Below are 852,937 nucleotides of genomic sequence, written 5' to 3'. Positions count from 1 at the left end.
TCGACGGTCTCGCCGTCGGGCGCGACCACCACGATCTGCGCGCTCGTGCCGCTGACCTGCGGGAACGTGCGGCTCAGCGTGTCGAGCGCCTCCTGGGATTCGGTGCCCGGGATGCTGAAGGTGTTGTCGGTGCCCTGGTTGAAGGCGACGGCGCCGCCGGCGAGCAGCACCAGCACCAGCAGCCAGAGCGAGACGACCAGCTTGCGGGCGCGGAAGGCCCAGCGGCCGATCGAATACAGGAGTGAGGACACACGTTCTCCAGCGGTGAAGTGACCAGCAGCGTCACGGAATGAAGGGATTCGATACACTGTTGTATCCGATGCTCGACTGTATCGGATACACTCGTGTATCTGGAACTCGACTCAGGAAGGTTTCAGCTTGGACAGCACAGCTCTCAGAGACGGGCGCGACGACGCTCCCGCGGAGTCCGCGCGCCGGAAGCGGACCCGGGCCCGGCTGCTCGACGCCGCGTTCGACGTCTTCGCCGAGCAGGGCGTCCGCGCCGCCAGCGTCGAGACGATTGCGGAGGCCGCCGGCTTCACCCGCGGCGCGTTCTACTCGAACTTCTCCACCAAGGAGGAGCTCTTCTTCGCCCTGATGGAGCGCGAGAAGGAGATGCGGCTCGAGCAGCTCGGCCAGGGACTCGCCCAGCACCTCGCCCCGCTCGTGGAGTCGGGCATCACCGAGATCGACGATGCGCAGGTCATCGACATCGTGACCAAGATCCTCGAGCTGCAGTCGGATGACCGGCGCTGGTGGCTGGTGCAGTCCGAGTTCCAGCTGCTCGCGCTGCGCGACGCCACGATCGCCGGCGGCTACCTCGCGTTCCAGGACGGGTTCTACCGCGACCTGACCGAGATCGTGATCACCGCCCTGGCGAGCGCGCACCGGCGGTTCACGATCGACCCGGCCGAGGCCGTGCGCGTGATCGCCGAGCTCTGCGCCAGCGGCGAGGCGCACGCTCTGCTCGCGGGCGACGAGCGCAAATTCGCCGAGCGCCTGTCGGAGAGCGTGCCCGCCGTGCTGCTGGCCCTCACCGAGCGGGTCTGACCGAACACCAAGGCATCTTCGCTACGCTCGATCAGATGCGACGCAGAGCACTCCCGATCGCGCTCGCCGGCGCACTGGCCGCCGCGGTGCTGACCCTGGTCGCCGCCTGCGCAGGGCCGGCCGACACGCCCGCGGCCTCGCCCCGTGCCGCCGCGACGGCGACGCCCTCCGCGACCCCGGACCCGTTCCCGCGCCGGCCGCTCACGACGAGCACCCGCTACGTCGCCCTCGGTGACTCGTTCGCCGCGGGCATGGGCGGCGGCGGCGAGACCGGCAAGTGCCGCTCGAGCAGCGCGAGCTACCCCTCCGTCTTCACGCGCGAGTCCGGCGTCGACCTCATCGTCAACGCGGCCTGCTCTGGAGCCACGACCTCCGACCTCCTGCGCAAGCAGCTCATCTCCCTGGACGACCGCACCGACCTCGTGACGGTCAGCATCGGCGGCAACGACCTGGGCGTCGCGGCGATCGCCGCCGACTGCGCCGCGGGCAAGGCGGCCTCCTGCCGGAGCCAGCTCACGTCCGCGCTCTCGCTGCTCAACGTCCTGCCCGAGCGCCTCGCGACCGTGTACGACGCGATCGTCCAGGCGGCGCCGAACGCGCGCATCGTCGTGACGGGCTACGCCCTGATGTACGACGCCTCCGACCCGAACGCCAAGGACTTCGGGATGGCCGCCGCGATCAACGCGGCGACCATCGGGCTCAACCAGGTGATCGACGATGCCGTGGACGCCGAGCGGGCCAAAGGCGCGCCGATGACCTATGTCGGCGTGGACTTCGCCGGGCACGCGATCGGCGACGCGAAGCCGTGGGTGCACACCAGCGGGGTCGACGCGTTCCATCCGACGGCCGCGGGGTACGCGGAGTACGCCCGCCAGCTCGTCCGCCGTCTCGGCACCGCGGGCTGAGGCCCGGGGGCGCCAGACGGCGTCAGGAGGCCGCGGCTCGGCTGTGCTCGCGCGCGAACTCCAGGGTCTCGCGCAGCAGCGCGAGCCGCTCCGTCCGGTTGCGCGCCTTGCGGGTGTTCACCTCGGCGACCACCGACCCCGTCCAGCCGGAGCCGGCGAGCATCCGCAGGACCTCCGCCACCGGCTGCGTCCCACGACCGGGGACGAGGTGCTCGTCGAAGACCCGCGCGTCATCCGGCGTGCCCGAGCCGTCGCACAGGTGCACGTGGTGCAGGCGCCCGCCCAGTTCCTCCGCCAGCCGCAGGCCGTCGATGCCGCTGAGGGCGGCGTGCGAGAAGTCCAGGGTCACCTTGTCGCAGTCCATGCCGAGCGGATTCCAGCCGGGGGAGTAGGCCGCCATCGAGCGGCCGCCGACCTTCCAGGGGAACATGTTCTCGACCGCGACGATCACGCCGGACCGCTCGGCCGTCTGCCGCACGATGTCGAGGAAGCCCTCGGCGTATCCCGACTGCCAGCGGAAGGGCGGGTGCACCACGACGGTGTCCGCGCCCAGCTCGGCGGCCAGGGCGGCCGAGCGCTCCAGCTTGACCTGCGGGTCGCGCCCCCAGACGAAGTGCGTCAGCAGCAGCACCGGAGCGTGGATGCTGAGCACGGGGATCCCGTACCTCTCGACGAGGGCGCGCAGGGGCGCGGCCGACTGCGTCGCGTCGTCGCGCGAGACCATGACCTCGACGCCGTCGTACCCCAGTTCGGCGGCGGTGCGGAACGCCTCCTCGAGCCCGAGCGGGTAGACGCAGGTCGTTCCCATGCCGATGCGCATCACAGGCGCACTCTAACCCCGGGCACTGAACGACGCGTGTCCTACCGCCGAACGGCCGCCCCGTCCAGGGCCCGGACGCGCGGAAGCGACGCTGGTACTGTGGCGAGAACCACCCCCATCGACATCTGAGGGAGAGGATCCACCATCTCAGCGCAACCCGATACCGCCACCACGACCGAGACCTACGACGTCGTCATCGTCTCGAACCGCCTTCCCGTCGACCGCGTGGTCGACGACGCGGGCGAAGCCGACTGGCGCCCGTCGCCCGGCGGACTGGTGGCGGCGCTGGAGCCGGTCATGCGCTCGCAGGACGGCGTCTGGATCGGCTGGGCCGGCGTCTCCGGCGAGGAGATCGAGCCCTTCGAGGCCGACGGCATCAGCATCATCCCCGTCCCGCTGAGCGAGCAGGAGCTGCAGGAGTACTACGAGGGCTTCTCGAACGACACCCTGTGGCCGCTCTACCACGACGTGATCGCACAGCCGACGTTCCACCGGGAGTGGTGGGACAGCTACGTGAAGGTGAACAAGAGGTTCGCGGATGCGGCCGCCAAAGCCTCCTCGCATGGCGCGGTGGTGTGGGTGCACGACTACCAGCTGCAGCTCGTCCCGGCGATGCTGCGCGAGCTGCGCCCCGACCTCGTCATCGGCTTCTTCAACCACATCCCGTTCCCGCCGTACGGCATCTACTCCCAGCTGCCCTGGCGACGCCAGATCATCGACGGCCTCCTCGGCGCCGACGTCATCGGCTTCCAGCGCGTGGCCGACGCGGGCAACTTCTCCCGTGCCGTCCGTCGCCTCCGCGGCTACGAGACCCGCGGCCCCATCATCGAGGTCCCGATCGACAGCGACGATCCCGACGCCGGCTCGCACCGCCACGTGACGACCAACCGTCACGGCGGTCTGGCGCGCACCGTGCTCGCCCGCGCGTTCCCGATCTCCATCGACACCGAGAAGTACCAGGAGCTCGCGCGCCGCCCCGACATCCAGGCACGTGCACAGGAGATCCGCGAGGAGCTCGGCAACCCGCAGACGATCATGCTCGGCGTCGACCGCCTCGACTACACGAAGGGCATCGGCCACCGCCTCAAGGCGTTCGGCGAGCTGCTGCGCGACGGCGCGCTCTCGGCCGAGGACGTCACCCTCGTCCAGGTCGCGAGCCCCAGCCGCGAGCGCGTCGAGACCTACCGGCAGTTGCGCGACGAGATCGAACTGACCGTCGGGCGCATCAACGGCGACTACTCGACCCTCGGCCACAGCGCGATCGCCTACCTGCACCACGGCTATCCCCGGGAGGAGATGGTCGCCCTCTACCTCGCGGCCGACGTCATGCTCGTCACGGCCCTGCGCGACGGGATGAACCTGGTCGCCAAGGAGTACGTCGCCTCCCGCGTCGACGACGACGGCGTGCTCATCCTGAGCGAGTTCGCCGGAGCCTCCGACGAGCTGCGGCAGGCGCTCCTGATCAACCCGCACGACATCGAGGGGCTGAAGGAGTCGATCCTCCAGGCCATCGCGATGCCGAAGCGCGACCGCACCCGGCGGATGCGCGCCCTGCGCAAGAAGGTGGTGACGAACGACGTCGCGCGCTGGTCCGCCTCCTTCCTGGACGCCCTCACGCGCGCCGCGCACGGCGACCACCCGCTGCAGAACCCGCTGGTGAACCGGCGCTGAGCGTCCGCCTCCGCCGTCCTCCCGCCCCGATCCGGAAAGCCGCATGACCGAAACGCCGTCCGTCCCGTCCGATTCCGCCCTCGCTCTCACCGCCGCCATCCGGCGACTGGCGGACACCGATCGCCTGCTGCTGGCGCTCGACTTCGACGGCACACTCGCGCCGTTCGTCGACGTGCCGCGCGGCGCCCGTGCGCTGCCGGAGGCGAAGGCCGCCCTCGACCGGCTCGAGAAGCTGCCGCGCACCTGGGTCGCCTATGTGTCGGGGCGGCCGCTCGCCAGCCTGGAGACCGTGACGGAGGCGGACGAAGACGCTCTGCTGATCGGCTCGCACGGCGTGGAGATCCGGTTCGGCCGCGACGGCGTCTCGCTCGACCTCGACGACGACGAGCGCGCCACCCTCGAGCGACTGGGGGAGGCGCTGCAGGAGCTGGTGGACGCGTTCCCCGGCACGAAGCTCGAGGTGAAGCCGGTCGGCTTCGGCGTGCACTACCGCACGGTGGAGGGCGACCGCGGCGAGGAGGTCGTGCGCCGCGCCTACGAGGTCGCCGGCGCGGTGAGCGACGCCCTGACCGTGCGCGACGGCAAGGACATCATCGAGTTCTCCGTGCGCGAGGCGAACAAGGGGGACGGCATCGAGCGGCTGCGGGAGTACACGCACGCGACGGCGGTGCTGTTCGCGGGCGACGACGTCACCGACGAGGACGGCCTGCGCGTCCTCCGGCCGCAGGAGGGCGACATGGGCGTGAAGGTCGGCCCCGGCGACACCGCGGCGCAGTACCGGGTGGCGGACGAACGGGCCGTCGCGACCCTGCTCACGCTGCTCGCGGAGGCGCGCGCGTCCTCCACAGCCTGAGCCGCCGGCCCGGCTCTCCACCGATCCCGCGGCGCATGGTCGGAGGGGCATGCGAGACGTTCTAGAGTTGTCCCATGCCAGAGATCGATTGGAAGCCGCGCTCGCGCGTCGTCACCGACGGAATCGAAGCCACGACGAGCCGGGGCATGCTCCGGGCCGTCGGCATGGGTGACGCCGACTGGGAGAAGCCACAGATCGGCATCGCCAGCTCGTGGAACGAGATCACCCCCTGCAACCTGTCGCTCGACCGGCTCGCGCAGGGCGCCAAGGAAGGCGTCCACTCGGGCGGCGGGTACCCGCTGCAGTTCGGCACCATCTCCGTCTCCGACGGCATCTCGATGGGCCACGAGGGCATGCACTTCTCGCTCGTGTCCCGCGAGGTCATCGCCGACTCGGTCGAGACCGTCATGATGGCCGAGCGCCTCGACGGCACCGTGCTCCTCGCCGGCTGCGACAAGTCGCTCCCCGGCATGCTGATGGCGGCGGCCAGGCTCGACCTCTCCGCCGTGTTCCTCTACGCCGGCTCGATCGCCCCCGGGTGGGTCAAGCTGTCGGACGGCACCGAGAAGGACGTCACGATCATCGACTCCTTCGAGGCCGTCGGCGCCTGCAAGGCGGGCAAGATGAGCGAAGAGGACCTCAAGCGCATCGAGTGCGCCATCGCCCCGGGCGAGGGCGCCTGCGGCGGCATGTACACCGCCAACACCATGGCCTCGGTCGCCGAGGCCCTCGGCATGAGCCTCCCGGGCTCCGCCGCTCCGCCGTCGGCCGACCGCCGCCGGGACTACTTCGCGCACCGCTCGGGCGAGGCCGTCGTCAACCTGCTCAAGCTCGGCATCACCGCCCGCGACATCCTCACCAAGGAGGCGTTCGAGAACGCGATCGCGGTGGCCATGGCGTTCGGCGGCTCGACCAACGTCGTGCTCCACCTGCTCGCCATCGCTCGCGAGGCCGAGGTCGACCTCACGATCGACGACTTCAACCGCATCGGCGACAAGGTGCCGCACATCGGCGACCTGAAGCCCTTCGGCAAGTACGTCATGAACGACGTCGACCGCCACGGCGGCGTCCCCGTCGTCATGAAGGCCCTGCTCGACGCCGGCCTGCTGCACGGCGAGTGCCTCACCGTGACCGGCAAGACCGTCGCCGAGAACCTCGCCGAGATCAACCCGCCCGCACCGGACGGCGAGGTCATGCGCACCCTCGACAACCCCATCCACGCCACCGGCGGCATCACGATCCTCAAGGGATCGCTCGCACCCGAGGGTGCGGTCGTGAAGACCGCGGGCTTCGACGCCCAGGTCTTCGAGGGCCCCGCGCGCGTGTTCGAGCGGGAGCGCGCCGCGATGGACGCCCTCACCGAGGGCCGCATCAACGCGGGCGACGTGGTCATCATCCGCTACGAGGGGCCCAAGGGCGGCCCGGGCATGCGCGAGATGCTCGCCATCACCGCGGCCATCAAGGGCGCGGGCCTCGGCAAGGATGTACTACTATTGACGGACGGACGATTCTCAGGCGGCACAACCGGCCTGTGCATCGGCCACATAGCACCCGAAGCGGTGGACGCAGGTCCCATCGCCTTCGTGCGCGATGGTGATCTGATACGGGTCGATATCGCGGCTCGCTCCCTCGACCTACTTGTCGACGAGTCAGAGCTGACCGCCCGCCGTGACGGCTGGGCTCCTCTTCCTCCGCGCTATACCCGTGGCGTTCTCGCGAAGTACTCCAAGCTCGTGCGCTCTGCAGCAGAAGGCGCGGTCACGGGGTAGCTCTTCGCTCTCCAGCAGTATCAACCGTTTCGTACGTAAGGGACCGATAAGGCATGTCCTCGGATGCAACCCCCAACTCCGTGTTGCCCTCCGCGGCGCCTGGCAAGGCGTCGCCCGAACAACTGACCGGATCGCAGTCGGTCGTCCGCACCCTCGAGCTCCTCGGCGTCACCGACGTCTTCGGGCTCCCGGGCGGGGCGATCCTGCCGATCTACGACGCGATCGTGGACTCGTCCAAGATCCGCCACATCCTCGTCCGCCACGAGCAGGGCGGCGGCCACGCGGCCGAGGGCTACGCGTCGGCGTCCAACAAGGTCGGCGTCGCCATGGCGACCTCCGGCCCGGGCGCGACGAACCTCGTCACCGCGATCATGGACGCGCACATGGACTCCGTGCCCGTCGTGTTCATCACCGGCCAGGTGTTCTCCACCCTCATGGGGACGGACGCCTTCCAGGAGGCGGACATCGTCGGCATCACGATGCCGATCACCAAGCACTCCTTCCTGGTGAAGCGCGTGGAGGACATCCCCGCCACGATCGCCGCGGCGTACCACATCGCCGGGACCGGCCGTCCCGGTCCGGTGCTCGTCGACATCACCAAGGACGCGCAGCAGAACACCGCGCCGTTCGTGTGGCCGCCCAAGGTGGACCTGCCGGGCTACCGGCCGATCACCAAGGCGCACGGCAAGCAGATCCTCGCCGCGGCCCAGCTGCTCGTCGAGAGCAAGAAGCCGGTCCTCTACGTGGGCGGCGGCGTCATCCGCTCGCGCGCGTCGCAGGAGCTGCTCGAGCTCGCCGAGGCGATCGGCGCGCCGGTCGTCACCACGCTGATGGCGCGCGGCGCCTTCCCGGACTCCCACCAGCAGCACCTCGGCATGCCGGGGATGCACGGCACGGTCCCGGCCGTGCTGGCGCTCCAGGAGTCGGACCTCATCGTGTCGCTCGGCGCGCGGTTCGACGACCGCGTCACCGGCAACACCTCCCTCTTCGCGCCCAACGCGAAAATCGTGCACGTCGACGTCGACCCCGCCGAGATCTCGAAGATCCGCGTCGCCGACGTCCCCATCGTCGGCGATGCCAAGGACGTCATCGTCGATCTGACCGCCGCGTTCCAGGACGCGTCCGCGTCGTCCGGTGCGCCGGACCTCGTCGAGTGGTGGACCTACCTGAACGGGCTCCGCGAGGAGTTCCCGCTCGGGTACAGCGAGACGAGCGACGGCCTCCTGGCCCCGCAGTACGTGATCAAGCGCATCGGCGAGTTGACCGGACCGGAGGCGATCTACACCGCCGGCGTCGGCCAGCACCAGATGTGGGCCGCGCAGTTCATCAAGTACGAGCGTCCCAACTCGTGGCTCAACTCCGGCGGCGCCGGCACCATGGGCTACTCGGTGCCCGCGGCGATGGGCGCCAAGGTGGCCCAGCCCGACCGCGTGGTGTGGGCGATCGACGGCGACGGCTGCTTCCAGATGACCAATCAGGAGCTCGCCACCTCGACGCTGAACGACATCCCGATCAAGGTCGCGATCATCAACAACTCGTCGCTCGGCATGGTGCGGCAGTGGCAGACGCTCTTCTACGACGGCCGCTACTCGAACACCGACCTCAACACCGGGCACGACACCGTGCGCGTCCCGGACTTCGTGAAGCTGGCCGAGGCGTACGGCGCCCTCGGTATCCGCGTCACGAAGGAGGAAGAGGTGGACGCCGCGATCACGCTCGCCCTGGAGACGAACGACCGCCCGGTCGTCATCGACTTCGTCGTGAGCGCCGACGCCATGGTGTGGCCGATGGTGCCGCAGGGCGTCAGCAACAGCTACGTCCAGTACGCCCGCGACCACAGCCCCGCCTTCGGAGAGGAGTGACCCCAGTGAGTACGACACACGTCCTGAGCCTCCTCGTGGAGGACAAGCCCGGCCTGCTGACCCGCGTCGCGGGCCTGTTCGCCCGGCGCGGCTTCAACATCCACTCGCTCGCGGTGGGCACCAGCGAGGTCGAAGGGCTCTCGCGCATCACCGTGGTCGTCGACGTCGAGGGCCTGCCGCTCGAGCAGGTCACCAAGCAGCTCAACAAGCTGATCAACGTCATCAAGATCGTGGAGCTGGACCCGGCCCAGTCGGTCCAGCGCGAGCACCTGCTCATTAAGGTGCGCGTCGACAACTCCACCCGCTCCCAGGTGCTGGAGGCGGTCAACCTGTTCCGGGCCCGCGTCGTCGACGTGGCCACGGACGCGCTCGTGATCGAGGTCACGGGCGACTCCGGCAAGACCCAGGCGCTGCTCAAGGTGCTCGAGCCCTACGGGATCAAAGAGATGGCCCAGTCGGGCCTGCTCGCGATCGGTCGCGGCTCCAAGTCGATCACCGAGCGCGTCTTCAAGAACTGACCCGCCCTCCCGGCGGCACCAGCAGTCAGAACTCAGAGTTAGTCAGAACCACCTACGAAGGAGAATCCACCAGTGGCTGAGATCTATTACGACAACGACGCGGACCTCTCGATCATCCAGAGCAAGAAGGTCGCCGTCATCGGCTACGGCTCGCAGGGTCACGCGCACGCGCAGAACCTCCGCGACTCGGGCGTCGAGGTCGTCATCGGCCTGAAGGACGGCTCGAAGTCGAAGCCGAAGGCCGAGGAGGCGGGCTTCCGCGTCCTCAGCGCCGCCGAGGCCGCCAAGTGGGCCGACGTCGTCGTCATCCTCGCCCCCGACCAGGTGCAGCGCCACCTCTACGCCGAGGACATCCAGCCGAACATCGAAGAGGGCAACGCGCTCGTCTTCGGTCACGGCTTCAACATCCGCTTCGGCTACATCGAGGCGCCCGAGGGCGTCGACGTGATCATGGTCGCCCCGAAGGGTCCGGGCCACACCGTGCGCCGCGAGTACGAGGCCGGCCGCGGCGTGCCCGTGATCGTCGCCGTCGAGAAGGACGCGACCGGCAATGCCTGGCCGCTCGTCCTCAGCTACGCCAAGGGCATCGGCGGCCTGCGCGCCGGCGGCATCAAGACCACCTTCACCGAGGAGACCGAGACCGACCTGTTCGGCGAGCAGGCCGTGCTCTGCGGCGGCGTCTCGCAGCTCGTCCAGTACGGCTTCGAGACCCTGACCGAGGCCGGCTACCAGCCGCAGGTGGCCTACTTCGAGGTGCTGCACGAGCTCAAGCTCATCGTGGACCTGATGTGGGAGGGCGGCATCGCCAAGCAGCGCTGGAGCGTCTCCGACACCGCCGAGTACGGCGACTACGTCTCGGGCCCGCGCGTCATCGACCCGCACGTCAAGGAGAACATGCAGGCCGTGCTCGCGGACATCCAGTCCGGTGCCTTCGCCGAGCGCTTCATCGCGGACCAGGACGCCGGCGCGCCGGAGTTCCTCGCCCTGCGCAAGAAGGGCGAGCAGCACCCGATCGAGGCCACCGGCCGCGAGCTGCGCAAGCTCTTCGCGTGGAACGCCTCGAACGACGACGACTACGTGGACGGCGAGGTCGCGCGCTGATCCAGCGCACGACCGCTGCCGTCTGACGGCACGCTAGCCTGAGGGGTGCCACGCTCCTCCCGTTCCGACGGGATGAGAGCGCGGCACCCCTTCGTCGTCGAGAGGAACCGCCCATGCCCCGTCCGGCCGTCGAGATCGCCGTGCAGGATGTGCCCGGCGTGCGCATCGCCCTCGCCGAGGGGGCCGACAGGATCGAGCTCTGCTCCGCGCTCGGGCTCGGCGGGCTGACGCCGTCGGCGGGACTATTGCGCGCCGCCGTCGAGGCGGCGGAGGCCGCCTCCCGACCTGGTTTCGTGCACGTGCTCGTCCGCCCGCGAGGCGGCGGTTTCGTCTACGACGAGGACGAGCTCGCGACCACCGTCGCCGACATCCGGTTCGCCCGCGAGACCGGCGCCGCCGGCGTCGTGATCGGAGCGCTGGACGACAACGGCCGGATCGACCTCGCCGCCGTCGAGCGCTTCGTCGCCGCAGCCGACGGACTGGCCGTCACCTTCCACCGGGCTCTGGACATCGTGACCGACCCGGCCGCCGCGCTGGACGCGCTGGCCGACCGCGGGGTGACCCGCGTGCTGACCTCGGGCAGCGCCTCCCGCAGCATCGACGGCGTGGATGTGCTCGCCTCCCTCGCCGAGCGCGCCGCCGGACGCATCCAGGTGATGGCGGGCGGGGGAGTGGGCGTGGAGGACATCCCGGCGCTCACCGCCGCCGGTGTCGACGCCGTGCACCTGTCGGCGCGCGATTCGGTGCAGGGGGCACCCAGCGGGCCGGGAGGCGGGGACGCCGCCTACGACATCACCGACCCGTCGGTGGTGCGGGCCGCGGTGGCGGCCGCCCGGGCCGCGGCCGGCCAGGCCGCGGGCGCCTAGACCGCGACCGTCAGAGCGCGCAGACCACGCAGAGCGCGATCAGCAGCAGCTGCAGCAGCGCGCGCGGGATGAGCGGCGTGCCGAACGCGCCGAACTTCTGCGGGTGTCGCGCGGCGTAGGCGTTCGCCGGGAACACCGCGATCAGGAACACGATCAGGCACACCGCCGCGGCAACGCGCGTCGCCGGGATCAGCAGGCCGACGCCTCCCGCCAGCTCGCAGACCCCCGTGAACGCGACGAGCACCGGAGGGGCCAGCACGCCGGTGCCGCGCAGGCCCGGCGGGATCATCGCCGCCATCCCGCGCGCCGGTCCCGGCACGAAGTGCAGGGCGCCCATCACGACGAAGACGAGGGCCAGGGCCACTCTGATCACCAGCTGCACGATCTCGAAGACGGTCACCGCCCCATCCTCTCCCGACCAGGCGTAACGCGGCGAAAGCACGCCCCGCGCGCCCGCTAGAGTTAAGCCGGACCCGCGCCCCGCCGACAGTGGCGCTCTTCTTTCCCAAGCCAGCCCTGCATCTCGAAGGAATCTGCCACGTGACAAAGCCGGTCGTCCTGATCGCCGAAGAACTCTCGCCCGCCACCGTCGACGCCCTGGGGCCCGACTTCGAGATCCGCAACGTCGACGGCACCGACCGTCCGGCTCTCCTGACCGCCGTGGCCGACGCCGACGCGATCCTGGTCCGCTCCGCCACCAAGGTCGACGCCGAGGTCATCGCGGCCGCGCCGAAGCTCAAGGTCGTCGCGCGCGCCGGAGTCGGCCTCGACAACGTCGACATCAAGACGGCCACCACGGCCGGCGTCATGGTCGTGAACGCACCGACCTCCAACATCATCTCCGCCGCGGAGCTCACCGTCGGCCACATCCTGAGCCTCGCCCGCCACATCCCGGCGGCGCACAGCGCGCTCGCGCAGGGGCAGTGGAAGCGCTCGAAGTACACGGGTGTCGAGCTCTACGAGAAGACCATCGGCATCATCGGCCTCGGCCGCATCGGCGCCCTGATCACCGCCCGCCTGCAGGCCTTCGGCACCAAGGTGATCGCGTACGACCCGTACGTCACCTCGGCCCGCGCCCAGCAGCTCGGCGTGCAGCTGGTGACGCTCGACGAGCTCCTCGCCGAGGCGGACTTCATCACCATCCACATGCCGAAGACGCCCGAGACGACCGGCATGATCAGCGACGACCAGCTCGCGCTGATGAAGGACACCGCGTACATCGTGAACGTCGCCCGCGGCGGCCTGATCGACGAGGACGCCCTCTACCGCGCCCTGACCTCCGGTGTGATCGCCGGCGCCGGCCTCGACGTGTTCGTCAGCGAGCCGCCGACGGACTCGCCCCTCCTCGCGCTCGAGAACGTCATCGTCACCCCGCACCTCGGCGCGTCGACCGACGAGGCACAGGAGAAGGCCGGCGTCTCCGTCGCGCGCTCGGTGCGTCTCGCCCTCTCGGGCGAGCTCGTCCCCGACGCGGTCAACGTCGCCGGCGGCGTCATCGACCCGTACGTGCGGCCCGGCATCCCGCTGGTGGAGAAGCTCGGCCAGGTCTTCTCGGGTCTCGCGCACAGTCCGCTGACCAGCATCGACGTCGAGGTGCGCGGCGAGCTCGTCGACTACGACGTCAGCGTGCTGAAGCTCGCGGCGCTGAAGGGCATCTTCACCAACATCGTGAGCGAGACCGTCTCGTACGTGAACGCGCCGCTCCTCGCCGACCAGCGCGGCATCGAGGTGCGCCTCATCACGGACTCGGTGAGCGAGGAGTACCGCAACCTGATCACGCTGCGCGGCGCGCTCAGCGACGGCTCGCAGGTCTCGGTCTCCGGCACGCTCACCGGCACGAAGCAGATCGAGAAGATCGTCGAGATCAACGGCTACGACGTCGAGGTGCCGGTCGCCCAGCACCTCATCGTCATGGTCTACGACGATCGCCCCGGCATCGTGGCCGTCTACGGCCGCGAGTTCGGCGAGTCGTCCATCAACATCGCCGGCATGCAGATCGCCCGCACCTCGGCCGGCGGCAAGGCGCTCAGCGTCCTGACCGTCGACTCGCGCGTGCCGGAGGGTCTGCTCGAGAAGGTGCGCGTCGCGATCGACGCCGACCTCATGCAGGAGATCGACATCACGGAGTCCTGATCGATCCCGATCGACCGTACGACAGCCCGCCGGAGAAGTTTTTCCGGCGGGCTGTCGATTTCCGCGGTTGACTGACGTCGTACTGGTGTTCGCATCGGAAGAGCGCACCGGCGCTCGAGACGTAAGGAGACATCATGGCCGAGGAGTATGTCCTGCTCATCAAGGAGCCCAACTGGGACCCGGCGGCGATGACCGCGGAGGAGTGGGAGGCCGGGATGGCCGGCCACCGCGCGTTCCAGGAGGCGGTGGAGGCGGCGGGGGAGAAGATCCTCGCGAGCAACGCCCTGCAGCCCGTGAGCGCCGCGACGAAGATCACCCCGCGCGCCGGCGAGGCGCCCCTGTTCACGGACGGCCCGTTCGGCGAGACCCGGGAGGTCGTCACCGGCTTCTACGGATTCACCGCGGCGAGCCCGGAGCAGGCGCGCGAGCTCGCGGCGCTGGTGCCGACCGAGGGCTGGGTGGAGCTCTACCCGGTGCTCGTCCTGGACCGCGTCAACTGATTGTGCCGGTGGTCGCGGCTTGTTTGAATGAGCTGTGACCACCGCCATCGAGCGCGCGTACCGCACCGAGGCGCCGCGCATCCTGGGCGCCGTCGCGCGATCCGTCGGCGACCTCCAGCTGGCGGAGGATGCGGTCCAGGAGGCGTTCGCGCGAGCCGTCGCGGAGGCCGCCGCCGGGCGCGAGCCGTCGAATCCCGCGGCGTGGATCACCACGGTCGCGCGCCGCATCGCCGTCGATCTGCGGCGCCGCGAGGCCACGGCGACACGTGCCCTCCCCGTGCTCGCCGCCGAGGAGGCGGGGCGGGAGGCCGCGGCGCACGCGGCGGAGGCCGACATGCTGACGGACGACGTGTTCAACGGGGACGAGCGGCTCGAGCTCATCCTGCTGGTGTGCCACCCCGAGGTGGCGGAGGAGACGCGGGTCGCGCTGGCGCTGCGGTTCGTGTGCGCGGTGCCGACGGCGCAGGTCGCCGAGGTGTTCCTGGTGCCGGAGCCGACGATGGCAGCGCGGCTGACGCGGGCGAAGAAGCGCATCCACGACTCGTGGCTGCGGTTCGCGGCCGACGATCCGGGCGACCTCGCCGCGCGGCTGCCCGACGCGCTGACGACGGTGTACCTGCTCTACACCGTCGGCCACGCCCGCGCCGACGGCCGGCTACGGACGGACGCGATCGAGCTCGCACGGGATGCGCGCCGCCTCCGCCCCGACGATCGGGAGGCGGCGGGGCTGCTCGCGCTCCTCCTCCTGACCGAGGCCCGTCAGACGACCCGGCTGTCCGAGGTCGACGAGTTCGTCACGCTCGCCGAGGCGGACCGCTCGCTCTGGAACCGCGCACTGCTCGACGAGGGCGAGCGGCTGGCCACGGCCGCGCTGGCCGACGACGCGGGGGAGCTGCCCGGCCGGTTCGCCCTGCAGGCCGCGATCGCCGGCCTCCACGGCATCGCGCCGACGTGGGCCGCGACCGACTGGCCGGCCATCGCCCGCCTGTACGACGGACTGGTGCGCGTGTGGCCGTCCACGGCCGCGCAGCTCGGCCGAGCCGTCGCGCGCGGGTACAGCCCGGACATCGGGCCGGAGGCGGCCGTCGCCGAACTGGATGCGCGGCCCGAGCTGTTCGAGGGCGTCGTCGCCGCGCAGGCCCTCGCCGTGCGGGCCGATCTGCTGCGCGCGGCGGGACGCCCGGAGCGAGCCGCAGCCGCCTACGCGCACGCGCTCGACGCGACGACCGACGAGCGGGTCAGACGCTTCCTCGCACGCCGTCTCGCCGAGCAGCAGGGCGCGTGAGTCCCGTCTCGGCCGGGATCACTCGGCGGGGTCGTCGGCGAGCCGCTTGACGAGCTCGATCACCCGGTCCAGGTCCGTCTCGCCGCGGAGCACCGCGTTCGTGTCCGGGAGCAGAGCGGTGTTGTAGTACATCCCGTCGCCGATGAGCATGATGATCCGGGCGACGAGGGGATCGCCCACCGAGGCCTCGAGGATGCCGAGCCAGGAGCGCTGCATCGAGGCGAGTGCATCCCGTGCCCGGCTGTCCGCGCTCTGCGCCAGCCGCGCGACGGCCACGATCGAGCGCTCGAGGTCGTTGTCGGTCGGGATGGAGGTGCGGATGAAGTAGTCGACCGGGCCTTCCGGCGCCGTGCGCATCCGCTCCAGGTCCGCCTCCACGTGGCCGCTCAGCCGGGCGAGGACGCCGTCGACCATCGCGTCCTTGGAGGCGAAGTGGTAGAGCAGGCCGCCCTTGGAGACCCCCGCGCGAGCCGCGACGGCGTCGAGGGTCGCCGCGCGTTCGCTCTGCTCGCCGAGCAGCTCCTCGAAGGCGTCGAGGATGCGGTCACGGGCGGAGGGGGTTTCGGCCATGCGGCAATGCTAGCCGCTCGGAGTTGATTACTGTACCGTCCAGACGGTACAGTAGATGCCATGTCCACGACGAACATCACCCTGCCCGCGCCCTCCGCCGCCCCGCGCGCCGGCGTGCGCGAATGGGTGGCGCTCGCCGTTCTGATGCTGCCGGTGCTCCTCGTCTCGGTCGACAACACCGTGCTGAGCTTCGCGCTGCCCTCCATATCCCAGGCCCTCGAGCCGAGCGGCACCGGGATGCTCTGGATCATCGACGCCTACCCGCTCGTGCTGGCGGGCCTCCTGGTCTCGATGGGCAGCCTCGGCGACCGCATCGGCCGCCGGAAGCTGCTGCTGATCGGCGCGACAGGCTTCGCCATCGTCTCCATCGGCGCCGCCTTCGCCCCGACCACCGAGCTGCTGATCGCCGCCCGCGCCAGCCTCGGCTTCTTCGGCGCGATGCTCATGCCCTCCACACTGTCCCTGCTCCGGAGCGTCTTCACCGACCGCGAGCAGCGCCGGCTGGCGATCGCGGTGTGGGCCTCCGGCTTCGCCGCCGGTTCGGCTCTCGGCCCGATCGTCGGCGGTGTGCTGCTCGAGCACTTGTGGTGGGGCTCCGTGTTCCTGCTGGCCGTGCCCGTGCTCATCCCGCTGCTGGTGCTGACCCCGCTGCTCGTCCGCGAGTCGCGCGACCCGAACCCGGGTCCCATCGACGTTCCCAGCATCCTGCTCTCGCTGCTGACCATGGCCCCGATCGTCTACGGCATCAAGACGCTCGCCTCGGACGGCTTCGCCTGGAGCGGTGTGCTCGCGATCGTGATCGGCGTCGTCGCGGGCTGGCTGTTCGTGCGCCGGCAGCTGCGGCGCCCGATCCCGATGCTCGACATGCGTCTCTTCGGGCGTGCGTCGTTCAGCGGGGCTGTGCTGATCAACCTGCTGAGTGTGGTGTCGCTGGTCGGCTACCTCTTCTTCGTCTCGCAGCACCTCCAGCTCGTCCTCGGGCTCAGCCCGATCGAATCGGGTCTGGTGCTCGTCCCCGGTCTCGCGACGATGATCGTCGCCGGTCTCGTCGTCGTGCCGATCGCGCGACGCGTTCGTCCGTCGATCGTCGTGCCCGTCGCCCTCACGATCTCGGCCGTCGGCTACCTCGTGATCGCCCTCTCGGGCGGGGACGCACAGACCGGGACGCTGATGCTGTCGTTCGTGCTGCTCGGGCTCGGGATCGGCGCGGCCGAGACCGTCTCGAACGAGCTCATCCTGACCAGCGCGCCCGCAGAGAAGGCCGGGGCGGCCTCCGCCGTCTCGGAGACGGCGTACGAGCTGGGCGCGGTGCTCGGCACGGCGACCCTCGGCACCATCCTCACCGCCTCCTACCGGACGGCGGTCGTGCTGCCCGACGGGCTGACGGCGGCGCAGGCGCACGCGGCGGGGGAGACCCTCGGCGGGGCGACCACCGTCGCCGGCCAGCTTCCAGCCGGCCTGGGGGAGCAGCTGCTCGCCTCGGCTCGCGCCGCCTTCGACTCGGGCGTCGGGCTGACGGCCGGGATCGGGGTCGGTCTGATGGTCGCCGCCGCGGTGCTCGCGGTCGTCTCGCTCCGCACGGTCCGCGGCTGACGGACGGCGTCGGGGAGCGCCGGCCGGCCGGTAATGTGGGGGTGTCCGCCCGCATCGACCACGCAGGAGTGCCATGTCCCAGACCGTCAAGCTCGCCGTCATCCCCGGAGACGGAATCGGCCCCGAGGTGATCGCCGAGGCGGTCAAGGTCCTGGATGCGGTCAGCGAGGCAAGCGGGCTCGCGTTCGAGAAGACCCACTTCTCGCTCGGTGCCGACCGCTACCTGGCGACGGGCGACGTGCTGACGGACGAGGACCTCGCGTCGATCTCGTCCCACGACGCGATCCTGCTCGGCGCCGTCGGCGGCAAGCCGGGCGACCCGCGACTGGCCGGCGCGAACATCGAGCGCGGTCTGCTGCTGAAGCTCCGCTTCTCGCTCGACCACTACGTGAACCTCCGCCCCACGACCCTGTTCCCCGGCATCGCCAGCCCGCTGGCGAACCCGGGCGAGGTCGACTTCGTCGTCGTCCGCGAGGGCACGGAGGGCCCGTACGTCGGCAACGGCGGCGCCATCCGCCAGGGCACGCCGCATGAGATCGCGAACGAGGTCTCCGTGAACACGGCGTACGGCGTCGAGCGCGTCGTCCGGTTCGCGTTCGAGCAGGCCGAACAGCGCCGCAAGAAGCTCACGCTGGTGCACAAGACCAACGTGCTCACCTTCGCCGGCGGGCTCTGGAAGCGGATCGTGGACGCGGTCGCCGCCGAGCACCCGTCGGTCGCGGTCGACTACCTGCACGTGGACGCCGCCACCATCTTCCTGGTCACCGACCCTGCTAGATTTGACGTGATCGTCACGGACAACCTCTTCGGCGACATCCTCACCGACCTCGCGGCCGCGATCAGCGGCGGCATCGGGCTGGCAGCGTCGGGCAACATCAACCCCGCCGGCGCATTCCCGAGCATGTTCGAACCGGTTCACGGATCGGCTCCGGACATCGCCGGCCAGCAGAAGGCCGACCCCACCGCCGCGATCCTCTCCGTCGCACTCCTGCTCCGCCACCTCGGCGCCCAGGAGCAGGCGACCCGCGTGGAGCAGGCGGTGTCCGCCGACCTGGCCTCCCGCAGCGGGGCGCAGCGCACGACCGCCGAGATCGGCGACGCGATCGCCGCCCGGGTGGCGCAGAATTAGATCACCGTGCTTCACCGCATGCAGCGCAAAGGACTCTCATGAACGCTTCCACCAGCATCACCCTCACCAGCGGCCCCACCGAGACCAGCGGTCTCCTCTGGCAGGTCACGCGCAATGAGGCCGCCCGCAGCGCGGCCGAGCGTGCGGAGATCCTCGCCGACCCGGGCTTCGGCAACTACTTCACGGACCACATGGTCGACATCTGCTGGTCGGCCAAGGGAGGCTGGCACCGGCCGCGCGTCTCGCCGTACGGCCCCATCCAGCTCGAGCCGTCGGCGGCCGTGCTGCACTACGCGCAGGAGATCTTCGAGGGACTGAAGGCGTACCGTCACGCCGACGGCTCGATCTGGACCTTCCGCCCGGAGGCCAACGCGGCCCGCATGCAGCGTTCCGCCTACCGCCTCGCGCTGCCCGAGCTGCCGGTCGAGCACTTCCTCGACTCGATCAAGCAGCTCGTCGCGGTGGACGGCGACTGGGTGCCGACCGCGCCAGAGACCAGCCTCTACCTGCGTCCGTTCATGTTCGCCAAGGAGGCGTTCCTCGGGGTGCGTCCGGCGAACAAGGTCGCGTACTACCTGATCGCGAGCCCCGCGGGCGCGTACTTCTCGGGCGGCGTCGCCCCCGTCTCCATCTGGCTCTCCGACCGCTGGTCCCGCGCGGGCCACGGCGGGACGGGTGCTGCGAAGACCGGCGGCAACTACGCCTCCAGCCTCCTGCCGCAGGCCGAGGCGGCCGAGCACGGCTGCGCCCAGGTGCTCTTCCTCGACTCGGTGGAGGGGAAGTACCTCGAGGAGCTCGGCGGCATGAACGTCGTGCTCGTCTACAAGGACGGCACCGTGGTGACGCCCGAGTCGGACAGCATCCTCGACGGCATCACGCTCGACTCGATCCTGCAGCTCGCCCGCGACCGCGGTCACACGGTGCAGCGCCGCAAGGTGACCATCGACGAGTGGCGCGACGGCGTGGAGAGCGGCGACATCGTCGAGGTCTTCGCCTGCGGCACGGCCGCGGTGATCACCCCGATCGGCGAGCTCAAGTCCGACACGTTCACGGTGGGCGACATCACCGCGCCTCCGGGAGAGCTGACGATGGCGCTGCGCCAGGAGCTCACCGACATCCAGTACGGCCGCGTGCGCGACCGCCACAACTGGATGACGCGCCTCGACGGCTGAGTCCGCCGTTACCGGAGGAGTCCTCGCCCGACACACCGGGCGATAGCAGGCAACGGAGGAGATCCCGCCCGAAACGGGCCGGATCTCCTCCGTTTGTGGGTGCGGGCGGCACCCGGGGACGGGATCTCCTCCGCTAGCGACGGCCGAGTGCGCGGAGCGCGGATCGCACGTCGTCCGGCGAGTTCCAGAGGTGGAAGGCGACGCGGGCGCGACCGGCGCGTCCCGACGCGCGGAGGCCGGCGGCGGTGAGCGCCGCGAGCGCAGCGCCCTCCGGGTCGGGCCACGTGACGATCGCGCGCCCCCGGGCGGCCAGTCCGAGGCCGTCGGCGAACGCGTCGCCCAGGCCGGTCGCGTGAGCATGCACGGCGTCGGCGTCCAGCTCGTCGAAGAGCGACAGCGCGGCCGCCGTGCCCGGCCAGACCGGCCAGGCGGGGGAGACGTCGAACCGGCGGGCGCTGGAGGCGGGGGCCGCGAGCGGGCCGTAGCACGAGCTCCACGGGTCCTCCCCGGCGAACCAGCCGGCCTGCACGGGGTTGAGGGCGTCGATCATCCTCCCGCCCACGGTGAGAAACGCCGACCCGCGGGGCGCGCAGAGCCACTTGTACGCGTGCGTCACAGTCGCGTCGAAGCGGGAGGCGTCGACCGGTAGCCAGCCGAGCGCCTGGGTGAGGTCGGCGAAGGTCCGTGTGCCCGTGCGTGCGCAGGCGTCGAGCAGCGCACCGGCGTCGGCGATCTCTCCCGTCGCGGACTGGACGAGCGAGAACGCCACGAGCCACGTGCGCTCGTCGACGGCATCCGCCAGCGCCTTGAGCGGCGCGGATCGTACGGACACGCCGCGATGGGCCTGTGCGTGGAACGGGGCGACCATCGAGGCGAAGTCCCCCTCCGCGCAGAGCACCGTGGCGCCGTCCGGCACCGACGCCGCCACCAGGGCCGCCAGCACAGAGACCTGCGAGCCGATCGCGACGGCCTCCACGGAGACGCCGGCGAGGCGGGCGAAGGACGTGCGGGCGCGTCGCACGGCGTCGTCGTAGTCGGCAGGCGTCGACGCTCCGGCCGCCCAGCGCTCCAGGTCGGCGCGTCCTGCTGCGACCGTCTCGTGGGTCGGCAGCCCCTGCGTGCAGGCGGCCAGATAACCGGAGCCGGCGGGGAAGTGGTTCTGGAGGGTGAGCATGAGTCCACGGTGGAGGATCACGATCCATCGCACCAGAGCAGGTATCGAATCGGAATCATCAGCTCTGCTTATGATTGCCGCATGCTCCCCGACGACCTCGACTCCCACAGCCTGCGTGTCGTGCGCGCGATCGCCGACGAAGGCTCGATCACGCGCGCGGCGGGCGCTCTCGGCTACAGCCAGCCCGCCATCAGCCAGCACCTGCGCCGGCTGGAGGCGCGCATCGGTCTGCCGGTCGTCGCCCGCGCCGGTCGCGGCGTGCGGCTGACGGAGGCGGGACGCGTGCTGGCCCGTCACGCGCTGACCGTCACGACCGCTCTGGACGCGGCGGCCGGCGAGCTCGACGACCTGCGGGGCCTCCGCACCGGGCGGGTGCGGCTGGCGGGGTTCCCGTCCGCCTCGTCCTCGATCGTCCCGCGCCTGCTCAGCACGATGGAGGCGACGCATCCCGGCGTCCGGATAACGTACCTGGAGGCGGAGCCTCCCGAGGCCGTCGCCGCCGTCCGCGCGCAGACCGCCGACCTGGCCATCACCTTCAGCTACCCGGGCGACCGGGTCGACCCGCACCGCGAGAGTGCGCGCGGCCTCGCCGTCGCGCCCCTCTGGCACGACGAGATGCTGGTCGCGCTGCCGGCCGGGCACCGGCTCGCAGCGAACGATCGGGTGGACCTCGCGGATCTCGCCGCCGAGGCCTGGATCGGCGGCTGCCCGCGCTGCCGCGGCCACCTCCTGGAGCTGGCGGCGGGGCGCGGCTATGAGCCGCGCATCGCCTACGAGACGGACAACTTCGTGGCCGTGCTGCGCATGGTGGCGGAGGGGATGGGTGTAGCCCTGCTCCCGGGACTCGCCGTCGGCTCGGCAGGGGTGCAGCCGGGTGTCGTGCTGCGCGCGACGGGCAATCGCGACCACCGCACGATCAACCTCGTCGGGGCCGCGGGGGCCGACGTCGTGCCGGCCATCGCGGCGACGGCGGAGGCGATCGCCGGACTCGCGGTCGAGGAGTGGCGGCTAGCATCGGTGGGATGAGCGACGACACGGTTTTCGCAGTGGTCGGCCCGGGCGCCGTCGGCGGCCTGCTGGCCTGGCTGCTGCATCGGGCAGGGCACGACGTCGTGGCTGTGGGTCGCCCGGCGACGGTGGAGGCGATCCGGGCGGACGGCATCGAGGTGCGCAGCGCGCAGTTCGGAGATGGCGTCGAGCGGGTCCCCGCCGACACGGTGGTGCCTGCGGGCGCGAGCGTGCTGCTGGCGACGAAGGCCTACGGGCTCGACGCCGTGCTGCCCGACATCGCGGCCTCCCGGCCCGTCGAGGTCGTCTCGTTCCTGAACGGCGTCGAGCACGTCGGTCCGCTGCGCGCGGCGCTCCCCGGAATCCCCGTGGCCGGCGCGTCCGTCGCGGTCTCCGCCCTGCGCCTGTCGCCGACGGTGATCGACCACCGCAGCCCGTTCGTCAACATCGAGGCGCCGGAGGCGGCGGCCGGTTTCGCCGCGGTGCGCGCGCTCGACGGCGCCGGCCCGCGCGTCCGCGCGCAGGGCACCGAACCCGAGGTGCTCTGGGCGAAGTTCCGGATGCTCGCCGGTCTCGCCCTGCTCACGTCGTACTGGCGTCAGCCGGCTGGAAGCGCCCTGAGCGAGGATCCCGAGCTCACGGAGGCCGTCGTCGCGGAGATCGCGGCCTGCTCGACCGCCGAGGGGGTGCCGGCGACGGCGCTCGACGTCATGCGGGTGCTTGGCAGCGTCCCAGGCGCGATGCGCACCTCCCTCCAGGAGGACCTCGCGGCCGGTGCGCCCAGCGAGCTCGACGCGATCGGCGGGGCGCTCCTGCGCATCGGCGAACGGCACGGCGTCCCGACGCCCGCCATCGCCCGCATCGTGGCGGCGCTAGGCTCGTAGGGTGAAGATCGCACGGTTCAGCCACGACGGCGCCATCGACTACGGGATCGTCGACGAGGACGCCCTCGTCGTCCTCGCCGGAGACCCCCTGTTCACCGGATTCGACACCACCGGGGAGCGCGTGCCGCTCGGCAAGGTCGGCGCTCTGCTCGCGCCGGTCATCCCGCGCTCCAAGGTGGTCGCGGTCGGCAAGAACTACCGGGAGCACGCCGCCGAGATGGGCGGCGAGGCGCCGGAGGAGCCGCTGCTGTTCCTCAAGCCGAACACCTCGGTGATCGGCCTGGGCGACGCCATCCTGCTGCCGCCGCAGTCGTCGCAGGTGGAGTACGAAGGCGAACTGGCCGTCGTGATCGGCACGATCGCCCGCAATGTGCCCGAGGCGAAGGCGCACGAGCACATCTTCGGCTACACCGTCGCCAACGACGTCACGGCCCGCGACTTGCAGAAGAAGGACGGGCAGTGGACGCGCGCGAAGGGCTTCGACACCTTCTGCCCGCTCGGCCCGGTGATCGAGACCGAGCTCGACCCGGAGGCGTTCCTGCGCACGCGGGTCAACGGCGAGCTCAAGCAGGAGGCGCGCCTGTCGGAGATGGTGCACGACATCCCGTCGATCATCGCCTACGCCTCCAGCGTGTTCACCCTGCTGCCGGGCGACGTCATCCTGACCGGGACCCCGGCCGGTGTGGGACCGCTGGTGGCCGGCGACACCGTCGAGGTGGAGGTCGAGGGCGTCGGTTCGCTCGTCAACCCCGTCCGCACCCCCAAATAAGACGCTCCCCGGTAGGATTGGGAGCGGTATGTCAGACAACGCTTCGCACCCCTTCTCCACGGCCACCGGCTCGGACGTCCGCGTCCGCTTCTGCCCGTCGCCGACCGGCACCCCGCACGTCGGGCTGATCCGCACCGCTCTGTTCAACTGGGCGTACGCGCGGCACACCGGCGGCAAGCTCATCTTCCGCATCGAGGACACCGACGCGGCTCGCGACAGCGAGGAGAGCTACGCGCAGATCATCGATGCCCTCACCTGGCTCAAGCTGGACTGGGACGAAGGCGTGAACGTCGGCGGCCCGCACGGGCCGTACCGGCAGTCGCAGCGCGGGGAGATCTACCGCGACCTGATCGAGCGCCTGGTCGCCTCCGGGCACATCTACGAGAGCTTCGCCACCGGCGAGGAGATCGAGGCGCGCAACGTCTCGCTCGGCCGCGACCCCAAGCTCGGCTACGACAACTTCGAGCGCGAGCTGACGGACGACCAGAAGGCCGCCTACCGCGCGGAGGGCCGCGAGCCCGCCCTGCGCCTGCGGGTGCCCGACGACGACCTCAGCTTCGACGATCTGGTGCGCGGCGAGATCACCTTCCCCGCCGGCTCCTTCAGCGACTTCGTCGTCGTGCGCCCGAACGGGCAGCCCCTCTACACGTTCGTGAACCCGGTGGACGACGCGCTCATGGGCGTGACGCACGTGCTCCGCGGGGAGGACCTCCTGTCGTCGACCCCGCGCCAGATCGCGCTCTACCACGCGCTGATCGACGCGGGAGTGACGACCTTCGTGCCGCGCTTCGGCCACCTCCCGTACGTGATGGGCGAGGGCAACAAGAAGCTCTCCAAGCGCGACCCCGAGTCGAACCTCTTCCACCACCGCGATCGCGGCTTCATCCCCGAGGGCCTCGTCAACTACCTGGCGCTGCTCGGTTGGTCCCTGAGTCACGAGCGCGACATCTTCTCGATCGACGAGATGGTCGCCGCGTTCGACGTCGCCGACGTGAACCCGAACCCGGCGCGTTTCGACCTCAAGAAGGCCGAGTCGATCAACGGCGACCACATCCGGCTGCTGGAGGTCGCCGACTTCGCCGAGCGCACCATCCCGTACCTCGTGGCCGCGGGCGTGCTGACCGAGCCGCTGACGGAGCGTCAGCGCGCCGTCCTCGCCGAGGCCGCGCCGCTCGTCCAGGAGCGCATGCAGCTGCTGGGCGAGGCGCCGGGGATGCTGGGCTTCCTGTTCACCGACACCGCCTCCCTGGTCGTCGAGGACGACGCGCGCGCCTCCCTGCCGGCCAACACCGGCGAGGTGCTCGCGGCCTCCCTCGGCGCCCTCGAGGACATCCCCATGGCCGAGTGGACGCACGACGCCATCGAGAGCGCGCTGCGCGACGCCCTGATCGAGACCATGGGACTCAAGCCGCGCGTCGCCTTCGGGCCGCTGCGCGTCGCCGTCTCGGGTCGCCGGGTGTCGCCTCCCCTGTTCGAGTCCATGGAGATCCTGGGCAAGGCCGACACGATCGCGCGGCTCGACCGGCTCTCGGCGTCCCTGGTCTGAGGGGGAGCGGTGCCGGACCAGAGCGTGCCCGACTCCGTCGAGGTCGTCGTCGTCGGCGGGGGACCCGCCGGCCTGTCGACCGCCCTCAACCTGGCCCGCGCCCGGCGCCGGGTGCTCGTCGTCGACGGCAACCGGCCACGGCACGCGGCGACGCTGATCGCGCGCGGGTTCCTGACCAGGGACGGCGTGCCTCCGCTGGAGCTTCGCCGCCTCGGCCGTGAGGAGGTCGACGCGTACGACAACGCGCAGGTCGTCTTCGCGCAGGTCGGCTCGGTGGAGGTGGAGGGCACCGGCTTCCGTGTCCGCGCCCGCGGCGTGCGCGGGGGGGCGGACGTCGACGTGCTCGCGGACACGCTCGTGCTCGCTACGGGCGTCACCGAGACCATGCCCGCGATCCCGAGCATCCGCGCCTACTACGGCACCCAGCTGCACAGCTGCGTCGAGTGCGACGGCTTCGAGAAGGCCGACGAGCCGCTCGCGCTCATCGGCGAGTCCGCGGACCTCGCGGAGCGCGCCCTGCTCCTCACGCAGTGGACCGACGACCTCATCGTCTTCACCAACGGGGTCGCGCCCGTGAGCGCCGACGAGGAGCGCGCCCTGGCCAGCCTGGGAGTCGGGGTCGAGCGGCGCCCGATCGACGATCTGGTGGGCGACAAGGGGGTCATGACCGGCGTGCGCCTGACCGATGGGACCGTCGTCGAGCGTGCGGGAGGCTTCGTGCGGCCCGCGTGGGCGCCGGCCCTCGACTTCGTGGACGGTCTCGACCTCGACCGCGACGGGGACGGTTACCTCGTGACCGATCGGCAGGGCCGCACGTCCCTGCCGGGCGTGTACGCAGCGGGGGAGACGACCGCTCCCGGGCCGCAGCAGCTCATCGTCGCGGCAGGCTCCGGGGCGGTCGTCGCCTCGGCGGTGAACCGCGATCTGATCGGCATGCAGGTCGACGAGCGCGCCGTTTTGTAGTTCGTCGCGCGCGTAGGCTAGAGTTGTTTCTCGTGCCCGGGTCTAGGCCCGAAGCCCTTGGGGTATGGTGTAATTGGCAACACGGCGGTTTCTGGTACCGTTGTTCTTGGTTCGAGTCCAGGTACCCCAGCAAATCAAGCTCCGGTTCATCCGGGGCTTTTTTGCTGTCCGGAGTGACAGGTGCCCCCTTCGAAATCAGCGCGTCGACACTGCAGAATGCATGTAGACGTATTAGTCTGCCCACTAAACGGCTACTAAAGGGGATCAGCTCATGCCTTCCTTCACTCGGCTGGCCGTCGTCGGCGCCACCGGTCTCGCGATGATCGCCGGTGTCCTGACCGCGGCCGTACCGGCGATCGCAGCGCCCCCGAGCGATACGTCGCCGACCGCGACCGCGACCGCGACGCCGGATCCGACCGCGACGCCGGAACCGACGGCGACGCCGGACCCGACCACCGCGCCCGCTCCGGATCCGCAGACCCCGGTCGCGCAGGCGCCCGGCGCGTCGTCGGCCGACGGGCTGGCCGAGGATCCGTCGCTCACGGTCCAGAACGAAGCGCGCAACCACAGCATGGGGTCGACGATCGCGGCCAACGAGCCGCAGCCTCTGTCGAAGGCCCGCAGCTTCGCGGTCCAGGCGGCAGCGACGCCGCCGGGCGTCCCCGGGCTGGACGTCAGCGGCTGGCAGGTCATGAACGCGTCGACGTGGGCGAGCGTCTACGCCAGCGGAGCCCGTTTCACGTACGTGAAGGCGACAGAGGCCACCGACTACGTCAGCAGCCAGTTCACCGAGCAGTACAACGACTCCTACAACGCCGGGCTGCTGCACGGCGCGTACCACTTCGCGACCCCCAACACATCCAGCGGTGCCGCACAGGCGACGTGGTTCCTCAACCACGGCGGACAGGGCACGCAGGACGGCCGCACGATGCCGCCGCTGCTCGACATCGAGTACAACCCCTACGGCGCCACGTGCTACGGACTGAGCCAGGCCGCGATGGTCTCGTGGATCCAGGACTTCTCGAACACCATCGTCGCCCGCACGGGCAAGCTCCCGGCGATCTACTCCACCACCAACTGGTGGATCCAGTGCACCGGCAACTCCTCCGCGTTCTCGGCGCATCCGCTCTTCATCGCGCGCTACCCCAACAACATCGCCGACGGGGCGGGCACGCTGCCGGCCGGGTGGTCGGCGTACACCCTCTGGCAGTACTCGAGCACGGGACCCTTCCCGGGGGACTCGGACGTCTTCAACGGATCGCTCACCGACCTCCAGATGTACGGCCTCGGCACCAGCCTGGCCCGCACGGTGAACAACGCAACCGTCTACCTGATAGCAGGCACCAACAAGTACCCGATCAGCAATGGAGTGACACTCGGGGCGCTCGCGCCGCTGGGGCAGGTCGCCTTCGTGGCGCAGAGCTACCTCGATCAATTCGCGACGAAGCAGGTCGCGGGACGGGTCATCCGCGATCCCCAGGGCACGATCTACTTCTACGACTCCGGTATCAAGCTGCCGTTCGGGTCGTGCGGACTGGTCGCCGACTACGGCGGGACCTGCGACGCCAGCGGATACGTGCAGCTGACGAGTCCGCAAGCGGCCCGCTTCGCCACCGGACCCGCTGTCACCCCGCTCATGAACTCCAAGGGCGGCCCGCTGTTCTACGTCCAGGGCGGCCAGCGCCATGAGGTCCTCGACGCTGTCTCCCAGCAGCAGGCCGGGGTCACGGGCTCCTTCAACACGCTGTCGGCGACAGCGCTCACGACGATGCCGGCCGGGAAACCCCTCGTCCGCGACGACGTCTATGTGAAGCGCAGCGGAACCAGCGAGGGCGTCCTGCTGACCGGCGGGAAGGCCTCGGCCATCGATGCCAACGCCGCCACCACGATCGGCCTGGCGAGCAAGGCGGTCGGCTCGCTGGCGACCGAGAGCATCGCGCAGCTCCCGGCAGGCGCACCGTACACCGGCGCCGTGAAGGCCAGCGGAAGTTCCACGATCCAGGTCGTGGCCTCCGACGGGCTGCACGCGTGGCCGGCCGGCGTCGGCGGAGCCGCATTCCAGCCGCTGACCGTTCCCTCGTCGCTGCTGACGGGGTCGCCCGCGAAGCCCGCGATCGCAGCCGGCGCCGCGGTGATGTCGACGGCGAGCGGGACGGTCTACCTGGTGATGCCGGACGACATCCGGCCGATCAGTTCGTGGGATTCGCTCGTCGCGCTGTCGGCGGGCGCGACGCCCACGATCACCGTGGTGCCGCAGGCGCTGATCGCCACCCTGCCGAAGGGGCCCGTCGCCCTCCAGGCCGGGACGATGGTGCGCAACGCCAGCAACGCCACGGTCTACCTCGTGAACGGCGTGACCAACAAGATCCCGTTCTCGAGCTTCGATCCGCCGACGCAGGCCGGGTTCACCCAGTTCACGTTCACCACCGACGACCGGCTGAACGGCTACCCGACGTCGAAGACGCTCCTCGGCTTCGGTGTGATCTGCGGAAGCCAGAAGTACGTCTCCGCCGGTGGAAGCATCCATGCGGTGAGCTCCGCACTGCTGGCCCAGTACCCCTTCACCTACGTCGAGCTCGACACGTTCACGTGCGCTCTGCTCACGAAGGGGATCGACGCGACGGCGTTCATCCGCACGCCCGATGGCTCGATCTTCTACCTCAACGGCGGCCAGAAGCACCCGATCTCCTCGATGGCGCGCTTCAACCAGCTGGCAGCGGGGAAGCCGTACATCGACGTGGTCGCGTCGTTCGCCGCGAGCATCACGACCGGGCCGGCCGCCTAGGCTCGAAGGATGACGTCGACCTCCCGCCCCCTCGCACTCGTCACCGGCGCCTCGCGCGGCATCGGCAAGGCCATCGCCCTCGACCTCGGGCGCACGCACCACGTGCTCGTCGGCGGTCGGGATGCGGAGGCTGTGGATGCGGTGGTGGCGCAGCTGCCGTCGGCGGAACCGTTCGTCGGCGACCTGGCCGCTGGGGAGCTGCCGCCCCTGCCGGAACGTCTCGACGTGCTCGTCCACTCGGCTGGACTCGAGGACGGCGGGACGGTGGAGGACACCGACCTGGAGACCTGGCGGCGCCTCTTCGAGGTGAACGTGTTCGCTGTGGCGGAGCTCAGCCGGCTCGCGCTGCCCGCCCTGCGTGCGGCGGAGGGTCTGGTCGTGGTCATCAACAGCGGATCGGGTCTGGTGAGCGGACCGGGCGGAGGCCCATACGCGGCGTCGAAGTTCGCCGCGCGCGCCCTGACGGACGCGCTGCGCGAGGAGGAGCGACCGCACGGGGTGCGCGTCAGCAGCATCCACCCGGGCCGCGTCGACACGGACATGCAGCGGGCGCTGGTCGCCCGCGAAGGGCACGCGTACGACACGACGTTCACGATCACGCCGGAGATGGTGGCCGCGACCGTGCGGACGGCCGTCGACCTGCCGCCGTCGGGGACGGTGGAGTCGCTCAGCGTGCGGCCGATGCACCGCCGCTGAGCGATCCGGCGTCAGTTGATCAGGCTCTGGACAGCGGCGAAGCCGCCGAGCGCGATCACGACGATCGCCAGCAGGATCCAGACGCCCATGGCGAGCAGGTTGAGGGCGATGCCCCAGCCGGCGCGGCCGCGGGCATAGGGCTCGCGTCCGCGGGACGAGACGCCCAGGACGAGGCCGATGACGGGAGCGAAGAAGGTCCAGCCGACCAGCAGGGAGCAGACTCCGAGCACGAGGCTCGCGGTTCCGCGTCCGGTGCCGATCGGGGTGGGAGCAGTTGTGGTGGTCATGTCGTCAACGCTACGGACCGGGCGGCTGCTGCGGATCGGCCGCAGGTGCCGACCCGTGTCGTACCGGGAGACGATGTGCGCCCGGTGCACCCTCATCCCGGCGGAGGGGCTAGTCGAGGTGGTCGAGGTAGCGGAGGATGACGCCCTCGCGGAGGGCCCAGGGCACGACCTCCAGCTCGTCCACTCCGAACGCGCGCATGGTCTCGCGGAGGACGACGCCGCCCGCGACGATCTGGAAGGTGCGGTCGGCGGTGATGCCGGGCAGTGCGGTGCGCGACTCCGCGTTCATCTTCGCCAGCCGCGGGACCCAGTCGGCGAGATCGGCGCGGCGGAGCACCGTGCGCTCGGTGCCGCCCGGGCCGGCGGTGGTGGAGCCGGCGAGGCGGGCGAGGGAGCGGATGGTCTTGGAAGTGCCGATGACGTGCTCGTCCGAGCGGCGGCGGGAGAACCGGTCGACGGCCGCCGCGAGGGTCGTGCGTGCGTGGTCGCGCAGGGCGTCGAGCTGGTCGTCGCGGGGCGGGTCGTCCGGGAGGAAGCCGATCGTGCTGCGGCCGGCGCCGAGCGGCACGGAGACGGCGACCTCGGGGTACTCGTCCGATCCGGACGCGATCTCGAGGGAGCCGCCGCCGATGTCGAGCAGGAGGATGCTGCCGGACGACCAGCCCGACCAGCGGCGCACGGCCAGGAAGGTCAGGCGCGCCTCGTCCTCGCCCGAGAGCACCTGCAGGTCGACGCCGGTCTCGGTGCGTATGCGCTCCAGCAGCTCGGGACCGTTGGCGGCCTCCCGGATGGCGGAGGTGGCGAAGGGGAGGAGCTCCTCGATGCCCTCCTGCCCGGCGACGCGCATGGCCGCCGCGATGGCGCCGAGGATCGCGGCGCAGCCCTCATCGCTGATGGATCCGTCCGCGGTGATGTACCGCATGAGTCGCAGCACGGACTTGTGCGTGGCGGCGGGGATCGGGCGCGCTCCGGGGTGCGCGTCGACGACGAGGAGGTGGATGGTGTTCGAACCGACGTCGAGGACTCCGAGGCGCATGGTTCGACAGTAGTGGGCACTCGGCATACCGAAATACATGCGCGATACGATCGAAATCATGACCCTTCCGCGCTCCGACACCCGTCCTCCGCGCCCGGCGCGCAGCCAGCACGTCTTCGAGGTGGTGCGCACCGAACGGCTGACGCCGCACCTCGTGCGCGTGGTGGTCGGCGGCCCGGCGTTCGACGCCTTCGTGGCGGAGGCGGATCCGGTGACGCTCGCGAAGACGGACAAGTACGTCAAGCTGCTGATGGCCAAGCCCGGGCTCGGGCTGCGTCCGCCCTACGACCTGGACGCGCTGCGGGCCGAGCTCGCGCCGGAAGACGTGCCGGTGCGCCGCACCTACACGGTCCGCGCGCTCGACGCGGAGGAGAAGACGCTGGCGATCGACTTCGTGGTGCACGGGGACGAGGGCATCGCAGGACCGTGGGCGGCGTCAGCGCAGCCCGGCGACCTCCTGGCGCTCTCGGGCCCGGGCGGGATGTACGCGCCGAACGACGACGAGGCGGTCGAGCACCTGCTGATCGGCGACGAGAGCGCGCTCCCCGCGATCGCGGCCGCGCTCGAAGCGATGCCCGCGCACGCCCGGGGCCTCGCGCTGATCGAGGTCGGCGGCGCCACGGATCGACTGCCCTTCGCCCACCCGGAGGGCATCGAGGTGCGCTGGGTGCACCGGGACGACGCGGTGGCGGGGGAGCGGCTGGTCGAAGCGGTGCAGGGCCTCGCGCGCCCGACCGGGGCCGTGAAGGTCTTCGCCCATGGCGAGCGGACCGCGATGAAGGGCATCCGCGCCGTGCTGCAGGGCTGGGGTCTCACCCGCGACGACTTCTCGCTGTCCGCCTACTGGGCGCTGGGCCGCGCGGAGGACACCTTCCAGGCCGAGAAGCGGCTGCCGGTCGGCGACCTGTTCGCCTGACGGCGGACTCCGCCGGCCGCGAGCGTCAGACGGCGGGGTCGGCGGCGCGGTCGGCGTCGGCGTCGTTCGCGTGCGACACGGCGTTGATGCGGTGGGCGGCGATCTGGACGTGGTCGGCCATCGCGGCCTCCGCGCGGGCGGGGTCTCCGCTGGCGAGCGCGTCGATCAGCGCCTCGTGCGAGCGCGCGTGCGCGACCAGCTCGTCGGCGGCGAGAGAACCGTTCGCCGCGCGGAGGAACCCGTTGATGCGGCTGCGCAGCTGCGAGACGGTGGTGAGGAGCGTGCGGTTGTCCGCCAGTTCCCAGAGCGTCTCGTGGAACCGGCTGTCGAGGGCGAACATGCTCTCGACCTGCTCCTTCTCGGCGGCGGCGATCATCTGACGGACGATCCGGCGCAGCGTCTGATCGGACTTCGGAGTCCAGGACTGCTGCACGCTGCGCGCGACGTACTGCTCCAGCACGATGCGCAGTCCGGTGATCTCCTGCAGCTCCTTGTCGGTCAGGGAGGCGACCCGGGCGCCGCGGCGCGGCGTGCGCTCGACGAGGCCCTCCTCGCTGAGCTTGGCCAGGGCCTCCCGCACCGGGATGTGGCTGACGCCGAGGCTGTCGGCGAGCTTGCGCTCCACCAGGCGTTCGCCCGGTTCGAGCCGGCCGTTCTGGATGGCGTCGCGGAGCTCGTCGGCGACCTTGGCCGAGATGTTCCGGTCGGAGACGCTCCCGAATGTCATCGCACTCCCTCCTGGCGTGGGTGGTTTCGCTACAAGCTATAGGACGAGAGGATGGATTCGCGCAATACATCGCTCCGTGTCTCCCGTGAGGGGGACCCGATTGTTTCGAGCGGGTAAAGCTTTCCGTCTGAGCTCGTCATTTGCTACATGCTATAGCAATAATGCTATCGTGGGACCGTTCGACGGCGAACCGCTCCCAGCGAAGCCGTCGGCCCGGGCCACCGGGCACAGCAGATGAGAGAGCGCGAGGAACGATGCAGCACACCCCCGTAGTCGGCCGCCCCGTGCGGATCGCCATCATCGGCGCCGGCAACCGCGGCCAGTCGTACGCCTCGTGGGTGCACGCCAACCCGGACCGGGCGCGGATCGTGGCCGTCGCCGACCCCCGGCCGTTCCAGCGCGGGGTGATCGCGGCCGGCGACCCGGAGGTGCGCCACTTCGAGGACTGGCGCGAGCTCGTCGCCGAGCCGGCGCGCGTGGCCGACATGGTCATCGTCTCCACCCAGGACCGCCAGCACGTGGAGCCCGCCGTCGCCTGCGCCGAGCGCGGCTACGCCATCCTGATGGAGAAGCCGCTCGCCCCGACCGAGGAGGAGTCGCGCCGCATCGTCGCCGCGATCGAGTCGGCCGGAGTGCTCTTCGGCGTCTGCCACGTGATGCGGTACATGCCGTACACGGACCTGGTGAAGAGCGTCGTCGACTCGGGCGTGCTCGGCGACATCATCAACGTGCAGCACCTGGAGCCGGTCGGCTGGTGGCACATGGCCCACTCGTACGTGCGCGGGCCGTGGCGCCGGGAGGACCTCGCCACCCCGATGCTGCTGGCCAAGTCGAGCCACGATCTGGACTGGATCCGCTACGTGACGGGCAAGCGGATCGCCGCGGTCGCGAGCTTCGGTTCCCGCCACCACTTCCGCCACGAGAACAAGCCGGCGCTGGCCGCCGACCGCTGCCTCGACTGCCCGCTCCAGGAGACCTGCCCGTACGCCGCGCAGAAGCTCTACCTTCCCGTGGTGCGGGAGGAGGGCGCGGTCTGGCCGGTCACGGTGATCACGGACGACGCGACCGAGGAGGGCGTGACCGAAGCCCTCCGCACCGGCCCGTACGGGGTGTGCGTGTACGCGGCCGACAACACGGTCGTCGACAACCAGGTCGTCGCCCTCCAGTTCGAGGACGGCACGGCCGGCACCTTCACGATGACGGCCTTCAGCGAGCAGGAGCACCGCAAGACCCAGCTCTTCGGCTCCCACGGCATGCTCGACGGCGACGGCGAGCGCGTCAGGGTCACCGACTTCCGCACCGGCGAGTCCACGGTCCACGAGACCGGGCCGACCGGGGCGGCGAACGCCGGGGGCGACCACGGCGGCGGGGACGGCGGCGTGATGAGCGCCTTCGTCGCGGCCGTCGCCGCCGGCGACCCGGACCTCATCCGGTCCGGTCCGCGCGAGTCCCTCGACAGCCACCTGGCGGTGTTCGCGGCCGAACGGTCGCGGCACGCCGGGACGGTCGAGGCGGTCCCGCGCTACTGACAGCACCATTCCACCCTGCGGCACCCGCCGCGAACCCCCACCACGCACGAAGGAGCAGCATGCGGTACACGAAGACGATCACGGCGGCCGCCGTGGCAGCCACGGCGGCGCTCGCGCTGGCCGGCTGCAGCGGCAGCTCCGGCGGCTCGGACGGGTCGAAGAAGACCGTCACCATGTGGATCTACCCGGTGATCGCCGACGAGGCGAAGCACAAGGGCTTCTGGGACGAGACGGTGAAGGCCTTCGAGGCCGAGCACAAGGACATCACCGTCAAGTACGAGATCTACCCCTGGGCCAACCGCGACGAGTCCCTCTCGACCGCGATCGCGGCAGGCAAGGGGCCCGACCTGGTCTACCTCATCCCGGACCAGCTCAGCACCTACCAGAAGTCGATCGAGCCGATGGACTCCTACCTGCCGAGCGCGCAGAAGAAGGACATCCTCGACAACGTCGCGGATTCGATCACCATCGACGGTAAGCTCATGGCGGCCCCGATCCTCACGAGCGCGAACGCCCTGATGTGCGACGCGAAGGCGTTCGAGGCCGCGGGCGTCACCGACTACCCGAAGACCTGGGACGACCTGGAGAAGCTGGCCCCGACCTTCAAGGAGAAGGGCATCTACGTCACGCAGTACTTCGGCTCGCCGGACGTGACGCTCAACATGACCTTCTACCCGCTGCTCTGGCAGGCCGGCGGCTCCGTCTACAACAAGGACGGCAGCAAGGTCGCCTTCGACAGCGCGGCGGGCGAGAAGGCGCTGAGCATGATCTCCGACTTCGCCGCCAAGGGCTACATCGAGAAGGACCTCATCTCGACGATGCCGGCCCTCGAGCAGACCGCGCTCGCGACGAACAACGTGGCGTGCACCTGGCAGTCCGGCCCGAGCGACGTCACGTCGTTCTGGGGCGAGGACGCGATCAAGATCCTCCCGCCGCTGACCGATGAGAAGCAGGTCTCCTACGGCACGGTCGGCTCGCTGGCCATGCTCAAGGGCGCGAAGGACAAGGAGGCCGCCGGCGAGTTCGCCGCGTTCGCCACGGACGCCGAGAACTCGAAGAAGTTCGACCTCGCGTCCAACTTCTTCTCCCCGCTGAAGTCGACCGGCGAGCTGTACGCCGACGACCCGATCCAGAGCGCGATCGAGAAGACCATCCCGACCAGCAAGGTCGGCGAGCTGCAGCCGAGCGCCCGCGCCGTCATGGGCGTGCTCGCACCGGAGATCCAGGCGGCCCTGCTCGGTACGAAGACGCCGGAGCAGGCGCTGAAGGACGCGGCCGCCGCCGCTCAGCCGCTCATCAAGTGACAGACGGGACCGGCCGGGGCGCCCAGTGCGCCCCGGCCGGTCCCGGGACCCGAGGAGACGCCCCCGTGACCACCACCCCCACCCAGCCACGGCCGCCGGCGGTCGGCGGACGACCGGACGGCGAACGCCGTGACGCACGTCCGCCCGGCCTGACCAAGCGCGTCCTGGCCCGCCGGGAGGCGCGGATCGCGCTGCTCTTCGTGCTCCCCGCGTTCCTGCTGTTCCTGGCTTTCCGGTTCGGCCCGGCCATCGCCGGCGTCGGCCTCAGCTTCTTCGACTACGACATCTCGGGCGAGCTCGACTGGGAGGGGCTGAAGAACTTCGAGCGGATGCTCTCCGACCCGACGTTCTGGCAGGCCCTCGGTGTGACCCTGGCCTACTCGGTGCTCGCCGTGCCGATCTCGCTCGCGCTGTCCGTCGCCATGGCGCTCGGCGTGCGCCGCGCCTTCCGCGGCTCGCGCTTCTTCCGCTCGGTGTTCTTCCTCCCCGTGATCACCTCCCTGGTGCTGGCCGGTGCGATCTTCAAGTGGATCTTCTCGACCGACGGCCCCTGGTCGGCGATCATGGCCCCGCTCGGCCTCGGCGGCTCCTGGCTCAACTCCACCGTCCTCGTCATCCCGGCCCTCGTGGTCGTCGGCGTGTGGTCACGGTTCGGCTACGGGATGCTCATCGTGATCGCCGCGCTGCAGGACGTGCCGCGCGAGCACGAGGAGGCCGCCCTGATGGACGGCGCCGGGGCGTGGAACCGCTTCCGCTACATCGTGCTGCCGCGTCTGAAGCCCACGCTGTTCTTCCTGGCGGTGATCGAGACGACCGCGTCCTTCCAGGTCTTCGACCTCGTCTACGTGATGACGCAGGGCGGGCCGGCGCACGCCAGCTACTCGCTCGTCTACATGCTCTACGACCAGGGCTTCAAGTACACCGACTACGGGTACGCCGCCGCGATCGGCGTCGCCCTCTTCGTCATGACACTCGTCGTCGCGCTCATCCAGCGCCGCGTCATCGGGAGGCAGAAGTGACCACCGCGACCCCGCGCCTCAAGCGCGCCCGCTCGTTCCGTGCCCTCGAGCCGACGCGCGGCGGACTCGTCGTCCGCTACATCTGGCTGTCGATCGCCGCCGTCCTGTGCTTCTTCCCGTTCTACGCGATGGTGGTGCTGAGCCTGAAGCCCGGCCTCGCCGTGCAGTTCCCGCAGAGCCTGCTGCCGTGGAACCTGTCCACGGCGTCCTACGAGCAGGTGCTCGGCGGGCAGAACCTTCTGGCCTGGCTCGGCAACACGCTGATCTACGCGATCGTGAGCGTCGTGGCCGTGCTGCTGCTGTCGGCGATGGCGGGCTACGCGTTCGCCAAGAAGCGATTCCGCGGCAAGGAGACGATGTTCTGGTCGTTCCTCGCCATGGTGATGGTGCCCTTCCACGTGACGCTCATCCCGACCTTCATCGTGCTGGCGAAGCTCGGCGGCGTCGACACGTATTGGGGGCTCATCCTCCCGACCCTGGCGAACGCGCAGGCCGTGTTCCTGATGCGCCAGTTCATCGAGGGCCTGCCCGATGACCTGTTCGAGGCAGCGCGGATCGACGGCGCGGGGGAGTTCCGCATCTTCCTGACGATCGTCCTGCCGCTGTGCAAGCCGGTGCTGGCGACGCTCGGGATCTTCATCTTCCTCTGGCACTGGAACGACTTCCTCTGGCCGTTGATCATGGCCAAGAGCTCCGACATGTGGACGCTGACGGTCGGCATCGCGTCGCTCCAGCAGCAGAACGTGCCGCTGAGCGTGATGCTCGCCGGCTCGGTCGTCGCGCTCGTCCCGATCTTCTTCGCCTACGTCGTGGCCCAGCGCTACGTGCAGGAAGGCGTCACCTCCGCGGGGATCAAGGGCTGACGCCCACCCCGAACGAAGCGAAAGGCAGACATGTTCAGCAGTGAGAACGAGCTCGAAGAGGCCCTGGCGACACCGAGCGCGGCCCTGGTGGCCGACCTCGCGACGTCGAGCGGCGACCTGGTCGTGCTCGGCGCCGGCGGCAAGATGGGCCCGAGCCTGTCGGTGCTCGCGCGCCGGGCGCTCGACGAGGCCGGGCGCGGCTCCGACACGGTCTACGCGGTCTCGCGGTTCTCGAGCGACGAGGCCCGCAGGCGCCTGGAGGCGGAGCGGGTGGAGGTCGTGCCCTTCGACCTCCTCTCCGACCGCGACCTGGCGGAGCTGCCGGATGCGCCGAACGTCGTGTTCATGGTGGGCGCCAAGTTCGGCGCGGCCACCAACGCCTCGTGGGCGTGGGAGGTCAACGCCGCACTGCCCGACCGCGTCGCGCGGCGCTACCGGGACAGCGCCATCACGGCGATGTCCACGGGCAACGTCTACCCCTTCGTCGCGCCGGGCTCGGGCGGCTCGGTGGAGTCGGACGTGCCGGGACCCGTCGGCGAGTACGCGATGTCGTGCCTGGGGCGCGAGCGCGTCTTCGAGTTCGGCGCCGTGACGCGCGGGACCCGGGTGTCGATCGTGCGCCTCAACTACGCCGTCGACCTGCGCTACGGCGTGCTCGCCGACATCGGGTCGACCGTGCTGTCGGGGGCGCCGGTCGATCTGACGACGGGTGCCGTGAACGTCGTGTGGCAGGGCTACGCGAACGAGGTCGTGCTACGGTCGCTCGGGCACGCCAGCGACGCCGTCTTCACCGTCAACCTGACCGGTCCCGAGCTGCTGAGCGTGCGGGGCATCGCCGAGCGCTTCGGCGCGCTGTTCGACCGCGAGGTCTCCTTCGTGGGCGAGCCCGCGCCGTCGGCGCTGCTCAACAACGCCGGGCGCTGCTTCGAGCTGTTCGGCTACCCGACGGTCCCGGCCGGGACGCTGATCGAGTGGCAGGCCGACTGGCTGCGGGAGGGGCTGCCCACCTCGGGGAAGCCGACCAAGTGGGCCGTCCGGGACGGGAAGTTCTGATGGGCGCGGAGCTCCTCGCCGAGGGACTCGTCGTCCCGGCGCATCCCCTCGCCCTCACGGCGGAACGCCGGCTCGACGAACGCCGCCAGCGCGCCCTGACCCGCTACTACCTGGCGGCGGGCGCGGGCGGGATCGCCATCGCGGTGCACACGACGCAGTTCGAGATCCATGAGCCGGACCGCGGACTCCTGGAGCCCGTGCTCGCGCTCACGGCCGACGTGCTGGACCGCGAGGCGGACCGGGACCTGGTGCGCATCGCCGGCGTCGTCGGACCCACCGCGCAGGCGGTCGCCGAGGCCGAGCTCGCCGCCCGGCTCGGCTACGACGCGGTGCTGCTGAGCCCGCGCCTGGCCGGGGCGACGGAGGACGCGCTGATCGAGCGCGCCCGCGCGGTCGGCGAGGTGCTGCCGGTGATCGGCTTCTACCTGCAGGAGGCGATCGGCGGCCCCGTGCTCTCGCGCGACTTCTGGCGGCGGTTCGCCGATCTGACCGCCGTGGTCGCCGTGAAGGCGGCGCCGTTCGACCGGTACCGCACCATCGAGCTCGTCCGCGGGGTGGGGGAGTCCGACCGCGCTTCCGACGTCGCGCTCTACACCGGCAACGACGACGCGATCGTCGCCGACCTCACTGCGGTGCACCGGGTGCAGACCGCGACCGGCACGCGGGAGCTGCGCTTCCGCGGCGGCCTGCTCGGCCAGTGGGCCGTGGGCACCCGCGCAGCCACCGGCGTGCTCGCCCTCGCGAAGCGGGCGCAGGCCGGCGACGCCGCCGCGGCCCTCGAGCTCGCGGACCTCGCCGCCGATCTGACCGACCTGAACGCGGCGGTCTTCGACCCCGCCAACGGGTTCGCCGGCGTGATCGCCGGAGTCCACGAGGTGCTGCGCCAGCAGGGGCTCCTGGAGGGGATCTGGTGCCTGGACCCGGAGGAGACGCTCTCGCCGGGGCAGGCGGCGGAGATCGAGCGGGTGCGCCTGGCCTACCCGCGGCTCAGCGACGACGCGTTCATCGCCGAGCACCGGGACGAGTGGCTGCGCTGATGGCCGCTCCCGTCGTGCTCGTCGCGGTGCCCGCCGCGCTGCGTCCGCAGTTCTTCGCCGACGGCGACGAGCGACGGCTCGCGGAGGCGGCGGAGCGGCTCGGGGGAGCGCTCGCCGTGACTGAGTCGCTCGGCGACGCGCTGACGCAGCTCGACCTCGCGGCCGTGCGCGTTCTCGTCGTCGCGTGGGGCGTCCCGCCGCTCGATGCGGACCTCCTGGACCGGTTGCCAATGCTGGCGGTCGTGGCGCACTGCGGCGCGAGCATCCGGCCGTTCGCGACCCCGGAGCTGTTCGCGCGCCGTGTGCTCGTCACGCAGGCGGGCGCGGCGATGGCGCGGTCGGTCGCCGAGGTGTCGCTTGCGTTCACGCTCGCGCTGCTCCACCGCCTCCCGCGCTTCGATCACGCGCTGCACGCCGGTGCCGAGTGGGAGGCGGCGGAGAGCGCGCCTGTGCAGCACGAACTGCTCGACGCCCCGATCGGAGTCGTGGGCGCCTCCCGCACCGGTCGCGCGTACCTGGGACTGCTGGGCGCGCTCGGCGCCCGCCCGCTGCTCGCGGACCCGACGATCGATGCCGGCGAGGCGCTGGCGCTCGGCGCAGAGCTGGTGACGCTCGACACGCTGCTCGCGGGCAGCCGCATCGTCGCGCTGCACGCCCCGAGCCTGCCCGAGACCCATCGGATGATCGGCGCGCGCGAGCTCGCCCTGATGCCCGACGGCGCGGGCCTCGTGAACACGGCGCGCTCGTGGCTGGTCGACGAGGATGCCCTGCTCGCCGAGCTGCGCAGCGGTCGCCTCGATGCCGCGATCGACGTCTTCGACGACGAGCCGCTGCCCGTCGACAGCCCCTTCCGCACGCTCCCGAACGCGCTGCTCGTGCCGCACAAGGCCGCCGGAACGCGGGAGGGGCGGCTGCGACAGGGCGCGACCGTCGTGGACGAGGTCGAGCGGTACGCCGCGGGCCGTCCGCTCGAGCACGCCGTCAGCGAGCAGGACCTGGAGTGGATGGCGTGAGCGGGCCGACGGTGGCGTTCGCGGGTGCGGCGCACTCCCATCCCTTCGCGGACGCGGCGAACCTGAGCGCCCGCGGTGCGACGGCGACCGGGGTCTGGGAGGTGGACGATGCCGTGCGGCGCCGCGATTTCGCGACGCGGTTCGGAGCGACCGAGCACGACACGCTCGAGCAGCTGCTCGCCGACCGTCCCGACCTCGTCGTCGCCACGCCCCGGACCCCCCGCGCCCCCGAGGTGCTGGCGGCCTGTTCCGCGGCGGGAATCCCCGTCTTCTTCAACAAGACCGTCGCCGCCTCCGTGGGCGCCCTGACGGCGTTCGACGCGGCAGCCGCATCGGGCGCGCGCGTCGCCTCGTCGTCCGTGCTGCGCTTCGCACCGGCCGTGGTGGCCTTCGCCGCCGGCCTCGCCGGCAGCCGGGTGCGGGCGGTGGAGGTGATCGCGCAGCACGACATCGCAGGCTTCCTCGTGCCCGAGCGCGCCTGGCAGGACGATCCGGCCGGCGGCGGTGGCACCCTGCTCTCGATCGGCGTTCACGCCGTGGATCTCGTGGATGCGGTCCTCCCGGCCGGGGAGGCTGCGGCGCTCGCGGAGGCGACGCTGGTCGACGCGCACGCGACGGCCGGTGACCTCGCAACCCGGTCGGAGGCGGTCGCCGTCGTGCGAGCGGAGACGGCCGGCGGCATCCCCGTGACCGCGACCGTCAGCGGTGTTCCGGGCCCGGACCGCTACGCGATGCGCGTGGTGGCCGACGACGGCCTGCACGAGCTGGCGCTCGGCGACGGCGACGACCTCGGCTACGCGGGTCTGGCCGATGCACTGCTGGCCTTCGCGACAGGAGGGCCTTCGCCCGTTCCCTGGCGCCGGACCTCCACCGGCTACCGGCTGCTCCTCGCCGCTGCGGCGCGCACGCGTGGAACGGAGGACGTCGCATGACGGAGATCCGCGTCGCGACGGCCGTCGATGAGCCGGGCATCCTGGCGGTGTGGGACGAGGCCTTCGGCGAGCCCGGCATGGCCCCGCGTTGGCGCCTCGACCCGAACCGTCGCTCCTGGACCCTCGTCGCCGCCGACGGGGCCGACGTGCTCGGCGCGGTCGCCCTCGTCGACCAGCGGCGGCGCAGCGCGAACGGCCGGATCGCCCCCGTGCTCGGCCTCGCCAACGTCGGTGTCGCCGTGCGCGCCCGCGGGCGGGGGCTCGCTCGTGCCATGACCGACGCGTCCGTCGCGTTCGCGCGCCGTGCCGGCTACGACTGGTCCCTGCTCTTCACCGGGACGCCCGGTGTCTACGCTCCGAGCGGTTACGAGCCGTTCGGACAGCGTCGGCGGCGCGTCGGCGCACTGCGCACGAACACGGAGGCGGCGGGACGGCCCGCCCGGCTGCGCGCGGGAGGAGCGGAGCTGCTCGTCGCTCCCGGCATCGCCGCCCTGCACGACCGCGACACGGACCGGCCCCTCACCGCTGTCCGCGACGCGCTCGGCTGGCGTCGCGCCCTCTCGTGGTACGCCGGCTGCCGCATCCACCTGCTCGACGGGCCCGACGGCACCCCGGCGGCGTACGCGGTCACGCGGGTCGGCGACGAACCGGCGCTGCTGGAGGCGGCGGGCGACCGCGCCGCGCTCGCAGCCCTGGGGCACGTGATCCGCGACGAGCTCGTGCGCGCCGGGGCCGCAACAGTGTCCATCGAGGTCCCGACCGGCGCGCCGTACGACGACCTCGTCGCCCAGCTCGTCGCGGACCCGGTGCCGGTACCCGATGGCACTGGGATGTTCCACCCGCTCGACGCCGACGCCGCGACGGTGCGGGCGACCCTCGACCACCCCCGCGCCTTCCACTGGACCGGGGACTACCTGTGACCGGCATCGCCGCCGCCTCACCCGCCATCGATCGAACGGAGCACGCATGACCGAGCTGGGCGCACGTCTCGCCGTCCCGCGCACCGACGCCCCCGTGGGCGTCGCCCGCCGGGACGTCACACCGCCGACGGGCATCCGGGCGAAGAACTGGGGACCGGCCGACTGGGAGCGCTCGGAGGGCGCGCACAGGCCGTTCACCGCGACGGCCCTCGCGCTCGGCACGGACGACCCGCTCGTGCTGGTCGCGGTGGACGGCACGTGGTGGCGCCGCGTCGACGACGAGCGCGCCGTGCGCGGCCGGGTCCTCGACGCCCTGGGCCTGAGCGAGGAGCGCCTGATCATCGCGCTCTCGCACACCCACGCGGGAGCCGTGCTCTGCAGTGCCGACGCCGGCCTCCCCGGTGGCGAGCTGATCCCGGGCTATCTGGACGCGCTCGCCGACGGCATCGCGGCCGCCGCGCGCGACGCTCTCGCTGCACGCGCGCCAGGCCACATCGACTGGACGACGGGTCGCTGCGCCCTCGCCGCCGACCGCGAGCTCGACATCGACGGCCGCGCCCTGGTCGGCTACAACCCCGACGCCGCGCCGGCCGACGATACGGTGGTCGTCGGGCGGATCACGGACGCGTCGGGAGAGCCGCTCGCCACCCTCGTCAACTACGCCTGCCATCCCACGACCCTCGCCTGGCAGAACCGTCTCGTCTCGCCGGACTACGTCGGCGCGATGCGTGAACTCGTGGAGGCGCAGACGGGCGCGCCCGTGCTGTTCCTGCAGGGGGCGTCGGGCGAGCTGGCTCCGCGGCAGCAGTACACGGGCGAGACGGGGATCGCGGACAGGCACGGCCGCGCCCTCGGCCACGCCGTGCTCGCTGCCCTCGAGCTGCTCCCTTCACCCGCAGCCGAACTCGAACTGAGCAGTGTGGTCGAGTCGGGCGCACCGCTCGGGATGTGGACCGAGGCCGCGCAGGAGCCGGCGACGACCATCGCGGCCGTGCGGGCGGAGGTCGAGCTGACGCTGAACGAGCTGCCGACCCTTGACGAGCTCGCGCAGCGCTGGGCGGACATCGACCCGCGCAGCCGCGAGGAGCGCCTCGGCCGCGCACGCAACCTCCGCGACGGCTACATCGACGGCCCGACCGTGCAGCATCCCTTCTGGGCCTGGCGGCTCGGCGACGCCCTGCTCGTCGGCCACCCCGGGGAGGCGTACTCGGCGTTCCAGACGGGTGTGCGGGCCGCGGCCGGGGACCATCCCGTCGTCGTGCTCAACCTCGCGAACGGTCCGGGCTTCGTCTACCTCCCGACCGACGGGGCCTACCGTCGCGGCGCCTACCAGGCCTGGCAGACCCCGCTCGCACCGGGCGGTCTCGACCGGCTCACGACCGCGGCGGCGGCGACCCTCCAGGAACTCGTGGAGGAGGAGCGATGACCGACGGAACGCGTCGCGGGCTGCTCGTCGGGCTCGGCGCGGTGGCGCTCGGCGGCGCCGGGATCCTGTCACAGGCGCCGGCCGAGCCCGCGGCCGCGACGTCGACCGCCTCCGCCGGCGGAGGGGGATCGCCGAAGGTCGTCCGCACCGTCGCCGACCTCGGCCGTGAGAAGGCGCAGACGGGCCAGCTCGCGATCGCGTCCGGCTATCGCGCACCCGGTGACGCCGGGACGCTGCTGTACGTCGGTGCGCAGCGCTCGGACGCGCGGCCGAACGGCGGCACGATCGTCGCGGGACGCAGCGGCAGCGTGTGGCGGTTGCTGCACGACGGCACGATCGACTTCCGCGTCTTCGGCGTGCTCGGTCCGGACACCCCCGCCGACGACGCGCTCGACGCGCTGCTCGCCGACCCCGCCGTGCAGCGCATCGAGGCGCGCACCGACCTCCACTTCGTCCGGCGGCACACCTCCAGCCGATCCGGGATCGAGCTCGACTTCGGCGGTCACCTCGTGACCACCGACGGCATCGAGCCGAACACCCACGACAACCCGTTCGGCGCTCTGCTGTTCTTCACGGGGAAGCCGACCGGGACGACCATCGAATACGCGCTCCCGGAGGCGTGGGCCGAGCTGACCGACGCCGTCGCGGTGCCCGACGCGAACGCCTTCCCGATCGACTCGTGGTGGGCCGTCCAGAGCGACGAGGTCGCGGGAGGCGGTGCCGATGAGCGCGAACTCCAGCGATTCGTGCGCGTCACCCAGCGGATCGACGCGACGCACGTGCGGGTCGACTACCTCAACGGCTGGGCGCTCGAGAAGGGGCGGCGGCTGCGCTGGCGCGGCGTCGCACCGGTCAAGCGGGTGCGCATCCACGGCATGCGCTTCGTCGGCGCCGGCCCGTTCGACGGGCCGACCGACGGGTCGTTCCCCGATTCCCGCGAGATCACCGGGTCGCATCCCGTCGCGTTCGAGTACGCCGTCCACTGCGACGTCGCCGACATCCACGCGTCGCAGACCTGGTGGCCGGTGATCATGCGCCGGTGGAACAGCCACTTCGTGACCGAGCGCTGCTCGCTCGAGAACCCGCCGACGGTCTTCTACGGGGGCGCGGGCTACCTCACCCAGCAGATCTACTGCCTCTACGGCACCGTGCGCGACTGCCGCAGCTCCAACGCGCGCCACCTGAACGACCTGACGGCGAGCGCCTACTGCCTGGTCGAGAACTGCCACGGCGACGGCGACGACCAGGGCGGCAACCCGTTCACGACGCACGGCCAGTACGAGCACGACCTCACGTTCGTCGGCAACTCGGGTCTGATGGACATCGCCAACTCCGGAGCGCAGTGGGGGACGAGCGCCAAGCGGATCACGGTCCGCGACCACACCTGCTCGTGGTTCGTGGCGAGCACGAAGATCACCGACCTGACGCTGGAGAACGTGCGTGTGCTCCCGCGCAGCACCTTCGACCCGCAGGCGACGCTGACGATCAACGCCGACGGCGCCCAGCTGCGGGGCTGCACGGCCGGGCTCTTCGCGGTCGGGCAGCGCAGCTCCCGGTCGACCCGGCCGACCCTGATCGAGGGATGCACGTTCTCGCTGCCGAAGGGGCAGGTGCTCGTGCAGACGCCGGTGACGGCGACGGTCACGTTCTCGGGCTGCCGCATCGACGGCGTCGACGGCACGGTCGCACGAGGAGCCGGTGCCCTGCGGTTCGTCGACTGCGCGCTGAGCGGTCCGGCCGGCGGCGACGCGTTCCAGGTCGCCAGCGCCGAACTGACGGTCCAGGGCGGGAGCGCGGACGGCGTCGCCCTCGTCGCGACGGCCGCGCGCGACCAGCGGGTGACCGTCGCGGGCACCCGCTTCTCCACCACCCGCACGTCCGCGCCGACCCTCGCCCGCGGCGACGGAACCGGCACGGTCTCCTGGCGGATCGACGGGATGGCGTCCGACGCGCCCGCCGGGACGCCGCACCTCGCGATCGAACGCGGGACGAACCACCTCCGCCTCACGGGCGCCGAGCTCACCGGCGGCGCCCTGAGACTCCCGGCGGCGGGGTTCGGCTCCGGCTCGACCCTGCTCTACGACGGCGCCACCGAGCGCCGCGTCGAGCGGACCCTACCCGAACCGACGAACCGCATCATCGTCGGCGACGTGCTCGTCGCCGACTGACCGAAAGGACCCTGCTCCATGACCAGCTCCTCGGTTCCACCCACCGGCACCCGCCGCACCCGCGGCAGCCGTCGCACCGATGCGACCCCCGCTGCGGACGCGCCACGCTCCGGCACCCGCCGCGGCCTCCTCGTCGGCCTCGGGGCCGCCGCCATCGGGGGAGTGACCGCGGTCGGCGGCCTCGGCCCGGGCGATGCCGCCACGGCCGCCGCCGCGCCCGCCACCGCCGCGACCTCCGGCTCGCTCCGCCAGGTGCGCCTCGTGGGCGATCTCGCGAAGGTCAAGGCGAAGGACGGCGAGATCGCGATCGCCTCGGGCTACCACCAGCCCGGCGACGTCGGCGGCCTGATCTACCGGGGCGCGTCCGGCCAGGGCGCGACGCCCAACGGCGGGACCGTGCTGGCCGGTAAGAACGGCACCGTGTGGGTGCTCGTGCACCAGGGCACCGTCGAGTTCCGCCAGTTCGGGATCATGGGGCCGGACACCCCGGCCGACGCCGCGCTGGAGGCCATGGTCGCCGACGCCTCCATCGCCCGCATCGAGGGGCACACCGACCTCAACTTCGTGAAGCGCCACAAGCTGGTCCGCTCGCACCTCGAGCTCGACTTCGGCGGCCACCTCATGACGACTGAGGGCATCGAGAACGCCGGCACCGACGACCCGTTCGCCGCCGTGATGTTCTTCCAAGGCGTCCTCTCGTCCGAGACGCAGACGGCGACGCTGTCGGCGGCCATCCCGGACCTCGGCGACATCTTCGAAGTGGCGGACTCCTCCTGGTTCGCCGTCGACTCCTGGTACACGGCCGAGGTGAACGCGCTCAGCGGGCGCTGGGAGCGGGAGCTGCAGAAGCTCGTGCAGGTGACGCAGATCGTCGACGGCACGCACATCCGCGTCGACTACAAGAACGGGTGGCCGCTGGCGAAGGGCCGCACGATCACCTGGACGCGCGTGAAGCCCGTCGAGGGCATCCGCATCGCCAACCTCGTGTTCCGCGGCAAGGGCACCGACCAGTACACGGGGTCGCACCCGATCGCGTTCGAGTTCGCGGTGCGCTGCGATGTCGAGAACATCGTCGGCTCGCTGACCTTCTGGCCGCTGATCATGCGGCGCTGGAACACCTTCTACTCCACGATCGGCTGCACGCTCTCGAACCCGACGTCCGTCACCTACGGCGGCGCGGGCTACCTGACCCAGCAGATCTACTGCCTCTACGGCTACGTGGCCAACTGCCACACCTCCAACGCCCGGCACCTCAACGACTTCACCGCGAGCGCGTACTCGATGGTCGAGAACTGCCACGGCGACGGCGACGACGAGGGCCCGTTCGTGACGCACGGCCAGTACGAGCACGACCTCACCTACACCGGCAACTCGGGGCTGATGACGTTCGCCAACTCCGGTGCGGCGTGGGGCTCGGCGGCCAAGCGCATCACCGTGCGCAAGCACATCTGCTCGTGGTTCGTCGCCCGGGTGCGGATCACCGACCTGACGCTCGAGGACGTGCGCGTCATCGGCAAGCCCAGCCTGGCCGGGTCCGGGATGCTGTGGATCAACGCCGACGGCGCGCAGCTTCGCGGCTGCACCGCCGACAGCACCCTGGTGATCACCCAGTCGTCGACGGCCTCCACCCGCCCGACCGTGATCCGCGACTCCTGGTTCGGCTTCGCCGCGCCGGGCAGCCTCACCGATGCCAGTGTGAAGGTGCCGGTGACGTTCGAGAACACGACGCTCGAGAACGTCGGCGGGATGAAGATCCTCGGCGCGGGGGAGGTCACGTTCCGCGGGTCGACGCTGACGGCGAAGGCCGGGTCGGACGCGGTGCAGACGGCCTCGGCGCGCACCCGGCTCACCGGAACGAGGCTGGACAACGTCTCGCTGCAGGCGGCCGGGACCGCGGACCAGACCATCGAGGTCACCGCGGGAAGCGTCGTCACCGGAGCGGGCGGGACTGCGATCGGCCGCGCCGGAGACAAGGCGCTCACCCTGCTTCTCGCCGACAGCTCGTTCGCCCGCTCGGACTCCGGGGGCAAGCACCTCTCGCTCACCGGCGGCACGAACCACTATCGCGCCACCGGCTGCCGCTTCGAGGGCGGCGCGCTCGAGCTCACGTCCGGCGGGTTCGGCGGGTCGTCGACCCTGCTGCACACCGTCAACGTGGAAAGCTCGGTGACGCGCACCGGATTCCCCGCCGACTCCACGCGCGTCGTCACCGCCGGCAACCTCACCGTCTGAACCACCGCCCGAACCGCCCCACCCCGGCACCACGGCATCACTGGAAGGAACCCCCATGCCCGCATCCGCATCCGAAACCGCCGCCGCTCCGGGCGCGCCCGTCGCCCTCGTCACCGGGGGCGCGGCCGGCATCGGCTGGGAGATCGGCAGGCGACTGGTGGCCGACGGCTACCGCGTCGTCGCCGCCGATCTCGTGCCGGGGCTGACCGCGACCGAGCCGGAGGCCGGCATCGTGCACCGTCGGCTCGACGTCACGGATCCGGCGGACGTCGAGGCCGTGTTCGGCGGCGTCGTCGCCGAGTTCGGGAGGCTGGATGCGGTGGTCAACAACGCCGGCATCCAGCGCCACCGCGCGATCGAGGATCTGGCGTGGGACGAGTGGAAGGCCGTCGTGGACGTGAACCTCCACGGCGTCTTCCTCTGCCTCCAGGCCGCCGGCCGGCACATGCTGGCGGCCGGCGGCGGCCGGATCGTCAACATCTCGTCGATCTCGTCCCGCGGCTCGGCGGGACGGGCGCCGTACGCCTCGACCAAGGCGGCGGTGATCGGCCTGACCGCGACGGCGGGCGCGGAGTGGGCGGCCCGGGGTGTGCGCGTCAACGCGGTCGCGCCGGGATACGTCGACACGGGCGTCTTCCGCCAGGGCGTCGCGGCCGGGACGCTGAGCGAGGAGACCATCCTCGCCCGCATCCCGGCCGGGCGGCTCGCGCAGGCGGCCGAGATCGCCGCGACGGTGTCGTTCCTGCTCTCCGACCAGGCGAGCTACTTCGCCGGGCAGACCCTCTACGCCGACGGCGGCTTCATGGTCGACTACGGCGTGCCGCTCGCGTCGGTCCCGAAGCCGTGACGCGGGCGCTGCGCACCGCCACGACCGCGCTGCCCCTGCCCGCCCCGCTCCAGCTCGGGGCCATGACGGTCACGCGGCGGGAGTTCGCTGCGGTCCGGATCGAGCAGGACGGCGAGACCGGCGTCGCCTACGGGCTCACCCGCGAGGCGCCGATGGCGGAGATCGTCGAGCGCCTGATCGCGCCGCACGTGCTCGCGGGCGACCTCGACCCGGAGGCGCTCTGGGAGCGGGCGTTCCGGGGCAGCGCGATCGTCGGCCGGGTCGGCCTGGTCCGGCGCGCGCTGGGGCTCGTGGATGTCGCGCTGTGGGATCTGCACGCGCGCCTTCTCGGCGTGCCGGTGTGGAGCCTCCTGGGCTCGGGTGACGCGCCGCGGCCGACCATGCTCGTGGCCGCCTATCCGACGCCCGGTCGCACGGTGGAGAGCCTCGTCGAGGAGGTCGTGCGCCAGGCGCAGGATGGCTGGCCGCAGGTCAAGATCTCCCGCTCGCCCGACCGCGCCCTGATGCGCGCCCTGCTCGCCGAGCTCGAACGCGAGCTGCCGGCCGACTGCGGGCTCGTCGTCGACGTCGGCTTCGGCTGGCGCGATGCCGACGAGGCGCTCGACGAGATCGCCGACTGGGGGAGTCCGCGGCTCGCCTGGCTGGAGGACCCCCTGCTCCCGGAGGACGTCGCCGGTTGCGCGCGCATCCGCCGGGAGACCGGGCTGACGGTCGCGGTCGGCGACGAGGTCACCGACCCGGCCGTCCTGCAGGCTCTCGCCGAGGGCGGAGGCATCGACGTGGCGCGACTCGATGTCGTCGCCCTCGGCGGGATCACCCCGTCGCGGGCGTTCCTCGCCTGGGGCGCCGAGCGCGGCCTCCCCGTGTCGTGCCACATCGGGCCCGAGATCAGCGCGCACCTGCCCGGCGTGCAGGTCGAGACGTTCGCGCGGGGCCCGCAGCCGAACCCGTACGACCCGTCGCCCGTGCTCGTCACCGGCGGCCCGACGTTCTCCGCCGGATACGCGACCCCGCCATCCGGGCCGGGGCTCGGCTTCGGCTTCGCGCCCGGTACCTTCGACTTCGGGAGGTCGTCATGAGCAGCAGTGCCGCGCAGCAGCGCAGCGTCGTCGTCACCGGGAGCGGCAAGGGCATCGGCCGCGGGATCGCCGAGCGGCTCACGGCCGACGGGTGGATCGTCGTGGGGGTCGAGCGCTCGGCCTCCGACACCGTCGAGGCGGGGATCTGCGCGGCGGTCGTCCGCGGCGACTCCTCCGAGCGGGACATCCACACGCGGGCCGCCGGTCGGGCGATGGAGCTCGCCCCGCTCGCCGGCTGGGTGAACAACGCTGGCATCACCGTCCGCACCCCGCTGCACGCCCTCGACGAGCAGGAGGTGCGCCGGGTCGTCGAGACCAACGGCCTCGGCTACCTGTGGGGCTGCTCGGCCGCCGTCACCGCGTTCACCGCGCAGACGACGGGAGGCGCGATCGTGAACGTGGGCTCCATCCACGGCCGCGCGAGCTTCGTCGACCACGCGGCCTACGAGTTCACCAAGGGCGGGATCGACGCGCTCACCCGCAGCGTCGCCGTGACGTACGGTCCGTTCGGCATCCGCGCGAACACGGTCGCGCCGGGCGGCGTGCGCACCCCGCACCTCGACGCACAGATCGCGAACGCCGCCGATCCCGTGGCGGAGGAGCGCGGCCTGGCCGAGGGTCCGCCGCTGCGCCGCATCGCCACGGTCGCCGAGGTCGCGTCGCTCACGGCGTACCTGCTCGGCGACGAAGCGTCCTACATCAGCGGTCAGTCGATCGCGGTGGACGGCGCGTGGACGGCCTCCTTCGGGCGCCCGGGGGCCGACGCGTCGCTCGCCGAGCGATACGGACTCGGTCGCTGACGCGGCTGGGCCCGAGGCTCAGGCCTTGACCATCGACGCGCGCCGGATCAGCCCGTCGCGCACGTCGAACGTCGCGATGGTCTCGGTCGCGACGCCGTCGCGCACCACGTACTCCTGCGCGACCACCCACCGCTCGCCGAAGAGCGCGTGGGTGGCGACGCTGCAGCTGAGCCCCGGGTACGACAGGCGGTCGGCGTAGAAGGCGCGGATGGCGTCCCGCCCGGTGAGGGGAGCGTCGCCGACGCCGGACACCACGGCGTCCTCCGCGTAGGTGGCGACGAAGGCGTCGAGGTCGTGGGCGTTGAACGCGTCGACCTGCTCGGTCACGACGCGGAACGCGTCCAGTGCGGTCATGGGAGTCCTCCTGGGGAGATCGAGGGGATCGGCGCGGGCGGACGACGTCAGTCGATCCGCACGCCGCCATTGACGTCGTAGGTGGCGCCGGTGACGAACCCGGCACGCTCCGAGGCGAGCGACGCGATCGTCCAGGCGACGTCGGCCGGCGTGCCGAACCGTCCGAGCGGGATGGACGACTCGAGCGCGTCGTGACCCTCGTCGGTGAGCTGGTCGGTGATCGCGCTCGTCACAGGGCCGGGGGTGACCGCGTTGACCCGGATGCCCTCGGCCGCGAGGTGCCGGGCGAAGCTGCGGGTGAGGGCGAGCAGGGCGCCCTTGCTGGCGGCGTAGTGCATCCCCGTCTGGAGGGCGCCGACCTGGCCGGCGATCGAGGACAGGTTGACCACGCTGCGGTCGCCCGCCGCGGCGCGCAGCAGCGGCAGCATCCCGCGCGTGAGCAGGAAGGTGCCGCGCACGTTGGTCTCCAGGACCGAGTCCCACTCGTCGAGCTCGATGTCGTCGAAGTGGCGGTACGGGCAGACGCCGCCGTTGTTGATCAGCACGTGCAGCTCGCCCCAGGCGTCGGCGACCTCGGCGACGAGGGCGGCGACCGATTCGGGGGAGCGGAGGTCGAGGCGGCTGATGCGTACCTCCGCCGCGCCGGCAGCCCGGCACTCGGCGGCCACGCGCTCGGCGGCGGCGCCCCCGGAGGTGAAGGTGAGCCAGACGGCGTGGCCCGCGGAGGCGAGTTCGACGGCGGTGGCGGATCCGATCCCGGAGCTGGCGCCGGTGATGAGGGAGCGTCGGAGGGTCATGGGAAAACGCTATAGCAACACCGGGCGGAAAGGCGAGCGGACTGGCCTGAAAACGCTAGATGCTATAGCGTTTTGGATTATGACTTCCGATCTCGTTGTGATCACCGACTGCGATCTGCCCGGCACCGCCGCCGACGACGCGCTCACCGCCGCCGGCCTCCGGGTGCGCCGTGCCGCCTCGCCGTCGGCCGACGACATCGTCGCCGCGGCCGCCGACGCCTCCGCCCTCATCGTGCAGTGGGCGCCGATCACCGGGGAACTGCTCGACCGCCTCCCGAACCTGCGCTTCATCAGCCGGCTCGGGATCGGCTACGACATGATCGACGTCGAGGCGGCGACCGAGCGCGGCATCCTCGTAGCCAACACCCCCGCCTACTGCCTCGACGAGGTGGCGACCCACACGCTGGCCATGATCCTCACCCTCGGTCGCGGTCTCGTCTCCTACGACCGCGCCGTGCGCGCCGGGAGATGGTCGGCGGTTGATGCGCGCCCGATGGGGTTCCGTCCCGCGGCGACCTCGGTCGCCGTAGTCGGCTACGGCCGCATCGGCTCGCTCGTCGCCCGCCGCTGCGCCGCCCTCGGCTTCCACGTCGTCGTCGCCGACCCGATGGTGCCCGACGTCGACATCCTCGCCGACGGCCTCGAGCCCGCGCCGCTGGAGGAGGCCATCGCGCGCGCGGACGTGCTCACCCTCCACGCGCCCCTCACCGACGCCACGCGCCATCTGGTCGACGGCGCCGCGCTCGCGACGATGAAGCCGACCGCTGTGATCGTCAACACCTGCCGCGGGCCGCTCGTCGACGAGGAGGCGCTCGCGGACGCGCTGGAATCCGGACGGCTGGCCGGCGCCGCGATCGACGTCTTCGAGAGCGAGCCACTGCCGGCGTCGAGCCGGCTGCGCGCGCTCGACACCGTGCTGCTCACGCCGCATGCCGCCTGGTACTCGCCCGAGGCGCTGATCGACCTGCCGCTGCACGCCGCCGACAACATCATCGACCACTGGGCCGGCCGCGCCGTCCCGGCGATCGTCAACCGCGTCGCCGCCACGGCCGACTGAGAGGACCTCCGATGCGATTCCTACGCCTCGGCCCCGCGGGGGCCGAACGTCCCTTCGTCCGCGCCGACGGCCGGCTCTACGAGCTCGACACCGTCGCTCCCGACATCGATCCCGCGTTCTTCGCCTCGGACGGCATCGCGCGCACCGCGACCGCCCTCGCCTCCGGGGGCCTGCCCGAGGCTCCGCCCGCGGCGGCCGAGCTGCGCATCGGACCCCCGGTGACGCGCCCCGCCGCGATCGTCTGCATCGGCCAGAACTACGCCGCGCACGCCGCCGAGTCGGGCTCGGCGCCGCCGGAGCATCCGATCGTGTTCTTCAAGCACCCGAACACGCTGGTCGGACCGAACGACGACATCCTCCTCCCGCCCGGTGCCGAGAAGGTGGACTGGGAGGTCGAGCTCGCCGTGGTGATCGGTCGTCGCGCCCGCTACCTGCAGACCGACGAGGAGGCGTTTTCGTGCATCGCGGGCTTCGCCGTCTCGGACGACGTCTCGGAGCGCGCCTGGCAGCTCGACGTCTCCGGCGGCCAGTGGTCCAAGGGCAAGAGCGCCGAGACCTTCAACCCGTTCGGACCGGAGCTGGTGACGCCCGACGAGGTCGACCACACCGGTCTGCGGCTCGCCTCCTGGGTCGACGACGTGCCCCGGCAGGACTCCAGCACCGCCGACCTGATCTTCGGCGTCGCGACGCTCATCCGCGACCTCAGCCAGTACCTGGTGCTCGATCCCGGCGACATCGTCAACACGGGGACTCCGGAGGGCGTCGCGCTCTCGGGGCGCTTCCCGTACCTCGTCGACGGGAACACCGTCCGTGTCGCGATCGAGGGGCTGGGCGAGCAGCGCAGCCGGGTGCGGCGCGCCACGCGCTGACGTCGGCAGCCGCTAGGCCGCGCGGTACTCCGGCTGCGGGAGGCCCTGCGCCGCCACCTCGACCGTGAACATGGCACCCGAGGCGGGCGCGTCGGCGAGCTGCTCGGCGTCGAGGCCCTCCCGGGCGGTGGTGATCACCAGCGTGCGGAGGTCCGGTCCGGCGAACGCCACGCTCGACGTGTGCGGGGCGTCGACGGAGACGGTGTCGACGACAGCCCCGGACGAGTCGAAGCGGCGCACCTCGCCGGCGCCCCAGAAGGCGATCCAGAGCATCCCGTCGGTGTCGGCGCACATGCCGTCGGGCATCCCGCCCACCAGCTCCCTCGACGCGAGGTGCGCGCGACGCGGTCCGGTCGCGCCGGTCGCCACGTCATAGCTGCGCGCCCAGACCGTCGTGGCCAGGGTGTCGACGGAGTAGAGGGTGCCGCCGTCCGGCGACCAGCACAAGCCGTTGGACAGCAGGAGGTCGTCGTCGAGCACGCGCACCCGCTCGCCGTCGACCTGGACCAGCCGCTCCGGCCCGGTGCCGTCGTCGAGGGGATGCGTCCCGACCAGGAGCCGGCCGGCCGGGTCGACCGCGGCGTCGTTGGTGCGGCTCCGCGCGCCGGCCGGGACCACGAGCGGTCCCGCCTCGACCGTGTCGTCGCCGGCGAGCAGAATCCGATCGCGGCCGACGACCGCGAGCCGCCCATCCTGAGCGGGGAGCACGGCGCCCACCGGTTCGCCGAACGCGCGGCTCCCCGTGACCCTGATGGCGCCGTCGTCGAGACGTCCGGTGAGCACGGCTCCGGCGAGGATGTCGACCCAGAGGACACGGTCGCGCGGGGCGTCCCAGACGGGGCCCTCCGCGAGCTCGTAGGTCTCGGTCGTGGCGCGGTGCGCGCGGTAGTGCGTCATGCTCCGATCCTGGCAGACCGCCCAGGGCAGGGACGGGCGCCCGGCGGCGTCAGGCCGAACCGGTGACGAACCCCGCGAGCACGGGCGCGATCGCCTCCGGCTGGACGTCGTGGGTCTGACCCGGGAGCTCGGCGTACTGCCCGTCCGCCCCGCCCGCGGCGATCTCGTGCGCGCCGTAGTGGAGGAACGACGGGCTCGCGCCGCCCGCGATCCCGAGCACGGGGACGCGCAGCACGGCGATGACCTCGTCCGGGATGAGCGAGTCGCCGAGCGCGGCATCGTCGTACGCCAGTGTGGGCGCGAGCGCCGTCGTCCCGCCCCAGTGCGGCGACTGCCGGAGCCCGGCGATCTGCTCGTCGGGCACGCCGACCCGGCGGAAGAACAGCTCGGCGGCGGCGTCCCGATCGTCGCGCGCCAGCGCCTCCCCGAGCGCGGCGGTGTACTCCCGGGCGGGTGCCTGCGCCTCTTCGGGAACGTAGGGCGGCTCGTAGACGGCCAGCCGGGTCACGGTCTCGGGACCGAGCGCGGCGGCCGCCGTGAGGGCGAGCGCGCCGCCGGACGAGAAGCCGACGAGCGCGGCCGATCCGCCCACGGCGTCGATCAGGGCGGCGAGGTCCTCGATCTCGCGCGCCACCGCGAAGGGGAGGGTGTCGCCGCTCTCCCCGCGTCCACGGCGGTCGTAGGCGACGACGGTGAGGCGATCGGCGAGGGCGGCCGCGATCTCGCGCGAGCGCCCGCCGGCACGGTGCGCGGAGGCGCCGTCGACGAGGATGACAGCCGGGCCGGACCCCGTGGTCTCGTACGCGATCGTCGTGCCGTCGGCCGAGGTGACGGTGGGCATGGGTGCTCCTTCCCGGATGCTCCGCGCGGTCGCTGCGCGGACACGCCAGAGTCTAGGCAGCCTCCGTCCGCGCCACCAGGGCCGCTGACGGAATCGACCTTCCCCCACGCTGTCCGGCGCGGGTAGTGTGTCCCCACACGTGTCCGTCCCTGCACCCGAGCGGCGGACGGATGGGGGTGTCGATGAGGTTCTTCCCCGAGCGCGAGCAGCGCCCCGTGGACAGTCGCGACCCGCAGCGCTCCCGCGCCCCGCGCTGGTCGCGCCCGCCCGACGACGAGCTGCCCCACGCGCTCCCCGAAACCGCCGTGCTCGGCACGACCGAGAACCTCGCCCTGCTGCTCTCCGGTGTGCGCGCCTACTCCGACGGCGCGCTGTTCCTGGTCGAGTGGAGGCTGCGCAGGCTCGACGAGGACGACGCCGCCTGGGCCTCGCTGGTGCGTCGCGTCGGCGGCCCGAGGCTGCCGGGGGAGCAGGAGCTCGGCTCGCTGCGGCTGGGGCTGGAACTGGCCGATGGGGAGCGCCTGCTCGCCGACGGCGATTCGTGGTGGTTGCCGGGAGAGCTCACCGAGCCCGACCAGCACGTGCTCGGCATGGCGAACTGGAGCGGTGGAGGCAGCGACGACACGCAGGTCTTCTCCGGCGACCTCTGGCTGTGGCCGCTGCCGCCGGAGGGTCCGCTGACGCTCGCGTGGGAATGGCCCGCCTTCGGTCTCGCCGAGGGGACGCGGGAACTGTCGGGCGACCGCATCCGCGCCGCCGCCGACTACGCCAGACCGATCTGGGACTGACGCACCGTCGGGCCGGCGCCCCGCTGGGCTGGCCCCCGCTGGGCTGACCCCGTCAGCCGCGGCGCACGCGCGCCCGGCGGCGGCCCGCGACGATGGTCGCCGCGCCACCGATGGTGAAGAGCGCCGCGAGCGCGATCAGGGTCGAGGCGCCGGTCGAACCGGTGTCTGCGAGCTCGCCCGTCGTCAGCGACGTGCTCCCGCTACCGTCGCCCGGCGTGGGTGTCGGCGGTGCGGGAACGGCCGTGAGGGCGAAGCCCGGCACGGCCAGCGCGTCACCGGCGTCCGTGATCGTCACCGTCTGGGTGAGCGGGCCGGAGGCGGTGTAGCCGTCCGGGATGGTGAGGGTGATCGTGTAGTCGCCCGGCGGGAGTCCGCCCAGGTCGTAGGAGCCGTCGGTGCCGGTCGTGAGGGTCGTCGGGGCGTCCGGCCCCGTGACGACGACCGTCGCACCCCCGACAGGTCCGGTGTCGGCGGTCACGACGCCCGCGAGCGATCCGGTCTTCGCCAGCGCGAAGTCGACCCCGGTGACGTCGTCGGCGTCGACGGTGGCGTCCCGCTCGGCGGGGCCGCTGATGAGGTAGCCGTCCGGCGCCGAGACGGTCACGGAGTAGCCGCCGGCGTCGAGCCGGGGCAGCGTATAGGTGCCGTCGGCGCCGGTGACGGTGCTGACGGTGCCGCTCGGCCCGGTCGCGGTGATCACGACGCCGGCGACCGGCCCGGCCGCGTCGGTGACGGTGCCGCTGAGGCTCGGGTTCTCGCGCACCTGGAAGTCGACGCCGAGGATGGGGGTCTCCGAGCCGGAGGGCACGGTGATGGGCTGGCCGGGGGTGACGACCGTGTATCCGGCCGGGACGTCGGTGACCTGCACCGTGTACGGGCCGACCTCCGCGTGATCGAACAGGTACGTGCCGTCCGGCCCCGTGACTGTGGTCACGCCGGGCATGAGTTCGACCGTCGCGCCGGGCACGGCGTTGCCGGCGGTGTCGCGTACCGTGCCTCCCACCGCCACGGGGACGATGACGTGCATCGAGAAGTCGGCGACGCCGTCCGTGGCGGAGAGATCGACCGGGCGGGAACGCGGCGCGTCGGCGATCCAGCCGCCGGGCGGGGTGATCGACACCGTGTAGCCCGCGCTCGCCTGGACGCCGGGGAACGAGTAGGTGCCGTCCGCGCCGGACGTGGTGGTGCCGACGACGGTGCCGTTCGCGTCGGTCAGCGTCAGCGTCGCGCCCGCGGGGCTGCTGGCATCCGTCGTCGTGACCGTGCCGGTGACATCCCGGGCGAGGGAGGCGAACCAGGTCTGGTAGACGGGGAGCCCGCTGCGCTGGGTGTAGATGAACGTCAGGGACGAGATGGGTGCTGTCGGCTCGAACCAGCCGGCCGCACCGTTGGTGTCGGCCGCGGCCGCGTTGCCGGTGAGGGTCTGCGTCGTCGCATCCCAGGTCGGCACGTCCGTCGCGGACCCCGTGCACGACGGCTTGCCGGCGACGCCGGGGGCGCAGTAGTTGAATCCGCCGTTGAAGCCCAGTTGAGCGGCGGTGAGCGCCGTCCCGTTCGGGCCGACGGCGCGGATCTGCACCTTGTCGGCGTCGATGTCGCCGAGCACGAAGGTCCAGCCGGAGGTCGGCGTCGGGTTGGCGAACGAGTACGTCGTGGTCGACGGGGATGCCGGATTGTCCGCCTTGGGGCGCAGGTTGAGATAGGGCCGGTTCAGGCTCGAACCATACTTAGCGCCGACGGGCGTGCCCTGCGACAGCCAGGTCGATGCTCCCGAGATGACGCCGATCTGACCGGCGCGCGAGTCCGTCGTCACCGTGGCCGTCATCGCCGGCGTGTTCGCCACCTGCACGGTGTACGAGCTCGGGCTGTTGGCGGTCCATCCCGCCCACAATCCGGTCGTCGCGGCCGAGGCCGGTGTCGCGGCGATGAGCGGCAGAAGGGCGAGGGCCGCGACTGTCGTGAGGATGACCGGCAAGCGAGAGCGCACGGGCCGAACCTACGCTGGGCGTGCTGTCCTGTCTAGACCGGTCGACCCGCGGACGGGGGTCAGCGCCCGCGCCGGCGGCGGATCCCGAAGCCGAGCAGCACCGCGCCGATGATCGCGACCAGCACACCCGCGCCGCGCACGAGCCACTGCACCTGCCCGGTGGCCGCGTCGACGAGCAGGGGCACGGCCAGCCCGACGACGATCAGTGCGATGCCGCCGATGAAGTACCAGGGGGAGCCGTTCGTGCGTTCGACCATTCCCTCAGCCTACCCAGCGGCGCGCCGTCGCGGCGGGCCCGCCCGTGCGCCCCGTCAGGCGCTCTGCGCGGCCCGCTCGCGCCGGGTCAGCGGCGCCCGCAGGCCCAGGTTCTCGCGCAGCGTGCTGCCGGCGTACTCGGTCGGGTAGATGCCGCGCTCCTGCAACTCGGGCACCAGCAGGTCGACGATGTCGTCGAGGCCCGACGGGATGAGCCACGGGGTGATGTTGAACCCGTCGACGATGCCGGCGTCGGCGTAGCGCTGGAGGGTCGCCGCGACGGAACCGGCGCTCCCCACGAAGCCGCGGGTCGAGTTGAGCGCGATCACCAGCTCCCGGATCGAGAGCCCCTCGGCCTCCGAACGCGCACGCCAGGCATCGGCCGTGGTCTTGGCCTGGGCGGCGCGGAACGCGGTGCCGCGGGTCTCGCCGGTCGTCTCCTGCACCGGATCGAAGGAGGGGAGGGGGCCGTCCGGGTCGAGTGCGGAGAGATCCGTTCCCCAGATGTTCTCGATGAACGCGATCGCGGTCTGCGGCGAGATCTGGGCGCGGCGCAGCCAGCGGGCCTTCTCCTCCGCCTCGGCGTCGGTGTCCGCGATGACGAACTCCTGACCCGGGAAGATCTTCAGGTCGTCCGCCGGCCGCCCTGCCCGCAGCGTGCGCTGACGGATGTCGGCGGCGAAGGCGGATGCGTCGTCGAAGGCGCTGTGCGCCGAGAAGATCACGTCGGCCTGGCGCGCGGCGAAGTCACGGCCGTCGGGGGAGTCGCCGGCCTGGAACAGCACGGGGTGGCCCTGCGGGCTGCGCGGGAGGCGTGAGACGGCCTGCGCCGTGTAGTGCCCGGTGCGCGCCTCGGCGGTGCCGGTGCCCCGCCCGGGCCGTGACCAGGCTGCGGCATCGGTCGCGTCGGCGATCTCGTCGTCCCAGGCGTCCCAGAGGGCCTTCGCCGCGACGACGACGGCCTCGGCGTGCGTGTACCGGTCGGCGTGGTCGAGGTAGCCGCCGCGGCGGAAGTTCTCACCCGTCCACGCGTTGTCGGTCGTCACGATGTTCCAGGCGGCGCGGCCTCCCGAGAGCAGGTCGAGGCTGTTCAGCCGGTGCGCCAGATCGAACGGGTCGTTGTAGGTCGTGTTCTGCGTGGCGACGAGCCCGATCCGGCTGGTCACCGCGGCCAGGGCGGCGAGCTGGGTCTGCGCGTCCGGGCGTCCCGCCACGTCCAGCTGGTGCAGCTGTCCCAGGTGCTCGCGCAGGCGCAGACCTTCGCCGAGGAAGAACGCCGAGAACAGGCCGCGCTCGGCAGTCTGCGCCACCCGGCGGAAGCTCTCGAAGTCGATCTGCGAACCGCTGGCCGGGTCGGACCACACGGTGCTGAAGTTGACACCCTGGAAGAAGACGCCGAAGCGGAGGACGGTGGGGGCGGTCATGCGGACTCCTCGAGACGGTCGGCGGTGTGTGGGAGGGCCGGCGCCTCCGCGAGGCCCAGGGTGGTGCGGAGGGCGTCGCCCGCGCGGGGCGTCGCGACCGGGATGCGCTCGCGCAGCGCCGGGACGACGGCGCGGCCGAGCTCCTCCAGGTCGACGTCGAGCACCGCGGGATGCAGGCGGACGCCGTCGACGACGGTGGCGAGCGCCGCGAGCAGCTCGACCAGGGCCGGCCCGGTGCCGGCGAACCGGGCACGGCTGCCGTCCCATGGGTCGTGCGCGTCGAGCGCCGCGATGCGGGTCGCGGCAGGCACTCCCGCGGAGTCGAGGGCGACCTCCAGCTCGAGCACCGCGAGGACCGCTCCGCGCGAGCGCAGCGTCGAGGCGAGCGCGGCGGAGGCGGCGACGAGCTCGCCCGGCTCTGTCGAGGCGACGTCGAAGAGCGCCACATCGAGCTCGAGGCGCTCGGCGAGCGCGGCCGGCCCAAAGACCGGCAGCAGGCCCTGCGGAGGCCGCGGCACGATGGACGGACCCGTCACGCGGTAGTCGTCCCCGGCGAAGTCGATGTGGTGCACGCGGTCGCGGTCGAGGTAGCGACCGGTGGGCACGTCAGCGATGACCGCGTCCGCCTCCCAGGACAGCCAGAGGCGGCGCGACACCTCCACGGCGTCGGCGGCACGGTCGACCGCGACGGACGCGGAGACGGACGGACGGCCGAACACGGCGGCGGCACGGGCGTCGGGGTCGGCCGCGACCAGCCAGCCGCCGCGCCCGTGGGATGCGTAGTCGAGGCTGGCGAGCTGGGTGCCGACGTGGAAGGGCTCGCCGTACACGCCGTGGACCGTCGGGACGAGGCCGATCGCGCAGGTCAGCGGCGCCGCGTAGGCCGCGCGGAGCACCGCGTCCAGGCGCGCCTGCGGACCGCCGGGGTGGCCGGGCGCGATGGGGGCGTCGTCGAACGTCGCGAAGGCGAACCCCGCGCGCTCGGCGAGCTGCGCCCGCCCTGCGACGACCGACCCCGAGAGCAGATCAGCGGGAGCGTGCGACGCGGCACGCCAGGCGGCGGGATGCGCGCCGTCGCCGTCGAGTTCGACGCCGAGCACGAGGCCGGTCATGCGTGGCCCCGCTCTCCGCCGCGCTCGACGGGGATGCGCTCGCCGGCCGTCACGGCGAACGGCAGGCGGTTGCCGGCCGGCGGCAGCGGGCAGGTGGCGAAATCGGTGTAAGCGCACGGGAGGTTGACGGCGCGCGTGAAGTCGAGCGCGACCGAGCCGTCGGCCGCGGGAGCCGCGACGGCGAGCGAGCGGTTCGCGGCGTACGTCGTGACGCCGCTCGTCGCATCCAGGAACAGGACGTGGAGGGCACCGGGGGTCCGTCCGTCGAAGGCCGTCAGCCGGTGCTCGGCGCCGTCGTGCTCGAAGACGACGTCGCCCGGTGCGGCGTACACGTGCTCCAGGCCCTCCGCCACCGACCCGACGGTGACGTCGTGGGGCTCGGCGAACGGCTCGAACCGGCCGGCGATCAGCCACCGCTCGTCGGGCGCGTAGGTCGGCGTGCCCTCGTACGCGGAGCGGATGGGGGCGTCGGGATGCCGCGGGCGGACGATGTCGGACCCGCCGCGGCGTGCGACCTCCACCACCGCGTCGCCGAACGAGACGATCCGCTGGTCCCGCTCCGCGATCGGCCCGAACGCGTGGCGTCCGGTGACGGTTGCACCGTCGACGATCAGCTCCTCGCCGTCGGCGAGCTGCACGACCGGGCCGTCCTCGCCCGTCGACCACGCGCCGGGCACGTCGTCGAAGCGCTCCGGTTCCGCGGTCAGCCAGCGGAGGGAGGTGATGGCGAGGAAGCCGTGGGCGTCGGCGCGCGCGGCCTCGTGCGCGTCGTGCCAGGCGTGCCACGCGGCCGTGAAGGCGGTGGTGTCGATGTCGGATGCGATGCTCATGCCGCAGGACGCTACCGGCGGCCCACCGGGGGCGGGCAAGGGCTGCCGACACGCGGCGTAACCCCCGTCATCCGGGGTCACGCGGGTTGCAGAACGCACGGCGGGATTGCAGGAGCCGCTTGTATGGTTGAGGACCGTATGCGCACCGACATCCTCGACACGGCCCGCCTGCGCGCGGACTTCCCGATCCTCGCCCGCGAGGTCAACGGCCACCCGTTCGTCTACCTCGACTCCGGGGCCACCTCCCAGAAGCCCCGCCAGGTGCTCGACGCAGAACGCGCCTTCGCCGAGACCTACACTTCGGCGGTGCATCGCGGCGCCCACACGGTCGCAGGCGAGGCCACCGAGCTGTTCGAGGAGGCCCGCGAACGCGTCGCGCGCTTCGTCGGAGCGCGCCCCGACGAGCTGGTGTGGACCTCCAACGCCACCGAAGGGCTGAACCTCATCGCGTACGGGATGTCGAACGCCTCCCTCGGCCGCGGCGGCGCGGAGTCGGCGCGCTTCCGGCTCGGGCCCGGCGACGAGATCGTCGCCACCGAGGCCGAGCACCACGCCAACCTCGTGCCCTGGCAGGAGCTCGCCGCACGCACCGGTGCGACCCTCCGCATCATCGGCCTCCACGACGACGGCACCCTGCGCCTCGACCAGGCGGCCGAGCTGATCGGCCCGCGCACCCGCGTCGTCGCGTTCGCCCACGTCTCCAACGTGCTGGGCGCGATCGCCCCCGTCGCCGAGCTGGTCGCGCTCGCGCACGAGCACGGCGCGCTGGTCGTGCTCGACGCCTGCCAGTCCGTCCCGCACCTGCCGGTGGACGTCGCCGCGCTCGACGTCGACTTCGCGGTCTTCTCCGGCCACAAGATGCTCGGCCCCACCGGCGTCGGCGCGCTCTACGGCCGCGCCGACCTCTTGAACGCGCTCCCGCCCTTCCTCACCGGCGGCTCCATGATCACGACCGTGACGCTCGAGGGCGCCGAGTACCTCCCGGCGCCGCAACGCTTCGAGGCGGGCACGCAGCGCGTCTCGCAGGCGGTCGCGCTCGCCGCGGCCGTCGACTACCTCGACGCGGTCGGGATGGCCGCCATCGCGGAGCACGAGGAGGCGCTGGGCGGGCGGATGCTCGCCGCACTCGACGATATTCCCGGCGTCCGCGTGCTCGGTCCGGGCGTGGGAACCCCGCGGGTCGGCCTCGCCAGCTTCGTCGTCGACGGCATCCACTCGCACGACGTCGGCCAGTTCCTCGACGACCGCGGCATCGCCGTGCGCGTCGGCCACCACTGCGCGCAGCCCGTGCACCGCCGCTTCGGCGCCACCGCGAGCACGCGCATCAGCACCTACCTGTACAACACCGCGGACGAGGTGGATGCGGCCGTCGCCGCCGTCGCCGACGCCCGCGCCTTCTTCGGAGTGGCCGCATGACCTCCAGCGATCTGCAGAACCTCTACCAGCAGGTGATCCTCGATCACGCGCGCGAGAAGCACGGCTACGGCCTGCGCGACGACGCGGCCGCGAGCTCGCACCAGCTCAACCCGACCTGCGGCGACGAGGTCACCGTCGGCGTGCATCCCGCCGCCGACGGCCGCATCACAGCGATCAGCTGGGAGGGTCACGGCTGCTCGATCTCGACCGCGTCGGCGTCCCTGCTGAGCGACCTCGTGCACGATGTCGACCGCGCGCAGCTGGCGGAGGCGGTCGCCGCGTTCCGCGAGCTCATGCACTCCAAAGGCGCTCTGGAGGGCGACGACGAGGTGCTCGGCGACGCGGTCGCGCTGGCCGGCGTCTCCAAGTACGTCACCCGCGTCAAGTGCGCCATGCTGCCCTGGGTCGCCCTCGAGGACGCCCTCCTCAAGTCGGCCTGATCCGCTCGGTCGCGGACGGAGGAGATCCGGGCCTAGCGGCTCAGGATCCCCTCCGTTACCGGCCTGCGGCCGGCGTGTCGCGCGAAATCTCCTCCGCTGTCCACGACGTGGCCACGGGAGGAGATCGGGTCGCGAAGGGACCCGAAACGCCGGGAACGGAGGAGATCCGGCCCTGCGGGGCCGATCCATCCTCCGTTCCGCGCGCCGCGCCGGGCGGGCGCTACGGGACCGGCGCCAGGTCGACCTCGTCGGCGATCGCCTCCAGGGCCGACGGCAGCGACGGGAAGGTCGTGCCGTAGACCAGCCCGGAGGGGCCGGCGGCCGTCCACGCGGCGCTGCCGCGCTCGACCTTGCCCACCAGGTACCGCTTGTGACCGCCGAGAACCTGGCGCTGGGCGATGGGCAGCGTGAGCGGGAAGGCGTACACGTCGCCCCGGGGGCTGACCACCAGCTCCCACCGGGCTTTGCCGGGGTTGAATTTACTCGTGAAGATGCGCGACATGATCGCTCGTTTCTACCCTCCTCGCGGGGTCGGTCGCCATGTAGATGACGGCCTGTTGCGGGCGACCCGGCCGCGGGAGGCGACCGGGCCGTCCGCGTGGTGTCACTGGTTGCTCAGCGGGAGCCCCGCGGGGTTGACCTCGGAGGTCGGCACGGACTCGTTCGCGAGGTTGTATGCCTTCAGGACCTTCGCGTACTGACCGTGCTCGATGACGTAGTTCAGCGCCGCCGCGACCGGCTCGGCGAGTCCGCTGCCCTTCTTCGAGGTGGCGGCGATGAGGCCCTTCACGGTCTCGCCCGCCCCGGAGAACGTGCCGGCGGTGCGGATGGGGTTGGCGGTCTTCGCGGTCTGCGTCTCCTGGTAGGCGACGGACGGGTTCGGCGTGAAGTAGGCGTCGATCTTGCCCGAGTTCAACGCGAGGTACACCGCATTGGTGTCCGGGTAGTACTTGACGTCGAGCGTCTTGCCCTCGGCCTGGAGCTTCTGCTGCCACTCGAGCAGGATCTTCTCCTGGTTGGTGCCGCGGTCGGTCGCGACCGTCAGCCCGGCGAGGTTCTCGTAGTCGCCGTCGAACTGCCAGGTGCTCTTCTTGAGCACGGCGAACGCGAGGATGTCCTGGCGGTAGGAGGCGAAGTCGTACTTCTGCTTGCGCTCCTCGGTCACCGTGATGTTCGAGAAGCCGGTGTCGATGGTCCCGTTGTCGATGCCGACGAAGAGGTTCTGCCAGGTGGCGTTCTTGAACTCCGGCTGGAGGCCGAGCACCTTCGCGACGAGGCGCGCCAGGTCGGGATCGGTGCCGGTGTACGTCTTCTGGTCGTCGCCGATGTAGGTGATGGGCGGGAAGCCGGAGGGCAGCGCGCCGAGGCCGACGACCAGCTTGCCGCTCTTCTTCACGCTCTCCGGCAGGGTGTCGCGGATGCTGTCGACCTGCTTCAGCTCGACCGTGGTCTCGGTGGCGACGCCGTTCGAGTGGGCGCCGACGGTGACGGTGTCGGATCCGTCGCTCGTGCCGCTCGCCGACGCCTGTCCGGAGCAGGCCGCGAGGGAGGCGATGAGCGCGGTGGCGACGAGCGCGGCGGACGCGATGGTCCGTCGGCGGCGCCGGGGGATGTGCTGTGTCATGGGTTTCTCCAGGGTGCGGTTGGCGGTGTGCGGGTGGTGTTCAGAGCACGCGGCTCAGGAACTCTCTGGTGCGCTTCTCGCGCGGGTGGTCGAGCACGTCGGCCGGGGTGCCCTGCTCGACCACGACGCCGTCGTCGAGGAAGACGACGCGGTCGGCCACCTCCCGGGCGAAGCCGATCTCGTGTGTGACGACCACGAGGGTCGCGCCGCTGCCGGCGAGCGAGCGGATGACCGCGAGCACCTCGCCGACGAGCTCGGGGTCGAGGGCGCTGGTCGGCTCGTCGAAGAGCAGCACTTCGGGCTCCAGGGCGAGCGCCCGGGCGATCGCCACGCGCTGCTGCTGGCCGCCGGAGAGCTGGCGGGGGTAGGCCGCCTCCTTCTCGGCGAGACCGACACGTGCCAGGAGGGTGCGGGCCCGTTCCCGGGCGGCCCCCGGGGAAACGCCGTGCGCGATCGGGGCCTCGGTCACGTTCTCGAGGATCGTCAGGTGCGGGAAGAGGTTGAAGCTCTGGAAGACGAATCCGATCCGGGCGCGCTGGGCGAGGATGCGCCGCTCGCTGAGCTCCTTCAGCCGGCCGCGGTGCACGTGCACGCCGATCAGCTCGCCGCCCACGACCACATAGCCTTCGTCGAGCGGCTCCAGGTGGTTGATGGCGCGCAGCAGCGTGGACTTGCCTGAGCCGGACGGGCCGAGCACGACCGTGACCGTGCCCGCCTCGATCGTGAGGTCGATCCCGCGCAGCACGGGACGATCTCCGAAGGCCTTGGTCGCGTTGGCGATCTCGATGCCGGCGCTCATACTGCACCGTCCAGACGGTTGTTCGCCCAGCCGCGCAGTCGCTGGAACGGGGTCGGCGGCAGGGCGCGCACCGATCCGCGGGCGTAGTAGCGCTCGATGTAGTACTGGATGGTCGAGACGACGCTGGTCAGGACCAGGTACCAGATGGTGGCGACGACCAGCAGCGGGATGATGTCGCCGGGGTTCGTGCTGCCGATGCTCTGGACCACGCCGAACAGGTCGAGCAGGGAGACGTAGAAGAGCAGGGAGCTGGCCTTCAGGAGGCCGATGATCTGGTTGACGTACGCGGGCACGATCGACCGCAGCGCCTGGGGCAGGATGACCCGGCGGAACTGCCGGCCGCGGGAGAGGCCGAGGGCCTTCGCAGCCTCCTGCTGGCCCGGGTCCACGGCGAGCACGCCGGCGCGGACGATCTCGGAGGCGTACGCGATCTCACTGAGGCTCAGGCCGATCACGCCGAGCGTCAGATCGGAGAGCACCGTCACCGTCGGCACCGTGAGCTGCGGGCCGAACGGGATCCCGATCCCGATCGACGGGTAGAGGCTGCCCAGGTTGTACAGGAAGATCAGGACGAGGATCAGCGGCACCGAGCGGAACAGCCAGACGTACAGCCAACTGACGGTGTTGAGCACCGGGTTGGGCGACAGGCGGCCCAGCGCGATGACGACACCGCCGACGAAGCTCACGACGGCGCTGATCGCGGTGGCGGTGAGGGTGAGCTGGAGACCGGTCAGGATCGCGGGGCTGAACAGCCATTTTCCGACCTTCGCCCACTCCCACGACGGGTTGGTGAACAACGACTGCCCGGCGTTCACCAGCAGCAGGAGCACCAGGGCGGCGCCGAGCCAGCGTCCCGGGTGGCGGAGGGCGAGCACCGGCCGGTCGGCCAGGCGGCGCAGGGCGGCGGAGTCGGGGAGGGGCGCGCGTCCGGAGGGCGTCGATCCCGTGGCGGTGGCTGCGGCGTCCGCCGTCGTCGGCGCGGCCGTCGTGGTCGCGCTCATCGTCGGCCGCCTGCGGAGCGCGCCGACAGCGTCTTCTCGAACGGGTGGATGCCGACCTCCTCCGCGGTCAGGGCCGGGTCGTACAGCGGCGTGTACCCCGCGGCGAGGTACAGGCCCTTCGCCTCCGGCTGGCGCGGCCCGGTGGTGAGGTACACCCGGGTGTAGCCGCGGCGCACGGCCTCGGACTCCAGCTCGGCGACGACCCGGCGGCCGAGTCCCTCGCGGCGGTGGGCCGAGCTCGTCCAGATGCGCTTGAGCTCGGCGGTGCTCTCGTCGTAGCGCTTGAACGCGCCGCCCGCGATGGGCGTCCCGGCGCGCAGCAGCACGACGAAGGCGCCGTGCGGCGCCGCGAACTCCTCGGCGGGGTAGCGGCTCAACTCGGTCGAGGCGCGCTCGCCGAAGAAGTCGCCGTACCGGGTGTCGTACTCGAGTTCGAGCTCGACGAGCAGCGGTCGGGCCAGCTCGTCGGTGGCGTCGACGTACCGGAACTCGTCGGCGATGACGGGGGATGCGGTCATCGACGGGCCTCCAATCGGATGGGGAGCGGAACGGTTGCCGACGACCGTACGGGCGGCCGTCAAGCGGACGGGAGCTCCCGTTACGGTTTGCGACGCGGGCGTCACACGGCGAAACGGAGGCTTGGCAGCAGGCCGTCGGCGGGCGACGCTGCTCGGATGCCGTCCACCGCCCCGCCCGCCTCCGTCGCCCTCGTCGGAGCCGGTCCGCGCGCCGCGGGCTGGCTGGAGCGCTTCGCCGCCGCGCGGTCGGTGCGCGACGATCGGCCCGCCGCGATCGTGCACCTGATCGACCCGTTCCCGCCCGGGGCCGGTCGCATCTGGCGGCGCGACCAGTCGCCGCTGCTCAAGCTGAATTCGATGGTCGAGGACGTCACGATGTTCACCGACGACTCGTGCACGGTCGAGGGCCCGGTGCGCCCCGGCCCGTCGTTGCTGGAGTGGGTGGAGGCCGTGCGGGCCGGATCCCTCGACGATGCCCACATCGAGGACCCGCTCGTGGCGGCCGAACTGCGCGGTCTGCAGCGCGGGGACTTCCCGACGCGGCGGCTGCAGAGCCACTACCTGGACTGGTTCCTCCGCCGGGCCGTCGCCGCTCTCGACGACGGCGTGACCGTCGTCCTCCATCGTGACCGCGTGCGCGCGGTGGAGGGTGTGGAGGGCCCGCAGGTCGTGCACCTCGCGAGCGGCGGCAGTCTGACCGTCGACGCAGTCGTCTACGCGCTGGGCCACGCGGGAAGCGAGCCGGTGGGGGAGTCGGCGGAGTTCGCGACATTCGCGGCACGTCACAGCCTCGACTACGTCGCCCCGGCGTTCACGGCCGACGCCGATCTCGACGCGTTCGGACCCGGCCGCACGGTCGCGGTGCGCGGCTTCGGCCTGGCCGCGGTGGATCTGATCGTGCTGCTGACGGAGGGGCGGGGAGGCCGCTTCGTGCGTGACGACGGCCCCGGTCTGCGCTACGTCCCGAGCGGCCTGGAGCCGCACCTCCTGATCGGCTCGCGCCGCGGCGTCCCGTACCGGTCGAAGATCTCGTCGCAGCTGGTCGGCGAGCCTCCCGCGCTCCGCCATCTGACGCCGGAGGTCGTGGCGGCGCTGGCCGCCTCCCCGGAGCGGCTCGACTTCCGCGACGCCGTCTGGCCGCTGATCGCCCGGGAGCTCGTGCACGGCTACTACCGCGAGTTGTTCACCGGTCATCCCGAGCGGGTCCGCCTCCCGTGGTCCACGTTCGTCGCCGAGCTCGATCGCGTCGGACCGGAGGGTGGCGGCTACCGCGCGCTGGTCGCGCGTGCCCTGCGGCATCCCGACGACGCCCTGCACCTGGACGCGTTCGACCGGCCCCTCGACGGCGCCCGCTTCGACGACCCCGAGGCCCTACAGGAGTGGGTCCGCACCCACCTCCGCACCGATCTGCATCACCGCACTCACCCGGACCGCAGCGCGACCCTCGGGCTCTTCACGGCCCTGCTGCACGCGCTGTTCGCGATCGCCCCGCACCTCGCGGGTGAGCTCTGGACCGAGGAGTCGCGTCGTCGCGACGTGGTCGGGTGGTGGCCGGGGTATTTCAGCTACGTCGCATCCGGACCTCCCGGGCATCGGCTGGAGGAGCTCATCGCGCTGTCGGAGGCCGGGATCGTCCGCTTCGCCGGCGCCGGGATCCGGGTGACGGCCGATGAGGAGGCCGAAGTGTTCCGGGTCGGCAGCGCGAGCGTTCCGGATGAGACGGAGGTCACGGCCCTGATCGACGCATGGCTGCCCGCCGCCACCGCCGAGACGAGCGACGAACCCGCGCTGCTCGACCTCGTGACCTCCGGTGCCGGTTCGGTGCGCCACGGCCAGGTGCGCGTCTCGACCGAGGAATCCCGGCTGCTGCGCCCGGACGGCTCGCCGCATCCGGCGCGCTGGGCGATCGGCCCCTTCACGACCGCGCCCTTCGCCGGCGCCTTCTCGCGGCCGGGCACGAACGCCCTGGCCTTCCGCGAGAACGACCGCGTGGCGCGCGCGGTGCTCGACGCCCTGACCGCGCGCACCCCCGCACCCGCCGCCGCATCTCGCGAGGCGTGACTAGTCGCGGGTGCTGGGCCAGCGTTACCCGCAACTACTCACCCCTCGTGGGAGCTCCTCCGCACCCCACGGGAGCCCCCCAAACCCTGCCTCGCGAGGTGCGAGTAGTTGCGGGTATTGGGCACCCTTTACCCGCAACAACTCACCCCTCGCGGGAGTTCCTCCACATCCCGCCGGAGCCCCCACACCCTGTCTCGCGAGGTGCGGGTAGTTGCGGGTATTGGGCCCCCTTTACCCGCAACAACTCACCCTTCGCGGGAGCTCCTCCGCACCCCACGGGAGCCCCCAAACCCTGCCTCGCGAGGTGCGAGTAGTTGCGGGTGTTGGACCCCCTTTACCCGCAACAACTCACCCCTCGCGGGACCCTCTCCACACCCCTGTCTCGCGAGGTGAGATTAGTTGCGGGTATTGGGCACCCTTTACCCGCAACAACTCACCCTTCGCGGGCGGGCGCGCCCACCGCACCCGCGCGCCCGCTCACCCCTCCAGCGTCCCGAGCCAGCGGGTCAGGATGCCCTCCAGTGCGCGGGCGTCGTCGGGCGCGAGCTCGTCCAGGAGGCGCTTCTCGTTCGCCATGTGGGCCGTGAACGCGGCGTCGATCGTCGTGCGGCCGAGCGGCGTCAGCGCGACGACCCTTCCGCGCCCGTCGCCGTCGGCCGCGCGCCGGGCGACGAGCCCGGCGTGCTCCAGCCGGTCGAGGCGCTTCGTCATGCCTCCGGTCGTGACCATGGTGTGCTCGGCGAGCTCTCCGGGCGTGCGCTCGAAGGGTTCACCCGCGCGCCGGAGGGCGGCGAGCACGTCGAAGTCTCCCTCGCCGAGGCCGTGCTCGGCGTAGACGGTGGCGAGCTCCTCGGTCAGCCGGGCGGCCACGCGATGCAACCGGCCGATGACGCCCTGCGGCGAGACGTCGAGGTCGGGACGTTCGCGGCGCCATTCCTGCTGGATGCGCGCGACGTGATCGGGGTGTGCCGGGATCGACTTCTCCATGCCTTCACAATACCTTCCGAGGAAGCTAAAGTAGCTTCCATGGAAGCTAAATGGGGCTGGGTCGCCCTCACCGCCATCGCCCCGATCGCCTGGGGCTCCACCTACGTCGTCACGCGCGCCGTCCTCCCGGGGGAGCCGCTGTGGGGCGCGGTGCTCCGCGCGCTGCCGGCCGGCCTCCTCCTCCTGCTGGTGAAGCGCCGCCTCCCGCGCGGAGCGTGGTGGTGGAGGTCGGCTGTGCTGGGCGTCCTCACCTCGGGCGGGTTCTTCGCCCTCGTCTACGCCGTGGCCCGCCTGCTGCCGTCGGGCGTGGCCTCCACCGTCATGGCGGCCTCGCCGCTCGCCATGATGGGTCTCGCCTGGCTGGTGCTGGGCCAGCGCCCGCGGCTCCTCGCGCTGGCGGGCGGCATCGCCGGGGCGATCGGCGTGGCCGTGATGCTGCTGGGCGCGGCGAACGCCGTCGATCCCCTCGGGGTGGTCGCCGCGATCGCGGCCATGCTGCTGTCGTCCGTGGGCTACGTGCTCGCGACGCGCTGGGAGGGGGAGGTGGACGTGTTCTCCGCGACGTCCTGGCAGCTGATCGCCGGCGGCCTCCTGATGCTCCCGCTCGCGCTCGTGTTCGAGGGCGCGCCTCCCGCACTCGACGGCCCCGCGATCGCGGGCTTCGCCTATGTCACCGTGATCGCGACCGCGGTCGCGTTCCTCGCCTGGTTCAGCGGACTGCGCCACCTGGGCCCGGCGACGGTGGGGCTCATCGGCCTCCTCAACCCGGTCACGGGAGTGCTGCTCGGCGCGCTCATCGCGGGGGAGACGCTCACCGGCCGCCAGCTGCTCGGTCTCGCGATCGTGCTCGCCGGGATCGCGGTGGGTCAGTCGGCCAAGGCGTCCAGGAAGCCGCGGGTCGGCGCGAAGAAGGTCGTTCCGGTCACGGCGGTCGAGAAGTCCAGGATGCGGTCGTAGGAGCCGGCCGGGTCGCCGACGAACATCCGCTCCAGCATCCGCTCGATCACCCAAAGCGCGCGCGAGTACCCGATGAAGTAGGTGCCGAACTCGGCCTGACCCGGCCGCCCGAACGGCATGTTGTCGCGCAGGATGTCGTGCTCGACGCCGTCCTCGCCGGTGATGGTCGCGAGGGTCTTGTGGGCCTTGCGCCCGTCGGTCACGTCGTCGAGCTCGACGTTGTCGCTCTTGGTTCGGCCGATCACAGCCTCCTGCTCCGACGTGCCGAGTGCGTTCCAGGCGCCGAGGTCGTGCAGGTACTTCTGCACGACGACGTAGCTGCCGCCGGCGTGCACCGGATCCTCGTCGCCGACGATGGCCGAAGCGTCCATCTCGGAGCCGGTGGGATTCGCGGTGCCGTCCACGAAGCCCAGCAGGTCGCGCGAGTCGAAGTAGCGGAAGCCTGTCACCTCGTCCACCACCGTCACGGCGTCGCCGAGCGCCGAGAGCAGCAGCCGCTCGAACTCGAACGTGAAGTCGCCGCGCTCGGCCCGGATGTGGAAGAGCAGGTCGCCGGGGGTGGCGACCGCCGTGTGCACCCCGCGGAACTCCCGGAAGGCGTGCAGTTCGCGCGGCGGTGCGACGTCGGTGAGCCGCGGCCAGACGGCCGCACCGATCGCGACATTGCACGACAGGTGCGCGTTCAGGTCGCGGAACCCGACCGTCTTGACCAGCCCCGCGAGGTCGCCGAGCACGTCCTTCACTGTGGCGACGGCATCAGGTGAATCGCCCACCGTCACGACGAGGAAGACGGCCGCCCGCGAGAGCGGGGCGTCCACGCTCTGGGGCTCGATCGGGACGCGCTGCCAGCTGTGGTCTCCGGAGGTGTCGGCCATGACATCCACTCTGCCGCATCGGGCCCGTATCACGCATCGGCGGCGGAAGCGATTTGGCATCCGACCCGCGACCGCTGATACGGTCGAAAGCGCCCCGGTGTGCTCCGACAGCACGGAACGGGGCCGTGAACCCAGCCCGCGACCCGGGCGCGGGACCGTGTATTCGGCCCGCCCGGGACGTACGGTCGGCTGGGCGTGGGCGCACCCCGATGGTCGCGCCGGCGGTGGTGATTCGCGCGGAGGGTCCGCGCTCGAGTCGCCCGGATACCGCAGCACGCCCACCACCCGGGCGCAACCACCGGCCGACATCGCGCCTGTGCGATGCGTGCCTGCGGAGAGCAAGTGAGCGAGTCTGTCGCCGTCGAGGCGAGGAACATCTACAAGGTATTCGGGCGCAAGCCCCAGGATGCGGTCCGCCGTCTCCGGGACGGCGCCACCCGGCAGGAGGTCTCCGGTCAGGGGACCGCGGCCGTGATCGACGCAGGACTGACGGTCAACCGCGGCGAGATCTTCGTCGTCATGGGCCTGTCCGGCTCCGGCAAGTCGACGCTGATCCGGCTGCTGAACGGCCTCCTGGAGCCGACCGCCGGCGAGGTCGACGTGATGGGGACCACCATCACCGGCCTGACCGGCAAGCGGCTGCGGGAGGTACGTCAGCGTCACATCTCGATGGTCTTCCAGCACTTCGCCCTGCTCCCGCACCGCACCGTGGTCGACAACATCGCCTACGGCCTGGAGGTGCGCGGCACCCCGAGTGCCGAGCGCCGCGCCCGCGCCGAGGAGGTCCTCGAGCTCGTCGGTCTGGGCGGCTGGGGCGACAAGCTCCCGAGCGAGCTCTCCGGCGGCATGCAGCAGCGCGTCGGCCTCGGCCGTGCGCTGGCCGCCGACACCGACGTCCTCCTGATGGACGAGGCGTTCTCGGCCCTCGATCCGCTGATCCGCCGAGAGATGCAGGAGCAGCTCCTCGAGCTGCAGGCATCGCTGGGCAAGACCATCGTGTTCATCACGCACGACCTCAACGAGGCCATGTTCCTCGGCGACCGCATCGCCGTGATGCGCGACGGCCGCATCGTGCAGACCGGCACCCCGGAGGAGATCCTCACCGATCCCGCCAACGACTACGTCGCGAGCTTCGTGCAGGACGTCGACCGTGCCCGCGTGCTCACCGCCGCCAGTGTGATGGAGCCGGCCCGCGCGCTGGTGACCGTCGCCGGCGGACCGCGCGCCGCGATGCGCACGATGCGCGACCTCCAGACCTCCGCCGCGTTCGTCGTCGGTCAGGGACGCACCCTGCTCGGCGCCGTGCGCGACCGCGACGTGATGCGCCAGGTGCGCGAGGGCCGCAGCGACCTGCGCGAGGTCATCCGCGAGGACATCGCCTCCGTCGACCGGGACGAGGTCCTGAGCGAGCTGGTCGAGCCGTCCGTCGGCAGCGACCTCCCGCTCGCCGTCGTCGACGACAAGACCCGCCTGCTCGGCGTCATCCCGCGCGTGACCCTGCTCGCGGCGCTCGGCAACGTCTCCAGCGACACGATGGAGATCCCGGTCATCGTCGAGCCGCCGGCGACCGTCTCCGTCGACGCCATGACACTCGCGCTCAGCGAGACCGCCGGGGACGAACCGTCCTCCCGCGGTGAGGAGGTGCCCGCGTGAACGGCTTCCGCCTCCCGCTCGGCGAGTGGGCCGACCACGTCGTCGACTTCGTGACCACCACGCTCGGCGGCTTCTTCGACGTCATCCGGATGATCTTCACCGGCATGTTCGACGGCATGGACTGGCTGCTCCAGACCCCGCCGTTCTGGGCCATCATCCTCATCTTCGCCGTGCTGGCCGTGTGGCTGCGCGGCTGGATCTTCGGCGCGGGCACGGTGGTGGGGCTGCTCGTCATCGCGAGCGTCGACCAGTGGTCGAACGCCATGGACACGCTGGCGCTCGTGCTCGTCTCGGCCGCCATTGCGATCGCGATCAGCGTGCCGCTCGGCATCCTGGCCGCCCGGTCCAAGACCGCCTCGGCGATCATCCGCCCCGTGCTCGACTTCATGCAGACGATGCCCGCGTTCGTCTACCTGATCCCGGCCCTCATCCTGTTCCGCGTCGGCGTCGTGCCGGGCATGGTCGCGACGATCGTGTTCGCGATGGCGCCGGGCGTGCGCCTGACCGAGCTCGGCATCCGCGGCGTGGACAAGGAGCTGGTGGAGGCCGGGCGCGCGTTCGGATCCCCGCCGCGCCGCATCCTGCGCCAGATCCAGCTGCCGCTCGCGATGCCGTCCATCCTGGCCGGCGTCAACCAGGTCATCATGCTGTCCCTCTCGATGGTCGTCATCGCCGGCATGGTCGGCGCGGGCGGGCTCGGGCGCGACATCGTCCAGGCGCTCAGCCGGGTGGATGTGGGGCTCGGCTTCGAGGCCGGCGTCTCCGTCGTGATCCTCGCGATCATCCTCGACCGCCTCACCGCCTCGGTCGGCCGCGCACGCCTGCGCATGCCCAAGCGTGCCCTCGCCGTGCTCGGCGCCGCCGTGCTCGTCGCGGTCGGTGGCACGGCCGTGACCGCCGCCTCCACCGCCTCCACCGGCGACAAGGGCACCGTGAAGGTCGCCGTCTTCAACGGCTGGCCTGAAGGCGAGGCCGCCTCGTACCTCTGGAAGCACGTGCTCGAGAAGGAGGGCTACACCGTCGACTTCGAGTACGCGGATGCCGGCCCCGCCTTCGCCGGTCTCTCCACCGGGGACTACGACGTGGCGTTCGACGGCTGGCTGCCGACCACCCACGAGGCGTACATGAAGAAGTACGGCTCGAAGCTCACCGACCTCGGTGCGTGGAACACGGAAGCCAAGCTCACCATCGCCGTGAACAAGGACGCGCCGATCGACTCGCTCGACGAGCTCGCCGCCCACTCGTCCGACTTCGGCAACCGCCTCGTCGGCATCGAGCCGGGCGCCGGCCTCACGCAGGCGACGCAGGACAAGGTCATCCCGGGTTACGGCCTCGGCTCGATGGACTTCGTCACCTCTTCGACTCCCGCCATGCTCGCCGAGCTGACCGCCGCGATGAAGAAGGGCGACGACGTCGCCGTGACCCTGTGGCGCCCCCACTGGGCCTACGACGAGTTCGACCTGAAGGACCTCAAGGACCCGAAGGGCGCGCTCGGCGAGGCGGAGTCCATCCACTCGATCGGCAGCGCGGACTTCGCCAAGAAGTTCCCGGAGGTCGCAGGCTGGGTGAAGGGCTTCTCGCTCGACTCCGACCTGCTCTACTCGCTCGAGAACGTCATGTTCAACAGCGGTGCGCAGTCGTCGCAGTACGACGGCATCGTGTCGAAGTGGATGGACGAGCACGCCGAGTACGTGGAGTCGCTCACCTCGTAGCGTCGGGCGTCCCGCTCACTCCGACGGCGTGCAGCCAGTCGAAGAGGGAGCGGAGCGAGCGCAGCGCGACGGTGGCGTGCGTCGCACCGGGGATCCGGTCGTACGTCACTGTCGTGCCGTCCGCCTTCGCGGCCGCCACGAACGTGTCGGTCGCGGAGGGGCGCACCAGCTTGTCGCTCTCGCCCTGCGCCACGAAGAGCGGCATCGCCAGCGCGGTGCCGCCCGGCGTGTTCTGCGCGAGCAGCCCGGCCCAGGGCTCGGCCGTCTCGGGATCCGAGGTGAGGAACCGGCCGACCAGCGGCTGGGCGATCGTGTGCAGCTCCTTGTTCTGCGAGAGCAGGCAGAGGTCGTTCATGGCGGGCAGGGCGGTGATCGCGTGCGGGGTCAGGATGCTGTCGAGCGGCTCGTCGTAGACCGTCGAGTACGCCTGGAACGCGTAGGAGCCGATCGTGACGCCCGAGACGTCGCCGATATCGTCCCGCAGCAGCGAGGCGAGGTCCGTGGCGGGCGCGGCCACGGCCGCCGCGCGCACGTCGAGTTCGGGCGCGTACGTGTGCGCGAGCTGCGCGGCGAAGAGCACCGCCTGCCCGCCCTGCGAGTGCCCCCACAACACGACGCGGTCGCTGCCGTCGTCGCCGAGCACGGCGCGGGCGGCACGCGCGGCGTCGAGCACGTTGCGACCCTCGGTGTCGCCCACGAGGTAGGAGTCGGGGCCGGCGGTGCCCATCCCGGTGTAGTCCGTGTAGACCACGGCGTACCCGCGGTTCAGGAAGTCGGTGAGCCCCTCGACGCTGTCGTACGGGTCGACGGACCGCGAGGGCGCGCAGTCCTCGGCGACGCCGGTCGTGGGGTGGCCCCACGAGACGATCGTGCGTCCTCCGGCGGGTGCGGGGGAGTCGGGCACGACCAGCAGTCCCGAGTTCACGACCGGCCGGCCGTTCAGATCGGTCGAGTGGAACAGGATGCGCGTCGCGACGGAGCCGGGGGGCGCGCCGAGCGTGGGCGCCGAGCGGATGACGGCGCCCGGACCCCCGGCGGGCAACGGGTCGGGCTGCTCGTAGAACCGGGCGACGGCCGGGGCCGAGGCGGCGTCGTCCTCGAGCCGCTCCGCCTGGACCGGCGTGCACGCGGCCAGGAGCCCGACGACGGCGAGCACCGTCAGCGCGCGGGTGGCTCGTCTGATCACTGCGTCAGCCTACTGGCCGCTCCGCGGACTCCACCTACGCTGGGGGGATGACCCTCCCGCGGACCGACACGGTCGTCACCTACCCCGACGGCGATCTCACCTCCACCGGAACCGTCGTCCACACGGCGCCGCTGCCCGACGGGCGCACCGCCGTCGTGCTGGACCGCACCGCGTTCCACGCCGTCGACCCGGTGTGGCCCGATCAGCCCGCGGACGCCGGGACCCTGTCCGTCGACGGCCGTTCCCGTCCGATCGTCGACGCCATGGTCGGGGCGACCGACGGCGAGACGTTCCACGTCGGCGACGCGCCCGTGCGCACCGGCACCGAGGGCTGGTCGTTCGTGGTGTGCCACCTCGTCGACGACGCGACCGGCCTCGAGCCCGGCACCACCGTGACGGTCGACGTCGATCCGGAGGTGCGCCGTGCGCTGTCCGCCGGCCACACCGCCTGCCACCTCGCCTCGCTCGCCCTCAACGAGGCACTCGCGCCGCTGTGGACGAAGGAGGTGCCCGGCGACGGCCGCGGCCGTCCCGACTTCGACCGGCTGGCGATCGTGTCGTCCCGCATCCTCCTGGACGGCTCGCGCGACGAGTACCGCATCGGCAAGAGCCTGCGGAAGAAGGGCTTCCCCGCGGCCGAGCTTCCCGGCCGCCTCGACGAGGTCGTCGCCGCGGCGAACGCGCTGCTCGCCGGCTGGGTCGCGTCCGGCGCCCCGGTGTCGGTGCACCGGGAGGCCGACGGCCTCGGCGACCGGCGCCTGTGGACGTGCGCGCTGCCCGACGGCACGGCTTCGATCCCGTGCGGCGGCACGCACCTGCGCTCGCTGGCCGAGCTCGCGGCCGTGGAGGTCGCCCTGGAGGCAGTGGAGGCCGACGGCGCCCTGACCGTCGTCATGACCACGACGGCGCGCCCGGCGCGGTAATACGACACGGCCCGAGAAGGAGCGACCCGGCCGCTCAGCGGCAGCTCAGTGCGGCAGGAACGGCATCGCCACCGCCAGCAGCCCCAGCCCGGCGGCGATCGCCCAGCCCGCGCGCACGAACCGGGCGCTGCGCACCTCCCGCTCGATCACCGCGAACCGGTCGGCGACGTCGGTCCGCGGTTCGGCCGCGCGCCACGTCCCGGGAGCGTCGACGAGCCGGGTGACGGCTTCCACTGTGTCTGCGTCGAGGATTGCGGGCCGGCGCATCAGCCAGCGGGCGAGGGCCTCCCCGCGCACCACATCGACGGCGCGTGGATGCGCGCGCACCCGCAGCTCCTTCGCGCCGAGGATCGCGACCACGGCGCGCACCGGAGCCTCGATCCCCGCGGCGGTCAGCAGGCCGCGCACCCGCGAGGTCTCCAGGTCGGCGTTGCGCAGGTAGGCGGTCTTGGCGCCGTTGACGAGCAGCGCGCGCTCGGCGACCCAGACGCGGGCGCCGCGGTGATGCTTCGTATTGACGACGAAGACGCCGCCCGGACCCACCACCAGATGGTCCAGGTCCGCCTCCCCGTTCCCGACGGGCAGCGCGTGGAAGACGCGCCACCCGCCGGGCAGGTGGGCGAGGCGGGCGCCGATCTCGCGCTCGCCGAGGGCGCCGACGAACCAGGGGACCGTCTCGTCCGCCAGCGGCGTCACTCCGAGGGCGCGAGCGAGCGGGGAGCGAGGAGGGGCGGCGTCGTGCAGGCGCACGACCTGCGCCATCACCGCCGCACCGGGTGCCCGGTCGCTCATCCGTCCGCTGTCCATCGCGCCACGCTATCCGGGGCGCGACCGGCCCGGGAGTCCCCACTCCGGGCCGCTCCGGGGCGGCCTACCCCTGGTCGGGGGAGCCGGATCCCGGCAGCCGCTCCTCGAGCGAGTCGTTGCGGTCGGCCACGGCCTCCAGCTGGTCCTCCGGCGTCTCGCCGAGGCCCGACACCGCCTCGGCCAGCGCCTCCGCGCGCGTCAGGTCCTCATCGTCGTCGTCGGTGCGGAATTCGTCTCGATCGGTCATACGGCGCACAGTACGCGCCCCGGGAGTAGCATGCGCCCCATGAGCCGCATCGAAACCGGGATCGTCTCCTACACCGTCTCCGGCGACTACTTCGCCCGCGTCGGCGCCGACTTCGACACCGAGGCGGTCGACGACGCCATCCTCGCCGAACTCAACCGGCGCGTGCCCGACGGCGTCATCGTCGAACGCAGCGGCAAGGTCCTGGCCGAGGAGGCGCAGGCCGACGTGGCGCGGAATCTCGACTGGGGTGCGCTGCTCGCCAGTATCGACGTGGATCAGATCCTCGCCGAGCACGGGCGCTGACCGGACTCCGCCCCGGCCGCTCCGTCAGCGCGCCTTCTTCACTTCGTCGAAGGCGGCGAGGGCGGCTCTCCGCGTTTCCGCCAGGTCGACGATCGGCTCCGGGTAGTCGGCGGTGTCCCACTCCGGAACCCAGCGCCGCACGTAGTCGCCGTGCGGGTCGAACTTGGTGCGCTGGAGCTCGGGGTTGAAGACGCGGAAGTAGGGTGCCGCGTCCGCGCCGCTGCCGGCCACCCACTGCCAGTTGAACGGGTTGCTCGCCGGGTCGGCGTCGACCAGGGTGTCCCAGAACCACTGCTCGCCCCGCCGCCAGTCGATCAGCAGGTTCTTGATGAGGAACGACGCGACCACCATGCGCACGCGATTGTGCATCGTTCCCGTTGTCCACAGTTCCCGCATCCCCGCGTCCACCAGCGGGATGCCGGTGCGACCCTGGTGCCAGGCCCGGAGAGCCGCAGGGTGCAGGCGGGGCCAGGGGAAGGAGTCGTACTCGCGATGGATGTTGACGGTGGCAAGCTCGGGATGGGCGAAGAGCGTGTGGTAGGCGAACTCGCGCCAGCCGAGCTCACTGACGAAGGTGCTCGCGCCCTCCGCGTTCGCCCGGTCGCGGGCCTCGGCGGTCGCGTGCCAGACCTGGTGCGGGCTGAGCTCGCCCCAGCGCAGATGCGGCGAGAGCCGGGAGGTCGCGTCGATGCCGGGCGCGTCCCGGTCGTCGCGGTAGCGGGCCACGTCCTCGTCGAGGAACGCGGCGAGGCGCCGCCGGGCGGAGCGCTCGCCCGGCTCCCACGCCTCGCGCAACCCGCCGGCCCAGTCGGGGTCCGTCGGCAGCAGACCGAGGTCGTCGATGCTCTCACCGTCGACGGGGTCGGCCGCCGTCAGCTCCTGCGGGGTGGGGAGGGGCTTGCGGGGCGGGGGAGCCGCGAGGCAGGCGCGCCAGAACGGTGTGTAGACAGAGAACGGGGTCCCGGCGCCGGTTCGGATCGTCCACGGCTCGAACAGGAGGGAGGCGGCGAAGCTCGCGGCCTCGAGCCCGCCGTCGCGGGCGGCGGTCTTGATCGCCTCGTCGATGCGACGCTCGGCTCCGCCGTAGCGGCGGTTCCAGAACACCGCGCCGGCGCCCGAGTCCCGCAGCACGTCGGCGACGACTCGCTCGGCCGGCCCGCGACGCACCGTCAGGCGCGCGCCGAGCCGGTCGAGCTCCTCGGCCAGCGCGGTGAGCGAGTGGTGCAGCCACCACCGCGCGGCGCCGCCGGGAGGCCGCACGCCCTCCGACTCGACGTCCCAGACGTAGAGGCAGAGCACGGGGCGTCCCGAATCGGCGGCCGCGCGCAGAGCCGGGTTGTCGGCCACGCGGAGGTCGTCGCGGAACCAGAGGACGACCGGGGCGTCCTCTCGGTCGTCGCGGGTGGCCGCGTTCACAGGTCGATGGTGTCGCCGGGCTCCAACGGGAAGTGCTCGCCGCCGTTCTGCTCCGTCGCCCAGGCGATGCGGGCGTTCGACATGTCTTTGCCCGCTCGCGAGAGCACCATCTCGTGCGTGGGAAAGCTGCGCTTGGGCTTCACCGCGAGCACGTAGTCGATCACTTCGGCGACCTTCATCCAGGGCGCGCCGGCCGGTGCCGCCAGTACATCGACCTCGATGCCCTCGGGGATCGTGAACGAGTCGCCGGCGTAGTAGAGCTGGCCGTTGATCAGCACGCCGAGATTGTCGACGGTGGGGATGCTCGAGTGGATCACGGCGTGCGTCCCGCCGAAGAACTGCAGGGTGAACGGGTCGGCCTCCACGGTGTCTCCGGCGTGCACGACCGTCACATCGAAGTCCGCCGCCGCCCGGGCGACGCCCTCGGGGGCGAAGATCTTCGCTTCCGGGTTCATATCGAGCACCCGCTTGAGCTGCTCGGGGGTCCAGTGGTCGGCGTGCTCGTGCGTGATGACGACGGCGACCGTGTTGGCGGTGTCGGTCAGGGGCGTCGTGAAGCTGCCCGGGTCGACGAACAGCTTCCTGCCGGAGTCTTCGAGGAGCAGGGCGGCGTGTTCGAACTTCGTGAGTCTCATGTCACTAGGAAATACCGATCCGGCGGAGCGTGCAAGCCGACCGTTCCGGGGTGGTGGAATATACCCGGGAGGGGTATCGTTCGGGGTGACATGGACAGCATGAACGCACACGAGGACCAGCGCACGGCCCACGAGCACGACTCGGCCGGGCACGACGCGCACGCGGGGCACGCCGAGCACGCCGGGCACGACGCGCATGCCGGGCACGCCAGCCACGGCGGCCACGACCACAGCGGCCACGCCGGGCACGACCCCGCGATCTTCCGGCGCAAGTTCTGGCTCACCCTCGTCCTGACCATCCCGACGCTGGTGTTCTCCCACGGCCTGCAGGAGATCCTCGGCCTGTCCGGTCCGCGGTTCCCCGGCAGCCAGTACATCCCCGCGGTCTTCGGCATCGCGATCTTCTTCTACGGCGGCCTCGTGTTCCTGCGCGGCGCCGTCGACGAGCTGCGCAGCCGCCGTCCGGGCATGATGACCCTGATCTCGCTCGCGATCGTCGTCGCCTTCGGCTACAGCCTCGCGGTGTCCCTGGGCCTGCCCGGCATGGACTTCTGGTGGGAGCTCGCCACCCTGATCCTGATCATGCTGCTCGGGCACTGGATCGAGATGTCCGCGGTCATGGGTGCCCAGGACGCCCTCGGGCAGCTCGCGAAGCTCCTCCCTGACACGGCGGAGCGGGTCGCCGATCCGCACGCCGACCCCGAGGTCGTGCCGGTGGCCGACCTGCGCATCGGAGACCTCGTGCGGGTGCGTCCGGGTGCCGCCGTGCCCGTCGACGGCGAGATCGTCGACGGCCGGAGCGACCTCGACGAATCCCTCCTGACCGGCGAGTCCAAGCCCGTCACGCGCGGGCCGGGCGAGCAGGTCGTCGCCGGAAGCATCTCCGGCAGCGGCTCGCTTCTCGTGCGCGTGGGCAAGACGGGCGGCGACACCGCTCTCGCCGGGATCATGCGTCTCGTCGAGGACGCCCAGGCCAGCAAATCCGGCACGCAGATCCTCGCCGATCGCGCGGCCGCGTGGCTCTTCTACGTCGCCCTCGCCGTGGCGACGGTGACCTTGGTCGTCTGGGTGCTGCTGCGTCCCGGCGACCCCGCCTTCGTCCTGGAGCGCGTCGTCACCGTGCTCATCATCGCCTGCCCGCACGCCCTCGGCCTCGCCATCCCGCTCGTCGCCCAGATCTCCACGGCGATCGGCGCCCGCAACGGCCTGCTCATCCGCGACCGCCACGCCATGGAGGACGCCCGCCGCATCGACGTCGTCCTCTTCGACAAGACGGGCACGCTCACCGAGGGCCGTCAGGGCGTCGCCTCCGTCACGGCGGAGGACGACGAGGACGCCCTCCTCGCGCTCGCCGCAGCCGTTGAGGCCCCCGCCGAGCACCCGATCGGCCGCGCGATCGTCGCCGCGGCCCGGGAGCGTGGGATCACCATCCCGCCGGTGACTGATTTCGAAGCGCTCGGCGGACGTGGTGCGGCAGGCACCGTCGCGGGGGAGCGGGTCGTCGTCGGCGCACCCCGGCTGCTCGTGGAGCGGGGAGCAGTGGCCGGAGGCCGCGTCGCCGCCGCAGCCGACGAAACCGCCCGCCTCGGGCAGACCGTCGTGTACGTGCTGCAGGGGGAGCGCGTGGCAGGGGCGATCGCCCTTGCCGATGTCGTCCGCCCCGAATCCGCGGAGGCCGTCCGCGCCCTGCGGGATCGGGGGATCCGCGTCGCCATGCTCACCGGCGACTCCCGCGCCGTGGGGGAGGCCGTCGCGGCGGGCCTCGGCATCGACGAGGTCTACGCGGAGGTCCTGCCCGGCGACAAGGCCGGCACGGTGGCGCGCCTGCAGGGCGACGGGTCGCGTGTGGCGATGGTCGGCGACGGGGTGAACGACGCCCCGGCACTCGCGCAGGCCGACGTCGGCATCGCGATCGGCGCCGGGACGGACGTCGCGATCGAGTCGGCGGGCATCGTGCTCGCCTCCAGCGATCCGCGCGGGGTCGCGAAGGTCGTCGAGCTCTCGCGGGCGACGTACCGCAAGATGCTGCAGAACCTGGCGTGGGCGACCGGATACAACGTGATCGCCCTCCCGCTCGCCGCGGGCGTCGCGATCGGCATCGGAGTCGTGGTCTCGCCCGCCTTCGGCGCCGTGCTCATGTCGGTCTCCACCATCGTCGTGGCCCTCAACGCCCAACTGCTGCGGCGCGTGCGTCTCTGATCCGTGCCTCATCACGGTCGCGCCACCGCGGTCGCCCCGCCGCCGTCGCTCACGACGTCCACGGCGGGGCGCCGCGGTGTGCGATCATCGTGCACTATGGCCGCACACCAGAGGACCGTCGTGGTCGCGATCAACCCGATGGCGTCGTTCGGTCATCGCCGCGAGGTCGGTCCGCTCGTGGTCCAGCGTCTGCGCGACGCCGGCCATGTCGCCATCGCCGTCGACGAGGCGAACATCGAGCTGCTCCGGCGTGAGACCTCCCGGGCCGTCGAGGCGGGCGCGGACGCCTTGGTGGTGGTCGGCGGCGACGGGATGGCGAACCTCGGCATCAACATCGTCGCGCAGACCGCGGTGCCTCTCGGCATCGTCCCGAGCGGCACGGGCAACGATCTCGCCGACGGGCTCGGCATCCCGGTCGGCGACACCGAGGCGGCGATCGCCCACCTCCTCGGCGCCCTCGACCGCGAGCCGCGCACCATCGACGCCGGCGTGGTCCGGCACGGCGATCTCTCCACCTGGTTCGGCGGCGTCCTCTCGGCCGGGTTCGACGCGACCGTCAACGAGCGGGCCAACCTCATGACCCGACCGCGAGGCCGCAGCCGTTACATCCTCGCGCTCCTGCGGGAACTCGCGACGCTGGCACCGCGCCCGTACCGGATCGTGGTGGACGGGGAGGTGCTCGAGACGGAGGCGATGCTCGTCTCCGTCGCCAACAACCGCTCCCTGGGCGGAGGCATGCGCATCGTCCCGCACGCGTCCCTCGACGACGGCCGACTCGACCTCTTCATCGTGCGGCGGATGTCGAAGGCGCGCTTCCTGCGCGTGTTCCCGAAGGTGTTCCGCGGCGAGCACACCGGCCTGCCGGAGGTCGCGTTCCGTCCCCTGACGTCCGCGCGGATCGAGGCGGAGGGCGTCGTCGCCTACGCGGACGGCGAGCGGATCGGTCCGCTCCCGGTCGACGTCGGAATCGTCCCGGGGGCGCTCCGCGTGCTGGTGTGATGCCCGCGACACACCCGGATTTCGCGCTCGTTTTGGAGGAAGAACCAGAACTGTGGCATGATCATTGAGTTGTAAAACACGGCCCCATCGTCTAGCGGCCTAGGACGTCGCCCTCTCACGGCGGTAACGCGGGTTCAAATCCCGCTGGGGTCACCACTCAGAAGAAGCCCTCTCGGACCATGTCCGGGAGGGCTTCTTCGTCGTTCAGGTCACGACATTCGGCACGAATGTGCGCCGGGAAAAGCAGGGGAGCGTCGGTCAAGGAAGCCACTCGGTCGGGAAGTGGTCCCGGATGCGCTCCGAGAAGTACTGCCCGGCCGACGGCGCCGCCCGGAACTCGCGCCACACGCGCTCCGAGACGAGGCGGTATCGGTACCGCGCCCCGGACATGAAGACGATCTCGAGGACGTGCTCGCCGTCGTCGAAGCCCGCCGCCGCCACGACGGCGCTCTCGAACTCGACCCACTCCACGCGGCGCACTGTACGCGGGTGCACGGGACCGCGGCGAGTCCGGTAAGATAGGCCATCGCGAAGGGGAGTATCCCGGACGGCCGCGGTGCACGCACCGCCGCCGGCGCTGTGAACGTCATCACGGTCCGCTCTGGACCCGGGCACAGCGGCACCCGACAGGGTGCGGGAGAGACTTTCGGCTCATTTACGATGCCCTTCGAAAGGTCCCTCCATGGAACTCGCCCTCCCGCTCTGGTTCGAGATCGGCTCGATGGTCGTGCTGCTGCTCGTCCTCGCGTTCGACCTGCTGATCGTCTTCAAGCGGCCGCACATCCCGAGCCCCAAGGAGTCGGCGCTGTGGGTGTCGTTCTACGTGGCGCTCGCGCTGGTCTTCGCGCTCCTGATGCTGCTCATCGGCGATGCGGAGCACGCCGGGCAGTTCCTCGCCGGCTGGCTCACCGAGTACAGCCTGAGCATCGACAACCTGTTCGTGTTCGTCATCATCATGAGCCGGTTCGCGGTGCCCAGGAAGTACCAGCAGGAGGTGCTCATGGTGGGCATCATCCTGGCGCTGATCTTCCGCGGGGTCTTCATCGTGCTCGGGGCGAGCCTCATCGCGAGCTTCAGCTGGATCTTCTACATCTTCGGCGCGTTCCTGCTCTGGACGGCGATCAACCAGGCCTTCGGCAACCACGACGACGAGGGTCAGAAGGACAGCTGGTTCATCCGGTTCTCGCGCAAGCGCCTCAAGGTCTCCGACCAGTACGAGGGCAACAAGCTGCGCACCACGGTCGCCGGCCGCCGGATGTTCACCCCGATGATCATCGTCTTCATCGCCCTCGGCACGACGGACCTGCTCTTCGCCCTGGACTCCATCCCGGCGATCTTCGGCATCACGCAGAGCCCCTTCATCGTGTTCACCGCGAACGTCTTCGCGCTGATGGGGCTGCGCCAGCTCTACTTCCTGCTCGGGCACCTGCTCGACAAGCTGGTGTACCTGAAGTACGGGATCGCGTTCATCCTCGCCTTCATCGGCGTCAAGCTCGTGTTCCACGCGATGCACGAGAACGAGCTGCCCTTCATCAACGGCGGCCACCACATCGAGTGGGCGCCCGACATCGACACCTGGACGTCGCTCGCGGTCATCGTGGGGTCGATGGTTGTCGCTACCATTGCAAGTCTGGTGAAGCTCCGGATGAGCGGATCCACGCTCGCCGAGGCGATCCACGGCGATGACGACGACGAGGCCGCCGAGGCCCCGGAGGCCGGGACCGGAGAGGTCGCGGTCCCGCGCGATCAGCAGGAGGACCCCCGCACATGACCTCACACGTCGGCGTGAGCGCCCGGAGCGACATCGGGGCGGTACGCCACGTGAACGAGGACGGCTTCCTCGCGGAGGATCCGGTGTTCGTCGTCGCCGACGGCATGGGCGGCCACGCCCGCGGCGATCTCGCCAGCCAGACGGCCGTCGAGAGCCTCGCGCGCACGCTGCAGCCGGGCAGCCGGCCGACGCCGGACGAGGTCGTCGCCGCGATCGACGAGGCCAATGCGGCCGTCCGCGCCCTGTCGGGAGTGGATGAGTCCGGTGCCGCGGTCGCGGGCACGACGCTCGCGGGCGTCGTGCGCGTGCGCGTGCCGGAGCGGGCGACGGAGCAGTGGATGGTCGTGAACGTCGGCGACTCCCGGGTCTACGGGTGGGACGGCACGACCCTCACGCAGCTCACCGTCGACCACTCGGCGGTGCAGGAGCTCGTCGACGCCGGGCTGATCACCGAGGCGCAGGCGGCCGTCCACCCCGAGCGCAACATCATCACGCGAGCGCTCGGCGCCGAGGACTTCGTCGACACCGACACCGAGCTGCTCCCGGACGCGCAGCACCGGGTGTTCGTGATCTGCTCCGACGGTCTGACCCGCGAGCTCAGCGACAGCCGCATCGCCGCCATCCTGGCCGAGCAGCCCGACGACCCCGCGGGCGAGCTGGTCGAGGCGGCCGTCGAGGCAGGCGGCCACGACAATGTGACGGTGCTCGTCATCGCGGCGGACGAGGCCGACGGACCGTCGGTGATATCCTGAGTCCGTGCACGCGGGTCTTCTCCTCCTTAGCCGCCGCGGCGAGTCCTAGTTCTCAGGCCACCCTCGCCGCGGAGTCCGTCGACGGCTGATCCGCACGCAAGCTAAGGAGAACGAGCACAATGACGACCGAAACCGATCGCACTCCGCTGACCCTCGCCGAGAAGGTCTGGCGCGACCACCTGGTCGTGAAGGGTGAGGACGGGTCGCCCGACCTGATCTACATCGACCTGCACCTCGTGCACGAGGTCACCAGCCCCCAGGCCTTCGACGGCCTGCGGATGGCGGGGCGCCCGCTGCGGCGCCCGGACCTCACCATCGCGACCGAGGACCACAACACGCCGACCATCGGCATCGACCGCCCCATCGCGGACCTCACGAGCCGCACCCAGATCGAGACCCTGCGGCGCAACGCCGAGGAGTTCGGGGTGCGCCTGCACTCGCTGGGCGACGTCGAGCAGGGCATCGTCCACGTCGTCGGCCCGCAGCTGGGCCTGACCATGCCGGGCATCACCGTCGTATGCGGCGACTCCCACACGTCGACCCACGGCGCGTTCGGCGCGATGGCGTTCGGCATCGGCACCAGCGAGGTCGAGCACGTCATGGCGACGCAGACGCTCCCGCTGAAGGAGTTCAAGACGATGGCGATCACCGTCGAGGGCGACCTGCGCCCCGGAGTGACCGCGAAGGACATCATCCTGGCCGTGATCGCGAAGATCGGCACGGGCGGCGGACAGGGCTACGTGCTCGAGTACCGCGGCAGCGCCATCCGCTCGCTCTCCATGGAGGGCCGCATGACGATCTGCAACATGTCGATCGAGGCCGGCGCCCGCGCGGGCATGGTCGCCCCGGACGAGACCACCTACGCGTACCTGAAGGGCCGCCCGCACGCGCCGGAAGGCGCCGACTGGGACGAGGCCGTCGCCTACTGGGACACCCTCGCCACCGACGACGACGCCGTGTTCGACGCCGAGGTCTACCTCGACGCCGCCGACATCGAGCCGTTCGTCACCTGGGGCACGAACCCCGGGCAGGGCGTCTCGCTCAGCCAGTCCGTGCCGGACCCGGCGCAGATCGAGGACGCGAACGCCCGCGCCGCCGCCGAGCGTGCGCTGGAGTACATGGACCTCGAGGCCGGGACGCCGATGAAGAGCATCCTCGTCGACGCCGTCTTCATGGGCTCGTGCACCAACAGCCGTATCGAGGACCTCCGCGCCTTCGCCTCCCTGATCAAGGGCCGGAAGAGGGCCGACAATGTGCGCGTCATGGTCGTGCCGGGCAGCGCCCGCGTGCGGATCGAGGCCGAGGCCGAGGGCATCGACAAGATCGTCGAGGAGTTCGGCGCCGAGTGGCGCTTCGCGGGCTGCTCGATGTGCCTGGGCATGAACCCGGACCAGCTGGCACCAGGGGAGCGCTGCGCCTCCACCTCCAACCGCAACTTCGAGGGCCGCCAGGGCAAGGGCGGACGCACGCACCTGGTCTCGCCGCTCGTCGCGGCGGCGACCGCGATCCGCGGCACCCTGTCCAGTCCCTGGGATTTGGATGACGATGGCGGCGACACGCCGTCCGGCGACGGCGTGGACACCCGCGCCGGAGAGAAGGTGGGCGCCTGATGGAGAAGTTCGAGACCGTGACCGGCGTGGCCGTCCCGCTGCGCCGTTCCAACGTGGACACCGACCAGATCATCCCGGCGGTGTTCCTCAAGCGCGTCACCAAGACCGGCTTCGACGACGCCCTCTTCCACGAGTGGCGCAAGGACCCGGACTTCATCCTGAACCAGGCCCCGTACCAAGGTGCGTCCGTGCTCGTCGCCGGCGCCGACTTCGGCACCGGCTCGTCGCGTGAGCACGCCGTCTGGGCACTGCGCGACTACGGCTTCCGCGTCGTGCTGAGCCCGCGCTTCGCCGACATCTTCCGCGGCAACTCCGGCAAGCAGGGACTGCTCGCCGGGCAGATCACGGAGGAGGACGCCGCGCGTCTCTGGGCGGCCATCGAGGCTCAGCCGGGAATAGCGGCGACGGTGGATCTGGTTGCCAAGACTGCGACGATCGGTGAGGTCCAGGTGTCTTTCGACATCGACGATTACACTCGCTGGCGTTTGCTCGAAGGGTTGGACGACATCGCTCTGACCCTGCGCGACGAGGCGCGCATCTCCGAATACGAAAGCGGCCGCGCTGGTTGGCGGCCCAAGACACTCCCGGTGATACTTTGAACTCACTTCTTCAGGACGCTCAGGCAGCTGGAGCACGCGTCGGCCTCAAGGGCGACCGCATCACGATCAACGGCGGCATCCCGCTCCGGGGCCGCATCGAGGTCCGCGGGGCCAAGAACTTCGTCACCAAGGCGATGGTCGCCGCGATCCTCGGCGAGGGCCCGAGCGTCCTGCGGAACGTGCCGGACATCAGCGATGTCCGCGTCGTGCGCGGGCTGCTCGAGGTCCACGGCGTCAAGGTGACGGACGGCGGCGAGGACGGCGAGCTCCTGCTCGACCCGAGCGCCGTCGAGTCGGCCCACATGGCCGACATCGACGCCCACGCCGGCTCCAGCCGCATCCCGATCCTGTTCTGCGGGCCGCTGCTGCACCGTCTCGGCGAGGCGTTCATCCCCGATCTCGGCGGCTGCCGCATCGGCGACCGCCCGATCGACTACCACCTCGACGTGCTGCGCCAGTTCGGCGCCGTGGTCGACAAGCGCCCCACCGGCATCCGCCTGAGCGCCCCGAACGGCCTCCACGGCGCGAAGCTCTCGCTCCCGTACCCGAGCGTCGGCGCCACCGAGCAGGTCCTGCTCACGGCGGTCCGGGCGGACGGCATCACCGAGCTCTCGGGCGCGGCGATCGAGCCCGAGATCATGGATCTCATCAACGTGCTGCAGAAGATGGGCGCGATCATCTCGGTCGACACCGACCGCGTGATCCGCATCGAGGGCGTCAAGAAGCTCGTCGGCTACAGCCACACCGCGCTCTTCGACCGCAACGAGGCCGCCAGCTGGGCGGCCGCGGCGCTGGCCACCAACGGCGACATCTACGTCGGCGGTGCGCGCCAGCCCGAGATGCTGACGTTCCTCAACGTCTTCCGCAAGGTCGGCGGCGCCTTCGAGATCCACGACGACGGCATCCGCTTCTTCCACCCGGGAGGCACCCTCAAGCCCGTCGTGATCGAGACGGACGTGCACCCCGGCTTCATGACCGACTGGCAGCAGCCGCTCGTCATCGCGCTCGCGAAGGCGGAGGGCGTGTCGATCGTGCACGAGACCGTGTACGAGCAGCGTTTCGGCTTCGTCGACGCGCTCATCGACATGGGGGCGAAGATCCAGGTCCACAAGGAGTGCCTGGGCGGACACGCGTGCCGCTTCGGTCAGCGCAACTTCAACCACTCCGCGGTCATCATGGGCCCGACGCAGCTCAAGGGCGCCGACATCGAGATCCCGGACCTGCGCGGCGGCTTCAGCCACCTGATCGCGGCACTGACCGCAGAGGGCACCTCGACCGTCAGCAACGTCGGCATCATCAGCCGCGGATACGCGAACTTCATCACGAAGCTGGAGCAGCTCGGAGCGGACTTCGTCCTCGAAGGGTGACGGCACGGATAATAGGGATGTGTCACATCCCGAAGATCCCGCCGTCCAGCGTCCCCCGATGAAGCGCCAGCGTTCGGAGAAGAGCCGCCCGTCGATCTTCTGGGTCCTCGCGGGCCTCGTCGTCCCGATCGGCAGCCTCATGGCCCGGTTCCGCATGGTCGACCGCGAGAAGATGCCGCGCCACGGCGCGTACATCGTCGCTCCGAACCACTACAGCGAGATCGACCCCGTCATGGTCGGGATGGTGCTGTGGCACCTCGGGAGGCTGCCGCGCTTCCTTGCGAAGGACAGCCTGTTCCGGATCCCGGTCGTGGGCTGGTTCCTGCGCAAGTCCGGCCAGGTGCCGGTCGCGCGCGGAGGAGGCGCCCGGGGCGCGACGACGCTCGACGCGGCCCAGAAGATCATCGAGGAGGGCCGCATCGTCGTCGTCTACCCGGAGGGCTCGCTGACCCGCGACCCCGACATGTGGCCGATGCGCGGCAAGACGGGTGCTGCCCGCATGGCGCTCGAGCACGGCATCCCGGTGATCCCGATGGCGCACTGGGGCACCCAGCAGGTGATGGCGCGCTACTCGAAGAAGATCAGCTTCTTCCCGCGCAAGACGATCGACGTGAAGTTCGGCGACCCCGTCGACCTCTCGGCCTTCGAGGGCCGCAACCTCGACAGCGCGACCCTGGCCGAGGCCACGGCCGTCATCATGGCGGCGATCACCGCTCTGCTCGAGGACCTCCGCGGAGAGAAGGCGCCCGCGGAGCGCTGGGACCCCTCCCAGCACAACCAGAAGGAGACCGGCCGCTTCGATGGCTAAGACGGCACGCAAGGCCCCGCCCACGCCGCCGCGCCGCATCGCGGTGCTCGGCGCCGGGAGCTGGGGGACCACATTCGCGAAGATCCTCGCCGACGGCGGCTCGGACGTCGTGCTCTGGGCACGTCGTCCCGAGCTGGCGCGCGAGATCAACGAGGTCAAGCGCAACAGCGACTACCTCGAGGGCATCAACCTCCCGCGCAACCTGCGGGCGACCTCCAAGCTCGGCGAGGCGATGCGGGATGCGGAGGTCGTGTTCGTCTCCATCCCGAGCCAGACCCTCCGGGGCAACCTCGAGGCGATCAAGCCGTACCTCGGCCTGTCGACCATCGTGGTCAGCCTGATGAAGGGCGTCGAGAAGGGCACCGGCCTGCGGATGAGCGAGGTGATCGCGCAGGGGCTCCCCATCGAGCCCGAGCGGATCGCGGTGGCGTCCGGACCGAACCTGGCGCTGGAGATCGCGCGCGAGCAGCCGACCGCCGCCGTGGTGTCGTCGGCGAGCCTGGAGACCGCCCAGACGGTGGCGATGGCCGCCACCAACCGCTACTTCCGCAGCTACGTGAACACCGACGTGATCGGCACGGAGTTCGGCGGCGTGCTGAAGAATCTCATCGCCGTCGCGATCGGCATCGTCGACGGCGTCGGCTACGGCGAGAACACCAAGGCGTCGATCATCACGCGCGGACTGGTCGAGATGACCGACTTCGCCGTGGCGTACGGCGCCGAGGCGCAGACGCTCTCGGGGCTCGCGGGCCTCGGCGACCTGATCGCGACCTGCGAGTCGTCGCTCAGCCGCAACAACACCGCCGGGCGACTGCTCGGCCAGGGCTACAGCTTCACCGACGTGGTGAAGCAGATGAACCAGACGGCGGAGGGGCTGGCCTCGGTCGCCCCCGTGCTGAGCCTGGCGGAGGCGCGCGGGGTGGAGATGCCGATCGTGCGGCAGGTGAGCCAGGTGCTCGCCGGCACGCTCGATCCCAAGGACATCGCGCCGCACCTGACCACGGACTCGGACGAGCCGCAAGGCGAAAGGACGACGGATGACGGACACGGCCACGGTGGCTCTTCTCTTCGGGGGGCGTTCAAGCGAGCATTCGATCAGCTGCGCAACGGCGGCCGGGGTCCTCGCGGCGATCGACCGTAGCGCGTACCGCGTCATCCCGATCGGCATCACCCACGACGGCGCCTTCACGCTGCAGCCGGACCACGCCGCCCGCTTCGCCCTGAATGCGGAGGTGCTGCCGGAGGTCGAGGACAACGGCACCCGCGTCCACTGGCCCGAGAGCGTCGCCACGCGCGAGCTGACCGTGACGCACCCGGACGGCACGGTCGAGTCGCTCGGCGACGTCGACATCGTCTTCCCGATCCTGCACGGCCCCTGGGGCGAGGACGGCACGATCCAGGGTCTGCTGGAACTGGCCGGCCTGCCGTACGTCGGCAGCGGCGTGCTCGCGAGCGCGCTCGGGATGGACAAGCACTTCACCAAGACCGTGCTGCAGCAGGCGGGCATCCCGGTCGCCCCGTGGCAGACCGTGACCGCCCACCGCTGGCGCACGGCGGCCGAGGCCGTCCGCGAGGAGGCCCGCGCGCTGGGGCTGCCCGCGTTCGTGAAGCCGGCGCGCGCCGGCTCCAGCGTCGGCGTCACCAAGGTCAAGGACTGGGCCGACCTGGATGCGGCCATCGAGATCGCCCTCGCCGAGGACGACCGCGTGCTCATCGAGTCGACCCTGATCGGCCGCGAGGTCGAGATTGCGGTGCTCGGCGGCCGTCCGGGCGAGCCCGCCCGTGCCTCCGTCGCCGGCGAGGTCGTCGTCTCGGGCCGCGACTTCTACGACTTCGCGGCGAAGTACCTGGATGCACCGGGCATCGACCTCATCTGCCCGGCGGACCTGAGCGACGCCGAGCTCGCCGACATGGCGGATCTCGCAGTGCGCGCGTTCGACGCGATCGGCGGCGAGGGGCTCGCGCGGGTGGACTTCTTCCTGACGGCCGACGGCTTCGTGATCAACGAGATCAACACCATGCCCGGCTTCACGCCGATCTCGATGTTCCCGCGCTGCTGGCAGGAGTCGGGGCTGTCGTACCCGGACCTGATCGACGAGCTGATCCAGGTCGCGCTGGCGCGCGCGGCGGCCTGAGGCCGCCTCCGCTCGCGCCTCCGGCCGCGTCCGCTCAGCGACTGCTACGCCACGGGACGAATGCTGCGCGGCGAGCGGCAGCAGATGTCCCGTGGCGTAGCAGTCGCGGAGCGGTGTCAGCGCGTCGGAGTCGGGGTAGGGGTCGGTGTCGGAGTCGCCGTCGGGGTGAGGCTGGTGTCCAGCGTCGACAGGCACTGACGGGTCTGCTTGATCGTGGACACCGCCGATGCGAACTCCGGCAGCACCGACGAGTCGGAGACGCCCGAGACGTGGTCGATCACGACCTCCGTCGCCGGCGTGCGCCCGAACGTCTGGTAGACGATGGTCTTGGCCGTCGGGTCGGTCATGAGCACCCAGTCCACGCCGTTCACGTTGACGCACGGCTGCGTCGTCGGCCCGATCGGCGGGACGCCGCAGCGCAGGATGACCGCGGCCGGGTCGCCCCAGGCTCCGGTCGCCTGCGCGTCGGTGACGCGCTTGTCCTTGTCGGCGACCGTGTCGGGCAGGCGCACGCTGATCTCGGCGCAGCCCGGGTCGTTCGCGGCGGCGCCGGGCTCGAGCGAGACGGTGGGCGCGCAGCCCGCGAGGGCGAGGGCTGCGGCGGCGAGGACGGCGGCGAGGGCGGTGCGGCGAACGGTCACGATGATTCAGGCTAGCGTTTCCAGACATGGGAATGTCTGAGAGCACGGCGGCCGGCGCGACGATGGGCGAGACCACCGAGCGGGAGGCCCTGCGCCGCATCTTCCCGCGGCTGCCCGGATCGTCGGCCACCCTGGTCGGACCGGGCGACGACGCGGCCGTGCTCGCTGCGCCCGACGGCCGCTACGTCGTGACCACGGACATGATGGTGCACGGCCCGGACTTCCGCCTCGCCTGGTCGTCGCCGGAAGACCTGGGCTGGAAGGCGGCGGCCACCAACCTGTCCGACGTCGCGGCGATGGGCGCGATCCCGACCGCCCTGGTCGTCGCGATCGCGGCGCCCTCGACCATGCCCGTGGCCGACCTGGAGGCCATCGCCGACGGTTTCCGCCTCGCCTGCGAGGAGCTCGCTCCCGGCTGCGGGGTGGTGGGCGGCGACCTGTCCGTCTCGGAGACGCTGACGTTCGCGGTGACCGCGTTCGGCGACCTCCAGGGCCGCGCCCCCGTGCTGCGCAGGGGCGCCCGCCCCGGGGATGTCGTCGCCGTGTCCGGTGTGCTGGGCGCCGCCGCGGAGGGGCTCCGGCTGCTCTTCGCGGAGGCGGTGGACGAGCAGGGCGTCCCGAGTCGAGAGCGGTTCGCGGACGTCTACGCCGCGCATCCCGAGACCGTCGGCGCGCAGCTGCGTCCGCGTCCGCCCATCGCCGACGGGCCCCTCGCGGCCGACGCCGGCGCGACGGCGATGCTCGACCTCAGCGACGGACTGGCGCTGGATGCACGACGGGTGGCCGAGGCCAGCGGGGTGGCGATCGACCTGGACCGCGCAGAGCTCGGCGACGACGTCCGCGCGGCTCTGACCGGGGGAGAGGACCACAGCCTCTTCGCCGCCTTCCCGGCGTCCGCGGCGCTGCCAGGCGGGTTCCGCCGGATCGGGGTGGTGCGGGAGGGCTCCGGTCTCCTCGTCGACGGCCGCCCCTTCGACGAGCGCGGCGGCTGGGACCCGTACCTGGAGTGGGACGGCGCCGCCGGGTGACCCGCGGCTACGCCTCGGCCGGCTCCAGCCAGAAGAGGGCGGTCTCGCCGTAGTCCTTGCGGCGCACGAGCTCTAGGCCGTCGGGGAGCGTCGGCTCGCCCGTGCGGGTGCTGCGCTCCACGCAGACGGAAGCGTGTGGAGCCAGCAGCGGCACGAGCGACGTGAGCACCCCGAGCAGCTCGGCGTCGTCGACGTCGTAGGGCGGGTCGATGAACACGAGGTCGAACGGTCCGGACGCGCCCGCGAGGTACGACTGGACGCTCACCGCGCGCACCTCCACCGACGGGCGCGCTGAGGGCGGCGCCGCCCGGGTGACGGCGGCCGCGTTGCGCTTGCAGACTTGCGCGGCGGCCGGGCTGCGCTCGACGAGCGTCACGACGGTGGCGCCGCGGCTGGCCGCCTCGAGGCCGAGAGCGCCGGAGCCGGCGTAGAGGTCGAGCACGTGCGCGCCGTGCACGGCCCCACGCGCGTCGAGGGCGGAGAACGCGGCCTCGCGCACCCGGTCGCTCGTCGGCCGCGTGCCGCTCTTCGGCACCTGGAGGCTGAGCGATCCGGCGTATCCGGAGACGATTCGGGTCATGGCCATCCGAGCCTAGCCGCATCCCGCCCTCGCCTTTCCGCGCCCGCGCCCGCAAGATAGGGGCATGGAGGAACGCCTCGCTCAGTCCGAGCTCGACGCGTTGTGGGACTTCGACGATCCGGTGGGTTCCGGGGAGCGGATCGCGTCCGCGGCCGCCGAGCCCTTCCGGGGCGAACTGGTCCGGGCCGAGCTGCAGACGCAGCGGGCGCGGGCGCTCGGACTCCAGGGACGCTTCGCCGAGGCCGATGCGCTGCTCGAGTCGATGGAGCCGGCGAGCGGGCGTCTGCACGTGCGCATCCTGCTCGAGCGCGGCCGCCTGCGCACCAGCGAAGGCCGTCGTGCCGAAGCCGTCGAGGTCCTCGAGGAGGCCCTGCAGGCGGCGCGCCGTGAGAGCGAGACGTTCCTCGCGGCCGACGCCGCGCACATGCTCGCGATCGTCGACCCGACCCGCAGCGAGCAGTGGACGGAGGAGGCGTTCGCCGATCTCGCGCAGTCCGACGATCCGCGCACCCTGCGCTGGCGCGTCGCGCTCCACAACAATCGCGGCTGGGCGCTGCTGGACGACGGCGACCCCACGGCCGCGGTCGACGAGTTCGAGCACGCCCTCCGGGCCGCCGACGCGTACGGCACCGCCGACCAGCGTTTCCTCGCGCGCTGGGCTGTGGCGCGCGGATTGCGGGAGGCCGGACGCGCGGACGAGGCGCTGGAACGGCAGCGGGTACTGGCGGAGGAGCGCCCCGGCGACCCGCACGTCGAGGCCGAGATCGCCGCGCTGACGGGGGCTGCGCCTACGATCGAATCATGACCAACGCCTCCGCCCCGGCCGTCGAGGGCGCGATCACGCTCGACTCGCGGCTGAGCGGCGTGCTCGGCGGCCGGACCGCCTCGGCCTTCGAGAAGGCGTTCGGGATGCGCACGGTCGGCGACCTGCTGCACCACTTCCCGCGGCGGTACGCACGCCGCGGCGAGCTGACCGCTCTCGCCAACCTCCCGCTGGACGAGAACGTCACGATCATCGCGGAGGTCCTGCGGGTGCAGGAGCGCTCGATGCGCGCCCGCCGCGGTTCGATCCTCGAGGTGAAGATCTCCGACGGCGAGGGCATCCTGACACTCACGTTCTTCAACCAGTCGTGGCGCTCGAAGGACCTGGTGCCGGGCGTGCGCGGGATCTTCGCGGGCAAGGTCTCCGCGTACCGCGGCGCCCTGCAGCTGGCGCACCCCGACTACGAGCTGTTCGCGCCCGACTCCGAGAACGCGGTGGTGCCCGGCAGCGCCGCCGCGAAAGAGTGGGCGCAGACGCCCATCCCGATCTATCCGGCGACCGGCACGGTGGCGAGCTGGCAGGTGCAGAAGGCCGTCGAGCTCGCCCTCGACGCGCTCGACTCCGCACCCGACCCGGTGCCGGCCTCCGTCGCGGCCGAACGCGGGCTGCTGTCGTACCGGGAGGCGCTGGAGGGCGTCCATCGCCCCGAGAAGGATTCGCAGTGGCAGCGGGCGCGCGACGCGCTCCGCTTCCAGGAGGCGTTCGTGCTCCAGGCGGCGCTGCTGCAGCAGCGGGCCGAGGCGCGCACGGTGGCGTCGACGCCGCGACGGGCGGAGCCCGGTGGTCTGCTCGAGCGCTTCGACGCGGCGCTGCCGTTCTCGCTCACCGACGACCAGGCGCTCGTCGGCAGCGAGATCACGCACGATCTGGCCGGGACGGCCGCGATGCACCGCCTGGTGCAGGGCGAGGTGGGCTCGGGCAAGACCCTGGTGGCGCTGCGGGCGATGCTCGCGGTCGCCGATTCCGGCGGTCAGTCCGCGCTGCTCGCGCCGACCGAGGTGCTCGCCGCCCAGCACCTGCGCTCGATCGCGGCGATGCTCGGCCCGGACCTGTCGGCGCAGCTGATGCCGACCCTCCTCACCGGCCAGCTCGGCGCCCAGGAGCGCAAGCGCGCGCTGCTGCGCACCGTCTCGGGCCAGGCCCGCATCGTCATCGGCACGCACGCCCTGCTCGGCGACGCCGTCACCTTCTTCGACCTGGGGCTCGTCGTCGTCGACGAGCAGCACCGGTTCGGCGTGGAGCAGCGGGAGGCGCTGCGCGCGAAGGGCGGCACCCCGCCGCACGTGCTCGTGCTCACGGCGACGCCCATCCCGCGCACCGTGGCCATGACCGTCTTCGGCGACCTCGACGTCTCCACGATCGCCCAGCTCCCGGCCGGGCGGCAGGGCATCGAGAGCTTCGTGGTGCCGCTGTCCGACCGTCCCGGCTGGGAGCGCCGCATCTGGGAGCGCGCCTCGGAGGAGATCGCGAAGGGACGGCAGGTGTTCGTCGTCTGCCCGGCGATCACCGGCAAGGAGGCCGAGGACGACGGGGAGGAGTCCGCACCCGCCGCGGAGCAGGAGGGCGACGCGCCGCCCCGCGCCGTCGCGAGCGTCGAGTCCGTCGCGGCGCAGGTGCGCGCCGACCCGCTCTTCGCGGACGCGCGCGTGGGCGTGCTGCACGGCAAGCTCCCGAGCGAGACCAAGGACGAGGTCATGCGCGCCTTCGCGGCGGGCGGCATCGACATCCTCATCGCCACGACGGTGATCGAGGTCGGCGTCAACGTGCCGAACGCGTCGGCCATGGTGGTGCTCGACGCCGACCGGTTCGGTGTGTCGCAGCTGCACCAGCTGCGCGGACGCGTCGGCCGTGGCGGCGTGCCCGGGCTCTGCCTGCTGGTCACCGCCGCGGAAGAGGGGTCGCTCGCCCGCGAGCGCGTGGAGGCCGTCGCCGCCACGCTCGACGGGTTCGAGCTGGCCAACGTCGACCTGGAGCTGCGCCGCGAGGGGGATGTGCTGGGCAGCCGTCAGTCCGGGGGCCGCTCGTCGCTGCGCCTCCTGCGCGTCGCCTCCGACGGCGACCTCATCGGCGAGGCTCGCGTCGCGGCCGCCGAGACGCTCGACGCGGAGGGCGGCCTGGCCGCCGTCCCCGCCCTGCAGGCCGCGCTGGCCCGGCGGCTCGACGAGGCCGAGCGGGCCTACCTCGGCAAGTCGTGACAAGGTAACGGATTCACAACGAAATGACGGTTATCGCGGGATAGTCTGGTGCCCTATGAACAGGATCGCCGTAGTCCCTGGATCGTTCGACCCGGTCACCCTCGGTCACCTCGACGTGATCGAGCGTGCTGCCCGGCTCTGGGACGAGGTCCACGTCGTGGTGGTCCACAACCCGGACAAGTCGGCCCTGCTGCCCATCGCGCAGCGCGTCTCCCTGCTGGAGAGGTCGATCGAGGAGGCCGGGATCGTCGGCACGATCGTCGTCGCCTCCTGGTCGATGGGCCTCCTGGTCGACTACTGCACGGACGTGGGGGCGCACGTGCTCGTCAAGGGCATCCGCTCGCAGGTGGATGTGGCGTACGAGACGCCGATGGCGATCGTGAACCGCCACCTCGCCGACGTCGAGACGGTCTTCCTGCTGCCCAACCCCGCGAACGCGCACGTGTCCAGCTCGCTGGTGCGCCAGGTCTCCGCGCTGGGCGGCGACGTCAGCCCGTACGTCCCGCCCGCGGTCTTCGAACTGCTGTCATCGAGATGAGAGTGCAGGAGCCATGAACAGCTACGCGACGCGCCAGCCCACGGAACCCTCGGTCGCACCGGAGGAGGAGCACGGCAGCGCCGAGCCCACCATGGACTTGGCAGGGCTGCGCCGCGCCGCGGAGCAGATCACGGCGAACATCGAGTCGGTGATCGACGGCAAGCACGACGCCGTGCGCACCGCCCTCGTCGTGCTCCTGGCCGAGGGCCACCTCCTCATCGAGGACGTCCCCGGCGTCGGCAAGACCATGCTGGCGAAGTCGCTCGCGAAGTCGGTGGACTGCACCGTCAGCCGCATCCAGTTCACCCCCGACCTGCTCCCGAGCGACGTGACCGGCGTGTCCGTCTACAACCAGGCCGAGCGCCGGTTCGAGTTCAAGCCGGGCGCCGTGTTCGCCAACATCGTCATCGGCGACGAGATCAATCGTGCGAGCCCGAAGACGCAGTCCGCCCTGCTGGAGTGCATGGAGGAGCGCCAGGTCACCGTCGACGGCTCCACCTATCCGCTCGCCGCCCCGTTCATCGTCGTGGCCACGCAGAACCCGGTGGAGATGGAGGGCACCTACGCCCTCCCCGAAGCGCAGCGCGACCGCTTCATGGCGCGCATCGCGATGGGCTACCCGGACGAGGAGTCCGAGCTCGCCATGCTCACGACGCGCGACACCTCGAGCCCCCTCTCGCGGATCGGGCCGGTCGTCACCTCGGAGCAGCTGCGGTCGATGATGACCACGGCGCGCAGCGTCTTCGCCTCCACCCCGGTCAAGCAGTACGCCGTCGACCTGACGCGTGCGACCCGGGAGGACCGCGACCTGCGGCTCGGTGCGAGCCCCCGCGCCACGCTGCAGTTGATCCGCGCCGCCAAGGCACTCGCCGCCCTCGACGGGCGCGACTTCGTCCTCCCCGACGACATCGACGCGCTGGCCGTCCCCGTGCTCGGCCACCGGCTCCTGCCGACGAGCCGGGCGCTCGGCCACCACCACGAGAGCGCCCCGGTGATCGCGGACATCGTCCGGCGCATCGTCGCCTCCACGCCGGTGCCTGTCGGCTCCGGCGCGATCGGCGCGGGCGGGCGGTAGGGTGCTTCCCCGCGGCCGGGCGTCGAGCCCGCTGACGAAGCCGCGGCCCACCGCGCGCGGGTGGACGCTGGGCGCGATCGGCATCGTCGCCCTGGCCGCCTCCGCCTTCCTCGGGCGGACCGACGTGCTCTTCGTCGGCGTCTTCCTCACCGTGCTGCCGCTGGCGGCCATGATCTCCGTCACGTGGGACCGGCCCCGGCTCGGGGTGACGCGCAGCTTCCACCCCGATGTGATCGCGGTGGGGGAGAAGACGACCATCGTCACGACGGCCCGCAACCTGGTCGGGCGCCCCAGCCCGGCGGCGCGCTGGCGGGAGTTCGCCCCGGCCGCGATCGACGTGCAGCGGCGGGCGCCCTTCCCGCGGCTGGGCCCGCACGAGGCCAACGCGGCGCACGGACGAGACACGGCCGTCCTCCGTCAGGACGTGACGGCCGACAAGCGCGGGTCGCACCCCGTCGGCCCGCTCGTCATCAGCCGGACCGATCCGTTCGGGATCGCCTACGCCGAGTACGCCCTCGGGCAGCCACGGACGCTCTTGGTCACCCCGCGGGTCGTGCCGCTGGCGAACGGCGTCCTCGACGTCGCGCACAGCGAGGGGACCGAGCACGAACTGCTGCGGCACAGCATCCCGAGCGCCGACGAGCTGATCGCGCGCGAGTACCGCCCGGGCGATCCGTTGCGCCGCGTCCACTGGCGCGCGACGGCCCGCCACGACCAGCTCATGGTGCGGCAGGAGGAGCAGCGCAGCAACCCGGAGGCGTGGCTGCTGCTGGACACGCGGGGCGGGATCGCCGGCGAGGCCGCCTTCGAGGACCAGGTCGACCTGATCGCGTCGGTCGGCGTCCACCTCCTCGACCAGGGATTCGCCGTCAGCGCGGTCGAGACCGCCGAGCGTCAGCTGAACGGCCGCAGCGGGGCGGGACGGTCCGGGACCCTGGGCGCGATGAGCCCCACCTACGACCTCGGCGGCGCCGATCGGCTGCTGCTCGCAGACCTCGCGAGCATCGAGCCCGGCGTCGAGCCGCGCGACGACGCGGTCGCGGAGCTCGCGACCGGGCTGCGGCGCGCGGGGCGCTCCGTCCCGGTGTTCGCGTTCCTGCTCGGCGGCACGCGCGAGCTCGGCTCGTTGGCTGCGTTGCGTTCCATGGGCGACCCGGCCGTCGCGTTCCTCGCACCGTCCACCCCGCCGGAGGTGGAGGAGGTGCTCGTCGACGCGGGCTGGCTGTGCGTGCAGTGCGCGCCCGGCGACGGTCCGGCCACCTCGTGGCAGCGCGCGCTCGCGCGACAGGGGGCCGCGTCCAATGGTTAGCGAATCCGTCGCCCTCGCTGTCCCGCGCACGGTCCGCCGCCGCGCCGGCTACTGGCGGCTGACCGGGGCGATGGTGCTGCAGATGCTCGCGGCCAGCGTGGCGCTGGTCGGCCTCATCCAGGGCGCCGGCTGGTGGTTCGCCCTCATCCTGACCTCCGCCTTCCTGCTCGTCGCCGGAGCCGGGCTGCGGACGCTCGGAGTGCACCGCGGCTTCGTGCCGCTGCTCGAGCTCGTCCTCGGCGCGATGGTCATGACGGCCGTCTTCGGCGGGGGCTCCGGGCTGGTCGGAATCATCCCGACGCCCGCGACCTTCGTGCACTGGTGGCAGCTCCTGCAGCAGGCGATGCTGTCGATCTACCAGCAGGGCACGCCGGCTGAGAGCCTCCCCGAGTTCCTCTTCCTCGTCGTCGGCGGAGCCTGCCTCATCGCGGTCGTCCTCGACACCCTCGCCGTCGCGGTCCGCGCGCCCGCCTTCACCGCCGTCGGCGTGGGCGCGGTGCTCGTCGTCCCCGGCGCCCTGCTCGGCGACGGTCTCGATCCGAGCGCGCTCGCGCTCTCGGCCATCGCCTACCTGTGGCTGCTGCGGGCGGACGTGCGCACCCGGCGCCCGGGCTCGCCACGACCCGGCGCCGCGCTGGCCGTCGGCGCCGCCGCGACGGTGGTCGCGCTGCTGCTCGCCGGCACCGCTCCGGGTTTCGACCGCGGGGGAGCGACGTCGTTCACCGCCGGCGGCATCAACATCGGCGGCACGGTGACCCCGCTCATCGACCTCGGCAAGGACCTCCGCCGCCCGACGGCCGTGCGCGCGCTGACGTACACGACCTCCGCGCCGACGGGCCAGTACCTCAAGCTGGCGTCGCTCGACCAGTTCACGGGCTCGGTCTGGAAGCACCGCGAGCGCGACACGAAGCGCCTCGCGGAGGGGACGCCGATCGGCCCCGTCGCCGGGCTGTCCGCCGACGTGCCCACCTCCAAGATCACCACCACCGTCGCGATCGACAACATGCAGAGCCGCTGGCTGCCGGTGCCCGCGCCCGTGCAGTCGGTCAAAGGCCTCACCGGCACCTGGTCGTGGGATCCGGACGACCTCACCATCGGCGGGATCAACGCGACCACCCAGGGCCAGGACTACACCGCGACCAGCCTCCTCCTCCAGCCGACGGCCGATCAGCTGAAGGCGGCGGGCGGGGTCGTGCCGGAGGACGTGCAGCGCGACCTGTTCCTGCCCACGAACATGCCCGCGATCATCGAGAAGACCGCGATCGCGGCGACCGAAGGGGCGACGTCGGAGTACGAGCAGGCCGTCGCCCTGCAGGACTACTTCCGCGACAACGGCTTCGTGTACTCCACCCAGACCCCGCTGAAGCAGGGCTACGACGGCGACGGCGCCCGCGTCATCGCCGCGTTCCTGGAGGCCAAGAGCGGCTACTGCGTGCACTTCGCCTCCGCGATGGCGCTGATGGCGCGCTCGCTCGGCATCCCGTCGCGCGTCGCGGAGGGGTATCTACCTGGGGCCTCGGGCGGGGGCTCGGCGAGCAACCCCGGTGAGTACACCGTCACCAGCGACGACCTGCACGCGTGGCCGGAACTGTACTTCGCCGGGGTCGGCTGGGTGCCGTTCGAGCCGACGGTGGGCCGGGGCACGATCCCGAGTTACACGCGGGCCGACACCGCGGCCGCCGCGCCGACGTCCGCTCCGGCCTCCGGCGCGACCTCGGCTCCGAAGCGGATCGTCCCGACCGATCCCGCGCAAGTCGCGGGCGCTCGGGGCGCCACGGCCCCGTCCCCGCTGGAGCCCGTGCTCTCCGGCCTGGGTATCGCCGTCCTGGTGCTCGCCGTGCTCCTGATCCCGGCGGTCGTCCGCCGGGTGCGGCGACGACATCGGCTGAGACGGCTGTCCGAGGCATCGGGAGGCGCGGCGGTCGTGTGGTCCGAGCTCCGCGACACGGTTCGCGATCTCGGCTGGGTCGCGCCCGCGACCGAGACGCCCCGCGCCTTCGCCGGGCGCCTGGCCGACGAGATCGCGGGGACGCCGGGAGAGGAGGCGGTGCTCCGCCTGCTGGCCGTGCGCGAGCGCGACTCCTACGGGCCGCCGGTGCGCGGGTCGACGGTAGGACTCGCCGACGACCTGCAGCGGGTCCTCGACGCGCTGGAGGCGAGCGCCGGCCCGGCGCGCCGGCTGCGGGCGTTGCTGCTGCCTGTGTCGTTGCTGCCAGCAGGCTGGCCGATCGCTGCGAGCCCGGGAAGCGCCGCGTAGACTAGCCGACCGTGACCTCGTTCAAGAACACCCCATACACGGTCAACGTGTACGACCTCGTGCACCGTCCCGGATCGATGAAGGAGCAGGAGCTGAGCATCCCCGTGCGGGAGAAGCTCGGCGAAGGCCTGCTCGCCGTCCACGAGGGTGCCGACCTCGATCTCGACCTCCGCCTGGAGTCCGTCCACGAGGGGATCCTGGTCACCGCGGAGGGCTCGACCACCGCCACCGGCGTGTGCGGACGGTGCCTGATCGACATCGAACAGCCTGTCCAAGTCGATTTCCAGGAACTTTTCGCGTATCCTTCTGGAGAAGCTTTCGATTATGAGGTTCACGACGACCACGTGGATCTTGAACCTCTGATCAGGGATACGGTGGTGTTGTCACTGCCGTTTCAGCCGGTGTGCCGGCCGGATTGCCCAGGTCTCGACCCCGAGACCGGCGAGCGGCTGGCGGATCAACCGGACCAGGAGCCCACCCAGACCGTCGATCCCCGCTGGTCTGCGCTTGCGGCTTTCCAGGCTTCCGACACCGATGAATCCACCCCGTCCACCGGGAACACAGAAGAGAGATAGTCATGGCCGTTCCGAAGCGGAAGCAGTCTCGCGCCAACACCCGCGCCCGTCGTTCGCAGTGGAAGGCCGAGGTCCCCACGCTCGTCAAGACCGTCGAAGGCGGCAAGGTGACCTACAGCCTCCCGCACCGTGCCAAGGTCGTCGAGGACTCCGCAGGCACCGCCCTGTTCCTCGAGTACAAGGGCCGCAAGGTCGCCGACGTCTGATCGTCTCTCAGCAATGAGAGGGCACGGTCTGGCCGGGGAGAACCCCGACCGCACTGAACTCATCGAGAAGCTCGGGGTCGATATCGACCCCGAGCTTCTCGGGCTTGCGCTGACGCATCGTTCGTACGCGTACGAGCATGGCGGCATCCCGAACAACGAGCGCCTCGAGTTCCTCGGCGACTCGATCCTCGGGCAGGCCGTCACGGTGAAGCTGTTCCGGGAGAACCCGGACCTCGACGAGGGCGAGCTCGCGAAGCGCCGGGCCAGCCTGGTCAGCTCGGTCGCGCTGGCGGAGGTGGCGCGGGGCATCGGCCTCGGCGAGTACCTCCTGCTCGGACGCGGCGAGAACCAGAGCGGTGGCCGTGAGAAGGCATCGATCCTCGCCGACACGGTCGAGGCGATCATCGGAGCGGCGTACCTCGACCTGGGCGGCACCGAGGCGACGGCGCTCGTACTGCGTCTCGTGGAGCCGCTGCTCGGCGATCCCGACCGGTTCGGTGCCGCGATGGACCCGAAGACCAGCCTGCAGGAGGCCGCTGCCCACCGCGGCGCCGGGCTCCCGGTCTACACCGTCACCAGCACCGGCCCCGACCACTCCAAGGTCTTCCACGCCTCCGTCTCGGTGGGCGAACTCGTGACCGCGGAGGGCGAGGGTACCAGCAAGAAGCAGGCCGAGATGGCCGCGGCTCTCACCGCGTGGACCGAGCTCACGAGCCGACGTGCCCGAGCTTCCCGAGGTTGAGGTCGTCCGCGCCGGGCTCGCTCCCGCCGTCTCCGACGCGACCATCCTCGGCGTCGAGGTCCTCGAACCGCGCTCACTGAAGCGCCACGACCCCGTCGCCGGCGAGTTCGAGGCCCTGCTCCTCGGCCGCACGATGCGCACGCCGGCGCGCCGCGGCAAGTTCCTCTGGATCCCGCTGGACGGGGAGCCCCGGCAGGCGATCGTCGCGCACCTCGGGATGAGTGGGCAGATCCTGCTCCGCGACCCGGGCGCCGTGGAGGCCGGTCTGCTCCGCATCCGCCTGCACATCGAGACCGCGGCGCAGCCCGACGGGTCGCGTCGAGAGCTCTGGGTGCACTTCGTCGACCAGCGCATCTTCGGGTCGATGGCGGTCGACGCGCTCGTCCCGACCGCGGACGGCGCAGCGGCCGGCCTCGGCACCGATGAGGCGCTGATACCGACCCAGGTCGCGCACATCGCCCGCGACCCGCTGGACCCGGCGTTCGACGATCGCGCTTTCGCCGCGGCGCTGGGCCGCAAGAACACGGGCATCAAGCGCGCCCTGCTCGACCAGACGCTCGTGAGCGGAATCGGCAACATCTATGCCGACGAGGCGCTCTGGGCGTCGCGCATCCACTACGAACAGCCGGCCTCCTCGCTGAGCCCGGCGAAGGTCCGCACTCTGCTCAGCGAGGTGCGGCACGTGCTCGAGAAGGCCTTGGCCGAGGGTGGGACCAGCTTCGACGCGCAGTACGTCAACGTCAACGGCAACTCCGGCTACTTCGCCCACAGTCTCAACGCCTACGGCCAGGAGGGCCGCCCGTGCCCGCGCTGCGGCACCCCGATCGTGCGCGAGAAGTTCATGAACCGCTCCTCGCACTTCTGCCCCAGGTGCCAGCGGCTGCGGTGAGAAACGACGTGATCCGCATCCTGCACCAGCGAATGGACCCGACCCTTCACGTGTGAGCGGGTCGCCGGCGCGGACCCGTCACGTCAGCGTCTTCTGCCACGTCCCGGTGAGGGCGTGCGGGCGGAAGCCGAACGCGCGGTTGATCGCGATCATCGGCGTGTTCTCGTCGGCGTTCCAGGTCAGCAGCCGGTGGATGTGCGGGGCATGGAGGGCGAGCTCGTGGATGTTGTGGAGCTTGACCAGGGTCCCCAGCCGGTGCCCGCGGTGCGCCGACGCGACGAGCGTGTCGTACTGCTCGGCCTTCTCGCCGTCGGCCGGGACCGCGATCTCCGTGTAGGCGGCGAGGTCGCCCGAGCCGACGTGCTGGGCGACGGTCACGAGCAGCGGCTCGCCACGCGCGGAGAGCTCGCGCTCCTGCGCCCGCACCCGATCGCCGGTCCACTCCTCCCGGTCCAGCGCGATGCCGCTCTGCGGAACGTCGACCACCATGCGCTCCTTGAGGGCGGCGAACGCCTCCAACAGTTCGTCCGGCGCCGAGCCGAACCAGGAGACGACGCGGTAGCCGTCCGCGGTGGCGGCGGTGCTCGCGAGGGCGACCTCCCGCACCGGCGGCAGGGGCAGCTCGAGCTCGCTCGACCGCTCGATCTGGCCGAGCCGGTAGCCGTGACGCAGGGCGAAGCGCACGCCGGGGTCCTCGGCGGGGAGGCCGGCGGTGCCGACAGGGGCGTGCACCCAGGCGCCCTCCTCGGGCAGCGCGTGCACGGGATGCTCGGTGTAGGTGGTCACGACCGTGCGGCCGCCGTCCGCGGCCAGCTCCTCCCCGGCGGCGAGCAGGGCGGCTCCGATTCCGCGGCTCCGCAGGGCGGGCACCACGTCGACGAGCAGCGCGACGGTCTCGGCGTCCTCGTCGAGCGGGAAGTCGGCCTCCACCCGGCCGACGATCGCACCCTCCTCGACGGCGACCAGGATGATCTTCTCGTGGTACTCCTGCTCGCGGAGCGCAGCGAGCGCCTCCTCCGCCGTCTCGACGAAGTCGTCGTCGCCCCACAGCGCGTAGACGATGCCGTTCAGCACTCCGACGAGCTCCTCGAAGGCGGCCGACTCGGGGGTGCCGAGCCGGTCGGGAAGGGTCAGCCGATGGATCTCCAACCTGCACACCTCCCCCCACGGGCGCCCGGGGCGGCATCGCCGGGGCCGGAACTACTGAGCCTAATCCGGCCGGTGGCGCGGGGGAAGACCACGGGCCCGTTTGATTTCGATCGTGTAAATCCCGCTGTCCGACTTGGTTGCAAAAGCTTGCGCAGCATGTAGTCTCAGCACACATATTCGTGGTGCGACGTGGCAACTACGCCACGTTCGTGACGCATTTCACGTCGAGAGGCAGAAGATGTTACGAAAGAAAGTCACCATCGGTGCGGCCGTTGCAGCGTCGGTCGCGCTCCTCCTGGCTGGTTGCGCCAACCAGCCTTCGACCGGCGGATCGACCAGCAGCGGTTCCAAAGTCGACATCCCGGCGATCACCTCCATCGACACGCCCAAGGACGCGGTCCTCCCTGCCGGAGACGGCAAGGCGACCTGCCCCGCGGGCCTGACGATCGGCTACGTCGGAGCGGAGACGGGCCCGAACGCCCAGCTCGGCATCAACATCTACAACGGCATCCAGCTCGCCATCAACCAGCACAACGAGGCGAACAAGGACTGCCAGGTCGGCTTCAAGAAGTTCGACACCGAAGGCGACCCGAACAAGGCGACCGGCCCGGTCACCCAGGCCGTCAACGAGGCCGACATCGTCGGCGTCGTCGGCCTCCCGTTCTCGGGCGAGTCGAAGGCCACCGGCAACATCTTCGAGCAGCAGGGCCTGGTCCACATCACCCCGTCGGCCACCAACCCCGGCCTGACGGAGAACGGCTGGAAGACCTTCTTCCGCGGCCTCGGCAATGACGCCGTGCAGGGCCCGGCGGCGGCGAAGTTCCTCACCGACCAGCTCAAGGCCAAGAAGGTCTACCTGGTCCAGGACGACTCCGACTACGGCATCGGCCTGGGCACCCAGACCTCACAGGCACTGGGCGACGCGCTGGTCGGCACCGACAAGGTGACCACCGGCCAGAAGGACTTCTCGGCCGTGGTCTCGAAGATCCTGAACGCCAAGCCGGACGCCGTCTACTACGCCGGCTACTACGCCGAGGGCGCCCCGTTCGACCAGCAGCTGGTCAACAAGGGCTTCACCGGCACGTTCGTCGGCCCGGACGGTGTGAAGGACGACCAGTTCATCAAGCTGGCCGGCGACGCGTCGAGCAACGCGTACTTCACCTGCCCCTGCATCCCGGGTGAGCTCATCCCCGACTTCGAGTCCGCCTACAAGAAGCTCTCGGGCTCCGAGCCGGGCACTTACTCGATCGAGGGCTACGACGCCACCACCGTGCTGCTGGCCGGCATCGACAAGGGCAAGACGACCCGCGCCGACCTGGTCGACTGGGTGAAGAACTACGACGCCGACGGTCTGAGCAAGCACTACAAGTGGGACGACAAGGGCGAGCTCCAGGCCCCGACCGTCTACGGCTACAAGGTCGAGGGCGGAAAGATCGTGCCGATCGGCACCATCGGATAGCGCGACACCGTGAGGATGCCGCGGGCCACCGTGGCCCGCGGCATCCTTCGTCCCCACTGTCCGCTCCGATTGGGATCGACGGCGATCCCTTCACGATGGATCTGGATGCTTGAATGCTCGAAATGCTTGTCCTCCACCCGGTCATCGACAACTCCTGGATCAACTTCGACGTCCCCTCCCTCATACAGAACTTCTGGGGCGCCACGTTCGACGGCCTGACCTTCGGCGCCATCTACGGCCTGATCGCCGTCGGCTACACCCTCGTCTACGGCGTGCTGAACCTGATCAACTTCGCCCACTCCGAGGTCTTCATCGTCGGCGCCTACGGCGTCGTCATCACCCTCACCTCGCTCGGCTTCGGCCCGTCGATCCCGAACCTGTCGCTGCCGGCGATCGTCGGCGACCTCCTGCTCGCGCTGCTCGTCGGCATGCTCGCGTCGGCGGTCACGGCGTTCCTGCTCGAACGCATCGCGTACAGGCCGCTGCGAAAACGGAATGCGCCACGATTGGCGTTCCTGATCACCGCCATCGGCGCGTCGTTCGCCATCCAGTCGCTGATCTTCGTGATCCGCGGAGCGAACGCCGAGCCCGCGGTGACCATGTTCCGGCCGGTCGCCGTGTTCGACGTCTTCGGGACCATCATCAACAATCAGTCGCTCATCATCGTGATCGCGGCGGTCGTCCTGATGATCCTCACCGACATGTTCATCCGCAGGACCCGGACCGGCCGCGGCATCCGTGCCGTCGCGCAGGACCCGGACACCGCGACCCTCATGGGCGTGAACAAGGAGCGGATCATCGTGATCACGTTCGTGCTGGGCGGCATCCTCGCCGGTGCGGCGGCCCTCTTCTACGTGATGCTGGTGCCCTCCGGCGTGATCTACACGGGCGGCTTCGTGCTGGGCATCAAGGCGTTCGCGGCGGCGGTGCTGGGCGGCATCGGCAACGTGCGCGGCGCCCTTCTGGGTGGACTCCTGCTCGGATTGATCGGAAACTACGGACAGATCCTGCTGGGCGACTCGCAGTGGACCGACGTCATCGCCTTCGTGGTGCTGGTGCTGGTGCTGCTGATCAAGCCCACGGGCATCCTCGGTACCTCGCTGGGGAGGAGCAGAGCATGAGCACGTCAGACGGACCCCGGGTCCTCCCGGATGCGCGCAGCGCACAGGCGATCGACGCGGAGGAATCCCGCAAGAAGAAGGGCGGCCCGCTGCAGGGCTTCCGCGACCGATGGAACCGGCTTCCCCGCCCGATCCAATGGCTGTGGATGCTCATCGTGGTGGCGCTCGCCTTCGCGTTGCCCTACCTGAACTTCTTCCCCCTCACGACCGAGCCGGGCAACGACTGGGCGCTCGCCTGCTTCAGCATGGCGGTGTACGCGCTCATCGCGGTCGGCCTGAACGTCGTGGTCGGCTACGCCGGACTGCTCGACCTGGGCTACGTCGCGTTCTTCGCGGTCGGCTCGTACACGGCGGCCATGCTGACCAGCCCGGACTCGCCGTTCGTCAAGATCCCGTACCTGTGGACCATCCCGGTGGCCATGGTCGTCGCGATGATCTTCGGCGTCGTGCTCGGTGTGCCGACACTGCGTCTGCGCGGCGACTACCTCGCCATCGTGACGCTCGGCTTCGGTGAGATCGTGCGCATCCTCGCGACGATCATCCCGGCGCTGAAGGGGCAGGTCGGCTTCCAGAACGTCGGTCACCCGCCGGGGGAGACCGCGAACGGCGTGCCGATCTTCTCGAACTCGAACGGCATCCCCTGGTACTGGCTGACCCTGGTGATCATCATCATCGTGCTGCTGCTGGTCGGCAACATGGAGCGCAGCCGGGTGGGCCGCGCGTGGATCGCCATCCGCGAGGACGAGGACGCGGCCGAGATCATGGGCGTCCCCACCTTCAAGTACAAGGTGTGGGCGTTCGCGATCGGTGCGGCGGTCGGCGGTCTCTCCGGAGCCCTCTTCGCCGGTCAGGTCGGCTTCGTGAATAACCAGAAGTTCGACGTGCAGACCTCGATACTGTTCCTCGCCGCCGTGGTCCTCGGCGGCACGGGCAACAAGGTCGGCGCCCTGCTCGGCGGTGCGATCGTCGCGTACATCCCGCTGCGCTTCACCGCCATCGCGGACTACAAGTACCTGATCTTCGGCGTCGCCCTGGTAGTGCTGATGATCTTCCGTGCGAAGGGCCTCGTGCCCGCCAAGCAGCGTCTGCTCGCCTACGGGCGCAACGCGTACAAGTACCTGGTGAGCAAACCGACGCCACCGCCGACGACCGGGAGCACGCCCTCCTCGTCGCCCACACCGCCGGCGCCGCCCGCTCCGCCGAGCACGCCCGTCACGCCGAACGGAGGCGCATCATGACCGACGCCCGCGAAGAGCTCCCCGAGGGCGCCGACCCGGAGGCCCTCACCGACCTCGACGTCGATCTGGAGGTCGCGGCAGCGGCCGCGCCCGACCGCGAGATCGCGGTCGGGGTCGGCGACAAGCTCGTCGAGGTGAAGAACCTCACGGTGAAGTTCGGCGGCCTGACGGCCCTCGACGACGTGAGCTTCGACATCCGGCGCGGCGAGATCCTCGGTCTCATCGGCCCGAACGGTGCAGGCAAGACCACCTGCTTCAACGCGATGACCGGGGTCTACAAGCCCACCAGCGGCGACGTGCTGCTGGAGGGGACATCGATCAAGGGCCAGAAGCAGCACCAGATCACCCGGCTCGGCCTGGCGCGCACCTTCCAGAACATCCGCCTCTTCGGCGAGATGAGCGCGCTGGAGAACGTGGTCGTCGGTCTCGACGCACGGCACCGCACCAGCGTGCCGGGCGCCCTGATCCGCTCCCCGCGGCACATCCGGGAGGAGAAGTCCTCGATCGAGCGCGGCATGGCGCTGCTCGAGTTCGTCGGCATCGCCGACCTCGCGAGCACGGCCTCCCGGCAGCTGCCGTACGGCTACCAGCGCCGGCTGGAGATCGCCCGCGCCCTGGCGACCGACCCGAAGGTGCTCTGCCTCGACGAGCCGGCCGCCGGCTTCAACCCCGCGGAGAAGGAGGACCTGATGGACCTCATCCGCACGATCAGGGCCGACGGCTACACGGTGCTGCTGATCGAGCACGACATGCGCCTGGTGATGGGAGTCACCGACCGCATCGTCGTGCTCGAGTTCGGGCGCAAGCTGGCCGACGACGTTCCGACCGCGATCCGCAACGACCCGCGCGTGATCGCCGCCTACCTGGGGGAGCCCGAAGATGACGTTGCTTGAGCTGAAGAACGTGAGCGTCGCCTACGGACGCATCGAGGCCATCCACGACATGTCGTTCTCCGTGGAGGAGGGCGAGATCGTGAGCCTGATCGGTGCGAACGGCGCGGGCAAGTCGACCACGATGAAGACGATCTCGGGCATCCTGAACCCGTCGCAGGGCACCATCCACTTCGACGGCCAGGACATCACGAAGATGAAGGCGCACATCCGAGTGGTGCGCGGGATCTCGCAGGCGCCGGAGGGCCGGGGGATCTTCCCGGGCATGACGGTGATGGAGAACCTCGACATGGGGGCGTTCGGCCGCAAGGACCGCAGCGGGATGGCCGCCGACTTCGAGCGCGTCTTCGGGCTCTTCCCGCGGCTGGCCGAACGCAAGACGCAGGTCGGCGGCACGATGTCCGGCGGCGAGCAGCAGATGCTGGCGATCGGCCGCGCGCTCATGTCGAGCCCGAGACTGCTGCTGCTGGACGAGCCCTCGATGGGGCTGGCCCCGCAGTTCATCAAGCAGATCTTCACGATCATCTCCGAGATCAACCAGCAGGGGACCACCGTGCTGCTCGTGGAGCAGAACGCCAACCAGGCGCTCGCGCGGGCGAACCGGGCGTTCGTGCTCGAGACGGGCAGCATCACGCGGTCCGGAACGGGGCGCGAACTGCTCGCCGATCCTGCGATCAAAGAGGCGTACCTGGGCGTCGGCTGATGCCCGGGCGTGGGTCGCCGCGTGACCGCCCTCCGGCGGCTACCGCGGCGACTCACGCCGCACAGCGCGGCGCAGGCATGACCGTTACGGTAAATTCACCTGCGTGTATCTGAAGAGTCTGACGCTCAAGGGCTTCAAGTCGTTCGCGCAGCCGACGACGTTCGCCTTCGAGCCCGGCGTCACCTGCGTGGTGGGGCCGAACGGCTCCGGCAAGTCCAATGTCGTCGACGCTCTGGCGTGGGTGATGGGCGAGCAGGGCGCCAAGACGCTTCGTGGCGGCAAGATGGAGGACGTCATCTTCGCCGGCACCTCGACCCGCGGTCCTCTGGGGCGCGCGGAGGTGCAGCTCACCATCGACAACTCCGACGGCGCCCTGCCGATCGAGTACTCCGAGGTCACGATCTCGCGCACCCTCTTCCGCAACGGCGGCAGCGAGTACGCGATCAACGGCCAGTCCTGCCGCCTGCTCGATGTGCAGGAGCTGCTGAGCGACTCCGGTCTCGGGCGCGAGATGCACGTGATCGTGGGGCAGGGGCAACTCGACGCCGTCCTGCGGGCGAGCCCCGAGGAGCGCCGCGGCTTCATCGAGGAGGCGGCCGGCATCCTGAAGCACCGGCGCCGCAAGGAGAAGACGCTCCGCAAGCTCGACGCCATGCAGGCCAACCTGACACGTCTCAGTGACCTGGCGGGGGAGGTGCGCCGTCAGCTCAAGCCGCTCGGGCACCAGGCCGAGATCGCCCGCGAGGCGCAGACCATCGCCGCCGTGGTGCGGGATGCGCGCGCCCGCCTGCTGGCCGACGAGGTCGTCGGGCTCCGTCGCGTGCTCGACGTGCACACCCGCTCGGAGGCGGAGCGGCACACGGAGCAGATCGTGCTGCAGGAGCAGTTGGAGCAGAAGCAGCTGCGGCGCACCCGCCTCGAGCAGGCGCAGATCGGTGATGCCGTCGACGTCGCACGTAGCACGGCGTTCGCGCTCGAGTCGGTCCAGGACCGCCTCCGCTCGCTCTACACGCTCGCCACGCAGCGGCTCGCCCTGCTGGGCAGCCAGGCGGAGTCGACCGACGACGGGCCGCGCGTCAGCCCGCAGATGGTGCAGGACGCCCACGACGAGGCCGAGCGCCTGCGCGCGGTCGTCGCCGAGGCCGAGGCGGCTTGGGCGGCAGCGCAGACGGCGACCCGTGCAGCCCGCGAGCGCCTGGACGCCGTGGACGACGAGATCGCCGCCCAGAGCGCACTCGTCTCGCGGCACGACCTCGAGATCTCGAAGCTGACCGGCCAGGCCGATGCCGCCGCCCAGCGCCTGGCGGCGGTGCGTGGCGAGGTGCTCCGCCAGCAGAACGCCCTGGACGCCGCTGCCGAGCGTCTCGCGCAGGCGCAGCACGCCTTCGACCAGCGCGAGGCGGAGGCCGAGGAGTCCGACGCGGGGGAGAACTCCCTCGACGAGGCGTACGAACTCGCGCAGGCCGACGTGTTCGAAGCCGAGGGCGAGATCGAACGGCTGCGGGAGGAGCTGCACACACTGGAGCGCGAGCGCGACGCCCTCGCCGCGCGCACCGGCGCCCTCTCGCTCGCCCTCGACCAGAAGGACGGCTCGGCCGCGCTGGTCTCCGCCCGGCTCTCCGGCGTCCGCGGGCTCGTCGCCGAGCACATCCGCGTGCATCCCGGCTACGAGGCCGCCATCGCCGCGGCCCTCGGCTCCCTCTCCGACGCGGTACTGGCGGAGGATCGGGACGCGGCGTTCGAGGCGGTCGCCCACGCCGCAGGCGACGATCTCGGCCGGGTGGAGGTCGTGCTCGCCGAAGCGGTCGTACCCGACGTCGATCTCAGCGGAGTGGCCGGCGTCGTGCCGGCGCGCAGCGTCGTCGATGCGCCGCCCGGCGTGCTCGGCATCCTGGCGTTCACGGCCATCGCGGACGACCTCGACGCCGCTCGCGCCGCCGCGGACGAGTTCACCCGCCGCGACCTGGGCGGTCCGGTGACCCTGATCACCCGCAGCGGCGACGTCCTGACCCGTTACGTGCTGCGCGGCGGCTCCGGCGCCAAGCAGAGTCGCATCGAGCTCATCGCCGAGCGGGACGCCGCCGCCGACCGCCTGGGCGAGGTCACTTCCCTCATCGAGCGCGCCGGCTTCACCCTCGCCGAGCAGCGCGGCGTCCTCCAGGTCGCGAAGGAGCAGTCGCAGGCCGCCCTCGCCGCCCTCCGCGAGTTCGACGCGAAGCTCGCCGCCCGCACCGAGCAGCTCAACCGCGTGAAGGTGCAGCTGGAGGGCGCCCTCGCCGAGTCCGAGCGCCTCGGCCGAGCGCACGAGCAGGCCGCCGAGCGCGTCGCCGAGGCCGAGGCCGCCGCCGAGAGGGCGAAGGCCGAGCTCGAGACCGCCCGGTCGCGTCCCCGGCCCATCCTCGACGTCAGCGCGCGGGATGCGCTCTCGGCCGAGCTCGACGCCGCGCGCGAGGCGGAGGTCGAGTCCCGCCTGGGGGTCGAGACGGCGAAGGAGCGCGTCCGTGCCGAGCAGGCGCGCGGGGAGGCCCTGGCCCGTCAGCTGGAGGCCGAGCGCGCCGCCGCCGAAGAGGCCGCTCGACGCGCGGTGATCCGCCGCCGCCAGCTGGACGCCGCCCAGGGCGTCGTCGACGCGCTGCCCCCCGTGCTCGCCTCCGCCGACCGTTCGGTCGCACAGGCCCGGCTCGAGCTCGCGACCGCCGAGGCGGAGCGCGCCAGCCAGAACGAGGAGCTCGCGACCGTGCGCCGTGAGGAGAGCGCCCTGCGGGAACGGCTGCAGGGTGTGACCGAGAGCGTCCACGGGCTGGAGCTGCAGATCTACGAGAAGAAGCTGCACCTCTCCAGCCTGCTCGAGCGTGTCGGCAGTGAGCTCGGTCTCGTGGAGGACGTGCTGGTCGCCGAATACGGTCCGGAGGTCGGTATCCCGGTCGACCGCGACCGCGACGCGGGGCAGGAAGGCGACGGGGGCTCCGAGGAGGAGCAGCCGACGATCCCGTTCGTGCGCGAGCAGCAGCAGAAGCGCCTCGCGACCGCCGAGCGCAAGCTCGCCCAGCTCGGCCGGGTCAACCCGCTCGCGCTGGAGGAGTTCGCGGCCCTGGAGCAGCGCCACAAGTTCCTCACCGAGCAGCTGACCGACCTCACCAACACCCGTACCGACCTGCTGACCATCATCGAGGAGATCGACGAGAAGATGCAGACCATCTTCGAGTCCGCCTTCGCCGACACGAAGGAGGCGTTCGGGCGCGTGTTCCCGATCCTCTTCCCGGGCGGCACGGGCAGCATCGCGCTGACCGATCCCGACGACCTCCTCACCACGGGCATCGAGGTGTCGGTGAAGCCGGCCGGTAAGAAGATCGAGCGGCTCTCGCTGCTCTCCGGCGGTGAGCGGTCGCTGGCCGCCGTCGCCCTGCTGATCGCGATCTTCAAGGCCCGCCCCAGCCCGTTCTACATCATGGACGAGGTGGAGGCGGCGCTCGACGACGCCAACCTCGGCCGCCTGCTCACGATCTTCGAGGACCTGCGCGAGAGCAGCCAGCTCATCGTCATCACCCACCAGAAGCGCACCATGGAGATCGCGGACGCGCTCTACGGCGTCTCGATGCGCCAGGATGGGGTGTCGGCCGTCGTCGGCCAGCGCGTCGCGCAGGAGGCGGCGTCGTAACGAGGAGGGGGGACGCGATGCTGCGCCCGAAAGTCGTCCTGTGGTGGGGGATCGGTCTGACCGTCGCGTCGACCGTGCTGAACCTGGTGGTGCCCGCGATCGTCTACGGCGCCTGGTCCGGCGGGAGCGGTGCCAACGGCGTCGATCAGGGACTCGCCGTGACCGTCCAGACCGTGCTCCAGATCGTGACCGGCGCGATGCCGGTGCTCGGTCCGGCCCTGATCGCCGCGTCGATCGTCATGGCGTACCTGGACCGGCTGGCCGTGCGTTCTCCGCAGCACACGTTCCGGCTCGGCCAGGACGAGGGCCCGCGCGGTACCTCTCGCTGACGCGGCCGTCGCGTCCGTCAGAGGCCGATCGCGGCGAGCTTCCCGTCCAGCCCGTCGAGCGCCTCGCCCGCGCGCCGCTCGCAGCGCACGGCGGCCGCGTCGAGCCCGTGCTCGCGCAGGAACGTCGCGAGCAGCGTGTCATCGCGATGCGACCCGAGCGCATCCTGGACCGCCTCCGCCGCAGACGCCAGGCGCACGGCGTCGCGCCCGAGGTCGTCGGTCACGGCGTCCGCCGCGTAGCGCAGCCGGCGGGCGGCCTTGCGCGTCGCGTGCCGCTCGTCGAGGGACTCGCCGTGGGCGGCGTGGACGCGCTGCACGGCTTTCGCGAGGCCGTGTCGGGTGATCTTGCGCGGATGCTTCCGCCCGGTGGAGGTGAGGGGCGGGTCCGCGACGAACGCCTGGAGGTCGGCCAGCAGCCGGCGCTGCGCCCGGCCGCGCAGGTGCTCCAGCAATGCGGCCAGCTCGTGCCCGTGGTCGGCGCGTGCGCGCGCCGCCAGCGCCTCGACGCGGTCGATCACCGCCGGGTCGTCGTCCGCGCGGAGCAGGTCGTCCAGCGCGTCGGCCCTGACCTCCCGGTCGCGCACCTCGCCGAGTCGCGTCCCGAGCGTCTTCAGACGCCCGCGCAGCCGCCGGGTCTCCTCGGCGTCGAACGCCTTCCGGTAGACCGAGAGCACGCTGCGGAGGCGCCGGACGCGCGTCCGCGCCTGGTGCACGGCGTCCTCCCCGCCGGACTCGATCGCCACGAGCTGCTCGGCGAGCTCGGCCGACACCGCCACGAGGGAGAACATGGCCCCACGCTAGCAACTAGTCTGAGTGGCATGGCAGACCGCACCCCCTGGTCCTTGTCGGGCGCCCTCCGCGGGCTGTTCGCCAAGAAGACCATCGACGAGAACACCTGGGACGACCTGGAGGCGGCACTCATCACCGCCGACTTCGGGCCGGACGTGACCGAGGCGATCGTCGACGACCTCCGCGCCAAGGTGGAGCGCTATCACACCACCGACCCCGCCGACCTCCAGCGCATGCTGCGCGAGACGCTCGAGGAGCGGCTCTCCCGGCTCGACACCACCCTGAAGCTCAGCGAGCGCCCCGCGATCGTCCTGGTCGTCGGCGTGAACGGGGTCGGCAAGACCACCACCATCGGCAAATTCGCCAAGTTCCTGCGCACGTACGACCGCACGGTGGTCGTGGGTGCGGCCGACACCTTCCGCGCCGCCGCGGTCGAGCAGCTCGCCACCTGGGCGGAGCGCGCGGGCGCCTCCATCGTCCGGCCGCAGCAGCAGGGGCAGGACCCGGCCTCGGTCGCGTTCCAGACGGTCGAGAAGGCCAAGAACGACGGCACCGAGATCGTGATCATCGACACCGCCGGCCGCCTGCAGACCAAGGGCGGCCTGATGGACGAGCTCTCCAAGATCAAGCGCGTCGTCGAGAAGCAGGCGCCGATCTCGGAGGTGCTGCTCGTACTCGACGCCACGACGGGGCAGAACGGCCTCGCGCAGGCGGAGGCGTTCCTCGAGCACGCCGGGGTCACCGGCCTCGTGCTCACGAAGCTCGACGGCTCGGCCAAGGGCGGCTTCGTGCTCGCGGTGCAGGAGCGCACCGGGATCCCGATCAAGCTGGTCGGCCAGGGCGAGGGGATCAACGACCTCACCGGCTTCACCCCGCACGTCTTCGCGCAGCAGCTGGTCGGCTAGGAGGCCCGTCATGGCGATCGAGCACGACTACTTCGGAGTGATCGACGAGACCGCGTCCGGCGGCCTCGCCTGGTCGGACACCGTCGAGATGGCCGACCAGGCCGTGGAGGTGGAGCTGCTGGCCGACGACGAGACGGCCGTCACCGAGTACGCGCTCGACTCGGCCGCCGCGCTGATCCAGGCGCTGGAAGGCTTCGACGCGCGGGCACGGGATGCGCTCGTCGCCGAGCTCAGCTCGCGGCAGTCGGCGACCTCCACGTACATCGACCAGCACGTCGACAGCCTGGGCGAGAGCCTCGTCGACCTCCTGGTGCACAACTCGGGCGACATCGCCGTCGACGTCCTGCGGTCGCTGCAGCTGCTGCACGTCGTCCTCCAGCCGGACGACGCGGGCGAGGACGAGGTCTTCGCCACGTTCGACTACTCGATCAGCCCCGACGACACCGACGCGATCCTGACGGTCGCGTTCGACGTGCGCGGCGACGTCGTGGCGGTCGACACGCAGGGCTGACACTCTGCCGCGCCCGGTAGACTTGTCGGATCATGGCTACTTTCGGCACGCTGTCCGACCGTCTCGCGGACACCTTCAAGAACCTGCGCACCAAGGGCAAGCTGTCGCCGGCGGACGTCGACGGCACCGTCCGTGAGATCCGTCGGGCCCTGCTCGACGCCGACGTCGCCCTCGACGTGGTCAAGGAGTTCACCGGCAAGGTCCGTGAGCGTGCGCTGAGCGACGACGTCAACAAGGCGCTCAACCCCGCCCAGCAGGTCGTCCAGATCGTCAACGAGGAGCTCGTCGCCATTCTCGGCGGCGAGCAGCGCCGGCTGCAGTTCGCCAAGAAGCCGCCGACGGTCATCATGCTCGCGGGCCTCCAGGGCGCCGGTAAGACGACCCTCGCCGGCAAGCTCGGCAAGTGGCTCATCAAGGACGGCCACACGCCGCTCCTCGTCGCGGCCGACCTCCAGCGCCCCAACGCCGTGAACCAGCTGCAGATCGTCGGCGAGCAGGCCGGTGTCCCGGTCTACGCGCCCGAGCCTGGAAACGGCGTCGGCAACCCGGTGAAGGTCGCGAAGGACGCGCTGAAGTTCGCCGAGACCAAGCAGTACGACACGGTCGTCATCGACACCGCCGGTCGTCTGGGCGTGGATGCCGAGCTGATGAAGCAGGCCGCCGACATCCGGAAGGCGACGGACCCGGACGAGGTGCTGTTCGTCATCGACGCGATGATCGGTCAGGACGCCGTCGCGACGGCCAAGGCCTTCCAGGACGGCGTCGACTTCACCGGCGTCGTGCTCTCCAAGCTCGACGGCGACGCGCGCGGTGGCGCGGCCCTGTCGGTCGCCTCCATCACCGGCCGCCCGATCATCTTCGCCTCCACCGGTGAGGGGCTGGACGACTTCGAGCCGTTCCACCCCGACCGCATGGCGTCGCGCATCCTCGACCTCGGCGACATCCTCACGCTCATCGAGCAGGCCCAGGAGGCCTTCGACGAGGAGGAGGCGCGCAAGGTCGCCGAGAAGTTCGCGACCGACACCTTCACGCTCGACGACTTCCTCAAGCAGATGCAGCAGCTGCGCAACATGGGCTCCATCAAGAAGATGATGGGCATGCTGCCCGGCGCCGGCGCGATGAAGCAGCAGCTCGACAACTTCGACGAGCGCGAGATCGTGCGCACCGAGGCCATCATCCAGTCGATGACGAAGGCCGAGCGCACCACCCCGAAGCTCCTCAACGGTTCGCGCCGCCTCCGCATCGCGAAGGGCTCCGGCACCACCGTCACCGAGGTCAACCAGCTCGTCAACCGCTTCGAGCAGGCCGCGAAGATGATGAAGACCGTCGCCAAGGGCGGCGTCCCGAACGTCCCCGGCATGGGCCCGATCCCGGGCGCCGGTTTCGGTGGGCGCAAGCCGCAGGCCAAGAAGAAGAAGGGCTCGCGCTCCGGTAACCCGGCGAAGCGCGCGGCAGAGAACGCCGCCCTCGCCTCGGGCGTCGACCCGAACGCCACGTCGGCGGCCGCGGGCAGCGGCTTCGGACTCGGCGGCGGGGGAGCCCAGAAGGGCGGCCCCTCCGAGGAAGAGCTGGCCTCGCTGCAGAAGTTCCTGGGCCGCTAGGCGCGAGTGGGCTGAGGCACTAGAGCGTCGCGGCGAGCGGCGCCAGGCGGCTCTCGACGCGGGCTGCGACCGCCCGCTGACCCGCGGCGTTCGGGTGGATCCCGTCCGCCTGCAGCAGATCGGCTTTGCCCTGGAGCGGGCTGCCGAGGTCGAGGAAGTCCCCGTCGACGTCGCTGACGGCGGCTCGGACGATGTCGTCGACGCGGTCCAGGGTGGCCGGCTGCGCGTCGGCTCCCCAGATGCCGGTGATCCCGATGATGTGCGCGTGCGGGAACGTGTCGCGCAGCTCGCCGAGCAGTCGGTCGGCGGAGGCCGTCACGGCGGCCGGGTCCTGATCGCGATCGTTGCGTGTGGCCGCGATGAGGATGAACTGCGGGTGCAGCTTGAGGGCGCTCGCCACCTGATCGCGGTACGTGGTGCCGTTCCAGCCCGCCTTCACGAAGCCCGAGCCCGAGACGGCCAGGTCGTCAAGGCGCCATCCGTGCTGCTCCGCGACGATGGCAGGCCAGGACTCGCCGGGGCCGACACCCTTGCCGAACGCGATGGAGTCCCCGATGGCGACCGCGGACGGGCGCTGCTGCGCCGCGGGAGCGGCAGCGGCCTCGGCCGCGACGGGTCGGGCGGTCGCCGCGCAGCCCGCCAGAGCGGTGGCGGCCACGGTCAGGGCAGCGAGGGTGAGCGCGAGCCTCAGGGGGCGACGCGCGCGCGGGCGGGTGTTCTGCACGAAGTGCAGGATAGAGCGTCGAAGTTGCGTGAATGCTGAGTGCGCTTCGGCGCGTCCGAACACCCGGTCAGGCGCGGATTCGGGACGATCAGCTCGTCGCTGCCGCCGCGCGTGTCGCTCGCGCCTCCACCAGGTCGTCCAGGCGGCTCAGAGCGACCGCGGCGATGGCCTGCTGGCCGGCGACGGTGGGATGCTCGCCGTCCGCCTGCACGAGGCCGTCCTGCCCGCGGTAGGGCTCGCCCAGATCGATCCAGACGCCGCCGTCCGACGTCACCGCGGTCTCGAGCGCGGCGTCGAGCGGAGCGAGCTCGTCGTCCGAGGCGGCGCCGGAGAGCGCGTCATAGCCGACGATCCTGGCCTGGGGGAGTGCCGCCCGGATCCGGCCGATGGCGGTCGCCATCGCGGCCGAGACGGAGTCCAGGTCCTGGCCGAGGTCGTTGTCGGAGGCGCCGACGAGCACCAGCTGGGCCTTGTCGGCTATCGCTGCGTCCACCTGGGCGTCGAAGGTGTCGCCGCTCGAACCGGTCGCCACGAAGCCGGCGCCGGAGACGCTGAGGTTGTCCAGCGCCCATCGCCGATCGACGGCGAGCAGTTCGGGCCAGGCCTCGCCCGCCGTCAGGCCGAGCCCGGCCTCGATGGAGTCGCCGATCACGGCCACCCGCGCGTGCGCGTCCGGTATGGCCGTTCCGATCGCGGCCAGCGGCACCGTGGAGGAGCATCCGCTCAGCACCAGCGCCCCGACCGTCGCCACGGTGACGGCGGCGGCGAATGCGGCGAGCGGGCGGTGAGCGAACATGCTGCCAGCGTAGGAACGGATCCTATGCGCCCGCTATGGGCGTCCCCGGACGTCGCTGTGCGCGATCATCGGGTCAGTCCGCTGCGCAGCTCGTGGGTCAGCGAGCTGACGACGGCCTGCAGGCTGCCGCCGTTCGCCGCGGCGACGGCGAGCTGTCGCTGATAGCTGGCGCCGCCGTCCAGGATGCGCAGCACGCCTCTCAATTCCTCTTCGCAGCCGAGGCGCTCGGCGGTCGGCTGCAGCTCGTCCACGAGCTCGCGCAGCGACTCCGAGACCAGCCGCTCGCTGCCGTCGGGCGCCACGATGATCTCGGCGTCGAGACCGTAGCGCGCGGCGCGCCACTTGTTCTCGCGCACGAACCACGGCTGCAGGGTCACCGGCTCCACGCCCTCGTCGAGATCGCCGGACATCCGGTCGGTCAGGCAGTGGATCAGGGCGGCGACCGCGCCGACCTCGTCGGTCGTGGAGAGCCCGTCGCACGCGCGCATCTCGACGGTGCCCCACTTGGGCGACGGGCGGATGTCCCACCGCACCTCGGAGTGGTCGGTGACGACACCAGTGGTCACCAGATCCTGCACGTACTCCTCGTAGTTGGCCCAGGAGCCGAACTGCCAGGGCAGACCGGCGGTGGGCAGCTGCTGGAACATCAGGGCGCGGTTCGAGGCGTATCCGGTGGCGGCGCCCGCCCAGTACGGGCTCGACGCGCTGAGTGCCTGCAGGTGCGGGTAGTAGCTGAGCAGGCCGTTCACGATCGGCAGCGCCTTGTCGCGCTCGTCGATGCCGACGTGCACGTGCACGCCCCAGATCATCATCTGGCGTCCCCACCACTGCGTACGGTCGAGCAGGCGGTCGTAACGCTCGTTCGGGGTGACCTTCTGGTCGTACCACTGGGCGAAGGGATGCGTCCCCGCGCAGAGCAGTTCCACGCCGAGCGGGTCGGTCACCTCCCGCACCAGCCCGATCAGCTCCTGCAGATCGGCGACCGCCGCGGGCACGGTCCGGTGCACGCGGCTCACCAGCTCCACCGTGTTCAGGAGGAGCTCGTGGGTGATCTGCGGGTGCTCGCGCCCGTCGGGCGTCCCGAGCTCGCGGAGCACCTCGTCGGCGATCTGGACGAGGTCGCCGGTGGCGCCGTCCACGAGGGCGATCTCCCATTCGATGCCGACGGTGGAGCGCTCGGACTCCGAGAATTCGATCTGCAAGGGTGTCGTCCCGTCCGTCCGATTGTTCAAAGCAGGGCAGTATCTGACAGAATAGCTAGTTGAGTTCCGCCTTACCCGACCCTCTATCCGGTTCGGCGGAATACCAATAGACCTCCTGCCGAGTGTGCCCCCACGCCCACGGCAGTCAGTTCGACGAAACGCACTCATCAACACTGGAGAATTGTGGCTGTCAAAATCCGTCTGAAGCGCCTCGGCAAGATCCGCGCTCCCTACTACCGCATCGTCGTCGCCGACTCGCGCACCAAGCGCGACGGTCGCGTCATCGAGGAGATCGGTCTGTACCACCCGACCGAGGAGCCCTCGCGCATCGAGGTCGACTCCGACCGCGCTCAGTACTGGCTCAGCGTCGGCGCTCAGCCGTCCGAGCAGGTGCTCGTGCTCCTCAAGCTCACCGGCGACTGGGGCAAGTTCAAGGGCGACAAGAACGCCGTCTCGACCGTGAAGACGGCCGACGAGAAGGTCGCGTTCGTCGCCGACGACAAGAAGAAGCCCGTCCTCAAGCCGAAGGCCGAGAAGCCGGTCGTCGCCGAGGCCGAGGCCGTCGTCGAGGCCGAGGTCGAGGCCGAGGAGGCCGCTGAGGCCGAGGTCGTCGCCGAGGCCGAAGAGATCGTCGCCGACGCCGACGGCGAGAAGGCGTAACACCTTGCTCGCACCCGCGCTCACGCATCTGGTCAAGGGCATCGTCGACCACCCGGACGACGTGCACGTCGTGGCCAAAGGTTCGCCGCGTGGCGAGGTCCTCGAGATTCGTGTGAATCCCGAGGACCTCGGCCGGGTGATCGGCCGCTCCGGCCGCACGGCCAAGGCGCTCCGCACGCTCGTGTCCGCGCTGGCCGACGGCCGGCGCGTCCGCGTCGACGTCGTCGACGACTGAGGTGGCCGACCACAAGCTGCCCCGCAAGGACGTCGCCCCGCGGCCGGATCAGACCGAGCTCCGCATCGGCCGGCTCACGAAGGCGCACGGGCTCAAGGGAGCCCTCAAGCTGGAGCTGTTCACGGACGAGCCGGAGAAACGGTTCGTCCCCGGCGCCGAGTTCACCCTCCAGGTGCCCACGGCATCCAAGTGGCACGGCAAGACGCTGAAGCTCATCGAACTGCGTTGGTACAACGGCCACGCGGTCGGGTTCTTCGAGGGCGTCGACGACCGCACGGAGGCCGAGACGCTGGTCAAGGCCATCCTGTGGGTCAGTCAGGACGTCAAGGAGCTCCCCGAGGAGCCGGACGCCTGGTACGACCACCAGCTGGTCGGGCTGAGCGCCGTCCGCGACGGCGATCCGGTCGGCACGGTCGCCCGGGTCGACCACTTCCCGGCGCAGGATCTGCTGGCGATCAAGACCGACACGGGCGAGGTCCTCGTGCCGTTCGTGAAGGCGATCGTGCCGGAGGTCGACCTGGCCGCCGGAACCGTCACCCTCACTCCGCCGCCCGGGCTCTTCGAAGAGCTCCCGGACGACGAGGAGGCCGAGAAGGTCGAGGAGTCCGCGGAAAGCGATGCTCCCGCCGAGGAAGCCGCTCCCGAGGAGACGTCCACCGAGGACTGATCCCACCACGCACTGCGAAGAGCCCCGACCCGTTGGTCGGGGCTCTTCGCGTGTCAGCCGACGATCGCGAGGCCGCGTGCCCGCAGGCCGCGGGCGTCGGAGCCCAGGGCGTTCGCCAGCCGTTCGTGGGTGGCGACGATGTGCCGGTGGATGTGCTCGGCCGCGGCGTCCGCGTCGCGCGCGGCGACGAGTTCGACGATGCGCCGGTGCTCCTCCCAGGCCGTCCGCCGCGACTCCTCGCTGCGCACCTCCAGCCAGCGGGTGCGGGCCAGCCGGGTCATGGCGGAGTCCACCGAGTCGGCGAAGAAGTGGTTGCCGCTGAGGGCGGCGAGCCGGACGTGGAATCCGGTGCCCGCTCCGATCGCGTCCTCGTGCGTGCGCCCGAGGTCGTACCCGCCCAGTCGCTCGGCGAGGGCGGCGATGCCGTCGTCGGACGCGCGCGCGCAGGTCAGTCGCACGGCCGCCGTCTCGAGCGCATCGCGGAGCTCGCTGAGGCGGGCGATCTCACCCAGGTCGATGGGGGAGACCTGCCACGCGCGGCCGTCGCGTTCGACCAGGCCTTCGCTCTCCAGACGCTGAAGGGCGGCCCGCAGCGGGGTGCGGGAGACACCGAGATCGGTCTCCAGCCCGCGTTCGGTGAGGCGGGATCCGGGGACGCGGTCGAGGTCGAGGATCTCGGCGCGCAGGCGCTCGTATGCGGTCGGCTGCTCGGTCATGGAGTCCTCTCGGAACGCGGGGCGCTACATCCATTCTGGCGTACCGATTTGGCGCACCAGCTTGGTATACCACTAGGGTATACCGCATGATGCCCGTCATTCAACGATCCGGCCTGCGCCAGCCCCGCCCCTGGCTGATGCTCGGCTTCGGCGTACTCGCCCAGGCGAGCTCCACGGTGTTCGTGTCGACGCCGGCGTTCCTCATCCCGCTCCTGCACAGCGAGCGCGGGCTGAGCCTCGCCCAGGCCGGTCTCCTGGCGTCGGCCCCGACGCTCGGGCTCGTCCTCACCCTGATCGCGTGGGGAGCGCTGAGCGACCGGATCGGCGAGCGCTGGGTGATCGCCTCGGGACTGGCGCTCACGGCCCTCGCCGGGTTCGGCGCGATGTTCGTGTCGTCGTACCTCGCGCTCGGCGCGTTCTTCCTGCTCGGCGGGATGGCGGCGGCCAGCCCCAACGCCGCGAGCGGCCGCGTGGTGATCGGCTGGTTCCCGAAGGAGCGCCGCGGACTCGCCATGGGCATCCGCCAGATGTGCCAGCCCCTCGGCGTCGCCATCGCCGCGCTCTCCATCCCGCTGCTCGCAGCCAGCGGGGGGATCGCCGCCGCGCTCGTCGTGCCCACCGTGCTGTGCGCGGTCTCCGCCGTGCTGTGCGCCGTGGGGATCGTCGACCCGCCCCGCCCGCCCCGCACATCGGCGGCGGGGGAGACCCCGCACCGTCAGGCCGCGTGGCGGCCGTACCGCGAGACGTCGTTGCTGTGGCGCATCCACTCGGTCTCCATGCTGCTGGTCGTCCCGCAGTTCACCGTCTCGACGTTCGGGCTGGTGTGGCTGGTGACCCAGCTGCACTTCTCGTCGCTGGCGGCCGGCATCGTGATCGGCGTGAGCCAGTTCGCCGGCGCGATCGGGAGGATCGGGGTGGGCGTGCTGAGCGACCGGGTGGGCAGCCACCTGCGTCCCTTGCGCTGGGTGTCGCTCACCGCCGTCGCGGTGATGCTGCTGATGGCCGCCGCCTCCGCGCTGGGCTCGGTGCCCGCCGCGGTGATCCTGATCGTCGCGGCGATCGTCACCGTGGCCGACAACGGCCTCGCCTACACCTCGGTGGCCGAGATCGCCGGGCCGTTCTGGTCGGGACGCGCGCTCGGCGCGCAGAACACGGGGCAGTTCCTGGCCGCGTCCGTCGTCGGGCCGGCCGTCGGCGGCCTGATCGGCTGGCTCGGCTATCCGGTCGCGTTCGCGCTCGTCGCGCTCTGCCCGGCCGTGGCGACCCCGCTCGTCCCGCGCGATCGGGAGCTGGCCGTCGTGCCCGAATAGACTCGTCTCCATGCGCATCGACATCGTCACGATCTTCCCGACGTTCTTCGATGTGCTGGACATCTCCCTCCTCGGCAAGGCCCGGCTGTCCGGGATCATCGAGCTGGGCGTCCACGATCTGCGCGACCACACCCACGACCGGCACCGCACCGTCGACGACACGCCGTACGGCGGCGGCGCCGGCATGGTGATGAAGCCCGAGCCCTGGGGTGAGGCGCTGGACCACGTCCTCGGCGACGGCGCGGACGATCCGGTCGTGATCTTCCCCTCGCCGGCAGGAGAGGTCTTCACCCAGGCGATCGCCCGCGAGCTCGCCCAGGAGCAGCACCTCGTGTTCGGCTGCGGCCGGTACGAGGGCATCGACCAGCGCGTGTTCGACGACACGGCCGCGCGCGCCCGAGTGCGGCTGATGAGCATCGGGGACTACGTCCTCAACGGCGGCGAGGTGGCCACGATGGCCATGATCGAGGCCGTCGGCCGGCTCATCCCGGGTGTCGTGGGCAACCCGGAGAGCCTGGTGCAGGAGTCGCACGAGGACGGGCTCCTGGAGTACCCGAGCTACACGAAGCCCGCCGAATGGCGCGGCCACGCCGTGCCGCCCGTCCTGCTCTCGGGCAATCACGGCGCGATCGCGACCTGGCGTCACGAGCAGCAGCTCGAGCGCACCCGCCGGGTGCGCCCGGACCTCCTGCCGTAGCCTCCCCGTTCCTTACGGGGCGGAGAGCACAAGCGGGCCGTCCGCGGTGATGGCGACGGTGTGCTCGGAATGGGCGCCGCGCGAGCCGTCCGCGCTGCGCAGGGTCCAGCCGTCCGGGTCCGTGAAGATCTCGTCCGTGGTCTCGAGGAACCACGGCTCGATCGCGATGACGAGGCCCGGCTTCAGCGGGAACCCGCGGCCGGCGCGGCCGTCGTTGGGCACGTGCGGGTCGCCGTGCATGGTGCGCCCGACGCCGTGGCCGCCGAACTGCGTGTTGATCGAGTAGCCCTCCGCGTGCGCCACCGCGGCGATCGCGGCCGAGATGTCGCCGATCCGGCCACCGGGCTGCGCGGCGGCGATGCCGGCCGTGAGGGCGCGGCGAGTGGTGTCGATGAGGCGCAGATCCTCGTCGCGCGCCGAGCCCACCACGATCGAGACGGCCGAGTCGGCGACCCAGCCGTCGACGCTCGCCGCGAAGTCCAGGCTCAGGAGGTCGCCGTCGCGCAGGCGGTAGTCGTGCGGGAGGCCGTGCAGCACCGCGTCGTTCACCGAGGTGCAGATCACCTTGCCGAACGGGCTGGCGCCGAACGAGGGGTGGTAGTCGATGTAGCAGGACTCCGCCCCGCGGCGGCGGATGAGGTCGTGGGCGATGCGGTCGAGCTCCAGGAGGTTGACGCCGACCTTCGCGGCGGCGGCGGTCTCGGCCAGCACCTCGGCCACGAACCGGCCGGCGGGTCGCATCTGCTCGATCTCGGCGGGGGTCCTCAGCTCGATCACGGGTGCGTCCTCCTCCAGTCGCGGCGCGCGTCGTGCGCCCGGTGCGTCCCAGTCTTCCACGGGGTTTCGGCCCTCGGCGAACCCGCAGCCGCTGCACAGGCGCGCGCGGCTACGCTGGTCGCGTGATCATCCGCAAGGCGTTCTACTGGTGGCTCTTCCCGTCCGCCGTGGTACTTCCGGTGTGGCTGCTGATCGGCTGGGCGGCGTTCAGCCAGGGGAGCGGTTGGAGCTTCCTCGGCCTGCTGATCCTGTGCCCGATCCTCTTCCTCGCCCAGCTCGCCGTCAGCGGCATCACCGTCGCCCGGCGCAGCGCGCGAGATGTGCGCGCGGTCTCCTGGGCCGATGTCGCCCTGCTGACGGGCTGGCACGCCTCCGTCATCGCGTTCGGCTTCTTCCCGGCGGGCGCCTCCGGCTGGCTGGCCGTCCTCGCGGTCGTGTTCTTCCTCGGCACCTTCTGGCTCGTCCTCTGGGAGCTGGTCACCGACATGCGGGCGCGCGTCCAGGAGACGTTCGCCGCCTACGAGCGCGCGGCGCAGCCGCAGCAGGTGCGCCGGCCCGAGCCTCCCCTCGACAGCGTGGAGTACATCGTCGTCGAAGAACGGCACGACGAGCAGCGCTGACCGGCGACCGGCCTGCTTTGGCGATCGAGGGGTCGGCATGGCAGAATTGTTGTTTGTGCCGCGGCCAGGCTCTGCCACAGGGGAGCCAGCATCTCTCGCGCACACCCCAACCGAATGATCGTCCGTCTCCGCGTGAGCGCGAGGCGGCCCTGAATCCGTCCCCGACCTGTCGGCGGGTACAGAGAGTGAATATCCATGCATATCCTCGACCACGTGGACGCCGCGTCCCTCAAGTCGGACATCCCCGCGTTCCGCGCCGGCGACACCGTCAAGGTGCACGTCAACATCATCGAAGGCACGCGCTCGCGTGTCCAGGTCTTCCAGGGCGTCGTCATCGGCCGCTCGGGCGAAGGCGTCCGCGAGACCTTCACGGTCCGCAAGATCAGCTTCCAGGTCGGCGTCGAGCGCACCTTCCCGGTCCACTCGCCGGTCATCGACAAGATCGAGGTCGTCACCCGCGGTGACGTCCGTCGCGCCAAGCTCTACTACCTGCGCGAGCTGCGCGGCAAGAAGGCGAAGATCAAGGAGAAGCGCGACAACTGAGCTGCTCCCAGCAGCGACTCGCGCGGCACTCCGTAGCCGTCGTCCTGAGCTCCCGGTCCTACACTGGACCGGGAGCTCAGGCGGTTAAATGACGGAAGAGACGGTACCCACCGGCGCACAGCAGGCGTCAGGGGGAGAGCGCGATCGGCAGCGCTCGGTGCTGAGGTACGTCCGTGACATCGCGGTGATCGTGGTGGTCGCGCTGCTGGTCTCCTTCCTGGTCAAGACGTTCGTCGTCCGCTCGTTCTACATCCCCTCCGGATCGATGGAGAACACGCTGCAGATCCAGGACAAGATCATCGTCAACGAGTTGCAGCCGTCGTTGTTCCCGCTCGCGCGTGGCGATGTCGTCGTGTTCCGGGATCCGGGAGGCTGGCTGCCGAAGGCCCCGCCGACCAGGCAGAACGCGATCGGGCAGGCCGTGGACACGGCGCTGACCTTCGTGGGCCTCTCCGCCTCCGACAGCGACGACCACCTCGTCAAACGGATCATCGGCCTGCCGGGCGACCGGGTCGCGTGCTGCACCGCCGGCGGACGGTTGACGGTGAACGGCGTCGCGATCGACGAGCCCTACATCGTCGTCCCCGCCGGCCAGACCGACGCGGCCACCCTCGCGTTCGACGTCACCGTGCCTGCGGGCGAGCTGTGGGTGATGGGCGACAACCGGTACGACTCGCAGGACTCGTCCCGCAACCAGGCGTTGCCGGGGCACGGGTTCGTGCCCCTCGCGAACGTGGTCGGGCGCGCGTTCGTGATCAGCTGGCCTGCCAGCCGATGGACGTGGTTGGACGACTATCCTGAAGTCTTCGCACGTGTGGAGGAGAAGTCAGGATGATGGCCCCGGTGACGCCTACTCTCCGGTTCGAGAAGGCGCTGTACCGCGACGGCGTGACGTCGATCGTCGCGGTGGACGAGGTCGGCCGCGGTGCCCTCGCCGGCCCCGTCGCGGTCGGGATGGTCGTGATCGACACCGCGGTGAAGCGCATCCCGGTCGGGCTGCGCGACTCGAAGCTGCTTCCCGAGCCGGCGCGGGAGGCGCTCGATCCGGCCTGCCGCCGCTGGGCGATGTTCCACGCGGTCGGCCTCGCGTCCGCCGCGGAGGTCGACTCCCTCGGCATCATGAAGTGCCTGGGGCTCGCCGGCGCCCGTGCGCTCGCCCACCTGGAGGAGCAGGGCGCCCAGGTGCGCGACAGCACGCTCATCCTCGACGGCAACTACGACTATCTCAACCCGTCCCTGATGCGGCCCGCCCGCGTCGTCACCCGGATCAAGGCCGACCGCGACTGCGCGTCGGTGGCGGCGGCTTCCGTCATCGCCAAGGTGCACAGGGATCGGCTCATGATCCAGCACGACACGGAGTACCCGGGCTACGGCTGGGCGAGCAACAAGGGCTATTCGTCGCGCGAGCATTTCGCGGCGTTGTCCGAGCTGGGGCCGAGCGCACTGCACCGTCTCACCTGGCTGAAGGACACCGCGACGCTCGACATTCCGTTCTGAGGCCCGGACCGGCATAGACTTGACGAACGATGGATGAAGACGAGTTCGACGACTACGACCGCGAGGTCGAGTTGGCTTTGTATCGCGAGTACCGGGACGTCGTCTCGCAGTTCAAGTACGTGATCGAGACGGAGCGCCGCTTCTACCTCGCGAACGAGGTGGAGTTCGTGCGCCGGGACACCGAGCACGACTTCTACTTCGAGCTGACGATGAACGACGTGTGGGTGTGGGATGTGTACCGCGCCGACCGTTTCGTGAAGTCCGTGCGGGTGCTGACGTTCAAGGACGTCAACATCGAAGAGCTCTCGAGCAAGGAGTTCGAGCTCCCCAAGGAGCTCGCGCTCGACGAGTAGCGCGTTCCGCTCCACACCTCGCGCCGAGCTGCGCTCTCTCCACTGATCTTCGTTTCCGCGCCCGCTTGGGCCTCCCTCCACCGAGGCTGGTGGCGGGAGGAACACATGGCAGAGAAGGACGAACTCGGTCGCCGCGGTGAAGTGGTGGCGGCGAAGTGGCTCGAGGCGGCGGGATGCGTCGTGCTCCAGCGCAATTGGCGGTGCACGGCGGGCGAGATCGACCTCGTCGTGCGGGAGGGCGCGGCGACGGTCTTCGTCGAGGTGAAGACGCGCACGTCGGTCGCGTACGGCCATCCGTTCGAGGCGATCACCGCGGCCAAGCGCGCGCGCCTGCGCCGGCTGGTCGCCGAGTGGTGCCATGCGCACGGGCCGGTCGCCGGAGCGATCCGGATCGACGCGGTCGCCGTGATCGACGCGTGGAGCAGCGAACCGTCGATCGAGCACCTGCGCGGGGTGGCGTGATGGCGCTCGCACGGGCGTTCGCCGTGGCGCTGACCGGGGTCCGGGGGGACATCGTCGAGGTGGAGGCGGACATCTCCGCCGGACTGCCGGCGTTCGTGCTCATCGGGTTGCCGGATGCCGCGCTCGGTGAGTCGCGGAAGAGGGTGAGCGCGGCCGCGGTCAACGCGGGCAGCCCGCTCACCCAGCGCAAGCTGACCGTCAACCTGTCGCCGGCGTCGCTGCGCAAACAGGGCAGCGGGTTCGACCTGGCCATCGCGATCGCCGCGCTGGCCGCCGCCGGCGACGTCCCGGCGGAGTCGGCTTCGCGTGCCGTCCACCTGGGGGAGCTGGGCCTGGACGGGCGTCTCCGGCCCGTGCCCGGAGTGCTGCCGGCCGTGTTGGCCGCGCGCGACGCCGGGTTCCGGCGCGTCCTCGTCCCGACCGCGAACTCGGCGGAGGCGGAACTCGTCGATGGCGTGGATGTCGTGGCGGTGGCGGGGCTGCGCGCCGCAGCGATCGCGCACGGCGCCGAACTCGATCCGATCGAGCTCGACCCCGTCGAGGGCCCTGCGCTCGATCTGAGTGAGCCGGACGAACCCGATCTCGCCGATGTCGCCGGCAACGACGAAGCGGTGGACGCCCTCGTCGCGGCCGCCGCGGGCGGGCACCACGTCGCCATGGTCGGGCCGCCGGGAGCGGGTAAGACGATGCTCGCCCGGCGTCTCCCGTCGTTGTTGCCGGACCTGACGGGCGCCGAGGCGCTGGAGTCCACCTCCATCCGCTCGCTCGCCGGACTCGGGATCGGCGGCGGGCTCGTGCGTCGTCCGCCGTTCGAAGCGCCCCACCACACCGCCAGTGCCGTCTCGCTCGTCGGTGGCGGGAGCGGGCGCATCGTTCCCGGCGCCATCGTCCGGGCGACCAATGGCGTGCTCTTCCTCGACGAAGCGGCGGAGTTCCCGCCCTCCGTCCTCGACGCGCTGCGGCAGCCCCTCGAATCGGGAGCGGTCAGCATCCACCGGGCGAGCGGCGCCGCGACGTTCCCCGCCCGCTTCCAGCTCGTGCTGGCCTCGAACCCGTGCCCGTGCGGGCGCTACGGCTCGGTGGACGAGGAGTGCACCTGCACCCCGATCGCCCGCCGCCGCTACCTGGCGCGGATGTCGGGTCCGTTGCTCGATCGGGTCGACATCCACCTCACGGTGCGGCGGCTCGGGCTGGCCGCTCTGCGCTCCGGCGCCGACGGGGAGCGTGCCGCACGGACCAGTGCGGTCCTCCGAGAGCGCGTGGAGGCAGCACGTCAGGTCGCCCGGTCCCGCCTCGCGGGCACGGGATGGCGGCGCAACGCCGATGTGGCGGGCACGTGGCTGCGGGCGGGCGCACGCCGGATCGGGCCGGCAGCGATCGGCCCGCTGGACCGTGCCCTGGAGCGGGGTGCGATCACGATGCGCGGGTACGACCGCGCGCTCCGGCTGGCGTGGACCCTCGCTGATCTCGACGGCGTCGCGGGGCCGTCCGCGGACCACATCGGTCGTGCGTTGTTCCTGCGCAGGGGTATCGGCGCATGAGCGGCGTCGACACGTTCGTGGGCGTCCCGCACCGCACGATCGCAGAGCTTCTGGCGGCCGTCTCGGTCCGAGGGGTAGAGGGCGGACCGTCCTCCGAGCGGGCGGCACTGGAGGTGGAATTCGCTCGGGTGGCGCTCGGCACCATGATCGAGCCCGGTGACACCGATGCCGGCGCGCTCGTGAATGCCCTCGGTCCCGCGGCGGCGCTCCTCTGCGTCGTCGAGGAGCTCGAGGGCGGAGAGGTGCTCGGCCGCATCGGAGGCGACGCATCCAGCGCTCGTCAGCGTGCCCGGATGACGGACGCCCTGACGCGCTGGCGTGCGAAGGGTTCGCCGGAGAGCGGGGTGAGAGCGCTCGAGATGGCGGCGCATGTGGGCGCTCGGCTTCTCACACCCGAGGCGACCGGGTGGCCCGAGGGCCTCTCCGCGCTGGGCGCAGGCGAGCCTCTCGCCCTGTGGCTGCGCGGGGACCCGGAGCGGCTCGCGGCACTGGAGCGGTCCGTCTCCCTCGTCGGCGCCCGCGCCGCGACCGGGTACGGCGAGCACGTCGCCATGGAGAGCGCGGCCGGCCTCGGCGATCGGGGCTTCGCCATCGTGTCGGGCGGTGCGTACGGCATCGACGGTGCCGCACACCGCGCGGCGGTCGCTAGCGGGCACGTGACCGTCGCCTTCCTCGCCGGGGGAGTGGACCGCCTCTATCCGGCCGGTCACAGCGACCTGCTCCGCCGGGTCGCCGAGACCGGGCTCCTCGTCGGGGAGCTGCCGTGCGGTTCGACACCGACGCGATGGCGTTTCCTGATGCGCAACCGGCTCATCGCCGCCGTCAGTGGTGCGACGGTCGTCGTCGAGGCCGGCCATCGCTCCGGCTCCCTCAACACCGCCGGGCACGCCGCCGAGATCGGTCGGCCGCTCGGCGCTGTGCCCGGTCCGGTGACCTCGCCGGCGTCGGCGGGCTGCCACCGCCTCATCCGCGAATACGCCGCGACCTGTGTCACGACGGTCGACGAGATGGCCGAGATCGCCGACCCGCTGGGCGCGTCGGGTGGGCCGGACGACGGGGACGATGCCGACGGGCTGGGCAGCAGCGCGGACGACCGCGCCGTGCTCGCCGCTGCGTCCATCCGCGGCGGTCGCGAGACGGACGAGCTGTCCCAGGTCACGGGACTCACGCTGCCCTCGGTCACCGCCGCGCTCGGCCGCCTCAGCCTCTCCGGCGCCGTCCGCTCCACCGCGACGGGCTGGGAGGCCACCCGGTGACGCCGACAGGGCTAGCCCGCGACCAGTTCCCAGGCGACGAGACCCGCGAGGCAGAGGTAGACAACTCCTGCGGCGACGCTCAGGGTCCGGCCCGCGGATGGCTTGGCGGCCAGGCGGCGCTGGAGCGTGCTGGCCAGGAGACCGACGGCCGTGTCCACGATGTAGCCGATGAGCATGAAGCAGAGGCCGAGCACGATGAACTGCGCGACGCTCGACGCGGCCGAGCCCAGGAACTGCGGGAGGAAGGCCAGGAAGAACAGCGCCATCTTCGGGTTGGTGAGATTCACCACGAGCCCCTGGCGGAACCAGCGCGTCGTGCGTGGGCTGGCCGCGAACGACGCGCCCCGGCGTGCATCGAGGAATGCGCGGGCGGACAACCAGATCAGGTAGACGCCGCCCACGACGCGGATAACGCTCAATGACCACGGGTACTGCCGGACGAGCTCTCCGACTCCGGCCGCGACGACCACGGAGTAGACAAGCACGCCGAGGGCGACCCCGGCCGAGGCGCGTAGCGCTGCGCTCCGGCCTCCCGTGATGCCGACCGCGAGCATGTACGCCATGTCGGTGCCCGGTGCGATGCAGATGAACAGGCTGGCAAGGAGGAAGACAGGGATGACCGAGACGTCGATCACAGCGACAGCGCCACGCCGGCGGCGGGGTTCTGATGCCGATGCCGGTCGACGCGCGCACGGTTGCCGCACCCCGGACTGCACCACCGCTGGTTGCGCCGCGACCGATGGAAGATCTGACCGCAACCGGGTGCCTCGCACACCGCGATCGCCCCCAGATCGTCGCGGGCGAGGAGATCGACGGTCGCCGCCGCCAGAACGCCGAGAAGGCCCGGGAAGCCGGTCCCGGCCGCCAACCGGCTCGCGCCGGCACCGGTCCCGATCCCGAGAAGCCTCGTCACGCCGGCCGCGACGACACGGTCGTTGATGAGGTCCACATCGTCGGCGTCGAGGTCGGCGTGCAGCGCGGCCGCGTGCAGGAGCCGACTCGTTGCGTCCCGCTGCGCCACGACCACCGCGAGGTCCACCCGGTCGCCGACGAGGGCGGGCAACCAGGCCGGCTCGGCGTCGATCCAGCCCAGGAACTCGTCGACGGTGCCGATGAGCTCCTCCCGCTGATCGCCCAGTCCGATCGTCGTATTGACGAAGTCGACGGCCAGATGGTCGCCCAGCCACATCCAACGTCTGCGAGGAATCACGCTGCCATCATGGCTCCGTAATGCCAAGTTGTGCAAAAACCATTACACGGAACGAATCATCGAGGGTCGCTGCAGCCGGGGCACGTGTACGCGGGGGATGCTGGGAGAGTGCAACTCCCGGACGCGATCGACGGGTACGCGCGCCACCTCCAGGTCGAGCGCGGGTACTCCGCTCAGACGGTGCGCGCCTACCGGTCCGACCTCGCGGCGCTCGCCGCGTTCGCCGCCGAACGCACGGTGGCGGACACGGACGGACTCACCCTCGACGTGCTGCGCGACTGGCTCTGGGAAGGATCCCAGCGTGGTCTCGCCAAAGCCACGCTCGCGCGACGCTCCGCGACGGCGCGCGGGTTCAGCGCCTGGGTGACCCGCACCGGAGGCGAGACCGTGGACCCCGCCGCGCGCCTCCGGGCACCCCGGGCGGACAAGACCCTCCCGCGCGTCATCACGCGGTCGCAGATGGACGAGCTCCTCGCGGCGCTCGCCGCCCTCGCAGCCGACGGCGATCCGGGCGCGTTGCGCGACCTGACCGTCATCGAGCTGCTCTACGCCACGGGCGTGCGCGTATCCGAGTTGACCGGGCTCGACGTGGACGACGTCGACCTCGACCGGCTCACCGTGCGAGTGCTGGGCAAGGGTGCGAAAGAACGCGTCGTCCCGTTCGGCGTGCCCGCCCGCAACATCCTCCGCCGTTACCTCGCGGAGGCGCGGCCTGCCCTCGCCGTCGCGCGCTCCGGACCGGCGCTGCTGCTCGGTGCGCGCGGCGGACGCCTCGGCACCCGCGCCGTCTACGAACTCGTCGCCGGGCTGCTCGAGGGGATCCCGGGATCAGGGCCGGCGGGACCGCACGCCCTCCGCCACACCGCAGCCACGCACCTCCTGGACGGGGGCGCGGACCTGCGCGCCGTGCAGGAGATCCTCGGCCACGCCAGCCTCGGCACCACCCAGATCTACACGCACGTCTCCACGGAGCGGCTCAAGGAGAGCTACCGGATCGCGCACCCGCGCGCCTGATACGCCCGCCTCTGACACCCGCGTCACCCGTAGCGGCCGAGGGGCAGCAGCACCGACGGCGGCACCCGGTCGAAGAACAACAGCGGCGAGACGTAGGCGCCGTCCACCCGCACGCCGACGTGGAGGCACGAGTCGGCGCAGTGTCCACCCGATGCCAGGAGGCCGATCACAGAGCCACGTGCGACGGACTGACCGGCGATGAGGTCCGTCGCCAGCGGCTCGTAGCTCGAGAGCACGCCGCCGCCGTGGTCCAGCGTGAGTACCGGCCGGTCCACGACGACCCCGGCGAACCGGACCGTCGCATCGGCCGGCGCCGTCACGTGCAGCTCGGGCGTCGCGGCCAGGTCGATGCCGCGGTGCCCGGCGGCGTACGGCGTCGGGGGAGCGGCGTAGGCGTCGACCACCCGGGGCGGCATGACCGGCCACGCCCACCGCGGCGCGGAGCCGGGCGCGGTGGCGCGCGCCGGCGTCGACGCGGCCGGATCGATCACGGGCGTGGCGTGCGCAACGGCAGAACCGGGCGCGAGCACGGCCGCGGCACCCGCCGGCGCACCGGTCACCACCACTCCCGCCGCCACCAGGACGAGAGCACGCACCCGCCACGCCCGCACCCGCCACGCCCGCACCCGCCGCACCCGCTCGGCGGCACCGCCGCCCGCGATCTCCCTGCCCCGTCGTCCCATCGCGCGCCCCTCCCGTCACCTCCACCCTCGTGGGGCGGCGGACGGATGGCGGGGCGCGAGCGCGAACGGTGGAGAACGGTCATTCTGCACATCCGACGCATGTCGATATTGCCCTGCGGCGATCCGGGCGTACCGTGTCTAGCGCCGGTTCGCGCTCGCCAGGGCGGGGCCAGCGGACCACGGCGGGACACAACCGAACAAGGGGAAGACATGTCAGGACAACGCAGCGGCACCGATGAGGCCGGGAACGAGGTCACCCACCAGCCCAGTGGCGCGATGCGGCGCAAGGCGACGGGACTGGCCATCGCGGCGGCCGTCGGCGGCTTCCTCTTCGGTTTCGACTCGTCCGTCATCAACGGAGCGGTCGACTCGATCGGCACGCACTTCGAGCTGAACGCGTTCGTCAAGGGCTTCGTCGTCGCGGTCGCCCTCCTGGGCTGCGCGCTCGGCGCGTACATCGCCGGCCGGCTCGCCGACCGCTGGGGCCGGCTCAAGGTCATGCTCCTCGGCGCCGTCCTGTTCTTCGTCAGCTCCATCGGAGCCGGCCTCGCGTTCTCGGTCTGGGACCTCGGGCTGTGGCGCGTGGTGGGCGGTCTCGGCATCGGCATCGCGTCCGTCGTGGCGCCGGCGTACATCGCCGAGATCGCGCCCCGTCAGCGCCGTGGCGGACTGGCCTCGCTGCAGCAGCTGGCGATCACCATCGGTATCTTCGCCGCGCTCCTCTCCGACGCCCTGCTCGCGAACGGCAACCCGTCGCGCGAGATCTGGTTCGGGCTGGAGGCCTGGCGGTGGATGTTCCTCGTCGGCGTCATCCCCTCGGCCGTCTACGGCATCATCGCCCTGACCGTCCCGGAGTCGCCGCGCTTCCTGCTGGCGACGGGCCGTCGCGACGAAGCGCGCAAGGTGTTCCAGACCCTCGTCCCCGCAGAGGACCTCGACCGGTCGATCAAGGACATCGAGGACTCGATCAAGGCGGACAAGGAGGGCCTCAAGGCGACCCTGCGCGGCAATGTGCTGGGACTGAAGGGCATCGTCTGGATCGGCATCATCCTGTCGGTGTTCCAGCAGTTCGTCGGCATCAACGTGATCTTCTACTACTCGACGACGCTGTGGAGCGCGGTGGGCTTCACGAAGGCGGACTCGCTGACCATCAGCGTGATCACGTCGATCACGAACGTGGTGGTCACCGTCGTCGCCATCCTGCTGGTGGACCGCATCGGCCGCCGCCCCATCCTCCTCACCGGCTCGGTCGGCATGGCGGTCTCGCTCGGCACGATGGCGCTCGCGTTCGCCTTCGCGGACAAGGGAGCGGACGGCGCCGTGAGCCTCCCGGGCGCGTGGGGTCCGATCGCCCTCGTGGCCGCGAACATCTTCGTGATCTGCTTCGGCGCCTCGTGGGGCCCGCTGGTCTGGGTGCTGCTGGGAGAGATCTTCCCCACGAAGATCCGCGGCAAGGCGCTCGGACTCGCGGCGGCGGCCCAGTGGATCGCCAACTTCCTCATCACCGTGTCCTTCCCGCCGATGGCCGACTTCTCCCTGGTGTTCACGTACGGGATGTACGCGTTCTTCGCCGCCCTGTCGTTCTTCTTCGTGTTCTTCAAGATCCCCGAGACGAACGGCATGGCGCTCGAGCAGGCGGAGACCCTGTTCACCAACGCGAAGGGTCGCGGGCGCGGGCCGCAGGTGCGCTCCAGCGGCGACTCCGCGTGACTCACCGTTCCTGATAGGATGTGCGAAGCACTCCGCTCGTCGGAGTGACTACGCGTGCCCGGACACCCGCAGGGTGGGGCGCACTTCCACCGGTCTCCCTCACACATCCTCGCGGTTCTTCCGCGCGGGACGAACGGGGAGCGGAGGTGCGCGGGGCACCAGGAGCGGTGGCCGCCGGCCGCCGTGGACAACCGCACACCGCACCCGAGCGTCGAACATCACGCCGGGCGCGTCAAACACAAGGAGAAACGGCAATGGCCGTCGTCACCATGCGCCAGCTGCTCGACAGCGGCGTCCACTTCGGACACCAGACCCGCCGCTGGAACCCGAAGATGAAGCGATTCATCCTCACGGAGCGCTCGGGCAGCTACATCATCGACCTGCAGCAGTCGCTCACGTACATCGACAAGACCTACGACTTCGTCCGCGAGACGGTCGCCCACGGCGGCACCATTCTCTTCGTCGGCACGAAGAAGCAGGCGCAGCAGGCGATCGCCGAGCAGGCGACCCGCGTGGGCCAGCCCTACGTCAACCAGCGCTGGCTGGGTGGTCTGCTGACCAACTTCCAGACCGTGTCCAAGCGCCTCGCCCGCATGAAGGAGCTCGAGGAGCTCGACTTCGAGGGCACCACCAGCGGCTTCACCAAGAAGGAGCTGCTGATCAAGAAGCGCGAGCTGGACAAGCTGCACAAGTCGCTCGGCGGTATCCGCAACCTGACGAAGACCCCGAGCGCGCTCTGGGTCGTCGACACCAAGAAGGAGCACCTCGCGATCGACGAGGCGAAGAAGCTGGGCATCCCGGTCATCGCCATCCTCGACACGAACTGCGACCCGGACGAGGTCCAGTACCCGATCCCGGGTAACGACGACGCCATCCGCTCGGTCGGCCTCCTGACCCGCATCGTCGCCGACGCCGCGGCCGAGGGCCTCATCCAGCGTCACCAGAAGCCCGAAGAGGGCACCGAGCCGGCCGAGCCGCTCGCCGAGTGGGAGCAGGAGCTGCTCCAGGGCCAGGCCGAGGTGCAGTCGAGCGCCGAGACCGAGAAGGCGGCCGACGCCGACCTCGCCGAGGCCGAGGCGGACTCCGCCGAGGTCATCGCCGAGGGCGAGGCGGACGCTGAGGTCGCAGCCGAGGCGGAGGCCGTTGCCGACGCCGAGGCCGAGACCAAGTAGTCCCCACCCCACACCCGCTTTCGACAAGAAGGTTCCAGTCAGAACATGGCAAACATCAGCATCGCTGACATCAAGGCCCTGCGCGAGCAGCTCGGCACGGGCATGGTCGACACCAAGAAGGCGCTCGAAGAGGCCGGCGGCGACATCGAGAAGGCGACCGAGATCCTGCGCCTGAAGGGTGCGAAGGGCAACGCGAAGCGTGCCGACCGCTCCACCAGCGAGGGCCTCGTCGCGGCCAAGGAGAACGGCAACGGCTCCGCCACCATGATCGAGCTCGCGTGCGAGACCGACTTCGTGGCGAAGGGCGAGAAGTTCATCGCCCTGGCCGACAAGGTCCTGGACGCGGCGGCCGCCGCGGGCGCGACCACCGTCGAGGAGGCCCTGGCCGCCCCCGCCGGCAGCCAGACCGTCGCCGAGCTCATCGGTGACGAGGCCGCCATCCTGGGCGAGAAGGTGGAGCTCCGCCGCGTCGCCTCGGTCTCGGGCGAGCACTTCGCGATCTACCTGCACAAGACCTCCAAGGACCTGCCGCCGCAGGTCGGTGTCGTGGTCGGCTACGCCGGCGACGACGCGGAGACCGCCCGCAGCATCGCGCAGCACATCTCGTTCGCCAACCCGACCTACCTCACCCGTGAGGACGTCCCGGCCGCCGAGGTCGAGAACGAGCGTCGCATCGTCGAGGAGATCTCGCGCAACGAGGGCAAGCCGGAGGCCGCGCTCCCGAAGATCATCGAGGGTCGCCTCGGTGCGTTCTTCAAGCAGGTCGCCCTGCTCGAGCAGGAGTACGCCCGCGACAACAAGCTGACCATCGCCCAGGTGCTGAAGGACTCGGGTCTCACCGTGTCCGGCTTCGCCCGGTTCAAGGTCGGCGCCTAAAGCACCGATGAAGGAGTCCGGATCGCTCACCAGCGATCCGGACTCCTTTTCTGTGCGCCCACCCATAGGCGCACGACACACCACGCACTAGCGTAAGAACGAATCAGTCACGGAAGGACCAATCACGCATGTCGGCAGCAACCAAGAGGCGCAGGGTCCTTCTCAAGCTCTCCGGCGAGGCGTTCGGCGCCGGGCAGCTCGGCGTCAACCCCGACATCGTCAGCGGCATCGCCCGCGAGATCGCCCAGGCAGCCGAAGACGTCGAGATCGCGATCGTCGTCGGCGGAGGCAACTTCTTCCGCGGTGCGGAGCTCTCCCAGCGAGGCATGGATCGCGGTCGTGCCGACTACATGGGCATGCTCGGCACCGTGATGAACTCCCTCGCGCTGCAGGACTTCCTCGAGCAGGCCGGCGCCGAGACGCGCGTGCAGTCGGCGATCTCGATGACCCAGGTCGCCGAGCCCTACATCCCGCGCCGTGCCGAGCGCCACCTCGAGAAGGGCCGCGTCGTGATCTTCGGTGCCGGCGCCGGCCTCCCGTACTTCTCGACGGACACGGTCGCCGCCCAGCGCGCGCTGGAGATCAGCGCTGACGTCGTCCTGGTCGCCAAGAACGGCGTCGACGGGATGTACGACGACGACCCGCGCACCAACCCCGACGCACGCAAGATCGACCACATCAGCCACCAGGAGGCTCTGCAGCAGAACCTGAAGGCCGTCGACTCGACCGCGCTCAGCCTCTGCATGGACAACGGGATGCCCATGCGCATCTTCGGCATCGAGCCGGCCGGCAACGTGACGGCCGCGCTGCTGGGCGCCGAGATCGGCACCCTGCTCGGCTGACCGGCCCCCGCCGGGCCCGCCCCGCCGCCTGGCGCGGTGCCGGGGCTCTAGACTAGAACCCGATTGACCGATCTGAAGGAGAAACCGTGATCGCCGATGTGATTTCCGACGTCCGCCAGCGTATGAGCAAGACCGTGGACGCGGCGAAGGAGGACTTCGGCACCGTGAGCGCGGGCCGTGCCAACCCGGCGCTCTTCCAGAAGGTCCTCGTGGACTACTACGGCTCGCCGACCCCGCTGGCCCAGCTGGCCGGTCTGCAGAACCCGGAGGCGCGCGTCCTCCTCGTCACGCCGTACGACAAGTCGGCGCTGAAGGAGATCGAGAAGGCCATCGTCGCGATGCCGAGCCTCTCCGCGAACGTCGGCAACGACGGCGAGATCGTCCGCGTCACGCTCCCCGAGCTGACCGAGGACCGCCGCAAGGAGTTCGTCAAGATCGTCCGCGGCAAGGGCGAGGACGCCAAGGTCGCGCTCCGCAACATCCGCCGCAAGGCGAAGGACGACCTGGACGCCCTCAAGGGCGAGGTCGGCGACGACGAGGTGGCGCGTGGCGAGAAGGAGCTGGAGACCATCACGCGCACGCACGTCGAGGCCGTCGACGAGGCGTTGAAGCGCAAGGAAGCCGAGCTCCTCGAGGTCTAACCATGAGCGAGGGGAGCGGCACCGGCGCGCCCCGCACGCCGGAGACGGGCAGGCGGGGGAAGCCGCGTTCGCGTGAAGAGCTGCGCGCCCAGGTCCAGGCCACCCGCGCCGATTTCGAACGGCAGGTGCAGGCGCGCAAGGCGCAGCTGGACGCCACGAACGAGCTCATCGAGCAGCGGACCGGGCGCAATCTCATCCTGGCGATCCTGATCGGGCTCGTGGCGGGCGTGATCGTCGTCGGGAGCCTGATCTTCATCAAGGAGCTCTTCATCCCGTTCGGGATGGCGATGGCGGGGTTCGCGGCGTTCGAGCTGACACAGGCGTTCCGCAGCGCCGGCCGCCGGATCCCGCGCATCCCGACCGTCCTGGCCGCGGTGGCGATCATCCCGGCCTCGTTCTGGTTCCACGCGGGAGGTCAGCTCGTCGCGCTGTCCGCGGGCATCGCGCTGGTCGTGGTGTGGCGCCTCGTGGAGGAGCTCGCGGTCCCCGCCCGGCGTGCCGGGGGTGCCGCGCTGGGTCGAGACCTGACCTGGAGCATCCTCGTCCAGCTGTACGTCAGTCTGCTCGCGAGCTTCGTCCTGCTGCTCCTCGCGGAGCCGGGGGGCGAGTGGTGGGTCCTGGCGTTCGTCATCATCGTGGTGGCGGTCGACACGGGCGCCTATGCGGCCGGCCTGTCCTGGGGCAAGCACCCGATGGCGCCGACGATCAGCCCCAAGAAGACCTGGGAGGGCTTCGCGGGCGCCGCGACGACCGCCGTGGTCGCGGGCGTGCTGCTGTCCCTGTTCATGATCGACCAGCCCTGGTGGTTCGGTGTCGTGTTCGGCGTCGTCCTGCTCCTCACCGCGACGGCGGGAGATCTCGCCGAGTCGCTGATCAAGCGCGACCTCGGCATCAAGGACATGAGCTCGTGGCTGCCCGGTCACGGCGGGTTCCTCGACCGGCTCGACTCGATCCTGCCGTCGGCCGCGGCGACGTACGTGCTGTTCCTCATCTTCCGATGACAGAATGGGGGCGTGAGCACCTTTCCCCGCACCCCGAAGAAGCAGGGATACGACGTCGAGCAGGTCGACGCCTTCCTGCAGACCGCCCGGCGCGCCTACGACGCTGACGAGGCCTCCGCGCCGATGACGGCGGCCGACATCCGCCGCACGGCCTTCTCGATGCAGAAGGGCGGCTACTCGACGACGCACGTCGACGCGGCCCTGGAACGCCTGGAGGACGCCTTCGCCCAGCGCGAGCGCGACCAGGCCCGCCAGGCCGCCGGCGACGAGGCCTGGTTCGCGGATGCCCGCACGACGGCGCAGGTGGTGCTCAACCGCCTCGACCGGCCGGTGGGGCACCGGTTCGACCGCGTGAGCATCCTGACCCTCGGCTACAACCGTCAGGACGTCGACCGGTTCGCGAACCGGCTCGTGAAGTACTTCCAGGACGGGCGTCCGATGAGCGTCGAAGAGGTACGCACGGCCACGTTCCGCGAGCAGCGCGGAGGGTACCGGGAGGTGCAGGTCGACCTGCTCCTCGACAGCGTCACGGACGTGATGCTCGCCGTCCGGTGAGGCTGGCTGTTGCCTGAGGGAGGGCGCGGTTTCTTGGATTGTCCGCCGAAGTCCGTTATGGTCTTGTGATCGTGGGTAGACGAGAAACAGCAGAGATCGTTCCGCTGACACCGGCCAACCCGGTCGGAGTCGCATTCAAGCGATCCCGACGACCGCACATCCGGTCGCGAGCCCTGCTCTGGGGCTTCGCGTTCAGCGCCGCCGTGGGCTTCGCCCTGGTGAACGTCGTGGACCCGTATTCGGGTTCGACGGCAGCCCCGGCCTACGCCGACACGCTCCCCAGCCCGCAGACGACCTCCCGCTTCGGAGGCGCTCCGACGCAGTCGCTCACGGCACCGGACTCGTACACCACAGCCGTCCAGCGTGACACGGTGAGCGTCAAGGCCAAGCCGACGCCGACGCCGACCCCCACGCCGACCCCGTCGGCCAGCAAGTCGTCCTCGTCCGCTGCTCCGGCCGCGGGCAAGCCCGACCCGGGCACGGCCAAGGCGATCGCCTACGAGATGCTCCAGGCCCGGGGGATGGGCGACGACCAGTACAGCTGCCTCGTCTCGCTCTGGAACCGCGAATCCGGCTGGAACGTGTACGCCCACAACGGCGGCAGCGGCGCCTACGGCATCCCGCAGGCCCTTCCCGGCAGCAAGATGGCCTCCGCCGGCGCCGACTGGGAGAGCAACCCCGCCACGCAGATCACGTGGGGCCTGGGCTACATCACCGGTCGCTACGGCACCCCGTGCGGTGCGTGGGACCACTCGGAGTCCTCCGGCTGGTACTGACCGGTACCCGGGCGCGGTCGGTTTAGACTGGTCGGATGCCGCGCAGCAACCGTCCCCGAGGCCGTCATGGCCAGGGGCGCGGCCATGTCGACGACCAGCAGAACGACGGTCTCGACCGGCTGATGGCCGGCTGGCGTCGCACCGAGACCCGTCGCGGCACCGAATGGAACGTCCAGCCCGTCTCGGCCGCTCAGGCGCAGAAGAGCTACGTGTGCCCGGGCTGCGGCCGTGACATCGTTCCGGGCGTCGCCCACCTGGTGGCGTGGCGCGCCGACGGCGTGCTGGGGGACTCCGCCGACCTGGCCGCGCGCCGGCACTGGCACGAGGCCTGCTGGAAGATCGCCTGACGGCTCGCGCCGCCGAGAGAGACGAGAACGATCACGTGACGACGACCACCGAGATCCGCGGCGGCATCGAGCTGCCCGCGCACCGCGAGGACATCGAGCTGCACACCCGGGACGGGCTCACGCTCGTCGGGGAGCTCGCGACCCCGCTCGACCGGCCGCCCGTCGCGACGCTCGTCACCCTGCATCCCCTCCCCACGGCCGGCGGGTTCATGGACTCCCACATCCTGCGCAAGGCGGCCGGGAGGCTTCCCGCACTGGCCGACATCGCCGTCCTGCGCTTCAACACGCGCGGCACGGCATCCCCGCGCGGTCGCAGTGAGGGCGAGTTCGGGCACGGCGTCGAGGAGCGCTACGACGTCGAGGCGGCCATGGCGTTCGTCACCGAGCGCGGCCTCCCGCACCCGTGGCTGCTCGGCTGGTCGTTCGGCACGGAGCTCGCCCTCATGTACGGACGCGAGTGCCCGGTCGACGGCGTGATCCTGCTCTCGCCGCCGCTGCACCGCGCGAAGCCCGAGCACCTGGCCGCGTGGGCGGGGGACACCCGGCCGATCGTGGCGCTCATCCCGGAGCACGACGACTACCTGCAGCCCGCGGAGGCCGCCCAGCGGTTCGCCCCGCTGCCGCAGATCGAGCTCGTCGACGTGGCCGGCGGCAAGCACCTGTGGGTGGGGGAGAACCAGACCCGGCGCGTGCTCGACGAGATCGTCGCGCGCCTGAACCCGGCCGCGCTCCCGCTCCCGACCGAGTGGGCCGGAGCCTAGAGCTCGTTCTGCCGCGGGATGACGACCTGCTTGATGATCAGCAGGAGCGCCGCCGCGAACGGGATGGCCACAAGCGCGCCCAGGATGCCGAGGAGGGTGCCGCCGGCGAGGGCGGCGACCACGACCAGAGCGCCGGGCACGGAGACGGCGCGGTTCATGATGCGCGGGCTGAGCACGTATGCCTCGACCTGCATGTAGACCAGGTAGTAGATGGCGGCGGCGATCGCCGTCGGCGGTCCGGACAGGATGCACACCGCGACGATGATGACGGAGCCGGTGATCGTGCCGACCAGCGGGATCAACGAGAAGAAGAAGGCGATCGTCGCCAGCAGCACCGGGAACTTGGCGCCGATGATCGTCAGGAAGATGGCGCTCAGCACGCCGTTCACCAGGGCGAGCGACACCTGGCCCATGACGTACTTGCCGACCGAGTCGGTGATCTGGTCGCCCAGATCGGCGAAGCGTGAGCGACGGGAGGCCGGCACCAGCTGGTAGGCCGCGCGCTTGATGCTCGGCAGCGACGCCGTGAAATAGATCGTGAGGATGATCACGATGATGACACCGAAGGCGCCCTGGACGATGCCCGAGGCCGTCTGCAGCACCTTCGAGGTGATGTCGGGGAGGTTCTGCTGGAGCCACTGCGTGACGGCGTTGATGTTCTGATCGTTGATGACCGACGGGAACTGGTGCTGGAGGCTCTGGAACCAGTCCTCCGCGCCGCCGCTGTTCACCCAGCTGATCGTGTTGTTCACGAGCTGGGTGGCCTGGGAGATCGCGACCGGCACGATCGCCCAGATCACCCCGACGAAGGCGCCGATGATCACGACGAGCGTGATGGTCAGCGCCAGCCAGCGTGGGAAGCGCCGCCGCTCCAGGAAGGAGATGAGCGGCTCGATCCCCAGCGCGAGGAAGAGCGCGGCGCCGATGTAGGTGATGATCGTCGCGAGGCTGACGATCGACGTCAGGATCAGGATGCCCAGCCCGACGCCGAGCGTCCCGATCAGGCCGACGCGGAAAGCGTTCTGAATCTTCATGGTTCCCCCGGTCCGGTCGGTCAGTCGCGCTCGGTGGTGACGCTCTCGGCCTGCTGGAGCATGCCGCGGAGGTTCTCGAAGTAGCCGGCGACGGCTTCGCGCTCGATCTTGATCTTGGCGAGGCTCTCCTCGGCGTCCGCCACGAGCCGCTTGCTGCGCTCCTCCGCTTCGTCGAGCTGGGCGGCCGCGCGCTCCTCGGCGTCGCGCACGATCGCCGCAGCGGTCTGCTCGGCCTCCTTGCGCGCCTTCTTCATGGTCTCGCGCGCCTCGGCCTCGAGGGACTCGCTCTCCGAGCGCGCCTGCGCCGTGCGCTTCGTGGCCTCCTGGAGCTGCGCGTTCGCGTCATCGAGGTACTTCTGCGTCTGGGCGACGGCCTCCTGGTGACGAGTCAGGTACTCCTTCTCGGCCTCGTCGCGGCGGGCCCGCAGCTCGACGTCGAGGTCGATACGGGCCTGCTGGACCTCGTGCGTGCGGGCGTCGAGCTCGGCGAGCGTGCTCGTGCGCAGCGTCGTCAGCTCGGTCTCGAGAGCGGCCCGCGCGTCCGCTGCCTCCTGCTCGAACTCGGCGGTGCGCTCGGCGATCTCGGCGGCGAGGGCGGTGCGCGCCTCCGCCACCTCGGCCTCCAGGGCCGTGCGGGCCTCTCCGGTCTCCTTCTCGAGGGCGACGCGGGCCTGCTGCGTCTCGTCGGCGAGGGTCAGACGCGTCTGCTCCGCTTCCGCCTCCAGAGCGATCCGCTGCTGCTCGCGCTCGTTGGCGAGCTCGTTCGCGGTGGACTCGCGCTGGTCGGCGAGCTCGACGGCCGTGCGCCGGGCGTCCTCCGCCAGCGTGGTGCGGCTGCGCTCGGTCTCCTCCGCGAGCCGCGACGACGTCTGCTCGACCTCGGCGGCGAGGGCGGACTTGGTCTGCTCGACCTCGGCGGCCAGGGCCGACTTCGTCGTGCTGACCTCCGTCTCCAGAGCCGACCGCGCCTGCTCCGTGTCGGCGGCCAGCTTCGTCGTGGTCTGCTCGACCTCGGCCGCGAGGGCGGACTTGGTCTGCTCGACCTCCGCGGCGAGGGCGGACTTGGTCTGCTCGACCTCGGCGGCGAGGGCCGACTTCGTGGTCGCGACCTCCGTCTCGAGCGTGGAGGTGGTCTGCTCCACCTCTGCGGCCAGGCCGGCCCGCGTGGACTCGACCTCGGCCGCGAGCCGTGCCTGCGTCGACGTGACCTCGGCCTGGAGGGCGCTGCGTCCCTGCGAGAGCTCGTCGGCGAGGGCGGTGCGCGCGGCGTCCACCTCGGCGGCGAGATCGGCGCGGAGCTGGGTCGCCTCGGCGTCCAGCTCCCGGCGACGGCGCTCGGTCTCGGCCTCCAGCTCGGCGCGGGACGTCTCCGCGGCGGCGGCGAGCTCGCTGGCGCTCCGCTCCCGGTCCGCGGCGAGCTCGGCGGCCGTCGCGGTGCGCTCGGCGTCCAGCGCCGCGCGGGTCTCCGTGGACTCCTTCTCGAGCGCCGTGCGCGTCTGCAGGGTGTCGTCGGCGAGCTGCGTGGTCGTGCGCTCGACCTCGTCCGCGAGCTCGGCCTTGGTGCGGGTGACCTCGTCGGCGAGGGCGGACTGCGTCCGCGTCACCTCGTCCGAGAGCTCGGCCTTGGTGCGGGTGACCTCCTCCGCGAGCGCGGACTGCGTCCGGGCGACCTCGTCCGCGAGCTCGGTGCGCGCGCGGTCGACCTCGTCGGTCAAGGCCGAACGCGTGGTGGTGACCTCGTCGGCGAGCGCCGAGCGGGTCTGCTCCACCTCGGCGGCCAGGGCGGCCTTCGTCTGCTCGACCTCGAGGGCGAGCGCCCTCGTGGTCTGCTCCACCTCGGTCTTCAGGGAGAGCCGCGTGGTGGCGTCCTCGTCGGCGAGGTCGGCGCGCGTCTGAGCGGACTCCGCCGCCAGCGTCGCACGCTGCTGCTCGACCTCGGCCGCGAGGTCGGCGCGGGTCTGCGCCGCTTCGGCCGCGAGCTCGGCGCGCAACCGTGCCTCGTCGGCCGCCAGACGGTCGGCGGTCTCGGCCACGCGACGGTCCAGGTCCAGGCGGATCTGCGCCGCCTCCCGCTCGAACGCGGCGCGATCCTGGGCGAACGCGCCCTCGAGCTCGCCGCGGCGGGCCTCGATGGTCCGCTCCAGCTCGGCCGCCTCGGCACGCGCGGCCGCGGCCTCCCGGGACGCGACGGCCTTCAGCTCGGCGGCCTCCCGGTCGGCCTCCGCGCGCAGGGCGGCCGCCTCGCGCTTGCTCGTGGCGCGCAGCTCTGCGGCCTCGGTGGCGACGGCGCCGCGGATCCCCGCCGCCTCGCGCATGGCGTCGTTGAGGAGGGTCTCCTTGTCGGCGCGCGTCTTCGCCTGGAGCTCGGTCGCCTCGATCTGGGCGTCCTCAAGGGCGGTGGTGGCGCGCGCGGTGGCATCGGCGATCAGGCGCTCCGCCTGCTGGGCTGCGGCCTTCTTGACCTTCTCGATCTCATCGGCGACGCCGGCGCGCAGCTTCTCAGCGTCGATGTCGGCCTGGGCGATCAGGCGGGTGGACTGCTCCTCGGCGACCCGGAGGGTGTTCTCGAGCTTGGTGCCGAGCCCCGAGTAGGTGGGGCTGCCGACCTCTTCGATCTCCGCACTCAGCTCGTCGATGCGGAGCTGGAGGCGCTTGATCTCCTTGGTCGAGTCCGAAGCCTGCGTGTTCGACTTGATCAGCTCGCGCCGCAGCTCCTGAACCGCCTTGTCGACTTCGTCCTTGTCGTACCCGCGGAAGACCTGCGTGAAGTTCGATTCATCGATGGCCACGTGTGTTACTCCTGAAATGTCCGGACGCGAGCTGCTCGCACGCCGCATCGATCTTACATTTGGCGCCGGGTACCCGCATGGGGGACTGCACTCTCGTGCAGGGAACGGTTAGATGCCTTTCAGGGTGCTCGACTATCGTGGAGTGTCTGTGCCCGCCCCCCTCCCGGCACACGAGGAGATCTGTTTGCGTTTCGTACTCGCCATCGTCGCGTTCGTGGTGGCCGCCGTCATGATCGTCGCCGGCATCGCCCAGCGGACGGTTTTCGCACCTCCCTCGCAGTTGACCGCGAGCGCCACGGTGCCCGACGACGCCCGCTACGTGGTCATCGCCGGCTCGGCGCTGAACGCTCACAGCGGCCAGCAGACGCTCTCGGTCAGCGGTGCCCCCGACGTGAAGTCGCAGGTCGTCGCGATCGGGCGGACGGAGGATGTGACGGCGTGGCTCGGCACGGAGAAGTACGTGGCGGTCGGGTACGACTCGACCGCGGACAAGCTGACGACCCGCACGGTCACGCCGAAGGCGACGACGGATTCGACGGATTCGACGGACACCCCGACTCCTGCGCCGACAGCGTCCGCCCCGGCGGGCGGCACCGGCGAGAAGGCGGCGGCGGGCCCCAACCCCACGGGTTCCGATCTGTGGCTGGAGGAGTACGACGGCGCGGACGCGCAGGTCACCCGCATGAGCATCCCCGACGGGGTGAGCGTGCTCGTGGCCTCCGACGGCACGAAGCCGGCGCCGTCGAAGATCCTCCTCACCTGGCCCGTCGACTCCAGCACCCCGTGGGCGTTCCCGCTGATCATCGGCGGCCTCGTCCTGCTCGTCATCGGAATCGCCCTCTACCTCTGGGGGCTTTACACCCACCGCAAATCGCGCGGACCGCGCCGGAAGAGCGGACCTAAAATGCCCAAACTCCCCAAAGCCCCCAAGTACAAGCCGAGCGCCGATGTGGAGGTCACGTCGCGCGGACGCCGCTCGACGCGCCGCTCCCGCGTGATCGCCCCCGCCGTCCTCGTCGGAGCGCTGTCGCTCTCCGGGATCGGGACGGGCGCCGCGTTCGCCGACGAGACGCCGACCCCGACGCCGACTCCGACCTCGACGTCCACCTCCACGTCGGTTCCGAAGCCGGTGAACCAGCTCCCGCCGGCCGTGACCGTCCCGCAGCTCGAGCGGATCATCAAGCGCATCTCGGTCTCCGCAGGCGATGCCGACGCGAAGGCCGACCCGGCCCTCGCCAAGCAGCGCTTCACCGGACCGGCGCTCCAGCTGCGCGAGGCCAACTACGCGATCCGGGCGAAGAAGGCCGACGAGCCCGCGCTGCCCGCGATCCCCGCCGATCCGATCGTGCTCTCCCTGCCGCAGTCGACCGACTCCTGGCCGCGAACCGTCGTCGCCGTGATCGAGATGCCGAAGGACGCCGCGGGCAAGGACCAGGCGCCGCAGGCGCTCACCCTCGTCCAGGACACGCCGCGCGACAACTACATGATCGAGTACGCGGTCTCCCTCGAGCCCAAGGCCAAGGTCCCGAACCTCGCGCCGGCCAGCATCGGCGCAGCCGCCGTCCGGCCCGACTCGAAGCTCCTCGCCCTTCCGCCGAACCAGGTGGCGGCGGCCTACGGCGACGTGCTCATGAACGGCGACCAGAGCAAGTACGCCAGCCTCTTCAGCGCGGACGGCGACACGCTGCGCACGGCGGTCGGCGCCGAATGGAAGGCCAAGCAGAAGGCGGCCGTCCCGGCGACGGCATCGCTGACCTTCACCACTGCCGTCGGCCCGAACCCCGACGTGGCCCTGGCGACGAACGACTCCGGCGCGATCGTCTGGGTCGACCTCCAGGAGGCGCAGCAGCTCAAGGTCGTCGAGGCGGGCGCCGAGGTGAACGCCGGACCGACCGCCGCCGCTCTCGGCGTCGCGAGCTCGAAGACGGGCATCGAGACCACCTACGGCTATCAGCTGGCCTTCTACGTGCCGCCGGCGGGATCGGACGCCAAGATCACCCTGCTCGGTTTCGCTCAGGGCATGGTCGCGGCCAAAGAGATCCAGTGATCCGGAGGCTCGCGCCGCGTATCGTTGAGAGTTGTGCTCACGCGGACCCGGTCCGCCTTCTGGAGGTGTCATGAGTCAGATCCCACCCCCGCCCACGAACCTGCGGGGCGCCGTCGACCTGAGTTCGCTGGTCAACCGTCCCGCCGCACCCGCCGCACCCGCGGCGCCCGTGGACGGTGCGCCTGCCGCGGCCGGTGAGGCGCTCGCGCTGCCGAGCCTCTACTTCGAGGGCACCGACGCCAACTTCAACGACTTCATCGACCTGTCGATGCGGGTGCCGATCGTCGTGGACCTGTGGGCGGAGTGGTGCGGCCCGTGCAAGCAGCTGAGCCCCATCCTCGACCGCGTCGTCGCCGACTACGCCGGGCGCGTGGTTCTCGTGAAGGTCGACGTGGATGCGAACCCGCAGCTCACGCAGGCCTTCCAGGCGCAGTCCATCCCGGCGGTCGCCGCCCTCGTGGGCGGGCGCCCGGTGCAGCTCTTCGTCGGGGCCCTCCCCGAGCAGGAGGTGCGCGACGTGTTCGCCCAGCTCCTCGAGCTCGCGGCGCAGAACGGCGTCACCGGCACGGTGACGGTCGACGGCGACGCCGGCCTGGCCCCGGATGGCGAGCAGGCCGCACAGGCCGAGCCCGAGCCCGAGCCGCTGCCTCCCCACCACGCCGAGGCCTACGAGGCGATCGAGCGCGGCGACTACGACACGGCGATCCAGGAGTACAAGACCGCGATCGCGCAGGATCCGCGCGACGCCATGGCCGTCGCCGGACTCGCCCAGGTGAGCCTGCTCGCGCGCCTGGCGGGCAAGACGCTCGATGCCATCCGTGGCGCCGCGGCCGCGGACCCGAGTGATGCGCAGGCCCAGCTGGATGTGGCGGACCTCGACCTCTCCGGCGGCCACGTGGAGGACGCGTTCGACCGGCTGCTCACGCTCTTCCCGACGCTGGACGCCCCGGGCAAGGACACCGTCCGGACCCGCATGCTCGACTATTTCGAGATCGTCGGGGTGGACGACCCTCGTGTCGCCAAGGCGCGGGCTAGGCTGACGTCGCTGCTCTACTGACGTCGCCGGCGTCGGAGGCCGCACCCGTCCCCCTCCCGAAAGGCACTGCATGACCCGCGTGCTCGTCGTCGGCGGGACCGGCCTGGCCGGACGCGCCGTCACCTCCGAAGCCGTCGAGCGCGGTCACGACGTGGTCGTCGCCTCGCGACGCGTGCCCGACGACGACGCCCCCGCGTACGTCGAGGGCGCACAGTACGTGACGGCCGACCTCGTCGGGGGAGCGGGTCTCGAAGAGGCGGTCGACGGCGTCGACGTGCTGATCGACACGAGCAACGGGTCGGGCAAGCAGGCCGCGCACGTCTTCGCGGTGGGCTCCCAGAACCTGCTCCACACGGCGGCCCGCTTCGGCGTGCACCGCGCCGTCCTGCTCTCCATCGCGGGGATCGACGACTCCCGCTACCCGTACTACCGCGCCAAGCTGGCGCAGGAGCGCGTGTATGCGGAGTCACCCCTCGAGACGCACATCGTCCGAGCGACGCAGTTCCATGACTTCGTGTCCGCGGTCTTCGAACGCGGCCGTCCGTTCGGCGCGCTGATCGCGCCGGCCGGTACCCGGTTCCAGCCGATCGCCGTCGACGACGTGGCGCGGGCGCTGCTCGACGATGCCGAGCTCGATGGCGCACACGATTCGCTGCGCACCATCGGGGGCCCGACGGTCGAGAGCGCCCGCGCCCTCGCCGAGCAGTGGAAGGCGGCGAAGGGCTTTCGCCGCCCCATCCTCCCGTTGCGTCTCGGCGGCCCGCTGGGCGCGACCTGGCGTGCCGGGCGCAACCTGGCGCCCGAGCACGCCGTCGACGGCGCGGACTACGCCGCCTGGCTCAGCGCCGGGGCTTGAGCCACAGAGCACCGAGCGGCGGCAGCGTCAGCACCGCCGAGGCCGGCCGGCCCATCCACGGCTCGTCCGCTGCGGTCACGCCGCCGAGGTTGCCGACGCCCGAACCGCCGAACGCGTCCGCGTCCGTGTTGAGCAGCTCCTCCCACTCCCCGGCGAAGGGGAGGCCGACGCGGTAGCCCTCGTGCGGTGCGCCCGCGAAGTTGAAGACGGCGACGAGCGGGGATCCATCGCGATCCTTGCGGACGAACGCGATGACATTGCCCGCGGCGTCCGAGCCATCGATCCACTCGAAGCCGGCGGGCTCGTTGTCGAGCGCCCAGAGCTCGGGATGCGCGCGGTACACGGCGTTGAGCTGGGCGACGAGATTCCACAGTCCCTGGTGCGCGGGCTGGTCGAGGATCCACCAGTCGAGGCCGCGCTCCTCGCTCCACTCGGACGGCTGCCCGAACTCCTGCCCCATGAAGAGCAGCTGCTTTCCGGGATGCGACCACATGAAGGCCAGGAACACGCGCACGTTGGCGAGCTGCTGCCAGTGGTCGCCGGGCATCTTGCCGAGCAGGGAGCCCTTGCCGTGCACGACCTCGTCGTGGCTGATCGGGAGGAGGAAGTTCTCGCTCCACGCGTACACGAACGAGAACGTGAGCTCGCTGTGGTGGTACGACCGCCACATCGGGTCCTCGTGCATGTACTGCAGCGAGTCGTGCATCCAGCCCATGTTCCACTTGAGCCCGAAGCCGAGGCCGCCCGATGACGTCGGGGCGGTCACCCCGCTGTAGCTCGTCGACTCCTCGGCGATCATCACGGTGCCGGGATTGCGCTTGTACGCGGTCGCGGTGACCTCCTGCAGGAAGCCGATCGCCTCGAGGTTCTCCCGGCCGCCGTGGATGTTCGGCTCCCATTCGCCCGCGCTGCGCGAGTAGTCGAGGTAGAGCATCGAGGCGACGGCGTCGACGCGCAGGCCGTCGACGTGGAACTCCTCGAGCCAGTAGAGGGCGTTGGCGACCAGGAAGTTGCGGACCTGCGAGTTGCCGTAGTCGAAGATGTACGTGCCCCAGTCCTTGTGCTCGCCCCGGCGCGGGTCCGGGTGCTCGTACAGGGCTTCGCCGTCGTACCGGGCGAGCGCCCAGTCGTCCTTGGGGAAGTGACCGGGGACCCAGTCCATGATCACGCCGATGCCGGCCTGGTGCAGGCGGTCGATCAGGTGCTTGAGATCGTCGGGGGAGCCGAACCGGCTGGTCGGGGCGTAGTACCCGGTGACCTGGTAGCCCCAGGAGCCGCCGAAGGGGTGCTCCGAGAGGGGCAGGAACTCGACGTGCGTGTAGCCGAGCGCGACGACGTAGTCGATCAGCTGGTCGGCGGCCTCGCGGTAGCCGAGACCCGGTCGCCAGCTGCCGAAGTGCAGCTCGTAGATGCTCATCGGGCCGGAGTGCGGGTCGGTCTCACTGCGGCGCCGCATCCACTCGTCGTCCTGCCAGTCGTGGTGGGAGGTCGTGATCACGGAGGCCGTGGCCGGGGGGATCTCGGCGGTCTGCGCCATCGGGTCGATCTTGCGCTTCCACGCGCCGTCGCGGCCGAGGATGTCGAACTTGTACAGCTCGCCGTCGCCGAGCCCGGGCACGAACAGCTCCCAGACGCCGGAGACTCCCATCGTGCGCATCGCGTGCTGGGTGCCGTCCCAGCCGTTGAAGTCGCCGACCACGCGCACGGCCTTGGCGCGCGGCGCCCAGACGGTGAACGCGGTGCCGACCACGCCGCCGAGGTCGCGGACGTGCGCGCCGAGCGCGGTCCAGAGCTGCTCGTGCCGCCCCTCCCGGATGAGGTGGAGGTCGAGCTCGCCGATCGTCGGCGCGAAGCGGTACGGGTCGTCGGCGGTCCAGGTGCTTCCGTCGGCGTAGCGCGCCTCGATCTCGTAGGCGCCGGGGCCGACGATGTCGACGCCCTGCCAGATGCCGTGCGCGAGGTGCGCGAGCTCGAGGTGGGCTCCGGTCGGGAGGATGGCGAACACCTCGGTGGCGAGCGGCCGCAGCACGCGGATCACGGTGACGGGGTCGGCGACGCCGGGCGCGCTGACCTGGTGCTGGCCGAGCACCACGTGCGGGTCGTGGTACGCGCCGGTCGCGACGGCGAGGAGCAGGCCGTCGTCCAGCGTGGGCAGGTCGACGGCGGCGGCGCCTTCGGGGATCGGGCTCATCGGACTCCTTCGGAGGGGTGTGGTCGTTGGGTGCGGCGGGGAGGCCGCGCCTCAGAGCGGCTTGACGACCAGGATGTGCACGGGCTCGGTGAATGCGTCGAGGCGGACGTAGTTGTCTGCTCCCCACGTCCAGCGCTGGCCGGTGACGACGTCCTTGACCTCGAACGACGACTCGGGCGGAAGCCCGAGCGCGGCGACGTCGAGGTGCACGATGGTCTCGCGGGCGGAGTGCGGGTCGACGTTCGCGACGACGAGCACGGTGTCCGCCTTGCCGCTGCGGGTGAACGCGCCGGGGAGGTGCTTCGAGTAGACCAGGATGGCGTCGTCGTCGCTGCGGTGCACGTGCAGGTTGCGCAGCTGGCGCAGGGCGGGGTGCTCGCTGCGTGTGCGGTTCAGCATGGTCAGGTAGGGCGCGAGGGAGCGGCCGAGCGTCTGGGCGCGGGTATAGTCGCGCGGACGGTACTCGTACTTCTCGTTGTCGATGTACTCCTCGGCGCCCGGGCGCGCGACGTTCTCGAACAGCTCGAACCCGGAGTACACGCCCCAGGTCGGAGCACCGGTCGCGGCGACCGCCGCACGGATCTTGAACGCGGCCGGCCCGCCGAACTGCAGGTACTCGGTGAGGATGTCCGGCGTGTTCACGAACAGGTTCGGCCGCAGGAAGTCGGCCGTCTCAGTGGCGAGCCCGGTGAGGAACTCCTCGAGCTCCTCCTTCGTGTTGCGCCAGGTGAAGTAGGTGTACGACTGCTGGAAGCCGACCTTCGCCAGCGTGTGGAGCAGGGCCGGGCGGGTGAAGGCCTCGGCGAGGAACACCACGTCGGGATCGGTGGCGTTGACGGTGTGGATGAGCCACTCCCAGAAGTGCAGCGGCTTGGTGTGCGGGTTGTCGACGCGGAAGATGCGCACACCCAGCGACATCCAGTGCCGCACGATGCGGAGCACCTCGGCGCGGAGGCCGTCGTAGTCGTTGTCGAAGTTGATCGGGTAGATGTCCTGATACTTCTTCGGCGGGTTCTCGGCGTAGGCGATCGTGCCGTCGGGCAGCGTCGTGAACCACTCGGGGTGCTCGGTGACCCACGGGTGGTCGGGGGAGGCCTGCAGGGCCAGGTCGAGCGCGATCTCCAGGCCGGCCTGCTTGGCCTTGCCGAGGAAGTAGACGAAGTCCTTCTCGGTGCCGAGATCCGGGTGGATGGCGTCGTGGCCGCCCTCCGCGGACCCGATCGCCCACGGCGATCCGGGATCGTTCGGTCCGGCCTCGAGGGAGTTGTTCGGCCCCTTGCGGAACGTGCGGCCGATCGGGTGGATCGGCGGCAGGTAGACCACATCGAAGCCCATCGCGGCGACCTCGGGGAGGCGTTTGGCGGCCGTGCGGAACGTGCCGGACTTCCACGAGCCGTCCGCGAGCTTCTTCGCCCCCTCGGAGCGCGGGAAGAACTCGTACCAGCTGCCGACGCCGGCGCGGGTGCGCTCGACGGTGACGGCGCGGGTCTCGGACAGTGACGGCAGGCTGACGATCGGGCGCTCCGTCAGGATGCCGACGATGCGCTCGTCGACCGCGGCGGCGAAGCGCTCGGCGACCGACTGGGCGGCGTCGGCGACGACCTTCGCGGCCTCGCCGAGGTGGCGGCGCTCCGCCGGGCTGCGGCGCTTGTCCTTCGCGGCGCCGGCGAGCAGTTCACGGCCGGCCGTCAGCATCAGCTCGACGTCGATCCCGGCGGGGACCTTCACCTCGGCGTTGTGCTTCCACGTGGCGTAGTCGTCGGCGTAGGCCTGGACCCGGTAGCGCCAGAGGCCCTCCGTCTCGAGCTGGACCTCCACCTCCCACCGGTCGGTGCCCGGGTCGATGGGATGCATGTGGTGTTCGGTCTGCACGCCGGCCGGGTCGAGCAGCAGCAGGTCGACGCCGATGCGGTCGTGGCCCTCGCGGAACGACGTCGCGCGGAACGGGACGACCTCGCCACGGAACGCGGTCGCCGGCCAGTGCCCCTCGTCGACCTGCGGCGAGAGGCCGAGGATCGGGATGCGTGTCAGCAGGGGGACGTATTCGGCCTGCGGTTCTCTCTCGGCAGCCGATGCCGTCTCGGCCGTCGTCTGCCGCGACCCCTCCTCCGGGAGGTGATCGACGGTGGCCCCCGGTGCCGCTGCGGCGGACGGGCTGGTCGCTGCGCTCTTTCCCACAACCCCGACCGTACACTCATTAACCTGCACGACATGAGCCTCCCGTAGGGTGGGGCGGGTGAAGGCCATCCGTAGATTCACCGTCCGAGCCGTCCTGCCCGACAACCTCTCCGCGCTGGAGGAGCTGGCGGGTAATCTCCGCTGGTCGTGGCACGAGCCGACCAAGGAGCTCTTCGCCCGCATCTCCCCGGAGCTGTGGCACCAGGTCGAGCACGATCCGGTCGCGCTCCTCGGCTCTGTCGATCCCGGCCGCCTGGCCGAGCTCGCCGCCGACCAGGGGTACGTCGACTGGGCGAACCACACCCGCGACGAGCTGCGCGCCTACCAGCAGGACCCGCGTTGGTATCAGACGCTGGGCGAGACGGCGCCGCGGACGATCGCGTACTTCTCGCCGGAGTTCGGCATCGCCGCGGCCCTGCCGCAGTACTCGGGCGGCCTCGGCATCCTCGCCGGCGACCACCTGAAGGCGGCCAGCGACCTCGGCGTCCCGCTGGTCGGCGTCGGCCTGTTCTACCGGTCCGGCTACTTCTCCCAGGCGATCACGCCGGACGGCTGGCAGCAGGAGACCTATCCGTCGCTCGACCCCGACGGCCTCCCGCTGAGCGTGCTGCGCACCCCGGACGGCACACCCGTCGAGATCTCCCTCGCCCTCCCGGACGGCGTGCTGCACGCGCGGGTCTGGCAGGCGGCGGTCGGGCGGGTGCGGCTGCTGCTGCTCGACACCGACATCCCCGAGAACGAGGAGCGCCTGCGCTCCGTCACCGACCGGCTGTACGGCGGGGGCGGCGAGCACCGTCTGCTGCAGGAGCTGCTGCTCGGCATCGGCGGTGTGCGCGCGCTCGAGGCGTGGTCCGAGCTGACGGGCGCTCCGGCGGCCGAGGTCTTCCACACCAACGAGGGCCACGCCGGCTTCCTCGGCCTGGAGCGCATCGCGAACCTCATCGGCGACGGTCTCAGCTTCGACGAGGCGCTGCAGGTCGTGCGCGCCGGGACGGTCTTCACGACCCACACCCCGGTCCCCGCCGGGATCGACCGGTTCGACCGGCCGCTGGTGGAGCGCTACTTCTCCACCTCCCTCCTCCCCGGCGTGGAGGTGCAGCAGGTGCTCTCCCTCGGTGCGGAGGACTACCCGGGCGGCTCGCCGGATGTCTTCAACATGGCGGTGATGGGTATGCGGCTCGGTCAGCACGCCAACGGCGTGTCCAAGCTGCACGGCGAGGTCAGCCGGCAGATGTTCAACGGCCTCTACCCGGGCTTCGACCCGCAGGAGGTGCCGATCGACTCGGTCACCAACGGTGTGCACGCGCCGACCTGGACCGACCCGATGCTGCGCGCCCTCGCGCTGGACCGCCTCGGCACCGACGACACCACGCACGCCGACTGGGCGAACTCGGGCGCGGTGAGCGACGGCGACCTGTGGTCCGTGCGCAACCGGATGCGCGAGCAGCTCGTGCAGGACGCCCGCCAGCGCCTCCAGGCCGCGTGGGAGGAGCAGAACCCCGGCGGGATCGCGCCCGTGTGGATGAGCGACCTCCTGGACCCGAACGTGCTCACGATCGGCTTCGCCCGGCGCGTGCCGACCTACAAGCGGCTCACGCTGATGCTGCACGACCCCCAGCGGCTGCGGAACATCCTGCTCCACGCGGAGCGACCGGTGCAGTTCGTGATCGCGGGCAAGTCGCACCCGGCCGACGACGAGGGCAAGCGCCTCATCCAGAAGCTCGTGCAGTTCGCCTCCGAGCCGGAGATCCGCGGCCGCATGGTCTTCCTGCCGGACTACGACATCGGGATGGCGCAGCTGCTCTACCCGGGCACGGACATCTGGCTGAACAACCCGCTGCGTCCGCTCGAGGCCTGCGGCACCTCCGGCATGAAGGCGGCGCTCAACGGGGCGCTCAACCTGTCGATCCTGGACGGCTGGTGGAACGAGTTCTACGACGGCGAGAACGGCTGGGCGATCCCGTCGGCCGACGCCGCCGGCGACGGAGCGGAGCGGGACGCGCTCGAGGCCGAGGCAATGTACGACCTGATCGAGCACATCATCGCCCCGCGCTTCTACGACCGCGACGGCGACGGAGTGCCCTCCACCTGGGTCGGCCAGATCCGGCACACCCTCTCGACGCTGTCGCCGGCGCTGAGCGCCGAGCGCATGGTGAAGGAGTACGTCGAGCGGCTCTACATCCCGGCGTCGCGCAACGAGGACCGGCTCAGCGCGGACGGCTTCGCCGCTGCGCGCGGACTCGCCGCCTGGAAGGGGCGCGTCCGCGCGGCCTGGCCCGGCGTGAACGTCGCGCATGTCGACGCGGGAGGCGTGGACGCGGTGCCGCAGGTCGGCGACCAGCTGCACGTGCGCGCGCTCGTGCACCTGAACGGGCTGAAGCCCGAGGACGTCCAGGTGCAGGTCGTCTACGGCCGCAGCCAGGAGGGCGACGACCTCGTCGACGTGCGGCAGCAGCGCCTCGACCTCGACGACGGCGTGCCCGGCACGGACGACCCGTCCGTCGCGCACGAGTACGTCGGCACCGTCACGCTGGCCTGGGCCGGCTCGTTCGGCTACACGGTGCGCGTGGTGCCGGTCAACGACCTCCTGCTGTCGACCGCCGAGCTCGGCCTGGTCTCGGTCGCCTCCTAGGGCCTCCCGACCTCGCGCGAGGTTCACGTCGTTGCGCTCATCGGAGCCCGAATGAGCGCAACGACGTGAACCTCGGCTAGGCGGCGAGCAGGGGGAGCGCCATGAGGGCGACGGAGGTCGCTCCCAGCGCGGCCTCGGCGCGCGGCAGCGGCGGGAGACCGCGGCGCAGGGCGACGGCTCCCGAGGCGAACGCGAACACCAGCGCAGCCACGCCAAGCAGCAGCACCACGGGGAGGCCGTGGCCGGCGTGCGCCCCGCCTCCCGTGGCGTGGTGGCCGGAACCGACCACGACCAGTCCGGCCATCAGCACCGCCTGCAGCGAGCGGTGGACGGCCATCGCGCGCACCGGGTGGTCGCTCGGCCCGCCGGCCGTCGGACGCGGCCGCAGCCGTTGCCGCAGGGCCGTCACGAGGGCGAGCGCGACGAGCAGCGCCGCCCATACGACCGGCGCGAGCACCGGCCGGGGGAGCAGCATCGTGTCGGCCATCGCGGCGAGCATCGCCAGCATCCCGAGCCACGCCAGCGGGGAGCGGCGGTCGGCGCCGCCGGCGACGCAGCATGCTCCCAGCGTCGCCGGGAGCATGCTGCCGAGGTGGAGGGCCTCGATCATCCGTGGCGGGAGTGGTCGCCGTGCGGCTGGTCGCCGTGCGCACCGTGCTCGTGGTGGCCGGGCGCGCAGTGCGCCGACTCCGCGGCCGGCACGTTGAGGGCGGGGTTGCGGCCGAAGAAGCCGTACGGCTTCAGCGTGAACTTCGCATAGTCCACCGGCATCACCGGCCAGTCCTCGACCCGCGGGAAGTGGGTCGGCCCGAACGTGTGCCAGAGCACGATGTCCTCGCCGTCCAGTGGCCGGTCGGCCGCCATGTACGCCGGGAGGCCGTCGCCGCCCGGGTTCTGGTTGACGAACTCGCCCGCGGGGTAGCGCTCGTCGCTCGCGTACTGCGTCACCCAGACCTGCTTGGTCGTGAACGCGGCGCGGGCCGTGACCGTGGCCGAGGGGTCGGCCATCAGCGTCGGGTTCTGCTCGGCGTGGAGCACGTAACCGGTCGGCTGCCCGAGCCGGTTGGTCTTCTCGGTGTTGACGATGTGCCAGGTGCGGCCGACGGACGCGTCGGCGGCGCGGGCTCCCTCCGCCTCGCTCGCGATGCGCGTCGCCCGCTTGGTGAAGGCGTTGCCGTACGGGTTCGCGGCGCTGATCGGGAGGCGGACCGCATCCACCTCCTCGACCGCGTTCGCCAGCCCGTCCACCATCATGTCGAGCCGTGCCGAGAACAGGTGCTGGTGGTACGGGGCGCCGAGGCCGGGCGCGACCTCGCTGGCGGTCTGCGTCCCCTCCACGTACGCGGAGGTGAACAGGATGCCGGTGAGCTTGGCCTCGCACTCGATCGTGCCGTCGAGGTACAGGTACCAGTAGAAGCCGTAGTCGTAGTTGCCGACGGTGGTGAAGAACGAGATCACCAGCCGCCGCGACCGCCGCACCTCGTTGGCGGAGGTGAACATATCGGTGTGCTTCCAGAGCGTGCCGTAGTCCTCCTCGTGCATGCAGATCGCGTTCGCGACGGTCTTCGGCCGGCCGAACTCGTCCGCCATCACCGCGTCGAAGTAGCGGATCTCGCCGAGGCAGTCGCAGCCGAGCGTCAGGGAGTTGGCGAACCGGCCGAACAGGTACTCGCCCGTGTCGAAGTAGTTCTGCCAGTACCGGGTGGGGGACGGGTCGGCGTACGGCACCACCATCTCGGCGATGGAGGCGCGGTAGATGACGGGACGCACGGCGCCGTCCTGATCCGGATCGGCGAAGGCGAGGTCGCGCAGGATGAGTCCCTCGCGGGCGTCGAAGCCGAGCGAGAACGACCAATTCGCCCAGGTGACGGTGTCGCCGTCGACCGCGAAGCTCGGGCCCTCGGGCTGGGTGATGGAGATCGGCTTGAGCGTGTCGAGCGGTGCGGGGCGTTCGGACTCCAGGTGGAAGTTGCCCGGCTCCTCGGGCACGGGGTGCTCCGCCGCATCCACGACCTGCGTCACCGAGCGGGCGATCATGTCGACGTACGCGCACAGGCCGTCGACGGGGTGCGCCCAGGGGTGGTCCTCGGCGTGGTCCATCCGGAAGGCGAAGACGCGGATGATCCGGCGGCCCTCCTCGCCCGGGATGTCGTACGAGCCGGGCGAGAGGGGCGCGTACACGACCTGCTCGGCCGTGAGTCCGCGCTTCTCGAGGGCGGCCAGCCAGCGGGGGTCGGCGACGAGGATGCCGCCGATCGCCTCGAACTCCTCCTCGAGGATGGGCACTCGACCGCGCTCGCCGTCGATGGGGACGAGCGCGACGACCTCCCCGCGCGTCAGCGACACGGCGGCGTCGGTGCTGTCGCCGGTCGCGACGTCGAGCAGGAGGAGGCGCGCCTCGCGGTCGGGCGCCGGGGCCGTGCCGGCGCGAGCGGCCAGCACATCGGCCTTGTCGGGCTCCAGGAGGCCGACGTAGACGAAGCGCGTGGAGTCCGTCACCGCTCCGGCGTCGCGGAGGATGCGTGCCGCGGTCTCGATCTCGGCGGCGGTCAGGCTGGAGAGCGGGCCGGGGGCGGCCGTCTCGTCGGCGGGCAGGGTGAGGGGAAGCTCGGTGGTCATGGTGCTACGTCTCCTAGGCGCTGATGGTGTCGATGATGTTCTCGTAGGCGTCGCGCTTGCTGCGGCGCAGGACGAGGGCCTGCACCACGCCGATCACCGGGAAGGCGAGCATGGCGGCGAAGAAGGCGATCGAGAGCGGGCCGAGTACTGGGGTGCCCTGCGCATCCACATCGCCGATGAGGAGCGGGAAGTTGTCGACGATGATGGCCGTCACACCCACCAGGCCGATCAGCCCGATGACGGGCGCGATCACGGTGCGCCACGGTCCCGCGCCCGTCTTGGTGCGGGCGAAGTAGACGATCACCGCGAGGCAGGTCAGCGCCATCAGCACCACGATCGCCAGCGTCGCGATGCCGCTGAACCAGGTGAAGACCTGCAGCACCGGGTCGAGGTGGAACAGCGCGAACACGCCGATCAGGACGGCGGCCGTCACGGTCTGCACCAGCGACGAGATGTACGGGGAGGCGTGGGTGCCGTGCACGCGGCCGAGCCGGGCCGGGAGCACCGACGCGTTCGACATCGAGTGCTGGTAGCGGGTGACGACGTTGTGGAACGACAGGACGCAGGCGAACAGGCTCGTGATCAGCAGCACGTTCACGACGACCCCGCCCACGGAGCCGAGGTAGTGCACGGCGGTGTTGACGATGAAGCCGCCGGTGTCCTTCGCCACCACGTCCACGATCTGTGCCGGGCCCCAGCCCATCACGAGCGCCCAGGAGGCGAACGTGTAGAAGACGCCGATCGCGATGACCGCGATGTAGGTCGCCCGCGGGATGGTCTTCTCCGGCTCCTTCGCCTCGTCGCGGAAGATGGCGGTCGACTCGAACCCGATGAACCCGGCGAGCGCGAACATCAGCCCGATGCCCGGGGAGCCCGAGAGAACGGTGCTCGGCTCGAACGGGGTGAGCGACAGCCCGTCCGCGCCGCCCGTGCCGATGATCACGACGCTCAGCACGATCACGATGCCGACCTCCGCGATCAGCAGCACGCCCAGCACCCGCGAGCTCAGCTCGATGTGGCGGTACCCGAGCACGCCCACGAGCGCGATCATCGCCAGGGAGTACACGTACCAGGGGAGGTCCGGCCCGTGCAGCGCGACGACCGACGACTCGAGCGTCGCCCCCAGGTAGCCGTACACCGCCACCTGCACGGTCGTGTACGTCAGCAGCGCCAGGTATGCGGCCGCCAAGCCGAGCGGCCGCCCCATCCCGTACCCGACGTACGTGAAGAACGCGCCGGGCTTCGGGATGAACCGGCTCATCGCGCTCAGCCCCACCGCGAAGAACAGCAGGATGATCGCCCCGATCGCGAACATGCTCGGCACCCCCGCCCCGTTGCCGAGCAGGACCGCGACCGGGAAGCCGCCGCCGATCACCGTGAGCGGAGCCGCCGCGGCGACCACCATGAAGACGATGGAGCCGACGCCGAGCCGGCCCGACAGCTGACGCGACGCGCCTGCGCCGCGGAGCGCGAGCGGATCGCCGAGCAGAGCCTGCGGCTCCTGTGCTGCGGTCATGAGTTCCTCCAAGGGGGAGAGACGGGAAAGGGGATGGTGCGGCCAGTCTCACGACGCGGTGTTGCGCCGCCGTTCCGCACGCGTGAAGAGTCGGCGCTCGCCGAATGGGACGACCCGCGTCGCATTCGGCGGTCACGCTCCCGTGACGCGGCCGAAACCGGGACGCAACACACGCGACGTAGCCTCGCGAACGAGGAGCACCCCGTGACAGCACACCCACCCGTGACGGCCCTGAGCCGGGCGATCGCCGATCCGCGGCCGGTCGACGGCCTCCCCGCGCGCTCGCCGCTGGCCGGGCTCGACCGCCGCAGCCTCGGCTTCGTGGATGTGCTCGCCCAATCGGTCGGCGCGGTGGCGCCCTCGGCGGCGGCCGCGACCTGTCCGGTGCTGGTGGCGGCGCGCGCGGGGTCGGGCACGCTGCTGGCGTTCCTGCTCGCGGCCGTGCTGATGGCCCTCGTCGCGTACGCCGTCAACCAGTTCACGCGACGCCTGGCCGCCACGGGCTCCCTGTACACGTTCGCCGCACGCGGCCTCGGGGTGCGCGCGGGCTTCGCGACCAGCGCCGCGATGCTGGTCGGCTACGGGTTCGTCGCGATGTTCGCCCTCCTGGGGGCGGCGTACTACTCGCTGACCCTCCTCTCCCACGCGTCGCCGGGCCTGGCCGGCTCGCGCGGGCTCGTCCTCCTGCTCCTCGTCGGGTTCGGGGCGCTCTGCCTGCTCGTCCTCTGGCGGGGGATCCGCCTCTCCACCCGGGTCACGCTCGTCATCGAGCTGCTTTCGATCGCCGCCATCCTGGTGCTGATCGCCGTGCTGCTCGTGCGCGTGCCGGGATCATCGTTCTGGAACGTCGCCCTGCCGCGCGACGTCGGCCTCCCGCAACTGGCGGCCGGGACGACGGTGGCGGTGACCGCCTTCGTCGGCTTCGAGAGCGCGGCGACGCTCGGAGCGGAGTCCCGGCGGCCGTTCGCCACCATCCCGCGCACCATCCGCTGGACCGTCATCGCAGCTGGTGTGCTCTACCTGCTCTCGGCCTACACGCAGCTCGCGGGCTTCGACGCCCTGGGCGGAGACCTCGCCGGCAGCGACAGCCCCGTCAACGACCTCGCCGCCCGCGCCGGAGTCGAATGGATCGGGCTCCTGCTGGATGCAGCACTGGCCTGCTCCTTCCTCGCCTGCGCGCTGGCCTCCACCACGGCCCTCGCCCGCGTGCTGTTCTCCCTCGGGCGCGAGGGCATCGCACCGCGCGCCCTCGGCCGCACCCACCGCCGCTTCCGCACCCCGCACATCGCGCTCGCCGTGGGACTGGCGGCCGAGGTCGCCGTTCCGGCGGTGCTCGTCGCCTCCGGGATGGGCGCTTGGCAGGCCATGGGCGTGATCGTCGTCTGCGCGGCCGCCGGCTACATGACCGCCTACGCGCTGGTGTGCGTGGCGACGCCGTTCTTCCTGCGCCGGATCGGGGAGCTCACGATCGGCCCGGCCGTCGCCGCGGGGATCGCCGCCGCCGGACTGATCGCCGCACTCGGGCTGGACCTGTGGCTCGAAGTCTCCGGAGTCCGTTGGCTCGCCGTCGTGCTGCTCGCCGCGGTGGCGGCGATCGCGGTGGTCCTCTACCTGCTCTGCCGCAGAAGCCGGGCGGACGCCCTGGGGCGGATCGGCCTCTACGACGAACCGACGACGGGGGACGTGCTCGGCGGCGCGCCATGAACGCCATCCCGGAGCTGAGCGGACGGCAGCCCGGCGCGGTGCACAGCGCCCTCGCCGTGCTGGAGGAGGTCGCGCGCTCCGGCCCGGGGATCACGGCCCAGCAGATCTCGGTGCGCCTCGGCCTGCCGCGCGCCACGGCGTACCGCCTCCTCAACCTCCTGGTGCAGGACGAGTACCTGGTGCGGATGCCCGACCTCCGCGGCTTCGCCCTCGGCCGCAAGGTCGCCGAGCTGGCGGACGTGGCCCAGGCCCAGGATGCCGCGGCGACGGCGCGCGAAGCCGTCACCGACCTGCGCACTCACATCCGCGGCGGCGTGCATCTCGCGGTCTACCGGGAGGGGCGGGTCGTCCCGGTCGACGTCGACCCCGACTTCCCGCTCTCGGACCCCAAGCGGATCGGGAGCGACCTCAGCGTCTCCGCGCTGGGCCGCCTGCTGCTGGCGGAGCAGGCGGCACGCACCGTCCCGTCGCCCACGCGCTACGCCACGCAGGAGGGCGAGCTGACGCCCGGCTTCGGCTGCTTGGCCGTTCCCGTGCGCGGCGAGGACGACCGCCTCATCGCCGGACTCGCGCTGGCCCTCCCGGCCTCGCGCCTGGCGGATCGCGACGGTCTCGTCTCGCTGGTCGCCGACACGGCGATCCGGCTGGGGTCGCTGCTGCAGCGGGTGTGACGGTTCGGGGCGTCAGCGGGCCCGGACCAGGCGCACGACCTCCACAGCGGCCTCGCCGACCTGCTCCACCTTCGCGGCGCCGTCCGCGGCGAAGCCGTTCTTCCGGTAGAAGGCGTGCGCCCGCGGATTGTCCGCCATGACCCACAGGTAGGCGTCGGCCGTGCCCACGGCCGCGTCGAGCAGGCTCCGCCCGGCGCCCGAGCCGTGCGCGCTCGCGAGCAGGTAGATGCCCTCCAGCTCGAGCGGGACCGGCGCTTCGGCGTCGCGACCCGCTCCCGCGCTCGCCCAGCCGACGATCGCCCCGTCCATCTCGGCGACCCAGACCCTCGTATCGCCCGACTCGATGATGCTGCTCCACGTCTGCGCGCGCCGCTGCACGTCGAGCCCGGCGAGCACCTCGGCCGGTAGCTGGCGGACGTACGCCTCCCGCCAGGACGCCACGTGGACTTTCGCGATGCCGGGAGCATCGTCCGCCGTCGCCGCACGCACGGTGATCGCGGGCACTCCCGTGGTCATGCCGTCTCCTTGGCGATGGCAGCATACGTGCCCTCGGTCGCACGCAGGAGGTCGTCCGGCGCCAGCTCGATGTCGAGGCCCCGCTTGCCGCCCGAGACGAAGACGGTCTCGAAGAGCTGCGCCGTCTCGTCCACCACGGTGACGTGCCGCGTCTTCTGGCCGATCGGGCTGATGCCGCCGACGACGTAGCCGGTTCGCCGCTCGGCCACGGCCGGGTCGGCCATCCCGGCCCGCTTGGCGCCCACGGCCGCCGCCAGGGCCTTCAGATCGAGGAGGCCGGTGACCGGCACGACGCCGACGACCAGGCCGAGCTCGGTGTCGGCGAGCAGGGTCTTGAACACCCGGTCCGGCTCGACGCCGAGCGCCTCCGCGGCCTCCAGCCCATACGACGCGGCGGCCGGATCGTGCTCGTACGGATGCAGGGAGAACGGCAGTCCGGCAGCAGTCAGCGCGACGGTCGCCGGCGTCCCCGCCGAGGCCTTCGGCTTCGCCATCAGGCGCCCGGCTCCGTGACGCGCGGGCCGTTGGCGCGGAACAGCTGCATCGACGCGCCGCCGACGAGACGCGTCGAGCCGGGCAGGAGCAGGGTCGGGTCCTCCGCGATCGGCACCTCCGTCGCGCTGTCCCAGAGCAGCTGGTACGACTCGACGCCCGGGGCGACCGGCAGGGACACCTCCACGTCGTCCTCCACGCCGTGCACGATGAGGAGCACGCGGTTGAACTCCTCCCTGTCGGGCGTCGAGGCGACCAGGTACTGCAGGGTGCGGTTCTCGGGCGAGTTCCAGTCCTCGTCGTCCATCCGGCTGCCCGTCGCGTCGTACCAGTCCATGTGGCTCGCGTTGGGGGTCGTCTCGCCGAGGACGGCGTACCGGCTCGGCCGCAGGGCCGGGTTGCTGCGCCGCAGCTCCAGGAGGCGCTTGGTCGTCTCCTCGAACTCGCGCTGCTCCCGCGAGCGCAGCCAGCTCAGCCAGGTGAGCTCGCTGTCGTGGCAGTAGGCGTTGTTGTTGCCGCGCTGGGTGCGGCCGTACTCGTCGCCGGCCGTGATCATCGGCACGCCGGCCGAGAGCAGCAGCGTCCCCATCAGGTTGCGCATCGCCTTGTGCCGAGCGAGGAGGATGCTCTCGTCCACGGTCGGCCCCTCGGCGCCGTGGTTGAAGGACCGGTTGTTGTCGGTGCCGTCGCGGTTGTCCTCCCCGTTGCCGAGGTTGTGCTTCACGTCGTAGGCGGTGAGGTCGGCCATGGTGAAGCCGTCGTGCGCCGTCACGAAGTTGACGGACGCGAGCGGGCCGCGCTCCGGAGCGAACGTGTTCGACGAGCCCGCCAGGCGCGTCGCGAACCCGCCGATGCCGACGGGCGCCTGACCGTTCCTCCTGGCCTCGGCGATGTCGGCGAGCCAGAAGTTGCGCACGCGGTCGCGGTAGCGGTCGTTCCACTCGGACCAGCCGTCGGGGAAGTTGCCGGTCTGCCAGCCGCCGAGCCCGACATCCCACGGCTCGGCGATCATCTTCACTCCCTGGAGACCCGGATCCTCGATCGCGGCGTGCAGGAGCGGGTGATCGGGGGAGTAGGAGGCGTCGGCGCCGCGGCCGAGGGTCGCGGCCAGGTCGAACCGGAAGCCGTCGATCTGCATCTCGTTCGCCCAGTAGCGCAGCGAGTCGAGCACCAGCCGCTGCGGGACGGGGTTGCCGAAGTCGACGGTGTTGCCGCAGCCCGTGACGTCGATGTAGACGCCCTGCTCGTCCTGGCGGTAGTAGGTGGGGTTGTCGATGCCGCGGAAGCTCGTGCGCGGGCCGCCGATCCCCTCCTCGGCCGTGTGGTTGTAGACGACGTCGAGGATGACCTCGATGCCGGCCTGGTGCAGCAGCTTCACCATCCCCTTGAACTCCGCGAGGATCGCCTCCGGGCCGGCCGCCTGCGCCCCGCGCGAGGCGTACGGCGCGTGCGGGGTGAAGAAGTTGAGGGTGTTGTAGCCCCAGTAGTTGGTGAGGCCCTGCTGGATGAGGCGCTGCTCCGAGACGAACGTCTGGACCGGCAGCAGCTCGACGGCCGTCACACCGAGATCGCGGAGGTACCCGATCGACGACTCGTGGGCGAGCCCGGCGTACGTGCCGCGCAGCTCCTCCGGCACGGCCGGGTTGACCTTGCTGAAGCCGCGGACGTGCGTCTCGTAGACCACCGTGTGATCGAGCGGGGTGGCGGGCTTGACGACGTCGCCCCAGTCGAAGCCGTCCTCGATGACGACGCCCCGCCAGGCGTCCGACCCGGCGCGGACCATTCCGCGGGCGTAGGGGTCGAGCAGCAGCGTCTCGGGGTTGAACACGTTCTGCGGCGACGTCGGGCCGGAGACGCGGACCGCGTAGCGGCTGCCGACGGTCAGCGAGCGCGAGCGCACCGACCAGACCCCGTTCGCGTCGCGGGTCATCGGGCGCGTCTTCACGAGCCAGTTGGGGTCGCGCTCGTCGAAGAGGCACAGTTCCATCGCGTCGGCGTTGGCGGAGAACACCCGCAGCTCGCCGCCGTTCGGCCCGACGCGGACGCCCAGATTGCGCAGAGGATCGGCGGAGGTCATGCGATCTAGAGTAGTGACAGGCGCCCGGGCATCCGTCCGGCGCCGCACCCGCGAACCGAGGAGGGCCCGGTGCCGGTCTATCTCGACCACGCCGCGACGACCCCCGTGCGCCCCGAGGCGATCGCCGCCTTCGCCGACGCGATGGGCGTCGTCGGCAACCCCTCCAGCATCCACAGCCAGGGCCAGCAGGCCAAGCGGATGCTGGAGGAGGCGCGGGAGGCGGTCGCGGCCACGCTCGGCTGCGACCCGATCGAGGTCGTCTTCACGTCGGGCGGCACCGAGTCGATCAACCTCGCGGTCAAGGGCCTCTACTGGGCGCGCAACGCGCAGGCGCAGCGGCCGCGCATCCTCGTGCCCGGCGGGGAACACCATGCGACCACCGACACCATCGAGTGGCTGGAGCGGGCGGAGGGTGCCCGACCCGAGTGGCTGGACCTCGACGCCGAGGGGCGCATCGTGCCCGCGCCGATCACCGCGCCGGATGAGACGGCGCTGCTCACCTTCCTCGCGGTCAACAACGAGGTCGGCACGATCCAGCCGGTCGTCGACCTGGCGGCTCCGGCGCGGGAGGCGGGGGTGCCCGTGCACGTCGACGGGGTCTCCGCCTACGGCCACCTGCCGATCGACTTCGCCGCGCTCGGCGTGGATGCGCTGAGCGTGTCCGCCCACAAGATCGGCGGGCCGGTCGGCATCGGCGCGCTCGTGCTGAGCCGCACCTCCACGGTCGTGCCGCTGATCCACGGCGGCGGCCAGCAGCGCCAGGTGCGCAGTGGGACGCAGGACGTCGCGGCGGCCGTATCGTTCGCGGTCGCGGCCCGGGCGGCGGAGGCCGAGCGCGTCGCCGAGGCCGCGCGGCTCGGGGCGCTGCGCGACCGCCTCATCGCCGGCGTGCGCTCGGCCGTGCCGGAGGCCGTGCTGAGCGGTCCGGAGCCGGCGTCGGGGGAGCGGGTCGCGTCGAACGCGCACTTCGTCTTCCCCGGGGCGCAGGGCGACTCCCTGCTCTTCCTGCTCGACATGGCGGGCCTGTCCGTCTCCACCGGATCGGCGTGCACCGCCGGCATCCCGGAGCCGTCGCAGGTGCTGCTCGCGATGGGCCGGAGCGAGCTCGACGCCCGCAGCGCGCTGCGGTTCACCCTGGGCCGCACCTCCACGGAAGCGGACGTGGACGCGTTGCTCGCTGCTCTCCCGGCGGCCTACGCCCAGGCGGCCCGCGCGGGACACGCCGAGCGGGCGTCCCGCCTCGCCTGAGCGCCGCCCGGCCGACCCTCAGCCCCGACAGCGTAGAATCCCGGGGTGAAGGTTCTGGCAGCGATGAGCGGGGGAGTGGACTCCGCGGTGGCGGCGGCGCGCGCGGTCGAGGCCGGGCACGACGTGGTCGGCGTGCATCTCGCCCTCAGCCGGATGCCCGGGACGCTGCGCACCGGCAGCCGCGGCTGCTGCACCATCGAGGACTCGATGGACGCCCAGCGCGCCGCGAACATCATCGGCATCCCGTACTACGTGTGGGACTTCTCCGAGCGGTTCAAGCTCGACGTCGTCGACGACTTCATCGCCGAGTACGCCGCCGGCCGCACGCCCAACCCGTGCATGCGCTGCAACGAGCGGATCAAGTTCGCCGCGCTGCTCGAGAAGGCCCTCGACCTCGGCTTTGACGCCGTGTGCACCGGGCACTACGCCGCCGTCGTCACCGACGAGAACGGCAATCGCGAGCTGCACCGCGCCAGCGCCTGGGCCAAGGACCAGTCGTACGTGCTCGGGGTGCTGACGGCCGACCAGCTCGCGCACGCGATGTTCCCCCTCGGTGCGACGCCGTCCAAGGCGGAGGTCCGCGCGGAGGCGGAGGCCCGCGGCCTCAGCGTCGCGAACAAGCCCGACTCGCACGACATCTGCTTCATCCCGGACGGCGACACCCGCGGCTGGCTCGCCGAGCGCGTGGGAGCCGAGACCGGCGACATCCTGGATCGCGACGGCAACCGCATCGGCAGCCACGAGGGCGCGCTCGCGTTCACGGTCGGACAGCGCAAGGGGCTCAACATCGGCTACCCCTCCGCCGACGGCCGTCCGCGCTTCGTGCTGGAGGTGCGACCCAAGGACAACACGGTGGTCGTCGGCCCGAAGGAGGCGCTCGACATCGCGGAGATCGCGGGCTCGCGCTTCACCTGGGCCGGCCTCGCGCCCGCCGATTCGGCCACCCCCTTCGACTGCGACGTGCAGATCCGCGCCCACTCCGACCCCGTGCCCGCCGTCGCCTTCGTCGCGGACGGCGAGCTCGTCGTGCGCCCGCACACCCCGCTCGACGGCGTCGCCCCCGGTCAGACCGCCGTCGTGTACGTCGGCACGCGGGTGCTCGGCCAGACCACGATCGACCGCACCGTCTCCGCCGTCCCGGCCTGAGGCGCGGCCGCCTCCTCCCGCGCACATTCGGCACGAATCGCGGCTTCGGGGCGCGGTATCCCGCGATTCGTGCCGAATGCGCACGGGCCGGGGAGGCGCCGTGGCGGTGTCGGCGGCGCTGCCTAGTATTGGTCCGTGAGCGAGATCTCTGAGACCAGTGACACCCCGGTCGAGTTCGGCGACCTCGACTTCGAGGCGGCGCGGGCGGAGGCCGACCGGCTCGCCGAGCGCATCGAGGGCGCGCGCGTGGCGTACTACGGCGACGGCGACTCCGCGCTCTCCGACGCGGAGTACGACGCCGACTTCCACCGCCTGGAGGCGATCGAGCGGGCGTTCCCCGAACTGGCCGGGCAGGACAGCCCCACCCAGCAGGTCGGCGCGGTCGTGGCCTCGGTCGGCTTCCCCGAGCACGAGCACGCCGAGCGCATGCTCAGCCTCGACAACGTCTTCTCGATCGACGAGTTCCGCGACTGGGCGGCCAAGACGGCCGCGGCCGCCGGGCGTCCGGTGCGCTGGCTCACCGAGCTCAAGATCGACGGCCTCGCGATCAGCCTCGCCTACCGCGACGGCGTGCTCGAGACGGCGACCACCCGCGGCGACGGCCGGGTCGGCGAGGACATCACCGAGAACATCGACTGGATCCCGACCATCCCGCGGCAGCTGAGCGGCACGGGCTACCCGGCGTTCTTCGAGGTGCGCGGCGAGGTCTTCCTGCGCACCGTGGACTTCGAGGCGCTCAATCAGCGCCAGCGCGACCTGCAGGCCGCCTACGAGGACGAGGAGCGGGCGAAGGGGCGCCCCGAGGACCGCATCAAGACGCGGTATCCCGAGTTCGCGAACGCCCGCAACACCGCGGCGGGCAGCCTGCGCCAGCGCCGCGAGAACAAGAACGCCTTCGAGCTGGAGCTCATGCGCGAGCGGCTCGGGCGGCTCTCCCTTTACCTCCACGGCATCGGCGCGTGGCAGCATCCCGACGTCGTCGCCCAGTCCGAGATCTACGGGCTGCTCGCCGGGTGGGGCCTGCCCGTGTCGCCGCACTCGCGCGTGTTCGACTCGGTGGAGGAGGTCGCCGGCTACATCGCCGACCGCGGCGAACACCGGCACGACGTCGAGCACGAGATCGACGGCATCGTGGTGAAGGTCGACGAGCTCGACCTCCACGTGGAGCTCGGCGCCACCAGCCGCGCCCCGCGCTGGGCGATCGCCTACAAGTACCCGCCCGAGGAGGTGCACACGAAGCTCCTCGACATCGTCGTCGGGGTGGGGCGCACCGGCCGCGCGACGCCGTACGCCGTGATGGAGCCCGTGAAGGTCGCCGGCTCGACCGTGCGGCAGGCCACCCTGCACAACCAGGAGGTGGTGCGTGCCAAGGGCGTCATGATCGGCGACACCGTCGTGCTGCGCAAGGCGGGGGACGTCATCCCGGAGATCCTCGGAGCCGTCGAGCAGCAGCGCGACGGCACCCAGGTCGAGTGGCACATGCCCGAGGTGTGCCCGGAGTGCGGCACCCCCCTCCGCCCGATGAAGGAGGGCGACATCGACCTCCGGTGCCCGAACGCCCGATCGTGCCCGGCGCAGGTGCGCGGGCGCGTGGAGCACATCGGATCGCGGGGCGGCCTCGACATCGAGGCGCTCGGAGAAGTCACGGCGGCGGCGTTGACCCAGCCGGTCGTGCCGGCCACCCCGCCGCTCGCGACCGAGGCCCGGCTGTTCGACCTCGAGATCGACGAGCTCGTCCCGATCGAGGTGCTCGTGCGCGACTCCGAGACGGGCGAGATCAAGCTCGACGAGGTGACGGGCGAGCCGATCCGCCGCTCGCCGTTCCAGCGCCTCGGCGCCAAGACGTACCCGCCCGGCACGGAGGACCTCGACCCGGCGGAGCGCCGCCGTCTGGGCATCCGCAAGGACCACCAGCTCGTCCTGCCCTCGGAGGCGGCGACGAAGCTGCTCGCCGAGCTCGAGAAGGCGAAGACCAAGCCCCTCTGGCGCATCCTGGTCTCCCTGAACATCCGCCACGTCGGCCCCGTCGCGGCGCGCGCGCTGGCCGACTACTTCGGATCGCTCGACGCGATCCGCGCTGCGAGCAGGGAGGAGCTCGCCGAGGTCGACGGCGTCGGCGGCATCATCGCCGACGCGGTGATCGACTGGTTCGGCGTCGACTGGCACGTCGACATCGTCGACCGCTGGACGAAGGCGGGCGTGCAGTTCTCGACGCCCGGCCACCCCGGTCCGGGCGCCGCGGCCGACGCCGGCGGCGTGCTCGCGGGGCTGACCGTCGTCGCCACCGGCTCGCTGGAGGGGTACACGCGCGAGGGCGCCCAGGAGGCGATCATCGCCGCGGGCGGGAAGGCCGCATCGAGCGTCTCGAAGAAGACGGATTTCGTCGCCGCCGGACCCGGCGCGGGGTCTAAGCTCACCAAGGCGGAGGAGCTCGGACTCCGGGTCCTCGACGCCGCTCAGTTCCGCATCCTCGTCGAACAGGGCCCGGATGCCCTCGGAGAGGCCTGAACCTGTCAGTCAAAGCGCGGACAGGATCCGAAGTCTCCCCCTGAATCGGGGGTAGAACGGCCTGCCGACGTCCATGTTTTCCCCGATAGCATGCAGAGGTGCGCTCACCCGATGCGCACTGCAAGGGCTTAGCTCGCTCGCTCTCGGAGGGACCCGGACGGAGTGCTGGTCGGCTTTGCAGCTGTCTCCATTGTGACCTCGGCAGTCTCAGGACTGACCGGGGCCTTCGTCGTACCCGCCGACGCCTCCATCGCGCCCGCGTCGCAGACCGTCGCCGCCGCCGGCATCACGTCGGATGCACCCGTCTCGGGAGCCTCGAATGTCACGACGACCTCCACTCTCGGCCGGCTCGCCGGAGTGAGCGCCTCCGCCCTTCCGGCCTACCTCACCGGGCATCATGCCGAGATCGACAAGCTGATCGCGGATCCGCCTGCGGCGACCGACGTCAGCCGGGTCTGGTCGATCCTCGACGCCAAGCAGCAGGCGGTGCTCCTGAAGGAGGCCCCGCACCTCATCGGCAACCTCGAGGGCGTCCCGTACACCGTGCGCGGCCGCGCGAACGCGCTCGACCTCAAGCGAACCATCGCGACCGCGAAGACCGACCTCAAGACCGAGCGCGGCAAGACCCAGCGTCTCGTCCTCCAGCGTCAGCTGACCACTCTCGGCAACGTGAAGGACGCCCTCGAGAAGAAGGACGGCGTCACCCGCACCCTCGTCTCGCTCGACACCTCCTCCGACGCGAAGGCGGCCATCGTCGTCGGCGACCTGAGCACGGCGAAGTACGTGAGCGTGCTCGTGCCGGGCATGTACATGTCCGTCGGTGAGCAGATCGAGGCCTGGGCGGAGGTCGCGCAGGACCTGCACGATCAGGAGGCCGGATTCCTGAAGCGCATCGCCGGTCAGGGCAGCGGATCGAAGACGCCCGGGGTCGCCGTGGTCGCCTGGATCGGCTACCAGACGCCGGTGCTCACGAACATCGGCGGCCTGGCGCTCGCGCAGCAGGGCGCCGACAGCCTGGAGCGCACGCTGGAGGGCATCACGAGTCTGCGGGCCGCCGATCCGCCGTACCTCAGCGTCTTCGCGCACTCCTACGGCTCGACCGCCGCACTGCTCGCGCTGGAGCGCGGGAACGTGCAGGTCGACGCGCTGGCCCTGATGGGCTCGCCCGGAAGCGACGCGCAGTCCGTGAAGGACCTCTCGGTGCGCGGCGGCAACGTCTGGGTGGGCGAGGCCCCGATGGACCCGATCGTCGACAGCGCGTTCTTCGGCAGCGATCCCGGCTCGCCGTCGTACGGCGCGAAGAAGATGGGCGTCGGCGGCGCCGTCGACCCGCTGACGCACCGCGCGCTCGCGGGGTCGAGCGGGCACAACGAGTACTTCACCGCGGGCACCGAGTGCATGCGCAACCTCGCGATGATCGGGATCGATCAGGGGCGCCTCGTCCTCTGACCCGTCCGCGGCCCGCATAATGGACGGGATGGGATCGGACGACGAGCAGCAGGACGGCGAGCAGCAGGACGACGTGCAGCACGAGAAGCGCGGGTCGTCGCGCCGCGACTTCCTGAAGGGTGCGGGCCTCGTGGCCGCCGGGGCGGTGGCGGGCGGCGCCGGGGGAGCGGCCGCGGGAGCCGCGTACGCCTCGCGACCGGTGGCCGGGGAGGCTCCGCGCGCCGAGCCGGGCGAGGAGTACCCGCCGCTTCCCCCGCGGGCGAAGCCGGGCTTCGACCACCTGGTCGTGCTCATGTACGAGAACCGGTCGTTCGACAACCTCCTGGGCTGGCTCTACGACGAGAAGAACCTGCCCAAGGGCAAGCGGTTCGACGGCCTGGCCTTCGGCGACTACCGCAACCCGGACCCGAACGGCGGTCCGGACATCCCCGTGCACGCGTACGAGGGTACGACCGACTTCGTGATGCGCCAGCCGTCGCCGGACCCCGGCGAGGTCTACCCGCACGTCAACACCCAGCTCTTCGACATCGTGGATCCGCCGTCGAACGCGGACGCGCTCGTCAAGGACATGCAGCCGCCCTACAACGCGCCGGTGCCGGGGCAGAAGCCGGGGATGGACGGCTTCGTCCGCGACTACATCGGCGTGCTCCGCAAGGACACCGGTCAGGAGCCGGTGGCCGACGACTACCGCAGGATCATGGGGTCGTTCACCCCGGACATGCTGCCGGTGTTCTCCACGCTCGCGCGCCAGTTCGCGGTCTACGACGACTGGCATTGCGCCGTGCCGTCGCAGACGTTCTGCAACCGGTCGTTCTTCAACGCCTCCACCTCGCACGGCTACGTCGACAACGCCGGAGACGGGGGCCTGCGCAAGTGGTTCGATCCGGCCAATGATGCGCCCACGATCTTCAACCGGCTGGAGGAGGCAGGGCGCAGCTGGCGCGTCTACTTCGACGACCGCCAGCTGATCTCCCTGACGGGCTTCATCCACGCGCCCGCGCTGGAGCCGTACTGGCGCACCAACTTCCGCACGATGTCCCATTTCTACAAGGATGTCGAGGAGGGCACCCTGCCCGACTACGCGTTCGTCGAGCCGCGATTGCTCTACGACCACAACGACATGCACCCGCCGGGAGGTCCGACGACCGAGGAGGAGGTCGGGGGCGAGGTGATCGTCGGAGGCGCCATCTCCGACGTCCGTGCCGGCGACCTGCTGCTCCACAACATCTACTCCGCCATCCGGTCGTCGCGGAGCGCCAAGGGCTCCAACGCGCTGAACACGATGCTCCTCGTCACCTTCGACGAGCACGGCGGCACGTACGACCACGTGCCGCCCGGGCCGGCGACGCCGCCCGACCAGACCGGGCCGGGGGAGAACGGCTTCCTGTTCGACCGGCTCGGCCTGCGCGTCCCCGCCATCGCGATCTCGGCGTACACCGAGCGCGGCTCGATCCTCCACGAGGAGATGCACCACGCCGCGGTGATCGCCACGCTGTGCGAGAAGTACGGGCTCGACAACCTGACGGAGCGGGATCGCGGCGCGCGCACCCTGCGCGACGCCGTCAATCTGTCGACGCCTCGGCAGCCCGGGACCTGGCCGGACACCCATCCGCAGTACCTCCCGGCGAACCCGGAGGCCGACGCCCCGGCCCCGGGCGACCAGGACCGCCCGCTGAGCCCGCCCGGGGTGGGACTGGTCGGTCTGCTGACCGCTCGCTACGGCAAGCCGGGCGACGCCGTCCCGGTGACGTACCAGGAGGCGTACGACGCCGTGCACCGGCTCGGCCTCGGGCTCTTCGGCGAGCAATAGAATCGTCTTAGGCCGCCGGGCGCACCCGCGGCACCTCAACACACCAGCACCGACGGAGACGTATGTCCGAAATCAGCGCAGAACAGGTCGCGCACCTGGCGAGTCTCGCCAGGATCGACCTCAGCCCGGAAGAGATCGAGAGCCTCACGAGCGAGCTCGGCCAGATCGTGGAGTCGGTCGCCAAGGTGCAGCAGGTCGCCGGACCCGACGTGCCGGCCACGAGCCACCCGCTGCCGCTGACGAACGTCTTCCGGCGCGACGAGGTCGTGCCGTCCCTGACGGTCGACCAGGCGCTCTCGGGCGCCCCCGCACGCGACGGCGACCGCTTCAAGGTCGCCGCCATCCTGGACGAGGAGTGACCATGACGGACCTGACCAGACTCAGCGCCGCCGCACTGGCCGACCTGCTCTCGACCGGCGAGGTGTCGTCCGTCGAGGCGACCCGCGCCCACCTCGAGCGCATCGAGGCGGTCGACACCGACGTGCACGCCTACCTGCACGTGGCGGGCGAGAAGGCCCTGCGCACCGCTGCCGAGATCGACGGCCGCCGCGCCGCGGGCGACGCCCTCGGGCCGCTCGCCGGCGTCCCGGTCGCGATCAAGGATGTGCTCGCGACGAACGACATGCCGTCGACCTCGGGATCGAAGATCCTCGAGGGCTGGCTGCCCCCGTACGACGCGACCGTGGTGCGCAAGCTGCGGGAGGCCGACCTCGTCCCGCTCGGCAAGACCAACATGGACGAGTTCGCGATGGGCTCCTCGACGGAGCACTCGGCGTACGGCCCGACCCGCAACCCGTGGGACCTGGAGCGCATCCCGGGCGGCTCCGGTGGCGGCTCGGCCGCGGCCGTGGCGGCCTTCGAGGCGCCGTTCGCCCTCGGCTCGGACACGGGCGGATCGATCCGCCAGCCGGCCGCCGTGACCGGCTCCGTCGGCGTCAAGCCGACCTACGGCGGCGTGAGCCGGTACGGCGCGATCGCGCTGGCCAGCTCGCTCGACCAGGTCGGCCCGGTCTCCCGCTCGGTGCTCGACGCCGGGCTGCTGCACGACGTGATCGCCGGCCACGACCCGCTCGACTCGACCTCGCTCTCCGACACCTGGCCGTCGATGGCCGCCGCGGCCCTCGCCGGTCAGACGGACGGCGCCCTGCGCGGCGTGCGCGTCGGCGTCATCAAGGAGATCTCCGGCGACGGCTTCCAGGCCGGCGTGAAGCAGCGCTTCGACGAGGCGGTGGCCCTGCTCGAGAGCGCCGGCGCCGAGGTCGTCGAGGTCAGCGCGCCGAGCTTCGAGTACGCCGTCTCGGCCTACTACCTGATCCTGCCCGCCGAGGCGTCCAGCAACCTGGCGCGCTTCGACTCGGTGCGCTTCGGACTCCGCGTCGACCCGACGGACGGCCCGGTCACGGTCGAGCGCGTCATGGCGGCCACCCGCGACGCCGGCTTCGGCCCCGAGGTGAAGCGCCGCATCATCCTCGGCACCTACGCGCTGAGCGCCGGCTACTACGACGCCTACTACGGCAGCGCGCAGAAGGTCCGCACGCTCATCCAGCGCGACTTCTCGGCCGCATTCGAGAAGGTCGACGTGCTGGTCAGCCCGAGCGCGCCGACCACCGCGTTCAAGCTCGGCGAGAAGCTCGCCGACCCGATGGCGATGTACCTCAACGACATCACCACCATCCCGGCGAACCTCGCCGGTGTGCCCGGGATGGGCCTGCCGATCGGCCTCGCGCCGGAGGACGGCCTCCCCGTCGGCATGCAGCTGATGGCGCCGGCCCGTGCCGACGCCCGGCTGTACACGATCGGCGCCGCCCTCGAGCGGCTGCTGGAGGAGAAGTGGGGTCGCACCCTGCTGAGCCAGGCCCCTGACCTGGCCGCCACCGAGATGTTCGCGAACGAAGAGGGAGCCGTCTGATGGCCGGTGCGGAACTGATGGACTTCGACAAGGCCCTGGAGCTGTTCGAGCCGGTGCTCGGCTTCGAGGTGCACGTCGAGCTCAACACCAAGACGAAGATGTTCTGCGGCTGCGCCAACGAGTTCGGCTCGGGTGCCAACACGAACACCTGCCCGACCTGCCTGGGCCTGCCCGGCGGTCTGCCGCAGGTGAACGAGAAGGCGATCGAGTCGAGCATCCGCCTGGGCCTCGCGCTCGGCTGCGGTATCGCCGAGACGAGCCGCTTCGCCCGCAAGAACTACTTCTACCCCGACACGGCGAAGAACTTCCAGACGTCCCAGTACGACGAGCCGATCGCCCACGACGGCTCGGTCACCATCGAGCTGGAGTCGGGCCGCGAGGTCACCGTGCTCATCGAGCGCGCCCACATGGAGGAGGACGCCGGCAAGCTGACGCACGTCGGGGGCGCCGCGGGCCGCATCCAGGGCGCCGACTACTCTCTCGTGGACTACAACCGCGGCGGCGTCCCGCTCGTCGAGATCGTCACGCGGATGATCGAGGGCGCCGAGGCAGACGCACCGGAGATCGGGCGCACCTACGTGCGTGCGATCCGCGACATCGTGAAGGCGCTGGGCGTCTCGAACGCGCGGATGGAGGAGGGCAACGTCCGCTGCGACGCGAACGTGTCGCTCCGTCCCCGCGGCTCCGGCACGCTGGGCACCCGCACCGAGACCAAGAACGTCAACTCGCTGCGCTCGGTCGAGCGCGCCGTGCGCTACGAGATCCAGCGCCAGGCCGCCATCCTGGCCGCCGGCGGCACGATCACCCAGGAGACCCGCCACTGGCACGAGGACACCGGCACCACCAGCGCCGGCCGTCCCAAGAGCGACGCGGACGACTACCGCTACTTCCCGGAGCCCGACCTGGTGCCCGTGGCCCCGAGCCGCGAGTGGGTCGAGGAGCTCCGGGGCACACTGCCCGAGCAGCCGTCGGTGCGCCGCAAGCGCCTCGCGGCCGACTGGGGCTTCACCGCCCTGGAGTTCCAGGACGTCGAGAACGCTGACCTGCTCGACGAGGTGGAGGCGACGGTCGCCGCCGGCGCCACCGCCGCCGCCGCACGCAAGTGGTGGACCGGCGAGATCGCCCGACTGGCGAACGCGTCGAACGTCCCCGCCGGCACGCTGGTGAGCCCGGCGCACGTCGCCGAGCTGGCCGGGCTGGTCGAGGCGGGCACGCTCACCGACCGCCTCGCCCGCCAGGTGCTCGAGGGCGTCATCGCAGGCGAGGGTCGCCCGCAGGAGGTCGTGGACGCCCGCGGTCTCGCGGTCGTGTCGGACGACGGAGCGCTCATCGCCGCGATCGACGAGGCGCTGGCCGCCCAGCCGGACGTGCTCGCGAAGATCCGCGACGGCAAGGTGCAGGCCGCCGGCGCCGTCATCGGCGCGGTCATGAAGGCCATGCGGGGGCAGGCCGACGCCGCGCGCGTGCGCGAGCTCGTCCTGGAGCGCGCCGCGCAGTAGCGCGACCGATCCAGTGGTCATGACACGCCGTGCGAGCAGCTGCTCGCACGGCGTGTCTCGTCAGGTGGATGCTCTCGCGTGGACACTCCCAGCATCGCGCGGCAGAGTAGGCGCATGGGCGTCTTCACTCTCGGCGGGCTGACCTCGGTCCCCGCCTCCTCCCGCACCGATCTGCTCGCTCCGGCCGCGCTCGACGCGCTGACCGTGCTCGGCTGGCTCGATGACGTCGGCGTGGTCGAGATCGATCCGGACGTGTCCGACACGGCCGCGACCCGCGAGGTGTTCGGGCTGGATGCGGCGACGCTCGCCAACTGCGTCGTCGTCGGCGGCAAGCGCGAGGGCGCCGAGCGCATCGCCGCGTGCGTGGTGCTCTCGACGACCCGTGCCGACGTCAACGGCACCGTCAAGCGCCTGCTGGACGTGCGCAAGGCGTCGTTCCTGCCGATGGACCGCGCGGTCGAGCTGACCGGGATGGAGTACGGCGGCATCACGCCGATCGGCCTGCCCGCGGACTGGCCGGTGCTGGTCGACTCCCGGGTCGAGCAGGCGGAGGTCGTGATCGTCGGCTCCGGCGTGCGCCGCTCGAAGATCCTCGTTCCGGGCCGGCTGCTCGCGTCGCTGCCGCACGCGCAGGTGATCGACGGGCTCGGGCTGGAGATCCCCACCGCATGACCGGACTCCTCCAGCCGGTGCGCTCGCGCCTGATCGAGACCCTCGCGGGCCGATCGGACGTCGTGCCGGAGTGGATCCTGGAGCTCGAGCGCGGCGAGGACGAGGGCTATTTCGGGCCGGGCAGCGCGGCGTGGGTGGTGCACGGCGGCATGCCGACCCTGGTGGCAGGCATCCGCGCGCTGCTGCTCCAGGCGCTGCACCCGGGCGCGCTGGCCGGGGTGCGGGAGTTCTCGCGTTACCGGGAGGATCCGCTGGGGCGTCTCGCGGGGACGATCCGCTGGATCCACACGGTCACCTACGGCAGCACCGACCAGGCCGTCGCGGGCTCCGCGATGGTCCGCTCCCTGCACAAGCGGGTGGCGGGCACGTTCGTCGACGGACACGGCGTGACGCGGCCGTACTCGGCCAACGACCCCGAGCTCGCCGCCTGGGTCCACCTGGCGTTCACGGACGCCTTCCTGACGGCGCACGAGCGCTGGGGCGCCCCGATCCCCGGGGGAGCGGACGGCTACGTCGGCGAGTGGACGCGCGCGGCGCGCCTGATGGGTGTCGAGAACGCGCCCGCGACCGCGGCCGAGCTGCGGGCCGCCATCGACGCGGTCACCGACGCCGGCGAGTTACGGGGCGGCCCGGAGGTCGACGAGATCGTGCGATTCATTCGGCGGCCCCCGCTGCGCCGGATGCTGCGCCCGTCGTACCGCGTGCTGTTCCGGGCGGCCGTGTCGACCCTGGAGCCGCGCCATCGGGAGCTGCTCGGCTTCCGCGAGCGGGCCACGGACCGGCTCGTCCCGATCGATCGCGCCACGGCGGCCGTGCTCGGCGGCGCCGGTGCGCTGCTCGGCCCGGTCCCTCAGGCCGAGCTCTCCGCCCGCCGCAGGCTGAGCAGACTTGCAGAACAGCGCGGCGAAGCGTGACCGCGCATTCGGCCCGATCGGAGTTACGCTGAGTCCTGCGCCCGCCCATAGATGAGCGGACCTCATCTCTGGAGGTGCACATGACCGCGACAGTCCCATCCAAGCCGGACGACGTGGAGTCCAAGGGCCTGAAGGACGGTGCGCTGGGGCTCGTCTCCAGCGTCGTCGTCGGCGTCGCATCCACCGCTCCGGCCTACAGCCTCGCGGCGAGTCTCGGCTTCATCGTCGTCGGCGGCACGCTGGCCGCGGGGGTCAAGGCACCGGGGATCGTGCTCCTGGCCTTCATCCCGATGTACCTGATCGCGGTCGCCTACCAGGAGCTCAACAAGGCCGAGCCCGACTGCGGCACCACCTTCACGTGGGCGACCAGGGCGTTCGGGCCGATCACCGGGTGGATGGGCGGGTGGGGGATCATCGTCGCCGACGTGATCGTGATGGCCAACCTGGCGCAGATCGCCGGGTCGTATTCCTTCACGTTCGTCGGCAGCTTCGGCCTGCCCGCCGTCTCCGCGCTGGCGAGCAACGTCGTGGCCACGACGATCGCCGGGCTGCTCTGGATCGCCATCATGACCTGGATCTGCTATCGCGGCATCGAGATCTCGGCCCGGCTGCAGTACGTGCTGTTGTCGTTCGAGGTGCTCATCCTGATCTTCTTCGCGGTGTTCGCGCTCGTGAAGGTCTACACGGGCAACGCCGAGCCGTACTCGCTGATCCCGCAGTGGGACTGGTTCAACCCGTTCACCCTCGACTTCGCCAAGACGATCGCACCCGCGATGCTGACCGCGATCTTCATCTACTGGGGCTGGGACACCGCGGTCTCGATCAACGAGGAGACCAAAGACCCGGGAAAGACCCCGGGCCGCGCGGCCATCATCAGCACCCTGCTCCTGCTCGCGACCTACGCCGTCGTCACGGTCGCGACCGTCGCGTTCGCCGGCGTCGGCGACAAGGGGATCGGGCTCGCGAACCCGGACAACTCGGGCGACGTGTTCTCGGCGATCGGTCCAACGCTGTTCGGCGGGGGAGTCGTCGGGTCGATCCTGATGGCCCTCCTCGGCTTCTCGATCCTGACCTCCGCGTCGGCGTCGACCCAGACGACCATCCTGCCCACGGCGCGCACCGCGCTCTCCATGGCGGCGTACAAGGCCATCCCGGCGCAGTTCGCCCGCATCCACCCGCGCTTCCTCACCCCGACCTGGGCGACGATCGGCATGGGGATCGTGTCGGCGGTCTTCTACCTGATCTTCACCTTCATCAGCCCGGTGCTGCTGAACGCGCTGATCGGGTCGATCGGCCTGATGATCGCCTTCTACTACGGCCTGACCGGTTTCGCCTGTGTCTGGTTCTACCGGAGGACGCTCTTCACCTCGTTCCGCCACGTGATCATGCGCGGCGTGTTCCCCTTGCTGGGCGGCGTGATGCTGCTCGGGGTGTTCGTCTACGGGCTGATCAGCTTCGCCGCCCCCGACTGGCTGACCGACGATGACGGCAAGAATGTGACGATCTTCGGGATCGGCGCCGAGGCCGTGGTGGGCGTCGGCGGCCTCCTGATCGGGGCGGTCCTCATGGCGATCTGGTGGTGGCGCAAGCCGGACTACTTCCGCGGCAAGACCCTCCCGATGCGCTCGCACGCGCTGGTGCTCGCCCCGGCCGGCGTGCCGACGTTCGGGCTCCCCGACTCCACTCCCGCGCGCACCGTGATCGCGCCCGACCGCTCGAATCTGCCCCCTGGGCAGATCCCGCTGAATGCTGAGACACTGGAGCCGGTCGAGCCGGAGAACGGCTCGACGGCCCCGCGAGAGGACGGCACGTGACGGAACGCCAGCGCATCGTCGAATGGGAGGACCCGGCTCCGGGAGTGGCGGTGATGCCGACGCTGAGCGGCCTCGACTACCTCCGGGCCATGATCGACGGGGTGCTTCCGCCGCCGCCGATCGCGAGCCTGATGGACATGACGCTGGTCGACGCGGGGCCGGGCACGGCGACGTTCGTCTGCGAGCCGGGGGAGTCGCACTACAACCCGATCGGCACGGTGCACGGCGGCCTCGTCTGCACCCTGCTGGACTCGGTGCTCGGCTGCGCGGTGCAGACCACGCTCCCGCAGGGGCAGGGGTACACCTCGATCGAGATCAAGGTGAACTACCTCCGCCCGGTGCTCGCCGACTCCGGCCCGCTCACCTGCGTCGGGACGGTGACCAAGCCCGGCAACCGGGTGGCCTTCGCCGACGGGGTCGTGACCGACGCCTCGGGCAAGGTCGTGGCGACTGCCACGGGATCGCTTCTGGTCTTCCCGATCGGGTGATGCGGCACTACTCGGCGATGAATTCCTGTCGGACCGCGCCCTCCGTGGCGCGCTCGATGTAGCCGAAGTCCTGATCCGAGTTGAGCACCACAGCATCGTTGGCGACGGCGTACGCGGCGATGAGGCAGTCGATAGCGGCCGCGGCGCGGACCATCCCGGAGCCCCAGAGGGCTTCCTGGATGTCCAGCGCGTGCTCTTCCGTCGGATGCTCCCATGCCGGGAGCAGCAGGTCCATGTCGCGCCGCAGCGCCGCATACTCCCTCGGCGTCCGGGCAGAGTGGCAGTATTCGAGCGCCTGCGGTGGGCACGTGATGATCAAGTGCCGGGTCGAGATCTCGCGGAGCCGCTGAGCGATGGCGGGGCTGCGGCCGGCTTTCTGCCAGACGCTATTGTCGACGAGATACGTCGTCACGACGCGTGGGGACCGGCGTCCGGCGCGACTGTGGGGGCGTCGAGCTGATCGGGCTCGAAGCGACGCGAGATGATCCGTTCGACCGCGGTCGGCTGGTGCCGCACGGCGATCAGGGTGCGCAGGGCCAGGTCGACGGCTTCGCGGTTGGAGGACGCCCCGGTCAGCTCCTTGGCGCGTCGGAGTTCGTCCGGGTCGATGTCGATCGAGGTGATGGCCATGACGCCCCTTTCGCTGTGACGAAAGACAATACTATATAGACAAGTATATAGAAGGTCTACCGGCCGAGCAGCTGGTCCCTGACCTTGCGGCGGATCACCTTTCCGACGATCGAGCGCGGGAGGTCGTCGACCTGCACGACGGATTTCGGCACCTTGTAGGCGGTGAGGGAGTCGCGGGCGTAGGCGCGGATCGCCGCCTCGTCGAACGAGGCGCCGGGCTGCATGACGACGGCTGCCACGACCTTCTCGCCGCTGTGCGCGTCCGGGAGGCCGACGACCGCGACGTCGGCGACGCCCTCGAAGGAGCGCAGGGCGTCCTCCACCTCGGTCGGCGCGATGTTGAAGCCGCCGGAGATGATGAGCTCCTTGATCCGGTCGACGATGCGGACGAAGCCCTCCTCGTCCATGGTGGCGATGTCGCCGGTGCGGAACCAGCCGTCGGCCGTGAGCACCTTCGCGGTCTCGTCGGGCTTGCGCCAGTACCCCGAGAACACCTGCGGACCGCGGGCGAGCAGCTCGCCCTCCTCGCCGAAGGCGCGGTCGGTCCCGGGATCCTCCGGGTCGACGATGCGGAGGTCGGTGCTGGAGAGCGGGAGGCCAACCGTGCCGGCCTTGCGCCCGTCGCTGACCGGGTTCGCCATGAGCACGGGCGAGCACTCAGAGAGGCCGTAGCCCTCCACGAGGTAGCCGCCGGTCCGCTCCTCCCACTCGCCGACGATGTCCTGCGGCAGGCTCATCGCGCCGGAGATGGCGATGCTGATGCCCTCGAGGGAGACCCTGCGCTTGTCGGCGGCCTGCACGAGCCGGTCGTAGATCGGCGGGACGGCCGGCAGGAACGTCGCCGGGCGCTTCTTCACCACGTCGAGCACGAGGTCGGGGTCGAACTTCGGGAAGAGCACCAGGCGCGCGCCCATGCTCATCGCGAAGGTGAGGCAGAGGGTGAGGCCGTAGGCGTGGAAGAGCGGCAGCACGGCATAGACCACGGAGGTCCCGCGCTCGACCGAGGGCACCCACGCGCGGGACTGGGCGGCGTTCACCGTCAGGTTGGCGTGCGACAGCATCGCGCCCTTCGGCAGGCCGGTCGTGCCGCTGGTGTACTGGATGAGCGCGAGGTCGTCCGCCTGCGGCCGGGGCGAGGAGGCCTTGAGCTTGCGGCCCGAGACGAGCTGCTCCCAGGTCACGGTGCCCGAGACCTTCGTGGTGAGCGCCTCGCGCGCCTCCCGTGCCTTGCGGATCGGCAGGCGGAGGGCGAAGCGCTTGCCCGCGGGCATGGCCGTGGTGAGGTCGACGGAGATCACGGTCGTCACGCCGAGGTCGGCCGGGAGGTCCTGCACGGTCGCCGCGACCTTGTCCCAGACGATGGCGACGGTCGCGCCGTGGTCCTCGAACTGGTGGCGCAGCTCGCGGGGCGTGTAGAGCGGGTTGTGCTCGATCACGACCGCGCCGAGCCGCAGGGCCGCGTAGAACGCGACGACGTGCTGCGGGCAGTTGGGCAGCACCAGCGCCACGCGGTCGCCCTTGCGGACGCCGCGCTTGCGCAGCCCTTCCGCGGCGCGGGCGATCTGATCGCCCAGCTCGGCGTACGTGGTCGTCGCACCGAAGAACTCCAGCGCCACGTGGCTGCCGTAGGTCGACACGGACTCGTCGATCAGGTGGGCGAGGGAGCCGGTGGGAGTGTCGACGTCGGCCGGGACGCCCGGTGCGTAACTCGCGACCCAGGGGCGTTCGCTGTAGATGCTCACGCCGGCAAGCCTACGCGGGCGCCCCCAGCGCCTGCACGGCCTCCGCGATCGGTGTGTCGCCCGAGACGACCTCCCACGTCTTGCCGATGGTGCCGGGCTCGCCCAGGCAGGCCGCGATCAGCCGGGCGACGTCCTCGCGCGGGATGCTGCCGCGCTCGACGGACTCGCCGAGCGTGACCAGTCCGGTGCCGTCGTCGAACGTGAGCGCGCCGGGGCGCAGGATGGTCCAGTCCAGGCCCGACTGCCGCAGGGCGGTGTCCGCGTCGCGCTTGGCGTCGACGTAGGCGCGCCAATCGGGCTCGGCGTCGTCGGCGACGGGGGAGTCGACGCCCCAGGCGGAGACCTGAACGAACCGGCGGACGCCGGCTTTCGCTGCTGCCTCGGCGGACTTCACCGAGCCACCGTAGTCGACCGTCCGCTTGCGCTCCACACCGGAGCCCCCGCCGGCGCCGGCCGTGAAGACGACCGCGTCGCAGCCGGAGATCGCCGCGGCGAGCTCGTCGGCGGTCGCGGACTCGATGTCGACCAGCACCCCTTCACCGCCCAGACGGTAGACGTCCTCCGCGTGATCGTCGTTGCGGACGATCCCGACGAAGTCGTCTCCCTGGTCGTAGAGCACCCGCATGAGCTGCTGGGCGACTTTTCCGTGGGCACCGACGATCGCTACTCGAGACATGACTCCATCTTGCTCCCTTCCGGGCGGCGTGCGCTCCTGGCGAACGCGCATACACTTCCGGCGCCGGGTTTGTTAGCGTCGGCACCATGTCGGCCGTCCTGGAGCTCCTCGCGCATCTCGTCGCGTCCGCTCTGGGCACCGCCTGGAACGCGAGCTCGCCCGTCGGCACCATCGCCGTGGCCGGTGTGGCGGGCGCCATCGGTCTCGTGGCCGTCGTCGCCGCGGCCTCCCTCCGCTCGGTCGCCGCGCTCGCGGCCTCCCTGCGCGAACGGGCCGTCTGGTCGCGCCCTGCGGAGCCGCCCGTCGACCGGCTCACCGAGAGCCAGTCGCATCCCGACACCGACGGCCGCCCGCGCCCGCGAGCGCCGGGATCCCCCCTGCCGGCCGCCTAGCCGGGGCGTGTCGCCCCTGCCCGCGGCCAGACGACTCCTCGTCCGTCCGACAGCAGGGAAAACACACTCATGGACCTCTTCTCCTGGCCGCCCGTCGCGGCCCTCCTCGACGCGGCGTACCGCCTCGTCACCGGCCTCTCGGCCGCCGTCGACCCGATCGCCGGCACCGCAGCCGGCGTGGTCGCGATCGTCATCCTCACGCTGCTCGTGCGCGCCCTCCTCCTCCCCGTCGGCATCAGCCAGGTGCGCGCCGAATACACCCGTCGCCGGCTCGCTCCGCAGATCGCCGCACTGCAGAAGAAGCACGGCGCGAACCGCGAGAAGCTGGCCGAGGCGACGATGGAGCTCTACCGTCGCGAACGCACCTCGCCGTTCGCCGGGATGCTCCCGCTGCTCCTGCAGATCCCGGTCATCTCGCTCGTCTACGCGGTCTTCACGCATCCCGTGATCGCGGGGCACGCGAACGATCTGCTGGGCGAGCGCGCGTTCGGCGCTCCGCTCGGCACGAGTTTCGTCGGCCTGACCGGAGCCGGGCCCGTGTGGCCCGCGATGGGTGTCTACCTGGCCGTCCTCGCGCTCATCGCCGTCGTCACGACGGTGTCCAGGAGAGTGCTGGCGCTGCCGCAGCCCGAGGGGAGCACCTCCCCGACCGGGATGCTGCGCGCGTTGTCCTTCCTGCCCTACGTGACGGTGGTCTTCGCGGCGTTCGTGCCGCTCGCGGCCGCGGTATACATCCTCACCTCGACGATGTGGACGGTGGCGGAGCGCTGGCTCCTCCGCCGACTGCTCGATCCCGCCCGCACGGGCACCGACGGAAGGACGACGCCATCCACATCGCACTGAAGCCCGTGCCCGAGCTGACGACGGAGCGCCTCCGCCTCGTCCCGCTCGGTCCCGATCATCTCGACGGCACCTGGGCGTCGCTCCAGGAGCCGGAGGTGTTGCGCCTCACCGGCACGCACGCCGCCTTCACCCGTGAGGGCGTCGCCGCCTGGCTCGCCGGCCTCGCCGACCAGGACGATCGGGCCGACTGGGCGATCCTCCGGCCCGAGGACGGCACCCACATCGGCGAGGTGGTGCTCAACGACCTCGACGTGGACAACCGCGCGGCCGGCTTCCGGATCGCGCTCGGCGCTCCGCGCTGGTTCGGGCAGGGGTACGGGACGGAGGCGACGCAGGCGGTGCTGCGGCACGCGTTCTCGTCGGTCGGCCTGCACCGCGTCGAACTGGAGGTGTTCGCGTTCAATCCGCGCGCGCAGAGCGCCTACGAGAAGGCCGGGTTCGTGGTCGAGGGTCAGCGGCGGGATGCGCTGCTGTGGGAGGGCGAATGGGTCGACGCCGTGGTGATGGGATGCTTGTCGCATGTGGAGACGCAAGACGAGTCCTGATGGCGAGAGCGCCCGGAGCGCCGACGCGGCGGCCGGTTCGCTCGGAGTCGGCGTGCAGGTGTACGTCCGCGAGAGCGACCCGCCCGCGGGCGACGACTGGGTCGGCGAGCCGACCGGCGTGATCGTGGCGCCGGGGGAGCGCAGTCTGCGCAGCGTGTCCCTCCCGGCCGACCGCCTCACCACCTGGGTCGTCGCGTTCGGCGAGCCGCAGTACCGGCGCGACGGCCGCGGGCCCGCCGAGACGGCGACCATCCCCTCCTCGCGGCTGGTCGCGGCCGAGCCCGCGGAGGATTGACGTGCTCGGCGTCGGGCTCGTGCGCGGGATCAACGTGGGCGCCTCGACGCGCGTCGCGAAGGGCGACCTCGTGGCCGCCTTCGAGGATGCCGGCCTCCACGACGTGGTGACGCTCCTCCAGAGCGGCAACGCCGTGTTCACGGCCGACGACGAGCTCACCGCGACCACGGCGGCGGCGGTGGAGGCGGCGCTGGAGGCCCGCTCGGGTGTCGCGGCCCGCGTGCTGCTGCTGACGCAGGAGCGCTTCCGGGCCGTCGCCGCGGCCAACCCGCTGGTCGCTGAGGCCGACGACGACTCCCGCCTGGTCGTGACCTTCCTCGACCACGACCTCCCGGATTCCGTGGCACTCCCCGCCGACGGCGAGACGGCTCCCGAGGTCATCCGCGCCGGTGACCGTGCGCTCTACCAGTGGTGTCCGCTCGGCGTGTCGAAGTCTGTCGTCCCTGCCGCGTTCTGGCGCGCCGTCGGCCCCGTGGCGACGGCCCGCAACCAGCGCACGGTGACGCGCCTGCTCGCCGAACTCGACCGTCGGGGCTGAGACCTGCGCCACCTCTGTTCCGGCGGGCCACACGAACCTACAATTGCGGCATGTTCGTCGAGGGCACGCTTCGATGGCAGGTCACCGAGGACTGTCCGTGGGACCTGCTGATGGCGCTCGCCATCCGCGACCTGGCCGGTCTCGCCGCGGCGGGTGAGCCGCCGCTGCCGCGCCTGGCGCCGGCACTCGCGCCGGTTCTGCGGGCGAACACGGGGGCGCATCCCGTGCTCCCGGCCGGCGGGCGCAGGCGGCGGCCCGAACCGGGTGCGGGCGACGGAAGTTCCCTGGCGGACCAGTGGCGGGCGTGGTTCGACGTGGCCGTCGACCGCGAGCGCCGCCCGATCGGCGGGATGCTGCATCCGCCGCACTTCGAGGTCTTCGACCGCGCGATCGAGCTGCAGGACGTCGTGATCGAGCACTACGAGGCGGCGGCGAGCTGGGCGCACGAGCGTCACGCGGAGTACGTGCAGGCCAGCCTCCTGAACCACGCCCGCCGGGCGGCCGACATCGTCGACGTGGTGCGCGAGCGCGAATACGAGCTGCGCCGGCAGGCGGGCTACTTCCGCCTCGACCTCGACGTGCTCCCGCTGTCGAGCTCCGGCGCCTGGATCGTCGGGCCGCACACGGTCGTGGTGAGTGCGAGCCTGCGCGACGACTCTCCCGCGTTCCGCGACTGGTTCCGCCCGCTGGTGGCCGCGCTCGTCTGAGGCGGCACCAGCGGGCGGCGGTGGATCAGGCCGGGCGCTTCGCCGGCGAGATGGTCTGCGCCGGGTCGGTCTCGGCGACGTCGCCGACGGCCTCGTCGATGCGCGCGAGCACATCGCCGGAGAGCCGGATGCCCGCGGCGGCGGCGTTGGAGGCGACCTGCTCGGGACGCGACGCGCCTACGATCGCGCCGGCCACGTTCGGGTTCTGCAGCACCCACGCGACGGCGAGCTGCGCCATCGTGATGCCGAGCTCGTCGGCGATCGGCCGCAGACCCTGGACGGCCGTGAGCACGTCGTCGCGCAGGAAGCTCTTGATGGCGTTGGCGCCGCCCTTCTCGTCCGCGGCACGGCTGCCGGCCGGAGGCTGCTCGCCGGGTGCGTACTTGCCGGTCAGCACGCCCTGGGCGACGGGGGACCAGACGATCTGCGAGATCCCGAGCTCGGCCGACGCGGGGACGACCTCCTTCTCGATCACACGCCACAGCATCGAGTACTGCGGCTGGTTCGAGATGAGCTGGAAGCCGAGCTCCTTCGACAGGGCGTGACCCGCGCGCAGCTGCTCGGCGTTCCACTCGCTGACGCCGATGTAGAGCGCCTTGCCCGCGCGGACGACGTCGGCGAACGCCTGCATCGTCTCCTCGAGGGGCGTCTCGTAGTCGAAGCGGTGCGCCTGGTAGAGGTCGACGTAGTCCGTGCCCAGCCGCTCGAGGGAGCCGTCGATCGACTCGAAGATGTGCTTGCGTGAGAGACCGACGTCGTTGTGCCCCTTGGGACCGGTCGGCCAGTAGACCTTGGTGAAGATCTCGATGGAGGCGCGGCGCTCGCCCGCGAGGGCGTCGCCCAGGACCTTCTCCGCTGCGGTGTTCGCGTACGCGTCCGCGGTGTCGAAGGTGGTGATGCCGGCGTCGAGGGCGGCGCGCACGCTGCGGGCGGCGATGTCGTTCTCGACCTGGGACGCGTGGGTCAGCCAGTTGCCGTAGATGATCTCCGAGATCTTGAGCCCGGAGTTGCCGAGGTATCTGAATTCCATGCCGTTCACGCTACTCGTCGCAGCCCGCTGTCGGCGGACGGTGGCATGCTGGACGGTGTGGGACGTGCGGACGGCAGCGATCGGCGGGTGACGACCGCGGACGTCGACGACTCCGCGGCCACCGTGCTGCACGTCGACATGGACGCCTTCTTCGCCTCGGTGGAGCTGCTCGACCGGCCCGACGCCCGTGGCAAGCCGGCGATCGTCGGTCACGCGGGCGGCCGCGGCGTGGTGACGAGCGCCACCTACGAGGCGCGCCGGTTCGGCGTCCGGAGCGCCATGCCGATGTCGCAGGCGCTCCGGCTCTGCCCGACGGCGATCATCCTGCCCCCGCACTACGAGAAGTACACGGAGTACTCCTCCCGGGTCATGGAGATCTTCCACGAGGTCACGCCGCTCGTGGAGCCGCTCAGCATCGACGAGGCGTTCCTCGACGTCGCCGGCGCGCGACGGCTGCTCGGCTCGCCGCGACGGATCGCCGAGCTCATCCGCGCCAGGGTCTTCGAGGAGACGGGGCTCACCTGCTCGGTCGGGGCGGCCGGGACCAAATTCATGGCGAAGCTCGCCTCGGGGCGGGCGAAGCCCGACGGTCTGCTCGTCATCCCACCGGCCGAGACCATCGCCTACCTGCGCCCGCTGCCCGTCGGCGCTCTCTGGGGTGTCGGCGCGAGCACGCAGGCGTCGCTGGAGCGCATGGGGATGCGGACCGTCGCCGACCTCGCCGACGCCCCGATCGCCGTGCTCCAGCGCGCGGTGGGCGACGCCGGTGCCCGCCGCCTCCACGACCTCGCCAACGGCCGCGACTCGCGCCGGGTCATCACGGAGTCGCGCGAGAAGAGCGTCGGCCACGAGAACACCTTCGGCGTCGACGTCGACGACCCGGACAAACTGCGCCGCGAGATGCTCCGGCTCTCCGGACGCGTGGGGGAGCGTCTGCGCACGCACGCGCTCGTCGGCCGCACGGTCGCGATCAAGGTGCGCTTCTCCGACTTCCGCACCATCACGCGGTCCCGCACGCTCGCCGAGCCGACCAACGTCGGGCGCCGGCTCTTCGAGGAGGCGTGGCAGATCTTCGAGGCGCTGGAGCTGGACGTGCGCCAGACCCCGATCCGGCTCATTGGGGTCCGCGCCGAGCAGCTGCTGGAGGCCGGGGGCGACGCCCTCGCCCTCTGGGACCCGGACGAGGAATGGCGCGAGACCGAGCGCGCGCTCGACGCGGTGAGCGCCCGGTTCGGCCGCGGGACGATCGGGCCCGCCTCGCTCGTGAAGCGCGCCCGGGAGGCCGACGACGAGTCCAAGGACGGCCGCAACCCGCGCTGGGTCAGCGACTAGCGCACGGGGTCAGCGCAGGCCGACCTCGATGCCGCGGTGGTCACTGCCGTTGGCAGGCAGCACGATGCTGCTGACGGTGGAGAGCCCGCGGACGAGCGCGTGATCCAGGCGCGCGGCCGGGAACGCGGACGGCCAGGTGAAGCCCAGGCCGAGCTCGCTGTCCGGCTTCTCGCCCAGCTCCGTGAAGAGGGGCGCGAGCGTGCGATCGGTCGTGGCGGTGTTGAAGTCGCCGACCACCAGGAGGCGGGCGGCATCGTCGTCCGCGATGGTGCTGGTGAGCTCCTTCATCATCTCGTCGCGGGCCGCGCTCTCGCCCGGGCGCACCGAGGCGAGGTGCACGGCGTAGACGCGGGTCGTGCCGCCGGGGGTGTCGACGTCGACGCTCAGCGCGCGGTCCCAGCCGAGGCCGAGGTCGAGCCGCTCCTCGTCGTGGAGGGGGTGGGTGCTCCAGAGGCCGACGGTGCCGACCACGGCGCTGTACGGGTAGTCGGCGTCGAGCACGTCCGACACCGTCTCACGGGTCGTCTGGTCGAGCTCCTGGAGTGCGATCAGGTCGGGCTTGCGTGCCGCGAGGTCGTGCGCGATCGCCGCGGCCTGCGGGTTCCCGGCGCGCAGGTTCTCGCTGACGACCGTGAAGGCCGGGGCGCCGACCGAGGCCGCGGGGAGGAGCGCGGCACCGAACAGCGACCACCAGACGGCCGAGGCCGCCGCCACGCTGAGGCCGGCGAACAGGGAGAGGCGCAGCAGGGCCGAGAGGCCGAGCACAGCGATGAGCGCGAACGCCCAGGGCAGGAACGACTCCACGAGCGAGGCTGCGCCGCCGATGTCGGGCAGCATCCCGTGCCAGAGCAGGAAGGCCGCCACCGCCAGGGCCGCGATCCCGGTCAGGACCCCTCGGGGTCGGCGGCGGGATCGGCTGAGTGGCACCCGATCGATTATTCCGGCCCTCCCGCTGAGAACCCGCCGCGAACGCCGGGAGGAGCCTGCGAACCGCCCTGGTCATGCTGGGAGTGCGGCGGGTACGGTGAGGGCATGACCAACATCTCGCTCAAGCTCGCCGAGACCATCAGCTCGTCCGGCATCAAGTCCGTCTACGGCGAGCCGGTCGTCATCGACGGCACGACTCTCGTCCCCGTGGCCGCCGTGCAGTTCGGTTTCGGCGCCGGCACCGGCTCCGACAGCGAGGACGGGCCCGGCGGCGCGGGCGGCGGTGGCGTGTCCATCCCGTTCGGCGCCTACGTCAGCGACGCCGACGGCGTGCGCTTCCGGCCGAACCTCATCACCCTGCTCGCCGTGGGCATCCCGTTCCTCTGGGTGGCGGGCCACGCCTGGTCGCGTGTCATCCGCGCGCTGAAGAAGTGATGTCGCACTAGACTGGTCGCGAACACGGGAGTCCGGTGAGCCGGGCTGAGAGGAAGCTTCTCCAAGCTTCGACCGTCGAACCTGATCTGGATCATGCCAGCGCAGGGAGGCCATCTCACGATCCCGTGCCCTCTTTTCCACTACGCGAAAGGGCACGAACAGTGCACGCAACCATCACCTCGTCCGCGACGCGCCCAGCGCGCGTCCTCCGCTGGCGCGTCGTCGACATCGTCGTCGCCAGTGTCGTCACCGTCGCCGCCGGCGTCGTCTTTTGGGTCTGGGGACAGGTCCAGAACCCCATCTCCGGCCCGGTCAGCGCCGTGCTGCCCGGCTTCCAGGGACTGCTCAACGGCCCCTGGCTGTTCGCGGGAGTGCTCACGGCGCTCATCGTGCGCAAGCCCGGCGCCGCCCTCTACGGCGAGCTCGTCGCGGCGATCGTCTCCGCGCTGATCGGCACTCAGTGGGGCTTCGCGACCCTGCTCTCGGGCGTCGTGCAGGGCCTCGGCGCGGAGATCGTCTTCGCGATCTTCCTCTACGCCAACTGGAAGCTCGTGCCGGCGATCCTCGCCGGAGCGGGAGCCGGACTCGCGGAGTCGATCCTCGACCTCCTGTACTGGTACCCGGGGGCCAAGCCGGAGTTCGCGGCGGTCTACGCCATCACCACCACCGTCTCGGGTGCCCTGGTCGCCGGCCTGCTCTCCTGGTTGCTGGTGCGGGCATTGGCGCGGACGGGGGCGCTGAGCCGGTTCGCGGCCGGTCGCGAGGCGACGGGCCGGGTCTGACCATCGCTCACGATCCCGTGACCCAGGGACCGCCGGTCCCGGCCGCCGTTCGGGTCGGTGGCTGGGGCTGGCGCTATTCCGGCCGGGCGGCCTGGGCCGTCCGCGACCTCACCCTGTCCATCGAGCCGGGAGAGCGTGTGCTGCTCCTCGGCGCGTCGGGCGCGGGCAAGTCCACCGTGCTCGCCGGGTTGGCCGGCGTGCTCGGTGGCGACGACGACGGCGAGACGGAGGGTGCGCTCGCGGTGGCGGGGCGCCCACCGGCCGACGCCCGCGGCACGGCCGGGCTGCTGCTGCAGGACCCGGACGCCCAGGTGATCCTGGCGCGCGTCGGCGACGACATCGCCTTCGCGTGCGAGAATCTCGGAGTGCCGCGCGAGGAGATCTGGCCGCGGGTGCGCGCCGCGCTCGACGCGGTCGGCCTCGACGTGCCGCTCGACCATCCCACCGCCCAGCTGTCCGGCGGGCAGAAGCAACGGCTGGCACTCGCGGGGCTGCTCGCCATGCGTCCGGGGCTCCTGCTGCTGGACGAGCCGACGGCCAACCTCGATCCGGCGGGCGTCGGGGAGGTCCGGGATGCGGTCGCCGCCGCGCTCGACGCCTCCGGGGCGACGCTGGTCGTCGTCGAGCACCGCGTCGCCGTGTGGCGCGACCTCGTCGACCGGGTGATCGTGCTCGCAGCCGATGGCGGTGTGCTGGCCGACGGCCATCCCGATGCTGTCCTGGCCGACGCGTCGAGCACGCTGCGTGCGGCGGGCGTCTGGCTGCCGGACGAGACCGTACCGGAGGCGGAGCCCGTCGCGCCCGGTGCCGCGTTGCTGACCGCGCACGAGCTGGCGTTCGGTCGGGGCCCGGCCGTGGCTCGCCGTCAGCGCCGCGCCTCCCGGAGGACGCCGAGCGGCGTCGCGCTTCCCGAGCGCGTCTCCCTCGACCTCGCGGAGGGGTCGGCCCTCGCGCTGACCGGGCGCAACGGCGCGGGCAAATCGACGCTGGCGTTGACCCTCGGCGGTCTCCTGCCGGTGCTCGGGGGGACGCTCCGCGCCGAGCAGGCTCTTGCCGGCGACGCGGGACCGTCGCCGGAGTCGTGGCGCTCGCGCGAGCTGCTCACCCGCATCGGCAGCGTGTTCCAGAACCCGGAGCATCAGCTGGTGGCCTCGCGGGTGCGGGACGAGCTCGCGGCCGGTCCCCGCGCCCTCGGACTCCACGAGGCCGAGATCGCCGGACGCGTGGACGACCTCCTGGAGCGCCTCGCGCTCTCCTCCGTCGCCGACGCCAACCCGTTCACCCTGTCGGGCGGCCAGAAGCGCCGGCTCTCGGTGGGGACGGCGCTCGCCACGCGGCCGCGCCTGCTGGTGCTGGACGAGCCGACCTTCGGCCAGGATGCGAACACCTGGCGCGGGATGGTGCTCACGATCGCCGAGCTGCGTGCCGCCGGGCACGCGATCGTCACCGCTACGCACGACGCCGAGTTCGTCGCCGCCATCGGCGCGCTCACGCTCGAACTCGGCGCGGGACGGGAGGTGGCGGCGTGACCATGCTCGAACCCGTCCGAACCGGCCCGCTGGCGACGCTCAACCCGGTCGCCAAGCTCGGTGCCGCCCTCATCGTCACCGTCGTGCTGCTCGTCTCCATCGACCCGGTCTCGGCCGCCGTCGCGCTCGCACTCGAGCTCGTGCTGGTCGCGTTCTCGGGGATCCCGCTCCGTACGCTCGTCGTCCGCACCGCGCCGATCTGGATCGCGGCGCCGCTGGCCGGGCTCACGACCGCGCTCTACGGCCGCGCGTCCGGCACGGTCTACCTGCAGTGGTGGGCGGTGGAGGTGAGCGACGGGTCCCTCCAGCTCGGCCTGGCGACGATGCTCCGCATCCTGGCCATCGGCCTCCCCGCCGTGCTGCTCTTCATCACCATCGATCCGACGGACCTCGCCGACGGCCTCGCCCAGCTGCTCCGCCTGCCCGCGCGCTTCGTGCTGGGGGGGCTCGCGGGGCTGCGCCTCGTCGGGCTCTTCGCCGAGGACTGGCGTGCACTGACACTGGCGCGCCGGGCGCGGGGCATCGCGGAGAGCGGGGCGGTGCGCCGGATGCTGGGGCAGTCGTTCGCGCTCTTCGTGCTCTCCATCCGCCGCGGCAGCAAGCTCGCGACCGCGATGGAGGCGCGCGGCTTCGGCTCGCCCACTCCGCGGACGTGGGCGCGGCCGTCGGTGTTCCGGGGGCGCGACTGGGCCGCGCTCGGGATCGCCGCCCTGGTCGCCGCCATCGCGGTCACGGTCGCCGTCGTCGTGGGGAGCTGGAATGTCCTGGGCCGCTGACCGCGAACGGCTCGCCGACGCCGTGCGGGCCGCCGTCACCGACGCGCGCGGGCACGCCCCGGTCGTGCTCATCGACGGCCCGAGCGGCGCCGGCAAGAGCTCGCTGGCCGACGACCTCCTGAACGACTGGCCGGCGGAGGGTGCTCCCCGGCTGGTGCGCATGGACGATCTGTACCCGGGCTGGGACGGTCTGGACGCCGGCAGCGAGGCGCTCGGCCGCGACCTCCTGCTGCCGCTCCGCCGCACGGGATCCGGCCGCTGGCGGCGCTGGAACTGGGCCGCGGACCGCCCGGCGGAGTGGGTGGAGGTGCGCGGCACCGAACCGCTGATCGTCGAAGGATGCGGCACGCTCGCGCGCGCGAACGTCGCCTCCGCGGACCTCGCGCTGTGGCTCGACGCGGACGACACGCTGCGCAAGCGGCGGGCACTCGACCGCGACGGCGCGACCTTCGCGCAGAACTGGGACCGCTGGCAAGCGGAGTTCGACGGGTACCTCCGGCGGGAGCGGCCGCGGGATGCCGCCTCCCTCCGACTCGATGTCACCGACTGGCCGCTCGGCCCGGCTCGCGTGCGTCACGCGGGGGACTAACGTTGAGCCATGAGTGATGCACAGGCCCACGATCCCGAGTACATCGTCGAGTACGCCGACGGCCCCCTGGTCGGCACCGCCGAGCGCCGCTACCTGGTCGACGGCAAGGTGGACGAGCGGATCGGCGCGGTCGCGGCCGTCGAGGGTCTCGAGTCGCTGTTCTGGTACGTGGCCGGCGACGAGCGCGAGATCAACGGCGAGAAGCACGTGAGCTACCACTTCGACGCGCCGGACAGCGACCCGGTCGAGGCCGACAAGGACGAAGAGTCCCTCTGACCCGTCCGGTATCGGCGACGGGTTCGAGCCGCTAGGCCCAGCCCAGTTCGTGCAGACGCTCGTCGTCGATGCCGTAGTAGTGCGCGATCTCGTGCACCAGCGTGATGTGGATCTCGTCCCGGAGTTCGTCGACGGTCTCGCAGATGGCGAGCAGCGGCTCCCGGTACAGGATGACGCGGTCGGGCATCTCGCCGAAGCCGTACGAGTCGCGCTCCGTGAGGGCGACGCCGTCGTAGAGGCCGAGGAGGTCGAGCGAGCCGTCCTCGGGACGGTCCTCGACGACGAACACCACGTTCTCGAGGCCGTCGATCATCTCGTCGGGCAGATCGTCGAGCTCGTCGGTGACGAGCGTCTCGAAGGCGTCCGCATCCAGTTGCAGCGGCACGGTCACCACGCGTCCGCGACGGCGGCGTGCAGGTCGAGCAGACCCGCGGTGCGCTCGCTCGGGCCGCGGCCGAAGCCGCACTCGGTCGCGACGCCGAACGTCGACTGAGCGGTCGACGCGGCGGCGATGCGCCGGGCGGCGCCCTCCGTGCCGTCCTCGTGGTGCAGGAGGCCGAGATAGAGCTCGGTCCCCTCGGGGATCTCGACGTCGGCCAGCGGAGCGAAGTAGGCGTCGTCGTCGCGCTCGATCGGCACCGGCAGGTGGACGAACGCCACCGGCCGGCCGGCGCCGTCGAGGATGCCGCTGGTGACGGACGCGAGCCAGCCGGCATCGGCGGGCTGCACGAAGTGCGCCTCCTCCACATCTCCGTAGCAGAGGTGGTAGCCGACCTCGACGTCCGACGGAACGGCCTGCGCCTGCCGGATGGCGCGGGCGACCACCCCGCCCAGGACGTCGTCGAACCAGGGCTCGATGCGTCCCTCCAGCAGTCCGAACTCCACCGCCGTGTCCCACTGGATGGCGAGGCGCTCGTGCGGGATCCCGTCGACGATGCGGTCGAGCTCGCCGAACAGGGCGCGTTCGTACGCGGGCTCGAACGCGGCACGGTCCTGCGGGACCACGAACGCGCCGACGATCGCGGCGGGCGTGGGCAGCGAGACCTGGAAGCGCGTCCCCGGAGCGAAGACGCCCTCGTCGGCGAGCCGCGCGAAGGTGGCGTACGACTCGAGCGCGGCGGCCGCGTAGCCGAGGTCTGGGAAGACGAGGTCGTAGGCGGAGACTCCCTCGTCGAGCTGGAACGGGCGCGCGTCGAACTGCTCGCGCAGGTAGAACGGCTCGACGGCGATGCGGGAGAGCCCGGACATCGTGTCGAAGCGCCGCGTCTGGAACTGGATCCAGTAGAACCGCTCGCCGACCTCGCCGTCCGGGATGCGGCGCATCCGGTCGCCGAGCCGCTCGCCAACCGTGCGGAACACGGTCTCGGCATCGGGCAGGTTGACGCTGCCGACGAGGTGGGCGCCGCGGACCTCCGCGGCGCTGGAGGAGGGGGAGGCGGGAACGGTGCTCACCCGCGCGAGTCTACCGGCGTCGCGCGGGTGAGCGGACGGCGCTCGCTCAGTACCAGTTGACGGACTGCGAGTGCGACCAGGCCGAGCACGGAGTGCCGTACGAGCGCGAGATGTAGTCGAGCCCCCACTTCACCTGGGTGGTGGCGTTGGTGGCCCAGTCGGTGCCGAAGGAGGCCATCTTGCTGCCGGGGAGCGCCTGGGGGATGCCGGTGGCGCCGCTGCCGCCGTTGGAGGCCTGGTAGTTCCAGTTCGACTCCTTCTGCCAGAGGCTGCTCAGGCACTGGAACTGGTCGTCGCCCCAGCCGTACTGCGACGCGGCGATGGAGCGGGCGGCGGCCTTCGCGCCGTCCGGCGTGTTGGCGGCGGCTGCTGCTGCGGCTGCGGCCTCGGCGGCCACGCGGTCGGCTTCTGCTCCGGCCGCGGCCAGCGCGGTCGTGGCGGCCGTGGTGGAGTCGATGGTCGAGCGGAGCTTGCTGTCGTCGAGCTTCGTGTACGAGTCGAGTCCGGCGATGGCGGTCTTGGCTGCCGACGCGTCGGTCTTCGTCTCGTTCGCGGCGACGGTCGCCTGCGCGGTGGCGAGCGTCCGCTTCGCCTCCGCCTCGAGGCGGTCGCGCACGATCTTGTCGTAGATCGAGAGCTGCTCGCGGTGCATCCCGGTCGATTCCGAGAGCTCGCGGGTGGAGCGCTCGCTCTGCTGCTGCGCGCTCAGGGCGGGGCCGATGAGGCTGGCCGACATGAGGACGGCGGCGGCACCGGTGACGATGCGGCCGAACGGGACGTCGGACTTCTGGATGGCGTTGCGAAGGGTGCTGAGCATTCGGTTCCTGGGTCGGGCTTCCCCGCCTGGCGGGCCCGTGGAGTGCTCCGGTGGGCGCGGCCGTGCCGTGCGGGGGCACGGCGGGCGGGCTGGAACCCGTGCCGACACGCACGGAAGCGTCCGATGGACCCGTGGTCCGGAAGGGCGCGGCGTGCGGCGCGGGGTGTGCAACGCGCGAAGCGGCGTCCAGGAGGGGGAAAGACTGGGGAGGACGCGCGCGGCGTGGCACGGACGGCGTTCGATGTCGTCAGCAGGCCACGTTAGGCGGTCACTCTGGACGGTTCGGGTGCGATCCCTGGCAAAGTCGTGTACGCGTCACCTTTCGGTGCCGAGCGCTCGCGGCTCCGTCACCGTCTCCTCCGCCTCGATCATGCGCGCGTCGGTGACCCAGATCATCCCTACGAGAAGACACAGGATGACGACCCCGGCGCCGATGAAGACCGTCGGCAGTCCGAAAACCTGAGCGACGATCCCGCCCGCCGCCGCACCGAGCGGGATGGTGCCCCAGGCCAGGAGGCGATAGGCGCTGTTGAGGCGGCCCAGCAGCCGGTGCGGGGTCACCCGCTGGCGCAGGGACACGGTGATCACGTTCCAGAGGGACACTGTGACGCCGCCGACGAAGAAGGCCGCGCCGATGATCCACGGGCTGGTGGTGAACGCGGGCGTCGCGACGGTCAGCACGGAGCCCGCGATCGAGATCGCGAGCGCGCGGGAGCGGCCGACGAGACGCTCGGCGCCCTCGGCGAGGAAGGTGCCGAGCACGCTGCCGAGCGCCGAGGCGGTGAGCAGGAGGCCGTAGGCCGGGTCGTCGAGGCCCATCGGCGACGCCGGGCCGACGGCGTAGAGCACGAATACGGTGAACATCGCGTTGCTCGCGAAGTTGAAGCCGCCGACCATGAACGCGAGGACGCGAAGCAGGGTGCTGCTCCAGAGGAAGCGGAGCCCTTCGGCGATGTCGGCGCGGATCGTGGTCGTGCCGTGGTGATCGGCGCGGAAGTTCCCGCGGAGGAGCAGCAGCAGGCCGATGGCGACGAGCCAGAGGGCGGCCGGCGCTCCGAAGGCCAGGCCGACCCCCGCAGCGACGAGGAACCCGCCCAGCGGAGGGCCGATGAACTGGTTGGCGGTGAGTTCGGCCGCGTAGAGGCGACCGTTCGCGCGGGAGAGGGCGTCGCGCCCGACGAGCTGCGGCAGGATCGACTGCGATGACGTGTCGTAGATCGTCTCCGCCGTCCCCACGAAGACCGCGGCCACGTAGAGCAGCCAGATCGAGCCGGCGCCCGCGATCGCCGCGATCGTGAGGGCCGCGAGAAGGGCGGCACGCGCGATGTTCGCGCCGATCATCAGGCGCCGCCGGTCCCAGCGATCGGCCAGCGCGCCGGCCGTGAGCGCGAAGAGCAGCCACGGCAGCGAGAACGCGAAGGCGAGGCCGGCGATCAGCAGCGGCGAGTCCGTGTAGCGGACCGCGACCAGCGGGAGGGCGACCTTCATCACGCCGTCGGCGAGGTTGGAGAACCCGGCTGAGCTCCAGAGCGTCCAGTACGGGGCGCCGAGTCGTTTCGCGGTCACGCAGAGCAGCCTCGCACACTGATTGACAGAATTCAATCGATGCGAGAGAAGTCAATCAGCGGTAGCGTGTGCGGCATGGAACGCGACCAGAGCATCGATCCGGAAGCGAAGCGGCGTCCGGCGACCGTCACGGAGATCAAGGCGATGTCGCATCCGCTGCGCATGCGCATCATCCGGCTGTGCGGCGATCGGGAGCTGACCAACAAGCAGCTCGCCGACCGGCTGGGGGTCGACCCGGGGACGGCGCTCTATCACGTGCGTCAGTTGGTGGAGGCCGGTTTCCTGGAGCCCGTGGCCGCGCGCACGGGGGAGAGCGGCGCGCTGGAGAAGCCCTACCGGTCGACCGGGCGCAGCTGGTGGCTGCCGGTCGGCGTGGACGAGGTCGACGCGATCGAGGGTCTGGCTCCGGTGGACGCGTTCCAGCAGGAGCTGGCCGAGGCCGGGCCGGGCTCGATCGCCACCTATGCCCGCTTCGCCCTGCATCTGTCGGAGGAGGATGTCGCCGAGCTGGATCGCCGCATCGTCGCCGTCATCGACGCGTTCGTCGAGACGGACGCGGAGCGTGCGCACCTGCCGTTGCACGGCGGCCTCTTCGTCGTGCATCGCAGCCCGGAGTGAGCCGCGGCCCAGCGCGACTGCGCCCTCCCGGTACGTCTGCGCCCCGTCGAGCGCGCGCACGTACCGCGACACCGCACGCGCTCCGCGCGGGTGAGCTGCGGGTGAGCGGGGAGCGGCGGATGCGAAAAGCCCCGGTCGGGATGACCGGGGCTTTTCATCGGGGTGAGTAACGGGGCTTGAACCCGCGACCTCCTGGACCACAACCAGGCGCTCTACCAGCTGAGCTATACCCACCATGTCCTGCGACCGTTTCAGGTGATCCGGCCGAGGCAACTCATCGATTCTAGTACATCCGCGGCGCCCATTTTTCCACCACGGCCGCGGCGACCTCCTGGGTGTGCTCCGTGGTGGGTCCCGGCTCGCCCACGAAGGCCGCGGCGCGGTAGTAGTCGAGCTCGCGGATGGACTCGAGGATGTCGGCGAGCGCGCGGTGTCCGCCGTTCTTCCCGGGCGCGTTGAAGTACACGCGGGGGAACCAGCGGCGGGAGAGCTCCTTGATCGAGGAGACGTCGACACTGCGGTAGTGGAGGTGGTTGTCGAGGCGCGGCATGTACTTGGCGAGGAACATGCGGTCGGTGCCGATGGTGTTGCCGGCCAGCGGTGCAGTGCGGGCGCCGGGGACGAACTTGAGCACGTACTCCAGCACCTCGTACTCGGCTTCGGCCAGGCTCTTCCCGTTCGGGATCTCTTCGATGAGCCCCGAGGTGGTGTGCATGTCGCGCACGAAGTCGTTCATGTTCTCGAGCGCGGAGGCGTCCGGCTTGATGACGATGCTGAGCCCGGGGTCGAGGACGTTCAGCTCGAAGTCGGTGATGACGACGGCGATCTCGACCAGTTCGTCGACCTCGAGGTCGAGCCCGGTCATCTCGCAGTCGATCCAGACCAGTCGATCCGAGGAGTTAGACATGCCTTCGATCTTAGTGCGGCCCTCCGACGGCCCACGGCACCGGGCGCGGGACCGGGTGCTTGGGATCCATCCCGTCGCCGGCGGAGATGTGGCGGAGGCGGCGGCCGGCCCACGGGATGGCGTACACGCGCAGCCAGGTGCGGAACGGGATGTCGTCCGGCGCCGGGTCGGCAGCCGCGGCCGGGGCCGATGCCGCCTCCTCGAGCGGTGCCGTCTCGGCGTAGGGGATGCCGAGGGTGTGCGCGGCGAGCCTGGCGAGCGCCCGGTGACCGCGGGAGCTGAGGTGCACGCGGTCGGAGGCCCACATCCCGGCCTCCTGGAACTCGCGTACGCCCCACACGTCGAGGACGGTCGCCTGCTGGTCGCGGGCGATGCTCCAGATGTTGGCGTTGAAGACGGCCGCCCGCCCGCGGAACGGTTTGAGGAAGAAGGCGAACTGCGGGTCGAAGAGGTTGGCGAGCAGGACGTTCGATCCGGCGGCGCGCAGCGCCCGCACCCCGGTCTCCAGTTCGGCCGCGAGCGCGTCGGGGTCGGCCTTCGGGCTCATCAGGTCGTTGCCGCCGATCAGCACGGACACCAGGTCGGGCCGCAGCCGGACGGCGTGCGGCACCTGGTCGGCGACGACGTCGGCGATGCGGCGACCGCGGACGGCGAGATTGGCGAACTCGAGCGTGTGGCCGGCGAGCCGCGCGTCCCCGTCGAGGATGCCTGCCAGCCGGTCGGCCCAGCCCAGCCAGCTGCCCTGGCGTCCGGGGGCCGCGTCGCACAGCCCTTCGGTGATCGAGTCTCCGAGGGCGATGTACCGAGAGAAGCTGGACCGGCTCACGGTGCGATTCTCGGTGCCACGGATGACGCGCGGGTGACATCCCGCCGACGGAAGCACGATCGTCGTTGCCCGTTCGCCGGACGTACACTGACAGCGTGGATTCGTCACCGTCCGTTGCCCGGGACGTCACCGAGGGCATCGCACTCACCCTGTACACGTCGGCCTTCTGCGAACCATGCATGCAGACCCGCGCCGTGCTCGCGGAGGCGGCCCGGCTCGTTCCGGCGCTGTCCGTCACCGAGCTCGACGTGACGCGCGCCCTCGACCGTGCGGAACGCGACGGCATCCGCTCGACCCCCACCGTGATCGTGCTGGGATCGGACGGCGCCGAGGTCTTCCGCGCCGAGGGCGTGCCGACGCTGCAGCAGGTGCTCGTGGCGGCGGCGAAGGCGGTCTGAAGCTGCGCGAGAGCGCGTGGCACAGTGGTGCCCCGGCAGGAATCGAACCTGCGACCACGAGATGAGAAGATCCGGTCGTCGGCGTGACGCAGTGGTGCCCCCGGCAGGAATCGAACCTGCGACCAAGAGATGAGAAGCACCACGAGAGCTGTTCCGGCACTCTGGTGCCCCCGGCAGGAATCGAACCTGCGACCAAGAGATGAGAAGCACCACGAGAGCTGGTCTGCTGTTTTCGCGGATCACGGCACAGTGGTGCCCCCGGCAGGAATCGAACCTGCGACCAAGAGATGAGAAGCACCACGAGAGCTGGTCTGCTGTTTTCGCGGATCACGGCACAGTGGTGCCCCCGGCAGGAATCGAACCTGCGACCGAGAGATGAGAAGCACCACGAGAGCTGGTCTGCTGTTTTCGCGGATCACGGCACAGTGGTGCCCCCGGCAGGAATCGAACCTGCGACCAAGAGATGAGAAGCACCACGAGAGCTGGTCTGCTGTTTTCGCGGATCACGGCACAGTGGTGCCCCCGGCAGGAATCGAACCTGCGACCAAGAGATTAGAAGGCTCCTGCTCTATCCGCTGAGCTACGGGGGCGCGCCCACAAGGATACCGCAGCGAGCCTCCCGCCCTGGCGCGCTGCGAGACGTCGCGACACGCCCTCCAGCGGCCTGAACGGTCGCGGAGAAGGGCGTGTCGCGACGTCTCAGGCTCCAGAGTCGCCCGGGAGGCGCCCGCGCGTCAGAGCGTTGCGCCGCTCTTTCCCGCGCGTGTCACGATCGCGATGACGGGGCGGCGGCCGCGGAGGCCGAAGCGGAGGCGGAGGCTCGCCTGGCGGGCGATGAGCACGCCGATCACGATCGCGGCGAGGGCGGGCACGATGCCGGAGATCATCATGGCGAGGTGCGGGCCGATCGCCTCCACGAGCCAGCCCATGACCGGTCCGCCGATGGCCTGGCCGCCGAGGAGCACGAGGATGTAGAGCGAGATCACCCGGCCGCGGATCTGCAGGTTCGACGACATCTGCACGAGGGAGTTCGCGGCGGTGATGAAGAGCAGGTTGCCGACGCCGATTCCGACGAGCAGGACGCCGAAGGCGATCTCGCTGGGCGCGAAGCCGGCGAGGGCCTGCACGACGCCGAGCGCGGCCGCCGTGCCGACCACCATCGAGAGCCGGACGCTGGTGCGGCGCGTGGAGGCGAGCGCCCCCGCGAGTGCACCGGCGGCGACGAGTGCGTTGAAGAGACCGTAGCCCTGCGCGCCGACGTCGTAGACGTTGTTGGCGTACGCGGCCAGGAACACCGGCATGTTGAACGCGAAGACGGCGATGATCGCGACCATGACGACGGTCCAGAAGATGACGGGCTTGCGGCGCACGTAGCGCATCCCCTCGAGCAGCTGGCCCTTGGCACGGGGAGCGGCGGGGGACCGGTGCAGCTGGTCGCGGCGCAGCGTGCAGAGGGCGGCGACGACGGCGAGACAGGCGCCCGCGTTGATCACGAAGGACCAGCCTCCACCGACCGCCGTGATGAGGAGGCCGGCGACGGCGGGACCGATGAGCCCGCCGAGCTGGAAGATCGACGAGTTGAGGCTGATCGCGTTGCGCAGGTATTTCGGCCCGACGAGCTCGTTGACGAACACTTGGCGCGCGGGGTTGTCGACCACGGTGACGAGTCCGAGCAGGAACGAGATGAGGTAGACGTGCCAGACCTGCACGTTCCCGGTCAGGGTGAGGACCGCGAGTGCGACGGCGAGGCCCGAGGCGGCGGACTGGGTGATGATGAGCAGGCGCTGCTTCGAGTAGCGGTCGGTCAGCACCCCGCCGTAGAGGCCGAGGACGAGCATCGGCGTGAACTGCATGAAGACGGTGATGCCGACCGCCGCGACGCTCCCGGAGAGCTGGAGCACGAGCCAGTCCATCGCGATGCGCTGCATCCAGACGGCCGTGTTGGCGACCAGGTTGCTCGCGGCGAAGATGCGGTAGTTGCGGACGCGGAGCGAGACGAAGGTCTCCCTCCACGGGGGCCGCGTGCTGAGCACGGGCATGGGGCCGGTCGGCGGGGCTGCTGCTGTGGAGGTCGCCACGAGATTCCTTGCGTGTGTATCGAGATGTCTGGTTCCGTATATGGGCTCCTTCGACTGTACGTCGCGGCGGGGTATTGTTTGGTCCAATCGAAGCTATAACTCCTATTGGCTTTCCGAATGGATTGATGATGTTCGACCCCGTGCTGCTCCGCACCTTCCTCGCCGTGGCCGACACGCGCAGCTTCACGCGCGCGGCGGGGCGTCTCGGCATCAGCCAGCCGACCGTCAGCCAGCACGTGCGGCGGCTGGAGGAGGCGGCCAAGCGCCAGCTGGTCGCCCGCGACACCCGCGAGGTGCGGCTGACCGACAACGGCGACGCGATGGCCGGGTTCGCCCGCACGATCCTCGCGGCGCACGCGGAGGCCGACCGCTACTTCAGTGGGTCCGCGATGCGCGGCCGCCTGCGGTTCGGCGCCGCCGACGACCTGGCGATCACCACGCTGCCGCGCATCCTGCGGCACTTCCGCCAGCAGCATCCCCAGATTAACCTGGAGCTCACCGTCGACCAGTCGGGTCCGCTGCATCGGCGCCTGAAGGCCGGTCACCTCGACCTCATCTTCATCAAACAGAACCCTGGGACCACCGAGGGCACGGTCGTCGCGACCGACGAGCTCGTGTGGATGGGCCAGGAGAAGACAGTCTTCGACCCCGACCAGCCGCTGCCGTTGATCGCCTACCAGGGCACGAGCCTCAGCCGTCAGGTCGCGATCGACGCGCTGGAGGAGGCGGGGCGCACCTGGCGGATCACCTGCAACACCCGCGAGGTCAACGGGGTGCTCGCGGCGGTGCGCGCGGGGATCGGCGTGGCGGTGTTCCCGCGGTCCCTCATCCCGACCGATCTGGTCAAGGTCACGAACCGTTTCGCGCTGCCGGAGCTGGGGCACGTGGACTTCACGCTGCTGTCGAACCCGGCCGCGGCGAGCGAGCCGATCGAGGCTCTCACGACGGCGATCCTGGCGCGGGCGGTCACCCGCGTGCCGTAGCGGTCAGCCGACGACCGGGATGTGATCCGGGTCGGCCGGCCGCTCGCCCCCGTCGGAGGAGCGCTTGCGGAGCACGAGCGCGACCAGCGGGAAGATCAGCACCGAGAGCATCCCGGCGCCGACGAGCGCAGTCGCCGTACCCGGTTCCAATTCGCCCGCGGAGACGCCGATCCCCGTGACGGCGACGATGATCGGGAGGCCCGTGGCGCTGAAGAGCGTGATGGACGCGCGATCGGCGAACGTCGATCCGGGCGGCGCGGCGAGCGAGCCGGGCAGCCCCCGGACCACCAGCAGCAGCACGAGGAAGATCGGCAGCAGGAGCAGCGCGTGCGGGTCGGAGACCAGCGCGCGCAGGTCGAAGGTGATGCCCGTCGTGATGAAGAACACGGGCACGAGCACGCCGAACGCCACGGCCTCGAGCTTGCCCTCGATCTGGTGGGCGTCCTCCTCGTCGCCCCCGGAGAGCAGGACGCGGCAGATGACGCCGGCCGCGAAGGCGCCGAGCAGCATGTCGAGACCGAGCGCGAGACTGAGGCCGACGAGCGCGGCGATCACCAGCACGACGAAGCGCACCGCGAACTGACCGCTGGTGTGCAGCGTCGCGCGCACCAGCCGATGGAAACCGCGATGCGCGCCGCGGGACGCGAACCAGACGGCGGCCCCTGCGACGACCGCGAACCCGATGAGCACGAGGGCGGCGGCGAGCGGTTTGCGGCCGCTCAGGAACAGGGAGATCGCCAGCAGCGGCCCGAACTCTCCGACCGCGCCCACCGCGGTGACGGCGCGCCCGAACGGTGTGCGCAGCTCGCCCGCATCCCGCAGCACCGGCATCAACGTGCCCAGCGCGGTCGACGTGAGCGCGATGCCCACGTACACGGCGGTGACGAACGACGGCGACAAGAGGATGGCGATGACGACGCCCGCCACCAGCGAGATCAGCCAGCCCAGTGACGCGCGCCGCAACGGCCGGCCTGCGATGGCGGGGAAGTCGATCTCGTTGCCCGCCATGAAGAAGAGGAACGCGAGCCCGAAGTTCGAGACGGCGTGCAACGCGTCGCTCGCGGGCACCCAGCCCAGCACGCTCGGCCCGACCAGCAGCCCCAGCACGATCTCGAACACGACGAGGGGGATGGCCGCCACCCGCCCGACCAGCCGCGCCAGGATCGGCGCCGCCACCGCGAGCAGCGGGACGATCACGACGGTGGCGATGTCGGGGGACATGCGCTGATGGTATCCGCAGCCTCTCGCGATCTGGAAGGCCCGTTCACACGGCCGAAACGCGCCGGGGATATCGTTGGCACATGCGCGAACTGCAGGCACGGATCATCGACGAACTGAACGTCAGCCCCACCATCGACGCGGCCGCCGAGGTCGAGAAGCGGGTCGACTTCCTCGTCCGCTATCTCACGGCGACGGGCGCCTCCGGCTTCGTCCTCGGCATCAGCGGCGGGCAGGACTCCTCGCTCGCCGGGCGACTCTGCCAGCTCGCGGTCGAACGCCTCGCCGAGCGCGGCGTCGAGGCGGAGTTCATCGCGGTCCGCCTGCCCTACGCAGTGCAGCACGACGAGGACGACGCGCAGCTCGCGCTCTCGTTCATCCGGCCGCAGCGCACGGTGACGTTCAACATCCAGCGCGGCACCGACGGCGTGCAGGACGAGTACGCCGATGCGGTCGGCGACGCGATGACGGACTTCACGAAGGGGAACGTGAAGGCGCGGCTGCGCATGGTCGCGCAGTACGCGATCGCGGGCCAGCGGCGCCTGCTCGTGGTCGGCACCGACCACGCGGCGGAGGCGGTGACCGGCTTCTTCACGAAGTACGGCGATGGCGGGACCGACGTGCTCCCGCTGACGGGTCTGACCAAGCGGCAGGGCAAGGCGCTGCTGCAGCAGCTGGACGCCCCGGCGCGCCTGTACGAGAAGGCGCCGACGGCGGACCTCCTCGACCACAACCCGGGCCAGACCGATGAGGACAACCTCGGTCTCAGCTACGCGATCATCGACGACTTCCTGGAGGGACGGGAGGTCCCGGAGGAGAACGCGGCGGCCATCGAAGCCCGGTACCTGGCGACGGAGCACAAGCGCCGCGTCCCGGCCAGCATGTTCGACTCCTGGTGGCAGGAGCGCGGCGACTACTCCGAGTGAGGTCGTCCCGCGGCGCCGCCGTGGAACGCGAGAGGGGGCGCCGGCACGAAGCCGGCGCCCCCTCCCGTTCGGGTGGTGACGCGTCGAGGCGTGATCAGACGGGCTGACCGAGGCGCGAGGTCGGAGCGGTGTCGTTGCCCTCGCCCGAGTCGACCGGCGTCGTCAGCGCGCTGAGCGGGCCGCTGTCGGCCGTCGTCTGCTCCGACGCGACGGGCGCCGCGTACTGCTCGTGGTGCTGCTGGGCGACCCACGCGTCCTGCTGCTGCAGGACGCTGCGCTCGCCGTCCGTGTTCTCGAAGCGCCAGCGCTCGAGGTCGTTCTGGAAGATCTTGCGTGCGCGGCCCGGCTTGTTCTGCCACTCGATGAGCCGGTCGCGGAACTCCGCGATGGCCGGGTCGAGCTGGTAGCCGAACGTCGCAGAGGCGCGCTTCATCTCCGCGAGCTGGTGGCCGGCCCAGTTGGCCGCGACGCCCGAGCCCTTGATGGGCAGGAGGCGCACGAGGATGTCGGCCTGGCCGACCGCGCGGTCGGAGAGGATCTGCTCGGCGGGGGTGAGGGAGTTCCAGACGGAGGCCTCGGTCGCGGCGTCGACGAGCGCGGCGATCGCGGACGCCTTCTGCTGCCGGTCGGTGCGCGAGAGGAGACCCTTGAGGGCTCCGCGGGCGATCCAGGCGGCGAGCAGGCCGGACACGATGACGGCGACCGCGAGGACGGCGCCGTAGAAGATGACCGGCCGGGTGGCCGGTGCGAAGAACCAATCGACGAAGTCATTCCACCAGTGCATGCGCCGATGGTAACCGCGGGCGGGAGCTGTGGAGCGCAGCCGCCGCGCTGTGTCGCGCATCCGCGTGCGGCTCTCCACAGGACGGTCTGCCCGCGGGTTCTCCACGGATACCGACGCGAGGGTCGTCGGGGATGGGGGCCGCGCCAGGCTGGGACCACGCCCGGCAGCGGTCGGACGGCAGGAGGGAGGGATGGATGGACGCATCGTTCACGGTCCGGGGCGTGGTCGCCTCGCGGCCTCGTCACCTGGTCACGGCGGAGGGGCTGGCGGTCACCACCTTCCGCCTCTTGTCCGCCGCAGCGTCGCGCGACCGCAGCTGGTTCACGGTGAGCGCGCTCCGCCGGCTCGCGGTCTCCGCGGCCGGTTCGCTGGAGGCCGGCGACCCTGTGCTGGTCGTCGGGCGATTGGTCATCCGCGAGTGGACGGGGGAGCAGCCTGGTGTCACGGCGGAAGTGGAGGCGATGGCGATCGGCCACGACCTCGCCGGAGGCCGGACGACATTCGTGCGGGCGCGGGTGTCTCCCGACGCATCCCCAGCGAAGGATCGATAACGTGTACCCCATGACGCGACGCCCTGTCCTCCGCAGCCGGCCCACGCCACGCACGCGTGCCTCCCGAGCCCGGACCGGCGCCGCATCGGCCGTTCTCGCCGCCACCGTGCTCGCGCTCGCGCTGACCGGATGCACCCCAGGCGCGAAGCCGTCGGCGAGCCCGACGGCCACGGCCACCCCGACTCCGACGGCGACCGGCGCGGCTGCACCGGAGCTCGTGCCCGGCGGCACGGCCCAGCAGAACCTGCCCTTCTTCAACAAGGTCAACCAGGCGACGCTCGCCGCGAACCCCGACGCGAAGGGCCGCGACTTCATCGACGCCCTGGTGGCGGCGGGCTTCACGAAGGCCGACATGCAGGTCACGGTGGACACGACCACGATCGGGCTGAAGGCGAACAGTATCCAGTTCTCGGTCAAGATGGGCGACGCCTGCTTGATCGGGCAGAACGGCGCCGACGCGGGCGGCTACAACAGCGAGACGACGCCGGTGCTCGTCGGCGGCGCGTGCCTCATCGGCCAGACGCGGCCGATCGACTGGTAGCGGGCGGGCTCCGGCGCGTCGCAGCCGGTATCCTCGTACAGGGCGGCGATCGGGAAGTGTTCCGACGCGCGCCGAGCGGACGACAGGGAGTTAGAGAAGAAACGTGGCCGAATACATTTACTCGATGGTGCGCGCCCGCAAAGCGGTCGGCGACAAGGTCATCCTGGACGACGTCACCATGGCGTTCCTCCCGGGTGCCAAGATCGGTGTGGTCGGCCCGAACGGTGCCGGTAAGTCCACGATCCTCAAGATCATGGCGGGTCTCGACACGCCGTCCAACGGCGATGCGAAGCTGACCCCCGGATACTCCGTCGGCATCCTCATGCAGGAGCCGCTGCTCGACGAGAGCAAGACGGTCCTGGAGAACGTCCAGGAGGGCGTCGGCGACATCAAGGGCAAGGTCGACCGCTTCAACGAGATCTCGGGCCTCCTCGCCGACCCGGACGCCGACTTCGACACCCTGCTGGCCGAGATGGGCACGCTGCAGGAGCAGATCGACGCCGCGGACGCGTGGGACCTCGACTCCCAGCTCGAGCAGGCGATGGACGCGCTGCGCTGCCCGCCGGGCGACTGGCCGGTCAACACCCTCTCCGGTGGTGAGAAGCGCCGAGTCGCGCTCTGCAAGCTCCTGCTCCAGAAGCCCGACCTCCTGCTCCTCGACGAGCCCACCAACCACCTCGACGCCGAGAGCGTGCTCTGGCTCGAGCAGCACCTGGCCAAGTACCACGGTGCCGTGCTCGCCGTGACCCACGACCGGTACTTCCTCGACCACGTGGCCGAGTGGATCGCCGAGGTCGACCGCGGTCACCTGTACCCGTACGAGGGCAACTACTCGACCTACCTCGAGAAGAAGCGCGAGCGCCTGGAGGTCCAGGGCAAGAAGGACGCGAAGCTCGCGAAGCGCCTCGGGGAGGAGCTCGACTGGGTGCGCAGCAACGCCAAGGGTCGACAGGCCAAGTCGAAGGCGCGTCTGGCGCGCTACGAGGAGATGGCGGCGGAGGCCGAGCGCACGCGCAAACTCGACTTCGAGGAGATCCAGATCCCGCCGGGACCGCGCCTCGGCCAGATCGTCATCGACGCGAAGAACCTCCAGAAGGGCTTCGGCGACCGCAAGCTCATCGACGGCCTGACCTTCACGCTGCCGCGCAACGGCATCGTCGGCGTCATCGGCCCGAACGGCGTCGGCAAGACCACGCTCTTCAAGACGATCGTCGGTCTCGAGCCCCTCGACGGCGGCGACCTGAAGGTCGGCGAGACCGTCAAGATCTCGTACGTCGACCAGAGCCGCGGCGGCATCGACCCGAACAAGAACGTCTGGGAGGTCGTCTCCGACGGGCTCGACTACATCCAGGTCGGCAAGACGGAGGTGCCGTCCCGCGCCTACGTCTCGACCTTCGGATTCAAGGGCCCGGACCAGCAGAAGAAGTCGGGCGTGCTCTCCGGTGGTGAGCGCAACCGCCTCAACCTCGCGTTGACGCTCAAGCAGGGCGGCAACCTCCTGCTGCTCGACGAGCCGACCAACGACCTCGACGTCGAGACCCTCTCGAGCCTCGAGAACGCGCTGCTCGAGTTCCCCGGCTGCGCCGTGGTCATCACCCACGACCGGTGGTTCCTCGACCGCATCGCCACGCACATCCTGTCCTACGAGGGCACCGACGAGGACCCGGCCAACTGGTACTGGTTCGAGGGCAACTTCGAGGCGTACGAGGAGAACAAGGTCGAGCGCCTCGGCCCGGACGCCGCGAAGCCGAACCGTTCGGCGTACCGCAAGCTCACGCGCGACTAATCACCACCGGAGGAGACCCATGCGACTGCACGTACCGATCAAGCTCCGCTGGAGCGACCTGGACGCGTACGGGCACGTCAACAACGCCGAGATGCTGCGCCTGCTCGAAGAGGCGCGCATCGAGGCGTTCTGGGTCACCGACGACGCCGAGGCGGCGGTCGGAGGATCGACCGCCGTCCTCGACGGGCGACCGGGCGCCGACACGCTCACGCTGATCGCGCGGCAGGAGATCGAGTACCTCGCGCCCATCCCGTACCTGCGGCCGCCGCTCGACGTGCAGCTCTGGCTCGGCCGGCTCGGGGGCGCCAGCCTCGAGGTCTGCTACGAGGTGTGGTCGCCCGAGGGCACCGAGCCGCGCACCCTGTTCACCCGCGCCGCGACCACGATCGTGCTCGTCGACGCCGGCACGCAGCGGCCGCGCCGGATCAATGAGACCGAGCGCGCCGCGTGGACGCCCTACCTCGACGAGCCGGTGCAGTTCACCAAGCGCGGCTGACCTACGGCGTCGAGGTGGTGCCCGGCGTCGGCACGGGAGTCGGCGCGAACGAGTTCTCCCAGACGGCGCGGGAGCCGGCCTCCCCGATCAGCACGACGTCGACGATCGTCCCCGCGGCCAGCACCGCGGCGATGACGGCGAGCACGACGATCACCACCGTCCGAACCGTCGTCGACGGCCGCCGCGCCCGGCCGGGCCGGTCGACGAAGAAGAACCACGCCCACTGGAGCGCCGTGAAGACGAAGAGCGCGATGACCCAGGGGTAGAGGCCCTTCCCGAGCGCCGCGTGCTGCTGGATGAGCGGGGTCGAGGGAACGCGCGCCTGCAGCCACTCGCCGGCATCCGTCACGATCGGCACCAGCACGACGTTCGCGAGGGCCAGCAGCGGCGTGACGATCCCGAGCCGTCGCCGTGCGGCCGGCCACAACGGCACCGCGAGCGCGCACAGAGCGGTCAGGGGCACCAGCACGATGACGAAGTGCACCAGGAGGACGTGCAGCGGAAGACCGTTGACCTCCATGATCGGCTAGCTCGTCACCGTGACCGTGTCGCCGCTCACGGTCGCCATCAGCTTCGGGAGGGGATCGCGCGCCGGTCCGTTCAGCACGTCCCCGGTCGCGGCGTCGAATCTCGAGCCGTGGCAGGGGCAGTCGAACTCCTTGCCCTGCGGGGCGACCGTGCAGCCCTGGTGGGTGCAGACCGCGCTGAACGCGACGACCTTCCCCGCCGTGGGCTGCGAGACGACGACCGGGGCCGAACCGATCGACGCGGAGACGGCCCCGCCGACCGGGATCGACGACAGTGCGACCGTGGTCGTCCCGCCGCCTCCTGAACCGCCCGAACCGGATCCACCCGACCCGGACCCGCCCGCGTCGGAGGGGCCGTCGGAAGTGCAGGCGGCGAGCAGCAGCGCGCCGGCCCCGGCGGCCGTCACGCCGCCGATGTGGACGAGGGTGCGGCGGGTGAGGGGTGTGGCGTCGTTCATGCGGAGTCCTCTCGGTCGGCGTAGCGTCTTCTTCACCATAGGCACGGATGCGCGCGCCTGACGGTTCATCCGATCTGCGGATCCGTTGAACTTTCTGCACGCGTGCACCGTGTCATCCTCGACGGGGACGGGAGGTGAGGCATGCCGGACGACGACGCGCGTCTGCTGCGGGAGCTGCACGAGCAGCACTCGCAGGCCGTGTGGCGCTACGTGGTGCACCTCACCGGCGACCGGGCGCTGGCCGACGACGTGGTGCAGGAGACCCTGCTCCGCGCGTGGCGCCGTCCCGCCGTGCTCGACCAGTCGCAGCACTCGGCGCGCGCGTGGCTCTTCACGGTCGCCCGCAACCTGGTGATCGACACCAAGCGCAGCGCGCACGACCAGCACGAGTTCGGCACGGACACGCTGCCCGAGGTGACGTCCGCCGCCAGCGAGTCCGACGCGGTGCTCGACGCCTGGCTGGTGTCGGACGCGCTGGCCGAGCTGTCCGACGAGCACCGCGCCGTGATCGTCCACGCGTACTACGGCGGCCGCTCGATCGCCGAGATCTCGCGCGAGTTGGACGTGCCGGAGGGCACGGTGAAGTCCCGCCTCCACTACGGGCTGCGGGCCCTGCGCCTCGCACTGCAGGAGAAGGGAGTGACGGAGCGATGACGACGCACGACGAGTTCGCCACCTGGGACGCGGCGTACGTCCTCGGCGCACTGTCGCCGGCGGACCGGCGGGCCTACGAGGAACACCTGGGGGAGTGCGATCGCTGCGCGGCCGCTGTCTTCGAACTGGCCGGCATGCCCGGGCTCCTCGGACTGCTGCCGCGCGAGGAAGGCCTCGCGGCGCTCACGGAGCCCTCGCCCGCTCCCGAGGCTGGCGGAGTGGGCGCCGAGGTGCTGCCCCTCCTGGTGAAGCGCGCGCGCCGCCACCGCGTGCGCACCCGCTGGCTCACCGCCGGGATCGCGGCAGCTGCCGCGGTGCTCCTCGTCGGGGTGCTCGCCTTCGTCCTGCCGTCCGTGCTCACGCCGACGACACAGGAGGCGAAGGCCATCACCATGGAGCAGGTGGAGCCCAGCGCGCTCACCGCCGACCTGCGGCTGACCGCCGAGCCCTGGGGCACACGCATCACCTCCCGCTGCAGCTACGCGCGGGTCGGCGACGACCAGGGCACGCACTCGTGGACCTACGCGATGGTCGTCACCGATCGGCAGGGGCACGAGACGCAGATCTCGACCTGGACCGCGGAGGAGGGGACGACCGTCGTGCCGACGGCGACGACGAGCGTCGCGGTGGCTGACATCGCCGCCATCGACATCCGGTCCGCGGGCGACGGCACCGTCCTCTTGCGCAGCAGCTTCGGCTGACGCGCGCCCAGCGGCGCTCCGGGCTCAGTCGCGCTGCTCGGCCGGCACGCGGACCATCGCCTCCTGGGCGACGCTCGCGACCAGACGGCCGTCACGGCTGTAGATGCGGCCCTGGGCCAGGCCGCGGCCGCCGCTCGCGCTGGGCGACTCCTGCGTGTACAGCAGCCACTCGTCGACGCGGGCCGGGCGGTGCCACCACATCGCGTGGTCGAGGCTCGCGGCCTTGAGTCCCGGGTCGGCCCAGGCGACGCCGTGGCGGCGCATGATCGACTCCATGATCGTGTAGTCGCTCGCGTAGGCGAGGGCCGCTCGGTGCAACGCCGGGTCGTCGGGGAGCTCACCGATGGCGCGGAACCAGACCGCCTGCTGCGCGACGTGCTCGCCTTCGACGCTCAGGTAGACGGGTGACGTGACGTGGCGCATGTCGAACGGGCGCTCGCTCGCCCAGTACTGCGCGACGGGATGCCGCACGTCCTCCAGGCTGGACGCCGACGACGGCAGCGACTCGGGTTCCGGCAGACCCTGCGGCATGGTGACCTGGTGCTCGAGCCCCTCGTCCTCATCCTGGAACGACGCGATCATCGACAGGATCGGGAGGCCGTTCTGGTAGGCCTGGGTGCGCCGGGTCGAGAACGACCGGCCGTCGTGGATGCGGTCGACCGAGAAGGTGATCGGCAGGTTCACGTCGCCCGGGCGCAGGAAGTAGCCGTGCATCGAGTGGATGGGGCGGTCGTCCCCGACCGTGCGGGTCGCTGCGACGATCGACTGCGCGAGCACCTGGCCGCCGAACACGCGGCCCAGCGGCATCCACTGGGAGGGCCCGGTGAAGATGTCCTCACTGGTGCGCGCACCGGTGTCGGTGAGATCGAGGGCGGTCAGAAGGGATGCCAATGGCTCGCTCACAGTGTCTCCGTCCGATGTCTCTAGTAGTTTAGAGGTCCGATGAACCAGTCGTTTTCCCTCGTTGACAGCCTCGCCGTCGCCGATCTCCAGACCTATCTGTCTCGAGCGGCCCGTGTCGAGGAGGGCTCCGTGCGCCTGATCGCAGGATCCGGCGTGCTGGCGGTGTACACCGCCATCCTCTATCCGAGGGGGCTGCTCGATCAGACCCCCACCGTGCTGGGCCTGCGGACGTTCGCGACGGATGACGAGGTGTCGTTCGACGCGGTGGTCCCGATCCGCTCGCTGCTCGATCGGCTCGCCCGGGTCCGGGAGGCTGCGGAGGCAGACGACGCACCCGCCGGACCGGTGGGCGTGCGACTGCCGCTCGAGGTGTCCACGGTCACCTGGGCGGGCATCTCGCCGCCCCGGGGCGGCTGGCGCCCGGTGGGCGAGACGACCTACGAGCTGATGGAGGCGACCGCGCGCGCCGGCATCGCCGAGATCGCGGACGCCCTGCCGGAAGGCACGGGCGAGCAGCTCGTCCAGCGCGTGCGGGCCGAGGTGTGGGGCCGTCCGATCGACGGCCTGGAGTACGTCCCGGCCGGAGCCGCGTTCGCTGCGGAGAGCCTGGGCTTCCTCGACCCGGAGGAGCCGGTGAGCGTGCTGGAGACCGGCACGTGGACGCGCCTGACGACCCAGCGCGGCCACACGCTCATCAAGCGCCAGGCCTGGTCGCTCCGGATGTAGCTCCGGCGCCTCGCGGGGGCGCGGCGTGGGCTCAGACCGCCCGCGCCGCCGCTCGTCCGGCCGTGCGCCCGGAGAACAGGCACCCGCCGAGGAAGGTGCCCTCCAGCGCCCGGTAGCCGTGCACGCCGCCGCCGCCGAAACCGCTCGCCTCGCCCGCCGCGTAGAGGCCGGGGATGGGCTCGCCGTCGGAGCCGAGGACGCGCGCGTCCAGATCAGTCTCGATGCCGCCGAGGCTCTTGCGCGTGAGGATGTGCAGCTTCACGGCGATGAGCGGGCCGGCCTTCGGGTCGAGCAGCTTGTGCGGGCTCGCCACCCGGATGAGCTTGTCGCCGCGGTAGGCGCGGGCGCCGCGGATGGCCGCGAGCTGGAGGTCCTTGCCGAAGTCGTTGTCCATCTCGCGGTCGCGTTCGCGCACGTGCCTGGTCACCAGCTCGGTGTCGAGCGGCACCTCGCTGAGGCGCTGCATCCCGGCGAGCAGCTCGTCGAGGGTGTCGGCGACGATGAAGTCGGCGCCCTTCTCCTTGAACGCCTCGACCGGTCCGGGCGCGCCGGGCGCGACGCGCTTGGCGAGCAGCCGCACGTCCTTGCCGGTCAGGTCGGGGTTCTGCTCGCTGCCGGAGAGCGCGAACTCCTTCTCGATGATCTTCTGGGTGAGGATGAACCAGCTGTAGTCCGAGCCGATCCGCCGCAGGTGCTCGAGCGTCCCCAGGGTGTCGAACCCGGGGAAGAGCGGGGCGGGCAGCCGCTCGCCGCGGGCGTCGAGCCAGAGCGACGACGGGCCGGGGAGGATGCGGATGCCGTGCCGCGCCCAGACCGGGTCCCAGTTCTGGATGCCCTCGGTGTAGTGCCACATCCGGTCGCCGTTGATCAGGTGGGCGCCCGCCTTCTCGGCGATCCCGAGCATCCGGCCGTCCACGTGCGCCGGCACACCGGAGAGCATGAAGTCGGGCGGGGTGCCGAGGCGCTCGGGCCACGCCGCGCGGACGAGGTCGTGGTTGCCGCCGATGCCGCCGCTGGTCACGATGACCGCGGGCGCGCGCAGCTCGAAGTCGCCGGTGACCTCCCGGTTGCTCGCGGCCCCGCGCGCAGCGGTGTCCGGGGCGAGGACGGCGCCGCGCACGCCGGTGACGCGCCCGTCCTCGACGATGAGCTCGTCGACGCGATGGCGGTGCAGGATGCGCGCGCGGCCGGCCGCGACGCCCGCCTGCACGCGCGCGACGAAGGGGGCGACGACGCCGGGGCCGGTGCCCCAGGTGATGTGGAACCGGGGGACGGAGTTGCCGTGGCCGCCCGCTGCCCCGCTGCCGCGCTCCGCCCAGCCGACGACCGGGAAGAAGCGCACGCCCTTCTCGTGCAGCCACGCGCGCTTCTCGCCGGCGGCGAACTGGAGGTAGGCCTCGGCCCAGCGGCGCGGCCAGTGGTCCTCCTCGCGGTCGAAGCCGGCGGAGCCGAACCAGTCCTGCCGGGCGAGGGCGAGCGAGTCGTGCACGCCCATCCGACGCTGTTCCGGCGAGTCGACGAGGAAGAGCCCGCCGAACGACCACCACGCCTGTCCGCCCAGGGAGGCGGCGGGCTCCTGCTCGACGATGGTCACGCGGCGCCCCGCGTCGAGCAGCTCGGAGGCGGCGACGAGACCGGCCAGGCCGGCCCCGACCACGAGGGCGTCGGGGGCGGCGTGCTTGTCGGATTCAGACGGCATGGCGTGTCTCCTTCGGCACGTCGGGCTCGAGGGCTACTCCTCGAATGTGTTGACCATAGCGAACGCAGCGCGCTCCAGGTAGCTCCAGAGCGTCTCCTCCTGCAGCGGAGGCAGCCCGAGCTCGTCGACGGCCGCGCGCATGTGGGTCAGCCAGCGATCGCGGGCGTCGGGGTTGACCCTGAAGGGCATGTGCCGCATCCGGAGACGGGGGTGCCCGCGCTCGGCGCTGTACGTGCCCGGTCCGCCCCAGTACTGCTCGAGGAAGAGGGTGAGCCGTTCTGCGGCGGGGCCGAGGTCCTCCTCCGGGTACATCGGCTTGAGGACCGGGTCGGCGGCGACCCCGCGGTAGAACGCGTCCACGAGCCGGCGGAAGGTGTCGTGGCCGCCGACCTGCTCGTAGAAGGACGGGCCGGAGGGCGGCCCGACGGGGATGGTGGTCATGTCACTCCGCGGGAGGCTCGGTCGGGGGCTTGGGGGAGGTGCGCGGCTTCGGCGTCGCAGGAGGTGTGTCGGACGAGGGCTTCGCCTTGTCCGTCGGCCCGGTCTTCGGGGCCGGCGTGGCCTTCTCCGCGGCGGGCTGCTTCGGCGTGCGCGGCAGCGTGGCCGCCGACGCGCCCGGCGTGATCCGGATCGCGTTGGGGTTGACGGCGGCACGCTTGGCCGCGGCACGCGCCTTGCGACCGGTGAGCGGCTTCTCCGGCACGGCCTGCACCGGGCGCGTGCGCGGCGGCTTGGCCCCGCTCACGCTGCCCGCGCTGTCGAACCCGCTGAGCACGACGGCGGAGAGCGAGGGCAGCTTCACGCCCATCTCGTCCAGCGCCTGCTTGAGCTGGATGCGCAGCTCGCGCGACACGTCGTCCTTCGCGGTCGTGCGCGTCTTCAGCACGATGCGGATGACCATGGCGTCGGCCGAGATCGACTCCAGCCCCCAGAGCTCGGGCTTCTCGAGGATGCGCGAGCGCCACTTCGGGTTGGTCGCCAGCGCCGTGGCGGTGGCGAGCATCTTCTCCTGCACGGCCTCGATGTCGGTGTCGTAGGGCACGGCGAGATCGATGATGACCCGCGACCAGCCCTGCGACATGTTGCCGACCCGGACGATCTCGCCGTTGCGGACGAACCACAGCGTGCCGTTGACATCCCGCACCTGGGTGACGCGGATGCCGACCGACTCGACCACACCCGTCGCCGAGCCGAGGTCGACGACGTCGCCGACGCCGAGCTGGTCCTCCATCACCATGAAGAGGCCGTTGAGCACGTCCTTGACGATGTTCTGCGCGCCGAAACCGAGGCCGGCGCCGATCGCGGCGGTCAGCAGGGCGAAGGAGCCCAGCACTTCCGACGCGAAGACATTGATGACGAGGATGATCGCGATGATGCCGATCGTCACGTTCACGATGTTGCTCAGGACGGAACCGAGCGTGCGTGTGCGCTGGACGACGCGGACGGCGGCGAGCGGGGAGGCCACGAGCGCCTGGGTGTCGGTGACGCTCTGCCCCTTCTTCACTCCGCTCACGATCTGCTTGACCACGCGGCGGATCACCACGCGCAGCAGCCAGCTGAGCAGGAAGGCGCCCACGATGATCAGGACGGCGGTCAAGACCTTCCACCCGGCGGCGATCGCCCACGTGCCGATCTCGGTCCAGAATGTGCTCTTCAGAATTCCCATACGTGTCCGAGCCTAGCGAGGGCCGCCTTGGTGCGGGCTGGATCCAGGAGTGGTGTCAGCGATCGATGAGCCCGTTGTCGTAGGCGAAGATGACCGCGTGCACCCGGTCGCGCAGGTGCAGCTTCGAGAGCACCCGGCCGACGTGGGTCTTGACCGTGGACTCGGTCAGGAAGAATTTCGCGCCGATCTCGCCGTTGGTCAGCCCGTCGGCCATCGCGAGCAGGATCTCGCGTTCGCGCGGCGTCAGCGCGGATGCGGCGTCGTCGTCGCCGGCGACAGTGGACGCGCCCTGCGGCAGGCGATCGGCGAACAGTTCGAGCATCGAGCGGGTCACGCGGCCGCTGACGGCGGCGTCGCCCGCGGCCACCGCCCGGATGGCCGCGATCAGGTCGTCCGGCCGGGCGTCCTTGAGCAGGAACCCGCTCGCGCCCGCACGGAGCCCGCCGAAGGCGTACTCGTCGAGGTCGAAGGTGGTGAGGATGATGATCCGGGCGTCGGGGTTGGCCGCGACGATGCGCCGGGTCGCCTCGATGCCGTCCATCGACGGCATGCGCACGTCCATCAGGATGACATCGGGCCGCGTCTCGACGGCGAGCCGCACGGCCTCCGTCCCGTCCGCCGCCTCGCCGACGACGTGGAGGTCGGGCTCGGCCTCGAGGACCATCCGGAACCCGAGCCGGACGAGCGACTGGTCGTCGACCAGCAGGATGCGCAGGGGGGTGGTGTCGGTCATGGCGTCTCCTCGGAGATGGTGGTGCCGGTCGCGTCCGTCGGCTCAGGGACGGCGGGCAGGGAAGGGGAAGGGGATGTCGCGGACGCGGAGGGCGGCCGCACCGCGTCGAACTCGGCGTGGAGGCGCCAGCCCACGGGACTCCGCGGCCCCGCGTCGAGCGTGCCGCCGTACAGGGCGACGCGCTCGCGCAGCCCGATCAGCCCGCGGCCGGAACCTCCGGCCGGCTGTTCGTGCACGGCCGCGTCGTCCTCGACGGTGATCGCGATGCGGTCGGGCCGGTACCGGATGACGACCTCGACGACGTTCGCCAGGCGCCCGTAGCGCAGGGCGTTGGTGAGCCCCTCCTGCACGACGCGGAAGACGGTGAGCTGCTGCCCGATGTCGGTCGGCGGCTCGCCGGTGATCGTGACGCGCACGGCCATGCCGGCCGCGCGGAACCGCTCGACCAGTTCGGTCAGCTCGCCGACGCCGGGCTGCGGTTGATGCTCGGCGGTCTCACCCTCGTCCGCGCGCAGCACGCCCAGCAGACGGCGCATGTCGCCGAGCGCGGAGCGGCCGGTCTCGGCGACCATCCGCATCGTGTCGGCGGAACGCTCGGGCGCCGACTCGGCGAGGCGCGCAGACCCTTCCGAGAGGGTGATCATGACGGTGAGGCTGTGCGAGACGATGTCGTGCATCTCCCGCGCGATCCGGCTGCGCTCGGCGGCGGCGGCGATGACGGCCTGCTGGTCGCGTTCACGCGCCAACTGCCGTGCGCGGTCGATGAGCGCAGCGAGATAACGACGACGGCCGCCGATGTTGTTGCCGATCAGCACCGCGACGAGAGAGAACGAGAGCACGGTGAAGGTGGAGGCCGTGAGGTCGGTGTGGTCGGAGCCGTAGAACCCGGCGCGCTCGAGGAGCGCCAGCACCCACTGGGACGCGGCGGTCGCGACGGCCGTGATGGCGAACCCGATCCATGCCGATCGGGTCGAACGATAGACCGCAAGGGCGTAGAGCGCGAAGAGCAAAGGGATGAAGTCGACGGTCTCGCCGATGACGGTGCTGCCCACCAGAACGACCGTGGCGACGGCGAACAGGATGCGCGGCCGGTAGCGGCGGAAGTAGAGCGAGGCACCGGCCAGGACGACGAGCACGATGGCCAGTGCGGCCCCGACGGACGGGGTCGTGATCTGCGTGACCACGGTCAACAGGATCGACGGGACGAAGTACACGGTGACGACGGCCGTGTCGAGCAGCAGCGGGTGCGCCGCCAGGAAACGCCGGATGACCCCGGGCGGCCTGGGGAGTTCCAGGCCGGCCGGGGCCGGTTCCGATGCGAGGGGAGGCTGGGTCATGCGTCCCGACGCTGCAGCAGGATCGCGCCGACGACGAACGAGACGGCGGTCCAGACGACGACCGTGAGCACGTTCTGCCACGGCTCGAAGGTGCCGTTCTCGAGTCCCGACATCCCTTGGCCGGCGTTGCCGATCAGGTAGTGGGTCGCGTCCCGGATCCACTCCGCCGTGGGGAGCAGCGACTGCACGATGCCGGCGATGATCGGCAGCAGGAAGAGCACGCCGAGGGCCGCGGCGATCCCGCCCGCGCTCGCCTTGACGATCGTTCCGAGGCCGAGCGCGAACACCGCGACCAGGCCGAGGTAGGCGGCCGAGCCGAGGATGGCCCAGACCGTGTGCTCCGAGATCAGGTCGCCCGTGTATCCCTTGCCCGTCATGAGCGGGACGGCGATCGCCCAGGAGGCGGCGAAGCTGACCAGCCCGACGACGAACGAGGTGAGGAAGAGCACGATGGCCTTCGCCGCCAGGACGGGGAACCGGCGGGGGACCGCGGCGAACGACGACCGGATCATGCCGGTCGAGAACTCGCCGCTGATCACCAGCACGCCGAGGACGGCGACGACCAGCTGCGCGAAGGTGAGACCGGCGGTGGCCGTGCTCGTCACGAGCTGCGAGAGCTGGTCCTTGGGCACCCGCTCGCCGAGGGTCGATGCCTCGGGGACGAAGGCGGCGAGCAGAGTCGCGAAGCCGACGACCAGGACGACGACGCTGGCGAGCGTCCAGAAGGTGGAGCGGAGCGTGCGCAGCTTGATCCATTCGGACCGGACGACGCGCGGGAAGGTGAGGCGGCCGAGCGCGGAGTGCTCGTGCGGGCGGGTGGGGGCTGTCGTGGTCACTTCTCGACCTCCGTGCGGTACTCGACCTCGTCGTGGGTGAGCTCGAGGTAGGCCTCCTCGAGCGAGGCGCTCAGCGGGGTGAGCTCGTGCAGCACGACGCCGCTGCGCGCAGCGGCTTCGCCGACCTGGGCGGCCGAGAGGCCGGAGACCTCGATGAGCTGGGACTCCACGCCCGTCACGGTGACGTCGGCGGAGGCGATCGCGCGGGCGAGCTCCTCGACCTGCGGGGTGCGGACGCGCACGGCGTTCCTGGTCGCCCCGGCGAGGATCTGGTCGACGGGCGCGTCGGCGAGGATGCGTCCGCGGCCGAGCACGATGATGTGGTCCGCGGTCTGCGCCATCTCGCTCATCAGGTGCGAGGAGAGGAACACGGTGCGCCCCTGCGAGGCGAGGTGCCGTGCGAACTGACGCACCCAGAGCACGCCTTCCGGGTCGAGGCCGTTGACCGGCTCGTCCAGGATGAGGGTGGCCGGGTCGCCGAGCATCGCTGCGGCGATGCCGAGTCGCTGGCCCATGCCGAGCGAGAAGCCGCCGACGCGCTTGCTGGCGACGGAGTCGAGCCCGGTGAGCCCGATCACCTCGTGCACGCGGCTCTTCGGGATGCCGTGGGTCGCCGCCATCGCCAGCAGGTGGCCGTAGGCGGTGCGGCCCGTATGCACGGCCTTCGCGTCGAGCAGGGCGCCCACCTCGGTGAGCGGCGAGCGCAGGTCGGCGTAGCGCTTGCCGTTGACGATCGCGCCGCCCGAGGTCGGACGGTCGAGACCCATGATCATGCGCATGGTCGTCGACTTGCCGGCGCCGTTCGGGCCGAGGAAGCCGGTGACCTTGCCGGGCTGGACGGTGGCGGTGATGCCGTCGACGGCCGTCTTGGGGCCGAACCTCTTGGTGAGGCGGTCGAGTTGAATCATGGTTCCAACGTAGAGGGAGGGGCCCCCGCCCGCCATCGGCCCGTGGTACCAGGCCGGGTCGGACGAGGGTCCCCTCCTCGACGTCGTTCGGTGGCGGCTACGCCTGCGCGTCGCGCTCCTGCGCGGCGAGCGCGCGCTCGACACCGGCGAGGTTCTCCACGACGAGGCGGCGCAGCGCGGCCGGCTCGGGGTTCGCGTCGAGCCAGGCGCGGGTCGCGTCGCGCAGGGCGGCGTTCGCCAGCGGCGCCGGGTACATGCCCGACACCAGGTACTCCGCGATCTTGTAGGAGCGGGAGGCCCAGATGTCCTGCAGCGCGGCGAAGTACGGCGCCACGAAGCCCTCGAGCACCGCGGTGTCGGCGGTCCGCTGGAAGCCGATCCCGGTGAAGCGCACGATCGTGTTCGGGAGGTCGTCCGAGCCGAACACCGAGTCCCACGCCGCCTGCTTGCCCGCGGCGGTGGGGATGCTCGCGCGGGCCTGGGCCGCGAACTGGCCGCCGTTGGCGGTGTTGTCCGCCTCCAGGGCCGCGTCGATCTCCGCCGTGCCGGCCGTGCCGCCCGCGACGAGGGCGATCAGCAGCTCCCAGGCGAGGTCGGTGTCGACCGTGAGGCCGTCGAGCGACTGCGAGCCGCCGCGCAGGGCGGCGATCTCGGCGAGGTGCTCGTCGGTGGAGGCGTAGGCCGCGAAGAACTTGACGAACTGGAACTGCGCGTCGCTGCCGGCCTCGGCCTGCTTCGCGAGCTCCCACAGGGCGGTCGCGACCGCCTGCATCGTCTCCTTCTGGCGCTCCGGCGCGACGTAGCTGCCGGCGGCGAGGCCGAGCTGGTTCAGCGTCGTGCGGAGCGTGGTCGACTCCGTCTCGGAGGCGATGTTGCCCAGCACGAGGCGCACGTAGTCGCTCGCGCTGCTCTCGGCGTCGCGCGTCGCATCCCACGCCGCACCCCAGACGAGGGAGCGGGCGAGCGGGCTCTCGATCTCGCCGAGGTGCTCGATCGCGACGGCGAGCGACGCGTCGTCGAGGCGGATCTTGGCGTACGCCAGGTCGTCGTCGTTGAGCAGCACGAGGGCCGGGCGGGCACGGCCGACCAGCTCGGCGACCTCGGTGCGCTCCCCGTCCACGTCGAGCTCGATGCGGTGGTCGCGCACGAGGGCGCCGTCGCGCAGCTCGTAGAAGCCGATCGCGAGGCGGTGCGGGCGGATGGTCGGGTAGTCGGCCGCGGCCGTCTGCAGCACCGCGAAGGACGTGATGACGCCGTCGGCGTCGACCTCGATCTCGGGGCGCAGCGTGTTCACGCCGGCCGTCTCGAGCCACTTGGCGGACCAGTCGGTGAGGTCGCGGCCGCTTGTGGCCTCCAGCTCGACCAGGAGGTCGCGCAGCTCGGTGTTGCCGTGCGCGTGCTTCTTGAAGTACTCCGAGACGCCGGCGAGGAAGTCGTCCTGGCCGACCCACGCCACCAGCTGCTTGAGCACCGAGGCGCCCTTGGCGTAGGTGATGCCGTCGAAGTTGACCTGCACGTCCTCGAGGTCGTTGATCGTCGCGACGATCGGGTGGGTCGAGGGGAGCTGGTCCTGCTTGTACGCCCAGCTCTTCTCCATGGCGGCGAAGGTCGTCCACGCCTCGTGCCACTCGGTGGCCTCGGCGGTGGCGAGCGTGGAGGCGTACTCGGCGAACGACTCGTTCAGCCAGAGGTCGTTCCACCACTTCATCGTGACGAGGTCGCCGAACCACATGTGGGCGAGCTCGTGCAGGATGGTGACGACCCGGCGCTCCTTGATGGCGTCGGTGACCTTGGAGCGGAAGACGTAGGTCTCCGTGAAGGTCACGGCTCCCGCGTTCTCCATCGCGCCGGCGTTGAACTCCGGCACGAACAGCTGGTCGTACTTCTCGAACGGGTACGGGACGTCGAAGCGCTCCTCGTAGAACGCGAAGCCCTCGCGGGTCTTCTCGAAGATGTAGTCCGCGTCGAGGAAGCCGGCCAGGCTCTTGCGCGCGTACACGCCGAGCGGGATGGTGCGGCCGTCGCTGCTCGTCAGCTCGCTGTGCACCGACTCGTACGGGCCGGCGATGAGCGCCGTGATGTAGGAGGAGATGACGGAGGTGGGCGCGAAGGTCCAGGTCTTCTTCCCGTCCCCGGCCGCGACGGGCTCGGGCGTCGGGGAGTTGCTCACCACGGCCCAGTGCTCGGGCGCGGTGACGGTGAAGGCGAACGTCGCCTTCAGGTCGGGCTGCTCGAAGACCGCGAACATGCGGCGCGAGTCGGGCACCTCGAACTGGCTGTAGAGGTACACCTCGCCGTCGACCGGGTCGACGAAGCGGTGCAGGCCCTCGCCCGAGTTCGTGTAGATCGCGTCGGCGTCCACCGTCAGCTCGTTCTCGGCCTGGAGGCCGTCGAGACGGATGCGCACGCCGTCGGCGACCTGCGCCGGGTCGAGCTCGACGCCGTTGAGCACGACCGAGTGGACCGTGCGGGTGATCGCGTCGATGAACGTCGACGCGCCCTCGGTCGCGGAGAAGCGCACGGTCGTCGTGCTGCGGAAGGTCTCCGGGCCGGTCGTCAGGTCGAGGACGACGTCATAGGCGTGGGTGCGGACGAGCGACGCGCGCTCCTGTGCTTCGATGCGGGTGAGGTTTTCTCCGGGCAACGGTGACTCCTTGAAGACGAGATTCGCGTGGATCGTGTCCACCCGATCCACCTTAGTGACCCGTGCGCCCGGGTCGGTGGGCTTCCCTAGACTTGCTCCATGCGCATCCACATCGCCACCGACCACGCCGGCCTCGACTTCAGCAGGCACCTCCAGGAGCACCTCGCGGCAGCGGGGCACGAGGTCGTCGACCACGGACCGGTGGAGTACGACCCGATCGACGACTACCCGGCGTTCTGCATCAACGCGGCGAAGGCGGTCGTGCGCGACCAGCAGGCCGGCGTGCAGGCGCTCGGCGTGGTGTTCGGCGGGTCGGGCAACGGCGAGCAGATCGCGGCCAACAAGGTGCTCGGCGTCCGCGCCGCCCTGGTCTGGAACGAGAGCACCGCGCAGCTCGCCCGGCAGCACAACGACGCCAACGTGATCTCGATCGGCGCCCGGCAGCACACCGTCGAGGAGGCCACCCGATTCATCGACGTCTTCATCGCCGAGCCGTTCTCGCTCGAGGAGCGGCACGTGCGCCGCATCGCCCAGCTCGCCGAGTTCGAGGCCACCGGCGACATCGCGGGCCGGAACGTGGACCGCTGATGCCCGAGGGCCACTCCGTCCACCGCATCGCCCGGCAGTTCGCGACGAACTTCGTCGGTCACCGGGTGACGGTCTCGTCGCCGCAGGGCCGGTTCGCCGAGGGCGCCGCGCGGATCGACGGGCAGGTCATGACGGCGGCGAAGGCCGTCGGCAAGCAGATGTTCCTGGAGTTCGAGAACGGGCTCTGGCTGCGCATCCACCTCGGCATCTACGGCGCGTGGGACTTCGCGGGCGAGATCAGCGTCGACCCGACCATCGCCTCCGCCAACGGCCGCATGGGGCAGACGAACCAGCGCGGCACCGACGCCGATGCTGCCCGGGTGTTCGACGACGCGGGGGAGAACTCCCTGCACTCGATCGGGGCGCCCCGGCGCACGCGGCTGCGCATGGCCGAGTCCGAGAAGCTCGAGGCCGAGATCACCAGCTTCCCGCCCGAGCCCGTCGGGCAGGTGCGCGTGCGTCTCCTGACCGACACGGCCGTCGCCGACCTGCGCGGCCCGACCGCGTGCGAGGTGCTCGACCCGGCCGAGGTGGATGCGGTGATCGCCAAGCTCGGGCCCGACCCGATGCTCGACGACGGACCCGAGGCCGAGGAGCGGTTCGTGTCGACCGTCCGCCGCAAGCCGACCTCCATCGCCCTGCTGTTGATGGACCAGAGCGTCGTGAGCGGCATCGGCAACGTCTACCGCGCCGAGCTGCTCTTCCGCGCTCGCCAGAACCCGCACACGCCGGGCAAGCAGGTCCCCGAGGACACCGTGCGCGAGCTGTGGCACGACTGGGTCAAGCTGCTGCGCATCGGCGTCGCGACCGGTCAGATGATGACGATGGACGATCTCGACGACGAGTCGTATCGCAAGGCGATGGCGAGCCGGGACGACCGGCACTGGGTCTACAAGCGCGAGGGCCTGCCCTGCCGCGTCTGCGGGACCCACATCGTGATGGAGGAGCTGGGCGGCCGCAAGCTGTACTGGTGCCCGAAGGATCAGGCCTAGGAGGCGGCATGCGCCAAAACCCGAGTTTCACCCTCACCGACGCGGAGGAGCTCAAGCGGCTCGTCCGCGAGAACCCGTGGGCGACCTTCGTCAGCCACACCGAGGCCGGCCTGGTCGCGTCGCACTACCCGGTCATCCTCGACGACACCCGGGAGGAGATCAGCCTCCTGAGCCACGTCGGCCGGCCCGACGAGCAGCTGCACGAGCTGGGCGAGCACGAGCTGATGATCATCGTCCAGGGCCCGCACGGTTACATCTCCTCGAGCTGGTACGACGACAAGCCGGCCGTGCCGACCTGGAACTTCATCTCGGCCCACTTCTCGGGTGTGCCCGAGATCCTCAGCGACGAGGAGAATCTCGAGGTGCTCGCCCGGCTGGTCGACCACTTCGAGCGCGAGCTGCCGGAGCCCCGGCAGATGGCGGGCACGGAGGCGGACTCCGCCTACGCGCAGCGCATCTCCTCCGGGACCGTCGGCTTGCGGCTGACGCCCACACGGATCAGCGCCAAGCAGAAGATGAGCCAGAACCGGCCTGATCACATCGTCGACCGCATCCTGCTGGAGCTCGCGGGCGACGGCCCGTACGCCAGCGGCGGGCTGCTGCGCGAGATGACGATCGTGCACGACCGCCGCCGCGCCGCTCGATGAGCCTCCTGCTGACCGGGGCCCGCATCCCCGGCTCGGAGGGTGTGGTGGATGTGCGGATCGCGGACGGCCGCATCGATGCCGTCGACCTCGCGGGTCGCATCGACGCGGCCGGTGCGGAGCAGCTCGACCTCGACGGCAGGTGGCTGGTCCCCGGCCTCTGGGATCAGCACGTGCACTTCACCCAGTGGGCGCAGACCGCGCGCCGGCTCGACGTGTCCCGGGCTTCCTCGGCCGCGGAGGCCGCCGACCTGGTGCGGCGGCGCGTGTCCGCCCGGGATCAGGATGGGGACGACCTCCTCGTCGGCTTCGGCTTCCACGACGCGCTCTGGCCCGACCTCCCGACCCGGGAGCTGCTGGATGCGGCCGCGGGGGAGCGTCCGGTCGTCCTGATCGCCGGGGACCTGCACTGTTCGTGGCTCAACACGGCCGCCGCACGGCGCTTCGGCGTGGAGTCGGATGACGCGGTGCTGCGCGAAGATGCGAGTTTCGCCGTCTCCAGCGCGCTCACGACCGCGGACGACGCGACGATGGATCGTTGGGCCGCCGACGCCGCCGCCGTCGCGGCGAGCCGGGGCGTCGTCGGTGTCGTCGACCTCGAGTACGGCTGGAACGTCGAGACGTGGCGGCGCAGGCTCTCGGCCGCCGAGCCGCGCGTGCGTGTCGAGTTCGGGATCTACGGCGACCACCTGGAGCGCGCTGCGACGCTCGGGCTGCGCACCGGCCGGCCGATCGACGGGACGGCCGGCCTCCTGACCGCCGGACCCTTCAAGGTCATCTCGGACGGTTCGCTCAACACCCGCACCGCTCTGTGCAGCCACGCCTATCCCGACGGCGGTCACGGCGTGGCGAACCTCGGTGAGGACGAGCTGGTCGCCGCGATGCGCTTCGCCGTCGAGCACGGGATCGAGCCGGCCGTGCACGCCATCGGTGACGAGGCGAACCGCCGGGCGCTGGATGCGTTCGAGCGCGTCGGCGCCCGTGGCCGCATCGAGCACGCGCAGCTGGTCGAGCCGGCCGACGTCGCGCGGTTCGCGCGCCTGGGGGTGACCGCGAGCGTGCAGCCGGAGCACGCCATGGACGACCGGGATGTCGCCGACCGGCTGTGGGAGGGGCGGACCGACCGCGCGTTTCCGCTCGCGGACTTCCTACGGCACGGGGTGCGGCTCGCGTTCGGCTCCGACGCTCCGGTGACACCGCTCGACCCGTGGATCGCGATCGCGGCGGCCGTGAACCGGTCGCGGGAGGGGCGCGAGCCCTGGCATCCCGAGCAGCGCATCCCGTTCTCCGCTGCGCTGGAGGCGTCGGTGCGCAGCCGGATCGCCGCCGGAGAGCCGGCCGACCTCGCGGTTCTCGACCTCGACCCCGCCGCGGCGACGGACGAGGAGCTCCGCGCCCTTCCGGTCGCGGCGACGCTCCTGGCCGGCCGTTTCACGCACGACACGCTGCGCTGATCGCGTCCTCGCCGGGAACGGCGAAGGGCCGACCTCCGGAGCGGAGGGCGGCCCTTCAGGCGCGTTCGTGGCGCGGTGACGTGCTTATTCGCTGATGTGCGCGAACAGGAACCAGCGGTCCTTGTCGAGGCCGCGGGCGATCTCGATGGCGACGTCCTGGCTGGTCTGGTCGAGCTCGTCGAGCTCCTTCACGGCGGTGTTGACGGCCGCGAGGGCGGCGTCGATCTGCGCGATGACCTCGGCGATGGTCTGGTTGGAGGGGCGGAAGCCCGCGGTCAGTTCCGGGGTGGTGGTCTTCGCGGCGACGGTGCCGAGACGGCCGTCGACCGGGAGCCCCAGGGCGACGATGCGCTCGGCGGCCAGGTCGGCCCACTCCTGCGCGTGGTCGACGATCGTGTCGAGCAGCTCGTGCACGCCGATGAAGTTGGCGCCGCGCACGTGCCAGTGCGCCTGCTTTCCGTTGACGACGAGCGCGGTGAGGTCGATGACCACCGGGCTCAGGAACTGGGCGACTCCGGCGGCGACGTCCGGGTTGGAAACACTCTGGCTTGCGGCGATGTCCGTCATTGTTTGGCGTCCTTTCTCGTGCCTGCTTCAACGCTACTCAGCCCGCGGAATTCCGCAACGAAGCTGAGGCTGCGCTAACTAAGCTGAGGCTCGCCTGGGTGGCCGCCGAACGCCTCCCGGACCGGAGCCGGGGGATAACCCCCGCCGGGATCCGCCTGCCACCCGCATACCGACGGGAGGCCGCCGACGGGAGGCTGGAGTCATCGTCCCCGACTGGAGAAGACCATGACCTCCGCCTCATCCGCCATGCTGGATCCCGTGACCGCACGCCCCGCTCCGCCCGCCGACCGCACGACGTACGGCTCCCTGTGGCGCGGCGTCCCGCGCGAGCTCGGTTTCCTGCTCCTGACCATGCCCATCGCGATCGTCGGCCTGTCCGTGCTGCAGTCCCTGTTCTGGACGGGTGTCGGCACGCTCGTCATCTACGTCGGCCTGTTCATCCTGATCGGCACCTTCTACACCGCGCGCGGATTCGGTGCGGTGGAAGTCGAGCGGCTGCGCTGGGCGGGTCGCCCGGAGATCCGCCGTCCGCTGTGGGAGCCGGCCGACAAGCCGCGCACCTTCTGGCGCTCCGCCTTCGGCCCGTTCGTCAACGGCCACTACTGGCTGTACCTGCTGCACGGCATCCTGATCAACCCGATCGTGAGCATCGTCTCCTGGACCGTCACGATCGTCTGGACGTCGGTGGCCCTCGGCGGCCTGACCGGCTGGATCTGGGAGGGCTTCATCCCGCACGACGGGCAGACGGTGTTCCTGTCGCGGGTGATCGTGGACTGGGCGTCGCAGTCGAGCTCGACGTTCGACCCGATCGTGGGCGACCGCATCCTGTACTTCATCGCCGGCGTGCTGTTCGCCGCCACCCTGCCGTTCGTCACGCGCGGCCTCACCCTCATGCACGACGCCATCGCCCGCGGCCTGCTCGGTGCGTGGCCGTCGGAGACGCTGCAGCGGGAGGTCGCCGACCTGTCCGCCTCGCGTGGTGCCGCCGTCGCCGCCGAGGATCAGGCGCTGCGCCGGCTGGAGCGCGATCTGCACGACGGGCCGCAGCAGCGCCTGATCCGCCTGCAGATGGATATCGCGGCCGCTGAGCGCAAGCTCGCCGACGATCCCGACGCGGCGGCGGCGCTGCTCGCCGAGGCCCGGCAGCAGGCCGGCGACACGCTGGAGGAGCTGCGGGCGCTGTCCCGCGGGTTCGCACCGCCCCTGCTGCAGGATCGCGGACTGGTCGCCGCCGCGGAGTCGCTCGCCGCGCGCAGCACCGTCCCGATGCGGCTGGAGTCGTCGCTCGCGCCGGGGGAGCGGTTCAGCCCGGAGACCGAGCGGAACGCCTACTACGTGCTCGCGGAACTCGCGACGAATGTCGCGAAGCACTCGGGGGCGACGGAGGCGCGGCTGTTCCTGGACCGGACCGTCGAGCCGTCCGGCGCGCAGTGGCTGAGCGTGTGGGTGACGGACAACGGGTCCGGGGGAGCGACGCTCACGCCGGGTCATGGTCTGAGCGGGCTGAGCGAGCGCGTGCGCGGCATGCGCGGCGAGCTCGTCGTCGACAGCCCGGTCGGCGGTCCGACGCGGATCGGCACGCGCCTCCCGCTCGCCTGATCGGCCGCCGCGACGCAGAAGGGCGGGTGACGGTCTCCCGTCACCCGCCCTTCGCGGTGTCTGTCGTGTGCTGCGTCGGCCCTACTCGGTGCCGACCGCCTTGTCGGCGGCGTCGCGGGCGCCGTCGATCTGGCCCTCGAACTTGCCGCCGGTGACCTTGTTGGCGGCGTCGGCGACGCCGTCGAGCAGCTTGTCGCTGATGTCCTCGGCCTGTTCGGACTTCAGCGCGTTCTTCACGGTGTCGCTGTCGAGGAATTCCTTGGCCTTGTTGGTGATGTCGTCCAGTCCTGCCACGGTGCACCTGCTTTCGTCGTCGATGAGCGGTTCACGCGCCATTCTGTCCTTACCGCTGCAGGAACGCCAGTACCGCCAGCACCCGGCGGTGGTCGTCACCCGAGTCTTCGAGCCCGAGTTTCTGGAAGATCGAGGTCACGTTCTTCTCCACCGCGCCCACCCCGATCACCAGTTGGGCTGCGATGGCCGAGTTCGTCCGGCCCTCCGCCATCAGTCCAAGCACCTCGCGCTCACGCGGAGTCAGCGCAGCTACGGGATCGATCCGCCGCGTCAGGAGTTCGCGGACGACCTCCGGATCGAGCACCGTGCCGCCCTGCGCGACGCGCGTCACCGCATCCCGCAGCTCGTCGAGCGACGCGATGCGGTCTTTCAGGAGGTAGCCGGTGCCGCCCTGCCCGCTTGCGAGCAGCTCCTGCGCGTACGTCCCCTCGACGTACTGACTGAGCAGCAGCACCGACACGCGCGGGTGCTCGGCCCGCAACCGCAGTGCTGCGCGCACGCCCTCGTCGCGGAACGTCGGCGGCATCCGCACATCCAGCACCGCGACATCCGGCGCCACCTCGCCGACCTCCGCGAGCAGCGATTCGGCATCGCCGTAGGCCCCGACCGTCTCGAACCCGGCCTCGTCGAACAGCCGGATCAGCCCCTCCCGCAGCAGCACGGAGTCGTCGGCGACGACGAGACGGAGGGGAGCGGAGGCGGTGTTCGGCACGGGGATCAGCCTAGGGGCGGGCGTCGCCCTCGTCACCGGCGACGTAGACGAACGCCTCGACGCCGGACGAGAGCGTGACGACACGCCGGACGTAGTCGGCGACCTCGTAGGCATCGGTGGCGGTGAGCTCGGTGCCGTCGAGCTCGAGGAAGGCGCCCTCGACCAGGTCGCCGGGCTCTCCGCGGCGCAGGATGGGATGCCGATCGGACCCGGAGGTCGCGATCACGTCAGGATCGGTAATGACGAGCCAGTCGAGCCGGTACCTGGGCAGCGCGTCGGCGACGGTCGGCACCTCGCGTCCGTAGAGCGCGCGCTGCACGTCGGGCTGCCGGAGCGTGCCGTACGAGAAGACGCGATGCGGGGCGGGAGTCGACGCGGTCATACAGACATCGTGTCAGGTGATGGAGGGGATGACGGGAATCGAACCCGCGTGATCAGTTTGGAAGACGTGCGCGAGGCTTGATCCGAGCTGAACCAGCACGCCCCGAGCCAAGCCGCGATGCCTCATTCTCACCAGTGATTATCTGGGGGAGTGGCGGGTTCAAGCCCCGTTACTCAGCGCACCTAGGCGCGGCTCGGTTCGCGTCGGTCGGGCGCGGTGACGGGGTTTTCCGCCCGTCTAACGGGGATCGCGCGATCAGTTTCCAGAGCAACGAGCCTGGAATTACTCTTCGGACCAGGCTATGTCACTGTTGAAGCCAAACCGATCCGCGATTGACCGCAACTCTGCGGCGTGCGGCGTGCCTTCGATGCCATTGTCATACGCGCTCTGGGCCAACACCAGCATGCAGACTTGAAATGCGAGGGCTGTACCGATCAGCGGGTAGGGCGCTGGGGTGACAAATCGGTAGTCCTTCGTGTCGTCTCCAGTGTTGGCGATCTTTTCCAAGTACTCGTCCATCAGGGACATGTCCGCGTGCGCCACCTGCGAGAAAATCCGGTAATAGACGTAGAGACTCTCGCCGCCTTTCAGCTGTTTGCAGCGCGTCTCGAAATTCTTGGCCGCGTCGGCTTTATACCCGCCGAACCGCTCCAACATGTCTGCGAGTTCCTCGGTGCGCGCGGGATCCTCGAACAGGGAGTCCTGACGCAGGGCCGCGTCGTACGCGTTCTTCTGCTGGCGTGCGCTCTCGTAGACGGCCGCAAACGACGCGTTTGGTGCGATCGAAATCCATGCTGCGGTGACGGCGCACTCGAGCGTCTGCCGGATCAGCGGCATCGCGGTGAGGTAGTGACCCTCGGATACGAGCAACAGGATGGCCTCCGTTAGGCGGGCACAATGCTCAGCGAGCGTGCGAATCTGCAATCCGCCGACGAGGCTTCCGTCGATGATTCGAATGCGGGCCTCTGGGCCGTAGGACTCCCAACGCCGGAGAAGCCCTCGAAGGACGGCAGCCGACTCCTCGGCGTCAGGAACGTCCGCAGCCTCTGTGCTCATCGACCCATTATCTGATTTGGCCCTCCTGGCCGGCATCGAATCGGGGGCTGAATCCGGCGAATTCGTATCGCGGCTGGGGGCCGTCCCACGTCTCGAACTCGAAGAGCTCGAACCAATCCCCGTCAAGGGAATCAGCACCCTCGATGGGGCGCGTCCGTCGAGCATTTCAACCTCGGCAATGTGGTCGTCGGAGGGACCGCAGAAGAAAGTCAGGCGCCACGCGGCCGGCAGCCCAGGATGGTCCATCCGCCGGACGATACATCTTGCCAGCGCGGACCGATACACAGTGCGGCCGAGTGTCGCGCGCTCGGACGAATCTGCGTACCCGTCGCCACGCCGTCAGGGGGCGTCGCGTCCTGCAGATGTGCGCGCCGCAACAGCATCAGCTGCTCCTTCGCGGGCAGCGGTCGTGTGCGACCGCCGGGCAACCGGCGGTCGTTGATTCCTGGGGCCGAATAGCCAGAACTTTCGTTGTTCATTGGTCATCCCTTCCTGCGATCAATCGTCGCTCTGCGGGCACGGTGCGTGACGGAGAGTGACCTCCAGTGGGCTGTCGAGAGTGGGTGACAAACGGGCGGGGCGAGGTTTCAAGCGGCGGGGAAAACGAACGAGGTAGGGTTTACTCAGCGAGCATGCAGCTAACACATAGGGGGACGAAATGGGTAATTGCGGATACCGTCTACTCGCACTTGTACCCGAGCGACTACAGCGCTGAGATCGCCCAGTTTGAGGCGTACACCGCTGCAATATGACAACTCGATCACTTTGTCCCGTACGCTCCTCTTGCATGGTGCTTCGAACGGCACCTTGACCGTGCAAGCTTTCCCGTGGGTGCGACATGGAGGTCTGAATGCTCTTTCGGGTGCTCGAGCCCGCTTGGGGTAACGATCCTACAGACGGCGTCGAGAGTATCGAGCTGCGGGTGACGGACTGGAACGACTGGTTCGAATTCCGCACGCAGTTCCTCGTCGGCTATGTAGACCCCCAGGGCGAACGGCACCACCTCGGGAGCGTAAAGATTGCGAAGCTCGACCACTCATATTCCAATATTCGTGGCGGCGAAACGCCCCTAGAGAGCGAATTCTCAAGATTGGGCGCGGGCTACGTGTCCCTCGGACAAGATGAGGCGTTTTATACGAACCTGGTGGACCGTCTAGGCCGCCCGAAGGCCAAAGGGGTGCTCCGCGCCCTACAGGATCTTGCGCTGAACGACTCACTCTTCCGTGAGGTGCGGACGGCGCGCGTCGTGAGCGAATCGCTGCTGCGGTTCGTCAGCCCGGTGACGGTCACCGGGGCATATCGAGCGATCATCTTCGGCGAGCTCCAGCGGCGAGCTTATGACCTGACCTTCATCAAGCCGTCCCTGAACCCCTACGGTCAGCCGCTCCGTCTCGATTTCCAGGTGTTGCCGGACTCAAAGCCTCCGACAAACATTCATGTGCTTGTCGGGCGCAATGGATCCGGAAAAACGACCTTGCTACAGAGTATGACCAGGTCCCTACTCGGAGCTCCGTTCGCTCGGCCAGAAGACGGATCATTCCAGAGTGGGGCGGAGCACACGTCCTTCGCCAATATCATCTACATCGGTTTCAGCGCCTTCGATGCCGTAGAGATCCCCGTTAGGGCCAGTCCAACTGCCTACCTGGCCCCGTACGCATATATCGGCCTTCAGCGCCTGAAATCGGAAGATGATGCGAACTCCACCAGCGAGAGTCGAGAAAAAGAAGACCCTGCCGCCGCGAAGGTGACTATCGCGGCTAACGATCTTGGCAACCAATTCGCCGCGAGCGCCTGGAGCGTGGTGACAGGAAAATCTTTGGAACTCTGGCGTTCCGCGCTCGACGTGCTTCAGTCGGATCCGAACTTTGCAAGCGCTGACGTAATCGCTCTCGCGGATTCCGAACGCATATCAGACGGTGCCATTTATCGCGCCGGTGCCAAGCAGTTGTACGAGAAGAGACTCAGCTCGGGACACAAGATCATCCTTCTGACCATCACCAGGCTTGTTCAAACGCTTGCAGACCGGAGCCTCGTCGTGATGGATGAACCGGAGGGACACCTACATCCGCCCCTCCTATCGGCGTTCGTGCGCGCGCTTTCTCAACTCCTGAAGAAGCGCAACGGACTAGCCATAATTGCGACTCACTCGCCAGTAATTCTTCAGGAGGTTCCAAAGGAGTCCGTATACCTGATCACACGCAAGAACGACGTTGTGACAGCACGCCGTCCCAGCCGCGAAACGTTTGCCGAGAACGTGGGAGTTCTTACTCATTCTGTGTTTGGTCTAGAGGTGGTCGGTTCTGGATTCTCGCAGATGCTGCTTCAGGAAGCTCTCGAAGACCAGTCGTACGAGAACATTTTGGAGCGCTTCGAGCAAAAGGTGGGGCTTGAGGGGCGAGCGTTGTTGCAATCCTGGTTGGCATCGCGTGACCTTGATGAAATCAAGCGACTGGTGGCGGAGGATTGATACCTCTCCCCCTTCCAAGGTTCAGCGTTGCTGATCTCCTGGCGAATGTTCCGGGCGGCCCGACGATTGAACAGGTCAGATCCAAGTTGGCCACGCTGGAGGCTTCAGAGGCAGAGTTCCTAAGCCTGGCTCCTGTCGCGAGGCTCCATGAACTAGTTCCCGGCGACCCGACGCTGACTGAGGACGACGAGAAGGCCATCAGGTACGCCTACAAGAAGGCAGCATCTAAGCGGGATGGCGGCGAGGCGCGAGCTCTTCTGAATTTGATTGAGGCAAGCACCGACGACCGTTGCGCGTTATGTCTGCAGACTCCGGTGGAAGAACTTGACCACTATTTGCCGAAATCCCCATTCGCGCGTCTAGCGATGACGCCCTCGAATCTTGTTCCGGTGTGTCATCGCTGCAACCACGACATGCAAGACGAATACTCCACAAATCAGGAGGAACTTCCACTTCATCCGTACTTCGATCGCATCGGAGGGACTAGCTGGGTCGCGGCTGACCTTACGGAGGAGGGTGAAGGTTCTTTGCAGTACCGGGTGGAGCGGCTCGCGGACTGGGACGATCTGACCGATGCAAGGGTCCGTAACCACTTCAAGTCACGGAGTCTCGCATCCATTTGGGGTTCGAGCGCATCCAACTTGTTCATCGGACACCGAGGTTTCTTCCGCAGCACTTATCGGCTCGCGGGACCAGATCACCTAAGAGCTACCCTCGTCGGGCTGGCCGACAGCTATGACGAGGCGGAATACGAGCCATGGCGCGCGGTCGCTCTAAGAACATGGGCGGCTAGCGACTGGTTTTGCAGTGGTGGGTGGGATATCCCCGTCTAGTCGAATTGCCTTATCCGAGCATGCTCCGGACGAGTGCGACTAGCGCGACTAGACATGACGCAGGTACGCCGCGCGCGGCTAAGACAATTAGCAGGTAGCGGGCTGTGGTTCCCCAGCCGTCACGGGCTGCGGTCAGATGCGGCGATTGTGTCTGCTTCCGCTGGCTCTTTGAGCTCTGTCCCATTTGCTCCTCCGGGCGTCCTGAACGGACCCACCGGTGAGCGGGCGGCGAGCGCAAGGTCCATGTTCCGACCCGGAAATTACCCCGCCGACGCCCGGGGCTCTCTAGAACTTATGAGAGATTCTCAGTCTAGGTACGAAATATCGAGAACAGGGAGGCCAGCCTGCGCGTGTCGTAAAGCGATTGCCCACCACCGATCCCGACCGACGACGGGCCCGCGTGGGCATCTGGGGCAAAGAAAGGTGTAGGACGACCTACTCATCAAAGAGTTCGGCGTAGCTTCTTCGCCCATCGGCGGCGAAAATGCCTCGAAAAGGCGAGGCATGTGAAGTTCACCGTCAAGCTCACGGATGATTGTTGTGAGGCGCGTCTCGCGGTGGTGCTTGCGGTCAGTGCAAACGACCGGAAGGAAGAAATCTACCTCTCTGCCGCTCTGCGTGAACTGACGAGGGAGGTCCGGACGAACCCGTACCCCGGGCTCCGGCCAGCCATCACGTACACCCATAGTCGTCATCCTGTCGCAACGGGGTTCTGACGGGGATCGCGTTCCGGAGCGTTTCGCTCAACGGGCCGCTCGCCCAGTGTCTGAAAGGGAGGGGATGACGGGAATCGAACCCGCGTAATCAGTTTGGAAGACTGAGGCTCTACCATTGAGCTACATCCCCGAAGCCGTTGCACTGCGACGGCCGACGACCATCGTAGTACACGCGGGGGCCACCTCGTGTGCAGTAGACTTGCGCGTGGTCTTTCGCACCGTTTTAGCCGGGGCGTAGCTCAGCTTGGCTAGAGCGCCCGCTTTGGGAGCGGGAGGTCGCAGGTTCGAATCCTGTCGCCCCGACGAGGACCTCGTTCCTTGCGAGAAGACCACCGTTCGAACATTCAGGAGAACCCAGACATCGTGAAGACCACGGTCGAGAAGCTCAGCCCCACCCGCGCAAAGCTCACCATCTCGGTGACGCCGGAGGAGCTGAAGCCTTCCATCACCCACGCGTACGAGCACATCGCCGAGCAGGTCAGCATCCCCGGCTTCCGTAAGGGCAAGGTCCCGCCGGCGATCATCGACCAGCGAGTCGGCAAGGCCGCCGTGCTGGAGCACGCCGTCAACGAGGGTCTGGACGGTTTCTACCGTGCGGCCGTCGAGGAGAACGACGTGCGCCCGCTCGGCCGCCCCTCCGCCGACATCACCGAGTGGCCGGCCGAGGCCGACTTCTCGGGCGACCTCCTCCTCACCATCGAGGTCGACGTCCGCCCCGAGATCACGCTCCCGAAGCTCGACGACATCACCATCACGGTCGACGCCGCCGAGATCGCGGACAGCGACATCGACGAGGAGCTCGACAACCTGCGCAGCCGCTTCGGCACGCTGGTCACCGTCGACCGCCCGGCCAAGAAGGGCGACTTCGCCCAGATCGACCTGACCGCCGAGATCGGTGGCGAAGAGGTCGACACCGCCGCGAACATCTCCTACGAGATCGGCTCCGGCGAGCTCATCGAGGGCATCGACGAGGCGCTCGACACGCTGACCGCCGGCGAGACCACCACCTTCGAGGCCCCGCTCATGGGCGGCGACCACGAGGGCGAGAACGCGCAGATCACCGTGACGCTCAACGCCGTCAAGGAGCGCGAGCTGCCGGAGGCGGACGACGACTTCGCCCAGATCGCCAGCGAGTTCGACACCATCGCCGAGCTGCGCGACAGCCTCCGCACCCAGGTGGAGCGCTCCAAGGCGTTCGGCCAGGGCACCTCCGCCCGCGACCAGCTCGTCGACACGCTCCTCGAGCTCGTCGAGATCCCGGTCCCGGAGCAGCTCGTCGAGGACGAGGTCCACCGCCACCTCGAGCAGGAGAACCGCCTCGAGGACGACGTGCACCGCGCCGAGGTCACCGAGTCGAGCCAGAAGACGTTCCGTACGCAGATCCTCCTCGACGAGGTCTCCAGCGCCGAGGACGTCAAGGTCAGCCAGGACGAGCTCACCCAGTACCTCATCCAGGGTGCTGCGCAGTACGGCATGGACCCGAACGAGTTCGTCAAGATCCTCAGCGAGAACGGCCAGATCCCGTCGATGGTTGGAGAGGTCGCCCGCAACAAGGCCCTCGCGATCGTCCTCGGCAAGGTGAAGGTCGTCGACAGCAACGGCAAGCCGGTCGACCTCAGCGAGTTCACCGCCGTCGCCTCCGGTGACGACGAGGACGAGGCCGCCGACGAGGCGACCGAGGCTCCGGCCGAGGAGGCTCCTGCCGCCGAGGCCCCCGCCGCCGAGGAGAAGCCGAAGAAGAAGGCTCCCGCGAAGAAGGCTCCCGCCAAGAAGCCGGCCGCCAAGAAGGCCGCGGACGCGGAGTAATCCCATCGACGACGAAGGCCGGGTGCGCATGCGCCCGGCCTTCGTCGTTTCCAGGATCAGGACGAGGGGACGACGATGGACGACTGGCAGCGACGCATCGACGCCGTGTGGGACGAAGCCGCGACCCGCGGGGAGGATGCGACACTCGCCGCGATCCTGGCCCTCGCGGCCGAACGGCCCGATGACGCGCTCGGGATGTACGAGACCGCCGGCGCCTACGACTACGCGGGCCGGGAGGCCGAAGCCGAGCCGCTCTACCGCCGCGCCCTCGACGCGGGGCTGGCCGAGCCGGAGCGCACCCGCGCGACGATCCAGCTCGCCAGCACACTCCGCAATCTCGACCGCCCGCAGGAGGCCGTGGAACTGTTGCGTGACCTCCTCGATGCGCGACCCGACGACCCGCTCGCGGCCGACGCGCACGCCTTCGCCGCCCTCGCGCTGTTCGACCTCGGCCTCCACGCCGACGCCCTGCGGGAGTCGCTCACGGCCCTGTCGCCCCACCTGGGCCGCTACGGTCGCGCCGTCGGGGCGTACGCCGCCGAGCTCGACGACGAGTGACTCCGGCCCCGCACCTCCCGCGCCACGGCTCTCTGCCCAGGGCGAACACCACCGAAATGCCCGTGGCGCTCCGATAGATTCGATTCCAAGCGACAAGGAAACGGAGCGAACATGGCCGACCTGGGTATCCAGCCCAATGTTTTCGACAGACTGCTGAAGGACCGCATCATCTGGCTCGGGTCCGAGGTCCGGGACGAGAACGCGAACGAGATCGCCGCGAAGCTGCTGCTCCTGGCCGCAGAGGACCCGAAGCGCGACATCTACCTCTACATCAACTCGCCCGGCGGGTCGATCACGGCCGGCATGGCGATCTACGACACCATGCAGTTCGTGCCGAACGACATCGTCACCGTGGGTATCGGCATGGCGGCCTCGATGGGCCAGCTCCTGCTCACCGCGGGCACCAAGGGCAAGCGGTACATCACCCCCAACGCCCGCGTCCTGCTGCACCAGCCGCACGGCGGCTTCGGCGGCACCGCGAGCGACATCCAGACCCAGGCGCAGCTCATCCTCGACATGAAGAAGCGCCTCGCCGAGATCACCGCGTCGGCCACCGGCAAGTCCGTCGAGCAGATCAACGCCGACGGCGACCGCGACCGCTGGTTCTCCGCCCAGGAGGCACTCGAGTACGGCTTCGTCGACCACATCCGCGAGTCGGCGCTCGACGTCGCCGGCGGCGGCGGCACCGACCAGGGCTCTGACAAGTAGCGACGCCGAAAGGACTAAGGACAACACAATGAACATCCCCATGCTCGGCGGGGCCCCCACCGGCGGCCAGGCCCTCGGCGGCGTGCAGGCGCCCGGCTCCCGCTACATCCTGCCCAGCTTCGAGGAGCGCACGGCCTACGGCTACAAGCGCCAGGACCCGTACGCGAAGCTCTTCGAGGACCGCATCATCTTCCTCGGCGTGCAGGTGGACGACGCCTCCGCGGACGACATCATGGCCCAGCTCCTGGTGCTCGAGAGCCAGGACCCGGACCGCGACATCGTCATGTACATCAACTCGCCCGGTGGCTCGTTCACCGCGATGACGGCGATCTACGACACGATGCAGTACATCCGCCCGCACATCCAGACGGTCGTCCTCGGCCAGGCCGCCTCGGCCGCCGCGGTCCTCACCGCCGCCGGCACTCCCGGCAAGCGCCTCGCTCTGCCGAACGCCCGCATCCTGATCCACCAGCCCGCCGTCGGCGAGGCCGGCCAGGGCCAGGCGTCCGACATCGAGATCCAGGCCCGCGAGATCCTGCGGATGCGCACGTGGCTCGAGGAGACGCTCTCGCGCCACTCGAACCGCTCGCAGGATCAGGTCAACAAGGACATCGACCGCGACAAGATCCTCTCCGCGGACGAGGCCCTCGAGTACGGCCTGATCGACCAGGTGCTCACCAGCCGCAAGACGCTGCCGGCACTGGTCAAGTAAGCAGCTCCACGCCGACGGGCGGGACGGTCGCATCGACCGTCCCGCCCTTCTGCGTCTCGGCGGCCGGATCTGCACCAGGCTGTCTGCTCTGGGCAGAAGCCCGTGTGACGTTATCGACCCGCCGGTGCGCACCATTGTCGCCCGCACAGGTTAGGCTCGTTGAGAAGACACCCGTGTAGTGGGAGGGGACGAGGGATGGCACGAATCGGGGAGAGCGCCGATCTGCTCAAGTGCTCCTTCTGCGGCAAGAGCCAGAAGCAGGTCCAGCAGCTGATCGCCGGTCCAGGCGTGTACATCTGCGACGAGTGCGTCGAGCTCTGCAACGAGATCATCGAGGAGCGCCTCGCCGAAGCCGGCGAAGAGGCCGCCAGCGAGTTCGAGCTGCCGAAGCCGAAGGAGATCTTCGGGTTCCTCGAGGAGTACGTCATCGGCCAGGAGGCCGCCAAGCGGTCCCTCGCGGTCGCCGTGTACAACCACTACAAGCGCGTGCGCGCCAAGCAGACCATCACCGCGGCCGACGCCATGGACGACGTCGAGATCGCCAAGAGCAACATCCTGCTGATCGGCCCCACAGGCTGCGGCAAGACCTACCTCGCACAGACGCTCGCGCGCCGCCTCAACGTGCCGTTCGCCGTCGCCGACGCGACCGCTCTCACCGAGGCCGGATACGTCGGCGAAGACGTCGAGAACATCCTCCTCAAGCTGATCCAGGCCGCCGACTACGACGTCAAGCGGGCCGAGACCGGCATCATCTACATCGACGAGGTCGACAAGATCGCCCGCAAGGCCGAGAACCCGTCGATCACCCGCGACGTCTCCGGCGAGGGCGTGCAGCAGGCGCTGCTCAAGATCCTCGAGGGCACGGTGGCCTCCGTCCCGCCGCAGGGCGGCCGCAAGCACCCGCACCAGGAGTTCATCCAGATCGACACGACGAACGTGCTGTTCATCGTGGCCGGCGCCTTCGCGGGCCTGGAGGAGATCATCTCGTCCCGCGCCGGCAAGAAGGGCATCGGCTTCGGCGCCCCGCTGCACTCCAAGGGCGACGACATCAACCTCTTCAGCGAGGTCCTGCCGGAAGACCTGCACAAGTTCGGGCTCATCCCGGAGTTCATCGGCCGTCTGCCCGTCGTCACGACCGTCACGCAGCTCGACCAGACCGCGCTCATGCAGATCCTGACCGAGCCGAAGAACGCCCTGGTGCGCCAGTACCAGCGGATGTTCGAGCTCGACGGCGTGCAGCTCGAGTTCGAGCACGCCGCCCTCGAATCCATCGCCGACCTGGCCGTGCTCCGCAAGACCGGTGCCCGCGGCCTCCGCGCGATCATGGAGGAGGTGCTCGGCCCGATCATGTTCGAGGTGCCGTCCAGCTCCGAGGTCGCCCGCGTGGTCGTCACCAAGGAGGCCGTGCTCGAGAACGCCGCCCCCACGATCGTCCCGCACCGCCCGCGGCGCGAGGAGAAGTCGGCCTGACCGGCTCCCTCCGGTCGCTCACGCCTCCGGGCGGAGCGTCGGAGCGGTGAGTCCGTCGGCGCTGACGCGCGGCCGGATGAGCCACTGGGGCGAGCGCGTCACGACCAGCCAGGCCGGGAGGATGGCCAGGCACAGGATCGGCAGCACGGCCACGCTCTGCGTCACGGCCAGCGCGACGAAGATCGCGATCCAGCCGTCCCGTGCGACGGCGACCGTCATCCCGAGCACCCCCGCGGCCACGGCGACGGCGAGCGGGATGCCCGGCACGAGGGCCGCGGCGAGCAGTCCGATCGCCGCCCCGATGAACACGGCCGGGAACACGCGACCCCCGCGGAACCCTGCGCTGGCCGCGACGAGCAGGGCTGCGATCTTCACGACCACGATCACCACGAGCTGCACCGCAGAATAGTCGGCCCGGTCGTGGATCAGCTCGCCCATCTGCTCCAGCCCCTTGAACAGCGTGAGCGGGCCGCCGATGACCCCGAGGACGCCGAGCACGACGCCACCGGCGAGGGAGACGAGAAGCGGGTTCCGGAGGCTGTGGAACGCGCGATGCACGGCCGGGAAGGCCGTGGCACCCAGCACGCCGAGCAGCGCCGCCACCGTCGCGATCACGAGAGCCGAGATGACGTCCGGCCAGTGCACGTCGGTATAGGCGGGTAACGGCACGCCGAACTGCGGGTGCGAGAGCAGGACCATCGTCTCGGAGCCCGCTGCAGCGGCGACGAGGGGGAGGAACAGTCGATCCCAGAGGGCCCCTCCTCCGGGCGCGGCCGCGACGATCCCGGTGAAGACGAGCGCGGCGGCGACGGGGGTGCCGAACATCGCTCCGATGGTGGCCGAGGCTGCCATCAGGAGCACCAGCTGTGCAGGTACCCGCTTCCAGAGCCGCAGGACCAGCGCGACCAGCAGGCTCGCGTTGATGGCGATGATCGGGTTCTCCGGCCCGAGGCTGACGCCGCCGGCGAGCCCGAGCACCGCTGCCAGCGCGAGGGACGGCACGACCGCGGGTGGGGGCGGCGTCGTCACCAGCTCGGTCGTGGCGGAATCGGGGCCGGCATGGCCGGGGAGCAGCCAGACGACGAGCCCCACCGCGGCGCCGGTGACCGTGAGCACCAGGAAGATCCACCATCCGGACGCCCCGTCGACGCCGATAGCGCCGGGCAACGCCGTCCACACGGCCTTCTGCAGCAGGTCGGCGACCTCGTCGAGCAGCCACAGGGAGAGCGCGGAGAGCACCCCGATGAGGAGGGCCGGGATGCTGAGGAGCAGCAGCATACGGACCGTGGGCGCCGGCAGCGGGCGCTCCGGGCCGGCTGTGCTCATGGAGTCCCCTTCCCGCGGAGTCTGGGCCCAGGCTAGGGCCAGCCGCGGGAAGGGGGCTAGTACCGGTGGAGAGCGGAGCCCGGTAGATCACCGAGCCCGGTGGAGAGCGGAGCCCGGCTAGTCGCCGAGGCCGCGCCGCTTCAGCAGCGGCTCGATGACCGCGTCGCGGCCGCGGAAGTCGCGGTAGGCCTCCAACGGGTCTTTCGAACCGCCGACGCCGAGCAGGCGCGAACGGAAGCGGTCGCCGTTGGCGCGGCTGAGCCCGCCGTTCTCCTTAAACCACTCCACCGTGTCGGCGTCGAGCACCTCGCTCCAGATGTAGGAGTAGTAGCCCGCGTCGTAGCCGCCCGAGAAGGTGTGCGCGAAGTACGTGCTCGCGTAGCGCGGCGGGATCGCCGGCGCATCGAGCCCGACGTCCGCGAGGGCCTTGGCCTCGAACGCGGCGACGTCCTCCACGGTGTCGTCCGCGGTGATCGCGTGCCAGGCCTGGTCCAGCAGAGCGGCGGCGAGGTACTCGCTGGTCGCGAAGCCCTCGTTGAACGACTCGGAGGCGTGGAGGCGGTCGACCAGCTCCTGCGGCATCCGCTCGCCCGTCACGTGGTGCACGGCGTAGTTCTCGACGATCTCGGGCCAGAGCATCCACATCTCGTTGACCTGGCTCGGGAACTCCACGAAGTCGCGGAACACGTTGGTGCCGGCGAACTTGGGGTAGGTGACGTGGGCGAAGAGCCCGTGCAGGGCGTGACCGAACTCGTGGAAGAGCGTGTTCGTCTCGTCGTAGGTCAGGAGGGTGGGCTCGCCCGCCGCGGGCTTCGGCACGTTGAGGTTGTTGACCACGACCGTCGGCGTGCCGAGGAGCTCGGACTGCGAGATGAGCGGGTTCATCCACGCCCCTCCGCGCTTGGAGTCGCGGGTGTAGAGGTCGAGGATGTAGAGACCGAGCTCGCTGCCGTCCTCGTTGCGCACCTCGAAGACGCGCGCCTCCGGGTGGTATGCGACCAGGTCGGGTCGCTCCTCGAACGTGATGCCGTACAGGCTGGTCGCGGCGTGGAAGACGCCGTCGTGCAGCACGCGCTCGGCCTCGAAGTAGGGGCGCATGGCGGCGAAGTCGACGTCGTACTTCTCCTGCCGCACAGCGTCGGTGAGGTGCGCCCAGTCCCAGCTCTGCACGGAGTCGCCCTCGGGGAGCCGTCGTTCGAGGTCGTCCTGCTCGGCCCGGGCGTTGCGGGCGGCGGGAGGGGCGAGCCGGCCGAGCATGTCGGCGACCGCCTGCGGGGTGCGGGCCGTCTGGTCGGCGGTCACGAAGGCGGCGTGGGTGTCGAAGCCGAGCAGGCGCGCACGCTCGGCCCGCAGCCGGGTGATCTCGAGCACCAGTGCACGGTTGTCGTTGTCGCCCCCGCGGATGCCGCGGGAGCGGGAGGCCGTCATGATCCGCTCCCGCACGTCGCGGCGGGTGAGCGAGGCGAGCCACGGGTGACCGGTCGGGAGCACGAGGGAGACGACGTACTTGCCGTCCAGTCCGCGCTCGCGCGCGGCCTCGGCCGCGGCCGAGATCTCACCCTCGCCGAGGCCGTCCAGCTCGTCGGCCGAGTCGAGCACGACCGCGAGGTCGTTCGTGTCGGCGAGCAGGTTCTTCTCGAACCGGGTCGTCAGGGTCGAGAGGCGCTGGTTGTACTCGCGCAGGCGTTCCTTGTCGGCGTCATCGAGGCCGGCCCCGGCGAGAGTGAACTCGGTGTGATACCGCTCGACGAGGTAGCGGGACTCCGCATCCAGGCCGAGGTCGTCGAGCTGGTCATGGACGGCGGCGATGCGGGCGTACAGCGCCGGGTTCAGCAGGATGGCGTCCTGGTGGGCCGCGAGCTGCGGCGCGATCTCCTCTTCGAGCGCGTTGGTGAAGTCCGTGCTGTCGGAGGAGCTCTTGTTGAAGAAGACTTCGGCGACGCGCTGGAGCACGCCTCCCGAGCGCTCCAACGGCAGGAACGTATTCTCGAAGGTCGCCGGCTCGGGGGAGGCCGTGACGGCCTCGACCTCGGCGAGCTGCTCCGCGAATCCGCGCTCGAAGGCGGGGCGGTAGTGCTCGTCCCGGATCTCGGCGAACGGCGGCAGTTGGTAGGGAAGGGTGCTGGGGGAGAAGAACGGATTCGTGTCTGCCATCAGTCCAGCCTACGGCCAGCGGACGTCCATGTAACGTGGCGCGGAGGCCTCCGCCGCCGTGCATACGATGTCAGCATGGACGCTCAGCAACGCTACACACACGGTCATCACGAGAGCGTGCTCCGGTCGCACGAGTGGCGGACGCTGGAGAACTCCGGCGCCTATTTCGCGTCGCTGCTGCATCCCGGAGCGGCTGTGCTGGACGTGGGCAGCGGTCCCGGCACGATCACGTTCGACATCGCCGCCCGCGTCGCGCCCGGGCCGGTGGTCGGGATCGACGCGAGCGCGGACATCGTGGAGCACGCCACACGGTCGGCCGCCGAGCGCGGTGTGGAGAACGTCACGTTCTCGGTCGGCGACGCCTACGCGCTGGAGTTCCCGGACGCGACGTTCGATGTCGTCCACGCGCACCAGGTGCTGCAGCACATGGGGGATCCGGTGGCCGTGCTCCGCGAGCTGCGGCGGGTGACGAAGCCCGGGGGGCACATGGTCGCTCGGGACGTCGACTGGGGCGGGACCATGTGGGCGCCCCAGCTGCCCGGCCTGAGCGCGTGGATGCGCGTGAACCAGGCCGTTCAGCGGGCGAACCACGGCGAGCCGTACGCGGGTCGGTTGCTGCGAGGATGGGCGCTCGAGGCGGGCTTCGAGGAGGTGAGCAGCTCGGCGTCGATCTGGTGCTTCGCGTCGGATGACGACCGGCGATGGTGGGGAGAGTCCTGGAGCGTCCGGGTCGTGGACTCCGACTTCGCCCGCCATGCTCTCGATCACGGCATCGCGAGCAGTGCCGAACTGGACGAGATCGCCGCCGCGTGGCTGGAGTGGGTGCGGACGCCGTCGGGCTGGTACGGCATGCCCCACGGGGAGATCGTGGCCCGCGTCTGACGTCGGCGGTGTGCGGGCGTGGGCCCCATCGCAAAGAAGTAGTTGCAAAGAAATAGTTGCAAAGAAGTAGTTGCAAAGAAGTCTTTGCGATTGTATTCTCGTCACATGTCCACCGATGAAGAGCGCGAGTCGACCCCGGCCGAGCAGAAGCCGCCGGCGATCTCGCACCCCATGCACGACGCCCTCGGGATGGAGGCGCTGCGTGCGCTCGCCCATCCGCTGCGCGTCGAGATCATGAACGAGCTGTCCGACTTCGGACCGGCGACGGCCAGCGGCCTCGCCGAGCGCCTGGGGGAGTCGAGCGGCTCCACGAGCTACCACCTGCGCCAGCTCGCCAAGCACAACATCATCGTCGAGGACGCGGAGCGCGGCTCCGGTCGCGAGCGCTGGTGGCGCATGGCTCCCGGCGGCGTCACCATCGGCTCCCTCGAGACGCTGGCCACGCCGGCCGGCCGCGAGGCCAACGAGCTCATCTCGCGCGAGTGGCAGCAGAACAACGAGCGCCGCCTCACGGCCTTCGTGCGCCGCGGCCTCGACGTGTACGGCGCCGAGTGGATGCAGGCGAGCACGCTCTCCACCTCGCACCTCGAGCTCACGATCGACCAGCTCGCCGAGTTCGGCCGCGAGTACTACGCGCTGCAGGATCGGTTGAAGGAGAAGTGGAAGACCCAGGACACCGAGGGGCGCAAGCGCGTCCAGGTGCAGTTCAACGCGTTCCCGCTGGTGGAGGCCAGCGAGCGATGACCGCCGCGCCCGAGCCGCGCGTGCGCCGGTCGCCGATGGGGGCCGGGTTCAACCGCCTGTGGACCGCCGCCATCGCCAGCAACCTCGCCGACGGCATCGGGCGCACGGCGGTCCCGCTGATCGCCACAACGCTCACACGCGACCCCGCTCTGATCGCTGGCGTCACGGCGGTGACGTTCCTGCCGTGGCTGCTGTTCGGCATCCCGGCCGGCATGCTGCTCGACCGGGTCGACCGCCGCATCGCGATGGCGGTCGCCAACAGCCTGCGGTTCGCGGTGGCCGCGCTGCTCGCGGCGCTGATCTCCGCGGACGCGCTCACCATCTGGTGGCTGTACGCCTGCGTGCTGCTCTTCGGCCTCGGCGAGACGGTGTTCGACAACGCGACCACGACGGTCGTGCCGAGCCTCGTCGGCCGCGATCAGCTCGACCGGGCGAACGGCCGGATGCAATCGGCCGAGATCGTCGTGCAGAACTTCATCGCCACGCCGATCGCGGGCTTCCTGTTCGCGGTGGCGCTCGTGCTGCCCGTCTGGTTCACCGGGTCCGGCTTCCTCATCGCGGGCCTGCTCGCGCTGACCATCCCGGCCGCCGCCGCCCGGGCCCACGTGCGGGCGACGGAGGCCGAGCTGGCGTCCGGAGCGGCGGTCGCCCGGCCCGGGATGGGCGCGGTCGTCCGCTTCCTCACGGGCCACCGCTTCCTCCGCAAGATGATCATCCTGACGTCGCTCACCGCGTCGGCCCTGGCCTTCGCACAGGGGAGCGTCGTGCTGCTGCTCCTGCAGACCTTCTCGGTGCCCGAGGCGCTGATCGGCGTCGTGACCGCCGGCGTGGGCGTCGGGGCGCTCGTGGGCGCCCTCATCTCGAGCGCGCTCGTCGCCCGCTTCGGCCGCGGACGGATCATGTTCTGGTCCATCCTCGTCAGCGGAGTCGGGATCCTCGGCGTCGGCGTCACGGCCAACGTGGTCGTCGCCATCCTCAGCTACGCGGTGGGCGCCTTCGGCGTCGCCGTCTGGAACGTGCCCTGGGGTGCGCTCCGCCAAGTCCTCATCCCGGGCGACATGCTCGGCCGCGCGATGGGGATCGTCCGCACGATCGGCTGGGGGCTCACCCCGATCGCCACCGTGCTCGGCGGGTTCGTCGCCCGCATCGACCTCCGGCTGCCGTTCGTCATCGGCGGCGGCGCGGTGGTCGTCCTCACCCTCCTGTGCACGCGCCTCCTGTTCAGCGCCCGCACCTACGACGCCGGCTCCACGGAGCCCGCGCCCCAGCCCGTCCCGGAAGGATCCGCCTCATGACCACCGTTTATGTGCTCCCGGCCCACCGATCGTGGACCCACCGCACCGCACTCCGCATCGGAGCCGCTCTGACCGCCTGGGGCGCACGCCCCGTCCGCCGCTCGTCGCACCACGCCGAGCGCGTCGATCTCGTCGAGGCCACGCGCGACAGCGCCGCGCGCCTCCTCCCGCAGCTCCCGCGCTAGCCGATGCCGACGAGGGAGGCGGAGGTCGCGTCAGACCTCGTCGTAGTCGGTGGCCTGCTGCTCGACCGGCTGCGTGATGGTGGCGGAGTCCTCCTGCGGGTTGTACCGCACGACGGTGCCGTCATCCAGCTCGACGACCGGGCGGCCCTCCAGCCAGGTGAGCGTCCAGCGCCAGCCGTCGGTCGCCACATCCGTGGCCACGAGCTCCTCCTCGACGGTCGACACCGCATAGGTGACGACCTCGGGCAGCTTCTCGGGCGGGGTCGCTCCGACCGCCCACCGGGTACCGAGCTGCATCAGCTCTGACCGGCCAGATCGATCTCGTACGTCACCCACGAGGTGCGGGAGGCGACGGCGTCGTAGACGCGCTGGGCGTTCGTGTTGTCCTGCGCGGTGATCCACTGGACCACGCCGAGCCGGCGTTCCACGGCCAGCGAACGCACGTGATCGATCAGCGTGCGGCCGATGCCCGAACCGCGCTCGCTCTCCAGGACGAACAGGTCGTCGAGGAAGAGTCCGCGGTCGCCTTCCAGCGGCCGCGCGAATTCCCGCACGTGCGCCAAGCCCACGATGCGGTCGCCGTCGACGGCGACGAAGCCCTGCTCCTCGTGCTCGGGAGCCGTGAGCCACGACCAGAGCACGAGCGCCCTCTGGTCGGTCAGCTCGGTCTCGTAGAACTCCGCGTACTTCGAATACAGCTCAAGCCAGGCAAAGAAATCTCCGTCCCTGACCGGTCGGACCTCGATCGTCATGGGTTACTCCCTTCGCCTTCCCCGCACGGCCTCGCGAGCCGTCTGCGTGTTCCGACCATATCCCGATCCTGATCAGGGGACGAGATCGTAGGTCACCCACTTGGTCTTCTGCGCCACGGCGTCGTACAGACGACGCGCGGTCTCATTGTCCTTCGCGGTGATCCAGCGCACCACCGAGAGGCCCCGATCGCGGGCCGAATCGCGGAGGAACTCGAGCAACTGCCTGCCCGCTCCCTCTCCGCGGGCATCCGGCGAGACGAACAGGTCGTCGAGGTACAGGCCCTTGCTCCCGTCGAGCGGCCGGACGAACTCGCGGACGTGCGCGACGCCCACCGGGTTGCCCTCGTCGTCGATCGCGAAGTACGCCTCCAGCTCGTTGCCGGAGTCGGTGATCCAGCTCCACACCAGGAGCGCCTTCTCGTCGGTCACGGGGTTCTCGTAGAACTCCCCGTAGCCCGCGTAGAGGTCGAGCCAGGTGAAGAACTCGTTGTCCTCCACCTTGCGGACGGTCGCCGTCATCGTTTCTCCTCGCTCGGGGCCTGAGAAAGCAGAATATCGGTCACAGCCAGCTCATCGGCGGCTGCGAAACGCAGTTCGGCGATTCTGCCGACGGACCGCAGGTCGCCGGCGGCGGACTCGATCGCGGCGATCTCGGCCGCGGGGCCGGCGATCACGGCCGAATCCACCGCGGTGCGCTGGGAGGCCTTCGCGGCCGTCTTGGCGCCGCGGATGCCCGTCAGGGCGCGTCCGACGATGGCGAGCACGGCACGCTGGTCGGCGGTCTGCGGGGCGACCTCGTCGGCCGTCGGCCACGGTGCGACGTGCACCGAGCCCTCGGCGGACCAGCTCCACGCCTCCTCCGCCGCGAACGGCAGCACGGGGGCGAGCAGGCGCAGGAAGGCCGAGAGGGCCACGCGGAGGGCGACGACGGCCGAGACCTGCTCGGCGTTCGCCTCGCCGTACGCACGCTCTTTGACCAGCTCGAGATAGTCGTCGCAGAACGTCCAGAAGAACGTCTCGACGATCTCGAGGGCGCGGGCGTGGTCGTATGCGTCGAGGGCCGCGGTCGCGTCGCCGATCACGTCGGAGAGGTTCTGCAGCATCCCGACGTCGAGCGGGCTGGTGACCTGCCCGAGGTCGAGGGAGGCGGGGGCCTCGAAGCCGAGGATGAACTTTGCCGCGTTGAGCAGCTTGATGGCCAGACGGCGGCCGATCTTGATCTGCGTCGGGTTCTGCGGGTCGAACGCCGCGTCGGTGCCGAGGCGCGAGGAGGCCGCCCAGTAGCGCACGGCGTCGGAGCCGTGGCGCTCCAGGATGTCGGCGGGGGTGACGACGTTGCCCTTCGACTTCGACATCTTCTTGCGGTCGGGGTCGACGATGAAGCCGGAGATGGCGGCGTTGCGCCACGGCACCACGTCGTTCTCGAGCTGCGAGCGCAGGAGGGTCGAGAAGAGCCACGTGCGGATGATGTCCTGGCCCTGGGGGCGCAGGTCGAACGGGTAGACCGCGTCGAACAGGTCGCCGTCGCGCTCCCAACCGCCCGCGAGCTGCGGGGTGAGGGAGGAGGTCATCCAGGTGTCCATCACGTCGAGCTCGCCGACGAAGCCGCCGGCCTGGCCGCGCTGCGCCTCGTCGTAGCCGGGGGCCGGGTCGGACGAGGGGTCGACCGGGAGCTGCTCCTCGGTCGGCAGGATGGGCTGGTCGTGCACCGGGTTTCCGTCGGCGTCGAGCGGGTACCAGACGGGGATCGGCACGCCGAAGAAGCGCTGGCGCGAGATGAGCCAGTCGCCCGTGAGGCCGTTGACCCAGTTCTCATAGCGCACGCGCATGAAGTCGGGGTGCCAGTCGATCTCCTGGCCCAGCTCGATCAGCCGCTGGCGCAGCTGCTCGTCACGGGCGCCGTTCTTGACGTACCACTGGCGGGTGGAGACGATCTCGAGCGGCTTGTCGCCCTTCTCGAAGAACTTGACCGGGTGCTGGATGGGCTTCGGGTCGCCGATCAGGTCGCCGGAGGCGCGCAGCAGCTCCACCACGGCCTGCTTGGCCGAGAACGTGGTCTTGCCGGCGAGCTCGGCATACGCGGCCTTGCCCTCGGCGCTCTCGATGGCCGCGGGCGGCTCGCTGACGATGCGGCCGTCGAAGCCGATGATCGCGCGGTTCGGCAGGTCGAGCTCGCGCCACCAGGTGACGTCGGTGATGTCGCCGAAGGTGCAGATCATTGCGATGCCGCTACCCTTGTCGGGCTGCGCGAGGTGGTGCGCGACCACTGGGACCTCGACGCCGAAGACCGGCGTGCGGACCGTGGTGCCGAACAGCGGCTGGTAGCGCTCGTCGTCGGGGTGGGCCACGAGGGCGACGCACGCCGGGAGGAGTTCCGGGCGCGTGGTCTCGATGTAGACGGGGCCGTCGGCGCCGTGGAACGCGACGCGGTGGTAGGCGCTCGGCTGCTCGCGGTCCTCGAGCTCGGCCTGGGCGACGGCGGTGCGGAAGGTGATGTCCCAGAGGGTCGGCGCCAGGGCCTGGTAGGCCTCCCCGCGCTGGATGTTGCGGAGGAACGCGAGCTGCGACGTGCGCAGGGACTCGTGCCCGATGGTGCGGTAGGTCTGGGACCAGTCGACGGAGAGGCCGAGCGAGCGCCAGAGGGCCTCGAACTGCTTCTCGTCCTCGACGGTGAGCCGCTCGCACAGCTCGATGAAGTTGCGGCGCGAGATCGGCTTCTGGTCGGCCGCCTTGCTGCTCTTGTTGTCGCCGCCCTCGAACGGCGGGACGAAGTCCGCCTCGTAGGGGAGGGTCGGGTCGCAGCGCACACCGTAGTAGTTCTGGACGCGGCGCTCGGTGGGCAGGCCGTTGTCGTCCCAGCCCATCGGGTAGAACACGTGCTCGCCGCGCATGCGGTGGTAGCGCGCGACGACGTCGGTGTGCGTGTAGCTGAAGACGTGCCCGATGTGCAGCGACCCGGAGGCGGTCGGCGGCGGTGTGTCGATCGAGTAGACGCACTCCCGCCCGGCGGCCAGCGCGGCGTCGCGGTCGAAGCGGAAGGTGCCCTGCTGCTGCCAGCGGTCGCCCCACTTCGCTTCCAGCCCTTCGAGGGCGGGCTTCTCGGGCACGGGGTTCGCGGCGCTCATGGTCCTCCGGTTCGATATGTGCGGCACCGTGTCATCGGGGTGCCTGAGTGTGCGACCGTACAAGCGTACCGGAGGACCGCAGCGGGGCGCTCAGACCTCGTCGACGATGGGCTTCCGCCGGGCGGCGACGAGAGCGGCGACGAGGGTGATCGCGCTCATCAGGGCGAGCACGACGCCCGGGTGCCACCAGGCGTTGCCGGTCGCCCCGCCGAGCAGGAGGGTGAGGGCCGGCACGAACGCGGTGAGCAGGGCGGCGAGGCTGTAGGCGACCGACAGGCCGCTGTAGCGCACCGCGCTCGGGAACAGGTCGGACATCAGGCCGCCGAGGCCCGCCCACGAGAGCGTCGGCAGGATCCCGCCGATGATCATGCTGCCGACGAGGATCGGGAAGGTCGCGTACTGCAGCAGGAAGTACATCGGGAAGGCGATGATCAGCGTCCCGATCGCGCCGATCATCACGACGCGCGCCGAGCCGATCCGCGTCGCCCAGACCCCGAAGAGCGGGATGGTGACCAGTTGCAGGAGGCCGCCGATGGTCGTGGCGACCAGGAGGTCCTGGAAGCTGAAGTGCAGCGTGGCGGTGCCGTAGTCGACCATGTAGGTGTTCATCAGGGAGTAGGAGCCGATGCCGAGCACCGCCGCGCCGATGGCGATGACGAAGCCGGAGGGCGCCTTGCGGAACACGTCGAGCACGGGGAAGCGGTCGCGCGTGCCGGTCTCGAGCAGCTGCTTGAAGACCGGGGTCTCGTCGATCGACCAGCGCAGGTAGAGCGAGACGAGCAGCAGCGGGATGGCCGTCAGGAACGGCAGGCGCCATCCCCAGGCCGCGATCTGGTCGGCGGGGATGAGTGCGGTCATCGCGATGAAGACGACGGCGCTCAGGATGGAGCCGACCGGCGAGCCGAGCTGGGGGAGCGCGGCGTAGAAGCCGCGGCGCTTCGGGTTCGCGTACTCGGTCGCGAGCAGGATGGAGCCGCCCCACTCGCCGCCGAGCGACAGCCCCTGCACCAGGCGCAGGACGACCAGGGCGATGGCACCGAACCAGCCGGCCTGCGCGTAGGTGGGCAGCACGCCCACGAGGCCGGTGCCGACGCCCATCATGGCGATCGTGATGAGCAGCGTGGGTCGCCGGCCGATGCGGTCGCCCAGGTGGCCGAAGACGATCGCGCCGATCGGACGGATGACGAATCCGGCCGCGATGGTGAGGAACCCGGCGAGGACGCCGCCGAACGGGCCGAGCGGCTCGAAGAACAGGGGGCCCACGAAGAACGCGCTGAAGTACGCGAACAGGTAGAAGTCGTACGACTCGAGCGAGGTGCCGACGAACGAGGCGATCGTGACGCGACGCGCGGTGCCGGGCGTGATGCCGGGGCGGTCGGTCTCGCTGCGCACGGCGGTGGGGGTGGTAGTCACGGGTGTCCTTCGATTCGTTAATATGTGGACCGGGTCCAATAATAGGCATTCGAGAGGAACACCCGATGACGTCACCGCATTCCGGCTCCGGCCGCCCCCGTGCCTCGTCGCGGCGGATGCTGGCGGAGGCCGCGGGCGAGCTCTTCCTCGAGCAGACCTACGCCCGCACCACCATCGACGACATCGCGCGGCGCGCGGGCGTGAGTCGCGCCACCTTCTTCAACTACTTCCCGGCCAAGAGCGATCTGCTCTGGCTGGAGGTCGACGAGTCGCTCGACCGGTTCGCCGCAGCGCTGACGGTAGCGGACGCCTCCCTTGCTCCGATGGATGCCGTGCTCGACGCCGTCGTGCGCCTCGCCGAGGGGTTCGGGCCGGACCGCCTGCCGCTCGCCGTCACCCAGGTGGAGCTGATGGGCACGGACGCGGAGCTGCAGGCGTCCGGGCTCCCGCGCTTCCTCGAGCTGGTGCGCGTGGTGGCGGCGGCCATCGGCACCCGTATCGGCGAGGACCCGGACGCCCTCGTGCCTCGCTCGGCGGCCACCGCCGTCGTCGGCGCCGCCGTCGCAGCCGCCACCGTGTGGGCGCGTGCCGGCGTCCGCCGCGGCCCGCTCGCGCCGCTCGTGCGAGCCGCCGTCGCGCCGGTCTGCCGGGGCTACGCGAGTGCTCTCGTAACCGGGTAGAATCGACGGCAACGACTATGACCCGGCCATCACCGGCGAGTCTTCGGAAGAACCGCGTCGCTCCGGCGGCGCGCAGTAGAACCGAACGGGGCCGGCCCGTCACAGCCGAAGAAGGAGAGGCCGCATCCGGCGACGCCGGTGGATGGGGCAAGCGGGGTGGTACCGCGACGGGCGCGCGAGCGTCCGGCGTCCTCGTGCAGACCAGCGAACCTGCCAGGAGTGAGATGCCGTACCCCAAGTCCGCACCGGACGCAGCCGAGCCGGAGCGCTCGGAGACCCAGAGCCGCGCCGAGGTGGCCGCCAGCCCGGTCTTCCCCGAGATCGAGACCGGCATCCTCGCGTTCTGGAAGAAGGACGACACCTTCCGCGCCTCCGTCGCGAACCGCGAGGGCGCGCCCGAGTGGGTGTTCTACGACGGGCCGCCGTTCGCCAACGGCCTCCCGCACTACGGCCACCTGCTGACCGGGTACGCCAAGGACGTCTTCCCGCGCTTCCAGACCATGCGCGGCAAGCAGGTGCACCGCCGCTTCGGCTGGGACACCCACGGCCTCCCGGCCGAGCTCGAGGCGGAGCGGCAGCTGGGCCTGACCGACAAGAGCCAGATCGAGGAGATGGGCATCGCCGCCTTCAACCAGGCGGCCAAGGACTCGGTGCTGCGCTACACGGCGGAGTGGCAGGAGTACGTCACCCGCCAGGCGCGCTGGATCGACTTCGACAACGACTACAAGACGCTCGACGTCACCTACATGGAGTCGGTGATCTGGGCGTTCAAGCAGCTGCACGAGAAGGGCCTCGCCTACGAGGGCTACCGCGTGCTGCCGTACTGCTGGCGCGACCAGACGCCGCTGTCGAACCACGAGCTGCGCATGGACGACGACGTCTACAAGATGCGTCAGGACCAGACGGTCACGGTCACCTTCCCGCTGGTCGGGTCGAAGGCCGAGGCGCTCGGGCTGACCGGCGTGCGCGCCCTCGCCTGGACGACCACGCCCTGGACCCTCCCGACCAACCTCGCCCTCGCCGTCGGACCCGCGATCACCTACGCGGTCGTGCCCGCCGGCCCGAACGGCGCCGCGGACACGCACGGCGGCTCCGAGGACGACGTGCTGAGCGGCGAGTACCTCATCGCCGTCGACCTGCTGGGCAACTACGCGAAGGACCTCGGCTACGAGTCCGCCGCGGACGCGCAGGCCGCCGTCTCGCGCACCGTCCTCGGCAGCGAGCTGGAGGACGTGCACTACGACCGCCTCTGGGACTATTACGCGGACGCCGAGACCTACGGGACGCAGAACGCGTGGCGCATCCTCGTCGACGACTACGTCACCACCGAGGACGGCACCGGCATCGTGCACCAGGCGCCCGCCTACGGTGAGGACGACCAGCGCGTCACCGAGGCCGCCGGCATCCCGATGATCATCTCCGTCGACGACGGCGCGCGCTTCCTGCCCGCCGTCAGCGACGTCGCCGGGCTGCAGGTGTTCGACGCCAACAAGCCCCTGACGAAGCTGCTGAAGGACCAGGGCCGCCTGCTCCGCCAGGCGAGCTACGAGCACTCGTACCCGCACTGCTGGCGCTGCCGCAACCCGCTGATCTACAAGGCGGTCTCCAGCTGGTTCGTCCGCGTCACGGAGTTCCGGGACCGGATGGGCGAGCTCAACCAGCAGATCAACTGGGTGCCCGAGAACGTCAAGGACGGCCAGTTCGGCAAGTGGGTCGCGGGCGCCCGCGACTGGTCGATCTCCCGCAACCGGTACTTCGGCTCGCCGATCCCGGTGTGGAAGAGCGACGACCCGGCGTACCCGCGCACCGACGTGTACGGCTCCCTGGAGGAGCTGGAGCGCGACTTCGGCCGGCTGCCACAGAACGCGGCGGGGGAGCCCGACCTGCACCGCCCCTTCATCGACGACCTCACCCGCCCGAACCCGGACGACCCGACCGGGCGCTCGACCATGCGCCGCATCCCGGACGTGCTCGATGTCTGGTTCGACTCGGGGTCGATGCCGTTCGCCCAGGTGCACTACCCGTTCGAGAACCAGGACTGGTTCGACACTCACAGCCCGGCGGACTTCATCGTCGAGTACATCGGCCAGACGCGCGGCTGGTTCTACCTGCTGCACACGCTGTCGACCGCCCTGTTCGACCGGCAGGCCTTCTCGAACGTGATCAGCCACGGCATCGTGCTGGGCAGCGACGGGCAGAAGATGTCGAAGTCGCTGCGCAACTACCCGGACGTCAACGAGGTCTTCGACCGCGACGGCTCCGACGCGATGCGGTGGTTCCTCATGGCGAGCCCGGTGCTGCGCGGCGGCAACCTGGTCGTCACCGAGGAGGGTATCCGCGAGGGCGTCCGCCAGGTGCTGCTGCCGCTGTGGAGCACGTGGTACTTCTTCTCGCTCTACGCCAACGCCACGGGCTACGAGGCGAAGCGCTCCACGGCCTCCACGGACGTGCTCGACCGCTACCTGCTCGCGAAGACCCGCGACCTGGTGGAGGCCGTGACGGACGACCTGGAGGGCCTCGACTCGACGCTGGCGGCCGCCAAGCTGCGCGACTTCGCCGACGTGCTCACCAACTGGTACGTGCGCCGGTCGCGCGACCGGTTCTGGACGGGCGTGGCGGAGGACGGCAGCGGCAGCGAGGCGTTCGACACCCTGTACACCGTGCTCGAGACGCTCACCCGCGTCGCTGCGCCGCTCCTGCCGCTGGTCACCGAGCAGATCTGGAAGGGTCTGACCGGCGGCCGCAGCGTCCACCTGACCGATTGGCCGGAGGCCGCCGAGTTCCCCGCCGACGACGCGCTCGTCGACGCGATGGACCGCATCCGCGCGATCAGCTCGACCACGCTCTCGCTGCGCAAGCAGGCAGGGCTGCGCGTGCGGCTGCCGCTGGCGGCGCTCACGGTCGTCGCCGAGAACGCGGACGCGCTGCGGCCGTTCGAGGCGATCCTGCGCGACGAGCTCAACGTGAAGTCCGTGGAGTTCGTCGAGCTGCACGACGACAGCGCGTCCGCCTACGGCATCACCAGCAAGCTGACCGTGAACGCGCGTGCCGCGGGCCCGCGCCTCGGCAAGCAGGTGCAGCAGGTCATCGGCGCGGCCCGCGCCGGCGACTGGAGCGAGCACGACGGCGTCGTGACCGTCGGCGGCATCGACCTGGTCGAGGGCGAGTACGAGCTGGTGCTCGAGACCGCGCAGGCCGATGACGAGTCGTCCAGCGCGCTCGCGCTGCTGGCCGGCGGCGGCTTCGTGCTGCTCGACACCCGCACCACGCCGGAGCTGGAGGCCGAGGGCCTGGCGCGCGACGTCATCCGCGCCGTGCAGGACACCCGCAAGGCGGCCGGGCTCGACGTGAGCGACCGCATCCGCCTCGCCCTGACCTTCGAGCACGAGGACGACGCCCGCGCGCTCGACCTCGCCGCGGACGTCGACATCGCCACCGAGACCCTCGCGCTCGAGCTGGTCGTCGGCGCGGCCGCATCCGGATACAAGAAGGCCTTCACGGCCGGCCAGTTCGCGAACGCGGGCGGGTTCACCGTCGGCGTGACCAAGATGGAGGAGTCGTGAGCGATGCCATTCCCGAAGACGACTGGCGCGACCAGGCGGAGGCCGTCTACCAGGCGCTCCTCGCCCGCGTCGGCGAGGGCGCTCCCGAGCGCCGCCTCGATGCGACGCGCCGCGCCGTCGAGCTGCTGGGCGACCCGCAGCGCGCGTACCCGATCGTGCACATCACGGGCACGAACGGCAAGACGTCGACGAGCCGCATCATCGAGAGCCTGCTGCGCGCCTACGGGTTGCGCACGGGCCTGCTGACCAGCCCGCACCTCGTGCGGTTCAACGAGCGCATCGTGATCGACGGGCACCCGATCTCGGACGAGGAGCTCGTCCGCAACTGGGACGACGTGCGCCCCTACCTGGAGATCGTGGACGCCGAGCTGGAAGAGGCCGGCAAGCCAGCGCTCACCTTCTTCGAGGCGCTGACGGCGCTGGCCTACGCGGTCTTCGCCGACTCGCCCGTCGACGTCGCCGTGATCGAGGTCGGCATGGGCGGCGAGTGGGACTCGACGAACGTCGGCGACGGCCAGGTGGCCGTGTTCACGCCGATCTCGCTCGACCACACGAAGGCGCTCGGCGACACGGTCGAGGAGATCGCGCGGACCAAGTCCGGCATCATCAAGCCGTCCGCCGACGTCGTGACCTCGGCGCAGGTCCCGGAGGCGCTCGACGTGCTGCGGGAGGCCGCGGCGCTCACCGAGTCGAGCCTGGCCCTGCAGCCGCGCGACTTCGACGTCGCCGAGACGAAGGTCGCCGTCGGTGGCCAGCTCGTGACCGTCCGCGGCCGCGCGGCGACCTACGAGGACGTCTTCCTGCCGCTCTACGGCGACCACCAGGCCCAGAACGCCGCCGTGGCGGTCGCTGCGGTCGAGACGTTCCTCGGTCGCGGTTCGCAGCCGCTGAACGCCGACCTCGTGGAGGAGGGCTTCGCCACCGCCACGTCGCCCGGCCGTCTGCAGCTGATCGGGATCGAGCCGACCATCCTCGTCGACGCCGCGCACAACCCGGCCGGTGCCGCGACGCTCGCCGACGCCCTGCGCCGCTACTTCGACTTCGACGAGCTCACCTTCGTGCTCGGCGCCCTCGCCGACAAGGACACGCGCGGTGTCGTGCGCGCCCTCGCGCCGGTGGCCACGCAGTTCTTCGTCACGCAGCCCGCCAGTGAGCGCGCACTTGACGCCGAGGAGCTCGGCGACATCGTGCGCGACGAGGTCGGCGACGAGGCGACGATCGTGTACAGCGACGCCCTCGATGCCCTGGAGTCGGCGCGCGAGTGGGCGGGGGAGGCCGGCCGTCGCGCGGTCGTCGTCACCGGCTCCATCGTGCTCGTCGGCGCCGCGATGGCGTACGCCGAGGAGCAGGAGTGGAAGGGGTCCGGCGCGTGAGCGACGCCCCCGACACGCCCGACGCGCCCGACGAGCCGCCGGCCTCCGCGCCGCGCGCACGTCGCCAGCGGAGCCTGCGCGAGAGTCTCGGCTCGATCCTCCTCGCCTTCGAGCTCGTGATCGTCTTCCTCGGCGCCCTCGTGCTCTTCGGGCTCGGCGCGCTGCCGCCGGCGATCGCGCTCGGCGGGGGAGCGGCCGTCATCGTGCTCATGATCCTCGCCGTCGGCACGCTCCGCTGGCCGGTCGGCGTCGTCCTCGGCTGGATCGTGCAGCTGACGGTCGTGGCCGCCGGCTTCCTGGTGCCCGCCTTCTTCATCGTCGGGGCGATCTTCACGGCCATGTGGACCTACTGCATGATCGCCGCCGCCCGCATCGACCGCAACCAACGGGCCGCCGCGGCCCACAACGGAACGGAGAACCCATGACCACCGCCGTCGAAGAGACCCTCGTCCTCGTCAAGCCGGACGGAGTCGCCCGCAGCCTGACGGGCGAGATCGTGCGCCGCATCGAGGCGAAGGGTTACTCGCTCGTCGACATCCGGATGCTGCAGGCCGACCGCGATCTGCTGGCCAAGCATTACGCCGAGCACGAGGGCAAGCCGTTCTACGAGCCGCTCGTCGAGTTCATGGAGTCGGGCCCGATCGTGGCGCTGCGCGTCGCGGGCAACCGCGTGATCGAGGGCTTCCGCTCGCTCGCCGGCACCACCGACCCGACCACGGCCGCGCCCGGCACCATCCGCGGCGACCTCGCCCGCGACTGGGGCCTCAAGGTGCAGCAGAACCTCGTGCACGGCTCCGACTCGCCCGAGTCGGCGCAGCGCGAGCTCGCGCTCTGGTTCGACTGAGCCGTACCCGCAGACGAGAAGAGGGCCCGTGGCGATCGCCACGGGCCCTCTTCTCGTCGATGGACGACGTCGATCAGACGAACGCCCGGTGGATCCAGTCCAGCTGGATCTGCGCCAGGATCGCCACGATCGCGTAGCAGACGATGGTGATGAGCGGCACCCAGCCGTAGGCCGCGCCGAAGAACCGGCGGGCGCGCTCCGGCAGCGGGATGTGGCCCTCCTTGAGGTTGTAGAGGGTGACGGCGAGGAACGTCGGGATGGTCACGACCCACGTCACCATGCACCACGGGCACAGCACGTTCAGCACGGTGAGCGACTGGGTGATCAGGAAGATCACCAGCGCGAGGGCGAGCGCGACGCCGACGTTGAACGCGATCCAGTACCAGCGGGCGAACCGACCGCGCACGGCGAACAGGCCGACGCCGACCGCGATGGTCGCGGTCCAGCCGCCCAGGCCGAGGACCGGATTCGGGAACCCGAGCAGCGATCCCTGCCACGAGTTCAGGTTCTTCGAGCAGCCCACCAGGACGCTGAAGTTGCAGGAGAGCTGAGCGTCGGGGTTCTCGAGCAGGTGGAACTTGTCCACCGTCAGCATGAACGCGGCCCAGAGGCCGATGACACCGGCGACGATCAGGAAGATCGCCAGGACGGTCGGGCGGCGGTACGGCACCGCGACGGCAGGTTCAGACACCCTCGGATTATGGCATGCGCCACGCGGGCGGTCCTGGGAGCACCGGCATCCGATCGCTCATCATGCGATAATCGTCTCTGGACGTCGATCCGGCCCTGCCGGAGACGGACGAATGAAGGCTTGAGGGCGCCCCCGGCGCCCGGTGAGGGTCGGCCGCGAAGGCCGGCGAAGACAGAGCCGGATGCGCGCCGCGCCACGAGCCGGCCGTGTCCGAGCAAGGATTACGGGGCCGGCCTGAGTCGGCTCCGACGGAAAGTACCCGGTGAGCGGGGAACCGCAGCCGGTCGAGGAGTGCACCAGCGATGGTGGAAAACGAGAATATCGACAGCAATGGCAACGACACGGAGACGGGAGGGCGCAAGCGCAAAGGGCTCTTCGGAGCGCGACGCGCGGTGAAGCGCACCACCGACTCTCCGGTCCAGCAGGCGGGCGCCACGGCGGCTCCCGAGGCGCAGGCGCCCACCGGCGACACCGCCGACGGTGCGGGACAGGCCGTCGCGGCCGAGTCCCCGGCCGCCGAGACGGTGCAGGAGGCGGCCACGACGGTCGTCGCCGTCGCCGAGCGCGGCGCGCACGAGCCGCCGGCCCTCCCGGAGCCGCTCGCGGAGACCGAGGCGCCCCTCGCGGGCGTGCCCGGCCTCCCGCCGACGACCCTGCTCTTCCAGGCGCCGGACATCGTCCCCCTCCCGCCGCTCCCCGGCGACGAGGACGAGGAGCCGACCGGCGGCGTCCGTCGCCGCGCCCGCCGCCGTGCGGGCGAGAGCAGCCGCGAGGGCTCCAACGACCCCGCGAACACCGTGGTCAAGGTGCGCACGCCGCGCGAGCCGGAGCTCATCACCGAGCCCCAGAAGGTCAAGGGCTCCACCCGTCTCGAGGCGAAGAAGCAGCGCCGCCGCGACGGCCGCGACGCCGGCCGTCGCCGTCCCGTCATCACCGAGGCCGAGTTCCTCGCCCGCCGCGAGTCGGTCGACCGCCAGATGATCGTCCGCGAGAAGAGCGGCCGCATCCAGATCGGCGTGCTCGAGGACAAGGTGCTCGTGGAGCACTACGTCGCACGCTCGCAGGAGGCGTCCCTCATCGGCAACGTCTACCTCGGCCGCGTGCAGAACGTGCTCCCGAGCATGGAGGCCGCATTCGTCGACATCGGCCGCGGCCGCAACGCCGTGCTGTACTCCGGCGAGGTCGACTGGGATGCGGTCGAGACCGGCAACCAGCCGCGTCGCATCGAGCTCGCCCTGAAGCCGGGCGACCGCGTGCTCGTCCAGGTCACCAAGGACCCGGTCGGCCACAAGGGCGCCCGTCTCACGAGCCAGATCTCCCTGCCCGGCCGTTACCTCGTGTACGTGCCGAACGGCTCCATGAACGGCATCAGCCGCAAGCTCCCGGACACCGAGCGCGCCCGGCTGAAGAAGATCCTCAAGGAGGTGCTCCCCGAGAGCGCGGGCGTCATCGTGCGCACCGCCGCCGAGGGCGCCACGGAGGAGCAGCTGACGCTCGACGTCAACCGTCTCACCGCGCAGTGGGCCGACATCAGCAAGCAGGTCGAGAAGCAGCAGGCGCCCGCGCTCCTGCACAGCGAGCCGGACCTCCTCATCAAGATCATCCGCGACGTGTTCAACGAGGACTTCCAGAAGCTCGTCATCGCCGGCGACGAGGCGCGCCAGACGATCGAGAACTACCTGCGTCAGGTCGCCCCGGACCTCCTCGATCGCGTCGAGGCGTACACGGGCGAGCGCGACGCGTTCGACGAGCACCGCATCACGGAGCAGATCGAGAAGGCGCTGGAGCGCAAAGTCTGGCTGCCGTCGGGCGGTTCGCTCGTCATCGACCGCACCGAGGCGATGACGGTCGTGGACGTCAACACCGGGAAGTTCGTCGGCTCCGGCGGCAACCTGGAGGAGACGGTCACCAAGAACAACCTCGAGGCCGCCGAGGAGATCGTCCGTCAGCTGCGGCTGCGCGACATCGGCGGCATCATCGTCGTCGACTTCATCGACATGGTGCTCGAGACGAACCGCGACCTCGTGCTGCGCCGCCTGATCGAGTGCCTGAGCCGCGACCGGACGAAGCACCAGGTCGCCGAGGTCACCTCGCTCGGGCTCGTGCAGATGACCCGCAAGAAGCTCGGCCTCGGCCTCCTGGAGACCTTCAGCGAGGCGTGCGAGGTCTGCGCCGGCCGCGGCGTCGTCGTGCACCACGACCCGGTCGTGAAGCACCGTCAGCCGCAGCAGCAGGCCCCGTCCGGCGAGCGTCGCCGCGGCCGTGGCGGCAACGGCGGCGGATCCTCCGCCTCCGCGCCCGCGAGCGCTCCGTCGCACACCGGCAACGGCGGCACCCACGCCATCACCGACGACGCGAAGAACGCGCTCGCGCAGATCGCCGCGTCGACCATCCACCCGCACCCGCAGGACGGGGAGGCCGCACCCGCGGCTCCCGAGTCGGCTCCGGCGCCGAAGAAGCGCCGCCGCAAGGCCAAGGGCGCCACGTCGGCCGAGCAGGAGAGCGCCGCGGAGAGCACGAACGCTGCAGCGCCGGCGACCGAGGACGCCGCACGCGACGAGGTCGCTGTCGCCGAGGAGATCGTCGAGACCGTCACCGTCGAGACCGTCGAGCCGGCCGAGGCCGCCGCGGACGGGACCGTGGACGACGCGTCCGCCCTCCTGCCGCTGCTCGACCTGCCGGAGCCGCACGAACCGGCCGAGCCGGCCGTGCGCCCCTCCGCCGAGGAGACCGAGCAGCTGCTCGGCTCGGTGCTCGACTCGCTCCCGCAGCCGAAGGAGCCGGGCCAGGGCCGCAGCCGCAGCCGTCGCGCCAGCACCGCGGTCATCGCGGGCGGCGAGATCGCCCCGAAGACGGAGTAGCCCCTCCCGCATCCGAGACCGCGTGCGGAGCGCCGACCGAGTGTCAGTGCCTCCGCACGCGGTCTCGTGCTTTCACGCGCAGTCCGCTGGCGATCAGCCGCGTGACGAGCTCCTTACCGGGCACGGCGAGGGCTCCTGCGGCCACCAGCTCGTCGTAACGGCGGTCGGGGACGTCGTAGTGGTCGCGGTCGAACGCACGCCCCGGGATGTCGTTCGCGGCCGCGAAGGCGTGCAGCTCGTCCAGGGACGCGTCGCTGACCAGATGGGACCACAACATGCCGTGGGCGGGCCATGCCGGGGGATCGATCAAGACCGTCATACAATGATTGTAGGAACGGTGCCATCGACGGTGCCGCACGGTCCTGGAGCCCCCGCGTTGAATTGACGTGACGAGTGGCCTCAGGTAAAGTTGACCGCTGGTGTGTGTTGGGCGTCGCCTGATTCGCCATCATGGTTTTCTGAGAGCCGCTCCCGGTCCCCGGGGCGTCGGACTCGCCAGTGACTTCCGAGAACAGTAAGTAGGACCAGGTCCGGGCCGTCAGGCCGCCGGGAACTGTTCCCCGACGAAAAAGGTACGTGAAAGTGGTTTACGCAGTTGTGCGCGCCGGTGGCCGGCAGGAGAAGGTCGAGATCGGGACCATCGTCACGATGGACCGCATCAAGGCCGACAAGGACGGCAACGTCGAGCTGGCTGCGGTGCTGCTTGTCGACGGTGACAAGATCACGTCCGACGCCAAGTCGCTCGCCAAGGTGAAGGTCACCGCCGAGGTCCTCGGCGACCTCCGCGGCCCGAAGATCGTGATCCAGAAGTTCAAGAACAAGACCGGTTACAAGAAGCGTCAGGGCCACCGCCAGGAGCTCACGCGCGTCAAGATCACCGGCATCAAGTAGTCGACCCGGACCTCCCGAGGAGAAGAAGACATGGCACACAAAAAGGGAGCGAGCTCCACTCGCAACGGCCGCGACTCGAACGCGCAGCGCCTCGGCGTCAAGCGCTTCGGCGGCCAGACCGTCAACGCCGGTGAGATCCTGGTCCGCCAGCGCGGCACCCACTTCCACCCCGGCGTGAACGTCGGCCGTGGCGGCGACGACACGCTGTTCGCTCTGGCGGCGGGCGCGGTCGAGTTCGGCAACAAGGGCGGCCGCAAGGTCGTCAACATCGTGGCGGTCGGAGCCTAGCCTCCACCACCAGCACCACTTTCCGGATGGGCGGGCTTCGGCCCGCCCATCTGCTGTTGAGGACACAAGTAGGGAGCACCACATGGCGACGTTCGTTGATCGCGTGACGTTGCATCTGCGCGCCGGCAACGGCGGCAATGGGTGCGTCTCGGTCCGTCGGGAGAAGTTCAAGCCGCTGGCCGGCCCGGACGGCGGCAACGGCGGAAACGGCGGCGACATCATCCTCGTCGCCGACCCGCAGGTCACCACGCTGCTCGGCTTCCACCGCGCACCGCACCGGTCGAGCGACAGCGGCGGCTTCGGGATGGGCGACCACCGCAGCGGTCACACCGGCGAGGACCTCGAGCTGGCCGTGCCGGTCGGCACCGTGGTCAAGTCGGAGGACGGCGAGGAGCTCGCCGACCTGACCGAGCCGGGCATGCGCGTCGTCGCGGCCGCAGGCGGCATCGGCGGCCTCGGCAACGCCGCGCTCGCGAACCAGAAGCGCAAGGCTCCCGGCTTCGCGCTGCTCGGAACGCCGGGCTGGGAGGGCGACGTCCTCCTCGAGCTCAAGACCGTCGCCGACGTTGCCCTGGTGGGCTACCCGTCGGCCGGCAAGTCGAGCCTGATCGCAGCCCTCTCGGCGGCCAAGCCCAAGATCGCCGACTACCCGTTCACCACCCTCCACCCGAACCTGGGTGTCGTGCAGGCGGGCGACGTGCGCTACACCGTCGCCGACGTCCCCGGCCTCATCGAGGGCGCGAGCGAGGGCAAGGGCCTCGGCCTCGAGTTCCTGCGCCACGTCGAGCGCTGCTCGGCGCTGCTGCATGTGCTCGACTGCGCCACCCTGGAGCCCGGCCGCGACCCGCTGAGCGACCTCGACGTCATCCTCGGCGAACTCGCCGCGTACCCGGTGCCGGACGGGCAGCTCCCGCTGCTGGACCGCCCGCAGCTGATCGCGCTCAACAAGATCGACGTCCCCGAGGCCCGCGATCTGGCGGAGCTGGTGCGCCCCGACCTCGAGGCCCGTGGTTACCGCGTGTTCGAGATCTCGACGGTCAGCCATGAGGGACTGCGGCAGCTGTCCTTCGCGCTCGGCGAGCTCGTCGAGGGCGCGCGTGCGGAGCAGGTCGCCCTCGAGGAGGCGCGCCCGCGCATCGTGATCCGGCCGAAGGCCGTGGACGACTCCGGCTACGTGGTCAAGGTCGAGGGCGGCAGCGACGGCCCGGTCTACCGCATCCTGGGCGCGAAGCCCGAGCGGTGGGTCGCGCAGACCGACTTCGCCAACGAGGAGGCCATCGGCTACCTCGCCGACCGGCTCGCGAAGCTGGGCGTCGAGGACTCGCTCTTCAAGGCGGGCGCCGTGGGCGGCTCCACCGTCGTCATCGGCCGGAACAACGGCGTGGTGTTCGACTGGGAGCCCACGCTCACCTCCACCGCCGAGCTCATGACGGCGCCGCGCGGCACGGACGCGCGACTCGACGCGAACAACCGCCCCACGCGCAACCAGCGCCGCGAGGAGTACTTCGAGCGCATGGACGCCAAGGCGGAGGCCCGCGCCGAGCTCATCCGCGAGCGCGAGTCCGGCCTGTGGCAGGACGACGACTACAACGACGGCGTCGACGGAGGCGCCGGCAGCGAGGAGACGGGCAAGGAATGACCATCGACGACCGCAGCGGGATCCCTGCAGCCAGACGCATCGTCGTCAAGGTCGGCTCCTCCTCCATCAGCGGGGAGAACGCCGGGCAGATCCAGCCGCTGGTCGACGCGCTTGCCGAAGCCCACGGGCGCGGCACGCAGGTCATCCTCGTCTCCTCCGGAGCGATCGCGACGGGCATCCCGTACCTGTCGCTTCAGGAGCGCCCCACCGACCTCGCCACCCAGCAGGCCGCGGCGGCGGTCGGGCAGAACGTGCTCATCAACCGCTACCAGGACAGCCTCGACCGGTACGGCATCGTCGCCGGCCAGGTGCTCCTGACCGCGGGCGACATGGAGACGCCGACCCACCGCAGCAACGCCAAGCGGGCGATGGAGCGGCTGCTCGACCTGCGCATCCTGCCCATCGTCAACGAGAACGACACCGTGGCGACGCACGAGATCCGCTTCGGCGACAACGACCGGCTCGCGGCCCTCGTCGCGCTGCTGGTGGAGGCGGACCTCCTGGTTCTCCTCTCGGACGTCGACGCGCTCTACACGAAGCCCCCGCAGGAGCCCGGAGCCGAGCGGATCGACCGGGTCGCGTACGACGACGAACTGGCCGGCGTCGAGATCGGCGCCACCGGCCTCTCGGGCGTCGGCACCGGGGGAGCGCTCACCAAGGTGTCCGCTGCGCGGCAGGCCGCCGAGCGCGGCACGGCCGTGATCCTCACCGCCACCTCGCTCGTCTCCGAGGCGTTGCGCGGGGAGGCCGTCGGCACCTGGTTCGTCCCCGCTCCGGACGGCGTCCCGAGCGTCACGGGCGCCCTCTCGGCCATCACCCCGGGCGCCGCCGCGTCCTAGACTGGGACCATGTCTCAGACCACCGTCGCGCCCGTCGCGCTCGTCGACAAGCTGGCCGCGGCCAAGCACGCCTCGATCGCCCTCGCGACCGCGACATCGCTGCAGAAGAACGCCGCGCTGACCGCTATCGCCGAGGGTGTCGTGTCGTCCGCCGACGAGATTCTCGCGGCGAACGAGCTCGACCTCGCCAACGGCCGCGAGAACGGCCTGACGACCGGCCTCCTCGACCGGCTCACGCTCTCGACCGCGCGCCTGCAGGGTCTGGCGGACGCCGTGCTCGAGGTCGTCGGCCTCACGGACCCGGTCGGCCAGTCGGTGCGGGGGAGCACCCTCCCGAACGGCGTCGCGATCTCGCAGGTGCGGGTGCCGTTCGGCGTCGTCGGAGCCATCTACGAGGCGCGCCCGAACGTCACCATCGACATCGCCGCGCTCGCGATCAAGAGCGGCAACGCGGCGGTGCTGCGCGGGGGGAGCGCGGCCATCGAGACGAACCGCGTGCTCGTCTCCGTCATCCAGGAGGCCCTCGCGACCGCCGGGCTGCCCGCCGACGCCGTGCAGACGATCGACGAGTTCGGCCGTGCGGGAGCCGGTGAGCTGATGCGCGCCCGCGGCTACGTCGACGTGCTCATCCCGCGGGGGAGCGCGGACCTCATCCGCACGGTCGTCACCGAGTCCACCGTCCCGGTCATCGAGACGGGCGCCGGCGTGGTGCACATCGTGCTCGACGAGAGCGCCCGGGAGGACTGGGCCGTGGACATCGTCCGCAACGCCAAGGTGCAGCGCCCGAGCGTGTGCAACGCCGTCGAGACCCTGCTGGTCCACCGGGACGCCGCCGAGCGCCTCCTGCCGCCCGTGCTGGGCGCGCTGGCCGCCTCGGGCGTCACCGTGCACGCCGACGAGCGTGCGCTGCCCTACGCGACGGACGGCGTGCCCGTGACCGAGGAGGACTGGGCGACGGAGCACATGAGCCTCGACATCTCGGTGAAGGTCGTCGACGACCTCGACGAGGCGATCGAGCACATCCGCCGGTACTCGACGCAGCACACCGAGTCGATCATCACGAACGACCTGGCGAACGCGGAGCGTTTCCTCGCCCAGGTGGATTCGGCGGTCGTGATGGTCAACGCCTCCACCCGCTTCACCGACGGCGGCGAGTTCGGTTTCGGTGCCGAGGTGGGCATCTCCACCCAGAAGCTCCACGCGCGCGGTCCGATGGGCCTGCCCGAGCTGACCAGCACCAAATGGATCGTGCGCGGGTCCGGGCAGATCCGCGGCTGAGCGCCCGCTAGACTGGTCGGCGGGCCAGCGCCCACCGGAAAGGAAGAACCCGAGATGTCATTTCTGACGACCGTCCTCGCTGAAGCCGAGACCCACGTCGAGCTGCCCATGCCGACCTGGGCCTACGGGGCCATCGCCCTCGCCATCTTCGCGGTGCTCGCGATCGTGGTGTTCAGCTACAAGGACGTCGCCAACCGGCACAGCCACAAGGCCGCCGCGGACGCCGCGTCGCACGCCGGCGCTCCCGGTGCGACGCACCACGGCAGCGGACACCCGAACCAGGGGCACTGACCCTTCCGGGCATGGAGCTCACGGAGGAGAGCCGGCGACCGCGCATCGGTGTGATGGGCGGCACGTTCGACCCGATCCACCACGGTCACCTGGTCGCGGCCAGCGAGGTCGCGCAGTCGTTCGACCTCGACGAGGTCGTCTTCGTGCCGACGGGGCAGCCGTGGCAGAAGGGGCCCGTCACGGAGGCGGAGCACCGCTACCTGATGACGGTCATCGCCACGGCGTCCAACCCGCGGTTCACCGTCAGCCGCGTGGATGTGGATCGGGCCGGCCCGACCTACACGATCGACACCCTCCGCGACCTGCGCGCGCAGCGGCCGGACGCCGATCTCATCTTCATCACGGGTGCGGACGCCATCGCGCAGATCGTCAGCTGGCGGAACGTCGACGAGCTCTGGGAGCTCGCGCACTTCGTGGCTGTGAGTCGCCCGGGACATGACTTGAGTATTTCTGGATTGCCGTCGGGAGACGTAAGCTTGTTGGAAGTCCCGGCCCTGGCGATCTCGTCGACCGACTGTCGGAGCCGGGTGAGCAGGGGATTCCCGGTCTGGTACCTCGTGCCGGACGGTGTCGTCCAGTACATCTCGAAACACCACTTGTATCGGAGTGTTGCATGACTTCGTGGCCTGAGCAGCCCGCGGATGGCCAGCCGCCCCTGACGCGGCGACAGGCACGTGAGAGCGAGCGCACGGCAGCGCGCCAAGAGTCGCGCCGTGCCGGCACCGCGGAGCCGACCCCCGGCGGGGAGATCCCGGTCCTCACGAACCAGGGGAGCGCGCCCGCCGCGCAGGTTCCCGCCGCTCCGGTTCCCGCCGCTCCCGCCAACGAGCCTCCCGCCATCCCCGCGTCGGCGTTCGCCGATCCCGGAGTGGTCTCGCCGTCGCGCCCGCAGACCGGCGGCAACGACTTCGACGCCCTCCTCTTCGCCGAGCCCGGTGCGTCGGCACCCGTTGACGCATCCTCCGATGTGCGCGACGATTCCGCGCCGGCCTCCCTCTTCCGCGAGGCCGCGGATCCGTCGAAGCCCGAGGCCGTCACCCAGCCCGTCGCCGTCGTCCCGCCTGCCGCCGCTACCGCGACCGGATCGGGCGAGCGCACGCTCACCCGCCGCGAGATGCGCGCGATGATGCAGGCGCAGGAGGCCAACCAGCAGGCCAACCACACGCCGCACCTGGCCGAGCCCGTCGTCCCGATCGCGTTCAACGCACCCGGCGCTCCCGCTTCGCAGGAGCCGACCGACGAGACGCCCGTCGAGCAGGCTCCCGCCGACGACGCGAAAGCCGCCTGGCCATTCGCGCCGCTCACGCCCTCCAACTCGACCGGCACGTCGGAGCAGGTGGAGGCGCCGTTCGTCCCGACGCCGGCCGCGCCGCCGGTGCAGACGTCCGCCCCGACCTCGCCCTTCACGGCTTTCGGTCTCGCGCCCTCGTCGGCCGCGACGCCGAAGCCCGCCGAGGTGGAGGACACCTCCGCGCAGGAGCGCCGCCCGTTCACGCCGCCGACCGGTCACTGGTCGACCGCGGCCGAGGTGGAGGACGCGAGCGAGCCGATCATCTCGCGCAACGTCGGTCAGTCCACCGCGGCCACCACCACCAACGCGCTCATCCTGCCGTCCATCCCGCGACCGGATGCGACCGCGCCCCTCACGAGCACGGGAGAGATCCTCGTGACCGGCTCCATCGACCTGCCGCGCGGCGTCGGGTCGACCGGGCTCAACCCGGAGCACCTCGACTCCTCCGACATCGACAACCTGCTCGACGGAGAAGAGAACGAGTTCAACACCTCGGAGGTCGCCCCTGTGCGCGCCTCCCGGGCGATCAGCACCCACACGTCCACGCGCGGCGTCATCACCCCGCCGAAGAAGCGCGGCAACGCCCTGCCGACCGTGCTCATCGTCGTCGCGGGCGTGCTCGCGGTGGGCGTCATTGGACTGCTCGTCGCCGCCTACTGGCTGAAGGTGTTCTGATCCTCCGCTCCGCCACCTCGACACCAGACATCGTCACCGCACCGGAGGCACGACCGTGACCGCATCCCCGCACGCCCTCGAGATCCTGCAGATCGCGGCGACCGCCGCCGACTCCAAGGGCGGTGAGGACCTCGTCGCCCTCGACGTCTCGGGTCCGCTGCCCCTGACCGACGCCTTCCTGCTCGTGAGCGGGCGGGTCGAGCGCAACGTCATGGCCATCGCCGGCGAGGTGGAGGACCAGCTCAACGACGCGGGCGTGCGCACGCTGCGCCGCGAGGGCCGTTCCGAGGGGCGCTGGGTGCTGCTCGACTTCGGCGACCTGGTCGTGCACGTGTTCCACGAGGAGGACCGCATGTACTACTCGCTCGAGCGCCTCTGGAAGGACTGCCCCGTCCTCCCCATCGAACTGCCGGTGCACGACGCCGCTCAGTAGTCCGTCGCCGCCGCCACGGCGGTTTCCCGGTTACGCATGAGAGTTCTCTCATGTTCGCCCTGTTGACTGTGGCCATGAAGTGTCCCACCGACAACGCGACCCTGGTCATGAGCGAGCGCAACGGCATCGAGATCGACTACTGCCCGGAGTGCCGCGGCGTCTGGCTCGACCGCGGCGAACTCGACAAGATCATCGACCGCGCGGGAGCGGTGGCGCCCGCCGCTGCACACGCCGCGCCGGCTCCGCAGTACCAGGAGCCCGCATACCCGCAGCAGGGCTATCAGCAGCCCGGCTACGCCCCGCAGGGCCAGCGGCCGTACAAGAAGAAGCGCGAGAACTGGCTCAGCGAGCTCTTCGACTGACACGTCGCCGCACGACGCGCCCGGGGGAGTATCAGGATTTTTTCCTGGGCGCGTCCGTGTAGTACGCTGGATGAGTTGTCGCGGGGAACTGGGGCAGTGAATTTCAACTGAACATGGGTCTGTGGCGCAGCTGGTAGCGCACCTGCATGGCATGCAGGGGGTCAGGGGTTCGAGTCCCCTCAGATCCACCCACGAAGCCCGGCTCCCGCGTGAGAACGCAGGAGCCGGGCTTTTTTGTGCGTGCAGTGTCAGCGTGCGTGCAGTGTCAGCGTGCGGGCGGCGGCGGAACGTCGGAGGTGCCGTCGCGGCCGGTGTCGATGCGGGGCTCGGCGTGCCGGGCTGGACTCTCGTGGGTGTCATTGACCGGCGTCTCGACCGGGCGGGCGCCGTCCGCGCGAGCGGTGTCTGTGCGAGGCGCATCGGTGCGCTGGTCGCCGACGCGGTTACCGTCACGGTCGGTGCGGACGTCCGGGTCGAGCGCGTCGGCCTTCGCCAGCTTCTCGTCGATCGACGAGCGCGCCTCGGCGGCCTCCGTGGCGTGCGCCTCGGCCGAGCGGCGGCGCTGCTCGGCTTCGACCTCGGCCTGCTTGGCGTCCGCGGTCGCCTGCGCCGCCTTGGCCTCCCGCTCGCGAGCGGCCAAGTCGTCGTCGCGCGCATCGGCCCGCAGCTCCTGTGCGCGCTGGCGGTCGTGCTCCAGCTTGCGGCGACGCCCGGCAGTGAGGGCGACCACGACGATCGCGATGACGATCACCGCGATGACGACGATCAGAATGATCCATCCGGTTGTGTTCATGCCGGGCCACGGTACGCCTCCCACGCGGCGGGGGTAGTGCCAAGCGGGTGCCCACATTCGTGCCGAATGTTGTGAAAGCGGTGCCGTAAGTCGACATTCGTGCCGAAAGCGGCGCGCGCGTAGCGCCCCCAGCGGGCGAAAAGCGAGGGACGCGGTAACGGTGCGTAAGAACGGACACAGTCGGTAATCCGAGGGGGCGCGATGCGCGGGTTCCTGGGGGAATGGGCTCCACCACCTCCACCGCTTCCCCGTGAAAGGAGCCGACATGGGCAGGTACATCCTGCGCCGCCTCGCACAGGCGGCCCTGGTGCTCGCCGTCGCGTACGCGGCGAGCTACCTCGTGCTCTGGGCGCTGCCCGGCGACGCGCTCGCGAGCCTCACCGGCGGCCAGTCCAGTGATCTGACCGCCGACCAGGTGGCCGCGATCCGCTCCGAGTGGGGCCTCGACCAGCCGGTGCTCGTCCGCCTGCTGACGTCGGCCGCCCACGCGCTCACCGGCGACTTCGGGAGGTCGTTCGTCTCGGGCCGCTCGGTCTCCGCTCTCATCGCGGAGAGCCTCCCAGCGACGGCGCAGATCGCGGGCCTCGGCTTCCTCTTCGCCCTGCTGCTCGGCACCGGGATCGCCCTGGCGGCCACCCGCACCCGGGCGCGCTGGCTGCGTGGGCTGCTCCTCGGCCTGCCCCCGCTGGGTGTCGCGATCCCGTCGTTCTGGCTCGGGCTCCTGCTGATCCAGTTCTTCTCGTTCCAACTGGCCCTGTTCCCGGCGACCGGCAACGGGCCGGGCAGCGCCGTGCTCCCGGCCGTCACGCTCGCGATCCCGACCAGCGCTCTGATCGCGCAGCTGCTCGCCCAGGGCCTCGACCGCGAGCTCGCCCAACCGTACGCGGACACCGCGCGGGCAAAGGGAGCCTCCACGACCCGCGTGCAGCTCGGCCACGCCTTCCGCAACGCGGCGCTGCCGGCACTCACGATCGCGGGGCTGGTGGTCGGCAACCTGCTCGCCGGATCGGTGGTGACGGAGACGGTCTTCGGTCGCACGGGTCTCGGGCGCACGACCGCCGATGCCGTGGCGGCCCAGGACATCCCCGTCGTGCAGGGCGTCGTCGTCTTCGGCGCGCTGGTGTTCGTCGTCGTCAACCTGATCGTGGACCTGGTGTACCCGCTCCTCGACCCGCGGATCGTGACCGCCCGCGCCCGAGTCCGCATCCCGGCGGTGACCGCATGACCGAGACGCTCTCTCTCGACCGCGCGGCCGCCTCCGGCACTCCCACGGCCACCGACGCCGACTCCGCCGCGCGCTCGCGCCGAGCGGCCCGCGGCGCCTCCACCGTCCGCGACCTGCTCGGCCGCCCCGGCCTCGTCGTCTCGGCGGTCTGGATCCTGCTCCTGCTCGTCGCGGCCGTCGCGCCGACGCTTTTCACGCCGGTGGACCCGCTGGAGACGACTGGCCCCGTGCGCCAAGCACCGTCGCTCGCCCACCTGTTCGGGACCGACGCGATCGGCCGCGACCTGTTCTCACGCGTGGTGCACGGGGCCGGACTGTCGCTCGGCGCCGCCGCGATCGCGGTCGTCGTCGGGCTGCTCGCCGGCACGGTCATCGGGCTCGTCGCGGGATATCGCGGCGGGTGGGTGGACGCGGTGCTCATGCGCTTCACCGACGTGCTGCTCGCCATCCCGGGACTGCTGCTCTCACTCGCCTTCGTCGTCGCCCTCGGCTTCGGGACGGTCAACGTGGCGATCGCCGTCGGTGTCACCTCCGTCGCGTCCAACGCCCGCGTGCTCCGCTCGGAGGTGCTGCGCGTGCGATCGAGCGTGTACGTGGAGGCCGCGGTCGCCGGTGGCGCCGGGAAGCTGCGCGTGCTGCTGCGGCACGTGCTCCCGAACTCGATCTCGCCGCTGCTCGCACTGGTGGCGCTCGACTTCTCCAGCGCGATCCTCGCCATCTCGGCGCTCAGCTTCCTCGGCTACGGTGCCCAGCCGCCGACTCCGGAATGGGGAGCCCTGGTCGCGAACGGCCGCGACTTCCTCGCGACCGCGTGGTGGATGACGACCATCCCCGGCCTGGTGATCGCCCTCACGGTGCTCGCCGGCAACCGGATTTCGCGCGGGCTCTCGAACCTCGGCACTGCAGGAGGCGCACGATGACCGGCACGGAACTGCTGCGGGTCGACGATCTGCGCATCGGTTATCGCACTCGCGGAGGCGTCGTCGACGCGGTGCGGGGGATCGGTTTCCGCGTCGCCGCGGGGGAGCGCGTCGCGGTCGTCGGCGAGTCCGGCTCCGGCAAGTCGACGACGGCCGCGGCCATCGTGCGCCTGCTGGCCCCGAACGCGACCGTCGGCGGCAGCATCCACTTCGACGGAGAGGATCTCTCCGGCCTGCGCGGGGCGGCCTTCCGCTCACTGCTCGGCCGACGGATCGGCTACGTGCCGCAGGACCCGACCGTCTCCCTCAACCCGGTCAAGACGATCGGGCAGCAGGTGGCGGAGGTGCTGACGATCCACAAGCTGGCCGACCGGCGCACGGCACTGCTCGACGCGGTGGAGGCGCTGGAGCGCGCGGGCATCGACCGCCCTGAGCTGCGGGCCCGGCACTATCCGCACCAGCTCTCGGGAGGACAGCGGCAGCGCGTCCTGATCGCGATCGCCCTGGCCGCCCGCCCCGCTCTCGTGATCGCGGACGAGCCGACCAGCGCCCTCGACGTCACCGTGCAACGCCGCATCCTGGATCAGCTCGACGCGCTGACCGACGAGGTCGGCGCCTCGACCATGCTCATCACCCACGACCTCGGGATCGCCGCGGAACGCGCGGACCGCATCCTCGTGCTGTCGGACGGCGAGCTGGTCGAGGAGGGGACGCCCGACGCGGTGCTCGGCGACCCGCAGCACCCGTACACGCGGTCGCTCATCGCGGCGGCGCCGAGCCTCAACACGACCGGCGGGACGTTCCTCACCCGTGCTCGGGAGCGCCACGCGGTCGCGACGACCGACACGGCGCCCGCGCCCGAGGCTCTGCTGCGGGCGGACGGACTGGTCAAGGAGTTCGGCGGGCTGCGCGCGGTCGACGACGTCAGCGTGGCGATCGAGCGCGGCCGGACCCTCGCGCTCGTGGGGGAGTCCGGCTCGGGCAAGACCACGACCTCCCGCCTCATCCTGCGCCTCGAGCAGCCGACGGCGGGACGGATCGTGTTCGACGGCGAGGACGTCACCGCGCTCGCGGGCGGGCGGCTCCGGCAGCTCCGCCGGCGCATCCAGGTCGTCTACCAGAACCCGTACGCCTCCCTGAACCCGCGGCTGTCGATCGGTGACGTGATCGCCGAGCCGCTGCGATCGCTCCGGGTCGGCGACCGTCGCTCGCAGGCCGAGCGCGCGCGGGTGCTCCTGGATGAGGTCGGGCTTCCTGCGAACGCGTTCGACCGCCGTCCTGCCGAGCTCTCGGGAGGCCAGCGCCAGCGGGTGGCGATCGCTCGTGCCCTGGCGCTCCGCCCCGAGCTGATCGTGCTCGACGAGGCGGTCTCGGCGCTCGACGTGCGCGTGCAGGCCCAGATCCTGCAGCTGCTCGCCGAGCTGCAGGCCGAGCACGGCGTGGCCTACCTCTTCATCAGCCACGACCTCGCGGTCGTGCGCCAGATCTCCGACGAGGTGGCCGTGCTCCGCGCCGGCCGCGTCGTCGAGGCCGGACCGGTGAGCACCGTGTTCGGCGACCCGCAGCATCCGTACACGCGCGACCTGCTGGAGGCCATCCCCGGTCGCGACTCCCACTCCCGCATCCCCGAACCCCACCCCAGCATCAGGAGAACAGCATGAGAACACCCACCTTCCGCCGGCTCGCCGCCGGCATCGCGACCGCGGCCGCCGCCGGCCTGCTGCTGTCGGCCTGCGCCGGCACGTCCGCTCCCGGCGCCTCGTCGTCCGCGGCGGCCACGCCCGTCGACGGCGGCGCACTGACCTTCGCGCTCGGCAACGACCCGATCACGCTCAACCCGACCGCGACGGGCAGCGGCAACGACACCCTCTACGTCGAGCGCCAGCTGTTCGACTCGCTGACCGAGCAGGACCCGAAGACCGGCAAGATCGTGCCGTGGCTCGCCACGAAATGGGAAGCGAACGCCGACGCGACGCAGTTCACGTTCACCCTGCGGAAGGGTGTGACCTTCTCGGACGGAACGCCACTCACGGCGGCGGTGGTCAAGGCGAACTTCGACGACATCGTCGCCAACGCGACCAAGGCGCTGAACGCCATCACCGCCCTCCCGAACTACGCGGGCACCACGGTGGTGGACGACTCGACGTTCACGGTGAGTTTCTCGAAGCCCAACGGCGCGTTCCCGCAGGCCGCGTCGTCGGTCGCGCTCGGCCTCCTGTCGCCGAAATCGCTCGAGATCCCGTACGACGACCGCGCCACTGGGGCGGGCCTCAGCGGGACCGGGCCGTTCGTGCTGAAGAGCTACACGAAGAACACCTCGGTGGTGCTGACCAAGCGCGACGGCTACGCGTGGGCTCCCGAGGACTACACCAACCGCGGCGCCGCGCACCTCGACACGGTGACGTTCACCATCGTCCCGGAGGCCGGCGTGCGGACGGGCAGCCTCACCTCCAAGCAGGTCGACGCGATCGGCGGCGTGCTGCCGCAGGACATCGCGGGCCTGCAGGCGCAGAAGACCCCGCTGGTGGTCCGGGCCAACCCGGGTATCGCGTTCGGCCTCTCGACCTATATCAAGGAGGGGTCCGCCCTCGCGGACGTCTCGGTGCGCAAGGCGCTGCTGACCGCGCTCGACCGGAACCTCATCCAGCAGTCCGCGCTCACGCCGGAGTTCAAGGTCGCCACCAGTGTGCTCGCCGCCAACACCCCCGGCGCCGTCGACCTCAGCACGCAGCTCGGCTTCGATACGAAGGCCTCCGCGAAGCTGCTCGACGCGGCGGGCTGGAAGAAGGGCAGCGACGGCATCCGCGAGAAGGACGGCACGAAGCTCGACCTGAAGCTCGGCTACATCGCCAACTTCAACCCGAACCAGTCGATCATCGAGCTCATCCAGCAGCAGCTGAAGGCGATCGGCATCAAGGTCGAGGTCTGGACGGGCACCGTACCGCAGTACCTCGCGGAGGCGAGCGCCGGGCACTTCGACCTCGCCTACGGCAACCTCTCGCGGGCCGACGGGGATGTGCTCCGCACGCAGTTCTCGTCGGCACTGCCCAGCAACGCGGCCAAGGGGTACACGGACCAGGAGCTGCAGCAGGACCTCACCGATCAGCTCGCGACGGCCGACCAGACGAAGCGCGCCGAGATCGCCCAGAAGGCCAACGCGCGCATCGTCGACCTGGCCTACTACATCCCGGTGGTCGAGCTGACGACGGTGCTGGGGACCGCCCAGAACGTGCACGGCATCGTGCTCGGGGCGGACTCGCGCCTCGGCTCGCTGGTCGACGCGTACACGACGAAATAGCAGGAGGAGACCCTCGTGAAGTTCATCGGACTGGATCTGATCGCCAACCCGCCGCGCCACCCGGGCGAGGAGCCGCCGCTCGCGGCGGAGCGCTTCGGCGAGGTCGTCGACAACGCCGTGCTCTTCGAGCAGCTCGGCTTCGACGGGTTCGCCGTGGGGGAGCGGCACCACGCGCCGTTCCTGTCGAGCTCGCCCACTGTGCTGCTCGGCTACCTGGCGGCGGCGACGAGCCGGATCCGGCTCTTCACGGGGGTCACCCTGCTCTCGGTGCTCGACCCCGTGCGGGTCGCCGAGGACTACGCGACGCTCGACCACCTCTCCGGCGGCCGCCTGGAGCTGATCATCGGCAAGGGCAACGGGCCCGAGCAGGCCGAGCTGTTCGGCATCGGGCGCACGCAGGCGTGGGAGACGCTGCGCGAGAACTACCTGCTGCTGCGACGGCTGTGGTCGTCGCGGTCCGTGACCTGGGAGCCGACGGCCGGCGTTCCCAGCATCCGCACCTCACGCCTGGTGGAGGCGGACGTGCAGCCGCGCCCGCTGCAGGAGCGCATCCGCATCTGGCACGGCTCCGCGACGTCGGAGGCGTCCGTCGAGCTCGCCGCCCGCCACGGCGACCCGATCTTCTCGGCGAACGCCATGAACCCGATCGAGCAGTACGCCGCCCTGGTTCGGCACTACCGTGCCGTGTGGGCGGAGACCGGCCGCGACCCCTCGCAGGCGACGGTGGGCGCCGGGCACGCCCTCTTCGTGGCGCGGACGTCCCAGGAGGCGAAGGCCGCTTACCGGCCGGTGTACGAGGAGTTCGTCGCCGCGGTCGCCAAGGCCGACCACTCCCTCCCGGGCACGCGCACCGACTACGCCGACTACGACGACTACCTCGCGCGCTCGTCCGCGCTCGTCGGCAGCCCGCAGGAGGTGATCGACAAGGTCGGCCGCTACCACGACGCGTTCGGCAACAGCGTGATCTCGGTCGGCGGCCATCCCGGCCACCTCGGCCGCACACAGTGGGTCGACTCCCTCGAGCTCTTCCAGGCGGAGGTCGCACCGACGCTCCGCGAACGCATCGGCGACCCGGCCTGGCCGGCCGCCACGACCCCGAAAGGCCGCGCATGGCAGCCCTCCGCAGCATCTCGTTCCTGACGCCCGGCAACTACGACGACGACGATCCGGCCGGCGGCCTGGAGCAGACGCTCCGGCTGATCGCGTTCGGAGAGCGGGCCGGATATGACGGCGCGTGGGTGCGTCAGCGCCACCTGGAGCACGGCATCTCGTCGGCGGCCGTCGTGCTGGGCGCGGCGTCGCAGCGCACGAGGACGATCGAGCTCGGCACGGCGGTCATCCCGATCGGCTACGAGAGCCCGTGGCGGCTCGGCGAGGACCTCGCGACGGCGGACGTGCTCTCCGGCGGCCGCCTGGCGGTCGGGCTGAGCGCCGGGACGCCGCCGCACGCGGAGCTGCTGGGCGCGCACGTGTTCGACGGAGACTGGACGTCGTACGACCTCGGGCACGGCCGCATCGAGCGCCTGAGGCACCACCTGTCGGGCGCCTATCTCGGCGACGAGGGGACCGTGATCCACTCGCCCGGGAACGTGCAGCGGCCGCGCCTGCAGCCGTACAGCCCCGGGCTGGACAGCCGGCTCTGGTACGGCGGCGGGAGCTCCCGCTCGATCCGCTGGGCGGCCGGGCACGGCCTCCACCTGCTCACGGGGAACGTCATCTCGGGCGAGGGGACGGACGACTTCGTCACGGCCCAGGTGAACCTGATCCGCCTGCACCGCTCGCTCACCACACGGCCGGACGACCTGCGGGTCGCCTTGGGCCGGGTGATCCTTCCCACCGACAGCGCGGACCGTGCCTCCGCCGAGCGCTACCGGGAGTACAAGCGCGAGCGGGATGCCCGCGTCGGCGTCGCGCACGGCGACCGGCGGACGCTCTTCGCGCCGGACATCGTCGGCACGACGGACGAGATCGTGGAGACGCTCCTCGCCGACGCCGCCGTAGCCGAGGTCGACGAGCTGCGGCTGGAGCTGCCCTACGAATTCGCCGAGGCGGACTACGAGCAGGTCCTGCACGACGTGCTGACCGTCGTCGCGCCCGCACTGGGTCGTCGCGCGGCGGAGCCTCAGCCGACCGCCGCGTAGAGCGACGCGAGCTCGCGCCCGAGGAACCGGGCGATCTGCCGCGGCCCCGACGACGGGGCCGCGGCCTCGACCTCGGCGTTGTAGTTGGTGTTGGTGTTGACGTCGTAGGTGACGGCGCGGCCGTCGACGGTCTCGATGAACTCGATGCCGGCGATCTCGATGCCGGCGCGGCGGGTGAAGGCGCGGTACTGCTCGACGAGGGGATGGTCGAACCCCTCGCGTAGGCGGAATAGCTGCTGCGGCAGCTCGGCGCCGGTCACCGGGTCGATCACGCAGGCGTCCGCCGGGCAGAGCTGGAAGCCGCCGAGCTCGGTGTCGGCGCGCACGGCGTAGACCAGCTCGCCGTCGACCAGTTCGACCCGCGTGATGGCCGGCTCGGCCGCCACCAGCAGCTCCTGCAGCAGCACGATCCCGTCGACCGGAGTCTCGAACAGTCCGGCGTCGATCGTCGCGGCCAGCTCGTCGGCCGAGTCGAACCGCTGCACGCCGAGACCCTTGCCGCCCTGGTTGTGCTTGGTGAGGAAGGGCGTCGGGAAGGCGCGCGCCGCCTCCACCAGCCGATCGACGCCGATGGCGGCGACGGTGCGCGGGGTGTCGATGCCGGCGGCCCGCAGCGCGGTGAGCTGGTCGACCTTGCTGACCTCGAGCTCCAGCACCCGGCGCCCGTTCACCGTGCGGCGGCCGTGGGACTCCAGCCAGGAGAGCACGCTGCGGGCGTAGTCCTTCGAGAGGCCGTGCCCGCGCGTGTGCGACGACGCGCTGATCCGCGACCAGAACACGCCCTCCGGCGGAACGGCGTCGAGGTCGAGCGTGCCGTCGACCAGCAGCCACTCGACCAGGGGAACGCCCTCCTCCTCGAACGCCCGGCGGAACGGCTCGAACCAGTCGGGGTTCTCGTGGAGGGCGTACACGGCCGGGGTGGAGTGGGTGCTGGTCATGAGAAGTACCTTTCGACGTCGAGCGGTCCGCCCGCGGCGGCGAAGTCCTCCGCGACCGCAGCGCGGAGGGCGGGGTCGGTGAGGAAGTCGAGTGCGGTGAGGGCGAGACCGTGCGCGGCATCCACCGCGGCCCGGTCGCCCGCCTCCCCACCAGCGTAGGCGGCGAATTCCGCGGTGTGCAGCGCGACCTCCGGCGGCGCGACGGCGATGACCGGGTGGATGCCCGGGAGGCGGACGCTCACATTGCCGAAGTCGGTCGAGGCCGCGAGCTCCGACGGCACCACCTCCCGCGTCAGCACCCGGCGGCCGCGCTGCTCCTGGTTGACCGCCCAGCGCTCGTTCAATGGCCGGTTGAATCGGCTCGGGAGGGTGAAGGGCAGCGGGTCCCAGTCGAGCTCGACTCCCGTGCCGGTGGCGATGGCGATGCCCTCGGAGATCTCGGTGAGCCGGTCGCTCAGCTCCCGCAGGGTCGCCGCCTCGGGCGAGCGGAGGTAGTACTCGAGGGAGGCGTGCGCCGGCACCACGCTCGGCCGGTCGCCGCCCGAGAGCACGCCGTGCACCCGGTCGCCGGGCGGCAGGTGCTGTCGCAGCTGCGCGACCGCCTGATAGTGGAGCGTCGCCGCGTCGAGGGCGTTCCGCCCCATGAAGGGAGCGGCGGAGGCGTGCGCGGGCACTCCGAGGTAGCGGACCCGCAGGATGCGGCGGCCGATGAAGGGATGGTCGGCGGCGTCGTAGCCGAACGGGTGAGCCATGATCGCCCCATCGAGGCCGTCGAACGCGCCCTCGCGCGCCATCAGCTCCTTGCCGCTGCTGCCCTCCTCGGCAGGTGTGCCGAGGAGGACGACCCGGCCGTCGAGGCGATCGGCGACGGCGGCGACGCCGAGGAAGGCGCCGACCGCGGCCGCGGCGATGATGTTGTGGCCGCAGCCGTGCCCGATCCCGGGCAGCGCGTCGTACTCGGCGAGCACCGCGATGACCGGGCCTCCCGACGCGCGACCGGCCGAGGCGAGCACGGTCGTGGGAAGCCCGAACCGGCCGACCTCCGCCTCGTGTCCGTCGCGACGGACCTCCTCGGCGACCGCGGCAGCGGATCGGTGCTCGGCGAACGCCTCCTCCGGATCGGCGAAGATGCGGCGCGAGAGCGCGACGATCCGCTCCTCGCGCGCCGTGACGGCGTCGGCGACGGCGGTGCGCAGCGCGTCGGGCGCGCCCGGGTACGGCGAGGTGAGGGGAGCGGCGACACGTGCCCGCTCTTCGGTGCGGTCCCGCAGGGCGTCGAGGTAGCGGGTGCTGGGTGTGGTCGGGCGGCGCAGGTCGCGCGCGGTCGTCACGCCGCGGGCTCCAGGAGGGCGCGGAGGCGGCCCAGGCGCAGGTCGAGGTCGCGCTGCGCGGCGGGTGCGGCCTCCGCGCGGAGGTCCCAGTGGATGGCGGAGAGGTGCGTCGAGCCCTCCTCCGGAGCGAGCGTCAGCTCCAGCCGCGATCCCGGCGCGAACGCGGGAGGTGCGTCCGCCGGGGCCGGTTGCGCCGGATCCCAGGCGATCAGCAGCCGACGGGCGGGGACGACCTCCAGCACATGCCCGGTGGTCGTCACCCCCGCCTCGGTCGCGGCGACCCGTCCGCCGGCCCGGGACTCGAGCCGCACGCTGTCGCCCAGCCACCTGCTCAGCCGGGCCGGGTCGGTGAGCGCGGTGAACACCGCCGCGGGGGTGCGGTGGACGTCGATCGCCGACCGCACCTCAGCCACGGCGCACCCACTCCCGGGCGATCGCCCCGTGGCTGGCGGCACGCGCGTCGGGGTCGTGCGTGATGGTCGTCAGCACGAGTTCGTCGGCGCCGGTCGCGTCGCGCAGCGTCTCGAGCCGGTCGGCGACCTCGACCGCCGTTCCGACGAAGCGGGTGCGGACGCGGTCGTCCACGAGCCGGCGGTCCTCGTCGGTCCAAGGGAGGCGGGCGGCCTCGGCGGGCGACGGGTACGGGATCGCCCCGGCACCCGTGCGGATGCTCCGCACCCAGGCGCCGTATCCCGTTGCGAGCTCGTGCGCGCGGTCGGACGTGCCAGCGGCGACCACATCGGCGGAGACGACGACGTGCGGCTGCGCGAGCCGATCCGACGGCACGAAGCTGCTCCGGTACTCCTCGACCGAGATCAGGACGCCGCTTGGGGCGCTGTGGTAGTTCGCGGCGAAGGGGAGCCCCAGCCGGCCGGCGAGACGCGCGGTGAGCGTCCCGCTGCCGAACAGCCGGAGTTCGGGGCCGGAGCCGTCCACGCCCAGCGCCACCCGCTCGTCCCCGTCGCCGACGCCGCCTCCCAGGAGGGCGAGGATGGTCTCGACCTGGTCGGCGAACGCCGGTCCGCCCTCGCCTCGAGTCAGCAGGGCGCCGAGTGTGCGGAATTTGGGGGCGGCGAAGACACGCTCGAAGCGGAAGGGCTCGGGGATGAGGAGCCCGCCGGTGACGGTCTCCGGAGCGGTCTCGGGCGCACTCGGGCCGCCGGTCGCGAGTCCGGAGCGGCCGATCCCGAGGTCGATCCGGCCGGGCAGCGCCGCATCGAGAAGCGCGAACTCCTCGGCGATCGTCGCCTCGGAGCTCTGCGGCCCGAGCTGGATGGCGCCGGAGCCGAGCCGGATGCGCTCGGAGACGCCTCCCGCCAGCGCGATGAGCGCCGCCGGTGAGGAGCCGATCACGCCGGGGTTGAAGTGGTGTTCGGCGAACCAGTAGCGCGCGTACCCGGCGGCTTCTGCGCGGCGGACGAGTTCGAGCGTGGCTGTCACAGCGTCGCTCGGGCTGGAGCCGCTCGAGACCGGGACGAGGTCGAGGATGCCCAGCGGGATCGCGGTCACGATGCCACCTCCACCCGCGGGGCCGCACCCGTGCGTTCGTCGGGATCGCTCAGGCCCAGGGTCCCGCGCAGCGTCGGGTGCTCGTACTCGGTGCGCAGCACGCCGCGCTCCTGCAGGAGCGGGACGACGCGGTCGACGAACTCATCGATCCCGTGCGGGACCACCGATCCCGAGAGCACGTACCCGTCGGCCGCTCCGGTCTGGGCGGCGTCGTCGAGCTGGGCGGCGATCGAGTCGGGCGTGCCGATGAACTCGTGCCTGGTCGTCTGGCTGACGACGAGCTCCCGGATGCTCCAGCCGTGCTCCTGGGCGAGCGCGTGCCATTCGCGCGCGGCGGCCAGCGGGTCGTCGACGCGACGGGCCTGGCCCTGCGTGAGCTGCTCGCCCGCGGCGGCGGGTGGCGCGGGCACCGGCCCCTCGGGGTCATGCGCGGAGAGGTCTTCGCCCCACACCTGCTCCAGCAGGTGGATCGCCGTCTGCGGGGTCACCTGCTGGAAGGAGATCTCTCGCGCGCGTTCGACCGCCTCCGCCTCCGTGTCGCCGAGCACCACGCTCACGGCGGGGATCACCAGGAGGCTGTCCGGGTCGCGCCTGGCCGCCAGTGCCCGCGAGCGGACGTCGGAGCGGAAGGCCCGCCCGGCCGCCGGCTCGCCGTGGCGGCTGAAGATCACGTCGGCCGTGCGCACCGCGAAGTCGCGGCCGGCGGGGGAGTCTCCCGCCTGCACGAGCACCGGGCGCCCCTGCGGTCCGGGCTCGACGGGGAACCAGCCGTGCGTGTCGAAGAACTCGCCCGCGAACCGGTAGGGCTCGGGACCGTCGGCGGACCAGCTGTCCCACAGCAGGCGCGAGAGCTCGACGAACTCCTCCGCGCGACGGTAGCGGTCCTCGTAGGCGAGGTAGCCGCCGCGGCGGAAGTTCGCACCTGTGAAGGCGTCGGACGACGTGACGACGTTCCAGCCGGCCCGGCCGCCGGAGAGGTGGTCGAGCGAGGCGAGCTTGCGGGCCAGGTCGTACGGCTCGTTGTAGGTCGCGCTGGCCGTGCCGACCAGTCCGATGTGCTCGGTGACGGCGGCGACCGCCGCCAGCACCGAGAGGTTGTCCGGGCGTCCCGCCACGTCCAGCTCGTGGATGCGGCCCTTGTGCTCGCGCACCCGCAGCCCCTCGGCGAGGAAGAAGTAGTCGAAGAAGCCGCGCTCGGCGGTGCGGGCGACGTGCTCGAACGTGCTGAAGTCGATCTGGCTGCCGGCGCCGGGCGCGCCCCACACGGTCCAGTGGTTGACGCCGGGAACTCCGGCCGCCAGCCGGAGCCGGCGCTTGTTCTGTGCTGTCATGGCTCTCCTCGGGTCACGCGGCGTAGCGGTTGCGGGGGCGGGCGAGACCCAGCCGGTCGCGGAGGGTCCCCTCGCGCGGCTGGTCGGGCAGCAGTCCGCGGCGGCGGAGCTCCGGGACCAGCAGCTCCCCGATCGCGGGGAGGTCACGGTGGACCGAGGCGGGCCGCAGACGGACGCCCTCGATCCCGGCTCCGGCGAGATCGCCGATCAGATCGGCGAGCGACTCGGGATCCGTGGCGTGGATCGCCGTGTCGCTCTCGAAGGTCTCGCCGTCGAGGGCGTCCCATTCGGCGAGGCGGCGGCGAGCATCCCGCGCGTTCGGTTCGAGCACGACCACCAGGTCGGCCAGGATGCGCAAGGGCTCCGGCTCGAACCGCTCCGTCTTCTCGAGCGCGCGCACCTCCCGCACGATGCGTGCCGCGTCCGCGGCGTCCGCCGGGGTGACGTAGACCACGTCTGCCGAACGCGCGGCGAGTCGGTACGGGATGTCGGCGTGCGCGAGCACGGTGACCAGCGGCTGACCCTGCGGCGGACGCGGGGTGATCGACGGGCCGGCGATGCGGAACGCCGAGCCCTCGAAATCGACATGGTGCAGCTTGTTCCGGTCGAGGTAGCGTCCCGTCGTCACATCCCGGATGACGGCGTCGTCCTCCCAGCTGTCCCAGAGTCGGCGCACGACGGCGACGAACTCGGCGCCCTCGTCGAACAGCCGGGCAAGCTGCTCGGGACCGTCCGGGTCGGTGAGGAGGGCCGGACCCAGCTCGGGCAGCGCGCGGCGCCCGATGTTGGCGGTCTCGCCCGGTCGGCCGAGCTGCACCTTCCAGCCGGCGCGACCCTCGCTGGTGTAGTCGAGGGTCGCGAGCTGGGTGGAGGCGTGGAACGGCTCCGATTCCAACACACTCGTGGTCGGCACCAGGCCGATGCGATCGGTGCGCCGCGCGACGAAGTTCGCGAGCTGCACGGCGTCGAGCCGGCCGCGGATGCGGTCCGCCCGTGTCGGCGTCGCGACGCTCAGCGCGTCCTCGAAGGTGAGGAAGTCGGCGCCGGCGTCCTCGGCGCTGCGCGCCTGGTCCACCCAGTACGACGGCCGGAACACGCTGGACGCGGGGATGCCCGCGTCCCGCCATGCGGCCGGGTGCCATCCCGCTCCCTCGAGCGCGACGGCGAGGATCAGCTGGTCGCTCATGTCTGGAACCACCCTCCTGTTCGACGGTTGCCAGGCAGGTTCGCAGAGGGCGCGCGCCGCGGTCGAGACGCCCCGTCACGCGGCGTCACGACCGTCACCGCGGGTAACGCGGGGTTGCGGAATGCGCCAGAGCACCCCCTGCATCGGGGGTGAGCCGCGTCGCGCCGCGGGCGCGTCTCGCAGCCGGTCGAAAGGATTCATCGCTAGGATTTCCCGCATCCCCCGTGCTCCCGACAGCGAAAGGCATGGCATGACGGACCTGCCGCGACGGCATCAGCGTGCTCGAGGCCCGCTCCCCGTCCGCCACGGCCAGCTGCGCCGTCGCCGGGCGATCGGAACCGTCTTCGGGCTGATCGCCGGCGCTCTCGCGGTCGTGCTCGTCAGCATCGGCGGTGTCGGCGCGTACGCGGTCTGGGATGTCGCGCGCTCGGTGAAGACCGGGGTCAAGCTGGTCTCGGCCCCCGGGCACACGCAGCAGGCCATCCCGGACGTCGCCGCCATGGAGGGTGGGATCAACGTCCTCATCGCCGGCACCGACAGCCGTTCCGGTCTGGGCGGCATCTACGAGTCCGACGACGAGCAGGACGCCAGCAGCGGCGAGGGCAACAACGACGTCACGATGCTGCTGCACATCGCGCAGGACCACAAGAGCATGATGGTCGTCAGCTTTCCGCGCGATCTCATGATCGCCATCCCGGACTGCCCTGCGCAGAACGGCGACGGGACGGTCGACGGCAGCGACTACGCCCAGTTCAACACCGCCCTCTCCCGCGGCGGGCTGGCCTGCGTCGTGCTCACCGTCGAGAAGATGACCGGGCTCACCATCCCGTTCGGCGCGGTGATCAACTTCGCCGGCGTGAGCGCGATGTCGACCGCGGTCGGCGGTGTCACGGTCTGCCTGGCGTCGCCCGTCGAGGACGAGTACACGAACCCGCCGCTCGACCTCCCGGCCGGCAACAGCGAGCTCGTGGGCGACGAAGCGCTCTCGTTCCTGCGCAGCCGCCACGGGGTCGGGGACGGCAGCGACCTCGGCCGCATCTCCAACCAGCAGGTCTTCCTGTCCGCGCTCGCGCGCAAGATCGTGAGCGGCGGCGTGCTGTCGAACCCGGTGCAGCTCTACGGCCTGGCCAAGGCGGCCGTGAACAGCGTGACGCCGTCCGAGAGCCTCAGCAACCCCACGACTCTCGTGCAGATCGCTCTGGCAGTCAAGGACACCGGCCTCGAGAACATGGTCTTCGTGCAGTACCCGACCGTGACCGACCCGGACAACGTCAACCGCGTCGTCCCGCAGTCGTCGGCTGCGCGGGCGCTCAACGAAGCACTGGTGAACGACGTCGCTGTGAAGCTGACCGGCTCGACCGGACGCGCGGCGGAGGACCCGAACGCGACGGCGACCCCGGACCCGACGGAGTCGGATTCGACCGCCCCCGAGGCGCCGGCCCCACCGACGACGGACGCCGCCGCGACGCCCGCGCCCGATCCGTCGTCGACCGCGGTCGAGCTCCCCTCCAGCATCACCGGGCAGACCGCCGCGCAGCAGACGTGCACCAAGGGCAACAACTAGCCGCGCACGTGCGCGCTTGCACCGGTGGTCCCGCGAGCCGTTGAATGGGCACATGGCCACCGAACGCATGAGCTCGCTCCAGCTGAGAGTCCTGATCATCGCGATCCTGGCGAGCTTCGTGGCCTTCCTCGACGGTGCGGTCATCAACGTGGCTCTGCCGGCGATCGACAAGGAGCTCGGCGGTGGCCTTCCGCTGCAGCAGTGGGTGGTCGACGGCTATCTGGTCACGCTGGGGTCGTTCATCCTGCTCGCCGGTTCGCTGTCCGATGTGTTCGGCCGCAAACGCGTGCTCTACGCCGGACTGATCGGTTTCGGCGGCACCTCGCTGTTGTGCGCCTTCGCCCCGACCGGGGTGTTCCTGGTCGTCGCCCGCGCGCTCCAGGGTGTCGCGGGCGCCCTGCTGGTCCCGAGCTCGCTGGCGATCATCATCTCGCGGTTCGAGGGAGCCGCCCAGGCCAAGGCGATCGGCCGCTGGACGGCGTGGACGGGCATCGCGATGATCGCCGGGCCGGTGATCGGCGGGATCTTCGTCGACACGCTGTCCTGGCGCTGGGTGTTCGTGATCAACGTCGTGCCGATCGCGATCACCCTGGCGCTGATGCTCACGCTGAAGGAGGACGACCACGGCACGGGCGGCCGCGTCGACATCCTGGGTGCGATCTTCGGCTCGGTCGGCCTCGCGGGGACCGTGTTCGCCCTCATCGAGCAGGGCGCGTTCGGCTGGGGGAGTCCGCGCGTGTGGATCCCGCTCGTCGTCGGTCTGCTCTCCCTCACCGCCTTCTTCGTGGTCGAGAGCAGGGTCGCGCAGCCGATGCTGCCGCTGGCGCTGTTCCGCGTGCACAACTTCTGGGTGGGCAACATCGCCACGGCGTTCGTCTACGGCGCGCTGTCGTTCGGCCCGCTGATGGTGACGCTGTTCCTCCAGCAGGTCGCCGGGTTCTCCGCCATCGCTGCCGGGTTCGTGTTCATCCCGTCGACCCTGTGCATGCTCCTGCTCTCGGGCTTCTTCGGCGGCCTCGCCGGCAAGTACGGGCCGCGGTTCTTCATGGCCGTCGGACCGGTCGTCGCCTCCGTCGGCTTCCTCTGGCTGCTGCTGGCCGATGCCCACGTGAACTACTGGACCGGCCTCCTCCCGGCCGTCCTGCTCTTCGGCGTCGGGCTCTCGATGACGGTCGCGCCCCTCACCAGTGCGATCCTCGGCGCCATCCATCCCGCGGAGGCCGGAATCGCCTCGGCCGCCAACAACGCGGTCTCGCGCATCGCCGGGCTGATCACGGTCGCCCTGGCGGGGCTGATCATCGGACAGCAGCTCGACGTCGACGGCCTGCACCGGGCGATGATCGCGACGGCGGCACTGCTGCTCGCGGGCGGCATCGTCTCGGCCATCGGCATCCGCAACAAGGAGCCGGTCGCCGAGCCGGTTCAGGCGGTGACGACCGACTGACCCGCCAGCGCCAGCATCACCACGTCGATCAGGGCGCACGTCATGATGAGCTGCATCAGCAGCCGGGTCGGGCTGCGCCGCAGGAGCAGCACGACGCCCAGGACCACCGCCGCGAGGCCGAGGAGGAGCCCGACCACCAGCACGGGCCGGATCGGCCAGCCGGGACCGAACGCGACCAGGCCGGTGGCGACGGCCAGGCAGGCGAACGCGACGAGGCCGCTGCGACGCGCCCCCAGCCGGTGCGGCAGCCCGCGGATGCCCGTCTCGGCGTCGTCGGCCAGGTCGGGCAGCACGTTCGTGATGTGCGCGGCGACGCCGAGCAGGGCGCCCGCGGCGAGGACCCAGGGTGCGGGGAGGGCCGGCGCCTCCTGACCGAGCGTCGCGATCGCCGGCAGCAGGCCGAAGCTGATGGCGAACGGCACGAACGACCACACGGTCGACTTGAGGCCGAGGTTGTACGCCCAGCCGCCCGCGATGGCGATCAGGTGCGCCAGCAGCGCACCGGGCCCGAGGATCGCGGTCACGGCCAGGGCGAGCACCAGTGCGGTGAAGGCGGAGGCGCGCACCACGGCGACGGGGATGTCCCCGCGGGCCGCGGGCTTGTCCGCGCGGGAGACCGCCCGGTCACGGGCGGCGTCCAGCCAGTCGTTCGACCAGCCGATCGACAGCTGCCCGAGCAGCACCGCGAGGGCGAGCAGGACGAGGCGGCCGGGCGGGTAGCCGAGACCGAGCCCGAGGCCGGCGGAGATGGCCGTCACGACGAGGGTCGGGCCGGGATGGGAGGCGAGCAGGAGGGAGGTCGCGCGCGTCGCCATGTCCGTCATCGTAGACCGCTCGGGCGTTTGCAAGATACTTGCGCGATCCTGCAAGCAATTGCGTAGAATCCTCTGCATGTCGAAACGTCTCGCCGAGGTCGCGCGCAAGGTCGGAGTCAGCGAAGCCACCGTCAGTCGTGTGCTCAACGACAAGCCCGGGGTCTCCGGCGCCACCCGGCAGGCGGTGCTGACCGCGCTCGACGTGCTCGGCTACGAGCGCCCGACCAAGCTCCGCGGGGAGCGCGCCCGGCTCGTAGGCCTGGTGCTGCCGGAGCTGCAGAACCCGATCTTCCCTGCCTTCGCCGAGATCATCGGGGGAGCGCTCGCGCAGAACGGCTACACGCCGGTGCTCTGCACGCAGACCGCCGGCGGCATCTCGGAGGCGGACTGGGTGGAGCTGCTCCTTCAGCAGCAGGTCTCCGGCGTGGTGTTCGTGGGAGGGGCGTACGCCCAGGTCGGCGCCTCGCACGAGCACTACGACCGGCTGCGCGACCTCCACCTCCCGACGGTGCTGGTCAACGCGCCCGTCGACGAGCTGCATTTCGCCACGGTGTCGTGCGACGACTCCGTGGCGACGGCGCAGGCGCTGGGCCACCTGCGCTCGCTCGGCCACGAGCGCATCGGGCTTCTCCTCGGCCCGCGAGACCACGTGCCGTCCATGCGCAAGCTGGCGACCGCGCGCCGTCTGTTCGAGGAGTGGGGGACGCCGCTGGAGGAGGGGCTGGTCGTGCATTCGCTCTACTCGCTCGAGGCAGGGCAAGCCGCTGCTGCGCGCCTCCTCGCCGCCGGGGTCAGCGCGATCGTCTGCGCCAGCGATCCGATGGCGCTCGGGGCGATCCGGGCGGCGCGGCGGGCCGGACTCTCGGTGCCGCGGGATGTCTCCATCGTCGGCTACGACGACTCCGCGCTGATGAACTGCACGGAGCCTCCGCTCACCACGATCCGCCAGCCGATCGAGCCGATGGGACGCACCGTCATCGAGCTCCTGCTGCGACAGATCTCGAGCGATTCGGCCATCCGCGACGAGCTCTTCTTCGAGCCGGAGCTGGTCGTGCGGGGCTCCACGGCGCCCGCCTGATCGCCCGCGCGGAGTGCAAATCCGCGCAAAAGTACGCAAGTGAATTACTCATTGTTGAGTTCTTGCATCATCTTGTCGCGTTAGCTACATTTCGGTGAGCAGCGATGATGCCGAGGGCAGCGTCGCGACCGACGCGGCCCCACCGAGAGGGCCGCCCGATGCGAAGGGCTCACCGTGGACCTCTCCGTGCTGACCGGCTCCGATGCCGGGCACCGCACCGCCGACGCGGCCGCCACCGGCCTCGCCGCCGCACAGACGCCGGCTCCGGCGCCCGCCGGCGACGACCCCGCCTGGTGGCGCAGCGCGGTGATCTACCAGATCTACCCGCGCAGCTTCGCCGACGGCAACGGCGACGGTGTCGGCGACCTGGCGGGCGTGCGGCAGCACCTCGACTACCTCAAGGACCTCGGCGTGGACGCGCTCTGGTTCACCCCGTGGTACGTCTCGCCCCTCGCCGACGGCGGCTACGACGTGGCCGACTACCGCCGCATCCACCCCGCCTTCGGCGACCTGGCTGAAGCGGAGGCGCTTATCGCGGACGCCCTGGCGCTCGGGATCCGGACGATCATCGACGTCGTCCCGAATCACGTGTCCGACCGGCACCCGTGGTTCCAGGCGGCGCTGGCGGCCGGACCCGGCTCGCCCGAGCGGGAGCGCTTCTGGTTCCGGCCGGGCCGGGGCGAGCGCGGCGACGGGATGCCGACGGGCTGGGTGTCCAACTTCTCGGGCGACACATGGACGCGCACCACCGACGCCGACGGGACGCCCGGCGAGTGGTACCTCCACCTCTTCAGCCCCGAGCAGCCCGACCTCAACTGGAACCACCCGGACGTGCGCCGCGAGCACGAGGAGATCCTCCGCTTCTGGTTCGACCGCGGGGTCGCCGGTGTGCGCATCGACTCCGCCGCCCTGCTGGTCAAGGACCCGGCGCTGCCCGAGGTCCCGGAGCATCCCGGGGCGGGCGAGCACCCGAACCAGGACAGGGACGAGCTGCACGACATCTACCGCTCGTGGCGTTCGATCGCGGACTCCTACCCCGGCACGCGGGTGCTGGTGGGGGAGATCTGGCTGCCCGACATCGACCGGTTCGCGATGTACCTGCGCCCCGACGAGCTGCACACCGCCTTCAACTTCGACTTCCTCGCCCGGCCGTGGGACGCCGAGGAGCTGCGCACCTCCATCGACGAGACGCTCGCGGCGCACGCGCCGGTGGAGGCCCCGAGCACCTGGGTGCTCTCGAACCACGACGTCACCCGGCCGGTGACGCGGTACGGCCGGGAGGACTCGTCCTTCGCGTTCGTGAAGAAGCGCCGGGGCACGCCGACGGACCTCGAGCTCGGCCGCCGCCGCGCTCGCGCCGCAGCCCTGCTCACCGCAGCGCTGCCCGGCTCGCTCTACCTGTACCAGGGCGACGAGCTCGGCCTGCCGGAGGTGGAGGACCTGCCCGCCGACCGCCTCGAGGACCCGATGCACTTCCGCTCCGGCGGCGTCGACCCCGGGCGCGATGGCTGTCGCGTCCCGCTGCCCTGGCGCGGGGCGGCCGAGCCGTTCGGGTTCAGCCCGGCCGGTGCGACGGCCGAGCCGTGGCTGCCCCAGCCCGCCTCGTGGGCGGGGCTGACGGTCGAGGCGCAGCAGAGCGACCCGGCGTCGATGCTCTGGCTCTATCGCCAGGCCCTCCGGATCCGCCGCTCCGAGGCGGGCCTCGGCGACGGCCCGTTCACCTGGCTCGACGCCCCCGACGGCGTCCTCGCCTTCGCCCGCGGCGACCGCTTCGTCAGCGTCACCAACCTGTCCGTGGTGCCCGTCCCGTTGCCGGACAACACCGCGATCCTCCTCAGCAGCAGCCCGCTCGACGACGGCCTGCTGCCTCCCGACTCCACGGCATGGCTACGAACACAGCAGCGGCCGCCGGAGACCAGCACCACTCACTGAGAGATCCCTCACCACTCACTGGAAGGAACACCGACAATGAAGTCACCACGCACGATCGCGGCCGTCGCCGCGGTCGCCCTCGCCGGGGCCGGCGTCCTGGCGGGCTGCTCGTCCGCCGGCTCCGACGCCAACGACGGCAAGGTCCACATCACGGTCGCCAGCCTCATCCCGGGCAGCGACAAGGCCGCCTTCAAGGCCTTCGACGACCGCGTCAAGGAGTTCGAGAAGGCCAACCCCGACATCGTCGTGAAGTCGGAGGAGTACCAGTGGACGGGCCCGACGTTCGCGACGCAGCTCGCGGGCGGCACCCTCCCGGACGTCTTCAACGTGCCGTTCACCGACTCGCAGTCGCTGATCCAGGCGGGCCAGCTCGCCGACATCACCGCGGAAGTGAACAAGCTTCCGTACGCGTCGAAGTTCAACGAGAACGTGCTCGCGGTCGCCAAGGACGGCGACAAGATCTACGGCATCCCGTACGGCCCGTACGCCATGGGCCTGTCGTACAACCGCGACATCTTCACCAAGGCCGGCCTCGACCCGGACAAGCCCCCGACGACGTGGGACGAGGTGCGCGCCGACGCGAAGACCATCTCCGAGAAGGTGCCGGGCGTCGCGGGCTACATGCAGATGACGCAGGGCAACACCGGCGGCTGGGAGCTCACCACCACGGTGTACGCCCGCGGCGGCCGGATGGAGACCACCGACGGCGGCAAGACCAAAGTCACCACGAACAACCCGGTGACCAAGGAAGCCCTGCAGTGGCTGAAGGACCTGCGCTGGAAGGACAACTCGGTCGGCGGCAACTTCCTGCTCGACTGGTCCGGCATCAACCAGGCCTTCGGCGCCGGTCAGATCGCCATGTACCCGTCCGGCTCCGACGTGCTGACCTCGCTCGTGCAGCAGAACGCGGTCGACCCGAAGAACTACGGGCTGACCATGCTGCCGATCGACACCAGCAACAAGGACGCGGGCGTGCTCGCCGGCGGAAACGTCGCGGCCGTGAGCCCGAAGTCGTCGCAGGCGCAGAAGGATGCGGCCGTGAAGTGGATCGACTTCTACTACATGCAGAAGCTGCTCAACCAGGACCAGGCCGTCGCCGACGCGAAGGTGCTCGTGAAGTCGGGCCAGCCGGTCGGCGTGCCGACGCTGCCCGTCTTCGACAAGGCGACCTACGACCAGAACATGGACTGGATCAAGGACGAGATCAACGTGCCGCAGGAGAACGTGGCGCCGTTCACGGACAAGATCTTCGACGCGACCCTGGTTCCCGAGCCGAACAAGCACACGCAGGAGCTCTACGGGGCGCTCGACACGGTCGTGCAGGCCGTGCTGACGGACCAGAACGCCGACATCGACCAGCTGCTCAGCAAGGTCGATTCGGACATCCAGAAGCTCGTCGACGCCGACAAGTGACACCGAGGGGAGGCCGGCGGCGCGCCCTGCGCCGCCGGCCGCCCGTCCGATCCGAGAGAGTGACCCGCGCATGACCGCGATCGACCGAAACCGCCCGGCCGTCCGCCGAGCCCGGCGGACACCCCTGACCTGGATCCGAGGCGGCGGGGCGAGCAACCTGCTCTTCCTGCTGCCGATGCTCCTGATCTTCGGCGTGTTCTCCTGGTGGCCCATCGTCCGCAGCGTGGTGATGAGCTTCCAGCACACGAACCTGGTGAGCCCGCCGACCTGGGTCGGCTGGGACAACTTCGTCCAGGTGGCGAACGACCCGCTGTTCTGGACCGCCGTCGGCAACACCGCCTGGTTCGCGCTGCTGGCGCTCATCCTGGGCTACCCCATCCCGCTGATCGCCGCCGTGCTGATGAGCGAGGTCAAGCGCGCGAAGGGGCTCTACAGCGCCCTCGCCTATCTGCCCGTCGTGGTGCCGCCCGTGGTGGCGGTGCTGCTGTGGAAGTTCTTCTACGACGCCCGGCCGACCGGCGTCTTCAACACGATCCTCGGCTGGGTGGGCATCCCGCCGCAGCCGTGGATCCAGGATGCGACGCAGGCGATGCCGTCGCTGGTGGTCGAGGCCACCTGGGCCGCGGCCGGCGGCACGATCATCATCTACCTCGCGGCGATCACCGGCGTCTCGCCCGAGTTGTACGACGCGGCCGAGGTCGACGGCGCCAGCATCTGGCGCAAGATCTGGCACGTCACCCTGCCGCAGCTGCGCGGTGTGCTGCTCATCACGCTGATCCTGCAGATCATCGGGACGGCGCAGGTCTTCCTCGAGCCCTTCCTCTTCACCAGTGGAGGCCCTGTCAATTCGACCGTGACCATCCTGCTGCTGATCTACCGCTACGCGTTCCAGAACTCGCTGGGAGGCGACTACGGCGCGGCGACGGCGCTCAGCCTGATGCTCGCCGCGTTCCTGGCGGTGCTCTCCCTCGTGTACTTCCGCCTCACCAAGTCCTGGAGCCAGAATTGAGCACGTCGACGCAGATCCCGCCCGAGGTCGCCTCCGTGGTGACCGCTGTCGTCGAGGACGGCGCGAGCCCGGAGCCGCCGCGCCGTCGCCGCCGTCGTCGTCGCCCGCAGGCGGACGCCGACCGCGGCATCCTCTCGATCTCCGACCGACGGCGCCCGGGGGTCCGCTGGAGCTCGCGCGTGATCAACGCCGTGCTGCTGGTGGTCCTGATCGTGGTGGGCCTCGGCCCGCTGCTGTGGCTCGCGAAGTCGGCCATCACCCCGACCGCGGACACGCTGAAGACCCCGATGGCGCTGTTCCCGAACGGCGTCGACTGGGCGAACCTCTCGACGGCGTGGTCGACGGTCCACATCGACGTGCAGTTCGTGAACACCATCTGGGTCGCCGCCGGCTCGTGGGCCGCGCAGGTGCTCGTCGCGACGACCGCGGGCTACGCGCTCAGCGTGCTGCGCCCGAAATACGGCAAGGTGCTCTACGGGATGATCCTCTGCACGCTGTTCGTGCCGTCGGTCGTGCTGCTGGTGCCGCTGTACCTCACCATCCTGAACCCGCCGCTGCTCGGGCAGTCCCTGATCAACACGTTCTGGGCGGTCTGGCTGCCCGCCGGGGCGAGCGCGTTCAACGTCGTGCTCGTCAAGCGGTTCTTCGACAACCTGCCCCGGGAGGTGTTCGAGGCGGCCCGCACGGACGGCGCGGGGCCCTTCCGGCTGTTCTGGTCGATCGTGCTGCCGATGTCGAAGCCGATCCTCGGCGTCGTGTCGGTGTTCGCGATCATCGCGGCGTGGAAGGACTACCTCTGGCCGCTGCTCGTGCTGCGCGACCCGGGCATCCAGCCGCTGTCGGTGCGGCTGCCCACCCTGCAGGCGGCGATCCAGCTCGACGTGTACCTGGCGGCGCTGGCGATCTCGACGCTGATCCCGATCGTGCTGTTCCTGATCTTCCAGGGGCTCTTCCTGCGCAGCGCCGGGCTCGGAGGCGCCGTCAAGGGCTGACGGTTAGCATCGGGGGATGCGGACGACGAGACGGTGGGCGGTGCTGGGCGTCGCCGCCGCTCTCGTCGCGGGGGTCGCGGGATGCGCGTCGGCCGGGCCCGCTCCCGCGCACGGCACGCGCGCGGCGAGTGATGCTCCGAGCGGCGAGCCGGACGCGACGCCGACGGCCGATCCGGTCGCCGCCTATGCGGACGCCCGGCTCGCGAACATGACCCTGCGGCAGAAGGTCGCGAGCCTCTTCATGCTCCACGCGCCCGGCACCGACGGCGCCGCCCTGCGCGGATTCGCCGACCGGTACGGGCTCGGCGGGATGATCCTCATGGGTGACAACGTCCCGGCGTCACCCGAGGCGCTGGCCGCGCAGACCGCGGCGATGCGGGCATCCGACCCGACGCTGCCGCCGCTCATCGGCATCGACGAAGAGGGCGGCGACGTCACCCGCCTGCCCTGGGACGGCCAGCCCGGCGGCGAGGCGCTCCGCGCGCAGAGCCCCGACGCCGCGCGGCAGGCGTTCGCCACCCGGGCCGCGCTCCTGAAGCAGGCCGGAGTGAACGTCAACTTCGGGATCGTCGCGGACGTGACCGCCGATCCCGGCTCGTTCATCGCCGATCGCATCCTCGGGACGGACCCGGCGGCCTCCTCCGCCCGTGTCGCTGCGGCCGTGTCGGGGGAGCACGGGACGGTGCTCAGCACCCTGAAGCACTTCCCGGGCCACGGGGAGACGGATGCGGACTCGCACCTCGTCGTGCCCACGACTCCGACGACGCGTGCCGAGTGGGAGGCGCGGGATCTGCCGTCCTTCCGTGCGGGCGTCGACGCCGGCGCCGAGGTGGTCATGTTCGGGCATCTGATCTACAGCGGGGTCGACGCGCTGCCCGCGTCGCTCTCGCCGACGTGGCACCGCATCCTGGCGGACGAGGTCGGCTTCCACGGGGTCACGATCACCGACGACCTCCGGATGCTGCAGGACACCGCACTGCCGCAGTACCAGGACCCGGGGGAGAACGCGGTGCAGGCGATCGCCGCCGGCAACACGATGGTGCTCGACGTCATCCCGACCGGATCGGACCCGGGCGCGATGATCGACGCGGTCGTCGCCGCCGTGCAGGGCGGGCGCATCCCGCCCGCGCAGATCGATGCGGATGCGCGTGCGCTCCTCGTGCTGCGGCATTCGATCGCGCTGAAAGAGTGACGCGTCAACTTTTTTTCGAGGATTCGGAATATCCCCAGGGTCCATACGCTTGCATGTACCTGAGCGGGGCGTAGCATCGTCCGCCGCTCCGCAAGCGAGACCATCGATCCTCAAGGAGATCAGCGAATGACCATCGACATCCCCGGCTACAAGGCGGGCACCTGGACCATCGACCCCACCCACTCCGAGGTCGGCTTCAGCATCCGTCACCTCATGATCAGCAAGGTCAAGGGCACGTTCGAGAACTTCGACGCCACCTTCGTGACCGCCGAGAACCCGCTCGAGTCGACCGTCACCGCCAAGGCCGACGTCGCCTCCGTCAACACGAAGAACGCCGACCGTGACGCGCACCTGCGCACCGGCGACTTCTTCCTCGCCGAGGAGCACCCCACCATCGACTTCGTGTCGACCGGTGTGCGCCACGAGGACGGCGACTTCCTCGTCGACGGCGACCTGACGATCAAGGGCGTCACCAAGCCGGTCACCTTCGAGTTCGACTTCGGCGGCTTCGGCCAGGACCCGTACGGCAACTACAAGGCCGGCGCGACCGCGAAGACCAAGATCAACCGCGAGGACTTCGGCCTCACCTACAACGCGGCCCTCGAGACCGGCGGCGTCCTGCTCGGCGAGGACGTCACCATCACGCTCGAGCTCCAGGCGGTCCTCCAGCAGGCCTGACCCGACCCGAGCGGAACCACGAACCGCCGAGTACGCAGATTCTCTGCGTACTCGGCGGTTTTTTGCGTACTTTCTGCGTACTCGGCGGGTGGTCAGTGCCCGATGAGCGGGGCGACGGCGCGGGCGACGAGCGAGGAGCGGCCGGTGACGCGTTCCTCGAGGTCGGCGCCCTCCATCGCGACGAGGCCCGCGTTCGCGCCGAGGAAGCGCAGCGGCTCCGGTTCCCACTCGCGGGAGCGGTGGCCGACCCAGGGGAGGCGCGTGAGCGCGGTGTCGTGGCCGCCGATGAGGTCGGCGAGCGTGCGGCCGGCCAGGTTCGTTGTGCTGAGGCCGTCGCCGACGTAGCCTCCCGCCCACGCCTCCTTGCGGCCGGCATCGAGGCCGACGCTCGCGTGCCAGTCGCGGGGGACGCCCAAGGGGCCGCCCCAGTGGTGCGTGACGCGCGCGCCGGCCGCATCCGGGAACAACTCGAAGAGGGTCCGCACGAGGTGGTCGCGCACGAGGGGAGAGCGGTCGTACTCGGTGCGGATGGTGCTGCCGAGGTGGTAGCGCGCCCCGCGGCCACCGAAGGCGAAGCGGTTGTCGGCCGTGCGCTGGCCGTAGACGATCAGGTTCCGGAAGTCGGTGAAGGTCTGACCGTGCTCGATGCCGATCCGCTCCCAGACCGCGTCGGGCAGCGGCTCGGTGGCGATCATGAGCGAGTAGAGGGGGAGGATGCGGCGGCCGACCTGCTCGACCTGCGAGCCGTAGCCCTCGGTGGCGTTGACGACGACCCCGGCGCGCACGGTGCGCTCCGCGCCACCCGATCGGGCACGCACGACGCCGTCGGACCACGAGACGACCGCGGTGCCCTCGGCGATGGTGCCACCCGCCCGCTCCACCACGCGAGCCAGGCCCCGCACGAGCTTGCCGGGGTGGATGCGCGCGCAGTCGGGCGTGTACGTGGCCGCGATCGCGTCCGGCACGCCGAAGCGACTCCGCACGGTCTCGGTGCCCCAGAGGGCGACGCGGTCGACGCCGAAGCGTTCCGACTCCGCGAACTCGGCGCGGGCGGCCTCCACCTGCGGACGCGAGCGTGCGAACGTGACCGTGCCGCCGAGGCGGTAGTCGCAGTCGATGCCCTCGGTCTCCGCGACGCGGCCGACCTCGTGCACGGTCCCGACCATCGCCCGCCGCTGCGCGACCGCGGCATCGAACCCGTATCGCTCCTCGAGCTTGGAGGCGGACCACGGGAAGAGCGCCGAGCACCAGCCGCCGTTGCGGCCGGACGCACCGAATCCCGCGACCTCCTTCTCGAGCAGCACGACCCGTAGCGACGGCTCGGCCTGCAGGAGGTAGTAGGCGGTCCAGAGGCCGGTCAGGCCAGCCCCCACGATGGCGACGTCGGCCTCCACATCCTCGGACAGGCCGGGGCGCGGCGCGAAGCCGCCCTCGGCCTCCGCGATCGAGTCGAACCAGAAGCCGGTGCTGCGGTAGTCCATGCGTCTCCCTGTCGGTGGAACAGCCGTGTCGAGCGGAACGGTGGCCGGGTGCGAGAAACGGGCCCGGCCTCCGCTCGCGCGGAGACCGGACCCGCCTCTGGCAACCGGGTGCTGCGTCTTACAGGTGGTTGCTCGCCTCGGTGAGGACGGACTCGAGGATCTGACGGATCTCGACGAACTCGTCCGGGCCGATCGTCAGCGGCGGGGCGAGCTGCACGACGGGGTCTCCGCGGTCGTCGGCGCGGCAGTACAGGCCCGCGTCGAAGAGCGCCTTGGAGAGGAATCCGCGGAGCAGGCGCTCCGACTCGTCGTCGTCGAACGTCTCCTTGGTGTTCTTGTCCTTCACCAGCTCGATGCCGAAGAAGTAGCCGTCGCCGCGCACGTCACCGACGATCGGCAGGTCGAGCAGCTTCTCGAGCTCGGCGCGGAAGAGGGGCGAGTTCTCGCGCACGCGCTCGTTCAGGCCCTCCTCCTCGAAGATGTCGAGGTTCTCCATCGCGACCGCGGCCGAGACCGGGTGACCGCCGAAGGTGTAGCCGTGGTAGAACGACGTGTTGCCGTGCTTGAACGGCTCGTACAGCTTGTCGCTGATGATCGTCGCGCCGATGGGGGAGTATCCGGAGGTCATCGCCTTCGCGCAGGTGATCATGTCGGGCACGTAGCCGTACTGCTCGCACGCGAACATGTGTCCGATGCGGCCGAAGGCGCAGATGACCTCGTCGCTGACGAGCAGCACGTCGTACTTGTCGCAGATCTCGCGCACGCGCTGGAAGTACCCGGGAGGCGGCGGGAAGCAGCCGCCGGAGTTCTGCACCGGCTCGAGGAAGATCGCCGCGACGGTCTCGGGACCCTCGAACTGGATCATCTCCTCGATGCGGTTGGCCGCCCAGACGCCGAAGGCCTCGATGTCGTCGGTCGGCGCGCCCATCTCGCCCGCGCGGTAGAAGTTCGTGTTCGGGACGCGGAACCCACCGGGGGTCAGCGGCTCGAACATCTCCTTCATGGCCGGGATGCCGGTGATCGCCAGCGCGCCCTGCGGGGTGCCGTGGTAGGCGACGTTGCGCGACAGCACCTTGTGCTTGGTCGGGCGCCCCTGCAGCTTCCAGTAGTACTTGGCGAGCTTGAAGGCGGTCTCGACCGCCTCGCCGCCGCCGGTCGAGAAGAAGACGCGGTTGAGGTCGCCTGGAGCGTAGTGCGCGAGCCGGTCGGCGAGCTCGATCGCGTTCGGGTGCGCGTACGACCAGATCGGGAAGAAGGCGAGCTGCTCGGCCTGCTTGGCCGCCGCCTCGGCGAGGCGCTTGCGGCCGTGGCCCGCGTTCACCACGAACAGACCGGACAGGCCGTCGATGTATCGCTTGCCGTGCGAGTCCCAGATGTGGTGGCCCTCGCCGCGGGTGATGATGGGCACCCCGCCGCCGTCCTCCATCACCGACTGGCGGGCGAAGTGCATCCAGAGGTGGTCCTTGGCCTTGGCCTGGAGCGTCGCCTCGTCGGAGGTGATCGGCTCGCCGAACGTTTCTACGGTTGTCATGGTTATCGTGTTCCCCAGTTGTAGAACTGTTTGTGGAGTTTGAGATAGACGAACGTCTCGGTCGACAGCACGCCGTCGAGGGTCCGGATCTCGGAGTTGAGCATGGTGATCAGGTCGAGGTCGTTCTCGCACACCACCTCGGCGAGGATGTCGTACGTCCCGGCCGTGAGGACGACGTAGTCGACGGCGGGCATCGCTGCCAGCTTGTCGGCCACGACGCGCGTGTCCCCGGAGACCCGGACGCCGATCATCGCCTGGCGGTAGAACCCGAGTTGCATCGGGTCGGTCACGGCCACGATCTGCATCACACCCGACTCGGTCAGCTTCTGCACGCGCTGGCGGACCGCTGCCTCGCTCAGACCGACGGCCTTGCCGATCTCGGCGTACGACTTGCGGCCGTCCACCTGGAGCTGCTCGATGATCGCCTTGGAGACGTCGTCGATCTGCGGAGCCTTCGCGCCGTTCGTTGCCCGAGGGGTACTCATGGAGCGATTCTGTCAGTGGCGATGCACTCTGGCAAGCGATTCCGCACTTTCCTGGCGTATTCGATGACGAAATCAGTAGACTCCCGGCCATGACCGAGCTGAAGAACTTCGTGAACGGCACGCACGTCGAGGCGCGTGGGGAGTCATCCCTGCCCCTGATAGACCCGGCGACGGAGGAGGTCTACGCGACCTCCCCGGTGTCCACCGCGGAAGACGTGGCCGACGCCTACCGTGCGGCCCAGACCGCATTCGAGACCTGGGGTGAGACGACCCCGGCGGAGCGCCAGCTGGCCCTGTTCCGCATCGCGGACGCGATGGAGGAGCGGGCGGAGGAGTTCGCCGACGCGGAGTCGCAGGACACCGGCAAGCCGCGCTCCACGCTGGTCGACGACGAGATCCTGCTCTCGGTCGACCAGATCCGCTTCTTCGCGGGCGCCGCGCGCAACCTCGAGGGGCGGTCCGCCGGGGAGTACATGCGCGACCACACCTCGTTCATCCGCCGCGAGCCGATCGGGGTCGTCGGACAGGTGACACCCTGGAACTACCCGCTGAACATGGCGGTCTGGAAGTTCGCCCCGGCGCTGGCCGCGGGCAACACGACGGTGCTCAAGCCGTCCGACACGACCCCGCTCTCGACGCTGCTGCTGGCCGAGGTGGCGGCCGAGTTCGTTCCCGCGGGTGTGCTGAACGTGGTGCTGGGCGACCGCAGCACGGGCGCGGCGATGACCGAGAACCCGATCCCGCAGCTGATCTCGATCACGGGATCGGTGCGCGCCGGCATGGAGGTCGCGCGCGCCGCGTCGTACGACCTCAAGCGCGTGCACCTCGAGCTGGGCGGTAAGGCGCCGGTCATCGTGTTCGACGACGCCGACATCCAGAAGGCCGTCGAGGGCATCGTCGCCGCCGGCTACTTCAACGCGGGCCAGGACTGCACCGCCGCGACGCGCCTGCTCGTGCAGAGCGGCATCCACGACGAGTTCGTCGCCGCCCTCGCCGAGTACGCCCGCGCCAACGCCCTGACCGGAGGACCGTGGGAGGACGGCATCCTGTACGGGCCCCTCAACAACGCGAACCAGCTGGCGCAGGTCAGCGGCTTCGTCGACCGCCTGCCCGACCACGCGACGGTCGAGCTCGGCGGCAAGCGGCAGGGCGACCGCGGCTACTTCTGGGAGGCGACGATCGTCTCGGGGCTGCGGCAGGACGACGACGCGGTGCAGAACGAGATCTTCGGCCCGGTGCAGACGGTTCAGCGCTTCACCGACGAGGCGGAGGCCATGCGGTGGGCGAACGGCGTTCAGTACGGCCTCGCCTCGTCCGTCTGGACGAAGGACCACGGCCGCGCGATGCGCTTCGCCAAGGGGCTCGACTTCGGCTGCGTGTGGATCAACACGCACATCCCGATCGTCGCCGAGATGCCGCACGGCGGGTTCAAGCACTCCGGCTACGGCAAGGACCTCTCGCAGTACGGCTTCGAGGACTACACCCGCATCAAGCACGTCATGAGCTACATCGGGGAGTGACGCGACACGCGGGCGGGTTCAATCATCCTGTCCTATAGGTATTAAGCCGCGACCTCCGGTACGCTGCCCCCACACACATCGCCGTGTGGAGCTGATCCGGAAGGCATCCGATGTCCGCAGAACCCTCGACCTCGTCGGAGCTCGGGGACGGCGAGCACCTCGCCGTCCTCGGCTACGAGGACTCGTTCAACCGCTCCATGACCCTCTGGGCGAACTTCGCCCTGGGGTTCACCTACCTCTCGCCGCTGGTCGGCGTGTACTCGCTGTTCGCCACCGCGCTGGCGACCGGGGGTCCGCCCTCGATCTGGTGGATCGTCATCGTCGGCGCCGGGCAGTTCACGGTCTCGCTGGTGTTCGGCGAGGTGGTGTCGCAGTACCCGATCCACGGCGGCATCTACCCGTGGGCCAGGAGGCTGTGGGGCCGGCGGTACGCGTGGATGGCGGCCTGGGTCTACATCTGGGCGATGATCGTGACGATCACCGCCGTCGCGTCCTACGGCAGCGGGTTCCTCGCCAGCCTGTTCGGCCTCCCGGCGACCAAGGAGGTCACGCTCGGGCTCACCGTGCTGCTGCTGATCGTGGCCCTCGCGCTCAACTTCACCGGCACCAAGACGCTCGCCACGGTGGCGCGGATCGGCCTGGCCGCCGAGCTCGTCGGCGTGATCGCGGTCGGGATCTACCTGCTGATCTTCCAGCGCAAGCAGGAGTTCTCCGTCTTCTTCGACTCGATGGGTGTGCAGGGGAATGGGTCGTACCTGGTCGCCTTCCTCGGCGCGGCGCTGGCCGGACTGTTCCTCTTCTACGGGTTCGAGGCGTGCGGCGACGTGGCGGAGGAGGTGGCCAACCCGGCCAAGCGCATCCCGATCGCCATGATGATGACGATCCTGGTCGGCGGGGTCTCGGCCCTGTTCGCGTTCGGCGGCTACGTGCTCGCCGCTCCCGACCTGCAGAAGATCGTCGCTGGCGACGACGTCGACCCCATCCCGGAGATCCTGCAGTCCTCGCTGGGCCCGGTCGGCGCGAAGATCTTCCTGGTCGTCGCGGTGACCGCCTTCCTCTCGTGCGTGCTCAGCCTCCAGGCCGCCGCGAGCCGCCTGCTGTTCTCGTTCGCGCGCGACGGGATGGTGCCGGCGCACCGCTGGCTCGCGAAGGTGTCCCCGCGCAGCAAGGTGCCGGTCAACGCGCTGATCGTCGCCTGCTCGATCCCGGTGATCATCACGCTGATCGTCTACGTCGGGCCGGACGGGCTGATCACCCAGGTGACGGCGTTCGCCGTGCTGGGCATCTACGTGGCGTTCCAGTCCGTGGTGCTCGCGTCGCTGCGCCAGCGGCTGCGCGGGTGGCGGCCGGCCGGACCGTTCACGTTGGGCGGCGCGGGCATCGTGATCAATGCGATCGCGCTGCTCTACGGCATCGGCGCGATGATCCTGCTCGCCTGGCCGACGTCGACGGGCAACGCCTTCAACGACTGGATCGTGCTGATCGGCCTCGGCATCGTCGTGGTCGCGGGCGGGCTGTACCTGCTGATCGCGCGGCCGGACCGCAAGTCCGACGCCCCCGAGGGCGACGCGATCCGGGTCGCCGAGCTGCTGCGGGCGCACCGCTCCGGGGCCGGGGCTCCGCGCGCCTGACGCGCGGAGGGGTCGCGGCCCCCCACTCCCGCCTCGGCGGGGTGACGGGACGCGACCCCGGGTCGTGCGTGGCTCGTCCCTCAGGACTCGCGGCGCGGGATGCCCAGCGGGTTGCCGTCGCGGAGCTCGGGAGGCAGCACCTCCTGCGGGGCGTCCTGGTAGGCGATCGGCGTGAGCCACCGCCGGATCGCCGTCGCACCTACCGAGGTGTGGATGGAGGCAGTGGTCGCCGGCCAGGACCCGCCGTGGTGCTGCGCCCAGCCGATCGCCACGCCGGTCGGCCAGCCGTCGAAGAGCAGGCGGCCTGCGATGCAGCCGAGAGCTCCAGCCAGCGCACTGACGTCTTCGCCGGGTGCGCGGTGGATCGTCGCCGTCAGCGAGGGTTCGAGGGCGGCGACGAGGGCGTCCAGCTCGGTGTCGCGGTAGCGGACGAGCACGCTGACCGGGCCGAAGCACTCGGCGAGGAACGTGTCGGCCTGGGCGAGGAAGGTGCGCGCGTCGGTCAGGACGAGCGCGGGAGCGGACACGCCGTCCGCCGTCGCCGGACCGCGGACGACCTCGACGTCGGGCACCTCGCCGAACGCCTCGACGCCGGTCGAGAACGCGGCGGTCATGCCCGGGGTCAGCTGCCGCGACGACGGGGCCGCGCGGAGCGCCTCCCGCGCGGCGTCCTCGACCGCACCGCCGGCGGGCACGAACACGAGCCCGGGCTTGGTGCAGTACTGCCCGGCGTCGCGCGTGAACGAGGCGACCAGGCCGGCGCCGATCTCCGGCCCGCGGACCGCGGCCGCGTCCGCCGTCACGACGACCGGATTGATGCTCCCCAGCTCGCCGTAGAACGGGATCGGCTTCGGGCGCGCGGAGGCGAGGTCGAAGAGCGCCCGGCCGCCACGCTCCGAGCCGGTGAAGCCCGCCGCCGTGATCGCGGGATGCTGCACGAGCGCGACGCCCGCCTCCATCCCCTCGACCAGGGTGAACATCCCGGCCGGGAGCACGCTCTGCGCGATCTCCGCGGTGCGGCGGGAGAGCTCCGGGTGTCCGGGATGCGCCTTGACGACGACCGGGCAGCCGGCGGCGAGCGCCGACGCCGTGTCGTTGCCCAGCACCGAGAACGCGAAGGGGAAGTTGGACGCCGTGTAGACGGCGACCGGGCCGAGCGGCCGCAGCATGCGGCGCAGGTCAGGGCGGGGCGGGATGAGTGCGGGATCGGGGGAGTCGAGCGTCGCCTCCAGGTAGCCGCCCTCGCGCACGACGCCCGCGAAGAACCGCAGCTGCGAGGCGGTGCGGGTCACCTCGCCGTCGAGCCGCGTGTCCGAGAGCCCGGTCTCGGCGGCGGCGATGCGCACGAGTTCGGTGCGGTCGGCCTCAAGCTCGAGGGCGAGCGCTTCCAGCCAGCCGGCCCGCTCCGCGCGCGTGGTGACCGAGCGGGAGGCGACCGTCGCGGCTGTCGCCGCTGCGTCGACGGTCTCGACCGCGGCGCTCATGCGAAGGCCGCCAGACCGGTGAGCGCGCGACCGAGCACGAGCGTGTGGATCTCGTCGGTGCCCTCGTAGGTGCGGACCGACTCCAGGTTCGCCATGTGGCGCATCACCGGGAACTCGTTCGTGATGCCGTCTCCGCCGAGGATGGTGCGGGCCTCCCGCGCGATCGCCAGCGCCTCCCTTACGCTGTTGAGCTTGCCGACGCTGATCTGGGTGGGCGTGAGGCGACCCGCCTCCTTGAGCCGTCCGAGGTGCAGCGCGAGCAGCATGCCCTTCTCGTACTCGACGAGCATGTTCGCGAGCTTCTCCTGGATGAGCTGGGTCGCGCCGATCGGCCGGCCGAAGACCTGACGCGTGGTCGCGCGCGCGATCGACACCTCCAGGCAGTCGCGGGCGGCGCCCATCGCGCCCCAGACGATCCCGTAGCGGGCCTCGTTGAGGCAGGAGAACGGGCCGGACAGTCCGCGGGCGCCGGGCAACTGGGCCGAAGCGGGCACGCGCACCTCGTCGAGCACCACGTCGCACTGCACGGACGCCCGCATCGAGAGCTTGCCGTCGATCGCGGTGGCGGAGAAGCCGGGCGTCGTGGTGGGCACGAGGAAGCCGCGCACCCCGTCGTCGGTGCCCGCCCAGACCACCGCGACGTCGGCGAGGGCGGCGAGGCCGATCCAGCGCTTGACGCCGGTGATCACCCAGTCGTCGCCGTCGCGCCGCGCGCGGGTGGTCATCGCCGCCGGGTCGCTGCCGCCGTCGGGCTCGGTGAGCGCGAAGCAGCCGATCCGCTCGCCGCGCGCCATCGGCGGCAGCCACTCGGCTTTCTGCTCGTCGGAGCCGAACTTCGAGATCGCGCTCATCGCGAGCGAGCCCTGCACCGAGACGAAGGTGCGCCAGCCGCTGTCGGCGGCCTCGAGCTCGTGGCAGACCAGCCCGTAGCTGACCGCGCCAGCGCCGGCGCACCCCTCGTCTTTCAGGTGCATGCCGAGGAATCCCTGCGCGCCGAGCTCGGCGACGAGCTCGCGGCGGAAGTGCTTGTCCTCGAAGTCCTGCTCGATCACCGGGCGGATGCGCTCGGTCGCGAACGCCCGGGCCTTCGTCGCCCAGGAGCGCTCCTCGTCGCTGAGCAGGTGGTCGATGCTGAAGGCCTCGTCGAGGGAGGATGCGGTCACGGTGTGTCCCTATCGTCGGTGGTGGATGGCGTCGTGGTCGTGGTCGTGGTCGAGGTCGCCGTGTCGTCGAGCCAGTACGGCTCGTGCTCGCCGAGCAGAGGCGGCGGCGTGCGATGGAGGGCCGGAGCGGTGTCGAGCCGGATCGGCGTCGCGGGCTGGCGGTTGCTGCGTCCGGATGCGGGGTCGCGGGTCTCGACGACCGGGGACAGCCCGAGCGCGTCCGCGAAGGCGAAGGCCTCGGCGATCGAGTTGACCAGGCCGGCGGGAACGCGGGCGCGCCCGAACGCGTCGACCCAGTCCGCCGCGGGGCGGCCGGCGAGTGCGGGCTCCAGCAGTGCGCGCAGCGCGGCGCGATGCCCGACGCGGGCCTCGTTCGTCGCGAAGCGATCGTCTGTGGCTAGCCCGGGGAGCCCGATCGTCTCGGCGAAGGCGGCGAACTGCCGGTCGTTCCCCACGGCGACCACGAACTCCCGGTCGGCCGCGTGGAACAGCTCGTACGGTGCGATGCTCGGGTGCGCGTTGCCGAGGCGCGGCGGGGGAGTCCCGGTGGCGAGCGTGCTGGACGCCTGGTTCGTCAGAGCAGCGAGCAGGGAGCCGAGCAGGTCGACGTCGACCCGGGATCCCCGGCCGTTCTCGTCCCGGGCGCGCAGAGCGAGGAGGATGCCGGCGAGCGCGTTCTGCCCGGTGAGGATGTCGACGAGTGCGACGCCGACCTTGCTTGGCTCGCCCTCGGGTGCACCCGTGATCGACATCAGGCCGCCGACGGCCTGCACGAGCAGGTCGTAGCCGGGCAGCGCGGCTCCGGCCTCGCGCCCGAAGCCGGTGATGGAGCAGTAGACGAGGCCAGGGTTCCCGGCGCGCAGCGAATCCTCGTCGAGGCCGAACGACTCCATGACGCCGGGCCGGAAGTTCTCGACGACGACGTCGGCCGTTGCGGCGAGTCGTCGAGCATCCGCCAGTCCGGCCTCCGTGCGCAGGTCGCAGACGACGGAGCGCTTGTTGCGGTTGACCGAGGCGAAGTAGGTGGACTCGCCCGACGCATTCACCGGCGGCCGCCACGCGCGGGTGTCGTCGCCCGCCGGGCTCTCGATCTTCACGACGTCGGCGCCGAAGTCGGCGAGCATCATCGTGGCGTAGGGGCCGGCGAGCACGCGGGAGAAATCCGCGACGCGCACTCCGGCGAGGACTCCGTCGGCCATGCTGCGCTCCGTTCCGCTGCCAGGCGCCTCCATGCGCCGCGATCGTGAATTCATCCTATACCGAATGATTGCGGCGGGATATCGTGGGCGGGTGACCAGCGCGACCGAACCGACCCGGACGAGCGGGCCCGCACGGGTGTCCCCGGGCGCCCGCGACGCGGTGTTCGCGCAACTCGCCGATGTGGGCCGCGCCGAGCAGGTGTCGCGCCGGATCGCCGACGCGATCGTGCTCGGCGTCCTCGTGCCGGGCGAGCGCCTCCCGAGCGAGGCGGAGCTGGCTCGCCGTTTCGGGGTCGCCCTCGTGACGGCCCGCGAGGGGCTCGGGATGCTGCGGGAGGCCGGGCTGGTCGACACGCGTCGCGGTCGCGACGGCGGCAGCTTCGTCGTCGCGCCGGACGGCGGGGAGGACGCCCTGCTCACCGCGCGGCTCCACGGCCTGTCGCAGGTCGAGCTGGCCGATCTCGGCGTCTACGTGACGGCGATCGCGGCGGGCTGTGCCGACCGGGCCGCCGAGCGCGCCACCCCGGCCGACGGCGCCCGGCTCGCCGCGTGGCTCGACGCGGCCTCGTTCGCGACGCCCGCCGATGCGCGGCGCAACGCAGGCGGCTTCCTGCTCGAGCTCGCGGTGCTCAGCCAGTCGGCGCGGCTGGTGCGCGAGCAGATCCGGCTCCAGGCAGAGTACGGGCCGCTGCTGTGGATCGGCTTGCACGATGACGCCCCGCGCGAGCGCGCCGTCCTCGCCATGCACGCGGTCGCCGCCGCCGTCGCTGGGCGAGACCGGGCCGCCGCCCGGGAGGCGGTGACGGACCTGGTGGCGTCGGTCACCGAGTGGCTGCTCGCGGCGAAGGCGCGCCTGGAGCGTGGAGGGGCGACCGATGCCTGAGCAGACGACCGATCTCGCAGGGGCGGCGCAGCGGGTCGGCGACCTCTTCTCCCGCATCCAGCAGACCTTGGCCCGCTGGCGCGACACCGTGCTCGACGCCACGCCGGACCGCCCCTCGACGGCGACGCTCGACGCCGTGGCCGGAGACCTCGTGCTGCCCGAGCTCGGCGACGCCGACGCGCTCTTCGTCGGGGCCGGGTTCATCGCGGCGCCCGAGCTCACCGGAACCGACGCCGTCCACTTCTCTTGGTGGCTCGGTCCGCTGGAGGAGAACCCCGTCTACGGCGCGACGTCCGGGCCGACGAAGCTCGACCTCGGCACGCGCTCGTACACCGACTATCTGCGCGACTTCCGCTCGCTCGAGTGGTACCGCGTCCCGCAATCGACGCACCGGACGCACGTGACCGGCCCCTACGTCGACCACCTCTGCACCTGCGACTACATCGTCACGGTGACCGCGCCGGTGGAGCGGGACGGACGGATGATCGGGGTCGTCGGCGTCGACGTCTTCGTCAAGCGCCTCGAGCACGAGCTCCTCCCGGCTCTCCTGGCGGCCGGGTCGCCCCTGGTGCTGGTCAACGCCGACGGCCGGGTGATGGTCTCGACCGATCCGGCGGTGCTCCCAGGAACGGTCCAGCCTCTCGACGACACGGACGCACGCGCTCAGTCGTGCCCGGGCACGCCCTTCCGGCTCCTCCCGACGACTACACTCGGATAGGCCGCCGCGGCAGGTGGCCGCCGTGACGACGAGAGGGGGCGCCGCGTGAGCTCCGATCCGACGTCGGCCGTCGCACGCGCCGCCGATGCCGCGAACGGTTTCGTCCGCTACGCACCGACCGCTGGTCCGTCTCGCTGGCTCCTCATCGCCGGACGCCGCTTCGTCGCCGCCGTCGAGAGCACCGTCTCCGACGAGATCATCGACGCCGTCTGGTGGCTGGCCGGATCCGAGCTCGCGACCATCGAGTCCGTGGTGGGCGCGTTCCCCCTGGTGGGCCCCGACAGCGTCCGCTCGTTCGCGGTCGCCGAGATCGGCCGCCCCGGCCCCACCGGCGACGTGGTCGTGACGGCCGTGGTGCGCGGATCCGCCGCGATCGACATCTTCTCCGTCGGCGGATCGCGGCGCTTCGCGGCGGCGGGCGTGCAGCCGTGGGTGCTCGCGGAGTTCCGCAGCGTGACCGGTCTCGTCCTGGGCGCGGACGACGCCCCGACCGGTCCCGTCGCCCGCCTGTCGATCGGCTCGCTGCCGGTCGGCCTGGGCGTCGTCGACGGCGAACTGCTGACCTGGTCGCTCGCGCCGATCGAGCGCGTCGAGCGCAGCGCCGCTCCGGAGGCCGCTCCCACGGTGCGCCCACAGGCCGGCACCGAACCCGACGCGGCAGCGGGGGAGACGATCATCCCGCAGCGCGGCGGCAGTCTGTTCGGCCACGCGGGGGCGCCGTCCACGTCCGCGGCACTGACGCCGGTCCCGCTCGCGGGCGGCGAGGTCGCTCCACTCACCGAGCGGCCGGTCGCGCACGAGCTGCCCGGCGCCGTCGACATCGAGACCCCGGCATCCGGGCCCGACACGCCGGACGCGCTGACGTTCTCCCCGGTCGAGTCGGCGCAGCCGCCGACCGAGCCGGTCGTCCTGCCGCCTGCGCCCGCGACCTTCGCGGTCCGCCTCGGGGCGGGGGACATCCTGCCCCTCGAGACCCCCGTCGTCTTCGGCCGGCACCCCTCCGCATCCCGCGTCGAGTCGGGCGTCGCTCCGCGCCTCGTCGCCGTCGTCTCGGCGACCCAGGAGGTGTCGGGCACCCATGTCCGCATCGAGCAATCGGGGGACGCCGTGGTCGTCACCGACCTCCGCTCCACCAACGGCACGCGCGTGATCGCACCGGGCGGAGCGGGCTTCCGCCTGCGGCCCGGCGAGTCCACGGTCGCGCTCGCGGGGGCGACGGTCGAGATCGGCGACGGTAATATCATCGAGATCACCGCCGCGCCGGGGGGCACTGGGGGCACGGACGGGCACCGAGACGAAGAGGGACGCGAGTGACCCAGATCGGTCGCAGCAACAGGCGCCACACCGTGGCCGTGCCCGGAACCCCGGACGCGCGCATCAGCCTCGCCTGGGCGGCGCTCAGTGACAAGGGCTACCGGCGCAGCGTCAACGAGGACAGCCTCCTGGCCCGTTCCCCGATCTTCGCCGTGGCCGACGGGATGGGCGGTCACACCGCGGGGGACTTCGCGTCGTCCGCCGTCGTCACCCGGCTCGCCGAGCAGGTGTCGACCGAGTTCGTCGGTGAGCAGTCACTGACCGGAGCGCTGCGCTCCGCCGTCGGGGACATGGGCCGCGGGGTCGGGCACACCGACCTCGGCACCGGCACGACGGTCACGGGCGCCGCCCTCACCCTCGTGGACGGCTCTCCGTACTGGCTGGTGTTCAACATCGGGGACTCCCGGGTCTACAGCTATCGCGACGGCACGCTGGAGCAGCTGACCGTCGACCACTCCATCGTCCAGGAGCTCCTCGATGCCGGCGCCATCACGCCGGCCGAGGCCGAGGTGCACCCCCACAGCAACGTGATCACCCGTGCGGTGGGCTTCAACGAGGACCCTGTCCCGGACTTCTTCCTCTTCCCGATCGTCGCCGGCTCGCGCCTGCTCGTCTGCTCCGACGGCCTGACGAAGGAGCTCACCGAACACGGCATCCGGTACTACCTCGGCGAGGGCTCGTCCCCGCTCGACGCGGCCCAGCAGCTCATGGACGCGGCCCTCGGCAACGGCGGCCGCGACAACGTCACCGTCGTCGTCGTCGACGTGCTGGCGACTCCCGAGAGCGGCGCCCACCGCGAGGGCTCGTCCCGGCGCGCCGCCCGCCGCCACTGAGCCCCGCGCATGCCCCCCGGAGTGGGGGTGCTCGCCGGTGTCACGCACGGGTCACAGCCAGCTGAGGCTCCCATCCCGCTGCCTACAATTGGGAAACGCTCGCACCCGCGAACGCTCTCGACGCTGAACGGAGGAGCCCTGTGGCCCGGCGCTTGCCGTCCCAGCCGCCGAACCTCCCCGGCTTCTCGTACGTCCGGGTCCTCGGTTCCGGCGGCTTCGCCGACGTGTTCCTGTACGAGCAGAACATGCCCCGTCGACAGGTCGCGGTCAAGGTCATGCTCGCCGAGGTCGTCACCAGCCAGGTCAAGCAGATGTTCCAGGCCGAGGCGAACCTCATGGCCCAGCTCAGCACGCATCCGTCGATCCTGACGGTCTACCAGGCGAGCGTCTCGGGGGATGGACGCCCCTACCTCGTGATGGAGCTGTGCTCGTCCGCGATCGGACAGCGCTACCGCAGCGAACCGCTCCCGGTCGCCGAGGCGCTGAACGTCGGCGTGCGCATCGCGAGCGCGGTGGAGACGGCGCATCGGTCCGGCGTGCTGCACCGGGACATCAAGCCCTCCAACATCCTCACCACGGCGTACGGCCATCCGGTGCTGAGCGACTTCGGGATCGCGGCGACGCTGAGCGAGGCCGACGTGACCGAGGCGATCGGACTGTCGATCCCGTGGTCGGCGCCCGAGGTGCTCCTCGACGAGACCAGCGGCACGGTCGCCAGCGAGGTGTGGTCCCTCGGCGCCACCGTCTACTCGCTGATCGCCGGGCGGTCGCCGTTCGAGGTGCCAGGCAAGGAGAACACCTCCGCCGAGCTGATCCACCGCATCACCAAGGGACGCCCGCAGCCCATCGACCGGCCGGACGTGCCGCCGCGGCTGGAGCAGGTCCTCCTGCGCTCGATGGCGCGCAAGCCCGCCCAGCGCCAGCGGTCCGCGCTCGAGTTCGTGCGGGAGCTGCAGGCGGTGGAGCAGGAGCTCGGACTCCCGCAGACCCCCGTCGAGGTCGCGACCGACGACTGGGCGCGGGCGACGGCCGTCGACCCCGAGGACCGCACGCGCGTGAAGGGTGTCGTCGCGGTCGACCCGACCGGCTCGGCCCGTCCGCGGCGGCGCGCTCCGGCGTCGGCCACCACGACGCGGTCGCCGACCCGGACGATCGTGCGCGAGAACGCGGGGAGCGCGGGGAGCGCGCCCGGCACCGGGCCCTCCGTCCCTGCCCGTACGTCGCGCGCACTCGTCTACTCGCTCGTCGCCTGCGCGGTGCTCGTCGTCGTCCTCGGGGTGACGGCCGCCATCGTGCTCGTGCGCGCCGGCGCGTCCGACGACATCCCCACCGTGCGCGACCTCAGCGGCCGGGTCGACGGCAGCACGGTCGTCTTCAGCTGGAGCGACCCGGGTCTGCAGTCGGGCGACGTCTACCAGGTGACGGTCGACGACCAGCCGCCCGCGAGCCAGCGCACCTCCGAGTTCCGGGTGGATGCGCGTGCCGGTCAGACGGTCTGCGTCACCGTGACGGTGAACCGCGACGGCAAGACCGGTTCGGCGAGCGGTGAGAAGTGCGTGGAGCGGAGCGGCGGGTCGTGAGCCGCCTGGGCGCCGCCTGGACCTGGGTCGCAGCGCACAAGTCGATCGCCGCCACCGCGGTGAGCGGCACGGTGGTCGCGGCCCTGGTGACCACCCTCGCGGTGGTGTCGGGAGGCTACAGCGCCCAGCACCTCCAACTCGACGACGCGTCGGTCTGGGTCGCCAGCGACGCGAAGAAGTCGCTCGGCCGGGCCAACACCGAGATCGACAAGCTCAACTCGGTCGTCGCGGGCACCGGCGAAGCGCTCGAGGTGGTGCAGGACGGCGAGAACGTGCTGCTGATCGACCGGGAGGCCAACACGGTCTCCGTCGTCGACCCCGCGACCGCGGAGGCCGGCAAATCCGTCGCCCTGCCCCCGCGGTCGCCGCAGGTGTTCCTCGCCGGCGACCGGGTGGCGCTGCTCTCGCAGACGACCGGGCAGCTCTGGCTGACGACGGTCGCCCAGCTCGACCAGTTCAACTCCGGCTCGGCCGCGACCGTCGACCTGGGCGGCCGCACGGTCGCGGCGATGGACCCGACCGGCGCCGCGCTCGTGACCTACCAGCCGTCGACACGCTCGGTCGTGCGGATCGAGCTGAGCGGCAGCGAGCCGTCGACCACCACGACGACGGTGCCGACGAGCGGCGATGGTGCGGACGTGTCGCTCACGACGGTCGCCGGTCACTGGGCGCTGCTCGACCCGGACGAGAGACGGCTGTGGCTCGACGGCCGTTCCGTGAGCCTGTCCTCGCGCCTCGGCGCGAACGCCGACCCCGTGCTGCAGCAGCCGTCGGCGACCGGCGACGCGGTCTGGATCGGGACCACCACGGGCCTGATCCGGGTGCCGCTCGACGGAACGGCGGCCTCCACCCCCTTCGCTTCCGCCTCCGGAGCCGCGGCGGCGCCGGTAACGGTGGGCGAGTGCACCTACGCCGGCTGGAACGGCGGGACGGCCTGGCGCTCGTGCGACGCTTCCGGGTCCGGCCAGCGGTCGACCCTGGCGGACGTGCCGTCCGGAGCGACGCTCGCGTTCCGCGTCAACGGGGACCGCGCGGTGCTGAACGACACCCGGTCCGGCATCTCCTGGGCGGTGCAGAGCGGCAACACGCGCATCGACAACTGGGACGAGCTGGTCGCGAAGAAGACCACGCAGGAGCTGGTCGACCAGTCGAAGCAGGACACGGCGCCGCAATTCGAGAAGCAGGAGCAGCCTCCCGTCGCGGTCGACGACCAGTTCGGCGCGCGCCCCGGCCGCGTCACGCCGCTGCCCGTGCTGCTCAACGACTACGACCCCAACGGCGACGTGCTGGCGATCGACTCCTTCACCTCCATCCCGGACGAGCAGGGCACGATCGAGTTGACCAATGCCGACCAACAGCTGCAGATCTCGCTGCCGGACACGGCCAGCGGGGCGATCGCCTTCGACTACACGATCTCCGACGGGCGCGGCGGGACGGCGACCGCGCACGTCACCGTGACCGTGCGCGGTGCGCTCGAGAACTCTCCGCCGGTGTGCGTGCGCAATGCGAAGGCCGTCGTCCAGACCGGCGGACGCGTGACGTCCGACGTGCTGGGCGACTGCTACGACCCCGACGGCGACTCGTTCTACCTGGCCGGCGCGTCGGTGCCCGCTCCGGACACCGTCACCTTCACCCCCCAGGGCCGGGTCGCGTTCTCCGACCACGGCGAGGGCGGCGACCTCAAGGACGTCGCGCTCGTCCTCTCCGACGGCCGTGCCGAGGGCAGCGGACTGCTCGCCGTCACGGTGCGGGCGCCCGGACAGGTGCCGATCATCGCCGACCCGTTCGCCGTGCTGGCGTACGAAGGGCAGGAGGTCACCATCCAGCCCCTCGACCACGTGCGCGGCGGCAACGGCACCGTGCGGCTCGCGACGGTGCCCACGAAGGCCGATGCGACGATCACCGCCGACTACCAGGGCGGCACCTTCCGATTCGACTCCGACCAGCCCGGCACCCACAACATCGAGTACTCGGTGACGGACGGCGTGGTCACGACGACGGGGCTGGTCCGGGTCGAGGTCAAGGCGCCGCCGGGGGCGAAGACCGCGCCGATCGCCGTGCCGCACACGGCGTTCATCCGGGAACAGGCGACCCAGGATGTCGACGTGCTGTCCACGGACATCGACCCGTCCGGAGGCGTGCTGCTCGTCACGGGCGCGACCGAGCCCGAGGCGAGCGCCGGCGTGCACGTCCAGGTGCTGCAGCAGCGCACGCTGCGGGTCACCCTGAGCCGGCCGCTCGCCGGTCCGATCGACTTCCACTACCGGCTCAGCAACGGCCTCGCCGAGACAACGGGCACGGTCACCATCGTCCAGCTGCCGCCGCTCACGGTGCACCAGCCTCCGATCGCCGCCCCCGACTCGGTGGCCGTGCGCGTGGGGGACGTCGTCGACATCCCGGTGCTGGCGAACGACGTGCAGCCCGACGGCGACAAGCTGATCCTGGACCCGACGCTGGCGTCGCCGCTGCCCGCCGGCGCCGGCCTGCTCTTCGCCAGCGGCGACCACCTGCGCTACCTGGCGCCCACCAAGCCGGGCAACTACACCGCCGCGTACAAAGTGGTCGGCGAGGACGGCCAGTGGGCGACGGCCGAGGTGACCATCGCCGTGCGCGAGCGCGACGCGGCGACCAACAACCCGCCGGTGCCCAAGACCGTGACCGCGCGCGTGCTGGCCGGCGACGTCGTCCGCATCACCGTCCCGCTCTCGGGCATCGACCCGGACGGCGACTCCGTCCAGTTCATCGGTCAGGAGACGAACCCGCAGAAGGGCGCGGTGATCGCCTCCGGCCCCGACTGGATGGATTTCCAGGCGGGCGACTACGCCGCCGGGACCGACACCTTCACCTACGCGGTGGTCGACGCCCTCGGCGCCCGCGCGACCGGTACGGTGCGCGTCGGCATCGCCGCGCGGGTGGAGGGCGCACGCAACCCCGTCGCGGTGGAGGACGACGTCACCACGCGTCCCGGCAAGACGCTCAGCGTGCAGGTGCTCGTGAACGACAGCGACCCCGACGGCAGCCCGCTGGCCGTGACCGGCGTCTCGTCGCTCGACGGGAAGGCGAAGGCCACGGTGACCGGCGACATCGTGGTCGTCTCGGCGCCGGCGAAGGAGGGGGTCTACGGCTTCCTCTACACGATCCAGAACGAGCGCGGCGGGACCAGTCAGGCCTTCCTCCGCGTGACGGTGGACGCGAACGCACCGCCCGCCCGTCCGCTCGTCGACGACACGACGCTCGGTCTCTCCGACATCCTGGGCAAGGATCACGTGGACGTGAACGTGCTGGCGAACGTGTTCTTCGCCGACGGTGCCGTCTCGACCCTGAAGCTCTCCGTCGTGCCCGGCTACGGGGACAGCGCGCAGGTCACCGCGGGCAAGCGCGTGCGCGTGACGATCGGCGCGACGAGCCAGATCATCCCGTTCGCCGTCGCGAACCCCGAGGACCCGTCCGTCGTTGCGTACGGCTTCGTGCACGTCCCGGGATACGACGACGCGCTCCCGCAGGTGAAGCGCGGGGCGCCGAAGCTCTCGGTCGTCAGCGAGAAGACGCTGACCATCCGCCTCAACGACTACATCGTGGCCGTCGGCGGACGCAAGGTGCGGCTGACGGACGCGGCGACGGTGCGCGCGACCCACGCGAACGGCGACGACCTCGTGCTGAGCGGCGACACCCTCCAGTACACGTCGGCGGCGCGGTACTTCGGCCCCGCCTCCATCTCGTTCCAGGTGACGGACGGCACCAGCGCCACCGACCCGCAGGGCAACGTCGCGACGATCGTGCTGCCGATCGACGTGACCCCGCGCGAGAACCAGCCGCCGGTGTTCACCGGCGCCCTGATCGACTTCGAGCCCGGCCAGAGCAAGACCATCGATCTCACGAAGCTGACGAGCTACCCGTACGCGAAGGACCAGGGCGAGCTCACCTACTCCGTCCAGAACCCGCAGCCCGCGGGCGTCACGACCTCCCTCGCCGGCCAGAAGCTCACCGTCACCGTGGCGGCCGGGGCGCAGAAGGGGTCCACCCCGTCGATCTCCATCGGGGTGAAGGACGCCGTCAACGCCGGGCAGGCCGGGCGCATCGACATCAACGTGGTGCCGTCGACGCGGCCGCTCGCGAGCCCGCAGCCGGATCGCGTGATCGCCCCGCGCGGCCAGACCACCAGGGTCGACGTGCTGGCCAATGACGCCGCGACCAACCCGTTCCCGGGCAAGCCGTTGCGAGTCGTCGCCGTGCGCGGGCTCGGCGGCGCGCTCCCGAGCGGCGTGAGCATCACTCCGAGCGCCGACAACGCGACGCTCGACGTGACCGTCTCGGCGACCGCGGCGCCGGCGGACACCACGCTGCAGTACGAGGTCGCGGACGCGACGGGGGACCCGGACCGGTACACCTGGGGCACGATCACCATCTCCGTGCAGGACCGGCCTTCGCCGGTGTCGAACGTGCAGATCACGGCGATCGGCGACCGCAGCCTGACGGTGAGCTGGATCCCCGGGGCCTTCAACAACTCGGCGATCACCGGCTTCGAGGTGACCATGACGTCGGCGGCGAGCGGCGCGACACTGTCGACGACGACGTGCACGACGACCTCCTGCGCGATCCAGACCCCGGGCAACGGTCCCGGCAACGCCGTGCAGCTCAGCGTGCGCGCGCGCAACGCGCTCGGCCTCTCGGACCCCACGCCGTACGCGGAGGCGACCTGGTCGGACGTGATCCCGAACGCTCCGGCTGCGGTCTCCTCCGCCTCCCTGAACAACGGGCTCCGAGTGACGTGGACCAAGCCGGCGAACGCGGCCGGCGCCAGCCCGATCACGTCGTACCTGGTCACCGTGGGCGGCGTCACCAGCTCGCTGCAGGTCTCGGGATCGGACGCCGTCGGCACCGCCTACGCGTTGAACGTGACCGACGGGACGCTCGCCAACGGGATCTCGGTGGGGATCACGGTCGCCGCGCGGAACGAGTTCTATCAGGGCCGGACGACCTGGAACCAGACGCAGAGCAGCGGCGTCCCTGCCGGCGCACCGCTTGTCACGGGCGTGGCGCCGACCGCGTCGCCGAACACGGCCGACGGCAGCACCGCCACGCTCAGCTGGCCGGGGGTCTTCAGCGACAACGGCCGGGCGATCGTCGCCTACTACGCGGGCGTCTACCAGGGCGGAGCCCAGCCGAGCTGCTCCGTGACCGGCGTGGAGAGCGGAAACACCGTCCTGCACGTCGACCCGACATCCGGGTCGTTCAAGAAGGTCCAGGCCGGGAGCGTCGACTTCTCCGGGTTGCAGCCGAACCAGACCTACAACTTCGTGGTCTACGCCTACAACGGCCAGGGCTGCACGGCCAGCACCGTCGTCACGGCGACCCAGCGGCGTGCGCCCGGGCAGGTCTCCGACGTCTCGGCCGACCCGTCGCTCGTCTCCAGTGCCCAGAACCTGTTCGACTTCTCGATCGCCAACGTGGCGTACGCGGCCGGCAGCGGCACGACGGCGTCGGTCTCGTACACGCTCACCTCGGGCGGCAGCGCGATCGACAGCGGCGTCCTCACGAGCACGAACCGGATCGCCGCGGGTTCCAACGGACCGCACTACGGGATGGACCTGGCCATCACGATCACGAGGATCTGCGAGACATACGGGGACGGGTCGCAGTTGTGCACCGACCAGAACCCCAACAGCTTCCCGCTCGGCGTCGCGGTGTCCACCGCGATCGGCGGCCAGCATTACGACGCGGCGACGCGCACCTTCACCTGGACCGCGTGGCCGAACGGATCCGGCTACTCCGCGGTCCGCTTCAGCTGCGGCGACACCGCTGCCGACATGCCGGCGACGGGCCAGACCGCGAGCTGCCAGGCGCCCGGAACCGACCCCGACCCCTCGCTCGTCATCTCCGTGACGCGCTCCGCGGGCGACACGTACAGCACCCCCTATCCCGCTTCGGGCATGCAATGACCCGGCACCGTCATACTGATGACCGGACCGGCCTGCGGCGGTCCGCGTCCCGTACCCCACCCCGAGAGGCCCGCGCATGACGATGACCCCTGAGCAGGCCACCTGGTTCGCGGGCGTGTTCGACCGGCTGGTGCAGAACATCGACCGCGTGCTGCTGGGCAAGTCGCACGTCATCCGGCTGGCGCTGACCGCGATGCTCAGCGAGGGCCACCTGCTGCTCGAGGACTTCCCGGGCACGGGCAAGACGTCGCTGGCGCGCGCGATCGCGGAGAGCGTGCGCAGTTCGACCAACCGCATCCAGTTCACCCCGGACCTGCTCCCGGGCGACATCACGGGTGTCAACATCTACGACCAGCGCACCGGCGCCTTCGATTTCCACCGCGGCCCGATCTTCGCCAACATCGTGCTCGCCGACGAGATCAACCGGGCGAGCCCGAAGACCCAGTCGGCCCTGCTCGAGGTGATGGAGGAGCAGCAGGTGACCGTTGACGGGGTCCGGCACACCGTCTCGGCGCCCTTCATGGTGATCGCCACGCAGAATCCGATCGAGCAGGCGGGCACGTACCGGCTGCCGGAGGCGCAGCTCGACCGCTTCCTGATGAAGGCGTCGATCGGGTATCCCGACCACGAGGCGACCCTGCGCATCCTGGAGGGGGCGGAGCACCGCGCCCACGAGGTCGTCGTGCCGGAGGTGGTCTCGGCGGCGACGGTCGTCGAGATGGCGACCATGGCCCGCGGGGTGCACGTGGACGCGACGATCAACGACTACGTCGCCCGCCTCGTCGACGCGACGCGCGCCGCCGAGGAGATCCGGCTCGGCGTCAGCGTGCGCGGCGCCCTCGCCCTCGTGCGCACGGCGAAGACCCTCGCCGCGTCGAACGGCCGCTACTACGTGACGCCGGACGACGTGAAGGCCCTCGCCGAGCCGGTTCTCGCGCACCGCCTCGTGCTCGACCCCGAGGCGGAGTTCGAGGGCGTCTCAGCGTCGAGCGTCGTCGGTCAGCTCCTCATCGAGATCCCGCCGCCGAGCGATCGGGTCACCGTGTGACCAGCACCGTCACCCGCACGCAGGCCGAGCTCACCAACGCGCGCGCCCGGATCGTCGGCGAGCGCGAGGGCGCGATGGCCGACGCCATCGTGTGGATCGTGCGCACCACCTCCGTCGCAGGGCGCGCCATCGCCCGCGTCGCGCGCAGAGCCGGCTCGGTGGTCACCCCGCTCGGCTGGTCGCTCGGCGCCGTCGCGGTGGCGGCCCTCGTGCTCGGGTACGTGTTCGGCTGGACCGAGGCCGTGGTGGCGGGGTGGACCGCGGCCGCGCTGCTGGTCATCGCGACCGGCTACCTGGCCGGACGCATCGGCTTCGACGTCGGTCTGTCGCTGCCCTCCAACCGCGTCGTCGTCGGGGATCGCGCTCCCGGCGAGGTCGTGGTGCGCAACCCGGGTCGGCGGCGTCTCTCCGGCGTGCGGATCGAGGTGCCGGTCGGCGAGGGGCTCGCGGAGTTCGCCTCCCCGGCCCTGGCGGTCGGCGAGGAGCACTCGGACGTGTTCGTCGTGCCGACCACCCGGCGCGGCATCGTCCCGATCGGGCCCGTCCGCACCGTCCGCGCCGACCCCATCGGCCTGCTGCGCCGCGAGGTCGTCTGGGCCGACTCGCTCGACCTGTTCGTGCATCCGCGCACCGTCGCCATCCCGAGCATGAGCACCGGCTTCGTGCGCGATCTGGAGGGGGCGCCGACGCGCGACCTCACGTCGAGCGACATCGCGTTCCACGCCTTGCGGGAGTACCAGCCGGGCGACGAGCGGCGCTACATCCACTGGAAGAGCACCGCGAAGACCGGCAGCTACATGGTGCGCCAGTTCGAGGAGACCCGGCGCAGCCACCTGCTCGTCGCCCTGAGCCTGTCGGCCGCCGACTACGCGTCGGACGAGGAGTTCGAGCTCGCGGTCAGCGCCACCGGGTCCCTCGGCGTGCGCGCCATGCTCGACTCGCGCACGGTCTCGGTCGTCGCCAGCGCCGCGACCCCCGACTTCGCCAAGCGGATGGTGCTGAGCGCCCGCCGGCTCAGCACCGTCAACCGCGGTCGTCTGCTCGACGACCTGGCCGGCGTCGAGACGACCGCCGCTGCCCTCCGCCTCCCGGAGCTCGCACGCGTCTCGGTCGACGACGCCGCGGGCACGTCGATCGCGTTCCTGATCGCGGGGTCGGCACCGACCGCGGCCCAGCTGCGCGCCGCCGCCGCGCACTTCCCGCTCGGAGTCGACGTGGTCGCGATCGTCTGCGACGCGGGTGCGGTGCCGTCGCTGCGGCGCGTGGCGGACCTGAGTGTGCTGACCATCGGCTACCTGGAGGACCTCAAGCACAGTCTCGCGAAACGGCTGGCGACATGAGCGCCCGGCTGCGCGCGGGAAGCGCGAGCGTCGACACGGCGATCGCCCTGGCGGCCGTCGGGCTCGCCGCCTGGTCGTTCTGGCCGGTCTACCAGTCGGCGGCGTTCGTCGTCCTCCTCGCGGCGACGCTGGTGCTCGGCGGGGCCGTCGGTGTGCTCGGCGCCGTCTTCCGCTGGCCGAGCATCGTCGTGGCCGGTGCCGTGGCGCTGGTGTACCTCGGCGCCGGAGTGCAGCTCGCGGTCCCGACCGAGGCCACCGGTGGCGGCGTCCTCCCGACCGGCGCGGGCTTCGTCGACCTCGTCCAGGCGACCTGGCTGAGCTGGAAGCAGCTGGTCACGATCTCCGTCCCCGTCGGGTCGTACCAGGCCCTCCTCGTGCCCGCGTTCATCCTGATCCTGCTGACCACCGTGGTCACGGTGAGCGTCGCTCTGCGCGCCCGCACCCCGGAGACCGCGACGCTGCCGCCGGTGCTCCTTCTGCTCGCGGGCATCGCCCTCGGCTCGGGCACGTCGGCGGTCCCGCTCTGGCTGGTGCTGGGGCTCCTGGCACTCCTCCTGGTCTGGCTCATCCGGTTCCGGCTGCGGCGTCGGTCCGCCGCGCTGCGTGCGCTGGGGGAGCAGAGCGGCCTCTCCGTCGAGACGCCGCGCGAACGACGGTCCACGGCCCTCCTCACCGGTGTCGGCGCGCTCGTGATGCTGGTCGGCGCGTCCGCGGTCGGTATCGCCGCCGCGGTCGCGGTGCCTCCCGCCACCGACCGCCAGGTCGTGCGCACGGCCGTCGAGCAGCCGTTCGATCCGCGCGCCTATCCCAGCCCGCTCAGCGGGTTCCGGTCGTACCTCGAGAGCCCGCGCGCGGACGAGCCAATGCTCACGGTCTCGGGCATCCCTTCGGATGGACGGCTGCGGATCGCGACCCTGGACACCTACGACGGCGTCACCTACTCGGTCGGCAGCGATGGGACGACCAGTGCGTCCGGATCGTTCACCCGTGTGCCCTACCGGCTCGATCAGTCGCGCGTACGCGGTAGCGACCACACGGTCACGGTCACGGTCCGCGACTACCGCGGTCCCTGGGTGCCCGGCACCGGCCAGCTGGAGCAGATCGCGTTCCACGGGGGCGACGCGTCGACGCTGGCGGGTGCGTTCTTCTACAACGACGTGACCGGCACCGGAGCGCTGACGACGGCGCTGCGGTCCGGCGACAGCTACACCGCCGATTCGGTGGTGAAGCCGACGGTCACGGCGGCCGGGCTGGAGAAGGCGGAGCCGGGGTCCGATGCGGTGCCGAAGCCGACCGTGATCCCGGACGAGCTCGCCTCGGTGCTCCAGAAGTACACCGCCGGCGTGACCGGTGCCGGTGCCAAGCTGGCGGCGGCTCTCCGCGGTCTCGCGCAGGACGGCTACATCAGCCACGGGATCGGCCCCGACGAGCCAGCGAGCCGATCCGGACACGGCGCGGACCGGATCACGGAGCTCCTCACGGACGTGCCGATGCTCGGGGACCAGGAGCAGTACGCGGTGACCGCCGCCCTGATGGCGCGCCAGCTGGGCTTCCCCGCGCGCGTGGTGTTCGGATTCGTCGCACCGGCGGATGCCGCCTCGAGCGCCACGGTCACCCTCACCGGATCGGACGTCTCGGCGTGGATCGAGGTGCAGACCGCGGACGGCTGGGTCACGGTGGACCCGACCCCGCCCGTGCGGCCCGTCCCGCCCAAGCAGCCGGAGCAGCCCACCGAGATCTCGCGGCCCCAGACCAATGTGCAGCCGCCCGTCGACGAGAACCCCCAGCAGAACGACGAGCCGCCGCAGGCGCAGGTCGACACCACCGATCAGCAGCCGCCGAACCCCCTGGTCGAGACGCTGCTCGCGATCCTGGTGGTGGTGGGTTGGACGCTGCTGATCCTGGCGGTCCTCGCGGCGCCCTTCCTCGCCGTGCTCGCGGCCAAGTGGCGGCGCCGGGCGTTGCGGAGGTCCGCCTCGACCGCGTCGGAGCGCATCGTCGGCGGGTGGCGCGAGTTCGCCGACGCGGCCGTCGATCACGGCTACGACCCGCCGCCCGCCGCGACCCGCGTGGAGTTCGCGCAGACCATCGGAGGCAACCGCGCTGCCGCGCTCGCGAAGGTCGCCGACCGCGCCGTCTACAGCCCCACCGCGCCGACGCCGGAGGAGGCCGATTCGGTCTGGAAGGCCGTCGACGACCTGCGCGGGCAGCTCGATCGGCGCGACACGCGCTGGAAGAGGGTGCTGGCGGCCGTCTCGTTGCGTTCCCTCGGATACCGTGGAGGAAGGCGTGAGAGGAGAGACGGGCGATGAACTGTCGGGTGTGCGGAGCCGAGCTGAGCGAGGGGACGCTGTTCTGCGGCCGGTGCGGGAGCTCGGTGACCGCGACGCGCGTGCGTGAGCCCGAGGTCGCCGACCCGCGTCCCTCCGACACGACGATCGTCGAGCGGCTTCCGAAGCCCGCGGTGGCCGGCGTCTTCCTCGACGAGGACGGTCTGCCTCCCACCGAGGCCGTCGCCGTCCTGCCGATCGAGACGGCACCGCCCGTCGCGACGGCTGTCGCGCCGTATACCCTGAGCTTCTCGACGGGGGAGACCGTCACGGTGTCCGGATCCGGTCTCGTCGGTCGACGCCCGATCACGCAGCCGGGGGAAGAGGTCGACCAGCTCGTCGTGGTCTCCGACCCGGCCCGCAGCGTGTCCAAGACGCACCTCGAGTTCGGGCTGGAGGGCGACGACCTCTGGATCTGCGACCGCTACTCCGGCAACGGCACGATCGCCCGCCCGCTGGGCGCGACCGCGCGCCAGTGCGAAGCCGGCCGCCGCTACCGCGTCACCCGCGGCACCCGCGTCGAGATCGGCGACCAGTGGTTCGACGTCAGCTGAGCTGACCGTCGCCACCGGAGGAGTTCCGGCCGGCACCGCACACTGACGGTGGCTACCGGAGGACATCTCGCCTCCCCAGACCCCGAACCCCTCCGTTCCCTGCGTTCTGCGGGGGTCCTGCCCGCCATCTCCTCCGTTCTCGTCGCGCGGCTGAACGCAGCGAAAGGAGGGGCTCGCACCGGGACCTGGTGCGAACCCCTCCCTTCGGAGTGGAGCAGTCGCTAGACGAGCGCCTCCGCGATCTCGGCGGCCTGCAGGCCGTGCGCTTCGGCGACACCCGCGTTGACGACCTGGCCGCTGTGCACGTTGAGGCCCAGGCCGAGGGAGGCGTCGGCGCGGAGTGCCGCCTGCCAGCCGCGGTTCGCGATCGCGCGGGCGTACGGGAGGGTCGCGTTGGTGAGCGCGTAGGTGGAGGTGTGCGGCACCGCGCCGGGCATGTTCGCGACGCAGTAGAACAGCGACTGGTGCACCGTGAAGGTCGGGTCGGCGTGCGTGGTCGGGTGCGAGTCGGCGAAGCAGCCGCCCTGGTCCACGGCGATGTCGACGAGCACGCTGCCCGGCTTCATCCGCGAGACGAGGTCGTTGCTGACCAGCTTGGGCGCCTTGGCTCCCGGGACGAGCACCGAGCCGATGACGAGGTCGGATGCCACGACCGCCTTCTCGATCTCGAAGCTGTTGGAGGCGATGGTCTTGATCCGACCCGCGTAGAGCGCGTCGAGCTCCCGCAGCCGGGCGATGTTGGTGTCGAGCACCGTCACCTCCGCGCCCAGGCCGACGGCGACCGAGGTGGCGTTGGTGCCGGCGACGCCGCCGCCGAGCACGGTGACGACGGCCGGGTGCGTGCCGGGGACGCCGGGGACCAGGAGGCCCGGGCCGCCGTTCGGCTTGAGCATCGTGTTGGCGCCGACGATGGGGGCGAGTCGTCCGGCGACCTCGCTCATCGGGGCGAGCAGTGGGAGGGAACGGTTCGGCAGCTGCACGGTCTCGTAGGCGATCGCGGTCACGCCGGAGGCGATGAGGGCACGTGTGAGAGCCTCGTCGGCCGCCAGGTGCAGGTAGGTGAAGAGCACCAGCCCGTCGCGGAAGTAGCCGTACTCGCTCGCGATCGGCTCCTTGACCTTCAGGATCAGGTCGCCGGCGGCCCACGTGGCCGCGGCATCCGGGAGGATGGTGGCTCCGGCGCTCGCGTAGAGCTCGTCGGGGATGGAGGAGCCCACGCCCGCACCCGCCTCGACGTAGACCTCGTGCCCGGCTCCGACCAGGTCGTGCACACCGGCCGGGGTGATCGCCACCCGGAACTCGTTGTTCTTGATCTCGCGGGGGATCGCGACCTTCATGGGATTCCTCTCACATCGACGTGGTGATTCCCTCTCACCCTAGCCGCCTCGACGGAGGATTTCGATAGTGATTTCGATCTGTCTCCGCGGATTCCGCATTCTGGTGTGATGCGCGACGTGGATATCGTCCGTCATGCTCCCGCGCACGCCCTCCGGGAGCCGCGATGTGCGGTTTCCCGGGTGAATCGCCGCGATCGGAACGGATTTCGTGAAGATCATGTTTCGGATCCGACGTTTTGCCCTTCTTCTGGTGCGCACCGCTGCGTCCTGTGCCAGTATCGACCCACCGCGACGGCACGCCGGAGTGTCTCGGTCAGGCGTCGCCCAGTGGTCCGTGTTCGAGCCCCGAAGGAGCACCTCAGTGAATCCCAGGCCCCTCCCGCAAGACCCGATGATCCGCCAGCTCGTGCAGTCCGCGCGTGCATCCCAGCTCTCGCGCCGCGGCCTGCTGGCCGGGCTGAGCGCCGGCGCCGCCACGCTCGCCCTCGCCGCCTGCTCCACCGGCGGCGCCTCGGGCAAGCCGACCCCGGCGAAGGACAACTCGTCGACGGACAAGACGATGACGTGGGCGAACTGGCAGGCCTACCTCGATCAGGACGACGACGGCGGATACCCGACGCTCGAGGCGTTCCAGAAGCAGAGCGGGATCACGGTCAAGTACGACGTCGCCGTCGACGACAACAACACGTACTACGCGAAGGTCAAGGATCAGCTCGCGCTCGGCAAGGACATCGGCGCCGACACGGTCTGCCTGACGGACTGGATGATCGCCCGGTGGATCCGCCTCGGCTACGTGCAGTCGTTCGACGAGAGCGCCATCCCGAACAAGAAGAACCTGGTGGCCAACCTGCAGGACATCGACTTCGACCCGGGACGGAAGAAGTCCCTGCCCTGGCAGAGCGGCTTCGCCGGCATCTGCTGGAACAAGGAGAAACTGCCGCAGGGCCTGAAGTCGGTCGACGACCTCTGGAAGCCCGAACTCAAGGGCAAGGTCGGCGTTCTGAGCGAGATGCGCGACACGATGGGCCTGCTCCTCCTGCAGCAGGGCGTCGACATCTCGAAGACCTTCTCCGACGCCGACTTCGACAAGGCCATCGACACGCTGACGAAGAAGGTCAGCGATGGCCAGATCCGCAACATCAAGGGCAACTCGTACCTCAACGACCTGAAGAGCGGTGACACCCTCGCCGCCATCTGCTGGTCGGGCGACATCACGCAGCTGAACGCGGAAGCCGGCGACAACTGGGAGTTCGTGCTCCCGGAGGCCGGCGGCACGCTCTGGAGCGACAACTTCGTCATCCCGATCGGCTCCACGCGCAAGGCGAACGCCGAGAAGCTGATCGACTACTACTACCAGCCGGAGGTCGCGGCGGAGGTGGCGGCCTGGGTCAACTACATCACCCCGGTGGAGGGCGCGAAGGCGGCAGCGGTCGCCATCGATCCCGCCCTGGCGGACAACCAGCTGATCTTCCCCGACGCCGACACCCTGTCGCAGGCGCACATCTTCCGCTCCCTCAGCACGGCCGAGGAGCAGAAGTACCAGGCCGCGTTCCAGAAAGTGATCCTGGGGGCCTGATGCCGAAGGGAGTCTTCGCCGACTCGGGCGCCGACCTGCGTCTCGCCGGCATCACCAAGCGCTTCCCGGGGTTCACCGCCATCGAGGAGCTCGACCTCACCATCCCCGCCGGCTCGTTCTTCGCGCTGCTCGGCCCGAGCGGCTGCGGCAAGACCACGACCCTGCGTCTCGTCGCGGGCCTCGAGGAGCCGACGGAGGGGCAGATCCTCATCGGCGGCAAGGACGTCACCCGGACCAAGCCGTTCCAGCGGCCGGTCAACACGGTGTTCCAGAGCTACGCGCTCTTCCCGCACATGACGATCCTCGAGAACGTCGCGTTCGGGCTGCGCCGCCGCAAGATCGGCGATCCCGTGGCGAAGGCCCACGAGGCGCTCCGCCTGGTCGAGCTGGACCATCTCGCAGCGCGTCGGCCCTCCCAGCTGTCGGGCGGCCAGCAGCAGCGGGTGGCGCTCGCCCGCGCCATCGTCAACCGGCCCGCCCTCCTGCTGCTGGACGAGCCGCTCGGCGCGCTCGATCTCAAGCTGCGGCGGCAGATGCAGCTGGAGCTGAAGTCCATCCAGACCGAGGTCGGTCTCACCTTCGTCCACGTCACGCACGACCAGGAGGAGGCCATGACCATGGCCGACACCGTCGCCGTGATGAACAAGGGACGCATCGAGCAGATGGGAGCTCCTGAGCTGCTCTACGAGCTGCCCTCGACGGTGTTCGTGGCGAACTTCCTCGGCCAGTCGAACCTCTTCGTCGGGCCGGTGCGCGAGTCGGGCGCCGACACGATCGGGGTGGAGGTCGCGGGCGACAGCATCCACGTCCCACGCTCCCGCGCGCAGCGCGACGCCGGGTTCGTCACGGTCGGGGTGCGGCCGGAGAAGCTGACACTGCACGAGACGCCCGACACGATCCCGTCCGGGGCCAACAGCCTCGGCCCGGGGCGCGTCACCGACGTCTCGTTCAGCGGAGTCAGCACGCAGTACCTGGTCGACATCGCGGGCCTCGGGAGCGTGATCGTGTTCGCGCAGAACATGCACAGCGGTCCGGTCGCCGCGCTCGGCGCCTCGGTCTGGGTCGCCTGGGATGCGTCGCACACGTTCGTGCTGGCCGACGAGCCGCCGGCGGACGGTCGCTTCGCCGACGACGCGGACACCCAGGCGATCGCCGCCCAGGCCCGCGACCGGATGCTCGCGGAGCTGGAGGAGGCGTAGATGGCCCTCGCCGCCTTCACCGGTCCGGCGCCGACGCAGGACACCGAGCCCGCGGTCCGCCGCAAGAGCGGAATCGCCCTCGTGCTCCTGCTGCCGGGTGTCGCGTACCTCGTGCTGTTCTTCCTGACGCCGCTCGTCTCGCTCATCATCACGTCGTTCCAGACGCCCGTGCCCGATGGCGACATCGGCCAGTACCAGGCCGCCTTCCAGTGGAGCAACTACACCGATGCGATCTCGGAGTACTGGCCCCAGATCCTCCGCTCGTTCGCCTACGCGCTCATCGCCACGGCGGCCGCGCTGGTGATCAGCTACCCGCTCGCCTACTTCATCGGGGTGAAGATGCGGGGGAGGCCGCTCGCGCAGAACCTGCTGATGACCCTGGTCATCGCGCCGTTCTTCATCAGCTTCCTGCTGCGCACCCTGGCCTGGAAGTCGATCCTGAGCGACGACGGCGTGGTCGCGAGCGCCTTGCGCGCCATCTCGGTCCTGCCGCCGGACGCGCACATCACGGGCACGCCGTTCTCGGTGATCTTCGGTCTCACGTACAACTTCATCCCTTTCATGACACTGCCGCTCTACTCGACCCTCGAGCGGCTGGACGTGCGGCTGCTGGAGGCGGGGCAGGACCTGTACGCGAACGCCTGGACCACGTTCCGCAAGGTGACCGTGCCGCTGTCGATGCCGGGCATCGTGTCCGGGACCCTGCTGACCTTCATCCCGGCAGCGGGCGACTACATCAACGCGTCGCAGGACTTCCTCGGCGCCGCCGACACCTCGATGATCGGCAACGTCATCGAGAGCAACTTCCTGGTGCTGCAGAACTATCCGGCGGCCGCGGCGATGTCGGTGGTCCTGATGGCGGTGATCCTGGTGATCGTCGGCGTCTACGTCCGGCGGAGCGGGACGGAGGACCTGCTGTGACCACGACCCTCCCGAACCGGACGAGCACGAGCACCAGCTCGCGGTCCACTGCCCCACGACCGCCGCGGCGCCGGTTCGCGGGCCTCGGCCTCGGCGTCTACGCCTTCCTCGCGCTGGCGTTCCTGCTGATCCCGATCGTCTACACGTTCGTCTTCTCGTTCAACGACGCGATCAAGAACAACATCGCGTGGCGCGGGTTCACCCTGCGCAACTGGACGAACGTGTGCGACGCCGCCGGAATCTGCGACGCGTTCATGGCGAGCATCGTGATCGGCCTGATCTCGACGGTGATCGCGACCGTGCTCGGCACGATGATCGCCATCGCGCTGATGCGCTACCGATTCCGCTTCCGCTCGCAGACCAGCCTCCTGCTCTTCCTGCCGATGGCGAGTCCCGAGGTCGTGCTCGGTGCGGGACTCGCGGCCCAGTTCCTGAGCCTCGGCGTCAACAAGGGCTTCGGCACGATCATCATCGCCCACGTGATGTTCTGCATCAGCTTCGTGGTCGTGACGGTGAAGGCCCGGGTCGCGAGCCTGGACCCGGCGCTGGAGGAGGCGGGGCGCGACCTCTACGGGTCGCCCAACGCGGTCTTCTGGCGCATCACCTTCCCCCTGCTGCTGCCGGGCATCCTCTCGGCGGCGCTGCTGTCCTTCTCGCTGAGCTTCGACGACTTCATCATCACGAACTTCAACGCCGGCGCAGTCACGACCTTCCCGATGTACATCTACATCGCGGCGTCGCGCGGCATCCCGGCCCAGGCGAACGTGATCGCGTCGGCGGTGTTCATCCTGACGATCCTTGTCGTGCTGATCTCGCAGCTGACCGCGGCCGCCCGCGCCCGCCGTCTCGCCCGCTCGACGCAGTAGGCGCGACCGAGACCCCCAAAGCCGTTCGGGCCCGACAGCGGAAGCTGCCGGGCCCGTTCGGTGTGCGGAGGGATCCGCTCAGACGTACGCGGCGCGGATCTCGCCGACCGGCTCGCCGCGGCCGAGCACCGCGAGGTCGAGCCGGGGGAGCAGCGCGTCGACGGCGGCGCGGTCGACCGCTCCGGCGTCGGCGAGCAGCGACAGGCCGACCACGGTCGCCGCACGGAGGCTGCCGTCGAGCATCTTCAGCGTGACGGTGGTGCCGTCCGGCGCGGCCATGACCATGACGCCCTCGGCTCCGCCCTTGGCGAAGACGCCGAGCTCGTCGATGACGACGGTGTTCGCGCGCCCGGGGCCGTCGATCGCCCAGCCGTCGGCGAGCACCGCGTTCTTGAGCAGCGCCGCATTGCGGTAGAGCGCGAACGGCGAGCCGTCGGACGCCGTGGCGATGCGCTGGATGCCGCGGGCCAGCGCCACGAGCGACATCGCGTGCACGGGGGCGCCGCAGCCGTCGACGCCGGTCGCGACGACCTTCTCGCCGGTGAGGCGCTCGACGGTGTCGCGGATGTGGTGCTGCAGCGGGTGCTGCGGGTCGAGGTAGCTCTCGAGCGGCCAGCCGTTGACCCGGCAGGCGACCAGCATGGCCGCGTGCTTGCCGGAGCAGTTCATGAAGAGCGGCTGCTTCTGCTCGCCGGCGCGGATCGCGTCGTCCCGCGCCGCGGAGTCGAGCGGCCAGTCCGGCGGGCAGAGGAGCGCGTCGGTGCTGAGCTGCGCCTGAGCCAGGATGGTACGCACGACCGACAGGTGCGCCGGCGTGCCCGCGTGGCTGGCGGTGGCGAGCACGGCACGCGCACCCTCCAGCGCCACCCCGGCCCCGAGGATCGCGACGGCCTGGAAGGGCTTCATCGTCGATCGCGGGAAGACGGGCTTCTCCGGCGCGCCCAGCGAGCGGGCGATCGCGCCGTCCGGGCCGAGCACGACGGCCGAGCCGACATGCCGCGACTCGACGAAACCGCTGCGCTCGACGACCGCGAGCTCGACGGCCTCGGCGCCCGAGAAGACGGCGGCGCTCACGGCCGGGCTCACAGGGCGGCGAACGCGTCGTCGATCACGGAGATCGCGTCGGCGATGAGCTCGTCGGAGACGGCGAGGCTCGGGAGGAAGCGGAGCACGTTGCCGTAGGTGCCGGCGTTGAGCAGGAGCACGCCCTGCTGCGCCGCGTACGCGACGATCTTCGAGACGGCGTCGGCGTTCGGCAGCTTGGTGGTCTGGGCGGTGCCCGGCTGGACGAGCTCGATCGCGATCATCGCGCCGATGCCGCGCACCTCGCCGATGATCTCGTACTTCTCCTGAAGGCCCCGCAGGCCCGCGGTGAGCGACGCCTCGATGCGGCGTCCCTCGGCGAGGAGGTCGTTCTTCTCGATCTCGTCGAACACGGCGATCGCGGCGGCCGCGGCCACCGGGTTGCCGCCGAAGGTGCCGCCCAGTCCGCCCGGCTGCGCCGAGTCCATGATCTCGGCGCGGCCGGTGACCGCGGCGAGCGGGAGGCCGCCGGCAATGCCCTTGGCGCTGAGCACCAGGTCGGGCACGAGACCGAAGTGCTCGCTCGCGAAGTAGGCGCCGGTGCGGGCCATGCCGCTCTGGATCTCGTCGGCGATGAAGACGACGCCGTTGGCGGTGCACCACTCCTGGAGGGCGGTCAGGAAGCCCTCGGCGGGGACCATGAAGCCGCCCTCGCCCTGGATGGGCTCGGCGACGAGGCAGGCGAGATCGGACGCGCCCACGACCTTCTCGAGATAGGCGATGGTGCGGGCCGCGGCCTCGGCGCCGGACAGGCCGTCGTGGTACGGGTAGGAGTTGGGGGCGTGGTAGACGTCGCCGGCGAACGGGCCGAAGCCGGTCGCGTAGGGCGCCGCCTTGTAGTTCATGGCCATCGTGAGGTTGGTGCGGCCGTGGTACGCGTGGTCGAGCACGGCGACGGCGCGGCGGCCGGTGTGCTTGCGGGCGATCTTCACGCCGTTCTCGACCGCCTCGGCGCCCGAGTTCACGAGCACGGTCTTCTTGGCGTGGTCGCCGGGGGTGTGGTCGGCGAGCAACTCGGCGACGCGCACGTACTCCTCGTACGGGGTGATGGTGAAGAGCGTGTGGATGACGTCCTGCAGCTGCTCGGCGGCGGCGGAGACGACGGCGGTCTCGGTGTGGCCGACCGTCGTGACGCCGATGCCGGCGCCGAAGTCGACGAACTGGTTGCCGTCGACGTCGACCAGGATGGCGCCGTTGGCGCGGGCGATGTACACGGGGAGCGCGGAGGAGACACCCGTCGGCACGACGGCGAGGCGGCGCTGGTGGAGCGCCTGGGAGGCCGGGCCGGGTACGGCGGTGACGATGCGGCGTTCCTGCGGAACGGTGTAGACGGGCGCGTTCAGGGTGTCAGTCATGATGGATCGATTCTAACCGTGGTGTCAGAATCGGACCATGAGACTCGAGCACCAGTACGCGATCGATCTGCAGTGGACCGGCAATCGCGGCACCGGCACCAGCGGCTACAAGGACTACGGCCGGGATCACGTGATCAGCGCCGAGGGCAAGCATCCGCTCGAGGGCTCGGCCGACCGGGCGTTCTTCGGCGATCGGGATCGCTGGAACCCGGAGGAGCTCCTGCTCGCGGCCCTCTCGCAGTGCCACATGCTCAGCTACCTCGCCGAAGCGGCCCGCGCGGGCGTGGTGGTCGTCGGCTACGCGGACGCCGCGACCGGGACGATGGAGCAGACCGCGAACGGCGGCGGGCATTTCACCGAGGCGGTCCTCCACCCGCGCGTCACCGTCGCAGACCCGGCTCAGCGGGAGCTCGCGGCGGCTCTGCACGGCCCGGCATCCGAGAAGTGCTTCATCGCGGCGAGCGTGAACTTCCCCGTCCGCCACGAGCCGGAACTGCTCACCCTGGCCTGAGCCTTGGGGAGGCCTAGAGGCGCTCCGGGTGCAGCACCCGCTTGACGCGCTCGACCGGGTTGGCGGGCGGCGCCTCGTTGTAGGTGCCCGCGAGCTCCTGGCCCGTGAGGGCGTGGATGGCGGCCATGATCTCGTCGGTGGCCTGACGGCGAGCGCGGCCCGACTCCGGCGGACCGTAGTGGGCCAGGTCGAGCGGCTCGCCGAACGCGACCGTCACCCGGCGCACGCGCGGGAACTTCGCGCCGACCGGCTGCATCTCGTCGGTGCCGATGAGCCCGACCGGGACGACCTTCGCGCCGGTGGTGAGCGCCAGCCAGCCCACACCGGTGCGGCCTTTGTAGAGACGGCCGTCGAGCGAGCGGGTGCCCTCGGGGTAGAGGGCGAACGCCGCGCCGGTGTCGATGATGCGGCGGGACTGCTCCAGCGCCTCCTGGGCGGCCTGCCCGGCGCCGCGGCGCACGCCCACGGCGCCGATCGCGGTGAAGAAGGAGCGGGAGATGCGGCCCTTGAGCCCGGTCCCCTCGAAGTAGTGCGACTTGGCGAGGAACTGCACGCGTCGCGGCGACATCAGCGGGATGAGGATGGAGTCGATGAACGACTGGTGGTTGCTGGCGAGGATCACCTTGCCGTGGCGGGGGACGTTCTTGCGGCCGATGACGCGGGGCCGGTAGACGATCTTGGCGATGGGAGCCATGATCCAGCGCCCGAGATAGTAGGTGAGGCCGGGCCGCTGCACCGGGGCCGGCCCGTCGTCGGGTTCGTGGATCATCACCTTTCGAGGGTAGTCCGATTCATATGCCACCCGGCGCATGCGCGGCGACGGGCTGGGCGACCTCCAGTCTCCCGTCCACGAGGCGGACCACGCGGTGCATGCGCGGCAGATGGACGACGTCGTGCGTGACGAGCAGGGTCGCGGCGTCGCGCTCGGTGCTGAGGCGCAGGATGAGGTCGATGATCTCGGCCCCGCGCTCCTGGTCGAGCGCGCTCGTCGGCTCGTCCACCAGCAGCGCCGACGGATCGTTCATCAGGGCGCGGGCGATGTTCACGCGCTGCCGCTGGCCGCCCGAGAGCTGGTGGGGACGCTTATTCCGCTGAGCGGAGAGCCCGACGGCGTCGAGCAGCTCGTCGGCGCGGCGCGTGGCAGCGGCGCGGGCTCCCGGACGGCGCTTGCCGCCGAGCTCGCCCATCACGCGGAGCTGCTCGCTCGCGGTGAGGGAGGGCAGCAGGTTCGACTGCTGGAAGACGATGCCGATGCCCGTCCGGCGCAGTTCGGCGGCAGCGGCCGCATCGAGCCCCGTCGCGTCCACGTCGCCGATCGTCACCCGGCCGGAGTCGGGGCGGATGAGGGTCGCGGCCACCGCGAGGAGGCTGGACTTGCCCGAGCCGCTGGGTCCCGTCACCGCGGTGACGGTGCCCGGCCGGGCGGTGAGGCTGACGTGATCGACGGCGGTGACGCGGGTGGCGCCGTCGGGGAAGGTGAGGGTGACGTCGTCGAGCTGGATCATCGGTTGCTCCCGAGTGCGGTGAGGGGGTCGGCGGAGGTGACGGAGCGGAGCGCGAACGCGGCCCCGGCGAGTCCGAGCACGACGAGGATCGCGCCCGGGAGGAGGGTGGTGAGCGGGCTGAGCAGGAACGGCAGTGCGCTCCCGGCCAGGGCTCCGAGCCCGGCGACGACGGCGAGTCCGACACCGATCCCGAGCAGGAGGACGATCAGCGCCTGGCCCAGCGCGTCCCGCACCAGGGCCGGCGTGCTGGCACCGAGCGCCTTGAGCACGGCGACATCCCCCTTGCGCTGCATCGTCCACACGGTGAAGAACGCGCCGACGACCAGTCCGGAGATGCCGAACAGCAGGGCGATCATCAGCAGGAGCGACCCGATCTCGGAGCGGAACGAGCTCAGGGCGGTCAGCGACCCGATGGTGGTCTCGGAGACGGTGTCGTTGGCGGAGTCCGCCGCCGTCCAATCCGGGCTGCCGGTGACGGCGAGCACGGTCGCGTAGGCGTCGGGATTGCCGGTGCCCGCGGAGTACCGCTGCCAATCGGTCAGGGTCATCCGGATGACCGGGGTGTGGCTGTACCAGCCGTCTCCGGCGACCGACGCCACGGAGTACGACGTGCCGCCGATGGTGACGTCGTCGCCCGGCGAGGCGCCGAGGGCGGACGCTGCGCCGGTCGAGAGCGACACCGAGCCGTCCGTGAGCGTGCCGCCGTCGCCGCTGGAGGCGGGCATCCCGAACAGCGCGACGGCCGTGCGGGTGCTGCCGGCCTCGGCGCGCGACTGGGCGATGCCGATCGGCTCGACGGAGCTCACGCCGGCCGTCCGCGACCATGCAGCCGATTGGTCGGCGGTGACGGCGGAGTCCGCGAAGGAGGCCCCGGCGTCGCCGGCTTGCGGTGCCGAGAAGACGAGCCGGTCGCCCGGCAGGGTGAGGACGGCGGAGACGTTCTGCGTCGCCAGCCCGCCGGTGAGGCCGCTCAGGAAGCCGACGAGCACGGTGATGAGGGCGACGACGGATCCGATGAGGAGGAACCGGCCGCGGGCGAAGCGCAGGTCGCGGAGCGCGACGAACATGGGAGGCCTTTCGAGCGTTGAGAGACGGGACGGGATGGTGCTTCCAGCCTCGCCACCCGCGCCGATCCGGGCATCGGCCGTCGGAACAGGCCTGCGCGACCGATCGGGCGAACCGCCGCTCCACCTTTCGGACGATGCCGCCGCTCCCGACTCCCGCGTAGAGTCCAGACATGGCTCACACCGCGCTCACTCCGGTCTTCGTGGGCCTGCGCACCGGGCTGCACGTGCTGTTCGTCGTGCTCGCCGGCCTGGTGATCGTGCGAGCCCTCGTCGTGCCGTCGTCGTCGACCATCGCGATCGTGGCGGTCGCGGTGGTGCTGATCGCCACGTACTTCGTGGGGGCGGCACTGGCCCGCGGCGCGGGGGCGCGCGGGCATGCGGCCGGACTGATCTGGCTCACCCTGCTCACCGTCGAATGGGCCGCGCTGCTCTGGCTGAGCACCGAGGCCGCCTACCTCGTCTTCCCCCTCTTCTTCCTCTACCTCCATCTGCTCGGCGGCCGGTGGGGAGCGGTGGCCATCCTGCTCTCCACCGCGGCGGCGATCGTCGCCCTCGGCCTCCACGGCGGCTGGACCGTCGGCGGCGTGGTCGGCCCGCTGGTCGGCGCGGGTGTCGCCCTCCTGATCGGACTCGGTTACCAGGCGCTGGCGCGGGAGGCGGCCGAACGCGAGGCGCTGATGCGCGAGCTGCTCGACACGCGCGACCAGCTGGCCGTCACCGAGCACGAGTCCGGGGTGCTCGCGGAGCGCGCCCGGCTCGCCCGCGAGATCCACGACACGCTTGCGCAGGGGCTCTCGAGCATCCAGCTCCTCCTGCACGCGGCCGAGCGCGCCGACCCCGACGGTCCGGGCGTGGAGCACATCCGGCTCGCCCGCGAGACCGCGGCGACGGGGCTGGCCGACGCGCGCCGGTTCATCCGCGAGCTCGCCCCACCGGACCTCGACGACCAGGGCCTCGGGGGAGCGCTGCGGCGCCTCGCCCGCACGCAGTGGGCAGCGCAGGGGCTGGCGGTGGAGGTCCGCGTCGCCGACGCCGTCCCGCTGCCGATGCACGTGCAGACCGCGCTGCTGCGGATCGCCCAGGGCGCCATCGCGAACGTCGTGCAGCACGCGCACGCCGACAGCGCGGTGATCGAGCTGGTCGCGGGTGCCGATGGGCTCCGGTTCACCGTGTCGGACGACGGCGACGGGTTCGACCTGCGGGCGGCGGAGTCGGGAGACGGCGGCGCGACCTCGGACTCCTTCGGCCTGCAGGCGGCGCGCGAGCGGGTGCAGCAACTCGGCGGCACCCTCGTCGTGGAGTCGGCGCCGGGCCGGGGAACGTCGTTGACCGTGCTGCTCGCGACGGCGGAGGCCTCATGATCCGGCTGGTGATCGCCGACGACCACCCCATCGTCCGCGCGGGTCTCGTGGCGCTCTTCTCGTCCGAGGACGACCTCGCCGTCGTCGCCGAGGCGGCGACGCCGGACGAGGCCGTCGCGGCGGCCGAGCGGGAGAACCCGGACGTCGTGCTGATGGACCTGCAGTTCGGCGCGGGGGAGAAGGGCGGCGGAGCCGACGCCACCCGTCGCATCCGCGCGCTCGACGCCGCACCGTACGTGCTGGTGCTCACGAACTACGACTCGGATGCGGACATCCTCGGCGCCGTGGAGGCCGGAGCCAGCGGCTACCTGCTGAAGGACGCGCCGCCGCACGAGCTGATCGCCGCCGTCCGCGCCGCGGCGGCGGGAGAGAGCGCGCTCGCGCCCGTCATCGCCTCCCGCCTCCTCGACCGCCTGCGCGCACCGCGGGTCAGCCTGAGCGCGCGCGAGATCGAGGTCCTCGGGCTCGTCGCCGCGGGTCGCACGAACACCGAGGTCGCGGCGGAGCTCTTCGTCAGCGAGACGACCGTCAAGTCGCACCTCGCGCACATCTTCACGAAGCTCGGCGTCACCTCCCGGACCGCGGCGGTCGCGGCCGCCCGCGAGCGCGGCATCCTGCGCTGACGGGCGTGCGGGCGGTCTGGCCCGACTCCGGTCAGCCGCGCAGGCCCGGCGTGGGAGCGCAGCCGAAGCCGCCCGCATAGTTCAGGCAGGGCAGCATGAACGCCGGGTACCGCTCGGCGCGCGGGTCGCCGAACCAGGTGGTGTAGAGCCGGGAGAAGTTGAGGTTGCCGTAGGTCGAGCAGTCGCCGGCCGGACCGGTCGGGGCGGCCAGGGTCTCATCGTTCGGTTGGTACGGCGTGTAGTTGTAGAGGTTCGCCGTCGCCTGGTTGACGATCGTCACGCTGCTGGAGCCGCAGGAGACATCCGGGTGGAACTGGATGTCGTTCCGCCCGACGCCGTAGCGCCAGTCGCTGGGGTGCACCGTGTACTCGCGGAACTGCCACGCGGCCCGGTACACCTGGTTGACGAAGCCGAAGTAGCGCTTGTCGCACTCGGCGGTGTCGGGGCAGGCGTAGCCCGTCGCCTTCTGGTAGCCGGAGGCGCTCGGCGCGGTGAGCAGCGACTGCTCCTTCTGCAGCAGCACGAGGAGCACCCGCGGGCTGATCGTGCACGCCTCGGCGACCCGGGCGATGATGCTGCTCGCGCGCTCGTCCTTCTGCGCCGGGAGCGCCGTGCAGCGCCCGGCCGACGCGGGGATGCGCGGCACGTCGACCCGGTAGTCGGCGAGGCACGGTGAGCCGTCCGTCGGCTTGCACGTGCGGTCCTCGAGGAACGACTGGATCTCGCCGGCCGTCATCGCGTCCGGGTTGAAGAAGCTGTCGTCGCTGATGATGTCGCCCGGGTCGAACGAAGCGCGCTCGGCACCCAGGACGCCCGTCGCCGGCACCAGGGCGAGCGCGAGGGCGGCGACGGCGGCGGCCGCGATCGACCGCCAGCGCCTGATCAGCACGGCGTGGCCCTCAGCCGAGCTTCGCCAGCGCCTCTTCGATGACGCTCGCCGCGTCGTCGATCAGCTCTTCGCTGATGACGACGGACGGCAGGAGGCGCAGCACGCTGTCCCAGCTGCCGGCGTCGAGCGGGATGACGCCGTTGGCGGTCGCGTGCGCGAGCACGGCCTTCAGTGCCTCCGGGTTCGGCTTCGTCGTGCCCGGGACGACGAGTTCGATGCCGAACATCGCGCCCTTGCCGCGCACCTCGCCGACGACCGCGAAGCGCTCGGCCCAGTCGCCGATGCGCGCCCACAGCGCCGCCTCGACGCGACGGGCCTCGGCGAGCAGGTCCTCCTTCTCGAAGGCCTCGAAGACGGCCAGGGCCGCGGCCGTGGAGACCGGGTTGCCGCCGAACGTGCCGCCGATGCCGCCGGGCTGGACGGCGTCCATGATGTCCGCGCGGCCGGTGACCGCCGCGAGCGGGAAGCCGCCCGCGATGCCCTTCGCGCTCGTGACGAGGTCCGGAACGACGCCGTGGTGCTCGATCGAGTACCACGTGCCCGTCCGGCCGATGCCGGCCTGGATCTCGTCGGCCACGAAGACGATGCCGTTCTCGGTGCAGAACTCGGAGAGGCGCTGGAAGTAGCCCGGCGCCGGGATGATGATGCCGCCGTCGCCCTGGATCGGCTCGACGAACAACGCGGCGAGTTCGGTCGCGCCGATGTGCGTGCGGATGTAGTCGATCGTGCGCTCGGCGGCCTCCTCGCCCGTCATCCCCTCGGGGTCGCGGAACGGGTAGCTGATCGGGAGGCTGTAGATCTCGCCGGGGAACGGGCCCATGCCCGCGCGCTCCGGCCAGGGGCGGTACGTCATCGCCATGGTCAGGTTCGTACGGCCGTGGAAGGCGTGGTCGAGCGTCGCGATCGCGCGGCGGCCGGTGAACTTGCGGGCGATCTTGACCGCGTTCTCCACGGCCTCGGCACCCGAGTTCACCAGGATGCTGCGCTTCTCGAAGTCGCCAGGGGTGATCTCGGCGAGCTTCTCGGCCACACGCACGTAGTTCTCGTACGGGGTGACCGTGAAGAGGGTGTGGGTCAGCTTGGCGGCCTGAGCGGCCGCGGCGGCCGCGACCTCGGGGTGGGCGTGGCCGATGGTGGTCACGCCGATGCCGCACCCGAGGTCGATCAGGCGGTTGCCGTCCACGTCGACCAGGATCGCGCCGGAGCCCGACTCCATGTAGATGTTCGCGAGCGTCCCGGCACCCCGGCTCACCACCGCCTCGCGTCGGCGCTGCAGCTCCTGCGAGCGCGGGCCCGGGAGGGCCGTGGCGACGTGGCGGGACTGGGGAACCGAGAATTCGCGAGTCATGCCTTCCATCGTAGGCGGCGCCCGGTGAGGATCCGCGCGCCGGGGCCGCCCTCTGGTCGGACTGTCAGCGGAGGCAGAGGCGGATGCGGCAGACTGTTCGATCGTGCGCAGATCACTCTCCCTCCTCACCGCCGCCCTCATCGTCGCCGGGCTGGCCGCTTGCAGCTCCTCGTCTCCGGAGCCGTCCGCCACGAGCACGGCGGCCGCGGCCACCTGTCAGAACCTGAAATCAGGCGACACCTCCAAGGCGGTGAAGGTGGAGGGCGACTTCCGCAAATCCCCGACCGTCACGTTCGCGACGCCCCTGAAGGCCACCGACCTGCAGCGCAGCGTCGTCATCACGGGCAAGGGCGCCGAGGCCAAGGCCGGCTCCACCGTCGACATCGCCCTGGCCGCCTACAGCGGGGCGACGGGCAAGGAGCTCACCGCCGCCGCCGGATTCGACGACCAGGCCGCGCAGACCATCACCCTGGACGACACCCAGTACGTCCCCGGGCTCGTGCGCGCCGTGGAGTGCCTGAAGGTCGGCTCGCGCGTCGTGCTCACCGGCACGGCGAAGGAGGCTTTCGGCAACGCCGATCTCACCCAGCTCGGCCTGAAAGCGGCCGACACCGTGGTGTTCGTCGCCGACCTCGTCGACCTGCCTCCGACCCGCGCCGACGGCACCCCGGTCGCGCCCAAGGCCGGGTTCCCGACCGTGAAGCTCTCGAAGACCGGCGAGCCCACGATCACCATCCCGAAGGCCGACCCGCCGACCCAGACCGAGCTCGAGGTCCTGAAACAGGGCGACGGCGAGACGGTCCAGGCGGGCGACACGGTGACCGTGCAGTACAAGGGCGTGATCTGGCGCGACGGCGAGATGTTCGACTCCAGCTGGAGCCGCGGCGCGCCGACGTCGTTCCCCACCACCGGGGTCGTGGCCGGCTTCAAGAAGGCCCTCGAAGGTCAGAAGGTGGGCTCCCAGGTGCTCGTCGTGATCCCGCCCGCGGACGGCTACGGTGACGCGGGCAACGGCGCCATCAAGGGCACGGACACGATCGTGTTCGTCATCGACATCCTGAAGACCGCCCGCTGATGACCGGGCGGCCGCGACGCGTCGTGCTCCTCGGCTCGACCGGATCCATCGGCACTCAGGCGCTCGACGTCATCGCGGCCAACCCGGACCTCTTCGAGGTCGTCGGCCTGACCGCCGGTCGCGACGCGGATGGGCTCGCAGCTCAGGTCGAGCGCTTCGGCGTGCGCGACACCGCGCTCGGGGCGGACGACTCCGAGCGGCTCGTCCGCTCGGTCGAAGCCGACGTGGTGCTCAACGGCATCACCGGCTCGGTCGGGCTCGGCCCGACGCTCGCGGCCCTGGAGACCGGTGCGAGTCTCGCTCTGGCCAACAAGGAGTCGCTGATCGTCGGCGGCGAGCTCGTCAAGCGTGCCGCCGCTCCCGGGCAGATCGTGCCCGTCGACTCCGAGCACTCCGCCATCGCGCAGGCACTCCGCTCCGGCGCGCCGCGCGAGGTGCACCGTCTCATCCTGACCGCGTCCGGCGGCCCGTTCCGTGGGCGGAGCAAGGACTCGCTGCGGGATGTCACCCCCGCCGAGGCGCTCGCCCACCCGACCTGGGACATGGGCCTCGTCGTCACCACGAACTCCTCGACCCTCGTCAACAAGGGTCTCGAGGTCATCGAGGCGCACCTCCTGTTCGACGTGCCCTACGACCGGATCGACGTGACGGTCCACCCGCAGTCCGTCATCCACTCGATGGTGGAGTTCGTCGACGGCTCGACCATCGCGCAGGCGTCGCCGCCCGATATGCGCCTGCCGATCTCGCTCGGACTGGGCTGGCCCGACCGTGTGGCCGGCGTCGGCGTCCCGCTCGACTGGACGGCCTCCCACACCTGGACCTTCGAGCCGCTCGACGGCGAGGCGTTCCCGGCGGTGGCCCTCGCGAAGCGCGTCGGAACCGCGGGGTCGACGTATCCCGCCGTCTTCAACGCCGCCAACGAGCAGGCGGTCGCCGCCTTCCACGCGGGCGCGATCGGCTACCTGGACATCCTCGACACCGTGGAGCGCGTCGTCGACGCCCACGAGCCCGCTCTCGAGCTCACCCGGGAATCGCTCGCCGAGGCGGAGCGCTGGGCGCGGGCCGCGGCGGACGCGCTGATCGCAGGCTGATAGGTTCGGACACGAGGCCGGAACGCGGCCGGGAATCGGGGGATTCATGAAGACGTTCAGGGCGCTCATCGGAGCGATCACCGTCATACTCGCCTTGGCGGGGTGCGCAGGGGCAGCGGATCCTGGAGCGTCCACGACGCCATCGACCTCGCCCACCGGTTCGCCGATCGCGTCGCCCGCGCCGAAGACGACCGCGATCGTCATCGGCGGCGACGAGCTCCGCTTCATCGATGCAACGGGCGGGGAACGCGGGTTCGGGTACGCCGAGCCCGTCGCCGACGTGCTGGGTGCCGTGGAACGCGCGCTGGGGCCGCAGACCGGGACGACGGAGGTCGCGGGCACCAACCACACGGTCCCCGCGACCGCGCACGAGTTCGGCGCGCTCACGATCTACGAAGAGCACTACTCGGGCGCCGTCGACAACGATGTGCTCGTGGCCCCCGTCTGGACCGTGTCGACGAAGGCCGCCACCGTCGGCGGTGTGGGCATCGCCACCTCGACCGGAGTCGCGGTCGGCTCGTCCGTCGACGACATCCCGGGCCACGCGGACGCCGACCGGCTGGACGTCGTCACCGTGAACGGCTCGTCCTCCGCGTACATCCTGGTCGAAGCGTCGTCCGGCTCCGTGCTCGTCCCCGACGGCGTCAGCACCGCGGTCGGCGTGCTTGCCGTGGCCGGAATGTGGCCGGGGCCGATCACCACGTTGAGTGCCCCGACGCAGTTCGCCGGCGCCTGATCGCCCACATAGGCGGCTAGCGGCTGGCTCCAAGCTGGGCGACAGTACCCTGAGTGCGTGGAAACCGTGCTCCTGTTCGTTCTCGGCGTCGTCATCATCCTGATCGGCCTCGCCATCTCGATCGCGCTGCACGAGATCGGGCACCTGGTGCCCGCCAAGCTCTTCGGCGTCAAGGTGACGCAGTACATGATCGGCTTCGGCAAGACGCTGTTCTCGTTCCGCCGCGGCGAGACGCAGTACGGCGTCAAGGCCCTCCCGCTCGGCGGCTACATCTCGATGATCGGGATGTTCCCCCCGGCCAAGGAGGGCGGCGCCGGCCGCAACGCGACGACCGGCTTCATGCAGTCCATGGCGTCGGACGCCCGCGCGGCCAGCGCCGAGACGGTGGCGGTCGGCGAGGAGGAGCGCACCTTCTACAAGCTGGCCGTGTGGAAGCGCGTGATCATCATGTTCGGCGGCCCGTTCATGAACCTCCTCATCGCCGTCGTGCTGTTCGGCGTGCTCCTCATGGGCTTCGGCACACCGCAGAACTCGACCACCATCGCGTCGGTGAGCCAGTGCGTGCTCCCGGCCTCCAGCACCAGCCAGACCTGCTCGTCGAGCGACCCCGCGGGCCCGGCGGCCGCGGCGGGGCTGAAGCCCGGCGACACCATCGTCAGCATCGACGGCACCCCGATCACCTCCTGGGCGCAGTCGACCGCGATCATCCGGGACTCGGCGAACCGGTCCCTCTCGGTGACGCTGCGGCGCGACGGAGAAGAGCGCACCGTCACGCTGACGCCCACCACGAACCAGGTCGCCAAGACCGATTCCGACGGCCAGGTGGTCAAGACCTCCGACGGGAAGGTGTCGACGTTCGCGGCCGGCTTCGCGGGCATCGGGGCCGTGCAGGAGCTCGTCCCGCAGCCGGTCACGGCCGTGCTGCCCGCCGTCGGCACCCAGGTCGGTGCCGTCTTCAACGTCTTCATCCACCTCCCGCAGCGCATGGTCGACGTCTGGAACGCCGCCTTCGGCTCCGGCGAACGCGATGCGAACGGCCCGATCGGCGTCGTCGGGATCGGCCGCGCCGCGGGCGAGCTGACGGCGCTCGACGGCGTGCCCGTCGTCGACAAGGCCTACACGATGGTCGGGATGCTCGCATCGCTGAACATCGCCCTCTTCGTCTTCAACCTCGTCCCGCTGCTCCCACTCGACGGCGGCCACATCGCCGGGGCGCTGTGGGAGGGGGTGCGGCGCACGTGGGCGAAGATCTTCCGCCGCCGCGACCCCGGGCCCGTCGACATCGCCAAGCTCATGCCCCTGACCTTCGCCGTCGTGATCGTGTTCGGCGCGATGAGCCTGCTGCTCGCCTACGCGGACATCGTCAAGCCGGTCAACCTGTTCGGCTAGGTCGAGCGGCAAGCGGACTCCCTGCCCGCGTCCAGCCGGTTCCCACCGGCCCGCGTAGGATTGTCGGGTGGCAGCAATCAATCTGGGGATGCCCAAAGTCCCCGAGACCCTCGCACCCCGTCGCACGTCCCGCCAGATCCGTGTCGGCAAAGTCCTCGTCGGAGGCGACGCCCCCGTCAGTGTGCAGTCGATGTGCACGACCCCGACGACGAACATCAACGCGACGCTTCAGCAGATCGCCGAGCTGACGGCGTCGGGCTGCGACATCGTCCGCGTCGCCGTGCCGAGCCGTGACGACGCCGAGGCGCTGCCGATCATCGCCCGGAAGAGCCAGATCCCGGTGATCGCCGACATCCACTTCCAGCCGAACTACGTCTACGCGGCGATCGACGCGGGCTGTGCGGCCGTGCGCGTCAACCCGGGCAACATCCGTAAGTTCGACGACCAGGTCGGCAAGATCGCGGCGTACGCGAAGGCCGCCGGCGTCTCGCTCCGCATCGGCGTCAACGCCGGTTCACTGGAGCCCAGCCTGCTGCAGAAGTACGGCAAGCCCACCGCCGAGGCGCTCGTCGAGAGCGCCGTCTGGGAGGCCAGCCTCTTCGAGGAGCACGACTTCCACGACTTCAAGATCTCGGTCAAGCACAACGACCCGATCGTCATGGTGAAGGCCTACCGTCAGCTCGCCGAGCGCGGCGACTGGCCGCTGCACCTCGGTGTGACCGAGGCGGGCCCGGAGTTCCAGGGCACGATCAAGTCCGCGACGGCGTTCGGCATCCTGCTCTCCGAGGGCATCGGCGACACGATCCGCGTCTCCCTTTCCGCCCCGCCGGCGCAGGAGGTCAAGGTCGGCCTGCAGATCCTGCAGTCGCTGAACCTGCGCGAGCGCAAGCTCGAGATCGTCTCCTGCCCGAGCTGCGGCCGCGCGCAGGTCGACGTCTACACGCTCGCGAACGACGTCACCAGCGGCCTGGAGGGCATGAGCGTGCCCCTGCGCGTCGCTGTCATGGGCTGCGTCGTGAACGGTCCCGGCGAGGCCCGCGAGGCCGACCTGGGCGTGGCGAGCGGCAACGGCAAGGGCCAGATCTTCGTCAAGGGCGAGGTCATCAAGACCGTGCCCGAGGCCGAGATCGTGCAGACCCTGATCGCCGAGGCCAACCGCATCGCCGCCGAGATGGGTGAGGAGGGCGGCCCGTCGGGCGAGCCCGTCGTCACCGTCGGCGCCCACTAGGCCACTCGGGCCCGCGGGTCGTCAGCGCGCCACGCCGCCGGCCGGGTCGACGGCGTCGAAGCGGATCGTCCCGCTCGGGATGTCCGCCGCCACGAGGTGGAGGCGCAGCCGGTCGCCCGGACGCACGCCGTCGGGCCGGGGGAGCGATGCCGTCACCACGGGGTCGGCGAGCTGGACCGTGACCGTGCCGTTGCGCACGGCGAGCACAGTGGCGTCGAACACGGCGCCGATCCGAGAGGCCAGGAGCGCCGCCTCCACCCGGTCGAGCGCTCCGGCGTCGAGCTTCGCGGCGAGCCGGTTCGAGGCGCCCATGATCGACGGCAGCGCGACGAGGGACTCCCGTGCCCAATCGGGCACCGGTCGCCCGGCGCACAGGGCCTCGCACACGACTAGTGCCCACCGGTCGACGAGCCGGCGCAGTGGCGCGGTCGTGTGCGCGTAGGGCGCGGCGATCGCGGATTGGTCCGGGTCGGCGGGAGCCTCGCCGTCCATGGCGACGTATCCGGCGCCCCGGAAGAGACCGGCGGCCGCCTGGAGCACCGCGGCGGCACGCTGCTCACCGTGATCGAGGGTGCGCAGATACTCGCCGTAGTCGACACCCTGAGGCCAGGGGAGGCCGAGCGCGACGGTCTGGGCACGGAACGCCTCCACCGCCTCCGCGCCGGGCGCGGGCATCGTGCGCAAGATGCCGACCTTCGCGTCGAGCATGACACGTGCGGCCGCCATCCCGGTCAGCAGCGAGAGCTGGGCGTTCCACTCCTCGACAGGAAGCGTCGCGCGCCGCTCGATCGCGTACGCGCCGGCGCGGAAGACGATCTCCTCGTCGGGGCGGTTCAGGCTCGCGCCGCCGCGGGCCCGCTCCTGCGCGATGCGTGCGGGTCCGACCTCCGCGAGGAGGGCGAGGGGCTCCGGCGCGGTGCCGCTGTCGAGCGCCTCCTGAGCCTCCGCGTACGTCCACTGCCGGCGGGAACGGATGCGCGCCCGCGCGACGGACGCCGACACCTCGAGCCCGTCGGCGTCGAGGACGATGTCCCAGACGTAGGCGCTCCGGAGGGCGTTCGGCAGGAGCGAGCCGGCCTCCTCGCCGATGGCCGCGGGATGCAGCGGTACGCGCCCGTCCGGCGCATAGAGGGTCTGCCCTCGGCGCCGTGCTTCCTCGTCGACCGCCCCGCCGGGGTGCACGAGCGCGGGCACGTCGGCGATCGCGTACCGCACCCGGTGCCCGGCGCCGCTGCGCTCGATGTGCAGGGCTTGATCAAGGTCGGTCGAGCCGGGCGGATCGATCGTGAGGAACGGGATGTCGGTCAGATCGGCGTCCGGAAGCACCTGATCGGCGGCGGCCCGACGAGCCTCCTGCTCGACCGGAGGGGCGAACCCGTCCGGCAGGTCGAGGGAGGCGCGCAGGTCGGCGAGGGAGCGGGCGAGCTCGGTCTGCGCCGCGGACGGGGCGATGGAGGTCCGGCGGTCGGGCATGCCGTCACACTATGCCACCCCTCCGCGCCCTCTAACATGGAACGGTGCCTACACGCCTGACGAACTATTTCCTCCGCACGCTTCGTGAAGACCCCTCCGACGCCGAGGTCACCAGCCACCGGCTGCTGGTCCGCGCCGGCTACATCCGGCGCCAGGCGCCGGGGATCTTCGCCTGGCTGCCGCTCGGTCTGCGGGTGAAGGCCCGCATCGAGACGATCATCCGCGAGGAGATGGCCGCCGCCGGCGCGCACGAGGTCCACTTCCCGGCCCTGCTGCCGCGGGAGCCGTACGAGGTCACCAACCGCTGGGAGGAGTACGGCGACGGGCTCTTCCGCCTGCAGGACCGCAAGGGCGCCGACTACCTGCTCGCGCCGACGCACGAAGAGGTCTTCACCCTGCTGGTGAAGGACCTCTACTCGTCGTACAAGGACCTGCCGCTCACGATCTTCCAGATCCAGGACAAGTACCGCGACGAGGCGCGCCCCCGGGCCGGCCTCCTGCGCGGCCGCGAGTTCACGATGAAGGACGCATACTCGTTCGACGCCAGCGACGCCGGACTCGAGACCAGCTACCTCGCGCAGCGCGACGCGTACGAGCGCATCTTCCAGCGCCTCGGCCTCTCCTACGTCATCGTCCAGGCGGACGCGGGCGCGATGGGAGGCTCGCGCAGCGAGGAGTTCCTGCACCCGACCGTCGTCGGCGAGGACACGTTCGTGCGCTCGGAGGGCGGGTACGCCGCGAACGTCGAGGCGTTCACGACCGTCGCGCCTCCCGCACGCGACTACGAGAAGCTCACCCCGGCCGAGGTGCTGGACACGCCGAACACGCCGACCATCCAGACGCTGGTCGACGTCGCCAACGAGAAGCACCCGCGCCCGGACGGCCGCGCTTGGACGGCCGCGGACACGCTCAAGAACGTCGTGCTCGCCCTGACGCACCTCGACGGCAGCCGCGAGCTGGTCGTCGTCGGCCTGCCCGGCGACCGCGAGGTCGACACCAAGCGCGCAGAGGTCGCCTTCGCGCCCGCCGAGATCGAGCCCGCCACCGAGGCCGACTTCGCCAAGCACCCCGGTCTGGTCAAGGGCTACATCGGCCCCTGGTCGGCCGAGGGCGCCGTGCTCGGCGAGGAGTCGGCCACCGGCATCCGCTACGTCGTCGACCCCCGCGTCGTGGACGGCTCGGGCTGGATCACCGGCGCGAACGTCGACGGCAAGCACGTCTTCGGCCTCGTCGCGGGCCGCGACTTCGCCTGGGACGGCGTGGTCGAGGTCGCCGAGGTCAAGGCGGGCGACCCCGCGCCCGACGGCTCCGGCCCCGTGGAGCTCGCGCGCGGCATGGAGATCGGCCACGTCTTCCAGCTCGGCCGCAAGTACGCGGAGGCTCTCGGCCTCAAGGTGCTGGACGAGAACGGCAAGCTCGTCACCGTCACGATGGGCTCGTACGGCATCGGCGTGACCCGCATCCTGGCGATCATCGCTGAGGAGAACAACGACGACAAGGGCCTGATCTGGCCCGAGTCCGTCGCGCCGTTCGACGTGCACGTGGTCGCCGCCGGCCGTGATCAGGCCGCGTTCGATGTGGCCGAGCAGGCCGCTGCCGAGCTCGAGGGCGCCGGGCTCGAGGTGCTGCTCGACGACCGTCCCAAGGTCTCCCCGGGCGTCAAGTTCGGCGACGCCGAGCTCATCGGCGTGCCGCGCGTGCTGGTCGCCGGCCGCGGCGCCGCCGACGGCGAGGTCGAGCTCTGGAACCGCCGCACCGGCGAGCGTCAGACGCTCCCGCTGACCGAGGCGATCGCCCAGCTCATCGCATAACGATCCGGGCGTCGGCGGGGCCGCTCAGGCGGCCTCGTCGTCCCCGGTGATCTCGGAGTGGATGCGGCGCAGATCCTCCACGAGCGACCCGAGCAGCACCCAGTGGCGCGGATCGGGCGTGGAGATCACCAGCGGCGCCGTGAGGGCCGGGATGTTCGCCGTCGCGGTGTCGGGCTCGACGATCGGCGAGTCCGGGTCACGGCTGAGCAGCCGGAGGTCGTGCGCCGCCCGCCGCAGCTCTTCGGCGATGGCGATCATCGTCGGCTCGCCGGTGAGCCCGTCGTCGTAGTGGTCGTGGAAGGCGCGCGTCATGCCGACGGCGCGGGTGACGATGGGCTTGAGGCGCGCGAACAGCGCCTCGTCGTGGGCCAGGACGAGCCGGTGCTTGCCCTGCCGCGGGTTCAGCGTCAGGCTCTCCTCGGCCGCGGTCAGGGCGGTTCCGGCCTTGGCCTCCATCGGTCGCAGGAGGCGCGCCTCGATCAGCAGGGCGTCCAGCTCACCCGGCGTGAGCGTGCTGGTGATGGCGCGGGCGAGACGGTCGAGGGTCGCGGCGAGCTCGTTGCCGAGCGCGAGGACCGCCGTGCGCGCGGGCGCCGTGAGCACGGGCGGGACGACCGCGATGTTGACGATCACGCCGATCACCGCGCCGACGATGGTCTCGCCGATGCGCGCGAGCGCGTACTCCGGGTTCGAGGCGCCGATTGCGAGGACGAGCATGGCACTGATCGGCACCTGGTTGGCGCTGCCGGGGGTCAGCTTGAGCACCCAGGCGAGCAGCACCGACACGACGACGGCGACCAGCACGATCCAGCTGTTCATCCCGAACGCCAGGCCGACCGCGTAGGCGACCAGCACGCCGACGATCACCCCGAGGGAGCGCTCGATCGCACGGCCGACGGACTGGTTCACGCTCGGCTGCACCACGAGCAGGGCCGCGATCGCGGCGAACACCGGCAGCTCCCCGGGCACGATCAGGCTCGCAGCGAGCCACGCCAGAATCATCGCGACGGCGGTCTTGAGCACCTGCAGGAAGGGCGTGCGGCTCGTCGCTCGGATGTTCGCGGGGAGTTTCAGTGCCACGCTTCCAGGCTAGTCCGCGTAGCGGCGGTACCGATCCGCCTCCCGCGCGACTCCGCGCTCCTGCGCAGCGCTCAACGGCAGGAACGGGCGCGGCTCGATGGCGGTCCCGTCGCGCCGCCAGGTGCCCACCACGCGGCCGCCCGCAATGATGACGGGGGAGAAGATCCCGTTCTTGCCGGGGACGACCCGTTCGAAATGCTCCGGATCGATCACCGGGTCGCGATCCTGATAGCCGAGGAGGTACTCGTCGAAGCCGGGGAGGAGGCGCACGGCGGCGCTCTCGGCCCGGGTCGCCGGACGTGCGGCCGCCGCGTCCGCGAGCGCGGTCGTGACGAGGTACTCGACGTCGTCGACCTCGAGCGTGGTGATCTCGTCGCCCAGCACCGCGACGGCGACGCGGGCCTGGGCCACGGTGCCCTTGGTCCACCAGACGAAGTCCTTGAGAGTGGCGGGACCGTGGCCCGCGAGATACCGACGGAGGAATTCCGCGATCGCCTCGTCCGGCTCGAAGGTGTGCGCGTCCGCGAGCGGCGCCCACTCGTCGAGCAGCACGATCGCCTGCTGGGTGCGGTGCGTCGGGCCCCAGCAGATCACCCCGGTCTGCGCCAGGTAGTACAGGAGGTGGTAGCCGCGCTGGCCGCCCGTGGCGATGCCGGCGGCCTCCCACACCTCCATGGCCTCGGCGCGGCTCAGGCTCCCGCCCCCGGCGAGGGCCCCGGTGAGGAGGTCGCGGGCACGCGTGAAGTCGGGCGCCTCGAGCTCGAGGTCCCGGTGCCGGCGCGTCAGCCCCGCGATCATGCGCTCGGTGGTGATCCCGAGCATCCAGCGGAGATCCTCCGGGGGGACGAAGTGCAGCGTCCCGCGCATCGGCCACGACCGCACGATGCGGCCGGCGTCAAGGTCTGCGAGCACGGCGTTGCGCGACGGGGACTGCGTGCGCAGCGCCAGGGCCCAGCAGGCCGCAGCGAAGTCCTGCGCCTGCACCGCCAGCATCCGGCGCGTCACGTCGGCCGGGCTGCTCTCGGGATCGCCGTCGATGGCGTGCGCGAGGCGTCGCATCCGGAGCAGGTCGGCACGGCGTGCTGGCATGCGTCCAGTCTGCCCCAGCGCACCGACACCGGCGCGAGGCGCGCTAGGGGAGGATGCCCAGGTCGCTCAGCTGCTCGCTGAGGCCGGCGCCGTCGGGCGCGTAGACCCACGGGACGCCCGAGAGCTCACTGTGCTTCTCGGCCTTCGAGCGGCCGCCCGCGAGCACCGCCTCGCCGCCGGAGAGTTGACGGATGGCGACCCCGGTCACGTTGTCGGGGTGCGCCGTCGTGAACTCCCCGTAGAGCAGCTCGTCGTGCTGTCCGTCGTCGCCGATGAGCAGCCACTTGAGGCCGGGGAACTCGGAGGCGAGGCGTTCGAGGCTGGTGCGCTTGTGCTCCCGGCCGCTGCGGAAGATGCGGTCGTGGGTGGGACCCCAGTCGGTGAGGAGGAGGGGGCCGGACGGGAAGAGGTTGCGCGAGAGGAACCGGCGCAGCGTCGGAGCCACGTTCCACGCGCCGGTCGAGAGGTAGATGACGGGCGTGCCGGGATGCGTCGAGGCCAGACGCTCCAGGAGCACGGCCATGCCCGGCGTGGGGACGCGCGCGTGCTCGTCGAGCACGAAGGTGTTCCAGGCGGCGAGCAGCGGCCGGGGGAGCGCCGTCACCATCACGGTGTCGTCGACGTCGGAGATGATGCCGAATTCGGCTTTGGGATCCACGATGTAGATGGGCGCCTCGAAGACGCGGGAGGACTCGACGGTCGACAACCGCACGGTGTGCCAGCCGGGAGCCAACTGCACGGGGAGGACGGTGTCGATCACGCCTCCGCGGTCGGGCCGCACCGTGTGGGTCTCGCCCTCGATCTCGACCGTGACGGTCACATCCGCCACGGGGACGCTGACGAACGAGCGCCAGCCGCGGATGGACTCCTCGCGCTTGCGGTGCTTGCGCTCGGCCCGGCTGCCCGGCTTGGGCTCCTTCGCCAGCACGACGCGGCCGAGGATGCGCACCCAGGTGGGAGCGCCGTAGCCGGTGTACGGCAGGACCGTCGCCAGATAGCCGCGTTTGCGCGCTCGGCGGGCCCGGAACTCGTGGAACGCGTCTTCGATGCGCGCCGCCCGGTGCATGATGGGCTCCACGGCGGCGCTGCGCTTGTCCGGAGTTGCGGTCATAGAGATTCAAGTCTCTCATGGAGTGCAGGAACGGTTTCCACAGTCCCCAGATCTGGGGGGCGATCCACGGCGAGTTGGAGCGAATTCCCCGCAATAAGTGAGCTTTCCACGAATATGATCGGTTCCATTGGAGTGCGTGACGCGCGACGTCGCGCCCGGGTTGGGGAACCGCAACACGTAACGTAGTGACCGGAAAGAAGGAGTTGCGATCGTGCCCATCAACGACCTCGTCGCTGGACAGAACACCGTGGGAGCCGCGCTCGTGCGCACCGAGCCGATCCAGGAGCGCAGCGCCGCCCGGGTCGACGCGCTGCTGGACGCGGCCGCCGAGGTGGTCGACGAGATCGGTTTCGACCGGTTGACGACGGCGATGGTCGCCGAACGCGCCGGCGCCTCCATCGGAACCGTCTACCGGTACTTCCCCGACCGCATCGTCCTCCTGCAGGCGCTCCGCGACCGCGCGGTCCTCCGCTACCGGCGGGCCGTCGTGGCCGCGATCCACGAGCAGCAGCCCGAGCACTGGTGGAACGCCGTCGAGGCGGCCATCGACTCGTTCGTCACGATGTTCCGCGACGAGGCCGGCTTCCGCATCATCCGGTTCACCGACGCCGAGCGCTCGGGCGTGCCGGGCGAGGAGGTCGTGCGCGACGTCTCCTTCGCGGCGCAGTTCGCCGACATCCTGGCCGACGAGTACAGCCTCCCGGCCGGCGACGACCTCGCGTTCCGGCTCGAGATCGTGGTCGAGATCATGGACTCGCTCATCAACCGCGCCTTCCGCGACGATCCGTCGGGCGACGAGCGCTACATCGCCGAGGCCCGCGTCGTCGCTCGCGAGTACCTCGAGAAGCGGTACGGCAGCGAGGACTGAGCCTTCTCGCTCCTCGCGGGAATGTCGGTGGTGCGCGCAACGCTGACATCCATCGACGGCTGCGCTCCGAACAAGGCGGGGAGATCGACGATCTCTTCCGATTTCCGCCATAAAGGGACGCATCCGTTGCCAAACGGGCAGAACGCTGTTTGGGTGGAATGGATGGACCTGACCGACAGAAATGGGCCCCTGCGATGATCGAGTTCCGCTCGGTGACCAAACAGTTCCCCGACGGCACCGTCGCGGTGGACGACTTCTCGCTCGTGATCCCGTCGCGCAAGATCACGGTGCTGGTCGGATCCTCCGGCAGCGGCAAGACGACGATCCTGCGCATGATCAACCGGATGGTCGACCCGACCAGCGGCACGGTGGAGATCGACGGCGAGGACGTCCAGAAGCTCCGGCCCGTGAACCTGCGGCGCAGCATCGGCTACGTGATGCAGAACTCCGGGCTCCTGCCGCACCGCAAGGTCGTCGACAACATCGCGACCGTCCCACTGCTCCGCGGCGTGAAGAAGCGTGAGGCGCGAGAGCGCGCCCTCGAGCTCATGGACACCGTCGGCCTCGAGCGCGCGCTTGCCGACCGCTACCCGAGCCAGCTGTCGGGCGGCCAGCAGCAGCGCGTCGGCGTCGCCCGCGGGCTCGCCGTCGACCCGAACATCCTCCTGATGGACGAGCCCTTCGGTGCGGTCGACCCCATCGTGCGCGACGAACTGCAGAACGAGCTGCTGCATCTGCAGCGCGAACTCGACAAGACCGTCGTCTTCGTGACCCACGACATCGACGAGGCGTTCCGGCTGGGCAGCCAGGTGGTGATCTTCCGCAAGGGCGGGATCGTGGCGCAGCAGGGCACGCCCTCCGAGATCCTCGCCGCACCGGCCGACGAGTTCGTCGCCTCGTTCATCGGCGCGGACCGCGGACGCCGTGCCCTCCACGTCGAGCAGACCCCGACCGGCGATGTGCTGGTCGACAGCGAAGGACGGCCGGCCGGCGTGCTGACCCCGTCCGATGAGGCAAAGGCCACGACCCTCCCGGTCGTGGGTGCTTCGGCGCAGGGTGAGGAAGCGTCGTGAGCTGGCTGTGGTCGAACCTCGGCCTCGTCTGGGATCTCACGGTCGCTCACGTGACGCTGAGCGTGTTCCCGATCGTCATCGGCTTCCTCGTCTCCATCCCGATCGGCTGGGTGGCGAACCGCTATCGCGGGAGCCGGGGGGTGCTGCTCACGATCGGCGGCATCCTGTACACGATCCCGTCGCTGCCGCTCTTCGTGGCGATGCCGGCGCTGATCGGCACGCAGATCCTGGACCCGAAGAACGTGGTCATCGCCCTGAGCCTGTACTCGTTGGCGCTGATGGTGCGCACGACCTCGGACGCCCTCGCGAGCGTTCCGGGTGACGTGATGCAGTCGGCGACCGCCGTCGGCTTCAGCACCTGGCGCCGCTTCTGGTCGGTGGAGCTGCCGCTCGCCGGTCCCGTGCTCCTCGCCGGTCTGCGGGTCGTCTCGGTGAGCACGGTCAGCCTGGTGAGCGTCGGATCGCTCGTCGGCGTGAGCAACCTCGGAACCATGTTCGTGCAGGGCCTGAACCAGTACAACAACGCCGAGGTGGTGACCGGCATTGTCGCCATCGTGATCATCGCGCTCGTCTTCGACCTCGCCCTGGTGCTGCTCGGACGCCTGCTGATGCCCTGGACGCGGCTCGGCACGACCAGGCGCGCGAGCCGTCGTGCCGCGCTGAAGGCGGTGACGGGCGTATGACCGATATCCTCGCGGCGTTCGGCTGGGTATTCGACCCGGCCAACTGGGCCGGACCGAGCGGCATCCTCGCGCGCCTCGGCGAGCACGCCTGGTACTCGCTCCTGACGCTGATCCTGGCCGCGGTGATCGCCCTGCCGATCGGACTGGCGATCGGCCACACCGGCCGGTTCCGTGGGCTCGCCGTCGGCGTCTCCGGCGCCCTGCGCGCGATCCCGACGCTCGGCCTCGTGGTCTACCTGGCCCTCATCACGCTGAACCTCAGCATCATCCCCCCGCTGATCGCGCTCACCATCCTGGCGATCCCGCCCGTGCTCGCGGGCGCCTACTCCGGCCTTGAGTCGGTGGACCGGCGCACGATCGACGCGGCCCGCGCCATGGGCATGACCGAGCTGCAGATCTTGTTCAAGGTCGAGATCCCGCTGTCGCTCCCGCTCATCATCGGCGGGATCCGGTCCGCGGCACTGCAGGTCATCGCGACCTGGACGGTCGCGGCGATCCTGCCGGTCGGCGGCCTCGGCCGCTTCCTGTTCGACGGACTCGCCGTACAGCGCTACGACGAGATGCTCGGCGGCTCGATCCTCGTGATCGCGCTCGCCCTCGTCACCGACGGCGTGTTCGCCATCGTGCAGCGCCTCGTCGTGCCGCGCGGCGTGACCGCCGGCAAGATCCAGGACGTCCGGTCGAAGGACCCCTGGAGGCCCATCGGACCCTCGGTTCCCAACCATCCGGTCGGGAACAGTTCGTAACCCCCGGACCCACCAAGATCCATAGCACCCACCGAAAGAGAGAAACCAACATGTTCGCATCCAAGAGAGGCCGCATCGCGGCCGGCGTGGTGGCGGCGGGAGCCCTCCTGGCTCTCAGCGCCTGCTCGTCCGGCGGCGGCGCGCTCGGCGGCAACACCTCGACCTCGTCGAGCGACAGCGTCACCATCGGCTCCGCGGCGTTCGGCGAGTCCGAGATCCTCATGCAGGTCTACGGCCAGGCCCTGGCCGCCAACGGCGTGAAGGTCAACTACAAGCCGAGCATCGGCCAGCGCGACGTCTACCTCAAGGCGCTGCAGGACGGCTCGATCGACCTCATCCCCGAGTACAGCGGCAACCTGCTGCAGTTCTACAAGAAGGACGCCACCGCCACCTCCAGCGACGACGTCTACACGGCACTGAAGTCGGCTCTCCCCAAGGGCTACGAGGTGCTCGACCAGGCCGAGGCGCAGGACGCCGACTCCTACAACGTCACCAAGGAGTTCTCGGACAAGTGGGGCGTCACCAGCCTCTCCGACCTCTCCAAGGTCACCGACCCGCTGACGGTCGGCGCGAACCCGGAGTTCGAGACGCGCCCCTACGGCATCCCGGGGCTGAAGTCGGCCTACGGCGTGACCGCGACCCTCAAGCCGATCAGCGACTCGGGCGGCCCGCTGACCGTCACGGCGCTCAAGAACGGCGACGTGCAGCTGGCCGACATCTACACGACGACCCCGGCCATCAAGGACAACGGCTTCGTCACCCTGAAGGACCCGAAGAGCCTGATCGCGGCGCAGAACATCGTTCCGCTGATCAACAGCTCCAAGGCGTCCGACAAGGTCAAGGAGGTCCTCAACAAGGTCTCCGCCGAGCTCACCACCGATGACCTCATCTCGATGAACAGCGAGAACCAGGGCGACAGCAAGACGGCGCCCGACGTGGTCGCGAAGAACTGGCTGAAGGACCACCCCGTCAAGTAGACGCGGGCGTCATTCTCCGTCGTGCGGCGGCTCGGGAGACCGGGCCGCCGCACCCATGTGCGCCGCCTCGCGCTTCTGCAGGATCTTCTTGACGAGGAAGACGAGCAGGATGAATACCGCGATGATGGCCACGAAGATGTATCCGGCCCAGTGCAGCTCCCGCGAGAGCTCGCGGTAGCTGCCGGCGGCGAGCGCCCCGACGCTCACGTACGAGAACGCCCACAGCACGCAGGCCGGTGCCGTCCACGCCATGAACGTGCGGTAGCGCATCAGGCTCATCCCCACGGTCAGCGGGATGAGGGAGTGCAGCACCGGCAGGAAGCGCGACAGGAAGACGGCGATGCCGCCGCGGCGCGCGAGATACGCCTCCGCCTTGTCGAAGTTGTCCTGGCCGAGCTTGCGGCCCAGTTTGCTCGCGCGGATGCGCGGCCCGAACCAGCGCCCCAGGGCGAAGCCGATCGACTCGCCGCACAGGGCGCCGATCACGACCGCGATCACCATCGCGAAGTACTCGACGGGGCCCTCCACCGCCGTGCTGGCGACGAGGACGATCGTGTCACCGGGAACGATCAGGCCGACGAGGATGGACGTCTCCAGCATGATCCCGACGCCCGCGAGCAGTGTGCGCAGCACGGGATCCACGCTCTGGACGAGGTCGAGGATCCAGGTGAGCGCGTCGTTCACGGGGTGGGCGCCGTCCGCACCAGGCTCCAGAACGCCGTGAGGGCGTCGGCCATGTCGGCGGACGGGTCCAGCATCCACTGCACCTGCATGCCGTCGGCGACGGCGATCCCGAGCCGGGCGAGCTGGCGGGCGTCGACGGCGTCGGTCATCCGGCCCGCGGCCTGCTCGGCGCGCAGGTGCTGTTCGAGGCCGCCGACGATCCTCTCGTAGCGCTCGACGAAGTAGTCGTGACCGGGATGCTCGGGATCCGATGCCTCGGCCGAGAGCGTCGCGTAGAGCTGCACGAGCCCCGGCACCTCGGCGTTGTGCCGGATGACGCGCACGAGACCGTCCGCGGCATCCGCCCACTGGTCGCCGAGCTCGGCACCGCCGGTGTCGACCTCGTCGCGTTTGCGCAGCACCTCCGAGAAGAGCTCCTCTTTCGAGGAGAAGTGGTGCAGCAGACCGGCCTGGCTCAGCCCGACGGACTCGGCGATCTCGCGCAGCGACGCCTTGCGGTACCCCTTGTCGGCGAACACCTCCAGCGCGCGGGACAGGATCTCCTCGCGCTTGGCGATTCCCTTGGCGTACGAGCCCTTCTTCGGCATAGGGACGATGCTACTGGGCCGCGCCTGGGAGAGCGGGCCGCTCAGCTGGTGAGCACGAGGACGGGCGGGACCACGACGAGGAGGACGGTCAGGACGGCGATGGTGAGGCGGAGCGCCGGGCCGACCGTGCGGCGGCCGCTCGTGAGCCGGGCCTCGCGGGCGCGCAGGGCGTCCCGGCGCTGCTCGGGAGTGCGGCGGTCCTTCGGGGCGCCGAGCGCAGACCCCGCACTCCCGGTCTCGTCGACGATGCGGATGGCGCCCGCGAGCACCGGATCGCCCGACGACCGGCGGGCGGTGTCGTCGGCGAGCATCTCGAGCAGGAGCGCGACCGCGTCCTGCGCGCGGGTGGCGATGGGGAACCAGGGGAGAGCGCGCTTCCACGAGCGGAACGCGTCCAGCAGCAGGTGGTGCTTCTGGCGCAGGTGGGTGCGCTCGTGGGCGATCACCGCGTCCAGCTCCTCGGGACTCAGAAGCGCGATCATCCCTTCGGAGAGCACGGTGACGCTGCGGGCGCCGGGCAGGCAGTACGCGGCGGGCGCGGGATGGTCGATCACCCGGGTGCTCGGCACGTCCGGGAGGGGGGAGCTGAGCAGGCGCAGGAGCTCCATGTGCTGGTGGCGCTGGCGGCGGCTCCGCACCGAGGTGAGGGCGAGGTTGAGCAGGAGGTGAGCGGTGAGCAGCACCGCCGCGCTCAGCAGGAAGGCGTTGAGCAGGCTGACGCCCGAGGGGAGGGGACCCGTGAAGATCGTGCGCGCGGCGCCGCCGATCCGGCTCCAGAGATCGTCGCCGAACGGCTGCAGGCCCGCCAGGAGCAGGGAGCCGATCATCGAGATGCCACCGGCGAGGGCGATCGACTGCCAGAGGGCGACGGCCAGGACGGGCGCCGCAGGAGGCCAGGTCGCTCGCGCGAGGAGGAGCGGCACGGGCCAGGCCAGGGCGATCGCCAGCAGGCCGAGGACGATGGCCGTCTCGTTGACGGGGAGCACGGTCGCTCTAGGAGGTGCGGGCCTCGAGCAGGCGGCGCAGCACCTGCGCCTCCGACTCGTCGACGGTTCCCACGAAGTAGGCGAGCGCCTCAGTGCGATCGGACGAGGACTCGAGGACTTCGCGCATGAGATCGGCGACGTGACCGGCGCGGCTGAGGGTCGCGAAGTAGACGTGCGGGCGCACGTCGCGCTCCCGGTCGACCATGCCCTTCTGCTCGAGACGGGACAGCACGGTCAGCACGGTGGTGAGCGCGGGAGGCTTGCCCTCCCCGCGGGCGGCCGATAGCTTGTCGCGTAACTCGTTGGCGGTGATCGGGGCGTCGCCCGCCCAGAGGGCGTCCATGACAGCCCTTTCCAGTTCTCCGAGATTCGCCACGGGACAAGAGTACCGCGATGAGGCTGAGAATGTTCTACACTCTGTAGAAGATGAACTTCTACACCGTGTAGAAGACCGATCGAAGGGTGAGACGCCGTGCACGATCTCTTGGACCCGCTGCTGCTGTCGCGGTGGCAGTTCGGGCTCACAACGATCTACCATTTCCTGTTCGTGCCCCTGACGATCGGCGTCGTCACCGTGGTCGCGATCTTCCAGACCTGCTGGTACCGCACGGGCAAGGTCCACTACCTGCAGCTCACCCACTTCTTCGGCAAGATCTTCCTGATCAACTTCGCCATGGGTGTCGTCACGGGCATCGTGCAGGAGTTCCAGTTCGGCATGAACTGGTCGGACTACTCGCGTTTCGTCGGCGACATCTTCGGCGCTCCGCTCGCGCTGGAGGGCCTGCTCGCGTTCTTCCTGGAGGCGACGTTCATCGGCCTCTGGATCTTCGGCTGGGACAAGCTGCCCAGAGGCCTGCACCTGGCGACCATCTGGCTGACCGCGGCGGGCAGCATCCTCTCGGCCTACTTCATCATCGCGGCCAACGCGTTCATGCAGAACCCGGTCGGATACACGCTGAACCCGGAGCGCGGCCGGGCGGAGCTCACCGACATCTGGGCGGTGCTCACCAACAAGGTGGCGCTTGCCGCGTTCCCGCACACGATCTTCGGCGCGTTCATGGTGTCGGCGGGGCTGATCATCACGGTCGCGGCCTGGCACCTCTCGCGCAACCAGCACCTCGAGACCATGCGCCCTGCCCTCAAGTTCAGCCTCTGGATGATGGTGGTCGCCGGCATCGGCACCGTGCTCAGCGGCGACCAGCTCGGGCTCGCGATGGTGCAGACGCAGCCGATGAAGATGGCGGCCGCGGAGGCGCTGTACAAGACCTCGACGGGAGCCGACGCCTCGTTCTCGATCTTCACTCTGGGCACACCGGACGGCGTGCACGAGCTGTTCTCGATCCGGGTGCCATACCTGCTGTCGTTCCTGTCGACGCACACGCTCAACGGGACCGTGGAGGGCATCAACGACCTCCAGGCCCAGTACGTGCAGCTCTACGGCCCGGGCGACTACACCCCGACGATCTGGATCACCTACTGGGCGTTCCGCTGGATGATCGGCCTGGGCATGCTCCACGTGCTCGTCGCCGTCGTCGGCCTCTGGCTGACGCGCAAGGGCCGCATGCCCACGCGCCAGTGGCAGTGGAAGCTCGCCATCTGGGCGATGCCGCTCTCGCTCGCCGCGATGATCGTCGGCTGGATCTTCACCGAGATGGGACGCCAACCCTGGATCGTCTTCAGTCTCATGAAGACGGCGGACGGTGTCTCGCCCAACACCACCGGGCTCGAGGTGCTGATCTCGATCATCGCCTTCACCCTCGTCTACGGCGCGCTCGCGGTCGTCGAGTTCAAGCTGATCAAGCGTGCGGCCCAGAAGGGTCCGGCCCCGGTCGAGGAGCATCTCGACGACGAGGGCAAGCACGTCCCGGTCGCGACGGTCTACTAGGAGGAGACGGAAAATGGATCTCGCAGTTCTCTGGTTCGGCATCGTCGCCTTCTTCTTCGTCGGCTACTTCGTGCTCGACGGATTCGACTTCGGCGTGGGGATGGCGCTGCCCTTCCTCGGCAAGGACGACGTGGACCGCCGCGTCATGATCAACACCATCGGCCCCGTCTGGGACCTCAACGAGACCTGGGTCATCGTCGGCGGGGCCGCGCTGTTCGCGGCGTTCCCCGAGTGGTACGCGACGCTGTTCAGCGGGTTCTACCTGGCTCTGCTGCTCATCCTGATCGCGCTCATCCTGCGCGGCGTCTCGTTCGAGTACCGGCACCAGCGGGACAGCACCCGCTGGAAGAAGTGGTTCGACGGCATGATCGTCTTCGGCTCGGCCGCGCCGGCCTTCCTCTGGGGATGCGCCTTCGCGAACATCGTGCAGGGCGTGGCGCTCGACTCGGGCCACAACTACACGGGCACGCTGTTCGACCTTCTGAACGGATACGGCCTGCTGGGCGGTCTGACCACCCTGCTGCTGTTCTTCACCCACGGTGTCGTGTTCATCTCGCTGAAGACGGATGGCGCGATCCGCCAGCGGGCGCGTTCGCTGGCCGTGAAGTCGGGGGCCGCGGCCATCGTGGTCGCCGCCGCGTTCCTGCTCTGGACCGGCATCGCGCACTTCTCGGTCGTGTTCCTGATCCTGGCCGCGCTGGCGGCGGTCGCCCTGATCGCCTCGTGGGTCGCCAACCTGCGCGGCGCGGAGGGCTGGTCGTTCGCCCTGATGGCGGCCACGATCGCCTTCGCCGTGATCTCGCTGTTCGCCGCGCTCTTCCCGAACGTGATGCCGTCCTCCCCGAACCCGGAGAACAGCCTGACGATCGCGAACGCGTCGAGCACGACCGCAACGCTCACGGTGATGACCTGGGTCGCGGCGATCTTCCTGCCGCTGATCCTGCTCTACCAGGGCTTCACCTACTGGGTGTTCCGCAAGCGGGTCACCCGGGCGAGCATCCCGGACGAGGCCCCCGAGCCCGTGAACGCCTGACCCGTGAAGCCCTTCGATCCCCGCCTGCTGCGGTACGCCTCCGCGTCCCGGGGGGCCCTCGCCGCCGGCGGTCTGCTCGCCATCGTGCAGACCGCCGCCGGCCTGGCGTTCGCCTGGCTCGTGACGCAGCTGATCGTGCGTGCCATCGCGGGTGAGGATCTCGCCGCGCTGAGCGGTCTGATCGCGATCCTCGTGCTCGTCGTGATCGGGCGGGGCGTCGTGCTCTGGCTCGTGGACGCGGTCGCCGCCCGCGGCGGGGCTCGCGTGATCGGGCAGCTGCGTGAGCGGCTGATGTCCGCCGTCGCGACCCTCGGGCCGGGATGGACGGCATCGCGCAACTCCGCCGACGTCACCCTGGTGGCCGGACGCGGCATGGAGGCGCTCGACGGGTACTTCGGCAAGTACCTGCCACAGCTGATCATGACGGCCGTCGCCACCCCCATCCTGGTGTTGGTGATCGGCTGGCAGGACCTCACGAGCGGCATCATCATCGTGCTGACCCTCCCGCTCATCCCGCTCTTCATGGTGCTCGTGGGCTGGGCGACCCAGGCCGCGCAGAAGCGTCAATGGAAGGCCCTCTCGACACTGTCCCGCGGCTTCCTCGACGTGGTCGGCGGGCTCTCCACCCTGAAGCTGTTCGGGCGGCAGCACCGCCAGGAGGGGCGCATCCGCTCGGTGAGCGAGGACTACCGGGTGCACACCATGAAGGTGCTCCGGATGTCGTTCCTCTCGGGCTTCGTGCTCGAGCTGGCGGCCAGCCTGTCCGTCGCGCTCGTCGCGGTGACCATCGGCCTCCGGCTGGTGGCGGGCGACATGGAGCTGTCCGTCGGACTCTTCGTCCTCCTGCTGGCGCCGGAGGCCTTCCTCCCGCTGCGGAACGTCGGCGCGAGCTATCACGCGGCGGCCGAGGGCATCGAGGCCGCCGAGAACGCGTTCGCGGTGATCGAGGCCGCGGAGAACGCCGACGCGACCGCTCCGGCCCCGACGGAGGGAGGAGCACCGGCCGAGCCGGGGCTCGCCTTCGCGGGGGTCGTGGTGCGCTACGACGGGCAGCCCGTGGTCGGTCCCTTCACCGCCGTCGTCGCCCCGGGGAGGGTCGCCGTGCTGAGCGCCCCGAGCGGCGCCGGAAAGTCGAGCCTCGTCTCCGCGGCCCTCGGCTTCGCGGACGCAGAGGGCACGATCGTCGCGGGACGCCGGAGCGACGCCGAGGGGCGACGATCCGCGATCGCGTGGGCCGGGCAGCGGCCGGGGCTCATCGCCGGCACCATCGCCTCCAACGTCGCGCTCGGGGACCCGCATCCCGACCGTGCCGTCGTGCTCGACGCGCTGCACGATGCGGCCGCCGGCGAGCTCGACCCGGACGCGAGCGTCGACGCCGGGGGAGCAGGGCTGTCCGGCGGCCAGGCGCAGCGTGTCGCGGTGGCGCGCGCCCTGTACCGGCTGCGCACCCGCGATTGCCCCATCCTGATCCTCGATGAGCCGACCTCCGCGCTCGACGCCGCGACCGAGTCCGCGCTGATGGCCAGCCTGCACCGCGTCGCGGACGCCGGCGCGGCCGTGCTCGTCGTCAGTCACCGCGAGGCCGTGGTCACCGCGGCCGATGCGATCTTCGAAGTGGAGGCGGCCGACCGTGTCCGCTGACGTCCGCCGCATCCTGCGGCTCTCCCTCCCGCCGGCCCGCCGGCTCTGGGCAGCCATCGCGCTCGGGGCGCTCAGCGCCGCCTGCGCCGTCGCCCTGCTCGGCGTCAGCGCGTGGCTGATCACCTACGCCTCCGAGCAGCCGCCGGTCCTGTTCCTGTCGATGGCCGTGGTCGGCGTGCGGGCGTTCGCGCTGGGTCGGGCCTTCTTCCGCTACCTGGAGCGTCTCGCCGGGCACGACGCGGCCTTCCGCCAGCTTCCCGCCATCCGCTCCTCGCTCTTCGCGCGCCTCGTGCCCCTCGCACCGGACGGCCTGCGCGGCGCGCGCGGCGGCGACCTGCTCTCGCGGATCGCCGACGACGTCGACGAACTGCAGAACTACTCGCTCCGGGTGGTGCAGCCCCTCGTGACGTCGGGCCTGATCGCACTGGCGAGCGTCGTCGTCGCCTTCCTGCTCCTCCCCGAGGCAGGGGTCGCCCTCCTGGTGATGCTGGTGCTGGCCGTGGTCGCGGGCTCCCTCGTCAACTCCTGGGCGGCCGGCTCCGCCGAACGGAGAATCGCTCCGCTGCGCGCCGAGCTCTCCGATGCGATCCTCGACCTCGTCCGCAACGTGGATGTGCTCACGGCGTATGGAGCCCTGCCTGCTGCGCAGCGGCGCGTGAGCGAGGCGAGCACTCGCCTGACCGGAGCCGTTCGCGCTCGCGCGGCAGGTCTCGGCCTCACCGCCGGTGCGGTCTCCCTCCTTGCGGGCGGTGCGACCGTCCTCGGCCTCGTCTCCGGTATCCCCGCACTCGGAGCAGGCCGGATCGAAGGCCCCGTCCTCGCCGTGATCGCCCTGCTCCCGCTCGCCGTGTTCGAGGTGTTCGGGATGGTGCCGCTCGCGCTCGGCGCGTGGCGGCAGGTCCAGGCGAGCGCGCGACGCATCGCCGACGCGGCGCCGGCCTCGGCGCCCGACGGGATCCCCGTCGACGCCGACGATGCGGGGCCGTTCGCCGTCGACGGCGTGCCCGCTGTGCGGCTCTCTGGGGTCTCGGCGCACTGGCCGGGCGTCGACCGCCCGGTGCTCCGGGACATCGACCTGGAACTCCTGCCGGGGGAGCGCGTCCTCCTCACGGGCCCGACCGGAGCCGGCAAGACGGCACTGGCCCACGTTCTGGTGCGTTTCCTCGAGCATGACGGCACCTATGCGCTCGACGGTGTCGAGACGCGGGGCGTACGTCAGGACGACGTGCGCCGGGTCGTCGGCCTGTGCGAGCAGCAGCCGTATCTCTTCGACGCCGACCTGCGGCAGAATCTGCTGTTCGCGCGCGAGACCGCCACCGACGACGAACTGCTCGCCGTGCTGGAGCGTGTCGGGCTGGCCGACTGGGCGCGGGAGCGCGACGGGCTCGCGACGAGCGTGGGCGAACGGGGAGCGCTGGTGTCGGGTGGTCAGGCGCAGCGGATCGCGCTGGCACGCGCCCTGCTCGCCGACTTCCCCGTGCTGGTGGTGGACGAGCCGACCGCGAACGTCGACGTGATGGCGGCCGACCGGGTGGTGCGCGACATCCTGCGCACCGCAGCGGAGGACGGGCGCACCGTGCTGCTCATCTCGCACACGGACGTTCCGCGAGAGCTCATCACCCGCAGTGTCTCCCTGGAGGACGGCCGGATCACGGACGCGGCGGCAGCGGCCTAGCCAGCGCCGCGAAGCGTGACCGCCACGCCTCGGTGCGGGCCGGATCCTGCGCGAGCGTCGGGCCGTCGACCCACGCCGTCACCGCGCGGATGCCGTGCAGGGCGTTCACCGCCCACAGGGTCGCGCCGTCGAGCTGCGACGGCCGGACCTCCTCCTCGTCCACCGGCACCCGGAGGGCCGCCGCGATCCCGCGGACGGTCCGCGCCGCGACGCTGTCGACGCGCGCGAGGGAGAGCGGAGGGGTGAAGAGCGTGTCGCCGCGCCACCACAGGAGCGCCGTCGTCGCCCCGTCGGCGACGAAACCTTCGTCGAGGATGACGGCCTCCTGTGCGCCCTGCGCCTGGGCGCGTTGACGCAGTACGGAGAGCCGGTCGATGTCCGGGCCCTTGATGTCGGGAGCGGTGCGCGGGTCGGAGGCGGCGGTCGCCATGACGAGGGATTCGCCGAGCGGCGGGGCGGTCCGCAGCCGGAACCGCAAACGCAGGGCGTCGCGCGTGCGCACGAGCTCGAACCGGGGGAACCACGAGCCCTCGCGGGGGAGCGCCGCGACGCCCGCGTCCCAGAACTCCTGGAGCTCGGACCGGTCGGGATGCCCCTGCAGCCGGGCCGAATCCTGGAAGCGCGCGGAGTGCAGGCCCAGAGCGAGCGCCGTGCCGTCGGCGACGAGGAACGAGTCCGCGACGAGGAGGTCGGTCTCCGCCACCTCGCAAGAATCGCGGGCGACGAGCTCGCCGCCCGCCCAGTCGAAGAGGGTGCTGCTCGCGTCCATTCGCCTAGGCTAGCCCAGTGGTTCTCCCGCTCCGCGCGCTACCGCTCGACGACTGGGTCGATCCGGCGGACGCCTTCGTCGCGCTCTTCGGCGACCCGGCCGCGAACACCGGCGCGCCCGACGCCGTGTGGCTCGACAGCGGTCCCGATGCGGTCGACGGACGCAGCATCATCGCCACCGGCCGTCGTGTTCTCACCGCCTCCGCGGCTCGGGGCACGACCACGATCGACGGGGTCGAGCGCGCGGGGGAGGTGCTCGACGTTCTGCGCGACGAACTCGCCGGCCGGGAGGCTCCGAGCATCCCGGACGCGCCCGTCGGTTGGATCGGCTGGCTCGGCTACGAGACCGGTGCGCGCCCGCTCGGTGTCCCGTACCGCACGGGCGATGGCGCCGATTCCGCGCTGCTCCTGGCGGATCGCGCCGTCGTCTTCGACCACGCCTCCCGTCGCGTCGAGATCATCGTCGCGCCGGAGGGTGTCGACCGTGTGTGGGCGGAGGAAGCGCGCGCGGTCCTTGCGGGCTGCGCCGGCGCGGCAGCGGCGTATGGTGCCGCTCATCCCGTACCCGAGGCGGAGGCCACGTGGCGTCACGGCGACGACGCGTACCTGGGGCTGATCCGGGACTGTCTCGCCGCGATCCGGGAGGGCGACGCCTACCAGCTGTGCCTGACCAACCTGGCGACCGCGCGCACCGCCGCGGATCCGCTCGCCGTGCACCTCCGGCTGCGCGCGATGAGCCCGGCCCACCACGGCGGGTTCCTCCGGATCGCGGGGGAGACGCTCGTCAGCTCCTCGCCCGAGCAGTTCCTCCAGGTGTCCACCGACGGCCGTGTGCGCACCAAGCCGATCAAGGGAACGCGACCGCGCGGTGCGACCGTCGCCGCCGATCTCGCGCTCCGCGCCGAGCTCGAGGCGAGTGACAAGGAGCGCGCGGAGAACGTCATGATCGTCGACCTCATGCGCAACGACCTGGCGCGCGTCTGCACGGTGGGCTCGGTCGAGGTGCGGCACCTGCTCGCGGTCGAGAGCTACGCTCAGGTCCACCAGCTGGTCAGCACGGTGGAGGGGCGGCTCCGCGACGGGCTCGGCGCGGTGGACGCGATCGCGGCATGCTTCCCCGCCGGCTCGATGACGGGGGCGCCGAAGCTCAGCGCCATGGGCATCCTGTCCCGCCTGGAGGACGGACCGCGCGGTGTGTACGCGGGCTGCTTCGGCCTCATCGGGGCCGACGGGTCCGCCGATCTCGCGATGGTCATCCGGAGCCTCCGGTTCCGCGATGGCGGGGTGCAGGTCGGCGCCGGCGGCGGGATCACCGTGCTGTCGGTGCCGGACGAGGAGCTCGAGGAGGTCCGGATCAAGGCGGCGCCGCTGCTCCGCTCCGCCGGGCTCCGCCTCGCGAGCGGCTTGACGCCCGCTGGGAACGGACTGGACGCCTCCGACGTTTAGTAGTCTGGAGTCCCGGGCTTGTGCCCGGAGTCTGCTTCGCCAGCCACCCCGCCCGACGGTCCGCCGTCGCGGTGCGGTCGAGCCGGCGGTATCGACACAGCGCTAGCGAGAAAAACAGGAGTCCCGTGGCACACGAGCACGATTCAGGGAGCACGCCCGTCGAGGGCGCGCAGTACGACTTCGCCGCGATCCAGAGCAAGTGGCTCCCGATCTGGGACGAGCTCAAGCCGTTCGCCACGGCCGACCCGGACGACAAGCGTCCGCGCAAGTACGTGCTCGACATGTTCCCGTATCCGTCCGGCGACCTGCACATGGGCCACGCCGAGGCGTACGCGCTGGGCGACGTGATCGCCCGGTACTGGCGCCAGCAGGGCTTCAACGTGCTGCACCCGATCGGCTGGGACGCCTTCGGCCTGCCCGCCGAGGGCGCCGCGATCAAGCGCAACCTCGACCCGCGCGACTGGACCTACGACAACATCGCGCAGCAGAAGGCCAGCATGCGCCGCTACGCGCCCAGCTTCGACTGGGACCGCGTCATCCGGACCTGCGACCCGGACTACTACCGCTGGAACCAGTGGCTGTTCCTGAAGCTGTACGAGAAGGGCCTGGCCTACCGCAAGGCCAGCCAGGTCAACTGGTGCCCCTTCGACCAGACGGTCCTGGCGAACGAGCAGGTCGTCAACGGCCGCTGCGAGCGCTGCGACAACCTGGTCACCAAGAAGAAGCTGACCCAGTGGTACTTCCGCATCACCGACTACGCCGATCGCCTCCTGGACGACCTGAAGCAGCTGGAGGGAGCCTGGCCGTCCAAGGTCCTGAGCATGCAGCGCAACTGGATCGGCCGCTCCACCGGTGCCGACGTGCAGTTCGCGATCGAGGGCCGCGACGAGGCCGTGACGGTCTACACGACCCGGCCGGACACGCTCTACGGCGTGACCTTCATGGTCGTCGCGCCGGACTCCGACCTCGCCGCCGAGCTGGTGGAGGGTGCGCGCCCGGAGGTCCGGGAGCGGTTCGACGAGTATCTGGCGGCCGTCCGCGGAACCACCGAGATGGACCGCCTGAGCACCGAGCGCGAGAAGACCGGCGTCTTCCTGGAGCGGCACGCGATCAACCCGCTGACCGGCGAGCGCATCCCGATCTGGGCGGCCGACTACGTGCTGAGCGACTACGGTCACGGCGCGATCATGGCCGTGCCCGCGCACGACCAGCGCGACCTGGACTTCGCCCGCGCCTTCGACCTCCCGGTGCGTGTGGTGGTCGACACCAACCAGCCCGTCACCGGCGTCATCCCCGTGATCCCGGTCGACCCGGAGACCGGCGAGCCGACGATGCCGGAGGACGCCCCGCTGGAGAACCCGGCGGAGACCGGCGTGGCTCTGACCGGCGAGGGCCGACTGATCAACTCGGGTCCGTTCGACGGGCTGAGCAAGTCCAACGCGATCCGTCGCGTGACGGAGGCGCTGCAGGGCTCCGGCCTGGGCGAGACGGCGAAGAACTTCCGCCTGCGCGACTGGCTGATCTCGCGTCAGCGCTACTGGGGCACCCCGATCCCGATCATCCACTGCGAGAAGTGCGGCGAGGTGCCCGTCCCGGAGTCGGAGCTGCCCGTGCTGCTGCCGCCGGCGGAGGGTCTCGACCTGAAGCCCAAGGGCACCAGCCCGCTGGGTGCGGCCGAGGACTGGGTCAACGTGTCGTGCCCGACGTGCGGCGGCCCCGCCAAGCGCGATGCCGACACGATGGACACCTTCGTCGACAGCTCGTGGTACTTCCTGCGCTTCCTGTCCCCGAAGGACGACACCCAGGCGTTCGACCCGCGCGAGGCCGAGAAGTGGGCGCCCGTCGACCAGTACGTCGGCGGCGTGACCCACGCCATCCTGCACCTGCTGTACTCGCGGTTCATCACCAAGGTGCTGTTCGACATGGGGTCGATCAGCTTCACAGAGCCGTTCACGGCGCTGCTGAACCAGGGCATGGTGCTGATGGAGGGGTCCGCGATGTCGAAGTCGCGCGGCAACATCGTGAAGCTGTCCGAGCAGCTCGACGAGCACGGTGTGGACGCCGTCCGCCTGACGATGGCGTTCGCCGGCCCACCCGAGGACGACATCGACTGGGCGGACGTCTCGCCGTCGGGCAGTGCGAAGTTCCTCGCGCGCGCCTGGCGCGTGGCGCACGACGTCACGAGCGCTCCGGACGTCGTCTGGAAGAACGGCGACCCGGCGCTGCGCCGCGTTACGCACCGCTTCCTCGCCGACGCCCCCGGCCTGATCGAGGCGTTCAAGTTCAACGTCGTCGTGGCGCGCCTGATGGAGCTGGTGAACGCTACCCGCAAGGCGATCGACACCGGTGCCGGCCCGGCCGACGCGGCCGTCCGCGAGGCGGCCGAGGTCACCGCGATGGCCCTGAACCTGTTCGCGCCCTACACGGCGGAGGACATGTGGGAGATCCTCGGCTACGAGGCCTCGGTGGCGCTGGCCCAGTGGCGCAAGGCCGACCCGACCCTCCTGATCGAGGAGTCGGTCACGGCCGTCGTGCAGGTGGACGGCAAGGTCCGCGACCGCGTCGAGGTCTCGCCGAAGATCTCGGGCGACGAGCTCGAGGCCATGGCCCGCGCCTCGGAGGCCGTGGTGCGTTCGGTGGGCGACCGCGAGATCGTCAACGTGATCGTGCGCGCCCCGCGCCTGGTGAACATCGCCACGCGACCCAAGGGCTGAACGGCCGAGCTGAACTGAACTGAGCTGAGCCGATCGGCGGTCCTCCACAGGAGGGCCGCCGATCGTCGTTTCCCACCGATCCGCGCACGGCGGCCGAGCGCGTCCCGCTGCTTCGTAGCGTGTGGTCATGCGACACCGAGCCGAGGCCTCCGACGTGGAGCCGGGGGCGCGCCGGCGGCTGCGGCTCGGCGTCGGCGCGGCCATCGTGCTGCTCCTCGGCGTCTTCGTAGTGGCGATCCTGGCGTCGGCGTTCTCCGGGCAGGGGAGCGACGTGGAGGTGCCGGCCTCGCGCACGACCTCGGCTGCGTCGGGAGCTGCAGAGACGAGTGCGCAGCCCGATGGAGGCGGAGGCGAGCTGTTCGTCCACGTCTCGGGTGCCGTGGTCAGCCCGGGACTCGTGACGCTCGCGGCCGGCGCACGCGTGGTCGACGCGATCGCGGCGGCGGGCGGCCTCACGCCCGACGGCGACCCCGCCGGCGTCAACCTCGCGCGTCTCGTGTCCGACGGCGAGCAACTGGTGGTCCCGAAGGAGGGGGAGGTGCCTCCCGCCGCGCCCACCGGCTCGGGCGGTGGTTCCGGCGCGGCGGGCACAGGACTCGTGAACATCAACACCGCGGGACAGTCGGAGTTGGAGACGCTCCCGCGCATCGGGCCCGCGCTCGCCCAGCGCATCCTGGACTGGCGGGCGGCGAACGGAAGGTTCAGTGCGCCGACCGACCTGCTGAAGGTCGCGGGGATCGGAGACAAGGTCTTCGACGGTCTCAAAGACCGGGTGAGCGTCTGATGCCCGACCTGCGTCTCGCACTCCCCGCCGCTGCCCTCTGGATCGCGTGCGCTCTGGCGATCGGTGCGCCGGACGCCGCGGCGTTCGCCGCCCTCGCCGGCGGTGTCCTCGCGGCCGTCCTCATCGCCTCCGCCGCCCGACGTGCCCGTCGACGCGCGGGTGCGGTTCTGGTGGGCGTCGTCCTCGCGGGCGGGGCGCTGGGCTGCGCCGTGTCGGCGGTCCACGCACCCGGCCGGACGGCCGACCTCCTGGAGCGGGCGGCCCAGGAGCGGCAGGAGGTGACGGTGCAGGTGCGGGCCGAGAGCCCGGGTCGCCGGGTGGCGTCCGGGTTCGACGGTGCCGAGCGGTGGAGTTGGAAAGGTACGGCTCTGGGAGTGGACGGTGCGGACGCCGGCCCTGACGTGCGGGGGATCAGTGTGCCAGTGACGGTGTTCACGGTCGCGGACGGATCCGGTGCCGTTCCTCCCTTCGGGTCGGTCGTGGCCGTTTCCGGAGCACTGCGCGCGAACGAGCCGGGGGAGTCGACCAGCTTCCGGCTCTCCGCGTCGCACCCGGCGTCGGTGGTCGCCGACGCGCCTGTCTGGCTGGGGTGGACCGAGCCCGTGCGCTCGGCGTTCGCCCGGGCGGCCAGGGAGACTCCGGGGGATGGCGGTGCCTTGCTGCCCGGCCTCGCGATCGGCGACGAGTCCGGCGTCTCCGAGGAGCTGGACGCGGCTATGAAAGCGAGTGCGCTGAGCCATCTCACCGCGGTGTCGGGAGCGAACTGCGCCCTCGTCACCGGGCTGGTGTTCGTCGTGGCCGCTCGGGTCGGCGCGAGTCGTCGGATGCGCGTCGTCATCGCAGCGACGGCGCTGCTGGCGTTCGTCGTGCTCGTCGGGCCGGGCGCCAGCATCCTGCGCGCCGCCGTGATGGCCGCCGTCGTGCTGCTCGCGCTCGCCCGTGGTCGACCCGCGGACGGCCTGCCGTCGCTGGCGCTGGCCGTGGTGCTCCTGCTCGTGCACGATCCGTGGATGGCGCGCGACTACGGGTTCGCCCTCTCGGTCGCGGCCACGGCGGGGTTGCTCCTGCTGGCCGGCCCGCTCGCCCGGCGCCTGACTCGGTGGATGCCCCGCGCCGTCGCACTGGCCATCGCGGTGCCGGCGGCGGCGCAGCTCGCGTGCCAGCCGATCCTGCTGCTGCTCACACCGACGATCCCGCTGTACGGCGTCGGGGCGAACCTGCTCGCCGAACCGGCGGCGCCGGTGGCGACCGTCCTGGGTTGCCTCGCGTGTCTCACGCTGCCCTGGGCGCCATGGCTGGGGGAGTTGTTCGTCCGGCTCGCCTGGCTGCCGTCGGCGTGGATCGCCCGGATCGCGCACACGGCCGCGTCCCTGCCGGGAGCGGCGCTGCCGTGGGTCGACGGCATCGTCGGCGTCGTCCTCTGCGTGTGCGTTCTCGTGGCGGTGGGCGTCGTCATCGCGCGCGTGCACCTGCCGCGGCCGGTCGTCGTCACGGCCGCGCTCGGCCTCGGCGGCGTCGTCGTCGCGTACGGGGGAGTCCTCGGCGGGGGCTTGGTGGCGCGGGCGATCGGCACGCCGGACGACTGGCAGATCGCCGCCTGCGACGTCGGCCAGGGGGATGCGCTCCTGGTCCGCGATGGCGACGCGGTCGCGATGATCGATGTGGGTCGCACGCCCGAGGCCGCAAGCGCGTGCCTCGACCGCCTCGGTGTCGCACGAATCGACTTGCTCGTGCTCACCCACTACGACGCCGACCACGTGGCGGGGCTCCCGGGCGTGATCGAACGCGTCGAGCGGGCGCTCGTGGGGCCGCCCTCCCGTGAGTCCGACGAGCAGGTCGTCGCGTCCCTCGAAGCCCACGGAGCGAGCGTGGAGCGGGCGCTGGCGGGGATGGCGGGAACGCTCGGTCGCCTGCGATGGGACGTCCTGTGGCCCCGTGGAGCGCGGGACGAGGTGCCAACGGGCAACGACGGCAGCGTCGTGCTTCGGACGTCCGGCGCGGGCCTGACGGGCCTGTTCCTCGGCGACCTGGGCGAGCGGGCCCAGGATGAACTCCTCGGCGCCGCTGGGATCGGACGGGTCGACGTGGTGAAGGTCGCCCACCACGGCTCCGCCGACCAGAGCGAGCGCCTCTACGCGGTGTCGTCCCCGCGGATCGGACTGCTGTCCGTCGGAGCGGACAACGGGTACGGCCACCCCACCCGTCGCTCTCTGGACATCCTCGGCGAGGTGGGGGCTGTCGCGGTGCGCACCGACACGCGCGGGCTCATCCTCGTGTCGCCGGGCGCGGACGGGCCGCGCGTATGGACGGAGCGACCCGAGGCCGCCGATGCCGGTGGTCGCCCGTATCCTGGAAGGGAACGAGGAGGAACGTGGCCACCAGGAACACCGGCCGGAGCAGCGCGAGCCGCTCCGGTGCCAGCAAGGCCCGCGCGGTCGCGAGTGCGATCCCGCAGCTCCCCTGGAACCAGATCCGGCCTGCCCCCGTTGTGCTGGTGTCGGGGACCGAGGGCTTCCTCGCCGACCGCGCCATCCGCGCCCTGCGGGACGCGCTCAAGGCGGAGGATCCGAGTCTCGAGATCAGCGACGTCTCCGCCGCCGACTACGCCCCGGGCGAGCTCATCACCCTCGCGAGCCCCTCCCTCTTCGGAGAGCCGCGGCTGATCCGGGTCGATGCGGTCGAGAAGTGCACCGATGCGTTCCTCACCGAGACGCTCGAATACCTGGCGACGCCGGCGGACGGCACGGTCGTCGTGCTCCGCCACGGCGGAGGCGTGCGCGGCAAGAAGCTCCTGGACGCGATCCGGGCCGGCTCCGGCGGCGGGATCGAGATCGTCTGCACCGAGCTCAAGAAAGACGCCGAGAAGTACGAATTCGCCCAGGCGGAGTTCGCGAGCGCCGGCCGCAAGGTGACGGCCGGCGCGCTCCGGGCGATCACCTCGGCCTTCTCCGACGACCTCGCGGAGATGGCCGCGGCGTGCCAGCAGCTCATCTCCGACGCAGCCGAGCAGATCACGGAGGCGACCGTCGACAAGTACTACGGCGGCCGCGTCGAGACGAACGCGTTCCAGGTCGCCGACGCCGCCATCGCCGGACGCCACGGCGAAGCGCTCATCACCATGCGTCACGCCCTCGCGTCCGGCGCCGACCCCGTGCCGATGGTCGCCGCGTTCGCCAGCAAGATCCGCACGATGGCGAAGGTGTCCGGAGCACGTGGTGGTTCCGGCCAGCTGGCGCAGCAGTTCGGCCTCGCGCCGTGGCAGGTGGACCGCGCCAAGCGCGACCTCCAGGGCTGGACGGAGGACGGCCTCGGCCGCTGCATCGAGGTCCTCGCCGAGACTGACGCGAACGTGAAGGGCGGCGGCCGCGACCCGGTCTTCGCCCTGGAGCGGATGATCCGGATCGTCAGCGGCCGCGGACGCGGCTGAGACCTCTCGGCGCTTCGCACGATCGCTACAGAGACCGCTCACGCGCCAACGGCCGCACACGCGACGAGCCCCCGCCCTCGGACCTGAGGTCCTCGGAGCGGGGGCTCGTCGCAGCGCGGGATCAGCTCCCGCGGAGGTCAGTGGCTCAGAGAGCGGCGACCTGCTTGGCGATGGCCGACTTGCGGTTCGCCGCCTGGTTCTGGTGGATGACGCCCTTGCTGGCCGCCTTGTCGATCTTCTTGGACGCGACGCACAGCGCCGCGGTCGCCTTGTCCTTGTCGCCCGCGACAACGGCCTCACGGGTCGCGCGGATGGCCGTCTTGAGCTCGCTCTTGACGGACTTGTTGCGCTCCTGCGCCTTCTTGTTGGTGCGGTTGCGCTTGATCTGCGACTTGATGTTTGCCACGAATGGTTACTTTCGTTCGAAGTGAGTATCGGATGTGCCGTTCAGCGAGAGAGGGCGCTTCCCGGCGTTCGTGCGGGTACACCCACACGCAAGCCAACAAACAACTTTACCAGCGGGCCACCCCTGCGCCAAATGCAGCGGGATCAGTGGGCGTCGACGGACTCCGGTGCGTACGAACCGGAGGCGATCTCGTCGACCAGAGTGGGGCCGTTCGGCTCCCAGCCGAGGTCGATGCGACCCTTTGACCCGCGCGACTGCTGATCGAGCAGCAGCGCCTCGGTGAGTCCTGCACCGAGGCGCTCGGAGGTCTCCTCGACCGTCTCGGCGACCACGCCGCCGGCGATGCCCGCAGCGGCCGCCGCGGCCTCCCCGAGCTCGCGCACGGTCGGGTTGGCGCCGCTCGCTCCGAGGTAGACGGAGCCGGCGTCGCCCTGCTCGAGCGCGAGCACGTACAGGGCGGCGAGGTCGTCGACGTGCACGGTCGCCCAGTGCTGCGCCCCGTCGCCGATGAGGTGCAGGGCCGGAGCGACGCCGTCTCCGCGCGGAGCATCGACGATCAGGCGCGCGAGGCCGGCGCCGCGACCGTAGACGATCGACGGGACGACGACGATGCCGCGCACTCCCTCGGCGCCGAGGACGCGTGCCTCGTTCGCACCGCGCCAGGCGGTGAGCGCGGGCGGCGCGGCGGGGGAGTCCTCCGTGATGTCGGCGTTGGAGCCGTACGTCCAGATGCCGCCGGTGTGCACGAACGGCTTGTCGCTGCCCTCGAGGCCCCGCAGCACCGCGGTGATGAGGATCGGGTCGACGTCCTCGCCGGACGCGAGGTGCACGACGCCGTCGCTGGCCAGGGCCGCCTCCGCGACCAGATCGCTGTCGGCGGCGTCGCCGATGAGCGCCGTCGCGCCCGCGGCCTCCACGATCGCCGCCTTCTCGGCGTTGCGGACGAGGGCCGTCACCGCGTGCCCCTCCTCGATGAGGCGGGGGAGGACGGAGGTGCCGATGTAGCCGGTCGCGCCGGTCAGGAGGATGCTCATGCTCCCATCCAACACCGACGCGGGCCGCGCATTCCCGCGACGGCTCCCATGCGACGGCGAGCGTAGGCTCGACACCATGACTGCTTCGACCATCGCCATCGTCAACGCCCGTGTCGTCCCCGTGCTCGGAGAGCCGATCGAAGGGGGCACGGTGCTCATCCGCGACGGCGTGATCGAAGCCGTCGGCGCGGCGGGCGAGGTCAGCATCCCGGACGGCGTCGCCACCGTGGATGCGACCGGCAAGTGGGTGCTTCCGGGCTTCGTCGAGTCGCACGGGCACGTCGGCATCCACGAGGAGGCCAACGGCCCCGCCGGCGACGACACGAACGAGATGACGACGCCGAACACGGCCGCCGTGCGCGCGATCGACGCGGTGAACATCGACGACGAGGGCTTCCGCGACGCGCTCTCGGGAGGCGTCACCTCCATCGTCGTCAAGCCGGGATCCGGCAACCCGATCGGCGGCCAGACCGTCGCGATCAAGTCCTGGGGCGGCCGGACGATCGACGAGCAGGTCATCAAGGCGGCCGTCAGCGTGAAGTCGGCGCTGGGCGAGAACCCGAAGCGTGTCTACGGCGCCAAGAACGTCACCCCGAGCACGCGTCTGGGTGTCGCGATGATCATCCGCCAGGCGTTCGTGGAGGCGCAGAACTACCGCGCCCAGCGCGACGAGGCCGAGCGCGACGGCAAGGCGTTCGCCCGCGACCTCACCAAGGAGACCCTCGTCCGGGTGCTCGACGGCGAGCTCTACTGGGACCAGCACACGCACCGCCACGACGACATCGCGACCGCGCTGCGCCTGGCCGACGAGTTCGGCTACAAGCTCGTCGTGAACCACGGCACGGAGGCGCACAAGATCGCGGACGTGCTCGCCGAGCGCGACATCCCGGTCATCTTCGGGCCGATGTTCACCTCCCGCTCCAAGGTCGAGCTCCGCGACCGCGCGATCGCCAACCTGGCGACCCTCGCCGCCGCGGGCGTCCGCGTCGCGATCACGACGGACCACCCGGTGGTCCCGATCAACTTCCTCGTCTACCAGGCTGCCCTCGCCGTCAAGGACGGCCTGCCGCACCAGACCGCGCTCGAGGCGCTGACCGTCAACCCGGCGGCCTTCCTCGGTCTCGACGAGCGGATCGGCGCTCTGGCTCCGGGACGCGACGGCGACGTGGTCGTCTGGTCGGGCGACCCGCTCGACGTGAACTCGCGCGCCGAGCGCGTCTTCATCGAGGGCACCGAGGTCTACTCCTGGGCGGACGGCGTCGGACGGGTCGTGGAGCGCTCCGAGCGCTTCGCCTGACGGGTCGGAGGGGCTCGGCCGTTCATGGGAGAATGGCGGCACGATGTCACCACGAGCTTTGACGGCCCTCGAGCCCGCCGCCACCGATCCCGCGTTCCTGCGCAACTTCTGCATCATCGCGCACATCGACCACGGCAAGTCGACCCTGGCCGACCGCATGCTGCAGATCACCGGCGCGGTCGCCGACCGGGACATGCGCGCCCAGTACCTGGACCGCATGGACATCGAGCGCGAGCGCGGCATCACGATCAAGAGCCAGGCCGTCCGCATGCCGTGGGCGCATGAGGGCTCGACCTTCGCGCTCAACATGATCGACACGCCCGGCCACGTCGACTTCACGTACGAGGTCTCCCGCTCCCTCGCCGCGTGCGAGGGCGCCATCCTGCTGGTGGATGCCGCACAGGGCATCGAGGCGCAGACGCTCGCGAATCTGTACCTGGCGCTCGAGAACGATCTGACGATCATCCCGGTGCTGAACAAGATCGACCTCCCCGCCGCCGACCCCGAGAAGTACGCGGCCGAGCTCGCGAGCCTGATCGGCGGTCGTCCGGAGGACGTGCTGCGCGTCTCGGGCAAGACCGGCATGGGCGTCGACGCGCTCCTCGACCGCGTCGTGCAGGAGATCCCGGCTCCGGTCGGCGTCGCGGACGCTCCCGCCCGTGCGATGATCTTCGACTCCGTGTACGACAGCTACCGCGGCGTCGTCACCTACGTCCGCATGGTGGACGGCAAGCTCTCGCCGCGCGAGCGCGTGCAGATGATGTCGACCAAGGCAACGCACGAGATCCTCGAGATCGGCGTCTCCTCGCCCGAGCCCACCCCGTCGAAGGGTCTGGGCGTCGGCGAGGTCGGCTACCTGATCACCGGCGTGAAGGACGTGCGCCAGTCCAAGGTCGGTGACACGATCACGACGGCGTCGAAGCCGGCGACGGTCGCGCTGCCCGGCTACACCGAGCCCAAGCCGATGGTCTTCTCGGGCCTCTACCCGATCGACGGCAGCGATTACCCCGAGCTGCGCGAGGCCCTCGACAAGCTGAAGCTCTCCGACGCCGCGCTCGTCTACGAGCCCGAGACCTCGGTCGCGCTGGGCTTCGGCTTCCGGTGCGGCTTCCTCGGCCTCCTGCACCTGGAGATCATCACCGAGCGCCTCTCGCGCGAGTTCGGCCTCGACCTCATCACCACCGCGCCCAGCGTGGTCTACGAGGTCACGACCGAGGACAAGAAGACCATCACGGTCACCAACCCGAGCGAGTTCCCCGGCGGCAAGATCGACAAGGTGGAGGAGCCGATCGTCAAGGCGGCCATCCTCGCGCCCAAGGACTACGTCGGCGTCATCATGGAGCTCTGCCAGAGCCGCCGCGGCACCCTGCTCGGCATGGAGTACCTCGGCGAGGACCGCGTCGAGATCCGCTACACCATGCCGCTCGGCGAGATCGTCTTCGACTTTTTCGACAACCTCAAGAGCCGCACGGCCGGCTACGCGTCGCTCGACTACGAGCCCGCGGGCGAGCAGGAGGCCGACCTCGTGAAGGTCGACATCCTCCTGCAGGGCGAGGCGGTCGACGCGTTCAGCGCCATCGTGCACCGCGACAAGGCGTACGCCTACGGCACGATGATGGCCGGCCGGCTGCGCGAGCTCATCCCGCGTCAGCAGTTCGAGGTGCCGATCCAGGCCGCCATCGGCGCCCGCATCATCGCGCGCGAGAACATCCGGGCCATGCGCAAGGACGTCCTCGCCAAGTGCTACGGCGGCGACATCACGCGTAAGCGCAAGCTCCTCGAGAAGCAGAAGGAGGGCAAGAAGCGCATGAAGATGGTCGGCCGCGTCGAGGTCCCCCAGGAGGCGTTCATCGCCGCGCTCTCGGGCGACACGGAGAAGAAGGACGCGAAGTAGTCGAGGCTACGCGCTCGTCTTCCGGTAGACGTTGATCTGGACGCCGGAGGCGAGCGTGCGCGTCTCGGCGACGTCGAACGTCGTGCGCGGGAACCCGTCGGGGAAGAGCTTCTTGCCCGTCCCGAGCACGATCGGGTAGACCATCAGCCGGTACTCGTCGACCAGGCCGTGGGCGCCGAGGGTCTGGATGAGATTCGCGCTTCCCCAGACGCGGATCTCGCCGCCGGGCTGCTCCCGCAAGGCGGCGACCGCGCCGGGCACGTCGTCCCCGAGGAGCTGCGAGTTCTTCCAGCCCAGCTCGGTGAGGGTGCGGGAGGCGACGTACTTCGGCACGCGGTTGTAGCGGCGCGTGAACTCGCCCTGCAGACCGGGAGCGTCCTCGGGCCAGACGCCCCACGCCTGCGACCAGATGTCGTAGGTGCGACGGCCGAGCAGCAGCGCCTCGGTGCGCTCCTCCCACTCCACGACCACGTTGTCGTCCGCGTTGCCGCCGCCGCGTTCGCGATCGAAGTCCATCTGCCATCCGCCGTAGGGGAAGCCGCGCTCGTCGTCCTCCGTCGATCCGCCGGGCGCCTGGATGACGCCGTCCAGGGTGATGAACTCCTGCACCACGATGCTGCTCATGCCGATCCTCCTCGGTCGCGTTCGGCCCCAGTGTCGTCGCCCCGGCGGCCCCGCGCCAGACCCGGCCGGGAATCCGCCCCGGTTCGCGCTGGGGCGCGGATTGGCGGAGGATAGACACCATGCGCCGCTCCACTTTCACCGACCAGCCCGTCACGTACGGCGCCGTCGGCGGAACGCAGGCCCCGGATCTGCTCTACTACCCGCCGAAGGGCTACCGGCCGCTGCAGAAGCGGACGCGGCTCGGCTCGGGCGACGAGCGCTTCGACACCGCCGCCACGGCACTGATGACCTGGGGCGTGCAGCGCGGCAGCGGCATCCTCGTCACGGACGTGAACGAGGGCACGGGCGTGCAGTACGAGGGCATCGAGTACGACGTCGACGGCACCCCGAAGAGGATGCGCGAGCACCGCGTCGAGGAGGACGTCTTCGCCGACGACGGCTCGCCGTACATCCGCAACGGGATGACGGCTGTGCTCAAGGTGCCGTTCGGCCCGTTTAAGGTCTCCGCGCCGATCCGCGTCGTGTACGTCGTCGACGAGCCGGACCGGGCGGGTTTCGCGTACGGCACCCTGCACGGCCACCCGGAGAGCGGCGAGGAGGCGTTCTTCGTGGAGCGCCACGAGGACGGCACCGTGTGGTTCGTCCTGCGGTCGTTCTCGCGCCCGTCGACCGGCTTCTACCGGCTCGTGTCGCCGGTGCTCCGGCTGGTGCAGAACCGGTTCACGACGAAGTACCTGCGCTCGCTCCTCCCCGCACGGTCGGCCTGATGCCGAGCGCGCTCCCACTCGGCGACCCCGCGCCCGCCGACGGCATCCTCCCGGAGTCGTCGCTCGACGGCGCGGCGGACCGCGACTTCGGGGTCTACCTGCACGTGCCGTTCTGCCGGGTGCGCTGCGGGTACTGCGACTTCAACACGTACACGGCCACCGAGCTCCGCGGTGTGAGCCAGTCCGACTACGCGGGCCATGCGGTCGCCGAGGTCGGCTTCGCCGCCCGCGCACTGGCGGCGAGCGGACTGCCGCAGCGACCCGTGTCGACCGTGTTCCTGGGCGGCGGCACGCCGACGCTCCTGCCGCCGTCGGATCTCGGAGCGATGCTCGGCGCCGTCCGCGACGCGTGGGGACTCGCACCGGGGGCCGAGGTCACGACCGAGGCGAACCCGGACTCGGTGGATGCGGACGACCTGCGCCGCCTCGCCGACGCCGGATTCACGCGGGTGTCGTTCGGGATGCAGTCCGCTGTCCCGCACGTCCTCGCGACGCTGGAGCGGACCCACGACCCCGAGCGCATCCCGCTCGTCGTCGAATGGGCGCGGGAGGCCGGCCTCCAGGTGAGCCTCGACCTGATCTACGGCACGCCGGGGGAGTCGCTCTCCGATTGGGGGCGGAGCCTGGACACGGCACTCGCCTGCGCGCCCGACCACCTCTCGGCGTACTCGCTCATCGTCGAGGCGGGCACCAAGCTCGCCCGCCAGATCAAGAGCGGACAGGTCCCGGAGCCCGACGAGGACCTCCAGGCCGACATGTACGAGCTGGCCGACGCGCGGCTCGCCGCGGCCGGCTACGACTGGTACGAGGTCAGCAACTGGTCTCGCGACGGCGACCACCGCTCGCGGCACAACCTCTCGTACTGGCTCGGCCACGACTGGTGGGGCATCGGTCCGGGCGCGCACAGCCACGTCGGCGGTGTGCGGTGGTGGAACGTCAAGCATCCCGCCGCTTACGCCCAGCGCGTGCTCGCGGGGGAGTCGCCCGCCGCCGGCCGGGAGACGCTCGACGCCGAGACGCGGCGGGTGGAGCGGGTGCTGCTGCTCACGCGCATCCGCGAGGGCATCCGCACCGCCGAGCTGTCGGCGGAGGGCCGCCGCGAGATCGCGGGGCTCATCGCCGACGGCCTCATCGACGGAAAAGCCGCCCTCGCCGGGTCGGTGACGCTGACCCTGCGAGGACGGCTTCTGGCGGACGCCGTCGTGCGACGGCTGCTCGCCGAGGTGTGATCGGGAGCGTCAGCTCACGAACTTGATGGCGATCGGGTACGTGTAGTACTCGCCGCGGTTCGCCTTGAGCGCGGCGATGATGCTGAAGACGATGTTCACGACCCAGACGGCCAGCAGGATGAAGATCCCGACGACGACGAAGCTCGTGATCCAGCCGACCACGGTGCCGATGAACAGGGTGATCTGGAAGTTCAGCGCCGTGGCGGTGTGGGAGCGCACGAACGGGCCGCGCTCCTTGAGCACGAGGTACCCGATGAGCGCCGGGAGCCATCCGAAGAGGATCCCGCCGACGTGGACGAGCGTCGCCCACAGCTTCTCGTCGGAGGGGCTCAACTGCTGAGAGGCGCCTCCGTACGGCTGCTGAGGCGGCGGTGGGGGCGTTGCGGACATGGAGTCTCCTTGCAAAGAGCCCGGGAGCGTCCCGGGCTGATCGGCGGACGATTACCCACACAGCCTAGGGCCGGAGGCCCGAGTCTGAGAAGAAGCCGAGAGCTTTTCAGCCCGAAGCGGCGCGCTACTTGATGAAGCGGAAGTTCACCGGGTAACGGTACGAGCCTCCTCCGTTGACCTTGACGAAGCCGAGGATCGAGAACACCAGGTTCACGATGTAGAGCGCCCACGGCACGAGCAGGCCGAAGAGCAGGTAGCCGATGCCGACGGTGAAGCCGCCGATGATGATGCCGATGATCTGGGAGGCCACCCACGCGATGATCCAGGTGATCTGCCAGTTGAGCGCCTCCTTGCCCTCCACGTTCGTCTTCTCGCCGCGGTCCTTGAAGACCAGCCAGATGATGAGGGAGGGGAGGATCCAGAGGATGCCGCCGAGGTGCGCGAACGACGCCCACTGCTTGTCCTGCTCGGCGGTGAGCGGGGCGGCGGGAGCGGCGTACGGCTGCTGGGGAGCGGCGCCGTACGGCTGCTGCGGCGGCACGTTGCCGTAGGGCTGCTGCGGAGGAACGCCGTTGTTCGGGTCCACGGGCTGGTTCGGGTCGGACATGCGTGTTGCCCTTTCGTGATCGGATGCGACGGAGTCGACCCGGTGCGCATAAGGTACCGCCGCGCGCGCTCGCGGACAATAACTCGTGTCGGCCGTTCGCGCGATATGATTAGCACTCAAGAACGCTGAGTGCTAAGTGAATTCGGTCGACGGGAGGGTGTCATGGTCTCCGAGCGCAGTCTCGAAGTCCTGCGGGTGATCGTCCAGGACTACGTCGCCTCCCGCGAGCCGGTGGGCTCGAAGAGCATCGTCGAGCGGCACTCGTTCGGCGTCTCGGCCGCGACGATCCGCAACGACATGGCCCTCCTCGAGGAGGAGGAGCTGATCGCGGCCCCCCACACCTCGTCCGGGCGCGTGCCGACCGACAAGGGCTACCGGCTGTTCGTCGACCACCTCTCCGAGATGCGGCCGCTCACCACGGCGCAGCGCACGGCGATCGAGGCGTTCCTCGGCGAGTCGATCGATCTGGATGACGTGCTCGCGCGCACCGTCCGCCTGCTCTCGCAGCTGACCAACCAGGTCGCGCTCGTGCAGTACCCGTCGGTGTCTCGCTCGCGCATCCGGCACATCGAGCTGGTGTCGCTCGCGCCGCACCGTCTCCTGAGCGTGCTGATCACGGACTCAGGCGCCGTCGAGCAGCGCGTCATCGAGTTGAACGCCGCGCTGACGGACCAGGAGATCGCCGAGATCCGCGGCGCGATCAACGGGGCCGCGGCCGGGCTCTCCCTGCCCGACGCGACCGCCCGGCTGCGCCAGCTGCCGGACGCACTCACCGAGCGCACCCGCGAGCTGGTCTCGCCGGTCGCGAGCGCCTTGCTCGACCAGATCGCGGCGAACCGGCAAGAGCGTCTCGTCATGGCCGGGGCCGCCAACCTCGTCCGCACCGAGACCGACTTCCCCGGCACGATCACCCCGGTGCTCGAGGCGATCGAGGAGCAGGTGGTGCTGCTGCGCCTGTTCGACGAGATGGCGCACGACCAGCACGGCGTGGCCGTCAGCATCGGCCGTGAGAACGCCGTCCTCGGGCTGAGCGAGGCGTCGATCCTGTCCAGCGGCTACAGCGCCGCCGGCTCCGACGTGGCCCGCATCGGGCTCCTCGGCCCCCTCCGCATGGATTACTCGGGCAACATGGCCGCCGTCCGCGCGGTCGCCCGCTACCTCTCTCGCCTCCTCGGCGACTAGAACACGACAAACGAGAAGGAACAGCCTTACGTGGCCGACCACTACGAAGTACTGGGCGTTGAGCGCAACGCCACCCCCGACGAGATCAAGAAGGCGTACCGCCGGCTCGCGCGCGAGCTGCACCCGGACGTGAACCCCAGCTCCGAGGCCCAGGAGCGGTTCAAGCTCGTCACGCACGCCTACGACGTGCTCAGCGACCCGAAGCAGCGCCAGCAGTACGACCTCGGCGGCCCGACGGGCTTCGGCGGAGGCGGGGGCGGCCAGGGCGACTTCGCCGGCTTCGGCGACATCTTCGAGACGTTCTTCGGGGGAGGAGGGGGAGCCTCCCGCGGCCCCCGCTCCCGGCGCGAGCGCGGGCAGGACGCCCTGCTGCGCGTGGAGATCGACCTCGACGAGGTCGTCTTCGGCACCCACCGCGACCTCGAGGTGGACACCGCCGTCGTCTGCGAGACCTGCAACGGCTCCTGCTGCCAGCCCGGCACCGCGCCGGTCACCTGCGACATCTGCCACGGCACCGGCAGCATCCAGCGCTCCGTGCGCTCCCTGCTCGGCAACGTGATGACGTCGAGCCCGTGCGGCAGCTGCCGCGGCTACGGCACCGTCATCGCCACCCCGTGCGTCACCTGCCAGGGCCAGGGCCGGGTGCGCGCCCGTCGCACCGTTCCGGTGGACATCCCCGCCGGCGTCGACACCGGCCTGCGTCTGCAGATGCCGGGCAGCGGCGAGGCCGGCCCCGCGGGCGGCCCGAACGGCGACCTCTACCTCGAGATCAAGGTCAAGCACCACGACGTCTTCAGTCGCGATGGCGACGACCTCCTCTGCACCCTCGAGGTGTCGATGGTGGATGCGATCCTCGGCACGACCGCCTCGGTGAAGGCGCTCGACGGCGACATCCGGCTCGAGCTGAAGGCCGGGACGCAGAGCGCGGACATCGTGACGGTCAAAGACCGCGGCATCACGCACCTGCGCGGCAGCGGCCGCGGCGATCTGAAGGTCGGCATCCAGGTGGTCACGCCGACGAAGCTCGACCACAAGGAGAAGGAGCTCATCAAGAAGTTCGCGGCGACGCACCACTCGGTGGAGCCGTCGCTCGCACGCTTCCAGCAGGGGCTCTTCGCCAAGCTCCGCGACCGGTTCCTGAACTTCTGACCCGATGAGCTCGCTCTATCTGCGGGAGGACCTCGAGGCGGCCGAGGTCGGCGCGCGGTTGACCCTGACCGGCCCCGAGGCCAAGCACGCGGCGACCGTGAACCGGACGCGCCCGGGGCAGACGGTGTCGATCGGCAACGGCCGCGGCCTGGTCGCGTCGGGCGACGTCGTCGTCGCGACGGGCGCTGAGCTCACGATCGAGGTCGCTTCGGTCCGGCAGGAGGAGCCGCCCGCCCCGCGCATCACGCTGGTCCAGGCGCTGGCCAAGGGCGACCGCGACGAGCTCGCGATCCAGGCGGCGACGGAACTCGGCGTCGACCGTGTCGTCCCCTGGTCCGCGTCGCGATCCGTCTCCCGTTGGGAAGGCGCGAAGGTCGCGAAGGGCCGTGACCGCTGGTCGACGATCGTGCGGGAGGCGGCCAAGCAGTCGATCCGCGCGTGGGTGCCCGAGGTGGGGGAGCTGGCCACGACGGCGCAGGTCGCCGATCTCGCCGACGGCGCGGACGTGCTGGTGCTGGAGCCGACGGGGGACTCGGCGTTGACGGCCTTCACCCCCGGCGAGCGCGAGCTCGTGCTCGTCGTGGGCCCCGAGGGCGGCATCGCCCCGGGCGAGCTGGAGGTGCTCCGCGCCGCGGGCGCCCGCATCGTGCGCCTCGGCGACACGGTGCTCCGCACCTCCACGGCCGGCCCCGCGGCCCTCGCCGTGCTGAACGCCTCGCTCGGTCGCTGGTAGACCCCTCAGGGCGGGCGAATAGGATGGACTCCATGGAAAGCGCACAGCCCTCGATCTTCTCGCGCATCGTCGCGGGCGAGATCCCGGCCGACATCGTCTACGACGGCGAGCGCATCATCGCGTTCCGCGACATCGCGCCCAAGGCGCCGGTGCACCTCCTCGTCGTCCCCAAGACCGAGCAGTACCGCGACGTGACGGAGCTCGCCGCCGGCGACCCCGCGCTCCTCGCCGAGATCGTGTCCGTCGCGAAGCGCCTCGCCGCCGAGGCGGGAGGCGACTTCCGATTGGTCTTCAACACCGGTGCGGGCGCGGGACAGACCGTGTTCCACGTGCACGCCCACGTACTGAGCGCCGGCCCCGGCGGGTCGCTCGAGGAAGGAAGCCTTGCCGACTAGCGAACCGATGCCCGAGGCGGGCGCCGCGTCGAACGGGGCCGCCGAGGCGCGTCTGCACGTCGACGGCGTCCAGATGGTCCGTCTGCTCGGGCCGCAAGACCGGCTCCTGACCACGCTGGAGCGGCAGTACCCGCTCGTCAGCGTGCACGTGCGCGGCAACGAGATCACCTTGAGCGGCGACGCGACGCAGGTGGAGGCCGCCCGGCGGCTGCTGGAGGAGCTGCTGCAGCTCGTCCGCAACGGGCAGGACATCAGCCCGGCCGAGGTCACCACGTCGGCCAAGATCCTCGACAACGACAACGCCACGAGTCTCGCGGACGTGCTGGGCCAGGCGATCCTGACCACGCGCGGCAAGACCATCCGGCCCAAGACGCTCGGGCAGAAGAAGTACGTCGACGCGATCGACGAGAGCACCATCGTGTTCGGCATCGGCCCGGCCGGAACGGGCAAGACGTACCTCGCGATGGCGAAGGCGGTGCAGGCCCTCCAGCGCAAGGAGGTCAACCGCATCATCCTGACGCGTCCGGCCGTCGAGGCCGGGGAGCGCCTCGGCTACCTGCCCGGCACGCTCACGGACAAGATCGACCCCTACCTCCGCCCCCTGTACGACGCGCTCAACGAGATGATGGATCCGGAGCTCGTGCCCAAGCTGCTCGCGGCCGGCACGATCGAGGTCGCCCCGCTCGCCTACATGCGCGGCCGGACCCTGAACGACTCGTTCATCATCCTCGACGAGGCGCAGAACACGACGCCCGAGCAGATGAAGATGTTCCTCACCCGGCTGGGCTTCGGCTCGCAGATGGTTGTAACGGGCGACATCACGCAGATCGACCTCCCGAACGCGGCGAGCGGTCTGCGGCTCGTGACGCGCGTGCTCAAGGGCGTCGACGACATCCACTTCGCGCAGCTGACCAGCGAGGACGTCGTGCGCCACACCCTGGTCGGCCGAATCGTCGACGCGTACACCGAGTACGACGCCAAGCAGCAGGCGCGTCTGTACGAGCGCGAGAAGGCCGCCGAGTTCGCCAACCGCGCCGAGCGCCGCGGTGCGGCGCGCGACCACCTCCCGAAGCGACGATAGGGCCGCCATGAGCATCGAGATCAACAACGAGTCCGCGATCGAGGTGGACGAGGCCGCGCTCCAGCGCCTCGCCGCGTACGCGTTCGACATCATGCACGTCCACCCCGACGCCGAGCTCGCGATCGTGCTCGTCGACGAGGCCGCGATGGAGCAGCTGCACGTGCAGTGGATGGACGAGCCCGGCCCCACCGACGTCCTCAGCTTCCCGATGGACGAGCTGCGTCCCGGCACCGAGGAGGAGCCGTCGCCCGCCGGGCTGCTCGGCGACGTCGTGCTCTGCCCGCAGGTGGCGCAGGTGCAGGCCGAGACGGCCGGGCACACCCTGATGGACGAGCTGCTCCTGCTGACGACCCACGGCATCCTGCACCTGCTGGGCTTCGACCACGCGGAGCCGGCCGAGGAGCGCGAGATGTTCGGGATCCAGCGCGACATCCTGGTGGGCTTCGCCCGCTACGACCGACAGCGCTAGGAGGCACGATGCTCCCGGCGCTGTTCTTCATCGTCGCGTTCGTCCTCGTCGCCTTCGGCGGTCTGATGGCCGCCGTCGACTCCGCCCTCGGGGTGCAGTCGCGCGGTGACATCGCCGACTTGGCGGAGACCTCCCGGTCGAAGAAGGCGCTGCTGGCGATCTCGGAGGACCCGGGCCCGTACCTGAACGCGGTCAACTTCAGCCGCATCATCGCGGAGACCACGGCCGCCGTGCTCGTCACGCTCGCCTTCGAGCAGATCTTCGACGAGTGGTGGATCTCGCTGATCCTCGCCGCGCTCATCATGACGGGCGTGTCGTTCGTGCTGGTCGGCGTCAGCCCGCGCAGCGTGGGACGCGCCAACTCGACCGTGCTGCTGCGCACCACGGCGGGGCTCGTGCGCTTCGTGCGCGTCGTGCTCGGCCCCATCCCGGGCGGACTGGTCGCGCTCGGCAACCGGGTGACGCCGTCCCGCGCGCGTTCGGCGCCGGTCACGAGCGAGGAGCAGCTGCTCAGCATCGTCGACGAGGCCGCCGAGTTCGACGTGCTCGAGGAGGACGACCGGGAGCTCATCCACTCGATCTTCGAGTTCAGCGACACGGTCGTGCGCGAGGTGATGATCCCGCGCACCGACATGATCGCCCTCGACACGTCGGCGGGTCTCGGCACGGCGATGGGCCTGTTCTTCAGCAAGGGCGTCTCGCGCATGCCTGTCATCGACGGCGATCCCGACGAGGTCGTCGGCGTGCTCTACCTGCGGGATGTCGCCAAGCTCAGCTTCGAGCGCCCGCTCGGCGCCGACGAGCTGACGATGGGGGAGATCGCCCGCCCGGCGCTCTTCGTCCCGGAGTCGCAGAAGGCGGACGCCCTGCTGCGCGAGATGCAGCGGGAGTCGAACCACCTGGCGATGGTCGTCGACGAGTACGGCGGTATCGCGGGCCTCGTCACCCTGGAGGACCTCATCGAGGAGCTCGTGGGCGACATCTCCGACGAGTACGACCACGAGGTCGAGCTGGTCCAGCCGCTCGGCGAGGGCCGCTACCGCATCGCGACGCGCCTCCCGCTCGACGACCTGGGCGAGCTGTTCGACCTGGAGATCGACGACGACGACGTCGACAGCGTCGGCGGCCTCATCGCCAAGGCCCTGGGCCGTCTGCCCGAGGTCGGCTCGACGGTGTCGATCGAGGGGCTCCGGTTCACGGTCGACCGCATCGAGGGCCGCCACAAGCACGTCAGCACCGTCCTGGTCGAGCGCGACACCGCGCTCCTCCCGGCGCCCGACGACCGCGTGCTCGCGCACCGGTCGGACGAGAAGCGCCAGAAGCACGACAGACACGAGAAAGAAGTACGCCCGTGACCGAGTACCACGCCGGATTCGTGTCGTTCGTCGGCCGCCCGAACGTCGGGAAGTCCACGCTCACCAACGCCCTCGTGGGCGAGAAGGTGGCGATCACCAGCTCGAAGCCGCAGACGACCCGCCGCGCCATCCGCGGCATCGTGCACCAGAAGAACGGCCAGCTCATCCTGGTCGACACCCCCGGCATCCACCGCCCCCGCACCCTGCTCGGCGAGCGTCTCAACACGCTCGTGCAGTCGACGCTCGGCGATGTGGACGTGATCGGGTTCTGCGTGCCCGCCGACGAGAAGATCGGCCCGGGGGACCGCTTCATCAACGAGCAGCTCGACGACTACCCGTCGGCGAAGAAGGTCGCGATCGTCACCAAGATCGACAAGGCGAGCCGCCCGCAGGTCGCGCAGCAGCTGCTCGCCCTCGCGGAGCTGCGGGAGTGGGAGGCCATCGTGCCGATCTCCGCCACCAGCGCCATCCAGCTCGACACCCTCACGGGCGAGCTCATGAAGCTGCTCCCGTCGTCGCCCGGCCCGCTCTACCCGGAGGACGCGATCACCGATGAGGGCCTCGAGGACCGCATCTCGGAGTACATCCGCGAGGCCGTGCTGGAGGGCGTGCAGGACGAGCTCCCGCACTCGCTCGCCGTCACGATCGACGACATCGTGGAGCGCGACGACAAGGACCTCGTGGAGGTCTACGCCAACCTGTTCGTCGAGCGCGACAGCCAGAAGGCCATCGTCATCGGCAAGGGCGGCAGCCGCCTGCGGGATGTCGGAGCGGCCGCGCGGGTGCCGATCGAGGCGCTGCTCGGACGCCACGTCTTCCTGTCGATCCGCGTGAAGGTCGCGAAGGACTGGCAGCGCGACCCGAAGCAGCTGGGGCGTCTCGGCTTCTGACGCGCGCCGTACATCCGGAGGATGATTCGCGCGTCAGGATGCGGCTCCGGCGCGGCCGGGACCGTACCGTAGAGGCATGCCCGACCGCACCCGCCTCCTGAGCGCGCTCGCGCCGCACCGCTGGGTGCTGGAGCCCGCCGTCGCGGTGCTGCTGTTCGTCTCGTGGCTGCTGGCCGGTCTGCCGACCGCTCTCTCGGGGCTCGCCGTGCTGTTCTACTGCGCGGCCGTCGCCCTGTCGCGGGTGCTCCCGGGTGTGGCGCTCGGGATCGTGTGGGTCGCCATCCTGCTGGAGCTGACCGAGCCCGATCCGTTGCCGGGCGCCTTCCGCGTGATCGGCAGCGTCGCGGTGTTCGCCACGGTCTTCGGGATCGCGGCCCACGGCGGGCGGGTGCTCCGCTGGTTCGCGTTCGGCTCGGCGATCCTGCTCGGGCCGGCGATGGCGTACCTGTTCACGGTGCGCGGCGAGCTCAAGTTCCTGCAGTTCGGGCCGGTGATCGCCGGGTACTACACGAGCCAGGGCGTCGGGCTGCTGCTCATGAGCCTCCTGATGATCGTCGCCTTCCTGATCGCCTGGCTGCTCGGTTACCTCGTCGCCCGCCAGCGCGCGTTCGAGCCGGCCGGAGCCACGACGGGCGGGCAGACCCAGCGCGGATCGGTGCTGGTCTGGCTCGCCTCGTCGGGCGGGGCGACCGTGACCGAGGAGGATCCGGACCGGCCCCGGCTCGTACGGCGCCTCAGCCGCACGGAGCTGACCTTCGATATCGCCGGCGCGGCGGCGTTCGCGGTGGTGTGCCTGCTGATCGACTCGGCGAACGTGTTCGGCGCCACCCTCGACGGCAGCCGCTCCGGCGTGGTCGTGCTCGCCGTGTTCACCGTGGCTGTCGCCTTGCGGCGCATGTCCCCGGCCGTCGCGCTCTCTTTCGCCTGGCTGGCCGCCGTCATCCAGATGACGACGGGCAACACCATCCTGGCGAGCGACCTCGGTGTGCTGCTGGTGCTCTACGCGACGGGTGCGTACGGCGACAGGGTCGTGCGGTGGGTCGGTCTGGTGTCCTCCGGTCTCGGCGCCCTGGTCGCCGCGCTCTACCTGTCGGTGACGGCCGCGCTCGCCCAGGGCTACTTCGATCTGCTGTCGTCGGCGATCACGAGCATCGCCCTGCAGTTCGCGTTCCTGTTCGTCGTCAGCGCGACGGTCCTCGGACTGTCCTGGGTGCTCGGCCTGCTCATGCGCACCTGGCGCGCGGCGCGGTTCTCGCGCTACGCCCAGACGATCGCCGAGCTCGACCGCAACCGGGCGGAGGAGGTCGTCGTCGTCGAGCAGGAGCGCACGCGCATCGCGCGCGACATGCACGACGTCGTCGCCCACTCCCTCGCGGTCGTGATCGCGCAGGCCGACGGCGCCCGCTATGCGCGGCACGCCGACCCGGAGGCGGTCGACCAAGCGCTGACGACCATCGCTGCGACGGCCCGCTCCGCGCTCGGCGACGTGCGCATCCTGCTCGCCGAACTGCGGCAGTCGCAGCCGGAGGGCCCGCAGCCGGGGCTCGACGACGTCGTCCAGACGGTCGATCAGATCCGCGCGGCCGGCCTGCCCGTCGTGCTCGAGCGGATCGGCTCGCACGACGGGCTCGGCTCCGCGCAGCAGATCGCCGCGTACCGCATCGTGCAGGAGGCGCTCACCAACGCGCTCCGGCACGGCGACACCTCCCAGCCCGCCATCGTCGTCCTGGCCGAGGCCGCTCCCGCCGACGGCGGACCGGGCATCGTCATCACCGTGAGGAACACCATGAAGCACCCGTCCACCGAACAGTCCTCGACCGGGATGCTCCCGCGCATCGGGCACGGCCTGCCCGGGATGCGGGAACGCGCCTCCCTCGCCGGCGGCACGCTCTCGGCGGGGCCGGCCGACGGCGTCTTCGTCGTCTCGGCCTTCCTCCCGGCCGGAGGAGCCGCGTGACCGGCGGCGAGAATGCGCCGATCCGCGTGCTCCTGGTCGACGACCAGGCGCTGTTCCGCGCGGGTGTGCGGATGCTCGTGTCGTCCCAGCCCGACCTCGCCTTCGTCGGCGAGGCCGCGAACGGCCAGGAGGGCGTCGAACTGGCCCGCACCGCCGCACCGGACGTCGTGCTCATGGACATCCGCATGCCTGTCATGGACGGCATCGCCGCCACCGGCACGATCATCGCCGAGGCGGAGCGGGAGGGGCGCACGCCGCCCCGCATCGTCGTGCTGACCACCTTCGACCTCGACGAGGCCGCTGCCCGTGCGATCCGCGCCGGCGCGAGCGGGTTCGTGCTCAAGGACGCCGAGCCGGAGTTCCTGCTCGCCGCGATCCGCACGGTCCACGCGGGAAGTGCGGTGATCGCCGCCGGCGCCACCCGCGAACTCTTCCAGTACTTCTCCGAAGGCCGGGCCGAACGCCCGCAGCCCGTCGAGTTCGCCACCCTCACCGCCCGCGAGCGCGAGATCTTCGTGCTCGCCGCGCGCGGCCTCAGCAACGCCGAGATCGCCGGCTCCGAGTTCCTCAGCGAGGCGACGGTCAAGACCCACATCAGCCGCATCCTGTCCAAGCTCGGCCTGCGCGACCGCGTGCAGATGGTGGTCTACGCGTTCGAGCACGGGTTGACCGGGGGCGCGGGGGCGTAGCCGCGAATCATCCTCCGGAGGGATGGCGGATGGGTCCCCAGCGCGATCCGCCGGCGGCCGCGCCTTCCTAGCGTGGAGGTATGACTGAGACCACTGCTCCCGTCGCCCGCGTCGAAGCGGCGACGAAGACCTACGGATCGGGGGCCGGCCGGGTGGCCGCGCTCGACGGCGTGACCATCGGGATCCCCGCCGGCCGGTTCACCGCCATCATGGGGCCGAGCGGTTCGGGCAAGTCCACGCTCATGCACGTGATGGCCGGGCTCGACACCGTGACCAGCGGGCGCGTCTTCCTCGGCGACACCGAGATCACCGCGATGCCGGACCGGGAGCTGACCCTCCTGCGGCGGCGCCGCGTGGGCTTCGTGTTCCAGTCGTTCAACCTCGTGCCGACGCTCGACGTGCAGGGCAACATCCTGCTGCCGTTCGAGCTCGACGGGCGCAAGCCGACGCCGCCGCAGCGCGAGTGGATCGACCACCTGGTCGAGTCGCTCGGCCTCGGGGCTCGCCTGACGCACCGGCCGCACGAGCTCTCGGGCGGGCAGCAGCAGCGGGTCGCGATCGCGCGGGCGCTGGCGACCCGGCCCGACCTGATCTTCGCGGACGAGCCGACCGGCAACCTCGACTCGCGCACCGGGCGCGAGGTGCTGGCGGTGCTGCGGGAGGCGGCCCACACCTACGGCCAGAGCATCGCCATGGTGACGCACGATCCCGTCGCCGCCAGTTTCGCCGACCGCATCGTCTTCCTCGCCGACGGCCGTGTGGTCGCCGAGCGGGAACGCTCGTCGGCCGAGGAGATCTCCGCCTACATGCTCGGGATGGAGGCGCTCGCGTGATCCGGGCGTTCCGTGCCAACGCGCGCGAGCACCGCGCGAGCATCCTCGTCGCGGCGTTGAGCTCCGCGTTCGGCGTCGCCCTCCTCGCGTGCACGAACGTGCTCAGCGCGTACATCGCGGCCAGCGACTTCGGCGAGAGCACGACCGTCCAGATCGCGCTCTCGGTCGTGTCCGGCATCTTCTTCGTCATCGCGGTCTACGTCGGCGCGATCGTCACGACCAACACCTTCGCGACGATCATCGCCGGCCGCACCCGCACGATCGCCCTCCTGCGGCTGATCGGGTCGAGCGCGCAGGCGCAGCGCCGGTCCGTCGCCGGCGAGGGCTTCGCCGTCGGAGTCATCGGCGCAGTCGCCGGGGGAGCGGGAGCGGCTGCGCTGTCCCTGCTCGCCACGCGCCTGCTCACGCTCACCGGACCGCTCCCGGATGTGCCGTATCCGGTTCTCACCCCGTCCCTGCTCGTCCCGGTGATCGTCGTCGTGCTCACGACCTGGCTCGCGTCGTGGATCGGCAGCAGGCGGGTGCTGAGCGTCTCGCCGGTGCAGGCGCTGGGCGCCGCGCAGGAGCGTCCGGCCGCGGCCGTCCGCAGCCGCGGCCGCGCGGTCGTCGCCCTCGTGCTCATCGCCCTCGGGGCGGCGCTGCTCGCGCTCGGCGTGCTCTTGGGCCTCGGCACCTTCGCGGGCGTTGGCGCTCTCGCCGGACTCGGACCGTACGGCGTGCTCGTCGCGCTGCCGGGCGGCATCCTGTCGTTCACGGGCATCGTGCTCGCCGGCCCGATCTTCCTGCCCGTCGTCCTGCGCGGCGTCGGGATGGTGCTCGGACGCGGTGCGGCCTCGCGGCTCGCCGCCGCCAACGCGATGCGGAACCCGGAGCGCAGCTCGCGCACGGCGATCGGGCTCGTCATCGGGGTGACCCTCGTCACGATGTTCGTCGTCGCCGCGCAGTCGTGGCTGGAGATGATCCACCGTGCCGCCGCATCGGAGCCCGAGGCCTACGCGGGGGTTGAGAATATCCTCACCGTCACGATGGTGGTCTTCAGCGTGCTCGTCGGCTTCTCCGCCGTGATCGCGGCGGTCGGGGTCGTCAACAGCCTGGCCCTCAGCGTGCTCCAGCGGGCGCGCGAACTCGGCCTCCTGCGCGCGCTGGGCTTCACCGGCGGGCAGGTGCGCCGGATGATCCTGTCCGAGAGCGTGCAGATCACCGTCGCGGGCGTGGTCACCGGGCTGCTGCTGGGATGCGTGTACGGCTGGGCCGGTGCACAGTCGCTGCTCGCCGGCATCCCGGGTGGCGGGTTCGTCATCCCGGTGCTGCCGTGGGCGTACCTCGCGCTGGTGGCAGGAGCGGGAGCCGTGCTCGCCGTGCTCGCGTCGCTGGCGCCGACGCGCCGGGCCACGCGGATCACCCCGGTCGCCGCCCTCGCCGTCGACTAGCCCCTCCGAATTCCCTGAACCTGAGCACTGCTCCAGCCCTGCACCACCTGTGCCCCGGATAATGGCAGCGCACCGAGGAGAGGACCCGCCCTGAACTGGCTCATGACGCTGAGGATCGACAAGCCGCCGTTCCTCGTCACCCTCGACGTGATCGCGGCGCTGCTCGCCCTCTACCTCCTGGTGCGCCCCACCGGCCGGCGGATGGTCGCGGGGCTCATCGCCGCCGTCGGCGGGGGCCTGCTCGGCTGGCTGATCGTGTGGCTCGCCGACGACGTGTACAACGTCTTCGGCGTCGGGCTGACGCCGGTCACGACGATGTGGGCCGTGCTCGGCTTCGCCGGGGTGAGTCTCGCCATCGCGAACCTGTTCCGTTCCCGCTGGTGGCGCAAGGCGATCGCCGTCGTCAGCATCCCGGTCTTCCTCGCGACGGCGGGTGCGGGCGTGAACGTCGACTTCGGCGCGTACCGTGATCTGAACGACGCACTGGGGGTGGTGCCGTACGGGGCCCTCGACCTCCACGCGGAACGGGGGGAGGTGCTCGACATCGGAACGGACTACGCCTCGACGGCGACCCCGGGGGCGACGGTGCCCGCGAAGGGCCAGGTCGGCACGGTGCGGATCCCGGCGACGGAATCCCGCTTCCCGGCCCGCAAAGCCGTCGTCTACCTGCCGCCGATCGCGCTGACGGCGAACCCGCCGGCGCTCCCTGTGCTGTACGCGCTCTCCGGCCAGCCCGGCGCGCCAGCGGACATGTTCACCGCAGGACACCTCGCACCGGCGATGGATGCGTTCGCCGCCGAGCATGACGGCTACGCGCCGATCGTCGTCGCCGCCGACCAGCTGGGCGGTCCGGGCCGCAACCCGATGTGCGTCGACTCGCGCGCGTACGGCGACTCGGCCACCTACCTGCTGAAGGACGTCCGCACCTGGGTCTCGTCGCACCTCCGGGTGAGCAGCGACCCCGCCGCCTGGGGAGTGTTCGGCTACTCGCAGGGCGCGACCTGCGCCGTGCAGTTCGCGACCGGGCATCCCGAGCTGTTCGGATCCGCCCTCGCTTCGTCCAGCGAGCTCGGCCCGACCCTCGGCGACCGCGCCCAGACGATCGCCACCGGTTTCGGCGGCTCGGCGGCGGCCTTCGAGGCGGCGCAGCCCCTCGCGATGATGGCGGCCCACGAGCCGTACAAGGATTCCACCATCGTGTTCGGCGTCGGCCAGAACGACGCCAAGTACACCGCGTATGCCCGCACCCTGGATGCGGCGGCCACGAAGGCCGGGATCCACAGCGAACTGCTCATCTCGCCCGGCACCGCCCACGACTGGAACACGGTGAGACACACGCTGGCCGACGGCTTCCCGGCCATCGCGCGGCAGATGGGACTCGAACGGTGAGCGACGAGCAGGGAAACTCCACCGTGCCCGCCGAGCGGCCCCGCGAACCGCTCCCGCTGACCGGGACCCTGGCCGTGCAGACGGGGGAGCGTCCGCTCCAGCGCATCGGCCGCATCATCGCGCGCTACCCGTTCACGCTCGGCGTCACCGTGCTCGTGCTCGTGCTGGCGTTGGTCACGGGCCCGCTCCACGGCCCGCACCGTCCGCTGCGGATCTGGGTCGGCACAGGCGCCGCGCAGATCGCGGACGGTCACTGGTGGTCGCCGCTGACCGCCGTCCTGTTCACGAGCGACCTCGCCGAGCTCATCCTCAGCCTGCTGCTCCTCCTGTTCCTCGTCGGCGCCTCCGAGCACCTGATGCGCACCTGGCGCACGGCGCTCGCCTTCGTCGTGACACCGGTGGTCGGCATCGTCGTCGGCTCCGCGGTCCAGCTCATCGGCAGCCAGACGGGGGAGATGTGGTCGCGCAACGTCCACGGGCTCGTCTCCCTCGACCCCCTGACCGCGATCGGCGGCACGATCATGACGGCAAGCGCGTTCGCGGGCGCGCTCTGGCGCCGCCGCATCCGCGTGCTGACGCTGCTCGTCGCCATCATGTTCGTGCTCTACTCCGGGTTCCCCTCCGACCTGGACCGCCTGCTCGCCGTCCTGACGGGGCTCGCGCTGGGCGCCATCCTCAACCGCGGCGCCCGGGCGCGCGGGTGGCAGCGCTCCTCCCATCACGAAATCCGGGTTCTGCTCGCCTCGGCGGTCGCCGTCACCGCCATCGGGCCCGTGATCGGGCTGCTCACGCGTTCGCGCTACGGCCTCCTGTCGCCGATCGCGCTGCTGTTCAGCGACGACGTCGCGAACCGCGGCAACATCCTCGAGCGCTGCCAGGCGTTCGCCGTCACCCGCGAGTGCGTGCGCGAGATCACGATCGAGCGCATCAACGGGTTCGGGCCGGTGCTCCTGTCGGTGCTTCCACTGCTCGTGCTGCTGGTCGCGGCGTTCGGGCTGCTCCGCGGGCGCCGGTTCGCGGTCTGGCTGGCGGTCAGCGTGAACGGGCTGCTCGCCGTGCTCTCGATGCTCTACTTCGGCATCCTCCCCGTCGCCGGAGGCCACAACGGCCCCGTCTCGCCGCGGTACTGGGAAGTGACGGCGATCCTCGCCATCTCCTCGGCGGTGCCGCTCGTCATGGCGATCCTGCTGATCGTGCTGCGCCGGCACTTCCCGGTGCTGCCGTCGGCACGCGCGGTGCGCCGCTACCTGCTCACGGTCGTGATCGCCGGGGTCGGCCTCGCCGCGCTGTACGTGTTCGTCGGCTGGCTGCAGCGCGACACGGGCTTCACCCGTCCCATCGACATCGGCGACCTCCTGGACGACGTGTTCGAGCGGTTCGTCCCGGTGAGCTTCCTGCGCCGCGAGCCCGTGCAATATCTGCCGACGACGCCGCTGGCCACGATCGTCTACCACAACATCGGCACGCTGTTCTGGCTGATCGCGATCGCCGCGGCGATCCCGCCCATGCTCGGCCGCAGCGTGACGAGGAACCCGGCCGACGAGGTGACCCGTGTCCGCGCACTGCTGACCAGAGGCGGCGGCGACGCCCTCTCGTTCATGGCGACCTGGCCGGGCACCAGCCACTGGTTCGATGGAGCGGACGGTGGAGCGATCGCCTACCGCGTCGTGGGTCGCGTCGCGATCACGACCGGGGGCCCGTTCGGCGCCCCGCCGCCGCACGACGGCACGATCGAGCGCTTCGCCCGGTTCTGCGACGACAACGGCTGGATCCCGGTGTTCTACAGCGTCGAGGACGAGTACGAGCCGCTCTTCGAGCGGATGGGCTGGTCGACGATGACGGTCGCGGAGGAGACGGTCATCCGCCCGCAGAACTGGGCGACGACGGGCAAGAAGTGGCAGGACGTCCGCACCTCCATCAACCGCGCGCAGCGGGCCGGGATCCGCGCCGAGTGGACCTCCTACGCCGCGCTGCCGCTCAGCGCGACGGTGCAGATCTCGGACATCTCGGAGCAGTGGGTGGCCGAGAAGGATCTGCCCGAGATGGGCTTCACCCTCGGCGGCATCGACGAGCTCCGCGACCCGGCGGTGCGGCTCATGCTCGCCGTCGACGAGGCGGGCCGCATCGAAGGAGTCACCAGCTGGCTGCCGACCTGGCGCGACGGGGTCGTGATCGGCTGGACGCTCGACTTCATGCGCCGACGCCCGGGCAGCATCAACGGCGTCATGGAGTTCCTCATCGCCGAGGCGGCCACGCGGATGAAGGCCGACGGGGTCGAGTTCATGAGCCTCTCGGCCGCGCCGCTCGCCCACACCGCGGGCACGCCGGACGCCGAGAAGAGCGGGATGGATCGCATCCTCGGCTATCTGAGCACCTCGCTCGAGCCGGTGTACGGCTTCCGCTCGCTGCTCAACTTCAAGCAGAAGTTCCAGCCCGAGCTGCACCCGCTGATCATGGCCTACCCCGACCCGGTCGCGCTCCCGGAGATCGGCATCGGGCTGGTCCGCGCCTACCTGCCGGACCTGTCGGTGCGTCAGGCGGCAACGCTGGCGCGCGGGCGCTCCTGAGGGTCCGTGGTACCCTCGTTCCTGTGTACGGTCTGCTCCTTCTTAGCTGCCGCGACGAGTCCTAGTTCCGGGCCTCCCTCGTCGCGGAGTTCGTCGTCGGCTCTCCACACCACCCCGCGAGGAGAAAACAGACCATGAAGAACACGCAGGCGCCGAGCGCCATGCCGATCCACAAGTACCGCCCGTTCCATGAGCAGATCCGCGTCGATCTGCCGGACCGCACCTGGCCGGACAACCGCATCACCGTCGCGCCCCGCTGGTGCGCGGTCGACCTGCGCGACGGCAACCAGGCCCTGATCGACCCGATGAGCCCCGAGCGCAAGCGGATCATGTTCGACCTGCTCGTCCGCCTGGGGTACAAGGAGATCGAGGTCGGCTTCCCGAGCGCCAGTCAGACGGACTTCGACTTCGTCCGCAGCCTCATCGAAGAGGGCGCCATCCCGGACGACGTCACCATCCAGGTGCTGACCCAAGCGCGCGAGCACCTGATCAAGCGCACGTACGAGTCCCTCGTCGGTGCCAAGCAGGCCATCGTGCACCTCTACAACTCGACCAGCGTCCTGCAGCGCGACGTCGTCTTCCGCACCGACCAGCAGGGCATCATCGACATCGCGCTGAACGGCGCGCGCCTCTGCCGTCAGATGGAGTCGCTGGTCCCCGGCACCGACATCTACTACGAGTACTCGCCCGAGAGCTACACCGGCACCGAGCTCGAATTCGCCGCCGACATCTGCAACCAGGTCATCGAGATCTTCGAGCCCACACCGGAGCGCAAGGTCATCATCAACCTGCCCGCCACGGTCGAGATGGCGACGCCGAACGTCTACGCCGACTCGATCGAGTGGATGTCGCGCCACCTGAACCACCGCGAGAACGTCATCCTGTCCCTGCACCCGCACAACGACCGCGGCACCGCCGTCGCGGCGGCCGAGCTGGGCTACATGGCCGGCGCCGACCGCATCGAGGGCTGCCTGTTCGGCAACGGCGAGCGCACCGGCAACGTCGACCTGGTCACGCTGGGCGTCAACCTGTTCACCCAGGGGATCGACCCGCAGATCGACTTCAGCGACATCGACGGCATCAAGCGCACCGTCGAGCACTGCAACCAGCTGCCGGTGCACGAGCGCAGCCCGTGGGGCGGAGACCTGGTCTTCACCGCGTTCAGCGGCTCCCACCAGGACGCCATCAAGAAGGGGTTCGAGGCGATGGCCGCCGAGGCCGCAGAGGCCGGCAAGGAGGTCGACGACCTCGTCTGGGCCGTGCCGTACCTGCCCGTCGACCCGAAGGACCTGGGCCGCAGCTACGAGGCCGTCATCCGCGTCAACTCGCAGTCCGGCAAGGGCGGCGTCGCCTACCTGCTGAAGACGGACCACGCGCTCGACCTGCCGCGCAAGCTGCAGATCGAGTTCTCCGGCGTCGTGCAGGCGAAGACCGACGCCGAGGGAGGCGAGGTCACCAGCGAGCAGATCTGGGACGTCTTCCAGGACGAGTACCTGCCGGCTCCCGCCACCGAGGCGGACGCCAAGTGGGGCCGCTTCGAGCTCGGCAGCACGTCCACGACGAACGAGTCCGGCGACCACGTGACCCTCACGGCCACCCTGCGCGACGGTGACACCGTCTCCAAGGTCACCGGGGAGGGCAACGGCCCGATCGCGGCGTTCATCGACATCCTGAACGCACGCGGGATCAACGCCCACCTGTACGACTACTCGCAGCACACGCTGTCGGCGAGCGAGTCCGCCCTCGCGGCCGCGTACATCGAGCTCGACGTGGACGGCGTGCGGCTGTGGGGCGTCGGGATCGACGCCGACACGACCACGGCGTCGTTCAAGGCCGTCGTCTCCGCCGTCAACCGCGCCGTCCGCGCCTCGGCCGGGCATGCGGAGAGCGCAGAGCTCGTCAACGCCTGACCAGCGATCACCGGAACGCCGTCCGTCTCGCGGGCGGCGTTCCGTCGTTCCGGGCCGACTCCAGTCAGGCGGACCGGTCCGATGCCCCTGTCAGACGTCCGTGTCGGCGTCGGGCTTGTCGATGCGGTAGCGCGGGATCGCGCCGGTGTCGGTGCGCTCGTCCACGTGGGTCTCGGCCGGGCGGCGGGCGAGCCGCGGCCAGCGCACGCGCGGCAGACGGCCGAGCTCGCGCTGCTCCGGCAGACTCCAGCCGAAGCGCACCGCCAGCAGCCGGATGATCAGCGTGACGACGACGCAGAGGATCGCAGCGATGCTGAGCGGGACGCCCAGGTCGATCAGCACGACGAGCACGACCGTCCCGGCGCCCGCCGCCACCGCGTACAGCGAACCCACGTGCATGAGTGCGATCGGGAGGCTGAGGAGCACGTCGCGCAGGATGGAGCCGCCGACCGCGGCGACTACGCCGACGAAGATCGCGGGCACCTCCGGCAGGCCGAGCGAGAGCGCCTTGCTCGCTCCGATGGCGCCGAACAGGCCGATCGTGAGCGCGTCGAGGAAGGTGATGAGCGGGTCGAGCCTCCGGAAGAGCCGCACGAGCAGCATCCCGAGCAGCGCGGAGACGACGGTCGCCGGCAGGTACCAGTTCGACTGCAGCGCGACCGGCGTGACGTTGAGGAACAAGTCGCGCAGAAGGCCGCCGCCGACGCCGGTCGCGACGCCGATGATCGCGACGCCCAGCAGATCGAGCCGCCGATCCCGGAATCCCGAGGCGAACATCGCGCCCTGGAGGCTGCCGATGCCGACGGCGACGAGGTCGCCCCAGAGGGGGATGGTCAGGGCGGCGGTGGTGCTCACAGTCACTTCTACCACGCGGCGCTGCGCGAGGCTGTCGGCCGGACGAGAGATACTGGACGCGTGCCAACCTACCGGGATGAAGCCGTCGTGCTGCGCACCCACAAGTTGGGTGAAGCCGACCGCATCGTCACGCTGCTGAGCCGGCAGCACGGCAAGATCCGCGCGGTCGCCAAAGGGGTGCGCCGGACGGCCTCCCGGTTCGGGTCGCGACTCGAGCCGTTCATGGTCGCCGACCTGCAGCTCTACGAGGGTCGCACGCTCGACGTCATCACCCAGGCCGAGTCGCTCGGGGCCTACGGCGCCCTGATCGCGGACGACTACGCGAGCTACACGGCCGCGAACGCCATGGTCGAGACCGCCGACCGCCTGACGGATGCCGAGGCCTCCCTCCAGCAGTACCTGCTGCTCGTCGGCGCCCTGCGTTCCTTGTCGCGGCGCGAGCATCCGCCGACGCTGACCCTCGACTCGTACCTCCTGCGCGCCCTGTCCCTGGCCGGCTGGGCACCCAGCTTCCAGGACTGCTCGCGCTGCGGACGGCCGGGGCCCCACGACCACATCGTCGTCCAGCTCGGCGGCGTGGTGTGCCCGGAGTGCGCGCCGAACGGCGCACCGCGGGTCGATCCGGCCACCATCGGGCTGCTCGGGTCGCTCCTGACGGGCGATTGGGTCTCTGCCGAGGCCGCCGACGAATCGACCCGGTCGAAGGCGAACGGGGTCGTCTCCGCCTACACGCAATGGCATCTGGAGCGCGGACTCCGGTCGCTGCAGCACGTGCACCACGACACTCCCACGTCCGCTCCCGCCGCCCGTATCGATGAGAAGGGGAGGGCATGAGCCCCAAGCCCTACACGCACAAGGACGCGGTCGAGTACCGCCCGCTCGACTGGACCGGGGTCTACCCGCCGGCGATCCCGGCCGCGGCGGTGCCGAACCACGTCGCGATCGTGATGGACGGCAACGGCCGCTGGGCCAACCGCCAGGGTTTGACGCGCATCGAAGGGCACCGCGCGGGGGAGGCGTCCTTGCTCGACGTCGTCGCCGGCGCCATCCAGCTCGGGGTCAAGCACCTCAGCGTGTACGCGTTCTCGACCGAGAACTGGAAGCGCTCGCCCGACGAGGTGCGCTTCCTCATGGGGTTCAACCGGGACGTGCTGCACCGCCGCCGCGACCAGCTCAACGAGTGGGGCGTGCGCGTGCGCTGGGCCGGCCGCAAGCCGCGGCTCTGGTCGTCCGTCATCAAGGAGCTGCAGTACGCCGAGCGGCTCACCGCCGGCAACGACGTCCTCACCCTGACGATGTGCGTCAACTACGGCGGCCGCACCGAGATCGCCGACGCCGTGCGCGGCATCGCGGAGGAGGTCGCGGCGGGGCGGCTGAAGCCGTCCGCGGTGGGGGAGAAGACCATCCAGCGTCATCTCTACCTGCCCGACATGCCCGATGTGGACCTGTTCGTGCGCAGCTCGGGGGAGCAGCGCACCTCCAACTTCCTGCTCTGGCAGAGCGCGTACGCCGAGATGGTGTTCCTCGACACGCTCTGGCCCGACTTCAGCCGCACGGACCTGTGGGAGGCCGTCGACCTGTACGCGCGTCGCAACCGCCGGTTCGGCGGCGCCGTCGACACTCCCACCGCCTCGGAGTAGACCCGCGGAATAGTCGTGACGTCGCACGACGTTGGGCCTGATGTGAGCGAACCCATCAAGATCGACATCTGGTCCGACATCGCGTGCCCGTGGTGCTACATCGGCAAGCGCAAGTTCGAGGCCGGCACCGGCCTCTTCGCCGGCGCGGGCGACGGCCGCGACGTCGAGGTCGAGTACCACTCCTTCGAGCTGTCGCCGGACACCCCGGTCGACTTCGACGGCAGCGAGGTCGACTTCCTCGCCGGCCACAAGGGCATCCCCGCCGAGCAGGTCGGGCAGATGCTCGAGCGCGTCGGCGGCATCGCGTCGTCCGTCGGACTCGACTACGACTTCGACAACCTCAAGCACACCAACACCGTCAAGGCGCACGAGCTCCTCCACTTCGCCAAGGCGCACGGCAAGCAGCTCGAGCTCGCGGAGCGCCTCTTCAAGGCCTACTTCGTCGAGGGGGGCCACGTCGGCCGCATCGAGGACCTCGCGGATCTGGCAGCCGAGGTCGGCCTCGACCGCGCCGAGGCCGTCGCCGCGCTGGAGTCGGAGCAGTACCTCGCCGACGTGCGCGAGGACCAGCGCACGGCCACCGAGTTCGGCATCAACGGCGTCCCCTTCTTCGTCATCGACGGCAAGTACGGCGTCTCCGGCGCGCAGGACGCCTCGACCTTCGCCCAGGTGCTCGAGCAGGTCTGGGGCGAGCGCTCGGCGGTGACCGCGTGAGCGGCGCGGCACCCGCGACAGAGGGAGCGCCCACGGCGGATGCACCCGCGCCCTTCACGCTCATCCCGCTCGGCGACGCCTCGGCCGCCGCGTGTGAGGGCGACTCCTGCGCCCTCCCCGCCTGATCTGATCTTCCCAACACGCCGCTCACCACCGCGTGGTGAGCGGCGTGTTGTGACGAGTGGATGGCAGAGCGGCCCGGATGCGCGCGATCGCCTCGTCAGCCCCGTTCGCGAGATGGACGCGGTTCACCCGCACGACGCGCCAGCCCGCGTCCTGGATGCTCGAGAGCCGGTCGATATCCACGCGATACTGGCGGTCGTCGGTCCGGTGCTGCTCGCCGTCGTACTCGATCGCGATGCGGGCCGTCGGGTAGGCGAGGTCGGCGTGATGGCTGCGCTCCGCGGCATGGATGACGTGGTTGACGTTCGGTTCGGGAAGGCCTGCCCGCACGATCGCCAGTCGCAGCACGGTCTCCATCGGGGAGTCGGTGCGCGGCCTCACCAGCGGCAGTGCCTGGCGCAGACGTCGGATGCCGGGTCGTCCCGAGGCCGCATCGACGGCCTCCTGGAGCGCGGAAAGGTCGCTGACCGGGCGCACCCGCCGCAGGAGCGCGTCGCCGACGATCACGAGGTCGTCCACCTCCAGCATCGAGGCGAGCTCCACCCAGGACTCGACGGGCTCGGCGACAGGGAGGTCGTCATGGCGGACCGGTCGCACGACATCCAGCTGGTGGCCGACGACGCCGGTGCGACGCATCGCGCGCGCGGGGCGGGGCGCCGACACGTGGAGCCGGTCGAGCGTTCGCGTCGGCACCGGAAGTCCGTGAAGTGCGGCTGCCGTCGAGTGACTGAACATGGCGTGGTCGGGGAGGAGCGGGCACAGAGCGCGGCAACGTGCCGTCAGCTCACCGTCGCTCGAGCGAGGATGAGCGCGCACGCCGTGGAAGGGGCGCGCGAGGTCCGAGCGCCGGAGGCGGGACGGCGAGACGCCGGCGGTGCGAGCGGACGCGACCGTGAACGGCTGGGTCCGGAATTCGGTGGGCAATGTCGATGGCTGCATCGCGCCACCCTGCCATCCGCGCCGCCCCGCCGGGACGGTTCTCCACAGGCCCGCCATCCAGTCGTCACGACATGCCGTCTGTGGAGCGGACGGGACGGCGTGTTGCGGCGACCAGTTGACGGTGGAGTGCCGGCGCGGGCTACTCGGGATCGGTGATGTCGGCGACGGTGGCGTCGTAGGCGCGGATGACCTCGTCGGCGTCGACGAAGAGGGAGGACCCGTGCTCGCCGGCGCCCATGGAGACGCGACGCCCGGCGATGGACGCGTCGGCGACGACGGGCCACGCCGTGGTGCTGCCGAACGGCGTGATCGTGCCGCGTTCGTAGCCGGTCGCGGCCAGGGCGACCGAGGCGTCGGGGAGCTGGAGCTTGTTGACCTGGAGCAGCGCGCGCAACTTGGGCCAGGAGATCTTGCGGCCGCCGGGGACGAGGGCGAAGACGAAGGTGTCGTCGCTCCGCTTGACCACGAGCGTCTTGACGATGTCGCCGGGAGCGATCCCCAGCAGCGAGGCGGCCTCCTCGAGGCTGCGGGCGGCGGGACGCGCCACGATCTCGATCGGGACGCCACGGGAGGCCGCGTCGGCCTCGACCCGGGCACGCCCGCTCTCCACAGGAGCGCTCGAAGCGCTGATATCCACGGATTCGGGGCTCTCGGCCATGGTTCAGCACGCTTTCTGGGAGAATCGAGTCAGATGTCTACCACTGCCACCCTAAGCCACGCGCCCCAGCTGACCATCGGTCCGCTGGCCCTCGACGTCCCCGTCGTGCTCGCACCGATGGCCGGGATCACGAACACCGCGTTCCGCCGGCTCTGCCGCGAGTACGGAGCGGGCCTCTACGTGAGCGAGATGATCACGTCCCGCGCGCTCGTCGAGCGCACCCCGGAGTCGCTGCGCCTCATCACCCATCACGAGTCCGAGACGCCGCGCTCGATCCAGCTCTACGGTGTCGACCCCGTGACGGTCCGCGAGGCCGTCACCATGCTCGTCGCCGAAGACCGCGCCGACCACATCGACCTCAACTTCGGCTGCCCCGTTCCCAAGGTCACCCGCAAGGGCGGGGGAGCAGCGCTCCCCTGGAAGCTCGGTCTCTTCCGCGAGATCGTCGAGGGTGCCGTGAAGGCGGCCGGCGACATCCCGCTCACCGTCAAGATGCGCAAGGGCATCGACAGCGACCACCTCACGTATCTGGAGGCGGGCAAGGCCGCCGAGGGTGCCGGGGTCGCCTCCATCGCCCTGCACGCCCGGACGGCGTCCGAGTTCTACTCCGGCCACGCCGACTGGTCCGCCATCGCGACCCTCAAAGAGACGATCACCTCCACGCCTGTGCTCGGCAACGGCGACATCTGGTCGGCCGCCGACGCTCTCCGCATGGTGGACGAGACCGGCTGCGACGGCGTGGTCGTCGGCCGCGGCTGCCTCGGGCGCCCCTGGCTCTTCGGCGACCTGGCCGCGGCATTCCACGCGCGCGCCGGACTGATCTCGGCCGAGGAGGCGGAGCGTGCACTCGCGCACCCGACCCTCGGCGAGGTGGCGGCGGCGTTCCGCAGGCACGCGGAGCTGCTCGTCGAGTTCTTCGACAGCGAGGAGCGCGGCTGCCGCGACATCCGCAAGCACGTCGCCTGGTACTTCAAGGGTTACCCGGTCGGCGGCGACCTGCGCGCCAGCCTGGCGACCGTCGACACCCTCGCGCACCTGGACGACCTGCTCGCCACGCTCGACGGCGACCAGGAGTACCCGGGAGAAGCGGCGGAGGGTCAGCGCGGACGCGCCGGGTCGCCGAAGCGGACCGCGCTGCCCGACGGGTGGCTGGACAGCCGGGAGGTCGACGGCGCGCAGCGCGCGGAGGTCGCCGAGGCGGAGGTGCACAACAGTGGTGGATAGCGTGATCGCCCGCACGGGCTCGCCCGTGGACGGCCCGGCCGACGAGCTCGGCTACACGGACCGCGACCGGGACCGCTGGCTTCCCGAGCAGCACGCGAGCCGCCGCAGCGACTTCGCCCGAGACCGCGCACGCCTGCTCCACTCGAGCGCGCTGCGCCGCCTGGCGGCGAAGACCCAGGTGCTGAGCCCGACGGCCGGACTCGACTTCGCCCGCAACCGGCTCACGCACTCCCTCGAGGTGGCGCAGGTCGGCCGCGAGCTGGCCGCGAGCCTGGGCCTCGACCCCGACGTCGTGGACACCGCGTGCCTCGCGCACGACATCGGGCACCCGCCCTTCGGGCACAACGGCGAGCGGGCGCTGAGCGCCTGGTCGGCCGACATCGGCGGCTTCGAGGGGAACGCGCAGACCCTCCGGCTGCTCTCGCGGCTCGAGCCCAAGGTGTTCGGCCGGGACGGCCGCCCCTACGGCCTGAACCTGACGCGGGCCAGCCTCGACGCGAGCTGCAAGTACCCGTGGCCGGCGACCTCCTCCGTCGCCGACCCGAGCGGCCGCGCGAAGTTCGGCTTCTACGCCGACGACGAGCCGGTGTTCGCCTGGCTGCGGGAGGGGGCTCCCGAGCGCCAGCAGTGCATCGAGGCCCAGGTCATGGACCTGTCGGACGACATCGCCTACTCGGTGCACGACTTCGAGGACGCCATCGTCAACGGGTACATCGACGTGGCCGCCCTCGGCAGCCGGGTCGACCACGACGACCTCGTGAGCTCGATGTACGAGTGGGTGGGCGGCGAGATCGGCCACGACGACCTGATCGCGGCGTTCGACCGGCTCGACAGCCTCGACATCTGGATCGACACCTGGGACGGCAGCCGGCGCGCGCAGGCCCACCTCAAGAACCTCACCAGCCAGCTGATCGGCCGGTTCGCGCACGCGGCGGTGCACGCCACGAAGGCGGCCTCCGGCAGCAGCGGGCTCATCCGGTTCGGCGCCGATGTCGTCGTGCCGGACGAGATCCGCGCCGAGATCGCGGTGCTCAAGGGCATCGTCGCGACGTTCGTCATGTCGCGCAACACCCGGCAGCCGATCTATGCGCAGCAGCGGGAGATCCTCACGGCCCTCTCCGACACCCTCTACGAGCGCGGGGAATCCGCGCTCGACCCGGGTTTCGCGGAGGACTGGCGGCTCGCACGCAGCGACGCGGAGCGCAAACGAGTGGTCGTGGACCAGGTCGCGAGCCTGACCGACCAGTCCGCGCTCAGCTGGTTCGAACGACTCGTTCAGCACTGACGCGGCGCGCGGGCTTGTATACCCGTCGCCGGTGCAGAATGCTTGAGGTCACGGCATCGGAAGGACATCAATGAGTACCCCACAGCCCCCGTCGAGCGGAGACCGCCCGGACGAGGCAGACCTGTCCGCACCGGTCGAGCCGACGGCGGATGCAGCACCCGATGCCGCATCGCCCGCAGCGCCTGCACCCGCCGCAGCGGCCGAGCCCGCCGTGAAGAAGGGGCCTGCGCCGCGCAAGCCGCCGGTCAGGAAGTCGCCCGCAACGAGCGCGGGCAACTCCGACGCGGCCACGACGACCGCCGCAAAGGCGACCGCCGCTAAGACGACGGCAGCGAAGACCACGCCGGCCACGCCCAAGGCGACGACACCGAGGACGACCACGCCGCGCAAGCGCGCCAGCAAGCCCGCACCACCGTCGCCCGTCGGCGAGGCCCCCGGGATCATGGACGCGACGCTCGGCACGTCCACCCCGCTCGCGGGCACGACCGGAGCGCAGGCGACGAGTGCGGAGGCGGCGCCCGCCTCGGCTGCATCCGCTCCCTCGGCCCCGGCGACCTCTTCGGCCTCGCCCGCTTCTTCGGCCTCCCTGACTCCGGACGCACCCGCCCCGGCGGAGGCTGCGACGACCAGCGCCGGCACGACCGCGCAGCCCGGTGCGGCGCCCGCAGCCGAATCGGCGACCTCCACCGCGGTCACGGAGGAGGCGCCGGCCGCAACCGCAACGGCCCCGGCCGGTGCGCTCCCGGGAACGGAAGCGCCGGTGACGGACGCACCGGCAACGGAAGCACCGGGAGCCCACGTGCCGCCGACCGGAGCCGCGCAGACGGCACCGCAGGCCGAGGCACCGCGGGCCGACGCCCCGCAGGCCGACGCCCCGCAGGCCGACGCCCGCGGAGCCGAGGGCCCGCGCCGCACCGTCGTCGACTTCGCCGACCGCCTCGACGACTCCCGCTTCTTCTCCGCCCTGTTCGACTTCACCTTCACCAGCTACGTGACCCGCCGCCTCGCCGGCCCCGTGTACGTGGTGGGACTGGTGCTGATCGCCCTCGGCATCCTGGTCGGGTTCTCGCAGAGCCTCGCGATCGCGGTCTCCACGCAGTCGCCGGCCGGAGCGTTCGCGTTCCTGCTGGGTGTGCTGGTGACGCTGGTGGCGGCCGTGATGGCCGTCCTGCTGCTGCGGGTCGGCATCGAGGTGTTCGTCGCGATCATCGAGATCGCCCAGAACACGCGCGGCCGACGGCGCCCGCCGCGCGACTGAGTGGGCCCGGTTCGCGCCTCCCGCGAACCGGAGTCGGTGCGGCTCACTAGAATCGAGGTATGGCAGGCCGGATTCGACAGAGCGACATCGAAGAGGTCAAGTCACGCACCAACATCGGCGACATCATCGGCGACTACGTCAGCCTGAAGACCGGCGGTGTCGGCGCACTCAAGGGGCTCTGCCCCTTCCACGACGAGAAGAGCCCCAGCTTCTACGTGCGCCCGGGCGTCGGTCGCTACCACTGCTTCGGCTGCGGCGAGGGCGGCGACGTCTACGAGTTCCTCCTCAAGATGGACCACGTGTCGTTCACCGACGCGGTCGAGCGTCTCGCGGGCCGGATCGGCTACCAGCTGCACTACGAGGAGGGCGGCGGGCCCGCCGAGAGCGGCGGCGGCAACCGCGCACGGCTCCTCGCCGCCAACAGTGCGGCCGAGGAGTTCTTCCAGGACCGCCTCACCGCACCCGACGCGGAGCCCGGCCGCCGCTTCCTCGGTGAGCGCGGCTTCGACGCCGCCGCGGCCGCACACTTCGGCGTCGGCTTCGCACCCAAGAGCTGGGACGAGCTGACCAAGCACCTCCGCGGAAAAGGCTTCACCCAGGACGAACTCGTCGCCGCCGGACTCGTGTCGCAGGGCGACCGCGGCGTCTACGACCGCTTCCGCGGCCGCCTCGTCTGGCCCATCCGCGACGTCACCGGCCAGACCATCGGCTTCGGCGCCCGCCGCCTGCTCGACGACGACAAAGGTCCGAAGTACCTCAACACCCCGGAGACGGCTGTCTACAAGAAGGCGCAGGTGCTTTACGGCCTCGACCTCGCCAAACGCGACATCTCCCGCAACGACCAAGTGGTCGTCGTCGAGGGCTACACAGACGTGATGGCGTGCCACCTGGCCGGCATCACGACGGCCGTCGCGACCTGCGGCACCTCCTTCGGCATCGACCACATCAAGGTGATCCGCCGTGTGATGGGCGACGACACCAGCCAGGGCTCCGTCATCTTCACCTTCGACCCGGATGCGGCGGGCCAGAAGGCCGCGGCCCGCGCCTTCGGCGAGGAGCAGCGGTTCTCGGCCCAGACCTACGTCGCGGTCGGTCCCGACGGCCTCGACCCCTGCGATCTCCGGCTGGCGAAGGGCGACGACGCGGTGCGCCGGATGATCGACGCCAAGAAGCCGATGTTCGAGTTCATGATCCGCCAGGTGGTCGAGCGCTTCGACCTCGACAGCGTGGAGGGGCGGTCCGGGGCGCTGCGCGCGGGCGCGCCGATCGTCGCGACGATCCGCGACCCCGCCTCGCAGAACGGCTACATGCGCGAGCTGGCGCGGCTCTCCGGCGCCGACCTCCAGGATGCGGTGCGCGCCGTCCGTTCGGCACAGCGCGGGTCCCGCAGCGACCAGCCGGGCCGTGGCCCAGCGGACACGACGGGTCGCGACGACGCCCCGATGCCCGTCCCGGCCGCCGACCCGAACGACCCCACCCAGCGCACGGAGCGCGAGTGCCTGATGGTGCTCCTCCAGCTGCCGGGGGAGATCGGCGCCGAGCGGGCATCCCGCGCCGTGCAGGTGCCGTTCGTGAACCCGACCCATGCCGTCGTGCGCGACGCCATCGCCACCCAGCTGACGACGATGACCGAGCCGGGCTGGGTGGAGCGTGTGCTCGCCGAGGTCCCCGCGGCCTACGCGCCGACGGTCAACGGCCTCGCCGTCGCGGCGCTGCCGCAGGCCGGGGGAGACCTCGGCCGCTACGCGCGGTCCATCCTCGATGGCCTGATCGACCGCGATCTGCTGCGCGAGAAGGCCGAGCTCACGTCCCGGCTCGCGCGGACCGATCAGAAGGAGGCCGAGCTCCGTCGCTCCCTCCAGATCGCGCTGTCGTCGATCGACCAGGAGCGCATGCGCCTGCGCGCCGAATAGCCGCACAGGGCCCGCGACGGATTCCGTCCCGCTGTGCGCGGATGAGCGGCGAAATGTTGCGCGCACGTAAAGAATTCGGTCCGATCCGCTCCTCGATACCCGCCTCACGCCCGATCCATGCTAGGAAATGGGTACGCGATTCGGCATCGAGGCTCTCGTGTGCCTCGCCGTGTCGGCTGTCCCACACCAGGAAGAGGTATTCGGATATGAGATCCGCACACACCCGCGGTCGGCGCATCCTCGCCGTCTCGGCCGCGTTCGCGGCGTCGGCGCTCGTGCTCGCCGGCTGCTCCGGGAGCAACAGCAGCTCCGGCGGCGGCGGCACGCTGACCATCGGAACGACGGACAAGATCACGTCTATCGACCCGGCCGGCTCGTACGACAACGGTTCGTTCGCCGTGATGAACCAGGTCTACCCGTTCCTTCTGAACACGCCGTACGGCAGCCCGGACGTCAAGCCGGACATCGCCGAGAGCGCCTCCTTCACCGCGCCGAACGAGTACACGGTGAAGCTCAAGAAGGGCCTCAAGTTCGCCAACGGTCACGACCTGACCTCCTCGGACGTCAAGTTCACCTTCGAGCGCCAGCTCAAGATCAACGACCCGAACGGCCCCGCCTCGCTCCTCGCGAACCTGGACAGCGTCTCGGCCCCGGACGACACGACGGTCGTCTTCAAGCTGAAGGTCGCCAACGACCAGACGTTCCCGCAGGTGCTCTCCAGCCCGGCCGGCCCCATCGTCGACGAGCAGGTGTTCTCGGCCGACAAGGTGACGCCGGACGCCGACATCGTCAAGGCCCACGCGTTCGCCGGGCAGTACGACATCTCGAGCTACGACTTCAACAACCTCATCGCGTATAAGGCGAACCCGAACTACGACGGCCTGCTCGGCAAGCCGGCGACGTCGAAGGTCAACGTCAAGTACTACGCCGACTCGTCGAACCTGAAGCTCGACATCCAGAAGAACTCGATCGATGTCGCGTACCGCAGCCTCTCGGCCACGGACATCGACAGCCTGTCGAGCGACAAGAACGTCAAGGTCATCAAGGGCCCGGGCGGCGAGATCCGCTACGTCGTGTTCAACTTCAACACGCAGCCGTACGGCGCCACGACTCCCGAGGCCGACCCGGCGAAGGCCCTGGCCGTGCGCCAGGCCGCCGCCGACCTGGTCGACCGCGCGGCGATCGCCAAGCAGGTCTACAAGGACACGTACACGCCGCTGTACTCCTTCGTCCCGGAGGGCCTGACCGGCGCCACCACCGTGCTGAAGGACCTGTACGGCGACGGCAACGGCGGCCCGAGCCTCGACAAGGCGAAGCAGACACTGGAGGCCGCGGGCGTCACGACGCCGGTCGCGCTGAGCCTGCAGTACAACCCGGACCACTACGGTCCCTCCTCCGGTGACGAGTACGCGCTCGTCAAGGAGCAGCTCGAGAAGGGCGGCCTGTTCAAGGTCAACCTGCAGTCGACCGAGTGGGTGCAGTACTCGAAGGACCGCACCGCCGACGTGTACCCGGCCTACCAGCTGGGCTGGTTCCCGGACTACTCCGACGCCGACAACTACCTGTCGCCGTTCTTCATCAAGGACAACTTCCTGGCGAACCACTACGACAACGCCGAGGTCCAGTCCCTCATCGAGCAGCAGCTCGGGACGACCGACAAGGACGCCCGTACGAAGCTGATCGAGGAGATCCAGGCCAAGGTGGGCGCCGACCTCAGCACGCTCCCGCTGCTGCAGGGTGCGCAGGTCGCGGTCGTCGGCAAGGGCGTCTCGGGCGCCGACAAGACGCTCGACGCGTCGTTCAAGTTCCGCTACGCGGCCCTCACCAAGGGCTGAGCCAGGCTTCTGGCAACCGGGGGCGGTCCGCCGAGTGCGGGCCGCCCCCTCCTACGAACCACCACGATTGGCTTCCATGACCGCGACTGTCAGCACGCCGGCGCCGGGCACCGCCCCTGGGCCGGAGCGCACGAAGGCGAAGCGACGATCGGGAGGCGGCCTCGGCCGCTATCTCATCATCCGTGCGCTGCTCATCATCCCCACGATCTTCATCCTCGTCACCGTCGTCTTCTTCCTGATGCGCTCGACGGGTGACCCCATCACGGCCGCCCTCGGCGGCAAGCTGCCTCCGGAGCAGCTGCAGGCCCGCATCCACGAGGCCGGGTACGACCGCCCCCTGATCGTCCAGTACTTCGACTACCTGGGCCAGATCCTGCGGGGCGATTTCGGCACCACCTTCACGGACCACCAGCCCGTCACCCAGGTGCTCATCACCTACGGCGCGGCGACGCTGGAACTGGCCTTCTACGCCCTCATCGTCGCGTTCATCGTCGGCATCCCGCTCGGGATGGTCGCCGCGTACTTCCGCGACAAAGGCCAGGACGCCGTCCTCCGGGTGTTCGCCATCATCTGCTACGCCACGCCCGTCTTCTTCGCCGGCATGTTGCTGAAGCTCGTGTTCGCCGTCTGGCTCGACTGGCTCCCCGTCGCGGGACGCGCCTCCACCAGTTCCGAGATCGAGATGCAGACGCTGGACAGCAAGACCGGGATCTACCTGATCGACTCCATCCAGACCGGCGATCCGGCGGTGGTGGGGGATGTGCTCGCCCACGCGGTCCTCCCGGGCATCGCGCTCGGCCTGCTGACGGCCGGCGTCTTCCTCCGGCTCGTGCGCACCAACGTGATCGGGACACTGTCGACCGACTACGTGGACGCGGCGCGTTCGCGCGGGGTTCGGGAGAGCCGGCTCGTGCGCAAGCACGCCTACCGCCCGGCGCTCATCCCGATCATCACGGTCATCGGCCTGCAGATCGCGCTCCTGCTGGGCGGCGCGATCCTGACCGAGAAGACGTTCGAGTGGAAGGGGCTCGGCTTCCAGCTCTTCCACTACCTGTCGGCGCGCGACTTCGTCGCCGTGCAGGGCCTGGTCGCGCTGCTCGCGGTCATCGTCGCGCTGACGAACTTCATCGTCGACGTGATCGCGGCCCTCATCGACCCGAGAGTGAGGTACTGAGATGACTCGGACCGCTCACACCACCCAGCCGACGCCGAAGCGCTCCTTCTGGTCGCGTCTGCCCGTCATCCACCAGCTGCGCCAGAGCGTCGGGCTGCAGCGGGGGATGCTCATCGCCGGTCTGGTCATCACCGGCGTCTTCATCCTCGTCGCGATCTTCGCGCCGATCATCGCCCCCTACGGCTTCTCGCAGCTGAGCGGCCCCGGCGGCCAGTTCGGCTCGCAGAACCCGCCGAGCGCCCAGCACATCTGGGGCACGACGGTCGGCGGCTACGACGTGTTCTCCCGCACGATCTGGGGTGCGCAGACCGCGCTGCTCGTGATCATCGTCGCGGTCATCCTGTCGATCTTCGCCGGTGTCGTCCTCGGTCTCGTCTCCGGCTACTTCGGCGGCTGGCTCGACCGGGTGCTCGTCGTGATCTGCGACGCGATCTACGCGTTCCCGTCGCTGCTGCTGGCGATCATCGTCGCGATCGTGGTGAGCGGCGGGCAGTCCAGTCTGTGGGGCGGCATCCTCGCGGCGGCGATCTCGATCACCGTCGTGTTCATCCCGCAGTACTTCCGCGTGATCCGCGCGGAGGCCGTGCGCATCAAGTCGGAGGCGTACGTCGAGTCGGCGCGGGTCGTGGGCGCGAGCAACGGTCGGATCATGTTCCGTCACGTCCTCCGCAACTCCACCCGCACACTGCCGCTGATCTTCACCCTCAACTCGTCCGAGGCGATCCTCACGCTGGCGGGCCTCGGCTTCCTCGGCTTCGGGATCGAGCCGACCGCGGCGGCCGAGTGGGGCTACGACCTCAACAAGGCCCTCTCGGATGTGACCAGCGGGATCTGGTGGACCTCCGTCTTCCCGGGCGCGGCGATCGTGCTGGTGGTGCTCGGCATCACCCTGGTCGGCGAGAGCCTCAACGACCTGGCCGACCCGCGACTCCGCGGGCGCCGCCGGGCGGCTGCGGCCTCGGGCCTGGTGGCCGAGACGTCGGTGGTCGCCGGTGGCCCGCTCACCGCGGGTCCTGCGGGGCTGGATGGACTGGAGGGCGGCGAGTCCTTCGACGAGCACGGAATCGAGGTCAAGCCATGAGCGACGTGGTGCAGATCGACAACCTATCGGTGACGTTCGCGACCGACGCCGGCCCGGTGAAGGCCGTGGACGACGTGACCCTGCGGGTCGGCCCGGGGGAGGTGCTGGCGATCGTCGGCGAGTCCGGCTCGGGCAAGACCGTGACGGCCAAGACCATCCTGGGCCTGCTGCCGGAGACCGCGACCGCCTCGGGCGCCGTCGTGCTCCGGAGCAAGGACGGCACGAGCGAGGCGGATGTCGTCTCGCTGACCAAGCATCAGCTGCGGGCCGTGCGCGGCACCGACGTGGCCATGGTGTTCCAGGAGCCGTCGACGGCGCTGAACCCGGTCTATCCCGTCGGCTGGCAGATCGCCGAGGGCCTGCGCGCCCACGGCCGGATCTCCAAGAAGGAGGCCCGGGCGAAGGCGATCGAGATCCTCGAGCGCGTCGGCATCCCGGAGCCGGAGAAGCGGGTCAAGTACTACCCGCACCAGTTCTCCGGCGGCCAGAAGCAGCGCATCGTCATCGCGATGGCCCTCGTCCTGAATCCCGGCCTGATCGTCGCGGACGAGCCGACCACGGCGCTCGACGTGACAGTGCAGGCGGAGATCCTCGATCTGCTGCGCCGCTGCCGCGACGAGTTCGGGGCCGCGATCGTCCTCATCACCCACAACATGGGAGTCGTCGCCGACCTGGCCGACCGCGTCGCGGTGATGTACCAGGGCGAGCTCGTCGAGCAGGCCGACGTGCGCACGCTGTTCGCCTCGCCGCAGGCGGAGTACACGAAGAAGCTGCTGGCGGCCGTGCCGAAGATCGGCCAGGGTGCGGTGCAGACGCGCGAGCGTGCGGAGGCGCGGGAGGCGGCGCCCGACGTCGCACCCGTCGTCACGGCGCAGGACCTGCGCATCCAGTACCCGGGCCGCCTCGGCCGCCCCGGGTTCGTGGCCGTGGACGGCGTCGACTTCCAGATCCGCCCGCGGGAGGTGCTCGGCCTGGTGGGCGAGTCCGGCTCGGGCAAGACCACCATCGGGCGCGCTATCGCCGGGCTGACCAAGGTCAGCAGCGGGTCGCTGAAGGTGCTCGGGATCGAGATGAACGGGGTCCGCGAACGCGAGTTCCGGCCGGTGCGGAGCGACATCGGGTTCGTCTTCCAGGACCCGGCGTCGAGCTTCAACCCGCTGCTCACCATCGCGGACTGCGTGGCCGAGCCGCTGGTGGTGCACGGCCGCGCCGACTCCCCGGCGGATGCGCGCATGCGGGTCGACGAGCTCCTGGAGGCGGTGCAGCTGCCGCGCAGCTACGGCGACCGCTTCCCGCACGAGCTCAGCGGTGGTCAGCGGCAGCGCGCCAGCCTGGCGCGCGCTCTCGCGCTGGAGCCGTCGCTGCTGATCGCGGACGAGCCGACCTCGGCGCTCGACGTCTCGGTGCAGGCACGCGTGCTGGAGCTCTTCGCCGAACTCCAGCGCGAGTTCGGGTTCGCCTCCCTCTTCATCAGCCACGATCTGGCGGTCGTCGATCTGCTCGCCGACCGGATCGCGGTGCTCCACCACGGGTTGCTGGTGGAAGAGGGGACGGGGGAGCAGGTGCTCGGCGACCCGCAGGACCCGTACACGCAGCGCCTCCTGGCGTCGCTCCCGGTGCCCGATCCGATCGAACAGGCCGAGCGTCGCGAGGCGCTGCGCACATTGCGGGGGTAGACCGCCTAGGGTCGATCTGTGAGTTCCGATCCCGCCGTCCTCGTCAGCGACCTTTCCGTCGAGTACCCCGCGCGGGGCGTCAGCCCGTCGTGCGTCGCCCTGCGTGGGGTCAGTTTCCGGCTGGAGACGGGGCAGATCCTGGGCGTGCTGGGCGAGACCGGCTCCGGCAAGAGCACTCTCGCCGAGGTCCTGGCGGGGCACGTGCTGCCCGCGCGCTCGGCTGATCCCGGTCCGCGGATCAGCGGCGGTGAGGCCACGGTGCTCGGGCACCCGCTGCGCAAGGCGCGCAAGCGCGACCTGGCGGAGGTCACGTTCCACGTCGGGTACCTCCCGCAGGACGCCGCGAGCACGCTCGAGCCGTCGTTGAGCGTGCAGGACAACGTCACGCTGCCGATCTTCGAACGCGACCAGCACTACTCCCGCCGGGCGGCGGGGGAGCGCGCGGCCACCATCCTCGACACGGTCCACCTGCCGCTGAGCGTGCTGGCGAAGTACCCCTACGAGCTGAGCGCGGGGCAGCGGCAGCGGGTGGCGCTCGCGCGCGCCCTCGTGCTCGGCCCGAGCGTCCTGGTCGCGGACGAGCCGACGGCCGGGATCGACGCGACCGTCCGCGACGCCGTGATCGACCTGCTCGCCCAGCTCCGCGGACACGACGACTTCTCCGCCGTCATCGTCAGCCACGATCCCGCGGTGCTCCGCCGCGCGACGGACGCCTGCCTCGTGCTGCAGGGCGGCCGGACCGTCGGCTACGGCCCGATCGAAGACGTTCTCGCCGACCCCGCGCACCCCTTCGTCGCCGGCCTGGCCCGCGCGCTCGGCACCACGTCGCGCCGCACCGAACGGCGCCCGCAGCACACCGCCGATTGATCGAGAACCAGGAGTCCGACATGCCCGAAGCGAACACCGGCCGAGGGGCCGGACAGCACCGTGCCGTGCTCGCGGTGGAGGCCGAGCCGCTGCCCGAGGACCAGCGGCCTGAACCGGGCCCGATCGCCGTGCTCCCGCACGCCGAGCTGGCGTTCATCGATGCCGTCGAGGCGTCTGGAGGAGCCGTCGAGCCGATCTCGGACGCGACCCGCGGCCTCGTCTGGCTCGACTATCGCGATCCCGAGGGGTTCGCAGCGGCGCTGGAGTCGCATCCCGCGATCGGTTGGGTGCAGCTGCCGTTCGCCGGCGTGGACGCGTTCGCCCGCACGATCGCCGCCGAAGCGCGACCGGGGCTGATCTGGACGAGCGCGAAGGGCGCCTACGCCCAGCCGGTCGCCGAGCATGCCCTCACCCTGACGCTCGCCCTGTTGCGCGTGCTCCCAACGCGCGTGCGTGCGCGTAGCTGGGCGACCGAGCCGGAAGGCCGCTCGCTCTACGGGATGGACGTGGTGATCATCGGCGCCGGCGGCATCGCGCTCGAGCTCATCCGCCTCCTCGAGCCATTCGGCGTGCGGATCACGGTCGTGCGCCGTTCGTCCGACCCGGTTGCGGGCGCGGAGCGGACCCTGCCGACCGACCGGCTCGGCGAGGCGCTGCCGTCCGCGGACGTCGTGGTCGTGGCGGCCGCGCTCACCGGCGGCACCCGGCACCTCCTGGGCGAGGAGGAGTTCGCAGCGATGAAGGAGTCGGCCGTGCTGGTCAACATCGCCCGCGGTGGACTGGTGGACACGGATGCCCTGCTCGCCGCGCTGCGCGAGGGCCGCCTCGCCGGTGCGGGTCTCGACGTGACGGATCCGGAGCCCCTGCCCGACGGTCATCCGCTCTGGGACGAGCCGAACTGCCTCATCACGCCGCACCAGGCGGACACCCCGGAGATGGTCGCCCCGCTGCTCGCGGAGCGCGTCCGGCTCAACGTCGCGGCGTTCCTCGGAGACGGTCATTTCGTCGGCCTGGTGGACCCGGAGGCCGGCTACTAGGGGCCGACGCACGCGACGCGCGCGAGATGCGGGCCCGATTTCTCAACCGGCCCGAATCCTTGCTACAGTGGCTTCGCTGATCAAGCATTCCTCGATAGCTCAATTGGCAGAGCAGCCGGCTGTTAACCGGCAGGTTCTTGGTTCGAGTCCAAGTCGGGGAGCCACCGGATCCCGGTCACCCGCCCAGCAGGGCGGTGTGACCGGGATCTTTCGCTTTCCATGCCGTGCACGGAATACATCCTCCATTCACCATCCGGGTCTATCCTCCGACCCCAGAGCAGCGGCTCTGACCAGAGGAGGGCGCCATGAGCGAGGGACGCGAGGATGCGGGTACGCCGGAGGAACCCGACGAGCCGTACGAGGAGTTCGAGAACGACGACGACGCGCACGCGGCGCGGGTCGAAGAGGCGGGCCTGACCGCCTTCGGCGGGCCGACGTTCGGCACGCTGTTCGAACCCGTCCAGGACGACGGCGGGTTCGACGCCGAGCACAACCCGTGAGCCGACCGTACGTGAGCCGCGTACTCCCGGGGGAGTAGCCGGGAGTACGCGGCAGCCACCCCCGGGCGCACGACCGCGGCCCGACGCGTGATTAGCATGGGGAGATGCCCTTCTCCCCGCGTGACGAGACCCCCGTCGGCACGCGCACGCCGCCGTGGACGGAGCGGGAGCGACCGCGCGGCACGCGCTGGTTCCCGGTGGTCGTGGCGGCGCTGCTCCAGCTGCCCGGGCTGCTGATCGCGCTGTTCGACGCGGCGGGGCACCCGCTCACGGCGGTCGCGATGCTGATCGCCTTCCTGTCGTCGGGCCTGCTCGCGCTCGGCCGGGCGCATCCCGGACCCGTCGTGGTCGCCATCGCCGTGCTGTGCGTGCCGGCGATCGCTCTGACGAACGGCCCACCGCTCAGCGCCCTGCCGCTGGCCTTCGCCGTGGTCGGCGCCGTGGTCCGCGGAGCACGCGTGTGGGCCTGGTGGACGCTGGCCGCCTTCGCGGTCGCAGCGCCGCTCGCCGCGTTCCTGCTGACGTCACGGCCGACCTCCATCATCCGCCCGCTCATCCTCGCGCTCGTGCTGGTCCTGCTCCTGGGCGTGGGGGAGGCGCTGCGCAACCGCCGCGAGCGCTTCCGCGAGGTGTCCCGCACCCTCGCCGCACGCCGCGAGGCAGCGGCCGAGGCGGAGCGGCTGCGTATCGCCCGCGAGCTGCACGACGTGCTCGCGCACTCGCTCTCGCAGATCAGCGTGCAGGCGGGCGTCGGCCTCCACCTCTTCGACACCCGGCCCGAGAAGGCGCGCGAGAGCCTGGAGGCGATCAAGACGACCAGCGGTCAAGCACTCGAAGAGGTGCGGGGCGTGCTCGGCTTCCTCCGCTCGGACGGCTACGCCGACCGGTCTCCCGAGCCCGACGTCTCGCGGATCCCCGTGCTCGTCGAGACCTACCGCCGCGCGGGACTCGAGGTCACGTACGAGAACACCCTGCCGCACGGCGCCTCCGCCGCCACGGGCCACGCGCTCTACCGGATCGTGCAGGAGTCGCTGACCAACGCCGGGCGCCACGCCCAGGCGCAGCACGTCGACATCCGCATCGCCGAGGTCGACGGCTGGTACGTCCTCACCATCGCCGACGACGGGCGCGGCCGGCCGGACGACGCCGTGACCGAGGGCAAGGGGATGCTCGGGATGCGCGAGCGCGCCGAGCTGCTCGGCGGCCGGTTCGGCACGCGCCCGACCGACGGCGGCGGCCTGACCGTCGAGGCGCGTCTCCCGGCGCGACCGGCGGAGGCCGCATGATCCGGGTCGTGCTGGCCGACGACCAGCATCTGGTGCGAGCCGGCTTCCGTGCCCTGCTCGAGGCGGAGGACGGCCTGGAGGTCGTCGGGGAGGCCGCGACGGGGCGAGAGGCGGTCGACGTCATCCGGCGCACCGCGCCCGATGTGGTGCTGATGGACATCCGGATGCCGGACGGCGACGGTCTGTGGGCGACCGGTGAGATCGTGCGGGACCCCGCCCTCGCGGGCACCCGGATCGTGATCGTGACGACCTTCGAGCTGGACGAGTACGTCGCTCAGGCGATCGTCGCGGGCGCGAGCGGCTTCCTGGTGAAGGACACCGAGCCCGTCGAGCTGCTGCGCGCCATCCGTGTCGTCGCCGAGGGGGATGCCCTGCTGTCGCCGGGCGCGACACGGCGCCTCCTCTCCCGGGTCGCGGGCGGTCTGGGGCCGGCGCCGGACCTCGAGCGCCTCGCGGTGCTGACCGAGCGCGAGCGGGAGGTGCTCGCCCTGGTCGGTCACGGCTTGACCAACGCGGAGATCGCCGAGCGGCTGTACCTGAGCCCTCTGACCGCGAAGACCCACGTGTCGCGCATCATCACGAAGCTCGGCGCGCGCGACCGCGTGCACCTCGTGGTGCTCGCCTACGAGACCGGTCTGGTGCGGCCGGGTCAGGTGTGACGCTGAGGCTCAGGCCGACGCTGCTCCCGGGGGAGTAGGGCAGGTCACTCCCCAGGGCGGATTCGCGGAACCGGTGCGACGCGGAGGCTGGAGTCACCGTCCGCGAGAGCCGTGGACGGCATCGACCGATTGGACCCACCATGTTCAGCTCCGCCGTCGCGACCGCACTGGCCGCCGCTCCCTGCACCGTCTGGGCCGGTCCCGGCTTCGGGTTCGGCTGGTTGTTCCTCCTCATCCCCCTGTTCTGGATCGCCGTCTTCGTGCTCATCTTCAGCCTGGCCGGTCGCCGGTGGCGTCGTGCCGCGGCCGCCCGCGGCGGTTTCGGCGGCCCCGGATGGGCCCACTCCGCGACCCGCTCCGCCGAGCAGACGCTCGCCCAGCGCTACGCGAACGGCGACATCGACGAGGTCGAGTACCGCGCGCGGCTCGAAGTGCTGCGGGCGAACCGCTCCGACGGCGTCTGAGCGGCGCCGGAAGCCCCCTCGCGCGGCCCGGGATAGGATCGTCCGGGCCGCGCAGGCGGCCGAGGAAGGACCGTGATGACCCCGCTCGCCCTGATCATCGGCGCCGTACTGCTGGTGGCGGCGCTCGCGCTCCTGACCCTCTGGCTGTTCGAGAACCGCCGCTACCGCCGCCTCCGCGACTCCCGCGAGGAGTCGGAGTGGGACCGCATCGACCGTGAACTCGAGCTCGCCGAGCAGGCGGGGCGGTTCCGCATCGCGGGTGAGCTGGGCGACGTGGCCGTGCAGACCGTGACCCGGCTGGTGGCGCAGGCAGAGGGCATCCGCTACGCCGCCTCCACCGATCCGGCCGCAGCCGCCCGCTCCACTCCGGCGCTCGAGACCGCCGCCCGGGATGCGCTCGGCGACCTGCGCCGCCTCCAGAACGTCGTGCGCGAGGGGCAGGACGCCGCTCAGCCGCAGCCGCGCCTCCACTCCGCCCGCGACCTGTTCCGGATCATGCGCGACGCCGGCATCGAGGTGACGTTCACCGAGACCGGCGAGTCGTTCGCCCTCCGCCAGGGCGCCGAGCTGGCCGTCTTCCGCATCCTGCAGACGAGCCTGGAGAACGCGCTGAAGCACGGCGGCCCCGGCACGCGGGTCTCCGTCTCGTTCGTCTGGACCCAGGACGGCCTGCAGGTGAGCGTCGAGGACGACGGCATCCGTGCCGCCGCCCGGCGCCAGGGCCTCGATCGCGAGGGAGTGGATGCGGCGACCGCGTACTCCATCGAAGAGGACCTGCGAGCGGTCACCGAGTACTACGAGGGCGCGGGTCTGAACGAGCTGCGCGATCGTGCCGCGCTCTTCGGCGGGGTGCTGAACGCGAAGACCGTCCCCGGCGTCGGCTTCACCCTGGCGGTCGTGTTCCCCGCCCTGCGCCACCACAACGGCGTGCACGGCGTGGAGCTGCGCCGCTAGCAGGCAACGCTTCCGAACGCCGCTGGCGGGGAGCCGACGGAGGTCAGTCCTCCAGGTGGTCGCGGCCGGGCAGCCAGCTGAGCCCGGGGACGCCCCAGCTGTTCTTGCGCTGCGTCTTCGCCGCGGTCTTGGCGTACGGGTGCGCGAGGCGGTCGACGTAGAGCACGCCGTCGAGGTGGTCGAACTCGTGCTGGAAGATGCGCGCCAGCCATCCGTCCGCCTCGATCTCGAACGGCTCGCCCGCCAGATCGACGGCGCGCAGGATGACGTGCTCGGCCCGGCGCAGCGGGAAGCGCTCGCCCGGGAACGACAGGCAGCCCTCCGACTCCTCGTCCTCGTCCAGCTCGTCGATCGAGAGCGGGCTCTGCCAGAGCACCGGGTTGATCGCCACGCCGCGGTGCAGGACGTCGTCGTCGTCCGTCCAGCCGAAGACGAAGAGGCGCAGCGGCACGCCGACCTGCGGGCCGGCGAGGCCGACGCCCGGGGCCGCGTCCATCGTCTCGAACATGTCCTCGACGAGCTGGCGCAGCTCGTCGTCGAACTCCGTGACGGGCGCGGCGGGGGAGTGCAGGACGGGGTCACCGGTGATCCGGATGGGGAGGACGGCCATTCGGCAAGACTATCGGCTGCATGTTGGGTAGGGTCGTGGGGTGGGAACGGAACTGATGGACGCGCTCGAGCTGACGTACCAGCCGAGCCAGCTCCTCGGCATCCCCATCGCGCTCGTCGGCGCGTGCTTCCTCTCGATCGGCGCGCAGCTGCAGCACCATGGCGTCGCCAAGGTGGAGTCGCAGACCAGCGACGCGTCGTCCGGCCTGAACCTGCGCCAGCTCGGACTGCTCCTCGCGCGGCCGTCCTGGGTGATCGGCACGCTGCTGCTCGGTCTGGCGATCGTGTTCCAGCTCGTGAGCCTCAAGCTGTCGCCGCTGATCCTGGTCCAGCCGCTCGGTGTGGTCGGACTCGTGATCACGAGCATCCTGAACGCACGAGTGAGCGGCGTGCGCCTCAACCGGCGCTCGGTGGTCGCCGTCAGTCTCTGCGTGGGCGGTGTCGGCGCGTTCGTGCTGATCGCGGCGGTGTTCGCGCGCGACGTGCCGGTCACGAGCCGGTCGCTGATCATCATCCTGATCATCCTGGCGTTCGTGCTGCTCGTGTTCGGGAGTCTGTTCTTCTTCCTGCGGCACCGGTTCAAGGCGATCATGTACATCGTCGGCGCCGGCGTCCTCTACGGCTTCGTGGCGACGCTGGCGAAGGTCGTCATCGACCGCGTCTCCAACAACGAGTGGGACTGGCTGCTGGTGCTCTGCATCGTCGCCCTGCTCGCCGCCGCCGGGCTCGGTGCCTACTTCGTGCAGAACGCGTACTCGTCCGGCCCGCCGGACCTGGTGATCGCCGGCCTCACTGTCATCGATCCGCTCGTCGCCGTGACCATCGGAATCGTGGTTCTCGACGAGGCCGCCGGCGCCCCGTGGTGGGCGATGGTCGGCTTCGCGCTGACCGGTGCGGTCGCGATGTACGGCGTCTTCCAGCTGGCGAAATACCACCCCCAGGCCTCCTCCGAGACGCCGCCCGCCGCGCGCGTCGCAGAGACCTCGACGGAATCCGGCCTAGACTAAGCCGTTGAATCGGCCGGAGCGGACCACCGCCCGGCACGCCGAAACCGTCGCCGGACCACCGACCCGGCCCACGACAGTAGGGACCAACCACGTGCCAGATCCGAGCGGAACGAACGACACGCCGCCCGCCCCGGCCCGCAAGCCGCTGACCATCCTCATGGGGTGCGACACCTTCGCCCCCGACGTGAACGGCGCCGCCCGCTTCGCCGAGCGGCTCTCCGCCGGCCTCGTCGAGCACGGCCACGATGTCCACATCGTCGCGCCCGCGGCGAGCCGCAAGCACGGCACGTGGGTCGAGGAGCACGAAGGCCAGAAGATGACCGCGCACCGCCTGCGCAGCTGGCGCTGGTACCCCCACGACTGGCTGCGCTTCGCCCTCCCGTGGACCAGCAAGGCGAACGCCCGCCGCGTGCTCGACGAGGTGAAGCCGGACGTCGTCCACTTCCAGTCGCACATCGTGGTCGGCCGCGGCCTCGCCTACGAGGCACAGAAGCGCGGCATCCGCATCATCGCGACCAATCACGTCATGCCCGAGAACATCATGGAGTTCACGGTCATCCCGAAGTTCCTCCAGCGAGTGCTCGTCGCCCTCGAGTGGCGGGACGCGCGCAAGAGCTTCGATCGCGCCGAGGCCGTCACGACGCCGACGCGCAAGGCCGCGGACTTCCTCGAGAAGGCCACCGGCCTGCGTGGCGTGCACGCCGTCTCGTGCGGCATCGACGCGCAGAACTACACCCCTGACTTCACCCCGCGCACGGCGAACCGCATCCTCTTCGTGGGCCGCGTGACCGGCGAGAAGCAGATCGACGTGCTCCTGAAGGCGATCACCCTGCTCCCGGCCTCCCTCGACGCGCAGCTCGAGATCGTCGGCGGCGGCGACCAGTTCAAGAACCTCCAGGCCATGGCCGAGACGCTCGGCATCGCCGACCGGGTGAACTTCCTCGGCTACGTGACCGACGAGGAGCTCCGCGCCGCATATACGCGCGCCACCGTCTTCGCGATGCCGTCGATCGCCGAGCTGCAGTCGATCGCGACGATGGAGGCCATGGCCTCCGGGCTCCCGGTCGTCGCGGCCGACGCCATGGCACTCCCGCACCTGGTGCACGACGGCGAGAACGGTCACCTGTTCCGCCCGGGCGACGCGCAGGACCTCGCCGACAAGCTCGAGAGCGTCCTCACCCTGCCGCAGGAGCAGCTCGACGTGCTCAAGAACGCGTCGCTCCGCATCGTCGCCTCGCACGAAATCCAGCGCACGATCTCGACGTTCGAGAGCCTGTATCGTGGTGAGCCGGTGGCCGACCCGGTGACGGACGCGGCCGACAGCGTGCCCGCCCCGGAGTGACCGGGCGGCACACGACCGGGGCGGTAGCTCAGCTGGTTAGAGCATCGGACTCATAATCCGCCGGTCACGGGTTCAAGTCCCGTCCGCCCTACTGGAGACGGACTGCGGCCGCGGTCCGATCCCGCTCGGCCGCGCGCGCGGCTAGTGCTCCCCTCGCGCCTCGCCGGGGCGGTCCGCTCCGGGCGCGAAGTACGCGCCCGGCGTGTGCCCCGCGACGCGGTGGAACGCCGAGATGAAGGCGCTGGGGGTGCTGTAGCCGACGCGGTAGGCGACGCGGGAGACGGTCTCACCCTCGGCAAGCAGCGCGACGGAGGCCTGGAGCTTGGCGTGCGTGCGCCAGGTGCCGAAGCTCATCCCGGTCTCGGCCTGGAACAGCCGGAGAAGCGTGCGGGCGCTGGCGCCGACCTCCCGGCCGAACTCGTCCAGGCTGCGGCGGTCGGCCGGGTCGGCGAGCAGGAGGCGGGCGACGTCCCGGGCGCGTGGGTCGCTCGGGAGGGGCACGGCGATCGCGCGCTTGCCGACCGGCCGCAGGGTGTCGACGAGGACGCGCTCGGCGCGGGCGCGCTCCTCCGTGCCGAGGTCGTCACCGAGGTAGGCGACGAGGTGCTGACTGAGCGGGCCCATCCGCACGACGGTCGGCGCGCTCCACGAGACGGGGGTGCGCTCGGAGTCGAAGTAGATGCCCTCCATCACGGAGTCGCGCACGGCGAGCGGCGCGTGCAGCACACCCGCGGGCATCCACAGCCCGAGCGTCGTCGGGAGCACCCAGTAGCGGCCCTCGACCTCGACGGTCAGGACGCCGGACGAGGCCCAGATGAGCTGGTGGTCGTCGTGACGGTGCGGCTCGAAGCCTTCGCCGCGGTCGAGGGCGAAGCGGTGCAGTTCGATGACGTCGGTGCTCACACCCGGGGCTCCTCTCGTGCGGGAACCGGACGGTTGGCGATTCCGCGCTATGCATTGTCAGCATAGCGTTCACCCGCCAGCTGGCCCTGCGCCTAGGGTCGGAGGGTGCCACGCTCCACTCCGCCTGCCCGCCCGGCTCCGATCCCGCGTTCGCCGCGCGCGCTGCTGACGTGGGCTGTCGGCTCCCGCCGCCGGGACCTGGCTCTGGCGTGCCTGCTCTACAGCACGCACCAGGTGGGCGAGGCGTTGGTGCCGGTCGTGATCGGCGCCACCGTGAGCGGAGCCATCGCCGGCGGGACGCCGCTCGAACTGGGTTTCTGGCTGGCCGTCCTCGCGGCGGACTTCGCCCTCCTGTCCTCCTCGTACCGTTTCGGTGCTCGCGCCAGCGCCCGGGCGAAACAGCACGCCGGTCATGCCCTCCGGATGCGCGTGGTCCAAAGCATCCTCGACGCCCGCCCGGGCGCGGTCGAGGAGCACGCGCCGGGCGAGCTGCTGACCCGTGCGTCGAGCGACGCCGACCGGGTGGGCGGTTTCGTCGGCGTGATCGCCTCGGCGTTGGCTGCGGCCGTCGCGCTGGTCGCTGCCGCGGTCGTCCTCCTGGTGTCGTCCCCGCTCCTCGGCCTGGTGATCGTGATCGGGACCGTCGCGGTGCTCGTCGCCAACGCGGCCATTGCCCGCGGGGTGGAGGCGCGCAGTGGCGACGAGCAGCGGGAGGCGGGACGCGCGGCGGTGCTGGCGGAGGACCTCGTGCGCGGGCTGCGCGTCGTCAAGGGTCTCGCGGCCGAGACGACGGCCTCCCGCCGCTACACGGAGGCGAGCAGGTCGGCGACGGGCGCCGCCACGCGAGCCGCGCGTGCGCATTCCCTGCGCGACGGCGTGACCGTGATGACCACGGGTCTGTACCTGCTGACAGTGGTCGGCGTCGGCGGCTGGCTCGCCCTGAGCGGGGCGCTGTCCCTGGGCGGCCTGATCGCCTCCCTCGGGCTCGCGCAGTTCCTCGCGGGACCGTTGCAGACGCTGGCGGCCGTCCCGGCGGCGGCCGCCCGGGCACGTGCATCGGCGACGCGGATCCTGGGACTGCTGCGTGCCGACGCGAGCGCCCCGCACACCGCACCTGCGGCCCCCCACGACGACAGTCGTCAGCCTCCCGCGTCGCTCGAGGTCGACGGGCCTGCCGGTACCTTCACCGTGCCGGGCGGCGCGATGGTCGGCATCTCCACCACGAGTGCGGCGGACGCCGGGGCGATGCTCGCGGCGCTGCGGGAGGCGGGAGCATCCCGACCCGGGCTCCTCATCGCGCCGCACGAGTCCGCGCTCTTCCAGGGCTCGCCCCGAGACAACGTCGCCGTCGTCGGCCCCGCCGATCGGGTCGCGCCGGCCCTCCACGCCGCATTCGCCGACGAGATCGTCGCCGACGAGGTGGGGGAGGGCGGCCTGCGGCTGTCCGGCGGCCAGCGGCAACGCGTCGCCTTGGCCCGTGCCCTCGCTGCGGATCCGCCGATCCTGGTGCTGCACGACCCGACCACCGCGATCGACGCCGCCACCGAGGACGTCATCGCCGAGCGGGTGCGCGCATCCCGGAACGGGCGGACCACCGTCGTCCTGACCTCGTCGCCCGCGTGGCTGGCGCGCTGCGACGAGGTCGTGCCCGTCGACGGCGGCGACCGAGTGGAGGCGGCACGATGAGCCGGCGGACGCTCCTCCCCGTCGCCTCCCCGCGAGAGGTGCGCCGGTTCGCCGCCACGGCCCTCGCTCACTCGCGTTCGACGCTGGCGGGAACCGCGGTCGCTCTCGTCGTCGGCGCGGCGGCCGGTCTCGGCATCCCGGGCAGCATCGGCTGGATCGCCCAGCTGCTCACCGATCGCGCAGAACCAGCCGCGCTCGTCGCGCCGCTCGGGCTGCTCGCCGGGTGCGCGGTCGTCGGCGGACTGGCGGCGTGGGCCTCCGGGATCCTGCTCGCGCACGCGGTGCTGCCCCCGCTCGGCCGGCTCCGGGAGGAGGTGGTCGGGGCCGCCACCACCCTGCCACTGGCCGACGTCGAGGCCGGGTCGGGCGACCTGGTCTCCCGCGTGACCGACGACGTGGAGCAGGTGGCGGAGGTCGCACAGGGTGCGTTGGGCCGACTGCTCACCGCGGCGGTGACCATCGCGGTGACGCTCGTGGGGCTGGCCGGGCTCGATCCCCGGTTCGCCCTCGCGGCCCTCGTGGCCGTGCCCGTGCAGGCGGTGACGGTGCGCTGGTATCTGCGCCGCTCGGGCCGCATCTACGCGGACGGTCGGCGCGCGGCCGGTCGCCGCGCCGCCACTCTGCTGGAGACGTTCGCGGCGCTGCCCACCATCCGTGCGTTCGGGCTGCACGGCGAGCGATCGGGCCGTGCGCACGAGGCGTCGCTGGAGGCGGTGGAGGTGGAGCTCGAGGCCACGCGCACGATGACGCGCTTCTACGGCCGCCTCAACCTGGCGGAGTTCCTCGGGCTCGGCGCGATCCTGGCCGTGGCGTTCCTGCTCGTCCGCTCGGCCGGAGCCGACATCGGGCAGGCCACGGCCGCCGCCCTCTTCTTCGCCGGACTGTTCAACCCGATCAACGACGCCCTCGGAACCGCCGACGACCTCCAGCGTGCGTCGGCCAGCCTGGCGCGACTGGTGGGCGTCGTCGACGCCGGGTCCCGCACCGTGGCCGGAGCAGCCCGGCCGCCCGGTGGTGGATCCGTCGAGCTGCGCGACGTGCACTTCGGCTACGACGGCCTCCCGCTGCTGGAGGGCGTCTCGCTCACCATCGCAGCCGGCACGCACGTCGCCGTGGTCGGGACGACCGGCAGCGGCAAGAGCACGCTCGCGTCCCTCATCGCGGGCGTGCGCTCCGCGGACGCGGGCAGCGTCCGCCACGACGGCGTCGACGTCGGAGCGATCGCGCCCACCGACCGAGGGACGACCGTCGCGATGGTCTCGCAGGAGACCCACGTCTTCGCCGGCACGGTGGCCGACAACCTGCGGCTCGGCGCACCGACGGCGGGGGAGCGGGAGGTGCGAGCGGCGCTCGATGCGACCGGCGCGGCCTCCTGGATCGACGCGCTTCCGCACGGCGCGGCGACCCGGATCGGCGCGGGCGGCCACCCGCTGACCCCGCAGCAGGCGCAGCACCTCGCACTGGCACGGCTGCTGCTGGTCGACCCGGCGGTCGCCGTGCTCGACGAGGCCACCGCGGAGGCGGGGAGCGACGTGGCGCGCACCCTCGACGCGGCGGCCCGCGCGGCCATCGCCGGACGCACGGCGATCGTGGTCGCCCACCGCCTCGAGCAGGCCGCGGAGGCGGACCTCGTCATGGTGATGGAGGGCGGCGCGATGGTGGAGGTGGGGTCTCCCGACGACCTCATCGCCGCCGGCGGTCACTTCGCCGCTCTGTGGAACGTGGCGGCTTCGCGATACGACGTGTCGGATCCCCGATAGCGCGGACCCCGCACGGTGACATACGCTGACCTCTGGCCCGCTTTGGTTAGCCTTACCTAAGTACTCCGGGCCGCCTCCCGACGTCGCCCCCTCAGAGAGTCACCGTGTCCCTTCGCGCCCCCATCGCCCCCTCGGAGGCGCGACGCGAGCGCACCGCACGGCCGCTGACCTGGCGGCTGGGCTGGCTGCTCGTCGCTCTCGCCCTCCTGGTGGTCCTGCTCGGCGCGAGCATCGCGGTCGGGGCCAAGTCGATCCCGCTCGACCATGTGCTCCCGGCCCTGTTGCACCCGGGTCGCTCCGACGACGACCTCGTGATCACCGGCCTGCGGGTTCCGCGCACCCTGCTCGGCGTGCTCGCCGGGGCCGCGCTCGGCGTCGCGGGCGGCGTCATCCAGGCCTTCACCCGCAACCCGCTGGCCGACCCCGGCATCCTCGGCGTCAACGCCGGCGCGGCGCTCGCGGTCACGATCGGCGTCGCCGTGTTCGGGATGCACGACATCGGCCAATACCTGTGGCTCGCGCTGCTCGGCGCGGTCGTCGCCACCGTGGTCGTCGCGCTGATCGGGATGAGCGCCCGCGAAGGGGCGACCGCGCTCCGGATGACACTGGCCGGGATCGGCGTCGCGGCCGTGCTCGGCGGCATCACCTCCGCCATTCAGCTGGCGAACCCGACCGCGTTCCAGCGCATGCTCGGGTGGTCGGCCGGCAGCCTCGTGGCACAGCCGGTGCAGGCTGCCGCGGTCGTAGCGCCGGTCGTGCTGGTCGGGTTGGTCGTGGCCGCCATCGCGACCCGCGGGCTCAACGCCCTCGCGCTCGGCGACGACCTGGCGGCGTCACTGGGCAGCCGCGCCGCCGTCACACGCACCCTCGCGGTGGTGGCGGTCACTCTGCTCGCCGGCGCGGCCACGGCCGCAGTCGGTCCGATCGCGTTCGTCGGCCTGATGATCCCGCACGTCGCCCGCGCCATCGTCGGGCCCGACCAGCGCTGGATCCTGGCCTACTCCATCGTGCTCGGTCCGGTGCTGCTGCTCGGCGCCGACATCCTCGGCCGCGTCGTGATGAGCCCGGCCGAGCTGCCGGTCGGCCTGGTCACCGCCTTCGTCGGCGCACCCGTTCTCATCGCTCTCGTGCGCCGGTCGCGGGCGGTGACCCTGTGACCGCCGCGCCCACGCGCGTCCCGGCCGCCGAGGCCGACGCCGCGGTCGACTTCGGCGCGCGCCAGGTCATCGTTCGCCGCCGGCGCTTCTCGTACCGGCTGCCGCGTCGCACGGTGGTGACGGTCGTGGTGCTCACGGCCGTCGCCGTCGCGATCGCGCTGCTCTCCCTCGCCACCGGCTCCTACGCACTCGGCGTCGACCAGGTGGTGGGCGCCCTCACCGGCCGCGAGAGCGGGATCGTGCACACCATCGTGGTCGAGTGGAGGCTGCCGCGGGTCCTGCTCGCCGCGCTCTTCGGCCTCGCCCTGGGAGCGGCCGGCGCGATCTTCCAGTCGCTCACCCGCAACCCGCTCGGCAGCCCCGACATCATCGGCTTCGACACCGGTGCCTACACCGGCGCGCTGATCGTGATGCTCGGCTTCCACGCCGGCTCGTCGCTGGCCGTCACCGGGGGAGCGATCGCCGGCGGCCTCGCGACCGCCGGCGTCGTCTACGCGCTGGCGTACCGGCGCGGGATGCAGGGCTTCCGCCTCATCGTCGTCGGCATCGGGGTGACCGCCATGCTGACGTCCGTCAACACCTGGATGCTCCTGCACACGGACACCATGGAGGCCATCGGCGCCGCCTTCTGGGGCGCGGGCTCGCTCGACAGCGCCGGGTATCCGCAGCTGCTGCTCGCGGGCGGGGTGTTCATCGTCCTGTTCCCGTGCGCCGCGGCCCTCGCGCGCGGACTCGGGATGCTCGAGCTCGGCGACGACGCCGGCGCCCAGCTCGGCGTCCCGGTCGAGCGCACGCGGCTGGCCGCCACGATCGTCGGCGTCGCGCTGAGCGCGACCGTGACCTCCCTCGCCGGTCCCATCGCGTTCATCGCTCTGAGCGCGCCGCAGATCGCTCGCCGCCTGGCCGGTACCGCGGGCGTGACCCTGGGCGTGTCGGCGGCGACCGGTGCCGTACTGCTCCTCGCCGCCGACTGGGTGGCGCAGCACGCCCTCCCGGCGGCCGTGCCGGTAGGCCTCGTCACGGTCGTGCTCGGCGGCGGCTACTTCGTCTGGCTCCTGATCGCGGAAGGGCGACGCCGATGACCGAGACCACCCCTGCCGCGGCGCCGCTCGCGGTGACCGGCGCCACCCTCGGCTACGACGGACGCACCATCTCCGAGGGCCTCGACGTCGCGATCCCGGACGGGTCCTTCACGGTCATCGTGGGGCCGAACGCGTGCGGCAAGTCCACCCTGCTGCGCGGCCTCGCCCGCCTGTTGCGCCCGACCGCCGGCCAGGTGCTGCTCGACGGGCGCGACATCCACGCCTACCGCACGAAGGAGGTCGCCCGCCGACTCGGCCTGCTCCCGCAGACCTCGCTCGCACCGGACGGCATCACGGTGGCGGACCTGGTGGCGCGCGGCCGCCATCCGCACCAGAGCGCCTTCCGCACCTGGAGTGCAGAGGACGAGGCCGCCGTCGCCGCCGCGCTGCGCGCCACGAACATCACCGAGCTCTCCGGCCGCCGCGTCGACGAGCTGTCGGGCGGGCAGCGCCAGCGTGTCTGGGTCGCGCTCGCGCTGGCCCAGCAGACGGGCATCCTCCTGCTGGACGAGCCGACGACGTTCCTCGACATCGCCCACCAGTTCGAGCTGCTCGAGCTGTTCCGCGAGCTCAACCTCGAGGGGCGCACCCTCGTCGCGGTGCTCCACGACCTCAACCAGGCCAGCCGCTACGCGACCCACATCATCGCGATGAACGAGGGCCGCATCGTCGCCCAGGGCGCCCCCGCCGAGGTCGTGACGGCCGAACTCGTCCACGACGTCTTCGGCCTGCCCGCGCACGTGCTGCCCGACCCGATCTCCGGCACCCCGCTCGTCGTGCCGCTCGGGCCGCCCGGCCGCGTGTTCGCCGACGCGCCGCCGCCCTCCGCGCGCCCGACCTCCGCGCGCTGAGCCCCTACCTCCTCTCCATCTCCACCCGCTCCACCTCCGCCCGCTCCACCCACTGATCGAAGGACACATGACACAGCACCCCCACCGCCGTCCCGGACTCCGCCGCGTCGCGCTCGCCATCACCGGCGCGGCCCTCGCGCTCGCCCTCGCGGCCTGCAGCGCCCCCGCCACCGGCGACTCCGGCAGCAGTTCCGACACCCGGAGCGTCTCGACCCCCGAAGGCACCGTGAAGATCCCGACGCACCCGAAGCGCATCGTGTCGGTGCACTCGTGGACCACGGAGTCCCTGCTCGACTTCGACGTGGCCCCGGTCGGCGTCGAGAACAGCGGTGAGCAGTACGTGCCCGAGCGCTACCTCGCCGACTGGAAGAAGACCGACAAGGTCACCGACGGCGGAACCATCGACTTCGAGAAGATCGCGGCCCTGAAGCCGGACCTGATCATCGGCGTCGACGTGCCGTACCTCAAGGAGGCGTACAAGAAGCTCTCGGCGATCGCCCCGACCGCGTTCGCGCCGTTCGACGACGACGCCACCTGGCAGGACTACCCGAAGTACACGGCCGACTTCGCGAACGTCACCGACGAATACGACGCACTCAAGGCGAAGTACGAGGACCGGGTGACGTCCGTCTCCTCCATCTACGCGTCCCAGCTCGCGACCGTGAAGTGGGATGTCATCCAGGGCGGCTTCGACGCCGGCAACTACTGGATCTACAGCGAGACGTCTCCCGTCGGCGCGATCCTGAAGGAGCTGGGCGCGCAGTTCGCCTCGGCCACCGCCGGCACCACGGCCGGCGACAACCAGTCGGTCTCGTATGAGAAGACCGATCTGCTGAGCGACGCCGACGCCCTGATCTACTACACGAACAACGACGGCACGCCGGCGAACAACATCGACAAGCTGTTCGCCCTGCAGAGCTACCAGGACCTGGCAGCCGTCTCCGGCGGCCACGCGGTCGGCACCCCCGACTTCCTGCCCGGTTCGTACTCCGACGCGCTCGGGGTGATCGACGCGATCGAGAAGAACCTGAAGACGTTCAAGTAGCCCAGGGGACGCACGGCGTGCGCGGCCTAGGCTGGGGAGGACCCTGTCCCTCCGAGCCAAGGAGCTTCCATGCGCGCTCTCGTCCAGCACGAATTCGGTGACCCTGCCCGGGTCCTCGGTGTGGAGGAGCGACCGCTCCCGGAACCGGGGCCCGGGCAGGTCCGTGTGCGGACCGTGCTCTCGCCCATCCACAACCACGACCTCTGGACCGCCCGCGGCACCTACGGCTTCAAGCCGGAGCTGCCCGCCCAGGCCGGGACCGAGGCCGTCGGCATCGTGGACGCGCTCGGCGAGGGCGTCGAGACTCCGGCGGTGGGCCAGCGCGTCGTCACCGGCGGCACCTTCGGCGTGTGGAGCGAGTACTTCGTGGCGAAGGCCGCGGGCCTCATCCCCGTGCCCGACGCCCTGAGCGACGAGACCGCCGCCCAGCTCGTGGCGATGCCGTTCAGTGCGCTCAGCCTCCTCGACTTCCTCGAGGTGGAGGCGGGCGACTGGATCATCCAGAACGCCGCCAACGGCGCCGTCGGCCGGCTGCTCGCCCAGTTCGCCGCCACCCGCGGCGTCAACGTCATCGGGCTGGTGCGCCGGGAGGCCGACGTGACGGTGCTCGCCGAAGCGGGCATCCGCAACGTGGTCGCGACCGCTCACGACGACTGGCGCACGCACGTCGCCGAGCTCACCGGCGGAGCTCCGATCGCGGCCGCGGTGGACTCCGTCGGCGGCGAGTCCAGCGGCGACCTCCTGCACCTGCTCGTCGAGGGCGGGACGCTGGTGTCGTTCGGTGCGATGGGATCCGACACCATGTCGATCTCGTCGGGCGACGTCATCTTCAAACAGGCGACCGTGAAGGGCTTCTGGGGCAGCAAGGTCAGCGCTTCCATGCCCGCCGACAAGCGGAACGCCCTGTTCGGCGAGCTCATCACGGCCGCGATCTCCGGCGGCATCACGCTGCCGGTCGCGGGCGTCTACCTGTTCGACGACATCCACGACGCGGTGCACGCCAGCGACCGCCAAGGCCGTGTGGGCAAGGTGCTGCTGAAGCCGTAGCGTCGCGGTCGGCTCACGCCGAGAGCGACGGCAGCCGGGTGCCGCGCAGCCACGCGTCGAAGAACTCGTCGAGCGGCTCGTCCGAGTACCCGGCCGCCAGCGCCTCGAACGTCGCGGTGTCCACCGTGCCGAACCGGTGCTCAGCGCACCAGGCGCGCAGCAGGTCGAAGAACCGCTCGTCGCCGATCCGCTTGCGCAGCGCGTGCAGGGTGCACGCGCCGCGCTTGTAGACGCGGTCGTCGAACATCGCGTCCGGGCCCGGGTCTCCGAGGACGAGGTCGTGCGCCTTCACCCGCAGCAGCGCGTGATGAGTCCGCGCCAGTGCGTTGGCGGACGGACCGCCGGACGCCTCCGACCAGATCCACTCGGCGTAGCAGGCGAAGCCCTCGTTGAGCCAGATGTCGCGCCAGCTCGCGAGGCCCACGCTGTTGCCGAACCACTGGTGCGCCAGCTCGTGCGCGATCAGGCGCTCGGAGCCGCCGCGGCCGTCGACGTGCGACTCCCCGAAGGTGGCCATCGCCTGCGCCTCCAGCGGGATCTCCAACGGGTCCTCGGTGACGACGACCGTGTACGACGGGAACGGGTACGGACCGAAGCGCTCCTGGAAGCAGTCGAGCATCCGGGAGAGCGGGGCGAAGTCGGCGAGCACGCGGCGGGCGAGCGCGGCCGGGTAGGCGAGCACGACCTCCACGTCGCCGGTGCGTCGCGGCTCGAGCGTGTAGCGGCCGATCTGCACGGCGGCGAGGTAGGTGGCGGTCGGCTCCGAGCGTTCGAAGAGCCAGGTGCCGCGGCCGGCGCCGACGCTGTGCTCGACCAGTTCGCCGGTGGCGAGCACCGTGTACGCCGCCTCCGTCGTGATCCGGATGCGGTACGACGCCTTGTCCGACGGCCGGTCGTTGCACGGGAACCAGGTCGGCGCGCCCGACGGCTGCGCGGCGACGATCACGCCGTCGGTCAGTTCCTCCCAGCCGAGGGTGCCCCAGCGGGTGCGGCGCGGGGCGGGGGAGCCGTCGTAGGCGATCTCGACGCGGAACTCGTCGCCCGCGGCGATCGGGGCGGAGGGCGTCACGCGCAGGTGGGTCGGGTTCTGCGAGAACTTCGTGCGCTTCTCCCCGTCGAGGCGCACCTTCTTGGCGCGCAGGTGCACCAGGTCGAGCACGATCGCGGTGAGCGGCGCGGCGGCGCGGCCCGTGATCACGGCGACCGCGTCGAGGCGGTTCGTCGTCACCCGGTAGTCGAGCGTCAGGTCGTAGGAGAGCACCGCGTAGTCGTCGGTGCCGGAGCGCGGGAGGTAGGTGTGCGGGACCGGCGCGGCGGTGGCGCCGGTCATCGGGCCGCCCGCGTCTGGTACTGCCGCACCACGACCTCGCGCCAGGGACCGATCGGGTTGCCGCTCCAGCGGCTCCCGGTGGGGACGGTCTCGCCGCGCATGACCAGGGAGGCCGGGCCGACCGTCGCCTCCGCGCCGATCGCGGCCGCCGGGAGGATGACGCTGTGCGGGCCCAGGGTGCCGCCGCGCTCGATGATGACCTCGTCCATGCTCATGATTCGATCATGGAACAGGTGCGTCTGCACGACGCAACCCCGATTGACCGTCGTCGCGTCGCCCAGGGAGACGAGATCGGCCTCCGGGAGCCAGTAGCTGTCGATCCACACGCCGTGACCGATCCGCGCGCCCAGGCTGCGCAGCCACCACACGAGCGCGGGCGTTCCCGCGGCGGCCCACGCGAACCAGGGAGCCGCGACCATCTCGGTGAAGGTGTCGGAGACCTCGCTGCGCCAGATGAAGGACGACCACAGGGGATGCTCGCCCGCGCGCAGCCTCCCGAGCAGCGCCCACTTCGCGGCGGAGCTGATCGCGGCAGCCCCGGCTCCGGCGGCGAGCAGCACGGGTCCGCTGAGCAGCACGGCCCACCACACGCCCCACGCCTCGACGATCGCACCGAGTCCCAGCACGACGCCGAGGCCGATCGCGCACGTCACGAGCACCGGGACGATGCGCAGCAGCTCCCACGTCGTGCGGGCGACCCGCAGACCCGTGGAGGGCGCGTAGGTGCGCGAGACATCGGCCTCCTGCACGCGGCGCCGCAGCTTGACGGGAGGGGACCCCAGCCACGACGAGCCCGCCTTGGCCTTGCGCGGGGCGACCGACAGCACGGCGACGAGACCGTCGCGGGGGACGCGGTTGCCGCCGCCCGCCATCCCGGAGTTGCCGAGGAACGCCCGCTCGCCGATCTCGACCCGGGCGATGCGCACATAGCCGCCGCCGAGTTCGTAGGACGCGACCAGCGTGTCGTCGGCGAGGAACGCGCCGTCGCGGATGCGCGTCATCGCCGGCAGCAGGAGGACGGTCGATGCTTCCACATCCGTCCCGACCCGCGCGCCCAGCATCCGCAGCCAGACCGGCGTGAAGAGACTGGCGTACAGCGGGAACAGGATGGTGCGCGCCATGTCGAGCAGCCGCTCCGTCGACCACACCTGCCAGCCGACTCGGCTGCGCACAGGGTGCACGCCCTCCTCGATGCCGATGCCGATGCCGAGCAGCCGCACCATCAGTACGACGAGACCCGCGAGCACCAGGCCCGCGACCAGCGTGCCGGGGACCAGCGCGGCGAACGCGCGCCCGGCGACGTCCGCCATGCTCGCCGCGCCCCGGATCGCCGCTGCGAGCACGAGCGCACCCGCTGCGAACGCGATGACCGGCGCGAGCGAGACGACCAGCGACGCGACCGCGTAGGCGAAGACCCAGCGCGTGCGGCGCGGCGGACGCTCCTTCGGCCACCACTCGTGCGAGCGGCCGACCCGGACGGCGGGGGAGCCGGCCCAGGTCTGCCCGGCCGGAACGCGGCCGAACACCGCGGAGCCCGGAGCCACGGTCGCACTGCGCCCGATCTTGGCCCCCGGCATGAGGGAGCTACGGGCTCCGACGGTGCTGCCCGCGCCGATGCGCACCTCGCCGATGCGGACGAGGTCGCCGTCGATCCAGTAGCCGGCGAGGTCGACCTCGGGCTCGACGGAGGCGCCGGCGCCGATCCGCAGCATCCCGGTGACCGGAGGGAGGGTGTGGAGGTCGACGCCCGGGCCGATCTTCGCGCCCAGCGCTCGCGCGTAGTAGCTGATCCATGGTGCCCCGGCGAGGCTCGCGGCCCCGATCTGGTGCGCCACCTGCTCGGCCAGCCACAGGCGCAGGTGCACGCCGCCGCCGCGCGGGTAGTCGCCCGGCTTCACACCGGCCAGCAGGAGGCGAGCGGCGACGACCGCGATCGCCATCCGGCCCCAGGGGGTGACGAAGATCAGGAGGCCGACGATCAGCCAGACGAGGTCGACCTCCGGCAGCGCGTCGAAGCCGCCGAACGGACGCAGGATGGCCGCGGCCGTGAGCAAGTAGAGCAGCCAGCGCACCCCGTTGAGGATGAAGAGGGGGAGGCCGAGCACGGTCTGCAGGATCTGCATGCGCCGCGGGGTGCGCGGCACCACGTGGGTCGAGGCCGCCGACGGCAGAGGCGAGCTCTCGGCGAGGGCCTGCGCCATCGCGGCGAACCGCGGATGCGCGTACACGTCGGCGACGCTGATGTCGGGGTGGCGGTGACGCACCAGGGAGACCAGCTGGGCGGCGGCGAGCGACCCACCGCCGAGGTCGAAGAAGTTGTCGTCGGGCCCGGTCACCGGCAGCCCGAGCACGCTGCGCCAGTCGGCGGCGAGCAATTCGGCCACCGGGTCGTCGCCGGCGGGGGAGGGACCGTCGGCCGTGTCGTCGAGAGGCCAGGGCAGGGCGGCGCGGTCGACCTTGCCGGAGGTGCGCACCGGGAGGTCGTCGACCACGGCCAGCAGCGGGACGAGCGCCGCGGGCAGCTCCTCCCGCAACTGAGCGAGCGCCGTCGCACGATCGAAGGCGGCGCGCTCGGGGACGGCGAGGTAGCCGACCAGGATGTCGTTGCCCGCCGCGCTCTTCCGCACGGCCGCGGCCGCACCCGAGACCCCCGGCAGCGCCTGGAGGGCGGCCTCCACCTCGCCGAGCTCGATGCGGCGGCCGCCGACCTTCACCTGATCGTCGGCGCGTCCGAGGTAGAAAAGCCCGGCAGGGTCGAATCGCACCAGGTCGCCACTGCGATAGGCGCGCTCCCAGCCGAGCGTCGGCATCGGCGCGTACTTCTCCGCGTCTTTCGCAGGGTCGAGGTAGCGCGCGAGGCCGACGCCCCCGATGACCAGCTCTCCCGTCTCTCCGTCGCCGACCGGGATGCCGTCGGCGTCGACGACCGCCAGGTCCCAGCCGTCGAGCGGGAGACCGATCCGCACGGGCTCGCCCGCGGTCAATGCCGTGCCGCACGCGACGACGGTCGCTTCCGTCGGTCCGTAGGTGTTCCAGACCTCGCGGCCCTCGACGGCGAGCCGGTTCACGAGCTCGGGCGGGCAGGACTCCCCGCCGAAGATCAGCAACCGCACGTTGTCGAGCGCCTCCGGCGGCCACAGCGCGGCGAGGGTCGGGACGGTCGACACGATCGTGATGCGGTGCGCCTCCAACCACGGGCCGAGGTCCATGCCGGTGCGCACGAGCGAGCGCGGGGCCGGCACCAGGCACGCCCCGTGCCCCCAGGCCAGCCACATCTCCTCGCACGACGCGTCGAAGGCGACCGAGAGCCCGGCGAGCACGCGGTCCTGCGACCCGATCGGCTCCTCCTGCAGGAAGACCCGCGCCTCGGCGTCGACGAACGCGGCGGCCGAGCGATGCCGGACCGCCACGCCCTTCGGCGTGCCCGTCGAGCCGGAGGTGAAGATGATCCAGGCGTCGTCGTCGGGCACCGGCGGGTCGACGAGGGGGACGGCCGCGGTGCTCGGGTGCGGGGCATCGACGCCGAACAGCGGGACGGGCTCGTCGGCTCCGGTGGCGCGATATCCGTCGTCCCCGATCACGCCGCTCACCGCCGCCTCGCCGAAGACGAGGTCGGCGCGCTCCTGCGGGTCGTCGGCATCCACCGGCACGTACGCGGCGCGCGCGGCGACGACCGAGAGGATCGCCAGGTACAGCTCGCGCGTTCCCGACGTCATCCGCACGCCCACCCGGTCGCCGGGGCGCACGCCCGCGAGTCTGAGGCGACCGGCGGTGGCGAGCACGTTCGCCAGCAGCTCCCGGTAGGACAGCGCGCCACGGGCGTCCTCGATCGCCGAGGCCTCGGGATCGGCGGCCACTGACGCGCGGAGGATGTCGATCAGGGTGCGGGGCGCCGGCGCGAGGGCAGACCTCAGCAGCAGGCCGGGAGCGGCGGATCCGTCGGGGTCAGTCACGGGCGTTCACGCTAGGCCGGTGCGGTTACCGGCCGGTGAACGGGTCAGCCTTCGCCCAGCGCGTGCAGCAGCTGCGCCTTGTTCATGCGCGAGTACCCCTGGATGCCCTGGGCCTTGGCGCGGTCGCGCAGCCCGTGGAACGTCGGGATGCCGCTGGACGGCGTCGCGGCGACGCCTCCGCTGCTCACCGCATCGGCCTGGGCCGCTGCGGTACGCGCGGTCTTCTCGGTGCGCTTGACCGCCTTCTTCGCGTCCTTCGCGGCCTGCTCCAGCCGGGCCGAGAGCTCCTCGGCCGTCTTGCGGGAGCGCTTGTCGAGCTTCTTCACCGCTCGCTCGGCCTCGTCGACCGCGGCGCGGGCGGCGACCAGCAACCGCTCCGCCTCCTTCTCCGCCTTCTTCGTGCTCACGGTTCCTCCTTGCGCGTTTCGGATCCCGGACAGCCCTGTCGCGCTCACCATACGTCCACTCGGGGGTCATGCGCCCTCCCCAGTCGCGAGAAGTTCGCGCAGTGCGTCCAGAATGGGCCGCTGGCCCTTCGTGAGCTTCTCGGCGGCGACGTCGAGCGTGAACCAGCGCGCGTCGTCGATCTCGGGGAACGCCTGCGTGCGGCCGGAGCGGGGAGGCCATTCCAGCTCGAACGTGTTGCTCCGCACCTCCGTGAGTTCGAAGTCGGGGGCGGAGCCGGCGAAGACGACGATCACCTTGCCGGAGGTCCGGAAGTCGCCCAGCGGCAGGTAGTCCGCATCCGGCGCCTCGACGCCCATCTCCTCTGCGAACTCGCGGCGGGCGGCGGCCAGCTCGTCCGTGTCCCCGGCCTCGACGATCCCTTTGGGCAGCGACCAGGCGCCGTCGTCCTTGCGCGCCCAGAACGGGCCGCCCATGTGCCCGAGCCAGATCTCCGGCCCGGCGGACGAGGGGCGGTGGAGCAGGAGGGCGGCGCTGCGGACGGTCATAGTGCGACCCTACGTCCGCCTCCGCTCGTCCGGGCGGCTAACGTGGAACCGTGAACTCGGGTGACGCGTGGGTGGAGGGCCCTCAGGGCGAACGCTTCTGGGGACGGTTCGGCGCAGCCGGGCTGCTGGTGCACGACCTCCAGCGCGGCATCCTGTTGCAGCATCGCGCCGACTGGAGCCACTTCGGCGGCACCTGGGGGCTGCCGGGCGGGGCGAGGCACGAGGGGGAGTCGGCCGTCGAAGGCGCGCTGCGCGAGGCCCAGGAGGAGGCCGACGTGCCGCCCGATGCCGTGCGCGTGCTCTTCGAGAGCGTGCTCGACCTCGGCTTCTGGTCCTACACGACCGTCGTCACGCAGGCCGTGCGGCCGTTCGAGGCGCGCATGGCGGATGTCGAGAGCATCGAATTGCGCTGGGTTCCGGTGGGGGAGGTCGCCGACCTCCCGCTGCACCCCGGCTTCGGGGCGTCCTGGCCCGAGTTGCGCGCGCGGTTGTCCGGCCTGGCCGACTGAGCCCGCCCCGACGGTTCAGGAGGCGAGGCGCGGCCAGAGCAATGCCCCGGCGACGTCCTGGCATCCGGCCGGAAGGCTCGCGAACGACGCCGCTCCCGGGTACGCCGCCTGGCCGGGGTAGCCCGGCGCCCCGGGGTAACCCGGATCACCGCGGTACCGGTGCCCGTCCTCGGTGAAGAGCCGGTCGCCACGCACCGTCCCGAGGTAGCTCCCGCTCGGGGTCACGACCTCGTCGTCGTCCCACGGGAACCACCCGATCCAGTCGCCGTCGGGATTGAACAGGTACCGCCCGCGCGGGTCGCTGCGGAACGCTATCCAGACTCCCTGACTGTCGTGCAGATATACGGTCATCGTCGATCGCCTTTCGGGTCGGCATCGTCGTCCGTTGAATTATCCTCACCAACGCGCGATGCGGCAAGCGACGCGCGGGGATGTCACCCGCTCCCGGGAGAATGGAACCGTGCACATCGTCCTCGAACGCGTCGGCCGCGACATCCGCGCGGTCGCCGTCCCCGCTCCCGTTCCGGGGGAGGGTGCGCACGCGACGGGCGAGGCCGACGAGCTGACCGACGCGGACCTCCCGGCCTATGTCGCCGCTCGGGAGAACGCGCCCGCCGACGGTGAGCGCCCCCGCTGGGTCTGGAGCGACACACGCGCCTGGTACCCGGCCCTCCTCGCGGCCGGCGTGCGGGTCGAGCGCTGCGTCGACCTGACGCTCTCGCACACCATCCTCCGCAACTCGGCGCTCACCGCCGACTCGGCCCTCGCCACGGCGCCCGTCGGGCCGTGGGACACCGCGACGGTGCTGGAGGATGCCCCCGAGCCCACCCACTCGGCCCTCTTCGACTTCGAGCACGAATCGACGGCCGGTGACGCTGACGCGCTCTCCGCCGTCACCGAGTTCGCCGCTCAGCAGGAGGCGATCGCCGGCAGCGCCGACCCCGGCCGCTTGCGCCTCCTCCTCGCCGCGGAGTCCGCGGGTGCGCTCATCGCCGCCGAGATGCGGTTCTGCGGCCTCCCGTACAGCGCTGAGCGGCACGACGACCTGCTCACCGGGCTGCTGGGCCCCCGGCCCGCCTACGGCCGTCCTGCGGTCCTGGAGGAGCTCGTCGCCCGCGTCCGCGCCGAGCTCGACGCCCCCGACCTCAACCCCGACAGCCCGCCGGCGCTGCTCAAGGCCTTGCAGCGCGCCGGGATGCTGGTGGCCTCCACGAGTTCGTGGGAGCTCCGCGAGCTCGACCACCCCGTCATCGAGCCCCTGCTGCGCTACAAGAAGCTCTCTCGCCTCCTCACCGCCAACGGGTGGACCTGGCTGGAGAGCTGGGTGCACGACGGCCGGTTCCGGCCGGACTACGTGCCGGGCGGCGTGGTCACGGGTCGCTGGGCGACGCGCGGGGGAGGCGCGCTGCAGCTGCCCAAGCAGGTCCGCGGCGCCGTGGTGGCCGACCCTGGCTGGAAGCTCGTCGTGGCGGACGCCGCGCAGCTCGAGCCCCGCATCCTGACCGGCCTCGCCGGCGACACCGCGATGGCCGCGGCCGGTCGCGGAAAGGATCTCTACGCCGGCATCGTCGAGTCGGGCGCCGTCGACGAACGCGCGCACGCCAAGGTCGCGATGCTGGGTGCGATGTACGGGGCGACGACCGGCGAGAGCGGGCGACTCATGCCCCGCCTGACCCGCGCCTTCCCGCGCGCCATCCGGCTGGTGGAGGAGGCCGCCCGGGCGGGGGAGCGCGGTGCGATCGTCACCTCCCGCCTCGGTCGCAGCTCGCCGCCGCCGAGTGCGGCCTGGCGCACGACGCAGTCCGCCGCGTCCTCCGCCGACTCGACCGCCGTCGACGAACGCCGCGCGCGCAGTCAGGCCCGCGACTGGGGCCGCTTCACCCGCAACTTCGTGGTGCAGGCGAGCGCGGCGGAGTGGGCGCTGTGCTGGATGGCGGAGCTGCGCAACCGCCTCACCGCCCTCGCGCCCGGTCGGCCGTTGACCGACTCCCCGCACCTCGTCTACTTCCTGCACGACGAGGTGATCGTCCACACGCCCGCCGAGCTCGCGTCCGAGACGGCGGCCGCCGTGGAGGAGTCCGCCCGGCTCGCGGGACGGCTGCTCTTCGGCGCGTTCCCCGTCGACTTCCCGGTCACCGCCGCCGTCGTCGACTCGTACGCCGAAGCGAAGTGACGCCGGCGCGGAATTCCCGGGTGTCGGAGTTGGTTGTCAGTGGCGACCTGACCGAGGATGGAGACCATGACTGACACCGCCGCCGCCCCCACCGACCCCAACGCCGTCCTGGCCCGGTACCGGCAGCGCCGCGAGCAGGTGGTCACCGCCCCGCAGGGCAACCTCGCGCTCGTCAACACGCAGTGGATCACCGGCGACCCGGAGGCTCCCGCGCAGCCCGTCTGGGGCGTCCCCGGCCTGTGGTCGCCGCTCCCTGCTGGGCAGTCCGGCCTGAAGGTCACCGCCACCCCGGCGGACGGCATCACGGTCGACGGCACGCTCGTCGACGGCGAGGCCATCGTCCGCGGCAAGGACGACGCGAACCCGAGCGCGATCACCTTCAGCGACACCGTCAGCGGCTTCGTCATCGCCAGCGAAGAGGGCGACTACGCGCTCCGCGTCTGGGACGCGAACTCCGAGGCGATCCAGGAGTTCGGCTCCATCGACGCCTTCCCGTTCAACCGCGAGTGGATCATCCAGGCGGCCTTCAGCCCGATCGAGGGCGGCAAGTCGGTCGGGTTCGAGCACCTGAAGGACGACGGCAAGACCCGCGAGATGGTCATCCCCGGCGAGATCACCTTCAGCAAGGACGGCGTCGACTACAACCTCGCCGCCTTCAAGGCCGGTCGCGCGCTGCAGCTCGTCTTCGCCGACAGCACCAACGGCGACAGCACCTACTCGGTCGGGCGCTTCCTCTTCGTCGTCCCGAACGAGGACGGCACCGTCACCCTCGACTTCAACCTCGCCGTGCTGCCGCCCTGCGCGTTCAGCTACAACTTCAACTGCCCGCTGCCGCCCGCGCAGAACCGGTTCGCCGTGCCGATCGAGGCCGGCGAGAAGAACGTGCTCAACAAGGAGGGCGCGCTCCTCCACTGAGGCGCGTCGCGGCGACAGGTCCGGCTGACCGCGTTCAGGCCGACTCCGCCGCCGGCCGGCGCCCACGACGCGGACGCTCGGGTGAACGCGGCTGGAGCAGCACCTCCGGGTGCGCGCGGAGAGCGGCGGCGACCTCGTCGAGCCATTCGATCGCCGCGTTCGCGCCCAGCTCGGCGGCCCGGTTGGCGGCGAGCAGTGCACGCGAGTCGGCGTCGTGGGTCAGCTCCCGGATGCGCTCCGCGTAGGCCGCGCGGTAGTCGGCCACGATCGCGGCGGGATCCGAGCCGGCGATGGAGGCCGCGATCAGCACCTGATCCTGCATCTCGTCCCAGTCCGGCTCGGTGTCTCGCGGTCCGGTCGACAGCCACGCGCGCGCCTGCGTCTCGCCCTCCTCGGTGAGCGCGTGCAGGGGGAGGCCGTCCTCCGTCGCGCCCGCCGGCTCGATCAGCCCCTGGTCGGTCATGCGGTCGAGGGTCGAGTAGACCTGCCCGGCGTTGAGCTGGCGACGGTGGGCCGCCCGCGCCAGGAACTCGTTCTGCAGCTGCGAGCCGTACGCGGCGCCCTGCGTCAGCACGGCGAGGAAACCATTCTGGACGGACATACTCGGTATGCTATTCCGCCGCCGCGCCCGCGGCACGCGGGAATCGCCGAATCACAATCTTGTAACTCCCGCGCGTTGTCCGGCATAATCGTGGCAGAGGCCCCGGTGGGGCCCGCAAACTTCATACGCAGTCATGGCACACCCGCTCGTTGGTCGTTGGGGAAGACGCACCAAGCGATCGGAGGAAACCATGACGGGTCACGCAAGTCGAGGAGTGCTCTACGTGCACTCCTCACCTGGCGCGCTCTGCCCCCACATCGAGTGGGCGGCGGGACGCGCTCTCGGTCGCGCCGTCAACTTCACGTGGGAGACGCAGCCGGTCTTGAAGGGCGCCCAGCGAGCCGAGTTCTTCTGGGACGGCCCGCAGGGCACCGGCGCACGCCTCGCCACCGCTCTGCGCGGGTGGGAGCACCTGCGCTTCGAGGTCACGGAGGACGCCGGTCTCGGCACCGACGGCGGCCGGTGGATGCACACCCCCGATCTCGGCGTGTTCTTCGCCCAGACCGATACCGTCGGCAACATGGTCGTGCCGGAGGACCGCATCCGCTATGCCATGGAGCTCGCGGGCGGAAACGCGCAGGAGCTGCAGCGCGAGCTGCGTCTCGCCCTCGGCCAGGCCTGGGACGAGGAGCTCGAACCGTTCCGGCACGCGCACGACGACACGTCGGTCATCTGGCTGCACAAGGTCGGCTGACAGGATCCCGCGGCGGGCCCGGCGAACGCCGCCCGCCCGCGGTGAAACGGGAAAGGCCCCGGTCCAGTGGACCGGGGCCTTCTCACGTGCGCCGGGTCAGACCGAGCGGAACGCGACGACGGCGTTGTGTCCGCCGAAGCCGAACGAGTTGCTGATCGCGAGCTGCGGGCCGTCGCCGAGCGGCTGGGCCGAGCCCGAGACCTTCAGCGGGATCGCCGGGTCCTGCTCGGTGAGGTTGATCGTCGGCGGGGCGACGCGGTCGCGCATCGCGAAGATCGTGAACACGGCCTCCAGTGCGCCGGTTCCGCCGAGCAGGTGACCAGTGGACGCCTTCGTGGCCGACACCGGGATGCTGTGCACCCGGTCGCCGAACACCTCGCGCAGCGCGACGTACTCGGCCGGGTCGCCCACGGGCGTGCTGGTCGCGTGCGCGTTGATGTGGGTGACCTCGTCGGGCGAGGCGCCGGCCTGCTCCAGGGCGAGCCGCACGGCACGGCTCGCACCGCGGCCCTCGGGGTCGTTGGCGGTGATGTGGTACGAGTCGGCGGTGACGCCGCCACCGACGACCTCCGCGTAGATGCGTGCGCCGCGGGCGAGCGCGTGCTCCTCGGTCTCGAGCACCAGGGCGCCGGCGCCCTCGCCCATGACGAAGCCGTCGCGGTCGACGCTGTAGGGGCGGGAGGCCGTGGCGGGGGAGTCGTTGCGGCGCGAGAGCGCCTGCATCGACGAGAAGGAGGCGATCGTGATCGGGTGGATGGCGGACTCGCTGCCGCCGGCGATCACGATGTCGGCGAGGCCGGCCTGCAGGTGCTCGTACGCGTTCACGAGCGACTCGGTGCTGGAGGCGCAGGCGGAGGCGACCGTGCGGGCGAACGCGCGGGCCTCGAAGTGCATGGAGATCGCGGCCGACGCGGCGTTGGGCATCAGCATCGGCACGGTCATGGGGAGGACGCGGCGGGGGCCGCGCTCGCGCAGGGTGTCCCACGCGTCGAGCAGGGTCCACACGCCGCCGATGCCGGTGGCGTAGTCCACGCCCAGACGCTCGGGGACGACCTCGGGCGCGCCTGCATCGGCCCAGGCCTCCATCGCGGAGACGAGGGCGAGCTGGCTCGACGGGTCGAGGCGCTTGGCGACAGGACGCTCGAGCACGGTGTCCGGGCGCACCTTGGCCTCGGCGGCGAAGGTGACGGGCAGCTCGTACTTCTCGACCCACTCGTGTTCGAGGGTGCGGGCTCCGGACTCACCGGCGAGCAGGCCCTGCCAGCTCTCCGGGGCGGTGCCGCCGAGCGGGGAGGTAGCGCCCACGCCGGTGACGACGATCTTCTTGGTCATTACGACAACTCTCCGTTGTTCGGTACGTCGGACTCGCGCGGGCGCACGAGAACTCGCGCGGGCGGCGGCCGGAGGGCGCGCCGCCCGCGCGGAGGACGATTCTTGCGGGGCCTAGGCGTCCTGCGCCTTGACGATGAACTCGACCGCGTCGCCGACCGTCTTGAGGTTCTTGACCTCCTCGTCGGGGATCTTGACGTCGAACTTGTCCTCGGCGTTGACCACGATGGTCATCATCGAGATGGAGTCGATGTCGAGGTCGTCCGTGAACGACTTGTCCAGCTCGACGGTGTCGGTCGCGATGCCGGTCTCGTCGTTGATGAGCTCGGCCAGGCCGGCAAGAACTTCTTCGGTGGACAATGCCATGGTGTTATCTCCTTGAGGGGTGTCGTTTTGACCGTTGATCAGTCTAGGGCAGGGCCTACGGCAGTACGACGACCTGCGCGCCGAAGACCAGACCGGCACCGAAGCCGATCTGCAGCGCGAGACCGCCGGACAGCTCCGGGTGCTCCTGGAGGAGCCGGTGCGTGGCGAGGGGGATGGAGGCGGCGGACGTGTTGCCCGTCGTCTCGATGTCACGGGCGATCGCGACCGTCTCGGGCAGCTTGAGCTGCTTGGCGAACTCGTCCACGATCCGCATGTTCGCCTGGTGCGGGATGAACGCGGCGAGCTGGTCGGGGGTCACGCCGGCGGCGTCGAGCGCCTCCTTGGCCACCTTCGCCATCTCCCACACGGCCCAGCGGAAGACCGTCTGGCCCTCCTGGCGTAGGGTCGGCCACGGCTTCTCGCCGTCGCGGAACTCGGTGAGCGTGTTGTCCATCCCGACCGCGTCGGCCTTCGAGCCGTCGGAGCCCCAGATCGTCTTCGAGATGCCGGGGTACTCGCTCGGGCCCACCACGACCGCGCCCGCGCCGTCGCCCAGGAGGAACGAGATGGTGCGGTCGGTCGGGTCGACGACGTCGGAGAGCTTCTCGGCACCCACGACGAGGGCGTAGTGCGCGACGCCGGTGCGGATGAGGGCGTCGGCCTGGGCGATGCCGTAGGCGTAGCCGGCGCAGGCGGCGTTCATGTCGTACGCGGCGGCGGGGTTGGCGCCGACGCGGTCGGCGAGCACGGCGGCCAGCGAGGGCGTCTGGCGCGGGTTGGAGATCGTGGCGACGATGACCGCGTCGATCAGCTTCGGGTCGACGCCCGACTTCGCGATGGCCTCCTTCGACGCCTCGGTCGCGAGGTCGACCGCGCCGATGTCATGGCTGGCGCGGGTGCGCGTGATGATGCCGGTCCGCTGGCGGATCCACTCGTCCGACGAGTTGATCGGGCCGACGAGATCGTCGTTGGGCACCACGCGGTCGCCGCGGGCCGCGCCGATCGAGAGGATGCGAGTGTACTGCGGGCCGTGGGACTGCTGCAGAGTGGGGTGGGTCATCCGGGTCCTCCTAGGCGGCCTGGTCGATGAGGTCGAACGCGGCGGGCAGGTCGTCGGGCGTCTTGATGGCGACGCTCGGCACGCCCTTGAGGCCGCGCTTCGCGAGCCCGACGAGGGCGCCGGCCGGGGCGACCTCGATGATGCCGGTCACGCCGGCCTCCTGGAACGACTGCATGGTGAGGTCCCAGCGGACGGGCGAGGAGACCTGGCCCACCAGCAGGCGGAGGAATTCGGCGCCGTCGGTGACGCGGGAGCCGTCCTTGTTCGTCCAGAGCGGCAGCGTGGGGTCCTGCGTGGACAGGGTGGAGGCGAACTGCTCCAGCACGGGCACGGCCGGGGCCATGTACCGCGTGTGGAATGCACCGGCGACCTGGAGCGGGATGACGCGGGCACGGGCCGGCGGGTTCTCGCTCAGGGCCGCGAGCGCGTCGAGGGCGCCCGCGACGACGATCTGGCCGCCGCCGTTGTAGTTGGCGGGGGAGAGGCCGAGGGTCTCGAGCTGCGCGAGCAGCTCTGCCTCATCGGCTCCGATCACGGCGCTCATCCCCGTCGGGGTCTCGGCGGCCGCGCGGGCCATGGCAGCACCGCGCTCACGGACGAACGCCACGGCGTCCGTCTCGCTCAGGACGCCCGCGCCGGCGGCAGCCGTCAGCTCGCCGACCGAGTGCCCGGCGATCCCGCCGACCTTCTCGCGGCGGCCGTCGGCCAGGAGCGCCGACAGCGTCAGCAGTCCGGCCGAGACGATGAGCGGCTGCGCCACCGCGGTGTCGCGGATGGTGTCCACGTCGCTCACCGTGCCGTGCGCGACGAGGTCGATGCCGACCGCGTCGGAGATGCCGGTCAGCTGGTCGCGGAAGGCCGTCTCCGTCAACCAGGGGTCGAGGAAGCCGGGGGTCTGGGAGCCCTGGCCCGGGCACACGATCACAATCACTTGACTAAGTCTGCCAATCTTCCGCCGTGCGGATGTGTCGAATGGATACGAAGTATCGAACGAAGCTCTGTGGAAGTCTACAAAGACTCAGGTGCGACGCGACGCTTCCGGCTCGTTGATCGAGCCGACGATGAGCGCGGCCTGCAGGATGAGCGCCTCGCGGGCTCCCGTCGCATCCCAGCCGATGACGTCCGAGACGCGCTTCAGGCGGTAGCGGACGGTGTTCGGGTGGACGAACAGCTCGCGAGCCGTCGCCTCCAGGGAGCGCCCGTTGTCGAGGTAGCACCACAGCGTGGTGAGCAGCTCGGTCGAGTGCGCCTGGAGCGGCCGGTAGATGCGGCTGATCAGGGTCGTGCGCGCGAGACCGTCGCCCGCGAGGGCGCGCTCAGGCAGGAGGTCGTCGGCGTGCACGGGGCGGGGGCAGTTGCGCCACGCCTTCGCCACGGCGAACCCGGCCAGGGCGGCCTTCGCGCTTTTGGACGCGTCCACGAGGCTCGCCACCTCGTGACCGAGCACCAGATGACCGGCGCCGAACTCGGGCTCCAGCTGCTGGGCGATCTCGAGGAAGCTGACGGCCGGCGTCGCGCCGATCGCGTCCTCGGGAACGCTGTCGCTCGGCCAGGCGCGGCCGATCACCAGGACGAGCCGGTTGCCTTGCACGCCGATGAGCACGTCCGCCGACATGTGCCGGGCGGTGCGCCGCAGCTGGTCGACGTCGAGCATGCGGGGCGCGGTGCCGACGAGCACGCTGACCTCGCCGTGACCGTGCCAGCCGAGCGCGGCGATCCGGCTCGGCAGCTCGTCGTCGTACTCGCCGGTGAGGATGCTGTCGACCACGAGGGCCTCCAGGCGCGCGTCCCACAGCCCGCGGGCCTCGGCGGCGCGCGCGTAGACATCGGCCGCGGCGAACGCGATCTCGCGCGAGTAGAGCAGGATCGCCTCCCGCAGCGCCTCCCCGCCGCCGACCTTCACGCGCTCCTCGACCACCTCGACGGTGATCTTGATGAGCTGGAGAGTCTGCTGGAGGCTGACGCTCCGGAGCAGCTCACGAGGAGCCGCCCCGAAGACGTCGGCCGCGATCCAGGGCGTCGAGCGCGGGTCGTCGAACCACGAGATGAACGACGAGATGCCCGCCTGCGCGACCAGCCCGACCGCGCTGCGGCGGCCGGGCGGCATGTCGCGGTACCAGGGGAGCGTGTCCTCGAGCCGCTTGAGCGTGGTCGTGGCGAGCTCGCCCGAGATCTTGCGCAGCCACGCAAGGGTCTCGGCCTTGGTCCTCTCGACTGAACTCGGCACGGGAGTCGTCAGGACTCGCCGCCCGCGGAGCCGGTGGTGCCGGCGTTCACGTCGTGCAGCAGGTACTTCTCGATCGCCCAGGCCGGCGCGTTCGGGTCCACCTGGCCCCGGGCTGCGAGCAGCTCGAGGGTGCGGACGACGAGCGACGGACCGTCGATCTTGAAGAACCGGCGGGCGGCCGCGCGGGTGTCCGAGAAGCCGAAGCCGTCGGCGCCGAGCGTGGCGTACTCACCGGGCACGAACTGACGGATCTGGTCCGGCACCGCGTGCATGTAGTCGGTGACCGCGACGAACGGGCCGTCGGAGCCCTCGAGCTTGCGGGTGACGTACGGCACCTGCTTCTCCTGCTGCGGGTAGAGGAAGTTGTGCTCCTCCGCCGCCAGGCCGTCGCGGCGCAGCTCGCCCCACGAGGTGACGCTCCACACGTCGGCCGACACTCCCCAGTCCTGCGCGAGCAGGTGCTGGGCCTCGAGCGCCCACGGCACCGAGACGCCGGAGGCGAGCAGCTGGGCCTTGGGCCCGGCCACGTCGGACGCGCTGAGCTTGTGGATGCCGCGGACGATGCCGTCCACATCCACGCCCTCGGGCTCGGCCGGCTGCACGATCGGCTCGTTGTAGACCGTCAGGTAGTACATGACGTTCGGGTCGGGGTGGTTGCCGCCGTACATGCGCTCGAGGCCGGCGCGCACGATGTGCCCGATCTCGTAGCCGTAGGCCGGGTCGTACGACAGGACCGCGGGGTTCGTCGACGAGAGCAGCAGCGAGTGGCCGTCGGCGTGTTGCAGGCCCTCACCCGTGAGGGTGGTGCGGCCGGCGGTCGCGCCGATCATGAAGCCGCGCGCCATCTGGTCGCCTGCCGCCCAGATCGCGTCGCCGGTGCGCTGGAACCCGAACATCGAGTAGAAGACGTAGACCGGGATGAGCGGCTCGCCCTGCGTCGCGTACGAGGTGCCGACGTTGGTGAACGCCGCGAGGGCGCCCGCCTCGTTGATGCCGACGTGGATGATCTGGCCCTGCGGGCTCTCCTTGTAGGCCAGGAGCAGCTCGCGGTCGACCGACGTGTAGTGCTGGCCGTTCGGGTTGTAGATCTTCGCGTTCGGGAAGAACGCGTCCATGCCGAAGGTGCGCGCCTCGTCCGGGATGATCGGGACGATGCGGTGTCCGAAGTCCTTCGCACGCAGCAGGTCCTTCAGCAGGCGGACGAACGCCATGGTGGTGGCGATCTCCTGCGTGCCGGAGCCCTTCTTGGCGATCGCGTACGCGGAGTCGTCCGGGAGGTTGAGCTGCGTGTACTTGGCGCGGCGCTCCGGCAGGTAGCCGCCGAGCGCGCGACGGCGGTCGTGCAGGTACTGGATGGCCTCGTCCTGCGGTCCCGGGTTGTAGTACGGGGGCAGGTACGGGTTCTCCTCGAGCTGCGCGTCCGTCACCGGGATGCGCATCGCGTCGCGGAACGTCTTGAGGTTGTCCAGCGTCATCTTCTTCATCTGGTGGGTCGCGTTGCGGCCCTCGAAGCTCGGACCGAGGCCGTAGCCCTTGATGGTCTTCGCGATGATGACGGTGGGCTGGCCCTTGTGCTCGACGGCCGCCTTGAAGGCCGCGTAGACCTTGCGGTAGTCGTGGCCGCCGCGCTTGAGGCCCCACACCTGGTCGTCGGTGTAGTCCTCGACGAGCTTCAGGGTGCGCGGGTCGCGACCGAAGAAGTTCTCCCGCACGTAGGCGCCGTTCTCGGTCTTGTAGGTCTGGTAGTCGCCGTCCGGCGTCTGGTTCATCAGGTTGACGAGCGCGCCGTCGGCGTCGCGGGCGAGCAGGTCGTCCCACTCGCGGCCCCAGATGACCTTGATGACGTTCCAGCCCGCACCGCGGAAGTAGCTCTCGAGCTCCTGGATGATCTTGCCGTTGCCGCGCACCGGGCCGTCGAGGCGCTGGAGGTTGGCGTTGATGACGAAGGTCAGGTTGTCGAGCTTCTCGTTCGCCGCGACCTGCAGCTGACCGCGCGACTCGACCTCGTCCATCTCGCCGTCGCCGAGGAACGCCCAGACGTGCTGGTCGGAGGCGTCCTTGATGCCGCGGTTGGTGACGTACTTGTTGAGCTGCGCCTGGTAGATCGCGTTGATCGGGCCGAGACCCATCGACACCGTCGGGAACTGCCAGAACTCCGGCATGAGGCGCGGGTGCGGGTACGACGACAGGCCGCCGCCGGCGTGCGACTTCTCCTGGCGGAATCCGTCGAGCTGGTCGGCGCTGAGTCGGCCCTCGAGGAACGCGCGGGCGTAGGTGCCGGGGGAGGCGTGGCCCTGGATGAAGATCTGGTCTCCGCCGCCGGGGTGGTCCTGGCCGCGGAAGAAGTGGTTGAACCCGACCTCGTAGAGGGCCGCGCTCGACGCGTAGGTCGAGATGTGGCCGCCGACGGCGATGCCGGGGCGCTGCGCGCGGTGCACGAGGATGGCCGCGTTCCAGCGGATCCACGCACGGTAGCGGCGCTCGATCTCCTCGTCGCCGGGGAACTCCGGCTCGTTCTCGGGAGAGATGGTGTTGATGTAGTCCGTGGTGGGGACCATCGGAACACCGAGGTGCAGTTCTTTGGAGCGCTTGAGCAGGCTCAGCATGATCTCACGAGCGCGCTCGTGGCCGTGAGCCGCAACCAGTGCGTCGAGGGATTCCTGCCATTCGGCGGTCTCCTCCGGGTCCGAGTCGATGTTGTTCACCGAGTACGGGTCCTGGTCGTTTACAGTCACCCTCGACCTCTTTCTTGTGTCGGATGGATCGTGGACGGCTCGCACCGCTGTCGGTTCACGACAAACGAGCGGGCACCATCGTTCAGCCTAGCCTCACTCCGCCCCTCCCCGTGACCGCGTCCTTGGCACTCGGAGCGGACGGGTCTAGGCTGTCTCCTCGTGCGCCGGCGCGAGGCTCTGCCGCTGCGAGAGCGACGCAGGCGATGAAAGGACGACACACACCTCATGGCTCTGGAGAACGACACCCAGGCTCCCGACTTCGAGCTCCTCAACCAGCACGGACAGCCCGTGCGGCTCTCCGACTTCCGCGGCCGCAAGGCGGTCGCGCTGGTCTTCTTCCCGCTCGCGTTCTCCGGCACCTGCACCGGCGAGCTCTGCGCCCTGCGCGACAACCTCGCCCTCTTCGACGACCACCGCGTCGAGCTGCTCGGCATCTCGGTCGACTCCAAGTTCACGCTGCGCGCGTGGGCCGAGCAGGAGGGCTACGACTTCAGCCTCCTCGCCGACTTCTGGCCGCACGGCGAGATCGCCAAGGAGTACGGCGTGTTCCTGGCTGAGAAGGGCTTCGCGAACCGCGCGACCTTCCTCATCGACGAGTCCGGCATCATCCGCGCCTCCTTCATCACCGCCCCCGGCGAGGCCCGCTCGATCGAGGCCTACCGCGCCGCACTGGAGCTGCTGCCCGTCCACGTCGGCTGACGCCGCCGCCGGCCGCCTCCCGCTAGGCTGGACCGGCACCAGGGCCTTTAGCTCAGCTGGTAGAGCGCCACGTTTACACCGTGGATGTCGTCGGTTCGATCCCGGCAGGGCCCACCGATTCCACCTCCCGACATTTGTGCCGAATGTCGAGAATGCGCCGGGTTTTCCCGACATTCGGCACGAATGTCAGGTCATCCGGCCGTCAGCATCCAGCTCGATCGTCACATCGATGCCGATCCGCGCGAGGAACGACTCGTCGTGGCTGACGACGAGCAGGGCGCCCCGGTAGGCGTCGAGCGCCTCCGCGAGCTGCTCGACGCTGGCGATGTCGAGGTTGTTCGTCGGCTCGTCGAGCACGAGGAGCTGTGCGGGCGGGTCGGCCAACAGCACGCGGGCCAGAGCGACGCGGAACCGCTCACCACCCGACAGCGTGCGTACGGGACGATCCGGGGCACCGCCGCGCAGCAGCAGGCGCGCCAACTGGTTGCGGATGTCGCCGACGGTCGAACGTGGAGCGACGGCGCGCACGTTGTCGATGGCGCTCGCGTCGTCGTCCACGTTGTCGAGCCGTTGCGGGAGGTAGCCGACGCGATCCGTGAGGAGTTCGGCCTCCACTCGTGCGGACGCCGAAGGCTTGTGGCCGAGCATTCGTTCGATCAGGGTCGTCTTGCCCGAGCCGTTCGGCCCCACGAGCGCGACGCGCTCGGGTCCCTGCACGACGACGTTCCTGTCAGCGTCACGGAACTCGGCGATCCGGCGACCGCGCGGCACGTCCGGGTCCGGGAGGACGAGGTGAATGTGCTCGTCGTCGCGCACGCGGGCGTCCGCCGCGTCCACGGCCGCCTGAGCACTCTGGACCTTCTCGTCATGGGTCCCGCGCAGTGCACCCGCCGACGCCTGCGCCTTGCTCGCACGTGCGCCCGCCAGGATCTTCGGGATGCCGCCGTCGCGTTGCGTCTTGGCGCCGGTGCGTTCCCGGCGGGCGAGTTTCACCTCGGCCTCCGCACGCTGCCGCTTCTCGACCTTCAGCGCCTGCTGCGCGGACCGTGCGGCCTGCAGAGCAGCCGCCTGCTCGCCCTCCCGATGCGCCTTCCACGCGCTGTACGGGCCGCCGAACGACTGCAGCCGACCGGAGTGCAGCTCGACGGTGGTGTCCATCCGCTCCAGCAGCTCGAGGTCGTGGCTGACGACGACCACGGTGCCGGGCCACTCGTCCACGAGCTCGCCGAGCAGCGCACGAGTGGGGCGATCGAGGTTGTTCGTGGGTTCGTCGAGGAGGGTGATCGGAGCACGCGCCAGTCGGAGCCCGGTCAGAGCGATCAGCATCGTCTGCCCTCCCGAGAGTTCCGCGACCCGCCGGTCCAGGTCGGCGGCGGAGAACCCGATGCGGTGCAGGGCTTCATCCGCGCGCGATTCGATGTCCCAGTCGTCGCCGATGGTGTCGAAATTCACGGGATCGGGATCGCCTCCCTCGACGGCGGCGATCGCTGCGAGGATGCGGTCGATGCCGAGCAGGCCGGCGACGGTCGTGTCGCTGCTCAGGGTCAGGGTCTGCGGAAGGTAGCCGACCTCGCCTGCGATATCGATGCGACCGGTGGTGGGAGTGACGAGACCGGCGATCAGACGGAGCAGCGTCGACTTTCCTGCGCCGTTGCGGCCGACCAGGCCGGTGCGACCGGGTGTGAACGTTCCGGTCACGCCCGAGAGCGCAACGACGCCGTCCGGCCAGTCGAGGGCGACGTCGTGCAGGGTGATGGAGGGTTTCATGGACATGGAGGAATCTCTCTGCGCTGCCCGCGGGCGTGCGGCGGGCGAAAGGATCGAGGATGCGTACGACGACGGGAGGGACGCACAGCACGCTGACGCGGGACGACGGGGCGCACAGGATGAGACGGTCGACGCCGGAACAGGCGGACGCGATCTCGGTGTGCCGGCCCGGGGAGGGGCGGTCACCGACGCGGGAGCAGCCCTCCCGCGGGTGGAAGCCACCGGCGTACCGGTGGCTACAGTCTGTCGACCTCGATCTCCATCCCTCCAGCGTAACAGGCGGCCCTCGCTAGACTCGCGGCATGCCCGAGGGAGCGTACCGCTGGTTCGTCTACGCCGAGTTCGTTCTCGCCGCCGTCACGTTCGTGGCGCTCTGCTTCATCGTCGCGCCGTACGGCGGGCGGCACGGCCGCACCGGCTGGGGACCGACGGTTCCGGCACGGGTCGGCTGGGTCGTCATGGAGGCGCCCGCGTCGATCCTGTTCCTCGTCTTCTACCTGCTGGGGGCGCACCGCGGCGAGCTCGTGCCGCTGCTCTTCCTGCTGCTCTGGCAGGCGCACTACGTGCAGCGCGCGTTCATCTACCCGCTGCTGATGCGGTCGGGCTCGAGGATGCCGGTCGCGGTGATGCTGCTCGCCATCCTGTTCAACCTGCTCAACGCGTGGGTGAACGCGCGTTGGATCTCCGAGTACGGGTCCTATCCCGTCGCGTGGCTGGCGGACCCGCGGTTCTGGATCGGCGTTGTGCTGTTCGCGGTCGGGTACCTGCTGAACGTCTCCTCCGACCGCATCCTCCGGAGGCTGCGCGGCGACGGGTCGAGCGGCTACCGCATCCCGCACGGCGGCGGCTTCCGCCTCGTGTCGAGCCCGAACTACCTGGGCGAGATCGTGGAGTGGACGGGCTGGGCGGTCGCCACCTGGTCGCTGGCGGGAGCCTCCTTCGCCCTGTACACGATCGCGAACCTCGCGCCGCGGGCGATGGCGAACCACCGCTGGTACCGCGACACCTTCCCGGACTATCCGGCCGACCGCCGCGCTCTGCTGCCGTACGTGCTCTGACGGGTCCGGATGACGGTGGCCGCCCGTAAGGTGGCCGCGTGCCGGAGAACGTCGAGCAGTGGTGGGCGCGCCGCCAGTGGTCCAAGGGGACCGCCGTGCCCTACGCCGTCGGCCGCTACCGGCCCGACTGGGAGCGCTATCCCACGCTCGTGCGCCAGTACCATCCCGACCTCAACCACGGCATCGTGCTGACGCAGGTGCCACCCGGGGCGGACGTCTATCTGCTGTGGGAGTGCGACTCCGGGCACCAGTTCATCGCGACGCCGGCGGAGCAGCGGGCACGGCCGGGCGGAACCCGGCGGCGGTCCGCCTGGTGCCCGTTCTGCTCGGAGGCCGCGGCTCCCCGGCGCGTGCGGCCGGCCGCCGACCCGGAGGCGCGCCCCCACCTCTGCGGGCATCCGCGGGATCCGCGCCGGCTGGAGCACGACCCGGACGACGACCGCTGCTGGCTCTGCCGCCGCCTCGATCGCACGAGCATGACCCGCGAGCAGCTCGTCGCCCTCGCCGCCCCGGGCTCGCGCGTCGCGGTGTCGAACGAGAACAGCTCGACGGCGACTCACTCCTGGCAATGCGCGAAGGGGCATCCCGCGTTCCGCGCGAGCATCGAGCGCATCATCGACGGCCGCCGCTGCCCGGTGTGCCGGCACGCGAAGGAGGGCGCGGGGCAGCTGCCGGTGGGCACCGCCTTCCACAGCCGGTTCGCCCCGACCCCGGCCTCCGCCGCCGAGCCCGAACTGAAGCAGCGGCTCGCCGAGCGCCTCGACGTCGATCTGAGCCGCAACGCGGTGCGGGTGGCGCGCCCGTTCCACTCGCATCTGGAGGTCTGGCCCGACATCCTCATCCCGGAGCTGCAGGTGGCGATCGAGTACGACACCACCGGCCGGCACGGTCTGGAGCACGTCGGGCCCCGGGAGGCGTCCGACCGTACCAAGGACCGCCTGCTCCGCGCCGCGGGCTGGGAGGTCGTGCGCGTGCGCTGCGGAAAGCTTCGGCCGCTCGGGCCGTACGACATCGTCGCCGGGGGAGTCTCGGCGACGATCGTCGACCGCATCCTGGACAGGCTCGGCGAGATCCGCGGCGAGCTGCTCGTCGCCGCCTACCGGCGCTGAAACTCCGCCCTCGTGCACGGGCGCCCCGCTGGCTACCCTGGGAGGCGAACCGGACGGACGAAGGAGATCCCGATGTCATCGACGCTCAACCCCTACCTCAACTTCCGCGGCCAGGCCCGGGAGGCGATGGACTTCTACGCCTCGGTGTTCGGCGGCGAGGTCACCCGCAGCACGTTCGCCGAGTTCCAGGTCAGCCAGGAGCCCTCCGAAGCCGAGTGGATCATGCACTCGCAGATCACGACCACGGCCGGCTTCACGCTGATGGCCGCCGATGTGCCGTCCCACATGGACCTCAAGCCGGGCTCCACGATCTCGATCTCGCTCAGCGGCGACGACGAGGCGGAGCTGACCGGCTACTACGACAAGCTCGTCGACGGCGGCACCGTCCTCGAGCCCCTCTCGAAGGCGCCGTGGGGCGACAGCTTCGGGATGGCGATCGACAAGTTCGGCACGCAGTGGCTCGTGAACATCGCGGGAGCAGCCCCCGCGCAGAGCTGAGCGAGACCGCATCGTGACCTCCGCCTCCGCAGCGGGCCCGGTCGTCGTGGGCGTGCACTCCGGGCAGCATCGCGTCGTCGTCCAGGAGGCGGCGGCCCTCGCCGCCGAGCTGGGGCGCGCGCTGCTCTGCGCGACGGTCGCCGCCGACAGTTATCTCGAGGAATGGGATCCCGCCGACGGCCGCGACCAGGGCTCACTGCATCCGGCCGGGATGGATTCCGACGATCACGCGATCGCGCTGGCGCTGGCCGGGTCGGTCGGCGACGCGCTCGGCCCGGATGCGCCCGAATGGACCCTCCGGGTGCTCGCCGGCGACCCCCGGCACGCGCTGGCCCGCCTGGCGACCGAGGTGGATGCGCGGCTCATCGTGGTCGGAGCGCATCCACACGGCTTCGGTCGCGCCGTCGAGGGGCTGCTGTCGGGATCGGTGGCGACGCGGCTGGCGCACGACCAGCAGCGGCCCGTCGTCGTGATCCCCGTCCCCGCGGGCTCCGGCGGAGACCTCCTGGGCTGACCCGGACTTCCGCCGCATCCGATGCCGGGCATTCCCGCGAGCACCGGGCCGGGGCTATGGTCGAGCCGACCCGACCGGGAGGTGGTCGCAATGTGCCGTTGGCTCGCGTACTCCGGAGAACCCCTCAAGCCCTCCGTCCTCATCCTGGACGCACAGCATTCGCTGGTCGCCCAGTCCCTCAACTCGCCGCTCGGAGCGGAGACCGTGAACGGCGACGGGTTCGGCTTCGGGTGGTACCCGGAAGGCTCCGTCGCCGGGAGCGTGCCCGCCCTGTTCCACAGCATCGAGCCCGCCTGGCACGACGAGAACCTGCGGGAGCTGACCGACTCGATCGCCAGCCCGATCTTCTTCGGGCACGTGCGCGCCGCCGCGGGGCCGCCCATCCAGCGCACGAACTGCCACCCGTTCCGCCACGGGAACTGGATGTTCATGCACAACGGGTTCCTCGGCGGCTTCGAGGCGATGAAGCGCGACCTGACCTTCGCGGTCGACCCGTCCCTCTACACCGAGATCCGGGGGACAACCGACTCCGAGGTGCTGTTCTACCTCGCCCTCACGCTCGGTCTGGAGGAGGACCCGATCGGTGCGATGGGACGCGCCGTGCGGCAGATCGAGAAGGTCGGCGAGGAGAAGGGGGTCGCGTTCCCGATGCAGGGGACGATCGCCCTCTCCGACGGGGCGACCCTCTGGGCCTTCCGCTACTCGACGGCGCACCGCACCCGCACGCTCTTCCACTCGGCCGCCATCCCCGAGCTGCGCCAGATGTACCCGGATGCGGATCGGCTGCACCTGTTCGGAGACCACGCGAAGGTCATCGTCTCGGAACCGCTGAACGACCTGCCCGGCGCATTCGTGGAGGTGCCGGAGTCGACCGTCGCCATCCTGGACGACTCCGGCTACCGCCACGAACACTTCCTCGACGACGGCGAGTGAGCGCGGGGGCGCGGTGCGCGACTCAGGCGTCGCCGAGCACGCGCCGCACGAACGCGTCGACCCGCTCGCGGAGGGTCTCGATGCGCTGCCGGCGCGCCGCCTCCACATCGAAGCCGATGTAGGCGGTCGCCGGGCGCTTGCGCGCGTTCACCGAGCATTCGAAGGCCGAGCACACGAGCGTGCCGACGGTGTTTCCGTCGCGCCCGGCCTTGCCCGCGCGCTTCGCGATGAAGAAGACGACCTCGTTGGGGAGGTGGACGTCTTCGCACCACGAGCACTGCGGGCGCGAGCGGACGGAGCCCTCGGCGCGGCGCAGCAGCACGCCGACGGGCTCGCCGTCGATCTCGGCGACGACGTAGCCGACGTTCGGGAGCTTGCGGTCGCGCCAGCCGAGGAAATCGATGTCGTCCCAGGCGACCGCGTCGAGGTCGGGGAGGGCGAGCTCTTTGCGCTCGCGGACGGATGCGTTGACGAAGGACGCGCGGATGCGCGCGTCGGAGATGGGATGCATGGGTAGGCCTATCGTGTCGAGAATTCTGTCCTGAAAACGGGTGCGCGGAACGGCGCACCCGGGGTCACCGAGTGGGGGACAGGGTTATCTCACGCCGGCGCTGAGAGCGCCGACGACCTCCAGACGCCCGATGGGCCGAAGGGGAGGAGTGGAAGACACGACCGCAAGTCTACGCCCCGAGCCTGGCCGCTGTCGGCGGCCGGGAGGAGGATGACCGGCACCAGAACGATCGACCAGAACGATCGAGAGAAGGGACTCACCAGAATGTCCGCGCTCCCCACACCTGTCGACCCGCCCGCCCTCGTCCGCAGCTCGGCCTTCGCCCAGGGGATGATCGCCCCCGCCGGACCCACCCTCTACGTCGGCGGCCAGAACGGCATCGACGGCGACGGCGTCCTCCGCGACGGCCTCGGCCCGCAGACGGAGCAGGCACTCCGCAACGTGCTCACCGTGCTCGACGCCGCCGGCTCCGGCCCGGAGTACGTCGTGAAGCTCACCATCCACCTCGACCCGTCGATCGACCCGACCGACGCGTACGCGGCCACCCGGACGGTCTGGGGCGACCACCGCACGGCCGTGACCGTGCTCGCCGTCGCCCCCGCGAATCCCGGCGCCCTCGTCGAGATCGACGCGGTGGCCGTGCTGCGCGGCTGAACGAGCGGCCGGTCGGCGGTCTACGCCCGTGAGCTGAGGGAGGGCGCGGTGACGCGCCCGGAACGGCACAGCAGGAGGGCACCGACCGCGCCGATAAGCCCGAGCACCGCCAGGACGCCGTCCAAGCCGAGGCACATGATGAGGAAGGGCGGGGTCGCGGCGAGCAGCACCGCGACCTGGACGCGCCAGGTCGCGGGGCGACGGGTGCGCGACGGATCCGCTTGCGGTGCCCGCTCGAAGCGCGCCAGCACCAGCGAGAGCGCCGCGACGAGCACGAGGGCGGCGGCGAGGACCAACGGCCGCGTCTCCCACCACGCGGCGCTGCCGGGCGCAGGCAGGGGCAACGGCAGCAGCAGGCAGATCCCCGTCACCGCGATGATGCAGGTCAGGTGCCAGAGGTAGACGGTCATGAGCCGGCTGCCGACCGCGAACGTCAGGGCGCGCGCCGCTCGCGTGCGCATCAGGGCGGTGAGCGCCGGATGGAGCAGGGCGAGCACGCACAGCTGCGCGATCCCGAGCAGCCCGAGCGCGAACAGTGGCGGGTACTGATTGGTCAGCATGTCGGGGGAGTAGAGGCCGGTGGCGACGCCCGCTCCGAGGAGTGCGAGGGCGGCGGCCGCGATTCCGACGAGCACGCCGCGGGAGGCCCGCAGCACCACGCCGTCGGCGTACAGGAAGCCGAGCTGCTGGACGAACACCCACACGAAGAGCACGTTCACCAGCCCGATGGCCTCGACCCCCGTCGCCACGCGCAGGGCGTCGACGAGCATGGCACTGGCGGCGAGGGCCACGAGCGTCCGCAGCGGCGCACGCTCGTGCAGCCGCGCCATCAGCGGCACGCACCACTGGCAGAGCAGGTACGCCGCGAGAAACCAGAGCGGCGTGCCGACCCCCTGAGCGACCCCGGCGACCAGCGACGCGGGCGCTCCGGCGGCCAGGGCGCCGATGATGACGACCGAGAAGAACGCGAAGACCGGCACCGTCGGGCGCATCAGGCGGACGAGGCGGCTGCGCACGTAGTCCGACCCGGTGGCGCCCCGGCGCTGGGAGGACCGCCACGCGGTCAACGAGGCGAAGCCGCCGAGCACGAAGAACAGCGGCATCACCTGCCCGAACCACGTGGCGAGGGGGAACCAGCTCTGCTCGGTCACCGGCTTGCTGATCGTCAGTGCGCCTGAGGCATCCACGCCGACACCCACCATGAGCAGGTGCGCCACGACCACCATCAGCACGCAGAATACGCGCACCCCGTCGACGGCGAGGTCGCGGCCGGCCAGGTCGGGGGCGGCGGGACGGGAACGGCGGGGACGGGTCGATGCGGCGGTTCTGATCACGGCGGCCTCCAGGTTCAGGGTCGTTCGCGTCAGCCTATGAGGCGGTCCGGAACCCCTGGCACCGTGCTGCCACGGAACCGCGCACCGTGTTCCGCGCACGGTGCGATGCCGGTTCGGCGTAAGGTCGGCGGGTGGACGAAGACGACAGCAGAGCGCGCGACGTCGCGCCGGAGCACCGCTGGCCCGCCGTGATCGCGACGCTCCTCGCGCTCGCCTCCTATGCCTTCCTGCCGAGCGTGGTGCCCGCGCTCGAGCGGTACCTGGTCGTCGGGGTGTGCCTGCTGATGCTGGTGGCGCTGGTCGTCTACAACCCGCATCGGCTGTCCCGCGAGTCGCGGTGGTCGCGCTGGCTGGAGTTCGCGCTGGCGCTGCTCATCCTGGTGGCGAACCAGGTGGCGTTCGTCGAGACCGTCATCCGCCTCCTGAACAAGAGCGGCAACGGCTCGGAGATCCTGCTCGCCTCCGTGCAGGTCTGGGTGACGAACGTCATCGCGTTCGCCCTCGTCTTCTGGGTCATGGACCGCGGCGGCCCGGTCTCCCGCGTGACCCGGGCGCGCCACGCCCTGCCGCTGGCGGACTTCCGGTTCCCGCAGGACGAGGACCGCGACACGGTGGAGGAGGTGTCTCGCGGGTCGAGCCAGAGCCTCGACTGGGTGCCCAATTACATCGACTACTTCTACAGCTCACTGTCGAACTCGATGGCTTTCAGCGCGACGGATGCGATGCCGCTCTCGCACCGGGCGAAGCTGCTGATGGCGCTGGAGTCGTTCTCGGGCTTCGTGCTGCTCGCCCTGGTGATCGCGCGGGCCGTCTCGCTCATCGGCTGAGCGGGGCGACGCGCGCGACCGCGGGGTTCAGTCGCCGAGGCCGTGCGCGAGCATGCTCTCGCCGGCGGCCGCCACGGCCTCCTGCCAGGTGCGCGGGCGGAAGCCCAGGAGGCGGCGCGCCTTCTCGCTCGAGACCTTCTTGCGGTAGCCCAGCTCGGCGGCCATCGGACGCATCCCCGCGTTGGCCTCGGCCGCCGCGCGGACCGCGTCGGAGGGGAGGAGCGCCGTCGGCACCTTCGGGGCGCGGTCGCCGAGCGCGGAGCGCAGTTCGGCTCCGACGTCGGCGAGGGGGACCGCATCCTCCTGGCTGGTGAGCAGGAAGCGCTCACCAGCTGCGTCGTCCGCCGTGAGGGCGGCGATGTGGGCGGCGGCGACGTCCCGCACATCCACGAACGGCACCGCGAAGTCGGGGTAGCCCGGCAGCTCGCCGGTCAGCACGCGGTGGACCAGGTGGTTGGCGCCCGAGAGCCCGTCGCCGAGGAGCGGGCCGACGACCGCGACCGGCAGCATCGTCACCAGCTCGGTGCTCCCGCCTTCCGCGGCGATGAACTCCCAGGCCGCGCGCTCGGCGAGCACCTTGCTGCGGCCGTAGGCGTCCATTCCCGGGCCGTCGAGCACCGACCAGTCGTCCTCGGTGAAGGCGCGGTCGAGCGGGGGGTGGCCGAAGCCGACGGCGTGGAACGCCGAGGTCACGACGACGCGCGACACTCCCGCATCCCGGGCCGCCCGGAGGGCGCGGAGGGTCCCCTCCCGTGCGGGAGCGATGACCTCCTCCTCGTCCTCGACCGGGCCGAGGTGCACGGGCGACGCGACGTGGAGCACGCCGTCGACGCCGCTCATCGCATCCGCCCATCCCGCGTCGGCGAGCAGATCGGCCGCCACGAACTCGAGGGCGTCGTCGCGGGTCAGGCCGGCGTCGCGGAGCACCCTCCTCACCTCGGGCTCGCGGTCGAGTGAGCGGAGGGTCGCCCGGACGGACGCGCCCGCGTCGAGGAGCTGCAGGATGATGTGACCGGCGATGAAGCCGGAGCCGCCGGTGACGAGGACGCGCTGGGTCGACATGGTGTTTCCCTTCGTGGAGTGCTGACCGTCCGATCGTCGTCCTCCGCCCGCACACGAGCCAGTGCTCCCGTGACACTGGTACCGGCAGGAACAGGCACAGCGGGACGCGCGGTGGGTAGCGTGGGCGCATGGACGGCGAGCAGAACCTGTTGGGGGAGTTCCTCCGTGCGCGGCGCGAGCTGGTCTCGCCCGAGACGGTGGGCATCCCGGTGCACGGCACCCGGCGTGTGGCGGGGCTGCGGCGGGAGGAGGTCGCGATGCTCGCCGGCATCAGCGCCGAGTACTACCTGCGGCTCGAGCAGGGACGCGATCGCAACCCGTCGGGTCAGGTGCTCCGGTCGGTCGCGCGCGTGCTGCAGCTCGACGAGGAGGCCACCGCGCACCTCCTGGGTCTCGTCCGGGCCGACGAGCGGCCGCGTCGTCCGCGGCGGCCGCGCGCCGAGACGCTGCCGACGGGCATCGCCTCCCTGGTGCCGCAGCTGCCGTTCCCCGCGTTCGTGGAGGGGCGGTACCTCGACGTGCTGGCCGCGAACGCGCTCGCCACGGCGCTCTCGCCGCGGCTCGTCGCGGGCCGCAACCGGATGCGCGACGTCTTCCTCGACCCGGCCGAGCAGGCGTTGTTCCCCGATTGGGAGGCGGCGTCGGCGGTTCTGATCGCCGGGTTCCGCCGCTCGGTCGGAGCGGACGCCGACGACGCGCGCGTGGTCGAGCTGGTCGGCGAGCTGTCGATCGCCAGCCCGACGTTCCGTCGGCTGTGGAGCCGCCACGACGTCCGCGAGCGGCAGGGCGGCACGCTGACGTTCGAGCATCCCGTCGTCGGTGCTCTCAGCGTGCACCGCGAGAAGCTGCAGGTGACGGGGACCGACGGCCTGGTGCTCGTGCTGTACCACCCTGCCACTGCGGAGGCGGCGGAGAAGCTCGCCTTGCTCGGGTCCCTGCAGGCGGGAGCCGCGGAGGCGGCCGACCCGGCCTCCACTGTCGAGCGGGAGGGCCGGGCCCGGTGACCGCGTACGTCGCGCTGCTCCGCGGGATCAACGTCGGCGGGCGCAATGCCGTCGACATGACGGAGCTGGCCGCACTCGTCGAGGAGCTCGGGAACGCGGACGTGAGTACCCACTCGGCGAGTGGGAACGTGCTGTTCACCGCGCCGTCCACCCCACCGGAACGACTGGAGGAGGCGCTGGAGACCGGGCTCGCGGAACGCTTCGGCTTCGCCATCCCCACGCTCGTCCGGTCGCACGACGAACTCGCCGCGACGGTCGCCGCGGCTCCGCGCGATCACGGCTCCGCCGAACTCCGGAGCGAGGTGTTCTTCCTCAAGCGGCCGCTGACAGCCGAGGAGGTCCTCGCCCAGCTTCCGGAGCTGAGGGAGGGCGTGGATGCCGTCGCCCCCGGACCGGGCGCCCTCTACTTCTCGCGGGTCGCCGCCCTCGCCACGAGGACGCGCATCACCCGGTTGATGGCGATGCCGGTGTTCCAGTCGATGACCGTCCGGTCGTGGAAGACCACGACCCGCCTCCTCCAGAAGCTGGACGGGCAGGAGGAGCCGGGCGCGGACGGACGGCTATCGTGAGGGGAACGGACGGCTGGGAGGCCTCATGCGGGAGATCGTCGATTTCGTGAACGTGTCCACGGCGGGGCTGGAGTCCAGCCCGGTGGCGGAGGCGCTGGCGGGGCTGCGCGCCAACGAGGCGCGCTACTACAAGAACAAGTACGACCACGACTTCGCGGTCGGCCCGGCCGAGGAGGAGACGGAGGCGGTCGAGCGGCTGACCCGCGTGCTCGCCGAGGAGCGCGACATCCACATCGCCTCCCGGCCGCTGCAGGCGACGACGTTCGAGGTCGACGGGCTGCGGATGGACTACGTGTTCTACGAGTCCGGCCTCGCGATCAACGTGATGTACGCGCTCGACCCGGCGGGCAAGCGCGCGGTCGGGTTCAAGCTCTCGCAGGGCATGGAGGTGCCGGCCGAGCTCGCCGAGCGTTTCAAGTTCGCCCGGCAGAAGTCGAAGCTCGCCGGGGAGATCCGCGGCTCGTTCTTCGTCATCAAGGGCGAGTACTGACCGGATCGCGTCAGCGGGATGCGGCGACCCGGGTATCGAGCCAGTCCAGCATCCGCTGCGCCGTCACGGTGCGGGCGAGCGGCTCGCAGTGGCCGTCGGCTCCTTCCGCCGCGGTGAAGCGGGAGAGGGTCGAGACCCCCGCGGTCCACTGCGCCAGCTGCTCCGACTGACCGGGCCAGAACTGCTCGCCCTCCGGGTCGGTGATGAACAGGGGCGTGGTGATCTGCCGGGCCTGCTCCTCGGTGACGCGGTACGTGCGCACGGCCTCGATGGTCTCGGCGTAGCCTTTCGTCCCGTAGGGCCGGGCGCGGAACTGCCAGGTGCGGGCGGTGTCGCCGGCGAACGTCAGCCCCAGCGCCATCTCCTTGTCGAACTTCTCGGTCTCGCCGTCGTCGAGCGCCTTCAGCAGCGGTTTCGGGAGGTGGCCCGTCCAGGACGTCGACACGTCGACGACGCCCGGGTCGGCGATCGCCGCCGCGAATCGGTGCTCGAAGACGAGGGCGCGCGTCACCCAGTAGCCGGCCTGGCTGATGCCGTAGAGGGCGATCCGCGACGGGTCGACGCCCTGCTGGCGTGCGACGAAGTCGTAGACGGGGGTGAGCACGTTCTCCCAGTCCGAGCGGAAGAAGGTGTTGCGCTCGAACAGCTGCGACTGCTGGCCCGGCCCGTCGAAGACCAGCACGTTCCAGCCCCGCTTCAGTGCCGGTGACACGCAGGTCGCCCAGAGGGTGGCGAGCGATCCGTCGCTCCCGTTGACGGCGACCAGCGTGGCGCCGGTCGGCTGCGCATCCTGCGACGGCCGGAAGAGGTAGCCGGGCAGCGAGCCTAGACCGAACGGGATGTCGACGCGCTCCACTCGCGTCGACGAGTGGGACACGAACGATTCCCACGCCGCACGCTGCTTGCGGAAGGTGGCGACGAGGTCGTCGGAGTCCGGCAGGCCGCTGAGCGCGTTGACCGCGACGCCGAAGTAGGTGGAGGCGCGGAGGGAGGCCTCGGCGGCGCTGACGCGGTGACCGGCCTGCGCCGCCTCCTCGGCCACGGCTGCCGTCCGGGTCGCGAGGTCGTTCCACGCGGCGAACCACGCTTCGTGGTGGCCTTTGCGAATGCCGGCGGTCGCAGCGAGCACCTCGCCGGGCTCGGTGCTGCCTTCCGCGGCCAGCCCGAGGGCGGTGCGGATCTCGAAGTCGTGGTCGGGGTCGGGGGAGAAGGGGGCGATGGAGTGCTTCACGGGGGTCCTTCCAGGTCGGGGCGTCGGATTGAGTCGGTTGGAGTCGGCGGTCAGGCGCTGCGGACGGCGTCGGTCCGGACGAGTTCGGCGTCGGTGGTGTCGGTCTCGCGGTTGGTCGCGACGGCGTGCCAGATCACGAAGGCGAGGCCGATCAGGTTGATGACGATGTCGGAGATCAGGAGCAGGCCGGTGTTGTTGGCGGCGTAGTCGTGGTTGACGATCATCTGGTAAACGTGGCCGCCGGCAGCGCCGAGCCCGAAGATGACTGTCGCCAGCACGATGGCGGCCTTGCCGATGAAGGGGGCCTTCCGTCGGCCGAGGATGAACGCCATCACGCCGACGCCGAGGCTGCTGACGGCGAGCTCCCACTGGAAGGGGCTCTGCGCCCAGCCGATCGTCTTCGCGGCGTAGTCGCCGAACACGGAGTGCATGACGAAGTTGACGGTCTGCGCGACGCCGACGGCCCAGATCACGAAGGAGTTCAGGGACGTGCCGCTGATGAACTCGGCGCTGCGGGGGCCGCGGTGCGCGAGCACACGGATCAGGGCCACGATGAGGCCGACGACGAAGAGGGTGGTCATGTAGTTGCCGATGAGTCCGGCGATGATGTGCGCGATCATGGGAGTCCTTCCGGGACGGGGAGCGGGATGATGCATCCAGTCTTCCCAGCGCGCCGTCGAGGCCGACTGTACGAAGTGCACAGTCCTGCGCCTAGTCCCCGCTGCGGCGTGCGGCCTCCACCAGTTCGTGCCGGGAGGCGGTGCCCGTCTTCGCGTAGATCCGCGAGAGGTGGAACGAGACGGTCGACCGGGTGATGAACAGCTCCTTCGCGACTTGCGTGTAGCTGAGGCCCTCCAGGATCAGGGCCGCGACCTCCCGCTCGCGCTCGCTCAGGTCGGCGAAGAGCGAGGGTGCGGACGCCGCCTCCCGTTCCGTGCCCGCGTCGTGTCCGGCGCCGCTGGGAAGCCGGTCTGCCAGGAGGTCGGCCCCCATCTCACGCAACGCCATGTCCGCCGCGCGGCGGGACTCCCGGCCGCTGGAGTCCTCCGCAGTGCGGACGGCGACGTCGAATCGCAGGAGCGCGTCGATCGCGGGAAGCGACGGGATGCCGCGCGCGGCGACCTCCAGCAGCCGCGCGGTACCGGTGGGCGACTCGTCGACGCGCGCCTCCAGCCAATCGGCGACGACACCGGACCACGGCGGCGGATCCACGGTGCGCAGGAGGTGTGCCCAGCCGGGTGCGTCCCCCGGCCGACCGGCCCATCCCGCCCCGATCGCCTGAGCGACGTACCAGAGGTGGGGGACCTGCTCGTCGGCCCAATCCGCGGGATCGCCGAGGTCGTGGATGCGGCCTTCGAGCCAGGCGGCCCGCTGGGCGTCCGTCCCCGCGAAGGCGAGCGCGAGCACGTCGACGATGTCCCCGGCGTGCACGGCGGCCGGCTGCGGGCCCGCGACGCGGATGCGCCGGGCCTCCGCGAGTGCTGCGCCGACCCGCTCGGGATCACCCGCGACGACCCCGGCCAACGGCTCGATCGCCGCGGTCAGCGGCGCCGCGTGGCGCAGCCTCCCGGCGCGCGAGAGATCGATCATCATCGCGGCGCGGGGCCATTGCCCGTTGACGAAGTGGGCGAACCCCTGCAGCGCATGGAACACACCGTCGCCGAAGTCCATCAGCCCGTCCCCGAAGCGGGAGGTGACGAGACCGAGGTCCCCGATCGCCTGCTCCGGCATCCCGGTCAGCGACATCACCGCGCCACGCCACGCGAGCCTGACCGTCCCGAGGGGGGTGGAGGCCAGCTGCGCCCGGTCGACGGAGAGGAGCGAGGGGATGGACATGCGCTCGTCGACCGGAGCCGCGCGCTGCGCCGCCTGCCCGTGGGCGAGACCGAAGTATCCCTGCACGGCCGGGTCGGTGACGGGGCCCTCCTTCGCCGCGTCGAGATCGTGGAGCGCGCGCTGCGGCGACCGCCCCGCCGCGACCGTCGACCAGGCGCGCAGCACCCGGGCGCGGTACGCCGTCAGCGGGTCGACGGCGGCGAGCTCCTCCTCCGTCAGGGTCTCGAGCACGTCGCTCGAGGCGACGAAGCGCTTCTCGGCGGCGAGCGTCGCGCCGATGAGGAACCGGGCCCGGGGCTCGAGGCTCACGTCGTCCTGCCGCACGCTGACGTCCTCCAGATCGAGGGCGAGGATCGACTCGAAGTCGGCCGCGAACGTGTCCGTCTCGGCATCCTCGGGTCCGGCGGCCATGCGGGCGGCGTACCGGCGGAATCGCGCGGCCTCGCGGTACCGCAGGCGCTCGTGGAGTGCGTCGGCGAACATCCGCAGGTCGGCCGCGAGTCCGTCATCGGATCCGCGGGCGGCCGCGACCCGATGCCGCAGGCGGTCGCCGGGCGACGGGACGCGTGCCGCTGCGGCGGCGTGCATCCGCTCGCGCGTGGCGGGCGGGATGTTGTCGTAGACCGCGGCCCGCACCACACCGTGGAAGATGCGGGCCCGTGGCGTCGGGCCGGTGCGATCGGTGACCACCAGCCGCTCGCGCGTCAGGAGGTCGAGGGCCGGCCCGATGTCGGGCACGTCGGCGACCGCGCTGAGGACGAACGGCTCCGCCCCGTCGCCGCCGAGCACCGCGATCGCGCTGAGCGCGGCCACCGCGTCGGGATCGAGCCGGGCGAGCCGCTCGCCCATCGTGGCGATGAGGTCGCTCGACGCCGGGAGCTCGTTCCGCTCCGCGAGCACCGCGAGCTCGGCCGCGTCATGCTCGTGTAGCAGGGAGCGCAGGAACAGCGGGCTGCCACCGGTGTGCGCGCGGAGGGCCCGGGCCAGCCCCGGACCCGCGTCGGGTGCGGCCTCCCGGATCAGCTCCAGGGTCGCGTCGTCGTCGAGCCCGTCGACCACGACGCCGACGACGGACGGGATGTCCGCGAGCCGCGAGCGCCAGCGCGCGTGGCGTGCACCGTCGGGGCGGTGGGCGGCGACCAGGAGCACGCGGTCGCCGGCCATGCGCTCCATGAGGACGCCGACGGCGTCGAGCGACTCGGGGTCGGCCCAGTGCAGGTCGTCCAGCACGACGACGAGGGGAGAGTCCCCGGCGAGCGCATCGAGGTGGGCGCCGAGGGCCCGGGAGGCACTCAGCGCGTTCGACGGCAGGCCCGCAGTCTCGACGCCGAGCTGTTCGAGCAGACCGAGCGGGTCGCTCTGCGTGTCCTCGTACGCGGTCGCCCGCACCACGGCTCCGGCGGGGACCCGCTGGGCGACCGTGCGGGCGAGCTGGGTCTTGCCGAAGCCGGCCTGCCCTTCGATGTCGAGAACGGTCGGGATGCCCGCTGTCGCGCGCGCGACCGCGTCGTCGACCGTCGCCTCGATCCCCGCCGACCAGTGCACGCGTGCCCTCCGCCGCTGTCATCCGGTCGGGTCGCCCCTCCGGTCGCATCGTCAGGGCGATTGTACCGATTCACCGACCGGCGTCCACGGAGAGAGTCGTGGCAGCCAGCACCGCACGCTGCGGCGGTAGCCCTCGAACGCGTCGCCGAAGCGCTGGGCGAGATCGGCCTCCTCGAACGGCCGCACCAGATGGTTCCAGACCAGCGATCCGATCAGCGCGTAGGCGACGACCATCCACGACTGCAGCAGCAGACCGACCGCGACGGCCTGGACGATGCCGGCCAACGCCATCGGGTTGCGCACCCAGCGGTACGGGCCCGCGACGACGAGGCGGTTCGGCATGGCCACCGGCAGCGGTGTGCCGCCGCCCCGCGTGGACATCGAGATGGCCGACCAGATGCCCAGCGCGCTGGCGAGGACCAGCACCACGCCGCCGAGCGCGACCGCTCCCGGCGGGAAGGGGACCCGGAAGCCCCAGCGGCTCTCGAGGAACGTGATCACGATCGGGAGGACGGCGAGGAAGAAGCCCCAGAAGACGACGATCTGGCCGAAGGTCGCAACGACGTGCGCTGCCGTCGATCGCTGCGCGGACGCCGGACGGAACCGGAACGGCCCCTGCACGATCCACTCGGCCGGGAGCCTGCCCAGGAGCATCGCGCAGAGAGCGATGACCGAGCAGCCGGCCGCCGCCAGCATGAGCAGCACTCCCCATCCCGCCAGGGTGCTGACGGTGGCGTAGACGGCGAGCGCCACGCTCACGACGCATGTCCAGACCGTCGCGATCATGGCCGCGGTGCGTACCCCGGCCGCTGCGATCGCCGAGGCGATCACGAACAGCGGGATGTCGGCGGCCGCGACCGGCACCGGGTCGAGAGCGCCCAGCGTCGACGTCCGCACCAGCGGCCAGGCGAACACGGCCACCCACCAGACAGCGCCGGCCAGCGCTTGGAGCGCGAAGTACGCGCGGCCCCAACGGCGCGGCAGAACGAATGAGACCCCCATCGAGCACATTCTGGCAGGCGGTACGACCGGTGCGCGGGAGGGACGCGGTGGTACCGTCTGGCTATGCGCCGCTGGGGGAGTGCAGGAGTTCTGATCGCCGTGCTGGTGTGCGGCACGGGCCTCGCGGGGTGCACCACTGTCCGGAATTGCGGGAGGGACCTCTCGACCGGTCTGGAGGTCACCGTCGCGGTGAAGTCGTGGGTGACCGAGCATCCCGAGACCAATGTGCGCGTCTGCGTCGGCGGTGCGTGCACGGTCGGGTTCAACGAGGTGACCGTCGACGGGGCGATGCCGTCGACTCCCCTCGAGCGCGGCAGCACGGTCGAGGTCGAGGCGGACGCGGTCAGCGGCTCCACCGTCGTCCGTGCCATGCGGACGACGGCCTCCGTCTCCCCGGGCAGCTGCGGGCAATGGGTCGCGCGGCTGACCCTCACCGCCGACGGAGACCTTCGGCAGTGAGGGCGGGCGGTCCTCAGGTCGTCCGGGTGCCGAGCAGGGTGCCCGACGCGAGTGCGTGTGCGCACGTTCGGGATGTTTGCTGCTGCGCGCGCCGGGGCAGACGTACCGAGGCGCCGCAGTCGCTAGCAGACGGAGCCGGAGGCGGAGATAGCCTGGCCTCATGACCGCTGACGAGATCCCGCTCGCGGGAGGGAATGCCTCCCGCGGCGTCGTGCGGGTCGGTGACACCGTGCGCAAGCCGTGGACAGCCGCCGCTCCGGCGGTCGCCGCGTTCACGGAGTGGGTGGGCGGGCACGGCGTCGACGTGCCCAAGCCGCGCGGTCGCGATGAGCAGGGGCGGCAGGTCAGCGAGTTCGTCGCCGGCCCGCTGGCGATGGACTCCGACCGGCTGGGTCTCGACGACCTGGCTCGCGTCGGTCGCCTGGTGCGGCGCATCCACGACGCGGCGGCCGGGTTCACGCCGCGGCCCGGCACCGAATGGGACGTGCTCATCCCGGTACCGGATGCGGACCTCGTCTGCCACAACGACCTCGCCCCGTGGAATCTCATCGTGGGGGAGCGCTGGGTCTTCATCGACTGGGACGGCGCCGGCCCGAGCACCCGCCTCTGGGATCTCGCGTACGCCGCGCAGAGCTTCACGCTCAATGACGTGACGGAGCCAGTCGCCGAGGCCGCCATCCGTCTGGCCGCATTCGTGGGCGGCTACCGTCCCGACGGAGCGCTTCGCACAGCCCTGCCACGCACCCTCGGCGAGCGCACGGCAGCGATGCACACGCTGCTCCGCACCGCCCACGAGTCCGGCCGCGAACCGTGGGGCACCATGTATGTCGAGGGGCACGGCGAGCACTGGCGCGCGGCGACCGAGTACGTCACCGGGCACGAGGAGGTCTGGCGGCGCGCCCTCGAAGTGCACGCAAACCGTGAGGCGCCGCGTGGAGGCGCAGGAGGTCGCGCCTAGTCGCTGACCCCGTCCTCCACGTGCCGCGCGGTGCGGAACGGGGACAGCGCGAGGAAGGCCGTCGCCGCCAGGATCCCGGCGATCGCGACCCACAGCGCCGGACGATAGCCGGCGGCGGTCGCGAGCACCCCTCCCAGTGGTGCGCCGAGGACGATCATCGCCCTGTTCGCCGAACGGATCGTCGTGTTCGTGCGCGCCTGCAACGCGTCGGGCGTGACCGCTTGCCGGTAGCCCATCTCGTTGGCATTGCTCAGGCCGAGCCCGAGACCGTAGAACGCCTGCCCGAGTGTGAGGATCGCGACGACCACCCACCGATCAGCGGTTGCAGGGGTGAGCGCGATCAGCGTCCAGCCGACGACCATGACCAGGTTGCTCGCGATGACGACCGGTCCCGCGCCCCACCGGCGGCCCGCCCGCAACGAGACGGAACTCCCCAACAGGGCGGCGATGCCGGCGCCCGCCAGCGCGACACCCAGCTGGAACGGGGTGAGGTTCAAGCCCAGCAGGGCGAACGTGGTGAAGACGGTGCCCAGGATGCTGTTGAAGAAGAACCAGGCGTGCGTCCCGATGGACATCGGTCCGAGCACCCGGTGGCCGTACACCCAGCGGAGGCCCTCGCCGATCTCGCCTCGCAGCTTGGACGCCGGGACGGATCGTGCCGGCGCCTCCTCGACGCGGACACGCCAGATCGCTATCGCAGAGAAGACGTACGAGGCCGCGTCGACCATGATCGCGGCCGCGGCACCGACGAGGGACACGAGGGCTCCAGCCACGAGCGGGCCCGCGGTCTGGGAGACGGCATCGCTCTGGTCCGTCCGGGCGTGGGCGGCGACGAGCTGCGCTCGCGGCACGATCCTCGGCACCAGCGACTGTGAGGCGGCATCGCCCACCAGCGAGAGCGTTCCCACCACGACGACGATCCCCAGCAGCACCGGAATGCCGAGCACCCCCAGGAGGAAGAGCACCGGGATCAGCATCAGCACGGCAGCACGACCGAGGTCGGACCCGATGAGGAGCGGTCGTCTGCGCCGCCGATTGACCAGCGCGCCCACGACGAGTCCGAGGAGGAGGTAGGGGAGCCACCGTGCCGCGTTGATCAAGCCGACGTCGATCGCGGTGCCGCCGAGACCCGCGAGGACCAGCACCTGAAGCGCCAGCGTCGTGACGTAGGTGCCGAAACCCGAGACGGTGTACGACGCCCAGAAGGCGACGAACCCGCGCACCCGGAAGACGTCGCGTCTCCCCGGATCCGGCATGCTGCCCCCTCGCTGGCTCTTCAGACCAGAGTAGCGAAACCCCTTCCCTCCCTTGCGCCGCATGGGGGACGATGCCGGTACGAGTCGAGGGAGGTCGGGATGCTGACGACGGTCGCACCGGGCGTGCTGGTCCACGAGAGCACGTTCTGCCAGAGCAACACGATCGTCGTGCAGGGCGAGGATGGGGTGCTGCTCGTCGATCCGGGCATCCTGGAGGACGAGCTCGCCTGCCTCACCCGCGATCTGTCCGCGGCGGGGCAGGAGGTCGTCGTGGGGTTCTCGACGCACCCGCACTGGGATCATCTGCTCTGGCACGCCTCGCTCGGCGACGCGCCCCGCTACGCCACGGCTCTCGCCGCGTCGACAGCCCACGAACGGCTGGCCGGCGGGATCGATGCGAAGCGGTTCGGGATCCCCGAGGAGGCACCCCTCGACCTGCTCGGGGGAACGGTCGGCCTCCCGGACGGCGCGACGCAGCTGTCGTTGGCGGGTCCCGGCGTCCGGATCGTGGAGCACCGCGCGCATGCACCCGGCCACGCGGCGCTGTTGATCGGGGACGGAACCGCGCTCGTCGCCGGCGACATGCTCTCGGACGTCCTCATCCCGATGCTCGATCTGAACGGCGCCGACGACCCGATCGGCGACTACCTCGCCGCCCTCGATCTCCTCGAGAGCGCGGCGGCGGGCGCCGAGGTCGTCATCCCGGGCCACGGCTCGGTCGGAGGCGCCGGCGAGCTGCGCTCACGCATCGCGCTCGACCGCGCGTACGTGCTCGCGCTGCGGGATGGCCGCACCCCCGACGACCCGCGGATCGGCCCCTCGGCGAAACCGGGCTGGGAGTGGGTCGCCGACGTCCACACGGGACAGGTCGCTCGCCTGGGCGCGACGAACGCGGGCTGACCGGGCCCGGTCAGGCGGTGATGGCGCGCATCCCCGCGATGCGGGACTTCACGGCGTCGAGCTCGGCGGCATCCCGGTAGCGGCCGCCCCGGACCGTCCCGGCGATCCGATGGAGCGCGTCGACGGTCTCGAGAGGGTTCGCCGCCAGGAGCACGAGGTCGGCGCGCTTTCCCTCGTCGACCGACCCCTGGTCCTGCGTCGTGCCGAAGAACTCGGCCGCGTTCGAGGTCGCCGCCCGCAGGACGCTCAGGGGCGACAGTCCAGCCGCCGCCAGCTCGTCGAACTCCTGGTGCAGCGAATGACCGGGGATGACCCAGCCCGCGCCGCAGGAGTCCGTGCCGGTGAGGAGCTTGACGCCCTCCTCCTCGAAGATCTTCGTCAGCCGCAGTTGGAGGTCGTACGTGCGGCGGTAGATCACGCGCGCACTCTCACCCTGCTGGGCGTACTTCGCGTTCGCCCGCTTCCACGACCGGACGGTGCTCTCCGCGATGTAGCGGAGCTCCGGGTCGGCCGTGTGCCGCGGGTCGTCCGCCAGCTCCTGCGTGCGCACGCGGATGAGCGTCGGGCACTGCCAGGTCTCGTTCTGGACGAACACGGCCGCCACCGCGCGCGCCTTCGCCTCGTCGAAGGTGTCGTCGGCACGCGCGAGCAGCTCGATGTCCCGCGGCTTGTTCATCGTGACCGGGTTGATGACGATCTTCTTCAGGAGCCGGCCCATCAGCCGCGCGGCTCCGGGGAAGGAGAAGGACGGGACCTTCAGGCTGCGCGCCCCCGCCGCGGCCTCGGCGCGGATGCTCGACTCCGCGTCGGCCGTCGCGGCGGTGATCCCCACGCCCGGGCCGAGGTGCTCGATGCAGCGCATCCCGTGGCGGGACGCCTCCCGCACGTCGATGCCGTTCGGCAGGTGGCCCGCGACCGGGAGACCCAGCACCGCCGCCTCGTCCAGCAGCGCCAGCAGCACCTCGGGAGTCACCGCGACCACCTTCACGAAGTCGGCGCCCGCCTCCTTCTGCTGCCGGATGGTCGCCACCGCCGCGTCGACCGTGCCGGCGTTCATCGGCATCAGCAGGTCGCCGGGCAGCGCGAGCAGCGCCGGCCCGCCGTCGGGGAGGCCCAGCGCGGACCGAGCCCGCTCCGCGAGCAAGGCGGTCGACCCGCTCATCTGACGGAACCCGGTGATCCCGAACGCACCCATCAGCTCCAGGGCGGCCGCCGCGTCGTCCAATCCGAGCGGATGCGCGTGGGCGTCGACATAACCGGGGACGACGTACTGCCCCCTCGCATCGACGACCTCCGCGTCAGCGTCGCCGAGCGTGCCCGCCGGGGCCATGCGCTCGATCACCCCGTCGCGGAGGAGGAGGTCGACCTCCGGGCGCAGACCGCCGGCGAGCACGTCGACGACGGTGACGCCGCGCAGGATCAGTGGGCCGGTGACTCGCATCGTTCCTCCAGTACTGGGACGGATGACGGCGGGGGAGCACCACGAACGCTACTCCGTGTGGCCTGGCATCCTGCGTGGGCGACGAGCGAGCCGTAGCCTGGTGTCGACGAACGAAGGGACACCATGTCGCACGCTGTCGTACTCACCGGGTTCGGAGGGCCGGAGGTCCTGCAGTGGCGGGAGGTGGAGACGCCGTCCGCCGGGCCGGGCGAGATCCTGGTGCGGGTGAAGGCCGCGGGCGTCGGCCCGACCGACCTCACCATCCGCGCCGGTCACCTGGCGAATGTCTTCCCACAGGGCCCCGGATCCGTCCTCGGGTTCGAGGCGGCGGGCGTGGTCGAGCAGTTCGGCGCCGACCTCGACGGTGTCGCGGTGGGCGACGAGGTCGCGGTGTACCTCCCCGATCAGGGCGGCTACGGCGAGCTCGTCGCCGCCTCGGTCTGGCACGCGAAGCCCGCAGAGGTCAGCTGGCAGGAGGCGGCCGCACTGCCCGCATCGGCGGAGGCCGCCCTCGGGGTGCTGCGGCAGGTCCGCGCCGCCGAGGGCGACACGCTCGTCGTGCTCGGGGCCGCCGGCTCGGTCGGCGTCATCGCCGTGCAACTCGCCCGGGCTTGGGGTGTCCGGGTGGTCGGAGCCGCATCCTCGCGCGACGAAGAGCTGATCACCTCCTTCGGCGCCGAGTTCGTCCCGTACGGCGAGGGCGTGTTCGACCGGGTCTCCGCCGTGACCGAGCGTGTGGACGCCGTGGTCGACGTCGCCGGGCACGGCGGCCTCCCGGAGGCGGTGCGGGCGACCGGCGACCCCTCGCGGGTCGTGACGCTCGCCGACCACGCCGGCGCCGCCGCCACGGGCGCGACCATGTCCAACCCGAGCCCGGACCGCGCCCCCGACGCACTGGCCGTGACACTGCCGATGCTCGCGGACGGCTCACTGCGCCTGAAGCGCAACCGTTCCGTCCCGTTCGCCGACGCGGCGGAAGCGCACCGCCTCCTCGAATCCGGGGAGACGCGCGACAAGATCGTCCTGGTTTAGCAGGCCCGACTCACGCCCACTGCTCGAAGACCATGAACGGCACGCGCGCGTGCCAGGTCTGGAACGCCTTGCTCGAGCCGAAGGTGTCCTTGGTCGAGAAGTCGATGCCGCCGTTCATCCAGAACCAGACGAGGTACCAGTCGTTGCTGCTCGCCCAGAAGTAGTTCTGGTTCGGCCAGTAGCCGCCTCCGCTGTCGCTGTGGTCCTCGTACCAGGAGGTGCCGTCGGCCCACAGCTGGTCGCGGGTGTCGAGGATCGTCTCCAGGTCGCCCGGCCCGCGGCGGTGCTGCACCATCACGCAGAGCTGGGCGCGGTTGTGGGCGACCTGCAGGCTCGAGCTGTCGGCCCAGTCGTACTCGTAGTCCACCAGCCCGGAGACGCGCACGTAGGTCGAGGGCGCTTTCGGCTTGAACCACAGCCCCAGACCGGCGCCCGCATACATCCACCCGCCCTCGGCCACCGGACGGTCGACGTACGTCTCGGTGAGGTCGATGAACATGCTCGCCTGCTGCTTGTAGACGCTCGGACCGTGCGCCGCGGTTCCGGCCGCACCGGGCGGCTGGAAGGTCGTCCAGGTCGCGTCGTACGGCGGAGTGGCGAAGGAGAGCCGGTCGCTCGTGCCCGTGGTGACCAGGCTCAGCGTGTGCAGCTCGCCGGGGGACGGCTGCACCTCGCGCGGCACGGCGACGGGAGCCTCCAGGCGCCCGAGCGCCCGGGTCAGCTCCGCGATGCGCTCGTCGCCGCGCAGCGCCTCGCCCACCACCTCGGCGCGGCGGGACGCGCGGAGGTACGCATTGCGCGACGTCCGCATTTCGCGGTCGAACAGGCGGTCGAGAGCCAGAGACGCCTCCGGCTCGTCCGGCTTCTCCTCCGCCGTTGTCGTGTTCTCCGGTTGGCTGGACATGGGGACCTCCACAGAGCTGCGTGCGTCTCACGAACAGGCTCGGGTCGTTCGCGCGACACGTTAAGCCCGCGGCGCGGCGCGCGGCAACAGCCAGTTGACGGGCATCCTCCGGTCTGTCAGGTTTGAGTCCGTCCGCTCACTCCCGGAGGCTCCCATGACCGTTCGCGTCGATCTCAACATCTCCCTCGACGGCGTCGTGGTGCCGGAGGATCCGATGGGCGCGGAGTGGGGGCGGCTGGTCGAGCACTACACAGCGACGCGCACCTTCCACGAGCGCGTGTTCCACGACACGTCGGGCGCCGGGACCACGGGTGTGGACGACCGCTACGCCGCCGCGTACTTCGAGGGCATCGGCGCCGAGATCATGGGCGCCGGAATGTTCGGCCTGCACACCTACCCCGACGACCCCGACTGGCGCGGCTGGTGGGGCGACGAGCCGCCGTTCCAGGCGCCCGTGCTGGTGCTGACGCACCGGGAGCGGCCTCCGCTCGAGTTCGCCAACGGCACGCGCTTCGAGTTCATCGCCACGACACCCGAGGCGGCTCTGGAGCGTGCCACGGCGCTGGCCGGCGACGCCGACGTGCGGATCGGCGGGGGAGCGGATGTCGTCCGCACCTTCCTGGCCGCGGGGCTCGTGGACCGCATCCACGTCGCCGTCTCGCCCATCATCCTCGGCGAGGGCACCCGGCTCTGGGACGGTCTGAGCGACCTCGACCTCGGCTACACCGCGACGTCGGAGGTCGCCGAGAGCGGCGTCATCCACGTCACGTACACGCGCTGAGACCGCTACGTCACGCGACCGGAGGGGTCCAGACGGGCGCCCCGTCGACCGCCTGTGAGATCCGACGCGCGATGACGCCGAGCTGACGTGTTTGCGCTGGGGTGAGGGCGTCGAAGACCAGCCTTTGGACGAGTTCCTCGTGCGCGGGCGAGGAGTCGACGACCTTCTCGTGCCCGCTGTCCGTGAGCACGGCGAGGGTGAACCGCCCGTCGGACGGGTCGACGACGCGGCGGACCCAACCCTTCTTCTCGAGCCGGGTGACTGCGCGGGAGAGCCGGGAGAGGGTGGAGCTGGCGTAGCCCGCGAGCGTGCTCATCCGCAACGTGCGATCCGGCGCCGTATCGAGGGCGTAGAGCACCCCGTGCTCGAAGTGCGTGAGCCCGCTGTCGCGCTGGAGCTGGGCGTCCAGCGCCGCCGGCAACCGCTCCAGCATCGTGGCGAGGGCGGCCCAGACCTCCAGCTTCTCCGCGCTCCATCCAGCTGACTCCGACGGGTTCGACATGATGTCAGCGTAGGGCCGATTGACTTGCTCAAGCAAGTCACAGCGCGTACAGTCACTTTCCTGAGCAAGTGAATGGCGCACTCGGCGCCATCCGGACCAGGGGAGAGCATGGAACTGCAATTGCGGGGCAGGAGCGCGTTCATCAGCGGATCGACGCAGGGGATCGGCTACGCCATCGCCTCGGCATTGGCCGCCGAGGGAGTGCGCGTGACCGTGAACGGCCGGGACGCGGCGCGAGTGGACGCGGCGGTCGAGCGGCTCCGTCGCGAGCATCCGGGGGCGGAGCCGTCGGGTCTCGTCGCCGACTTCGGTTCTCCGGAGCAGGTCGGGAAGCTGCTGGAGGCTCTCGGCGACGTCGACATCCTGGTCAACAACGTCGGGCTCTTCGGTCTGGCCCCGTTCGAGGACGTCGACGACGACGAGTGGGCCCGCTATCTCGAGGTCAACGTCATGAGCGGCGTGCGCTTGTCGCGGCACCTGCTCGGCGGCATGCTCGAGCGCGGCTGGGGGCGCATCCTCTTCATCAGCAGCGAGTCCGGCGTGAACGTGCCGGCCGACATGGTGCACTACGGCGTGACCAAGGCCGCGATGCTCGCGCTCGCCAACGGTCTCGCCAAGCGAACGCGTGGGACGGCCGTCACGGTGAACGCCATCCTGGGCGGCCCCACCTACTCGGACGGCGTCGCCGCGACGGTCGAGGCGATCGCCGAGGCGCAGTCCCTCCCGGCCGAGGCCATGAAGCAGGCCATCATCGGGCAGAACGCCACGACCCTCCTGGAGCGCTTCATCGAACCGCGGGAGATCGCGAACCTCGCGACGTACCTCGCGAGCCCGGTGGCGTCGGCGACGAACGGGGCCGCATTGCGGGCCGACGGCGGCGTGCTCACCGGGATGCTCTGACAGCACGTGGCGACGCGTCGTCCGTCCCGCCGGGAGGAGTACCGTCGGGTGCGGACCGAAGGGGGCGCACGTGCCGGACACCTACGCAGGCCCAGTGCCCGCCGGACTGACGACGGCGGAGTTCGTCCTGCGGCCGATCACCGCGGACGATGCGGCGAACGACCACGCAGCTGTGATGGACACGCGGGACGACCTGCGGCTCTGGGAGCAGGCCTCGTGGCCGGAGGACGACTTCACCGTCGAGGCGAACCGGGAGGACCTCCGGTCGCTGGAGGAACGTCATGCCGCCGGCCGCGCCTTCACCTACACGGTCCTGGCGCCCGCGACAGGGGAGTGCTGGGGGTGCGTCTACCTCTTCCCGACGACCGCGACCTTCCTGACGAAGGCGACCGTCACCCCGGTCGGCGACGCCGTGTGGGCGGACGTCGACCTCGTCGTCTACTTCTGGACGCGCCGCGCCAAGACCCCCGAAGGCATGGATGCGCGGCTGCTCGCCGCCCTGCGCTCGTGGCTCGCGGACGAATGGCGGGTCGCGCACCCGGTCTTCGTCACGAGCGAGCGGTTCACGCACCAGGCCGAGCTGCTGCGCACCGGCGACCTGCGCCTGCGGTTCGAGCTCGTCGAGCCCGGCAAACCGGGGACGTACCTCGGCTTCGGGTGGCCTGGCCTCCCGGCCCTGAGCGGACTAGCATCGCGCCATGCCAGCTGAGCAGACCGATGGGGACGAGCAGACGGGTCGGGACGAGCAGACGGGTCGGGACGAGCAGACGGGTCGGGACGAGCAGTCAGGCGGGGACTTCGCCCTGCCGGTGGCCATGACCGGTCGCGCGAGCCCGGCGAAGGCGGCGGTCGGCGACGAGCCCGTGTTCGCCTACATTGCGAGCCTGCCCCAGCCGCAGCGCGGAATCGCAGAGGCGGTCGACGCCCTGGCGGCCGCGACCCTCCCGAACCTCCAGCGCTCCGTCAAATGGGGCATGGCGTACTACGGGGTCGGTGACGGCTGGCGCTTCTCCAGCGGCGGCTTCGCCGGGCACGTGAAGCTCATGTTCATCAACGGCACCGCGCTCGACCCGGTGCCGCCGGTGACCCCGACCGGGATGGGCAAGGCGACCCGCGGGGTCGAGCTGGCCTCCATCGACGATCTCGACGAACGGCAGGTGGCCGAGTGGATGCGGCAGGTCACCTCCGTCCCCGGCGTCGGAGGCAGGAAGCGGTGACGCCGAGGGGATCCGCGCCGCGGCCGTGTCGCCGAGCGACCCGATGAGCGGGACCCTGGGGACGACGCGCGACTCCTACGCCGACGCGCAGTACCGACCGCCCGCCGCGATCCGGTGGAACGGCTGGTGGTTCCTCGCCGCCGGCGCACTTCCGCTCGTTCTGACCGTCCTCTTCCGCGTCCTGCCCGTCGCGCTGCCGCAGCCTGTCGCGCTTCCCGTGAGCGTCGCGACTGTCGTGCTGAGCTACGCATGGATGGTGGCCACCCTGGTCGTCGCGTCGCGCGTCCGCGGGCTGAAGTCCCTCGAGAAGGACTTCGGTTGGACGATCGAGCCCGTCGACATCCTGATCGGAGCGGCCGCCGGGGTGGTGCTGATCGGCCTCGCGGCAGTCATGGCGCCGGCTATTCGGGCGCTCGGCACGCCGCAGACCAACGTCCACCTCACCGGAGACCACGTGTGGGACACGATCAGAGTCTTCCTGCTGCCCACGATCGTCGCCGCGCCGGTGGAGGAGTTGCTGTTCCGCGGTCTGCTGATGCGGTGGATCCGGATCTGGATCGTGCGGCGCCGACCCGAGGCCCAACCGTCCCGAGCCATCCACGCGAGCGTGCTGATCTCGGCGGTGATCTTCGCAGCGACCCACCTCTACCAGGTCTCCACCCTCGCAGGCATCGCGAACCTCGGCCTCCAGACGTTGCTGCTCGGGATCGTCGCCGGCTACCTCGCCACGCGCACAGGCAGGCTGGGCCCCGCAGTGGTCACTCACGGGGTCCACAACGCCATCGTCGGCGTGCTGGCCCTGACGTTCACCGCGTGAAGACGGGTCCAACGAATGAACCCGGAGATTCCGCGTCGAACGCGACGGATGCGCGGTTTCGCCGTCGCCGCGTGGATCGTCGGACCTATCGTCTCTTTCAGCGCGGTCGTGGTCGACCTCGTCGCGCCGGAGAGCCACCTCGCTTGGTTGCGAGCACTGCTGCTCTTCGCCGGCACCGGAGTATTCGCGGCGGGATGGGGGCTCTGGTACCGCTCCGACCCGGTGTTCGACCCCGCCTACGATCCCGACGGCGCAGGGGATCAGTAGTTCATTCGTGCGTCCGCCCCTGCGGCCCGAGGGAGGCGATCCACCGCTGCCAGCGCACGAGCACCCGCGGTTCCGCCGTGTGCCCGTGCGGCTGGTGCGGGTGGTTGCCGCGCCCCTGGTGTCCTCGCGCGACGCGCGAGCGGTTCTGCGCGGGACGGTTGTCATCGTGTTCGGGCACGCCCGTGATGCGGTGGGTGAGGGTGTGGAGTCGTTCGCTGATCATGGTCGGTGCTCTCCTTCGGTGATGCCGGCGGCGTCGACGACCTCGACAACAGCTGCGTACATGTTCACCGTCCTAACGCTGTAAGGACGTTAACCTTACGGTGTTAGGCTGCGATGTCAAGGAGCCCGATGCCACTCAGCAGAGAAGATGTCGTCTCCGCCGCCCTGACGCTCTGCGACGCTCACGGCGCGGAGGCCGTCACCCTGCGCGCGCTCGCGGCGGCGCTCGGTGTTCAGGCACCGTCCTTGTACACGCACGTGCGCAGCAAGGCCGACCTGCTGGACGCGCTGGGGGACAGGATCATGGACGAGGTGCTCGCGGGTCTCGGCATCCCGGACGAGACGACCGTGTGGCGCGAGTGGATGCTGGACGCCGCCCGCCGCCTGCGCGCCGGCCTGCTCGCGCACACCGATGGCGCCCGCATCGTGGCCAGCGCCCGGTCATCCCTCCGCCGCGCAGACTTCTCCGAGCGCGCCGTCACCGCGCTGATCGGCGCCGGGGTGAACCTGCCCGAGGCGAGGCTGACGGTCCTGGCCGTCGAGCGCTTCACCGTCGGCTACGTGCTGGAGGAGCAATCGGCACCGCCGGATACCGGGGGAGCGGAGGTCGACCACGCCGAGCTCATGGCGCGCCTCCCGAACCTGACCGCGGCGATCATCGCCTACTTCGAGCCCGGCCGCACCGCCGACGACCTGTTCGACGACGAGATCCGGCTCATCCTGCGCGGCTGAACGCCGGGCCACTCGCGGGCTAGGCTCGAGCTAGACGCGAAGACGGATGACGGGGGAGGGCATGGCGACGATCGAATGGGCGCTGCTCGAGCTCGCCATGTCGGCCGATCCGGTCGGACGTGTCTCCGCGCTCGTCGTGGTCTCGACGGTGCTCGTGGCCTTCGGCCTCGCTGCGGTCGTCATCGCGAGCGCGGCGCGGACCGCGGTCCGATCGTCCGTGACGACCGTCACGGTGACGATTCCCGCGCGCCGCTTGGCAGCGACTCCGCCCGCGCCGCCCGGTGCCGTCTGGCGCATCCCGCTCTCCGGGCTTCCGGCTCCGCGCGCTCCGGGCGACGTGCTCCGCCGGCCCCTGCGCGCGCTCTGACGATCTCGTCCGCCCGCAGAGCGATCGGCAGACGACCGATCTCCCTCTGAGCACGGACGGACACCATGCACCACACCTCCCTCTGGCGACGCCTGCACACGCGCGCCACCCTCTTCAGCGGCTGGACCTGGGTCGCCGCCGGATCCCTGATCGGCTTCGAGATGCTGGACATCGTCTTCGGGGCCTTCATTCTCGCCCCGGAGTTCTTACCGCTGGTGATCGTGGCCCTCGCGCTCGTCTGGCTCTTCCGCGATCGACTGCGCCGCGGAGTCCTGCGACTGCGCGTCCGGCTGCGTCTCGCCCGGATGCGCCGACGCCGCGCTCAGCGACGCGCGCGATAGCGCAGGTGTAGCACTCCGTCGCCCTGGACGACCTCCTCGGGTCCGCCCAGGAGCTGCGGCGCGTCGACCGAGCCGAAGAAGCGGATTCCGGAGCCGATCACGACCGGAACGACATCCATGCGCACCTCGTCGACGAGTCCCGCCGCGAACGCCTGGCCTCCGACCTCCCCGGCGGCGACCTCGACGATCCGGTCGCCGGCGAGGTCCTGCGCGGCGGCGACGGCCTCCGCGATCCCGTCGACGAAGCGGAACGGCGCGTCGGGATCCCAGCCGTCGGGCGCCGGACGGTGCGAGACGACGACCACGTGATCGATCCCGCTCGGAGGGGTGCCGTCCCACCCGTCGGTCAGGTCGAACACGCGACGCCCGGCGACGGTGACGCCGATCCGGTCCCAGTACGGCCGCACGTAGTCGTACGAGGCCTGCGAGACCTTCAGCACGCCGCTCTCATCCAGCGGGACGTCGCCGCCAAGCAACCAGTCGAACAGCTCCCCGGGCTGGTCGTGGTCATCCGCGATGAACCCATCCACCGACACCGAGGCGTACATGACGACTTTCCCCACGGATCGCTCCTTCGCTCGCAGCTGGCCCCTACCGTAGCGCGTCGGATCCGGTGCGCGCAGGGTGTCTACGCCGCCTGATGCGTGCCGACCAGCTCCTGCACCGCCTTCGTGACTGCGGCGAACTCGTCCTGCTTGCGCGCCACGAGTTCGAGGGCATCGAGCCCGACCGCGAGCAGGTCCTGCGTCACCTCGCCCGGGTCGGTGAACTTGTGGCTGGCGTCGCCGGTGAGGCCTCCCTCGAGCGCGAGCCGGCCGACCAAGTCGAGCTTGAGAACCTTCGTGCCCTCGGTGAAGCTGACCTTGTCGAAGTCGACCCAGACGATGTTCGGCCGCGTCGTCGACTCGAAGGTGTAGCGCTTGTTGGTGAGGTCGAGCACGACCTGCCAGATCGTCTGCGACGCGTCCGGCTTGCCCGGCTCGGGCGTACGGAAGGGTCGGGCGGCGTTGCGGATAATGCTGAACATGGCCGCCATCGCGTCGATCTGCGTCTTCGGCTGCACCTGGTGCGCGACGTAGAACGAGGCACGCGCGAATCGATCGCTCGCGAGCGTCGAACCAGGGAGCGGCTTGTCACCGCCGAGTCCCTCGACCTCCTTGACGAGCTCGAGCTGCTTGTCGAACGTGGGGGAGTTGGTCATGACCAGGTAGTCGCGGCTGTGATAGACCTTCGGCTTGCCGTCGGTGTACTCGATGATCGCCGAGTCCCCGGCGGCGTCGTTGATGGCGAGATGGAGTGTGGGCACGATGTGGCCGGTGGGGTCGAAGAGCTGCGCGATCCCGACCTGTGAGGTGTTCGTCCACTCGACGGCTTCGGCGACCGTCGCGAAGTTGTCGAGGTAGTACTGCAGCCAGACGGCCTGGCTCAGCTGGATGGCGTCGGCATCCGGCTTTCCGTAGTCGGACTCCGCGAGCCACAGGATGTGACCGGCGAAGCCTTCCTCGTTCATGCCGTCGGTCGCGATGAGGTCGAAGGCGGTGGCGACGACGCTGCCGTACTTCGCCTTCCAGGTGAGAGTGCCGTTCACACCGTCGGAGCGCTCGATGCCGCGCGGCAGCTTCCACAGGTTCGTCAGGAGGTCCATGTGGAAGTCCATGTTCCGTCCGACGATCACCGATCCGTTGGCGTCGGGCCAGACAACTCGTGTGCACATACATCGCATCCGTTCTCTCATTCCGCCCCTCGGCGAATCGGAGGGGCGGGCACTCCCCATCCTGAAGGCACTGCCGCCGGGACCGAATAGGTGATTTCGGGAGCAGGAGTCGGGTCGGCGGCGCACCCCTGAAATGGGGGCGACGGGCGGCGAGACTTCGTTGACGGAGATCAATCAGCTCTCATAGGGTTGTCACGCCCGTCTTCGGGCCACGTACCTCGGGGGGAAAGACATGATCGGTTCCGCGCGCTCACGGTGGGCACTCGTCACAACGGTTGCAGCGTTGGTCACCGGCGGCATACTGGTGTCGGCTCCCGCGCAGGCGGCTACCGCGTCGATCGGGGTGACCGTACCGGTCGTCTACTCGGACTCCTGGGAAAGCGGAATCGATGTCATCGGCGGTGGTTTCACCCCGAGTTCGACGGTGACGCTCTCGATCGACTGGGTGCGCGACAGCGACGGGACGAAGGTGCACTACGGCGACAGGACGACGCCCGCGAGCGCGTCAGGCATCATCTCCGTCATCGGATGGGTGCCCGCGATGGCGCCGGGCATCTGGGCCGATTCCACTCTCACCCTCTCGGCCACGAGCGATTCCGGGGATACATCGAACGCGGTGGCGTTCGATGTCCGCAGCACGCCCGGCATTGAGACGAATGCGCCGACCCTGACGACGGCGCAGTTCATGGATGCCGCCATCGGCCTCTTCGTTCAGGCCAGTGGATTCACACCGGGTGAGACCGTCGCATTCTCGGCGGTCTACAACGGCACACGTCTTCCCGCGCCGGCGTCGCTGGTCGCGGACAAGTACGGTTCCGTCTCGTGGCAGTACGTGCGCACCGGGGTCACAGCCGCCGGAAGCGTCGTCATCGAGACCGCCGGCGCAACCTCGCAGTGGGGCACCACTGTGGCCATCACCGGGCCGACCATCGGCGGTTCCACTACTCCAGGTGGTCAGGGCGGGACGTCTGATCCTGAGGTCGTCGCAAAGCCGACGGCGCGTGCCCTTCCTGTCGTCAGCGGCTGAGCGATGAGGCGTAGGACGCGCGCCGCCCTCGCGGTCGCCGCCTCCGTCGTTGTCATCGCCGTAGCCGGAGTGCTCGCGGTCGCGCTTTCTGGACCCGCTGTATCCACGGGGTCGTCTTCCCTGCCGTCCGCGTCCCACTCGTCCTCGACTCCCACCGGTGCGGCCCAGTCCAGGACACCGCCGACGCAGGCTCCTGCTCCTCCGATCCTCAGCGGTGATCAGGTGGCAGCCCTCACCCCGGCGGACTACCGGGCAGTGATCCCGGGTCTTGTGCCCGCGCCGCCCACCGCGACGTGGATGTCGGTCTTCGAGCTGCAGTCCGACACCCCGCTGTTCGGGGCCGACCGGACCGCCCCGATCGCCCGATTCGAGTCTCGCGACTTCTTGGGCGAGCCGTCCGTCGTTGTCAGGGTCGCCGTCGACGGGCCGTGGTCCCTCGTGCTCGTGCCGAGCAGGCAGCTCCTGCCCTCGCAGGCGGCCGCGGGGGAGTCGGCGCCGGCTCAGAGCGCTGGCTGGCTGCCCACGAACGCGCTGACTCCCGGCGCCACCGTGCGGAATCGCATCGTCGTCTCGGTCTCCGCTCAGTCGTTGACGATCACCGATGCTGGCGGGCGACCGGAACCGAGGTTCGCGGTGGGGGTCGGCGCTCCGGGAACGCCGACGCCCGTCGGGGTGACCGGTTACCTCGAGGCGCAGTATCTGGACCCCGCCCAAGGCCAGAGCACCCATCGCATCCAACTCAGCTCGCTGCACGCGACGGCAGCGGACGAGCCGTACGGCGGCTCGGACGGTGGGCTCATCGGCATCCACTACGAGTCCGACTCGTCCGGCGCCATCTCTCACGGGTGCATCCGCCTCGGCGCGGAAGCCATCACCGCCGTCGACGCGTTGGCACTCGGCACCCCGATCATCATCGTCTCGTAGGACGGAGCACCCGTGCACAAGTACCCCTTCGCACGCTGCGTATCTGTCGTGGTGGCGCCACTATGAGGCCCGACATCGAGTTCGCAGAGCGCTTGATGGGGCCGGCCACGAGGCGCCTCTTCCATCGCTGGGGCTGGATCCCTCAGATGATCGGGTCGGCGTTCTTCCTGGCGTTCGGCTTCGGGGTGTTCTTCGAACTGCGTCCGGTCAATCTGGTGGCGGCGATCCTGGGGCCGTTGTTCTCCTGGGCCGCGACGTGGTTCACGTTCACGCAGGCACTGCGAACACGAGCGCGACGCTCGATCGACCATCCGAATGACATGTGACCGATCAGGCATCCGTGGCCCGCTCCCGGTTGCTTCGAGTCGTTCGTCAGTCGCCGGGGGAGCAGGGCGCCTCATAGTCGGCCCAGACGACCTTCCCGTCGGAGAGGGAGAAGTCGGCTGACATCTCATCCGGCTTGGTCTGGTTGCACGGCCCGAATTCGGCACCGTCGTAGGTGAGCCAATCGATGTGGAAGACACCGCCGGCGTACCGGATCGATGTGACGACAGAGTGTTCGTTGTGGTCGAAACTGCCGAAGTCGAAGCTGGTGAGAAGATCACCTCTAGGCCCGTAGAACCCGAGCACCTGCGGCCAGTTCACACCTCCGAGGTGGCAGGCGAACGCGACCGCGAACGACGGGTTCCCCTGCGGGTCCGTGGACTGATCCCACAGATAATTGTTCTCATCGTCCGTGGCGAGCATGGTCGCCCCCTCAGACTCGTCGATCGGAAGTCTCCCGTCCACCAGCTGCCCGGCATCGCGTTCGCACATCGCGGGGGCGGTCAGGCTTTCCAGCTGCTCGTCGGTCACCGTGGTGGGACCGCCCGGGGCGGCGGTGACGGTGACCGTCACGGTCGCCGGTGTGGCCGGCGGCCCGGAAGTGCAACCGGTCAGCGACGCCACCGCGAGGGCCACGCCCGCTCCGGCGACTGCCAAGCGTGTACGCGAACGTCCAGACATCGTCGTCTCCGTCCTTGCCGGAGTTCGGGCTCCGGCTTCGCCGCACACGATAGCGCGCGAACGGGCGTGTGGCGACGCTTCTGTGAACGCGGGCAGCTCGCCTGAAAGGCTGCCGTCCCGCAGGCACCGGGGGAGTCGAACTGGTGACCGCGAGCGAAGGGTGATGCGCTTGACTGCTCATCAGCAGCCCAGTTGGGTTCGACCGACGATGTACGTCGCTTCGATCCTCATCGTGGTCGGGCTCATTGCCCTGGGAGTAATCGGCTTTGTACACGCAGGCCGATGGCTTGCGATCGCGGCCGCGGTGCTCATGATCGCGGGGATATTGCTCTGGCTGATCGCCGGCATCGCCTACCGGAGAGCGGGCGGGGAGCGAATCAGGTGAAGGTCATCTTCCGATACATCATCCCGGCGATCGTCGTGGTCGCCGGGATGATGTAAGCCATCTTCGTGATGAAGTTCACCACCAGAGACCTCGGGTGACCGCGTCAGAGCGGACGCCACACTGCATTCGGCGCGGCGTTGGTTGTGTCGGGCGTCGTGGAGGCATCGGTGGACGCCTGCGGATCGGTTGTTTGTGCTGTCGCACCGACGTTTGGCGCGGGAGCGGGAATTGCGGGAGTATCGCTCGATGAATGTCTCTCCCGAGCCGCGACGTGACGACAGATCAGAGTCGTTGGGGAGACTTCTGGTACGGCTCCTTGCTCTTCCGCTCGCCGCCATCGGTGCCGCGATATGCGCCATTCTCACCCGTGGGCCGGTTCAGACAGCTTCGATCGTCGTCGGACTCGTGGCGGTCTCGGTTGAGATTGGGTGGCTGGCTGCCGCCCGGCGAAAGCGTCCGGAGTTCTTCCGACGGACATCGATGAATTCGGGAGCAGTAGTCGCTCGATATGCTTCAGCAAGGTCGGAGGCCGCGAGGAGACACGGGGACGGGATCAATGGTTGTTCCGAGGAGAGTGCTGGAGGTGTTCGTGCGCTACATCCTTCCCGCCCTCGGCATCCTCCTTGGGACGGGTTTCGGGGCATACGCCCTCGGGTTGCTGGGAGCTGACCATCTCACGGCGGCAACGCGTACCTCCTTCCTCGTCGCGTCTGCCCTCTGTCTAGCGGCGGCCATCCTTCTCGCCGTCCTCGCAAACCGGCGCTCCCAACGCGAGCAATGGCATGCCGATCGCGCAGGCAACGAGATTCACCATCCCAGCGGCGAAGGGGAAAGCTAGTACGTACCCAATTCGGGGGCCATCGTCGCCTAGCGTCTTGCACGGGGTAGACCGGCGGGTACATACTCTGCGTCGGCTGAGTGATTCTCGCTTTTGGGGGGAGTGGTCGGCCAGCGTTTCAGCGTCAGTGGGGCCGCGCGCCGGTGTCGATGACGCATGCCCGATTCGTGCTGACACGTGTGCCTGCCGGGTCCCGCAGCCCGTTGCGTTTCGGTGGTCGTGTTTGGCAGGTTGTGATGCGCTTTCTGAGTTCTCGTCGTTCGCGTTTGGGTGTGTTGACCGGGGTTGCTGCGGTCGCGTTAGTGGTGGCGACGGTGTCGCCGGCGCAGGCGGTGGTTCGGTTGGGGTTGCCGGCCCGTCCGACAGCGACGGGGCAGACTGGTGCTAGACCGAATGCGACCCGCTGGGGCTTCGCAGTTTCCGACCGGGTGTCGGCGAGTGTGGATGTCGGCACGGGGAACCTGATGGTGACGACGCGGGGTCTGGATCTTCCGGGCATCTCGGGCTCGGTGTCGATCGGGGCGACGTACAACTCGTTGGCCGCGACCACTGGTTCCACCTCGACGATCGGTGCGAACAACTGGGCGTATGGGTTCGCTGGTGCCGGGTCGTTGAGCACGGTGTCCGGGGGAGTGGTGTACACCGCCGGCGATGGGGGTACCTGGTTGTTCGCGCCGGGGTCGGGTTCGACGACGGCGTACACGTCGCCGGCCGGGCTGAAAGCCGACCTGGTCGGCACGGCTAGCGGGTACACGCTGACGCAGCGTGAGACGCAGCGGGTGATCACATTCGATAGCAACGGCAACCCGGTGAGTGTGGCGGACCGGAACGCGAACGCAACGAAGCTCTGCTACACGGTGTCGCCATGCAACGGGACACCTGGCCCGTACACGGGGGCGCCGCTGGCCGTGGTGTCTCCGGCAGGTACTGCGGGTGCAGCAACCGCGGCCCTGGCGTACTCGACCTCGACCACGACGTTGACGGTGTCCCAGAGCAGCGGCAGCTCAAGCAGGAGTATCCAGTACGCGAAGAACGCGAGCTCCAACCTGACCGGTTTCACCGACGCGACCGGGAAGACGACGACGTTCGGGTACACCTCCGGCAAGCTGACCTCGATCACGTCCCCGACGGGGGCCGTGACGAACATCACCTACGACGCGGTCGGAAAGGTCAGCCAGGTCGACCAGCTGAACACGACAACCGGATCCCCGGGCACCTCGACCACGCGGTTCTCGTTCTACCTGGCCACTGAGACCTATGTGGCTGGCCCGAACACATCCACGTCTTCGTCGATCTCCGCATCCCCGCACCTGACCTACACGATCGATCCCACCAAGCGGGTGAGCAAGGTCGTCGACGAGCAGGGCCGGCAGCGGCAGGCGACGTACACGGGCTACTTCGACACCGCGAGCACCACGTCCGGGACCGGGTCCACGGCCGGCACGACGACCGGCGACTACACCGCCAACAGCGGCCAGTCGCTGACGAAGGTGACCTCACCCGGAGGCGCCGCCAATCAGACCGCATACGCCAACACCGCCCCGGGCACCCAGTACCTGCCCTCGTCCAGCACCGACGACGCCGGCAACGCCACCGCGTACACGTACAACGGAACCGGCAACCCGTTGACCAGCGCACAGGGGACTCCGACCGCGACCGCCACTCTCACCTTCAACACTGATGGCACGGTCGCGACCGCGCTGGCGCCGGGCAACGGCACCAACGCCACCGGCTACGGGTACACCAACCACCAACTGACGTCGATCACCCCGGTGACCGGTTCCAGTCTCGGCAGTCGCGCCATCACGTACGACGACTTCGGTCGGGTGAAGACTGCGACTGACGGTCGCGGAAACACCACGACCTACGGGTACGACAAGGACGACAGGCTGACGTCCACCACCTTCTCCGACGGCACCCACTCGGTCGTCAACACGTACGACGACGCAGGCAAGCTGAAGACCTCTGTCGATGCCGCCGGCACGACCACCAACACCTACGACCAGCTCGAGCGCCTCACCTCGACCGTCAACACGGCCGGCGGCGGGACCGAGACCTTCACCTACGACAAGGCCTCGCACCTGGTCACGCTGAGCGACTCCCGCGGCACCTCCACGTACTCGTACGACACCTCCGGGGTCGCGACCCAGATCGCGTACACGCAACCGTCCTCCTCGCCACCATCCGGAGTCCTCGCCTTCGCCACCGACAACCAGGGCCGCCGCACCGACGAATGGTTGCAGACCGACGCGACCAACACCACCTGGTCGGCGCATACTCACACCAGCTACGACACCTCCGGTCGGGTCACCGAGATCGCCGCGTACTACGGCACCGGCAACGCCTCCAACACCAAAACCCTGGACATCTCGTACTGCTACAGCGCCGGCGCGGTCGCGCCCGCCTGTCCGACCACCGCCAGCGCCGACCGACACAAGATCCAATGGTCCAAAGACAACATCTCCGGCATGGTCACCGCCTACGCCTACGACGGATCCGGCCGGCTGCAGTCCGCCACCCAATCCGGAGCCACCGGCGCCAACACCTACACCTACACGTACGACGGCCGCGGCAACCGGCTCACCGCCGTCGTCACCGGTGCCAGCCCCTCCGGCCAAACCCTGACCTACAACGCCGCCAACCAGATCACCACCACCGGGTACAGCTACGACGGCGCCGGCAACCTCACCGCCGCTCCCGGCGCCACCTACACGTACAACGGTGCCCAGCAGATGACCTCCTCCATCAAGTCCGGCACCACCTCGACCTACATCTACGCCGGTGCCTCCCAGAACGCGGTCCTGTCCGAGACCACGACCGCGAACACCTACCAGCTCGTCTACGGCGGCACCGACCAACAGGGACAGCCTGAGATCCAGCAGGTGAAAATCGGCACCAACACCGCCTACATCGAGCACGACCCCATCACCGGGCAGCCGCTCCTGTTGCGCACCTCGTCCGGCAAGCAGTCCCTCTACGTGTACGACGGCACCGGCAACCCCGCCGCCCTGCTCACCTCCGACTCCTACGTCGCCTTCGCCTACACCTACGACCCCTACGGCACCCCGACCCTGACCAAGAACTCCGGCGGTTCCGGAGTGCCACAGAACCCCTACCTGTTCAAAGGCGGCATCCAAGACCGGGGGAGCGGGCTCGTCAAATTCGGTCTCCGCTGGTACAACCCGATGACGGGCACCTGGACCCAACAGGACACGTTGGACGCGCCCCTCGACCCCGCCAACGCCAACCGATACACGTTCGCGGGAGGCGACCCCACCAACGGAGCGGATCCCACCGGCTATTCCTGCTCGGGCGCCATCCTTGGAGCCAGCGCATCGGTGTTCGTTGAGGTTCTTGCTGGTGCGGCTGTCATCGCTGGGACTCCCTCACTCGCGTTGGGTGCTGCCGCAGCAGAAGGCTTCGCCGTAGGAGCAGGTTTGACTGTCTCCGCGGTCGGCGACGCCGTGGAAGAGTGCAGTTGATGAATACCAAGAGGCGTCGAACGCTATTCGCAGTCCTGACGGCTGCTGCGGTAATTGGCCTCGTCGTGTCAGTTGTCTTTGTAGAAGGGCTGGCACTGCGAATCGGTCTCGCAGCGTTATCGGCGCTGCTGGTCGTGATCTTCGCTGCCAACCTCTCACGCCTCGGCCGACGGAGAGGAGGCGGGAACTGAGCCCGCTAGGTCGTCCTATTCATACTCTGGCGTGGCGTAAGGTCCCTCGCCTAAGCGCGGGTGCGCATGGGTGGTTCCCTCTTGAAGGCGCTCCAGTGGAGTTTCGGGCAGGTCGGCGGGGGAGGGGACGGTGGCTGTGGCGTTTTCGACCAGGTTCGCGGCGAGGTCATCCAGTGCCGGCCGGATGATGGGGCTACCGGGGATGGTCGCGTCCACTTCAATCTCGATCGGGACGTCGAGGCCGGGGATCTCTCGTGCGTCTCGTTCGATCTGGTCCTTCAGCGCCGCGCCGTAAGTGGCCCATTCTTCGGCCTGCAGTTCCTCGGGCGCCTCGGACAGGTCGAACGGTTCCAGTGCCGCCTCTCGTTCCTTGAGAAGCCTGGTGTACTCCGCTCCGAGTTCTGGACTCTTGGCGATGTAGACGGTCGTGAAGCACCCCATCTCACGAATCGTTTCTTCAAGAAGGCGCACCTCCTCCTCGGGAGTGTCTTGGTGGCCGGCCCGCCAGGCCTCCCAGGACCCAGGGGGCGCAGCGGCGTCCTGAGGAACGAGGGCGCCATCTTCACCCACTTCGTACCACCACACGTACTTGGAGTCGTCGACCGCGAGGCCCCGGCTGGCCTCGTCGTACGCGCGCTGTATGGCGTCCTGCGCGTCGTCGTAGACCTGGGAGCTCGCGAGCGCTCCGCGAGGAGGTCGTCGACGGCGAGGGTGATCCGGATGGGCTCGGTCCGGTAGCGGGGGAGAAGATCTTCGGGTGCGATCGCATTGACGGCGTTGCGGATGATGTCCGCCTCCCAGGACCCTGGCCGGCCGGCGAGCAGGTTCTCCACGCCGCCCAGGTTCGCGGCGGCGCCGGCGAGGACCTGGAGAGCGATCTCGCCGAAATCTAGACGTCGCTCGGCGCCGGCGCCCGTGAGGTAGGTGGCGCGCGCAGCGGCGGTAAGCGCGTCGACCGCCACGCGCTCATGATCAGAAAGCGCCGACTCGAGCTCCGCCTCGAGCGATCGCACGCGCCCGGCGGCCCGTTCGGCATCCTCCCGCGCCTCGTGCGCCCGTTCGGCCAGCCCGAGTAGGCCGAGCCGGCGGAGGGGGAGAGCGTTGACGAAGAAGCCCTGGCCTTGTCGAGCCACGACCAGGCCCTCGTCGATGAGGGCGGCATAAGCCGACCGAATCGTCTGGACCCCATTGGTTCCGAACCGGATGCCCAGCTCGCGTGTCGTTGGTAGCTGGTCACCGACCTTGTACGCGCCCGACGCCAGGAGTCGACGCAGCTCAGCACGGATTTGTTCGTAGATAGGGGTGTCGTTCGCCATGGCAACACCACAGCATCAGCAGTAGTCAAGTGATCTAGATAAGCTGACGGCTGACATAATGTGCATTATCAGCGGCGCATTATCTACGTATCCAGAAGGGGTCGGTCGCAGTAGTCGGCTCGGCGTCCCGGCGCCCTCTGATCACGGGATGCGGCCGACAAGCCGCACAGCGCAACAGCTGCGCACAACACGAGGGCCGGGACTGCCCGACGGCCGGTCGCGCCGTCCAACCGCTCGCGACAGCCACGAGGACAACAAAGCTGACATAACGAGGCCACCCCGATTGTCACAAAGGATGTAGACCGTCGGCCTGAGTTCCGTCGCCGGGTCTCGTAAGCTCGATCGAGTTGCGCACGGCCGATCGTCTTCCTGCCGCGGCCAGGGGGTTCGGTGGATGTGACGAGGGCCGTGTGCAATCTCCTCCGGCTCGCGGATGCTGCCCTCGCAGTTCTTAGCGGTCGGGGGTAAACCATCCGCCGTTTACGGCAAGCCACATCACCGATAACAAAGCGCTCAGCGAGGCCGCTAACCAAAGATTGACGCGGCCTTGACGCGTCCTTCCAAGGAGGACGATTGCGATCACGATGAGTGCGGTTCCCAGCAGCGAAACACCCCGGGCGACGCACAGCTTCCATTCTTCCGCTGCGATCTGCTCGGGTGAAGGCCGCTCGCCGAAGAATGAAATCAACGACAGTTCCTCCCACGCTTGGAAGAAAAGCGGGATGACAAGGTTCATCAGCGGAAGAACCACTGACCACGCCAATACTGTCGCAACCGTCCCGAATACCGTTCGTGCGGCCCCCGCGGGCGATCTCATCACATCACCCCGTGCGCGCCCCCGCGTCTCGATAGCTGCACGCTTCATCGAATCCCCCTTGGACCACAATCTGAGTGCACCGGCTCACACCCTGTCCATCCCGCGAACGGGTGGCGCGTCCCGGCTCGCCCAGTGGAATTCCCTCAGACTCTCGCCTTCACACTCTTAGCTAGCTAGGCTAGTTAAAAGCCGATCTAGCGAGGCACTGATGTCGAAGAAGCACGACGAGGCCATGGTCATCGAGTACGACCGCAACGGGGACGCCTCCGCACTGCGGGAGCGCAGCAAACCGCTCCCCGCACCCGGGCCCGGCGAGGTCGTGGTGGAGGTCATCGCCACCGGCATCAGCCACATCGACGGTTTCATCCGCAGCGGACGCGAAGCGGACTGGCCCGAGACCGCCTTCCCGCGCGGTTCGGGCAGCGACTTCGCCGGCATCGTGGTCGGCGTCGGCACCCAGACGAACGGCTTCGGGGTCGGCACCCAGGTGATCGGACACGTGCGATCCGGAGCGCACGCGACCTTCATCGTCGTGCCGGTGACCGCTCTCGTCACGAAACCCAAGAACGTCAGCTGGGAGGTCGCGGGCGGCCTCTATCTGGCCGGTGCCACCGCACTGGACACGCTCGATGGGCTCAGACTCGGCGCCGATGACGTCGTCGTGATCTCCGCGGCGGCCGGAGCGGTCGGGAGCATCGAGGCGCAGCTGGCGAAGCTCACCGGAGCGACCGACATCGGCACGTGCGGCGACCGCAACTTCGACTACCTGCGACAGCTCGGGATCGCACCGGTCAAGTACGGCGACGGGATCGCAGAACGCATCCGCACCGCCGCCCGCAAGCCCGTCACCTGCTTCATCGACAACTTCGGCCAAGACGGACGGGCCCTCGCGCAGGAGCTCGGAGTCCCCGAGAGCCGCTACCGGTCCAGCCTCGACCGCCGCGACACGGAACTGCGGCTGCTCGGCGACGACCCCGACGCCGTCGCCCACGGAACGCACCAACTCGAGCGACTCGCCCGGCTGGCGGCGGACCACGCGTTCACGCTCCTGATCTCGGGCTTCTACCCGCTCAGCTCGATCGTCGAGGCGTACGGCGACCTCCAGCTCCTGCACTCGCGCGGAAAGATCGTGCTCGGCACCCATCCTGTGACGACGTACCGCACGGTCACGGCCCGCTCGGTCCAGGAAGCGGGAGACTGAACGCCGTGGCGTCGACGCGCACCCGCTGGGCCGGCCTGGTCTTCATCAGCATCGCCGTGTCGTTGATCATCGTCGATTCGACGATCGTCAACGTGGCCATCCCTTCCATCGTCACGGAGCTCTCGATCACCTCGACGCAGGTGCAGTGGGTCCAGGAGTCGTACACGCTCGTCTTCGCGGCGCTGCTGCTGGTCTTCGGCACGCTGGCCGACCGGTTCGGGAGGCGTGCCATCCTCCTGACGGGCGTCGGTATCTTCGCCCTGGCCTCGGTCGCAGCGTCGCTCGCCCCGACCGGCGACCTGCTCATCGCCGCACGCCTCGTCCAGGGCGTCGGCGGCGCGATGGTGCTGCCGACCACGCTGTCCCTGATCAACGCGACCTTCCGCGGCCGCGAGCGCGCGATCGCGTTCGCCGTGTGGGGATCGACGATCGGAGGGATGACCGCCCTCGGTCCCCTCCTCGGAGGCTGGCTCACCACGGTCTACTCGTGGCGCTGGGCGTTCGCCATCAACATCCCCCTCGGCATCATCATCGTGATCGGCGTGCTCCTGACGGTCACCGAGTCGAAGGACGCCGACAACACACGGCGAGTGGATGTCGTCGGCGCCGCCCTCTCGGTCATCACCAGCGCCTCGCTGGTCTTCGCTCTGATCGAGGGCCGTACCTACGGCTGGTGGGAGGTGAAGACCCGACCTGTGATCGGCGACTGGACCTGGCCCTTCGCCCTCTCCCCCATCCCGTTCGCGTTCGCCCTCGCGGTGATCGCGGGGGTCGTCTTCGTCCTCTGGGGACGAGCACGGCAGCGGCGCGGCCGCAGCACGATGCTGCCCTTCGACCTCTTCGCCATCCCCTCGTTCCGCAACGGCAACCTGGCCGCGATGATCGTCTCCCTCGGCGAGTTCGGCATCATCCTGTCGCTGCCCATCTGGCTGCAGAACGTGCTCGGGTTCAGTGCCGTGCAGACGGGCCTCATCCTGCTGGCCCTCGCGATCGGATCCTTCGTCGCCAGCGGGTTCGCCGGCGCCTTCGGAAACCGGATCGCCCCGGTAGTGATCGTGCGCGTGGGCCTGGCCGCAGAGATCGTCGGTGTCGGTGGACTCGCCCTGGTGATCGCGCCGGACACCGCGTGGGGCGTCCTGCTCCCCTTCCTCTTCGTCTACGGGTTCGGGGTGGGCCTGGCGACCGCCCAGCTGACCGGCGTCGTCCTCAAGGACGTGCCCGTCGACAGGAGCGGCCAAGGCTCCGGCACGCAGAGCACTGCCCGGCAGATCGGTTCCGCCCTCGGGATCGCCATCCTCGGAACCGTGCTCTTCACCTCTGCCGCCGCCGTGCTGGACACCAGCCTGGCCGACCGAGGCGTCCCGGCCCAGCAACGGGACGCAACCGTCGCACGCGTCGTCGACAGCTCGGGAGCGGCGATCGCGGGGCTGGCCACCGATCCCGCGACCGCCGACATCGCCTCCGACGCCGAAGCGGCATTCTCCGACGGCACGAAATTCGCGGCCTTCTCCGCCGCCGGATTCCTCGTCGTCGGCCTGCTGGCGACTCTCTCGCTCGGAGGTGCCCCCGCTCGCGAGCGCGAGACGGACGACCGCGAACACACAGCGTCGCCCGACGCGACCGAGGCCGACCGCGTCTGAGGCGGGCGTCCGGAGGCGGGACCTAGCGTGCCGACGTCGTCCGCAGCAGCTCGCGCGCCTGTCGCTTCGTGGGGATCGCGAACAGTCCGCTCTCCGGTTCCACCAGGGCCGGGATGCGGTCACTCAACGCATACCCGCGCGACGCCGCGCAGACGTACTCGACCTCGAACGCCGGAGCGCCGAGGTCCGCGAAGCGCAATGTGAGGGCGACGCCGTCCTCGTCCGCGAAGACCGCGGGACGGATCGCGACCACCTCGCCGAGCGCGAACCTTCCGCGTCGGCTCAGCAGTGCAGCCTCGCGCTGCTCGCGCCCGATCATCCGGCCGTTGGCGAGAGCGAACGGGATGACGAAGACGCTGATCGCGGCACCCACGAGCACGGGAATCCACCAGTCGTCCCCGGCGAGCAGCCCGGTGCACATGATCGCCGGTCCCGCCGCGAGCGTCAGGACCACTCCCCCGTATGCGACGAACAGCGCGAACGCACCCCGTGGCCGCGCCCGCGTCGCGCCCGACGCGTCCCCCATCTCCATGGGTGGATGCTATCCGAGGGCGCGGACGACCACATCCACGGCGAGCGCGACGACCACCAGCCCGACGACCAGATCGGTCCACGTCGCCAGCGTCTCCTGCGCGTTCTTGCCCTTCTTCGGCACGTGCATCGCGCCGGCGATCAACAGGAAGATCCCGCCCGCGAAGCCCGCAGGCAGCGCCCATCCCGGCACCAGCGCCAGCAGTCCGGCGAGACCCATCCCGACGTTCGCCATGCCGAGCTCGCGGACGAGTTGCTTCTCCGGCGCGGTCGGCGCAGCGGCCCCGAGGATCTCGGTCGTGGGCCCCTTGCCGGAGACCTGGGCGATCCCGGCCACGAGCAGCCGCGTCCCGACACCCCAGAACACCCACCACTTGCCGAAGACGAGCACCGGATCGCCACCGGTGACCGCCAGCTCCACGATGCCGGAGATGACCGGAAGCGCCACCGTCTGTGCGATGACCAGGATGAAGTACCCCACGCGCTCACTCCTTCGGATCGGGAACGACGGGAACACCGTAGCGGGGAACAGCACCCGAGGCATCCCCCCACTCCCCCGCTCCGCACTACCCAAACCACCGGCCAGCGGCGATACTCGGGCCGTCGGCGCGGTGAGCGGCACCGGGAGCGTCGATGGGAGGTCGCCATGACCGAGGCGCATCGCACACCGTCCAGATCGGCGGAGGCGCCGTCCCCTCCTGCGCTTCGGGAGGAGGGCGCGGCGATCGTCGCGGGCGCCGTCGGGTTCGTGCTGACGGCACTTGTCGCGCTGCCGTCGTTCTGGGGCCAGACCCTCCCGATCGCCGGTCCGGGGTCGATCTCGCAGTTCACCGCGATCGCCGCCGGCGTGCTCGCGATCGTCGCCTATCCCGTCGGACGGCTCTGGCGACGCGAAGGCCTGACACCGTTCGGGAGCCGACGTCCAGGCGGACCGCGCCCCCGCACCTCGGGCGCCGATGTCTTCGACACGGTCGTGATCGCCTTCGCGCACGGTGTCATCGCCCTGCTTCTGTGGATCGTGCTCGGCGCCGTGCTCGCCGATGCCTTCCAGGGAGCGCTCGTGTACTTCCTGGCCGCCGTGGTCCTCGCCGCGGCCGTCACCGGTGTGACCGCCTACGCGGTGTTCCTCTCCGGCGCCGGGATGGACATCCTCCGCCTGTCGACGGTCCTCGCCGTCTTCGCGGTGGTGGGCATCCTGACCGCGATGCTCAGCGCGCCCGATCCCGACTGGTGGCGGCTGCACCTCAGCGCGCTCGGGATGACCTCGAGCGTCTCCTCCCTCACCTTCAACCTCACCCTCATCGTCACGGGCATCATCGTCACGGCGATCGCCCGCTACGCCACGGATCTCCGCGACGTCGACGAACCGCGGCGCCGCCACGGGCTCGTCCGGGTGCGGGTGTGCCTGCTGCTGATCGGCATCCTGCTCGCCGGCGTCGGTGTCTTCCCCCTCAACGTCTCGCAGATCCTGCACAACGTGTCGGCGGTCGGGATGGTGCTGGTGTTCGCGCTCCTGGTGTTCTGGGTGCGGGCTGCTCTCCCCCAGGCGCCGCCTGCGTTCTTCGTCTTGGGCTACGTGTTCTTCGCCACGATCGTCGGCGTCCTCGTCTTCTTCGTCGTCGGGTATTACGTGCTGACGGCCGCCGAGCTGGTGGCCGGCGTCCTCGTGTTCAGCTGGCTCATCGTGTACCTGCGCGTCAGTGGCGCTGCCCAGAGCACGGAGATGCCGTCGACCGCCACACCCCCGGGTCGCTCCGCCTAGGTGCCGGTGAGCTCGTCGGCCGTGCAGTTCTCGGCCGGGAGGGACGTGTTGCCGGAGGTGTCGACGGCGACGATCGAGATGCACTCGCGCGTGCCCGTCCATCGCGGGCTGGAGCTGTTCGCCAGCTGACGGCCGCGATCGTCGAAGATGCGATAGAACGCTCTGGTAGCCCCGTCGGGGACCGTGGAGGGCTCCCACGTGACCGTCGTCAGGCCCAGGGAGGTCGTCGTCGTCAGGTATGTGGGCGTGCTCGGCACGCCGCTGACGATCGCATCGCTGGTGTTCCACAACGCGAACGGCACGTGATAGCTCTTCGTGCCGAGAGTCCACATGCTGTATTGCCGCGTGAAGCTCCAGGACGTATAGGAATCGACATGCGGTGCGACGATCGTGTGGACGTCCTCGAGGTCGCGGATCGGCTTGCTGTATCCGAAGGAGTCGTAGAGGTCGAGGTTCGCCCAGAGCGCGGTACGCGAACCTGCGGCAGTGATCGCCTCCCGGGTGGCGCCGAACTTCGTGTTGAGCTGATCCTTCATCTCGGCCGGGGTGCGCCAGGCCCCGCAGACGTTGTCGGAGCAGTCGCCCGTCCCGTCCTGAAGCGCCAGCACGTCGACGGGCGCCGCCGTGAGGATCCGCTTCCACATACTCGTCCACAGCGAGGAGTTCGGCAGCGCCGCAGGGTTGTAATACGGGGAGATCATCGTCTTCGACGCGGTGGTGGCCGAGGCCGCCGACGCCACGAGCTGCGTGTAATACGCCGCGAGAGCCTCACCGGCCGTCCACGACCACGCGTAGTTCGCGCCGACCTCCGAGCCCAGGTACCACCCTGCGACGACGTCGGAATACGACGCGTACGCCCGGTCGAGATCGGCGATGACCGCGGAGGTGCGACTCGCGTTGGCGACGGTCATCGCCTTCACCGAAGAGGACGTGGGTGAGAACCATTCCGACGTCGGGAGATAGGTTCCCAACCAGACGCGGATACCCGCGCCCCTGGCGCCCTCCAGCAGCGGGGTGACCGAGTCCTGCGGAGCGCCGGACCCGTCGCTCGCCCGCCTGATGCCCGCCAACGAACTCGGGTAATAGGCGACGAGGCCCGCGTCGCCCTCGTCCTTCACAGCGCCGTTGAGAACGACCTCCCGGATGCCCGCGGACGCCCAGTCACGAAACTCGTAGCCCCACCGCGTCGCGCTCCAGCTGGCGACCTGCGTGACCGACACGAGCGATGACGGAATCTTCGACGCGGGCGCGCCGGACGCGGGCGCGCCGGACGCGGGCCCGGCGATCACTCCCCCGGACATGAGCAGCGCCACGACGGCGACCCCGACGTTGCGACGACTGACCATGGCACACGACTCCCAACCTCAGGGCGACCGCGGTCGCCGGACGGCGTCCTCGCACGGGACTGCCGGTGCCCTCACGTTAGGCACGATGGCGGCACCGCTCAGTGTCGACGACCGGCAATATTCCGGGCGCAGCGCCCTCAGCCCGCACCGAAGCCGCTGGCCCACGCCGGACACGCCGTCTCACTCGCGTCTTCGGTCACGCGTGCGAGGCCGCTAATCTCGTGCCAGGAGCGCACCCCTCGCGCCCCCTCCACCGAAAGGGCACCACGATGACGTCCACCGATCCCGTCGACACCGTCCTGCACGACTTCTCCCTCGACGCGAAGAACCTCACCCGCTCCGCGATCAACGGCATCCGCGCGACGATCGGCATCAGCGGCGCCGTGGCGTTCATCCTCGGCATCGTCCTGCTGTTCTGGCCGGTGAAGACCATCGCCGTCCTCGCCGTGTTCCTCGGCATCTACTTCGTCGTCGCCGGCGTCATGCGCCTCGCGATCGGCATCTTCAGCAAGGGGATCGGCGGCGGCCTGCGCACGCTGAACATCCTGCTGGGCGTGCTGCTGGTCGTAGCCGGCGTGGTCTCGCTCAAGAACGTCGCGACCGCCGCGACGGTGCTCGTGATCTTCGCCATCGCGTTCGTCGGTGTCGGCTGGATCATCGACGGTGTGATGGCACTGGCCGAGTCGGGCCGCACGCCCAACTCCGGCTGGGCGATCGCCTTCGGCATCCTGAGCATCCTGGCCGGCATCGTCGTGCTGGTCCTGCCTGCGTCCTCGGCCGCGTTCCTCATCCTGTTCTCGGCGATCGCGCTCATCGTGCTCGGCATCATCGGCGTCGTCCGCGCGTTCACCTTCGGACGCGACGTGCTGGCGGCCGCGAAGTAGCCCGCGCGCGCAACGGAACGGCCCCGCCTCGGGAAGAGGCGGGGCCGTCGTCGTCTGGGGCTGCTCGGCTGCTGCTCGGCGGCTACGGGCGGTTGCGCTCCGACGGGAGGTGCTCCGCCCACCAGTCGAGGATGATGTCGAACCGCTCCCGGCGGTGGCGCGGCCGGCCACCGCGGCTCAGTTCGTGGTCCTCGCCCGGGAAGACGACGAGTTCGGCCTCGGCCCCGTTGCGCTTCAGCGCCGCGTAGTAGCGTTCCGCCTGCGGCAGCGGGCAGCGCAGGTCGTCCTCCGAGTGCATGACGAGCGTCGGCGTCGTCACCTGTCCGACCACGGCCTGCGGGCTCTGCGACCGCATCAGCTCCGGGTCGGTGCCGGTGTACTCGTCGCCGAAGAAGCTGCCGATGTCGCTGGTGCCGACGAACGCCTCCGGGTCGAGGAACCCGCGTTCGACGATCGCGGCTGCGAACCGGTGGTCGTGCGCGATCGTCCAGGCGGTGAGGTAGCCGCCGTACGAGCCGCCCATGATGCCGACGCGCTCGACGTCGAGTCCGGGCGTCTCGGCGATGGCCCCGTCGAGGAAGTCGAGGACGTCCGTGAGGTCGACAGTGCCCATCCGCTGGCGGATGACGCGGCCGTGCTCCTGGCCGTAGCCGGCGGCGCCGCGCGGGTTGCACATCACGACGGCATAGCCGGCGGCGACGTAGACCTGCGCCTCGTCGAAGAGCGCTCCCGTGTACGCCGCGTACGGACCGCCGTGGATGTTGAGGAGCACGGGATGCGGCCCCTCCCCCTCCGGGACGAGCACCCAGCCGTGCACCGGGTACCCGTCGCGTGCCGTGACGGTGATCTCCCGCGGTGCGACGATGCCTGTCGCACGAAGCGGCGCCGAGAAGTCGGTGAGCCGGCGCAGGCCGCTCGTGGTCAGCAGAGCCACGTCGCCCGCGGTGTCCGCGTCCGCGATGCTCAGCACCACGACGTCCCCGGCCACCCCGACGCCGTTCACGACGGTGGTGTCGTCGGTCAGGCGCGTGGCCGTGCCGTCCGCCGTCACCTCGGTGAGCACCAGCGCGCCCCGGCTGCGGTCGCGCACGAGCACGGAGTCGTCCCGGTACGCGACGATGTCCGACTCGGTGAAGTCCAGGCTCTCCGGGTCCGTCAGCAGGCGCGGTGCCGCGTCCTGGCCCTCGATGACGTACAGCGCGGCGTTGCGCCCGACGAAGTCGCGCCCGCTCTCCCCCACGTCCTGCGCGGTGAAGTAGAGCGCGCCGTTGAGCCCGTACGCGAGCTCGCCGACGGAGTAGTCGCCGTGGGCGCCGGTCGCGTCGACCGGTTCGCTCGAGCCGTCGACCGGGAGGAGGAAGACGTTCGCGCGCAGGTCGTCGTCGCGCGACTCGTGGCGGGCCGAGACGAACGCGAGGGTGGCGCCGTCGGGCGAAAACGCCACCGGGCCGTCGTCCCACGGGCCCGAGGTCAGCTGGACGGCCTCCGGGACTGCGGGGGCCGGCTCGGTCGAGCCGTCGGCCTCGGCGACCGGGGTCACGGCGGGCTCGGCCCACACGTCCGGCACCGGCACGAGGAAGACGTGCGCACGGCGGTCGGTGATGTAGCCGAGGCCGTTCGCGCGGTAGTTCAGAGTGTCGAAGCGGCGCGGCCGCTCGCTCCCGGCGTCGATCCCCTCGACGGTGCCGTAGCGGCCCTGCTCGGGCACGCGGCTGACGAAGGCGATCGACCGGCCGTCCGGAGACCACGCGAACTGCGACACGCCCAGCTTGCGGTCCGTGACCTGCACCGGCTCGCCGCCGGCGGCGTCCATCACGTAGAGCTGCGGCGCAGACTTCGGGACCGAGCGCACGAAGGCGAGCAGCCGCCCGTCCGGCGAGAACCGCGGCGCGCTGTCACGGAAACCGCGGGTGAGCCGGCGGGGTGCGGCGTGGCCGGTCAGCGGGATGCTCCACAGCTGGCCGACGGCCGCGTCCGCCGCGAGGGAGGGATGCGTCACCGACACGATCGCGCGCCCGCCCCCGGGGTGCACGGTCGGGGCGGAGACGCCGGTCAGCAGGTCGAGATCGCTCGCCTTCATGGCCGCCCCCTACTCGTCGACCGGCGTGAAGCTGGAGACGTCGCCCACGAGGCGCGTGTGCCCGACCGGGATGGGGTCGACGGCCGCGGCCGCCACCTCCGCGGCGAACTCGCTGACGTTGTAGAGCTTGCCCGCGGCCTCCTTGCGGGCGTCGATCGCGCCCGGGTTGAGCCGGTTGAGCAGCGTCGCGGTGATGGTGCCCTCGATCATGTCGCCGGAGACGACGACGAACTCGATGCCCTTCTCCTCCAGGGTCGGGAGCAGCTCGCGCAGCGCGTCCTCCCCCGCCCGCTTGCTCAGTGCGACGGCCTCGTACTCGGGCATCGTCGGCGTGGTGCGGATGAAGTGCGCCTGGTGGCTGGTCACGAAGACGACGCGGGACCCGGCGCCGAGCAGCGGCAGGGCCGCCGTCAGCACGTTGACCTGCGCGTCGCGGTTGAGCTGCATCGCGTAGTCCTCGGCCATGCCCGACTCCATGCCGCCGGAGGCGTTGAGCACGAGGATGTCGAGGCCGCCCCACTCGTCGGCGACGGTGTCGAACATCCCGGCGACCGAGGCCGGGTCGGTGAGGTCGGCGCCGACCGTCAGTGCGGTGGCCCCGTTCGCGCGGAGGGCGTCCGCAAGCTTGACGGCCCGGGCCTCCTTGTTGCGGTAGTTGATCACGACGCTCGCACCGGCCTCGGCCAGGTACTGCGCGGTGTCGGCGCCGATGCCGCGGGACGATCCGGTGACGAGGGCGCGCTTGCCGGCGAGCGAGCCGGGGGCGAGGGGGTTGGACACGAAAACTCCTTGCGTGTGCGGAAAACTGCATCCTGAGACTACCAAGTGGGTTCCGTCCACAGGCGTCGGGCACCTGATAACGTCGAGTCAGGACGCGCAGGGAAGGGGGCCCATCATGGACATCACATCCTTCGCCTGGATCGCCTGGCTGGTGCTCATCCTGATCTTCATCATCATCGAGATGCTCACACTCGACTTGGTCTTCCTGATGATCGCCATCGGCAGCGTCGGCGGCTTGATCTCCGGTCTCGTCGGCACCCCGTGGTGGGGTCAGCTGATCGTCGCCGCGGTGCTCTCGATCGTCCTGCTGTTCTTCATCCGGCCTCCGCTGCTCCGCGCGCTCAAGCGCGGTGGCGATCCGGCCAAGAGCAACGTCGCGGCCCTGATCGGGATGGGCGGCCTTGTCGTCTCCACCGTGTCGCGCACCGGTGGGCTGGTGAAGCTCGCGATCGGCGAGACCTGGACCGCTCGCCTCGCCACCCCGGCCGACGGCGCCGCCGTCGCGTCCCCGGCCGCCGAACTCGTCCCCGGCGAGCACGTCGTGGTCGTGTCCATCGAGGGTGCGACCGCCGTCGTCACCCCTGCCCCGGTGCCCTCGGGCGCCGACGGCATCACCGAGAGGAGTGCGTCGTGAACGATTCCAGTCAGCTCGTCACGACCATCGTGGTCATCGTGATCATCGCGGTCATCGCGATCTTCGTGCTGGTCACCCTGTTCCGAGCGATCCGCATCATCCCGCAGGCGCGCGCCGGCGTCGTGGAGCGGCTCGGGCGGTACCACAAGACGCTCCTCCCCGGTCTGAACGTGGTGGTGCCCTTCGTCGACAAGGTGCGGCCGCTCATCGACATGCGCGAGCAGGTCGTCTCGTTCCCGCCGCAGCCGGTGATCACCGAGGACAACCTCGTCGTCTCGATCGACACGGTGGTCTACTTCCAGGTCAACGACGCGCGTGCGGCGACGTACGAGATCGCCAACTACCTGGGCGCCGTCGAGCAGCTCACCACCACCACGCTCCGCAACGTGGTCGGCGGCCTGAACCTCGAGCAGGCGCTGACCAGCCGCGACAACATCAACGGCCAGCTGCGCATCGTGCTCGACGAGGCGACCGGCAAGTGGGGCATCCGCGTCTCCCGCGTCGAGTTGAAGGCGATCGACCCGCCTCTCTCGATCCAGGACTCGATGGAGAAGCAGATGCGCGCCGAGCGCGATCGCCGTGCCGTCATCCTGACCGCCGAGGGCAACAAGCAGTCCGAGATCCTGAACGCCGAAGGACGCCGGCAGGCGGCCATCCTGAGCGCGGAGGGCGACGCCAAGGCGGCCGTGCTGCGTGCCGAGGGCGAGGCGCAGGCCATCCAGACGGTGTTCAGCGCCATCCACAAGGGCAACCCGGACAACCTGCTGCTCGCCTACCAGTACCTGCAGACCCTGCCGAAGATCGCCGAGGGTCCGGCCAACAAGCTCTGGATCATCCCGAGCGAGCTGACCGAGGCGCTCAAGGGCATCGGCCAGGCGTTCGGCGAGAAGGGTGCTGCCGCCGCTGCAGCAGCCGTCGCCGACGGGACCGCGACGCCCGTTCCTCCGGCCGCCCCGCCCGCTCCCCCGGCGTGAGCTTCCTCGACGGCCCGCGGCCGCGCGTGATCGCGCACCGCGGGCTGGCCATCGACGCGCCGGAGAACACCCTGCTCGCGTTCCTCACAGCGCTGAACGCGGGGGCCACACATCTGGAGACGGACGTGCACGCCTCCGCCGACGGTGTCGCCGTCATCAGCCACGATCCCGAGCTCGACCGCGTCGCCGGCCGCCCCGGGCGCGTCGACGGGATGCTGATGAGGGAGCTGCGGCGGGTGGAGCTCGGCCACGACCAGCAGTTCTGCTCCCTCGCGGAAGCGCTCGATACGTTCCCCCAGGCGCGGTTCAACATCGATGTGAAGGACGAGCGCGCTGCGGCCTCCACGGTCGCCGCGATCCGGGAGGCGCGAGCCGTCGACCGCGTGCTGATCACGAGCTTCTCCAAAGCGCGGCGGCTGGCCGTCGTCGACAAGCTGCCGGGCGTGGCCACCTCGCCGTCGGTCCCGGAGTTCGCACCGGCCCTCGCCGCCGCCAAAGCCGGTCTCGCTCCCCTGGTGCGGCGTTCCCTACGCGGTTTCGCGGCGGTGCAGGTCCCCGAGCGCCAGGGGCCGCTCCGCGTCGTCAGCGCGCGAACGGTCCGCGCGATCCAGGCCGCCGGCGCCGAGGTCCACGTGTGGACCGTCAACGACCCCGCCGACATGACCCGGCTGCTCGATCTCGGCGTCGACGGGATCGTCACGGATCGCTGCGATCTGCTCGTCGGTCTGGCTCGTTCGCGCGGCGTCTGACGCTGGGAGTCTTCTGGGAGGCTGTGAGCGTCCTGAGAGATCCGGCGCCCCGGAAAGACAATCCCCAGCTTGACGGTTTATAACTGTGAGGATTCGCGCGAAGAGGAGACCACACGATGGCAGATCGCAGTTTGCGCGGAATGAGACTCGGCGCCCAGAGCTTACAGAGCGAAGAAGGCGTCGTCTACTCACCGCGTACCCGTTACACCTACCTGTGCCCCGAGTGCGGCAACGAGACCGAGACCGTGTTCTCGTCCGAGGCCGAGGCACCCGACACCTGGGAGTGCCGCCACTGCGGACACGAGGCCCGGAGACTGGTCGGCGACACCCCCGTCGAGGTCGACCACTCCGACGTCAAGGCGCCGCGCAGCCACTGGGACATGCTCCTGGAGCGCCGTACGCGCGCCGAGCTGGAGGAGCTCCTGGAGGAGCGCCTGCAGTACCTGCGTGCCCGTCGCGGCACCGGGGAGCGCAAGCACAGCGCCTGACCCCGTCACGACTCGAGGCCGCTCTCACCGCACCGGTGGGAGCGGCCTTCTCGTGTCCGGAGCCGGGTTGCGGCGTGCGCCCGCGGCGATCAGCAGCCCGAACAGTCCCAGCCCGGCGACCAGGAACTCGATCCCGCGGCTGAGCAGGGTGGCGGGCGTCGTAGTGGTGCCGAGCGGTACGTCGGCGATCATGTGCCCGGGCGTGAACGGCGGGATCTCCGAGATCGTCCGGCCGTCGGGCGCGACGATCTGGCTGCTGCCGACGGTCGAGATGTTCACGAGCGCACGGCCCGCCTCGATCGCGCGGAGGCGCGCGATGGCGAGCTGCTGCTGGTTCTCGTCCGTCTGACCGAAGTCGGCATTGTTCGTCTGCGCCAGGATGACCTGCGCGCCGCCCTGCATCATGTCCGTCAGGAGTTGGTCGTCGACGATGTCGAAGCAGATCGAGATGCCCGCGCGCACCCCGCCGATGTCGAAGACGTTGTCCCGCGTCCCGGGCGTGTAGTCGCGGCCGATGAGGTCGATCAGGTCGGGCGCGAACGGTCGCCAGAAGGACCGGTCGGGCACGTACTCGCCGAACGGCACCGGGTGCTTCTTGTCGTAGTAGTCGACGGCGCCCTTGCCCGCCTCCCACTGCAGCGAGGAGTTGAAGTACTTGCCGTCGCGGGCCGTGATGGTCCCGACGACGAAGGTCGCATCCATCCGTCGGCTGAGCGCGTCGAGGATGGCCGCCGAGGCCGGGTCGCGCGTCGGGTCGGGCAGCGCCGCGCCTTCCGGCCACACGACGATGTCCGCCTTCTGGTCGGCGATCTTCAGCGTCTCGGCGACCTGCGCGTCGAGCACCGCGCCCACCGGCGCGTCGTCGAAGTACCCGGCCGGCCCGTTGCCCTGCACGGCCGCGATGCGCGTGGTGCCGTGCGTCGGCGTCGGCCAGGCCGGGATCACCAGGACGAGCGCCACGGCCCCGATCGCGAGCCCGGCACGGGACGCGGCGCGGAGGTCGATCGCGAACGCCAGCTCGACGATCAGCGCCACGAGCCACACCATGACGAAGCTCAGACCCGAGATGCCGAGCCACGCGACGAGAGGCGCGAACGGGCTCAGCGACTGGGACTCCGCGACGCGGCCCCACGAGAAGCCGCCGTACGGCCAATTGCCGGTCACGTACTCCCGCAGCACCCACAGTCCGGCGACGATCACGGGAACCAGTCCCACGCGGCCCCACACGCCCGGCCACGCGCGCGGCACCCAGCGGTAGGCCACCGTGATCAGGATGCCGCCCACGCCCCAGAACAGGGCCTCCAGGGTCGACAGGGCCACCCAGGGCACCGGGCCGAGGTAGAGGGCCGTCCACGCGACGTGCACCAGGTAGAACGACTCCCCCGCGAGCCAGCCGACCAGGAAGGCGGAGCCGGCGCGACGGCCCCGCTGAGCGAGCAGCACCATCGCGATGCCGACGAAGGTCAGCGGCCACCAGTCCTTGTCCGGGAACCCGGCGTCGAGCACCGGCCCGGCGGCAATGGCCAGCAACACCGCGAGCCAGAGCGGGAGCGGGGCGCGGGGCGTACGGGTCACGAAGGGAGAGCCTAAAGCATCCGGCTCGGCACCCCGCTCAGGCAACCGCGGAGTACGCGACGATGCCGCGACGGATCGCGTCCAGCGCCTGCCGCGCGGTCCGTCCGACGTTCCCCTGGGCGACGAGCGAGAGCTGGTCGAGCAGGTCGATCGTCTGCTTCGTCCAGCGCACGAAGTCGCCGGCGGCCATGTCGGCCTCGCGCAGCACCGAGTCCAGTGCGGCGCCGCGCGCCCACTGGTACATCGCCAGCGCGAGGGCGGTCGAGGGCGGCTCGCTGCCCGAGAGCCGGTTCTCGCGCTCCAGGTCGTCGAGCTTGCTCCACAGCTCGATCGTGCGGTCGAGCGCGGGCCGGAACGCGCCCCGCGGGAGCGTCCGTTCGTGGGCCAGCCCCTCGTCGCGCCGCGGCTCGAACACGAGCGCGCACGCCATCGCAGCGAGGCTCGGGGCGTCCAGCTCCTTCCACGCGCCGCGGCGGAGGCACTCGGCGACCAGCAGGTCGCGTTCGCCGTAGATGCGCTTCAGCGTGCGCCCGTGGACCGTGAGGGCGGTGCCGCCGTCCTCTTCGACGAGGTAGCCGAGCTCCAGCAGCACGTCCGACACCCGGTCGAACACCTTCGCCACGGCGCCGGTGCGCGACTGGATCTGGGCGCTGAGCCGGTCGGTCTCGCGCTTGAGCTTCCACCAGCGCTCCGCCCAGCGCGCGTGCTTCTCGCGGTCGGGGCAGCGGTGGCAGGGGTGGTCCTTCATCCGCTTCCGCAGGGCGGCGAGCTGGCGCTGCCGCTTGTCGCGGTCGGCGCGGGAGGTGTTGTCCAGTTTGGCGCCCTTGCGCTCCAGGTCGGTGAGCTCGCGGCGGATGCGCGAGTACTCGCGGAAGTCGCCGAGGTGGCACGTCATGGCCTGCTCGTAACCCGCGAGCGACTCCTCCTGCTGCCGCACCTTGCGCGCGAGGTCCACCACGGCGCGGTCGGCCTGGAACTGCGCGAACGACGACTCCAGGATCTCGCGCGTGCGCGGTCGCCCGAACTGGTCGATGAGGTTCACCGCCATGTTGAAGGTCGGGCGGAAGCTCGAGTTCAGCGGATAGCTGCGGCGGGAGGCCAGGGAGGCGACCGACTGCGGGTCGAGGCCGTCCTCCCACTGGATCACCGAGTGCCCCTCGACGTCGATCCCGCGGCGGCCGGCGCGCCCGGTGAGCTGCGTGTACTCCCCCGGCGTGATCGGCACGCGCGCTTCGCCGTTGAACTTCTCGAGCTTCTCCAGCACCACGGTGCGAGCGGGCATGTTGATGCCGAGCGCGAGCGTCTCGGTCGCGAAGACGACCTTCACGAGCTTGCGGCGGAACAGCTCCTCCACGACCTCCTTGAAGGCCGGCAGCATGCCCGCGTGGTGGGCGGCGACCCCGCGCTCCAGGCCCTCCAGCCACTCCCAGTAGCCGAGCACGGCGAGATCCTCGTCGAGCAGGGTGCGGCAGCGCTCCTCCACGATGGCGCGGATCTCGTCGCGCTCGTGCTTCTCGGTCAGCCGCAGGCCGGACCGCAAGGTCTGCCGCACGGCGGCGTCGCAGCCGTTGCGGCTGAAGATGAAGAAGATCGCCGGGAGGAGGTTGCGCTCCCGCAGCAGCTCCACGAACGCCGCCCGCTCCATCCGGAAGGAGTCGGGCCGGCCACCGCGCGAGTGGTAGCGCCCGACATCCCGCGTCTGCCGGCTGCTGAGCACGCGGCCGCCGTAGCGCGCCATCTGGACGAGCTCGGGGTTCACGCGGTTGGTCGCGGCCAGCCCCGAGGAGTCGAACAGGTCGATCAGCTTCGACCGCATGAGGATGTGCTGCTCCAGGGGCACCGGGCGCTCCTCCGAGACGATCACGTCCGTGTCGCCGCGCACCGCCTGCAGCCAGTCGCCGAACTCCTCGGCGTTCGACACGGTCGCGCTCAGCGACACCATCCGGACCTCCGACGGGAGGTGGATGATGACCTCCTCCCACACGGCGCCGCGGAAGCGGTCGGCGAGGTAGTGCACCTCGTCCATGACCACGTACGCCAGGTCGGAGAGGAGGTCCGAGTCGGCGTAGAGCATGTTGCGCAGCACCTCGGTCGTCATCACGACGATGCGGGCGTGCGAGTTGATGTTCGTGTCACCGGTGAGCAGACCGACGGAGTCCGGCCCGTAGGCGTCCACGAACTCCTGGAACTTCTGGTTGCTCAGGGCCTTCATCGGCGTCGTGTAGAAGACCTTGGCGTTGGCCTCCCGCATCGCGAGGAAGACCGCGAACTCCGCCACGATCGTCTTTCCGGCACCGGTGGGGGCGGCGACCAGCACGCTCCGGCCCTCCTCGAGGCTCGCGCACGCCTCCCGCTGGAACGGGTCGAGGTCGAAGCGCAGCCCCGCCCGGAAGTTCTCCAGGATCGGCTGGGTGGCGCGCTGGCGCGAGGCGGCGAAACGCTCGGCCGGGGAGAGCTGCTGGTCGGTCACCCGTCCAGACTATGCCGCCAGCTCGGCCTCCAGCCGATCCGCGACCTTCGCCACGCGGCGGTCGTGCAGCCACGCGACGCCGTATGCGGCGAAGTAGAGGCCCACCATCGGGATGGCGAGGAGGAACATCGAGAGCACGTCGGCCGCCGGGGTGGCGATGGCGGTGAACAGCACGATCAGGATGAGGGCCCAGCGCCACGAGGCGATGATCGACTTGGCGCTGAGGATCCCCACGAAGTTGAACAGCACGAGGAAGACCGGCAGCACGAAGGCGATCCCGACCGCCAGGACCAGCTTCATGATGAAGTCGAAATAGGTCTTGGCGCCGATGATGGCGGCATCCTGCTCGGGCGCGAAGCTCGTGAGGAGGCTGACGATGTGCGGCACCAGCATCCAGCCGACCACGCCGCCCGCGATGAACAGCGGGACGGCGGTGAAGAAGAAGCCGAAGGCGTACTTCAGCTCCTTGCGGGTCATCGCGGGAACGAAGAACGCCCACACCTGGTAGAGCCAGACGGGGCTGGAGATGATCGCGCCGATCGTCACCGCGACCTGCATCTTCAGATCGAAGGCACCCGTGATGCTGTCGTAGTTGAGGGTCGCGTCGCGGCCCTGCTGCTCGGCGATCTGCGTGATCGGCCCGCGCAGGGCGTCCATGACGAAATCGGCGAGGAACCAGCCGATGACGGCGCCGACGAGGAGGGCGATCGCCGACCGGAAGAGGCGTTTGCGAAGCTCGACGAAGTGCTCTGCGAGCGACATCCGCCCTTCGCGGTTCTTGCCTCGCTTGGTGGAGGCCACCGCGTTACGGCTTCGGCTTGGTCTCGGCCGACGAGTCCGTCACGGTCGGCTCGGACGAGGCGTCGGCGTCCTTGCCGTCCTTCTTCATCTCGTTGACCTCGCCCTTGAAGATGCGCATCGACTGACCGATGCTCTTCGCGAGCGCGGGGAGCTTCGGCGCACCGAAGAGGAGCAGGATCACTGCGAGGATGATGAGCAGATGCCATCCGGTGAGTCCACCGAGCATTATGGAGTCCTTCGAGTCACGTATTCAAAGCGCGAGGGGTCCGCTTTGACCAGTAGCTTACCGCGCCGCACGCGCGCATCCCTGCGAGCTTGCTTTGCGAACTCCCGATCGGCGCGGGCCTGCGTGCGCCCCTGGCGGAGCTCGGCGGCGTCGGCGAAGACGGCGGGATGGAAGGGCTCCTCCCGCAGGTCGTCGACGCGGGACTGCAGGATCTCCGCCTTCTCGATCAGCGCGGTGGCCTCCCGGCCCGCCGCCATGAGCTTGCGGAACAGGCTCCAGGCGAAGTACGCGAGCATGCCGAGCAGACCGAGCACCAGCACGGTCCAGATCACGAGCCACGACCACCACGGCATGCGGGAAGCCTACCGGTACCGGGCCGCGCCGGCGGCGGCCCACTCCCCGACGACCCGGCGGGCCTCGGGCGGGTCGAGCACGGTGAGCACGCCCGAGAGGCCGCCGGCGAGCCGCTTGAGGCCGTGGAAGTGCGCCACCCGCACGCTCGTGCGCACGACGCCGTCGTGCTCGCGGCGCTCGGCGCCCTCGGGAATGTAGTCCTCGATGAGCGGCACCGCGGAGGCGGACACCTCGACGGTGACGAGCTGGTCGTCCGGCGTGCCCTCGAACAGCGTCTCCGGGAGGGTGACGTCGCCCGGGCTGTACGCGATCGGCACATCCGTCGCGGTGAGATTCTCGATGCGGTCGAGCCGGAAGGTCCGCAGCGCGGTGCGCGCGTGGTCCCAGCCGCGCAGGTACCAGTCCTGGTCGATCGACTCCACGCGCAGCGGGTCGACCCGGCGGCGCTCCCGCTCGCCGCGGGAGTTGCGGTAGTCGAAGTCGAGGCGGGTGCCGGCGATGACCGCATCCCGGATCGCGGCCAGCGCCTCGTCCGTCTCGGAGCGCGCGACCGCGACTTCGCTGGGGGCACCGGAGGCCCCGCGAGCGAGCTTCGCCATCAGGGAGCCGATCACGTCGCGGTCCGCGTTCTCGGGAAGTGCCGTGAGGTACTGCAGGCCGGCGATCAGCGCCGCCGCTTCCCGTGCGGAGAACCGCGGGGAGTCGTCGATGGCGACCTGGTGCGTGAGGACGATCCGGTCGTTGTCCTCGAAGTCGTCCCAGGAGATGTCGAAGAGGTCCCCCGGCTGGTAGGCGTTCGTCTCGCCCGGCACGCCGGAGACGGCGATCAGCCGCACGGCGTCGCGCAGCTGGTCCGGCTCGACGCCGAAGTGCGCGGCGGCCTCCGTCACGCTCACCCGGTCGCGGTCCATCAGGTACGGCACCAGGGCCAGCAGGAAGGCGAGCTTGTCCTGCGCCTGCATCGGCCGGCGGCGGTCAGCCATCGTGCTCCTCCCCTGCTCCGTGGGCGCGCGCGGTGGCGAGCAACCGGTCCAGCACCTGCTGACGCAACTCCGGCGGCGAGACCACCAGGACCTCGGGCCCGAAGCTCGCCAGCTGGTCGGCGAGGATGTTGATGTCCGAGAAGTTCACGGTCAGCGTGAACGCCTCGCCGCCGTCGTGCACCGGCACCGCGTCGCCGTACCGCTTGCGCAGACGCGTGGCGGCGTCCGTCCCGGCGTCGACCCGGATCTCGGCGACGTTCGCCTCCCAGATCGCGTCGAGGTCGGCGAGGGCGCGCTCGGCGAAGCCGTCCCCCTCGGGCTCGAACGTGCGGTTCGTGACCTTGACCGGCCCGACCATGCGCGAGAGCAGGAAGGTGCGGGAGCCCTGGGCGTCCTGGTCGATGCCCTGGAGGTGCCAGCGACCCTGGTGCTGCACCAGCGCGAGCGGCGCGACCGTGCGCAGGCGCGAGGCGGTCTCACCGGGCTTGAGATACGGGAACTGGACGATCGCGTGCCGCTCCAGCGCCTGGCTCAGCGGCTCGAACGCCGCCTCCCGCACCCGCAGGCGCGGCGCGTAGCCGACGATCGGCTCGTCCGCCTCGACGCCGAGCGAGCGCAGCTTCATCAGCGCGCGGCGCGACTCTCCCGAGAGCGACCCTTCGCGCCAGACCGTCGCGGCCAGACCGAGCAGCGTGATCTCCTCCGGGGAGAACACGACGTCTTGCGGGAGGTCGTATGCGCCCTTCGGGATGCGGTACCGCAGCAGCTGGTTGTTGCCGGACGCCTCCGGCGACTCGATGGTCTCCAGCGGGACGCCGAGCTCGCGGATGTCGTCCTTGTCGCGCTCGAACTGCCGCTCCAGGCTGCTGTTGTCGCCGTGGGCGGCGTAGCGCTGGCGGTAGCCCTGCACGGTCGACAAGATCTCGTTCTTCGTCAGCCCCGTCTCCGTCGCGAGCAGCGCCAGCACCAGGCTGAACAACCGCTCCTCGACAGGGACGCGCGACGGCGAGGACGAGGTTTTCGGCACCCGTCCATCCTAGTCGCGGCTAGCGGACTCCGAGGATGTCGACGACCCACGCGGCGGCGGGGAAGGCGCTGTCCTTGGGGGTCTCGATGACGACCTGAGAGCCGACCTTCTGCCCGACGAGCTCCTTGAGCATCGCCTGCGGGAGCACCGAGCTCGACTGGTTCTGAAGCGAGCTCTGGCCGGTCGCGATGTCGACGAGGTCGGGCGAGGTCGTCCAGCTGCTGGTGACGACGTTCTTCTCTTCCCAGCCGACCGCCGTGTACTGGAGGACGGCCTGGCTGTCCTTCTTCACCACGGCACCGTCGCCCTCCTTGAGGAGCTCGCTGCGCACCTTCGTGGGCGCACCGCCCGACGACGGGATGGTGATGCCCGGCTGACCGGTCGGCGCGAGCACCACGGTCGGGAAGCCCGAGACCGACGGACGCACGGCGCCGTTCGCGGCCGGCAGGAACGCCTTGACCACGTCGATGACGTAGACCGGCGACGGCGAGCCGGAGCCCGCGTCGGCGCCGGAGTCCTTCGGGGAGACCACGATGGCCACGCGCGAGCCGACCGGGGCGCAGAGGAGGCCCTTGCTGATCGCGTCGGTGCCCGTCGCGTAGAGCTGCTTCGACGAGCTGCTTCCCGCGGTCTCGCCCGTCTCGCCGTTGACCACGCTGTACGTGACCTCGAGCATCTGGTTGCGCTGGACCTTCTCGCCCGTGCCCTCGGTGAGGATCGTGCGCTGCGAGGTCGTGGTGTCGATCGGCGCGGGGACCTCGATCTTCGGCGTGCCGCCGATCTTGCCGGTCGCGGTGACCAGGTCGGAGGCCTTGCCCGACGGGAGTGCCCCGTCGCAGCTCGCGTTCGGGTTCGACGAACAGCCGGTCAGCGCGACGGCCAACAGGCCGGCGGCCACGACGAGTGCGGTAGCTCTGCGCACGGGTCCTCTTTCGATGCGAATCGGTGGGGAGGCCGGAGGTACGAGACCTCACGACCTCCTCATGCTAGTCGACGGTCGGGGCGTCCTCGTCCGCCTCGTCGCGGGCCTTGGCCAGTTCGGCGCTCGTCGCGGCCTCCCGCACCCGCTTGCGCAGGCTCTTCGGGCTGGACTGACGCTCCCCGAGGGCGCCGGGCGTCCAGGCCTCGACGTCGGCATCCGAGTAGTCGCTCTTCGACGGGCGGCGCTTGAGCTCGGGCAGCACGGTGTCGGGGGCGAGCCTCCGCGCGGTCAGGAGGAAGCCGGTGTGCGCGATCATCCGGTGGTCCGGGCGCACGGCGAGCCCCTCCACGTGCCAGCCGCGGACCATCGTCTCGCTCGACTGCGGGTGCGTGAAGTTCCCGGTCGCGCGGATGGCCTCGGCCACGCGGGAGAGCTGCGTGACCGTGGCGACGTAGCAGATGACCACGCCGCCGGGCTTGAGCGCCGTCGTCACGGCGTCGAGGGTCTCCCACGGGGCGAGCATGTCGAGCACCACGCGGTCGACCGATCCCGGCTCGACGGCGGCGGGCAGCGCCTCCTGCAGGTCGCCGACGGTGACCGTCCAGTTCTCCGGGTCGGAGCCGAGGAAGGTCGCCGCGTTGTCCCGCGCCACCTCGGCGAACTCCTCGCGCCGCTCGAACGAGTGCAGCCGTCCCTCCGGGCCGATCGCGCGCAGGATCCAGAGCGAGAGCGCCCCCGAGCCGACGCCAGCTTCGACGACGGTCGCGCCCGGGAAGATGTCGGCCAGGGCGAGGATCTGCGCGGCATCCTTCGGATAGACGATCGCGGCACCGCGCGGCATCGACATGACGAAGTCGGTGAGCAGCGGGCGCAGCGCCAGGTGCTCGACGCCGGCGTTGTTCGTGACGACCGAGCCGTCCGGGAGGCCGATGATGGCGTCGTGCTCCAGCACGCCCCGGTGGCTGTGGAACAGCTTGCCCGGCACCAGCGTGATGGTGTTCATGCGGTTCTTCGGGCCGGTCAGCTGCACGCGGTCGCCCGCGCGGAAGGGGCCGGAGCTGCGTCGTGTCTCGTTCATCGGTGTCTACGCCTTCGGGGTCTGCGTGCGGGCCGCGACGACCGCGGCGATGTCGTCGGCCGTGCGGCCGTCCAGGGTGGTCCAGATGGTGTGCTCGTCCGACTCCGGGATCGGCACGATGTGCGGCACGCCGATGGCCATCGCACCGGAGGCGACGGCGGACGCGAGGCCCACGAGCGAGTCCTCGATGGCGACCGCGTCGCGCGGGTCGACCCCCAGCAGGTCGGCGGCGCGCAGGTACGGCTCCGGGTGGGGCTTCGGCTGCTCGACCTCGTCGCCGCTGACGATCAGGTCGAAGGCGTCGAACGGGATGTGGGCGACGACCTGCTCCGCCATCCTCCGCACCGACATCGTCACGAGCGCGGTGCGCACGCCGCGCTCGCGCAGCGACGACAGCAGCTCGCGCGCGCCGGGCCGCCACGGGACGCCCTCGGTGTCGAGCTTCTGCTGCACCCGGTCGGTCAGCCAGGAGACGATCGCGTCCGCCTCCATGACGACGCCGTGCGAACGGAGGATCTCCGCGGACGTCCACAGGCCTTGCCCGACGAGCAGGAGGGCATCGTCGTGGGTCCAGGTGCCGCCGAACGAGGAGACGAGCTCCTCCTCGGACGCCATCCAGTAGGGCTCGGTGTCGACCAGCGTGCCGTCCATGTCCCAGAGCACGGCGGCCGGGAGGAGCGAGCGGTCGGAGGCGGTGTCGGGGATCGGTGCAGTCACGGGCCACAAGTCTATCCGTACGCACTCGGGCCTATTCTGGAGGGACGGCGGTCGAACGGTCGCGTGGAGAGGACCAGGTACAGCTGAAGTGACTGACGCAGACAGCATTCTCGACGGGCGCATCCTCGTGGTCGCCTTCGAAGGCTGGAACGACGCCGGCGAAGCGGCCAGCGGCGCGGTGAAGACGCTCAAGGAGCAGCTCGACGTCGTGCCCATCGCCGAGGTCGACCCCGAGCTCTACTTCGACTTCCAGTTCAACCGGCCGGTGGTCGAGGAGCTCGACGGGCGCCGCCGCCTGGTCTGGCCGTCCGCCATCGTCTACGGCCCCGCGCTCCCCGGGCACGTCCCGGACGGGCTCGCCGACGACGCGGACCTCAGCGTGACCGGCGACAACGCCGGCAACATCTTCCTGCTGGTCGGCACGGAGCCCTCCCGCAGCTGGCGCAGCTTCACCGCCGAGATCATCGACGTGGCGCTCGCCGCCGACGTCGGCGCGATCGTCTTCCTCGGCGCGATGCTCGCCGACGTGCCGCACACCCGCCCCATCTCCGTGTTCGCATCGAGCGAGAACGCGACCGTCCGCGCGCAGCTGGGCGTCGAGCGCTCCAGCTACGAGGGGCCGGTCGGCATCCTGAGCGCGCTCGCCGAGGGCGCGGAGGACGTCGGGATCCCGACCATCATGATCTGGGCGTCCGTGCCGCACTACGTGCACAACGCGCCGAGCCCGAAGGCCGTGCTCGCCCTGATCGACAAGCTCGAGGAGATGGTCGACGTGACCATCCCGCGCGGGTCGCTGGTCGAGGAGGCCGGCGCGTGGGAGGCGGGCATCGACGCGCTCGCCGCCGACGACGAGGAGATGGCGGCGTACATCCAGCAGCTCGAGCAGGCGCGCGACACCGTCGACTCCCCCGAGGCGAGCGGCGAGGCGATCGCGCAGGAGTTCGAGCGCTATCTGCGCCGCCGCGACGGCAAGGACGGCCGCGACGGCGGGACAGCCGGACGCGCGCCGGACGACCCGCGCCGGGGCTGAGAGCGGTCGGCTCAGGCCGGCCGGTGGTCGGCCGCCGGGATCAGGCCGCGAGCACGCCCGTCCCGAGCAGGATCATCAGCAGCAGACCGAGCGCGACGCGGTAGATCACGAACGGCAGGAAGCTGCGGCGTGAGATGTAGCCCATGAAGAACGCGATGACCAGCAAGCCGACGACGAAGGCGACGAGGGTCGCCGCGGCGGTCTCCGCAGGTCCGAAGACCTCGACCGTGCAGGTCCCGGCCTTCGCCAGCGCCTCCGTGCACGGCTCCTTGATCGCCTTATAGAGCTGGTAGAAGCCGCTGCCGAACACGGCGGGCAGCGCCAGCAGGAACGAGTAGCGTGCGGCCGCGCGGCGCTGGTAGCCCATGAAAAGCCCGGCGGTGATCGTGCCGCCCGAGCGCGACACGCCCGGGATGAGCGCGAGCGCCTGCGCGAAGCCGAAGATGATGCCGTGGCCCCAGGTCAGTTCCTTGAGGCGGCGTGTCTTCGCGCCCACCCAGTCGGCGATGCCGAGCAAGATGCCGAACACGATCAGCGTCGTCGCCACGATCCAGAGCGAGCGGAAGGTCGTCTCGATCGCGTCCTGGAAGAAGAGGCCGAGCACCACGATCGGCACGCTGCCGAGGATGACCAGCCAGCCCATCTTGGCGTCGGGGTCGTTGCGCGGGATCTTGCCGAACAGCGCCAGGAACCAGCGCGAGATGATCCGCGTGATGTCCTTCCAGAAATACAGGAGGACAGCGGCCTCGGTGCCGAGCTGGATGATCGCGGTGAACCGCGCACCCGGGTCCCCTCCGGTGCCGAGCAGCTCTCCCACGATGCGGATGTGCGCGCTCGACGAGATCGGGAGGAACTCCGTGAGTCCCTGGACGAGCCCGAGGATGAGGGCGTTGATGAACTCCATGCGTCGCTTTCGCCAGGTCGGTGGATCGGGGGCCGCGGCTCAGTAGCTGCTGAGCAGGTCCCGGAGCACGGCCCTACCGAACACTAGCGCGTCGAGCGGGACGCGCTCGTCGACGCCGTGGAACATGCCGGGGAAGTCGAGATCCTTCGGCAGGCGCAGCGGGGCGAAGCCGTAGCCGGTGATCCCGAGCTTGCTGAGCGCCTTGTTATCGGTGCCGCCGGAGAGGAGGTACGGGAGCACGGGCGCGCCCGGGTCGTGCCGCTCCAGCGTGCCGGTGATCGCGTCGATCAGCTCGCCGCCGAAGTCCGCCTCCAGGCCGATGTCGCGGTGCATGATCTGCACCTCCACGTCGTCGCCGACGAGGCGCTGCACCTCGGCGAGCACGCGGTCCTCGTCGCCGGGCAGCGTGCGGATGTCGACCAGCGCCTCCGCCGTGTCGGGGATGACGTTGTGCTTGTAGCCGGCCTCGAGCAGCGTCGGATTGGTGGTGGCGCGGAGCGTCGCGAGGATGAATCCCGCGGCCGTGCCCGTGCGGAGGACGACCTCGTCCGGGCCGACGCGCTCGGGGTCGACGTCGAGCAGCCGGCCCAGCTCGTCGATGAGGCGCGTGGTGGTCGCAGTCAGCTGGATCGGCCAGTCGGTGCGGCCGATCGCGACGACGGCCTCGGCGAGCCGGGTGATCGCGTTGTCGCGGATCAGCCGCGAACCGTGGGCAGCCTGCCCGCGAGCGATCAGCTTGATCCAGACGAGGGACTTCTCGCCCGTCTGCAGCAGGTAGGCGCGACGGCCCTCGAGGTCGATGGAGTAGCCGCCGACCTCACTGATCGCCTCGGTGGCGCCGGCGAAGAGCTCGGGGTGGTTGTCCACGAGGTGGTGGGAGCCGCGGCGGCCGCCGTCCTCCTCGTCGGCGAAGAACGCCACGACCAGGTCGCGCTCGGGCTGCTCCCCCGCGTTCAGGATGTCGCCGACCGCGGTCAGGATCATCGCGTCCATGTTCTTCATGTCGACCGCGCCGCGCCCCCACAGCAGGCCGTCCTTGATGACGCCGCCGAACGGGTCGACGCTCCAGTTGCGCGGGTCGGCGGGCACGACGTCGAGGTGGCCGTGGACGACGAGGGCCGGCTTCTCCGTGTTGCGTCCGGCCACGCGGGCGACGACGCTGGTGCGCCCGGGGTCGGAGTCGAAGAGCTGCGGCTTCAGGCCGAGCGCGCTCAGCCGCGCCTCGACGTACTCGGCGGCGTCCGTCTCGCCGTTGGACTTGCCCTCCCCGTAGTTCGTCGTGTCGAAGCGGATCAGGTCGCGGGCGATGATCGCGGTCTCGTCCAGCGTGGAGTCGTCGGTCATGACCTCCACGCTACCGGGCGCCGGGCGCGCGACGGCCCCGTCGTGACGGCGAGTGACGCGCCACGCCCGGGATGCTCGGCCGATGTGAATCCGGGCCGGGTATCCGTGCTAATGTCTTTCTTCGGCAGCCGGTTCGTCCGGAAGCCGCAAACACCCGTCCGGGTGGCGGAAATGGCAGACGCGCTAGCTTGAGGTGCTAGTGCCCGTATAGGGCGTGGGGGTTCAAGTCCCCCCTCGGACACAGCGGAAGGCCCCGGTCGAAAGACCGGGGCCTTCGTCGTTCCCGGCGACGCCTCCCCCTCACGACATTTGGCCCAAATGTCGTGAATAGTGCCCGCATTCCGCACATTTGGGCCAAATGTGCGGAGAAGGAAACGGGGACTATCGTGGCCGCCATGGCCTCGAAGCGGGAATCGTCCAGCGTCTTCACCGTGATCCTCGCCCTCGGCGCCAATGTGCTGGTCGCGATCGCGAAGACCATCGCGGCGGCGCTCACCGGTTCGGCCTCCATGGTCGCCGAGGCCGCGCACTCTTGGGCGGACTCGGGCAACGAGATCTTCCTGCTGCAGGCCGAGCGCTCGGCCGCCCGCCCGCGCGACTCCGCCCATCCGGGAGGCTACGGTCGCGAGTCGTACGTCTGGAGCCTGTTCGCCGCCGTCGGACTGTTCACGGCCGGCGCGGTCGTGTCGATCATGCACGGCGTCTCCGAGCTCGGCTCGAACGAGCGCGAGGCCGACTACGCGATCGCGTACGGAGTGCTCGCGGTGTCGTTCGTGTTCGAAGGCGTCTCCTTCCTCCAGTCGTACCGGCAGGCGCACAAGCTGGCCAGCGAGCGGGGAACGAGCACCGTCGAACACATCCTCAGCACCTCCAACCCGACCCTGCGCGCCGTGTTCGCGGAGGACTCGGCCGCGCTCATCGGCCTCGTCATCGCCTTCGCGGGCATCCTGCTCCACCAGCTCACCGGGCAGGCGGTCTACGACGCTCTCGGCTCCATCCTGGTCGGCGTGCTGCTCGCGGTCGTGGCCGTGGTGCTGATCGACCGCAACCGCCGGTTCCTGCTCGGGGAGCAGGCGCCCGAGCGCGCCCGGCAGGCCCTCCTCGCCGGGATCCTCGCGCATCCCGAGGTCGAGAAGGTCACCTACCTGCACCTCGAGTTCGTCGGCCCCGAGCGGCTGTTCGTCGTCGCCGCGATCGACCTCGCGGGCGACGACCGGGAATCCGCCGTCGCCGCGGACCTCGCCGCGGTGGAGGCCGATCTCGAGCGCGACGAGCACATTACGGAGGTGGTCCTCACGCTGTCTCGGCCGGGCGCGGCCGCGCTCGTCCCGGCCACGGCGCAATAGCGGTCACGATCCGTCCGCATCCCGGTGCACACTGGGAGGCATGGCAAGCACCGGATCGCGCACCCTGCAGCTGCTCTCGCTGCTGCAGACCCATCGCTACTGGCCCGGCAACGATCTCGCCGAGCGGCTCGGCGTGTCCCCGCGCACGCTGCGGCGTGACGTGGACCGGCTGCGCGACCTCGGCTACCCCGTCGATGCCACCCGTGGTGTCGCGGGAGGCTACCAGCTCGCCGCGGGTGCGTCGCTGCCGCCGCTCGTGGTGGACGATGAGGAGGCCGTCGCTCTCGCCGTCGGGCTGCGCACGGCCGCGCAGAGCGGGATCGCGGGGGTCGAGGAGGCGTCGGTGCGCGCCCTCGCGAAGGTGGTCCAGGTCATGCCGCCGCGGCTCAAGCGTCGCGTCGACGCCTTGCGGGTGGCGACCCTCGCGACGGCGATGCGCGGCGGCCCCGTCGCCGACGCCACGACGCTGACGACGGTCGCCCAGGCCTGCCGGGACGAGGAGCGGCTCGAGTTCACCTACGTCGCCCGCGGCGGGGAGGAGACGCGACGCACGGTGGAGCCGCACCGACTCGTCTCCGTCGGCCGGCGCTGGTACCTGGTCGCCTACGACCTGACCCGGTTCGACTGGCGCAGCTTCCGCCTCGACCGGCTGACCGAGCCGCGGGTGACCGGCACGCGCTTCCGGCCGCGGGAGCTGCCCGCAGAGGACGCGGCCGAGTACGTCCGCGCCTCCCTCTCCCCCGCGGCGGCTCCGCTCGTCGTCGACGCCGTCGTCAGCGCGCCCTACGACCGGGTGGAGGAGGCCATCGGCCGCTGGGCGACGGTCTCCCCCGCCGACGACGCGACCTCCCGGGTCCGGCTGACGGTCGAGAGCGCCGAGTGGGCGCTCTTCGGGCTGGCTGCGGCCGGCGCCCCCTTCGTCATCGAGGGGCCGAATGCGGTGCGCGAACTGGCGGCCGTCTGGGCCGACCGCTTCCGCGACGCCGCGACGGGGGTCGCCTAGACTTCTCGCGATGACGAGCACCGAGCGCACCCCCACCCCCGCCGACATCCGGCGCTGGCGGCGCTACCTGGCCGACGAGCGCGCGGAGGCCTCCGTCTACCGCGATCTCGCCCAGCGCCGCACCGGCGAGGAGCGGGAGATCCTCCTCGCGCTCGCCGAGGCCGAGGGCCGCCACGAGCAGCACTGGCTCGATCTGCTCGGCGACCAGGTGGGCAAGCCGCTCCGCGGGGACATCCGCACGCGCATGCTCGGCTTCCTTGCCCGCCGCTTCGGCTCCGTCTTCGTGCTCGCGCTGGCGCAGCGCGCCGAGGCCCGCTCCCCGTACGCGACGGATGCCGACGCGACGCCGCAGATGGCCGCCGACGAGCAGGTGCACGAGGAGGTCGTGCGCGCGCTCGCGGCGCGTGGCCGGCAGCGGCTCTCGGGCACGTTCCGCGCCGCGGTCTTCGGCGCCAACGACGGCCTGGTGAGCAACCTCGCCCTCGTGCTCGGCGTGAGCGCGAGCGGCGTCGCGACCCACGTCGTCCTCCTCACCGGTGTCTCCGGACTCCTCGCTGGCGCCCTCTCGATGGGTGCGGGCGAGTACGTGTCCGTGCGGTCGCAGCGGGAGCTGCTGGAGGCCTCCAGCCCCAATCCCGCGACGCGCTCCGCCCTCCCGCACCTGGACGTCGACGCCAACGAGCTGACCCTCGTCTACCGTGCTCGCGGCATGTCGCCCGCGGACGCGCAGGCCCGGGCCTCCGAGACACTGCGGACCCTGGAGGCGTACACCAGCGAGATCCCCGTCACGACGCCCGGCGCTGCCTCGGCTCCCGTCGAGGACGAGCACGAGGCGGTCGGCAACGGCTGGAGTGCCGCCGTGTCGAGCTTCTGCTTCTTCGCCTCGGGCGCGCTCGTGCCGATCCTCCCCTACCTGTTCGGGCTCGGCGGCACGGCGGCGGTGCTCGTGTCGGCGGGGCTGGTCGGCATCGTGCTGCTCGCCACCGGTGCCATCGTGGGTCTGCTCTCGGGAGGGTCGCCCCTCAAGCGCGCGCTGCGCCAGCTCGCGATCGGCTACGGCGCCGCCGCGGCGACCTACGTGCTCGGCCTGCTGTTCGGGACCGCACTGGGCTAGCCGCGCGCGACTAGCGTCGGCGCGGGCCGTCGATGCCGTAGACCAGCGCGCCCGAGAGCGGGATCAGCAGGAACCACAGCCAGCTGTACTGGTAGCCCCAGATCCCGCTGGTGACGAAGAACAGGATGACCGCGATGAACGGCATCACCGAGACGACCAGCAGGCCCCAGCGGTTGTTCGGGCGGTAGCGCTGCTCCGCGTAGGGATCACCGGGCGGCGCTGCGGCCGGGCCGGGAGCGTAGGCCGCCGCGGGCGGCACCGGCTGCGCGGGCGGGACGGGCTGCGCAGGCTGCCCCGCGTGGTCATCGAGCTGCACGCCGCCGGGCAGGTCCGCGAAGAGCGGCGCGAGGTCGCCGCGCGTGACCGCCGACCGCGCCGAGGCGACGCGCGACTGCAGTTCCGCTCCGTCGAGCCTCCCGGCGTTCGCGTGCGCCTGGAGGGCCGCGACCGCGCGCTCCCGCTCGTCCGTGCTGAGGCGCAGCGAGGCGCCGGAAGGGTCGTTGAGGTCGGTCATGCGGACAGTATGGCAGGGGCAGGAGTTCTGCCGCAGGACATCCGTGACGGTTCGCGTCTGAGGACATCGGTGACAATTGGCGGTCGTGGTTTGACGACGGCAGCGCTGAAATCTCCTGGGCGCGCCTTGGCTCTTCCCGGAATCTATAGCTCGTGCTTCACTTCACGTATGCCGATTGCTCCAATATTCAACGGGGCCGCGTTGGTCTCTGAACTCGACTCCCGCCGAGTCCGGTTAGGCCTGGGGTGGCCGGCTGTGGCGGAGGAGCTCACAGAACAGTCGGCCGGCCTGAGGGCCGCGCTGAACGACCATGCAGTGTGCTCGGGTGCGCTCGTTCGGACGGTGAGACGCGGCTCTATGTCCTGCCAGTACGCGCTCATGCTGCTGCAATGGCTGGACCGTTCTCCTGAGGAGTTCCTGTTCGGGCGGAGTCGAGCGGTGGGAGACACACGTCTGCCAGCTATCGGGACCGACGTCCGCCTGCGCTGGGACCTTCCCGAGCTTTATGAGGCCGTGAACGATCAGCGGCGCGATCACGGACTCACCTGGGGGGTCCTGGCTGAACGGCTGGGATGCACTCCGAGCCGTTTGACGAACCTCCGCACCGCCCGTCTCGCGGACATGGACCTTGCCATGCGGCTTACGCAATGGCTGGGGAGGCCGGCGACAGATTTCGTGCATCCCGCCACGTGGTGAGAGCCACATCACCGCGGGAGAAGTGCCACCACCCGACAGGGCCGACGTGTCACCGATGTCCTGAGGCTGATGGGTAACCCATGTCCTGAGACGGAAATTGTCGGCGGGTCGGTCTACACTCGCATTCGAACATCCGTTCGAATGGAGGAGGTGGCGGCGATGACCGATGTCGACGAAGCGGTCGCCGTGTGGACGACCGAGGAGGGCATCCCGCTGCGGCTGGTGTGGCGGTCGACGCGCTACCGCGTGAGCGACATGCCGACCGTCTGGGCGGCGGCGCCGGCCTGGTGGCGGCCGTTCGGCGAGCACCGCTACGACGTCGGTGCCCTGCCGCGCGAGATCGGCGGCTGGCGGTTCCAGGCGACCAGCGACACCGGCGACGCCCACGTGTTCGACGTGCGTCATGACGCTGTCGACCGCACCTGGCGCCTGGTGCGCGTCTTCGACTGACCGGCCGGCTCCCGGGCGGCGGGCGTGCCTCCCGCGGACGCCCGGGCGCATCGCATAGCCTCCTGGGGTGATGGACGACCGCTACGGATCCGATGTGCTGGCACCCGGATGGAAGACGGCCGGGCGCAAGCCCGTGCCCGACGTCGAGGCAGTGCGCGACCTGGTGGTGGAGGAGTCCGCCACCGGCTTCTGCGGGGCGATCACCCGCCTCGAGGCGCAGACCGTCGAGCTGGAGGACTACTTCGGCAAGAAGCGCGTCTTCCCCCTCGGGTCGGCGTTCCTGATCGACGGCGAGCCGGTGCGCCTGGTCGTGCCGAAGCGCACGGCGGGTGGCCCGGGGCGCACGGCATCCGGTTCGTTCGCGGTCGGCGAGCAGAAGGCGCGCATCGCCCGGGCGAGCCGCATCTTCGTCGAGGGCCGGCACGACGCCGAGCTCGTCGAGCGCGTGTGGGGCGACGACCTGCGCGTCGAGGGCGTCGTCGTCGAGTACCTGGAGGGCGTGGACGACCTGGACGCGATCGTGCGCGAGTTCGCCCCCACCCGGGAGCGCCGCATCGGCGTGCTGGTCGACCACCTGGTCCCCGGCTCCAAGGAGAGCCGGATCGCCGAGACGGTCGCGCGCGGCCCGTACGGCGCGCACGTGCTCGTGGTCGGGCATCCCTTCATCGACATCTGGCAAGCGGTGAAACCTGCCCGGGTCGGCCTGGAGGCGTGGCCGTCGATCCCGCGCTCGATCGAGTGGAAGCGCGGGATCTGCGCAGCGCTGGGTCTCCCCCACGAGAACCAGGCCGACATCGCGCGCGCCTGGAAGCGCATCCTGGGGCAGGTGCGCACGTTCGCTGACCTGGAGCCGGAGCTGCTCGGCCGGGTGGAGCACCTGATCGACTTCGTGACCGAACCGGCGTAGGGTCCGTCCACCGGGGCACAGCGCTTGCACCACAGCGCCGGTACCCCACAGCGTTTGTACCCCACAATGCATTTGCGCTGTTCGAACATGTGTTCGAAAATGGATGCATGTCCCCGGCATCCGCACCCGCCTTCGCCGACCCGGTCGTCGACCGGGCGCAGGTGCACGAGCTGCAGTCGCGCATCCGGCAGATGCAGGCGACGAAGCTCGAGAGCCGCACGTTCGAGACGCATCCCGCGCTCGGGCCGCTGCTGCCGGGCGGAGCGCTCAAGGCCGGCGCCGCCTATGCGGTCCACGGCTCCACCACCCTGCTGATGGCGCTGCTCGCCGGCCCCAGCGCGGCGGGCGCGTGGTGCGGGGTGATCGGCATGCCCGACTTCGGCGCCGAGGCGGCCGGCCGGTTCGGGATCGACCTGGAGCGGCTGGTGCTCGTGCCGCATCCCGGCGACCAGTGGCTGACCGTGACGGCGGCCGTGGTCGACGTGCTCGCCGTCGTGGCGGTCGCCCCGCCGGCCCGCGCGAAAGACGGCGACGTCGCCCGGCTGGGCGCCCGGCTGCGGCAGCGGGAGTCGACGCTGATCGTCGCGGGAGACTGGCCGCAGGCCGAGGCGACGCTCTCGGTCGCGCGCAGCGGCTGGGACGGTCTCGGTACCGGAGCGGGCTACCTCTCGTCCCGGCGGGTGACCGTCGAGTCCGCCCCGCGCGGCGGCTCGGGACCGCGCCGGCGTGCGGAGCTGTGGCTGCCGGCACCCGACGAGAGCTTCCGCCCGTCCGGCCCGACGCGCCTGGAGGCGGTGGGCTAGATGCGCGAGGTCACCCGCGCGATCGTGCTCTGGTGCCCGGACTGGCCCGTGATCGCCGCCCGCCGGGCGGATCCGGGCCTGGCCGACGGCACCCCGATCGCCCTGATGGAGAAGGGCGTGGTCTTCGCCTGCTCGGCGACGGCCCGCGCCGACGGCGTGCGCCGCGGCCTGCGGATGCGCGAGGCGCAGTCCCGCTGCCCGCAGCTGGAGGTGCTCCCCTACGACCCCGTGCTCGACGAGCGCGCCTTCGAGCCGGTGCTGGCCGCCATCGAGGAGCTCGCGCCCGGCGTGCAGCCGCTGCGCCCCGGCACCTTCCTGCTGCGGGCGCGCGGACCGGCGCGCTACTACGGCGGCGAGGAGCAGGCCGCGGCCGAGCTGCTGCGCTGCCTGGAGGGGCTGGGGCTGCCGGATGCGCGCGCCGGCATCGCCGACGGGCCGTTCGCCGCCGGGCAGGCCGCCCGCTCCACCGGCGCCGCCCGCGTGCGCGTGATCCCGGCGGGCGGGTCGGCCGCCTTCCTCGCCCCGCTGCCGGTCGCCCAGCTCGGGCTGACCGAGCTGACCCCGCTTCTGCGCCGCCTCGGCCTGCACACCCTCGGCGACCTCGCCGCCCTCGACCGGCTCGACGTGCGCGAGCGGTTCGGGGAGCGCGGCGAGCACGCGCACGACCTGGCCGGGGGCCTCGACGGCGCCGCGGTCGTGCCGCGCACCCCGCCGAAGCAGCTGGACCGCACCATCGAGTTCGAGCCTCCCCTCGACCGCGTCGACCAGGTCACCTTCGCACTGCGCGGCACCGCCGAGCAGTTCGTCGGCGGTCTGACGAAGGCCGGGCTGGTGTGCACCACGCTCCGGGTGGAGGTGACCGACGAGGCCGGCCGCATCAGCGAGCGCAGCTGGCTGCACCCGCGGCTGTTCACGGCGGGGGATGTCGTCGACCGGGTGCGCTGGCAGCTGCAGGGCTCCGGCGCCCTCGACCCCGGACTCGCCTCGCCGATCGTGCGGGTGGGCCTGGTGCCCGAAGCGGTGGACGACATCGGCCACCACGAGGACGGCCTGTGGGGCGGCGGAGCCGACGAGCGCATCCATCACGGTCTCACCCGCGTGCAGAGCATGCTGGGGCACGAGGCCGTGCTCACCGCCACGATCGGCGGGGGTCGCGGGCTCACCGAGCGGCAGGTGCTGGTGCCCTGGGGCGACCGGCCGGTCGGTGTCTCCCGGGCCGAGCAGCCGTGGCCCGGTTCGCTGCCCGCGCCCGCACCCTCCACCGTCTTCGAGGTGCCGCGGCCCGTGGCGGTGCTGACCATCGAGGGCGAGACCGTCGAGGTGACCGACCGCGGCGACCTCACCGCCCCGATCGCGCTCTTCTCCCCCACCGGCCGCCCGCACGACGCCCGCGAGGTGGGCTCGTGGGCGGGGCCGTGGCCGGTGCGCGAGCGCTGGTGGGACGCCACGCTCGCCCGGGCGATGCACCGGTTCCAGCTGGTCGACGCCGACGGGACGGCCTGGCTGCTGCGCCTGGCCTCCGGCGGCTGGTTCGCCGAGGCGAGGTACGACTGATGGGCTGGGACAACCCGCCGATCCCGTGGGCCGAGTTCGAGCGGCGGCTCTCCGGCCGTCGCACCGGCGAGCAGGCCGTCGAGCGCCCCTCCTCGCGCAAGCGGCAGAAGTACGTGCCGCAGCCCATCCCGGAGGAGCCGGAGACCGGGCACGTCGCGTACGCGGAGCTGCACGCGCACAGCAACTTCAGCTTCCTCGACGGGGCGAGCTCGCCCGAGGAGCTGCTGGAGGAGGCGACTCGCCTGCGCCTGCACGGCCTCGCCCTCACCGATCACGACGGGCTCTACGGCGTCGTCCATCTGGCCGAGGCCGCCGAGGCGTACGAGCGGGTGAAGACGGTGTTCGGCGCCGAGCTCTCCCTCGCGCTCAGCCGCCCGCAGAACGGCGAGGCCGATCCGGAGGGCAACCACCTCGTCGTGCTCGCCCGCCGGCAAGAGGGGTACCACCGGCTCGCCGCCGCGATCACCGCCGGGCAGCTCGCGGGCGGCGAGAAGGGGCGCCCGGTCTACCGGCTGCCCGAGCTGGCCGAGCAGGCGGGCGGCGAGTGGATGGTGCTGACCGGCTGCCGCAAGGGCGACGTGCGCCTGGCGCTGGCCGAGCAGGGCGAGCGCGCAGCGGAGCACGAGGTGGCGCGGCTCGCGGAGCTGTTCGGCCACGACAACGTGCTGGTCGAGCTGATCGACCAGGGCAACCCGCACGACACCACCGACAACGACGCGCTCGCCCGGATCGCCGGCCGGCTCGGCCTGCCTGTCGTGGCGACCAACAACGTCCACTACGCCTCGCCCGCGCAGTACCCGCTGGCGACCGCCGTGTCGGCCGTGCGCGCCCGGCGCAGCCTGGACGAGATGGACGGCTGGCTGCCCGCGTCCGCTGCCGCGCACCTGCGCAGCGGTGCCGAGATGGCCAGACGGTTCGCCCGCTACCCCGGCGCGGTGGAGCGGACCGTGGAGGTCGCCGACGACCTCTCCTTCCGGCTGCGCAGCGCCCGCCCGCGGCTGCCCAAGCAGGAGGTCCCGGAGGGGCACACCCCGATGAGCTGGCTGCGCGAGCTCACCTGGCGCGGCGCGGCCGAGCGCTACCGCGACCTCGACGAGAACCCGGCGAAGCGGGAGCGCATCGAGCGCGAGCTCGACGTGATCGAGGCCAAGGACTTCCCCGGCTACTTCCTGATCGTGCACGACATCGTGCGGTTCGCCCGCAGCCAGGGCATCCTGTGCCAGGGCCGCGGGTCGGCGGCGAACTCGGCGGTCGTCTACCTGCTCGGGATCACCGCGGTCGACTCGATCAAGTACGACCTGCCGTTCGAGCGCTTCCTCTCCAGCATGCGCGAGGAGGAGCCCGACATCGACGTCGACTTCGACTCCGACCGCCGCGAGGAGGTCATCCAGTACGTCTACAGCAAGTACGGCCGGCACAACGCGGCGCAGGTCGCCAACGTGATCACCTACCGGCCCAAGAACGCGGTGCGCGACATGGCGAAGGCGCTCGGCCACTCCACCGGCCAGCAGGACGCCTGGAGCAAGCAGATCGACTCGTGGTCGCACGTCCAGACCACCGACGACCACGACATCCCGGACGAGGTGGTGGAGCTGGCGCAGCAGGTGCTGAAGTTCCCGCGGCACCTCGGCATCCACTCGGGCGGCATGGTGCTCACCGACCGGCCCGTCGGCGAGGTGTGCCCGATCGAGCACGCCCGCATGGAGGGGCGCACGGTCCTGCAGTGGGACAAGGACGACTGCGCGTGGATGGGCCTGGTCAAGTTCGACCTGCTCGGGCTCGGGATGCTGAGCGCGCTCGACTACTCGATGCGCGCGATCGCGTCGGCGCTCGGCGAGCAGTGGACGCTGGAGACCATCCCGAAGGAGGAGCAGGGCGTGTACGACATGCTCTGCCGTGCCGACTCGATCGGCGTGTTCCAGGTGGAGAGCCGGGCGCAGATCGGCACGCTCCCCCGGCTGCGGCCCCGCTCGTTCTACGACCTCGTGATCGAGATCGCGCTGATCCGCCCCGGCCCGATCCAGGGCGGCGCCGTGCACCCGTACATCCGGCGCAAGCTGGGCCAGGAGGAGGTCACCTACCTGCACCCGGCACTGGAGCCGGTGCTGAAGCGCACGCTGGGCGTCCCCCTCTTCCAGGAGCAGCTGATGCAGATGGCGGTCGCGGTGGGCGACTGCACGGCGGAGGACGCCGACCTGCTGCGCCGTGCGATGGGCTCCAAGCGCGGGGTGGAGAAGATCGGCGCCCTGCGCGAGAAGCTCTACACGGGGATGGCGGGCAACGGCATCACCGGCGAGGACGCCGACGCGATCTACGCCAAGATCGAGGCGTTCGCGAACTTCGGCTTCGCCGAGAGCCATGCGATCAGCTTCGCGCTGCTGGTCTACGTGAGCTCGTGGATGAAGCTGCACTACCCCGGCGCGTTCCTCGCCGCCCTGCTGCGCGCGCAGCCGATGGGGTTCTACTCGCCGCGCACGCTCACCGCCGACGCCCGGCGGCACGGCGTGGTGGTGCACCGGCCCGACATCCAGCGCTCGGGCGTGTTCCCGCTGCTCGAGCCGCTCGACGACGCCCGCCCGGGCCCGACCGGCATCGACCCGTGCCTGGCCGAGGAGCAGCCTCCCATCGCCCCCTTCGACCAGCGGGTTCCGCTCGACTACGCGGCACATCGCCGCGACGCCGGCCACGCCGTGCGGCTGGGGCTCGCCGGGGTGACCTCCATCGGCGAGAAGCTGGCCGAGCGGATCGTGGCCGAGCGGGAGGCCGACGGCCCCTACCGGGACCTCGCCGACCTCTCGCGCCGGGTCGGGCTGACCGTCGCCCAGCTGGAGGCGCTCGCCGCGGCGGGCGCGTTCGAGGACTTCGGCCTCGACCGCCGGCAGGCGATCTGGGAGGCGGGTAACGCGGCGCAGGACCGACCGGAGTACCTCGCCGGCACCGCGATCACCGTGCAGCCGCCCCTGCTGCCGTTGCTGAGCCCCGCGGAGCAGCTGGCGAGCGACCTGTGGGCGACCGGCATCTCGACCGACGACCACCCGATCCGCTACCTGCGGCCGGCGCTCGCCTCGCGCGGGGTGCGCACGGCGGCGATGCTCGCGACGTCGGAGTCGGGGCGGCGCATCGAGGTGGGCGGGGTGGTCACCCACCGGCAGCGCCCGGCGACCGCGGCCGGCGTGACCTTCCTCAACCTGGAGGACGAGACCGGGCTGGTGAACGTGGTCTGCCCGGTCGGGGTGTGGAACCGCTACCGGCGGGTCGCCCGGCAAGCACCCGCGATGATCGTGCGCGGCATCCTGGAGCGCAGCGAGGAGGGTGTGGTCAACGTGATCGCCGACCGGCTGGAACCGCTGCAGACCGGCATCCGCACGGCCTCCCGCGACTTCCGCTGAGGCCGCCGCGGTCGGCCTGCGCAGGCGTAACACGCACGAAACGTGAGAGTAGACTCAGAAACCTTGTGCGAAAGAAGGTACGCGTTTGACCACGGCTCTCATCTCCCTGCTCGACGACGTCCTCCGGCGCAACGCCGGGGAGCCGGAGTTCCACCAGGCGGCACGGGAGGTGTTCGGCTCGCTCGGCCCCGTCCTCGACCGTCACCCGCGTTACGCCGAGGCCGCGGTGCTCGAACGCCTCACCGAGCCGGAGCGCCAGCTGATCTTCCGGGTGCCGTGGACGGACGACCAGGGTCGCGTACGGGTCAACCGCGGGTTCCGCGTGGAGTTCAACTCCGCGCTCGGGCCGTACAAGGGCGGCCTGCGCTTCCACCCGAGCGTCACGCTCGGCACCGTGAAGTTCCTCGGCTTCGAGCAGATCTTCAAGAACGCGCTCACCGGTCTCCCCATCGGCGGCGGCAAGGGCGGCAGCGACTTCGACCCCAAGGGCAAGTCCGACGCCGAGGTGATGCGGTTCTGCCAGTCGTTCATGACCGAGCTGTACCGCCATCTGGGCGAGCACACCGACGTCCCCGCCGGTGACATCGGCGTGGGCGGCCGCGAGATCGGCTACCTGTTCGGCCAGTACAAGCGCATCACGAACCGGTACGAGTCCGGCGTGCTCACGGGCAAGGGCGTCGGCTGGGGCGGCTCGCTCGTCCGCACCGAGGCCACCGGCTACGGCGCGGTCTTCTTCGCCCAGCGGATGCTCGCGACCCGCGGCCGCGACCTCGACGGCGCGCGTGTGCTCGTCTCGGGCTCCGGCAACGTCGCGATCTACGCGATCGAGAAGGTGCACCAGCTCGGCGGCACCGTGATCGCCTGCTCCGACTCCTCCGGCGTCGTGCACGACCCGGCCGGCATCGACCTCGACCTGCTGCGGCAGATCAAGGAGGTCGAGCGCGGCCGCCTCAGCGAGTACGCCGCACGCCGCGGCGGCGCGGAATACCTCCCGAACGGCGACATCTGGGCGCTGGCGGCCACGACGCACGTCGACGTCGCCATGCCCTGTGCGACCCAGAACGAGCTCGACGCCACGGCGGCCACCACCCTCGCCAACCACGGCGTCGCCGCGGTCGTCGAGGGCGCCAACATGCCCTGCACACCGGAGGCCGTCACCGTGCTCCGCGCGGCGGGCGTGCTGTTCGCCCCGGGCAAGGCGGCGAACGCCGGAGGTGTCGCCACCTCCGCGCTCGAGATGCAGCAGAACGCCTCGCGCGACGCGTGGACGTTCGAGTACGCCGAGCAGCGCCTCTCGGACATCATGACGAACATCCACGACAGCTGCGCGGAGACCGCGGCCGAGTACGGCGAGCCGGGCGATTACGTGCTCGGCGCCAACGTCGCCGGCTTCGTCCGCGTCGCCGACGCCATGCTGGCGCTCGGCGTCATCTAGCGCTCAGACCCCACCGCGTCCGCGCGGATCAACGGCTCGGTCGGCTCAGTGCCGGCCGAGCCGTTTGCGCAGGTACTCGATGCGCGCCTGCAGCTGCGAGACACTCGCCTGGGCGACGGCCGGCCCACCGCAGACCCGGCGCAGCTCGGCGTGGATGAGGCCGTGCGGCTCCCCCGAGTTCTTCGAGTACAGGCCGACCAGGCTGTTGAGCAGCTGGCGCTGCTCCTTCAGCGTGCGGTGCAGCGGCGCGGGAGGGTGACCCTCCGCCTCCGCTGGACGCGCCGACGACCGCCGCGACTGGCGCTGCTGCCGCTGGAGCAGCAACTCGTGCACCTGGTCGGGCTCCAGGATGCCGGGAAGGCCGATGAAGTCGTGCTCCTCGTCGGTGCCGGGCACCGCGTAGCTGCCGAACTCCTTGCCGTCGAACACGACCCGGTCGAAGTTGGCCTCCGAGCCGAGCGCCTCGAAGGCGAACTCCTCGGTCAGCGCCTCCGAGGCCCGCTCCTCGCGGTTGGCCTCGGCCATCATCGCGTCCTCGGGGTTCCACAGATCGCCTTCGGCGTTCCCGTCGGTCGGCCGGTCGAGCGCGTGGTCGCGCTCCAGTTCCAGCGCGTTGGCGAGCGCCATCAGCATCGGCACGTTCGGCAGGAACACCGAGGCGGTCTCGCCACGGCGCCGGGCGCGCACGAAGCGGCCGATCGCCTGCGCGAAGAAGAGAGGGGTGGAGGCGCTGGTCGCGTACACGCCGACCGCGAGCCGCGGAACGTCCACGCCCTCCGACACCATGCGCACGGCGACCATCCAGCGCGAGGTGCCCTTCGAGAACTCCTCGATCCGGTCGCTCGCCTCCTTCTCGTCCGAGAGGACGACGGTGACGGACTCGCCGGTGATCTGCTGCAGGATGTCGGCGTACGCGCGGGCCGTGTAGTGGTCGGTCGCGATGACCAGACCGCCGGCGTCCGGGATGGCGCCGCGCACCTCGGTCAGGCGCCGGTCGGCCGCGCTGAGCACGGCCGGGATCCATTCGCCCTTCGGGTCGAGTGCGGTCCGCCAGGCCTGCGACGTGATGTCCTTGGTGTTGCCCTCGCCGAGCCGCGCCTCCATCTCGTCGCCGGTCTTGGTGCGCCAGCGCATGTGGCCCGCGTAGACCATGAAGATGACGGGACGCACGACGCCGTCGGAGAGGGCGCGGCCGTAGCCGTAGTTGTAGTCGGTGAGCGACGTGCGGATGCCCTGCTTGTCGGGCAGGTAGGTCACGAACGGGATCGGCGCGGTGTCGGAGCGGAACGGCGTCCCCGTGAGCGAGAGCCGACGGGTGGCGCGCTCGAACGCGTCCCGGATGCCGTCGCCCCAGCTGAGCGCGTCGCCGCCGTGGTGCACCTCGTCGAGGATGACCAGGGTGCGGCTCGACTCGGTGATGTCCTTGTGGAGGCTCGGCCGCATGGCGACCTGCGCGTAGGTGACCGCGACGCCCTTGTAATGCCGGGCGTACCGGCCATCGGCGTTCTTGAAGTCCGGGTCGAGGTTGAGACCGACGCGGGAGGCGGCCTCCGCCCACTGGCGCTTCAGGTGCTCCGTGGGGGCGACGACGGTGACGCGCTCGATGACGCGGCGGTTGAGCAGCTCGGTCGCGAGCCGCAGGGCGAAGGTCGTCTTACCGGCGCCCGGCGTCGCCGCGGCGAGGAAGTCGCGCGGCTCGTCCCGGAAGTAGGTGTCGAGCGCCTCGGCCTGCCACGCGCGCAGTTTTCCCGCGGTTCCCCAGGCGGCGCGCTCCGGGAACGACGGCGAGAGATGCTCGGCCGCGAAGCTGCCCGCGTGTACCCCGATGGCGTCCGACTCGTCGCCGGACTCGGCGTCCGGTTCGAACGCGGGGAGGGGTGCAGCTGTCGTTTCCACGTGGATCAAATCTACCCGCTCCGTCCGACATCCGCCTGGACGGACGGTCCGCCGGATGCAGAATGGAGGAATGGTCGAAGCTCAGCATCCCTGGTCCCGCTACGTCGCCCTGGGCGACTCGTTCACGGAGGGCATCGGCGACCCCGAGCTCGCCAGCCCCGGCGGGCACCGCGGCTGGGCCGACCGTGTCGCCGAGGTGCTGAGCAGCCAGACCGACGACTTCGCCTACGCGAACCTGGCCGTGCGCGGCAAGCTGATCAAGCAGATCCTGGACGACCAGGTCGAGCCCGCGCTCGCGCTGCGCCCCGACCTGATCACCATCTCCGCCGGCGGCAACGACGTCATCCGCCCGGGCACCGACCCCGACCAGATCGCCGCGCTCTTCGACCAGGCGGTGGCCCGCCTCAGCCGGGACGGCGCGACCATCGTGGTGTTCACGGGCGTCGACGTCGGGTTCTCCCCCGTGTTCCGCGGCATCCGCGGCAAGGTCGCGATCTACAACGAGAACGTCCGCGCCATCGCCGCCCGGTACGACTGCATCGTGGCCGACCAGTGGGCCCTGACCGAGATCCAGGACCAGCGGATGTGGGCCCCCGACCGCCTCCACCTCGCGCCGCTCGGCCACCACACCGTCGCACGCATGGTGCTCGCGGCCCTCAACGTGGAGAACGACCTCCAGCCGCTCGATCCCGAGCCGCTGCCCGCCCGCACCTGGCGTCAGGCGCGCTCGGAGGACATCTCGTGGGCGCGGGCGTACCTCGTGCCGTGGGTGCTGCGGCGCATCCGCCACCAGTCGTCGGGCGACCACGTGCTGCCCAAGCGGCCGGAGGCCGGGCCCTTCCTCATCCGCACCGAGGACTGAGCGCGTTCGCGGCCCGTCGGGTCAGGTCCCGAGCCCGCCGGGGTGCGCCAGGCGCCAGCCGAACCCGGGATCGGGCACATCTTTCGCAAGGGCGAGATCGGTGGTCTGGGTCTTGCCGTTGGAGGTGAACGTCACCTTCCCCACGACGTCGCCGGCGAACCCGGACTGCACGGGACGGGTCTCCAGCGCCACCTCGATCGGCTGATCCGACCACACGACGAACGTCGTCGCGGTCGTGGCCACGAGATCCGAGCTCGCCTTCCACGGCGTGCTGTACGAACCGAAGACCTGCCCCTTCGTCGAGGCGGAGACCTCGTGGAAGCCCGCCTTCACGCTGGTCAGCAGCGCCTTGACGCCCGCCCACAGGTCGTCGTGGGTCGGCGCGCCGAGCACGACGCCCAGCACCCGCACCTTCGACTTGCCCACGGCGACCTCGGCCGAGAACAGCAGGCAGTTGCCCGCCTCGTCGGTGTTGCCGGTCTTCAGTCCGTCGATGCCCTCCCACCCCAGGAGGGTGTTCGTGTTGTCCTGCGCGCCCGCACCGGGGAGCGTCGCCGTCTTCTGCGAGACGATCGACGACAGCGCGGGCGAGTCGAGCACGAGCTGCCCGAGGCCGAGGAGGTCCTTCGTCGTGCTCACGTTGCCCGGGTCCAGCCCGTCGGCCGTGACGATCTTCGTGCCGGTGAAGCCCTTGGCCGCGAGCCACTTGTTGGCCGCGTCCACGTAGGCCGAGGTGGAGCCGTACGCCCAGTTCACGAGCGAGATCGCGTAGTTGTTGGCCGAGGGAAGCAGCATCGCGGTGAGCGCCTCCTTCTCGGTCATCGAAGTGCCGGCCTGCACCGGCGCCCACGATCCGCCCTCCGCGATGACCTCGTTCCAGATGTCGACGTCCTTCTGCGTGAAGTCGATCGTCGGTCCCTGGTCGTCGCCCTTCAGCGGCTTCGCATCCAGCACCAGGAGGGCCGTGACCACCTTCGTCACGCTCGCGATCGGCACGCTGGCGTCGCTCCCGTGGGAGATCGTGGCACCCGAGTAGTCGGGTGCGGTGACGGCGGACGAGCCGTATCCGGGCCAGGCGAGCTGGGCGGCCGGCTGCACGATCGACTTCTCGTGCGTGACCGAGGCCGCGGTCGCCGGGACGGGCGTCAGCAGCGAGCCGGCGATGTAGAGGAAGGCGAGCAGCAGCGTCCCGCCGATCCCGAACACGACGAAGCGACGACGGCGGTAGACCGTCCGGGACACACGGCGCGACGGATCGACAGGCACTTGCGGGGACACGCTGGAATTCTAAGCGGGACTACTCAGGCATCCCCTGAGAACGCGCCCGCAACGCCCAGAGCGCCACGGCACTGGCCGACGCGACGTTCAGCGAGTCGACGCCGTGCAGCATCGGGATGGTGACGACCGTGTCCGCGGAGGCCAGCGCCCGGCGCGAGAGCCCGTCCCCTTCCGAGCCGAGCACCATCGCGATGCGCTCGGGCGGCGCCGCCGCGTACTCGTCCAGGGTGACCGCGTCGTCGGCGAGGGCGAGGGCCGCGATGTCGAAGCCCGCGTCGTGCAGGATCCCGGTCGCCTCGTCCCATTCCGGGATGCGCGTCCACGGCACCTGCAACACGGTCCCCATGCTGACGCGCACACTGCGGCGGTACAGCGGGTCGGCGCACCGCGGGCTCACGAGCACCGCGTCCGCACCGAGGCCCGCGACCGAACGGAAGATCGCCCCGACGTTCGTGTGGTCGACGATGTCCTCCAGCACCACGACCCGGCGCGCGTTGCGGAGCAGGTCGCGCGGATCGGGCAGCACGGGCCGGTGCATCGCCGCGAGCGCGCCGCGGTGCAGGTTGTACCCGGTGAGCTGCTCGAGCACGCCCGCTTCGCCCACGAACACGGGCACGTCCGGGTACTGCTCGAGCAACGGCTCCACGTCGGGCAGCCACTGCTCCTGCAGCAGCACGGACCGCGGGCGGTGCCCGGCAGCGAGAGCGCGCGTGATGACCTTGGTCGATTCCGCGATGTAGAGGCCGCCCTCCGGCTCGCTCACGCGTCGCAGCGCGACGTCGGTCAGACGGGAGTAGTCGGCGAGGCCGTCGGCCGTCAGGTCGGTCACACGATGGATCTGCACCCCTCAAGATTGCCAGTCGCCGGAAACAATTCGGAAAACTGGGGTGTTTAGACTCGGGAGGGGACGACCGGGAGGTGCCTGTGGACACGCTGACGACGGAGCTGACGCCCGAGCTCGCGCGAGCGATCGACGAGACGGTCGCCCTGCTCTCGGGCCGGCGCTTCGCCGTGCTCACCGGTGCGGGCGTGTCGACCGACTCCGGCATCCCCGACTACCGCGGCGAGGGCGCGCCCAAGCGCACGCCGATGACGTTCCAGCAGTTCCTCGCCGACGACCGGTACCGCAAGCGCTACTGGGCGGGCAGTCACCTCGGCTACCGCCGCTTCGCCGCCGCGCGTCCCAACGCCGGCCATCGCGCGCTGGCGGCGCTGGAGGCGGCGGGCGCGGCCAACGGCGTCATCACGCAGAACGTGGACGGCCTCCACAAGCAGGCGGGCTCGCAGCGGGTCGTCGACCTGCACGGCTCGATGGACCGCGTGGTCTGCCTGGTCTGCGGCCAGGTCTTCGCCCGTGAGGCCATCACCGCGCGCATCGACGCCGCCAACCCATGGATCGACACCGAGAGCGCGGTCGAGATCGCCCCCGACGGCGACGCGATCGTCACCGACATCGACTCCTTCGTCGTGCCCGACTGCACGGTGTGCGGCGGCCACCTCAAGCCCGACGTCGTCTTCTTCGGCGAGTTCATCCCGGCCGAGAAGTACCGGGAGGCGAGCGCCATGGTGCGCGCGTCGGACGCGCTGCTGATCGCCGGCTCGTCGCTCATCGTCAACTCGGGCATCCGCCTGCTGGAGGAGGCGCGGCGCCGGCGGCTGCCGATCGTCATCGTCAACCGCGGCGAGACGAAGGGCGATCTGCGCGCGGCCATTAAGCTGGATGCCGGGACGACGGAGACGCTCGTCGAGCTCTCCCGGCGGCTGGCCTAGCACTCCGCACAGCCGCCGAGGCGCGTCCTGCAGCGAAAGGACGCGCGTGACCTTCATCTCCCTCGTTCGGCACGGCCAGACCGATTGGAACCTCACCAAGCGCATCCAGGGCTCCAGCGACATCCCTCTGAACGACACCGGGCGCGCGCAGGCGGAGACGACCGGCCGCGCGCTCGCCGGCGGCCGGTTCGACGCGATCTACGCGAGCCCGCTGGGCCGCGCTTTCGAGACCGCGCGCATCATCTCGTCGCACCTCGGGCTGGGCGAGCCCGGGGCGCTGCCCGCGGTCGCCGAGCGCAACTATGGCGAGGCGGAGGGGCTCACCGGAGCCCAGATCCTCGAGCGTTGGCCCGAGGGCACGCCCGTCCCCGGCCGCGAGTCGCGCGACGACGTCGTGAGGCGCGCCCTCCCGGCCCTGCTGGAGCTGGGCGAGACCCATCCCGACGAGAGCCTCATCGTGGTGAGCCACGGCGGCGTCATCGGCTCGCTCGTGCGCCACGTCACCGACCACGCGCTGCCCGGCCCGGGCGAGGTCATCCCCAACGGCTCCGTCCACCGGTTCGTCTACGACGACGGCGTGCTCCGGCTCGACCGCTTCAACCTCGGCCCGGAGGACCGCGACCTGCTCACCGCCTCCGTGATGTGACGCGGTCGGCCCGCGCTGTCGTGGCGGTCAGCACTGTGAGCAGGTGCTCCGCCGACCCCTCCCACGTGAAGCGCGCCGCCTCGGCCCGGGAGGCCGTCGAGCGCGACGCCCAGACGCCGTCCTCCTCCAGCTGCCGCACGCGCTGCGCGAGCTGCTCGGCGGAGTCGGCCTCGAAGAACAGCGCCGCCTCTCCCCCGATCTCGCGGAAGATCGGGATGTCGCTGACGATCACGGGCGTCCCGAGCGTCATCGACTCCACCAGCGGGATGCCGAACCCCTCGTCGCGGGACGCGGTGACCAGGGCGGTCGCCGCCGCGAGGGTCTCCGCGTACTCCTCGTCGCTCGCGCCGTCGTGGAAGACCAGGCGGGCTGCGGGCGCGAGGGAGGCGAGGCGCTCCTTCTCGGTGTCCGAGACGCGGCTCATCAGGTGCAGCTCGTACTCCGGCAGGAGGGCGGCGGCGCGCACGAGCGTGTCCACGTTCTTGTACGGCATGAACGAGCCCATGTAGACGAGGCTCTTCGTCTCCGGTGCGGTGCGGGAGGCGCGCTCCTCCGGGATCGCGGGCATGTCCGCCGCGTTCGGCACGACGTACACCGGGCGCTTCGTCAGCCGGTGCTCGGCGACGAGCTTCTTGGTCGTCTGCGACACCGTCACCACGGCGTCCGAGCGGTTGAGCAGCATCCGCTGCGGCCACCACGAGAGGTGGTAGAGCCGCCACAGCCCGCGCACGAACGCCGGCAGGTCGCGCGGCGGCGTCGGGTGGCGGTAGTAGATGAGATCGTGCACGGTCAGCACCAGCCGGTAGCGGCGACCGAAGCCGCCCATCGTCTGCATCGGCGTGAACACCACGTCGGGCGCCAGCCGGTTGACCTGGCGCGCAACCCACGGCTCGCCCACGGCCGTCGGCGAGCCGATGAGCTCCCACGGCAGGTCCGGCAGCATCTCGAGCTGGCGGCGGTCGCTGATGAGCATGGTGACCGCGTGTCGCTCCGCCAGGGCGCTCACCAGGCCGGCGGTGTACCTGCTGATCCCGTCGTGGCGGCCGATGCGGGTGTAGCGGCAGTCGAAGAGGACCTTCACGCGGCGTCCTCCCCGGCCAGGAACTCCCGGATCGCCGCCGCCGCCTCGAGCGGCTTCTCGTAGTGGATCAGGTGCCCGACGCCCGCGATCTCGACGAGCCGCGCATCCGGGAACAGCGTCTGCAGGCGCCGCTCGGCCTCGATCGGCGTGATGTCGTCGTCGACCGCGGCCACGAGCAGGGTCGGCTCCGGGATGCGCGCGGCGAACTCGCTCACGTCGTGCGAGACGGACGCGCGGAACGCCTCCAGCACGACCCGGCGGTCGCTGAACGCGGAGAAGTAGCGGTGGTGCTGGTCGTGGATCCACGCGCGCAGCCCGCGCTCCTTCGTCTTCGCCATGGCCTCGCTCATGACGCGGACGATCAGGCGGTTGCGCAAGAGGGCGAAGCCCAGGCGCTCCGGGAGCACGGATGCCAGCCAGTAGTAGAAGATCGCCAGGCGCGTAAGGATGCCGCGCGGGCCCTTCAACGCCGGCTGACCGATCGGGTTCACCAGCACGACCGACTCCGGGCGCAGCGGATCGCCGGCCTCCCGTGTCGCCAGCGCGCCCGCCACCACGATCGACCCGAACGAGTGCCCCAGCAGCACGACGCAGCCCGGCAGGTCGAGAGCCGCGACGAATCCACGCAGCCAGCGGCTGTAGCCGGGGATGTCGTGCGCCGCCTCGGTCAGCGCCGTGGACTCGCCGAACCCCGGCAGGTCGGGCGAGATCATCCGCAGACCGGGCAGCTGCGCCACCACCGGCTCCAGGCCGTGGTGATCGCCGCGGAACCCGTGGACGACCACGACGGTCGTGGCCGCATCCGGGTCGCCGTAGTCCCAGTACCGGGTCGTCCCGCCCAGGAGGTCGAACCCGCCCTGGCGCACGGGTATGCGATCGAGGGCGTCGGCGTATGGTGAGGCTGTGTTCCTCGTCGAGGTGGTCATCGCAGACAAGTCTAGGCAAGCCGCGGGCATCCACTTCGTGAATGTCCAGAGCGGACTGGACAGGCCACTGCGCAGACCCCCTAGACTTCACTGGTTGTAACCGCTTGCATACGGCCTCGCGCCAGAAGGAGAACCGTGAGTTTCACCGCGCCCATCACGCTGCCCGGGCTCACCCTCGACCCCCAGTGGTACCGCCGCGCGGTCTTCTACGAGGTCATGGTCCGCTCGTTCGTCGACAGCAACGGAGACGGCTCGGGAGATCTCGCCGGGCTGACCTCCAAGCTCGACTACCTGCAGTGGCTCGGCATCGACGCGCTCTGGCTTCCGCCGTTCTTCCAGTCGCCCCTGCGCGACGGAGGCTACGACGTGTCGGACTTCAAGGCGATCCTCCCCGAGTTCGGCACGATCGACGAGTTCCGCGACCTGGTCACCAAGGCGCACGAGCGCAACATGCGCATCATCATCGACCTGCCGATGAACCACACCTCCGACCAGCACGAGTGGTTCCAACAGTCCCGCTCCGACCCCGAGGGACCGTACGGCGATTTCTACGTCTGGAACGAGACGGACGACAAGTACCCGGACATCCGCATCATCTTCGTCGACACCGAGGACTCCAACTGGGCATTCGACGAGGCGCGGCGCCAGTACTACTTCCACCGCTTCTTCTCGCACCAGCCCGACCTCAACTTCGAGAACCCGGCCGTGCACGACGCGATGTACGACATCGTCCGGTTCTGGCTCGACCTCGGCGTCGACGGCTTCCGGCTCGACGCCATCCCGTACCTCTACGAGTCGGAGGAGGGCAACGGCGAGGGCGAGCCCCCGACGCACGAGTTCATCAAGAAGCTCCGCGCGATGGTCGACCGCGAGTACCCGGGCCGCATGATGATCGCCGAGGCGAACCAGTGGCCCCGCGAGGTCGCGGCCTTCTTCGGCAGCGACGAGGAGCCCGAATGCCACATGGCCTTCGACTTCCCCGTCATGCCCCGCATCTTCTACGCGCTGCGCTCGCAGCAGGCGACGGAGCTCGTCCGTGTGCTCTCCGAGACGACGGACACGCCCGACGGCGCGGCCTGGGGCGTCTTCCTGCGCAACCACGACGAGCTCACGCTCGAGATGGTCAGCGAGGAGTACCGGCAGGCGATGTACGGCTGGTACGCGTACGACCCGCGGATGCGCGCCAACATCGGCATCCGGCGCCGCCTGGCGCCCCTGCTCGACAACTCGCGCGCCGAGCTCGAACTCGCGCACGCCCTACTCTTCTCGCTCGCCGGCAGCCCCTTCCTCTACTACGGCGACGAGATCGGGATGGGCGACAACATCTGGCTGCCCGATCGCGACAGCTCCCGCACCCCGATGCAGTGGACGCCCGACCGCAACGGCGGCTTCTCCACCGCCGACCCGGGCAAGCTGTTCCTCCCGATCGTGCAGTCGCTGGTCTACCACTACAACCAGGTGAACGTGGAGGCGCAGCTCGCGCAGTCCCGCTCGCTCCTGCACTGGGTGCGCAACGTCATCCACGTGCGCAAGGCCCACCCGGTGTTCGGCCTGGGCTCGATGCGCGTGCTCGAGACCGACCACGAGTCCGTGCTCGCGTTCGTACGGTCCTACGAGGGCAGCGGGACGCACTTCGGCGACCAGCCGGAGGACGTGCTCTGCGTCTTCTCGTTCGCGCACAACCCGATCTCGGTGACGCTCGATGCTCCCGAGCTCGCGGGACGCACGCTGTACGACATGTTCGGCGGCGCGGAGTTCCCGACCGTCGCAGAGGACGGCCGGTTCACGCTCACGCTCGGCACCCAGAACTTCTACTGGCTGCACATCGAGCCGCGTCACGACTGATGCGCGTCGGCGACCCGCCCGGTGTGGCGACCGGGCGGTGTCGGCCGCTCCTCGTACCCTGAACACATGGGTTGGCATCACGAGCTCGGCGTCTTCGATCTGGAGACCACCGGCATCGACGTCGAGACGGCCCGCATCGTCACCGCGCACGTCGGCCTGCTGAACGAGCAGGGCGAGGTCGTCCACGGCCGTTACTGGCTGCTGGACCCCGGGATGGAGATCCCGGCCGAGGCGACGGCCGTGCACGGCATCACCACCGAGCTCGCGCGCGAGAAGGGCATGGCGGCTCCTGCCGGCGTCGCGGCGATCGTGGACCAGCTCCGCCGGCTCTTCGCCCGCGGCGTCCCCGTGGTCGCCTACAACGCCCCCTACGACTTCACGCTGCTCGACCGGGAGGCGAAGCGCCACGGCGTCGAGCCGCTGGACTCCCCCGGCCCGATCATCGACCCGCTGGTCATCGACCGCGCCGTCGACAAGTTCCGCCCGGGCAAGCGCACGCTGACGGTCGCGGCGGGCCACTACGGCGTCTCGCTGATCGACGCGCACGACGCGGGCGCCGACGCGATCGCCGCCGGCCGGGTCGCGCAGGCGATGGCCCAGCGGCATGCCGAACACCTCGCCATCGAGGCCGCCGAGCTGCACCTCAAGCAGATCGACTGGTGCCGGGAGCAGGCCGCCGACTTCCAGGAGTACATGCGGCGCGTCCGCGACCCCGAGTTCACCGCCTCCGGCGACTGGCCGTTGCGCTAGCACGCCTCCCGGGCTGGGGGTTCTCCCCCGACACGCCGAACGCTAGTGTCGTCGGCATGAGCGATCCCAACCTGAACCCTCAGCCCCTCCCGCCTCAGCAGCAGCCGCAATACGCCGGCGCGCCGACCGCGCAGCCCGGCTACAACACGATGGCGATCGTGGGCTTCATCCTCGCCTTCTTCGTGAGCATCGTCGGCGTCATCCTGGGCTTCGTCGCCCTCTCGCAGATCAAGCGCACCGGTGAGCAGGGTCGCGGCCTCGCTCTCGCCGCCGTCATCATCGGCCTGGTGGAGATCGTGCTCGGCATCATCATCACGATCATCGTCATCGCGTCGCTGGGTGTCGCCGCCGCCAACTACAACAACTACTGACCCGCATCCCGCAGGATCGACCCGCTGGATCGACACGAAGAGGCCCCCGTCGTGTGACGGGGGCCTCTTCGTTCGCGACGGCCGGAGCCGTGCGGACTACTTGCCGAAGTTCTTGTAGCGCGAGTTGAACTTCTCGACGCGGCCGGCCGAGTCGAGGATGCGCTGCTTGCCGGTGTAGAACGGGTGCGACTCGGACGAGATCTCGACGTCGATCACCGGGTAGCTGTTGCCGTCCTCCCACTCGATCGTCTTCTCGCTCGAGACGGTGGAACGGGTGAGGAACGTCGCACCCGAGGCCAGGTCGCGGAAAACAACCGGAGCGTAGTCGGGGTGGATGCCAGTCTTCATCAGGACTTCCTTGTTGCGTTGGTTTCGGTCGGTCGGGCCCGCACGCCAGAGGCACGGGCGGAAAGCTCTCGGCCGCCACGAGGCAGAATGACTCGGGAGCCAGCTATCGAGTTTAGCAGATGACTCAGCCTGCGGTCGCCTGACGCGCCCGGGCGGTGTAACGGCCGTCGCTCTCGACGAGTTCGATGTCGAGACCGAAGGTCTCGCTCAGGCTCTCGCTCGTCAGCACCTCGCCGATCGGGCCGTGCGCGGTGACCCGGCCGTCCTTCAGCAGGAGCGCGCGGTTGAAGCCGAGCGGGATCTCCTCGACGTGGTGGGTGACCATGACGATCGCCGGCGACTTGGCGTCGCTGGCGTAGCCGCCGAGCAGCTGGACGAGCTCCTCGCGGCCGCCGAGGTCGAGGCTCGCGGCCGGCTCGTCGAGCAGCAGGATCTCCGGGTCGGTCATGACCGACCGCGCGATCTGCACGCGCTTCTGCTCGCCGTCGCTCAGGCTGCCGAAGGTGCGCTTGGCGAGGTGCTCGAGGCGCCACTCGGCGAGCACGCGCAGGGCGCGGCGCTCGTCGATCTCCTCGTAGAGCTCGTTCCAGCGGCCGGTGACGGCGTAGGCGGCGGTCATGACCACGTCGAGCACGGTCTCGTTGCGCGGGATGCGACGGGCCAGCGCGCTCGACGCGAAGCCGAGCAGCGGACGCAGTTCCGCGAGATCGCTCTGGCCCAGCGTCTCGCCGAGGACGATCGCCTCGCCGGACGACGGGTGCAGGGCCGCGGCCGCGATCTGCAGCAGGGTGGTCTTTCCCGCGCCGTTCGGGCCGAGCACGACCCAGCGCTCGTCCGGCTCCACGGTCCAGTCGACTCCTTGGAGGACGGCGGTGCCGTCCCGGGTCACGGACACGTCTGAGAGCTGGAGAACACTGCTGGCCATGCCTCCTAGCCTACCCACTCGGCGCTAGCTCACCGACCGGTAGACGTCGCGCGTCTGCTCGGCGATGGCCGACCAGCTGAACGACGTCTCCGCGCGCTGCCGACCGGCCTCGCCCATCCGGGCGGCCCGCTCCGGGTCGCTCACGACCTCCGTCAGCGCCGCCGCGAGGTCGTGCACGAACGCCTCCGGGTCCGTCGGGGTCCCGGTGCCGTCCTGCAGCTGCTCGATCGGCACGAGACGGCCCGTGACGCCGTCGACGATCACCTCGGGGATGCCGCCGGTGGCAGTGCCCACGACGGGCAGGCCGCACGCCATCGCCTCGAGGTTCACGATCCCGAGCGGCTCGTAGATCGACGGGCAGACGAAGACCGTGGAGGCGGTGAGTGCGACGCGCAGCTCCTCGTTGGTGAGCAGCCGGTCGATCCACACGACGCCGTCGCGCTCGGCCTGCAGCTGCTCGACGAGCCCGCTCACCTCGGCGAGGATCTCGGGCGTGTCCGGCGCACCCGCGCAGAGCACGAGCTGCACGTCCGGGGGCAGGAGGCGCGCCGCGCGCAGCAGGTACGGCAGCCCCTTCTGGCGCGTGATGCGGCCGACGAAGACCACCGCGGGCCGCGACGGGTCGATGCCGAGGGCACGCGCGCGATCGTCGTCCGAGATCGGCGTCCAGCGCTCCAGGTCGATGCCGTTGTAGACGACGGTGACACGCCCGGGGTCGAGCGACGGGTAGGCGTTCAGGATGTCGCGCCGCATCCCCTCGCTCACGGCGATGACGGTGTCGGCCGCCTCGAACGCGGTCTTCTCGGCCCAGCTCGACACGCGGTACCCGCCGCCGAGCTGCTCGGCCTTCCACGGCCGCAGCGGCTCGAGGCTGTGCGCGGTGACCACGTGCGGCACGTCGTGCAGCAGCTTGGCGAGGTGGCCGCCGGCGTTGGCGTACCAGGTGTGCGAGTGCACCACGTCGGCTCCCCCGCAGTCCTGCGCCATCTGCAGGTCGACGCCGAGCGTCGCCAGCGCACCGTTGGCCTCCCGCAGCTCGGCCGGCACACGGTACGCGACCGTGTCCAGCGCATCGCGGGGCTCGCCGAAGCAGCGAACCACCACCTCGATGTCCGCGCGCAGTGCGCGCACCAGTTCGGTCACGTGCACCCCGGCGCCGCCGTAGATGTCCGGCGGGTACTCCCGGGTCAGAAGATCAACGCGCATGTCCTGAACGCTAGTACAGCCCTCCGGTTGCCTCTACTGTGGTGGCATGGCAGCAGGCAGGAAGATCTTCGGCATCGTACTCGCGGGCGGGGAGGGCAAGAGGCTGATGCCGTTGACGGCCGACCGGGCCAAGCCCGCCGTCCCGTTCGGCGGACAGTACCGGCTCATCGACTTCGCACTCTCGAATCTCATCAACTCCCAGCTGCGCCAGATGGTCGTGCTGACCCAGTACAAGTCCCACAGCCTCGACCGCCACGTCTCGCAGACCTGGCGCCTCGACGGCATGCTCAACTCGTACATCGCGTCGGTGCCCGCCCAGCAGCGTCTCGGCAAGCGCTGGTTCAGCGGCTCGGCCGACGCCATCCTGCAGAGCCTCAACCTGCTGCGCGACGAGAAGCCCGACATCGTGGTCGTGGTCGGCGCCGACCACGTCTACCGCATGGACTTCGCGCAGATGATCCAGGCGCACATCGACTCCGGCGCGGCGGCCACCGTCGCGGCCATCCGCCAGCCGATCTCGCTCGCCGACCAGTTCGGCGTCATCGAGGTGGATGCGGCCCACCCCGACCGCATCGCCGCCTTCCGCGAGAAGCCGAGCGACCCGGTGGGCCTGCCCGATTCGCCCGGCGAGGTCCTGGCCTCCATGGGCAACTACGTCTTCGACGCGGACGCCCTCATCGACGCCGTCATCCGCGACGGCGACCGCCCCGACTCCAACCACGACATGGGCGGCGACATCATCCCGGACTTCGTCGCGCGCGGCGAGGCGGGCGTCTACGACTTCAGCCGCAACGACGTGCCGGGATCCACCGACCGCGACCGCTACTACTGGCGCGACGTGGGGACGATCGACTCGTTCTTCGAGGCCCACCAGGACCTCATCTCGGCCCTCCCCGTCTTCAACCTGTACAACCGCGAGTGGCCGATCTTCAGCATGGTGCTCAACTCGCCGCCGGCGAAGATCGTGCGCGACGGCCGCGGATCCCTGGGCACCACGATCGACTCGATCGTCTCGCTCGGATCCGTGATCTCGGGCGCCCACCTGGAGCGCAGCGTGCTCGGGCCGTGGGCGAAGGTCGACTCCGGGGCGAAGGTCGTCGACTCCGTCGTGTTCGAGCGCGCCGTGATCGAGCCGAACGCGTTCGTGGGCCGCGCGATCCTGGACAAGGACGTCGTGGTCGCCGAGGGCGCCAGCATCGGCGTCGACCCGGCCAGGGACCGCGCACGCGGCTTCACCGTCACGGAGTCCGGCATCACCGTCGTCGGCAAGGGAGTCCACGTCGTTCCATGACGTCCGCACGCACACAACCGCAATCCCCCCGGCCGTCCGTTCCTGAGAGTCCTCAACGATTCCTCGTCGTCCTCGACGCGGACTCGACCCTCATCCACGACGAGGTCATCGAGCTCCTCGCCGACGAGGCCGGCGCGCGCGCCGAGGTCGCCGAGATCACGGAACGCGCCATGCGCGGCGAGCTCGACTTCGCCCAGAGCCTGCGCGAGCGCGTCCGCGCGCTGGCCGGCCTGCCCGTGTCGGTGTTCGAGCGCGTCGGTCGGCGCATCCGCGTCACCGACGGCGTCCCGGAGCTCGTCGCGGGCGTGCAGGCCGCCGGAGGACGCGTGGGCGTCGTCTCGGGCGGCTTCCACGAGCTCCTCGACCCGCTCGGCGCCCGGCTCGGTCTGGACCACTGGCGCGCCAACCGGCTCGCCGTGCGCGACGGCCTCCTGACCGGTGAGGTGGAGGGCCCGATCATCGACGCCGCCGCCAAGGCCGAGGCTCTGCGCGAGTGGGCCGACGCCGCCGGCGTTCCGCTCCGGCGCACGCTCGCGATCGGCGACGGTGCCAACGACCTCCTGATGATGGCGGAGGCCGGCCTCTCGATCGCCTTCAACGCCAAACCGCGCGTGCGCGCCGAGGCGGACCTCGTCGTCGACCGTCAGGACCTCGCCCAGGTCCTCCCCCTGCTCGGCCTCCGCGGCTGAGCGGGTGACTCTGGCCGGCTCACCCCGGACTCGCTGCCCCGCCCCGCCCCCTACCGCGCGCCGGGAAGGGAGGACATGTCGCGCCCTCCGCCGCGAATCTCCTCCGTAGCCTGCGATTCCCGGGCGTGTCCCGCCACGCTCCCTCCGTTACCCACATCGCCGGCAACGGAGGAGTTTTCAGGGTGGCGAGCCTGAAACGCAGGGAACGGAGGAGATCCGCCCGTGTACTGGCGGATCGTCCTCCGTTCGAAACGTGCGGCGCGGGAGGGCGGCTAGTGCCCCATCCCGAGGCCGCCGTCGACCGGGATGACCGCGCCGGAGATGTACCCGGCGTCGTCCCCCGCGACCCACGCGACGACCTTCGCGACCTCGCTCGGCGACGCGAAGCGGCCGGCGGGGATGCTCTTCTTGTACTCGGCCTGCTGCGTCTCCGGCAACGCGGCCGTCATGTCCGTCTCGATGAAGCCCGGCGCGACGACGTTCGCGGTGATGCCGCGGGCGCCCAGCTCGCGGGTGATCGAGCGCGCCATGCCCACCAGGCCGGCCTTCGACGAGGCGTAGTTGACCTGACCGGCGCCGCCGAACAGGCCGACGACGCTCGAGATCAGCACGATACGGCCGAAGCGGGCCTTCAGCATGCCCTTGTTCGCGCGCTTGACGACGCGGAACGCGCCGCCGAGGTTCGTCTCGATGACGCTGTCGAACTCCTCGTCTGTCATGCGCATCAGCAGGGTGTCCTTGGTGATGCCGGCGTTCGCCACGACGACCTCCACCGGGCCGAGCTTCTGCTCGATCTCGGTGAACGCGGCGTCGATCGACGCGGTGTCGGTCACATCGGCGCGCACGGCGAGCGCTCCCTCCGGCCCCTCGCCCGAGCGGGCGGTGACGGCGACGCGGTGGCCCTGGGCCACGAACTCCTCGGCGATCGCGTAGCCGATCCCGCGATTTCCGCCGGTGACGAGCACGGTGCGCTGCGTGGTCATGTGGTGATTTCCTCTCGAATCGAACGGGTACCAGTCTATGGACGTACGCTTGAGGGGAATCCTCATGAAAACCACACGCCCCACGATCACGAACCTCGGCCTCTCGCCGGACGAGGAACGGCATCACCGGATGATCAGATACTCGGTGGCGATGGGCATCCGTGTGGTCTGCCTGATCGTGGCCGTGCTGGTTCCGGGATGGTGGGCGGCGGTGCCGATCATCGCCGCAATCTTCCTCCCGTACATCGCCGTGGTCCTCGCGAACGTCCACGCCGACCCGCGTCGAGGAGAAGCCCAGCGTCCGGGCAATATCCTTCCCATGACGCCTCCGCCGCCCGGTGGCGGCGACCCGAAGCAGGAGGGCCAGTGATCGGACTCGGAGAGCCGGATCCTCTGACGTGCTCGCGCGCGGGATGCCGTGAGACGGCGACCTGGCGCATCGAATGGCGCAACCCGAAGATCCACACCGCCGACCGCGTGAAGGTGTGGCTGGCGTGCGACGAGCACGAGGAGTTCCTCCGGGAGTTCCTGGCGGCTCGGGACTTCCCCGTGGCCGTGAAGCCCGTGGACGAGACGGCGTCCGCCTCAGGCGAACGGACGACGGCGTGAGCGGCGCGAACGGCGGCGGCTGGAAGTTCGCCTTCTCGAAGCGCTGGCTCGGCTACCTCGCCTTCGCCATCGCCTTCGCGATCGCCTGCGGGTTCCTCTCGAACTGGCAGCTCGCCCGCAGCAAGGAGGCCGCGGCGGCGAACGCCCTGATCTCCCAGAACTTCGACTCGAAACCGGTGCCGCTCACCAGCGAGCTGCCGACCCTCACGTCGTACTCGAAGGGTCAGGAGTGGACGCGCGTCACCGTGACCGGCACCTACGAGCCCGACCTCCAGCTCCTCGCGCGCAACCGGCCGTTCAACGGCAACCCGGGCTTCGAGGTCCTGACGCCGCTGCGCACCGCGGACGGCTCGCTCTTCATCGTCGACCGCGGCTGGGTGCCGACCGGCAACGACTCCGACGACCCCGACCACGTCCCCGCTCCCCCGTCCGGGACGGTCGCCGTGGTGGCGCGACTCAAGGCCAGCGAGCCGGCGATCGACGGGCGCACGGCGGTCGGCCGACAGGTCGGCACCATCCAGCTCTCCGTGGTCAAGCAGAAGATGGACACCGGTGCGGTCTACACGGGCGCGTACGGCCTCCTGGACAGCGAGAAGCCCGCTCCGGCATCCGCACCCACCCCCACCGTCACCGAGCCGCCCACGCAGGACGAGGGGCTGCACTGGTCCTACATGATCCAGTGGATCATCTTCGCGCTCATCGGCTTCTTCGGTCTCGGCTACGCGCTGCGCACGGAGTACCGCAAGCTCAACGAGAACGACCCCGCCGAGAAGGCCCGCGCCGCCGAGCGCGACCGCAAGCGGGCGCTCAAGCGCACGGACTCCGACGTCGAGGACGAACTGCTCGACGCCTCCTCGCGCTGACGTTTCCCGCACGGACCCTTGCGATTTGTGCCAAATGTCGACTCTGAGCCGCTCAGAGTGGACATTTGGCACAAATCGCGGCGGGGCTAGGCCAGCGAGATCAGGTCGAGGTAGTCCTTGTTCCAGTGGTCCTCGACGCCGTCGGGGAGGATGAGGACCCGCTCGGGATTCAGCGCCTCCACGGCGCCCTCGTCGTGGCTCACGAGCACGACCGCACCCTCGTAGTGCGCCAGGGCGTCGAGGATCTCGTCGCGGCTCGCGGGGTCGAGGTTGTTGGTCGGCTCGTCGAGCAGCAGCACGTTCGCGCCCGAGACGACGATCATCGCCAGGGCGAGACGCGTCTTCTCGCCACCGGACAGTACGCCCGCCGGCTTGTGCGCGTCATCCCCGGTGAACAGGAACGAGCCGAGCACCTTGCGCGCCTCGGTCTCGGTCAGGTTCGGCGACGACGACACCATGTTCTGCAGCACCGAGCGCTCGACGTCGATCGTCTCGTGCTCCTGGGCGTAGTAGCCGATGCGGAGGCCGTGGCCGGGCTCGACCTGGCCGGTGTCCGGCTTGTCGACGCCCGCGAGCATCCGGAGCAGCGTGGTCTTGCCCGCACCGTTGAGCCCGAGCACCACGACCTTCGCCCCGCGGTCGATCGCGAGGTCGACGGCGGTGAAGATCTCCAGCGAGCCGTAGCTCTTCGACAGGTCGGACGCAGTGAGCGGGGTGCGTCCGCAGGCGGCGGGGGTCGGGAAGCGCAGCTTCGCCACGCGGTCGACCTGGCGCACCTCGTCGAGGCCGGAGAGCAGCTTCTCGGCCCGGGCCACCATCTGGTGGGCCGCCGCCGCCTTCGTCGCCTTGGCGCCGAACTTCGCGGCCTGGAGCTGCAGCGCGGTCGCCTTCTTCTCGGCGTTGGCGCGCTCCTTCTTGCGGCGCTCCTCGTCGGCGGCGCGCTGGCGCTGGTAGTTCTTCCAGCCCATGTTGTAGATGTCGATGACCTGGCGGTTGGCGTCGAGGTAGAAGACGCGGTTGACGGTCTCCCCCACGAGCTCGACGTCGTGCGAGATCACGATGAATCCGCCGGAATACCCCTTGAGGAACTCGCGCAGCCAGACGACCGAGTCGGCGTCGAGGTGGTTGGTCGGCTCGTCGAGGATCATCGTGCGCGCGTCCGAAAACAGGATGCGCGCCAGCTCGATGCGACGGCGCTGACCGCCCGACAGGGTCTTAAGCGGTTGGTCCAGGATGCGGTCCGGGAGGTTGAGGTTGCTCGCGATGGAGGCGGCCTCGGCCTCGGCCGCATACCCGCCGAGCATGTGGAACTGCTCCTCCAGCCGGCCGTACTTCTTCATCGCCGCGGCCGACACCGCCGCGTCGTCGCTCGCCATGTCGAGCGTCGACTGCTGCATCCCGAGCACGATCGATCCGAGCCCGCGGGCGTCGAGGATGCGCGTGCGCGCGAGATCGTCCAGGTTGCCCGAGCGCGGGTCCTGCGGGAGGTAGCCGAGCTCGCCGCTGCGGTCGACCTTCCCCGCCGTCGGCAGCAGATCGTCGGCCAGCACCTTCGTCAGGGTGGTCTTGCCGGCCCCGTTCCGGCCGACGAGGCCGATCTTGTCGCCGTCGGCGACGCGGAAGCTGACATCCTCCATCAGGAGGCGGGCGCCGACGCGCAGTTCGAGGCCCTGGACGCTGAGCACGATGAATCCTTCTCTTTCAGAGGTCATCCGCCCCGGACCGACGGGTCCGGGGCGGATGCAGGTGTTGTTGTGGGGTGCGGGTCAGATGGCGAAGCCGAGCGCGCGCATCATGTCGCGGCCGTCGTCGGTGATCCGCTCCGGGCCCCACGGCGGCATCCACACCCAGTTGATGCGGAACGCCTCGACGATGCCGTCAAGCGACTCGGCGGTCTGCTCCTCCAGCACGTCGGTGAGGGGGCAGCCGGCGCTGGTCAGCGTCATCGAGATGATGAGGGCGTCGTTCTCGTCGTCCCAGCCCAGATCGTAGATCAGGCCGAGGTCGACGACGTTGATCCCGAGCTCGGGATCCATGACGTTCTTCAGCGCCTCTTCGACCTGGTCGAAGAGGGCCGGGCTGAGCGTGGCGACCATGGTGGGAGCCTACGCCTCGGCCAGGTCGCCCGCGGTGGCGCTGGCGGACTCGGGGGCGTCGACGTAGCGGTCGTAGCCCTCTTCCTCGAGACGGTCGGCGAGCTCGGGGCCGCCCTGCTCGGCCACGCGGCCGGCGACGAACACGTGCACGAAGTCCGGCTTGATGTAGCGGAGGATGCGCGTGTAGTGCGTGATGAGCAGGATGCCGAGACCGGTGTTGGCCTTGGCGCGGTTGACGCCCTCCGACACGATCTTCAGCGCGTCCACGTCGAGGCCCGAGTCGGTCTCGTCGAGGACGGCGAACTTCGGCTTGAGCAGCTCGAGCTGGAGGATCTCGTTGCGCTTCTTCTCGCCGCCCGAGAAGCCCTCGTTGACGTTGCGCTCGGCGAACGACGAGTCCATGCGCAGCGCGGCCATGCTCTCGCGGACGTCCTTGACCCAGGTGCGGATCGCGGGCGCCTGGCCGTCGATGGCGGTCTTCGCGGTGCGGAGGAAGTTGGTGTTGGTGACGCCGGGGATCTCCACCGGGTACTGCATGGCGAGGAAGAGGCCGGCGCGGGCGCGCTCGTCGACGGTCATCGCCAGCACGTCCTCACCGTCGAGCGTGATGCTCCCGCCGGTGACGGTGTACTTGGGGTGGCCGGCGATCGTGTAGGCCAGGGTGGACTTGCCCGAACCGTTGGGGCCCATGATCGCGTGGATCTCGCCTTCGCGGATGGTCAGGTCGACGCCGTTCAGGATGGGCTTGGTTCCCTGGTCCGTTTCGACGGTGACGTGCAGGTCGCGGATCTCGAGGACAGACATGGTGTTCAAATCTCTTTCGTAACGTTCGGGTCGATGAAGACGTCGCCGTCGATCAGCTCGACCGCGTAGACGGGGACGGGCTCGTACGCCGGGAGGTTGAGGGGCTTGCCGGTGAGGAGCGAGAACTGGGAGCCGTGCGCCCAGCACTCGAGGGTCTCCCCCTCGACGAAGCCCTCGGACAGCGAGATCTCGCCGTGGGTGCAGGTGTCGCCGATCGCGTGGACGTCGCCCGCGGAGTCCTTGACCACCGCGATGGGCACGCCGTCGACGAGGACGCGGGAGGCCTGGTTCTCCACCAGCTCCGCGACGGCGAGCACGCGCGACGCGGCCATCAGCCGGCCGCCACGACGGACGCCGTCAGCTCCGCCTCGATCGCCGTCTGCAGGTGCTCCTGCAGGGCGGGCGAGCCGATCTGCTGGACGATCTCGAACAGGAAGCCGCGCACGACCAGTCGGCGCGCCTCCTCCTCGGTGATGCCGCGCGACTGGAGGTAGAAGAGCTGCTCGTCGTCGAACCGGCCGGTGGCGCTGGCGTGGCCGGCGCCGACGATGTCGCCGGTCTCGATCTCGAGGTTCGGGACGGAGTCGGCGCGGGCGCCGTCCGTGAGGACGAGGTTGCGGTTCTGCTCGTAGGTGTCGGTGCCGACGGCCTTCGGGCCGATCAGCACATCGCCGATCCAGACCGTGCGCGCGCCCTCGCCCTGCAGCGCACCCTTGTAGGTGACGCGGCTGCGGGTCTCCGCGCCGTCGTGGTGCACGTAGACCTGCTGCTCGAGGTGCTGGTGGGCGTCGGCGAAGTAGGCGCCGAGCAGCTCGGCGTCGGACCGAGCGCCGGCGAGGTGCGCCGACGGGTTGAGCCGGACCACGGAGCCGCCGAGAGTGACGGCGACGTGCTTGAGGCGTGCGCCCTCCTCGAGCCGGGCGAAGTGCGCGGCGATGTGGATGGCGTCGTCGTCCCATTCCTGCACCGAGACGACGGTCACGTCGGCGTTGGCGCCGACGAGGAACTCGACGTTCTCGGCGAGATGGGCCGACCCGCGGTTCTGCAGGATGAGCGTGCCGCGGGCGCCGGAGGCGATCTCGACCACGGTGTGCGCGGCGCGTGGGCCGCTGCCGAGCGCGGAGCGGGTGATCGTCGCCTCGGTGTCCTCGGTTCCGGCGAAGCCGATGAGGAGCGCCTGCTCGAAGCTCGACCACGCGTTCGCGGACACGCGGTCCTCCGGGAGGCCGGCGGTGCCGATCCGGGCGTCGTCGCGGGCGATCCACGACGTGGTCACGCCGGGCACCTCGACGGTGTCGTAGGCGTACGTGGAACCGTCGAGCTCACCCGTGAGCAGCTCGCTCAGGCGGGCCACCGGGGTGTACTTCCACATGACCTCGCGGCCGGTCACCGCCGGGAAGGCGGTGACGTCGGTCGAGGTGAAGCGCTCGGAGCGGGTCTGGACGGGGACGGGGGCGCGCATGTGGGAGGGCGCGACCGCCGTCTGGTCGATCGTGGGGGTGCTGGACGTCATATCAGCCGACAGAGCCTTCCATGCCCATCTCGATGAGCTTGTTGAGTTCGAGTGCGTATTCCATCGGGAGCTCACGAGCGATCGGCTCGATGAAGCCGCGGACGATCATGGCCATCGCCTCGTCCTCCGGCATGCCCCGGGACATCAGGTAGAACAGCTGCTCCTCGCTGACGCGCGAGACCGTGGCCTCGTGGCCGAGCTGCACGTCGTCCACCCGGATGTCGATCGCCGGGTAGGTGTCGGAGCGCGAGATGCTGTCGACCAGCAGCGCGTCGCAGCGGACGGTGTTCGCCGCGTGGTGCGCGTTGGCGTCGACGCGGACCTCGCCGCGGTAGCCGGCGCGACCGCCGCCGCGCGCGATCGACTTGGAGACGATCGACGACTGCGTGTACGGCGCCATGTGGATCATCTTGGCGCCGGCGTCCTGGTGCTGGCCCGGGCCCGCGAAAGCGACCGAGAGCGTCTCACCCTTGGCGTGCTCGCCCATGAGGTAGATCGACGGGTACTTCATCGTCACCTTGGAGCCGATGTTGCCGTCGATCCACTCCATCGTCGCGCCCTCGGCCGCGGTCGCCCGCTTGGTGACGAGGTTGTAGACGTTGTTCGACCAGTTCTGGATCGTCGTGTAGCGCACGCGGGCGTTCTTCTTGACGATGATCTCCACGACGGCCGAGTGGAGGGAGTCCGACTTGTAGATCGGGGCGGTGCAGCCCTCGATGTAGTGGACGTAGCTGTCCTCGTCGGCGATGATCAGCGTGCGCTCGAACTGGCCCATGTTCTCCGTGTTGATGCGGAAGTAGGCCTGGAGCGGGATCTCGACGTGGACGCCCTTGGGCACGTACACGAAGGAGCCGCCCGACCACACGGCGGTGTTCAGCGCGGCGAACTTGTTGTCGCCCGACGGGATGACGGTGCCGAAGTACTCCTCGAAGATCTCGGGGTACTCCTTGAGCGCGGTGTCGGTGTCGAGGAAGATGACACCCTGCTGCTCGAGGTCCTCACGGATCTGGTGGTACACCACCTCGGACTCGTACTGAGCCGCGACGCCGGCCACGAGGCGCTGACGCTCCGCCTCCGGGATGCCGAGCTTCTCGTACGTGTTGCGGATGTCCTCCGGCAGGTCCTCCCAGCTCTGGGCCTGCTTCTCCGTCGAGCGGACGAAGTACTTGATGTTGTCGAAGTCGATCTCCGACAGGTCGGCGCCCCAGGTGGGCATCGGCTTGCGCTCGAAGAGCTGGAGCGCCTTCAGGCGGCGCTGGAGCATCCACTCCGGCTCGCCCTTCAGGTCCGAGATGTCTTTCACCACCTGTGGGGAGATGCCGCGACGCGCGGACGAGCCCGCTGCGTCGGAGTCGGCCCAGCCGAACTCGTACTGCCCCAGGCTGGCGAGTTCTGGCCGGTCGATCAGGATGTCTGACATATCTACCTCGTTTCCTACCACTCGTAACCGGATATCAGTCCGGCTCATTCCTCCCGGACGGACGGCATGCGCCTGCCGTTCGGGCGTCCTGATTGTGCGGGTGGCTGGTGTGCGTACCTAAAATGATCGAGGACGACGGGCGACTGTGCCCTTGGCCGCCCTGCGTCGGACTGCCGTTCTCGGCAGGGGCGCAGTGCGGACACGCGCACAGGGAGCGCGCGTCTCGAACCCATCGATTCTACAGGTGCGGACCGGTAAAAGTAGAGACGCGCCCTGCGCGTTGGCCGAGTATCCGATTCACACTGAGAAAGCACCAAGGAAGACATGAAGCGCATCATCGCCTGGCTGCCCGACCGCGTCGACACCCGGCTGAAGGTGATCGGGTGGGTCTACCTCGTCGGGCAGATCGTGCTGGTGGGCACCGGCGGCCTGGTCCGCCTGACCTCCAGCGGCCTCGGCTGCCCCACCTGGCCCAAGTGCACCGACGCCTCCCTGGTGAACACGCCCGAGATGGGCATCCACGGGTTCATCGAGTTCGGGAACCGTCTGCTCGGGGTGCTCCTCGGCCTGATCGCGATCGTCGCGTTCCTCATGATCCTCAAGCTGCGGAAGTCGCGTCCGGAGCTCTTCTGGCTCACCCTGCTCGCCGGCCTCGGCATCCCGGCGCAGGCGGTCATCGGCGGAATCAGCGTGCTGACCGACCTCAACCCGTACGTCGTCGGCCTCCACTTCGTCATCTCCACCGTGCTGGTCGCGCTCTGCACCGCGTTCCTCCTCCGCCTGTACGCCATCCCGGGCCCGCGCGTCCGCGCCGTGCCCGCGTGGTTCGCCGGCATCGCCCATGTCACCAGCTTCGTGGTGGCCGTCACGATCGTCGTCGGCATCCTGACCACCGGCTCGGGACCGCACTCCGGCGACAGCAAGGCGACGCGCAACGGTCTCGACCCCGAGATCCTCCAGCATGTGCACGCCATCCCCGCGTACGTGACCTTCGCGCTCACGCTCGTGCTCGTGATCGCCTCGCTGCGCATCCGCACCACCCGCGTGCACCGCTACACGATGTACCTTCTCGCGGTCGAGGTGCTGCAGATCGCGGTCGGCCTCATCCAGGCGAACACCGGTCTCCCCGGCATCCTGGTCGGCATCCACATGATGCTCGCCGCGACCCTCGCCGCCGCGATGACCGCGGTGATCATGTCCCTCAAGGCGCCGGTCACCGACGAGGCCGCACCCGAAGGCTCAGCCGTCAGTGGGGCCGTCGCCGCGTAGCAGCACGCCCACGAGGGCGTCGCGCTCCTCGTCGTGGAAGCGGACCCGGTGCGGGGTCGCGCCCGCGAAGTCGAAGCCGACGCCCTCCGCGAGCCGCCTGCTCTGCTCGTTGCCCGGGAGGTACTCCCAGCGCAGCCGTGTGAAGCCGAGCCCCTCCGGTGCGACCGCGTGGGCGGTCACGGCGGCGAGTGCCTCGTGCATCACGCCTCGTCCGCGGGAGCCCGGCTCGAGCCAGCAGCCCAGTGACGCCGAACCGACGGCCTCGTCGCGCCGCACCTCGGCGACGCCCACCAGCGGGGCGTCCTCGGCAGGGCGGATCGCCCAGACGGTGTACTGCCCGCCGGCCAGCCCGTGCGGGCAGTAGCTCCGCACGAAGAACTCGGCACTGGCGAGCGTGTACGGGTGTGGCAACGGCACCCAGCGCTGGGTCTGCTCGTCCTGGCAGGCCGCGAGCACAGCGGGGATGTCGCTCTCCCGGGGAGCGTCGAGCACGAGCCGCGGCGTCCGGAGGGTGAGCACGCTGCAGACGCTAGCAGCGCGCCGTCAGCACGCACCAGACCGTGTCGGAGCACCCGTATCGCGGTGCTCCCCCGCGATCAGAACGGCAGCAGCGGATCGATCGCCACGGCGAGGAAGATCAGCGTCAGGTACGCGATCGAGCCGTGGAAGACGCGCATCGGCGACACCGACTCGTGCCGGATCGCGAGGTTGTACAGCCGGTGCGACTCGTAGATGAACCATCCACCCGCGACCAGCGAGACCGCGATGTAGAAGAGGCCCATGTGCGCCACCGGGATGAGCAGCAGCGAGCACGCGACCATCGCCCAGGCGTACAGGATGACCTGGAGGCCCACCGCGGCACGGCCGCGCACCACGGCGAGCATCGGAACGCCCGCGTCCTTGTAGTCCGCGCGGTACTTCATCGACAGCGGCCAGTAGTGCGGCGGCGTCCAGAGGAAGATGATGCCGAACAGGATGAACGGCGCCCAGTCGAGCGAGCCGGTGACGGCCGCCCAGCCGATGAGCACCGGCATGCAGCCGGCGACGCCGCCCCAGACGATGTTCTGCGGGGTGCGGCGCTTGAGGATGAGCGTGTAGAAGACGACGTAGAGCAAGATCGCGACGACCGACAGCGCGGCGGCCAGCCAGTTGGTGAACACCGCGAGCACCACGACGGACGCGATGCCCAGCGCCCACGAGAAGACGAGCGCCTCGCGGTCGCTCAGCTCGCCGGTGACCAGCGGACGGTTCTTGGTCCGCCGCATGACGCGGTCGATGTCGCGGTCGATGTAGCAGTTGAACGCGCCGGCGGATCCCGCGGACATGTAGCCGCCCACGACCGTCGCCAGGACCAGCCAGAGGTTCGGGATGCCGTTCGCGGCGAGGATCATCGTCGGGACGGTCGTGACGAGCAGCAGCTCCACCACGCGCGGCTTGGTCAGCGAGACATACGCCTTGACCTTGCGTGCGAAGCCGATGCGGCCCGGATCGACACGGCTCTCTACAGCGACGTCCATTGCTCCTCGTGATGTTCGCTCGGTGCGACTGCGGGCGGCGCCCCTGAGCGGGCATCCGGCTCTCTGATCGCAGTCCTCAGCAAGTCTACGACACCTCTGCGGCGCTACCCCGCTCGGAGCCGGCGCACAACCCGCTGAGGGAAGACGCCACGTTTCGTGCGTGTTACCTATACTTGGAGGTGCTCGCCAGCCGGAGCCCGTTTCCCGTGCGGCCGTTTGTAGGACTCATCACGCAGACGAGGGCCCGGCGCCGATGACGTCCACGGCGCGCACTACCTCAACCGGTGCGGGTTCACGACGACCCTCACCACATCTACGAAGGGTCAGTTTTCACGTGGCAGCTCTGCAGTGGGATCCCATTGACAACAAAGCAGTAGACACGGCTCGCGTCCTCGCGGCCGATGCGGTGGAGAAGGTGGGCAACGGTCATCCCGGCACGGCGATGAGCCTGGCCCCGGCCGCATACCTCCTGTTCCAGAAGGTCATGCGCCGCGACCCGCACGACCAGCACTGGCTGGGCCGCGACCGCTTCATCCTCTCGGCCGGCCACAGCTCGCTGACCCAGTACGTCCAGCTCTACCTGGGCGGCTACGGCCTCGAGCTCGACGACCTCAAGGCGCTCCGCACCTGGGGCTCGCTGACCCCGGGACACCCGGAGTACGGCCACACCGACGGCGTCGAGATCACCACCGGCCCGCTCGGCCAGGGCATCTCTTCCTCGGTCGGCTTCGCCTACGCGGCCCGCTACGAGCGCGGCCTGTTCGACCCCGAGGCCGAGGCGGGCACCAGCCCGTTCGACCACTTCGTCTACGTGATCGCCGGCGACGGCGACCTGCAGGAGGGCGTGAGCTCGGAGGCCTCGAGCCTCGCCGGCCACCAGCAGCTCGGCAACCTGATCGCGATCTACGACAGCAACCAGATCTCGATCGAGGACGACACCAACATCGCCTTCACCGAGGACGTCAAGGCCCGCTACGAGGCCTACCACTGGCACGTGCAGGTCGTCGACTGGAAGAAGACCGGCGTCTACACCGAGGACGTGCAGGCGCTCAACGACGCGATCGTCGCGGCGCAGGGCGTCACCGACAAGCCCTCGCTGATCATCCTCAAGACGATCATCGGCTGGCCGAGCCCGAAGAAGCAGAACACCGGCAAGATCCACGGCTCCGCCCTGGGCGCCGACGAGCTTCGCGCCGTCAAGGAGGTGCTCGGCTTCGACCCCGAGCAGACCTTCGAGGTCGCGGACGAGGTCCTCTCGCACACCCGCAAGGCCGTCGAGCGCGGCGCCGAGCAGCGCGCCGAGTGGCAGAAGGGCTTCGACGCCTGGGCCGCCGCCAACCCGGAGCGTAAGCAGCTCCTCGACCGCCTGCTGACCGGCGAGCTGCCGGAGGGCGTTGAGGATGTCCTCCCGGTCTTCGAGCCCGGCAAGGACGTCTCCACCCGCGCCGCCAGCGGCAAGGTGCTCAACGCCATCGCGCCGATCATGCCCGAGCTCTGGGGCGGCTCCGCCGACCTCGCCGAGTCGAACAACACCACGATCGAGGGCGGCGCGTCGTTCGTCCCGAGCGAGCACTCGACCCACGAGTGGACCGGCAACCCGTACGGCCGCGTGCTGCACTTCGGCATCCGCGAGCACGCGATGGCCGCGATCCTCAACGGCATCGTCCTGCACGGCCCGACGCGCCCGTTCGGCGGCACGTTCCTGATCTTCAGCGACTACATGCGCCCGGCCGTCCGTCTCGCCGCGCTGATGCAGGTCCCGTCGATCTTCGTCTGGACCCACGACTCCGTGGCCCTCGGCGAGGACGGCCCGACGCACCAGCCGATCGAGCAGCTGTCGACCCTCCGCGCCATCCCGCACCTCGACGTCGTGCGCCCCGGCGACGCGAACGAGGTCGCCTACGCCTGGAAGACCATCCTCGAGCGTCGCAAGGGACCGGCCGGCATCGCGCTGACCCGTCAGAACATCCCGGTGTTCGAGCGCGGTGAGGGCGACGCCAGCGGCGACACCCTCGCGTCCGCCAAGAACGTCGCCAAGGGCGCGTACGTCCTGGCCGAGGCGCCCAACGGCACCCCGGACGTCCTGTTCATCGCCACCGGCTCCGAGGTGCAGATCGCACTCGAGGCCCGCGAGGTCCTGCGCGGCGAGGGCATCAACGCCCGCGTCGTCTCGGCCCCGTCGCTCGAGTGGTTCCACGAGCAGTCCGCCGAGTACCAGGAGCACGTCCTCCCCGCGTCGGTGAAGGCGCGCGTCTCGATCGAGGCCGGCCTCTCCCTCAGCTGGGACAAGATCGTCGGCGACCACGGTCGCAGCGTCTCGATCGAGCACTTCGGTGCCTCGGCCGACTACAAGACGCTGTTCCGTGAGTTCGGCATGACCACCGAGCACGCCGTTGCCGCCGCGAAGGAATCGCTCGCGTCGCTCTGAGCGCGGGCATGAGGAGATAGAAGAGAAATGACCGACACCACTCCCACCGCACAGCTCTCCGCCGCGGGCGTCAGCATCTGGCTGGACGACCTCTCGCGCGAGCGGATCGCCACGGGCGGCCTCCAGAAGCTCATCGCCGAGAAGAACGTGGTCGGTGTGACCACCAACCCGACGATCTTCGCGGCCGCGCTCTCCAAGGGCGAGGCCTACGCGGACCAGGTGAAGAGCCTCGCCGCCGCCGGCACCAGCGTCGAGGACGCGATCTTCGAGATCACGACCGACGACGTCGCCGCCGCCAGCGACATCTTCCACGATGTCTACGAGCAGACCGAGGGCACCGACGGCCGCGTCTCGATCGAGGTCGAGCCGGGCCTCGCGCACGACGCCGCCGGCACCATCGAGCAGGCCAAGAAGCTCGCCGCCAAGGTCGACAAGCCGAACGTGCTCATCAAGATCCCGGCGACGGTCGAGGGCCTCGAGGCCATCACCGAGACCATCGCGGCCGGCATCAGCGTCAACGTCACGCTGATCTTCAGCCTCGAGCGCTACCGCGCCGTCATCGACGCGTACCTCACCGGTCTCGAGAAGGCCAAGGACGCCGGGATCGACCTCTCGGGCATCCAGTCCGTCGCCTCGTTCTTCGTGTCGCGCGTCGACACCGAGATCGACAAGCGCCTGACCGCCATCGGCACCGACGAGGCGAACTCGCTCAAGAGCAAGGCCGGCATCGCGAACGCCCGCCTCGCCTACGAGGTCTACGAGCAGGCCTTCGCCACCGACCGCGCCAAGGCCCTCGTGGCCTCCGGCGCGAACGAGCAGCGCCCGCTCTGGGCCTCGACCGGCGTCAAGGACCCGAGCCTGCCCGACACGCTCTACGTGACCGAGCTGGTCGCGCCGAACACGGTCAACACGATGCCGGAGAAGACGCTCGACGCGACCTTCGACCACGGCGTCATCACCGGCGACACCGTCACCGGCAACTACGCCGACGCGCAGGGCGTGCTCGACGCGCTGGCCGGCCTCGGCGTCGACTACGACGACGTAACCGCCACCCTCGAGCGCGAGGGCGTCGACAAGTTCAACGTGTCGTGGTCCGAGCTCGTGGAGACCGTGAAGACGGCTCTGGAGGCGGCCAAGTGACGTTCCGCATCCACGTCACCGGCGCCGCCGCCGACGCGGTCGCGTCCGTCGTCCCGCAGCTCGTCGCCGACAAGGTCGCGTCCGGCATCACCGCCCAGGACCCGGCCCTCTGGGGCCCCGACGCGGAGGCCGAGGCGTCGAAGCGCCTCGGCTGGACCGAGGCCGTCGCGATCTCGCGGCCGCTCGTCGCCGAGATCGTCGCGCTCCGCGAGGAGCTGCACGCCCGCGGCGTCGACCACATCGTGCTCGGCGGCATGGGCGGCTCCTCGCTCGCGCCCGAGGTGATCACCCGGACGGCCGAGGCCGAGCTCACCGTGCTCGACTCGACCGACCCCGGCCAGGTGCTCGCGGCCCTCCGCGACCGCCTCGACCGGACCGCCGTGGTCATCTCGTCGAAGTCGGGCTCCACGCTCGAGACGGACAGCCAGAAGCGCATCTACGAGAAGTGGTTCCGCGACGCCGGCATCGACCCGACCGAGCGCATCGTCATCGTCACCGACCCGGGCTCCCCGCTCGACCAGTCGGCGCGCGAGGCGGGCTACCGCGTCTTCAACGCCGACCCGAACGTGGGCGGCCGCTACTCGGCGCTCACCGCGTTCGGCCTCGTGCCGTCCGGCCTCGCCGGCGTGGACATCGCGGAGCTGCTCGACGAGGCCGAGGCCACGTCGATCGAGCTCGCCGTGGACCGCGAGGACAACCCGGGCCTGGTGCTCGGCGCGGCCATCGCGGGCACGAACCCCCTCAAGGACAAGCTCGGCATCGTGTCCGACGGAACCCACATCGTGGGCTTCGCCGACTGGGCCGAGCAGCTGATCGCCGAGTCCACGGGCAAGCAGGGCACGGGCCTCCTCCCGGTCGTGCTCGACAAGCTGGCGCCCGAGCTCGAGTTCAAGCCGGCCGACCTCCAGGTCGTCCGCCTCGTCGCCAACGCGGAGGCCCACCACCTGTTCCCGGCGGACCGCCACGAGGGCGAGATCCTCGTCTCGGGCAGCCTCGGCGCGCAGATCCTGGTCTGGGAGTACGCCGTCGCCGTCGCGGGACGCCTGCTCGGCATCAACCCGTTCGACCAGCCTGACGTGGAGGCCGCCAAGGTCGCCGCGCGCGCGCTGCTCGACGACCGCCCCGAGGCGGCCGCTCCGGCGTTCACCGCCGGAGGCATCGAGGTCCGCCAGACCGGCGCCGGCTCCGAATCGAACTGGCTCGCCGGTGCCGGCACCCTCGACGCCGCCGTGGACGCGCTGCTCGCACAGCTCGGCCCGGACGGCTACGTGTCGGTGCAGGCCTACGTCGACCGTCTCGCGCTCCCCCAGCTCGAGGGCGTGCGCGACCTGCTCGCCGCCAAGGCGAAGCGTCCCGTCACCTTCGGGTGGGGCCCGCGGTTCCTGCACTCGACCGGCCAGTTCCACAAGGGCGGCCCCGCCGTCGGCGTGTTCCTGCAGATCACGGCGAACGCCCCGGAGGACCTCGAGATCCCGGACCGTCCGTTCACCTTCGGCCAGCTCATCCAGGCCCAGGCCGCTGGCGACGCCAGCGTCCTCGGCGAGCACGGCCGTCCGGTCCTCACCCTCACGCTCACGAACCCCGAGGCGGATGTCGTCTCGCTGTTCGAGGCCGTCAACTGATCAGCGGCGCCTCGCGCCGACCAAGGAGATCGATGTCCCCGGTGGAAATCACCCCGGAGTTCAACCCGTTGCGGTTGGCCTCCGATCGACGCCTCAACCGCATCGCCGGACCCAGCAGTCTCATCATCTTCGGTGTGACGGGAGACCTCTCCCGCAAGAAGCTGATGCCGGCCGTGTACGACCTCGCCAACCGCGGCCTCCTGCCGCCCGGGTTCTCGCTCGTCGGGTTCGCCCGGCGCGACTGGGAGGACCAGGACTTCGAGAAGGTCGTCCACGACGCGGTCAAGCAGTACGCCCGCACCCCGTTCGATGAGGACGTCTGGAAGCAGCTCGCGCAGGGCATCCGATTCGTCCCCGGCGAGTTCGACGACGACGACGCGTTCGCGCGCCTGAAGGAGACCGTCGAGGAGCTGGACCGTGAGCGCGGAACGATGGGCAACCACGCGTTCTACCTCTCGATCCCGCCGAAGGCGTTCCCGATCGTGACCGAGCAGCTCAGCCGCTCGGGCCTGGCCGACCAGTCCGGCGACGGCTGGCGCCGCGTCGTGATCGAGAAGCCGTTCGGGCACGACCTGCAGTCGGCGCGCGAGCTGAACGCGGTCGTCGAGTCGGTCTTCCCGCCCGACTCGGTGTTCCGGATCGACCACTACCTCGGCAAGGAGACGGTCCAGAACATCCTGGCGCTGCGCTTCGCGAACGAGCTGTACGAGCCGATCTGGAACGCCAACTACGTCGACCACGTGCAGATCACCATGGCCGAGGACATCGGCGTGGGCGGCCGGGCCGGCTACTACGACGGGATCGGCGCCGCACGCGACGTCATCCAGAACCACCTGCTCCAGCTCCTCGCCCTCACGGCGATGGAGGAGCCCATCTCGTTCGACGCCGCGGACCTCCGCGCCGAGAAGGAGAAGGTGCTCGCCGCGGTGCGGCTGCCCCAGGACCTCGCCACGGCGACGGCCCGCGGGCAGTACTCCAGCGGCTGGCAGGGCGGCGAGAAGGTTGTCGGCTTCCTGGACGAGGACGGGATGAACCCCGAGTCGACCACGGAGACCTACGCGGCCATCAAGCTCGACATCGGCACGCGCCGGTGGGCGGGCGTGCCGTTCTACCTCCGCGCGGGCAAGCGCCTCGGCCGCCGCGTCACCGAGATCGCCGTGGTCTTCAAGCGCGCTCCGCAGCAGCTGTTCGCGGAGTCGCAGACCTCGGCGCTCGGCCAGAACGCGCTCGTCATCCGCGTCCAGCCGGACGAGGGCGTGACGATCCGCTTCGGCTCCAAGGTGCCCGGCGCCGGCATGCAGGTGCGCGACGTGAGCATGGACTTCGGCTACGGCCACGCCTTCACCGAGGCGAGCCCGGAGGCGTACGAGCGGCTCATCCTGGACGTGCTCCTCGGCGACCCGCCGCTGTTCCCCCGTCACGAAGAGGTCGAGCTCTCCTGGAAGATCCTCGACCCGATCGAGCAGTTCTGGGAGACCCAGGGCCAGCCCGAACAGTACCGCCCCGGCACCTGGGGCCCGAAGTCCGCCGACGAGCTCCTCGCCCGCGACGGCCGCGTCTGGAGGCGCCCATGATCGTCGATCTGCCCGACACCACCGTCAGCAACATCTCCAAGACGCTGGTGAAGATCCGCGAGGAGGGCGGCGCCGTCGCCCTCGGCCGCGTGCTGACCCTCATCATCGCCACCCACCTCGGCCAGGAGGAGGAGGCCATCGAGGCCGCCAACGACGCCTCCCGCGAGCACCCGATGCGCGTCATCGTGGTCTCGACCGAGGAGGAGCGCAGCCACAACGGCGAAGGACGTCTCGACGCCCAGATCCGCGTGGGCGGCGACGCCGGCGCGAGCGAGGTCATCGTGCTGCGCGCCTACGGCGAGACGGCGAGCGACGAGGAGGGTCTGGTCACCGGCCTGCTCCTCCCCGACGCCCCCGTCGTGGTGTGGTGGCCCGGCATCGCTCCGGCGAAGGTGTCCCACTCCCCGCTCGGCCGCATCGCGACCTGCCGCATCACGGACGCGTCCGCGCAGCCGAACCCGCAGGAGGCGCTGTACCACCTGGCCGAGACGTACGCGCCGGGCGACACCGACTTCGCCTGGACGCGCCTCACCCTGTGGCGCGCCCAGCTCGCGGCGGTGCTCGACCAGCCGCCGTACGAGCCGATCACGTCGGTGGAGGTCGCCGGTGCGGCGGACTCCCCCAGCACCCTCCTCCTCGCCGCGTGGCTGCGTCTGCAGCTGCAGGTGCCCGTGCAGTACGACCTCGCCTCGCGCGCGGTCGGCTCGGGCGGCATCCACGGCGTCCGCATGGAGCGGGCCTCGGGCACGATCGAGCTGGAGCGCGAGGTGCCGAACGTGGCGCGTCTCTCCCAGCCCGGTCAGCCGTCGCACGATCTGGCCCTGCCGCGCCGCAGCCTCCGCGATTGCCTCGCGGAGGAATTGCGTAGGCTGGACCCGGACGACCTCTACGGCGAGGTGATCACCCAGGGTCTCGGACTGCTCGAGACCTCTGACGAAGGAGCGGGCGCGCACGCATGACGAATGAACGGCGGGTGCTGGTGCACCCCGACAAGGAGGCCCTCACGGCTTCGGTGGCCGCACGGTTTCTGACCAAGACCATCGACATCCTCGACGACCTCGACGGGGCGAACATCGCACTCACCGGCGGGACCATGGGCATCGCGGTGCTGGAGGCGGTCAACGCCTCCCCCGCCCGCGACACCATCGACTGGTCGAAGGTCCACTTCTGGTGGGGCGACGAGCGGTTCGTCGAGAAGTCCAGCGCCGACCGGAACGAGCGCCAGGCCCGCGAGGCCCTGCTCGACCACATCGCGGTGCCGCCGGAGAACATCCACCCGTTCCCGGCGTCCGACGAGATCGCCGATCTCGACGAGGCTGCGCGCGTCTACGCGGCCGAGCTCGAGGCGTTCGCGTCGGAGGGGCTCGAGTTCCCGCGGTTCGACATCATGTTCCTCGGTGTCGGACCGGACGGGCACATCGCGTCCCTGTTCCCCGACCGTGCGGGCATCCGCGAGACGGAGGCCACGGTGATCGCCGAGCGCGAGTCGCCGAAGCCGCCGCCGGAGCGGCTCAGCCTCACGCGCCCGGTGATCAACGCATCGGACCGCATCTGGCTGGTCCTGTCGGGCACGGACAAGGCGAGCGCCCTAGGCCTCGCCCTGGCGGGTGCGAGCTACACCGAGGTCCCGGTCGCCGGGGCCAAGGGTCGCAAGCGCACCGTGTTCTTCGTGGACAAGGATGCCGCCGTCGACGTTCCGGAGAACCTCATCGCGCCGAGCTACTGACGCGACACCACTGACGCGACACCACTGACGCGACACCACGGAGCCCCGCCGGTCACGACCGGCGGGGCTTCGTCGTATCTGGTGGCGAGGCGCTCGCTTCCGGGCATGCAGAAGGGCCGCTCACGAGATCGTGAGCGGCCCTTCTGCGACGCGCTGCGTCAGTTGCTGGTGGGCTTGCCGCGCCGGGTGCGGAGCTGGTTGAGGGCGTCCTCGAGCAGCTGCTCCGCCTCCTCCTCCGAGCGACGCTCCTTCACATAGGCGAGGTGCGTCTTGTACGGCTCGGCCTTGGCGACCGACGGCGGGTTCTCCTTGTCGCGGCCGGCGGGGAGCCCGCTGGACGGGGAGTCGATCGTCTCGGGGATCTCCTCTTCGGGCAGGTTCGCCGCGAAGTAGCGGACGGTCTCGTTGCCGAGAGCGTCCCAGTACGAGACGGCAATGCGGTCCGCGTGGAAACCGCGGTCCTGCTCGCCCATCGGGCCGGCGCCGACGCGCGACCCACGAATTGCACTTCCTCCGGAAGCCATGGTTCTCCTCTGATGAAGAGCGCTGACTAAGCGCTGAACTTGGTGATCAGCCCGAGCACGACGATGCAGGTGATCCAAATGATCCCGAGAACGACCGTGATCCGGTTGAGGTTGCGCTCAGCCACGCCCGAGGCGCCGAGGTTCGAGGTGACGCCGCCGCCGAACATGTCGGAGAGACCGCCGCCGCGCCCCTTGTGCAAGAGGATGAGCAGGGTCAGCAGGAGGCTGGTGATGCCCAGCAGCACCTGCAGGACGACCTGGAGAATCTGCACGAGTTACCTTTCGCGTAACAACACCCGGGAGAATGCCCGGGGAAAGCCAACGACCAGTATATCCGGACGGGCCGAGAACCGCGGAACGCGTCAGATGCCGACGTGCTTCTGGTAGCGGATGATGCTCGAGAACTCCGCGACGTCGAGGCTCGCGCCGCCGACGAGCGCGCCGTCGACGTTCGGCTCGCGCATGAACGCGGCGATGTTGCTCGACTTCACCGATCCGCCGTAGAGGATGCGCGTCTTGGCCGCGACGTCCTCGCCGAGGAGCTCGACGATGACGGCGCGCAGCGCGGCCGCGACCTGCTCGGCCTGCTCGGGCGTCGCCGCCTGACCGGAGCCGATGGCCCACACGGGCTCGTACGCGACGACGAAGTCCGCCGCCGAGTCGACCTGCGCGAGCGCGGCACGGAGCTGCGCGACCGGCACGGCGCTGGCGCCGTGGACCTCGAGGTCTTCCGCGGTCTCGCCGACGCAGATGATCGGCGCGATGTTGTGCGCGATCGCCTGGGCCGTCTTGGCCGCGACCTGCTCGTCGGTCTCACCGTGGAGCGTCCGACGCTCGGAGTGGCCGATGATGACGTAGCGGCACTCGAGCGCGGCGAGGAACGCCGCCGAGATCTCGCCGGTGTAGGCGCCGGAGACATGCTCCGAGACGTCCTGGCCGCCGAAGGCGATCGGGAGCTTGTCGGCCGACACGAGCGTCTGCACGCTGCGCAGGTCGGTGAACGGCGGGAAGACCGCCGCCTCGACGGCGGAGAAGTCGTGACCCGCATCCTTCAGCGTCCACGCGAGCTTCTGCACGACCGCGATGGCCTGGAGGTGGTCCAGGTTCATCTTCCAGTTGCCGGCGATGAGCGGGACGCGCCGCACCGAGGGGCTCACTGCTGCCATCCGAGGACCTCCAGACCCGGGAGGCGCTTGCCCTCGAGGAACTCGAGGCTCGCTCCGCCGCCCGTAGAAATGTGACCGAACTGGTCATCCGAGAAGCCGAGCGCGCGGACCGCGGCGGCCGAGTCGCCGCCGCCGACGACGCCGAGGCCGTCGACCTCGGTCAGCGCCTGCGCGACGGCCTTGGTGCCGGCCGCGAACGGGGCCAGCTCGAACACGCCCATGGGGCCGTTCCAGAAGACGGTGCGCGCACCGCGGACGTACTCCGAGAACAGCTCGGCCGTCTCGGGACCGATGTCGAGTCCGAGACCGGCGGAACCCCAGTCGGTGTCCTCGATGCCGTCGATCGGGCGCACGACGTGCTCCGCGTCGGCGCCGAACTTCGAGGCGACGACCACGTCGCGCGGGAGCACGATCTCGACGCCGCGCTCCTTCGCCGTGGCGAGGTAGCCCTTCACAGTGTCGATCTGGTCGGCCTCGAGCAGGCTCGAGCCCACCTTGTGGCCGAGGGCCGCGAGGAAGGTGAAGAGCATGCCGCCGCCGATGAGGAGCGAGTCCACACGCGGCAGGAGGTGACCGATCACGCCGAGCTTGTCGGAGACCTTCGAGCCGCCGAGCACGACCGCGTACGGTCGCTCGGGGTTCTCGGTCAGCCGGTCGAGCACGTCCAGCTCCGTCGCGATGAGGAAGCCGGCGGCGCTCGGAAGCGCCTGGGCGAGCTCGTAGACGCTCGCCTGCTTGCGATGCACGACGCCGAAACCGTCGGAGACGAACGCGTCGCCGAAGGCGGCGAGCTTCGCGGCGAACGCCGAGCGCTCGCCCTCGTCCTTGCTGGTCTCCCCCGGGTTGAAGCGGAGGTTCTCGAGCAGGGCGACGTCGCCGTCGTTCAGACCGGCGACGGCGGCCTCGGCCCCGGCGCCGACGGTGTCCTGGGCGAAGGTCACCGGTGTGCCCAGCAGCTCGCTGAGCCGCTGGGCAACCGGTGCCAGGCTGTACTTCGCATCGGGTGCCCCCTCAGGGCGCCCGAGGTGGGAGATGACGACCACCTTCGCACCCTGATTGATCAGGGCGTTCAGCGTGGGAATCGACGCTCGCACACGGCCGTCGTCCGTGATCGAGCCATCCTTCAGAGGGACGTTCAGATCACAGCGGACGACGACGCGCTTGCCGGCGAGCGAACCGAGTGAATCAAGGGTGCGGAGCGTCACGTCGGTTCCCTGGGGTTAGAGGCGCTCGGCCACGTACTCGGTCAGGTCGACGAGGCGGTTGGAGTAACCCCACTCGTTGTCGTACCAGCTCGAGAGCTTGACCTGGTCGCCGAGGACGCGCAGGAGGCCGGCGTCGAAGATCGACGAGTGCGGGTCGCTGACGATGTCGCTGGAGACGATCTCGTCCTCGGTGTACTTGAGGATGCCCTTGAGCTCGCCCTCGGCGGCCTCCTTGTAGGCGGCCTTGATCTCGTCGACGGTGACCGGGCGCGAGGCGGTGACGGTCAGGTCGGTGATCGAGCCGGTGGGCACGGGCACGCGCAGCGCGAAGCCGTCGAGCTTGCCCTTGAGCTCCGGGAGGACCAGGCCGATCGCCTTGGCGGCGCCGGTCGAGGTCGGGACGATGTTGATGGCGGCGGCGCGGGCGCGGCGGAGGTCGCTGTGCGGGCCGTCCTGGAGGTTCTGGTCGGCGGTGTACGCGTGGACCGTGGTCATGAGACCGCGCTCGATGCCGAACTTGTCGTTGAACACCTTGGCGAGCGGCGCGAGGCAGTTCGTGGTGCACGACGCGTTGGAGATGATGTTGTGCGCGGCGGGGTCGTACAGGTGCTCGTTGACACCCATGACGAACGTGGCGTCCTCATCGGTCGCCGGAGCGGAGATGATGACCTTCTTAGCGCCGGCCTCGATGTGCTTCTTGGCGTCGGCGGCCTTGGTGAAGCGGCCGGTCGACTCGATGACGATGTCGACGCCCAGGTCGCCCCAGCCGAGGTTGGCGGGGTCGCGCTCCGCGAGGACCTTGATGGGCTTGCCGTTGACGACGATGTTGTCGCCGTCGAGCTCCACCGTGGCGTCCAGGCGGCCCGTGATCGAGTCGTACTTGAGCAGGTGTGCGAGCGTCTTGTTGTCGGTGAGGTCGTTCACCGCGACGATCTCGAGGTCGCTGCCCTTCGCGAGGGCCGCGCGCAGGTAGTTGCGACCAATGCGACCGAACCCGTTGATTCCGATCTTTACGGACACAGATGTCTCCAGTTACTTGATGGGCGCCCGACGGCGCTGATGTGGGTGGGTGAAGCGGACGGCGGCGTCCCGGGAGGTGTCCTCCCGGGACGCCTCGCCTGATTAAGACAGTAGCAGCAGGCCCGAGGTCTTTTCGCGCGCCTTCACGAAGCGCTCCTGGACGTCGGCCCAGTTGGTGATGTTCCAGAACGCCTTGACGTAGTCGGCCTTGACGTTGACGTAGTCGAGGTAGAACGCGTGCTCCCACATGTCGAGCAGGAGGAGCGGCACGGTCGCCGCGGCGAGGTTGCCCTGGTGGTCGTAGAGCTGCTCGATGATGAGCTTCTGACCGAGCGAGTCCCAGGCGAGGATCGACCAGCCAGAGCCCTGGATGCCGAGCGCCGACGCCGTGAAGTGGGCACGGAACTTGTCGTAGGAGCCGAAGAACTCGTCGATCGCGGAGGCGAGCTCCCCGGTCGGCTTGTCACCGCCGTCCGGAGACAGGTTGTTCCAGAACACCGTGTGGTTGACGTGCCCGGCCAGGTTGAACGCGAGGTCCTTCTGGAGCTTGTTCACGTTGCCCAGGTCGTCCGCGTCGCGGGCCTCGGCCAGCTTGACGAGGGCGGTGTTCGCACCGTCGACGTACGCCTTGTGGTGCTTGTCGTGGTGCAGCTCCATGATCCGACCGCTGATGTTCGGTTCCAGCGCCGAGTAGTCGTACGGAAGGTCTGCGAGCGTGTAGTCAGCCATTACTCATCTCCTCAGGTGTGTCCCGGCGCGAATGATCCGCCGGGAGCGGGCGACTTTTCCAGTCTAGTGACGGCAACCCCGGCGGCGTCCGGATGCTTCCCGGTCTACGCCGTACGCCACGGAACCTACACCTCGTCGAGGTCCGCCGGGAGGTTCGCGTCGGTTCCGGGGATGCCGAGGTCGGAGGCGCGCTTGTCCGCCATCGCCAGGAGGCGGCGGATGCGGCCGGCGACGGCGTCCTTCGTCATGGGCGGGTCGGCATGGTGACCGAGCTCGTCGAGGCTCGCGTCGCGCTGCGAGAGGCGCAGCTCGCCGGCGTAGCGGAGGTGCTCGGGGACGTCATCGCCGAGGATCTCGAGCGCGCGCTCGACGCGGGCGCAGGCGGCGACGGCGGCCTGTGCGGACCGGCGCAGGTTCGCGTCGTCGAAGTTCACCAGGCGGTTCGCGGTCGCCCGCACCTCCCGGCGCTGGCGCAGCTCCTCCCAGTTGGCGACGGTCTGGGCCGCGCCCATCTGCACGAGCATGGCGCTGATGGCCTCGCCGTCACGGATGACGACGCGGTGCACGCCCCGGACCTCGCGGGCCTTGGCGGCCACGCCGAGCCGGCCGGCGGCGCCGACGAGTGCCATCGCGGCCTCGTTGCCGGGGCAGGTCACCTCGAGGGCGGCCGAGCGTCCCGGGTCGGTGAGCGAACCGTGCGCGAGGAACGCCCCGCGCCAGACGGCCGCGAGCTCGTCGCGCGAGCCGGTGGTGAGACGGTTCGGGAGACCGCGGATCGGCCGGCGGCGGGCGTCGAGCAGTCCCGTCTGGCGGGCGAGCGTCTCGCCGCCGTCGAGCACGCGGACCAGGTACTGCGGGCTCCGGCGGATGCCGGACGCCGAGATGACGGAGCCTTCACTGCGGACGCCGTACAGCTCCGCGAGGTCCTTCCGCACGCGCGTGGCGAGCTCCGGGGTGTCGAGCTCGCTCTCGACCGCGATGCGGCCGCCGATGAGGTGCAGCCCCCCGGAGAAGCGGAGGATGGTGGCGAGCTCGGCGGCGCGGACGGTCGTCTTGCTGACCTGCACCTTCGTGAGCTCGTCCTTGACGTCGGCAGTGAGAGCCAATCGGATTCCTAACTGTTGAGCGACGGCGTGGATGGCGCCGTGAAGCGGTCGACCGGCGTCATTCACGGCCGAGGTCGCGGTGTTTGGTGTTCACCGCGAGACCCGGGAAATTGCGCAACCGTGCCGCGAGCTCTTCCGCAATCGCGACGGACCGGTGCTTCCCTCCCGTGCAGCCTATCGCGATCGTGGCGTGTCGTTTGTTCTCACGCTGGTAACCCTCGAAGATCGGGCGGAGCGCGGTGACGTAGGCGGAGATGAATTCTTCCGCGCCGTTCTGGGCGAGGACGTAGTCGCTGACGACCTCGTCGAGGCCCGTGTGCGGGCGCAGGTCCGGGATCCAGAACGGGTTCGGGAGGAACCGCGCGTCGGCGACGAGGTCGGCGTCCGGCGGCAGGCCGTACTTGAAGCCGAAGCTCAGGACCGTGACCTGAACGCCGGCCGTCCCTTCGGCGGCGAACGTCTCGGTGATGTTCATCGCCAGCTGGTGGATGTTGAGGTCGGAGGTGTCGACGATCAGGTCGCTCGCCTCGCGGATCTCGCGCAGTCGCGCGCGCTCGGCGCCGATGCCGTCGAGGATCGTGCCGTTGCCCTGGAGGGGGTGCGGTCGCCGCACCTGCTCGAAGCGGCGCACGAGCACCGCGTCGGCGGCCTCCAGGAACAGCACGCGCACCTTGGTGCCCTCGCGAAGGCTCTGGATCATCTCGCGCAGGTCGACGAAGAAGTTGCGGCCGCGCACATCCACCACCGCCGCGATGCGCGGAAGGCCGGATTCGGCGCGGTTCGCCAGCTCGATCAGGGGCCGCAGCATCTGCGGCGGGAGGTTGTCGACCACGTACCAATCGAGGTCTTCGAGCGCGTTGGCGACCGTCGAACGGCCCGCCCCCGACATGCCCGTGACGATCAGCACTTCCTGCTGCGCGGTGTCGGTGGCCACCTGTTCTCCTCCTTGCGATGCGTGTCCGCCCAGCCTACCGAGTGACGGCGCCCGGCATGTCCGAACTCCGCAGAATCCGCAGCGCCAGGAACGCCAGGCCGGCCGCGGCCACCCAGGAGGCGATGGAGGTACCCGCGAGGAGCACCAGGAGCACGCCGCCCGCACCGGCCGTGGCGGAGAGGAGCGCACGCGGAGATGCGCTCGGCGACGTCGACGGCGTCGCCGGGCGACCGGTCTCGAAGCGGCCCGCGACGGCCACCACGCCGGCGACCGCGATCAGCACGACCACGATCCAGGCGGGGCGTGCGAGCCACCACGCGCCGCTCAGCGGCCGGGGCAGATCGGCACCGGAGACGAGGAGCGCCCCGGCGAGAACGATCAGTACCGGCATGTGCCAGAGGTAGACGGTCATGGCGCGGGCGGAGACCCATCCCACCGCACGCTCGACGAGCGGGAGTTCGGCGACCGCTCGCAACGTAGGCGCGACCAGGCGGAAGACCGCGAGTTGGACGAGCGCCAGCAGGAGGAGCGCCGTGGTCGGCGGGTTGAGGTTGGCGAGCATGTCGAACGACCAGACTCCCGTCGAGCAGAGCAGCGCCAGCGCTCCGGCCGCCGCCACGGCGCCCGCGCCGAGCGTCCGGCGCCGGACACCGTCGAGCCGGCCGGAGGCGAGCCAGAACCCGAGCTGCTGAACGGCCAGCCAGACGAAGAGCAGGTTCGCGAAGCCGATCGCCGTCACGCCGGTCGATCCACGGAGGACGTCGATCGCGATCGCGATCGCGGCGGGGAGCACCAGCCCGAGGAGGGGCGCGCGACGATGGAGCGCGACCAGCGGCGGCACGGCCGCCGTGCAGAGCACGTAGACGCCGAGGAACCAGAGCGGCTGGCTCATCCGGAACCCGGCCACGGCCACGAGGGACCCGGGGACGCCTGCGAGCGAGAGCACGCTCAGCAGCACCGCGACCGCGACGAGCGCCGCGGCCGCAGGTGCGAACAGGCGGCGCATCCGCCCCGCCAGGTGGTCGCCGTAGCCGGCACCGCGCTCGCGCATCCGCTCCCATTGGGTGTGTGCGGAGAATCCGCCGAGCAGGAAGAAGAGCGGCATGACCTGGACCACCCAGCTGAGGGCGGCGAAACCGGGCCACCCCTCCATCGCGTTCTCGAGGACCGGGCCGCTCGCGCCGACGCTGACACCGACCATCAGGGCGTGCAGCAGCACGACGACCACCAGGCAGACGGCGCGGGCGATGTCGACCGCGGGGTCGCGCCGGGCGGCCGTGCGCGTGACGGGTCGCGCCGTGGAGGCGGTGCGCGGCACTCGGCTGCTGACGAGGGACAGGGACATCGTGGCTCCTTCCGTGCGGCCCGGCGGGCCGACGGTCAGAGCGTCTCAACGGGGTTCCGGCGGCCGCGTCACCCCCGAGAGCCAACAGAGCCCCCTACCGGAGTAGGGGGCTCTGTTCGACTCAGGGCGCGACGCCGGGGCGCGACTCAGGGAGTCGGCTCCACGAGACCGGCGTCGAACGCGAGGATGACCGCCTGCACGCGGTCGCGCAGTCCGAGCTTCGCGAACACCCGGCTCACGTGCGTCTTCACGGTCTGCTCGGCGATGAAGAGCTCGGCGGCGATCTCGGCGTTGGAGAACCCCCGCCCGATCAGCACCAGGATCTCCCGCTCGCGCTCGGTCAAGTCGATCAGGCGCTGCGCCTTGGCTCCGCCGGCCGGTCGCAGCGAGCCGAACCGCTCCAGGAGCCGCTTGGTGACCCGCGGCGCCAGCAGGGCGTCACCGGCGGCGACCACGCGCACGGCCTGTACCAGGTCGGCGGGAGGCGCGTCCTTGAGCAGGAACCCGCTCGCACCGGCGCTGAGCGCGTCGTAGACGTACTCGTCCGCGTCGAAGGTCGTCAGCACGAGCACGAGCGGCCGGTGCGGGTCGCCCCGCGTGGGCCGCACGAGCTCCCGGGTGGCCTCGATGCCGTTCATGACGGGCATCCGGACGTCCATCAGCACCACGTCGGGCCGCAGGCGCCGGGCGAGCTCTACGGCCTCCGCGCCATCCGCCGCCTGGCCGAGCACCTCGATGCCGTCCTGGGCGGCGAGGATCGCGGCGAACCCCGCCCGCACCATCGCCTGGTCGTCGGCGACGAGCACACTGATCGTCATGAGTCCTCTCCCGGCGCGGCGACAGGCAGGATCGCGCGCACCCGGTAGCCGCCGTCAGCGCGACGCCCGGCCTCGAGGGAGCCGCCGAGTAGCTCGGCGCGCTCGCGCATGCCGCGGATGCCGTGGCCGCCGCTCTCGGGCGCGGGAGCCGACGCCGGCCGCCCCGGGGCCTGTTCGTTCTCGACCGTGACCACGAGACCCTCCGCCGTCCGCTCGATCACGACCTCGGCTCCTGCCCCGGTGGCGTGGCGCGCGATGTTGCTCAGCGACTCCTGCACGATGCGGTACACCGCGAGCGACACCACGGGCTCCAGCCGGGCAGCAGCGTCCGCATCCAGGCGGTCGTCGAGACGGACGGTCCCGCGGCGGCCGGCTCCCGTCACGAGGGCACGCACGTCCGCCACACCGGGCTGGGGAGCGGTCTCGACGGCGACGTCCTCGCTGCGGAGCACGCCCAGCAGCATCCGCATCTCCCCCATCGCACTGCGCGCCGTCGCCGCCAGCTCGTCGAACTCGGCCGCCGCCTCGTCCGACAGGTCCGGCAGGCGGTACCGCGCACTCGACGCCTGCACCTGGATGGCCGACATGCCGTGCGCGACCACGTCGTGGAGCTCCCGGGCGATCCGGGTGCGCTCCTCGGCGACCTCCCGCAGCGCCTGCTCGGAGGCGGAGATGCGCTGCTCCCGCAGCAACTGACGGCGCACGTCCTGCCAGCGGGACACGAGGAGGCCGCCGAGCAGGGCCGTCGCGGTCACCGCGGCGAACACGACGAGGTCGGCCGTGACCGCACCGGCCGTGGCCGGCGGGCGCAGGCCCGTCGAGCCGACGATCGTGACCGCAGCCACGGCGACGGCCCACACGGGCACGGCGGTCCGCCACGCGGACTGCGCCACCGCGATGGCCAGCGTCGCCGCGAAGGCGATGGTGGACGGCACAGCGACCGGCCACGGGCTGCCCGTCTCCGGCGAGCCGAGCAGGGCGAGCAGGATCACCGCGGCGGCGGAGAGCGCCAGGGCGGCGGCAGGGCGCACGACGGCGACGGGGATCGCACCGCCCAGCACGAGCGAGACCAGCAGGGCGATGATCACGGGCACGCCGTAGAGCGTGGCGGACAGCACCGACGAGACGACGAGGATCGCGACGGCGGCGGTCGTCGTTGCACCCCAGAGGAGCACCCGCGCACGGTCGAGGTGCAGCGCACCGGTCGACGGTGCGGCGGGGGTCGATGTGGTGGTCAACGGACGACCTCCTCTGCGTACGATACGGACGGTGCGGCGGCCAGGACCGCCGGCTCGGGAAGCGAATCCGCATCCCTCCGCTCGCGTCGCCGGGCGGCTCGGCGGAGGACCGCGTCGATGACGACACCTGTGGAGACGCCGAGCACGATGCCCACGATCATGGCCAGCAGGGCGTTGCCGCCCAGCCACTGCGCCGCGATCACCCCCACAGTAACCGAGTACACCGCCCACGAGGCGCCGGCCACGGACGACAACAGCAGGAACCGCCGCGGGGCGACGCCGGAGGCTCCAGCCATCAGATTGACCGCGACCCGGCCCACCGGGACGTAGCGCGCCGAGAGCACGAGGACGCCGGTCCGCTTGTGGATCCCGCTCCGCGCCCGTGCCAGGGCGGCGCTCATCCTCGGACCGCGGAGCAGCCGGATGCGCTCCAGCGGCACGCGCCTCCCGATGGCGTACGTCAGGTTGTCGCCGGCGATCGCTCCTGCCGCGGCGCACGCGATCACCAGCGCAAGGTTCGGGGTCCCGACGGCGACCGCCGCAGCCGCCGCGGCGATGACCACGGACTCGCTCGGGACCGGAGGGAAGAAGGCGTCCACCAGCACGACGGCGAACACGACCAGGTACACCCACGGGGACGCGGCCGCCTGGGCGATGAATTCGTTCACGGCATCCATACCGGCGACGCTACGGACGCACGGTGCGTCCCCGCGTCACCCGGTGGTACCTTCCGCCCCCTACCGGGGAGGGAGATCCGTGCTCAGCCGGCGTTGAGCCGATCGTGGATCGCGGTGGCGAGCGTCGGGCCCACCCCGCGCACCTCGGCGATCTGCTCCGGGGTCGCCTGCTTGAGCTGCGCCACCGATCCGAAGTGCTTCAGCAGCTCCTTGACGCGCGAGGGCCCCAGGCCGGGGATCTCCCCCAGCACCGTCCCGATGTCGCGCTTGCGGCGCGCACGCTGGTACGTGATCGCGAACCGGTGGGCCTCGTCGCGGAGACGCTGGATGAGGAACAGGGCGTCGCTGTTGCGAGGAAGGATGACCGGGAAGTCCGAGTCGGGCAGCCAGATCTCCTCGAGTCGCTTGGCGATGCCGGCGAGCTGGATGCCCTGCACCCCGGACTCCTCCAGGGCGCGCTGCGCCGCCGCCACCTGCGGCTGGCCGCCGTCGACGAGCAGCAGGTTCGGCGGATAGGAGAACTTGCGGCGGCGCTTCTCCGCGGCCTCCGCCAGCTCGGCGTCCACGTCGATCGTGGGGTCGTCGCCGCCGTCGTCCGTCGGCGGGGTGGCGGGCGCGTCGGGCTCGGCAGCCGGGGCGTCGGCAACCGGGACCTCGCCCGCCGGGACCTCGCCGCTCGGGTCCTCGCGCAGATAGGCGAGCCGGCGGGTGATCACCTGGTAGATCGACTCCGTGTCGTCCGTCGACTCGGGGATGCTGAAGCGGCGGTACTGGTCCTTGCGCGGCAGGCCGTCTTCGAAGACCACCATCGACGCGACGATGTTCGTGCCGCTCAGGTGCGACACGTCGTAGCACTCCATCCGCAGGGGCGCCTCATCCATCCCGAGGGCCTCCTGGATATCCGCGAGGGCCTTCGAGCGCGACACGAAGTCGGCGCTGCGGCGGGTCTTGTAGAGGACGAGCGCGTTCTTCGCGTTCATCTCCGCCGTCTGCGCGAGCGCCGCCTTCTCGCCGCGCTGCGCGGTGCGAAGCTCCACCCGGCCGCTGAGGCGGCCACGGGTGGCGGTCGGGTCGCTGACGCTGCCGCCGCTGGTCTCGTGCCGACGGGCCGTGAGCCACTGCTCGAGCTCGGTGGCGTCGTCCGGCAGCTCGGGCACGAGGATCTCGCGCGGCGGGACGTCTGCGCCCTCGTACGCGTTCTGCAGCACGGTCTCGACGAGCTCCCCGAGGTCCATGTCGAGTTCCTTGTCGACCACCCAGCTGCGCACACCTCGGATGCGGCCGCCGCGCACGATGAACTGCTGCACCGCGGCCGCGAGCTCGTCGTGGGCGATGCCGAACGCGTCGAGATCGACGTTGTCGTGCAGCACGACGGCGCTCTTGCCCATCGCGGACTCGAGCGCCTGGATGGCGTCGCGGTGACGCGCCGCCGCCTCGTAGTCCATCGTGCTGGCGGCGGTCTTCATCTGGTCCGTCAGCTCGCGGATGTACTTGGTGTCGTTGCCGGCCATGAAGGAGACGAAGTCCTCCGCGAGGCCGCGGTGGTCCTCTGGCGAGATCCGTCCGACGCACGGGGCCGCGCACTTGCCGATGTCGCCCAGGAGGCAGGGACGGCCCGTCAGCTCCGCCCTCCGGTACACGCCGTCGGAGCAGCTGCGCATCGGGAACGCCTTGAGCATCAGGTCGACCGTGTCGCGGATCGCCCAGACCTTCGTGTACGGGCCGAAGTAACGCGCATCCTTCACGCCGCGGTTACGCGTGACCATGACCCGAGGGATGCGGTCGCCGAGGGTCACCGCGAGGTACGGGTACGACTTGTCGTCCCGGAACTGCACGTTGAACGGCGGGTTGAACTCCTTGATCCAGGTGTATTCGAGCTGGAGAGCCTCGAACTCGCTCGCCACCACGGTCCACTCGACCGAGGCGGCGGTCGTCACCATGCGGCGCGTGCGCTCGTGGAGGCTCCGGAGCGGCTGGAAGTAGTTGCTCAGCCGTGCACGCAGGTTCTTCGCCTTACCCACGTAGAGCACGCGACGGTTCATGTCGCGGAAGCGGTAGACGCCCGGTTGCGTCGGGATCTCGCCGGCCTTCGGCCGGTAGCTGACGGTGTCGGCCACGCGCGCGCCTTACGCGGCGCCCTGGGCGCTCTCGCCCTGCAGGATCTCCTTGAGGAAGTAGCCCGTGTGGCTGCCCGGGGCCTCCGCGACCTGCTCGGGGGTGCCGGTCGCGATGACCTCGCCGCCGCCCGCGCCGCCTTCCGGTCCCATGTCGATCAGCCAGTCCGCCGACTTGATCACGTCGAGGTTGTGCTCGATCACGATCACCGTGTTGCCCTTGTCGAGCAGGCCGTTCAGCACCAGGAGGAGCTTGCGGACGTCCTCGAAGTGCAGACCGGTGGTCGGCTCGTCGAGCACGTACACGCTGCGCCCGTTGGAGCGGCGCTGCAGCTCGGTGGCGAGCTTGACGCGCTGCGCCTCGCCGCCCGACAGGGTCGTCGCGCTCTGACCGAGCCGCACGTAGCCAAGGCCGACGTCGACGAGGGTCTTGAGGAAGCGGTGGATGGCCGAGATCGGCTCGAAGAACACCGCCGCCTCGCTGATCGGCATGTCGAGCACCTCGGCGATGTTCTTGCCCTTGTAGTGCACGGACAGGGTGTCGCGGTTGTACCGCGCTCCCCCGCACACCTCGCACGCGACGTAGACGTCGGGCAGGAAGTTCATCTCGATCTTGATCGTGCCGTCTCCCGAGCAGGCCTCGCAGCGGCCGCCCTTGACGTTGAAGCTGAAGCGGCCGGGCAGGTACCCGCGCATCTTCGCCTCGGTGGTCTCGGCGAAGAGGTTCCGGATGCGGTCGAAGACGCCGGTGTAGGTCGCCGGGTTCGAGCGCGGCGTGCGGCCGATCGGCGCCTGGTCGACATGCACGACCTTGTCGAGGTTGTCGAGACCGGTGACCGTACGGTGCTTGCCCGGCAGCTTGCGGGCGCCGTTGAGCTTGTTGGCGAGCACGCGGTACAGGATGTCGTTGACGAGCGACGACTTGCCGGACCCGGAGACACCCGTCACCGCGACGAACGCGCCGAGCGGGAAGTCGACCGTCACCTTCTTGAGGTTGTTGGCCTCGGCGTCGACGACACGGAGCACGCGCTTCTTGTCGATCTTGCGGCGCTTCGCCGGGATCGGGATCTCGCGGCGGCCGGCGAGGTAGTCGCCGGTGAGCGACTCGGTGTTCGCCAAGAGATCGTCGTACGAGCCGGAGTGGACGACGTGACCGCCGTTGACGCCCGCGCCCGGACCGATGTCGACGACCCAGTCCGCCGTGCGGATGGTGTCCTCGTCGTGCTCGACCACGATCAGCGTGTTCCCGAGGTCGCGGAGGGCGACCAGCGTGTCGATCAGACGGCGGTTGTCCCGCTGGTGCAGGCCGATGCTCGGCTCGTCGAGCACGTAGAGCACGCCCGTCAGGCCGGAGCCGATCTGGGTCGCCAGGCGGATGCGCTGCGCCTCGCCGCCCGAGAGGGACGCCGCCGCGCGGGAGAGGTCCAGGTAGCTCAGGCCGACCTGGATGAGGAAGTCGAGGCGGATCTTGATCTCGCGCAGCACCTGCGCGCCGATCTTCTGCTCGCGCTCGGTGAGGTGCAGCTTCTCCATGAAGGAGCGCGCGTCGCTCAGGCTGAGCTGCGACGCGTCCGCGATGCTCGCACCGTGCACGAGCACGGCTAGCACCTCGGGCTTGAGGCGCTTGCCCTTGCAGACCGGGCACGGCACCTCGCGGAGGTACTCGGCCCAGCGGGCGCGCTGCGTGTCGGTCTCGGCCTGGAGGTACTGGCGCTCGATGTAGGGCACCACGCCCTCGAAGCCGGAGGTGTAGGACATCTCGCGGCCGTAGCGGTTCTTCCAGCGGACCTTGACCTCGAAGTTGTCGCCGTGGAGCACGGCGTCCCGCACGTTCTCGGGCAGCTTCTTCCACGGGGTGTTCAGCGAGAACTTCAGGTCGCGGGCGAGACCGGCGAGCAGCTTCTCGTAATAGTTGAAGAGCCCCTTGCCCTGGGTGGTCCACGGCACGATGACGCCCTCGGCGATGCTCTGCGTGTCGTCGCCGAGCAGCAGGTCGTCGTCGACCGACATCCGCGTGCCGAGGCCGGAGCACTCGGGGCAGGCGCCGAACGGCGCGTTGAACGAGAAGGTGCGGGGTTCGATCTCGGTGAGCTGGATCGGGTGGCCGTTCGGGCACGAGAGCTTCTCGCTGAACGACTGCCAGGCCTCCGTGCCCTCGCGGTCGACGAAGTTGACCTGAACGAGGCCGTCGGTCAGCCGGAGCGCGGTCTCGAGGGAGTCCGTGAGCCGGGTCAGGATGTCGGGCCCGGCGACCAGACGGTCGACGATCACCGAGATGTCGTGCTTGTACTGCTTCTTGAGCGTCGGCGGCTCGGCGAGCTGGATCATCTCGCCGTCGACGAGGGCGCGCGAATAGCCGCTCGCGGCGAGCTCCTTGAAGAGGTCGACGAACTCGCCCTTCTTCTGCGAGACCACCGGGCTGACGACCATGTATCGCGTGCCCGCCTCGAGCTCCATCAGCTGGTCGGCGATCTGCTGGACCGTCTGGCGCTGAATCTTCTCGCCGCAGACCGGGCAGTGCGGGACGCCGATGCGCGCCCAGAGGAGGCGCATGTAGTCGTAGATCTCGGTGATCGTGCCGACCGTCGACCGCGGGTTGCGGTTGGTCGACTTCTGATCGATCGAGACGGCCGGGCTCAGGCCCTCGATGAAGTCGACGTCGGGCCGGTCGACCTGCCCGAGGAACTGACGCGCGTAGGCCGAGAGCGACTCCACGTACCGGCGCTGACCCTCGGCGAAGATCGTGTCGAACGCGAGCGACGACTTGCCCGAGCCGGAGAGGCCGGTGAAGACGACCAGCGAGTCGCGCGGGATGTCGAGGTCGACGTCGTGCAGGTTGTGCACGCGGGCGCCGCGAACGCTCAACTGCGAACCCGTCACCCTGGCGATGCTCCCCTGCACGTGGGTCGCCTGACCCTGGAGGTTCTGCCCCTGATTGCCCTGCGCCTGAATACTCACTCGTCCCATTCTCCGCTACATCCCTCTCGCGACGGACGGTGTTCGCCGTCCGCGCACGCGCACCCGCGCATTCGAAGCTGTGTTCGATTCTATCGCGCGCGCGACGGACGTCGGTCCGCACGCGCGAGTCTAGGCTCGACCACCGACATCGTCGACGGGGGGTGCCCCGGATCAGCGCTCGGGGCGCCGCAGGAGCAGCATCCCGAGCAGTGCACCCAGGGCGAGGACCGCGATCCCGGCGACGATCGCCGGCCACCCGCCGGGCGCGGGCTGACGCAGCGACAGCACCACGACCGCCGCCGCCTGCACGGGCACCTGGATCAGGACGAACCGGCGCAGGCCGGGCAGCAGCACGACCGGTTGCAGCCGCGCTCGGGCCGGGACCGCCAGCATCCAGGCGGCGAGGACGTGCAGAGCGTGGGCGCCCGCGATCAGGGCGAGCACGCGGATGGAGACACCGGCCGACGGTTCCAGCAGCGCGGAGAACGCGAGGACCGCGATGAGCACCCACGCGGAGCGCCAGCGCGGGACCGCGACCGAGACGGCCGCGAGGGCGACGCACAGCAGCGGCCAGGGCCCGCTCGGCGCGGCTGTCAGGGCCAGGGCGACCGCCACGATCGCGAACGCGACGCGCAGCGCCCAGCCCGGGACGGTTCCGGGCAGCCCGGGGGCGCCGCCCACGGCGCTCATGCGGGACGGCCCGAGGTCGCCCGCCGCTGCGGAGCCGAGAGCCGGCGCAGCTGCACGTCCCGCTCGCTCGACGCCCACACCAGGCGCTCGGCACCGGACGCCCGCAGCCGCTCGAACCGGACCTCGCGCTCGGCGAGCACGAGGCGGAGAGCGATGCGCTCCCGTGCGGGCAGCTCCTCCGTCGTCAGTGCGGGGAGCACGTCCACGGCGATCACGCGATGCCCGGCCGCCCGCCACGCGAGCGCGAGGCGCACGGGCTGGTCGTCGAGGAAGGTCGACAGCACGTACACGAGCGCGCCGGGCGCGAGGCGCGGGATCCGGATCCGGTCGGTGACGGAGCCCCGCGCCGCCGTCGTCTCGATCGCCCGCTGCACGGCCTGACGATGGCGTGCGCCTGCGCGCGGCGGGAGCGCCCGCGCGGCGTCCGCGAGGTCGTCGAAGCCGACGCGGTCCGCCATGCCCGCGTAGGCCGCGGCGAGCGAGACGGCAGCCTCCCTGGCGATGTCGAGGGAGCGCAGACCGGGGCGCGGGTACGACGCAGCCCAGTCGGCCACCTCGCCGGGGAGGTCGTCGCGCGCGTCGAGGACGAGATGGACGGCCGCGTCCGACGTCGCGGTCGTCCGCCGGACGTAGAGCTCGCCCGGACGCTGCGCGCGCCGGGCCGTCGCCTTCCAGTCGATCCGGCGCAGCCGGTCGCCCGCGCGGTACCGGTCCACATCCCGGAACTCGCCGCCGTCTCCCGGCCGCGCCGACACGTGTTGCCCTGTGAGCCCGAGCAACCGCGCGGGCAGCGGAAGGCTGCGGATCGGCACCGCCACCGGGCGGACGACGCGTTCGATGGATGCGGGACGGGAGTCGGCGGGGTCGCCCGCCCAGGAGGCGTCGGCGCCGATCGCGCGCGCTTCCGCGGTCAGCACGCGCTGCGGACCGGAGTGGCGGACCTCGATCTCGAGCCGGAGGCGCGCTGCGCTCCGCGGCGCGAGCACGACGTCGACCGGTGCGCGGTCGGCGGTGGCGAGACGGAGGTGCACGGCATCCGGCTGCGAGATGGATGCGGGCGCAGCGGTGAGGATCACGGGAACCGTCGACGGGCGTCCCTCGCCGGCCGGGCTGGCGACCGTGGCCGTGAGCTGCACCGCGGCTCCCTCTTCCGGTCGCCGTGCTCGGTCGATGAGGGCGGCGAGGAGGAGCGGCGCCGCGATCAGCACCAACTCGACCCGGCCGAACAGGAACGCGGCCGCCAGGCAGACCAGGGCGACCAGCGCCGCGCCGGCCTGTGCGGGGCTCCGCATCCACCTCCCGCGCGCGGCCGCCGCCTCCGCCGCCTGCGCCGTGTCGCTCTGCGCTCGTGGCGTCGTCACCCCTGCGCCGCCTCCCGCTCGCGCGCACCGACCGCGGGCGGGCCGGGCACTGCGCCGACGACCTCCGCGATCACGTCCTGCGGGCTGACGCCGCTCGTCCACGCCGCGACGGTCAGCGTCAGCCGGTGCGCGAGCACCGCGACGGCGACGCGCTTGACGTCGTCCGGCAGCACGAAGTCCCGGCCCGCGAGCACCGCGAGGGCGCGTGCGACGAGCAGGAGCCCCTGCGATCCGCGCGGAGAGGCGCCGACCTCCACCGAGCGGTGGCGCCGCGTCGCCGCGGCGAGGGCGACGCAGTAGGCGACGATGTCGGGATCGACGTCCACCTGCTCCACCCCGGCCTGCATGGCGAGCAGGGTGTCCGCATCGGTCGCCGGCTCCACCGTCGCGACCTCGTGGCGACGCGCGACGCGGGCGAGGAGCACCTGCTGCTCCCCCGCCTGGTCGGGATAGCCGACGCTCAACCGCACCATGAAGCGGTCGAGCTGCGCCTCCGGCAGGGCGTACGTGCCCTCCGACTCGATCGGGTTGGCGGTCGCGACGACGTGGAACGGACGCGGCAGCGCGAAGCTGCTCCCCTCCACCGAGACCTGGCCCTCCGCCATCGCCTCCAGGAGAGCCGACTGCGTCTTGGGCGACGTGCGGTTGATCTCGTCCGCGAGGAACAGCCCGGTGAACACCGGACCGGGCCGGAACTCGAACTCGGCCGACTGGGGCAGGTACACGAACGAGCCGGTGATGTCGGACGGAAGAAGGTCGGGCGTGCACTGCAGACGGCGGAAATCCAGCCCGACGGCCGACGCGATCGATCGGGCGGCGAGGGTCTTGCCGAGCCCCGGGACATCCTCGAACAAGACGTGCCCGCCCGCGAGAATCGTCGCCAGCGCCAGGGTGAGCGGCTCGCGCATCCCGACCACGACGGATTCGACGCGCTCGAGGACGGCGGCGCCGAGCCGGGCCACGTCCGCGACGGGCAGTGCGACCGGACGTGCGGCGGGGGTGGTGGTCATGGTGCTCCTGATGGTCGAGGTTCTGGGGGTGTTCGCCGGGTCGGGATGGCCCGTCAGCCGCCACCGCGATCCACGGCGCCGGCCAGGCCTTCGACCCTGCCGAGCACGGCGACGAACTCCGCCGTGGTCGGGGCGGCAGCGCTCCCGCGGCGCAGCAGGGCGGGCGCCCCGTCGCCGAGGAGCCGGCGCACGTCGTCCTCCGTAGCGGGATCGTCGAGGTCGACGCCGCGCAGTGCGAGCGTCTCCGTCGCAAGGGTCCGCAGCCGGCGGACGGCGTCCGAGGAGACGTGCCCGCCGCGCAGACCGCGCGAGCGGGCGGCGACCGACCAGCCGAGCTGCGCGATATCGCGCCGCGAGCCCGGCCTCAGTGCGGGCTCGGGAGCCGGCCAGCCGACATCCGCCTGATCCCCGAGCAGCGAGAGGCACACCGCGAGAGCGATGAGCACGCCGCCGAGACCGATCGCGTGCGCAGCGTCCATCCCGAGCAGCCAGGCCACGAACCCGACCACGATGCCGAGCAGCCCACTGCCGATGAGGCGCCGCAGCGTCCGCGCTCGGCTCACCGCGACTCCCCCGGCCTGCTCACGGCCGGCTCGCCCTGCCACGACGCGCGCAGCGACGCCAGCGCAGCGCGCGCCGCCTGGACGTCCGCCGGCGTGACCGGCCCGTTCCCGAAGCGGACCCGCTGGTAGATCTCGAGCAGGGCACGCGCCGCCGTACGGTCGGGCCCGACCCGGACGACCACGCGGGCGACGAACTCACCCGGCGTCTCGGCGGGGAGCCGGCGGACGCCGGAATCGGCGGCGCCCTCCTCGAGCCCGAGCCAGGCGCGCTCGATCGCGCCACGAGCCTCGCGGGGCGCGTCCAACGCGTCGAGAGCGCGATCGAGCCCACGCCGCACTGGTTCGGGCCGCGGCTCCTCGGGGGCGTCCGGGAGGTCGCCCTCCGTCGCGACGCCGAGGATGGCGACGGGAGGGACCTCTCGCGGGCGGAGGCGGCGGCGCAGGTACCGCCAGAGGAAAGCGAGCGCGACGGCCACGCCCAGGACGATGAGCGCGACCACCAGCCACGAGAGATCGAGGTGGAGGGGATGTGCCACCTCCTGCGGCTCCGGTGTTCCCGTCGTGACGGCGGCGCTGTGCGGAGGCGGGGTGAGTTCGGCGTCCGGCAGCTGGATCCGCGGCGGGCTGAACGTCGGGGAGCCCTGCGTCGCGATCGCCACGGCGGCGACAGCGAGCAGCGCGCCGGCTGCGGCGGGGACGACCCACCGCTGCCACGCCGTCTTGGAGCTCACCCTGCCACCGTAGCGTCAGCCCAGGTGCCCGGCCTTCTCCATCTGCCGCAGGTCGCGCTTGAGGTCGGAGAGCTCGTCGCGCAGGCGCGCCGCCAGCTCGAACTTCAGCTCGCCGGCCGCGGCGAGCATCTGCTGGTTGAGGTCGGCGATCAGCCCTTCGAGCTCGGCCGCCCCCTGCGCGGCGATGCCGCCGTTGCGCAGGTTGGGCGTCGGGCTCTTGCGCTTCTGCTCGCGACCGGCGAGCATCCGGGCCGTGTCGGCCTCTTCGCGGGCGAGGACGTCCGTGATGTCGGCGATGCGCTTACGCAGCGGCTGCGGGTCGATGCCGTTGACCCGGTTGTACTCGACCTGCTTCTCGCGGCGCCGATCGGTCTCCTCGATGGCGCGCTTCATCGAATCGGTGAGCACGTCCGCGTACATGTGGACCTGTCCCGACACGTTTCGGGCGGCACGGCCGATGGTCTGGATGAGCGATGTCGACGAGCGCAGGAAGCCCTCCTTGTCGGCGTCGAGGATCGCGACCAGTGACACCTCGGGCAGGTCGAGTCCCTCGCGCAGCAGGTTGATGCCCACGAGCACGTCGTAGACACCGGCACGCAGCTCGGTGAGCAGCTCGACGCGCCGGAGCGTGTCGACGTCGGAGTGCAGGTAGCGCACCTTGACCCCGGCCTCGGCCAGGAAGTCGGTCAGCTCCTCGGCCATCTTCTTCGTGAGCGTCGTCACGAGGATGCGCTCGTCGCGCTCGACGCGCACCCGGATCTCCTCGAGGAGGTCGTCGATCTGGCCCTTGGTCGGCTTCACGACGATCTCGGGGTCGACGAGTCCCGTCGGGCGGATGATCTGCTCGACGATGCCGTCGGCGATCCCCATCTCGTACTGTCCCGGCGTCGCGGAGAGGTAGACCGTCTGGCCGACGCGGTCCTTGAACTCGTTCCAGCGCAGCGGCCGGTTGTCGAGGGCGCTCGGCAGGCGGAAGCCGTGCTCGACCAGCGTGCGCTTGCGCGACGCGTCGCCCTCGTACATCGCGCCGATCTGCGGAACGGTCACGTGCGACTCGTCGATCACGACCAGGAAGTCGTCCGGGAAGTAGTCGAGGAGACAGTTGGGCGCCTCGCCCGCCTGCCGGCCGTCGATGTGCCGGGAGTAGTTCTCGATGCCCGAGCAGAAGCCGATCTGCTCCATCATCTCGAGGTCGAACTGGGTGCGCATGCGCAGGCGCTGCGCCTCCAGGAGCTTGCCCTCGCGCTCCAGCTCGACGAGCCGGTCGTGGAGCTCGGTCTGGATGGTGCCGATCGCGCGCTGCATCGTCACCGGGCTGGCGGCATAGTGCGTCGCCGGGAACACCGAGACGGCATCGAGCTTCGAGATGACATTGCCGGTGAGAGGGTGCAGCGAGTACAGCGCCTCGATCTCGTCGCCGAACATCTCGATGCGGATCGCGTGCTCCTCGTAGACCGGGATGATCTCGATCGTGTCGCCGCGCACGCGGAACTTTCCGCGCGAGAAATCGACGTCGTTGCGCTCGTACTGCATGTTCACGAACCGGCGGATGAGGGCGTCGCGGCCGATCGACTGACCCACCTGGAGCGCGACCATTGCCTCCAGGTACTCCTCGGCCGCACCGAGACCGTAAATGCACGAGACGGTGGAGACCACGACGACATCGCGCCGGCTGAGGAGCGAGTTCGTGGTGGAGTGGCGCAGACGCTCCACCTCCGAGTTGATCGACGAGTCCTTCTCGATGAAGGTGTCCGTCTGCGGGACGTACGCCTCGGGCTGGTAGTAGTCGTAGTACGAGACGAAGTACTCGACGGCGTTGTTGGGCAGCAGCTCGCGGAACTCGTTGGCGAGCTGGGCGGCGAGGGTCTTGTTGTGGGCGAGCACCAGGGTGGGGCGCTGCACCTGCTCGATCAGCCAGGCGGTCGTCGCCGACTTGCCGGTTCCGGTGGCGCCGAGCAGCACGACGTCGGTCTCGCCGGCGTTGATCCGGCCCGCGAGTTCGGCGATCGCCTGCGGCTGGTCACCACTCGGGGTGTACTCGCTGACGACCTCGAAGGGGCGGACGGCGCGCGTGGGTTCCATGCGTCAAGCCTAGGCCGGACCACCGACACCGGGACCGCCTCTCGCTCAGAGCGGAACCGGGGTCAGGAGCGCGACCGGAGCTGATCCCAGAGCGCGTCGACCTGCTGCCGGGTGTGCTCGAGGGAGCCGTCCGTGTCGATCACGACGTCGGCGACCGCGAGGCGCTCCTCGTCGGTCGCCTGCGACCCGATGCGTCGCTCGGCCTCGGCGCGGTCCATGCCGCGCAGCGCGACGAGGCGGTCGATGCGCGTGTCGGCCGCGGCGTGTGCGACGACGACGAGCTCGAACGGGTACTCGTTCGCCGACTCCACCAGCAGCGGCACGTCGTACACGACGATCGCGTCGGGATCCGCTGCACCGGCCGCTGCGAACCGAGCGGTCGACTCGGCCAGGACGGCGGGATGGGTGATGCCGTTGAGCGCGAGCCGCGCCTCCTCGTCGGCGAACACGATCGCACCGAGGGCCGGCCGGTCGAGGCTCCCGTCCGCCGCGATCACACCGGGGCCGAAGCGCTCCGCGATGGCCGCCAGGGCCGGGCGGCCGGGTTCGACGACCTCCCGGGCGATGCGGTCGGCGTCCACGACGACGGCGCCGTGCTCGGCGAGGCGGGACGCGATGGTCGATTTGCCGGAGGCGATCCCGCCGGTGAGTCCGATCAGCTGCACCCGTCCAGCTTAACGGCCGAACGGCCGGCCCCGAGGGGACCGGCCGTTCGGTGAGACGTGCTCCGAGGAGACGTGACTCAGTTGTTGGAGCTGAGCTTCTCGCGCAGGGCGGCGAGGGACTCGTCGTCGGCGAGGGTTCCGCCGTTGCCGGTCTCGCTCGAGTAGGTCGAGGTGCCGCTGTCGGCAGCAGCCTCTTCCAGGCCCTTGGCGACCTGGCGCTTGTGCGCCTCCCAGCGAGCCTGAGCGGCGGCGTACTGCTGCTCCCACTCCTCGCGCTGGGTGTCGAAGCCTTCCTTCCACTCGTTCGTCTCCGGGTCGAAGCCCTCGGGGTACTTGTAGTTCCCCTGGTCGTCGTACTCGGTGACCATGCCGTAGAGGGCCGGGTCGAACTCGGTGCCCTCGGGGTCGACGCCCTCGTTGGCCTGCTTGAGGCTGAGCGAGATGCGGCGGCGCTCCAGGTCGATGTCGATGACCTTGACGAAGACCTCGTCGCCGACCGACACGACCTGCTCGGCGAGCTCGACGTGCTTGCCGGAGAGCTCCGAGATGTGCACCAGACCCTCGATGCCGTCCGCGACGCGGACGAAGGCACCGAACGGAACCAGCTTCGTGACCTTGCCCGGCGCGACCTGACCGATCGCGTGGGTGCGGGCGAAGACCTGCCACGGGTCCTCCTGGGTCGCCTTCAGCGACAGCGAGACGCGCTCGCGGTCCAGGTCGACCTCGAGGATCTCGACGGTGACCTCCTGGCCCACCTCGACGACCTCGGAGGCGTGCTCGATGTGCTTCCAGGAGAGCTCCGACACGTGGACGAGACCGTCGACGCCGCCGAGGTCCACGAACGCACCGAAGTTGACGATCGAGGAGACGACGCCCTTGCGGACCTGGCCCTTGTGCAGGTTGTTGAGGAACGTGGTGCGCGACTCGGACTGCGTCTGCTCGAGCAGGGCGCGGCGCGACAGCACGACGTTGTTGCGGTTCTTGTCCAGCTCGAGGATCTTGGCCTCGATCTCCTGGCCCAGGTACGGGGTCAGGTCGCGGACGCGACGCAGCTCGATGAGCGACGCCGGGAGGAAGCCGCGCAGGCCGATGTCGACGATGAGACCACCCTTGACGACCTCGATGACCGTACCGGTGACGACACCGTCGGCCTCCTTGATCTTCTCCACGTCGCCCCACGCGCGCTCGTACTGCGCACGCTTCTTGGACAGGATGAGGCGGCCTTCCTTGTCCTCCTTCTGGAGAACGAGGGCTTCGACCGTGTCGCCGACCTCGACGACCTCGGTGGGGTCGACGTCGTGCTTGATGGAAAGCTCGCGCGAGGGGATGACACCCTCGGTCTTGTAACCGACGTCGAGGAGGACCTCGTCCCGGTCGATCTTGACGACGGTGCCCTCGATGAGGTCTCCGTCGTTGAAGAACTTCAGCGTCTTTTCGACCGCGGCAAGAAAGTCCTCTGCGGACCCGATGTCGTTGACGGCGACCTGCTTCGGCGCCTTGTCGGTCGTTGCGGTTGTCATGTAGTGGATGCTCCGTAATGGACAGAAATCAGGCCGGTCGCGAACTCGAAGTCGTGTTTCCCGCGAACGGCAGGTGGATGTGGATGTCACACAAGTGACGGTCTAGTCTACCCAGCCGACGCCTCGCGCAGCAACCCGCGGTCTCGGCACGACGGGGCGGGAGCGTGCACGCAAGTCCCCGCCCCGTCATTCACCTCCGACAGCTCAGTCGAGCAGCGCCGATTTCAGCGTGTCCAGGCCGACGCCGCCGATGTCGAGCGCCTTCTTGTGGAACGCCTTGATGTCGAAGGACGCCCCCTCCCGGCGCGCGTACTCGTCGCGCAGCTGCTCCCAGATGCGCTGGCCGATCTTGTACGACGGCGCCTGCCCCGGCCAGCCGAGGTAGCGGTTGACCTCGAAGCGGACGAAGCCGTCGTTCATGTTCACGTTCCTGCCGAGGAACTCGAACGCGTACTCCCCCGTCCACGGTCCCGAGCCGTCGGGCAGCTGCTTCTCGAGGTGCACGCCGATGTCGAGGACGACGCGCGCCGCGCGCATCCGCTGGCCGTCGAGCATGCCCAGGCGGTCGGCCGGGTCGTCGAGGTAGCCGAGCTGCTCCATCAGGCGCTCCGCGTAGAGGGCCCAGCCCTCGGCGTGACCGGAGGTGCCCGCGATGCGGCGCCACGAGTTCAGCTGCGCCTTGTTGTAGGTCGCCTGGGCGATCTGCAGGTGGTGGCCCGGAACGCCCTCGTGGTAGACCGTCGTCAGCTCGCGCCAGGTGTCGAACTCGGTCACGCCCTCGGGGACGCTCCACCACATCCGGCCGGCGCGCGCGAAGTCGTCGCTCGGGCCGGTGTAGTAGATGCCGCCCTCCTGCGTCGGGGCGATCATGCACTCGAGGCGGCGGATCTCGGTCGGGATGTCGAAGTGCGACTTGCCGAGCTCCTCGATCGCGCGGTCGCTCGTCTCCTGCATCCACTTCTTCAGCGCGTCCGTGCCGTGCAGCTTGCGGCTCGGGTCGCCGTCGAGGAAGGCGATGGCCTCCAGGACGCTCGCGCCCGGCTTGATCTCCTTGGCGATGGCCTCCTGCTCGGCGACCATGCGGTTGAGCTCCTCGATGCCCCACTCGTACGTCTCGTCGAGGTCGACGGTCGCACCGAGGAAGTCGCGGGAGGCGAGGGCGTAGAGCTCGCGGCCGACCGCGTCCTTCTCCGGCGCGTGCTGTGCGAGCTCGTTCTGCAGGAAGTCGGCGAGCTTGGCGTACGCGGCCGCTGACTCCTTCGCGCCGGCCGTCAGGTCGGACGCGAGGGACTCGGGGAGCGTGCCCTCGGCGGTCTTCGCACCCGAGGCCAGCTCGAAGAAGAACCCGGTGTCCGCAACCTGCTTGTTGGCCTGGGCGAGCACCTCGCGCACCTGGCGGATCGCGGGCACGTTGCCGTCGGCGATGCCGCTGCGGAGGGTCTCGATGTAGCCGTCCATCGCCGCCGGGAGGTTGTGGAGCCGCTTCGCGACGTTGCCCCAGTCGTCCTCGGTGTCGGTCGGCACGAGGTCGAAGATCTCGCGCAGGCCCTGGGCCGGCGACGCGATCACGTTGAGGTCGCGCTGAGCGAAGCCGGCATCGTGCTTCTCCACCGTGAGCTGCAGCTCACGGGTGAGGTCGAGCTTCGTGACGCGGTCGATCTCGTCCACGGGTTCGGCGGCCTCGATGGCGGCCAGCGCCTTCTTCACCTCGCCGATGGTGCGTTCGGAGCCCGCCGGTGAGTAGTCCGCGTACTCGCCCTCACGGCCGGGTCGGCCGAGCCAGACGTGGAACTCGGGGTTGAGCTCGAGTTGGGTGTCGACCCAGGCCTCAGCGATCGTGTCGATCGGCGTGGGTTCGCGCTTCTCTGCGTTCGTCATGCCCCGAGCCTATTCCGAAGCCCGGCTCCCGCGCCGCCCGCGCTCCGGGGTCAGTGGCCGGCGGCGTCCCAGTTCGGGCCGCGGCCGATCTGCACGTCGAGCGGGACCCGGAGGTCCGCCGCGCCGGACATCCGGGTGCGGACGACGGCCGAGAGGGCATCCCACTCGCCGGGCGCGACCTCGAAGATGAGCTCGTCGTGCACCTGGAGGAGCATGCGCGACTCCAGCTGCTGATCGATGAGGTCGCCCGCGACGCCGAGCATCGCGATCTTCATGATGTCGGCCGCGGAGCCCTGGATCGGCGCGTTGAGGGCCTGACGCTCGGCGTTCTCGCGCAGGACGCGGTTTGTCGACGTGAGGTCGGCGAACGGGCGCCGACGGCCGAAGATGGTCTCGGTGTAGCCGTCGACCCTGGCCTGCTCGACCACGTTGCGGAGGTAGTCGCGCACCGACCCGAACCGCTCGAAGTAGCCGCTCATCAGCTCGCGCGCCTCGGAGGTCTCGATCCGGAGCTGCTTGGACAGGCCGAACGCGCTGAGCCCGTAGGCCAGGCCGTACGACATCGCCTTGACCTTGGTGCGCATGAGCGGGCTGACGTCCGCCGGCTCCACCCCGAACACGCGGGCGCCGACGAACCGGTGGAGGTCCTCCCCGGCGTTGAAGGCCTCGATGAGCCCCGGGTCTTCGGAGAGGTGCGCCATGATGCGCATCTCGATCTGCGAGTAGTCCGCCGTCAGCAGGGTGTCGAAGCCCTCGCCGCGCACGAACGCGGAGCGGATCTCCCGCCCCTCCTCGGAGCGGATGGGGATGTTCTGCAGGTTCGGGTCGTTGGACGAGATGCGGCCCGTGGAGGTGCCGGTCTGGTCGTAGGTGGTGTGGATGCGGCCGTCGCCGTTCACCGAGCGCTCCAGCGTCTCGACGATCTGCTTGAGCTTGGTCGCATCCCGGTGCTGCAGGAGCAGCCCGAGGAACGGGTGCGGGTTCTTGTCCTGGAGGTCGGCGAGGGAGGCGGCATCAGTCGAGAAGCCGGTCTTCGTGGCGCGCGTCTTCGGCATCTGCAGCTCCTCGAACAGCACCTGCTGGAGCTGCTTCGGCGAGCCGAGGTTGATCTCGTGGCCGATCTGCGCGTACGCCTGGGCGGCGTAGTCGTTGGCCTTGTCGGTCAGCTCTCCGCGCAGGCGGGCGAGCACCGGGGAATCGATGGCGACGCCGTTCAGCTCCATCTCGGCGAGCACGGCGACGAGCGGCAGCTCGATCTCGTCGAGCACCGCGCGGGTGCCCTCGTCGAGGGCGATCATCTGCCCCTCGGCGACCCGGCGGATGTACCAGGCCTCGGTCGCCGGGCTCACCGCGTCGGTGAGCGGGACGAGCTGGTTCGGGTCGGAGACCGGCAGAGTCTCGCCGAGCACCTCGTAGACCTGCTCGGCGAGCGACTGCGGCGCGGCGCCAGGCTTCACGAGCCAGGAGGCGACGCGGGTGTCGAAGGCGATGCCGTCGACGATGAGCCCGGCCCGGCTGAGCGCCTTGTACTGCGGCTTGGCGTGGAAGAAGTACTTCGGCGCGCTGCTCGCGAGCCACTGCTCGAGGGCCTCGTAGTCCTTGCGATCGGCGGCCCACGGCACGTACACCGTGTCGTCAGCGGCCGCGAGGCCGAAACCGGTGATGCCCGCCGGCCCGACCTCCAGCTGGACGGCGACGGGTGCGCCATCGGCGGAGGCCTTCGACAGCCAGTGCGCCAGCTCCTCGTCCACGAGGGTCCGGACGACCGGGGCGCCGACCGCGCCCGCGTCGCCCGCATCGGCGACCGACGTCGAGCCGTCGAGCAGTCCCTCTTCCGCCGCGGTCTTCATCAGACGGTCGAGCAGCGTCTTGAACTGGAGGCGCGCGAAGATGTCGCGCACGGCGCCCTCGTCGAGCGGCTTGCGCTCGAGGTCGGCCGGGCCGACCGGCAGCTCGACGTCGTCGAGGAGCTTGTTGAGGCGGCGGTTGCGGAGGGCGTTCTCCTGCTGGTCGCGGAGGTTCTGCCCCACGACGCCCTTGATCTCGTCGGCGTGCGCCACGATGTTCTCCACCGTGCCGTACTGCTGCACCCACTTGACCGCGGTCTTCTCGCCGACCTTGTCGATGCCGATCAGGTTGTCGCTGGTCTCGCCGACGAGGGCCGCGATCTCCGGGTACTGGTGCGGCTCGATCCCGTAGCGCTCGCGCACGGCGGCGGGGTCGTAGATCTTGAGCTCGGAGACGCCGCGCACGTTCGGGTAGAGCAGCGTGACGTCGTCGTTAACGAGCTGGATGGTGTCGCGGTCACCGGACACGACGAGGACGCGGAAGCCCTCCTCCGCGCCGCGGCGGGCGAGGGTCGCGAGGATGTCGTCGGCCTCGAAGTCCTCCTTGGCGATGGTGGTGATGTTCATCGCGTGGAGCGCCTCTTCGAGCAGCGGCACCTGGCCGGCGAACTCGACCGGCGTCTCGCCGCGAGTGCCCTTGTACTCGGGGTACTCACGGGTGCGGAACGAGTAGCGGGAGATGTCGAACGCCACGGCGATGTGGGTCGGCTTCTGCTGCTGGAGCAGGTTGATCAGCATCGCGATGAAGCCGTGGATCGCGTTGGTGTGCTGGCCCTCGCGGTTGACGAAGCTGTCCACCGGGAGGGCGTAGAACGCCCGGAAAGCCAGCGAATGGCCGTCGATGATCAGAAGGGTAGGCTTTTCGGAGTCTGACACCGGACCAGCCTACAAGCCGCCGGTGACACTCCAGGCGACGACCGATGACGGTGAGGGAAAGGCCGAGATGACCGAGGACGCGCTCGCGTACGTGCAGCAGAGGGGGCTCGGCGCACTGGCCGAGAAGATGGGCATCGAGATGGTGGAGTTCACCGTCGAACGGGCCGTCGCGCGCATGCCCGTCGCGGGCAACACGCAGCCCGCGGACCTCCTGCACGGCGGCGCCTACGTGGTGCTCGGCGAGTCGCTCGGCTCCATGTCCGCAAACCTCTACGCGGGAGAGCACCGGCTCGCTGTGGGCATCGAGATCAACGCCTCGCACACGCGTTCCGCGACCAGCGGCTACGTGACCGGGGTCTGCACGCCGGTGCACCTGGGGCGCACGCTGACGACCCACGAGATCGCCGTGACGGACGATCAGGGGCGCCGCTGCTCCACCATCCGCATCACGAACCTCATCAAAGAGCTCCGCTGACGCGGGTCGGGCGGCTCGCCTACTTCTTGGAGGCGAGCTGCTCGATGATGGCCTGGGCCACATCGTGCATGGTGAGGCGGCGGTCCATCGACGCCTTCTGGATCCAGCGGAACGCCTCGGGCTCGGAGAGGCCCATCTTCTCGTTGAGCAGGCCCTTGGCGCGGTCGACGAGCTTGCGGGTCTCGAACCGCTGCACCATGTCGGAGACCTCGGCCTCGAGGGCGATGATCTGCTGGTAGCGGGCGAGGGCGATCTCGATCGCTGGGAGCAGGTCGTTCGGGGTGAAGGGCTTGACGACGTACGCCAGCGCACCGGCCTCGGTGGCCCGCTCGACGAGCTCCTTCTGGCTGAAGGCGGTGAGCAGAACGACCGGGGCGATGTGGCCCTTCGACAGCCGCTCGGCGGCCGAGATGCCGTCGAGCTGCGGCATCTTGACGTCCATGATCACCAGATCCGGGCGCAGCTCGGTCGCCAGCGCGACGGCGGTCTCGCCGTCACCGGCCTCCCCCACGACCTCGAATCCGTTGTCGCGCAGGGTCTCGACGATGTCGAGGCGGATCAGCGATTCGTCCTCCGCGACGACGACGCGACGGGGGGCGCTTGGGGTGGTTTCCTGGTCAGTCACGCATGAAAGCCTACGGTATTGTTCAGGTGTTGTTGTGCGCCGCTGTGGCGGAATGGCAGACGCGGAGCACTCAAAATGCTTTGTCCGGAAGGGCGTGTGGGTTCGAGTCCCACCAGCGGCACGACGAAATACCTTGCGACGATCGGTCGGGAGACCGGCGGGACCCTCAGATCCGGGCACCCACCACGGTCGCTGCGAACCGGCGGGCCCGCTCGGCGAGGCCCGCGATACGGTCGGCGATCACGGCCTCCTGGTCGAAGCCGATGAACTGGGGCGGCGGGGTGCGCCGCACGTTCACACTGCACTCGAACTCGCCACAGACGTGCGTGCCGACGGTGTCGCCGTTTCGTCCGGCCTGCCCGGCGCGGCGGGCGGACCAGAAGTAGACGTCGCGGGGGTAGTGGATGTCCTGGCACCAGCCGCACATCGACGGCACGTGCGAGCGCATGGACGCCTCGGAGGCGCGCAGGAGGATGCCGACGGGTCCGTCGGCGGTGGGGATGACGACGTAGCCGCGCTGCGGGAGCCGCGGGTCGCGCCAGCCGAGGTACTCCCGCCGCGCCCAGTCGATCTCGTGGATCCCGGGCGGCAGGGGCATGTCGTCGGCCTCGCTGCGCGTGATGTTGACGAACGACTCGCGGATCTGCTGTTCGGTCAGGCTCTCCATGTCCACCTCCGCGTTCCATGCTCGCACAGGTTGACCTTGCCGCCGGGGGCAGGGCTTAACGTGCCGGCATGACAACCATCGACAGCGTCACCGACGCCTCCTTCGCCGCCGAGGTCCTCGCGGCGCCCGGCACCACCCTCGTCGAGTTCTGGGCGGAGTGGTGCGGACCGTGTCGCGCGCTCACCCCCGTGCTCGAGCAGGTCGCCCGCGAGCGCGAGGGCGACTTGCGCATCGTGAAGATCAACGCCGACGACAACCCCCGCACCGCGGCCGAGTACCACGCCCTCGCGCTCCCGTTCATGAAGGTGTTCCGCGACGGCGAACCGGTGGGCACGATCGTGGGGGCGAAGCCCAAGCCCGCGATGGACATGGCGCTCGCCCCGTATCTGGGCTGAGACCTCCTGGTCAGGTGAGATGGTCGAACGCCCCGCTCACCCAGCCGATGTAGCGCTCCGCGGATCGCAGCACGGCCTCCCGCGCCTCCCCCGGGATGCGATTGCCCAGGTTGCCGTACATCCGGTCGAACGGCCGGTCGCACACGGCGTCCGTCACCCGCCGCACCACGGCGGCCGACAGCGGGATGTCATTGGGGAAGCTGCGCTGGAACGTCACCCAGTGCTGCGACGGCCCCGGGAAGATCGTGTCGCCGCTGAGAACGACACCGCGATCCCAGTGGACGACGGCGCTGCCCGGGAAGTGCCCGCCGACCGTCCGGAGCAGCACGCCGGGGAGGACCTCCCGCTCGCCGCTCCAGGTCTCGATGCTCGGGGACTCCCGCTGCACCCAGTGCCGGTCCGCTTCGTTGACCAGCACCGGGATGTCCCCGAGCATCCGCGACCACGTGGTCTGCGCACCGAACATGTGCGGGTGGCTCGTGGCGATCACGGCGGCGCCGCCCAGATCCTGCACGGCGGCCGCCGCCGCTTCGTCGACGTAGCCGGTCGGGTCCCAGAGGAGGTTGCCGTCGGGTGTGCGCAGGAGGAGCGCCTGCTGGCCGATCCCGACCTGCGGTTCGCTGCGCAGTCCGTAGAGGTCCGGCTCCAGCTCGGTGACGACCACGTGCTCGCCGTCACGCTGCAACTGTGCCAGCGTCGTCCAGCGCTGACCTCCCGGGGGGACGTACTGTCGTTCGTCCTCGCAGATCGGGCACGAGGCGGGCGGCGCCTCCCCCTCCGGCTGTTCCACGGCGCACGCGGCGCACAACCAATCGGCCATGCTGCGGACTGTAGACGGAATACCGGCGGCCCGCCACGCCTTGCACACCGGTGTGAAGAAGATCGGATTCCTCTCGTTCGGCCACTATCAGGAGGTGCCCGGCTCGGTCGTGCGCACCGCGGGCGACGCCCTGCGGCAGAGCATCGACCTCGCCGTCGCGGCGGAGGAGCTGGGAGCCGACGGCGCGTTCTTCCGCGTGCATCACTTCGCTCCGCAGCTCGCCTCGCCCTTCCCCCTCCTGGCCGCGATCGGCGCCCGCACGAACCGCATCGAGATCGGCACCGGCGTGATCGACATGCGCTACGAGCACCCGCTCTACATGGCCGAGGACGCCGCGGCGGCCGACCTCATCAGCGAGGGGAGGCTGCAGCTCGGCGTGAGCCGCGGGTCACCCGAGACCGCCCTGCGCGGCTACGAGTCGTTCGGGTACTACCCGGACGACGAGGAGTCCGACGCCGACCTGGCCCGCCGCCACACCGAGCTCTTCCGCGCCGCGATCGCCGGAGCCGGCATCGCGCAGGCCAACCCGCAGATGACCGGCCGCACCGGTGCCCTCGCCATCGAGCCGCAGTCGCCCGGCCTCGGCGACCGCATCTGGTGGGGCGCCGGTTCGCGCGCGACCGCAGTCTGGGCCGCAGAGCAAGGCATGAACCTGATGAGCTCCACCCTGCTCACCGAGGACACCGGCGCGGCGTTCTCCGACCTCCAGGCGGAGCAGATCCAGCTCTACCGGGACGCGTGGGCCGCCGCCGGCTGGGAGCGCGAACCGCGCGTCTCGGTCAGCCGCAGCATCATGCCGATCACGACCGACCTCGACCGCCGCTACTTCGGCGCCTCCGCCCAGGCGGACCGTCGCGACCAGGTGGGGCACCTCGACGGCGGTATCGCCCGCTTCGGCAAGAGCTACGTCGGCGAGCCGGACGCCCTGATCGAGGAGTTGCGCACGGACGCGGCGGTGGAGGCGGCCGACACGCTCCTCCTCACGGTCCCCAACCAGCTCGGCGTCGACTACAACGCGCACCTGCTCGAGACGGTCGTGACGGAGATCGCGCCGGCGCTCGGCTGGCGGTAGCGTCCCGTCCGGGATGGAAGACTGAGACGATGCGCGGCATCGACCCTCAGCCGAAGATCAGGCCGTGCCACGGTCCCGCGGAGTACCCGGAACTGGTCGCGATCTGGCGGAGCGCCGTCCGCGCCACGCACGACTTCCTCGAGGAGGCGGACTTCCGCCGGATCGAGGACAGCCTTGCCTCGCTCTACTTCCCGGCGGTGTCCCTCATCGTCGCCGAGCACGACGGGCGGCCGGTGGGATTCGCGGGCGTCGCCGAGGGCGGACTCGAGATGCTATTCGTCTCGGACGCCGCGCGCGGACACGGGATCGGCACGGCCCTGCTCGATGCGGTCACGTCCGAGCACGGCGTGACCCGGGTGGACGTGAACGAGCAGAATGCCGGTGCCCGCGGGTTCTACCTCAGCAGAGGGTTCGAGCAGGTCGGCCGGAGCCCGCTCGACGGGGATGGGCGACCGTACCCCATCCTGCATCTGGAGCGCCCCGCCTGAGCGCGCATCCCGAACTGTACCCCGGCCAGATGTACCCCGAAAAGAGGGTGTGCACGCCGTCGGAATACTGAAATGATTGCATCGCTGCACACCCGAATCTGCAGCGCATCAGTGTTCCGTGCGAAGGGTGTGCCATGCGTATCGAGCGACTCCGATCCTCTCTTCTCGGCGGCGCGCTCGCGCTCGCGCTGGGAGGATCGCTGATCATGACCGCCACCCCCGCCGCGGCAGCCGAACTCGCACCGAAGGCCACCACCTCCACCTCGGCGATCACGGGGATGTGGGCGTGGGGCAACCCCATCGACCCGGCCGTCGACGCGCGGGGCGAGGGCGACCCCGAGTTCGCACCGAAGGCGCTCGCCGCGTTCGCCAGCGCGCACAAGCTGAAGACGGTCTACCTCTCCGTGCCGTGGGCGGCCGACGAGGGACCGTTCTCGAGCTGGTTGAAGGCCTCCATCACCGCGCTGCACAAGGCCGGGGTGAAGACCGTCGCGGCCCTGGGCGGCGACCCGGCGTGGGCGGACCAGCCCGACCTCGCCGCCACCTGGACGCGCTCGGCGCTCGCCGCGGCCCCGTTCGACGCGATCCAGTTCGACGTCGAGCCGTGGGTCGGCGCGGAGGAGGGCGACCTCCCGGGCATCGCGGACAAGCTCGCTGTGCTGTACGACGCGGCCGCCGCCGAAGCCGGTTCCGTCCCGGTCGGCGCCGACCTGCCCTGGTGGCTGGCCGCCAAGCAGAGCCCCGCCGGTGGGACCCTCTTCGACGCCCTGCTCCCCCACCTCGACTCGGTCGCGATCGTGGCGTTCGTCGACCACGCCCGCGGCGACGACGGCATCCTGGCTCTCGCCGGCCCGGCCGCCCGTGCGGCGAGCGCCGCCGCCGTCCCGTTCAGCATCGGCGTCGAGACCGACACCCCCGAGGTCGCCGGTGGTCCCGCTGCGACGTTCGGCGATGACAGCGCGAGCCTGCTCGAATCCGAGACGGCGCTCGTGCGGTCGACGTTCTCGAAGCTCCCCGCGTACGGCGGCGTGACCGTCGAGCACCTGCTCAGCTGGCAGAAGCTGATCGCGAAGTAGCAGACTCCGACCCCTCCTGTTCAGGACGCGTCGGCTGCAGCCTCCAGGGCGGCGATGTCGATCTTCGCCATCCTCAGCATCGCCTCGTTGGCGCGGCGGGCGCGCTCCGGGTCGGGATCGTTCTGCAGTTCGAGCAGCCGCGCGGGCACGATCTGCCAGCTCAGCCCCCACCGGTCCTTGAGCCAGCCGCACTGACTGGGCTCGCCACCGCCGGCGATGAGCGCGTCCCAGAGCCGGTCGACCTCGGCCTGGTCGTCGCAGAGCACCATGATCGACGTCGCCTCGGTGAAGGGGAACTGCGGTCCGGCGTTCATGGACTGGTACTCGGTCCCGGCGAGGACGAAACGCACGAGCGTCACGCCGGCGGCATGGTTCACGGCGAGGATGCGGGAGTCGGGCAGCAGCGACACGTACAGCGCCGCGGCCTCCTCCGCCCCGTCGTCGTACCAGAGGAATGTGGTGACCTTCTGCATGGTGCGGGCTCCTTCGCGTCGCGTGCCGCCCATGGTACGCGCGGCGGGTAGCGTAGCGGTGTGTTCACCTCCTACATCGCGATCGGGGACAGCTTCACCGAGGGCGTCGGCGACGACCTTCCCGACGGCCGGGTGCGCGGCTGGGCCGACTTCGTCGCCCTCGGTCTCGCGGCGGCATCGCCCGAACCCGTCCGGTACGCCAACCTGGCGATCCGCGGCCGCAAGCTCAGCCCGATCGTCGCCGAGCAGATCGAACCCGCGATCGCCCAGCATCCCCAGCTCGTGAGCTTCAACGGCGGCGGCAACGACATCATGCGGCCCCGCGTCGCGATCCGGGACGTGGCGCGCATCCTGGTGGACGCCGCCGATCGCGTCACCGCGTCCGGCAGCCACATGCTGCTCCTCAGCGGCGCGAACCCCTCGGCGCACCTCCCGCTCGGCGGTCTCGTCCGCAAGCGCGGCAACGAGCTCGCCCGCGAGGTGCGCGCCATGCTCCCGCGCGACGGCATCACCTTCGTCGACAACTGGGCCGACGAGGGCCTGGAGGACATCCGCTACTGGTCGGCGGACCGCCTCCACCTCAACGCCCTCGGCCATGCCCGCGTGGCGAGCAACGTGCTGACCGCGTTCGACGTCCCGGTGCCCGAGGAGTGGGGCGTCGAGGAGGTCGCGGCCGGCCCCGGCGGCGAGCGCAGCCGCCGGACCGCCGAGTACTACCGCCGGTTCGTGCTGCCGTGGATCGGGCGCCGGCTCACCGGCCGCTCCTCCGGCGACGGACGGCAGGCGAAGATCGCCGAACTGACCGTCGTCGACCCGGCGTCGGCGCAGCCCCTGTAGACCGTCCCTCGTCCCTAATCGTTGTCCCCGCCGGTCGTGTCGAGGCGCGGACCCGACGTCTCGCCGCCCCAGGTCCACTCGGCCACCACCGGGATGTCCTCGCCGTGCTCGCGCGTGTACTGCCGGGCGGCCAGGCGGGCGTCCTGCATCTCCTGGCGGAACGCCGTCTCGCGTGCGGCGAGCCCCGGCACGCGGTCGAGCACGTCGATGACGAGGTGGTACCGGTCGAGGTCGTTGAGCATGACCATGTCGAACGGCGTGGTGGTCGTGCCCTCCTCCTTGTAGCCGCGCACGTGGAGATTGCCGTGGCCCTCGCGACGGTACGTCAGGCGGTGGATGAGCCACGGGTAGCCGTGATAGGCGAAGATCACCGGCTTGTCGGTGGTGAAGAGGGCGTCGTACTCGCGGTCGTTGAGCCCGTGCGGGTGCTCGCCCTCGCTCTGCAGGCGCATCAGGTCGACGACGTTGACCACGCGCACCTTCAGCGACGGGAGGCGGTGGCGCAGGATGTCCGCCGCGGCGAGCACCTCCAGTGTCGGGATGTCGCCGGCGCAGCCGAGCACGACATCCGGCTCCTCGCCGTCGACCTCCGTGCCCGCCCACTCGAAGATGCCGATCCCGCGGGTGCAGTGCGCGATGGCCTGGTCCATGGTCAGCCAGTTCGGCGCGGGCTGCTTGCCGGCGACCACGACGTTCACGTAGTCGGTCGAGCGCAAGCAGTGGTCGTAGGTCGACAGCAGCGTGTTCGCGTCGAACGGCAGGTAGACGCGCACCACGTCCGCCTTCTTGTTCACGACGTGGTCGATGAAGCCCGGGTCCTGGTGGGACGCGCCGTTGTGGTCTTGCCGCCACACATGCGAGCTCAGCAGGTAGTTGAGGGAGGCCACCGGGCGCCGCCACGCGATGGCGCGCGACGACTTCAGCCACTTGGCGTGCTGGTTGAACATCGAGTCCACGATGTGGATGAACGCCTCGTACGACGTGATCACCCCGTGCCGGCCGCTGAGCAGGTAGCCCTCGAGCCAGCCCTGGCACTGGTGCTCGCTCAGCATCTCCATCACCCGGCCGCTCGGGACGAGATGGTTGTCGTCGTCGATCGGCCAGTACTCGGCGTTCCACTGCTTGCCGGTGACCTCGTACACGGCCTGCAGGCGGTTGGAGGCCGTCTCGTCCGGGCCGAACAGCCGGAAGTCCTCAGGGTTCGCGCGCATGACATCCCGGAACCATTCCCCGAGCACCCGGGTCGCCTCCGCCACCGAACCACCCGGCGTCGGCACGTCGACGGCGTAGTCGCGGAAGTCGGGCAGCCGCAGGTCCTTGCGCAGGAGTCCGCCGTTCGCGACGGGGTTCGCGCTCATCCGGCGGTCCCCCTCGGGCGCGAGCGCCGTCACCAGAGCGACGGGTGCACCGGACTCGTCGAACAGCTCCTCCGGGCGGTAGGACGCGAGCCAGCTCTCCAGCAGCCGGGTGTGCGCCTCGGTGTCGCGCGCGTCGGCGAGCGGCACCTGGTGCGAGCGCCAGTTGTTCTCGGCGGGATGGCCGTCGATGACAGGCGGGCACGTCCAGCCCTTCGGCGTGCGCAGCACGAGCATCGGCCAGGCCGGGCGCCCCTCCAGCTCACCCGCGAGGGCCGCGCGCTTGATCTCGGCGATCTCGTCCAGGATGACGTCGAGCTCGACCGCCATGCGCTTGTGGACCTCGCGCGGGTCCTCGCCGTCGAAACCTCCCGAGACCAGGTGCGGCGTGTAGCCGTAGCCGCGCATGAGGTCCATCAGCTCGGACTCGGGGATGCGCGCGAGCACCGTCGGGTTGGCGATCTTGTACCCGTTGAGGTGCAGGATCGGCAGCACGACACCGTCGGTCACCGGGTCGAGGAACTTGTTCGAGTGCCAGGCCGTGGCGAGCGGGCCGGTCTCGGCCTCCCCGTCGCCGACGACCGCCGCGACGAGAAGCTCCGGGTTGTCGAAGGCCGCGCCGTACGCGTGCGAGAGGGAGTAGCCCAGCTCGCCGCCCTCGTGGATGGAGCCCGGCGTCTCCGGGGCCGCATGGCTGGGGATGCCGCCGGGGAACGAGAACTGGCGGAACAGCCGGCGCATCCCGTCCACGCTCTGATCGATGGCGCTGTAGACCTCGCTGTACGTGCCGTCGAGGTAGGCGCTGGCGACCACGCCCGGACCGCCGTGCCCGGGGCCCGCGATGAAGATCGTGTCCAGGTCGCGCTCGCGGATCGCGCGGTTGAGGTGCGCGTACATGAAGTTGAGCCCGGGCGTCGTGCCCCAGTGGCCCAGCAGCCGCGGCTTGATGTGGTCGCGCGACAGCGGCTCCCGCAGCAGCGGGTTGTCCAGCAGGTAGATCTGCCCGACCGAGAGGTAGTTGGCGGCACGCCACCACGCATCCAATCGGTCCAGGGTCTCCTCGCTCGGCTCGAGACGGTCGATGGATGCAGCGGATGCGTTCACGGTGTCTCCCCTCGCGGCAAGCCTACGGTGGCACCGCTCCGAACAACAGGCATGGAGAAGACGACGGTGAACACCCGGTGCGGGCCGGTCGCGGTCCGGCACACGGAACGGCGCAGCCGTACCGCGACCGTGCTCCTGCACGGCGCCGCCGGGTCCTGGACGACCTGGAGCGCCGCCATCGCCGCCGCCGAGAGCGGGGGCGACGTCTCCGATCTCGTGGTCCCCGACCTCCCCGGCTGGGGTGACTCCCCCGCCGACGCGGCGCACCTGGATGCCGCCAGCCTGGCCGCGGCCGTCGTGGCGACCGTCCGCGCCCTCGGCTACGACCGCTGGCGGCTGGTCGGGCACTCGCTGGGCGGCTTCGTGGCGCTGGAGCTCGCCGCGCAGGAGCCGGCCGCCACGCAGTCGGTCTTCCTCGTCTCCGGCACCACCTTCGGCGCGCGCGGCGACCGGATGGGCCTCCCGCAGCTGCTGCTCCGTTACGCGCCGCTCATGGGGCTCGTGGTCGCCATGCGCGTGTTGATGGCCCTCGGTCCCGGCCTCGCGGGCCGGTTCGTCGCGACGCTCGAACGGACGCACCTCCTCGGTCTCCTCACGGCCCCGCTCTTCGGCCGCCACGTCCCCGAGGCGGTCAGCGATCTCGCGCGCGATCTCCGGCCGTCCGCATTCGTGCGCGCTGTCGCGTGCGCGCGGGTGTACCCGGCGGCGGAACGGTGGCGTCTGGTGCGCTGCCCGGTGGTCTCGGTCCACGGCGACCACGACCTGTTCTCCCCCGCGTCGGACGACGGAGCGCTGGCGCAGGTCATCCCGCAGCTGCGCTCGATCACTGTCCCCGCGACCGGGCACTTCGCGCACGTCGAGCACCCGAGCCTCCTGGCGGGAGCGCTGCACGCGCGGTAGCGTCGAGCCCATGGTGGACGAGGTGGTCATCCGATCGGTCGACGCGGACACGTGGGACGACATCCGCACCGTCTTCGGGACGGTCGGCGATCCGAGCGGATGCTGGTGCCAGTGGTTCAAGCTCCCGCGCACGGCGTGGGACGGCGGAACGCGCGACGACAGGGCTGCGCTGCTGCACGAGCAGGTCGAGCACGGCTCCCCCGGGGTCCTCGCGTTCCTCGACGGAGAGCCGGTCGGCTGGGCGGCGGTCGAACCGTACTCCGCCTACCCGGCGCTGGGGCGTTCGCCGATCACGCGCCGTCGCGACGACGACCCGGTCGACCCGTGGGCCATCACCTGCTTCGTGGTCCGGCCGGAGTACCGCCGGCGCGGGATCGCCCGTGAACTCCTCGCGGGCGCCGTCGCCCACGCGCGCGACCGCGGCGCGACGGTGCTGGAGGGGTATCCCGTCGATCCGGAGCAGCGCCCGTCGCTCTCCGCCGCCGAGCGGTATCACGGCACGGTCGCGCTCTTCCGCGACAGCGGCTTCGAGGTCGTGCGACGCCCGTCCGCGACCCGGGCGATCATGCGGCGCGGGCTAAGCTCGACGGAGTGAACTCCAGACGCGATCGGGCCATCGGCGCCGGCACCCAGGTCGCGACGGAGGTCAGCATCAACTTCGGCTCGTCGATCGCCGGGCTCCTCATTCCGGTCGTCGGATCCGTGGTCGTCGTCGCGGCACGACAGCTGGTCACCGCCGTCGCGGTCCTGCCGTTCTACCGGCCGCGACGCGCCGAGCTGACGTGGCGCCGGCTCTGGCCGGCTCTTGCCCTCGGTGTGGTCCTCGCGGCGATGAATCTGAGCTTCTACGAGGCCGTCGGGAGGCTCGGGCTCGGCATCGCAGCGACGATCGAGTTCCTGGGTCCGTTCGCCCTCGCGCTGGTCGGCTCGCGACGGGTGCTGGATGGGGTGTGCGCCGTCGCGGCCGCCGCAGGGGTGTTCCTCCTGACGGCGACCGAGGGCGCGCTGGACCCGGTCGGCGTCGTGCTGGCCCTGACGGCGGCCGCCGCGTGGGCCGCGTACATCCTTCTGACCCGACGCGTGGCGACGCGCCTGCCCGGGCTGGAGGGACTCAGCGTCGCGAGTGTCGTGGCGACCGTGCTCACCGTCCCCGTCGCCCTCGTCGTCATCGACTACTCCCGTCTGGACTGGGGAGTCCTCGGACTCCTGCTCGCACTGGGCGTCCTGTCGTCGGCGCTGCCGTACAGCCTGGACACGTTCATCCTGCGTCGCATCTCGCCGCGCCTCTACGCGATTATCACGAGCTTCGGCCCGGTCGTGGCGACCGTGTTCGGCGTGCTCGTGCTGCACGAGTCGTTCACGCTCGTCCAGCTCGCGGGCATCGTGATCGTGTGCGTCGCCGCCGGCGCGGCCATCGCCACGCAGCGGGAGCGCCCGCGCTCCGACCTGGAGGCGGCGGCCGAGTCCATCCCGTGACGGGCAGGCTCCGCTACGACAGGATGTCCTTCGACGTGAAGCGGCCGATCGCCAGCGCCCCGAACACGGCCACGTAGCCGAGCTGCAGCAGGGCGTTCTGACCGAACGCGTCCCACGAGATCGGGTCGCGCAGGAGGTCGCCGAAGCCCAGCCAGTAGTGCGAGAACAGCCACGGGTGCAGGGCCGACAGCTGCGGGAGCTGGTCGAGCACCTGCGAGACGACGGCCAGCACCGCGGTCGCCGCCATGGCGCCGACCGGGACGTCCGTCAGCGTCGACAGGAAGAGTCCGATCGCGCAGAGCCCGAGCAGCGAGACCACGACGAACGCGGCGATGAGCAGCATCCTGAGGAGCGCCTCCCCCACGCCGACCGTCGTGCCGGAGAGCAGCGTCACCGGGCCGATCGGGAAGAGCACAGCGCCGATCCCCGCCCCCGCGAGTGCGACGACGAGCGCGCCGGCGACGCTGAAGGCCGCCGCGCCCGCGTACTTCACGGCGAGCAGGCGCAGGCGCCCGGCCGGCGCGATGACCAGGTAGCGCAGCGTGCCGTGGCTCGCCTCCCCCGCGATCGTGTCTCCCGCCACCACGCCGATCGTCAGCGGGAGGAACAGCGGCATGCATACGACGAGCGCCGTGAAGGCGACGAACAGGCCGTTGTCGGTGATCTGGCTGAGGAAGCCGGGGCCGCGGCTCGATCCGCCCGTGATCCGCACGGCGACCGCGATCAGGATCGGCACGGCCGCCAGCGCGGCGAGCATCGCCCAGGTGCGGATGCGGCGGAACAGCACCGCCAGCTCCGACCCGAGCAGCGCCCAGCCGGCCGAGGCGCGGGAGCGGCGGACGGTCAGCGCGGCGGCCACGGGAGGCGCGTCACTGCTCGACATCGAAGCCCTCCCCGGTCAGCTCCACGAACCGCTCCTCCAGGCTCGACGACCGCACGGCGAGACCGCGCACGCGGACATCGCCGCGGACGAGCGCGGCCGTCAGCTCCTCCGGCTGCGGGGCGCCCGGTGCGAGGGGCGCCTCGATGCCCTCGGCAGTGCGCTCGGCTTCGAGTCCGAGCGCGGCGAGCACTGTCACGGCGAGGGATGCATCCGGCGTCTCGACCACCAGGCGCGGGCCGGACCCGCCGCGCAGGTCGTCCAGCGAGCCCTGCGCGACCAGCCTCCCTGCACGCATGATCGCGGCGTGCGTGCACATCTGCTCGATCTCGGCGAGCAGATGGCTGGAGACGAAGACGGTGGTCCCGCCGGCGGCCAGGGAACGGACGAGGTTCCTGACCTCGCGCGTCCCCTGCGGGTCGAGCCCGTTCGTGGGCTCGTCGAGCACGAGCAACTCCCGATCGGTGAGCAGAGCGCCCGCGATGCCGAGCCGCTGCTTCATGCCGAGCGAATACGCCCGGACGTGCTTCCCCGCGGCGTGGCTCAGCCCCACGCGCTCCAGAGCGGCCTCCACACGGCGTGTGCGCGTCTCTCCGGGCGCGTACCGGTCCGCCGTATCCCGGCGCACCAGGTTGGCCGTCCCAGACAGGTACGGGGCGAAGGCAGGGCCCTCGACCAGGGCGCCGACCCGCGGCAGGACACTCGCGCCACGATCGGGCATCCGCTCGCCGAGCACCCGGGCCTCCCCCGCCGACGGCGCGACGAGACCCAGCAGCATCCGGATGGTGGTCGTCTTGCCCGAGCCGTTCGGGCCGAGGAAGCCGAAGACCGAGCCGCGCGGCACCTCCAAGTCGAGCCCGTCGACCACCGCGCGCGACCGGAAGCGCTTCGTCAGGCCGCTCGTCGCGATCGCGGCGGCATCGCTCACTGCGCGGCGGCCTGCAGTGCCGAGACGGGGACGGCGCCGGCCAGCACGCGCCCGTCGGACGTGACGAAGACGGAGACCAGCGACGTGCTGAGCGCCCGTCCGCCATCCACACTCGTCGTCAGCTGGGCGAACAGCGGGTCCGCGGTGAGGGATGCAGGAGCGGTGCCTGCCGGGAGCGTGACGATGCTCGCCCAGCCCTCGCCGGTAACCTGCGGCTTCGGGTGATCGCCCGCGGGCGAGCCCTTCTGCGCCGAGCGCTCAGGCACGGTCTGCTCGGTGACCTTCGCGCCCTTCGGCGGGGTGAAGGCGAACACGCTCGCGTCCGGCCGGTCCGTGCTGAACGTGGTGAAGCCGGCCTCGAACGCCGGCGCCGAGGCACCGCGCGCGAAGACCTGCACCTGCAGCGGGATTCCCGTCGCTCCGTCGACCGCGATCCGCACGGACCCGACCAGGGTGGCGTCGGTGCGCGGGGTGAGCACGAGCGTGTACGCATCGCGTCCAGCGACGCTCGACGGCGACGCAAGGGTCACCTTCGTGGTCGGATCGGCCGCGGCGATCAGCTTCTCGGCCAGCGCCTGCGGCGTCGTGGCGAGCGGTGTCGGCGTGGCGGAGTCGGTGCTGGCGTCAGTGCGGGCCGGGAGGGTCAGATGCGTCGCGCTCTGGCCCTTCGAGTCGTACAGCCAGACCTCGGAGCCGTCGCGCACCGCGTCGCGCTCCGCCAGCTGGTCCAGCACCTGGACGCGCTGCTTGGTCGCCCCGTCCACGTAGACCTTGGCCGTGTGATCGCCGGTCAGGAGCTCCAGCGCGCTCTGCTCGTCGGAGGACGACGAGCTCGACGATGAGCCGCCCGAGATCGCCGAGACGTCCGGCAACCCCAGCTCCGAACTCTGTTCGACGGTTCCCGAGAACGTCTTCGTGTCGCTCGCGGCGACGAGCCGGACGACGTCCTCCGGGGACTTCACGGGCAGGTCAGCCGCGCCTGCGGCGAGCGGGACGACGATCGCACCGGCGGCGATCGCCACAGGGACGACGACCGCGGGAGCCCAGCGGATCCATCGGTGCTTCATACGGTCAGGATACGCTCCGCCCCTCCGAACCACCCTGCGAGCTCCCCGGGAAAAACCGCCCGCTCACGCGGAAGGCCCCGCGTCCGATCGACGCGGGGCCTTCCTCCATCCGGACCTAGATCACGTCGCCGACGCGGTGGACGCGGATGTCGTTGGTGGTGCCGGGGATTCCGGGAGGGGAACCCGAGATGATGATGACCTTGTCACCGTTCACCGCACGGCCGGTCGACTTGAGCGCCTCGTCCACCTGGGCGACCATCTGGTCGGTGTGGGTGACGCGGTCGACCACGAAGGACTCGACGCCCCAGTAGAGCGACATCTTGCGACGGGTCGACTCCTCGGGCGTGAAGGCCAGGATCGGGATCTTGTTGCGCAGGCGCGCCATGCGGCGTGCCGACTCGCCCGACTCGGTGAAGACGCAGAGGTACTTCGCCTCGACGAAGTCCGCGACCTCCGTGGCAGCCAGCGTGATCGCACCCGACTGGGTGCGGGGCCGGGTGCCGAGCGGGGCGATGCGGTCGAGACCGTGCTCCTCGGTCGAGGTGACGATCCGCGCCATGGTCTGCACCGTGACGGTCGGGTACTCGCCGACGCTGGTCTCGCCCGAGAGCATGACCGCGTCCGCGCCGTCGAGGACGGCGTTGGCGACGTCGGAGGTCTCCGCGCGGGTCGGGACGGGGCTGGAGATCATCGACTCGAGCATCTGCGTGGCGACGATGACCGGCTTGGCAGCACGGCGGGCAAGCTCGACGGCGCGCTTCTGCACGATCGGGACCGCCTCGAGCGGCAGCTCCACGCCCAGGTCGCCGCGGGCGACCATGATGGCGTCGAACGCCTCGATGATCTCCTCGAGCGCCTCGACGGCCTGCGGCTTCTCGATCTTGGCGACGACGGGGACGCGGCGCCCCTCCTCGGCCATGATCTCGTGCACGCGCTCGATGTCGCTGGCGTTGCGCACGAACGACAGCGCGATGATGTCGGCGCCGAGCTTGAGGCCCCAGCGCAGGTCGGCCTCGTCCTTGTCCGAGAGCGCCGGCACGTTGACCGCGACACCCGGGAGGTTGATGCCCTTGTTGTTGGAGACCGGACCCGCGACGATGACCTGGGTGGTCACGACGGTGCCGTCGGTCTCGAGGACCTTGACGCGGACCTTGCCGTCGTCGATCAGCAGGAAGTCCCCGGCCTTGACGTCCTGGGGCAGGCCCTTGAACGTGGTCGAGGAGATCTCCTTGGTGCCGATGATGTCCTCGGTGGTGATCTTGAAGATGTCGCCCTCGGCGAGCTCGTAGGGACCGGCCTCGAACTTGCCGAGGCGGATCTTCGGTCCCTGCAGGTCCACCAGGACCGCGACCGGCTTGCCCGCGTCCGCGGCGGCCTTGCGCACGTTGGCGTAGACCCCTTCGTGGACCTCGTAGCTGCCGTGGCTCAGATTCATCCTGGCCACGTCAACACCCGCGTCGATGATCGCGCGGATGTTGTCGTAGCTGGACGTCGCCGGCCCGAGGGTCGAGACGATTTTCGCCCTTCTCATGCTTTCGTTCGCTCCGTTGTTCGTGCGCCCCTGACGGCGCGCGGTTCGTGGTGATGCCCTGGTCGGGTCACCTCAGACGAGGATGCCCCGGTCGGTCGGACGGACCGGAGACGGCAGCTGCGTCTCTCCTTCAAGATACCGGTCGACGGCCGCTGCCGCCGCCCGGCCCTCAGCGATCGCCCAGACGATGAGCGACTGGCCGCGCCCGGCGTCGCCCGCGACGAAGACGCCCGGCTCGCTGGTCTGGTACTGCCCGTCGCGCTGCACGTTGCCGCGCTGGTCGAACGGGAGGTTGAGCTGCGCGGAGAGGTCGTCCTGCTCCGGGCCCGTGAAACCGAGGGCGAGGAGCACGAGGTCCGCGGGGATCTCGCGCTCGGTCCCGGCCTTCGGCACGCGGCGGCCGTCGAGGTACTCGGTCTCGGCCACGCGCAGCGCGCGGACCTCGCCGAACTCGTTCGCGAGGAACTCGACGGTCGACGCGAGGTACTCGCGCTGGCCGCCCTCCTCGTGCGCCGACTGGATCTCGAAGAGCGTGGGGGTGGTCGGCCACGGCTGGTGGTCGGGACGCTCCGCGGGCGGCTGCACGCCGATCGCGAGGTTCGTCACGCTCGCCGCGCCCTGACGGTGCGCCGTGCCGATGCAGTCCGCACCGGTGTCGCCGCCGCCCAGGACCACGACGTGCTTTCCGTCCGCGGTGATCTGGCCGGAGACGTCGTCGCCGGCGCCCGCCTTGTTCTGCTGGACGAGGTACTCCATCGCGTAGTGCACGCCCACCAGGTCCCGGCCCGGGATCGGGAGGTCGCGCGGCACCATCGCACCGGTCGCGACCACGACGGCGTCGTAGCGCGCGCGCAGGTCGTCCCAGGTGATGTCCACGCCGATGTTGACGCCGGCGCGGAAGCGGGTGCCCTCGGCCATCATCTGGTTCAGACGCGCCTCGAGGTGCTTCTTCTCCATCTTGAAGTCCGGGATGCCGTAGCGCAGCAGGCCGCCGATGCGGTCGTCCCGCTCGTACACGGCGACCGTGTGGCCGGCGCGCGTGAGCTGCTGGGCGGCGGCCAGACCGGCCGGGCCCGAGCCGACGACCGCGACGGTCTTACCCGTGAGGCGCTCCGGCGGGTGCGGCTGCACCCAGCCGTTCTGCCAGGCCTGGTCGATGATCGAGACCTCGACCTGCTTGATCGTGACGGCCGGCTGGTTGATGCCGAGCACGCACGAGGACTCGCACGGCGCCGGGCACAGACGGCCGGTGAACTCCGGGAAGTTGTTGGTCGCGTGCAGGCGGTCGATGGCCTGACGACCCTCCCCGCGCCACATCAGGTCGTTCCACTCCGGGATGAGGTTGCCGAGCGGGCAGCCCTGGTGGCAGAACGGCACGCCGCAGTCCATGCAGCGGCCCGCCTGCCGGCGCAACTGAGCCGGATCGCCGGCCTCGTAGACCTCTTTCCAGTCCATGAGCCGCACGGAGACCGGGCGCCGCTTGGGGAGCTCCCGCTCCGTCGTCTTCAAGAACCCTTTGGGATCAGCCACCGGTCACCTCCAGAATCCGGTTCCACACAATGTCGCCGTCGGGATCGAGACCCTCGTCGACGGCTTCCTGACGCATCTGCAGCACGGCCGCGTAGTCCCGCGGCAGCACCTTGACGAACTTCGCGACCGTTGCGTCGAAGTCGGCGAGGAGGCGCTCGGCCAGCGCCGATCCCGTCTCCGCCCGGTGCTTCTCGAGCAGGTCGCGCACGATCTCGACGTCGGCGCTGCCGAGGGGCAGCAGCTCCAGCTCACCGGTGGCGAGCGAGTCCCGGTTGACGCGGTCCTCCTTGAGCTCGTACACGTAGGCGGTGCCGCCGGACATGCCCGCGCCGAGGTTGCGCCCCGTACCGCCGAGGATGACCGCGAGGCCACCGGTCATGTACTCGAGCGCGTGGTCGCCGACCCCTTCGACGACCGCGGTCGCCCCGGAGTTGCGGACCAGGAAGCGCTCGCCCACGATGCCGCGGATGAACATGCTGCCCTGCGTCGCGCCGTAGCCGATCACGTTGCCCGCGATCACGTTGCGCTCGGCCGCGAACACGGCCTCCTTCGGCGGGCGCACGACGATCTGACCGCCGGACAGGCCCTTGCCGACGTAGTCGTTGGAGTCGCCCTCCAGCCGCAGCGTGATGCCGCTCGGGAGGAACGCGCCGAGTGACTGGCCCGCGGAGCCCGTGAGGGTGATGTCGATCGAACCGTTCGGGAGGCCGTTCTCGCCGCGCGCGACGGTGACGGCGTGGCCGAGCATGGTGCCCACCGCGCGCTCCGTGTTGCGGATCGGCAGGGAAAGCTCGAGCGTGCCGCCGTTCGCGAGCACGTCGCGGGAGGCCTCGATCAGCTGGTTGTCGAAGTGCAGCTCCAACTCGTGGTCCTGGGCGCGGCCGTTCTTGCGCGGCGCGGTGTCCGGGAACTCCGGGCCGTGCAGGATCGGCGACAGGTCCATGCCCGACGCCTTCCAGTGCGTGACGGCGCGGTCCACGTCGAGCAGCTCGGCGTGGCCGATGGCCTCGTCCAGGCTGCGGAAGCCGAGCTCGGCGAGGTACTCGCGCACCTCCTGGGCGATGAACTCGAAGAAGTTCACGACGAACTCGGGCTTGCCCGAGAAGCGCGAGCGCAGCTCCGGGTTCTGCGTGGCGACGCCCACCGGGCACGTGTCGAGGTGGCAGACGCGCATCATGATGCAGCCGGAGACCACCAGCGGCGCCGTCGCGAAGCCGAACTCCTCGGCGCCGAGCAGGGCGCCGACGATCACGTCGCGGCCCGTCTTGAGCTGTCCGTCCACCTGCACGACCACGCGGTCGCGCATCCCGTTGAGCATCAGCGTCTGCTGCGTCTCGGCCAGGCCGAGCTCCCACGGCGTGCCCGCGTGCTTGAGGGAGTTGACCGGGGAGGCGCCCGTGCCGCCGTCGTGGCCGGAGACCAGGATGACGTCGGCGAGGGCCTTCGCGGTGCCGGCGGCGACCGCGCCGATGCCCGACTCCGAGACGAGCTTCACGTGGACGCGTGCGCCCGGGTTGGCCCGCTTGAGGTCGAAGATCAGCTGCTTGAGGTCCTCGATCGAGTAGATGTCGTGGTGCGGCGGCGGCGAGATGAGGCCGACGCCGGCCGTCGCGTGCCGGGTGCGCGCCACCCAGGGGTAGACCTTGGTCGGCGGCAGCTGACCGCCCTCGCCGGGCTTGGCGCCCTGCGCGAGCTTGATCTGGATGTCGTCGGCGTGCGTGAGGTACATGCTCGTGACGCCGAAGCGTCCCGACGCGACCTGCTTGATCGCGCTGCGGCGCTCGGGGTCGAGCAGACGGTCGAGGTCCTCGCCGCCCTCACCGGTGTTCGACTTGGCGCCGAGCCGGTTCATGGCGATCGCGAGGGTCTCGTGCGCCTCCTTGGAGATGGAGCCGTAGCTCATCGCGCCGGTGGAGAAGCGCTTGACGATCGACTCGATCGACTCGACCTCGTCCAGCGGCACAGGGGTGCGCTCGCCCGTCTTGAGGGCGAACATCCCGCGCAGCGTCATGAGCGACTCGGACTGGTCGTCGACCAGCTTCGTGTACTCGCGGAAGACGTCGTAGCGGCGCGTGCGCGTCGAGTGCTGGAGGCGGAAGACCGTCTCCGGGTTGAAGAGGTGCGGGGCGCCGTCGCGGCGCCACTGGTACTCGCCGCCGGTCGCCAGGCGCTCGTGCGCGACGATGGCGCTCTCGGCCGGGTAGGCGCTCTCGTGGCGCGAGAGGTTCTCGGCCGCGATGACCTCGATGCCCACGCCGCCGAGCTTGCTCGTCGTGCCGGTGAAGTAGCGGTCGACGAAGGCCTGGCTGAGGCCGACGGCCTCGAACGCCTGCGCCGCGGCGTACGACGACACCGTCGAGATGCCCATCTTGGACATGATCTTCAGGACGCCCTTGCCGAGCGCCTTGATCACGTTCTTGACGGCCTTCTCGGGCGTCACCCCGGTGATGAAGCCGGAACGGACGAGGTCCTCGCAGGTCTCCATCGCCAGGTACGGGTTGATCGCCGAGGCGCCGTAGCCGATCAGCAGTGCGACGTGGTGCACCTCGCGGACGTCGCCCGCCTCCACGATCAGTCCGACCTTCATGCGGTTCTCGGCACGGATCAGGTGGTGGTGCACGGCCGCGAGCATGAGCAGCGACGGGATGGGCGCGAGGTCCTTGTTGGAGTCGCGGTCGCTGAGCACGATGAACTGCGCGCCGGCCTCGATCGCTTCGTCGACCTCGTCGCACATCTCGGCGAGGCGGCGCTCCATGGCGTCGGTGCCCGCGTCGAAGCGGTAGAGGCCGCGGATCGTCGTGGTCAGGCGGCTGCCGGGCGCCGGATCCATGTGCTGGATCTTCGCGAGCTCGTCGTTGTCGATCACCGGGAAGTCCAGGACGACCTGACGGGCGTGCTCGGGCCCCGCCGACAGCAGGTTGCGCTCCGGGCCGAGCCCGAGCTTCAGCGAGGTGACGACCTCTTCGCGGATCGAGTCGAGCGGCGGGTTCGTCACCTGGGCGAACTGCTGGGTGAAGTAGTCGAAGAGCAGGCGCGGACGCTGCGAGAGCACCGCGACCGGCGTGTCCGACCCCATCGCGCCGAGCGGCTCGGCGCCGGTGGTCGCCATCGGCTTGAGGAGGATGCGGACCTCCTCCTCCGTGTAGCCGAAGGTGCGCTGGCGGCGCGTGATGGAGGCCGGGGTGTGCACGATGTGCTCGCGCTCCGGCAGGTCCTTGAGGTTGATCCGGCCCTCGTCCAGCCACTCGCCGTAAGGCGCACCGGCGGCGAGCTCCGACTTGATCTCGTCGTCCTCGATCAGGCGTCCGGCGACCGTGTCGACCAGGAACATGCGGCCCGGGCGCAGACGGCCCTTGCGCACGACGCGGCTCGGCTCGATGTCGAGCACGCCGATCTCGGAGGCGAGCACCACGAGGCCGTCGTTGGTCACGACGTACCGGCCGGGGCGCAGGCCGTTGCGGTCGAGGGTCGCGCCGACGACCGAGCCGTCGGTGAAGACGATCGCGGCGGGGCCGTCCCACGGCTCCATGAGCATGGAGTGGTACTCGTAGAAGTCGCGGCGGACCGGGTCGATCTCGGTCTGGTTCTCCCAGGCCTCCGGCACCATCATCATCACCGCGTGCGGGAGCGACCGGCCGGTGAGCGAGATGAGCTCCACGACCTCGTCGAACGAGGCGGAGTCGCTCGCGCCGGGCGTGACGATCGGGAAGACGGGCGAGAGGTCGCCGAGCAGCTCGCTCTCGAGCTGGGACTGGCGGGCACGCATCCAGTTGCGGTTGCCCTGCACCGTGTTGATCTCGCCGTTGTGCGCGATCATCCGGAACGGCTGCGCGAGCGGCCAGGAGGGGAACGTGTTCGTGGAGTAGCGCGAGTGCACCAGGGCGAGCTTGGAGGCGAAGCGCTGGTCGGAGAGGTCCGGGTAGAACGGCTCGAGCTGCAGGGTCGTGACCATGCCCTTGTAGACCAGGGTGCGGCTCGACAGCGACGAGAAGTAGAGGTCCAGCTCGCGCTCCGCGCGCTTGCGCAGGAAGAACGTCAGCCGGTCGAGGGCGATCCCGGCGAGCGGGGCGCCCTGCTCGTCGACGCGCGTGCTCGACACGTACAGCTGCTCGATGACCGGCATCGCGTCGCGCGCCAGGTTCCCGAGCTCGTCCGGCCGCACCGGCACCTCGCGCCAGCCGAGGACCGTCAGGTCCTGCTCGGCCGCGATGGCCTCGACGGCCTGCTTGACGGCGGCGCGCTCCTCCTCCGAGGTCGGGAGGAAGGCGTTGCCGACCGCGTACTGACCGGCCGCCGGCAGGTCCAGTCCGGAGACGGCGCGCAGGAAGACGTCAGGCACCTGCGTGATGATGCCCGCGCCGTCGCCGGTGCCGGCGTCGGAGCCGACCGCGCCGCGGTGCTCGAGGTTGCGCAGCGCCTGCAGCGCGGCGTCGATGATGTCATGCCCGGCGGTGCCGCGCAGGGTCGCCACCATGGCGAGGCCACAGGCGTCCTTCTCGTCGGCGGGGTCGTAGAGACCTTGCTTCGCAGGGAGGGTGCTGAACCGGGTTCGGGGAGGCGTGAACGCCATCTTTCGACCGTCCTCACAGTGTCGTGGATGTGGGGATGTAAGTGCGGGGACGCCATCGGCCCTGAGAGGTGGTGGATCCGCCGCGCTCACCGGGCTGTGTGCGGCCTGGTGGCTCGGTGCGGTCGGTGATGCTTTCGGGATTGCCTCGACAGACGTTGCGGGTGGTGCGAGCCGACGGGGTTCAACCGTTCGTTGGGCTTGTGGCCTTGGCTCCTGAGGATCCGGCGGGTACCCCGTCGTCCTCGTCGGGGACCTCGTCATCCGAGTCCGTGTCGTCAGAGTCTACCTCAGCATCCGGCCGCACCCATTCACGACCCGGACGGTACACGCTCGGCTCGAGTCCGGGGTGGCGGCGCGTCTGCACGATGAGGATGACGATGCCGAGGATGACGGCCAGGAACGCCGCCCACACGTTGGTCGGGATGCCGAGGATGTTGAACTCGCTCGGGTCGATGCGGATCGACTCCAGGTAGGAGCGGCCGAGGCCGTACCAGATGAGGTACACGGCGAGGGTCTTGCCCCAGCGCAGCTGGAACTTGCGCTCGAGGAAGAGGATCACGACGACGCCGATGACGTTCCAGATGATCTCGTAGAGGAACAGCGGCTGGAAGAGCGTGCCGTCGGGCAGGCCGACGGGGATCGCCTTGTTGTCGGCGTCGATCTGCAGACCCCACGGCAGGTTCGTCGGCAGGCCGAACAGCTCCTGGTTGACGTAGTTGCCGAGGCGGCCGATCGCCTGAGCGAGCAGCAGGGCGGGGGCGAGGGCGTCCGCGAAGGACCAGAACCGCACGCCGGTGATGCGCGACGCGATCAGCACGCCGACGGCGCCGCCGATCAGCGAGCCGAAGATGGCGTTGCCGCCCTCCCAGATCGCGAAGACGTTCCACGGGTTGGCGCCCGCGTAGAAGTAGTCGCCCGGGTGCGTGAACACGTGGTACAGGCGGGCTCCGACGATGCCGAGGACGACCGCCCACAGCGTGAAGTCGAGCACCACGCCCGGCTCGCCGCCGCGCTTGCTGAGACGACGCGAGGTCCACAGCACCGCCACGACGATCCCGATCAGGATCATGATCGCGTATGTCTGGATGCGCCAGTGCCACCCGAACAGGTCGATCGGGATGTTCTGCCACTCGGGCCCCGGGCTCGGGATGCTGGCGTACCAGCCGCTCATCGTCGCAAACACCCGAAGACTCACCTTTCGTCACGGTCAGGCCGGCGCGGATCGCCGCGCAGCCTCCATAGTCTAAGACGACGGCGCTACCGCGCCGCGCCACCCGCCAGTTCGGCGGCCGTCCGGGCCACCGCCTCGACCCCGCCGTCGGCGAGGGCCTTGACCAGTGCGGAGCCGACGATCGCGCCGTCGGCGTACTCCAGCACCTCGCGCACCTGGGCGCCCGTCGAGATGCCGACCCCCACGCAGGCGCTCGTCGCGCCGGCCTCGCGGAGGCGGCCGATGAGCGTGCGGGCGGCGGCATCCACGTCGGAGCGGGCACCGGTGATGCCCATCGTCGAGACGGCGTAGACGAAGCCGCGGCTCGCCTCCACCGTCTTGCGGAGGCGCTCGTCGGTCGATGTCGGCGCGGCGAGGAAGACGCGGTCCAGGCCGGCCCGCTCGGACGCGGCGAGCCATTCAGCGCCTTCGTCCGGGATCAGGTCGGGCGTGATGAGGCCTGCTCCCCCGGCGGCCGCGAGGTCGTCCGCGAAGCGGTCCACCCCGTACTGCAGCACGGGGTTCCAATAGGTCATCACGAGCACGGGGATGTCCGCGCGCTTCGTGATCTCGCGGACCGCGGTGAAGCCGTCGCGCAGGCGGAAACCGCCCGCGAGGGCCTGCTGCGTGGCCGCCTGGATGACGGTGCCGTCCATGACGGGGTCGGAGTACGGCAGGCCCAGCTCGATGACGTCGACACCGTTCTCGGCGAGGGCCACGGCGGCCTCGATGCTCGTCTGGAGGTCGGGGAACCCGGCGGGCAGGTAGCCGATGAGCGCGCCGCCGGCCTCCCGGTTGCGCTGGGCGATGGTGTCGGCGACCCGGCTCACGACTGCACGGCTCCTTCGTCGATCAGGCCGAAGTAGCGTCCGGCGGTCTCCATGTCCTTGTCGCCGCGGCCGCTGAGGTTGACGAGCACGATGCCGTCCGGGCCGAGCTCGCGCCCGAGCACGAGCGCGCCGGCGAGGGCGTGCGACGACTCGATCGCCGGGATGATGCCCTCGGTCAGGCTGAGCAGGCGCAGAGCCGCCATCGCGTCCGCGTCGGACACGGGCCGGTACTCGGCACGACCGATCGAGGAGAGCCACGAGTGCTCCGGGCCGACGCCCGGGTAGTCGAGACCGGCGGAGATCGAGTGCGACTCGATGGTCTGGCCGTCCTCGTCCTGGAGGAGCAGGCTGCGCGCGCCGTGCAGGACGCCGGGGCGGCCCTTGGTGATCGTCGCGGCGTGGCGGGGCGTCTCGGCGCCCTCGCCCCCGGCCTCGAAGCCGACGAGGCGCACGTCCTCGTCGTCCAGGAAAGCGTGGAAGATGCCGATGGCGTTGGAGCCGCCGCCGACGCACGCGGCGACGGCGTCGGGCAGACGGCCGGTCAGCGCCAGCACCTGCTCGCGCGCCTCCTCGCCGATGATCTTCTGGAGGTCGCGGACCATCGCCGGGAACGGGTGCGGACCCGCGACCGTGCCGAAGATGTAGTTGGTGGTCTCGACGTTGGTGACCCAGTCGCGCATCGCGTCGTTGATCGCGTCCTTGAGGGTGCGCGACCCGGTCTTGACCGCGATGACCTCGGCGCCGAGCAGGCGCATGCGGGCGACGTTGAGCGCCTGGCGCTCCGTGTCGACCTCGCCCATGTAGACGGTGCACTCGAGGCCGAACAGCGCGGCGGCCGTCGCCGTCGCGACGCCGTGCTGGCCGGCGCCGGTCTCGGCGATGACGCGCTTCTTGCCGATGCGCTTCGTCAGGATGGCCTGGCCGAGCACGTTGTTGATCTTGTGCGACCCGGTGTGGTTGAGGTCCTCGCGCTTGAGGATGATGCGCGCTCCACCCGCGTGCTCCGCGAAGCGGGGCACCTCGGTGATGATCGACGGACGTCCGGTGTAGGAGCGGTGCAGCTCGTCCAGCTCGGCGTGGAACGCGGGGTCGGCCTTGGCCTCCTCCCACGCCGCGGACAGCTCGTCCAGCGCGGCGACGAGCGATTCGGGCACGAAGCGGCCGCCGAAGTCGCCGAAGTAGGGACCGGTCTCGGAACGGAGGGACATCAGACTCCCAGGAACTCGCCGAGCGTGGCGACGGGGTCGCTCGTGACGAGCGCCTCGCCGACGAGCACGACGTCCGCGCCCGCCGCTCGGTAGTGCGCCACGTCGGCCGCCGAGAGGACGGCGGACTCCGCGACGCGGATGGTGCCGGACGGGTACCGGTCGGCCAGGCGGCCGAACAGATCGCGATCCAGCTCGAATGTGGAGAGGTTACGGGCGTTGACGCCCACGAGCTTCGCGCCGGTGTCGAACGCCCGGCTCAGCTCGTCCTCGGTGTGGGCCTCGACCAGCGGGGTCATGCCCAGCTCGACGATCAGGTCGTGCAGCGAGACCAGGGTCTGCTGATCGAGCGCGGCGACGATGAGGAGCACGAGGTCGGCGCCCGCGGCGCGCGCCTCGAAGATCTGGTACGGCTCGGCGACGAACTCCTTGCGGAGCACCGGGATCGAGACCGCGGCACGGACCGACTCCAGGTCGGCGAGCGAGCCGCGGAAGCGGCGCTCCTCGGTCAGGACGCTGATCGCGCTCGCGCCGCCGGTCTCGTACGCGGCCGCGAGGGCGGCCGGGTCCGGGATGTCGGCGAGGGCGCCGCGCGACGGGCTCGCCCGCTTGACCTCCGCGATGACCTTGATGCGGTCCGCGGGGGCGAGGGCGGCGAGGGCGTCGAGTGCGGGGGCACGGTCGAGGGCTGCTGCCTCGACGACGGCGAGCGGACGCTCGGCGCGCCGCCGTTCAGCATCCTCGAGCGCGCCGGCGACGAGGTCGGCGAGCACGCGTCAGTGACCCTTCGGGGTGTACTTGGAGCCGCCGACTCCGTAGCCCGCGCGCTTCATGATCCAGCCGACGATGAGACCCACGACGGCCAGCCCGGCCGCCGCCCAGACGATGACCGGCGCATCGAAGAAGAACGCCACAGCGCCGATGGCGAAGGCGACCAGCATGATGATCACGGCCGTCCACGCCGCCGGCGAATGACCGTGGCCTGGCTCGACTGACTCGGTGCTCATGGGACTCCTGCACGTCGGGTGCGCGCCGACGGGCACGCACGGGAATGGGAACGGATCAAGTCTAGTGGCTCAGCGCGTGGGATCGTCGCCGCGGCTCAGCTCGTCCCAGCTGTCGATCGCGGTGTCGCGATCGAGGGACGCGGGCTCGGAGGCGGTCTCCCCCTCGGCCACCGCGCGCGCCTCATCGTCGTCCGATTCGGGCGTGTCGGCGACGCCGAGCACGGCAGCCGCATCCCGGCCGTCCTCGCCGGCGAACCGGGTCTGGTACTTGCGCGACGACCCCGGCCAGAGCCGCGAGAACAGCACGACCGCGACGTTCGCGAGCACGATCAGCGCGCCCCCGACGACGGCGAGCCACGGCCAGAACTGCACGTCGACCGCGTCCACGAGGCGCCGGATGGAGGACTCGCCTGCGACGCCGGTCGCCGTCGTGATGACGGACGAGGAGGCGCGCAGCGCGTCCCCCAGCGCACTCCCGGCCGAGATCAGCACCGAGACGCCCAGCAGCAGGCCGAGGAGCGCCAGCACGATGCGGAAGATCGGGCCGGCGATGGCCAGGGCAGCGGTCAGCGCGAGGCCCGCGAGCGCGAGGGCCGTGAGCGCCGGGGCCGCGGTCGAACCGGGCACGCCCAGAGCGCCGACGTGGCTGCCCACGTCGGTGAGGTGCACGGTGAACCAGGTCTGCGTCGCCGACAGGAGCGTGAGCCCGCTGCCGACCACCAGCACGAGCAGCGCGATGTACTTGGCGCGGCGGTTCACGGGGCGCGCGACCTCCTGCTCCGCCGTCGTGCCGTCCTGCTCCTCGGCCGCCATCGCGATCAGCGCCCGCCGTCCGCGGCGCCGGTCACCCGGCGCATCGCGTTCGCCACCGCGACCGCGCGCAGCGGCGCGGCGGCCTTGTTCTGCGACTCCTGGAACTCGCTGCGCGGGACCGAGTCGGCGACCAGGCCGCCGCCGGCCTGCACCCGCGCGACGCCGTCCATGATCGTGGCCGTGCGGATGGCGATCGCGAGGTCGGCGTCGCCGGCGAAGTCGAAGTAGCCGATCACTCCCCCGTACACGCCGCGCTGCGCCGGTTCGAGCTCGTCGATGATCCGCAGCGCCATCGGCTTCGGCGCGCCCGACAGCGTTCCCGCCGGGAACGTCGCGCGGAACACGTCGATCGCCGAGGCGTCGGGCAGGAGGTCTCCCTCCACCGACGAGACGATGTGCATGATGTGGCTGAACCGCTCGATGCGCATGAACTCGGTCACCTCGACCGATCCGGCGGCGCAGACCTTGAGCAGGTCGTTGCGGGCGAGGTCCACGAGCATGAGGTGCTCGGCGCGCTCCTTGTCGTCGGCGAGGAGGGACGTCTCGAGCTCGAGATCCTCCTCCGGCGTCGCGCCGCGTGGTCGTGAACCCGCGATGGGGTGCGTGAACGCGCGCCCCTCCTGCACCTTCACGAGGGCCTCGGGCGAGGAGCCGACGATCTGGTACGCGCCGCCGTCCGGCCGCTCCAGGGAGAGCAGGTACATGTACGGGCTCGGGTTCAGGGCACGCAGGACGCGGTAGACGTCGAGCGAGGACGCGGTGCACTCCAGCTCGAAGCGCTGCGAGATGACGACCTGGAAGATGTCGCCCGCGACGATGCGCTCCTTGGCGACCTCCACCGACGCGAGGAAGTCCTCCTCGCGCGTGCGGGAGACGGGCTCGGCCGGGGTGTCGAGGTCGACCTCCGCGAGCCACGCCTCGGAGGGCTGCGCCAGTTCGCGCTGCATCCGGTCGAGGCGCGCCTGGGCGTCGGCCCACAGCACCTCGGCCGGCTCCGCGCCGTCGGCGAGGGCGTTGGCGATGAGCTTGACCGTGCCCGACCGGTGGTCGATCACGGCGAGGTCCGCCGCGAAGGCGAGCGCCTGTCCCGGGATGTCGTAGTCCGCCGGCGGCTGGTCGGGCAGCCGCTCGATCTGGCGGATCGCCTCCCAGCCGATGAAGCCGACCAGGCCGCCGGTCAGCGGGGGCAGGCCCGGGATGCGCGGCGTCTGCCAGCGCTCGTGCAGCGCGGCGAGGGCGGCGAGCGGACGCAGGGCGGTCTCCCCGCCGAGCGCGCGTTCGGCCGACACGCCGTAGTCGAGCCAGCGCACGTCGTCGCCCTGCTGAGTGAGCACGCCGAACGACGCGGCGCCGACGAACGAGAAGCGGGACCAGATCCCGCCCTGCTCGGCGGACTCGAGCAGGAAGGTGCCCGGGCGTCCGGCGGCGAGCTTGCGGTAGATGCCGACCGGGGTCTCCCCGTCGGCGAACAGCTCGCGCACGACGGGTACGACGCGGTGGCTGCCGACCAGCGCGTCGAAGTCGTCGCGCGTGGTGGTGGAGGCGGCGGTCGTCGCGATCACAGGTCGGACCTCATCTCGTCGGAGTCGGCGGCGCCGTCCCCGACGACGGGGTCGAGCTGGTCCGCGTCGAAGCAGGTGCGGGTGCCGGTGTGACAGGCCGCGCCGATCTGGTCGACCGTCACCAGGAGGGTGTCCCCGTCGCAGTCGAGCGCGGCGGACTTCACGAACTGCACGTGACCGGACGTGTCGCCCTTGCGCCAGTACTCCTGCCGGGACCGAGACCAGAAGGTCACCCGCCCCTCGGTCATCGTCCGGCGGAACGCCTCGGCGTCCATCCAGCCCATCATGAGCACCTCGCGGGTGTCCCACTGCTGGATGATCGCCGGGACGAGCCCGTTCTCGGTGAAGGTGATGCGGTCGAGCACCGCGCGCTGGTCGTCGCTCATGAGCGGACCTCCCGTCCTGCCTGTGCCAAGGCCTCCTTGACGTCGCCGATCGTCAGCTCGCCGGAGTGGAAAACGCTCGCGGCGAGGACGGCGTCGGCGCCGGCCTCGATCGCGGGCGCGAAATCGGCCACGGCGCCCGCGCCGCCGGATGCGATAACGGGCACGCTGCTGATCGCCCGCATCTCGCGGATGAGCTCCAGGTCGAAGCCCTCCTTGGTGCCGTCGGCGTCGATCGAGTTCACGAGCAGCTCGCCCGCGCCCAACTCGATCGCCCGGCGCGCCCAGTCGAGGGCGTCGAGCTCCGTCTCGGTGCGGCCGCCGTGCGTCGTCACGACGAAGCCCGACGGCGTGGCCGCCGATCGCTTGACGTCGAGCGAGAGCACCAGCACCTGCGCGCCGAACCGGTCGGCGATCTCCGCGATCAGCTCCGGGCGCGCGATGGCGGCCGAGTTGACCCCGATCTTGTCCGCGCCGCTGCCGAGCAGCCGCGCGACATCCTCCGCGCTGCGCACGCCGCCGCCGACCGTGAGCGGGATGAAGACCTGCTCGGCCGTCGCCTGCACCACGTCGTAGGTGGTGGAGCGATCGTCCACCGTCGCCGTCACGTCGAGGAAGGTGAGCTCGTCCGCCCCCTGCTCGAAGTACTTGCGCGCCAGCTCGACCGGGTCGCCCTGGTCGCGGAGGTTCTGGAAGTTCACCCCCTTGACGACGCGGCCGGCGGCCACGTCGAGGCACGGGATGACGCGGACCGCGACGGACATCAGATCCGCGCCGCGTGGATGGAGGTGACCAGGATGGCCCGCGCGCCCAGCTCGTAGAGATCGTCCATGACGCGGTTGGTCTGGTCCTGCTTGATCATGACGCGCACGGCGACCCAGTCGGGCTCACCGAGGGGCGACACCGTCGGGGACTCGACGCCCGGGGTCAGGGCGACGGCGCGATCGAGCAGCACCGCGGGCAGGTTGTAGTCGACGAGCACGTACTGGCGGGCGACCATGACGCCCTGCAGCCGGCGCAGCAGCGTGTCGACGCCCGCCGCGCGCGTGGGAGACGAGATGAGCACGGCCTCGGACTCGAGGATGACCGGACCGAAGATCTCCAGCCCCTGCTTGCGCAGGGTGGAGCCGGTCTCGACCACGTCGGCGACCGCGTCCGCGACGCCGAGCCGCACCGCGGACTCCACGGCGCCGTCGAGCTTGATGAGGGCGGCATCCACCCCCCGCTCGGCGAGGAACGCCCCCACCAGGCCGGGGTAGCTCGTCGCGACCCGCTTGCCCTGGAGGTCCGCGAGGTCGGTGAACCCGTTGGCCGGTGCGGCGAAGCGGAACGTGGAGGCGGCGAAGTCGAGGGACGCGATCTCGCTCGCGGGCGAACCCGAGTCGAGCAGGAGGTCACGCCCGGTGATGCCGACGTCGAGCGCGCCGGAGCCGACGTAGGTGGCGATGTCGCGCGGACGCAGGTAGAAGAACTCCACCCCGTTGCGCGCGTCCGTGACGATGAGCTCCTTGGGGTCGCGGCGGCCGACGTAGCCCGCCTCGTGGAGCATCTGCGCCGCGGTCTCGGAGAGGGAACCCTTGTTGGGGACGGCGATCTTCAGCATGTGCGATGTCTTTCCTGGTGCGACGGTTGCGGGATGCGCCTCACGGCGCGTTCGAGGGCAGCGTCACAGATGTCGGTAGACGTCGGCCGGCGTCAGGCCTTTGGCCAGCAGGAGCACCTGGAGGTGGTAGAGCAGCTGGGAGATCTCCTCCGCCGTCTCTTCGTCGGACTGGTACTCCGCGGCCATCCAGACCTCGGCGGCCTCCTCCACGATCTTCTTTCCGATGGCGTGCACGCCCGCATCCAGCTCGCGCACCGTCCCGGATCCCTCCGGGCGGGTGGCGGCCTTCTCGCTGAGCTCGGCGAAGAGGTCGTCGAAGGTTTTCACCATTACAGCGTAGCGGTCGCGGGGACCCCTGTGCGCCGCCGTCAGTGGGAGTGCGCGGCGACGGCCGCCCGCAGACCGGCGATCTGATCGGCCGGCTCGCCCCGGAACACGCTGGATCCGGCGACGAAGGTGTCCGCGCCGTTCTCGGCGGCCGTGACGATGGTCTCCGTCGTCACTCCCCCGTCGACCTGCAGCCAGACATCGAGGCCGCGTGCCTCGACCGCCTCGCGCAGCGCGCGCAGCTTGGGCATGGTCTCCGGCATGAACGACTGGCCGCCGAATCCCGGCTCGACGGTCATGACGAGCACCTGGTCGAACTCCGGCAGGAGCTCCAGGTAGGGCGCGACGTCGGTCCCCGGCTTGAGGGCGATGCCCGCGCGGGCGCCGATCTCCCGCAGCCGACGAGCCAGGGTCACGGGGTCGGCGGCGGCCTCGGCGTGGAACGTGACCGAGTAGGCGCCCAGCTCCGCGTATCCCGGCGCCCAGCGGTCGGGGTCGTCGATCATCAGGTGCACGTCGAGCGGGATGGCGCTCACCGCCTGGATGCGCTCCACCATCTGCGGGCCGAACGTGAGGTTCGGGACGAAGTGGTTGTCCATGACGTCGACATGGACCAGATCCGCCGTGGCGATCCGGGCGAGATCGCGCTCCAGGTTGACGAAATCGGCGGCGAGGATGCTCGGGTTGATACGGGCCATGCGTCCAGCCTATCGAGCGAGCACGCGCCCTTTCGCGAGGCGTGAGTAGTCGTGGGTGCGCGGGGCCGCGCACCCGCGACTACTCACCTCTCGCGGGGCTCAGCGCTTGGCGAGCAGCGCGATGAACATGGCGTCCGTGAGCTGCCGGTGCGGCCACAGCTGCACGACCTCCGGATCGCCGGCCAGGTCAAGGGGCTCCTGGGCGAGCCCCTGCACCACGGCAGAGGTGCCGACCGCTTCGAGCTCGGGATGCCGGTCGAGCGCGCCGGCGACGACGCTGCGCGTCTCGGCGATGTGCGGCGAGCAGGTCACGTAGGCCAGCAGACCACCGGGCGCGAGTGCATCGATCGCCGAGTCGATCAGGCGGTTCTGCAGCGCGCTCAGCTCGGCGACGTCCTTCGGCTCCTTGCGCCAGCGGGCCTCGGGCCGGCGGCGCAGGGCACCCAGTCCGGTGCACGGTGCGTCGAGCAGGATGCGGTCGAACGCCCCGGCATGCTCGTCGCCGATCGCGGTGCCGTCCTCTTCCCACACGGGAACGTCGAGCGGCACGGCCGCGAGGGCCTTGCGCACGAGCTCGGCCCGGGCGGGGACGAGTTCGTTGGCGACCAGCTCGGCGCCCCCCGCGAGGGCCTCCGCGGCGAGCAGCGCCGCCTTGCCGCCAGGGCCGGCGCAGAGGTCGAGCCACCGCTCGCCGGGCCGCACCGGCCGTGCACGCGTGAGGGCCAGGGCCGCGAGCTGGGAGCCCTCGTCCTGCACGCGGAGTCGTCCCTTCGACGACTCGACCAGGCCGAGCGGGTCGCCGCCGTCGCCGGTGAAGCCGACCGGCGAGAACCGGTCGGGCCGCGCTCCCGCCGGCGGCTCGGCCAGTCCGGGAAGGGCGACCAGGTTCACGCGCGGCGCGGCGTTGTCGGCGTCGAGCAGTGCCTCCAGCTCGTCACCCCGTCCTTCCGCGGCGAGCGACCGCCGGAATGCGCGGATCACCCACGTGGGGTGCGACGTGAGGGCCGCGAGCCGATCGTCCTCGTTCCTGGCCCCCGCGGCGACGCGCTCCCGCCATTCCTCGGGCGTGTGCCGTCCGATCTCGCGCAGCACGCCGTTCGCGAAGCCGGTCGCGGATCGGCTGCCGACCATCCTCGCCTGCGCGACGGACTCGTTCACCGCCGCGTGCGACGGGATGCGGGTCGAGAGCAGCTGGTGCGCTCCGAGCCGCAGCACGTCGAGGATCGGCGGGTCGATGCGGTCGACGGGACGGCCCGCGGCTTCGGCGATGACGCGGTCGTAGTACCCCTGCATGCGCAGGGTCCCGTACGTCAGCTCGGTCGCGAGGGCGGCGTCGGCCGGCGACAGCCGCGCGCGGGCGATGCGCGTGGGCAGCAGGAGGTTGGCGTATGCATCGGAATCGCTCACCGCCGCGATCACGTCGAGGGCGACCCGGCGGGCGGGCTGGACGAGGGGCTCCACCGGACGGTCGTCACGGCGGCCCTCGCGCGGGCGGTCGGTGCGGGGACGGTCGCCGCGCGAGCGGTCGCTCCGAGGACCGCCGTTGCGCGGGCTGTTGTCGTGCGGGCGCCGTTCGCTCACGAGAGCACCGCCGTTCCGCCGGCGCCGCGCCACCAGTCGGCGGCCGCCATGGCGCGCTTGCCCGCGGGCTGCACGGTCACGAGTTCGAGAGGCGACGTGCCGGTGCCGACCAGCACGCGCTTGTCGCGCAATTCCACCTGGCCGGGGGCGAGGGAGTCGGCATCGAACGCGCGACGGGCTTCGGCAACCTTGAACCGCTCGCCGTCCAGCAGCGCGAACGCGCCCGGTTCCGGCGTCACCCCCCGGAGCCGTGCGTAGACCTCGTCCGCCGGCCGCCCGAAATCGAGGTGCGCGTCCTGGAGGGCGAGCTTGGGGGCAAGGGTCGGCTCCCCCTCCTGCGGCCGGGCGACGGCGGTGCCGGCGGCGAGGGCGTCGACGGTGTCGGCGAGCAGGGTCGCGCCGGACACGGCCAGCGCGTCGAGCAGCTCACCGGCGGTCTCGTCGGCGCCGACCGGGCGACGGAGCTCGGAGAAGACGTCACCCGCATCCAGCGCCGGGACGAGCTGGAACACGGCGGCGCCCGTCTCCTGGTCACCGGCGATCACCGCGTGCTGCACCGGGGCGGCACCGCGCCAGCGCGGGAGGAGCGAGAAGTGGAGGTTGACCCAGCCGAGACGGGGAAGGGAGAGCAGCGGCTCACGCACCAGCCCGCCGTACGCCACGATCACGCCGAGGTCCGGGGCGAGCGAGGCGACGCGCTCCGTCACCTCTTCCCCCAGGCGGTTTGCCTTGATCGCGGGGATGCCGAGCTTGTCGGCGGCGGCGGCGGCGACCGGCGACGGCGTCAGGACGCGCTTGCGGCCGAGCGGGGCATCCTCCCGTGTGATCACGGAGAGGACGTCGTGCCGTTCGGCGAGGGCATGGAGGGACGGGAGGGCGACGGCCGGCGTGCCGGCGAAGACGAGGCGCATGCGAAGGTTCTTCCGGAGGGTGGGTGGAGCGGGTGGGACCGCGCTCGAGTCTACCCGCGACCGCTAGAGGATCTCGGTGTCGTCGAAGCGCACTCGGAGGGCCGGCGCGGGCCGGAACCCACCACGGCCGGCCGGGGCCTTGCGCCGCTTGGTGGCGTTGCGCACCACCGCCGCGCGCACGGCCGCGGCGACCTCCGCCCCACGCGCGTACTCGAACCGGAGGATGCCGCGGACCAGCCGCTCGTCGACGGGTGCCGGGCCGAGCACGTCGATCAGCAGACCGGGGTCGACCGCGCCGATCACGCCCTGAACGGCCTCCTCTGTGCCGGTGACCGAGGCGAGCCGGACCGCCGGCGGGAACCGCAGCTCACGACGGTCGGTGAGCTCGGCTCGGGCGAAGTCGACCAGACGCCCGGTCGCGAAGGCGCGCGCGAGCGAGCCCGAGACGCCGACCAGCACCGTGGGGGCACCGGGAGCCGCCAGCGTCGCGGCGCTCGACCACCAGCGCAGGCAGTCCTCGGCGACGTGGAGGGTCTCCCGCGCGAGCATCCGCTCCCCGTCCAGGAGCAGCACCGCCTGGAAGCCGCCCTCCGCGATCGGCTCGGCTCCCCGGGTGGCCACCACGAGTGCGGGTGCCGACCCGATCCGCTGCACCGGGTGATCGCCGTCGGCGACGATGATCCGCGTGCCCGGGAAGGCGCGGCCCAGCTCTTCGGCGGTGCGACCCGAACCGAGGCTGACCATCCGGAACCGGCGACCCTCGCACCGGTCGCACTGCCAATCGGTCGCGAGTGCTCCGCACCAGCCGCACGAGGGGGTCGCCCCCGCGCGCGTCTGGCCCAGCGGACCCTCGCACCGGTTGCAGCGCGCGGCCTGGCCGCAGCTCACGCACGCCAGTTGCGGCACGTAGCCGGGTCGCGCCACCTGCACGAGCACCGGGCCCTTCGGCCGTCCGCTGTCGCCGCTCAGCGCATCCCGCGCCGCACGCCAAGCGATGGACGGGATGCGCGCCGCCCGCGCCACGTCCTCCGTCGCCTGCTGGTTGGCGGTGAGCACCACCTTCGGGGTCACGACGCGCTCGGGAGCGACGTCCCGCAGCCAGCCGAGCTCGACCAGGCGCTGCGCCTCCGCGCTGCGCACCAGGCCGGAGATGACGAGCGCGCAGCCCTCCAGCTCCTGCCGGACCAGGGCGGCGTCGCGCGTGTGCACGTACGGGCTGAGCGGTTCGGCGTGCAGCGGGTCGCTGTCCTCCCAGACGGCGATCATCCCCAATCGCTCCGCGGGCGCGTAGACGACGGAGCGGTTGCCGATCACGATCCGCGGACCGCTCAGGGCCGCCAAGAAGCCGCGGTAACGGTCGGCGTTGGCCTGCGCGGCGTCCGCGCGGACGACGGCCTCCGGCGGGGCGACGGCCGCGAGGGCGGCGGCGAGCTGGTCGAGGTCCCGGTGGTCGGGCACGGCCACGATCGCCGTCCGGCCGCCCGCCCAGCAGGCAGCGGCGAGAGCGGCCAGGGTGATCGCCCATTCGCCGACCCAGGTGCCGTCCGGCAGCGGGCTGAGGCGCGGGATGGCCTGCAACGCCATCCGCTCGTCACGCGCGACGGCCGCTTCGAGCACCCCGTCGCCGTACCCCCTGACACCGAACGCGGGTGGGCGCGGCGCGGGCGACCGCTCCTCCTCCGGCAGCGCGAGCCAGGCCTTCTCGGCGCGCACCATGCGCGACGGAACCGCGAGCCGCAGGATGTCGCTGGCCGTGCCCGCGCTCCGGTCGGCCAGACGCCGGGCGAGGGTCCACACACCGGGCGTCAGTACGGGCACGGGAGACACGACCGCCTCGATCGGACTCAGCGACCCCTCGAAACCCTCACCGGCATCGGCGAGCTCGACGAGATAGCCGTCCGCGATGCGGCCCGCCGTGCGCAGCGGGACCCGCACGCGCACCCCGGGAACCGCCTCGGCGGCGAGCTCATCGGGGACGGCGTAGTCGAAGAAATGATCCAGCTGCGGGAGCGGCGAGTCGAGGACGACGCGGGCGACCCGGCCGGCCGCCGCCACCGTTACAGCCCCGCGGCCGACCGCAGGTCGTCGACGCGGTCGAGCCGCTCCCACGTGAACTCGGGGAGCTCCCGGCCGAAGTGGCCGTACGTGGCTGTGCGGGCGTAGATCGGCCGCAGCAGATCGAGATCGCGGATGATGGCGGCCGGGCGCAGGTCGAAGACCTCCCGGATGGCGGCGATGATCCGCTCGTCGGGGACGGTTCCTGTGCCGAAGGTCTCGACGTAGAGCCCGACCGGAGCGGCCTTGCCGATCGCGTAGGCGACCTGGAGCTCGAGACGGTCGGCGAGGCCCGCGGCGACGGCGTTCTTGGCGACCCAGCGCATCGCGTACGCTGCGGACCGGTCGACCTTCGACGGGTCCTTGCCCGAGAACGCGCCACCCCCGTGCCGGCTCGCGCCGCCGTAGGTGTCGACGATGATCTTGCGGCCCGTCAGCCCCGCGTCGCCCTTCGGGCCGCCGATCTCGAACCGGCCGGTCGGGTTGATGAGCGTGCGGATGTGCGACGTCTCGAGACCGGCGTCGTGCAGCACCGGCGCGATGACCTCCTCGATCACCTCGGCCTGCAGCCGCTCGTTCGTCACCGACGGAGCGTGCTGCGTCGAGAGCACGACGGTCTGGACCGACTTCGGCACGATGCCCTCGTAGCCGACCGTCACCTGGGTCTTGCCGTCCGGGCGGAGGTAGTCCAGCGTGCCGTCCTTGCGGACGGCGGCCAGGCGCTCCGACAGCCGGTGCGCGAGCCAGATCGGGAGCGGCATGTACTGCGGAGTCTCGGTGGTCGCGTAGCCGAACATGATGCCCTGGTCGCCCGCGCCCTGCCGGTCGAGGTCGTCCTCGCTCTGCTCGGCGCGTGTCTCGAGCGCGTTGTCGACGCCCTGCGCGATGTCCGGCGACTGGGCGCCGATGGAGACGGACACACCGCACTGCGTACCGTCGAAGCTGACGTCGGAGGAGTCGTACCCGATCTCGACGAGCTTGTCGCGGACGAGTGCCGGGATCTCGACGTAACCCCGGGTGGAGACCTCGCCTGCGACGTGCACGAGGCCGGTCGTGACGAGTGTCTCGACGGCGACCCGGCTGTGCGGGTCGACGGTCAGGAGCGCGTCGAGGATGCTGTCCGAGATCTGGTCGCAGATCTTGTCCGGGTGCCCCTCGGTGACCGACTCGGACGTGAAAAGGCGCAGATCTGCCATTGTTCTCCTTGGGTCCTGCGAGGGGTGACGGCGGGCGTCAGGCGATGACGTCGAGGATACGATCGGCCACCGACAGCTTGGTGCCCGAGGCCTCCATCACTATATCTCCGCCCTTTCGCAGGACGACGACCTCGTTGCTCTCCGTTGCGAAGCCCTGGCTCCAGCCGACCTGGTTCAGGACGAGGAAGTCGCAGCCCTTCGCGGCGAGCTTGCCGCGGCCGAGTTCGATCAAGGCGGACGGGTCGGGCTCGGTCTCGGCCGCGAAGCCGACCAGCACCTGCCCGTCGCGCTTGTCGTGTGCGAGCCCGGCGAGCACGTCGGGGTTGGCGACGAGCTCGAGGGTGAGGGTCTCCCCCGCCTCGGACTTCTTGATCTTGGCGTCGCGGGTCTCGGCGGGGCGGTAATCGGCGACGGCCGCCGTCATCACGACGATGTCGGCCGAGCGAGCCGCTTCGGTGACCGCCGACTGCAGTTCGAGCGCGGTCTGCACCTCGACGAGCTCGACGCCCTCGGGCGGATCGACCTCGAGGTGGGCCGCGATCAGCACGACGTCCGCGCCGCGGGCCAGTGCCGCGCTCGCGAGGGCGACGCCCTGCCTCCCGCTGGAGCGGTTTCCGAGGAAGCGCACCGGGTCGAGCGGCTCGCGGGTTCCGCCGGCACTGATCACGACGCGGCGTCCGGCGAGATCGACGCCCCCGCGCGGCAGACGTGCGGCCTCGTTCGCGCGGCGCCGCTCGGAGAGCACCACCACGTCGGCGACGGGCTCGGGAACAGCAGTCGCGGCGGGACGTGGCGAGACGCCCGCGGCACGCAGAGCGACGCGGGCGATGACCTCCGGCTCCTCCATCCGCCCGGGGCCGGAGTCGGCACCGGTCAGCTGGCCGCTCGCGGGGCCGACGATGTGGATGCCGCGTCCGCGCAGCGTCGCGATGTTCGCAACAGTCGCGGCGTTGCGCCACATCTCGGTGTGCATCGCCGGGGCGATGACGAGCGGGGCGGTGGAGGCGAGGACCGTGTTGCCCAGGAGGTCGTCGGCGATGCCTGCCGCGAGCTTGGCGATGGTGTTGGCCGTCGCCGGCGCGATCACGATGAGGTCGGCGGACTGGCCGAGGGCGACGTGCCGCACCTCGGCGACGCCTTCGTAGAGGTCGGTCGCGACCGGGTTGCGGCTGATCGCCTCGAGCGTCGGGCGGCCGACGAACCGCAGAGCGGCCTCCGTCGCCACCACGTGCACCGAGTGCCCGTCGAGCACGAGCGCCCGGATGACACCCACCGCTTTGTACGCGGCGATGCCTCCGGTCACTCCGACGACGATGGTCAAACGTGCGCTCACGGCGCCACCCCCCTCAACGGCAGAGTCCAGCTCGGGCCGGGCCGTGCCCGGCGGTGTCGTCGCTCGTTACTCGACGATCGGCTTCAGGACGAGCTTGTCCTCGTTGATCTCGTGCATCGCGACGGACAGCGGCTTGTCGTCGACGGAGGAGTCGACCAGCGGGCCGACGTTGTCGAACAGGCTGCCCTCGTGGAGGTCGGCGTAGTAGTCGTTGATCTGACGGGCGCGCTTGGAGGCGAAGATCACGAGGGCGTACTTCGACTCGACCTTGGCGAGCAGGTCGTCGATGGGCGGGTCGATGATGCCGTTGTTGCTGGTTGCCATGCGGAGGGACTCCTTCAGCTGTTCTGTGGAAAGACCGTGGCCGGCCTGGTCGTTCTGGGCGGCCGACGTGCGTCGGCCGGCGCCGGGTGCGGCGCGACGATGGCGGTCTACGGACGCGACGGCGCCGCGCGGACCTTCATCAAGTCTACGACCTCGCGGGCCGCCTCGGCGACGTCGTGGTTCACGACGCGGTGGTCGAACTCGTCCTGGGCGGCCAGCTCGACCTTCGCGGTCTCCAGCCGGCGCGCCTGTTCGGCGGAGTCCTCGGTGCCCCGGCCGATGAGCCGGCGCACCAGTTCCTCCCACGTCGGAGGCAGCAGGAAGATGAGTCGCGCCTCGGGCATGCTCTCCCGAACGCTCCGCGCGCCCTGCAGGTCGATCTCGAGCAGCACGCTCTTGCCGTCGTCCAGCGCCTTCTCGATCGGTCCGCGCGGCGTGCCGTAGCGGTACGCGTTGTGGACCGTCGCGTACTCGAGAAGCTCGCCCTCCTCGATCATCCGGTCGAACTCCTCGTCGTCGACGAAGTAGTAGTTCACGCCGTCGACCTCCCCGGGCCGCGGGGCACGGGTCGTCGCCGAGACCGAGAGCAGCACGTCCGGGTAGTTCTCGCGGATGTACGTCGAGACGGTGCCTTTGCCGACCGCGGTCGGGCCGGCCAGGACGACGAGCTGGTTGCGCTGACGTCCGGCCTTGTTCTCGCGCTCGATGAGGAAGTCGCGCAGGCGCAGCCGCTGGTGACGGCCGAGGCCGCCGAGCCGCTTGGCGGGCGAGATGCCCAGCTTCGCCAGGGCCTCGTTCATCTTGGTGGTGCCGATGGCGGGGACGCTGAGCAGGAACTCCGTCACCCGCAGACGGCCCTCGACGCCGTCCGGCTGGGCGGTGGCGTGATCGAGCACGGTGAGGGGCGACACCTCGCGCGAGGCGATCGACTTCTTCACCGCGGCGCGGGCGCGACGGGCCGCGACGGCCGCCTCGGAGGCGGCACGGCGGTCGACGTCGGGCGGGGCCGGACGGCGGGAGGCGGTCTCAGCCATGGCTGGCGCGCACCTCCTCGGCGCGGTGCGCAACGGCGTCGGCGAGGTCGCGCGGACCGGCGCTGAGCACGCCGCGGGACTCGCTCACGATCACGCCCGGCGACAGCGTGCCGAACAGGCGCGGAGCGTCCTCGACGCGCGCGCCCTGGTGGCCGAAGCCCGGCGCGAGGACGGGGAAGGCCGGCGTGACCGGTGCACCCGCCGTGTCGATGCCGTAGGCGGCGAGGTCCACGGTCGCGCCGAGCACCAGCCCGACGGTGCCGTAGGCGTGCGGCGGCTGCTGCTGGTTGAACTCGTGCACGTCTTCGATGATCGCACGCGCGACGGTCATCCCGGCACGCGGTCCGGAGGCGACGACGGCCTGCTGGACGACCGCGGCCTCCGGGTTGGAGGTCGCCGCGAGCACGAAGAGGCCCTTGCCGTGTTCCTCGGCGAGGCGCATCGGCTCGGCGATCGACCCCACGCCCTGAAAGGCGGAGACCGTCAGGGCGTCCGCTTCCAGCGGCGACCCCGGCGTGAGCCAGGACTCCGCGTACGCGGTCACGCTGGTGCCGATGTCGCCGCGCTTCGCGTCGGCGATCACCAGGAGGCCGGCGGCACGCGCGGCGGCGATGACCTCCTCCAGCGCGGCGTAGCCCGCGGACCCGAAGCGCTCGAAGAACGCCACCTGGGGCTTGACCAGCCCGGCCCGCCCGGCCGCGGCCTCCACCGCGATCAGCCCGAACTCGCGCACGCCCGCCGCCGAGGCCGGGAGGCCCCAGTCGGCGAGCAGGTGCGCGTGCGGGTCGATGCCGACGCACAGCCGGCCGCGCTCGGCGAACGCCTCCGCGAGGCGGTCGCCGAACGCTGCACCGACAGCGGTCATGCGCGCGACGCCCGCTGCAGCGCGTACTCCTGCAGCGACGTCACCTCGAAGCCCTCGCGCACGGCGTCGAGGGAGGCGACGGCGGCGCTCAGCTCGGCGATGGTCGTGAAGAGCGGCTTGTCCCCCGCCACCGCGGCCGCGCGGATCTCGTAGCCGTCGGCGCGCGAGGTACCGCCGCTCGGCGTGTTGATCACGACGTCCACCGCGCTGCGGGTGATCAGGTCGACGATCGAATCGTCCGGCGACTCGCTGTACTTGCGCACGACCCGCGCCTCGATGCCGTTGCGGTTGAGCACCTCCGCGGTGCCCTCCGTGGCGAGGATCTCGTAGCCGAGCTGCTTCAGCCGCAGCACGGGGAGCACGATGGCGCGCTTGTCGCGGTCCGAGACCGAGACGAACACGGTCCCCGTGAGCGGCATGCCGCCGTAGGCCGCGGCCTGGCTCTTCGCGAACGCGGTCGGGAAGTCCTTGTCGATGCCCATGACCTCTCCGGTCGAGCGCATCTCCGGGCCGAGCACGGAGTCGACGATCTTGCCGTCGCGGGTGCGGAACCGCTTGAACGGCAGCACCGCCTCCTTCACCGCCACCGGGGAGTCCATCGGGATGACCGAGCCGTCCTGCTCCGGGAGCATGCCCTCCGCGATCAGGCCGTCGACGGTGTCGCCGACCATGATCCGGGAGGCGGCCTTCGCCAGCGGGATGCCGAGCGCCTTCGAGACGAACGGCACGGTGCGCGACGCGCGGGGGTTGGCCTCCAGCACGTAGAGCACGCCGGCGCCGATCGCGAACTGCACGTTCAGCAGCCCGCGCACGCCGATGCCCTGCGCGATCTTGAGCGTCGCCTCGCGGACGCGGTCGATCTCGCGCCGGCCGAGCGTGATCGGCGGGAGGGTGCAGCTCGAGTCGCCGGAGTGGATGCCGGCCTCCTCGATGTGCTCCATCACGCCGCCGATGTAGAGCCGGTCGCCGTCGAAGAGCGCGTCGACGTCGATCTCGATCGCGTCGTCGAGGAAGCGGTCGACCAGCAGCGGGTGCGCCGGTCCGACGATCCCCTGGCCAGCGACACGCTCGAAGTAGTCGGCGAGCGACGGGGTGTCGTAGACGATCTCCATGCCGCGGCCGCCGAGCACGAAGCTCGGGCGGACCAGCACGGGGTAGCCGATCTGCTCCGCCGCCTGGGCTGCGCTCGGGAAGTCGATCGCGGTGCCGTTGCGCGGGGCGAGCAGTCCGGCGTTGTCGAGGATCTCGGCGAACAGGCCGCGCTCCTCCGCCAGGTCGATCGCCTCGGGCGTGGTGCCGAGGATCGGGACGCCGGCCGCCTCGAGGCCCTTCGCAAGGCCGAGCGCGGTCTGGCCGCCGAGCTGCACGACGACGCCGACGAGCTCGCCGGACTGCGACTCCGCGTGGATGACCTCCAGCACGTCTTCGAGCGTCAGCGGCTCGAAGTACAGGCGGTCGCTGGTGTCGTAGTCGGTCGAGACCGTCTCCGGGTTGCAGTTGATCATGATCGTCTCGAACCCGGCGTCGTGCAGCGCGAACGACGCGTGCACGCAGGAGTAGTCGAACTCGACGCCCTGGCCGATGCGGTTCGGACCGGAGCCCAGGATGACGACCTTGCGCCGGTCGCTCGGCACGACCTCCGTCTCCAGGTCGTAGCTGGAGTAGTGGTACGGCGTGAGCGCCGGGAACTCGCCCGCGCAGGTGTCGACCGTCTTGTAGACCGGGCGGACGCCGAGGATGTGGCGCACCTCCCGGACGTCGGCCTCGCCGAAGCCGCGGAGCTCGCCGATCTGGGCGTCGGAGAAGCCGTGGTCCTTCGCGTAGCGAAGCGTGTCGGTGTCGAGGGTGTCCGCGTCGCGGATCTGCTCGGCGACCTCGTTGATCAGGACGATCTGGTCGATGAACCAGGGGTCGATCTTGGTCGACTCGAAGACCTGCTCCGGGGTCGCGCCGAGGCGGAGCGCCTGCTGCACGTCGACGATGCGGCCGTCGGTGGGCGTCTGGATGGTCTCCAGCAGCTCCTCGACGGTGCGCGCCTCCGCACCCCAGTGGAACGACGAGCCGCGCTTCTCGAGCGAGCGGAGCGCCTTCTGCAGCGCGGACGAGAAGCTGCGGCCGATGGCCATCGCCTCGCCGACCGACTTCATGGTCGTCGTGAGCGTCGGGTCGGCGGCCGGGAACTTCTCGAACGCGAACCGCGGGACCTTGACCACGACGTAGTCGAGGGTCGGCTCGAAGCTCGCCGGGGTGACGCCGGTGATGTCGTTCGGGATCTCGTCGAGGCGGTAGCCGATGGCCAGCTTCGCCGCGATCTTCGCGATCGGGAAGCCGGTCGCCTTCGACGCCAGGGCGGACGAGCGCGAGACGCGCGGGTTCATCTCGATGACGATGATGCGCCCGTTCTCCGGGTTCACCGCGAACTGGATGTTGCAGCCGCCGGTGTCGACGCCGACCGCGCGGATGATGTCGATGCCGATGTCGCGCAGCTTCTGGTACTCGCGGTCCGTCAGCGTGAGCGCGGGCGCGACCGTGATCGAGTCGCCGGTGTGCACGCCGACCGGGTCCACGTTCTCGATCGAGCAGACGACCACCGTGTTGTCGGAGGTGTCGCGCATGAGCTCGAGCTCGTACTCCTTCCAGCCGAGGATGGACTCCTCGAGGAGCACCTCGCTGGTCGGGCTCTGGTGGATGCCGTCGCCGACGATGCGGCGCAGCTCGTCCGGCGTGTACGCGAAGCCCGAACCGAGGCCGCCCATGGTAAACGACGGGCGGACGACGAGCGGGTAGCCGAGGTCCTCGGCGTACTCGAGCGCCTCCTCCACCGTGTGGGCGATGTGCGAGCGCGCCACCTCGGCGCCGGCCTCGATGACCAGCTCCTTGAAGATCTGGCGGTCCTCGCCCTTCTGGATCGCCTCGAACTTCGCGCCGATGAGCTCGACGCCGTACTTCTCGAGGATCCCGTGCTCATGCAGCTGCATGGCCGCGTTGAGCGCGGTCTGGCCGCCGAGGGTCGGCAGGATGGCGTCCGGCTTCTCCTTGGCGATGATGGTCTCGATGACCTGCCAGGTGATCGGCTCCACGTAGGTGGCGTCAGCGAAGTCGGGGTCGGTCATGATCGTGGCCGGGTTCGAGTTCACCAGGATGACGCGGACGCCCTCCTGCTTGAGCACCCGGCACGCCTGGGTGCCGGAGTAGTCGAACTCGCAGGCCTGGCCGATGACGATCGGGCCGGAGCCGATGACCAGGACGGATGAGATGTCGGTGCGCTTCGGCATCAGGCGCCGGCCTCCTTGGTGGGCTCAGCATCCGCGGTCTCGCGACCGGTGATCATGCTGAGGAAGCGGTCGAAGAGGTAGTTGGCGTCGTGCGGGCCGGCCGCCGCCTCCGGGTGATACTGCACGCTGAAGGCGTTCAGATCGAGGCAGTTGAGCCCCTCCACGACGTTGTCGTTCAGGCTGAAGTGGCTGACTTCCACGCGGCCGAAGCCGGCCGGGGAGTCGAACGCGGCGTCGATCGGCGCCTGGACGGCGAAGCCGTGGTTCTGCGCGGTGATCTCGACCCGGCCGGTGCGCTTGTCGAGCACGGGCTGGTTGATGCCGCGGTGGCCGAACGGCAGCTTGTAGGTCGAGAGCCCGAGCGCCCGCCCCAGGAGCTGGTTGCCGAAGCAGATGCCGAAGTACGGCAGCCCGGCGCGCAGGGTCTCCTGGAGCAGAGCGACGTGACGGTCCGAGGCCTTCGGGTCGCCCGGGCCGTTCGAGAAGAACAGCGCGGAGACGCCGAGGTCGAGCACGTCCTGCGCCGAGACCTGCTGCGGGAGGACGTGCACGTCGAGACCGCGCCCGGCGAGGTTCTCGAGGGTGGACTTCTTCACGCCGAGGTCGAGCACCGCGACCGAGCCGACCTTGTCGCCGACGGCGGGGATCGTGTACGGCTCGACCGTCGACACCTCCGCCGACAGGTTGCGGCCGCTCATCGCGGCGGCGCTGCGCACCAGCTCCAGCTGCTCGCTGTCCGAGAGCTCGAAGTCCGCACCGGAGAAGATCCCGGCGCGCATGGCGCCCGCCGAGCGGATGTGCCGCGTGACCGCACGGGTGTCGATGCCGCTGATCCCGACGACGCCCTGGGCGACCAGGTCGTCGTCGAGGCTGCGCTGCGCACGGAAGTTGGACACGACCCGGCTGGGCTCGCGCACCACGTAACCGGCGACCCAGATCTGGCGGGACTCCATGTCCTCGTCGTTGGTGCCGGTGTTGCCGATGTGCGGCGCCGTCATGAGGACGATCTGACCCGCGTACGACGGGTCGGTGAGCGTCTCCTGGTAGCCGGTCATGCCGGTCGAGAAGACCGCTTCGCCGAGCGTCCGCCCGGTGGCGCCGTAGGCCCGGCCCACGTAGCGCTTCCCGTCTTCGAGGACGAGGACTGCTTGATTCGCCGCCACGTCACACCTCCTGATCTTCCGGACCCTCGGGGCCCGTCGTGCTCCCCGTCGGCGTCGCGCCGGGGAGGATGTCCTGGATGGCCGCGGTCACCGCGTCGCGGCCGGCCGGGTCGACGACCCGGAAGTAGCTGTCGGCGGGGACCCCGCCGCTGGTGGTCCATCCGAACCGGAGCAGTCCGTCCCGCTCCACCACCCGGTCGATGGTGAAGGTGGCCGCGCCGACGCCGGTGAGCGTCGAGGCGGGCACGAAGACGGGCTGCTCGCCGGCGACCCTGATCGATACTCCCTCGGGCGAGACGCTGAGCGATCCCTTCCCGCGGTAGGTCAGACCCGGCAGGACGAGCCGCTCGAGCTGCTCCCCTGCCTTGGTGGTCGCGACGTAGAGCACGTCGGCCGCGGCGGTCGGTGCGCCGAGCTGGGCGGGGGCCGGGTGGCCGCCGCCCGCGGACACGTCGCGCCGCCCGCGTCGTCGCCAGCCCCAGAAGGCCAATAGCAGTATGAGGACGAGGACGATCGCAACGCCCAGGGTCGGCAGGAACTTATCCACGGGCGGCCTCCAGATCGACGACCGTGCCGTCGAGCACGGTCGCGTAGCCCCGGTGGAACGTCGCGACGACGCGCCCCGGGAGGGTCATCGACAGGTAGGGCGAGTTGACGCCCTTCCCGGCGAGGTCACCGGTCGCGAACGTGCGCGACGCGGTGGGGTCGTAGAGGAACAGCTCGGCGGGCGCTCCGGCCTCGATCGGCGTCCCGTGCCCGGCGAGCCGGCCGATCCGTGCGGGGGTCGACGACAGCACGCGGGCGACATCGGCCCAGTCGAGGAGGCCGTTACCGACCACCGAGGCGTGCACGACCGAGAGGGCGGACTCCAGCCCGACCATCCCGAACGCGGCCGCATCCCACTCGCAGTCCTTCGACTCGACGGGGTGCGGGGCGTGGTCCGTCGCGACGATGTCGATCGTGCCGTCCGCGAGCCCGGCGCGGAGCGCCTCGACGTCCTCGGAGCGGCGCAGCGGCGGGTTCACCTTGTAGCGCGCGTCGTAGCCGGCCGCGAGCTCCTCGGTCAGGAGGAGGTGGTGCGGCGTGACCTCAGCCGTCACGTCGATGCCGCGGGCCTTCGCCCAGCGGATGACGTCGACGGACCCGGCGGTCGAGACGTGGCACACATGCAGGCGGGAGCCGACGTGCTCGGCCAGGAGCACGTCCCGCGCGATGATCGACTCCTCGGCGACCGCGGGCCAGCCGGCGAGACCGAGCTCGCCCGACAGGGCGCCCTCGTTCATCTGAGCACCGACGGTGAGCCGCGGCTCCTGGGCGTGCTGGGCGATGACGCCGTCGAACGCCTTCACGTACTCGAGGGCGCGTCGCATGAGCAGCGGGTCGGAGACGCACTTGCCGTCGTCGGAGAAGACGCGGACCCGGGCGCGGGAGTCGGCCATCGCGCCCAGCTCGGCCAGGCGCTCGCCCTCCAGTCCCACGGTCACGGCCCCGATCGGGCGCACGGTCGCGTACCCCGCGGCCTCCCCCAGGCTCAGGACCTGCTCGACCACACCGGCGGTGTCGGCCACCGGGGAGGTGTTCGCCATCGCGAAGACGGCGGTGAAGCCTCCCGCAGCGGCAGCCCGCGTCCCGGTCAGCACCGTCTCGCTCTGCTCGTAGCCGGGCTCGCGCAGGTGGGTGTGCAGGTCGACGAGTCCCGGCAGCGCCAGGAGCCCGTCGGCGTCGATCCGCGACGCGCCCGCGGCGGAGAGGCCGGAGCCCACCTCCGCGATACGGCCGTCGTCGATCAGGAGGTCGGCACGCGTGCCGTCGGCGAGCGTCGCGCCCGCGATCACATACTTCTCGGCCAGTTTCTCGTCCATCGTCGTCTTACGCCTCCCGCTCGCCACCGGACAGCAGGAGGTAGAGCGCCGCCATCCTCACGGACACGCCGTTCGCCACCTGCTCCCTGACCGTCGAGCGCGGCGAGTCCGCCGCTGCGGCGGAGATCTCCAGCCCTCGGTTCATCGGGCCCGGGTGCATCACAATGCTATCGGTGCGCAGGCGCCCGAGCCGTTCGTCGTCCAGGCCCCAGCGCCGCGAGTACTCGCGCGGGTTGGGGAAGAAGGCGGCGTTCATCCGCTCGCCCTGGATGCGCAGCATCATCACGACGTCGGGATCGGCGTCGATCGCGGCGTCGAGGTCGTAGCCGATCGCCGCCGGCCAGCCGGTCACATCCACCGGCAGCAGGGTCGGCGGCGCGACCAGCGTGACCTGCGCACCCAGGGTGCGCAGCAGCCACACGTTGGACCGCGCCACGCGGGAGTGCAGGATGTCGCCGACGATGGTCACCGTGACGCCGTCGAGGTCGCGCCCGCGCGATCCCGCGCCGTGGAGGCGCCGCCGCATGGTGAACGCGTCGAGCAGCGCCTGCGTGGGGTGCTCGTGCATCCCGTCGCCGGCGTTCACGATCCCGGCGTCGATCCAGCCGCTCGTCGCGAGGGTCTGGGGTGCGCCGGAGGAACCGTGGCGGATGACCACGGCGTCGGCGCCCATGGCGGCCAGGGTCTGCGCGGTGTCCTTCAGGCTCTCGCCCTTCGAGACGCTCGACCCCTTCGCGGAGAAGTTGATGACGTCGGCGGAGAGCCGCTTGGCGGCCGCCTCGAACGAGATGCGGGTGCGGGTCGAGTCCTCGAAGAAGAGGTTCACGACCGTCTTGCCCCGCAGCGTCGGGAGCTTCTTCACCTCGCGCTCCTGCACGTCCGCCATGTCCTCGGCGACGTCGAGCAGCCGGATCGCGTCCTCGCGGGAGAGGGACTTGGTCGACAGCAGGTGCCTCATGCGCCGGCCTCCGCCCCGTCGGGAGCGCCTGCATCCGTCGGCGACTCGATGGTCACCGACTCCTGCCCGTCGACGCCCTCCAGGCGCACGTAGATGCGCTCAGACGCCGCGGAGGGCAGGTTCTTGCCCACGTAGTCCGCGCGGATCGGGAGCTCGCGGTGACCGCGGTCGACGAGCACCGCCAGGCGCACGGCCCGCGGGCGGCCCAGGTCGTTCAGCGCGTCCAGCGCCGCGCGGATGGTGCGGCCCGAGAAGAGCACGTCATCCACGAGCACGACCGTCTTGCCGTCGATCGAGGTCGGCAGCGACGTGGGCTGCGGAGTCCGGATCGGGTTGCGGGCGAGGTCGTCGCGGTACATCGTCACATCGAGCGCGCCGACGATCTCGGCGGGCGACGCGACGGCCTGCGGCTCGATGCGCTGGATGGTCTCGGCGATCCGGCGGGCGAGTTCGACGCCGCGCGTCGGGATCCCCAGGATCACCAGATCGTTCGTGCCCCGGTTCGACTCCAGGATCTCGTGGGAGATCCGGGTCAATGCCCGGGTGATGTCAGCCTGTTGCAGCACGGTGCGCACTGTCATGCCGACCTCCTTCCCCGCCTCACAGGACGGCTCATTAAAGGATGTCTACCGAGATCCGAGCATATCAGCCCGGCCCCGATCACTTGTCGTTCAGGAACTTCTCGAACGCGGCCGCGTCGCTGATGCTCCCCGTGAACTGCTTGCCGTCGACGAGGACCGTGGGCGTGCCCTCGATCTTGTCGAGGACCTTCTTGCCGTCCACCTCGATCGGGCCGCTCTGCGAGTGCGCGGTGTTGGCCTGGGCCCACGCCTGGTACGAACCGCTGCGCTCGAGGCACCCGGAGATGTCGGTGATGCCGAGGTCGGTGGCCCGCTTCGCGAGCTCGTCGTCGGTCAGACCCTTCGAGTTCTCCTCGGGCTGGTCCGTGAACAGCGCCTGGTAGTAGTCGAGCACGCGGGCCTTGTCGTGGACGCCGACGCAGGTGAGCGCCGCCGCCGCACGGGTCGAGTAGCCGGTGCCGCCCGAGAGGGAGTCGAGGAAGGTGAGCGGGTGGAGGCGCAGCGTGATCGACCCGTCCTTCACCGCCTTCTCGAGGGTGTCGCCGTTCGCCTTCTCGAAGGCGCCGCAGACCGGGCACATCGCGTCGAACCAGATGTCGGCCTTCTTCTGGCCCGTTCCGGCCGAGATGTAGCGGTCGTCGAAGTTCACGGCGCCGTCGACGCCGGTGGGCGCCTTGGCGGTCGCGACCGGCACGGAGGTATCGGCGAACATGGAGCAGGCCGAGACGCCGATCGACAGTGCGGCGGCGATGACGGTGGCGGCGAGGATGCGGCGAGTGCGCTTCACGTCGTCCCTTCGGTTGGAGCGGTGGATCTACTTGGTCGTATTACTTTGGGCGATCTTGGCGAGCAGCCCGTTCACGAAACCGGCGGAGTCGTCGGTCGAGAGCACCGTGGCGGCCTCGACGGCCTCCGAGATCGCGACCCCCTCGGGGACCGCGTCGTTGAAGAGCAGCTCCCACACGCCGATGCGCAGGATGGCGCGGTCGACGGCGGGCATCCGCACGAGGGTCCACCCCTGCGCGTAGGTCTCGATCTGCTCGTCGATCTCGTCCTGATGGTCGATCACGCCGTCGACGATCTCACGGGCGTACAGCCACGACGCCTCGCGGGCGGGCTCGATCGCCGCACGCTCGGCCTCGGTCGCGAGGGCCTGACGGAGCGGGGTCTGACGCAGGTCGGCGCTGTAGAGCAGGTCGAGCGCGCGCTTGCGGGCTTTGGTCCGGGCGCTCACTAGTCGTTGACGCGGCCGAGGTAGTCGCCGGTGCGGGTGTCGACCTTGACGCGGGTGCCGGTCTCGAGGAACAGCGGGACCTGGATCTGGTAGCCGGTCTCGACGGTGGCGGGCTTGGTGCCGCCGGTCGAGCGGTCGCCCTGCAGGCCGGGCTCGGTGTAGGTGATCTCCAGCACGACCGAGGCGGGGAGCTCGACGTACAGCGGCGAGCCCTCGTGCAGCGCGACGGTCACGTTCTGGTTCTCGAGCATGAAGTTGGCGGAGTCGCCGACGATCGGGCCCGGGATGGTGATCTGGTCGTAGTCGCTGGTGTCCATGAAGACGAAGTCGGCGCCGTCCTGGTACAGGTACTGGTAGTCGCGGCGGTCGACGTTGGTGATGTCGATCTTGGCGCCGGCGTTGTACGTGCGGTCGACGGTCTTGCCGGTCGTGACGTTCTTGAGCTTCGTGCGGACGAACGCGCCACCCTTGCCCGGCTTCACGTGCTGGAACTCGATGACGCTCCAGAGCTGTCCGTCGATGTTGAGGACGATGCCGTTCTTGATGTCAGCGGTCGATGCCATGCGCGAGATCCATTCAGTTTGCGAAAGAGTTCCGGGTGGATGCCGCGGGCGTCAGCGGTCCACATCGCCGCGCGCGAAGCGACGGCCAGGAAAGATTCTAGACGTCAGCGCCCGTTTCGGCGAATGTACGCCAGAGCGAGCCGGTAGGACTCGAAGCCGAATCCCGCGATCACGCCGGTCGAGACGGCGGTGATCACGCTCGTGTGGCGGAACTCCTCGCGGGCGTGGGGGTTCGAGATGTGCACCTCGATCACCGTTCCGCCGGCCGAGGTGACGAGCGACACGGCGTCGCGCAGCGCGTACGAGTAGTGGGTCCACGCGCCCGCGTTGAGGATGACGGGCGCGCCGCTGTCGGCGGCGTCGTGCAGCCAGCCGATCAGCTCCGCCTCGGTATCCGTCTGCCTCAGGTCGATCCGCAGCTCGGGAGCGTCCTCCTGGAGCTGCCGACCGAGGTCGTCGAGGGTCTGCGACCCGTAGACGTCGGGCTCGCGGGTGCCGAGGCGGCCGAGGTTCGGGCCGTTCAGGACGAGGACGGTGCTCATGCCGTTCACCCTATCGGTGCGTCGGCGTCCGTCAGCGGACGGATGCGCACCGCCGACCACACGTCGTCGACGGAGACGTTGCTGATCGGCCGCCAGCCGAACGCGCCGGCCTCCTGGATGATGGTGTCCCGGTTGAGGTCGGCGCGGTTGCCCTTGGGATAGACGAACCAGACGGCGCGGGCAGCGCCCAGGGCGGGCAGCTCCGCGCCGAACCGTTCGAGCAGCTCGGCCCGCGTGCGCACGAAGACGACGGCGACCGATGCCCCGGCCGCCGGGCCCCCGGTCACCCCCGACGGCAGCGGCTGGAGCAGGGCGGCGAGGTCGGGAGTCGCCCCGTCGAGGTGCAGGACGTCACCCTCCTTCACCAGCAGCTTCTGCGCCACCGGCCGCTCGGCCATCAGGACGCGATCTCCTGGTATGCCGCGAAGAGCAGGCTCTGGTCGGGGCCGGCGAGCACGGTCGGACGACCGATGTCGTCGAGCACGATGAAGCGCAGCAGGTTGCCGCGCGCCTTCTTGTCGCGCTGCATGGTCGCGAGGAGGGTCTGCCAGCGTCCCAGCGGGTACGTGGTCGGCAACGTCAAGGACTCCAGGATGCGGCGGTGGCGGTCCACGACCTCGTCGGAGAGGCGTCCGCTCAGGCGGCCGAGCTCGGCCGCGAACACCATGCCGACGGCGACGGCCGCGCCGTGCCGCCACTGGTAGCGCTCCGCGTGCTCGATCGCGTGACCGAGCGTGTGGCCGTAGTTGAGGATCTCGCGCAGGCCCTGCTCGGTGAAGTCCTCCCCCACCACGCGCGCCTTGATGCCGATCGAGAGCTCGACGAGCCGGCGGAACTCCGGCGACGCGGGGTCCGTCGCGAGATCCACGTCGCGTTCGATGATGTCCAGGATCTCCGGCTCGGCGATGAAGCCGTACTTCACGACCTCCCCGAACCCGGCGAGGATCTCGTTGCGCCCCAGGGACGTGAGGGTGTCGAGGTCGCAGACGACCGCGGCGGGCGCGTAGAACGCGCCGACGAGGTTCTTGCCCTCCGCCGTGTTGATGCCGGTCTTGCCGCCGACCGCGGCGTCCACCATCCCGAGCAGCGTGGTCGGCACCTGGACGAGCTTCACGCCGCGCAGCCAGGTCGCGGCGGCGAAGCCGGCGAGGTCGGTCACGGCGCCCCCACCGAAGCCGACGACGGCATCCGAGCGGGTGAAGTCGGCCTGGCCCATGATGCCCCAGAGGAAGGCCGCGACCTCCACGCGCTTCGCGGCCTCGGCGTCGGGGACCTCGGCGAGGAGCACCTCGTAGCGGCCGAGCAGCGACTCGCGCAGCTCGGCGGCCGCGGCGCCCAGGGTCGGCGGGTGCACGAGGAGCACCTTGTTCACCCCGGAGCCCAGGTGGTCCGCGAGGTCGAAGCGCACGCCGCGTCCGACGACCACGGGGTACTGGTCGTCCCCCGCGACGAGGATCTCGGTGGGGGTGTCGGCGTCGGTCATCGGTGTCCTTCCTCCTGCTCGACCCACTGGGCGATCTCTTCCACGATGGCGTCGATCGGACGGGACGAGGTGTCCGCGGTGTAGTCCGCGAGCGATGCGTACAGCTCGGCGCGGTCTGCGACGAGCCGCTTCCACGATTCGATGTCGGACACCAGCGGCCGCTTGCCGCCGGTGATCCGCTGTGCGATGGCCTCCGGCTGCACCGTGAGCAGCACGACGCGGCGGCCGGAGAGGTCGGCACGGGTGTCGAGGTCGAGCACGGCCCCGCCGCCCAGCGACACCACGCCGCCCTCGCCCAGAGCCGCGGCGACCGCCGCGCGCTCCAGGGCGCGGAAGTGCGGCTCCCCGTGATCGGCGAAGATCTCGGAGATCGGGCCGTGGGCGGCGACGACGCGCGCGTCGGTGTCGACGAACCCCAGACCGAGCCGCTTCGCGAGCCGCTTGCCCAGCCGGGTCTTGCCCGCCGCCGGCGGGCCGATCAGGACGATCGTCACGGCGTTCAGGCGTAGGGCGCGCTGACGCGCTCGGTCGCCAGGTTCTGCGGGATGGCGTCCAGGTAGCCGCGCAGGTTGCGGGCCGTCTCGGGCAGGGAGTCTCCCCCGAACTTCTCGAGGACCGAGTTGGCGAGCACGAGGGCGACCATCGCCTCGGCGACCACGCCGGCCGCCGGCACCGCGCAGACGTCGGAGCGCTGGTGGTGCGCCGCCGCCGCTTCGCTCGTCGCGATGTCGATGGTGCGCAGCGCGTGCGGCACGGTCGCGATGGGCTTCATGCCGGCGCGGACCCGCAGGACCGTTCCCGTGCTCATCCCGCCCTCGGTGCCGCCGGCCTTGTCGCTGGTGCGCACGATCGTGCCGTCCTCCGCGAGGAGTTCGTCGTGGGCCTCGGAGCCGCGGCGCGTCGTCGTCAGGAAGCCGTCGCCGACCTCCACGCCCTTGATCGCCTGGATGCCCATGAGCGCGGCGGCGAGCTGGCCGTCGAGCCGGCGGTCCCAGTGCACGTGCGAGCCGAGTCCCGGCGGGACGCCGTACGCGAGCACCTCGACGACGCCGCCGAGGGTGTCGCCGTCCTTGTGGGCGGCGTCGACCTCGGCCACCATCCGCTCGGACGTGGCGGGGTCGAAGCACCGCAGCGGATCCGCGTCGAGCGTGTCGACATCGGAGGGCGTCGGCAGCGGCGAGCCCTCGGGGACGCGCACGGGACCGATCGACAGCGTGTGGCTGACCAAGGTGATCCCCAGCTCGGCGAGGAACGAGCGCGCGATGGCGCCGAGTGCGACACGTGCGGCGGTCTCTCGGGCGCTGGCGCGCTCCAGGACCGGACGTGCCTCGTCGAAACCGTACTTCTGCATCCCGACCAGATCGGCATGCCCGGGGCGCGGACGCGTCAGCGCCGCAGCGCGACCGCCGGCGAGCTTCTCCGGCTCGACCGGCTCGGCGCTCATCACGTCGACCCACTTCGGCCACTCCGTGTTGCCGATGCGCAGGGCGATGGGGCTGCCGAGGGTGGACCCGTGACGGACGCCGCCGGAGATGTCCAGCGCGTCCTGCTCGAACTTCATCCGCGCGCCGCGACCATAGCCGAGCTTGCGGCGGGCCAGGTCGGCGCGGATGGCGTCGAGCGAGACCGGGACCCCGGCAGGGAGACCCTCCAGGACGGCGATGAGTTCGGGGCCGTGGGATTCCCCGGCCGTGAGCCAACGAAGCATGCTTCGATTGTGGCACAGCGACCGGGGGCGTCCGCGCCCTGTGACGGCGGTCAGGCCTCCAGCGGAACGCCCGCCGCGTCGATCCCGACCGCGTCGAGCATCGCCGCGAGCACGGCATCCTCGTCGGCCAGAGGCTCCAGCGGATCGCCGGACACGAAGATCCGCACCTGCAGGAGCGCCTGGTGCACCAGCATCGAGAGCCCGGAGACGACCGTGCCGCCGACCGCGCCCCACGCCGATGCCAGCGGGGTCGGCCACGGCTCATACGCCACGTCGAGCAGGACGGCCCGGCGGCGGGTGGAGTCGGTGTAGAGCACCTCGGGACGCGTACCGCCCGGGAGGGTGCTGATGACGAGCTCCGGGATGTCGAGCGAGCGGTCCGCCTGGGCGAGCGAGCGCAGGCGCACCATGAGGCCGAGCTCGTGGGCCAGCGGCTCGAGCCAGACGCTGCGCGTGAGGTCGCGCACATGCACGTCCACCCGCTCCGCGCCCAGCTCCGCCGCGGCCACGAGGGCGGACGCCGCGGTCGCTCCGCCGCCCAGGATGTGGACGTGGTGGGCGGACGTCACTCCGGCGCCGGCGAGGGCGCGGACGATGCCCGCCACATCGGTGTTGAAGCCGCGGACGGACTCCCCGTCGAAGAGGACGGTGTTTGCGGCCCCGGTCTGCTCCGCCACCCGGTCGATCTCGGTGAGCAGCGGCAGCACCGCCTTCTTGAGCGGCATCGTGAGGGACAGGCCGCGCCACTCCTCCCCCAGACCGTCGACGAAATCGGCAAGGGCGTCCTCGGTCACTTCGATGGGCTCGTAGGACCAGTCGAGGCCCAGGACGCCGTACGCGGCCTTCTGCAGCGCCGGTGACTTCGAGTGCGCGATGGGCGAACCGAGCACGGCCAGCGCGAGAGGCTTCGGCTGCGCCGTCTTCTTCGCCGCGGCAGGCGCCTTCTTCGCGGGAGCGGGCGCGGGCTCGGGCTCCGCGACCGCCTCCGGCTCGGCGTCTGCGGGCTCTTCCCGCTCTTCGGCCGCCTCCGCCTCGGCGACCGCGGCCTCTTCGGCCTGAGTCTCACGCTCGGCCTCGACGAGTGCGGCGATCGACGCCTCGGCGCCGGCCTCCGAGACACCGTCTTCGAGCGACACCTCGGCGTCCGGCGTCTCTTCTGGCTCGCGGGGGGTCTGCGGGGTGTCACTCATAGCCGGGGTTGTCCTTCATCCATTGCTGCCATTTCGCCACCGCGGCCTCGTGCTCGGCCTCGGTGGTCGAGAAGATGGTCTCGCCGGTCTCGAGGTTCCACGTCACGAAGAACATCCACGGGCCGTCCGCCGGGTGCACGACCGCGTTGATCGCGAGGTCGCCCGGGTTCGAGATGGGCCCGACCGGCAGGCCGGGGTGCACATAGGTGTTGTAGGGGTTGCTCGCGTCCGCGCGCTCCGCGTCCGTCGTCTCCACCCGGTGCGTGTTGCCCGTGCCGTACGCCACCGTCGCGTCGGACTGCAGATCCCAGCCCTGGGCGATGCGGTTGAGGAAGACGCGCGCCACCTTCGGGTAGTCGTCCTTCAGGCCGGCTTCTCGCTGGACGATGGACGCGAGCACGACCGTGTTCCAGCGGTCGGCGGGTGCCACCCCGGCGGCGTCGAGCGACTGGAACATCCGGTCGACCATGGTCTTGATCGCGTCGTGCGCCGTGGTCCCGGGAGCGAACGTGTAGGTCGCCGGGAAGAGGAAGCCCTCGAGGGTCTTCGCCTCCGCGGGCAGTCCGTAGTCGGCGGGATTCGCCGCAGCCGCCTGCAGATCGGCCAGCGGGATCTTCGTCGCGTCGGACACGGTCTGGAGGATGTCGACCTCTGCGGTCCCCTCGGGGATGACGGCCGTGTTCTCGACTCGGTTCGCCGTGTCCTGCAGAGCGATGAGCGCGGCGTTCGCACTCATCTGCTTCTTCATCTTGAACACGCCCGGCTGGAACTCCGGCTCGGGCTTCTGACGCAGCAGCAGGGAGTAGAAGGCATCGTAGGACTTGGTGACGCCCGCCTTATGGAGGTTCGTGGCGATGTCCGACCCGGTGTCGCCAGAGACGATGCTGAACATCACCTCGCCGGTGCCGTCGCCGGCGTAGTCGTCGTCCTTCGGCGTGAGGGCGTTGACCAGCTGCGCCACCTGAGGCTGGAAGATCGAGTACGCCACGGCCACCATGCCGCCGAGGATCCCCACGATGACGACCACGACCACGAGGGGCTTGATCCAACGCCGCTTACGCTTCGGCTCGGCGTGCGAGAGATAGTTCTGCTGCCGCCAGGCGAGAGGCGACTCCCCCGTCGGCGGTGCAGGATCGTCGGATTCCGGCTCGCTTCCGAGCGCGCCGAAGAGGACGCGGGCGGGATGATCGGCCTCGACGTCGTCCGAACCGTGACGGACGGCAGCGCCCACGGTCTCGCGCTCGGGCTGCTCGACGCGTGCGATGGGTCCGGTGATCACCGCGTCGAAGTCGAGACGATCGAGCGCGTCGCGGTGGTCGGCCTCCGGAGCGGGCACATCCTCGTGCGGCAACGGCTGCGGCTGCGGGGTCTCGCCGCTCTCATCGGCGCCGCGCGCCTCCCGGGCCGCCCGCGCTTCGCGACGGGTCATCGGCTGCCGGTTGACGGCCGGGAAGACGGGGGGTTCCGGTCGATCCTCGGGGTTCTTCGACAAGCTCAGGGTCCAATGCTCGATTCGACGGGTTGGCCCGGCGGGCGGCCGGAGGCGCGCTCCGCGTCGAGGGCATGCTGCAAAATTATCGTGGCGGCCACCTGATCCACCACCGGACGCGCGCTTTTCGAGTTCTTGCCGGACGCGCGGAGGGCCGAATGGGCCGACACGGTCGACAGCCGTTCGTCGACGAGGCGGACCGGGACGTCGATATCGGCGTCCAGTGCCTCGGCGAATGCGACCGCGTCCTCGGTGGACGGCGTGCGCGCGCCCGAGAGCGCCAACGGCAACCCGACGATAATCTCGAAAACTCCGAGTTCAGTCACAATGTCGGCGATTCTCCGCCGATCCGCAGTGTCTTCGGAGCGCGCGACCGTCTCCACCGGCGTCGCGATCATGCCGTGCGGGTCGGACCGGCTGACGCCGATCCGCACCTTGCCGACGTCGATCCCGAGCCGGACACCGGTGCGCATCCGGCTATCCGATCGCCGAGACGACCGCGCTCAGCGCCGCCGGGATGGCGGTCGCATCCGTGCCGCCGCCCTGCGCGAGGTCGGCCTTGCCGCCGCCTCCACCGCCGAGCACGCCGGCCGCCGTCTTCGCCAGCGCACCGGCGTTCGCGCCCGCGTCACGAGCCGCCTGGTTGGTCGCCACGATCACGACCGGCTTGCCACCCGCCTGCGCGGCCAGCGCCACGACGGCCGGGTCCGAACCCAGTCGCTCGCGGACCGTGGTCACGAGGAGGCGGAGGTCGTCGGCCGATCCCAGCGTGCCCGCGTCCTCTGCCACGACCGTGAAGGTGCCGCGACGCGACGACGACTCGATGAGCGCGGGCACCTTGTCGAGCACCGCGCGCGCCTCGAACGCCTGGATCCGCTTCTCCGCCGCCTTCAGGTTCGCCAGCAGGTCGGCGATCTTCTCGGGGAGCTGCTCACGCGGCGTCTTCAAGGTGCCGGAGAGCTGCGAGACGATCGTGCGCTCGACGGCGAGGTCGCGGAAGGCCTCGAGACCGACGAGCGACTCGACCCGGCGGTTCGTCGAGCCGACGGACGACTCGCTGACGAGGTTGATCATCCCGATCTCCGCGCTCGTGGCCACGTGCGTTCCCGCGCAGAGCTCGCGCGACCAGGGACCGCCGATGTCCACGACGCGGACGACGTCGCCGTACTTCTCGCCGAAGAGGGCCATCGCCCCCAGTGACTTCGCCTCGTCGAGCGGCAGCTCGCGCGTCGACACCTCGAGGTTCTGGCGGATCGCGTTGTTCGAGATCTCCTCGATCTCGCTGCGCGTCTCGGGCGAGAGCGCCTGGTTCCAGGAGAAGTCGAGGCGCAGGTAGCCGGCCTTGTTGTACGAACCGGACTGGTGGGCGTTCGAGCCGAGCACCTGACGCAGCGCCGCGTGGATGATGTGCGTGCCGGAGTGCGCCTGGCGCGCCCCACGGCGGTACTCGTGGTCGACGAGGCTCGTCGCCGGCGCACCGACCCCGACCTCGCCGCTGCGGACGAGCACCTTGTGGCTGATCAGACCCTTGACCGGCTTCTGCACGTCGAGGACCTCGAGCTCGTAACCCGGTCCCACGATCGTGCCCGCGTCGGCGTCCTGACCGCCGGACTCGGCGTAGAGCGCGGTCGCCCCGAGGATGATCTCGCCCACCTGGCCCTCGACGGCCTTGTTCACCGAGTTGCCGTCGACGATGAGGCCGAGCACGCTCGACTCCGTCTCGAGCTCGGTGTAGCCGGTGAAGACTGTCTCGCCCTGAGCGCGGAAGGCGCTATAGACCGAGAGGTCGGCCAGGGCGGTCTTCTTCGCCTTGGCATCGGCCTTCGCCCGCGAGCGCTGGTCCGCCATCAGGGTGTCGAAGGCGGCGCGGTCGACGCTCAGGCCGGCCTCCTCCGCCATCTCGAGCGTGAGGTCGATCGGGAAGCCGTAGGTGTCGTGGAGCAGGAACGCGGTGTCGCCCGCGAGCTGCTTCTTGCCGGCGTTGCGCGTGTTCGAGACCGCGGTGTCGAGGATGCTCGTGCCCGCGGCCAGGGTGCGGAGGAAGGTCTCCTCCTCGGCGTAGGCCAGCTGGGAGACGCGGTCGAACTCGGTCGCGACCTCGGGATACGCCGCCTTCATCGCGTCACGGGAGGCCGGGAACAGCTCCGGGAAGGTCGCTGCCTCGACGCCGAGGAGGCGCATCGCGCGCACCGTGCGGCGCAGGAGGCGGCGGAGGACGTAGCCGCGGCCCTCGTTCGACGGCGTCACGCCGTCGACCATGAGCATCAGCGCGCTGCGGACGTGATCGGCCACGACGCGCAGCCGGACGTCGTCCTCGTGCGCCTCGTTGCCGTAGGGCTTCTCGGCCAGCTGGGCGGCACGGTCCAAGACCGGTCGCACCTGGTCGATCTCGTACATGTTGTCGACGCCCTGCTTGATGAACGCGACGCGCTCCAGGCCCATGCCGGTGTCGATGTTCTTCTTCGGCAGGTCGCCGAGGATCTCGAAGTCCTTCTTGCCGTCACCCTCACCACGCAGGTACTGCATGAAGACGAGGTTCCAGATCTCGACGTAGCGGTCGTCGTCGGTCGCCGGACCGCCGTCGATGCCGTACGCCGGGCCGCGGTCGAAGAAGATCTCGGAGCAGGGGCCTGCCGGTCCGGGCTGGCCGGTCGACCAGTAGTTGGTGTCCTTGCCGAGGCCCTGGATGCGCTCCGGCGGGAGGGTGGAGACGCGACCCCAGATCTCGCGGGCTTCGTCGTCGTCCTCGTAGACGGTGACCCAGAGGTCCTTCGGGTCGAAGCCGAGGCCGCCCTCGTCCTCCGAGGTGGTCAGCAGGTCCCAGGCGAAGGTGATCGCCTGCTCCTTGAAGTAGTCGCCGAACGAGAAGTTGCCGCACATCTGGAAGAACGTGCCGTGGCGCGGCGTCTTGCCGACCTCGTCGATGTCCAGGGTGCGGATGCACTTCTGCACGCTGGTCGCCCGCGGGAACGGCGCCGGCACCACACCGGTCAGGTACGGAACGAACGGCACCATCCCGGCCACGGTGAAGAGCAGCGACGGGTCGTCACTGACGAGGGAGGCGGACGGGACGACGGTGTGGCCGCGCTGCGCGAAGAAGTCGAGCCAGCGGCGGTGGATTTCAGCGGTCTGCATGGGTTCCGGTCGGTCGAAGCTGCGGGGGTGGGTGGTGGGCGCTGGTCAGTCGCCGTCGATCGCGGAGCGGATCTCCGCCTCGCGCTGACGGTAGCCGTCCGAGACGGCCTCGCCGAAGTCGCGCGCCTTGCGGTCGAGCGAGCTGAAGAACTCCCGACCCTTCGCAGTCTCGTTGACCTGGTGGGCGACGGCGAAGCCGATGCCCACGCCGACGAGGAGCCACAGGAAACTCTTCATTGCTGTTCTTCCCTCCGTGTCCGGTGCGCGAGCACACCTGAACGAGTCTAATGGCAGGGGGCGCAGACGGGGGCGGCTCTACTTCGAGCGCGCGCGCCGGCTTCCCCGAGCGCCGCCGGCGGCCCCGAAGGCCGCCTTCACGGCGGCGCTGAACCCGGCCAGCTTGATGAGCGGGCCGCCAACGGTCGCCGCGAAGAGCGAGACGAGGGCGGACACGTTCCCGGTCACGTCGGCGACGTTCTTGGTGATCACATCGACCCGGGCAAGCTGCTTGTTGGTCTCCCGGATGGTCGTGGCCGTCTCATCCAGGATCGGCGTGATCCCGTCGCTGGCGTCTTTGATCGAGTCGCGGGTCTGGTCGAGCACGCGGCCGAACTTGAGCAGCGGCACGGCGATGAAGCCGACGAGGACGGCGAACACGCCCGCCGCGATGAGTCCTGCGATGTCGCCACCAGACACGAGTCGTCCTTCCATTCCGCCACCGGCATACTCGACAAGCGTAGCCCCGCTCGGGCGCCTGTCCAGCGCCAGGGACGACGAAACGGGGCCGCGGCCGAAGCCACGACCCCGTTCCGGGAGTCTCGCGGAGCCTTAGCGGGCCGCGTAGTACTCGACGACCAGCTGGACCTCACAGGTCACGGGGACCTCGGCGCGCTTCGGGCGACGCTCGAGGCGGGCCTGGAGCTTGTCGATCTCGACGTCGAGGTAGGCCGGGACCTTGGGCAGGACGTCGACGTGTCCGCCGGCGGCCGCGACCTGGAAGGGCTCGGTGCCCTCGGAACGGGCCTTGACGTGGATGAGCTGACCCGGCTTCACGCGGAAGGAGGGGCGGTCCACGATCTTGCCGTCGACGAGGATGTGGCGGTGCACCACGAACTGGCGGGCCTGCGAGATCGTGCGGGCGAAGCCGGCGCGGAGCACGAGCGCGTCGAGACGCATCTCGAGGAGCTCGACCAGGTTCTCACCGGTCAGGCCCTGGGTGCGGCGGGCCTCTTCGAAGGCGATGCGGAGCTGCTTCTCGCGGATGCCGTACTGGGCGCGCAGACGCTGCTTCTCGCGCAGACGCACGGCGTAGTCGGAGTCGGCCTTGCGCTTGGTGCGGCCGTGCTCACCGGGGGCGTACGGGCGCTTCTCGAGGTAGCGCGCGGCCTTCGGGGTGAGCGCGATGCCGAGGGCACGCGACTCGCGGGTCTTGCTGCGGGAACGTGAAGACACGGTTTCCTTTCAATGGTCTCTCTAGTACATGGACTGCGGGACGCGACTGAGGCGCCCGCGCGCACGACGAGTGCGCTGAGAGAGGGATTAACTGCCAGGGGCGCCCGGCTACAGGACCATCCCCTTCGAGAACGTGATGAGCACAGCCGCACGCCGCACACGCTTCTAGGCCCATCGAGTGTATCAGAATGCGGTCAGCGTCCGCGCACGATGCGGCGCAGCTTCGCCAGGCGGGCCGAGAGGTCGCGCTCGTTGCCGTGATCAGTCGGCGTGTAGTACGTCGTCTCCTTCAACTCGTCGGGCAGGTACTGCTGCTCGAGGACGCCCAGCGCGTCGTCGTGCGGATACTTGTACCCCTTGCCGTGACCGAGCCGTTTCGCCCCGGGGTAGTGCGCGTCGCGCAGGTGCTTCGGCACGCGGCCGATCTTGCCGGCACGCACATCCGCGATGGCCGCGTCGAGCGCCATGTAGGCGGCGTTCGACTTGGGAGCCGTGGCCAGGTGCACAACGGCCTGCGCGAGCGGGATGCGCCCTTCCGGCATCCCGACGAACTGCACAGCGTCCGCTGCGGCGATCGCGACGACCAGCGCCTGCGGGTCCGCCATCCCGATGTCCTCCGAGGCGGAGATGATGATGCGGCGGGCGATGAAGCGCGGGTCCTCCCCCGCCTCGATCATCCGGGCGAGGTAGTGGAGCGCCGCATCCACGTCGGAGCCGCGCACCGACTTGATGAAGGCGCTGATGACGTCGTAGTGCTCGTCGCCGTTGCGGTCGTAGCGCAGGAGAGCACGGTCAACAGCCTGGGCGACGATCTCCGCCGTGATGACCGGCTTCTTCTTCGACGTGGCGGGCGTGGCGGACGCCGCGGAGACGGATGCCGCCTCCAGTGCGGTCAGGGCGCGTCGGGCGTCGCCGGACGCGAGCCGGATGATCGCGGCGCGGGCGTCGTCGGCGAGCGTGTAGTGATCGCCGAGGCCGCGGTCGTCGGTCACCGCGCGGTCGACCACCACGCCCAGATCGTCGTCGCTCAACGTCTCGAGGGTCAGCAGGAGCGATCGCGACAACAGCGGCGAGATCACCGAGAACGACGGGTTCTCGGTGGTCGCCGCGACGAGGATCACCCAGCCGTTCTCGACACCGGGGAGCAACGCGTCCTGCTGGGCCTTGGTGAACCGATGGATCTCGTCGAGGAAGAGCACGGTCGACACGCCGTAGAGATCACGGGTGGAAAGCGCCTCGTCCATGACGAGACGGACGTCCTTCACACCGGCGGTGACCGCCGAGAGCTCGACGAACTTGCGGCCGGACGAGTGCGCGATGGCCTGCGCGAGCGTCGTCTTGCCCGTTCCGGGCGGCCCCCACAGGATGACCGAGACCGAGCCGGTCTCCCCGGACTGGTCGGACGCGAGGGCGACCAGCGGTGAGCCCGGACGCAGCAGATGCCGCTGACCCGCCACCTCGTCGAGCGAGGTCGGCCGCATGCGCACAGCGAGCGGCGTCGCTCCCATACGGAGCCCGGGTTGCACATCGACCATCCCACCAGGCTACCGGCCACCACCGACACCGGCTCCCGCCCGCCGCCGACGCGCCACGCGCTGGTTTGGCGTCCATAGGCGTGCCGGATAAGGTTCTCCTGACCCGCGGACCGGTCTTCCTCGGGACACCGACTCCCCGCTCGACGGCGCCCCTCGGAGGACACACGTGGCACCCAGCAAGCCGAACGACCGCGACGCCCGGCAGGCGCGAGAGCGCCTGCGCGCCTACCAGGCGAGGCAGACCGTGCACGAGACGAAGGTCAAGCGCCGCAAGCGCGACAACTGGATCGCCGGCATCGCCGTCGTAGTCGTCGTCGGTCTCGCGGTCGCCACCCAGCTCCTCTACTTCACAGGCGGTCCCGGTGCGGCCACCGCATCATCCTCGGCGTCTCCGTCCGCGACGCCGACGCCCACCCCCGCCGCGACCGGCGCGAACACCGGCGACGTCCCGTCCTCGAGCATCGCCGAGGGCCGCGACTGGAAGGGTTCGCTCGTCATCAACGGGATCGACCTGGGTGTCACGCTCGACGGCAAGCAGGCCCCGCAGGCCGTGTCGTCGACCATCTCGCTCGCCCAGAAGGGTTTCTACGACGGCCTGAGCTGCCACCGGCTGACCACCGACGGCATCTTCGTGCTCCAGTGCGGCGACCCCAACGGCGACGGCAGCGGCGGCCCCGGCTACTCGTACGGCCCCGTGGAGAACGCCCCGAAGGACGGCGTGTACCCGGCCGGGACCATCGCGATGGCCCGCCAGAGCGGTAACGGCTACAGCCAGGGCAGCCAGTTCTTCATCGTCTACAAGGACAGCCCCATCCCGTCCGACGCCGCGGGCGGCTACACCGTCCTCGGCACCATCACGAGCGGTCTCGACACCCTCACCTCCGACATCGTCGCCAAGGGCGTCGACGGCGGCGGGACGGACGGCAAGCCCGTCGTCGCGACCAAGATCGACAGCTTCACGCTGCAGTGATGCGGCGCGTGCAATAGGCTGATTCCACCGTGGGGCGGGCTCTCCGCCCTGACCGCACAGCAGCAAGGTGAGACTCTTGGCTACTTCTGAACAGCACCCCTGGGGTCGCGTCGACGAGACCGGTACCGTGTACGTCCGCGAGGGCGACGGGGAACGCACCGTCGGCCAGTACCCGGACGGCACGCCCGAGGAGGCGATCGCCTACTTCGAGCGCAAGTACACCGATCTCGCCGGGCAGGTCTCGCTGCTGGAGCAGCGCGCCCGGCGCGGCGCCCCGGCCGGTGACGTGGCGAAGTCGGTCGCGAACCTCCGCTCGGCCGTCGAGGGCGCGAACGCCGTCGGCGACCTCGCGTCGCTCCTCACGCGCCTGGACGCGCTGGGCGGCACCGTCGAGGAGCTGACGGAGCAGCAGAGCGCCGAGGCCAAGGCGGCCGTCGAGGCCGCGATCGCCGAGCGCACGGCCATCGTCGACGAGGCGGAGGCCCTCGCCGCGCAGGACCCGGAGCGCACGCAGTGGAAGCAGACGACGTCCGCCCTCGACGAGCTCTTCGCACGCTGGCAGGCCCACCAGCACGACGGTCCACGCCTGCCGAAGAACGAGGCGAACGAGCTCTGGAAGCGGTTCCGTGCCGCGCGCTCCACGATCGAGCACAACCGCAAGGCGTTCTTCGCCGACCTGGACAACCAGCACCGCGACGTGCGCAGCCGCAAGAACGCGCTCATCGAGCAGGCCGAGCGACTCATCCCCCAGGGTGCCGACGGCGTGCCCGAGTACCGTCGCCTGCTCGACCAGTGGAAGCTGGCCGGCCGTGCCGGCAAGAAGAACGACGACGCCCTCTGGGCGCGCTTCAAGGCGGCGGGTGACGCGATCTACTCGGCGAAGGCCGAAGTCGACGCACGCGACAACGTGGAGTACGAAGCCAACCTCCAGGCGAAGCTCGCGCTCCTCGACGAGGCCGAGCCGCTCCTGAAGGAGACGGACCGCGACACGGCCCGCAACGCCCTGCTTTCCATCCAGGAGCGCTGGGATGCGATCGGCCGGGTCCCGCGCGAGCAGGTCCGCCCGATCGAGGACCGCCTGCGCAAGGTCGAGACCGCTGTCCGGCGCCTCGACGAGGAGCACTGGGAGCGCAACAACCCCGAGAAGAAGGCGCGCACCGAGGGACTCGCCAGCCAGCTCAACGCCGCCATCGCGAAGCTGGAGGACGAGCTCGCCGAGGCGAAGGCCGGCGGCGATGCCGCCAAGGTCAAGGCCGCTCAGGAGGCCCTCGACGCGCGCAAGATCTGGCTCGACGCGCTCGGCTGATCCTCCACAGCCGGGCCACGAACCCGACTTCTCCACAGATCTCCCTCTCCGTCGTCTCCCCGGCGTCGCACCCGCCACGCTGGGGAGATGACCGAGACACTGTGCCCCGCCCTCCTCGACCGACACGTCCTGCCTCTCGCCGAGCTGCTCTCGCTCTGCCTGGACGGTCAGGTCTATCGGGTCGGAGAGTCCTTCGCTCCGATGGACACCCCCGACACCCCAGCGCTCCGAGCCCGCGCCCTGGCGGCGACGGTCCCACGTCGCGCCATCGCCGAACGCGCCACAGCGGCGTGGATCCACGGCACGCGCAGCGCTCCACCGCCTCGGCCCCAGGTCTGCCTCGACCCGTCACGTCGCGGCACACGCCTTCCCGTGAGCGTCGACGGCCGCCAGCGGACCTTCAAGCAGGGTGAGACGCATCCCATAGGGCCGATCGCCGTGACCACTCCCCTGCGCACGGCGGCGGACCTTCTGCTGGGCGCGACCGCATTCGACGACGCGGCCGCGCTCGAGGTACGCCATCTGCTCTCCCTGGCGTCGGCGACGCCAGAGGCGCTGCGCCACTACGTGCCGCGCACCCGCCGCGGCGGATCCACACGCGCGACGCAGAGGATCCGCTCCGTCGAGCAGGTCCGGCTGCCGCTGGTGGAAGCCGGGAGCAGCGATGTCAGCCGGCGCTGACGCGGTACACGTCGTAGACGGCGTCGATGCGCCGCACGGCGTTGAGCACGCGGTCCAGGTGAGTCGTGTCCCCCATCTCGAACACGAACCGGCTGAGGGCCAGCCGGTTGCTCGAGGTGGTCACCGTCGCCGACAGGATGTTGACGTGGTGCTCCGAGAGCACCCGGGTCACGTCGGAGAGCAGGCCGGCGCGATCGAGGGCCTCGACCTGGATCTGCACGAGGAACACGCTCTTCGAGCTCGGCGCCCACTCCACGTCGATCATGCGCTCCGGCTCCTGCAGGAGGGACTGCACGTTGTGGCAGTTCGCCTGGTGCACCGAGACGCCCTGACCGCGCGTGATGAAGCCGACGATCGGGTCGCCGGGGACCGGCGTGCAGCACTTCGCGAGCTTGACCAGGATGTCCGGCGCGCCACGCACCAGGACGCCGGAGTCGCTGTTCCGCAGCTGACGTCGACCCTTGACGGGGATGTCGATCTCGCCGTCCGACTCGACGTCGCTCTGCAGCGACGCGACGACCTTCTCAATGACCGACTGGGTGGAGACGTGCCCCTCGCCCACGGCGGCGTAGAGCGTCGACACGTCCGCGTACTTCAGAGACGAGGCGACCTCCACGAGGGCGTCCTGCGTCATCAGCTTCTGGAGCGGGAGGTTCTGCTTGCGCATGGCGCGCGCGATCGCGTCCTTGCCCTGCTCGATGGCCTCGTCGCGGCGCTCCTTGGTGAACCACTGGCGGATCTTGTTCCGCGCGCGAGGGCTCTTGACGAAGTTCAGCCAGTCCTGGCTCGGGCCGGAGTCCGGGTTCTTGGAGGTGAAGATCTCGACGACGTCTCCGGTCGCAAGCGTGCTCTCGAGCGGGACCAGCCGGCCGTTGACCTTGGCGCCCATCGTGCGGTGACCGACCTCGGTGTGCACCGCGTAGGCGAAGTCCACGGGAGTCGCGCCGGCCGGGAGGCCGATCACACGACCCTTCGGCGTGAAGACGTAGACCTCTTTCGCGCCGATCTCGAACCGGAGGGAGTCGAGGAACTCGGACGGGTCCGCGGTCTCGGCCTGCCAGTCGGAGATGTGCGCGAGCCAGGCGAGGTCGGTGTCGGGGGTGGCCGGGCCGCCGGCGCTCTTGCCGGTGGTCTGCTCCTTGTACTTCCAGTGCGCCGCGACACCGAACTCGGCACGCTGGTGCATCTCCTCCGTGCGGATCTGGATCTCGACCGGACGGCCCTGCGGCCCGATCACGGTCGTGTGGAGCGACTGGTACAGGTTGAACTTCGGCGTTGCGATGTAGTCCTTGAACCGGCCCGGCATCGGCGTCCACCGCGCGTGGATCTGACCGAGCACCGCGTAGCAGTCGCGCACGGTGTTCACGAGCACGCGGATGCCGACGAGGTCGTAGATGTCGTCGAACTCGCGGCCGCGCACCACCATCTTCTGGTAGATCGAGTAGTACTGCTTCGGTCGTCCGGCGACCTTGCCGCGGATGCGGGCGGACTTCAGGTCGTCGTTGATCGCGTCGATCACCTGCTGCACGAGGCGTTCGCGCTCGGGCGTCCGCTGCTTCACGAGGCTCTCGATCTCGGCGTAGAGCTTCGGGTAGAGCACGGCGAACGACAGGTCCTCGAGCTCCCACTTGATCGCCTGGATGCCCAGTCGGTGCGCCAGCGGCGCGTAGATCTCGAGCGTCTCCGTGGCCTTGCGGGTCGCATTGGCGGCGGGGACGAAGCCCCACGTCCGCGCGTTGTGGAGCCGGTCGGCCAGCTTGATGATCAGCACGCGGATGTCCTTCGACATCGCGACGATCATCTTGCGCACGGTCTCCGCCTGCGCACTGTCCCCGTACTTGACCTTGTCGAGCTTGGTGACACCGTCGACCAGCATCGCGATCTCGTCGCCGAACTGGTCGCGCAGCTCGTCGAGCGTGTACTCCGTGTCTTCGACCGTGTCGTGCAGCAGCGCCGCGGCGATGGTCTTCGCGCCGATCCCGAGGTCGGCGATGATCTGCGCCACGGCGACGGGATGGGTGATGTACGGCTCACCGGAGCGCCGCTTCTGACCGCTGTGTGCGCGTTCCGCGACGGCGTAGGCGCGCTCGATGAGCGACAGGTCGGCCTTCGGGTGATGCATGCGGACCGTGCGGATAAGGGTGTCGACCGCGCCGGCGGGCTGCGCCCGCGAGAAGATGCGCGGCACGAGGCGGCGCAGCGAGGCGGACTGCGGTGTCGATGTATCAACCATGTGCGCGCCTCCTGTGCTCCATTATCGCCGCATCACGAGGCCGTTCCGGCCACGATCCGCTCGCAGCGATCAGCTGACGGTCCCGGAGGGGCTCGCGCCCCGCTCGACCGGTGCGCCGGTGGACTCCCAGGCGATCATGCCGCCCGCCACGTTCGCGGCCGGGAAGTCGGCCCGGAGGAGGGCGTCGGTCACCATCCGGGAACGGCCGCCCGAGTGACAGATCACAAGAATCTGCTGGTCTTCGGGGAGCTCGTCCTGGCGGTCCTGGAGCTGCGACAGCGGGATGAGGTGGGCGTCCGGAGAGCGCACCTCATCCCACTCCTGCGGCTCGCGGACGTCGAGGAGCCAGGCCTCGCCGGCCGCGATGATCTCGCGAGCGCGGGCAGCGCTCACCTCGTCTTCGGAGAGATACGGGCCGCCCATGCGCTCGCGCTACTTCGCCGCGACCGCTTCGGCAGCCGCCGAGGCGGCCTTCGGACGGATGGCGCGCACCTTCGCGTCGTGCTTCTTCACGGCCGCCTCGCCCTCGCGGAACTGCGAGTACATCGGCGCGGCCAGGAAGATCGTGGAGTACGTGCCGACGATGATGCCGATCAGCAGCGCGAGCGAGATGTCGCGCAGGGTCGCCGCACCGAGCGCGTAAGCGCCGATGAAGAGGATCGACGCGACCGGCAGCACCGCGACGACGGCGGTGTTGATCGACCGCACGAGGGTCTGGTTGACCGCGAGGTTGACCGATTCGGCGAACGTCCGCCTGGTCAGCTCCATCTCCTCCCGGGTGTTCTCCCGGACCTTGTCGAAGACCACGACGGTGTCGTACAGCGAGTAGCCGAGGATCGTCAGGAAGCCGATCATCGTCGCGGGCGACACCTCGAAGCCCACCAGGGCGTAGATGCCCGCCGTGATGATGAGGTCGTGGAACAGGGAGATGATCGCCGAGGCCGACATCTTCCACGTGCGGAAGTACAGGGCCATCGCGATGAACGCCAGCAAGAGGAAGACGACGAGTCCCTGGATGGACTGCTGCGTCACGTCAGCGCCCCAGGACGGGCCGATGAACGTCGACGCGACCTCGGTGTCCGGCACGCCGTACGCCTTCGCCAGCGCGTCCGCCACGGCCTTCGTCTGGGTGTCCGACAGCTGGTCGGTCTGCACCTGGACGGCGTTGGCGCCGACGACGCTGACGTGCGAGACGGCATCCGGCACGACGCTCGTCACGGCGTTCTGCGCCTTGTCGGTGTTCGTGTCCTCGACGTTGGTGATCTGGAACTGCGATCCACCGCGGAACTCGATCGAGAAGTTGAACCCGCCCTTGATGATCGGGATCAGGATCGACACGATCACCATCGCAGCCGCGATGATGTACCAGATCTTGCGCTTGCCGACGAAGTCGAACGAGCGCGCACCGGTGTAGAGGTCGTTACCGAATTTGGTGAGACGACTGGCGGCCATCAGGAGTCCTTCCCATCGGTCGAACGATCGGAGGAGGTCGAGGCGCCGGTCAGCTCCGCTGCCTTGCGCTCGGCGATCGTCTGGCGGCGAGCCGCCTCCTTGCTGCTGCGTGCAGCGGTGCCCGCACCGACCTTCGCCGCGGTGGGCGAACGGAACTGGGCGGCACCGCGGTACACGGCGCCGAGCGCCTCCGGGTCGAGACCCGACCACGCGTGCCCGGTGCTGAAGAAGCGCGTGCGTCCCAGCAACTGCAGCGTCGGGTGCGTGAACAGCAGCACCACGATGACGTCGATGATCGTCGTCAGACCCAGCGTGAACGCGAAGCCACGGACGTTTGCCGCCGCGAGGATGTACAGCACGACTGCGGCCAGGAGGTTGGTGGCCTTCGATGCGTAGATCGTCCGGCGGGCACGTGCCCATCCGGCCTCGACCGCCGACTCCAGACTTCGGCCGTCGCGCAGCTCGTCTCGTATTCGTTCGAAGTAGACGATGAACGAGTCCGCTGTGAATCCGATCGCGACGATGAGTCCCGCCACGCCGGCGAGCGACAGACGGTACCCGTAGTGCCACGAGAGCAGCGAGATCGTGAGCCAGGTGAGCACACCGGCCACGACGAGCGAGAAGATCGTGACGAGGCCGAGCAGGCGGTACTGGAAGAACGTGTAGATCGCGACCAGGATGAGGCCGATCAGACCGGCGATGAGACCGGCGATGAGCTGTGCCGAACCGAGCGTCGCCGAGATCGTGTCCTGGCTCTGCACCTTGAAGCTGAACGGCAGTGCGCCGAACTTGAGCTGGTCGGCGAGGGCCTTGGCGCTCGTCTCGGTGAAGTTACCCGTGATCTGCGGCTTGCCGTCGGTGATCGCGGCCTGCGTGGTCGGAGCCGAGATGACCTTGCCGTCGAGGACGATCGCGAACTGGTTCTGAGCGCCGGTGAGGCTCACCAGACGGGTCGTGACATCCGCGAACTGCTTGGTTCCGGTCGAGTCGAAGACGATGTTGACGGCCCACTGACCGGTGGTCACGCCCTGCGAGCTCTGCACCAGGCCGGCGCTCGCGTCGCTGATGTTCTGGCCCTTCACCTCGACCGGGCCGAGCAGGTACTTGACCTGGTCCTGGTCGTCGCAGGTGATGAGCGGCTGATCGGTCGGCGCGGCGCTGTCGTCCTGCGACTTGTTCGCCGCGCACGAGTACGCGTCGAAGTCCGCCTGGAGCTTGGGCGTGACCCAGGCGAGGTCGCTGCCATTCGTCGGCGAGGTCGACGGGGTCGACTGCAGGCCGGGCGCCGGGGTCGGCGCCGGCGTCGACTTGCCGTCCGCGCCGACGACCTCGTTGGTCGGGCCGCCCGAGATCAGGACCGGACGGAAGTCGAGGCGTGCGCTCGACTTCACCCGGTTCAGGGTCTCCTCGTCGGGCTTGCCCGGGAGGGAGACCACGATGTTGCGCGAGCCCTCGGTGGAGATCTGCGCCTCGGAGATGCCGGAGGCGTCGATGCGCTGACGGATGATCGAGACGGCCTGGTCCAGCTGCTGCTGCTGGATCTGCTGGCCGTTCTCGACCTGCGGCGTCAGGATCACCTGGGTGCCGCCCTCGAGGTCGAGAGCGAGCTTCGGCAGCCACGTCGCGTTGCTGAACAGCACGCCGGCGGTGAGAGTCCCCAGGAGGACCACCACCAGCACGCCGAGCCATGTCAGGGAACGCCAGGCTTTCTTGGCCGGGGTCGACTTTGCCACCTAGGAACTCAGCTTTCTACGAGTGTTCCGCGCGCGCAGAAGCGCCGCGGCCCACGGGTCGGGAGTTAGTCGTCGCTCTTCGCGCCGGGCTTCTTCGAGGTCTCGTCGATCCGCTCGCCGTACTCCGGCGCATCCAGACGGATCGCGTGGTCCTCGTTGAGCTCGGTGGCGCCGGTGGTGAGCTCGGCGTCCGCGTCGGCCTCGGCCGGCTCGGCGACGGTGGGCTCGACGACGCGGGCGAGCACCTGGCGGTGCACCTTGATGACGTGCCCGGGGCTGGTCTCGACGAGCGCGGTGTTGTCGTCCTCGTTGACGGACAGCAGCGTCCCGTAGAGCCCGAAGTTGGTCATGACCTCGGCGCCCGGCACCATCTTCGAACGCGTCTCAGCCTGCTCCTTCTGGCGCTTGCGGCTGTTGCGGAACATGAAGAAGATGAGGGCCGCCAGGATGACGACCATCACAATAGTCAGCGGATCAATGGCCATGAATTTCTGCCGAACCTTCCGGTGGGGAGTCTAAGGGGCCGAACGGCCACCTCACATCATAAGTCATCGATCAGGGAAGGTTGCTCCGAACGACCTTGGTGCGGGCCGGGAATACCGAAATGCCGCCAGGCCGCGGGCGTCGCGACCCGCCCTCGGGGGGTGCGGGAGAGCAGCCCGATGCGCACCAGGAACGGCTCGACGACCGACTCGATCGTCTCCGCCTCCTCCCCCACCGAGACCGCCAGGGTGTTCAGGCCGACCGGCCCTCCGTCGAAGCGCTCGAGAATGGCGTGCAGGACGGCGCGGTCGAGGCGGTCCAGGCCGAGGGGGTCGACGTCGTACAGCTCGAGCGCGGCACCCACCGCGGCCAGGTCGGCGTCGCCGCCGTGCACGAGGGCGTAGTCGCGGACCCGGCGCAGCAGCCGGTTGGCGATACGCGGGGTCCCCCGGCAGCGCCCGGCGATCTCGGCCAGAGCCTCCCGGTCTATGTCGAGCTCGAGCATCGTGGCCGCGCGGGCCAGGACCTGCGTCAGCTCGGACTCGTCGTAGAACTCCAGGTGCGCGGTGAAGCCGAACCGGTCGCGCAGCGGGTTCGGCAGCAGCCCGGAACGGGTGGTCGCACCGACGAGGGTGAACGGGGCCAGGTCGAGCGGGATGGAGGTCGCGCCCGCCCCCTTGCCGACCATGATGTCGATGCGGAAGTCCTCCATCGCGAGGTACAGCATCTCCTCCGCGGAGCGCGCCATGCGGTGGATCTCGTCGATGAAGAGGACCTCGCCCGGCGTGAGCGACGACAGCAGGGCCGCCAGGTCACCGGCGTGCTGGATGGCCGGGCCGCTCGACAGACGCAGCGGGCGTCCGCTCTCGTGCGCGACGATCATGGCGAGCGTCGTCTTGCCGAGCCCGGGCGGGCCGGCGAGGAGGATGTGGTCCGCGGTGCGGTCCTGCATCTTCGCCGCCGTGAGCAGCAGCTGGAGCTGGCCGCGCACCTTCGCCTGCCCGACGAACTCGGCGAGCGAACGGGGGCGCAGCGCACCTTCGAAAGCGAGCTCGGACTCGGACTCGAGCTCGGGGGCGGTCAGGTCGTCGCTCATCGGGCGCCCTGCGCGGCCGGGCCGAGGTGGGCCAGAGTCAGGCGGAGCAGCGTCTGCACCGAGTCGCGCGCGGACTCGTCGGTGTCGGCGACGACGTCGGCGATCGCCTCCCCCGCCACCTTCTCGGGCCAGCCGAGGCCGACGAGAGCGATCAAGACGCTGTCGGCGACGGAGGACGGCGCGCCCGCGGCCTTCACGGCGGGCGCGACGCGACGGGTGGCGACGAGCTTGCCCGTCAGCGACACCACGATGAGCTTGGCCGTCTTGGGACCGATCCCCGAGACCTTCCGGAACGGCGCGTCATCGTCAGCCGCGACGGCGTCGGCGATCTGGTCGGGCGCGAGCACGGACAGGACGCCGATCGCCGACTTCGGCCCCACACCGGTGACCCCGGTGAGGAGCTCGAACACGTCGAGCTGCTCGCGGTCGAGGAAGCCGAAGAGCTGCAGGGAGTCCTCTCGCACGATCATCGACGTGTGGACGAACGCCTCGTCGCCGACGCGGAGGGAGAGGACATGGTCGGGGGTCAGCTGCACGGCGAAGCCGACGCCACCGACCTCGATCACGGCGTTGCCGCCGCTCGCGGAGAGGACGGTGCCGCGGAGAGAGGAGATCACCTGGCCAGCCTACGGGGCGCCGCCGACGCCCGGGCGGACCGCTCCGCGGCGAGCCACGCGGCCTGCGCGGGAGTCTGCGCGGCTGCGCCGGCCGGGGCCTGGGTCGCTCCCCCGCCTCCCGCTCGCGGTGCCGGGGCCTGCCCGCCGCGCCAGGCGTGGCAGATCGCGATCGCCAGGGCGTCGGCCGCATCCGCGGGCTTGGGCACCTCGGCGAGGCCGAGGATGCGGGCGACCATCGCCTGCACCTGCTTCTTGTCCGCCGACCCGTATCCGGTGACGGCGGCCTTCACCTCGCTCGGAGTGTGCAGCGCGACCGGGAGGCCCCGCTTGGCCGCGGCGTGGAGGGCCACCCCGCTGACCTGCGCGACACCCATCACGGTGCTCAGGTTGTGCTGCGCGAAGACGCGCTCGATCGCGACCGCGGTCGGCCGGTGCTCGTCGAGCAGGCGCTCGATCCCGTCGCCGACCGCGAGAAGACGCTCCTCGATCGGCATCCCGGGCGGGGTGCGGATGACCGTCACCTCGACGAGGACCGCGCGGCGATCGGGACGCACGTCGACGATCCCGACGCCGCACCGTGTGAGACCGGGGTCGATGCCGAGCACCCGGATCGTCATGGCCGGTGTCTTACTCGTCGTCCTCGTCGAGCTGCGCCTGGACCTCGGGGGTCAGGTCGAGGTTCGTGTAGACGTTCTGCACGTCGTCCGAGTCCTCGAGAGCGTCGATGAGTCTGAACACCTTGCGGGCGACGTCGGCGTCGGCCTCGACGTTGACGGTGGCGACGAACTCCGCGTCGGCGGAGTCGTAGTCGATGCCTGCCTCCTGGAGGGCGGTGCGCGCCGCGACGAGGTCGGTCGCCTCGGTCAGGACCTCGAAGCTCTCGCCCCGGTCGGTGACCTCTTCGGCGCCGGCGTCGAGGACGGCGGTGAGCACGGTGTCCTCATCGACGCCGTCGGCGTGCGGGACCACGATGACGCCCTTGCGGTGGAAGTTGTACGCCACGCTGCCCGGGTCGGCCATGGTGCCGCCGTTGCGCGTCATCGCGGTGCGGACCTCGGCGGCCGCGCGGTTCTTGTTCTCGGTGAGGCACTCGATCAGGAGGGCGACGCCGCCCGGGCCGTAGCCCTCGTACATGATCGTCGTGTAGTCGATGACCTCACCGGTGAGACCGGCGCCGCGCTTGATCGCGCGGTCGATGTTGTCGTTGGGGACCGAGGTCTTCTTGGCCTTCTGGACGGCGTCCACCAGGGTCGGGTTGCCGGACATGTCGGCCCCGCCCGTCTTGGCCGCGACCTCGATGTTCTTGATGAGCTTGGCGAACGACTTGGCACGGCGTGCGTCGATGACCGCCTTCTTGTGCTTGGTCGTGGCCCACTTGGAATGCCCGGACACTGCTGCTCCCTCGAGTTACGTTCTGAACCTGTCTATAGTAATGCGGCCCGTCCGTCGCGCAGGACCATTCCCCGCTCGGCGTGGAACCGGGCGAAGGTCGCCACGTCGGCCGTCGCGTCCGCCGCGGTCGGGCCGATCCCGGACGGGTTGTGGAAGACGAACCGGTCGCCCTCGCGCCCGTGCACGAGGACCAGGTGGCCTCCCCGGCGCTCGTTCGGCCGGTCGGGCCAGCGGATCTCGGGCGAGACGGACGCCAGCACCACCTGCCCAGGCCGGACGAGAGGGAGGAACTCCGCGGTCGCCGTGCGCTCGACGACCTCCCCCTCGATCCCGAAGGCGTCGGAGATCCAGGCGAGGAAGGGGCGGTAGTACAGACCGTCGACCGTGTCGTCCCGGCGCACCAGTGCTCCCACCTCCACGGCCCCGTCGATGAGTCGCGCCATCGGCACGACGCCCAGCTCGGGCCGCCACGCGCGAAGCACGGAGCGCAGGCACGCGAGCCCGCAGACGTGCGCCGCCCAGAACTCGTACTCGGCGTCCGACGCGTAGCCGTCCGCCGCCCAGTCGTGGTGCCGCGCCGGCGATTCGCCGCGGACGATCAGCGGCTCGTTGCACCGGAGGTCGCCCCACTGCGACTCGTAGGGGAAGCGGTACGGGGTCGGGACGGTCACCCGCGCGAGCGTACCGTGCGGAGGAAGTACTCGTGGAACCGCGTGTCGCCGGTGATCTCCGGATGGAACGAGGTCCCGAGCAGGTTGCCCTGCTGAACGGCGACCACGCGGCCGTCGTCGACGCGCGCGAGCGCGGTGGCCCGCTCGCCGACCGCCTCCACGATGGGCGCGCGGATGAAGACCGCGTGCATCGGCTCGCCGCCGATCGCCGGGACGTCGAGATCGGTCTCGAACGAGTCCACCTGCGAGCCGAACGCGTTGCGCCGCACCGCGACATCCAGGCCGCCGAGGCTCTGCTGTCCGGCGATCCCGTCGACGATGGTGTCCGCGAGCATGATGAGGCCCGCACAGGTGCCGTACACCGGGAGGCCGTCGGCGATCGCCTCCCGCAGCGGCTCCGCGAGCCCGAAGGCCCGCGACAGCTTGTCCATGACGCTCGACTCGCCACCGGGGATCACCAGGCCGTCGATCGCCGCGACCTCCTCGGGCCGCCGCACCGGGACCGCGTCGGCGCCCAGCCCGCGGAGGACCGCGATGTGCTCGCGGAAGTCCCCCTGCAGGGCCAGGACGCCGACGCGCAGCGTCCGCTGGTCCGTCAGCACTTACCAGCCACGCTCGGACAGGCGGTGCGGGGCGGCGAGGTCTGCGACGTTGATGCCGACCATCGCCTCGCCGAGCCCACGCGAGACCTCGGCGATGACCTTCGCGTCGTCGTAGAACGTGGTCGCCTTGACGATCGCGGCGGCCCGCTGCTCCGGGTTGCCCGACTTGAAGATGCCGGAGCCGACGAACACGCCGTCCGCGCCGAGCTGCATCATCATGGCCGCGTCCGCGGGGGTGGCGACGCCGCCCGCGGTGAAGAGCACGACGGGGAGCTTGCCGGTCTCGGCGATCTCGGCGACGAGCTCGTAGGGGGCCTGCAGCTCCTTCGCGGCGACGTAGAGCTCGTCCTTCGACATCGACGAGAGGGCCTTGATCTCCGAGCTGATCTTGCGGATGTGCTTGGTGGCCTCCGAGACGTCGCCGGTGCCGGCCTCGCCCTTGGAGCGGATCATCGCCGCGCCCTCGTTGATGCGGCGCAGGGCCTCGCCGAGGTTGGTGGCGCCGCACACGAACGGCACGGTGAACTTCCACTTGTCGATGTGGTTGACGTAGTCGGCGGGCGACAGCACCTCGGACTCGTCGATGTAGTCGACGTCGAGCGCCTCCAGCACCTGGGCCTCGACGAAGTGGCCGATGCGGGCCTTCGCCATGACCGGGATGGAGACCTCGGCGATGATCGCGTCGATCAGATCGGGGTCGCTCATGCGGGCGACGCCGCCCTGCGCGCGGATGTCGGCGGGCACGCGCTCGAGCGCCATCACGGCGACGGCGCCGGCGTCCTCGGCGATCCGGGCCTGCTCGGGGGTGACGACGTCCATGATGACGCCGCCCTTCAGCATCTCGGCGAGTCCGCGCTTGACGCGGCTCGATCCGGTGGCGGTGCCGTGGTCCTGGTCTGTCATGGTCGCCCTTTCGTGCGGAACATAATTCTCTTTGGCCTATGCCGAACGATAGCATCCCGTACACGCCTCACTAGACTCGGATCCGACATGGACGAACTGAGCATCACGGGCACCACGGCCGCCGAGATCGCGGCGAGCGTGCGCGCCCTGCACGAGCGCGGAGAGCTGCGGCGGGGGGATGCGCTCCCGCCTGTGCGGGAGCTCGCCGGCCAGCTCGGCATCAACCGCAACACGGCCGTCGCGGCGTACCGTCTGCTCGCCCAGGCGGGCGTCGTCGTGGCCCGCGGACGCGCCGGGACGGTCATCGCCGGGCTGGAGGCCGTCGCCCAGGAGGGCTACGCGGCCGACAGCGTGCTCCACGACGTCGGCACCGGCAACCCGGACCCTCGGCGCATCCCGGACCCGTCGGCCGCTCTCGCGGGTGCGATCGGACGCCCGGTGCTCTACGGCGAACCGGTGATCGATCCCGCCCTCGAGGCGCGCGCACTCGAGTGGGTCCGCGACGGCCTCCCCGACCGCGACGTCCGGATCACCGTGACGAACGGCGCCGTGGACGCCGTCGAGCGTCTCCTCGCCCAGGCACTGCTGCGCGACGACGCGGTCGCCCTGGAGGACCCCTGCTTCCTCGCCAGCATCCACACGGTCCGACTCGGCGGCTACCGCGCCGTCCCGGTGCCCGTCGATGCCGAGGGGATGACCGTGGCCGGCCTGCGCGCCGCGCTCGACGCCGGCGTCCGGGCGATCATCTGCACGCCGCGCGCCCAGAACCCGACGGGGGCGACCCTCACCGCGCAGCGGGCCGCAGAGCTCCGCGGCGTCCTCGCCGACCATCCATACGTGCTCGTCATCGAGGACGACCACTACTCGATGCTCTCCCAGCGCCCGTACGAGACCCTCATCGGGCCGGAGCACCGGCGATACGCCCTGGTCCGCTCCGTCTCGAAGTTCCTCGGACCCGACATGTGTCTCGCCGTCGCGGCGACCGACCCGGAGACCGCCGAACGGCTCTCCTTCCGGCTCAGCCCGGGCACGACCTGGGTCAGCCACATCCTCCAGCGCCTGGTGCTCGCGCAGCTGACCGACGAGACGGCGCTCGCGACGATCGCCGCGGCGGGTCGCCACTACGCGGAGCGCAACGCCGCGTTCGCCGCCCGGCTCGCGGACCGCGGTCTCACGACGGAGGCCGCCGACGGCCTGAACCTCTGGGTCGAGCTGCCGGTGGAGGCGCGGCTCGTCGCCGACCGGCTGATGCGGCGCGGCTGGCTGGCGCGCACCGGCGACGAGTTCCTGCTCGCCGAGCAGCCCGCACCCTCCCACCATCTCCGCCTCACCGTGCACGACCTCACCGAGGAGGAGGCTTCCCGCCTGCTCGACGATCTCGCCGACGCCGCTGCGGCCACGGAGCGCGCGGCGCAGTAGTCCGGAGATGAGAGGATCGAGGGATGAAGATCCTCTCGATCCAGTCCGCGGTCGCCTACGGTCACGTCGGCAACTCCGCCGCCGTCTTCCCGCTCCAGCGCATCGGCGTCGAGGTGCTCCCCGTCTACACGGTGAACTTCTCCAACCACACCGGCTACGGCGCCTGGCGCGGCCCGCTGATCTCGCCGGGCGACGTGCGCGCGGTGATCACCGGCATCGAGGAGCGCGGCGTGCTCGGCGAGGTCGACGCCGTGCTCTCCGGCTACCAGGGCGGCGAGGGCATCGGGGACGTCATCATCGACGCGGTCGCCCGGGTCAAGGCCGCCAACCCGAACGCCGTGTACGCGTGCGACCCGGTGATGGGCAACGCGAAGTCCGGCTGCTTCGTCGCTCCGGCCATCCCCGACCTCCTCCGCGACCGCGTCGTCCCGGTCGCCGACATCATCACGCCGAACCAGTTCGAGCTCGGCTTCCTCACCGGCACGACGCCGGACACCCTGGAGTCGACGCTGGCGTCGGTGGATGCGGCGCGCGCGATGGGCCCGCGCACCGTCCTCGTGACGAGCGTCGAGCGGCCGGACCAGCCCGCCGACACGATCGAGATGCTCGCCGCCGACGACACCGGCGCGTGGATCGTCCAGACTCCGCGGCTGCCGATGAAGGCGAACGGCTCGGGCGACGTCACCGCCGCCCTGTTCACGGCCCACTACGTCCGCATCGGCAGCGCCGAGATCGCCCTCCGCAAGACGGTGTCGAGCGTCTTCGACCTGCTCACACGCACACTGGAGTCCGGCGACCGCGAGCTGCAGCTCGTGGAGTCGCAGGAGTCGTACGCGCACCCGCGCGAGCAGTTCGCGGTGCGCCAGGTGCGCTGACCGCGCGCACTTTCGTTCCGAATGTCGACTCCGTGTGCGCGAGAGTCGACATTCGGCACGAATGCGGCAGCGTCAGGCTGTCGGCCAGGCGGCGGCGAGGGAGGCGCGCACGTCGCCGAGCAGCTGCGGGAGCGCCTTCGTCTTCGCGATGATGGGCAGGAAGTTCGCATCCTGAGCCCAGCGCGGCACGATGTGCTGGTGCAGGTGCGCCGCGATGCCGGCGCCCGCGATGGCGCCCTGGTTCATCCCGATGTTGAAGCCGTCGTTCTTCGAGACCTCGCGGATCACGCGCATCGCCGTCTGGGTGAGGGAGCCGATCTCGGCGACCTCCTCCGGCGTCGCCTCGTCGTACGTGGCGATGTGGCGGTACGGGCAGACCAGCAGGTGACCGCTGTTGTACGGGAAGAGGTTGAGGAGCGCGTAGGCGTGCTCACCGCGCGCGACGATGAGGGCATCCTCGTCGCTCATGCTCGGTGCGACGCAAAACGGGCAGTCGTCCTTGCCGGGCTGCTGCCCGTGCTGGATGTAGACCATGCGGTGCGGCGTCCAGAGTCGCTGGAACTCGTCGGGCACGCCGACGAGGTACGACGGGTCGTCGACGCGGACCTCGTCCGCGCCGACGCCCTCGTGACCGTCGCCCGGCTCGTGGGCGGCGTAGTCGTCGAGACTCAGGCGAGCCATGCCGTGTCGACCAGCTCGTGGCTGCGGATGCTCGCGACGATGCGCTCGATCGCGTCGGCGACCGGCACCCCGTTCAGCTGGGTGCCGTCGCGGAAGCGGAAGCTGACCGTGCCGGCCCCGGCATCCTCCTCGCCCACGATGAGCTGGAAGGGCACCTTGGCCTTGGTGTGCGTGCGGATCTTCTTCTGCATGCGGTCGTCGGAGTGGTCGACCTCGGCCCGCACGCCCTGGGCGCGGAGCTGGGCGATCACGTCGTCGAGGAACGGACCGTACGCGTCGGCGACGGGGATGCCCACGACCTGGACCGGCGACAGCCAGACCGGGAACGCGCCCGCGTAGTGCTCGAGCAGGATCGCGAAGAACCGCTCGATCGAGCCGAGCAGGGCCCGGTGGATCATCGCCGGCTGCTTGCGCGTTCCGTCGGCCGCGTTGTACTCCAGCTCGAACAGCTCCGGCTGGTTGAAGTCCAGCTGGACGGTCGAGAGCTGCCAGGTGCGGCCGATCGCGTCGCGCGCCTGCACGGAGATCTTCGGGCCGTAGAAGGCGGCGCCGGCCGGGTCGTCGACGAGCTCAAGGCCGGACTCGATCGCCACTTCGCGCAGCGTCTCCGTCGCGGTCTCCCAGCTCTCGTCGCTGCCGACGTACTTCTCCGGGTCCTTCGTGGAGAGCTCGAGATAGAAGTCGGTGAGGCCGTAGCCGCGCAGCGTCTCCAGGACGAACTGCAGCTGGCTCGCGACCTCGTCCTTGATCTGGTCTTCCGTTACGTAGATGTGGGCGTCGTCCTGGGTGAGGCCGCGCACGCGGGTGAGGCCGGACAGCGTGCCCGACTTCTCGTAGCGGTACACCGTCCCGAACTCGGCCAGGCGGAGCGGGAGCTCGCGGTAGCTGCGGCCGCGCGCCCGGAAGATCAGGTTGTGCATCGGGCAGTTCATCGGCTTGAGGTAGTAGTCCTGCCCCTGCCGGGTGATGTTGCCGTCCGCGTCGTGCTCCTCGTCGAGGTGCATGGGCGGGAACATGCCGTCCTTGTACCAGTTGAGGTGCTGGCTGGTCTCGAAGAGGTGCGCCTTGGTGATGTGCGGCGTGTTGACGACCTCGTAGCCGTTGGCGATGAGGCGCTCGCGCATGTAGTCCTCGATCTCCTTGCGGATGATCCCACCGCGCGGGTGGAAGACCGCGAGACCGGAGCCGATCTCCTCCGGGAACGAGAACAGGTCGAGCTCGGCGCCCAGCTTGCGGTGGTCGCGCTTGGCGGCCTCCTCCATGCGGGTCTGGTAGGCGCGCAGCTCGTCCTTGGTCGGCCACGCCGTGCCGTAGACGCGCTGCAGCTGCGGGTTCTTCTCCGAGCCGCGCCAGTAGGCGGCGGCCACGCGGGTGAGCGCCCAGCCGTTGCCGATCATGCGGGTGTTCGGGAGGTGCGGGCCGCGGCAGAGGTCCTTCCAGACCGTCTCCCCCGACTTCGGGTCGACGTTGTCGTAGATGGTCAGCTCGCCGCCGCCCACCTCGACGTTCTCATTGTCGCCGCCGTCGGAGGCGGAGCCCTTGAGCCCGATCAGCTCGAGCTTGTACGGCTCTCCGGCGAGCTCGGCGCGTGCCTCATCGTCGGTGACGACGCGGCGCACGAAGCGCTGGCCCGCGCGGACGATTCGCGACATCTCCTTGTCGAGGGCCTTGAGGTCCTCCGGCGTGAACGGCTCGGCGACGTCGAAGTCGTAGTAGAAGCCGTCGGTGATGGGCGGGCCGATCCCGAGCTTGGCCTCGGGGTTGACCGCCTGCACCGCCTGCGCGAGCACGTGGGCGGTGGAGTGGCGCAGGATGTTGAGGCCGTCGGGCGAGTCGATGGTCACCGGCTCCACCACGTCGGTCGTCGTGACGGTCGTCGCGAGGTCCTTCAGCTCGCCGTTGACGCGCATCGCGACAACGGAACGGTCGGTGAAGAGCTCGAAGCCGTCGGCCACCTGTCCACTCCTTATTTCGTCGGTAAAGGGACGGATCAACTCTACTGGGGGCGGCGGGCCGCTCGGGACGCGGGACGCCTCGGGCGTTAGTCCCCCAGCGCCCGCGTCATGAACACGCTGTTGGGGTCGGGCACGTACGACGCGAAGGGTTCGCACTCGGCGAATCCCGCCTGGGCGTACAGCCGCCGCGCAGGGGCGAAGAACTCCTGCGACCCGGTCTCGAGGGACACGCGCTGCACGTCGCGGTCCTGGGCGTCGACCAGGACGTGCACGAGCAGGCGCGCGGCGATCCCCTCGCCCCGACGTTCCGGAGCCGTCCGCATGCTCTTGAGCTCCTCCCAGCCGTCCTCGATCGGCGCGAGGGCGGCCGTCCCGATCACCGCGTCCCCGTCGACCGCGGTCCAGACGCGCACGCCCGGCCGCTGCAGACCCGCGAGATCGAGCGCGTGCCGGCTCTCCGGCGGCGCAGTCGGCTCCATGTCGTCGAGGTGGGCCTGGAGGAAGTCGCGGAGGGCGGGCGAGTCGAAATCGGCGGTGGTGATGGTGAAGCTCATGCATCGACTCTAGAGAACGCGGATGTCCGGGGTGTTTCGGCGATCGCGCGGCGGGCGTTCGGCGGCACGTCGCCTGGGCGCTCGTTCAGCGACGCCGAGGTGAGAATCCGTCATTGTCGCGGTGTACTGCCCGTACTACCCTGGCGGCGTCACCTTCCGAGCCGCCCCACGGGCGCGCGACAGCACGAGCAGGACCCCATTCCTCACCGAGGGTAGTGACATGTCGAATCCCGTCCAGGTCGATGTCTTCCGTTTTCTGGCCGTTCGGCCACCTGAGCTCGTCACCGAGCAGGAGACGCGTGGCACCCACCTGCGTGACCGTCGGCTCGGCGACCCGGATGGCGAGCGCCATATCCGGTCCCTGGCTCGCCAGGTCTCGACGCCCGGAGCGGCTCGCGAGGTCGCCGCTGGCCGCAATCCTGCCCGGTCTGCCAACCTCGCCGATCTGGCGCAGAGCTGTTGGAATCTGATCGCCCATTACCGGGCGGCGATGCAAGAGGAGCCTGGAGCAGAGGGTCCGGACGCGACCGTCAGGTCCGCTCTGGCGGATGCGGGCATCGACGAGCTCCGGGACGACGACGACGTGCTGCTGAAGACGGACGACGCCTGGGACGCGGTGTATGTCGCCTTCGCGAGCGGTGCCGACGCCGGGCAGCGGCTCGAAGCGCCGATGGCGGCGGTCCGACTGCTCAGTTTCCTGCACACGACGACACCGGATCAGCGGATGGGTAGGGATGATGCGCTGGCGAGACTTTCGGCGCCCGTCATGGTCTCGCCCATCTTCACCGACCACCTGTCGCACGGGAGGTCCTCGCCGACCCCCGCCGTCGGCCAGGAAAGGGAAGAAGAAGAAGAAGAAGAAGAAGAGGCAGCGACCGCTCCGTCGGCTGAGGCGAGGCTCCTCGCAAAGAACCTTGCCGCGGCGATGAGCTTGCTCAACGCCGTGACGGCTGCTGCTCCGACGGAAGCCATCGACCGAGTGAGCGGGCAGCAGGCCGGCCCGGTGGCTCAGCAGAAGGACGAGGGCGCGGGGCCGGACACCGTGATCGAAGCCGCGGAGTGGTCGACCCGTCTCACCATGTCGACGGTTCCCCGCGTCCGCGACGCCGTCCCGGCGGCACTCACGAAATCGCAGGTACGGGTTCTCGACGTCCTCGGCGTCAAAAAATCAACGCCCGCACCGGCCGCGGCGAGCATCCTGGCGGACCAGGTGCGCGCTCTGGCCGATGCCTCCGATGCGTTCGTGGACGATGACGGCTTCCGGCTGCTGCTCGAGAACGAGCTTCGCAAGTACCCCGGTGCGACATCGCTCGTGCCCCTCGTGCCGGCTCCCGTCGCGCCTAAGGCGGCTCCGTCAGGCCCGAGTGGAGCGGACGTCGACATGAGCGGCCGGATCCGACCTCTCGGCATCGGCGACCTCAAGGTGGTCAAGCAGCAACTCATCTCGTACGTCGCAGGCGAGGTTGCGCACATCGAGAACGTGCTCGAAGGCGAGGCGAAGAAGCGCACGCACCGTCGTCTCGACCGCACCGAGGTGACCATATTCGAGGCAGACGAAGAGACCAGGGAGTCGGAGCGGGACAACCAGACGACCGACCGATTCGAGCTCAAGTCGGAAGCCTCCAAGACCGTCAAGGAGGACGAAGAGCTGAAGGCCGGAGTGAAGGTCACCGGAAAGTACGGCCCCGTCGAGGTCACCGCCACCGGCGACTTCGCTCACAAGTCATCGAAGGAGGAGTCGTCGAAATCCAGTTCGAACTATGCGAAGGAGGTGGTGAGCAAGTCGGTCGACAAGGTGCAGATCAAGACCCGCGACGAGCGCACGACGAAGACCATCATCGAGATCGAGGAGGTCAACGAGCACTCGCTGACCAACGACGATCCTGCCGCCACCAATATCACCGGTGTGTACCGGTGGGTGGACAAGAAGTACCGTGCGCAGGTCTACAACTACGGCGTTCGGCTCCTCGTCGAGGTCGTCGTTCCCGAGCCGGCTGCCTACCACCTGGCGACCAAGACCGCACCCGCGCCGAAAGTCATCGAGACGCCGCCGCCCCCGTTCATCCGCCGCTATGCGGAAAACGGAGTGCGGGTGATCGGACTCGGCTCGACCCCGCTTCCACCGCTGGAGCCGGGGGACATCACCGAACTGAATTACTTGCGGTACGCGGGGCTGTTCGGCGTCGGCGATGTCGAGGCGCCTCCGCCCCTGTACGTGGACATCGGAACCTCGCTGGCGACGGCGGAGGACATCCCCAATGGCCGTAGTCTCTCCCTCCGCGGCGACGACAAGTTCGCGATCCCCGACGGGTACGAGGCCGTCTTCATCGGATGGGCGGTCTCGGTCACGCACGTTCTCTACCCTCGCCTCGCCATCCACATGCAGAACTACAGTTGGCGAGTCGCCGTCGCGTCTGCGGGAACGGCCCGCGGACTGGATATGGGAGCCGAGAGCTACACCAGCGAGCCCACGCCGGTCGCGCCGCTTGCGACATCCGGAGTCATTCCCATCGGGCTCACCGGGTACGACCTGAATTCCGTCATCGCCACGTTCCGCGCCACCTGCCGGCGCACGCCGGCCAAGTACCAGAAATGGCAGATCGAGACGTACCAGAAGCTCCTCGCCGGCTGGGACGCCAAGAAGAAGGCGTACGACCAGGCCGTCGCGGACGCCACCGCGCGGACGGAGTCCGCCGTGCAATTCGAAGGGCAGAACCCGGCCGCCAATCGCATCACGGAGGCGCAGGAGCTCAAAAAGCTGTGCATCACGATGATGACCGGTGAGCACTTCAGCCGGTACGGAGCGGTGACCGACGGAACACCGCCCGAGATCGACCCGGTGCTCGCGCTTCAGGATGGGCGCATCGCCCAGTTTTTCGAGCAGGCGTTCGAGTGGGAGCAGATGACCTACTTGTTCTACCCGTACTTCTGGGGCCGCAAGAAGCGGTGGAGCAGCGTGCAGTTCATCACCGATCCCGATCCGCTCTTCCAGCGCTTCCTCACAGCCGGAGCCGCCCGGGTGTTGCTGCCGGTCCCGCTGGCATATGCCGATGCGGTCCTGTATCTGCTGAAGAACCCCCTCGGTGCGACCGACCTGTCCCAGAAGGTATGGCAGGGCGGTCCGCTGCCGACGCTGGACGACGATACGTACCGCTCGATCGCCGACGAGGTGAGAGACCAGACCGACGACCTCGCCGGCGCGAAGCCCGAAGGCGAGCCGTGGGAGTTCAAGCTCCCGACCACGCTGGTCTGGCTGCAGCCGGACGGCACCCTCCCCACTGACTTCGACTGACGGACAGGACACACGATGACCGAGAGTTTGCTGGCGGGCCTCACGATCTGCCCGGGGCCGACGCGCACTCGGAATCCCGGGGTCGTCTACGGGACGGACAAGCCGACGCAGCCGGGACCGGTCGGCCGACCGAACCGCATCATGGAGTGGCAGTGGGCACAGATGGCCATGTACGGCTACTACTACATGGACTTCAAGATGCTCCACCCCGCCTGGTCCTTCGTTCTCTCCGAAGCGGAGTATGCCTACATCGTGAGCGGCATCCTCGACATCGACGAGCTTCTCGAGCGGATGAGCACGGGATTCCGGCGCGACGACAAACGGGGAGGCCGCGCCCGGCCGGACATCCTCGGCATCTATGTCGGCGGGCTCTCGACGAGCCTCACCGGACGACTTACGGTCGGAGTCGAGCTGATCGAGGTCACTACCGAGAACCAGCTGGCCAAGACCTTCAAGGAGGACGTCACCTACAAGCTGCAGAAGTTCGATCAGCTGGTGAAGGAGTACAGCCCTGCGATCCTGGACCGGTTCGGCTCCTCCCAGTTGCTGACGAGCATCGGACCGGCGAAGTGGAAGCCTGTGGCACCGTGGCAGCGGATCGTTCCGCTGCCGTTGCGGGAAGAGGATGGCAAGACGTTCGTCGAGTGGATCTGCTTCGAGCCGACCTTCCGGCAGAACGGCGGCCAGGGGATCGACGGGCTGCTCCTGTATGAAGTGCACAGCGTGCCGCTGCCCGAGGCGAAGATCGCCTTCAAATCGATCTGGGAGAAGGTCCGGGCGCGCGAACTCGAACAGCGCAAAGCCCAGCAGGTCGCGTTCGGACTGACGCTCACACCCTGGCTGACGACGAAGACGGTGCCGGCCCTGCTGGACGCAGACGAACGTAAGTTCCTGCTCGCGATGGTCGGTATCGGGGCGATCGCCCTGCTCGCCTACGTTGCGATCCCCGTGGTGGCCGGCATCGAATTGACGGCGCTGATGTCGACATTCTCAACCGCCGGAACGTGGATCGGAGGGAGGCTCGTGCTCGCCCCGACTGTGCTGCAGGGCTTCGGGATGGCGCTGGCGAGCACCATGCAGACCGCTGTGCAGTGGCAGAACAGTGTTGCCGGAGCCCGCTGAGTCGGTGGGCCAGCGGTGCATAAACGGCGGTTACAACGACAAAACCCCCGGTCTCCCGGGGGTTTCATTCTGTGGGCGATACTGGGATCGAACCAGTGACCTCTTCCGTGTCAGGGAAGCGCGCTACCGCTGCGCCAATCGCCCAGAGCCTGAACCAGGTTCAGGATCGAGGTGGATACGGGATTCGAACCCGTGTATACGGCTTTGCAGGCCGCTGCCTCGCCTCTCGGCCAATCCACCGGAGCCAACAACACGGAAATTACCGTACCGTATCGAGAGGCCCGGAATCCGAAGACTACCGGGCCGACTCGAGCGGATGACGAGATTCGAACTCGCGACCCTCACCTTGGCAAGGTGATGCGCTACCAACTGCGCTACATCCGCATTCCGTTCCGCGGTTTCCCGCGGCACTTGAATGACTTTAGCCGATCCTTTCGCCGAAACCAAAACCGGACACGCCGCCCGGGTGTGTCGCCGCGCCCGGCCCCGTCGATGTGCATTCGGCGCCCCGCGTCGGCTAGTATCGAATCTCGCAGCCGGGTGACCGGCCGCAAAATCCCTACGGGCGATTGGCGCAGTTGGTAGCGCGCTTCCTTCACACGGAAGAGGTCATCGGTTCGAGTCCGGTATCGCCCACCAGATCACGAAAGCCCCCGGTGCGCCGGGGGCTCTTCTATTGCTCCGACGCCTGCTGCGCGCCGGGACGATTGCGGCCCGGCGCCGCGGCGCAGTCGTCCCGGGAGGCGGCACTCGCGGTTTGCTACGCCCCGTGACACCGGCGGTCGCGCGCCGCCGCATCCTGAGGCACCCTGAACTGCATGAGCTTCGGACCGGCACGTCCCCTGGAGCAGCTCTATGCGACCAGGTCGAGTATCAAATGGCGCCGCTACCCGGCGGACGTCCTCCCTGTCTTCGTCGCGGAGATGGACTTCGATGTGGAGCCGGCCGTGCTCGACCGCGTGGCGGAGACGCTCCGCAACTCGGACACCGGCTACCTCGACTCCGCGGGACCCCTGGCTCCGGCCTTCGCACGGTTCGCGCACGACTCCTGGGGTTGGCAGGTCGACACCGACTGGGTGCACCTGGCGACCGATGTCACCGTCGGCGTGGTGGAGGCCTTGCGCCTCGCCCTGCCGGAGGCCGGCGGCCGTGTGGTGCTCACTCCCCCGGTCTATCCGCCGTTCTTCGAGATGATCGAGGAGGCCGACGCGATCGCCGTCACCGTGCCCCTGCTCGAGCACGAGGACTGGGCGCTCGACCTGGCCGGCATCGAGGCGGCCTTCGCTGCCGGCGTGGACGCGCTGCTGCTGTGCAACCCGCAGAATCCGACGGGCCGATGTCACAGCCTCGTCGCCCTGCAAGCGCTCGCCCGCCTCGCCGCCGCGTACGACGTCTTCGTCGTCAGCGACGAGGTCCACGCGCCCCTCGCCCATCCGGGCACCGTCTTCACCCCCTTCGCCCCCGTGGCCCGTGCCGCGGGCGCCCGTGCCGTGACCGTGACGTCCGCCAGCAAGGCGTGGAACCTCGCCGGCCTCAAGTGCGCCGTCGTCGTCGCCGCCGAGGAGCGCTCCGCCGCCCTGCTGACCCGGCTCCCCGAGGAGCTCGCCGCGCGCACGAGCATCCTGGGCCTGCACGCCAACGTCGCCGCCCTTTCCTGCCTCGACTGGCGGGACGGCCTCCTGGACCTCCTCGTCGCCAACGTGCGGCTGCTGGAGGCGGAGCTGGCCGTCCACGCGCCGTCGGTGACCGCGATCCGACCGGACGCGGGATACCTCGTCTGGCTCGACTTCCGCGCCACCGGGCTAGGGGACGAACCGGCACGTGTGCTCATCGACGAGGGCCGTGTCGCCCTCAACTCGGGCCTCGCGTTCGGCGAGCCGGGCCGCGGGTTCGCCCGCCTCAACCTCGCCTGCGACCCGTCGACGGTCGTCGAGGCGGTGCGGCGCATCGCCGCCACGGTGGACGCCCGGGCGACACGAACGTCCGCACCCGTGCTCGCACGCGCGGTCTGAACTGCGCGGTCTGAGCCCCACGGTCCGAGCCCCGCGACGACCGGCGCGGAGCCAGGCGGCAGAAGCCCGCTCAGGCCCCGGCGGCGTCCAGCGCGCGCTCGAGGTCGGCGATGAGATCCCGCGGACTCTCCAGGCCGATCGAGAGCCGGACGAGGCCAGGCGTGATGCCGGCGGCGGCCCGCTCTTCGGGCGTCAGCTTGGCGTGGATGGTGCTGGCGAGGTGGATGGCGAGGCTGCGCACGTCGCCGATGTGCGTCATCGGGGTGACCAGCTGCAGGGCGTCGATGAACCGGCGTGCCGCATCCCGACCTCCGGCGAGCTCGAACGACACGATCGATCCCGGCCCCTTGGGCAGGTACTTCTGCGCGAGCGCGTGGCCCGGGTCGTCCTCCAGCCCGGGATAGAAGACGTGCGCGACCTCCGGCCGGGTCGCGAGCAGCTCGGCGACGGCCTGCGCGTTGGCGACATGGCGATCCATCCGCACCGAGAGCGTCTCGATGCCGTGCAGCAGCAGGAAGGTGCTCGACGGCGGCACGGTGGGGCCGTACTCGAGCACGATGACGGTGCGCACGTACGCGAGGTAGGCGCCCGCGCCGAACCGCTCGGCGAACGAGGAAACGCCCGGACGCGGCGGCTCCGTCAGCTGCGGGAACCGGTCGGCGTGCGCCGCCCAGTCGAACCGGCCGGCGTCGACCACGGCTCCCCCGAGCACCGCGCCATGCCCTGCCAGCCACTTGGAGGTCGAGTGGATGACGATGTCGGCCCCGTCCTCGATGGGCCGCCACAGGTACGGGGTCGGGACGGTGTTGTCCACGACGAGCGGGACGCCCGCGGCGTGCGCGATCCGCGCCAGCCGCTCGATGTCGACGACCTGGTTGAGCGGGTTCGGCAGCGTCTCGGTGTAGACCGCCTTGGTCGAAGGCCGCACGTGCGCCGCCCAGTCCTCGTCCGACGCGTCGTCGTCGACGTACTCGAATTCGATTCCCTGACGGGCGAGCACGCCGCGGAACATCTCGCGGGTGCCCTCGTAGAGCGAGCGCGTCACCAGCACGTGGTCGCCCGCGGCCGCCAGCGCGGTGAGCGCCGCGGCGATCGCCGCCTGTCCGCTGGCGACGACGATCCCGTCGACGCCGCCCTCCAGATCGGCGATGCGGCGCCCGGCGACGGCGTTGGTCGGGTTCTCGTTGCGGGAGTACGCCCGGTAGGCGCTCCGCCCGGCGAAGCGCGCCTCGCCGTCGTCGAAGTCGTCGAAGACGTAGCCGGCGGTCTGGTAGATCGGCGTGACGCGGGAGCGGGTCTCGGCGTCGATCACCGCCCCGGCGTGGATCTGGCGCGTCTCGAAGTCCCAGCTACAGTCCTCTGGCATGCGGCCACACTAGTGTCCGCATCGCGGCACGGCACGTCCGCGGTTCACAGTGCGAAACACGGCGACCGACGCGGTCGGAGGAGCCGCTCAGCGCCAGCCGTAGCGACGGCGGAGCTCTGCGCGGACCGCGTCGAACGGGGCGCGGCCGAGCGCGGCGGCCTCCCGCCGCATCCCGCCCGGCCGCAGGCGGTACACCCGGTCGACGCGGGCGTAGCTGGGCCGGTGCTGCCCGTCCCACGCCCCCGAGCCCACCGGCACGTACTCCGGGCGCCCCGGGTGCTCCTGGCTCGTCAGGGCGACCGCGAGGACGCTCCCGCCGGTCTCCGCCGCCACGACGAGCACCGGTCGATCCTTGCCGCGGCCGTCCGCCTCTTCGTACGGCACCCAGGTCCAGACGATCTCCCCGGGGTCGGCGTCCCCGTCGGTGCTCGGCACGTACGACGTGCGGATGGCGCCGAGGCGGCGCGGGTCGACCTGCACGGTCGCCGACGCGCCGAAGCGACCCGGCTCAGCGGCCGGGGCGCTCCGAGTGCCCGGAGTGCTCGGAGCCGGTGGGGCGGTCCGCGCGCTCGGGCGGAACAGCCGGCCGAGCGCGGTCAGGAATCGTCGAGGGGAAGCCACGTTCGGCACCATAGCGGACGCGGGTCAGCCCGATCGTGAACCGGACCAGCAGCGCGAGGAGCAGGGAGATCACGAAGGAGTAGACGAGCACGGCGACCGTGGCGACGCCCTGCGCGATGAAGAGGTCGAAGTTGCCGCTCTCGACCATCCCGCCGCCGGCCCCGAACAGACCGACGAAGAGCAGCCCGACGCCGCTGCCGACGATCACGATGACGCAGAGGGCGAGCGCAGGGCCGAACCGTGCACGCGCGGCGACGTCGACCATGGTGGCGCAGGCCAGGGCCGCGAGCGCGCCGAGCAGCAGCGCCCAGCCGATCGTCAGCACACCCGAGGCCGGGGTGATCGCCACGAGGCCGGAGAACGCGCCGCAGAAGACGCTGACGAGGGTCGGCCGGCGCAGCAGGATGCGGTCGACCAGCATCCACATCAGGCAGCCGGCGGCGGACGCCACGAACGCGTTGATCGCGATCGGGGCGATGTACTGGTCCACGGCACCCTCGGAGCCCGTGACGAGTCCGAGCCAGCCGACCCAGACGAGGGTCCCGCCGATCGCGACGATCGGGAGGCTCCTCCCGGTCTCCACGGAGTGCTCGCCGCGGCCGCACGCGACGATGACCCCGGCGGCCGACGCCCCGGCCGCGAGCCCGATGGGGAGCGCGCCTCCGTAGTCGACGACGCCGAGGACCGACACCGCCCAGCCGTCGCCGAGCGCGAAGACCGCGTATCCCGCCGGGAACAGCACCAGCGCGCTCCACAGCACGCAGAAGATCAGCCACGCCCGTAGCGTGATCCGGGAGGCGACGGCGGCGCCCACGATGGCCACCGCCACCGTGCAGGTCGCGATGAGCGCTCCGGCGCGCGCGAGCGCGTAGACGCCGTGTTGCGCCGCCAGGCCGGGATCGGGGACCCCGACCAGATGCGGGACGAGCGGCTCCCCCGCCAGCATCCCGTACCCGCCGAGCACGCAGAGGATCACGACGACCGCTGCGCCGCTGAACACGAACAACAGCGCGCGGCGCGCCCGGGCCCGGCCCGCGAGACCGCCCACGAAGAAGGCCAGCCCGGGAACGATCAGCAGGGTGAGGGCGCCGCAGAAGAACAGCAGCAGTGCGTCCACCTGCTCACTCGTCGCCGCCATCCCGCCCCTTCGCTTCGAAATGCCAGCATTACCCTATCCAGCCGCGCGCACCGCCGGAGACGCCGAACGGGGCGCCGCCCGCAGGCGGCACCCCGTTCGGTGTGCTGTGGTGCCGGTCCGGCAGGTCAGACCGTCTCGAGCGAGTAGCCCTCTTCACCGTGGACCACGGTGTCGACGCCGGCCAGCTCGTCCTCGTTCTTGATGCGGAACCCGATCGTCTTCTGGATCGCCCAGCCGATGGCGTAGGCCAGGACGAAGGAGTAGATCAGGACGGCGAAGGCGCCGACCGCCTGCACTCCCAGCTGCTGGAAGCTGCCGCCGTACAGGAGGCTGGAGAACTTGTCCGTCGCCTCGCCCTTGTCGTTGTAGACGTGGGTGAAGCCGAAGATGCCGATCCAGAGGGTTCCGACGAGACCGCCGATGAGGTGGATGCCCACCACGTCGAGCGAGTCGTCGAAGCCGAGCTTGAACTTGAGGTCGATCGCGAGGGCGCAGACCGCGCCGGCGACCAGGCCGAGGAGGATCGCGAAGCCCGGGGTCAGGATGTTGCAGGCCGGGGTGATCGCGACGAGACCCGCGACGGCACCGGATGCGGCACCGATCGAGGTGGGCTTACCGTCCTTGATCTTCTCGACGATCAGCCAGCCGATGGTGGCGGCGGCCGGAGCGGCGAGAGTGTTGACCCAGGCGAGAGCGGCGACACCGTCGACCGCGGCCTCGGAACCGGCGTTGAAGCCGAACCAGCCGAACCACAGGAGCGCGGCGCCGAGGAGCGTCAGCGGCACGTTGTGCGGCTTGCTCATGCCCTTCTGGAAGCCGACGCGCTTGCCGAGCACGAGCGCCAGGGCCAGGCCCGCCGCACCGGCGTTGATGTGCACCGCGGTGCCACCGGCGAAGTCGTTGACGTGCAGCACGGCCGGAGCCCAGCCGTCCGCCAGGTTGAACACCCAGTACGCGACCGGGAAGTAGACGATGGTCACCCAGATGCCGGCGAAGATCATCCACGAGCCGAACTTGGCCCGGTCGGCGATCGCGCCGGAGATCAGCGCGACGGTGATGATGGCGAACGTCGCCTGGAATCCGGCGAACGCCAGGGTCCCGAGGTCGGGGGTGAGGCCGTCCTTGCCCATCAGGCTGCTCAGGAACCAGTCGGGGGTTCCGAGGAAGTGAGGGATGGAGGCGGGGCCGAAGGCGAGGCCGTACCCGTAGACGACCCAGAGGACGCCGACGAGGGCCATCGCCCCGAAGCTCATCATCATCATGCTGATGACGCTCTTGGCCCGGACCATGCCGCCGTAGAAGAAGGCGACGCCGGGGGTCATCAGCAGGACGAGGGCTGCGGCGACCAGAAGCCAGAGGGCGTTGACCGTCCCTGCTTCTGCGTAGTCCGCTGCTGTGTGGAGCACCATGCGAATTGTCTACCTCTCTGTGCGTAACCCCGGGCCTGGGCCGCTCCGATCGGGTCGGGAGCGCTTCGGGGTGGAGCCAGTCTGAACGCGAGAGGTTTCGGTGGGAGGCAGCGCGTGTTTCGCGATTGTTACGCATCCCACGCGTGTGTAAACACTGTGTTTCCGCCGGGTTCCGATGTGCTGGGCGGCAGGTGCGAGTGCGCCTAGCCGTCGTGCGGAGGCAGTTCGCCGGCTGTCAGCGCGATCATGCGGGACACCGAGCGGAGGTACTTCTTGCGGTAGCCGCCGCCGAGCATGTCGTCGTCGAAGATGTCGTTCAGCGGGATGCCCGTCTGCACGATCGGGATCTCGGCGTCGTACACGCGGTCGATGAATGCGACGAGGCGCAGGGCCGCCATCTGGTCGTGCAGCACGTGCACGCCGTCGAGGCCGATGACGTCCACGCCGTCGATGATCTTGATGTAGCGGGACGGGTGGACGGTCGCCAGGTGGGCGATGAGGTCGTCGAAGGAGTCGGAGGTCGCCGTCTCGCCCCGCGCGGCGAGCGCCTGCAGCACGCGGGTGTACTCCGCGGGCTCGACGGTGATCGCGTTGCCCGTGGTGTCGCGGCGGCGGTAGTCGAGGCCGTCGATCCGCAGGGTCTCGAAGTTGGCGGACAGCGACTGGATCTCGCGGAGGAAGTCGCTCGCGGCGAAACGGCCCTCGCCGAGCGCGTTCGGCGGGGTGTTGCTGGTGGCGGCGATGCGGGTGCCGGAGGCGACGAGCTCGCCGAGCATCCTGGTCATCATCATCGTGTCACCCGGGTCGTCGAGCTCGAACTCGTCGATGCAAATGAGGGTGGAGCCGCGCAGGAGGTCGACCGCGCCCGCGTAGCCGAGGGCGCCGACGAGGGCGGTGTACTCGATGAAGGTGCCGAAGTACTTCGGTCCGGGCGCTTCGTGCCAGAGGGCGGCGAGGAGGTGGGTCTTGCCGACGCCGAACCCGCCGTCGAGGTAGACGCCCGGCTTCATGGCCGCGACCTTCTTGCGGTTGCGGCTGAACAGGCCGGCCGGGCGCTGCGGCTCCCACGACTTCACGAACAGCTTGAGCGTCGAGACCGCGTCCGCCTGCGACGGGTAGTCGTGGTCGGGGCGGTAGTTGTCGAAGGAGGCGCGCTCGAACTGCGACGGCGGCACCAGGCTCGCGGCGATCTCCGTCCCGGTGATCTGGGGCGAGCGGTCCGCGAGGCGCGGCAGCGCGCCGGTCTGATCGAGGGTCATGACGGGAGGGGCACCTTCGTGGTCGGGAGCGGAGCGAGTGGATGTCGCAGTGTTTCGCTCTGCGCGCGATCGCCTGTTCGGGTCGTTCCGCGCCGCGTAGCCTGAGACTGCGTTCCCTGCTAGTCGCAGGGTCCCAGCCTATCCCGGAGGAAGAACAGCATGGCCATCGAGACCGACCCGTCGACCGACTTCGCCGACTACGCCCACCCGGAGCGCCTCGTCTCCACCGGGTGGCTGGCGGAACACTTGGGCGAACCGGGGCTGGTCGTGGTGGAGTCGGATGAGGATGTGCTCCTCTACGAGACGGGCCACATCCCCGGTGCCGTGAAGATCGACTGGCACACCGACCTCAACGACCCCGTGGTCCGCGACTACGTCAGCGGCGAGCGCTTCGCCGAGCTGCTCGGCTCCAAGGGCATCGCCCGCGACACCACGGTCGTGATCTACGGAGACAAGAACAACTGGTGGGCGGCGTACGCGCTGTGGGTGTTCACGCTGTTCGGCCACGAGGACGTGCGCCTACTCGACGGCGGCCGCGACAAGTGGATCGCCGAGGGGCGCGAGCTGACCCGTGAGGTCCCGACTCCGGAGCCGGTGGAGTATCCGGTCGTGGAGCGCGACGACAGCCGCGTCCGCGCCTTCAAGGAGGACGTTCTCGCGCACTTCGGGCAGCCGCTCATCGATGTCCGCTCCCCCGAGGAGTACAGCGGCGAGCGCACCGAGATCCCGGGCTACCCGACCGAGGGCGCGCTGCGATCGGGTCACATCCCGTCGGCGGCGTCGGTGCCGTGGGCGCGTGCCGCCGCGCCGGACGCGACGTTCAAGCGCCGTGCGGACCTGGAGTCCATCTACCTGGGCGACGCCGGGCTGAAGGCCGGGGACGACGTGATCGCGTACTGCCGCATCGGCGAGCGGTCGAGCCACACCTGGTTCGTGCTCACCCACCTGCTCGGTTTCGAGAACGTGCGCAACTACGACGGCTCGTGGACCGAGTGGGGCTCCGCGGTGCGGGTGCCGATCGCGACCGGCGCCGAGCCGGGCGAGGTCCCGGCGAAGTAGCCTGGACGCATGACCGAATTGACCGGCGTCCTGGCCGAGATCCGCGACGACTTCCTGGCGCTGGAACAGCCCGACCGGCTGCAGCTGCTGCTGGAGTTCTCGGACGAGCTCCCCGCCCTGCCGGAGCGCTACGCGGATCACCCCGACCTGCTCGAGCGGGTCGAGGAGTGCCAGGCGCCGGTCTTCATCTTCGTGGAGGTCGACGAGGCGAACGTCGTGCACCTGTTCGCCACCGCCCCGCCCGAGGCGCCCACGACGCGGGGCTTCGCGTCCATCCTGGTGCAGGGTCTGGCCGGTCTCACGGCCGACGAGGTGCTCGCCGTGCCGGACGACTTCCCGGGGACGCTGGGACTGACGCAGGCGGTCTCGCCGCTGCGCATCCGCGGGATGTCCGCGCTGCTCGGCCGCACGAAGCGCCAGGTGCGGGCGAAGCTGGCCGCCTAGTCCCGCGCGCGACGCGCTCAGCGGATGGTGGCGGCGAGCCAGTCGGAGATCGCGCTGCTCCACTTCTGCTCGTCGTAGTTCCACAGCTTGGTATGGAGCGCGACGGTGAACGGCACCAGCGTGACGATGTCGCTCCTGGCCTCCGCGAGCGCCCGCGACGAGGTGGACGGTACGAAGCCGTCGTCGTCGCTGTGCAGGATCAGCGTCGGCAGCGTGAGGTCGGTCGCGCGCGCGACGAAGTCCATGCTGGCGAGGTCGATCGGGGCGCCCTGACCGGTGATCGGCCCGCTCCAGGTGGACTCGATGAGCCGGATGGCGCCCTGCGCGATCGGGTCGGGCAGGCGCAGGAGGTGCGCCTGGTACTCGAGGGTGTCAACCCAGTCGATCACCGGGGACTCGAGCACGAGGCCGGCGACGATGTCCGCCTTGTCCGAGCGGGTGATCGTCTGCAGCACGACGGCGCCGCCCATCGACCAGCCCATGAGCACGACCGAGCGGGCGCCGTTCGAGATCGCGTAGCCGAGCGCGGCGTCGATGTCGTGCCATTCGGTGCCGCCGAGACCGTAGCGGCGGTCCGCACTGTCGGGGGCGTCCCCGTCGTTGCGGTAGGAGGCGAGGAGGCAGGTGTAGCCGGCGTCGTGGAAGGTCTGCACGGCGCGGAGGCCCTCCAGGCGGCTCGCACCCCAGCCGTGCACCTGGATCACCCAGCGGCCGTCGCCCGCCGCGGCGTCGTCGGCCGGGAACACCCACGCCGGAGCCTGTCCGAGCTCGGTCGGGATCTCGGCGCTCGTGACGGGAAGGCCGAGCTCCTCGGGCTGCAGATACCAGGAGCCGCTGATGCGTGCGCGGCCCGGCTTCAGCTCGCCGAACTCCACGCGCTCGAGCTCGCGGGTGACGGTCTCCTCGTCGACGGCGAGCAGGCCGCCCACCTTGGCGTACCCGGTCTCGCTGCCGAACCAGACGCCGAACCGGCCCGGCATCCGGGCGTCCGGCGTGGAGGCCATCGTGATGGTGCCGAGCGCGGGATCGATCGCCCGGATGGTCTGGTTCTGCGGGCGCCGGCGCACCGGCGTGAGGACGGTCCGTGCGACCCGGGTGATCACGTACCCGGCCCCGGCCGCGGTGAGGAGCACCAGCCCGCCGCCGGCGACCGCCGTCACAGCGAGCGCCTTCACGAATCCTCTTGCCCTCTTGTCCCGCGCCATGCCCGTCAGCGTACCCGGCGTCGCCCGGAGGACACCCTCAGGAGTTCTTCAGGCGGCGTGCCTTACCGTCGCCGACCCGCAAAGGCTTCTAGTGTTCGTAGCGTGTCGACTCCACCCGCCACCCCGCACGTGCCGGCCGCGTTCGCCGCTGCCCTCGCGTCCGTCCGTGCCGCTCCGGCCCGTCCGGAGCTCACGGTCACCGAGATCCCCGCGCCCGCTCAGCTCGCGCCCTACGCGGTCGCACTGGCCGCCGACGTGCGACCCGCACGGCACGGGGACGACTCCGAGCTCGGCACCGGCCGGTTCATCCTGCTCTACGACCCCGACGAGCCGGAGGCCTGGGGCGGCCCGTTCCGCATCGTGTGCTTCGCGCAGGCCCCGCTGGAGACCGACATCGGTCTCGACCCGTTCCTGGCCGACGTGACCTGGTCGTGGCTGGTCGATGCGCTCGACGCGCGGCAGGCCCGCTACACGGCCGCCAGCGGCACCGCCACCAAGATCATCAGCACGGGCTTCGGCGAGCTGGCCGCCCAGGGCGACGGCTCGCAGATCGAGCTGCGCGCCTCCTGGAGCCCGCAGGAGACCGACATCACCGCCCACGTGGAGGGCTGGGGCGAGCTGCTCTGCATGCTGGCCGGGCTGCCCCCCACCGGCGAGGGCGTGAGCCTCCTCACGACGAGACGGAGTCCGCGTGGCTGACCGCACCGTCATCGACACCCGCTCCGGTTACCTGGAGGCTGTCGAGCTCATCGCCGCGGGCACCGGCCCGATCGCCGTCGACGCCGAGCGCGCCAGCGGCTTCCGATACTCTCAGCGTGCCTACCTGATCCAGGTGTTCCGGCGCGGCTCCGGCACGTTCCTGTTCGACCCGCCGGCGGTCGGCCGCTTCGACGAGCTGAACACCGCGATCGCCGACGAGGAGTGGGTGCTGCACGCGGCGACCCAGGACCTGACCTGCCTGCGCGAGGTCGGCCTCGACCCGTCCCGGATCTTCGACACGGAGCTGGCCGCCCGACTGCTCGGGATGCCGCGCGTCGGCCTCGGGACGGTCGTGGAGGAGCTGCTCGGCGTGCACCTCGCCAAGGAGCACAGCGCCGCCGACTGGTCGACCCGGCCGCTCCCCCAGCCCTGGCTGGTCTACGCCGCACTCGACGTCGAGCTGCTGCCCGACCTCCGGGACGCGATCGCCGCGCTCCTGGACGAGGCCGGTAAGACGGAGATCGCCCAGCAGGAGTTCGCCTCCGAGCTGACCCGCGAACTGACCGTGGTGCGGAGCGAGCCGTGGCGCCGCCTCTCGGGCATCCACTCGATCCGCGGCCTGCGCAACCTCGCCGTGGCGCGGGAGCTGTGGCTGAGCCGCGACGCGCTGGCCCGCGAGCTCGACACGGCGCCCGGCCGGCTCGTGCCGGACTCGGCCCTCACCGCGGCCGCGAAGGCGCTCCCGGACAACAAGCGCGCCCTCGCCGCGCTGCGGGAGTTCACCGGCCGCGCCAGCCGCACCGAGCTGGACCGCTGGTGGGGTGCGATCGAGGCCGGGCGCACCACGGAGGACCTCCCCGTGCTGCGCGGCAACGGCGACACGCTTCCCCCTCCCCGCGCCTGGGCGGACCGCAACCCGGAGGCCGACGGCCGCCTGAAGGCCGCCCGCGCGGCGCTCACGGCGCTGTCGGAGGAGCGGAGCATCCCCCTCGAGAACCTCCTGACGCCCGAGACGCTGCGGCGCGTGGCCTGGACGCCGCCCGCCGAGATCACGGCCGCGTCGATCGGGGAGGCACTGGAGGCGCACGACGCCCGCCCCTGGCAGATTGAGGCAACCTCACAGATGATCGCCGATGCCTTTGTCGAAAGTAGCCAAACGCCCGCCGAGACGCCCGAGACGGATTCGTAGAAAGAATCAAACGATTCCCGTCCGCCCAGACAGCCTCCGTAGGATCGATGCGGACCTGAAATGGGAGGCACTGTGGCCGAAAGAACCGAAGTCGTTTTCGTCGACGGAGTCCGGACTCCGTTCGGACGGGCCGGCGAAAAAGGGCAGTACTGGAACACCCGGGCGGACGACCTGGTCGTGAAGGCGATCATCGGCCTGCTCGAGCGCAATCCGAACGTGCCCAAGGACCGCATCGACGACGTGGCGATCGCCGCGACGACCCAGCAGGGCGACCAAGGCCTGACCCTCGGCCGCACGGCGGCGCTGCTCGCCGGGCTGCCGAAGTCCGTCCCCGGCTTCGCCATCGACCGGATGTGCGCGGGCGCGATGACCAGCGTCACGACGCTCGGCTCGGGCATCGCGTTCGGTGCGTACGACCTCGCGATCGCGGGCGGCGTGGAGCACATGGGCCGTCACCCGATGGGCTTCGGGGCCGACCCGAACCCGCGCTTCCTCACCGAGCGCCTGGTTGGCGAGGACGCCCTCAACATGGGCAGCACCGCCGAGCGCATCCACGACCGCTTCCCCGCTCTCACCAAGGAGCGCTCCGACCGCTTCGCGATGCGCAGCCAGCAGAAGACCGCCGCTGCCTACGAGAACGGCAAGCTGCAGCCTGACCTCGTCCCGGTCGCCATCCGCTCCGAGTCGGGCTGGGGACTCGCCACCCGCGACGAGGGCATGCGCCCCGAGACGAACATGGAGTCGCTCGCGACCCTCCGCACGCCGTTCCGGCCGCACGGCCGCGTCTCGGCGGGCAACTCGTCCCCGCTGACCGACGGCGCGACCGCGAGCCTGCTCGCCTCCGCCGACGCGGTGAAGGAGTTCGGCCTCACCCCGAAGATGCGCATGGTGAGCTTCGCCTTCGCCGGCGTCGAGCCGGAGATCATGGGCCTCGGCCCGGTCCCCTCGACCGAGAAGGCGCTGCGCAAGGCCGGCCTGTCGATCGACGACATCGGCCTGTTCGAGCTCAACGAGGCGTTCGCCATCCAGGTGCTCTCGTTCCTCGACCACTTCGGCATCGACGACGACGACCCGCGCGTCAACAAGTGGGGCGGCGCGATCGCGATCGGCCACCCGCTGGCCGCCAGCGGCGTCCGCCTGATGATCCAGCTCGCCCGCCAGTTCGAGGAGCACCCGGAGGTCCGCTACGGCGTGACCGCCATGTGCGTCGGCCTCGGCCAGGGCGGCACGGTCATCTGGGAGAACCCGAACTTCGACAAGCGCGCTGCACGGAAGGCCTGAGAACGAGTGACCGACTACACCACGATCGACTTCTCCCCGCTCGTCGACCTCTCCTCCGACGAGGTCGTGACCCACTCCCTCGTGAAGGACGTGCCGCTGCCCAGCGGCAAGACTCTCGCGCTGGTCACGCTCGACAACGGGCGTGACCACACGCGGCCGAACACGATGGGACCCGCCACGCTCCTCGAGCTCGGGAAGACCTTCGACGCGCTGACCGAGCGGGCGAAGCGCGGCGAGATCGACGCCGTCGCCGTCACCGGCAAGCCGTTCATCCTCGCCGCCGGCGCCGACCTCAGCCGGGTCGGCGACATCCCGAGCGTCGAGGTGGCGAAGCTGCTCCCCCAGCTCGGCCACTTCGTGCTCGGCAAGCAGGCGACGTTCGGCGTGCCGTCCTTCGTCTTCACGAACGGCCTCGCGCTCGGCGGCGGCGTGGAGATCGGCCTCAACGCCGACTACCGCACCATCGACCGCAACGCCGCCGCGTTCGCCCTGCCCGAGGTCTTCCTGGGCCTCATCCCGGGCTGGGGCGGCGCGACCATCCTCCCGAACCTCATCGGCATCGAGAACGCCCTCAAGGTGATCATCGAGAATCCGCTGAAGCAGAACCGGATGCTGAAGCCGCAGGAGGTCTTCGACCTCGGCATCGCCGACGCCATCTTCGACTCGGCGAACTTCCTCGAGGACTCGCTGGTCTGGGCCGACAAGGTGCTCACCGGCCAGGTCGAGGTCAAGCGGCCCAACGTGCCGGGCAAGGTCGAGCGCATGGTCAAGTGGGATGCCGCCCTCGGCATCGCGCGCAAGATGCTCGAGAGCCGAATCGGCACCGTCCCGAAGTCGCCGTACAAGGCGCTCGAGCTGCTGAAGGCCGCCAAGTCGAACGACCGCGCCGCCGGCTTCCAGCTCGAGGACGACGCGCTGGCCGAGCTCATCTCGGGCGACCAGTTCCAGGCCAGCATCTACGCCTTCAACCTCGTGCAGAAGCGGGCCAAGCGTCCCGCCGGCGCGCCCGACAAGAAGCTCGCGAAGAAGGTCACCAAGATCGGCGTCATCGGCGCCGGCTACATGGCCAGCCAGTTCGCCCTCCTGTTCGTCCGCCGGCTGCGGGTCCCGGTCGTCATCACCGACCTCGACCAGGCGCACGTCGACAAGGGCGTCGCGTACATCCACGACGAGATCGGCAAGCTCCAGGAGAAGGGCCGCATCTCCCCCGACGAGGCCAACCGGCTGCGCGCGCTCGTCACCGGCACGACGGACAAGGCGGACTTCGCGGACTGCGACTGGGTCATCGAAGCCGTCTTCGAGGAGCTGACGGTCAAGCAGAACGTGTTCGAGGAGGTCGAGCAGTACCTCTCCGACGAGGCGGTCATCGCGACCAACACGTCCTCGCTCTCGGTCGAGCAGATCGGCGCGAAGCTGAAGCACCCGGAGCGCCTGGTCGGGTTCCACTTCTTCACGCCGGTCGCGGTCATGCCGCTGATCGAGGTCGTCAAGACCCCGCACACCGACGAGGCCACCCTCTCCACCGCGATGGTGACCGCCGCCGCGCTGAAGAAGAACGCGGTCATCACCGCCGACACCCCCGGGTTCGTCGTCAACCGCATCCTGGCGAAGGTCCTCGGCGAGGCGATGCACGCCGTCGACGACGGCACCTCGTTCGAGACGGTCGACGAGGCGTTCGCGCCGCTCGGCCTCCCGATGCCGCCGTCGGCCCTGCTCGACCTGGTCGGGCTCAAGGTCGGCGCGCACGTGCTCGACACCCACCACGCCGCGTTCCCGGAGCGGTTCTACCGCAGCGAGAACCTCCACAAGCTCGCCGAGTACGGCACGCTGCTGGAGAAGGACGGCAAGGGGCGGATCAAGGGTCTCGACAAGGGCGCGGCCAAGATCATCGCCGGCGGCAAGAACCCCTGGACGAAGGACGAGATCCTCCGTCGCCTGGAGGACGGCCTCGCCGACGAGATCCACCGCATGCTGGTCGACGACCACGTGGTCGAGGCGCCGGAGGACATCGACCTCTGCATGATCCTGGGGGCGGGCTTCCCGTTCCAGATGGGCGGCATCACGCCGTACCTGGATCGTGTGGGCGCCTCCGAGCGCGTCTTCGGCGACACGTTCCAGCACCCGCCCGTGAAGGGCGTCGCCTGAGCCTCGGGCTCGGACGGACCTGATCGAACGCCCCGCTCGCCGCGAGCGGGGCGTTCGTCACGTCAGGACCAGATCGAGGTAGGCGCGCAGGGTCGTCGCCGCGTCGATGCTCCCCGGCGTGTACAGCCACTGCAGTTGGATGCCCTCCCACAGAGCCACGATCGTCGCCGCGGCGATGTCCGGGTCCACGCCGTCGCGCAGCCGCCCGGCGTCACGGAGTGCGGCGAGTTCGGCCGCGTACGCCGCGCGCAGCTCGTCGTAGCGTCCGACGAAGTAGTCGCGCCCCGGATGGTCGGCGGTGACCGCCTCGGCCGAGAGCACGCTGTACAGCGCGATCAGGCCCGGGATGGCGGTGTTGCGCTTCGCCTGGTCGACGATCTGGTCGGCGAAGGAGCCGCCGGCGGCAGGGACGCCCTCGCCGGCGCCCAGTTCGTCGCGGCGGGCGAGCACGGCGACCAGCAGGTCGTCCTTGCTCTCGAAGTGGTACTCGAGGCTGCCGAGGCTGATGCCGGCCGCGGCGGCGATCTCACGAAGGGAGCTGCCGTGGTAGCCGCGGGTCGCGAACAGGCGATACGCCTCGTCGACGATCTGCTCGCGGCGTTCGGCCGTCTTCGCGTACGGTCCGCGCCGGGTGCTCGCGTCGCCCACGTCCCCTCCTTCGGGTCGACCCACCTCAAATTAGGTCACCTGCATTATTTTCGACTAACGTCGATCCTACCGATTCCCGCCACGACGGAGTGAAGGTAATGACGGAACTCACACGACGATCCCTGCTGGGGCTCGGCGCCGCTGCCGCGACCACGGCACTGCTGTCCGCGTGCACCACGCCGGGCACGACCTCGATCAACACGGCACCGCCGATCCGACCTGTCGCAGCCGGAGAGAAGATCACCCTCACGTACTGGGCCTGGCTCAAAGACCTCCAGAAGGTGGCGGACGTGTGGAACGCGTCCCACCCCGACGTCCAGGTGGAGGCGGTCTGGATCCCCGGCGGCAACGCCGGCGGCTACCAGAAGCTGTACTCCGCCCTCGCCGCCGGCGGCGGACCGGACCTCGCGCAGGTCGAGCTGCGCAGCGTCCCCGAGTTCATGCTGGTGAACGGGCTCGTCGATCTCGCCCGCTACGGCGCGGGCGACTACGCCGATCGTTACGACCCGACCCTGTGGAGCCAGGTGAGCTACGTGGGAGGTGTCTACGCCATCCCCCAGGACTCCGGCCCGATGGCCCTCTACTACCGGCCCGACCTGTTCGAGAAGGTCGGCGCGGGAGCGCCCGCCTCCTGGGACGACTGGGCCGCGACCGGCCGCGAGTTGAAGAAGGCCGGGATCTTCATCGATGCCTTCAACTACTCCGACCCGTCGTGGTTCGCCGCGGTCGCCGGGCAGGCGGGTGCGTCCTGGCTGCGCGTGGATGGCGACCGCTGGGTGATCGACATGACCGACGAGGCGACGCTGCAGACGGCCCGGTTCTTCGACCGGGCCATCGACGACGGGATCCTCCAGACGGCCTACGGCGACTTCTCCACCGGCTGGTTCGCGGCGGCGGCGAAAGGCACGATCGCCGGGTGCGCCAGCGCGAGCTGGGGCGACGCCTTGCTCGAAGGCGTCGCCGGCGGCGAGGGCAAGTGGCGGGTCGCACCCCTCCCGCGGTGGGCCTCGGGATACGGATCCAGCGCGCTGGGCGGTTCGACGGCCGCCGTCCTGGCGAACAGCAAACACCCCAAGGAGGCGATGGAGTTCGCCGTGTGGATGACCACCAGCCCGGAGGGCATCGACGCGATGATCAAGCACTCCGGCATCGGCTGGTCGCCCGACGCCGACTATATCGGCGCCGAGCGCACCAAGCCGTCCGCGTGGTTCGGTGGCCAGAACTACAACGAGGAGGTCTTCCTCCCCGCCTCCACGGAGCAGAACCCCGACTGGTCGTGGTGGCCGATCACGCAGCAGTCGTTCAACATCCTGGCCGACGGGTTCCGCAAGAAGCCGGCCGGGCAGACGCTCGTGGACTCCATCGCCCAGAGCGAGACGGCCATCATCGACGCCTTCCGCAAGAAGGGCCTGACGATCGAGAAGGCGCGCTCGTGAAGGGCACGCGCACGACGTGGGCACCCTGGACGCTCCTCGCCCCCTTCCTGGCGCTGTTCCTGCTGACCTTCCTGCTGCCCATCGTGGTCGCGATCGGCTCCAGCTTCACGACGGTCACCCGCTCGGGCGTGTTCGGCGAGAAGGGCGTCACGACCCAGTTCGCCTGGTTCGCGAACTACGCGCAGGCGCTCGGCAACCCCAACTTCATCGCCTCGATCGGCCGGATGCTGCTCTTCGGCGTCGTGCAGGTCACGCTGATGATCGCCCTCAGCACCGTGCTCGCGCTGCTGCTCGAGTCGGCCTCCGCCCGCTGGCCGGGCATGTTCCGCGCGGTGTACTTCCTGCCGTACGGCATCCCGGGCGTCATCGCCACCATCCTGTGGTCGTTCCTCTACGTGCCCGGCCTCAGCCCGCTGATCGACCTCGGCGCCGCGGTCGGGGTGCAGCTCGACTTCCTCGGGCCCGACACCGTCCTGTGGTCGATCGCGAACATCGTCACCTGGACGTACACCGGCTACAACATGATGATCATCATCGCGCAGCTGAAGTCGATCCCGACCGAGGTCTACGAGGCGGCGAAGGTCGACGGCGCCGGTCCCTGGCGGGTCGCCCGCAGCATCCAGCTGCCGCTCATCCGCCCGGCGCTGACGCTCACCATCGTGTTCTCGATCATCGGGACGCTGCAGCTCTTCGCCGAGCCGCAGGTGCTGCAGTCCGTGGCGCCCGCGATCGACAGCGAGTACACGCCCAACCTGAGCGCGTACACCACGGCGTTCGCGTACAACGACTACAACGTCGCGGCGGCCCAGTCGGTGCTCATCGCCCTGGTCGCCTTCCTGCTCTCCTTCGCCTTCCTGCGCCTCACCAACCGGAGGTCCCGATGACGACGACCGACACCACCGACCCCACGCCCACGTTCTCGGTCGGCGCGCAGGCGCCGCGTTCGGCGCACGACCGCTCGGCGGGTCGCCGGTCGGGAACGCGCATCCTCGTCACGGCGATCCTCGTCGTCGTGGCGGTGTACTTCCTCGTCCCCGTCTACTGGGTCGTCGTCGCGGCGACCAAGACCACGCAGGACCTCTTCTCGACCAACGGCTTCGCGTTCTCGGGGAACTTCGCGCTCTGGCACAACCTCGCGGAGGTCTTGAACTTCCAGGACGGGATCTTCCTGCGCTGGCTGCTCAACTCGGTGCTCTACGCGGGTGTCGGCGCCCTGCTCGCGACCTACTTCGCCGCGGCCGGCGGCTACGCCCTCTCGAAGTACGCGTTCCGCGGCCGCGGCTTCATCTTCGGGCTGATCCTGGGCGGCGTGCTCGTGCCGGGGACCGCGACGGCGCTGCCCCTGTTCCTGCTGTTCTCCGAGCTCGGGCTGGCCAACACGTACTGGGCGGTCCTGCTGCCCTCGCTGGTGTCGCCGTTCGGCCTGTTCCTCTGCCGCATCTACGCGGACGCGACGGTGGACACCGCGCTGGTGGAGGCCGCGCGACTCGATGGCGCGGGTGAGCTGCGCATCTTCCACACCGTCGGGCTGCGGATCATGACGCCGGCTCTCGTGACGGTCTTCCTGTTCCAGCTGGTCGGCATCTGGAACAACTACTTCCTCCCGCTCGTGATGCTCTCCGACGTGCGCCTGTACCCGATCACGCTGGGGCTGAACTCCTGGCGCTCGCAGACGGACCGCCTGCCGGAGTTCTACGAACTGACCACCGGCGGCGTCCTGCTGTCGATCATCCCCCTCGCCATCGCCATGATCGTGCTCCAGCGGTTCTGGCGCGGCGGCCTCACCGAAGGATCCGTGAAATAGTGCTCGCACCCGCGTACCTCAGCGACACCGCACCCGGCAGCGGCGCTCGCGTCGCCCCCCGCTCCTGGCTGCGGAGCGACGCCCCGGCTCTGTCGCTCGATGGCACGTGGCGGTTCCGGCTCTCCCCCACCGCCGACCTGCCCGAGGATGTCGCCGAGCCTGCGCTCGACGACAGCGGGTGGGACGAGCTCGCGGTCCCGGCCCACTGGGTCCTGCAGGGCGACGGGGAGTACGGCCGTCCGATCTACACGAACGTCCAGTTCCCCTTCCCGCTCGACCCGCCGCACGTTCCGGACGAGAACCCGACCGGTGACTACCGGCGCACGTTCGAGCTCCCGGCGGACTGGCCGGAGGGTGCGCGCACCGTGCTGCGCTTCGACGGCGTGGAGTCGCTCTACCGGGTGTGGCTGAACGGGGCGGAGGTCGGCATCGCGACGGGCAGCCGGCTCGCTCAGGAGTTCGATGTGACCGACCTCGTGCGACCCGGCACGAACCACGTCGCGGTGCGGGTGCACCAGTGGTCGCCCGCCAGCTATCTCGAGGATCAGGACCAGTGGTGGCTGCCCGGCATCTTCCGCGACGTGACGCTCGTCGCCCGCCCCGTCGACGGCCTCCAGGACGTCTGGCTGCGCACCGACTGGGCCGACGGCGACGGGTGGATCGAGCCGGAGCTGACCGCGGACGCTGCGGCCTTCCCGGTGACCCTCCGCATCCCATCGCTCGGCGTCGAGGCGGTCTGGACGCGTCCCGGCGACGTCGGTCGCGTCGAGGTCGGGTCGGTCGAGCCGTGGACCGCTGAGAGGCCACGCCTCCACGACGCCACCGTGGAGTCCACCGGCGAGACCGTGAGCCTGCGACTCGGCTTCCGCACGGTCGAGATCCGCGCCGACCGGTTCCTCGTCAACGGCGAGCGCGTCGTCTTCCACGGCATGAACCGGCACGAGGCGCACCCCGTGCGCGGCCGCGTCTTCGACGAGCAGCACGCGCGCGAGGACCTCGCCCGGATGAAGAGGTTCAACGTCAACGCCATCCGCACCAGCCACTACCCGCCGCACCCGCGCCTGCTCGATCTCGCCGACGAGCTGGGCTTCTGGGTGATCCTGGAGTGCGACCTCGAGACCCACGGGTTCGAGAAGAACGGCTGGACCGGCAACCCCAGCGACGATCCGGCCTGGCGCGACGCCTACCTCGACCGGATCGAGCGGACGGTGGAGCGCGACAAGAACCATCCCAGCATCGTCATGTGGTCCCTCGGCAACGAGTCGGGCACCGGCGCGAACCTCGCGGCCATGTCGGCCTGGGTGCACGCGCGCGACACCGGTCGACCCGTCCACTACGAGGGCGACTACACGGGCGAGTACACGGACGTGTACTCGCGGATGTACTCGACCGTCCCGGAGACCGAGCAGATCGGCACGGACGGGTCCACCGCTCCCCTGCTCGGTTGCACGCCCGCCCAGGGCGCCCGGCAGCGCACGAAGCCGTTCCTCCTCTGCGAGTACGCGCACGCGATGGGCAACGGCCCCGGGGCGCTCGACCAGTACGAGGCGCTCGTGGATGCGCACCCCCGCCTGCACGGCGGCTTCGTGTGGGAGTGGCGCGACCACGGCATCCTGACGCGGACGGCAGACGGCACGACCTTCTACGCGTACGGCGGCGACTTCGGCGAGGTCGTCCACGACGGCAACTTCGTGATGGACGGCATGATCCTGAGCGACGACACCCCCACGCCCGGCCTGTACGAGTTCGCCGCGGTGGCCGCGCCCGTGCGGTTCTCCTTCGACGACGCGGGCGGGGTGACCGTCGTGAACCGCCGGCACAGCGCCGCCACCGACGACCTGCGCTTCGACTGGCGGGTCGAGCACGACGGTCACGTCGTCGCGAGCGGGGTACTCGCCGTCCCCCCGATCCCGGCCGGCTCGTCGGCCCACGTCGACCTGCCCGCGATCGCGGTCGCGCCGGATGCGGAGACCTGGCTGACGGTGGAGGCCATGCTGGCGGGGGCCACGGCGTGGGCGCCGGAAGGACACGTCGTCGCGTCGGCTCAGGACGATCGCAGCGCGCAGGCGCTCGGTGGCGCAGCGCCCGCCGCCCCGCGGATCACGGACTGGAGCGACGGAGAGGGCACGGTCACCCTCGGCTCTGCTCACTTCGAGCGCGGCCGCCTCGTGCGTCTTGCCGGCCGCGCGGTGAGCGGACCGCGGCTGGAGCTGTTCCGCGCGCCGACCGACAACGATGAGGGCAGCGCATTCAGCGACCCGACCGGCAGTGATGGCGCTGTGCCGGGAGTGTCGAGCGCGTCCCTCTGGCGCGCTCACGGCCTCGACCGCCTGGTGCACCGGCTCGTGGCGGTCCAGGAGGCGCCCGGCGCCCTCCGCACGCTCACCCGCGTCTCCGCCGCGGACTCCTCCCTGTCGGTCACGGTGGAGACCGTCTGGGCGCTCGTCGGCGACGAGCTGGAACTGCGGGTCGAGATCGAGCCCTCCGCGGGCTGGCCGACGGTGTGGCCGCGCATCGGCGTGCGCTTCGACCTCCCCGACGACGGCGAACCGATCCCGGGCGCCGAATGGTTCGGGCTGGGGCCGCGCGAGTCGTATCCCGACAGCATCCGAGCGGCACGTCTCGGGCGCTATACCGCGACGATCGACGAGCTCTCCGTGCCGTACGCGCGGCCGCAGGAGACCGGCCACCGCTCGGCGGTGCGCAAGCTCGCGGTCGGCGGGCTGACGCTCCACGCCATCCGGGATAGCCGGGGTCGCCTCCCCGGCTTCGTGCTCACACGCCACACCCCGCAGCAGCTCGCTGCAGCGGAGCACCCGCACGAGCTCCCCGCCTCGCAGACGACCTTCCTGTTCCTCGACGCCGCTCAGCACGGGCTCGGTTCGCGCGCGTGCGGTCCGGACGTGTGGCCGGAGTTCTCGCTGCGCCCGGAGGCCCGGACCCTGCGCGTCCGCTTCGGGAGCTGACCACCGGGTCGCCGCAGACGCGAAACGCCGCTTCGGAGGCTCCGAAGCGGCGTTTCGCGTCCCCTCGCGGGTGGGGTCAGCGGTTGAGCGGCGTCATGTCCGCGTAGCGGTCGCCGACGGGCGCGGCGACGGCGTCGAGGCGCTCGAGCTGCTCGGGGCTCAGCTGCACATCGACGGCCTCGACGTTCTGCTCCAGGTTCTCAACGCGACGCGTGCCGGGGATGGGGACGATGTCCTCGCCCTTCGCGAGCAGCCACGCGAGCGCGACCTGCCCGGCCGTCGCCCCCGCTTCGCGAGCCACGGCGTCGACCTGCTCGACGATCCGGATGTTCGCCTCGAGGTTGTCGCCCTCGAAGCGCGGGTTGAACCGGCGGAAGTCGTCCGGCGAGAGCTCGTCGAGCGAGCGGATGGTGCCGGTGAGGAATCCGCGGCCGAGCGGCGAATACGGCACGAAGCCGATGCCGAGCTCGCGGACGGTCGGCAGCACGGCCTCCTCGGGGTCGCGCGTCCAGAGCGAGTACTCGGTCTGGACGGCGGTCACGGGGTGCACGGCGTTCGCCCGGCGGATCGTCTCGGGCGCGGCCTCCGAGAGACCGTAGTGGAGGATCTTGCCCTCCTCGATGAGCTCCTTGAGGGCGCCCACCGTCTCCTCGATCGGCGTGCCCGGGTCCATCCGGTGCTGGTAGTAGAGGTCGATGCGGTCGGTCTGGAGGCGCTTCAGCGACCCCTCGACGGAGAGCCGCACGTTCTCCGCCGAGCCGTCGAGCCCGCGCTCGTCGTTCTGCCGGTGCAGGATCGTGCCGAACTTGGTCGCGATCACGACCTTGTCGCGCCGGCCGTCGGCGAAGGCGCGCGCGAGCAGCTCCTCGTTGGCGTACGGGCCGTAGATCTCGGCCGTGTCGAAGAACGTGACACCGAGGTCGATTGCGCGGTGCAGCGTGCGGATCGAGCCCGCGTCGTCCTGGCCGGCGCCCGTGTAGAACGCGGACATGCCCATGCAGCCGAGGCCCAGCCGCGAGACCTCGAACTTCTCGGTGCCGAGTGTGGTCTTCTTCATGCGTTCGTTCCTGTCTTCTTCTCGTAGAGACCGATCTTGTGGTCGATGGCGGCGAGGCTCGCCGTCATCTCCTCCAGCTGCCGGACCACCGTCATCCGATGCAGGAGCAGCAGTTCCAGACGCTCCGCCGTGGTGTCGTCGCCGCGACGGGCGAGCTCGACGTAGCGACGGACGGTGGCGATGGGCATCGCCGTGGAACGCAGCTTCGTGAGGAAGAGGACCCAGGTGAGGTCGGCCTCCGAGTAGCGGCGATGGGAGGAGGAGGCGCGCTCGACGGGGCTCAGCATGAGGCCCTCGCGCTCGTAGTAGCGCAGGGTGTGTGCGGAGAGCCCGGTGCGCTCGGCGATGTCGGAGATCGACATCGCCGTGATGCTGTCGGTCATACGGCCACGATAAGACTTCGAGTGCGCTCTAAGTCAACCCGCACCCGCCGGACCGTGTCAGGCCTCCGAGTTGCGGCGCGTGAGCTCCTGCTCGGGCAGCGGGCGCGCGATGGGCACGCGGCTGCCGAGCACCTGCGCGACGAGGTCGCGGGCGATCTTCTGCGCGGTGAGCCCGGCCTCCTCGAGGATCTGCTCGCGGGTCGCGTGGTCGATGAACTCGTCGGGCAGGCCCAGCTCGTCGACGGCGGTGTCGATGCCGGCTTCGCGCAGGTCCTGGCGGACGCGCGTGCCGATCCCGCCGACGCGGATGCCGTCCTCGATGGTGACGACGATGCGGTGCTCCGACGAGAGGTCGAGGACGCTCTTCGGCACCGGGACGACCCAGCGCGGGTCGACGACCGTCGCGCCGATCCCCTGCGCGGCCAGTCCGTCGGCGACCTTCAGCGCGAGGTCGGCCATCGGGCCGACGGCGACGAGCAGCACGTCCTTGCGCTCGTCGTCGCGCAGCACGTCGACGCCGTCCTCCAGCCGACGCACGGCGGGGATGTCCGGCTGCACGCTTCCCTTCGGGAACCGCAGCACCGTCGGGCCGTCGTTCACGGCCACGGCCTCCGCCAGCTCCTCCCGGAAGCGCGTGGCGTCGCGGGGAGCCGCGAGCCGGATGCCGGGAACCACCTGCAGGATCGCGAGATCCCAGATGCCGTGGTGGCTCGGCCCGTCCGGTCCGGTCACGCCCGCGCGGTCGAGCACGAACGTCACGCCCGCCTTGTGCAGCGCCACATCCATCAACACCTGGTCGAAGGCGCGGTTGATGAAGGTCGCGTAGATCGCGACGACCGGGTGCAGGCCGCCGAAGGCGAGTCCGGCGGCGCTCGTCGCGGCATGCTGCTCGGCGATGCCGACGTCGTGGACGCGATCCGGGAACCGCTCGGCGAACTTGTGCAGGCCCGTCGGCCGCAGCATGGCGGCGGTGATGCCGACCAGCTTCGGGTCCTTCTCCGCCAGGCGGACGATCTCGTCCGCGAACACGCCGGTCCAGCTCGGCTTGGTCGAGCTGCCGATCGGCTCGCCGGTCTCGGGATCGATCTGGCCGACGGCGTGGAACTGGTCCGCCGCATCCCGGAGCGCGGGCTCGTAGCCGCGACCCTTCTGCGTGATGGCGTGCACGATCACCGGCGCGCCGTAGTTCTTCGCCTGAAGGAGCGCCTCCTGCATGGCCTGGATGTCGTGGCCGTGCACCGGCCCGATGTACTTGATGTCGAGGTTCGAGTACAGCGCCTCGTTGTTCGAGAACCGGCTGAGGAAGCCGTGCAGCCCGCCGCGGACGCCGCGGTAGAACGAGCGGCCCGGCGCGCCGAGCTTGTCGAACGCGCGCTGGCTGGTCAGGTACAGGTTGCGATAGGCGCGACGCGTGCGCACCGTGTTGAGGAAGCGCGCCATGCCGCCGATGGTCGGGGCGTAGGACCGGCCGTTGTCGTTCACGACGATGATCAGCCGGCGGCTGTTGTCGTCGGAGATGTTGTTGAGCGCCTCCCACGTCATCCCGCCGGTCAGGGCGCCGTCGCCCACCATCGCGATGACGTGCCGGTCGTTCTGACCGGTCATCTGGAAGGCGCGGGAGATTCCGTCCGCCCACGAGAGGGACGAGGAGGCGTGCGAGCTCTCGACGATGTCGTGCTCCGACTCCGAGCGCTGCGGGTAGCCGGCGAGGCCGCCCTTCTGCCGCAGCTGCGAGAAGTCCTGGCGCCCGGTGAGCAGCTTGTGCACGTACGACTGGTGGCCGGTGTCGAAGACGATCGCATCACGCGGGGAGTCGAACACACGGTGGATGGCGATGGTCGTCTCGACGACGCCCAGGTTCGGCCCGAGGTGCCCACCCGTCTTCGCGACGTTGGCGATCAGGAACGCGCGCACCTCTGCGGCCAGCTGGACGAGCTCCCGGTCCGTGAGCCGATCGAGATCGCGCGGCTCGTGGATCGTTTCGAGGATGCTCATGGATTCGAGTGTAGAGCCGCTGAATCGAGAGGAGGCTCGGAACCGGTGATTCCGAGCCTCCCCTTGACAACGGTCTGGTTACACCAGGCTCCGCAGCACGTACTGCAGAATGCCGCCGTTGCGGTAGTAGTCCGCCTCACCGGGGGTGTCGATCCGGACGACCGCGTCGAACTCGATCGTCTGCTTGCCCTCGGGCGAGTCGGCGCTGGGCTCGGCGACGACGTGCACGGTCTTCGGGGTGCGGCCCTCGTTCAGTTCCTCCAGACCCGAGATCGAGACGACCTCGGTGCCGTCGAGGCCGAGCGACGCCCAGCTCTCGCCGGCCGGGAACTGCAGCGGGACGACGCCCATGCCGATGAGGTTCGAGCGGTGGATGCGCTCGAAGCTCTCCGTGATGACCGCGCGGACGCCGAGGAGGCTGGTGCCCTTCGCCGCCCAGTCGCGCGACGAGCCGGAGCCGTACTCCTTGCCGCCGAAGATCACGAGCGGGGTGCCCTGCGCCTGGTAGTTCTGCGACGCGTCGTAGATGAACGACTGCGGGCCGCCCTCCTGGGTGAAGTCGCGGGTGTAGCCGCCCTCGACGCCGTCCAGGAGCTGGTTCTTCAGGCGGATGTTCGCGAACGTTCCGCGGATCATCACCTCGTGGTTGCCGCGGCGCGAGCCGTAGGAGTTGAAGTCCTTGCGGTCGATGCCGTGCTCGTCGAGGTAGCGGCCGGCGGGGCTGTCGGCCTTGATGTTGCCGGCGGGGCTGATGTGGTCGGTGGTGACCGAGTCGCCGAGCTTCGCCAGCACGCGGGCGCCGGAGATGTCCGAGACGGGGGTGGTCTCGAGCGTCATGCCGTCGAAGTACGGGGGCTTGCGCACGTACGTCGACTTCTCGTCCCACTCGAAGACCGAGCCGGTCGGGGTCGGCAGCGACTTCCAGCGCTCGTCGCCCTCGAACACGCTCGCGTACTCGTGGGTGAACATGCCCTCGTTGATGGAGGAGTCGATCGTCTCCTGCACCTCGGCGGCGTCCGGCCAGATGTCCTTGAGGAACACGTCGTTGCCGTCCTGGTCCTTGCCCAGGGCGTCGATCTCGAAGTCGAAGTTCATCGACCCGGCGAGGGCGTACGCGATCACGAGCGGCGGGCTCGCGAGGTAGTTCATCTTGACGTCGGGGTTGATCCGGCCCTCGAAGTTGCGGTTGCCCGAGAGCACCGCGGTGACGGCGAGGTCGTTCTGGTTGACGGCCTGCGAGATCTCGTCGATCAGCGGGCCGGAGTTGCCGATGCAGGTGGTGCAGCCGTAGCCGACCGTGTAGAAGCCGAGGTCCTCGAGGTAACCGGTGAGGCCCGCCTTCTCGTAGTAGTCGGTGACGACCTTCGATCCCGGCGCGAGGGTGGTCTTGACCCACGGCTTGGAGGTGAGGCCCTTCTTCGCGGCGTTGCGGGCCAGGAGGCCGGCCGCCAGCATCACGGACGGGTTCGACGTGTTCGTGCACGACGTGATCGCCGCGATCGCGACGGCGCCGTGGTCGAGGGTGAACGAGGCGCCGCTCTCGGCGATGGTCACCGGGGTCGGGCTCGACGCGGTCTTGGGCGCGTGGCTGTGGTGGTGGTGCTCGTGCGTGCTCCGCGTGTCCTCCGGGCTCAGCTCGCCCGGGTCGGAGGCGGGGAACGACTCCGAGATGGTCAGGTCGACCAGGTCGTGCGAGACGTCCGCGTAGTTCGTCAGGTCCTTCTCGAACTGGTCCTTCGCCTCGCTGAGCTCGATGCGGTCCTGCGGGCGCTTCGGGCCGGCGATCGACGGGACGACCGTCGAGAGGTCGAGCTCGAGGTACTCGCTGAAGACCGGTTCGGTCTCCGGGTCGTGCCACAGGCTCTGCGCCTTCGAGTACTCCTCGACGAGCGCGACCTGCTCCTCGCTGCGGCCGGTGAGGCGCAGGTAGTCGAGGGTCACGTCGTCGATCGGGAACATGGCGGCGGTGGAGCCGAACTCGGGGCTCATGTTGCCGATGGTGGCGCGGTTGGCCAGCGGGACCTCCGCGACGCCGGCGCCGTAGAACTCGACGAACTTGCCGACAACGCCGTGCTTGCGCAGCATCTCCGTGATGGTGAGCACGACGTCGGTCGCGGTCACACCGGTCGGGATGGCGCCGGTCAGCTTGAAGCCGACGACCTTGGGGATGAGCATGGAGACGGGCTGGCCGAGCATGGCCGCCTCGGCCTCGATGCCGCCGACGCCCCAGCCGAGCACGCCGAGGCCGTTGACCATCGTCGTGTGCGAGTCGGTGCCGACGCAGGTGTCCGGGTAGGCCAGGAGCTCGCCGCCGACCTCGCGGGTCATTGTGACGCGGGCCAGGTACTCGATGTTCACCTGGTGGACGATGCCGGTTCCCGGCGGGACGACCTTGAAGTCGTCGAACGCGGTCTGGCCCCAGCGCAGGAACTGGTAGCGCTCGCCGTTGCGCTCGTACTCGATGTCGGTGTTGCGCTCGAGCGCGTCCGCCTGACCGAAGAGGTCGGCGATGACGGAGTGGTCGATGACCATCTCGGCCGGCGCGAGCGGGTTGATCTTCTTGGGGTCGCCGCCGAGGGCGGAGACGGCCTCGCGCATCGTGGCGAGGTCGACGATGCAGGGCACGCCGGTGAAGTCCTGCATGATGACGCGGGCCGGGGTGAACTGGATCTCGGTGTCCGGCTCGGCCGCCGGGTCCCACGACCCGAGGGCGCGGATGTGATCGGCGGTGATGTTCGCGCCGTCCTCGGTGCGGAGCAGGTTCTCCAGCAGAACCTTGAGGCTGAACGGCAGCCTCTTGTAGCCGTCCACGGTGTCGATCCGGAAGATCGTGTAATCCTTCGAACCGACCGTCAGGGTGCTCTTCGCACCGAAGCTGCCGAACGCGGAACTTGTAGTCGCTGACACGTTGCCCTCTCCTTCATCGGCAGGCGATGTAACGCGAGCCTCATCCATCTTGGTTGTCCGTCGAAGCGTGTTTCCAGCAAGGTAAGCCTAAGTCGTCGGCGCCGGGATTTATCTTGACGTCAAGATAAAATCTACCACGTTCACTGCCGGTCGAAGACCAGCTCTCTCCGCTTCGCGAACCGGTAGAAGAGCTCGATCCCCGCCGCGCCGACGGCGCCGACCGCGACTCCCCAGAGCAAACCGCCCGAGAGCCTCAGGTGCATCTGGAAGAACTCCGCGGTGAAGGGGATGACGCAGACCAGGGTGAAGGCGGCGGCCACGGCGCCGAGCAGCGCCCAGCGCACGCCGGTCAGCGGTCTGGTCAGCACGCACAGGATCCACAGCGACACGCAGAAGAGCGTCACGGTGGTGATGCTCCGTGCCTCGTGCAGGGGCAGGCTGCGGTAGATCGGCGCATAGGAGACGACGGCCGCGATCCCGGCGATCAGCCCGGTCGGCACCGAGTACTTCAGGATGCGCGGCAGCACGCCGGGCGTGTAGATGCGGCGGTTGGGCGCGAGCGCGAGGAAGAAGGAGGGGATCCCGATCGCGAGGGAGGAGACCAGGGTCAGCTGCCGCGGCAGGAAGGGGAACGGCCAGAGCAGCACGGCGCTCACCAGCGCGAGCAGGATCCCGTAGACCGTCTTCGCGAGGAAGATGTTCGACACCCGCTCGACGTTCGCGATCACACGACGACCGGAGGCGAGCACACCCGGGAGGCGGTCGAAGCGGTTGTCGAGAAGCACGAGCCGGGAGACGGCCTTCGTCGCCGCGGTCGCCGACCCCATCGCGATGCCGAGATCGGCGTCCTTGATGGCCATCGCGTCGTTCACGCCGTCGCCGGTCATCGCGACCGTCCGGCCCTGCGCGCGCAGCAGGCCGACGGCGGTGCGCTTCTGCTCGGGACTCACGCGCCCGAGCACGTCCGCCGTGCGGAGAGCGGCGTCTAGCTCCTCGTCCGTCGCGAGGGCCGAGGCGTCCACGGCGTCGCCGGGGAGGTCGAGCGCTCGGGCGATCGCACCGACGGTGACCGGGTTGTCGCCGGACATCACGACGACGCGCACGTCCTGCTCGGCGAAGTAGCCGAGGGTCTCCGCCGCCTCCGGCCGCAGGGTCTCCCCCAGCACCACGAGCATCGCGGGTTCGAGCGGGATGCCGGCCAGCTCGATGTGCGCGCCCTCCGGCAGCGGGCCGACCGCGCGTGCGAGAGCCAGGGTCCGGCGGCCGGTCGCCGCGATGGCCGTGGCGCGTTCGAGCTCCACCGGATGGTCCACGAGCACCCGCTCGGGGGCGCCGAGCACCCACGAGCTCTCCGCGTCGCCGATCCGGACGACGACTCCGCTGTACTTGGTGGCGGAGCTGAACGGGACGCGCCGCAGCACCGCGTATCCGTCGCTCCGGAACGCGCCGGCGAGGATCCCCGCCGTGGCGTTGCCCGCGTCGTCCGCGCCGAACGCCGCCAGCGCTACCGCGGCCTGCCCGGCCAGAGCGTCCCCGCCGAGGGGCTCGGTGCGCTCCAGCGCCAGCTCCCCATCGGTCAGCGTGCCGGTCTTGTCGAGGCAGAGGACGTCGACACGCGCGAGCACCTCGACGGCCGCGAGCTCCTGCACCAGCACCTTGCGGGACGCGAGCTGGATGGCGGCGACCCCGAACGCCAGGCTGGTGAGCAGCACCAGCCCCTCGGGGATCATCCCGACCACCGCGGCGACGGCGTCGATCAGTGCTCGCCGCCAGCGCTCGTCCTCGAAGAGCCTGCTGAAGCCGCCATAGGCCAGCACGCGCCCGATCAGGGTGACGATGATGATCGGGCCCAGGATCCACGAGAGGTACACGAGGATGCGGTTGGTGGCATCCCGCAGCTCGGACCGCACGAGGGAGTGCTTCTTGATCTCGCTCGTGAGCTTGCTCGCGTAGGAGTCGGCGCCGACCGCCGTGACGATCGCGTACCCCGTGCCGGTCGCGACGTGGGATCCCGAGAGCAGCTGCGCGCCGGCGTCCTTGAAGACGGGGTCGGACTCCCCCGTCAGGAGCGACTCGTCGACGGACAGCCCCGTACTCTCGACGACCTCCGCGTCCGCCGGGATCTGATCGCCGGGACGCAGCACGAGCAGGTCGTCGAGCACGACGTCCTCGAGAGGAACGGCCACGACCTCCCCGCCGCGGCGCACGCGACTCTCGGGCGCGGCGAGCAGGGCGGCGCGGTCGAGCACGAGCTTCGCCCGGACCTCCTGCACGATCCCGATCAGGGCGTTGGCGACGACGACGCCGTAGAAGAAGCCGTCGCGCAGATCGCCGAGCAGCAGAACGGCGACGAAGCACACCGTGAGGATGCCGTTGAACAGTGTGAAGATGTTCTCGCGGAGGATGTCGCCGATCGACCGCGAGCTGGCCTGCCGCTGCGCGTTGTGACGGCCGTCCGCCCGACGCTCCGCCACCTGGGCCGCCGTCAGGCCCGCGCTCGTGCGCGAATCGGTCATGCGTCCCCCCGGATCAGCGGCCTACGTGCCGGCCGGCTTCGGCGGCGTCTTCTGGGGAGGCGTCTGCTGCGGGAACTGGCCGCGGACGACGAAGTACGTCACCAGGAGGAGCGGCGCGTACAACGGGACGCCCATCAGCAGCTTGGTGAGGGCGAGCGCGCTGGTCGCCTCGGGCGTGTGCGCCAGGTACAGCGGCACCTGCACGAGCAGCCGGGCGGCGAAGAGGACGAACCAGAGGAACGTCAGCGCCTGCATCACGCGGAACTTCGAGCGGACGCTCCGCCAGGCGAGCCCGTCGCCCATCAGGTAGCCCGCCGCGAGGCCGATCAGGGGCCAACGCACCACGATCGAGATGAGGAGGGCGGCTCCGTACGCGGCGTTCGTCCAGATGCCGAGGAGGAAGTTGTCCTCGCCGCGACCGGTGATGAGCGCCAGGATCGCGGAGACGCCGACGCCGATGAGTCCGGCGACCGCCTGCGTCACGGGGGTCTTGCCGACGATCCGCACCACCGTGAAGATCACCGCGACGAGGACCGAGCAGCCGATCGAGAGGGGCACGTTCTCGGTGAACGTGAAGAGGATGAGGAAGACCAGGCCCGGGAGGATCGTCTCGGCGAGGCCGCGCACACCGCCGAGCGCACCGAGGAGCGCAGCGCCCGTCGGGGCGTCCCCCTCGGTCAGCTGCCCGAGCCCGGACTTGCGGGCCGCGCGGGCGAGGCTCTCGCCGACGCTCGCCGCGACCTCGTCCTTCTGGGCGTGGTCGTCGTGCTCGACGCGCTCCGGCTCCTGCGGTTCCTGCTCTGCCATGCGCGCCTACAGCGAGGTGTAGCCGTTGTCGGCGCCCGCCGACGGTGCGGCCGGCATCCGCAGCGGGATGAGGTCGCGCGGGGGCATGGGGACGGAACCGCGGACGACGACGATGCTGCGGAAGAGGTCCTCCACCAGCGCCGCGGCCTCCGGCTTGATGGCCGCGTCGCCCGCGATCACACCGCGGAGGAACCAGCGCGGACCGTCGACGCCGACGAACCGGGCGACCCGGGTCTCTCCGGGCTTGCCCTGCGGGGCCGCGACCGGGATCTCGGCGATCAGCTCGGGACCGAAGACGCCGTCGCGCTCGCTGATGCGACCACCCTGACGCTCGACCTGGTCGGCGATCTGGGCGCGGATCTCGTGCCAGAGACCACTGGAGCGTGGTGCCGCGAACGGCTGGACCTGGAGCGTGGAGTTCGCGTAGTCGAGGCCGACGGCGACGACGCGCTGCGACTCCTCCTCGACCTCCAGGCGCAGGTGCAGGCCCTCGCGGGGCAGGACCTTCACGCCGCCGAGGTCGACGTAGGGGCGGACGGGGTTGGCCTCGCTCTCGTCGAGAGGCCCCTCCGTCTCGCGGTCGTCCGGAGCCGACTTCGCGTCGTCGGGGGCGTCCTGCGTCTCCGGAGCGGACTCGTCGGCGTCGACCTCGGTCGCGTCGATGTTCTCCGGGGTGTCGCTGGTGTCGCTCAAGCGTGGTCTCCTGACTGGGTCACGGTGTATCCGGACGAGCCGAAGCCCGCGGTGCCGCGGTGGCTGTCCGGCAAGGTGTCGACGGGGATGAACCGGGCGCGCGTGACCGGCATGACGATCAGCTGGGCGATCCTGTCGCCGACGGCGATATCGTACGGCATCGACCTGTCCGTGTTGAGGACGGTCACGCGGATCTCCCCGCGGTAGCCCGCGTCGACCGTTCCGGGCGAGTTGACGATCGTGATGCCGTGCCGCATGGCGAGCCCGCTGCGCGGGACGACGAATGCCGCATACCCGTCCGGCAGGGCGATCGAGACGCCGGTGGCGACGGTGTACCGCTCCCCCGGGGCCAGCGTCACGGCCTCCGCAGCGCAGAGATCGGCCCCGGCGTCGCCCGGATGGGCGTAGGTGGGGAGGAGCTCGGCGATGATCGGGACGTCGACGGAATCGGTCACGTGTCGAGGGTAGTGCAGAAGTCTGATCGAATAGGGACCATGGACCTCTACCGTGAGCGGCTCTGGGCGACCCCCTGGCTCTTCATCTCGACCCTGCTCATCATCCCCGCGGTCATGCTCGTGTTCGCGCCCATCAACTTCACGGTGGGCGTCGTCCTGGCGATCGTGTTCTACGTCGCGATCGTCGTCGCGCTGATCGTCTCGGCCCCCACGCTGCGGGTGACGAAGGACGAGCTGATCGCCGGCCGGGCGCACATCCCGCTCTCCCTGACCGCCACGCCGTCGGCGTACACCGGCGACGCCGCGACCCTGGAGCGCGGCCAGCGCCTCGACGCGCGCGCCTGGCTGCTCATCCGCGGCTGGATCAAGCCGGTCGTGAAGGTGCCGGTCGCCGACCTCGACGACCCGACGCCCTACTGGCTGCTCTCAACAAGAAACCCGGACCAGTTGGTCCGGGTTCTCGAGGAGGCTCGCCAGAGTTCGGGGGAACGCTGACGTTCGTGCGGTGCGTCGCTCAGGCGGCGCACTCCACGCAGATCGGTCCGAGCTTGCTCTCGTGGTCGATCTGCGAGCGGTGCTTCACCAGGAAGCAGTTCACACAGGTGAACTCGTCCGCCTGCGGCGGGAGCACCACGACGTCGAGGTCGAGGTCCGAGAGGTCGGCGCCAGGGAGCTCGTAGCCACCCGGGTTGTCGGCGTCCTCGACGTCGACAACGCCGGACATCTTGTCCGGAACTCGCTCCTTGAGGGCCTCGATCGACTCGGAGTCGTCCTCGGTCTTCCGCGGTGCGTCGTAATCCGTTGCCATGCCCATCCACTTCTCGTACGTAACGGCCGATTCTCGCAATCGGCGGCGATAGTTTGCATCAATCGCCAAGGAATAGCAAAACCACTCGGGAGCCTCTCAGCGATTGCGGAGGTATCAACTTCCGGCACGCCCGGCGTATTCCCCGTCCCACCTCCGTTCCCGTGGCATCCTGGCCCGGTACGCACGCGAGTTCGGAAGGCATCCACATGCAGGATTTGAAGGTCATCGGGGTCGAGAACGGCGCGATCGTCGCCGTCGGCGACGACGGTGAGCGATTCCGCATCGCCGTCGACGACGCCCTGCAGTCGAAGATCCGCCAGGTGCGGCAGCAGACGTCCACGGAGGCGGTCAAGCTCTCGCCCCGGGAGGTCCAGGCCCACATCCGCTCCGGCATGTCCGCGGAGGACGTCTCCGCCGTCACCGGAGCCCCGCTGGAGTACGTCCAGCGCTTCGAGGGACCGATCGTCGCCGAGCGCGAGCACATCGTCGCGAGCGCACTCAGCGTCCCCGTCCGCACGGCAGCCGAGGTCGACCCGCTGGGCGAACCGGACACGTTCGGCTCCGTCATCCGCGACCGCCTCGCCTCCCTCGGCGTCTCGGGAGAGCGCTGGGCGAGCTGGAAGGACTCGGAGACCGGCTGGATCGTCAAGCTCGAGTTCACCGCCGACGAGATCGACCACGACGCGCGCTGGTCGTACGACGCGCGCAAGCACGGCCTCGCTCCCCTCAACTCGGAGGCGACCACGCTGTCGCAGGCCGGCGAGCTCCGCGGGGGAACGCTGATCCCGCGGCTGCGCGCCGTGCTGCCCGACGAGGGCGAGCCGGACACCTCCCGCTTCGACAGTGGCGCCTTCAACTTCCCCGAACCCGTGGCCGACCTGCTCGGCCCCGAGATCACCACGCCGATCGAGCCGCTGACGGCCGGACGCGCCGGGGCGAGCAACTCCATCACCGTCTCCGCCATCAACCGCGCCGACGACGAGACCCCGCGCGACCTGCACCAGACCGCCGACCTGCTGGAGGCGCTCCGCCGCCGCCGGGGCGAGCGCGAGGCCGCGACCTACGACGAGAAGCCCGAGGCCCCCGCGGCGCCCACCCCGCCTGCACAGCCCGAAGGCGCCGCGCCGGTCTCCGCCCCGACGCCGTTCCGCATCGTCGACGAGGCCATCGCGGCCGCGGATCCCGGTGCGCTCGAGAGCGCGACGGTCACCACGACCACCGAGCAGAACCCGAGCGCGGGAGGCCGCCGCAAGGGTCGCGCGTCCATGCCGAGCTGGGACGAGATCGTGTTCGGCGCCCGCACGGACGACGACCTGGCCTGACCCGCTAGGCCGCCGCTCCGAACCGCAGCAGCGGGACCCTGGTCTCCTCCGCGGTGAGCGAACCGTGCTGGCCCACCATGTTGCGGCCTCCGCGGGACAGGTCCCGCGAGTCGTAGTAGGCGATGCGCTTGCGCGTCGCGACCAGGACATCCCCGATCCTCGGCGCCACCGCCGGGTCCACCGTCGCGCCGAACCAGCCCGCCTCGACGGCCTCGGCCCGCGTGGCGATCCAGGAGCGCTCGCCCTCGACGCCGCGCCAGCGCTCGGCCACCGCGTCGGGATCGGCTCCCGCCTCCGTGTAGAGGTGCAGGAAGCGCGGTTCTCCGCCGATGGCGTCCACCCCCTCCAGGAGCTCCGGAGCGGTGTCGAACAGCACGTGGCCGCTCTCGGGGACGTCGATCACACCGTGGTCGGCGGTGAGCAAGGCGGCTCGGCCCGGGCCGAGCCGGCGGGCGAAGCCGGCGACGAGGGCGTCGAGCGTCTCCAGCGCGGCCGTCCACTCCGGCGACTCCCACCCCTTGGCGTGGGCGAGCTGGTCGAGCTCCGCGACATAGAGGTAGGTGATGCCAGGGCCGGCGCCTGCGACGACGGACTCGGCGATCTCGAACCGGTCCGCCATCGTCCGTCCGCCGAGGAACTCCGCCCCCCGGAGCGCCGCGGCCGTGAAGCCCGAGTCGGCGTACTTCGGCAGCCCGATGGCGCGAGACGCGATCCCGAGGCCGGCGGCCCGCTCGAAGACCGTCTGCGAACGCTGCCAGGTCGCCGGGTCCATCCGGTCGTCCCAGCCGCTGAGCTGGTTGGTCAGGCGGCCGGCGTCGTCGCGCACGCGGTAGCCGACCATGCCGTGCTCCCCCGGCTGCGTCCCGGTCGTCAGCGTGGTCAGCGCGGACGCGGTCGTGGTCGGGAAGCCGGCGTCGATCGTGGTGGTCTTCCCCAGCAGCGGCGCGAGCGTGCGCGCGTGCCCGGATCGGGCCTTGAGGGAGGCGGCGCCGAGACCGTCGACGACGATCACCACCACGTGCTCCAGCGCCGGCAGTCCCAGGTCGTTCGCCTCGCCCTGCACCGCGGCGAGCGAACTCGGCAGAACCGCGGCAAGGCTCGTCCTCGTCGTGAACGCGGCCGGTAGCATGGGGGACATCCGGCCCAGTCTGGCACACGCAGGCGGAGCCCCACCGCCCTTCCCGAGAATGCACGAATGACACCAGCAGACGACCAGACCCCGGCCGGCATCACCGAACGCATCGAAGACGTCGACGTCACGACGGAGATGCAGGGCTCGTTCCTCGAGTACGCCTATTCGGTCATCTACTCCCGCGCCCTCCCGGACGCCCGCGACGGCCTCAAGCCGGTCCAGCGCCGCATCCTGTACATGATGACCGAGATGGGTCTGCGACCAGACCGCGGTCACGTGAAGTCGGCGCGCGTCACCGGCGAGGTGATGGGAAAGCTCCACCCGCACGGCGACAGCGCGATCTACGACGCGCTCGTGCGCATGGCCCAGGACTTCACCCTCCGCGTCCCCCTCGTCGACGGACACGGCAACTTCGGCTCGCTCGACGACGGCCCAGCGGCCGCGCGGTACACCGAGGCGCGCCTGACGGCGGCGGCGCTCGCCCTCGCGGAGGACCTCGACGAGGACGTCGTCGACTTCGTCCCCAACTACGACGCCCAGCTCATGCAGCCGGACGTGCTGCCCGCTGCCTTCCCGAACCTGCTCGTCAACGGTGCGAGCGGCATCGCGGTGGGCATGGCGACCAACATGGCCCCGCACAACCTCATCGAGGTCGTCGGCGCCGCACGGCACCTGCTCGAGAACCCCGACGCCACGCTCGACGACCTGATGGCCTACGTGCCCGGCCCGGACCTCCCGTGCGGAGGCACGATCGCCGGTCTGGCCGGCGTGCGGGACGCGTACGCGACCGGACGCGGCAGCTTCCGGATGCGCGCCAAGGTCGCCGTCGAGGCGATCACGGCCCGCAAGAGCGGCCTCGTCGTCACCGAGCTGCCGTACATGGTCGGCCCCGAGAAGGTCATCGAGAAGATCAAGGACGGTGTCGGCGCCAAGAAGCTCAACGGCATCTCCGACGTCACCGACCTGAGCGACCGGCAGAACGGCCTGCGCCTCGTCATCGGCATCAAGACCGGGTTCAGCCCGGACGCCGTGCTCGAGCAGCTCTACCGGCACACGCCGCTCGAGGAGGGCTTCTCGATCAACAACGTCGCCCTCGTCGAGGGCGGGCCGCAGACCCTCGGCCTGCGCGAACTCCTCTCGGTCTACCTCGACCACCGCGTGCGCGTCGTCACCCGCCGGTCCGAGTTCCGCCTCGCCCGCCGCAAGGAGCGCCTGCACCTCGTCGAGGGCCTCCTCATCGCGATCCTCGACATCGACGAGGTCATCCAGGTCATCCGCTCGTCCGACGACACCGAGCAGGCCCGCACGCGCCTCATGCAGGTGTTCGACCTCAGCACGCTGCAGGCCGACTACATCCTCGAGCTGCGTCTGCGCCGCCTCACCCGGTTCTCCCGCATCGAGCTCGAGACCGAGCGCGACCAGCTCCGTGCCGAGATCGCCGAGTTGGAGGCGCTCCTCGCGAGCCGTCAGCGCATCAACGAGCTCGTCTCGGACGAGCTGGAGCAGGTCGCCGCGAAGTTCGGCACCCCGCGCCGCACCCTGCTGACGGAGGCCAAGCCCTCCATCGCCGGCACCTCCGGCCGGGGCAAGGCCGCCCAGGTACAGCTCGAGGTCGCCGACGTACCGTGCCGCGTCTTCCTCTCGACCACCGGCCGCATCCTGCGCGTGGACGAGCCCGCCCCGGCGGAGGGCATCGAGCCGGGGGCCCTCGCCCGCATCCAGCCGCCGGCCCGGCGCAGCAAGCACGACGCGATCCTCTCGCAGCTCGACACGACGAGCCGCGCCGAGATCGGCGCCGTCACGAACACCGGCCGGCTCATCCGCTTCTCCCCCGTCGACCTGCCCGCCGCGCCGCTCAACTCCATCCAGCTGGGCGCCGGCGTCAAGGTGGGCGACTATCTCGCCCTCGCCGACAAGAAGGAGCGCATCCTCGCCATCGTCTCGCTCGACGACGCCCGCACCATCGCGCTCGGCACCCGTCAGGGCGTCGTGAAGCGCGTGGTCGCCGGCGACTGGGCCAACAAGCCGGAGTTCGAGATCATCGCGCTCAAGCCCGGTGACGAGGTCGTCGGGGCCGTGCAGGTCGAGGACACGGACGAGTTCGTGTTCGTCGCCAGCGATGCCCAGCTGCTCCGCTTCCCCGCCTCCGCCGTGCGCCCCCAGGGCCGTTCGGCCGGCGGCATGGCGGGCATCAACCTCGGGGACGGCGCACGCGTGCTCTCCTTCGGCGCGGTCCCGGCCGACGAGAAGGAGTCCGCGGTCGTCGTCACGATCGCGACCGGCGGGCAGACCCTGCCCGGCACCGACCCCGGCAGCGGCAAGGTCAGCGACCTGGCGGAGTTCCCCGCCAAGGGACGCGCCACCGGCGGCGTGCGCGCCCAGCGCTTCCTCAAGGGCGAGGGCGAGCTCTCGCTCGCCTGGGTCGGCCGTGGGCCGGCGCTCGCGGTCGGTACGGACGGCGCCGCGCGCACCCTGCCCGAGGGCGGCGCACGCCGCGACGCCTCCGGCACCCCGCTCGACATGGTCGTGGGGTCGGTCGGCCGCCAGATCGGCTGACCCGCTCCCGCGCCTCTCGCCCCTCGCGAGACGTGACTCGTTGCGGGTGCGGGCCTCCCGGCACCCGCAACAACTCACATCTCGCGAACGGACGCGAGCCGGACGCGGGCCGGCTGGGGAGGCTACGCGTCGATGCGCGCGCGGCTGAGGTCGTCGGCGCCCGCGATGATGAACTCCTTGCGCGGGGCGACGTCGTTGCCCATGAGCAGCTCGAACACGCGCGAGGCGGCCTCGGCGTCGGGGACGCGCACGCGTCGCAGGGTGCGGTGCGCGCGGTCCATCGTCGTGGTCGCCAGCTGGTCCGCATCCATCTCACCGAGACCCTTGTAGCGCTGGATGGGCTCCTGGTGCTTCTTGCCGCGCTTCGCCAGATCGGCGAGGACGGCGTTCAGCTCGGCCTCCGAGTACGTGTAGATCGTCTCGTTCGGCTTGGAGCCGGGGTTCTGCACGATGACGCGGTGCAGCGGCGGGACGGCCGCGAACACGCGCCCCTCCTCGATCATCGGCCGCATGTACCGGAAGAACAGGGTGAGCAGGAGTGTGCGGATGTGCGCACCGTCCACGTCGGCGTCGCTCATGATGATGACCTTGCCGTAGCGCGCGGTCGCGAGGTCGAAGCTGCGGCCCGAACCGGCGCCGATCACCTGGATGATCGCGGCGCACTCGGCGTTCGAGAGCATGTCCGACACGGAGGCCTTCTGCACGTTCAGGATCTTGCCGCGGATGGGCAGGAGGGCCTGGTACTCGCTGTCGCGGGCGCGCCGGGCCGTACCGAGCGCCGAGTCGCCCTCGACGATGAACAGCTCGCTGTTGGCGACGTCGCTCGAACGGCAGTCGACCAGCTTCGCCGGCAGGGACGAGGTCTCGAGCGCGTTCTTGCGGCGCTGCGTCTCCTTGTGGGCGCGGGCGGAGATGCGGGACTTCATCTCGGCGACGACCTTGTCGAGCACGAGCGCCGCCTGGGCCTTGTCGTCGCGCTTCGACGAGGTGAACCGCTCGGTCAGCGTCTTCTGGATGACCTGGGCGACGATGTTGCGGACGGCGGGAGTGCCGAGCACCTCCTTCGTCTGGCCCTCGAACTGCGGCTCGGGGAGGCGCACCGTCAGCACGGCCGTCAGTCCGGCGAGCACGTCGTCCTTGTCGAGCTTGTCGTTGCCGACCTTGAGACGCCGGGCGTTCTGCTCGACCTGGGCGCGGAGGAACTTCAGCAGTCCCTGATCGAACCCGGTCTGGTGGCTGCCGCCCTTGGGCGTGGCGATGATGTTGACGAAGCTGCGCATGACGGTGTCGTAGCCGGTCCCCCACCGCAGGGCGATGTCGACCTCGCAGGTGCGGGTCAGCTCGGTCGGGATCATCGCCCCGGTGTCGGAGAGCACGGGGACGGTCTCGGTGAACGTGCCCTCGCCCTGGAGGCGCCAGGTGTCGGTGATCGGCGCGTCGGGGGCGAGGAACTCGACGAACTCCGAGATGCCGCCCTCGTACTGGAACGTGGTGCGCTCGCCCTCGGGCGTGCGCTTGTCGTCGATGGTGATCGCGAGACCCGGGACCAGGAAAGCGGTCTGGCGAGCCCGGCCGACGAGGTCCTCGACGGAGAAGGCTGCGCCCTTGGTGAAGATCTGGCGGTCTGCCCAGTAGCGTACGCGCGTGCCCGTCTTCGCCTTGGCGACCTTGCCGGCCACCCGCAGCTCGCTGCCGCTGACGAACGGCGAGAAGGCGGCGTCCGGGCTCGGACCGCCCGCGCCGTCGGCGAACACGCCGGGCTCACCGCGGTGGAACGACATGGCCCACGTCTTGCCGTCGCGGTCGACCTCGACGTCGAGCCGCTCCGAGAGGGCGTTCACGACCGAGGCGCCGACGCCGTGCAGACCGCCGGACGCCGCGTACGAGCCGCTCCCGAACTTGCCGCCGGCGTGCAGCTTGGTGAACACGACCTCCACGCCGGTGAGACCGGTCTTGGGCTCCACGTCGACCGGGACGCCGCGCGCGGTGTCGCGCACCTCGACGCTGCCGTCGGGATGCAGGATGACGTCGATCGCCGTGCCGTACCCGGCCAGCGCCTCGTCGACGGAGTTGTCGATGATCTCCCAGAGGCAGTGCATGAGGCCGCGCGAGTCGGTCGAGCCGATGTACATCCCGGGACGCTTGCGGACGGCCTCGAGCCCCTCCAGCACCGACAGATGCCTGGCCGAATAGTCTGAGCTCGCCACGAGTGCTCCTTGCGTTCCGGGTGCGCCCGGAGGATGCGGGCGTCGTGCTCCTTCCAGCGTAGACAACACCGGGGACACCCTCCGTCACCGACACCCAGCGCCCGTGAGGCTACGCGTTGAGCGAAATAGCAGGCAATGCGCGATGGATTACCCGCCGGGCGTGGTTCTATAGAGGTACCGAGTTCACCGGTTGCGACTGAAAGGAGCATCACATGTCGACGATCACTTCGGAGAACGATGCGGTTGACGAGCTCGCTTCGGGGCCGCAGCTGACTGCTGCCGATCGGTGCGACAGCTGCGGAGCACAGGCCTACATCCGCGTCGTCGTGAACAACGGCGAGCTGCTGTTCTGTGCGCACCACGGCAAGAAGCACCAGGAGAAGCTCTCGGAGATCGCCCACAGCTGGCACGACGAGACCGCTCGCCTGTTCGAAGAGCAGCGCGCGTAACGCGGCCGCGTCGACCGCGAGGCTGACCGGACGATGACAGCAGGGCACGGCGTGCGCAGGCGCGCCATGATCGACCTCGCCGTCGTCCGCTCCACCGCAGCGGCGCTCAGCGCGTCCCTCCACGACTCCACCGCCGATCTCCGCGCGGACGCGTACGGCCACGGGCTCATCCCCGTGGCACGTGCGCTGTCCGCTGCGGGGGTCGGCGGTTTCGTCGTCTCCCGCATCGAAGACGCCGCCGCGCTCGCGGACGACGGCATCGACTCCCGCGTCACCGTCGGCGGCCCCGGACCCGGCGCGGGTGCGCTGCTCGGACCGGAGCTCTTCGGTCTCGACTCGGCCGCGGCGACCCCGCCCGCGATGCGCCTCACCGGCGAGATCATCGCCGTCAAGCGTGTGGAGGCGGACCGCGGTGTCTCCTACGGGTACACCTACCGCACGACGAACCCGACCACGCTCGTGCTGGTCGCGCTCGGTTACGCCGACGGCATCCTCCGGGTCGCCTCGAACAAGGCGCCCGTCCAGGTCGGCGCGACGCGAGGCCGGGTGACCGGCCGGATCGCGATGGATCAGTTCGTCGTCGACATCGGCGAGGGCGACGCCTCTCCCGGCGATCCCGTCGTCCTGTTCGGCGACCCGGCCCGTGGGGAGCCGACCGTGCTCGACTGGGCCGACTCCATCGGCGTCGCCGCCCCCGTCATCACCAGCCGGCTCGGCCGGCGCATCGAGAGGGTGCACAGCGCATGACGATCGTCGACGCCATCGCCGAGCCGCTGCCCCGCGCCGTCATCGACCTCGCCGCCCTCCGGCGCAACGTCGCCCACCTCGCCGCGATCGCCGCACCGGCCGAGGTGATGCTCGCCGTCAAGGCCGACGCCTACGGCCACGGCCTCCTCCCCATCGCCGAGGCGGGGCTCGAAGCGGGCGCCACCTCCCTCGCCGTGCTCGAGGTCCCCGCCGGACTCGTACTGCGACGCGCCGGCGTCACGGCGCCGCTGCTCGCCTGGCTGCACGGGCAGGACACCGATTGGCGCGCTGCCATCGAGAACGACATCCAGCTCGGGATCTCCGCCCGCTGGCAGCTCGACGCGATCGCCGCAGCGGGCGCCGACCGCCCCGCCGTGGTGCATCTCAAGGTCGACACAGGACTCAGCCGCAACGGCGCGACGCGGGCCGACTGGCCCGGTCTCGTGGATGCGGCGCTGGCCTTGCAGGAACGCGGCATCGTCCGCGTCCGCGCCGCCTGGTCGCACCTCGCCGACGCCTCCCTCGAGGAGGACAGGCGCGCCCTCGCCGAGTTCCGCGAGGCGGTCGCCGAGGCCGAGGCCCGCGGCGCGCGCTTCGAGATCCTGCACCTGGCCGCGAGCTCGGCGGGCATCCGCATGCCGGAGGCCCGCTTCGACCTCGTCCGCTTCGGCATCGCCGCTTACGGCTTCTCCCCCTTCGATGACGCCACCGGCGCCGAGCTCGGGCTGATCCCGGCGATGCGACTGGAGGCTCCCGTGACCGAGGTGCACGTCGACGGCACCACCCGCGTCCGCATCGGCATCGGCTACGGGGACGGCGTTCCGACCCTGGGGATCGCGAAGGCGTCCGTACTGCTGGCGGGCCGCCGCTGCCCCGTCGTCGCCGTCGAGACCGATTCGATGCTCGTGGATGCCGGCGACACGAGAGTGCGTGCGGGTGACCCGGCCGTCCTCTTCGGCCCGGGCACCGACGGCGAGGCGACGGCCGAGACCTGGGCGGACTGGGCGGAGACCATCGCCGACGAGATGATCACCGGCGTGGCCGCACGGGTCCCGCGCGTCTACGTCGGCTAGCGGAGCTCGCTAGAGCGAGACGCCGAGCCTGTCCGCGATCGCACGACGCGCGTTCGTCGCGTAGCGGTCGACCCGCTCGGTCTGCGACACCGGCGGCAGCTCGGCGCGCAGCGCGGTCGCGAGCAGCCGATCGGCCAGCACCGGGTTCATCGGCAGCACCGGACCATGCAGGTGGGTGCCGATCGACGCACCGACGGTCACGCCCTCGGACGCGCCATCGTTGCCCGTCCCGCTAAGCACGCGGCCCAGCGGCTCGCCGCCCTCCAGCTCGGTGCGGGCGGAGTGGTTCTCGAACCCGGCCAGGCTGCCGAGCTCCGTGCTGCGCACGACGATCTCGCCCACGTGGCGTGCCGTGCCCAGCACGGCGCGGCTCGGGAACACCTGAGCGCCCTCGAGCGTCTCCCCCTCGGGCGTCACCAGTTCGCGGCCGAGCAGCTGCCAGCCTCCCGCGACCGCGAGGATCGGGACGCCGGCGTCGCGCCAGTCCCGCAGGCGGCCGGCGATCTGCAGCACGTCGGCGTGCACGGCACGCTGAGCGGACAGCGGGCCGGAGCCGATGTGGACGATGTCGGCACTCGCCGGCAGCTCGCCGCCGGGTGCGTGGTGGACGACCTCGGCCTCGATGCCGCGCCAGCGGGCGCGTTCGACGAGGGCGAGCACGTTGCCGGCGTCGCCGTTGATGCCCAGCTCGCGCGGGTACAGGTGGAGGATGCGCAGCACGCTCACCGCTCGCCGCCTTCCAGGTCGAGGAACCCGAGCTGTTTGCGGATCAGCATCATCTGCTCGTAGTTGACGATCATGGTCTTGGTGCCGTGCGACGGCTTCGGCAGTGCGAGGAAGGCGGCGAGAGCCGGCTTGAGCTCCGGGACGACCTGGTCGACCGGGATGCCCGCGTACGCGAACCGGGTCGCGAACTGCCAGGCCTTCGTGCCGGACACGATGTGCACCTGCTCGAGCTTCGACAGGTCGATGTCGTAGACCCACGACGGGTCTGGCGTCCCCTCGTCGACGGCGACGAAGACCTGCTCGGGCGACGCGGCCAGATAGTCGAGGTTGAGCTGCAGGCTCGGCGGGTTCTTCATCATGATGATCTCGATGTCCTCGTCACCGACCCGCAGGGTCTCGCCGCGGCCGTAGACGGTGCGGAGGGAGGCCATGGCCGCGACCACCGCGTTCGACCGGAACCGGTCGCCGAGGAGGCGCCGCGCCATGGCCGTCGCGCCCGCCGCATCGACGGCGTAGTGCAGGCCGCGCGCAGGCAGGCCGATGCGCACGTGCTCGCCGCCGATCGTGAGCTGAGCGCTCTGCAGCTCCAGCGCGGAGACGAACACAGAGGGGACCGGGAGGGCGCCGGCGGCGACGCCGGTCAGGTCCTCCACGTTGGCCAGCCCGTTGGGGGCCGACTCGATGAGGGAGGGAGCCACGGCGAAGGTCGACACGTCGCGTCCCGCAGCAGCGAGATCGGCGCCGACCCGGGCCAGGCTGTCGTCGTCCGCGTTGACCACCACGAACTCCGAGGAGGTCTCCGCAATGGAGCGCAGCATCCCGACGACGCGCGTGGGCTCGAAGAAGCGGTTGAGCTGGTCGATCTGCACGTTGAGGAGCAGGGAACCCCGCGGCTTCAGCAGGGTGGCGAGGTCGACGCCGTACGCCTCGTCGACCTCGATCACGCCGACGTCGCCGCGCACGTACCCGTCGAGCGGGACGTCGGCGAGCAGCGCCGAGGCGATCCCCTGCGGCAGGTTGCCGCCGGACGGGTTCGTGAAGACCTCGAGACCGTGCTCGCGCAGGATCGCGGTGAGCATGTTCGTGGTGGTCGACTTGCCGTTCGAGCCGGAGACGAACACCACGCCGAGCGGCAACCGGCTGACGGCGCGCTCGAGGAACGCCGGAGCGATCGCGAGCGCGACCCGGCCGGGCACCGCCGACCCCCCGCCCCGCAGGCGCAAAAGCCAGCGGGCGAGGCGGCCGGCGACGACCGCCAATCGATACCGCACCGGTTTACTCGAGGTAGTCGCGCAGCGACTGCGAGCGGGACGGGTGGCGCAGCTTCGCCATCGTCTTCGACTCGATCTGGCGGATGCGCTCGCGCGTCACGCCGAAGGTGTCACCGATCTGGTCGAGCGTCTTCGGCATGCCGTCGCCCAGGCCGAAGCGCATGCGGATCACGCCCGCCTCGCGCTCGGAGAGGGAGTCGAGCAGGCTCTCCAGCTGCTTCTGCAGCATGGTGAAGCCCACCGCGTCGGCCGGGACGACCGCCTCGGTGTCCTCGATCAGGTCGCCGAACTCGCTGTCGCCGTCCTCGCCGAGCGGGGTGTGCAGCGAGATGGGCTCGCGCCCGTACTTCTGGACCTCGATGACCTTCTCCGGGGTCATGTCGAGTTCCTTCGACAGCTCCTCGGGGGTGGGCTCGCGGCCCAGGTCCTGCAGCATCTGGCGCTGCACGCGGGCGAGCTTGTTGATGACCTCGACCATGTGCACCGGGATGCGGATGGTGCGGGCCTGGTCCGCCATGGCGCGGGTGATGGCCTGACGGATCCACCAGGTCGCGTACGTGGAGAACTTGAAGCCCTTGGTGTAGTCGAACTTCTCGACCGCGCGGATGAGGCCCAGGTTGCCCTCCTGGATCAGGTCCAGGAACTGCATGCCGCGGCCGGTGTAGCGCTTGGCCAGGCTGACCACGAGGCGCAGGTTGGCGCCGAGCAGGTGGCTCTTGGCGCGCTGGCCGTCGCGGGCGACCCAGCGGAGCTCGCGCTCGAGCTCCTTCGGCATGTTCGGGGTGTTCGCGAGCTTGTCCTCGGCGAAGAGTCCCGCCTCGATGCGCATCGCGAGCTCGACCTCCTCCGCCGCGTTCAGCAGGGGGACCTTGCCGATCTGCTTCAGGTAGTCCTTGACCGGGTCGGCCGTCGCACCGGTGATGGTGGTGGAGTAGACGGGGATGTCGTCGTCCTCGTCGACCGCGCGGAGCACGAGCGCGTCGGTCGGCAGCGGAGCGGCCGCGACAGCCGCGGCTGCGACGTCGGCTGGCTTCTGGACGGTCTCGTCCGCGTCGTCCGTCTCCTCGGCGTCGGCGGTCTCGTCCGCGTCCTCCTCGACCTCGACCTCGGCGTCCTCGTCGACCTCTTCGTCGTCGTCCGCCGCGCGACCCTTGGGCTTGGTCGCCGTCTTCTTCGCCGCCGGCTTCTTGGCCGCGGTCTTCTTCGCCGTCGTCGTCTTCTTCGCGGTCGTGGTGGTGGCCGCGCCCTCGGCGCCCGCCACCGTCTCCTCGACCGTGTCGGCCTCGGGGGCCTTCGTTGCTGCACGGGTTGCCATGTGAACACCTTTCAATACCAAGCGGAGGCCGGATTCCTCGCGGTTCCGCCGTGGCTCAGGGTTGCGTGCGGACATTACTAAGACCCATGTCAAGTCCTGGGGGGAACGTCGGGCATCGTCGAATGCTCCGACCCAACAGGATATGAACGGGTCCAGTGATCAATTATTGCACGATTCACGCGTTCTCCCGACCACGTCGACCGCCGCGCACGAAGCGGATCCTCTGCTCCTGAGCCTCTGCGTCAGAACGGCTGCTGGCCGCTCCGCCTCCGCCATGCGTCTGACAGTGCAACCCAGATCGGGGCCACTTCTATTCCCTCGTCCTCCTGCAGGCGGCGGCGGGTGCGCCTGCGCGCCCGCACCAGGAAGACCACACCGGTCCCGATGATCAGGTACTGGATGGCGAACGCCCAGCGGAACGAGTCGAGCGCATAGAGATCGGCGGTGGCGCCCGCTGCGACGCGGGCGCCGTTCTGGAGGTCGAGGGCGACGCCGATGAGGAACATCATCACGAAGCTCGCCAGGAATCCCCCGACATTGACGATGCCGTTCGCCGAGCCGAGGCTGTGCAGCGGGTTGGAGGTCCGGGCGAAGTCGAAGCCGATCAGCGAGCCGGGACCCCCGATGCCGATGGCGATCAGGAGCACCACGAGGAGCCAGACCGGAGGGACTCCCGGCCAGAGGAGGACGACGGCCCACACCACGCCCATCATCGCCACGATGCCGAGCACCAGGTTGCTGCGCCGCAGCGGGTGCCGCGCGGTGAGCAGTCCGAGGATGGGGCCCGCGATCAGGCCGGCGACCACCGAGACGATCAGCAGCGCGGACGCCTCGGCCGGATCGATCCCGAGGGCGAACGCCATGAACGGCAGCCCCCACATCAGGCTGAACACCGTGCCGGAGGACTGGGTGACGAAGTGCGACCAGAATCCGAGCTGCGTGCCCGGCCGCGCGAGGCTGATCCGCAGCTGCCGCAGCGAGTCCGCCCAGGTCGCCGGACGCGGGCCCTCGGAGGAGCCGACCGGACGGTCCGTGATGGCGACGACGATCGCGATCAAGGCGATGACGGAGAGGGAGGCCGCGGAGAGGAAGGCGATCGTCCATCCCGACAGGTGCAGGACGAGGGCGAACGGGACCGCGGAGAGCACCTGTCCGAGCTGCCCGATGTTGCCGATCCACTGCGAGAGCTGCGGCACGATGCGGCCGCGGAACCACGAGTTCACGAGCCGCATCACCGAGGTGAAGACGGTGGCGTCGCCGGCGCCCACGAGGATGCGGCCGAGGATGGCGATCGAGATGGTCGGCGCGAAGGCGACGGCGACCTGACCCGCGACCATCAGCGCGGTGCCGATGATCATGAGCCAGCGGGAGCCGATCCGGTCGATCAGCACACCGACGGGGATCTGCATCGCGGCGTACACGATCAACTGGACGACGGCCAGCGTCGAGAGCACCGACGCAGAGACATGGAAGCGGTCTGTCGCTGCGACTCCCGCGACGCCGATCGTGGTGCGCTGCGTCACCGCCACGAGATAGGCGAAGGCGCCGATCCCGAAGACGAACCAGGAGCGCCGCGAGTTCACCCCACGAGTCTAGGCCGGATGCGCGGGAGGGATCGGATACGCCCGAGGGGCCGGGAGCCCGGCCGGCTCAGCGGTCGCCGTTCTCCTCGTCGCCGTGGCGGCGGAAGGCGAGGAAGTTCTCCAGCTCGGCGGCGATCTCGTCGGCCGAGGGCAGCTCGCCGTCGCGGTCCGTGAGGGGCGACCGCGGCTGGTTGTCCTCCATGTACGTGTCGTGCCGCTCCTCGAGCGTGCCGACGAGCTTCGCGAGCTCGGCGTTGCCGGCGACCTGCTCATCGATGTTGGCGATGAAGTCGCGGTCCTCCTGGCGCAGACGGTCGCTCGGGAAGATGAGTCCGGTCGCCGCGCTGATCGAGTCCAGCCCCGCGATCGCGGCGGCGGGGTACTCCGTGTCGGCGAGGTAGTGCGGGATCAGGAGGACGAATCCCGCGGTCGGGTGGTTCAGGTGCTGCAGGCGGTACTCCAGCAGGTGCAGCGCGTTGCCGGGGACCTGGGTCTGCGGCTTCCACACCGACATCGTCTCGATCAGCTCGGACCGGTTGCCGCTGACGGTCACGCCGATCGGCCGCGTGTGCGGCACCGGCATCGGGATGGCGTGCACCCAGGTGACGCTCCGCACGCGGTACTGCTCGATCAGGCCGAGCACCGCCTCGGTGAAGGCCTCCCAGCGGAAGTCGGGCTCGAAGCCCGAGAGCAGGAGGAACGGCTGGCGCAGCTCGTCGTACGCGAGGTACAGCTTCAGCGTCGCCGGCTGGTAGTCGGCCAGGTGGTCCTGGTCGAAGTAGATGATCGGGCGGCGCGCCCGGTAGTCGAGCAGGATGTCGGCGTCGAAGGTCGCGACGACCTCGCTGTCGAGCGTGCCGAGCAGATAGGTCCCGAGCTGGCTGACGCCGGCGCCCGCGTCGGCGAATCCGGTCAGCCCGGCGACCAGCGGGAGGCCCTCGGGGACCTCGACGGCCGGGTTGAGCTCGAACAGATCGGCGGGGTGTCGCATGCATCAACTCTAGGCCGACCCCACGCGCCCCGGCCGTGCGGACGGCGGCCTCGCAGCACGCCCACAGCGAACAGGCGGACGCGGAGGCGGGTTAGGGTCGGATCATGACGGTTCCCGCTCTCTCGCTCGCCTCCGATTCCTCCTCCCTCACCTCCTCCGACGTCCTCGTGGTCGGCGCCCGCGTCTCGCGCGACGAGATCGCGGTGCTGTCCGGACCGGGCCGGGACGCCCTCGCGGCGCAGCTCGCCGCCGTCGCCTTCGGCGGCGGCCGCGATGAGCTGGTCCGCCTCCCCGGCACCGACGGCGGCCCGTCGCTCGCCGTCATCGGGCTGGGCGACGACCTCGACGAGGACGCCCTCCGCTACGCCGCCGGCAGCGCGATCCGCCAGCTGGCCGGAACCCCCCGCGTGGCCGTCGAGCTGCCCGCCGAGAGCGACGGCCTGCTCGGCGCCGTGATCGAGGGGGCCGCGCTGGGCTCCTACTCCTACACCGAGTACCGCGAGAAGAGCACGGCGAAGAGCCCGGTGTCCGCGATCACCGTGATCGGCGAGCCGTCCGAGGCTGCCGGTGACGACCTCCTGGCTCGCGCCGCCGCCGTCGCCGGTGCCGCCTCGCTGGTCAAGGACCTCGTCAACATGCCGCCGCTCGACCTCTACCCGGAGACGTTCGCGGAGCGTGCGCAGGAGGCCGCGGCCGGCCTGCCCGTCGACATCACCGTCTGGGACGAGGCGGCACTCGCCGAAGGCGGCTTCGGCGGCATTCTCGGCGTCGGGCAGGGCTCGACCCGCCCGCCGCGTCTGGTGAAGGTCGACTACGCGCCGGCGGGCGCGAGCCGCCACCTCGCCCTGGTGGGCAAGGGCATCACCTTCGATTCGGGCGGCCTCTCGCTCAAGCCGGCCTCCGGCATGGTGGGGATGAAGTACGACATGACGGGCGCCGCGACCGTGCTCGCCGTCGCGATCGCCGCGGCGCAGCTCGCCCTTCCCGTGCGGGTCACGGCCTGGCTCTGCCTCGCGGAGAACATGCCGTCCGGCTCGGCGATCCGCCCCAACGACGTGCTGCGCATCCGCGACGGCCGCACGGTCGAGGTGCTGAACACCGACGCCGAGGGCCGCCTGGTGCTGGCCGACGGCCTCGCCGCCGCGAGCGAGGAGCACCCCGACGCGATCGTCGACGTCGCCACCCTCACGGGTGCGGCCATGGTCGCGCTCGGCACGCGCTACGCCGCCGTGATGGGCTCCGACGACCTCGTTGACGAGGTGCTCGCAGCGTCCCGCACCAGTGGTGAGCTGCTGTGGCCGATGCCGCTGTCGGGCGAGCTGCGCGCCACCATCAACTCCGACGTCGCCGACATCGCGAACGCCAACCCCGGCCAGGCCGCGGGCGGGATGCTGCTCGCCGGCGTCTTCCTGCAGGAGTTCGTCGGACGCACCGGCGACGGCGACGACGCGCCGCGCATCCCGTGGGCGCACCTCGACATCGCCGGACCCGCCAAGGGACCCGCGTCGCCGTACGGCTTCACCGGCAAGGGACCGTCCGCCGTCAGCGTACGGGCGCTCGTCCGTTTGGCCGAGGACTTTTCGCGGAAGTAGTAGGGTCGTATGGGCGAGAAGATCTCGCCCGTCAACGCCTGCCCGGAGTCACCCCTCGGGGCAGGATCGTGTCACGAATCCTGATGCGCGAGGGAGTAACTGGGTGTCTGAGCAGAACTTTGACATTGTGGTGCTCGGCGGTGGGAGTGGAGGCTACGCAGCAGCGCTGCGTGCAGCCGAGCTCGGTTTCACCGTGGGCATGATCGAGAAGGACAAGGTCGGCGGCACCTGCCTGCACCGCGGCTGCATCCCGACCAAGGCGCTGCTGCACGCGGCCGAGGTCGCGGACTACTCCCGTGAGTCGGCGAAGTACGGCATCATCACGGAGCTGCAGGGCATCGACATCAACGGTGTCACGGAGTACCGCCAGGGCATCATCGCCAAGAAGTACAAGGGCCTCCAGGGCCTGGTGAAGGCCCGCGGCATCACCGTCATCGAGGGCGAGGGCCGCCTGACCTCCCCGACGACCGTCCAGGTCGGCGAGGACACCATCGTCGGCAAGCACGTCGTGCTCGCCACCGGCTCGTACTCGCGCAGCCTCCCCGGTCTGGAGATCGGCGGGCGCGTCATCACGAGCGAGCAGGCCCTCGAGCTCGACTTCGTCCCGAAGAAGGTCGCCGTGCTCGGCGGCGGCGTCATCGGCGTCGAGTTCGCCAGCGTCTGGAAGTCGTTCGGCGCCGAGGTCACGATCATCGAGGCCCTCCCCCACCTCGTCCCCAACGAGGACGAGTCCATCAGCAAGTCGCTGGAGCGCGCGTTCCGCCGCCGCGGCATCGACTACCGCCTGGGCGTCCGCTTCTCCGGCGTGACCCAGAACGAGAGCGGCGTCGTCGTCTCCCTCGAGAACGGCGACACCGTCGAGGCCGAGCTGCTGCTCGTGGCCGTCGGCCGCGGCCCGCAGACCGCGAACCTCGGCTACGACGAGGTCGGCGTCACGATGGACCGCGGCTTCGTCATCACCGACGAGCGCCTGCAGACCAACATCCCGGGCGTCTACGCCGTCGGCGACATCGTCCCCGGTCTGCAGCTCGCGCACCGCGGCTTCCAGCAGGGCATCTTCGTCGCGGAGGAGATCGCGGGCCTCAACCCGATCGTCGTCCCCGACGTCAACATCCCCAAGGTCACCTACTGCGACCCCGAGGTCGCCTCGGTCGGCCTCAGCGAGGCCAAGGCGGTCGAGCAGTACGGCGCGGACCAGGTCAGCAGCTACGACTACAGCCTGGCCGGCAACGGCAAGAGCGAGATCATCGGCACCAGCGGAACCGTCAAGGTCGTCCGCGTGAACGACGGCCCCGTCGTCGGCGTGCACATGATCGGCGCTCGCGTGGGCGAGCTCATCGGCGAGGCCCAGCTGGCCGTGAACTGGGAGGCGTACCCGGAGGACATCGCTCCGTTCATCCACGCGCACCCCACGCAGAACGAGTCGCTCGGCGAGGCCTTCCTGTACCTCGCGGGCAAGCCGCTGCACACCCTCTAAGTCCGTGCTGCCGCCGATGCGGCTGCAATAAGCTACTGAACGATCAGGTTTTGAAGGAGAGAAGCTCATGAGCGAATCCGTCAGCCTCCCGGCACTCGGCGAGAGTGTCACGGAAGGCACGGTCACCCGCTGGCTGAAGAATGTTGGCGACCGTGTCGAGGTGGACGAGCCCCTGCTCGAAGTCTCGACCGACAAGGTCGACACCGAGATCCCGTCGCCGGTCGCCGGCGTCATCGAGGCGATCCTGGTGCAGGAGGACGAGACCGTCGAGGTGGGAACCGCGCTCGTGACCATCGGGGACGGCTCCGGCGCGGGCTCCGAGGCTCCGGCCGCACCGGCCGAGGCCGAGGCTCCCGCCGCTGAGGAGCCCGCCGCTCCGGCTGAGGCTGCTGCCGCTCCGGCTCCGGCCGCTGAGGCACCTGCCGCCGCTCCGGCTCCGGCTGCCGAGGCGCCTGCCGCTGCTCCGGCTCCGGCTGCCGAGGCGCCCGCTGCCGCTCCGGCTCCGGCCGCTGAGGCGCCCGCTGCCGCTCCGGCTCCGGCCGCTGCACCCGCACCGGCCGCCGAGGCACCCGCTGCCGCTCCGGCTCCGGCCGCTGCACCCGCGCCGGCCGCTGAGGCACCGGCCGCCGCTCCGGCTCCCGCCGCTGCTGCTCCGGCACCCGCCGCTGCTCCGGCTCCCGCCGCCGAGGCCCCGTCCACCGGCGGCGCGCACGCCGGCAACGCCGGCTACGTCACGCCGATCGTCCGCAAGCTCGCGAACGAGCAGGGCGTCGACCTGGCGAGCGTCACCGGAACCGGTGTTGGCGGTCGCATCCGCAAGGAGGACATCCTCGCTGCAGCGCAGCCCGCAGCCGGCGCCTCCGCGTCCGCTCCGGCCGCGGCTCCGGCCGTCTGGGTCTCGCCGCTGCGCGGCACGACCCAGGCGATGTCGCGTCTGCGCAAGGTCGTCGCCGAGCGCGCCGTCGTGTCGATGCAGTCGACCGCTCAGCTCACCTCCGTGGTCGAGGTCGACGTCACCAAGGTCGCCGCGCTGCGCGACAAGGTGAAGGCCGACTTCCTCGCCAAGAACGGTGTGAAGCTCTCCTTCCTGCCGTTCTTCGCCCTCGCGGCCTCCGAGGCACTGAAGACCTACCCGGTCATCAACGCCACGGTCGACGGCGACAACATCGTGTACCCGGACCACGAGAACCTCTCGATCGCCGTGGACACCGAGCGCGGTCTGCTCACCCCCGTCATCCGCGACGCCTCCTCGCTCGACCTCTCCGGTCTCGCGAAGGAGATCGCCGACCTGGCCGAGCGCACCCGCGACAACCGTCTGAAGCCCGACGAGCTCGCCGGCGGCACGTTCACGCTGACCAACACCGGTTCGCGCGGCGCGCTGTTCGACACCCCGGTCGTGTTCCTCCCGCAGGTCGCCATCCTCGGCACCGGCATCGTGACCAAGAAGCCGGTCGTCATCACGGCGGACGGCACCGAGTCGATCGCCATCCGTTCGACGGTCTACCTGGCCCTCTCGTACGACCACCGCATCGTGGACGGCGCCGACGCGGCGCGCTTCCTGGTGGCCGTGAAGAACCGCCTCGAGGCCGCCGACTTCGAGGGCAGCCTCGGGATCTGATCCACCTCACGAGTACACCGCTCGTATCCGCCAACCGGCCTCGCCCCTCACCAGCAGGAGCGAGGCCGGTTCGCTGTCCGGGGTCCCCTCCGGACCGGGCTCGACGCGCACTAGCACCGCCTCTCCCCAACGCTGAGCGACCTCGGCACGGACCCGCTGGCCCGACGAGCCGCCGTGAGCGGCCAGCCACTCCAGGGCCGCCTCCACCGGTTCGTCCGCACGAAGCGCGCACTCCGCGTCAGGTTCCTCCTGCGGAGCATCGCCGGTCAGGTCGAACACATCCGCCGCAGCACACTCTCCATCCTCGGCCGCCGGCACGGTCGAGGCCGGAACAGACGCCGGTGCGGACGACACCGTCGACGGAGCGGTGGGCTGCGCGGCGGGAGCCGGATCCACGTCCGCGCTCGGCGGCAGTGCGACGAACGCCACCGTCGCTGCGACGAGCGGGACCGCCGCCACGAGCACGAGCTTCGGACGGCGCCGGATCAGACCCACCACGGCCGCGCGAGCCTCCCGCAACGGTCGGCCATCGAGCAGCACGTCCCACGAGCGACGCACCCCCGGCACCCGTCGTGGCCGGCGTGCACCCGACATACTCCGACCGGAGGGAGGCCTGTCGATCCGCTCGCTGATCGGCTTGTCGACGTCACGCAGGCGAACCGCGACGGGTGGCGCCACGTCGAGGAGCGCCCGTCGAAGGGCCGTCGCCCCTCCCCCGAGCGCAGCGTCCACACGCGCGCACAGGACGGCGGCGTCCGCGCCGGGAAGCGAGCGCGCCACCTCGCGCACGAGCTGTCGGAACGCCTCCGTGTCCTGTCGCGCCCGGTCGGCGCTCAGCGGCCCGAGCCCGGGGAGGCCCGTGACGACAGGGCAGCCGTCGGAACGGAACCGGATGCGATCGGCACGCGGCTCCACGCCGCCGAACCCGGCATGGTGCGCCTGGTGCAGCACATCCAGCACGGCGAGGAGAACGGTGACGGCCTCCCCGAGGCCGAGTGCCCGTCCTTCCAGCAGAACCCGCAGGCTCCCGCCGGGTAGATGCTCCCCGATCCGCGCGCAGACCGGACGGCGCCGCCGGCCACGTGCAGAGCCGACCAGGGCCGGCACGTCGCGCACCGCGTCCAGGTGCTCCGACACGATCGCGAGCCGCGCCTCCGTGTCGGGGAACCCCTCCCCGACACGCACGCAGAGCACAGCCGGACGAGGCAAGTCGGCTCCCTCCACCACCACGCGATGGACGCCGGGCGGCGACCGCAGCGTCCCCCGCACCCGGAGGCCCAGCGCGTTCACGATCGCCGCGCACTGCCTGCCGATGTCCGCGTCGTGCGGGCGTTCCTGACGATGATCTCCCATGCAGACCATCCCAGCGCCCCACACCATCCATCGGGCTGGAGGCGGGCGATCGGTGGAACACCGGCGTCCGGACACCGGGTGTGGAGAACACGGCGCGCCTCGACAGCAATTACTGGACTGAGTCCATATATGCTGTCCAGGTGACTACGTACGACGTCACGGGGCTAAGCGCCAACTCCGTGCCGTATGACGAGGCCCTTCAGCGACAGCGTGCCCTGCACGCCGCCGTCGTCGCCGGCCGGGCGCCCGACACCGTCCTCCTCCTGGAGCACCCGCCGGTCTACACGGCGGGCAAACGCACCGAGCCCGACGAACGGCCGACCGACGGCACTCCGGTGATCGACGTCGACCGCGGCGGCAAGATCACCTGGCACGGTCCGGGTCAGCTGGTGGGCTACCCCATCCTGCGCCTCCCCGACCCGATCGACGTGGTCGGCTACGTGCGACGCCTGGAGAGCCTCCTCATCGAGGTCCTCGCTGAGCTGGGCGTCGACGGCGAGCGGGTCGAGGGGCGCTCCGGCGTGTGGATCTGCACCGGAGGCCGCGACGAGAAGATCGCCGCCATCGGCATCCGCGTGGCCGAGGGCGTGACCATGCACGGCTTCGCCCTCAACTGCTCCAACGACCTCGACGCCTACGACCGCATCGTCGCGTGCGGGATCCGGGATGCGGGCGTCACCACTGTCTCGCGCGTCCTCGGTCGCACGGTCACCCCGGCAGACGTCGCTCCGCTCGTCGTCGCCGCGTTCGACCGTGAGACGACCGCACAGGGCGTCGCGGTCACCACGTCCGCACCCGCCACGACAGGAGCCGCCGCGTGAACGCCGTCCCCGACGGGCGCCGGATGCTGCGCCTGGAGGTCCGCAACGCCGAGACCCCGATCGAGCGCAAGCCCGAGTGGATCAAGACCCGCGCGAAGATGGGGCCGGAGTACCGGCAGCTCCACTCGCTCGTGAAGACCGAGGAGCTGCACACGGTCTGCCAGGAGGCGGGCTGCCCCAACATCTACGAGTGCTGGGAGGACCGCGAGGCCACCTTCCTCATCGGCGGCTCGCAGTGCACCCGCCGCTGCGACTTCTGCCAGATCGACACCGGCAAGCCCGCCGAGTTCGATCGCGACGAGCCGCGTCGCGTGGCCGAGTCGGTCTCCCGCATGGGGCTGCGCTACTCGACCGTCACGGGTGTCGCGCGCGACGACCTGGAGGACGGGGGCGCGTGGCTCTACGCCGAGACGATCCGCGAGATCCACCGGCAGAGCCCCGGCACCGGCGTCGAGATCCTCGTGCCGGACTTCAACGGCCGGCCCGATCAGCTCGGCGAGGTCTTCTCGGCACGGCCGGAGGTGTTCGCGCACAACGTCGAGACCGTGCCGCGCATCTTCAAGCGCATCCGTCCCGCCTTCCGCTACGAGCGCTCGCTCGACGTGCTCACCCAGGGACGCGCGGCCGGCCTGATCACCAAGTCCAACCTGATCCTCGGGATGGGCGAGGAGCGCCACGAGGTGAGCCAGGCCCTGCGTGACCTCCACTACGCGGGAACCGACATCATCACGATCACGCAGTACCTGCGTCCCAGCCCCCGGCATCTGCCGGTCGCCCGCTGGGTGCACCCGGACGAGTTCGTCGAGTTGAAGGAGGAGGCGGAGGCCATCGGCTTCCTCGGCGTCCTCGCCGGTCCGCTGGTGCGTTCCTCGTACCGTGCGGGCCGCTTGTGGGCGCAGTCGATGCAGGCGAAGGGTCGGCCGGTGCCGGTGGAACTGCAGCCGCTCGCCGACGCGTCGCTCGGGTTCGCGCAGGCCGTCTCCTGACGGCGAACGGCGTCTGCCGAAGGCCGTCCGGGACGGTATCCTTATGCGTATGGCACGCAAGGACAAGTCCACCAAGGAGCCCGGTCGGCTGAAGCAGATGTGGCAGGTCTTCCAGATGACCCGCCGCTACGACGACCGCGCGCTGCTCTACATCATCCTGGGCTTCGTCCTCCCGATCATCGTGGGCGTGCTCCTGGCGATCTTCCTCTCCGGCGGCAACGTCTTCACGATGGTCCTCTGGATCATCGCGGGCGTCTTCGCCGGCGTGCTCGCGGCGCTGCTCATCCTCGGCCGCCGTGCCGAGCGCGCCGCATACTCGCAGATCGAGGGCCAGCCGGGTGCAGTCGGCGCCGTGCTGCGCAGCTCTCTGAAGCGCAGCTGGCGCGGATCCGAGATGCCGGTCGCGGTCAACAGCAAGACACAGGACGCGGTCTACCGCGCCACCGGTCGTGGCGGCGTCGTGCTGATCAGCGAAGGCCCCAAGACTCGCACGCAGCGCATGGTCGACGAGGAACGCCGCAAGGTCACCCGCGTCCTCCCGAACGTCCCGGTCACCGTCATCAGCGTCGGACCGGACGCGGACGCCGTGCCGCTGCACCGGGTGCCCCGCCGCCTGGCCAAGATCAAGCCGACGCTGACCAAGGCCGAGGTGCTCGCGATCAGCAACCGCCTCCAGTCGCTGGAGAACGCGCTGCCGATCCCGAAGGGCATCGACCCGATGAAGGTCCGCGCCCAGCGCGCCCGCTGACGCCAAACGTCCGCGCCACTGCTTCGACACGAACGCGCCGCCCCTCCGGGGACGGCGCGTTCGTTGGTCTGATCCGCAGCTCAGCCGCGCAGCAGGATGGTGCCCGCGATCTTGTCGTGGAAACCTCGCTGGTCCGAGTCCCACACCAGGGCCGGAATGACGAGGCAGAGCAGGACGGTGCGCACGATCGGGCGCCACACCCCCACCCATCCGCCGCGGACGGCGACGAGCCGCAGGCCGAAGATGCGGTGCCCGATGCTGCCGCCGATGGTGGGGATGAACACGATCTGCAGCACGGCGAACACCGCGATGTTGGCCCAGGCGTCGTAATGGAAGAACGCGAACGAGATGAATGATGCGATCGCCCAGTCGATGACGATGGCTCCGAAACGCCGGCCGAGGCGGCCGACCGAACGCGGCCCCGCCTCCGGAAGTCCGAGGCGTTCACCGGGATAGCGGCTGGGGGCGATGTCGCCGGAGCGGTTCGTCGGGGGGTTCTGTGGCACCCGATGAGTTTACCCGGGGCCGGTACACGTAACATGCCGGAAACATTTGCGTCACCCCGGGGAAACGGCCTCCCCCTACCGTTGGTGTGGGACTGCACGCGCAGTCCGGTCACCGCAAAGCCATTGGGAGTCCTCCGTATGTTCCGTGATTCTTCCGAGGTGCTCAAGTTCATCAAGGACACCGACGTCAAGTTCCTTGATATCCGCTTCACCGATCTGCCCGGTGTGCAGCAGCACTTCAACATCCCCGCCTCGACGGTCGACGAGGAGTTCTTCTCCGTCGGCCAGCTCTTCGACGGCTCCTCGATCCGCGGCTTCGCGTCGATCCACGAGTCCGACATGCAGCTCATCCCCGATGTCTCGACCGCCTACATCGACCCGTTCCGCGTCGAGCGCACGCTGATCATGGTCTTCGACATCTACAACCCGCGCAACGGCGAGATCTACTCGAAGGACCCGCGCCAGGTCGCCAAGAAGGCGGAGAAGTACCTCGCCTCGACCGGCATCGCGGACACCGCGTTCTTCGCCCCCGAGGCGGAGTTCTACATCTTCGACGACGTGCGCTACGAGGTGAACCAGCACTCGTCCTTCTACGCGGTGGACTCCGAGGAGGGCGCGTGGAACACCGGCCGTGTCGAAGAGGGCGGCAACCTCGCGAACAAGACCCCCTACAAGGGCGGCTACTTCCCCGTGAGCCCCGTCGACAAGCAGGCCGACCTGCGTGACGACATCTCGCTCAAGCTGATCGACGCCGGCCTCATCCTGGAGCGCGCGCACCACGAGGTGGGCACCGGCGGCCAGGCCGAGATCAACTACCGCTTCGACACGATGGTCGCCGCGGCGGACGACATCCTCAAGTTCAAGTACATCGTGAAGAACACGGCGGAGCAGTGGGGCAAGGTCGCCACGTTCATGCCGAAGCCGCTTTTCGGTGACAACGGCTCGGGCATGCACACCCACCAGTCGCTGTGGAGCGACGGCAAGCCGCTCTTCTACGACGAGTCGGGCTACGGCGGCCTCTCGGACATCGCCCGCTGGTACATCGGCGGCCTGCTCAAGCACGCCCCCGCCGTCCTGGCGTTCACGAACCCGACGGTGAACTCGTTCCACCGCCTGGTCCCCGGCTTCGAGGCCCCGGTCAACCTGGTCTACTCGGCCGGTAACCGCTCGGCATCGATCCGCATCCCGATCACGGGCACCAACCCGAAGGCCAAGCGCATCGAGTTCCGCGCGCCGGACGCCTCGGGCAACCCGTACCTCGCGTTCGCCGCCCAGCTCATGGCCGGTCTCGACGGCATCAAGAACCGCATCGAGCCGCACGAGCCGGTCGACAAGGACCTCTACGAGCTCCCGCCCGAGGAGGCCAAGAACATCCCCCAGGTGCCCGGCACCCTGGCGGAGGCGCTCGACGCCCTCGAGGCCGACCACGACTTCCTCACCGCAGGCGGCGTGTTCACCCCGGAGCTCATCGAGACCTGGATCGAGTACAAGCGCGAGAAGGAGATCAAGCCCCTCGCGCAGCGCCCGCACCCGTTCGAGTACGAGCTGTACTTCGGCGTCTGACGCTCGGCGTTCCGCACACGAGAAGGGCCGCATCCCGCTGGGGATGCGGCCCTTCCGCGTTGAATGGACGGCGACACCGCGCCGTCAGCCGGTGGGCGCCGGGCGCTCCTGGATGCCGTAGAAGGAGCGCTCGAAGACGGCGCGGGCACGACGGGTGACCGCCAGGTAGTCCTCCTCGAGCCGGGATGCCGAGCCGGGCGGGTACTCCATCAGCCGGGCGACGCCGTCGAGGGCGACGCGGTCGGACGGGAGCACATCGGCGGTCTTGTTCGTCCAGAGGGTCATGGCGGAGCGGGCGCGGGAGGCGAAGACCCACGCGTCGTGGAGCTTGGCCGCATCCTCCTCCGTGACGAACCCGTTCGCGGCGGCGAACGCGAGGGCGTCGAGGGTGCTGGGCGTGCGGAGTTCGGGGATCGCGGCCGCGTGCTCCAGCTGGATGAGCTGCACGAACCACTCGACGTCGCTGAGCGATCCCCGGCCGAGCTTGAGATGGCGTGACGGGTCGGCGCCCTGGGGCAGGCGCTCGTTCTCGACGCGGGCCTTGATCCGCTTGACCTCGCGGATCTCGCGCTCGCCGATCTCCGCCGGGTACCGGACTTCGTCGGCGAGAGCCTCGAAGTCCGTGAGCAGCGCCTGGTCGCCCGCGACCCCGCGCGCACGCAGCAGCGCCTGCGCCTCCCAGGTCAACGACCAGCGCTGGTAGTAGGCGCGGTAGGAGTCGAGCGAACGCACGGGCGTGCCGTTCTTCCCCTCCGGGCGTAGGCCGATGTCGAGGTCGAGCGGGAGGATGTTGTCCTCGGTGAGGCGTCCCAGGTCCGACACGATCGCCAGGGCGGCGCGGTGCGCTTCCTCCTGCTCGGCGGTCGTCGGGCGGAAGACGTACATGACGTCGGCGTCGGAGCCGAAGCCGAGTTCGCGGCCGCCGAATCGCCCCATCCCGATCACGGCGAACTCGAACGCGTCGGCGTCGCCGCGCGCGCTCCGGATCGCGGCCAGGACGCCCGCGATCACGTTCTCGGTGACGGTGGTGAGCCCGTGCGCGAGCTCCTCGATGGTCGCGAAGCCGAGGATGCCCGAGAACGCGAGCCGCAGGATCTCGCGCCGGCGCACCGCACGCAGCGCGGCGGCCGCGGTCTCGGGGGAATCGTGGCGGGCGAGGATCGCGGCGGTCTCGTCGCGCAGCAGCTCGGCCGAGCGCGGCCGCAGCTCCTCCTCCGACTCGAGCCACGCCACCGACTCCGGGATGCGCCCGAGCAGGTCGCCGGCGTAGCGCGAGCCCGAGAGCACGCGGGTCAACCGCTCGGCGGCGCCGGTGGAGTCGCGCAGCATCCGGAGGTACCAGTGCGTGGAGCCGAGGTCCTCGCTGAGGCGGCGGAAGGTCAGGAGGCCGTAGTCGGGGTCGGCGCCGTCGGCGAACCACTGCAGCATCACGGGGAGCAGATGGCGCTGGATCGTCGCCCGGCGGGAGACGCCCGACGTGAGCGCCCCGATGTGGGCGAGCGCGCCGCGCGGATCCCGGAAGCCGATCGCGGCGAGGCGGGCCTCGGCCTGTGCGCTGGTGAGGGCGAAGTCCTCGCTCGGCATCGAGGCGACGGCGCTCAGCAGCGGCCGGTAGAACAGCCGCTCGTGCAGCCCCCGCACCCGGTGCTTGATCTCGTTCCACCGCACGAACAGCTGCTCGGCGCTGGTGGCGAGCCCGGTCGCCCGGGCCAGGACCCGCTGGTCGCCCTCATCGCGCGGCATCAGGTGCGTGCGGCTGAGGTGCCGCAGTTGGATGCGGTGCTCCATCAGCCGGAGGGTGCGGTAGTCCTGCGAGAACGCCGCGGCCTCCTCGCGGCCGATGTACCCCTGGGCCGCGAGGGCGGCCAGCGCCGAGAGGGTGTCGCGCTGGCGCACCTGATCGTCGGTCTGGCCGTGCACGAGCTGGAGCAGCTGGACGGTGAACTCGACGTCGCGCAGCCCGCCGGGGCCGAGCTTCAACTGGTAGTGGACCTCGTCGTCCGGGATGTGCTCGGTGACGCGCTCGCGCATCCGCTGCACCGACTCGACGAAGTTCTCGCGGGAGGCGCTGCTCCACACCTTCGGCGCGAGAGCGGCGACATAGCGGTCGCCGAGATCGCGGTCGCCGGCGAGCGGACGCGCCTTCAGCAGGGCCTGGAACTCCCACCCCTTGGCCCACCGGTCGTAGTAGGCGAGGTGCGATTCGAGCGTGCGGACGAGCGCGCCGTCCTTGCCCTCCGGACGCAGGTTGGGGTCGACCTCCCACAGCCCCGGCTCGATGGCCGGCTCGTGGATGCCGCGCATCGTCAGCATCGCCAGCCGCGTCGCGATGTCGACCGCGCGGCCGGAGCTGAGCCCGGCCTCCTCGTCGCCCTCCGTCACGAAGATGACGTCCACGTCGCTGACGTAGTTGAGCTCGCGCGCGCCGGCCTTGCCCATGCCGATGATGGCGAGGCGGGTCGCGCGGACCTCGGCCTCGGGGAAGCGGCCGGGCCCGCTCCCGCTGGTCTGGCGCCGCGCGATGGCGAGCGAGGCCTCCAGCGCGGCGGCGGCGAGGTCGGACAGCGCGGCGGCGACGGCGTCGAACCCGGCGACCGGGTCCTCCTGCTCCAGGTCGTAGCTCGCGAGCTGGACGAGACGGCGCCGGTAGCGGACGCGCAGCGCCGTCCACGCCTCCTCCTCGGTGACGGCAGCGAAGCCGTCGACCGCGCCCACCGAGTCGAGGAGGTCTGCGCGCAGCTCCTCCGCCGTCGGCAGGGCGGTGACGGGGTAGTCGAGCGCCGAGAGCTCCGCCGGCTGACGCAGGAAGAATTCCGCGGCGCCCTCGGAGGCTCCGATCACCCGCAGCACGCGACGAGCGTCGTTGCGCGACGGGACGTAGCGCGCGGCCTGCACCGGCGCATGCTGCAGCAGCCGCAGGGCGAGCGTCAGGGCGTTGTCCGGATCCGCCGCCGCGCCGAGGGCGGGCAGGAGGTCGTCGACCGGGAACCCGGTCAGGGCCGCGAGCTCGTCCAGCTGGGCGCGCACCGAGCTCAGCCCGACGAAACCGGCGCGCGCCAGCGCGGTCAGGGAGAGCTGCTCGCGCGTCACGACCCGGTCAGAGGATCTCGAGGTTGGTCCGCAGCTCGTACGGGGTGACCTGCGCCCGGTACTCCGCCCACTCCTTGCGCTTGTTGAGGAGCACGTAGTTGAAGACCTGCTCCCCCAGCGTCTCGGCGACGAGCTCGGAGTCCTCCATCAGCGAGATGGCGTGGTCGAGGCTCGCGGGGAGCTGACTGTACCCGAGGGCGCGGCGCTCGGTGTCGCTGAGCGCCCACACGTTGTCCTCGGCCTCTGGGGGCAGCTCGTACTGGTTCTCGATGCCCTTCAGGCCGGCGGCCAACATGAGGGAGAACGCGAGGTACGGGTTGGCCGCGGAGTCGATCGCGCGGTACTCGACGCGCGAGCTCTGGCCCTTGTTGGGCTTGTAGAGCGGCACGCGCACCAGGGCGGAGCGGTTGTTGTGGCCCCAGCAGACGAAGCTGGGCGCCTCGTCGCCGCCCCACAGGCGCTTGTACGAATTGACGAACTGGTTCGTCACGGCCGTGATCTCGGGAGCGTGCTTGAGCAGGCCCGCGATGAACTGACGGCCGACCTTCGAAAGCTGGTACTGGGCACCGGCCTCGAAGAAGGCGTTGGTGTCGCCCTCGAAGAGCGACATGTGCGTGTGCATCCCGCTGCCCGGATGGCCCGACAGCGGCTTCGGCATGAACGTCGCGTAGACGCCCTGCTCGATCGCCACCTCCTTGATGACCGTGCGGAACGTCATGATGTTGTCGGCCGTGGTGAGGGCGTCCGCGTAGCGCAGGTCGATCTCGTTCTGGCCGGGGCCCGCCTCGTGGTGGCTGAACTCGACCGAGATGCCGAGGTCTTCGAGCATGCGCACCGAGCGGCGGCGGAAGTCGTGCGCGGTGCCGCCGGGGACGTTGTCGAAGTAGCCGGCGGAGTCGACGGGCTCGGGGCCGTCCTCGCCGAAGGACGACGACTTGAGCAGGTAGAACTCGATCTCCGGGTGCGTGTAGAAGGTGAAGCCGCGGTCGGCCGCTTTCTCGAGCGTGCGCTTGAGCACGTTGCGCGGGTCGGAGACGGAGGGCTGGCCGTCGGGCGTCGTGATGTCGCAGAACATGCGCGCGGTGGGGTCGATCTCGCCCCGCCACGGGAGGATCTGGAACGTCGTCGGGTCCGGGTGCGCGAGCAGGTCGGACTCGAAGGCGCGCGTCAGTCCCTCGATCGCGGAGCCGTCGAAGCCGAGGCCCTCGGAGAAGGCCCCCTCCACCTCGGCGGGGGCGATGGCGACGGACTTGAGGGTGCCGACGACATCGGTGAACCACAGCCTCACGAACTTGACGCCACGCTCCTCGATCGTGCGAAGAACGAAGTCGCGCTGCTTGTCCATCCTGCCCCTTTCGTCAGCGTTCCCAGCGTACTGGGTCGGGGGCTCGATCGTGGTCCGTCGCGCCCCCGAATCGCGTCACTAGACTGAGCCCATGAGCGAGCAGTCCCCCGTTCCGAGCGTCCACCCCGCGACCCCGTCGATGCAGTCGCTGAAGCGGGTGCGGACGAGACACTTCCAGGCGGCGAAGGAGGAGGGCTCCCCCTTCACCGGCCTCACCAGCTACGACATGCTGACCGCGCAGATCTTCGACGAGGCGGGTATCGACTTCCTGCTCGTCGGCGACTCGGCCGGGAACAACGTGCTCGGCTACGACACCACCCTCCCGGTGACCGTCGACGAGTTGATCCCGCTCACCCGCGCGGTGGCGAAGGCCGTCAAGCGCGCGTTCGTCGTCGCGGACATGCCGTTCGGGTCATACGAGACCGGTGCGCTCGAGGCCCTCCACACGGCGGTGCGCTTCATGAAGGAGACGGGCGCGCACGCGGTGAAGCTGGAGGGCGGCGTACGTAGCTCCGACCAGATCCGCCGCATCGTCGACGCCGGCATCCCCGTGATGGGCCACATCGGCTTCACCCCGCAGAGCGAGCACGGCCTCGGCGGTCACCTGATCCAGGGCCGCGGCGACAGCGCGGAGCAGATCCTCGCCGACGCGCACGCCGTGGAGGACGCGGGTGCGTTCGCCGTCGTGCTCGAGATGGTCCCCGCGGAAGTCGCGCGCCGGGTGACGCAGGAGCTGCGCATCCCGACGATCGGTGTCGGAGCCGGACCGCACGTGGACGGCCAGCTGCTCGTCTGGACGGACTGGGCCGGCTTCACCACCGGTCGCGTCCCGAGCTTCGTCAAGCAGTACGCCGACCTCAAGAACGTGCTGGCGGGGGCCGCCGCCGCCTACAAGGCTGACGTGCAGGGCGGCACCTTCCCGGGCCCGGAGCACAGCTTCTAGAGGGCTCCGGCACTCCCGGCCGGATGGAACGTGGAGCGGGAACCGGCTAGCGGTTCTCCTCCGCGTCCTCCTCGGCCCACTTGGCGCTGTTCTCGCGCAGCTTCTCGAGCGCGTGCTCGGCCTCGTCGCGGGTGTCGAACGGGCCGACGCGGTCGGGCGCCGGCGAGAGGAAACCCTGCTCCACGGCCCCGGTCTTCATGTTGTACCAGTACTTGTGCTCTGCGTCCTGCGCGATGCCGTACTCGTTCTCACCGGTCATAAGCTTGATCCTATGCCCAAGGATTCCGCCGGTCATCTGATCCCCGGTCGTGTCAGCGCGATGCGCCCCGTCCCGTCCCGCATCCCGCGCCCGGAGTACGTCGGCAAGCCGTCGCCCGCACCGAACACGCGCGGCGACGTGTACACGCCCGACGAGATCGCGCTCATCCGCGAGTCCGGCCGGATCGCCGCGCAGGCCATCGCGCTCGTCGGGGAGGCCGTGCGGCCGGGCGTGACGACGGAGGAGCTGGACGCGATCGGGCACGAGTTCCTGCTCGCGCACGACGCCTACCCCTCCACCCTCGGCTACCGCGGGTACCCGAAGTCGATCTGCAGCTCGGTCAACGAGGTCGTCTGCCACGGCATCCCGGACGACACGGTGATCGAGGAGGGCGACATCGTCAACATCGACATCACCGCGTACAAGAACGGCTTCCACGGCGACAGCAACCAGACCTTCATCGCCGGCACGGCGACCGAGGAGGTGACCCTGCTCGTCGAGCGCACGCGGGAGGCGCTGAACCGCGGCATCAAGGCGGTGGCGCCGGGCCGCCAGGTCAACGTCATCGGCCGGGCGATCGAGTCGTACGCGAAGCGGTTCGGCTACGGGGTCGTGCGCGACTTCACCGGCCACGGTGTGGGGGCGACCTTCCATTCCGGGCTGATCATCCCCCACTACGACTCGGCCCCGGCCTATGACGACGTGATGGAGGTGGGGATGGTGTTCACCATCGAGCCGATGCTCACGCTCGGCACTCACGAGTGGGACATGTGGGCGGACGACTGGACGGTCGTGACGCGCGACCGCAGCATCACCGCCCAGTTCGAGCACACCCTCGTGGTCACCGAGCGCGGCGCCGAGGTCCTCACGCTCCCCTGACGGCCGTCGCGCCGGGCTCGACCACGGGCTCCGGTACGAGCTGCGCCGCCGGGACGACTGCGGCGCGCTTCGGGCCGCCGGGGAGGACGAAGGCGATGGCGACGCCCAGCACGGTGACGCCGACCGCCACCCAGAAGGCCGACTGGAACGCGCCGCCGAGGGTCGAACCACCCAGCACCGCGGCCTGGAGCAGCACGGCGAAGATCGCGGTGCCGAACGATCCGCCGAGCTGCTGCGCCGTGCGGGTCAGGATGCTGGAGTGCGCGATCTGCTCGCCGCTCAGCCCCTGGTACGACGCGACCATGAGCGGCATGGTCACGGCGCCGAGACCGAAGCCGCGGACGAACAGGGCGACCAGGAGCAGCGGGTCGGCCGAGGCGGGAAGCCCGAACGCGAACGGGACGGTCGAGACCGCGACGATGGCGAACCCGACGACGGTGATCCAGCGCGCGCCGATCCGGTCGATGAGACGGCCGGCGAGCGGGCGGCAGGCGAGCGTCCCGAGCCCCTGCGGCACGAGCAGGAGGCCCGCGCCGAGGGCGTCGGTGCCGCGCACCTGCTGGAAGAAGAGGGGCAGGAGGAGCATCGCGCCGTAGAGCGCGACACCCGAGAGGAAGAGGAGGGTGGAGGCCGACCAGACCGAGCGCACCGTCAGCAGCCGCACGTCCACGAGCGCATCGCCGCGGCGATGCAGGGCCCAGAAGGCGAATCCGGCGACGAGCGCAGCGCCGGCGACCAGCGGGATCCACGCGTCGAGACGAGCGAAGCCGCCGTCGAGGACGGAGTCGGAGAGTCCGAGGAGGAGGCCGGCCAGACCCGGGACGAGCAGCAGCACGCCGACGATGTCGAGCCGACGGCGCGGGTCGCGACCGCGATCGGCGGGGAGCATCCTCCAGGCCAGGATCAGCCCGGCCACGCAGAACGGGATGTTCACCCAGAAGATCCAGCGCCAGTCGCCGAGGGCGAGGATGGCCCCGCCGAGCACCGGCCCCAGGACGGGCCCGGCCATCGCGGGGAGCCCGATGACGGCGGAGACCCGTCCGAGCTGCTTGCCGCCGGCGACCTCCATCACCATGGTGGTCATCACCGGCAGCATCAGGCCGCCGCCGACGCCCTGCAGCACCCGGAAGGCGATGAGACTGTCCGCGTTCCACGCCAGCCCGGAGAGCACCGAGCCGACGAGGAAGATCGCGAGGGCGACCATCCACACCCGCTTGCCGCCGAACCGCGCCAGGCACCAGGCCGAGAGGGGCACGGTCGCCGCCAGGGCGAGCAGGTAGCCCGTCGTCACCCACTGGATGTGCGCGACATCGGTGTGCAGATCGGTCGCCAGCGAGTGGAGCGCGATGCTGAGGATCGTCGTGTCGAAGACCACCGCGAGTGCTCCGACCACCAGTGCGGTGGCGGTGCGGACCACCGTCCTGTCGAGTTTCTCCGCTGCCATGAGCCTGCTCCTTAAGATGCGTGCCTGTATCTAATCGCCGACGATACGCCGATCGGATAAGATGCGCAAATGGACTCTAATTCGACGCCCGCCCGCCGGCGCCGTGGCGCGGAACTCGAGAGCGCCCTCCTCGACGCCGCATGGGAGGAGCTCGACGCCAACGGCTACGTCGGACTGACGATGGAGGCCGTGGCCGCGCGCGCAGGCACCAGCCGGCCCGTCATCTCCCGCCGCTGGCCGAGTCGCAGCGACCTCGCCGTCGCCGCGATCCGGCACCACTTCGACGACGACCCGATCGATGTGCCCGACCATGGCAGCCTCCGAGAGGACACCCTCGACCTCCTCCGCCAGTTCACGGAGCGCCGCAGCGGCCTCGTCGTCCTGATCATGCTCCGCTACTCCGGCATCCTCGGCGAGGCCGAGGGGGGCATCGCCGGACTGCGCGAGCGCTTGCTCTCCCCCGGGCCGTCGATGCTCGACACCATCCTCGACCGCGCCGATGCACGGGGAGAGATCGACCGCAGCCGCATGCCGGACCTGGTCGCAGGCCTGCCGACCATGGCCCTGCGCCACGAGATGGTCATGACGCTCCGCCCGGCCGACGAGGCCACCCTCGTCGCGATCGTCGACGACCTGTTCTTGCCGCTCGCGACGGCCACGCGCACGACTCCCGGAGCCGAGCCGCGGTAGATTCGTGGGCATGAGCGGTCAGAAGCACGCAATCGGCATCGACATCGGCGGAACCGGCATCAAGGGAGGGCTGGTCGATCTCGAGACCGGCGAACTCCTGAGCGACCGGATCAAGCTCCCCACCCCCGAGGGCGGCGAGCCCGACGGCATCGTCGAGGTCACCAAGAAGATCGTCGACCAGCTCGCGGCCGAAGAGCCCGACGCCCCGGTGGGCATCTGCTTCCCGGCCATCGTGAGCCACGGCGTGACCCTCTCCGCCGCGAACGTCTCCAAGAAGTGGATCGACCTGCACGCGGAGGACCTGTTCGAGAAGTCCCTCGGCCGCGACATCCACTTCGTCAACGACGCCGACGCCGCCGGCTACGCGGAGACCAGCTTCGGCGCCGCGAAGGGCAAGGACGGCCTGGTCATCATGACCACCCTCGGCACCGGGATCGGCTCGGCGCTCATCTACGACGGCGTCCTCATCCCGAACGCCGAACTCGGCCACCTCGAGATCGACGGCCACGACGCCGAGTCCCGGGCCGCGTACTCGGCGAAGGAGCGCGAGGACATGAGCTGGGAGAAGTGGGCGAAGCGCCTGCAGAAGTACTACTCCACCCTCGAGTTCCTCTTCACCCCCGACCTCTTCATCGTCGGCGGCGGCGTCTCCAAGAACTACCAGGAGTTCCTGCCCCTCCTCGACCTCACGACGCCGATCGTCCCGGCCGTGCACCGCAACAACGCGGGCATCCTCGGGGCCGCCGCCCTCGCCGTGAAGGGCTGATCCTAGAAATGGCCTCTCTCTTATTCAAGGATATCGACTATCCTTGAATAAGAGAGAGGCGGGCGCGGAGATGAATCCAGTCGAGGCATGGCCGCCCGTGGCCTACGAGGAGCTGCCCTGGGCCTCCCGCTTCCCCCGAGACGCGCTCAGTCGCCGCCAGTGGGAGCAGAGCCGCGGTCCGTATCGCGCAGCCATCCCCCCTCGCATCGGGGATGCGACCGTGAGCCTGTCCGGTGCGAGCATCGCCGACGCGACCGAGGCGGGCACCCTCCTGACCCGCTTCGATGCGGAGGTCGGGTCACAGCTGCTCCCGTTCGCCGACGTGCTGCTGCGTTCGGAGTCCGCCTCCTCCTCCGAGATCGAGAACCTCACGAGCGGCGCACGTGCGATCGCCGAGACGGTCCTCGGCGAGCGGGATCAGGGGAACGCAGGACTGGTGGTCCGCAATGTCGAGGCCATGACGGCGGCGATCCGGCTGGCCGACCACATCGATGAGACGACCATCGTCGCCATGCAGACCGCCCTGCTGGAACACCACGCGCCCCACCTCGTCGGCGAGTACCGCCGCGAGCAGGTCTGGATCGGCGGCGGAGGCCTGAGCCCGCACGGGGCGGACTTCGTGCCGCCTCACGACGGCAGGGTGTCGGCGGCGATGGGCGATCTGGTGGCATTCATCCATCGCACCGACATCCCCGCCCTCGCTCACGCCGCCCTCGCGCACGCGCAGTTCGAGACGATCCATCCCTTCCCGGACGGCAACGGCCGCACCGGCCGTGCGCTCGTGCAGGCGATGCTGCGTGCGTCCCGCGTGACGACCAACGTCGCCGTCCCCGTGTCGGCCGGCCTCCTCCACGATGTCGACCGCTACTACGGCGCCCTCGACGCCTACCGGAAAGGCGACGCCGGAGGGATCGTCGCCGTCTTCGCCGAAGCCGCGGGATATGCGGTGCGGAATGGCCGAGCGCTCGTCGAAGATCTCGCGGAGGTGCGCGCGACGTGGGAGGGCGCGCTCACGGGGATCCGTGCGGACGCGAGTGCGCGACGTCTCGCCGATCTGCTGTTCGCCCAGCCCGTGGTGAACCAGCCGTTCGTCTCCGCGGGACTGGGGGTCTCCCCCCAGGGCGCCTACAACGCGATCGGAGCCCTGGTCGAGCGCGGACTTCTCGCAAGCGCCACCTCGAAGCATCGCAACCGGATCTGGTACGCGCAACCGATCCTCTCCGCCCTGGACGACTTCGCAGCGCGCGCCGGACGGCGGTCCGCGCCGTCGCGTTAGCGTCGCGCGAGGATCGCGCAGCGGGGCGTTAGGGATGCGTTAGGACCAGCGCCCCGCGGGGAACGCGGGTGTGGACTCTCTTCTGCCGCGACCAGCCGGTCGCGGCATCCTCACGGATGGAGAGAGTCTTGCTGGACGTCGTCTACCTCCTCGGAGTGGTCGTGCTCGCGCTTGTCGTGGGCCTGGCCGGCCGGGGGGTCGAGAAGCTGTGATCGTGATCGATGTGGTCGCGGCGCTGCTTGCAGTCGCCGCGATCGCCTACCTGGTCGTCGCCCTCGTGAAGCCGGAGCGGTTCTGAGATGGGCTCCGACTCCATGACGGGCATCTGGCTGTTCGTCGCCCAGCTGGCGACGCTCGTGCTCCTGCTCGCCGTCGCCTACCGCCCCCTCGGGGACTACATGGCGCGCGTGTACACCTCCGACCGCGACCTCGCCGTCGAGCGCGGCGTCTACCGCCTCATCGGCGTGGATGCGCGCGCCGGGCAGACCTGGCCCGCCTACCTGCGCGGCGTGCTGGCCTTCTCGGTGATCGGCATCCTGCTCGTCTACGCGCTCCAGCGCCTCCAGCAGTTCCTGCCGTACTCGCTGGGCATGCCGGCCGTCCCCGAGGGGACGGCGTTCAACACGGCGATCTCGTTCGTGACGAACACCAACTGGCAGTCCTATTCCCCCGACGCGACCCTCGGCTACACCGTGCAGTTCGCCGGGCTGGCGGTGCAGAACTTCGTGTCCGCCGCCGTCGGCATGGCCGTCGCCGTGGCGCTCGTCCGCGGGTTCGCCTCCCGCTCCACCGGGACGATCGGCAACTTCTGGGTGGACATGCTGCGCGGAACGGTGCGCATCCTCCTCCCGCTCGCCTTCGTCGCGGCGATCGTGCTGATCGTCGGCGGAGCGGCGCAGAACTTCAATGGGTTCGACCACGTGACCACGCTCACGGGCGCGGCGCAGTCCCTCCCGGGCGGACCGGTCGCCTCGCAGGAGGCCATCAAGCTGCTCGGCACCAACGGCGGCGGCTTCTTCAACGCCAACTCGGCGCACCCGTTCGAGAACCCGACCGCCTGGACCAACCTGGTCGAGGTGCTGCTGATGCTCATCATCCCGTTCTCCCTGCCGCGCGCGTTCGGCCGGATGGTCGGCGACAAGCGCCAGGGCTACGCGATCCTCGCGACGATGGCCACGCTGTTCGTCGTCTCGCTCGTCGCGATGACGCTGTTCGAGGCGTCGAGCGGATCGATGGAGGGCAAGGAGACCGCGTTCGGCGTGCTGGGCTCGACGCTGTTCAACACCACGAGCACGACCACGTCGACGGGCGCGGTGAACTCCATGCTCGACAGCTACAGCCCGCTCGGCGGGATGATGGCGCTGATCAACATGATGCTGGGCGAGATCGTGCCCGGCGGCGTCGGGTCGGGCCTGTACGGCATCCTGGTGATCGCGGTCATCGCCGTGTTCGTCGCCGGCCTGATGGTCGGTCGCACGCCGGAGTACCTCGGCAAGAAGCTCGGCCCGCGCGAGATCAAGCTGGCCAGCCTGTACATCCTGACCACGCCGACGCTCGTGCTCCTCGGCACCGGCCTGAGCTTCGCCATCCCGGCGGTGCGGGCCGACATCGAGAAGACGTCGATCCTGAACCCCGGACTGCACGGCTTCAGCGAGGTGCTCTACGCGTTCACCTCGGCCGCGAACAACAACGGATCGGCTTTCGCGGGCCTCACCGCCGCGACGCCCTGGCTCAACACGGCCCTCGGGGTCGCGATGTTCCTCGGCCGGTTCCTGCCGATCGTGTTCGTCCTCGCCCTCGCCGGCTCGCTCGCCCAGCAGGGCCGCGTCCCCGCGACCGCAGGCACACTGCCCACCCACCGGCCGCAGTTCGTCGGCCTGATGATCGGCACGATCCTGCTCGTCTCGGCACTCACCTATTTCCCCGTTCTCGCGCTGGGTCCCCTGGCGGAAGGGCTGCAGTAACACCATGACAACGCTCACCCCACAACGCAGCGCCCGCGCTCCGAAGGAGAGCGCGACCCGCCCCGGCGCCTTCAGCGGCGCCCAGCTCGTCGCCGCCCTCCCCGGCGCTCTGCGCAAGCTCGATCCGCGCCAGATGTGGCGCAACCCCGTCATGTTCATCGTCGAGGTCGGCGCGGCACTGACCACGGTCGTCGCCATCGCGCAGCCGTTCATCGGCGCGGGCGGCACGGGACCGGCCACGCTCGCGTTCACCTGGAGCATCGCCGTCTGGCTGTGGCTCACCGTCGTCTTCGCCAATCTGGCGGAGTCGGTCGCCGAGGGCCGGGGCAAGGCCCAGGCCGCCACCCTGCGCTCGACCCGCTCCACCACCCTCGCCAACCGCGTCACGGACTACGACGAGACCGCGGACCCGGATGCGGTTCGCGCCTCCGTCGGCGCGGTCGCCTCGAGCGATCTGGCGCTCGGCGACGTGGTGGTCGTCACGGCGGGCGAGCTCATCCCGGGTGACGGCGACGTGATCCGCGGCATCGCGACCGTGGACGAGTCCGCCATCACCGGCGAGTCGGCCCCGGTCGTGCGGGAGTCTGGCGGCGACCGCAGCGCGGTCACCGGCGGCACGCGCGTCCTCTCCGACCGGATCGTCGTGCGCATCACGTCGAAGCCGGGCGAGACCTTCGTCGACCGGATGATCGCGCTCGTCGAGGGCGCCTCGCGGCAGAAGACTCCGAACGAGGTCGCGCTGAACATCCTGCTCGCGAGCCTCTCGATCATCTTCGTGATCGTCGTGCTCGTCTTGCAGCCGGTCGCTGGCTACTCGGACGCGGCTCCGACCGTTCCCGTGCTGATCGCCCTCCTGGTCTGCCTCATCCCCACCACCATCGGAGCCCTGATCTCCGCCATCGGCATCGCCGGGATGGACCGCCTCGTGCAGCACAACGTGCTCGCGATGTCCGGGCGGGCGGTGGAGGCCGCGGGCGACGTGACCACACTGCTGCTCGACAAGACCGGCACGATCACGTACGGCAACCGCCGTGCGAGCGAGTTCACCGCCGTCGGGGGCGCCGACCGCGACGCCCTCGTCCGGGCGGCCGCGCTCTCCTCCCTCAGCGACCCCACCCCCGAAGGCGTCTCGGTCGTGGAGCTGGCGGGGACGCTCGGCTACGAACGTCCGTCGGACACGCGAGGGGAGATCGTGCCCTTCACCGCCCAGACGCGGATGAGCGGCCTCGACCTGCCGGACGGCTCGCAGGTGCGCAAGGGCGCGGCGAGCGCCATCGTGACCTGGGTCCGCGAGCAGGCGACGGAGGCCGGCACGGCCGCGCCGTCGGCGAGCGCGCTCCACGAGCTGGATGCGGAGGTCGAGCGCATCTCGCAGATGGGCGGCACCCCGCTGGCCGTCGCGACCCGCGACGCGGACGGCGTGGCGACGGTCCTCGGCGTGATCTACCTCAAGGACATCGTCAAGGAGGGCCTCGCCGAGCGGTTCGCCGATCTGCGCCGGATGGGCATCCGCACCGTCATGGTGACCGGTGACAACCCGCTCACCGCCAAGGCCATCGCGGCCGAGGCCGGCGTGGACGACTTCCTCGCCGAGGCCAAGCCCGAGGACAAGCTCGCGCTGATCCGCCGCGAGCAGGAGGGCGGTGCTCTCGTCGCGATGACCGGCGACGGTACGAACGACGCTCCCGCGCTCGCGCAGGCGGACGTCGGCGTGGCGATGAACACGGGCACGTCGGCGGCGAAGGAGGCCGGCAACATGGTCGACCTCGACTCCGATCCGACCAAGCTGATCGACATCGTCCGCATCGGCAAGCAGCTGTTGATCACCCGCGGCGCGCTCACCACGTTCTCGATCGCCAACGACGTCGCGAAGTACTTCGCGATCATCCCGGCGATGTTCGTGGCCGCGTTCCCGGGTCTCGCGGCCCTCAACATCATGGGGCTGCACTCCCCCGCCTCGGCCATCCTCTCGGCGGTGATCTTCAACGCGATCGTCATCGTGGCCCTCATCCCGCTGGCCCTGCGCGGAGTGCGCTACCGCCCGGCGGCGGCCTCGTCCCTGCTCGGCCGCAACCTGCTGATCTACGGCCTTGGCGGGATCATCGCCCCCTTCATCGGGATCAAGCTGATCGACCTCGTGGTCGCGCTGATCCCCGGATTCTGACAGACACGAAAGGTCGCACGACAATGAACCGCCTCCGCGGCGCCTGGCGCCAGTACTGGGTCGCCCTGCGCGCGATGATCGTCCTGACGGTCGCGCTCGGCATCGGCTACACCCTCGTCGTCACCGGGGTCGGGCAGCTCGCGCTCCCGGCCCAGGCGAACGGCTCCCTCATCTCGGTGGACGGGAAGCCCGTCGGCTCGGCCCTCATCGGGCAGAGCTTCACCGACAAGGACGGCGCGGCTCTGCCGCAGTGGTTCCAGTCCCGGCCGTCCGCGGCCGGCGACGGGTACGACGGCGCCGCCTCCTCCGGCAGCAACCTGGCCGCCTCCAACCCCGACCAGCAGAAGGCCGTGAAGGAGCGCACCGAGGCGATCGAGGAGGCGGACGGCGTGAGCGCCGGCAGCATCCCGAGCGACGCGGTCACCGCCTCCGGATCCGGTCTCGACCCGCACATCTCGCCCGCCTACGCGCTGCTCCAGGTCGATCGCGTCGCCGCGGCGCGCGGCCTCTCGGCCGACAGCGTGCGGAAGCTGGTCGAGTCTAGGATTCAGGGACGGGACCTCGGCTATCTCGGGGATCCGACCGTGAACGTGCTCCAGCTCAACCTGGCCCTTTCGGAGATGGACAAGTAGACATGCCACGTGGCCGCCTGCGGGTGATGCTCGGAGCAGCACCGGGCGTCGGCAAGACGTACGCGATGCTCGAAGAGGGCAAGCGGCTGCAGGCGCTCGGCAAAGATGTGGTGGTCGCGGTCGTGGAGACCCACGGCCGCGCCGCCACCGCCGCGATGCTCGACGGTCTGGAGGTCGTCCCCCGGCTGACCGTCGAGCATCGCGGCGTGCAGCTGACCGAGCTGGACCTGGAGGCCGTGCTCGCCCGCGCTCCGCAGGTCGCCCTGGTGGACGAGCTCGCGCACACCGACGCCCCCGGCACCGCCCACGCGAAGCGGTGGGAGGACGTCGACGCGATGCTCGACGCGGGCATCGACGTGATGTCGACGGTCAACATCCAGCACATCGAGTCGCTGAACGACGTGGTCGAGCAGATCACGGGCGTGCAGCAGCGCGAGACCATCCCGGACGCCGTGCTGCGCCGCGCCGACGTGATCGAGGTCGTCGACCTCGCCCCGCAGGCGCTCCGCGACCGGCTCACCGAGGGCAATGTCTACCCCTCCTCGCGGATCGACGCCGCCCTCTCCAACTACTTCCGGCTCGGCAACCTCACCGCGCTGCGCGAGCTCGCCCTGCTGTGGCTGGCCGACGAGGTCGACAGTGCGCTGCAGAAGTACCGCGCCGAGCACGGCATCGCCGGCAAGTGGGAGGCCAGGGAGCGCGTCGTCGTCGCCCTCACCGGCGGCCCGGAGGGCGAGACGCTGCTGCGCCGCGGCGCCCGGATCGCCGCACGCTCGGCCGGCGGAGAGCTACTCGCCGTGCATGTGACGAGCGAGGACGGCCTGCGCACGGGCGCCCCCGGCACCCTCGCCGCGCAGCGCGCGCTCGTGGAGCAGCTCGGCGGCAGCTATCACCAGGTCGTGGGCAGCGACATCCCGCGCGCCCTCGTCGAGTTCGCCCGCGGGGAGAACGCGACCCAGCTCGTGATCGGCGTCTCCCGCCGCAGCCGGCTCGCCGCGCTGCTCACCGGGCCGGGCATCGGCTCCACGGTGATCCGCGAGTCCGGCGACATCGACGTGCACATCGTGTCCCACTCGCGCGCGGGCGGCCGGTTCTCCCTGCCGCGACCCCGCGGCGGCCTCACCGTGCGGCGCCGCGTGCTCGGCTTCGCGCTCGCACTCGTCGGGGGCCCCCTCCTGACCCTCCTGCTCACGAGCGTCCGCTCAGGGGAGTCCATGACGGCGGACGTGCTGAGCTACCAGCTGCTCGTGGTCGTCGTCGCGCTCGTCGGCGGGATCTGGCCGGCACTGTTCGCCGCCCTGCTCTCCGGCATCACCCTCGACTACTTCTTCGTCGACCCGCTGTACACGATCACCATCAACGAGCCGCTGCACCTGCTCGCCCTCGTGCTCTACGTCGTGATCGCCGCCCTCGTGAGTGTGGTCGTCGACCAGGCCGCTCGGCGCACCCGCACGGCCCAGCGCGCCGCGGCCGAGGCGGAGCTGCTGGCCACGATCGCCGGCGGCGTCATCCGCGGCCAGGACGCCCTCCAGGCCCTCGTCACGCGCACGCGCGAGGCATTCGGACTCACCGGTGTGCGCCTCCTGGACGGCGGCGAGGTGGTCTCGACCGACGGCGAGCCCGCCGACTCCGACCACACGCAACGACTCCCCGTCGGAACGCGCGGAACGCTGGAGCTCTCCGGACGCGACCTGGAAGCGAGCGACCGGCGGCTGCTCGGCGCTATCGTCGCCCAGCTCGACGCCGCGCTCGAGCACCGCGACCTCTCCGCCACCGCCTCCGAACTCGGGCCACTCGCCGAGGCTGATCGTGTCCGCAGCGCCCTGCTCGCGGCGGTCGGCCACGATCTGCGGCGCCCCCTCGCCGCGGCGACGGCCGCCGTCACGACTCTACGTCAGGCCGACCTGGCGCTGAGCGAGGAGGACAGGGAGGATCTGCTCGAGACTGCGGAGGACAGCCTGGCCGGACTCGCCGCGCTGGTGACCAACCTGCTCGACGTCAGCCGTGTCGAGGCAGGCGTCCTGGGCGTCTCGATCGCGCCGACGGAGCTCGACGACGTCATCTCCCCCGCGCTCGACGAGCTGGGCGCCGGACCGGCGGACGTCGAGCTCGACATCGCTCCCGACCTCCCCCTGCTCGCCGCCGACGGTGTGCTCCTGCAGCGCGTCGTGGTGAACCTCCTGGGCAACGCGCTGCGCTACAGCCCCGCCGGCCAGCGGCCGGTGCTCGCGGCGAGCGAGTTCGGCGGCACGGTGCAGGTGCGCGTCATCGACCGCGGCCCGGGTATCCCGGGCGAGCGCAGGGAGGCCGTCTTCCTGCCGTTCCAGCGTCTCGGCGACACCGATAACGACACCGGCATCGGCCTCGGTCTCGCCCTGTCGAAGGGGTTCGTGGAGGGCATGGGCGGCACGCTCGACGCCGAGGACACGCCGGGCGGCGGCCTGACGATGGTGGTGTCGCTCCCCGCAGCGACGGAAGGAACCGACACGTGAAGATCCTGATCGCCGACGACGACCGGCAGATCCTGCGCGCCCTCCGCATCCTGCTGACCGCCCGGGGCTACGAGGTGCTCACCGCGAGCACCGGGGCCGAGGCGCTGTCGGAGGCCGTGGAGCACCACCCCGATCTCGTCATGCTGGACCTCGGGATGCCGGAGCTGAACGGCATCGAGGTGATCGAAGGCCTGCGCGGCTGGTCGACGGTCCCGATCCTCGTCGTCTCGGGCCGCACCGGCTCGGCGGACAAGGTCGACGCGCTCGACGCGGGGGCCGACGACTACGTGACCAAGCCGTTCGCCGCCGACGAGCTCCTCGCCCGCATCCGCGCCCTCACCCGTCGGCAGACCGGCGGGACCGACGAACCCGTCGTGACCTTCGGGGGCGTGAGCGTCGATCTGGCGGCCCACCAGGTCACCCGCGCCACCGCGGAGGGGCCGGAGCACGTGCGCCTGACCCCGACCGAGTGGGCGATCCTGGAGGTGCTGCTGCGCAATCCACGCCGGCTCGTCACCCGGCAGGCGCTGCTCACCCAGGTCTGGGGACCGCAGTACACGAGCGACACCGGCTACCTGCGGCTGTACCTCGCGCAGCTGCGCAAGAAGCTCGAACCGGAGCCGTCGCGCCCGCGCTACCTGCTCACCGAGCCCGGGATGGGCTACCGGTTCTCCCCCGACGAGGACTGAGCCAGCTCCCCCAGGGCGCCGAGCGCCCGCCCGGCGAGAAGCGTGATGACCAGCGCGAGCCCGATCGCGACGGCCGTGGCGGCCATCCAGTAGCCGAGGGACACCGTCGACACCCGGAAGACGTCGTCGACCGTGTCCGCGAACACCGTGTGGCCGAGCGACCAGTACATCGGCTCGGGGATGATCGACGGGCACACCAGGAGGATGGCGAGGCACGACACGTAGCCGACGACCACGAGCACGAGCACCCAGACGGCGAGCGCACCGGCACGCGGGACGATCCGGGCGGAACGCTCCTCCATGCTGTGCTCCCCCTCGACCGGTGACTCCGTGTGCAGGGAATGGGCCGACTAGTACGCCGGGTTCTGTCACGACACCGGAGTGTCGCGGACGGCCATCTCTCTCGGGGCGACGTTGCCGCCGCCCTCCAGCGGTCTACCCGGGGACTCGGCGAGCAGCCTCATCGTCCCCTGTCTGACCTTGCTCCGGGCGAGGTTTACCGAGCCGACCGGGTCACCCCGGCCGCTGGTGGTCTCTTACACCACCGTTTCACCCTGACCACCGGCCGAAGCCGGTGGCGGTCTGCTTTCTGTTGCACTGTCTCGCGGGTTACCCCGGGTGGGTGTTACCCACCACCCTGCTCTGTGGAGCCCGGACGTTCCTCGGCGGTCGGCTCTCGCGGACCGACGCGACCGTCTTGCCGACCCATTCCGCGGTCAACGATAGCGCAGGGCGTCTGTGCGGCGGATCAGAGTCGGCTCAGAGCCCGGACTCCTCGTTGCGGACCAGGATGGCGCTGCTGTCGGGGCACAGCACGACGTCGTCGGGTGCGGCCCGGCGGATCTCGGCGAGGTCGGAGCCGGTCAGCTTCACGTTGGACCCCATCGAGACGCCTCGCACCAGGAGCGCGGCGCCGAGGCCGTAGCGGGCGCGCTGGCGCTCGTAGAGGGCGACGAGGTCTTCGGGGAGGGCCGAGGCGATCGTGTGACGGTCGGCCGCGAGGGCCGAGCGCTGCACCGCGAGCTTCTCGACCTCGGCGTCCCGGGCCGCCTCGAGCGCCTCGGCGCGGGCGGTGAGCTCGGCGCGCTCGGCGTCGACAGCGGCGAGCGCTTTCTCGAGCTCGTCGACGCGCTCCATGACCGTCAGCTCGATCTCCTCGAGGTCGCCCTGGCGCTTGGCCAGCGAGGCGAGCTCGGCTTCGAGCGCCTGGACATCCTTCACCGATGCGGTCTGCTGCACCCGGTCGGTGTCGCGCTTGGTGCGCGCCTCGACCACCGCGACGTCGGACTCGACGCGCTTCAGCTCGGTGCGGGCATCCTCCAGCTCTCCGGTGGCGGCGATCCAGCGCGCGCGGAGGGACTCGATCTCGGGCTGCAGTGCGGCCAGCTCCTTCACCTGCGGCAGCGTGGTGACGGCGTGGTCGAGCTGCGCGAGGCGGGTGTCGGCGGACTGCAGACGCAGCAGTTCGTTCTGGTCGGCGGGGCTGGCTTTCACGTGTGGTGCTCCATCTTCGTGGGTGACGGTTTCTCCAGGGCTACTGGAGGATGGCGAAGTCCCAGGGATCGGTGCGCAGCTCGCTCACCGCGACCTCCACTCCGGGAAGGGCGGCGCGCAGCTGGCCGGCGGCGGTGTCGAGCCAGAGCCACTCGCTGGCCCAGTGCGAGACGTCGAGCAGGGCGGGACCGCCGCCGAGGATCGCCTGCTCCCGCGCCTCGGAGGCCGGGTGGTGGCGCAGGTCTGCGGTGATGTAGACGTCGGCCGAGCGGACGGGGTCCGACCCGAGCAGCGAATCCCCCGCTCCCCCGCAGAGCGCGACGCGGGAGACGGGCTGGTGGTAGTCGCCGGCGGCGCGCACTCCCCCGGCGGTCGGCGGGAGGAGGTCGGCGAGGGCACGCGCGAGGGCGCCGAGCGTGGTCGGTTCGGGAAGCGTCCCCACCCGGCCGATGCCGGTGACGCCGTCCGCGGCGGGCGAGATCGGTGTCGTGCCGGTGAGGCCGAGGCGGGCTGCGAGGACGGCGCTGGTGCCGTCCTCGACCACGTCGGCGTTGGTGTGGGCCGCGATGAGGGCGCAGCCTCCCCGGATCAGGCGGGCGAGCAGTGCGCCCTTGTAGCGGTCCTCGGCGACGCTCGTGACCCCGCGCAGAAGGAGGGGATGGTGCGCGAGCAGCAGGTCGGCGCCGGTGCCGACGGCCTCGTCGACCGTGGCCGCGACGACGTCGACGGCCAGCAGGATGCGCTCGACCGGAGCGGCCGGATCGCCGGACAGCAGGCCGGGCGCGTCCCAGCCCTCGGCGCCGGAGAGCGGCCAGAGCCTCTCGACGGTCTCGCGGACGGAACGGAGGGTGTGCTGCACGGGATAGAGCCTACGGGATCAGGCCGCGCCCTGCTCCTGGCGTCGCACCGCGCGGGAGCCCGCGACGAGCGGCGTGAGCAGCCCGAGCGCCAGCGCGACGATCACGCCGATGTTGCTGGCGCCGATGCCCGCCTGCGGGTCGATCCCGAGGAGCCGGAACAGGTACCCCTCCCAGGCCAGCCACGGCAGGTCGGAGCTCACGAGACCGAGCCCGATGACCGACGCGGCGACCAGCATCCCGAGGTTCAGCCAGCGCCAGTCCGGGTAGACGCCGCCGGAGACCAGCAGCGACGGCTGATGGAAGCGGCGCACCCGCAGCATGGTCTCCGCGCCGAAGAGACCGGTCCACGCCGCGACCGGGACCGAGAGCGCGGTCGGCACTCCTCGCACCACGCTGTCGAGATCCGTCACGGTCAGCGCCAGCACGATCCCGGCGAGCGCGATCGGACCGCCGGCGGCGACGGTGCTCCAGCGCCGGCCGAGCCGGACCCCGAGCGCGTCGAGCGTGAACCCGGCGGAGTACATGGTGAGCACGAGGGCCGAGATGAGGCTGAGCCCGACCGCGAGGAGCAGCGGCACCGGATACCAGCCCGGCAGTCCGAGACGGACGAAGCCGGCCACGGGATCGCTCGCGAGCTGCTCGGCGAGTCCGGGGTGCGACGCGGCGAGGAGTCCGCCGTACGACACCAGGACGAACGGCGGGACGGCCGCGCCGAAGGTCGCCCAGAGCATCGCCGCTCCGCCGGACGAGCCCGGCCGCTGGTAGCGGGCGACCTCCGCGCTGCTCATCGCCCAGGCGAGCCCGAGGTAGCTGAAAACGAGCACTGCTCCGGTCACCACGTGCGTCCAGAGGGCGTCCGGGACGGCGAGCGCGCGGGCCAGGTCGACGTGCCGCCAGGTCGCCGCGAGCAGGACGGCGATGAGCAGAGCGGACGCGACCGTCAGCACGAGCTGCACCCGGGCGACGAGCGAGTAGCCGTAGAAGGCGATGACACCGGCGACCAGGATCGCCACGATCAGGGCGACCGCGGTGGGGGTGGCGCGCCCCTGCGCCCAGCCACCGGACACGGCGAGCGACCCCGCGGCCGACCCGGCGAGCCAGAGCAGCACCGCACCCCAGAACAGCTTCGTGACGAGGGCGAGCACCGTGGGGATCACGTTGCCGCGCACCCCGAACGTCGCACGGGAGACCACCATCGTCGGCTGGCCGCTCCACTTGCCCGCGAGAGTGCCGAGCCCGAGCGGGAGGAACGACAGCGCCACACCCACCAGCGTCGCCACGAGCAGCTGCCGCAGGCTGAGGCCGAGCGTGAACAGCGTCGCGCCGACCCCGAGCGAGATGAGAGATGACGTGCCCGCGAACCAGAGCCAGAACATCCGCGCCGCCCGGCCGACCCGCCGATCGATCGGGGTCGGCTCGAGGTCCGCCTCCTCCGGTTCGAACAGCGGGGCGGCGACCGGCTCGGTGCCGAGCAGCACGGTCTCGTCGACGGCGACGCGCGGCGACGACCGCGGGGTGGGAGCCGTCCCGTGCACATCATCCGCGTCATCGTAGAGGTCCGTGTCGATGTGGTCGCGCGGAGCGCTGATCGGACCGAGGTCGTGCGTGACGACGGGACCGGTCCCCGGGAGCGGGGGAAGCACCGGGGCCATCGCGATCACGGGGACGAGGGGAGGCTCGGGCTCGGCCGGGGACGCACGGGGCGCGGTCGGCGGCTCCTCCGTGATGAGCGGCACGGGCTGCGAGTCCCGCGGTGCGAGCTCGGGCACGACGTACGACAGCGGCTCCGCGCGGGTGGGGGCAGGGGCGACGGGGAGAGGTTCGGGGGCGGGCGGCTGCGTCACGGGCGGCTGGGTCGCAGGCGGCTGCGGCTCGGGAGGCTGCGGTGCGGCCGCTCCCACCCAGGCGCTGAACGTTGGCTGCGGCCCCTCCACCTGCCGTCGCACCGGCAGGTCCTCGAAGCTGATCGCCTGGGTCGGAGGCCCGACCCACTCCTCCTCCTCCGGCTGCGATTCCGGCTCGGGCGACGGCTCCGACTCTGGCTCCGGCGCCGGCTCCGGAGTCACCGAGACCACGGGGATGGCCATCGTGATGCGCGCCACCTCCTCCTCGAGGGCGGTGGCGAGCTCGTCGTCGCTGTGTCGCTCGCCGCCGGGGCCGGTCTCCATGTCGAAAGACTACGACTCGCGCCCCGCGGGAGTCAGGGGTGACCGAACGGAAGTACCATCGACTCGATGAGCGAGACGATCCCGACCCCGTACGAAGACCTGCTGCGCGACGTCCTCGCGAACGGCAGCCGCAAGTCGGACCGCACCGGGACGGGCACGCGCAGCGTGTTCGGCCGGCAGCTGCGCTTCGACCTCGCTGACGGCTTCCCCCTCATCACGACGAAGCGCGTGCATTTCAAGTCGATCGCGTACGAACTGCTCTGGTTCCTCCGCGGCGAGAGCAACGTCGGCTGGCTGCGCGAGAACGGCGTGACGATCTGGGACGAGTGGGCCGACGAGCGCGGCGAGCTCGGACCGGTCTACGGCGTGCAGTGGCGCTCCTGGCCGGCGCCGGACGGCTCGCACATCGACCAGATCCAGCAGGTGGTCGACACGCTCCGCAGCGACCCGGACTCCCGCCGCATCATCGTCTCGGCCTGGAACGTCGCCGACATCCCGAGCATGGCTCTCGCGCCGTGCCACGCCTTCTTCCAGTTCTACGTCGCCGACGGCAGGCTCTCCTGCCAGCTCTACCAGCGCAGCGCAGACATGTTCCTCGGCGTCCCCTTCAACATCGCGAGCTACGCGCTGCTGACCCTGATGGTCGCCCAGCAGGTCGGCCTCGAGCCGGGCGAGTTCGTCTGGACCGGCGGCGACTGCCACATCTACGACAACCACGTCGAGCAGGTGGAGGAGCAGCTCTCGCGCGACCCGTATCCCGCGCCCGCCCTGCGCTTCGATCGCACCCCCGAGAGCATCTTCGACTACCGCTTCGAGGACTTCGTCGTCGAGGGCTACCAGCACCACCCGGCCATCCGCGCCGCCGTGGCCGTCTGACCCCGGCATGGCACTCGCACTCATCTGGGCGGAGGCCCACGACCGGGTGATCGGCGCCGACGGCGGCATCCCGTGGCACCTCTCCGAGGACATGCGCCACTTCCGCGAACTCACTGCGGGATCGCCGGTCGTCATGGGGCGGCGCACGTGGGACTCGCTGCCGGAGCGGTTCCGCCCGCTCCCCGGGCGCACGAACATCGTGGTGACCCGGCAGCCGGATTGGTCGGCGCCCGGCGCGGAGACCGCCCACGGCATCGAGGAGGCCCTCGCCCTCGCGAGGGGCGCCGAGACGGTCTGGGTGATGGGCGGCGCGCAGCTCTACACCGCGGCGCTCCCCCTCGCTGACCGGGTCGAGGTCACCGAGGTCGACCTCGACGTGCCCGGCGACACCCGCGCGCCCGAGCTGGGCGAGGGGTGGACGGCGGAGCCGGGCGACTGGCTCGAGTCGGCCTCCGGCCTGCGTTACCGGTTCACGACCTACCTCAGGTGAGGCCGGCGACCAGGTTCACCGTCGTCGCGAGGATGACCGAGCCGAACAGATAGGACAGCAGCGTGTGCCGGAGGATCGCCATCCGGATGTACGAGCTGCTGATGTTCGTGTCGGAGACCTGGAACGTCATGCCGAGCGTGAACGCCAAGTAGGCGAAGTCGCTGTACCGGGGCGGCTCCTTCTGGTTGAAGTCGATCCCGCCGTCCTTGCGGTAGTACATGCGGGCGTAGCGCAGCGTGTAGACGGTGTGGACGAGGGCCCAGGAGAGCCCGACGCTCAGCACGGCGAGAAGCGCCACGAGCAGCTGCGGTGCCCCCTTCAGCTGCCGGGCGTCCACGACGATGTAGACGACCGCCACGACGGAGGCGACCGAGGCCGCGAGCAGGATCCAGTCGCTGACGCGCCGTCCCGGGTCCTCCAGGGTCGCGTGGCTGCGCGTCTGCTCGCCGTCGAGCCGCCAGACCTTCGCCCAGACCCACACGATATAGACGATGCACGCGCCCGCCCAGCCCGCGATCACGGCGTAATGCCACGCGTCGAGCAGGCCGACGACGAGGCCGGTCACCACGCCCACGCCGAGGGCCACGAACATCCTCGGGCGCGACAGGGCGCGTCCCTTCTGCACTTCGTCGGTCACACTCAGGATGTTCGCACACGCTGTCGCCGCGTCGCCCCGCCCGCGCCGCTACGATCGGAACGTGACTCCTGCGACTCCTCTCACCGACCTGGACACCGAGGCGCTGCGCGCCGCGCACGCCGAGTTCTCGCGTGCGTACGACGAGCTGAAGGCCTCCGGCCTCGCCCTCGATCTCACGCGCGGCAAGCCCTCGGCCGAGCAGCTGGATCTCTCGAACGACCTGCTGCACCTCCCCGACGGCGAGTACCGGGATGCCGCGGGCACCGACCTCCGCAACTACGGCGGTCCGAACGGGCTCCACGAGCTCCGCGCGATCTTCTCCGACGCCCTCCGCGTCCCCGTGCCCCAGCTGCTCGCGCTCGGCAACGCCAGCCTGACGATCATGCACGACGTCATCGTGCAGGCCCTGCTGTACGGCGTGCCCGGCGGCGAGCTCCCCTGGGCGGGACAGTCCATCAGCTTCCTCGCCCCGGTCCCGGGGTACGACCGCCACTTCACGATCTGCGAGCGCTTCGGCATCCGCCTCATCCCCGTGCCGATGAACGACGACGGCCCCGACCTCGAGACCGTCGCGTCCCTCCTCGCCACCGACGACAGCATCAAGGGCATGTGGTGCGTCCCGGTGTACTCCAACCCCACCGGCGCCGTGTACAGCGAAGAGGTCGTACGCGCCCTGGTGTCGCTGCCGGCTGCCCCCGACTTCCGCTTGATCTGGGACAACGCCTACGCGGTGCACCACCTGACGGACGAGCGGCCGGAGCCGATCGACGTGCTCGCCCTCGCGGCCGAGGCGGGCAACCCCGATCGTCCGCTGGTCTTCGCCTCCACCTCGAAGGTCACCTTCCCCGGCGCGGGCGTCGCCTTCGTCGGCGGGTCCGAGGCGAACATCGCCTGGCTGCAGCGCAACCTCGGCGCGCAGAGCATCGGCCCCGACAAGATCAACCAGCTGCGCCACGCGACGTTCCTGGGCGACGCCGACGGCCTCGCCGCGCACATGGAGAAGCACCGCGCGATCATCGCCCCGAAATTCGACGTCGTCGAGGAGACGTTCCGCTCTCGGCTCGCGCCGTGGGGCGGCGGCACCTGGAGCGCTCCGAAGGGCGGCTACTTCGTCAGCCTCGACGTGCTCGACGGCACCGCCGCGCGCGCCGTGCAGCTGGCGAAGGAGGCCGGGATCGGCGTCACCCCCGCCGGGGCGACGTTCCCGTACGGCGAGGACCCGCGCGACGCCAACATCCGCATCGCCCCGACCTTCCCGCCGATCGACGAGCTGCGGACCGCGCTCGACGGACTCTGCACCGCGATCCTCCTCGCCGAGGCCGAAGCACTCCTGGCCGAGCGGGGCTGACCAAGCCGTGACCGCTGCGAGCGCGTCCGGCGGCGAGCGGGCGGACTGGACGGTCCGCCCGAGCGTCGAGGACGACTGGCCGGCGTACCGCGCCCTCCGGCTCGAGATGCTGGAGGACGCGCCGCTGGCGTTCCTCGAGACCCTTGACACCGCGCACAGGCACCCCGAGGAGCATTGGCGGCGGCGCACCGCCGGTACCTCGACGTCCACGCAGCTGTTCGCAGCGGTCGCTCCGGACGGCCGCTGGCTGGGGAGCATGGGCGGCCACCAGGCGCCGGGGACCCGCGACCCGTACCTCGTGGGCGTCTACGTCACCCCGCGATACCGCGGACGGGAGGCCGGGGTGACAGACGCGCTCCTCGACGCGGTGATCGACTGGGCTCAGGGACGCGGGGAACGGTTGCTCCTCGACGTGCACGAGCACAATCCGGCGGCCATCCGCTACTACGAGCGACGCGGGTTCGTCTTCACCGGTCGCACCCAGCCGTATCCGCTCGACCGCACGACGCTGGAGCGGGAGATGTCGCTCCCGCTCTAGCGTCGTGCGGCTGCGCTCAGACCTCGCCGAACCCGGTCTCGACCAGCGCCACCAGGGCGTCGACCGCCTCCGAGCCCGCCGGATCCTCGGTGGAGATCCGGGCGGTCGATCCGGCCGTCAGGCCGAGCGACATCACCCCGAGCAGGCTCTTCGCGTCCTTCCCGTTGACCGTGACCTTCACCGGGAAGGTGTTGGCCAGCTTGACGAAGTCGGCCGCGGGCCGTGCGTGCAGCCCCTGCGGGTTGCGCACGAGCACCTCGCGTTCGTAGGGACCGCCCTCGCCGGAGGACTCTGCCGGAGCGGCAGCAGGGACGCCGGCCGGAGCCGCATCCCCCTTCTCCCCCACCGGCCACGCCGTGCGGGCGCTCTCGGCCGCCTCGGCGACCGCGGCCAGGTCGGCCCCGGTCTCCGCGGCGACGGAGGCCGCGATCCCGCCCTCGACGTACGGCACGTCGACCACGCGCACGCGGGTGCGCTCGTCGTCGGAGAGCATGTCGAGGACGGTCTCCGCGGTCAACAGCGCCGAGCCGAGGTCGCTGATGACCACGACCCCCGCTCCGGAGTCCGCTTCACCCACACCCGCCATCACCTTGGCGAAACTCGTCCCGATGCCGTCGTCGTCGGTCCCGCCGGCCGCGATCAGCCGCACCGACGGCGCCATCTGCCCGGCGAGGGCGACGGCGCCGTCGGCGAGGAGGACGCTGTGCGAGACGAAGACGATGCCGACGCGCTCCGTCATCCCGCCGCCTCCGCCGCGGCGCGCAACAGCAGCGCCGTCGACTGGGAGCCGGGATCACGGTGCCCGGCGGAGCGCTCACCGAGATAGCTGGCACGACCCTTGCGGGCGACGAGCGGCTCGGTGGCCGCCGCCCCCTGCTCGGCCGCGTCTGCCGCGGCAGCGAGGATCTCCGCCGGCGAGGCCCCGGACGCCTCGGCCGCGGCCGCCGCGTCGACCGCAGGGGTCCACGCGTCGACCATGGTCTTGTCGCCCGGCTCCGCCTTGCCCCGGGACACGATCCCGTCGCGGGCCGCCGTCAGCAGTGCCACCAGGGTGGCCCCGTCGATCTCCGTCCGATCGCCGACCGGCTCGGCCGCCTTGAGGAACGCCGTCCCGTAGAGCGGTCCCGACGCACCTCCCACGGTCGAGATCAGGGTCATCGCGACCGAGCGCAGCGCGGCGTTCGGCGTCGCGTCATCAGGGAGCTTTCCCAGCGCGTCGACGGACGCGCGGAGCCCGCGGTCCATGTTCTCACCGTGGTCGCCGTCGCCGATCTCCCGGTCGAGGGTGTTCAGCTCCTGCTTGTGCTCCCCGATGGCCGCGGCCCCGGCCGTCAGCCAGGCCGAGACCCAGTTCGTGTCCAGCGCCATCTGCGCCTCCTCCTCGTGTCGTGTCGTCGTGTGGCTAGAGTCCCCAGCGGAGCGCGGCCGTGTGCACGGGCGCGTCCCAGAGGGAGGTGAGCTCGTCGTCCAGCTTGAGCACCGAGATCGACGCACCCTGCATCTCGAGCGAGGTGACGTAGCTGCCGACCAGGGAGCGGGACAGGGTGATCCCCTTCTCGTCGAGGATCTCGGCCGCGCGGCGGAACAGGATGTACAGCTCCGACAGCGGCGTGCCGCCCATCCCGTTGACGAACAGGAGCACCTGGTCGCCCGACGAGAACGGCAGGTCGGTGAGGATCGCGTCCATCATCCGGTCCACCAGGCGGTCGGCCGGCTCGATCTTGATCCGCTCGCGGCCGGGCTCGCCGTGGATGCCGACGCCGAACTCGATCTCGTCCTCCGGGAGTACGAAGCCGGGCTCGCCGGCGTGGGGCACCGTCCCGTCGGTCAGCGCCAGTCCGATCGACCGCACGTTCGCGTTGACGCGCTCGGCGATCGCGGTGACGCCGTCGAGGTCGTCGCCGCGATCGGCCGCCGCACCCGCGATCTTCTCGACCAGCACGGTGCCGGCGACGCCGCGCCGCCCGGCGGTGTAGAGGGAGTCCAGCACCGCGACGTCGTCGTTGGTGACCACGGCGCGCACCTGGATGCCCTCGGCGCCCGCCAGATCGGCCGCCGTCTCGAAGTTCAAGACGTCGCCGGTGTAGTTCTTGACGATGTGCAGCACCCCGGCTCCGCCGTCCGCGGCCTTGGTGGCCTCGACGATGGGCATCGGGGTCGGCGAGGTGAAGACCTCGCCGGGCACGGCCGCGTCGAGCATTCCCTTTCCGACGAAACCGGCGTGGAGGGGCTCGTGGCCGCTGCCGCCGCCGCTGATCAGGCCGACCTTGCCCCGCACGGGGCCGTCGGCCCGCGAGACGAAACGAGGATCGTCCGACACCGTCACGATGTCGGCGTGAGCTCGGCCGAACCCCGCGAGGGACTCCGCCACGACGTCGGGTACGTCGTTGATGAGCTTCTTCATCGAAACCCTTCCTTCCACTGCTGTCAGTGCGTCGCCGCCACCCATTCGTCGAGCTTCGCGGCCGCAGCCCCGGAGTCGATGGCCTGAGCGGCGACCGCCATTTGCGAACGGAACCGATCCAGGATGGAGTCCTGGACCCTCGACGGGTCGGACGCGAGCTCGTAGGACACGAGCCCGGCCGCCGCGTTGAGCAACACGATGTCGCGCACGGGGCCCTCTTCGCCCGCCAGCACGGCACGCACGACCGCCGCGTTGTACGCGGCGTCCTTCCCGAGCAGGTCCTCGATCTTCGCGCGGGGGATGCCCAGATCGCGCGGATCGATGTCGTGCTCGGTGACGAGGCCCCGCGAGACCTCCCAGACGTGGCTGTGACCGGTGGTCGACAGCTCGTCCAGTCCGTCGTCGCCGCGGAAGACCAGCGCGGTCGCGCCGCGGGTCTGGAACACGCCGACGATGAGCGGGATGCGGTCGAGCGTCGCCACGCCCACCGCCGACGCCTCGGGACGCGCCGGGTTGCACAGCGGGCCGAGGTAGTTGAAGACGGTCGGCACGCCGAGCTGCGACCGCACGGGACCGGCGTTGGCGAAGCCGGGGTGGAAGGCGCTGGCGAAGGCGAACGTGATGCCCGTCTTGTTCAAGACCTCTGCGACACGCTCGGCCGGCAGCGCGAGATCGATGCCGAGGGCCGCGAGGACGTCGGACGAACCGGACGAGGAGCTGGCCGCCTTGTTGCCGTGCTTGATCACCGGCACGCCGGCGGCCGCAGCGACGATGGAGGCCGTCGTGGAGACGTTCACGGTGCCGAACCGGTCGCCGCCGGTGCCCACGATGTCCAGCGCCATGGGGTCGACGGGCAGCGGGACGGCGTGGTCGAGGATCGCGTCGCGGAAGCCCACGATCTCGTCGACGGTCTCGCCCTTGACCCGCAGGGCGATGAGGAATCCGGCGAGCTGGGCGTCCGTCGACTGCCCGGTCATCACCTGGTCCATCGCCCACGCGGCGTCCGCCACGCTGAGGTCCTCCCCGGCGAGCAGGGAGGTGAGCACGGACGACCAGGACTGTGATTCCGTCATGAAACGATCCTATTGCGAGGCGGCGGACCGCGGGGAGCCACCCCTTTCGGACCCCGACTAAGGGTGGCCTAACCACTCTGGGGGCGAATTCAGACCCTCCAGGTGAGAAAACCACGGCTTCTTTTCAGCCATAATGGGTACGTGACGAGCACCTCAATTTCCCCTGCACCGAGTGCGCCGGCGATCAACCGGCCCAACGTCGTGGCCGTCGGCACCATCGTCTGGCTCGGCTCGGAGGTGATGTTCTTCGCGGGACTGTTCGCGATCTACTTCACCCTCAAGTCGACCTCGCCGGACCTCTGGGCAGCCGAGACGGCGCACCTGAACATCCCGTACGCGGCGACGAACACGACCATCCTCGTGCTCAGCTCCGTCACGTGCCAGTTCGGGGTGTTCGCAGCAGAGCGGCTGCAGGCGCACCGCACGGGGAGCCTGTTCCAGTTCTGGAAGTGGGGCCTCGTCGAGTGGTTCCTGCTCTCCTACGTGCTCGGCGCGATCTTCGTCTCGGGTCAGATCCTCGAGTACGCCACGCTCGTCACCGAGGGAATCTCCATCCACTCGAACGCCTACGGCTCGGCGTTCTACCTCACCACCGGCTTCCACGGACTCCACGTGACCGGCGGCCTCATCGCCTTCCTCCTCGTCATCGGCCGCGCGTTCGCGGTCAAGCACTTCGGCCACAAGGAGGCGACGAGCGCCATCGTCGTCTCGTACTACTGGCACTTCGTCGACGTCGTGTGGATCGGACTGTTCGCGGTCATCTACATCATCCGTTAGTAGAAATCAGGAGCTGACCTCACCCCATGCGTCCCCGACACTCCGGAACTGCACAGAACCGCAGCAAGGCGAAGCCCGTCCGTAAGACAGGTCGCCGTCACCCCTTGGCCACCGTCGCGCTCCTCGCGATCGGGCTGGGCCTCACCGGCGGCGCCTACGCTGCTTTCACCACCACGACCGCCTCGGCCGAGACGACCCCCGCGGTCGCCTCCCAGGCCACGGTCGACGAGGGCCAGAAGCTCTTCCAGGCCAACTGCGCCACCTGCCACGGCATGTCGGCACAGGGCACCGACGAGGCGCCCAGCCTGATCGGCGTCGGCTCCGCCGCCGTCGACTTCCAGGTCGGCACCGGCCGCATGCCCATGCAGATGCAGGGCCCGCAGGCGCAGGAGAAGCCGGTCCAGTTCACCGACGAGCAGGTGTCGGCCCTGGCCGACTACGTGGCGTCGCTGGCCCCCGGCCCCTCGATCCCCGAGCAGAAGTACCTCGACGGCAAGGGCGACGCCGCCAACGGCGCGGAGCTCTTCCGCATCAACTGCGCGATGTGCCACAACGTGGCCGGCGCCGGTGGCGCGCTCACCGAGGGCAAGTACGCCCCGCCGCTGACGGGTGTGAGCGCCAAGCACATCTACGAGGCCATGGTCACGGGCCCGCAGAACATGCCGGTGTTCAACGACCTGAACATCGACCCGCAGGGCAAGGCCGACATCATCACGTACCTCATGTACATCCAGGAGCACCCGTCCCCGGGCGGCTTCGAGCTCGGCTCGCTCGGCCCGGTGGCCGAGGGCCTGTTCCTCTGGATCTTCGGTCTCGGCGCAGTCGTCGCACTGACCGTCTGGATCACGGCGAAGTCCAACTAGCCGGTACTGAGCGTAGAGAAAGCGTAAGAAGGAGAACCATGGCACAGGACGAGAACGGCGGTCACGAGCTGACGCCAGCCAGTTCGTCAGATGTCGACGTGCACCGCGCAGGCGACGCCGGGACGGCCATCGTCGTCCGCGACGCGCCCGAGAACCCCGGCTTCCCGCCGCACCGGCCGCGCGTCACCGACCTCGACCCCAAGAAGGAACGGCGCGCCGAGCGCACCGTCTACACGCTGTTCTACCTGTCGATCGCCGGCAGCGTCTGGGCGGTCGCCGCGTACATGGCGTTCCCGATCCACGACAGCGACCCGGGCTCGGTCCGCCTGAACAACCTGTTCATCGGCGTCGGCATCACGCTCGCCCTCCTCGCCATCGGCATCGGGGCTGTCCACTGGGGCAAGGCGCTCATGCACGAGAAGGAGGGCGTCGACCTCCGCCACCCCGTGCACGGCAGCGAGGCCACCACCGAGCGGGCCGTGGAGATCTTCCGCCAGGCCGACGAGGAGTCCGGCTTCAACCGCCGCACGCTCGTCCGGAACAGCCTCATCGGCGCCCTCATCGCCTTCCCGCTCCCCGCGGTCGTCCTGTTCCGCGGTCTCGCGCCGCAGGACCTGGACCCGGTCGAGGAGCTCTCCCAGACGATGTGGGCCAAGGGCGTCCGCCTCACCCGCGACCCGTCCGGCACGCCGATCAAGGCCGCCGACGTGACCCTGGGCAGCGCGTTCCACGTCATCCCGGAGGGCCTCAACGAGGCCGAGGACATGCTCGAGCAGAAGGCCAAGGCCGCCGTGCTCCTCATGCGCCTCAAGCCGGAGGACCTGCACGTCTCGAAGGGTCGCGAGACCTGGAACTACGACGGCATCGTCGCCTACTCCAAGATCTGCACGCACGTCGGGTGCCCGGTGGCACTCTACGAGCAGCAGACCCACCACCTGCTCTGCCCGTGCCACCAGTCGCAGTTCGACATCACGCACGAGGCCGAGGTCATCTTCGGACCGGCCAAGCGCCCGCTGCCGCAGCTTCCGATCACCGTTGACGCCGATGGCTACCTGGTCGCCCGTAGCGACTTCCACGAGCCCGTCGGCCCGAGCTTCTGGGAGCGCCATTGAGTACCACGACCGCCGCACCCGCGGCACCTGCCCCGGTCAAAAAGGGCGGCTTCACGGCAGCGGCCGCGAACTACATCGAGGACCGCACCAGCATCTCCGGCGCCGTCAAAGAGTTCGGCCGCAAGATCTTCCCCGACCACTGGTCGTTCCTGCTCGGTGAGGTCGCGCTCTACAGCTTCATCGTCATCCTGCTCTCCGGCACGTTCCTGACGTTCTTCTTCCAGGCGTCGATGGCCGAGGTCGTGTACCACGGCTCGTATGTGCCCCTGAAGGGCATCCACATGTCCGCGGCGATGGAGTCCACGCTCAACATCTCGTTCGAGGTGCGCGGCGGTCTGCTCGTCCGTCAGATCCACCACTGGGCGGCGCTGCTGTTCGTGGCGGCCATCGGCCTCCACATGCTCCGCATCTTCTTCACCGGCGCGTTCCGCAAGCCGCGTGAGCTGAACTGGGTCATCGGATTCGTCCTCTTCATCCTCGCGATGGCCGAGGGCTTCACGGGCTACTCCCTCCCGGACGACCTGCTCTCGGGCAACGGCCTCCGCATCATCGACGGCCTGATCAAGGGCCTGCCGGTGGTCGGCACCTGGATCTCGTTCCTGCTGTTCGGCGGAGAGTTCCCGGGCACCGCGATCGTCGGTCGCCTCTACACGTTGCACATCCTGCTGTTGCCGGCGATGGTGCTCGCGTTCATCGCGCTGCACCTGATGTTCGTGGTCATCCACAAGCACACGCAGTACGCGGCTCCGGGTCGCACGCAGGGCAACGTGGTCGGCTACCCGGTCCTCCCGGTCTACGCGGCCAAGGCCGGCGGCTTCTTCTTCATCGTGTTCGGTGTGATCGCGGCCATGGCCTCGTTCTTCACCATCAACCCGATCTGGAACTACGGACCGTACGACCCCTCACCGGTCTCGGCGGGTACCCAGCCGGACTGGTACATCGGCTTCGCGGACGGCGCCCTGCGTCTCGTCCCGCCGGGCTGGGAGTTCGTCTGGCTGGACCGCACCTGGTCGTTCAACATCATCATCCCGGTCGCGATCCTCGGTCTCTTCATCGTCACCGTGCTGATCTACCCCTTCATCGAGGCGTGGGTCACCGGCGACAAGCGCGAGCACCACATCCTCGACCGGCCGCGCAACGCCGCGACCCGCACCGCCGTCGGCGCTGCCGGCGTCACGTTCTACGCCGTGTTCTGGGCCGCTGCGAGCTCGGACCTCATCGCGACGCACTTCAAGCTGACGATGGAGGGCGTGATCCACTCGCTCCAGGCGCTCCTGTTCCTGGGCCCGCTGATCGCCTACGTCCTCACGAAGCGCGTCTGCATCGCCCTGCAGAAGAAGGATCGCTCCATCGCCCTGCACGGCTATGAGACCGGCCGTATCGTGAAGCTCCCGGGTGGCGAGTTCATCGAGGTGCACGAGCAGCTCAGCGACTACGAGCGCTGGCGTCTGGTGAGCTTCGAGGCCTACGAGCCCCTGATGATCCGCCCGAACAAGCAGGGCAAGATCACCATGGGCAACCGGATGCGCGCGAGCCTCTCGCGCTGGTTCTTCGAGGACCGCATCGTGCCGCCGACCAAGGGCGAGCTCGAGTCGGGCCACGACCACCACTGATCCGAGCCTTTCAGAAAGCGCCGGCGCGTCTCACGTGCCGGCGCTTTCGCGTATCCACCCCTTGACCGTCAGTCCGCGGAGGATGGCATGACCGATCTCGAACGTCTCTCCTCGTGGCTGCGTTGCCCGGTGTGCGGCGCCGACCTCTCCCCCGTCGATCGGCTGGTGCTCGGCTGCACGTCGGGACATCGCCACGACGTCAACAAGCGCGGCTACATCAGCCTGCTCGGCGGATCCAAGCACGTCGGTGACAACGCGGCCATGCTCGACGCGCGTGACGCCGTGCTCGAGAGCGGACTCTACGCACCGATCGCGGTCGCTGTGGCCGCCGCGGTCCCTGCCGACGCCTCCCGCGTCCTGGACGCTGGTGCCGGCACCGGACACTACCTCCGTGCGGTCCTCACGGCGCACCCGGACGCCGTCGGGCTCGCGATGGACCTCTCCCCCGCCGCCGTGGGCCGGGCGTCCCGCTCCTCCGACCGCATCGACGGGCTCGTCGCCGACACGTGGCGCCCCCTCCCGGTCCGCGACGCCGTGTGCGACGCTGTGCTCGACATCTTCGCGCCACGCAACCTGCCCGAGTTCGCTCGCGTGCTGCGTCCCGGCGGTTCACTCATTGTCGTAGTGCCCCGGGGCGAACACCTCCGCTCGCTGCGTGCCGCGACCTCGATGCTCGACGTCCCCGCCGACAAGGCGGACGACGCCATCGCCGCCGCAGAGCCCCTGTACGCCCTCCTGACGCGCGAACACGTCTCGGAGCCCCTCCCGGTCGGCGAGGCCATCCGGAACGCTCTGATCGGCATGGGGCCGTCAGCGCATCACGTCGCCGCCGGAACCGGCGCAGGTGCCGATCCTCTCCCCACGGAGACACGCCTCGACGTCGACGTGCTGCATTTCAGCGTCCGAGACGGCGGCCGCTCGCTCTGATCGACTCGGAGCCGTGCAGGGCCACGTCCACGCCGGCCTGCCTGAGGTGTCCACGAAGGTCGTCGACGCCCGCAAAGAGGTGCGTTCGTATCGAGAGGCTGTCAGCGCCCTCGAGTTTCGACGCGGAGTCATCGGTGAAGAACACGTCCTCGGCCCCGACAGCGAGCGCGTCGAGGACGTGGCGGAAGGCGCGGACATCGGGCTTCACGAACCCGATCTCGGCTGAGTTGAAGAAGGCATCGAAGAGGTCGCCGATACCCATCGCGGCGATCTCGGCGCGGATGGTGTCGGTGCCGTTGGTGAGCACGGCCGTCCTCAGCCCGAGGCTGCGAAGTTCGTCGGAGAGCTCCAGAACAGTCTCGTCGACGACGGTCGGTTGCCGGCCCCACTCCGCTACCGCCGCCGCACTGCCAACCGTGTCGCCGACCTGGCACAGCCACTCGGCTCGGCTGATTCGACCCGTGGTGACGTCGTCGATCAGCGGCTTCGCGAAAGCGATGCTCTCGAGCGTCCCCGCTGCGAGCCCATGCCGTTCCTCGATGTCAACGGCGTGGGCGGGATCGAAGTGCCGAATGACGCCGTCCAGGTCGAAGAGCACTACGCGGATCATCCAACGATCCTCCCCCAGCTGCCCGCGCCAGCAAAACGCTCGCCGCCCCGACTATCCGGCCGAGACGGTGCGGATGAAGTCCGGGAGCCGCCACGATCCGTCGAACGCTGCCGGTTCCGGGCCGTAGATGCGGAAGTAGACGAACCATCCGACGCTGGGCTTGGTCTTGATCCACCGGCTCGCGTCGCCTGGGTCGGTCGGTGGTTCGGGTGAGAAGTGGAGCCGCACCGAGTCTCCGGCGAGGTCCTGGAGCTCGTACATGGAGCGGAGGGCCGCGGCGTTCTGGTCGGTGAGGATCTCGCTGCGAGTCTCGGCGTCGTAGACGGTGATCGACCAGAACAGCGTCGCCGGCACTGGCAGCGGGACGTCGAGGACGTACGCGTTCTCTCCGTACAGATACTCGCCGTCGGCGTCGCGCAGTCCGAGCCAGTACAGCGACCCGGCGCCCGGAGCTCGCGCGAACATCGCAGGCGACTCCACCTGGGCCTGGTAGAACCACTTCTCGCGGGCGTAGAGGTCGGTGTAGTCCGGTGCGTCGAACCTCCCGTTGTCCGACTGCAGGACGGCCCACTCCCACTGGGTGCCCGTCCAGACCTGCTTCACCGGGCTGCGGTCGGCGAACGACTGGGCGAGCAGATGGGCATGCCCGATGACGGCGGACTTCTCGAGGATGCCCGTCAGCCGGCTGTCCGGCTGGAAGGGAAGGCCGCGCGCGATGCCGAGCTGCGCCAACTCTCCGTATTCGTAGCGGTAGGCGGGGTTCGGTGGTTCCTCGTTCAGAGTCTCGTGGAGCACTCGCCAGTAGTCGAGTCCGGTCTCCCAGCGCACCGGGGTGAAATCGGCGCCGTCCAGCAGGGTGAGATCGACCCAGGTGGTCTCCGGCCAATCGTCACGCGGCTCCAGCGGATACACCTTCACCGACTGCATCAGCCGGTCCGCGGCCTCCATGTCACCGCCGATCGGCATCGCCCGGATGAGCCCGAGAACCCGGTTGGTCGTCGACCGCGCCGAGTACATCCCGTCGGGGACCTCGCCGTCCCACCCGGGTGGGAGGACCACGTGCTTGCCTCCCGCCGCCCTCGCGGGGCCCGGGAGGCCGTAGTCCATGATCCACAGCTGGTTGAGATCGTTGAACGTCCCCATGATCGGTCCGGGCGGCACCTCGAGGACGATCGGGCCGTCCGAGAGATCGAGCGCGACCGCACCGTACGGGGTGTCCGAGTTCGGCGTGAAGACGAACTGCTTCGGCGTGCCCTTCAAGGCGGGAAACACTTCGTTGGGGACCACCCCGCCGTCCCGGTTGCCCCGCCACGTCGCTTCGAACGAGACGGTCGGATAGAAGAACCGATACGCGTGCAGCGCCCGCACCAGGTCGGCCTCATCGAACGCGAGAGCCGCGGCCTCCGCCGTCGGAAACCCGCCCCGGATCACGTACGCGGACTCGTCGAACATGCCTGATCCCCTCGCCGGGACCGCCACACCACCGTGGTGGTCGCTGGCGACAAGCTATCGCGCGAGACGCGTCCCGCCTAGCACCGGCCGCACAACGCGACAGGGCCGCCTCCCGGAGGAGGCGGCCCTGTCGTCGAGTGCTGCTGGGCGGGTGAGACTCAGCGGGCGAAGTACCCGCGGTAGTACTCGAACACCCAACCGACGATGCAGATGAGGCTGAACGCGACACCGATGAAGCAGATCCAGAAACCGACGGCCAGGCCGAGGATGACCAGAGCGGCACCGGTCGCGAGGGCGATCGGCCACCAGCTCCACGGGCTGAAGTGCCCGAGCTCCGGGTCGCCGTCGTCGATGTTCGCGTCGAGGCGGTCCTCCGGCAGTTCGCCGCCCTGCGAGGCGTGCGTACGGCCGATGTAGAACGCGATGAACGCAGCCAGGATGGCGCTCAGGACGAGCGCGACCGTCCCGACCCACTCCACCTTCTGGTGCATCGGGTCGAGCAGGCTCCACACGGTGTAGACCACCGCGGAGAGGATGAAGAAGGCCGAGAGGATCCAGAAGAGGATGGCATTGGCTCTCATGGGTTACTTCACCTCGTTGTTCGCGACGTCGAGCACGGGGGCATCCGGGGCGTCTTTCGCGCCTCCGACACCGATCGGGATGCCGGCCTCGGGGTGGTTCAGGTCGAACGCCGGCGACTCCGAACGGATGCGCGGGATCGACGTGAAGTTGTGGCGCGGCGGCGGGCAGCTGGTCGCCCACTCGAGCGAGCGGCTGTAGCCCCAGGGGTCGTTGACCGTGACCTTCGGCGCGTTGCGCGCCGTCAGGTACACGTTCACGAAGAACGGGATCATCGAGATCGCCAGGATGCCGGCACCGATCGACGAGAGCTGGTTCATCCAGGTGAAGCCGTCGCTCGGGAGGTACGTCGCGTACCGTCGCGGCATGCCAACGACACCGAGCCAGTGCTGCACGAGGAAGGTCGTGTGGAAGCCGATGAACAGCAGCCAGAAGTGCCACTTGCCCAGACGGTCGTTGAGCATCTTGCCCGTCCACTTCGGCCACCAGAAGTAGAACCCGGCGAACATCGCGAAGACGACGGTTCCGAAGACGACGTAGTGGAAGTGCGCCACGACGAAGTACGTGTCGGAGACGTGGAAGTCCAGCGGCGGCGACGCGAGGATGACGCCGGTCAGACCACCGAAGGTGAAGGTGATCAGGAAGCCGATCGACCACAGCATCGGCGACTCGAACGTCAGCGAGCCGCGCCACATGGTGCCGACCCAGTTGAAGATCTTCACGCCCGTCGGCACTGCGATGAGCATCGTCATCAGCGAGAACCACGGCAGCAGGACCGAGCCGGTCACGTACATGTGGTGCGCCCACACGGTGACGGAGAGGGCCGCGATCGCGATCGTCGCGTAGATGAGGGTCTTGTACCCGAAGATCGGCTTGCGGCTGAACACCGGGAAGATCTCCGACACGATGCCGAAGAACGGCAGCGCGATGATGTACACCTCGGGGTGGCCGAAGAACCAGAAGAGGTGCTGCCAGAGCAGGGCTCCGCCGTTCGCGGCATCATAGATGTGGGCGTCGAACACACGGTCGGCCGCCAGGGCGAACATCGCGGCGGCGAGCACCGGGAAGGCCATCAGGACGAGGATCGACGTCACCAGGGTGTTCCAGGTGAAGATCGGCATGCGGAACATGGTCATGCCCGGGGCGCGCATCGTGATGATGGTGGTGATGAAGTTCACCGCACCGAGGATCGTTCCGAAGCCCGAGAGGCCGAGTCCGAGCACCCAGAGATTACCGCCGATTCCTGGCGAGAACGTCGTGCTCGAGAGTGGCGCATACGCGAACCAGCCGAACGAGGCCGCACCCTGCGGGGTGAGGAAGCCGGCGACCGCGATGAGCGATCCGAACGAGTAGAACCAGTAGGCCAGCGCGTTCAGACGCGGGAACGCCACGTCGGGGGCGCCGATCTGCAGCGGCATGAGCACGTTGGCGAAGCCCGCGAAGAGCGGCGTCGCGAACATGAGCAGCATGATCGTGCCATGCATCGTGAAGAGCTGGTTGTACTGCTCCTTGGTGGCCACCACCTGCAGGCCCGGCTCGAAGAGCTGGGCTCGGATGATGAGCGCCATCACGCCGCCGATGAGGAAGTACACGAAGGACGAGATGAGGTACATGTACCCGATCGTCTTGTGGTCCGTCGACGTGATGTAGTTCACGAGGATGTTGCCCTTGCGCTCGATGCCGTTGGCATTGAGGATCAGGGGCTTCGGCGCGGGAGCGGTGGTCGCCCCAGGCGCCGGTGCTGTCGTCGTCATCGGTGTGTCCTACTCGTTGCCCTTGGGAGCGCCCGTTCCGGGCAGGTTCTGGTTGCGGTCGTACTCGGAACCGAGCTGACCCTCGTAGCCCTGGTCGCGCAGGCTCTGGATGTGCGAGTCGTACACGTCCTGGGGGACGATCTTCACGTTGAAGAGCATCGCGGAGTGGTACTCGCCGCAGAGCTCCGCGCACTTGCCGACGAACGTGCCGGTGCGGCCCGTCGTCTCGAAGTACATGTAGTTGGTCTTGCCGGGGATGACGTCCTTCTTGTAGAGCATCGCCGGCACCCAGAAGGAGTGGATCACGTCGCGCGAGTCGAGCTGGATCGTGATCTTCTTGTTCTCCGGGAGGTACAGGGTCGGGATCGACCCCTCCTGCACGGAGCCCGGGGTGGCGCTGGCGTCATCCGGCTGCACCTGGATGCCCGGGTCGTAGACGTTGTCGTCGACGTAGTTGAAGTCCCACGCCCACTGCTTGGCGTAGACCTGGATGGTGAGGTCCGGGTGGGCGTACGGCTTCTCGATCGCGTTCTGGTCGCGGGCGGTGAAGGCGAAGAAACCGAGCACCAGGATCAGCGGCACGATCGTGTAGAAGATCTCGATCGGCATGTTGTACCGGAGCTGGACCGGCAGACCGGTCTGACCCTTGCGGCGGCGGTAGACGATGACCGCCCAGACGATGAGACCCCAGACGATGACGCCGACGATCAGGAGCACGATCCAACTCGTCACCCACAGACCGCTGATGCGCTCCGTGTGGTTGGTGACGGGCTGCTCGCCCTCGACGAATCCCGGGAGGAATCCGTTCAGCTGTGCTTGCGTGCAACCCGCGAGAACGACGACGAGCGTCGCTGCGATCGGGATGGCAGCCCATCGGAGACGGCGATTGTGACGCACCGGTGACCTTTCGAGTGACTTCTGGGACAGTTCACATCCAAATGTATGTGGCTCTCCCTACCCTACTCCGCCGGACACCCTGATTCGAACACAATGGGCCGCCCACAAGGGGCGGCCCACGGTGTTTTTCTGTGCTATGCGAGGCTCAGTGGAACGAGTCTCCGCAGGCGCACGAACCCGTCGCGTTCGGGTTGTCGATGGTGAAACCCTGCTTCTGGATGGTGTCCTCGAAGTCGATCGCGGCGCCGTCCAGGTACGGGACGCTCATCTTGTCGACGATGACCTCGACGCCGTCGAAGTCGACCGTCGCGTCTCCGTCGAGCATCCGCTCGTCGAAGTACAGCTGGTAGATGAGACCCGAGCAGCCGCCGGGCTGGACGGCGACGCGCAGACGCAGGTCGTCACGGCCCTCCTGCTCGAGCAGGCTCTTGACCTTGCCTGCTGCGGCCTCGGTCAGGCCGACGCCATGGGCCTTCGGCGCGGTCAGGGTTGTGTCGGTCATGGAACTCCTCACACGGAAAAAAGGACTTCGGGATACGAAATCTGCGTCGATTGTACGTCGGAAACCCGGGAGGCTGTCCAGACGTTCAGACGGCGCTCAGCCCTCGCGGCGGTCCAGGCGCGCGAGCAGGAGCGCCTCCGAGAGGATCGCGCGCTTGAAGACGCCGAGGTGCAGCGACTCGTTCGGGCTGTGGGCGCGCGAGTCCGGGTCCTCCACGCCGGTGACGAGGATCTGCGCGTCCGGGAACTCCCGGACCAGGTCGGCGATGAACGGGATGGACCCGCCGATGCCGGTCTCGGCCGCCTCGTTGCCCCAGGCATCGGTCATCGCCCGCTTCGCCTCCGTCGCGGCCCAGCCCGCCGTGTCGACGAGGAAGGCTTCACCGGTGTCGACGTCGCTGATGTCGATGTGGGCTCCGAACGGCGCGTGGGCGCGCAGGTGCCGCTCGATCGCCGCGTAGGCGTCCGCCGCCGGCTGTCCCGGCGCGACGCGGGCGCTGAGGCGTACCGCGGCGCTCGGGAGGAGCGTGTTGGAGGCGTTCGCGACCGTCGGCGCGTCGATGCCGGTGATGGTGATGGTCGGCTTGGACCACATGCGCGACAGGATGGGGCCGCTGCCGATGGGCGTGACGCCCGGCAGCAGGGCGGCCTCCTCGCGGAACTGCTCCTCGCTCAGGTGCGGCGGCTCGGCCGCGTCGTCGTAGGAGAGGAAGCCGTCGACCGCGACCTCGCCGCGGTCGTCGTGCAGGGTCGCGAGCAGCTTGACCAGCGCGAGCATCGCATCCGGAGCCGCGCCGCCGTACATGCCGGAGTGCGAGGCGTGCTCGAGGGTCGACACGGTCAGGCGGAAAGTCACGTTGCCCCGGAGCGAGACGGTTAGGGCGGGCGTGTCGATGTCGACGTTGTCCGAGTCGGCGACGACGATCACGTCGGCGGCGAGGGCGGCGCGGTTCTCGTGGAGGAAGTTCGCGAAGGAGCGGGAGCCGAACTCCTCCTCCCCCTCGATGAACACCGCGAGGCCGAGGTCGAAGTCGGGCCCGACGGCCTCCACGAGCGCGCGGACGCTGGCCACGTGCGCCATGACGCCGGCCTTGTCGTCCGCGGCGCCGCGTCCGTAGATCCGGTCGCCGCGCACGGTCGGCTCGAACGGCGGGGTGTCCCAGTCGTCGTCCGATCCGGGCGGCTGCACGTCGTGGTGGGCGTAGAGCAGGACGGTCGGGCGGCCGTTCTTGGCCGCACGCGTCGCCAGCACCGCGGGCTGGCCGAGCTGCTCTCCGTCGATGGGCGCCTGCGTGACCTCGACGCTCTCGAAGACGCCGGTGTCGCGCAGCAGTCCGGCCACCGCGTCGGCGCTCGCGCGCACGTGCGCGGGGTCGAACGCCGACCACGAGACGGAGGGGATGCGGACGAGACGCGAGAGGTCGGCGATGGTCGACGGCAGGCCGCCCTCGACCGCCGCGCGGACGCGTCCCTCCGCCGCCGGATCGTCGGCGGGCTGCGAATACTGGCCGGAAGACGGCTGGGAGTCAGTCATGCGGGTAATCTTAAGTGACCCCACAACCGAAGGCTGAGCGTTGGCGAAACGAGACCACCCGGCGACCGAGGCGGAGACGCCGATCGCCGAGACACCCGAACAGACGGCAGAGCGCCTGAACCAGGGCAAGGGCGCACCGACGCCCTCCCGCCGCGAGCAGGAGGCCGCCCGCAAGCGCCCCCTGGTCCCCGGCGACCGCAAAGAGGCGGCCCGCAACGCGCGCTCCAAGCAGGCGGAGGCCCGTGAGAAGGCCCGCGTCGGCATGGCGAACGGCGACGAGCGCTACCTCACGCAGCGCGACCGGGGCCCGCAGCGCCGCTACGTGCGCGACTACGTCGACGCCCGCTTCAGCATCGGCGAGTTCCTCATCCCGGTGATGCTCGTCATCATCGTCCTGAGCTTCCTGCCGTGGCAGTTCCTGCAGGTGTGGGCGCTCTTCGCCCTCTGGGCCTTCTTCCTGATCTCCGTCCTCGACTGCATCGTCCTCGGCTTCCTGGTGCGCAAGCGCATCGCGGCGAAGTACGGCGCCGACAAGGTCGAGCGGGGGCTGCGCTGGTACGCGGCCATGCGCGCCCTGCAGCTGCGCGTCATGCGTCTGCCCAAGCCGCAGGTCAAGCGCGGCCAGTACCCCGCCTGACGTGACGATCGTCGCAGCAGCCGACGGCTCCGCCCTCGGCAATCCCGGTCCGGCCGGCTGGGCCTGGTACGTCGACGACGACCGCTGGTCGGCGGGCGGGTGGCCGCACGGCACCAACAACCAGGGTGAGCTCATGGCCGTCATCGACCTGCTCGAGTCGACGGCCCATCTCGACGACGACCTTCACATCCTGTGCGACAGCCAGTACGTGATCAACGCCGTCACGAAGTGGATGGCGGGCTGGAAGCGCAAGGGCTGGCGCAAGGCCGACGGTGCGCCCGTGCTCAACCGCGAGCTGCTGGAGCGCCTGGACCGCGCCCTGCAAGGCCGGCGGTACGCCTTCGAGTGGGTGAAGGGCCACGCCGGCCACGACCTCAACGAGGCGGCCGACGTGCGTGCCCGCGCCGTGGCCACCGCGTATCAGAAGGGCGACCCGATCCCGATCGGTCCGGGCTGGCCGAACGCGACACGACGTGCCGAGCAGCCGATCGAGGAGGCCGCGCCCCCGGCAACCCGTGCTGCGGCGCCCACCCCCGCTGCTGAATCGGCGCCGGCAGCGCCGCCCGCTGCGGCCGTCGAGGATGCACTCGAGCTCGACATCTTCGGCGATCCCGCCGTTGCAGAGACCGATGAGGAGGTCGTCGCCCGGCTCGAGCGCGAACTGCTCGACCCGGCTGTCCGCTCCGACTCGTCCCGTGTCGCCGGCCTGCTGCACCCCGACTTCGCCGAGATCGGCCGCTCCGGTCGGCTGTGGGGACGGGACGACACGCTCCAGGCTCTCGCGAGCGAGGAATCCGAGGTCGTGGAGTTGGAGGTGCTGGCGACCGACGTCGTCGCGGACGGCGTCATCCTGCTCACCGCCCGGACGAGCGACGTGCGCGGCGGAACCCTGCGCAGCTCACTGTGGCAGCGCAGCGGCGACCGCTGGCGCCTACGCTTCCACCAGGGCACGCCGGAGGCGTAGCAGCCCGCGGTTGATCTGCCGCGCCCACAGCGGGCCGCGGTAGAGGAACGCGGTGTAGCCCTGCACCAGGGTCGCGCCGGCGTCGAGGCGCTCCTGCACGTCCTCGGCGGTCTCGACGCCGCCGACCGAGATCACACAGAGCTCCGGTGGAACGGTCGCGCGGATCAGCTTCAGCACCTCGAGCGAGCGCGCCGCGAGCGGCGCCCCGGACAGGCCACCCGCACCGGCAGCCTCCACGCGCGCGGGGTCGGTACGGAGTCCCTCGCGGGAGATCGTGGTGTTCGTGGCGATGATCCCGGCGAGGCCGAGGCGCACCACCAGCTCCGCGATCCGCTGCACCTGCGCGTCCGTGAGGTCGGGCGCGATCTTCACGAGCAGCGGCTTCTCCCCCGCGACCTCCTTGACGGCCGTGAGCAGTGGCGCCAGGAGGTCGAGCTCCTGCAGACCGCGCAGGCCGGGGGTGTTCGGCGAACTCACGTTGACGACCAGATAGTCCGCCACGGGCGCGAGCGCCCGCGCACTGGTCAGGTAGTCGGCAGTGGCGTCCTCGACCGCGACGACGCGGCTCTTTCCGATGTTCACGCCGAGCACCGGCCGGCGACGCGATCGGAGGACGCGCAGGAGGCGGTCGGCGGCGACGCCCGCGCCGCGGTTGTTGAAGCCCATGCGGTTGATCACCGCGCGGTCCGGGATGAGGCGGAACAGCCGCGGCTTGTCGTTGCCCGGCTGCGGGATGGCGGTGATGGTCCCGACCTCCACGTGGCCGAAGCCGAGCGCGCCGAGGCCGAGCACCCCCTCACCGTCCTTGTCGAAGCCGGCGGCGACGCCGAACGGCGACTCGAACCGGAGCCCGAGGGCATCGACGGCGAGGGAGGGGTCCGCGGCGGTGAACCGCCGCGCGAGGCCGCTGAGCCCGAGCGCGGGCAGCGCACGGATGACGACGAACGCGAGGTGGTGGGCCCGCTCGGGGTCGAGCTTGGCGAGGACGAGTCTGAAGAGTGTGGAATACATGCCGGTACGAGAATACCGGTCGGCGTCAGGCCTGCACGTCGGCGGGGACGACGTGGTGGGCGACCCGCAGCTGCTGGATGGCCTCCTCGAAGTCGTCGAGGGAGTCGAACGCCTGGTAGACACTGGCGAACCGCAGGTACGCGACCTCGTCCAGCTCTCGCAGCTCGGGCAGGATCGCCAGCCCGACCTCGTTCGCCTCGATCTGCGAGGCGCCGGTCGAACGGATGGTCTCCTCCACCTTCTGCGCCAGCACGGCGAGGTCGGAATCGGTCACCGGCCGCCCCTGGCAGGCCTTGCGCACGCCGAGCATGATCTTCTCGCGGCTGAACGGCTCGGCTACGCCGCTGCGCTTGATCACGCTGAGGCTGGCCGTCTCGGTGGTCGAGAAGCGGCGGCCGCACTCGGGGCACTGCCGGCGCCGGCGGATCGAGAGACCGTCGTCACTGGTCCGGGAGTCGATGACACGGGAGTCCGGGTGGCGGCAGAAGGGGCAGAACATACCCCGATTCTACCGGTCTCCCGTCGCTCAGCCGCGGAAGCGTACGGTGACCGCCTCGCCGTGCGCGGGCAAGTCCTCGGCGCCCGACAGGGCGACGATCCGGTCGGCCACGTCGCGCAGCGCATCCCGGTCGTACCGGATGACCTGCTGCGGCCGCAGGAACGAGTACGCGCCGAGGCCCGACGAGAACCGCGCCTGCCCTCCGGTCGGCAGCACGTGGTTCGACCCGGCGAGGTAGTCGCCGAGGCTGACGGGCGCACTGGGCCCGATGAAGATCGCACCGGCGTTCTGGATGTCGGCGAGCACGGCGTCATCGTCCGCGGTCTGGATCTCGAGGTGCTCCGGGCCGTAGGCGTTGCTGAACGCGGCCGCGGCGGCGAGGTCGTCGACGAGCACGATCGCGGACTGCGGGCCGCCCAGAGCGGTGCGGACGCGCTCGCTGTGCCGGGTGGCACCGGCCAGCTCGACCAGTTCCGCGGCGACGCGCTCGGCGAAGGCGGGGCTGTCGGTGACGAGGAGGGAGGCGGCCGCCTCGTCGTGCTCGGCCTGGCTCACCAGGTCGGCCGCGACGTAGCGGGGGTTCGCGCTCTCGTCGGCGATCACGAGGATCTCGGTGGTGCCTGCCTCGGAGTCGATCCCGGCCGTCCCGCGCACGACGCGCTTGGCGGCGGCGACGTAGATGTTGCCCGGCCCGGTGATGACCTGGACCGGCTCGAGCCCGATCTCCTCGACGCCCCACGCGAGCGCGCCGATCGCTCCGGCACCGCCCATCGCGTAGACCTCGTCGATGCCGAGCAGCCCGGCGGCGCCGAGGATGACGGGGTGGACCGTGCCGCCGAACTCGCGCTGCGGCGGGCTCACGAGCGCGATGGACGAGACACCCGCGATCTGGGCGGGCACCGCGTTCATCACGACGCTGGAGGGGTAGACGGCCTTGCCACCGGGCACGTACAGGCCCGCCCGCTCGACGGGCTGCCAGCGCTGCACGATGGTCGCCCCCGGGCCGATGCGGGTCTCGGCAGGCGGCGGCACCTGCGCAGCGGTCGCCTCCCGGACGCGTGCGATGGCCTCCTCGAGAGCAGCGCGGACCTCGGCCGGAAGCGCCTCCACGGCGGCGGCGATCTCCTCGGCGGAGACCCGCACGGTGGGCGGTGCCCCGCCGTCGAACCGCTCGGCCTGCTCCCGAAGCGCCGCGGCACCCCGAGCGCGCACGTCGTCGATCAGCTCGGTCGCGACATGCATCGCGACCCCCACGTCCACGACGGGACGGGGGACGAGGCGCTCGAAGGCGGCGCGAGTAGGCTGGACTCCGCGGAGATCGATGGTCTGCATCATGGCGCGACAAGCCTATCCGCTCCCCCGCTCCGGTTTCCCCGCGCGGAATTCTCGACGTCGATTGGTGCTTGCAGTACACGTATGAACAGCGCATCCCCCGACCCCACCGACGGCACCGTCTCCGACGTGACACCGGACCTGTCGGCCTTCCGCCAGACGTTCCGCCGCCACGCCGCCGGTGTCGCCATCGTCACCGCCCTGCGGCCCGATGGCAGCCCCGTCGGGTTCACGGCCACCTCCCTCGCGTCGCTGGCGGCCGTGCCGCCGCTCGCGACGTTCAACATGGCGCTCTCTGCCTCCAGCTGGCCCGCCATCGCCGAGACGGACCGCGTCGTCATCCACACGCTCGGCGTGCGCAACAAGGCCGCCGCCGAGAAGCTCGCCGGCGACAACGCCCGGCGCTTCGAGGGCGAGCACTGGTACCCGGGGCCTTACGGCCTCCCGGTCATCAAGGACACCACCGCGTGGATGGTCGGCCGCATCATCGAGCGCTTCACGGTGCACAACAGCGCGGTCGTCGTCGTGCAGATCGAACGGGGCGAGCTCGGCGCCGAGGACGAGCCGCTGCTCTACCACGAGCGCCGCTACCACCGTCCCACCGCGCTGGACTGACACCCGCCGAGAGGGCATCGGCCGACACGCCGTCGGTCAGTCAGTCAGTCAGTCCAGTTCGCGGAGCTGAGCGGTCCTGTCGCCTCCGGCCGACCCGGTGTTCACAGTGCCCTGCGGCTCGAACAGGACCGCCTCCACTTCGGCGTCGGCCCGCGGGCAGTGCTCGACCCCCTTCGGGACGACGTAGACGTCGCCCGGGCCCAGCACGACGTCCCCGTCGCGCAACTGGATCGTGAGCTCGCCGCTCAGCACGAGGAAGAGTTCATCCGTCTCGGGATGCTCGTGCCAGACGAACTCGCCGAGCAGCTTCACGACCTTCACGTCGTAGTCGTTGACGCTCGTCAGGCGGTGCGGCTGCCAGCGATCGCCGATCCGTGCGAGTGCTTCGTGCAGGTTGCGGACGCCGTCGCTCATGGCACCGACCTAGACGAGGCAGTTCGGGCCCAGGAGGCCCTTGAGCTCGCCGTACAGGTCGGGGCTGACCTTGACCTGCTTCGGCACGCCGAGGACCCGGACGCGACCTCCCGTCACCAGATGGATCCGCACCTCGTTGTCCCCCGGATGCCGCGAGAACGTCTCGCCCAGGCGGGTGACGACGTCGGGGGTCGCCCGGCGGTCCTGGATGGTGATCTGGAGGGGGCTGCTGTCCTCGATGGGTCCGAGGTCCGGGTTCATCAGGCTGAAGGCGTGCAGGTTCATCCCGTCGTCGCGCAGGCTGACACGGCCGCGCACCACGACGATCGCGTCGCCCGTGAGCATCGGCGAGAACTCCTGGTACGCCTTGCCCATGAACATGACCGTCATCTCGCCGCCGAAGTCCTCGACGGTGATCATGCCGTACTGGTTGCCCGACGCCTTCGCGACGCGATGCTGCACGCTCGTGATGAGCCCCGCGATCGTGACCGTCTCGCCGTCCTGGATGTTGTCGGAGCCGACCAGGTCGGCGATGGACGTGCTGGCCATCTTCGCCAGCTGCAGCTCCAGGCCCGCCAGCGGGTGATCGGAGACGTAGAGCCCGAGCATGTCGCGCTCGAACGCGAGCTTGTCGCGCTTGCCCCACTCGGGGCGGTCCGGGATGCTGTGCTGCGTCTGGCCCGGTTCGTCGGCCTCCCACAAGCTGTCGAAGTCGAATCCGACGTCGCCGTTGGCCTCGTTGCGCTTGATCTTGACCGCGGACTCCACCGCGTCCTCGTGCACCTCGACGAGTGCACGGCGCGTGTGGCCGAGCGAGTCGAACGCGCCCGCCTTGATGAGCGACTCCACGGTGCGCTTGTTCGCGGCATGGATCGGCACCTTCGACAGGAAGTCGTGGAACGACTCGAACCGGCCCTTGTTCTCGCGCGCCTCGCGCACGCCCTCGACGACGTTCGCGCCGACGTTGCGCACGGCGCCCATCCCGAAGCGGATGTCCTCGCCGACGGCACCGAAATACAGGCTGGACTCGTTGACGTCTGGCGGGAGCACCTTGATGCCCATCCGGCGGCACTCGTTCAGGTAGAGCGCCATCTTGTCCTTGGAGTCGCCGACGCTGGTGAGCAGCGCCGCCATGTACTCGGCCGGGTAATGCGCCTTCAGGTAGGCGGTCCAGTACGAGATCACGCCGTACGCGGCGGAGTGGGCTTTGTTGAACGCGTAGTCGGAGAACGGCAGCAGGATCTCCCACAGCTTGTTCACCGCGTCCATCGAGTAGCCGTTGTCGTTCATGCCCTGCGCGAAGCCGGCGAACTGCTTGTCCAGTTCGGACTTCTTCTTCTTGCCCATCGCGCGGCGGAGGATGTCGGCCTGTCCGAGGGAGAAGCCGGCGACCTTCTGCGCGATCGCCATCACCTGCTCCTGGTAGATGATGAGGCCGTAGCTGGTGGACAGGATGTCGGCGAGCGGCTCCGCCAGTTCGGGATGGATCGGCGTGATGTCCTGCTGGCCGTTCTTGCGCAGCGCGTAGTTCGTGTGCGAGTTCGCGCCCATCGGGCCCGGGCGGTACAGCGCGATGAGTGCCGAGATGTCCTCGAAGTTGTCGGGGCGCATCAGGCGCAACAGGGACCGCATCGGGCCGCCGTCGAGCTGGAACACGCCGAGCGTGTCGCCGCGCGAGAGCAGTTCATACGCCGGCCGATCGTCCAGCTCGAGGTCTTCGAGCACGAGCTTCTCACCGCGGTTCGCCTCGATGTTGTCGAGCGCGTCGTTGATGATCGTGAGGTTGCGGAGACCCAGGAAGTCCATTTTGATCAGGCCGAGCGACTCGCACGCCGGATAGTCGAACTGGGTGACGATCTGGCCGTCCTGCTCGCGCTTCATGATCGGGATGATGTCGATCAGCGGGTCGGAGGACATGATGACGCCGGCCGCGTGCACGCCCCACTGGCGCTTGAGGTTCTCGAGGCCGAGCGCGGTGTCGAAGACGGTCTTCGCCTCCGGGTCGCTCTCGACGACGGCCCGGATGTCCACCGCCTCCTTGTAGCGCGGATGGTTCTTGTCGAAGATCCCGGTGAGCGGGATGTCCTTGCCCATGACGGGCGGAGGCATCGCCTTCGTCAGCTTCTCGCCCATCGAGAACGGGAAGCCGAGCACACGACCCGAGTCCTTCAGCGCCTGCTTGGCCTTGATGGTGCCGTACGTGACGATCTGGGCGACGCGCTCGGAGCCGTACTTCTCGGTCACGTACTTGATGACCTCGCCACGGCGGCGGTCGTCGAAGTCGACGTCGAAGTCGGGCATGGAGACGCGGTCGGGGTTGAGGAAGCGCTCGAAGATCAGGCCGTGCTGCAGCGGGTCGAGGTCGGTGATCCGCATGGCGTATGCCGCCATCGAGCCGGCACCCGAGCCACGGCCCGGGCCGACGCGGATGCCGTTGTTCTTCGACCAGTTGATGAAGTCGGCGACGACGAGGAAGTAGCCGGGGAAGCCCATCTGCGAGATGACGCCGATCTCGTAGTCTGCCTGCTTGCGCACCTCCGGCGTGATGCCGTTCGGGTAGCGCTCCGTGAGCCCCTTCTCGACCTCCTTGACGAACCAGGTCTGCTCGGTCTCCTCCGGGGGCACCGGGAAGCGGGGCATGAAGTTCGCCTGCGTGTCGAACTGCACGTCGCAGCGTTCGGCGATCGCGAGCGTGTTGTCGCACGCTTCGGGGTAGTCGCGGAACAGCTGGCGCATCTGCTCGGCCGACTTCAGGTAGAACTCGTCGGCGTCGAACTTGAACCGGTTGGGGTCGTCGAGTGTGGACCCGGACTGCACGCAGAGCAGCGCCGCGTGGCTCTTCGCGTCCTCGGCGTGCGTGTAGTGGAGGTCGTTCGTGGCGACCATCGGGATGCCGAGGTCCTTGGCGAGACGGATGAGGTCGCTCATGATCCGGCGCTCGATGCCGAGGCCGTGGTCCATGATCTCGGCGAAGAAGTTCTCCTTGCCGAAGATGTCGCGGAACTCCGCCGCCGCCTTGACGGCCTCGTCGTACTGCCCGAGGCGCAGTCGTGTCTGCACCTCGCCCGACGGGCACCCGGTCGTCGCGATGATGCCCTTGCCGTACTGGCTGAGCAGCTCACGGTCCATGCGGGGCTTGAAGTAGTACCCCTCCATCGACGCCTTCGACGACATCCGGAACAGGTTGTGCATGCCCTCGGTCGTCGCCGCGAGCATGGTCATGTGCGTGTACGCGCCCGAGCCCGAGACGTCATCTCCACCGCCGTCGCCCCAGCGGACGCGCGTCTTGTCGGTGCGGTGCGTACGCGGCGTGAGGTACGCCTCCGTGCCGATGATCGGCTTGATGCCGGCGTCCGTGGCGGTGCGCCAGAAGTCGAACGCGCCGAACATGTTGCCGTGGTCGGTGACCGCGACGGCGGGCATCTGCTGCTCGACGGCGGCGTCGATCAGCGGTTTGACGCGTGCCGCCCCGTCGAGCATCGAGTACTCGCTGTGGACGTGGAGGTGGACGAAGGAATCGCTCATGTCGAGGACAAGCCTACGGCTCCCGACCGACCTTCACGCCGTCGCACGCGGACAAGGGAGGAGATTCGTCACCGCCTCGCGCGGATCCCCTCCGATCGCCTCCGATCACCCCTCCACGCCGCCGGATCTCCTCCGTTCGCACCCGCGCGGCGAACGGAGGAGATGTGCGCCGACTCGCCCGGTAGACGCAGGGAACGGAGGAGATTCGAGGCGGCGCGCGCCGGATCTCCTCCGTTCGTGACGCCCCTCGGGGCGCGTCAGGACGCGCGGAGGACGTCGAGCGCGTGCTGGAGATCGGCCGGGTAGCCGGTCGTGAACGTGACCCACTCCCCCGTCGCGGGGTGCTCGAACGCGAGCTGGACGGCGTGCAGCCACTGCCGCGTGAGGCCGAGGCGGGCCGAGAGCGTCGGGTCGGCGCCGTACATGGCGTCGCCCACGCAGGGATGGCGCTGTGCGGCCATGTGCACGCGGATCTGGTGGGTGCGCCCGGTCTCCAAGTGGATCTCGAGCAGGCTCGCCGCCGGGAAGGCCTCGATGGTCTCGTAGTGCGTCACCGAGGGCTTGCCGTCGGCGATCACCGCGAACTTCCAGTCGGACTTCGGGTGGCGGCCGATCGGGGCGTCGATCGTGCCCGTGAGCGGATCAGGGTGGCCCTGGACGACGGCGTGGTAGATCTTCTCCACCGTCCGGTCGTGGAACGCGCGCTTGAGCACGGTGTAGGCGTGCTCGGACTTGGCGACGACCATGAGGCCGCTCGTGCCCGCGTCCAGACGGTGCACGATCCCGGCCCGTTCGGCTGCGCCGGAGGTCGAGATCCGGAACCCGGCCGCCGCAAGGGCACCGAGCACGGTGGGCCCCTCCCAGCCGACGGAGGGATGCGCCGCGACACCGACCGGCTTGTCGATCACGACGATGTCGTCGTCGTCATGGACGATCGTGAGCTCGGGGACCGCGATCGGGACGATCGTGACCTCCTCGCGCGGCTTCCACGACACCTCGAGCCAGGAGCCGGCCGTCAGCCGGTCCGACTTGTCGACATCGCGGCCGTCGACCGTGACGCCTCCGGCTTCCGCGATCTCGGCGGCGAAGCTCCGGGAGAAGCCGAGGAGCTTCGCGAGCCCCGCGTCCACCCGGGCCCCGTCGAGCCCGTCGGGGATGGGGAAACTGCGCGACTCCATCTACGGCTGCGGCTTCTCGGGGTGCTCGGCCTCGGCCGGCGCGTCGACAGGGGCTGCGGCGGGCGCCTCGGACGCCGCGTCGGCACTGTCGACCTCGGGAGCGTCATCGAGCTCGTCGGCGTCCTCGTCCTCGGTGGTGCGACGACCGTCGAGGCCGATGCCGCGGATGGTCAGGATCAGGAAGAGCGCCATACTCGACACGATCGCGACGTCCGCGAGGTTGAAGATCGCCGGCAGGACCGGGATCTGGAGGAAGTCGACCACATGGCCGACGCCGAAGCCGGGCTCCCGGAAGAGACGGTCCGTGAGGTTGCCCAGCAGGCCGCCCAGGAGCAGACCGAACAGGATGGCCCACGCCGTCGACTTGATCCGCGGGGCGTACCAGATGACGAAGCCGAGCACGCCGACGCCGACGATCGAGAAGATCCAGGTGGATCCGCTGCCGATCGAGAAGGCGGCGCCGGCGTTCTTGACGAAGTTGAACTGCAGCAGCTGGCCGAGCACCTCGACCCGCTGACCCTCGTAGAGGTTGGCGACGACCAGGACCTTGGCGATCTGGTCGACGAGGTACACGCAGAGCGCGACCACCGCCAGGATCACCAAGGCCCGGACGCTGACCGAGGGCCGGGAGGTATTAGCCTCCAAAGCCGGGGAAGACCGGGGGCTGCTGCCCCTGGTCCGAAGAGCTGGAGCCGTCCGCGGCGACCGGCGCCGGGACGCCGGCGCTCACGGGAGCGGCCGCGCGGTTCTGACCGAAGCCGGCACCGCCGGCGGCGGGCTGGGAGTCGAGGTCGCGGAGCTGACCCTCGATGTAGCCCTTCAGCCCCTGGCGGTAGTCGCGCTCGAACGTGCGGAGCTCGTCGATGCGGCGCTCCAGCTGGGTGCGCTCCTGGTCGAGGGCGCTGATCTGGGCGCGCTGCTTCGACTCGGCCTCGGCGACGATCCGCGCCGCGGTGGCGTGACCCTCGGCGATGAGCGAGTCGCGCTTCTCGACGCCCTCGCGCACGTGCTCCTCGTGGAGACGGCGCGCGAGCTGGAGGAGGTTGTTGGTCGCGTTGGGGTCATTCGCGCTGTCGGCGGCGAAGGTCGGCGCGGCGGCTGCGGCGGCGACAGGAGCGGCAGCGGCGGCGGCTGCGGACTCCTGCTGCGCGGCGGCGAGGCGCTGCTTGAGCTCCTCGTTCTCCTGCTGGAGGCGGGTCAGCTCACCGTTGTCGACGGCGGGCGCGGCCGCGACAGGGGCGGGCGTCGCGGCGGGAGAGCCCGAGCTGCGCTGCAGCTCGGCGATGCGCGAGTCGGCGGCGACGAGGCGCTGCTTGAGCTCCTCGTTCTCCTGACCCAGACGACGCAGTTCGACGACGACCTCATCGAGGAAGTCATCGACCTCGTCCTGGTCGTAGCCCTCACGGAACTTCGTCGGTTGGAACCGCTTGTTGACTACATCTTCCGGAGTCAGCGCCATGGCAAGCCACCTTAGATCTTGAAAGAGACGAACAGAAATCGCGTTCAGCCAACGCTAGCAAAGTGCGCCAGGTCTGCACACTCCGCCGCGCTCGCACGTCGGCTCGACCACCCTACAACGGCGTCGAGGCCGGTTCGGGGACCGACGCTCAGCTGAATCCCAGCGTCACGTACAAAAGGATGATCACGACGAGCATCGTCAGGCTCCACCCGAAGTCGAGGGCGACGGGACCCATCGACAGCGGCGGGATGATGCGCCGGAAGAACTTGATCGGCGGGTCGGTGATCGCGTAGGTCGCCTCGGCCAGCAGCAGCCAGAACCCCTTCGGGCGCCACTGCCGGGCGAAGGTCCGCACCAGGTCGAGCACGAAGCGCGCCCACATGACGAAGAAGTAGATCAGGAGGAGGTAGTACGCGATGGTCGCGACTATCGAGACGACAAGCACCCTCCCAGTATGACGGAGAGCGCACGCCCTCCCTGACGAGGGGGCGTGCGCTCACGTCGTGTCGGCGGCCGGGGCCGCCCGATTCAGTTCTGGGCGAAGAAGGAGGCGTCGACCTCGGAGTCCGCTCCGCCGTGCTCGCCGGAGACGACCACGTGCGACGGGGAGAGGAGGAAGACCTTCGGCGTCACGCGCTCGATCTTGCCGTAGAGGCCCTGCGAGAGGCCGCTGGCGAAGTCGATGAGGCGACGCGCGTCGCCCTCGCTCATCTGCGAGAGGTTGATGATGACCGGGATGCCCTCGCGGAACGACTCGGCGATCGCCTGGGCGTCGCGGTACTGGCGGGGGTGGACCGTGAGGATCTCGTTCATTTCCTGTACCGAAACATTCCGTGCGGTGGACGATTTGCGCAGCGGGGTGACCGGAGCGCGGCCGGCCACGGGGGCGACCGGTGCGGGGTGCGGGACGGGCTGGACGGGCGCGGGGGCAGGCGCCTCGCGGCGCGGCTGGTGCTGCGCCTGCTCGGGCTGCTCGTCGAACTCCATCTCCTCGTCGGCGAGGCCGAGGTAGACCATCGTCTTCTTCAGCGGGTTGGCCATGCGCTTCCTCCGTGTAGAACTGTGCGCCGACGCCTCGCACGCACGTATTGCGAACCTTCTTCTTCTTCGAGATTAACGAAGGGTCGGCCGATTCCCGGTAATGGCGGTCCCGATCCGAAGGTGTGTCGCGCCGGCGGCGACGGCTTCGCGGTAGTCCTGGGACATCCCGGCGGAGATGGCGGAGGCCTCCGGGGCGAGCGCGCGCACGCGTTCGCTCGACGCCCGCACCCGCTCGAAAGCCCGCCCGGGCTCCTCGTCCAGTGGTGCGACCGCCATCACGCCGAGCAGTCGCAGGCCGGGCGTCGTCAGCACGTGCTCGACCAGCGGCTCGAGGTCGCGGTCGGCCACGCCGCCGCGTCCGGGGTCGTCCGTGAGGTTCAGCTGCACGAACGCATCGATCTCGCCCTCGTCGGAACGAAGCGCGTCGACGAGCGAGAATCGATCGATCGAGTGGATGACCGAGGCGTAGCGACGCGCCTGACGCGCCTTCTTGCTCTGGAGCTGTCCGACGAAGTGCCAGGCGAGGTCGAGGTCGGCCAGCTCGGCCGCCTTCTCCTGCGCCTCCTGGTGCCGGTTCTCCCCCACGTCGTGCACCCCGAGCGATGCCAGCTCGCGCACGAGCGACGCCGGATGGAACTTCGTGACCACGATGGTGGTCAGCTCGTCCGGCGACCGCCCCGCGGCCCGGGCGGCATCGTCGATGCCGGCCCGGACCGCCGCGAGGCGCTCGGCGAGCGGACTACTTGAGGAAGTCGGGGATGTCGAGGTCGTCATTCTCGTCGTCGAACGCAGGGTCTTTGGGAGCGGTCTCGGCGACCGGGGTCTCACCGGTCCAGTTCTCGGCGACGGGCGCCTCGACCTCGCCGGCCTCGACCACGGCGGAGGAGGCCGCGGCATCCTCCGCGCCGGCCTCGACGAACGTCGAGCGACGGGTGTCGACCACCGGCTTGGAGCCGGGCTCGCCACCGTCGAAACCGGCTGCGATGACCGTGACGCGGACCTCGTCGCCGAGGGTGTCGTCGATGACCGCACCGAAGATGATGTTGGCCTCGGGGTGGACGGCCTCCTGCACCAGGCGGGCCGCGTCGTTGATCTCGAAGATGCCGAGGTTCGACCCGCCCTGGATGGAGAGGAGCACGCCGTGCGCTCCATCGATGCTGGCCTCGAGCAGCGGCGACGCCACGGCGAGCTCGGCGGCCTTGATCGCGCGGTCGGCGCCGCGCGAGGAGCCGATGCCCATGAGTGCGCTGCCCGCGCCCTGCATGACGGACTTCACGTCGGCGAAGTCGAGGTTGATGAGACCCGGGGTCGTGATGAGGTCGGTGATGCCCTGCACACCCGCGAGGAGCACCTGGTCGGCGGTGGAGAACGCCTCCAGCATGCTGATGCCGCGGTCGCTGATCTCCAGCAGCCGGTCGTTCGGCACCACGATGAGGGTGTCGACCTCTTCCTTGAGCCGCTGCACGCCGGCCTCGGCCTGCTGCTGGCGACGCTTGCCCTCGAAGGAGAACGGCTTGGTGACGACACCGATGGTGAGGGCGCCGATCGACTTGGCGATGCGCGCGACGACGGGAGCGCCGCCGGTCCCGGTGCCGCCTCCCTCGCCCGCGGTGACGAAGACCATGTCGGCGCCCGCGAGCGCCTCCTCGATCTCCTCCGCGTGGTCCTCGGCGGCGCGGCGGCCGACCTCGGGGTCCGCTCCGGCACCCAGGCCGCGCGTGATCTCACGGCCGACGTCGAGCTTGACGTCGGCGTCGCTCATGAGCAGCGCCTGCGCGTCCGTGTTGATGGCGATGAACTCGACGCCGCGGAGGCCGAGCTCGATCATGCGGTTGACGGCGTTGACGCCGCCTCCGCCGATGCCGACGACCTTGATCACGGCGAGGTAGTTCTGATTTGCTGTCACGTCCGGCCTCCACGGGAACCTTCAACCTCAAGTCGAGGCTTAAAGTTATGCTGAGTATGCAATTCCTTTTTTCGACGTTAGGTGCGCACGGCCCGTGGCGGCGGAACCCGCCAGGCGTGTCGGGAAAGTGCCTCCAGAAGCCGCGGTCTGCGCGGCATCATCCTGTCGTCACACTGTGCGGCGACGACACGTCGTAATGATTCGCTCCGGCCGCCCCGACGAGCAGCGCGGCGAGGTCGGCGGCCTTCAGGTCGGAGTCCTCCGCGCTCCCCCACACGACCGTCGCGCCGCTGCCGCGGAGCGTGAACGAGACGTCGTCCTTGGTCGTCGCCGAGATCGTGTCCACCTGTGCGAGCGTCGCTGCGGGCAGAGCGCTCAGGACGCTCGCGGCCGCGGCGAACGCCGAGTCGGCGTCGTTCTCGGCCGATGCGCCCCCGGCCGCGATCAGGGGAAAGCCGTCCGGACGGGTCGCACTGGACGAGATCGGCACCTTGGCCGCATCCACCAGGGTGAAGGCCGCGCCCTTCTGGATCGCGCCGATGGGCTGGCGTTCGACCACCCGGACAACGATGGTGTCCGGCGGGTGGCTCTCCACCGTGTAGCTGCGGATCAGCGGGAACGCCGCGAGGTCGTGCGAGATGCCGGCCTGGTCGAGCAGGGGCAGCGGCTTGCCGAGCTGATCGCCGAGCTTCGCCGCGATGTCCTTCGGGTCGAGCCGCGAGGCTCCGGTCACCTCGATGTGCTTGAGAGCGAGCACGGGCGAGAACGCGAGCAGAGTGACCCCGAGGACCAGCGCGAGCGCCACCCCGGCTGCCCCGAGCCACGCCTGACGGCGCCGCCGGGATCGCTTGGTGAATCGGCGCACCTCGCCGCGCTCGACCCGCTTGCGCTCCTTGCGTGCGGCGCGAAGAGCCTTGCTGATGTCGCGATTGCTCGGGAGCCGGTCGTACGGCGACGTGTCCGCGGCGGATCGGGTGCCCGTCCCCGGTTCGGGATGCTCGGAACTCGCAGGCCGCTCGGCGCGCGCGGGCCGACGCTCCTCGGCCGGCGCGGAGACGGGTGCGCTGACGATCGGGATCGGCTCCGTCACCGCCGGACTGGTCGTCGCCCGCGGCGCGGATGCGCGGCGCTCGGTCTCCGGCGCGGGCGGCTGCGCCGCGGGCGGAGTCTGCCCGGGCGTCCGGTCGTGACCTTGGGGGCGCTTCACGGGCGGCTACTCGCGGACGCGGCGGAGCGAGTCCAGCAGCTGGGGGACGATGCGGTACACGTCGCCGCAGCCGAGCGTGATGACGAAGTCGCCCTCGCGCGCGATCTCGGCGGTGTGATCGGCGGCGGCCTGCCAGTCGGCGATGAACGCGACGTGCTCGGGATGCGCGAAGCGGTCCGCGACGAGTGCGCCGGTGACGCCCGGCTCCGGGTCCTCGCGCGCACCGTAGACGTCGAGCACGACGGTCTCGTCGGCGTACGTCTCCAGGGTCTCGGCGAACTCGTTCGCGAAGAGGCGGGTGCGGCTGTAGAGGTGCGGCTGGTGCACCGCGATGATGCGGCCGGAGCCGACGACCGTCCGCGCTGCGGAGAGAGCCGCGGCGACCTCGGTCGGATGGTGCGCGTAGTCGTCGTAGACGCTCACGCCGCCGACGGTCCCGTGCAGCTCGAACCGGCGCTCGGTGCCGCCGAACTCGGCGATGGCGGCCAGCGATGCCGCCGGCTCGAAGCCCAGGCCCGTGAGCACCGCGAACGCGCCCGCGGCGTTGATGGCGTTGTGCCGACCGGGCACCCGCAACTGAGCGGCGAACTCGTCGCCCGCGTAGCTGACGCGGAAGGAGACCGGCCCGTCGGTGACGATGGAGTGGACGCGCACGTCGGCGTCCTCCGCCTCGCCGAAGGTCACCACGCGCTTGTCGGGCGTGGACTCCAGCAGGCGGGCGGTCACGTGCTTCGCGCCGGCGTCGTCCGACGAGACCACGACGAGCTCGCTCGACTCGCGGGCGAACGTGACGAACGCCTCCTCGAACGCCTCCAGCGAACCGTAGTGGTCGAGGTGGTCGGGGTCGACGTTGGTGATCAACGCGACCGCCGTGTCGTACAGCAGGAAGGTGCCATCCGACTCGTCGGCCTCCACCACGAAGAGGTCGCCGCTGCCGGTCTGCGAGCTCTTGCCGAGCGAGGCGATCACACCGCCGTTGACGAAGCTCGGGTCCTCGCCGAGCCCGAGCAGGCCCGTGATGATCATTCCCGTCGACGTGGTCTTGCCGTGCGCACCGGCGACGGCGACGAGCCGCTTGCGGTTGATCAGCCAGGCGAGCGCCTGCGACCGGTGCAGCACCGGGAGGCCCTTCGCGAGTGCGAGCTGGTATTCGGGGTTGTCCTGCCACAGCGCACCGGTGACGACGAGCGTGTCCGCGTCGCCGACGTTCGCGGCGTCGTGGCCGACGGCGATGGTCGCGCCGAGCGCGCGCAGCGTGTCGATGTTGGCGGAGTGGCGCACGTCCGAGCCCGTCACCGTGTAGCCGGCCTCGAGGAACAGGCGGGCGATCCCGCTCATCCCGGACCCGCCGATGCCCACGAAGTGCAGGGCGCCGAGGTCGTCGGGGATGGTCATGGAGAGGTCGGGCTTGATCACGGGCACTGCTTTCGGTTCACGAGGAGTAACTCCATCAGGGCTTCCTCCATCTTCTCACGGGGCTATGCGCGGCCGAGGGAGCGCCGGACGAGTGCCGCCATGCGGTCGGACCCGTCGCGGACCCCGGCACCGGCCGCCCTGGCGGACATCCCGGCCACGCGTTCGCGGTCGTTCAGGAGGGGCAGGAGCTCGGCGTCGACCCACTCGGGAAGGAACGCGGCGTCGTCCACGAGGATTCCGCCGCCTGCGCCGACGACGCCCGCAGCGTTGTAGCGCTGCTCGCCGTTCCCGATCGGGAACGGCACGTAGACCGCCGGGATGCCCAGAGCAGCGAACTCGCTCACGGTCGCCGCCCCGGCGCGGGCCACGGCGAAGTCGGTGAGGGCGAACGCGAGGTCCATGCGGTCGCAGTAGTCCAGCAGCCGGTAGTGCTCGACTCCCGGGTCCGTCAGCTCGCCGCGGCCGCCCTGGATGTGGAGCACCTGCCAGCCCGCCGCCGTCAACTCGCGGGCACGGGCGGCGATCGTGCCGTTCAGCCGGCGCGCCCCGAGCGAGCCGCCGGTGACGAGCAGCGTGGGGCGGTCGTCGGAGAGGCCGAATTCGGCGAGGGCGGCGGGACGCGACGCGGCGCGGTCCAGCTCCTCGATCTCGACGCGGAGCGGCATCCCGACGAACGTGGCGTGGGGCAGCCGGGTCCCCTCGAACGCCACGCCCACCCACGGGGTGTAGCGCGCTCCGAGGCGGTTGCCGAGGCCCGGGCGGGCGTTGGCCTCGTGGATCACGAGCGGGACGCCCGCTTTGCGAGCGGCCGAGTAGGCCGGCGCGGCGGCATAGCCGCCGAAGCCGACGACGGCGTCGATCCCCCGCTCCCGGATCAGCTCGACGACGGTGCGGATCGTCCGCCGGTACGCGCCGGGGAAGCGCAGCGCCGCGGCGTTGGGACGCCGCGGGAAGGGCAGCTTCGGGATCGTGGCCAGCTCGTATCCGCGCGCGGGCACCAGGCGCGCCTCGAGGCCCTCCTTGGTGCCGAGCACGAGGATCTCGGCCGCGGGGTCGTCACGGCGCAGGCGGTCGGCAACGGCCAGCAACGGGTTCACGTGGCCGGCGGTCCCCCCACCGGCCAGCAGATACCGCGTCATGCGCGCGGACCGGCCGATCGGGCGGCGGACGGGGTCGTGTGCGATTCCTTGCTCGATTCGCGCGCGAACGAGAGGACGATTCCGATGGCGATCATGGAACTGATCATGGCAGTCCCTCCCGCAGAGATCAGTGGGAGCGGTACGCCGAGCACGGGTATCACCCCGAGCACGACGGCGATGTTGACGAACGCCTGACCGATCAGCCACACCATGATCGCGGCGGTCGTGACCCGCGCGAACGGGTCGGTCGACGCGTGGATGATGCGCAGGAAGACGATCGCGAGCAGCACGAAGAGCAGGAGCACGACGATCGCGCCGATGAGGCCGAGCTCCTCGCCGATGATCGCGAAGATGAAGTCGGTGTCGGCGGCGGGGAGCCACGACCACTTGGAGTGCGAGTTGCCGAGCCCCACACCGAACACGCCCCCGGATGCGAGGGCGTAGAAGCCGTTCTTGATCTGCCAGTCCACGTCGGGGTTCGCGGCGCTGCTGCCCCCGAAGAAGGCGGCGATGCGCCCGACGCGGCTGGCGCTGGAGAGCGCGACGGCGACCGCGATCGCCCCCATGCCGAGCGTGCCGATCACCAGGTACCGCATGCGCACGCCGGCGTAGAACAGGGCTCCCAGGACGAGGGCCGCCATGATGACGGTCGTGCCGAGGTCGCCGCCGAGCAGCACGAGTGCGATCGCGCCTCCCGCGACCGGGACGACGGGCACCGCGACGTGCTTCCACTGGTCGAGGACGTCCCGCTTGCGCGCGAGCACCACCCCGAGCCAGACCACGAGGGCGACCTTGATCGCCTCCGACGGCTGACCCGTGAACGACCCGATCCGCAGCCAGTTGCGATTGCCGCCGATCTCGACCCCGAGCGGAGTGAGGAGCACCAGCACCTGGAGGAAGCACGCGGCGGCGAGCAGGAACCAGATCGACTTCTTCCAGAACCGTGCCGGCAACCGGGACACGAGGAACATCAGCGGCAGGCCGATCAGCGCGAAGGCGCCCTGCGACCAGAACCGCGAGAAGAAGTTGTCGCTGTCACTGTGGGACTCCACGGAGGACGACGAGAGCACCATCACGAGCCCGAAGAACACCATGAACAGCGTCACGCCGAGCAGCATGAAGTAGTTGGCCGATTCGGCGGTCACGTTCTTGCCGAGCGAGATGCGGGCGGTCAGACCGGCCAGGCGCGAAGCGGTCGCGGCCGACGCAGCCTCCCGCGCAGAGGGAGACGGCCGGTCAGTCCTCGTCGGGACGCGAGGCGGAGAAGTCATCCGCCTCACCTCCCAAGTACTCGTTGACGGCCGCCTGGAAGAGGCGTCCCCGTTCCGCATAGTCGGCGAACTGGTCCATTGACGCCGCAGCCGGCGCCAGCAGAACGGTGTCGCCCTCGCGGGCGAGACCGCCGGCCGAGCGGACAGCCGTCGGCATGACCCCTTCAGTTTCGTCGGCCTCGACCTCCACCACGGGAAGCGTCGGCGCGTGTCGCCGGAATGCCTCGCGCAGCGGCTCGCGGTCGACGCCGATCAGCACGGCGCCGCGCAGCCGGGACGCATGCGTGCGGACGAGCTCGTCGATGTCGACGCCCTTCAGCAGACCGCCGACCACCCAGACGACCGACGAGTACGCGCGCAGCGACGCGTCGGCGGCGTGCGGGTTCGTGGCCTTGGAGTCGTCGACCCAGCTCACGCCGGCCTCCACCCGCACCAGCTCGATGCGGTGGGCATCGAGGCGGAAGGCGGTCAGCACGTCGCGGATGGTCTGCGGCTCGACCCCGTAAGAGCGGGCGAGCGCACTGGCGGCGAGGATGTTGGCGACGACGTGCGGAGCCGAGAGACCGGCCTCCCGCAGCTCGTCCAGCGTGGTCAGCTCGAGCGCGGTGGTCATGCGGTCCTCGAGGAACGCGCGGTCGCACAGGATGCCGTCGACGACGCCGAAGTCACTCGGGCCGGGCACGTCGAGGCCGAAGCCGATGGCGCGCGCGCCGTCGACCACCTCCGCCTCCTCCACCATGAGGATGGTGTTGGCGTCGGCGCGGTTGTACACGCACGCGACCTGGGTGTTGTCGTAGACCTTCGCCTTCGCGGCGATGTACGCCTCCAGCGAGCCGTGCCAGTCGAGGTGGTCGTCGGCGATGTTCAGGCAGGCCGAGGAGTACGGGTACAGCTCGCCGCCGGCGTTGCGGTTGATCCAGTGCAGCTGGTAGCTCGAGAGCTCCACGACGAGCACGTCGAAGCCCTCGGGGTCGCGGATCGCGTCGAGCACCGGCACACCGATGTTGCCGCAGGGGGCGACGCGGCTGCCGCCCGCGAGGAGCATCGTCGCGGTCAGCTGCACTGTCGTGGTCTTGCCGTTGGTGCCGGTGACGCAGATCCAGTCCGCGGCGGTGTTCCCGCTGCCGGGAGCCGCCACCTTGTCCCGGAGTCGCCACGCGAGCTCGATGTCGCCCCAGACCGGGGTGTCCCGCTCCTCGGCCCACACCAGCAGCGGGTGGTCCCAGTGGAATCCGGGCGAGACGACGACGAGCTCCGGGTCGAACTCGGTCAGGCGCGCGGGCGGCGACGAGAGGTCGGGCTCCTCGAGCAGCTCGGCGCCGATGACCTCGAGCAGCATCGCGCGCTCGGAGTCCGCCGAGGCCGTGACGACCAGGACCTCGGCCCCGAGCTCGGCCAGGGTGTCCGCGACCGAGAAGCCGGTGACACCGAGGCCGTAGACCGCGACCCGCAGCCCGCGCCAGTCGGCGTGCCAGCTCGTCAAGGTCGAGAGCCGCTCCCCCGCACTCATGTGGCGAGCCATTCGAGGTAGAACGAGCCGACGCCGGCGGCGACGAGCAGTCCGCCGATGATCCAGAACCGCACGACGACCGTCACCTCCGCCCAGCCTTTGAGCTCGAAATGATGATGGATGGGGCTCATCAGGAAGATGCGCCTGCCGTGGGTGAGCTTGAAGTACGCCCGCTGGACGATCACCGAACCCGCCTCGATCACGAAGAGGCCGCCGATGAGCACGAGCAGGAGCTCGGTGTGGCTGAGGATGGCGAGGGCCGCCACCGCGCCGCCGAGCGCGAGCGATCCGGTATCGCCGAGGAAGATCTGGGCGGGCGACGTGTTCCACCAGAGGAAGCCGACCACGGCGCCGACGATCGCCGTCGCGACGATCGCGAGGTCGAACGGATCGCGCACCTCGTAGCACTTGGCCACGTTCTCCGGGTTCAGGTTGGAGTTCGCGCACGACTGGATCGACTGCCAGAAGCCGATGATGATGTAGGCGCCGATCGCGAGGATCGATGCGCCCGACGCGAGTCCGTCCAGACCGTCGGTGACGTTCACGCCGTTCGAGGTGGCCGCGACGATGAAGTTGATCCAGATCAGGTAGAGCCCGTAGCCCACCACGAGGCCGATCGCCCCGAACTGGGTGAGATGGCCGAAGTCGATCGGGAGGTCGCGGATGAACGAGACGTTCATCGACGCGGGGGTGTCGCCGTTGCCGTTGGGGAACGAGATCGCCAGGAACGCCCAGACCGTGGCGACGACGACCTGGCCGGCGACCTTCGCCCATCCCGTCAGGCCGAGACTCCGCTCACGGCGCGTCTTGAGGAAGTCGTCGATGAAGCCCACGACGCCCAGACCCACCATCAGGAACAGCACGAGCAGCGCGGAGACGCTCGTCTCGTCGCCGGTGAGCAGGAGGGCCGTGAAGTAGCCGAAGAGCGTTCCCAGGATGACGATGATGCCGCCCATGGTGGCGGTCCCGCGCTTCGCGTGGTGGCTCTGCGGCCCGTCGTCGCGGATGAACTGCCCCCACTGCAGGCGGCGGAACAGGCGGATGAACAGCGGCGTCAGGAACAGCGAGAACGCCATCGACAGTGCACCGGAGGTCAGCAGGGCTCTCACGAGAAGAATTCTCCCAGTCGGTCGCCGAGGAAGCGCAGTCCCGCGGAGTTGGAGGACTTCACGAGCACGGTGTCCCCCTCGCGGAGGTCCCCCGCCAAGTGCTCGTACGCGGCGTCCTGGGTGTCGAAGTAGAGGGACTCGCCGTCCCACGAGCCCTCGTTGATGGCCGTGATGTGCATGCGGCGGGCCTCGGGGCCCACGACGACGAGCTGGCCGATCCCGAGCCGGACGGCGAGCAGGCCGATGCGGTCGTGCTCCTCCCCGGAGAACTCGCCGAGCTCGCTCATCTCGCCCAGCACCGCGACGGTCCGGGAACCCGGCTCCGCGATCTGCGCGAGGGTCTTGAGCGCGGCGGACATGGAGTCCGGGCTCGCGTTGTACGCGTCGTTGATGACGGTGACGCCGCGGGCGCCGCCCATGACCTCCATCCGCCAGCGCTCGGCGCGCTGCACGGTCTGGAGGGCGGCGACGATCGCGTCGATGCCCACGTCGAGCGTGTGCGCCGCGGCCGCGGCCGCCAGCGCGTTCATCACGTGGTGCTCGCCGAGCACCTGGAACCGCACCTCACGGGAGGCGCCGTCCGGCAGGTGCAGGGTGAACGAGGTGCCGCGGGCGCTGGAGACGACGTCGGTCGCGCGCACGTCGGCGCGGCTGTCGAGGCCGAACCACAGCACCCGGGCGGCCGTCTTGTCCGCCATCGAGGCGACGCGCGGGTCGTCCAGGTTCAGGATGGCGACGTCGGACTCGAGGAGGTCGCTGACCATCTCGGTCTTCGCCGCCAGCGTCTGCTCGATCCCGCCGAACTCGCCCGCGTGGGCGAGGCCGACCTTCAGGACGATCCCGATGTCGGGGCGGGCCATGCGCACGAGGCGCGCGATCTCGCCCACGCCGCTCGCGCCCATCTCGGCGACGAGGTATCGGGTCTCCTCCGTGACCTCCAGCATCGTCACGGGGGCGCCGACCTCGTTGTTGAAGGAGGCGCGCGGGGCGATGGTCGGGCCGACCTGCTCCAGGATCTCGCGCAGGAGGTTCTTGGTCGTCGTCTTGCCGTTGGAACCGGTGACGCCGACGATCTTCAGCCGGCCGAGGGCGCGCACACGGGCGATCACCTCGGTCGCGAGGTCGCCGAGGGCGACGACGGTGTCCTCCACGAGCAGCTGCGGCACCGGGAGGTCGAGCGCGTGGTCGACGACGAGGAGTGCGGCTCCCGCCTCGGCCGCCTGCGGCGCGAAGAGGTGCCCGTCGGTGAACTCGCCGGGCTTGGCGAAGAAGAGGGTGCCGGGCACGACCTCCCGCGAATCGGTCGTCGACAGACCGGAGACGACCGTCTCGGGCGTCGCCGGTGCGCCGTCGATCAGGGCGCCGTCGAGCAGCAGGGTGCCGCGGGTCGCCGCGGCGACCTCGGCGAGGGTGAGAGCGATCATCAGAGCCACCCGGCCTCTCGGAGGGCGAGCCGGGCGTCGTCGCGCGCCGAGTACGGCAGGCGCTGTCCCGCGACCTCCTGGTAGTCCTCGTGGCCCGGTCCGGCGTAGAGCACGACGTCGCCCTCTCCCGCGAGCGAGAGCGCCTTGCGGAAGGCGGCGCGCGGGTCGGGCACCTCGTAGAGCTCGCCGTCCGGGACAGCGGCGCGGGCTCCCGCGAGCAGCGCCTCGCGGATCGCAGCCGGGTCCTCCCAGCGCGGGTGGAAGTCAGTGATGACCACGGCGTCGGCGCCGCGGGCGGCGATCGCGCCCATGTCGGCGCGCTTGGTCGTGTCGCGGTCACCGTCGGCGCCGAAGACCATGACGACGCGTCCCGATGTCACGCGGCGGAGCGCCGTCAGGGTCGAGAGGAAGGCGTCGGGCGTGTGGCCGTAGTCGATGAAGACGACCGGGCCGCGGTCGCCGGAGAGCCGCTCGGTTCGTCCGGGAACGTAGGCGTCGATCCCGCCGTCGCGGTCGAGCGCGGCGCCGATGGCGTCGAGGTCGTAGCCGGACTCGACGAGCATCACGATGGCGAGGGCCGCGTTCGCTGCGTTGTAGGCGCCGACCAGCGGCACCGAGGACTCCAGACGGCGGCCATCCGGTCCTTCGAGCGCGAACGCGGTGTCGGAGAGGGTCTCGTCGAGGATCGTCAGGGTCCAGTCCGCCTCGGTGCCGGGCGAACTGGAGAGGGTCGTGACCGGGATACGCGACTGCTGGACGAGCGAGCGTCCCCAGTCGGAGTCCACCGTGACGACGCCGCGGCGGGCGCGGTCCGGCTGGAACAGCTCGAGCTTCGCCTCGAAGTAGTCGTCCATCGCCGTGTAGTCGTCGAGGTGGTCGTGGCTGAGGTTCGTGAAGCCGACGACGTCGAACTCGATGCCGTCAACGCGGTGGCGGCTGAGGGCCTGGGCGGAGACCTCGAGGGCGACGGCGCGCACGCCCTCCTCCCGCATCCGGGCCAGGAGCGCGTGCAGCTCGCTCGCCTCCGGGGTCGTCAGCTTGCTCGTGATCGCCTGCTCGCCGATCCGGCGCTCGGCGGTCGAGCTGAGCCCGGCGACGACGCCGAGCTGCCCGAGGATCGCGTAGAGCAGGTAGACCACGCTGGTCTTGCCGTTGGTTCCGGTGACGCCGAAGAGCGTCGCCTGGTTCTCGTCGGTGCGGTAGATCCACGCGGCGACGGCGCCGAGGGCGGCGCGCGGGTCCTGGGTGACGATGACCGGGAGTCCCGAGGCGGCGGCGAGGTCGGCGCCGGCGTCGTCCGTGAGCACCGCGACGGCTCCGGCCTCCGCAGCGGCCGCCGCGTAGCTCGCGCCGTGCGCGTTCTTGCCGGGCACGCCGACGTAGAGGTCGCCGGGCTCGACGGCGGAGCTCGCGAGAGCTGCGCCGGTCACCTCGACGGCGTCGAGGTCGCCTCGGCAGTCCAACCCGAACTCCGCTACCAACTGGGCGAGCGGACGGGCGACGGGATGCTCGGGGCGCAGGGAGGAGGGCGCCGGTCCTGTCACGGGGCTCACTTTCAGTAGTACGGAGGGTAGTCGGCCGGGCTGGTCGTCGACGGCTTCACCCGGTAGGTCTTCAGCACCTGGCTCATGATCGTGTGGAACAGCGGAGCGGCGGCTGCCGACGAAGTAATGGTAGTCGGGTATCCGAGGTTGACCGAAACGACGTACTGGGGGTCGTCGACCGGGGCGACGCCCATCACCGAGACGTAGTACGAGGGCAGGTACCCGCCCTTGCCGTCCGGCTGCTGGGCCGTTCCGGTCTTGGCGGCGACGCGGTAGCCGGGGATCTGGAGCTGCTTCGCGAGCTCGCCCTTGGTGACGACCGACTCCATCATCCCGAGCGTGGTGGTGGCGGCCTCCGGCGAGACGACCTGGGTCGCCTTGGCCGACGGGACCTGCGTGACCTTGCCGTCGGCGTCGGTGCAGCTCTCGACCAGGGAGAGCGGGATGCGCGCGCCGCCGTTGGCGAGCGCCTGGTACGCGTCCACCATCTGCAGCTGGGTCGCCGAGACGCCCTGGCCGAACATCGTCGCGTACTTCGTCTGGTCGTCCCAGCCGTCGACCGGGTTCAGGATGCCGTCGGACTCCCCCGGGTACGGCAGCCCCGTGCTGTCGCCGATACCGAACTTCTTGAGGTAGTCGTAGCGCGTCTGGTCGCTGAGCGCCCGGCCGAGCTGCGACATCCCGGTGTTCGACGACATCATCAGCACGCCGGTCAGCGTCAGCCGCAGCGGGTCGTGGTAGCCGGAGTCGTGCAGGTCGGCGCCGTTGCCCGACTTCCATTCGTAGGGGGCGAGGACCTGCGAGGTCGGGCTCGCCTTGCCCTGGTCGATCAGCATGGCGGCCGTCAGAGCCTTGAACGTCGAGCCGGGCTCGTACGGGTCGGTGAGCGGCCGCAGGTTCCAGTACTTGGGATCGGTCGCGTCGAGGTTGTTGGGATCGGCGGAGGGCCACTGGGCCACGGCTTTGACCTTGCCCGTCTTGGCCTCCACGACCGTCACGAACCCGAACTGCGAACCGGTCGCCTGGACCTGCTGGGCCAGCGTCTGCGTGGCGAACCACTCGAGATCGCTGTCGAGCGTGAGCTTGACGGTTCCGCCGTCCTTGGCCTGCTTCTGGACGACCGTGCTGCCCGGGATGGCAACGCCGTCGGCGCCCTGCTGGTAGGTCTCCGTGCCGTTCTGGCCGGCGAGGCAGCCGTTCTCGCTCTCCTCGAGACCGCCGTTGCCCGAGTCGGACATGTAGCCGAGCAGGTTGCCGGCGACCGCGCCGTTCGGATAGCTGCGGGTCTGAACCTTGGAGAACGTGAGCCACGGGTACGGCAGCGCATTCAGCTTGTCGAACGTGCCGACGTCCATCCCGGACTTGATAAGCACGTACTTCGACTTGGGGTTCTGCGCGAGGGCGTCGTCGAAGAGCTTCGCGACGGCGTCCGCGCCCTGCCCGGTGATCGCGCCGATCTTCGCCGCGGCCTCGAGCATCTTCTTGTGGCCGTCGGTCCCGGCGACCGCGTCGGACGGCGACGCCTGGGCCGTGTACTTGTAGATGGTCGTGGCGAGCACGGTGCCCTTGTCGTCGACGACGTCGCCGCGATTGCCGTAGAGCGTGTTCGACTGCTCCTTGGCATCCACCGACTGCGCCTGCAGGGCGTCGGCGCGGACGACCTGGATGTCGACGAGCTTCGCACCGAGGATGCCGACGGTGACGGCGACGGCCGCCACGGTCACCGCGGTCCGCCGCCGCAACATCTTCTTGCTGGTCATGCGTGCGTCCGTCCCGTCGTCAGTGCGTCACCGGCGTGGGCAACGCTCCTTGCAACGGTACGGTCGGCGTCGTGGTCGGCGGGGTAGCGGCACCCGTGCTTGCGGAATTCCCAGCTTGGGTCGCGGGCGGGGTGGCGGCCTGCTGTGCGTTCGCGAGGCCGACGCCCGCCAGGAGCGAGTTCGGCACGAGGTTGCCCTGTCCGCCGGTGACCGTGCCTGCTGCGCCGGTCGCCGCGATGGGCGCGCCGAGCACGGCGCCGTCCGAGAGGCGCAGGTAGGCGGGGTTGCTGTTGCTGACCATGCCGAGAGAGTTCGCGTTCGCCGCGAGGTTCTGCGGCGACGACACGCGGGTGAGGTCCTCCGAGGCCGCCTGCAGCGAACGCTGGAGGCTGGTCTGCTTCGTTTGGAGGGTGTTCAGCGTGTACGCGCCCTGCGAGATCGCGATGCTCAGCAGCAGCTGGGCCACGACGATGACCAGCAGCGAACCGACCGCCACCACGGCGTAGAGCGCGCGGGGACGTGCCCGCCGCTGGGACCGGGAAGGGACGACCTCGAGGTGACCGCGCCGCTCCTGCTCGGCCGGGGCCGGGAGGATCCCGCCGGTCCAGCCGGCGGCGGGGCGGCGCCGGGCGGTCGATTCGGCCAGACTCGTGCTCACGAGGCCCTCCTCACGCGTTCGGCCGCCCGCAGGCGGACCGGGGTGGCACGCGGGTTCGCGGCCTTCTCGTCGTCGTTCGCGAGCTCGGCGCCGCGGATCAGCAGCTTCAGCTCGGGTCGGTGCTCCGGCAGTTCCACCGGGAGTCCCGGAGGAGCGCTGGAGACGGAGCGCGCCTGCAGCTCCCGCTTCACGATGCGGTCCTCGAGGGACTGGTACGCCTCGACGACGATGCGGCCGCCGACGCGCAGCGCGTCGATCGCGGCGGGGATGGCGTGCTGCAGCACCGCCAGCTCCTGGTTGACCTCGATCCGCAACGCCTGGAAGACGCGCTTGGCGGGGTGCCCCTGGCGCTGCACCGCGACGGGCGTGGCCTTCGTGATCACATCGACCAGCTGACCGGAGCGGGTCAGCGGCTCCTGCTCGCGCGCCGCCACGATCTTCTGGGCGTAGCGCGCGGCGAGCTTCTCCTCGCCGTACTCGCGGAAGATGCGGCGCAGGTCGGCCTCGGAGTACTCGCGGAGGATGACCTCCGCGGTGAGGTCGCTCGTGCCGTCCATGCGCATGTCGAGCGGGGCGTCCTTGGAGTACGAGAATCCGCGCTCGACCCGGTCGAGCTGCAGGGAGGAGACGCCGAGGTCGAAGAGGATGCCGTCCGCCTCGGCGAAGCCGAGCCCGTCGAGGGCTTCGCGGATGCCGTCGTAGACGGTGTGCACGAGGTGGACGCGATCACCGAACCGGGCGAGGCGCTCCCCCGCGATGGCGAGGGCCTCGGGGTCGCGGTCGAGGCCGACCAGGACCGCCTCGGGGAACCGCTCCAGCACGCCCGCGGAGTGACCCCCCATGCCGAGAGTGGCATCGACGAAGATCGCGCCGGGACGCTCGAGCGCGGGGCCGAGCAGCTCGATGCACCGCTCTAGGAGGACCGGGGTGTGGATGTCGTCGTGATTCGTCGGTTCGCTCATCGTGAAGAGGGCCCGTGCCCCTGATTCCGGATCCCCATCCATTCCGACCTGACACCGGGGAAGTGCGTCAGGGCGTATGGCTGGGAGTCCGGCGTCAGGCGCTAGAACAGCCCCGGGATCACCTCCTCGTCGGTCTCTGCGAATGTGGACTCCTGCTCCGCCAGGTAGGTCTCCCATGCCTGGGCGTCCCAGATCTCGGCACGACTGCCCGCGCCGATCACGACGAGGTCGCGGTCGAGTCCCGCATACGAACGCAGCGTCTGCGGGATGGTCACCCGGTTCTGCTTGTCCGGAACCTCCGCGCTCGCTCCGGAGAGGAACACGCGGAGGTAGTCGCGGGCCTGCTTGCTCGTCACCGGCGCCTGGCGGATCTTCTCGTGCAGCGCCTCGAACTCGCGCTGGCTGAAGACGTACACGCAGTGCTCCTGGCCGCGGGTCAGGACGAGGCCGGACGCGAGCTCGTCGCGGAACTTGGCGGGGAGGATGATGCGCCCCTTCTCGTCGAGTTTGGGGGCGTGAGTACCGAGGAACATCGGACGCCTCCCCACTCTTCCGGCCCAAGGTTGTGGTGCAGCTCCACTTTACTCCACTTTCATCCACAAAATCACGCATTTGAGGAATATCGGCCCGAAAGGGGGTGTTTCAGCCGCGGAAAACCGGGGAATTCCGCGGTGGAGGAAAGTGGAGCAAACTTATGCGCCCGGGGAGGAAAAAGGGCATGAAAAAAGGCCGATCCGTAAGGATCGGCCTGGCGCTTCCTACGAAGGGAGCGAGGTGGTGCGAAGTGGAGGGAGGGTCAGCCCTGCCCGTCCTGCCGCTTGTCCCAGCGGTCGTTGAGCTTGTCCATGAAGCCGGCCTGGCTTCCGCCGCGGCCCGCCTTGGCCTTGCTCGGCGTGGTGGGCGCATCGGGGTCGACCGCGACGCGCTTGCCCGGCGCGATGGCCAGGAGCACTCCGCCGAACATGACGACGAAGCCGAGGATGCCGACGAGCGGCTGCTGGACGAAGACGCCGGTGATCAGAACGCCGACGCCGACCACGGCGATCAGAATGCCGAGGACGATCGAGCGGTACGCGGGGCGGACCCGCTTGCCACCCACCTTCGCCACGAAATCGGCGTCGTTCTGATAGAGGCTGCGCTCCATCTCTTCGAGGAGGCGCTGCTCGTGCTCCGAAAGCGGCATCCGTTTCCCCCTCTTTCTCGTGGGTTCAAGCCTTGTGTGGCTGATTGTAGCCGTGCGTCTCTGACTAGGCTAGGCATGTGTCTGAAAGCATCCGATTCGTCGACCTTATCCAGTCCAGAATCGATGGATTCTTCGATGTGCGTGCATCTATTCTCGTCTCCATCGCGGACGAGCTCTCCCCGATCGCGGGTTTCTCAAGGGATTTTCTCAGCGGCGGCAAACGGTTCCGCGCCCTCTTCTGCTTCTGGGGCTGGCAGGCGGTGCGCACGGCGGGCGATGATGCGGCCGACACGCCCGTCACGACCGGCGGCCCGCTCGACGCGGTGGTCTCGGTCGCGAGCGCTCTCGAGCTGTTCCACGCGGCCGCCCTGGTGCACGACGACCTGATCGACAACTCCGACACTCGGCGCGGCGCACCCTCCGCCCACCGGCGGTTCCAGAGCCTCCACGACGAGGAGGGCTGGAAGGGATCGGGCGAGACCTTCGGCCATGGTGCGGCGACCCTGCTCGGCGACCTCCTCCTCATCCTCAGCGACGAGCTCTTCGACGAGGGGCTCACGCAGGCGGTCAGCCCATCCGCACGCCGGGCGGCGCGCGCCGAGTTCAACCGGATGCGGATCGACGTCACCGCCGGCCAGTATCTCGACATCTTCGAGGAGATCGGCTGGGCAGGCCGCCCGGACGCCGACCAGCTCGCCCGCGCGGAGCGCGTGATCGTCTACAAGTCGGCCAAGTACAGCATCGAGTCCCCCCTGCTGATCGGCGCGAGTCTCGCCGGCGCCACCGTCGGCCAGCTGGACGCGCTGCGCGGCTTCGGGCTGCCGCTCGGGATCGCGTACCAGCTGCGCGACGACCTGCTCGGCGTCTTCGGCGACGCCGACGTCACGGGCAAGCCCAGCGGGGACGACCTGCGAGAGGGCAAGCGGACGGTGCTCATCGCACTCACCCGGGAGGCCCTCCCGTCGGGTGCACGCGCAACGCTCGACGAGCTGCTCGGCGACCCGGACCTCACCGCGCAGCAGATCGCGATGCTCCAGTCGACGATCCGCGAGTCCGGGGCGGTCGACACCGTCGAGAAGATGATCGCCGACAACGTGCGTCGCGCGATCGAGGCGCTCGAGGCGGCCCCCATCGGCGAGCAGGCGAAGGCGAACCTCCGCGACCTCGCCGTGACGGTCACCCGCCGCGCCTCCTAACGGGTCTCAGGCGAGAGCCTGGGCCACCCGTCGGACTTCGGCCTTCCGGCCGCTGCGCAGGGCCTCGATCGGCGAGGTGCCGAGCGACTCCTCCTCGTCGATCATCCAGTCGACCGCCTCGTCGTCGTCGAAGCCCGCGTCGGAGAGGACGACCAGCGTCCCCCGCAGCTCCGGCAGCGGCTCGCCGTCGCGCAGGAACAGCGCCGGCACCTTGATGACGCCGTCGATCCGCTTCGCGGCGAGATGGCGGTCCTCGATCAGCCGGCGGACCCGGCTGACGCCGATGCCCAGCTGGTCGACGAGGTCGGGGATGGTGAGCCACTCGGTGGCCTGGACGCGCTCATTCACGTCATCAAGGGTGCCACGTCCGGAGCACACTCGCGTGCCGTGCCGATTGTTACGATCAGGTAAACTGCTGTCACACCTGTCACTTTGGTTGACTCCCTCTTCATTCTGTGTCAGCGTGGGTCCGGCGTGTCACTCGAAAGGGGGGTCCCATGTCCGTACGAGACGTCGAAGCCGCCGCGGAGCCGACGGCCCTGCAGGAGCGCGGCCGGCACTGGACGCGTTCCGTGTTCGGCACCGTCCCCATCGCGGTCGCGGGGTCGATCGCCGTGGCGCTCAACCTGGTGACGCCGGCACAGGCGGTCCAGCCGCAGACGGCCGAGCAGCCGCGCGAGAAGACTCCGACCACCGGATCGACGCGGGTCGTCACCGATACGACCGCACGCACCACGACCTCCGCACCGCTGACGTCCGTCGCGGGCGCCCCGACCAGTTACACGGTCGCCTCGGGCGACACGGTCAGCGGGATCGCCTCCCGGTTCGGCGTCTCGACGGCGAGCATCCTCGCGCTCAACGGACTGAGCTGGAAGAGCCTCATCTTCCCGGGTCAGGTCCTCGCACTCGGTGGGGCGGCCGCGCCCGCACCGGCACCCGCGGCGCCCGCCGCTCCGGCCGTGACCAAGTACTCCGTCGTCTCCGGCGACACGATCAGCCGCATCGCCGGACGCTTCGGAGTGTCGACCGCGTCTGTGCTGAGCGTCAACGGGCTCAGCAGCTCAAGCCTCATCTTCCCCGGCCAGCAGATCACCATCCCGGGCATGACGACAGCGGCCGCGGTCACCCCGGTCGCCGCGCCGGCGCCTGCTCCCGCACCGGCACCTGCTCCCGCACCGGTCGCTCCACCGGCGCCGCTCCCCCACGCGAACGCGGGCCAAGTGGTCGCCCTCACCGATGAGATGCACGCCAACGCCGCGCTCATCGTGCGCATCGGACGCCAGGAAGGCGTCAGCGACCAGGGCATCGTCATCGCCCTGGCCGCCGCGGCGCAGGAGTCCGGCCTCCGCAACGTCCAGTATGGCGACCGCGACTCCCTCGGCCTGTTCCAGCAGCGCCCGAGCACCGGCTGGGGCACGGCCGCCCAGGTGCTCGACCCGGAGCGTGCCACCCGCGCGTTCTACGGCGGCGCCGGTAACCCCAACCCCGGGCGCACCCGCGGCCTCCTCGACATCCCGGGGTGGACCTCCATGAGCGTCACCCAGGCGGCACAGGCCGTGCAGATCTCCGCGTTCCCGGACGCCTACGCCAAGTGGGAGACCTCGGCGCGCGCGTGGCTCGCGCAGCTCGGCTGACCCGCGTGGGCCGTAGAAGGTCACAGCCGGATCACAGCCCGCGCCGACACCGGTGTTTTGCAGGGTTCACGCACCCGGCGTTCCCTAGACTCGTGTCGTGACCACGAGCCAGACCGACCCCTTGATCGGCCGTCTCATCGACGGCCGGTACCAGGTGCGCTCGCGGATCGCCCGGGGCGGCATGGCGACGGTCTACCTCGCCACCGACCTCCGCCTCGAACGACGCGTCGCCATCAAGGTCATGCACGGCCACCTCGCCGACGACAGCACGTTCAAGAGCCGGTTCGTCCAGGAGGCCCGCTCGGCCGCGCGGCTCGCCCACCCCAACGTGGTGAACGTCTTCGACCAGGGCCAGGACTCCGACATGGCCTACCTGGTCATGGAGTACCTCCCGGGCATCACGCTGCGCGATCTCCTCAAGGACTACGGCAAACTCACCCCCGAGCAGACGGTCGACATCATGGAGGCGGTGCTCAGCGGGCTCGCGGCCGCCCACAAGGCCGGCATCGTCCACCGCGACCTCAAGCCCGAGAACGTGCTGCTCGCCGATGACGGCCGCATCAAGATCGGCGACTTCGGACTCGCGCGCGCCGCGAGCGCGAACACCGCCACCGGGCAGGCGCTGCTCGGCACCATCGCGTACCTCTCCCCCGAGCTCGTGACGCGCGGCGTCGCCGACGCCCGAAGCGACATCTACGCGCTCGGCATCATGATGTTCGAGATGCTGACCGGCGAGCAGCCCTTCAAGGGCGAGCAGCCGATGCAGATCGCCTACCAGCACGCGAACGACTCCGTCCCGGCTCCGAGCAGCAAGAACCCCGCGGTTCCCGCCGAGCTCGACGAGCTGGTCCTGTGGGCGACCGAGAAGGATCCGGAGCGCCGACCCAAGGACGCCCGCGAGATGCTCGACCGGCTGTTCGAAGCCGAGAAGTCGATCCGCGGCGAGGCCGTGCTGCAGCCGACCATGGTCCTCCCGCCTGCGTACAGCGCCGACGAGGGCGACACGCAGATCATCAACCCCGCCATCCGCCAGCAGGTCGCGGCCAACACCCCGAGCTCTGCTGACGCTCTCGCCGAGTCGGCCAAGCGGCGCCGGGGCAAGGGCTGGTGGCTGTTCGCGCTCATCATCCTGCTCGCGGGAGTGGCGGGAGGCACGGGCTGGTACTTCGGCTCGGGTCCCGGATCCCTCGTGCAGGTGCCGAAGCTCGTGAACGTCGCGCCGGATGCCGCCGCCGCGCAGCTCAAGGATCTCGGCTTCCAGACCAAGGAAGCGCCCGAGTACAGCACGACGGTTCAGAAGGGCCTCGTGTCCAGCACCGACCCGGGCGAGGGAGCGTCCGCCGCCCGCGGCAGCCTCGTGACCGTCCGCATCTCACAGGGACCAGCACCCATCGCGCTCGGCGCCCTGGCCGGCACGACGCTGGATCAGGCGAAGGCCGAGATCCAGGGCAAGAAGGCGCACGTCGGCACCGTCACGCAGCAGTTCGACGCGAAGATCCCCTCCGGAACCGTCATCTCGGCGTCCGGCGCGCTGGACGGCCGCGACCTCTCGCAGGGCGGCGAGTACTTCGAGGCGGCCACGGTCGACCTGGTCGAGTCGGTCGGCCCCATCCCGGACGTCGCGGGCAAGTCGGTCGATGATGCGACCGCCATCCTCGCGAAGGCGAACCTCAAGGTCGGCGCCGGACCCGAGAGCTACAGCGACACCGTCGAGAAGGGCGACGTCATCACGGCCCACCCGCAGAGCGACGTCGTCAAGCCGGGCGACACGCTCCTGCTCGAGACGTCCAAGGGGCCCGAGCCCGTCCCGGTTCCCGATGTCGTCGGCAAGACATGGGACGTCGCCAAGAAGGCCCTGCAGGACGCCGGCTTCCAGCTCAAGTACAGTCCGATCGCCGACGTGGCGCCGCCCGCGTTCGTCGTGTCGAAGATCTCCCCGGCCGCCAACGAGCAGGTCCCCAAGGGGTCGACGATCACCGTCAACTTCGCCGGTTTCTGAGCCCGCTCGGGATCACGCACCGCGTATACGAAGAGCCCCCGACGTCCGAGGACGGCGGGGGCTCTCGCGTACGCGCTGGCGGTCAGACGTTCGCGAGCTCCTCGGCCACGAGGAAGGCCAGCTCCAGCGACTGCATGTGGTTGAGTCGCGGGTCGCAGAGCGACTCGTAGCGCGTCGCCAGGGTCTCCTCGTCGATGTGCTCGGAACCGCCCAGGCACTCGGTCACGTCATCGCCCGTGAGCTCGACGTGGATGCCGCCCGGGTTCGTCCCCACGGCCCGGTGGGCCTCGAAGAAGCCCTTGACCTCGTCGACCACGTCGTCGAAACGACGCGTCTTGTAACCGTTCGGCGTGGTCAGGCCGTTGCCGTGCATCGGGTCGGTGACCCACAGCGGCAGCGCGTCGGCACCCTTGATGGCCTCCAGCAGCGGCGGGAGGGCGTCGCGGATCTTGCCGGCGCCCATCCGCGTGATGAAGGTCAGACGACCGGGCTCGCGCTCCGGGTCGAGCTTGTCGATCAGGCGCAGCATCGTGTCCGGCGTGGTCGTCGGGCCGAGCTTGACGCCGATCGGGTTGCGGACCCGCGAGAGGAAGTCGACGTGCGCGCCGTCGAGGTCGCGCGTGCGCTCCCCGATCCAGACGAAGTGCGCCGACGTGTTGTACGGCGTCCCCGTGCGGGAGTCGATCCGCGTCATCGGACGCTCGTAGTCCATCAGCAGGGCCTCGTGGCTGGCGTAGAACTCCACGCCCTTGAGCGCGTCGAAGTCGGCTCCCGCGGCCTCCATGAACTTGATCGCCTTGTCGATGTCGCGGGCGAGGCCCTCGTAGCGCTGATTGGCCGGGTTGGCGGCGAAGCCGCGGTTCCAGCTGTGCACCTCGCGCAGGTCGGCGAAGCCACCCTGGGTGAAGGCGCGGATGAGGTTCAGCGTCGAGGCGGCCGTGTGGTAGCCCTGGACGAGGCGTCGCGGGTCGGCCTGGCGCGACTCCGGGGTGAAGTCGTAGCCGTTCACGATGTCACCGCGGTACGCGGGGAGGGTGACGTCGCCGCGGGTCTCGGTGTCGCTCGAGCGCGGCTTGGCGAACTGGCCCGCCATCCGCCCCATCTTGATGACCGGCACGGAGGCGCCGTAGGTCAGCACGACCGCCATCTGCAGGACGGTCTTCACGCGGTTGCGGATCTGGTCGGCGGTCGCCCCGGCGAAGGTCTCGGCGCAGTCGCCGCCCTGCAGCAGGAACGCCTTGCCCTCGGCCGCGCGTGCGAGACGCGTGCGCAGCTGGTCGACCTCGCCCGCGAAGACGAGCGGCGGGAGGGTCGCGATCTCGGCGGACGCGGCGGCCGCGGCCTCGGTGTCCGGCCAGGTCGGCTGCTGCTTGATCTCGAGGGTGCGCCAATAGTCCAGGCCCTCGATCACGGACTCGTCTGGTCGCACGACGGGATCTGTGGTCTGTAGCACTGGTCTTCCGCTCATTCGGGGGCGCGCCTGCACTCGGCAGCGCCGGTGGGTTTGGTGGATACCGAGCCTACCGTGCTGCGCCCGTCCCCCGTGACAGATGACGACGCGGCCGAACGCGAGGCGTCAGCGCGCGAGGGCCGCCCGCTTCTCCTTGACCGTGCTGGCGTAGACGTCCATGTACTCCTGAGCGCCGAGAGCGTGCAGCTCGTACATGATCTCGTCGGTGACCGAGCGGAGGATGAAGCGGTCGCCCTCCATGCCGTCGAAGCGCGAGAAGTCGATCGGCTCGCCGATCACGATGCCGATCCGGCCGATCTTGGGCAGCCGCTTGCCGATCGGCATGATCTCGGCGGTGTCGACCATCGCGACGGGCACCACCGGCACGCCGGCCTCGAGGATCATCCGGGCGACGCCGGTGCGGCCGCGGTACAGCTTGCCGTCGGGGCTGCGTGTGCCTTCGGGGTAGATCCCGAGGATCTCGCCCCGGGCCAGGACGCGCAGGCCGGTGTTGAGCGACGCCTCCGACGCCTTGCCGCCCGACCGGTCGATCGGCAGCTGGCCGGTCGCCTTCATGAAGGTCTTGGTCGCCCAGCCCTTGAGGCCTTTGCGGGTGAAGTAGTCGCTCTTGGCGAGGAAGGAGACGTGCCGGTCGACGATGAGCGGCAGGAAGATGGAGTCGATGAACGAGAGGTGGTTGCTGGCCAGGATGACGGCCCCTTCGGCGGGCACGTTCTCGACGCCGACCACCCAGGGGCGGAAGATCCCGCGCAGGATGGGGCCCACGACGACGTATTTCATCAGCCAGTAGAACATCGCTCTGGAGCCTACCCCTCCCTGACCGCGTTAGAGGGAGGCGTGCACGCGAGCCAGGTCGGCGGCACCGACGACACCCGCGTCGTTCACCAGCTCGGCGATCTTGAACTCCGGCTCGGGGTGGTAGCCGCGGGCGGGGAGGTTCTCGAGGTAGGCCAGACGGATCGGCTCGAGCAGCAGCTCGCCGGCCTGGGCGACACCGCCGCCGAAGACGAAGAGCTGCGGGTCGAGCACAGCGCCGAGGCTGGCGCAGGCCTGGCCCAGCCAGTCGCCGAGCTGCCGCAGGGCGGCGAGGGCGCCCGGGTCGCCGGCCATGATCAGGGCCGAGATGTCCGTGCCGGTGAGGGAGCCGGTGCGCGAGCGCACATCGGCGAGGGCCTGGCCGATCCCGCCGGCATCCGCCAGCTCGTTCGCCATGCGCTGCAGCGCGCGTCCGGAGCCGTACTGCTCGATGCAGCCGTGGGCGCCGCAGCCGCAGGGCAGACCTCCGGGCACGACCCGCATGTGGCCGATCTCGGCGCCGGCGCCGAAGCCGCCGCGGAACAGGCGGTCGTTACTGACGATGGCACCGCCGACCCCCGTGCCGATGGTCAGGATCACCATGTCGCTCACGAGTCGGCCCGCGCCGAAGCGGAACTCCGCCCATCCCGCCGCATTCGCGTCGTTCTCGATGAGGACGGGCAGGTCGATGCGCTTCTCGAGCTTCTCCCGGAAGGGCTCGTGCCGCCAATTGATGTTCGGCGCGTAGTAGACGGTCGACTGCGCGGCGTCGATGAATCCGGCCGCGGCGACACCCGCTCCCGCGATCTCCTCCGGCCCGTCGGACAGACGCTCGATCATCGCCACCACGGCGTTCTCGATCTCCTCCGGACGCGTGGCGTCGGTCGGGACGCGGTCCTCGCGGACGATGACGCCGAGCTCGTCGACGACCGCCCCCGCGATCTTCGTTCCTCCGATGTCGATGCCGATCGCGTGCACAGGCAGAAACCTTCCGGGAGGAGGCGGGTGGGGAGGAGGTGGTGGAGGGGGCGCCGAAGGCGACTCCCGCCGCACCATCTAGAGTGTAGTTAACCAGTCCGGCCGAAGCCATTCGGCCCGACCCGCGCCCACCGGTATCGAAGGAGCTGCCGTGATCAGTTTCGAAACACCCGCCGTCGTCCCCGCCGACCCCGAGGCAAACTCGACCGATCTGCTCGTCCAGCGCGTCGCCGCGACGCCCGACGCACCGCTCTTCAGCCTCCCGGACGGGGACGGCTGGCGCGACATCACCGCAGCCGAGTTCCACCGCCAGGTCATCGCCCTCGCCAAGGGTCTCGTCGCCGCCGGCATCCAGCCCGGCGACAAGATCGGCCTGATGTGCAAGACCCGCTACGAGTGGAGCCTCATCGACTTCGCGACCTGGTTCGCCGGCGCCGTGCTCGTCCCGATCTACGAGACGTCCTCCCCCACGCAGATCCAGTGGAACATGGCCGACTCCGGAGCCATCGCGGTCATCCTCGAGAACGCGGAGATGTACTCGCGGTTCGACGAGGTCCACGCCGACCTCCCGCTGATCGACAACGTGTGGCAGCTCCACCTGGGCGATCTGGACAAGCTCGCCGCGGCCGGCACCGGCGTGGCCGACGAGGAGATCGAGCGCCGCCGCAACCTCGCCCGCGGCGAGGACATCGCGACCCTGATCTACACGTCGGGCTCCACAGGCCGGCCGAAGGGCTGCGTGCTCACGCACTCCAACTTCGTCGAGCTCTCGCGCAACTCCGCCGAGGCCCTCACCGAGCTCGTCAACCAGCCGGGCGGCGCCTCAACCCTCCTCTTCATCACGACCGCCCACGTGTTCGCCCGGTTCATCGCCGTGCTGTGCGTCACCGGCGGCGTGAAGGTGGGGCACCAGGCCGACACCAAACAGCTCCTCCCGGCGCTCGCGAGCTTCAAGCCGACCTTCCTCCTCGCCGTGCCCCGCGTGTTCGAGAAGGTCTACAACTCGGCCGAGCAGAAGGCGGAGGCCGGCGGACGCGGCAAGATCTTCCGCGCCGCCGCCGCCGTCGCGGTGGAGCACTCGAAGGCGCTCGAGACCGGCTCTGTCCCGTTCGGGCTGAAGCTCAAGTTCGCCCTGTACGACCGGCTCGTGTTCAGCAAGCTCCGTGCCGCGATGGGCGGGCGGGTGCGCTATGCGGTCTCTGGATCCGCTCCGCTCGGCTCGCACCTCGGCCACTTCTTCCACAGCCTGGGCATCAAGATCCTCGAGGGCTACGGGCTCACCGAGACCACGGCCCCCGCGACGGTCAACCTCCCGGACAAGTTCAAGATCGGCACCGTCGGCCCGGCCCTCCCGGGTATCGGCGTCCGCCTCGCCGACGACGGCGAGATCCAGGTGCGCGGCATCAACGTCTTCAAGGAGTACTGGAAGAACCCGGAGGCGACCGCCGCCGCGTTCGACGACGGCTGGTTCAAGACTGGCGACCTGGGCTCGTTCGACGCCGACGGCTTCCTCTCCATCACGGGGCGCAAGAAGGAGATCATCGTCACCGCGGGCGGTAAGAACGTCTCCCCCGCCGCGCTGGAGGACCCGATCCGCTCCAACCCGCTCGTGGGCCAGGTGGTCGTCGTCGGCGACCAGAAGCCGTTCATCTCGGCCCTCGTCACCCTCGACACCGAGATGCTGTCGACCTGGCTCGCAAACAACGGCGAGGACAAGGACATGACCCTCGCCGAGGCCTCGGTCAACCCGGCCGTCAACGCCGAGATCCAGCGCGCGATCGACGCGGCCAACGCCGGCGTCTCCCGGGCGGAGAGCGTGCGCAAGTTCGTGATCCTCGCCACCGACCTGACCGAGGCGAGCGGGCACCTGACGCCCAAACTGAGCATCAAGCGCAACGTCATCCTGGCCGACTTCGCCGACGTCATCGACGGCATCTACAGCGACAACCCCAAGACCCAGGGCATCTCCCTGGCCTACTAGCCCTGCGGCGATTTGTGCCAAATGTCGACTTTCGCGCCGCGTTAGTCGACATTTGGCACAAATACGTTGAGCCGTCGCAGGAACGCCTCGCGCTCATGAAAGAGATCGCGCGCTGTCACCCTCACGACGCGCCATCCCTCCGCCTCCAGAAGCTCACGCCTCCGGATGTCGAGGTGCCATTGGCGCTCGTCCACACGATGCCCATCCCCTTCGTACTCGAAAGCGATTCGCCGACTCGGGATGCTGAGGTCCGGATGCAGCACGAGTCGCCCGCGTCGTACCGTCGCCGGCGCGTTCACCTCCAGGTCGCGATGACCACGCCGTTCGAGTAGGAGCCGCAGGAGCGTCTCCGGGCGGGAGTCCGCCCCGTACCTGATCCGGTGGAGTGCCCACGCCCTGGCTCGCGCTCCTTTCGTGCGGCCGACCTCATCCGCCGCGGCTGCCAACTCGTCGAGCTCGGCGAGCGGCTCCCGATGGCGCGAGCCGACCAGATGGTCCCCGGCAGCGACGAGATCCTCCCGATCGAGAACGCCCGCCAGCTGACACCACACCAAGGCCGGCTCACAGATCGGCCGACCGTTCAGGACGTCGCCGCTGACGCTGCCCAGACTGTGACCGACGATCCCGCGACCACGTGGAGCGCCCTGGGGAAACGCGACGGTCACGTGAAGCTCGCCCACGTCGAGCGACGGAGGCAGGGGCACCCCGAGGAGGACGGCGGCGGTCTGGTGGCTGAAGTACGACTCCTCCGGCATCACCGCGAGATATGCATCGCAGAGCTCGGGCACCGTCGTCGGGGCCGACAGGGCGTGCACACCGTGGAAGGGATGCCGCAGATCACGTGCCCGGAGCCGGGAAGGTCGCACTCCGGCGGCGCGAGCCTCCGGCGAGGTGAAGGTCGAGTGCGTCAGTGGAACGGGAAGAGGTCGAGGCGTTCGCATCCCCTCATGCTTCCGACGCGCGCCGTCTCCCGCCGGCGTTGCCCGAAATCTGTGGAATGACGCCTCCCGCACGGACCCCTGTGGAAACAGATTTGGCACAAATGCGGCGAAACGGCGGCGCAAACGCGACATTTGTTACAAATGTCGCGGGGGGTCAGCGGGGGTCGCGCCAGGAGTGCTGCGGGGCGTAGCCGAGAACGCGGCGGGCCTTCGCGATCGAGAGGAGGGAGTCGTGGTCGCCGAGGTCGCCCTTCAGCGGCACGCCGGGGAACACCTCCGCGACGAGCTCGGCGTTCGGCCGGCTCATGACGCTGTCGCCCGCGGCGATGATGAACCGGTCGAAGCCGGTCGTCTCCCAGTCGAGCGCCCGCTTGACGGCCTGAGCGCCGTCCCGCGCGTCGATGTAGCTCCACAGGTTCCACTTGCGCTTCAGCGCGTCGTCGTCGAAGCCCGGGAACGCGTCGTAGTCGGCCGGCTCCATGACGTTCGAGAACCGCAGCGCGACGATCTTGAGCGCCGGATCCCAGCGCACGAGCTCGATCGCCATCTGCTCCTCGAGATGCTTCACCAGCGAGTAGGTCGACTCGGGACGGGCCGGGTAGTCCTCGTCGACGGGGATGTACGGCGGGGGCACGTCGAACGGCAGGCCGAGCACGGTCTCGCTCGACGCATAGACGATGTTCCGGATGCCCGCCCGCCGCGCCGCTTGGAAGACGTTGTACGTCGCGCGGATGTTGTTGTGGAAGGTCGCCGCGTCACTCAGGATGCCCGGCGCCGGGATGGCCGCGAGATGCACGATCGCGTCGAAGCCGTCGTGCTGATCGTCGACGCCGAGGATCGCGTCGAGCGTCTGTCCGTAGTCGGTCAGGTCGACCTTCACGAAGCCGGGCCCGCGCTCCCCCGCCGCGTCGAGGTTGACGACGTCGTCGCCGGCCGCCCTCAGCTCGCGGACGACGGTGCGTCCGAGCTTGCCTGATCCTCCGGTGACCGCAATGCGCATACGGTCAGTCTAGGAGGCCGTGCGTCAGAACCAGTCGCTCTCGCGGACCTGCTTCATCGCCTCGCGCCGCGTCTCCTTGTCGAGCCGGTCGAGGTACAGCTTGCCGTCGAGGTGGTCGGTCTCATGCTGGAGCGCCTGCGCCATGACGCCGGTGCCGGACACCTCGATCTCGTTGCCATCGACGTCGATCCCGCGCACCCGGGCGAACGGGTAGCGCAGGGTCTTGAACCACAGGCCCGGGACCGAGAGACAGCCCTCGTCGACCAGCTCGGGCTCGCCCGACACCTCGACGAGCTCGGGGTTGATCACGTAGCCGACCTCGCCGTCCACGTTGTAGCTGAAGGCGCGCAGGTTGACACCGATCTGCGGCGCGGCCACGCCGGCGCGCCCGGGCGGGAGGACGCTGTCGACCAGGTCCTCGACGAGCCCGTGCACGCCCTCGTCGAGCTCGCCGACGGGCAGGGACGGGGTCTTCAGGACGGGGTCGCCGAAAATGCGGATCTGACGCTCGGTCACGGGTACTACTCCTCGGTGGTGCGGACGGGGCGGTCGGGCTCAGTCGCGCTCGGCGGGCAGGCCCTCGACGACGAGCGCCGCGAGCGTGCGGGCGGAGAGCTTGGTCAGCGGTTTGAGCGCCTTCCACTGCACCACCGAGCCTGCGGCGAGCTGCGGGTCGTACGGGATGCGCACGATCTCGCGGACGCGCGAGCGGAAGTGCGCCTCGATCTCCTCGAGCTTGACCAGGTTCGTCCCCTGCGTCGCGGTGTTGAGCGCGACGATGGCGTTGCGGACGAGCTCGCCGTAGCCGTTCGCGTCGAGCCAGGTCAGGGTCTCGGAGGCGAGGCGCGCCTCGTCGACGCTGCCGCCGGAGACGATCACGAGCGAGTCGGCCCGCTGCAGCGTGGCGCGCATCACCGAGTGGACGATGCCGGTGCCGCAGTCCGTCAGCACGATCGAGTAGAAGCGCGCGGAGAGGTCGGCGACGACGTTGTAGTCGTTCTCGTCGAACGCCTCCGAGAGCATCGGATCCGTGTCGGAGGCCAGGATGTCGAGACGCGTCTCATCGCGGGAGACGAGGGCCGAGAAGTCGGTGAAGCCGTTGATGCTGGCGGCCTTGTGGACCACGTCGCGCACGGTGGCCCTGGTCTGCTTCGGCACGCGCTCGGAGAGTGTTCCGCGGTCCGGGTTCGCGTCGATGGCGACGATGCGGTCCTCGCGGGCGTCGGCCAGCGCCATCCCGAGCAGCGTGGTGACCGTGGTCTTGCCGACGCCGCCCTTGCGGGTGAGCACCGGCACGAACCGCGTGCCCCCCTCGAACTGCTTCTGGATGCGGTGGTCGAGCTCCTTGCGGGCCCGCACCTTGGCGGAGTCGCCGAGGTTGACCGTCCGGAAGGTCGCGTTGTAGACGAAGCGCTGCCACGGCCCCTCCGGGCCCGGCCGCGTCTTGCGGTTGACCTCGAGCAGCCGGTCGGCGGTGAGCATCGCCGCCGGCTCGGGCTGCGTCGAGTGCTCGCCGCGCATCCGGTCGCGACGCGACTGGCCGTACTGCTCGTGCCGCGACGCGTCGCCGCCCGGGAGCGGGACGACCGGCTCGGCGGCAGCGGCCTCGGCCGCCTCGGCCTCCGCCGTGGCGGCGGCGAGCCGCGAGGCGACGATGGCGACCGACATGGTGGTCGGCTCCGTCGGCGAGGCGACGAATCCCGGGTCGACCGGGACGTCGTCGATCGCCACCGCGGCCTCGTCGTCCGGCACCTCGCGCGGAGGGGTCGGCGGAAGGTCGACCGCGATGCTCAGCGTCTCCGGCGTCGTGAGCGTGAGCTCGTCGTCCAGGTGCGCGAGGTCGCGGCGTTCCGGCTCCTCCGGCTTCTGTGCCACGTTCTTCGGTCTCCTTCTGCCTCCGGTGGAGGCGACTGCGTCATTGTACGGCGCTAGGCGGGGGTGATCACGACCAGGAGGTCCCCGGCGTCGACCTGCTGGGTCTTCGGCACGGCGAGGCGCTCGATCGTTCCGGCGATGGGAGCGGTGATCGCCGCCTCCATCTTCATGGCCTCGATCGACGCGACCGCCTGGCCCGCCTCGACACGGTCCCCGATCGCGACCTGCAGGGTGACGACGCCCGAGAACGGCGCGGCGACCTGGCCCGGCTTGGCGGTGTCGGCCTTCTCGGCCGCCTTCGCCTCGACCTCGATGCCGCGGTCGCGCACGAAGACGGGGCGCAGCTGGCCGTTGAGCGTGGTCATCACGGTGCGCATGCCCTTCTCGTCCGCCTCGCCGATGGCCTCGAGCCCGATGTACAGGCGCACGCCCTTGCTGAACTCGATGACGTGCTCGGAGCCCTGCTTGAGGCCGTAGAGGTAGTCGAGGGAGTCGACGACCGACAGGTCGCCGAACAGCTCGCGCATCTGCTCGTAGATCCGGGTCGGGGCCGGGAACAGCAGGCGGTTGAGCGCGGCACGGCGCTCGGTGCTCGAACCGTCGAGCGCGGCGGCGTCCTCCGCGGGCACGTCCTCGACGCCGACCTTGACGGTCTTGCCGGCGAGGACCTTGGTGCGGAAGGGCTCCGGCCAGCCGCCGGGCAGCTCGCCCAGCTCGCCCGCCATGAACCCGACGACCGAGTCCGGGATGTCGTAGTTCTGCGGGTTCTCGGCGAAGTCGGCCGGGTCGGCGTGGACGGCCGCGAGGTGCAGCGCCAGGTCGCCGACGACCTTCGACGACGGGGTGACCTTGGGGATGCGGCCGAGGATCTGGTTGGCCGCGGCGTACATGTCCTCGACGAGTTCGAAGTCGTCGGCGAGGCCGAGCGCCTTGGCCTGCTGGCGCAGGTTCGAGAGCTGGCCTCCCGGGATCTCGTGCTTGTAGACGCGTCCCGTCGGGCCGGGCAGGCCGGACTCGAACGGCGCGTACACGTGGCGCACGGCCTCCCAGTACGGCTCGAGGTCCTCGACGGCGGTCAGCGAGATGCCGGTGTCGCGCTCGGTGTGCGCGAGCGCGGCGACGAGGGCGGAGGCGCTCGGCTGGCTGGTCGTGCCGGCCATCGGGGCGCTGGCGACGTCCACCGCGTCGGCGCCCGCGCGGGCGGCGGCGAGGAGGGTCGCGAGCTGGCCGCCCGGGGTGTCGTGCGTGTGCACGTGCACCGGGAGGTCGAAACGCTCGCGGAACGCGGCGACGAGCTTCTCGGCGGCGGACGGACGGAGCAGGCCGGCCATGTCCTTGATGGCGAGGATGTGCGCGCCCGACTCGACGATCTGCTCGGCGAGCTTCAGGTAGTAGTCGAGGGTGTAGAGGTCCTCGGCGGGATCGAGCAGGTCGCCGGTGTAGCAGACGGCGACCTCGGCGATCGCGGTGCCGGTGGCGAGCACCGACTCGATCGCGGGGCGCATCTGCGACACGTCGTTGAGCGCGTCGAAGATGCGGAAGATGTCGACGCCGGTCGCGGCGGCCTCGCGCACGAACGCGTCGGTCACCTTGGTCGGGTACGGCGTGTAGCCGACGGTGTTGCGGCCGCGCAGCAGCATCTGGATGTTGATGTTCGGCAGCGCCTCGCGCAGGGTGGCGAGCCGCTCCCACGGGTCTTCGGCGAGGAAGCGGAGCGCGACGTCATAGGTCGCACCTCCCCACGCCTCGACGGAGAGCAGCTCCGGGGTCATGCGTGCGACGTAGGGCGCGACGGCCACGAGGTCCTTGGTGCGGACGCGGGTCGCGAGCAGCGACTGGTGCGCGTCGCGGAAGGTCGTCTCGGTGACGGCCAGCGCGGTCTGCGCGCGCAGCGCCTCCGCGAAGCCCTTCGGGCCGAGCTCCAGCAGGCGCTGACGCGAGCCGGCCGGGGCGGGCGCGCTCAGGTCGATGCGCGGGAGCTTGTCGGTGGGCTCCGCGGTCTCGGGGCGGGCGCCGTTCGGCTGGTTGACGGTGACGTCGGCGAGCCAGTTGAGGACCTTGGTGCCGCGGTCCTTGGAGACGCGGCCCTTGAAGAGCTCGGGGCGCTCCTCGATGAAGGAGGTCGAGACGTTGCCGGCGATGAAGTCCGGGTCCTCGAGGACGGCCTGGAGGAACGGGATGTTCGTGGCGACGCCGCGGACGCGGAACTCGGCCAGCGCGCGACGGGCGCGCGACACGGCGGACGGGAAGTCGCGGCCGCGGCAGATGAGCTTGGCGAGCATCGAGTCGAAGTGCGGGCTGATCTGCGAGCCGGGGCTGATGGTTCCGCCGTCGAGACGGATGCCGCCGCCGCCCGGGGAGCGGTAGGTGGTGATCTTGCCGGTGTCGGGGCGGAAGCCCGCGGTGGGGTCCTCCGTGGTGATGCGGCACTGCAGGGCGGAGCCGCGGACGTGCACGGTCTCCTGGCTGAGGCCGAGGTCGGCGAGGGTCTCCCCCGCCGCGATGCGCATCTGCGCCTGCACGAGGTCGACGTCGGTGATCTCCTCCGTGACCGTGTGCTCGACCTGGATGCGCGGGTTCATCTCGATGAAGACGTGCTCGCCGGCGCGCTCGCCCGCGGTGTCCAGGAGGAACTCGACGGTTCCCGCGTTCTCGTAGCCGATGGAGCGGGCGAAGGCGATCGCGTCGCGGTAGAGCGCCTGGCGGATGTCCTCGGACAGGTTGGGGGCCGGAGCGATCTCGACGACCTTCTGGTGCCGGCGCTGCACCGAGCAGTCGCGCTCGAACAGGTGCATGGTGTCTCCGGCGCCGTCGGCCAGGATCTGCACCTCGATGTGGCGCGGGCGCAGCACGGCCTGCTCCAGGAACATGGTGGGGTCGCCGAAGGCGCTGTCCGCCTCGCGCATGGCCTCCTCGAGGGCCCCGCGCAGCTCGGCCTTGGTGTTGACGCGGCGCATCCCGCGCCCGCCGCCTCCCGCGACCGCCTTGGCGAAGATCGGGAAGCCGATCGCGTCGGCCCCGGCGAGCAGCTCGTCGATGTCGCGCGACGGCGGGGTGGACTTCAGCACGGGAACGCCGGCGGCGATCGCGTGCTCCTTCGCGGTGACCTTGTTGCCCGCCATCTCGAGGACCTCGGCACGCGGCCCGATGAAGGTGATGCCCGCGGCGCGTGCCGCCTCGGCGAGCTCCGGGTTCTCGGAGAGGAAGCCGTAGCCGGGGTAGATGGCGTCGGCGCCGGACTCCTGGGCGACACGGATGATCTCGCTCACGTCCAGGTAGGCGCGCACGGGATGCCCCGGCTCGCCGATCTGGTACGCCTCGTCGGCCTTCAGGCGGTGCATCGAGTTGCGGTCTTCGTACGGGAAGACGGCGACGGTCTCTGCGCCCAGCTCATAGGCGGCGCGGAACGCCCGGATGGCGATTTCTCCGCGATTGGCGACGAGGATCTTTCTGAACATGGGAACCTTTCGAGCAGGGGGCGACACCACACAGCAAACGGTTAGGTTCTCTAAGACTAGTGAAGGTAACGTGGCTCTCGTGCACGTACTCAGCGTTAGTTCCCTCAAGGGCGGTGTCGGAAAGACCACGGTGACGCTCGGGCTGGCCTCGGCGGCGTTCGCGAAAGGTCTGCGGACGCTGGTCGTCGACCTCGACCCGCAGTCCGACGTCTCGACCGGCATGGACATCCAGGTCGCCGGTCACCTGAACGTGGCCGACGTGCTCGCCTCCCCGAAGGAGAAGATCGTGCGCGCCGCGATCGCCCCCTCCGGCTGGACCAGGGGCCGTGCCGGCAAGATCGACGTCATGATCGGCAGCCCGTCCGCCATCAACTTCGACGGGCCGCACCCGAGCATCCGCGACATCTGGAAGCTCGAGGAGGCGCTGGCCAACGTCGAGCACGACTACGAGCTCGTCCTCATCGATTGCGCCCCGTCGCTCAACGCCCTCACGCGCACCGCGTGGGCGGCCAGCGACCGTGTGGCCGTCGTCACCGAGCCCGGCCTGTTCTCCGTCGCCGCGGCCGACCGTGCGCTGCGTGCGATCGAGGAGATCCGCCGCGGTCTCTCGCCGCGCCTCCAGCCGCTCGGCATCATCGTCAACCGCGCCCGGGTGCAGTCCTTGGAGCACCAGTTCCGCATCAAGGAGCTGCGCGACATGTTCGGGCCGCTCGTGCTCGCCCCCCAGCTACCGGAGCGCACCTCCCTGCAGCAGGCGCAGGGTGCGGCCAAGCCGCTGCACGTCTGGCCGGGCGAGAGCGCTCAGGAGATGGCGCACAACTTCGACCTGCTCCTGGAGCGGGTCCTGCGCACCGCGCGCATCGGCGAATACGCGACCGCCGGCTCCTGATCAGCGCCTCCTGACAGGCTGCTCCTGAGCCGCACGAAAAAGGACGGCCCGCGTCAGCGGACCGTCCGGTCAGACGATGTCGGTCGTCAGGACGCCTTGGACTTGCTGGCGCGACGCTGAGCGAGTTCGTCGAGGGAGTCGCCCTGCGTGTCGAGCTCGACCAGGCTGGACTCCACCTCGCGAAGGACCTTGCCGACGGCGATGCCGAAGACGCCCTGGCCACGGCTCACGAGGTCGATGACCTCGTCGTTGGACGTGCAGAGGTAGACGCTCGCGCCGTCGCTCATCAGGGTGGTCTGCGCGAGGTCGCTCACACCGGACTCCCGGAGCTGGTTGACGGCCGTGCGGATCTGCTGCAGGGAGATCCCGGTGTCGAGGAGGCGCTTGACGAGCTTCAGGACGAGGATGTCGCGGAAGCCGTAGAGGCGCTGCGAGCCGGAGCCCGCCGCTCCGCGCACGGTCGGCTCGACGAGGCCGGTGCGGGCCCAGTAGTCGAGCTGCCGGTACGAGATGCCGGCCGCGCGAGCGGCGACCGCTCCGCGGTAGCCGTTGGCGTCGTCCATGTCGGGGAGGCCGTCGGTGAACAGGAGGCCCAGGTCGTACCGGGCGGCGCCGTCGTCACGACTCGCTTCGCTCATGATGTTCGCCTCTCGCCCGTTCTCGGATCGTGCGCCGACGGTGGGGGCGCTTCATCAACGGTACCCATGCCGGAGGCCCCGGGCAACGACATCCGCCCATTCACTGTCGGCGTGTCGAGCGGATCCGTCAGTTACGGGCGGATCCGGTCGAGGGAGGAGCGGATGATGCTGCCGCGGACGACGTCGAGCTGGCCGGCGATCTCGCGGGCCAGCTCGGCCGTGCGCGCCTTGCTGGAGACGTCGTTGCGGCGGGCGATCGGGACCAGCGCGGTCTCGATGAGCCCGATCTCGCGCTCGGCCGCGGCGCGGAAGCCGCGCAGGTGGCGCGGCTCGATCCCGGTGCGGCCCAGCTCGACGAGGGCGCCGAGGACGACGAGGGCGTCCTCTCCGTAGACGTCCGCGGGGGCGATGAGGGAGGCGCTCACCGCCTGCTGCAGGAGGTCCGGGGTCGCCCCGGTCCGGCGGAGCAGCTCGTCACGGTCGAACCGGCGATCGTCGCCGAGCATCGAGGGCGCGGCGGCTCCGCCCGGCAGCGCCGGTTCGAGACCGGCGTCGAGGTCGGCGAGGTACGCCTTGATGACCTTGAGCGGCAGGTAGTGGTCGCGCTGCATCTCGAGGACGGTGCGCAGCCGCTCCACGTCCGCCGGGGAGAACTTGCGGTAGCCGGACGCCGTGCGGGCGGGCGACACCAGACCGCGCTCCTCGAGGAAGCGCAGTTTCGACGACGAGAGGTCGGGGAACTCCGGAGTCAGCCGCTCGAGGACCTGGCCGATGCTCAGCAGGGCGCGCGAGGCGGCCGGCGCCCTCGCCGCTTGCCGGGCCACTAGCCGTTCGCCGAAGCGGCGAGGTCTTGGCGCGAAGCGTAGAAGGTGAGGCGGAACTTGCCGATCTGGACCTCGGCCGAATCGGAGAGCAGCGCGCTCTCGATGCGGACGCCGTCGTAGTACGTGCCGTTGAGCGAACCCAGGTCGCGCACCTCGAACGCCGTGCCACGGCGGGTGAACTCCGCGTGGCGGCGCGAGACGGTGACGTCGTCGAGGAAGATCTCGGCGTTGGGGTGACGCCCGGCCGTGGTCACGTCGGCGTCGAGGAGGAACCGCGCGCCGGCGTTCGGGCCGCGGCGGACCACCAGCAGAGCGGAGCCCGAGGGCAGCGCGCCGATCGCCTCCACTTCCTCCGGCGAGATCTCCCCGTCGAGCGGGTACATCTTCGACACGAAGTCCTCGCCGAAGCGGGCCGTGGTGTCCTCATTCCCCGACGCGGCATCACGCAGGGGGTTGTTCCCGGCGTCGTCCGCCGGTCCGGTCAGGTAGTTCTCGTCAGGCACCGTCAACCTCCTCGTGATCCAGCGTATCCGATCGAGCGCCCCCGTCATCGGCCGGAAGGCGTATTACGCGGGCGGTTTCGCGGATATAGACGATCCCGGCCCACCAGTAGAGGAAGGCGCCCCACAGGGCGAAGGCCCAGCCGAGGGGCAGGGAGAACGGCGCGAGGGCCGAGAAGGCCTCCCCCAGCATGAGCAGCGGGAGGGCCCAGAACAGGCAGAAGGTGGCGACTTTGCCGAGGTGGTGCACGGGCAGCGGGCCGAAGCCGTGGTTCGCGAGGATGACGCCGAGCACCGCGAGCATGACGTCGCGGGCGACGATCACGGCGACCAGCCACCAGGGGATGACCTCGCGCCAGGCGAGGCCGATCAGGGCGGCGAAGATGTACAGCCGATCGGCGGCCGGATCGAGGAGCTGCCCGAGGCGGGAGACCTGGTTCAGCCGGCGGGCGAGGTAGCCGTCGAGGAAATCGGTGACGCTGGAGACGACCAGCACGAGCAGCGCGAGCGCGTCGAGGCCGGCGATCACGAACGCCAGGAAGACCGGCACCAGGGCGAGCCGGACGAAGCTCAGGATGTTCGGGATCGTCCAGACGCGGGAACTCACCTCGCGTGCGCCGACTCCATCCACCCCTCCACTCTACTGACGGATGGGCCACGGCCTAGGATGACGACGTGGAGCCCTTCATCGTCTGTCTCTGGATCCTGGCCGCCGTCTGTCTCGTGACGTGGGTCCTCTCCCTCATCACCAACGAGCACTCCTGGGTCGACCGCATCTGGTCGCTGGTGCCGCTGGCGTACGTCTGGGTGTTCGCCGGCGCCGCCGGTCTGCAGGACCCGCGCCTGAACCTCATGGCCGGGCTGGTCACCCTGTGGGGTGCGCGCCTGACCTTCAACTTCGCGCGCAAGGGCGGGTACAAGCCGGGCGGCGAGGACTACCGCTGGGAGGTGCTGCGCGGGCGGATGGGCTCGGCGGCGTTCCAGCTGTTCAACCTCTTCTTCATCGTGATCTACCAGAACGTGCTGCTGCTCCTGATCTCGCTGCCCGCCTGGACGGCCTACGACCACCGCACGCCGCTGGGCCCCCTGGACATCGTGCTCGCCGTCGTCTTCCTCGCCTTCCTCGTGGGCGAGACGGTCGCCGACCAGCAGCAGTGGGACTTCCACGGGTGGAAGAAGGCGGAGGTCGCCGCCGGCCGGACGCCGTCGCCGCGGTTCCTGCAGACCGGTCTCTTCCGCATCTCGCGCCACCCCAACTTCTTCTTCGAGCAGGCGCAGTGGTGGGTCCTCTTCTTCATCGGCTGCGCCGCGGCCGGGTCGGTGCTCCAGTGGACCGTCATCGGTCCGGTGCTGCTCACGGGGCTCTTCATCGGTTCCACGGTCTTCACGGAGAGCATCTCCCGCACGCGCTACCCGGAGTACGCCGAGTACCAGCGCCGCACGTCGCCGATCGTCCCGTGGTTCCCGCGGAGCCGCGACGAGCAGCCGGTCACCGCTCCGTAGCGGTCAGGACGTCGCGGTGACGGGGCGCGCCGGCTTCGGGAAGACCGACCGCATGTGGTCGGAGTCCAGGTAGTCGGCCACGCCGATCAGCAGGAGGCTGAACAGGATCTGCTCGCTCACCATCCAGAGCGGGTAGAGGCCGGGGATGGCCGCGAGCACCAGCGTCACCACGGGGAAGATCTTCGAGAACAGCCGGAGGCGCGAGTACGCCCAGTAGTAGCCCTTCTGCGCGCGCCAGGCGAAGTAGAAGAGCGTGGCGGTCATGGCGAGCACGATGAGGGCGCGCATCCACACGGCGAACGGCAGCGTCTCCCCGCCCACGGTCAGGATCACGGCGACGACGACGGCGGCCAGGCCGATCAGCAGCTCGGCGACGAGCAGCCAGAAGATGACGACGAACGCGCGGCGCGTGCGCGGATGGTCGCGCCCCTCCGCGGGCACCACGTACTCCGCGAGGCGGCCGCCCGCGAGGCGGTCGACCCGCTTCAGCAGTTGTTCCATGCATTCACGGTACCGCGCGCCGCGGATCACGGCGGGTGATCCGGGCGCACCCGGCGTCGAGCGCGTACCGTGGAGGCATGTCGTGCATCCGGTTCAACACCCCTGCCCAGCGCCAGGCGATGCGTGCGCACAGCCCGGCGATGCTCACGGCCGAGGAGGCGGCGGCGCTGCATCCCTCGCCCGAGGTGACGGAGAGCAAGATCCGTCGGCTGCGGCTGCTCGCCACCGACACGAACCCGAAGATCCGGGAGGCTGTCGCGAGCAGCTACAACACCCCTGTCGACCTCTTCGAGACCCTCGCGAAGGACCCCGATGAGGGCGTGCGCGGCTGCGTGGCGAAGAACGAGGCGACGCCCTGTGACATCCTCCGCGCGCTCGCGGACGACCGCTCCGAGACGGTGCGCGGCTGGGTCGCCGTGAACTACTTCGTGCCGGCGGACGTGATGGAGAAGCTCGCGACCGATCGCAGCCGCACCGTCCGCAGCCTGGTGAAGTGGAAGGCGGAGCTGGCCGAGGAGGCCGCGGCCGAGTCCGCCGCACCCGTCGCGGTCTGATCGTGCCCGAGCCGTCGAGCGTCCGCGTCGACTCGTGGGCGTGGGCCGTGCGCCTCTTCAAGACGCGCTCGGCCGCGTCGGACGCGTGCAAGGCCGGGCATCTGAAGGTCAACGGCGAGCGGGCGAAGCCCTCGCAGTCCGTGAAGGTCGGCGACGAGGTCCGCGCGTTCGTCGCCGGGTCGGAGAAGATCTACATCGCGCGACGGCTCATCGTCAAGCGCGTGGGCGCAGCGGTCGCCGCCGACTGCTTCGAGGACCGGACCCCGCCTCCCCCGCCCGCGACCGAGGCGCCGACCGACGTGACCCGCGAGCGCGGAGCCGGGCGCCCGACGAAGCGCGACCGCCGTCTGATCGAGCAGCTGCGGGGGCACTGATGGCGGCCTCGGCGCGCGGGACGGCCCGGGTCGGCATCGCCGGCTGGACCTACGCGCCCTGGCGCGGCGTCTTCTACCCGAAGGGGCTCCCCCACCGTGCCGAGCTCGCCTACGCCGCCGAGCGGCTCGACTCGATCGAGCTCAACGGCAGCTTCTACTCGCTGCAGCGCCCGTCGAGCTGGCGCAAGTGGGCGGCGGAGACGCCGGACGACTTCGTGTTCGCGGTCAAGGGCGGCCGCTACATCACCCACATCCTCCGGCTGAAGAACACCAGGGAAGCGTTAGCCAACTTCTTCGCCTCCGGGATGCTGACGCTCGGACCCAAGCTCGGCCCGCTGCTCTGGCAGCTGCCGCCGAACCTCCCGCTCGATCCGGACGCGCTACACGCCTTCCTCGATTCGTTGCCGAAGACGACGACGGAGGCCGCCGCGCTGGCCGGCGAAAGCACCCTGGACGAGGACAGACGCGATGCGGCGACGCCGGCCGATCGGCCGCTGCGGCACGCGGTGGAGGCGAGGCACCCGTCGTTCGCCG

At 70.7% G+C, this 852,937-nt stretch carries 793 protein-coding genes, 16 tRNA genes, 1 other RNA gene, 2 pseudogenes and 1 riboswitch (1 of these 813 only partly in view); of the genes and pseudogenes, 428 read left to right on the top strand and 384 right to left on the bottom strand.

The genetic code is table 11. From position 1 onward, the window contains the following. Positions 1-251, bottom strand: a 251-nt coding sequence (locus tag HNR14_RS20615) for a hypothetical protein (protein ID WP_179702459.1), incomplete at its 3' end; no start/stop codon positions are given. 127 nt (positions 252-378) lie between these two features. Between HNR14_RS20615 and HNR14_RS20610 the strand changes: the two genes are divergently transcribed. Both HNR14_RS20610 and HNR14_RS20605 read left to right on the top strand, forming a co-directional pair. Next, complete coding sequence (locus HNR14_RS20610; protein WP_179702457.1) at positions 379-1,050, top strand: TetR/AcrR family transcriptional regulator; 672 nt, start codon at positions 379-381, stop codon at positions 1,048-1,050. A 35-nt stretch (positions 1,051-1,085) separates the two neighbouring features. Next, the gene (locus HNR14_RS20605) at positions 1,086-1,955 is read left to right on the top strand and encodes an SGNH/GDSL hydrolase family protein (protein ID WP_179702456.1); all 870 of its coding nucleotides are present in this window, start codon (positions 1,086-1,088) and stop codon (positions 1,953-1,955) included. Between the two features lie 22 nt (positions 1,956-1,977). On the opposite strand, the gene HNR14_RS20600 is transcribed toward HNR14_RS20605, so the two are convergent. After that, entirely contained in the window at positions 1,978-2,778 is an 801-nt protein-coding gene (locus tag HNR14_RS20600; protein ID WP_425485045.1) for a sugar phosphate isomerase/epimerase family protein, read from the bottom strand. A 222-nt stretch (positions 2,779-3,000) separates the two neighbouring features. Here HNR14_RS20600 and otsA point away from each other — a divergent pair, with 222 nt between their 5' ends. The 7 genes from otsA (at position 3,001) to HNR14_RS20565 (ending at position 11,415) form a co-directional block, all read left to right on the top strand. After that, entirely contained in the window at positions 3,001-4,446 is a 1,446-nt protein-coding gene (otsA, locus tag HNR14_RS20595; RefSeq protein ID WP_343064557.1) for an alpha,alpha-trehalose-phosphate synthase (UDP-forming), read from the top strand. 43 nt (positions 4,447-4,489) lie between these two features. Then, entirely contained in the window at positions 4,490-5,299 is an 810-nt protein-coding gene (gene otsB, locus HNR14_RS20590; RefSeq protein ID WP_179702454.1) for a trehalose-phosphatase, read from the top strand. Between the two features lie 74 nt (positions 5,300-5,373). Then, complete coding sequence (ilvD, locus tag HNR14_RS20585) at positions 5,374-7,068, top strand: dihydroxy-acid dehydratase (protein ID WP_179702452.1); 1,695 nt, start codon at positions 5,374-5,376, stop codon at positions 7,066-7,068. A gap of 53 nt (positions 7,069-7,121) precedes the next feature. Beyond that, positions 7,122-8,930, top strand: a complete 1,809-nt coding sequence (locus tag HNR14_RS20580; protein ID WP_179702450.1) for an acetolactate synthase large subunit — start codon at positions 7,122-7,124, stop codon at positions 8,928-8,930. A 5-nt stretch (positions 8,931-8,935) separates the two neighbouring features. Further along, positions 8,936-9,448, top strand: coding sequence for an acetolactate synthase small subunit (gene ilvN, locus HNR14_RS20575; RefSeq protein ID WP_021762446.1), 513 nt, complete (start codon positions 8,936-8,938; stop codon positions 9,446-9,448). A 72-nt stretch (positions 9,449-9,520) separates the two neighbouring features. Next, positions 9,521-10,549, top strand: coding sequence for a ketol-acid reductoisomerase (ilvC, locus tag HNR14_RS20570; protein ID WP_021762445.1), 1,029 nt, complete (start codon positions 9,521-9,523; stop codon positions 10,547-10,549). A 113-nt stretch (positions 10,550-10,662) separates the two neighbouring features. Next, entirely contained in the window at positions 10,663-11,415 is a 753-nt protein-coding gene (locus HNR14_RS20565) for a copper homeostasis protein CutC (protein ID WP_179702448.1), read from the top strand. A gap of 10 nt (positions 11,416-11,425) precedes the next feature. Here the strand turns inward: HNR14_RS20565 and HNR14_RS20560 are convergent, their stop codons facing one another. After that, positions 11,426-11,815 carry a DoxX family protein gene (locus HNR14_RS20560; protein WP_343064556.1) on the bottom strand — a complete coding sequence of 130 codons (390 nt, stop codon included), beginning with the start codon at positions 11,813-11,815 and terminating at the stop codon, positions 11,426-11,428. A gap of 140 nt (positions 11,816-11,955) precedes the next feature. Between HNR14_RS20560 and serA the strand changes: the two genes are divergently transcribed. The 3 genes from serA (at position 11,956) to HNR14_RS20545 (ending at position 15,333) form a co-directional block, all read left to right on the top strand. Beyond that, the gene (serA, locus tag HNR14_RS20555; RefSeq protein ID WP_179702446.1) at positions 11,956-13,548 is read left to right on the top strand and encodes a phosphoglycerate dehydrogenase; all 1,593 of its coding nucleotides are present in this window, start codon (positions 11,956-11,958) and stop codon (positions 13,546-13,548) included. 134 nt (positions 13,549-13,682) lie between these two features. Beyond that, positions 13,683-14,048, top strand: a complete 366-nt coding sequence (locus HNR14_RS20550; protein WP_179702445.1) for a YciI family protein — start codon at positions 13,683-13,685, stop codon at positions 14,046-14,048. A gap of 34 nt (positions 14,049-14,082) precedes the next feature. Then, a complete protein-coding gene (locus HNR14_RS20545) occupies positions 14,083-15,333 on the top strand; it encodes a sigma-70 family RNA polymerase sigma factor (RefSeq protein ID WP_179702443.1) in 1,251 nt (416 codons plus the stop codon). Between the two features lie 18 nt (positions 15,334-15,351). On the opposite strand, the gene HNR14_RS21255 is transcribed toward HNR14_RS20545, so the two are convergent. Then, complete coding sequence (locus HNR14_RS21255; RefSeq protein WP_021763160.1) at positions 15,352-15,903, bottom strand: TetR/AcrR family transcriptional regulator; 552 nt, start codon at positions 15,901-15,903, stop codon at positions 15,352-15,354. 60 nt (positions 15,904-15,963) lie between these two features. On the opposite strand from HNR14_RS21255, the gene HNR14_RS20535 reads away from it, so the two are divergent. The 3 genes from HNR14_RS20535 to HNR14_RS20525 all read left to right on the top strand — a co-directional run bounded on the left by HNR14_RS20535 (position 15,964) and on the right by HNR14_RS20525 (position 19,797). Further along, a complete protein-coding gene (locus HNR14_RS20535; protein WP_179702441.1) occupies positions 15,964-17,496 on the top strand; it encodes an MFS transporter in 1,533 nt (510 codons plus the stop codon). A 73-nt stretch (positions 17,497-17,569) separates the two neighbouring features. Continuing rightward, on the top strand, positions 17,570-18,625 hold the full coding sequence (locus HNR14_RS20530; RefSeq protein ID WP_179702440.1) for a 3-isopropylmalate dehydrogenase: 1,056 nt from the start codon (positions 17,570-17,572) through the stop codon (positions 18,623-18,625). Positions 18,626-18,663: 38 nt separating this feature from the next. Continuing rightward, on the top strand, positions 18,664-19,797 hold the full coding sequence (locus HNR14_RS20525; protein WP_179702439.1) for a branched-chain amino acid aminotransferase: 1,134 nt from the start codon (positions 18,664-18,666) through the stop codon (positions 19,795-19,797). 133 nt (positions 19,798-19,930) lie between these two features. On the opposite strand, the gene HNR14_RS20520 is transcribed toward HNR14_RS20525, so the two are convergent. Then, on the bottom strand, positions 19,931-20,971 hold the full coding sequence (locus tag HNR14_RS20520; RefSeq protein ID WP_179702438.1) for an aminotransferase class V-fold PLP-dependent enzyme: 1,041 nt from the start codon (positions 20,969-20,971) through the stop codon (positions 19,931-19,933). An 81-nt stretch (positions 20,972-21,052) separates the two neighbouring features. Between HNR14_RS20520 and HNR14_RS20515 the strand changes: the two genes are divergently transcribed. The 8 genes from HNR14_RS20515 (at position 21,053) to HNR14_RS20480 (ending at position 29,622) form a co-directional block, all read left to right on the top strand. Then, positions 21,053-21,997 (top strand): LysR family transcriptional regulator, encoded by a 945-nt coding sequence (locus HNR14_RS20515; protein ID WP_179702437.1) that lies wholly within the window; start codon positions 21,053-21,055, stop codon positions 21,995-21,997. Beyond that, positions 21,994-22,863, top strand: coding sequence for a ketopantoate reductase family protein (locus HNR14_RS20510; RefSeq protein ID WP_179702436.1), 870 nt, complete (start codon positions 21,994-21,996; stop codon positions 22,861-22,863). The genes HNR14_RS20515 and HNR14_RS20510 overlap by 4 nt, the downstream gene beginning before the upstream one ends. A gap of 1 nt (position 22,864) precedes the next feature. Next, positions 22,865-23,632, top strand: coding sequence for a fumarylacetoacetate hydrolase family protein (locus HNR14_RS20505; protein ID WP_179702435.1), 768 nt, complete (start codon positions 22,865-22,867; stop codon positions 23,630-23,632). A 28-nt stretch (positions 23,633-23,660) separates the two neighbouring features. Continuing rightward, a complete protein-coding gene (gene gltX, locus HNR14_RS20500) occupies positions 23,661-25,178 on the top strand; it encodes a glutamate--tRNA ligase (RefSeq protein WP_179702434.1) in 1,518 nt (505 codons plus the stop codon). Between the two features lie 9 nt (positions 25,179-25,187). Beyond that, positions 25,188-26,141, top strand: a complete 954-nt coding sequence (locus HNR14_RS20495) for an FAD-dependent oxidoreductase (RefSeq protein WP_179702433.1) — start codon at positions 25,188-25,190, stop codon at positions 26,139-26,141. 58 nt (positions 26,142-26,199) lie between these two features. Further along, positions 26,200-26,271: transfer RNA gene (locus tag HNR14_RS20490), tRNA-Gln, on the top strand. 141 nt (positions 26,272-26,412) lie between these two features. Further along, positions 26,413-28,926: a lysozyme gene (locus HNR14_RS20485; RefSeq protein ID WP_218875086.1), complete on the top strand. Its 2,514-nt coding sequence runs from the start codon at positions 26,413-26,415 to the stop codon at positions 28,924-28,926. Positions 28,927-28,935: 9 nt separating this feature from the next. Further along, positions 28,936-29,622, top strand: coding sequence for an SDR family oxidoreductase (locus tag HNR14_RS20480; RefSeq protein ID WP_179702431.1), 687 nt, complete (start codon positions 28,936-28,938; stop codon positions 29,620-29,622). An 11-nt stretch (positions 29,623-29,633) separates the two neighbouring features. Here the strand turns inward: HNR14_RS20480 and HNR14_RS20475 are convergent, their stop codons facing one another. Together HNR14_RS20475 and HNR14_RS20470 are read right to left on the bottom strand one after the other, a co-directional pair. Beyond that, positions 29,634-29,909, bottom strand: a complete 276-nt coding sequence (locus HNR14_RS20475) for a hypothetical protein (protein WP_039922977.1) — start codon at positions 29,907-29,909, stop codon at positions 29,634-29,636. A gap of 109 nt (positions 29,910-30,018) precedes the next feature. Further along, positions 30,019-30,945 (bottom strand): Ppx/GppA family phosphatase, encoded by a 927-nt coding sequence (locus HNR14_RS20470; RefSeq protein ID WP_179702429.1) that lies wholly within the window; start codon positions 30,943-30,945, stop codon positions 30,019-30,021. A gap of 58 nt (positions 30,946-31,003) precedes the next feature. Between HNR14_RS20470 and HNR14_RS20465 the strand changes: the two genes are divergently transcribed. Beyond that, the gene (locus tag HNR14_RS20465) at positions 31,004-31,861 is read left to right on the top strand and encodes a siderophore-interacting protein (RefSeq protein WP_179702427.1); all 858 of its coding nucleotides are present in this window, start codon (positions 31,004-31,006) and stop codon (positions 31,859-31,861) included. 25 nt (positions 31,862-31,886) lie between these two features. Here HNR14_RS20465 and HNR14_RS20460 read toward each other — a convergent pair whose 3' ends face one another. Continuing rightward, positions 31,887-32,588, bottom strand: coding sequence for a GntR family transcriptional regulator (locus HNR14_RS20460; RefSeq protein ID WP_179702425.1), 702 nt, complete (start codon positions 32,586-32,588; stop codon positions 31,887-31,889). A gap of 254 nt (positions 32,589-32,842) precedes the next feature. Between HNR14_RS20460 and HNR14_RS20455 the strand changes: the two genes are divergently transcribed. From HNR14_RS20455 to HNR14_RS20385, 15 genes are all read left to right on the top strand, one after another. Beyond that, complete coding sequence (locus tag HNR14_RS20455) at positions 32,843-34,117, top strand: Gfo/Idh/MocA family protein (protein WP_179702423.1); 1,275 nt, start codon at positions 32,843-32,845, stop codon at positions 34,115-34,117. 59 nt (positions 34,118-34,176) lie between these two features. Beyond that, a complete protein-coding gene (locus HNR14_RS20450; RefSeq protein ID WP_179702422.1) occupies positions 34,177-35,421 on the top strand; it encodes an extracellular solute-binding protein in 1,245 nt (414 codons plus the stop codon). Between the two features lie 65 nt (positions 35,422-35,486). Further along, the gene (locus HNR14_RS20445; RefSeq protein ID WP_313544537.1) at positions 35,487-36,440 is read left to right on the top strand and encodes a carbohydrate ABC transporter permease; all 954 of its coding nucleotides are present in this window, start codon (positions 35,487-35,489) and stop codon (positions 36,438-36,440) included. Beyond that, the gene (locus tag HNR14_RS21460; protein WP_313544535.1) at positions 36,437-37,303 is read left to right on the top strand and encodes a carbohydrate ABC transporter permease; all 867 of its coding nucleotides are present in this window, start codon (positions 36,437-36,439) and stop codon (positions 37,301-37,303) included. The genes HNR14_RS20445 and HNR14_RS21460 overlap by 4 nt, the downstream gene beginning before the upstream one ends. A 30-nt stretch (positions 37,304-37,333) precedes the next feature. Then, entirely contained in the window at positions 37,334-38,356 is a 1,023-nt protein-coding gene (locus tag HNR14_RS20435; RefSeq protein WP_179702421.1) for an NAD-dependent epimerase/dehydratase family protein, read from the top strand. After that, the gene (locus HNR14_RS20430; protein ID WP_179702419.1) at positions 38,356-39,393 is read left to right on the top strand and encodes a dihydrodipicolinate synthase family protein; all 1,038 of its coding nucleotides are present in this window, start codon (positions 38,356-38,358) and stop codon (positions 39,391-39,393) included. Before HNR14_RS20435 ends, HNR14_RS20430 begins: the two co-directional genes overlap by 1 nt. Further along, on the top strand, positions 39,393-40,406 hold the full coding sequence (locus tag HNR14_RS20425) for a hydroxyacid dehydrogenase (protein WP_179702418.1): 1,014 nt from the start codon (positions 39,393-39,395) through the stop codon (positions 40,404-40,406). Before HNR14_RS20430 ends, HNR14_RS20425 begins: the two co-directional genes overlap by 1 nt. Further along, a complete protein-coding gene (locus HNR14_RS20420; protein ID WP_179702416.1) occupies positions 40,403-41,338 on the top strand; it encodes a Gfo/Idh/MocA family protein in 936 nt (311 codons plus the stop codon). Before HNR14_RS20425 ends, HNR14_RS20420 begins: the two co-directional genes overlap by 4 nt. After that, positions 41,335-42,258 carry a GNAT family N-acetyltransferase gene (locus tag HNR14_RS20415; RefSeq protein WP_179702415.1) on the top strand — a complete coding sequence of 308 codons (924 nt, stop codon included), beginning with the start codon at positions 41,335-41,337 and terminating at the stop codon, positions 42,256-42,258. The genes HNR14_RS20420 and HNR14_RS20415 overlap by 4 nt, the downstream gene beginning before the upstream one ends. A gap of 46 nt (positions 42,259-42,304) precedes the next feature. Then, complete coding sequence (locus HNR14_RS20410) at positions 42,305-43,684, top strand: hypothetical protein (protein WP_179702414.1); 1,380 nt, start codon at positions 42,305-42,307, stop codon at positions 43,682-43,684. Continuing rightward, positions 43,681-45,852 carry a peptidase C14 gene (locus tag HNR14_RS20405; RefSeq protein WP_179702413.1) on the top strand — a complete coding sequence of 724 codons (2,172 nt, stop codon included), beginning with the start codon at positions 43,681-43,683 and terminating at the stop codon, positions 45,850-45,852. Before HNR14_RS20410 ends, HNR14_RS20405 begins: the two co-directional genes overlap by 4 nt. A gap of 18 nt (positions 45,853-45,870) precedes the next feature. Next, on the top strand, positions 45,871-48,084 hold the full coding sequence (locus HNR14_RS20400; protein WP_218875085.1) for a peptidase C14: 2,214 nt from the start codon (positions 45,871-45,873) through the stop codon (positions 48,082-48,084). 55 nt (positions 48,085-48,139) lie between these two features. Continuing rightward, positions 48,140-48,931, top strand: coding sequence for an SDR family NAD(P)-dependent oxidoreductase (locus tag HNR14_RS20395; RefSeq protein WP_179702411.1), 792 nt, complete (start codon positions 48,140-48,142; stop codon positions 48,929-48,931). After that, on the top strand, positions 48,928-50,010 hold the full coding sequence (locus HNR14_RS20390) for an enolase C-terminal domain-like protein (RefSeq protein WP_343064555.1): 1,083 nt from the start codon (positions 48,928-48,930) through the stop codon (positions 50,008-50,010). The genes HNR14_RS20395 and HNR14_RS20390 overlap by 4 nt, the downstream gene beginning before the upstream one ends. Then, positions 50,007-50,810, top strand: a complete 804-nt coding sequence (locus tag HNR14_RS20385; RefSeq protein WP_179702410.1) for an SDR family NAD(P)-dependent oxidoreductase — start codon at positions 50,007-50,009, stop codon at positions 50,808-50,810. Before HNR14_RS20390 ends, HNR14_RS20385 begins: the two co-directional genes overlap by 4 nt. A gap of 18 nt (positions 50,811-50,828) precedes the next feature. Here the strand turns inward: HNR14_RS20385 and HNR14_RS20380 are convergent, their stop codons facing one another. Together HNR14_RS20380 and HNR14_RS20375 are read right to left on the bottom strand one after the other, a co-directional pair. Then, the gene (locus HNR14_RS20380; RefSeq protein WP_179702409.1) at positions 50,829-51,164 is read right to left on the bottom strand and encodes a nuclear transport factor 2 family protein; all 336 of its coding nucleotides are present in this window, start codon (positions 51,162-51,164) and stop codon (positions 50,829-50,831) included. 47 nt (positions 51,165-51,211) lie between these two features. After that, the gene (locus tag HNR14_RS20375) at positions 51,212-51,961 is read right to left on the bottom strand and encodes an SDR family NAD(P)-dependent oxidoreductase (protein WP_179702408.1); all 750 of its coding nucleotides are present in this window, start codon (positions 51,959-51,961) and stop codon (positions 51,212-51,214) included. A 79-nt stretch (positions 51,962-52,040) separates the two neighbouring features. Between HNR14_RS20375 and HNR14_RS20370 the strand changes: the two genes are divergently transcribed. Then, positions 52,041-53,018: a C-terminal binding protein gene (locus HNR14_RS20370; protein WP_179702407.1), complete on the top strand. Its 978-nt coding sequence runs from the start codon at positions 52,041-52,043 to the stop codon at positions 53,016-53,018. Between the two features lie 11 nt (positions 53,019-53,029). Next, positions 53,030-53,887: a fumarylacetoacetate hydrolase family protein gene (locus HNR14_RS20365; protein WP_179702406.1), complete on the top strand. Its 858-nt coding sequence runs from the start codon at positions 53,030-53,032 to the stop codon at positions 53,885-53,887. Between the two features lie 12 nt (positions 53,888-53,899). On the opposite strand, the gene HNR14_RS20360 is transcribed toward HNR14_RS20365, so the two are convergent. Both HNR14_RS20360 and HNR14_RS20355 read right to left on the bottom strand, forming a co-directional pair. Continuing rightward, positions 53,900-54,784, bottom strand: coding sequence for an SMP-30/gluconolactonase/LRE family protein (locus HNR14_RS20360; RefSeq protein ID WP_179702405.1), 885 nt, complete (start codon positions 54,782-54,784; stop codon positions 53,900-53,902). A gap of 49 nt (positions 54,785-54,833) precedes the next feature. Further along, a complete protein-coding gene (locus HNR14_RS20355) occupies positions 54,834-55,625 on the bottom strand; it encodes an alpha/beta fold hydrolase (protein WP_179702404.1) in 792 nt (263 codons plus the stop codon). Positions 55,626-55,807: 182 nt separating this feature from the next. Between HNR14_RS20355 and HNR14_RS20350 the strand changes: the two genes are divergently transcribed. Beyond that, entirely contained in the window at positions 55,808-56,413 is a 606-nt protein-coding gene (locus HNR14_RS20350; protein ID WP_179702403.1) for a hypothetical protein, read from the top strand. A 52-nt stretch (positions 56,414-56,465) separates the two neighbouring features. On the opposite strand, the gene HNR14_RS20345 is transcribed toward HNR14_RS20350, so the two are convergent. From HNR14_RS20345 to HNR14_RS20325, 5 genes are read right to left on the bottom strand one after another with little or no spacing between them, the layout of a single operon-like run. Then, positions 56,466-58,400, bottom strand: coding sequence for a carboxypeptidase regulatory-like domain-containing protein (locus HNR14_RS20345; RefSeq protein WP_179702402.1), 1,935 nt, complete (start codon positions 58,398-58,400; stop codon positions 56,466-56,468). Positions 58,401-58,459: 59 nt separating this feature from the next. After that, positions 58,460-58,657, bottom strand: coding sequence for a hypothetical protein (locus HNR14_RS20340; RefSeq protein ID WP_179702401.1), 198 nt, complete (start codon positions 58,655-58,657; stop codon positions 58,460-58,462). A 54-nt stretch (positions 58,658-58,711) separates the two neighbouring features. Beyond that, positions 58,712-60,079: an NtaA/DmoA family FMN-dependent monooxygenase gene (locus HNR14_RS20335; protein WP_179702400.1), complete on the bottom strand. Its 1,368-nt coding sequence runs from the start codon at positions 60,077-60,079 to the stop codon at positions 58,712-58,714. Beyond that, a complete protein-coding gene (locus HNR14_RS20330) occupies positions 60,076-61,191 on the bottom strand; it encodes an LLM class flavin-dependent oxidoreductase (RefSeq protein WP_179702399.1) in 1,116 nt (371 codons plus the stop codon). Before HNR14_RS20330 ends, HNR14_RS20335 begins: the two co-directional genes overlap by 4 nt. Then, entirely contained in the window at positions 61,188-62,021 is an 834-nt protein-coding gene (locus HNR14_RS20325; RefSeq protein WP_179702398.1) for a DUF1684 domain-containing protein, read from the bottom strand. The genes HNR14_RS20330 and HNR14_RS20325 overlap by 4 nt, the downstream gene beginning before the upstream one ends. A gap of 138 nt (positions 62,022-62,159) precedes the next feature. Here HNR14_RS20325 and HNR14_RS20320 point away from each other — a divergent pair, with 138 nt between their 5' ends. Together HNR14_RS20320 and sufU are read left to right on the top strand one after the other, a co-directional pair. Further along, the gene (locus HNR14_RS20320; protein WP_179702779.1) at positions 62,160-63,437 is read left to right on the top strand and encodes a SufS family cysteine desulfurase; all 1,278 of its coding nucleotides are present in this window, start codon (positions 62,160-62,162) and stop codon (positions 63,435-63,437) included. Then, entirely contained in the window at positions 63,434-63,877 is a 444-nt protein-coding gene (gene sufU / locus HNR14_RS20315) for a Fe-S cluster assembly sulfur transfer protein SufU (RefSeq protein ID WP_021763930.1), read from the top strand. Before HNR14_RS20320 ends, sufU begins: the two co-directional genes overlap by 4 nt. Positions 63,878-64,097: 220 nt before the next feature. Here sufU and HNR14_RS20310 read toward each other — a convergent pair whose 3' ends face one another. From HNR14_RS20310 to HNR14_RS20290, 5 genes are all read right to left on the bottom strand, one after another. Then, the gene (locus HNR14_RS20310) at positions 64,098-64,379 is read right to left on the bottom strand and encodes a hypothetical protein (RefSeq protein ID WP_021763931.1); all 282 of its coding nucleotides are present in this window, start codon (positions 64,377-64,379) and stop codon (positions 64,098-64,100) included. Positions 64,380-64,481: 102 nt separating this feature from the next. Further along, positions 64,482-65,501: a transporter substrate-binding domain-containing protein gene (locus HNR14_RS20305; protein ID WP_179702397.1), complete on the bottom strand. Its 1,020-nt coding sequence runs from the start codon at positions 65,499-65,501 to the stop codon at positions 64,482-64,484. 40 nt (positions 65,502-65,541) lie between these two features. Beyond that, complete coding sequence (locus HNR14_RS20300; protein WP_179702396.1) at positions 65,542-66,300, bottom strand: amino acid ABC transporter ATP-binding protein; 759 nt, start codon at positions 66,298-66,300, stop codon at positions 65,542-65,544. Next, positions 66,297-67,301 (bottom strand): amino acid ABC transporter permease, encoded by a 1,005-nt coding sequence (locus HNR14_RS20295; RefSeq protein ID WP_179702395.1) that lies wholly within the window; start codon positions 67,299-67,301, stop codon positions 66,297-66,299. Before HNR14_RS20295 ends, HNR14_RS20300 begins: the two co-directional genes overlap by 4 nt. Further along, positions 67,298-67,819 carry a GNAT family N-acetyltransferase gene (locus HNR14_RS20290; RefSeq protein ID WP_179702394.1) on the bottom strand — a complete coding sequence of 174 codons (522 nt, stop codon included), beginning with the start codon at positions 67,817-67,819 and terminating at the stop codon, positions 67,298-67,300. The genes HNR14_RS20295 and HNR14_RS20290 overlap by 4 nt, the downstream gene beginning before the upstream one ends. A 156-nt stretch (positions 67,820-67,975) precedes the next feature. On the opposite strand from HNR14_RS20290, the gene HNR14_RS20285 reads away from it, so the two are divergent. Then, positions 67,976-69,880: an FAD/NAD(P)-binding protein gene (locus HNR14_RS20285; protein WP_179702393.1), complete on the top strand. Its 1,905-nt coding sequence runs from the start codon at positions 67,976-67,978 to the stop codon at positions 69,878-69,880. Between the two features lie 477 nt (positions 69,881-70,357). Here the strand turns inward: HNR14_RS20285 and HNR14_RS20280 are convergent, their stop codons facing one another. Further along, a complete protein-coding gene (locus HNR14_RS20280) occupies positions 70,358-70,867 on the bottom strand; it encodes a MarR family winged helix-turn-helix transcriptional regulator (protein ID WP_021764268.1) in 510 nt (169 codons plus the stop codon). Positions 70,868-70,906: 39 nt separating this feature from the next. On the opposite strand from HNR14_RS20280, the gene HNR14_RS20275 reads away from it, so the two are divergent. Beyond that, positions 70,907-71,824: a DMT family transporter gene (locus HNR14_RS20275; protein WP_179702392.1), complete on the top strand. Its 918-nt coding sequence runs from the start codon at positions 70,907-70,909 to the stop codon at positions 71,822-71,824. On the opposite strand, the gene HNR14_RS20270 is transcribed toward HNR14_RS20275, so the two are convergent. Further along, positions 71,734-72,699, bottom strand: a complete 966-nt coding sequence (locus HNR14_RS20270) for a Dyp-type peroxidase (protein ID WP_179702391.1) — start codon at positions 72,697-72,699, stop codon at positions 71,734-71,736. The two genes, HNR14_RS20275 and HNR14_RS20270, sit on opposite strands and share 91 nt — an antisense overlap. Before the next feature lie 321 nt (positions 72,700-73,020). On the opposite strand from HNR14_RS20270, the gene HNR14_RS20265 reads away from it, so the two are divergent. Both HNR14_RS20265 and HNR14_RS21455 read left to right on the top strand, forming a co-directional pair. After that, positions 73,021-74,352: a quaternary amine ABC transporter ATP-binding protein gene (locus HNR14_RS20265; protein WP_179702390.1), complete on the top strand. Its 1,332-nt coding sequence runs from the start codon at positions 73,021-73,023 to the stop codon at positions 74,350-74,352. Further along, on the top strand, positions 74,349-76,064 hold the full coding sequence (locus HNR14_RS21455; protein WP_179702389.1) for a glycine betaine ABC transporter substrate-binding protein: 1,716 nt from the start codon (positions 74,349-74,351) through the stop codon (positions 76,062-76,064). The genes HNR14_RS20265 and HNR14_RS21455 overlap by 4 nt, the downstream gene beginning before the upstream one ends. Here HNR14_RS21455 and HNR14_RS20255 read toward each other — a convergent pair. Next, complete coding sequence (locus HNR14_RS20255) at positions 76,054-77,250, bottom strand: alpha/beta fold hydrolase (protein ID WP_343064554.1); 1,197 nt, start codon at positions 77,248-77,250, stop codon at positions 76,054-76,056. The genes HNR14_RS21455 and HNR14_RS20255 overlap by 11 nt on opposite strands. A gap of 47 nt (positions 77,251-77,297) precedes the next feature. Here HNR14_RS20255 and HNR14_RS20250 point away from each other — a divergent pair, with 47 nt between their 5' ends. Further along, positions 77,298-78,173, top strand: coding sequence for an alanyl-tRNA editing protein (locus tag HNR14_RS20250; RefSeq protein WP_179702388.1), 876 nt, complete (start codon positions 77,298-77,300; stop codon positions 78,171-78,173). Between the two features lie 45 nt (positions 78,174-78,218). Here HNR14_RS20250 and HNR14_RS20245 read toward each other — a convergent pair whose 3' ends face one another. Beyond that, the gene (locus HNR14_RS20245; protein WP_246311605.1) at positions 78,219-78,980 is read right to left on the bottom strand and encodes a nuclease-related domain-containing protein; all 762 of its coding nucleotides are present in this window, start codon (positions 78,978-78,980) and stop codon (positions 78,219-78,221) included. Positions 78,981-79,044: 64 nt separating this feature from the next. Then, the gene (locus HNR14_RS20240; RefSeq protein ID WP_179702387.1) at positions 79,045-79,227 is read right to left on the bottom strand and encodes a hypothetical protein; all 183 of its coding nucleotides are present in this window, start codon (positions 79,225-79,227) and stop codon (positions 79,045-79,047) included. A 39-nt stretch (positions 79,228-79,266) separates the two neighbouring features. Between HNR14_RS20240 and HNR14_RS20235 the strand changes: the two genes are divergently transcribed. Then, complete coding sequence (locus tag HNR14_RS20235) at positions 79,267-79,530, top strand: hypothetical protein (RefSeq protein ID WP_246311604.1); 264 nt, start codon at positions 79,267-79,269, stop codon at positions 79,528-79,530. Between the two features lie 24 nt (positions 79,531-79,554). Here HNR14_RS20235 and HNR14_RS20230 read toward each other — a convergent pair whose 3' ends face one another. Next, complete coding sequence (locus HNR14_RS20230; protein WP_179702385.1) at positions 79,555-80,946, bottom strand: FAD-binding domain-containing protein; 1,392 nt, start codon at positions 80,944-80,946, stop codon at positions 79,555-79,557. Then, positions 80,943-81,581, bottom strand: coding sequence for an MBL fold metallo-hydrolase (locus tag HNR14_RS20225; RefSeq protein ID WP_179702384.1), 639 nt, complete (start codon positions 81,579-81,581; stop codon positions 80,943-80,945). Before HNR14_RS20225 ends, HNR14_RS20230 begins: the two co-directional genes overlap by 4 nt. 99 nt (positions 81,582-81,680) lie before the next feature. Here HNR14_RS20225 and HNR14_RS20220 point away from each other — a divergent pair, with 99 nt between their 5' ends. From HNR14_RS20220 to HNR14_RS20210, 3 genes are all read left to right on the top strand, one after another. Then, positions 81,681-83,780, top strand: coding sequence for a copper-translocating P-type ATPase (locus HNR14_RS20220; protein WP_425485055.1), 2,100 nt, complete (start codon positions 81,681-81,683; stop codon positions 83,778-83,780). A gap of 96 nt (positions 83,781-83,876) precedes the next feature. Further along, positions 83,877-84,779, top strand: coding sequence for a diacylglycerol kinase family protein (locus HNR14_RS20215; RefSeq protein ID WP_179702382.1), 903 nt, complete (start codon positions 83,877-83,879; stop codon positions 84,777-84,779). 80 nt (positions 84,780-84,859) lie between these two features. Further along, positions 84,860-84,935: transfer RNA gene (locus HNR14_RS20210), tRNA-Glu, on the top strand. A 102-nt stretch (positions 84,936-85,037) separates the two neighbouring features. Here the strand turns inward: HNR14_RS20210 and HNR14_RS21450 are convergent. Next, positions 85,038-85,250 carry a KTSC domain-containing protein gene (locus HNR14_RS21450; protein ID WP_021763051.1) on the bottom strand — a complete coding sequence of 71 codons (213 nt, stop codon included), beginning with the start codon at positions 85,248-85,250 and terminating at the stop codon, positions 85,038-85,040. A gap of 211 nt (positions 85,251-85,461) precedes the next feature. Here HNR14_RS21450 and HNR14_RS20200 point away from each other — a divergent pair, with 211 nt between their 5' ends. The 8 genes from HNR14_RS20200 (at position 85,462) to HNR14_RS20165 (ending at position 93,821) form a co-directional block, all read left to right on the top strand. Further along, complete coding sequence (locus HNR14_RS20200; RefSeq protein WP_021763050.1) at positions 85,462-86,550, top strand: TerC family protein; 1,089 nt, start codon at positions 85,462-85,464, stop codon at positions 86,548-86,550. Then, positions 86,547-87,302, top strand: coding sequence for a PP2C family protein-serine/threonine phosphatase (locus tag HNR14_RS20195; RefSeq protein ID WP_179702381.1), 756 nt, complete (start codon positions 86,547-86,549; stop codon positions 87,300-87,302). The genes HNR14_RS20200 and HNR14_RS20195 overlap by 4 nt, the downstream gene beginning before the upstream one ends. Before the next feature lie 119 nt (positions 87,303-87,421). Beyond that, positions 87,422-88,912 (top strand): 3-isopropylmalate dehydratase large subunit, encoded by a 1,491-nt coding sequence (leuC, locus tag HNR14_RS20190; protein ID WP_179702380.1) that lies wholly within the window; start codon positions 87,422-87,424, stop codon positions 88,910-88,912. Continuing rightward, positions 88,912-89,511 (top strand): 3-isopropylmalate dehydratase small subunit, encoded by a 600-nt coding sequence (gene leuD, locus HNR14_RS20185; RefSeq protein WP_179702379.1) that lies wholly within the window; start codon positions 88,912-88,914, stop codon positions 89,509-89,511. The genes leuC and leuD overlap by 1 nt, the downstream gene beginning before the upstream one ends. Continuing rightward, positions 89,508-90,878, top strand: a complete 1,371-nt coding sequence (gene murA / locus HNR14_RS20180; RefSeq protein WP_021763046.1) for a UDP-N-acetylglucosamine 1-carboxyvinyltransferase — start codon at positions 89,508-89,510, stop codon at positions 90,876-90,878. The genes leuD and murA overlap by 4 nt, the downstream gene beginning before the upstream one ends. Before the next feature lie 58 nt (positions 90,879-90,936). Continuing rightward, positions 90,937-91,686 carry a lysophospholipid acyltransferase family protein gene (locus HNR14_RS20175; protein ID WP_021763045.1) on the top strand — a complete coding sequence of 250 codons (750 nt, stop codon included), beginning with the start codon at positions 90,937-90,939 and terminating at the stop codon, positions 91,684-91,686. Continuing rightward, positions 91,679-92,827 (top strand): NAD(P)H-dependent glycerol-3-phosphate dehydrogenase, encoded by a 1,149-nt coding sequence (locus tag HNR14_RS20170; RefSeq protein ID WP_179702378.1) that lies wholly within the window; start codon positions 91,679-91,681, stop codon positions 92,825-92,827. Before HNR14_RS20175 ends, HNR14_RS20170 begins: the two co-directional genes overlap by 8 nt. Continuing rightward, a complete protein-coding gene (locus tag HNR14_RS20165; protein WP_179702377.1) occupies positions 92,724-93,821 on the top strand; it encodes a D-alanine--D-alanine ligase family protein in 1,098 nt (365 codons plus the stop codon). Before HNR14_RS20170 ends, HNR14_RS20165 begins: the two co-directional genes overlap by 104 nt. 116 nt (positions 93,822-93,937) lie before the next feature. Here HNR14_RS20165 and HNR14_RS20160 read toward each other — a convergent pair whose 3' ends face one another. Then, positions 93,938-94,462, bottom strand: a complete 525-nt coding sequence (locus HNR14_RS20160) for a DUF3515 family protein (RefSeq protein ID WP_179702376.1) — start codon at positions 94,460-94,462, stop codon at positions 93,938-93,940. A 26-nt stretch (positions 94,463-94,488) separates the two neighbouring features. On the opposite strand from HNR14_RS20160, the gene thiL reads away from it, so the two are divergent. Beyond that, a complete protein-coding gene (gene thiL / locus HNR14_RS20155) occupies positions 94,489-95,490 on the top strand; it encodes a thiamine-phosphate kinase (RefSeq protein ID WP_179702375.1) in 1,002 nt (333 codons plus the stop codon). A 7-nt stretch (positions 95,491-95,497) separates the two neighbouring features. On the opposite strand, the gene rsmD is transcribed toward thiL, so the two are convergent. Then, positions 95,498-96,070, bottom strand: a complete 573-nt coding sequence (rsmD, locus tag HNR14_RS20150; RefSeq protein WP_179702374.1) for a 16S rRNA (guanine(966)-N(2))-methyltransferase RsmD — start codon at positions 96,068-96,070, stop codon at positions 95,498-95,500. A gap of 64 nt (positions 96,071-96,134) precedes the next feature. Between rsmD and HNR14_RS20145 the strand changes: the two genes are divergently transcribed. From HNR14_RS20145 to mutM, 10 genes are all read left to right on the top strand, one after another. Beyond that, on the top strand, positions 96,135-96,875 hold the full coding sequence (locus HNR14_RS20145; protein ID WP_179702373.1) for a hypothetical protein: 741 nt from the start codon (positions 96,135-96,137) through the stop codon (positions 96,873-96,875). Beyond that, complete coding sequence (locus HNR14_RS20140; protein ID WP_179702372.1) at positions 96,872-99,088, top strand: ATP-dependent DNA helicase RecG; 2,217 nt, start codon at positions 96,872-96,874, stop codon at positions 99,086-99,088. The genes HNR14_RS20145 and HNR14_RS20140 overlap by 4 nt, the downstream gene beginning before the upstream one ends. A gap of 55 nt (positions 99,089-99,143) precedes the next feature. Further along, a complete protein-coding gene (gene coaD / locus HNR14_RS20135) occupies positions 99,144-99,626 on the top strand; it encodes a pantetheine-phosphate adenylyltransferase (protein ID WP_179702371.1) in 483 nt (160 codons plus the stop codon). 13 nt (positions 99,627-99,639) lie between these two features. Further along, positions 99,640-100,701 (top strand): AAA family ATPase, encoded by a 1,062-nt coding sequence (locus tag HNR14_RS20130; protein ID WP_179702370.1) that lies wholly within the window; start codon positions 99,640-99,642, stop codon positions 100,699-100,701. 1 nt (position 100,702) lies between these two features. Further along, positions 100,703-102,010: a DUF58 domain-containing protein gene (locus HNR14_RS20125; RefSeq protein ID WP_179702369.1), complete on the top strand. Its 1,308-nt coding sequence runs from the start codon at positions 100,703-100,705 to the stop codon at positions 102,008-102,010. Continuing rightward, complete coding sequence (locus HNR14_RS20120; RefSeq protein WP_179702368.1) at positions 102,003-104,267, top strand: transglutaminase TgpA family protein; 2,265 nt, start codon at positions 102,003-102,005, stop codon at positions 104,265-104,267. Before HNR14_RS20125 ends, HNR14_RS20120 begins: the two co-directional genes overlap by 8 nt. 77 nt (positions 104,268-104,344) lie before the next feature. Next, the gene (locus HNR14_RS20115) at positions 104,345-104,842 is read left to right on the top strand and encodes a YceD family protein (protein WP_179702776.1); all 498 of its coding nucleotides are present in this window, start codon (positions 104,345-104,347) and stop codon (positions 104,840-104,842) included. Between the two features lie 2 nt (positions 104,843-104,844). Further along, the gene (gene rpmF / locus HNR14_RS20110; protein ID WP_021759817.1) at positions 104,845-105,048 is read left to right on the top strand and encodes a 50S ribosomal protein L32; all 204 of its coding nucleotides are present in this window, start codon (positions 104,845-104,847) and stop codon (positions 105,046-105,048) included. Positions 105,049-105,061: 13 nt separating this feature from the next. Next, on the top strand, positions 105,062-105,790 hold the full coding sequence (gene rnc, locus HNR14_RS20105) for a ribonuclease III (RefSeq protein ID WP_021759819.1): 729 nt from the start codon (positions 105,062-105,064) through the stop codon (positions 105,788-105,790). Next, on the top strand, positions 105,768-106,679 hold the full coding sequence (mutM, locus tag HNR14_RS20100; RefSeq protein WP_179702367.1) for a bifunctional DNA-formamidopyrimidine glycosylase/DNA-(apurinic or apyrimidinic site) lyase: 912 nt from the start codon (positions 105,768-105,770) through the stop codon (positions 106,677-106,679). The genes rnc and mutM overlap by 23 nt, the downstream gene beginning before the upstream one ends. Before the next feature lie 78 nt (positions 106,680-106,757). On the opposite strand, the gene HNR14_RS20095 is transcribed toward mutM, so the two are convergent. Beyond that, entirely contained in the window at positions 106,758-107,837 is a 1,080-nt protein-coding gene (locus HNR14_RS20095) for a GNAT family N-acetyltransferase (RefSeq protein ID WP_179702366.1), read from the bottom strand. Between the two features lie 229 nt (positions 107,838-108,066). On the opposite strand from HNR14_RS20095, the gene HNR14_RS20090 reads away from it, so the two are divergent. The 7 genes from HNR14_RS20090 to HNR14_RS20060 all read left to right on the top strand — a co-directional run bounded on the left by HNR14_RS20090 (position 108,067) and on the right by HNR14_RS20060 (position 117,226). Beyond that, the gene (locus HNR14_RS20090; protein ID WP_021759829.1) at positions 108,067-109,287 is read left to right on the top strand and encodes a branched-chain amino acid ABC transporter substrate-binding protein; all 1,221 of its coding nucleotides are present in this window, start codon (positions 108,067-108,069) and stop codon (positions 109,285-109,287) included. Between the two features lie 113 nt (positions 109,288-109,400). Then, complete coding sequence (locus HNR14_RS20085) at positions 109,401-110,408, top strand: branched-chain amino acid ABC transporter permease (protein ID WP_021759831.1); 1,008 nt, start codon at positions 109,401-109,403, stop codon at positions 110,406-110,408. Beyond that, positions 110,405-111,646, top strand: a complete 1,242-nt coding sequence (locus HNR14_RS20080) for a branched-chain amino acid ABC transporter permease (RefSeq protein ID WP_179702365.1) — start codon at positions 110,405-110,407, stop codon at positions 111,644-111,646. The genes HNR14_RS20085 and HNR14_RS20080 overlap by 4 nt, the downstream gene beginning before the upstream one ends. Beyond that, positions 111,643-112,539 carry an ABC transporter ATP-binding protein gene (locus HNR14_RS20075; protein ID WP_179702364.1) on the top strand — a complete coding sequence of 299 codons (897 nt, stop codon included), beginning with the start codon at positions 111,643-111,645 and terminating at the stop codon, positions 112,537-112,539. The genes HNR14_RS20080 and HNR14_RS20075 overlap by 4 nt, the downstream gene beginning before the upstream one ends. Continuing rightward, complete coding sequence (locus HNR14_RS20070) at positions 112,526-113,239, top strand: ABC transporter ATP-binding protein (RefSeq protein WP_021759837.1); 714 nt, start codon at positions 112,526-112,528, stop codon at positions 113,237-113,239. Before HNR14_RS20075 ends, HNR14_RS20070 begins: the two co-directional genes overlap by 14 nt. Before the next feature lie 103 nt (positions 113,240-113,342). After that, positions 113,343-116,897 carry a chromosome segregation protein SMC gene (gene smc, locus HNR14_RS20065; RefSeq protein ID WP_179702363.1) on the top strand — a complete coding sequence of 1,185 codons (3,555 nt, stop codon included), beginning with the start codon at positions 113,343-113,345 and terminating at the stop codon, positions 116,895-116,897. A 17-nt stretch (positions 116,898-116,914) separates the two neighbouring features. Beyond that, on the top strand, positions 116,915-117,226 hold the full coding sequence (locus tag HNR14_RS20060; protein ID WP_179702362.1) for a hypothetical protein: 312 nt from the start codon (positions 116,915-116,917) through the stop codon (positions 117,224-117,226). Positions 117,227-117,243: 17 nt separating this feature from the next. Here HNR14_RS20060 and HNR14_RS20055 read toward each other — a convergent pair whose 3' ends face one another. Further along, complete coding sequence (locus tag HNR14_RS20055) at positions 117,244-118,014, bottom strand: CHAD domain-containing protein (protein WP_179702361.1); 771 nt, start codon at positions 118,012-118,014, stop codon at positions 117,244-117,246. 30 nt (positions 118,015-118,044) lie between these two features. On the opposite strand from HNR14_RS20055, the gene ftsY reads away from it, so the two are divergent. From ftsY to ffh, 3 genes are read left to right on the top strand one after another with little or no spacing between them, the layout of a single operon-like run. Then, positions 118,045-118,920 (top strand): signal recognition particle-docking protein FtsY, encoded by an 876-nt coding sequence (gene ftsY / locus HNR14_RS20050; RefSeq protein WP_179702360.1) that lies wholly within the window; start codon positions 118,045-118,047, stop codon positions 118,918-118,920. 10 nt (positions 118,921-118,930) lie between these two features. Next, positions 118,931-119,431, top strand: a complete 501-nt coding sequence (locus HNR14_RS20045) for a DUF2004 domain-containing protein (protein ID WP_021763464.1) — start codon at positions 118,931-118,933, stop codon at positions 119,429-119,431. A gap of 32 nt (positions 119,432-119,463) precedes the next feature. Next, on the top strand, positions 119,464-121,032 hold the full coding sequence (gene ffh / locus HNR14_RS20040; RefSeq protein ID WP_179702359.1) for a signal recognition particle protein: 1,569 nt from the start codon (positions 119,464-119,466) through the stop codon (positions 121,030-121,032). Positions 121,033-121,051: 19 nt separating this feature from the next. Here ffh and HNR14_RS20035 read toward each other — a convergent pair whose 3' ends face one another. The 3 genes from HNR14_RS20035 to HNR14_RS20025 all read right to left on the bottom strand — a co-directional run bounded on the left by HNR14_RS20035 (position 121,052) and on the right by HNR14_RS20025 (position 123,754). Further along, complete coding sequence (locus HNR14_RS20035) at positions 121,052-121,756, bottom strand: SGNH/GDSL hydrolase family protein (RefSeq protein WP_343064553.1); 705 nt, start codon at positions 121,754-121,756, stop codon at positions 121,052-121,054. An 88-nt stretch (positions 121,757-121,844) separates the two neighbouring features. Then, positions 121,845-122,552, bottom strand: coding sequence for an SGNH/GDSL hydrolase family protein (locus tag HNR14_RS20030; RefSeq protein WP_179702358.1), 708 nt, complete (start codon positions 122,550-122,552; stop codon positions 121,845-121,847). A gap of 65 nt (positions 122,553-122,617) precedes the next feature. Continuing rightward, positions 122,618-123,754: a glutamate--cysteine ligase gene (locus HNR14_RS20025; RefSeq protein WP_179702357.1), complete on the bottom strand. Its 1,137-nt coding sequence runs from the start codon at positions 123,752-123,754 to the stop codon at positions 122,618-122,620. A gap of 183 nt (positions 123,755-123,937) precedes the next feature. Here HNR14_RS20025 and rpsP point away from each other — a divergent pair, with 183 nt between their 5' ends. From rpsP to rimM, 3 genes are read left to right on the top strand one after another with little or no spacing between them, the layout of a single operon-like run. Next, entirely contained in the window at positions 123,938-124,414 is a 477-nt protein-coding gene (gene rpsP / locus HNR14_RS20020) for a 30S ribosomal protein S16 (RefSeq protein ID WP_021758174.1), read from the top strand. 4 nt (positions 124,415-124,418) lie between these two features. After that, a complete protein-coding gene (locus tag HNR14_RS20015; protein WP_021758175.1) occupies positions 124,419-124,649 on the top strand; it encodes an RNA-binding protein in 231 nt (76 codons plus the stop codon). A gap of 1 nt (position 124,650) precedes the next feature. Continuing rightward, positions 124,651-125,316 carry a ribosome maturation factor RimM gene (gene rimM / locus HNR14_RS20010; RefSeq protein WP_179702356.1) on the top strand — a complete coding sequence of 222 codons (666 nt, stop codon included), beginning with the start codon at positions 124,651-124,653 and terminating at the stop codon, positions 125,314-125,316. Positions 125,317-125,369: 53 nt separating this feature from the next. Here the strand turns inward: rimM and HNR14_RS20005 are convergent, their stop codons facing one another. Further along, positions 125,370-126,032, bottom strand: coding sequence for a GntR family transcriptional regulator (locus HNR14_RS20005; RefSeq protein ID WP_021758177.1), 663 nt, complete (start codon positions 126,030-126,032; stop codon positions 125,370-125,372). Positions 126,033-126,121: 89 nt separating this feature from the next. On the opposite strand from HNR14_RS20005, the gene HNR14_RS20000 reads away from it, so the two are divergent. Further along, positions 126,122-127,342, top strand: coding sequence for an MFS transporter (locus tag HNR14_RS20000; protein ID WP_218876034.1), 1,221 nt, complete (start codon positions 126,122-126,124; stop codon positions 127,340-127,342). 10 nt (positions 127,343-127,352) lie between these two features. Further along, positions 127,353-128,039 (top strand): tRNA (guanosine(37)-N1)-methyltransferase TrmD, encoded by a 687-nt coding sequence (gene trmD / locus HNR14_RS19995; protein ID WP_179702355.1) that lies wholly within the window; start codon positions 127,353-127,355, stop codon positions 128,037-128,039. A gap of 12 nt (positions 128,040-128,051) precedes the next feature. Here the strand turns inward: trmD and map (HNR14_RS19990) are convergent, their stop codons facing one another. Then, positions 128,052-128,816 (bottom strand): type I methionyl aminopeptidase, encoded by a 765-nt coding sequence (gene map / locus HNR14_RS19990; protein ID WP_021758180.1) that lies wholly within the window; start codon positions 128,814-128,816, stop codon positions 128,052-128,054. Positions 128,817-128,938: 122 nt separating this feature from the next. On the opposite strand from map (HNR14_RS19990), the gene HNR14_RS19985 reads away from it, so the two are divergent. The 8 genes from HNR14_RS19985 (at position 128,939) to dprA (ending at position 135,088) form a co-directional block, all read left to right on the top strand. Then, positions 128,939-129,436: a hypothetical protein gene (locus tag HNR14_RS19985; protein WP_179702354.1), complete on the top strand. Its 498-nt coding sequence runs from the start codon at positions 128,939-128,941 to the stop codon at positions 129,434-129,436. Positions 129,437-129,631: 195 nt separating this feature from the next. Next, positions 129,632-129,979, top strand: a complete 348-nt coding sequence (gene rplS / locus HNR14_RS19980; RefSeq protein WP_021758182.1) for a 50S ribosomal protein L19 — start codon at positions 129,632-129,634, stop codon at positions 129,977-129,979. Positions 129,980-130,067: 88 nt separating this feature from the next. Then, positions 130,068-130,814 (top strand): signal peptidase I, encoded by a 747-nt coding sequence (lepB, locus tag HNR14_RS19975; RefSeq protein WP_179702353.1) that lies wholly within the window; start codon positions 130,068-130,070, stop codon positions 130,812-130,814. After that, positions 130,814-131,476 carry a ribonuclease HII gene (locus tag HNR14_RS19970; protein ID WP_179702773.1) on the top strand — a complete coding sequence of 221 codons (663 nt, stop codon included), beginning with the start codon at positions 130,814-130,816 and terminating at the stop codon, positions 131,474-131,476. Before lepB ends, HNR14_RS19970 begins: the two co-directional genes overlap by 1 nt. A 29-nt stretch (positions 131,477-131,505) precedes the next feature. Then, entirely contained in the window at positions 131,506-131,829 is a 324-nt protein-coding gene (locus tag HNR14_RS19965; RefSeq protein ID WP_018190696.1) for a DUF2469 family protein, read from the top strand. Between the two features lie 105 nt (positions 131,830-131,934). Next, positions 131,935-132,291 (top strand): YraN family protein, encoded by a 357-nt coding sequence (locus HNR14_RS19960; protein ID WP_179702352.1) that lies wholly within the window; start codon positions 131,935-131,937, stop codon positions 132,289-132,291. Next, positions 132,291-133,832 (top strand): YifB family Mg chelatase-like AAA ATPase, encoded by a 1,542-nt coding sequence (locus HNR14_RS19955; protein WP_179702351.1) that lies wholly within the window; start codon positions 132,291-132,293, stop codon positions 133,830-133,832. The genes HNR14_RS19960 and HNR14_RS19955 overlap by 1 nt, the downstream gene beginning before the upstream one ends. Further along, entirely contained in the window at positions 133,829-135,088 is a 1,260-nt protein-coding gene (gene dprA / locus HNR14_RS19950) for a DNA-processing protein DprA (RefSeq protein ID WP_179702350.1), read from the top strand. Before HNR14_RS19955 ends, dprA begins: the two co-directional genes overlap by 4 nt. 11 nt (positions 135,089-135,099) lie before the next feature. Here the strand turns inward: dprA and HNR14_RS19945 are convergent, their stop codons facing one another. Together HNR14_RS19945 and HNR14_RS19940 are read right to left on the bottom strand one after the other, a co-directional pair. Then, the gene (locus HNR14_RS19945) at positions 135,100-135,723 is read right to left on the bottom strand and encodes a LysE family transporter (protein WP_179702349.1); all 624 of its coding nucleotides are present in this window, start codon (positions 135,721-135,723) and stop codon (positions 135,100-135,102) included. After that, positions 135,720-136,298, bottom strand: coding sequence for an ABATE domain-containing protein (locus HNR14_RS19940; protein ID WP_179702348.1), 579 nt, complete (start codon positions 136,296-136,298; stop codon positions 135,720-135,722). The genes HNR14_RS19945 and HNR14_RS19940 overlap by 4 nt, the downstream gene beginning before the upstream one ends. A gap of 108 nt (positions 136,299-136,406) precedes the next feature. On the opposite strand from HNR14_RS19940, the gene HNR14_RS19935 reads away from it, so the two are divergent. Next, positions 136,407-137,312, top strand: coding sequence for a tyrosine recombinase (locus tag HNR14_RS19935; protein ID WP_179702347.1), 906 nt, complete (start codon positions 136,407-136,409; stop codon positions 137,310-137,312). A gap of 23 nt (positions 137,313-137,335) precedes the next feature. Here HNR14_RS19935 and HNR14_RS19930 read toward each other — a convergent pair whose 3' ends face one another. Continuing rightward, positions 137,336-137,995: a murein hydrolase activator EnvC family protein gene (locus HNR14_RS19930; RefSeq protein WP_179702346.1), complete on the bottom strand. Its 660-nt coding sequence runs from the start codon at positions 137,993-137,995 to the stop codon at positions 137,336-137,338. A 210-nt stretch (positions 137,996-138,205) separates the two neighbouring features. Between HNR14_RS19930 and HNR14_RS19925 the strand changes: the two genes are divergently transcribed. The 10 genes from HNR14_RS19925 to HNR14_RS19880 all read left to right on the top strand — a co-directional run bounded on the left by HNR14_RS19925 (position 138,206) and on the right by HNR14_RS19880 (position 146,676). Further along, complete coding sequence (locus tag HNR14_RS19925; RefSeq protein ID WP_179702345.1) at positions 138,206-139,705, top strand: sugar porter family MFS transporter; 1,500 nt, start codon at positions 138,206-138,208, stop codon at positions 139,703-139,705. Positions 139,706-139,959: 254 nt separating this feature from the next. After that, positions 139,960-140,877 (top strand): 30S ribosomal protein S2, encoded by a 918-nt coding sequence (gene rpsB / locus HNR14_RS19920; RefSeq protein ID WP_021763574.1) that lies wholly within the window; start codon positions 139,960-139,962, stop codon positions 140,875-140,877. A gap of 45 nt (positions 140,878-140,922) precedes the next feature. Continuing rightward, the gene (gene tsf / locus HNR14_RS19915; protein ID WP_021763575.1) at positions 140,923-141,753 is read left to right on the top strand and encodes a translation elongation factor Ts; all 831 of its coding nucleotides are present in this window, start codon (positions 140,923-140,925) and stop codon (positions 141,751-141,753) included. A gap of 128 nt (positions 141,754-141,881) precedes the next feature. Beyond that, positions 141,882-142,595, top strand: a complete 714-nt coding sequence (gene pyrH, locus HNR14_RS19910; RefSeq protein ID WP_021763576.1) for a UMP kinase — start codon at positions 141,882-141,884, stop codon at positions 142,593-142,595. Between the two features lie 86 nt (positions 142,596-142,681). Further along, a complete protein-coding gene (gene frr / locus HNR14_RS19905; RefSeq protein WP_021763577.1) occupies positions 142,682-143,236 on the top strand; it encodes a ribosome recycling factor in 555 nt (184 codons plus the stop codon). Positions 143,237-143,238: 2 nt separating this feature from the next. After that, the gene (locus tag HNR14_RS19900; RefSeq protein WP_179702344.1) at positions 143,239-144,237 is read left to right on the top strand and encodes a phosphatidate cytidylyltransferase; all 999 of its coding nucleotides are present in this window, start codon (positions 143,239-143,241) and stop codon (positions 144,235-144,237) included. Between the two features lie 12 nt (positions 144,238-144,249). Then, positions 144,250-144,792 carry a DivIVA domain-containing protein gene (locus HNR14_RS19895; RefSeq protein ID WP_179702343.1) on the top strand — a complete coding sequence of 181 codons (543 nt, stop codon included), beginning with the start codon at positions 144,250-144,252 and terminating at the stop codon, positions 144,790-144,792. 71 nt (positions 144,793-144,863) lie between these two features. Beyond that, positions 144,864-145,568: an aggregation-promoting factor C-terminal-like domain-containing protein gene (locus HNR14_RS19890; RefSeq protein WP_179702342.1), complete on the top strand. Its 705-nt coding sequence runs from the start codon at positions 144,864-144,866 to the stop codon at positions 145,566-145,568. A gap of 35 nt (positions 145,569-145,603) precedes the next feature. Then, a complete protein-coding gene (locus tag HNR14_RS19885) occupies positions 145,604-145,915 on the top strand; it encodes a hypothetical protein (protein WP_179702341.1) in 312 nt (103 codons plus the stop codon). A gap of 35 nt (positions 145,916-145,950) precedes the next feature. Beyond that, positions 145,951-146,676 (top strand): alpha/beta hydrolase, encoded by a 726-nt coding sequence (locus tag HNR14_RS19880; protein WP_179702340.1) that lies wholly within the window; start codon positions 145,951-145,953, stop codon positions 146,674-146,676. Here HNR14_RS19880 and HNR14_RS19875 read toward each other — a convergent pair. Both HNR14_RS19875 and HNR14_RS19870 read right to left on the bottom strand, forming a co-directional pair. Next, positions 146,673-147,710, bottom strand: coding sequence for an AI-2E family transporter (locus tag HNR14_RS19875; protein ID WP_021763583.1), 1,038 nt, complete (start codon positions 147,708-147,710; stop codon positions 146,673-146,675). The two genes, HNR14_RS19880 and HNR14_RS19875, sit on opposite strands and share 4 nt — an antisense overlap. Positions 147,711-147,730: 20 nt before the next feature. Next, positions 147,731-150,499: a DivIVA domain-containing protein gene (locus HNR14_RS19870; RefSeq protein ID WP_179702339.1), complete on the bottom strand. Its 2,769-nt coding sequence runs from the start codon at positions 150,497-150,499 to the stop codon at positions 147,731-147,733. A 184-nt stretch (positions 150,500-150,683) separates the two neighbouring features. Here HNR14_RS19870 and HNR14_RS19865 point away from each other — a divergent pair, with 184 nt between their 5' ends. The 3 genes from HNR14_RS19865 (at position 150,684) to HNR14_RS19855 (ending at position 154,438) form a co-directional block, all read left to right on the top strand. Continuing rightward, positions 150,684-152,546, top strand: coding sequence for a DUF8094 domain-containing protein (locus HNR14_RS19865; protein WP_179702338.1), 1,863 nt, complete (start codon positions 150,684-150,686; stop codon positions 152,544-152,546). 70 nt (positions 152,547-152,616) lie between these two features. Further along, complete coding sequence (locus tag HNR14_RS19860; RefSeq protein ID WP_179702337.1) at positions 152,617-153,603, top strand: tetratricopeptide repeat protein; 987 nt, start codon at positions 152,617-152,619, stop codon at positions 153,601-153,603. A gap of 49 nt (positions 153,604-153,652) precedes the next feature. Further along, complete coding sequence (locus HNR14_RS19855) at positions 153,653-154,438, top strand: SDR family oxidoreductase (RefSeq protein ID WP_179702336.1); 786 nt, start codon at positions 153,653-153,655, stop codon at positions 154,436-154,438. Here the strand turns inward: HNR14_RS19855 and glgB are convergent. Further along, complete coding sequence (gene glgB, locus HNR14_RS19850; RefSeq protein ID WP_179702335.1) at positions 154,422-156,629, bottom strand: 1,4-alpha-glucan branching protein GlgB; 2,208 nt, start codon at positions 156,627-156,629, stop codon at positions 154,422-154,424. The genes HNR14_RS19855 and glgB overlap by 17 nt on opposite strands. A gap of 51 nt (positions 156,630-156,680) precedes the next feature. Continuing rightward, complete coding sequence (locus HNR14_RS19845; protein ID WP_425485044.1) at positions 156,681-158,807, bottom strand: alpha-1,4-glucan--maltose-1-phosphate maltosyltransferase; 2,127 nt, start codon at positions 158,805-158,807, stop codon at positions 156,681-156,683. 58 nt (positions 158,808-158,865) lie between these two features. Here HNR14_RS19845 and glgP point away from each other — a divergent pair, with 58 nt between their 5' ends. Then, a complete protein-coding gene (gene glgP / locus HNR14_RS19840; protein ID WP_179702334.1) occupies positions 158,866-161,439 on the top strand; it encodes an alpha-glucan family phosphorylase in 2,574 nt (857 codons plus the stop codon). Between the two features lie 76 nt (positions 161,440-161,515). On the opposite strand, the gene HNR14_RS19835 is transcribed toward glgP, so the two are convergent. From HNR14_RS19835 to HNR14_RS19825, 3 genes are read right to left on the bottom strand one after another with little or no spacing between them, the layout of a single operon-like run. After that, complete coding sequence (locus tag HNR14_RS19835) at positions 161,516-162,049, bottom strand: hypothetical protein (RefSeq protein WP_179702333.1); 534 nt, start codon at positions 162,047-162,049, stop codon at positions 161,516-161,518. Further along, positions 162,046-164,058 carry a primary-amine oxidase gene (locus HNR14_RS19830; protein ID WP_179702332.1) on the bottom strand — a complete coding sequence of 671 codons (2,013 nt, stop codon included), beginning with the start codon at positions 164,056-164,058 and terminating at the stop codon, positions 162,046-162,048. The genes HNR14_RS19835 and HNR14_RS19830 overlap by 4 nt, the downstream gene beginning before the upstream one ends. Positions 164,059-164,071: 13 nt before the next feature. Next, entirely contained in the window at positions 164,072-165,574 is a 1,503-nt protein-coding gene (locus HNR14_RS19825) for an APC family permease (protein ID WP_179702331.1), read from the bottom strand. 204 nt (positions 165,575-165,778) lie between these two features. Here HNR14_RS19825 and HNR14_RS19820 point away from each other — a divergent pair, with 204 nt between their 5' ends. After that, the gene (locus HNR14_RS19820; protein ID WP_343064552.1) at positions 165,779-167,278 is read left to right on the top strand and encodes an APC family permease; all 1,500 of its coding nucleotides are present in this window, start codon (positions 165,779-165,781) and stop codon (positions 167,276-167,278) included. After that, positions 167,275-167,949, top strand: a complete 675-nt coding sequence (locus tag HNR14_RS19815) for an IclR family transcriptional regulator (RefSeq protein ID WP_179702330.1) — start codon at positions 167,275-167,277, stop codon at positions 167,947-167,949. The genes HNR14_RS19820 and HNR14_RS19815 overlap by 4 nt, the downstream gene beginning before the upstream one ends. 12 nt (positions 167,950-167,961) lie before the next feature. Here HNR14_RS19815 and HNR14_RS19810 read toward each other — a convergent pair whose 3' ends face one another. The 3 genes from HNR14_RS19810 to glgX are packed head-to-tail and all read right to left on the bottom strand — an operon-like array spanning position 167,962 to position 171,034. Beyond that, on the bottom strand, positions 167,962-168,465 hold the full coding sequence (locus HNR14_RS19810; protein WP_218875082.1) for a GNAT family N-acetyltransferase: 504 nt from the start codon (positions 168,463-168,465) through the stop codon (positions 167,962-167,964). Next, positions 168,462-168,959: a Cys-tRNA(Pro) deacylase gene (gene ybaK, locus HNR14_RS19805; RefSeq protein WP_179702329.1), complete on the bottom strand. Its 498-nt coding sequence runs from the start codon at positions 168,957-168,959 to the stop codon at positions 168,462-168,464. Before ybaK ends, HNR14_RS19810 begins: the two co-directional genes overlap by 4 nt. Next, positions 168,959-171,034, bottom strand: a complete 2,076-nt coding sequence (glgX, locus tag HNR14_RS19800; protein ID WP_179702328.1) for a glycogen debranching protein GlgX — start codon at positions 171,032-171,034, stop codon at positions 168,959-168,961. The genes ybaK and glgX overlap by 1 nt, the downstream gene beginning before the upstream one ends. Before the next feature lie 69 nt (positions 171,035-171,103). Between glgX and HNR14_RS19795 the strand changes: the two genes are divergently transcribed. The 12 genes from HNR14_RS19795 (at position 171,104) to HNR14_RS19740 (ending at position 186,491) form a co-directional block, all read left to right on the top strand. Beyond that, the gene (locus HNR14_RS19795; RefSeq protein ID WP_179702327.1) at positions 171,104-172,282 is read left to right on the top strand and encodes an aminotransferase class V-fold PLP-dependent enzyme; all 1,179 of its coding nucleotides are present in this window, start codon (positions 171,104-171,106) and stop codon (positions 172,280-172,282) included. Positions 172,283-172,327: 45 nt separating this feature from the next. Then, on the top strand, positions 172,328-173,428 hold the full coding sequence (mnmA, locus tag HNR14_RS19790) for a tRNA 2-thiouridine(34) synthase MnmA (RefSeq protein ID WP_343064551.1): 1,101 nt from the start codon (positions 172,328-172,330) through the stop codon (positions 173,426-173,428). A 135-nt stretch (positions 173,429-173,563) separates the two neighbouring features. Beyond that, positions 173,564-175,936: an NAD-dependent DNA ligase LigA gene (ligA, locus tag HNR14_RS19785; protein ID WP_343064550.1), complete on the top strand. Its 2,373-nt coding sequence runs from the start codon at positions 173,564-173,566 to the stop codon at positions 175,934-175,936. A gap of 192 nt (positions 175,937-176,128) precedes the next feature. After that, positions 176,129-177,385, top strand: a complete 1,257-nt coding sequence (locus HNR14_RS19780; protein ID WP_343064549.1) for an alpha/beta hydrolase — start codon at positions 176,129-176,131, stop codon at positions 177,383-177,385. A 28-nt stretch (positions 177,386-177,413) separates the two neighbouring features. Beyond that, positions 177,414-179,195, top strand: a complete 1,782-nt coding sequence (locus HNR14_RS19775; RefSeq protein ID WP_179702325.1) for an alkaline phosphatase family protein — start codon at positions 177,414-177,416, stop codon at positions 179,193-179,195. Between the two features lie 62 nt (positions 179,196-179,257). Next, positions 179,258-179,554, top strand: coding sequence for an Asp-tRNA(Asn)/Glu-tRNA(Gln) amidotransferase subunit GatC (gatC, locus tag HNR14_RS19770; protein ID WP_179702324.1), 297 nt, complete (start codon positions 179,258-179,260; stop codon positions 179,552-179,554). A 2-nt stretch (positions 179,555-179,556) separates the two neighbouring features. Further along, complete coding sequence (gene gatA / locus HNR14_RS19765) at positions 179,557-181,104, top strand: Asp-tRNA(Asn)/Glu-tRNA(Gln) amidotransferase subunit GatA (RefSeq protein ID WP_179702323.1); 1,548 nt, start codon at positions 179,557-179,559, stop codon at positions 181,102-181,104. Further along, on the top strand, positions 181,104-182,603 hold the full coding sequence (gatB, locus tag HNR14_RS19760) for an Asp-tRNA(Asn)/Glu-tRNA(Gln) amidotransferase subunit GatB (RefSeq protein WP_179702322.1): 1,500 nt from the start codon (positions 181,104-181,106) through the stop codon (positions 182,601-182,603). The genes gatA and gatB overlap by 1 nt, the downstream gene beginning before the upstream one ends. Positions 182,604-182,717: 114 nt before the next feature. Further along, entirely contained in the window at positions 182,718-183,275 is a 558-nt protein-coding gene (locus HNR14_RS19755) for a YbaK/EbsC family protein (protein WP_179702321.1), read from the top strand. After that, on the top strand, positions 183,272-184,189 hold the full coding sequence (locus HNR14_RS19750) for an oxygenase MpaB family protein (RefSeq protein WP_179702320.1): 918 nt from the start codon (positions 183,272-183,274) through the stop codon (positions 184,187-184,189). The genes HNR14_RS19755 and HNR14_RS19750 overlap by 4 nt, the downstream gene beginning before the upstream one ends. A gap of 80 nt (positions 184,190-184,269) precedes the next feature. After that, on the top strand, positions 184,270-186,003 hold the full coding sequence (locus HNR14_RS19745) for an APC family permease (protein ID WP_179702319.1): 1,734 nt from the start codon (positions 184,270-184,272) through the stop codon (positions 186,001-186,003). Between the two features lie 53 nt (positions 186,004-186,056). Then, positions 186,057-186,491 carry a PaaI family thioesterase gene (locus HNR14_RS19740; protein WP_179702767.1) on the top strand — a complete coding sequence of 145 codons (435 nt, stop codon included), beginning with the start codon at positions 186,057-186,059 and terminating at the stop codon, positions 186,489-186,491. A gap of 7 nt (positions 186,492-186,498) precedes the next feature. On the opposite strand, the gene HNR14_RS19735 is transcribed toward HNR14_RS19740, so the two are convergent. The 4 genes from HNR14_RS19735 to HNR14_RS19720 are packed head-to-tail and all read right to left on the bottom strand — an operon-like array spanning position 186,499 to position 189,539. Further along, positions 186,499-186,903: a PIN domain-containing protein gene (locus HNR14_RS19735; protein ID WP_179702318.1), complete on the bottom strand. Its 405-nt coding sequence runs from the start codon at positions 186,901-186,903 to the stop codon at positions 186,499-186,501. Continuing rightward, positions 186,900-187,121, bottom strand: coding sequence for a type II toxin-antitoxin system VapB family antitoxin (locus HNR14_RS19730; RefSeq protein WP_179702317.1), 222 nt, complete (start codon positions 187,119-187,121; stop codon positions 186,900-186,902). The genes HNR14_RS19735 and HNR14_RS19730 overlap by 4 nt, the downstream gene beginning before the upstream one ends. A gap of 56 nt (positions 187,122-187,177) precedes the next feature. Further along, positions 187,178-188,863 (bottom strand): long-chain-fatty-acid--CoA ligase, encoded by a 1,686-nt coding sequence (locus HNR14_RS19725; protein WP_179702316.1) that lies wholly within the window; start codon positions 188,861-188,863, stop codon positions 187,178-187,180. Positions 188,864-188,873: 10 nt separating this feature from the next. Further along, positions 188,874-189,539: an SDR family oxidoreductase gene (locus HNR14_RS19720; protein WP_179702315.1), complete on the bottom strand. Its 666-nt coding sequence runs from the start codon at positions 189,537-189,539 to the stop codon at positions 188,874-188,876. Between the two features lie 86 nt (positions 189,540-189,625). Here HNR14_RS19720 and HNR14_RS19715 point away from each other — a divergent pair, with 86 nt between their 5' ends. The 6 genes from HNR14_RS19715 to HNR14_RS19690 all read left to right on the top strand — a co-directional run bounded on the left by HNR14_RS19715 (position 189,626) and on the right by HNR14_RS19690 (position 192,859). Then, positions 189,626-189,931, top strand: coding sequence for a DUF6412 domain-containing protein (locus tag HNR14_RS19715; RefSeq protein ID WP_179702314.1), 306 nt, complete (start codon positions 189,626-189,628; stop codon positions 189,929-189,931). 69 nt (positions 189,932-190,000) lie between these two features. After that, positions 190,001-190,774: a YidC/Oxa1 family membrane protein insertase gene (locus tag HNR14_RS19710; RefSeq protein ID WP_179702313.1), complete on the top strand. Its 774-nt coding sequence runs from the start codon at positions 190,001-190,003 to the stop codon at positions 190,772-190,774. 5 nt (positions 190,775-190,779) lie between these two features. Next, on the top strand, positions 190,780-191,319 hold the full coding sequence (locus HNR14_RS19705) for a GNAT family N-acetyltransferase (protein WP_343064547.1): 540 nt from the start codon (positions 190,780-190,782) through the stop codon (positions 191,317-191,319). Continuing rightward, positions 191,294-191,614, top strand: coding sequence for a hypothetical protein (locus tag HNR14_RS19700; protein ID WP_218875081.1), 321 nt, complete (start codon positions 191,294-191,296; stop codon positions 191,612-191,614). The genes HNR14_RS19705 and HNR14_RS19700 overlap by 26 nt, the downstream gene beginning before the upstream one ends. 1 nt (position 191,615) lies before the next feature. Continuing rightward, positions 191,616-192,152, top strand: coding sequence for a DUF1697 domain-containing protein (locus HNR14_RS19695; RefSeq protein WP_179702312.1), 537 nt, complete (start codon positions 191,616-191,618; stop codon positions 192,150-192,152). Positions 192,153-192,202: 50 nt separating this feature from the next. Further along, positions 192,203-192,859, top strand: coding sequence for a hypothetical protein (locus HNR14_RS19690; protein WP_179702311.1), 657 nt, complete (start codon positions 192,203-192,205; stop codon positions 192,857-192,859). Between the two features lie 25 nt (positions 192,860-192,884). Here the strand turns inward: HNR14_RS19690 and HNR14_RS19685 are convergent, their stop codons facing one another. Next, positions 192,885-193,889, bottom strand: coding sequence for an aldo/keto reductase family protein (locus HNR14_RS19685; RefSeq protein WP_021764982.1), 1,005 nt, complete (start codon positions 193,887-193,889; stop codon positions 192,885-192,887). Between the two features lie 87 nt (positions 193,890-193,976). Here HNR14_RS19685 and dinB point away from each other — a divergent pair, with 87 nt between their 5' ends. Beyond that, entirely contained in the window at positions 193,977-195,221 is a 1,245-nt protein-coding gene (gene dinB, locus HNR14_RS19680) for a DNA polymerase IV (RefSeq protein WP_425485054.1), read from the top strand. A gap of 9 nt (positions 195,222-195,230) precedes the next feature. Here dinB and HNR14_RS19675 read toward each other — a convergent pair whose 3' ends face one another. Next, the gene (locus HNR14_RS19675) at positions 195,231-196,148 is read right to left on the bottom strand and encodes an endonuclease/exonuclease/phosphatase family protein (RefSeq protein WP_179702309.1); all 918 of its coding nucleotides are present in this window, start codon (positions 196,146-196,148) and stop codon (positions 195,231-195,233) included. A 105-nt stretch (positions 196,149-196,253) separates the two neighbouring features. On the opposite strand from HNR14_RS19675, the gene HNR14_RS19670 reads away from it, so the two are divergent. The 6 genes from HNR14_RS19670 to HNR14_RS19645 all read left to right on the top strand — a co-directional run bounded on the left by HNR14_RS19670 (position 196,254) and on the right by HNR14_RS19645 (position 200,535). Beyond that, positions 196,254-196,583, top strand: a complete 330-nt coding sequence (locus tag HNR14_RS19670) for a GerW family sporulation protein (RefSeq protein WP_021765525.1) — start codon at positions 196,254-196,256, stop codon at positions 196,581-196,583. Positions 196,584-196,597: 14 nt separating this feature from the next. Further along, positions 196,598-196,708, top strand: a riboswitch (TPP riboswitch). Positions 196,709-196,744: 36 nt separating this feature from the next. After that, positions 196,745-197,365 (top strand): ECF transporter S component, encoded by a 621-nt coding sequence (locus tag HNR14_RS19665; RefSeq protein ID WP_179702308.1) that lies wholly within the window; start codon positions 196,745-196,747, stop codon positions 197,363-197,365. Between the two features lie 17 nt (positions 197,366-197,382). Next, positions 197,383-198,894, top strand: a complete 1,512-nt coding sequence (locus tag HNR14_RS19660; RefSeq protein WP_179702307.1) for an ATP-binding cassette domain-containing protein — start codon at positions 197,383-197,385, stop codon at positions 198,892-198,894. Continuing rightward, positions 198,891-199,670, top strand: coding sequence for an energy-coupling factor transporter transmembrane component T family protein (locus tag HNR14_RS19655; RefSeq protein ID WP_343064545.1), 780 nt, complete (start codon positions 198,891-198,893; stop codon positions 199,668-199,670). The genes HNR14_RS19660 and HNR14_RS19655 overlap by 4 nt, the downstream gene beginning before the upstream one ends. Beyond that, positions 199,654-200,259: a nucleoside/nucleotide kinase family protein gene (locus HNR14_RS19650; RefSeq protein WP_179702306.1), complete on the top strand. Its 606-nt coding sequence runs from the start codon at positions 199,654-199,656 to the stop codon at positions 200,257-200,259. The genes HNR14_RS19655 and HNR14_RS19650 overlap by 17 nt, the downstream gene beginning before the upstream one ends. 9 nt (positions 200,260-200,268) lie before the next feature. After that, positions 200,269-200,535, top strand: coding sequence for a hypothetical protein (locus HNR14_RS19645; RefSeq protein WP_039920768.1), 267 nt, complete (start codon positions 200,269-200,271; stop codon positions 200,533-200,535). 31 nt (positions 200,536-200,566) lie between these two features. On the opposite strand, the gene HNR14_RS19640 is transcribed toward HNR14_RS19645, so the two are convergent. The 4 genes from HNR14_RS19640 to HNR14_RS19625 all read right to left on the bottom strand — a co-directional run bounded on the left by HNR14_RS19640 (position 200,567) and on the right by HNR14_RS19625 (position 204,370). Next, a complete protein-coding gene (locus tag HNR14_RS19640) occupies positions 200,567-200,920 on the bottom strand; it encodes a metallopeptidase family protein (RefSeq protein ID WP_425485043.1) in 354 nt (117 codons plus the stop codon). Between the two features lie 2 nt (positions 200,921-200,922). Then, on the bottom strand, positions 200,923-201,987 hold the full coding sequence (locus tag HNR14_RS19635; protein WP_179702305.1) for a hypothetical protein: 1,065 nt from the start codon (positions 201,985-201,987) through the stop codon (positions 200,923-200,925). A gap of 46 nt (positions 201,988-202,033) precedes the next feature. Then, the gene (locus tag HNR14_RS19630) at positions 202,034-202,804 is read right to left on the bottom strand and encodes an aggregation-promoting factor C-terminal-like domain-containing protein (RefSeq protein ID WP_179702304.1); all 771 of its coding nucleotides are present in this window, start codon (positions 202,802-202,804) and stop codon (positions 202,034-202,036) included. A gap of 315 nt (positions 202,805-203,119) precedes the next feature. Then, entirely contained in the window at positions 203,120-204,370 is a 1,251-nt protein-coding gene (locus tag HNR14_RS19625; RefSeq protein WP_179702303.1) for an MFS transporter, read from the bottom strand. A 75-nt stretch (positions 204,371-204,445) separates the two neighbouring features. Here HNR14_RS19625 and HNR14_RS19620 point away from each other — a divergent pair, with 75 nt between their 5' ends. Further along, entirely contained in the window at positions 204,446-204,988 is a 543-nt protein-coding gene (locus HNR14_RS19620; protein ID WP_179702302.1) for an ArsR/SmtB family transcription factor, read from the top strand. Between the two features lie 161 nt (positions 204,989-205,149). On the opposite strand, the gene HNR14_RS19615 is transcribed toward HNR14_RS19620, so the two are convergent. The 3 genes from HNR14_RS19615 to HNR14_RS19605 all read right to left on the bottom strand — a co-directional run bounded on the left by HNR14_RS19615 (position 205,150) and on the right by HNR14_RS19605 (position 206,721). Next, a tRNA-His gene (locus HNR14_RS19615) sits at positions 205,150-205,222 on the bottom strand. Positions 205,223-205,271: 49 nt separating this feature from the next. Next, complete coding sequence (gene orn, locus HNR14_RS19610; RefSeq protein ID WP_021755461.1) at positions 205,272-205,895, bottom strand: oligoribonuclease; 624 nt, start codon at positions 205,893-205,895, stop codon at positions 205,272-205,274. A gap of 10 nt (positions 205,896-205,905) precedes the next feature. Next, positions 205,906-206,721: a GDSL-type esterase/lipase family protein gene (locus tag HNR14_RS19605; RefSeq protein WP_179702301.1), complete on the bottom strand. Its 816-nt coding sequence runs from the start codon at positions 206,719-206,721 to the stop codon at positions 205,906-205,908. Between the two features lie 95 nt (positions 206,722-206,816). Between HNR14_RS19605 and HNR14_RS19600 the strand changes: the two genes are divergently transcribed. Beyond that, positions 206,817-207,119, top strand: a complete 303-nt coding sequence (locus HNR14_RS19600; RefSeq protein ID WP_021755470.1) for a thioredoxin family protein — start codon at positions 206,817-206,819, stop codon at positions 207,117-207,119. Between the two features lie 514 nt (positions 207,120-207,633). Here HNR14_RS19600 and HNR14_RS19595 read toward each other — a convergent pair. Further along, a tRNA-Arg gene (locus HNR14_RS19595) sits at positions 207,634-207,709 on the bottom strand. A gap of 144 nt (positions 207,710-207,853) precedes the next feature. Continuing rightward, the gene (locus HNR14_RS19590) at positions 207,854-209,158 is read right to left on the bottom strand and encodes an MFS transporter (RefSeq protein ID WP_179702762.1); all 1,305 of its coding nucleotides are present in this window, start codon (positions 209,156-209,158) and stop codon (positions 207,854-207,856) included. A gap of 167 nt (positions 209,159-209,325) precedes the next feature. Here HNR14_RS19590 and HNR14_RS19585 point away from each other — a divergent pair, with 167 nt between their 5' ends. Continuing rightward, on the top strand, positions 209,326-210,180 hold the full coding sequence (locus tag HNR14_RS19585; protein ID WP_039920771.1) for a LysR substrate-binding domain-containing protein: 855 nt from the start codon (positions 209,326-209,328) through the stop codon (positions 210,178-210,180). 3 nt (positions 210,181-210,183) lie between these two features. Here HNR14_RS19585 and HNR14_RS19580 read toward each other — a convergent pair whose 3' ends face one another. Then, positions 210,184-211,401: a cation:proton antiporter gene (locus HNR14_RS19580; protein WP_179702300.1), complete on the bottom strand. Its 1,218-nt coding sequence runs from the start codon at positions 211,399-211,401 to the stop codon at positions 210,184-210,186. Between the two features lie 80 nt (positions 211,402-211,481). Between HNR14_RS19580 and nadE the strand changes: the two genes are divergently transcribed. After that, the gene (nadE, locus tag HNR14_RS19575) at positions 211,482-212,324 is read left to right on the top strand and encodes an ammonia-dependent NAD(+) synthetase (RefSeq protein WP_021755477.1); all 843 of its coding nucleotides are present in this window, start codon (positions 211,482-211,484) and stop codon (positions 212,322-212,324) included. A gap of 94 nt (positions 212,325-212,418) precedes the next feature. Here the strand turns inward: nadE and HNR14_RS19570 are convergent, their stop codons facing one another. Then, the gene (locus HNR14_RS19570) at positions 212,419-213,108 is read right to left on the bottom strand and encodes a hypothetical protein (protein WP_246311602.1); all 690 of its coding nucleotides are present in this window, start codon (positions 213,106-213,108) and stop codon (positions 212,419-212,421) included. Positions 213,109-213,302: 194 nt separating this feature from the next. Here HNR14_RS19570 and HNR14_RS19565 point away from each other — a divergent pair, with 194 nt between their 5' ends. From HNR14_RS19565 to HNR14_RS19550, 4 genes are all read left to right on the top strand, one after another. Then, on the top strand, positions 213,303-213,659 hold the full coding sequence (locus HNR14_RS19565) for a single-stranded DNA-binding protein (RefSeq protein WP_179702299.1): 357 nt from the start codon (positions 213,303-213,305) through the stop codon (positions 213,657-213,659). A gap of 10 nt (positions 213,660-213,669) precedes the next feature. Beyond that, entirely contained in the window at positions 213,670-214,200 is a 531-nt protein-coding gene (locus HNR14_RS19560; RefSeq protein ID WP_179702298.1) for a DUF6993 domain-containing protein, read from the top strand. A gap of 103 nt (positions 214,201-214,303) precedes the next feature. After that, a complete protein-coding gene (ettA, locus tag HNR14_RS19555; protein WP_179702297.1) occupies positions 214,304-215,986 on the top strand; it encodes an energy-dependent translational throttle protein EttA in 1,683 nt (560 codons plus the stop codon). Between the two features lie 19 nt (positions 215,987-216,005). Beyond that, entirely contained in the window at positions 216,006-216,482 is a 477-nt protein-coding gene (locus HNR14_RS19550) for an acyl-CoA thioesterase (protein WP_021763798.1), read from the top strand. Position 216,483: 1 nt separating this feature from the next. On the opposite strand, the gene HNR14_RS19545 is transcribed toward HNR14_RS19550, so the two are convergent. After that, entirely contained in the window at positions 216,484-217,002 is a 519-nt protein-coding gene (locus HNR14_RS19545; protein WP_179702296.1) for a DUF2231 domain-containing protein, read from the bottom strand. A gap of 6 nt (positions 217,003-217,008) precedes the next feature. Next, complete coding sequence (locus HNR14_RS19540) at positions 217,009-217,467, bottom strand: QcrA and Rieske domain-containing protein (RefSeq protein WP_179702295.1); 459 nt, start codon at positions 217,465-217,467, stop codon at positions 217,009-217,011. A 141-nt stretch (positions 217,468-217,608) separates the two neighbouring features. Between HNR14_RS19540 and HNR14_RS19535 the strand changes: the two genes are divergently transcribed. Both HNR14_RS19535 and HNR14_RS19530 read left to right on the top strand, forming a co-directional pair. Then, a complete protein-coding gene (locus HNR14_RS19535) occupies positions 217,609-218,121 on the top strand; it encodes a sigma-70 family RNA polymerase sigma factor (protein ID WP_021763801.1) in 513 nt (170 codons plus the stop codon). Further along, entirely contained in the window at positions 218,118-218,822 is a 705-nt protein-coding gene (locus tag HNR14_RS19530; protein WP_179702294.1) for an anti-sigma factor family protein, read from the top strand. Before HNR14_RS19535 ends, HNR14_RS19530 begins: the two co-directional genes overlap by 4 nt. Before the next feature lie 24 nt (positions 218,823-218,846). Here the strand turns inward: HNR14_RS19530 and HNR14_RS19525 are convergent, their stop codons facing one another. Beyond that, positions 218,847-219,725, bottom strand: coding sequence for an acyl-CoA thioesterase domain-containing protein (locus HNR14_RS19525; RefSeq protein ID WP_179702293.1), 879 nt, complete (start codon positions 219,723-219,725; stop codon positions 218,847-218,849). Between the two features lie 39 nt (positions 219,726-219,764). Here HNR14_RS19525 and HNR14_RS19520 point away from each other — a divergent pair, with 39 nt between their 5' ends. Then, a complete protein-coding gene (locus tag HNR14_RS19520; protein ID WP_179702292.1) occupies positions 219,765-220,451 on the top strand; it encodes a DUF8185 domain-containing protein in 687 nt (228 codons plus the stop codon). Positions 220,452-220,482: 31 nt separating this feature from the next. Here the strand turns inward: HNR14_RS19520 and HNR14_RS19515 are convergent, their stop codons facing one another. The 8 genes from HNR14_RS19515 to pepN form a co-directional block, all read right to left on the bottom strand. After that, positions 220,483-222,150 carry an FAD-binding dehydrogenase gene (locus HNR14_RS19515; RefSeq protein ID WP_179702291.1) on the bottom strand — a complete coding sequence of 556 codons (1,668 nt, stop codon included), beginning with the start codon at positions 222,148-222,150 and terminating at the stop codon, positions 220,483-220,485. Between the two features lie 33 nt (positions 222,151-222,183). Continuing rightward, complete coding sequence (locus HNR14_RS19510; RefSeq protein ID WP_021764831.1) at positions 222,184-222,591, bottom strand: globin; 408 nt, start codon at positions 222,589-222,591, stop codon at positions 222,184-222,186. 1 nt (position 222,592) lies between these two features. Then, positions 222,593-223,816, bottom strand: coding sequence for a mechanosensitive ion channel family protein (locus HNR14_RS19505; RefSeq protein ID WP_179702290.1), 1,224 nt, complete (start codon positions 223,814-223,816; stop codon positions 222,593-222,595). A gap of 55 nt (positions 223,817-223,871) precedes the next feature. After that, positions 223,872-224,549 (bottom strand): response regulator, encoded by a 678-nt coding sequence (locus HNR14_RS19500; protein WP_179702289.1) that lies wholly within the window; start codon positions 224,547-224,549, stop codon positions 223,872-223,874. Then, positions 224,546-225,886: a sensor histidine kinase gene (locus HNR14_RS19495; RefSeq protein ID WP_179702288.1), complete on the bottom strand. Its 1,341-nt coding sequence runs from the start codon at positions 225,884-225,886 to the stop codon at positions 224,546-224,548. The genes HNR14_RS19500 and HNR14_RS19495 overlap by 4 nt, the downstream gene beginning before the upstream one ends. Beyond that, on the bottom strand, positions 225,883-226,722 hold the full coding sequence (locus HNR14_RS21060) for an ABC transporter permease (protein ID WP_179702287.1): 840 nt from the start codon (positions 226,720-226,722) through the stop codon (positions 225,883-225,885). The genes HNR14_RS19495 and HNR14_RS21060 overlap by 4 nt, the downstream gene beginning before the upstream one ends. Then, positions 226,719-227,630, bottom strand: a complete 912-nt coding sequence (locus HNR14_RS21055) for an ATP-binding cassette domain-containing protein (protein ID WP_179702286.1) — start codon at positions 227,628-227,630, stop codon at positions 226,719-226,721. The genes HNR14_RS21060 and HNR14_RS21055 overlap by 4 nt, the downstream gene beginning before the upstream one ends. 97 nt (positions 227,631-227,727) lie before the next feature. Continuing rightward, complete coding sequence (gene pepN / locus HNR14_RS19480; RefSeq protein WP_179702761.1) at positions 227,728-230,274, bottom strand: aminopeptidase N; 2,547 nt, start codon at positions 230,272-230,274, stop codon at positions 227,728-227,730. Between the two features lie 99 nt (positions 230,275-230,373). Between pepN and HNR14_RS19475 the strand changes: the two genes are divergently transcribed. The 4 genes from HNR14_RS19475 to HNR14_RS19460 are packed head-to-tail and all read left to right on the top strand — an operon-like array spanning position 230,374 to position 233,952. After that, entirely contained in the window at positions 230,374-230,862 is a 489-nt protein-coding gene (locus HNR14_RS19475) for a ribose-5-phosphate isomerase (protein WP_021764927.1), read from the top strand. Next, positions 230,862-231,854 carry an Fpg/Nei family DNA glycosylase gene (locus tag HNR14_RS19470; protein WP_179702285.1) on the top strand — a complete coding sequence of 331 codons (993 nt, stop codon included), beginning with the start codon at positions 230,862-230,864 and terminating at the stop codon, positions 231,852-231,854. The genes HNR14_RS19475 and HNR14_RS19470 overlap by 1 nt, the downstream gene beginning before the upstream one ends. 8 nt (positions 231,855-231,862) lie before the next feature. Beyond that, the gene (locus HNR14_RS19465) at positions 231,863-232,501 is read left to right on the top strand and encodes an FMN-binding negative transcriptional regulator (protein WP_179702284.1); all 639 of its coding nucleotides are present in this window, start codon (positions 231,863-231,865) and stop codon (positions 232,499-232,501) included. Then, a complete protein-coding gene (locus HNR14_RS19460) occupies positions 232,498-233,952 on the top strand; it encodes an amidohydrolase (protein WP_179702283.1) in 1,455 nt (484 codons plus the stop codon). Before HNR14_RS19465 ends, HNR14_RS19460 begins: the two co-directional genes overlap by 4 nt. An 84-nt stretch (positions 233,953-234,036) precedes the next feature. Here HNR14_RS19460 and HNR14_RS19455 read toward each other — a convergent pair whose 3' ends face one another. After that, positions 234,037-234,519 carry a Dps family protein gene (locus tag HNR14_RS19455; protein WP_021763778.1) on the bottom strand — a complete coding sequence of 161 codons (483 nt, stop codon included), beginning with the start codon at positions 234,517-234,519 and terminating at the stop codon, positions 234,037-234,039. A gap of 258 nt (positions 234,520-234,777) precedes the next feature. Here HNR14_RS19455 and HNR14_RS19450 point away from each other — a divergent pair, with 258 nt between their 5' ends. Continuing rightward, positions 234,778-236,118: a sensor histidine kinase gene (locus HNR14_RS19450; RefSeq protein ID WP_343064544.1), complete on the top strand. Its 1,341-nt coding sequence runs from the start codon at positions 234,778-234,780 to the stop codon at positions 236,116-236,118. Between the two features lie 81 nt (positions 236,119-236,199). Here HNR14_RS19450 and HNR14_RS19445 read toward each other — a convergent pair whose 3' ends face one another. The 4 genes from HNR14_RS19445 to HNR14_RS19430 all read right to left on the bottom strand — a co-directional run bounded on the left by HNR14_RS19445 (position 236,200) and on the right by HNR14_RS19430 (position 238,562). Continuing rightward, on the bottom strand, positions 236,200-236,412 hold the full coding sequence (locus HNR14_RS19445; protein WP_039922913.1) for an antitoxin: 213 nt from the start codon (positions 236,410-236,412) through the stop codon (positions 236,200-236,202). Between the two features lie 49 nt (positions 236,413-236,461). Continuing rightward, positions 236,462-237,130: a response regulator transcription factor gene (locus HNR14_RS19440; protein WP_425485053.1), complete on the bottom strand. Its 669-nt coding sequence runs from the start codon at positions 237,128-237,130 to the stop codon at positions 236,462-236,464. A gap of 4 nt (positions 237,131-237,134) precedes the next feature. Next, the gene (locus tag HNR14_RS19435; protein WP_179702281.1) at positions 237,135-237,506 is read right to left on the bottom strand and encodes a gamma-glutamylcyclotransferase family protein; all 372 of its coding nucleotides are present in this window, start codon (positions 237,504-237,506) and stop codon (positions 237,135-237,137) included. A gap of 282 nt (positions 237,507-237,788) precedes the next feature. Beyond that, positions 237,789-238,562: a DUF5677 domain-containing protein gene (locus HNR14_RS19430; RefSeq protein WP_179702280.1), complete on the bottom strand. Its 774-nt coding sequence runs from the start codon at positions 238,560-238,562 to the stop codon at positions 237,789-237,791. Positions 238,563-239,484: 922 nt separating this feature from the next. Here HNR14_RS19430 and HNR14_RS21250 point away from each other — a divergent pair. Beyond that, the gene (locus HNR14_RS21250) at positions 239,485-241,029 is read left to right on the top strand and encodes an AAA family ATPase (protein ID WP_179702279.1); all 1,545 of its coding nucleotides are present in this window, start codon (positions 239,485-239,487) and stop codon (positions 241,027-241,029) included. A gap of 86 nt (positions 241,030-241,115) precedes the next feature. Beyond that, a complete protein-coding gene (locus HNR14_RS19420) occupies positions 241,116-241,862 on the top strand; it encodes an HNH endonuclease (protein ID WP_179702278.1) in 747 nt (248 codons plus the stop codon). 775 nt (positions 241,863-242,637) lie between these two features. Here the strand turns inward: HNR14_RS19420 and HNR14_RS19415 are convergent. Next, positions 242,638-242,708: transfer RNA gene (locus tag HNR14_RS19415), tRNA-Gly, on the bottom strand. Positions 242,709-242,806: 98 nt separating this feature from the next. Here HNR14_RS19415 and HNR14_RS19410 point away from each other — a divergent pair. The 6 genes from HNR14_RS19410 (at position 242,807) to clpX (ending at position 247,832) form a co-directional block, all read left to right on the top strand. After that, positions 242,807-242,881, top strand: a tRNA-Pro gene (locus tag HNR14_RS19410). 60 nt (positions 242,882-242,941) lie between these two features. Then, a complete protein-coding gene (gene tig / locus HNR14_RS19405; RefSeq protein WP_179702277.1) occupies positions 242,942-244,384 on the top strand; it encodes a trigger factor in 1,443 nt (480 codons plus the stop codon). Positions 244,385-244,459: 75 nt separating this feature from the next. After that, positions 244,460-244,942, top strand: a complete 483-nt coding sequence (locus HNR14_RS19400; RefSeq protein ID WP_179702276.1) for a tetratricopeptide repeat protein — start codon at positions 244,460-244,462, stop codon at positions 244,940-244,942. 111 nt (positions 244,943-245,053) lie between these two features. After that, positions 245,054-245,650: an ATP-dependent Clp protease proteolytic subunit gene (locus HNR14_RS19395; RefSeq protein WP_179702275.1), complete on the top strand. Its 597-nt coding sequence runs from the start codon at positions 245,054-245,056 to the stop codon at positions 245,648-245,650. A 28-nt stretch (positions 245,651-245,678) separates the two neighbouring features. Then, on the top strand, positions 245,679-246,362 hold the full coding sequence (locus HNR14_RS19390) for an ATP-dependent Clp protease proteolytic subunit (RefSeq protein WP_425485042.1): 684 nt from the start codon (positions 245,679-245,681) through the stop codon (positions 246,360-246,362). A gap of 195 nt (positions 246,363-246,557) precedes the next feature. Continuing rightward, positions 246,558-247,832 (top strand): ATP-dependent Clp protease ATP-binding subunit ClpX, encoded by a 1,275-nt coding sequence (gene clpX / locus HNR14_RS19385; RefSeq protein ID WP_021762167.1) that lies wholly within the window; start codon positions 246,558-246,560, stop codon positions 247,830-247,832. A gap of 18 nt (positions 247,833-247,850) precedes the next feature. On the opposite strand, the gene HNR14_RS19380 is transcribed toward clpX, so the two are convergent. Both HNR14_RS19380 and HNR14_RS19375 read right to left on the bottom strand, forming a co-directional pair. Next, on the bottom strand, positions 247,851-249,158 hold the full coding sequence (locus HNR14_RS19380) for an ion channel protein (RefSeq protein WP_179702274.1): 1,308 nt from the start codon (positions 249,156-249,158) through the stop codon (positions 247,851-247,853). Between the two features lie 117 nt (positions 249,159-249,275). Next, positions 249,276-251,312, bottom strand: coding sequence for a M3 family metallopeptidase (locus HNR14_RS19375; RefSeq protein WP_179702273.1), 2,037 nt, complete (start codon positions 251,310-251,312; stop codon positions 249,276-249,278). Between the two features lie 75 nt (positions 251,313-251,387). On the opposite strand from HNR14_RS19375, the gene HNR14_RS19370 reads away from it, so the two are divergent. The 4 genes from HNR14_RS19370 to HNR14_RS19355 all read left to right on the top strand — a co-directional run bounded on the left by HNR14_RS19370 (position 251,388) and on the right by HNR14_RS19355 (position 254,418). After that, entirely contained in the window at positions 251,388-252,194 is an 807-nt protein-coding gene (locus HNR14_RS19370) for a class I SAM-dependent methyltransferase (RefSeq protein WP_179702272.1), read from the top strand. A gap of 105 nt (positions 252,195-252,299) precedes the next feature. Continuing rightward, the gene (locus HNR14_RS19365; protein ID WP_021762175.1) at positions 252,300-252,938 is read left to right on the top strand and encodes an ArsR/SmtB family transcription factor; all 639 of its coding nucleotides are present in this window, start codon (positions 252,300-252,302) and stop codon (positions 252,936-252,938) included. Beyond that, a complete protein-coding gene (locus HNR14_RS19360) occupies positions 252,935-254,233 on the top strand; it encodes an MFS transporter (RefSeq protein ID WP_179702271.1) in 1,299 nt (432 codons plus the stop codon). Before HNR14_RS19365 ends, HNR14_RS19360 begins: the two co-directional genes overlap by 4 nt. Beyond that, entirely contained in the window at positions 254,230-254,418 is a 189-nt protein-coding gene (locus HNR14_RS19355; RefSeq protein ID WP_021762179.1) for a hypothetical protein, read from the top strand. Before HNR14_RS19360 ends, HNR14_RS19355 begins: the two co-directional genes overlap by 4 nt. 30 nt (positions 254,419-254,448) lie before the next feature. Here HNR14_RS19355 and HNR14_RS19350 read toward each other — a convergent pair whose 3' ends face one another. The 5 genes from HNR14_RS19350 to HNR14_RS19330 all read right to left on the bottom strand — a co-directional run bounded on the left by HNR14_RS19350 (position 254,449) and on the right by HNR14_RS19330 (position 259,708). Continuing rightward, positions 254,449-254,715, bottom strand: coding sequence for a hypothetical protein (locus HNR14_RS19350; protein ID WP_179702270.1), 267 nt, complete (start codon positions 254,713-254,715; stop codon positions 254,449-254,451). Continuing rightward, positions 254,715-255,170, bottom strand: a complete 456-nt coding sequence (locus HNR14_RS19345; RefSeq protein WP_021762182.1) for a GNAT family N-acetyltransferase — start codon at positions 255,168-255,170, stop codon at positions 254,715-254,717. The genes HNR14_RS19350 and HNR14_RS19345 overlap by 1 nt, the downstream gene beginning before the upstream one ends. Positions 255,171-255,242: 72 nt before the next feature. Beyond that, positions 255,243-255,689, bottom strand: a complete 447-nt coding sequence (locus tag HNR14_RS19340; protein ID WP_179702269.1) for a GNAT family N-acetyltransferase — start codon at positions 255,687-255,689, stop codon at positions 255,243-255,245. Next, entirely contained in the window at positions 255,686-258,295 is a 2,610-nt protein-coding gene (gene valS, locus HNR14_RS19335; RefSeq protein ID WP_179702268.1) for a valine--tRNA ligase, read from the bottom strand. Before valS ends, HNR14_RS19340 begins: the two co-directional genes overlap by 4 nt. A gap of 90 nt (positions 258,296-258,385) precedes the next feature. Continuing rightward, complete coding sequence (locus HNR14_RS19330) at positions 258,386-259,708, bottom strand: MFS transporter (RefSeq protein ID WP_021762187.1); 1,323 nt, start codon at positions 259,706-259,708, stop codon at positions 258,386-258,388. A gap of 65 nt (positions 259,709-259,773) precedes the next feature. Between HNR14_RS19330 and HNR14_RS19325 the strand changes: the two genes are divergently transcribed. The 5 genes from HNR14_RS19325 to ndk all read left to right on the top strand — a co-directional run bounded on the left by HNR14_RS19325 (position 259,774) and on the right by ndk (position 266,168). Beyond that, on the top strand, positions 259,774-260,388 hold the full coding sequence (locus HNR14_RS19325; protein ID WP_179702267.1) for an acyl-CoA-like ligand-binding transcription factor: 615 nt from the start codon (positions 259,774-259,776) through the stop codon (positions 260,386-260,388). A gap of 224 nt (positions 260,389-260,612) precedes the next feature. Continuing rightward, entirely contained in the window at positions 260,613-263,951 is a 3,339-nt protein-coding gene (ileS, locus tag HNR14_RS19320; protein WP_179702266.1) for an isoleucine--tRNA ligase, read from the top strand. Next, a complete protein-coding gene (locus tag HNR14_RS19315; protein WP_343064542.1) occupies positions 263,948-265,324 on the top strand; it encodes a bifunctional folylpolyglutamate synthase/dihydrofolate synthase in 1,377 nt (458 codons plus the stop codon). The genes ileS and HNR14_RS19315 overlap by 4 nt, the downstream gene beginning before the upstream one ends. Continuing rightward, positions 265,321-265,749 carry a DUF4233 domain-containing protein gene (locus HNR14_RS19310; RefSeq protein ID WP_179702265.1) on the top strand — a complete coding sequence of 143 codons (429 nt, stop codon included), beginning with the start codon at positions 265,321-265,323 and terminating at the stop codon, positions 265,747-265,749. The genes HNR14_RS19315 and HNR14_RS19310 overlap by 4 nt, the downstream gene beginning before the upstream one ends. Next, a complete protein-coding gene (ndk, locus tag HNR14_RS19305) occupies positions 265,746-266,168 on the top strand; it encodes a nucleoside-diphosphate kinase (protein WP_021765697.1) in 423 nt (140 codons plus the stop codon). Before HNR14_RS19310 ends, ndk begins: the two co-directional genes overlap by 4 nt. A 73-nt stretch (positions 266,169-266,241) precedes the next feature. Here the strand turns inward: ndk and HNR14_RS19300 are convergent, their stop codons facing one another. After that, positions 266,242-266,859 carry a vitamin K epoxide reductase family protein gene (locus HNR14_RS19300; RefSeq protein WP_081703950.1) on the bottom strand — a complete coding sequence of 206 codons (618 nt, stop codon included), beginning with the start codon at positions 266,857-266,859 and terminating at the stop codon, positions 266,242-266,244. Positions 266,860-267,161: 302 nt separating this feature from the next. Between HNR14_RS19300 and HNR14_RS19295 the strand changes: the two genes are divergently transcribed. Further along, positions 267,162-269,720, top strand: a complete 2,559-nt coding sequence (locus tag HNR14_RS19295; protein ID WP_179702264.1) for an Rne/Rng family ribonuclease — start codon at positions 267,162-267,164, stop codon at positions 269,718-269,720. A 43-nt stretch (positions 269,721-269,763) separates the two neighbouring features. Here the strand turns inward: HNR14_RS19295 and HNR14_RS19290 are convergent, their stop codons facing one another. Beyond that, on the bottom strand, positions 269,764-270,039 hold the full coding sequence (locus tag HNR14_RS19290) for a DUF4031 domain-containing protein (RefSeq protein WP_021757232.1): 276 nt from the start codon (positions 270,037-270,039) through the stop codon (positions 269,764-269,766). Positions 270,040-270,302: 263 nt separating this feature from the next. On the opposite strand from HNR14_RS19290, the gene rplU reads away from it, so the two are divergent. From rplU to HNR14_RS19235, 11 genes are all read left to right on the top strand, one after another. After that, entirely contained in the window at positions 270,303-270,611 is a 309-nt protein-coding gene (gene rplU, locus HNR14_RS19285; protein WP_025155948.1) for a 50S ribosomal protein L21, read from the top strand. A 30-nt stretch (positions 270,612-270,641) separates the two neighbouring features. After that, the gene (gene rpmA, locus HNR14_RS19280; RefSeq protein ID WP_021757229.1) at positions 270,642-270,899 is read left to right on the top strand and encodes a 50S ribosomal protein L27; all 258 of its coding nucleotides are present in this window, start codon (positions 270,642-270,644) and stop codon (positions 270,897-270,899) included. A gap of 82 nt (positions 270,900-270,981) precedes the next feature. Then, positions 270,982-272,538 carry a GTPase ObgE gene (gene obgE / locus HNR14_RS19275; protein ID WP_179702263.1) on the top strand — a complete coding sequence of 519 codons (1,557 nt, stop codon included), beginning with the start codon at positions 270,982-270,984 and terminating at the stop codon, positions 272,536-272,538. After that, positions 272,535-273,377 (top strand): glutamate 5-kinase, encoded by an 843-nt coding sequence (proB, locus tag HNR14_RS19270; RefSeq protein WP_021757223.1) that lies wholly within the window; start codon positions 272,535-272,537, stop codon positions 273,375-273,377. The genes obgE and proB overlap by 4 nt, the downstream gene beginning before the upstream one ends. Positions 273,378-273,386: 9 nt before the next feature. Further along, positions 273,387-274,655: a glutamate-5-semialdehyde dehydrogenase gene (locus HNR14_RS19265; protein WP_179702262.1), complete on the top strand. Its 1,269-nt coding sequence runs from the start codon at positions 273,387-273,389 to the stop codon at positions 274,653-274,655. 54 nt (positions 274,656-274,709) lie between these two features. Beyond that, positions 274,710-274,946, top strand: coding sequence for a hypothetical protein (locus HNR14_RS19260; RefSeq protein WP_021757219.1), 237 nt, complete (start codon positions 274,710-274,712; stop codon positions 274,944-274,946). 11 nt (positions 274,947-274,957) lie between these two features. Further along, entirely contained in the window at positions 274,958-275,563 is a 606-nt protein-coding gene (gene nadD / locus HNR14_RS19255) for a nicotinate-nucleotide adenylyltransferase (RefSeq protein ID WP_021757217.1), read from the top strand. After that, the gene (locus HNR14_RS19250; protein WP_179702261.1) at positions 275,560-276,912 is read left to right on the top strand and encodes a hypothetical protein; all 1,353 of its coding nucleotides are present in this window, start codon (positions 275,560-275,562) and stop codon (positions 276,910-276,912) included. The genes nadD and HNR14_RS19250 overlap by 4 nt, the downstream gene beginning before the upstream one ends. A 55-nt stretch (positions 276,913-276,967) precedes the next feature. Continuing rightward, positions 276,968-277,345: a ribosome silencing factor gene (rsfS, locus tag HNR14_RS19245; RefSeq protein ID WP_021763950.1), complete on the top strand. Its 378-nt coding sequence runs from the start codon at positions 276,968-276,970 to the stop codon at positions 277,343-277,345. A 74-nt stretch (positions 277,346-277,419) separates the two neighbouring features. Continuing rightward, positions 277,420-277,707 carry a TFIIB-type zinc ribbon-containing protein gene (locus HNR14_RS19240; protein ID WP_179702260.1) on the top strand — a complete coding sequence of 96 codons (288 nt, stop codon included), beginning with the start codon at positions 277,420-277,422 and terminating at the stop codon, positions 277,705-277,707. Positions 277,708-277,822: 115 nt separating this feature from the next. Next, positions 277,823-277,895 (top strand) — tRNA-Ala (locus HNR14_RS19235). 77 nt (positions 277,896-277,972) lie between these two features. On the opposite strand, the gene HNR14_RS19230 is transcribed toward HNR14_RS19235, so the two are convergent. Next, positions 277,973-278,500, bottom strand: a complete 528-nt coding sequence (locus HNR14_RS19230; protein WP_179702259.1) for a hypothetical protein — start codon at positions 278,498-278,500, stop codon at positions 277,973-277,975. A 265-nt stretch (positions 278,501-278,765) separates the two neighbouring features. Between HNR14_RS19230 and HNR14_RS19225 the strand changes: the two genes are divergently transcribed. From HNR14_RS19225 to HNR14_RS19200, 6 genes are read left to right on the top strand one after another with little or no spacing between them, the layout of a single operon-like run. After that, positions 278,766-279,725, top strand: a complete 960-nt coding sequence (locus HNR14_RS19225) for an ABC transporter permease (RefSeq protein ID WP_179702258.1) — start codon at positions 278,766-278,768, stop codon at positions 279,723-279,725. Next, a complete protein-coding gene (locus HNR14_RS19220; protein WP_179702257.1) occupies positions 279,722-280,645 on the top strand; it encodes an ABC transporter permease in 924 nt (307 codons plus the stop codon). Before HNR14_RS19225 ends, HNR14_RS19220 begins: the two co-directional genes overlap by 4 nt. Continuing rightward, positions 280,642-282,306, top strand: a complete 1,665-nt coding sequence (locus HNR14_RS19215) for a dipeptide ABC transporter ATP-binding protein (RefSeq protein ID WP_179702256.1) — start codon at positions 280,642-280,644, stop codon at positions 282,304-282,306. Before HNR14_RS19220 ends, HNR14_RS19215 begins: the two co-directional genes overlap by 4 nt. Then, entirely contained in the window at positions 282,303-283,943 is a 1,641-nt protein-coding gene (locus HNR14_RS19210) for an ABC transporter substrate-binding protein (RefSeq protein ID WP_179702255.1), read from the top strand. Before HNR14_RS19215 ends, HNR14_RS19210 begins: the two co-directional genes overlap by 4 nt. Positions 283,944-283,958: 15 nt before the next feature. Next, the gene (locus HNR14_RS19205; RefSeq protein ID WP_179702254.1) at positions 283,959-285,083 is read left to right on the top strand and encodes an LLM class flavin-dependent oxidoreductase; all 1,125 of its coding nucleotides are present in this window, start codon (positions 283,959-283,961) and stop codon (positions 285,081-285,083) included. Beyond that, positions 285,053-286,084 (top strand): LLM class flavin-dependent oxidoreductase, encoded by a 1,032-nt coding sequence (locus tag HNR14_RS19200; RefSeq protein WP_179702253.1) that lies wholly within the window; start codon positions 285,053-285,055, stop codon positions 286,082-286,084. Before HNR14_RS19205 ends, HNR14_RS19200 begins: the two co-directional genes overlap by 31 nt. On the opposite strand, the gene HNR14_RS19195 is transcribed toward HNR14_RS19200, so the two are convergent. The 6 genes from HNR14_RS19195 to HNR14_RS19170 are packed head-to-tail and all read right to left on the bottom strand — an operon-like array spanning position 286,066 to position 292,379. Continuing rightward, entirely contained in the window at positions 286,066-287,022 is a 957-nt protein-coding gene (locus HNR14_RS19195) for an ATP-grasp domain-containing protein (RefSeq protein WP_179702252.1), read from the bottom strand. The genes HNR14_RS19200 and HNR14_RS19195 overlap by 19 nt on opposite strands. Then, a complete protein-coding gene (locus HNR14_RS19190) occupies positions 287,019-288,353 on the bottom strand; it encodes a M20 family metallopeptidase (RefSeq protein ID WP_343064541.1) in 1,335 nt (444 codons plus the stop codon). Before HNR14_RS19190 ends, HNR14_RS19195 begins: the two co-directional genes overlap by 4 nt. After that, entirely contained in the window at positions 288,350-288,766 is a 417-nt protein-coding gene (locus tag HNR14_RS19185) for an SRPBCC domain-containing protein (protein WP_179702251.1), read from the bottom strand. The genes HNR14_RS19190 and HNR14_RS19185 overlap by 4 nt, the downstream gene beginning before the upstream one ends. Then, positions 288,759-289,862 (bottom strand): LLM class flavin-dependent oxidoreductase, encoded by a 1,104-nt coding sequence (locus HNR14_RS19180; protein ID WP_179702250.1) that lies wholly within the window; start codon positions 289,860-289,862, stop codon positions 288,759-288,761. Before HNR14_RS19180 ends, HNR14_RS19185 begins: the two co-directional genes overlap by 8 nt. Further along, entirely contained in the window at positions 289,859-291,193 is a 1,335-nt protein-coding gene (locus tag HNR14_RS19175) for an NtaA/DmoA family FMN-dependent monooxygenase (protein WP_179702249.1), read from the bottom strand. Before HNR14_RS19175 ends, HNR14_RS19180 begins: the two co-directional genes overlap by 4 nt. Before the next feature lie 13 nt (positions 291,194-291,206). After that, the gene (locus tag HNR14_RS19170; RefSeq protein ID WP_179702248.1) at positions 291,207-292,379 is read right to left on the bottom strand and encodes an LLM class flavin-dependent oxidoreductase; all 1,173 of its coding nucleotides are present in this window, start codon (positions 292,377-292,379) and stop codon (positions 291,207-291,209) included. Positions 292,380-292,629: 250 nt separating this feature from the next. Between HNR14_RS19170 and HNR14_RS19165 the strand changes: the two genes are divergently transcribed. Both HNR14_RS19165 and HNR14_RS19160 read left to right on the top strand, forming a co-directional pair. Continuing rightward, positions 292,630-293,943: an LCP family glycopolymer transferase gene (locus HNR14_RS19165; protein ID WP_179702247.1), complete on the top strand. Its 1,314-nt coding sequence runs from the start codon at positions 292,630-292,632 to the stop codon at positions 293,941-293,943. Positions 293,944-293,995: 52 nt separating this feature from the next. Beyond that, a complete protein-coding gene (locus HNR14_RS19160; protein ID WP_246311601.1) occupies positions 293,996-295,387 on the top strand; it encodes an MFS transporter in 1,392 nt (463 codons plus the stop codon). Here HNR14_RS19160 and HNR14_RS19155 read toward each other — a convergent pair. Next, a complete protein-coding gene (locus tag HNR14_RS19155) occupies positions 295,366-296,202 on the bottom strand; it encodes a UbiA family prenyltransferase (protein ID WP_179702246.1) in 837 nt (278 codons plus the stop codon). The two genes, HNR14_RS19160 and HNR14_RS19155, sit on opposite strands and share 22 nt — an antisense overlap. A 76-nt stretch (positions 296,203-296,278) precedes the next feature. Here HNR14_RS19155 and HNR14_RS19150 point away from each other — a divergent pair, with 76 nt between their 5' ends. The 7 genes from HNR14_RS19150 to HNR14_RS19120 all read left to right on the top strand — a co-directional run bounded on the left by HNR14_RS19150 (position 296,279) and on the right by HNR14_RS19120 (position 304,496). Further along, complete coding sequence (locus HNR14_RS19150; RefSeq protein ID WP_021758159.1) at positions 296,279-297,280, top strand: LacI family DNA-binding transcriptional regulator; 1,002 nt, start codon at positions 296,279-296,281, stop codon at positions 297,278-297,280. Between the two features lie 306 nt (positions 297,281-297,586). Continuing rightward, complete coding sequence (locus HNR14_RS19145) at positions 297,587-299,212, top strand: glycoside hydrolase family 13 protein (RefSeq protein ID WP_343064571.1); 1,626 nt, start codon at positions 297,587-297,589, stop codon at positions 299,210-299,212. Positions 299,213-299,248: 36 nt separating this feature from the next. Next, positions 299,249-300,625, top strand: a complete 1,377-nt coding sequence (locus HNR14_RS19140) for an extracellular solute-binding protein (RefSeq protein ID WP_179702245.1) — start codon at positions 299,249-299,251, stop codon at positions 300,623-300,625. A gap of 70 nt (positions 300,626-300,695) precedes the next feature. Next, a complete protein-coding gene (locus HNR14_RS19135) occupies positions 300,696-301,634 on the top strand; it encodes a carbohydrate ABC transporter permease (RefSeq protein ID WP_218875078.1) in 939 nt (312 codons plus the stop codon). Then, positions 301,631-302,626 carry a carbohydrate ABC transporter permease gene (locus HNR14_RS19130; RefSeq protein ID WP_021765149.1) on the top strand — a complete coding sequence of 332 codons (996 nt, stop codon included), beginning with the start codon at positions 301,631-301,633 and terminating at the stop codon, positions 302,624-302,626. Before HNR14_RS19135 ends, HNR14_RS19130 begins: the two co-directional genes overlap by 4 nt. 16 nt (positions 302,627-302,642) lie before the next feature. Next, on the top strand, positions 302,643-303,818 hold the full coding sequence (locus HNR14_RS19125; protein WP_179702244.1) for a glycoside hydrolase family 3 N-terminal domain-containing protein: 1,176 nt from the start codon (positions 302,643-302,645) through the stop codon (positions 303,816-303,818). Positions 303,819-303,944: 126 nt separating this feature from the next. Then, a complete protein-coding gene (locus HNR14_RS19120; protein ID WP_021763309.1) occupies positions 303,945-304,496 on the top strand; it encodes a YceI family protein in 552 nt (183 codons plus the stop codon). A 92-nt stretch (positions 304,497-304,588) separates the two neighbouring features. Here the strand turns inward: HNR14_RS19120 and HNR14_RS19115 are convergent, their stop codons facing one another. The 3 genes from HNR14_RS19115 to HNR14_RS19105 form a co-directional block, all read right to left on the bottom strand. Continuing rightward, positions 304,589-305,977: an NAD(P)/FAD-dependent oxidoreductase gene (locus tag HNR14_RS19115; RefSeq protein ID WP_179702243.1), complete on the bottom strand. Its 1,389-nt coding sequence runs from the start codon at positions 305,975-305,977 to the stop codon at positions 304,589-304,591. 118 nt (positions 305,978-306,095) lie between these two features. After that, positions 306,096-307,508 (bottom strand): aspartate aminotransferase family protein, encoded by a 1,413-nt coding sequence (locus HNR14_RS19110; protein WP_021763307.1) that lies wholly within the window; start codon positions 307,506-307,508, stop codon positions 306,096-306,098. 2 nt (positions 307,509-307,510) lie between these two features. Further along, complete coding sequence (locus tag HNR14_RS19105; RefSeq protein ID WP_021763306.1) at positions 307,511-307,993, bottom strand: Lrp/AsnC family transcriptional regulator; 483 nt, start codon at positions 307,991-307,993, stop codon at positions 307,511-307,513. An 89-nt stretch (positions 307,994-308,082) separates the two neighbouring features. On the opposite strand from HNR14_RS19105, the gene HNR14_RS19100 reads away from it, so the two are divergent. Both HNR14_RS19100 and HNR14_RS19095 read left to right on the top strand, forming a co-directional pair. Then, on the top strand, positions 308,083-309,513 hold the full coding sequence (locus HNR14_RS19100) for a gamma-aminobutyraldehyde dehydrogenase (protein ID WP_179702242.1): 1,431 nt from the start codon (positions 308,083-308,085) through the stop codon (positions 309,511-309,513). A 110-nt stretch (positions 309,514-309,623) separates the two neighbouring features. Beyond that, positions 309,624-311,144, top strand: coding sequence for an APC family permease (locus tag HNR14_RS19095; protein ID WP_179702241.1), 1,521 nt, complete (start codon positions 309,624-309,626; stop codon positions 311,142-311,144). Between the two features lie 80 nt (positions 311,145-311,224). Here the strand turns inward: HNR14_RS19095 and HNR14_RS19090 are convergent, their stop codons facing one another. From HNR14_RS19090 to HNR14_RS19080, 3 genes are read right to left on the bottom strand one after another with little or no spacing between them, the layout of a single operon-like run. After that, positions 311,225-312,628, bottom strand: a complete 1,404-nt coding sequence (locus HNR14_RS19090; protein ID WP_179702240.1) for an aldehyde dehydrogenase (NADP(+)) — start codon at positions 312,626-312,628, stop codon at positions 311,225-311,227. Beyond that, positions 312,625-313,791: an acyl-CoA dehydrogenase family protein gene (locus HNR14_RS19085; RefSeq protein ID WP_179702239.1), complete on the bottom strand. Its 1,167-nt coding sequence runs from the start codon at positions 313,789-313,791 to the stop codon at positions 312,625-312,627. Before HNR14_RS19085 ends, HNR14_RS19090 begins: the two co-directional genes overlap by 4 nt. Then, on the bottom strand, positions 313,788-314,990 hold the full coding sequence (locus tag HNR14_RS19080; RefSeq protein ID WP_246311600.1) for a CaiB/BaiF CoA transferase family protein: 1,203 nt from the start codon (positions 314,988-314,990) through the stop codon (positions 313,788-313,790). Before HNR14_RS19080 ends, HNR14_RS19085 begins: the two co-directional genes overlap by 4 nt. A gap of 91 nt (positions 314,991-315,081) precedes the next feature. On the opposite strand from HNR14_RS19080, the gene HNR14_RS19075 reads away from it, so the two are divergent. The 10 genes from HNR14_RS19075 to HNR14_RS19030 all read left to right on the top strand — a co-directional run bounded on the left by HNR14_RS19075 (position 315,082) and on the right by HNR14_RS19030 (position 331,529). Beyond that, a complete protein-coding gene (locus HNR14_RS19075; RefSeq protein WP_343064540.1) occupies positions 315,082-315,873 on the top strand; it encodes a FadR/GntR family transcriptional regulator in 792 nt (263 codons plus the stop codon). Next, positions 315,866-316,591 carry a cache domain-containing protein gene (locus HNR14_RS19070; protein ID WP_179702237.1) on the top strand — a complete coding sequence of 242 codons (726 nt, stop codon included), beginning with the start codon at positions 315,866-315,868 and terminating at the stop codon, positions 316,589-316,591. Before HNR14_RS19075 ends, HNR14_RS19070 begins: the two co-directional genes overlap by 8 nt. Positions 316,592-316,636: 45 nt before the next feature. Further along, positions 316,637-317,905, top strand: coding sequence for an FHA domain-containing protein (locus tag HNR14_RS21445; protein ID WP_179702236.1), 1,269 nt, complete (start codon positions 316,637-316,639; stop codon positions 317,903-317,905). Further along, a complete protein-coding gene (locus HNR14_RS19060) occupies positions 317,902-318,738 on the top strand; it encodes a protein phosphatase 2C domain-containing protein (RefSeq protein ID WP_179702235.1) in 837 nt (278 codons plus the stop codon). Before HNR14_RS21445 ends, HNR14_RS19060 begins: the two co-directional genes overlap by 4 nt. Before the next feature lie 140 nt (positions 318,739-318,878). Further along, positions 318,879-320,318, top strand: a complete 1,440-nt coding sequence (locus HNR14_RS19055; RefSeq protein ID WP_179702234.1) for a protein kinase domain-containing protein — start codon at positions 318,879-318,881, stop codon at positions 320,316-320,318. After that, positions 320,315-326,257: an Ig-like domain-containing protein gene (locus HNR14_RS19050; RefSeq protein ID WP_179702233.1), complete on the top strand. Its 5,943-nt coding sequence runs from the start codon at positions 320,315-320,317 to the stop codon at positions 326,255-326,257. The genes HNR14_RS19055 and HNR14_RS19050 overlap by 4 nt, the downstream gene beginning before the upstream one ends. 76 nt (positions 326,258-326,333) lie before the next feature. Beyond that, positions 326,334-327,305: an AAA family ATPase gene (locus HNR14_RS19045; RefSeq protein ID WP_021762983.1), complete on the top strand. Its 972-nt coding sequence runs from the start codon at positions 326,334-326,336 to the stop codon at positions 327,303-327,305. After that, positions 327,302-328,645 (top strand): DUF58 domain-containing protein, encoded by a 1,344-nt coding sequence (locus HNR14_RS19040; RefSeq protein WP_179702232.1) that lies wholly within the window; start codon positions 327,302-327,304, stop codon positions 328,643-328,645. The genes HNR14_RS19045 and HNR14_RS19040 overlap by 4 nt, the downstream gene beginning before the upstream one ends. Continuing rightward, positions 328,642-330,957, top strand: coding sequence for a transglutaminase domain-containing protein (locus HNR14_RS19035; protein WP_179702231.1), 2,316 nt, complete (start codon positions 328,642-328,644; stop codon positions 330,955-330,957). The genes HNR14_RS19040 and HNR14_RS19035 overlap by 4 nt, the downstream gene beginning before the upstream one ends. Next, on the top strand, positions 330,954-331,529 hold the full coding sequence (locus HNR14_RS19030; protein ID WP_179702230.1) for a zinc ribbon domain-containing protein: 576 nt from the start codon (positions 330,954-330,956) through the stop codon (positions 331,527-331,529). Before HNR14_RS19035 ends, HNR14_RS19030 begins: the two co-directional genes overlap by 4 nt. Before the next feature lie 221 nt (positions 331,530-331,750). On the opposite strand, the gene ald is transcribed toward HNR14_RS19030, so the two are convergent. Beyond that, entirely contained in the window at positions 331,751-332,866 is a 1,116-nt protein-coding gene (ald, locus tag HNR14_RS19025) for an alanine dehydrogenase (protein WP_021764140.1), read from the bottom strand. 361 nt (positions 332,867-333,227) lie between these two features. On the opposite strand from ald, the gene HNR14_RS19020 reads away from it, so the two are divergent. Genes HNR14_RS19020 through HNR14_RS19005 form a run of 4 tightly spaced genes read left to right on the top strand, consistent with a single transcriptional unit; the run spans position 333,228 to position 337,428 of the window. Further along, complete coding sequence (locus HNR14_RS19020; RefSeq protein WP_179702229.1) at positions 333,228-334,442, top strand: extracellular solute-binding protein; 1,215 nt, start codon at positions 333,228-333,230, stop codon at positions 334,440-334,442. After that, positions 334,442-335,641, top strand: a complete 1,200-nt coding sequence (locus HNR14_RS19015) for an ABC transporter ATP-binding protein (protein ID WP_179702228.1) — start codon at positions 334,442-334,444, stop codon at positions 335,639-335,641. The genes HNR14_RS19020 and HNR14_RS19015 overlap by 1 nt, the downstream gene beginning before the upstream one ends. Continuing rightward, complete coding sequence (locus HNR14_RS19010; RefSeq protein WP_021764136.1) at positions 335,642-336,562, top strand: ABC transporter permease; 921 nt, start codon at positions 335,642-335,644, stop codon at positions 336,560-336,562. It abuts the gene before it with no gap. Beyond that, on the top strand, positions 336,559-337,428 hold the full coding sequence (locus HNR14_RS19005) for an ABC transporter permease (RefSeq protein WP_425485041.1): 870 nt from the start codon (positions 336,559-336,561) through the stop codon (positions 337,426-337,428). The genes HNR14_RS19010 and HNR14_RS19005 overlap by 4 nt, the downstream gene beginning before the upstream one ends. A 78-nt stretch (positions 337,429-337,506) precedes the next feature. Here HNR14_RS19005 and HNR14_RS19000 read toward each other — a convergent pair whose 3' ends face one another. Continuing rightward, complete coding sequence (locus tag HNR14_RS19000; protein ID WP_179702227.1) at positions 337,507-338,502, bottom strand: asparaginase; 996 nt, start codon at positions 338,500-338,502, stop codon at positions 337,507-337,509. Positions 338,503-338,510: 8 nt separating this feature from the next. Further along, positions 338,511-339,866, bottom strand: coding sequence for a 4-aminobutyrate--2-oxoglutarate transaminase (gene gabT, locus HNR14_RS18995; protein WP_179702226.1), 1,356 nt, complete (start codon positions 339,864-339,866; stop codon positions 338,511-338,513). Between the two features lie 37 nt (positions 339,867-339,903). Here gabT and HNR14_RS18990 point away from each other — a divergent pair, with 37 nt between their 5' ends. Beyond that, positions 339,904-340,377 carry an OsmC family protein gene (locus tag HNR14_RS18990; protein ID WP_021764780.1) on the top strand — a complete coding sequence of 158 codons (474 nt, stop codon included), beginning with the start codon at positions 339,904-339,906 and terminating at the stop codon, positions 340,375-340,377. Between the two features lie 13 nt (positions 340,378-340,390). Here HNR14_RS18990 and HNR14_RS18985 read toward each other — a convergent pair whose 3' ends face one another. The 3 genes from HNR14_RS18985 to HNR14_RS18975 are packed head-to-tail and all read right to left on the bottom strand — an operon-like array spanning position 340,391 to position 342,949. After that, entirely contained in the window at positions 340,391-341,146 is a 756-nt protein-coding gene (locus tag HNR14_RS18985; protein WP_246311968.1) for a lysophospholipid acyltransferase family protein, read from the bottom strand. A 22-nt stretch (positions 341,147-341,168) separates the two neighbouring features. Next, entirely contained in the window at positions 341,169-341,882 is a 714-nt protein-coding gene (locus HNR14_RS18980) for an ABC transporter ATP-binding protein (RefSeq protein ID WP_179702224.1), read from the bottom strand. Then, positions 341,879-342,949 (bottom strand): ABC transporter permease, encoded by a 1,071-nt coding sequence (locus HNR14_RS18975; RefSeq protein ID WP_179702223.1) that lies wholly within the window; start codon positions 342,947-342,949, stop codon positions 341,879-341,881. Before HNR14_RS18975 ends, HNR14_RS18980 begins: the two co-directional genes overlap by 4 nt. 170 nt (positions 342,950-343,119) lie before the next feature. Between HNR14_RS18975 and HNR14_RS18970 the strand changes: the two genes are divergently transcribed. Continuing rightward, positions 343,120-344,310, top strand: coding sequence for a sensor histidine kinase (locus HNR14_RS18970; protein WP_179702222.1), 1,191 nt, complete (start codon positions 343,120-343,122; stop codon positions 344,308-344,310). Next, positions 344,307-344,933, top strand: coding sequence for a response regulator transcription factor (locus HNR14_RS18965; protein ID WP_179702221.1), 627 nt, complete (start codon positions 344,307-344,309; stop codon positions 344,931-344,933). Before HNR14_RS18970 ends, HNR14_RS18965 begins: the two co-directional genes overlap by 4 nt. Positions 344,934-344,964: 31 nt before the next feature. On the opposite strand, the gene HNR14_RS18960 is transcribed toward HNR14_RS18965, so the two are convergent. Together HNR14_RS18960 and HNR14_RS18955 are read right to left on the bottom strand one after the other, a co-directional pair. Next, positions 344,965-345,822, bottom strand: coding sequence for a hypothetical protein (locus tag HNR14_RS18960; RefSeq protein ID WP_179702220.1), 858 nt, complete (start codon positions 345,820-345,822; stop codon positions 344,965-344,967). A 10-nt stretch (positions 345,823-345,832) separates the two neighbouring features. After that, complete coding sequence (locus HNR14_RS18955) at positions 345,833-347,179, bottom strand: aminotransferase class III-fold pyridoxal phosphate-dependent enzyme (protein WP_179702219.1); 1,347 nt, start codon at positions 347,177-347,179, stop codon at positions 345,833-345,835. Between the two features lie 94 nt (positions 347,180-347,273). On the opposite strand from HNR14_RS18955, the gene HNR14_RS18950 reads away from it, so the two are divergent. The 5 genes from HNR14_RS18950 to ispG all read left to right on the top strand — a co-directional run bounded on the left by HNR14_RS18950 (position 347,274) and on the right by ispG (position 352,689). Then, positions 347,274-348,245: an FKBP-type peptidyl-prolyl cis-trans isomerase gene (locus tag HNR14_RS18950; protein ID WP_343064539.1), complete on the top strand. Its 972-nt coding sequence runs from the start codon at positions 347,274-347,276 to the stop codon at positions 348,243-348,245. Beyond that, positions 348,245-349,336: a 1-deoxy-D-xylulose-5-phosphate reductoisomerase gene (locus tag HNR14_RS18945; protein ID WP_179702218.1), complete on the top strand. Its 1,092-nt coding sequence runs from the start codon at positions 348,245-348,247 to the stop codon at positions 349,334-349,336. Before HNR14_RS18950 ends, HNR14_RS18945 begins: the two co-directional genes overlap by 1 nt. 46 nt (positions 349,337-349,382) lie before the next feature. Further along, positions 349,383-350,072 carry a hypothetical protein gene (locus HNR14_RS18940; protein ID WP_179702217.1) on the top strand — a complete coding sequence of 230 codons (690 nt, stop codon included), beginning with the start codon at positions 349,383-349,385 and terminating at the stop codon, positions 350,070-350,072. A 66-nt stretch (positions 350,073-350,138) separates the two neighbouring features. Beyond that, positions 350,139-351,461, top strand: a complete 1,323-nt coding sequence (locus HNR14_RS18935; protein ID WP_179702750.1) for a site-2 protease family protein — start codon at positions 350,139-350,141, stop codon at positions 351,459-351,461. 88 nt (positions 351,462-351,549) lie between these two features. Further along, complete coding sequence (gene ispG / locus HNR14_RS18930) at positions 351,550-352,689, top strand: flavodoxin-dependent (E)-4-hydroxy-3-methylbut-2-enyl-diphosphate synthase (protein WP_021762848.1); 1,140 nt, start codon at positions 351,550-351,552, stop codon at positions 352,687-352,689. A 21-nt stretch (positions 352,690-352,710) separates the two neighbouring features. Here the strand turns inward: ispG and HNR14_RS18925 are convergent, their stop codons facing one another. Next, positions 352,711-354,162, bottom strand: a complete 1,452-nt coding sequence (locus HNR14_RS18925) for an RNB domain-containing ribonuclease (protein WP_179702216.1) — start codon at positions 354,160-354,162, stop codon at positions 352,711-352,713. A gap of 44 nt (positions 354,163-354,206) precedes the next feature. On the opposite strand from HNR14_RS18925, the gene HNR14_RS18920 reads away from it, so the two are divergent. Then, the gene (locus tag HNR14_RS18920; protein ID WP_179702215.1) at positions 354,207-355,973 is read left to right on the top strand and encodes a proline--tRNA ligase; all 1,767 of its coding nucleotides are present in this window, start codon (positions 354,207-354,209) and stop codon (positions 355,971-355,973) included. Between the two features lie 24 nt (positions 355,974-355,997). Here the strand turns inward: HNR14_RS18920 and HNR14_RS18915 are convergent, their stop codons facing one another. Genes HNR14_RS18915 through HNR14_RS18905 form a run of 3 tightly spaced genes read right to left on the bottom strand, consistent with a single transcriptional unit; the run spans position 355,998 to position 359,253 of the window. Further along, positions 355,998-357,047 carry an FUSC family protein gene (locus tag HNR14_RS18915; protein WP_179702749.1) on the bottom strand — a complete coding sequence of 350 codons (1,050 nt, stop codon included), beginning with the start codon at positions 357,045-357,047 and terminating at the stop codon, positions 355,998-356,000. A gap of 15 nt (positions 357,048-357,062) precedes the next feature. Further along, entirely contained in the window at positions 357,063-358,142 is a 1,080-nt protein-coding gene (locus HNR14_RS18910) for a winged helix DNA-binding domain-containing protein (RefSeq protein WP_179702214.1), read from the bottom strand. Between the two features lie 43 nt (positions 358,143-358,185). Then, the gene (locus HNR14_RS18905) at positions 358,186-359,253 is read right to left on the bottom strand and encodes an App1 family protein phosphatidate phosphatase (protein WP_246311599.1); all 1,068 of its coding nucleotides are present in this window, start codon (positions 359,251-359,253) and stop codon (positions 358,186-358,188) included. Positions 359,254-359,464: 211 nt separating this feature from the next. On the opposite strand from HNR14_RS18905, the gene HNR14_RS18900 reads away from it, so the two are divergent. The 5 genes from HNR14_RS18900 to HNR14_RS18880 all read left to right on the top strand — a co-directional run bounded on the left by HNR14_RS18900 (position 359,465) and on the right by HNR14_RS18880 (position 363,600). After that, complete coding sequence (locus HNR14_RS18900) at positions 359,465-360,121, top strand: TetR family transcriptional regulator (protein ID WP_179702213.1); 657 nt, start codon at positions 359,465-359,467, stop codon at positions 360,119-360,121. 194 nt (positions 360,122-360,315) lie between these two features. Beyond that, on the top strand, positions 360,316-361,194 hold the full coding sequence (locus tag HNR14_RS18895) for an ABC transporter ATP-binding protein (RefSeq protein ID WP_179702212.1): 879 nt from the start codon (positions 360,316-360,318) through the stop codon (positions 361,192-361,194). After that, positions 361,191-361,877, top strand: a complete 687-nt coding sequence (locus tag HNR14_RS18890) for an ABC transporter permease subunit (RefSeq protein WP_179702211.1) — start codon at positions 361,191-361,193, stop codon at positions 361,875-361,877. Before HNR14_RS18895 ends, HNR14_RS18890 begins: the two co-directional genes overlap by 4 nt. After that, positions 361,874-362,623, top strand: coding sequence for an ABC transporter permease (locus tag HNR14_RS18885; protein WP_179702210.1), 750 nt, complete (start codon positions 361,874-361,876; stop codon positions 362,621-362,623). Before HNR14_RS18890 ends, HNR14_RS18885 begins: the two co-directional genes overlap by 4 nt. Before the next feature lie 50 nt (positions 362,624-362,673). Next, positions 362,674-363,600, top strand: a complete 927-nt coding sequence (locus HNR14_RS18880) for an ABC transporter substrate-binding protein (protein WP_179702209.1) — start codon at positions 362,674-362,676, stop codon at positions 363,598-363,600. Positions 363,601-363,609: 9 nt separating this feature from the next. Here the strand turns inward: HNR14_RS18880 and HNR14_RS18875 are convergent, their stop codons facing one another. The 4 genes from HNR14_RS18875 to HNR14_RS21045 are packed head-to-tail and all read right to left on the bottom strand — an operon-like array spanning position 363,610 to position 366,233. Next, the gene (locus HNR14_RS18875) at positions 363,610-364,284 is read right to left on the bottom strand and encodes a VTT domain-containing protein (RefSeq protein WP_179702208.1); all 675 of its coding nucleotides are present in this window, start codon (positions 364,282-364,284) and stop codon (positions 363,610-363,612) included. After that, positions 364,281-364,871: a TetR/AcrR family transcriptional regulator gene (locus HNR14_RS18870; protein ID WP_179702207.1), complete on the bottom strand. Its 591-nt coding sequence runs from the start codon at positions 364,869-364,871 to the stop codon at positions 364,281-364,283. The genes HNR14_RS18875 and HNR14_RS18870 overlap by 4 nt, the downstream gene beginning before the upstream one ends. 41 nt (positions 364,872-364,912) lie before the next feature. Then, positions 364,913-365,857, bottom strand: a complete 945-nt coding sequence (locus HNR14_RS18865; protein ID WP_179702206.1) for a M48 family metalloprotease — start codon at positions 365,855-365,857, stop codon at positions 364,913-364,915. Positions 365,858-365,864: 7 nt separating this feature from the next. Next, a complete protein-coding gene (locus tag HNR14_RS21045) occupies positions 365,865-366,233 on the bottom strand; it encodes a BlaI/MecI/CopY family transcriptional regulator (RefSeq protein ID WP_039923651.1) in 369 nt (122 codons plus the stop codon). Between the two features lie 96 nt (positions 366,234-366,329). Between HNR14_RS21045 and HNR14_RS18855 the strand changes: the two genes are divergently transcribed. Genes HNR14_RS18855 through cydC form a run of 4 tightly spaced genes read left to right on the top strand, consistent with a single transcriptional unit; the run spans position 366,330 to position 372,091 of the window. After that, a complete protein-coding gene (locus HNR14_RS18855) occupies positions 366,330-367,742 on the top strand; it encodes a cytochrome ubiquinol oxidase subunit I (protein ID WP_021764918.1) in 1,413 nt (470 codons plus the stop codon). 13 nt (positions 367,743-367,755) lie between these two features. After that, a complete protein-coding gene (gene cydB / locus HNR14_RS18850) occupies positions 367,756-368,775 on the top strand; it encodes a cytochrome d ubiquinol oxidase subunit II (protein ID WP_179702205.1) in 1,020 nt (339 codons plus the stop codon). Between the two features lie 3 nt (positions 368,776-368,778). Then, positions 368,779-370,416, top strand: coding sequence for a thiol reductant ABC exporter subunit CydD (cydD, locus tag HNR14_RS18845; protein WP_179702204.1), 1,638 nt, complete (start codon positions 368,779-368,781; stop codon positions 370,414-370,416). Continuing rightward, positions 370,406-372,091: a thiol reductant ABC exporter subunit CydC gene (gene cydC, locus HNR14_RS18840; protein WP_425485040.1), complete on the top strand. Its 1,686-nt coding sequence runs from the start codon at positions 370,406-370,408 to the stop codon at positions 372,089-372,091. The genes cydD and cydC overlap by 11 nt, the downstream gene beginning before the upstream one ends. Here cydC and HNR14_RS18835 read toward each other — a convergent pair. Beyond that, positions 372,066-372,860 carry an aminotransferase class IV gene (locus HNR14_RS18835; RefSeq protein WP_179702202.1) on the bottom strand — a complete coding sequence of 265 codons (795 nt, stop codon included), beginning with the start codon at positions 372,858-372,860 and terminating at the stop codon, positions 372,066-372,068. The two genes, cydC and HNR14_RS18835, sit on opposite strands and share 26 nt — an antisense overlap. Positions 372,861-372,877: 17 nt before the next feature. On the opposite strand from HNR14_RS18835, the gene HNR14_RS18830 reads away from it, so the two are divergent. From HNR14_RS18830 to holA, 5 genes and pseudogenes are all read left to right on the top strand, one after another. Continuing rightward, positions 372,878-374,305: a chorismate-binding protein gene (locus HNR14_RS18830; RefSeq protein WP_179702201.1), complete on the top strand. Its 1,428-nt coding sequence runs from the start codon at positions 372,878-372,880 to the stop codon at positions 374,303-374,305. A gap of 125 nt (positions 374,306-374,430) precedes the next feature. Beyond that, positions 374,431-377,019 carry a leucine--tRNA ligase gene (gene leuS / locus HNR14_RS18825; protein WP_179702200.1) on the top strand — a complete coding sequence of 863 codons (2,589 nt, stop codon included), beginning with the start codon at positions 374,431-374,433 and terminating at the stop codon, positions 377,017-377,019. Positions 377,020-377,146: 127 nt separating this feature from the next. Next, positions 377,147-377,803: a helix-hairpin-helix domain-containing protein gene (locus HNR14_RS18820; RefSeq protein WP_179702199.1), complete on the top strand. Its 657-nt coding sequence runs from the start codon at positions 377,147-377,149 to the stop codon at positions 377,801-377,803. Beyond that, positions 377,803-379,917: pseudogene (locus tag HNR14_RS21245) on the top strand (ComEC/Rec2 family competence protein); the annotation flags it as partial. The gene HNR14_RS18820 and the pseudogene HNR14_RS21245, both read left to right, overlap by 1 nt. A gap of 332 nt (positions 379,918-380,249) precedes the next feature. Continuing rightward, positions 380,250-381,230 carry a DNA polymerase III subunit delta gene (gene holA / locus HNR14_RS18810; protein WP_343064570.1) on the top strand — a complete coding sequence of 327 codons (981 nt, stop codon included), beginning with the start codon at positions 380,250-380,252 and terminating at the stop codon, positions 381,228-381,230. 145 nt (positions 381,231-381,375) lie between these two features. Here the strand turns inward: holA and rpsT are convergent, their stop codons facing one another. Then, complete coding sequence (rpsT, locus tag HNR14_RS18805; RefSeq protein WP_179702197.1) at positions 381,376-381,636, bottom strand: 30S ribosomal protein S20; 261 nt, start codon at positions 381,634-381,636, stop codon at positions 381,376-381,378. A gap of 143 nt (positions 381,637-381,779) precedes the next feature. Beyond that, complete coding sequence (locus HNR14_RS18800) at positions 381,780-382,670, bottom strand: NAD-dependent epimerase/dehydratase family protein (protein ID WP_179702196.1); 891 nt, start codon at positions 382,668-382,670, stop codon at positions 381,780-381,782. A gap of 76 nt (positions 382,671-382,746) precedes the next feature. Between HNR14_RS18800 and HNR14_RS18795 the strand changes: the two genes are divergently transcribed. Both HNR14_RS18795 and lepA read left to right on the top strand, forming a co-directional pair. Then, positions 382,747-383,967 carry an amidohydrolase gene (locus tag HNR14_RS18795; protein ID WP_039920927.1) on the top strand — a complete coding sequence of 407 codons (1,221 nt, stop codon included), beginning with the start codon at positions 382,747-382,749 and terminating at the stop codon, positions 383,965-383,967. A 43-nt stretch (positions 383,968-384,010) separates the two neighbouring features. Next, positions 384,011-385,861, top strand: a complete 1,851-nt coding sequence (gene lepA / locus HNR14_RS18790) for a translation elongation factor 4 (RefSeq protein WP_039920925.1) — start codon at positions 384,011-384,013, stop codon at positions 385,859-385,861. Between the two features lie 6 nt (positions 385,862-385,867). Here lepA and HNR14_RS18785 read toward each other — a convergent pair whose 3' ends face one another. Next, positions 385,868-386,485, bottom strand: coding sequence for a dihydrofolate reductase family protein (locus HNR14_RS18785; RefSeq protein ID WP_179702195.1), 618 nt, complete (start codon positions 386,483-386,485; stop codon positions 385,868-385,870). A 119-nt stretch (positions 386,486-386,604) separates the two neighbouring features. On the opposite strand from HNR14_RS18785, the gene HNR14_RS18780 reads away from it, so the two are divergent. Together HNR14_RS18780 and hemW are read left to right on the top strand one after the other, a co-directional pair. After that, positions 386,605-387,252, top strand: coding sequence for a DUF1990 domain-containing protein (locus HNR14_RS18780; RefSeq protein WP_179702194.1), 648 nt, complete (start codon positions 386,605-386,607; stop codon positions 387,250-387,252). After that, entirely contained in the window at positions 387,252-388,481 is a 1,230-nt protein-coding gene (gene hemW, locus HNR14_RS18775; RefSeq protein ID WP_179702193.1) for a radical SAM family heme chaperone HemW, read from the top strand. Before HNR14_RS18780 ends, hemW begins: the two co-directional genes overlap by 1 nt. Before the next feature lie 9 nt (positions 388,482-388,490). Here the strand turns inward: hemW and HNR14_RS18770 are convergent, their stop codons facing one another. Then, positions 388,491-388,871 (bottom strand): DUF4870 domain-containing protein, encoded by a 381-nt coding sequence (locus tag HNR14_RS18770; protein ID WP_039920926.1) that lies wholly within the window; start codon positions 388,869-388,871, stop codon positions 388,491-388,493. Between the two features lie 124 nt (positions 388,872-388,995). Then, positions 388,996-389,478 carry a DUF4870 domain-containing protein gene (locus HNR14_RS18765; RefSeq protein WP_021757460.1) on the bottom strand — a complete coding sequence of 161 codons (483 nt, stop codon included), beginning with the start codon at positions 389,476-389,478 and terminating at the stop codon, positions 388,996-388,998. 162 nt (positions 389,479-389,640) lie between these two features. Between HNR14_RS18765 and hrcA the strand changes: the two genes are divergently transcribed. From hrcA to leuA, 15 genes are all read left to right on the top strand, one after another. Then, entirely contained in the window at positions 389,641-390,660 is a 1,020-nt protein-coding gene (hrcA, locus tag HNR14_RS18760; protein WP_021757462.1) for a heat-inducible transcriptional repressor HrcA, read from the top strand. A gap of 30 nt (positions 390,661-390,690) precedes the next feature. Beyond that, a complete protein-coding gene (gene dnaJ / locus HNR14_RS18755) occupies positions 390,691-391,809 on the top strand; it encodes a molecular chaperone DnaJ (protein WP_179702192.1) in 1,119 nt (372 codons plus the stop codon). A 4-nt stretch (positions 391,810-391,813) separates the two neighbouring features. Then, positions 391,814-392,542 (top strand): 16S rRNA (uracil(1498)-N(3))-methyltransferase, encoded by a 729-nt coding sequence (locus HNR14_RS18750; RefSeq protein ID WP_179702191.1) that lies wholly within the window; start codon positions 391,814-391,816, stop codon positions 392,540-392,542. A gap of 32 nt (positions 392,543-392,574) precedes the next feature. After that, the gene (locus HNR14_RS18745; protein ID WP_039920889.1) at positions 392,575-392,937 is read left to right on the top strand and encodes a histidine triad nucleotide-binding protein; all 363 of its coding nucleotides are present in this window, start codon (positions 392,575-392,577) and stop codon (positions 392,935-392,937) included. Positions 392,938-392,944: 7 nt separating this feature from the next. Continuing rightward, positions 392,945-394,018, top strand: coding sequence for a PhoH family protein (locus HNR14_RS18740; RefSeq protein WP_179702747.1), 1,074 nt, complete (start codon positions 392,945-392,947; stop codon positions 394,016-394,018). A 7-nt stretch (positions 394,019-394,025) separates the two neighbouring features. Next, complete coding sequence (ybeY, locus tag HNR14_RS18735) at positions 394,026-394,487, top strand: rRNA maturation RNase YbeY (RefSeq protein WP_021757122.1); 462 nt, start codon at positions 394,026-394,028, stop codon at positions 394,485-394,487. An 8-nt stretch (positions 394,488-394,495) separates the two neighbouring features. Further along, on the top strand, positions 394,496-395,842 hold the full coding sequence (locus tag HNR14_RS18730) for a hemolysin family protein (protein WP_021757120.1): 1,347 nt from the start codon (positions 394,496-394,498) through the stop codon (positions 395,840-395,842). Beyond that, complete coding sequence (gene era / locus HNR14_RS18725) at positions 395,839-396,732, top strand: GTPase Era (protein WP_179702190.1); 894 nt, start codon at positions 395,839-395,841, stop codon at positions 396,730-396,732. The genes HNR14_RS18730 and era overlap by 4 nt, the downstream gene beginning before the upstream one ends. A 76-nt stretch (positions 396,733-396,808) precedes the next feature. After that, positions 396,809-398,689, top strand: coding sequence for a sensor histidine kinase (locus HNR14_RS18720; RefSeq protein WP_179702189.1), 1,881 nt, complete (start codon positions 396,809-396,811; stop codon positions 398,687-398,689). After that, complete coding sequence (locus tag HNR14_RS18715; protein WP_179702188.1) at positions 398,686-399,378, top strand: response regulator; 693 nt, start codon at positions 398,686-398,688, stop codon at positions 399,376-399,378. Before HNR14_RS18720 ends, HNR14_RS18715 begins: the two co-directional genes overlap by 4 nt. A gap of 80 nt (positions 399,379-399,458) precedes the next feature. Continuing rightward, positions 399,459-400,211 carry an ABC transporter ATP-binding protein gene (locus HNR14_RS18710; RefSeq protein WP_179702187.1) on the top strand — a complete coding sequence of 251 codons (753 nt, stop codon included), beginning with the start codon at positions 399,459-399,461 and terminating at the stop codon, positions 400,209-400,211. Beyond that, positions 400,208-401,641 (top strand): ABC transporter permease, encoded by a 1,434-nt coding sequence (locus tag HNR14_RS18705; RefSeq protein WP_343064538.1) that lies wholly within the window; start codon positions 400,208-400,210, stop codon positions 401,639-401,641. The genes HNR14_RS18710 and HNR14_RS18705 overlap by 4 nt, the downstream gene beginning before the upstream one ends. A gap of 102 nt (positions 401,642-401,743) precedes the next feature. Continuing rightward, a complete protein-coding gene (locus HNR14_RS18700; protein WP_218875076.1) occupies positions 401,744-403,030 on the top strand; it encodes an alpha/beta hydrolase in 1,287 nt (428 codons plus the stop codon). Next, positions 403,027-405,597 (top strand): bifunctional lysylphosphatidylglycerol flippase/synthetase MprF, encoded by a 2,571-nt coding sequence (locus HNR14_RS18695; RefSeq protein ID WP_343064537.1) that lies wholly within the window; start codon positions 403,027-403,029, stop codon positions 405,595-405,597. The genes HNR14_RS18700 and HNR14_RS18695 overlap by 4 nt, the downstream gene beginning before the upstream one ends. A gap of 134 nt (positions 405,598-405,731) precedes the next feature. Next, positions 405,732-407,507 (top strand): 2-isopropylmalate synthase, encoded by a 1,776-nt coding sequence (gene leuA, locus HNR14_RS18690; protein WP_179702186.1) that lies wholly within the window; start codon positions 405,732-405,734, stop codon positions 407,505-407,507. A gap of 90 nt (positions 407,508-407,597) precedes the next feature. On the opposite strand, the gene HNR14_RS18685 is transcribed toward leuA, so the two are convergent. Further along, entirely contained in the window at positions 407,598-408,362 is a 765-nt protein-coding gene (locus HNR14_RS18685) for a trimeric intracellular cation channel family protein (protein WP_338092003.1), read from the bottom strand. 60 nt (positions 408,363-408,422) lie between these two features. Between HNR14_RS18685 and recO the strand changes: the two genes are divergently transcribed. Genes recO through HNR14_RS18670 form a run of 3 tightly spaced genes read left to right on the top strand, consistent with a single transcriptional unit; the run spans position 408,423 to position 410,716 of the window. Then, on the top strand, positions 408,423-409,196 hold the full coding sequence (recO, locus tag HNR14_RS18680; protein WP_179702184.1) for a DNA repair protein RecO: 774 nt from the start codon (positions 408,423-408,425) through the stop codon (positions 409,194-409,196). After that, positions 409,193-410,002: an isoprenyl transferase gene (locus tag HNR14_RS18675; protein ID WP_179702183.1), complete on the top strand. Its 810-nt coding sequence runs from the start codon at positions 409,193-409,195 to the stop codon at positions 410,000-410,002. Before recO ends, HNR14_RS18675 begins: the two co-directional genes overlap by 4 nt. 42 nt (positions 410,003-410,044) lie before the next feature. After that, entirely contained in the window at positions 410,045-410,716 is a 672-nt protein-coding gene (locus HNR14_RS18670) for a DsbA family oxidoreductase (protein ID WP_039924387.1), read from the top strand. Positions 410,717-410,863: 147 nt separating this feature from the next. On the opposite strand, the gene HNR14_RS18665 is transcribed toward HNR14_RS18670, so the two are convergent. Both HNR14_RS18665 and HNR14_RS18660 read right to left on the bottom strand, forming a co-directional pair. After that, positions 410,864-411,532 carry an endonuclease domain-containing protein gene (locus tag HNR14_RS18665; RefSeq protein ID WP_179702182.1) on the bottom strand — a complete coding sequence of 223 codons (669 nt, stop codon included), beginning with the start codon at positions 411,530-411,532 and terminating at the stop codon, positions 410,864-410,866. A gap of 385 nt (positions 411,533-411,917) precedes the next feature. Then, positions 411,918-412,436, bottom strand: coding sequence for an aminoacyl-tRNA deacylase (locus HNR14_RS18660; protein ID WP_179702181.1), 519 nt, complete (start codon positions 412,434-412,436; stop codon positions 411,918-411,920). A gap of 33 nt (positions 412,437-412,469) precedes the next feature. Between HNR14_RS18660 and dusB the strand changes: the two genes are divergently transcribed. From dusB to HNR14_RS18580, 16 genes are all read left to right on the top strand, one after another. After that, positions 412,470-413,660, top strand: a complete 1,191-nt coding sequence (gene dusB / locus HNR14_RS18655; protein ID WP_021765680.1) for a tRNA dihydrouridine synthase DusB — start codon at positions 412,470-412,472, stop codon at positions 413,658-413,660. A 4-nt stretch (positions 413,661-413,664) separates the two neighbouring features. Next, entirely contained in the window at positions 413,665-414,945 is a 1,281-nt protein-coding gene (locus HNR14_RS18650; protein ID WP_343064569.1) for a deoxyguanosinetriphosphate triphosphohydrolase, read from the top strand. Positions 414,946-415,015: 70 nt separating this feature from the next. Further along, complete coding sequence (locus HNR14_RS18645) at positions 415,016-416,203, top strand: DUF4282 domain-containing protein (protein ID WP_179702180.1); 1,188 nt, start codon at positions 415,016-415,018, stop codon at positions 416,201-416,203. Between the two features lie 59 nt (positions 416,204-416,262). After that, positions 416,263-418,116 (top strand): DNA primase, encoded by a 1,854-nt coding sequence (dnaG, locus tag HNR14_RS18640; protein WP_179702179.1) that lies wholly within the window; start codon positions 416,263-416,265, stop codon positions 418,114-418,116. 206 nt (positions 418,117-418,322) lie between these two features. Then, positions 418,323-419,951: an ABC transporter substrate-binding protein gene (locus tag HNR14_RS18635; protein ID WP_021758009.1), complete on the top strand. Its 1,629-nt coding sequence runs from the start codon at positions 418,323-418,325 to the stop codon at positions 419,949-419,951. Positions 419,952-420,027: 76 nt separating this feature from the next. Beyond that, positions 420,028-421,125: an ABC transporter permease gene (locus tag HNR14_RS18630; protein WP_021758010.1), complete on the top strand. Its 1,098-nt coding sequence runs from the start codon at positions 420,028-420,030 to the stop codon at positions 421,123-421,125. Position 421,126: 1 nt separating this feature from the next. Beyond that, entirely contained in the window at positions 421,127-422,206 is a 1,080-nt protein-coding gene (locus HNR14_RS18625; protein WP_179702178.1) for an ABC transporter permease, read from the top strand. Further along, the gene (locus tag HNR14_RS18620) at positions 422,203-423,882 is read left to right on the top strand and encodes a dipeptide ABC transporter ATP-binding protein (RefSeq protein ID WP_021758012.1); all 1,680 of its coding nucleotides are present in this window, start codon (positions 422,203-422,205) and stop codon (positions 423,880-423,882) included. Before HNR14_RS18625 ends, HNR14_RS18620 begins: the two co-directional genes overlap by 4 nt. An 18-nt stretch (positions 423,883-423,900) precedes the next feature. Next, positions 423,901-424,749 carry an ATP-binding cassette domain-containing protein gene (locus HNR14_RS18615; RefSeq protein ID WP_179702177.1) on the top strand — a complete coding sequence of 283 codons (849 nt, stop codon included), beginning with the start codon at positions 423,901-423,903 and terminating at the stop codon, positions 424,747-424,749. Between the two features lie 20 nt (positions 424,750-424,769). Further along, a complete protein-coding gene (locus HNR14_RS18610) occupies positions 424,770-425,786 on the top strand; it encodes a D-isomer specific 2-hydroxyacid dehydrogenase family protein (protein ID WP_179702176.1) in 1,017 nt (338 codons plus the stop codon). 88 nt (positions 425,787-425,874) lie between these two features. Then, positions 425,875-425,950 (top strand) — tRNA-Asn (locus tag HNR14_RS18605). Positions 425,951-426,091: 141 nt separating this feature from the next. Continuing rightward, the gene (locus tag HNR14_RS18600; RefSeq protein ID WP_179702175.1) at positions 426,092-426,286 is read left to right on the top strand and encodes a hypothetical protein; all 195 of its coding nucleotides are present in this window, start codon (positions 426,092-426,094) and stop codon (positions 426,284-426,286) included. Between the two features lie 104 nt (positions 426,287-426,390). Continuing rightward, on the top strand, positions 426,391-427,572 hold the full coding sequence (locus HNR14_RS18595) for a sensor histidine kinase (RefSeq protein ID WP_179702174.1): 1,182 nt from the start codon (positions 426,391-426,393) through the stop codon (positions 427,570-427,572). After that, positions 427,569-428,231 (top strand): response regulator transcription factor, encoded by a 663-nt coding sequence (locus tag HNR14_RS18590; RefSeq protein WP_021758017.1) that lies wholly within the window; start codon positions 427,569-427,571, stop codon positions 428,229-428,231. The genes HNR14_RS18595 and HNR14_RS18590 overlap by 4 nt, the downstream gene beginning before the upstream one ends. A 140-nt stretch (positions 428,232-428,371) precedes the next feature. Next, positions 428,372-428,695: an SHOCT domain-containing protein gene (locus HNR14_RS18585; RefSeq protein ID WP_021758018.1), complete on the top strand. Its 324-nt coding sequence runs from the start codon at positions 428,372-428,374 to the stop codon at positions 428,693-428,695. 75 nt (positions 428,696-428,770) lie between these two features. After that, positions 428,771-429,649, top strand: coding sequence for a sensor histidine kinase (locus HNR14_RS18580; RefSeq protein WP_179702742.1), 879 nt, complete (start codon positions 428,771-428,773; stop codon positions 429,647-429,649). 43 nt (positions 429,650-429,692) lie between these two features. Here HNR14_RS18580 and def (HNR14_RS18575) read toward each other — a convergent pair whose 3' ends face one another. Next, positions 429,693-430,259, bottom strand: coding sequence for a peptide deformylase (gene def / locus HNR14_RS18575; RefSeq protein WP_179702173.1), 567 nt, complete (start codon positions 430,257-430,259; stop codon positions 429,693-429,695). 40 nt (positions 430,260-430,299) lie between these two features. Between def (HNR14_RS18575) and HNR14_RS18570 the strand changes: the two genes are divergently transcribed. From HNR14_RS18570 to HNR14_RS18560, 3 genes are all read left to right on the top strand, one after another. Next, on the top strand, positions 430,300-431,265 hold the full coding sequence (locus HNR14_RS18570; RefSeq protein WP_039921027.1) for a DMT family transporter: 966 nt from the start codon (positions 430,300-430,302) through the stop codon (positions 431,263-431,265). A 91-nt stretch (positions 431,266-431,356) separates the two neighbouring features. Continuing rightward, entirely contained in the window at positions 431,357-432,607 is a 1,251-nt protein-coding gene (locus tag HNR14_RS18565; protein ID WP_425485039.1) for a glycosyltransferase, read from the top strand. 17 nt (positions 432,608-432,624) lie between these two features. Continuing rightward, positions 432,625-432,698, top strand: a tRNA-Ile gene (locus HNR14_RS18560). Positions 432,699-432,748: 50 nt separating this feature from the next. On the opposite strand, the gene HNR14_RS18555 is transcribed toward HNR14_RS18560, so the two are convergent. Continuing rightward, entirely contained in the window at positions 432,749-433,510 is a 762-nt protein-coding gene (locus HNR14_RS18555; protein ID WP_179702172.1) for a helix-turn-helix domain-containing protein, read from the bottom strand. A gap of 105 nt (positions 433,511-433,615) precedes the next feature. Here HNR14_RS18555 and HNR14_RS18550 point away from each other — a divergent pair, with 105 nt between their 5' ends. The 7 genes from HNR14_RS18550 (at position 433,616) to HNR14_RS18520 (ending at position 442,138) form a co-directional block, all read left to right on the top strand. Further along, complete coding sequence (locus HNR14_RS18550; RefSeq protein ID WP_179702171.1) at positions 433,616-435,196, top strand: ABC transporter transmembrane domain-containing protein; 1,581 nt, start codon at positions 433,616-433,618, stop codon at positions 435,194-435,196. Continuing rightward, positions 435,193-436,956, top strand: a complete 1,764-nt coding sequence (locus tag HNR14_RS18545; RefSeq protein WP_179702170.1) for an ABC transporter ATP-binding protein — start codon at positions 435,193-435,195, stop codon at positions 436,954-436,956. Before HNR14_RS18550 ends, HNR14_RS18545 begins: the two co-directional genes overlap by 4 nt. Before the next feature lie 104 nt (positions 436,957-437,060). Continuing rightward, a complete protein-coding gene (locus tag HNR14_RS18540; protein ID WP_179702169.1) occupies positions 437,061-438,113 on the top strand; it encodes an iron chelate uptake ABC transporter family permease subunit in 1,053 nt (350 codons plus the stop codon). Next, positions 438,110-439,195 carry an iron chelate uptake ABC transporter family permease subunit gene (locus tag HNR14_RS18535; RefSeq protein ID WP_179702168.1) on the top strand — a complete coding sequence of 362 codons (1,086 nt, stop codon included), beginning with the start codon at positions 438,110-438,112 and terminating at the stop codon, positions 439,193-439,195. The genes HNR14_RS18540 and HNR14_RS18535 overlap by 4 nt, the downstream gene beginning before the upstream one ends. Continuing rightward, positions 439,192-440,046 (top strand): ABC transporter ATP-binding protein, encoded by an 855-nt coding sequence (locus HNR14_RS18530; RefSeq protein WP_179702167.1) that lies wholly within the window; start codon positions 439,192-439,194, stop codon positions 440,044-440,046. Before HNR14_RS18535 ends, HNR14_RS18530 begins: the two co-directional genes overlap by 4 nt. Before the next feature lie 67 nt (positions 440,047-440,113). Next, entirely contained in the window at positions 440,114-441,091 is a 978-nt protein-coding gene (locus HNR14_RS18525; protein ID WP_179702166.1) for an ABC transporter substrate-binding protein, read from the top strand. 69 nt (positions 441,092-441,160) lie between these two features. Continuing rightward, positions 441,161-442,138, top strand: coding sequence for a zinc-binding dehydrogenase (locus HNR14_RS18520; RefSeq protein WP_179702165.1), 978 nt, complete (start codon positions 441,161-441,163; stop codon positions 442,136-442,138). 13 nt (positions 442,139-442,151) lie between these two features. Here the strand turns inward: HNR14_RS18520 and HNR14_RS18515 are convergent, their stop codons facing one another. From HNR14_RS18515 to HNR14_RS18500, 4 genes are all read right to left on the bottom strand, one after another. After that, entirely contained in the window at positions 442,152-443,468 is a 1,317-nt protein-coding gene (locus HNR14_RS18515; protein WP_179702164.1) for a M1 family metallopeptidase, read from the bottom strand. Beyond that, a complete protein-coding gene (locus HNR14_RS18510; protein WP_179702163.1) occupies positions 443,465-447,421 on the bottom strand; it encodes a Pls/PosA family non-ribosomal peptide synthetase in 3,957 nt (1,318 codons plus the stop codon). Before HNR14_RS18510 ends, HNR14_RS18515 begins: the two co-directional genes overlap by 4 nt. Positions 447,422-447,465: 44 nt before the next feature. Then, complete coding sequence (locus HNR14_RS18505) at positions 447,466-447,828, bottom strand: hypothetical protein (protein ID WP_179702162.1); 363 nt, start codon at positions 447,826-447,828, stop codon at positions 447,466-447,468. 66 nt (positions 447,829-447,894) lie between these two features. Then, the gene (locus HNR14_RS18500) at positions 447,895-448,374 is read right to left on the bottom strand and encodes an NUDIX hydrolase (RefSeq protein ID WP_179702161.1); all 480 of its coding nucleotides are present in this window, start codon (positions 448,372-448,374) and stop codon (positions 447,895-447,897) included. A 50-nt stretch (positions 448,375-448,424) separates the two neighbouring features. On the opposite strand from HNR14_RS18500, the gene HNR14_RS18495 reads away from it, so the two are divergent. Further along, positions 448,425-448,883: an NUDIX domain-containing protein gene (locus tag HNR14_RS18495; RefSeq protein ID WP_179702160.1), complete on the top strand. Its 459-nt coding sequence runs from the start codon at positions 448,425-448,427 to the stop codon at positions 448,881-448,883. Positions 448,884-448,898: 15 nt separating this feature from the next. Here HNR14_RS18495 and HNR14_RS18490 read toward each other — a convergent pair whose 3' ends face one another. Then, positions 448,899-449,234 carry a 4-fold beta flower protein gene (locus HNR14_RS18490; protein ID WP_021762860.1) on the bottom strand — a complete coding sequence of 112 codons (336 nt, stop codon included), beginning with the start codon at positions 449,232-449,234 and terminating at the stop codon, positions 448,899-448,901. Positions 449,235-449,343: 109 nt separating this feature from the next. Between HNR14_RS18490 and HNR14_RS18485 the strand changes: the two genes are divergently transcribed. Then, positions 449,344-451,056 carry a bifunctional 3'-5' exonuclease/DNA polymerase gene (locus HNR14_RS18485; RefSeq protein WP_343064536.1) on the top strand — a complete coding sequence of 571 codons (1,713 nt, stop codon included), beginning with the start codon at positions 449,344-449,346 and terminating at the stop codon, positions 451,054-451,056. A 66-nt stretch (positions 451,057-451,122) separates the two neighbouring features. Beyond that, on the top strand, positions 451,123-451,971 hold the full coding sequence (locus HNR14_RS18480) for a DUF1684 domain-containing protein (RefSeq protein WP_179702158.1): 849 nt from the start codon (positions 451,123-451,125) through the stop codon (positions 451,969-451,971). A 34-nt stretch (positions 451,972-452,005) separates the two neighbouring features. On the opposite strand, the gene HNR14_RS18475 is transcribed toward HNR14_RS18480, so the two are convergent. Next, the gene (locus HNR14_RS18475) at positions 452,006-452,572 is read right to left on the bottom strand and encodes a PadR family transcriptional regulator (protein ID WP_179702157.1); all 567 of its coding nucleotides are present in this window, start codon (positions 452,570-452,572) and stop codon (positions 452,006-452,008) included. 190 nt (positions 452,573-452,762) lie between these two features. Here HNR14_RS18475 and HNR14_RS18470 point away from each other — a divergent pair, with 190 nt between their 5' ends. After that, a complete protein-coding gene (locus tag HNR14_RS18470; RefSeq protein ID WP_179702156.1) occupies positions 452,763-453,266 on the top strand; it encodes a DUF3145 domain-containing protein in 504 nt (167 codons plus the stop codon). Between the two features lie 96 nt (positions 453,267-453,362). Here HNR14_RS18470 and HNR14_RS18465 read toward each other — a convergent pair whose 3' ends face one another. The 6 genes from HNR14_RS18465 to aceE all read right to left on the bottom strand — a co-directional run bounded on the left by HNR14_RS18465 (position 453,363) and on the right by aceE (position 460,983). Continuing rightward, complete coding sequence (locus HNR14_RS18465; RefSeq protein WP_179702155.1) at positions 453,363-454,598, bottom strand: beta-ketoacyl-[acyl-carrier-protein] synthase family protein; 1,236 nt, start codon at positions 454,596-454,598, stop codon at positions 453,363-453,365. 111 nt (positions 454,599-454,709) lie between these two features. Beyond that, positions 454,710-454,961 (bottom strand): acyl carrier protein, encoded by a 252-nt coding sequence (locus HNR14_RS18460; protein ID WP_021765217.1) that lies wholly within the window; start codon positions 454,959-454,961, stop codon positions 454,710-454,712. Positions 454,962-455,016: 55 nt separating this feature from the next. Continuing rightward, positions 455,017-456,021, bottom strand: coding sequence for a beta-ketoacyl-ACP synthase III (locus HNR14_RS18455; RefSeq protein WP_179702154.1), 1,005 nt, complete (start codon positions 456,019-456,021; stop codon positions 455,017-455,019). Between the two features lie 10 nt (positions 456,022-456,031). Then, a complete protein-coding gene (locus HNR14_RS18450; RefSeq protein ID WP_179702153.1) occupies positions 456,032-456,952 on the bottom strand; it encodes an acyltransferase domain-containing protein in 921 nt (306 codons plus the stop codon). Positions 456,953-457,039: 87 nt separating this feature from the next. Beyond that, positions 457,040-458,248, bottom strand: coding sequence for a helix-turn-helix domain-containing protein (locus HNR14_RS18445; RefSeq protein ID WP_179702152.1), 1,209 nt, complete (start codon positions 458,246-458,248; stop codon positions 457,040-457,042). A gap of 8 nt (positions 458,249-458,256) precedes the next feature. Then, on the bottom strand, positions 458,257-460,983 hold the full coding sequence (aceE, locus tag HNR14_RS18440) for a pyruvate dehydrogenase (acetyl-transferring), homodimeric type (protein ID WP_179702151.1): 2,727 nt from the start codon (positions 460,981-460,983) through the stop codon (positions 458,257-458,259). Between the two features lie 225 nt (positions 460,984-461,208). Here aceE and HNR14_RS18435 point away from each other — a divergent pair, with 225 nt between their 5' ends. Then, the gene (locus HNR14_RS18435; protein WP_021763792.1) at positions 461,209-461,682 is read left to right on the top strand and encodes a peroxiredoxin; all 474 of its coding nucleotides are present in this window, start codon (positions 461,209-461,211) and stop codon (positions 461,680-461,682) included. Between the two features lie 41 nt (positions 461,683-461,723). Next, positions 461,724-461,796, top strand: a tRNA-Val gene (locus tag HNR14_RS18430). Positions 461,797-461,868: 72 nt separating this feature from the next. On the opposite strand, the gene HNR14_RS18425 is transcribed toward HNR14_RS18430, so the two are convergent. Next, complete coding sequence (locus tag HNR14_RS18425) at positions 461,869-463,455, bottom strand: ABC-F family ATP-binding cassette domain-containing protein (RefSeq protein ID WP_179702150.1); 1,587 nt, start codon at positions 463,453-463,455, stop codon at positions 461,869-461,871. 296 nt (positions 463,456-463,751) lie between these two features. Here HNR14_RS18425 and HNR14_RS18420 point away from each other — a divergent pair, with 296 nt between their 5' ends. The 5 genes from HNR14_RS18420 (at position 463,752) to HNR14_RS18400 (ending at position 467,561) form a co-directional block, all read left to right on the top strand. Beyond that, on the top strand, positions 463,752-464,507 hold the full coding sequence (locus HNR14_RS18420; RefSeq protein WP_179702149.1) for a DUF1295 domain-containing protein: 756 nt from the start codon (positions 463,752-463,754) through the stop codon (positions 464,505-464,507). Between the two features lie 38 nt (positions 464,508-464,545). Continuing rightward, positions 464,546-465,616 carry a zinc-ribbon domain-containing protein gene (locus HNR14_RS18415; RefSeq protein ID WP_179702148.1) on the top strand — a complete coding sequence of 357 codons (1,071 nt, stop codon included), beginning with the start codon at positions 464,546-464,548 and terminating at the stop codon, positions 465,614-465,616. Between the two features lie 72 nt (positions 465,617-465,688). After that, the gene (locus HNR14_RS18410; RefSeq protein ID WP_021761359.1) at positions 465,689-466,114 is read left to right on the top strand and encodes a VOC family protein; all 426 of its coding nucleotides are present in this window, start codon (positions 465,689-465,691) and stop codon (positions 466,112-466,114) included. Between the two features lie 13 nt (positions 466,115-466,127). After that, the gene (locus HNR14_RS18405; RefSeq protein ID WP_179702147.1) at positions 466,128-466,628 is read left to right on the top strand and encodes a universal stress protein; all 501 of its coding nucleotides are present in this window, start codon (positions 466,128-466,130) and stop codon (positions 466,626-466,628) included. A 90-nt stretch (positions 466,629-466,718) separates the two neighbouring features. Beyond that, positions 466,719-467,561, top strand: coding sequence for a class II glutamine amidotransferase (locus tag HNR14_RS18400; protein WP_179702146.1), 843 nt, complete (start codon positions 466,719-466,721; stop codon positions 467,559-467,561). A 22-nt stretch (positions 467,562-467,583) separates the two neighbouring features. On the opposite strand, the gene HNR14_RS18395 is transcribed toward HNR14_RS18400, so the two are convergent. Beyond that, a complete protein-coding gene (locus tag HNR14_RS18395) occupies positions 467,584-468,072 on the bottom strand; it encodes an FBP domain-containing protein (RefSeq protein ID WP_179702145.1) in 489 nt (162 codons plus the stop codon). Positions 468,073-468,282: 210 nt separating this feature from the next. Here HNR14_RS18395 and HNR14_RS18390 point away from each other — a divergent pair, with 210 nt between their 5' ends. Next, complete coding sequence (locus HNR14_RS18390; protein ID WP_246311598.1) at positions 468,283-468,726, top strand: RidA family protein; 444 nt, start codon at positions 468,283-468,285, stop codon at positions 468,724-468,726. A 20-nt stretch (positions 468,727-468,746) separates the two neighbouring features. On the opposite strand, the gene HNR14_RS18385 is transcribed toward HNR14_RS18390, so the two are convergent. After that, positions 468,747-470,060 carry an acyltransferase family protein gene (locus HNR14_RS18385; RefSeq protein WP_343064535.1) on the bottom strand — a complete coding sequence of 438 codons (1,314 nt, stop codon included), beginning with the start codon at positions 470,058-470,060 and terminating at the stop codon, positions 468,747-468,749. Between the two features lie 131 nt (positions 470,061-470,191). On the opposite strand from HNR14_RS18385, the gene HNR14_RS18380 reads away from it, so the two are divergent. Continuing rightward, positions 470,192-470,887: a hypothetical protein gene (locus HNR14_RS18380; RefSeq protein ID WP_021761345.1), complete on the top strand. Its 696-nt coding sequence runs from the start codon at positions 470,192-470,194 to the stop codon at positions 470,885-470,887. Between the two features lie 27 nt (positions 470,888-470,914). On the opposite strand, the gene HNR14_RS18375 is transcribed toward HNR14_RS18380, so the two are convergent. Next, complete coding sequence (locus tag HNR14_RS18375) at positions 470,915-471,949, bottom strand: NAD-dependent epimerase/dehydratase family protein (RefSeq protein ID WP_179702144.1); 1,035 nt, start codon at positions 471,947-471,949, stop codon at positions 470,915-470,917. Between the two features lie 128 nt (positions 471,950-472,077). Between HNR14_RS18375 and HNR14_RS18370 the strand changes: the two genes are divergently transcribed. From HNR14_RS18370 to HNR14_RS18360, 3 genes are read left to right on the top strand one after another with little or no spacing between them, the layout of a single operon-like run. Further along, the gene (locus HNR14_RS18370) at positions 472,078-472,953 is read left to right on the top strand and encodes a helix-turn-helix domain-containing protein (RefSeq protein ID WP_179702143.1); all 876 of its coding nucleotides are present in this window, start codon (positions 472,078-472,080) and stop codon (positions 472,951-472,953) included. Further along, a complete protein-coding gene (locus HNR14_RS18365; protein ID WP_179702142.1) occupies positions 472,950-473,522 on the top strand; it encodes a DUF1697 domain-containing protein in 573 nt (190 codons plus the stop codon). Before HNR14_RS18370 ends, HNR14_RS18365 begins: the two co-directional genes overlap by 4 nt. 25 nt (positions 473,523-473,547) lie before the next feature. Continuing rightward, positions 473,548-474,012: a phage tail protein gene (locus HNR14_RS18360; RefSeq protein WP_179702141.1), complete on the top strand. Its 465-nt coding sequence runs from the start codon at positions 473,548-473,550 to the stop codon at positions 474,010-474,012. A gap of 10 nt (positions 474,013-474,022) precedes the next feature. Here the strand turns inward: HNR14_RS18360 and HNR14_RS21440 are convergent, their stop codons facing one another. From HNR14_RS21440 to HNR14_RS18340, 4 genes are all read right to left on the bottom strand, one after another. Further along, positions 474,023-475,243: a prolyl oligopeptidase family serine peptidase gene (locus HNR14_RS21440; RefSeq protein WP_179702140.1), complete on the bottom strand. Its 1,221-nt coding sequence runs from the start codon at positions 475,241-475,243 to the stop codon at positions 474,023-474,025. A 50-nt stretch (positions 475,244-475,293) separates the two neighbouring features. Continuing rightward, entirely contained in the window at positions 475,294-475,863 is a 570-nt protein-coding gene (locus HNR14_RS18350) for a DUF6790 family protein (RefSeq protein WP_179702139.1), read from the bottom strand. Positions 475,864-475,954: 91 nt separating this feature from the next. Next, positions 475,955-478,624: a LuxR C-terminal-related transcriptional regulator gene (locus HNR14_RS21435; protein ID WP_179702138.1), complete on the bottom strand. Its 2,670-nt coding sequence runs from the start codon at positions 478,622-478,624 to the stop codon at positions 475,955-475,957. A 51-nt stretch (positions 478,625-478,675) separates the two neighbouring features. Then, positions 478,676-479,626, bottom strand: a complete 951-nt coding sequence (locus HNR14_RS18340; protein WP_179702137.1) for an isoprenylcysteine carboxylmethyltransferase family protein — start codon at positions 479,624-479,626, stop codon at positions 478,676-478,678. A gap of 63 nt (positions 479,627-479,689) precedes the next feature. Here HNR14_RS18340 and HNR14_RS18335 point away from each other — a divergent pair, with 63 nt between their 5' ends. Further along, positions 479,690-480,085, top strand: a complete 396-nt coding sequence (locus HNR14_RS18335) for a hypothetical protein (protein ID WP_179702136.1) — start codon at positions 479,690-479,692, stop codon at positions 480,083-480,085. A gap of 160 nt (positions 480,086-480,245) precedes the next feature. Continuing rightward, the gene (locus HNR14_RS18330; RefSeq protein WP_179702135.1) at positions 480,246-481,043 is read left to right on the top strand and encodes a phosphotransferase enzyme family protein; all 798 of its coding nucleotides are present in this window, start codon (positions 480,246-480,248) and stop codon (positions 481,041-481,043) included. On the opposite strand, the gene HNR14_RS18325 is transcribed toward HNR14_RS18330, so the two are convergent. Next, positions 481,040-482,299, bottom strand: coding sequence for an MFS transporter (locus HNR14_RS18325; protein WP_179702134.1), 1,260 nt, complete (start codon positions 482,297-482,299; stop codon positions 481,040-481,042). The two genes, HNR14_RS18330 and HNR14_RS18325, sit on opposite strands and share 4 nt — an antisense overlap. 99 nt (positions 482,300-482,398) lie before the next feature. Between HNR14_RS18325 and HNR14_RS18320 the strand changes: the two genes are divergently transcribed. Continuing rightward, on the top strand, positions 482,399-483,199 hold the full coding sequence (locus tag HNR14_RS18320; protein ID WP_179702133.1) for an MBL fold metallo-hydrolase: 801 nt from the start codon (positions 482,399-482,401) through the stop codon (positions 483,197-483,199). Positions 483,200-483,209: 10 nt separating this feature from the next. Here the strand turns inward: HNR14_RS18320 and HNR14_RS18315 are convergent, their stop codons facing one another. Next, positions 483,210-484,640 carry an amidohydrolase family protein gene (locus HNR14_RS18315; protein ID WP_179702132.1) on the bottom strand — a complete coding sequence of 477 codons (1,431 nt, stop codon included), beginning with the start codon at positions 484,638-484,640 and terminating at the stop codon, positions 483,210-483,212. A gap of 123 nt (positions 484,641-484,763) precedes the next feature. On the opposite strand from HNR14_RS18315, the gene HNR14_RS18310 reads away from it, so the two are divergent. After that, positions 484,764-485,672, top strand: coding sequence for an NADP-dependent oxidoreductase (locus tag HNR14_RS18310; RefSeq protein ID WP_179702131.1), 909 nt, complete (start codon positions 484,764-484,766; stop codon positions 485,670-485,672). A 10-nt stretch (positions 485,673-485,682) separates the two neighbouring features. Here HNR14_RS18310 and HNR14_RS18305 read toward each other — a convergent pair whose 3' ends face one another. Further along, positions 485,683-486,576, bottom strand: a complete 894-nt coding sequence (locus HNR14_RS18305; protein WP_179702130.1) for a hypothetical protein — start codon at positions 486,574-486,576, stop codon at positions 485,683-485,685. Positions 486,577-486,730: 154 nt separating this feature from the next. Between HNR14_RS18305 and HNR14_RS18300 the strand changes: the two genes are divergently transcribed. Next, positions 486,731-487,357, top strand: a complete 627-nt coding sequence (locus HNR14_RS18300) for a dihydrofolate reductase family protein (RefSeq protein ID WP_179702129.1) — start codon at positions 486,731-486,733, stop codon at positions 487,355-487,357. A 10-nt stretch (positions 487,358-487,367) separates the two neighbouring features. On the opposite strand, the gene HNR14_RS18295 is transcribed toward HNR14_RS18300, so the two are convergent. Beyond that, positions 487,368-487,859, bottom strand: a complete 492-nt coding sequence (locus HNR14_RS18295) for a MarR family winged helix-turn-helix transcriptional regulator (RefSeq protein ID WP_179702128.1) — start codon at positions 487,857-487,859, stop codon at positions 487,368-487,370. A gap of 108 nt (positions 487,860-487,967) precedes the next feature. Between HNR14_RS18295 and HNR14_RS18290 the strand changes: the two genes are divergently transcribed. The 5 genes from HNR14_RS18290 to HNR14_RS18270 all read left to right on the top strand — a co-directional run bounded on the left by HNR14_RS18290 (position 487,968) and on the right by HNR14_RS18270 (position 491,060). Continuing rightward, on the top strand, positions 487,968-488,759 hold the full coding sequence (locus HNR14_RS18290; protein WP_179702127.1) for an SDR family NAD(P)-dependent oxidoreductase: 792 nt from the start codon (positions 487,968-487,970) through the stop codon (positions 488,757-488,759). 70 nt (positions 488,760-488,829) lie between these two features. Continuing rightward, positions 488,830-489,468 (top strand): N-acetyltransferase, encoded by a 639-nt coding sequence (locus HNR14_RS18285; RefSeq protein WP_179702126.1) that lies wholly within the window; start codon positions 488,830-488,832, stop codon positions 489,466-489,468. Then, positions 489,458-489,976, top strand: coding sequence for a DUF1801 domain-containing protein (locus tag HNR14_RS18280; RefSeq protein WP_246311597.1), 519 nt, complete (start codon positions 489,458-489,460; stop codon positions 489,974-489,976). Before HNR14_RS18285 ends, HNR14_RS18280 begins: the two co-directional genes overlap by 11 nt. Positions 489,977-490,019: 43 nt before the next feature. Beyond that, positions 490,020-490,793, top strand: coding sequence for a type II CAAX endopeptidase family protein (locus HNR14_RS18275; RefSeq protein WP_179702125.1), 774 nt, complete (start codon positions 490,020-490,022; stop codon positions 490,791-490,793). A 48-nt stretch (positions 490,794-490,841) separates the two neighbouring features. Further along, positions 490,842-491,060, top strand: a complete 219-nt coding sequence (locus HNR14_RS18270; protein WP_179702124.1) for a hypothetical protein — start codon at positions 490,842-490,844, stop codon at positions 491,058-491,060. 1 nt (position 491,061) lies between these two features. On the opposite strand, the gene HNR14_RS18265 is transcribed toward HNR14_RS18270, so the two are convergent. Beyond that, on the bottom strand, positions 491,062-491,283 hold the full coding sequence (locus HNR14_RS18265) for a hypothetical protein (protein WP_179702123.1): 222 nt from the start codon (positions 491,281-491,283) through the stop codon (positions 491,062-491,064). A 128-nt stretch (positions 491,284-491,411) separates the two neighbouring features. Here HNR14_RS18265 and HNR14_RS18260 point away from each other — a divergent pair, with 128 nt between their 5' ends. The 3 genes from HNR14_RS18260 (at position 491,412) to HNR14_RS18250 (ending at position 492,722) form a co-directional block, all read left to right on the top strand. After that, on the top strand, positions 491,412-492,014 hold the full coding sequence (locus tag HNR14_RS18260) for a TetR/AcrR family transcriptional regulator C-terminal domain-containing protein (protein WP_179702122.1): 603 nt from the start codon (positions 491,412-491,414) through the stop codon (positions 492,012-492,014). A gap of 61 nt (positions 492,015-492,075) precedes the next feature. Further along, complete coding sequence (locus HNR14_RS18255) at positions 492,076-492,381, top strand: hypothetical protein (protein ID WP_179702121.1); 306 nt, start codon at positions 492,076-492,078, stop codon at positions 492,379-492,381. 65 nt (positions 492,382-492,446) lie between these two features. Beyond that, positions 492,447-492,722, top strand: coding sequence for a hypothetical protein (locus HNR14_RS18250; RefSeq protein WP_179702120.1), 276 nt, complete (start codon positions 492,447-492,449; stop codon positions 492,720-492,722). Here the strand turns inward: HNR14_RS18250 and HNR14_RS18245 are convergent. Together HNR14_RS18245 and HNR14_RS18240 are read right to left on the bottom strand one after the other, a co-directional pair. After that, positions 492,704-493,285, bottom strand: coding sequence for a dihydrofolate reductase family protein (locus tag HNR14_RS18245; protein WP_179702119.1), 582 nt, complete (start codon positions 493,283-493,285; stop codon positions 492,704-492,706). The two genes, HNR14_RS18250 and HNR14_RS18245, sit on opposite strands and share 19 nt — an antisense overlap. A gap of 65 nt (positions 493,286-493,350) precedes the next feature. Then, positions 493,351-494,436 carry a linear amide C-N hydrolase gene (locus HNR14_RS18240; protein WP_179702118.1) on the bottom strand — a complete coding sequence of 362 codons (1,086 nt, stop codon included), beginning with the start codon at positions 494,434-494,436 and terminating at the stop codon, positions 493,351-493,353. A 232-nt stretch (positions 494,437-494,668) separates the two neighbouring features. On the opposite strand from HNR14_RS18240, the gene HNR14_RS18235 reads away from it, so the two are divergent. From HNR14_RS18235 to HNR14_RS18225, 3 genes are all read left to right on the top strand, one after another. Continuing rightward, positions 494,669-495,463 carry a hypothetical protein gene (locus tag HNR14_RS18235; protein WP_179702117.1) on the top strand — a complete coding sequence of 265 codons (795 nt, stop codon included), beginning with the start codon at positions 494,669-494,671 and terminating at the stop codon, positions 495,461-495,463. 222 nt (positions 495,464-495,685) lie between these two features. Further along, on the top strand, positions 495,686-496,387 hold the full coding sequence (locus HNR14_RS18230; RefSeq protein ID WP_343064534.1) for a L,D-transpeptidase: 702 nt from the start codon (positions 495,686-495,688) through the stop codon (positions 496,385-496,387). Positions 496,388-496,449: 62 nt separating this feature from the next. Continuing rightward, the gene (locus HNR14_RS18225) at positions 496,450-496,713 is read left to right on the top strand and encodes a hypothetical protein (RefSeq protein ID WP_179702115.1); all 264 of its coding nucleotides are present in this window, start codon (positions 496,450-496,452) and stop codon (positions 496,711-496,713) included. A 46-nt stretch (positions 496,714-496,759) separates the two neighbouring features. Here the strand turns inward: HNR14_RS18225 and HNR14_RS18220 are convergent, their stop codons facing one another. From HNR14_RS18220 to HNR14_RS21020, 3 genes are all read right to left on the bottom strand, one after another. Continuing rightward, complete coding sequence (locus HNR14_RS18220; protein WP_179702114.1) at positions 496,760-497,284, bottom strand: hypothetical protein; 525 nt, start codon at positions 497,282-497,284, stop codon at positions 496,760-496,762. 1,455 nt (positions 497,285-498,739) lie between these two features. Next, the gene (locus HNR14_RS18215; protein WP_179702113.1) at positions 498,740-499,354 is read right to left on the bottom strand and encodes a hypothetical protein; all 615 of its coding nucleotides are present in this window, start codon (positions 499,352-499,354) and stop codon (positions 498,740-498,742) included. 111 nt (positions 499,355-499,465) lie between these two features. After that, positions 499,466-499,765, bottom strand: a complete 300-nt coding sequence (locus HNR14_RS21020) for a hypothetical protein (RefSeq protein WP_246311596.1) — start codon at positions 499,763-499,765, stop codon at positions 499,466-499,468. On the opposite strand from HNR14_RS21020, the gene HNR14_RS18210 reads away from it, so the two are divergent. Continuing rightward, a complete protein-coding gene (locus HNR14_RS18210; RefSeq protein WP_343064533.1) occupies positions 499,752-502,097 on the top strand; it encodes an RHS repeat domain-containing protein in 2,346 nt (781 codons plus the stop codon). The genes HNR14_RS21020 and HNR14_RS18210 overlap by 14 nt on opposite strands. Positions 502,098-502,303: 206 nt before the next feature. Here the strand turns inward: HNR14_RS18210 and HNR14_RS21015 are convergent, their stop codons facing one another. The 3 genes and pseudogenes from HNR14_RS21015 to HNR14_RS18200 all read right to left on the bottom strand — a co-directional run bounded on the left by HNR14_RS21015 (position 502,304) and on the right by HNR14_RS18200 (position 504,469). Beyond that, positions 502,304-502,759 (bottom strand): hypothetical protein, encoded by a 456-nt coding sequence (locus tag HNR14_RS21015; RefSeq protein WP_246311595.1) that lies wholly within the window; start codon positions 502,757-502,759, stop codon positions 502,304-502,306. Positions 502,760-503,403: 644 nt separating this feature from the next. Further along, positions 503,404-503,604 (bottom strand): annotated as a pseudogene (locus tag HNR14_RS21495) (GntR family transcriptional regulator); the annotation flags it as partial. A gap of 451 nt (positions 503,605-504,055) precedes the next feature. Next, a complete protein-coding gene (locus HNR14_RS18200; protein WP_179702110.1) occupies positions 504,056-504,469 on the bottom strand; it encodes a hypothetical protein in 414 nt (137 codons plus the stop codon). Between the two features lie 160 nt (positions 504,470-504,629). Here HNR14_RS18200 and HNR14_RS18195 point away from each other — a divergent pair, with 160 nt between their 5' ends. Together HNR14_RS18195 and HNR14_RS18190 are read left to right on the top strand one after the other, a co-directional pair. Continuing rightward, positions 504,630-505,622 carry an NADP-dependent oxidoreductase gene (locus tag HNR14_RS18195; protein ID WP_179702109.1) on the top strand — a complete coding sequence of 331 codons (993 nt, stop codon included), beginning with the start codon at positions 504,630-504,632 and terminating at the stop codon, positions 505,620-505,622. A gap of 5 nt (positions 505,623-505,627) precedes the next feature. Further along, entirely contained in the window at positions 505,628-507,262 is a 1,635-nt protein-coding gene (locus HNR14_RS18190; protein WP_343064532.1) for a DHA2 family efflux MFS transporter permease subunit, read from the top strand. 22 nt (positions 507,263-507,284) lie between these two features. Here HNR14_RS18190 and HNR14_RS18185 read toward each other — a convergent pair whose 3' ends face one another. Further along, positions 507,285-507,794 carry a hypothetical protein gene (locus tag HNR14_RS18185; protein WP_179702108.1) on the bottom strand — a complete coding sequence of 170 codons (510 nt, stop codon included), beginning with the start codon at positions 507,792-507,794 and terminating at the stop codon, positions 507,285-507,287. Positions 507,795-507,803: 9 nt separating this feature from the next. Beyond that, on the bottom strand, positions 507,804-508,274 hold the full coding sequence (locus tag HNR14_RS18180) for a hypothetical protein (RefSeq protein WP_179702107.1): 471 nt from the start codon (positions 508,272-508,274) through the stop codon (positions 507,804-507,806). A gap of 165 nt (positions 508,275-508,439) precedes the next feature. Between HNR14_RS18180 and HNR14_RS18175 the strand changes: the two genes are divergently transcribed. Further along, positions 508,440-509,555 (top strand): DUF998 domain-containing protein, encoded by a 1,116-nt coding sequence (locus tag HNR14_RS18175; protein ID WP_179702106.1) that lies wholly within the window; start codon positions 508,440-508,442, stop codon positions 509,553-509,555. Here HNR14_RS18175 and HNR14_RS18170 read toward each other — a convergent pair. Further along, a complete protein-coding gene (locus HNR14_RS18170; protein WP_179702105.1) occupies positions 509,552-510,901 on the bottom strand; it encodes a DUF4434 domain-containing protein in 1,350 nt (449 codons plus the stop codon). The two genes, HNR14_RS18175 and HNR14_RS18170, sit on opposite strands and share 4 nt — an antisense overlap. A gap of 269 nt (positions 510,902-511,170) precedes the next feature. Between HNR14_RS18170 and HNR14_RS18165 the strand changes: the two genes are divergently transcribed. Continuing rightward, positions 511,171-511,785: an HdeD family acid-resistance protein gene (locus HNR14_RS18165; protein WP_021765752.1), complete on the top strand. Its 615-nt coding sequence runs from the start codon at positions 511,171-511,173 to the stop codon at positions 511,783-511,785. An 82-nt stretch (positions 511,786-511,867) separates the two neighbouring features. Here the strand turns inward: HNR14_RS18165 and HNR14_RS18160 are convergent, their stop codons facing one another. After that, complete coding sequence (locus HNR14_RS18160) at positions 511,868-513,865, bottom strand: S9 family peptidase (protein ID WP_179702104.1); 1,998 nt, start codon at positions 513,863-513,865, stop codon at positions 511,868-511,870. A gap of 9 nt (positions 513,866-513,874) precedes the next feature. Beyond that, the gene (locus HNR14_RS18155) at positions 513,875-514,645 is read right to left on the bottom strand and encodes an SDR family oxidoreductase (RefSeq protein ID WP_179702103.1); all 771 of its coding nucleotides are present in this window, start codon (positions 514,643-514,645) and stop codon (positions 513,875-513,877) included. Between the two features lie 115 nt (positions 514,646-514,760). On the opposite strand from HNR14_RS18155, the gene HNR14_RS18150 reads away from it, so the two are divergent. From HNR14_RS18150 to HNR14_RS18135, 4 genes are all read left to right on the top strand, one after another. Continuing rightward, the gene (locus tag HNR14_RS18150; RefSeq protein WP_179702102.1) at positions 514,761-515,279 is read left to right on the top strand and encodes an NfeD family protein; all 519 of its coding nucleotides are present in this window, start codon (positions 514,761-514,763) and stop codon (positions 515,277-515,279) included. Continuing rightward, complete coding sequence (locus tag HNR14_RS18145) at positions 515,276-516,253, top strand: SPFH domain-containing protein (RefSeq protein ID WP_179702101.1); 978 nt, start codon at positions 515,276-515,278, stop codon at positions 516,251-516,253. Before HNR14_RS18150 ends, HNR14_RS18145 begins: the two co-directional genes overlap by 4 nt. After that, positions 516,250-517,002, top strand: coding sequence for a glycerophosphodiester phosphodiesterase family protein (locus HNR14_RS18140; protein ID WP_179702100.1), 753 nt, complete (start codon positions 516,250-516,252; stop codon positions 517,000-517,002). The genes HNR14_RS18145 and HNR14_RS18140 overlap by 4 nt, the downstream gene beginning before the upstream one ends. A 116-nt stretch (positions 517,003-517,118) precedes the next feature. Then, the gene (locus HNR14_RS18135) at positions 517,119-517,490 is read left to right on the top strand and encodes an RNA polymerase-binding protein RbpA (RefSeq protein ID WP_039921634.1); all 372 of its coding nucleotides are present in this window, start codon (positions 517,119-517,121) and stop codon (positions 517,488-517,490) included. A gap of 24 nt (positions 517,491-517,514) precedes the next feature. On the opposite strand, the gene lnt is transcribed toward HNR14_RS18135, so the two are convergent. The 10 genes from lnt to HNR14_RS18085 all read right to left on the bottom strand — a co-directional run bounded on the left by lnt (position 517,515) and on the right by HNR14_RS18085 (position 527,643). After that, positions 517,515-519,065, bottom strand: a complete 1,551-nt coding sequence (lnt, locus tag HNR14_RS18130) for an apolipoprotein N-acyltransferase (protein WP_179702099.1) — start codon at positions 519,063-519,065, stop codon at positions 517,515-517,517. 37 nt (positions 519,066-519,102) lie between these two features. Beyond that, positions 519,103-521,535 (bottom strand): DEAD/DEAH box helicase, encoded by a 2,433-nt coding sequence (locus tag HNR14_RS18125; RefSeq protein ID WP_179702098.1) that lies wholly within the window; start codon positions 521,533-521,535, stop codon positions 519,103-519,105. Positions 521,536-521,544: 9 nt separating this feature from the next. Next, on the bottom strand, positions 521,545-522,297 hold the full coding sequence (tatC, locus tag HNR14_RS18120) for a twin-arginine translocase subunit TatC (protein WP_021761601.1): 753 nt from the start codon (positions 522,295-522,297) through the stop codon (positions 521,545-521,547). A gap of 43 nt (positions 522,298-522,340) precedes the next feature. Continuing rightward, positions 522,341-522,562, bottom strand: coding sequence for a Sec-independent protein translocase subunit TatA (gene tatA / locus HNR14_RS18115; RefSeq protein ID WP_021761604.1), 222 nt, complete (start codon positions 522,560-522,562; stop codon positions 522,341-522,343). After that, on the bottom strand, positions 522,562-522,915 hold the full coding sequence (locus HNR14_RS18110) for a hypothetical protein (protein ID WP_179702097.1): 354 nt from the start codon (positions 522,913-522,915) through the stop codon (positions 522,562-522,564). Before HNR14_RS18110 ends, tatA begins: the two co-directional genes overlap by 1 nt. Positions 522,916-522,924: 9 nt before the next feature. Continuing rightward, positions 522,925-523,899 (bottom strand): helix-turn-helix transcriptional regulator, encoded by a 975-nt coding sequence (locus tag HNR14_RS18105; RefSeq protein WP_021761608.1) that lies wholly within the window; start codon positions 523,897-523,899, stop codon positions 522,925-522,927. After that, positions 523,892-524,926: a WYL domain-containing protein gene (locus HNR14_RS18100; RefSeq protein ID WP_179702096.1), complete on the bottom strand. Its 1,035-nt coding sequence runs from the start codon at positions 524,924-524,926 to the stop codon at positions 523,892-523,894. Before HNR14_RS18100 ends, HNR14_RS18105 begins: the two co-directional genes overlap by 8 nt. Before the next feature lie 19 nt (positions 524,927-524,945). Continuing rightward, a complete protein-coding gene (locus HNR14_RS18095) occupies positions 524,946-525,848 on the bottom strand; it encodes an FKBP-type peptidyl-prolyl cis-trans isomerase (protein WP_179702095.1) in 903 nt (300 codons plus the stop codon). A 64-nt stretch (positions 525,849-525,912) separates the two neighbouring features. After that, a complete protein-coding gene (locus HNR14_RS18090; RefSeq protein ID WP_179702094.1) occupies positions 525,913-526,926 on the bottom strand; it encodes a tRNA (adenine-N1)-methyltransferase in 1,014 nt (337 codons plus the stop codon). A gap of 6 nt (positions 526,927-526,932) precedes the next feature. After that, on the bottom strand, positions 526,933-527,643 hold the full coding sequence (locus HNR14_RS18085; protein ID WP_343064531.1) for an HAD family hydrolase: 711 nt from the start codon (positions 527,641-527,643) through the stop codon (positions 526,933-526,935). An 88-nt stretch (positions 527,644-527,731) separates the two neighbouring features. Between HNR14_RS18085 and HNR14_RS18080 the strand changes: the two genes are divergently transcribed. Beyond that, complete coding sequence (locus HNR14_RS18080) at positions 527,732-528,673, top strand: proteasome assembly chaperone family protein (protein WP_179702093.1); 942 nt, start codon at positions 527,732-527,734, stop codon at positions 528,671-528,673. A 40-nt stretch (positions 528,674-528,713) separates the two neighbouring features. Here the strand turns inward: HNR14_RS18080 and HNR14_RS18075 are convergent, their stop codons facing one another. Then, on the bottom strand, positions 528,714-529,577 hold the full coding sequence (locus HNR14_RS18075; RefSeq protein ID WP_179702092.1) for an undecaprenyl-diphosphate phosphatase: 864 nt from the start codon (positions 529,575-529,577) through the stop codon (positions 528,714-528,716). 39 nt (positions 529,578-529,616) lie between these two features. Then, on the bottom strand, positions 529,617-530,921 hold the full coding sequence (locus tag HNR14_RS18070; RefSeq protein WP_179702091.1) for a M20/M25/M40 family metallo-hydrolase: 1,305 nt from the start codon (positions 530,919-530,921) through the stop codon (positions 529,617-529,619). Between the two features lie 156 nt (positions 530,922-531,077). On the opposite strand from HNR14_RS18070, the gene HNR14_RS18065 reads away from it, so the two are divergent. From HNR14_RS18065 to HNR14_RS18050, 4 genes are all read left to right on the top strand, one after another. Further along, positions 531,078-531,162, top strand: a tRNA-Leu gene (locus HNR14_RS18065). Positions 531,163-531,316: 154 nt separating this feature from the next. Then, positions 531,317-532,267, top strand: a complete 951-nt coding sequence (locus HNR14_RS18060; RefSeq protein WP_179702090.1) for a cation diffusion facilitator family transporter — start codon at positions 531,317-531,319, stop codon at positions 532,265-532,267. 40 nt (positions 532,268-532,307) lie between these two features. Next, complete coding sequence (locus HNR14_RS18055; protein WP_179702089.1) at positions 532,308-533,270, top strand: helix-turn-helix transcriptional regulator; 963 nt, start codon at positions 532,308-532,310, stop codon at positions 533,268-533,270. Between the two features lie 10 nt (positions 533,271-533,280). Further along, on the top strand, positions 533,281-534,384 hold the full coding sequence (locus HNR14_RS18050; RefSeq protein WP_179702088.1) for a VIT1/CCC1 transporter family protein: 1,104 nt from the start codon (positions 533,281-533,283) through the stop codon (positions 534,382-534,384). A gap of 10 nt (positions 534,385-534,394) precedes the next feature. On the opposite strand, the gene HNR14_RS18045 is transcribed toward HNR14_RS18050, so the two are convergent. After that, positions 534,395-534,898: a DUF1707 SHOCT-like domain-containing protein gene (locus HNR14_RS18045; protein ID WP_179702087.1), complete on the bottom strand. Its 504-nt coding sequence runs from the start codon at positions 534,896-534,898 to the stop codon at positions 534,395-534,397. 855 nt (positions 534,899-535,753) lie between these two features. Between HNR14_RS18045 and HNR14_RS18040 the strand changes: the two genes are divergently transcribed. From HNR14_RS18040 to gdhA, 6 genes are all read left to right on the top strand, one after another. After that, positions 535,754-536,044: a DUF6504 family protein gene (locus HNR14_RS18040; protein ID WP_021761938.1), complete on the top strand. Its 291-nt coding sequence runs from the start codon at positions 535,754-535,756 to the stop codon at positions 536,042-536,044. A 70-nt stretch (positions 536,045-536,114) separates the two neighbouring features. Next, positions 536,115-536,951, top strand: a complete 837-nt coding sequence (locus HNR14_RS18035) for a DUF3097 domain-containing protein (protein ID WP_021761940.1) — start codon at positions 536,115-536,117, stop codon at positions 536,949-536,951. 107 nt (positions 536,952-537,058) lie between these two features. Further along, positions 537,059-537,754, top strand: coding sequence for a hypothetical protein (locus tag HNR14_RS18030; RefSeq protein ID WP_179702086.1), 696 nt, complete (start codon positions 537,059-537,061; stop codon positions 537,752-537,754). Beyond that, complete coding sequence (locus HNR14_RS18025) at positions 537,755-539,308, top strand: DNA polymerase Y family protein (protein WP_179702085.1); 1,554 nt, start codon at positions 537,755-537,757, stop codon at positions 539,306-539,308. Beyond that, positions 539,308-542,697, top strand: coding sequence for an error-prone DNA polymerase (locus tag HNR14_RS18020; RefSeq protein ID WP_179702084.1), 3,390 nt, complete (start codon positions 539,308-539,310; stop codon positions 542,695-542,697). The genes HNR14_RS18025 and HNR14_RS18020 overlap by 1 nt, the downstream gene beginning before the upstream one ends. 85 nt (positions 542,698-542,782) lie before the next feature. Beyond that, on the top strand, positions 542,783-544,132 hold the full coding sequence (gene gdhA, locus HNR14_RS18015; RefSeq protein ID WP_179702083.1) for an NADP-specific glutamate dehydrogenase: 1,350 nt from the start codon (positions 542,783-542,785) through the stop codon (positions 544,130-544,132). 45 nt (positions 544,133-544,177) lie between these two features. Here gdhA and HNR14_RS18010 read toward each other — a convergent pair whose 3' ends face one another. After that, positions 544,178-545,959 carry a DEAD/DEAH box helicase family protein gene (locus tag HNR14_RS18010; protein WP_179702735.1) on the bottom strand — a complete coding sequence of 594 codons (1,782 nt, stop codon included), beginning with the start codon at positions 545,957-545,959 and terminating at the stop codon, positions 544,178-544,180. A 139-nt stretch (positions 545,960-546,098) separates the two neighbouring features. On the opposite strand from HNR14_RS18010, the gene HNR14_RS18005 reads away from it, so the two are divergent. After that, positions 546,099-546,890 (top strand): SGNH/GDSL hydrolase family protein, encoded by a 792-nt coding sequence (locus HNR14_RS18005; RefSeq protein WP_179702082.1) that lies wholly within the window; start codon positions 546,099-546,101, stop codon positions 546,888-546,890. A 21-nt stretch (positions 546,891-546,911) separates the two neighbouring features. On the opposite strand, the gene HNR14_RS18000 is transcribed toward HNR14_RS18005, so the two are convergent. Both HNR14_RS18000 and HNR14_RS17995 read right to left on the bottom strand, forming a co-directional pair. After that, positions 546,912-548,168: a D-alanyl-D-alanine carboxypeptidase family protein gene (locus HNR14_RS18000; RefSeq protein ID WP_343064530.1), complete on the bottom strand. Its 1,257-nt coding sequence runs from the start codon at positions 548,166-548,168 to the stop codon at positions 546,912-546,914. 19 nt (positions 548,169-548,187) lie between these two features. Next, entirely contained in the window at positions 548,188-549,012 is an 825-nt protein-coding gene (locus HNR14_RS17995) for a TrmH family RNA methyltransferase (RefSeq protein WP_179702081.1), read from the bottom strand. An 80-nt stretch (positions 549,013-549,092) separates the two neighbouring features. Between HNR14_RS17995 and HNR14_RS17990 the strand changes: the two genes are divergently transcribed. Further along, on the top strand, positions 549,093-549,938 hold the full coding sequence (locus HNR14_RS17990) for a Sir2 family NAD-dependent protein deacetylase (protein ID WP_179702733.1): 846 nt from the start codon (positions 549,093-549,095) through the stop codon (positions 549,936-549,938). A gap of 46 nt (positions 549,939-549,984) precedes the next feature. Further along, positions 549,985-550,584: a histidine phosphatase family protein gene (locus tag HNR14_RS17985; RefSeq protein WP_179702080.1), complete on the top strand. Its 600-nt coding sequence runs from the start codon at positions 549,985-549,987 to the stop codon at positions 550,582-550,584. On the opposite strand, the gene HNR14_RS17980 is transcribed toward HNR14_RS17985, so the two are convergent. Next, positions 550,565-551,665, bottom strand: coding sequence for a glycosyltransferase (locus tag HNR14_RS17980; RefSeq protein ID WP_179702079.1), 1,101 nt, complete (start codon positions 551,663-551,665; stop codon positions 550,565-550,567). The two genes, HNR14_RS17985 and HNR14_RS17980, sit on opposite strands and share 20 nt — an antisense overlap. Next, positions 551,662-552,591 carry an alpha/beta fold hydrolase gene (locus HNR14_RS17975; protein ID WP_179702078.1) on the bottom strand — a complete coding sequence of 310 codons (930 nt, stop codon included), beginning with the start codon at positions 552,589-552,591 and terminating at the stop codon, positions 551,662-551,664. The genes HNR14_RS17980 and HNR14_RS17975 overlap by 4 nt, the downstream gene beginning before the upstream one ends. A 135-nt stretch (positions 552,592-552,726) precedes the next feature. On the opposite strand from HNR14_RS17975, the gene treS reads away from it, so the two are divergent. From treS to HNR14_RS17960, 3 genes are all read left to right on the top strand, one after another. Continuing rightward, complete coding sequence (treS, locus tag HNR14_RS17970; protein WP_021764423.1) at positions 552,727-554,436, top strand: maltose alpha-D-glucosyltransferase; 1,710 nt, start codon at positions 552,727-552,729, stop codon at positions 554,434-554,436. A gap of 66 nt (positions 554,437-554,502) precedes the next feature. Then, positions 554,503-555,186, top strand: coding sequence for a 3'-5' exonuclease (locus HNR14_RS17965; RefSeq protein WP_179702077.1), 684 nt, complete (start codon positions 554,503-554,505; stop codon positions 555,184-555,186). 56 nt (positions 555,187-555,242) lie between these two features. Further along, positions 555,243-555,557 (top strand): DUF4190 domain-containing protein, encoded by a 315-nt coding sequence (locus HNR14_RS17960; protein WP_179702076.1) that lies wholly within the window; start codon positions 555,243-555,245, stop codon positions 555,555-555,557. 96 nt (positions 555,558-555,653) lie between these two features. Here the strand turns inward: HNR14_RS17960 and HNR14_RS17955 are convergent, their stop codons facing one another. From HNR14_RS17955 to glgA, 3 genes are all read right to left on the bottom strand, one after another. Beyond that, positions 555,654-555,905, bottom strand: a complete 252-nt coding sequence (locus tag HNR14_RS17955) for a type B 50S ribosomal protein L31 (RefSeq protein ID WP_021764427.1) — start codon at positions 555,903-555,905, stop codon at positions 555,654-555,656. 124 nt (positions 555,906-556,029) lie between these two features. After that, on the bottom strand, positions 556,030-556,830 hold the full coding sequence (locus HNR14_RS17950; protein ID WP_179702075.1) for an ABC transporter ATP-binding protein: 801 nt from the start codon (positions 556,828-556,830) through the stop codon (positions 556,030-556,032). A 24-nt stretch (positions 556,831-556,854) separates the two neighbouring features. Continuing rightward, positions 556,855-558,036: a glycogen synthase gene (gene glgA, locus HNR14_RS17945; RefSeq protein ID WP_179702074.1), complete on the bottom strand. Its 1,182-nt coding sequence runs from the start codon at positions 558,034-558,036 to the stop codon at positions 556,855-556,857. A 46-nt stretch (positions 558,037-558,082) separates the two neighbouring features. Between glgA and HNR14_RS17940 the strand changes: the two genes are divergently transcribed. Together HNR14_RS17940 and serB are read left to right on the top strand one after the other, a co-directional pair. Continuing rightward, positions 558,083-559,327 (top strand): glucose-1-phosphate adenylyltransferase, encoded by a 1,245-nt coding sequence (locus HNR14_RS17940; RefSeq protein ID WP_021764430.1) that lies wholly within the window; start codon positions 558,083-558,085, stop codon positions 559,325-559,327. Next, positions 559,324-560,016 (top strand): phosphoserine phosphatase SerB, encoded by a 693-nt coding sequence (serB, locus tag HNR14_RS17935; protein WP_179702073.1) that lies wholly within the window; start codon positions 559,324-559,326, stop codon positions 560,014-560,016. Before HNR14_RS17940 ends, serB begins: the two co-directional genes overlap by 4 nt. A 272-nt stretch (positions 560,017-560,288) precedes the next feature. Here serB and HNR14_RS17930 read toward each other — a convergent pair whose 3' ends face one another. Further along, a complete protein-coding gene (locus HNR14_RS17930) occupies positions 560,289-560,999 on the bottom strand; it encodes a beta-ketoacyl-ACP reductase (RefSeq protein ID WP_179702072.1) in 711 nt (236 codons plus the stop codon). 64 nt (positions 561,000-561,063) lie between these two features. Between HNR14_RS17930 and HNR14_RS17925 the strand changes: the two genes are divergently transcribed. From HNR14_RS17925 to HNR14_RS17915, 3 genes are read left to right on the top strand one after another with little or no spacing between them, the layout of a single operon-like run. Next, on the top strand, positions 561,064-561,369 hold the full coding sequence (locus HNR14_RS17925; RefSeq protein WP_081704054.1) for a DUF3099 domain-containing protein: 306 nt from the start codon (positions 561,064-561,066) through the stop codon (positions 561,367-561,369). Further along, positions 561,366-561,608 carry a hypothetical protein gene (locus HNR14_RS21010; RefSeq protein WP_179702071.1) on the top strand — a complete coding sequence of 81 codons (243 nt, stop codon included), beginning with the start codon at positions 561,366-561,368 and terminating at the stop codon, positions 561,606-561,608. The genes HNR14_RS17925 and HNR14_RS21010 overlap by 4 nt, the downstream gene beginning before the upstream one ends. Next, a complete protein-coding gene (locus tag HNR14_RS17915) occupies positions 561,605-562,471 on the top strand; it encodes an SURF1 family cytochrome oxidase biogenesis protein (RefSeq protein ID WP_179702070.1) in 867 nt (288 codons plus the stop codon). The genes HNR14_RS21010 and HNR14_RS17915 overlap by 4 nt, the downstream gene beginning before the upstream one ends. Before the next feature lie 86 nt (positions 562,472-562,557). Here the strand turns inward: HNR14_RS17915 and HNR14_RS17910 are convergent, their stop codons facing one another. From HNR14_RS17910 to sufB, 6 genes are all read right to left on the bottom strand, one after another. Further along, a complete protein-coding gene (locus HNR14_RS17910) occupies positions 562,558-564,156 on the bottom strand; it encodes an ATP-binding cassette domain-containing protein (protein WP_179702069.1) in 1,599 nt (532 codons plus the stop codon). Between the two features lie 81 nt (positions 564,157-564,237). Next, the gene (locus HNR14_RS17905) at positions 564,238-564,567 is read right to left on the bottom strand and encodes a metal-sulfur cluster assembly factor (protein WP_021764438.1); all 330 of its coding nucleotides are present in this window, start codon (positions 564,565-564,567) and stop codon (positions 564,238-564,240) included. Positions 564,568-564,576: 9 nt separating this feature from the next. Then, complete coding sequence (gene sufC, locus HNR14_RS17900; RefSeq protein WP_021764439.1) at positions 564,577-565,371, bottom strand: Fe-S cluster assembly ATPase SufC; 795 nt, start codon at positions 565,369-565,371, stop codon at positions 564,577-564,579. A gap of 5 nt (positions 565,372-565,376) precedes the next feature. After that, on the bottom strand, positions 565,377-565,703 hold the full coding sequence (locus tag HNR14_RS17895; RefSeq protein ID WP_179702068.1) for a non-heme iron oxygenase ferredoxin subunit: 327 nt from the start codon (positions 565,701-565,703) through the stop codon (positions 565,377-565,379). Continuing rightward, positions 565,703-566,884 (bottom strand): Fe-S cluster assembly protein SufD, encoded by a 1,182-nt coding sequence (gene sufD, locus HNR14_RS17890; protein ID WP_179702067.1) that lies wholly within the window; start codon positions 566,882-566,884, stop codon positions 565,703-565,705. The genes HNR14_RS17895 and sufD overlap by 1 nt, the downstream gene beginning before the upstream one ends. A 1-nt stretch (position 566,885) precedes the next feature. Next, the gene (gene sufB / locus HNR14_RS17885; protein ID WP_021764442.1) at positions 566,886-568,304 is read right to left on the bottom strand and encodes a Fe-S cluster assembly protein SufB; all 1,419 of its coding nucleotides are present in this window, start codon (positions 568,302-568,304) and stop codon (positions 566,886-566,888) included. Between the two features lie 324 nt (positions 568,305-568,628). Between sufB and HNR14_RS17880 the strand changes: the two genes are divergently transcribed. Further along, positions 568,629-569,573, top strand: a complete 945-nt coding sequence (locus HNR14_RS17880; protein ID WP_179702066.1) for a COX15/CtaA family protein — start codon at positions 568,629-568,631, stop codon at positions 569,571-569,573. On the opposite strand, the gene HNR14_RS17875 is transcribed toward HNR14_RS17880, so the two are convergent. Together HNR14_RS17875 and HNR14_RS17870 are read right to left on the bottom strand one after the other, a co-directional pair. After that, the gene (locus HNR14_RS17875) at positions 569,544-570,092 is read right to left on the bottom strand and encodes a GNAT family N-acetyltransferase (RefSeq protein ID WP_179702065.1); all 549 of its coding nucleotides are present in this window, start codon (positions 570,090-570,092) and stop codon (positions 569,544-569,546) included. The two genes, HNR14_RS17880 and HNR14_RS17875, sit on opposite strands and share 30 nt — an antisense overlap. A gap of 77 nt (positions 570,093-570,169) precedes the next feature. Continuing rightward, positions 570,170-571,090 (bottom strand): heme o synthase, encoded by a 921-nt coding sequence (locus tag HNR14_RS17870; RefSeq protein WP_021764445.1) that lies wholly within the window; start codon positions 571,088-571,090, stop codon positions 570,170-570,172. 334 nt (positions 571,091-571,424) lie between these two features. Between HNR14_RS17870 and tkt the strand changes: the two genes are divergently transcribed. From tkt to pgl, 6 genes are read left to right on the top strand one after another with little or no spacing between them, the layout of a single operon-like run. Further along, on the top strand, positions 571,425-573,518 hold the full coding sequence (gene tkt / locus HNR14_RS17865) for a transketolase (RefSeq protein WP_039923309.1): 2,094 nt from the start codon (positions 571,425-571,427) through the stop codon (positions 573,516-573,518). 27 nt (positions 573,519-573,545) lie between these two features. Next, on the top strand, positions 573,546-574,658 hold the full coding sequence (gene tal / locus HNR14_RS17860; RefSeq protein ID WP_179702064.1) for a transaldolase: 1,113 nt from the start codon (positions 573,546-573,548) through the stop codon (positions 574,656-574,658). Next, complete coding sequence (locus tag HNR14_RS17855; RefSeq protein WP_179702063.1) at positions 574,655-576,280, top strand: glucose-6-phosphate isomerase; 1,626 nt, start codon at positions 574,655-574,657, stop codon at positions 576,278-576,280. Before tal ends, HNR14_RS17855 begins: the two co-directional genes overlap by 4 nt. Positions 576,281-576,312: 32 nt before the next feature. After that, on the top strand, positions 576,313-577,854 hold the full coding sequence (gene zwf, locus HNR14_RS17850; RefSeq protein WP_021764729.1) for a glucose-6-phosphate dehydrogenase: 1,542 nt from the start codon (positions 576,313-576,315) through the stop codon (positions 577,852-577,854). Next, positions 577,851-578,813, top strand: coding sequence for a glucose-6-phosphate dehydrogenase assembly protein OpcA (locus HNR14_RS17845; RefSeq protein ID WP_021764730.1), 963 nt, complete (start codon positions 577,851-577,853; stop codon positions 578,811-578,813). Before zwf ends, HNR14_RS17845 begins: the two co-directional genes overlap by 4 nt. After that, positions 578,810-579,580, top strand: a complete 771-nt coding sequence (pgl, locus tag HNR14_RS17840; RefSeq protein WP_021764731.1) for a 6-phosphogluconolactonase — start codon at positions 578,810-578,812, stop codon at positions 579,578-579,580. The genes HNR14_RS17845 and pgl overlap by 4 nt, the downstream gene beginning before the upstream one ends. Before the next feature lie 158 nt (positions 579,581-579,738). Here the strand turns inward: pgl and HNR14_RS17835 are convergent, their stop codons facing one another. The 24 genes from HNR14_RS17835 to polA all read right to left on the bottom strand — a co-directional run bounded on the left by HNR14_RS17835 (position 579,739) and on the right by polA (position 608,637). Then, positions 579,739-580,104, bottom strand: a complete 366-nt coding sequence (locus HNR14_RS17835) for an RNA polymerase-binding protein RbpA (RefSeq protein WP_179702062.1) — start codon at positions 580,102-580,104, stop codon at positions 579,739-579,741. A gap of 26 nt (positions 580,105-580,130) precedes the next feature. Next, a complete protein-coding gene (gene secG / locus HNR14_RS17830; RefSeq protein ID WP_021764733.1) occupies positions 580,131-580,376 on the bottom strand; it encodes a preprotein translocase subunit SecG in 246 nt (81 codons plus the stop codon). A gap of 90 nt (positions 580,377-580,466) precedes the next feature. After that, entirely contained in the window at positions 580,467-581,270 is an 804-nt protein-coding gene (gene tpiA / locus HNR14_RS17825) for a triose-phosphate isomerase (RefSeq protein WP_179702061.1), read from the bottom strand. After that, on the bottom strand, positions 581,258-582,475 hold the full coding sequence (locus HNR14_RS17820) for a phosphoglycerate kinase (RefSeq protein ID WP_179702060.1): 1,218 nt from the start codon (positions 582,473-582,475) through the stop codon (positions 581,258-581,260). The genes tpiA and HNR14_RS17820 overlap by 13 nt, the downstream gene beginning before the upstream one ends. 15 nt (positions 582,476-582,490) lie before the next feature. Then, on the bottom strand, positions 582,491-583,495 hold the full coding sequence (gene gap, locus HNR14_RS17815) for a type I glyceraldehyde-3-phosphate dehydrogenase (RefSeq protein WP_021764736.1): 1,005 nt from the start codon (positions 583,493-583,495) through the stop codon (positions 582,491-582,493). Positions 583,496-583,597: 102 nt separating this feature from the next. Continuing rightward, on the bottom strand, positions 583,598-584,224 hold the full coding sequence (locus HNR14_RS17810; protein ID WP_179702059.1) for a superoxide dismutase: 627 nt from the start codon (positions 584,222-584,224) through the stop codon (positions 583,598-583,600). A gap of 125 nt (positions 584,225-584,349) precedes the next feature. After that, positions 584,350-585,330 (bottom strand): DNA-binding protein WhiA, encoded by a 981-nt coding sequence (gene whiA / locus HNR14_RS17805; RefSeq protein ID WP_179702058.1) that lies wholly within the window; start codon positions 585,328-585,330, stop codon positions 584,350-584,352. A 58-nt stretch (positions 585,331-585,388) separates the two neighbouring features. Further along, the gene (gene rapZ, locus HNR14_RS17800) at positions 585,389-586,264 is read right to left on the bottom strand and encodes an RNase adapter RapZ (RefSeq protein ID WP_021764721.1); all 876 of its coding nucleotides are present in this window, start codon (positions 586,262-586,264) and stop codon (positions 585,389-585,391) included. Between the two features lie 34 nt (positions 586,265-586,298). Further along, positions 586,299-587,609: an acyltransferase family protein gene (locus HNR14_RS17795; protein WP_179702057.1), complete on the bottom strand. Its 1,311-nt coding sequence runs from the start codon at positions 587,607-587,609 to the stop codon at positions 586,299-586,301. 146 nt (positions 587,610-587,755) lie between these two features. Next, on the bottom strand, positions 587,756-588,427 hold the full coding sequence (locus HNR14_RS17790) for a response regulator (protein ID WP_179702056.1): 672 nt from the start codon (positions 588,425-588,427) through the stop codon (positions 587,756-587,758). After that, complete coding sequence (locus HNR14_RS17785) at positions 588,424-589,665, bottom strand: sensor histidine kinase (RefSeq protein ID WP_246311594.1); 1,242 nt, start codon at positions 589,663-589,665, stop codon at positions 588,424-588,426. Before HNR14_RS17785 ends, HNR14_RS17790 begins: the two co-directional genes overlap by 4 nt. Next, the gene (locus tag HNR14_RS17780) at positions 589,662-590,342 is read right to left on the bottom strand and encodes a DedA family protein (protein ID WP_179702055.1); all 681 of its coding nucleotides are present in this window, start codon (positions 590,340-590,342) and stop codon (positions 589,662-589,664) included. Before HNR14_RS17780 ends, HNR14_RS17785 begins: the two co-directional genes overlap by 4 nt. A gap of 83 nt (positions 590,343-590,425) precedes the next feature. Further along, entirely contained in the window at positions 590,426-592,459 is a 2,034-nt protein-coding gene (gene uvrC, locus HNR14_RS17775) for an excinuclease ABC subunit UvrC (protein WP_179702054.1), read from the bottom strand. A gap of 9 nt (positions 592,460-592,468) precedes the next feature. Continuing rightward, the gene (uvrA, locus tag HNR14_RS17770) at positions 592,469-595,423 is read right to left on the bottom strand and encodes an excinuclease ABC subunit UvrA (protein ID WP_425485037.1); all 2,955 of its coding nucleotides are present in this window, start codon (positions 595,421-595,423) and stop codon (positions 592,469-592,471) included. Between the two features lie 162 nt (positions 595,424-595,585). After that, complete coding sequence (locus HNR14_RS17765; RefSeq protein WP_179702053.1) at positions 595,586-596,104, bottom strand: hypothetical protein; 519 nt, start codon at positions 596,102-596,104, stop codon at positions 595,586-595,588. Then, entirely contained in the window at positions 596,101-597,465 is a 1,365-nt protein-coding gene (locus tag HNR14_RS17760) for a DUF58 domain-containing protein (protein ID WP_343064529.1), read from the bottom strand. Before HNR14_RS17760 ends, HNR14_RS17765 begins: the two co-directional genes overlap by 4 nt. Further along, a complete protein-coding gene (locus HNR14_RS17755) occupies positions 597,462-598,475 on the bottom strand; it encodes an AAA family ATPase (RefSeq protein WP_179702052.1) in 1,014 nt (337 codons plus the stop codon). The genes HNR14_RS17760 and HNR14_RS17755 overlap by 4 nt, the downstream gene beginning before the upstream one ends. Positions 598,476-598,528: 53 nt before the next feature. Beyond that, positions 598,529-599,038: a hypothetical protein gene (locus HNR14_RS17750; protein WP_179702051.1), complete on the bottom strand. Its 510-nt coding sequence runs from the start codon at positions 599,036-599,038 to the stop codon at positions 598,529-598,531. Beyond that, positions 599,035-599,769 carry a DUF4129 domain-containing protein gene (locus HNR14_RS17745; RefSeq protein ID WP_343064528.1) on the bottom strand — a complete coding sequence of 245 codons (735 nt, stop codon included), beginning with the start codon at positions 599,767-599,769 and terminating at the stop codon, positions 599,035-599,037. Before HNR14_RS17745 ends, HNR14_RS17750 begins: the two co-directional genes overlap by 4 nt. A 15-nt stretch (positions 599,770-599,784) precedes the next feature. Beyond that, positions 599,785-601,851 carry an excinuclease ABC subunit UvrB gene (uvrB, locus tag HNR14_RS17740; protein ID WP_021764856.1) on the bottom strand — a complete coding sequence of 689 codons (2,067 nt, stop codon included), beginning with the start codon at positions 601,849-601,851 and terminating at the stop codon, positions 599,785-599,787. A gap of 62 nt (positions 601,852-601,913) precedes the next feature. Next, a complete protein-coding gene (coaE, locus tag HNR14_RS17735; protein WP_179702050.1) occupies positions 601,914-602,516 on the bottom strand; it encodes a dephospho-CoA kinase in 603 nt (200 codons plus the stop codon). A 77-nt stretch (positions 602,517-602,593) separates the two neighbouring features. Beyond that, positions 602,594-604,036 (bottom strand): 30S ribosomal protein S1, encoded by a 1,443-nt coding sequence (gene rpsA / locus HNR14_RS17730; RefSeq protein ID WP_021764854.1) that lies wholly within the window; start codon positions 604,034-604,036, stop codon positions 602,594-602,596. 204 nt (positions 604,037-604,240) lie between these two features. Next, positions 604,241-605,914 (bottom strand): DUF885 domain-containing protein, encoded by a 1,674-nt coding sequence (locus tag HNR14_RS17725; RefSeq protein WP_179702049.1) that lies wholly within the window; start codon positions 605,912-605,914, stop codon positions 604,241-604,243. A gap of 50 nt (positions 605,915-605,964) precedes the next feature. Beyond that, the gene (gene polA, locus HNR14_RS17720; RefSeq protein ID WP_179702048.1) at positions 605,965-608,637 is read right to left on the bottom strand and encodes a DNA polymerase I; all 2,673 of its coding nucleotides are present in this window, start codon (positions 608,635-608,637) and stop codon (positions 605,965-605,967) included. A gap of 67 nt (positions 608,638-608,704) precedes the next feature. Here polA and HNR14_RS17715 point away from each other — a divergent pair, with 67 nt between their 5' ends. Continuing rightward, positions 608,705-609,112, top strand: coding sequence for a hotdog fold thioesterase (locus tag HNR14_RS17715; RefSeq protein ID WP_179702728.1), 408 nt, complete (start codon positions 608,705-608,707; stop codon positions 609,110-609,112). 19 nt (positions 609,113-609,131) lie between these two features. Here HNR14_RS17715 and HNR14_RS17710 read toward each other — a convergent pair whose 3' ends face one another. Further along, positions 609,132-609,737: an ANTAR domain-containing response regulator gene (locus HNR14_RS17710; protein ID WP_021764850.1), complete on the bottom strand. Its 606-nt coding sequence runs from the start codon at positions 609,735-609,737 to the stop codon at positions 609,132-609,134. A gap of 38 nt (positions 609,738-609,775) precedes the next feature. Between HNR14_RS17710 and HNR14_RS17705 the strand changes: the two genes are divergently transcribed. Continuing rightward, positions 609,776-609,858, top strand: a tRNA-Leu gene (locus HNR14_RS17705). A gap of 45 nt (positions 609,859-609,903) precedes the next feature. Here HNR14_RS17705 and HNR14_RS17700 read toward each other — a convergent pair. Beyond that, a complete protein-coding gene (locus tag HNR14_RS17700; RefSeq protein ID WP_179702047.1) occupies positions 609,904-610,404 on the bottom strand; it encodes an FBP domain-containing protein in 501 nt (166 codons plus the stop codon). Between the two features lie 68 nt (positions 610,405-610,472). Between HNR14_RS17700 and HNR14_RS17695 the strand changes: the two genes are divergently transcribed. Next, positions 610,473-610,799: a thioredoxin family protein gene (locus tag HNR14_RS17695; RefSeq protein ID WP_179702046.1), complete on the top strand. Its 327-nt coding sequence runs from the start codon at positions 610,473-610,475 to the stop codon at positions 610,797-610,799. A 10-nt stretch (positions 610,800-610,809) separates the two neighbouring features. On the opposite strand, the gene HNR14_RS17690 is transcribed toward HNR14_RS17695, so the two are convergent. Then, the gene (locus tag HNR14_RS17690; RefSeq protein WP_179702045.1) at positions 610,810-611,619 is read right to left on the bottom strand and encodes an MBL fold metallo-hydrolase; all 810 of its coding nucleotides are present in this window, start codon (positions 611,617-611,619) and stop codon (positions 610,810-610,812) included. On the opposite strand from HNR14_RS17690, the gene HNR14_RS17685 reads away from it, so the two are divergent. The 3 genes from HNR14_RS17685 to HNR14_RS17675 all read left to right on the top strand — a co-directional run bounded on the left by HNR14_RS17685 (position 611,618) and on the right by HNR14_RS17675 (position 614,255). Next, complete coding sequence (locus HNR14_RS17685) at positions 611,618-612,691, top strand: LLM class flavin-dependent oxidoreductase (protein ID WP_179702044.1); 1,074 nt, start codon at positions 611,618-611,620, stop codon at positions 612,689-612,691. The genes HNR14_RS17690 and HNR14_RS17685 overlap by 2 nt on opposite strands. A gap of 29 nt (positions 612,692-612,720) precedes the next feature. After that, the gene (locus HNR14_RS17680; protein WP_179702043.1) at positions 612,721-613,179 is read left to right on the top strand and encodes a GNAT family N-acetyltransferase; all 459 of its coding nucleotides are present in this window, start codon (positions 612,721-612,723) and stop codon (positions 613,177-613,179) included. Between the two features lie 206 nt (positions 613,180-613,385). Continuing rightward, entirely contained in the window at positions 613,386-614,255 is an 870-nt protein-coding gene (locus HNR14_RS17675; RefSeq protein WP_246311593.1) for a hypothetical protein, read from the top strand. A 20-nt stretch (positions 614,256-614,275) separates the two neighbouring features. On the opposite strand, the gene HNR14_RS17670 is transcribed toward HNR14_RS17675, so the two are convergent. Then, positions 614,276-614,728 (bottom strand): VOC family protein, encoded by a 453-nt coding sequence (locus HNR14_RS17670; protein ID WP_179702041.1) that lies wholly within the window; start codon positions 614,726-614,728, stop codon positions 614,276-614,278. A gap of 60 nt (positions 614,729-614,788) precedes the next feature. Here HNR14_RS17670 and HNR14_RS17665 point away from each other — a divergent pair, with 60 nt between their 5' ends. Beyond that, complete coding sequence (locus HNR14_RS17665; protein ID WP_179702040.1) at positions 614,789-615,565, top strand: GDSL-type esterase/lipase family protein; 777 nt, start codon at positions 614,789-614,791, stop codon at positions 615,563-615,565. A 14-nt stretch (positions 615,566-615,579) separates the two neighbouring features. Here HNR14_RS17665 and HNR14_RS17660 read toward each other — a convergent pair whose 3' ends face one another. Continuing rightward, positions 615,580-618,024 carry a phosphoketolase gene (locus HNR14_RS17660; RefSeq protein WP_179702039.1) on the bottom strand — a complete coding sequence of 815 codons (2,445 nt, stop codon included), beginning with the start codon at positions 618,022-618,024 and terminating at the stop codon, positions 615,580-615,582. A 51-nt stretch (positions 618,025-618,075) separates the two neighbouring features. On the opposite strand from HNR14_RS17660, the gene HNR14_RS17655 reads away from it, so the two are divergent. From HNR14_RS17655 to HNR14_RS17645, 3 genes are read left to right on the top strand one after another with little or no spacing between them, the layout of a single operon-like run. Beyond that, on the top strand, positions 618,076-618,924 hold the full coding sequence (locus tag HNR14_RS17655; protein ID WP_179702038.1) for an alpha/beta fold hydrolase: 849 nt from the start codon (positions 618,076-618,078) through the stop codon (positions 618,922-618,924). Between the two features lie 10 nt (positions 618,925-618,934). Then, on the top strand, positions 618,935-619,519 hold the full coding sequence (locus tag HNR14_RS17650; RefSeq protein WP_218875067.1) for a GNAT family N-acetyltransferase: 585 nt from the start codon (positions 618,935-618,937) through the stop codon (positions 619,517-619,519). After that, complete coding sequence (locus HNR14_RS17645) at positions 619,516-620,400, top strand: EamA family transporter (RefSeq protein WP_179702037.1); 885 nt, start codon at positions 619,516-619,518, stop codon at positions 620,398-620,400. The genes HNR14_RS17650 and HNR14_RS17645 overlap by 4 nt, the downstream gene beginning before the upstream one ends. Positions 620,401-620,413: 13 nt before the next feature. Here HNR14_RS17645 and HNR14_RS17640 read toward each other — a convergent pair whose 3' ends face one another. From HNR14_RS17640 to HNR14_RS17405, 48 genes are all read right to left on the bottom strand, one after another. Then, complete coding sequence (locus HNR14_RS17640; RefSeq protein WP_179702036.1) at positions 620,414-621,283, bottom strand: ABC transporter permease; 870 nt, start codon at positions 621,281-621,283, stop codon at positions 620,414-620,416. After that, positions 621,270-622,208 (bottom strand): ATP-binding cassette domain-containing protein, encoded by a 939-nt coding sequence (locus HNR14_RS17635; RefSeq protein WP_179702035.1) that lies wholly within the window; start codon positions 622,206-622,208, stop codon positions 621,270-621,272. Before HNR14_RS17635 ends, HNR14_RS17640 begins: the two co-directional genes overlap by 14 nt. Further along, the gene (locus HNR14_RS17630) at positions 622,205-623,275 is read right to left on the bottom strand and encodes a LolA family protein (RefSeq protein ID WP_179702034.1); all 1,071 of its coding nucleotides are present in this window, start codon (positions 623,273-623,275) and stop codon (positions 622,205-622,207) included. The genes HNR14_RS17635 and HNR14_RS17630 overlap by 4 nt, the downstream gene beginning before the upstream one ends. Before the next feature lie 115 nt (positions 623,276-623,390). After that, positions 623,391-624,806: a pyruvate kinase gene (gene pyk / locus HNR14_RS17625; RefSeq protein ID WP_179702033.1), complete on the bottom strand. Its 1,416-nt coding sequence runs from the start codon at positions 624,804-624,806 to the stop codon at positions 623,391-623,393. 72 nt (positions 624,807-624,878) lie between these two features. Continuing rightward, a complete protein-coding gene (locus HNR14_RS17620) occupies positions 624,879-626,336 on the bottom strand; it encodes a glutamate synthase subunit beta (RefSeq protein WP_021757721.1) in 1,458 nt (485 codons plus the stop codon). Further along, positions 626,329-630,906 carry a glutamate synthase large subunit gene (gene gltB, locus HNR14_RS17615; RefSeq protein WP_179702032.1) on the bottom strand — a complete coding sequence of 1,526 codons (4,578 nt, stop codon included), beginning with the start codon at positions 630,904-630,906 and terminating at the stop codon, positions 626,329-626,331. The genes HNR14_RS17620 and gltB overlap by 8 nt, the downstream gene beginning before the upstream one ends. A 181-nt stretch (positions 630,907-631,087) precedes the next feature. Continuing rightward, positions 631,088-632,077, bottom strand: a complete 990-nt coding sequence (lgt, locus tag HNR14_RS17610) for a prolipoprotein diacylglyceryl transferase (protein ID WP_179702031.1) — start codon at positions 632,075-632,077, stop codon at positions 631,088-631,090. An 86-nt stretch (positions 632,078-632,163) separates the two neighbouring features. Continuing rightward, positions 632,164-632,946, bottom strand: a complete 783-nt coding sequence (gene trpA, locus HNR14_RS17605; RefSeq protein ID WP_179702030.1) for a tryptophan synthase subunit alpha — start codon at positions 632,944-632,946, stop codon at positions 632,164-632,166. Next, positions 632,943-634,154: a tryptophan synthase subunit beta gene (gene trpB, locus HNR14_RS17600; RefSeq protein ID WP_179702029.1), complete on the bottom strand. Its 1,212-nt coding sequence runs from the start codon at positions 634,152-634,154 to the stop codon at positions 632,943-632,945. The genes trpA and trpB overlap by 4 nt, the downstream gene beginning before the upstream one ends. Continuing rightward, positions 634,154-634,924 (bottom strand): indole-3-glycerol phosphate synthase TrpC, encoded by a 771-nt coding sequence (trpC, locus tag HNR14_RS17595; RefSeq protein ID WP_179702028.1) that lies wholly within the window; start codon positions 634,922-634,924, stop codon positions 634,154-634,156. Before trpC ends, trpB begins: the two co-directional genes overlap by 1 nt. Before the next feature lie 3 nt (positions 634,925-634,927). Beyond that, on the bottom strand, positions 634,928-635,158 hold the full coding sequence (locus HNR14_RS17590; RefSeq protein WP_021765320.1) for a DUF6704 family protein: 231 nt from the start codon (positions 635,156-635,158) through the stop codon (positions 634,928-634,930). A 69-nt stretch (positions 635,159-635,227) separates the two neighbouring features. After that, complete coding sequence (locus HNR14_RS17585; RefSeq protein ID WP_179702027.1) at positions 635,228-635,971, bottom strand: Trp biosynthesis-associated membrane protein; 744 nt, start codon at positions 635,969-635,971, stop codon at positions 635,228-635,230. 5 nt (positions 635,972-635,976) lie between these two features. Continuing rightward, positions 635,977-637,533: an anthranilate synthase component I gene (locus HNR14_RS17580; protein WP_425485036.1), complete on the bottom strand. Its 1,557-nt coding sequence runs from the start codon at positions 637,531-637,533 to the stop codon at positions 635,977-635,979. Continuing rightward, positions 637,530-637,919 carry a phosphoribosyl-AMP cyclohydrolase gene (hisI, locus tag HNR14_RS17575; protein WP_021762520.1) on the bottom strand — a complete coding sequence of 130 codons (390 nt, stop codon included), beginning with the start codon at positions 637,917-637,919 and terminating at the stop codon, positions 637,530-637,532. Before hisI ends, HNR14_RS17580 begins: the two co-directional genes overlap by 4 nt. Further along, on the bottom strand, positions 637,916-638,680 hold the full coding sequence (hisF, locus tag HNR14_RS17570) for an imidazole glycerol phosphate synthase subunit HisF (protein ID WP_179702026.1): 765 nt from the start codon (positions 638,678-638,680) through the stop codon (positions 637,916-637,918). Before hisF ends, hisI begins: the two co-directional genes overlap by 4 nt. Beyond that, positions 638,680-639,519 (bottom strand): ATP phosphoribosyltransferase, encoded by an 840-nt coding sequence (gene hisG, locus HNR14_RS17565; protein WP_179702025.1) that lies wholly within the window; start codon positions 639,517-639,519, stop codon positions 638,680-638,682. The genes hisF and hisG overlap by 1 nt, the downstream gene beginning before the upstream one ends. Before the next feature lie 63 nt (positions 639,520-639,582). After that, positions 639,583-639,846 carry a phosphoribosyl-ATP diphosphatase gene (locus HNR14_RS17560; protein ID WP_039921834.1) on the bottom strand — a complete coding sequence of 88 codons (264 nt, stop codon included), beginning with the start codon at positions 639,844-639,846 and terminating at the stop codon, positions 639,583-639,585. Positions 639,847-639,887: 41 nt separating this feature from the next. Further along, positions 639,888-640,544 carry a ribulose-phosphate 3-epimerase gene (gene rpe, locus HNR14_RS17555; RefSeq protein ID WP_179702024.1) on the bottom strand — a complete coding sequence of 219 codons (657 nt, stop codon included), beginning with the start codon at positions 640,542-640,544 and terminating at the stop codon, positions 639,888-639,890. 99 nt (positions 640,545-640,643) lie between these two features. After that, positions 640,644-642,125, bottom strand: coding sequence for an RsmB/NOP family class I SAM-dependent RNA methyltransferase (locus tag HNR14_RS17550; RefSeq protein WP_179702023.1), 1,482 nt, complete (start codon positions 642,123-642,125; stop codon positions 640,644-640,646). Continuing rightward, the gene (fmt, locus tag HNR14_RS17545; protein WP_179702022.1) at positions 642,122-643,036 is read right to left on the bottom strand and encodes a methionyl-tRNA formyltransferase; all 915 of its coding nucleotides are present in this window, start codon (positions 643,034-643,036) and stop codon (positions 642,122-642,124) included. The genes HNR14_RS17550 and fmt overlap by 4 nt, the downstream gene beginning before the upstream one ends. 63 nt (positions 643,037-643,099) lie before the next feature. Beyond that, entirely contained in the window at positions 643,100-645,091 is a 1,992-nt protein-coding gene (locus HNR14_RS17540; RefSeq protein ID WP_179702021.1) for a primosomal protein N' family DNA-binding protein, read from the bottom strand. A gap of 2 nt (positions 645,092-645,093) precedes the next feature. Next, on the bottom strand, positions 645,094-646,287 hold the full coding sequence (metK, locus tag HNR14_RS17535) for a methionine adenosyltransferase (protein WP_021762957.1): 1,194 nt from the start codon (positions 646,285-646,287) through the stop codon (positions 645,094-645,096). A 37-nt stretch (positions 646,288-646,324) separates the two neighbouring features. Further along, the gene (locus tag HNR14_RS17530) at positions 646,325-647,608 is read right to left on the bottom strand and encodes a bifunctional phosphopantothenoylcysteine decarboxylase/phosphopantothenate synthase (RefSeq protein WP_179702725.1); all 1,284 of its coding nucleotides are present in this window, start codon (positions 647,606-647,608) and stop codon (positions 646,325-646,327) included. Between the two features lie 78 nt (positions 647,609-647,686). Next, positions 647,687-647,944, bottom strand: coding sequence for a DNA-directed RNA polymerase subunit omega (rpoZ, locus tag HNR14_RS17525; protein ID WP_021757903.1), 258 nt, complete (start codon positions 647,942-647,944; stop codon positions 647,687-647,689). 107 nt (positions 647,945-648,051) lie between these two features. Then, positions 648,052-648,978, bottom strand: a complete 927-nt coding sequence (gene gmk / locus HNR14_RS17520) for a guanylate kinase (RefSeq protein WP_179702020.1) — start codon at positions 648,976-648,978, stop codon at positions 648,052-648,054. Further along, a complete protein-coding gene (gene pyrF, locus HNR14_RS17515; protein WP_179702019.1) occupies positions 648,971-649,843 on the bottom strand; it encodes an orotidine-5'-phosphate decarboxylase in 873 nt (290 codons plus the stop codon). Before pyrF ends, gmk begins: the two co-directional genes overlap by 8 nt. Then, complete coding sequence (gene carB, locus HNR14_RS17510; protein WP_179702018.1) at positions 649,840-653,118, bottom strand: carbamoyl-phosphate synthase large subunit; 3,279 nt, start codon at positions 653,116-653,118, stop codon at positions 649,840-649,842. Before carB ends, pyrF begins: the two co-directional genes overlap by 4 nt. Next, positions 653,118-654,281 (bottom strand): glutamine-hydrolyzing carbamoyl-phosphate synthase small subunit, encoded by a 1,164-nt coding sequence (gene carA, locus HNR14_RS17505; protein ID WP_179702017.1) that lies wholly within the window; start codon positions 654,279-654,281, stop codon positions 653,118-653,120. The genes carB and carA overlap by 1 nt, the downstream gene beginning before the upstream one ends. A gap of 1 nt (position 654,282) precedes the next feature. Next, positions 654,283-654,828 carry a PH-like domain-containing protein gene (locus HNR14_RS17500; protein ID WP_021762394.1) on the bottom strand — a complete coding sequence of 182 codons (546 nt, stop codon included), beginning with the start codon at positions 654,826-654,828 and terminating at the stop codon, positions 654,283-654,285. Continuing rightward, a complete protein-coding gene (locus HNR14_RS17495) occupies positions 654,821-656,143 on the bottom strand; it encodes a dihydroorotase (protein WP_179702016.1) in 1,323 nt (440 codons plus the stop codon). Before HNR14_RS17495 ends, HNR14_RS17500 begins: the two co-directional genes overlap by 8 nt. A 7-nt stretch (positions 656,144-656,150) precedes the next feature. After that, positions 656,151-657,101: an aspartate carbamoyltransferase catalytic subunit gene (locus HNR14_RS17490; protein WP_021762396.1), complete on the bottom strand. Its 951-nt coding sequence runs from the start codon at positions 657,099-657,101 to the stop codon at positions 656,151-656,153. Next, on the bottom strand, positions 657,098-657,682 hold the full coding sequence (pyrR, locus tag HNR14_RS17485; RefSeq protein ID WP_179702015.1) for a bifunctional pyr operon transcriptional regulator/uracil phosphoribosyltransferase PyrR: 585 nt from the start codon (positions 657,680-657,682) through the stop codon (positions 657,098-657,100). The genes HNR14_RS17490 and pyrR overlap by 4 nt, the downstream gene beginning before the upstream one ends. A 79-nt stretch (positions 657,683-657,761) precedes the next feature. Then, positions 657,762-658,469: a DsbA family protein gene (locus tag HNR14_RS17480; RefSeq protein ID WP_343064527.1), complete on the bottom strand. Its 708-nt coding sequence runs from the start codon at positions 658,467-658,469 to the stop codon at positions 657,762-657,764. 27 nt (positions 658,470-658,496) lie between these two features. Next, positions 658,497-658,916, bottom strand: coding sequence for a transcription antitermination factor NusB (gene nusB, locus HNR14_RS17475; protein WP_021762399.1), 420 nt, complete (start codon positions 658,914-658,916; stop codon positions 658,497-658,499). Beyond that, positions 658,916-659,479: an elongation factor P gene (gene efp / locus HNR14_RS17470; protein WP_021762400.1), complete on the bottom strand. Its 564-nt coding sequence runs from the start codon at positions 659,477-659,479 to the stop codon at positions 658,916-658,918. The genes nusB and efp overlap by 1 nt, the downstream gene beginning before the upstream one ends. Before the next feature lie 104 nt (positions 659,480-659,583). Beyond that, on the bottom strand, positions 659,584-660,021 hold the full coding sequence (locus HNR14_RS17465; protein WP_179702014.1) for a type II 3-dehydroquinate dehydratase: 438 nt from the start codon (positions 660,019-660,021) through the stop codon (positions 659,584-659,586). Between the two features lie 5 nt (positions 660,022-660,026). After that, the gene (locus HNR14_RS17460; protein ID WP_179702013.1) at positions 660,027-660,419 is read right to left on the bottom strand and encodes a hypothetical protein; all 393 of its coding nucleotides are present in this window, start codon (positions 660,417-660,419) and stop codon (positions 660,027-660,029) included. Beyond that, positions 660,419-661,504, bottom strand: coding sequence for a 3-dehydroquinate synthase (aroB, locus tag HNR14_RS17455; RefSeq protein WP_179702012.1), 1,086 nt, complete (start codon positions 661,502-661,504; stop codon positions 660,419-660,421). The genes HNR14_RS17460 and aroB overlap by 1 nt, the downstream gene beginning before the upstream one ends. Then, positions 661,501-661,998, bottom strand: a complete 498-nt coding sequence (locus HNR14_RS17450) for a shikimate kinase (RefSeq protein WP_179702011.1) — start codon at positions 661,996-661,998, stop codon at positions 661,501-661,503. Before HNR14_RS17450 ends, aroB begins: the two co-directional genes overlap by 4 nt. Positions 661,999-662,003: 5 nt before the next feature. Further along, complete coding sequence (aroC, locus tag HNR14_RS17445; RefSeq protein ID WP_179702010.1) at positions 662,004-663,212, bottom strand: chorismate synthase; 1,209 nt, start codon at positions 663,210-663,212, stop codon at positions 662,004-662,006. Positions 663,213-663,262: 50 nt separating this feature from the next. Continuing rightward, positions 663,263-664,402 carry a shikimate dehydrogenase gene (locus HNR14_RS17440; RefSeq protein WP_179702009.1) on the bottom strand — a complete coding sequence of 380 codons (1,140 nt, stop codon included), beginning with the start codon at positions 664,400-664,402 and terminating at the stop codon, positions 663,263-663,265. Continuing rightward, positions 664,395-665,831 (bottom strand): endolytic transglycosylase MltG, encoded by a 1,437-nt coding sequence (gene mltG / locus HNR14_RS17435; RefSeq protein WP_179702008.1) that lies wholly within the window; start codon positions 665,829-665,831, stop codon positions 664,395-664,397. Before mltG ends, HNR14_RS17440 begins: the two co-directional genes overlap by 8 nt. A gap of 65 nt (positions 665,832-665,896) precedes the next feature. After that, positions 665,897-666,364 carry a Holliday junction resolvase RuvX gene (gene ruvX, locus HNR14_RS17430; RefSeq protein WP_179702007.1) on the bottom strand — a complete coding sequence of 156 codons (468 nt, stop codon included), beginning with the start codon at positions 666,362-666,364 and terminating at the stop codon, positions 665,897-665,899. A 4-nt stretch (positions 666,365-666,368) separates the two neighbouring features. Then, positions 666,369-669,026, bottom strand: coding sequence for an alanine--tRNA ligase (alaS, locus tag HNR14_RS17425; protein WP_179702006.1), 2,658 nt, complete (start codon positions 669,024-669,026; stop codon positions 666,369-666,371). A gap of 45 nt (positions 669,027-669,071) precedes the next feature. After that, positions 669,072-669,263, bottom strand: coding sequence for a hypothetical protein (locus HNR14_RS17420; protein WP_021758399.1), 192 nt, complete (start codon positions 669,261-669,263; stop codon positions 669,072-669,074). Positions 669,264-669,341: 78 nt separating this feature from the next. After that, complete coding sequence (locus HNR14_RS17415) at positions 669,342-669,722, bottom strand: DUF948 domain-containing protein (RefSeq protein WP_039921235.1); 381 nt, start codon at positions 669,720-669,722, stop codon at positions 669,342-669,344. Between the two features lie 132 nt (positions 669,723-669,854). Continuing rightward, positions 669,855-670,478 (bottom strand): 30S ribosomal protein S4, encoded by a 624-nt coding sequence (gene rpsD / locus HNR14_RS17410; protein ID WP_021758397.1) that lies wholly within the window; start codon positions 670,476-670,478, stop codon positions 669,855-669,857. 194 nt (positions 670,479-670,672) lie between these two features. Then, on the bottom strand, positions 670,673-672,013 hold the full coding sequence (locus HNR14_RS17405) for a replication-associated recombination protein A (protein WP_179702005.1): 1,341 nt from the start codon (positions 672,011-672,013) through the stop codon (positions 670,673-670,675). 166 nt (positions 672,014-672,179) lie between these two features. Between HNR14_RS17405 and HNR14_RS17400 the strand changes: the two genes are divergently transcribed. The 3 genes from HNR14_RS17400 (at position 672,180) to HNR14_RS17390 (ending at position 674,970) form a co-directional block, all read left to right on the top strand. Further along, the gene (locus HNR14_RS17400; protein WP_179702004.1) at positions 672,180-672,983 is read left to right on the top strand and encodes a peptidylprolyl isomerase; all 804 of its coding nucleotides are present in this window, start codon (positions 672,180-672,182) and stop codon (positions 672,981-672,983) included. Positions 672,984-673,110: 127 nt separating this feature from the next. After that, on the top strand, positions 673,111-674,289 hold the full coding sequence (locus HNR14_RS17395; RefSeq protein ID WP_425485052.1) for a DUF349 domain-containing protein: 1,179 nt from the start codon (positions 673,111-673,113) through the stop codon (positions 674,287-674,289). 87 nt (positions 674,290-674,376) lie between these two features. Continuing rightward, positions 674,377-674,970 (top strand): hypothetical protein, encoded by a 594-nt coding sequence (locus HNR14_RS17390; RefSeq protein WP_179702002.1) that lies wholly within the window; start codon positions 674,377-674,379, stop codon positions 674,968-674,970. Here the strand turns inward: HNR14_RS17390 and HNR14_RS17385 are convergent. The 12 genes from HNR14_RS17385 to pdxS all read right to left on the bottom strand — a co-directional run bounded on the left by HNR14_RS17385 (position 674,957) and on the right by pdxS (position 686,152). Further along, entirely contained in the window at positions 674,957-677,203 is a 2,247-nt protein-coding gene (locus HNR14_RS17385; RefSeq protein ID WP_179702001.1) for a RelA/SpoT family protein, read from the bottom strand. The genes HNR14_RS17390 and HNR14_RS17385 overlap by 14 nt on opposite strands. A gap of 69 nt (positions 677,204-677,272) precedes the next feature. Beyond that, positions 677,273-677,626, bottom strand: a complete 354-nt coding sequence (locus HNR14_RS17380; protein WP_179702000.1) for a rhodanese-like domain-containing protein — start codon at positions 677,624-677,626, stop codon at positions 677,273-677,275. Positions 677,627-677,635: 9 nt separating this feature from the next. Beyond that, positions 677,636-678,655, bottom strand: coding sequence for a protein translocase subunit SecF (gene secF, locus HNR14_RS17375; protein WP_021758390.1), 1,020 nt, complete (start codon positions 678,653-678,655; stop codon positions 677,636-677,638). After that, positions 678,655-680,388, bottom strand: coding sequence for a protein translocase subunit SecD (gene secD / locus HNR14_RS17370; protein ID WP_039921231.1), 1,734 nt, complete (start codon positions 680,386-680,388; stop codon positions 678,655-678,657). Before secD ends, secF begins: the two co-directional genes overlap by 1 nt. 65 nt (positions 680,389-680,453) lie before the next feature. Then, complete coding sequence (gene yajC / locus HNR14_RS17365) at positions 680,454-680,873, bottom strand: preprotein translocase subunit YajC (protein WP_021758388.1); 420 nt, start codon at positions 680,871-680,873, stop codon at positions 680,454-680,456. 56 nt (positions 680,874-680,929) lie between these two features. Further along, complete coding sequence (ruvB, locus tag HNR14_RS17360) at positions 680,930-681,967, bottom strand: Holliday junction branch migration DNA helicase RuvB (protein WP_179701999.1); 1,038 nt, start codon at positions 681,965-681,967, stop codon at positions 680,930-680,932. Further along, positions 681,964-682,584: a Holliday junction branch migration protein RuvA gene (ruvA, locus tag HNR14_RS17355; RefSeq protein ID WP_179701998.1), complete on the bottom strand. Its 621-nt coding sequence runs from the start codon at positions 682,582-682,584 to the stop codon at positions 681,964-681,966. Before ruvA ends, ruvB begins: the two co-directional genes overlap by 4 nt. Beyond that, positions 682,581-683,195 (bottom strand): crossover junction endodeoxyribonuclease RuvC, encoded by a 615-nt coding sequence (ruvC, locus tag HNR14_RS17350; protein WP_179702723.1) that lies wholly within the window; start codon positions 683,193-683,195, stop codon positions 682,581-682,583. The genes ruvA and ruvC overlap by 4 nt, the downstream gene beginning before the upstream one ends. Before the next feature lie 16 nt (positions 683,196-683,211). After that, on the bottom strand, positions 683,212-683,976 hold the full coding sequence (locus tag HNR14_RS17345; protein WP_179701997.1) for a YebC/PmpR family DNA-binding transcriptional regulator: 765 nt from the start codon (positions 683,974-683,976) through the stop codon (positions 683,212-683,214). Positions 683,977-684,008: 32 nt separating this feature from the next. After that, a complete protein-coding gene (locus HNR14_RS17340) occupies positions 684,009-684,647 on the bottom strand; it encodes a cysteine peptidase family C39 domain-containing protein (RefSeq protein WP_179701996.1) in 639 nt (212 codons plus the stop codon). Beyond that, entirely contained in the window at positions 684,644-685,246 is a 603-nt protein-coding gene (pdxT, locus tag HNR14_RS17335; RefSeq protein ID WP_179702722.1) for a pyridoxal 5'-phosphate synthase glutaminase subunit PdxT, read from the bottom strand. The genes HNR14_RS17340 and pdxT overlap by 4 nt, the downstream gene beginning before the upstream one ends. 3 nt (positions 685,247-685,249) lie before the next feature. Further along, a complete protein-coding gene (gene pdxS / locus HNR14_RS17330; RefSeq protein WP_021763627.1) occupies positions 685,250-686,152 on the bottom strand; it encodes a pyridoxal 5'-phosphate synthase lyase subunit PdxS in 903 nt (300 codons plus the stop codon). 87 nt (positions 686,153-686,239) lie between these two features. Between pdxS and HNR14_RS17325 the strand changes: the two genes are divergently transcribed. Both HNR14_RS17325 and pdxY read left to right on the top strand, forming a co-directional pair. Continuing rightward, positions 686,240-687,571 carry an aminotransferase class I/II-fold pyridoxal phosphate-dependent enzyme gene (locus HNR14_RS17325; protein WP_179701995.1) on the top strand — a complete coding sequence of 444 codons (1,332 nt, stop codon included), beginning with the start codon at positions 686,240-686,242 and terminating at the stop codon, positions 687,569-687,571. 23 nt (positions 687,572-687,594) lie between these two features. Next, entirely contained in the window at positions 687,595-688,446 is an 852-nt protein-coding gene (gene pdxY, locus HNR14_RS17320) for a pyridoxal kinase PdxY (protein WP_179701994.1), read from the top strand. A gap of 72 nt (positions 688,447-688,518) precedes the next feature. Here pdxY and HNR14_RS17315 read toward each other — a convergent pair whose 3' ends face one another. The 3 genes from HNR14_RS17315 to HNR14_RS17305 form a co-directional block, all read right to left on the bottom strand. After that, positions 688,519-689,127, bottom strand: coding sequence for an HIT family protein (locus HNR14_RS17315; protein ID WP_021764510.1), 609 nt, complete (start codon positions 689,125-689,127; stop codon positions 688,519-688,521). Beyond that, positions 689,115-691,037: a threonine--tRNA ligase gene (gene thrS, locus HNR14_RS17310; RefSeq protein WP_218875879.1), complete on the bottom strand. Its 1,923-nt coding sequence runs from the start codon at positions 691,035-691,037 to the stop codon at positions 689,115-689,117. The genes HNR14_RS17315 and thrS overlap by 13 nt, the downstream gene beginning before the upstream one ends. A gap of 131 nt (positions 691,038-691,168) precedes the next feature. After that, on the bottom strand, positions 691,169-691,636 hold the full coding sequence (locus HNR14_RS17305) for a GNAT family N-acetyltransferase (protein WP_021764508.1): 468 nt from the start codon (positions 691,634-691,636) through the stop codon (positions 691,169-691,171). A gap of 220 nt (positions 691,637-691,856) precedes the next feature. On the opposite strand from HNR14_RS17305, the gene HNR14_RS17300 reads away from it, so the two are divergent. Together HNR14_RS17300 and HNR14_RS17295 are read left to right on the top strand one after the other, a co-directional pair. Then, positions 691,857-694,928 carry a hypothetical protein gene (locus HNR14_RS17300; protein WP_179701993.1) on the top strand — a complete coding sequence of 1,024 codons (3,072 nt, stop codon included), beginning with the start codon at positions 691,857-691,859 and terminating at the stop codon, positions 694,926-694,928. 141 nt (positions 694,929-695,069) lie between these two features. Then, entirely contained in the window at positions 695,070-696,050 is a 981-nt protein-coding gene (locus tag HNR14_RS17295; protein ID WP_179701992.1) for a hypothetical protein, read from the top strand. 72 nt (positions 696,051-696,122) lie between these two features. On the opposite strand, the gene HNR14_RS17290 is transcribed toward HNR14_RS17295, so the two are convergent. The 3 genes from HNR14_RS17290 to HNR14_RS17280 all read right to left on the bottom strand — a co-directional run bounded on the left by HNR14_RS17290 (position 696,123) and on the right by HNR14_RS17280 (position 696,434). Beyond that, positions 696,123-696,194 (bottom strand) — tRNA-Val (locus HNR14_RS17290). A gap of 25 nt (positions 696,195-696,219) precedes the next feature. Beyond that, positions 696,220-696,290 (bottom strand) — tRNA-Cys (locus tag HNR14_RS17285). 71 nt (positions 696,291-696,361) lie between these two features. Continuing rightward, positions 696,362-696,434: transfer RNA gene (locus HNR14_RS17280), tRNA-Gly, on the bottom strand. Between the two features lie 179 nt (positions 696,435-696,613). Between HNR14_RS17280 and HNR14_RS17275 the strand changes: the two genes are divergently transcribed. Together HNR14_RS17275 and HNR14_RS17270 are read left to right on the top strand one after the other, a co-directional pair. Beyond that, positions 696,614-696,689 (top strand) — tRNA-Val (locus HNR14_RS17275). A 179-nt stretch (positions 696,690-696,868) separates the two neighbouring features. Beyond that, positions 696,869-698,062 (top strand): MalY/PatB family protein, encoded by a 1,194-nt coding sequence (locus HNR14_RS17270; protein ID WP_179701991.1) that lies wholly within the window; start codon positions 696,869-696,871, stop codon positions 698,060-698,062. A 70-nt stretch (positions 698,063-698,132) separates the two neighbouring features. Here HNR14_RS17270 and HNR14_RS17265 read toward each other — a convergent pair whose 3' ends face one another. The 5 genes from HNR14_RS17265 to zapE form a co-directional block, all read right to left on the bottom strand. Next, positions 698,133-699,428: an O-acetylhomoserine aminocarboxypropyltransferase/cysteine synthase family protein gene (locus HNR14_RS17265; protein WP_179701990.1), complete on the bottom strand. Its 1,296-nt coding sequence runs from the start codon at positions 699,426-699,428 to the stop codon at positions 698,133-698,135. Positions 699,429-699,515: 87 nt separating this feature from the next. Then, complete coding sequence (locus HNR14_RS17260) at positions 699,516-699,908, bottom strand: type II toxin-antitoxin system PemK/MazF family toxin (RefSeq protein WP_179699274.1); 393 nt, start codon at positions 699,906-699,908, stop codon at positions 699,516-699,518. 28 nt (positions 699,909-699,936) lie between these two features. Continuing rightward, positions 699,937-701,187 carry an ammonium transporter gene (locus tag HNR14_RS17255; RefSeq protein ID WP_179701989.1) on the bottom strand — a complete coding sequence of 417 codons (1,251 nt, stop codon included), beginning with the start codon at positions 701,185-701,187 and terminating at the stop codon, positions 699,937-699,939. Between the two features lie 125 nt (positions 701,188-701,312). Continuing rightward, positions 701,313-702,596, bottom strand: a complete 1,284-nt coding sequence (locus HNR14_RS17250; protein ID WP_021763281.1) for an ammonium transporter — start codon at positions 702,594-702,596, stop codon at positions 701,313-701,315. A 203-nt stretch (positions 702,597-702,799) separates the two neighbouring features. Then, entirely contained in the window at positions 702,800-703,855 is a 1,056-nt protein-coding gene (gene zapE / locus HNR14_RS17245; RefSeq protein ID WP_179701988.1) for a cell division protein ZapE, read from the bottom strand. A gap of 159 nt (positions 703,856-704,014) precedes the next feature. Here zapE and HNR14_RS17240 point away from each other — a divergent pair, with 159 nt between their 5' ends. Next, positions 704,015-704,914 (top strand): sulfurtransferase, encoded by a 900-nt coding sequence (locus tag HNR14_RS17240; protein ID WP_179701987.1) that lies wholly within the window; start codon positions 704,015-704,017, stop codon positions 704,912-704,914. Positions 704,915-704,923: 9 nt separating this feature from the next. Then, a complete protein-coding gene (locus HNR14_RS17235; RefSeq protein WP_021763278.1) occupies positions 704,924-705,358 on the top strand; it encodes a SufE family protein in 435 nt (144 codons plus the stop codon). Between the two features lie 17 nt (positions 705,359-705,375). Here HNR14_RS17235 and HNR14_RS17230 read toward each other — a convergent pair whose 3' ends face one another. Next, the gene (locus tag HNR14_RS17230) at positions 705,376-706,533 is read right to left on the bottom strand and encodes an alpha/beta hydrolase family protein (RefSeq protein WP_343064525.1); all 1,158 of its coding nucleotides are present in this window, start codon (positions 706,531-706,533) and stop codon (positions 705,376-705,378) included. Between the two features lie 132 nt (positions 706,534-706,665). Between HNR14_RS17230 and HNR14_RS17225 the strand changes: the two genes are divergently transcribed. From HNR14_RS17225 to HNR14_RS17210, 4 genes are all read left to right on the top strand, one after another. Beyond that, positions 706,666-707,262 carry a DUF3000 domain-containing protein gene (locus HNR14_RS17225; protein ID WP_039922435.1) on the top strand — a complete coding sequence of 199 codons (597 nt, stop codon included), beginning with the start codon at positions 706,666-706,668 and terminating at the stop codon, positions 707,260-707,262. Then, on the top strand, positions 707,255-708,451 hold the full coding sequence (locus tag HNR14_RS17220) for an HRDC domain-containing protein (RefSeq protein WP_179701985.1): 1,197 nt from the start codon (positions 707,255-707,257) through the stop codon (positions 708,449-708,451). The genes HNR14_RS17225 and HNR14_RS17220 overlap by 8 nt, the downstream gene beginning before the upstream one ends. Before the next feature lie 72 nt (positions 708,452-708,523). Beyond that, on the top strand, positions 708,524-709,732 hold the full coding sequence (locus tag HNR14_RS17215; RefSeq protein WP_039923336.1) for a thiolase family protein: 1,209 nt from the start codon (positions 708,524-708,526) through the stop codon (positions 709,730-709,732). A gap of 6 nt (positions 709,733-709,738) precedes the next feature. Then, complete coding sequence (locus HNR14_RS17210) at positions 709,739-711,877, top strand: 3-hydroxyacyl-CoA dehydrogenase NAD-binding domain-containing protein (RefSeq protein ID WP_179701984.1); 2,139 nt, start codon at positions 709,739-709,741, stop codon at positions 711,875-711,877. A 57-nt stretch (positions 711,878-711,934) separates the two neighbouring features. On the opposite strand, the gene HNR14_RS21430 is transcribed toward HNR14_RS17210, so the two are convergent. Then, on the bottom strand, positions 711,935-712,525 hold the full coding sequence (locus HNR14_RS21430) for a TetR/AcrR family transcriptional regulator (RefSeq protein ID WP_343064524.1): 591 nt from the start codon (positions 712,523-712,525) through the stop codon (positions 711,935-711,937). Positions 712,526-712,623: 98 nt separating this feature from the next. On the opposite strand from HNR14_RS21430, the gene HNR14_RS17200 reads away from it, so the two are divergent. From HNR14_RS17200 to HNR14_RS17185, 4 genes are read left to right on the top strand one after another with little or no spacing between them, the layout of a single operon-like run. Further along, positions 712,624-713,961, top strand: coding sequence for an ABC transporter substrate-binding protein (locus tag HNR14_RS17200; RefSeq protein WP_179701982.1), 1,338 nt, complete (start codon positions 712,624-712,626; stop codon positions 713,959-713,961). Continuing rightward, the gene (locus HNR14_RS17195; RefSeq protein ID WP_179701981.1) at positions 713,958-714,845 is read left to right on the top strand and encodes a carbohydrate ABC transporter permease; all 888 of its coding nucleotides are present in this window, start codon (positions 713,958-713,960) and stop codon (positions 714,843-714,845) included. The genes HNR14_RS17200 and HNR14_RS17195 overlap by 4 nt, the downstream gene beginning before the upstream one ends. Next, a complete protein-coding gene (locus HNR14_RS17190; RefSeq protein ID WP_021764474.1) occupies positions 714,842-715,765 on the top strand; it encodes a carbohydrate ABC transporter permease in 924 nt (307 codons plus the stop codon). Before HNR14_RS17195 ends, HNR14_RS17190 begins: the two co-directional genes overlap by 4 nt. Continuing rightward, a complete protein-coding gene (locus tag HNR14_RS17185) occupies positions 715,762-718,731 on the top strand; it encodes a glycoside hydrolase family 2 TIM barrel-domain containing protein (RefSeq protein ID WP_179702720.1) in 2,970 nt (989 codons plus the stop codon). The genes HNR14_RS17190 and HNR14_RS17185 overlap by 4 nt, the downstream gene beginning before the upstream one ends. A gap of 76 nt (positions 718,732-718,807) precedes the next feature. Here HNR14_RS17185 and HNR14_RS17180 read toward each other — a convergent pair whose 3' ends face one another. The 8 genes from HNR14_RS17180 to dut all read right to left on the bottom strand — a co-directional run bounded on the left by HNR14_RS17180 (position 718,808) and on the right by dut (position 729,544). Beyond that, positions 718,808-719,788, bottom strand: a complete 981-nt coding sequence (locus HNR14_RS17180) for an aldo/keto reductase (protein WP_021755229.1) — start codon at positions 719,786-719,788, stop codon at positions 718,808-718,810. After that, on the bottom strand, positions 719,785-720,171 hold the full coding sequence (locus HNR14_RS17175; RefSeq protein ID WP_021755227.1) for a MerR family transcriptional regulator: 387 nt from the start codon (positions 720,169-720,171) through the stop codon (positions 719,785-719,787). Before HNR14_RS17175 ends, HNR14_RS17180 begins: the two co-directional genes overlap by 4 nt. Positions 720,172-720,228: 57 nt before the next feature. Continuing rightward, positions 720,229-722,166, bottom strand: a complete 1,938-nt coding sequence (gene dxs / locus HNR14_RS17170; protein WP_179701980.1) for a 1-deoxy-D-xylulose-5-phosphate synthase — start codon at positions 722,164-722,166, stop codon at positions 720,229-720,231. 78 nt (positions 722,167-722,244) lie between these two features. Then, the gene (gene acnA / locus HNR14_RS17165; protein WP_179701979.1) at positions 722,245-725,121 is read right to left on the bottom strand and encodes an aconitate hydratase AcnA; all 2,877 of its coding nucleotides are present in this window, start codon (positions 725,119-725,121) and stop codon (positions 722,245-722,247) included. A 92-nt stretch (positions 725,122-725,213) separates the two neighbouring features. Then, positions 725,214-727,589 carry an HAD-IC family P-type ATPase gene (locus tag HNR14_RS17160; protein WP_179701978.1) on the bottom strand — a complete coding sequence of 792 codons (2,376 nt, stop codon included), beginning with the start codon at positions 727,587-727,589 and terminating at the stop codon, positions 725,214-725,216. A gap of 21 nt (positions 727,590-727,610) precedes the next feature. Beyond that, a complete protein-coding gene (locus tag HNR14_RS17155) occupies positions 727,611-728,396 on the bottom strand; it encodes a DUF3159 domain-containing protein (protein WP_021755220.1) in 786 nt (261 codons plus the stop codon). Positions 728,397-728,402: 6 nt separating this feature from the next. Further along, positions 728,403-729,059 (bottom strand): DUF3710 domain-containing protein, encoded by a 657-nt coding sequence (locus tag HNR14_RS17150; protein WP_155828936.1) that lies wholly within the window; start codon positions 729,057-729,059, stop codon positions 728,403-728,405. Positions 729,060-729,085: 26 nt separating this feature from the next. Then, entirely contained in the window at positions 729,086-729,544 is a 459-nt protein-coding gene (dut, locus tag HNR14_RS17145; RefSeq protein ID WP_179701977.1) for a dUTP diphosphatase, read from the bottom strand. A 39-nt stretch (positions 729,545-729,583) separates the two neighbouring features. Here dut and HNR14_RS17140 point away from each other — a divergent pair, with 39 nt between their 5' ends. Beyond that, entirely contained in the window at positions 729,584-730,039 is a 456-nt protein-coding gene (locus HNR14_RS17140; RefSeq protein ID WP_179701976.1) for a DUF3093 domain-containing protein, read from the top strand. A 19-nt stretch (positions 730,040-730,058) separates the two neighbouring features. On the opposite strand, the gene HNR14_RS17135 is transcribed toward HNR14_RS17140, so the two are convergent. Further along, on the bottom strand, positions 730,059-730,352 hold the full coding sequence (locus HNR14_RS17135; protein WP_039920738.1) for a DUF4193 domain-containing protein: 294 nt from the start codon (positions 730,350-730,352) through the stop codon (positions 730,059-730,061). A gap of 206 nt (positions 730,353-730,558) precedes the next feature. Between HNR14_RS17135 and sepH the strand changes: the two genes are divergently transcribed. Next, positions 730,559-731,674: a septation protein SepH gene (gene sepH / locus HNR14_RS17130; protein ID WP_179701975.1), complete on the top strand. Its 1,116-nt coding sequence runs from the start codon at positions 730,559-730,561 to the stop codon at positions 731,672-731,674. A gap of 4 nt (positions 731,675-731,678) precedes the next feature. On the opposite strand, the gene HNR14_RS17125 is transcribed toward sepH, so the two are convergent. Next, entirely contained in the window at positions 731,679-732,812 is a 1,134-nt protein-coding gene (locus HNR14_RS17125) for an alkaline phosphatase family protein (protein WP_246311592.1), read from the bottom strand. 57 nt (positions 732,813-732,869) lie between these two features. On the opposite strand from HNR14_RS17125, the gene HNR14_RS17120 reads away from it, so the two are divergent. After that, entirely contained in the window at positions 732,870-735,362 is a 2,493-nt protein-coding gene (locus HNR14_RS17120; protein ID WP_179701974.1) for a DNA gyrase/topoisomerase IV subunit A, read from the top strand. Positions 735,363-735,484: 122 nt separating this feature from the next. Here the strand turns inward: HNR14_RS17120 and HNR14_RS17115 are convergent, their stop codons facing one another. Continuing rightward, positions 735,485-737,569, bottom strand: coding sequence for a DNA gyrase/topoisomerase IV subunit B (locus tag HNR14_RS17115; protein ID WP_179701973.1), 2,085 nt, complete (start codon positions 737,567-737,569; stop codon positions 735,485-735,487). Positions 737,570-737,781: 212 nt separating this feature from the next. Between HNR14_RS17115 and HNR14_RS17110 the strand changes: the two genes are divergently transcribed. The 3 genes from HNR14_RS17110 to alr are packed head-to-tail and all read left to right on the top strand — an operon-like array spanning position 737,782 to position 739,838. Further along, positions 737,782-738,018, top strand: a complete 237-nt coding sequence (locus HNR14_RS17110) for a DUF7455 domain-containing protein (protein ID WP_021764610.1) — start codon at positions 737,782-737,784, stop codon at positions 738,016-738,018. Between the two features lie 33 nt (positions 738,019-738,051). After that, positions 738,052-738,765 (top strand): alanine racemase C-terminal domain-containing protein, encoded by a 714-nt coding sequence (locus HNR14_RS17105; RefSeq protein ID WP_218875065.1) that lies wholly within the window; start codon positions 738,052-738,054, stop codon positions 738,763-738,765. After that, complete coding sequence (alr, locus tag HNR14_RS17100; protein ID WP_179701972.1) at positions 738,762-739,838, top strand: alanine racemase; 1,077 nt, start codon at positions 738,762-738,764, stop codon at positions 739,836-739,838. Before HNR14_RS17105 ends, alr begins: the two co-directional genes overlap by 4 nt. Before the next feature lie 9 nt (positions 739,839-739,847). Here alr and HNR14_RS17095 read toward each other — a convergent pair whose 3' ends face one another. The 5 genes from HNR14_RS17095 to HNR14_RS17075 all read right to left on the bottom strand — a co-directional run bounded on the left by HNR14_RS17095 (position 739,848) and on the right by HNR14_RS17075 (position 745,724). Next, complete coding sequence (locus tag HNR14_RS17095) at positions 739,848-740,564, bottom strand: cobyric acid synthase (protein WP_179701971.1); 717 nt, start codon at positions 740,562-740,564, stop codon at positions 739,848-739,850. Next, entirely contained in the window at positions 740,561-741,835 is a 1,275-nt protein-coding gene (locus HNR14_RS17090; RefSeq protein WP_179701970.1) for a MurT ligase domain-containing protein, read from the bottom strand. Before HNR14_RS17090 ends, HNR14_RS17095 begins: the two co-directional genes overlap by 4 nt. 4 nt (positions 741,836-741,839) lie before the next feature. Beyond that, entirely contained in the window at positions 741,840-743,150 is a 1,311-nt protein-coding gene (locus HNR14_RS17085; RefSeq protein ID WP_179701969.1) for an RNA polymerase sigma factor, read from the bottom strand. Positions 743,151-743,392: 242 nt separating this feature from the next. Beyond that, on the bottom strand, positions 743,393-744,733 hold the full coding sequence (locus HNR14_RS21425; RefSeq protein ID WP_179701968.1) for an MFS transporter: 1,341 nt from the start codon (positions 744,731-744,733) through the stop codon (positions 743,393-743,395). A gap of 67 nt (positions 744,734-744,800) precedes the next feature. Then, positions 744,801-745,724, bottom strand: coding sequence for a proteasome assembly chaperone family protein (locus tag HNR14_RS17075; protein WP_021764699.1), 924 nt, complete (start codon positions 745,722-745,724; stop codon positions 744,801-744,803). A gap of 104 nt (positions 745,725-745,828) precedes the next feature. Here HNR14_RS17075 and HNR14_RS17070 point away from each other — a divergent pair, with 104 nt between their 5' ends. From HNR14_RS17070 to sucB, 3 genes are all read left to right on the top strand, one after another. Continuing rightward, positions 745,829-747,316, top strand: coding sequence for a leucyl aminopeptidase (locus HNR14_RS17070; RefSeq protein ID WP_179701967.1), 1,488 nt, complete (start codon positions 745,829-745,831; stop codon positions 747,314-747,316). 103 nt (positions 747,317-747,419) lie between these two features. Then, positions 747,420-748,793: a dihydrolipoyl dehydrogenase gene (lpdA, locus tag HNR14_RS17065; RefSeq protein ID WP_179701966.1), complete on the top strand. Its 1,374-nt coding sequence runs from the start codon at positions 747,420-747,422 to the stop codon at positions 748,791-748,793. Positions 748,794-748,860: 67 nt separating this feature from the next. After that, positions 748,861-750,411, top strand: coding sequence for a 2-oxoglutarate dehydrogenase, E2 component, dihydrolipoamide succinyltransferase (gene sucB / locus HNR14_RS17060; protein WP_179701965.1), 1,551 nt, complete (start codon positions 748,861-748,863; stop codon positions 750,409-750,411). 6 nt (positions 750,412-750,417) lie between these two features. Here the strand turns inward: sucB and HNR14_RS17055 are convergent, their stop codons facing one another. Further along, a complete protein-coding gene (locus tag HNR14_RS17055; protein WP_179701964.1) occupies positions 750,418-751,764 on the bottom strand; it encodes a hypothetical protein in 1,347 nt (448 codons plus the stop codon). Between the two features lie 140 nt (positions 751,765-751,904). On the opposite strand from HNR14_RS17055, the gene lipB reads away from it, so the two are divergent. Genes lipB through HNR14_RS17040 form a run of 3 tightly spaced genes read left to right on the top strand, consistent with a single transcriptional unit; the run spans position 751,905 to position 754,319 of the window. Then, the gene (gene lipB / locus HNR14_RS17050; RefSeq protein ID WP_179701963.1) at positions 751,905-752,585 is read left to right on the top strand and encodes a lipoyl(octanoyl) transferase LipB; all 681 of its coding nucleotides are present in this window, start codon (positions 751,905-751,907) and stop codon (positions 752,583-752,585) included. Next, the gene (gene lipA / locus HNR14_RS17045) at positions 752,582-753,571 is read left to right on the top strand and encodes a lipoyl synthase (protein ID WP_179701962.1); all 990 of its coding nucleotides are present in this window, start codon (positions 752,582-752,584) and stop codon (positions 753,569-753,571) included. The genes lipB and lipA overlap by 4 nt, the downstream gene beginning before the upstream one ends. Positions 753,572-753,620: 49 nt before the next feature. Next, entirely contained in the window at positions 753,621-754,319 is a 699-nt protein-coding gene (locus HNR14_RS17040) for a DUF4191 domain-containing protein (protein ID WP_039923733.1), read from the top strand. Between the two features lie 80 nt (positions 754,320-754,399). Here the strand turns inward: HNR14_RS17040 and HNR14_RS17035 are convergent, their stop codons facing one another. Next, positions 754,400-754,825, bottom strand: a complete 426-nt coding sequence (locus tag HNR14_RS17035) for an RDD family protein (RefSeq protein ID WP_179701961.1) — start codon at positions 754,823-754,825, stop codon at positions 754,400-754,402. 138 nt (positions 754,826-754,963) lie between these two features. Between HNR14_RS17035 and glnA (HNR14_RS17030) the strand changes: the two genes are divergently transcribed. Beyond that, positions 754,964-756,388: a type I glutamate--ammonia ligase gene (gene glnA / locus HNR14_RS17030; protein ID WP_021765052.1), complete on the top strand. Its 1,425-nt coding sequence runs from the start codon at positions 754,964-754,966 to the stop codon at positions 756,386-756,388. Positions 756,389-756,472: 84 nt separating this feature from the next. Here glnA (HNR14_RS17030) and HNR14_RS17025 read toward each other — a convergent pair whose 3' ends face one another. Both HNR14_RS17025 and glnA (HNR14_RS17020) read right to left on the bottom strand, forming a co-directional pair. Continuing rightward, complete coding sequence (locus tag HNR14_RS17025; protein WP_179701960.1) at positions 756,473-759,478, bottom strand: bifunctional [glutamine synthetase] adenylyltransferase/[glutamine synthetase]-adenylyl-L-tyrosine phosphorylase; 3,006 nt, start codon at positions 759,476-759,478, stop codon at positions 756,473-756,475. A 7-nt stretch (positions 759,479-759,485) separates the two neighbouring features. Continuing rightward, positions 759,486-760,823 carry a type I glutamate--ammonia ligase gene (glnA, locus tag HNR14_RS17020; RefSeq protein ID WP_021762953.1) on the bottom strand — a complete coding sequence of 446 codons (1,338 nt, stop codon included), beginning with the start codon at positions 760,821-760,823 and terminating at the stop codon, positions 759,486-759,488. A gap of 91 nt (positions 760,824-760,914) precedes the next feature. On the opposite strand from glnA (HNR14_RS17020), the gene panB reads away from it, so the two are divergent. After that, positions 760,915-761,766: a 3-methyl-2-oxobutanoate hydroxymethyltransferase gene (gene panB, locus HNR14_RS17015; RefSeq protein ID WP_021762952.1), complete on the top strand. Its 852-nt coding sequence runs from the start codon at positions 760,915-760,917 to the stop codon at positions 761,764-761,766. A gap of 46 nt (positions 761,767-761,812) precedes the next feature. Here panB and HNR14_RS17010 read toward each other — a convergent pair whose 3' ends face one another. Continuing rightward, positions 761,813-762,025, bottom strand: a complete 213-nt coding sequence (locus HNR14_RS17010) for an SPOR domain-containing protein (RefSeq protein WP_039922191.1) — start codon at positions 762,023-762,025, stop codon at positions 761,813-761,815. A gap of 12 nt (positions 762,026-762,037) precedes the next feature. Here HNR14_RS17010 and map (HNR14_RS17005) point away from each other — a divergent pair, with 12 nt between their 5' ends. Further along, entirely contained in the window at positions 762,038-762,904 is an 867-nt protein-coding gene (gene map, locus HNR14_RS17005) for a type I methionyl aminopeptidase (RefSeq protein ID WP_039922190.1), read from the top strand. Here map (HNR14_RS17005) and HNR14_RS17000 read toward each other — a convergent pair. Continuing rightward, positions 762,891-764,348, bottom strand: a complete 1,458-nt coding sequence (locus HNR14_RS17000; protein ID WP_179701959.1) for an MDR family MFS transporter — start codon at positions 764,346-764,348, stop codon at positions 762,891-762,893. The genes map (HNR14_RS17005) and HNR14_RS17000 overlap by 14 nt on opposite strands. A gap of 69 nt (positions 764,349-764,417) precedes the next feature. Between HNR14_RS17000 and HNR14_RS16995 the strand changes: the two genes are divergently transcribed. The 9 genes from HNR14_RS16995 (at position 764,418) to HNR14_RS16955 (ending at position 775,021) form a co-directional block, all read left to right on the top strand. Further along, positions 764,418-765,038 carry a TetR/AcrR family transcriptional regulator gene (locus HNR14_RS16995; RefSeq protein WP_179701958.1) on the top strand — a complete coding sequence of 207 codons (621 nt, stop codon included), beginning with the start codon at positions 764,418-764,420 and terminating at the stop codon, positions 765,036-765,038. Between the two features lie 10 nt (positions 765,039-765,048). Then, positions 765,049-765,804, top strand: a complete 756-nt coding sequence (gene ppgK / locus HNR14_RS16990; protein WP_179701957.1) for a polyphosphate--glucose phosphotransferase — start codon at positions 765,049-765,051, stop codon at positions 765,802-765,804. A 70-nt stretch (positions 765,805-765,874) separates the two neighbouring features. Continuing rightward, a complete protein-coding gene (locus tag HNR14_RS21230; protein WP_179701956.1) occupies positions 765,875-767,080 on the top strand; it encodes a Fic family protein in 1,206 nt (401 codons plus the stop codon). Positions 767,081-767,288: 208 nt separating this feature from the next. Further along, on the top strand, positions 767,289-767,378 hold the full coding sequence (locus HNR14_RS16980) for a potassium-transporting ATPase subunit F (RefSeq protein WP_021762945.1): 90 nt from the start codon (positions 767,289-767,291) through the stop codon (positions 767,376-767,378). Between the two features lies 1 nt (position 767,379). Beyond that, positions 767,380-769,044 carry a potassium-transporting ATPase subunit KdpA gene (kdpA, locus tag HNR14_RS16975; RefSeq protein WP_179701955.1) on the top strand — a complete coding sequence of 555 codons (1,665 nt, stop codon included), beginning with the start codon at positions 767,380-767,382 and terminating at the stop codon, positions 769,042-769,044. A gap of 4 nt (positions 769,045-769,048) precedes the next feature. Next, positions 769,049-771,208, top strand: coding sequence for a potassium-transporting ATPase subunit KdpB (kdpB, locus tag HNR14_RS16970; protein WP_179701954.1), 2,160 nt, complete (start codon positions 769,049-769,051; stop codon positions 771,206-771,208). A gap of 23 nt (positions 771,209-771,231) precedes the next feature. Beyond that, entirely contained in the window at positions 771,232-771,840 is a 609-nt protein-coding gene (gene kdpC / locus HNR14_RS16965) for a potassium-transporting ATPase subunit KdpC (RefSeq protein ID WP_179701953.1), read from the top strand. 2 nt (positions 771,841-771,842) lie between these two features. Continuing rightward, entirely contained in the window at positions 771,843-774,332 is a 2,490-nt protein-coding gene (locus tag HNR14_RS16960; RefSeq protein WP_179701952.1) for a DUF4118 domain-containing protein, read from the top strand. Beyond that, entirely contained in the window at positions 774,329-775,021 is a 693-nt protein-coding gene (locus HNR14_RS16955) for a response regulator (RefSeq protein ID WP_179701951.1), read from the top strand. Before HNR14_RS16960 ends, HNR14_RS16955 begins: the two co-directional genes overlap by 4 nt. Here HNR14_RS16955 and HNR14_RS16950 read toward each other — a convergent pair. The 5 genes from HNR14_RS16950 to HNR14_RS16930 all read right to left on the bottom strand — a co-directional run bounded on the left by HNR14_RS16950 (position 774,994) and on the right by HNR14_RS16930 (position 779,543). Beyond that, on the bottom strand, positions 774,994-775,323 hold the full coding sequence (locus tag HNR14_RS16950) for a hypothetical protein (protein WP_021764785.1): 330 nt from the start codon (positions 775,321-775,323) through the stop codon (positions 774,994-774,996). The genes HNR14_RS16955 and HNR14_RS16950 overlap by 28 nt on opposite strands. A 36-nt stretch (positions 775,324-775,359) precedes the next feature. Further along, positions 775,360-775,729: RNase P RNA component class A (gene rnpB, locus HNR14_RS16945), an RNA gene on the bottom strand. Positions 775,730-775,780: 51 nt separating this feature from the next. Next, on the bottom strand, positions 775,781-776,515 hold the full coding sequence (locus HNR14_RS16940; RefSeq protein WP_179701950.1) for a CT398-like coiled coil hairpin domain-containing protein: 735 nt from the start codon (positions 776,513-776,515) through the stop codon (positions 775,781-775,783). A 40-nt stretch (positions 776,516-776,555) separates the two neighbouring features. Further along, positions 776,556-777,374 carry a Nif3-like dinuclear metal center hexameric protein gene (locus tag HNR14_RS16935; protein ID WP_179701949.1) on the bottom strand — a complete coding sequence of 273 codons (819 nt, stop codon included), beginning with the start codon at positions 777,372-777,374 and terminating at the stop codon, positions 776,556-776,558. A gap of 18 nt (positions 777,375-777,392) precedes the next feature. Beyond that, positions 777,393-779,543 carry a cytosine permease gene (locus HNR14_RS16930; protein ID WP_179701948.1) on the bottom strand — a complete coding sequence of 717 codons (2,151 nt, stop codon included), beginning with the start codon at positions 779,541-779,543 and terminating at the stop codon, positions 777,393-777,395. Positions 779,544-779,609: 66 nt separating this feature from the next. On the opposite strand from HNR14_RS16930, the gene HNR14_RS16925 reads away from it, so the two are divergent. Both HNR14_RS16925 and HNR14_RS16920 read left to right on the top strand, forming a co-directional pair. Beyond that, on the top strand, positions 779,610-780,419 hold the full coding sequence (locus HNR14_RS16925; RefSeq protein ID WP_179701947.1) for a thymidylate synthase: 810 nt from the start codon (positions 779,610-779,612) through the stop codon (positions 780,417-780,419). A 7-nt stretch (positions 780,420-780,426) separates the two neighbouring features. Next, entirely contained in the window at positions 780,427-780,909 is a 483-nt protein-coding gene (locus HNR14_RS16920) for a dihydrofolate reductase (RefSeq protein ID WP_179701946.1), read from the top strand. Here HNR14_RS16920 and HNR14_RS16915 read toward each other — a convergent pair. Next, positions 780,902-781,546: a DUF1345 domain-containing protein gene (locus tag HNR14_RS16915; protein WP_039922333.1), complete on the bottom strand. Its 645-nt coding sequence runs from the start codon at positions 781,544-781,546 to the stop codon at positions 780,902-780,904. The two genes, HNR14_RS16920 and HNR14_RS16915, sit on opposite strands and share 8 nt — an antisense overlap. A gap of 61 nt (positions 781,547-781,607) precedes the next feature. On the opposite strand from HNR14_RS16915, the gene HNR14_RS16910 reads away from it, so the two are divergent. Together HNR14_RS16910 and HNR14_RS16905 are read left to right on the top strand one after the other, a co-directional pair. Further along, a complete protein-coding gene (locus HNR14_RS16910; RefSeq protein WP_343064522.1) occupies positions 781,608-782,894 on the top strand; it encodes an aspartate aminotransferase type Ic in 1,287 nt (428 codons plus the stop codon). A 7-nt stretch (positions 782,895-782,901) separates the two neighbouring features. After that, on the top strand, positions 782,902-783,432 hold the full coding sequence (locus HNR14_RS16905; RefSeq protein WP_343064521.1) for a GNAT family N-acetyltransferase: 531 nt from the start codon (positions 782,902-782,904) through the stop codon (positions 783,430-783,432). A 16-nt stretch (positions 783,433-783,448) separates the two neighbouring features. Here HNR14_RS16905 and dhaM read toward each other — a convergent pair whose 3' ends face one another. From dhaM to trpD, 4 genes are read right to left on the bottom strand one after another with little or no spacing between them, the layout of a single operon-like run. Further along, positions 783,449-784,171: a dihydroxyacetone kinase phosphoryl donor subunit DhaM gene (gene dhaM, locus HNR14_RS16900; RefSeq protein ID WP_179701944.1), complete on the bottom strand. Its 723-nt coding sequence runs from the start codon at positions 784,169-784,171 to the stop codon at positions 783,449-783,451. After that, positions 784,168-784,800 (bottom strand): dihydroxyacetone kinase subunit DhaL, encoded by a 633-nt coding sequence (gene dhaL / locus HNR14_RS16895; RefSeq protein ID WP_179701943.1) that lies wholly within the window; start codon positions 784,798-784,800, stop codon positions 784,168-784,170. The genes dhaM and dhaL overlap by 4 nt, the downstream gene beginning before the upstream one ends. A 34-nt stretch (positions 784,801-784,834) precedes the next feature. After that, entirely contained in the window at positions 784,835-785,836 is a 1,002-nt protein-coding gene (gene dhaK / locus HNR14_RS16890) for a dihydroxyacetone kinase subunit DhaK (RefSeq protein ID WP_179701942.1), read from the bottom strand. 23 nt (positions 785,837-785,859) lie between these two features. Further along, entirely contained in the window at positions 785,860-786,909 is a 1,050-nt protein-coding gene (gene trpD / locus HNR14_RS16885) for an anthranilate phosphoribosyltransferase (RefSeq protein WP_021757628.1), read from the bottom strand. Positions 786,910-787,050: 141 nt separating this feature from the next. Here trpD and ctaE point away from each other — a divergent pair, with 141 nt between their 5' ends. From ctaE to HNR14_RS16860, 5 genes are all read left to right on the top strand, one after another. Further along, complete coding sequence (gene ctaE, locus HNR14_RS16880; protein WP_039920954.1) at positions 787,051-787,686, top strand: aa3-type cytochrome oxidase subunit III; 636 nt, start codon at positions 787,051-787,053, stop codon at positions 787,684-787,686. A 26-nt stretch (positions 787,687-787,712) separates the two neighbouring features. Then, complete coding sequence (gene qcrC, locus HNR14_RS16875) at positions 787,713-788,549, top strand: cytochrome bc1 complex diheme cytochrome c subunit (protein WP_179701941.1); 837 nt, start codon at positions 787,713-787,715, stop codon at positions 788,547-788,549. A 38-nt stretch (positions 788,550-788,587) separates the two neighbouring features. Continuing rightward, positions 788,588-789,661 (top strand): cytochrome bc1 complex Rieske iron-sulfur subunit, encoded by a 1,074-nt coding sequence (gene qcrA / locus HNR14_RS16870; protein WP_179701940.1) that lies wholly within the window; start codon positions 788,588-788,590, stop codon positions 789,659-789,661. Further along, a complete protein-coding gene (qcrB, locus tag HNR14_RS16865) occupies positions 789,658-791,274 on the top strand; it encodes a cytochrome bc1 complex cytochrome b subunit (RefSeq protein ID WP_179701939.1) in 1,617 nt (538 codons plus the stop codon). Before qcrA ends, qcrB begins: the two co-directional genes overlap by 4 nt. A gap of 87 nt (positions 791,275-791,361) precedes the next feature. Next, positions 791,362-792,201, top strand: coding sequence for a methyltransferase domain-containing protein (locus tag HNR14_RS16860; RefSeq protein WP_179701938.1), 840 nt, complete (start codon positions 791,362-791,364; stop codon positions 792,199-792,201). Here the strand turns inward: HNR14_RS16860 and HNR14_RS16855 are convergent. From HNR14_RS16855 to HNR14_RS16825, 7 genes are all read right to left on the bottom strand, one after another. Continuing rightward, complete coding sequence (locus HNR14_RS16855) at positions 792,170-792,811, bottom strand: HAD family hydrolase (protein ID WP_179701937.1); 642 nt, start codon at positions 792,809-792,811, stop codon at positions 792,170-792,172. The genes HNR14_RS16860 and HNR14_RS16855 overlap by 32 nt on opposite strands. A 51-nt stretch (positions 792,812-792,862) precedes the next feature. Continuing rightward, positions 792,863-794,263 carry a DUF1254 domain-containing protein gene (locus HNR14_RS16850; RefSeq protein WP_179701936.1) on the bottom strand — a complete coding sequence of 467 codons (1,401 nt, stop codon included), beginning with the start codon at positions 794,261-794,263 and terminating at the stop codon, positions 792,863-792,865. A gap of 158 nt (positions 794,264-794,421) precedes the next feature. After that, positions 794,422-794,844: a cytochrome c oxidase subunit 4 gene (locus HNR14_RS16845; protein ID WP_021757620.1), complete on the bottom strand. Its 423-nt coding sequence runs from the start codon at positions 794,842-794,844 to the stop codon at positions 794,422-794,424. Between the two features lie 3 nt (positions 794,845-794,847). Then, positions 794,848-796,596 (bottom strand): aa3-type cytochrome oxidase subunit I, encoded by a 1,749-nt coding sequence (gene ctaD / locus HNR14_RS16840; RefSeq protein ID WP_179701935.1) that lies wholly within the window; start codon positions 796,594-796,596, stop codon positions 794,848-794,850. A gap of 9 nt (positions 796,597-796,605) precedes the next feature. Then, positions 796,606-797,493: an aa3-type cytochrome oxidase subunit II gene (gene ctaC / locus HNR14_RS16835; RefSeq protein ID WP_021757618.1), complete on the bottom strand. Its 888-nt coding sequence runs from the start codon at positions 797,491-797,493 to the stop codon at positions 796,606-796,608. Between the two features lie 145 nt (positions 797,494-797,638). Further along, positions 797,639-797,995, bottom strand: coding sequence for an iron-sulfur cluster insertion protein ErpA (gene erpA, locus HNR14_RS16830; RefSeq protein ID WP_021757617.1), 357 nt, complete (start codon positions 797,993-797,995; stop codon positions 797,639-797,641). 96 nt (positions 797,996-798,091) lie between these two features. Then, positions 798,092-799,528 (bottom strand): dipeptidase, encoded by a 1,437-nt coding sequence (locus tag HNR14_RS16825; protein WP_179701934.1) that lies wholly within the window; start codon positions 799,526-799,528, stop codon positions 798,092-798,094. Between the two features lie 40 nt (positions 799,529-799,568). On the opposite strand from HNR14_RS16825, the gene HNR14_RS16820 reads away from it, so the two are divergent. After that, positions 799,569-800,165, top strand: a complete 597-nt coding sequence (locus tag HNR14_RS16820) for a DUF3043 domain-containing protein (RefSeq protein ID WP_021757615.1) — start codon at positions 799,569-799,571, stop codon at positions 800,163-800,165. Position 800,166: 1 nt separating this feature from the next. Then, a complete protein-coding gene (locus HNR14_RS16815; protein WP_179701933.1) occupies positions 800,167-801,129 on the top strand; it encodes an RNase H family protein in 963 nt (320 codons plus the stop codon). Here HNR14_RS16815 and HNR14_RS16810 read toward each other — a convergent pair. The 3 genes from HNR14_RS16810 to hisD are packed head-to-tail and all read right to left on the bottom strand — an operon-like array spanning position 801,097 to position 803,974. Continuing rightward, positions 801,097-802,140 (bottom strand): quinone-dependent dihydroorotate dehydrogenase, encoded by a 1,044-nt coding sequence (locus tag HNR14_RS16810; RefSeq protein WP_179701932.1) that lies wholly within the window; start codon positions 802,138-802,140, stop codon positions 801,097-801,099. The genes HNR14_RS16815 and HNR14_RS16810 overlap by 33 nt on opposite strands. A gap of 25 nt (positions 802,141-802,165) precedes the next feature. After that, entirely contained in the window at positions 802,166-802,639 is a 474-nt protein-coding gene (gene nrdR, locus HNR14_RS16805) for a transcriptional regulator NrdR (protein WP_021762598.1), read from the bottom strand. Positions 802,640-802,666: 27 nt separating this feature from the next. Further along, a complete protein-coding gene (hisD, locus tag HNR14_RS16800; RefSeq protein ID WP_179701931.1) occupies positions 802,667-803,974 on the bottom strand; it encodes a histidinol dehydrogenase in 1,308 nt (435 codons plus the stop codon). An 81-nt stretch (positions 803,975-804,055) separates the two neighbouring features. Here hisD and HNR14_RS16795 point away from each other — a divergent pair, with 81 nt between their 5' ends. Next, entirely contained in the window at positions 804,056-804,586 is a 531-nt protein-coding gene (locus tag HNR14_RS16795) for a flavin reductase family protein (protein WP_021761037.1), read from the top strand. A gap of 48 nt (positions 804,587-804,634) precedes the next feature. Here HNR14_RS16795 and HNR14_RS16790 read toward each other — a convergent pair whose 3' ends face one another. The 22 genes from HNR14_RS16790 to HNR14_RS16685 all read right to left on the bottom strand — a co-directional run bounded on the left by HNR14_RS16790 (position 804,635) and on the right by HNR14_RS16685 (position 829,292). Continuing rightward, on the bottom strand, positions 804,635-805,000 hold the full coding sequence (locus HNR14_RS16790; protein ID WP_179701930.1) for a cupin domain-containing protein: 366 nt from the start codon (positions 804,998-805,000) through the stop codon (positions 804,635-804,637). Between the two features lie 9 nt (positions 805,001-805,009). Continuing rightward, positions 805,010-808,525, bottom strand: a complete 3,516-nt coding sequence (gene dnaE / locus HNR14_RS16785) for a DNA polymerase III subunit alpha (protein WP_179701929.1) — start codon at positions 808,523-808,525, stop codon at positions 805,010-805,012. Between the two features lie 257 nt (positions 808,526-808,782). Further along, entirely contained in the window at positions 808,783-809,703 is a 921-nt protein-coding gene (locus tag HNR14_RS16780; RefSeq protein WP_021761031.1) for an RluA family pseudouridine synthase, read from the bottom strand. Then, on the bottom strand, positions 809,704-810,303 hold the full coding sequence (gene lspA / locus HNR14_RS16775) for a signal peptidase II (RefSeq protein ID WP_343064567.1): 600 nt from the start codon (positions 810,301-810,303) through the stop codon (positions 809,704-809,706). A gap of 34 nt (positions 810,304-810,337) precedes the next feature. Further along, entirely contained in the window at positions 810,338-811,162 is an 825-nt protein-coding gene (locus HNR14_RS16770) for a DivIVA domain-containing protein (RefSeq protein ID WP_179701927.1), read from the bottom strand. 148 nt (positions 811,163-811,310) lie between these two features. Beyond that, a complete protein-coding gene (locus tag HNR14_RS16765; protein ID WP_021758272.1) occupies positions 811,311-811,607 on the bottom strand; it encodes a YggT family protein in 297 nt (98 codons plus the stop codon). An 83-nt stretch (positions 811,608-811,690) separates the two neighbouring features. Then, complete coding sequence (locus tag HNR14_RS16760; protein ID WP_179701926.1) at positions 811,691-812,203, bottom strand: cell division protein SepF; 513 nt, start codon at positions 812,201-812,203, stop codon at positions 811,691-811,693. 72 nt (positions 812,204-812,275) lie between these two features. Further along, complete coding sequence (locus HNR14_RS16755; protein WP_179701925.1) at positions 812,276-812,977, bottom strand: YggS family pyridoxal phosphate-dependent enzyme; 702 nt, start codon at positions 812,975-812,977, stop codon at positions 812,276-812,278. Then, on the bottom strand, positions 812,943-814,109 hold the full coding sequence (gene ftsZ, locus HNR14_RS16750; protein WP_039921168.1) for a cell division protein FtsZ: 1,167 nt from the start codon (positions 814,107-814,109) through the stop codon (positions 812,943-812,945). Before ftsZ ends, HNR14_RS16755 begins: the two co-directional genes overlap by 35 nt. Positions 814,110-814,266: 157 nt before the next feature. Continuing rightward, positions 814,267-815,316 (bottom strand): FtsQ-type POTRA domain-containing protein, encoded by a 1,050-nt coding sequence (locus HNR14_RS16745; RefSeq protein WP_179701924.1) that lies wholly within the window; start codon positions 815,314-815,316, stop codon positions 814,267-814,269. Positions 815,317-815,322: 6 nt separating this feature from the next. Beyond that, entirely contained in the window at positions 815,323-816,732 is a 1,410-nt protein-coding gene (murC, locus tag HNR14_RS16740) for a UDP-N-acetylmuramate--L-alanine ligase (RefSeq protein ID WP_179701923.1), read from the bottom strand. 62 nt (positions 816,733-816,794) lie between these two features. Continuing rightward, the gene (locus HNR14_RS16735) at positions 816,795-817,871 is read right to left on the bottom strand and encodes a UDP-N-acetylglucosamine--N-acetylmuramyl-(pentapeptide) pyrophosphoryl-undecaprenol N-acetylglucosamine transferase (RefSeq protein WP_179701922.1); all 1,077 of its coding nucleotides are present in this window, start codon (positions 817,869-817,871) and stop codon (positions 816,795-816,797) included. Continuing rightward, positions 817,868-819,142, bottom strand: coding sequence for a putative lipid II flippase FtsW (gene ftsW, locus HNR14_RS16730; RefSeq protein WP_021763093.1), 1,275 nt, complete (start codon positions 819,140-819,142; stop codon positions 817,868-817,870). The genes HNR14_RS16735 and ftsW overlap by 4 nt, the downstream gene beginning before the upstream one ends. After that, on the bottom strand, positions 819,108-820,652 hold the full coding sequence (murD, locus tag HNR14_RS16725; protein WP_179701921.1) for a UDP-N-acetylmuramoyl-L-alanine--D-glutamate ligase: 1,545 nt from the start codon (positions 820,650-820,652) through the stop codon (positions 819,108-819,110). The genes ftsW and murD overlap by 35 nt, the downstream gene beginning before the upstream one ends. Then, positions 820,649-821,761 carry a phospho-N-acetylmuramoyl-pentapeptide-transferase gene (gene mraY / locus HNR14_RS16720; protein WP_179701920.1) on the bottom strand — a complete coding sequence of 371 codons (1,113 nt, stop codon included), beginning with the start codon at positions 821,759-821,761 and terminating at the stop codon, positions 820,649-820,651. Before mraY ends, murD begins: the two co-directional genes overlap by 4 nt. Next, the gene (locus HNR14_RS16715) at positions 821,758-823,185 is read right to left on the bottom strand and encodes a UDP-N-acetylmuramoyl-tripeptide--D-alanyl-D-alanine ligase (RefSeq protein WP_021763090.1); all 1,428 of its coding nucleotides are present in this window, start codon (positions 823,183-823,185) and stop codon (positions 821,758-821,760) included. The genes mraY and HNR14_RS16715 overlap by 4 nt, the downstream gene beginning before the upstream one ends. Continuing rightward, complete coding sequence (locus tag HNR14_RS16710; RefSeq protein ID WP_179701919.1) at positions 823,185-824,729, bottom strand: UDP-N-acetylmuramyl-tripeptide synthetase; 1,545 nt, start codon at positions 824,727-824,729, stop codon at positions 823,185-823,187. The genes HNR14_RS16715 and HNR14_RS16710 overlap by 1 nt, the downstream gene beginning before the upstream one ends. 11 nt (positions 824,730-824,740) lie before the next feature. Next, positions 824,741-826,489, bottom strand: a complete 1,749-nt coding sequence (locus tag HNR14_RS16705) for a peptidoglycan D,D-transpeptidase FtsI family protein (RefSeq protein WP_179701918.1) — start codon at positions 826,487-826,489, stop codon at positions 824,741-824,743. A gap of 19 nt (positions 826,490-826,508) precedes the next feature. Continuing rightward, a complete protein-coding gene (ftsL, locus tag HNR14_RS16700) occupies positions 826,509-827,147 on the bottom strand; it encodes a cell division protein FtsL (RefSeq protein ID WP_179701917.1) in 639 nt (212 codons plus the stop codon). Next, positions 827,144-828,109 (bottom strand): 16S rRNA (cytosine(1402)-N(4))-methyltransferase RsmH, encoded by a 966-nt coding sequence (gene rsmH, locus HNR14_RS16695; protein WP_179701916.1) that lies wholly within the window; start codon positions 828,107-828,109, stop codon positions 827,144-827,146. The genes ftsL and rsmH overlap by 4 nt, the downstream gene beginning before the upstream one ends. 101 nt (positions 828,110-828,210) lie before the next feature. Beyond that, positions 828,211-828,642 (bottom strand): division/cell wall cluster transcriptional repressor MraZ, encoded by a 432-nt coding sequence (gene mraZ, locus HNR14_RS16690; RefSeq protein ID WP_021763085.1) that lies wholly within the window; start codon positions 828,640-828,642, stop codon positions 828,211-828,213. A 263-nt stretch (positions 828,643-828,905) separates the two neighbouring features. Continuing rightward, entirely contained in the window at positions 828,906-829,292 is a 387-nt protein-coding gene (locus tag HNR14_RS16685) for a DUF3040 domain-containing protein (protein ID WP_021763084.1), read from the bottom strand. A 77-nt stretch (positions 829,293-829,369) separates the two neighbouring features. Between HNR14_RS16685 and HNR14_RS16680 the strand changes: the two genes are divergently transcribed. Further along, positions 829,370-830,488, top strand: a complete 1,119-nt coding sequence (locus HNR14_RS16680) for a polyprenyl synthetase family protein (protein WP_179701915.1) — start codon at positions 829,370-829,372, stop codon at positions 830,486-830,488. A 6-nt stretch (positions 830,489-830,494) separates the two neighbouring features. Here HNR14_RS16680 and HNR14_RS20990 read toward each other — a convergent pair whose 3' ends face one another. After that, positions 830,495-830,836, bottom strand: a complete 342-nt coding sequence (locus tag HNR14_RS20990; protein WP_179701914.1) for an Rv2175c family DNA-binding protein — start codon at positions 830,834-830,836, stop codon at positions 830,495-830,497. 149 nt (positions 830,837-830,985) lie between these two features. On the opposite strand from HNR14_RS20990, the gene HNR14_RS16670 reads away from it, so the two are divergent. Continuing rightward, the gene (locus HNR14_RS16670; protein WP_179701913.1) at positions 830,986-832,122 is read left to right on the top strand and encodes a lytic transglycosylase; all 1,137 of its coding nucleotides are present in this window, start codon (positions 830,986-830,988) and stop codon (positions 832,120-832,122) included. Between the two features lie 97 nt (positions 832,123-832,219). Continuing rightward, positions 832,220-834,121 carry a Stk1 family PASTA domain-containing Ser/Thr kinase gene (gene pknB, locus HNR14_RS16665; protein ID WP_179701912.1) on the top strand — a complete coding sequence of 634 codons (1,902 nt, stop codon included), beginning with the start codon at positions 832,220-832,222 and terminating at the stop codon, positions 834,119-834,121. Positions 834,122-834,203: 82 nt separating this feature from the next. On the opposite strand, the gene HNR14_RS16660 is transcribed toward pknB, so the two are convergent. The 3 genes from HNR14_RS16660 to HNR14_RS16650 all read right to left on the bottom strand — a co-directional run bounded on the left by HNR14_RS16660 (position 834,204) and on the right by HNR14_RS16650 (position 837,365). Further along, positions 834,204-835,589, bottom strand: coding sequence for a class II 3-deoxy-7-phosphoheptulonate synthase (locus tag HNR14_RS16660; protein ID WP_218875064.1), 1,386 nt, complete (start codon positions 835,587-835,589; stop codon positions 834,204-834,206). A gap of 108 nt (positions 835,590-835,697) precedes the next feature. Continuing rightward, on the bottom strand, positions 835,698-836,387 hold the full coding sequence (locus HNR14_RS16655) for a lysophospholipid acyltransferase family protein (protein WP_021764402.1): 690 nt from the start codon (positions 836,385-836,387) through the stop codon (positions 835,698-835,700). Between the two features lie 30 nt (positions 836,388-836,417). Then, a complete protein-coding gene (locus HNR14_RS16650) occupies positions 836,418-837,365 on the bottom strand; it encodes an ROK family glucokinase (protein WP_179701911.1) in 948 nt (315 codons plus the stop codon). A gap of 151 nt (positions 837,366-837,516) precedes the next feature. On the opposite strand from HNR14_RS16650, the gene HNR14_RS16645 reads away from it, so the two are divergent. Next, complete coding sequence (locus tag HNR14_RS16645) at positions 837,517-839,346, top strand: AMP-binding protein (protein WP_179701910.1); 1,830 nt, start codon at positions 837,517-837,519, stop codon at positions 839,344-839,346. A 41-nt stretch (positions 839,347-839,387) separates the two neighbouring features. Here HNR14_RS16645 and HNR14_RS16640 read toward each other — a convergent pair whose 3' ends face one another. The 5 genes from HNR14_RS16640 to HNR14_RS16620 all read right to left on the bottom strand — a co-directional run bounded on the left by HNR14_RS16640 (position 839,388) and on the right by HNR14_RS16620 (position 846,620). Continuing rightward, positions 839,388-840,161 carry a hypothetical protein gene (locus HNR14_RS16640; protein WP_179701909.1) on the bottom strand — a complete coding sequence of 258 codons (774 nt, stop codon included), beginning with the start codon at positions 840,159-840,161 and terminating at the stop codon, positions 839,388-839,390. Positions 840,162-840,441: 280 nt separating this feature from the next. Then, positions 840,442-841,287, bottom strand: a complete 846-nt coding sequence (locus HNR14_RS16635; RefSeq protein WP_179701908.1) for an NAD-dependent epimerase/dehydratase family protein — start codon at positions 841,285-841,287, stop codon at positions 840,442-840,444. A gap of 24 nt (positions 841,288-841,311) precedes the next feature. Further along, a complete protein-coding gene (gene def, locus HNR14_RS16630) occupies positions 841,312-841,803 on the bottom strand; it encodes a peptide deformylase (protein ID WP_021763324.1) in 492 nt (163 codons plus the stop codon). A 39-nt stretch (positions 841,804-841,842) separates the two neighbouring features. Next, the gene (locus tag HNR14_RS16625; protein WP_179701907.1) at positions 841,843-843,162 is read right to left on the bottom strand and encodes a nucleotide-binding protein; all 1,320 of its coding nucleotides are present in this window, start codon (positions 843,160-843,162) and stop codon (positions 841,843-841,845) included. Between the two features lie 53 nt (positions 843,163-843,215). Then, a complete protein-coding gene (locus HNR14_RS16620; protein ID WP_179701906.1) occupies positions 843,216-846,620 on the bottom strand; it encodes a pyruvate carboxylase in 3,405 nt (1,134 codons plus the stop codon). 79 nt (positions 846,621-846,699) lie between these two features. Here HNR14_RS16620 and HNR14_RS16615 point away from each other — a divergent pair, with 79 nt between their 5' ends. Continuing rightward, positions 846,700-847,509, top strand: a complete 810-nt coding sequence (locus HNR14_RS16615; protein ID WP_039924314.1) for a ParA family protein — start codon at positions 846,700-846,702, stop codon at positions 847,507-847,509. An 86-nt stretch (positions 847,510-847,595) separates the two neighbouring features. Here the strand turns inward: HNR14_RS16615 and HNR14_RS16610 are convergent, their stop codons facing one another. From HNR14_RS16610 to HNR14_RS16595, 4 genes are all read right to left on the bottom strand, one after another. Then, on the bottom strand, positions 847,596-848,147 hold the full coding sequence (locus HNR14_RS16610; RefSeq protein WP_021765603.1) for a MerR family transcriptional regulator: 552 nt from the start codon (positions 848,145-848,147) through the stop codon (positions 847,596-847,598). Between the two features lie 131 nt (positions 848,148-848,278). Then, the gene (gene ftsR, locus HNR14_RS16605; protein ID WP_179701905.1) at positions 848,279-848,971 is read right to left on the bottom strand and encodes a transcriptional regulator FtsR; all 693 of its coding nucleotides are present in this window, start codon (positions 848,969-848,971) and stop codon (positions 848,279-848,281) included. Further along, positions 848,971-849,420, bottom strand: coding sequence for an FHA domain-containing protein (locus HNR14_RS16600; RefSeq protein WP_169730366.1), 450 nt, complete (start codon positions 849,418-849,420; stop codon positions 848,971-848,973). The genes ftsR and HNR14_RS16600 overlap by 1 nt, the downstream gene beginning before the upstream one ends. A gap of 46 nt (positions 849,421-849,466) precedes the next feature. After that, positions 849,467-850,102, bottom strand: coding sequence for a CDP-alcohol phosphatidyltransferase family protein (locus tag HNR14_RS16595; RefSeq protein WP_039924305.1), 636 nt, complete (start codon positions 850,100-850,102; stop codon positions 849,467-849,469). 44 nt (positions 850,103-850,146) lie between these two features. On the opposite strand from HNR14_RS16595, the gene HNR14_RS16590 reads away from it, so the two are divergent. After that, positions 850,147-850,974, top strand: coding sequence for a DUF1295 domain-containing protein (locus tag HNR14_RS16590; protein WP_179701904.1), 828 nt, complete (start codon positions 850,147-850,149; stop codon positions 850,972-850,974). 3 nt (positions 850,975-850,977) lie between these two features. Here the strand turns inward: HNR14_RS16590 and HNR14_RS16585 are convergent, their stop codons facing one another. Next, entirely contained in the window at positions 850,978-851,475 is a 498-nt protein-coding gene (locus tag HNR14_RS16585; protein ID WP_179701903.1) for a hypothetical protein, read from the bottom strand. Between the two features lie 77 nt (positions 851,476-851,552). Here HNR14_RS16585 and HNR14_RS16580 point away from each other — a divergent pair, with 77 nt between their 5' ends. The 3 genes in view from HNR14_RS16580 to HNR14_RS16570 are tightly spaced (at most 2 nt apart) and all read left to right on the top strand, a layout consistent with a single transcriptional unit that may run on beyond the window. Then, a complete protein-coding gene (locus tag HNR14_RS16580) occupies positions 851,553-852,029 on the top strand; it encodes a hypothetical protein (RefSeq protein ID WP_179701902.1) in 477 nt (158 codons plus the stop codon). 2 nt (positions 852,030-852,031) lie between these two features. Continuing rightward, a complete protein-coding gene (locus tag HNR14_RS16575) occupies positions 852,032-852,403 on the top strand; it encodes an RNA-binding S4 domain-containing protein (RefSeq protein WP_021765596.1) in 372 nt (123 codons plus the stop codon). Further along, on the top strand, positions 852,403-852,937 hold the 5' portion of the coding sequence (locus HNR14_RS16570; RefSeq protein ID WP_179701901.1) for a DUF72 domain-containing protein. It continues 293 nt past the right edge of the window; the window shows 535 of its 828 coding nt (coding positions 1-535); its start codon is at positions 852,403-852,405; its stop codon lies off the right edge, out of view. Before HNR14_RS16575 ends, HNR14_RS16570 begins: the two co-directional genes overlap by 1 nt.

It is taken from the genome of Leifsonia naganoensis (assembly GCF_013410615.1).
GTDB lineage: Bacteria > Actinomycetota > Actinomycetes > Actinomycetales > Microbacteriaceae > Leifsonia > Leifsonia aquatica.
This window is presented reverse-complemented; position numbering and strand designations above follow the sequence as displayed.

Bases quoted from the DNA above. Each gene is read 5' to 3' on its own strand.
- ppgK (WP_179701957.1), top strand. From the start codon at position 765,049: ATGAGCGGTCAGAAGCACGCAATCGGCATCGACATCGGCGGAACCGGC.
- rpmA (WP_021757229.1), top strand. From the start codon at position 270,642: ATGGCACACAAAAAGGGAGCGAGCTCCACTCGCAACGGCCGCGACTCG.
- HNR14_RS18240 (WP_179702118.1), bottom strand. From the start codon at position 494,436: ATGTGCACACGAGTTGTCTGGCCCGACGCCAACGGATCGGTGATCGTC.
- HNR14_RS19165 (WP_179702247.1), top strand. From the start codon at position 292,630: ATGACGGACCTGCCGCGACGGCATCAGCGTGCTCGAGGCCCGCTCCCC.
- HNR14_RS20310 (WP_021763931.1), bottom strand. From the start codon at position 64,379: ATGTCGCGCATCTTCACGAGTAAATTCAACCCCGGCAAAGCCCGGTGG.
- HNR14_RS18055 (WP_179702089.1), top strand. From the start codon at position 532,308: ATGGCAAGCACCGGATCGCGCACCCTGCAGCTGCTCTCGCTGCTGCAG.
- HNR14_RS18060 (WP_179702090.1), top strand. From the start codon at position 531,317: ATGGCCTCGAAGCGGGAATCGTCCAGCGTCTTCACCGTGATCCTCGCC.
- hisI (WP_021762520.1), bottom strand. From the start codon at position 637,919: ATGAGCGACGACCAGCGCGCGGTGCTCGACCGCATCACCTTCACCGAG.
- HNR14_RS20225 (WP_179702384.1), bottom strand. From the start codon at position 81,581: ATGAGACTCACGAAGTTCGAACACGCCGCCCTGCTCCTCGAAGACTCC.
- HNR14_RS17670 (WP_179702041.1), bottom strand. From the start codon at position 614,728: ATGCAGAAGGTCACCACATTCCTCTGGTACGACGACGGGGCGGAGGAG.
- HNR14_RS17655 (WP_179702038.1), top strand. From the start codon at position 618,076: ATGGAGAAGACGACGGTGAACACCCGGTGCGGGCCGGTCGCGGTCCGG.
- HNR14_RS20060 (WP_179702362.1), top strand. From the start codon at position 116,915: ATGCTGCGCCCGAAAGTCGTCCTGTGGTGGGGGATCGGTCTGACCGTC.
- HNR14_RS17940 (WP_021764430.1), top strand. From the start codon at position 558,083: ATGGCAGCAGGCAGGAAGATCTTCGGCATCGTACTCGCGGGCGGGGAG.
- HNR14_RS17235 (WP_021763278.1), top strand. From the start codon at position 704,924: ATGACCGAATTGACCGGCGTCCTGGCCGAGATCCGCGACGACTTCCTG.
- HNR14_RS18765 (WP_021757460.1), bottom strand. From the start codon at position 389,478: ATGTCCGACCCGAACCAGCCCGTGGACCCGAACAACGGCGTTCCTCCG.
- HNR14_RS17755 (WP_179702052.1), bottom strand. From the start codon at position 598,475: ATGACCACCACCCCCGCCGCACGTCCGGTCGCACTGCCCGTCGCGGAC.
- coaD (WP_179702371.1), top strand. From the start codon at position 99,144: ATGAACAGGATCGCCGTAGTCCCTGGATCGTTCGACCCGGTCACCCTC.
- HNR14_RS18965 (WP_179702221.1), top strand. From the start codon at position 344,307: ATGATCCGGCTGGTGATCGCCGACGACCACCCCATCGTCCGCGCGGGT.
- HNR14_RS20170 (WP_179702378.1), top strand. From the start codon at position 91,679: ATGGCTAAGACGGCACGCAAGGCCCCGCCCACGCCGCCGCGCCGCATC.
- HNR14_RS19240 (WP_179702260.1), top strand. From the start codon at position 277,420: ATGAAGTGTCCCACCGACAACGCGACCCTGGTCATGAGCGAGCGCAAC.
- HNR14_RS19815 (WP_179702330.1), top strand. From the start codon at position 167,275: ATGAACGCCATCCCGGAGCTGAGCGGACGGCAGCCCGGCGCGGTGCAC.
- HNR14_RS17925 (WP_081704054.1), top strand. From the start codon at position 561,064: ATGAAAACCACACGCCCCACGATCACGAACCTCGGCCTCTCGCCGGAC.
- HNR14_RS18700 (WP_218875076.1), top strand. From the start codon at position 401,744: ATGACGCTGAGGATCGACAAGCCGCCGTTCCTCGTCACCCTCGACGTG.
- HNR14_RS18780 (WP_179702194.1), top strand. From the start codon at position 386,605: ATGCGCCGCTCCACTTTCACCGACCAGCCCGTCACGTACGGCGCCGTC.
- clpX (WP_021762167.1), top strand. From the start codon at position 246,558: ATGGCACGAATCGGGGAGAGCGCCGATCTGCTCAAGTGCTCCTTCTGC.
- HNR14_RS19155 (WP_179702246.1), bottom strand. From the start codon at position 296,202: ATGGCGACGCGCGCGACCTCCCTCCTGCTCGCCTCCCATCCCGGCCCG.
- HNR14_RS18280 (WP_246311597.1), top strand. From the start codon at position 489,458: ATGCCAGCTGAGCAGACCGATGGGGACGAGCAGACGGGTCGGGACGAG.
- HNR14_RS17590 (WP_021765320.1), bottom strand. From the start codon at position 635,158: ATGAGCACCGAGTCAGTCGAGCCAGGCCACGGTCATTCGCCGGCGGCG.
- HNR14_RS18590 (WP_021758017.1), top strand. From the start codon at position 427,569: ATGATCCGGGTCGTGCTGGCCGACGACCAGCATCTGGTGCGAGCCGGC.
- sufD (WP_179702067.1), bottom strand. From the start codon at position 566,884: ATGACGTCCAGCACCCCCACGATCGACCAGACGGCGGTCGCGCCCTCC.
- HNR14_RS19100 (WP_179702242.1), top strand. From the start codon at position 308,083: ATGACCGAGCTGAAGAACTTCGTGAACGGCACGCACGTCGAGGCGCGT.
- serB (WP_179702073.1), top strand. From the start codon at position 559,324: ATGACGTCCGCACGCACACAACCGCAATCCCCCCGGCCGTCCGTTCCT.
- gabT (WP_179702226.1), bottom strand. From the start codon at position 339,866: ATGACTGACACCCTGAACGCGCCCGTCTACACCGTTCCGCAGGAACGC.
- HNR14_RS19400 (WP_179702276.1), top strand. From the start codon at position 244,460: ATGGACGACTGGCAGCGACGCATCGACGCCGTGTGGGACGAAGCCGCG.
- HNR14_RS18770 (WP_039920926.1), bottom strand. From the start codon at position 388,871: ATGTCCGCAACGCCCCCACCGCCGCCTCAGCAGCCGTACGGAGGCGCC.
- HNR14_RS19465 (WP_179702284.1), top strand. From the start codon at position 231,863: ATGCGCCAAAACCCGAGTTTCACCCTCACCGACGCGGAGGAGCTCAAG.
- HNR14_RS18480 (WP_179702158.1), top strand. From the start codon at position 451,123: ATGACTGACACCGCCGCCGCCCCCACCGACCCCAACGCCGTCCTGGCC.
- HNR14_RS18635 (WP_021758009.1), top strand. From the start codon at position 418,323: ATGAGATCCGCACACACCCGCGGTCGGCGCATCCTCGCCGTCTCGGCC.
- efp (WP_021762400.1), bottom strand. From the start codon at position 659,479: ATGGCATCGACCGCTGACATCAAGAACGGCATCGTCCTCAACATCGAC.
- HNR14_RS16620 (WP_179701906.1), bottom strand. From the start codon at position 846,620: ATGTTCAGAAAGATCCTCGTCGCCAATCGCGGAGAAATCGCCATCCGG.
- HNR14_RS18330 (WP_179702135.1), top strand. From the start codon at position 480,246: ATGACCGCTGACGAGATCCCGCTCGCGGGAGGGAATGCCTCCCGCGGC.
- aroC (WP_179702010.1), bottom strand. From the start codon at position 663,212: ATGCTTCGTTGGCTCACGGCCGGGGAATCCCACGGCCCCGAACTCATC.
- HNR14_RS19120 (WP_021763309.1), top strand. From the start codon at position 303,945: ATGACCATCGACATCCCCGGCTACAAGGCGGGCACCTGGACCATCGAC.
- HNR14_RS19620 (WP_179702302.1), top strand. From the start codon at position 204,446: ATGGAACGCGACCAGAGCATCGATCCGGAAGCGAAGCGGCGTCCGGCG.
- HNR14_RS19015 (WP_179702228.1), top strand. From the start codon at position 334,442: ATGCCGAAGGGAGTCTTCGCCGACTCGGGCGCCGACCTGCGTCTCGCC.
- HNR14_RS18305 (WP_179702130.1), bottom strand. From the start codon at position 486,576: ATGTCCAGCCAACCGGAGAACACGACAACGGCGGAGGAGAAGCCGGAC.
- HNR14_RS18340 (WP_179702137.1), bottom strand. From the start codon at position 479,626: ATGGGGGTCTCATTCGTTCTGCCGCGCCGTTGGGGCCGCGCGTACTTC.
- HNR14_RS19750 (WP_179702320.1), top strand. From the start codon at position 183,272: ATGACCGGACTCCTCCAGCCGGTGCGCTCGCGCCTGATCGAGACCCTC.
- HNR14_RS18400 (WP_179702146.1), top strand. From the start codon at position 466,719: ATGTGCCGTTGGCTCGCGTACTCCGGAGAACCCCTCAAGCCCTCCGTC.
- HNR14_RS20325 (WP_179702398.1), bottom strand. From the start codon at position 62,021: ATGAGCATCGCATCCGACATCGACACCACCGCCTTCACGGCCGCGTGG.
- HNR14_RS17725 (WP_179702049.1), bottom strand. From the start codon at position 605,914: ATGACGAACGCAGAGAAGCGCGAACCCACGCCGATCGACACGATCGCT.
- ndk (WP_021765697.1), top strand. From the start codon at position 265,746: ATGACCACCGCCGTCGAAGAGACCCTCGTCCTCGTCAAGCCGGACGGA.
- HNR14_RS20220 (WP_425485055.1), top strand. From the start codon at position 81,681: ATGAACGCACACGAGGACCAGCGCACGGCCCACGAGCACGACTCGGCC.
- HNR14_RS17160 (WP_179701978.1), bottom strand. From the start codon at position 727,589: ATGACCGATTCGCGCACGAGCGCGGGCCTGACGGCGGCCCAGGTGGCG.
- HNR14_RS18375 (WP_179702144.1), bottom strand. From the start codon at position 471,949: ATGTCGACCCAGCGCGTCCTCGTCACCGGCGGCTCCGGCTTCATCGCC.
- HNR14_RS18300 (WP_179702129.1), top strand. From the start codon at position 486,731: ATGACCGTTCGCGTCGATCTCAACATCTCCCTCGACGGCGTCGTGGTG.
- thrS (WP_218875879.1), bottom strand. From the start codon at position 691,037: ATGCGCGTCAACGGCGAGCTGAAGGACCTCGCGACGACCGTCACGACG.
- HNR14_RS19135 (WP_218875078.1), top strand. From the start codon at position 300,696: ATGACCGCGATCGACCGAAACCGCCCGGCCGTCCGCCGAGCCCGGCGG.
- HNR14_RS19380 (WP_179702274.1), bottom strand. From the start codon at position 249,158: ATGAGCACAGCCGGCCCGGAGCGCCCGCTGCCGGCGCCCACGGTCCGT.
- HNR14_RS17905 (WP_021764438.1), bottom strand. From the start codon at position 564,567: ATGGTCGCCACGCTCAGCCCGGCCCTCTTCGACCAGGTCGAAGAGGCG.
- HNR14_RS19140 (WP_179702245.1), top strand. From the start codon at position 299,249: ATGAAGTCACCACGCACGATCGCGGCCGTCGCCGCGGTCGCCCTCGCC.
- HNR14_RS18460 (WP_021765217.1), bottom strand. From the start codon at position 454,961: ATGGCATTGTCCACCGAAGAAGTTCTTGCCGGCCTGGCCGAGCTCATC.
- ilvD (WP_179702452.1), top strand. From the start codon at position 5,374: ATGCCAGAGATCGATTGGAAGCCGCGCTCGCGCGTCGTCACCGACGGA.
- HNR14_RS18090 (WP_179702094.1), bottom strand. From the start codon at position 526,926: ATGAACGAGACACGACGCAGCTCCGGCCCCTTCCGCGCGGGCGACCGC.
- HNR14_RS18905 (WP_246311599.1), bottom strand. From the start codon at position 359,253: ATGACCGCAACTCCGGACAAGCGCAGCGCCGCCGTGGAGCCCATCATG.
- mltG (WP_179702008.1), bottom strand. From the start codon at position 665,831: ATGACCCGTCGCGAAGCGCGGGCGGCCCGGGAGGCGCGCGGCGCCGAT.
- HNR14_RS18250 (WP_179702120.1), top strand. From the start codon at position 492,447: ATGCACCACACCTCCCTCTGGCGACGCCTGCACACGCGCGCCACCCTC.
- HNR14_RS19115 (WP_179702243.1), bottom strand. From the start codon at position 305,977: ATGGACTACCGCAGCACCGGCTTCTGGTTCGACTCGATCGCGGAGGCC.
- HNR14_RS19365 (WP_021762175.1), top strand. From the start codon at position 252,300: ATGTCCACCGATGAAGAGCGCGAGTCGACCCCGGCCGAGCAGAAGCCG.
- HNR14_RS19500 (WP_179702289.1), bottom strand. From the start codon at position 224,549: ATGACCGACACCACCCCCCTGCGCATCCTGCTGGTCGACGACCAGTCG.
- hrcA (WP_021757462.1), top strand. From the start codon at position 389,641: ATGGTCTCCGAGCGCAGTCTCGAAGTCCTGCGGGTGATCGTCCAGGAC.
- HNR14_RS20580 (WP_179702450.1), top strand. From the start codon at position 7,122: ATGTCCTCGGATGCAACCCCCAACTCCGTGTTGCCCTCCGCGGCGCCT.
- HNR14_RS17075 (WP_021764699.1), bottom strand. From the start codon at position 745,724: ATGCGACACCCCGCCGATCTGTTCGAGCTCAACCCGGCCGTCGAGGTC.
- HNR14_RS18320 (WP_179702133.1), top strand. From the start codon at position 482,399: ATGCTGACGACGGTCGCACCGGGCGTGCTGGTCCACGAGAGCACGTTC.
- HNR14_RS18005 (WP_179702082.1), top strand. From the start codon at position 546,099: ATGGTCGAAGCTCAGCATCCCTGGTCCCGCTACGTCGCCCTGGGCGAC.
- glgA (WP_179702074.1), bottom strand. From the start codon at position 558,036: ATGCGCGTTGATCTTCTGACCCGGGAGTACCCGCCGGACATCTACGGC.
- HNR14_RS17490 (WP_021762396.1), bottom strand. From the start codon at position 657,101: ATGAGGCACCTGCTGTCGACCAAGTCCCTCTCCCGCGAGGACGCGATC.
- glgX (WP_179702328.1), bottom strand. From the start codon at position 171,034: ATGACCTCCGCCGATCCTCTGCGCAATCTGGGCGTCCGCGTCGGGCCG.
- HNR14_RS17975 (WP_179702078.1), bottom strand. From the start codon at position 552,591: ATGACCACCTCGACGAGGAACACAGCCTCACCATACGCCGACGCCCTC.
- HNR14_RS16920 (WP_179701946.1), top strand. From the start codon at position 780,427: ATGGCACTCGCACTCATCTGGGCGGAGGCCCACGACCGGGTGATCGGC.
- HNR14_RS20375 (WP_179702408.1), bottom strand. From the start codon at position 51,961: ATGACCCTCCGACGCTCCCTCATCACCGGCGCCAGCTCCGGGATCGGA.
- orn (WP_021755461.1), bottom strand. From the start codon at position 205,895: ATGTCTAACTCCTCGGATCGACTGGTCTGGATCGACTGCGAGATGACC.
- HNR14_RS19565 (WP_179702299.1), top strand. From the start codon at position 213,303: ATGGACGCATCGTTCACGGTCCGGGGCGTGGTCGCCTCGCGGCCTCGT.
- HNR14_RS17930 (WP_179702072.1), bottom strand. From the start codon at position 560,999: ATGACCACGCAGCGCACCGTGCTCGTCACCGGCGGAAATCGCGGGATC.
- gltB (WP_179702032.1), bottom strand. From the start codon at position 630,906: ATGGCGTTCACGCCTCCCCGAACCCGGTTCAGCACCCTCCCTGCGAAG.
- dhaL (WP_179701943.1), bottom strand. From the start codon at position 784,800: ATGGCGCTGGACACGAACTGGGTCTCGGCCTGGCTGACGGCCGGGGCC.
- HNR14_RS19930 (WP_179702346.1), bottom strand. From the start codon at position 137,995: ATGGGACGACGGGGCAGGGAGATCGCGGGCGGCGGTGCCGCCGAGCGG.
- HNR14_RS18160 (WP_179702104.1), bottom strand. From the start codon at position 513,865: ATGAAGGCGAGCGATCTCGACCTGCTGACCGGCGTCTCCGCCCCGACC.
- fmt (WP_179702022.1), bottom strand. From the start codon at position 643,036: ATGCGCCTCGTCTTCGCCGGCACGCCGGCCGTCGCCCTCCCGTCCCTC.
- HNR14_RS20330 (WP_179702399.1), bottom strand. From the start codon at position 61,191: ATGACCGGCCTCGTGCTCGGCGTCGAACTCGACGGCGACGGCGCGCAT.
- HNR14_RS18785 (WP_179702195.1), bottom strand. From the start codon at position 386,485: ATGAGCAGCATCGTGGTGCAGGAGTTCATCACCCTGGACGGCGTCATC.
- HNR14_RS18255 (WP_179702121.1), top strand. From the start codon at position 492,076: ATGGCGACGATCGAATGGGCGCTGCTCGAGCTCGCCATGTCGGCCGAT.
- dhaK (WP_179701942.1), bottom strand. From the start codon at position 785,836: ATGAAGAAGCTCATCAACGACGTACCCGACGTCGTGGCGGAGTCCCTC.
- HNR14_RS20385 (WP_179702410.1), top strand. From the start codon at position 50,007: ATGAGCAGCAGTGCCGCGCAGCAGCGCAGCGTCGTCGTCACCGGGAGC.
- kdpB (WP_179701954.1), top strand. From the start codon at position 769,049: ATGACAACGCTCACCCCACAACGCAGCGCCCGCGCTCCGAAGGAGAGC.
- HNR14_RS18870 (WP_179702207.1), bottom strand. From the start codon at position 364,871: ATGCCGAAGAAGGGCTCGTACGCCAAGGGAATCGCCAAGCGCGAGGAG.
- HNR14_RS19470 (WP_179702285.1), top strand. From the start codon at position 230,862: ATGCCCGAGGGCCACTCCGTCCACCGCATCGCCCGGCAGTTCGCGACG.
- HNR14_RS20510 (WP_179702436.1), top strand. From the start codon at position 21,994: ATGAGCGACGACACGGTTTTCGCAGTGGTCGGCCCGGGCGCCGTCGGC.
- HNR14_RS17695 (WP_179702046.1), top strand. From the start codon at position 610,473: ATGACAACCATCGACAGCGTCACCGACGCCTCCTTCGCCGCCGAGGTC.
- HNR14_RS18730 (WP_021757120.1), top strand. From the start codon at position 394,496: ATGCTCCCGGCGCTGTTCTTCATCGTCGCGTTCGTCCTCGTCGCCTTC.
- HNR14_RS19375 (WP_179702273.1), bottom strand. From the start codon at position 251,312: ATGGCAGACACGAATCCGTTCTTCTCCCCCAGCACCCTTCCCTACCAA.
- HNR14_RS19030 (WP_179702230.1), top strand. From the start codon at position 330,954: ATGAACTGTCGGGTGTGCGGAGCCGAGCTGAGCGAGGGGACGCTGTTC.
- HNR14_RS18350 (WP_179702139.1), bottom strand. From the start codon at position 475,863: ATGATCGCGCACATCATCGCCGGACTCATCGGCAACTACATGACCACC.
- HNR14_RS17070 (WP_179701967.1), top strand. From the start codon at position 745,829: ATGACGGTTCCCGCTCTCTCGCTCGCCTCCGATTCCTCCTCCCTCACC.
- HNR14_RS18610 (WP_179702176.1), top strand. From the start codon at position 424,770: ATGCCCGAAGCGAACACCGGCCGAGGGGCCGGACAGCACCGTGCCGTG.
- HNR14_RS18675 (WP_179702183.1), top strand. From the start codon at position 409,193: ATGAGCCCCAAGCCCTACACGCACAAGGACGCGGTCGAGTACCGCCCG.
- hisF (WP_179702026.1), bottom strand. From the start codon at position 638,680: ATGTCCGTCGCGGTCCGCGTCATCCCGTGCCTCGACGTGGCCGCCGGC.
- HNR14_RS18070 (WP_179702091.1), bottom strand. From the start codon at position 530,921: ATGACCGACGACTCCACGCTGGACGAGACCGCGATCATCGCCCGCGAC.
- HNR14_RS16850 (WP_179701936.1), bottom strand. From the start codon at position 794,263: ATGTTCGACGAGTCCGCGTACGTGATCCGGGGCGGGTTTCCGACGGCG.
- HNR14_RS20470 (WP_179702429.1), bottom strand. From the start codon at position 30,945: ATGCGCCTCGGAGTCCTCGACGTCGGTTCGAACACCATCCACCTCCTC.
- hisD (WP_179701931.1), bottom strand. From the start codon at position 803,974: ATGATGCAGACCATCGATCTCCGCGGAGTCCAGCCTACTCGCGCCGCC.
- sufB (WP_021764442.1), bottom strand. From the start codon at position 568,304: ATGTCAGACATCCTGATCGACCGGCCAGAACTCGCCAGCCTGGGGCAG.
- HNR14_RS16995 (WP_179701958.1), top strand. From the start codon at position 764,418: ATGGACTCTAATTCGACGCCCGCCCGCCGGCGCCGTGGCGCGGAACTC.
- HNR14_RS20515 (WP_179702437.1), top strand. From the start codon at position 21,053: ATGCTCCCCGACGACCTCGACTCCCACAGCCTGCGTGTCGTGCGCGCG.
- HNR14_RS19250 (WP_179702261.1), top strand. From the start codon at position 275,560: ATGACTTCGTGGCCTGAGCAGCCCGCGGATGGCCAGCCGCCCCTGACG.
- hisG (WP_179702025.1), bottom strand. From the start codon at position 639,519: ATGCTGAAGATCGCCGTCCCCAACAAGGGTTCCCTCTCCGAGACCGCG.
- HNR14_RS20465 (WP_179702427.1), top strand. From the start codon at position 31,004: ATGACCCTTCCGCGCTCCGACACCCGTCCTCCGCGCCCGGCGCGCAGC.
- trpD (WP_021757628.1), bottom strand. From the start codon at position 786,909: ATGACGGAATCACAGTCCTGGTCGTCCGTGCTCACCTCCCTGCTCGCC.
- HNR14_RS18630 (WP_021758010.1), top strand. From the start codon at position 420,028: ATGACCGCGACTGTCAGCACGCCGGCGCCGGGCACCGCCCCTGGGCCG.
- zapE (WP_179701988.1), bottom strand. From the start codon at position 703,855: ATGACCCTCGATCAGACCGGCGCGCTGCCGCGCCTCGCGGACCGCTCG.
- HNR14_RS17440 (WP_179702009.1), bottom strand. From the start codon at position 664,402: ATGAGTGACACCCCGCAGACCCCCCGCGAGCCAGAAGAGACGCCGGAC.
- HNR14_RS17390 (WP_179702002.1), top strand. From the start codon at position 674,377: ATGACCGAGACACTGTGCCCCGCCCTCCTCGACCGACACGTCCTGCCT.
- HNR14_RS20450 (WP_179702422.1), top strand. From the start codon at position 34,177: ATGCGGTACACGAAGACGATCACGGCGGCCGCCGTGGCAGCCACGGCG.
- erpA (WP_021757617.1), bottom strand. From the start codon at position 797,995: ATGACCGACACAACCCTGACCGCGCCGAAGGCCCATGGCGTCGGCCTG.
- HNR14_RS17175 (WP_021755227.1), bottom strand. From the start codon at position 720,171: ATGACCGACAGCATCACGGCGATGTCGATCTCCGACATCGCCGAGCGC.
- HNR14_RS20370 (WP_179702407.1), top strand. From the start codon at position 52,041: ATGACTTCCGATCTCGTTGTGATCACCGACTGCGATCTGCCCGGCACC.
- HNR14_RS18290 (WP_179702127.1), top strand. From the start codon at position 487,968: ATGGAACTGCAATTGCGGGGCAGGAGCGCGTTCATCAGCGGATCGACG.
- valS (WP_179702268.1), bottom strand. From the start codon at position 258,295: ATGAGCGCCGCGAACCCCGTGCCCGAGAAGCCCGCCCTCGAAGGGCTG.
- HNR14_RS20550 (WP_179702445.1), top strand. From the start codon at position 13,683: ATGGCCGAGGAGTATGTCCTGCTCATCAAGGAGCCCAACTGGGACCCG.
- HNR14_RS16795 (WP_021761037.1), top strand. From the start codon at position 804,056: ATGAACAGCGCATCCCCCGACCCCACCGACGGCACCGTCTCCGACGTG.
- sucB (WP_179701965.1), top strand. From the start codon at position 748,861: ATGAGCGAATCCGTCAGCCTCCCGGCACTCGGCGAGAGTGTCACGGAA.
- glnA (WP_021765052.1), top strand. From the start codon at position 754,964: ATGTTCCGTGATTCTTCCGAGGTGCTCAAGTTCATCAAGGACACCGAC.
- HNR14_RS18885 (WP_179702210.1), top strand. From the start codon at position 361,874: ATGACCGATATCCTCGCGGCGTTCGGCTGGGTATTCGACCCGGCCAAC.
- HNR14_RS17495 (WP_179702016.1), bottom strand. From the start codon at position 656,143: ATGGACGAGAAACTGGCCGAGAAGTATGTGATCGCGGGCGCGACGCTC.
- HNR14_RS19510 (WP_021764831.1), bottom strand. From the start codon at position 222,591: ATGACCACCATCCCCGTCGGGCCGCCCTCCGGCCCGTCCTTCTACGAG.
- HNR14_RS20080 (WP_179702365.1), top strand. From the start codon at position 110,405: ATGAGCACGTCAGACGGACCCCGGGTCCTCCCGGATGCGCGCAGCGCA.
- HNR14_RS18740 (WP_179702747.1), top strand. From the start codon at position 392,945: ATGCCCGAGGCGGGCGCCGCGTCGAACGGGGCCGCCGAGGCGCGTCTG.
- HNR14_RS21255 (WP_021763160.1), bottom strand. From the start codon at position 15,903: ATGGCCGAAACCCCCTCCGCCCGTGACCGCATCCTCGACGCCTTCGAG.
- HNR14_RS20535 (WP_179702441.1), top strand. From the start codon at position 15,964: ATGTCCACGACGAACATCACCCTGCCCGCGCCCTCCGCCGCCCCGCGC.
- HNR14_RS20195 (WP_179702381.1), top strand. From the start codon at position 86,547: ATGACCTCACACGTCGGCGTGAGCGCCCGGAGCGACATCGGGGCGGTA.
- HNR14_RS20045 (WP_021763464.1), top strand. From the start codon at position 118,931: ATGGCGATCGAGCACGACTACTTCGGAGTGATCGACGAGACCGCGTCC.
- HNR14_RS19225 (WP_179702258.1), top strand. From the start codon at position 278,766: ATGGGCAGGTACATCCTGCGCCGCCTCGCACAGGCGGCCCTGGTGCTC.
- HNR14_RS17955 (WP_021764427.1), bottom strand. From the start codon at position 555,905: ATGAAGACTGGCATCCACCCCGACTACGCTCCGGTTGTTTTCCGCGAC.
- HNR14_RS18325 (WP_179702134.1), bottom strand. From the start codon at position 482,299: ATGCCGGATCCGGGGAGACGCGACGTCTTCCGGGTGCGCGGGTTCGTC.
- HNR14_RS17640 (WP_179702036.1), bottom strand. From the start codon at position 621,283: ATGTCGAGCAGTGACGCGCCTCCCGTGGCCGCCGCGCTGACCGTCCGC.
- yajC (WP_021758388.1), bottom strand. From the start codon at position 680,873: ATGGCCATTGATCCGCTGACTATTGTGATGGTCGTCATCCTGGCGGCC.
- HNR14_RS20290 (WP_179702394.1), bottom strand. From the start codon at position 67,819: ATGACCGCATCCCCCGTCATCGCCGACGAGTTCCGGTACGTCGACGCC.
- HNR14_RS19390 (WP_425485042.1), top strand. From the start codon at position 245,679: ATGAACATCCCCATGCTCGGCGGGGCCCCCACCGGCGGCCAGGCCCTC.
- HNR14_RS17790 (WP_179702056.1), bottom strand. From the start codon at position 588,427: ATGACGATCAGTGTGCTCGTCGCCGACGACCAGGCGATGGTGCGGGCG.
- HNR14_RS16660 (WP_218875064.1), bottom strand. From the start codon at position 835,589: ATGAGCGGAAGACCAGTGCTACAGACCACAGATCCCGTCGTGCGACCA.
- HNR14_RS19570 (WP_246311602.1), bottom strand. From the start codon at position 213,108: ATGCACTGGTGGAATGACTTCGTCGATTGGTTCTTCGCACCGGCCACC.
- proB (WP_021757223.1), top strand. From the start codon at position 272,535: ATGACCATCGACGACCGCAGCGGGATCCCTGCAGCCAGACGCATCGTC.
- metK (WP_021762957.1), bottom strand. From the start codon at position 646,287: ATGGCAGATCTGCGCCTTTTCACGTCCGAGTCGGTCACCGAGGGGCAC.
- HNR14_RS20245 (WP_246311605.1), bottom strand. From the start codon at position 78,980: ATGGACAGCGGACGGATGAGCGACCGGGCACCCGGTGCGGCGGTGATG.
- HNR14_RS19265 (WP_179702262.1), top strand. From the start codon at position 273,387: ATGTCTCAGACCACCGTCGCGCCCGTCGCGCTCGTCGACAAGCTGGCC.
- HNR14_RS18545 (WP_179702170.1), top strand. From the start codon at position 435,193: ATGAGCCGGCGGACGCTCCTCCCCGTCGCCTCCCCGCGAGAGGTGCGC.
- HNR14_RS21055 (WP_179702286.1), bottom strand. From the start codon at position 227,630: ATGATTCAACTCGACCGCCTCACCAAGAGGTTCGGCCCCAAGACGGCC.
- gatB (WP_179702322.1), top strand. From the start codon at position 181,104: ATGGCCGGTGCGGAACTGATGGACTTCGACAAGGCCCTGGAGCTGTTC.
- HNR14_RS19970 (WP_179702773.1), top strand. From the start codon at position 130,814: ATGGCCCCGGTGACGCCTACTCTCCGGTTCGAGAAGGCGCTGTACCGC.
- HNR14_RS19010 (WP_021764136.1), top strand. From the start codon at position 335,642: ATGGCCCTCGCCGCCTTCACCGGTCCGGCGCCGACGCAGGACACCGAG.
- HNR14_RS20525 (WP_179702439.1), top strand. From the start codon at position 18,664: ATGAACGCTTCCACCAGCATCACCCTCACCAGCGGCCCCACCGAGACC.
- HNR14_RS21230 (WP_179701956.1), top strand. From the start codon at position 765,875: ATGAATCCAGTCGAGGCATGGCCGCCCGTGGCCTACGAGGAGCTGCCC.
- HNR14_RS18315 (WP_179702132.1), bottom strand. From the start codon at position 484,640: ATGCGAGTCACCGGCCCACTGATCCTGCGCGGCGTCACCGTCGTCGAC.
- HNR14_RS19720 (WP_179702315.1), bottom strand. From the start codon at position 189,539: ATGTCTCGAGTAGCGATCGTCGGTGCCCACGGAAAAGTCGCCCAGCAG.
- obgE (WP_179702263.1), top strand. From the start codon at position 270,982: ATGGCGACGTTCGTTGATCGCGTGACGTTGCATCTGCGCGCCGGCAAC.
- tsf (WP_021763575.1), top strand. From the start codon at position 140,923: ATGGCAAACATCAGCATCGCTGACATCAAGGCCCTGCGCGAGCAGCTC.
- HNR14_RS19200 (WP_179702253.1), top strand. From the start codon at position 285,053: ATGGCAGCCCTCCGCAGCATCTCGTTCCTGACGCCCGGCAACTACGAC.
- HNR14_RS20070 (WP_021759837.1), top strand. From the start codon at position 112,526: ATGACGTTGCTTGAGCTGAAGAACGTGAGCGTCGCCTACGGACGCATC.
- alaS (WP_179702006.1), bottom strand. From the start codon at position 669,026: ATGCAGACCGCTGAAATCCACCGCCGCTGGCTCGACTTCTTCGCGCAG.
- HNR14_RS17465 (WP_179702014.1), bottom strand. From the start codon at position 660,021: ATGAGCACCGTCCTCGTCCTGAACGGCCCGAACCTCGGCCGCCTCGGC.
- HNR14_RS17950 (WP_179702075.1), bottom strand. From the start codon at position 556,830: ATGGCCAGCAGTGTTCTCCAGCTCTCAGACGTGTCCGTGACCCGGGAC.
- HNR14_RS19070 (WP_179702237.1), top strand. From the start codon at position 315,866: ATGCCTGAGCAGACGACCGATCTCGCAGGGGCGGCGCAGCGGGTCGGC.
- HNR14_RS18075 (WP_179702092.1), bottom strand. From the start codon at position 529,577: ATGGAGTTCATCAACGCCCTCATCCTCGGGCTCGTCCAGGGACTCACG.
- rsmD (WP_179702374.1), bottom strand. From the start codon at position 96,070: ATGACCCGAATCGTCTCCGGATACGCCGGATCGCTCAGCCTCCAGGTG.
- nrdR (WP_021762598.1), bottom strand. From the start codon at position 802,639: ATGTTCTGCCCCTTCTGCCGCCACCCGGACTCCCGTGTCATCGACTCC.
- HNR14_RS17680 (WP_179702043.1), top strand. From the start codon at position 612,721: ATGCGCGGCATCGACCCTCAGCCGAAGATCAGGCCGTGCCACGGTCCC.
- HNR14_RS19650 (WP_179702306.1), top strand. From the start codon at position 199,654: ATGTCCTGGGCCGCTGACCGCGAACGGCTCGCCGACGCCGTGCGGGCC.
- ftsW (WP_021763093.1), bottom strand. From the start codon at position 819,142: ATGACTTCTCCGCCTCGCGTCCCGACGAGGACTGACCGGCCGTCTCCC.
- HNR14_RS20435 (WP_179702421.1), top strand. From the start codon at position 37,334: ATGTTCAGCAGTGAGAACGAGCTCGAAGAGGCCCTGGCGACACCGAGC.
- leuC (WP_179702380.1), top strand. From the start codon at position 87,422: ATGACGACCGAAACCGATCGCACTCCGCTGACCCTCGCCGAGAAGGTC.
- HNR14_RS20405 (WP_179702413.1), top strand. From the start codon at position 43,681: ATGACCGACGGAACGCGTCGCGGGCTGCTCGTCGGGCTCGGCGCGGTG.
- HNR14_RS19730 (WP_179702317.1), bottom strand. From the start codon at position 187,121: ATGGCCATCACCTCGATCGACATCGACCCGGACGAACTCCGACGCGCC.
- gatC (WP_179702324.1), top strand. From the start codon at position 179,258: ATGTCCGAAATCAGCGCAGAACAGGTCGCGCACCTGGCGAGTCTCGCC.
- lgt (WP_179702031.1), bottom strand. From the start codon at position 632,077: ATGAGCGGCTGGTACGCCAGCATCCCGAGCCCGGGGCCCGAGTGGCAG.
- nadD (WP_021757217.1), top strand. From the start codon at position 274,958: ATGGAGCTCACGGAGGAGAGCCGGCGACCGCGCATCGGTGTGATGGGC.
- lepB (WP_179702353.1), top strand. From the start codon at position 130,068: ATGACGGAAGAGACGGTACCCACCGGCGCACAGCAGGCGTCAGGGGGA.
- HNR14_RS16585 (WP_179701903.1), bottom strand. From the start codon at position 851,475: ATGGAACAACTGCTGAAGCGGGTCGACCGCCTCGCGGGCGGCCGCCTC.
- ftsY (WP_179702360.1), top strand. From the start codon at position 118,045: ATGGCAGACCGCACCCCCTGGTCCTTGTCGGGCGCCCTCCGCGGGCTG.
- HNR14_RS18035 (WP_021761940.1), top strand. From the start codon at position 536,115: ATGGACGACCGCTACGGATCCGATGTGCTGGCACCCGGATGGAAGACG.
- HNR14_RS19360 (WP_179702271.1), top strand. From the start codon at position 252,935: ATGACCGCCGCGCCCGAGCCGCGCGTGCGCCGGTCGCCGATGGGGGCC.
- HNR14_RS18165 (WP_021765752.1), top strand. From the start codon at position 511,171: ATGACGTCCACCGATCCCGTCGACACCGTCCTGCACGACTTCTCCCTC.
- HNR14_RS18465 (WP_179702155.1), bottom strand. From the start codon at position 454,598: ATGACCAAGAAGATCGTCGTCACCGGCGTGGGCGCTACCTCCCCGCTC.
- HNR14_RS18945 (WP_179702218.1), top strand. From the start codon at position 348,245: ATGACCGGGCGGCCGCGACGCGTCGTGCTCCTCGGCTCGACCGGATCC.
- ald (WP_021764140.1), bottom strand. From the start codon at position 332,866: ATGAAGGTCGCGATCCCCCGCGAGATCAAGAACAACGAGTTCCGGGTG.
- HNR14_RS19550 (WP_021763798.1), top strand. From the start codon at position 216,006: ATGCGACTGCACGTACCGATCAAGCTCCGCTGGAGCGACCTGGACGCG.
- HNR14_RS18170 (WP_179702105.1), bottom strand. From the start codon at position 510,901: ATGGTCAGTCGTCGCAACGTCGGGGTCGCCGTCGTGGCGCTGCTCATG.
- HNR14_RS18260 (WP_179702122.1), top strand. From the start codon at position 491,412: ATGCCACTCAGCAGAGAAGATGTCGTCTCCGCCGCCCTGACGCTCTGC.
- ctaD (WP_179701935.1), bottom strand. From the start codon at position 796,596: ATGACGACGACAGCACCGGCGCCTGGGGCGACCACCGCTCCCGCGCCG.
- qcrC (WP_179701941.1), top strand. From the start codon at position 787,713: ATGCGTCCCCGACACTCCGGAACTGCACAGAACCGCAGCAAGGCGAAG.
- otsB (WP_179702454.1), top strand. From the start codon at position 4,490: ATGACCGAAACGCCGTCCGTCCCGTCCGATTCCGCCCTCGCTCTCACC.
- HNR14_RS20455 (WP_179702423.1), top strand. From the start codon at position 32,843: ATGCAGCACACCCCCGTAGTCGGCCGCCCCGTGCGGATCGCCATCATC.
- ruvB (WP_179701999.1), bottom strand. From the start codon at position 681,967: ATGAGCGACGACCTGACCGCCCCCGAGCTCGAGTCCGAGTCCGAGCTC.
- HNR14_RS20235 (WP_246311604.1), top strand. From the start codon at position 79,267: ATGAGCCGCATCGAAACCGGGATCGTCTCCTACACCGTCTCCGGCGAC.
- HNR14_RS18025 (WP_179702085.1), top strand. From the start codon at position 537,755: ATGCGCGAGGTCACCCGCGCGATCGTGCTCTGGTGCCCGGACTGGCCC.
- gltX (WP_179702434.1), top strand. From the start codon at position 23,661: ATGTCAGACAACGCTTCGCACCCCTTCTCCACGGCCACCGGCTCGGAC.
- HNR14_RS16760 (WP_179701926.1), bottom strand. From the start codon at position 812,203: ATGGCCAACCCGCTGAAGAAGACGATGGTCTACCTCGGCCTCGCCGAC.
- rpmF (WP_021759817.1), top strand. From the start codon at position 104,845: ATGGCCGTTCCGAAGCGGAAGCAGTCTCGCGCCAACACCCGCGCCCGT.
- HNR14_RS18435 (WP_021763792.1), top strand. From the start codon at position 461,209: ATGGCTCTGGAGAACGACACCCAGGCTCCCGACTTCGAGCTCCTCAAC.
- HNR14_RS19495 (WP_179702288.1), bottom strand. From the start codon at position 225,886: ATGACCCAGCCTCCCCTCGCATCGGAACCGGCCCCGGCCGGCCTGGAA.
- HNR14_RS18895 (WP_179702212.1), top strand. From the start codon at position 360,316: ATGATCGAGTTCCGCTCGGTGACCAAACAGTTCCCCGACGGCACCGTC.
- HNR14_RS19090 (WP_179702240.1), bottom strand. From the start codon at position 312,628: ATGAGCGCCGCGGTCGAGACCGTCGACGCAGCGGCGACAGCCGCGACG.
- HNR14_RS19035 (WP_179702231.1), top strand. From the start codon at position 328,642: ATGAGCGCCCGGCTGCGCGCGGGAAGCGCGAGCGTCGACACGGCGATC.
- HNR14_RS18045 (WP_179702087.1), bottom strand. From the start codon at position 534,898: ATGACCGACCTCAACGACCCTTCCGGCGCCTCGCTGCGCCTCAGCACG.
- sufC (WP_021764439.1), bottom strand. From the start codon at position 565,371: ATGTCTGTCCTCGAGATCCGCGACCTGCACGTCACCGTCGAAACGGAC.
- HNR14_RS20395 (WP_179702411.1), top strand. From the start codon at position 48,140: ATGCCCGCATCCGCATCCGAAACCGCCGCCGCTCCGGGCGCGCCCGTC.
- HNR14_RS18040 (WP_021761938.1), top strand. From the start codon at position 535,754: ATGACCGATGTCGACGAAGCGGTCGCCGTGTGGACGACCGAGGAGGGC.
- HNR14_RS19080 (WP_246311600.1), bottom strand. From the start codon at position 314,990: ATGGCCGACGGAGTCCTCGCCGGAGTGCGCGTCGCGGATTTCTCCCGC.
- HNR14_RS20360 (WP_179702405.1), bottom strand. From the start codon at position 54,784: ATGACGCACTACCGCGCGCACCGCGCCACGACCGAGACCTACGAGCTC.
- lepA (WP_039920925.1), top strand. From the start codon at position 384,011: ATGTCACCACGAGCTTTGACGGCCCTCGAGCCCGCCGCCACCGATCCC.
- carB (WP_179702018.1), bottom strand. From the start codon at position 653,118: ATGCCGAAGCGCACCGACATCTCATCCGTCCTGGTCATCGGCTCCGGC.
- HNR14_RS20520 (WP_179702438.1), bottom strand. From the start codon at position 20,971: ATGCTCACCCTCCAGAACCACTTCCCCGCCGGCTCCGGTTATCTGGCC.
- pyk (WP_179702033.1), bottom strand. From the start codon at position 624,806: ATGAGAAGGGCGAAAATCGTCTCGACCCTCGGGCCGGCGACGTCCAGC.
- HNR14_RS18490 (WP_021762860.1), bottom strand. From the start codon at position 449,234: ATGACCGTATATCTGCACGACAGTCAGGGAGTCTGGATAGCGTTCCGC.
- HNR14_RS19830 (WP_179702332.1), bottom strand. From the start codon at position 164,058: ATGACCACCGAGCTTCCCCTCACCCTGCCCGCCGACGAGACGGCCGCC.
- HNR14_RS18150 (WP_179702102.1), top strand. From the start codon at position 514,761: ATGGACATCACATCCTTCGCCTGGATCGCCTGGCTGGTGCTCATCCTG.
- panB (WP_021762952.1), top strand. From the start codon at position 760,915: ATGAGCGAGCAGTCCCCCGTTCCGAGCGTCCACCCCGCGACCCCGTCG.
- HNR14_RS19195 (WP_179702252.1), bottom strand. From the start codon at position 287,022: ATGACCAGCACCCACTCCACCCCGGCCGTGTACGCCCTCCACGAGAAC.
- HNR14_RS20380 (WP_179702409.1), bottom strand. From the start codon at position 51,164: ATGACCGCACTGGACGCGTTCCGCGTCGTGACCGAGCAGGTCGACGCG.
- HNR14_RS18275 (WP_179702125.1), top strand. From the start codon at position 490,020: ATGAGCGGGACCCTGGGGACGACGCGCGACTCCTACGCCGACGCGCAG.
- HNR14_RS19775 (WP_179702325.1), top strand. From the start codon at position 177,414: ATGGGATCGGACGACGAGCAGCAGGACGGCGAGCAGCAGGACGACGTG.
- HNR14_RS16770 (WP_179701927.1), bottom strand. From the start codon at position 811,162: ATGGCGCTGACTCCGGAAGATGTAGTCAACAAGCGGTTCCAACCGACG.
- HNR14_RS20270 (WP_179702391.1), bottom strand. From the start codon at position 72,699: ATGGCCGACACCTCCGGAGACCACAGCTGGCAGCGCGTCCCGATCGAG.
- HNR14_RS19370 (WP_179702272.1), top strand. From the start codon at position 251,388: ATGGACGCTCAGCAACGCTACACACACGGTCATCACGAGAGCGTGCTC.
- HNR14_RS18105 (WP_021761608.1), bottom strand. From the start codon at position 523,899: ATGGCTGACCGCCGCCGGCCGATGCAGGCGCAGGACAAGCTCGCCTTC.
- HNR14_RS20300 (WP_179702396.1), bottom strand. From the start codon at position 66,300: ATGAGCGCCGGCATCGAGATCGCCAACGCGACCAAGGCCTTCGGAGAT.
- HNR14_RS18030 (WP_179702086.1), top strand. From the start codon at position 537,059: ATGTCCCCGGCATCCGCACCCGCCTTCGCCGACCCGGTCGTCGACCGG.
- HNR14_RS16950 (WP_021764785.1), bottom strand. From the start codon at position 775,323: ATGGAGGAGCGTTCCGCCCGGATCGTCCCGCGTGCCGGTGCGCTCGCC.
- HNR14_RS19355 (WP_021762179.1), top strand. From the start codon at position 254,230: ATGACCACCGTTTATGTGCTCCCGGCCCACCGATCGTGGACCCACCGC.
- HNR14_RS19430 (WP_179702280.1), bottom strand. From the start codon at position 238,562: ATGAGCACAGAGGCTGCGGACGTTCCTGACGCCGAGGAGTCGGCTGCC.
- HNR14_RS20425 (WP_179702418.1), top strand. From the start codon at position 39,393: ATGGCCGCTCCCGTCGTGCTCGTCGCGGTGCCCGCCGCGCTGCGTCCG.
- HNR14_RS19690 (WP_179702311.1), top strand. From the start codon at position 192,203: ATGTTCGTCGAGGGCACGCTTCGATGGCAGGTCACCGAGGACTGTCCG.
- rnc (WP_021759819.1), top strand. From the start codon at position 105,062: ATGAGAGGGCACGGTCTGGCCGGGGAGAACCCCGACCGCACTGAACTC.
- secF (WP_021758390.1), bottom strand. From the start codon at position 678,655: ATGGCCGCCAGTCGTCTCACCAAATTCGGTAACGACCTCTACACCGGT.
- HNR14_RS17110 (WP_021764610.1), top strand. From the start codon at position 737,782: ATGTCGACGATCACTTCGGAGAACGATGCGGTTGACGAGCTCGCTTCG.
- HNR14_RS20055 (WP_179702361.1), bottom strand. From the start codon at position 118,014: ATGTTCTCCCTCGTGGCGGTGTCGGCCGAGCTCGCCGAGCAGCTCGTG.
- HNR14_RS17305 (WP_021764508.1), bottom strand. From the start codon at position 691,636: ATGAGCTTCACCATCACCACCGCCGATTTCGACTCGCCCGCCCTCCGC.
- nadE (WP_021755477.1), top strand. From the start codon at position 211,482: ATGCGCGAACTGCAGGCACGGATCATCGACGAACTGAACGTCAGCCCC.
- HNR14_RS17690 (WP_179702045.1), bottom strand. From the start codon at position 611,619: ATGGCCGATTGGTTGTGCGCCGCGTGCGCCGTGGAACAGCCGGAGGGG.
- dusB (WP_021765680.1), top strand. From the start codon at position 412,470: ATGTCTACCACTGCCACCCTAAGCCACGCGCCCCAGCTGACCATCGGT.
- sepH (WP_179701975.1), top strand. From the start codon at position 730,559: ATGCAGGATTTGAAGGTCATCGGGGTCGAGAACGGCGCGATCGTCGCC.
- HNR14_RS20030 (WP_179702358.1), bottom strand. From the start codon at position 122,552: ATGTTCGCTCACCGCCCGCTCGCCGCATTCGCCGCCGCCGTCACCGTG.
- HNR14_RS17810 (WP_179702059.1), bottom strand. From the start codon at position 584,224: ATGGCTGACTACACGCTCGCAGACCTTCCGTACGACTACTCGGCGCTG.
- HNR14_RS20565 (WP_179702448.1), top strand. From the start codon at position 10,663: ATGCCCCGTCCGGCCGTCGAGATCGCCGTGCAGGATGTGCCCGGCGTG.
- trmD (WP_179702355.1), top strand. From the start codon at position 127,353: ATGCGCATCGACATCGTCACGATCTTCCCGACGTTCTTCGATGTGCTG.
- HNR14_RS19545 (WP_179702296.1), bottom strand. From the start codon at position 217,002: ATGGAGGTCAACGGTCTTCCGCTGCACGTCCTCCTGGTGCACTTCGTC.
- HNR14_RS20335 (WP_179702400.1), bottom strand. From the start codon at position 60,079: ATGACCGCCCCCACCGTCCTCCGCTTCGGCGTCTTCTTCCAGGGTGTC.
- dxs (WP_179701980.1), bottom strand. From the start codon at position 722,166: ATGAGCATCCTCGAAACGATCCACGAGCCGCGCGATCTCGATCGGCTC.
- tatA (WP_021761604.1), bottom strand. From the start codon at position 522,562: ATGCTCGGTGGACTCACCGGATGGCATCTGCTCATCATCCTCGCAGTG.
- HNR14_RS19530 (WP_179702294.1), top strand. From the start codon at position 218,118: ATGACGACGCACGACGAGTTCGCCACCTGGGACGCGGCGTACGTCCTC.
- dnaE (WP_179701929.1), bottom strand. From the start codon at position 808,525: ATGAGCGATTCCTTCGTCCACCTCCACGTCCACAGCGAGTACTCGATG.
- rsmH (WP_179701916.1), bottom strand. From the start codon at position 828,109: ATGAGCGAACCGACGAATCACGACGACATCCACACCCCGGTCCTCCTA.
- HNR14_RS19715 (WP_179702314.1), top strand. From the start codon at position 189,626: ATGTCGGCCGTCCTGGAGCTCCTCGCGCATCTCGTCGCGTCCGCTCTG.
- HNR14_RS17250 (WP_021763281.1), bottom strand. From the start codon at position 702,596: ATGGTGCTCCACACAGCAGCGGACTACGCAGAAGCAGGGACGGTCAAC.
- pgl (WP_021764731.1), top strand. From the start codon at position 578,810: ATGACGAATGAACGGCGGGTGCTGGTGCACCCCGACAAGGAGGCCCTC.
- sufU (WP_021763930.1), top strand. From the start codon at position 63,434: ATGACCTCCAGCGATCTGCAGAACCTCTACCAGCAGGTGATCCTCGAT.
- HNR14_RS17085 (WP_179701969.1), bottom strand. From the start codon at position 743,150: ATGGCAACCCGTGCAGCAACGAAGGCCCCCGAGGCCGACACGGTCGAG.
- HNR14_RS18795 (WP_039920927.1), top strand. From the start codon at position 382,747: ATGACTGCTTCGACCATCGCCATCGTCAACGCCCGTGTCGTCCCCGTG.
- HNR14_RS16655 (WP_021764402.1), bottom strand. From the start codon at position 836,387: ATGTTCTACTGGCTGATGAAATACGTCGTCGTGGGCCCCATCCTGCGC.
- HNR14_RS20280 (WP_021764268.1), bottom strand. From the start codon at position 70,867: ATGGAGAAGTCGATCCCGGCACACCCCGATCACGTCGCGCGCATCCAG.
- HNR14_RS20075 (WP_179702364.1), top strand. From the start codon at position 111,643: ATGACCGACGCCCGCGAAGAGCTCCCCGAGGGCGCCGACCCGGAGGCC.
- HNR14_RS19925 (WP_179702345.1), top strand. From the start codon at position 138,206: ATGTCAGGACAACGCAGCGGCACCGATGAGGCCGGGAACGAGGTCACC.
- hemW (WP_179702193.1), top strand. From the start codon at position 387,252: ATGCCGAGCGCGCTCCCACTCGGCGACCCCGCGCCCGCCGACGGCATC.
- HNR14_RS19125 (WP_179702244.1), top strand. From the start codon at position 302,643: ATGCGGACGACGAGACGGTGGGCGGTGCTGGGCGTCGCCGCCGCTCTC.
- HNR14_RS18185 (WP_179702108.1), bottom strand. From the start codon at position 507,794: ATGGAGATGGGGGACGCGTCGGGCGCGACGCGGGCGCGGCCACGGGGT.
- HNR14_RS17780 (WP_179702055.1), bottom strand. From the start codon at position 590,342: ATGGATGCCGTGAACGAATTCATCGCCCAGGCGGCCGCGTCCCCGTGG.
- kdpA (WP_179701955.1), top strand. From the start codon at position 767,380: ATGGGCTCCGACTCCATGACGGGCATCTGGCTGTTCGTCGCCCAGCTG.
- tpiA (WP_179702061.1), bottom strand. From the start codon at position 581,270: ATGGCAGCAGTGAGCCCCTCGGTGCGGCGCGTCCCGCTCATCGCCGGC.
- HNR14_RS20240 (WP_179702387.1), bottom strand. From the start codon at position 79,227: ATGACCGATCGAGACGAATTCCGCACCGACGACGACGATGAGGACCTG.
- HNR14_RS17200 (WP_179701982.1), top strand. From the start codon at position 712,624: ATGACGGAACTCACACGACGATCCCTGCTGGGGCTCGGCGCCGCTGCC.
- HNR14_RS19755 (WP_179702321.1), top strand. From the start codon at position 182,718: ATGGGCGTCTTCACTCTCGGCGGGCTGACCTCGGTCCCCGCCTCCTCC.
- HNR14_RS18910 (WP_179702214.1), bottom strand. From the start codon at position 358,142: ATGCCAGCACGCCGTGCCGACCTGCTCCGGATGCGACGCCTCGCGCAC.
- HNR14_RS20365 (WP_179702406.1), top strand. From the start codon at position 53,030: ATGCGATTCCTACGCCTCGGCCCCGCGGGGGCCGAACGTCCCTTCGTC.
- HNR14_RS18335 (WP_179702136.1), top strand. From the start codon at position 479,690: ATGCGCCGCTGGGGGAGTGCAGGAGTTCTGATCGCCGTGCTGGTGTGC.
- HNR14_RS18235 (WP_179702117.1), top strand. From the start codon at position 494,669: ATGATCGGTTCCGCGCGCTCACGGTGGGCACTCGTCACAACGGTTGCA.
- HNR14_RS17630 (WP_179702034.1), bottom strand. From the start codon at position 623,275: ATGAAGCACCGATGGATCCGCTGGGCTCCCGCGGTCGTCGTCCCTGTG.
- alr (WP_179701972.1), top strand. From the start codon at position 738,762: ATGACGATCGTCGACGCCATCGCCGAGCCGCTGCCCCGCGCCGTCATC.
- HNR14_RS20090 (WP_021759829.1), top strand. From the start codon at position 108,067: ATGTTACGAAAGAAAGTCACCATCGGTGCGGCCGTTGCAGCGTCGGTC.
- ruvX (WP_179702007.1), bottom strand. From the start codon at position 666,364: ATGCGCACCGGTGTCCGGCTCGGGATCGACGTCGGCAAGGTGCGGATC.
- pyrF (WP_179702019.1), bottom strand. From the start codon at position 649,843: ATGACCGCTGTCGGTGCAGCGTTCGGCGACCGCCTCGCGGAGGCGTTC.
- HNR14_RS19745 (WP_179702319.1), top strand. From the start codon at position 184,270: ATGACCGCGACAGTCCCATCCAAGCCGGACGACGTGGAGTCCAAGGGC.
- HNR14_RS18265 (WP_179702123.1), bottom strand. From the start codon at position 491,283: ATGATCAGCGAACGACTCCACACCCTCACCCACCGCATCACGGGCGTG.
- HNR14_RS17120 (WP_179701974.1), top strand. From the start codon at position 732,870: ATGACACCAGCAGACGACCAGACCCCGGCCGGCATCACCGAACGCATC.
- HNR14_RS19515 (WP_179702291.1), bottom strand. From the start codon at position 222,150: ATGCCGTCTGAATCCGACAAGCACGCCGCCCCCGACGCCCTCGTGGTC.
- HNR14_RS17460 (WP_179702013.1), bottom strand. From the start codon at position 660,419: ATGGCCGAGCGGCCGGTGGCGCAGAAGCTGCTGGTGAAGGAGGGTGAC.
- HNR14_RS17880 (WP_179702066.1), top strand. From the start codon at position 568,629: ATGAAGCGCATCATCGCCTGGCTGCCCGACCGCGTCGACACCCGGCTG.
- HNR14_RS20275 (WP_179702392.1), top strand. From the start codon at position 70,907: ATGGAAGCTAAATGGGGCTGGGTCGCCCTCACCGCCATCGCCCCGATC.
- pdxY (WP_179701994.1), top strand. From the start codon at position 687,595: ATGAAGATCCTCTCGATCCAGTCCGCGGTCGCCTACGGTCACGTCGGC.
- HNR14_RS20165 (WP_179702377.1), top strand. From the start codon at position 92,724: ATGACGGACACGGCCACGGTGGCTCTTCTCTTCGGGGGGCGTTCAAGC.
- HNR14_RS18200 (WP_179702110.1), bottom strand. From the start codon at position 504,469: ATGAAGCGTGCAGCTATCGAGACGCGGGGGCGCGCACGGGGTGATGTG.
- HNR14_RS19210 (WP_179702255.1), top strand. From the start codon at position 282,303: ATGAGAACACCCACCTTCCGCCGGCTCGCCGCCGGCATCGCGACCGCG.
- leuD (WP_179702379.1), top strand. From the start codon at position 88,912: ATGGAGAAGTTCGAGACCGTGACCGGCGTGGCCGTCCCGCTGCGCCGT.
- HNR14_RS19105 (WP_021763306.1), bottom strand. From the start codon at position 307,993: ATGAGTACCCCTCGGGCAACGAACGGCGCGAAGGCTCCGCAGATCGAC.
- HNR14_RS19150 (WP_021758159.1), top strand. From the start codon at position 296,279: ATGTCGAAACGTCTCGCCGAGGTCGCGCGCAAGGTCGGAGTCAGCGAA.
- HNR14_RS17010 (WP_039922191.1), bottom strand. From the start codon at position 762,025: ATGACCGGTGAGAACGAGTACGGCATCGCGCAGGACGCAGAGCACAAG.
- pyrR (WP_179702015.1), bottom strand. From the start codon at position 657,682: ATGACAGTGCGCACCGTGCTGCAACAGGCTGACATCACCCGGGCATTG.
- pdxS (WP_021763627.1), bottom strand. From the start codon at position 686,152: ATGACAGACCAGGACCACGGCACCGCCACCGGATCGAGCCGCGTCAAG.
- HNR14_RS17265 (WP_179701990.1), bottom strand. From the start codon at position 699,428: ATGCCAGAGGACTGTAGCTGGGACTTCGAGACGCGCCAGATCCACGCC.
- HNR14_RS16780 (WP_021761031.1), bottom strand. From the start codon at position 809,703: ATGGAGTCGCGCAGTTTCCCCATCCCCGACGGGCTCGACGGGGCCCGG.
- HNR14_RS20480 (WP_179702431.1), top strand. From the start codon at position 28,936: ATGACGTCGACCTCCCGCCCCCTCGCACTCGTCACCGGCGCCTCGCGC.
- HNR14_RS17585 (WP_179702027.1), bottom strand. From the start codon at position 635,971: ATGGCGGCCGAGGAGCAGGACGGCACGACGGCGGAGCAGGAGGTCGCG.
- murD (WP_179701921.1), bottom strand. From the start codon at position 820,652: ATGAGTGCGGGGGAGCGGCTCTCGACCTTGACGAGCTGGCACGCCGAC.
- HNR14_RS19295 (WP_179702264.1), top strand. From the start codon at position 267,162: ATGGTGGAAAACGAGAATATCGACAGCAATGGCAACGACACGGAGACG.
- HNR14_RS17295 (WP_179701992.1), top strand. From the start codon at position 695,070: ATGGAGTGGCAGTGGGCACAGATGGCCATGTACGGCTACTACTACATG.
- HNR14_RS20265 (WP_179702390.1), top strand. From the start codon at position 73,021: ATGCGTGCCTGCGGAGAGCAAGTGAGCGAGTCTGTCGCCGTCGAGGCG.
- HNR14_RS16610 (WP_021765603.1), bottom strand. From the start codon at position 848,147: ATGAGCGAAGCGAGTCGTGACGACGGCGCCGCCCGGTACGACCTGGGC.
- HNR14_RS18425 (WP_179702150.1), bottom strand. From the start codon at position 463,455: ATGTCCATGAAACCCTCCATCACCCTGCACGACGTCGCCCTCGACTGG.
- HNR14_RS18800 (WP_179702196.1), bottom strand. From the start codon at position 382,670: ATGAGCATCCTCCTGACCGGCGCGACCGGCTACATCGGCACCTCCGTC.
- mraZ (WP_021763085.1), bottom strand. From the start codon at position 828,642: ATGTTCCTCGGTACTCACGCCCCCAAACTCGACGAGAAGGGGCGCATC.
- HNR14_RS18525 (WP_179702166.1), top strand. From the start codon at position 440,114: ATGACACAGCACCCCCACCGCCGTCCCGGACTCCGCCGCGTCGCGCTC.
- HNR14_RS19560 (WP_179702298.1), top strand. From the start codon at position 213,670: ATGACGCGACGCCCTGTCCTCCGCAGCCGGCCCACGCCACGCACGCGT.
- cydB (WP_179702205.1), top strand. From the start codon at position 367,756: ATGGATCTCGCAGTTCTCTGGTTCGGCATCGTCGCCTTCTTCTTCGTC.
- HNR14_RS19540 (WP_179702295.1), bottom strand. From the start codon at position 217,467: ATGAACGACGCCACACCCCTCACCCGCCGCACCCTCGTCCACATCGGC.
- HNR14_RS19645 (WP_039920768.1), top strand. From the start codon at position 200,269: ATGAGTGATGCACAGGCCCACGATCCCGAGTACATCGTCGAGTACGCC.
- HNR14_RS19290 (WP_021757232.1), bottom strand. From the start codon at position 270,039: ATGACGGTCTTGATCGATCCCCCGGCATGGCCCGCCCACGGCATGTTG.
- HNR14_RS19965 (WP_018190696.1), top strand. From the start codon at position 131,506: ATGGATGAAGACGAGTTCGACGACTACGACCGCGAGGTCGAGTTGGCT.
- HNR14_RS17650 (WP_218875067.1), top strand. From the start codon at position 618,935: ATGGTGGACGAGGTGGTCATCCGATCGGTCGACGCGGACACGTGGGAC.
- HNR14_RS20350 (WP_179702403.1), top strand. From the start codon at position 55,808: ATGAGGTTCTTCCCCGAGCGCGAGCAGCGCCCCGTGGACAGTCGCGAC.
- kdpC (WP_179701953.1), top strand. From the start codon at position 771,232: ATGAACCGCCTCCGCGGCGCCTGGCGCCAGTACTGGGTCGCCCTGCGC.
- HNR14_RS20000 (WP_218876034.1), top strand. From the start codon at position 126,122: ATGCCCGTCATTCAACGATCCGGCCTGCGCCAGCCCCGCCCCTGGCTG.
- HNR14_RS18530 (WP_179702167.1), top strand. From the start codon at position 439,192: ATGACCGAGACCACCCCTGCCGCGGCGCCGCTCGCGGTGACCGGCGCC.
- HNR14_RS18980 (WP_179702224.1), bottom strand. From the start codon at position 341,882: ATGATCCAGCTCGACGACGTCACCCTCACCTTCCCCGACGGCGCCACC.
- HNR14_RS18515 (WP_179702164.1), bottom strand. From the start codon at position 443,468: ATGACCGGCGCCACCGCCGCGCCGGTCCCGCACACCTACCTCCCGCGC.
- HNR14_RS20215 (WP_179702382.1), top strand. From the start codon at position 83,877: ATGGCCGCACACCAGAGGACCGTCGTGGTCGCGATCAACCCGATGGCG.
- HNR14_RS18595 (WP_179702174.1), top strand. From the start codon at position 426,391: ATGCCCTTCTCCCCGCGTGACGAGACCCCCGTCGGCACGCGCACGCCG.
- HNR14_RS18135 (WP_039921634.1), top strand. From the start codon at position 517,119: ATGGCAGATCGCAGTTTGCGCGGAATGAGACTCGGCGCCCAGAGCTTA.
- gatA (WP_179702323.1), top strand. From the start codon at position 179,557: ATGACGGACCTGACCAGACTCAGCGCCGCCGCACTGGCCGACCTGCTC.
- HNR14_RS17675 (WP_246311593.1), top strand. From the start codon at position 613,386: ATGACCGCCACCCCCGCCGCGGCAGCCGAACTCGCACCGAAGGCCACC.
- HNR14_RS19260 (WP_021757219.1), top strand. From the start codon at position 274,710: ATGTCATTTCTGACGACCGTCCTCGCTGAAGCCGAGACCCACGTCGAG.
- HNR14_RS17795 (WP_179702057.1), bottom strand. From the start codon at position 587,609: ATGTCCCTGTCCCTCGTCAGCAGCCGAGTGCCGCGCACCGCCTCCACG.
- HNR14_RS20085 (WP_021759831.1), top strand. From the start codon at position 109,401: ATGCTCGAAATGCTTGTCCTCCACCCGGTCATCGACAACTCCTGGATC.
- HNR14_RS18370 (WP_179702143.1), top strand. From the start codon at position 472,078: ATGGACGGCGAGCAGAACCTGTTGGGGGAGTTCCTCCGTGCGCGGCGC.
- HNR14_RS16715 (WP_021763090.1), bottom strand. From the start codon at position 823,185: ATGATCGCTCTCACCCTCGCCGAGGTCGCCGCGGCGACCCGCGGCACC.
- uvrA (WP_425485037.1), bottom strand. From the start codon at position 595,423: ATGGGACGAGTGAGTATTCAGGCGCAGGGCAATCAGGGGCAGAACCTC.
- HNR14_RS19220 (WP_179702257.1), top strand. From the start codon at position 279,722: ATGACCGAGACGCTCTCTCTCGACCGCGCGGCCGCCTCCGGCACTCCC.
- HNR14_RS20250 (WP_179702388.1), top strand. From the start codon at position 77,298: ATGACCCTCCCGCGGACCGACACGGTCGTCACCTACCCCGACGGCGAT.
- HNR14_RS20305 (WP_179702397.1), bottom strand. From the start codon at position 65,501: ATGACACAGCACATCCCCCGGCGCCGCCGACGGACCATCGCGTCCGCC.
- HNR14_RS19110 (WP_021763307.1), bottom strand. From the start codon at position 307,508: ATGACAACCGTAGAAACGTTCGGCGAGCCGATCACCTCCGACGAGGCG.
- def (WP_179702173.1), bottom strand. From the start codon at position 430,259: ATGGCCGTCCTCCCCATCCGGATCACCGGTGACCCCGTCCTGCACTCC.
- HNR14_RS19835 (WP_179702333.1), bottom strand. From the start codon at position 162,049: ATGATCGAGGCCCTCCACCTCGGCAGCATGCTCCCGGCGACGCTGGGA.
- thiL (WP_179702375.1), top strand. From the start codon at position 94,489: ATGGGAATGTCTGAGAGCACGGCGGCCGGCGCGACGATGGGCGAGACC.
- HNR14_RS19435 (WP_179702281.1), bottom strand. From the start codon at position 237,506: ATGACCGCGTCGACTCCCGCCCCGCATCGCGTCTTCTCGTACGGCACG.
- HNR14_RS18970 (WP_179702222.1), top strand. From the start codon at position 343,120: ATGGCTCACACCGCGCTCACTCCGGTCTTCGTGGGCCTGCGCACCGGG.
- HNR14_RS20530 (WP_179702440.1), top strand. From the start codon at position 17,570: ATGTCCCAGACCGTCAAGCTCGCCGTCATCCCCGGAGACGGAATCGGC.
- HNR14_RS19505 (WP_179702290.1), bottom strand. From the start codon at position 223,816: ATGGGAATTCTGAAGAGCACATTCTGGACCGAGATCGGCACGTGGGCG.
- HNR14_RS19825 (WP_179702331.1), bottom strand. From the start codon at position 165,574: ATGACCGCAGCACAGGAGCCGCAGGCTCTGCTCGGCGATCCGCTCGCG.
- HNR14_RS17125 (WP_246311592.1), bottom strand. From the start codon at position 732,812: ATGTCCCCCATGCTACCGGCCGCGTTCACGACGAGGACGAGCCTTGCC.
- HNR14_RS18020 (WP_179702084.1), top strand. From the start codon at position 539,308: ATGGGCTGGGACAACCCGCCGATCCCGTGGGCCGAGTTCGAGCGGCGG.
- HNR14_RS18455 (WP_179702154.1), bottom strand. From the start codon at position 456,021: ATGACCCACCCCACTCTGCAGCAGTCCCACGGCCCGCAGTACACTCGC.
- HNR14_RS17190 (WP_021764474.1), top strand. From the start codon at position 714,842: ATGACGACGACCGACACCACCGACCCCACGCCCACGTTCTCGGTCGGC.
- HNR14_RS17965 (WP_179702077.1), top strand. From the start codon at position 554,503: ATGGGTTGGCATCACGAGCTCGGCGTCTTCGATCTGGAGACCACCGGC.
- HNR14_RS18645 (WP_179702180.1), top strand. From the start codon at position 415,016: ATGAGTACCCCACAGCCCCCGTCGAGCGGAGACCGCCCGGACGAGGCA.
- HNR14_RS18975 (WP_179702223.1), bottom strand. From the start codon at position 342,949: ATGTTCGTCGCGCTCCGCGACCTGCGCTTCGCCCGCGGCCGGTTCCTC.
- HNR14_RS20485 (WP_218875086.1), top strand. From the start codon at position 26,413: ATGCCTTCCTTCACTCGGCTGGCCGTCGTCGGCGCCACCGGTCTCGCG.
- trpB (WP_179702029.1), bottom strand. From the start codon at position 634,154: ATGTCCCTCCGTTCCGAGACCGGTCCCTACTTCGGCGACTTCGGCGGC.
- dnaG (WP_179702179.1), top strand. From the start codon at position 416,263: ATGGCAGGCCGGATTCGACAGAGCGACATCGAAGAGGTCAAGTCACGC.
- HNR14_RS18195 (WP_179702109.1), top strand. From the start codon at position 504,630: ATGTCGAAGAAGCACGACGAGGCCATGGTCATCGAGTACGACCGCAAC.
- HNR14_RS19045 (WP_021762983.1), top strand. From the start codon at position 326,334: ATGACGATGACCCCTGAGCAGGCCACCTGGTTCGCGGGCGTGTTCGAC.
- HNR14_RS19955 (WP_179702351.1), top strand. From the start codon at position 132,291: ATGGCGCTCGCACGGGCGTTCGCCGTGGCGCTGACCGGGGTCCGGGGG.
- HNR14_RS18990 (WP_021764780.1), top strand. From the start codon at position 339,904: ATGAGACTCGAGCACCAGTACGCGATCGATCTGCAGTGGACCGGCAAT.
- HNR14_RS17255 (WP_179701989.1), bottom strand. From the start codon at position 701,187: ATGGCGGCGACGAGTGAGCAGGTGGACGCACTGCTGCTGTTCTTCTGC.
- HNR14_RS17700 (WP_179702047.1), bottom strand. From the start codon at position 610,404: ATGGAGAGCCTGACCGAACAGCAGATCCGCGAGTCGTTCGTCAACATC.
- HNR14_RS18955 (WP_179702219.1), bottom strand. From the start codon at position 347,179: ATGGAAGGCATGACTCGCGAATTCTCGGTTCCCCAGTCCCGCCACGTC.
- HNR14_RS18050 (WP_179702088.1), top strand. From the start codon at position 533,281: ATGACGAGCACCGAGCGCACCCCCACCCCCGCCGACATCCGGCGCTGG.
- HNR14_RS20130 (WP_179702370.1), top strand. From the start codon at position 99,640: ATGAACAGCTACGCGACGCGCCAGCCCACGGAACCCTCGGTCGCACCG.
- HNR14_RS16735 (WP_179701922.1), bottom strand. From the start codon at position 817,871: ATGACGCGGTATCTGCTGGCCGGTGGGGGGACCGCCGGCCACGTGAAC.
- HNR14_RS17000 (WP_179701959.1), bottom strand. From the start codon at position 764,348: ATGGCAGCGGAGAAACTCGACAGGACGGTGGTCCGCACCGCCACCGCA.
- HNR14_RS18620 (WP_021758012.1), top strand. From the start codon at position 422,203: ATGAGCGACGTGGTGCAGATCGACAACCTATCGGTGACGTTCGCGACC.
- HNR14_RS16635 (WP_179701908.1), bottom strand. From the start codon at position 841,287: ATGCGCATTGCGGTCACCGGAGGATCAGGCAAGCTCGGACGCACCGTC.
- HNR14_RS16825 (WP_179701934.1), bottom strand. From the start codon at position 799,528: ATGACTGACTCCCAGCCGTCTTCCGGCCAGTATTCGCAGCCCGCCGAC.
- HNR14_RS17960 (WP_179702076.1), top strand. From the start codon at position 555,243: ATGAGCGATCCCAACCTGAACCCTCAGCCCCTCCCGCCTCAGCAGCAG.
- HNR14_RS18880 (WP_179702209.1), top strand. From the start codon at position 362,674: ATGTTCGCATCCAAGAGAGGCCGCATCGCGGCCGGCGTGGTGGCGGCG.
- HNR14_RS19350 (WP_179702270.1), bottom strand. From the start codon at position 254,715: ATGCAGCTCGGTACCCGGTGGGCGGTCGGAGCGACCCCGCCCGAGAAG.
- HNR14_RS16755 (WP_179701925.1), bottom strand. From the start codon at position 812,977: ATGACGACCTCGACATCCCCGACTTCCTCAAGTAGTCCGCTCGCCGAG.
- HNR14_RS18585 (WP_021758018.1), top strand. From the start codon at position 428,372: ATGTTCAGCTCCGCCGTCGCGACCGCACTGGCCGCCGCTCCCTGCACC.
- zwf (WP_021764729.1), top strand. From the start codon at position 576,313: ATGTCCCCGGTGGAAATCACCCCGGAGTTCAACCCGTTGCGGTTGGCC.
- HNR14_RS20120 (WP_179702368.1), top strand. From the start codon at position 102,003: ATGGTTAGCGAATCCGTCGCCCTCGCTGTCCCGCGCACGGTCCGCCGC.
- HNR14_RS19585 (WP_039920771.1), top strand. From the start codon at position 209,326: ATGTTCGACCCCGTGCTGCTCCGCACCTTCCTCGCCGTGGCCGACACG.
- HNR14_RS20320 (WP_179702779.1), top strand. From the start codon at position 62,160: ATGCGCACCGACATCCTCGACACGGCCCGCCTGCGCGCGGACTTCCCG.
- tal (WP_179702064.1), top strand. From the start codon at position 573,546: ATGACCGACACCACTCCCACCGCACAGCTCTCCGCCGCGGGCGTCAGC.
- HNR14_RS19095 (WP_179702241.1), top strand. From the start codon at position 309,624: ATGTCCGCAGAACCCTCGACCTCGTCGGAGCTCGGGGACGGCGAGCAC.
- HNR14_RS20200 (WP_021763050.1), top strand. From the start codon at position 85,462: ATGGAACTCGCCCTCCCGCTCTGGTTCGAGATCGGCTCGATGGTCGTG.
- HNR14_RS17835 (WP_179702062.1), bottom strand. From the start codon at position 580,104: ATGGCTTCCGGAGGAAGTGCAATTCGTGGGTCGCGCGTCGGCGCCGGC.
- HNR14_RS20410 (WP_179702414.1), top strand. From the start codon at position 42,305: ATGACCGAGCTGGGCGCACGTCTCGCCGTCCCGCGCACCGACGCCCCC.
- rpsB (WP_021763574.1), top strand. From the start codon at position 139,960: ATGGCCGTCGTCACCATGCGCCAGCTGCTCGACAGCGGCGTCCACTTC.
- HNR14_RS17715 (WP_179702728.1), top strand. From the start codon at position 608,705: ATGACCGAGGACGCGCTCGCGTACGTGCAGCAGAGGGGGCTCGGCGCA.
- HNR14_RS19535 (WP_021763801.1), top strand. From the start codon at position 217,609: ATGCCGGACGACGACGCGCGTCTGCTGCGGGAGCTGCACGAGCAGCAC.
- HNR14_RS19460 (WP_179702283.1), top strand. From the start codon at position 232,498: ATGAGCCTCCTGCTGACCGGGGCCCGCATCCCCGGCTCGGAGGGTGTG.
- HNR14_RS17055 (WP_179701964.1), bottom strand. From the start codon at position 751,764: ATGGGAGATCATCGTCAGGAACGCCCGCACGACGCGGACATCGGCAGG.
- HNR14_RS18835 (WP_179702202.1), bottom strand. From the start codon at position 372,860: ATGGACGCGAGCAGCACCCTCTTCGACTGGGCGGGCGGCGAGCTCGTC.
- HNR14_RS19160 (WP_246311601.1), top strand. From the start codon at position 293,996: ATGGCCACCGAACGCATGAGCTCGCTCCAGCTGAGAGTCCTGATCATC.
- HNR14_RS18500 (WP_179702161.1), bottom strand. From the start codon at position 448,374: ATGACCGTCCGCAGCGCCGCCCTCCTGCTCCACCGCCCCTCGTCCGCC.
- HNR14_RS18475 (WP_179702157.1), bottom strand. From the start codon at position 452,572: ATGTCCGTCCAGAATGGTTTCCTCGCCGTGCTGACGCAGGGCGCCGCG.
- HNR14_RS19810 (WP_218875082.1), bottom strand. From the start codon at position 168,465: ATGACCACGGGAGTGCCCGCGATCACCGTGCGTGCGGCGACGGCGGAC.
- HNR14_RS17765 (WP_179702053.1), bottom strand. From the start codon at position 596,104: ATGAGCGCCGTGGGCGGCGCCCCCGGGCTGCCCGGAACCGTCCCGGGC.
- HNR14_RS18720 (WP_179702189.1), top strand. From the start codon at position 396,809: ATGCCCGACCGCACCCGCCTCCTGAGCGCGCTCGCGCCGCACCGCTGG.
- pyrH (WP_021763576.1), top strand. From the start codon at position 141,882: ATGTCGGCAGCAACCAAGAGGCGCAGGGTCCTTCTCAAGCTCTCCGGC.
- HNR14_RS19960 (WP_179702352.1), top strand. From the start codon at position 131,935: ATGGCAGAGAAGGACGAACTCGGTCGCCGCGGTGAAGTGGTGGCGGCG.
- HNR14_RS18395 (WP_179702145.1), bottom strand. From the start codon at position 468,072: ATGCATCCCATCTCCGACGCGCGCATCCGCGCGTCCTTCGTCAACGCA.
- HNR14_RS18310 (WP_179702131.1), top strand. From the start codon at position 484,764: ATGTCGCACGCTGTCGTACTCACCGGGTTCGGAGGGCCGGAGGTCCTG.
- dhaM (WP_179701944.1), bottom strand. From the start codon at position 784,171: ATGACGGAGCGCGTCGGCATCGTCTTCGTCTCGCACAGCGTCCTCCTC.
- HNR14_RS20400 (WP_218875085.1), top strand. From the start codon at position 45,871: ATGACCAGCTCCTCGGTTCCACCCACCGGCACCCGCCGCACCCGCGGC.
- HNR14_RS19700 (WP_218875081.1), top strand. From the start codon at position 191,294: ATGTGGAGACGCAAGACGAGTCCTGATGGCGAGAGCGCCCGGAGCGCC.
- HNR14_RS20460 (WP_179702425.1), bottom strand. From the start codon at position 32,588: ATGACATTCGGGAGCGTCTCCGACCGGAACATCTCGGCCAAGGTCGCC.
- HNR14_RS18270 (WP_179702124.1), top strand. From the start codon at position 490,842: ATGCGCGGTTTCGCCGTCGCCGCGTGGATCGTCGGACCTATCGTCTCT.
- ybaK (WP_179702329.1), bottom strand. From the start codon at position 168,959: ATGGCGAAGCCGAAGGCCTCGGCGGGGACGCCGGCGACCGTCGCGCTG.
- HNR14_RS17420 (WP_021758399.1), bottom strand. From the start codon at position 669,263: ATGAAGAGTTTCCTGTGGCTCCTCGTCGGCGTGGGCATCGGCTTCGCC.
- HNR14_RS19520 (WP_179702292.1), top strand. From the start codon at position 219,765: ATGAACCAGTCGTTTTCCCTCGTTGACAGCCTCGCCGTCGCCGATCTC.
- HNR14_RS18925 (WP_179702216.1), bottom strand. From the start codon at position 354,162: ATGCCCGACCGCCGGACCTCCATCGCCCCGTCCGCGGCGCAGACCGAG.
- HNR14_RS17685 (WP_179702044.1), top strand. From the start codon at position 611,618: ATGCTGCGGACTGTAGACGGAATACCGGCGGCCCGCCACGCCTTGCAC.
- HNR14_RS19670 (WP_021765525.1), top strand. From the start codon at position 196,254: ATGACCAACATCTCGCTCAAGCTCGCCGAGACCATCAGCTCGTCCGGC.
- HNR14_RS16685 (WP_021763084.1), bottom strand. From the start codon at position 829,292: ATGCCGCTTTCGGAGCACGAGCAGCGCCTCCTCGAAGAGATGGAGCGC.
- HNR14_RS17845 (WP_021764730.1), top strand. From the start codon at position 577,851: ATGATCGTCGATCTGCCCGACACCACCGTCAGCAACATCTCCAAGACG.
- HNR14_RS17105 (WP_218875065.1), top strand. From the start codon at position 738,052: ATGACAGCAGGGCACGGCGTGCGCAGGCGCGCCATGATCGACCTCGCC.
- HNR14_RS17040 (WP_039923733.1), top strand. From the start codon at position 753,621: ATGGCACGCAAGGACAAGTCCACCAAGGAGCCCGGTCGGCTGAAGCAG.
- HNR14_RS18110 (WP_179702097.1), bottom strand. From the start codon at position 522,915: ATGCCGTGGTGGTCGTGGCTCGTGATCTGGACCGTGCTGGTGCTCGGT.
- HNR14_RS19345 (WP_021762182.1), bottom strand. From the start codon at position 255,170: ATGACGATCGAGGTCCGACCGGTCAGGGACGGAGATTTCTTTGCCTGG.
- HNR14_RS18985 (WP_246311968.1), bottom strand. From the start codon at position 341,146: ATGATCCACGAACCCGACGACGGGCCGGCCCCGGTGCAGCGGCCCGGC.
- rpoZ (WP_021757903.1), bottom strand. From the start codon at position 647,944: ATGGCAACCAGCAACAACGGCATCATCGACCCGCCCATCGACGACCTG.
- HNR14_RS16855 (WP_179701937.1), bottom strand. From the start codon at position 792,811: ATGATCCGCGTAGTGCTCTTCGACCTGGACGGCGTCATTCGGCACTTC.
- HNR14_RS16845 (WP_021757620.1), bottom strand. From the start codon at position 794,844: ATGAGAGCCAATGCCATCCTCTTCTGGATCCTCTCGGCCTTCTTCATC.
- HNR14_RS19395 (WP_179702275.1), top strand. From the start codon at position 245,054: ATGGCCGACCTGGGTATCCAGCCCAATGTTTTCGACAGACTGCTGAAG.
- HNR14_RS16670 (WP_179701913.1), top strand. From the start codon at position 830,986: ATGTCCGTACGAGACGTCGAAGCCGCCGCGGAGCCGACGGCCCTGCAG.
- HNR14_RS16960 (WP_179701952.1), top strand. From the start codon at position 771,843: ATGCCACGTGGCCGCCTGCGGGTGATGCTCGGAGCAGCACCGGGCGTC.
- rpsA (WP_021764854.1), bottom strand. From the start codon at position 604,036: ATGACAACCGCAACGACCGACAAGGCGCCGAAGCAGGTCGCCGTCAAC.
- HNR14_RS20175 (WP_021763045.1), top strand. From the start codon at position 90,937: ATGAAGCGCCAGCGTTCGGAGAAGAGCCGCCCGTCGATCTTCTGGGTC.
- HNR14_RS20340 (WP_179702401.1), bottom strand. From the start codon at position 58,657: ATGGTCGAACGCACGAACGGCTCCCCCTGGTACTTCATCGGCGGCATC.
- HNR14_RS19325 (WP_179702267.1), top strand. From the start codon at position 259,774: ATGACGTCACCGCATTCCGGCTCCGGCCGCCCCCGTGCCTCGTCGCGG.
- HNR14_RS17870 (WP_021764445.1), bottom strand. From the start codon at position 571,090: ATGGACGTCGCTGTAGAGAGCCGTGTCGATCCGGGCCGCATCGGCTTC.
- rplS (WP_021758182.1), top strand. From the start codon at position 129,632: ATGCATATCCTCGACCACGTGGACGCCGCGTCCCTCAAGTCGGACATC.
- HNR14_RS17180 (WP_021755229.1), bottom strand. From the start codon at position 719,788: ATGAAGAAGACCACACTCGGCACCGAGAAGTTCGAGGTCTCGCGGCTG.
- HNR14_RS20355 (WP_179702404.1), bottom strand. From the start codon at position 55,625: ATGCCCACCGTCACCTCGGCCGACGGCACGACGATCGCGTACGAGACC.
- HNR14_RS18745 (WP_039920889.1), top strand. From the start codon at position 392,575: ATGGAAAGCGCACAGCCCTCGATCTTCTCGCGCATCGTCGCGGGCGAG.
- HNR14_RS17140 (WP_179701976.1), top strand. From the start codon at position 729,584: ATGGACCTCTACCGTGAGCGGCTCTGGGCGACCCCCTGGCTCTTCATC.
- HNR14_RS18710 (WP_179702187.1), top strand. From the start codon at position 399,459: ATGACTGAGACCACTGCTCCCGTCGCCCGCGTCGAAGCGGCGACGAAG.
- HNR14_RS19175 (WP_179702249.1), bottom strand. From the start codon at position 291,193: ATGACAGCACAGAACAAGCGCCGGCTCCGGCTGGCGGCCGGAGTTCCC.
- HNR14_RS17385 (WP_179702001.1), bottom strand. From the start codon at position 677,203: ATGGTTGATACATCGACACCGCAGTCCGCCTCGCTGCGCCGCCTCGTG.
- HNR14_RS20285 (WP_179702393.1), top strand. From the start codon at position 67,976: ATGCCGTCCACCGCCCCGCCCGCCTCCGTCGCCCTCGTCGGAGCCGGT.
- HNR14_RS17300 (WP_179701993.1), top strand. From the start codon at position 691,857: ATGTCGAATCCCGTCCAGGTCGATGTCTTCCGTTTTCTGGCCGTTCGG.
- HNR14_RS17135 (WP_039920738.1), bottom strand. From the start codon at position 730,352: ATGGCAACGGATTACGACGCACCGCGGAAGACCGAGGACGACTCCGAG.
- ispG (WP_021762848.1), top strand. From the start codon at position 351,550: ATGCCCAAAGTCCCCGAGACCCTCGCACCCCGTCGCACGTCCCGCCAG.
- HNR14_RS17405 (WP_179702005.1), bottom strand. From the start codon at position 672,013: ATGGTCGATGTGCAACCCGGGCTCCGTATGGGAGCGACGCCGCTCGCT.
- ffh (WP_179702359.1), top strand. From the start codon at position 119,464: ATGGCTACTTTCGGCACGCTGTCCGACCGTCTCGCGGACACCTTCAAG.
- HNR14_RS18520 (WP_179702165.1), top strand. From the start codon at position 441,161: ATGCGCGCTCTCGTCCAGCACGAATTCGGTGACCCTGCCCGGGTCCTC.
- HNR14_RS16705 (WP_179701918.1), bottom strand. From the start codon at position 826,489: ATGACCAGCAAGAAGATGTTGCGGCGGCGGACCGCGGTGACCGTGGCG.
- HNR14_RS18660 (WP_179702181.1), bottom strand. From the start codon at position 412,436: ATGGCCGAGAGCCCCGAATCCGTGGATATCAGCGCTTCGAGCGCTCCT.
- HNR14_RS16860 (WP_179701938.1), top strand. From the start codon at position 791,362: ATGACCGATCTCGAACGTCTCTCCTCGTGGCTGCGTTGCCCGGTGTGC.
- HNR14_RS20005 (WP_021758177.1), bottom strand. From the start codon at position 126,032: ATGACCGAGCAGCCGACCGCATACGAGCGCCTGCGCGCCGAGATCCTC.
- HNR14_RS18625 (WP_179702178.1), top strand. From the start codon at position 421,127: ATGACTCGGACCGCTCACACCACCCAGCCGACGCCGAAGCGCTCCTTC.
- leuA (WP_179702186.1), top strand. From the start codon at position 405,732: ATGAAGAACACGCAGGCGCCGAGCGCCATGCCGATCCACAAGTACCGC.
- HNR14_RS19215 (WP_179702256.1), top strand. From the start codon at position 280,642: ATGACCGGCACGGAACTGCTGCGGGTCGACGATCTGCGCATCGGTTAT.
- uvrB (WP_021764856.1), bottom strand. From the start codon at position 601,851: ATGGAACCCACGCGCGCCGTCCGCCCCTTCGAGGTCGTCAGCGAGTAC.
- map (WP_039922190.1), top strand. From the start codon at position 762,038: ATGCCCAAGGATTCCGCCGGTCATCTGATCCCCGGTCGTGTCAGCGCG.
- HNR14_RS19455 (WP_021763778.1), bottom strand. From the start codon at position 234,519: ATGACGGACATCGCCGCAAGCCAGAGTGTTTCCAACCCGGACGTCGCC.
- aroB (WP_179702012.1), bottom strand. From the start codon at position 661,504: ATGACCGACGCCGACACCCCCACCGAGATCCTCGTCGCGGGGGACGAC.
- HNR14_RS20140 (WP_179702372.1), top strand. From the start codon at position 96,872: ATGACCAACGCCTCCGCCCCGGCCGTCGAGGGCGCGATCACGCTCGAC.
- HNR14_RS20115 (WP_179702776.1), top strand. From the start codon at position 104,345: ATGAAGGAGCAGGAGCTGAGCATCCCCGTGCGGGAGAAGCTCGGCGAA.
- HNR14_RS19885 (WP_179702341.1), top strand. From the start codon at position 145,604: ATGCCGCGCAGCAACCGTCCCCGAGGCCGTCATGGCCAGGGGCGCGGC.
- glnA (WP_021762953.1), bottom strand. From the start codon at position 760,823: ATGGACAAGCAGCGCGACTTCGTTCTTCGCACGATCGAGGAGCGTGGC.
- HNR14_RS19860 (WP_179702337.1), top strand. From the start codon at position 152,617: ATGAGTCAGATCCCACCCCCGCCCACGAACCTGCGGGGCGCCGTCGAC.
- HNR14_RS18940 (WP_179702217.1), top strand. From the start codon at position 349,383: ATGAAGACGTTCAGGGCGCTCATCGGAGCGATCACCGTCATACTCGCC.
- HNR14_RS18390 (WP_246311598.1), top strand. From the start codon at position 468,283: ATGACCGGCACCAGAACGATCGACCAGAACGATCGAGAGAAGGGACTC.
- HNR14_RS17895 (WP_179702068.1), bottom strand. From the start codon at position 565,703: ATGGCCGCGTCGCGCGTGCTCGCCGTCGCGGAGCTGGTGGAGAACCAG.
- HNR14_RS20605 (WP_179702456.1), top strand. From the start codon at position 1,086: ATGCGACGCAGAGCACTCCCGATCGCGCTCGCCGGCGCACTGGCCGCC.
- HNR14_RS18750 (WP_179702191.1), top strand. From the start codon at position 391,814: ATGAGCTCGCTCTATCTGCGGGAGGACCTCGAGGCGGCCGAGGTCGGC.
- acnA (WP_179701979.1), bottom strand. From the start codon at position 725,121: ATGGATGAGGCTCGCGTTACATCGCCTGCCGATGAAGGAGAGGGCAAC.
- HNR14_RS16810 (WP_179701932.1), bottom strand. From the start codon at position 802,140: ATGTATTCCACACTCTTCAGACTCGTCCTCGCCAAGCTCGACCCCGAG.
- HNR14_RS19710 (WP_179702313.1), top strand. From the start codon at position 190,001: ATGGACCTCTTCTCCTGGCCGCCCGTCGCGGCCCTCCTCGACGCGGCG.
- HNR14_RS18600 (WP_179702175.1), top strand. From the start codon at position 426,092: ATGAGCGAGGGACGCGAGGATGCGGGTACGCCGGAGGAACCCGACGAG.
- HNR14_RS20145 (WP_179702373.1), top strand. From the start codon at position 96,135: ATGGAGGAACGCCTCGCTCAGTCCGAGCTCGACGCGTTGTGGGACTTC.
- HNR14_RS18225 (WP_179702115.1), top strand. From the start codon at position 496,450: ATGAGGCCCGACATCGAGTTCGCAGAGCGCTTGATGGGGCCGGCCACG.
- HNR14_RS19230 (WP_179702259.1), bottom strand. From the start codon at position 278,500: ATGAACACAACCGGATGGATCATTCTGATCGTCGTCATCGCGGTGATC.
- HNR14_RS18175 (WP_179702106.1), top strand. From the start codon at position 508,440: ATGACCGAGGCGCATCGCACACCGTCCAGATCGGCGGAGGCGCCGTCC.
- HNR14_RS19590 (WP_179702762.1), bottom strand. From the start codon at position 209,158: ATGCCCGTGCTCAGCACGCGGCCCCCGTGGAGGGAGACCTTCGTCTCG.
- HNR14_RS18470 (WP_179702156.1), top strand. From the start codon at position 452,763: ATGACGGGTCACGCAAGTCGAGGAGTGCTCTACGTGCACTCCTCACCT.
- HNR14_RS18580 (WP_179702742.1), top strand. From the start codon at position 428,771: ATGACCCCGCTCGCCCTGATCATCGGCGCCGTACTGCTGGTGGCGGCG.
- rpe (WP_179702024.1), bottom strand. From the start codon at position 640,544: ATGGCCCGTATCAACCCGAGCATCCTCGCCGCCGATTTCGTCAACCTG.
- gmk (WP_179702020.1), bottom strand. From the start codon at position 648,978: ATGGCTGAGACCGCCTCCCGCCGTCCGGCCCCGCCCGACGTCGACCGC.
- HNR14_RS19630 (WP_179702304.1), bottom strand. From the start codon at position 202,804: ATGCTCAGCACCCTTCGCAACGCCATCCAGAAGTCCGACGTCCCGTTC.
- HNR14_RS20475 (WP_039922977.1), bottom strand. From the start codon at position 29,909: ATGACCACCACAACTGCTCCCACCCCGATCGGCACCGGACGCGGAACC.
- qcrA (WP_179701940.1), top strand. From the start codon at position 788,588: ATGGCACAGGACGAGAACGGCGGTCACGAGCTGACGCCAGCCAGTTCG.
- ileS (WP_179702266.1), top strand. From the start codon at position 260,613: ATGCCGTACCCCAAGTCCGCACCGGACGCAGCCGAGCCGGAGCGCTCG.
- HNR14_RS19170 (WP_179702248.1), bottom strand. From the start codon at position 292,379: ATGAGCGACCAGCTGATCCTCGCCGTCGCGCTCGAGGGAGCGGGATGG.
- HNR14_RS20430 (WP_179702419.1), top strand. From the start codon at position 38,356: ATGGGCGCGGAGCTCCTCGCCGAGGGACTCGTCGTCCCGGCGCATCCC.
- HNR14_RS17380 (WP_179702000.1), bottom strand. From the start codon at position 677,626: ATGGGCGGCCCGTATCTCTCCGAAGACGAGGTGAGCGCTGCCCGCGCT.
- HNR14_RS17270 (WP_179701991.1), top strand. From the start codon at position 696,869: ATGAGCTTCGGACCGGCACGTCCCCTGGAGCAGCTCTATGCGACCAGG.
- HNR14_RS18360 (WP_179702141.1), top strand. From the start codon at position 473,548: ATGCGGGAGATCGTCGATTTCGTGAACGTGTCCACGGCGGGGCTGGAG.
- HNR14_RS16580 (WP_179701902.1), top strand. From the start codon at position 851,553: ATGTCGTGCATCCGGTTCAACACCCCTGCCCAGCGCCAGGCGATGCGT.
- HNR14_RS19340 (WP_179702269.1), bottom strand. From the start codon at position 255,689: ATGACGGCGACCGTCCGCAAGGTGGAGGACAACGAGTTCTTCACCTGG.
- HNR14_RS17325 (WP_179701995.1), top strand. From the start codon at position 686,240: ATGGACGAACTGAGCATCACGGGCACCACGGCCGCCGAGATCGCGGCG.
- HNR14_RS17315 (WP_021764510.1), bottom strand. From the start codon at position 689,127: ATGGCTCGCCTGAGTCTCGACGACTACGCCGCCCACGAGCCGGGCGAC.
- tatC (WP_021761601.1), bottom strand. From the start codon at position 522,297: ATGTCGCTCGCAGAGCACTTCGTCGAGCTTCGCAAACGCCTCTTCCGG.
- HNR14_RS18295 (WP_179702128.1), bottom strand. From the start codon at position 487,859: ATGTCGAACCCGTCGGAGTCAGCTGGATGGAGCGCGGAGAAGCTGGAG.
- HNR14_RS17155 (WP_021755220.1), bottom strand. From the start codon at position 728,396: ATGGCAGAGCAGGAACCGCAGGAGCCGGAGCGCGTCGAGCACGACGAC.
- HNR14_RS19580 (WP_179702300.1), bottom strand. From the start codon at position 211,401: ATGTCCCCCGACATCGCCACCGTCGTGATCGTCCCGCTGCTCGCGGTG.
- HNR14_RS19855 (WP_179702336.1), top strand. From the start codon at position 153,653: ATGACCCGCGTGCTCGTCGTCGGCGGGACCGGCCTGGCCGGACGCGCC.
- HNR14_RS19875 (WP_021763583.1), bottom strand. From the start codon at position 147,710: ATGAAGATTCAGAACGCTTTCCGCGTCGGCCTGATCGGGACGCTCGGC.
- HNR14_RS19900 (WP_179702344.1), top strand. From the start codon at position 143,239: ATGAGCGAGGGGAGCGGCACCGGCGCGCCCCGCACGCCGGAGACGGGC.
- HNR14_RS16790 (WP_179701930.1), bottom strand. From the start codon at position 805,000: ATGAGCGACGGCGTCCGCAACCTGCACGAAGCACTCGCACGGATCGGC.
- HNR14_RS19685 (WP_021764982.1), bottom strand. From the start codon at position 193,889: ATGGAATTCAGATACCTCGGCAACTCCGGGCTCAAGATCTCGGAGATC.
- HNR14_RS17240 (WP_179701987.1), top strand. From the start codon at position 704,015: ATGGCCATCGAGACCGACCCGTCGACCGACTTCGCCGACTACGCCCAC.
- HNR14_RS20415 (WP_179702415.1), top strand. From the start codon at position 41,335: ATGACGGAGATCCGCGTCGCGACGGCCGTCGATGAGCCGGGCATCCTG.
- HNR14_RS18820 (WP_179702199.1), top strand. From the start codon at position 377,147: ATGCGACACCGAGCCGAGGCCTCCGACGTGGAGCCGGGGGCGCGCCGG.
- HNR14_RS18410 (WP_021761359.1), top strand. From the start codon at position 465,689: ATGTCATCGACGCTCAACCCCTACCTCAACTTCCGCGGCCAGGCCCGG.
- HNR14_RS16925 (WP_179701947.1), top strand. From the start codon at position 779,610: ATGAGCGAGACGATCCCGACCCCGTACGAAGACCTGCTGCGCGACGTC.
- HNR14_RS20295 (WP_179702395.1), bottom strand. From the start codon at position 67,301: ATGAGCGCGACCACGACGGCCGCGCCGACGACGGCGGACGCCGCAGCC.
- ybeY (WP_021757122.1), top strand. From the start codon at position 394,026: ATGAGCATCGAGATCAACAACGAGTCCGCGATCGAGGTGGACGAGGCC.
- dprA (WP_179702350.1), top strand. From the start codon at position 133,829: ATGAGCGGCGTCGACACGTTCGTGGGCGTCCCGCACCGCACGATCGCA.
- HNR14_RS18420 (WP_179702149.1), top strand. From the start codon at position 463,752: ATGCCCGAGGGAGCGTACCGCTGGTTCGTCTACGCCGAGTTCGTTCTC.
- HNR14_RS19475 (WP_021764927.1), top strand. From the start codon at position 230,374: ATGCGCATCCACATCGCCACCGACCACGCCGGCCTCGACTTCAGCAGG.
- glgB (WP_179702335.1), bottom strand. From the start codon at position 156,629: ATGAGCCCGATCCCCGAAGGCGCCGCCGCCGTCGACCTGCCCACGCTG.
- HNR14_RS16930 (WP_179701948.1), bottom strand. From the start codon at position 779,543: ATGGAGACCGGCCCCGGCGGCGAGCGACACAGCGACGACGAGCTCGCC.
- HNR14_RS19740 (WP_179702767.1), top strand. From the start codon at position 186,057: ATGCCGACGCTGAGCGGCCTCGACTACCTCCGGGCCATGATCGACGGG.